790 protein-coding genes, 20 tRNA genes, 6 pseudogenes and 2 riboswitches (1 of these 818 only partly in view) are annotated in these 922,746 nt (G+C 67.0%); of the genes and pseudogenes, 338 read left to right on the forward strand and 478 right to left on the reverse strand.

Translation table 11 applies throughout. The features are described 5' to 3' along the window. From AC5P5M_RS00005 to AC5P5M_RS00015, 3 genes are all read right to left on the reverse strand, one after another. The coding region (locus tag AC5P5M_RS00005; protein ID WP_495205429.1) for an Ig-like domain-containing protein at positions 1-6,903 on the reverse strand (6,903 nt) is incomplete at its 3' end. Positions 6,904-7,494: 591 nt separating this feature from the next. Next, complete coding sequence (locus tag AC5P5M_RS00010; RefSeq protein WP_495205430.1) at positions 7,495-8,961, reverse strand: amidohydrolase family protein; 1,467 nt, start codon at positions 8,959-8,961, stop codon at positions 7,495-7,497. 51 nt (positions 8,962-9,012) lie between these two features. Next, the gene (locus tag AC5P5M_RS00015; protein ID WP_053518367.1) at positions 9,013-9,717 is read right to left on the reverse strand and encodes an ankyrin repeat domain-containing protein; all 705 of its coding nucleotides are present in this window, start codon (positions 9,715-9,717) and stop codon (positions 9,013-9,015) included. A gap of 92 nt (positions 9,718-9,809) precedes the next feature. Here AC5P5M_RS00015 and AC5P5M_RS00020 point away from each other — a divergent pair, with 92 nt between their 5' ends. Next, positions 9,810-10,691: a LysR substrate-binding domain-containing protein gene (locus AC5P5M_RS00020; protein ID WP_053518369.1), complete on the forward strand. Its 882-nt coding sequence runs from the start codon at positions 9,810-9,812 to the stop codon at positions 10,689-10,691. Positions 10,692-10,800: 109 nt separating this feature from the next. After that, positions 10,801-11,442, forward strand: coding sequence for a hypothetical protein (locus AC5P5M_RS00025; protein WP_495205431.1), 642 nt, complete (start codon positions 10,801-10,803; stop codon positions 11,440-11,442). A 108-nt stretch (positions 11,443-11,550) separates the two neighbouring features. Here AC5P5M_RS00025 and AC5P5M_RS00030 read toward each other — a convergent pair whose 3' ends face one another. Continuing rightward, a complete protein-coding gene (locus AC5P5M_RS00030; RefSeq protein WP_495205432.1) occupies positions 11,551-14,277 on the reverse strand; it encodes a TonB-dependent receptor plug domain-containing protein in 2,727 nt (908 codons plus the stop codon). 262 nt (positions 14,278-14,539) lie between these two features. Between AC5P5M_RS00030 and AC5P5M_RS00035 the strand changes: the two genes are divergently transcribed. Then, positions 14,540-15,091, forward strand: coding sequence for a GNAT family N-acetyltransferase (locus tag AC5P5M_RS00035; protein WP_309250431.1), 552 nt, complete (start codon positions 14,540-14,542; stop codon positions 15,089-15,091). On the opposite strand, the gene AC5P5M_RS00040 is transcribed toward AC5P5M_RS00035, so the two are convergent. The 12 genes from AC5P5M_RS00040 to AC5P5M_RS00095 all read right to left on the reverse strand — a co-directional run bounded on the left by AC5P5M_RS00040 (position 15,088) and on the right by AC5P5M_RS00095 (position 30,116). Beyond that, positions 15,088-15,864, reverse strand: coding sequence for a CDP-diacylglycerol diphosphatase (locus tag AC5P5M_RS00040; protein WP_053518376.1), 777 nt, complete (start codon positions 15,862-15,864; stop codon positions 15,088-15,090). The two genes, AC5P5M_RS00035 and AC5P5M_RS00040, sit on opposite strands and share 4 nt — an antisense overlap. Positions 15,865-15,921: 57 nt before the next feature. Beyond that, positions 15,922-17,619 (reverse strand): T6SS phospholipase effector Tle1-like catalytic domain-containing protein, encoded by a 1,698-nt coding sequence (locus tag AC5P5M_RS00045; protein WP_495205433.1) that lies wholly within the window; start codon positions 17,617-17,619, stop codon positions 15,922-15,924. Continuing rightward, positions 17,606-18,106 carry a DUF3304 domain-containing protein gene (locus AC5P5M_RS00050; protein WP_111185948.1) on the reverse strand — a complete coding sequence of 167 codons (501 nt, stop codon included), beginning with the start codon at positions 18,104-18,106 and terminating at the stop codon, positions 17,606-17,608. Before AC5P5M_RS00050 ends, AC5P5M_RS00045 begins: the two co-directional genes overlap by 14 nt. A gap of 16 nt (positions 18,107-18,122) precedes the next feature. Further along, positions 18,123-18,986: a DUF4123 domain-containing protein gene (locus AC5P5M_RS00055; protein ID WP_065182771.1), complete on the reverse strand. Its 864-nt coding sequence runs from the start codon at positions 18,984-18,986 to the stop codon at positions 18,123-18,125. Between the two features lie 2 nt (positions 18,987-18,988). Further along, a complete protein-coding gene (locus AC5P5M_RS00060; RefSeq protein WP_495205434.1) occupies positions 18,989-21,763 on the reverse strand; it encodes a type VI secretion system Vgr family protein in 2,775 nt (924 codons plus the stop codon). A 122-nt stretch (positions 21,764-21,885) separates the two neighbouring features. Beyond that, entirely contained in the window at positions 21,886-22,503 is a 618-nt protein-coding gene (locus AC5P5M_RS00065) for a decarboxylase (protein WP_164151831.1), read from the reverse strand. Between the two features lie 125 nt (positions 22,504-22,628). After that, positions 22,629-23,237 (reverse strand): hypothetical protein, encoded by a 609-nt coding sequence (locus AC5P5M_RS00070; protein WP_495205435.1) that lies wholly within the window; start codon positions 23,235-23,237, stop codon positions 22,629-22,631. A 91-nt stretch (positions 23,238-23,328) separates the two neighbouring features. Further along, the gene (locus tag AC5P5M_RS00075) at positions 23,329-24,015 is read right to left on the reverse strand and encodes a hypothetical protein (RefSeq protein ID WP_164151833.1); all 687 of its coding nucleotides are present in this window, start codon (positions 24,013-24,015) and stop codon (positions 23,329-23,331) included. Continuing rightward, a complete protein-coding gene (locus AC5P5M_RS00080) occupies positions 24,012-25,844 on the reverse strand; it encodes a T6SS phospholipase effector Tle1-like catalytic domain-containing protein (protein WP_229765839.1) in 1,833 nt (610 codons plus the stop codon). Before AC5P5M_RS00080 ends, AC5P5M_RS00075 begins: the two co-directional genes overlap by 4 nt. Before the next feature lie 105 nt (positions 25,845-25,949). Beyond that, positions 25,950-26,420 (reverse strand): DUF3304 domain-containing protein, encoded by a 471-nt coding sequence (locus tag AC5P5M_RS00085; protein WP_111185992.1) that lies wholly within the window; start codon positions 26,418-26,420, stop codon positions 25,950-25,952. Positions 26,421-26,439: 19 nt separating this feature from the next. Further along, a complete protein-coding gene (locus tag AC5P5M_RS00090; protein WP_053518389.1) occupies positions 26,440-27,336 on the reverse strand; it encodes a DUF4123 domain-containing protein in 897 nt (298 codons plus the stop codon). Continuing rightward, positions 27,333-30,116 (reverse strand): type VI secretion system Vgr family protein, encoded by a 2,784-nt coding sequence (locus tag AC5P5M_RS00095; RefSeq protein ID WP_495205436.1) that lies wholly within the window; start codon positions 30,114-30,116, stop codon positions 27,333-27,335. The genes AC5P5M_RS00090 and AC5P5M_RS00095 overlap by 4 nt, the downstream gene beginning before the upstream one ends. Positions 30,117-30,349: 233 nt before the next feature. Between AC5P5M_RS00095 and tssA the strand changes: the two genes are divergently transcribed. Next, positions 30,350-31,408 carry a type VI secretion system protein TssA gene (gene tssA / locus AC5P5M_RS00100; protein ID WP_263174654.1) on the forward strand — a complete coding sequence of 353 codons (1,059 nt, stop codon included), beginning with the start codon at positions 30,350-30,352 and terminating at the stop codon, positions 31,406-31,408. 56 nt (positions 31,409-31,464) lie between these two features. On the opposite strand, the gene AC5P5M_RS00105 is transcribed toward tssA, so the two are convergent. From AC5P5M_RS00105 to AC5P5M_RS00130, 6 genes are all read right to left on the reverse strand, one after another. Beyond that, positions 31,465-32,250, reverse strand: a complete 786-nt coding sequence (locus tag AC5P5M_RS00105) for an OmpA family protein (protein WP_495205437.1) — start codon at positions 32,248-32,250, stop codon at positions 31,465-31,467. Between the two features lie 2 nt (positions 32,251-32,252). Next, entirely contained in the window at positions 32,253-33,236 is a 984-nt protein-coding gene (gene tagF, locus AC5P5M_RS00110) for a type VI secretion system-associated protein TagF (RefSeq protein ID WP_053518394.1), read from the reverse strand. After that, entirely contained in the window at positions 33,233-36,934 is a 3,702-nt protein-coding gene (gene tssM, locus AC5P5M_RS00115; protein ID WP_445394368.1) for a type VI secretion system membrane subunit TssM, read from the reverse strand. The genes tagF and tssM overlap by 4 nt, the downstream gene beginning before the upstream one ends. Before the next feature lie 16 nt (positions 36,935-36,950). Next, the gene (locus AC5P5M_RS00120; protein ID WP_495205438.1) at positions 36,951-38,384 is read right to left on the reverse strand and encodes a hypothetical protein; all 1,434 of its coding nucleotides are present in this window, start codon (positions 38,382-38,384) and stop codon (positions 36,951-36,953) included. Positions 38,385-38,426: 42 nt separating this feature from the next. Continuing rightward, a complete protein-coding gene (locus tag AC5P5M_RS00125) occupies positions 38,427-38,687 on the reverse strand; it encodes a PAAR domain-containing protein (protein WP_053518398.1) in 261 nt (86 codons plus the stop codon). 105 nt (positions 38,688-38,792) lie between these two features. Then, positions 38,793-39,734: a M15 family metallopeptidase gene (locus tag AC5P5M_RS00130; RefSeq protein WP_476341238.1), complete on the reverse strand. Its 942-nt coding sequence runs from the start codon at positions 39,732-39,734 to the stop codon at positions 38,793-38,795. Between the two features lie 137 nt (positions 39,735-39,871). Between AC5P5M_RS00130 and AC5P5M_RS00135 the strand changes: the two genes are divergently transcribed. Beyond that, positions 39,872-40,621: a hypothetical protein gene (locus AC5P5M_RS00135; protein WP_262218316.1), complete on the forward strand. Its 750-nt coding sequence runs from the start codon at positions 39,872-39,874 to the stop codon at positions 40,619-40,621. A 50-nt stretch (positions 40,622-40,671) separates the two neighbouring features. On the opposite strand, the gene AC5P5M_RS00140 is transcribed toward AC5P5M_RS00135, so the two are convergent. From AC5P5M_RS00140 to AC5P5M_RS00200, 13 genes are all read right to left on the reverse strand, one after another. Then, a complete protein-coding gene (locus tag AC5P5M_RS00140; RefSeq protein WP_053520405.1) occupies positions 40,672-41,613 on the reverse strand; it encodes a DUF6708 domain-containing protein in 942 nt (313 codons plus the stop codon). After that, complete coding sequence (locus AC5P5M_RS00145; protein ID WP_495205439.1) at positions 41,613-44,627, reverse strand: T6SS effector BTH_I2691 family protein; 3,015 nt, start codon at positions 44,625-44,627, stop codon at positions 41,613-41,615. The genes AC5P5M_RS00140 and AC5P5M_RS00145 overlap by 1 nt, the downstream gene beginning before the upstream one ends. Further along, positions 44,620-45,525, reverse strand: coding sequence for a DUF4123 domain-containing protein (locus AC5P5M_RS00150; protein WP_495205440.1), 906 nt, complete (start codon positions 45,523-45,525; stop codon positions 44,620-44,622). The genes AC5P5M_RS00145 and AC5P5M_RS00150 overlap by 8 nt, the downstream gene beginning before the upstream one ends. Before the next feature lie 4 nt (positions 45,526-45,529). Continuing rightward, entirely contained in the window at positions 45,530-48,268 is a 2,739-nt protein-coding gene (locus AC5P5M_RS00155) for a type VI secretion system Vgr family protein (RefSeq protein WP_495205441.1), read from the reverse strand. Positions 48,269-48,389: 121 nt separating this feature from the next. Continuing rightward, a complete protein-coding gene (locus AC5P5M_RS00160; protein ID WP_053520392.1) occupies positions 48,390-48,740 on the reverse strand; it encodes a hypothetical protein in 351 nt (116 codons plus the stop codon). A 22-nt stretch (positions 48,741-48,762) separates the two neighbouring features. Next, positions 48,763-51,516, reverse strand: coding sequence for a type VI secretion system ATPase TssH (gene tssH, locus AC5P5M_RS00165; RefSeq protein ID WP_495205442.1), 2,754 nt, complete (start codon positions 51,514-51,516; stop codon positions 48,763-48,765). Positions 51,517-51,582: 66 nt separating this feature from the next. Continuing rightward, a complete protein-coding gene (gene tssG / locus AC5P5M_RS00170; protein WP_053520394.1) occupies positions 51,583-52,674 on the reverse strand; it encodes a type VI secretion system baseplate subunit TssG in 1,092 nt (363 codons plus the stop codon). Beyond that, positions 52,638-54,473 (reverse strand): type VI secretion system baseplate subunit TssF, encoded by a 1,836-nt coding sequence (gene tssF / locus AC5P5M_RS00175; protein ID WP_495205443.1) that lies wholly within the window; start codon positions 54,471-54,473, stop codon positions 52,638-52,640. The genes tssG and tssF overlap by 37 nt, the downstream gene beginning before the upstream one ends. Then, entirely contained in the window at positions 54,473-54,961 is a 489-nt protein-coding gene (gene tssE / locus AC5P5M_RS00180) for a type VI secretion system baseplate subunit TssE (RefSeq protein WP_180877011.1), read from the reverse strand. Before tssE ends, tssF begins: the two co-directional genes overlap by 1 nt. Before the next feature lie 126 nt (positions 54,962-55,087). Then, positions 55,088-55,585 (reverse strand): Hcp family type VI secretion system effector, encoded by a 498-nt coding sequence (locus tag AC5P5M_RS00185; RefSeq protein WP_006465355.1) that lies wholly within the window; start codon positions 55,583-55,585, stop codon positions 55,088-55,090. A 146-nt stretch (positions 55,586-55,731) separates the two neighbouring features. Continuing rightward, positions 55,732-57,222, reverse strand: coding sequence for a type VI secretion system contractile sheath large subunit (tssC, locus tag AC5P5M_RS00190; protein ID WP_053517619.1), 1,491 nt, complete (start codon positions 57,220-57,222; stop codon positions 55,732-55,734). A 3-nt stretch (positions 57,223-57,225) separates the two neighbouring features. Beyond that, positions 57,226-57,726: a type VI secretion system contractile sheath small subunit gene (gene tssB, locus AC5P5M_RS00195; protein ID WP_053517620.1), complete on the reverse strand. Its 501-nt coding sequence runs from the start codon at positions 57,724-57,726 to the stop codon at positions 57,226-57,228. A 30-nt stretch (positions 57,727-57,756) separates the two neighbouring features. Continuing rightward, on the reverse strand, positions 57,757-58,377 hold the full coding sequence (locus tag AC5P5M_RS00200) for a tetratricopeptide repeat protein (protein WP_180877009.1): 621 nt from the start codon (positions 58,375-58,377) through the stop codon (positions 57,757-57,759). Positions 58,378-58,615: 238 nt separating this feature from the next. Here AC5P5M_RS00200 and tssJ point away from each other — a divergent pair, with 238 nt between their 5' ends. The 9 genes from tssJ (at position 58,616) to AC5P5M_RS00245 (ending at position 68,674) form a co-directional block, all read left to right on the forward strand. Further along, positions 58,616-59,239: a type VI secretion system lipoprotein TssJ gene (gene tssJ, locus AC5P5M_RS00205; RefSeq protein ID WP_053517622.1), complete on the forward strand. Its 624-nt coding sequence runs from the start codon at positions 58,616-58,618 to the stop codon at positions 59,237-59,239. Between the two features lie 215 nt (positions 59,240-59,454). Further along, positions 59,455-60,789, forward strand: a complete 1,335-nt coding sequence (gene tssK / locus AC5P5M_RS00210; RefSeq protein WP_053517623.1) for a type VI secretion system baseplate subunit TssK — start codon at positions 59,455-59,457, stop codon at positions 60,787-60,789. Then, positions 60,789-61,580 (forward strand): type IVB secretion system protein IcmH/DotU, encoded by a 792-nt coding sequence (gene icmH / locus AC5P5M_RS00215; protein WP_065175286.1) that lies wholly within the window; start codon positions 60,789-60,791, stop codon positions 61,578-61,580. The genes tssK and icmH overlap by 1 nt, the downstream gene beginning before the upstream one ends. Positions 61,581-61,590: 10 nt before the next feature. Beyond that, positions 61,591-64,458: a type VI secretion system Vgr family protein gene (locus AC5P5M_RS00220; protein ID WP_262100776.1), complete on the forward strand. Its 2,868-nt coding sequence runs from the start codon at positions 61,591-61,593 to the stop codon at positions 64,456-64,458. Then, positions 64,455-64,967, forward strand: a complete 513-nt coding sequence (locus tag AC5P5M_RS00225; RefSeq protein WP_495205444.1) for a hypothetical protein — start codon at positions 64,455-64,457, stop codon at positions 64,965-64,967. The genes AC5P5M_RS00220 and AC5P5M_RS00225 overlap by 4 nt, the downstream gene beginning before the upstream one ends. Before the next feature lie 11 nt (positions 64,968-64,978). Continuing rightward, entirely contained in the window at positions 64,979-66,859 is a 1,881-nt protein-coding gene (locus AC5P5M_RS00230) for a TIGR02594 family protein (RefSeq protein WP_340045111.1), read from the forward strand. Between the two features lie 16 nt (positions 66,860-66,875). Then, positions 66,876-67,577, forward strand: a complete 702-nt coding sequence (locus tag AC5P5M_RS00235; RefSeq protein ID WP_495205445.1) for a M949_RS01915 family surface polysaccharide biosynthesis protein — start codon at positions 66,876-66,878, stop codon at positions 67,575-67,577. Next, the gene (locus AC5P5M_RS00240; RefSeq protein ID WP_495205446.1) at positions 67,574-68,143 is read left to right on the forward strand and encodes a hypothetical protein; all 570 of its coding nucleotides are present in this window, start codon (positions 67,574-67,576) and stop codon (positions 68,141-68,143) included. Before AC5P5M_RS00235 ends, AC5P5M_RS00240 begins: the two co-directional genes overlap by 4 nt. Before the next feature lie 225 nt (positions 68,144-68,368). Next, positions 68,369-68,674 (forward strand): I78 family peptidase inhibitor, encoded by a 306-nt coding sequence (locus tag AC5P5M_RS00245; RefSeq protein WP_053517630.1) that lies wholly within the window; start codon positions 68,369-68,371, stop codon positions 68,672-68,674. Positions 68,675-68,790: 116 nt separating this feature from the next. Here AC5P5M_RS00245 and AC5P5M_RS00250 read toward each other — a convergent pair whose 3' ends face one another. From AC5P5M_RS00250 to AC5P5M_RS00280, 7 genes are all read right to left on the reverse strand, one after another. Further along, positions 68,791-69,675 carry a hypothetical protein gene (locus tag AC5P5M_RS00250; protein WP_197601423.1) on the reverse strand — a complete coding sequence of 295 codons (885 nt, stop codon included), beginning with the start codon at positions 69,673-69,675 and terminating at the stop codon, positions 68,791-68,793. Between the two features lie 111 nt (positions 69,676-69,786). Next, a complete protein-coding gene (dld, locus tag AC5P5M_RS00255; protein WP_495205447.1) occupies positions 69,787-71,487 on the reverse strand; it encodes a D-lactate dehydrogenase in 1,701 nt (566 codons plus the stop codon). Continuing rightward, positions 71,484-72,623, reverse strand: a complete 1,140-nt coding sequence (gene lldD, locus AC5P5M_RS00260) for an FMN-dependent L-lactate dehydrogenase LldD (RefSeq protein WP_414487363.1) — start codon at positions 72,621-72,623, stop codon at positions 71,484-71,486. The genes dld and lldD overlap by 4 nt, the downstream gene beginning before the upstream one ends. Positions 72,624-72,627: 4 nt before the next feature. Beyond that, positions 72,628-73,392, reverse strand: coding sequence for a transcriptional regulator LldR (lldR, locus tag AC5P5M_RS00265; RefSeq protein ID WP_053517636.1), 765 nt, complete (start codon positions 73,390-73,392; stop codon positions 72,628-72,630). Between the two features lie 71 nt (positions 73,393-73,463). Continuing rightward, positions 73,464-75,122, reverse strand: a complete 1,659-nt coding sequence (lldP, locus tag AC5P5M_RS00270; RefSeq protein WP_065182750.1) for an L-lactate permease — start codon at positions 75,120-75,122, stop codon at positions 73,464-73,466. Positions 75,123-75,337: 215 nt separating this feature from the next. Next, positions 75,338-75,787 carry an MgtC/SapB family protein gene (locus AC5P5M_RS00275; RefSeq protein WP_053517640.1) on the reverse strand — a complete coding sequence of 150 codons (450 nt, stop codon included), beginning with the start codon at positions 75,785-75,787 and terminating at the stop codon, positions 75,338-75,340. 127 nt (positions 75,788-75,914) lie between these two features. After that, the gene (locus tag AC5P5M_RS00280; protein WP_053517641.1) at positions 75,915-76,673 is read right to left on the reverse strand and encodes an SDR family NAD(P)-dependent oxidoreductase; all 759 of its coding nucleotides are present in this window, start codon (positions 76,671-76,673) and stop codon (positions 75,915-75,917) included. 172 nt (positions 76,674-76,845) lie between these two features. Between AC5P5M_RS00280 and AC5P5M_RS00285 the strand changes: the two genes are divergently transcribed. Then, complete coding sequence (locus AC5P5M_RS00285; protein WP_197601438.1) at positions 76,846-77,937, forward strand: alkene reductase; 1,092 nt, start codon at positions 76,846-76,848, stop codon at positions 77,935-77,937. Positions 77,938-78,032: 95 nt separating this feature from the next. Here AC5P5M_RS00285 and AC5P5M_RS00290 read toward each other — a convergent pair whose 3' ends face one another. Continuing rightward, a complete protein-coding gene (locus AC5P5M_RS00290; protein ID WP_065182748.1) occupies positions 78,033-79,943 on the reverse strand; it encodes a CocE/NonD family hydrolase in 1,911 nt (636 codons plus the stop codon). A 316-nt stretch (positions 79,944-80,259) separates the two neighbouring features. Continuing rightward, positions 80,260-83,055: a beta-glucosidase family protein gene (locus tag AC5P5M_RS00295; protein WP_414487359.1), complete on the reverse strand. Its 2,796-nt coding sequence runs from the start codon at positions 83,053-83,055 to the stop codon at positions 80,260-80,262. Between the two features lie 334 nt (positions 83,056-83,389). Between AC5P5M_RS00295 and AC5P5M_RS00300 the strand changes: the two genes are divergently transcribed. The 5 genes from AC5P5M_RS00300 (at position 83,390) to AC5P5M_RS00320 (ending at position 89,773) form a co-directional block, all read left to right on the forward strand. Beyond that, the gene (locus AC5P5M_RS00300) at positions 83,390-83,824 is read left to right on the forward strand and encodes a VOC family protein (RefSeq protein ID WP_053517644.1); all 435 of its coding nucleotides are present in this window, start codon (positions 83,390-83,392) and stop codon (positions 83,822-83,824) included. A 210-nt stretch (positions 83,825-84,034) separates the two neighbouring features. Further along, entirely contained in the window at positions 84,035-84,649 is a 615-nt protein-coding gene (gene imuA / locus AC5P5M_RS00305) for a translesion DNA synthesis-associated protein ImuA (protein WP_053517646.1), read from the forward strand. Positions 84,650-84,658: 9 nt separating this feature from the next. Continuing rightward, positions 84,659-86,068 carry a Y-family DNA polymerase gene (locus tag AC5P5M_RS00310; protein WP_180876982.1) on the forward strand — a complete coding sequence of 470 codons (1,410 nt, stop codon included), beginning with the start codon at positions 84,659-84,661 and terminating at the stop codon, positions 86,066-86,068. A 6-nt stretch (positions 86,069-86,074) separates the two neighbouring features. Next, positions 86,075-89,185 (forward strand): error-prone DNA polymerase, encoded by a 3,111-nt coding sequence (locus AC5P5M_RS00315; protein ID WP_495205448.1) that lies wholly within the window; start codon positions 86,075-86,077, stop codon positions 89,183-89,185. 81 nt (positions 89,186-89,266) lie between these two features. Then, on the forward strand, positions 89,267-89,773 hold the full coding sequence (locus AC5P5M_RS00320) for a hypothetical protein (RefSeq protein ID WP_053517653.1): 507 nt from the start codon (positions 89,267-89,269) through the stop codon (positions 89,771-89,773). A 14-nt stretch (positions 89,774-89,787) separates the two neighbouring features. Here the strand turns inward: AC5P5M_RS00320 and ptsJ are convergent, their stop codons facing one another. Further along, positions 89,788-91,071, reverse strand: a complete 1,284-nt coding sequence (gene ptsJ / locus AC5P5M_RS00325; RefSeq protein ID WP_346480730.1) for a MocR-like B6 salvage transcription factor PtsJ — start codon at positions 91,069-91,071, stop codon at positions 89,788-89,790. A gap of 76 nt (positions 91,072-91,147) precedes the next feature. Here ptsJ and AC5P5M_RS00330 point away from each other — a divergent pair, with 76 nt between their 5' ends. From AC5P5M_RS00330 to AC5P5M_RS00365, 8 genes are all read left to right on the forward strand, one after another. Next, a complete protein-coding gene (locus tag AC5P5M_RS00330) occupies positions 91,148-91,921 on the forward strand; it encodes a YggS family pyridoxal phosphate-dependent enzyme (protein WP_414487356.1) in 774 nt (257 codons plus the stop codon). Beyond that, a complete protein-coding gene (locus AC5P5M_RS00335; protein WP_065175301.1) occupies positions 91,918-92,619 on the forward strand; it encodes a glutamine amidotransferase in 702 nt (233 codons plus the stop codon). Before AC5P5M_RS00330 ends, AC5P5M_RS00335 begins: the two co-directional genes overlap by 4 nt. Then, on the forward strand, positions 92,616-92,840 hold the full coding sequence (locus AC5P5M_RS00340) for a hypothetical protein (RefSeq protein ID WP_053517658.1): 225 nt from the start codon (positions 92,616-92,618) through the stop codon (positions 92,838-92,840). The genes AC5P5M_RS00335 and AC5P5M_RS00340 overlap by 4 nt, the downstream gene beginning before the upstream one ends. A gap of 134 nt (positions 92,841-92,974) precedes the next feature. Beyond that, positions 92,975-93,484: an RNA polymerase sigma factor gene (locus AC5P5M_RS00345; protein ID WP_053517659.1), complete on the forward strand. Its 510-nt coding sequence runs from the start codon at positions 92,975-92,977 to the stop codon at positions 93,482-93,484. Continuing rightward, a complete protein-coding gene (locus AC5P5M_RS00350) occupies positions 93,481-94,407 on the forward strand; it encodes a FecR family protein (RefSeq protein ID WP_414487355.1) in 927 nt (308 codons plus the stop codon). Before AC5P5M_RS00345 ends, AC5P5M_RS00350 begins: the two co-directional genes overlap by 4 nt. Before the next feature lie 64 nt (positions 94,408-94,471). Beyond that, positions 94,472-96,943 (forward strand): TonB-dependent receptor, encoded by a 2,472-nt coding sequence (locus AC5P5M_RS00355; RefSeq protein ID WP_495205449.1) that lies wholly within the window; start codon positions 94,472-94,474, stop codon positions 96,941-96,943. A 10-nt stretch (positions 96,944-96,953) separates the two neighbouring features. Continuing rightward, positions 96,954-97,730 (forward strand): ChaN family lipoprotein, encoded by a 777-nt coding sequence (locus AC5P5M_RS00360; protein ID WP_414487353.1) that lies wholly within the window; start codon positions 96,954-96,956, stop codon positions 97,728-97,730. After that, positions 97,723-98,436 (forward strand): TonB family protein, encoded by a 714-nt coding sequence (locus AC5P5M_RS00365; protein ID WP_414487352.1) that lies wholly within the window; start codon positions 97,723-97,725, stop codon positions 98,434-98,436. Before AC5P5M_RS00360 ends, AC5P5M_RS00365 begins: the two co-directional genes overlap by 8 nt. 126 nt (positions 98,437-98,562) lie before the next feature. Here the strand turns inward: AC5P5M_RS00365 and AC5P5M_RS00370 are convergent, their stop codons facing one another. From AC5P5M_RS00370 to AC5P5M_RS00395, 6 genes are all read right to left on the reverse strand, one after another. After that, positions 98,563-100,851 (reverse strand): Orn/Lys/Arg family decarboxylase, encoded by a 2,289-nt coding sequence (locus tag AC5P5M_RS00370; protein WP_065175308.1) that lies wholly within the window; start codon positions 100,849-100,851, stop codon positions 98,563-98,565. 20 nt (positions 100,852-100,871) lie between these two features. Next, a complete protein-coding gene (gene adiC, locus AC5P5M_RS00375) occupies positions 100,872-102,224 on the reverse strand; it encodes an arginine/agmatine antiporter (RefSeq protein WP_053517667.1) in 1,353 nt (450 codons plus the stop codon). Between the two features lie 77 nt (positions 102,225-102,301). Beyond that, entirely contained in the window at positions 102,302-103,729 is a 1,428-nt protein-coding gene (locus AC5P5M_RS00380) for a DcaP family trimeric outer membrane transporter (RefSeq protein WP_495205450.1), read from the reverse strand. A gap of 459 nt (positions 103,730-104,188) precedes the next feature. Then, positions 104,189-105,031 carry a thiol:disulfide interchange protein DsbG gene (gene dsbG / locus AC5P5M_RS00385; protein ID WP_180876965.1) on the reverse strand — a complete coding sequence of 281 codons (843 nt, stop codon included), beginning with the start codon at positions 105,029-105,031 and terminating at the stop codon, positions 104,189-104,191. A 30-nt stretch (positions 105,032-105,061) separates the two neighbouring features. Further along, positions 105,062-105,865 (reverse strand): TlpA disulfide reductase family protein, encoded by an 804-nt coding sequence (locus tag AC5P5M_RS00390; protein ID WP_053517677.1) that lies wholly within the window; start codon positions 105,863-105,865, stop codon positions 105,062-105,064. Positions 105,866-105,948: 83 nt separating this feature from the next. Continuing rightward, positions 105,949-107,022 (reverse strand): GlxA family transcriptional regulator, encoded by a 1,074-nt coding sequence (locus AC5P5M_RS00395; protein ID WP_065182735.1) that lies wholly within the window; start codon positions 107,020-107,022, stop codon positions 105,949-105,951. A 181-nt stretch (positions 107,023-107,203) separates the two neighbouring features. Between AC5P5M_RS00395 and AC5P5M_RS00400 the strand changes: the two genes are divergently transcribed. The 7 genes from AC5P5M_RS00400 (at position 107,204) to AC5P5M_RS00430 (ending at position 108,541) form a co-directional block, all read left to right on the forward strand. After that, on the forward strand, positions 107,204-107,602 hold the full coding sequence (locus AC5P5M_RS00400) for a heavy metal-responsive transcriptional regulator (RefSeq protein WP_065175310.1): 399 nt from the start codon (positions 107,204-107,206) through the stop codon (positions 107,600-107,602). Positions 107,603-107,712: 110 nt separating this feature from the next. Then, positions 107,713-107,788 (forward strand) — tRNA-Ala (locus AC5P5M_RS00405). Between the two features lie 54 nt (positions 107,789-107,842). Beyond that, positions 107,843-107,918: transfer RNA gene (locus tag AC5P5M_RS00410), tRNA-Glu, on the forward strand. Between the two features lie 180 nt (positions 107,919-108,098). Further along, positions 108,099-108,174: transfer RNA gene (locus AC5P5M_RS00415), tRNA-Ala, on the forward strand. 49 nt (positions 108,175-108,223) lie between these two features. Continuing rightward, positions 108,224-108,299, forward strand: a tRNA-Glu gene (locus tag AC5P5M_RS00420). Between the two features lie 42 nt (positions 108,300-108,341). After that, positions 108,342-108,417, forward strand: a tRNA-Ala gene (locus AC5P5M_RS00425). Between the two features lie 48 nt (positions 108,418-108,465). Further along, positions 108,466-108,541 (forward strand) — tRNA-Glu (locus tag AC5P5M_RS00430). Between the two features lie 38 nt (positions 108,542-108,579). On the opposite strand, the gene AC5P5M_RS00435 is transcribed toward AC5P5M_RS00430, so the two are convergent. Further along, positions 108,580-108,996, reverse strand: a complete 417-nt coding sequence (locus AC5P5M_RS00435) for a GNAT family N-acetyltransferase (RefSeq protein ID WP_065182734.1) — start codon at positions 108,994-108,996, stop codon at positions 108,580-108,582. Between the two features lie 77 nt (positions 108,997-109,073). Between AC5P5M_RS00435 and AC5P5M_RS00440 the strand changes: the two genes are divergently transcribed. Beyond that, on the forward strand, positions 109,074-110,030 hold the full coding sequence (locus tag AC5P5M_RS00440; RefSeq protein ID WP_283219422.1) for an SOS response-associated peptidase family protein: 957 nt from the start codon (positions 109,074-109,076) through the stop codon (positions 110,028-110,030). 40 nt (positions 110,031-110,070) lie between these two features. Here the strand turns inward: AC5P5M_RS00440 and AC5P5M_RS00445 are convergent, their stop codons facing one another. Further along, entirely contained in the window at positions 110,071-110,451 is a 381-nt protein-coding gene (locus AC5P5M_RS00445) for a response regulator (protein WP_053520434.1), read from the reverse strand. Between the two features lie 141 nt (positions 110,452-110,592). Between AC5P5M_RS00445 and AC5P5M_RS00450 the strand changes: the two genes are divergently transcribed. Both AC5P5M_RS00450 and AC5P5M_RS00455 read left to right on the forward strand, forming a co-directional pair. Further along, positions 110,593-110,678, forward strand: a tRNA-Leu gene (locus AC5P5M_RS00450). Positions 110,679-110,883: 205 nt separating this feature from the next. Beyond that, positions 110,884-112,320: a GGDEF domain-containing protein gene (locus AC5P5M_RS00455; protein ID WP_197601000.1), complete on the forward strand. Its 1,437-nt coding sequence runs from the start codon at positions 110,884-110,886 to the stop codon at positions 112,318-112,320. Here the strand turns inward: AC5P5M_RS00455 and AC5P5M_RS00460 are convergent. Further along, entirely contained in the window at positions 112,317-114,152 is a 1,836-nt protein-coding gene (locus AC5P5M_RS00460) for a methyl-accepting chemotaxis protein (RefSeq protein ID WP_495205451.1), read from the reverse strand. The two genes, AC5P5M_RS00455 and AC5P5M_RS00460, sit on opposite strands and share 4 nt — an antisense overlap. Before the next feature lie 424 nt (positions 114,153-114,576). Between AC5P5M_RS00460 and AC5P5M_RS00465 the strand changes: the two genes are divergently transcribed. After that, positions 114,577-115,665: a DUF5694 domain-containing protein gene (locus tag AC5P5M_RS00465; protein WP_065182731.1), complete on the forward strand. Its 1,089-nt coding sequence runs from the start codon at positions 114,577-114,579 to the stop codon at positions 115,663-115,665. A gap of 9 nt (positions 115,666-115,674) precedes the next feature. Here AC5P5M_RS00465 and AC5P5M_RS00470 read toward each other — a convergent pair whose 3' ends face one another. The 10 genes from AC5P5M_RS00470 to AC5P5M_RS00515 form a co-directional block, all read right to left on the reverse strand. Further along, positions 115,675-115,914, reverse strand: a complete 240-nt coding sequence (locus AC5P5M_RS00470) for a hypothetical protein (protein ID WP_053517894.1) — start codon at positions 115,912-115,914, stop codon at positions 115,675-115,677. 62 nt (positions 115,915-115,976) lie between these two features. Further along, positions 115,977-118,172, reverse strand: a complete 2,196-nt coding sequence (locus AC5P5M_RS00475; RefSeq protein WP_322523160.1) for a PAS domain S-box protein — start codon at positions 118,170-118,172, stop codon at positions 115,977-115,979. Between the two features lie 208 nt (positions 118,173-118,380). Then, positions 118,381-120,762 carry a Tex family protein gene (locus AC5P5M_RS00480; protein ID WP_495205452.1) on the reverse strand — a complete coding sequence of 794 codons (2,382 nt, stop codon included), beginning with the start codon at positions 120,760-120,762 and terminating at the stop codon, positions 118,381-118,383. Between the two features lie 204 nt (positions 120,763-120,966). Next, positions 120,967-121,182: a hypothetical protein gene (locus AC5P5M_RS00485; RefSeq protein WP_005410085.1), complete on the reverse strand. Its 216-nt coding sequence runs from the start codon at positions 121,180-121,182 to the stop codon at positions 120,967-120,969. Positions 121,183-121,889: 707 nt separating this feature from the next. Continuing rightward, positions 121,890-122,327 (reverse strand): hypothetical protein, encoded by a 438-nt coding sequence (locus tag AC5P5M_RS00490; protein WP_164153109.1) that lies wholly within the window; start codon positions 122,325-122,327, stop codon positions 121,890-121,892. Positions 122,328-122,338: 11 nt separating this feature from the next. Next, a complete protein-coding gene (locus AC5P5M_RS00495; RefSeq protein WP_053517889.1) occupies positions 122,339-122,542 on the reverse strand; it encodes a PspC domain-containing protein in 204 nt (67 codons plus the stop codon). A 64-nt stretch (positions 122,543-122,606) separates the two neighbouring features. Next, complete coding sequence (locus tag AC5P5M_RS00500; RefSeq protein ID WP_128989216.1) at positions 122,607-122,978, reverse strand: YfeK family protein; 372 nt, start codon at positions 122,976-122,978, stop codon at positions 122,607-122,609. Positions 122,979-123,010: 32 nt separating this feature from the next. Continuing rightward, positions 123,011-124,084, reverse strand: coding sequence for a class III poly(R)-hydroxyalkanoic acid synthase subunit PhaC (locus AC5P5M_RS00505; protein WP_053517887.1), 1,074 nt, complete (start codon positions 124,082-124,084; stop codon positions 123,011-123,013). Positions 124,085-124,087: 3 nt separating this feature from the next. Continuing rightward, positions 124,088-125,179, reverse strand: a complete 1,092-nt coding sequence (gene phaE, locus AC5P5M_RS00510) for a class III poly(R)-hydroxyalkanoic acid synthase subunit PhaE (protein WP_495205453.1) — start codon at positions 125,177-125,179, stop codon at positions 124,088-124,090. Positions 125,180-125,201: 22 nt separating this feature from the next. Beyond that, complete coding sequence (locus AC5P5M_RS00515) at positions 125,202-125,816, reverse strand: CDP-alcohol phosphatidyltransferase family protein (protein ID WP_053517884.1); 615 nt, start codon at positions 125,814-125,816, stop codon at positions 125,202-125,204. Positions 125,817-126,159: 343 nt separating this feature from the next. Here AC5P5M_RS00515 and AC5P5M_RS00520 point away from each other — a divergent pair, with 343 nt between their 5' ends. Further along, positions 126,160-126,810, forward strand: a complete 651-nt coding sequence (locus AC5P5M_RS00520) for a class I SAM-dependent methyltransferase (RefSeq protein WP_065182725.1) — start codon at positions 126,160-126,162, stop codon at positions 126,808-126,810. 98 nt (positions 126,811-126,908) lie between these two features. Here AC5P5M_RS00520 and AC5P5M_RS00525 read toward each other — a convergent pair whose 3' ends face one another. The 5 genes from AC5P5M_RS00525 to ppsR all read right to left on the reverse strand — a co-directional run bounded on the left by AC5P5M_RS00525 (position 126,909) and on the right by ppsR (position 131,152). Beyond that, positions 126,909-128,270, reverse strand: a complete 1,362-nt coding sequence (locus AC5P5M_RS00525; protein WP_495205454.1) for an MATE family efflux transporter — start codon at positions 128,268-128,270, stop codon at positions 126,909-126,911. A gap of 115 nt (positions 128,271-128,385) precedes the next feature. Beyond that, positions 128,386-129,018 (reverse strand): DUF2239 family protein, encoded by a 633-nt coding sequence (locus AC5P5M_RS00530; protein WP_481505366.1) that lies wholly within the window; start codon positions 129,016-129,018, stop codon positions 128,386-128,388. Positions 129,019-129,111: 93 nt separating this feature from the next. Further along, positions 129,112-129,600, reverse strand: coding sequence for an NUDIX hydrolase (locus AC5P5M_RS00535; protein WP_053517878.1), 489 nt, complete (start codon positions 129,598-129,600; stop codon positions 129,112-129,114). 40 nt (positions 129,601-129,640) lie between these two features. After that, on the reverse strand, positions 129,641-130,153 hold the full coding sequence (locus AC5P5M_RS00540) for a DUF1249 domain-containing protein (RefSeq protein WP_053517876.1): 513 nt from the start codon (positions 130,151-130,153) through the stop codon (positions 129,641-129,643). Between the two features lie 177 nt (positions 130,154-130,330). Continuing rightward, positions 130,331-131,152: a posphoenolpyruvate synthetase regulatory kinase/phosphorylase PpsR gene (ppsR, locus tag AC5P5M_RS00545; protein ID WP_053517875.1), complete on the reverse strand. Its 822-nt coding sequence runs from the start codon at positions 131,150-131,152 to the stop codon at positions 130,331-130,333. A gap of 145 nt (positions 131,153-131,297) precedes the next feature. Here ppsR and ppsA point away from each other — a divergent pair, with 145 nt between their 5' ends. Continuing rightward, on the forward strand, positions 131,298-133,676 hold the full coding sequence (ppsA, locus tag AC5P5M_RS00550) for a phosphoenolpyruvate synthase (protein ID WP_053517874.1): 2,379 nt from the start codon (positions 131,298-131,300) through the stop codon (positions 133,674-133,676). A gap of 151 nt (positions 133,677-133,827) precedes the next feature. After that, positions 133,828-134,721, forward strand: coding sequence for a mechanosensitive ion channel family protein (locus AC5P5M_RS00555; protein WP_053517872.1), 894 nt, complete (start codon positions 133,828-133,830; stop codon positions 134,719-134,721). A 105-nt stretch (positions 134,722-134,826) separates the two neighbouring features. Here the strand turns inward: AC5P5M_RS00555 and AC5P5M_RS00560 are convergent, their stop codons facing one another. From AC5P5M_RS00560 to tadA, 4 genes are all read right to left on the reverse strand, one after another. Beyond that, the gene (locus AC5P5M_RS00560; RefSeq protein ID WP_495205455.1) at positions 134,827-135,942 is read right to left on the reverse strand and encodes an alkene reductase; all 1,116 of its coding nucleotides are present in this window, start codon (positions 135,940-135,942) and stop codon (positions 134,827-134,829) included. Between the two features lie 170 nt (positions 135,943-136,112). Then, positions 136,113-136,985 (reverse strand): EcsC family protein, encoded by an 873-nt coding sequence (locus tag AC5P5M_RS00565; protein ID WP_476341164.1) that lies wholly within the window; start codon positions 136,983-136,985, stop codon positions 136,113-136,115. A 64-nt stretch (positions 136,986-137,049) separates the two neighbouring features. After that, complete coding sequence (orn, locus tag AC5P5M_RS00570; protein WP_053517870.1) at positions 137,050-137,622, reverse strand: oligoribonuclease; 573 nt, start codon at positions 137,620-137,622, stop codon at positions 137,050-137,052. 75 nt (positions 137,623-137,697) lie between these two features. Beyond that, the gene (gene tadA / locus AC5P5M_RS00575; protein WP_180877036.1) at positions 137,698-138,222 is read right to left on the reverse strand and encodes a tRNA adenosine(34) deaminase TadA; all 525 of its coding nucleotides are present in this window, start codon (positions 138,220-138,222) and stop codon (positions 137,698-137,700) included. A 111-nt stretch (positions 138,223-138,333) separates the two neighbouring features. On the opposite strand from tadA, the gene AC5P5M_RS00580 reads away from it, so the two are divergent. Continuing rightward, entirely contained in the window at positions 138,334-138,771 is a 438-nt protein-coding gene (locus AC5P5M_RS00580; RefSeq protein ID WP_164153107.1) for an acetyltransferase, read from the forward strand. A 10-nt stretch (positions 138,772-138,781) separates the two neighbouring features. On the opposite strand, the gene AC5P5M_RS00585 is transcribed toward AC5P5M_RS00580, so the two are convergent. Further along, the gene (locus AC5P5M_RS00585) at positions 138,782-139,288 is read right to left on the reverse strand and encodes a GNAT family N-acetyltransferase (protein WP_164153108.1); all 507 of its coding nucleotides are present in this window, start codon (positions 139,286-139,288) and stop codon (positions 138,782-138,784) included. A gap of 307 nt (positions 139,289-139,595) precedes the next feature. Here AC5P5M_RS00585 and AC5P5M_RS00590 point away from each other — a divergent pair, with 307 nt between their 5' ends. From AC5P5M_RS00590 to AC5P5M_RS00620, 7 genes are all read left to right on the forward strand, one after another. Next, a complete protein-coding gene (locus tag AC5P5M_RS00590) occupies positions 139,596-140,807 on the forward strand; it encodes an MFS transporter (protein WP_053517900.1) in 1,212 nt (403 codons plus the stop codon). 139 nt (positions 140,808-140,946) lie between these two features. Further along, positions 140,947-141,216 (forward strand): hypothetical protein, encoded by a 270-nt coding sequence (locus AC5P5M_RS00595; RefSeq protein ID WP_053517866.1) that lies wholly within the window; start codon positions 140,947-140,949, stop codon positions 141,214-141,216. A 129-nt stretch (positions 141,217-141,345) separates the two neighbouring features. After that, positions 141,346-141,600, forward strand: coding sequence for a hypothetical protein (locus AC5P5M_RS00600; protein WP_053517864.1), 255 nt, complete (start codon positions 141,346-141,348; stop codon positions 141,598-141,600). Positions 141,601-141,706: 106 nt separating this feature from the next. After that, positions 141,707-141,946, forward strand: coding sequence for a hypothetical protein (locus tag AC5P5M_RS00605; protein WP_495205456.1), 240 nt, complete (start codon positions 141,707-141,709; stop codon positions 141,944-141,946). 4 nt (positions 141,947-141,950) lie between these two features. Continuing rightward, complete coding sequence (locus tag AC5P5M_RS00610; protein WP_111187042.1) at positions 141,951-142,136, forward strand: hypothetical protein; 186 nt, start codon at positions 141,951-141,953, stop codon at positions 142,134-142,136. 89 nt (positions 142,137-142,225) lie between these two features. Next, positions 142,226-143,929: an ATP-binding protein gene (locus AC5P5M_RS00615; RefSeq protein WP_495205457.1), complete on the forward strand. Its 1,704-nt coding sequence runs from the start codon at positions 142,226-142,228 to the stop codon at positions 143,927-143,929. 100 nt (positions 143,930-144,029) lie between these two features. Next, positions 144,030-146,168 carry a TonB-dependent siderophore receptor gene (locus AC5P5M_RS00620; protein WP_495205458.1) on the forward strand — a complete coding sequence of 713 codons (2,139 nt, stop codon included), beginning with the start codon at positions 144,030-144,032 and terminating at the stop codon, positions 146,166-146,168. Between the two features lie 54 nt (positions 146,169-146,222). On the opposite strand, the gene AC5P5M_RS00625 is transcribed toward AC5P5M_RS00620, so the two are convergent. Together AC5P5M_RS00625 and AC5P5M_RS00630 are read right to left on the reverse strand one after the other, a co-directional pair. Beyond that, positions 146,223-146,645, reverse strand: coding sequence for a hypothetical protein (locus AC5P5M_RS00625; RefSeq protein ID WP_495205459.1), 423 nt, complete (start codon positions 146,643-146,645; stop codon positions 146,223-146,225). Next, positions 146,642-147,334, reverse strand: coding sequence for a hypothetical protein (locus AC5P5M_RS00630; protein ID WP_495205460.1), 693 nt, complete (start codon positions 147,332-147,334; stop codon positions 146,642-146,644). Before AC5P5M_RS00630 ends, AC5P5M_RS00625 begins: the two co-directional genes overlap by 4 nt. 268 nt (positions 147,335-147,602) lie before the next feature. Between AC5P5M_RS00630 and AC5P5M_RS00635 the strand changes: the two genes are divergently transcribed. The 6 genes from AC5P5M_RS00635 to AC5P5M_RS00660 all read left to right on the forward strand — a co-directional run bounded on the left by AC5P5M_RS00635 (position 147,603) and on the right by AC5P5M_RS00660 (position 154,133). Further along, a complete protein-coding gene (locus AC5P5M_RS00635; protein ID WP_053517857.1) occupies positions 147,603-148,223 on the forward strand; it encodes a hypothetical protein in 621 nt (206 codons plus the stop codon). Positions 148,224-148,272: 49 nt separating this feature from the next. Then, a complete protein-coding gene (locus AC5P5M_RS00640; RefSeq protein WP_495205461.1) occupies positions 148,273-149,592 on the forward strand; it encodes a retropepsin-like aspartic protease in 1,320 nt (439 codons plus the stop codon). Positions 149,593-150,229: 637 nt separating this feature from the next. Then, a complete protein-coding gene (locus tag AC5P5M_RS00645) occupies positions 150,230-150,784 on the forward strand; it encodes a hypothetical protein (protein WP_164972387.1) in 555 nt (184 codons plus the stop codon). 68 nt (positions 150,785-150,852) lie between these two features. Further along, positions 150,853-152,142 carry a retropepsin-like aspartic protease gene (locus AC5P5M_RS00650; RefSeq protein ID WP_495205462.1) on the forward strand — a complete coding sequence of 430 codons (1,290 nt, stop codon included), beginning with the start codon at positions 150,853-150,855 and terminating at the stop codon, positions 152,140-152,142. 48 nt (positions 152,143-152,190) lie between these two features. Then, positions 152,191-153,468, forward strand: a complete 1,278-nt coding sequence (locus AC5P5M_RS00655) for an HlyD family secretion protein (RefSeq protein WP_080375280.1) — start codon at positions 152,191-152,193, stop codon at positions 153,466-153,468. A gap of 107 nt (positions 153,469-153,575) precedes the next feature. Next, entirely contained in the window at positions 153,576-154,133 is a 558-nt protein-coding gene (locus AC5P5M_RS00660; RefSeq protein WP_495205463.1) for a hypothetical protein, read from the forward strand. A 111-nt stretch (positions 154,134-154,244) separates the two neighbouring features. Here the strand turns inward: AC5P5M_RS00660 and AC5P5M_RS00665 are convergent, their stop codons facing one another. From AC5P5M_RS00665 to AC5P5M_RS00675, 3 genes are read right to left on the reverse strand one after another with little or no spacing between them, the layout of a single operon-like run. Further along, positions 154,245-156,449 carry a peptidase domain-containing ABC transporter gene (locus AC5P5M_RS00665; protein WP_164184964.1) on the reverse strand — a complete coding sequence of 735 codons (2,205 nt, stop codon included), beginning with the start codon at positions 156,447-156,449 and terminating at the stop codon, positions 154,245-154,247. Beyond that, positions 156,449-157,273, reverse strand: coding sequence for a Fic family protein (locus tag AC5P5M_RS00670; protein WP_495205464.1), 825 nt, complete (start codon positions 157,271-157,273; stop codon positions 156,449-156,451). Before AC5P5M_RS00670 ends, AC5P5M_RS00665 begins: the two co-directional genes overlap by 1 nt. Then, positions 157,273-158,325: a DUF6932 family protein gene (locus AC5P5M_RS00675; RefSeq protein ID WP_495205465.1), complete on the reverse strand. Its 1,053-nt coding sequence runs from the start codon at positions 158,323-158,325 to the stop codon at positions 157,273-157,275. Before AC5P5M_RS00675 ends, AC5P5M_RS00670 begins: the two co-directional genes overlap by 1 nt. 169 nt (positions 158,326-158,494) lie before the next feature. Between AC5P5M_RS00675 and AC5P5M_RS00680 the strand changes: the two genes are divergently transcribed. After that, complete coding sequence (locus AC5P5M_RS00680; protein ID WP_065183049.1) at positions 158,495-159,139, forward strand: hypothetical protein; 645 nt, start codon at positions 158,495-158,497, stop codon at positions 159,137-159,139. Here the strand turns inward: AC5P5M_RS00680 and AC5P5M_RS00685 are convergent. Next, the gene (locus AC5P5M_RS00685) at positions 159,136-159,567 is read right to left on the reverse strand and encodes a hypothetical protein (protein ID WP_495205714.1); all 432 of its coding nucleotides are present in this window, start codon (positions 159,565-159,567) and stop codon (positions 159,136-159,138) included. The genes AC5P5M_RS00680 and AC5P5M_RS00685 overlap by 4 nt on opposite strands. A gap of 109 nt (positions 159,568-159,676) precedes the next feature. Beyond that, the gene (locus tag AC5P5M_RS00690) at positions 159,677-160,084 is read right to left on the reverse strand and encodes a hypothetical protein (protein ID WP_065183051.1); all 408 of its coding nucleotides are present in this window, start codon (positions 160,082-160,084) and stop codon (positions 159,677-159,679) included. Between the two features lie 516 nt (positions 160,085-160,600). On the opposite strand from AC5P5M_RS00690, the gene AC5P5M_RS00695 reads away from it, so the two are divergent. From AC5P5M_RS00695 to AC5P5M_RS00715, 5 genes are all read left to right on the forward strand, one after another. Then, complete coding sequence (locus AC5P5M_RS00695) at positions 160,601-161,791, forward strand: PAAR domain-containing protein (protein WP_340043991.1); 1,191 nt, start codon at positions 160,601-160,603, stop codon at positions 161,789-161,791. Then, complete coding sequence (locus AC5P5M_RS00700; protein WP_445394330.1) at positions 161,788-162,315, forward strand: hypothetical protein; 528 nt, start codon at positions 161,788-161,790, stop codon at positions 162,313-162,315. The genes AC5P5M_RS00695 and AC5P5M_RS00700 overlap by 4 nt, the downstream gene beginning before the upstream one ends. Positions 162,316-162,328: 13 nt before the next feature. After that, the gene (locus tag AC5P5M_RS00705) at positions 162,329-162,838 is read left to right on the forward strand and encodes a hypothetical protein (protein ID WP_495205466.1); all 510 of its coding nucleotides are present in this window, start codon (positions 162,329-162,331) and stop codon (positions 162,836-162,838) included. A gap of 408 nt (positions 162,839-163,246) precedes the next feature. Next, on the forward strand, positions 163,247-163,738 hold the full coding sequence (locus tag AC5P5M_RS00710; protein WP_495205467.1) for a hypothetical protein: 492 nt from the start codon (positions 163,247-163,249) through the stop codon (positions 163,736-163,738). 5 nt (positions 163,739-163,743) lie between these two features. Further along, complete coding sequence (locus AC5P5M_RS00715; RefSeq protein WP_494531921.1) at positions 163,744-164,220, forward strand: hypothetical protein; 477 nt, start codon at positions 163,744-163,746, stop codon at positions 164,218-164,220. A gap of 11 nt (positions 164,221-164,231) precedes the next feature. On the opposite strand, the gene AC5P5M_RS00720 is transcribed toward AC5P5M_RS00715, so the two are convergent. The 3 genes from AC5P5M_RS00720 to AC5P5M_RS00730 form a co-directional block, all read right to left on the reverse strand. Continuing rightward, positions 164,232-164,411, reverse strand: a complete 180-nt coding sequence (locus AC5P5M_RS00720; protein ID WP_494531948.1) for a hypothetical protein — start codon at positions 164,409-164,411, stop codon at positions 164,232-164,234. A 790-nt stretch (positions 164,412-165,201) separates the two neighbouring features. Beyond that, positions 165,202-165,291: transfer RNA gene (locus AC5P5M_RS00725), tRNA-Ser, on the reverse strand. Positions 165,292-165,396: 105 nt separating this feature from the next. Further along, positions 165,397-166,389 (reverse strand): LysR family transcriptional regulator, encoded by a 993-nt coding sequence (locus AC5P5M_RS00730; protein ID WP_053520355.1) that lies wholly within the window; start codon positions 166,387-166,389, stop codon positions 165,397-165,399. Between the two features lie 124 nt (positions 166,390-166,513). Between AC5P5M_RS00730 and AC5P5M_RS00735 the strand changes: the two genes are divergently transcribed. Together AC5P5M_RS00735 and AC5P5M_RS00740 are read left to right on the forward strand one after the other, a co-directional pair. Further along, positions 166,514-167,101 (forward strand): FMN-dependent NADH-azoreductase, encoded by a 588-nt coding sequence (locus tag AC5P5M_RS00735; protein WP_074899233.1) that lies wholly within the window; start codon positions 166,514-166,516, stop codon positions 167,099-167,101. A 208-nt stretch (positions 167,102-167,309) separates the two neighbouring features. Continuing rightward, positions 167,310-167,660: pseudogene (locus tag AC5P5M_RS00740) on the forward strand (SH3 domain-containing protein). 103 nt (positions 167,661-167,763) lie between these two features. Here the strand turns inward: AC5P5M_RS00740 and serS are convergent. After that, positions 167,764-169,044: a serine--tRNA ligase gene (serS, locus tag AC5P5M_RS00745; RefSeq protein ID WP_065176021.1), complete on the reverse strand. Its 1,281-nt coding sequence runs from the start codon at positions 169,042-169,044 to the stop codon at positions 167,764-167,766. Between the two features lie 113 nt (positions 169,045-169,157). On the opposite strand from serS, the gene AC5P5M_RS00750 reads away from it, so the two are divergent. Next, on the forward strand, positions 169,158-169,796 hold the full coding sequence (locus AC5P5M_RS00750; protein ID WP_495205468.1) for an energy transducer TonB: 639 nt from the start codon (positions 169,158-169,160) through the stop codon (positions 169,794-169,796). A gap of 119 nt (positions 169,797-169,915) precedes the next feature. Beyond that, entirely contained in the window at positions 169,916-170,485 is a 570-nt protein-coding gene (locus tag AC5P5M_RS00755; protein ID WP_053515518.1) for an energy transducer TonB, read from the forward strand. 122 nt (positions 170,486-170,607) lie between these two features. Here AC5P5M_RS00755 and aroA read toward each other — a convergent pair whose 3' ends face one another. From aroA to AC5P5M_RS00775, 4 genes are all read right to left on the reverse strand, one after another. After that, positions 170,608-171,924 carry a 3-phosphoshikimate 1-carboxyvinyltransferase gene (gene aroA, locus AC5P5M_RS00760; RefSeq protein ID WP_495205469.1) on the reverse strand — a complete coding sequence of 439 codons (1,317 nt, stop codon included), beginning with the start codon at positions 171,922-171,924 and terminating at the stop codon, positions 170,608-170,610. Between the two features lie 75 nt (positions 171,925-171,999). Continuing rightward, positions 172,000-173,196 carry a prephenate dehydratase gene (pheA, locus tag AC5P5M_RS00765; RefSeq protein ID WP_053515513.1) on the reverse strand — a complete coding sequence of 399 codons (1,197 nt, stop codon included), beginning with the start codon at positions 173,194-173,196 and terminating at the stop codon, positions 172,000-172,002. A 52-nt stretch (positions 173,197-173,248) separates the two neighbouring features. Continuing rightward, the gene (gene serC, locus AC5P5M_RS00770) at positions 173,249-174,334 is read right to left on the reverse strand and encodes a 3-phosphoserine/phosphohydroxythreonine transaminase (RefSeq protein WP_053515512.1); all 1,086 of its coding nucleotides are present in this window, start codon (positions 174,332-174,334) and stop codon (positions 173,249-173,251) included. 162 nt (positions 174,335-174,496) lie between these two features. After that, complete coding sequence (locus AC5P5M_RS00775) at positions 174,497-175,300, reverse strand: FHA domain-containing protein (RefSeq protein WP_065176024.1); 804 nt, start codon at positions 175,298-175,300, stop codon at positions 174,497-174,499. Positions 175,301-175,424: 124 nt separating this feature from the next. Between AC5P5M_RS00775 and AC5P5M_RS00780 the strand changes: the two genes are divergently transcribed. The 3 genes from AC5P5M_RS00780 (at position 175,425) to AC5P5M_RS00790 (ending at position 177,514) form a co-directional block, all read left to right on the forward strand. After that, a complete protein-coding gene (locus AC5P5M_RS00780) occupies positions 175,425-175,700 on the forward strand; it encodes a polyhydroxyalkanoic acid system family protein (protein ID WP_053515509.1) in 276 nt (91 codons plus the stop codon). An 80-nt stretch (positions 175,701-175,780) separates the two neighbouring features. Further along, positions 175,781-176,272 carry a phasin family protein gene (locus tag AC5P5M_RS00785; RefSeq protein ID WP_053515508.1) on the forward strand — a complete coding sequence of 164 codons (492 nt, stop codon included), beginning with the start codon at positions 175,781-175,783 and terminating at the stop codon, positions 176,270-176,272. 237 nt (positions 176,273-176,509) lie between these two features. After that, positions 176,510-177,514, forward strand: coding sequence for a restriction endonuclease (locus AC5P5M_RS00790; protein ID WP_495205470.1), 1,005 nt, complete (start codon positions 176,510-176,512; stop codon positions 177,512-177,514). A gap of 24 nt (positions 177,515-177,538) precedes the next feature. On the opposite strand, the gene hutC is transcribed toward AC5P5M_RS00790, so the two are convergent. Together hutC and AC5P5M_RS00800 are read right to left on the reverse strand one after the other, a co-directional pair. Continuing rightward, positions 177,539-178,267 (reverse strand): histidine utilization transcriptional repressor HutC, encoded by a 729-nt coding sequence (gene hutC, locus AC5P5M_RS00795; protein ID WP_053515504.1) that lies wholly within the window; start codon positions 178,265-178,267, stop codon positions 177,539-177,541. Positions 178,268-178,294: 27 nt separating this feature from the next. After that, positions 178,295-179,665, reverse strand: a complete 1,371-nt coding sequence (locus AC5P5M_RS00800; protein ID WP_495205471.1) for a formimidoylglutamate deiminase — start codon at positions 179,663-179,665, stop codon at positions 178,295-178,297. Positions 179,666-179,732: 67 nt separating this feature from the next. Here AC5P5M_RS00800 and hutI point away from each other — a divergent pair, with 67 nt between their 5' ends. The 6 genes from hutI to AC5P5M_RS00830 all read left to right on the forward strand — a co-directional run bounded on the left by hutI (position 179,733) and on the right by AC5P5M_RS00830 (position 188,840). Next, positions 179,733-180,956, forward strand: coding sequence for an imidazolonepropionase (gene hutI / locus AC5P5M_RS00805; RefSeq protein ID WP_495205472.1), 1,224 nt, complete (start codon positions 179,733-179,735; stop codon positions 180,954-180,956). Continuing rightward, positions 180,953-182,494 (forward strand): histidine ammonia-lyase, encoded by a 1,542-nt coding sequence (hutH, locus tag AC5P5M_RS00810; RefSeq protein WP_494531930.1) that lies wholly within the window; start codon positions 180,953-180,955, stop codon positions 182,492-182,494. The genes hutI and hutH overlap by 4 nt, the downstream gene beginning before the upstream one ends. After that, positions 182,491-183,345 carry an N-formylglutamate deformylase gene (gene hutG, locus AC5P5M_RS00815; RefSeq protein ID WP_065176028.1) on the forward strand — a complete coding sequence of 285 codons (855 nt, stop codon included), beginning with the start codon at positions 182,491-182,493 and terminating at the stop codon, positions 183,343-183,345. The genes hutH and hutG overlap by 4 nt, the downstream gene beginning before the upstream one ends. After that, on the forward strand, positions 183,342-185,009 hold the full coding sequence (gene hutU, locus AC5P5M_RS00820) for a urocanate hydratase (protein WP_065182885.1): 1,668 nt from the start codon (positions 183,342-183,344) through the stop codon (positions 185,007-185,009). Before hutG ends, hutU begins: the two co-directional genes overlap by 4 nt. Before the next feature lie 139 nt (positions 185,010-185,148). After that, positions 185,149-186,582, forward strand: a complete 1,434-nt coding sequence (locus AC5P5M_RS00825) for a serine hydrolase domain-containing protein (protein WP_495205473.1) — start codon at positions 185,149-185,151, stop codon at positions 186,580-186,582. 149 nt (positions 186,583-186,731) lie between these two features. Then, positions 186,732-188,840 carry a TonB-dependent receptor family protein gene (locus AC5P5M_RS00830; RefSeq protein ID WP_476341108.1) on the forward strand — a complete coding sequence of 703 codons (2,109 nt, stop codon included), beginning with the start codon at positions 186,732-186,734 and terminating at the stop codon, positions 188,838-188,840. Between the two features lie 154 nt (positions 188,841-188,994). On the opposite strand, the gene AC5P5M_RS00835 is transcribed toward AC5P5M_RS00830, so the two are convergent. Next, positions 188,995-189,375, reverse strand: coding sequence for a VOC family protein (locus tag AC5P5M_RS00835; protein ID WP_065182888.1), 381 nt, complete (start codon positions 189,373-189,375; stop codon positions 188,995-188,997). A 44-nt stretch (positions 189,376-189,419) separates the two neighbouring features. Further along, complete coding sequence (locus tag AC5P5M_RS00840; RefSeq protein WP_263174963.1) at positions 189,420-190,001, reverse strand: TetR/AcrR family transcriptional regulator; 582 nt, start codon at positions 189,999-190,001, stop codon at positions 189,420-189,422. Positions 190,002-190,069: 68 nt separating this feature from the next. Between AC5P5M_RS00840 and AC5P5M_RS00845 the strand changes: the two genes are divergently transcribed. Then, entirely contained in the window at positions 190,070-190,615 is a 546-nt protein-coding gene (locus tag AC5P5M_RS00845; protein ID WP_495205474.1) for a thioesterase family protein, read from the forward strand. 45 nt (positions 190,616-190,660) lie between these two features. Here AC5P5M_RS00845 and AC5P5M_RS00850 read toward each other — a convergent pair whose 3' ends face one another. Further along, complete coding sequence (locus AC5P5M_RS00850; protein ID WP_495205475.1) at positions 190,661-191,452, reverse strand: SGNH/GDSL hydrolase family protein; 792 nt, start codon at positions 191,450-191,452, stop codon at positions 190,661-190,663. Between the two features lie 30 nt (positions 191,453-191,482). Next, entirely contained in the window at positions 191,483-192,445 is a 963-nt protein-coding gene (locus AC5P5M_RS00855) for a DUF2268 domain-containing putative Zn-dependent protease (RefSeq protein WP_053515484.1), read from the reverse strand. A gap of 138 nt (positions 192,446-192,583) precedes the next feature. Here AC5P5M_RS00855 and AC5P5M_RS00860 point away from each other — a divergent pair, with 138 nt between their 5' ends. After that, positions 192,584-193,567, forward strand: a complete 984-nt coding sequence (locus tag AC5P5M_RS00860) for a hypothetical protein (RefSeq protein WP_065182916.1) — start codon at positions 192,584-192,586, stop codon at positions 193,565-193,567. A gap of 123 nt (positions 193,568-193,690) precedes the next feature. Here AC5P5M_RS00860 and AC5P5M_RS00865 read toward each other — a convergent pair whose 3' ends face one another. From AC5P5M_RS00865 to AC5P5M_RS00875, 3 genes are all read right to left on the reverse strand, one after another. Continuing rightward, positions 193,691-194,446, reverse strand: coding sequence for a hypothetical protein (locus AC5P5M_RS00865; protein WP_231107797.1), 756 nt, complete (start codon positions 194,444-194,446; stop codon positions 193,691-193,693). Between the two features lie 101 nt (positions 194,447-194,547). Further along, complete coding sequence (locus AC5P5M_RS00870) at positions 194,548-197,010, reverse strand: S9 family peptidase (protein WP_495205476.1); 2,463 nt, start codon at positions 197,008-197,010, stop codon at positions 194,548-194,550. 125 nt (positions 197,011-197,135) lie between these two features. Next, positions 197,136-197,465: a hypothetical protein gene (locus tag AC5P5M_RS00875; RefSeq protein ID WP_065176039.1), complete on the reverse strand. Its 330-nt coding sequence runs from the start codon at positions 197,463-197,465 to the stop codon at positions 197,136-197,138. A 221-nt stretch (positions 197,466-197,686) separates the two neighbouring features. On the opposite strand from AC5P5M_RS00875, the gene AC5P5M_RS00880 reads away from it, so the two are divergent. Beyond that, positions 197,687-198,463 (forward strand): HipA family kinase, encoded by a 777-nt coding sequence (locus AC5P5M_RS00880; protein ID WP_053515477.1) that lies wholly within the window; start codon positions 197,687-197,689, stop codon positions 198,461-198,463. Further along, positions 198,441-198,833: a DUF3037 domain-containing protein gene (locus AC5P5M_RS00885; protein ID WP_053515475.1), complete on the forward strand. Its 393-nt coding sequence runs from the start codon at positions 198,441-198,443 to the stop codon at positions 198,831-198,833. The genes AC5P5M_RS00880 and AC5P5M_RS00885 overlap by 23 nt, the downstream gene beginning before the upstream one ends. 11 nt (positions 198,834-198,844) lie before the next feature. On the opposite strand, the gene AC5P5M_RS00890 is transcribed toward AC5P5M_RS00885, so the two are convergent. The 8 genes from AC5P5M_RS00890 to ligA all read right to left on the reverse strand — a co-directional run bounded on the left by AC5P5M_RS00890 (position 198,845) and on the right by ligA (position 210,990). Continuing rightward, entirely contained in the window at positions 198,845-199,315 is a 471-nt protein-coding gene (locus AC5P5M_RS00890) for an REP-associated tyrosine transposase (protein ID WP_495205477.1), read from the reverse strand. Positions 199,316-199,427: 112 nt separating this feature from the next. After that, the gene (locus tag AC5P5M_RS00895) at positions 199,428-201,953 is read right to left on the reverse strand and encodes a membrane-bound PQQ-dependent dehydrogenase, glucose/quinate/shikimate family (RefSeq protein WP_263174977.1); all 2,526 of its coding nucleotides are present in this window, start codon (positions 201,951-201,953) and stop codon (positions 199,428-199,430) included. A 132-nt stretch (positions 201,954-202,085) separates the two neighbouring features. Beyond that, positions 202,086-204,800 carry a DNA gyrase subunit A gene (gene gyrA / locus AC5P5M_RS00900; RefSeq protein WP_495205478.1) on the reverse strand — a complete coding sequence of 905 codons (2,715 nt, stop codon included), beginning with the start codon at positions 204,798-204,800 and terminating at the stop codon, positions 202,086-202,088. Positions 204,801-205,047: 247 nt separating this feature from the next. Next, complete coding sequence (mtnA, locus tag AC5P5M_RS00905; protein ID WP_460255852.1) at positions 205,048-206,112, reverse strand: S-methyl-5-thioribose-1-phosphate isomerase; 1,065 nt, start codon at positions 206,110-206,112, stop codon at positions 205,048-205,050. Between the two features lie 47 nt (positions 206,113-206,159). Next, on the reverse strand, positions 206,160-206,888 hold the full coding sequence (locus AC5P5M_RS00910; RefSeq protein WP_080375199.1) for a DUF3011 domain-containing protein: 729 nt from the start codon (positions 206,886-206,888) through the stop codon (positions 206,160-206,162). Positions 206,889-207,027: 139 nt separating this feature from the next. After that, positions 207,028-207,984 (reverse strand): EF-P lysine aminoacylase EpmA, encoded by a 957-nt coding sequence (gene epmA, locus AC5P5M_RS00915; RefSeq protein ID WP_065176043.1) that lies wholly within the window; start codon positions 207,982-207,984, stop codon positions 207,028-207,030. Beyond that, entirely contained in the window at positions 207,981-208,466 is a 486-nt protein-coding gene (locus tag AC5P5M_RS00920; RefSeq protein WP_277380859.1) for a GNAT family N-acetyltransferase, read from the reverse strand. Before AC5P5M_RS00920 ends, epmA begins: the two co-directional genes overlap by 4 nt. Positions 208,467-208,518: 52 nt before the next feature. After that, complete coding sequence (gene ligA, locus AC5P5M_RS00925) at positions 208,519-210,990, reverse strand: NAD-dependent DNA ligase LigA (RefSeq protein ID WP_495205715.1); 2,472 nt, start codon at positions 210,988-210,990, stop codon at positions 208,519-208,521. Positions 210,991-211,148: 158 nt separating this feature from the next. On the opposite strand from ligA, the gene AC5P5M_RS00930 reads away from it, so the two are divergent. Continuing rightward, entirely contained in the window at positions 211,149-212,279 is a 1,131-nt protein-coding gene (locus AC5P5M_RS00930) for a pyridoxal phosphate-dependent aminotransferase (RefSeq protein ID WP_065182900.1), read from the forward strand. 76 nt (positions 212,280-212,355) lie between these two features. On the opposite strand, the gene zipA is transcribed toward AC5P5M_RS00930, so the two are convergent. From zipA to AC5P5M_RS00960, 6 genes are all read right to left on the reverse strand, one after another. Continuing rightward, complete coding sequence (gene zipA, locus AC5P5M_RS00935; protein WP_111186144.1) at positions 212,356-213,096, reverse strand: cell division protein ZipA; 741 nt, start codon at positions 213,094-213,096, stop codon at positions 212,356-212,358. 46 nt (positions 213,097-213,142) lie between these two features. Next, on the reverse strand, positions 213,143-216,646 hold the full coding sequence (gene smc, locus AC5P5M_RS00940; RefSeq protein WP_495205479.1) for a chromosome segregation protein SMC: 3,504 nt from the start codon (positions 216,644-216,646) through the stop codon (positions 213,143-213,145). 235 nt (positions 216,647-216,881) lie between these two features. Next, positions 216,882-217,331: a 50S ribosomal protein L9 gene (rplI, locus tag AC5P5M_RS00945; protein ID WP_053515452.1), complete on the reverse strand. Its 450-nt coding sequence runs from the start codon at positions 217,329-217,331 to the stop codon at positions 216,882-216,884. A gap of 104 nt (positions 217,332-217,435) precedes the next feature. After that, positions 217,436-217,666: a 30S ribosomal protein S18 gene (gene rpsR, locus AC5P5M_RS00950; RefSeq protein ID WP_002804494.1), complete on the reverse strand. Its 231-nt coding sequence runs from the start codon at positions 217,664-217,666 to the stop codon at positions 217,436-217,438. Positions 217,667-217,677: 11 nt separating this feature from the next. After that, complete coding sequence (gene rpsF, locus AC5P5M_RS00955) at positions 217,678-218,115, reverse strand: 30S ribosomal protein S6 (RefSeq protein WP_053515451.1); 438 nt, start codon at positions 218,113-218,115, stop codon at positions 217,678-217,680. 205 nt (positions 218,116-218,320) lie between these two features. Then, positions 218,321-218,659, reverse strand: a complete 339-nt coding sequence (locus AC5P5M_RS00960) for a HesB/IscA family protein (protein ID WP_053515449.1) — start codon at positions 218,657-218,659, stop codon at positions 218,321-218,323. Between the two features lie 127 nt (positions 218,660-218,786). On the opposite strand from AC5P5M_RS00960, the gene asnS reads away from it, so the two are divergent. The 12 genes from asnS (at position 218,787) to AC5P5M_RS01020 (ending at position 229,343) form a co-directional block, all read left to right on the forward strand. Next, the gene (asnS, locus tag AC5P5M_RS00965) at positions 218,787-220,181 is read left to right on the forward strand and encodes an asparagine--tRNA ligase (RefSeq protein ID WP_111186145.1); all 1,395 of its coding nucleotides are present in this window, start codon (positions 218,787-218,789) and stop codon (positions 220,179-220,181) included. A gap of 32 nt (positions 220,182-220,213) precedes the next feature. Beyond that, the gene (locus AC5P5M_RS00970; protein WP_053515445.1) at positions 220,214-220,513 is read left to right on the forward strand and encodes a hypothetical protein; all 300 of its coding nucleotides are present in this window, start codon (positions 220,214-220,216) and stop codon (positions 220,511-220,513) included. Between the two features lie 7 nt (positions 220,514-220,520). Further along, positions 220,521-220,835, forward strand: a complete 315-nt coding sequence (locus AC5P5M_RS00975) for a hypothetical protein (RefSeq protein WP_053515443.1) — start codon at positions 220,521-220,523, stop codon at positions 220,833-220,835. A 10-nt stretch (positions 220,836-220,845) separates the two neighbouring features. Then, positions 220,846-221,484 (forward strand): FMN-binding negative transcriptional regulator, encoded by a 639-nt coding sequence (locus AC5P5M_RS00980; protein ID WP_495205480.1) that lies wholly within the window; start codon positions 220,846-220,848, stop codon positions 221,482-221,484. A 70-nt stretch (positions 221,485-221,554) separates the two neighbouring features. Further along, positions 221,555-222,217: a carbonate dehydratase gene (gene can / locus AC5P5M_RS00985; RefSeq protein WP_053515439.1), complete on the forward strand. Its 663-nt coding sequence runs from the start codon at positions 221,555-221,557 to the stop codon at positions 222,215-222,217. A gap of 19 nt (positions 222,218-222,236) precedes the next feature. Then, positions 222,237-222,758 (forward strand): 3-hydroxyanthranilate 3,4-dioxygenase, encoded by a 522-nt coding sequence (locus AC5P5M_RS00990; RefSeq protein WP_164152485.1) that lies wholly within the window; start codon positions 222,237-222,239, stop codon positions 222,756-222,758. Between the two features lie 216 nt (positions 222,759-222,974). Then, complete coding sequence (gene kynU / locus AC5P5M_RS00995) at positions 222,975-224,249, forward strand: kynureninase (protein ID WP_053515435.1); 1,275 nt, start codon at positions 222,975-222,977, stop codon at positions 224,247-224,249. 31 nt (positions 224,250-224,280) lie between these two features. Continuing rightward, entirely contained in the window at positions 224,281-225,648 is a 1,368-nt protein-coding gene (locus AC5P5M_RS01000; RefSeq protein WP_065176049.1) for an FAD-dependent oxidoreductase, read from the forward strand. Further along, complete coding sequence (sbcB, locus tag AC5P5M_RS01005) at positions 225,648-227,087, forward strand: exodeoxyribonuclease I (protein ID WP_065176050.1); 1,440 nt, start codon at positions 225,648-225,650, stop codon at positions 227,085-227,087. Before AC5P5M_RS01000 ends, sbcB begins: the two co-directional genes overlap by 1 nt. Continuing rightward, complete coding sequence (locus tag AC5P5M_RS01010; RefSeq protein WP_053515430.1) at positions 227,084-227,770, forward strand: DUF2461 domain-containing protein; 687 nt, start codon at positions 227,084-227,086, stop codon at positions 227,768-227,770. The genes sbcB and AC5P5M_RS01010 overlap by 4 nt, the downstream gene beginning before the upstream one ends. Then, complete coding sequence (locus AC5P5M_RS01015) at positions 227,770-228,750, forward strand: aldo/keto reductase (RefSeq protein WP_197601042.1); 981 nt, start codon at positions 227,770-227,772, stop codon at positions 228,748-228,750. The genes AC5P5M_RS01010 and AC5P5M_RS01015 overlap by 1 nt, the downstream gene beginning before the upstream one ends. Positions 228,751-228,791: 41 nt before the next feature. Then, on the forward strand, positions 228,792-229,343 hold the full coding sequence (locus AC5P5M_RS01020; protein ID WP_197601043.1) for a DUF2939 domain-containing protein: 552 nt from the start codon (positions 228,792-228,794) through the stop codon (positions 229,341-229,343). A gap of 34 nt (positions 229,344-229,377) precedes the next feature. Here AC5P5M_RS01020 and AC5P5M_RS01025 read toward each other — a convergent pair whose 3' ends face one another. The 3 genes from AC5P5M_RS01025 to AC5P5M_RS01035 form a co-directional block, all read right to left on the reverse strand. Continuing rightward, positions 229,378-230,322: a 5'-nucleotidase gene (locus AC5P5M_RS01025; protein WP_053515425.1), complete on the reverse strand. Its 945-nt coding sequence runs from the start codon at positions 230,320-230,322 to the stop codon at positions 229,378-229,380. A 47-nt stretch (positions 230,323-230,369) separates the two neighbouring features. Continuing rightward, entirely contained in the window at positions 230,370-231,143 is a 774-nt protein-coding gene (locus AC5P5M_RS01030; protein WP_053515423.1) for an NAD kinase, read from the reverse strand. 199 nt (positions 231,144-231,342) lie between these two features. Continuing rightward, complete coding sequence (locus AC5P5M_RS01035; protein ID WP_180875579.1) at positions 231,343-236,319, reverse strand: NAD-glutamate dehydrogenase; 4,977 nt, start codon at positions 236,317-236,319, stop codon at positions 231,343-231,345. A gap of 251 nt (positions 236,320-236,570) precedes the next feature. On the opposite strand from AC5P5M_RS01035, the gene AC5P5M_RS01040 reads away from it, so the two are divergent. Genes AC5P5M_RS01040 through AC5P5M_RS01050 form a run of 3 tightly spaced genes read left to right on the forward strand, consistent with a single transcriptional unit; the run spans position 236,571 to position 241,675 of the window. Further along, positions 236,571-237,227, forward strand: a complete 657-nt coding sequence (locus tag AC5P5M_RS01040; RefSeq protein ID WP_053515419.1) for a TetR/AcrR family transcriptional regulator — start codon at positions 236,571-236,573, stop codon at positions 237,225-237,227. Continuing rightward, a complete protein-coding gene (locus tag AC5P5M_RS01045; RefSeq protein ID WP_053515418.1) occupies positions 237,227-238,486 on the forward strand; it encodes an efflux RND transporter periplasmic adaptor subunit in 1,260 nt (419 codons plus the stop codon). The genes AC5P5M_RS01040 and AC5P5M_RS01045 overlap by 1 nt, the downstream gene beginning before the upstream one ends. Before the next feature lie 15 nt (positions 238,487-238,501). Then, positions 238,502-241,675, forward strand: a complete 3,174-nt coding sequence (locus AC5P5M_RS01050; RefSeq protein ID WP_053515416.1) for a multidrug efflux RND transporter permease subunit — start codon at positions 238,502-238,504, stop codon at positions 241,673-241,675. A 79-nt stretch (positions 241,676-241,754) separates the two neighbouring features. Here AC5P5M_RS01050 and AC5P5M_RS01055 read toward each other — a convergent pair whose 3' ends face one another. Both AC5P5M_RS01055 and AC5P5M_RS01060 read right to left on the reverse strand, forming a co-directional pair. Then, the gene (locus tag AC5P5M_RS01055) at positions 241,755-242,042 is read right to left on the reverse strand and encodes a hypothetical protein (RefSeq protein ID WP_053515414.1); all 288 of its coding nucleotides are present in this window, start codon (positions 242,040-242,042) and stop codon (positions 241,755-241,757) included. Positions 242,043-242,168: 126 nt separating this feature from the next. Beyond that, entirely contained in the window at positions 242,169-243,317 is a 1,149-nt protein-coding gene (locus AC5P5M_RS01060) for an acyl-CoA dehydrogenase family protein (protein WP_053515412.1), read from the reverse strand. A 152-nt stretch (positions 243,318-243,469) separates the two neighbouring features. On the opposite strand from AC5P5M_RS01060, the gene AC5P5M_RS01065 reads away from it, so the two are divergent. From AC5P5M_RS01065 to metH, 3 genes are read left to right on the forward strand one after another with little or no spacing between them, the layout of a single operon-like run. After that, positions 243,470-244,399, forward strand: coding sequence for an ArsR/SmtB family transcription factor (locus AC5P5M_RS01065; RefSeq protein WP_053515410.1), 930 nt, complete (start codon positions 243,470-243,472; stop codon positions 244,397-244,399). A gap of 13 nt (positions 244,400-244,412) precedes the next feature. Beyond that, complete coding sequence (locus tag AC5P5M_RS01070) at positions 244,413-245,504, forward strand: homocysteine S-methyltransferase family protein (protein ID WP_065176054.1); 1,092 nt, start codon at positions 244,413-244,415, stop codon at positions 245,502-245,504. A 57-nt stretch (positions 245,505-245,561) separates the two neighbouring features. Next, positions 245,562-248,246, forward strand: a complete 2,685-nt coding sequence (metH, locus tag AC5P5M_RS01075; protein ID WP_065182908.1) for a methionine synthase — start codon at positions 245,562-245,564, stop codon at positions 248,244-248,246. A gap of 60 nt (positions 248,247-248,306) precedes the next feature. Here metH and AC5P5M_RS01080 read toward each other — a convergent pair whose 3' ends face one another. From AC5P5M_RS01080 to AC5P5M_RS01100, 5 genes are all read right to left on the reverse strand, one after another. Beyond that, entirely contained in the window at positions 248,307-248,975 is a 669-nt protein-coding gene (locus tag AC5P5M_RS01080; RefSeq protein WP_495205481.1) for a DUF2058 domain-containing protein, read from the reverse strand. A 15-nt stretch (positions 248,976-248,990) separates the two neighbouring features. Further along, positions 248,991-249,230, reverse strand: coding sequence for a SlyX family protein (locus tag AC5P5M_RS01085; protein WP_053515402.1), 240 nt, complete (start codon positions 249,228-249,230; stop codon positions 248,991-248,993). Beyond that, positions 249,223-250,572 (reverse strand): UDP-glucose dehydrogenase family protein, encoded by a 1,350-nt coding sequence (locus AC5P5M_RS01090; protein WP_053515400.1) that lies wholly within the window; start codon positions 250,570-250,572, stop codon positions 249,223-249,225. Before AC5P5M_RS01090 ends, AC5P5M_RS01085 begins: the two co-directional genes overlap by 8 nt. Positions 250,573-250,595: 23 nt before the next feature. Then, positions 250,596-251,573, reverse strand: coding sequence for an FKBP-type peptidyl-prolyl cis-trans isomerase (locus AC5P5M_RS01095; RefSeq protein ID WP_065176057.1), 978 nt, complete (start codon positions 251,571-251,573; stop codon positions 250,596-250,598). A gap of 96 nt (positions 251,574-251,669) precedes the next feature. After that, the gene (locus tag AC5P5M_RS01100) at positions 251,670-252,257 is read right to left on the reverse strand and encodes a glutathione peroxidase (protein ID WP_128987762.1); all 588 of its coding nucleotides are present in this window, start codon (positions 252,255-252,257) and stop codon (positions 251,670-251,672) included. A gap of 365 nt (positions 252,258-252,622) precedes the next feature. On the opposite strand from AC5P5M_RS01100, the gene AC5P5M_RS01105 reads away from it, so the two are divergent. The 7 genes from AC5P5M_RS01105 to AC5P5M_RS01135 all read left to right on the forward strand — a co-directional run bounded on the left by AC5P5M_RS01105 (position 252,623) and on the right by AC5P5M_RS01135 (position 257,206). Further along, positions 252,623-252,868, forward strand: coding sequence for a hypothetical protein (locus AC5P5M_RS01105; protein ID WP_065176058.1), 246 nt, complete (start codon positions 252,623-252,625; stop codon positions 252,866-252,868). A 2-nt stretch (positions 252,869-252,870) separates the two neighbouring features. Continuing rightward, positions 252,871-253,230, forward strand: a complete 360-nt coding sequence (locus AC5P5M_RS01110) for a GntR family transcriptional regulator (protein WP_053515392.1) — start codon at positions 252,871-252,873, stop codon at positions 253,228-253,230. After that, on the forward strand, positions 253,230-254,120 hold the full coding sequence (locus AC5P5M_RS01115; protein ID WP_065176059.1) for an ABC transporter ATP-binding protein: 891 nt from the start codon (positions 253,230-253,232) through the stop codon (positions 254,118-254,120). Before AC5P5M_RS01110 ends, AC5P5M_RS01115 begins: the two co-directional genes overlap by 1 nt. After that, entirely contained in the window at positions 254,117-255,142 is a 1,026-nt protein-coding gene (locus AC5P5M_RS01120; protein WP_065176060.1) for an ABC-2 transporter permease, read from the forward strand. The genes AC5P5M_RS01115 and AC5P5M_RS01120 overlap by 4 nt, the downstream gene beginning before the upstream one ends. A 22-nt stretch (positions 255,143-255,164) precedes the next feature. After that, positions 255,165-256,049 carry a DUF4097 family beta strand repeat-containing protein gene (locus tag AC5P5M_RS01125; protein WP_495205482.1) on the forward strand — a complete coding sequence of 295 codons (885 nt, stop codon included), beginning with the start codon at positions 255,165-255,167 and terminating at the stop codon, positions 256,047-256,049. A gap of 30 nt (positions 256,050-256,079) precedes the next feature. Beyond that, on the forward strand, positions 256,080-256,691 hold the full coding sequence (locus tag AC5P5M_RS01130; RefSeq protein ID WP_053515384.1) for a YggN family protein: 612 nt from the start codon (positions 256,080-256,082) through the stop codon (positions 256,689-256,691). 89 nt (positions 256,692-256,780) lie between these two features. Continuing rightward, complete coding sequence (locus tag AC5P5M_RS01135; protein ID WP_053515382.1) at positions 256,781-257,206, forward strand: hypothetical protein; 426 nt, start codon at positions 256,781-256,783, stop codon at positions 257,204-257,206. Positions 257,207-257,264: 58 nt separating this feature from the next. Here AC5P5M_RS01135 and AC5P5M_RS01140 read toward each other — a convergent pair whose 3' ends face one another. Continuing rightward, positions 257,265-258,701: a class II fumarate hydratase gene (locus AC5P5M_RS01140; RefSeq protein WP_495205483.1), complete on the reverse strand. Its 1,437-nt coding sequence runs from the start codon at positions 258,699-258,701 to the stop codon at positions 257,265-257,267. A gap of 290 nt (positions 258,702-258,991) precedes the next feature. On the opposite strand from AC5P5M_RS01140, the gene purB reads away from it, so the two are divergent. From purB to lpdA, 6 genes are all read left to right on the forward strand, one after another. Beyond that, positions 258,992-260,359, forward strand: a complete 1,368-nt coding sequence (purB, locus tag AC5P5M_RS01145; RefSeq protein WP_481559696.1) for an adenylosuccinate lyase — start codon at positions 258,992-258,994, stop codon at positions 260,357-260,359. Positions 260,360-261,038: 679 nt separating this feature from the next. Further along, complete coding sequence (locus AC5P5M_RS01150) at positions 261,039-262,448, forward strand: ribosomal protein uL16 3-hydroxylase (protein WP_180875574.1); 1,410 nt, start codon at positions 261,039-261,041, stop codon at positions 262,446-262,448. 3 nt (positions 262,449-262,451) lie between these two features. Continuing rightward, a complete protein-coding gene (locus AC5P5M_RS01155; protein ID WP_495205484.1) occupies positions 262,452-263,354 on the forward strand; it encodes a GNAT family N-acetyltransferase in 903 nt (300 codons plus the stop codon). A gap of 186 nt (positions 263,355-263,540) precedes the next feature. Continuing rightward, positions 263,541-266,372 (forward strand): 2-oxoglutarate dehydrogenase E1 component, encoded by a 2,832-nt coding sequence (locus tag AC5P5M_RS01160; RefSeq protein WP_053515372.1) that lies wholly within the window; start codon positions 263,541-263,543, stop codon positions 266,370-266,372. A gap of 43 nt (positions 266,373-266,415) precedes the next feature. Then, positions 266,416-267,621 carry a dihydrolipoyllysine-residue succinyltransferase gene (sucB, locus tag AC5P5M_RS01165; RefSeq protein WP_065175459.1) on the forward strand — a complete coding sequence of 402 codons (1,206 nt, stop codon included), beginning with the start codon at positions 266,416-266,418 and terminating at the stop codon, positions 267,619-267,621. A 65-nt stretch (positions 267,622-267,686) separates the two neighbouring features. Continuing rightward, positions 267,687-269,123, forward strand: a complete 1,437-nt coding sequence (lpdA, locus tag AC5P5M_RS01170; protein ID WP_053515369.1) for a dihydrolipoyl dehydrogenase — start codon at positions 267,687-267,689, stop codon at positions 269,121-269,123. Positions 269,124-269,209: 86 nt separating this feature from the next. Here the strand turns inward: lpdA and AC5P5M_RS01175 are convergent, their stop codons facing one another. The 11 genes from AC5P5M_RS01175 to AC5P5M_RS01225 all read right to left on the reverse strand — a co-directional run bounded on the left by AC5P5M_RS01175 (position 269,210) and on the right by AC5P5M_RS01225 (position 282,848). Beyond that, entirely contained in the window at positions 269,210-269,467 is a 258-nt protein-coding gene (locus AC5P5M_RS01175) for a hypothetical protein (protein WP_053515367.1), read from the reverse strand. Continuing rightward, positions 269,467-269,685: a hypothetical protein gene (locus AC5P5M_RS01180; RefSeq protein ID WP_053515365.1), complete on the reverse strand. Its 219-nt coding sequence runs from the start codon at positions 269,683-269,685 to the stop codon at positions 269,467-269,469. Before AC5P5M_RS01180 ends, AC5P5M_RS01175 begins: the two co-directional genes overlap by 1 nt. A 118-nt stretch (positions 269,686-269,803) precedes the next feature. Continuing rightward, positions 269,804-271,393 (reverse strand): alkaline phosphatase D family protein, encoded by a 1,590-nt coding sequence (locus AC5P5M_RS01185; protein ID WP_495205485.1) that lies wholly within the window; start codon positions 271,391-271,393, stop codon positions 269,804-269,806. Further along, entirely contained in the window at positions 271,393-273,636 is a 2,244-nt protein-coding gene (locus AC5P5M_RS01190; protein ID WP_495205486.1) for a TonB-dependent receptor family protein, read from the reverse strand. The genes AC5P5M_RS01185 and AC5P5M_RS01190 overlap by 1 nt, the downstream gene beginning before the upstream one ends. Positions 273,637-273,855: 219 nt before the next feature. Next, positions 273,856-275,280 carry a replicative DNA helicase gene (locus tag AC5P5M_RS01195; protein ID WP_053515359.1) on the reverse strand — a complete coding sequence of 475 codons (1,425 nt, stop codon included), beginning with the start codon at positions 275,278-275,280 and terminating at the stop codon, positions 273,856-273,858. A gap of 348 nt (positions 275,281-275,628) precedes the next feature. Then, positions 275,629-276,189 (reverse strand): NADPH-dependent FMN reductase, encoded by a 561-nt coding sequence (locus AC5P5M_RS01200; RefSeq protein WP_053515357.1) that lies wholly within the window; start codon positions 276,187-276,189, stop codon positions 275,629-275,631. Between the two features lie 65 nt (positions 276,190-276,254). Beyond that, complete coding sequence (gene asnB, locus AC5P5M_RS01205; RefSeq protein ID WP_283219275.1) at positions 276,255-278,195, reverse strand: asparagine synthase (glutamine-hydrolyzing); 1,941 nt, start codon at positions 278,193-278,195, stop codon at positions 276,255-276,257. 3 nt (positions 278,196-278,198) lie between these two features. Beyond that, complete coding sequence (locus AC5P5M_RS01210) at positions 278,199-280,478, reverse strand: thiamine pyrophosphate-dependent enzyme (RefSeq protein ID WP_495205487.1); 2,280 nt, start codon at positions 280,476-280,478, stop codon at positions 278,199-278,201. A gap of 88 nt (positions 280,479-280,566) precedes the next feature. Continuing rightward, positions 280,567-281,226, reverse strand: a complete 660-nt coding sequence (locus AC5P5M_RS01215; RefSeq protein ID WP_053515351.1) for a glutathione S-transferase family protein — start codon at positions 281,224-281,226, stop codon at positions 280,567-280,569. A 127-nt stretch (positions 281,227-281,353) separates the two neighbouring features. Continuing rightward, positions 281,354-281,896 carry a GNAT family N-acetyltransferase gene (locus AC5P5M_RS01220; RefSeq protein WP_053515349.1) on the reverse strand — a complete coding sequence of 181 codons (543 nt, stop codon included), beginning with the start codon at positions 281,894-281,896 and terminating at the stop codon, positions 281,354-281,356. A 109-nt stretch (positions 281,897-282,005) separates the two neighbouring features. Then, positions 282,006-282,848 carry a glycine zipper 2TM domain-containing protein gene (locus AC5P5M_RS01225; protein ID WP_495205488.1) on the reverse strand — a complete coding sequence of 281 codons (843 nt, stop codon included), beginning with the start codon at positions 282,846-282,848 and terminating at the stop codon, positions 282,006-282,008. Positions 282,849-283,010: 162 nt separating this feature from the next. Between AC5P5M_RS01225 and AC5P5M_RS01230 the strand changes: the two genes are divergently transcribed. Both AC5P5M_RS01230 and AC5P5M_RS01235 read left to right on the forward strand, forming a co-directional pair. Beyond that, positions 283,011-283,226 (forward strand): DUF6116 family protein, encoded by a 216-nt coding sequence (locus AC5P5M_RS01230; RefSeq protein WP_053515346.1) that lies wholly within the window; start codon positions 283,011-283,013, stop codon positions 283,224-283,226. Continuing rightward, positions 283,223-283,996, forward strand: a complete 774-nt coding sequence (locus AC5P5M_RS01235) for a TatD family hydrolase (RefSeq protein WP_262218796.1) — start codon at positions 283,223-283,225, stop codon at positions 283,994-283,996. The genes AC5P5M_RS01230 and AC5P5M_RS01235 overlap by 4 nt, the downstream gene beginning before the upstream one ends. Before the next feature lie 35 nt (positions 283,997-284,031). Here AC5P5M_RS01235 and AC5P5M_RS01240 read toward each other — a convergent pair whose 3' ends face one another. Further along, entirely contained in the window at positions 284,032-284,847 is an 816-nt protein-coding gene (locus AC5P5M_RS01240) for a tRNA threonylcarbamoyladenosine dehydratase (protein WP_193396159.1), read from the reverse strand. 79 nt (positions 284,848-284,926) lie between these two features. Between AC5P5M_RS01240 and AC5P5M_RS01245 the strand changes: the two genes are divergently transcribed. Beyond that, a complete protein-coding gene (locus tag AC5P5M_RS01245; protein WP_065175471.1) occupies positions 284,927-285,361 on the forward strand; it encodes a hypothetical protein in 435 nt (144 codons plus the stop codon). Positions 285,362-285,497: 136 nt separating this feature from the next. Continuing rightward, positions 285,498-285,992, forward strand: coding sequence for a glycine zipper 2TM domain-containing protein (locus AC5P5M_RS01250; protein WP_053516924.1), 495 nt, complete (start codon positions 285,498-285,500; stop codon positions 285,990-285,992). Positions 285,993-286,064: 72 nt separating this feature from the next. Here AC5P5M_RS01250 and AC5P5M_RS01255 read toward each other — a convergent pair whose 3' ends face one another. Then, complete coding sequence (locus tag AC5P5M_RS01255; protein WP_053516923.1) at positions 286,065-286,274, reverse strand: cold-shock protein; 210 nt, start codon at positions 286,272-286,274, stop codon at positions 286,065-286,067. A gap of 236 nt (positions 286,275-286,510) precedes the next feature. On the opposite strand from AC5P5M_RS01255, the gene AC5P5M_RS01260 reads away from it, so the two are divergent. From AC5P5M_RS01260 to arsC, 3 genes are all read left to right on the forward strand, one after another. Continuing rightward, a complete protein-coding gene (locus AC5P5M_RS01260) occupies positions 286,511-286,996 on the forward strand; it encodes a DUF456 domain-containing protein (protein WP_065181965.1) in 486 nt (161 codons plus the stop codon). Between the two features lie 120 nt (positions 286,997-287,116). Continuing rightward, on the forward strand, positions 287,117-288,271 hold the full coding sequence (locus tag AC5P5M_RS01265; RefSeq protein ID WP_053516921.1) for a phospholipase A: 1,155 nt from the start codon (positions 287,117-287,119) through the stop codon (positions 288,269-288,271). After that, on the forward strand, positions 288,271-288,612 hold the full coding sequence (gene arsC / locus AC5P5M_RS01270; RefSeq protein WP_053516920.1) for an arsenate reductase (glutaredoxin): 342 nt from the start codon (positions 288,271-288,273) through the stop codon (positions 288,610-288,612). The genes AC5P5M_RS01265 and arsC overlap by 1 nt, the downstream gene beginning before the upstream one ends. A gap of 66 nt (positions 288,613-288,678) precedes the next feature. Here arsC and AC5P5M_RS01275 read toward each other — a convergent pair whose 3' ends face one another. From AC5P5M_RS01275 to AC5P5M_RS01285, 3 genes are all read right to left on the reverse strand, one after another. Then, the gene (locus AC5P5M_RS01275) at positions 288,679-289,314 is read right to left on the reverse strand and encodes a glutathione S-transferase family protein (protein ID WP_065181963.1); all 636 of its coding nucleotides are present in this window, start codon (positions 289,312-289,314) and stop codon (positions 288,679-288,681) included. Between the two features lie 57 nt (positions 289,315-289,371). Beyond that, entirely contained in the window at positions 289,372-289,713 is a 342-nt protein-coding gene (locus tag AC5P5M_RS01280; protein ID WP_065181994.1) for a hypothetical protein, read from the reverse strand. A 108-nt stretch (positions 289,714-289,821) separates the two neighbouring features. Next, the gene (locus tag AC5P5M_RS01285; RefSeq protein ID WP_065181962.1) at positions 289,822-291,339 is read right to left on the reverse strand and encodes a fumarate hydratase; all 1,518 of its coding nucleotides are present in this window, start codon (positions 291,337-291,339) and stop codon (positions 289,822-289,824) included. 158 nt (positions 291,340-291,497) lie between these two features. Here AC5P5M_RS01285 and AC5P5M_RS01290 point away from each other — a divergent pair, with 158 nt between their 5' ends. The 4 genes from AC5P5M_RS01290 to AC5P5M_RS01305 all read left to right on the forward strand — a co-directional run bounded on the left by AC5P5M_RS01290 (position 291,498) and on the right by AC5P5M_RS01305 (position 295,708). Then, positions 291,498-292,394 carry an RNA polymerase sigma-70 factor gene (locus AC5P5M_RS01290; protein WP_053516916.1) on the forward strand — a complete coding sequence of 299 codons (897 nt, stop codon included), beginning with the start codon at positions 291,498-291,500 and terminating at the stop codon, positions 292,392-292,394. Positions 292,395-292,430: 36 nt separating this feature from the next. Then, entirely contained in the window at positions 292,431-292,880 is a 450-nt protein-coding gene (locus tag AC5P5M_RS01295) for a carboxymuconolactone decarboxylase family protein (protein ID WP_053516915.1), read from the forward strand. 118 nt (positions 292,881-292,998) lie between these two features. After that, on the forward strand, positions 292,999-294,849 hold the full coding sequence (locus tag AC5P5M_RS01300; protein WP_074899319.1) for an ABC transporter ATP-binding protein: 1,851 nt from the start codon (positions 292,999-293,001) through the stop codon (positions 294,847-294,849). Between the two features lie 79 nt (positions 294,850-294,928). After that, entirely contained in the window at positions 294,929-295,708 is a 780-nt protein-coding gene (locus AC5P5M_RS01305; RefSeq protein WP_053516913.1) for a ferredoxin--NADP reductase, read from the forward strand. 49 nt (positions 295,709-295,757) lie between these two features. Here AC5P5M_RS01305 and AC5P5M_RS01310 read toward each other — a convergent pair whose 3' ends face one another. Next, entirely contained in the window at positions 295,758-296,249 is a 492-nt protein-coding gene (locus AC5P5M_RS01310; protein WP_495205489.1) for a glutathione peroxidase, read from the reverse strand. 118 nt (positions 296,250-296,367) lie between these two features. Here AC5P5M_RS01310 and AC5P5M_RS01315 point away from each other — a divergent pair, with 118 nt between their 5' ends. Next, positions 296,368-298,536 carry a M3 family metallopeptidase gene (locus tag AC5P5M_RS01315; RefSeq protein WP_495205490.1) on the forward strand — a complete coding sequence of 723 codons (2,169 nt, stop codon included), beginning with the start codon at positions 296,368-296,370 and terminating at the stop codon, positions 298,534-298,536. Positions 298,537-298,647: 111 nt separating this feature from the next. On the opposite strand, the gene cfa is transcribed toward AC5P5M_RS01315, so the two are convergent. From cfa to AC5P5M_RS01330, 3 genes are read right to left on the reverse strand one after another with little or no spacing between them, the layout of a single operon-like run. After that, the gene (gene cfa, locus AC5P5M_RS01320; RefSeq protein ID WP_065175474.1) at positions 298,648-299,763 is read right to left on the reverse strand and encodes a cyclopropane fatty acyl phospholipid synthase; all 1,116 of its coding nucleotides are present in this window, start codon (positions 299,761-299,763) and stop codon (positions 298,648-298,650) included. Between the two features lie 19 nt (positions 299,764-299,782). Next, a complete protein-coding gene (locus tag AC5P5M_RS01325; protein ID WP_495205491.1) occupies positions 299,783-300,667 on the reverse strand; it encodes a DUF3298 and DUF4163 domain-containing protein in 885 nt (294 codons plus the stop codon). Positions 300,668-300,703: 36 nt separating this feature from the next. Beyond that, complete coding sequence (locus AC5P5M_RS01330; RefSeq protein WP_053516908.1) at positions 300,704-301,006, reverse strand: GNAT family N-acetyltransferase; 303 nt, start codon at positions 301,004-301,006, stop codon at positions 300,704-300,706. A gap of 209 nt (positions 301,007-301,215) precedes the next feature. Here AC5P5M_RS01330 and AC5P5M_RS01335 point away from each other — a divergent pair, with 209 nt between their 5' ends. After that, on the forward strand, positions 301,216-301,377 hold the full coding sequence (locus tag AC5P5M_RS01335) for a hypothetical protein (protein ID WP_164972342.1): 162 nt from the start codon (positions 301,216-301,218) through the stop codon (positions 301,375-301,377). Between the two features lie 54 nt (positions 301,378-301,431). Here AC5P5M_RS01335 and AC5P5M_RS01340 read toward each other — a convergent pair whose 3' ends face one another. Together AC5P5M_RS01340 and AC5P5M_RS01345 are read right to left on the reverse strand one after the other, a co-directional pair. Further along, complete coding sequence (locus AC5P5M_RS01340; RefSeq protein ID WP_053516907.1) at positions 301,432-302,058, reverse strand: rhomboid family intramembrane serine protease; 627 nt, start codon at positions 302,056-302,058, stop codon at positions 301,432-301,434. Between the two features lie 7 nt (positions 302,059-302,065). Continuing rightward, positions 302,066-303,631 (reverse strand): POT-type proton-dependent oligopeptide transporter, encoded by a 1,566-nt coding sequence (locus AC5P5M_RS01345; protein WP_495205492.1) that lies wholly within the window; start codon positions 303,629-303,631, stop codon positions 302,066-302,068. A 164-nt stretch (positions 303,632-303,795) separates the two neighbouring features. Between AC5P5M_RS01345 and AC5P5M_RS01350 the strand changes: the two genes are divergently transcribed. Next, the gene (locus AC5P5M_RS01350; protein WP_495205493.1) at positions 303,796-304,647 is read left to right on the forward strand and encodes an endonuclease/exonuclease/phosphatase family protein; all 852 of its coding nucleotides are present in this window, start codon (positions 303,796-303,798) and stop codon (positions 304,645-304,647) included. Positions 304,648-304,749: 102 nt separating this feature from the next. Here the strand turns inward: AC5P5M_RS01350 and AC5P5M_RS01355 are convergent, their stop codons facing one another. Beyond that, positions 304,750-305,361 carry a superoxide dismutase gene (locus AC5P5M_RS01355; protein WP_049458515.1) on the reverse strand — a complete coding sequence of 204 codons (612 nt, stop codon included), beginning with the start codon at positions 305,359-305,361 and terminating at the stop codon, positions 304,750-304,752. A gap of 218 nt (positions 305,362-305,579) precedes the next feature. Between AC5P5M_RS01355 and AC5P5M_RS01360 the strand changes: the two genes are divergently transcribed. Further along, positions 305,580-306,038 (forward strand): guanyl-specific ribonuclease, encoded by a 459-nt coding sequence (locus AC5P5M_RS01360; RefSeq protein ID WP_053516903.1) that lies wholly within the window; start codon positions 305,580-305,582, stop codon positions 306,036-306,038. Further along, positions 306,035-306,448: a barstar family protein gene (locus tag AC5P5M_RS01365; RefSeq protein ID WP_065175478.1), complete on the forward strand. Its 414-nt coding sequence runs from the start codon at positions 306,035-306,037 to the stop codon at positions 306,446-306,448. The genes AC5P5M_RS01360 and AC5P5M_RS01365 overlap by 4 nt, the downstream gene beginning before the upstream one ends. A gap of 120 nt (positions 306,449-306,568) precedes the next feature. Here the strand turns inward: AC5P5M_RS01365 and AC5P5M_RS01370 are convergent, their stop codons facing one another. Together AC5P5M_RS01370 and AC5P5M_RS01375 are read right to left on the reverse strand one after the other, a co-directional pair. Continuing rightward, on the reverse strand, positions 306,569-308,329 hold the full coding sequence (locus AC5P5M_RS01370) for a hypothetical protein (RefSeq protein WP_495205494.1): 1,761 nt from the start codon (positions 308,327-308,329) through the stop codon (positions 306,569-306,571). 10 nt (positions 308,330-308,339) lie between these two features. Continuing rightward, positions 308,340-308,939 carry an NfuA family Fe-S biogenesis protein gene (locus AC5P5M_RS01375; RefSeq protein WP_065175480.1) on the reverse strand — a complete coding sequence of 200 codons (600 nt, stop codon included), beginning with the start codon at positions 308,937-308,939 and terminating at the stop codon, positions 308,340-308,342. A gap of 90 nt (positions 308,940-309,029) precedes the next feature. On the opposite strand from AC5P5M_RS01375, the gene AC5P5M_RS01380 reads away from it, so the two are divergent. The 3 genes from AC5P5M_RS01380 to zupT all read left to right on the forward strand — a co-directional run bounded on the left by AC5P5M_RS01380 (position 309,030) and on the right by zupT (position 310,696). Then, complete coding sequence (locus AC5P5M_RS01380; RefSeq protein WP_053516899.1) at positions 309,030-309,380, forward strand: 4a-hydroxytetrahydrobiopterin dehydratase; 351 nt, start codon at positions 309,030-309,032, stop codon at positions 309,378-309,380. Further along, positions 309,377-309,790, forward strand: coding sequence for an energy transducer TonB (locus AC5P5M_RS01385; RefSeq protein WP_053516898.1), 414 nt, complete (start codon positions 309,377-309,379; stop codon positions 309,788-309,790). Before AC5P5M_RS01380 ends, AC5P5M_RS01385 begins: the two co-directional genes overlap by 4 nt. A 96-nt stretch (positions 309,791-309,886) precedes the next feature. After that, a complete protein-coding gene (gene zupT, locus AC5P5M_RS01390; RefSeq protein WP_111186415.1) occupies positions 309,887-310,696 on the forward strand; it encodes a zinc transporter ZupT in 810 nt (269 codons plus the stop codon). Between the two features lie 374 nt (positions 310,697-311,070). On the opposite strand, the gene AC5P5M_RS01395 is transcribed toward zupT, so the two are convergent. After that, positions 311,071-312,045 carry an RluA family pseudouridine synthase gene (locus AC5P5M_RS01395; RefSeq protein ID WP_495205495.1) on the reverse strand — a complete coding sequence of 325 codons (975 nt, stop codon included), beginning with the start codon at positions 312,043-312,045 and terminating at the stop codon, positions 311,071-311,073. 408 nt (positions 312,046-312,453) lie between these two features. Between AC5P5M_RS01395 and rne the strand changes: the two genes are divergently transcribed. Continuing rightward, positions 312,454-315,684: a ribonuclease E gene (gene rne / locus AC5P5M_RS01400; RefSeq protein WP_495205496.1), complete on the forward strand. Its 3,231-nt coding sequence runs from the start codon at positions 312,454-312,456 to the stop codon at positions 315,682-315,684. Between the two features lie 111 nt (positions 315,685-315,795). On the opposite strand, the gene AC5P5M_RS01405 is transcribed toward rne, so the two are convergent. The 10 genes from AC5P5M_RS01405 to AC5P5M_RS01450 all read right to left on the reverse strand — a co-directional run bounded on the left by AC5P5M_RS01405 (position 315,796) and on the right by AC5P5M_RS01450 (position 329,579). Continuing rightward, positions 315,796-316,680 (reverse strand): endonuclease/exonuclease/phosphatase family protein, encoded by an 885-nt coding sequence (locus tag AC5P5M_RS01405; RefSeq protein ID WP_495205497.1) that lies wholly within the window; start codon positions 316,678-316,680, stop codon positions 315,796-315,798. 2 nt (positions 316,681-316,682) lie between these two features. After that, the gene (locus AC5P5M_RS01410) at positions 316,683-319,850 is read right to left on the reverse strand and encodes a discoidin domain-containing protein (protein ID WP_495205498.1); all 3,168 of its coding nucleotides are present in this window, start codon (positions 319,848-319,850) and stop codon (positions 316,683-316,685) included. Further along, entirely contained in the window at positions 319,847-320,683 is an 837-nt protein-coding gene (locus tag AC5P5M_RS01415) for a carbohydrate ABC transporter permease (protein ID WP_495205499.1), read from the reverse strand. Before AC5P5M_RS01415 ends, AC5P5M_RS01410 begins: the two co-directional genes overlap by 4 nt. Continuing rightward, a complete protein-coding gene (locus AC5P5M_RS01420; RefSeq protein ID WP_065175483.1) occupies positions 320,680-321,561 on the reverse strand; it encodes a carbohydrate ABC transporter permease in 882 nt (293 codons plus the stop codon). The genes AC5P5M_RS01415 and AC5P5M_RS01420 overlap by 4 nt, the downstream gene beginning before the upstream one ends. After that, the gene (locus AC5P5M_RS01425) at positions 321,558-322,880 is read right to left on the reverse strand and encodes a sugar ABC transporter substrate-binding protein (RefSeq protein ID WP_495205716.1); all 1,323 of its coding nucleotides are present in this window, start codon (positions 322,878-322,880) and stop codon (positions 321,558-321,560) included. The genes AC5P5M_RS01420 and AC5P5M_RS01425 overlap by 4 nt, the downstream gene beginning before the upstream one ends. Before the next feature lie 25 nt (positions 322,881-322,905). Next, on the reverse strand, positions 322,906-324,510 hold the full coding sequence (locus tag AC5P5M_RS01430) for a glucoamylase family protein (RefSeq protein ID WP_053516886.1): 1,605 nt from the start codon (positions 324,508-324,510) through the stop codon (positions 322,906-322,908). Positions 324,511-324,687: 177 nt separating this feature from the next. Beyond that, the gene (locus tag AC5P5M_RS01435) at positions 324,688-327,744 is read right to left on the reverse strand and encodes a TonB-dependent receptor (RefSeq protein ID WP_053516885.1); all 3,057 of its coding nucleotides are present in this window, start codon (positions 327,742-327,744) and stop codon (positions 324,688-324,690) included. Between the two features lie 77 nt (positions 327,745-327,821). Further along, complete coding sequence (locus AC5P5M_RS01440; RefSeq protein WP_053516884.1) at positions 327,822-328,859, reverse strand: LacI family DNA-binding transcriptional regulator; 1,038 nt, start codon at positions 328,857-328,859, stop codon at positions 327,822-327,824. Between the two features lie 148 nt (positions 328,860-329,007). Then, on the reverse strand, positions 329,008-329,283 hold the full coding sequence (locus tag AC5P5M_RS01445) for a BolA family protein (RefSeq protein WP_065181947.1): 276 nt from the start codon (positions 329,281-329,283) through the stop codon (positions 329,008-329,010). Beyond that, positions 329,280-329,579: a YciI family protein gene (locus tag AC5P5M_RS01450; protein ID WP_495205500.1), complete on the reverse strand. Its 300-nt coding sequence runs from the start codon at positions 329,577-329,579 to the stop codon at positions 329,280-329,282. Before AC5P5M_RS01450 ends, AC5P5M_RS01445 begins: the two co-directional genes overlap by 4 nt. A gap of 359 nt (positions 329,580-329,938) precedes the next feature. On the opposite strand from AC5P5M_RS01450, the gene AC5P5M_RS01455 reads away from it, so the two are divergent. From AC5P5M_RS01455 to AC5P5M_RS01465, 3 genes are read left to right on the forward strand one after another with little or no spacing between them, the layout of a single operon-like run. Beyond that, positions 329,939-330,844 carry a segregation and condensation protein A gene (locus tag AC5P5M_RS01455; protein WP_053516881.1) on the forward strand — a complete coding sequence of 302 codons (906 nt, stop codon included), beginning with the start codon at positions 329,939-329,941 and terminating at the stop codon, positions 330,842-330,844. A gap of 13 nt (positions 330,845-330,857) precedes the next feature. Continuing rightward, positions 330,858-331,730 (forward strand): SMC-Scp complex subunit ScpB, encoded by an 873-nt coding sequence (gene scpB / locus AC5P5M_RS01460; protein ID WP_053516880.1) that lies wholly within the window; start codon positions 330,858-330,860, stop codon positions 331,728-331,730. Beyond that, complete coding sequence (locus tag AC5P5M_RS01465) at positions 331,723-333,330, forward strand: pseudouridine synthase (RefSeq protein ID WP_495205501.1); 1,608 nt, start codon at positions 331,723-331,725, stop codon at positions 333,328-333,330. The genes scpB and AC5P5M_RS01465 overlap by 8 nt, the downstream gene beginning before the upstream one ends. 79 nt (positions 333,331-333,409) lie before the next feature. On the opposite strand, the gene AC5P5M_RS01470 is transcribed toward AC5P5M_RS01465, so the two are convergent. The 3 genes from AC5P5M_RS01470 to AC5P5M_RS01480 form a co-directional block, all read right to left on the reverse strand. Next, positions 333,410-333,844: a hypothetical protein gene (locus tag AC5P5M_RS01470; RefSeq protein ID WP_495205502.1), complete on the reverse strand. Its 435-nt coding sequence runs from the start codon at positions 333,842-333,844 to the stop codon at positions 333,410-333,412. A 105-nt stretch (positions 333,845-333,949) separates the two neighbouring features. Next, on the reverse strand, positions 333,950-334,756 hold the full coding sequence (locus AC5P5M_RS01475) for an amidohydrolase (protein WP_111186421.1): 807 nt from the start codon (positions 334,754-334,756) through the stop codon (positions 333,950-333,952). A 14-nt stretch (positions 334,757-334,770) separates the two neighbouring features. Further along, positions 334,771-335,919 (reverse strand): pyridoxal phosphate-dependent aminotransferase, encoded by a 1,149-nt coding sequence (locus AC5P5M_RS01480; protein WP_495205503.1) that lies wholly within the window; start codon positions 335,917-335,919, stop codon positions 334,771-334,773. Positions 335,920-336,062: 143 nt separating this feature from the next. Between AC5P5M_RS01480 and ccmA the strand changes: the two genes are divergently transcribed. From ccmA to AC5P5M_RS01535, 11 genes are all read left to right on the forward strand, one after another. Next, complete coding sequence (gene ccmA, locus AC5P5M_RS01485; RefSeq protein ID WP_428992327.1) at positions 336,063-336,764, forward strand: heme ABC exporter ATP-binding protein CcmA; 702 nt, start codon at positions 336,063-336,065, stop codon at positions 336,762-336,764. Beyond that, positions 336,761-337,456, forward strand: a complete 696-nt coding sequence (ccmB, locus tag AC5P5M_RS01490) for a heme exporter protein CcmB (protein ID WP_053516872.1) — start codon at positions 336,761-336,763, stop codon at positions 337,454-337,456. Before ccmA ends, ccmB begins: the two co-directional genes overlap by 4 nt. Before the next feature lie 43 nt (positions 337,457-337,499). After that, the gene (gene ccmC / locus AC5P5M_RS01495; RefSeq protein WP_283220073.1) at positions 337,500-338,270 is read left to right on the forward strand and encodes a heme ABC transporter permease CcmC; all 771 of its coding nucleotides are present in this window, start codon (positions 337,500-337,502) and stop codon (positions 338,268-338,270) included. Next, positions 338,267-338,455 (forward strand): heme exporter protein CcmD, encoded by a 189-nt coding sequence (gene ccmD / locus AC5P5M_RS01500; protein WP_053516869.1) that lies wholly within the window; start codon positions 338,267-338,269, stop codon positions 338,453-338,455. The genes ccmC and ccmD overlap by 4 nt, the downstream gene beginning before the upstream one ends. After that, positions 338,452-338,928 (forward strand): cytochrome c maturation protein CcmE, encoded by a 477-nt coding sequence (gene ccmE / locus AC5P5M_RS01505; RefSeq protein WP_111186423.1) that lies wholly within the window; start codon positions 338,452-338,454, stop codon positions 338,926-338,928. Before ccmD ends, ccmE begins: the two co-directional genes overlap by 4 nt. Beyond that, positions 338,929-340,848 carry a heme lyase CcmF/NrfE family subunit gene (locus AC5P5M_RS01510; protein ID WP_065175491.1) on the forward strand — a complete coding sequence of 640 codons (1,920 nt, stop codon included), beginning with the start codon at positions 338,929-338,931 and terminating at the stop codon, positions 340,846-340,848. An 8-nt stretch (positions 340,849-340,856) separates the two neighbouring features. Further along, on the forward strand, positions 340,857-341,474 hold the full coding sequence (locus tag AC5P5M_RS01515) for a DsbE family thiol:disulfide interchange protein (protein WP_053516864.1): 618 nt from the start codon (positions 340,857-340,859) through the stop codon (positions 341,472-341,474). 4 nt (positions 341,475-341,478) lie between these two features. Continuing rightward, positions 341,479-341,925, forward strand: coding sequence for a cytochrome c-type biogenesis protein (locus AC5P5M_RS01520; RefSeq protein ID WP_053516933.1), 447 nt, complete (start codon positions 341,479-341,481; stop codon positions 341,923-341,925). Then, the gene (locus AC5P5M_RS01525) at positions 341,919-342,911 is read left to right on the forward strand and encodes a tetratricopeptide repeat protein (protein WP_481526019.1); all 993 of its coding nucleotides are present in this window, start codon (positions 341,919-341,921) and stop codon (positions 342,909-342,911) included. The genes AC5P5M_RS01520 and AC5P5M_RS01525 overlap by 7 nt, the downstream gene beginning before the upstream one ends. A 161-nt stretch (positions 342,912-343,072) precedes the next feature. Further along, positions 343,073-344,185 (forward strand): homoserine O-acetyltransferase MetX, encoded by a 1,113-nt coding sequence (gene metX / locus AC5P5M_RS01530; protein WP_065175493.1) that lies wholly within the window; start codon positions 343,073-343,075, stop codon positions 344,183-344,185. Beyond that, positions 344,185-344,526, forward strand: coding sequence for a DUF1294 domain-containing protein (locus AC5P5M_RS01535; RefSeq protein ID WP_065175494.1), 342 nt, complete (start codon positions 344,185-344,187; stop codon positions 344,524-344,526). The genes metX (AC5P5M_RS01530) and AC5P5M_RS01535 overlap by 1 nt, the downstream gene beginning before the upstream one ends. A 13-nt stretch (positions 344,527-344,539) precedes the next feature. Here the strand turns inward: AC5P5M_RS01535 and cydC are convergent, their stop codons facing one another. Next, entirely contained in the window at positions 344,540-346,213 is a 1,674-nt protein-coding gene (cydC, locus tag AC5P5M_RS01540) for a thiol reductant ABC exporter subunit CydC (RefSeq protein ID WP_495205504.1), read from the reverse strand. Further along, entirely contained in the window at positions 346,210-347,949 is a 1,740-nt protein-coding gene (gene cydD, locus AC5P5M_RS01545; RefSeq protein ID WP_065181938.1) for a thiol reductant ABC exporter subunit CydD, read from the reverse strand. The genes cydC and cydD overlap by 4 nt, the downstream gene beginning before the upstream one ends. A 228-nt stretch (positions 347,950-348,177) precedes the next feature. On the opposite strand from cydD, the gene AC5P5M_RS01550 reads away from it, so the two are divergent. From AC5P5M_RS01550 to AC5P5M_RS01575, 6 genes are all read left to right on the forward strand, one after another. Next, on the forward strand, positions 348,178-349,767 hold the full coding sequence (locus AC5P5M_RS01550) for a cytochrome ubiquinol oxidase subunit I (RefSeq protein WP_053520344.1): 1,590 nt from the start codon (positions 348,178-348,180) through the stop codon (positions 349,765-349,767). 17 nt (positions 349,768-349,784) lie between these two features. Further along, a complete protein-coding gene (gene cydB / locus AC5P5M_RS01555; RefSeq protein WP_346475906.1) occupies positions 349,785-350,936 on the forward strand; it encodes a cytochrome d ubiquinol oxidase subunit II in 1,152 nt (383 codons plus the stop codon). 27 nt (positions 350,937-350,963) lie between these two features. Continuing rightward, positions 350,964-351,080: a cytochrome bd-I oxidase subunit CydX gene (cydX, locus tag AC5P5M_RS01560; protein ID WP_053520342.1), complete on the forward strand. Its 117-nt coding sequence runs from the start codon at positions 350,964-350,966 to the stop codon at positions 351,078-351,080. A gap of 55 nt (positions 351,081-351,135) precedes the next feature. After that, a tRNA-Pro gene (locus AC5P5M_RS01565) sits at positions 351,136-351,212 on the forward strand. Positions 351,213-351,352: 140 nt separating this feature from the next. Then, positions 351,353-351,429: transfer RNA gene (locus AC5P5M_RS01570), tRNA-Pro, on the forward strand. Between the two features lie 263 nt (positions 351,430-351,692). Beyond that, positions 351,693-352,898: a CynX/NimT family MFS transporter gene (locus tag AC5P5M_RS01575; RefSeq protein WP_053519699.1), complete on the forward strand. Its 1,206-nt coding sequence runs from the start codon at positions 351,693-351,695 to the stop codon at positions 352,896-352,898. Positions 352,899-352,936: 38 nt separating this feature from the next. On the opposite strand, the gene AC5P5M_RS01580 is transcribed toward AC5P5M_RS01575, so the two are convergent. From AC5P5M_RS01580 to AC5P5M_RS01630, 11 genes are all read right to left on the reverse strand, one after another. Then, positions 352,937-354,208: a glutamate-5-semialdehyde dehydrogenase gene (locus AC5P5M_RS01580; protein ID WP_476340986.1), complete on the reverse strand. Its 1,272-nt coding sequence runs from the start codon at positions 354,206-354,208 to the stop codon at positions 352,937-352,939. Next, positions 354,205-355,362, reverse strand: a complete 1,158-nt coding sequence (proB, locus tag AC5P5M_RS01585; protein ID WP_053519697.1) for a glutamate 5-kinase — start codon at positions 355,360-355,362, stop codon at positions 354,205-354,207. The genes AC5P5M_RS01580 and proB overlap by 4 nt, the downstream gene beginning before the upstream one ends. Before the next feature lie 10 nt (positions 355,363-355,372). Further along, complete coding sequence (locus tag AC5P5M_RS01590) at positions 355,373-355,636, reverse strand: YciI family protein (RefSeq protein ID WP_065181936.1); 264 nt, start codon at positions 355,634-355,636, stop codon at positions 355,373-355,375. Continuing rightward, positions 355,636-356,931 carry an argininosuccinate lyase gene (argH, locus tag AC5P5M_RS01595; RefSeq protein ID WP_065181935.1) on the reverse strand — a complete coding sequence of 432 codons (1,296 nt, stop codon included), beginning with the start codon at positions 356,929-356,931 and terminating at the stop codon, positions 355,636-355,638. Before argH ends, AC5P5M_RS01590 begins: the two co-directional genes overlap by 1 nt. A gap of 19 nt (positions 356,932-356,950) precedes the next feature. Next, on the reverse strand, positions 356,951-357,904 hold the full coding sequence (gene argC / locus AC5P5M_RS01600; RefSeq protein ID WP_053519694.1) for an N-acetyl-gamma-glutamyl-phosphate reductase: 954 nt from the start codon (positions 357,902-357,904) through the stop codon (positions 356,951-356,953). After that, entirely contained in the window at positions 357,901-358,503 is a 603-nt protein-coding gene (locus tag AC5P5M_RS01605) for a GNAT family N-acetyltransferase (protein WP_065175501.1), read from the reverse strand. The genes argC and AC5P5M_RS01605 overlap by 4 nt, the downstream gene beginning before the upstream one ends. Before the next feature lie 3 nt (positions 358,504-358,506). After that, the gene (locus AC5P5M_RS01610; RefSeq protein WP_053519692.1) at positions 358,507-359,835 is read right to left on the reverse strand and encodes an acetylglutamate kinase; all 1,329 of its coding nucleotides are present in this window, start codon (positions 359,833-359,835) and stop codon (positions 358,507-358,509) included. A gap of 75 nt (positions 359,836-359,910) precedes the next feature. Continuing rightward, positions 359,911-360,999: an acetylornithine deacetylase gene (locus AC5P5M_RS01615; RefSeq protein ID WP_053519691.1), complete on the reverse strand. Its 1,089-nt coding sequence runs from the start codon at positions 360,997-360,999 to the stop codon at positions 359,911-359,913. Between the two features lie 85 nt (positions 361,000-361,084). Further along, complete coding sequence (locus AC5P5M_RS01620) at positions 361,085-362,281, reverse strand: argininosuccinate synthase (RefSeq protein ID WP_495205505.1); 1,197 nt, start codon at positions 362,279-362,281, stop codon at positions 361,085-361,087. A gap of 60 nt (positions 362,282-362,341) precedes the next feature. Then, positions 362,342-363,352: an N-acetylornithine carbamoyltransferase gene (locus AC5P5M_RS01625; RefSeq protein WP_053519689.1), complete on the reverse strand. Its 1,011-nt coding sequence runs from the start codon at positions 363,350-363,352 to the stop codon at positions 362,342-362,344. A gap of 319 nt (positions 363,353-363,671) precedes the next feature. Next, a complete protein-coding gene (locus AC5P5M_RS01630) occupies positions 363,672-364,241 on the reverse strand; it encodes a glycine zipper 2TM domain-containing protein (RefSeq protein ID WP_053519688.1) in 570 nt (189 codons plus the stop codon). A gap of 187 nt (positions 364,242-364,428) precedes the next feature. Between AC5P5M_RS01630 and cysS the strand changes: the two genes are divergently transcribed. From cysS to AC5P5M_RS01645, 3 genes are read left to right on the forward strand one after another with little or no spacing between them, the layout of a single operon-like run. Further along, the gene (cysS, locus tag AC5P5M_RS01635; protein WP_495205506.1) at positions 364,429-365,805 is read left to right on the forward strand and encodes a cysteine--tRNA ligase; all 1,377 of its coding nucleotides are present in this window, start codon (positions 364,429-364,431) and stop codon (positions 365,803-365,805) included. Between the two features lie 35 nt (positions 365,806-365,840). Beyond that, positions 365,841-366,293: a SufE family protein gene (locus tag AC5P5M_RS01640; protein ID WP_053519686.1), complete on the forward strand. Its 453-nt coding sequence runs from the start codon at positions 365,841-365,843 to the stop codon at positions 366,291-366,293. Continuing rightward, positions 366,290-367,537, forward strand: a complete 1,248-nt coding sequence (locus AC5P5M_RS01645; protein WP_111186432.1) for an MFS transporter — start codon at positions 366,290-366,292, stop codon at positions 367,535-367,537. The genes AC5P5M_RS01640 and AC5P5M_RS01645 overlap by 4 nt, the downstream gene beginning before the upstream one ends. Before the next feature lie 648 nt (positions 367,538-368,185). Here AC5P5M_RS01645 and dksA read toward each other — a convergent pair. After that, positions 368,186-369,403 (reverse strand): RNA polymerase-binding protein DksA, encoded by a 1,218-nt coding sequence (gene dksA / locus AC5P5M_RS01650; protein ID WP_322523425.1) that lies wholly within the window; start codon positions 369,401-369,403, stop codon positions 368,186-368,188. Positions 369,404-369,675: 272 nt separating this feature from the next. Between dksA and yidD the strand changes: the two genes are divergently transcribed. From yidD to AC5P5M_RS01665, 3 genes are read left to right on the forward strand one after another with little or no spacing between them, the layout of a single operon-like run. Further along, positions 369,676-369,930 (forward strand): membrane protein insertion efficiency factor YidD, encoded by a 255-nt coding sequence (yidD, locus tag AC5P5M_RS01655; protein ID WP_053519683.1) that lies wholly within the window; start codon positions 369,676-369,678, stop codon positions 369,928-369,930. 1 nt (position 369,931) lies between these two features. Beyond that, positions 369,932-371,278, forward strand: a complete 1,347-nt coding sequence (locus AC5P5M_RS01660; protein ID WP_495205507.1) for a dihydroorotase — start codon at positions 369,932-369,934, stop codon at positions 371,276-371,278. Beyond that, complete coding sequence (locus tag AC5P5M_RS01665; protein ID WP_495205508.1) at positions 371,278-372,123, forward strand: M23 family metallopeptidase; 846 nt, start codon at positions 371,278-371,280, stop codon at positions 372,121-372,123. Before AC5P5M_RS01660 ends, AC5P5M_RS01665 begins: the two co-directional genes overlap by 1 nt. 211 nt (positions 372,124-372,334) lie before the next feature. On the opposite strand, the gene AC5P5M_RS01670 is transcribed toward AC5P5M_RS01665, so the two are convergent. The 5 genes from AC5P5M_RS01670 to efp form a co-directional block, all read right to left on the reverse strand. Continuing rightward, a complete protein-coding gene (locus AC5P5M_RS01670) occupies positions 372,335-373,039 on the reverse strand; it encodes a squalene/phytoene synthase family protein (protein ID WP_253119476.1) in 705 nt (234 codons plus the stop codon). A gap of 11 nt (positions 373,040-373,050) precedes the next feature. Continuing rightward, positions 373,051-373,746: a phosphoglycolate phosphatase gene (locus tag AC5P5M_RS01675; protein ID WP_322523428.1), complete on the reverse strand. Its 696-nt coding sequence runs from the start codon at positions 373,744-373,746 to the stop codon at positions 373,051-373,053. Continuing rightward, on the reverse strand, positions 373,743-374,459 hold the full coding sequence (gene ubiG, locus AC5P5M_RS01680; protein ID WP_065175506.1) for a bifunctional 2-polyprenyl-6-hydroxyphenol methylase/3-demethylubiquinol 3-O-methyltransferase UbiG: 717 nt from the start codon (positions 374,457-374,459) through the stop codon (positions 373,743-373,745). Before ubiG ends, AC5P5M_RS01675 begins: the two co-directional genes overlap by 4 nt. Before the next feature lie 24 nt (positions 374,460-374,483). After that, a complete protein-coding gene (locus tag AC5P5M_RS01685; RefSeq protein ID WP_164150577.1) occupies positions 374,484-375,827 on the reverse strand; it encodes a TRZ/ATZ family hydrolase in 1,344 nt (447 codons plus the stop codon). Positions 375,828-375,989: 162 nt separating this feature from the next. Beyond that, complete coding sequence (efp, locus tag AC5P5M_RS01690; protein WP_053520087.1) at positions 375,990-376,556, reverse strand: elongation factor P; 567 nt, start codon at positions 376,554-376,556, stop codon at positions 375,990-375,992. Positions 376,557-376,677: 121 nt separating this feature from the next. Here efp and epmB point away from each other — a divergent pair, with 121 nt between their 5' ends. After that, on the forward strand, positions 376,678-377,694 hold the full coding sequence (gene epmB / locus AC5P5M_RS01695) for an EF-P beta-lysylation protein EpmB (protein ID WP_065175508.1): 1,017 nt from the start codon (positions 376,678-376,680) through the stop codon (positions 377,692-377,694). 60 nt (positions 377,695-377,754) lie between these two features. Here the strand turns inward: epmB and AC5P5M_RS01700 are convergent, their stop codons facing one another. The 3 genes from AC5P5M_RS01700 to AC5P5M_RS01710 are packed head-to-tail and all read right to left on the reverse strand — an operon-like array spanning position 377,755 to position 381,628. Beyond that, complete coding sequence (locus AC5P5M_RS01700; RefSeq protein WP_053520089.1) at positions 377,755-379,881, reverse strand: putative bifunctional diguanylate cyclase/phosphodiesterase; 2,127 nt, start codon at positions 379,879-379,881, stop codon at positions 377,755-377,757. Then, on the reverse strand, positions 379,878-380,810 hold the full coding sequence (locus AC5P5M_RS01705) for a phosphate/phosphite/phosphonate ABC transporter substrate-binding protein (RefSeq protein WP_495205509.1): 933 nt from the start codon (positions 380,808-380,810) through the stop codon (positions 379,878-379,880). Before AC5P5M_RS01705 ends, AC5P5M_RS01700 begins: the two co-directional genes overlap by 4 nt. Before the next feature lie 47 nt (positions 380,811-380,857). Beyond that, a complete protein-coding gene (locus AC5P5M_RS01710; RefSeq protein WP_053520091.1) occupies positions 380,858-381,628 on the reverse strand; it encodes an RNA methyltransferase in 771 nt (256 codons plus the stop codon). A gap of 119 nt (positions 381,629-381,747) precedes the next feature. Here AC5P5M_RS01710 and AC5P5M_RS01715 point away from each other — a divergent pair, with 119 nt between their 5' ends. Then, entirely contained in the window at positions 381,748-382,575 is an 828-nt protein-coding gene (locus AC5P5M_RS01715) for an inositol monophosphatase family protein (RefSeq protein ID WP_053520092.1), read from the forward strand. Between the two features lie 479 nt (positions 382,576-383,054). On the opposite strand, the gene htpX is transcribed toward AC5P5M_RS01715, so the two are convergent. Further along, entirely contained in the window at positions 383,055-383,921 is an 867-nt protein-coding gene (htpX, locus tag AC5P5M_RS01720; protein ID WP_053520093.1) for a protease HtpX, read from the reverse strand. 93 nt (positions 383,922-384,014) lie between these two features. On the opposite strand from htpX, the gene gluQRS reads away from it, so the two are divergent. The 3 genes from gluQRS to phaR all read left to right on the forward strand — a co-directional run bounded on the left by gluQRS (position 384,015) and on the right by phaR (position 386,410). Further along, positions 384,015-384,935 (forward strand): tRNA glutamyl-Q(34) synthetase GluQRS, encoded by a 921-nt coding sequence (gene gluQRS / locus AC5P5M_RS01725; RefSeq protein WP_065181923.1) that lies wholly within the window; start codon positions 384,015-384,017, stop codon positions 384,933-384,935. A 17-nt stretch (positions 384,936-384,952) separates the two neighbouring features. Then, positions 384,953-385,693 carry an acetoacetyl-CoA reductase gene (gene phbB / locus AC5P5M_RS01730; protein WP_053520095.1) on the forward strand — a complete coding sequence of 247 codons (741 nt, stop codon included), beginning with the start codon at positions 384,953-384,955 and terminating at the stop codon, positions 385,691-385,693. A gap of 183 nt (positions 385,694-385,876) precedes the next feature. Then, positions 385,877-386,410 carry a polyhydroxyalkanoate synthesis repressor PhaR gene (gene phaR / locus AC5P5M_RS01735; RefSeq protein WP_065175511.1) on the forward strand — a complete coding sequence of 178 codons (534 nt, stop codon included), beginning with the start codon at positions 385,877-385,879 and terminating at the stop codon, positions 386,408-386,410. A 77-nt stretch (positions 386,411-386,487) separates the two neighbouring features. Here phaR and AC5P5M_RS01740 read toward each other — a convergent pair whose 3' ends face one another. The 6 genes from AC5P5M_RS01740 to AC5P5M_RS01765 all read right to left on the reverse strand — a co-directional run bounded on the left by AC5P5M_RS01740 (position 386,488) and on the right by AC5P5M_RS01765 (position 394,001). After that, positions 386,488-387,435, reverse strand: a complete 948-nt coding sequence (locus AC5P5M_RS01740; protein WP_495205510.1) for a TraB/GumN family protein — start codon at positions 387,433-387,435, stop codon at positions 386,488-386,490. A gap of 1 nt (position 387,436) precedes the next feature. After that, positions 387,437-388,366, reverse strand: a complete 930-nt coding sequence (locus AC5P5M_RS01745) for a DUF1684 domain-containing protein (protein WP_164150587.1) — start codon at positions 388,364-388,366, stop codon at positions 387,437-387,439. An 11-nt stretch (positions 388,367-388,377) separates the two neighbouring features. Next, positions 388,378-390,273 (reverse strand): DNA mismatch repair endonuclease MutL, encoded by a 1,896-nt coding sequence (mutL, locus tag AC5P5M_RS01750; protein ID WP_164150589.1) that lies wholly within the window; start codon positions 390,271-390,273, stop codon positions 388,378-388,380. Positions 390,274-390,404: 131 nt separating this feature from the next. Next, positions 390,405-391,955, reverse strand: coding sequence for an N-acetylmuramoyl-L-alanine amidase (locus AC5P5M_RS01755; RefSeq protein ID WP_164150591.1), 1,551 nt, complete (start codon positions 391,953-391,955; stop codon positions 390,405-390,407). 82 nt (positions 391,956-392,037) lie between these two features. Beyond that, positions 392,038-392,520 (reverse strand): tRNA (adenosine(37)-N6)-threonylcarbamoyltransferase complex ATPase subunit type 1 TsaE, encoded by a 483-nt coding sequence (tsaE, locus tag AC5P5M_RS01760; RefSeq protein ID WP_111186443.1) that lies wholly within the window; start codon positions 392,518-392,520, stop codon positions 392,038-392,040. After that, positions 392,517-394,001, reverse strand: coding sequence for an NAD(P)H-hydrate dehydratase (locus tag AC5P5M_RS01765; RefSeq protein ID WP_459040183.1), 1,485 nt, complete (start codon positions 393,999-394,001; stop codon positions 392,517-392,519). The genes tsaE and AC5P5M_RS01765 overlap by 4 nt, the downstream gene beginning before the upstream one ends. Positions 394,002-394,024: 23 nt before the next feature. Between AC5P5M_RS01765 and queG the strand changes: the two genes are divergently transcribed. Then, positions 394,025-395,101: a tRNA epoxyqueuosine(34) reductase QueG gene (gene queG, locus AC5P5M_RS01770; protein ID WP_164150595.1), complete on the forward strand. Its 1,077-nt coding sequence runs from the start codon at positions 394,025-394,027 to the stop codon at positions 395,099-395,101. Positions 395,102-395,170: 69 nt separating this feature from the next. After that, complete coding sequence (xseA, locus tag AC5P5M_RS01775) at positions 395,171-396,511, forward strand: exodeoxyribonuclease VII large subunit (RefSeq protein WP_164150597.1); 1,341 nt, start codon at positions 395,171-395,173, stop codon at positions 396,509-396,511. A gap of 34 nt (positions 396,512-396,545) precedes the next feature. On the opposite strand, the gene AC5P5M_RS01780 is transcribed toward xseA, so the two are convergent. Beyond that, positions 396,546-397,442: a M48 family metallopeptidase gene (locus AC5P5M_RS01780; RefSeq protein ID WP_053520218.1), complete on the reverse strand. Its 897-nt coding sequence runs from the start codon at positions 397,440-397,442 to the stop codon at positions 396,546-396,548. 86 nt (positions 397,443-397,528) lie between these two features. Beyond that, the gene (locus AC5P5M_RS01785; protein WP_193396128.1) at positions 397,529-399,412 is read right to left on the reverse strand and encodes a formylglycine-generating enzyme family protein; all 1,884 of its coding nucleotides are present in this window, start codon (positions 399,410-399,412) and stop codon (positions 397,529-397,531) included. A gap of 84 nt (positions 399,413-399,496) precedes the next feature. Here AC5P5M_RS01785 and rnd point away from each other — a divergent pair, with 84 nt between their 5' ends. Next, the gene (gene rnd / locus AC5P5M_RS01790) at positions 399,497-400,576 is read left to right on the forward strand and encodes a ribonuclease D (protein ID WP_053520336.1); all 1,080 of its coding nucleotides are present in this window, start codon (positions 399,497-399,499) and stop codon (positions 400,574-400,576) included. A gap of 67 nt (positions 400,577-400,643) precedes the next feature. Here rnd and AC5P5M_RS01795 read toward each other — a convergent pair whose 3' ends face one another. After that, the gene (locus AC5P5M_RS01795; RefSeq protein WP_495205511.1) at positions 400,644-402,938 is read right to left on the reverse strand and encodes a TonB-dependent receptor; all 2,295 of its coding nucleotides are present in this window, start codon (positions 402,936-402,938) and stop codon (positions 400,644-400,646) included. A gap of 252 nt (positions 402,939-403,190) precedes the next feature. On the opposite strand from AC5P5M_RS01795, the gene AC5P5M_RS01800 reads away from it, so the two are divergent. Then, a tRNA-Ala gene (locus tag AC5P5M_RS01800) sits at positions 403,191-403,266 on the forward strand. A 188-nt stretch (positions 403,267-403,454) separates the two neighbouring features. Here the strand turns inward: AC5P5M_RS01800 and AC5P5M_RS01805 are convergent. Together AC5P5M_RS01805 and AC5P5M_RS01810 are read right to left on the reverse strand one after the other, a co-directional pair. Continuing rightward, a complete protein-coding gene (locus AC5P5M_RS01805) occupies positions 403,455-403,628 on the reverse strand; it encodes a hypothetical protein (protein ID WP_180875536.1) in 174 nt (57 codons plus the stop codon). A 109-nt stretch (positions 403,629-403,737) separates the two neighbouring features. Next, entirely contained in the window at positions 403,738-404,499 is a 762-nt protein-coding gene (locus AC5P5M_RS01810) for an SDR family oxidoreductase (RefSeq protein ID WP_253119466.1), read from the reverse strand. A gap of 132 nt (positions 404,500-404,631) precedes the next feature. Between AC5P5M_RS01810 and AC5P5M_RS01815 the strand changes: the two genes are divergently transcribed. Beyond that, positions 404,632-405,471: a bifunctional transcriptional activator/DNA repair enzyme AdaA gene (locus tag AC5P5M_RS01815; protein WP_065175524.1), complete on the forward strand. Its 840-nt coding sequence runs from the start codon at positions 404,632-404,634 to the stop codon at positions 405,469-405,471. Positions 405,472-405,562: 91 nt separating this feature from the next. Here the strand turns inward: AC5P5M_RS01815 and curA are convergent, their stop codons facing one another. Further along, positions 405,563-406,588: an NADPH-dependent curcumin/dihydrocurcumin reductase gene (curA, locus tag AC5P5M_RS01820; protein ID WP_495205512.1), complete on the reverse strand. Its 1,026-nt coding sequence runs from the start codon at positions 406,586-406,588 to the stop codon at positions 405,563-405,565. Between the two features lie 371 nt (positions 406,589-406,959). On the opposite strand from curA, the gene AC5P5M_RS01825 reads away from it, so the two are divergent. The 7 genes from AC5P5M_RS01825 to dxs all read left to right on the forward strand — a co-directional run bounded on the left by AC5P5M_RS01825 (position 406,960) and on the right by dxs (position 413,280). Further along, a tRNA-Phe gene (locus AC5P5M_RS01825) sits at positions 406,960-407,035 on the forward strand. Between the two features lie 74 nt (positions 407,036-407,109). Next, positions 407,110-407,185, forward strand: a tRNA-Phe gene (locus AC5P5M_RS01830). 126 nt (positions 407,186-407,311) lie between these two features. Next, positions 407,312-407,863, forward strand: coding sequence for a lipocalin family protein (locus tag AC5P5M_RS01835; protein ID WP_053518705.1), 552 nt, complete (start codon positions 407,312-407,314; stop codon positions 407,861-407,863). A 163-nt stretch (positions 407,864-408,026) separates the two neighbouring features. After that, complete coding sequence (locus tag AC5P5M_RS01840; RefSeq protein ID WP_065181910.1) at positions 408,027-408,503, forward strand: LEA/WHy family protein; 477 nt, start codon at positions 408,027-408,029, stop codon at positions 408,501-408,503. 61 nt (positions 408,504-408,564) lie between these two features. Further along, positions 408,565-410,355 carry an acyl-CoA dehydrogenase C-terminal domain-containing protein gene (locus AC5P5M_RS01845; RefSeq protein ID WP_193396123.1) on the forward strand — a complete coding sequence of 597 codons (1,791 nt, stop codon included), beginning with the start codon at positions 408,565-408,567 and terminating at the stop codon, positions 410,353-410,355. A 246-nt stretch (positions 410,356-410,601) separates the two neighbouring features. Continuing rightward, the gene (locus tag AC5P5M_RS01850) at positions 410,602-411,267 is read left to right on the forward strand and encodes an HNH endonuclease (RefSeq protein WP_053518701.1); all 666 of its coding nucleotides are present in this window, start codon (positions 410,602-410,604) and stop codon (positions 411,265-411,267) included. Positions 411,268-411,372: 105 nt separating this feature from the next. Beyond that, entirely contained in the window at positions 411,373-413,280 is a 1,908-nt protein-coding gene (gene dxs, locus AC5P5M_RS01855; protein ID WP_065175547.1) for a 1-deoxy-D-xylulose-5-phosphate synthase, read from the forward strand. Positions 413,281-413,349: 69 nt separating this feature from the next. Here the strand turns inward: dxs and AC5P5M_RS01860 are convergent, their stop codons facing one another. From AC5P5M_RS01860 to AC5P5M_RS01870, 3 genes are all read right to left on the reverse strand, one after another. After that, positions 413,350-413,553, reverse strand: a complete 204-nt coding sequence (locus AC5P5M_RS01860; RefSeq protein ID WP_053518700.1) for a hypothetical protein — start codon at positions 413,551-413,553, stop codon at positions 413,350-413,352. Between the two features lie 169 nt (positions 413,554-413,722). Next, positions 413,723-414,262: a DUF3011 domain-containing protein gene (locus AC5P5M_RS01865; RefSeq protein WP_111186452.1), complete on the reverse strand. Its 540-nt coding sequence runs from the start codon at positions 414,260-414,262 to the stop codon at positions 413,723-413,725. Between the two features lie 132 nt (positions 414,263-414,394). Further along, positions 414,395-414,601 carry a hypothetical protein gene (locus AC5P5M_RS01870; protein ID WP_065175527.1) on the reverse strand — a complete coding sequence of 69 codons (207 nt, stop codon included), beginning with the start codon at positions 414,599-414,601 and terminating at the stop codon, positions 414,395-414,397. A gap of 401 nt (positions 414,602-415,002) precedes the next feature. Here AC5P5M_RS01870 and AC5P5M_RS01875 point away from each other — a divergent pair, with 401 nt between their 5' ends. Both AC5P5M_RS01875 and AC5P5M_RS01880 read left to right on the forward strand, forming a co-directional pair. Beyond that, positions 415,003-415,260, forward strand: coding sequence for a hypothetical protein (locus tag AC5P5M_RS01875; protein ID WP_495205513.1), 258 nt, complete (start codon positions 415,003-415,005; stop codon positions 415,258-415,260). A gap of 11 nt (positions 415,261-415,271) precedes the next feature. Further along, the gene (locus AC5P5M_RS01880; RefSeq protein ID WP_053518695.1) at positions 415,272-415,505 is read left to right on the forward strand and encodes a DUF1653 domain-containing protein; all 234 of its coding nucleotides are present in this window, start codon (positions 415,272-415,274) and stop codon (positions 415,503-415,505) included. Between the two features lie 57 nt (positions 415,506-415,562). Here AC5P5M_RS01880 and AC5P5M_RS01885 read toward each other — a convergent pair whose 3' ends face one another. The 3 genes from AC5P5M_RS01885 to AC5P5M_RS01895 form a co-directional block, all read right to left on the reverse strand. Beyond that, entirely contained in the window at positions 415,563-415,736 is a 174-nt protein-coding gene (locus tag AC5P5M_RS01885; RefSeq protein WP_006380555.1) for a DUF1328 domain-containing protein, read from the reverse strand. Between the two features lie 106 nt (positions 415,737-415,842). After that, on the reverse strand, positions 415,843-416,484 hold the full coding sequence (locus tag AC5P5M_RS01890) for a LysE family translocator (protein ID WP_495205514.1): 642 nt from the start codon (positions 416,482-416,484) through the stop codon (positions 415,843-415,845). Positions 416,485-416,581: 97 nt separating this feature from the next. Next, entirely contained in the window at positions 416,582-417,214 is a 633-nt protein-coding gene (locus AC5P5M_RS01895; RefSeq protein WP_080375309.1) for a cation efflux transmembrane domain-containing protein, read from the reverse strand. A gap of 107 nt (positions 417,215-417,321) precedes the next feature. On the opposite strand from AC5P5M_RS01895, the gene AC5P5M_RS01900 reads away from it, so the two are divergent. Then, the gene (locus tag AC5P5M_RS01900; protein WP_053518692.1) at positions 417,322-418,017 is read left to right on the forward strand and encodes an aspartate/glutamate racemase family protein; all 696 of its coding nucleotides are present in this window, start codon (positions 417,322-417,324) and stop codon (positions 418,015-418,017) included. A gap of 19 nt (positions 418,018-418,036) precedes the next feature. On the opposite strand, the gene AC5P5M_RS01905 is transcribed toward AC5P5M_RS01900, so the two are convergent. From AC5P5M_RS01905 to thrS, 10 genes are all read right to left on the reverse strand, one after another. Then, entirely contained in the window at positions 418,037-418,432 is a 396-nt protein-coding gene (locus AC5P5M_RS01905) for a hypothetical protein (protein WP_053518691.1), read from the reverse strand. 216 nt (positions 418,433-418,648) lie between these two features. Beyond that, a tRNA-Pro gene (locus AC5P5M_RS01910) sits at positions 418,649-418,725 on the reverse strand. Positions 418,726-418,792: 67 nt separating this feature from the next. Then, positions 418,793-419,149 carry a MerR family transcriptional regulator gene (locus tag AC5P5M_RS01915; protein ID WP_053518690.1) on the reverse strand — a complete coding sequence of 119 codons (357 nt, stop codon included), beginning with the start codon at positions 419,147-419,149 and terminating at the stop codon, positions 418,793-418,795. Continuing rightward, positions 419,130-419,429, reverse strand: a complete 300-nt coding sequence (locus tag AC5P5M_RS01920) for an integration host factor subunit alpha (protein ID WP_005410432.1) — start codon at positions 419,427-419,429, stop codon at positions 419,130-419,132. The genes AC5P5M_RS01915 and AC5P5M_RS01920 overlap by 20 nt, the downstream gene beginning before the upstream one ends. Before the next feature lie 27 nt (positions 419,430-419,456). After that, entirely contained in the window at positions 419,457-421,838 is a 2,382-nt protein-coding gene (gene pheT, locus AC5P5M_RS01925; RefSeq protein WP_495205515.1) for a phenylalanine--tRNA ligase subunit beta, read from the reverse strand. An 85-nt stretch (positions 421,839-421,923) separates the two neighbouring features. Next, entirely contained in the window at positions 421,924-422,919 is a 996-nt protein-coding gene (locus AC5P5M_RS01930; protein ID WP_065181862.1) for a phenylalanine--tRNA ligase subunit alpha, read from the reverse strand. Between the two features lie 190 nt (positions 422,920-423,109). Continuing rightward, a complete protein-coding gene (gene rplT / locus AC5P5M_RS01935; protein WP_005410435.1) occupies positions 423,110-423,469 on the reverse strand; it encodes a 50S ribosomal protein L20 in 360 nt (119 codons plus the stop codon). Positions 423,470-423,480: 11 nt separating this feature from the next. Then, positions 423,481-423,678 carry a 50S ribosomal protein L35 gene (rpmI, locus tag AC5P5M_RS01940; protein ID WP_005410436.1) on the reverse strand — a complete coding sequence of 66 codons (198 nt, stop codon included), beginning with the start codon at positions 423,676-423,678 and terminating at the stop codon, positions 423,481-423,483. 266 nt (positions 423,679-423,944) lie between these two features. Beyond that, complete coding sequence (gene infC, locus AC5P5M_RS01945) at positions 423,945-424,487, reverse strand: translation initiation factor IF-3 (RefSeq protein ID WP_079222586.1); 543 nt, start codon at positions 424,485-424,487, stop codon at positions 423,945-423,947. A 48-nt stretch (positions 424,488-424,535) separates the two neighbouring features. Beyond that, positions 424,536-426,437, reverse strand: coding sequence for a threonine--tRNA ligase (gene thrS / locus AC5P5M_RS01950; RefSeq protein WP_065175534.1), 1,902 nt, complete (start codon positions 426,435-426,437; stop codon positions 424,536-424,538). Between the two features lie 431 nt (positions 426,438-426,868). Between thrS and AC5P5M_RS01955 the strand changes: the two genes are divergently transcribed. Genes AC5P5M_RS01955 through AC5P5M_RS01965 form a run of 3 tightly spaced genes read left to right on the forward strand, consistent with a single transcriptional unit; the run spans position 426,869 to position 428,998 of the window. Continuing rightward, positions 426,869-427,165 carry a hypothetical protein gene (locus AC5P5M_RS01955; protein WP_053518685.1) on the forward strand — a complete coding sequence of 99 codons (297 nt, stop codon included), beginning with the start codon at positions 426,869-426,871 and terminating at the stop codon, positions 427,163-427,165. Next, the gene (locus AC5P5M_RS01960) at positions 427,165-427,428 is read left to right on the forward strand and encodes a hypothetical protein (protein WP_053518684.1); all 264 of its coding nucleotides are present in this window, start codon (positions 427,165-427,167) and stop codon (positions 427,426-427,428) included. The genes AC5P5M_RS01955 and AC5P5M_RS01960 overlap by 1 nt, the downstream gene beginning before the upstream one ends. A gap of 10 nt (positions 427,429-427,438) precedes the next feature. Then, on the forward strand, positions 427,439-428,998 hold the full coding sequence (locus AC5P5M_RS01965) for a PepSY-associated TM helix domain-containing protein (RefSeq protein ID WP_322522955.1): 1,560 nt from the start codon (positions 427,439-427,441) through the stop codon (positions 428,996-428,998). A 37-nt stretch (positions 428,999-429,035) separates the two neighbouring features. On the opposite strand, the gene AC5P5M_RS01970 is transcribed toward AC5P5M_RS01965, so the two are convergent. Beyond that, positions 429,036-430,226 (reverse strand): glycoside hydrolase family 18 protein, encoded by a 1,191-nt coding sequence (locus AC5P5M_RS01970; protein ID WP_180876056.1) that lies wholly within the window; start codon positions 430,224-430,226, stop codon positions 429,036-429,038. 249 nt (positions 430,227-430,475) lie between these two features. Here AC5P5M_RS01970 and AC5P5M_RS01975 point away from each other — a divergent pair, with 249 nt between their 5' ends. Next, on the forward strand, positions 430,476-431,534 hold the full coding sequence (locus tag AC5P5M_RS01975; protein WP_197571686.1) for a serine hydrolase domain-containing protein: 1,059 nt from the start codon (positions 430,476-430,478) through the stop codon (positions 431,532-431,534). Here the strand turns inward: AC5P5M_RS01975 and AC5P5M_RS01980 are convergent. The 28 genes from AC5P5M_RS01980 to AC5P5M_RS02115 form a co-directional block, all read right to left on the reverse strand. Further along, positions 431,503-433,065 (reverse strand): winged helix-turn-helix domain-containing protein, encoded by a 1,563-nt coding sequence (locus tag AC5P5M_RS01980; protein WP_197571685.1) that lies wholly within the window; start codon positions 433,063-433,065, stop codon positions 431,503-431,505. The genes AC5P5M_RS01975 and AC5P5M_RS01980 overlap by 32 nt on opposite strands. A 136-nt stretch (positions 433,066-433,201) precedes the next feature. Then, positions 433,202-435,310, reverse strand: a complete 2,109-nt coding sequence (gene pnp / locus AC5P5M_RS01985) for a polyribonucleotide nucleotidyltransferase (RefSeq protein ID WP_053518678.1) — start codon at positions 435,308-435,310, stop codon at positions 433,202-433,204. Positions 435,311-435,461: 151 nt separating this feature from the next. Next, entirely contained in the window at positions 435,462-435,722 is a 261-nt protein-coding gene (gene rpsO / locus AC5P5M_RS01990; RefSeq protein WP_005417886.1) for a 30S ribosomal protein S15, read from the reverse strand. Between the two features lie 172 nt (positions 435,723-435,894). Then, positions 435,895-436,803, reverse strand: a complete 909-nt coding sequence (gene truB / locus AC5P5M_RS01995; protein ID WP_283219665.1) for a tRNA pseudouridine(55) synthase TruB — start codon at positions 436,801-436,803, stop codon at positions 435,895-435,897. A 111-nt stretch (positions 436,804-436,914) separates the two neighbouring features. Then, complete coding sequence (gene rbfA / locus AC5P5M_RS02000) at positions 436,915-437,298, reverse strand: 30S ribosome-binding factor RbfA (protein WP_053518676.1); 384 nt, start codon at positions 437,296-437,298, stop codon at positions 436,915-436,917. A gap of 123 nt (positions 437,299-437,421) precedes the next feature. After that, entirely contained in the window at positions 437,422-440,064 is a 2,643-nt protein-coding gene (gene infB / locus AC5P5M_RS02005; RefSeq protein WP_053518674.1) for a translation initiation factor IF-2, read from the reverse strand. A gap of 92 nt (positions 440,065-440,156) precedes the next feature. Beyond that, positions 440,157-441,668 carry a transcription termination factor NusA gene (nusA, locus tag AC5P5M_RS02010; RefSeq protein WP_053518673.1) on the reverse strand — a complete coding sequence of 504 codons (1,512 nt, stop codon included), beginning with the start codon at positions 441,666-441,668 and terminating at the stop codon, positions 440,157-440,159. A 4-nt stretch (positions 441,669-441,672) separates the two neighbouring features. Further along, positions 441,673-442,263 (reverse strand): ribosome maturation factor RimP, encoded by a 591-nt coding sequence (gene rimP, locus AC5P5M_RS02015; protein WP_053518672.1) that lies wholly within the window; start codon positions 442,261-442,263, stop codon positions 441,673-441,675. A gap of 367 nt (positions 442,264-442,630) precedes the next feature. Next, positions 442,631-442,707: transfer RNA gene (locus AC5P5M_RS02020), tRNA-Met, on the reverse strand. A gap of 82 nt (positions 442,708-442,789) precedes the next feature. After that, positions 442,790-442,866, reverse strand: a tRNA-Met gene (locus tag AC5P5M_RS02025). Positions 442,867-442,992: 126 nt separating this feature from the next. Further along, the gene (gene nuoN / locus AC5P5M_RS02030) at positions 442,993-444,453 is read right to left on the reverse strand and encodes an NADH-quinone oxidoreductase subunit NuoN (protein ID WP_495205516.1); all 1,461 of its coding nucleotides are present in this window, start codon (positions 444,451-444,453) and stop codon (positions 442,993-442,995) included. A 15-nt stretch (positions 444,454-444,468) separates the two neighbouring features. Then, a complete protein-coding gene (locus AC5P5M_RS02035) occupies positions 444,469-445,977 on the reverse strand; it encodes an NADH-quinone oxidoreductase subunit M (protein ID WP_053519919.1) in 1,509 nt (502 codons plus the stop codon). A gap of 23 nt (positions 445,978-446,000) precedes the next feature. Next, entirely contained in the window at positions 446,001-448,163 is a 2,163-nt protein-coding gene (gene nuoL, locus AC5P5M_RS02040) for an NADH-quinone oxidoreductase subunit L (RefSeq protein WP_495205517.1), read from the reverse strand. A gap of 7 nt (positions 448,164-448,170) precedes the next feature. Further along, complete coding sequence (gene nuoK, locus AC5P5M_RS02045; RefSeq protein WP_053519917.1) at positions 448,171-448,476, reverse strand: NADH-quinone oxidoreductase subunit NuoK; 306 nt, start codon at positions 448,474-448,476, stop codon at positions 448,171-448,173. Then, positions 448,473-449,132 (reverse strand): NADH-quinone oxidoreductase subunit J, encoded by a 660-nt coding sequence (locus AC5P5M_RS02050; RefSeq protein WP_053519916.1) that lies wholly within the window; start codon positions 449,130-449,132, stop codon positions 448,473-448,475. The genes nuoK and AC5P5M_RS02050 overlap by 4 nt, the downstream gene beginning before the upstream one ends. Before the next feature lie 9 nt (positions 449,133-449,141). Beyond that, a complete protein-coding gene (gene nuoI, locus AC5P5M_RS02055; protein ID WP_053519915.1) occupies positions 449,142-449,630 on the reverse strand; it encodes an NADH-quinone oxidoreductase subunit NuoI in 489 nt (162 codons plus the stop codon). Positions 449,631-449,634: 4 nt separating this feature from the next. Further along, positions 449,635-450,729 carry an NADH-quinone oxidoreductase subunit NuoH gene (nuoH, locus tag AC5P5M_RS02060; RefSeq protein ID WP_053519914.1) on the reverse strand — a complete coding sequence of 365 codons (1,095 nt, stop codon included), beginning with the start codon at positions 450,727-450,729 and terminating at the stop codon, positions 449,635-449,637. Continuing rightward, positions 450,726-452,960 (reverse strand): NADH-quinone oxidoreductase subunit NuoG, encoded by a 2,235-nt coding sequence (gene nuoG, locus AC5P5M_RS02065; RefSeq protein WP_495205518.1) that lies wholly within the window; start codon positions 452,958-452,960, stop codon positions 450,726-450,728. Before nuoG ends, nuoH begins: the two co-directional genes overlap by 4 nt. After that, positions 452,957-454,297, reverse strand: coding sequence for an NADH-quinone oxidoreductase subunit NuoF (gene nuoF / locus AC5P5M_RS02070; protein ID WP_065175540.1), 1,341 nt, complete (start codon positions 454,295-454,297; stop codon positions 452,957-452,959). Before nuoF ends, nuoG begins: the two co-directional genes overlap by 4 nt. 4 nt (positions 454,298-454,301) lie before the next feature. Next, a complete protein-coding gene (gene nuoE / locus AC5P5M_RS02075; RefSeq protein WP_006381132.1) occupies positions 454,302-454,829 on the reverse strand; it encodes an NADH-quinone oxidoreductase subunit NuoE in 528 nt (175 codons plus the stop codon). 97 nt (positions 454,830-454,926) lie between these two features. Beyond that, on the reverse strand, positions 454,927-456,234 hold the full coding sequence (locus tag AC5P5M_RS02080) for an NADH-quinone oxidoreductase subunit D (protein WP_053519911.1): 1,308 nt from the start codon (positions 456,232-456,234) through the stop codon (positions 454,927-454,929). Continuing rightward, on the reverse strand, positions 456,231-456,977 hold the full coding sequence (locus tag AC5P5M_RS02085; RefSeq protein ID WP_065181852.1) for an NADH-quinone oxidoreductase subunit C: 747 nt from the start codon (positions 456,975-456,977) through the stop codon (positions 456,231-456,233). The genes AC5P5M_RS02080 and AC5P5M_RS02085 overlap by 4 nt, the downstream gene beginning before the upstream one ends. 33 nt (positions 456,978-457,010) lie before the next feature. After that, positions 457,011-457,565, reverse strand: a complete 555-nt coding sequence (locus AC5P5M_RS02090; protein ID WP_005410463.1) for a NuoB/complex I 20 kDa subunit family protein — start codon at positions 457,563-457,565, stop codon at positions 457,011-457,013. Further along, on the reverse strand, positions 457,556-457,912 hold the full coding sequence (locus tag AC5P5M_RS02095; RefSeq protein ID WP_053519909.1) for an NADH-quinone oxidoreductase subunit A: 357 nt from the start codon (positions 457,910-457,912) through the stop codon (positions 457,556-457,558). Before AC5P5M_RS02095 ends, AC5P5M_RS02090 begins: the two co-directional genes overlap by 10 nt. A gap of 111 nt (positions 457,913-458,023) precedes the next feature. Beyond that, positions 458,024-458,108 (reverse strand) — tRNA-Leu (locus AC5P5M_RS02100). A gap of 51 nt (positions 458,109-458,159) precedes the next feature. Beyond that, the gene (gene secG, locus AC5P5M_RS02105) at positions 458,160-458,597 is read right to left on the reverse strand and encodes a preprotein translocase subunit SecG (protein ID WP_065175541.1); all 438 of its coding nucleotides are present in this window, start codon (positions 458,595-458,597) and stop codon (positions 458,160-458,162) included. A gap of 33 nt (positions 458,598-458,630) precedes the next feature. Continuing rightward, positions 458,631-459,386: a triose-phosphate isomerase gene (tpiA, locus tag AC5P5M_RS02110; RefSeq protein ID WP_495205519.1), complete on the reverse strand. Its 756-nt coding sequence runs from the start codon at positions 459,384-459,386 to the stop codon at positions 458,631-458,633. A gap of 622 nt (positions 459,387-460,008) precedes the next feature. Then, positions 460,009-460,986, reverse strand: coding sequence for an isopenicillin N synthase family dioxygenase (locus tag AC5P5M_RS02115; RefSeq protein WP_495205520.1), 978 nt, complete (start codon positions 460,984-460,986; stop codon positions 460,009-460,011). A gap of 149 nt (positions 460,987-461,135) precedes the next feature. Between AC5P5M_RS02115 and AC5P5M_RS02120 the strand changes: the two genes are divergently transcribed. From AC5P5M_RS02120 to AC5P5M_RS02130, 3 genes are read left to right on the forward strand one after another with little or no spacing between them, the layout of a single operon-like run. Then, the gene (locus tag AC5P5M_RS02120) at positions 461,136-463,019 is read left to right on the forward strand and encodes a DUF3413 domain-containing protein (protein WP_111186386.1); all 1,884 of its coding nucleotides are present in this window, start codon (positions 461,136-461,138) and stop codon (positions 463,017-463,019) included. A gap of 19 nt (positions 463,020-463,038) precedes the next feature. Then, on the forward strand, positions 463,039-464,184 hold the full coding sequence (locus AC5P5M_RS02125) for a glycosyltransferase family 4 protein (RefSeq protein WP_053520079.1): 1,146 nt from the start codon (positions 463,039-463,041) through the stop codon (positions 464,182-464,184). Continuing rightward, on the forward strand, positions 464,177-465,034 hold the full coding sequence (locus AC5P5M_RS02130; protein ID WP_053520078.1) for a polysaccharide deacetylase family protein: 858 nt from the start codon (positions 464,177-464,179) through the stop codon (positions 465,032-465,034). The genes AC5P5M_RS02125 and AC5P5M_RS02130 overlap by 8 nt, the downstream gene beginning before the upstream one ends. A gap of 85 nt (positions 465,035-465,119) precedes the next feature. Here AC5P5M_RS02130 and glmM read toward each other — a convergent pair whose 3' ends face one another. The 5 genes from glmM to trpB all read right to left on the reverse strand — a co-directional run bounded on the left by glmM (position 465,120) and on the right by trpB (position 470,279). After that, positions 465,120-466,484: a phosphoglucosamine mutase gene (glmM, locus tag AC5P5M_RS02135; protein WP_053520077.1), complete on the reverse strand. Its 1,365-nt coding sequence runs from the start codon at positions 466,482-466,484 to the stop codon at positions 465,120-465,122. After that, complete coding sequence (gene accD, locus AC5P5M_RS02140) at positions 466,484-467,359, reverse strand: acetyl-CoA carboxylase, carboxyltransferase subunit beta (protein ID WP_053520076.1); 876 nt, start codon at positions 467,357-467,359, stop codon at positions 466,484-466,486. Before accD ends, glmM begins: the two co-directional genes overlap by 1 nt. 205 nt (positions 467,360-467,564) lie before the next feature. After that, complete coding sequence (gene trpA, locus AC5P5M_RS02145; protein ID WP_065174902.1) at positions 467,565-468,374, reverse strand: tryptophan synthase subunit alpha; 810 nt, start codon at positions 468,372-468,374, stop codon at positions 467,565-467,567. Between the two features lies 1 nt (position 468,375). After that, positions 468,376-469,065 carry a hypothetical protein gene (locus AC5P5M_RS02150; protein WP_346479891.1) on the reverse strand — a complete coding sequence of 230 codons (690 nt, stop codon included), beginning with the start codon at positions 469,063-469,065 and terminating at the stop codon, positions 468,376-468,378. Continuing rightward, positions 469,062-470,279, reverse strand: a complete 1,218-nt coding sequence (gene trpB, locus AC5P5M_RS02155) for a tryptophan synthase subunit beta (RefSeq protein ID WP_053520073.1) — start codon at positions 470,277-470,279, stop codon at positions 469,062-469,064. The genes AC5P5M_RS02150 and trpB overlap by 4 nt, the downstream gene beginning before the upstream one ends. Positions 470,280-470,375: 96 nt before the next feature. Between trpB and AC5P5M_RS02160 the strand changes: the two genes are divergently transcribed. Next, complete coding sequence (locus AC5P5M_RS02160) at positions 470,376-471,263, forward strand: LysR family transcriptional regulator (RefSeq protein ID WP_495205521.1); 888 nt, start codon at positions 470,376-470,378, stop codon at positions 471,261-471,263. Between the two features lie 23 nt (positions 471,264-471,286). Here AC5P5M_RS02160 and AC5P5M_RS02165 read toward each other — a convergent pair whose 3' ends face one another. The 8 genes from AC5P5M_RS02165 to prmB all read right to left on the reverse strand — a co-directional run bounded on the left by AC5P5M_RS02165 (position 471,287) and on the right by prmB (position 479,293). Next, the gene (locus AC5P5M_RS02165) at positions 471,287-471,943 is read right to left on the reverse strand and encodes a phosphoribosylanthranilate isomerase (RefSeq protein ID WP_053520071.1); all 657 of its coding nucleotides are present in this window, start codon (positions 471,941-471,943) and stop codon (positions 471,287-471,289) included. Beyond that, positions 471,940-472,710 carry a tRNA pseudouridine(38-40) synthase TruA gene (gene truA / locus AC5P5M_RS02170; RefSeq protein ID WP_481504834.1) on the reverse strand — a complete coding sequence of 257 codons (771 nt, stop codon included), beginning with the start codon at positions 472,708-472,710 and terminating at the stop codon, positions 471,940-471,942. Before truA ends, AC5P5M_RS02165 begins: the two co-directional genes overlap by 4 nt. A gap of 32 nt (positions 472,711-472,742) precedes the next feature. Then, positions 472,743-473,102 carry a VOC family protein gene (locus AC5P5M_RS02175; protein ID WP_074900255.1) on the reverse strand — a complete coding sequence of 120 codons (360 nt, stop codon included), beginning with the start codon at positions 473,100-473,102 and terminating at the stop codon, positions 472,743-472,745. A 26-nt stretch (positions 473,103-473,128) separates the two neighbouring features. Then, positions 473,129-475,045, reverse strand: coding sequence for a motility hub landmark protein FimV (locus AC5P5M_RS02180; RefSeq protein ID WP_481504835.1), 1,917 nt, complete (start codon positions 475,043-475,045; stop codon positions 473,129-473,131). Between the two features lie 70 nt (positions 475,046-475,115). After that, positions 475,116-476,144 (reverse strand): aspartate-semialdehyde dehydrogenase, encoded by a 1,029-nt coding sequence (locus AC5P5M_RS02185; protein WP_053516858.1) that lies wholly within the window; start codon positions 476,142-476,144, stop codon positions 475,116-475,118. A gap of 89 nt (positions 476,145-476,233) precedes the next feature. Beyond that, on the reverse strand, positions 476,234-477,271 hold the full coding sequence (locus AC5P5M_RS02190; RefSeq protein ID WP_279942567.1) for a 2-hydroxyacid dehydrogenase: 1,038 nt from the start codon (positions 477,269-477,271) through the stop codon (positions 476,234-476,236). Then, complete coding sequence (aroC, locus tag AC5P5M_RS02195; RefSeq protein WP_279942568.1) at positions 477,264-478,367, reverse strand: chorismate synthase; 1,104 nt, start codon at positions 478,365-478,367, stop codon at positions 477,264-477,266. Before aroC ends, AC5P5M_RS02190 begins: the two co-directional genes overlap by 8 nt. Then, positions 478,364-479,293: a 50S ribosomal protein L3 N(5)-glutamine methyltransferase gene (prmB, locus tag AC5P5M_RS02200; RefSeq protein ID WP_053516852.1), complete on the reverse strand. Its 930-nt coding sequence runs from the start codon at positions 479,291-479,293 to the stop codon at positions 478,364-478,366. Before prmB ends, aroC begins: the two co-directional genes overlap by 4 nt. A 122-nt stretch (positions 479,294-479,415) precedes the next feature. Between prmB and AC5P5M_RS02205 the strand changes: the two genes are divergently transcribed. After that, positions 479,416-480,066, forward strand: a complete 651-nt coding sequence (locus AC5P5M_RS02205) for an SCO family protein (protein ID WP_065174897.1) — start codon at positions 479,416-479,418, stop codon at positions 480,064-480,066. Beyond that, complete coding sequence (gene asd / locus AC5P5M_RS02210; protein ID WP_053516850.1) at positions 480,063-480,905, forward strand: archaetidylserine decarboxylase; 843 nt, start codon at positions 480,063-480,065, stop codon at positions 480,903-480,905. Before AC5P5M_RS02205 ends, asd begins: the two co-directional genes overlap by 4 nt. Positions 480,906-480,966: 61 nt before the next feature. Here asd and AC5P5M_RS02215 read toward each other — a convergent pair whose 3' ends face one another. Further along, on the reverse strand, positions 480,967-481,314 hold the full coding sequence (locus tag AC5P5M_RS02215) for a ribonuclease E inhibitor RraB (protein ID WP_053516848.1): 348 nt from the start codon (positions 481,312-481,314) through the stop codon (positions 480,967-480,969). A 23-nt stretch (positions 481,315-481,337) separates the two neighbouring features. Next, positions 481,338-482,948, reverse strand: a complete 1,611-nt coding sequence (locus AC5P5M_RS02220) for a transglycosylase SLT domain-containing protein (protein ID WP_495205522.1) — start codon at positions 482,946-482,948, stop codon at positions 481,338-481,340. A 123-nt stretch (positions 482,949-483,071) separates the two neighbouring features. Between AC5P5M_RS02220 and AC5P5M_RS02225 the strand changes: the two genes are divergently transcribed. Continuing rightward, positions 483,072-484,577 (forward strand): helicase HerA-like domain-containing protein, encoded by a 1,506-nt coding sequence (locus tag AC5P5M_RS02225; RefSeq protein WP_053516846.1) that lies wholly within the window; start codon positions 483,072-483,074, stop codon positions 484,575-484,577. 35 nt (positions 484,578-484,612) lie between these two features. After that, positions 484,613-485,119, forward strand: coding sequence for a transcription elongation factor GreB (gene greB, locus AC5P5M_RS02230; RefSeq protein WP_053516845.1), 507 nt, complete (start codon positions 484,613-484,615; stop codon positions 485,117-485,119). Positions 485,120-485,171: 52 nt separating this feature from the next. Here greB and AC5P5M_RS02235 read toward each other — a convergent pair whose 3' ends face one another. The 3 genes from AC5P5M_RS02235 to AC5P5M_RS02245 all read right to left on the reverse strand — a co-directional run bounded on the left by AC5P5M_RS02235 (position 485,172) and on the right by AC5P5M_RS02245 (position 488,390). Further along, entirely contained in the window at positions 485,172-486,005 is an 834-nt protein-coding gene (locus AC5P5M_RS02235; RefSeq protein WP_495205717.1) for a DUF3025 domain-containing protein, read from the reverse strand. After that, a complete protein-coding gene (rimO, locus tag AC5P5M_RS02240) occupies positions 486,002-487,363 on the reverse strand; it encodes a 30S ribosomal protein S12 methylthiotransferase RimO (RefSeq protein WP_053516842.1) in 1,362 nt (453 codons plus the stop codon). Before rimO ends, AC5P5M_RS02235 begins: the two co-directional genes overlap by 4 nt. A 325-nt stretch (positions 487,364-487,688) precedes the next feature. After that, positions 487,689-488,390, reverse strand: coding sequence for a hypothetical protein (locus AC5P5M_RS02245; RefSeq protein WP_283219923.1), 702 nt, complete (start codon positions 488,388-488,390; stop codon positions 487,689-487,691). A 345-nt stretch (positions 488,391-488,735) separates the two neighbouring features. Here AC5P5M_RS02245 and AC5P5M_RS02250 point away from each other — a divergent pair, with 345 nt between their 5' ends. The 3 genes from AC5P5M_RS02250 to AC5P5M_RS02260 are packed head-to-tail and all read left to right on the forward strand — an operon-like array spanning position 488,736 to position 490,009. Then, positions 488,736-489,407 (forward strand): dienelactone hydrolase family protein, encoded by a 672-nt coding sequence (locus tag AC5P5M_RS02250; RefSeq protein ID WP_279942572.1) that lies wholly within the window; start codon positions 488,736-488,738, stop codon positions 489,405-489,407. Next, a complete protein-coding gene (locus AC5P5M_RS02255) occupies positions 489,404-489,826 on the forward strand; it encodes an HIT domain-containing protein (protein WP_283219925.1) in 423 nt (140 codons plus the stop codon). Before AC5P5M_RS02250 ends, AC5P5M_RS02255 begins: the two co-directional genes overlap by 4 nt. A 15-nt stretch (positions 489,827-489,841) precedes the next feature. Then, positions 489,842-490,009, forward strand: a complete 168-nt coding sequence (locus AC5P5M_RS02260) for a LiaI-LiaF-like domain-containing protein (RefSeq protein ID WP_005410498.1) — start codon at positions 489,842-489,844, stop codon at positions 490,007-490,009. A gap of 66 nt (positions 490,010-490,075) precedes the next feature. Here AC5P5M_RS02260 and dcd read toward each other — a convergent pair whose 3' ends face one another. Continuing rightward, positions 490,076-490,648: a dCTP deaminase gene (gene dcd / locus AC5P5M_RS02265; protein WP_065174891.1), complete on the reverse strand. Its 573-nt coding sequence runs from the start codon at positions 490,646-490,648 to the stop codon at positions 490,076-490,078. 74 nt (positions 490,649-490,722) lie between these two features. Beyond that, a complete protein-coding gene (apbC, locus tag AC5P5M_RS02270; RefSeq protein WP_053516830.1) occupies positions 490,723-491,577 on the reverse strand; it encodes an iron-sulfur cluster carrier protein ApbC in 855 nt (284 codons plus the stop codon). A gap of 440 nt (positions 491,578-492,017) precedes the next feature. Between apbC and AC5P5M_RS02275 the strand changes: the two genes are divergently transcribed. The 6 genes from AC5P5M_RS02275 (at position 492,018) to AC5P5M_RS02300 (ending at position 503,735) form a co-directional block, all read left to right on the forward strand. After that, a complete protein-coding gene (locus AC5P5M_RS02275) occupies positions 492,018-494,969 on the forward strand; it encodes a TonB-dependent receptor plug domain-containing protein (RefSeq protein ID WP_053516828.1) in 2,952 nt (983 codons plus the stop codon). 97 nt (positions 494,970-495,066) lie between these two features. Next, positions 495,067-497,100 (forward strand): alpha/beta hydrolase family protein, encoded by a 2,034-nt coding sequence (locus AC5P5M_RS02280; RefSeq protein ID WP_065174889.1) that lies wholly within the window; start codon positions 495,067-495,069, stop codon positions 497,098-497,100. 172 nt (positions 497,101-497,272) lie between these two features. Next, a complete protein-coding gene (locus AC5P5M_RS02285) occupies positions 497,273-499,375 on the forward strand; it encodes a M13 family metallopeptidase (protein WP_180876129.1) in 2,103 nt (700 codons plus the stop codon). A 166-nt stretch (positions 499,376-499,541) separates the two neighbouring features. Continuing rightward, complete coding sequence (locus AC5P5M_RS02290; RefSeq protein ID WP_065174911.1) at positions 499,542-501,548, forward strand: M13 family metallopeptidase; 2,007 nt, start codon at positions 499,542-499,544, stop codon at positions 501,546-501,548. Between the two features lie 121 nt (positions 501,549-501,669). Beyond that, positions 501,670-502,152 carry a VOC family protein gene (locus AC5P5M_RS02295; RefSeq protein WP_495205523.1) on the forward strand — a complete coding sequence of 161 codons (483 nt, stop codon included), beginning with the start codon at positions 501,670-501,672 and terminating at the stop codon, positions 502,150-502,152. Further along, positions 502,149-503,735 carry a phytoene desaturase family protein gene (locus AC5P5M_RS02300; protein ID WP_065181840.1) on the forward strand — a complete coding sequence of 529 codons (1,587 nt, stop codon included), beginning with the start codon at positions 502,149-502,151 and terminating at the stop codon, positions 503,733-503,735. Before AC5P5M_RS02295 ends, AC5P5M_RS02300 begins: the two co-directional genes overlap by 4 nt. A 49-nt stretch (positions 503,736-503,784) precedes the next feature. On the opposite strand, the gene AC5P5M_RS02305 is transcribed toward AC5P5M_RS02300, so the two are convergent. The 7 genes from AC5P5M_RS02305 to AC5P5M_RS02335 form a co-directional block, all read right to left on the reverse strand. After that, positions 503,785-504,459 (reverse strand): rhomboid family intramembrane serine protease, encoded by a 675-nt coding sequence (locus AC5P5M_RS02305; protein WP_053516819.1) that lies wholly within the window; start codon positions 504,457-504,459, stop codon positions 503,785-503,787. 76 nt (positions 504,460-504,535) lie between these two features. Beyond that, positions 504,536-504,982 carry an MGMT family protein gene (locus AC5P5M_RS02310; protein ID WP_495205524.1) on the reverse strand — a complete coding sequence of 149 codons (447 nt, stop codon included), beginning with the start codon at positions 504,980-504,982 and terminating at the stop codon, positions 504,536-504,538. Continuing rightward, positions 504,889-505,809 carry a DMT family transporter gene (locus AC5P5M_RS02315; protein ID WP_065174885.1) on the reverse strand — a complete coding sequence of 307 codons (921 nt, stop codon included), beginning with the start codon at positions 505,807-505,809 and terminating at the stop codon, positions 504,889-504,891. Before AC5P5M_RS02315 ends, AC5P5M_RS02310 begins: the two co-directional genes overlap by 94 nt. Positions 505,810-505,893: 84 nt before the next feature. Next, positions 505,894-507,252, reverse strand: a complete 1,359-nt coding sequence (gene gorA / locus AC5P5M_RS02320; RefSeq protein ID WP_065181838.1) for a glutathione-disulfide reductase — start codon at positions 507,250-507,252, stop codon at positions 505,894-505,896. Beyond that, positions 507,249-508,499 carry an NAD(P)/FAD-dependent oxidoreductase gene (locus tag AC5P5M_RS02325; RefSeq protein ID WP_495205525.1) on the reverse strand — a complete coding sequence of 417 codons (1,251 nt, stop codon included), beginning with the start codon at positions 508,497-508,499 and terminating at the stop codon, positions 507,249-507,251. Before AC5P5M_RS02325 ends, gorA begins: the two co-directional genes overlap by 4 nt. Before the next feature lie 3 nt (positions 508,500-508,502). Next, positions 508,503-509,747, reverse strand: a complete 1,245-nt coding sequence (locus AC5P5M_RS02330) for a DUF418 domain-containing protein (RefSeq protein WP_495205526.1) — start codon at positions 509,745-509,747, stop codon at positions 508,503-508,505. A gap of 99 nt (positions 509,748-509,846) precedes the next feature. Beyond that, positions 509,847-510,329, reverse strand: coding sequence for an FKBP-type peptidyl-prolyl cis-trans isomerase (locus AC5P5M_RS02335; RefSeq protein ID WP_495205527.1), 483 nt, complete (start codon positions 510,327-510,329; stop codon positions 509,847-509,849). A 111-nt stretch (positions 510,330-510,440) separates the two neighbouring features. On the opposite strand from AC5P5M_RS02335, the gene AC5P5M_RS02340 reads away from it, so the two are divergent. Continuing rightward, complete coding sequence (locus AC5P5M_RS02340; RefSeq protein WP_053516860.1) at positions 510,441-510,980, forward strand: C40 family peptidase; 540 nt, start codon at positions 510,441-510,443, stop codon at positions 510,978-510,980. 131 nt (positions 510,981-511,111) lie between these two features. After that, entirely contained in the window at positions 511,112-511,885 is a 774-nt protein-coding gene (locus AC5P5M_RS02345; RefSeq protein ID WP_495205528.1) for a C40 family peptidase, read from the forward strand. A gap of 182 nt (positions 511,886-512,067) precedes the next feature. Here AC5P5M_RS02345 and AC5P5M_RS02350 read toward each other — a convergent pair whose 3' ends face one another. Next, positions 512,068-513,402 carry a dicarboxylate/amino acid:cation symporter gene (locus AC5P5M_RS02350; RefSeq protein WP_065181834.1) on the reverse strand — a complete coding sequence of 445 codons (1,335 nt, stop codon included), beginning with the start codon at positions 513,400-513,402 and terminating at the stop codon, positions 512,068-512,070. Between the two features lie 155 nt (positions 513,403-513,557). Here AC5P5M_RS02350 and AC5P5M_RS02355 point away from each other — a divergent pair, with 155 nt between their 5' ends. The 4 genes from AC5P5M_RS02355 (at position 513,558) to AC5P5M_RS02370 (ending at position 517,817) form a co-directional block, all read left to right on the forward strand. After that, complete coding sequence (locus tag AC5P5M_RS02355) at positions 513,558-515,264, forward strand: alkaline phosphatase (protein WP_346479883.1); 1,707 nt, start codon at positions 513,558-513,560, stop codon at positions 515,262-515,264. 101 nt (positions 515,265-515,365) lie between these two features. Next, positions 515,366-516,652, forward strand: a complete 1,287-nt coding sequence (tilS, locus tag AC5P5M_RS02360) for a tRNA lysidine(34) synthetase TilS (RefSeq protein ID WP_053516798.1) — start codon at positions 515,366-515,368, stop codon at positions 516,650-516,652. A 36-nt stretch (positions 516,653-516,688) separates the two neighbouring features. After that, the gene (locus AC5P5M_RS02365; RefSeq protein WP_065174877.1) at positions 516,689-516,949 is read left to right on the forward strand and encodes an exodeoxyribonuclease VII small subunit; all 261 of its coding nucleotides are present in this window, start codon (positions 516,689-516,691) and stop codon (positions 516,947-516,949) included. Beyond that, a complete protein-coding gene (locus tag AC5P5M_RS02370) occupies positions 516,939-517,817 on the forward strand; it encodes a polyprenyl synthetase family protein (RefSeq protein ID WP_053516794.1) in 879 nt (292 codons plus the stop codon). The genes AC5P5M_RS02365 and AC5P5M_RS02370 overlap by 11 nt, the downstream gene beginning before the upstream one ends. Positions 517,818-517,879: 62 nt before the next feature. On the opposite strand, the gene AC5P5M_RS02375 is transcribed toward AC5P5M_RS02370, so the two are convergent. Both AC5P5M_RS02375 and pmbA read right to left on the reverse strand, forming a co-directional pair. Beyond that, positions 517,880-518,254, reverse strand: a complete 375-nt coding sequence (locus tag AC5P5M_RS02375; RefSeq protein WP_053516791.1) for a DUF4870 domain-containing protein — start codon at positions 518,252-518,254, stop codon at positions 517,880-517,882. 87 nt (positions 518,255-518,341) lie between these two features. Further along, on the reverse strand, positions 518,342-519,709 hold the full coding sequence (pmbA, locus tag AC5P5M_RS02380) for a metalloprotease PmbA (RefSeq protein ID WP_197572033.1): 1,368 nt from the start codon (positions 519,707-519,709) through the stop codon (positions 518,342-518,344). Positions 519,710-519,776: 67 nt separating this feature from the next. Between pmbA and yjgA the strand changes: the two genes are divergently transcribed. Further along, complete coding sequence (gene yjgA, locus AC5P5M_RS02385) at positions 519,777-520,367, forward strand: ribosome biogenesis factor YjgA (protein WP_065181832.1); 591 nt, start codon at positions 519,777-519,779, stop codon at positions 520,365-520,367. Between the two features lie 41 nt (positions 520,368-520,408). Here the strand turns inward: yjgA and tldD are convergent, their stop codons facing one another. The 4 genes from tldD to AC5P5M_RS02405 are packed head-to-tail and all read right to left on the reverse strand — an operon-like array spanning position 520,409 to position 527,888. Continuing rightward, positions 520,409-521,854: a metalloprotease TldD gene (gene tldD, locus AC5P5M_RS02390; RefSeq protein ID WP_053516784.1), complete on the reverse strand. Its 1,446-nt coding sequence runs from the start codon at positions 521,852-521,854 to the stop codon at positions 520,409-520,411. 60 nt (positions 521,855-521,914) lie between these two features. Next, positions 521,915-525,769: a YhdP family protein gene (locus AC5P5M_RS02395; protein ID WP_495205529.1), complete on the reverse strand. Its 3,855-nt coding sequence runs from the start codon at positions 525,767-525,769 to the stop codon at positions 521,915-521,917. A 30-nt stretch (positions 525,770-525,799) separates the two neighbouring features. Beyond that, the gene (gene rng / locus AC5P5M_RS02400; RefSeq protein ID WP_053516779.1) at positions 525,800-527,287 is read right to left on the reverse strand and encodes a ribonuclease G; all 1,488 of its coding nucleotides are present in this window, start codon (positions 527,285-527,287) and stop codon (positions 525,800-525,802) included. Next, the gene (locus tag AC5P5M_RS02405) at positions 527,280-527,888 is read right to left on the reverse strand and encodes a Maf family nucleotide pyrophosphatase (RefSeq protein ID WP_495205530.1); all 609 of its coding nucleotides are present in this window, start codon (positions 527,886-527,888) and stop codon (positions 527,280-527,282) included. Before AC5P5M_RS02405 ends, rng begins: the two co-directional genes overlap by 8 nt. A 129-nt stretch (positions 527,889-528,017) precedes the next feature. On the opposite strand from AC5P5M_RS02405, the gene AC5P5M_RS02410 reads away from it, so the two are divergent. From AC5P5M_RS02410 to AC5P5M_RS02425, 4 genes are all read left to right on the forward strand, one after another. After that, positions 528,018-528,752 (forward strand): SIMPL domain-containing protein, encoded by a 735-nt coding sequence (locus AC5P5M_RS02410; protein ID WP_053516775.1) that lies wholly within the window; start codon positions 528,018-528,020, stop codon positions 528,750-528,752. Positions 528,753-529,006: 254 nt separating this feature from the next. Then, positions 529,007-529,657 (forward strand): energy transducer TonB, encoded by a 651-nt coding sequence (locus tag AC5P5M_RS02415; RefSeq protein WP_065181830.1) that lies wholly within the window; start codon positions 529,007-529,009, stop codon positions 529,655-529,657. Between the two features lie 195 nt (positions 529,658-529,852). Then, positions 529,853-532,660, forward strand: coding sequence for a TonB-dependent receptor (locus tag AC5P5M_RS02420; protein WP_065174869.1), 2,808 nt, complete (start codon positions 529,853-529,855; stop codon positions 532,658-532,660). Between the two features lie 129 nt (positions 532,661-532,789). After that, positions 532,790-534,214 carry a basic amino acid/polyamine antiporter gene (locus AC5P5M_RS02425; RefSeq protein ID WP_111186401.1) on the forward strand — a complete coding sequence of 475 codons (1,425 nt, stop codon included), beginning with the start codon at positions 532,790-532,792 and terminating at the stop codon, positions 534,212-534,214. Between the two features lie 41 nt (positions 534,215-534,255). On the opposite strand, the gene AC5P5M_RS02430 is transcribed toward AC5P5M_RS02425, so the two are convergent. From AC5P5M_RS02430 to AC5P5M_RS02465, 8 genes are all read right to left on the reverse strand, one after another. Then, positions 534,256-534,332: transfer RNA gene (locus AC5P5M_RS02430), tRNA-Asn, on the reverse strand. Positions 534,333-534,354: 22 nt separating this feature from the next. Continuing rightward, positions 534,355-534,825, reverse strand: coding sequence for a 23S rRNA (pseudouridine(1915)-N(3))-methyltransferase RlmH (rlmH, locus tag AC5P5M_RS02435; RefSeq protein WP_019662111.1), 471 nt, complete (start codon positions 534,823-534,825; stop codon positions 534,355-534,357). A gap of 64 nt (positions 534,826-534,889) precedes the next feature. Continuing rightward, a complete protein-coding gene (gene rsfS / locus AC5P5M_RS02440; protein WP_053520119.1) occupies positions 534,890-535,300 on the reverse strand; it encodes a ribosome silencing factor in 411 nt (136 codons plus the stop codon). 58 nt (positions 535,301-535,358) lie between these two features. After that, positions 535,359-536,024 (reverse strand): nicotinate-nucleotide adenylyltransferase, encoded by a 666-nt coding sequence (gene nadD, locus AC5P5M_RS02445; RefSeq protein ID WP_053520120.1) that lies wholly within the window; start codon positions 536,022-536,024, stop codon positions 535,359-535,361. 3 nt (positions 536,025-536,027) lie between these two features. Then, the gene (gene holA, locus AC5P5M_RS02450; protein ID WP_053520121.1) at positions 536,028-537,065 is read right to left on the reverse strand and encodes a DNA polymerase III subunit delta; all 1,038 of its coding nucleotides are present in this window, start codon (positions 537,063-537,065) and stop codon (positions 536,028-536,030) included. An 11-nt stretch (positions 537,066-537,076) separates the two neighbouring features. Then, positions 537,077-537,661 carry an LPS-assembly lipoprotein LptE gene (locus AC5P5M_RS02455; RefSeq protein ID WP_495205531.1) on the reverse strand — a complete coding sequence of 195 codons (585 nt, stop codon included), beginning with the start codon at positions 537,659-537,661 and terminating at the stop codon, positions 537,077-537,079. A gap of 137 nt (positions 537,662-537,798) precedes the next feature. Then, positions 537,799-540,441, reverse strand: a complete 2,643-nt coding sequence (gene leuS, locus AC5P5M_RS02460) for a leucine--tRNA ligase (RefSeq protein ID WP_495205532.1) — start codon at positions 540,439-540,441, stop codon at positions 537,799-537,801. 105 nt (positions 540,442-540,546) lie between these two features. Then, complete coding sequence (locus tag AC5P5M_RS02465; RefSeq protein ID WP_180876099.1) at positions 540,547-541,149, reverse strand: DUF998 domain-containing protein; 603 nt, start codon at positions 541,147-541,149, stop codon at positions 540,547-540,549. A gap of 123 nt (positions 541,150-541,272) precedes the next feature. Between AC5P5M_RS02465 and trxA the strand changes: the two genes are divergently transcribed. From trxA to rnfB, 13 genes are all read left to right on the forward strand, one after another. Further along, positions 541,273-542,130 (forward strand): thioredoxin, encoded by an 858-nt coding sequence (gene trxA, locus AC5P5M_RS02470; RefSeq protein WP_053520124.1) that lies wholly within the window; start codon positions 541,273-541,275, stop codon positions 542,128-542,130. 153 nt (positions 542,131-542,283) lie between these two features. Further along, positions 542,284-543,948: a FecR family protein gene (locus tag AC5P5M_RS02475; protein WP_414487850.1), complete on the forward strand. Its 1,665-nt coding sequence runs from the start codon at positions 542,284-542,286 to the stop codon at positions 543,946-543,948. Then, positions 543,945-545,570: a CHASE2 domain-containing protein gene (locus AC5P5M_RS02480; RefSeq protein ID WP_164151999.1), complete on the forward strand. Its 1,626-nt coding sequence runs from the start codon at positions 543,945-543,947 to the stop codon at positions 545,568-545,570. The genes AC5P5M_RS02475 and AC5P5M_RS02480 overlap by 4 nt, the downstream gene beginning before the upstream one ends. Before the next feature lie 81 nt (positions 545,571-545,651). Then, on the forward strand, positions 545,652-546,104 hold the full coding sequence (locus tag AC5P5M_RS02485; RefSeq protein ID WP_065174907.1) for a DUF4442 domain-containing protein: 453 nt from the start codon (positions 545,652-545,654) through the stop codon (positions 546,102-546,104). Positions 546,105-546,158: 54 nt separating this feature from the next. Continuing rightward, entirely contained in the window at positions 546,159-546,842 is a 684-nt protein-coding gene (locus AC5P5M_RS02490) for a DUF502 domain-containing protein (RefSeq protein ID WP_053520126.1), read from the forward strand. Next, positions 546,839-547,624 (forward strand): queuosine precursor transporter, encoded by a 786-nt coding sequence (locus tag AC5P5M_RS02495; RefSeq protein WP_053520127.1) that lies wholly within the window; start codon positions 546,839-546,841, stop codon positions 547,622-547,624. The genes AC5P5M_RS02490 and AC5P5M_RS02495 overlap by 4 nt, the downstream gene beginning before the upstream one ends. Before the next feature lie 94 nt (positions 547,625-547,718). After that, entirely contained in the window at positions 547,719-549,650 is a 1,932-nt protein-coding gene (locus AC5P5M_RS02500; protein ID WP_495205533.1) for a DUF885 domain-containing protein, read from the forward strand. Between the two features lie 16 nt (positions 549,651-549,666). Continuing rightward, positions 549,667-550,737: a serine hydrolase domain-containing protein gene (locus AC5P5M_RS02505; RefSeq protein ID WP_180876106.1), complete on the forward strand. Its 1,071-nt coding sequence runs from the start codon at positions 549,667-549,669 to the stop codon at positions 550,735-550,737. Next, on the forward strand, positions 550,734-551,138 hold the full coding sequence (gloA2, locus tag AC5P5M_RS02510; RefSeq protein WP_053519946.1) for an SMU1112c/YaeR family gloxylase I-like metalloprotein: 405 nt from the start codon (positions 550,734-550,736) through the stop codon (positions 551,136-551,138). The genes AC5P5M_RS02505 and gloA2 overlap by 4 nt, the downstream gene beginning before the upstream one ends. A 148-nt stretch (positions 551,139-551,286) precedes the next feature. After that, positions 551,287-551,730: a DUF2147 domain-containing protein gene (locus AC5P5M_RS02515; protein ID WP_053519945.1), complete on the forward strand. Its 444-nt coding sequence runs from the start codon at positions 551,287-551,289 to the stop codon at positions 551,728-551,730. A 102-nt stretch (positions 551,731-551,832) separates the two neighbouring features. Next, positions 551,833-553,911 (forward strand): methionine--tRNA ligase, encoded by a 2,079-nt coding sequence (metG, locus tag AC5P5M_RS02520; protein WP_065174861.1) that lies wholly within the window; start codon positions 551,833-551,835, stop codon positions 553,909-553,911. Positions 553,912-553,986: 75 nt separating this feature from the next. Continuing rightward, the gene (locus tag AC5P5M_RS02525; RefSeq protein WP_053519943.1) at positions 553,987-554,577 is read left to right on the forward strand and encodes an HAD family hydrolase; all 591 of its coding nucleotides are present in this window, start codon (positions 553,987-553,989) and stop codon (positions 554,575-554,577) included. A 25-nt stretch (positions 554,578-554,602) separates the two neighbouring features. Then, positions 554,603-555,016, forward strand: coding sequence for an Rnf electron transport complex subunit RnfB (gene rnfB / locus AC5P5M_RS02530; RefSeq protein WP_080375344.1), 414 nt, complete (start codon positions 554,603-554,605; stop codon positions 555,014-555,016). A gap of 49 nt (positions 555,017-555,065) precedes the next feature. Here rnfB and AC5P5M_RS02535 read toward each other — a convergent pair whose 3' ends face one another. Beyond that, a complete protein-coding gene (locus AC5P5M_RS02535; protein WP_049426796.1) occupies positions 555,066-555,413 on the reverse strand; it encodes a RidA family protein in 348 nt (115 codons plus the stop codon). 158 nt (positions 555,414-555,571) lie between these two features. Here AC5P5M_RS02535 and mprF point away from each other — a divergent pair, with 158 nt between their 5' ends. Next, a complete protein-coding gene (gene mprF, locus AC5P5M_RS02540) occupies positions 555,572-558,136 on the forward strand; it encodes a bifunctional lysylphosphatidylglycerol flippase/synthetase MprF (protein WP_495205534.1) in 2,565 nt (854 codons plus the stop codon). 52 nt (positions 558,137-558,188) lie between these two features. On the opposite strand, the gene AC5P5M_RS02545 is transcribed toward mprF, so the two are convergent. From AC5P5M_RS02545 to AC5P5M_RS02560, 4 genes are all read right to left on the reverse strand, one after another. Further along, on the reverse strand, positions 558,189-559,532 hold the full coding sequence (locus tag AC5P5M_RS02545) for a virulence factor family protein (protein WP_258012825.1): 1,344 nt from the start codon (positions 559,530-559,532) through the stop codon (positions 558,189-558,191). Positions 559,533-559,625: 93 nt separating this feature from the next. Continuing rightward, complete coding sequence (locus AC5P5M_RS02550; protein ID WP_053519940.1) at positions 559,626-560,243, reverse strand: DUF998 domain-containing protein; 618 nt, start codon at positions 560,241-560,243, stop codon at positions 559,626-559,628. Then, a complete protein-coding gene (locus AC5P5M_RS02555) occupies positions 560,240-560,413 on the reverse strand; it encodes an oxidoreductase-like domain-containing protein (RefSeq protein ID WP_065174857.1) in 174 nt (57 codons plus the stop codon). The genes AC5P5M_RS02550 and AC5P5M_RS02555 overlap by 4 nt, the downstream gene beginning before the upstream one ends. 50 nt (positions 560,414-560,463) lie before the next feature. Beyond that, positions 560,464-561,066: an HD domain-containing protein gene (locus AC5P5M_RS02560; protein WP_053519939.1), complete on the reverse strand. Its 603-nt coding sequence runs from the start codon at positions 561,064-561,066 to the stop codon at positions 560,464-560,466. Positions 561,067-561,295: 229 nt separating this feature from the next. On the opposite strand from AC5P5M_RS02560, the gene AC5P5M_RS02565 reads away from it, so the two are divergent. Continuing rightward, a complete protein-coding gene (locus AC5P5M_RS02565) occupies positions 561,296-562,444 on the forward strand; it encodes a tetratricopeptide repeat protein (protein ID WP_065181978.1) in 1,149 nt (382 codons plus the stop codon). 7 nt (positions 562,445-562,451) lie between these two features. Here AC5P5M_RS02565 and AC5P5M_RS02570 read toward each other — a convergent pair whose 3' ends face one another. After that, the gene (locus AC5P5M_RS02570; RefSeq protein ID WP_053519938.1) at positions 562,452-562,787 is read right to left on the reverse strand and encodes a zinc ribbon domain-containing protein YjdM; all 336 of its coding nucleotides are present in this window, start codon (positions 562,785-562,787) and stop codon (positions 562,452-562,454) included. A 167-nt stretch (positions 562,788-562,954) separates the two neighbouring features. Here AC5P5M_RS02570 and AC5P5M_RS02575 point away from each other — a divergent pair, with 167 nt between their 5' ends. From AC5P5M_RS02575 to AC5P5M_RS02585, 3 genes are all read left to right on the forward strand, one after another. After that, positions 562,955-564,316: an Hsp70 family protein gene (locus AC5P5M_RS02575; RefSeq protein WP_414487854.1), complete on the forward strand. Its 1,362-nt coding sequence runs from the start codon at positions 562,955-562,957 to the stop codon at positions 564,314-564,316. 229 nt (positions 564,317-564,545) lie between these two features. Next, complete coding sequence (locus AC5P5M_RS02580; protein ID WP_080375345.1) at positions 564,546-564,839, forward strand: YkgJ family cysteine cluster protein; 294 nt, start codon at positions 564,546-564,548, stop codon at positions 564,837-564,839. Between the two features lie 11 nt (positions 564,840-564,850). Beyond that, the gene (locus tag AC5P5M_RS02585) at positions 564,851-565,033 is read left to right on the forward strand and encodes a hypothetical protein (protein ID WP_053519936.1); all 183 of its coding nucleotides are present in this window, start codon (positions 564,851-564,853) and stop codon (positions 565,031-565,033) included. A 48-nt stretch (positions 565,034-565,081) separates the two neighbouring features. On the opposite strand, the gene AC5P5M_RS02590 is transcribed toward AC5P5M_RS02585, so the two are convergent. From AC5P5M_RS02590 to AC5P5M_RS02600, 3 genes are read right to left on the reverse strand one after another with little or no spacing between them, the layout of a single operon-like run. Beyond that, positions 565,082-565,963 carry a DUF4097 family beta strand repeat-containing protein gene (locus AC5P5M_RS02590; protein ID WP_053519561.1) on the reverse strand — a complete coding sequence of 294 codons (882 nt, stop codon included), beginning with the start codon at positions 565,961-565,963 and terminating at the stop codon, positions 565,082-565,084. A gap of 8 nt (positions 565,964-565,971) precedes the next feature. After that, positions 565,972-566,505, reverse strand: coding sequence for a hypothetical protein (locus AC5P5M_RS02595; protein WP_053519560.1), 534 nt, complete (start codon positions 566,503-566,505; stop codon positions 565,972-565,974). Beyond that, positions 566,502-567,080, reverse strand: a complete 579-nt coding sequence (locus AC5P5M_RS02600) for an RNA polymerase sigma factor (RefSeq protein WP_065174854.1) — start codon at positions 567,078-567,080, stop codon at positions 566,502-566,504. Before AC5P5M_RS02600 ends, AC5P5M_RS02595 begins: the two co-directional genes overlap by 4 nt. A 124-nt stretch (positions 567,081-567,204) precedes the next feature. Here AC5P5M_RS02600 and AC5P5M_RS02605 point away from each other — a divergent pair, with 124 nt between their 5' ends. Further along, positions 567,205-567,384, forward strand: coding sequence for a hypothetical protein (locus AC5P5M_RS02605; protein WP_053519558.1), 180 nt, complete (start codon positions 567,205-567,207; stop codon positions 567,382-567,384). 35 nt (positions 567,385-567,419) lie between these two features. Beyond that, a complete protein-coding gene (locus AC5P5M_RS02610; RefSeq protein WP_080375333.1) occupies positions 567,420-568,013 on the forward strand; it encodes a mechanosensitive ion channel family protein in 594 nt (197 codons plus the stop codon). A 10-nt stretch (positions 568,014-568,023) separates the two neighbouring features. Here AC5P5M_RS02610 and AC5P5M_RS02615 read toward each other — a convergent pair whose 3' ends face one another. After that, positions 568,024-568,290, reverse strand: a complete 267-nt coding sequence (locus AC5P5M_RS02615) for a DksA/TraR family C4-type zinc finger protein (RefSeq protein WP_053519557.1) — start codon at positions 568,288-568,290, stop codon at positions 568,024-568,026. Between the two features lie 125 nt (positions 568,291-568,415). After that, positions 568,416-568,973: a DUF2058 domain-containing protein gene (locus tag AC5P5M_RS02620; RefSeq protein WP_053519556.1), complete on the reverse strand. Its 558-nt coding sequence runs from the start codon at positions 568,971-568,973 to the stop codon at positions 568,416-568,418. Between the two features lie 63 nt (positions 568,974-569,036). Between AC5P5M_RS02620 and AC5P5M_RS02625 the strand changes: the two genes are divergently transcribed. From AC5P5M_RS02625 to AC5P5M_RS02635, 3 genes are read left to right on the forward strand one after another with little or no spacing between them, the layout of a single operon-like run. Continuing rightward, on the forward strand, positions 569,037-569,537 hold the full coding sequence (locus AC5P5M_RS02625; protein ID WP_053519555.1) for a M48 metallopeptidase family protein: 501 nt from the start codon (positions 569,037-569,039) through the stop codon (positions 569,535-569,537). A gap of 48 nt (positions 569,538-569,585) precedes the next feature. Further along, entirely contained in the window at positions 569,586-570,284 is a 699-nt protein-coding gene (locus AC5P5M_RS02630) for an RNA pseudouridine synthase (protein ID WP_065181817.1), read from the forward strand. Between the two features lie 42 nt (positions 570,285-570,326). Then, positions 570,327-571,895 carry a phospholipase D family protein gene (locus AC5P5M_RS02635; protein ID WP_164151983.1) on the forward strand — a complete coding sequence of 523 codons (1,569 nt, stop codon included), beginning with the start codon at positions 570,327-570,329 and terminating at the stop codon, positions 571,893-571,895. Positions 571,896-571,898: 3 nt separating this feature from the next. On the opposite strand, the gene AC5P5M_RS02640 is transcribed toward AC5P5M_RS02635, so the two are convergent. Next, positions 571,899-572,981 (reverse strand): HDOD domain-containing protein, encoded by a 1,083-nt coding sequence (locus AC5P5M_RS02640; RefSeq protein WP_065174851.1) that lies wholly within the window; start codon positions 572,979-572,981, stop codon positions 571,899-571,901. A gap of 280 nt (positions 572,982-573,261) precedes the next feature. Between AC5P5M_RS02640 and AC5P5M_RS02645 the strand changes: the two genes are divergently transcribed. Then, on the forward strand, positions 573,262-574,359 hold the full coding sequence (locus AC5P5M_RS02645; RefSeq protein WP_495205535.1) for a Glu/Leu/Phe/Val dehydrogenase dimerization domain-containing protein: 1,098 nt from the start codon (positions 573,262-573,264) through the stop codon (positions 574,357-574,359). Between the two features lie 58 nt (positions 574,360-574,417). On the opposite strand, the gene AC5P5M_RS02650 is transcribed toward AC5P5M_RS02645, so the two are convergent. Next, positions 574,418-577,261 (reverse strand): S8 family serine peptidase, encoded by a 2,844-nt coding sequence (locus tag AC5P5M_RS02650; protein ID WP_495205536.1) that lies wholly within the window; start codon positions 577,259-577,261, stop codon positions 574,418-574,420. 182 nt (positions 577,262-577,443) lie between these two features. On the opposite strand from AC5P5M_RS02650, the gene AC5P5M_RS02655 reads away from it, so the two are divergent. From AC5P5M_RS02655 to AC5P5M_RS02665, 3 genes are all read left to right on the forward strand, one after another. Next, a complete protein-coding gene (locus AC5P5M_RS02655; RefSeq protein WP_053519550.1) occupies positions 577,444-578,619 on the forward strand; it encodes a thiolase family protein in 1,176 nt (391 codons plus the stop codon). Positions 578,620-578,741: 122 nt separating this feature from the next. After that, complete coding sequence (locus AC5P5M_RS02660; protein ID WP_053519549.1) at positions 578,742-579,083, forward strand: hypothetical protein; 342 nt, start codon at positions 578,742-578,744, stop codon at positions 579,081-579,083. 146 nt (positions 579,084-579,229) lie between these two features. Beyond that, positions 579,230-579,640, forward strand: a complete 411-nt coding sequence (locus tag AC5P5M_RS02665; RefSeq protein WP_053519548.1) for a hypothetical protein — start codon at positions 579,230-579,232, stop codon at positions 579,638-579,640. 59 nt (positions 579,641-579,699) lie between these two features. Here AC5P5M_RS02665 and AC5P5M_RS02670 read toward each other — a convergent pair whose 3' ends face one another. After that, a complete protein-coding gene (locus tag AC5P5M_RS02670) occupies positions 579,700-581,337 on the reverse strand; it encodes an acyl-CoA dehydrogenase family protein (RefSeq protein WP_368865706.1) in 1,638 nt (545 codons plus the stop codon). A gap of 112 nt (positions 581,338-581,449) precedes the next feature. On the opposite strand from AC5P5M_RS02670, the gene AC5P5M_RS02675 reads away from it, so the two are divergent. Genes AC5P5M_RS02675 through pdeM form a run of 4 tightly spaced genes read left to right on the forward strand, consistent with a single transcriptional unit; the run spans position 581,450 to position 587,139 of the window. After that, positions 581,450-582,448, forward strand: a complete 999-nt coding sequence (locus AC5P5M_RS02675) for a ligase-associated DNA damage response exonuclease (protein ID WP_053519546.1) — start codon at positions 581,450-581,452, stop codon at positions 582,446-582,448. After that, entirely contained in the window at positions 582,445-584,052 is a 1,608-nt protein-coding gene (locus AC5P5M_RS02680; protein WP_164153131.1) for an ATP-dependent DNA ligase, read from the forward strand. Before AC5P5M_RS02675 ends, AC5P5M_RS02680 begins: the two co-directional genes overlap by 4 nt. Then, complete coding sequence (locus tag AC5P5M_RS02685) at positions 584,049-586,508, forward strand: ligase-associated DNA damage response DEXH box helicase (RefSeq protein ID WP_164153132.1); 2,460 nt, start codon at positions 584,049-584,051, stop codon at positions 586,506-586,508. Before AC5P5M_RS02680 ends, AC5P5M_RS02685 begins: the two co-directional genes overlap by 4 nt. Next, a complete protein-coding gene (pdeM, locus tag AC5P5M_RS02690; RefSeq protein WP_065181810.1) occupies positions 586,498-587,139 on the forward strand; it encodes a ligase-associated DNA damage response endonuclease PdeM in 642 nt (213 codons plus the stop codon). The genes AC5P5M_RS02685 and pdeM overlap by 11 nt, the downstream gene beginning before the upstream one ends. An 18-nt stretch (positions 587,140-587,157) precedes the next feature. On the opposite strand, the gene AC5P5M_RS02695 is transcribed toward pdeM, so the two are convergent. From AC5P5M_RS02695 to rlmD, 9 genes are all read right to left on the reverse strand, one after another. Next, the gene (locus AC5P5M_RS02695; RefSeq protein WP_053519542.1) at positions 587,158-587,430 is read right to left on the reverse strand and encodes a hypothetical protein; all 273 of its coding nucleotides are present in this window, start codon (positions 587,428-587,430) and stop codon (positions 587,158-587,160) included. A gap of 178 nt (positions 587,431-587,608) precedes the next feature. Next, on the reverse strand, positions 587,609-588,877 hold the full coding sequence (locus AC5P5M_RS02700; RefSeq protein ID WP_164153133.1) for an FAD-dependent oxidoreductase: 1,269 nt from the start codon (positions 588,875-588,877) through the stop codon (positions 587,609-587,611). A 221-nt stretch (positions 588,878-589,098) separates the two neighbouring features. After that, entirely contained in the window at positions 589,099-589,305 is a 207-nt protein-coding gene (locus AC5P5M_RS02705) for a cold-shock protein (protein ID WP_005410590.1), read from the reverse strand. An 88-nt stretch (positions 589,306-589,393) separates the two neighbouring features. Then, on the reverse strand, positions 589,394-590,140 hold the full coding sequence (locus tag AC5P5M_RS02710; protein ID WP_053520226.1) for an S-methyl-5'-thioinosine phosphorylase: 747 nt from the start codon (positions 590,138-590,140) through the stop codon (positions 589,394-589,396). An 82-nt stretch (positions 590,141-590,222) separates the two neighbouring features. Continuing rightward, on the reverse strand, positions 590,223-590,777 hold the full coding sequence (locus tag AC5P5M_RS02715; RefSeq protein WP_053520227.1) for a hypoxanthine-guanine phosphoribosyltransferase: 555 nt from the start codon (positions 590,775-590,777) through the stop codon (positions 590,223-590,225). Continuing rightward, entirely contained in the window at positions 590,777-591,784 is a 1,008-nt protein-coding gene (gene nagZ, locus AC5P5M_RS02720; protein ID WP_262218611.1) for a beta-N-acetylhexosaminidase, read from the reverse strand. The genes AC5P5M_RS02715 and nagZ overlap by 1 nt, the downstream gene beginning before the upstream one ends. A gap of 103 nt (positions 591,785-591,887) precedes the next feature. Continuing rightward, on the reverse strand, positions 591,888-592,580 hold the full coding sequence (locus tag AC5P5M_RS02725) for a DsbA family oxidoreductase (RefSeq protein WP_053520229.1): 693 nt from the start codon (positions 592,578-592,580) through the stop codon (positions 591,888-591,890). A 48-nt stretch (positions 592,581-592,628) separates the two neighbouring features. Further along, entirely contained in the window at positions 592,629-593,114 is a 486-nt protein-coding gene (locus AC5P5M_RS02730) for a CYTH domain-containing protein (RefSeq protein ID WP_197571814.1), read from the reverse strand. A 33-nt stretch (positions 593,115-593,147) separates the two neighbouring features. Then, positions 593,148-594,482, reverse strand: a complete 1,335-nt coding sequence (rlmD, locus tag AC5P5M_RS02735; RefSeq protein WP_065181808.1) for a 23S rRNA (uracil(1939)-C(5))-methyltransferase RlmD — start codon at positions 594,480-594,482, stop codon at positions 593,148-593,150. Between the two features lie 129 nt (positions 594,483-594,611). On the opposite strand from rlmD, the gene AC5P5M_RS02740 reads away from it, so the two are divergent. Beyond that, positions 594,612-595,340: a response regulator gene (locus AC5P5M_RS02740; protein WP_414487861.1), complete on the forward strand. Its 729-nt coding sequence runs from the start codon at positions 594,612-594,614 to the stop codon at positions 595,338-595,340. Between the two features lie 99 nt (positions 595,341-595,439). Here AC5P5M_RS02740 and recO read toward each other — a convergent pair whose 3' ends face one another. The 9 genes from recO to rpoE all read right to left on the reverse strand — a co-directional run bounded on the left by recO (position 595,440) and on the right by rpoE (position 604,089). Then, positions 595,440-596,159 (reverse strand): DNA repair protein RecO, encoded by a 720-nt coding sequence (gene recO / locus AC5P5M_RS02745; protein WP_053520233.1) that lies wholly within the window; start codon positions 596,157-596,159, stop codon positions 595,440-595,442. 18 nt (positions 596,160-596,177) lie between these two features. Then, positions 596,178-597,074, reverse strand: a complete 897-nt coding sequence (era, locus tag AC5P5M_RS02750; protein ID WP_495205537.1) for a GTPase Era — start codon at positions 597,072-597,074, stop codon at positions 596,178-596,180. Beyond that, on the reverse strand, positions 597,071-597,751 hold the full coding sequence (gene rnc / locus AC5P5M_RS02755; protein ID WP_053520235.1) for a ribonuclease III: 681 nt from the start codon (positions 597,749-597,751) through the stop codon (positions 597,071-597,073). The genes era and rnc overlap by 4 nt, the downstream gene beginning before the upstream one ends. Next, complete coding sequence (locus AC5P5M_RS02760) at positions 597,741-598,124, reverse strand: DUF4845 domain-containing protein (protein WP_053520236.1); 384 nt, start codon at positions 598,122-598,124, stop codon at positions 597,741-597,743. The genes rnc and AC5P5M_RS02760 overlap by 11 nt, the downstream gene beginning before the upstream one ends. A 37-nt stretch (positions 598,125-598,161) precedes the next feature. After that, positions 598,162-598,956 (reverse strand): signal peptidase I, encoded by a 795-nt coding sequence (gene lepB, locus AC5P5M_RS02765; RefSeq protein ID WP_053520237.1) that lies wholly within the window; start codon positions 598,954-598,956, stop codon positions 598,162-598,164. A 54-nt stretch (positions 598,957-599,010) separates the two neighbouring features. Further along, positions 599,011-600,804 (reverse strand): translation elongation factor 4, encoded by a 1,794-nt coding sequence (lepA, locus tag AC5P5M_RS02770; RefSeq protein WP_065174904.1) that lies wholly within the window; start codon positions 600,802-600,804, stop codon positions 599,011-599,013. Positions 600,805-600,977: 173 nt separating this feature from the next. Then, positions 600,978-602,510, reverse strand: coding sequence for a DegQ family serine endoprotease (locus AC5P5M_RS02775; RefSeq protein WP_065181807.1), 1,533 nt, complete (start codon positions 602,508-602,510; stop codon positions 600,978-600,980). Positions 602,511-602,581: 71 nt separating this feature from the next. Continuing rightward, the gene (locus tag AC5P5M_RS02780) at positions 602,582-603,472 is read right to left on the reverse strand and encodes a sigma-E factor negative regulatory protein (protein ID WP_180877175.1); all 891 of its coding nucleotides are present in this window, start codon (positions 603,470-603,472) and stop codon (positions 602,582-602,584) included. After that, positions 603,469-604,089 carry an RNA polymerase sigma factor RpoE gene (gene rpoE / locus AC5P5M_RS02785; protein ID WP_065174837.1) on the reverse strand — a complete coding sequence of 207 codons (621 nt, stop codon included), beginning with the start codon at positions 604,087-604,089 and terminating at the stop codon, positions 603,469-603,471. Before rpoE ends, AC5P5M_RS02780 begins: the two co-directional genes overlap by 4 nt. A gap of 235 nt (positions 604,090-604,324) precedes the next feature. Here rpoE and AC5P5M_RS02790 point away from each other — a divergent pair, with 235 nt between their 5' ends. The 4 genes from AC5P5M_RS02790 to AC5P5M_RS02805 all read left to right on the forward strand — a co-directional run bounded on the left by AC5P5M_RS02790 (position 604,325) and on the right by AC5P5M_RS02805 (position 609,369). Further along, positions 604,325-606,388 carry a 3-hydroxyacyl-CoA dehydrogenase NAD-binding domain-containing protein gene (locus tag AC5P5M_RS02790; RefSeq protein ID WP_065181805.1) on the forward strand — a complete coding sequence of 688 codons (2,064 nt, stop codon included), beginning with the start codon at positions 604,325-604,327 and terminating at the stop codon, positions 606,386-606,388. A 619-nt stretch (positions 606,389-607,007) separates the two neighbouring features. Further along, complete coding sequence (locus AC5P5M_RS02795) at positions 607,008-607,871, forward strand: pirin family protein (protein WP_053518997.1); 864 nt, start codon at positions 607,008-607,010, stop codon at positions 607,869-607,871. 121 nt (positions 607,872-607,992) lie between these two features. Then, positions 607,993-608,712, forward strand: coding sequence for an aquaporin Z (aqpZ, locus tag AC5P5M_RS02800; protein ID WP_080375317.1), 720 nt, complete (start codon positions 607,993-607,995; stop codon positions 608,710-608,712). A 198-nt stretch (positions 608,713-608,910) separates the two neighbouring features. Then, positions 608,911-609,369, forward strand: a complete 459-nt coding sequence (locus AC5P5M_RS02805; protein WP_053518999.1) for a hypothetical protein — start codon at positions 608,911-608,913, stop codon at positions 609,367-609,369. Between the two features lie 161 nt (positions 609,370-609,530). Here the strand turns inward: AC5P5M_RS02805 and AC5P5M_RS02810 are convergent, their stop codons facing one another. Continuing rightward, on the reverse strand, positions 609,531-610,382 hold the full coding sequence (locus AC5P5M_RS02810; RefSeq protein ID WP_065174835.1) for a pirin family protein: 852 nt from the start codon (positions 610,380-610,382) through the stop codon (positions 609,531-609,533). Between the two features lie 269 nt (positions 610,383-610,651). Here AC5P5M_RS02810 and AC5P5M_RS02815 point away from each other — a divergent pair, with 269 nt between their 5' ends. Together AC5P5M_RS02815 and AC5P5M_RS02820 are read left to right on the forward strand one after the other, a co-directional pair. Continuing rightward, a complete protein-coding gene (locus AC5P5M_RS02815; protein WP_053519002.1) occupies positions 610,652-612,733 on the forward strand; it encodes a carbon starvation CstA family protein in 2,082 nt (693 codons plus the stop codon). Then, positions 612,733-612,957: a YbdD/YjiX family protein gene (locus AC5P5M_RS02820; protein ID WP_053519004.1), complete on the forward strand. Its 225-nt coding sequence runs from the start codon at positions 612,733-612,735 to the stop codon at positions 612,955-612,957. Before AC5P5M_RS02815 ends, AC5P5M_RS02820 begins: the two co-directional genes overlap by 1 nt. Positions 612,958-613,138: 181 nt before the next feature. On the opposite strand, the gene AC5P5M_RS02825 is transcribed toward AC5P5M_RS02820, so the two are convergent. Beyond that, positions 613,139-614,389: a DUF819 family protein gene (locus AC5P5M_RS02825; protein ID WP_111186347.1), complete on the reverse strand. Its 1,251-nt coding sequence runs from the start codon at positions 614,387-614,389 to the stop codon at positions 613,139-613,141. Between the two features lie 131 nt (positions 614,390-614,520). On the opposite strand from AC5P5M_RS02825, the pseudogene AC5P5M_RS02830 reads away from it, so the two are divergent. Further along, positions 614,521-614,898: pseudogene (locus tag AC5P5M_RS02830) on the forward strand (VOC family protein); the annotation flags it as partial. A 23-nt stretch (positions 614,899-614,921) separates the two neighbouring features. Here AC5P5M_RS02830 and AC5P5M_RS02835 read toward each other — a convergent pair. Together AC5P5M_RS02835 and AC5P5M_RS02840 are read right to left on the reverse strand one after the other, a co-directional pair. Further along, positions 614,922-616,208, reverse strand: coding sequence for a sensor histidine kinase (locus AC5P5M_RS02835; RefSeq protein WP_065174832.1), 1,287 nt, complete (start codon positions 616,206-616,208; stop codon positions 614,922-614,924). Further along, complete coding sequence (locus AC5P5M_RS02840) at positions 616,195-616,908, reverse strand: response regulator transcription factor (RefSeq protein WP_065174831.1); 714 nt, start codon at positions 616,906-616,908, stop codon at positions 616,195-616,197. The genes AC5P5M_RS02835 and AC5P5M_RS02840 overlap by 14 nt, the downstream gene beginning before the upstream one ends. A 131-nt stretch (positions 616,909-617,039) precedes the next feature. Here AC5P5M_RS02840 and AC5P5M_RS02845 point away from each other — a divergent pair, with 131 nt between their 5' ends. The 4 genes from AC5P5M_RS02845 (at position 617,040) to AC5P5M_RS02860 (ending at position 623,683) form a co-directional block, all read left to right on the forward strand. Then, complete coding sequence (locus AC5P5M_RS02845; RefSeq protein ID WP_495205538.1) at positions 617,040-618,743, forward strand: ArnT family glycosyltransferase; 1,704 nt, start codon at positions 617,040-617,042, stop codon at positions 618,741-618,743. A gap of 111 nt (positions 618,744-618,854) precedes the next feature. After that, on the forward strand, positions 618,855-619,607 hold the full coding sequence (locus AC5P5M_RS02850; protein ID WP_074899518.1) for a phosphatase PAP2 family protein: 753 nt from the start codon (positions 618,855-618,857) through the stop codon (positions 619,605-619,607). Beyond that, on the forward strand, positions 619,604-621,253 hold the full coding sequence (locus tag AC5P5M_RS02855) for a phosphoethanolamine transferase (protein WP_495205539.1): 1,650 nt from the start codon (positions 619,604-619,606) through the stop codon (positions 621,251-621,253). Before AC5P5M_RS02850 ends, AC5P5M_RS02855 begins: the two co-directional genes overlap by 4 nt. A 462-nt stretch (positions 621,254-621,715) precedes the next feature. Continuing rightward, the gene (locus tag AC5P5M_RS02860; protein ID WP_262218603.1) at positions 621,716-623,683 is read left to right on the forward strand and encodes a M2 family metallopeptidase; all 1,968 of its coding nucleotides are present in this window, start codon (positions 621,716-621,718) and stop codon (positions 623,681-623,683) included. Positions 623,684-623,788: 105 nt separating this feature from the next. On the opposite strand, the gene AC5P5M_RS02865 is transcribed toward AC5P5M_RS02860, so the two are convergent. Beyond that, positions 623,789-624,178: a hypothetical protein gene (locus AC5P5M_RS02865; RefSeq protein WP_495205540.1), complete on the reverse strand. Its 390-nt coding sequence runs from the start codon at positions 624,176-624,178 to the stop codon at positions 623,789-623,791. Positions 624,179-624,290: 112 nt separating this feature from the next. Continuing rightward, positions 624,291-625,517, reverse strand: a complete 1,227-nt coding sequence (locus tag AC5P5M_RS02870) for a multidrug effflux MFS transporter (RefSeq protein WP_481526111.1) — start codon at positions 625,515-625,517, stop codon at positions 624,291-624,293. A 301-nt stretch (positions 625,518-625,818) separates the two neighbouring features. Beyond that, a riboswitch (glycine riboswitch) is annotated at positions 625,819-625,921 on the forward strand. A 62-nt stretch (positions 625,922-625,983) separates the two neighbouring features. Between AC5P5M_RS02870 and gcvP the strand changes: the two genes are divergently transcribed. Further along, the gene (gene gcvP / locus AC5P5M_RS02875) at positions 625,984-628,851 is read left to right on the forward strand and encodes an aminomethyl-transferring glycine dehydrogenase (protein WP_065174824.1); all 2,868 of its coding nucleotides are present in this window, start codon (positions 625,984-625,986) and stop codon (positions 628,849-628,851) included. 83 nt (positions 628,852-628,934) lie between these two features. On the opposite strand, the gene AC5P5M_RS02880 is transcribed toward gcvP, so the two are convergent. The 3 genes from AC5P5M_RS02880 to AC5P5M_RS02890 all read right to left on the reverse strand — a co-directional run bounded on the left by AC5P5M_RS02880 (position 628,935) and on the right by AC5P5M_RS02890 (position 631,609). Beyond that, positions 628,935-629,345 carry a VOC family protein gene (locus AC5P5M_RS02880; protein ID WP_053519027.1) on the reverse strand — a complete coding sequence of 137 codons (411 nt, stop codon included), beginning with the start codon at positions 629,343-629,345 and terminating at the stop codon, positions 628,935-628,937. 100 nt (positions 629,346-629,445) lie between these two features. Beyond that, positions 629,446-630,816 carry an amino acid permease gene (locus AC5P5M_RS02885; RefSeq protein ID WP_065174823.1) on the reverse strand — a complete coding sequence of 457 codons (1,371 nt, stop codon included), beginning with the start codon at positions 630,814-630,816 and terminating at the stop codon, positions 629,446-629,448. 82 nt (positions 630,817-630,898) lie between these two features. Further along, on the reverse strand, positions 630,899-631,609 hold the full coding sequence (locus tag AC5P5M_RS02890) for an AraC family transcriptional regulator (protein WP_053519032.1): 711 nt from the start codon (positions 631,607-631,609) through the stop codon (positions 630,899-630,901). A gap of 113 nt (positions 631,610-631,722) precedes the next feature. Between AC5P5M_RS02890 and AC5P5M_RS02895 the strand changes: the two genes are divergently transcribed. After that, entirely contained in the window at positions 631,723-633,813 is a 2,091-nt protein-coding gene (locus AC5P5M_RS02895; RefSeq protein ID WP_193396772.1) for a catalase, read from the forward strand. Between the two features lie 35 nt (positions 633,814-633,848). After that, complete coding sequence (locus tag AC5P5M_RS02900) at positions 633,849-634,295, forward strand: hypothetical protein (RefSeq protein ID WP_495205541.1); 447 nt, start codon at positions 633,849-633,851, stop codon at positions 634,293-634,295. Between the two features lie 100 nt (positions 634,296-634,395). On the opposite strand, the gene AC5P5M_RS02905 is transcribed toward AC5P5M_RS02900, so the two are convergent. Further along, positions 634,396-635,187, reverse strand: a complete 792-nt coding sequence (locus AC5P5M_RS02905) for a hypothetical protein (RefSeq protein ID WP_495205542.1) — start codon at positions 635,185-635,187, stop codon at positions 634,396-634,398. A gap of 108 nt (positions 635,188-635,295) precedes the next feature. Between AC5P5M_RS02905 and AC5P5M_RS02910 the strand changes: the two genes are divergently transcribed. Continuing rightward, the gene (locus tag AC5P5M_RS02910) at positions 635,296-636,087 is read left to right on the forward strand and encodes a hypothetical protein (protein ID WP_495205543.1); all 792 of its coding nucleotides are present in this window, start codon (positions 635,296-635,298) and stop codon (positions 636,085-636,087) included. Between the two features lie 55 nt (positions 636,088-636,142). On the opposite strand, the gene AC5P5M_RS02915 is transcribed toward AC5P5M_RS02910, so the two are convergent. Then, a complete protein-coding gene (locus AC5P5M_RS02915) occupies positions 636,143-638,269 on the reverse strand; it encodes a methyl-accepting chemotaxis protein (protein ID WP_495205544.1) in 2,127 nt (708 codons plus the stop codon). 235 nt (positions 638,270-638,504) lie between these two features. On the opposite strand from AC5P5M_RS02915, the gene AC5P5M_RS02920 reads away from it, so the two are divergent. Next, a complete protein-coding gene (locus tag AC5P5M_RS02920; protein WP_495205545.1) occupies positions 638,505-639,464 on the forward strand; it encodes a L,D-transpeptidase family protein in 960 nt (319 codons plus the stop codon). Between the two features lie 4 nt (positions 639,465-639,468). Continuing rightward, positions 639,469-640,110 carry a M23 family metallopeptidase gene (locus AC5P5M_RS02925; protein WP_495205546.1) on the forward strand — a complete coding sequence of 214 codons (642 nt, stop codon included), beginning with the start codon at positions 639,469-639,471 and terminating at the stop codon, positions 640,108-640,110. 103 nt (positions 640,111-640,213) lie between these two features. On the opposite strand, the pseudogene AC5P5M_RS02930 reads toward AC5P5M_RS02925, so the two are convergent. The 6 genes and pseudogenes from AC5P5M_RS02930 to hflK form a co-directional block, all read right to left on the reverse strand. Continuing rightward, positions 640,214-640,479: pseudogene (locus tag AC5P5M_RS02930) on the reverse strand (hypothetical protein); the annotation flags it as partial. Between the two features lie 72 nt (positions 640,480-640,551). Continuing rightward, positions 640,552-640,908: a hypothetical protein gene (locus AC5P5M_RS02935; RefSeq protein ID WP_445394180.1), complete on the reverse strand. Its 357-nt coding sequence runs from the start codon at positions 640,906-640,908 to the stop codon at positions 640,552-640,554. A gap of 150 nt (positions 640,909-641,058) precedes the next feature. Continuing rightward, a complete protein-coding gene (locus tag AC5P5M_RS02940) occupies positions 641,059-642,351 on the reverse strand; it encodes an adenylosuccinate synthase (RefSeq protein ID WP_053518619.1) in 1,293 nt (430 codons plus the stop codon). 276 nt (positions 642,352-642,627) lie between these two features. After that, positions 642,628-642,813: a DUF2065 domain-containing protein gene (locus AC5P5M_RS02945; RefSeq protein WP_053518621.1), complete on the reverse strand. Its 186-nt coding sequence runs from the start codon at positions 642,811-642,813 to the stop codon at positions 642,628-642,630. A 65-nt stretch (positions 642,814-642,878) separates the two neighbouring features. Beyond that, complete coding sequence (gene hflC / locus AC5P5M_RS02950) at positions 642,879-643,742, reverse strand: protease modulator HflC (RefSeq protein ID WP_053518623.1); 864 nt, start codon at positions 643,740-643,742, stop codon at positions 642,879-642,881. Next, the gene (gene hflK, locus AC5P5M_RS02955) at positions 643,739-644,872 is read right to left on the reverse strand and encodes an FtsH protease activity modulator HflK (RefSeq protein ID WP_074899529.1); all 1,134 of its coding nucleotides are present in this window, start codon (positions 644,870-644,872) and stop codon (positions 643,739-643,741) included. Before hflK ends, hflC begins: the two co-directional genes overlap by 4 nt. A 151-nt stretch (positions 644,873-645,023) precedes the next feature. Between hflK and AC5P5M_RS02960 the strand changes: the two genes are divergently transcribed. Then, on the forward strand, positions 645,024-646,019 hold the full coding sequence (locus AC5P5M_RS02960) for a YhdH/YhfP family quinone oxidoreductase (RefSeq protein ID WP_414487981.1): 996 nt from the start codon (positions 645,024-645,026) through the stop codon (positions 646,017-646,019). Between the two features lie 88 nt (positions 646,020-646,107). Further along, a complete protein-coding gene (pilH, locus tag AC5P5M_RS02965; protein WP_053518630.1) occupies positions 646,108-646,479 on the forward strand; it encodes a twitching motility response regulator PilH in 372 nt (123 codons plus the stop codon). Positions 646,480-646,597: 118 nt separating this feature from the next. Here the strand turns inward: pilH and AC5P5M_RS02970 are convergent, their stop codons facing one another. After that, positions 646,598-647,482, reverse strand: coding sequence for a DnaJ C-terminal domain-containing protein (locus AC5P5M_RS02970; protein WP_053518631.1), 885 nt, complete (start codon positions 647,480-647,482; stop codon positions 646,598-646,600). A 261-nt stretch (positions 647,483-647,743) separates the two neighbouring features. Here AC5P5M_RS02970 and AC5P5M_RS02975 point away from each other — a divergent pair, with 261 nt between their 5' ends. Both AC5P5M_RS02975 and AC5P5M_RS02980 read left to right on the forward strand, forming a co-directional pair. Further along, the gene (locus tag AC5P5M_RS02975; protein WP_495205547.1) at positions 647,744-648,226 is read left to right on the forward strand and encodes a peroxiredoxin; all 483 of its coding nucleotides are present in this window, start codon (positions 647,744-647,746) and stop codon (positions 648,224-648,226) included. A 29-nt stretch (positions 648,227-648,255) separates the two neighbouring features. Continuing rightward, positions 648,256-648,831 carry a ferritin-like domain-containing protein gene (locus tag AC5P5M_RS02980; protein ID WP_065182639.1) on the forward strand — a complete coding sequence of 192 codons (576 nt, stop codon included), beginning with the start codon at positions 648,256-648,258 and terminating at the stop codon, positions 648,829-648,831. Positions 648,832-648,874: 43 nt separating this feature from the next. Here AC5P5M_RS02980 and pbpC read toward each other — a convergent pair whose 3' ends face one another. The 7 genes from pbpC to prpB all read right to left on the reverse strand — a co-directional run bounded on the left by pbpC (position 648,875) and on the right by prpB (position 663,993). Continuing rightward, positions 648,875-651,256: a penicillin-binding protein 1C gene (pbpC, locus tag AC5P5M_RS02985; protein WP_495205548.1), complete on the reverse strand. Its 2,382-nt coding sequence runs from the start codon at positions 651,254-651,256 to the stop codon at positions 648,875-648,877. Between the two features lie 49 nt (positions 651,257-651,305). Then, complete coding sequence (locus AC5P5M_RS02990; RefSeq protein WP_193396763.1) at positions 651,306-656,213, reverse strand: alpha-2-macroglobulin family protein; 4,908 nt, start codon at positions 656,211-656,213, stop codon at positions 651,306-651,308. A 179-nt stretch (positions 656,214-656,392) separates the two neighbouring features. Then, positions 656,393-657,853, reverse strand: a complete 1,461-nt coding sequence (locus AC5P5M_RS02995; RefSeq protein WP_481526450.1) for a bifunctional 2-methylcitrate dehydratase/aconitate hydratase — start codon at positions 657,851-657,853, stop codon at positions 656,393-656,395. 99 nt (positions 657,854-657,952) lie between these two features. Further along, on the reverse strand, positions 657,953-659,137 hold the full coding sequence (gene prpF, locus AC5P5M_RS03000) for a 2-methylaconitate cis-trans isomerase PrpF (RefSeq protein WP_053518644.1): 1,185 nt from the start codon (positions 659,135-659,137) through the stop codon (positions 657,953-657,955). A gap of 51 nt (positions 659,138-659,188) precedes the next feature. After that, complete coding sequence (gene acnD, locus AC5P5M_RS03005; RefSeq protein WP_164151582.1) at positions 659,189-661,807, reverse strand: Fe/S-dependent 2-methylisocitrate dehydratase AcnD; 2,619 nt, start codon at positions 661,805-661,807, stop codon at positions 659,189-659,191. A gap of 98 nt (positions 661,808-661,905) precedes the next feature. Beyond that, the gene (prpC, locus tag AC5P5M_RS03010) at positions 661,906-663,063 is read right to left on the reverse strand and encodes a bifunctional 2-methylcitrate synthase/citrate synthase (RefSeq protein ID WP_053518648.1); all 1,158 of its coding nucleotides are present in this window, start codon (positions 663,061-663,063) and stop codon (positions 661,906-661,908) included. Between the two features lie 36 nt (positions 663,064-663,099). Then, a complete protein-coding gene (gene prpB / locus AC5P5M_RS03015; protein ID WP_481526451.1) occupies positions 663,100-663,993 on the reverse strand; it encodes a methylisocitrate lyase in 894 nt (297 codons plus the stop codon). Positions 663,994-664,148: 155 nt separating this feature from the next. Here prpB and prpR point away from each other — a divergent pair, with 155 nt between their 5' ends. Next, positions 664,149-665,732, forward strand: coding sequence for a propionate catabolism operon regulatory protein PrpR (prpR, locus tag AC5P5M_RS03020; protein WP_495205549.1), 1,584 nt, complete (start codon positions 664,149-664,151; stop codon positions 665,730-665,732). A 47-nt stretch (positions 665,733-665,779) separates the two neighbouring features. Here the strand turns inward: prpR and aacA are convergent, their stop codons facing one another. Next, positions 665,780-666,247, reverse strand: coding sequence for an aminoglycoside 6'-N-acetyltransferase (aacA, locus tag AC5P5M_RS03025; RefSeq protein ID WP_495205550.1), 468 nt, complete (start codon positions 666,245-666,247; stop codon positions 665,780-665,782). Continuing rightward, the gene (pdxH, locus tag AC5P5M_RS03030) at positions 666,244-666,843 is read right to left on the reverse strand and encodes a pyridoxamine 5'-phosphate oxidase (protein WP_193396758.1); all 600 of its coding nucleotides are present in this window, start codon (positions 666,841-666,843) and stop codon (positions 666,244-666,246) included. Before pdxH ends, aacA begins: the two co-directional genes overlap by 4 nt. A gap of 40 nt (positions 666,844-666,883) precedes the next feature. Here pdxH and AC5P5M_RS03035 point away from each other — a divergent pair, with 40 nt between their 5' ends. Beyond that, the gene (locus AC5P5M_RS03035; protein ID WP_197601065.1) at positions 666,884-667,711 is read left to right on the forward strand and encodes a kinase; all 828 of its coding nucleotides are present in this window, start codon (positions 666,884-666,886) and stop codon (positions 667,709-667,711) included. 6 nt (positions 667,712-667,717) lie between these two features. Here the strand turns inward: AC5P5M_RS03035 and AC5P5M_RS03040 are convergent, their stop codons facing one another. Continuing rightward, positions 667,718-667,921, reverse strand: coding sequence for a dodecin family protein (locus AC5P5M_RS03040; protein WP_053518657.1), 204 nt, complete (start codon positions 667,919-667,921; stop codon positions 667,718-667,720). Between the two features lie 98 nt (positions 667,922-668,019). On the opposite strand from AC5P5M_RS03040, the gene AC5P5M_RS03045 reads away from it, so the two are divergent. The 5 genes from AC5P5M_RS03045 (at position 668,020) to mdtD (ending at position 672,642) form a co-directional block, all read left to right on the forward strand. Then, on the forward strand, positions 668,020-668,562 hold the full coding sequence (locus AC5P5M_RS03045; RefSeq protein WP_065174808.1) for a shikimate kinase: 543 nt from the start codon (positions 668,020-668,022) through the stop codon (positions 668,560-668,562). Beyond that, a complete protein-coding gene (gene aroB, locus AC5P5M_RS03050; RefSeq protein ID WP_197601064.1) occupies positions 668,559-669,671 on the forward strand; it encodes a 3-dehydroquinate synthase in 1,113 nt (370 codons plus the stop codon). Before AC5P5M_RS03045 ends, aroB begins: the two co-directional genes overlap by 4 nt. 120 nt (positions 669,672-669,791) lie before the next feature. Beyond that, a complete protein-coding gene (locus tag AC5P5M_RS03055; protein WP_053518663.1) occupies positions 669,792-670,031 on the forward strand; it encodes a WGR domain-containing protein in 240 nt (79 codons plus the stop codon). A 36-nt stretch (positions 670,032-670,067) separates the two neighbouring features. Then, positions 670,068-671,141 carry a uroporphyrinogen decarboxylase gene (gene hemE / locus AC5P5M_RS03060; RefSeq protein ID WP_414487986.1) on the forward strand — a complete coding sequence of 358 codons (1,074 nt, stop codon included), beginning with the start codon at positions 670,068-670,070 and terminating at the stop codon, positions 671,139-671,141. A gap of 91 nt (positions 671,142-671,232) precedes the next feature. Continuing rightward, the gene (gene mdtD / locus AC5P5M_RS03065) at positions 671,233-672,642 is read left to right on the forward strand and encodes a multidrug transporter subunit MdtD (RefSeq protein WP_065182627.1); all 1,410 of its coding nucleotides are present in this window, start codon (positions 671,233-671,235) and stop codon (positions 672,640-672,642) included. 21 nt (positions 672,643-672,663) lie between these two features. On the opposite strand, the gene AC5P5M_RS03070 is transcribed toward mdtD, so the two are convergent. Both AC5P5M_RS03070 and AC5P5M_RS03075 read right to left on the reverse strand, forming a co-directional pair. Beyond that, the gene (locus AC5P5M_RS03070; protein ID WP_495205551.1) at positions 672,664-676,194 is read right to left on the reverse strand and encodes a hybrid sensor histidine kinase/response regulator; all 3,531 of its coding nucleotides are present in this window, start codon (positions 676,192-676,194) and stop codon (positions 672,664-672,666) included. Positions 676,195-676,290: 96 nt separating this feature from the next. Further along, positions 676,291-679,839, reverse strand: coding sequence for a sensor histidine kinase (locus AC5P5M_RS03075; RefSeq protein ID WP_495205552.1), 3,549 nt, complete (start codon positions 679,837-679,839; stop codon positions 676,291-676,293). A gap of 164 nt (positions 679,840-680,003) precedes the next feature. Between AC5P5M_RS03075 and AC5P5M_RS03080 the strand changes: the two genes are divergently transcribed. Genes AC5P5M_RS03080 through AC5P5M_RS03090 form a run of 3 tightly spaced genes read left to right on the forward strand, consistent with a single transcriptional unit; the run spans position 680,004 to position 681,793 of the window. Beyond that, complete coding sequence (locus tag AC5P5M_RS03080) at positions 680,004-680,648, forward strand: YceI family protein (RefSeq protein WP_476340692.1); 645 nt, start codon at positions 680,004-680,006, stop codon at positions 680,646-680,648. Further along, positions 680,645-681,217, forward strand: coding sequence for a cytochrome b (locus AC5P5M_RS03085; protein WP_065182624.1), 573 nt, complete (start codon positions 680,645-680,647; stop codon positions 681,215-681,217). Before AC5P5M_RS03080 ends, AC5P5M_RS03085 begins: the two co-directional genes overlap by 4 nt. A gap of 3 nt (positions 681,218-681,220) precedes the next feature. Then, a complete protein-coding gene (locus AC5P5M_RS03090; RefSeq protein WP_053519881.1) occupies positions 681,221-681,793 on the forward strand; it encodes a YceI family protein in 573 nt (190 codons plus the stop codon). Positions 681,794-681,862: 69 nt separating this feature from the next. Here AC5P5M_RS03090 and AC5P5M_RS03095 read toward each other — a convergent pair whose 3' ends face one another. After that, positions 681,863-682,090 (reverse strand): glutaredoxin family protein, encoded by a 228-nt coding sequence (locus AC5P5M_RS03095; protein ID WP_495205553.1) that lies wholly within the window; start codon positions 682,088-682,090, stop codon positions 681,863-681,865. A 99-nt stretch (positions 682,091-682,189) separates the two neighbouring features. Here AC5P5M_RS03095 and AC5P5M_RS03100 point away from each other — a divergent pair, with 99 nt between their 5' ends. Both AC5P5M_RS03100 and AC5P5M_RS03105 read left to right on the forward strand, forming a co-directional pair. Further along, positions 682,190-683,572, forward strand: a complete 1,383-nt coding sequence (locus AC5P5M_RS03100; protein ID WP_053519882.1) for an L-serine ammonia-lyase — start codon at positions 682,190-682,192, stop codon at positions 683,570-683,572. A 74-nt stretch (positions 683,573-683,646) separates the two neighbouring features. Then, positions 683,647-684,642 carry an alpha/beta fold hydrolase gene (locus AC5P5M_RS03105; protein WP_262100872.1) on the forward strand — a complete coding sequence of 332 codons (996 nt, stop codon included), beginning with the start codon at positions 683,647-683,649 and terminating at the stop codon, positions 684,640-684,642. A gap of 135 nt (positions 684,643-684,777) precedes the next feature. On the opposite strand, the gene AC5P5M_RS03110 is transcribed toward AC5P5M_RS03105, so the two are convergent. From AC5P5M_RS03110 to metX (AC5P5M_RS03120), 3 genes are read right to left on the reverse strand one after another with little or no spacing between them, the layout of a single operon-like run. After that, the gene (locus AC5P5M_RS03110) at positions 684,778-685,845 is read right to left on the reverse strand and encodes a homoserine dehydrogenase family protein (protein WP_197601062.1); all 1,068 of its coding nucleotides are present in this window, start codon (positions 685,843-685,845) and stop codon (positions 684,778-684,780) included. Then, positions 685,842-687,077 carry an O-succinylhomoserine (thiol)-lyase gene (locus tag AC5P5M_RS03115; RefSeq protein ID WP_053519885.1) on the reverse strand — a complete coding sequence of 412 codons (1,236 nt, stop codon included), beginning with the start codon at positions 687,075-687,077 and terminating at the stop codon, positions 685,842-685,844. The genes AC5P5M_RS03110 and AC5P5M_RS03115 overlap by 4 nt, the downstream gene beginning before the upstream one ends. After that, positions 687,074-688,105 carry a homoserine O-succinyltransferase MetX gene (metX, locus tag AC5P5M_RS03120; protein ID WP_053519886.1) on the reverse strand — a complete coding sequence of 344 codons (1,032 nt, stop codon included), beginning with the start codon at positions 688,103-688,105 and terminating at the stop codon, positions 687,074-687,076. The genes AC5P5M_RS03115 and metX (AC5P5M_RS03120) overlap by 4 nt, the downstream gene beginning before the upstream one ends. A gap of 77 nt (positions 688,106-688,182) precedes the next feature. After that, positions 688,183-688,301, reverse strand: a riboswitch (SAM riboswitch). Positions 688,302-688,436: 135 nt separating this feature from the next. Between metX (AC5P5M_RS03120) and AC5P5M_RS03125 the strand changes: the two genes are divergently transcribed. The 4 genes from AC5P5M_RS03125 (at position 688,437) to AC5P5M_RS03140 (ending at position 693,840) form a co-directional block, all read left to right on the forward strand. After that, entirely contained in the window at positions 688,437-689,321 is an 885-nt protein-coding gene (locus AC5P5M_RS03125) for a M23 family metallopeptidase (protein ID WP_053519887.1), read from the forward strand. A gap of 66 nt (positions 689,322-689,387) precedes the next feature. Next, complete coding sequence (locus AC5P5M_RS03130; RefSeq protein ID WP_164151560.1) at positions 689,388-690,992, forward strand: peptide chain release factor 3; 1,605 nt, start codon at positions 689,388-689,390, stop codon at positions 690,990-690,992. Between the two features lie 150 nt (positions 690,993-691,142). Beyond that, complete coding sequence (gene trhA, locus AC5P5M_RS03135; protein ID WP_053519889.1) at positions 691,143-691,781, forward strand: PAQR family membrane homeostasis protein TrhA; 639 nt, start codon at positions 691,143-691,145, stop codon at positions 691,779-691,781. 85 nt (positions 691,782-691,866) lie between these two features. Beyond that, positions 691,867-693,840, forward strand: a complete 1,974-nt coding sequence (locus tag AC5P5M_RS03140) for an AsmA family protein (RefSeq protein WP_128990773.1) — start codon at positions 691,867-691,869, stop codon at positions 693,838-693,840. A gap of 318 nt (positions 693,841-694,158) precedes the next feature. On the opposite strand, the gene AC5P5M_RS03145 is transcribed toward AC5P5M_RS03140, so the two are convergent. The 3 genes from AC5P5M_RS03145 to mtgA are packed head-to-tail and all read right to left on the reverse strand — an operon-like array spanning position 694,159 to position 696,364. Beyond that, positions 694,159-694,590, reverse strand: coding sequence for a CBS domain-containing protein (locus AC5P5M_RS03145; protein WP_053520201.1), 432 nt, complete (start codon positions 694,588-694,590; stop codon positions 694,159-694,161). Then, a complete protein-coding gene (locus AC5P5M_RS03150; protein WP_053520200.1) occupies positions 694,550-695,569 on the reverse strand; it encodes a glycosyltransferase family 2 protein in 1,020 nt (339 codons plus the stop codon). The genes AC5P5M_RS03145 and AC5P5M_RS03150 overlap by 41 nt, the downstream gene beginning before the upstream one ends. Positions 695,570-695,614: 45 nt before the next feature. After that, positions 695,615-696,364, reverse strand: coding sequence for a monofunctional biosynthetic peptidoglycan transglycosylase (mtgA, locus tag AC5P5M_RS03155; protein WP_053520199.1), 750 nt, complete (start codon positions 696,362-696,364; stop codon positions 695,615-695,617). Positions 696,365-696,441: 77 nt separating this feature from the next. Here mtgA and hslO point away from each other — a divergent pair, with 77 nt between their 5' ends. The 3 genes from hslO (at position 696,442) to AC5P5M_RS03170 (ending at position 701,524) form a co-directional block, all read left to right on the forward strand. Then, complete coding sequence (hslO, locus tag AC5P5M_RS03160) at positions 696,442-697,335, forward strand: Hsp33 family molecular chaperone HslO (protein WP_180876610.1); 894 nt, start codon at positions 696,442-696,444, stop codon at positions 697,333-697,335. Positions 697,336-697,452: 117 nt separating this feature from the next. After that, entirely contained in the window at positions 697,453-698,301 is an 849-nt protein-coding gene (locus tag AC5P5M_RS03165) for an XOO1806 family protein (protein ID WP_053520197.1), read from the forward strand. Positions 698,302-698,686: 385 nt separating this feature from the next. Next, entirely contained in the window at positions 698,687-701,524 is a 2,838-nt protein-coding gene (locus AC5P5M_RS03170) for a TonB-dependent receptor (protein ID WP_128990769.1), read from the forward strand. Positions 701,525-701,663: 139 nt separating this feature from the next. On the opposite strand, the gene AC5P5M_RS03175 is transcribed toward AC5P5M_RS03170, so the two are convergent. Next, complete coding sequence (locus AC5P5M_RS03175) at positions 701,664-702,266, reverse strand: TetR/AcrR family transcriptional regulator (RefSeq protein WP_053520195.1); 603 nt, start codon at positions 702,264-702,266, stop codon at positions 701,664-701,666. 141 nt (positions 702,267-702,407) lie between these two features. Here AC5P5M_RS03175 and AC5P5M_RS03180 point away from each other — a divergent pair, with 141 nt between their 5' ends. The 3 genes from AC5P5M_RS03180 to AC5P5M_RS03190 all read left to right on the forward strand — a co-directional run bounded on the left by AC5P5M_RS03180 (position 702,408) and on the right by AC5P5M_RS03190 (position 706,341). Beyond that, positions 702,408-703,325 carry an alpha/beta fold hydrolase gene (locus AC5P5M_RS03180; RefSeq protein ID WP_065174796.1) on the forward strand — a complete coding sequence of 306 codons (918 nt, stop codon included), beginning with the start codon at positions 702,408-702,410 and terminating at the stop codon, positions 703,323-703,325. After that, complete coding sequence (locus AC5P5M_RS03185) at positions 703,322-705,799, forward strand: acyl-CoA dehydrogenase (RefSeq protein WP_065174795.1); 2,478 nt, start codon at positions 703,322-703,324, stop codon at positions 705,797-705,799. Before AC5P5M_RS03180 ends, AC5P5M_RS03185 begins: the two co-directional genes overlap by 4 nt. 74 nt (positions 705,800-705,873) lie before the next feature. After that, entirely contained in the window at positions 705,874-706,341 is a 468-nt protein-coding gene (locus tag AC5P5M_RS03190) for a hotdog fold domain-containing protein (RefSeq protein WP_065174794.1), read from the forward strand. Positions 706,342-706,815: 474 nt separating this feature from the next. Here AC5P5M_RS03190 and AC5P5M_RS03195 read toward each other — a convergent pair whose 3' ends face one another. Beyond that, the gene (locus tag AC5P5M_RS03195; RefSeq protein ID WP_128989749.1) at positions 706,816-707,166 is read right to left on the reverse strand and encodes a DUF1304 domain-containing protein; all 351 of its coding nucleotides are present in this window, start codon (positions 707,164-707,166) and stop codon (positions 706,816-706,818) included. A gap of 75 nt (positions 707,167-707,241) precedes the next feature. Then, positions 707,242-708,570, reverse strand: coding sequence for an NTP/NDP exchange transporter (locus AC5P5M_RS03200; RefSeq protein ID WP_053520263.1), 1,329 nt, complete (start codon positions 708,568-708,570; stop codon positions 707,242-707,244). A 284-nt stretch (positions 708,571-708,854) separates the two neighbouring features. Between AC5P5M_RS03200 and AC5P5M_RS03205 the strand changes: the two genes are divergently transcribed. After that, complete coding sequence (locus AC5P5M_RS03205; RefSeq protein ID WP_053520262.1) at positions 708,855-710,255, forward strand: serine hydrolase domain-containing protein; 1,401 nt, start codon at positions 708,855-708,857, stop codon at positions 710,253-710,255. A 140-nt stretch (positions 710,256-710,395) separates the two neighbouring features. On the opposite strand, the gene AC5P5M_RS03210 is transcribed toward AC5P5M_RS03205, so the two are convergent. The 10 genes from AC5P5M_RS03210 to nudE form a co-directional block, all read right to left on the reverse strand. Then, positions 710,396-710,896: a histone gene (locus AC5P5M_RS03210; protein ID WP_065174792.1), complete on the reverse strand. Its 501-nt coding sequence runs from the start codon at positions 710,894-710,896 to the stop codon at positions 710,396-710,398. Positions 710,897-711,670: 774 nt separating this feature from the next. After that, a complete protein-coding gene (gene gcvH, locus AC5P5M_RS03215) occupies positions 711,671-712,066 on the reverse strand; it encodes a glycine cleavage system protein GcvH (RefSeq protein ID WP_053520260.1) in 396 nt (131 codons plus the stop codon). 93 nt (positions 712,067-712,159) lie between these two features. Next, positions 712,160-713,272 carry a glycine cleavage system aminomethyltransferase GcvT gene (gene gcvT, locus AC5P5M_RS03220; RefSeq protein ID WP_053520259.1) on the reverse strand — a complete coding sequence of 371 codons (1,113 nt, stop codon included), beginning with the start codon at positions 713,270-713,272 and terminating at the stop codon, positions 712,160-712,162. 102 nt (positions 713,273-713,374) lie between these two features. Continuing rightward, positions 713,375-713,809 (reverse strand): NfeD family protein, encoded by a 435-nt coding sequence (locus AC5P5M_RS03225; RefSeq protein WP_053520258.1) that lies wholly within the window; start codon positions 713,807-713,809, stop codon positions 713,375-713,377. Between the two features lies 1 nt (position 713,810). Beyond that, positions 713,811-714,770 (reverse strand): SPFH domain-containing protein, encoded by a 960-nt coding sequence (locus AC5P5M_RS03230; protein ID WP_053520257.1) that lies wholly within the window; start codon positions 714,768-714,770, stop codon positions 713,811-713,813. A 66-nt stretch (positions 714,771-714,836) separates the two neighbouring features. After that, a complete protein-coding gene (locus AC5P5M_RS03235; protein ID WP_065182616.1) occupies positions 714,837-715,139 on the reverse strand; it encodes an Mpo1-like protein in 303 nt (100 codons plus the stop codon). 68 nt (positions 715,140-715,207) lie between these two features. Continuing rightward, entirely contained in the window at positions 715,208-715,534 is a 327-nt protein-coding gene (locus tag AC5P5M_RS03240; RefSeq protein ID WP_065182615.1) for a YnfA family protein, read from the reverse strand. Continuing rightward, a complete protein-coding gene (gene mazG, locus AC5P5M_RS03245) occupies positions 715,531-716,370 on the reverse strand; it encodes a nucleoside triphosphate pyrophosphohydrolase (protein ID WP_053520254.1) in 840 nt (279 codons plus the stop codon). Before mazG ends, AC5P5M_RS03240 begins: the two co-directional genes overlap by 4 nt. A 12-nt stretch (positions 716,371-716,382) precedes the next feature. After that, positions 716,383-717,186, reverse strand: a complete 804-nt coding sequence (gene cysQ / locus AC5P5M_RS03250; protein WP_053520253.1) for a 3'(2'),5'-bisphosphate nucleotidase CysQ — start codon at positions 717,184-717,186, stop codon at positions 716,383-716,385. Continuing rightward, on the reverse strand, positions 717,183-717,746 hold the full coding sequence (gene nudE, locus AC5P5M_RS03255; RefSeq protein ID WP_053520252.1) for an ADP compounds hydrolase NudE: 564 nt from the start codon (positions 717,744-717,746) through the stop codon (positions 717,183-717,185). The genes cysQ and nudE overlap by 4 nt, the downstream gene beginning before the upstream one ends. Before the next feature lie 77 nt (positions 717,747-717,823). Between nudE and bioA the strand changes: the two genes are divergently transcribed. After that, positions 717,824-719,215: an adenosylmethionine--8-amino-7-oxononanoate transaminase gene (gene bioA, locus AC5P5M_RS03260; protein WP_065174790.1), complete on the forward strand. Its 1,392-nt coding sequence runs from the start codon at positions 717,824-717,826 to the stop codon at positions 719,213-719,215. Then, on the forward strand, positions 719,206-719,943 hold the full coding sequence (locus tag AC5P5M_RS03265) for a 16S rRNA (uracil(1498)-N(3))-methyltransferase (RefSeq protein WP_065174789.1): 738 nt from the start codon (positions 719,206-719,208) through the stop codon (positions 719,941-719,943). The genes bioA and AC5P5M_RS03265 overlap by 10 nt, the downstream gene beginning before the upstream one ends. A gap of 70 nt (positions 719,944-720,013) precedes the next feature. On the opposite strand, the gene AC5P5M_RS03270 is transcribed toward AC5P5M_RS03265, so the two are convergent. The 8 genes and pseudogenes from AC5P5M_RS03270 to pilG form a co-directional block, all read right to left on the reverse strand. Then, positions 720,014-720,478: a chemotaxis protein CheW gene (locus AC5P5M_RS03270; RefSeq protein WP_053518915.1), complete on the reverse strand. Its 465-nt coding sequence runs from the start codon at positions 720,476-720,478 to the stop codon at positions 720,014-720,016. Beyond that, a complete protein-coding gene (locus AC5P5M_RS03275; protein WP_495205554.1) occupies positions 720,475-721,791 on the reverse strand; it encodes a chemotaxis protein CheB in 1,317 nt (438 codons plus the stop codon). Before AC5P5M_RS03275 ends, AC5P5M_RS03270 begins: the two co-directional genes overlap by 4 nt. Then, positions 721,778-724,144: pseudogene (locus AC5P5M_RS03280) on the reverse strand (response regulator); the annotation flags it as partial. The pseudogene AC5P5M_RS03280 and the gene AC5P5M_RS03275, both read right to left, overlap by 14 nt. Before the next feature lie 123 nt (positions 724,145-724,267). Then, positions 724,268-728,305: pseudogene (locus AC5P5M_RS03285) on the reverse strand (Hpt domain-containing protein); the annotation flags it as partial. 100 nt (positions 728,306-728,405) lie between these two features. Further along, a complete protein-coding gene (locus tag AC5P5M_RS03290; RefSeq protein WP_053518921.1) occupies positions 728,406-730,442 on the reverse strand; it encodes a methyl-accepting chemotaxis protein in 2,037 nt (678 codons plus the stop codon). Positions 730,443-730,483: 41 nt separating this feature from the next. Next, a complete protein-coding gene (locus AC5P5M_RS03295; protein ID WP_053518924.1) occupies positions 730,484-731,014 on the reverse strand; it encodes a chemotaxis protein CheW in 531 nt (176 codons plus the stop codon). Beyond that, complete coding sequence (locus AC5P5M_RS03300; protein WP_053518925.1) at positions 731,014-731,376, reverse strand: response regulator; 363 nt, start codon at positions 731,374-731,376, stop codon at positions 731,014-731,016. Before AC5P5M_RS03300 ends, AC5P5M_RS03295 begins: the two co-directional genes overlap by 1 nt. 18 nt (positions 731,377-731,394) lie before the next feature. After that, a complete protein-coding gene (gene pilG / locus AC5P5M_RS03305; protein WP_005418455.1) occupies positions 731,395-731,796 on the reverse strand; it encodes a twitching motility response regulator PilG in 402 nt (133 codons plus the stop codon). 241 nt (positions 731,797-732,037) lie between these two features. On the opposite strand from pilG, the gene gshB reads away from it, so the two are divergent. Continuing rightward, positions 732,038-732,985, forward strand: a complete 948-nt coding sequence (gshB, locus tag AC5P5M_RS03310) for a glutathione synthase (protein WP_053518927.1) — start codon at positions 732,038-732,040, stop codon at positions 732,983-732,985. After that, complete coding sequence (locus AC5P5M_RS03315) at positions 732,985-733,869, forward strand: energy transducer TonB (protein WP_053518928.1); 885 nt, start codon at positions 732,985-732,987, stop codon at positions 733,867-733,869. The genes gshB and AC5P5M_RS03315 overlap by 1 nt, the downstream gene beginning before the upstream one ends. Before the next feature lie 229 nt (positions 733,870-734,098). On the opposite strand, the gene tsaB is transcribed toward AC5P5M_RS03315, so the two are convergent. The 8 genes from tsaB to AC5P5M_RS03355 form a co-directional block, all read right to left on the reverse strand. Further along, on the reverse strand, positions 734,099-734,812 hold the full coding sequence (tsaB, locus tag AC5P5M_RS03320) for a tRNA (adenosine(37)-N6)-threonylcarbamoyltransferase complex dimerization subunit type 1 TsaB (RefSeq protein WP_253118624.1): 714 nt from the start codon (positions 734,810-734,812) through the stop codon (positions 734,099-734,101). Positions 734,813-734,821: 9 nt separating this feature from the next. Beyond that, the gene (yoaA, locus tag AC5P5M_RS03325) at positions 734,822-736,864 is read right to left on the reverse strand and encodes a DNA repair helicase YoaA (RefSeq protein ID WP_253118623.1); all 2,043 of its coding nucleotides are present in this window, start codon (positions 736,862-736,864) and stop codon (positions 734,822-734,824) included. 202 nt (positions 736,865-737,066) lie between these two features. Beyond that, positions 737,067-737,606 carry a hypothetical protein gene (locus tag AC5P5M_RS03330; RefSeq protein ID WP_065174783.1) on the reverse strand — a complete coding sequence of 180 codons (540 nt, stop codon included), beginning with the start codon at positions 737,604-737,606 and terminating at the stop codon, positions 737,067-737,069. After that, entirely contained in the window at positions 737,603-740,044 is a 2,442-nt protein-coding gene (gene mrcB, locus AC5P5M_RS03335; protein WP_495205555.1) for a penicillin-binding protein 1B, read from the reverse strand. Before mrcB ends, AC5P5M_RS03330 begins: the two co-directional genes overlap by 4 nt. 75 nt (positions 740,045-740,119) lie before the next feature. Further along, positions 740,120-741,064, reverse strand: a complete 945-nt coding sequence (locus AC5P5M_RS03340; protein WP_253118622.1) for a glycosyltransferase family 2 protein — start codon at positions 741,062-741,064, stop codon at positions 740,120-740,122. Then, positions 741,061-742,053: a glycosyltransferase gene (locus AC5P5M_RS03345; protein WP_180876590.1), complete on the reverse strand. Its 993-nt coding sequence runs from the start codon at positions 742,051-742,053 to the stop codon at positions 741,061-741,063. Before AC5P5M_RS03345 ends, AC5P5M_RS03340 begins: the two co-directional genes overlap by 4 nt. Before the next feature lie 68 nt (positions 742,054-742,121). Continuing rightward, on the reverse strand, positions 742,122-743,693 hold the full coding sequence (locus AC5P5M_RS03350) for a hypothetical protein (RefSeq protein WP_180876588.1): 1,572 nt from the start codon (positions 743,691-743,693) through the stop codon (positions 742,122-742,124). 30 nt (positions 743,694-743,723) lie between these two features. After that, positions 743,724-745,880 (reverse strand): bifunctional (p)ppGpp synthetase/guanosine-3',5'-bis(diphosphate) 3'-pyrophosphohydrolase, encoded by a 2,157-nt coding sequence (locus AC5P5M_RS03355; RefSeq protein ID WP_053518941.1) that lies wholly within the window; start codon positions 745,878-745,880, stop codon positions 743,724-743,726. Between the two features lie 129 nt (positions 745,881-746,009). On the opposite strand from AC5P5M_RS03355, the gene AC5P5M_RS03360 reads away from it, so the two are divergent. Further along, on the forward strand, positions 746,010-746,546 hold the full coding sequence (locus AC5P5M_RS03360) for a hypothetical protein (RefSeq protein ID WP_128989723.1): 537 nt from the start codon (positions 746,010-746,012) through the stop codon (positions 746,544-746,546). Positions 746,547-746,592: 46 nt separating this feature from the next. On the opposite strand, the gene hrpA is transcribed toward AC5P5M_RS03360, so the two are convergent. Next, complete coding sequence (gene hrpA / locus AC5P5M_RS03365) at positions 746,593-750,675, reverse strand: ATP-dependent RNA helicase HrpA (protein ID WP_253118619.1); 4,083 nt, start codon at positions 750,673-750,675, stop codon at positions 746,593-746,595. 86 nt (positions 750,676-750,761) lie between these two features. Between hrpA and AC5P5M_RS03370 the strand changes: the two genes are divergently transcribed. The 6 genes from AC5P5M_RS03370 (at position 750,762) to AC5P5M_RS03395 (ending at position 757,634) form a co-directional block, all read left to right on the forward strand. Then, entirely contained in the window at positions 750,762-751,310 is a 549-nt protein-coding gene (locus AC5P5M_RS03370; protein ID WP_053518946.1) for a Dps family protein, read from the forward strand. A gap of 565 nt (positions 751,311-751,875) precedes the next feature. Beyond that, on the forward strand, positions 751,876-753,678 hold the full coding sequence (gene recQ / locus AC5P5M_RS03375) for a DNA helicase RecQ (protein ID WP_253120259.1): 1,803 nt from the start codon (positions 751,876-751,878) through the stop codon (positions 753,676-753,678). Positions 753,679-753,829: 151 nt separating this feature from the next. Next, positions 753,830-754,210, forward strand: coding sequence for a CopL family metal-binding regulatory protein (locus tag AC5P5M_RS03380; RefSeq protein WP_253120261.1), 381 nt, complete (start codon positions 753,830-753,832; stop codon positions 754,208-754,210). 74 nt (positions 754,211-754,284) lie between these two features. Then, positions 754,285-756,093, forward strand: a complete 1,809-nt coding sequence (locus AC5P5M_RS03385; protein WP_053520159.1) for a copper resistance system multicopper oxidase — start codon at positions 754,285-754,287, stop codon at positions 756,091-756,093. After that, the gene (locus tag AC5P5M_RS03390) at positions 756,090-757,040 is read left to right on the forward strand and encodes a copper resistance protein B (protein ID WP_495205556.1); all 951 of its coding nucleotides are present in this window, start codon (positions 756,090-756,092) and stop codon (positions 757,038-757,040) included. The genes AC5P5M_RS03385 and AC5P5M_RS03390 overlap by 4 nt, the downstream gene beginning before the upstream one ends. Positions 757,041-757,121: 81 nt before the next feature. Further along, positions 757,122-757,634, forward strand: coding sequence for a GNAT family N-acetyltransferase (locus AC5P5M_RS03395; RefSeq protein ID WP_065174771.1), 513 nt, complete (start codon positions 757,122-757,124; stop codon positions 757,632-757,634). A gap of 33 nt (positions 757,635-757,667) precedes the next feature. Here AC5P5M_RS03395 and AC5P5M_RS03400 read toward each other — a convergent pair whose 3' ends face one another. Next, positions 757,668-757,985 carry a TFIIB-type zinc ribbon-containing protein gene (locus AC5P5M_RS03400; protein WP_495205557.1) on the reverse strand — a complete coding sequence of 106 codons (318 nt, stop codon included), beginning with the start codon at positions 757,983-757,985 and terminating at the stop codon, positions 757,668-757,670. Between the two features lie 150 nt (positions 757,986-758,135). On the opposite strand from AC5P5M_RS03400, the gene AC5P5M_RS03405 reads away from it, so the two are divergent. Together AC5P5M_RS03405 and AC5P5M_RS03410 are read left to right on the forward strand one after the other, a co-directional pair. Continuing rightward, positions 758,136-758,897, forward strand: a complete 762-nt coding sequence (locus AC5P5M_RS03405) for a CPBP family glutamic-type intramembrane protease (protein WP_495205558.1) — start codon at positions 758,136-758,138, stop codon at positions 758,895-758,897. Between the two features lie 92 nt (positions 758,898-758,989). Continuing rightward, the gene (locus tag AC5P5M_RS03410) at positions 758,990-759,412 is read left to right on the forward strand and encodes a response regulator (RefSeq protein ID WP_495205559.1); all 423 of its coding nucleotides are present in this window, start codon (positions 758,990-758,992) and stop codon (positions 759,410-759,412) included. Between the two features lie 37 nt (positions 759,413-759,449). Here the strand turns inward: AC5P5M_RS03410 and AC5P5M_RS03415 are convergent, their stop codons facing one another. Both AC5P5M_RS03415 and AC5P5M_RS03420 read right to left on the reverse strand, forming a co-directional pair. Further along, positions 759,450-760,388, reverse strand: coding sequence for an alpha/beta hydrolase (locus AC5P5M_RS03415; protein WP_065182599.1), 939 nt, complete (start codon positions 760,386-760,388; stop codon positions 759,450-759,452). 82 nt (positions 760,389-760,470) lie between these two features. Continuing rightward, complete coding sequence (locus AC5P5M_RS03420) at positions 760,471-761,322, reverse strand: alpha/beta hydrolase (protein ID WP_495205560.1); 852 nt, start codon at positions 761,320-761,322, stop codon at positions 760,471-760,473. A gap of 712 nt (positions 761,323-762,034) precedes the next feature. On the opposite strand from AC5P5M_RS03420, the gene AC5P5M_RS03425 reads away from it, so the two are divergent. The 3 genes from AC5P5M_RS03425 to AC5P5M_RS03435 all read left to right on the forward strand — a co-directional run bounded on the left by AC5P5M_RS03425 (position 762,035) and on the right by AC5P5M_RS03435 (position 763,290). Next, positions 762,035-762,391, forward strand: a complete 357-nt coding sequence (locus AC5P5M_RS03425; RefSeq protein ID WP_313451825.1) for a hypothetical protein — start codon at positions 762,035-762,037, stop codon at positions 762,389-762,391. An 86-nt stretch (positions 762,392-762,477) separates the two neighbouring features. Next, positions 762,478-762,795 (forward strand): hypothetical protein, encoded by a 318-nt coding sequence (locus AC5P5M_RS03430; protein WP_428992937.1) that lies wholly within the window; start codon positions 762,478-762,480, stop codon positions 762,793-762,795. A gap of 57 nt (positions 762,796-762,852) precedes the next feature. Next, positions 762,853-763,290, forward strand: coding sequence for a hypothetical protein (locus AC5P5M_RS03435; protein ID WP_495205561.1), 438 nt, complete (start codon positions 762,853-762,855; stop codon positions 763,288-763,290). Positions 763,291-763,721: 431 nt separating this feature from the next. Here AC5P5M_RS03435 and AC5P5M_RS03440 read toward each other — a convergent pair. Beyond that, positions 763,722-763,797: transfer RNA gene (locus AC5P5M_RS03440), tRNA-Lys, on the reverse strand. Positions 763,798-763,972: 175 nt separating this feature from the next. On the opposite strand from AC5P5M_RS03440, the gene AC5P5M_RS03445 reads away from it, so the two are divergent. After that, a complete protein-coding gene (locus tag AC5P5M_RS03445) occupies positions 763,973-764,929 on the forward strand; it encodes a DUF2268 domain-containing putative Zn-dependent protease (RefSeq protein ID WP_495205562.1) in 957 nt (318 codons plus the stop codon). Positions 764,930-765,001: 72 nt separating this feature from the next. On the opposite strand, the gene queC is transcribed toward AC5P5M_RS03445, so the two are convergent. The 18 genes from queC to aspS all read right to left on the reverse strand — a co-directional run bounded on the left by queC (position 765,002) and on the right by aspS (position 781,053). After that, positions 765,002-765,667: a 7-cyano-7-deazaguanine synthase QueC gene (gene queC, locus AC5P5M_RS03450; protein ID WP_053520243.1), complete on the reverse strand. Its 666-nt coding sequence runs from the start codon at positions 765,665-765,667 to the stop codon at positions 765,002-765,004. Positions 765,668-765,743: 76 nt separating this feature from the next. Then, positions 765,744-766,445 (reverse strand): 7-carboxy-7-deazaguanine synthase QueE, encoded by a 702-nt coding sequence (gene queE / locus AC5P5M_RS03455; protein ID WP_180875522.1) that lies wholly within the window; start codon positions 766,443-766,445, stop codon positions 765,744-765,746. Positions 766,446-766,674: 229 nt separating this feature from the next. Further along, positions 766,675-767,490, reverse strand: a complete 816-nt coding sequence (gene ybgF, locus AC5P5M_RS03460) for a tol-pal system protein YbgF (RefSeq protein ID WP_053520245.1) — start codon at positions 767,488-767,490, stop codon at positions 766,675-766,677. 3 nt (positions 767,491-767,493) lie between these two features. After that, complete coding sequence (gene pal / locus AC5P5M_RS03465) at positions 767,494-768,012, reverse strand: peptidoglycan-associated lipoprotein Pal (RefSeq protein ID WP_005418510.1); 519 nt, start codon at positions 768,010-768,012, stop codon at positions 767,494-767,496. A 64-nt stretch (positions 768,013-768,076) separates the two neighbouring features. Then, positions 768,077-769,396: a Tol-Pal system beta propeller repeat protein TolB gene (tolB, locus tag AC5P5M_RS03470; RefSeq protein WP_053520246.1), complete on the reverse strand. Its 1,320-nt coding sequence runs from the start codon at positions 769,394-769,396 to the stop codon at positions 768,077-768,079. Between the two features lie 181 nt (positions 769,397-769,577). Further along, on the reverse strand, positions 769,578-770,630 hold the full coding sequence (tolA, locus tag AC5P5M_RS03475) for a cell envelope integrity protein TolA (RefSeq protein ID WP_053520247.1): 1,053 nt from the start codon (positions 770,628-770,630) through the stop codon (positions 769,578-769,580). Beyond that, the gene (tolR, locus tag AC5P5M_RS03480; RefSeq protein ID WP_053520248.1) at positions 770,620-771,048 is read right to left on the reverse strand and encodes a protein TolR; all 429 of its coding nucleotides are present in this window, start codon (positions 771,046-771,048) and stop codon (positions 770,620-770,622) included. The genes tolA and tolR overlap by 11 nt, the downstream gene beginning before the upstream one ends. A 24-nt stretch (positions 771,049-771,072) precedes the next feature. Then, positions 771,073-771,852: a protein TolQ gene (gene tolQ, locus AC5P5M_RS03485; RefSeq protein WP_053520249.1), complete on the reverse strand. Its 780-nt coding sequence runs from the start codon at positions 771,850-771,852 to the stop codon at positions 771,073-771,075. A gap of 10 nt (positions 771,853-771,862) precedes the next feature. Next, a complete protein-coding gene (ybgC, locus tag AC5P5M_RS03490) occupies positions 771,863-772,294 on the reverse strand; it encodes a tol-pal system-associated acyl-CoA thioesterase (protein ID WP_053520250.1) in 432 nt (143 codons plus the stop codon). Beyond that, positions 772,284-773,324, reverse strand: a complete 1,041-nt coding sequence (ruvB, locus tag AC5P5M_RS03495) for a Holliday junction branch migration DNA helicase RuvB (RefSeq protein ID WP_065174760.1) — start codon at positions 773,322-773,324, stop codon at positions 772,284-772,286. Before ruvB ends, ybgC begins: the two co-directional genes overlap by 11 nt. A 245-nt stretch (positions 773,325-773,569) precedes the next feature. Beyond that, positions 773,570-775,489, reverse strand: coding sequence for a potassium transporter Kup (locus tag AC5P5M_RS03500; protein ID WP_053519356.1), 1,920 nt, complete (start codon positions 775,487-775,489; stop codon positions 773,570-773,572). A gap of 48 nt (positions 775,490-775,537) precedes the next feature. After that, positions 775,538-776,131, reverse strand: a complete 594-nt coding sequence (gene ruvA, locus AC5P5M_RS03505; RefSeq protein WP_053519357.1) for a Holliday junction branch migration protein RuvA — start codon at positions 776,129-776,131, stop codon at positions 775,538-775,540. A 13-nt stretch (positions 776,132-776,144) separates the two neighbouring features. Continuing rightward, positions 776,145-776,666: a crossover junction endodeoxyribonuclease RuvC gene (ruvC, locus tag AC5P5M_RS03510; RefSeq protein WP_053519359.1), complete on the reverse strand. Its 522-nt coding sequence runs from the start codon at positions 776,664-776,666 to the stop codon at positions 776,145-776,147. 105 nt (positions 776,667-776,771) lie between these two features. After that, positions 776,772-777,503, reverse strand: coding sequence for a YebC/PmpR family DNA-binding transcriptional regulator (locus AC5P5M_RS03515; RefSeq protein WP_180875520.1), 732 nt, complete (start codon positions 777,501-777,503; stop codon positions 776,772-776,774). Between the two features lie 193 nt (positions 777,504-777,696). Continuing rightward, on the reverse strand, positions 777,697-778,329 hold the full coding sequence (locus tag AC5P5M_RS03520) for an esterase/lipase family protein (RefSeq protein ID WP_053519363.1): 633 nt from the start codon (positions 778,327-778,329) through the stop codon (positions 777,697-777,699). A 79-nt stretch (positions 778,330-778,408) separates the two neighbouring features. Beyond that, on the reverse strand, positions 778,409-778,930 hold the full coding sequence (locus AC5P5M_RS03525; RefSeq protein WP_065182592.1) for a GNAT family N-acetyltransferase: 522 nt from the start codon (positions 778,928-778,930) through the stop codon (positions 778,409-778,411). Positions 778,931-778,961: 31 nt separating this feature from the next. Next, positions 778,962-779,285, reverse strand: coding sequence for a DNA primase (locus AC5P5M_RS03530; protein ID WP_478053941.1), 324 nt, complete (start codon positions 779,283-779,285; stop codon positions 778,962-778,964). Between the two features lie 16 nt (positions 779,286-779,301). Beyond that, a complete protein-coding gene (aspS, locus tag AC5P5M_RS03535) occupies positions 779,302-781,053 on the reverse strand; it encodes an aspartate--tRNA ligase (protein WP_053519369.1) in 1,752 nt (583 codons plus the stop codon). A gap of 158 nt (positions 781,054-781,211) precedes the next feature. Here aspS and AC5P5M_RS03540 point away from each other — a divergent pair, with 158 nt between their 5' ends. Beyond that, positions 781,212-781,949, forward strand: coding sequence for a DUF3011 domain-containing protein (locus tag AC5P5M_RS03540; protein WP_164153046.1), 738 nt, complete (start codon positions 781,212-781,214; stop codon positions 781,947-781,949). Between the two features lie 91 nt (positions 781,950-782,040). Here AC5P5M_RS03540 and AC5P5M_RS03545 read toward each other — a convergent pair whose 3' ends face one another. The 3 genes from AC5P5M_RS03545 to blaL2 form a co-directional block, all read right to left on the reverse strand. Continuing rightward, the gene (locus tag AC5P5M_RS03545) at positions 782,041-782,688 is read right to left on the reverse strand and encodes a hypothetical protein (protein WP_053519373.1); all 648 of its coding nucleotides are present in this window, start codon (positions 782,686-782,688) and stop codon (positions 782,041-782,043) included. Between the two features lie 48 nt (positions 782,689-782,736). After that, positions 782,737-783,951: a cation:proton antiporter gene (locus AC5P5M_RS03550; RefSeq protein ID WP_495205563.1), complete on the reverse strand. Its 1,215-nt coding sequence runs from the start codon at positions 783,949-783,951 to the stop codon at positions 782,737-782,739. Between the two features lie 84 nt (positions 783,952-784,035). Next, positions 784,036-784,947, reverse strand: coding sequence for a L2 family extended-spectrum class A beta-lactamase (gene blaL2 / locus AC5P5M_RS03555; RefSeq protein WP_193396486.1), 912 nt, complete (start codon positions 784,945-784,947; stop codon positions 784,036-784,038). A 176-nt stretch (positions 784,948-785,123) separates the two neighbouring features. On the opposite strand from blaL2, the gene ampR reads away from it, so the two are divergent. Beyond that, a complete protein-coding gene (gene ampR / locus AC5P5M_RS03560; protein ID WP_053519379.1) occupies positions 785,124-785,987 on the forward strand; it encodes a LysR family transcriptional regulator AmpR in 864 nt (287 codons plus the stop codon). An 82-nt stretch (positions 785,988-786,069) separates the two neighbouring features. On the opposite strand, the gene AC5P5M_RS03565 is transcribed toward ampR, so the two are convergent. Further along, positions 786,070-787,935 (reverse strand): ABC-F family ATP-binding cassette domain-containing protein, encoded by a 1,866-nt coding sequence (locus AC5P5M_RS03565; RefSeq protein ID WP_053519381.1) that lies wholly within the window; start codon positions 787,933-787,935, stop codon positions 786,070-786,072. A 335-nt stretch (positions 787,936-788,270) separates the two neighbouring features. Here AC5P5M_RS03565 and AC5P5M_RS03570 point away from each other — a divergent pair, with 335 nt between their 5' ends. Both AC5P5M_RS03570 and ybaL read left to right on the forward strand, forming a co-directional pair. Beyond that, positions 788,271-790,658 carry a TonB-dependent receptor plug domain-containing protein gene (locus tag AC5P5M_RS03570; protein ID WP_164153043.1) on the forward strand — a complete coding sequence of 796 codons (2,388 nt, stop codon included), beginning with the start codon at positions 788,271-788,273 and terminating at the stop codon, positions 790,656-790,658. 179 nt (positions 790,659-790,837) lie between these two features. After that, on the forward strand, positions 790,838-792,535 hold the full coding sequence (gene ybaL, locus AC5P5M_RS03575; protein ID WP_053519386.1) for a YbaL family putative K(+) efflux transporter: 1,698 nt from the start codon (positions 790,838-790,840) through the stop codon (positions 792,533-792,535). Positions 792,536-792,716: 181 nt separating this feature from the next. Here ybaL and AC5P5M_RS03580 read toward each other — a convergent pair whose 3' ends face one another. The 3 genes from AC5P5M_RS03580 to AC5P5M_RS03590 form a co-directional block, all read right to left on the reverse strand. Further along, positions 792,717-794,003, reverse strand: coding sequence for an O-acetylhomoserine aminocarboxypropyltransferase/cysteine synthase family protein (locus AC5P5M_RS03580; RefSeq protein ID WP_495205564.1), 1,287 nt, complete (start codon positions 794,001-794,003; stop codon positions 792,717-792,719). A 151-nt stretch (positions 794,004-794,154) separates the two neighbouring features. After that, positions 794,155-796,740: an ATP-dependent chaperone ClpB gene (gene clpB, locus AC5P5M_RS03585; protein WP_065174752.1), complete on the reverse strand. Its 2,586-nt coding sequence runs from the start codon at positions 796,738-796,740 to the stop codon at positions 794,155-794,157. A 192-nt stretch (positions 796,741-796,932) separates the two neighbouring features. Continuing rightward, on the reverse strand, positions 796,933-797,754 hold the full coding sequence (locus AC5P5M_RS03590; RefSeq protein ID WP_495205565.1) for a DUF3014 domain-containing protein: 822 nt from the start codon (positions 797,752-797,754) through the stop codon (positions 796,933-796,935). Between the two features lie 171 nt (positions 797,755-797,925). Between AC5P5M_RS03590 and AC5P5M_RS03595 the strand changes: the two genes are divergently transcribed. After that, on the forward strand, positions 797,926-798,636 hold the full coding sequence (locus tag AC5P5M_RS03595) for a glutathione S-transferase (RefSeq protein WP_495205566.1): 711 nt from the start codon (positions 797,926-797,928) through the stop codon (positions 798,634-798,636). A gap of 26 nt (positions 798,637-798,662) precedes the next feature. On the opposite strand, the gene AC5P5M_RS03600 is transcribed toward AC5P5M_RS03595, so the two are convergent. From AC5P5M_RS03600 to AC5P5M_RS03615, 4 genes are all read right to left on the reverse strand, one after another. Then, a complete protein-coding gene (locus tag AC5P5M_RS03600; RefSeq protein ID WP_111187260.1) occupies positions 798,663-800,273 on the reverse strand; it encodes a SulP family inorganic anion transporter in 1,611 nt (536 codons plus the stop codon). Positions 800,274-800,952: 679 nt separating this feature from the next. After that, the gene (locus AC5P5M_RS03605) at positions 800,953-802,671 is read right to left on the reverse strand and encodes a thiamine pyrophosphate-dependent enzyme (protein WP_180875516.1); all 1,719 of its coding nucleotides are present in this window, start codon (positions 802,669-802,671) and stop codon (positions 800,953-800,955) included. Between the two features lie 109 nt (positions 802,672-802,780). Further along, the gene (locus AC5P5M_RS03610; RefSeq protein ID WP_495205567.1) at positions 802,781-803,632 is read right to left on the reverse strand and encodes an XAC2610-related protein; all 852 of its coding nucleotides are present in this window, start codon (positions 803,630-803,632) and stop codon (positions 802,781-802,783) included. Between the two features lie 36 nt (positions 803,633-803,668). Continuing rightward, positions 803,669-804,151 (reverse strand): DUF3574 domain-containing protein, encoded by a 483-nt coding sequence (locus tag AC5P5M_RS03615; protein WP_053517005.1) that lies wholly within the window; start codon positions 804,149-804,151, stop codon positions 803,669-803,671. Positions 804,152-804,365: 214 nt separating this feature from the next. On the opposite strand from AC5P5M_RS03615, the gene AC5P5M_RS03620 reads away from it, so the two are divergent. The 5 genes from AC5P5M_RS03620 (at position 804,366) to AC5P5M_RS03640 (ending at position 812,531) form a co-directional block, all read left to right on the forward strand. Then, positions 804,366-806,798: a TonB-dependent receptor plug domain-containing protein gene (locus AC5P5M_RS03620; RefSeq protein WP_193396493.1), complete on the forward strand. Its 2,433-nt coding sequence runs from the start codon at positions 804,366-804,368 to the stop codon at positions 806,796-806,798. A 158-nt stretch (positions 806,799-806,956) separates the two neighbouring features. Further along, on the forward strand, positions 806,957-807,715 hold the full coding sequence (otsB, locus tag AC5P5M_RS03625; RefSeq protein WP_065181638.1) for a trehalose-phosphatase: 759 nt from the start codon (positions 806,957-806,959) through the stop codon (positions 807,713-807,715). A 40-nt stretch (positions 807,716-807,755) separates the two neighbouring features. Then, positions 807,756-809,537, forward strand: a complete 1,782-nt coding sequence (locus AC5P5M_RS03630; protein WP_053517094.1) for a glycoside hydrolase family 15 protein — start codon at positions 807,756-807,758, stop codon at positions 809,535-809,537. Then, a complete protein-coding gene (otsA, locus tag AC5P5M_RS03635; RefSeq protein ID WP_180875513.1) occupies positions 809,534-810,898 on the forward strand; it encodes an alpha,alpha-trehalose-phosphate synthase (UDP-forming) in 1,365 nt (454 codons plus the stop codon). The genes AC5P5M_RS03630 and otsA overlap by 4 nt, the downstream gene beginning before the upstream one ends. Positions 810,899-811,220: 322 nt before the next feature. Continuing rightward, positions 811,221-812,531, forward strand: coding sequence for an OmpA family protein (locus tag AC5P5M_RS03640; protein WP_460255946.1), 1,311 nt, complete (start codon positions 811,221-811,223; stop codon positions 812,529-812,531). 25 nt (positions 812,532-812,556) lie between these two features. Here AC5P5M_RS03640 and AC5P5M_RS03645 read toward each other — a convergent pair whose 3' ends face one another. Genes AC5P5M_RS03645 through rluD form a run of 4 tightly spaced genes read right to left on the reverse strand, consistent with a single transcriptional unit; the run spans position 812,557 to position 815,234 of the window. Continuing rightward, complete coding sequence (locus AC5P5M_RS03645; protein WP_053517013.1) at positions 812,557-812,973, reverse strand: thiol-disulfide oxidoreductase DCC family protein; 417 nt, start codon at positions 812,971-812,973, stop codon at positions 812,557-812,559. Next, positions 812,948-813,454: a DUF4166 domain-containing protein gene (locus AC5P5M_RS03650; RefSeq protein WP_414488195.1), complete on the reverse strand. Its 507-nt coding sequence runs from the start codon at positions 813,452-813,454 to the stop codon at positions 812,948-812,950. The genes AC5P5M_RS03645 and AC5P5M_RS03650 overlap by 26 nt, the downstream gene beginning before the upstream one ends. Positions 813,455-813,474: 20 nt before the next feature. Continuing rightward, complete coding sequence (gene pgeF, locus AC5P5M_RS03655; protein WP_495205568.1) at positions 813,475-814,245, reverse strand: peptidoglycan editing factor PgeF; 771 nt, start codon at positions 814,243-814,245, stop codon at positions 813,475-813,477. After that, positions 814,245-815,234, reverse strand: a complete 990-nt coding sequence (gene rluD / locus AC5P5M_RS03660) for a 23S rRNA pseudouridine(1911/1915/1917) synthase RluD (protein ID WP_053517019.1) — start codon at positions 815,232-815,234, stop codon at positions 814,245-814,247. Before rluD ends, pgeF begins: the two co-directional genes overlap by 1 nt. Before the next feature lie 113 nt (positions 815,235-815,347). On the opposite strand from rluD, the gene AC5P5M_RS03665 reads away from it, so the two are divergent. The 4 genes from AC5P5M_RS03665 to AC5P5M_RS03680 all read left to right on the forward strand — a co-directional run bounded on the left by AC5P5M_RS03665 (position 815,348) and on the right by AC5P5M_RS03680 (position 821,155). Further along, positions 815,348-816,235, forward strand: a complete 888-nt coding sequence (locus AC5P5M_RS03665) for an outer membrane protein assembly factor BamD (protein WP_495205569.1) — start codon at positions 815,348-815,350, stop codon at positions 816,233-816,235. Positions 816,236-816,841: 606 nt separating this feature from the next. Further along, positions 816,842-817,294 (forward strand): hypothetical protein, encoded by a 453-nt coding sequence (locus AC5P5M_RS03670; RefSeq protein ID WP_495205570.1) that lies wholly within the window; start codon positions 816,842-816,844, stop codon positions 817,292-817,294. An 82-nt stretch (positions 817,295-817,376) separates the two neighbouring features. Beyond that, positions 817,377-820,430 carry an N-6 DNA methylase gene (locus tag AC5P5M_RS03675; protein ID WP_495205571.1) on the forward strand — a complete coding sequence of 1,018 codons (3,054 nt, stop codon included), beginning with the start codon at positions 817,377-817,379 and terminating at the stop codon, positions 820,428-820,430. Next, entirely contained in the window at positions 820,427-821,155 is a 729-nt protein-coding gene (locus tag AC5P5M_RS03680; RefSeq protein ID WP_495205572.1) for a hypothetical protein, read from the forward strand. Before AC5P5M_RS03675 ends, AC5P5M_RS03680 begins: the two co-directional genes overlap by 4 nt. A 244-nt stretch (positions 821,156-821,399) precedes the next feature. Here AC5P5M_RS03680 and AC5P5M_RS03685 read toward each other — a convergent pair whose 3' ends face one another. From AC5P5M_RS03685 to sucC, 3 genes are all read right to left on the reverse strand, one after another. Then, entirely contained in the window at positions 821,400-823,034 is a 1,635-nt protein-coding gene (locus tag AC5P5M_RS03685) for an NAD+ synthase (RefSeq protein ID WP_053517022.1), read from the reverse strand. Positions 823,035-823,243: 209 nt separating this feature from the next. Beyond that, a complete protein-coding gene (gene sucD / locus AC5P5M_RS03690) occupies positions 823,244-824,119 on the reverse strand; it encodes a succinate--CoA ligase subunit alpha (protein ID WP_005418610.1) in 876 nt (291 codons plus the stop codon). Positions 824,120-824,143: 24 nt separating this feature from the next. Continuing rightward, positions 824,144-825,313 carry an ADP-forming succinate--CoA ligase subunit beta gene (gene sucC / locus AC5P5M_RS03695; protein WP_005418614.1) on the reverse strand — a complete coding sequence of 390 codons (1,170 nt, stop codon included), beginning with the start codon at positions 825,311-825,313 and terminating at the stop codon, positions 824,144-824,146. 330 nt (positions 825,314-825,643) lie between these two features. Between sucC and AC5P5M_RS03700 the strand changes: the two genes are divergently transcribed. Next, positions 825,644-827,263: a sensor histidine kinase gene (locus AC5P5M_RS03700; protein WP_053517024.1), complete on the forward strand. Its 1,620-nt coding sequence runs from the start codon at positions 825,644-825,646 to the stop codon at positions 827,261-827,263. A 54-nt stretch (positions 827,264-827,317) separates the two neighbouring features. Continuing rightward, positions 827,318-828,691 (forward strand): sigma-54-dependent transcriptional regulator, encoded by a 1,374-nt coding sequence (locus AC5P5M_RS03705; RefSeq protein ID WP_053517026.1) that lies wholly within the window; start codon positions 827,318-827,320, stop codon positions 828,689-828,691. A gap of 69 nt (positions 828,692-828,760) precedes the next feature. On the opposite strand, the gene pilB is transcribed toward AC5P5M_RS03705, so the two are convergent. The 3 genes from pilB to AC5P5M_RS03720 form a co-directional block, all read right to left on the reverse strand. Then, a complete protein-coding gene (pilB, locus tag AC5P5M_RS03710) occupies positions 828,761-830,488 on the reverse strand; it encodes a type IV-A pilus assembly ATPase PilB (protein WP_053517028.1) in 1,728 nt (575 codons plus the stop codon). Between the two features lie 11 nt (positions 830,489-830,499). Beyond that, entirely contained in the window at positions 830,500-833,547 is a 3,048-nt protein-coding gene (locus tag AC5P5M_RS03715) for a fused MFS/spermidine synthase (protein ID WP_495205573.1), read from the reverse strand. A gap of 158 nt (positions 833,548-833,705) precedes the next feature. After that, positions 833,706-834,146: a pilin gene (locus tag AC5P5M_RS03720; RefSeq protein ID WP_164150950.1), complete on the reverse strand. Its 441-nt coding sequence runs from the start codon at positions 834,144-834,146 to the stop codon at positions 833,706-833,708. 361 nt (positions 834,147-834,507) lie between these two features. On the opposite strand from AC5P5M_RS03720, the gene AC5P5M_RS03725 reads away from it, so the two are divergent. Genes AC5P5M_RS03725 through coaE form a run of 3 tightly spaced genes read left to right on the forward strand, consistent with a single transcriptional unit; the run spans position 834,508 to position 837,259 of the window. Further along, on the forward strand, positions 834,508-835,767 hold the full coding sequence (locus AC5P5M_RS03725; protein WP_053517034.1) for a type II secretion system F family protein: 1,260 nt from the start codon (positions 834,508-834,510) through the stop codon (positions 835,765-835,767). Between the two features lie 6 nt (positions 835,768-835,773). After that, on the forward strand, positions 835,774-836,637 hold the full coding sequence (locus tag AC5P5M_RS03730) for a prepilin peptidase (RefSeq protein WP_053517036.1): 864 nt from the start codon (positions 835,774-835,776) through the stop codon (positions 836,635-836,637). 10 nt (positions 836,638-836,647) lie between these two features. After that, positions 836,648-837,259, forward strand: a complete 612-nt coding sequence (gene coaE / locus AC5P5M_RS03735; RefSeq protein WP_128988439.1) for a dephospho-CoA kinase — start codon at positions 836,648-836,650, stop codon at positions 837,257-837,259. An 85-nt stretch (positions 837,260-837,344) separates the two neighbouring features. Here coaE and AC5P5M_RS03740 read toward each other — a convergent pair whose 3' ends face one another. The 14 genes from AC5P5M_RS03740 to AC5P5M_RS03805 form a co-directional block, all read right to left on the reverse strand. Next, positions 837,345-837,731, reverse strand: a complete 387-nt coding sequence (locus tag AC5P5M_RS03740; RefSeq protein WP_495205574.1) for a hypothetical protein — start codon at positions 837,729-837,731, stop codon at positions 837,345-837,347. Between the two features lie 467 nt (positions 837,732-838,198). Further along, positions 838,199-840,169, reverse strand: coding sequence for a T6SS phospholipase effector Tle1-like catalytic domain-containing protein (locus AC5P5M_RS03745; RefSeq protein WP_495205575.1), 1,971 nt, complete (start codon positions 840,167-840,169; stop codon positions 838,199-838,201). Between the two features lie 194 nt (positions 840,170-840,363). Then, on the reverse strand, positions 840,364-840,960 hold the full coding sequence (locus AC5P5M_RS03750; protein ID WP_495205576.1) for a DUF3304 domain-containing protein: 597 nt from the start codon (positions 840,958-840,960) through the stop codon (positions 840,364-840,366). A gap of 191 nt (positions 840,961-841,151) precedes the next feature. Continuing rightward, complete coding sequence (locus AC5P5M_RS03755; RefSeq protein WP_495205577.1) at positions 841,152-841,865, reverse strand: DUF4123 domain-containing protein; 714 nt, start codon at positions 841,863-841,865, stop codon at positions 841,152-841,154. 91 nt (positions 841,866-841,956) lie between these two features. Then, complete coding sequence (locus AC5P5M_RS03760; RefSeq protein WP_495205578.1) at positions 841,957-844,590, reverse strand: type VI secretion system Vgr family protein; 2,634 nt, start codon at positions 844,588-844,590, stop codon at positions 841,957-841,959. Positions 844,591-844,689: 99 nt separating this feature from the next. Further along, positions 844,690-845,073: a hypothetical protein gene (locus tag AC5P5M_RS03765; RefSeq protein ID WP_495205579.1), complete on the reverse strand. Its 384-nt coding sequence runs from the start codon at positions 845,071-845,073 to the stop codon at positions 844,690-844,692. A 259-nt stretch (positions 845,074-845,332) separates the two neighbouring features. Next, entirely contained in the window at positions 845,333-846,661 is a 1,329-nt protein-coding gene (locus AC5P5M_RS03770) for a sensor histidine kinase (protein WP_277381039.1), read from the reverse strand. A 4-nt stretch (positions 846,662-846,665) separates the two neighbouring features. Beyond that, a complete protein-coding gene (locus AC5P5M_RS03775) occupies positions 846,666-847,343 on the reverse strand; it encodes a response regulator transcription factor (RefSeq protein ID WP_053517044.1) in 678 nt (225 codons plus the stop codon). 217 nt (positions 847,344-847,560) lie between these two features. Next, positions 847,561-848,034 (reverse strand): hypothetical protein, encoded by a 474-nt coding sequence (locus AC5P5M_RS03780; protein WP_253120055.1) that lies wholly within the window; start codon positions 848,032-848,034, stop codon positions 847,561-847,563. A 103-nt stretch (positions 848,035-848,137) separates the two neighbouring features. Next, positions 848,138-848,614 (reverse strand): hypothetical protein, encoded by a 477-nt coding sequence (locus tag AC5P5M_RS03785; protein ID WP_476340600.1) that lies wholly within the window; start codon positions 848,612-848,614, stop codon positions 848,138-848,140. 254 nt (positions 848,615-848,868) lie between these two features. After that, positions 848,869-849,747: a 30S ribosomal protein S6--L-glutamate ligase gene (gene rimK, locus AC5P5M_RS03790; RefSeq protein ID WP_065181793.1), complete on the reverse strand. Its 879-nt coding sequence runs from the start codon at positions 849,745-849,747 to the stop codon at positions 848,869-848,871. A gap of 142 nt (positions 849,748-849,889) precedes the next feature. Then, positions 849,890-850,336 carry a hypothetical protein gene (locus AC5P5M_RS03795; protein WP_461288403.1) on the reverse strand — a complete coding sequence of 149 codons (447 nt, stop codon included), beginning with the start codon at positions 850,334-850,336 and terminating at the stop codon, positions 849,890-849,892. A gap of 218 nt (positions 850,337-850,554) precedes the next feature. Next, a tRNA-Gly gene (locus tag AC5P5M_RS03800) sits at positions 850,555-850,628 on the reverse strand. 128 nt (positions 850,629-850,756) lie between these two features. Then, positions 850,757-852,592 (reverse strand): autotransporter domain-containing esterase, encoded by a 1,836-nt coding sequence (locus AC5P5M_RS03805; protein WP_065181653.1) that lies wholly within the window; start codon positions 852,590-852,592, stop codon positions 850,757-850,759. 207 nt (positions 852,593-852,799) lie between these two features. Here AC5P5M_RS03805 and thiS point away from each other — a divergent pair, with 207 nt between their 5' ends. The 4 genes from thiS (at position 852,800) to AC5P5M_RS03825 (ending at position 856,520) form a co-directional block, all read left to right on the forward strand. Then, a complete protein-coding gene (gene thiS, locus AC5P5M_RS03810; protein WP_053517056.1) occupies positions 852,800-853,000 on the forward strand; it encodes a sulfur carrier protein ThiS in 201 nt (66 codons plus the stop codon). A 116-nt stretch (positions 853,001-853,116) separates the two neighbouring features. Continuing rightward, positions 853,117-853,911 (forward strand): thiazole synthase, encoded by a 795-nt coding sequence (locus AC5P5M_RS03815; RefSeq protein WP_053517058.1) that lies wholly within the window; start codon positions 853,117-853,119, stop codon positions 853,909-853,911. Then, positions 853,911-854,645: a tRNA (guanosine(46)-N7)-methyltransferase TrmB gene (trmB, locus tag AC5P5M_RS03820; RefSeq protein WP_053517060.1), complete on the forward strand. Its 735-nt coding sequence runs from the start codon at positions 853,911-853,913 to the stop codon at positions 854,643-854,645. Before AC5P5M_RS03815 ends, trmB begins: the two co-directional genes overlap by 1 nt. Positions 854,646-854,672: 27 nt before the next feature. After that, positions 854,673-856,520, forward strand: coding sequence for an SLC13 family permease (locus tag AC5P5M_RS03825; RefSeq protein ID WP_053517063.1), 1,848 nt, complete (start codon positions 854,673-854,675; stop codon positions 856,518-856,520). Between the two features lie 293 nt (positions 856,521-856,813). Here the strand turns inward: AC5P5M_RS03825 and AC5P5M_RS03830 are convergent, their stop codons facing one another. Further along, positions 856,814-857,149, reverse strand: a complete 336-nt coding sequence (locus AC5P5M_RS03830; protein WP_053517065.1) for a Rieske (2Fe-2S) protein — start codon at positions 857,147-857,149, stop codon at positions 856,814-856,816. A gap of 180 nt (positions 857,150-857,329) precedes the next feature. On the opposite strand from AC5P5M_RS03830, the gene AC5P5M_RS03835 reads away from it, so the two are divergent. The 4 genes from AC5P5M_RS03835 (at position 857,330) to AC5P5M_RS03850 (ending at position 860,463) form a co-directional block, all read left to right on the forward strand. Continuing rightward, positions 857,330-857,611, forward strand: a complete 282-nt coding sequence (locus AC5P5M_RS03835; protein WP_128988456.1) for a hypothetical protein — start codon at positions 857,330-857,332, stop codon at positions 857,609-857,611. A gap of 78 nt (positions 857,612-857,689) precedes the next feature. After that, entirely contained in the window at positions 857,690-858,406 is a 717-nt protein-coding gene (locus AC5P5M_RS03840) for a fumarylacetoacetate hydrolase family protein (protein WP_065181655.1), read from the forward strand. A 52-nt stretch (positions 858,407-858,458) separates the two neighbouring features. Then, positions 858,459-858,863, forward strand: coding sequence for a large-conductance mechanosensitive channel protein MscL (mscL, locus tag AC5P5M_RS03845; RefSeq protein ID WP_053517072.1), 405 nt, complete (start codon positions 858,459-858,461; stop codon positions 858,861-858,863). A 178-nt stretch (positions 858,864-859,041) separates the two neighbouring features. Then, on the forward strand, positions 859,042-860,463 hold the full coding sequence (locus AC5P5M_RS03850) for a M28 family peptidase (protein WP_053517073.1): 1,422 nt from the start codon (positions 859,042-859,044) through the stop codon (positions 860,461-860,463). A 137-nt stretch (positions 860,464-860,600) separates the two neighbouring features. Here the strand turns inward: AC5P5M_RS03850 and AC5P5M_RS03855 are convergent, their stop codons facing one another. The 8 genes and pseudogenes from AC5P5M_RS03855 to AC5P5M_RS03890 all read right to left on the reverse strand — a co-directional run bounded on the left by AC5P5M_RS03855 (position 860,601) and on the right by AC5P5M_RS03890 (position 871,953). Continuing rightward, a complete protein-coding gene (locus AC5P5M_RS03855; protein ID WP_065181656.1) occupies positions 860,601-862,052 on the reverse strand; it encodes an alanine/glycine:cation symporter family protein in 1,452 nt (483 codons plus the stop codon). A gap of 9 nt (positions 862,053-862,061) precedes the next feature. Beyond that, a complete protein-coding gene (locus tag AC5P5M_RS03860; RefSeq protein WP_065181657.1) occupies positions 862,062-863,051 on the reverse strand; it encodes a hypothetical protein in 990 nt (329 codons plus the stop codon). 246 nt (positions 863,052-863,297) lie between these two features. Continuing rightward, positions 863,298-864,134, reverse strand: coding sequence for a TrmH family RNA methyltransferase (locus tag AC5P5M_RS03865; protein ID WP_065175762.1), 837 nt, complete (start codon positions 864,132-864,134; stop codon positions 863,298-863,300). Next, entirely contained in the window at positions 864,135-865,643 is a 1,509-nt protein-coding gene (locus AC5P5M_RS03870) for an alanine/glycine:cation symporter family protein (RefSeq protein WP_065175761.1), read from the reverse strand. A 168-nt stretch (positions 865,644-865,811) separates the two neighbouring features. Next, positions 865,812-866,397, reverse strand: a pseudogene (locus AC5P5M_RS03875) (GNAT family N-acetyltransferase). Beyond that, positions 866,390-869,515 carry an efflux RND transporter permease subunit gene (locus AC5P5M_RS03880; protein WP_065181659.1) on the reverse strand — a complete coding sequence of 1,042 codons (3,126 nt, stop codon included), beginning with the start codon at positions 869,513-869,515 and terminating at the stop codon, positions 866,390-866,392. The pseudogene AC5P5M_RS03875 and the gene AC5P5M_RS03880 overlap by 8 nt, the downstream one beginning before the upstream one ends. Then, positions 869,512-870,618 (reverse strand): efflux RND transporter periplasmic adaptor subunit, encoded by a 1,107-nt coding sequence (locus tag AC5P5M_RS03885; RefSeq protein WP_197600544.1) that lies wholly within the window; start codon positions 870,616-870,618, stop codon positions 869,512-869,514. Before AC5P5M_RS03885 ends, AC5P5M_RS03880 begins: the two co-directional genes overlap by 4 nt. Positions 870,619-870,969: 351 nt before the next feature. Further along, positions 870,970-871,953, reverse strand: a complete 984-nt coding sequence (locus AC5P5M_RS03890; RefSeq protein ID WP_053517088.1) for a LysR family transcriptional regulator — start codon at positions 871,951-871,953, stop codon at positions 870,970-870,972. A gap of 206 nt (positions 871,954-872,159) precedes the next feature. On the opposite strand from AC5P5M_RS03890, the gene cysK reads away from it, so the two are divergent. Further along, the gene (gene cysK / locus AC5P5M_RS03895; RefSeq protein ID WP_065175759.1) at positions 872,160-873,119 is read left to right on the forward strand and encodes a cysteine synthase A; all 960 of its coding nucleotides are present in this window, start codon (positions 872,160-872,162) and stop codon (positions 873,117-873,119) included. A gap of 273 nt (positions 873,120-873,392) precedes the next feature. Then, complete coding sequence (locus AC5P5M_RS03900) at positions 873,393-873,992, forward strand: O-acetyl-ADP-ribose deacetylase (protein ID WP_053517092.1); 600 nt, start codon at positions 873,393-873,395, stop codon at positions 873,990-873,992. A gap of 74 nt (positions 873,993-874,066) precedes the next feature. On the opposite strand, the gene AC5P5M_RS03905 is transcribed toward AC5P5M_RS03900, so the two are convergent. From AC5P5M_RS03905 to gap, 8 genes are all read right to left on the reverse strand, one after another. Further along, positions 874,067-875,206, reverse strand: a complete 1,140-nt coding sequence (locus AC5P5M_RS03905; protein WP_065175758.1) for an ABC transporter substrate-binding protein — start codon at positions 875,204-875,206, stop codon at positions 874,067-874,069. Positions 875,207-875,336: 130 nt separating this feature from the next. After that, positions 875,337-876,341 carry a class I fructose-bisphosphate aldolase gene (locus AC5P5M_RS03910; protein ID WP_053518502.1) on the reverse strand — a complete coding sequence of 335 codons (1,005 nt, stop codon included), beginning with the start codon at positions 876,339-876,341 and terminating at the stop codon, positions 875,337-875,339. Between the two features lie 166 nt (positions 876,342-876,507). After that, entirely contained in the window at positions 876,508-877,974 is a 1,467-nt protein-coding gene (gene pyk / locus AC5P5M_RS03915; RefSeq protein ID WP_065175757.1) for a pyruvate kinase, read from the reverse strand. Positions 877,975-878,189: 215 nt separating this feature from the next. Then, positions 878,190-878,876 (reverse strand): HAD hydrolase-like protein, encoded by a 687-nt coding sequence (locus AC5P5M_RS03920; protein ID WP_495205580.1) that lies wholly within the window; start codon positions 878,874-878,876, stop codon positions 878,190-878,192. Beyond that, positions 878,873-880,048, reverse strand: coding sequence for a phosphoglycerate kinase (locus AC5P5M_RS03925; protein WP_053518495.1), 1,176 nt, complete (start codon positions 880,046-880,048; stop codon positions 878,873-878,875). The genes AC5P5M_RS03920 and AC5P5M_RS03925 overlap by 4 nt, the downstream gene beginning before the upstream one ends. A gap of 123 nt (positions 880,049-880,171) precedes the next feature. Next, the gene (locus tag AC5P5M_RS03930) at positions 880,172-881,545 is read right to left on the reverse strand and encodes a DUF3999 domain-containing protein (RefSeq protein ID WP_495205581.1); all 1,374 of its coding nucleotides are present in this window, start codon (positions 881,543-881,545) and stop codon (positions 880,172-880,174) included. After that, complete coding sequence (locus AC5P5M_RS03935; RefSeq protein ID WP_495205582.1) at positions 881,542-884,199, reverse strand: DUF2339 domain-containing protein; 2,658 nt, start codon at positions 884,197-884,199, stop codon at positions 881,542-881,544. The genes AC5P5M_RS03930 and AC5P5M_RS03935 overlap by 4 nt, the downstream gene beginning before the upstream one ends. A gap of 127 nt (positions 884,200-884,326) precedes the next feature. Next, positions 884,327-885,331 (reverse strand): type I glyceraldehyde-3-phosphate dehydrogenase, encoded by a 1,005-nt coding sequence (gap, locus tag AC5P5M_RS03940; protein WP_053518489.1) that lies wholly within the window; start codon positions 885,329-885,331, stop codon positions 884,327-884,329. A gap of 192 nt (positions 885,332-885,523) precedes the next feature. Here gap and AC5P5M_RS03945 point away from each other — a divergent pair, with 192 nt between their 5' ends. Continuing rightward, positions 885,524-886,153: an OmpW/AlkL family protein gene (locus AC5P5M_RS03945; RefSeq protein WP_495205583.1), complete on the forward strand. Its 630-nt coding sequence runs from the start codon at positions 885,524-885,526 to the stop codon at positions 886,151-886,153. A gap of 97 nt (positions 886,154-886,250) precedes the next feature. Here AC5P5M_RS03945 and AC5P5M_RS03950 read toward each other — a convergent pair whose 3' ends face one another. Beyond that, positions 886,251-887,375: a GGDEF domain-containing protein gene (locus AC5P5M_RS03950; RefSeq protein ID WP_053518485.1), complete on the reverse strand. Its 1,125-nt coding sequence runs from the start codon at positions 887,373-887,375 to the stop codon at positions 886,251-886,253. Positions 887,376-887,489: 114 nt separating this feature from the next. Here AC5P5M_RS03950 and AC5P5M_RS03955 point away from each other — a divergent pair, with 114 nt between their 5' ends. Continuing rightward, positions 887,490-888,308 (forward strand): S1/P1 nuclease, encoded by an 819-nt coding sequence (locus AC5P5M_RS03955; RefSeq protein ID WP_065175752.1) that lies wholly within the window; start codon positions 887,490-887,492, stop codon positions 888,306-888,308. An 11-nt stretch (positions 888,309-888,319) separates the two neighbouring features. Continuing rightward, complete coding sequence (locus AC5P5M_RS03960) at positions 888,320-889,120, forward strand: MBL fold metallo-hydrolase (protein ID WP_053518482.1); 801 nt, start codon at positions 888,320-888,322, stop codon at positions 889,118-889,120. A 55-nt stretch (positions 889,121-889,175) separates the two neighbouring features. On the opposite strand, the gene AC5P5M_RS03965 is transcribed toward AC5P5M_RS03960, so the two are convergent. The 3 genes from AC5P5M_RS03965 to AC5P5M_RS03975 are packed head-to-tail and all read right to left on the reverse strand — an operon-like array spanning position 889,176 to position 891,344. After that, the gene (locus tag AC5P5M_RS03965; protein WP_495205584.1) at positions 889,176-889,736 is read right to left on the reverse strand and encodes a hypothetical protein; all 561 of its coding nucleotides are present in this window, start codon (positions 889,734-889,736) and stop codon (positions 889,176-889,178) included. Then, positions 889,733-890,986: a M56 family metallopeptidase gene (locus AC5P5M_RS03970; RefSeq protein WP_476340575.1), complete on the reverse strand. Its 1,254-nt coding sequence runs from the start codon at positions 890,984-890,986 to the stop codon at positions 889,733-889,735. Before AC5P5M_RS03970 ends, AC5P5M_RS03965 begins: the two co-directional genes overlap by 4 nt. Next, positions 890,979-891,344: a BlaI/MecI/CopY family transcriptional regulator gene (locus AC5P5M_RS03975; protein WP_065181668.1), complete on the reverse strand. Its 366-nt coding sequence runs from the start codon at positions 891,342-891,344 to the stop codon at positions 890,979-890,981. Before AC5P5M_RS03975 ends, AC5P5M_RS03970 begins: the two co-directional genes overlap by 8 nt. A gap of 121 nt (positions 891,345-891,465) precedes the next feature. Between AC5P5M_RS03975 and AC5P5M_RS03980 the strand changes: the two genes are divergently transcribed. Further along, positions 891,466-892,023 carry a flavin reductase family protein gene (locus tag AC5P5M_RS03980; RefSeq protein ID WP_164150916.1) on the forward strand — a complete coding sequence of 186 codons (558 nt, stop codon included), beginning with the start codon at positions 891,466-891,468 and terminating at the stop codon, positions 892,021-892,023. A gap of 32 nt (positions 892,024-892,055) precedes the next feature. Next, complete coding sequence (locus AC5P5M_RS03985) at positions 892,056-894,008, forward strand: acetyl-CoA hydrolase/transferase C-terminal domain-containing protein (protein WP_065175748.1); 1,953 nt, start codon at positions 892,056-892,058, stop codon at positions 894,006-894,008. A gap of 118 nt (positions 894,009-894,126) precedes the next feature. Here the strand turns inward: AC5P5M_RS03985 and tkt are convergent, their stop codons facing one another. From tkt to AC5P5M_RS04050, 13 genes are all read right to left on the reverse strand, one after another. Further along, positions 894,127-896,124 carry a transketolase gene (gene tkt, locus AC5P5M_RS03990; RefSeq protein ID WP_053518470.1) on the reverse strand — a complete coding sequence of 666 codons (1,998 nt, stop codon included), beginning with the start codon at positions 896,122-896,124 and terminating at the stop codon, positions 894,127-894,129. 202 nt (positions 896,125-896,326) lie between these two features. Next, the gene (locus AC5P5M_RS03995; RefSeq protein WP_053518469.1) at positions 896,327-897,646 is read right to left on the reverse strand and encodes a dicarboxylate/amino acid:cation symporter; all 1,320 of its coding nucleotides are present in this window, start codon (positions 897,644-897,646) and stop codon (positions 896,327-896,329) included. Positions 897,647-897,703: 57 nt separating this feature from the next. Further along, positions 897,704-899,398 (reverse strand): BatD family protein, encoded by a 1,695-nt coding sequence (locus AC5P5M_RS04000; RefSeq protein WP_495205585.1) that lies wholly within the window; start codon positions 899,396-899,398, stop codon positions 897,704-897,706. Further along, complete coding sequence (locus tag AC5P5M_RS04005; RefSeq protein ID WP_495205586.1) at positions 899,395-901,194, reverse strand: tetratricopeptide repeat protein; 1,800 nt, start codon at positions 901,192-901,194, stop codon at positions 899,395-899,397. Before AC5P5M_RS04005 ends, AC5P5M_RS04000 begins: the two co-directional genes overlap by 4 nt. After that, entirely contained in the window at positions 901,191-902,195 is a 1,005-nt protein-coding gene (locus tag AC5P5M_RS04010; protein WP_111186771.1) for a vWA domain-containing protein, read from the reverse strand. The genes AC5P5M_RS04005 and AC5P5M_RS04010 overlap by 4 nt, the downstream gene beginning before the upstream one ends. Then, a complete protein-coding gene (locus AC5P5M_RS04015) occupies positions 902,192-902,641 on the reverse strand; it encodes a DUF4381 family protein (RefSeq protein ID WP_283219114.1) in 450 nt (149 codons plus the stop codon). The genes AC5P5M_RS04010 and AC5P5M_RS04015 overlap by 4 nt, the downstream gene beginning before the upstream one ends. Continuing rightward, a complete protein-coding gene (locus tag AC5P5M_RS04020; RefSeq protein WP_053518463.1) occupies positions 902,638-903,567 on the reverse strand; it encodes a DUF58 domain-containing protein in 930 nt (309 codons plus the stop codon). The genes AC5P5M_RS04015 and AC5P5M_RS04020 overlap by 4 nt, the downstream gene beginning before the upstream one ends. Before the next feature lie 8 nt (positions 903,568-903,575). Continuing rightward, positions 903,576-904,601 carry an AAA family ATPase gene (locus tag AC5P5M_RS04025; protein WP_180875905.1) on the reverse strand — a complete coding sequence of 342 codons (1,026 nt, stop codon included), beginning with the start codon at positions 904,599-904,601 and terminating at the stop codon, positions 903,576-903,578. Positions 904,602-904,773: 172 nt separating this feature from the next. Then, positions 904,774-906,744: a type IV pilus secretin PilQ gene (locus tag AC5P5M_RS04030; protein WP_053518459.1), complete on the reverse strand. Its 1,971-nt coding sequence runs from the start codon at positions 906,742-906,744 to the stop codon at positions 904,774-904,776. Positions 906,745-906,765: 21 nt separating this feature from the next. Continuing rightward, on the reverse strand, positions 906,766-907,299 hold the full coding sequence (locus tag AC5P5M_RS04035) for a pilus assembly protein PilP (RefSeq protein ID WP_053518457.1): 534 nt from the start codon (positions 907,297-907,299) through the stop codon (positions 906,766-906,768). Continuing rightward, positions 907,299-907,955: a type IV pilus inner membrane component PilO gene (locus AC5P5M_RS04040; RefSeq protein WP_053518455.1), complete on the reverse strand. Its 657-nt coding sequence runs from the start codon at positions 907,953-907,955 to the stop codon at positions 907,299-907,301. Before AC5P5M_RS04040 ends, AC5P5M_RS04035 begins: the two co-directional genes overlap by 1 nt. Beyond that, on the reverse strand, positions 907,952-908,779 hold the full coding sequence (locus tag AC5P5M_RS04045) for a PilN domain-containing protein (RefSeq protein ID WP_277381055.1): 828 nt from the start codon (positions 908,777-908,779) through the stop codon (positions 907,952-907,954). The genes AC5P5M_RS04040 and AC5P5M_RS04045 overlap by 4 nt, the downstream gene beginning before the upstream one ends. Then, positions 908,779-909,837, reverse strand: a complete 1,059-nt coding sequence (locus tag AC5P5M_RS04050; RefSeq protein WP_053518451.1) for a pilus assembly protein PilM — start codon at positions 909,835-909,837, stop codon at positions 908,779-908,781. The genes AC5P5M_RS04045 and AC5P5M_RS04050 overlap by 1 nt, the downstream gene beginning before the upstream one ends. A 219-nt stretch (positions 909,838-910,056) precedes the next feature. On the opposite strand from AC5P5M_RS04050, the gene AC5P5M_RS04055 reads away from it, so the two are divergent. Continuing rightward, the gene (locus AC5P5M_RS04055) at positions 910,057-912,477 is read left to right on the forward strand and encodes a penicillin-binding protein 1A (protein ID WP_065181675.1); all 2,421 of its coding nucleotides are present in this window, start codon (positions 910,057-910,059) and stop codon (positions 912,475-912,477) included. Between the two features lie 155 nt (positions 912,478-912,632). Further along, entirely contained in the window at positions 912,633-913,280 is a 648-nt protein-coding gene (locus AC5P5M_RS04060; protein WP_495205587.1) for a hypothetical protein, read from the forward strand. Between the two features lie 84 nt (positions 913,281-913,364). On the opposite strand, the gene AC5P5M_RS04065 is transcribed toward AC5P5M_RS04060, so the two are convergent. The 4 genes in view from AC5P5M_RS04065 to AC5P5M_RS04080 are tightly spaced (at most 53 nt apart) and all read right to left on the reverse strand, a layout consistent with a single transcriptional unit that may run on beyond the window. After that, positions 913,365-919,064, reverse strand: coding sequence for an ESPR-type extended signal peptide-containing protein (locus tag AC5P5M_RS04065; protein WP_495205588.1), 5,700 nt, complete (start codon positions 919,062-919,064; stop codon positions 913,365-913,367). 53 nt (positions 919,065-919,117) lie between these two features. After that, positions 919,118-919,825, reverse strand: coding sequence for a pilus assembly protein (locus tag AC5P5M_RS04070; RefSeq protein ID WP_180875899.1), 708 nt, complete (start codon positions 919,823-919,825; stop codon positions 919,118-919,120). 22 nt (positions 919,826-919,847) lie between these two features. Next, positions 919,848-920,978: a CblD like pilus biogenesis initiator family protein gene (locus tag AC5P5M_RS04075; RefSeq protein ID WP_495205589.1), complete on the reverse strand. Its 1,131-nt coding sequence runs from the start codon at positions 920,976-920,978 to the stop codon at positions 919,848-919,850. After that, a protein-coding gene (locus AC5P5M_RS04080) for a TcfC E-set like domain-containing protein (RefSeq protein ID WP_495205590.1) crosses the window boundary here: on the reverse strand, positions 920,975-922,746 show its 3' portion. The gene runs 988 nt beyond the window's last position; the window shows 1,772 of its 2,760 coding nt (coding positions 989-2,760); its start codon lies beyond the right edge, outside the window — the gene reads right to left on this strand; its stop codon occupies positions 920,975-920,977. The genes AC5P5M_RS04075 and AC5P5M_RS04080 overlap by 4 nt, the downstream gene beginning before the upstream one ends.

Genomic DNA, 922,746 nt, shown 5'->3' on the forward strand with positions numbered 1-922,746 from the left:
CGGGCCGCTGCTATTGCCCGCCGCATCCTGGGCCACCGCGTTGATCACGGTGCCATCGGGCAGCGGCGCTCCAGGGGTGAAGCTCCAGTTGCCGCTGCCATCGGCGGTGGTTTCGCCGATGGGATCGCCGTTGCCATCGGTCAGGATCACTGTTGCACCGGCTTCAGCCGTACCGCTGATGACGCTGCCATTGCTCGGATCGATCACCGGGGCCGGCGGCGCCACCGCATCCACCGTGGTGGTGGCCGGGCCGCTGGTATTGCCTGCGGGATCCTGTGCCACCGCGTTGATCACGGTGCCGTCGGGCAGCGGCGCTCCAGGGGTGAAGCTCCAGTTGCCGCTGCCATCGGCGATAGCCTGCCCGATCGGGTTGCCACTGCCATCGGTGAGGATCACCGTGGCGCCGGCTTCAGCGGTGCCGCTGATGACGCTGCCATTGCTCGGGTCGATCACCGGGGCCGGCGGCGCCACGGCGTCCACCGTGGTGGTGGCCGGGCCGCTGGTATTGCCCGCCGCATCCTGCGCCACCGCGTTGATCACGGTGCCATCGGGCAGCGGCGCTCCAGGGGTGAAGCTCCAGTTGCCGCTGCCATCGGCGATGGTTTCGCCGATGGGATCGCCGTTGCCATCGGTCAGGATCACTGTTGCACCGGCTTCAGCGGTGCCAGTGATGACGCTGCCGTTGCTCGGATCGATCACCGGGGCCGGCGGCGCCACCGCATCCACCGTGGTGGTGGCCGGGCCGCTGGTATTGCCTGCGGGATCCTGTGCCACCGCGTTGATCACGGTGCCATCGGGCAGCGGCGCTCCAGGGGTGAAGCTCCAGTTGCCACTGCCATCGGCGATAGCTTGCCCGATCGGATCGCCATTGCCATCGGTGAGGATCACCGTGGCGCCGGCTTCAGCCGTACCGCTGATGACGCTGCCATTGCTCGGATCGATCACCGGGGCCGGCGGCGCCACCGCATCCACCGTGGTGGTGACCGGGCCGCTGTTGTTGCCGGCCGCATCCTGCGCGATGGCATTGATCACGGTGCCGTCGGGCAGCGGCGTAGCCGGGGTGAAGCTCCAGTTGCCACTGCCATCGGCGATGGCTTCGCCGATGGGATCACCGTTGCCGTCGGTCAGGATCACCTTCACGCCGGGCTCGACGGTGCCGGTGATCACCGTGCCGTTGCTGGCATCGAGCGTCGGCGCCGAGGGCGCGACCGCATCGACGGTCGTGCTGACCGGGCTGCTGTTGTTGCCGGCCGCGTCGCGCGCCAGTGCATTGATGACGGTGCCATCGGGCAGAGGCGTGCCGGGCGTGAACGACCAGTTGCCACTGCCATCGGCGATGGTCTGCCCAATCGGAATACCGTTGCCGTCAGTGAGGATCACTGTCGCACCGGCTTCGGCGGTGCCGCTGATGACGCTGCCATTGCTCGCGTCGATCGTCGGTGCCGGCGGCGCGACCGAATCGACCGTGGTACTGGCCGGGCCGCTGCCGTTGCCCGCCGCATCCTGTGCCACCGCAGTGATCACCGTGCCATTCGGCAACGGTGTAGCCGGCGTGTAGCTCCAGTTGCCGGCGCCATCGGCGGTGGTCTGGCCGATCGGGTTGCCGCTGCCATCGGTCAGGATCACTGTGGCACCGGCTTCGGCTGTACCGCTCACCACACTGCCGTTGCTCGGGTCGAGCACCGGCGCCGGCGGCGCCACCGTATCCACGGTGGTCGTGGCCGGGCCACTCGCGTTGCCTGCCGCATCCTGGGCCACCGCCGTGATCACGGTGCCATCGGGCAGCGGCGTGGCGGGCGTGAACGACCAGTTGCCACTGCCATCGGCGGTGGTCTGCCCGATCGGATCGCCATTGCCATCGGTCAGGACCACCGTCGCGCCGGCTTCGGCGGTACCGCTGATCACCGCACCGTTGCTGGCGTTGATCACCGGTGCCGGCGGCGCCACCGCATCGACGGTGGTACTGGCGGGGCCGCTGCTGTTGCCGGCCGGGTCCGTCGCGATGGCGTTGACCACCGTGCCATCGGGCAATGGCGTGGCCGGAGTGAAGCTCCAGTTGCCACTGCCATCGGCCGTGGTCTGCCCGATCGGGTTGCCGCTGCCATCGGTGAGGATCACCGTGGCACCCGCTTCTGCCGTACCGCTTACCACACTGCCGTTGCTCGGGTCGATCACCGGCGCCGGCGGTGCCACCGCGTCCACCGTGGTGCTTGCCGGGCCACTGGTGTTGCCCGCCGCATCCTGGGCGACCGCGGTGATCACCGTGCCGTCCGGCAGCGCTGTGGCGGGGGTGAAGCTCCAGTTGCCGCTGCCATCGGCCGTGGTCTGCCCGATCGGGTTGCCGTTGCCATCGGTGAGAATCACTATCGCACCGGCTTCGGCGGTGCCGCTGATCACCACGCCGTTGCTGGCGTTGATCACCGGTGCCGGCGGTGCCAACGCATCCACGGTGATGCTGGCCGGGCCACTGCTGTTGCCGGCCGGGTCCGTCGCGATGGCGTTGACCACCGTGCCGTCGGGCAATGGCGTGGCCGGGGTGAAGCTCCAGTTACCGCTGCCATCGGCCGTGGTCTGCCCGATCGGAGTGCCGCTGCCGTCGGTCAGCACGATGACCGCATTGGCTTCCGCAGTGCCACTGATCTCGACCCCATTGCTGGGATCGATCACGGGCGCCGGCGGCGCAACGCCATCGATGGTGATCGCCGCCGGCGCACTGTCGACACCCGAAGGACTGCGCGCGATCACGTTGACCACGGTCCCATCGGGCAGCGGTACGCCCGGGGTGAACGACCAGTTGCCACTGCCGTCAGCCGTGACCTGGCCGATCGGGTTGCCGCTGCCATCGGTGATGATGACCGTATTGCCCGGATCTGCAGTACCGCTGATCACCGAACCGTTGCTGGGATCGATCAGCGGAATCGAGGGCAACGAGCTGTCGACGGTGGTGCTTGCCGGTGCGCTGGTGTTGCCTGCGGCATCGGTCGCGGTGACGTTGACCACCGTGCCATCGGGCAGCGGCGTGGCGGGGCTGAAGCTCCAGTTGCCACTGCCATCGACAGTGGCCTGCCCGATCGGATTGCCGTCGCCGTCGGTCAGCGTCACGGTGCTGTTCGGTTCGGCGGTACCGGTGAGGACGTTGCCATTGCTGGCATTGACGACCGGCGTTGGCGGCGCCACCGCATCGACCGTGGTGCTGCCCTGCGGGCCGGTGTTGCCGGCCGCATCCTGCGCGACCGCGTTGACCACCGTGCCGTCAGGCAGTGCCGTGGCCGGGGTGAAGCTCCAGTTGCCACTGCCGTCGGCGGTGGTCTGCCCGATCGGGTTGCCACTGCCATCGGTGAGGATCACCGTTGCGCCGGCCTCGGCGGTGCCGGTGATCGTCGTGCCATTGCTCGGGTCGACCACAGGGGCCGGCGGCGGCAGCGCATCGACGGTGATGGCCGCCTGCGGGCCGGTATTGCCGGTGGCATCGGTGGCGGTCGCCACGATCACCGTCCCGTCCGGCAGCGGCGTGCCGGGAGTGAAGCTCCAGTTGCCACTGCCGTCGGCGGTGACCTGGCCAATCGGATTGCCGCTGCCGTCGGTCAGGATGACCGTGCTGCCAGCTTCGGCAGTACCACTGACGGTGGTGCCGTTGCTGGGATCGATGACCGGCGCCGGCGGCGCACTGGCATCGACAGGGACGGTGGACGGCGGACTGGTATTGCCTGCCGCGTCCACCGCCACGGCCGTGACGACGGTGCCATCGGGCAGCGGGGTGGCCGGCGTGTAGCTCCAGTTGCCGCTGCCATCGACGGTGACCTCCGCGATCAGACCACCGTTGCCATCAGTGAGGATGATCGTGCTGTTGGGCTCGGCGGTACCGCTGACCGTGTTGCCGTTGCTGGGATTCAGCACCGGCGTCGCCGGTGGCAGCGCGTCCACGGTGATGCTGGTCGCGCCGCTGGTATTGCCAGAGGCATCGGTGGCGGTCGCGCTGACGACGCTGCCATCGGGCAGCGGCGTAGCGAGCGGGAACGACCAGTTGCCGTTGCTGTCGACCGGGGCCTGACCGAAGGGATTACCGCTGCCATCGATCAACGTGACGACACTGCCCGGCTCGGCCGTGCCAGTGAGCGTGATGCCATTGCTCGGGTTGACCACGGGTGCGGCAGGTGCGACGGCATCGACCGTGATCGACGAAGGCGCACTGGTGTTGCCGGTGGCATCGGTGGCCGTGGCGTTGATCACGGTGCCATCAGGAAGCGGCGTCGCCGGAGTGAAGGTCCAGTCGCCAAAGCCATCGGCGGTGACCTGCGCAATGAGATTGCCATTGCCGTCGGTGAGCGTCACCGTGCTTCCCGGCTCGGCGGTGCCTACGATCAGGGTGCCATTGCTGACGTCGAGCACGGGCGCCGACGGCGCCTGCGAGTCGATGGTGACGCTGCTGCCGACGCTGGCGTTGCCGGAGCCATCCACTGCCACGGCGTTGACCACCGTCCCATTGGGCAGCGGCGTGGCGGGCGTGTAGCTCCAGTTGCCGCTTCCATCCACCGTTACGCTGGCAATCGGATCACCATTGCCATCGGTGAGGATCACCCTGCTGCCAGGCTCGGCGGTGCCAGTGACTGCGCTGCCGTTGCTCAGGTTCAGCACAGGCGCGGCCGGTGGCACCGCATCCACCGTGGTGCCGCCCTGCCCGCCGGTGTTGCCTGCCGCGTCGGTGGCGGTGGCATTGATCACGGTACCGTCCGGCAGTGGCGTGGCCGGGGTGAAGCTCCAGTTGCCGTTGCCGTCAGTGGTGGTCTGGCCTATCGCAGTGCCGCTGCCGTCAGTCAGCGTCACGGTACTGCCGGGCTCGGCCGTACCGCTGATACTCGTGCCGTTGCTGGGAAGGACGACCGGGGCGGCCGGAGCGACCGCGTCAACGATGATGCTGGCGCCGGGGCCGGTGTTGCCGGTGGCGTCCGTGGCACTGGCATTGACCACGGTGCCGTTCGGAAGCGGCGTGGCCGGGGTGAAGCTCCAGTCACCGTTGCCGTCGGCGGTGACCTGCCCGATCGGATTACCGTTGCCATCGGTCAAGGTGACCGTGCTGCCGGGCTCGGCGGTTCCGCTGAGCGTGGTGCCGTTGCTGGCCTCGAGTATGGGCGCGGCAGGCGGCTGCGAATCCACGGTGACCGTTGCCGGCGGGCTGCTGTTGCCTGAGGCATCCTGGGCAACCACCGTGACCACCGTGCCATCGGGCAGCGGCGTGCCGGGGGTATAGCTCCAGTTGCCGCTGCCATCGACGGCGACTTCCGCAATCGGATTGCCGTTGCCGTCGGTCAGCACCACCGTGCTTCCGGGCTCGGCGGTGCCCGTGAGCGTGCCGCCATTGCTGGGCTCCACGGTAGGCGTGGACGGCGCGACCGCATCGACCGTGATGCTTCCCTGGCCGCTGGTGTTGCCGGCCGGATCGGTTGCGGTGGCATTCACCACCGTGCCGTCCGGCAACGGCGTGCCCGGGGTGAAACTCCAGTGGCCATCGCCATCGGCGGTGACCTGGCCGATCGGGTTGCCATTGCCGTCGGTGAGGGTCACCGTGCTGCCGGCCTCGGCGGTACCGCTGATCGTCGTGCCGTTGCTTGGATCGATGACCGGTGCGGCAGGCGCAACGCCATCGATGGTGATCGACGTGGCGGGGCTGGTATTGCCGGCCGCATTCTGGGCCACGGCAGTGACCACGGTTCCATCAGCAAGCGCCGCAGGCGGCGTGAAGCTCCAGTTGCCGCTCGCATCCGCTACCGTCTGGCCGATCGGATTGCCATCGCCATCCGTAAGCAGGATGGTCAGGCCCGCGCCCGCCGTTCCGGAAATCACACTGCCATTGCTGGCATTCACCAGCGGCGCGTCGGGATAGTCGGGCGCCTGCACCGTGACCGGCGGACTGCTGTTGCCGGCCGGATCGGTCACTACCACGCTGATCGTCTCGCCTTGGGTCAGCGGTGGATCCAGTGGCACCGTGAACTGGCCGTCGCCGCCAATCACCACGGTGGCATCGGGCTGGCCATCGCCATCGGTATCCACGCCCACCGTTGCTCCCGGCTCACCGCTGCCGCTGATGCTGCTGCCGTCGTCAGCCACCACCACGTTGCTGGCCGCTGCAGGCGGTGTCGTATCGGGGGCCGTCGCCTGCCCCGGTCCGCTCACGTTGCCGGCGGCATCGACCAGCGTCACGCTGACGCTCTCGCCGTTGGTCAACGGCGGCGACAGGGTGACACTGAATCGCCCATCGGCGCCCACCGTTCCGGTCGCATCAGGCTGCCCGTCACCATTGGTATCGACGCGCACCGTGGCACCGACTTCACCGCTGCCGGTAAGCGTCCGGCCGTCTGCACTGAATGCCAGCCCGGTGGGTGCGGCCGGCGGCGTGGTATCGGGTACCGGGGGATTCTGCGGTGGATTCGGCGATCCGCCACCGCCACCGCCGCCGCTGTCGGCCAACGCCACCGCTGCGCCGACCGCGGCCAGCCCGCCCAGCACCATCGCGCCGCTGATGCCACTGCCTGCGCCCGCGCCCGCTGCAGTCAGCGACTCGAACCCAGCCAGCGTCTCCTGCGGCAGATAGCTGGCCGCCAACGGCCCATCGCTGGCCACCGCCGGCAGATCGACGGCCACGAGCTTCTTGTCATCCACCAGGAACAGATGGCTGGGCGATTGTCCTTCAGCATAGAAGTTGACGATGCGGACGTTCTCGCCGGTCTTCAGCTGCACCACGAGATCCTGGCCGTCCTTCACGTAGCCGGCGACCTGGTCTGGATCGATGTCCAGTGCGACGTTGCTGCTCTGCTGCAGCGTCACGACATCATTGAGGACGGTGGTGGCGGCGGTATCGGAGCTGATCGATTCGCTTGCCGGGACAACCTTGACGCGGATGGCCATGGGACATTCCTCTCTACAGGCGCACCGCCATGCGCACAACGACGTCACGCACAGCGATCACGCTGGCACGGCGGCACGGAATGGATATGTTTTCGCGCGAAGCCACCGCCAACGGGCAAAACGCCTGCTGCCGGATACGTGCTTCGGAATCTTCAGGCGACCGGATGCAGCGATGCGACGCGCCCGGTCGTGGTGCGATGCAGCGCTACAGCGTGGGCGCGAGATGCAGATGCATGAACGACAATCCTCTTGTCTGGAATCGCCGACGCGCGTTCAGCGACGCGGTCAGGGCCGTCGGACGTCGGCCATTGCTCCCCGTCCGCTGCGGGAGGGTATACACCGCGTCGAAGTGAACGTTCCATGCAGATCGCGTGCATGCGGCCTTCATCGCGCAGGTCGTTGAAAGCTCTGTGACGCAGTTGGCACGTCATTACGCTGGAACACCCGTTTTCAGTGGGAAAAAATGCGATCCCAATTGACGCTTCAGGCTCGTTTTGCGCAGCGCAAAACGAACGAAGGAACGGTCGGGAGTGCCCGCAGCAACGCGTGGCGACTCCCCCGTTCCCCTCATCACTAAAACGATGACTGCGTTCAGTCCGCTGATCGGGGCTTGTCTGCTTCATCGTTCCACGCGGCCACGCGCGCGCGGGTGTCGGCCAGCATCTTGTCCAGCGCTGCACGATCATGCACGTGGCCGCGCAGGATCACGCTGTCGATCTTCCCGGTCGCGGCGATGTCCTGCAGCGGATTGGCGGTGAGCAGTACCAGGTCCGCCGCCTTGCCGTCGGCCACGCTCCCGTAGCGGTCCATCTGCCCGAACCAGGCCGGGCCAGACCGCGTGGCCGCTGACAGGGCCTGGGGCGGTGTCAGCCCTTCCTGCACGAACAGCTGCAGTTCCTGGTGCAGTCCGATCCCGGGATAGTTGAACGAATTGAGGAAGCCGGCGTCGGTGCCTGCAATGATCGTCACACCCGCTTCCTGAAGCATCGGCAGCACCGCGGCCACCTGCCGGTACTGCGCATGCCGCGCCTGGATCTGTGCCGGCGTGGCCTTGGCCGCGCGCTCCACGCGCCACTGGTAGGTGGCACGCAGGCCTGGGCCGATGTAGGCCAGATAGGGATCGTGGGCATGATCGTCCTGGTCGAGGAAGTCGAGAATGCGTCCGCCGTTGAGTGTGGGCGTCACGAACACGCCTCGACGGGCGAAATCACGATACGCGCGCATCGCGGTGTCACGGTCGAAACTGGCATCCAGCTGCCGGTTGGCTTCCGCACGATCGATACGCCCGGCGCCGAAATCGGCTGCAATCCGCGCCTCATCCCTGCTGCCCGCCTTGAACGCATAGTCCAGGTGTTCGATCGACGCCAGGCCAGCATCGACCGCCTGCTCCACGGTCAGTGCCATTGGGATATGGCCCGATGCCCTGAATCCTGCCTTGCGCGCGGCGGCAGCCGAGTACAGGAACAGTTCCGGCGTCAGCGTACTGTCCGTGATCTTGACGAAGTCAACCTTGTCGCGCTGCAGGCGCGTGATCGCCTGATCGGCATCGGCGCGGCTGCCGACTTCGATCGTCCCCTTCCAGACCGGCTTGATGCCTTCGATCTTGGCGCCGGAGCTGAGCAGGCGTGGACCGAACAGTGTGCCGGCGGCGATCTCGCCACGCCACTGCAGCACCTGCTGCGGCAGATCACCCGAACAGTCGCGCACGGTGGTGATGCCATGGGCGACGTACAGCGGCAGCAGTGCCTTGTTCTCTTCGATCAGCGCAGGGCCTCCACCGAAGTGCACATGCATGTCCCACAGTCCCGGAATCAGGTACTTCCCCTGCGCATCCAGCTGCCGGTCCGCGCGCCACTGGCCCTCCAGCCCTGCGTCAGGGCCGACCGCAACAATCGTCTCGCCGCGGATCACCACGCTCTGCCCCGGCAGGGTGCGGGCGTGCTCCACATCGACCACGGTGGCATTGCGGATCAGCAGATCGGCACGTTCGGCTGCAGCAGCGGACAGCGGTGCGCAGGCGAACAGCACAGCAAGGGACAACGGGCGGAAACAGAACATGGAGAACATCCTGATGGGCACGGCCAGCGTGCGGAATGGAAGGAGCAGATATCAGCGTGTCGCGCCATGCTGGCGCAGCAGGGTTTCGATCGCGGCCTGGCCGCGCTGGCGCGCGTGAGCCAGCGGCGTCACGCCCTCGCCGTCAGCCAGCTCAGGATCGGCGCCCGCTTCGAGCAGCAGCTGCACGATCTGCGTGTGGCGCGGCCCTCCGTCGCCGAGCAGGATCGCCTCCAGCAGCGCCGTCCACTGCAGTCGATTGACGTGGTCCACTGCCACGCCCGCACGCAGCAGCATGCGCACCGTGGTGACGTGGCCACGCTCGGCGGCAGGAATCAGGGCGGTGCCGCCATAACGGTTGGTGCTGCGCAAGTCGGCACCATGGCTCAGGGTCAAGGCCAGGATCCCGTCCAGTCCGCGCGCACCGGCGTACAGATAAGCACTGTCCTGCAGCCTGTCCTTGGCGTTGACATCGGCCCCCGCCTCGATCAGCACGCGCGCCGCGTCCACGCGGTTGCCATGGGTCGCCAGCAGCAGCGCGGTGCGGCCCTGTGCGTCGCGCGCTTCCAAGGCCGCGCCATCGGCCAGTGCCTGGCGCACCGCTCCGGCATCGCCGCGGCTGGCGGCCTCCCGCAACCGCACGTCGGCCTGGCCGGACGGGTCTGCGGCACAGGCCGGAAATGCCACGGCCAGCAGGCACAGCAGAAGCGCGCGCCGTGAGGGCGCAGCCCAGCGCAGGCAGCGGTGTTGCAGGTACATGATGAACCCTCCGGAGTCAGTCGGCCGGACGTTGCCGGTGCCTTGGCCGCATGGTAGAAGTCGCCACGGCTATCCAGAAATGAAATGTTCAAATGCAAGAAAGTTCAAAATCGAATAGGTCACTGTTCGAACTGGACCTGCTGCGGGCCCTGGTGATGGTGGCCGACTGCGGCAGCTTCACCACTGCGGCCACCCGCCTGCACTCGACCCAGTCCACGGTCAGCCAGAAGGTGCGCCGTCTGGAAGAGCTGGCCGGTCATCGCCTGCTCGAGCGTGGCCATCGCGATGTGCAGCCCACCGACGCCGGCCACACGCTGCTGGGCTATGCGCGGCGCATGCTCGACCTGAACGAGGAAATGGCGCAGGCCTTGGCAGGCGCCACGGTCGAAACAGCGGTCCGCATCGGCGTGCCCGAGGACTTCGTCAACGCGCAGACCACGCGCATGCTGGCCGCTTTCAGCCGCCGCCATCCGCAGGTGAAGCTGGAGATCAGCAGCGGCCTCAGCCGCGATCTGGCCCACGGCTTCGATCATGGCGAACTGGATCTGGTCCTGGTCAAGCAGCGCCGCAACAGCCGCCAGGCCGTGCATTGCCGGCGTGAACCCATGCACTGGATCGACAGCCTGCGCAGTGGCTGCCTGCTGCAGGAGCCCCTGCCGCTGGTGACCTTCCCGCCGCGCGGACTGTACCGCGACGAAATGATCCAGGCGGTCGAAGCACTCGGCCTGCGCTGGCGCATCGCCTTCACCAGTTCATCGCTCAGCGGCATCCAGGGCGCGGTTGCCGATGGCATCGGCATCAGCCTGCTGCCGCGCCGGGCAGTGGGCCGCGGACACCGCATCATCGACGGCGAACGGAACCTGCCGGTGATCGACAACTACGAGATCGGGCTGCTGCACCGTGGCGACGCCGATGATGCCGTGCGTGCGCTGGCCAGCGAGCTGTGGCAGCAGGTGCAGCGCGAGCCGGTATGAGCCCGTTCGATGAATACCGCCGGGAACCGCCGGGAGCAGGGGCGCGGCGGGTGCGCCGTACACAGCGCTGAACGGGTACCATAGACACCTGTTTCCGCTGTGATGCCGCATGGGCCCGTCCGACCGCCACGATCGTATCCGCCGCTGGCAGGCCGCTTCACTGCTTGCCGCCGCGCCGATCGCCAGCCTGTCCGCCAGCGATGCCGTCGGCGCTCCGCCGCCGCAGGCACCGCCTGGCCAGCAGCGGATCGCCCCGGCGGCGCTGGTCGAACGGCTGCATCAGCGGGTGCTGTCCGGGCAGAGCGCCACAGCCACGCTGGAAAGCTGGTGTGCCGAACAGGGCCTGGCCCAGCAGGCCCGCGTCCGCGCGGTGCGCATCCATGGCGATGACAAGCAGGCCCCGGCCGAGGTGCTGCAGGCACTGGGCGCCGACTCCAGCGCCGCGCTGCGCTACCGCCGCGTGCAGCTGGTGTGCGGGAACCGCGTGCTGTCCGAGGCCGACAACTGGTACCTGCCCGGCCATCTCAGTGCGGCGATGAACCAGGTGCTGGACAGCACCGACGAGCCTTTCGGCCGCGTGGTCGGCCCGCTGGGCTTCCAGCGCGAGACCGAAGCCGACCAGACCTTCTGGCCCCCCCGTGGCGAGGGCGACCACGGCATCATCCTGGAAGTACGCGCCTTGCTGCGCGACCGGCAGCAGCAACCTTTCAGCTACGTCATCGAATCCTATCTGGTGCAGGCGTTGCCGTAAGCGTGATTGCGAGCGGGGGTGACGACTGTCCGTGCGTCGTGAAGGCATCAAGCGACGCCTCTCCGCTCGCCGCAGACGCGAGTCGAAGAGGCGCCCCACCTGCGCTGCTCAGTTGAAGCGGTAATCCATCTCCACCCAGAACTGGCGGCCATAGGGGTCGTAGTTGCCGACCGGATAGAACGGCCAGCCCCCCCCGTTGCGGTTCGCCGGCGGCCGGCTGTTGCGCAGGTTGTTGACGATGACACCCAGCGACAGGTTGTCGCCGAAGCTGCGGAACACGCTCGCGTTGTACGTCATGTACGGTCCGATGCGGCCGCTGCCATCGCTCTTCGGCAGCGAGCCATAGCGGTTGCCGTACACCGTCGCGGTCCAGTCACCGCGGTTCCAGGTCACGCTGCCATTGACCTTGCTGCGCCACTGCCAGTCGTCGAGGGAATTGCGGATGTCACGCACCTCGTCATCGGCGAACTGCCGGTACTCATGCTCAAGCACGACGGTGTAGGCCAGACGCGTGGTGAAGCGCCCCGCCCGCCCGGCATCGAAACGCCAGTTGCCCTTCAGATCGATGCCGCGCACGGATTCGGATGCCGCGTTGATCGGATTGATCAGCACCCGGGTGACCTGGTCCGGCTGCACCGCCGCAGTGGAAGGATTGCGGATCACGCGGGCCAGCGCGTCCTGGCACAGCGGTGAACCGATATCGCGCACTTCACCGCCCAGGGTACGGCCGAGGCGGCAATCGGCTTCGTCGCGCAGAATGCGGCTGCTGTCGAGATTGGTCACCTCGTTGTCGATGCGGATGTCGTAGTAGTCCGCACTGAAATCCAGGCTTGCCAGCGGCGACCAGACCACACCGAAGCCGTACGACTTGGCGGTTTCCGGTTGCAGCTGCGGATTGGCGCGGTTGCTGAAGTCGATGGACAGGCCGTTGAAGTCGCAGTCGTCATACGGCTGACCGGCGGTACGGCACCGCCAGTAATCGGTCATGCCCGGGTTGTAGCCGCGGGTTTCAGTGGCGAACACGTAGTTCATGTCCGGCGCACGGAAACTGGTGGCGGCCGTGCCACGGATCAACAAGGTGTCCAGCGGGCGGAACTCCACGCCGAAGCTCCACGTCGCCTTGCCGATGTGTTCGCCTGCGGCCCGGTACTGATCGTAGCGGCCCGCCAACGTGGTGGTCAGGCGCGGCAGCAGCGGCAGCTGCAGTTCGGCGCCCACCGCATAGCGATCACGCTCTCCTCCTGCACCGACGCCGGCAGTGGTGTTCCAGAACTCTCCGGTTCCCAGCCGCGGGTCCGGACGGTTGCGATACCCCTGGCTGCCGGCCTCGACCACGGCCGCCAGCGCCGCGTCTCCCCCGGGCAGTTCGAACAGGCGGCCGTTGACGCTGGCGCTGAAGGTCTGCAGCCACGCCGCATTGCGGCTCTCCTGGTAACCGGACAACTGCCCGTACTCGTCCGGCGTCAGCGGCTGGTAAAGCCGTGCCGGATCCGGCGCGTAGACCTCCACCCCGTCGCGCACGCCCAGTGTGGGGCCGAGCAGGTATTCGTTGATTCCCGCCAGCAGAACCGGCCGCCGCGTCCGGTTCTCGTAGCGCGAACGGCTGTAGACGGCCTCGTAGTCCCAGTCGCTGTCACCCAGCTGGCCGCGTACACCGACGTTGAACGACCACGATTTTTCCAGGAAGCGATTGGCGTTGCGCGGCAGGCCGCCCACTTCTTCCGGTGCGAACCGGCGATACCAGCTCTCCAGTTCACCACTGTTCTGGTTGTAGAAGTAATTGCGTGCGGACGTCCACGTCGGGGCACGGGTGTTGTTGTAGATGGTGGCGCTGCCCACGGCCAGGTCGGCGAACAGATCGGTCCGTTCGTCCAGGTGGAAGGTCAGCAGGCCATAGCCATCGAGGTTGCGCTTTTCAGTCTGCACGGTCCAGTAGCTGGCGGCGGCCTCGTTGCTGCCGCAGTAACTGCCCAGGCGCGGATTGGTGGCGCGGAACACGCTCCCGCCGTAGATCCCGGAAGCGGCATCGCAGCCGTCACTGCCCGGGTCGATGTTCCTGCCGGTGGCTGCATTGCGCCGATAGGCGATGGCCGTGGCCTGCGGGACCGTGCCACGCGGATCATCGTCCAGCGAGTCCATGAAATCGCGCTGGCGTGCGTGGATGGCCTTGCGGATTCCCAGCTCGAAGCCGAACACGCCTTCCCATCGCTCACCGGCACCACCTCCCACCACCTGCACGCGCTGGTTGTCTCCCCCGCCCTGCTCGGTACCGCCGGCACGAACGTTGATGTCCACGCCGTCGTAGCGCTCCTTGAGAATGATGTTGACCACGCCGGCGATGGCGTCGGAACCGTACACGGCCGAAGCGCCGCCGGCGAGCACTTCGATACGCTCGATGAGGGCGCTGGGAATGTTGGCCAGGTTCACCACGTTGACCGAGCCTTCGTAGGCCAGCGGGTAGTCGGACTGGCGACGACCGTTGACCAGCACCAGCGTGCGGTTCGGCCCCAACCCGCGCAGATTGATGGTGTTGGCGGCCGGGGTGAAGGTATTGCCGTAATCCTCGCCCTGCACGTTGCCGGTGTTCTCGGTCAGCGCACTCAGGGCGTCGAATGCATTGCGGTAGCCCTGCGCGTCGATCTGCTCCCGGCTGATCACGGTCACCGGCGACGGCCCTTCAACGCTGGCGCGCGGAATGCGCGAACCGGTGACCTTCACTTCCTGCAGCGATGTAGGTGCGCTTTCCTGCGCGAAGGCGGGCAACGAGGCCAGCATCAGGGACGACAGCGCGAGCACCAGCGGACGATGGCGCAGCGCCTGGGGAGAGGCGGACATGGGCTTCCTGGGGGAGTTGGACGATTGGACGGGACGCGGCGGCCTGTGCACGCATAACGATCCCGTAACGAAAGTGTCCCGAACGGACAGTTTCAGCGGAAATGACCAGGCCTGATGGGCTTATGCCGGAACCTGATAAGTGACACCGCGCGCTGACAACGTGCGTTTTACAACATTCTTGATGGTGTGGCGGCGCATGTACGGGCATCGTCAAGCCATGACGACCTGTTCCTTCGGCCCTCCGATTCCGCCGCTCCGCCCCGTGCTGCGCCAACACCTCGTGCAGCTGCAGGCGGCCCCGATCACCCTGCGCCTGTTCAACCGCGCCGATCTGCCACGCTGGCGCGCCTTCGACGATCGAAGGAGCCGCGGCATCTTCCGCCCGTCAGGCGTCGACGAGGAAGCGCGCTTCCTGGCAGGCGTCCACCGTTCGCGCCTGCAGCAGGACAACGACCAGCTGCTGCTGGGCGTGTTCGATGACCGGCACGGCATGCTGCATGATCAACTTCAGATCCAGCTGCACTCCGCCCACGCCCGATGCGCCGAGCTGCGTTCAATGCAGCACAGCCACGAGCATCCCGCGCAGGCGTTGCAGGCGCTGTGCCCCTTCCTGTTCGACCAGGTCGGACTGCATCGCGTGTTCACCCTGCTTCCGGTGGCCAGCAGCACGCCTTTCGTCGATGCACTGCGCTCGGTGGGGTTCGAGCATGAAGGCCTGCTGCGTGATCACCATCTGGATATCGATGGCTGGCAGGACCGGCAACTGCTGGCCTTGACCGCGCCGCGCTGGCGACAACAGGTCCGCCCGGACTAGCGGACCCGCTCCAGCGCCGCATCCGCCCCGGTCAGTACCGAGCACGCATGGTCCTGCAGCTCCTCACCGCTGGCCTCATTGCCGGTCGCGGGATCCAGGCGGGTCGCCAGCAGAATGAAGCCGGGGCCTCCCAGCACATTCTCGCGGCCCGCCACCACCAGGCTCCATTGGCCGACATCGGGCAGCCCGCTCAGGTCATAGGCGAGCAGGTTCAATGGATTGGCACGCAGTTCTGCTCCCGGCAGCATGCGCGCAACGTAACGATGGCCACGCAGCGGCACGGGCAACGCCGCCCACTGCATTCCGACCGCCGGGGCGTGCGTGTCCAGCGCCTGCAGCACATCGGCGCGCAGGCAGTCGATGTGGATGTGAAGCTGATGCTGGGAACGGCCGTGCGGCGAGTTCAGTGCAAGGCTTGCGACAGTGCGCGGCAGGGGGCGGCCCAGCGCCTGTTCGGTATGCCCGCGGGCCTGCCAGGCAGCCGCGAAGTAGTTCGGCGCACCGCGCTGGTACAGCACAGCGCTCTCGATGCCACTGACCTTGTCCAGTGGCATCAGCAGGAACTGGTAGTCGCCATGGGCGTCCTTGATGAGCACATCGCGGCGGGCCGCGGTCGCGTCCCGTTGCAGGCAGGCGCCACGCGGCACATCGGCACCGCGGCAATCGCGCTCGATCAGCCTCCACAGCGCATCCGACGGGACCGGAGCCGGCGGAGGCGCGCTGGCGCAGGCCGCCAGCAGCGAACAGGACAACAACAGGATCAGGCGGGTCACGGGTCTCACAATCGACGGCACGGCCAAGGGCTGCGCCGGCCAGTGTACCCTGCCCCCTCAGCCGGGCACGGCTTCTCGCGTATCCGCCGTCTCCCCGACCTTGCCGGGCGTGTACTTGGTCGCGCCGAAGTACAGCACCCGCCATTGGCTCAGGTTGCCGATGAACCAGTGCGCCACCGAGTCATGACCGTACCCGTCGAAGAAGGTCTCCACGTCCGGCGGCAGCAGGGTCGTATTGTCCCAGGATTCCAGAGTGACCCGCTCGGCCATGGTCAGCGTTCTGCCGCGCTCCCGGCGCCGTCGCAGGCTGACGATCTTGTCCAGCAGCGTGTCGTTCTCCTTCTCCAGCCCCCGGCGCTGCTTGCGTACCGCAGAGAGCTCATCGTTGCGCGCCTTCAGCTCGTCTGACACCCGGTTCCATTCGGCGGTCTTCTCCGCATTGCCCTGGTCGGCCAGATGCAGGTTGTCGTTGTCCCAGGGCGATGGCAGCTGCGACTGCCGTCGGCGCAGCGTGCGCACCTGTTCGCGCAGGGCCTCTTCGCGTGCAGCAAGCCGCTGCATCGACGGCAACTGGTCACCACGTGCCACGCGCACGCGCAGCCAGCGATACAGCAGCTCCATATGCGACGCCTGCACGTCCTCCATGCGTCCACGCTTGACCCGCACCGCCTGCAGATAGGCGTTGAACACCGCCTGCAGTTCCGGATCCTGCTTGTCGAACTCAGCCTTGACGTGCTGTTCCAGGCGACTGATCGGGTTGAGCAGCACCCCCCTGGCCTGCGCCATGTCATACATCTCGTTCAGGGCAAAGCGCGCGATGCTGTTCCGGCGCCCCTGGTGCTGGGGATCGTAGCCACCGCCCACGTCCGAGTGCACACCCGGGAACCATATTTCCACCGTGTTGGCGGGGTATTCGGCATGCTCGCGGGTGGAATCCAGGGGGAACTGGCCGCGCAGCTCATGGGCGGCGGTCATGTGCACCGACTGCTCCACGATCTCCGGTATGGTCATGCCTTCAGCCCATCCGGTATGCCCATTGCGGTAGTTCACTGCCGCCGCCGTCAGGCTGGGCCACACCGAGCACACCGTATCGAACACGCCCATGAATCCGATCCGCAGCGGAATACGCTCGCGGTACAGCCAGGTGCCATCGGCCTGGCGTCGGCAGCGCGCGGCCAGATCGCGGGCAAACGCGCGTGCCGAAGCCGCTCCGCGCGAAAAGCCCAGTACCGACACGCTGACCACCAGGATGCGCATCGGCTCGGGCTGGCTGTCTATCAGCTCGTCCAGCGACTGCAGCGCGAAGTCGATGCGCTCGCGCCCGCCCTTGCCGATGGACAGCCCCAGCAGCCCCCCCTTATCACCGACCTCCGGGCACGGTGTTCCTACGCCGGACAGGTACTGCCGTTTTATGTTCCGTGTGTCGTCCCTGTGCGCGATGAACAAGCGGGCGATGTTCGACAATGCGCGCTCATTCTGGGCCTTGTTCAGCTCCTCATCGCGATTGTTGCCGGTGCCATCGAAGAATACGGCCAGGTGCAGGCTCTGCGTGCATCCCGTAGTGGCCGCTTCCTTGTCGGGCACGGTGCCACACATCGCCTCCTGGCGACGGCGGCGCTCGGCATCGCTCAGCGGACGTGTGCCGCGGGCCAGTCGCGCAGTGCGTGCCGTGCCCTCAGCCTGGGCGACCGGATCCGGGGTGCCCGGTTCAAGATCCACCTGCCCGGGAATCGCGGTCGGATCAATACTGGTCATGGTCCTTGTGCTCCTTCGGCACTGGCATGCGCCGTACGTCCCACTTGTTCACGCCCTTGTCCAGCAGCTCGGCCTCGACATGGCCGTCCGCATAGAAGTGCAGCAGCAAGGTGGCCGGGTTGGGCGGATAGGGCGTCTTCAGCGGTACCACGGCTTCACGCGGCACGCGGTGCCCTTCATCCAGATAGCGGTTGGTGGCCAGATCGTATCGGTTGGCCTCGATCCAGCGCACGCGCACGCTGTGCGGCCCCTTGCCTCGGGGCGCACGCGGGGCCATGCCGGAGCCACCGTTGGTGTATCCACCGATTCCGCCCAGAAACTGCCCATCCACCCTTACATCGTCGAGGTAATACGGGCTGTAGTTGAACGCGAACAACGACATGATCGGCGTCTTGCCGCGCGCCATCGCCCGGCTGCAGCCGACGCCCACCACCAGCAGCGCGATCACCGCCAGCGCGCTCCACCACAGGTACTTGTTGCCCATCATTCCGATCGCGCTCCGTTCAGTCCCAGCTTTCTTCAAGCGGCCACACTTCGTCACCGATATCGGCAGCGCTGCGCCGCCCCGCCGCGAAGTCCTGCAGGCGAAGCCGCCATGCGGGATCCTCGCCAAGATCGACGCCGGCCAGCAGCGCCCAGGTCGACACCATCACCAGCCGTCGGCTGTCCTCGATGCCGACGTCCGCGGCCGTGGCCACCACCCGTCGGAAGAAGGTATACCAGCGCGCACGGGGAAGCCGCGCCAGCAGCTCCGGATCGGAGAGCTGGAAGTGATCGATCAGCGTGTAGGGGTAGCTGGCATCGATCAGGGCGCGCCGCTGCGCCGCCTCCAGCACCCAGGGAGGATCGTGCGGATCCTGCACGCTGTCCTGCAATTCCAGGTGCGCCCATTTCAGATCGTGGCGCAGGTACCACCAGCGCTCTCCCAGCGCCAGGAAGGCCCGGCACTGCGCCGCGTCCAGCACCTGCACCCACCATGGCAGCACCCGCGCGTCGAAGAAGCGGGCCAGGAACAGCTTGCCGTTCGGGTAGCTGGCGTCCAGCCGTCTCTGCAGCCGCTGCTGCAGCTCTTCCGCAGGCAATGCCGTGTCGATCAGGCTGAGCAGGCCCGGAGAACGCGCGTAAGACGCCGCACGCTGCAGGAAACCGTCAAGCTCCAGGCCACGCGGCAGGCGCGCGAGGAACACGCTGGCGTCATCCGTGCCATCGGCCAGCAGGCCGTCAAACAGGGGCAGCGGCGCCCAGGGCAGCGCGCGCAGCAGTTGCAGGGGCTGCTCGCACTGCGCGCCATCAAGCAGAACGTAACGCTGGGTGCCCTCCTCCAACGGCGGTGGCGAGAACGGTGGGAACTGCCAGTCGTTGGCCACGCTCAGCCTCCCTTCGGTGTCAGCGGGGCTGCACGCTGTGCGGCCAGCAGCAGGCATTCCTTGCAGACCGACTGCGGGAAGACCGGCAACGGGTAACGGCCGCGATCGCCGGGCAGGAACGACTTGCGTCCCGCGTGCACGGCGATCCTCCCGGGTGCGTTGAACACGATGTTGCCGCCGCTGAGGGTGATGCTGGCCCCGCCTGCGGTGGCCACCTGCACCGTCCGGCCCGCAGCCACCTCCACGGCGCCCTGTGCGCTCGTGCCACGCAGCGACTGCCGCGACTGCACGCGCACTTCGTCCTGTTGCGCCTTGACGTCCAGCACCTGTTCGCCACTGGCCAGGGTCAGCGCCGGCTCGCCCGGATCAGCCCCCTCCAGTGTTGCGGCCAGTACGCCGATGGCCTGCCGTCCATGCCAGCGCGCCTGCCCCATCACCACGGCCTCGCCGTGCTGGCCGCTGCCCAGTGCCAGAGTCTCGCCCGGCGCCCAATGCAGCCCCTGTCCGGCCACCATCAGCGCACCATCAGGTGCAGCCAGGCCCAGCAGGGCATCGCCGGTATGCGGAACGCGGCCCTCGCCGGCATCACCGCTGCGTTCCGGCGCCGAGCCGGCCGCATCCTGCAACGCGCTACCGGGCACCGTACTGCGCACGCTGGCCAGCAGCACCGGCAGCGGTGGCTGCGAACCGTCCAAACGCGAGCGCTGCGGCGATTGCACGCCGACATGCGCGGCCGGCCGCACTGTCAGATGCGTACCCGCCGCCGCCGCATGGCTGCGGGCCAGCGTGGCCAGCTGCTGCAGCAGCGCAGCAGGCTGTGCCGCCGCACCTGCCGGTTCGGCGCTGCGGCGGGCATAGGCACTCAACCAGAGCCCGCCTTGTCCGCGCACGCTGCCCCAGGCGTCGCTGCGCAACTCGAATCCACTGCCGCGGAAGCTGCCTCGATGGTTGTCCGCCTGATGGCGCAGATGTCCCAGCGTCAATGCCGAAGCCTGCTGGCTGCTGGCCAGCTGGGCCCGCAGCTGCTGGTCGCTGTCGTCGAACAGCAGACGGTTCCAGCCGGCCCCCTGCCACTCCCGTGATTGCACGCCCCACAGCGCACCGGCGTTGCGGTGTGCCTGCTCTCCGGTCGCCGCCGCGTGCCACGCAGGCGCCTGGCCGCCCCCGAGGTTGGCCTGCGCACTGCCGGTGCCATCCCTCGCCTGTGCGTACATGGACGTATCGGCCTCCGCGCTGGCGCCCGCCGGGGTCGGCGCGACGCCGCCTTCGCCGCGCCCGTTGTACAGCGCGCCCAGCACCAGCGGCCGGTCGATGTCGCCCTCGAGGAAGCCCACCAGGACTTCCTGGCCGATACGGGGCAGGAACTGGCTGCCCACGCCCGGCCCCGCATAGCGCTGCGCGACGCGCAGCCACGCGCTGTCCGTGCTGCCCTCTTCCTGCTGGAAGTGGAACCGCACGCGGATCCGTCCCAGTGCATCGGCGTGCAGCTCGGCGCCATCGGCGCCCTGCGCAGCCACCACGACCGCTGTCTGGTAACCGGGCGCCAGCGGCCGCGGATTGCGTCGCGCACCCGTGCCGTCCCATAGCGTCGGACGCCAACGCCGGTCGCGGGGCAGAGCGACGAATGTCTGTGCGTAGCCCTGCGTCTGGGCAGCCACCTGCAGCGTGTCCGCGGTGGCGGCGGCATCGTCCATCGTTGCCAGCGCCTGGCGCAGATCCACCGGCAGGTTGTTGACCCCGGCGTGCTCGACGTCCACCAGCAACAGTTCGGTCGGCACTGACCCCGGCGTTCCGCTCAATGACCAGACCTGGCCGGCATCGCCGCTGCGCACGCTGCCACGGCCGTGCCACTGCAGTGCCTGCGCTTCCAGTGCCTCGGCGACCAGACGAGCGTGGTGCTGCAGCTCGGCCGCGTCGGCAAAGGCATGCGCGCCAACCGGGTCGTAATCCTCGCGTCGCGCCTGCCCGCTGCCCTGCACCGGCAACTGGCCGGCCAGCGAGCGCGCACTGCGGTAGTCGCTGCTGTGCAGCTGCACGTGCGTGCTATGCAGCCGCCGTTGCAGGCCGAGCTGCTGCACGCCATCACTCTGCTCGGTGCCATCGGCGCGATGGAAGCGGATCCCTCCCGCCGACTGCGACGCAGCGGCTTCCGGCAGGAGGGTCGAATCGGCGAACACCACCACGCCGTGGCCCACCGGGGCATCGGGAACCTCCTCCACGCACCAGCCCAGCCCCTCTTCGGCGAGCAAACGCTGCACGAACGCCAGGTCGGTCTCGCGGTACTGCACGCAATAGCTGCGCGGCCGGGATGCGGCCAGCATCCCGTCGACCTCATCGCTCCAGCGCCAATGCGCATGTTGCGGGTGCATCTGGAACACCGCGTCCACGATCTCGCGCACGCTCTGTTCCTGGAACACGCGGCTGCAGCGGGCCTGGTCGAGCCACCACGTCCAGTCGCGCAAGGTGATCCGGTAGCGCGCCAACCCACCATCACTGCCCACGCATCGCGCAGCGGCAATGACGCCGTGGCGCGGCCAGTCCTGGCCATCGGCCAACCGCGCATGCAGGCATGCGGGCTGCCCCGGCCAGTCAGCCAGTGGCAGCGATGCGTCCAGCGCGAGTACGTCGATCTGCAGCTGCCGCCCCTGTGACAGGGCATCGCGCCCGTGCCACTGGTCGACAACGACCGCCGGCATGCCGGGTAGATCCAACCGATACAGGCGGCTGCCGGCATCAAGCCCCGCTGCCTGCACCGTCAGGTTGCGAATCGCTTCCATGGCGTTCCTACCGTTGCTGCCCTCCGCGACGCGGCGGGCAGGTCCTTCCCCTGTAGGCCGACGGTAGCAGATGGAAAACGGCGGCGCACGCGACCGCCGTCACGCCGGATTAACGTTCCGGATCAATAGGTTCCGTAGGACACTTCGACGATCACCGGCTTGCCTGTGTCTTGCGCCGGTTGCAGGGTGAAGCGGTCCAGCGCGCTGCTGTCATCGCCCAGCGGCGTGCTGCGGAACTGCAGACGGTAGGTCGCCCCCGCCTGCACGCTGCCATCGGGCAGCAGGCGCGCGTCGGCAGGCAGCAGCAGGCCTCCCAGATCGCTGTAGGCCTCCGGCGCATCGCTGAACCCGTAGTCGACCAGTTCGCCAACGCGGCGCATTTCGTACACCCGCGTCGGCCACGGGCGGGCCGTGCTGCGCCCGTTGCGCAGGTCTGTCACCCACTGCTCGGGCAATTGATAGACCTTGCGCAGCGCCGTGTCATCCAGTTCGGCGCTGGCTACCTGCAGGCAGCACACCAGCCGCTTGCTCTCGCGGTCATACACCGAAAAGCGCGCATCCCGTGCGACCGGCATCGGCAGCAGTGCGAACGGGACGTCGCGCAAGGCGGGCTCGGCACCATCGCGGGAGTCGAGGTTGCGCCAGCCACCAAAGGCCGGTTCGGCGGCCTGTGCCAGCGGCGCCGCCAGGCACAGCGCCACCGCAAACCCGCCGGCGGTGCGTCCGATCCACTTCTGCATGTCGTTCATCCGTCGATGGCCGGTGGCCAATCAGTTTCGTGAGGATGCCATGAAGGTGCGACGCCCGCCACGTCGGACAGCCCGGCTCGTTCAGCCGGGCCGGCGCTCGCGGGTGAAGGCGGCCGCTACTGCATGTACTGCGTGGTGTGGCCGGTGAATCTGACACCATCGAATCCGAAGCAGAAGCGGCCCTCTTCGAATGCCCGGTAGACGAGCAGTGCGCCGCTCACGCAGAACGTGTCGCTCTCAGCGGATGTCTCCACCGTGCCATAGGTACGCGCGCCCTCCTTGCCCACCAGCGGGCCCGAGAACGCATCAATGGGCAACGGATACACGGTGCCGTCGCGGCTGTCGATCAGCACGATGGAGCGCTGGAAGTACTCCTTGCGCTCATCCAGCTGGGCCAGGATGTAATGCCGGTTGAAGTTCGGCACCTGGGTAAGGATCGCCTGGTCGATCTGCGCGCGATGCTGCGCATCACAGAAGTCCACCGGGCTGTATTCGTACGCGCAGCCGGAATGAGGTGAGAGCATCCTGACGCCGGCATATCGTGCGCTTCGCGCTGTAGATGCAGGCACTTCCTTCGTCTTGGTGGCCGCCCCCGTTGGCGGCACACCTGCAGCTGGGTTCTGCGATGAATTCGGCTTCCCGGTGCAAGCGGCGACCGAGAGAAGAAGGCCGAGCAGCAGCACAGGCTGCGGTCCACGCCAGACACGGGTGTTGATCTTCACCATTTCTCCGTTCCAGGCCTTCGACAAGAAGCACGCGAACCACCGACGTAGCCTCAACCTTTGGCTTGTTCGGGCCATCGCCTGCCCATCTTGATCAGGCCCAATCGGGCGCACACATCAACTGCGACTTCTGCGCGTTGCCGACCTGGGGACCCAGCATCGGCCTTTCTCCGCGCCGGCTGCGCGCGTCATCGGGAAACTCAGACCCCAGCGCCATGCGGAGTCGCGCACGCGCCTGGTCCAGTGGCAGATCGATCATGATGCCGATGGGCGTGGGTGCGGTTCCCAGATGGGCAACGACCCTGTAGACCGGCAGGCCATGGAAATCGGCCTTGACGCAGAAGTGCGCCATCCCGAACTCCTCATCGCGTTCGCAGGGTTCGGGCGCGTGCAGGGCCAGGTAAGGATTCGCGGGCTGGCCTGATTCAGTGCTGAGGTACCAGCCCTTCGGCTGGCAATCCAGCAATCCGTCGAAGAGCGTTTCAGAGCTGTCCGGATCACCCGGCAACGGCGGCTCCGCCTGCGCGGCATGGGCGTCTGCCTTTGCCTCGATGGAGGCCTGCGCACGGCCGGCGGTGTCTGCCTGCTCGATATCCTGTGAGGTGGTTTGCCGGCATGCCACCAACGGCAGCACAAGGCTGGCCAGGAGCAGCTGACGCAGCGCAGCGGGGCGCTGACGATTCACTGACCCGCTCTGATGCATGGCTCCCAGCCTCCCAGAGGTGAAGCGCCCGATTGGCGCATAAGCGCAACGGGCATTCCAGACGCTGCATCGCCTCACCCGCCCATTGCCGAGCCCAGCTGCTGGAACGCGCCGCCGATGGTGGGGATGTTCGCTGGCGGCAGCGTAGCCGGATCCCGGCACTCCTGAGCCCTCCTGCCGGCCACACTGAAGACCTCGCGATAGCGGAGGTAGCCGTAGGTATTGACGGCAGGAATATTCAGCTCCGTCCACTTCCCGATGTAGAAGCCGGCCAGCGAGTCATGCATGTAGTTGTCAAACAGCACCGTACTCACATCGGGTACCGGCGCACCGTCCAGCACAAGGTTAAGCAGAGTGCTGGTCTCGGCCGGGATTTTTGCGTAGTCGTAAGCCGCCTGGGAGGCCCGTGGCGTAGGTTCAAATACCGGACGCCCGATCTTGCGACCCGCCTCCATGCGCTTCTGGCTTTCGTCCAGCTGCCTGCGGTAGGCCGCCATCTCCTCCTTGCCCCTGCGCAGCTTTCCAACCAGATTTGCGAAATCGCGCTGCGCATTGGCCAGATCCACCTGATCCTCGGCATCGGACTGCTTGAAGAACGGCTGTTGCAGCACGCTCTGTGGACCATTCGGCAGCCGCTTGCCCTTCCAGGCAACGTACTGCCGGCAATGTCCTGCAATCTGCTGCGTGTGCGCGCCTCCGGGGACACCGTGACCGGTCAGCCAGGCGTTGTAATCGCGGATCAGCTGCGGGTGGCAGCCGAAATGCATGGCGAGCACTGGCTGCGCCCCCAGTTCCTCGATCGTTTTCATTATCACGCCCGCCTTGACGGCCTCATGATGCATGTCGATCAACGGAATCTGCGCAAGCTTGGCGGTACCGTTCGCGGCACCGGAAACGAAGTCCTTGCCCTGGCCGCCGGGCGAGTAGCCGCCACCGACATCCGAGTGCATGCCCGGGTAAAGCACCTCCTTCCCGCTGGTCGCCAGGTCCAGCGGGAAATTGATCCGCTGCTCGTGCAGGGCCGCGAAATGCACGCTCTGGCGCGCTTCGGGGTGAATGCTCATCATGTCACCGGCGGCCCAGTCCCACTTGCCCTTCGAGACGCGGCTCATCGCAGCAACGCCGACCGACGCAACGGTATCGAAGATGCCCATGAAGTTCAGGTAGAGCGGAATGCCGGCAATGTTGTAGCCGCAACCGCTGCCCCAGGCTTCTGCCGTCTCATACAGCCGGTGCACGAACGCCCGCGCCTGTGCCGCGCCACGCGAGAAGCCGAAGACGGAAACGTGCACCGACTTGACGCGGCGCTGGTGCCCCTTGACCACGCGCTCCAACCGCTGCGCGATTGCCGTGAGCATCGCGCGTCGCGTCATGCCCTCCAGCAGTCGCGTCTCGCTCATTGAGGCGACCAGTACTTTGGCTTCGTTGGGCTGGATCAGGTCACCACCGTTCAGGTACTGATGTACCGAATTGATGACCTGCAGGATGGCCCAGTGGATGCGGTCCGCACCATAACGCGCGGCGCCGCCTCCCAGCGTGTCACCATCCTGGTTGGTATCGCCGACGTCGGCGAATGGCGTGCCGACGCCGGGAACGTAGATGCTGAAGAAGCCGTTGCCACGCTCCTTCAGGGCGGCGTCGTACAGGCGCGCCACATTGCTGTGACCGTTGCGGGCCAGCTGGGTCTTGGGGGAGCGCGTCTTGCCGGTTACAAAGGTCCCTTCCCACTCGCGGTTGTTGCCGGTGCCGTCGAAGTAGATGCCTACGTGCACCTGGCCCTGGCATTCGGAGCCCTTCTCGCGCATGCACGCCATGGCCCGCGCCCGCTGCTGCGCTTCGGCGCCGCTCAGCGCTCTGCGTCCATCTGCCGGCATTGGTTGCGCGCCGGTTGCCGTGCGTCCACTCATGTCCTTGTCTCCTGGATTCGCTGCTGGTCCCCGCCGGGATCGTTGTCCTTGCCACCCACGCCAAGCATTCGGATCGGATGCCCGGTGAGCGACCGGGCCCCGTGATCACTTTTCAAGCGGGCGCCGAAGGTGCTCCCAGACTGGATTCTCGCCCTCGCGCAAGGGCGCCTCGGGGCCGGTCAATGGATAGTCGGGATGACCGAGCACAAGATTGGTGACGAAGACCTTGATCTCGCCATTGCGCAGGAAATGGACGGCCAGGTTTCCGAGCTGGTTGTACTTCGGAATCGCAACGGTCTTCTTCTGGAACGTTTCCAGATCCGTGGTCCATTCGATCTCCACCTTCATGTCCGGCGTCCATCGATCAGGCAGCACGACGCAGCAGACAGTTCCGCCTTCCGAGTGGGAATCGGCCGACCCGCCACTGCCGCCATTCACGAGGAACTGCGCAATGTATGCATCCGTATGGTTGTAGCCGAGCACGGCCACCGGCGTGGAGGCCGTCCGTCCCTTGCAGGCCGCCAATGCCGGCAACAGGAGCAGCAACGCCAGGGCCGCCAGCAGATGGGTCCGCATCAAACGCATGATTCTTCCTTCACGTCCACGAGGGTGCAGGCTCGGCCTGCAAAGGCGAGGCGGTGTGGTCCCACAGCGGGACGCCCGTCGTCCAGACATCTTCCGGCAGCGCTGATGCCCAGTCCGCGAACGGCACCTCACAGCTCCCGGCAGGCTGCGCGAAACGCGCCTGCACGGCAGGATGGCCGCGGCACGCCCCGGAGGTGTACAACGCCAGCAACAGGTACTGCACGTGATCGTCCACCTGGTTCACACCGTGGGCGATCGTATCCTGCATAAGGTCGACGACGAACGGGTACAGCGATCGATACGGCACCCGCTTGATCTCATCGGGGATGACCCTGCGAAGCTGGGCAATGGCCACATCCGGCTCGCACGCGTCCAGCAGACGCGTGTACTGGTCTTCGTCCAGGCGCAATGGCGGAAGCGCAGGCAGGCCGGCATCATCCATTCCGGCCAGCATCTCGGCCAGCGGCCATTCCTGCAGATCGCCGTAGCGATCGAAGTACTGCAGGCGCTGCACGCCCTCCAGCAGGGCGGCACGCTGCGCAGGCAACAACAGATCCAGCAGTGCAGGCAGGATACGGGTGTCGTACCAGCGCAACAGCATCTCGCGACCGCCCTTCTCGGGCACCTTCACCAGATGGAAAGCACGCAACCGCTTCGCGAGATCGTCCAGTTCCAGTGCACTCCACAGCAGGGTCACGCCCGGCCTTTGCGCTCCCATCTGCCGGATCTCCGCATCCAGCTGCGCGTGCAGGTCCCTGTCCGTCCAAGCCACCAGCAAGGGAGCAATATCCAGCAGGCCGGCCTCGGCCGTGCCTTCGAACAGCGAGCGGTAGCGCGCGCCAAGACGCTCCAGCCGCTCATGGAAGTGCGACCGCTGCGCGCTGTCGATCACGGCGTAACGATTCACACCAGCACTCCCGGCGTGCCCTGGCGCATGGCGTCGAGAATGCAGCTCTTACAGCTGCTGCGCGGGAACTGGGGAAGCGGATAGCCCTGCTGCGCCGGGCCGACGAATGACTTGCTGCCCGCATGCACCTTGATCGTGCCCGGACAGGCGATGGTGATGTTGCCACCGGCAATGGTCAGGCTGGCCCCCCCGGACGTCGCCACGTGGATCGTATTGGCCGCGGCGAGTTCCACCGGCGCCTGCGCGCTGGCCCCGCGCAGAGCGCCACGCGACTGCACGCGCACCCCATCCGCCTGGGACTGGATATCGAGCATTTCAGTGCCGGCCACGACGTCAAGCGCGGTGGGTGCGGCCGCTGCGCCCTCAACCACGGACGCAAGCACGCCGATCGCCTGCCCCGCATGCAGACGGGTCTGCCCCATGGTAACCGTGTCGCTATGACCGCCACTGGCCAACAGCAGGCCTTCACCGCTCCCCCAGTGCACTCCCTGGCCTGCCACCTGCACCAGTCCCTGCGGTGCGGCCAGTCCAAGCAGTGGATCACCCGAATGCGGCACGCGATCCTGCCCAGCATCCGACTTGCGCTCGGTCGCACCACTCTTGCCGATATCGAATCCATCACCGCCCGTGGTGGTGCGTACGCTCGCCAGCAGCGCGGGAACCGGCGACTGATCGGGAACCAGCTCCGAGCGCTTTGGCGCGCGCGCGCCCTCCTGCATCGCCAACGGGCTGGTCAGGTGCGTACGCGCGGCCTGGGTGAAGCGTTCGCCCAATGCCTGCAACTGCGTGAGCAAGGCAGCGGGCTGCACTGCCTCGCCCGCAGGTGCCGTCGACCGATGCCCGTACGCCGTGAACCAGGCACCGGCCGTGGCGCGCACCGCGCCCCACGCGTCGCTGCGCAGTTCAAAACCGGTGCCACGCAGGCTGCCGACATAATTGTCTGCCTGGTGACGCAGGTGCCCCAGGGTCAGTTGTGACACCTGCTGGCTGCTGGCCAGCTGCGCGCGCAGTTGCTGGTTCGAGTCATCGAACAGCAGATGGTTGGCGCCCTGCCCGCCTTCCCACTCGCGCGAGCGGATACCCCACAGCGCACCGCCCTGCCGATGCGCTTGGTCCCCCATGCCGGCAGCATGCCAGGCCGGCGCCTGGCCGCCACTGAGGTTGGCCTGCGCGCTGCCGCGCATGTCTGCAGCCTGGCCATACAGCGACACGTCGCTCTGGCCGCTTCCGCCGGCGGGCGTCGGTGCCACGCCCGCCTCGCCACGTCCGTTGTACAGGGTGCCCAGCACCAGTGGCCGATCGATATCGCCGTCGAGGAAGCCCACCAGCACTTCCTGACCGATGCGCGGCAGGAACTGGCTGCCCACGCCGGGTCCGGCATAGCGCTGTGCCACGCGCAACCATGCGCTGTCGTTGGCTCCGCCGCCCTCGCCTTCCTGGAAGTGGAAACGCACGCGCACGCGGCCATGGCTGTCTGCGTGCAGGTCCTTGCTGGCGCCTCCGTCGCCGGCAACCACGACAGCGGTCTGGTAACCCGGCACGGTCGGGCGCGGATTCAGCCGCGCGCCACTGCCGTCCTGCAGCAGCGGGCGCCACGGCAGGGTGCGATCCACCGCATCGAAACGGTTGCCATACCCGGTTGCTTCGGCCTGCTGCCAGAGCGCAGCGTCGGCCGGATCGATCGGCGCCACGCCCAGCGCGTCATCGAGGCTTCGTCGCAGATCGGTAGGGAGATTGTTGATGCCGGCATGTTCGACGGCCACCAGCAGCAGCTCAGGCGGTGTCGCACCGGGGGCCTGCTGCAGCCGCAGCCATTGTCCGGACTGGAAGCCGCGAACCGTACCCGACCCCTGCCAGCCACGGCTGTGGGATTCGCGCGCCTGCGCCTGCAGGCGGGCCTGGCGCGCACCGGCGGTACTGTCGCTGAAGGCGTAGGCACCTACCGCATCGTAGTCTTCGCGCGACGATTGGCCACCTCCGCCCTCCATCGGCGACTGTGCCACCAGTGCGCGTACCTGGCGGTAATCATCGCTCTGCAGGCTGATCGAGGTACTGGCCAGGCGCCGACGCAGGCCGATGGCCTGCACGCTGTCACTGGATTCGGTGGCGTCACTGCGATGGAACCGCACGCCTGCAGCCGCGCTGGTGGCATCTTCCGGCAGCGCGACGCTGTCGGCGAAGATCTCCATGCCATTGCCGCAGGGCGCTTCCTCATCGGCGTACAGACGCCAGCCCAGGCCTTCTTCGGCGAGCACGCGCTGCAGGAAATCCAGGTCACTCTCGCGGTACTGCACGCAGTAGCTGCGCACGCGCTGGCCAAGGAAGGCGTCGACGCCCTCGGCCCAGCGCCAGCGCGCGATGCCAGCGTGCCCTGCCAGTACGGCATCGACGATCGCACGCACGCTCTGTTCCTGGAACACGCGGCTGTGCCGAGCATGCTGCAGCCACCACGTCCATGACACCAGCTGCAGCCGGTAGCGCACCAGGCCACCGTCGCTGCCCAGGCAGGAAGCGTCCGCGATCAGGCCGCTGCGCTGCCATTGACCACCATCGGCCATCTGCGCGACCAGTGTCGCACGCGTGCCCGGCAGGGCGTCCAGCGCGATATCAGCGCGCGTGGCGAGTACATCGACGTCGGTCCAGGCATGCTGGCCGAGCGCATCACCGCCGCGCCACCGCTCCACCGTGCACCCTTCCAGTGCATCGGACCGCAGTCGATACAGGCGTTGCGCGTCACCGAGCCCGGCAACCTGGGTCATCACGTAGTTCAGCTGATCCATGCCAATTCCAGTGTGAAGACGCCTGCACCTACCCGGCGGCGTCGGATTCCAGCCATCAAATCTACCAGATTGCGGTGTTCGTCAAAATCACGACGCCTCTACCGCCATGGAAGTGCGTTGTTCGTCACATAACTGACGGCATCCCGTATTCAGGCATGCCTGGACGGACCAATCCCGCGACCGCGTTCACATCGGCGGGCTAGAATCGCCCACAGTCCCCAACGAGACCCGCCATGCTGGATCAGGAAGCCCTGCTGGCCCCGATTTCGGAACACGCCCCGACCGGTGAAGACCTGTCGTTCTCGGCTGAATTCGATCGGATCATCGAAAACCGTCGTGCCGACGACCCGACCCTGGACCAGGGGGCGTGGCAGACCGACATCAAGTACGCTGACTGGAGCAGCGTGCTGCGTGATGCCACCGACCTGCTGCAGACCCGGACCAAGGACCTGCGGCTGGCAGGCTGGCTCAGCGAAGCCGCCACCCAGCTGGAAGGATTCCAGGGCCTCGCCGCTGGCTACCGGCTCACCGCCGGCCTGTGCGACCGCTACTGGGATGACGTGCATCCCCAGGCACCTGACGGCGATTTTGAAGAGCGCATCGGCAACCTGAGCTGGTTGCTGACCAATTCGCTGCAATGGTTGCGCTCCGTGCCGATTGCCGTCGCGCCGCAGGGGCGTTTCAGCCTCGCCGACTTCGAGCATGCCCATGCCCGTGCCAACAGCGGCGAAGAGGATGACGGCCGCCCTGGTCTGGACATTCTCACTGCCGCCCGCCGCGATACCCAGCACGGGTTCTACCGGCAGCTGGCCGACGACCTGCCCGACTGCAGCCAGGCCCTGGCCGAACTGCAGGCCGCGGTCGACAACCGCCTGGGGCTGGATGGCCCAAGCTTCAGCGCGGTGCGTGAGCAGCTTGAACACCTGCAGCGCACCGTGCTGCGCTTCGCACGCGAAGCCGGGGTGTTGCTCGATGGCGAAACCGAAGCCTCCTCCGACGATTTTGAAGATGCATCGTTCGGCCATGAGGCGCCGGCGTCCGAAGCGGCCCCGGTGACAGTACCGCGTGGCCCTGCGGGCGCACCCGGCTCGCGCAAGGAAGCGCTGCAGCAGCTGCGCCAGGTCGCTGAGTTCTTCCGTCGGACCGAACCGCACAGCCCCGTGGCCTATCTCGCCGAGAAGGCCGCACGCTGGGGCGAGATGCCGCTGCATGTCTGGCTCAAGCGCGTCATCAAGGACCACGGCACGCTGGAACAGATGGAAGAGATGCTGGACGTCAATCCAGAAGACTGATCTGCCTGCGGATCACGCTCATGCGGGGATCGGGTCTGGCCCGATCCCCGTCATGTTTACTGGATCTTGAACTCGATGCGCCGATTGCGTGCGCGGCCATCGTTGCTGGTGTTGTCCGCCACCGGCTCGTCCGGTCCCTTGCCGACGACATCCATGTGGCTGCCCGGAATGCCCTTGGACACCATGTAGTTCTTCACCGACAGCGCACGCGCGTGACTGAGCGCCAGGTTCGATTCGCGCTGCCCGACATTGTCGGTATGGCCGATGATCAGGAAACGGCTGTCCGGCATCTGCGCCATCTTGGCGACCATCTCGTCGAGGATGCTCATGCCGAAAGGGGTCAGACGCGCACTGCCACTCTGGAATTCGATGATGCGGTTGGCCAGCGTCTGGTCCAGCACGTTCTGCTGCGAGCTGACCTTCAGCGCGTTGGTCACGGTGTAACTGGTATTGCTGGCCAGACTCAGGTCGCTGGCCACCTGCTGCCGCAGCGCTTCGTTGCCGACCTCACCGGTGATCCGCACTGCCTGTCCGTTCACTTCCAGCTTGCCGGGCGACACCCGCTTCAGGCCGGGATTGATCATGCCCGCCACGTAATCGCCCCAGTTCGGCGGGGTCGCGATCGTCTCGACCTGGATGCGGTCGACCACGAGCTCGGCGCCATACACGGCACGCAGATTGTTCAGCAGCTTGGCCTTGGTCGCCTGGTCAGGCACCACGCCTTCGATCACCACCGGTCGTTCGGTGGCAGCCTGTGCCGCAGCAGGCGCGTTCTGCGCGGCCAGCGGCACGGCTGCGAGCAGCAGCGGCAACGCAAGGGAGAGAGGGTTGCACAAGCGCATCATCAGGTTCCCAGGAAAGTCTCGCCGAACAGCTTGCGTGCGGTGGCCAGGGCCAGATCGTCACGGTCGAGGAAGCTGCCGAAGCGGTTGAGGTTGTAATCGCCGCGCAGATAGTCGTCCACCCATTCCGAATGCTGGATCCGGATCAGGAAGTCGCCGGCTTCCGCCGGGTCCAGCACCGCACGCAGCACCTGGCGGTCGGCGCCGTTGAAACCGACGATCATGCTCGGCGCAGCGTCGTTGCGGATCAGCACCGCCAGTTCGAAATCGCCGCGGGAGACGAAGCTGGACAGCAGATCCAGCCAGAATGCCGCCACCAGTGGGCGATAGGCCGGGTCACGGACCAGCGGAAACACCAGCGCCTTGTCGATGTTGACATCGCCCCCGCTGAGCACCGGCTGCAACAGCAGGCCCAGTGCCGGCAGCACCTGTCGCAGCGCCACCTCGCCGTGACCGGAATCGCGCAGGCGCGACTCGAGGTCTGCCACCGAGGTGCTCTCCAGGAAGTCCTGGAAGCTGCCGTTGTAGTCACCGGGATCGGTGCTGATGCTGAAACGTGCGTCCGCCAGCTGCGCCAGCGCCTGCGCCGCGTCGCTTTCCTGGTAGGCCTGGCGTGCCAGGCGGGCCAGTCCGGACCAGGCGTTGGACATCGCCAGCGGGCTGCGGCCGATGAACGGCAACGGTTCCGGCGCATCCAGGCGCAGCGCGGACAGCAGCGGGAAGCGGCGTTCGGAGGAATCGCGGCTAGCCAGGAAGTGCCCGCACAGCACCATCTTGCTGCGAGAACCCAGGAAAGCGTAGTGGATCTCCGGTGCCTCGTCGTAGCGCTGCTTCCAGTCCGGGCTCTGGCTCAGCAGTTCCAGGCTCTCGCCTGCCCACCGGTCCAGCCAGCCCAGCAGCTGGTGATTGTCGGCCGCACGGACGAAATCACCGCGCGAGGGCACCTTGCCGAAGTACGAAACTCCGGCACTGACGACGCGGCTCATTGCGCACCTCCCGTGGTCTGCGCCGCAGCAGGCGCGGTGGCCGCCGGCGCGGGCGCGGCAGGGGTACCACCGGCCACCCGCTCGGGAAGCTGCAGGCCGCGCTGCCAGTCGCCACCACCCTCGCTGCCGCTGCCGGCCCGGCGGACGATGCGCATTTCCACCGTCACGGCCACACCATTGCCGTTCCAGGTGATACGGCTGGAATCATCCAGGCGCTCGTATTCGCCTTCGGCCATCAGGCGGTTGAAGCCGTTCGCGCCCGGTGCACTGAATACCTCCACGGTACGACCATCGCCGGTCACCGCCGTGATCTTCACGCCCGGCACCTGACCCGCGTTCGGGTACTGCATGGTGGTCCACTGCGGCGGGGTATTGCGATAACGAAGCACCTGGCCATCGATCTCGATGCTGTACTCCAGCGCGCCGGCAGCCGGCGACGGCAGGATCTCGAAGATCGTGGTGTCCTGCGCCGCGCCGGCGGCAGAGCCGCTCACCCAGTTGCCATAGTTGGCAACCAGCTCAGCCGACAGGTTCACACCCTGCCCTGCCCAGCGGCGGGTCTCCAGCAGCGGACCGCGCTGGATCACCAGCGTGCCGAGCGCGTCCTTGTTGAAGGCGGCAATGCTGCCACTGGCACCGAAGATGCCGGCGATGTCGCTCGGTGCGGCATCCACATCCGAGTTGAGGTTGAACGGGTACTGCTGCCCGATGCGTGCCTTGAACGGGTCGTAGACCTGCGCCTTCCAGGTCTTGTTGACCTCATCTTCGGTCGGCGGGATCAGGGCGCTGAAGGTCTGGGTCAACGGGCGCAGCAGCAGCGGGCGCAGGGCTTCACGCTGCTTCTCGTCCAGCCCGGTCAGTACCTGCTCGTCGACCAGCGCCAGGCCCGCGCTCAGTTCGGAGCCTTCATTGCTGAAGGTGTCCTGCATCAGCTTGCGGGTGCCCACGCCGATTTCGCCCTGGCTCTTGATGGCATTCAGGCGCGCACGCAGTTTGCCCAGTGTCTCGAAGTAGGCCGTGATCACTGCCGGCTGATCGCCGCGCTCACTGGTGAGCCGCGCGATGCCTTCGAACGCCTTGCCGATCGGACCCACCGGCTGCGCGGCGGCCGTCGCTGCCGGGTCCTTGCGCAGGATGGTGCGCTGGAACCAGGCCACGAAGCCCTTGCGCGCCTTGCTCGAACGCGCCTGCGCCGGCGGGTTGTCCCATACCGTCTCCTCGTTGATGCGCTCCAGCAGAACACGGAGCGGCGAGTTGCCGGGATCACCCAGCTTGTTGATGCGGGCCACCGCCTCGTCGAACGTACTGAACTCGGCCACGCTCAGGCCCTGCACGAACTTGCTCCACTCGCGCGCGTAGTCGTTCTTGTACAGGGTCACCAGCTCGCGCGAGACATGCTCGGGGCTGCCGGCCAGCGACAGATCGCTCTGCTCGGTGGTACCCAGCACCCAGTCGGTGGTGCTCAGCTGGGTATTGGCCGCTTCCTTGATCGCATCCTTTACGTACTCTTCCCACGCCTTGCGCGAGAACGCACCGGAAATCGCATAGCTGCCGTTGATCAGGCGCCCGTTGCGCTCCACACCCACCAGGCTGTCGACGGTGGTCGTTCCGAAGCGGGCGCCGGCACGTGCCTTGATCTGCGCGTACACGCGCTCCATCGCCGGCTGCCCCTTCATCACCTGCCCCAGCGCCTGACGCGTGTCGGACACCAGCGTGACCTTGTTCTGTATCTGCGGCCAGCTGGGCTGGCCCGCCTGCGCCACGTAGAAGGTCATCAGCTTCTCGGCCGCGCGCACCATCTCCTCACGGCTCATCTGGCCGCGGTTGGCCTCCAGCCAGGTGCGCCAGAACAGGGTCAGCTGCTGCGACAGGTGAGCACCTTCGACGTACTTCGGGTTACCCAGCATCAGGTAGGTCTTCAGTGCGTTGTACGCATCGTTGGTGCTGGTCGGCGATGCGTTCTGATACAGCACCTCGCTCTCGGCGGCAGCGCTGCTGCCCTGGCCAAGCTTGTCGCGCTCGGCGACCACCTGGCCGAGATAGTTCTCCAGATTGGAGACGGTCGGCGCCAGCATCACCTGCTGCATGCCGTGGTTGTACTCACGCAGCAGCTTCTCGCGGATCGCGGTGCCCTGGTACAGGCCCAGGTGGGTGGTGATGCCGCCCTCCTTGCCATAACGGTCCAGCTGCTCCATGCGATCCTGCAGCAGAAGCAAGGCATCGATGCGCGACTTCAGGTCCATGCGGTCCTTCTGCACGCGCACGGCCTGATCCAGGTCCTTGGTGGCATTGGCCACCAGCTGGGCATTGGTGGTGTACGACCAGGTCCACAGGCCCAGCGCCAGCGCCAGCACACCCACTGCGCCCAGGAACACGCCATAGCGCAGCCGGTTCTGGTGCGGGCTGGAATACTGCCGGACCAGTTCCTTGTCGGCGAAGATCACCTTGCGGAACAGGTCCTTGAGGAAGAACGCGGTATGGCCGGTCGGCGCCTCATCGACATTGGACCCGCGCTCCAGGTTGAACTGGCGGCCGACGCGTTCGGACGCGTGATGCACCGAACGCCCTTCCTGCAGTGCGCTGGAGAAGTAGAAGCCACGGAACACCGGCTTGAACTGGTAGGGGTTGTCCTCGAACAGCGTAGCGATGAAGGTGCGCAGCGCCGGCTTGATGCCGACGAACTCCAGCGGCAACGACAGCAGCCCAGGCGAGACTTCACGGCCACGCTGCATCGCCATGTGGGTCAGGCTCATTTCCTTGATGCCTTCGGCCAGCTCGTCGAAATGGCTGTCGAATGCCGCCAGCGCGTCGCCCTGCTGATGCACGTCGAACGGCAGCGTCGCACCCCACACATGCTCGCGCTCGCCGGGATCGAGGTTGCGGAAGAACTCGCTGAAACCGGCGATGAGGTCGGCCTTGGTGAACAGCACGTACACCGGCGCGAACACTTCCAGCCGCTCGGTGATTTCCTGCACGCGCTGGCGCAGGTTCTTGGCCAGCTCGATCGCGAACTCCGGCTTGCTGCCGGACAGCTCGGCCAGGCTGGCGGCGATGATCACGCCGTTGATCGGTGCGCGCGGGCGGTTCTTCTTCAGCAGGCCGAGGAAGGTCAGCCACTCCATGCGGTCCTCGACGCTGACCGAGTAGCGGCCAGCGGTGTCGAGCACGATACCGTTGGTGGTGAAGTACCAGTCGCAGTTGCGGGTACCACCGATGCCCTGCACCACGTTGCCGCGGTTGTCCTCGAACGGGAACTGCAGGCCGGAATTGAGGATGGCCGTACTCTTGCCCGCAGCCGGATTGCCGATGATCACGTACCACGGCAGCTCGTACAGCGCGGCGTTGCCCTTCAGCACGCCCATCCGCGAGGACTTGATCTGCTTGACCGCGTCCATCATGCGCGTGCGCAGCGCCTCGGTATCGGCACGCTGGGCGGGTTGAGCGGTGGCTACCGCCTTGTCCGCCTCATCCTTGACCATCGCCTCCACGCGCTTGGCCGCGCGACGGGCCAGGATCCGCTTCACGATCCAGACCAGCAGCGCCAGCACCAGCAGGCCGGCCAGCACGATGGCCACCCAGATGCCGATCTGCCGTGCTTCGGCCTCACCGTAGTGGGCCAGCGCAGCGGCACCGACCAGGCCGAGCACCATCCAGAGACGGTAGTCGCGCAGGTAGTAGCTGAAATTGCTCAAACTCATGCAGGGATCCAGGAAGTCAGGGAGCCGACGGCGCATCGGCCGCCTGCGTCGGGGAAGGAAGAGGGTCGACCAGGCCGAACAGTCGCTGCTGGTTGTCGGCCACGCCGAGCAACAGCACCGGCTCGGCCTGGCGGTCAAGCTGTGCGCGGGCCAGTGCCAGCTGCGCCAACGGCAGCACCGGGCCCAGTTCGCCTGCGCTGATCGCCAGCGCCAGGCTCTGCGGACTGAAGTCCAGGTCGGGAGCCAGCGACGCCGTGATGGCTGCGGCATCGACCATCAGATCGCCCCGGTGATCGGCATCATGCAGCACGAACTGGGCCTGTGCGCCCTCCAGGCCCAGCGTCTGCTGCCACTGCGCAGCGAGCGTCGCCAGCTGACGGCGCTGTTCGGCCGGCCGGGTCGCCTCGATCTGCTCGGCGCGTACCAGTTGCGGGCGCCACAGCCGCGCGTCGCCTTCATGGGCAACGCCCCGGCTCGCCAGCAGGACGCCGGCAGCACCCTCGCCCGGTATGCGGCCGTCCGGATTCTGTGCGGTTGCCAGCACACCGGAGGACTGCCATGAGGAAACGATGGCGGCATCGATCGAAGAAGACGCTGACACCAGCAGGTGCCAGCGTGGCTCGCCCTGATCCAGTGCGTCGATCACCCTTTGCAGGTGCGGCCACACCTCGCGTGCGCCGTCCAGCGAGGTGACCCGGACATCGAAGCGGCGCGCATCGATGCCTGCCATCCGCGCCTGCTCCAGCAGCCATGTCTGCACCCAGGGGCGCAGCGCATCGGACCAGCTGCCCGGCACCAGCAGCTCGACGCTCAGTACGTTCTCCACGCGCTGTTCGTCGCGACGCCGCAGACCGGCCACCACCACTTCCTCGGAAGCCATGATTTCCGGCAGCGCCGCGGATGCTGCCTCCAGCAGTTCCTCCAGCACCGGCTGCAGCAGGGCAAGCGCACGCCGTTCGTGGGCTGCGGTGTCGATGCCGTCCTGACGGGCCTGCAGCACCAGGAACTCATCGAGGTCCTGCGCCGCGCTCATGCGCACCGGCAGGTTGTAGTTGTCGCGGAAGCGGCCATCAAGCGTCGGACGCGGCGGCGCAGCGGCAGCAGCCAGCCATGACTGGGCATCCAGATCCACACCCAGCCTGAGGCCACCGGCAATCAACGCCACCGATGGCGGCACCATCACCTTCGTCGCGACCGCTTCGCCTTTGCCCTTGGTCGGCTCCCCCTCGTTGGCCGCAGCCTTGTCCAGCGCCGCATCGACGCCACGGCGCGCGGCGCCACGCAGCATGAAGCCGGCACCGCTCAGGCCGACGGGCAGCAGGCCCAGGTAGGCCAGCATCTGCATGCCGGTCGGTACCGTGCCGCTGTTGCGCCAGTAGAGAATCGTCGCGCCCCAGGTGGCGACGAAGATCATCACCACCGAAGCTGCTTTGCCCAGCCATCCTGCCATCAGTTGCCCTGCTCCATGCGCTGCTCCTGTCGACCGCGCAGGTCAACGCAGACCGGTCATGGCCTGTGAAGCGACCAGCGTCGCTCCACACGCGGTGCGGTCGCCGTCGCGCGCCACCGGCTGACCGTCGATGAGCACTGTCGCGTCGCCACTGACAATCGTGGTCGCGCCATGCACGGCGCACAACGCACGATCACCGACGCGCGCCACCGGCCTGCCATTGATGTCGGTCTGTCCGGTGCCCGCCACCACGGTCCCTCCGTGGCTGAGCGGGTCACCGACGACGATAAACGGTCGTGCCATCCATCATGCTCCTTGATCCATGTGTGACCCGGCGTTCCATCGCCCCCCGGTTCCCCCGACGACGCAGGCCATCGGCGTAACCATACCAGTACCGCCGTGCGGTTATCACCCTTGACGGGACAGTTCCTCGCGCTTTGCCACCCGGGCGGCGCGGCAGCGGTCCGTCATTTCCACGTGAACATAGTCCTTGATGCTCCGCCAGTTTCCGCCCCAGTCCAGGCCCGCCTGTTCAGCCAGCTCGCCGTACAGGAAGTACCCACGCCGGGTCCACGGATCTTCCATGTCCCATTGCAGCTTGCCATCGCGGATGGGTGCGCTGTCCACGCCCAGCCCATACTGGTGGCAGCTCTGCCAGGCACCGGCCCGGGTCGCCTTGCCACCGGCCATCAGTTCGGCCTGCCGCTGCGGACTGCGATAGCCTTCGATCAGCACCATTTCGTAACCGTACTGGCGTCGCATGACCTCATAGATGGCCAGCACGCGCTGCTGCAGATCGGGATCGATCTGACCCCATTTGCGATCAGCCGTGACGATTTCAGGCCGCAGACGACGCACTTCGGCAGTGGTGAACACCTCCGGCGGCGGCGGCGGTGGCGGCGTCAGCCGCTCCCCGCGTAGCAGCTGGGCGACCATCGAACTCGATTCCGCCAGATCATCGCCCCTGAAATCCTCCAGCACCACGGTCTGCCGCGTGACGAATATCACAATTGGAGGAATCAGCAGCAACGCTGCGGCGACAACCAGAATGAGCCAGTGGCGCCGCAGTGCGCCGTGCATGGCTCCGACCTCTTCACGAACCCCACTGCGCACGCGGGTGGCGCCGTGGCCGACCCGGTCACCGACCTGCCCCGCCCGACGACGGAATCCGCCCAGACGCTTCGCGATCGCCTGACGCAGCGATTCGACCGTCTCGGGGAACAACAGTACCCAGCACACACCAGCCACCAACAGTACGACGGCAATGGCAGCAACCACGATTGGCAACACCGGTTCTCCCTGACACGCGATCTGGTTGACGCCCCAACCGCTTTCACTAAGAATGCGCAAATTCGCTTCGGCAGTTGCCGACTCAAACCAAGGGCTGGATGCACTTGAATAATGGCGGAATCAATCGGCCAAGTCTGCTCTCAGGGGGAGCGCAGGCAAAGGGCCAGGCCCCGAATTCGGGCCGTATTCTGGCAGACATGGAGGGCCGGCAGGCAACCGCGTCGCCACGTGCCGCACGCGCGCCGTCCAGCGGCAAACGCCGTACGGTCCTGTGGCTGGCATTGGCCAGTGCCGTGGTCGTCATCGCCGGGCTGACCGCCTGGGGTCTGTCCGGTAGTAATGACTACAGCGACCCGTCCGAGTATTCACTGACACCCGACACCGGCCATGTGACCGGGCACCCGGACGCCCCGTCGGTGGCACCGGGTGAAGGTGCCGCGATGATCGTCGATGCGCCCGCTTCTCCGACTGAGCCGGCGCTGCCGGCCACCACCGGGAGCCCACCCGCGCCTGCCGCTGACGCGGCAACCGCTGCTGCGGGCGCTGCCGCAACCACCGGCACCGCTGCAACGACGCGGGCACGGGGCGCCCAGCCGGGTGAACGCAGCAGTCGCGCCGCCGGTACCGCAGGCAAGGGCGATGAAAATCTGCTCGGCACCCTGCTCGGCATCATCAAGGAAGAGGACAAGGCCAAGGCAAAAGCCAAGGCCCAGCCTCAGAGCATGGATGATCTGATCGCCCAGATCGAAGCAGACCAGCGCAAACGCGCCGAAGATGAGCGCGCCGCATTCGAGCGCGTGGCCAGCAAGAAGTCCGCCTCGACCGAATCCAACATCCAGGCGCAGCTGCGCAGCTGCCCCAGCCCTACGTCACTGAAAGGCGTGGACTGCCGGCGCAGGATCTGTGCGGCGGTGAGCGGCAAGGATCCGGCCTGCCCGGCGATGTGATCCCGAGCCCTGCCTGCTGACGCAGGCAGGGCGCTGCCGCAGAGGCCCGCTCAGAGCGGACGCCGATCCGGCTCGAACTGCGCCATCACCTCGGGTTCCACGAGCCGAAGAGGATCGTTGGCATCGATTGCGCACTCGTCTTCCACCCACTGTGGCCACACGGGCGCGCGGCAGGATCGAAGGACCAGCCATCGGCACAACACCAGGGGCAGCAGCAAGGGCATCAGGATGAAGCGTGCGCCCAGCAGGCTGGGACCGAGACTGGCCACCACGAACAGGTAGCAGTTGCGCCATGACGGCGTCACGGACAGATTCATCTGGCGACCCTCGATGGTATCGACCACCTCTGCCGGCCCCTGCTCCATGTAGCGGCGAATGAACTCCCAGATGCCGCGGATCTTCTGTTCGTCATCGAAGTAGTGGCCCACCGCGAAGGTGCGCTTGATCACCCGATCCTCGAGGATGCTGCAGCGCAGGTCGCGCAGGAACGCCTGGCTGGTCCCCTGCCCGATATAGAACACGGCCTCATCCCATGGGACGGATACAGCGCCCTCCTCCCCACCCGTGAAGAAGTAGACCGTCCGGTTGCGCCGGTTGAACCGTGTCGGATACCAGACATAGGTGAAGAACTCGTAGCGCAGCGTCGTGTGCCAGAACAGCACCGGGGCACCGACCACGCACACGCCGACCATGGCGTACATCACCCAGTCCCAGAAGTCGCCTTCCAGGTTCGGGATCACCAGCGTGAAAAGCAGGAAGAAACCGAACAGGAACAGGGCCAGCGTCCCCAGCAGGACCATGGTGGTCGAGACCATTCCGCGCAGGCGGAACCTTCGGTCGATCAGATCGATGTAGGTCGAGTTGAAATGAACCAACGACGCACGTTCGTCAGGTGCGACATCCTCGGCGATCCGAGGATCGAAACGCGAGGCGCTCTCCTGCGCCGAGAGAAAGCGATCCGTCGGGAAACTGCGCATCCAGCCGCTGTACATCAATCCGCCTCACTCAGTGCCTTCAAGCCTTCTGTCTCCTGCTGGAGACCCTCGAATTTCTTGCTCTTGTGCTTTCCGAAATAGCAGGCATCAAGCCACTTCTGTATCTTCGTCGGCTTGAAGTAGCCGACAATCAACGTGATGATCGCGACCACCAGGCCGATGATCAAGCCGACGAAGGCGAAGGTAGTGAACAGCAGGATGGCGGCGATGATGCTGGCCAGACCAAGGCCAATCATGCAGATGCCATAACCTCGCGAAAGACCGATGTCCTGATAGCCGTCGATGATGTTCAGCGTGCCGCCAATGAATCCCGCCGCGGCGCCAAGGAACTTTCCAAGCCCTCCCAGCAGCCCCGCCCTTGTGCTCAGCTGTCCGGAAAGTGCCCGCAACCTGATGCCGTGGGTGCCAACCCACCAGGGGTGCTTCTTCGCCACACCTGCGCTCAGCTCCATCAGACCGCCAGTCAATCCCGCGACGCCACCTGCGAAGTTGACGATCTTGACGTCCTTCTCTTCCTGCTTCGCCTTCTTCATCTCATCCCACGCTCGCCCGAGGCTGAAGGCGGTAAAGATGTTCGAGACGACGCCGGCCTTGAAATCAAGATCGAAAACCCGCCTGACATTTCGTTGCAGCAGCGCATCGAACTCCTCGTGCCGCACGATCACCGACTGGGAAATGTGCGCATCGAGCTGTGCACCCCGCAACTGGGTCAGGCGCTGTGCTTCGCCCTCGTCAACGAACATGAGGGCCTGATACGGATAGCGCCGCCCCTGCGCATCCTGGATTCCATCAAGCGATGCGCGCACGGCGCTGCGGTACTGCTGTTCGTTTCCGCCGGAAATGCTTGCCAGCGCGGAGGCCACCATTCGGGTCGCCTGCTTGCGGGTCGCCTCCGTGCGCAGGTCGATCAACCTCAATCGCCGGTTCGGATCCTCCGTCTTGGCGAGCGCCCCCAGCAGAGAGATGATGCGTCGCTCGGGCAGTTTTGCCGCCACCCAGCCCACCGCACCGTTGCCGAATCCATTCAGTCTCGAGACCACCGGGCCGCTGATCTGGAACGCGTACTTGGCGATGGCATTCATCGCCACCTCCATCCACTTTCCGCCAACCGGCGCAGGGCCACCAGCCATCGCCGCCTTGTAGCCATCACTGGTCAGCACGGAATTGAACACGCCCCAGATCTTCTCGGACGCATCCGCCCAGCTGACGCCATCCTTCTTCATGGCCCCCTCCTTGGTAGCCGCTGCCCACCCCTTGATGATCTCATCCTGATTGGCTGCCAGGGCACGCACCTCGACGGAGCCTGGCTTCTCAGGGTCATCACCAAGGCGATCCATCAGGAACCGGGTAACGCTGGCGCGTGCCGTGGCATCGGTGATGACCAGCATCACCTTGTGGACATAGGCCACGCCGCTGTCGATGTTCCGCCTGTCGAAGTTGTAGATGAAGTGATTTCTGTAAAGATCCGACTTCATCCACGAGAGATACGCAGCATCGAGCGGCTCGATGGTTGCCTTCTCGAATGCGGAGAGCTCTGCGGGGTACTCAACCTCGATGTAGTTCTTCTTCTTGGCATTGTCGAACAGTTCGATATGGTCGCTATTCCAGGCTTCCGTGCCGAGACGATCAGCTTCTTCCTCGGTAATGTAGCCCGCGTACTCCATTTTCTCGCCCGGGTTCCGTCCGCGGTACACCGCGCTGGAGTGCGCGGGGAACCATGTTCCGAAAATTCCCGCCACGGCCGAGCGTGTCTCGCTCGTGCGCTGGACAACGTTGTGCCGCACCGCCATGGCGAGCGCATCAATCGCCTGCGCGCTTTCCCGCTTCCAGCGGCGCAGCGGTTCGTTGGTCCATGCATGGGTCCGTCGGATGATCTGGGCATTCAAGTCCATCGCAATGCCTATTGGATCCTCAAGCGCAACCATTGCGACCGGAATATCCTTTCCGGCCTGCCTGGCGGCCTCAAGCAGCTGGGGAACTTTCCCCACCGCACTGATGAAGGGACTCAATGAGTCGGCGAACGCTGGTGACGTGTTCTGTTGCACGGCGTTGAGCCCGAGCGGCCAGGCAAAGCTGATCGGCTGCATCATCCGCTCGAACAGATCCCCGCCCACCTTGAACTCCGCAACGTTGGAATGATTCGCGGCGAGGGTCGCGGCATGCGACTGCGCTGCTGCGCCTTTGGACTCGCACCACGCGGCACCATCGAACACACGCATGTTCGCCTGTCTCACTGCAGGCTTGTCCATGTGCTCCTTCAACACGGCAGGGGTCCAGGGCGTATCGCAGAACGCCATCCAGATGTTGCCGACCTTGCCAGGCAGGTGCGCATCAGGAATGGGTATGCAGCGCGCCATCTCGGATGTCGCTCGGCGACCGCATGGCGCATTGTCCAGTGCTTCCAGGGTCGGAGGCTGCGACGCGTGCACGTCGAACTCGGAAAGATAGCCCTTGGCATCTACCAGGTAGCCCTTCCACCCCTTGGCACCCAGTCGCTCGTTGAACACATACAGGTAGCCCTCGCGCATTGTTCTCAGGGTGTATTGCGCAAGCGCTCCAGGCAGCGGCACCGCGCTTCCACCACTGGCGAAACTTCCAGCGAGCTTCGGGGCCTGCGCCCAGCCATTGACGTCCGCCCTCGCGACCGCATAACGCAATGGCATGAGCAGCAGGCCTTTCCGGTCACAGGCGGGGCAGTGCTTGGTCAGGTCTTCACAGGGGGAAAGCGCCTTCGCCTTCCCCTGGCCTGCACCCTTGTTGGTCTTGGCAGCAACCTTCTCGTTGTCCCAATGCCCATTGGGATCCGTCGCGACGAACCTGTAGGTGGATTTCCAGGACTCCTTTCGTCCCGCCGGGCGCTCACGGTTACCCCAGAGATAGATCTGTCGGCCATCACTCGTGCTGTAGCACTCACAGGTGACCAGACCTCGCTCGGCGAAGTACTTGAGCGTGGTCCGTCCCTCGGCATCCGGTTCGGAGACGATATACCAACCTGGCTTGAAGTCAGACATCTCTCACTCCTTTGATTTCATTTTCCGACCAGTGCCGCCCGGAGGGGCGTTCGGCCTGGGCTGCTGGATTCGTGGCGCGTGCGAGCGCGAACAGGTCCAGATCGACGGTACCGCCGACGTAGGTCGCGCCATTCTCGCGAACGTCGCGCAGGCAGCGTTGCATTTCCGGGTGGGCGAACAGCACCTCTCCATGGATCACATGGTCCAAGGCGAATGCCTGCTGGTCCTCCGGCACTACAAGCGCTTCCAGTTCGATCGCTCTTCGCAAGGCCACGTCGGCGCGCTCGTGGAGATCTGGATGGGCCGCCATCTGAGGGGCGGCGCGCACCACATCGAGCGCAACACGGTTCACCAGTTCTATCCTGAAGACTGCATCCCACTGACGCTCTGTCCAGCCCTGGCCAGGCTGTCCTGCTTCCGCTGGGCGGTCGATGCTTCCCCAACGATTGAGGTCGGGATCGCGCCACCACCATACGCTGATGGGTCCCATCAGATCACGCAGCTGGAGGGAGTCAAGGATGCGGGGAAAATGCATGAATACACGCGGATCGTGGAGCCGGAGCCAATAGCGCGTACTGCCGGGCTTGCGTCTCAGCATTACCGAGCGCAGGTGCGCCGCTACCCGTTCTCCTGACTCACTGCTCCCAAGCAATGCCAGCAGCCCACGCAGCTCTCCCTCCACATGAAGATGTTCCAGCTCGTCCAGCAGAGCAAGGCGCAGTGCTGCATCCATGCCATCGAGCACGACCAGATGCGGGCAGACACCGGCAGGCAAAGCGAGTCCCGACGGTTCCAGGCTGTGGCACTGGAACCGGGCCAGGAGTGGGATCAGGCCAAGTGTGGATTCACTGATGATCGCAATGGGGTGTTCAAGAAAGTGCCTATGCGAAAAGCTCATGGCATCAGCCCACTCCCACGACAGCCGCACCCGTGCGCTCGGCGTTTGCCGCCTTGGTCGGGCACAGGGCGAGCTTCCCTTCGTTCTTCGTCGCCTCACCGGGCACACTCGCCGGCCCCAGCCATTCGCGCTGGCTCGCCTTGAATTCCACCTTGCCCGGCGCGCCCAGTTCGATGTTGTCGCCCTCGATCCGGATGTAGGCGCCGGCCGCCGTCGCCAGCAGATGCTTGCTCGGCGCCGACAGCTGCACGTCCGCTTCGGTACTGGCGATGCGTACCTGCGTCTTGGCCGCCACGATCGCCTGGTTCTTGTGCGCACGCGCACTCACCTTGCCCTGTGCCGCATGCAGCGCGATGCCGCGCTCCTGGTTCGGGCTCTCGCCGCTGGGTTCCATGCCGGCGGTGTACAGCACCAGGCCGCCGGCCACGGCCATCGTCAGTGAGCCCTGGGTCATCCAGTTCAGCGCCACGCCGCTGGCCAGCGTGGTGTGCGTGCCGCTGACCCACACCTGGTCGGCCGGGGTCAGGCTCAGCACGCCGGCCACGCCACTGCCCAGCAGGACAGGCGCACTCCAGCCCGGCGCTTCGCCGTCGCCACCGGCGATGCTGCCCGCCGCGCTGCCACTGTGGGTGGCGCGCAGGGTCTCCTGCAGTTCAGTCAGCGTCGTGTCCACCGGCAACTCGGCCGCCTCGCCAGGCAGCTGCGCCTGCTGCTTGCCTGCCGACTCGGCCAGCTGCTGCAGCAGCTGCTGGCTTTCCTGCAACTGGCTCAGTGCCTGCGGCGCCGCCAGCTGCGGCGTACCCGGCTCGGTGGTCAGCAGCAGGCCACGGCCGGCGCGCAGTGCACCCTGGGCCTGCGTGGACAGTTCCACACCAAAGCCCCGCTCGCCCTCGCGCACGTTGTCCTGGCCGCCCTTGAGATGGCCCAGGGTCAGGGTGGTCTCGTGCTGGGTGGTGGACAGCTGCGCGCGGCCCTGGCCCGGCGTGTCATCGAAGCGCAGCTGCTGGTAGCCGCCCTGCCCGCCCTGGCTGTCGGCCAGCGCCTGGCTCTTGAAACCGGTATACACCGCGGCGTGATCGTTGCCCTCGAACCATGCCGGCGCATTACCGGTGGCGTTGGCACCGCCACCGTTGATCTGGTTGTGCTGCGCGTCCTGCTGGCCACGGCCGTTGTACACCGCACCGACCACCACCGGGCGGTCGATGTCGCCCTCCAGGAAGGCCACCAGCACTTCCTGGCCGCGCCGTGGCAGCACCACGCCGCCCCAGTTGTCGCCCGCCCATGGGGTCATCACCCGCACCCACGTCCAGGCCCCCCCGGTGGCCGGGGCATTGTCGTCCCCACCCGGATGGGCCAGCCCGCTGCTGGCGTTGCCGCCGCGCTGCCACGGGAACTGCACCTTGATGCGGTGGTCGCGGTCGGACAGCAGCGGGTCGCCATCGCTGACCACGATCGCACTGAGCGTGCCGGTGATGGTCGGCCGCGGATGCAGATGCGTGCCATGGCCATCGTCGGTCTGCGGCCGGTAGGTCACTTCGGCCGGGATGGCCACAAAGCGGTTGTCGTAGAAGGCGGTGGAGACCTCACCGGGCGCACGCCCATTGGCCAGGCCCGACAGCGCGCCCGGCAGTGCCGGCGCGGCCACGCTGGACGGACCCAAAGTCTGCTCCAGCGCATCGAACACATCGGCATCGAGGTTGTTGCGCGCCTGGTGCTGCACCGACAGACACAGGAACTGCGCGTCCTGGCTCACCTGCGGGTGCTGCGACAGCCCGAACCGTGCGCCCGGGGCCAGCGTGCGCCACTGGCCGGCACCCTCGATGGTCTGCGCGCGCACGCGCAGCGCATCCAGGTGCTGCTGCGCGCGGCGCTGGCCGCGGGCATTGTCCTGCCAGCCGTAGGGGCCGCAGGTGTCGCGGTCGATGATGCCCAGGTCGTTGGCCTGCCCACTTTCGGCGCTGGCCTGGCGGCGCTCCAGGGTGCGGTAGTCCCAGGTGGCACGCTGCACCTTGCCCGGACGCCAGCGGTGCGCGGTCGACCACTGCTGCACGCTGTCACTGCGCTCGCTTTCATCGCGCCGATGGAAGCGCACGCTGCCCAGCTCGGCGGTGTCATGGCTGTGATCGGCCAGCACCAGGGTGTGGCTGCCGAAGTCGGCACTGCCAGGGTCACCGGCGTGCTCGAACCAGTAATAGATGCCTTCCTCGGCCAGCAGGCGCTGCAGGAAGGCCAGGTCGCTTTCCTGGTACTGCGTGGTCAGGCTGCGCCGCGCGTACTGGCCGGCATCGGCCAGCGACCAGCGCCAGGCCGGGGCCAGACCACCGTAGTCGGCGAAGATGTCCTCGACGATCTCCACGACCGTCCTGTCGTGGAACACATAGCTGTCCACCCGCTGCGACAGGAACGCCAGCCACGGCTGCAGGCGCAACCGGTAGCGCGCCAGCCCGCCATTGCTGCCCAGCCGTTCGGCGGCGGTGATGCGTCCATGCAACGGCCGCAGGCTGCCGTCGGCCTGCTGCATCTGCAGCAGCGCGCCCTGCCCGATCAGCGGGCCCAGCGGCAGGCCCGCATCCAGCGACAGCGCCGTGATCGTCCACTGGAAACCGATGCCGTCGATCTGTTCGACGCCATCCAGCGTTTCGGCCACCAGCACGTCGCTCCCCAGCGAGGTGTGCAGCCGCAGGAAGCGCTGTGCATGCGATGGGCCGGCCAGCGCTGCCCGCAGGTTGTTTACCAGGTCCATGGTGATTCCCCGACTTCCCGTGCTTCAAGGTGGTCTGCATGCGGCGTGCGCATCGGCTTCCTCCGGTTCCCGCTTCCGCGTGGCCTGCGCCCCTGTGCGGGGCGACAAGCTCACACGATCATCAGGCGGCCTGGACGATTTCTTCCAGCTGCAGGCGGACGCCTTCGCTGATCTTCAGGCGGTAATCGCGTCCACCGGCCGTGATCTGCAGTTCGCGCACGTTGCTCACCAGCTGCGGCTTGCCCACGACCGGGGCATCCATGTGGATGCGCCAGGAACCGCGGCTGATCTGCGCGGCCACGTTGCGGGCATCCTGGCGGGCAGCGGGCACCGCGGTCTCCAGCAGCTCGATCACATGTTCGGGGCGCAGCCGGTTCCAGGCACGCACACGGTCCAGCTCACGGCCAAGGCCGAGTTCCAGGCTGTCACAGTGGTTGAGAGCCGCTTCGCGGTCGAATCCATAGAATTCCATTGCCTTCTCCATTTGCTCAGTGTCAAGACACTTTGTATTTGAAGTCACCCTTCTTGCCGGCGGTGACCTTGATGGCGTTGATCCGGTTCCCCTCGGCCATCGCCGCCAGCACGCTCTCGGCGATTTCCGGCAGCAAGGTTCCATTGAGGATGTGGTCAACGTTGCGGGCACCTGAGTCCACTTCGGTGCAACGCGCAAGCACGGCCTCCACCAGACTGTCGTCCCAGCTGAAGGTGGCCTTGTGGTTGGCAATGACGCGGTCGCGGATGCGACCGAGCTTGAGCGTGATGATCCGCGCAAGCACGTCGTCGTTGATCGGGTAGTACGGTACGACCTTGAGGCGGCCGAGGAAGGCCGGCTTGAAGCTGCGCATCAGCACCGGGCGCAGCGCGTCGGCGAGCGCGTCGGCCGCCGGAATCTCCTCGGCCGGCTTGTTCAGGCAGGCCTGCATGATCTGCGAGGAGCCGATGTTGGAGGTCAGGATGATGAGGGTATTGCGGAAGTCGATTTCGCGGCCTTCCGCATCATCCATCACGCCCTTGTCGAAGACCTGGAAGAACATCTCCAGCACGTCGGGATGGGCTTTCTCCACCTCGTCAAGCAGCACCACGCTGTAAGGGTTGCGGCGCACGGCTTCGGTCAGCACGCCGCCTTCGCCGTAACCGACGTAGCCCGGCGGCGAGCCTTTCAGCCCGGACACGCTGTGCGCTTCCTGGTATTCGCTCATGTTGATGGTGATCAGCTTGCGCTCACCACCATAGAGAATGTCAGCCAACGCCAGCGCGGTCTCGGTCTTGCCGACACCGGAGGGGCCGACGAACATGAAAACACCGCGTGGCTTGTTCGGGTCTTCCAGTTTGGCCGTGGCGGTGCGCACGCGCTGGGCGATCGCATCCAGCGCGTGGTCCTGTCCGATCACGCGCTCGACCAGCAGGTTTCCGAGCGTGCGCACGGTACGGATCTCGTCCTTGACCATGCGGCCAAGCGGTACGCCGGTCCATGCCGACACGATCTCCGCGACCACGGTTCCGTCGACCTGCAGCGGGACCATCGGCGTCTCGCCCTGCAACTCGCGCAGCTCGGCCTGCAGTCGCGACAGTTCAGCATGCTGCGGCGACAGTTCCGGCTTGGCCTTGCCGCGCTTGGTGGCCGGCTTGGCCACGGCGACGTCGCCCTCACCGTCATCGCTGGGCGCTTCGCCATCGGCCGCCTGGGCCTGGCCCTGCTCCATCTGCTGGCGCAGCGCGGCAATGCGGCCTGCCAGTTCGCGCTCGCGGGTGAGGCGCTCCTCATTGCTGGCCAGCACCGCCTGCGCTTCCGCCTGCTGGGCATGCAGCTCGTCCAGGCGCTCGCTGTGCTGTGCACTGCCCCCTGCGGTTTCGCGCTGCAGCGCGCTGATTTCCGCCTGCAGGCGATCCAGGTGCTTGCGGGTGTCTTCGATGATCGCAGGCGTGGCGCTCTGTCCAAGCGCGACCTTCGCGCAGGCGGTATCCAGCACGCTGACAGCCTTGTCCGGCAGCTGGCGGCCACTGATGTAACGGTGCGACAGACGCACGGCTTCGGTCACCGCTTCGTCCAGCACGCGGATGTTGAAGTGCGACTCCATCAACCCCACCATGCCGCGCAGCATCGCTGCGGCCAGCACTTCACTGGGCTCTTCAACCTTGACCACCTGGAAGCGGCGGGCCAGCGCCGCGTCCTTCTCGAAGTACTTCTTGTACTCGCTCCAGGTGGTCGCCGCGATCGTGCGCAGCTCACCGCGGGCCAGCGCCGGCTTGAGCAGGTTCGCCGCATCGTTCTGGCCGGCGGTGCCCCCGGCACCGATCATCGTATGCGCTTCATCGATGAACAGGATGATCGGATGCGGGCTCTTCTTGACCTCGTCGATCACGTTCTTCAGGCGGTTCTCGAACTCGCCCTTGACGCTGGCACCCGCTTGCAGCAGCCCCATGTCCAGCGTGTGCAGCTCGACACCCTGCAACACCTCCGGCACGTCCTTGTCGGCAATGCGCCGGGCGAGACCTTCGACCACGGCGGTCTTGCCCACGCCGGCTTCGCCGGTGAGGATCGGGTTGTTCTGGCGGCGACGCATCAGGATGTCGATCACCTGGCGGATCTCGCCATCACGGCCGATCACCGGGTCGATCTTGCCCTCACGGGCGCGCTGGGTCAGGTTGGTGGTGAACTGGTCCAGGGCCGGCGTCTTGGACAACCCACCCTTGGCCTCGCCGGATACGGCTTCCTCGCCCTCACCGCCCTCTTCCTTCGCCGAGGCATCGGCGAAGCGGACGGTCTGCACCGCCTCCTGCGAGCCCTCGGTGAGCTTGGCGAAGTCGTGCTTGAGCTCTTCGCGCTTGAAACGCACGAACAGCTTCGAGCCACGGTAGGCCAACTGCGCCAGGTCCGGCTCGGTCAGCAGCGCCAGCAGCAGATGGCCGCTACGGATGCGGGTAGTTTCCGAGTCCAGCGAGGCGATCAGCCAGGCGTGCTCGAACAGCTTGGGAATGTGCTGGGAAAACACCGGCGTGCGGCCGTTGCCGGTCTTGAACTGACTGATCTCATCGTTGAGATCACGCTCCAGCGATTCCGGCAGGATGCCGCTGCGACGGGCAATCAACACGAAATCGCTCTGCGGCTGCTCGAGCAGGGCCAGGAACAGATGCTCCAGGTCCACCTCATAGTTGCCGCGCGCCATGCACAGGTTCGCGGCCCGCTCGGCCGCCTGGCGGCAGGTGTCGTCCAGCTTGCTGATCAGGGTCTTGAGGTTGATGCTCATGCGGAAACACGCACTCCTTGCTGGAACCGTTCGAGGACCGCAGGCGCGGAGGCCTGCGGCGGGTTGTCATTGCAGCGTGTGGATGCCATAGGTGGTGTCCTCACGCGATGTGGTCTGCGCCTGGGTGCACATGTAGCTGTCCCAGCCCAGCCGAGCGCCGCCGCCGCTGCCGAGGGCGCTGCCCTGCACATCCTCGGCGCGCAGCACCAGCCGCACTTCGTACTCGAGAACGCCGCCGGTCAACAACGACAACCACTTGGACAGGGCTTCGGCCGCACTGCCACCCGGCAGGAAGGCGTCGAACTGATCGCGCCGCAGCGGCCCGATGCGCAGTCGCATGCGCAGGTCTCGCTGCCAGACGCGATCGCCAGCCAGGGCACTCGCCCCCAGCACCGCATTGGCCTGGCCCAGCCGCGTTGCCTGACCGGCAGGCACCCGGTACCACGCGCCGACAAACTGCTCCAGGTGCAACGGCACCTGGAAATAGTCCGACAGGATGCGCTGCATCAGCACGGCCGATACGGGGCGCTGGCGCACGGCACCGGCGTAATAGGCAACGGCCTGATCGAAGATCTCGCCCTCGCCCTCGTGCAGGCGATCGCGCAGCTCGCTCATGCCCATGCCGAGCAGCGAGAGCACCAGCGGCAGGAAGCGCTCGCGGCGATCCAGTTCGTACTGCAGCGCCAGCCGATGCTTCTTCCACGCCGCGTAGTGCAGCGATACGGCGCGTGTGGAGAATATGTCCAGGAACGCGCGCGCGGTGCGGTCGCGCTGGTACAACTCGCGCAGCTGCAGGGTCTCGGTGTAATGCAGCGGCAATGCGCCAGCGGTGCCCAGCAGGCCCATGAACTGCGGAGTCAGGTGAACCTCGGCCAGCTCCTCGCCGTGCAGCGCCTGCTCGATGGCCTCGCGCCCCTCCAGCCGCTCGCCTTTCAGCGAGTAGACCTCACCCTCCGCGGACAACTCGGTGGCCGGGAAGCCCAGCGACAGCGAGTTGCGGAAGCGCACGCGCATCGGCACGGCCTGGCCGGGCTTGACGCCTTGCCGCTGGAACACCTGCTCAAGCAACCGCACCGCCTGGAAGAACTGGAAGCGGTGGGGCTCGGTGAGCAGCTGCTGGGCTACGCCAGGATCGATTCGCCGCTGCGCGCTGGGCATCGGACGATCTCCTCCCCGCTGTCGCCGGAAACCAGCACCAGACGGGTAAAGCTGTTGGCATGCACGTAAAGTGCGAAGAAGTGGTCCATCACCTGGGCAAAGGCGGCCACACCGGTACCCACGAAGTGGGCTTCATTGATCGTCAGGCGGATCTCCAGGCCACGCACCACCGAAGCGAACTGCCGACCATGCATCCAGGTGGTGGTCGGGGTCTGCTGCAGCTCAAGGATGCCGTCGATCTGGCGAGCGGAAACATTGCTGCCGGACAGGTCGTACAGGCGCAGCATCTCCTTCAGCGCTGGCAGGCCGCTGGCGGTCAGTGACAGCTGGTTCAACGACAGGTGCGAGATCAGGCGCCACTGCGCATTGCGGCCATGGCGGAAACGCAGCGGTTTGGTCGGCTTGCGCAGCAGGCTGATCGCCCTGGCCGGGCTGCCGCCCTCGATGTTCAGGTCACCACCGGCCACACCGAACGCCAGCTGGTTGGGCAGATCGCGGTTGCTGCAGGTCAGCTCCAGGCTGACCGTGTCGGTCTGCGGAAGCACCGGATTGAATGACAGGTCGACGAAGCTGATCTCCGTCTCGAATCCGGGGCTCTGCCGTGCGACATCCTCGTCACGACGTGCCACCCAGTACTGACCGGTCCGCTCCGGATCTTCACCGTGATGCAGCGAGTAGAACGGACGGAAGGCCTGGATCAGTTCGCCCTGCGGTGTCTGCCGGATGCGGTGCACCGAGTCGATCGAGTGCACCTCGTAGGCGAAGGCGCGACGCGCGTCGGCCAGCACCGGATAGTTGACCGTGCGATGGGTGACGCGGATCGGCTCGCCACTGGTCCTGAACAGGTTGACGATGGGGGTGCAGCCCAGGCGCACGTTGTGCGTTCCCAGCTCCTCCAGCACCATCGTGTTGGCCCGGTCCTGGCCCTGCGCATGCAGCACCAGGTGAAGCGTGAAACGACGACTGGCGCCGGCGGTCACTGTGGGCAGGTGCAGATCGACGAATCCGAACTTCTCCGGATAGGCGAACAGCTCGGTCAGCAGCCGGTACGCCGGATGCGAGCGCGCCGGGAAGTCGATCAGCGCCTCATCCTCGGCGAAGCCCACCGGGCTCAGCGGGACCTTTTCCAGGCGTCGCCAGCGGCCATCGCCATCGGATTCGACATAGGCCGCCTTTACCCCGAGCATCAGCGCATCGCGCAGAGCGGCCCGCACCGACGGCTCGCCATCCAGGAACAGGCGAAGCTGATCGGTGCCCAGCTGGCCGAAGCCGAGCTGATCGGACAGCAGCTGGAAGCCCAGCGAGATCTGGCCGCCGGTGCCCGCCGGCAGCGTCGTGGCCATCGGTGCATCGGCGACACTGCGGTAGACCACCTGCTGTACCCCGACCGGTGCCAGGACCACGTCGTAGGCGGTGCGGAAATCACACGGAACGCCACGCACGGGGCGGCTCTGCAGGGCGGTACCGCGGGGTACGCGCACCGGCGCGCTCAGTTTGGAGGCCACCCCTTCCATGTCGAAGTGGGCGATCGAGCACGACGGGAACGGGCGCAGGTAATGTGGATAGAGCACATCCAGCAGCGCGTCGGTGAACTCGGGATAGTCGTCCTCGATGCGCTTGGAAACGCGGGCACTGAGCAGCGCGAACGCTTCGATCAGCCGCTCGACATGCGGGTCCTGGCTGCCCTCCGCGGACAGTTGCAGGCGGCCGGCAATCTTCGGGTAACGCTCGGCGAACTCGCGTCCGTAACGACGGAGATAGGCCAGTTCGCGTTCGTAATAAGGAAGCAGGTCCTGCATCAGCCGGCCTGCGTGCGACGTGCGCGGGTGACCTGGTACTGCAGGGTCGAGGGCTGCAGCATCGCGTCGAAGCTGACCGGCTCGCGCGCCGGTTCCAGATCCAGCAGCGCATGGATGGTGAAGTGCAGGCCGCCGGCAAACTGATTGCCGGCGTCCAGGTGCACGTTGACGTTGCGGAGCCGGCGCTCGTGGCGCGCCACAGCCTGCTCCAGGGAGCGGCAGATGGCGGCGCGATCATAGGCGTTGGCCAGGCTCATCGCGGAGAAATCGGCCAGCCCGTAGGTCAGCAGCGACTGCCGGCAGTTGGGGAACTCCTTCATGTCGCCTTCCTGGAACGCGGCGCGCGAATTCAGCAGCCCTTCCAGGTCACGGGCAATGGATTCCTTGTACTGCTCCAGCGAGACGGACTTGAATACCGGCCCGGCGCCCGGCTGCTTGGGGGCGTCGTCGAACAGTTTTTCCAGCAGGCTGGGTTCGAGTCCCTTCATTGGTCGATCCACTCAGGTTCGGCATCCGTGCGGGCGGCAGCGGTGCGGCAGAGACAGGGCCGTTCCTGGCCCTGCCCGACGATCAGACTGCGATGGCGCACGAGGCGCCATCGCAGTGACACAACATCACACGGTGTAGTTCGGGATGTTCTTGGTTGCGCTCCACTGCGCCACGGTCTTGCCACCAACGCCGCCTTCCGGCTTCTGCTGCTGGTAAGTCCACTTGATGGCGCCGAAGCTCAGCTGAACAACTTCCTGCGGCATGCCTTCCTTGTCCACCGTCGTGGTGACGCGGTGGACCAGCACGTTCAGCAGCTCGACCGTGTAGTAATTGATCGCGTTGCCGTCCTTGTCGGCGCGCATGAACTGGATCTGCGCCTTCGGGAAGGTGGTGCCGTTGGAGGCGGCCTGGTTCAGGGCCGTGGAGGCGAGGTCGATCGACTTGGTGATTTCGATCGGGGACAGGTTCACGCGGGCAGCGGTGGTGCCGCCGGAGGTCGACGCGGTGGCCGAACGCGGCTGCAACAGGTCCTGCGAGAACGACTGGATTTCAATCCAGTCCTTGTGCTTGTCGTCGTGCGACTCGCCCTTGATGGTGTCAATCGAGAGGAAAGCGTGCTGCATATCTGGTCTCCTAAATTCCGTTCTTCCGTGAGATTTGATGTGCCAGGCGGGGGCCTGGCGGTTAAGGGGGGCTGCGCCCTCTTGAAATAAGCGTCACTGCAATCCGGGGAGCGGACTCCCCTGGACGCTTCAGTTACAGCAAACCGTTACGACTTTTTCGCGGACGCCGGCAGTTCGGCGACCAGACGCAACGAAACAGACAGCTCATCGAGCTGGAAATGCGGCCTGATGAAGGCCACCGCGCGGTAGACACCAGGCTTGCCCGGCACCTCCGAAACCTGCACAGATGCCTCGCGCAACGGGAACTGGGCCTTGGCTTCCTGCGATGCGTTGTCGTCCAGCAGCACGTACTGGGCGATCCACCGGTTCAGGAATTCCTCGACGTTGCCCGCCGATGCGAAGCTGCCGATCTTCTCGCGCATCATCGCCTTGAGGTAATGGGCGATGCGCGACACCGCGAAAATGTACTGCAGCTGGGCAGACAGGATCGCGTTGGCGTTGGCCGAATCGGTGTTGTACTTCTTCGGCTTCTGTGCCGACTGTGCGCCGAAGAACGCGGCGTAGTCGGTGTTCTTGCAGTGCACCAGCGGCATGAAGCCGAGGTCACTGAGTTCCTTTTCACGACGGTCGGTGATGGCCACTTCCGTCGGGCACTTCAGCGCGACTTCGCCATCATCGGTGCGGAAGGTATGGGTCGGCAGGTCCTCGACCAGGCCGCCACCTTCCACGCCACGGATTGCCGCGCACCAGCCGAAGTTCTCGAAGGCCTGGGTCAGGCGCGCACCCATCGCATAGGCGGTGTTGCACCACAGGAACTTGCTGTGGTCGGCCGCTTCGATCTCCTCGACGAAGTTGAAGCCTTCGACGGTGGTGCCATCCTTCGGGTTGTACGGCAGACGGCCGAGGAAGCGCGGCATGGTCAGACCGACATAGCGGCTGTCCTCACTCTCGCGGAACGACTTCCACTTCGCGTACTCGACCGTGTCGAACACCTTGGCCAGGTCGCGCGGCTTGCCCAGATCGGTGAAGGTTTCCAGGCCGAACATGCCTTCACTCGCTGCCGAAATGAACGGCGCGTGCGCGGCGGCAGCCACGTGCGACATCTGCTCGATGAAGTACATGTCCTCCGGCTGGCGGCCGAGGAAGTAGTCGCCGATCAGTGCGCCGAACGGCGCGCCACCGAAGGTGCCGAACTCTTCTTCGTAGACCTTCTTGAACAGCGCGCTCTGGTCGAAGTCGATGGCCGACTTGAAATCCTTGACCAGATCCTTCTGCGGCGAATTGAAGACCTTGATCTTCATGTTCGGGCCGGTGGAGGTCTGCTGGCACAGGTAATGCAGGCCTCGCCAGCTGCCTTCCAGCTTCTGGAACGGTTCGGCATGCATGACGGCGCTGAGCTGCTCGGAGATGATCCGGTCGATCTCGGCGATGCGCGCATCGAGGGTGAGGTTGAGGTTGTCGGAGACGACCACGGTGCCGTCCAGGACTTCCTTCGCCAGCGCGGCGATGATGTCCTTGGCGCGGTCATGCTCGGTCTTCGACTTGGCGACCTTGCTCTTCTCGACGATCTGGTCGAGCAGGCCGACGTCTTCGGCAACGGCGGCCTGCGTGGCCAACGGGCTGGCTTCGGCTGACATCGGTCAGTCCTCCTTGGTCACGCCGAGCTTCTTCAGCTGCTCGGTGTTGTTGAGCACATCGGTCAGCAGGTCTTCCAGCTTCTCGTTGCCGGCCAGCTTGTTGCGCAGGTCGGCGAGCTTGGTGCGCGACTCGAGCAGGCGCCGCAACGGCTCGATCTGCTGGACCACCGCCTCGGGACGGAAGTCATCGATGGAATTGAACTTCAGCTCGACGCCGAATTCGCCGCCTTCGTCGCTGATCTTGTTCGGCACGCGATAGACCGCACGCGGGGCGATGCCTTCCATCACTTCGTCGAAGTTGTCCATGTCGACGCTGACGAACTTGCGATCCTTGACCTTGGGCAGCGGCTGCTCCGGGTTGCCGCTGAAATCGCCCATCACGCCGACCACGAACGGCAGTTCCTTCTGCTCGATCGCGTCACCCTTCTCGACATCGTAGGTGAGCTGGACGCGCGGCGGGCGGATCTTCTGCAGCCGCTTCTGGATGCTTTCCTTCTTGGCCATGTGTGTCTCCTGACTGGGGCCGGGTCCGGATCAGTTGCCGATGTTCTGGAACGGATCGGAGTTGTTCGAGCGGGCAGCGGGCTTGGCCGGCTGTGCAGCGGGCTGCGCGGCAGCGGCGGGCGCGGCGGCACGGCCGGCACGGGCGCGGCTGCGCGGCTTCGGCTTGGGCGCCGGATCGAGAATGGCATCACCCATGGTGTTGCGCAGGGTGGTAGCCAGGGTCTGCGCTTCCTTGCGGGCAGTATCGGAAGCCAGCGCGCCGCGCCCCTGCAGGCGGGTCAGCGACTGGTTGGCAATGCGGAAACCGGCCACCGTGATCACGCCATCGGCGACCAGATCGCTGGGATCGCGCTGCAGCACTTCCTCGGCAGCCACAATGGCGCGGGCATACTGGCCCTGGTCGAACTGCAGCTGAGCGATGCGCACCCACGGCTCCTTGCGCGTCGGATCGGCCTTCGCCGCTTCCTCGAATGCGCTGATGGCGGCATCCGCGCCACCGGTGGTGACCTGTGCTTCGGCATTGCTCAGCGTCGTTTCGAACGGCACGACCTCGGCCTTCTTCGGTGCCGATGAGCAGGCCGCCAGGCCCGACAGCAACATCAGCGCGAACATCGGCCGGTAGACAGCCTTCCCCATTGCCTTCACTTCCATAGTGATCCCTCGTCGAAATTAGTTCCTAAAGGAAGCCGAATCGCCGCCGATACACCGCACGGGATTCCTGCCCCTGTCGGCGGCAGTGTACATTCGCGAATACGCATCGGTATAGTGAATTTCGTCAAGAATGTGGCGGTTTTGATAGACACATTCTTCACATTCCAATGTGATATCCGCGAGCGAAATCCGTTGCATACGTGACTTTCACCCCGCCCTTCGAGCCCGCCGACTCCAGATGAATGCGCAACTCTCCTCATTTCGCCGCGTGATATCCGTCACGATTTTCTCCTTCATTGTTTCGGGTTCCCTTGCCGGTTGCGCCAGCGACAGCAAGCTCGGGAAAGCGATGGACAAGACGCTGCAGGCCGTCGGCATCCGCGAGGAAAAGCCGAAAGCGCCACCGACCGTCCCATTGCGCCTGTATGCCGGCACCAACCTCAATGCCGGCAACGACAAGCGGGCGAGTGCGGCGGTGGTCAAGGTCTACCACCTGCGCAGCCTGCAACGGTTCGAACAGGCGCCCTTCAACGCATTCCTGGACCAGGCCGGAGAGCAGGCCGCCCTCGGTGCCGACCTGCTGTCGGTCAATGAGGTGGTGCTGACCCCCGGGGCCCGGCAGGAATTGTCCGAGCAGCTGAGTGAAGGAAGTGCAGTGCTGGGCGTGGTCGCCCTGTTCCGCGCCCCCGCCGAGAACCGCTGGCGGCTCGCGTTCGACACCAAGGGCAAGACCCTGCCGCAGGACGGTGTGACCATCGGTGTCCACGCCTGTGCCCTGACCAGCGACAGCAAGGCCCTGCTCACACGACTTTCCGGCGATCCGGGCAGTCTTGCCTCGATCCGCTGTGCAGGCGCGAAATAGGACCGCGTCGGAATTCTGGCACTCAAATTGCCGCAATGCGATAGTATCTTCCGCGCAACGTTTGCCCCGCCGCAATCAATGTGCGATGTGATTCACACTTTCACATTGCAAGGCAGGGCCTTCGCCGCAGCGGAACGCGAGGACGGCGGAACCGGCCCCCAAGGGGCAACCTTTCAAGGTATTTCCAAGGATTGAATGTGGCTTATGTAAGCAGGATGTCGAAGGTTCTCTGGGGTGAAGGGCTGTTCCTGCGGCCCCAGCATTTCCAGCGCCAGGACGCGTATCACGAGGCACGGCTGCAGGATCTTTCGCAGACGCTGCACCCGTACGCGTGGGGCGCGCGCCGCGTGCGTTTCGACCCCCATGCCTTGTCCGGCGGCACGTTGAGGCCGCTCGATCTGTCGGCGGTGTTTCCCGATGGCGAAACCTACGATGCCCCCGCCCACGACAGCCTGCCGGACGCGGTGTCGCTGCAGGATCTGCCGCCTGGCGTGCAGTCCACGGTGATCTACCTGGCACTTCCGCTGCTGCGCGATGACGGCGCCAACTGCACCGATGCGGAAGGCACCGTGCTTGCGCGCTATCGGCAGGCCAACCGCGATACGCAGGACCTGTTCACCGATGCGGTGGAGGCCGAACTGGCCTACCTGAGCAAGGCGGTGAAGCTGCTTACCGACGACCAGCCCCGTGATGCCTATGCCACCGTGCCGGTGGCGCGTGTGCGCCGCACCTCCAGCGGCGGCTTCGAGCTGGACGATGAGTTCATCCCGCCCTGCGCGCAGCTGCAGGCCTCGCCGTTCCTGCATCGTGAACTGCGTGCGGTGCTCGATGCGCTGCAGGCCAAGGTCGATGCGCTGTACGGGCTGCATCGGCAGACGTCGCAGAACATCATCGAATTCCGCTCGGGCGACATCGCGTCGTTCTGGCTGCTGCATACGATCAACAGTTCCTTCAGCGCGCTGGCCCATCTGCTGCATCATCCGCAGCTGCATCCCGAGCGCCTGCACCAGGAACTGCTGCGCATGGCGGGCGCACTGCTGACCTTCTCCAACGCCTACCAGCTGGGCGACCTGCCGGTGTACCGCCACGACCAGCCGGAAGCTTCGTTCCGCAAGCTGCTGGAGATCGTGCGGGCACTGCTGGATACGGTGATCTCCACGCGCTACTTCAAGATCGCGCTGAACGAGGTCAAGCCGTCCTACCACCTCGGTCGGCTGGACTCGCAGCGGATCGACGGGAACGCCTCGTTCTACCTGTCCGTCTCCGCCTCGCTGCCGGCGCAGGAGCTGATCCAGAGCGTCCCGGTGCGCTTCAAGGTCGGCGCGCCGGACGATGTCGAGAAGTGCGTGCTGTCCGCACTGCCAGGCGTGAAGCTTACCCACGCCGCACAGGTGCCGGCAGCGATCCCGGTGCGCCCGGGCAGCCATTACTTCGAATTCGATTCGCGCGGTGCGCTGTATGAGCGCATGCTCAAGGCGCAGTCGGTGATGATCTATGTGCCGGCCGGCATTGCCGAGCTGAAGATGGAACTTGTGGCGGTGACCTCATGATGAATTCCCCCCTGCCCCCGACCCCGGGTCCGATGCCGTCGCTGACCGCCAATGGCGCGATGGTCAATCCGACGCCGCAGGCGGCCAATCCGCAGAGCCTGCAGGATCTGATGTCCGACGGCTTCTACCTGCTGCTTCTGCTCAAGCGTGGCCAGTTGCCGCACGACGCAGAGGGCTTCGTGCAGACGGTGCAGAAGTTCCTCGATGGCGTCGAACGCAACGCGATGCGGCTTGGCGTGGCGTCCGAAGATGTCTACGCCGCCAAGTACGCGTTCTGCGCCGCGGTGGATGAGGCGATCCTGTCGCAGCCGTCGCCGCTGCACGAAACCTGGGAACGCAATCCGCTGCAGTTGCGCCTGTTCGGCGAGCACCTCGCCGGCGAGCACTTCTTCGATCGGCTGGAAGAACTGCGCCGCCAGGGCGCGGCGCGCCTGCCGTCGCTGGAGGTCTATCACTACTGCCTGCTGATGGGCTTCGAGGGCAAGTACCGTATCGAAGGCACCGAGAAGCTGGGCTATCTGACCGCGCGCCTGGGTGACGAGATCGTCTACCTGAAGGGCAAGCGCCACGGCTTCGCCCCGCACGCGCTGCCGCCCGACAACGTGCGCCATGGCCTGCGCCGGGTCGTGCCGCTGTGGCTGCCGGCCGTGGTTGTCGGCTGCTTCGGCATCGTCGCGTTCTTCGGCATGCGCGCCTACCTCGGACACGAAACCCGTCAGCAGCTGGCCGCCTACAACGACGTGGTGCAGATGCCTGAGCGCACCGCCCACATTACGATCACCCTCCCATGAGCCTGACGATATGGACATCTCGCGCTCCACGCTGCTTGCTTCCCTCGCCTCGCTGTCGCATCGGGATCGCCTGATCCAGCTCAAGGGCCCCGACGAGGGCCTTGTGGTCGAGCGGTTTGAAGGCATCGAATCGGTGTGCGGTGACAACCGCCTGCAGATCGACTGCCTGGCCACCGATGCGTTCCTGGAACTGGAACCGTGGCTGGAGCAGCCGCTGACCCTGCAGCTGCGCCAGGCCGATGGCGCGCTGCGGCAGTGGCACGGGCTGTGCACCGAGGCGGCGCAGCTGGGAAGCGACGGCGGGCTGGCCCGCTACCGGCTCACCCTCGAACCCTGGACCGCCCTGCTGCGCCTTCGCCGCAACGCAGTGATTTTCCAGGACCAGGACACCCGCGCGATCTGCGAGCAGATCTTCGCCGACTACCCGCAGGCCGCCTTCCGCTTCGACGTGCAGGCCCAGTTGCCGGCCCGCGCGATCACCACCCAGTACCGCGAAACCGACTGGGCCTTCGTCACCCGCCTGCTGTCCGAGGCCGGCCTGGCCTGGCGCATCGAGCAGGCGCAGGAGGGCGATGCCGCCCACACCCTGGTGGTGTTCGAGCCCGGCGCCGAACTGCCCGATGTGGGCCGCGTGCGTTTCCATCGCGCCGACATGGCCGAGAGCAGCGATGGCATCACTGCCTTCGCCGAACGCCAGCAGCTGGTGCCCAACGCCAGTACCGTCGCCAGCTGGCACAGCGAACAGGTCAATGCCGTGGCGGCGCAGTCCAGTGCCGATGCCGGCACCCTGCCCGCGCTGGAGGTCTATGTGCAGCCGCGTGCCGGCCGCTTCGCCCAGCCCGCCTGGGCCGACGCCGAAGCGCAGGCGCGGCTGGACGCACTGCGCGTTGGCCAGGTGCTGTACAGCGGCAGCGGCAGCGAGCGCCAGCTGGCCGCAGGCAGCACATTCAGTCTGGCCCAGCATCCGCAGCATGAGGGCCAGCGCTTCCAGCTGCTGGCCGTGCAGCACGTCGCCGTCAACAATCTGGACCAGGGGATCGCCGAGCTGCTCGGCAGTACCGATCTGGAGCGCGGCGCCTACCGCAACGCCTTCCTCGCCACCGGCGCCGGGGTGCCGCTGCGCGCCCTGCCGCAGGACCGCCCCACCCTGCATGGCCCGCAGACCGCACGCGTGGTGGGTGTGGCCAATGCGGCCGTCAGCCCGAACCGCGAACACCAGGTGCGCATCCAGTTCGGCTGGCAGCGCGGCAGCCAGCCCAATCCGGGCGGTCTGACCGACACCGGCAGCGCCCAGACCGGCCATGCGCCGGGCGACCACACCAGCGGCAGCTGGGTGTCGGTGGCCGAATGGGTGGCCGGCCCGAACTGGGGCACGGCCTTCCTGCCGCGCATCGGCAGCGAAGTGCTGGTGGAATTCCTGCACGGTGACATCGACCAGCCGCGCGTCACCGGCCAGCTCTACAACGGTGAGGTCGCCCCACCCTTCGGCGGCGGCATCGATGAGAACGCGCGCCATCCCGGCGTACTCAGCGGCCTGCACACCCAGGCCCATGACGGCAGCGGCACCCAGCAATGGGTGATCGATGACACGCCGGGCCAGCTGCGTACGCGCCTGCACAGCTCGCTGGCCGACAGCCGGCTGGAGCTGGGCTACCTGATCGCGCACCAGAACACCGCCCGCGGCGCCCTGCGCGGCGAGGGCTTCGAGTTGGCCACGCAGGGCTGGGGCAACGTGCATGCGGCCGAAGGCCTGCTGCTGTCCGCCAGCGCGCAGGAGCGGGCCGCTTCCACGGTCATGGACAACGCCAGCGTGGTGGCGCAGCTCAAGGGCGCCGAGCGCAGCCTGGAGCAGATGCAGCAGACCCTGGCCCAGCAGCAGGTGCCCGGACTGGCCGAGTTCGAGCGCACAAAGCAGCTGCGCGAGCAGATCGATCCGCAGGCACAGGGACGCTACGAAGGCGAGGTCAACGGACAAAGCGCGATGAAGCCGGGCGGCGATGGCCGCAGCCCGGGTGACCAGCCGGTGGAGCGTCTGGCCAAGCCGCTGCTGCTGGCCGAAGCACCGCACCACATTGCCTGGACCACGCCCGCCAGCGCGGTGGCCTACGCCGGGCAGAACCTGCAGATGACGGTGCAGCAGGATCTGCACATCAGCGCAGGCGAGACCATCGCCACGGTGTCCGGCGAGCACGTCTCACTGTTCGCGCAGAGCGGCCCGCTGCGGGTGATCGCCGCCCAGGGCCCGGTCAGCCTGCAGGCCAACGATGGCGAACTGGAGCTGCTGAGCGACCAGGCACTGACCATCACCGCCACCGATGACCGCATCGATGTGCTGGCGCAGAGCAAAGTGGTGCTGCAGGCCGGCAGCAGCGCGATCACCCTGGAGGGCGGCAACATCACGTTCAGCTGCCCGGGCGAGTTCAAGGTGAAGGCGGGCGAGCATCCGTTCATGGGGGGGGGAAGTGATGCGCCGTCCATGCCGGTACTTCCCAGTGGGCTGTACTCGTTCAAGGAAAGCCTGCGCTTCGCGCTGGAAGGCGCCGATGTACTGGCCAAGGAAATGGGGTGGAAGGACAAGGCCTACCGCATCTTCAACAACGAAGGCGAACAGGTCGCCAGCGGAACCATCGGTGAGGACGGTCGGTTGCCCCGCGTGATGGCCGATGGCCTGGGTCGGCCGCTGACCTTGGAGGTTGGCGATGACACCTGGGAAATGTTGGTGTCGGCGCCGGGCCGCCCACCCGAGAATGACGGCGACACACCCGACAGCGACGGCAGCGACCCCTTCCTCGGGAACCTGGACGCGGCCGATGCGACCGGCGCCCTGACGTCCGAACAGATCCTGGAACTGCTCAACGAACCCCCGTCATCAACATGATCATCCGACACTTCCTGCTGCTGCTCGCATTGTGCATGGGCCCCTCCGCCAATGCGCAGCAGTATTCGACCGGCAGCACTGACATCAAGACCGCTCAAGGTACGTTGCGCGTGAATTCCGGGTATGTCAGTCATTCCAATGCCCACAGTTTCCATGTTTACAGCTTCCAGTACCGTCCGATTGCCAACGAAGCCGTGTGGAACCAGCTTCCGCTGCTCGCACGCAACGATGCGCCGCCGGTGGATTTCCTCGTAAAGGCGACGGCCACGGCTGACTTCCCGCTCCGCGATGCGCGTGTGCGGGTCGAGGCGGGCAAGGTGGTCCTCTACATCGCTGAGTTGTCCTTCAAGGACACGCCATACGACGACGACGCTGCCGTCGAGCTGAAACGCTACCTTCTCAAGCAGCAGCCCGACGAGAAGCGCTGGGTACTGGTGCTCGATTCCACCCGCCGTCTGCCCCAGGGCGTTGATGTCGCACAGGCCCTGAGCACGCTGACGCCCCGATAGGACGACACGGAATGCCTACCTACATCAGCGCGGTTTTCAACAAGGATACGCGCACTGTGGAGTTCACCGCCGACAACGGTGACAAGCTCATCCGCAGTGGCGGCTCGCTGGCTTGGCTGCTCAACAACCCCGGCAACCTGCGTCCAGGCGGAAAGTACGCCAAGATGATCGGCCAGGCCGATACGAAGAGCGGCAAGTTCGCCATTTTTCCTACGGCCGAGGATGGCCGCGCCGAGAAGCGCGCACTGCTGCGCCGCAAGTACAACGACATGACGTTGTACAACGCCATGCATACCTATGCACCGGAATCGGAAAACGACACAGCGGCCTATCTGGCATACGTGCGCAAGCGATCTGGTGCCACCGACCAGACGGTCATCAAGGACATGACCGATGAGCAGTTCAACGGCATGATCGCTGCGATGGAGCAATATGAGGGCTTCAATGCAAAGCCTGAGACACGCAAGGAACGGATCGTGCACGCCACGCAGGTCACCTTGTCTGACGGCGCCCGACCGATGCCGGCAACGCCCGTGATCGTGCGTAGCAGCAATACGGGCGAGAAGAAGGTCACCACCAATGAGCACGGGGCGCTGCCGACATTCATCACCCGCCAGCCAGGAGAAGTGATAGAGCTCTTCCTTGAGGAATCAGGCAAGATTGGAAGCCGAATCGGCCAGTTTGCGCTTCAGCAGGCCTCAGCGTCCCTGGTATTTGCGCGCAACATGATGACGGTCGGCGGGAATTCGCAACCACACACTCCAACGCAGCCCAGCAAGGAGAAGCGCACACCGCTGCGCTACGTGGTGCAGCCAGGCGACACTCTCGCCTCGATCGCCAGCAGGTTCAAGACCTCAGTTGACGATCTGGTGAGCAACAACCATATCCGCAACCGCAACCGCATCTATCCCGGTCATGTGGTTTGGATCTACGGAAAGGCGCCGGCTGACGCAGCCAACGACGGCGCCCCGGCGACTCCAACAAGGTCACGTCAAGCCAGCTACAGCGTTCGCTCCGGCGACACGCTGAGCCGAATTGCAGACCGCCATCACACCAGCGTCGATGCGCTGATGGCCGCCAATCCGTCGATCAGCAATGCCAATCGAATCAACCCTGGCCAGAAAATCACGCTGCCTGTTGGGGTCGAAGCCGTGCCCCCGTCAGCGGCCGGGTCTTCCGGGCGAGCGGGCAACAGCGGGAATCCGCAAACGTCTGATCGGCCCTCGCTGGTGAAGCCTCCGCCGGAAACACCTGCTGCTGTGCGGCCGCCGGCGTCAGTACAGGCACGGGATACCCGAAGTCGCGAGGGCGAAGGCCACCCAATCGCAATCATTCCGTTTTCGCAGAAGCGCGCACCTTGGGTGGAGCACGCCTATGCACAGGCGCGCAAATGGGCGGGCAAGAAAGAGGCTGAGATCAGCCGCACCATCAACTTCCATTCCGAACTCGGCTACGGGAAGCAGTTCACTACGCTGGCCGGAAGCTCCAACGCTTGGTGCGCATCGTTCGTGAACTGGTGCCTTCGCACGGCCGGATACGCTATATCATCTCCACACCCGTACCGCGCGCGTTCGTTCGCCGCCGACACCACGCGCTTCAGCCAGATCGACGAACCGGTGTTCGGCGCGGTAGCCCTGGTCGGTACGTCGCACGTAGGGTTCGTCTACGCCATGGACCGCGGTCGACCTGTGCTGCTGGGTGGCAACCAGAGCGACCAGATCAATTTTGTCCGCTTCAACCCTGCAACGCTGCGTTACTACGTGCCGAAAAGCTATCTGCCATTCGCGCAGAAGGAACTCAAGGAAACCAAACTCGATGAACTGGCAGCCACGGACCTCAACGCGGCGCTCGGCATTGTCGTGGCCAAAAAGGCTGGCGACAATACGCGCTGATCAGCTGCGACTTGCCGTGCTGGCCGTGCTTGCACTCGGTGCAGTCGGCTGCGGTGCGCCGTCCTCACCGGTTGCAGATGCAGCAGACGATGCCGCAACGAATGCACACGCACTTCCCGGGCAGGTTGAGGCCGTGCCCGCTGCTCGACTGGAGCTGTTGCCCGCCCTGGCAGATGCGGAACTGAAAGACCTCTACTCGGGTACGCTGCTGAAGCAAGTGGTGTTCAATGACATCGACGGGCCGGGCCTGCTGCTTCTTTCGCGCAGCGAGCAGACAATGCCGGCGCAGGGCGATGAAGAGGCGATGGATCAGATCACGTTGCGTGCGGAGCTGTTCCGGCGCGCCGGACAAGCGGCTCCTTGGGCCTCGCGGTGGAGCGTGGAAGATCCGGTTCAATGCGAAGGTCTGGATCTGGAGGCCGGCTACTTCCTGGACCAGGTGACTGCAACGGACCTGGACAAGGATGGCCGCGCCGAGTTGACGCTGGCCAGCCACAGCTTCTGCGGCGGCGGCGTCGATCCGCAGCAGCTGCGCATTGGGCTTCGCCAGGGCGAGCAGTATTACGAAGTACGTGGTGAATCGCTGGTGGAGGTGGAAGGCGATGAACCCTTCGGCGGCGACCGGCAGGACGATCCCGCGCTGGCTTCGGCTGCGCCCGTGCTTCGCGCGCACGTAGACAAGGTGTGGGAGGCGATCAAGCGCGGAAGCTCACCGTGACGTCGTCACGATGCCAGCGCCAGCATCAGGCTCTCCTGCTGCTGGCGCTCTCCGCTGCCGCGGACGTCGCCATCGCGCGCACTCCGCCGCCCGGCTCGCTGCAACGCGCGTGTGCAACCGCCATCGATGACAGGATCGAACTGGTACCGGTGGAGGGGAAGCGCGTCAGTGCATGTCCACCGGGGAATGACGAGGACTGCCCATACAGCGGTCAGCAGGGAAAGACCTTCTTGAACGACACGCCCGATCTCAACAACGACGGGCGCGAGGACGCGATCCTCACCTACTTCGGCAGCAGCTACGGCGATGTCGATGTCGCCGATAAACTGATCCTTGCCCAGTGTGCGGATGGAACCTATATCCGTCTGTTGGAGGGCAGGTTCACGACATTGACGGCCCCTGTCGCGCCGCATGCTGCCTGGCCAGCACTGGACGCGACACGGGACTGTCCGACTGGGCAGAATGACACCATCCGTACCGGGAAGATCCAGCTGCAGTTCGACCCGGCGACGATGCGCTATCGCGGTCCAGCCGGCATTGACCTGATCCAGGTCTGCAGTGAATAGCGACAGATGCGACGCGAAACCGATAGGCCGAATGCCAGGATAATGCTGGGTTGACTCGCAACGTGCAGACGCGCTCCATGCGCTCCGCAGGCGTGAAGGGTCACGGCCAGGACGCGCCAACCTCGTCAGTGCCTGTGCTCCCGAGCCCCCTCCTTTGATCCAACGCATGCCGTCGCCACGGGCAGGGTGCTATGGTGGCGCCACCATCTCGCAGGAGCGCCGCTCATGACCCGTTTCCGTTCCGTCGGCCTTGCACTGGCCGCAGTCGCCACGCCGATGCTGCTCGCCGCCTGTGTGAGTACGCCCGGGCCGGAGGTGAAGGGCACCGGCCGCTGCGACGCCAGCCAGCTTGGCTGGGCAATCGGCCAGCCGGGCAATGAGGAGAACATGCGTCGTCTGTCGCGTGAGAGCGGCGCCGGCCTGGTCAACCCGATCGGCCCGACCACGATTACCACCAAGGATATCCGTCCGGATCGCCTGCGCGTCTACATGGACAAGGACAACATCATCACCGCAGCCCGCTGCGAGTAACCACCGCGCGGGCTTCTGTAGAGCTGAGCCCACGCTCGGCTGCCACTGAACAGCAGCCGAGCGTGGGCTCGGCTCTACACAGAACGCGCGTCGGGCATGGACCAGCGTGACAGGGCTCAAGGTTCGGTATAACCGGCACAATCCGGCAGTGGCTGGTCGGGGTGAAAACGGCCCTCACTGAAACGGAAAAGACGCGAATAGCTGCACGCGGGGTCCTGCTCGGTGCGCAGGTCCTTCGTCTTCAACGGCCCCTTCGCCAGCGAATCCTCGAAACGCGATGCACCTGCGGGGAAGCGGGTCGCCACCGTCTGGTAACGAAGCACCGGCATGCCCTGCACTGCCGGATCCAGCCCCAGCTTTGCCGAGAATCCATACTCATCGTGGCAGGCACCGGCACGCTGCCTGATGTCCTGCTCGCTGAAGCAAGCACGGATCATCGCGTTGCCCACCCACGGCACGGTCAGCACATCATCGTCCACCTGGATGCCATCCTGCAGGTGGCGCACGCGTGCCAGCTGCAGCGTCGATGCGTCTGCCCCACCGCCGGAGTACATCATGCTGAAGGTGACCGTGGCGCCTACCAGTACGTTCTGGCGGGCACGCGGCTGCGGGTCAATCACGTCCTCATCCGCGCCGACACCGGGTGCCAGGCGTACGATCCACGGCCACAGCTTCAGTTCGCTTTCCTGCGGCACGTCAATGCGGACGTGGTAGCTGTGCGGCTTGCCCTGGCCCGGCACCTTCTCAAGCACTTCCAGCACGGTGGGCCGCTTCCCCTCTTCGGCCACCGGTTGCACGCGTACGCACCAGTTGCCGTCCCGGGTGCACTCATAAAGTCCTGCCGGGCCTGCCTCCCGGGTGATCAGCACCTGCCCCAGCGGCTCCATCACATTGCCGGCCGCATCGCGCTGCTGTGGCAGGATCGAGCCCTGCGCCAACACCAGGATCGGGGCGGCCAGCAGTGCAGCACACGTGGTCGTGCGGACAACGATGGAGGGCATGGGCGGCTCCTGCGGCTGGAAGTCCGATGGTAACCGTTGCCCGGGTAGAGTCGAGCCATGCTCGACTGCTGCCTGCCGGGAAGTGCAGCCGAGCACGGGCTCGGGTCTACATCATCCGCAGTCGCAGCCACCCCAGCCCTTGGCCTTCGAAGTCTGCCCGATGCCCGGGTTGAAGGTGTTGCTCGGGTCCAACTGTCGGTAGAACCCAGCCAGCGCCGGCTTGGCCGGGTACAGGTGACCGACGTTGTGCTCGGCCGGATACTCGGCCCCGCGCCGGTCGAGCAGTGCCCACATCGCGTGCTCGATCGCCATCGGATCTTCGCCCTTGCGTGCAATGTAGTCCTGGTGGAACACGTGGCACAGGAAGTGGCCGTAGTACAGTTTGTGCAGCAGGCGACTTTCGATGGCGGCGGGCAGCTGCTCGAACCAGTCTGCGTCGTCGCGACGCAATGCGATGTCGAGCGCGACGATGTCCTGCACCTGTTGGCGATGCACCTCGCGATAGCGCACGGCAGCACCGGCCACGGCAAAACGATGCAGGAAGGCCTTGCGCCCTTCTTCGGCCGTGCAGTGGAAATAGCCGCCTTCGTGCTCGGCGAAGAATTGCTGCAACCAGGCCTCGGTCTCGGCTGCATCCTGTGCGGAGACCTTCAGCAGCAGATGATGCTCGTAACGCTGCCGGAACTCGCCCATGCGCTGGGGCAGGTGCGAGGGCAACAGGCCGGTCAGCACCTGCATTACCCGGTCGGTCACGCCGCGCAGGCCCAACCGCTCGAACCAGCCGTCAACCCTACTCTTCAGTGCGAATGCCGCGGGCACCCGTGCGGTCCCGAGCCGGTCGATCAGCAGGAATGTGTCCTTTCCATAGCGCTCGCCGATATCGTAGGCGTCTCGGTGGATGTACTCACCGGCGATCGGCAGGCGATCGAAGCCGGTCAGCAGTTGGCGGCGGATGGCAGTGAAACTCCCGGTACGGTTGCTGCCGATGTAGAAGACCTCGGCGGGCTCCTTCTCAAACGTATCCAGGCGCACCGCGAACACCGCCAGTTTGCCGGCTGAACCCGCCGCTTCGTAGTGACGACTGGGATCGGCATTGAAGCGCGCCGGGGTATCGGCATCGACCCTGCGCACTTCGTCGGCGTAGCGCGGGTCGGACGCGGAACGGCCGTCGCCGTCGCTGACATCGGCGGCATCGTAGTCACCGGCCTGCAAGCGCTGCAGGATCTGCTCGGGCGTATCGCCCAGCGCGATGCCCAGGTGGTTGACCAGCTGCAACCGGCCCTGCGCATCAACCCGCGCATATAGCGCCAGCTCGGTATAGGCGGGGCCACGCCGCACCAGCGCACCGCCGGAGTTGTTGCAGATGCCGCCCAGCACCGAGGCGCCGATGCAGGACGAGCCGATCACCGAATGCGGCTCGCGCCCCAGCGGCGCCAGCGTCTGCTCCAGCCGGTCCAGGGTGGCGCCCGGCAGACACACCACCTGGCGGCCCTCGTTCAACAACTGGATGCCGGTCAAGCGCAGGGTGCTGACCAGCACGACCGGGCGCCCATAATCATTGCCATCCGGGGTCGAGCCGCCGGTCAGGCCGGTATTGGCGGCCTGCAGGATGATCGCTGCCCCACCCTGTACCGCCGCCTGGAGCACACGCCACAATTCCAGCAACGTGCCCGGACGCACCACGGCCAGCACCGCGCCGTCGCCGAAGCGATAGCCCCGGCGGAAGCGGCGGGTCGCCTTGTCGCGGGTCAGCACATGGCGGCTGCCGACAGCAGCACGCAGCTGCGACAGCATGGCCCCGTGGCCAGTCATGGCAGCCGCACCAGTGAATCTCGGCCGATGTCGGTAATGCGGTGTGCGCCGATCAGCGTCATTGCCACGCGCATCTCCCTGGCGATCAGGTCCAGCAGGTTGGCCACGCCGGCCTCACCCTGCGCCGCGAGCGCATAGACGAAGGCCCGCCCCAGCAGCACGGTGTCAGCGCCCAGCGCCAGCATGCGCACCACGTCCAGTCCGGTGCGGATGCCGGAATCGGCGAGGATCTTCAGGTCACCCTGTACCGCGTCAGCGATGGCCGGCAGCGCGCGTGCGGTGGACAGCACACCATCGAGCTGGCGCCCCCCGTGATTGGAGACCACGATGCCGTCGGCACCGAATGCAACCGCGTCGCGTGCGTCTTCCGGGTCGAGGATGCCCTTGATCACCATCGGTCCCTTCCAGAACTCGCGGATCCACTCCAGGTCCTTCCACGAAATGGATGGATCGAAGTTGCTGCCCAGCCAGCCGATATAGTCCTCCAGCCCGGTGGGATTGCCGCGATAGGTGGAGATGTTGCCGAGATCGTGCGGACGTCCGAACAGACCCACGTCCCAGGCCCAGCGCGGATGGGTGATGGCCTGGCCGATGCGGCGCAGCGGAGCATTCGGACCGCTCATGCCGGAGTGCGCGTCTCGATAGCGCGCACCCGGTACCGGCATGTCCACGGTGAACACCAGCGTCGTAACGCCCGCCGCCTGGGCGCGCTCCAGGGCGTTGCGCATGAAGCCGCGATCGCGCAGCACGTACAGCTGGAACCACATCGACCGCTGGATCGCCGGGGCCACTTCCTCGATCGGGCACACCGACACGGTGGACAGGGTGAACGGAATGCCGCGGCTGTCAGCTGCCCGCGCCGCCTGCACTTCACCGCGGCGTGCATACATGCCGGTGAGGCCGACCGGCGCCAGTGCCACCGGCATCGCAAGCGTCTCGCCGAACAGCTCGGTCTCCAGGCTCAGGTCGGACATGTTGCGCAGGATGCGCTGGCGCAGTGCGATGTCGGACAGATCCGAAACGTTGCGCTTCAGCGTGTGCTCGGCATAGGCGCCGCCATCGATGTAGTGGAACAGGAACGGCGGCAGCCGGCGTTTGGCTGCGGCGCGGTAATCGGTGGAGGCGGAGATGATCATGGGGTCAACCGTGTGGGGAAGGCAGGCGCGAGGCCCGCGCGCGCCGGGCTTCGTTGTCGTCGAGCGTGCGCAGCGTGGTGTGCACGAACTCGAGGTGGGCATGCGCGGCGGCGCGCGCGCGCTCCGGATCACCGGCCAGCACCGCATCCATCATCTCGCGGTGCTGGTCGGACAACGGCGAGAAGGTCCTCGCCGAGGTATAGAGTTTCTCGCGGCTCTGCGAGATGTTGGTCTGCAGCAGATCGAACAGGCCACGCATCACCTGCAGCAGCACCAGGTTGTGCGACGCTTCGGCGATGGACAGGTGGAAGGCCGCATCAGCCTCCGCCTCGCCTGAAGGATCATCCTTGCCATGCGCATCCATCATGGTCTGGAAGGCCTGGGCGATGCGCGCCCGATCCTCATCGGTGGCACGCAGCGCTGCATGCCAGGCCGTCGCTCCTTCCAGCGCGTGACGGATCTCCAGCACGTCGAAGCGGTATTCCGGGTCGCCCTGGAACAACGGCAGGTACGGAGCCAGGGGTTCATCCAGCGCCTGCCGCGCGCGCGTGGCCGGCTCCGCCACGTAGGTGCCGCCGCCCACGCGTGCGCTCAGCAGGCCCTGGCTGGACAACTGCGCGATGGCCTCGCGCAGCGCCGTGCGCGAGACACCCAGCTGCACCGCCAGCGCGCGCTCGGCCGGAAGCCGGTCACCCGGCTGCAGCTGCCGCTCCTGCACCAGACCACGCAGCTGCGCGGCCACCTTGTCTGAAATCCGTTGCGTGCTCATGGCGCCATTGTGGCCCGAAGCGCCTGGCAGGTGCGGCCCATGCTGCGCGGATAGGTCGTCGGCTGCATGGCTCAGGGAATCATCCAGGTCAGCCAGTACGCCTGCGCGGTGGTGATCAGGCCGACCATCACGGTGAAGATCAGACTGTGCTTGACAGTGAAGCGGAACAGGTCCGATTCCTTGCCGGCCAGGCCGACCGCGGCGCAGGCGATGGCAATCGACTGCGGCGAGATCATCTTGCCGGTGACGCCGCCGGTGGTGTTGGCCGCCACCAGCAGCACCTCGGACACGCCGATCTGCTGCGCAGTGGTGGCCTGCAAGGCCGAAAACAGCGCGTTGGAGGACGTGTCCGAGCCGGTCAGGAACACGCCCAGCCAGCCCAGGAACGGCGAGAAGAAGGTGAATGCCTTGCCGGTGTGGGCCAGCGCCAGCGCCAGCGTGGCCGACAGACCCGAATAGTTGGCGATGAAGGCGAAGGCCAGCACCATGCCGATCGAGTAGATCGGTGTGCGCAGCTCGCGCACGGTCTCGCCGAAGGTCTGCAGCGCCGCCTTGGCCGGCATGCGCAGGGCGATGATGGCAATCACTGCGGCGAGGATGATCGACGTGCCGGTGGCCGAGAACGCGTCGAATTTATAGACCGCCTCGTAGCTCAACGGCGCAGGCACGATCGGTGGCATCTTCTGCACCATCTGGTCCAGGCCCGGCACCGGGATCTTCAGCACCCAGCTTTCCAGCGGGCCACCCGCCGCGAACAGCGACTTGAACGGCTTGATGCTCCACAGCGTGACCATCGCGGTAAGGATCAGGAACGGCGACCACGCCTTGGCGATCTGGCCAACGCTGTAGCGCGGCGCTTCCAGCGCCTGGGCGGCCGCCTCGGCGCTGGTTTCGGTATCGAAGCGGAAGATGCGTACCGGCTTCCAGCGGCGCAGGAACAGGGTCAGGCACACCAGCGACGCCAGCGACGCGGTGATGTCCGGCAGCTCCGGCCCGATGAAGTTGGAGGTCAGGTACTGGGCAATGGCGAACGACCCGCCGGCCACCAGCACAGCCGGCCAGGTTTCCCTGACGCCACGCCAGCCATCCATGATCGCCATGATCCAGAACAGCACGATGATGGTCAGGAACGGCAGCTGGCGACCGGCCATCTGGCCGATCTCGAAGGCCTCCAGCCCGGTGACCTGTCCCGCCACGATGATCGGAATGCCCATCGCACCGAATGCCACCGGCGCGGTATTGACGATCAGGCACAGGCCCGCTGCATACAGCGGCTTGAAGCCCAGCCCGACCAGCAGCGCTGCGGTGATCGCCACCGGCGCGCCAAACCCCGCCGCGCCTTCCAGGAAGGCACCGAAGGCGAAGCCGACCATCAACATCTGCAGGCGCTGGTCTTCGGTCACCGACAGGATCGAAGCGCGGATGATGTCGAACTGCCCGGTCTTGACCGAGACCTTGTACAGGAACACCGCGCCGATGATGATCCAGGCGATCGGCCACAGCCCGTAGACGAAACCAAAGCCGGCCGCTCCCAACGCCTGGGTCAGCGGCATGCGGTAGAACAGCAGGGCCACGGCCAGTGCGATGGCCACGGTGATCGTGCCGGCCAGCCAGCCTTTCATGCGCAGCACGGCCAGGGCAACGAAGAAGAACGCGATCGGCAGCAACGCGATCAGGCTGGACAACCACAGGTTGCCGGCGGGGTCGTACAGGTGTTGCCAGGGCTGCATGGAGGCTCTCGACGGGGGGCGGAATGTTTCCCCACCGCATGCGATGGGACGCCGTGGTCACGATTATTGGTATTACCAATAATCAGATTCATCGGACTATTTGAAGCCGATTGAACCGCCATTTCGACGAAGAGCCTATTAGACCATAGAGTTACCGGACATATTGGTATTACCAATAAAGCGCCACATGACAGAAGCTCGAAGGTGCTGCCCCGCTAGAGCCTGTCCGCCAACCGTCGCATCACCGCCAGCACCAGCAGGCACAGCACGCTCACACCAAGGGCAATGACGTACTTGCCGATGCCCACCGCAATCCCGATGGCGGCGGCCATCACCAGCGAACTGGCCGTGGTCAGCCCGCTGACCTGGTCCTCGCGGCTGCCACGCAGGATGGTGCCTGCGGCAACGAAGCCGACGCAGGCCACCACCGCTTCGATCAGGCGCACCGGGTCGACCTGCAGCAGGTCGCGGTAGCGCTCCTGCTGGAAATGCTCGGCCACGGAATCGCCGAGCCCCACGATGAGCGCTGCGGCGCCGGCAATCATCATGTGCGTGCGCAGGCCCGCCGCATGCTTGCCCATCTCGCGCTCGATACCGAGCACGCCACCGAACAGCATCGCGGCGGCCACGCGCAGCAGGATCGATACATCCTGGTTGAGTTCCATCGACGTCTCCGGGAGTTTCCCGGAGCGTTGCGCGTCAGCCGTCGGATCGCGGTGAAGGCCGCACCACGGCCCGTTCACCCGGTAGCGCCGGGCCATGCCCGGCACCACCGTCCCTGCGGTCACCGCATCACTGCGCCAGATAACCGCCATCGATCGCGTAATAGGTGCCGGTCGCGAACGAGGCATCGTCGCTGGCCAGCCAGGCCACCAGCGCCGCCACTTCCTCGGCCTTGCCCAGGCGCTTCAAGGCGTGGCGGTCTTCCAGCGTGGCGCGCACCTTCGGATCCATCTTCTCCAGCAGCGGCGTGGCGATGAAGCCCGGCCCCACCGCATTGACACGGATGCCATCGGCGGCATGCTCCCACGCTGCGGTCTGCGTCAGGCCGACCACACCATGCTTGGCTGCCACGTACGCGGTCGAACCGGCATAGCCCACCTGGCCCAGGATCGAGGCCATGTTGATGATGCTCCCGCCCTTCCCGGCCGCGCGCATGGCCTGGATCTGCGCACGCTGGCACAGGAATACACTGGTCAGATTCACATCGACCACCCGCTTCCAGCCATCGACGGGATAGTCGCCGCTGCTCGCCGCCGGACCGCTGATGCCGGCGTTGTTGACCGCGACGTGCACCCCGCCCAGCTCCTTCACTGTGCGCTGCACCGCCGCCTCCACGGCAGCCTCATCCGTGACATCCAAGGCGATGCCGATGGCGCGGCTGCCACGCCGGGCCAGCGCTTCCACGGTGGCGTCCACCGCGTCCTGCTTCAGGTCCCACACTGACACCGCAGCACCGGACGCTGCCAGCAGTTCGGCCACGGCCAGGCCGATGCCGGAAACGCCACCGGTCACGATCGCCGTCTTGCCGCCGAGCTGATAGTCGATCATCTGTGTTCTCCATCTATCGGGAATCGATGTGGACACGCGTCCACCCGCGACCCACGGTACGCCCCGCCGTGTTACGGCCGCGCCACTTCCAGGCGCTGCAACGAACCTTCCCATCGCTGCAACGCGTTCGACCGTATGCTCGACCTCACCCTCCCCTGCTGTGGAAACTCCAATGAATCCCGCTGACGCCCTGCTGTTCACGCCCACTCACCTGGGTGACATCGCTGCCGCGAACCGCATCGCCATGGCACCGCTGACGCGCAACCGCGCCCTGCCCGACCGCGTCCCTTCTCCGCTGGCGATCACCTATTACCGCCAACGTGCCAGTGCCGGCCTGATCATTGCAGAAGCCACCCAGATCAGCCCTCTGGGCCAGGGCTACCTTGATACGCCGGGTATCTACAGCGCCGAGCAGGTCGCTGCGTGGAAATCCATCACCGACGCGGTACACGCCGAAGGTGGCCGCATCGTGCTGCAGCTGTGGCATGTGGGTCGCATCTCCCACACCAGCCTGCTGCCGGAAGGCGAAGTGCCGGTGGCACCCAGCGCCCTCCGCGCCAACGGCAAGACCTTCACCGCCAATGGATTCGAGGATGTCTCCGCGCCGCGCGCATTGGCGCTGGAGGAGATCCCGCAACTCATCGAGGATTACCGCATCGCCGCGCGCAATGCCATTGCCGCAGGCTTCGATGGCGTCGAGGTACATGCAGCCAACGGCTACCTGATCGACCAGTTCCTGCGCGATGGCAGCAACCACCGGGACGATGCCTACGGTGGAAGCATCGAGAACCGTACGCGGCTGCTGTTCGAGGTGGTCAGCGCGGTCGCCGAAGCAATCGGCGCCGGCCGCACCGGCGTGCGCCTGTCACCGGTCACCCCGGTCAATGATGCCCATGACAGCAACCCGCAACCGCTGTTCAACCGTGCAGTGGAGCGCCTGGACACGATCGACGGACTGGCCTTCATCCATGTCATCGAAGGTGCAACCGGTGGCGATCGGGACAACATCCCGTTCGACTACCCTGCGCTGCGCGCACGCTTCCGTGGCGCCTGGATCGCCAACAACGGATACGACGTTGAGCGTGCCGGGCGGGCCCTTGCCAGCGGCTATGCCGACATGATCGCGTTTGGTCGGCCCTTCATCGCCAACCCGGATCTGGTCGCGCGACTGCGCAGCGGTGCGCCGTTGGCCGAGCTCGACCCGGCCACGTTGTATGGCGGTGGCGAACACGGCTACATCGACTACCCGGCACTGGATGCCTGACGACAGGTGCAAGCCCGGTCCACCGCGACCGGGCATGGCCCGACGTTGCCCATGGAAGGTGGCGCCGGGCCACGCCCGGCGTTGCCCGCCCCGTTTCAGTACACCGGCAGATCGATGTAGCTGGCCTGCGCCGCGCTGTGCCAGACCCGCTGCGTGGCCTTCTGGTAGTCGCCCGGCTTGGCCAGGTAGATGTTCGGCACATAGGTCTGCGGGTTGCGGTCATACAGCGGGAACAGGCTCGACTGCACCTGCACCATGACCCGGTGCCCCTTCTGGAAGGTGTGGTTGGCGTTGGGCAGGTCGAAGCGGTAGGGCAGCACCTGGTTCGCCGCCAGCGGCTTCGGATCGCTGAAGCTTTCGCGGTAGCGGCCACGGAAGATCGCCAGTGACACCGGCAGCTCATAGCCGCCCATCTCCGGCGCCGAGGCCTCCTGGTCCGGATACACATCGATCAGCTTCACCACCCAGTCGCTGTCGGTGCCGCTGGTGGACGCCTGCAGGTGCACTACCGGCGCGCCGCCGATGCGCAGTGGCGCGGCCAGCGGTTCGGTGATGAAGGTCAGCACGTCAGGTCGGCCATCGACGAAGCGCTGATCCTTGACCAGCCAGGTCGTCCACATGTCGCGGTCACCGAAGCGCACCGGGCGCGGTACGAACGGCACCGGCTTGGCCGGGTCGGACACGTATTCCTCGAAGTCGCCCTCGCCCGCCGCCGGCGCCTGGAACGCCAGCTTGCCGCCGGCACGCAGATAAAGCGGTTTGCTGCTGGCGGCGCACCCCTGGTCGCAGCTGCGCGGCCAGCCCTTCAGGCGATCCCAGTGGTTTTCACCGGTGTTGTAGATCAGCACCGGCGGTGTGTCCGCCTTCGGCGCGCCGTCCACCAGATACTGGTCGAAGAACGGCTTGAGCACATCGCGGCGGAACTGCAGCGCGGTATCGCCGTCGAACTTCAGCGCGCCCAGTTCGCTGGCGCTGTAGTTCACCTGGCTGTGCCGCCATGGCCCCATCACCAGATAGTTGCGGTCGTTGCCGCTATCGCGCCCTTCCATCGCCTGGTAGGCGTGGTTGGCACCCCACATGTCCTCCTGGTCCCACAGGCCCTGCAACCACAGGGTCGGCACCTTCAACGGCGTCTTGGCCATCACCGCATCCAGCGCCTGGCCCTGCCAGAAGGCGTCATACGCCGGGTGCTCGACCAGCTTCTTCCACCAGGTCAGCTGGTCCACGCCGGTGAAACGGGCGTAGTCGCCAGCCGAACCGATGCGCAGGAACGTGCTGTAGTCGTCATAGCCCAGGCTCGGCAGCGGCGTGCCCTTGCCGCGCTTCTCGGTCTGCATCGCGAAGTAGTTGAAGTTGACCTGGCGGAAGGCACCGTAGTTGAGCCAGTCGTCGCCCATCCAGCCATCGACCATCGGGCTCTGTGGTGCCGCCACCTTCAACGCCGGATGCGGATCGGTCAACGCCATCACCACGGTGAAACCTTCATAGGACGAGCCCAGCATGCCGACCTTGCCGTTGCTCTCGGGCACGTGCTTCACCAGCCAGTCGATGGTGTCCCAGGCGTCGGTGGAGTGATCCACCTTGGTGTTGTTCAACGGCCCGCGCAGCGGCCGGGTCATCACGTAATCGCCTTCGGAGCCGTACTTGCCACGGATGTCCTGGAACACGCGGATGTAACCGCTGTCGACGAACACCTCGTCGCCCTGTGGCAGCAGGTCGCGCATGCGCGGCGAGTCACTGCGGTTGGCGCGGCCGGCAGCATCGTAGGGCGTTCGGGTCAGCAGGATCGGCGCGTTACGGGCGCCCTTGGGTACCACGATCACCGTATACAGCCTGGTGCCATCACGCATCGGCACCATCACCACGCGCTTGTCGTAGTCGCGCCCCACATCCGGGGCAACGAAAGGCTTGCCGCTGATGTCCGGGGTCATCGGCGGAGTATCGGCAGCCAGCACGCTGCTGGACAGGCAAAGGGCGATGGCTATTGCAACGGCACGCACACGCATGGACAACCCCTTCCGGCGGGAAAGTTCCAAGCCTACTCCTGCCCTGCCCTGTGAAGGGTGTGACGGCTTTGCATTCTGCGGCGGATGCGGGCAGGACTGATGGCACATGTGCCTATGCTGCCGCTGCGCTCGCCGGGCATGGCCCGGCGCTACCGCATTCCTCTGCCCATCGTTGCGCCGCCGGGCATGGCCTGGCGCTACCGCTCGTGCGGGTCATGGGGTAGCGCCGGGCCATGCCCGGCGAGCGCAGCGGCAGGCCGCAAACAGACACGGCCCCTTGCGGGGCCGTGTCTGCAAGCGTGAGTACCACGCGGTGTCAGCGCAGCACCTGCTCCACCAGCTGCACGTCCGCGCTCTGCAGCGGTTCGGCGGCATTGCGCGACAGCTGCACCTGGTAGGTGCCACCTTCAATCTTCCACTGGCGGGCCTGCGCATCGTAGTGGGCCAGGGTCTTCGGCTCGGCTTCGATACGGATGCGGCGCTGCTCACCCGGCTGCAACTGCACCTTGTCGTAGCCGATCAGCCGGATCGGCGTGCTGCTGCCCGCCGGCAGCTTCAGGTACAGCTGGGCCACATCGGCACCGGCGCGCTTGCCGGTGTTGCGGATGTCCACGCTGGCGACCAGGCGCGAACCTTCCACGCTCACCTTCAGGTTGTCGTAGGCAAAGGAGGTGTAGGACAGGCCATGGCCGAAGGCGAAGGTCGGAGTCAGGCCCTTGGCGGCCATCCACTTGTAGCCGACGTTGGCGCCTTCGATATCGAAATCGAACACATCACCGAACGGTTTGGCCGGCTTGAAGCCCAGGCCATCGATATGCGGGCGCGGCAGCTGCGACTCGTCCGTCACCCAGGTCACCGGCAGGCGGCCGGACGGATTGGCCTGACCGGTCAGCAGTGCGGCGATGCCCTCGCCACCGCGGATGCCGGGATACCAGGCCTGCAGCATCGCCGGCACCTGCGCCAGCCACGGCGTGCGCACCGGGCCGTTGGTTTCCAGCACCAGCACGGTCTTCGGGTTGGCCTTGGCCACCGCCGAAATCAGCGCATCCTGATTGTCCGGCAGCTGCATGTCCGGCAGATCCACCGATTCGGCGGCCCACTGCGTGGCGAACACGATGGCGACATCCGCCTGTGCGGCGGCCTTGGCTGCAGCCGCGGCATTGTTGCCGTCCACATACGCGATGGTGGCGTCCGGGCGCGCTGCACGCAGCGCCTCCAGCGGCGAGGACGGATGGAACATCACCGGGCCCGGCCAGGTGGTCGGCATCACGCCCGGCACCGCGTTGGTGCCCTTGGCGGTCACGCCCACCATCGACGAACCGCCACCACCGATCACGCCCTTGTCGGCATGGCCGCCGATGATGACGATGCGCTTCACGCTGTCGGCCAGCGGCAACAGGTTGCCTTCATTGCGCAGCAGCACGCTGCCCTCTTCCACCGTGCGCTGTGCCACGGAAAAGCCGGCCTCGGCATCAACCTTCTGGTGCTGCGGCGGGTTGTCGAAGTTGCCGTGCAGGAACATCGTGCGCAGGATGCGCGCCACCATGTCGTTCAGGCGCGCCTGCGGCACCACGCCGCCGTGCACGGCCAGGCGCAGCGGCTCGTCGAAGAACACCGCCGCGTCGAACACTTCACCGGCCGACTGCTGGTCCAGGCCGGCCAGCGCCGCCTTCGAGCCACTGTGCACGCCACCCCAGTCGGACATCACGAAACCAGGGAACTTCCATTCCTGCTTCAGCACCTGGTTCATCAGGTAGCCGTTCTCGCAGCCGTAGGTGCCGTTGATCTTGTTGTACGAGCACATCGCCACGCCCGGGCGGCCGGTCTCCAGCGCGATCTCGAAGGCCAGCAGGTCGGACTCGTGCATGGCCTGTTCGCCGATGCGTACGTCATGGAAGTTGCGGCGGGTCTCCATGTCGTTCAGCGCGAAGTGCTTCATCGAGGAGATCACGTGCTGGCTCTGCACGCCCTGGATCAACGCGCCGACCATCGAGCCTGCCAGCAGCGGATCTTCGCCGGCGTACTCGAAGTTGCGGCCGTTGCGCGGATCGCGCTGCAGGTTGACGCTGCCGGAAAGCAGGATGTTGAAACGCTGCTGCCAGGCCTCGCGGCCCATCGTCGCGCCGCCTGCGAAAGCCACTTCGCGGTTCCAGCTCGATGCGGTGGACGGGCCGGAGGGCATGGCGGTGGCGAAGTCGCCGGGCCGGATGCCGCCGGGGTTGGTCACACCGACGCCGGCGTCGGCCGACTGCTGCGAGGGAATGCCCAGGCGCGGCACGCCCGGCACGAAACCGGCCGAACCGACCGCGCCGTCCGGCAGCGGGCCGCCGTCCTTGCCCAGCCCGAAGTAGCTGTGCAGCATCTGGAATTTCTCATCCTCGGTCATCGCCTTCAGCAGCAGCGCAGCGCGGGCGTCGGCGTTGAGGGTGGTGTCCATCCACGGCGCATCGCCCCCCTTGTCGGCGGCATAGGCCAGGGTCAGCAGGGTCGCGCGCAGGGCGCTGCCCTCAACCTTGAACGGCGCACTGCTGGCGGCCTGGAAGCCATCGCTGAAGTAGCTGGCATCGGCTTCCGGGGCCACCCGCGCCGGATCGAAACCGGCAGCCTTGGCGGAATCGCCAGCAACAGCGCCGAGCAGCACCGCCGGCGCACCCAGCCGCGAACGCGACACCAGGGCCGGCAACTGCAGGGCACCCGCGCCGGCATCGGTGTAGACCGCAACGCTGTGGCGACCGTCATCCAGGCGCAGGTAGTTCAGCCCCGGCTGGTCCGGGCCGGATTCCGCCGCGATCGGCAACCGGGTCAGCACGGCCTGACCGCGCTGGGTCCGGCCATCGTCCTTCCCGGCGGCGATGAAGCGGTATTCGTAGCCCAGGCCATCCGCCAGCAGCTGCAGCGGATCGACCTGGTCGATGCTGCGCTGCACCTGCCGCACACTCACGGCATCCACCTGCAGGGATCCAAGCTGGGTGGCCAGGGCCGGCATCGCTTCGGCCGGCGGCGCCTGCTCCAGGGTCAACACGGTGAACGCGGCGGGATCGGCCCACGCCGGCGCGATGACGGCGGCGGACACGGCGAGGGACAGGGCAAGCGGCTTTGTAAACGTTTTCATCGACGGGCGTAATTCCGTTGCCAAGGCAATCGGTCCAGGGAAAATGCCGCCGAAGGGTGCAGCGTTCATGCCGTACAGGCGTTGCCGGGCAACACCTCAGGCCGGAGGGCGGACCGGTCTGCGCGCGGGACCCTCCTCCCGGCGTGACAACCTGCCTGCCCGGGCCACGCACGTGGCCCAACCTGTGAAGATTGTGCGAGGGCGTTCATGCCTGTCAACAGGACCTAAGGCACAGGCCAGCCCCTGCACGCCGGTTATCAGTCCATCACCGGCGGTCATCAGTGGGGTGCGCGGCGCTGCCGATAATGGAAGCCCCTGGCCACGGATCACGCCCATGAACGTACATCGCGACTTCGACCATCTCTGGCGCGACCGCTGTGACACCTCCAGCCAACGCAGCCCGCGCGTGCTGATCCGCGTATTCGTCGCTCCCGGCGAACTGGAGCGCAGTGTGGCGTTCTACGAGCAGCTGCAGGGTGTGGTCGCCGATGCCGGGTTTCCGTTTCCCGATGCAGGACTGCGCCTGGCCATGGTCGGTGCCTTCCTGCTGATCGAAGGCAGCGAGACCGCACTGGCACCCTTCACCTCGACCACGGGCACCCTGCTGGTCGACGATGTCCGGCCCTATCACGACAAACTGATCGCTGCCGGGGCCGAGATCATCTTCCCGCTGCAGATCGTCCCGACCGGTGCGGCGTTCAATGCGGTACATCCCGATGGCACCGTGGTCGAGTACGTGCACCACCGCCCGGATCCGCAGGGGCGGTGAGTGCGGGGCACGTTGATCGATGAACCGCGCCCGCTCTTCAGCAACCTGAAACGCGGCGCTCGAATTCATTAGTAATTCTACTCACGAGGCGAGTAGCATGTCCGGTCTCAGCCCTTGATACCGGCCTGTCGATACTCGCTCCATGCCAGCCGTTTCCGACAACTATTGTCGCTCTCAGCCAGCCCCCACGCGTTTCCGGACGGTGGGCTGATGGGTGCGGTCATTGCCCTCGACCGTCTCCTGGACGGTCGCCAGCTATGGCGCGGTCCGGCGCGGCACGGCCCGGCCAGCGACCATCTGGCCAGTGGCCACCCCGCCCTGGATGCACGCCTGCCCGGGGGGGGATGGCCGGCCAGCGGGCTGTGCGAGGTGCTGCAGGGCGCGCCGGGTGTAGGCGAACTGGCGCTGGTCTGGCCGGCATTGGCAAAGCTGAGCCGCCGCGAGCGGCCGATCGTGCTGGTCGCGCCGCCTTACCGGCCGCATGCGCCGGCCTGGGCCGCAGCCGGGCTGGATCTGGCGCAGCTGCAGATCATCCAGGCCGGGCCGAAGCAGGCGCTGTGGGCCACCGAACAATGCCTGCGCTCGGCGGCCTGCGCGGCAGTGCTGTGCTGGCCACAGCAGGCCGACGACCGCGCCCTGCGCCGCCTGCAGGTAGCCGCCGACAGTGGCCAGTGCCTGGGCTTCGTGTTCCGCGAGGCGCGTGCAGCCCGCAACCCGTCCCCGGCCAGCCTGCGCCTGCAGCTCGACCACGGCCAGGTCCGGGTCCTGAAGTGCCGTGGCGGATTGCCGCCGGCACAGCCGCTGCCACTGGCCATCGCCCACTGAGGCGGCCGCATGGACTGGGCCTGCCTGTTGTTGCCGCAGCTGGCGCTGGATTGCGTGCTGCGCCTGCAAGCGGATCCGCAGCGGCCACTGGTGCTGCTGCAGGGGCCGGCGCAGCGTCGCGTGCTGCGCGCCGTCAGCCCTGCTGCGCGTGCAGCCGGCCTGCGTCCGGGCATGCTGTTGTCGGCCGCACAGGTACTGGTGCAGGACCTGCAGCTGCATGACTACGATCCGGCCACCGAGCTGCACACCCGCCAGTTGCTGGCCAGCTGGCTGTACGGCTTCAGTTCGCAGGTCAGCCTCGACTTTCCCCATGCCCTGGTCCTGGAGATCGGTGCCAGCCGTGCCCTGTTCGGCGATTGGCTGGCGATCGAGCGGCGCCTGCGTGATGGCCTGCATGAACTTGGATTCCGTCACCGCCTGGTCGCGGCGCCCAATCCCCATGCCGCACGGGTGCTGGCCAACGTGCATGATGGCCTCGGTATCGATGCAGGACAGTTGCCAGCCCTGTTGGCGCAGCTGCCCTTGCCGCGCAGCGGGTTGCCGGCCGATGCGGTGACCGTGCTTGGCCGCTCCGGGCTGCGTACGCTGGGGGCAGTGTTCGACCTGCCGCGCGAAAGCCTGGCGCGTCGCTTCGCGCCGGACGTGCTGCAGCAGCTGGACGCGCTGCGTGGCCAGCCCACCGCCCCCCTGCGCTACTACCAGCCACCAGACCGTTTCGACGCACGCATCGAATTCGAGTACGAGATCGAATCCAGCCAGGCCCTGCTGTTTCCGCTGCGACGCCTGCTGCTGGATCTGGCGGCCTTCCTGTGCTCGCGCGATGGCGGCGTGCAGCGTTTCGACCTGCATTTCGAACACGACCTGCTGCCTGCCAGCGTGCTGACCATCGGCCTGCTCGCACCCGAGCGCGATGCCGCGCTGCTGTTCGAGATCGCCCGTAACCGCATGGAGGCTTTCCCGCTGCCGGCGGGCAGTCGGGCCCTGCGCCTGCAGGCCGAACAGCTGCCGCCCTTCGTGCCCGCCGCACGCGATCTGTTCGACACCCGCCCGGCACAGGCGATGCCGTGGACCCAGCTGCGCGAGCGCCTGCGTGCACGGCTCGGCGATGACGCCGTGCAGCCCCTTGCCGTGCAGGCCGACCATCGCCCCGAACGCGCCAGTGGCACCCAGGCACCCGCCAGGCCACCGGCGTACTGGCCGCTGCGCCCCGGCTGGTTGCTGGACACACCACAGGTGCTGCGTGACCCGCGGCTGCGCATCGTCACCGGGCCGGAGCGGATCGAATCAGGCTGGTGGGACCAGGCCGATGCGCGCCGTGACTACTACGTGGTGGAAACCGCACACGGCCAGCGCGGCTGGGCCTTCCGTGAGCGCAATGATCCACATGCACCGTGGATGCTGCACGGCTGGTTCGGCTGAACCACCATGCACGATGAGCTGCCCGGCTATGCCGAACTGCACTGCCTGTCGGCCTTCAGCTTCCAGCGCGGTGCCTCCACCGCCGAGGAACTGTTCGCACGTGCCCGCGGCCAGGGCTACCGCGCGCTGGCGATCACTGACGAGTGTTCGCTGGCTGGCATCGTGCGCGCCTGGCAGGCAGCGAAGACACAGGGCGTGGCGCTCATCGTCGGTGCCGAGTTCCAGGTCGAAGAGGGCCCGAAGCTGGCGCTGCTGTGCACCGACCAGGCTGCCTACGCCGGGTTGTGCCAGTTGATCACCACCTGCCGGCGGCGGGCCGGCAAGGGCGAGTACCGCTGCCTGCGCGATGACCTGTCCGGCCTGCCCGACGGCCTGTTGTGCCTGTGGCTGGACCGGCAGCCCGCCGCCACCGATCTGCCACTGCTGCGCGCAGCCTTCAAGGACCGCCTGTGGCTGGCGGTGGAACTGCATCATGAGCACGACGACGCGCGCCGCCTGCAGCAGCTGCACGCGTTCGGCGAACGCCACGGCCTGCCGCTGGTCGCCAGCGGCGATGTGCACATGCATGTGCGCCGCCGCCGCGCGCTGCAGGACACGCTGACCGCGATCCGTCACCGCTGCAGCGTGGCCGAAGCCGGCTGGCGCCTGTTCCCCAATGGCGAACGCCATCTGCGCCCGCGCACCGCGCTGGCCCGGTTGTACCCCCCTGCACTGCTGGCCGAGACCGTGCGCATCGCCGAGCGCTGCCACTTCACCCTGGACCAGTTGAAGTACACCTACCCGCGTGAACTGGTGCCGGAAGGTCATGACCCGGACAGCTGGTTGCGCGAGCTGGTGGAAGAAAAGATTCCCTGGCGCTGGCCGGAGGGCATCCAGGAACCACAGCGCAGGCAGATCGAGCACGAGCTGGCATTGATCAAGAAGAAGAACTATGCCTCCTACTTCCTCACCGTGCACGACATCGTGCGCTTCGCCCGCAGCCAGGACATCCTCTGCCAGGGCCGCGGCTCGGCTGCCAATTCAACGGTGTGCTTCGTACTGGGCGTGACCGAGATCGACCCCGCGCGCAGCAACCTGCTGTTCGAGCGCTTCATCTCCGCCGAGCGGAATGAACCACCGGATATCGATATCGATTTCGAGCATGAGCGGCGCGAGGAAGTCCTGCAGTACGTGTTCAAGCGCTATGGCCGCGAACGCGCCGCGTTGACGGCGGTGGCGATCAGCTATCGCGGCCGCAGTGCGATCCGTGATGTCGCCCGCGCGCTGGGACTGCCGATGGACCAGGTCAATGAACTGGGCGCGGCGATGGACCATTGGGGTGGCAACATTCCGCTACCGGAAACCCTGCGCGAGCGCGGCTTCGACCCGGAGACGCCGCTGATGCGGCGACTGCTGTCATTGACCGCCGAGCTGATCGACTTTCCGCGCCACCTGTCGCAGCATCCGGGCGGTTTCGTGATTTCCGAACACCCGCTGTCGACGCTGGTGCCGGTGGAGAACGCAGCGATGGCCGACCGCACCGTCATCCAGTGGGACAAGGACGATCTGGATGCCACAGGCCTGATGAAGGTCGACTGCCTGGCGCTGGGCATGCTCACCGCCATCCGCAAATGCCTGGCAATGCTGAAGCAGCATGGCCTGCACGAAGGACGCATGGATGCGATCCCGCCCAAGGATGCTAAGACCTTCGACATGATCTGCGCCGCCGACACCATCGGCGTGTTCCAGATCGAATCGCGCGCGCAGATGGCGATGCTGCCGCGCATGCAGCCGCGCACGTTCTATGACCTGGTGATCGAAGTCGCGATCGTGCGGCCCGGTCCGATCCAGGGCGACATGGTGCATCCCTATCTGGAGCGGCGGCGGATCCTGCGCGAACACGGCCCTGATGCACTGAACGATCCACACAATCCGCTCTACCCACTGCGGCTGGAACGCGTGTTCGCACGTACGCTGGGCGTGCCATTGTTCCAGGAACAGGTGATGCAGCTGGCGGTGGATGCGGCCGGTTATACCCCGGGCGAGGCCGATGCCCTGCGCCGTTCGATGGCGGCCTGGAAGCGCCGCGGCGGGCTGGAGCCGCATCGCGAGAAGCTGTTGGCCGGCATGCTGGAGAACGGCTTCAGTCGCGAATACGGCGAGCACCTGTTCGAGCAGATCAAGGGCTTCGGCGATTACGGCTTCCCGGAAAGCCACGCCGCCAGCTTCGCCCTGCTGACCTATAACAGCTGCTGGCTGAAGTGCCATCATCCGGCCGCGTTCACCGCCAGCCTGATCAACAGCCAGCCACTGGGGTTCTACAGCCCCGACCAGCTGCTGCAGGATGCGCGCCGGCACGGCATCATCGTGCTGCCGGTGGACGTGCGCCACAGCGACTGGGACTGCACGCTGGATTTCAGCAGGGGTCCCGCGGCGATCCGGCTGGGCCTGCGCCTGGTCGATGGCTGCAACGAACAGGTGGCACAGGCCATCATGCGCGAACGCGCGCGACGGCCATTCGACGATGTCGGCGATCTGTGCCAGCGCACCGTCCTGGACCGGCGCCATCAGGGCCTGCTGGCCGATGCCGGCGCGCTGCGCGGCCTCAGCGGGCATCGTCATCGTGCGCGCTGGGATGTCTCCGGCGTGGAAAACCGCCTGCCGCTGTTCGATCAGGCCCGCACCACCGCTGAAGCACGCGTGCCATTGCCGTTGCCCAGTGCGTGGGAAGACATGCAGGCCGACTACCGCAGCATCGGCACTACCCTGGGTCGCCATCCCATGTCATTCCTGCGCACGCAGCTGCGCAGCCGCGGCTGCCTCGACGCCGCACAACTGGCCGGCCACGGCCATGGCCGCCGCGTACGCATCGCCGGGCTGGTACGCATGCGCCAGCGTCCCCAGACCGCCAGCGGCGTCACCTTCCTTACCCTGGAAGATGAAACCGGCATGGTCAATGCCGTGGTCTGGCGGCACCTGGCCGACCGGCAGCACCGTGTACTGGTCGATACCCAGCTGATGCAGATCGACGGCCGACTGGAGCGTGTCGATGGCGTGCAGCATGTGATCGTGCAACGCATGCACTGCCTGGATGAGCTGCTGCAGGGCCTGCGCAGCCGAAGCCGCGACTTCCACTGAGGACACACCGCGTCACACAGCGAACTGGTCATGAGCGGCCCGCTTCCGTTATCGTCGGCACATCCAAGGAAGGACGATCCGATGCCCCGTGCACTCACGCTGACCACGCTGCTGGTCTCCACCCTCGCCCTGCTCGTTTCCGGCTGGACTGCCTGGAGCCTGCATCGCAGCCAATCGCCGCAGCGGGTGATCGAAGCCCGGGGCCTGGTCATCCACGATGGCGCCGGTCAGGCGCGGGTGATCCTGGGCGCCCCGGTGCCCGACCCGCGCAGTCGCGGCCAGGTGCAGGGAACACGTGCCAGCGCCCTGTCCGGCCTGGTTCTGCTGGGTCCGGACGGCTCCGAACGCGGCGGCTACGGCACGACCGACCACGGTGGTGAAGCCCTGCTGACGCTTGACGATGCAGCCGGCACCACCGAAGTGTTCAAGGTGGTCGCCAACCCCGACCGCGGCGCCAGCCTGATGGTCAAACACCAGAACAACACCGGCGCGATGCTCACCTCCTGGCAGGGCAAGCCGGAGTTGATGTTCGTGGATGACAGCGGGCAGTCCTACTACGTGCGCCCCGGCGTCAGTGCCGCGCCCTGAAGGACGCGGGTTCATCATCCCAGCACGGCCGCCAGGTCATCGGCCAGCTGTCGCTGCTGCGGTGTTCCCAGCGCCGCACAGGTGATGCGCAGGCCATGGCCGGGGGCGGAAACCGCGAACACTTCGCCGGCACGCACATGCCAGCCGCGGGCGGCCAGCGCCAGTACCTGCGGGCGGCTGTCATCCGGCAGCGGCAACCACAGGTTCAACCCCTCCATCGGCACGGCCTGCTGCACGCCCCGCGCCTGCAGCAGCATCTGCAGCGACTGCAACCGCTGCTGGTAACGCACGCCGGCCGATGCGATCTTCGCCCGCTGCGGGGCTGATTCCAGCACCGAGACCGCCGCGTCCTGCAGCAGGTGGCTGACCCAGCCGGTTCCCGCTGCCAGCCGCAGGCGCAGCCGTACTGCGGTTTCCTCATCGCAGGCCAGCCACGCCAGGCGCAGATCCGGGCCCAACGGCTTGGACAGCGAGCGCAGCAGTGCCCAGCGCCGGCCATCGACGGGCAGCACCGAGTGGTAGGCCTGCTGCGAGAGCAACGCGTAATGATCGTCGATCAGCACCGCCACCTGCGGGTAGCCGGCCAGCAGCTGGCGCAGTGCCCGCGCCCGCTTCGCATCCAGGCTGGCGCCGGTAGGATTGTGTGCGCGCGGCGTCAGCAGTACCGCGCGTGCGCCAGCCTCCAGCGCCCGCCGCAGCGACGCCACCTGCATCCCATGCGTGTCCACCGCCACGGGCAGCGGCGTGTGGCCAGCGGCATTGAGCACGTTGAGGCTGCCAAGGAAGCAGGGATCCTCTACAGCGATGCGGTCGCCGGGCAGCAGCCAGGCAGCCAGCAGGCGTTCGATGCCATCGACGGCACCGTGGCTCAGCTCCAAGGCATAGCCCTGCGGACAATCGGCATCCAGCGACGCACGTGCCAACCGCTGCATGCGCGGGTCGACCGTACCCACGCCATACAGCCGAGGTGGCGCCGGTGCCAGGCGCAGGCTCGGCAACAGCCGTGGGTCCGGATTGCCACCTGCCAGATCGTGCAGCGCCAGCCCCGGCGGACTGCCTTCGCGCGCGACGGGGGCCGGCACGCCACGCACCGTGGTACCGCGCCGCCCCCCCGTACTGGCCAGGCCCGCCGCGTCCAGCCGCTTGTACGCGGCCGCCACCGTGTTGCGGTTGACGCCCAGCCGCTCGGCCAGTTCGCGTACCGGCGGCAGCACGCTGCCCGCGGTCAGCCGCCCGTCGCCGATGCCCTCGCGGATGCTGTCGAAGATCGATTCGGCACTGTGCCCGGTGATTTTCATTTTGTCCTATGCCAAAATAAATCTTGTCCTGTGCCAGTGTATCTCACCCTGGCCACCCTGCATTGGAGGTGCACGCATGCCCCTTGCCGCCGCCGACTGGCCTGTCGCCCGGTCCGTCGAACAGATCGCCCGCAACCTGCTCACGGTGCGCCAGCGCATCGCGCGGGCCTGTGCCCGCGCGGGCCGCGACCCGCAGAGCGTGCGCCTGCTGCCGGTCAGCAAGACCGTGGATGAGGCGCGCATCCGCATGGCCGTGGCTGCCGGCTGCCATGAGCTGGGTGAGAACAAGGTGCAGGAGGCACAGCGCAAGGCCGAGTCGATGGCCGACCTTGGCGTGCACTGGTCGGTGATCGGCCACCTGCAGACCAACAAGGCCCGCCATGTGGCGCGCTTCGCCAGTGAATTCCAGGCGCTGGACAGCCTGCGCGTGGCCGAAGCGCTGCAGCAGCGCCTGCTGCTGGAGGACCGCACTCTGGACGTGTTCGTGCAGGTCAACACCTCCGCCGAACCCAGCAAGTACGGCCTGGAGCCCGGCGCCGTCGACGCTTTCGTGCAGCAGCTGCCCATGTTCGACCGCCTGCGCGTACGCGGATTGATGACCCTGGCCATCTTCACTCCGGAGGTGGAACGCGTACGCGCCTGCTTCGTCCGCCTGCGCACGCTGCGCGACCAGCTGCAGCGCAGCGCGCCGACCGGCATCGACCTGTCGCAGCTGTCGATGGGCATGTCCGGCGACTTCGAGGTCGCCATCGAGGAGGGCGCCACCGTGGTCCGCGTCGGCCAGGCCATCTTCGGAGCACGCGCGACACCGGACAGCGCCTACTGGCCCACCCGTGGAGGGGCCGCATGAAGCACGCAGTCGTCCTGCAACACATCGCCTTCGAAGACCTCGGCACGCTGCAGCCGCTGCTGTTGGCCCAGGGCTGGCAGCTGCACGTGCTGCAGGCCGGCATCGATGCGCTTGACGCGGCCGAAGCGGCTGATCTGCTGGTCGTACTGGGAGGCCCGGTCAGCGTCAACGATGGCCTGCTCTACCCCTTCCTGGCTGACAGCATCGCGCTATTGCAACGGCGCCTGCACCTGCAGCGGCCGACCCTCGGCATCTGCCTGGGTGCGCAGCTGATGGCACGTGCGCTGGGGGCGGAGGTGGCGCCCAGCGGAGGCAAGGAAATCGGATTCGCGCCACTGCTGCTGACCGACGAGGGCCAGCGTTCTCCCCTGCTGGCATTGCAGGGCATTCCTGTGCTGCATTGGCATGGCGAAGCCTTCGAACTCCCGGACGGTGCGCACCGTCTTGCCAGCACACCCGCCTGCCGCCACCAGGCCTTTTCCATCGGGAAGCATGCACTGGCCCTGCAGTGCCACCCGGAACTGGACGCGCGGCAGTTCGAACGCTGGCTGATCGGCCACACGCTCGAGCTGGCCCAGGCGGGCATCGACCCGAACGATCTGCGCGCGCAGGCACGCCGCTATGGCGCCCCGCTGGCCGCAGCCGCGACTGCGATGTTCAACCACTGGCTGCAGGAACTACCGGAGAACGCACGATGAACTATCGCCTGCTGGTCCACCGTCACGGCGCCTACTGGGGTCATTTCGACTGCCAAGGGGCAGATGCGCTGCAACGCCTGGAGACCATCGCCGCGCACCTGCCCAACGCAGCGGGATTCCAGCTGCAACGCCAGAAGGGCATTGGCGAGGAACGCATCCTGTCCAGCAATGCCGAAGGCCTGCGTGTGCTCGCTGCACAGATCCAGTACCGCGACCTCTGACGCAGAGCGCGCTGCCGGCCCGCTTGCCTTCGATGCACCGGCGCCATGGATGCAAATGATTCTCTTTTACTGTAAGGTGCAGGCGCTGCCCTTGCCGCCGCGGGCTGTTCCCTTTCCCAGTTGTAGCCCGCCCCGTGTCCACGCCTGTCGAACCGACGGATGTCGCGCATCTGTGCGCCGCCCATTACCGGCCGCTGCACGCCCACGTCCGCCGCAAACTCCCGCAACGCAGCGATGCCGATGACGTCGTCCAGGAGACCTGGCTGCGTGTCGTCAAGGTCGCCGCCAGTGGCCTGCTCAGCAATGGCCGCGCCTACCTGTACCGCGTCGCCCACAACCTGATCGCCGACCATTACCGGCAACGCCAGCGCCGCCGGGAAGACCCGCTGGACGAAGCATCTCTGACCACCCTCGCCGATCCGGCGCCCCTGCCGGAACAACGCCTGCTCGATCTCGAACAACTGCGTCACCTTGACGCGATCATCGCCGCCCTGCCGCCGCGCTCGCGGCAGGTGTTCCTGCTGGCCCGGGTCGAACAGATGGCCTTGGCCGAAATCGGTCGCCAGCTCGGCATCAGCCGGCAGACCGTGCATGGACACCTGCTGCGCGCGCTGGTCGCACTGCAACAGGTGCCCGGCCCATGAGCCAGGACACGATCGCACGCGAAGCCGCACGCTGGTGGCTCGACGGCCATGACGGTACGCGCGACGAGCGCGCGTTCGCCCACTGGTATCAGGCAGACCCGCGCCATGCAGCACAGTACCTGCACCTGCAGCAGCTGTGGCAGGCCGGTGCCGGCCTGCCCAGCCTGCAACGCCAGCAGCAGCGTCACCGCCGGCGCGCCCTGCGCGAGGTGGGCATCGGCGCCCTGCTGCTGTGCGTGCTGGGCCTGTCGCTCCGCCAGGACGCACCGCCGCCAGAACTGGTGCTGCGCACCACCGTCGGCGAGATCCGCGAGACACCCTTGCAGGACGGTTCGCGCGTCGTGCTTTCTCCGGGCAGCGAGGTGCGCGTCCGCATCGACGGGCAGCGCCGGCAGCTGCAGCTCAAGAAGGGACAGGCCTGGTTCCAGGTTGCCGCCGATGCCGACCGGCCGTTCCAGGTGCGCACGCCGCATGGCAGGGTCACCGCGCTGGGCACCGCATTCGATGTCGCCGTGCAGAACGGCAGCAGCGTGGTGACCGTCACCGAACACCAGGTGCGGGTGGACAGCGGCAGCGGCAGCGGAGAGGCAAGCCAGGGCGAACAACTGCGCTTCGATGGCCAGACACCCGGCACCCCGTCGGCCGCACCGGCAGGCGTGCTCGCCTGGCGCGAGCGGCGCCTGCACTGGGTATCGGCACCATTGGAGGATGTCGCCCGGGGCCTGGACCGCTGGGACGGTGGGCACACCTGGATCATGGGCGCGCGCCTGCGCCAGCAGCGGGTCACCGTGCTGGGCAATGCCACCGGCGCCACCGGCACCCGCGACCAGCTCGCCCGGCAATTGCAGGTCCGCGTGCTGCGCATCGGTCCCGGACTGCAGCTGTGGCTGTCATCAACGCACGGCACCGGCCATGCACCCTGACATCGTCCCTGCCCGTGCGTCTTCCCAGGCTGACGACGCTCTGCGTCACTCCCTGGAGACCTCGATGCTGTCCCACCGCCCCCTTGTCCTGGCCTTGTCGCTGGCCTGCGCCAGCCCGGTTCCATTCCTGTCCGGCCATGCCCAGGCACAGACCGCAACCCGCCACTACGACCTGCCTGCACAGCCGCTGGCCGGCGCACTGGATGCCTACAGCCGGCTCACCGGCATCGATCTGGTGATCGGTGGCGCGCTGCCCCAGCGCCAGATGGCGCCCGCGCTGCGCGGCAACTTCGACGACAGGCAGGCGCTGTCACAATTGTTGGCCGGCACCGGCCTGCGGCCCCGCTTCATCGATGCAAGGCGTGCCACCCTCGAGCCGGCGCCTGCCGAGTCCAGCGATGGCAGCCGCCGCACCGGTCCGTTGCGCGTGCAGGGCACTCCTGCGCAGGGCCATGCGCCCGGCACCGGCGCCAGCCAGTACGTCCCCGCCACCCGCGATGGCTTCGCGCCAGCCGTTGGCAGCGAACGCGTGGCGATGGCCGAACGCCAGGAGGGCAACAGCCTGCTGCGCTCGATGCCCGGCACGCACAGCTTCCACTCGCGCAGCCAGCCCGGCCTCCAGGTCAACATCCGTGGCATGACCGGCGCCGGCCGCGTCAACACGATGATCGACGGTGTCACCCAGACCTTCCGCAACAACGCCGGGCACGGCTCCGGGGGCCCGTTCGCCTATGTCGATCCATTCCTGCTGGCCGGGGTGGATGTGCAGCGCGGTGCCGTCGCTGGCGGCGATGGCGCTGGCACCCTGGCCGGTACCGCCAACTTCCGCACGCTGGATATCGATGACCTGCTGGGTGAGAGCCGCGACTGGGGCCTGCGCGCCGGCTACCGGCACGGCGACAACGGCTATGGCACTGGCCGCACCTTCGCCGGCGCCTGGCGCCACAGCGAGGAAGGCGGTGACCGCCAGTTCGGCCTGCTTGCGGCGGCCAGCAGCAGCCGCAGCAGCGAGTACGCGACCGCCAACGGGCAGAAGAACAGCGCCGACCCGGGCAGCCAGCACCCCAGAAGCTGGCTGCTCAAGGCCCGCCTGCAACCCAGTGAGCTGCACCGGCTGGACCTGAGCCACATGCGCTACGAGAACGACTTCTATCACAACTACCCGTGGCAGATTTCGGCACGCAACCAGCGCGCCAGCTATCACTACACGCCCTACACGCCCTGGATCGATCTGCGCGCCAGCTTCGCCGCCAACAAGACGCGGCTGTTCTATCCGCCGGTGGAAGTGTCCAGCTACATCGGCCGGCGTACCCACAGCAGCCTGAGCAGCTGGAACATCGACAACACCAGCCGCTTCGAGATCGGCTCGTTGCAGGCACGCTGGAACACAGGCCTCAAGCACCAGTCGGACATTTTCGTTGCTGATACGCCCACCCTGCGCGGCGCCAACCCGCAGGGGCGCAGCCAGCTGGACAGCGTGTTCAGTACGCTCGAACTGCAGTACGGCATCTACGCACTGACCACCGGGCTGCGCCAGGATCGCTACGGCATCCGCGGGCACATCCCGGCCTGTTCGGATGTGCCGGGCCAGTGCACCCGGATCAACGGCGGGGGCATCGACATCCGCCGCCGCCAACATGCACTCAGTCCCAGCCTCTCGGTTTCGTTGCAGGCAACCGACTGGCTGCAGCTGTACGCCGAGGCCTCGCGAACATCGCGGCCGCCACGCGTGCAGGAGATGTTCTTCGAGAAGATTCCGCTGGAAGGCATGAGCGATGCCGATGGCGTAGGCGCCAATCCATTCCTGCGCCGCGAACGCTCGCGCAACCTGCAGTTCGGCGCCAATCTCAGCACCGACTCGCTGCTGCGCGACGGCGACCTGGCCCAGTTGCGGGTAACCCGCTTCGACAACCGCATTCGCGACTACATCAAGCCGCAGTACCTGCTGATCGTGCATCCACCGGAAATCGAGCCCGTCGTGGTACCGATCGACAGCGACCCGCAGCTTTCGGCCTGGACCGATGCGCTGGATGTGGACGACTTCAGCGTCACCACCCGCTGGATGAACGACCCGGGCGTGGTGCGCATGCGTGGCATCGAGCTGGAGGCCCACTACGCCAGCGAGCACTATCACGCGACGCTGAGCTGGACACGATCACACACCAGCGCGCCCACCATCGAGTTCGTCAACCTGGAAGACATCACCACGCTTCCCGACCGCTACTGGACGCTGGACGTCGGCGGTCGCTGGTGGCAGCAGCGCGTGCAGGCCGGCGTGCGCGCCGAATACTCCGGCCCCACTGAGGAAGGCTACGACTCCTTCCAGACCCGCAAGACCCGCGGCACGGGTGTGCTGCTGGACTTCTACGCCAGCTTCAAGCCACAGGCCAGCACCACCGTATGGCTGAACATCGAAAACCTGCAAAACAAAGCCTATGACAACAATGCCTCGATCGACAGCATCTTCAGCCCGATCCTGGACCGCGGCAACGGCCGCGGCCGCACCGTCTCGATGGGCGTCAACGTGGCGTTCTAGCCGACGCTGGTTGCCGCTGTGCCTGCTTGCCGTGCTGGCGACCGGGCAGGCCCAGTCGATGCCCGGCACGGTGATCGACCTGGCCAGCGGCCGGCCGTTGCAGGAAGCGGCGTTTGTGCAGCGCGTCGCCGCCGCCCGGCACCTGTTGCTGGGGGAACGCCATGACGTCGCCACCGACCATGCCGCCGAACGCTGGCTGTTGCAGGCCCTGCACCAGCAGCGACCACAGGGTGCGCTGGTCCTGGAGATGATCGGCAGTGAACGCCAGCCCCGCCTGCAGCGCGTGCAGCGCTGGCTGGACAAGGGCAACCGTGCCGACGGGCAACACCTGCAGGAACTGCTGGGCTGGGACCCCCGTTGGCCGTGGTCGGCCTATGGCGGACTGGTGCAGGATGCCGCCGCTGCAGGCATCGCCCTGCACGGTGGCAACCTCTCGCGTGCGGAGGTCGACGCGCTGCTCGCTTCGTCGGCACCGGCGCGCTTCCCCGTGCCTGGCGCACGCCACCGCCTGTCGAACGTAGTGCTGGCCCAGCACGCCGACGCCGCACCGCTGCTGGAAGGCATGCTGGCCGTTCAGCAGGCCCGCGATTCGCGTATGGCGCAGGTACTGGCGGCCGCACAGACACCCGCGCTGCTGGTTGCCGGCCGCTGGCATGTGCTGCGCGGCACCGGCGTACCGGGCTATCTGCCCGCATCCACGCCTGCGCTGGTGGTCGCTCTGGCATCGGCGGAAGAAGCCATCGACGCCAGCGACGCCGACCTGCTGTGGGTGATCGCAGATGAGTGAACGCAGGCAACACTGGCAGGCAATGGCGATCACCGTCGGTATCCACCTGCTGCCGCTGCTGCTGCTCGTGCACTGGGTGGCAGCCCCGCCTACGCTGCCGCCGCCAGAGCAGGATGTGCGCATCAGCCTGCGCCTGCTTGCGCCGGCTGCACCGCCACAGCCTGTGGAGGAACGCCAGGCCGAACAGCCCAGCCAGGCGCAACAGGCGCGCGCCGCGCAGCCACGGAAATCGCCGCCGCCACCCGCGCCGACCCACGCGCGTGAAGGCGAACTGGCCGCCAGCGAGATCGCCGGCGCCGGCCGGCAACCCACGCGGGTCGCCCCACCTGCGCCCACGGCCGATGCCCGTCCTGCACCGGCATCGATCTCGGCCGCGCCGCCTGCTCCAGACGCTCCACCCGCGGACGTCCAGGCCGGCGCTGCCAGCGACCAGTGGGAAGCGCGGCTGATGGCACGACTGGAGCGATACCGCTACTACCCCTCCAGCGCTAGATCGCGGCGCCAGCAGGGCACCAGCTGGGTCCGCGCCAGCATCGACCGCGACGGACGCCTTCTGGCGCTGCGCCTGGAGCAGTCCAGCGGCCAGTCCCTGCTCGATAACGCGGCGCTGCAGACCTTCCGCCGCGCACAGCCGCTGCCACGCATTCCCGACGAAATGAAGGCACCGCAGGAACTGGTGGTGCCCGTGGAGTACTACCTGCGCTAGGCGCTGTACGCTTACGCTTCGATCTCCAACAGCATGACGCAGCAGCGGAATCGGCGTGCCCGTGCACCGGGTTCGCCGCCCGGCAGTCCTCCGCACCGCGACGCGTGCGGAGGACCACGGAGTAGCTCAGGCCTTCAGCACTTCCACCTTGTACGAAACGGTCTCGCCGTCGTGCTCGATGATCAGTCCGTGCACGTCCGACTCGAAGCCCGGGAAGCGCGCATTCTGCTCGCGTGCGATGCGCAGCGACTCGATGATGGGCTCATCGCTGGCACCGAAGCGCTCGCCCGGCATGATGGTGGGAATGCCGGGCGGGTACGGCACCAGCATGGTCGCCGCGATGCGGCCACTGAGCTGTTCGATGTCCACCCGTTCGATTTCCCCCTTCACCAGATGGTTGTAGGCATCGGCCGGGGTCATCACCGGCGTCGGCAGGTCCACGTACATCTCGCGCATCACCCGGGCCACTGCGAACTCCTGGTTGAAGGCGTGCAGCGCATCGCAGAGGTCGCGCAGTCCCCAGCCGGCGTAGGCAACGGGATAGTCCGCCGCCAGCGTCGGCAGCGCCTGGCTCAGGGGGGCGTTGCGGTCATACAGCTCCTTGAACGCCATCAGCTCGGTGACCAGCGTGCTCCACTTGCCCTTGGTGATCCCCATCGAGAACAGGAACAGCACCGAGTAGAGGTTGGTCTTCTCCACAGTGATGCCACGACCCCACAGGAACTTGCTCAGCACCGCCGCTGGAATGCCCAGCCGGCCCATTCCGCCATCCATCGACAGGCCGGGGGTCAGCAGGGTCACCTTGATGGGATCGATCAGTACATAGTCGTCCACCAGATTCTCGAAACCATGCCAGTGCCCATCCGGCTGCAGGTACCACTCCTCCCGCTTGGCCACCATCGGCGCCGGCGTGTCGCCCTTGTCAAGGCTGCGCTCGACCTTGGTCGGCTGCCACACGCTGAACCACCAATCATCACGGCCGAGATCGTCGCGCACATGCAGCATGGCGCGCCGGAATGCGATCGCCTCGTCGTGCATCTCCTGCACCAGCGAGCGACCGGCCTCGCCTTCCATCATCTTCGACGCGACATCACAGGCAGCGATCACGCCGTAGTGCGGGCTGGTGGAGGTGTGCATCATGAACGATTCGTTGAAACGCTCGGCATCCAGATTGCGCTGTGCCGAGTTGCGCACATGGATCATCGAGGCCTGCGAGAACGCGGCAAGCAGCTTATGGGTGGAGTGCGTGGTGAAGATGATCGCATCCTGCTCGCGCGGCTTGCCCTTGGCCATGCCGTAGTGGTTCTCGTAGAAAGGATGGAATGCGGCGTAGGCATACCAGGCTTCATCGAAGTGCAGAAAGTCCACCGCACTGCCGATCTCGTCGGCGATCTTCTCGGCGTTGTAGCACAGGCCATCGTAGGTGGAGTTGGTGACCACTGCGATACGCGGCTTGGAGCCCGCCGTGTATGCCTTGCTCGCCAGCGGGTTCGCGGCGATGCGCTGCTGCAGCGATTCCGGAGTGAACTGGTCCAGGCTGATCGGGCCGATGATGCCGTGCGCGTTGCGGCTGGGCGTGAAGTACACGGGTACCGCGCCCGTCATGATCAGCGCATGCAGGAGCGACTTGTGGCAGTTGCGGTCGACGAACACCACATCGCCCCGCGCCACCGTGCCGTGCCATACGATCTTGTTGGCCGTGGAGGTGCCATTGGTCACGAAGAACGTATGGTCGGCGCCGAAGTTGCGGGCCGCTTCGTTCTCGGCGTCCTTGATCGGCCCGGTGTGGTCCAGCAGCGATCCCAGCTCCGGCACCGAGATCGACAGATCGCTGCGCAGCGTGTTCTCGCCATAGAACTGGTGGAATGCTCGGCCAACCGGCGATTTGGTGAAGGCCACGCCACCGGCGTGGCCGGGCGTATGCCAGGAGTAGTTCGACTCGGCGGCATGATGGATCAGTGCCTTGAAGAACGGCGGCAGCAGGTGCTGCATGTAGTCTTCAGCGGCCCGCATCACCTGCCGGGAGATGAAGTTCTTGGTGTCCTCGAACAGGAAGATGAAGCCGTGGATGTACTTGAGCAGCTTGCTCGGTACCTTCTCGATGGTACGGCGCTCGCCATACAGGAAGACCGGCAGGTTCGCGCGGCGCGCGCTCTGCTCGCGCAGGAACGCGGTCAGGCGCTGGAACTCGCCATCGACTTCCTCGCTTCCATCGATCGATATCAGCACGGCTGACGCCGCAACATAGGTGCGTGCTCCTGCACGGGCATCATCCAGGTTCAACCCGCACAGCACGCGCTGGTCGTTGCTGCGCAGCTCTTCCACCAGAGCGCGGATCAGGATGCCGCCGATGCGTGGTGAGTCGTAATCACCGTCGATGACTATGACCGGATAGTCCAATGACTTGAAATACACGTTGTTTCTCCTTGTCCGAATCAGGAATGCTGCGCGCCGGCAGAAATCGCCGCCGCCTCGCGGGCACGCTGCCGCTGCTGGCGGCGCTCCTCGCTGAAGAAGGGATAGAACACGGTGATGAACAGGACGAACAGGAAGGCGTACTGCACGATCGTTCCCGACGAGCCATAGATCGCCCACAGGCAGTACACGACGGTGAGGCTGGTCAAGGTCCAGAACGCGCCGGTATGCACCAGGGTGTGCGAGCGTTCGACCACGAAGTAGCAGGCCACGCAGGAATAGATGTAGGGCAGCAGGGTCAGCACCACCGCGGCCGAGGTGATCACATCGAACTGCGCGGATGCCGTTTCCGAGGTGGAAGTGACCAGCACGGCCAGCGTCATCAGCACCGCTACGATCAGCACGCCCTTGACCGGCACGTCATCCTTGTTGGTTTTGCTGAAGATGCTCGGGAACAGGCCATCATCCGATGCGGCCTTCGCGCTCTGTGCGGTCAGCAGGATCCAGCCACCGAGCGAGCCGGCCGCACCGATGAACGCGCACAGGCTGACCAGCGCACCGCCCCACCCCCCCACGGCCTTGGCCGCCGCCAAGGCGAACGGCGCGTCCGAAGTCTGCAGTTCACCGTTGGGGACCATGCCCATGATCACCGACGAACTGGCGATGTAGGCGATGGCCGCAAGGAACACGCCGGCCAGCGTGGCGCGCGCGACATTCTTCTCAGGGTTCTCGACCACGCCGGCGGTCACCGACGCCGACTCCACGCCGATGAACGCCCACAGCGTCAGTGCGGCTGCACTGGAGATCGCACCGAAGTTGGATTCACCGGAGACGTTGTAGGCCCCTTTGAAGATGTCGGCATCGAAGAAGAACCAGCCGAAGATGGCGATGCCCAGGATCGGCACCAGCGCGAAGCTGGTGGTGACGGTCTGCACGCGGCTGACGAAGGCCGGACCGATCACGTTGGCGAAACTCAGCGCCCACACCAGCACCAGGACCGCGATGCAGCGCACCAGCGGCTCGGACAGGATCGGGAAGAAGTAGCTGAAGTAACCCACCGCCGCGATCGGGATGGCGACATTGCCGATCCAGTTGGCGAACCAGTAAATGGTATTGGTCTGGAAGCCCATGTAGGGGCCGAACCAGTCGCGCGCATAGGCATAGGGGCCGCCGGCCTTCGGGGCCAGCTTGCCCAGTTTGGCGAACACGAACGCCAACAGCAGCGCACCCGCCGTGGTGATCAGCCAGCCCCAGATCGAGGCAGTACCGATCTTGGCCAGGCTGGAGGGCAAGAGGAATACGCCTGAGCCCATCATGTTGCCTGCGACGAGGAAGGTGGCTCCCACCACACCGATCTTCTTTGCTTCTGCCATGACAATCTCCTGTACCGGCATCAGCCCGGTTGCGCCGGGCATGGGGGTTGGCTGCGCTGGCGTGCTGCCGCTGGGGCCTATTTGATGAAGTTGTACTGCAGGCTGCCCTGCACTCTTACTGTGTCGCCGCGTGCACCGTCCTGCTGCTGCAGGCGGCCGTAAAGCAGCTCCATGCCCATCGTCCACGAGGGCGCCGGGCTCCAGATCAGGTTGAAGACGCCGTAACGGCTTTGCCGGAACGCGTCACTGGCAAGAGCGGCGTTCCGCTCCAGCGTGAGCTGTCCGAAAATCAGATTCGAGCGCCACAGATCGGACCAGTAATGGGTATAACCGACGAAGCCGCCGTGCAGATCCAGTGCCTCCAGGCGACCGTCCGCATCCACCACGGCATCCAGGCCGGAGCCGGTCAGATCAGCGGTGTAGCGGCTCAGGCCGCGGCCGCCCAGCACGCCGAACAGCAGCAGGTCGCGCGCGCCCACGGAAGCAGAACCGCTGAGCTGCAGGCCGCCGGCGATGCGCCGGTCGCGCTGGTCCTGGCCGTCATAGGCCAGACTGCGGGCCACCGCACCCATCTGCAGGTGGCCCCAATCGCGCTCCATGCGCGCGGTTACCGTGACATCCGGCAGCCGGTTCACCGCCGCCAGCGTCTCGCTGGCCCCGGCCAGTTCCGTCTCCGGGTCTTCGGCGGCGATCGTCAGCGTGCTTCCCTTGCCCAGCGCGAAACTGTGGTGGATGCCGGCCACCAGCAGGTAGCCAGCGCCTCCCGGGCCTGCGAAATCCAGCGTATCGGGCAGGCTGTCGGCATCCATGAAGCTGGAGTAGCCATAACCGGCATAGGTATTGCCAAGCTGCCCATAGGCGTGGCGCAGGCGGAACTGGTATCCATCGCTGCTGCCGAAGAAATCATTCTCCAGATAGAAGCGCAGGTTGCCATGCGTGGTCGGCCGGCGCGCCTCGAAGCTGAACCGCGTCTGCTTGGCGTGGATGTTGAAGTTGGAAACATCGCGATGGCTGTCCCCTACCGGCATCGATGAAGGGATGAACTGGTCCTCGTCCCCCGCCCGGCGCGAGTCGGCGATGGCATCGAGCTTGGCATAGCCGCCGATGCGGATGACCGTGTCGGTTCCGGGGATGGCGAAGAAGCCTTTCAGATCCGCGTCGGTGGGGCTGGCAGCATTGTCTGGACGCGAGGCGGCCGTCGACGGGTCCGCCACTGATTCGCGCGCCGGCAGCACCGGTTGCGCCACGCCGGGCACGCGGGTGGGCTGCAATGTGGCGGCCGTCGTCGCCGGAGCTGGGGACACGGGCGTAGCCGTAGCAGGCACGACGCCCGCATCATGCCGCTCGAGCTGGTCCAGGCGTTGCTGCATGCCTTCCAGGGCCTGTCGCATCGCCGCAATCTCACGGCGCAGCGCCTGCGCGTCGTCGTCGGCAACCGCCTGCGCCTGCAGCGGCGCAGCGGCCAGCGCGGCCAGGCAGGCAAGACTCAGTACTGCCATGCGCATTGCATCCCCCGTGCACGAACACTCGCCACGCGATGCCGGACCGCACGCGTGCGCCGTCCTGGCTTCGCTCCGCCGTTGCTGGAAATACGGATACTGCGATTAAGACAGACGGTCGCCGGCAGGTTCGCACCGCCGATGAGGCAGCGACCGGAGCAGTCTGGGTAGCAAGCGCAGAGTGAGAGTGTCGTGAATTGCGATGCAGGCATGCTCTGGGTAGAGCCCTGCGTGTGCAGCAGTGCAGAAGCGATATCGCTGTATTTCATGCGTCACAGGCTAGTGCGCACGTCGTTTTTGGCCTTGATTGGAATCAAGGCACGATGCTTGATCTCAGTCACGATTCAGACGTGACGGCGAACAAGCACTGCGCAGCCGTTCACGTCGTCGTGGCCATGCAAACGCAGCAGGCCCGCACGTTTCCGTACGGGCCTGTCGATGACACCCTGCATGCAGGATCGCTTTTCAGCGTGGACCCAGCACCGTCTGCAGATCGGCACCCTGTGGAAGACCGGAGCGACGCTGCACCTGGCCCTGCGCATCCTGGAACAGGATGCCCGGCGTACCCTGGAAGCCCATCTCGATCATCAGGACCTGGTTGGCATCCAGCTTCCCCGCGATCTCGCGGCTGATGTTCGGCAGCGGCTTGATGCCACCGCGGTCGAACTGGCGCTCGTTCTCCAGCAGCGCCGCGCTGGGGTCGCGTGCGGCCAGAATCGCGGCCGCCTTGGCCGGGCTGTCCTCGCGGATCACACCGACCATCACATGACGCAGCTGCACCTTGCCGGCATCCACCCATGGGCGTGCCGCCTCCCAGAACTTGTGGCAGTACGGGCAGTTGGCATCACTGAATGTGTAGACCACGCGCGGTGCGTCGGCCTTGCCATCCCGCACCCATGCACTGGCGTCCAGCTTGCTCCACATCTTGGCCGACATCGGCGCGGCCACCAGCTTTTCCACTGCATCAGCGGCGATATCGTTACCCTCGGCATCGAACAGACTGCCTACCACCACGTGCTTGCCGTCCGCGGTCACGTAAGCGGCGGCAGGCTGCTGGCCACCGACCACGCCGGCAAAGCCGCGCAGCCCACCCGGTGCGTCGAACTCGGCGACGACCTCGAAACCATGCTTCTCGATGCCTTTCAGGACCGCCGGGCGATCCCCCTTGGCAGCGGAGGCCGGCGCACCGGCTGCCGGCGCAGCTCCTGCCTTGCCCGGTGGCGTCTGCGCCTGGCTGCAGGCGGCCAAGGCCAGCAGGGCCGGCAGCAACAGCACCGCAGGAACGGTGCGCAGGGAAATCAACGACATGGGAACTCCATAGTGGGATGCCAGCGCAGGCTACCGCAGCCGGCGCAGTTTGTGTTCAAGCCCTGCCATGGTCAGTTCACCCAGATGCAGCTCCTGCAGGCGTCCTTCAGCATCGAAGAACAGGGTGGAAGGATACGCCTGCACCCCGAGCGCCGCAGATGCGGCAGCGTCGTCATCCAGCAGCACGTTGCGCAGCTGCAGGCGTTCGCCGGCAATGAAACCCTGGACCTCGTCCAGACTTTCTCCCTGATTGAGGAACACGAACCGCACATCGTCATGTGCGTCCTGCGCGGCTGCCAGCACGGGCATTTCACGTCGGCACGGACCACACCACGTTGCCCATAGATTCACGACCACGGGTTTCCCGCGGAACTGCTGCAGATCGATGACACGGCCCTGCAGGTCCATCACCTCCAGCCTGGGCAGCGGCATATGCCGCGCCTGCCACCCGGACACGCCGTGAGTGGCTGCGCCCCACAGCAGCGTACCTGCCAGCGCTGCTGCCAGTACCGGCCGGCGCAGCGCGGGATGTCCACGCAGCCGCCACAATCCCCACGCCAACGCAGCCATCAGCACGACGACCAGGTGGTATCCGCCATCGGTGATCTGCAGAACGCTCCATGGCGAGTCGCGATACAGCGCCGCATTGACGGCGACGAAGCTGATGCGGCCACACAGCAGCCCCACCAGCAGCATATCCAGCACCATGCCGGCCGCCGAAGGCTGCGGTCCCTGCGCACGGCGACCGGGCCAGAGCCGGGCGATCGTCATCGCAATCAGTACACAGATCAGAATCAGAACGACCGGCATCGGCACCGGCCCAACGCTGGACATCATTCCACCCACTCAACGATCGACTGACCGCATGGTCGAAGCGTCGCGCCTGCGATGCAAGCGCGACGACCGACCGTCAATCGTCAAGCCGCGCTGCGCCCCATCTGAATGCCCGGCGTCGGCGCCGGCGCCAATCCGCGCAGGCTCCCTGCCACGGAGGGCAGCAGCGGGCGTTCGCGGCGCTTGTTGCTGACGTGACGTCGATAGTTCGCGGGCGTCATGCCGACGATGCGCAGGAACAGACGCCGGAACGCACTCTGATCGGCATAGCCGACCCCCCAGGCCACCTCATCGATACCCGCCCCCTGCTGCAGCAATGTCTGCGCCTTGGCCACCCGCAGTCGCTGGCAGTATTCGATCGGACGCAGCCCGGTCGCTCTGAGGAAGCGGCGCTGCAGAGTGCGCGGCTCCAGCCCGGCCACTTCGCAGATCGAAGCAAGCGTGGCGCCGCGCGCCGCCGTGGTGTGCAGCCAGCGCTGGGCCTTCAGCACGTCGCGGTCCCCATGGGCGAAGTTGGCGCTGAAGCGCTCCAGATCCTGCTGGATCGGTTCCGGAACGGTGATCGCGAGCTGCGTGGCCACCGCGCTGGCCACGCCCTGACCGAACAGCCGGTGCAGCAGTCGCAGGCCAAGAAAGCGCCATGCCTGCACGCCAGCGACGGTCAGCAGATCACCATCGTCCACCAGTGCGCGTTCGCTGGGTACCCAGCTGACAGCCTGCGCCACCAGTCCGGGATGGCGGCTGAGATCCGGACCCGACACGGTCCGGCCCGCCAGCAGGCCGGCCCGGGCCAATACGCTCACCCCATCCGCCGCGGCCGCCAGCAGACTGCCGCCGTCGTAGTGCGCACGGAGCCAGTCGAGCAGGATTTCATCGGTACGAAGAGAGGCCGTCGAACTGACCTGGCCCGGAACCGCGATCACCGCGGGAATGGCCGCGTCCAGCATGTCCGCGCCCGCGATGCGATGTACCCCGCTGCGGCTGGCCGGCACGATCCAGCGGGTCACCAGCACCCGCTTGAACGGGCGCCGCTGCTGCTGCGCCACGCGGTTGGCCACATGTGCCATTTCAGCCAGTACCGATGCTGCCGACGGGTCGCCACCGGGGTACTCGACCACCCCCACTTCAACGAACCCCTCGCTCCTGATTCCCTCCACGGTGCACCTCCTCGGTTCTGGCCAGCGAATGACCGGTTCAGGTGCAGGGTAGAAAGTGCTCCATCGGCGAGGCTATGAAGAAAGTTGCAAAGTGCACTGGATGCGTAACTCACACATCGCATTGACCCTGTACCAGACTCAAGGGTTCAGAATGGCGACCGGAAACCCGAGGAATTCCGCCATGAACATTGGTCAGCTGGCGCGCCGGGCCGGCGTCCCGATCGATACGGTCCGCTACTACGAGCGCCAGCAGCTGTTGCCCACCGCGGCACGTTCGGCCGGTGGCTACCGCATCTTCGGCGAGCAGGACCTGCGTCGCCTGCGTTTCATCCGCCGTGCGAAGGCGCTGGGTTTCAGCCTGGAGGAGATCGCTGAACTGCTCGCACTGAGCGACCAGCACCAGCACGACATGGGCAGCGTGCGTGACACCGCACGGACGCGCCTGCGCGACATCGAGCAGCGCATGAACGAACTGCAGCGCATGCATGCGGCACTGTCGCAACTGGTCGAGGCCTGCCCTGGCCACGGTGCGCTGGTGCACTGCCCGATCCTGGCGGCGCTGACCGAAGACGGCGAGTGACCAGGCACCCGGCGGAACGATGGCGCACCCGGCCGCGGACGTGAAGAAAAGTGCAACAAATGCTTGCCAACCCCAGGGGGCATCGCTATTATTTCGCTCCTCAGCGACGTGGGGCCATAGCTCAGCTGGGAGAGCGCCTGCATGGCATGCAGGAGGTCAGCGGTTCGATCCCGCTTGGCTCCACCAATCTTTCGGCATTAGGCCGTCGAAAGGTCGCTAAAGAACATTGATGAGAATTGCGTCCCCATCGTCTAGAGGCCTAGGACATCACCCTTTCACGGTGGCGACCGGGGTTCGAATCCCCGTGGGGACGCCACTCATCACGAACAACGAGGACCCGGCCGATAACCGGGTCTTTTTTGTTCACCGCCAACCGGCATTCAGGTTGTGGCGTCACGGTGGTCTCCCGGATCGTATGCGGGGCGCCGGAACGAAAAAAGCTCAAAAGGCTTCCACAAACGTGAACACGCAGGTATGATAGGCGGCTCGGTAACACGGGGCCATAGCTCAGCTGGGAGAGCGCCTGCATGGCATGCAGGAGGTCAGCGGTTCGATCCCGCTTGGCTCCACCACTTTCGACATTAGGCCGTCGAAAGTTCTACAACTTGAAGTTTTTCGTGCGTCCCCATCGTCTAGAGGCCTAGGACATCACCCTTTCACGGTGGCGACCGGGGTTCGAATCCCCGTGGGGACGCCAGTTTCAAAAGGACCCTGCTCCCGGCAGGCATCCTGGTTTCATGGGGCCATAGCTCAGCTGGGAGAGCGCCTGCATGGCATGCAGGAGGTCAGCGGTTCGATCCCGCTTGGCTCCACCACTTTCGACATCAGGCCGTCGAAGGTTCTACAACTTGAAGTTTTCGTGCGTCCCCATCGTCTAGAGGCCTAGGACATCACCCTTTCACGGTGGCGACCGGGGTTCGAATCCCCGTGGGGACGCCAATTTCTGAAAACCCTGGCTTCGGCCGGGGTTTTTCTTTTCAGAAGCGTCGATACATTCCGATCGAGGCTGGCGCCGTCGGCGCGAATCCGTACTGCGCATACAACCGATGTGCCTCGCCATCGGCGAGCAGGCTCACATAGGCCGAAGGCGGAAGGTTGGCCTGCATCCATTCGTCCAGACGCCGCATCACCTCCTTGCCCAGTCCCTGCCCCTGCAACGGCGGCAGCACGGCGATATCGCAGACCTGCAGGTGGCAGCCGCCATCGCCGACGATCCGGCCCATCGCCACCAGCTCACTGCCCTGATAGGCGCAGACACCGAACAGGGTATTGGGCAGCGCACGTGCAGCCGCTTCGGCGGTCTTGGCGCTGAGCCCGGCCAGCGCCCGGAGCTGGCAATAGGCCTCGACCGTGGGCACGCCTTCACGGAAATGGCAATGGGCAGGATCGTTCATGCGGAATCTCCCTGAGTGTCAGGCTATCCTGCCGCATCCGCGTCGCAGCCGCCGCGACTCACCCCGACAGATATCGCATGTGCTACTCCGCTTTGATCCGGGCCGACTACGCCAAGCTGGTGCGCGAGTTCGGTGCCGTGCTGTCGCTGGAGGAGTTCGCCGCGCTGTATGCGTACGACCCCGGCAAGAAGCAACCCAGGACGCCCAAGGCCATGGATGACGGCTTCGCTGGCGCGCGCACGGAGCTCGGCCGCGACATCGTGGCCCGGATCCAGCGGTGGCATGCACAGGAGCAGGCCACGCTGGAAGCCGAGCTGGCCCAGCAGCGCGAACGCCGCGACATCGCAATCGCAGCCCTGGCCACCCGTCCCACACTGAAGGCGCGCAACGAGCTGCGCATCGCCGGCAACCGCATCGATCGCGCGCAGACCCGGCTCGACGACCTGCATCGCGTGCAGCTGCTGCCCCGCGACAACCGCATTTTCCCCGGCACCTACGCGCCGGTGATGGTGAGCGAGAACGGGCAACGGGTGATCAAGCCGATGCGCTACCGGTGCCGTCTGCCGGATGCGCCCGCGCGCAACGACGTGCTCTATCCGGGCAGTTACAACGCCCGCCGTGACAGCCTGGAAGGCTACTGGCGCGGCGCTTTCGGGCAGCGTCATGGCGTGGTCGTCATCCAGGCCTTCTACGAGCATGTGTCCCGGCACGCGGTTGGCGGACGCGCACCGGCCCCTGATGGCAGGACGGGAGATGTGGTCCTTGAGTTCCGCCCCGACCCGCCCCGCGACCTGCTGGTAGCCTGCCTCTGGTCCGAGTGGGACGGCCCCGAAGGACGCCTCCTCTCATTTGCGACCATCACCGATACGCCGCCGGCCGATATCTCCGCCGCCGGCCATGATCGCGGCATCGTGCCGATCCGGCCCGAGCACCTCGATGCATGGCTCAATCCGGAACCTGGCGATCTTGCCAGCCAATACCGCATCCTCGACGATCGCGAGGAGATCCGTTACGTCTTCGAGGAGTCCGCCTGAGCACGCACTGCGGCCGGATCGTCCGGGCACCGCGCCTGGATCAGGCGCGGGCGCTGGAGTGCCCGACCGCGCGGGCCAGCGCCTGCGACAGCTCCGCCGACAGGTAGGGCTTGACCAGCAGCACACCCGACTGCATGGCCTGTGGCAGCTGCTCCGCCGACATGCCGGTCGCGAGCACGAAGGGCACGCCGCGGGCGGCCAGCGCCGCCGCGACCGGCTCACTGGTTTCCTGGTGGGCCAGGCGATAGTCCAGCAGCGCCACGTCCGGCGTGGTTTCTTCCAGCAGCCTCAGTGCTTCGCCGACGCTCGCAGCCAGCCCCACCACCTGTGCACCGGCCTGCACCAGTTGCATCTGCAGCAGGGCCGCGCTCATCTCGTCGTTCTCGACCACCAGTACCCGCAGGTCCTGCAACGCCGCCATCGATTCCCGCTCCTGTGCATATCACGCCGGCGCAGTATAGCGATCACGGGGGGCAATGCCGGCAGATTCGGCCGCAATCGTCCCGCGCCGGGCAGCCTCTATGAAAGTGCGCTCGACCTCGGGTAAAATCACCCGCTGCCTGCCGGTGTGGCGGAATGGTATACGCAGCTGACTCAAAATCAGCCGGGGGCAACCCCATGAAGGTTCGAGTCCTTTCACCGGCACCATGCATCAAAGGCCAGGTCCACGACCTGGCCTTCTGCATTTCCGGCCCGTCACCTGCGTCGCCCCTCCCGCGCGGCGACCGCCCAGCGCCGCCGCCGTGCGCGCCGCAGCTGACAACGTTGCCAGCAGGCCAACGCTGCGGAATTCTTGCAAGGCGCATGCGCATCTGCCTATCGTGACTGGCCGTACCTGGGGGCGGGGGAATGCATGACGTTGCCGGCTGCACTGTTTTTTCTGGTCACGCATGCATTCGTCGTCGGCCTGGCAGGCCCTGGAGATCCGGTGGGTTCGTTCCTGATGTCAAGCGCCGCGCCGCTGCTGGCGGCCATGGCATGCGTGCGCCGTGCGCGTGACAGCCACGCCGCCTGCAAATGGAGGACCTTCGCTTTCGCCGTCAGCCTGTTTCCGGTCGCACTGCTCCCACTGCTGTTTCCAGGCATCACCGATGCCTGGCCGGCGCAGGTCGCACTGACATCGTTGATCCTTTACGTGTTCTATCGCATCCCGCTGACCTACGTGGCCGCCAGCGCCGACAGCCGGAACCGCCATGTCCGCAGCGTCGACCTGTCGATCATCGGCCTGCTCTGGCTGCTGTACTACACGCACGCGCAATCGACTGCGCAGCTGGATACCGCGCTGTGGACGCATGGCCTGAACCCCATCAGCACCACGCAGAACAGCCTGCTGTTCAGCTTCGCGCTGATCCGCTACCTGGCCGAGGACAACGCAGATCGCCGCGACTTCTTCCGCACCCTCACCCTGTTCCTGCTCGGCTACTTCCTGATCGAGCAGTACGTCAGCCGGTATCGGCCGCAGACCCCGGACGGCGGATGGGCAGATCTGCTCATCAGCGGCCTGTTCCTGCTGCTGGCGGTGATCGCCGGCAGTCCGCGGCGCAGGACCGCGCCGCCTGTCCCGCGCAACCTGCGGCGTTTCGTCGAGGCCAGCGTGCCGTTGATGCTGCCGCTTCTGCTGATGCTGGTCGCATTGCTGATGGCGCGCACGAACCAGACGATGGCAACGGTGGGCTTCATCGGCGCCATGCTGGGCTATGCACTGCGCAGCGTGCTGAGCCAGGTGGACATCCAGCGCCAGCGCGACGAGCTGGCAGCGCTGGCCCGGCGTGACCCGCTGACCGGGCTGGGCAACCGCCGCAGTTTCGATGAATCGCTGCCGGGCGCCCAACGGCGCGCGCGGCGCCAGGGCCTGGGCCTGGCGGTGCTGATGATCGACATCGACCACTTCAAGCGCCTCAACGATACCTACGGACACCCGGAGGGCGATCGCCGCCTGCAGGCGGTGGCCGCGATCATCGATGGCTGCCTGCAGCGCGGTGACGACCTGCTCGCCCGCTACGGCGGCGAGGAATTCATCGCTGCGCTGCCTTCCTCCGACGTGGCCCATGCGATGGCCATGGGCGAGCGCATCCGCGTGGCGGTCGAAGACGCCGCGCTGCCGTCCGGCCCGTCCAGCGTAACCGTCAGCATCGGCGTGGCATGGTTGGCTGCCGATGCTCGGCAGGAACCGGACAGCGTGGTCGAACGTGCGGACCAGGCCCTGTACCGGGCCAAGCGCGCGGGCCGCAACTGCGTCCGCGGCGAGGCTTTGCCGGAACGTACAGCGGCCCCTGCCCTGCGCGCCTAGACCACGCGCAGGGTCGGCACGCCATGCTGCAGGGTACCGCCGCCCGCCGCCCCCTGCACACGGAATCCGGCGACGGTCTGCAGCAGGTGGGCCGACTGTTCTTCCATGCTGCGCGCCGCGGCGGACGCTTCCTCGACCAGCGCCGCGTTCTGCTGGGTTCCCTGGTCGATCAGGTCCACCGCGTGGTTCATCTGCTGGATGTCATCGCTCTGCTGCTGCGAGGCGCTGCTGATCTCGGTGACCAGGTCACTGACCCTGCGCACGTTGAGCACGATCTCGTCCATCGTGCGGCCAGCACTTTCCACCTGCGCCGTGCCCGCACCGACATTGGCCACCGATGTGTCGATCAGCTGCTTGATCTCCTTGGCGGCGCTGGCCGAGCGCTGCGAAAGTTCGCGGATCTCGGTGGCGACGACCGCGAACCCACGGCCGTGCTCGCCGGCACGGGCCGCCTCCACGGCAGCGTTCAGCGCCAGGATGTTGGTCTGGAATGCGATGCGGTCAATCACCCCGATGATGTCGACGATGCGACGCGAGGAGGCGTTGATCAAGGCCATCGTCGCCACCACCTCGTGCACCACGCTGCCGCCGCGCGCAGCCACCTCCGCTGCGCCGCCGGCCAGCTGGCTTGCCTGGCGCGCATTGGCCGCCGTGCGCTGCACCGTATCGGCCAGGCCCTTCATGGACACGGCGGTTTCTTCCAGCGAGGCCGCCTGCTGTTCGGTGCGCTGCGACAGGTCGCTGTTGCCCTGCGCGATTTCGGTCGCGCCGACCGCGATGGTATCGGCAGCGAACTTGATCTGGCCGATGATGCCCGCCATGGCTTCGACCAGCGCGTTGACGCCATCGCACAGCTCGGCGATGGGGCCACTCTTGTCGGCAATGGCGACGGTACGGGTCAGGTCGCCCTGCTTGGCCGCCGCCACGACTTCCCGGGTCTGCGCCACCGCACGCTGCATGGCCTGGTTCTCATGCACCTGCGCGGTGATGTCGGTAGCGTATTTGACGACCTTGAACGGCCTGCCGTTGCCATCCAGGATGGGGTTGTAGGAGGCCTGGATCCAGATCTCGCGGCCGCCCTTGCCGAGCCGCCGATACTGCCCGGCGTCGTACTCGCCGCGCCCGAGCTTTTCCCAGAACCGGCGGTACTCGGCGCTGTCGCGAAGTTCGGGCTCCACGAACAGCGCATGGTGTTGGCCGCGCACCTCTTCCAGGCTGTAGCCGGTGGCGGCGAGGAAGTTGGCGTTCGCCGAGAGAATGTGCCCGTCCAGGCTGAACTCGATCACCGCCTGCGACTTGTCGATGGCGGCAAGCTGCCCCGCCGAGTCCGCGGCCTGCAGCTTCTGCGCGGTGATGTCGGTCGCGAACTTGACGACCTTGAAGGGCCGGCCCTGCGGGTCCAGCACCGGGTTGTAGGACGCCTGGATCCAGATTTCGCGCCCGCCCTTGCCCAGCCGTCGGTACTGTCCGGCGTCGAACTCGCCACGTCCCAGCCGGGCCCAGAAGTCCCGATACTCGGCGCTGGACGCCTGATCGGGATCGACGAACAGCGAATGATGCCTGCCCTGGATTTCGTCCAGACGATAACCCACCGCCTGCAGGAAGTTGTCGTTGGCCTGCAGGACGGTGCCATCCAGATCGAATTCGATCACCGCCTGCACGCGATGCAGTGCGGCCACCTGGGCGGCCAGCTCGGCATGACCGCGATCGCTGTCGACCCTGCCGGGCCGAGGCTGTCCCGCCAGCGCCCCCAGCAGGGAACGCCACGGCGACCAACGGGTGTGCAGCTCGGCTGGCGCCTGTGCGCCTGCCGTAAGGCCTGGAATGAGCATTGTCTGATCCTCGGTGTCCGGTAAGCGGTTGCGATCCGCCAGGCGGGATGCCCGACGGCGACATCAATTGCTTGGACTACAGGTGCCGGCAGGCACCTCTCGAGCAACGGGCAAGAACATCTGGGGGCGGGTGCGATCGACATCCGGGAGCGGCGGAACACACTGCGCGGGCCGCCCGACGGGGCAGCCTGGGGTCCTGCAGCGGGTGACGGGAGCGGGATCCAGTGAGGTTATCGGCACCTCCGTTCCGGGCTTTAGGCCCCTCCGCAGCGGGCCCTGTCCAGCCCCCTCCCCCTGCAGCGCCTGACGGGCCCCTAGATGCAGCCTGCAACGAAAAGGTTGCCATGACCATCGGGGCTGTCGGCAAGGGGGTGGACAGGCAAGGATGCGCCCACCACGGACCGTCCATCGACACGGAGATCGCATGTTTTCACGCCTGGCTGCTCTTTTCGCCCTCGGCCTGTGCAGCAGCGGCGCGCTGGCCGCCGATGCAGGCTATCGGCCGAGTTTCAACCCCGCACAGCTCAAGGGCCCGCCCGCCGGCCGCGTCAACGAAGTGCTGGTGCTGGGCTCACCGCACCTGTCCGGCCTGCCCCCGACCTTCCAGCCGGCAATGCTGGAGCCGCTGCTGCAGCGCCTGCAGGCATGGCGGCCGACGGCGATCGCGGTGGAGAACCTGTCCGGACTGCAATGCGATTTCATGCGCCGCAATCCCGCCCGCTATGCCGAGAGCGTGGGAAGTTACTGCGTCGATCCTGCACCTGCCCAGGCCGCCACCGGTCTGGATGTTCCAGCGGCCAATGCCGAAGTCGATCGCGTGCTGGCGGCATGGCCCGCCACACCGACGCACGCACAGCGTCGCCGGCTAGCCGCACTGTTCCTGGCCGCAGGTGAGAACGGCTCTGCGCTGGTGCAGTGGCTGCGCCTGCCGCCGCAGGAGCGTCGCGCCGCAGACAGCCTGTCACCGCAACTGGTGCAGTTCCTCGACAAACGCGCCGTGCGACGCAACGAAGTCAGCCTGATCGCGGCCGAGCTTGCCGCACGCCTGGGCCTGGAACGCCTGTGGGCAGTCGATGACCACACCGCTGATTCGCCCACCCCTGCGGCACTGGAGAAGGCGGCTGGCGAAGCCATCATGAACGCCTGGAACAATCCCGCCAGCAAGGCACGACGGGCCGCCGATACGGCCCTGCACGCCGAACTCGGCAGCACGGATGGCCTGCTGGCGCTCTATCGGAACTACAACGCGCCCGACACCATCGCCCAGGTCTACAACAGCGATTTCGGCGCGGCCCTGGTCGAACCATCGCCAGAAGGCTTCGGGCGCAACTACGTCGGCTACTGGGAAACCCGCAACCTGCGCATGGTCGCCAACATGCGCGAGGTGCTGGGCCAGCACCCGGGCACCCGCATGCTGACCCTCGTCGGCGCCTCGCACAAGGGCTACTACGAGGCCTACCTCAACCAGATGCACGACGTGCTGCTGGTTGATGCCAACAGCGTGCTGGACTGAGCGCCAGGGCTAGCAGCGTGCCGGCGCATCCCCGCGCCGCGACCGCCACAGCAGCACGCAGGCGGCCACGATGGCACCCAGGGTCAGCATCAGCAGCACCACCACGCCGCCCTGCAGGGTGGGCAGCAGCGCCTGCGCCCGGGCATCGCCGTGCAGTTGCTCCAAACGCAGGCAGGCGGCTACCGCCAGCCACCAGCCGACCATTGCCGGCGCGAAGGCACGCAGGGCATCCGGGGTCCAGAAACGCATGTCGCTCTCCAACGGGGTGGGTGTGCGCGCAGTATTCGCGGCCGCCCTCTCACAGACTGAGATCAGCCGCCACCGGCGTCGCTGTCCACGCCCTCAGCCGGCCATTCGCCGGCTTCCCCCTGCACCTGCACGTTGTTGCGTCCCATTGCCTTGGCCCTGTAGCACTGCGCATCGGCCGCAGCCACGGCCTGGTCCACCCCCATGCCGCCCAGCAGCGGCGCGATGCCGATGCTGGCGCCCACCCGCAGGCGGTGCTGGTCCCAGGGAATGGAGAGACTGGCCAGGGTCTGCAGCAGTTCGCCGCCGATCCGCGCCGCGCGGCGCGGCGTGCAGCCGGACAGGATCACCGCGAACTCGTCCCCGCCCAGCCGGGCCACCACGTCCGAATCGCGCACGCCGTGGCGCAGCACGCTGGCCACCGCCCACAGCACCGCATCGCCGGCCAGGTGGCCCCAGGTGTCGTTGACCGGCTTGAAGCGGTCCAGGTCGATGTACATCAGCGATGCCGCCTGGCCTGTCCGCTCGACCCGGGTGATGGCCTGCTGCAGATGGACTTCGAACCCCCGCCGGTTGCTCAGTTCGGTCAGCGGATCGATCTCCGCCAGCTGGCGCGCTTCGCGCTGCCGTGCACGCTGCTGGGTATCGTCGCGCAGCACCCACACCGCACCGCGCACATGGCCCTCATCGTCGCGCAGCCAGGCGCGGGTCAGGTCCACCGGCACCGTCGCCGTGCCCAGCCGCAGCAGCAGGTCGGCATGCAGGTCGACCGCGTTGCTTTCCGGGTCCAGCAGTACGGCCACGTCCAGCATCGAGCCGGGGGCGTACTCGGTGGTCAGTTCCAGCACGTCCTGCACCCTGTAGCCGGCCAGCGCCTGTGCGCCGTCGCCGGCCAGCATGCGCACGGCAGCGGCATTGGCATATTCGATGCGGCCCTCCAGGCTGACGCTCAGCACCAGGTCGGCGACGGCGTCGAGGGTGATGCGGCTGCGCTGCTCGCTTTCAAACAGGCGCTGTTCACTGCTGCGTTGTGCGCTGATGTCCTGGATCTGCGAGACGAAATGCACCGGCTCACCGCGTTCGTTGCGCACCAGCGATACCGACAGCCGCGTCCAGATCACCCTGCCGTTGCGATCGAGAAAGCGCTTCTCCAGGTGGTAATGGCTGCACCGGCCTGCCAGCAGGTCCTGCACCAGGGCCAGATCGGCCTGCAGATCGTCCGGATGGGTCAGCCGCTGGAAATCGACCTGCAGCAGCTCCTCGCGCGCATAGCCCAGGATGCGGCACAGCGCGTCATTGACATCCAGCCAGCGCCCTTCCAGCGAAACCAGCGCCATGCCGAGCGCAGCCGAGGTGAAGGCGCCTGCGAACTTCTCCGCCGCCATGCGTGCTTCCGCACGTGCCTGCAGGATCTCGGTGATATCGATGGCCATGCCGACATAGCCGATGCGCGTGCCATCGGCGCCGTCCATGCGGCTGATCGAAAGCCGCACCTGGCGTTGCCGGCCATCCTTGCGCAGCAGCGTCCATCGCCGCGAATAGGTCTGCCCTTCGGCATGCGCACTGAGGGCCTCGAACACATCCGGCAGGCGACCCTGCGGGTCGGCCAGCGGTTGCAGCCAGGCCTTCAGCTCATCCGGCTCATGGAAGGCATCCAGCCGCCGCAGGCCGACCACCTCGGCGGCGCTGTAACCCAGCAGGCGCTGCGCCCCCGTGTTGAACAGGGTGATGGTGCCATCGGTATCGGTCGCGATCACCGCGACGTCGTCGGAGGCGTCCACCACCGACTGCAGGCGCTGGCGGCTCTCGGCCGCGTCCTGTCGTGCCTGCTGCAGCTCGGTGACGTCGGCGTGGGCACCCGCCATCCACAACGGCCGCCCCTGACCGTCCCATTCGAACACGCGACCGCGGTCATGGACCCAGATCCACTGGCCGTTCTTGTGGCGCATGCGCACCAGGCAGGCGTAGTTGTCGCTGCGCCCATCGAAATGCTCCTGCAGCGCGGTGTCCGACAGCGCGATGTCGTCCGGATGCACCAGTGCCGCGAAGGTCTTCTGGCAGATCGGCTCCAGCTCTTCCAGCCGGTAGCCGACGATTTCGGCCCAGCGCGCGTTGACCCGCATTTCGCCGGTCTGCACGTTCCACTCCCAGGTGCCGGCAGCGGTGCCTTCGATGATCATCGCAAGCCGCCGACGCTCTTCGGCCAGCGCATGCAGACGGCGTTCGAGCAGATCGTTGCTGTTGTTGCCCTGACCCGCCATCAAGCCCTTCTCCGTCCCGCGCAGGCGTGCACGGGCCGCAGCAATCCGCTGCAGCTGTCACGGAATCGGACGGGGCGTGCTGGCGTCATGGTCCTCCCCAGCGACAGCGGGTCGGCCACACGCCTCCCCAGATGCGCAAGTGTGCGCAATCACGGGGAAAATCGACAAGTCCCCCGCCCCGGTTCAACCGTGACGGGGGACACGCTCCTCAACTGCGCTTGGCGCGGGCGAAGGCTTCAGCCAGTGCGTTGTTGGCCGGGGCTGCCGAGGGGGCGGGCCGACCGCCGTTGCCCTGGCTCCGTCCCGGGCTCCGGCCCGGCCCGCCGGCGTCACGCCGAGGGCCCTGACCACGCTCGTCACGGCTGCCGGGGCGGCTGGTGGCCTGGCCGGGGGTATCGTCCAGGCGCCGGGTCAGCGCGATGCGCTTGCGCGGCACATCCACCTCAAGCACCTTCACCTTGACGATATCGCCAGCCTTGACCACGTCGCGCGGGTCCTTCACGAAGGTGTCGGAGAGCGCCGAAATGTGGATCAGGCCGTCCTGGTGCACGCCGATATCGACAAAGGCACCAAACGCGGCGACGTTGCTGACCACGCCTTCCAGCACCATGCCCTCGCGCAGGTCCTTGATGTCTTCCACGCCCTCGGCGAAACGTGCGGCCTTGAACTCCGGGCGCGGGTCACGGCCGGGCTTTTCCAGCTCCCTGAGGATGTCGCGCACCGTCGGCACGCCGAAGGTCGCATCGGTGAACTGCTCGGCCTTCAGCCCACGCAGGAAGCTGCCATCGCCGATCAACGCCTTGATCGGGCGCTGGGTACTGGCGACGATGCGCTCGACCACCGGATAGGCTTCCGGATGCACGGCGGACGCGTCCAGCGGCTCGTCGCCGTCGGCAATGCGCAGGAAGCCGGCACACTGCTCGAAGGTCTTCTCACCCAGCCGGGCGACTTTCAGCAGGTCCTTGCGGCGCTTGAACGGACCATTGTCATCGCGATGGCGCACGATGTTCTCGGCCACCGTCGCTGACAGGCCGGACACGCGTGACAACAGCGCGGCCGAGGCGGTGTTCACGTACACCCCGACCGCGTTCACGCAGTCCTCCACGCGGGCGTCCAGCGCGCGCGCCAGGCGGTACTGATCGACGTCATGCTGATACTGGCCCACGCCGATGGCCTTCGGTTCGATCTTGACCAGCTCGGCCAACGGATCCTGCAGGCGGCGCGCGATCGACACCGCGCCGCGCAGCGACACGTCCAGGTCCGGGAACTCCCTGGCTGCGAGCTCGGAAGCCGAGTACACCGAAGCACCGGCCTCACTGACCACCACCTTCTGCAGCTTCGGGTTGCCGACCGCCTTGATCGCTTCGCCGGCCAGCTTGTCGGTCTCGCGGCTGGCGGTGCCGTTGCCGATCGCGATCAGTTCCACGTTGTGCCGCGTACACAGCTGCCGGATCGTCTGCAGCGACTGCTCCCACTGGCGCCGGGGCTCGTGCGGATAGATCGTCTCGGTGGCGACCAGCTTGCCGGTGGCATCGACCACTGCGATCTTGCAGCCGGTGCGGATGCCTGGATCCAGCCCGAGCACGGTCTTCGGGCCCGCCGGCGCAGCCAGCAGCAGATCCTTCAGGTTGTCACCGAACACGGTGATCGCGTCCGCTTCGGCCTTTTCGCGGGCCTGGTTGAACAGATCCAGCAGCAGGTGCATGTGCAGCTTGGCACGCCAGGTCAGGCGGCAGGCATCGAGCAGCCAGCGGTCGGCGGCACGGCCCTGGTCGGCGATGCCGGCCTTGCGGGCCACGCGCCCCTCTGCGTACTGATGGCCTGCCTCGGCATCGCTGCCCGGGTCCAGCTCCAGGTACAGGATCTCCTCGCGACGCGCGCGGAACAGCGCCAGCAGGCGATGCGAGGGAATTTTCGCCAAGGCTTCGGCGTGCTCGAAATAGTCGCGGTACTTGGCGCCCTCGGTCTCCTTGCCCTCGGCCACGCGGGCGCGGATCACGCCGTGTTCGCCCAGCCAGGTGCGCAGTTCGCCCACCAGCGCGGCATCTTCCCCCCAGCGCTCCATCAGGATCGCCCGCGCGCCCTCCAGCGCCGCCTTGGTATCGGCCACGCCCTTGTCGGCATTGACAAAGCTGGCCGCGAAGGCCTGAGGGTCCTGCGTCGGATCGGCGAGCAGTCCATCGGCCAGCGGCTCCAGGCCGGCCTCGCGGGCAATCTGCGCACGGGTACGGCGCTTGGGCTTGTACGGCAGGTACAGGTCTTCCAGTCGGCTCTTGGTATCGGCGGCGAGGATGTCGTTGCGCAGTTCGTCGCTGAGCTTGCCCTGCTCGTCGATGCTGGCCAGCACCGCCGCACGGCGGTCTTCCAGTTCGCGCAGGTAGGTGAGGCGCACTTCGAGATTGCGCAGTTGGGTGTCGTCCAGGCCACCGGTCACTTCCTTGCGGTAGCGGGCGATGAACGGAACGCTGGCACCTTCGTCAAGCAGGCCGACCGCGGCGCGCACCTGGCTGGGCTGGGCACCGATTTCCTCGGCGATGGTCTGGGCGATCTGCTGGGCGAGCGCGCTCTGGGCGTTCTTGGCGTCGTGCATTGCTTCAGGTCTGTGCCGCGTTACGGGAAGACCCCATTCTGGCAATCCGCGACGGAGCCGGACAAGACATTGACAGCAGACGGGGTTCAGCGGCGTGGCCGGTCTGGACGCCGGCATCCTGGCAGGGGGGCTCGGACTGGCCCGGGGCTGGGATGCCGGCGCGGGCGCGCGATGGTGGGCGCGCCCTGCCGCGTGTTGCGAGGGTCAGCGGTAGTGGCGGGCGGCGCGCTGCATGACGATCTCGTCACGCATGCCTTCCAATGCCATCAGCCTGACCTTGCCGACACCCTGCAGTTCCATGAACCGCTCGGTGTAGAACTCCGGCCCCAGCGCGGTGTCGGCCCGCGATTTGCTGAAGCCATAGGGCACCACGCCCTTCTCGCCATCCTTGCTACCACCGACATAGAGAACGATTGCCATGTGATGTATTCCTCCAAATTGCTACTGCGTACTGCACTCGATGAGCGATGCTGCGAGCCCATCGGAGAGGAGCTTACCGCGTCGTACCTGACTGGAACGTCACGCAGGCTAATGACGATCGGTTGCATGCAGATGACGGCGGGATCGCAGCAGAATGCTTACGGATCCTTAACTTCCAACTAACGAATCCCAAGGGAATTCCCGCCAACGGCGCAGCCCCTCGCGGGCGGTCGTGTAACGCGTTTCATGTGATTGGGCCGGGCGGGGTGGGTTCGCGGGACACGCCGTAAACCCGTCCCTGGGGGCTCGATGGCGCCATCCATGGCGCCAACGGTCCCGCGAACCCACCCCGCCCGGCCCCTGACAGTTCTTCGGGCACGTTCACCCACGGAAAAGAAAAAGAAGATCGAAAGCAAAAGCAGCCTGGCCGGCTGCATTTTGTAGAGCCGAGCCCACGCTCGGCTGCTTTCAGGTCAGTCCACGAAGCCGAGCGCAGGCTCGGCTCTACACGAGCACGCGCAGCGGGCGACCGGCTTCTGCTGTTCTTTCTTCTTTTCCGTGGGTGGTGCAGGCCACAGCCCTCTATCAGAGGGCGGTCGGGTTGGGGTCGCGGGGGTGTCCGCGGCATGAATGCCGCGGCCAAGCCCCCAGGGAACGGTTCACGGCGTCCATTGCCGCCCACGAGGGGCTGTGCCGTTGGCTGCAGACTACGGCCACCAGCCGTGCCCGAACCGGGCGTAATGATCCGCCGCCCGCTCGAACGGGTTGCGCGCACTCACCCCACCGCACAACAGGTACACCGGCAGGTACAACGGCCCCAGCACCATGTACTGGTACACGTGCGCACGTTCGTGATCATCCAGCCGGATCAGCGGTTCCACGCCCCACCCCGCCTGATGCGCATAGGTGCGGCAGGAAATGCCCAGGTCATGCCCGGTGTGCAGGATCACGTTGCCCAGGGTGATCGCCCCGCCGGGACCCCAGGGCCAGCGGTCGAACACCAGCGCGCAGTCAAGGCCGCTCCAGCGCACCGTCGCACCTCCCAGCAGCCCGGCCAGGCCTCCGACCAGGCCGATCAGCGAATTGGGAACGGTCCAGGCTGCACCCAGCACCTGCAAGGCACGCAGCCAGATCGGCCGGACCATGGCAGGACGGTTCAATCGGCCTCGTTGGGAATCAGCAGCCACAGGATCAGATAGACCAGGATGCCGGGAAATGCCGCCGATGCCAGCGACACCAGTACGAAGACCACCCGCAGCAGCGTGGAATTCCAGCCGAAGCGATGCGCGATGCCGCCCATCACCCCGGCGATCATCCGGTCGTTCAGCGAGCGCGACAACGTGCGGGGCGTGGTACTCATGGCGGATCCTCCTGGCAGTGCATAAAGCAGTCGAACAGGACTCGACTCTACACCGCCCCCCTGTCTACGGCGTGCGTTGGCGCAGCGCCTGCAGCCGGGCGCTGAACCATGCGGCCGACGCCTGCTCCGGTTGCCCGGGGCACTGGATGCGGTAGGCCTTGCCGCTCATGCTGCTCTGGGTGGCCGCGCGTTCGATGAACTGCTCGGCGCTCTCCACCAGGTCCTTCTTCAGCAGGTAGTCGTACTTGCGCTGCAGGTGCGCGCGCGCACTGCTGCCGTCGTACCAGCGGCCGTTGCGCTGGAAACGGCACTGGGAGCCGTCCAGGCTGGAGATCAGCTGCGCGATTTCGCCGCGCGCTACGGGGCCCGGGGCCGCAGGGGCCCATGCAGGGGTCAGCAGCAGCGCTGCAACCAGCAGTGATTTGTGCGACAGCATCCTTGGCTCCAGCCCGTCCAGAGCGCCTGAGACTAGCCCTTCCCGTCCCGGGCCTTCAACCAGCCATCAATCGTAGCTGGCACTTCGCGCTGCGCCCGTCCGGACACGTAGATTCCAATATGCCCCCCGCGGAAACTGGACTCGGTGTAGTCCTCCGTGCCCAGGCGCCCCCGCATCGCGCGCGACGCATCCGGTGGCACCAGATGGTCTTGCTCGGCATAGATGTTCAGCACGGGCAGGGTCACCTGCGACAGATCCACAGCTTCCTCGCCGATCCGCACCGTACCGTTCACCAGCGCGTTGTCCTGGTAGAACTGCTTGATGAAGTCGCGGAACGCCTCGCCCGCCAGATCCGGCGAATCGAAGATCCATTTCTCCATGCGCAGGAAATCCTCCAGCGCGGCCTTGTCATCGAGGATGTCCAGCAGGCCCACGTACTTCTGCACGTTCAGGCGGAACGGCTTGAGCATCAGGTAACTGGCATTCATCAGGTCGGCCGGGATGTTGCCCAGCGTGTCCACCAGCAGGTCCACATCCACCTGCCGCGCCCAGTGCGAGAGCATGTTGTCGGCGGTGTGGAAATCAACGGGCGTCACCATGGTGATCAGCTTGCCCAGCTTCTGCCGGCGCAGCGCCGCATAGCACAGCGCGAACACACCGCCCTGGCAGATGCCGAGCAGGTCCACCGGGCCGCCGCTGCGCGCGCGCAGGGCATCCACCGCGCCCTCGATGTAGCGCAGCAGGTAGTCCTCCAGCGTCTGGAACCGTTCGGATCGATCCGGGTAGCCCCAGTCCAGCACGTACACGTCCTGCCCCAGTGCCAGCAGCTTCTGCACCAGCGAGCGATCGGCCTGCAGGTCAACCATGTAGGGGCGGTTGACCAGTGCGTAGACGATCAGCAGCGGCGTCCGCCGGGTCGGTGCCTGTTCGCCGACGAAGCGATAGAGCACCACCTTGCCATCACGCCAGACTTCCTCGCGGGCGGTAACCCCGTAATCGACATCTTCCACCTGCGGCAGCAGCTTCAGCCCTTCCATCAGCTTGCGCTGCATGGCCAGGGTCTCCTGCATCAGGTCATCGGCATTGAAGCCCAGAGGTCCCTTCATCGGTCATGTTTTCCGCGAGGAAGTACGGGATGTCGCCTTCCTGGCTGGCGCACGCTTTGCAGCAGCCTTCTTGACTGCAGCCTTCTTGACTGCAGCCTTCGGCGTTGGCGCCGGCTTCTTCGCGGCCGCCCTGCGAGTGCCAGGCTTCACCCTGGCCGGGGCCGGCTGTGCGGCCGGATCCACCGTCGCCGTACCCGCCAGCACCGTCACCTGCGCCTGCAGGCGACGCAGGCTGCGCTCCAGCTCGGCAATGCGACGGTGCGCGGCATCCATTTCGGAACGGGTCGGCAGGCCGATCCGCTCGCTTACCTGCTCCACTTCGCGCTGCAGCCCAGCGCGCAGGCGCATCTGTGCGTTGCCGAGGTCCGCATAGACCTGCTGGAACGGCTCGGACAGGGCCACCTTGGCGTAAGCCTCTTCGGCCGCCTCGATCCACAGGTCGAACATCGCCCGCGCGCTGGTCAACTGGCTGCCGGGCTGCTCATGCTGGGCCAGCCGCTGCTCGAACAGCTCGAAGGCCTCGTCCAGCGCCTGCCGGATCTGTTCGACATAGGCGCGTGACTGCTGCTGGTAATCCTCCTGCGCGCGCAGCAGGGCCTGCCAGCGCGCCTGGTGTTCACGGCCGGGACCGAAGGCGGGGCTCTGCAGCCACGGGCCCGCCTGCAGCTGCCATTGCTGCAGCCAGTTGGCGAACTCCGGCAACGAACCGCCGGCCTGGGTGCTGCCGCGCGCGCCCTGCAGCATCCATTGCAGCAGGCCATCCCCCTGGCCCTGCACTGCCTCACGCCAGGCCTGTGCCACTTCTGCGCTGCTGGCATCGCGACCGGCGAAGCGGCTGGCGACCTCCTGCATCGTGCCGTACCAGCTGCCCGCCTGCTCGCGGAACCGGCGCACCGCGTCCTCCGGCGCACCCGGCCCCTGCTCGGGCAGCATCTGGCTCCAGCCGTCAAACAGGCGCTGCCAGCTGCCGGCATCGCCGCTGCCCGGCGCACCGGCGGCGGAGGCATGGCGCAGGGCATCGCCCCAAGCCCCGAAATACTGCCCGGCCAGAGTCTCGAAATCGCTGCTGCCGGCGTCATGGGCCGAACTGGTCATCGCAGGCCTCCGCAGGATGCCGTCATGGCTTGGGAATACGCAGGGTCTTGCTGATCATCAGCGACCCGGACAGGGCGAACAGCAGCACCATCGGATGCAACTGCCACGGACCCAGCTGCCATTGGCCAAGCCAGATGTCCGGGCCGATCGCGTCGGTACCCGCCGCGATCGCCAGCACGATCACCAGCACCAGGCTGGTCGGGATCGGGGTGCCCTCGAAAAACTTCACCTTGCCCTCGTCGCCGGCCAGCGCCTCGGCAGTCACGTTGTAGCGGGCAAGGCGGCTGACGCCACAGCAGACGAAGTAGCTCAGCACCAGCCAGTCCCACCCGCCCTGCATGCCACAGGCATAGGCCAGCGCGGCCGGGGCCACGCCGAAGGAGATCACGTCGGACAGCGAATCCAGCTCGCGGCCCAGCGTCGAACTGGATTTGCGCCAGCGCGCGATGCGGCCGTCCAGCGCGTCGAAGATGAAGGCCAGCGGGATCAACGCCATGCCGAACAGCAGGTAGCCACGCTCGCCATCCTGCAGGAAGCGCATGGCGGCGAACACCGCGCCGGTGCCGCAGAAGGCGTTGGCCAGGGTGAACCAGTCCGCCAGCTGGAACTCGCGCAGCATCGAGAAGTGACGTTTCATGAAGTCTCACGGGGCATCAAGGGCCACAGGTTACCGCGAGCGCAGCCGCTGGCGACAGCACGGCCCGCGTTCCCCCTTCACCGGTCGCTCACGCATCGTCACCAGCGGTGAATTTTTCGCCACCCATCTTGACAGCCTAGGGGGGTGGCGCCTGTCGAGGCTTATCCACAAAGTTGCCCACGCGTAATCCACACCCCCTGTGGACAACCCGTTCTCACCGACTGCGACGGTGGACATTTGCTCATCACTTCTGGCGGGGTTTCCGCCCTTCCCAAGCCGGCTCTCTGGCGCTATGGTCAGCGGCGGACCCGCCGTCGCCACGTCCTGATCCCCTCACCGGACGATGCCGATGCTGGACGCAGCCACCCTGGCCGCTCAACTGCGGATGCCCCATGGCGACCACGCCCTGGACGTGGCCGACGCGATGAACCGCAGCAATGGCGGGCTCAACCAGGCCGCCATCCGCCTGCTCGCGACCGCTGCAGGCGAGAGCGTGCTGGAAATCGGCCCGGGCAATGGCGCGTTCGCGCCCCTGCTGCTGCAAGCGGCCAACAGCCGCTACCTCGGTATCGAACTGTCCACCGCCATGGTTGCGGCCGGCAACCAGCGACTGGCCTCGACCGGCCTGGGTGATCGCGCGGAACTGCGCCATGGCGACGCCCACGCCCTGCCCGTCACCGATGCCTGCGTGGACGCGGCGCTGAGCGTAAACACCCTCTACTTCTGGCCGAACCTGGCGCCGGTGCTGGACGAACTGGCGCGGGTGCTGCGCCCTGGCGGCCGCCTGTGCCTGGCGTTCGGCGATGCCACTTTCATGCGCGGTCTGCCGTTTGCCTCGACCTTCCACCTGCACGAACTGGAGGCGGTGGAACGCGCGCTGCGGATCTCGGGCTTCCGTGTTTCGGCCTGGCGGGCACACCGTGAAACCGCGGAAGGCAACGATGGCCAGCAGCGCGAGAAGCACTTCCATCTGCTGCTGGCGCACCGGCAGTGATCGTTTTCCGTCGGGGATGGCCCGGCGCTACCTCAAGGATGCCGGCCCGGTAGCGCCGGGCCATGCCCGGCGAGCGCAGCGGCCAGGCGCCCAGGCGCTCAGCCGGCAATCCGGCGCCGCCAACCGGCGAAGCAGAACAGCTGCAGCACCAGCATCATCACCAGTCCCAGCGGCCAGGCCCACCACAGTCCCGCCAGGCCATGCCGCGCATGCAGCCAGGCCGCCAGCGGCAGTTCCAGCAGCACGATGGCCGCCATTCCGAGCAGCGCCGGCCACACGACCGTGCCGCTGCCGCGCATCACGCCCACCAGCACCGAGGCGCCGCCCATTGCCAGCACGCCCCAGGCCACCGTGCGCAGCTGCTCTGTCGCCAGCGCGCGTACGTCCGGTGCGTCCAGGATCAGGCCGACCAGCCACGGTGCCGACAGCATCACCAGCCCCACCACCGCAGCCAGCAGCCCGCCCCCCAGCCACGCACCGGTGCGGGCGATCGCAGGCAGCCGCGCCACGCGCCCTGCGCCCATCGCGTGCGCAGCCAGTACAGTGGCGGTGATGCCCAGCGACATCGCCGGCAGCTGCACCCAGCTCATCAGCTGGTTGACCGCGCCATAGGCGGCGGTCGCCAGGTACCCGTGCCGGTTGATCCAGCCCAGCAGTACGATTTCGGCAACGGCCAGGCTGAGCATCTGCAGCGATGACGGCACCCCGATCCGCAGCATCGATCGCGCCGTGACCCCATCCACCCGCACCGCACGCAGCAGATCACGGTCGGGTGCCAGCGGATGCCCCTGTCGGCGCCAGCGCCACAACAGCCAGGCCAACGCCAGCGTGGAAGCCAGCACCGCGGAGAATGCGGCGCTGGCCGCTCCCATCCTCGGCAGGCCTGCAGCACCGACGATCAGCAAGGGTGTACACAGCAGGCCGATCAAGGTGGCGATCAGCAACGCGTGCAGCGGCGACATCGCATCGCCCACCGCGCGGCTGACCGACGTTGCCAGCCAGAGCAGGAAGATCACCGGCACGCCGCTCAGCATGATGCGCGCGTAGGCGATGGCCTCACCCAGGATCGGCGCCGGTGTGCCGAGCGCCTGCAGCAGCTGCGGTGCGAACAGGTTGCCGACCACCATCACCAGCAACGACACCGCCAGCATCAGTGCGATCGCCGTTCCGGCGACCCGCCGCACCCGCACCACATCACCGCACCCCCACGCCTGCCCGATCAGCACCGTGGCGCCCGTAGCCAGGCCCATTGCCAGGGCCAGCAACAGGAAGAACATCGGAAACACCGCCGCCGCTGCGGCCACCGCATGTGCACCGAGCAGGTGGCCGAGGTAGACGTTGTCAAGCGTCCCGGAGGCCAGCTGCAGGGCGTTGGTCAACAGCATCGGCAGCAGCAACCCGAGATAGGCGCGCCACAGGGGGGGCGACACAGGCGCTGCGGACAGTGATGGGGGATTCATGGGCATTCCATGGGCAAAGCGTTGCCCTGCCCGGCCAAGGGGCCAGCAGGAGACGCAGGTGGGAGGAGTAACGGCCCGCGGTCAGCGCGGCCGCTTGCATGTGCGGGGCGACAGGTCAGTCGTCGGTGCTGCCGGCAGGTTCGTCGAAGGCCAGACGCAAAGCGTGGCTGCGTACGTCGACAGGCCAGCTTTCCAGCACAGCCTGCAGGCGCGCGCGGTCGTGCGCGAACAGCGCACGCGTGGCTTCCTCGAAGCCGGGCAGATCGCCGCCGATGGTCTGCAGGAAGTGATACGCGCGCTCGGCGTTGCGGCGCTGCCGGTCCAGATCGGCACCGGCCCGGCTGGCCGCTTCCACCAGCCGCCGCAGCGCCACCGAGGCGCCGCCCGGCTGTCCGGCCAGCCAGGTCCAATGACGCGGCAGCAGCGTGACCTCGCGCGCGACCACACCCAGTTTCGGTCGCCCGCGCCCGCGCGCCACCACCGGTTCATCGGTGGCCGCCGTCTGCACATCGGCTTCCGGGCGTGATGCCGGGAAGGCCTGGGCGATACGCACCAGCAGCTGCGCGACGCTGCCACGCGTGTCGAAATCCCGGGTCAGGCCGGTGGCGTTGTCGAACACCAGCAGCGGGCCGGCAGCCGCATCGGCACGCAGCTGCCTGAGCGCCAGCGCGGCGACGTCCGGCGTACCGGAAGCGACAAGTCGATGACCGTCGAAGCAGCTGAACGGCGGAAGGGGAGCATTGGACATGGCACGGGCACCGGGGCGATGCGGAAATATTACCCGGGCAATTTTATGGCGTCAATATCACCCGGGTATTAATCCGCACTGCCTCGACGCGGCTCACAGCCGGCTGAACGACCAGCTCTGCATGCGTCCGTCCTTGTACGGCATCACCCCGTGGAATGGACGCGGATCCGCATCGAACACCAGCGGCAGGAAATTGCGGTCGCCCTCCCACATCGGCAGCGTGTCGAGCTTGTCCAGGTCCACCCACTCCAGCGTGCCCTCATGGTTGCCGCCATGCGGGCTGCCTTCAAAGCCGTCGATCACGAACACGAACCCGAACCAGTCCTCACCGTGCTTGCCGAAACCCGGCCAGCTGATGGTGCCGCGCAGACGCATCGAGGTACACGCGATGCCGGCTTCCTCTGCGATTTCGCGGCGCATGCCGGCTGCCACGTCCTCGCTCGGCTCGATCTTGCCCCCCAGGCCGTTGTACTTGCCCAGATGGTGGTCGCCGGGGCGGGTATTGCGATGGATCATCAGCACCTGGCGCCCGTCGGGCGAAAGCACATAGCCCAGGGTGGCGACGATCGGGGTATACGGCATGGCGGCATCCGGCGGCAGGTCAGCCCCGGATTATGGCCGATCAGCGCACCAGCGACAGGCGACGCTCGCCATCGGCTGCCGCGCTGCCGTCCGGATCGCGACGCAGGGTGGCCACGCCATGGCCACGCTCCGCCAGATATTCCAGCCACTTGCCGAGGAAGGTGTTCATCCGCATGCGGTGGCTGATCAGTTCGGCCGGCGGCGGATACAGCCCCATGGTGTCCTGCCAGCGGCGGCCGACGTAGCAATGGGTGGTTTCAGCCTGGCGTGCGTCGCGGTACAGGCGCACATAGGCCGACGGGTCCGGCTCGCCGGTCACCGGGTCGGCCAGGTCGTAGGTCAGGCGCAGTTCGACGGTGTAGCGATGGCACTCGATCACGTCCAGGCGCACATCCAGACCATCACCCACCGAAGAGATGTAGCTGCCCGCAACCAGCTCGGCCGGTGCGAACAGACGCACCAGGTGCCGGTAGTTTTCCGCATACAGGCCCATGAGCCAGCTCAGCCGGCTCAGGCGGGGAATGCGTTCGGTGCGGGGCAAGGCTCGGGCCATGGGTCGATCCTACACGTTGGTGGTTCAACGTGGGGGCGGTTCAAGCCGCAGCCAACCCACCGGCCGCGATCGTCCCTGTCCAGCCACGCGCCGACGGGTAGCGCCGGGGCATGCCCGGCGAGCACGCAGCGCAGCCATCAAGCGTGGCCCGGCATCGCCGGCGCCGGCGGGAGAGGATCAGTACATTTCGCGCTGCAGCCCCAGCGTGCCCAGCACCTTGCTGGAGATTTCCTCGATGGAGGTGTGGGTGGTGCTCAGGGTCGGAATTCTCTCCATGCGGAACATGGTCTCGGCCGCCGCCACTTCGCGCCGGCAGGTTTCCAGATTGGCGTAGCGTGAGTTCGGCCGGCGCTCCTGGCGGATCTGCTGCAGCCTGTCCGGGTCGATGGTCAGGCCGAACAGCTTGCGCCGGTAGTTACGCAGCCGCGCAGGCAGGCGGTCGCTTTCCAGGTCTTCATCGGTCAGCGGATAGTTGGCTGCGCGCACCCCGTAGTGCAGGGCCAGGTAGATGCAGGTCGGGGTCTTGCCGGCCCGCGACACCGCCACCAGGATCACGTCGGCATCGTCGTAGTTCACCGCGATGCCGTCGTCGTGGGTCAAGGCGAAGTTCATCGCATTGATGCGGCGGTGGTAGGTGTCGAAATCGACCATGCCGTGGGCCTGGCCGACCCGGGCCAGGCGCGGGCTGGACAGTTCCCGCTCCAGCGGCTCGATGAACGGCGCGAACACGTCCAGCATCAGCGCCCCGCTGTCTGCCAGGATCAGGCTCAGGCTCTGGTCCACGCAGGAGTTCACCACGATCGGCCGGACCTGGTAGCGCTCCCCCGCCGCCTGGATCCGGGCACAGGCTTCACGGGCCTTTTCGGGGTCATCGACGAACGACATGCGATCGGTAATGAAGCTGAACCCGGAGAACTGGGTCAGCAGGCTATGTCCAATGGTTTCAGCGGTGATACCGGTTCCATCGGAAACATAGAACACCGGGCGGATGGTCGACATGCGCGCTTTTACCCCCTACGAAGCCTAAAAAGGCCGCCAGCACAAGCTTGTGCCGACGGTACTCTGCCCGGCATCATATCGGCTTCTTCCTACGGACGCGGCCATTACAGCCCGCCTCGGGCGATGGCCAAACGGAGCATCGCGCTTGAACGAGAACATCCTGTGGTTGCACGAACTGCGTCTGGCCGACCTGGCCCGCGTAGGCGGCAAGAATTCGTCGCTGGGCGAGATGATCGGCAATCTGGCCGGTCTGGGCGTGTCGGTGCCAGGCGGTTATGCCACCACCGCTGAAGCCTTCAAGGACTTCATCGCGCACAACGATCTGTCCAAGCGCATCTTCGACAAGCTGGCCACGCTGGACGTCGAGGACGTTACCGCGCTGACCGCGGCCGGCAAGGAAATCCGTGGCTGGGTCATCGACGCTCCGCTGCAGCCGCAGCTGGACCAGGACATCCGGACCGCGTACGCCAAGCTGAGCGCCGAGAACGGCGGCGGCGACGTGGCCGTGGCGGTGCGCTCTTCGGCCACCGCCGAAGATCTGCCCGACGCCTCGTTCGCCGGCCAGCAGGAAACCTTCCTCAACGTCACCGGTGCCGACGATGTCGTGCACAAGGTCAAGGAAGTGTTCGCTTCGCTGTACAACGACCGCGCCATCGCCTACCGCGTGCACCACGGCTTCAAGCATGAGGACGTGTTCCTGTCCGCCGGCGTGCAGCTGATGGTGCGCTCGGGCGTGGGTTCCTCCGGCGTGCTGTTCACCCTGGATACCGAATCGGGCTTCCGCGACGTGGTGTTCGTCACCTCGTCCTTCGGCCTGGGCGAAATGGTCGTGCAGGGCGCGGTCAACCCGGACGAGTACTACGTCTACAAGCCCACCCTGCAGGCCGGCAAGCCGGCGATCCTGCGCCGCTCGCTCGGCAGCAAGGCGATCCGCATGGTGTACTCGGACGTTCCCGGCGAGCGCGTCAGGATCGAGGACACTCCGGCCGAACTGCGCAACACCTTCTCGATCAGCGACGAGGACGTGCAGGAACTGGCCAAGCAGGCGCTGGTGATCGAAAAGCACTACGGCCGCCCGATGGATATCGAGTGGGCCAAGGACGGTGTCAGCGGCAAGCTGTTCATCGTGCAGGCGCGCCCGGAGACGGTGAAGTCGCGCAGCCACGCCACCCAGATCGAGCGCTTCGCGCTGACCGAGAAGGGCGGTAACGTGTTGGCCGAAGGCCGTGCCGTGGGCGCCAAGATCGGTTCGGGCGTGGCCCGCGTGGTGAAGACGCTGGACGACATGAACCGCGTGCAGCCGGGCGACGTGCTGATCGCCGACATGACCGACCCGGACTGGGAACCGGTGATGAAGCGCGCTTCGGCCATCGTCACCAACCGCGGTGGCCGTACCTGCCACGCCGCGATCATCGCCCGCGAGCTGGGCGTACCGGCCGTGGTCGGCTCGGGCAACGCCACCAAGGTCATCGAAGACGGCCAGCTGGTCACCGTCAGCTGCGCTGAAGGCGATACCGGCTTCATCTACGAAGGCAAGCTCGGCTTTGAGCGCACCACCACCGATCTGGGCAACATGCCGCCGGCTCCGCTGAAGATCATGATGAACGTGGCGAACCCGGAACGTGCCTTCGACTTCGGCCAGCTGCCGAACGCCGGCATCGGCCTGGCGCGCCTGGAAATGATCATCGCCAGCCACATCGGCATCCACCCGAACGCGCTGCTGGAGTACGACCGCCAGGACGCGGCAACGAAGAAGAAGATCGACGAGAAGATCGCCGGCTATGGCGACCCGGTCAGCTTCTACGTGGACCGCCTGGCCGAGGGCATCGCCACCCTCACCGCGTCGGTCGCGCCGAACCCGGTGATCGTGCGCCTGTCGGACTTCAAGTCCAACGAGTACGCCAACCTGATCGGCGGCAGCAACTACGAGCCGCACGAAGAGAACCCGATGATCGGCTTCCGCGGCGCCAGCCGTTATGTCGATCCGAGCTTCTCGGCTGCCTTCGCGCTGGAGTGCAAGGCCGTGCTGCGCGTGCGCAACGAAATGGGCCTGGACAACCTCTGGGTCATGATTCCGTTCGTGCGCACGCTGGAAGAAGGCCGCAAGGTGGTGGAAGTCCTCGCCCAGAACGGCCTGAAGCAGGGCGAGAACGGCCTGAAGATCATCATGATGTGCGAAGTGCCGTCCAACGCACTGCTCGCCGATGAGTTCCTGGAGATCTTCGACGGCTTCTCGATCGGCTCCAACGACCTGACCCAGCTCACCCTGGGCCTGGACCGCGACTCGTCGATCGTCGCCCATCTGTTCGACGAACGTAACCCGGCAGTGAAGAAGCTGCTGTCGATGGCGATCAAGTCGGCACGGGCCAAGGGCAAGTACGTCGGCATCTGTGGCCAAGGCCCGTCCGATCACCCGGACCTGGCCGAATGGCTGATGCAGGAAGGCATTGAATCGGTGTCGCTGAACCCGGACACCGTGGTCGATACCTGGCTGCGCCTGGCCAAGCTGAAGGCCAGCGCATGATGCGTTGAAGGCTGCAGGCTGACGTCGTTTTCATCGACGTCCGCCCATACTGCTGCTGCATGCAAGCCCCGCCTCTGCGGGGCTTGCTGTTTCTGGCGTGCGCGCACGCCCTGCCCTGGGCAACTCCCTTTCGCAGCAGAGGACCACCCGCATGATCGCCGCCGCACCCGCTACGCCCGCCACGTCATCCTGGTTCCACACCTTGGACTGGGAGCGACTGCTGGAAACCTATGGCGTGCCACTGCTGGCCGCCATCGTGGTGCTGCTGGTCGGCCTGTGGGTGGCACGCCGCCTGTCCAACGCGATGCCGCGCGCGACCGCGCGCATGGGCGTGGACCCGATGCTGGGCAGTTTCCTGCGCAACGTGGTCTACGCCGCATCGCTGGTGATCGTGGTGGTGCTGGCCATCGGCACGCTGGGCGTGCAGATCACCCCGCTGCTGGCCGTGCTCGGTACCGCAGGCCTGGCCGTCGGCCTGGCGCTGAAGGATTCGCTGTCCAACATCGCTTCAGGCGTGATGCTGGTGACCCTGCGCCCGTTCCGCGTGGGCGATGTGGTGACGGTCGCCGGCCAGACCGGCACGGTACGCGAAGTGCGCATTTTCCAGACCGTCATCACCGGCGCTGACAACCAGCACACCACCATTCCGAACACCCTGATCACCGCGGCGCCGATCATCAACCTCACGGCCGAACCGACCCGTCGCGTCGAGCTGGTGGTCGGCATCGGCTACGACGACGACATCCAGCTGGCGCGCGATACCGCCCTCGCGCTGATGAAGGCCGACCCGCGCGTACTACAGACGCCGGTGCCGGATGTAGTGGTCTACGAGCTGGGCGCGCACGCGATCAATCTGGGCATCCGCTGCTATGTGAAGTCGGCCGACTGGTTCGGCACGAAGGTGACGCTGCTCGAGCAGATCAAGCTGGGCTACGACAAGGCTGGTATCAACATTCCTTACCCGCAGCAGGACATGCATCTGTACCTGCACGGCAAGGACGGTGGCGTGGTCGAGGCCGACGCGCTGGTGCGCGACACGCCCTGACCGCCGCGCCTCATCCCGCGCTGCGCGCTCGCCGGGCATGGCCCGGCGTTACCTGCTCAACCGGCCGGCACGGGTAGCGCCGGGCCATGCCCGGCGGATGCGGAATCAGGCAGCGACGCTCTTTTCCAGCGTCGGGTAATCGGTGAAGCCCACCGCCCCGCCTCCGAAGAACGTCGCGCGGTCCGGCAGGTTCAGTTCCGAACCTTGGCGCAGCCGCTCCGGCAGGTCCGGGTTGGCGATGAAGGGCCGGCCGAAACCAATCAGGTCGGCCCAGCCTTCGGCCAGTGCCTGCTCGGCGCGCTCGGCGGTGTACTTGCCGGCGTAGATCAGTGTTCCCGGATAGACCATGCGCAGCGCCTGCTTGAATGCCAGCGGCATCGGTGGTGCGTCGTCCCAGTCGGCTTCGGCGATGTGCAGGTAGCCCACGCCCAGCCCACCCAGCAGATGCGCGGCCGCCAGATAGGTGGCCTGCGGCGTATCGTCCACCGCCCCCTGCAGCGTGGTCAGCGGCGCCAGGCGCACCCCCACCCGGTCGCCGCCCGCCACCTCAACCACCGCCCGCGTCACCTCACGCAGGAAGCGCAGCCGGTTCTGCAGCGCGCCACCATAGCCATCGGTGCGCTGGTTGGCCTGCGAATCGATGAACTGGTTGATGAGATAGCCATTGGCCCCATGCAGCTCGACCCCGTCGAAGCCCGCCGCCAGTGCATTGCGTGCCGCCTGCGCGTAGTCCTCGACGATGCCAGGAATCTCGTCCTCGCGCAGGGCGCGCGGCATCGAGTGCTGGATCATCTCGCCGACGCCGGCCTCCGGGCCGGCACCGGTCGGGTCAACGAACACCTTCACGCCTTCGGCCAGCAGTGCCGACGACGACACCGGCGCCTCACCGTTCGGCTGCAGGGCAACATGCGAAACACGCCCCACGTGCCACAGCTGCGCATAGATGCGCCCGCCGGCCGCGTGCACCGCATCGGTGACCTGACGCCAGCCCTGTACCTGTTGCGGACTGTGGATGCCCGGGGTCCAGGCATAACCCTGGCCCTGCGGGCTGATCTGGGTGCCTTCGCTGATGATCAGGCCGGCGCCGGCACGTTGCGCGTAGTACGCCGCCATTCCGGCGGTGGCAACATTGCCGTGGGCCGCACGCGAACGGGTCATCGGCGGCATCACGATGCGGTTGGGCAGGGTCAGTGCGCCCAGGCGGTGGGGAGTGAACAGCATGTCGGCCATCTCTTGCGGGGGAGTGCCGCAAAGAATGGGGATGGCGCCCGCCGGGCAACAGGCACGGACTGGCAAAACAGTTGTTCCGCCGGGGCAATGATAGCCTCGCTTGAGGTCTCGCCCGGGGGCAGATCCCTTTCCACGGCAAAGGGATCTGCCCCCGACACCGGTTACAGCGTCGGCTCGATCAGGGCGCCGCCATGCGCCACGCGGTCATAGCAGGTGCGCACTACATCCTCACCGTACTTGCGCTCCAGCCGGCGCACGATGAAGTGACCGCGTGCCATGTCCTGGTAGTAGTCGGTGAACATGGTGTTGAGCGTGGCGCCGGCGGCAGCACCCACGATGGGGACCGCCTGCGCGGCGAACTTCTCGGTCACCACCACACCGAAACGCGCGGCGACCTTCTCCACCACCTTGGCCAACAGCTTGCCGGCCTCCTTCGGGGCCACGCCCAGGGTGAGGTCGCGGCCGGTCACCACGCGGCCGGCCAGCTCGGCCGACAGGTGGCGCATCACATCGGTGGTGAAGCCGCGGGCCAGGTAGTAGCCCGTCTCGCTGGCGTCGTCGCGCGGCGAATTGCCGCCCAGCGCGAACACCTCCAGACAGGCCTGGCGTGTGCTGAACTCGGACAGGTCGAAGCCTTCGCTGCGCGCCACATCGGCCACGGCGCGCATCATGATGGTGGTCGACACCGGCAGTTCGATGAACAACGCGGCAAAACCGAAGGCACCGCCGACCGCGCCGGACGTTGCGGCAGCCACCTTGTGCCAGCGGGTGGATGCGCCCTTGCCGGGTGAATTGTCCATGCTCCACAGCGCCGCCTGCGCGGATTTCGACAGCGCCGCCTGCACCGCGCCGTGGATGCGGCTGGACACCGACGTCGGCAGGGCCTTCACTGCGAACTCCAGCGGCGTGCCGACCAGGTTGGCCATGCGCGCGGTCAGGGTCGGCGCCTCCAGCAGTGCCACCGCCCGCTGCAGGTCGGACCAGTCGCGGGCGTCGTGGGCGATATCGCGCGGCAGCAGGATCGGCTCGTTCATGGGCCGATAGTAGCGCCACGCGGTTGAACGATGGGTAGCGCCGGGCCATGCCCGGCGTCGTCGTTCAGGCAGTCGGCAACCCTGAAAGCGCGCCCATGAACCGGCGATAGTGGCGCAGCTCGTTGATCGAATCATGCACGTCGCTGAGTGCGGTATGGCTGCTGTTCTTGCCGACGCCAGCGGCCACGCCCGGCGCCCAGCGCCTGGCCAGTTCCTTCACCGTGGACACATCCAGGTTGCGGTAGTGGAAGTACTTCTCCAGGCGCGGCATCTGCCGGTGCAGGAAGCGGCGATCCTGGCAGATCGAATTGCCGCACATCGGCGACAGGCCAGCCGGAATCCACTCCGCCAGGAAATTCACCGTCTGCGCCTCGGCCTGGGCAAGGGTCACGCTGCTGTCCAGAACGCGCTGCCACAGGCCGGAACGACGATGCTGGTTGCGGTTCCACTCGTCCATCGCCTCCAGCGTCTCCAGCGGATGATGGATGGCGAATTCCGGTCCTTCGGCCAGCACGTTGAGCTGGGCATCGGTCACTACGGTGGCGATCTCGATGATCGAATCGTTGTCGGTATCCAACCCGGTCATTTCCAGGTCGATCCAGATCAATCGCTCGTTGGCCGCGCCGTTCTCCACCATCGTGTCGTCTCGCTGCAGGGCTGGCCCGCGGGCCGCCGGGAAAGGAAAGGGGCGCCCATCATACCCTTTCGCTGCTCATCCCTCGTCCGCCGGGCGTTCCAGCAACAGGGGCGGCTTGCCGCGCTTGGCGCGGAAGTAGTTGGTCAGCCGCGTGCTCGCCTCCTTGGCCAGCACCCCGCCGTGGATCTCCACGCGGTGGTTGTGGCGCGCGTCGCCCAGCAGGTCGAACACGCTGCCACAGGCACCGGTCTTCGGGTCGCTGGCACCGTAGACCAGCCGCGACACGCGCGCATGCACGATTGCCATCGCGCACATCGCGCAGGGCTCCAGCGTCACGTACAGCGTGCTGCCCAACAGTCGATGGTTGGCCAGCGCCTTGCCGCCGGCACGCATCGCCACGATCTCGGCGTGCGCGCTGGGATCGTGCGAAGCGATATTGAGGTTCCAGCCCTCACCCAGCAGCTGGCCGTCGGCACCGACCAGCACCGCACCGACCGGGATCTCGTCGAACTCGCGCTGCGCGCGTTCGGCCAGCGCCAACGCATGGCGCATCCACTGTTCGTCGGCGTCGTGCACCGGTACACCCGGGGCGTCGGTCATGGCGGTTTCCGTGAGGCGGCGGAGCTCAGGCGCACAGTGTAACGCCGGGCTGCGCAGCGGATGCCAGAATGACGTCATACTGTGCTGCCTGCCCGCTTCACGTTCCCCCCCATGACCACCCTGCGCCCCTCGCGCGCCGATGACGGTGCCGCACTCGTCGACCTGTGGCGCCGCGCCGTCGACGCCACCCACGACTTCCTCAGCCCTGAAGACCGCCTGGCCATCGATGCCGAAGTGGCTGGTTTCCTGCCCCAGGCGCCGACCACCGTGGCCGTGGATGCAGATGATCGTCCTCTGGGCTTCATGTTGATCGACGGGACGCATCTGGAAGCCTTGTTCATCGACCCAGACGTGCGCGGCACCGGCATCGGCCGTCAGCTGCTGCAGCACGCACTGGCCGTGCATCCGCAGCTGAGCACCGACGTCAATGCGCAGAATGCGCAGGCAGTGGGGTTCTACCTGCGCATGGGCTTCACCGAGACCGGCCGCTCAGCGCTGGATTCACAGGGCCGTCCGTATCCGCTGATCCATCTTCGGCACGCGGGCTGAACGCCCGCGATCAGTGGGTCGCTTCGAACGCCCGGGAGTAGCGCACCTCTCCCTGCGCCAGTGGCGGCTGCAGGCACAGCGCCTGGAAGTACTCGGCAGGAACGCCCGGCAGCACCAGCCCCGGCTCGGCGCGGAAGCCGAAACGAGCGTAGTACGCCGGCTCGCCCAGCAACACGCAGCCTCGCGCGTGCTGCTGGCGAAGCGCCTCGATGGCCGCGCGCATCAATGCGGTACCGATGCCCTGCCCCTGTCGCTCCGGCAGCACCGAGATCGGGCCCAGGCCGTACCAGCCGCTGCTGCCGTCGCTGACGGACACCGGCGAAACAGCGACGTGGCCGATGACTTCTCCGACCGCGTCGGCCACCAGCGAGATGCTCAGCTCGCCGCGCTCGCGCAGCGCATCAACGATGTACTGCTCGGTGTGACTGCTGTGTCCGGCCGTGGCGAAAGCGGCGGTGGTCAGGGCATGGATGGCGGCGATGTCGGCCGGCATTTCAGTACGGATGGAAAGTGTCATGGAGCACCTTGAGCTAGGCCACGCACCGGCCCGGAGACCGCCGCGACAGGGAACAAAGGGTGTAACAACCGTGCATCCGCGATTGTCCAACCGCGGAGGTCTCGCGGAAGACAGCGATGCAGCTGCCTGGGCAGGCACCCGCACGGTGCTCTGCTCGGCTATGGAGATGTTCATGGAAATGGAGATCCCGTCAACATGCGGTGCGCAGCACTACCACTGGCCGGACGCTGATTCTTGGCAGCCGGCGATGACCCCTGTTGCGGTGCAGCAGTACAATAGCCTGCTCCCCCGCCCCCTGCGTCCCCGCATGAGCCCTAATTCCTCCCTGGCCGCGCAGCTGACGCCCCGCCAGCGCACCCTGATCATCCTCGCCCTGTCGCTCGGCGGCTTTGCCATCGGTACCAGCGAGTTCGCCAGCATGGGCCTGATGCTGGAAATCAGTCGTGGCCTGTCGATCACCGAAACACAGGTCGGCCATCTCATCAGCGCCTACGCCATCGGCGTGGTGGTCGGTGCACCGGTCCTGGCGTTCGTCGGCGCCAGCTTCCCGCGCCGTCGCCTGCTGCTGGCGCTGATGGGCTTCTATGCAGTCGGCAATCTGGCCAGCGCGCTGGCACCGAACTACGCCACCATGCTCATCGCGCGCTTCGTCGCGGGCCTTCCGCATGGCGCTTACTTTGGCGTGGCGATGCTGGTAGCGGCGGCGATCAGCCCGGCCGGCCAGCGCGGCCAGGCGATGTCGCGCGTGCTGCTCGGCCTGTCCATCGCCATCCTGATCGGCAACCCGCTCACCACCTGGCTGGGCCAGCAACTGAGCTGGCGTACGGCGTTTGCGCTGGTCACCCTGCTGGCCATTGCCACCGTTGCGATGATCGCGCGCTTCCTGCTGCCCGACCCGGAGGAGGTGCGCACCTCGCCGATGCGCGAGCTGCGCGCCTTCAACACCACGCAGGTATGGCTGGCACTGGCCATCGGTGCGGTCGGATTCGCCGGCATGTTCTGTGTGTTCACCTATCTTGCGCCGACCCTGGTGCAGGTGACCGGGGTTGCCGAATCGTGGATGCCGCTCGCCGTGGGTGTGTTCGGCATCGGCGCCATCATCGGCAACATCGCCGGCGGCTGGCTGGTGGACAGATTCCACTTCAAGGCCGCCGCGCTGGTACTGGCGTGGTCGATCGTGATGCTGCTGCTGTATCCGCTGGCTGCGCAGTCGGTGTGGACCATCGGCCCGATGATCATCACCGTGGGCACCATGGGTGCGCTTGCCGCCGTACTGCAGACCCGCCTGATGGATGTGGCGGGGGAAGCGCAGACGCTGGCTGCGGCCTCCAACCATGCCGCGTTCAACACCGCCAACGCGCTGGGGCCGTGGCTGGGTGGCATGGCCATCAGCGCCGGCTTCAGTCCCGCCACCACCGGCTATGTCGGCGCAGCCACGGCCTTCGGTGGCCTGCTGCTGTGGTGCGTAGCGGTGATGCTGGAAAAGAACCGCGCACGCACGGTCGCCCGCAGTCACTGACACTGCTGTCCTGCGGCCGTCCCGCAGCGCCGCACGCGGCAGGCAGGCCTGCGGCGGCCGCCGACGGGACTACACATGGCGTGGATATCCGTTCGGGCAGACTTCGATCAACACCCCCTGGTCGATCGTCCGGACCGCAATGCCTCCCCGCCGTGCCCCTGCCCACCATGACGCGGTCGCCCTGCAGGCCGGCGTGCTGGGCAGTGTGCTGGGTATCGCGCTGTTCAAGGCGTCCGCTCTGTCGGCCATCGCTGCGGGGTCACTGATGACCACCGGACTGTGGCTGCTCACCTGCGTCCTGCTGGCGGCCTGGGCCCTGGCCGCCTGCCTGGCTTGCCTGGCCTTGAGCCGACGGGTCTTCATGCTGATGCTGGCGCTGTCCGCACTGTTCATGATCTGCGTCGCGTAGACCGCAGGCGCCACAATCGCACAGTATCGTCACACTTGTTACTGAATAACAAGTGCAGGCAGACCGATTGCGTCGGCACGGGGTCACATTATTGAATCAGGGCACCCCCACTTTCCCAGGATGCCGTCCATGCCTACCTGCTTCGCCCCCGCCGCGCTCCGCGCCTCGGTCTATGCCGTCATGCTTGCCTCGCTCGCTGCCTGCGCCACCTATGACGACACGGCCATGCATTCGGGCTGCCAGGAATCACCGCACCTGAAGGACCTGCCGCCGCAGGTCGCCGCACGCGAAAGCCGCTGCAACAAGAGTCTTGAAGTCTGGTCCAGCGAGCGCAAGGGCGATGACAAGCCACTGGATCTGAGCGGCAAGAAGAAGGAGCTTTGAAGAAAGCTCTGACGGCGGGGTGTCTTGATGCGGCCGATGCACACAGCTGACTGCGCCGTCACGGGTGGCAGGCGAGGATGCAGACGTGTACTACTCGCGAGCGGTTATGTCCCACCCTGTCATCCGCGCTTTCGAAGCCGTCTTCAACCTCTCAGGTGGTGTTGAACGCATCACCGCGCTCACCGTCACCTGCCACCATTGCGCGGAGACCACCTCCGCCAGTGAGGACACATTGCTGCATCTGCCAGGCGGTGCCCTGTTCCGCTGCGAGCGTTGCGGCTGCCACCAGCCGATCAGCCATGCGCGTGTTTCGGAGTGGCAGCTCCCGTCGCTGCTGGGGGTATGAGGCGATGGAGCTGACCGCAGCGCAGATCAGGATCCTGCAGGACATCGCCGACGCGCAGCCGGTGCGCGGTGACGCTGCGACCTGGGCAGTGAATGCGGGCTTTGCGGTGCAGGCCGAGGATGCGGACATCGACCTGACGCCGGCAGGCCGGCACGCCCTGGCCGGGCAACCAGGCCAGGAGCCAGGCTAGCCGCTGCGGTTGCCCCGACCCATTGGCGATGTGCAGGCCCTGCTGACATCGGTTCGGCTATGCTGCCGCACCTTCCCGCGCCGACGGCCATGCATCCTTTCCCCCTTCCCGTCTCCGCACCCGACCAGCTTGCCTATCGCCTGCTGCAGGACAGCGACTGGGCACGCTCGCCGGCGGCGGCACAGGCGCCCTGCGAGCTGCGCACGCTGCTTGCGATGATCCTCGACTCTCCGGAACCTCTGTGGATCGCCTGGGGCCTGAGCGAAAAGGCATTCTTCTTCAACGATGCCTACCTGCCGATGCTGGGTGACAAGCTGCACGGCGCCATGGGCAACCGCCTGGACGTGGTGTGGTCTGACGTCTGGGCCGATGTGGAGCATGCCATCGATGCGGCGTTCGCGGGCCGCAGCCGCAGCTTCAAGAACCTGCCGCTGATGATGGACCGCGACGGCACGCTGCGCGAGACCTTCTGGACCTTCTCCTATTCGCCTCTGCGCGATGCCAGCGGTGCCGTCGCCGGGATCATCTGCGTGGTCAGCGAGCAGACCGAACGCGTGATCGAGCGCGACCTGCACAGCCGCCAGGTGGCCGCGATCACCGAACAGGCGCGCGAGGCGCACCTGGAACTGGTGCGGGCCCGTGAGCAGCTCAGGCAGTCGCAGAAGCTGGAAGCCATCGGCCAGCTCACCGGAGGCGTCGCGCACGACTTCAACAACCTGCTGCAGGTCATCACCGGCTCGGTGGACATGCTGCTGCATACCTGGCCGGCGGAAGATCCGCGACGCCGCTACGTGCAGGCAATCGGCAATGCGTCGGACCGGGCCACACGGCTGACAGCGCAGCTGCTGGCCTTCTCGCGCCGGCAGAGCCTGTCACCGGAGGTCTTCGACCTGTGCGAGAGCGTGCAGGCCCTGTCGGACATCATCACCACGGTACTGGGGGCACGCATCCAGGTGTCGGTCAACCTGCCTGATCGCCCGCTGCCGGTGCTGCTGGACCGCACCCAGCTGGACACCGCGCTGATCAACATCGCCGTCAATGCGCGCGATGCGATCGACGGCCACGGCACGGTCACCATCGACGTCGAGCAGGTTACCGCGGTGCCTTCGGTCCGCTTCGCGGCACCGCTGAAAGGTGACTTCGCCGCCATCAGCGTGACCGATACGGGCACTGGCATCGACCCTGGCGTGGTGGATCGCATCTTCGAACCCTTCTTCACCACCAAAGGTATTGGTGCCGGCACCGGCCTGGGCCTCAGCCAGGTATTCGGTTTCGTCAAGCAGTCCGAAGGCGAGGTGGACGTCAAGAGCGAGGCTGGCGTCGGTACCCGGTTCACGCTGTATCTGCCGCTCACCCGTTCCAGCGAGACGGTGGCGCGGCCGGCGGCACAGCCGGGCCTGCTGCACGGGCACGGGCTGTGCGTGCTGGTGGTGGAGGACAACGTGGATGTGGCCGAGTTCGCGGTCGGAGCCCTGCGCGAACTCGACTATGAGGTGGTACTGGCCTGCAACGCCAATGAGGCACTTGCCGAACTGGAACAGGACGCCACGCGGTTCCATGTGATGTTCAGCGACGTGGTGATGCCCGGCACCAACGGCCTGGAACTGGCCCGGCACGTGCGTGATCGCTTTCCGGATCTGCCCATCATCCTGACCAGCGGCTACAGCGAGCTGCTGGCACGCGACCCCGGCCACGGCTTCACCCTGCTGCGCAAGCCCTACTCACTCAAGCAGCTCGCCGTCGTGATGACCGAGGCCGCGGGTCAAAGAGACGTAGCGGCAGCGCGGGCGTAACGCTCTCCGCACGGGCCGATGTGCATCGCGCCATCGGGGAATAGGCACAGCATCACTGCAAATGCTAATCTTTCTCATTTGCGGTTGCCAATCCCCTCCCATGACCCTGTTCCCGCTCCGCCGCCGCGCGCTGTGCGCGGCTCTGGCCCTGCCCCTGGCACCCCTGGCACAGGCCGCCCCCACCACCACCGCGACCACCCAGCTCGACAAGGTCGAAGTGCGTGGCCGTGCTCAGACGCTGTACCGGGTTGACGACGCCGCGGTTGGCACCCGCACCGATACCCCGCTGGAGCTGGTGCCGCAATCGGTGCAGGTGGTGCCGCGCGAGTTGATCGACGACCAGGCGGCGCGCCAGGTGACCGACCTGTACCGCAGCATCAGCGGCATCAGCTTCTTCAGCTATGCGGGCGTGACCCTGCGTGGCTTCCGGCAGGAAAACGTGCTCTATGACGGCCTGCGCGGCGACCCGTATGCGGGCTTCGCGGTGCCCCAGCTGTTCAACATCGAGCGGGTGGAGGTGCTGAAGGGTCCGGCCGGCGCACTGTATGGCGGTGGTGATGCCGGCGGCGTCATCAATTATGTGACCCGCAAACCCCGGGCCACGGCTGAGCGCCGCATCGAAGTCCAGCTGGGCAACGAGGATTTCCGCGCCGGCTCGGTCGAGGCCACCGGCCCCCTGGATGCGGCCGGCCGCGTGCGCTACCGCGCCGGTCTGTACGGCGACACCGAGCAGGGTGTGCGCTGGAACACCGACAGCGAAAGCGTGATCGGCGATGCATCGTTGGCCTTCGATGTGGGCGATACCGGCGAGCTGACCCTGCAGTTCACCGACATCACCCAGAACCTGGGCGGCAACCGCCTGCGGGGTGTACCAGTGAATGACGCAGGTACGTTCCTGACCGATCGCCGCTGGAACCACAACGAGGCCAGCGACTTCCTCGACATGCGCGCGAAGGTCGCCCTGGCGCAGTATCGCTTCGCGCCGGCCTCGAATCTGGATGTGGATTTCGCCGCGCGCTGGTTCACCAACAACGAGCACCAGATGTATCACGAGCCGATGGGGTTGATCGACCGCGATCGCGATGGCGTGGCCGAGTGGATGACGCGCCAGCTGCGCAACCAGATCCGCGACAACGAGGCGTTTACTGTCAACGGCAATGCCGTGTGGCGGGTCAGTACCGGCCGCATCGAGCATAAAGTGCTGTTCGGCGCTGACGTGTACCAGCTCGATGCCGACTTCACCGCGCAGACCGCCAACAGTGCCGACCTCGCGCGCGGTGCGGGACCGGTGCGTGGCATCGACCTGTTCAATCCAGTGTATGGCGCCAGCACCTGGCACGACTACGCTCTGGCTACCCTGCCCTGGCGCAGCACCTCCACGCGCAGCACCCGCTACGGCGGCTACCTGCAGGACGAACTTGCGCTGGGCACGCGCTGGCATGTGCTGGCCGGCCTGCGCTGGGATGGCTTCAAGGACGAGGATCGCCTCGGCGGCAGCAGCGTGGATGGGCACGACCTCAGCTGGCGGCTGGGCAGCACTTTCACCGTGCGCGAGGGGCTGAACCTGTACGCGAACGTGGCCAGCGGATTCGTGCCACAGAGCGCGGCCAACCAGGACCGTGCTGCCGGCGGCCCGTTCGACGCTGAACGCAGCAAACAGTGGGAGATAGGCATGAAGTCGCTGCTGGCCGAGCGTGTGACCCTGAACATGGCGGCCTACCGCATCGACCGCAGCAACATCGTGCAGGCCACCGGCGAAGTGATCGCAGGCGTGAACCAGCTCGCCGCGCTGGGCCTGGTGCGCAGCACCGGCATGGAACTCGATCTGCTGGCCGATGTGACCGATCGCTGGGTGGTGAACCTCACCTACGCGTACAACGACGCACGGGTGAAGGATGCGGGCCCGAACGGCATCACCAACGCCTCCGGAGACCGCTTCGCCAATGCACCGCGCAACATGCTCGGCCTGTGGACGCGTTACGACCTGCCTGCGCTGAACTCGGCCATTGGTTTCGGTGCCGACCATGTCGGCGAGCGCATCAGCCTGGACGGGCAGAGCGTGAAGGCCTACACCGTGTTCGACATGAGCTGGAAGACCACGTGGAAGCAGTGGCAGTTCCAGGCCAACGTCAAGAACCTGTTCGACAAGGTGTATGCGGCCAGTGGCTTCATTGCGCGCAACGGGCACTTCCCCGGGGAACCGCGCCGGGTGTACGTGCAGGCGGCCTACCGCTTCTGACGGGCGGTCGCGCTGCCGGCCCCGCGCAGGGGCCGGCAGCCTGCAGCACCTGCGTTACCGGGCGGGTGCCGCCGGCATCAGCACGCCATCCTTGAACGAAAGCGGGATGGTCACCGCCCCCTGCGGCGATGACAGCTGAAGGGTCAGCGACTGGCGGGCCGACGTGCAGGACGAGGCGATGCCCTGGAACCAGGAGCGCTCCGGTACCTGTGCATTGATGGCCTGCAGCTGCGCGGCAGGAACCGCGACGCCATCCACCTTCAGGCCAGTCAACCTGACCGGACCCGGCGATTCCACCACGAGCTCGAACACGCGGCTGCCACAACTCATCTGGTGTTGCGAGGTGTAGCGGTTCGCAGGCAGTCCATCTTCGCTGCGCAGCACCGCCAGCCCTGGCGAATCGGCACCCGCCACCGGCGCACAGGCTGCTGCGCCCACGGCCAGAACGGCCACCGCCCATGCGGCCTCTATCTTCATAGCGTCGTACCCAGTGTTTCCGCATCGCGGTCGTTGAAATCATACTCACGGGTCACACCATCGGGCCCGATGATGTAGTAGCGGAACTCTTCGGCATTCATGCCGTTGTCGCGCAGCAGATCGGCCACGCCCCAGTCCCCGCCTTCGTAGGCCACGCCGCCAACGGTGCGGTTGTCGGACGGGTACTTGTTGACCTCATGCGTCTCCGACGGGAAGACCCCGGCCGGATGGGAATGGATGATGCCCACCACCTGGCCCGGCGTGATGCCCCACTCCAGCAGCGGATAGCTGATGGCCCCGGGATTGCTGGCATCACCGCGCGCCATTGGGCTGGTCTTGATTTCACCGGTCACTGCGTCACGGTAGATCACCGTGCCCAGCTCCTGGCTCTGATAACCCGGGTCAGCCTTGATCAGTGCCTCCACCTCACGCGCGACGGTGTCAGCCTGTGCATCGACCTGCTCATACGCGCTCGGCGGCGCCTCGCCACCGCCACCGCCGCCACCACCGCCGCCGCCATCGCCCGGGTCCCACGGATCGGTCCAGTCTGGCGGATCGATATCCGGCCAGCCGCCGTCATCCGGCGGCAACGCATCCACCGGCGGCAGATCGGTGGTATCCATCTGCGCACCGCCAGAAACCAGTGCGAGCTCTTCCAGCGACAGCTCGCGAATTCCATTTTCCTGCATGCGTGCAACTCCTTGCTTCGAGCGTGAGGTGTGGTGTTTAGCGCAGCAACTGCGTGAAGGTCAAATAGCACATTCGCATTACTTCAAGATGAAGAATCGTCGTTGCGCAAGTGCGATGCGCGTTCATTTTTGTCGTCTATCACCCTTCCGTCCGAATCAGACTTTTCTGACAGAGCACTGTCCACTTCGTGTGATAAATGTCCGAGGGCCGCATGAAGGCGGCAACGACGCATCCGTAATCTGCATCGGACAAACAAGGAGTTGTGAGATGTCTGCAAGTGGAGTTCGTGATCTCTCCCCCGAAGAACGTGCACTGGTCTCCGGTGGCGCGCAGGTGGACACCACCGATCTGCCGCCGGTCGATGTGACCCCACCGGACGACTGGGGTCCCAACCCGGATCCGCCGGACTGGCCCGATCCGTGGGATCCGGGCGATGGCGGCGGCGGCGGTGGCGGTGGCGGCGGTGATGGAGGTGGTGGCGACGGCGGTGGTGACGGCGATGGACAGCCAGACTTCACCTTCATCGATGTCAAGCCTTTTGAAAGCAAGCTGACCTACACGCCGGGCGAGAATGGCGAGCCGGGCTTCAACAAAGCGGTGTTGACCTACCCGATTCCCAATGAATTCGGCCAGTGGACGGTCAGCACCGAGCTGAAGTTCAACACCGACGGCACCTTCAAGGACGGCAAGGGCACATTGGATTTCGTCGGCAACGATGGCAGTCTTCTCAAGTGGCAGCTGAACGAAGGTTCCTGGACCTCCACCGTCAATGGTGGTTACTACTGGGATATCGGCGCAGGCTTCGGCTTTCAGATCAACCTGATCTACAACTCAGCGGACAACGACATAAAGGGCGAAGCCCAGTTCCTCTACAACAAGAGTCCTTGATCCCTCTTGGGATGCCGCGTTCGCGGACGCGGCATCCATCTGGAGTCCCATGCGTCCCCTTTTACTTGCATTGCTGCTCGTTTCATCCTGTGCTGGTGCCGCTGAGACAACCCGCGTCACGCAGATATTCAACGACCCCACGCCGGTCAGCCAAGCGCTGGCTCAAGGTGATGTCGCTGCACTACGGCAGCTGCAGGTCAATGCAACCAATACCGTCGTAAAGAAGATGGCCAGGGCCGCCGAACGCCGCGTTCTGCTGGACGTTCCTGGAGCCCGCGAAGCGTCAGATGAATGTATCCAGATGGCGCAGCAGACTACGCATTTGGCCGGGCTGACTGTCTGCGGAGCACTGCGAGCTGGCGTCGAGGTGGTAGCGGGTGACCTGCCTGCATGGGCACGCCTGTCGATGCAGGCGCGGGAGCGCGTTCGGGCCGCTGCGGAGAAGCGGGGCAAAACATTGGGAAATGTCGATGTATTCACCCGCATTCCAGACTACGCCGCGATGGCCGATCGGCCCGCTCCCAAAGTCGATTCATCTGGCAAAGGACGCATCGCCCTGCACACAGGAACGGTTACGGTAGCGTCCAGCCAGGATCACGACGGCGGCCGTGTCGCTTATCCCAACATGGCGCAACTGCAGATTGACGGAAAGACTGTTGAGGTTCTGGTCGACACCGGCTCGGCACTGACCATAGTGCATCCCGCGGCGATAACTGCGCCCCCGCTCATGGAGGGATTCACGCTGTCCGGCGTGCTGGGCGACTCACAACTGCGCAGCAGGATGGCCCAACCGCAGACCCTCCAGTTTGGTCCCTTGATCATCTCGCAACCATTGGTATCCGTCAGCGAACGCAGTCCTGCGAACCTTCTTGGCCTCGATGTTCTATCTCGTCTCGGCCGAGTCCTGATCGGCAAGGATGGCCTGCAGGTGCTCGCGGAGGGGTCTGCCGCTCCGGCCTGCGACGCCCCGATGTTCTCGGCGGCAGACCTGAGCGGCACGCAGACCGTCCCAAGGTTGTTCATTACTGTTGACGGCAAGCGCCAGGAAGCAATGCTGGATACTGGTAACAGTGGCGAGTTGATGGAAGCCCTGCCAATCGGTGTGGCTCTGCCAGCAGGTCCAGTTCAACACAGTGTTGTTCAAGGCGTACAAGGACAGCAGCGAAGAGCATCGGTCGCGCGCGAGGCCGTTGTGCAGACCTTGGACGGCTCTGCAGAATTGCAGATGAGCACATCCACTGGAAACCATCCAAGCAAGACGCGCTATGTGCTGGGCGGCGGCAGCCTGCGCAAGGTCTCCATCTATCTGGATTTCATCACAAACAAGGCCTGCCTGATGTCTTTGGGGGCTACCCAGTCAGCACACTGATATCGCATCCTGATTGAATCTCCGCATCAGCACAGCCACTCAGGCCAGAATGGAATCAGCCGGCTGATGATGAAGAGCCTGATACGATCAATTGAAGGGGTCTGCTGCAGTGCAGAGCAAACTACTCGTATTCGTGGCTGTCGTTGCGATGGCATCCTGCAGCAGCCATGGCGACCCCTATCTGGCGCAGGGCGTTCGTGAAACCACGGCTGCACGCCAATGCATGGACCAGTGTCGGGACCACTATGCCAGCTGTCATTCCGCCGGAAGCAGTAGCGGCTGCCTGGGATCGGCATCCCAATGGGGTGGCAACTGCGAAGAAATCCAGGACAGGTATCTTCGTCGATCATGCCAGGCGAGCGTGGATTTCTGCCGGAATCGCCTTCCGGACATCAAGTGCGGGGAAATACGCGACCGCTGCCTGAGTGCCTGCGGTGGGGGCTAGCGTGTCGCAGCAAGCGGCCGCTGAACGAAAGCAAGCGCAGGGCGCGTTCATTTTTGTCGTTTATCACCCTTCCGTCCGAATCAGATTTTTCTGACAGAGCACTGTCCACTTCGTGTGATAAATGTCGGAGCGCCGCATGAAGGCGGCAACGACGCATCCGTACTCAGCATCGGACAAACAAGGAGTTGTGAGATGTCTGCAAGTGGAATTCGTGATCTCTCCCCCGAAGAACGTGCACTGGTCTCCGGTGGCGCACAGGTGGACACCACCGATCTGCCGCCGGTCGATGTGACCCCGCCGGACGACTGGGGTCCCAACCCGGATCCGCCGGACTGGACCGATCCGTGGGATCCGGGCGATGGCGGCGGTGGCGGTGGTGGTGGCGGCGGTGGTGGTGGCGACGGCGGTGGCGAGACCACCTTCAGTTCCAACGCCAGCATTGATGGCAACGGTGTAGCCAGCGCGACCCAGACATGGGTATTGCAGGACTACAACCTGACCTTCAATCTGACCGAGAACCTGAATCTGACCAATGGCAACTGGGGCCTGGCCGGTAACGGCAGCTTCCAGTATGCAGGCCAGACCTACACCCTGGGCCTGACCACCGATCACTTCAATGTGAGCAACTACAACGCCAGCTTCAACCAGGACTTCGGTAACGGTGTGTCGTTCAACATCGGCCTGACGTTCGATCCGAACACCAACTCGTTCACCGGCCAGTTCAACCTGGTCATCAGCGGGTTCTGACGCTGCACCGGAAAATCGGTCGCCCGGGAGACCGGGCGGCCGATACGTGTCACAGAGGAGCTGAGGCAATGAAATTCCTGATGTCCGCAGTGATCGCACTGGGCGTGGCCGCCCCCGCCGGGGCCCGCGATGTGGTCGCTGAAGACAGCCATGGCATCACCGTAGCGGTGATGCAGGGCAACAGCGCGGCCCTGGAGCGGATCGGCAAATCCAATGCCACGGCACGGCTGGCCGCACGTGCCGGCTACCACCGCACGCGTGGCGAAATCGCCCAGTCCAATCGCTGGGCCGACACCTGTATCGCCGACGCTGCCGTGGTGGCCGAAAAGAGCCAGGGGGTCATGTACCTGTGCCGGAGCCTGCGTGCCGGCAACCGTCTGCTGGAAGGCGACATCGCCGGCTGGGCCGCGGACATGCAGAAGGTCCGCGCGCTCTATCAACAGCATGTCGCGCCGTCGCTGCGTGCAGGCGAGGAAGTAAGCGGCATCACCGCCCCCGCGTTCGAGTCCTTCAGCCAATGGCCGCGATCGGCCACGCTGGCCGCACCGCCGCCTGCCGGAACCCGCCTGCCGCTGTCGGCCAAGGCCGGTGTCCCTGTCATCCGCGGCAAGATCCGGGGCGGCCAGGATGGAAAGCAGCGCGACATCGACTCCGATTTCATCATCGACACCGGCGCCACCCGTTCGCATATCAGCCGCAAGGCCGCACAGGCGATGGGCCTGGCGGTGACCGACGACTTCGCCACCGACAATTCGCGGCCCGGGCAGACCGTGGCGATCGGCCTGGCCGCTCCGGTCGATGTGCAGCTGGGCGATCTGCACTTCAGCAACGTCGCCTTCACGGTCACCGACCAGATCAAGTTCAACATCATCGGCCTGGACCTGCTGTACCGACTGGGTCCGCTGGTGCTGCGGCCCACCGAGCTGGAGCTGCTGAAGGCACTGCCTGCCGATACCTGCCGGCAACCCCTGGCAACCACCTCTGCACTGTGGGGCGGCCAGTACTCGCTGCGCCTGCCGATGCGCATCGGCAAGCGCGACGAGCTCGTCCTGCTCGACACCGGCACCGATGTCGCACTGGAAGCCTCCGGCGTGAACCTGTCCACCTACCCACAGGCCAGCCTGGTGCAGCGACGCCGCTGGACGATGCACGGCCTGCAACCGGTCCGCTACGCCGAGGCCACCGCACCGGTCACGTTCAATGGCCGCACGGTCACCCTGCAGACCCAGGTCTCCGACCAGCCCGCCAACGTGTTCCCGATCTCCTGGCGGGTGGGCTTCGGCCTGCGCGACGATTACGACTACTACGTGGACGTGGCCGGTGGCCGTGGCTGCCTTGCGCCCCGAACCGCGCGATGATGTCCCTACCCATCCCACTCTCCGCAACGACGCGGCACCGCAGGCCACATGGAACCAGCCAGGAAGGATGAGACGGCGGATGTGATTCCGCTGTTCCGCAACGAAGCGATCGAGGCCGCCACGCAGCGCTTCGGCTCACCGGTGCAGGCACCGGGTGTCGGCATGTGGCTGGCTACCGGCTTCGTGGTTGCGCTGCTGGGCCTGGCGGTACTGTTCCTGGTGACCACCTCGTTCCCGCGCAAGGAAACCGTATCCGGTGCGCTGGTCCCCTCGCGCGGCCTGTTGCCGATCATCAGCCAGCGTTCGGGCATCGTCAGCAACGTGCATGTGGAGGAAGGCGCGAAGGTCCGCCAAGGCGACCCCATCGTCAGCGTCTCGGTGGATTCGGTGATCGACACCGGCGAAAGCACCGGCGCCACCCTGTCCGGCATGGCCGAGCGCCTCACCCAGGCTTCGGTCGATCGCGAACGCGCCACCGAAGCATCCCTGGAAAGCCAGGAGGCCGGCATCCGCGAGCGCATGCTGGGCACCACCCGCCAGCTTTCGGTACTGCGTGACAACGTCACGCTGTACCAGCAACAGCAGGCCATCGCCGAGAAGACCGTGCACGACCTGGGCCGCCTGCGCGCGGACAAGCTGGTATCCGAACTGCAGTACCGCGACGCGGAGGTGCGGGTACTGAACGTGCGCCAATCGGTGGCCGAAGTGCAGACGCGCATTGCCCAGCTGGAACAGGAGCACGAGCAGATGCGGCACGAGCTGGGCCGCCTCAAGGCCGAGCGTGACGCCAACCGCGCCACCGCGCTGTCCGAACTGCTGGGCGCACGCGAGAAGGCGATCAACTACAAGCTGGGCACGCAGTTCAATCTGGTGGCGCAGTCCGCCGGGCAGGTCACCTGGCTGCAGGCCAAACCGGGCGCCACGGTCACCGCCGGGCGCACGCTCGGGGTGATGATGCCGGAAGGCTCGCAGCTGTTCGCCGAGCTGTGGGTGCCCTCCTCGGCCATCGCCTTCGTCAATGTCGGCACCGACGTGCGGCTGATGTACGACGCCTTTCCCTACCAGAAGTTCGGCGTCGGCCGCGCCCGGATCGTCAAGATCGCGCGCTCACCGACGTCACCGGAGGAACTGCCCGCCGACCTGCAGGCCGTGGAAAGCCAGTACCGCCTGCTGGCCGCGCTGGACGACCAGCAGATGCAGGCCTATGGCAAGGCGCTGGCACTGACCCCGGGCATGCGCCTCAAAGCCGATCTGGTTCTGGAGAAGCGTTCGCTGCTGGACTGGCTGCTGGAGCCACTGCTGGCGGCGAAACGACGGCAGGAATGAGGTTGACGGTCGCCGTCGCGGAACTGCAATGCCCACGCTCCGCGCAGGCCTGGCGATGAGGTGGCTTCCATGTGGCGACTTGGCGGCCGTCTCCAGGAACAGGAACGATGAACCTCAATCTCTGCCGGAAACATCTCCTGCAGCCGCTGTTGGCGTTGACCCTGTCACTCGCATTCCAGGCATCTGCTGAAGACGGCGCCCGAGGAAAGGACAGCAACGAGAATTCACTTGAAGACGTGATTCAGAAGCTTGCCGATGCCCCTTGGCCGCTGGGCTTCGATTTCTTCCGAAGCATGGGCGCACGTGAATTCATGCAGCAGGGCAACAGCAATACCGACCCCGTCGTTTTCAGGTCAAGCCCGATCGAGACCCGCGATGGTTACCGGATCGCCCATACCGAATTCCGGATCCATCCGCGCCTGGTGCAGGGAATCAGTTTCTTCTATGCCAAGCTGGAACAGGGTCATTGCTATCCCGCTGCGTCCTTGAAGGAAAACTACGCGCTTGAGCAGTTCATGTATCCGCCGAGCCCGCACAATGCAGCCGCTGAACGAGTGAGCAGGGAATCTGCTTACGAGCTTCGTTCCAATGGGACTGTCCTGCACTTCACTACCGATGGATCCCGCGACGAGTGTCTGCTCAGCTTCTATCGCGCCGCACGCTAGGGATATGCGCCCCACCGTGCAGTGAAGGATGGCGATTGTCGGGCGCTGGGCCCCGGCAATTCTGGCTGGGTGCCCGTGTCGGCGTGGTTTCATTCCTGGCTGTAGCACGCATTAAAGCCGATCTGGTTCTGGAGAAGCGTTCGCTGCTGGACTGGCTGCTGGAACCGCTGCTGGCGGCGAAACGACGGCAGGAATGAGGTTGACGGTCGGCGCTGCTGTGGGCGCCGCTGCGGTGGGCTTGCGGGTATCGCCCACCACCCTGCCCTGATCGATGCGCACCAGACGGTCGGCCAGGCGCATGGTGTCGGGGCGGTGGGTGATCAGGATGCGGGTGATATCCAGCTGCGCCAGCGCCTGATAGATGCGGCTCTCGCGCGCTACGTCCAGGTTCGCGGTGGCCTCATCCAGCACCAGGATGCTGGGCTTGCGGTACAGCGCGCGGGCCAGCAGCAGGCGCTGCTTCTGGCCGCCGGAGAGGGTCGAGCCCATGTCGCCCACCAGCGTTTCCAGCTGCATCGGCATGCGCTGCACATCCTCCTTCACTGCCGCCATCTCCAGGCACTGCCAGACCAGCGCGATGTCCGGGCGCTCGGCGAAGAAGGTCACGTTCTCCACGATCGAACCGGTCAGCAGCTCATCATCCTGCATCACCACGCCCATCCGCTGACGGACCACGCGCGGCCCCCAGCTGGCGATGTTCAGCCCGTCATAGAGCAGCTCGCCGGCGCTGGGCGGGTACAGCCCGGTCAGCACCTTCACCAGCGTGCTCTTGCCACAGCCGGACGGGCCGGTGATGGCCACGAACTCGCCCGGCGCAATGGCCAGGTTGATGTCCTTCAGCGCCGGCGCTTCCTGTGCCGAGTACTGGAAGTACACCGAACGCAGCTGGATGTGCCCTTCCATGCTGTCCGACGCCGAAGGATCCTTGCTGAAGCCCTCTTCGCTGGGACTGAGGGCAATATCGGCAATGCGGTCCGAATGCAGCTCGGTCAGGCGCCAGGCGATGCACTGGTCCACCAGCGTGGTCAGCCGGTTGCTCAGCTGCTGCCGGTAGGCCACAAAGGCATACAGCGCGCCTACTGTCAGCGTGTTGGCCAGTACCGCCTGGGCGCCGATGTAGACGATGGCCACCAGGCTGAGGCCATCAAGCAGGGTGCGCCCCGCGCCGATGCCAATCTGCAGGTTGGCGCTGTTCAACGAAGCACGCACCAGATCGGCGTACTTGTTGGCCCAGATCGATTCGCGCGAGAACTCGCCGCCCATGGTCTTGATCGACTGCATCGCGCGCAGCGTTTCGATGCGCGTCCCGCGCTCGGCGATGTTCGCCTGCAGACTGGCCATGCCCATCTTCATCGACATCGGGATGGCGGCCACCCGCATCAGTACGTACAGCCCCAACGCAGTCAGTGCGACCAGACTCATCAGCGGCGAGTAGACGAACATCAGCACGATGATGCCCAGCGCCAGCACACCGTCCAGCAGTGCGCCGATGAGCCCGTTGGCGATCAGCTGGCGGATCGGGTCGATCGACTCCATCCGCGACAGCGCATCGGCCAGACGGCGTCGATGGAACCAGGTCAGCGGCAGGCTGACCAGATGATGGAACAGGCGCCGGCTCATGTCCCAGCCCATCAACGCCGACGCCCGCTGCAGCGTGACCCCGCGCAGCGCCTCGGCCAGGCTGTTGAACACGGCCACCGCACCGAACCCCAGCGCGAGGGCCATCAGGAAGCCGCGGTCGCCGCGCAGCACACCCTCGTCCACCGCCAGCTGCATGAAGAACGGTGACAACAGCACGAAGCCCTGCAGCAGCAGCGTATAGACCAGCGTATGGAACAGCGCGGTGCCGACACCGCCCTTGAAGCGGATCATCGACCAGATGTTGAGCGGCGAACGCTGCTTGCGCGGCCGGAAGCTGGGCGAGGAGCTGACCTCCACCGCGATGCCGGTGAAGGCCTGGGACAGCTCCGCTTCGCTGAAGGACAGCGAGCCATGGGCCGGGTCGATGATGTGGTAGCGGCCGCGTGAGACCTTCTCCAGCACCACGAAATGATTGAGCTTCCAGTGCAGGATGGCCGGCGTGCCCAGATGCTGCAGATCGCTGGGCTCGCAGCGCACCGGCCGGCACTGCATGTCCAGCGCGCTGGCCAGCGCGATCAGCTGGTTCAGGTCCACACCGCGCTGGGAGTTGTGGTACTTGCGCCGCAGCTCGCTCATTTCCAGATCAGCGCCCAGCATGGACGAGCAGATCGCCAGGCATGCCAGCCCGCATTCGCTCACTTCAGACTGCACCCGCCAATAGCGCTTGTTGAACATCAGACATCCTCGTTCCGGTCGGGCATGGCCGGCTGCTGCCCCAGCCATGCATACAACTCGATTGCCGTGCAGTGCCAGGCGTACAGCCCTTCCCAGCGACCGTACAGTTCCGCCTCGCGCAGGCGCACTTCGTAGCCGCCACGGGACAGCACCGTCAGCACCTTCAGCGGGATGAAGCAGGCCTGCGGAAGCCCGGCGCGGTGCAGGCAGAAATTGAACAGCGCGCGCCCCAGCCGGCCATTGCCGTCGGCAAAGGCATGCGCATTGTTGGCCAGCGCCAGCAGCTGCACCGCAGACCCCAGGCCCTCAGCCGGATCGGGCGCGGCCCGTTGCCGCAGCAGCTCGTCCCAACGCGCGGCCCCCTGCAGGGCCGGCACCATCGGCAGCTGCGCGCGCCCATCACGGGCGCGGATCCATACCGGCCCGCTGCGCAGCGCGCCGTCACCGCCGGTGCTGAGTGAGACGAAGCGCTGTACATCGGCCATCGACAGCGGCCCCTGCACGGTGCGGTGCCACTGCCGATAGACGTCGGCCTCGGCAGCTTCAGCCGCAGCCAGCGCGGCCAGATCGAACGCCGGCATCTGCATGTGCGCCGACAGCGGATGGCGCAGCTGCTGCACCGCCGCCCGCAGCCGCGGATGCCCGCGATGGGACCACAGCGTTTCGCAGGGCTGCGCACAGGGCAGCAACGCGGGCAGCCTGAGGTTGCACGCCTGCAGCCGCTCTGCCAGCGCCGGGGACGGCTGCGGCGGCGGCAGCGGCATCAGCACCCGTTCGGTGGCGACGGGGGCACCTGTGGGTGTGGTGGCCAAGCGTGCGGTCATCACTGCCCCGTCCCGGTACCCGGCAGCAACAGCACCAGGCCATGTTCGCGCGCTTCGGTGCCCGGCCGGCGCGATTGATACAACTGGGTGAAGTACGAGGTCAGCTTGACCATCAGCCACGGCTCGGCGTCGCACGGCACGAAACGCATGTCGATGTGTTCAAGCAGGAACTTGCGGGTCAGCCGCTGCAGGGCACGCCCCGGCTCGAAGCGGACGTCTGCCCGCGCACTGTAGAACACCACGATGTCCAGATCGTTCGGCACGGCATTGGAGACGTCCACGAAGCTGCCGCCCACCAGACAGCAGTGCACCTGCACCACCTGCGCCAGGTCGGCGAGTGCGCGCCCCAGCGCCGCCAGCCGCACCCGGCGCAGGCTGCTGCCGCCGAACGCGCGCTCGAAGGCCGCACGGTCGGCCAGCCAGGGTGAGGCATTGCCCGGTGTACTGGCAGCGATGGGCAGCAGGTACTGCGGCAGGCCCGCATCCACGATGTGCTGGAAGGGGGTTTCCACGGCGCCGGCGGGCGCGGCACCGGCCGGTCGGGCAGCGGGCGCCGGGCCCGCAACGCCCAGGTAGGCACGGATGCGCCCTGCCTGTGCGCGCACCAGCGCGGCCTGGTCCGGGAACACCGCGACCGAGACGTAGGCGAAGCGGTCGGCCACTGAAAGTGAAAGCGCATTGAATGCCTTGCGCACTGCGATGCGCTCGTCGGCGGGGAAATCACGCTCCGGGAAGCGGGCAGCATCGGCCGACGCCGCCGTCGGCGCCGAGCACCGTTGATACAACCCGGCGTTGACGATGGCCAGATCCAGATCGGAAAACGCGGGATCGAAAGCCGCGCCATCGCGCAGCGAAAAGCCGAAGCGGGCCGAGCCGACAATCTGCACATCGGCCACCGGCACCGCCAGCAGCTGGCTCACTCCCCGCAGCAGCGGCGCAAGGCTTTCGGTGTCGCCGGCACACAGTGCCGGCCCATCCAGCGCGGCCTCGGCGATCTGCTCGGCCGCCACACTGCGCGCGTGCTGTTCGCGAATCCATTCAGCGTAGTTCATCAGGCATCCAGGCCAACGGTGGAACGTCTCAACGCTAGCATATCCACGCGTCGGGCTTGTGCACGCAGCCCCGCAAATACATGCCTGAACAGGCAGCGCAATGCGTCGGACCAGTACCGCTGCCGCAGAGCGTGGTCTACTGTCGTCCCCCAAGGATGAGGCACATCGCATGATCCACCCCCGTTCCGCGCTCGGACGCGCGTTGCCGCTGGCCCTGCTGGCCCTGCTCTCGGCGTGCCAGAGCGAGAAGGTCGGCGAGTTCTTCAACCCGCCGCAGGAGGTGCAGGCGCACAGCGAGTTCCGCGTCAGCGGGCTGCCGGCGCTGGCCTACCCGAATCTGGTCTCGTCGGCCTCGGTGGAAGGCGGGCAGGCCCGCGTCGATGGCAATGGCCCCGGTTACATGGACCTCCAGTTCTTCCCCATCACCTCCGCCGATGCGCTGGACAGCACCGACGCTGCGTGGGCCCGGCAATCGCAGTACCGCGCGCCGGATCTTTCCGGTATCGACTTCAGCACGCAGTTCGCCTTCCTGGTGGCGCACCCGGAGCTGTCCGGCTATGCCGCGATGACCAGCGGCCAGTACGCCACGTTCTTCAGCACGGTGAAGGTGGCGTACCTGGACGACCGCGTCGTGGTGCATCTGGACGCCAGCCGGCTGGGCAACATCAATCCGATCACGGCCCTGGGCAGCCCCTGGGCCGGCAAGCTGTACACCCTCGAACGGCGCGGCCGGACACAGCTGGAAGTGAAGCTTTACGAGAACCGCTACCGGTTCACGCTGGTGCCGGACACCGCGCCTCCGATGGCGCCCTAGCGGACCTTGTACAGCACCGCGGCGCCAGGGCGCGGCTCGAAGGCTGGCACGGTCTGCTGGCCCAGCGCCCTGCCCTGGGCATCCCACACCAGGGTTTCCACCGGGTACTCGTCCTTGCGCGTCATCGCGTCGATCTGGCCGATGACCACGGTCGCTGCCGCTGGAACGTCCGGGTTCCAGCCGAACACACCTACCCGGCCGTAGAACACGGCCGGCGCGCTGGCGTCCAGGCGCCGGTCCGGGCACATCACCAGGCCACGATCGAGCATCACCCGCAGCGCGCCGACCGGGACCTTCTTCACCGTGGGCGTGGTGCGCTCGGCGCTGTGGCCGGGACAGACATTGGCGGCGCGGGTGACCATGTGTTCGGCCACCTCGCGATCGGACTGGGCGCAGGCCAGCGTGGGGGCGAGGCAGAGTGCGAGCAGCGTGAGCGAGGACATCCGGGTCATTGCAGGTTCCTGTTCGGGGTGCGCAGCGACCTTAGCAATGGCGGACGGCGGAAATGCAAACGAGGCGTGAGGGACAACAGGCGGCTCAGGGAACGAGGCAGCGCTCGATCTGCAGCGACAGCGCATGGCAGGCATCGAACATGCCATGGACCAGCGCCGCCGAGGGATAACCGTCGGGATCGTCGTTTTCCCGGGCCACGTGGGACGCCTGCAGCACCGCCGTCAGTGCGGTGATGCCGGATGCGCATCGGGTCGCCAGGGCCAGATCGAACGCGCGCCCCGGGCTGAGGCGGGTTTCGGTCCAGGGCTGGCCATCCGCGCGCAGGTTCCTGCCATGGCCCAACAGATGAGTGAAGAACGCGGACGGTGGCGAGGACGCGGCGGCATCGCTGAGGGCGTCCTCCATCTTTTCAGCAAGGGTGTTGGGAAGATCACGCAGCGCATCGCCGAGCAGGGCGTGCAGGCGGGGATAGTCGGGGCGCAGATCAGGCATGGCGGCAACCTCACAGGTGGGCCACCCGCAAAGGCAAGGTGGCGGACGGTGCGGGTTGGCGTGCCGGATACATTGTCCAATGCCGGCGGATCAAAAGATCCCCACACACCGTCCGCCATGAACTGGCAGACGGTGCATTGTCGTGATTGCAATGGAAGGTGCAACCGCGACTCGACGGACAACGTATGTTCGGGACGCCAATCCCGGCCAGGGCGGGTGCCTTGGCGCGGCCATCGTTTGCCCTGCGCGGCCTCTGGAAAAGAGGCAGATGCGGCATTTGGCGCAGCACGCGACAGAGCGCCGCGAGTGAAACATCAACTTGTGACCGCTTTCACTCGACGTCGCTGACCGAGGCACGCCTGCGTTGATCCAGAACCCGCAGCACCACGGCGGGTCGCGACACACAGCGGCCCCGCCATCGGCCTCGCCGCCTATTCAGCCAACCCGACCTGAACCGGCGCATCATGGAGCCCTGGTCTGCAATGGAAGCGAACCATGGGACGGAACTGGATTGTGATGGGGGACCCGACCTCCAGCGGCGGACGGGTCATCACGGCCTCAAGTGAAACCGACATCGGCGGCATCGGCGTCGCGCGGGTCAGCGACAAAGCGACCTGCCCTACCCTGCATAAAGGCGTCTTTCCGATTGTTGAAGGCGATGCCACCTTGATGGTGGACGGCCAGCCGGTGGCGTTGCACGGCAGCGCGCTGGCCTGCGGCTGCCGGGTGTTGTCCAGCCAGCAGGCCGTGGTGCATGTCACGGGGGGCGGAGGGGGTGGTGGCGGCGGCGGGGCCGCAGGCGGTGCCGGCAAGGCGGCCGCGGTCGCCAGCACGGCGGCACAGCTGGCGCGCGCACTGCCCACCGCGTTCGATCAGGCCATCCGTTTTCTCGGCCTGCAGGGCGCACCGTTGGCCGAGGTGCCGTACACGCTGCATCTGGCCGATGGGCAGACCCTTTCCGGCACCACCAATGCGCAGGGCGAGACGGCGCGGGTATCGACCGCGCAAAGCCAGGCCATCGTGCGTGCCGAACTGCGCCCGCCGACACAGCCGACCGGCTGCTGTGCGCGCACGGCACCGGCCAGCACCGACGAAGCAGAAGTGTTCGATGTGGACGGTGTGGTGACCACCGCCGAGGGCATGGGCACCTCCGTGGTACCGGTAAGCGCGCCTGGCCACGAACGCGCCATGACCGCCGGCGAGATCGAAATGGCACGCTTGGTGTTCGGCGATGCAGTCGACTACAGCACCGTGAAAGTCCACAACCACGGCTACTGGATGTTCTTCGGCTTCCAGGACAAGGACACCGCCGTGACGCCCAACGGGCAGATGTATTTCCCGAAGGGTATCTATCGGGAGGATTACTCCGCCGACGACATCGATTTCCAGCAGTTCTTCATCCACGAGATGACCCACGTCTGGCAGTATCAGCTCGGCTACAACGTCAAACTGGTACGGGCGCCCCGGCCGAACATGAGCTACGACTATCTGCTCGACGAAACGCGCCTGTTCCATGAGTACAACATGGAGGCACAGGGCAATATGTTGGCAGATTACTTCCTGGTCACCTTCCGTGACTCCCAGTGGCGCATGAACAATGTCCGTTATCGCGCGACAGCTGATATCGGCGCGCAGCTGGAACGCGCCCTCTCCCAGTTCCTTGCCGACCGCAGCAGCAAGGACAACCTGCCGAGGACGACCCGATGATGCGCGTGCGATTGCCGGTAGCCCTGTTTGGTCTGCTGGGTCTGCTGCTGCCGATGATGGCCAGTTGCTCGCAGCCGCGAGGAACCTATCAGCGCGCAACGATCCAGGAGAGAGAGGGCACGCTCTGTTTTGGCGTGCCCGACACGCGTGAAACGCGTGACGCCCCCCCGCTCATCGCCGGCGTGACAGTAACGGAAGTGGGCAAAGGAAATCAGCCTGTATGGCAGCGCATTTTCCTGCGCGAAGGGGCTCCCGAACCTGCGATGCCTCCAGACCAGTGCTTGACGTATGGCGCAGGCAAGACAGCCGCCCCGGCACTGGGGGCGGGCAAGTATTACCAGGTGGTTCTCTCGGGCTACACACCCGGCGCGCCAGGCAGGGAGGGCGAGGCGCAGAAGCGCGTCTTCAACGCCTGCTTCCATGTTGAGGACGTCGCTGGCAAAGGCGCGGTGAAGCCCGTCGTTTCGGACTGCGCAACGGCGTCCTCTTCCGCACTACGATCTGCGCAGCCAGCCGGCAAGTAGCGGATGCCTCTTCGTGGACGACGCCATGACGAGACTGCCGCTGACCTTGCTGGGCCTGTTGCTACCCGTGATGGCCAGCGGCTCATCGCCAGCCGGCCGCTACCAGCAGGCGACGATACAGGACCGTAACGGCGTGCCCTGCTTCGGTGTACCCGATACCCATGAAACGCGCGCCAATGCTCCCCTTGTCACCGGCGTGTCAGTGATGGAAGTGGGCACCGGTGGCATCCCGCTGTGGGAACACGATTTTCTGCGCGAAGGGACAACCGAACCCGCGCTGCCCCCCAGCCAGTGCCTTACCTACGGCAAGGGCGCGGCGTCCGCTCCCGCGCTGCGGCCGGGCAAGCGCTACCACGTGGAAATATGGGGGCGCACACCCGGCAAGCCGGGCAGGAAGGGTGAAGCACAAGCGCGTGTGTTCAGTGCCTGCTTTCATATGGTGGACGTGGCCGGCAAAGGCGTGAAACCCGTCATGTCGGACTGCGCGACCGTAGTCTCGGCGGGACCGCCAACGGTGCGCTAAGACGGCACGTAGGAGATGCCTCTTCGAGGTGACCCGTTGATGCGGCAGACGGTGTGGCATTGCTGATGCCGATGATGGTCAGCCGCTCATTGCTGCCCGGCCGCTACCAGCAGGCGACGATTCAAGGCAGCGATTGCGTACCGTGCCTTGGCTTGGCTTGGCTTGGCTGAAATGGCGACCTTAGCTAGCCGCCAGCCCATAACCTTAAGATCTTCTGCGACGACCATTGAATGACCTGATGACGAGCCATCAGAGGGACCCCATAGCTATACAAATTGGGATGAGGAATGGCAGGCTCGGCCGACGGACTGATGACTGCGCTTTCAGGTGAGTCAGCGATATGGGGGAAGCATGGAACTAATCGTAAATCTTCTGGTGGGGATAGCTTGGCCGTCTGCGGTCGTTTGGGTGGCCATGCTGTTCAGGCGCGACATTCGCTCCCTGTTGCAGCGCATCTCTCGGCTTAAGTACAAAGATGTCGAGGCGAGCTTCGATGAGGGGCTGATGAAAGCGGAAGTAAAGGCTGCTGCCATTGCCCCCGCCTCACACCTGACTGCTCAGCCGCCGGAGTTGTCATCTAGGCTGGAACAGCTACGTCGTATTGCCGACGTATCGCCCCGCGCTTCAATTCTTGAAGCGTGGGTTTTAGTAGAGGAGGCAGCTGCCAAATCAGGGTACGTGCAAGGTGCCGGCACGCCTCGGGTGAATCCCCATCTATTTGTTGAAGAACTGATTCGACTCGGAAAACTGCCAACGGGTAGCGCCTCATTGATTGAACAGTTACGCAAACTAAGGAACCAAGCTGCGCATCTTCCGGATTTTAGCGTTACGCAGGATGAGGCAGATAGGTACTTGCAACTAGCTGCAATGGTGTCCGAACTTATCCTGAGCGCGGAGTAGGCAGCATGTCCCTACTGTATAGACTTACTCACAGGCTCCTACCTGCACGTACTCGCTTGGCATGGTCAAGGTCGCGCATCGAAAGTGGTTACGCGAAGGATATAGCTACCGCCCGCCGAACCAAAAATCATGACGAGGTTCTTTCTCTTGAGTCGGCCCGCCTCTTCGAGCTTGGATTACAACAAGAAGAAGAGGATAGCCATCTAACCAAGCAACTGCGACGCAAAGCTAGACGGCTTCGCGTCCCTATTCCGCGCGTCCGCAATGACGATGGCAGCATCTCTGACCAATGGTATGAGGGGAGCCAGACGGGAGGCTGGTATCTGACCAATGCCGGCATTCTGTCTCTTCGAGAAGAAATCAGGAAGGAGCAAAAAGCCCGCCATGAAGGAAGGGCGCAACTTGTTGTCTGGCTGTCGGCAATTACCGGCATAGTGGGCGCAATTACTGGCCTTGTCGCAGTCTTGCAGAAGAGCAGCTAACGGAAAAAACCTTATGAACTCTGATAACGCACTTTCCGATAGCTGGGAAAAAATCTTGTTCTTGCTGCTGGGCTGGCTTCTTGGCTTGCTTGGTCCAATCGTGGTGGACGCAATTCGTCGCAAGCACGAGAGCAAAGAGCTAAAGCGAGCGATATTGGCAGAACTCCACCAGCTACAGTACAAGCTTTCAGGAACCGCCTATCTCACAAGCTTGCAAACTGACCAATACGACCGCCAGTTCGTCGAATGGCATAAGCGAATAGTCAGCTCATATCGCGGACCTCTCACTAGCGGCCCCTTGCCGCAAGCTATTGACGCTACACTTGCACTAACCGACCAACAGATAGCTGAAGCAGGGCGCCGCCTCAAGAATCCCCCCGGCGTTTCTCTTGGGCTGAAATCATTTGAAGCCACTTTACTAAAATCAAAGATTGGCCAATTAGGCTCATATTCAATACCTTTCCAGAACGTTCTTCTTGAAATCCTGTCGAAGATTCGCATCGTAAACGAAGAAATTGAGCAGTTCAGGTTTTACTTCCGTCAAACATTTACAACAACCGGCGAGAATCGCGACCTGCTTGATGGCAATATTGATGGAAGCTATAGAGCCATAAGAAGTCAAATAATGAAGATCTCGGACCACATTGACGAGGCAGCGATGGAAGGGACCAAGCCATAGGTGAGGTGGCGATAGCAAACGCCGACGACGGCCACAACAAGGCGGCTGGCGTGCTTGGTTGAACGCCAACGGTCACCACACGCTGCGGAGCGCCTTTAGACGAAAAAATCCTTCAACCGGATGCTCGCGCGACTGAATGACCGAAGACTGCTCTAGCGCCTCATGTCATGAAAGCGCGACGCTTGAGGAATAAGCCGGCTTCCCAGAAACAGCAGTCGCCCGCATCCGGTAGGGAACGAAATAGGGAATGGAGCGAGTCTCCACAGCCCCCCGCTCAAGAATCATACTGCCACATGGAAATATGGCGGAGAGAGTGGGATTCGAACCCACGGAAGGTTTAACCCTTCGCCGGTTTTCAAGACCGGTGCCTTAAACCGCTCGGCCATCTCTCCGTATCGGCCCGGCACTGCTGGCCGGGCACGCATTCTCGCACGGCCGGGCGATTTGCCCAAGACCGTCGTCGCGGCCGGGTCTGGCCCGGCGTTACCGCTCCAGGCTCAGCCCGCATCCACCGCCAGCGCACCCAGCGCGCTGGCCTTGATGCGCTCCTTGGCCTTCTCGCAGGCGCCATCGCAATGCAGGCGCGAGGCCTCCAGCTGCGGCGGCAGGTGCTCGGCCAGGAAATCGATGAACACGCGCACCGCCGGCAGCAGGCCGCGACGCGAGGCGAACACGGCGTGGCACACGCCCTGTGGCAGCGACCAGTCCGGCAGCACCACCTCCAGTTCGCCATTGCGCACGGCATCGGCGCACACGGTCTCCGGCAGCATGGTGATGCCGAAGCCGTCCTTCACCATGCTCTGCAGCAGCGGGAAGTCGAAGCCGGCCACGCGCGGCTGCAGGTCCACCCGGCGCACTTCGCCTTCCGGGCCATGCAGTTCCCAGCGCTGGCGCGCCTCGTCCTCGCTGATGCTGAGGGTGACGTGCTGGGTCAGCTCTTCCGGCTCCTTCGGGCGGCCGGCGCGGTCCAGGTACTTCGGGCTGGCCACCAGCAGTTCCTGCACCTGGCCGAAGCTGCGCATCACCAGGCTGCCGTCGTCGTCCAGGCGCGAGCGCACGCGCAGGGCCACGTCGTAGCCTTCGTTGATGATGTCCACGCGGCGGTTGCTGATGTTCAGCTGCAGCCGCACCTTCGGGTACTGCTCCAGGAACTTGGGCAGCAGCTTGGGCAGCTGCATCTGCGCCAGCGAGACCGGCACACTGGCACGCACCACGCCGCGCGGTTCCGCACTGAGGCGGTCCACCACTTCGCGTGCGGCCTGTGCTTCGGCCAGCATGGTCTGGGCGTGACGGTGCACGCTGGTGCCGACGTCGGTGACCGCGAAGCGGCGCGTGGAGCGCTGCAGCAGGCGCACGCCCAGGTCGGTCTCCAGCTGGCTGATGCGGCGGCTCAGGCGCGACTTGGGGATGCCCAGGGCGCGCTCGGCCGCGGCGAACCCGCCGTGGTCGACCACCATCGCGAAGTAGTACAGATCATTCAGGTCATGCATACCCGAGTTCCATATCTAGAACAATACGTGGCATTCAACCACCTTTATTCCGCCTTTGCAACAACCTATCGTTCTCTCCGTCGGCGGCAAACCCGCCCTTCCTTCCAGAACATAGGTGACTGCCATGAAGCTTCTGCATCTCGACGCCAGCGTGCTTGGCGACAATTCCGTCTCCCGCCAGCTGTCGGCGGCGGTGGTGGCCCGGTTCAAGGACCAGATCGACGGCCTGCAGGTCGATTATCGCGATCTTGACGCCAATCCGGTACCGCATCTGCGCAGCAGCTCGCTGGCCAAGACCGATGCGGCCGAGGCGACCGACGCTGAACAGGTGATGCAGCAGTTCCTCGATGCCGATGTCGTGGTGATCGGCGCGCCGATGTACAACTTCAGCATCCCGTCCACCCTGAAGGCCTGGATCGACCGCGTGGCCGTGGCCGGCCGCACCTTCAAGTACACCGAGAATGGCCCGGTGGGTCTGGCCGGTGGCAAGCGGGTGATCATCGCCAGCAGCCGTGGCGGCATCTACACCGATTCGCCGGCCGACTTCCAGGAGCCGTTCCTGCGCCAGGTGTTCGCCTTCATGGGCATCAATGAGGTCGAGTTCGTGCGTGCCGAGGGCATCGCCTACTCGCCGCAGCACCGCGAAGACGCCATTGCCGGTGCACTGGCTGCACTGCCCTCGCATGAGGCGGCGGAAGCGGCAGCGGCGTGACGCGTTCCAGCGTTCAGCGCCCCTCTCTCCTCGTCTGGGCGTTGAACGCGGGCCGGGATTCCCCTCCCCCCTCCCGGCCCACCCCGACGGCCCCGCAATGCGGGGCCGTTTTTTTGTGGCCCGGTTCCCGCCCGCCGGGCATGGCCCGGCGCTACCACACCGATCGGGTAGCGCCGGGCCATGCCCGGCGGAGACGGTACAGTGGGCCATGAACTACATCGTGACGACCACGCACCGCAGCGAATTCCCACACCCGATCACCCTGCTCCGCGGCCAGGCGCTGGTGGTAGGCGAGCGCTATGAAGGCCCGGAGGGCTGAGAGGACTGGTTCCTGTGCCAGGCCGAGGGGCAGCAGCCTGGATTCGTGCCGGCACCGGTGATCGGTCGCGATACGCAGGGTGACGCGTTTGCCACCGCGGATTACTGCGCGCGGGAGCTGGATGTGAATCCGGGGCAGAGGCTGCGCGGGCTGCGCACACTGAATGGTTGGGCGTGGTGCATGCCCGAGGCGGGCGAAGCGGGATGGGTGCCGTTGGAGAAGGTGCGGGTTGTGGAGTGATCGCGGGGCTCATCCACGCAAGGCGTGGATGTAGCCGCATTGCAGATCCACGCCATGCGTGGATTCGGTGCCATGCAAGCATGGCACCCACCTGAGCCGGTTGTCAGGCGATGGTTTCCAGCCCACCCATGTACGGGCGCAGCGCTTCCGGCACGGTGATGCTGCCGTCGGCGTTCTGGTAGTTCTCCATCACCGCGATCATCGCGCGGCCGACCGCTACGCCCGAGCCGTTCAGGGTGTGCACCAGCTCGGGCTTGCCGGTGGCCGGATTGCGCCAGCGCGCCTGCATGCGGCGGGCCTGGAAGTCACCACAGTTCGAGCACGAGGAGATCTCGCGGTAGGTTTCCTGCGACGGCAGCCAGACTTCCAGATCGTAGGTTTTCACCGCCGCGAAGCCCATGTCGCCGGTGCACAGCAGCACCTTGCGGTACGGCAGACCCAGCTTTTCCAGCACGACTTCCGCACAGCGGGTCATGCGCTGGTGCTCGGCCTCGCTGTCTTCCGGCTGGCAGATCGAGACCAGCTCGACCTTCTCGAACTGATGCTGGCGGATCATGCCGCGCACGTCGCGGCCGCCGCTGCCGGCCTCGGCACGGAAGCACATCGAATGCGCGGTCATGCGCAGCGGCAGGCGCTCGGCGTCGATGATCTCGTCGCGCACGATGTTGGTCAGCGGCACTTCCGAGGTGGGGATCAGGTAGCGCGTGGACTCGCCGACGGCCGTCTTGAACAGGTCATCCTCGAACTTCGGCAGCTGGCTGGTGCCGCGCAGCGATTCGGCGTTGACCAGCAGCGGTACGTTGGTTTCCTCGTAGCCGTGTTCGCCCGTGTGCAGATCGACCATGAACTGGGCCAGCGCACGGTGCAGGCGCGCGATCGGGCCGCGCAGCACGGTGAAGCGCGAACCGGACAGCTTGGCGGCGGTTTCGCCATCCAGCCAGCCGTTGCGGGCGCCCAGTTCGACGTGGTCCAGCACCTTGAAATCGAACTGGCGCGGGGTACCCCAGCGCGCCTGCTCGACGTTGTCGTTCTCGTCGGCACCGGCCGGTACGTCGTCGGCCGGAATGTTCGGAATACCCAGCGAGATTGCTTCGATCTTCTCGCGCAGCTCGTCCAGCGCCACTTCCGACGCCTTCAGTTCGTCGGCGAAGGCGGCGACCTCGGCCATGATGGCCGAGACGTCCTCGCCCTTGGCCTTGGCCTGGCCGATGGCCTTGGAGCGGCTGTTGCGCAGGCTCTGCAGCTCCTGGGTCCGCACCTGGATGCGCTTGCGATCGGCCTCCAGGGACTCCAGGGCAGACACGTCGAGCTCGAAGCCGCGGCTGGTGCGCAGGCGTTCGGCGAGGTCGGCGGGCTGGTGGCGGAGCAGGGCTGGATCAAGCATGGCAGGTGTCGTGGTGGGTGTCAGGACCGGGATTATCGCCTGTTATGCGGATTTCTGCCGCCCGGTTCATTCGGGCCGTGGCAGAATCGGGCTATTCCGTACTGGTCCGGTCCATGTCTGCACCCCGCTCGTCGTCCGCCAAGTCGTTCACTGTGCATATTCCGCGCAACGCCCTGAAGATCGCCGGCATCGCTTTCGGCGTGGGGGTGCTGCTGTTCGTGGTGGTCTGGCTGACCGGCCGCGACAAGGAATTCTTCCGCGCCGACCCTGCGGTACAGACGCCGCAGGAAACCGCCCAGGTGGAGCCTCTGCCGGAACCCCTGCCGGCGGCAGCCGGGTCCAGCGACATGCCCGACGCCAAGCCGGCGCCGGCACCGGAAGACGCCCCGAAGCTGGTGGAAACCGCTCCGCCCCCGCCGCCTGCAATGGCTGAACCGGCACCCGCTGCGCCCGGCACCGTGCCGGTCGCCGGTGGCGGCAGCCAGCCCATGCCGATCGCGGGCCAATCGCCGCCGCCGGCCTATCCAGCCGCCGCACTGCGTGCGGGCGAAACCGGCAGTGTGGTGGTGCGGGTAGAGGTGGACGCTACGGGCTATCCGAACAACGTCACCGTCATCCAGCGCAGCGGCTCGCGTGACCTGGACCGCGCAGCGACCGACGCGGTGCGCCGCTGGCGCTTCACCCCGGCGCAGAGCAACGGGCAGGCGGTGCCGGGCACCATTGAAGTGCCGTTCGACTTCAAGACGCAGTAACTGAACGCATACCGGAAGGCAAACTGAACCCTCCCGGTTGCGTTGACGCAACACTGACACTTTTCTTCGTGGCCTCGGGCAACACTCGGCACGTCGTCAACCGACGTAAGGAGTTTGCGATGACTGTCACCACCCATGAAGACCTTCATTCGCCGCAGATGCAGCAGGACGGTACGCCGCGCCGGGCCACATCGCCTTGGCTGTGGGTCGCGCTGATCGTGGCGATGTTCGCGGCCGCGCTGCTCTGGCTGCGCTATTCCGGACCGGATGAGGTGGCGCCTGCACCGGTCGGCGAGCGCATGCTGCCAGCCACCGAACAGACGCCTGTTGCCGAAACGGCACCGCCTGCCGCACGACAGGCCACGCCGGCCACGAGCGAGCGCAAGGCAGTGCCGGCGGTGCGCAACCGCGAGGCGCGCCCGCTCGCCAGCAACAGCAAGCCGGACTATCCGGCGGCTGCGCTTCGTAACGGCGTGCAGGGCAGCGTGATCGCCAGCCTTGATGTGGATACCCGCGGCAACGTCACCAATGCCGCGATCGTGTCGCGCAGTGGCGAACGCAGCCGTGACCTGGATCGTGCGGTCCTGCGCACGGTGCAGAACTGGAAGTTCCAGCCGGCCATGCAGGATGGCCGTGCTGTGGCCAGTGTGGTGCGGGTCCCGGTGGATTTCCGTACCGAGCAGCGTTGATCGCGGACGAGGGGTTCGTGATGTTCGACGGAGGCTTCGGCCTCCGTCATTTTATCTGCACGTCTGATGCCTGCTCGCCGGGCATGGCCCGGCGCTACCGATTCGGCGGGCCTGGCCGGGCACTACCGATGATCTGAGAGATTGAATCCGGCGCTGCGTGCCAGGCCGTCGAAGTCGGGGAACGAGGTGGCCACGTTGGCGATGTCGTTGATCCGTACTTCGCCGTCGCTGATCTGGCCGGCAATGGCAAAGGCCATGGCGATGCGATGGTCGCCGTGGCTTTCGATGGTGCCGCTGCCCAGACGCGTGCCGCCATGCAGGGTCGCGCCGTCTTCGGTTTCATCCACCTGCATGCCCAGCGCGCGCAGGCCGGTGGCCATCGCTGCCAGGCGATCCGACTCCTTCACCCGCAGCTCTGCTGCGCCGCTCACCACGGTCTTGCCTTCGGCGGCGGCGGCGGCGACGAACAGTGCCGGGAATTCATCGATCATGTCCGGCACCAGCGCTTCGGGAATGCGCGCGCCCTTCAGCGGCGCGTAGCGCACCACCAGGTCAGCGACCGGCTCGCCGCCCTGCTCGGCTGGATTTTCTTCGGTGATGTCCGCCCCCATCAGCCGCAGTGCATGCAGCAGGCCGGTGCGACGCGGATTCAGGCCCACCTGCTTCAGGCGCAGCTCGGAGCCGGGAATGATGCTGGCGGCCACCAGGAAGAACGCTGCCGAGGAAAAATCGGCAGGCACCGCGATGTTGGTGGCACGCAGGCGCTGGCCACCGTGCAGGCGCGCCTTGCCCGGCGAGAACTCGATCTGCACGCCGAACGCGGACAGCATGCGCTCGGTGTAGTCGCGGGTGGGGTGCGGTTCGACGACGCTGGTTTCGCCCTGTGCGTACAGGCCTGCCAGCAGCACGGCCGACTTGATCTGCGCGCTGGCCACCGGCGAGGTGAACGCGATGCCGTGCAGTGCCTGGCCACCATGCACGTGCAGCGGCGGCGTACCATCGTCCTGGGTATCGATCTTCGCCCCCATCTGCGACAGCGGGCCGGTGACACGGCGCATCGGCCGGCCGGACAGCGATTCGTCGCCGATCAGGGTGCAGTCGAACGACTGCCCGGCCAGCAGGCCCGCCAGCAGGCGCATGCCGGTGCCGGCGTTGCCGCAGTCCAGCGCTGCACTGGGCGCCTGCAGGCCATCGATGCCGACGCCGTGGACGATGCGCTGCGACGGGCTGGGGGTTTCGATGCGCACGCCCAGCTGGCTGAAGATGCGCGCGGTGGCGCGGGTGTCTTCGCCTTCCAGGAAACCCTCGATGTGAGAGGTGCCCTCAGCCAGCGCGGCGAACATCACCGAACGGTGCGAAACCGACTTGTCGCCGGGAATGGTGAGGCTGCCCTGCAGCGGCTGGCCCTTGCGGGCGATCCAGTGTTGCGCGTTGCTCATCGTTCGATCATTCCGTAGACGCCGGCGGGCCGGCGGTGCATCAAGGGGCGGTGGCCGCGGCCACCGCGGCAGGCATCAGGGCACGGCCACCGGATAGGAGCCGAGGACCTTGATCTGCGCTGAGTGTGCTTCCAGTTCGGCCAGCGCGGCCTGCATCGGCGCGTCGTCGATGTGGCCGGCCAGGTCGATGAAGAAGCCGTACTCCCACTTGCCGTGGTGCGAAGGCCGCGACTCGATGCGGTTCATGCTGATGCCGTGGCGTGCGAACGGACTGAGCACGTCGAACAGCGCACCCGGCTTGTCATGGATGAAGACCAGCACCGAGGTGCGGTCATGGCCGGAGGTCGGGAAGATGTTGCGGCCCACCACCAGGAAACGGGTGGTGTTGTCGGCATCGTTCTGGATCGGCTTGGTCACCACCTTCTTCAGGCCGTACACGTGGCCGGCACTTTCGCCACCGATGGCCGCCGCATCGTCGGCGTTGCGCGCGCGGCGTGCGCCTTCGGCGTTGCTGGAGACCGGAATCTTCTCGGCCTTCGGCAGGTTGGCGCGCATCCACGCCGAGGTCTGCATGAACGACTGCGGGTGGCCGTAGACGCGTTCGATGTCCTCGATGCGGCCGCTGCGCGACATCAGGTACTGCTGCACGCGCAGTTCCACTTCGCCGCAGATCTTCAGGTTGGAGGTCAGGAACATGTCCAGGGTGATCTGGATGGTGCCCTGCCCCGAGTTCTCCACCGGCACCACGCCGAAATCGGCGTTGCCCGCTTCCACTTCCTGGAAGACTTCTTCGATGCTGGCCAACGGCAGGCCCAGCGCCGAGCGACCGAAATGCTTGAGCACGGCCTGCTGGCTGAAGGTGCCTTCCGGGCCGAGGTAGCCGATCTTCAATGGCTCCTGCTGGGCCAGGCAGGCCGACATGATCTCGCGATAGACGTGCACCAGCACTTCATCGCTGAGCGGGCCTTCATTGCGGTCCACCACCATGCGCAGCACCTGTGCTTCACGCTCGGGGCGGTAGTAATCGACGGCGGCGGCAAGCTTGCCCTTGGCCTTGCCGACCTGGTGGGCGAACTGCGCGCGCTCGGCGATCAGGCGCTGGATGTCGCGGTCGATCTGGTCGATCTTCGAACGCACGTCGGCCAGTGCCAGCGGCGCCTGGGTGGGGGCCGGCGTCGATGCAGCCCTGGCCTTGGACGTGCCCTTGGACGCAGCGCTGTCCTTGGCCGGTGCGGCCTGCTTCGGCGCCTTCTTGCTGGATTTGCTTGCCATCGAAATTCCCTGTTGCGTGGGCACGCACCCGACGGTGCGCGCCGTTCATTGCTCAGCCGTAGCGCTGCTGGAAGTCGGCCATGAAGGCGACCAGCGCCTCCGCACCCGCCAGCGGCATGGCGTTGTACAGCGAAGCACGGATGCCGCCGACCACCTTGTGACCCTTCAGCGCCAGCAGCCCGGCGGCCTTGGCCTCGGCGACGAAACGCGCATCGAGGTCGGCGTTGGGCAGGAAGAACGGGATGTTCATCCGCGAACGCGCCGCGTGCGCGACTTCATTGCGATAGAAGCCGCCGGACGCATCGATGGCGCCGTACACCAGCGCGGCCTTGGCCGCATTGCGCCGGGCGAACTCGGCCACGCCGCCTTCAGCCAGCATCCACTTGAACACCAGCCCCGCCAGGTACCAGTTCCAGGTGGGCGGGGTGTTGAGCATCGAGTCGCGCGCCACGTGCGAGCGGTAGTCGAAGATGTCCGCGCGCGGCTGGCCACTGCGCTCCAGCAGGTCGCGACGGATGATCATCACCGCGATGCCGACCGGGCCCAGGTTCTTCTGCGCGCCCGCGTAGATGACGCCGTAGCGGCGCACATCCAGCGGTTCGCTGGCGATGGACGAACTGAAATCGGCCACCAGCGGCACATCGCCGGTATCGGGCACGTCACGGAACTCGACGCCGTGGATGGTCTCGTTGGCGGTGATGTGCACATAGGCCGCATCGGGCGAAAGCTGCCAGCTGCTGCGCGCGGGCAGCTCGCGGTAGCCCCCGTCCTCGCTGCTGCCAGCGATGTTGACGTCCACATAGGGGCCGGCCTGCTTGACCGCCGTCCTGCCCCAGTGGCCGCTGACCACGTAGTCGGCACGCTGGCCGGGGCTTGCGAAATTCAGCGGGATCAACGCCTGCTGGGTGGTGGCGCCGCCGGACAGGAACAGCACGGCGTAGTCCTCGGGAATGTCGAGCAGGCGGCGCAGGTCCGCCTCGGCCTCGGCGGCGACGGACATGAATTCCGCACCGCGATGGCTCATTTCCACGATCGAGGCGCCGGTACCGTGCCAGTCCAGCATTTCCGCCTGCGCCTGGCGCAGGACCGATTCCGGCAAGGTTGCAGGGCCGGCACTGAAGTTGAACGCGCGCGTCATGTCACACCTGTGGGGCAAGATCCCTAGTATGCCGCAGTGCACCAGCCTTGCGGCCTTGCGCGGCAAGGGAAATTTGGTTTCATCGGAATCCATCGCCCGCGGCACTGCACCGGTAGTCGCCGACCTGGGCCGGCGCCTGCCCGAAGCACGGAGACGACAGGCTCAGCGCGCGCCGAACCAGAGCAGCAGGCTGAGCAGCGCAGCCAGCAGCAGTGCGCTGACCAGCAGCCACGGCCAGCGGCGGACCCGGCGCGGAGGAAGGGGCTCGGCAGGCGCCCGTTCGGCCTCGTGGCTGGACTCATCCTCGGCCGCCAGCGGCCGCCGGCGCGGATCACGCGGCACTTCCAGCACGAAACGGTGCTGGCCATCGAATACCACCTGGTCGCCCGGCTGCAGCCAGCAGTGGCGCACGGCCACCCCGTTGACGCAGGTGCCATCGGCGCTGCCCAGGTCACGCAGCAGGACGCGATCGCCGTGCACTTCCACGCGCGCGTGCTGTTCGGCGAACGCCGGATCGTCGATGGCGATGTCGGCCTCGGTGCCGCGGCCGATCACGCGGGCGCGCGACAAGGTGAAACTGCGGCCATGGTGCAGGCCACCGACGCCCCGCAGCAGGCGCTGCTCGTCGCCGGCATCTTCGCCGTCCGGTGACGGCGCCTGCAGCAGGCTCTCGGCTTCGCCCCGCAGGACCATTTCCACGCCATCGACATACACCGCATCGCCGGCGCGCAGCAGCGCCATGCGCCGTACCGGACGGCCGTTGACATGGATGCCGCGGATGCCGTTGCCGACCTGGAGCCAGAGGCCGCGATCATCCATGCAGAACTGCGCCAGCAGCAACGCGCCGTTGCCTGCTTCGCCCAGCCGCACGCTGCCGTTGGCATGGCGCACGATGCGTTGCACCCCGGGCCGCAGCGGCTGGTCGGGCTGTTGTTGTTGACTGAAGTGAACAAGCAGGTTCTGCACGCGGCGCAGCCTAGCAGGTTGGCCGGCATCGAAGAAGAACCCCGGATGAGCGCTTGGCGCGGACGCGATCGATGCGCACAATGCTCGCCCTCTCTGATCACCCCGCCCTGCGCCAGGAGCCTGCATGTCCACCATCGATGTCCGCCACGCCCACGCCCTGCCCGACGCACAGGCGCGCGAGGCGATCGAACAGGTTGCCGCCAAGCTGGCCGAGCGCTTTGGCCTGAAGTCCTCGTGGAGCGCCGATGTGCTGAATTTCTCCGGCAGCGGCGTGGACGGCGCGATCGAGCTGCAGCCGGGCGCCGTGCGGGTGACCGCCAAGCTCGGCTTCCTGCTGTCGGCAATGAAAGGCATGGTCGAAAGCGAAATCCAGCGCGTGCTGAAGGAAAAGCTGGGCTGAACCACGACAGCGGCCGTCACGGCCCTGCAACGGCGGCGCGCGCTACTCTCGGGGCAGGTCCAACTCCCACGGGAAGTGCGATGAACCGCTACGAAAACGACGACCGCCGCGACGACGACGCCACCTTTGGTGAACAGGCCGGACGCTTCTCACGCAAGCTGAGCGATTCGGCCCAGCAGGTCTGGCTGGCCGGACTGGGTGCGCTGGGCCGGGCACAGGCCGAAGGCAGCCGTTTCTTCGATGGACTGGTGAAGGAAGGCGAGGCCTGGGAGGCCCGCCGCCGTGAGCGCGCCAGCGAGCAGGGCCCGGGATGGCGCGACAACGTCGAGTCCTCGCTGGATGAGGCGCGCGAGAAGGCCTCGGGCACCTGGAACAAGGTCGAAAAGGCCTTCGACGACCAGGTGCAGGGCGTGCTCAAGCGCCTGCATGTGCCCACCGCCGACGAGCTCACCGCGCTGGAGGCACGCCTGGACGCCCTGCATGCGCGCCTGGCCAAGCTGGAGACGCGGGCGGCCTCGGGCAGCGATGCGCCGGCCCCGGGCAGCCACCAGTCGCCGGGCAGCGTGCCCTGACGATGGATTGTTGCAATGCAATAAAATTTGCCTGACAATCGCGAGCAACCCGCCAATCGCTTCGCCTGCCGTTTGTTCCCTCCCCTCACGGCTTCAGGATTGGCGGGTTTTTCGTGCCTGCGGAACGCCGATCTGAGCGTTCCATCACGCTTGCTGTGGGGAACGTCCTGACCCTGCCAGGCAGTGCGCGCTTTACACTGTCTGCTTCCGTTTTCGCCCCTTCCGCGCTCTCCCTGCATGCTTCCCTGGATTCTGGCCCTGCTGTCGGCCCTGCTTATCTGTTCCCTGGCCGTCGTTCACCTGTGGTGGATCAAGCGGCGGCAGAAGGAGATGCAACTGGGCCTGCAGGCCTTGGCCGGCATGCACTGGCGGGAGTTCTCCGCGCTGGTCAAGCGGATGCTGCGCGAGCAGCGCGGCCTGCGCGAACTGGAGGTCCCTGCCGAGGATGCCCGCGAGCCCAGTAGCGATTTCCTGCTCAGCGATGGCCCCAATACCTGGCGGGTGTCCTGCAAGCATGGCCTGGCCTATCGTATCGGTACCGCTGCGGTGAACGAACTGGGCGCGGCAGCGCGGCTGGCCGGGGCCAAGGGCGGCGTGCTGATCACCGAAGGCCGGATCCAGCGCGATGGCCGCAGTGCCGCCGAGCTGCAGGCCGTGGAGGTGTTGGACGGCCCGCGCCTGTGGCCATTGCTGCAGCCCTATCTGCCGGCCGACATCGATGCGCGCGTGCGCGCCGCTGCGCGCCACGAGGCCCTGCGTCGCATCGCCATTGCCGCGTTGGCCTCGGTAACCGTCGGCCTGCTGGTCGGCCTCGGCCTGCAGGGCCTGCACCTGGCGTCACCGGCGCCGCAGGCGGTGACCGCCCCTGCCTCCGCCGACATCGACGCCGCGGCGCCTGCCGCTGTCTCCCAGGCGCCCGCACCGGCAGCGGCGGCGCCTGCTGCTGCCGTTTCCACGCCGGCAGACGATGGCCACAGCGATCCCAACCCGGATATGGCGACCCTTGACCGTTACCAGGCGGATCTGGCCCGGGCGCTGGCTGGCCAGCCCGGCATTGCCAGCGGCGTCTGGCTGACCCGGCAGACCCTGGCGATCAACCGCACCGGCGAACTTGACGATGTATGGCCGCGCGTCTGCACGCAGGTCCTGCGCTACCCCGCGCTGCGCACGGTGCGCGTGCAGCTCAATGCCCGCCCCGGCGTGGATGAGCCGGTGCGCTGGCGGCAGTGCGCGACGTATTGATCTGAACGCGCGGAAGCGTGCGCGCTAGCGCGCGCCGGGCGCGAAGCGGGCCACCAGATCCCAGGCATCGCCGAGGAACACCTGGCGCACGCGGGTGATGGGCTGTTCGCCCCGCCAGGTCAGGCGTTCGATCACCAGGCAGGCGGTGCCCGGCTTCACGTCCAGCAGGCGGGCAGACGCCGTGTCCGCACCCCACGCGCTGATGCGGTGCTGGGCCCGGGTCCAGGACACGTTCTGCAGCAGCCAGCTGCCCGGCGCGGTGGTGCTGAAGTCCACCTCCAGCACCTCCGGTACACCCACCGGGCTGATCAACCGATGCTCCAGCGCCAGCGGGCGGCCGTCGGCAAGATGCAGGCAGCGCATCGCCAGCAGCATTTCACTGCCGGCCAGCTCCACTTCACCGGCATTGCCGGCGTCGGCCAGGCGCAGCTCGCGCTGCAGCAGCCGGTACCCGTACTGGTGGCCACGCGAGCCGACCTCCATCGCGATGTCCGGAATCTCCAGCGCCACCTGTTCCAGATGCGGTGGCTGCCGGGCGACGAACGAACCGGCCCGGCGGCGACGCTCGATCATGCCGCTCTCGGCCAGCGCGGTCAGCACCTTGTTGACGGTCATCCGCGAGCAGCCGTACTGCTCCATCAGTTCGTGCTCATAGGGGATGCGGAAACCCGGCGCCCACTCTCCGCTGAGAATGCGGCTTTCCAGGTCGCTGCGGATGCGCTGGTTGAGCGTGGCGGACTTGCTGGCCTTCACGTGACAGGTCTCGATGGCGGGAAGCGATCAGCCCAGCACGCCGCGCAGGGCGGTAGCGAAGGCGGTGGTGATCGCCTCGCGCTGGAGGTGGCGGCCTTTGGCCACGCATTGGCGGCCATGGCGCCAGACCGATCGCAGCGCGCCATTACGTGCGGCGAACACCCAGCTGTCAAGCCATGCGTCATCCCGTCGCGCCTGCAGCGCGGGGTGTGCGGCGTCCAGTTCGAGCAGGTCGGCACTGGCCCCGACCTGCAGACCTGCGGCCACACCCAACGCCTGTGCGCCGCCGTGCAGCGCGCCCTCGAACAGGAATCTGCCGCTGCTGCGGCTGGCATCGGCAGCCAGCACGTTGCGCCCGCGCAGCGCCAGGCGTTGGCCGTATTCGAGCAGGCGCAGTTCCTCGGCCGCATCGATCAGCACGTTGGAATCGGACCCCACGCCAAAGCGCCCGCCTTCGCGTGCGAACGCCTGCATCGGGAACAGGCCATCCCCCAGATTGGCTTCGGTGATCGGGCACAGGCCGGCGACGGCCCGGCTGGCGACGATGGAGGCGCGCTCGTCATCGGATATGTGGGTGGCGTGCACCAGGCACCAGCGAGCGTCCACCTCGGTGTGCGCGTACAGCCACTGCACGGGACGCTGTCCACTCCACGCCAGGCAGGCGTCGACTTCGCGCACCTGCTCGGCGATGTGGATGTGCACCGGGCCCTCGTTCAACGGCAGCAGTGCTGCCAGTTCATCGCCGGTGACGGCCCGCAGACTGTGCGGGGCGATGCCCAGCACCGCATCGGGCAACGCAGCCAGCGCAGCACGGGCACCCTCCAGCAGCCGCGCAAAACCGTCCACGTCGTGAATCAGCCGACGCTGGGCCGGGTTCGGCGCTGCACCACCGAAATCGGCGTGGGCATAGAACACCGGCAGCAGGGTCAGGCCGATGCCGGTCTGTGCCGCGGCTGCGGCAATACGTGCACTCATCTCGGCCCGGTCGGCGTAGGGCCGCCCCTCCGCATCGTGGTGCAGGTAATGGAACTCGCCGACACGGGTGAAGCCGCTTTCCAGCATCTCCATGTATGCCTGGGCAGCGATGGCCTGCACTGCGTCCGGGCGCAGGCGGGCAAGGAAGCGGTACATCAGTTCGCGCCAGCTCCAGAAACTGTCGCCGTCGCCGCCCCCGATCTCGGTCAGGCCGGCCATGCCGCGCTGGAACGCATGGCTGTGCAGGTTCGGCAGGCCCGGCACCAGGATGCCGACCCGGGCATCCCCATCCTGCGCGGGCTGCCCCACATCGATCGCGGCGATGCGCCCCGCCTGCACCTGCAGGCGGACATCGCGGGCCCAGCCATCGGCGAGCAGCGCGTGGGCGGCATGGAAACAGGACGGGGAACGCGAATCGGACATGGCTGGACAACCCGAAATGGACACCTATATTGTATAGACATATAAGCACAGCCGCAGTGTGGATGCCATGCATGTCGATATCCTCTGGTCCAACGTCCATCTGATCACCCTCGACGGTGAGGGCCTGGGTGTCCTCCGTGACGGCGTGCTGGCCTGCGCGGGCGGCCGCATCGTCCACGTCGGCCCGGCCGGCAGCGATGCCCATCTGCAGCCGACCACCCGCATCGACGGCGAAGGCCGCTGGGTCTCGCCCGGCCTGATCGACTGCCACACCCACCTGGTCTACGCCGGCAACCGCGCCAACGAATTCGAGCAGCGCCTGCAAGGTGTGAGCTATGCCGACATCGCCCGCGCGGGCGGCGGCATTGTCTCCACCGTGCGCGCCACCCGCGCCGCAACGCCAGCCCAGCTTGCCGCCGAGAGCCGTCCTCGCCTGCTGGCGATGCGCGCCGAGGGCGTGACCACGATCGAGATCAAGTCCGGCTACGGCCTGACCCTGGACGACGAGCGCAAGCAGCTGCAGGTCGCACGCGCGCTGGGCGAGGAATGCCGGGTGAATGTGGTGCCGACCTTCCTGGGCGCCCATGCGGTTCCCCCGGGCCGCCAGGCGCAGGAGTACATCGACGAGGTCTGCGACGTGATGATTCCGGCCATCGCGGCCGAGAGCCTGGCCGAAGCCGTGGACGTGTTCTGCGAGAACATCGCCTTCTCCCCTGCGCAGGCGCGGCAGGTGTTCGACGCCGCACGCGCGAACGGACTGGCGGTGAAGATCCATGCCGAGCAGTTGAGCAACCAGCACGGCGCAGAGCTTGCCGCCGGCTTCGGCGCGCTGTCGGCCGATCACATCGAACATCTGGATGACGCCGGCATCGCCGCGATGGCGGCGGCCGGCACCGTTGCCGTGCTGCTGCCGGGCGCGTTCTATTTCACCCGCGATACCACCCCGCCGCCGATTGCCACGCTGCGTGCAGCGGGTGTGCCGCTGGCACTGGCCACCGACAGCAACCCGGGCACCTCGCCGCTGACCAGCCCGCTGCTGGCGATGAACATGGGCGCGACCCTGTTCCGCCTGACGGTGGACGAGTGCATCGCCGGCTTCACCCGCGAAGCAGCGCGTGCGCTGGGCCATGGCGACCGCATCGGGCGCCTGGCCGTGGGCATGGACTGCGACCTGGCGATCTGGGACATCGACGCGCCCGCCGACCTGGTCTACCGCATTGGATTCAACCCGCTGCACGCGCGCGTGGTGCGCGGTCAGCCCGACCTGCCTGCCTCCTGGAGCAACACATGAGCAACACCCTGGTTCTTCGCCCCGGCCATGTCACCCTCGCCCAGTGGCGACAGGTCTATCGCGGTGCGCCGCTTGCGCTGGATCCGGCGGCGCTGCCGGTGGTACGCGCCAGTGCCGCCGCCGTGGCGGCCATCGTCGCCAAGGGTGCGCCGGTGTACGGCATCAATACCGGCTTCGGCAAGCTGGCCAGCGTGCGCATCGAGCGCGAAGACCTGGCCACGCTGCAGCGGAACATTGTTCTTTCGCACGCCGCAGGCGTGGGTGAGCCGATGCCCGCCAGCGTGGTGCGGCTGATGATGGCGCTGAAGCTGGTCAGCCTGGCCCAGGGGGCTTCCGGTGTGCGCGAGGAGACGCTGCTGCTGCTGGAGGCGATGCTGGTCAAGGGCGTGTTGCCGGTGGTGCCGGCGCAGGGCTCGGTCGGCGCATCGGGTGACCTCGCACCGCTTTCGCACCTGGCCAGCGTGATGCTGGGCGTGGGCGAAGCCTTCATCGGCGATGAGCGGCTGCCGGCCCGGGACGCACTGGCGCGGGCCGGCCTGCAGCCGGTTGAACTGGGCGCAAAGGAAGGCCTGGCCCTGCTCAATGGCACCCAGTTCTCCACCGCCTATGCACTGGCCGGCCTGTTCGAAATCGAGACCGTGTTCCAGGCCGCGCTGGTCACCGGCGCACTGTCGGTGGAAGCGGCAAAGGGATCGGATACACCGTTCGATCCGCGCATCCATGCCATTCGTGGCCAGCGCGGACAGATCGCCACGGCCGCCACGCTGCGCACGCTGATGCAGGACTCGGGCATCCGTGAATCGCATCGCGACAACGACGTGCGGGTGCAGGATCCGTATTGCCTGCGCTGCCAGCCGCAGGTGATGGGTGCGGCACTGGACATCCTGCGCCAGGCCGCCACCACGCTGGAAATCGAAGCCAACGGCGTGTCCGACAATCCGCTGGTGTTCACCGACAGCGGCGAGGCGCTGTCCGGCGGCAACTTCCACGCCGAGCCGGTGGCCTTCGCGGCCGACATGCTGGCGATGGCGGTGTGCGAGATCGGTTCGATCAGCGAACGCCGCCTGGCCATGCTGGTGGATCCGGCACTGTCCGGCCTGCCGGCTTTCCTGACCCCGCGCCCCGGCCTGAATTCCGGCTTCATGATTCCGCAGGTGACCGCCGCCGCGCTGGTGTCCGAGAACAAGCAGCGGGCCTATCCGGCCAGTGTGGATTCGATCCCCACCTCGGCCAACCAGGAAGACCACGTGTCCATGGCCGCACACGGTGCGCGCCGACTGATGCAGATGGCCGAGAACGCGGCCAATGTGATCGGCATCGAGCTGCTGGCCGCCGCACAGGGCTGTGACTTCCATGCGCCGCTGCGCTCCAGCGCTGCACTGGAGAACGTACGCGCCACCCTGCGCGCGCAGGTGCCGACCCTGCAGGACGACCGCTACTTCCACCCGGACATGGTGGTTGCCACCTCGCTCGTGCGCAGCGGCGCGCTGGCACGGGGCCTGGAAGCTGTCCTGCCGACCGTGGAGCCGCAGGCATGAATGCCCACCCCGAATGGCTGACGGTGCACGAGGGCGATGCCCCGCTGATCGTCAGCTTCCCGCATACCGGCAGCGAGCTGCCGCACGATCTGATCGGCGACTATCACTCGCCATGGCTGGCGCGTCGCGACGCCGACTGGTGGGTGCACGAACTGTACGACTTCGCACGCGGCATGGGCGCGACCACCGTGCGGTCGGCGATCTCGCGTTCGGTGATCGATCTCAACCGCGATCCCAGCGGGGTATCGCTGTACCCGGGCCAGAACACCACCGGCCTGTGCCCGCTGACCACCTTCGACAACCAGCCGCTGTACCACGCCGGGCGCGAGCCGGACGAAGCGGAGATCGCGCGCCGTCGGGACACCTATTTCGCGCCTTACCACGACGCGCTGGCCGCGCAGATCGCGCGGCTGCGCGCACGTCACGGCACGGTGGTGGTGTATGACGCGCACTCGATCCGCTCGCACATTCCACACCTGTTCGACGGTGAACTGCCGCAGTTCAATCTCGGCACCGCCGGTCCGTCCGGCGCACCGGATACCTCCTGCGACAACGCACTGAGCGACGTGGTGGAGAACCTGCTGAAGATCAGCGGCATGAGCCAGGTGCGCAACGGCCGCTTCAAGGGCGGCTGGATCACCCGCCACTACAGCAACGTGGCCGGCGGCGTGCACAGCCTGCAGATGGAGCTGGCCTGTCGCGGCTACATGCACGAACCCCTGCCGGACCAGGTGGACGAGCACAGCTGGCCCACCCCGCTCGACCCCGACCACGCCGCACCGCTGCGCCACACCCTGGCGCAGGTGCTCAATGCCTGCCTTGAATTTGCTACGAACCGGAGCGCCGCATGACCCGCAACGACCCGTCCCGCACCCTTGCCGCACCGACCGGCACCACGCTCAACGCCAAGAGCTGGCTGACCGAAGCACCGCTGCGCATGCTGATGAACAACCTGCATCCGGACGTGGCCGAACGGCCGCAGGAACTGGTGGTGTACGGCGGCATCGGCCGCGCCGCGCGCGACTGGGAGAGCTTCGATGCCATCGTCGAAACGCTCAAGCGCCTGGACGATGACCAGACCCTGCTGGTGCAGTCGGGCAAGCCGGTGGGCGTGTTCCGCACGCATGCCGATGCGCCGCGCGTGCTGATCGCCAACTCCAACCTGGTGCCGCGCTGGGCCAACTGGGACCACTTCAACGAGCTGGATAAGAAGGGCCTGGCCATGTACGGCCAGATGACCGCCGGCAGCTGGATCTACATCGGCGCCCAGGGCATCGTGCAGGGCACCTACGAGACGTTCGTGGAAATGGGCCGCCAGCACTTCGGCGGCGATCTCACCGGCAAGTGGTTGTTCACCGGCGGCCTGGGCGGCATGGGCGGCGCGCAGCCGCTGGCGGCAGTGATGGCGGGTGCCTCCTGCCTGGCGGTCGAGTGCCGCAGGAGCAGCATCGACATGCGCCTGCGCACCGGCTACCTGGACACCTGGACCGACAACCTGGACGAAGCCCTGCGCCTGATCGATGAAGCCTGCAAGGCGGGCACGCCGAAATCGGTGGGCCTGCTCGGCAACGTTGCCGATGTACTCGCCGAACTGCTCAAGCGCGGCGTGAAGCCGGACCTGCTGACCGACCAGACCTCCGCGCACGACCCGGTGAACGGCTACCTGCCGCAGGGCTGGACCGTCGAACAATGGGACGAGAAGCGGGTTTCCGCGCCGAAGGAAGTGGAAAAGGCCGCGCGTGCCTCGATGGCCAACCACATCCGCGCCATGCTCGGCTTCCACGCACTGGGCGTGCCGACCGTCGATTACGGCAATAACCTGCGGCAGATGGCGCTGGAAGAAGGCGTGGCCAATGCCTTCGATTTCCCCGGCTTCGTCCCGGCCTATATCCGTCCGCTGTTCTGCCGCGGCATCGGCCCGTTCCGCTGGGCCGCGCTGAGTGGCGATCCGGAAGACATCGCCAAGACCGACGCCAAGGTGAAGGAACTGATTCCGGACAACCCGCACCTGCACCGCTGGCTGGACATGGCCGCCGAGAAGATCAAGTTCCAGGGTCTGCCGGCGCGCATCTGCTGGGTGGGCCTGGGTGACCGCGATCGGCTGGGGCTGGCCTTCAACGAAATGGTCGCCAACGGTGAGCTGAAGGCGCCGGTGGTGATCGGCCGCGACCACCTGGACAGCGGCAGCGTCGCTTCGCCGAACCGCGAAACCGAAGCCATGGCCGACGGTTCCGACGCAGTCTCCGACTGGCCGCTGCTGAACGCGCTGCTCAACACCGCCAGCGGTGCGACCTGGGTATCGCTGCACCACGGCGGCGGCGTGGGCATGGGCTTCTCGCAGCACGCCGGCATGGTCATCGTCTGCGATGGCACCGAGGCGGCCGCCAAGCGCATCGGTCGTGTGCTGTGGAACGACCCGGCCACCGGCGTGATGCGCCACGCCGATGCGGGGTATGACATCGCGATCGAGTGCGCGAAGGAGAAGGGGCTGGATCTGCCGGGAATTCTGGGCTGATCGTGACCCGGGTGTCGCCGGGCATGGCCCGGCGCTACCGGCACGGTACCTGCAATCCCGGGCATGGCCCGGCGCCATGCGCTTGACCCCGCCCCCGCCGCTGACCAAGATGCGCCATCGCCACTGACGGATCATCGCGATGTACCGCGCCCTTGCCGCGCTCTTCTGTGCCTTGACCGTTGCCCTGCCTGCTCTGGCGGGGGATGTTCGCAACGATCTTCCGACCCGGATGGATGCGCAGTTGCAGGCCAACCGCGAACGCTATGGCATCGCCGGCCAGGCGGTACTGGTCGCACACAACGGCCAGGTGCTGTACCAAGGCGCCAGCGGTGAACGTGATCCCGCTACCCATTCACCGGCCACCGTCGATACCATCTTCGCCGCGCAGTCGATGGCCAAGCTGCTGACCAGCACGCTGGTGATGCAGCTGGTCGATGAGGGCAAGGTGGATCTGGATGCACCCGCCAGCCGCTACGTGCCGGACTTGCCCGCAGCATGGCAGGCGATCCGTGTGCGTGATTTCCTCAACCACAGCTCCGGTATCGGCGAGTACTACGAGCGGGTGGACAACCGCTGGGTGAGCAAGGGCTACACCGGTGTGGCGCCAGATCTTGCCGCTGCACTGAAGGTGGCCGGCGCGGCACCGATGCAGTTCGCCACCGGAAGCCGCGTGCAGTACACGCAGGCCAACTATCTGGTGCTGACCGCATTGCTGCAAACGCATTACGGCAGGCCCTACCCGGCGATCGCCCGCGAACGCATCCTGCAGCCGTTGAAGATGGCCAGCACCTCGTGGGGTGTCGCCAGCGTGCCAGCCCTGCGCGCGGCCGTGCCGTACATCGGCAAGGATGGGCAGCTGCAGCCGGCCAACGAAGATCCGTGGCCGGACTACGGCTGGGGCCATGCCGATCTGCAGACCAGCGTGGGCGACATGAACCGTTTCCTGCAGGCGCTGGCCACCGGCAAGCTGCTGCGCACGGCGACCCTGGAAAGACTCTGGCAGCCGCAGAGACTGAGCGGTGGCGGCGGCAATTTCTTCTCCACCGGCTGGGACACCACCCGCAGCGACGGCTACACCCAGGTCGGTCACGATGGTGGCACCCGTGTACGTGCGCGATTGGCCTACAAGGGCACGCTGGCCAGCGGCTACTGGGTGTTCGTGTATCTGACCAACGGCAGCGCGCGCAACGTGTGGTCGAGCACGCTGGTGGAAAGCACGATGGCGGTGGCCGCACCGAAGGTGTTTCCGCACGCTGCGCTGTCCGAACGCCTGATTGCCTATGCGTTGGACGATGACGCAGGGGCTGCACAGGCAATGCGGGCCTGGCTGCGCGACGACCACGGCGTCACCGGCAGCGAGCTGGAACGTGCGATCAACAGCGATGGCTATGGCATCCGCGAGAGCCTGGGCGCGCGCACGGCGTTGAAGGTATTTGCACTCACCACCGAGCTGTATCCGGATTCGGCCAATGTGTGGGACAGCCTGGCCGAGTGTCATGCGGCATTGGGTGAGAAGGATGTCGCAGAGCGGCTGTATGCGAAGTCGAAGGCGCTGGCGAAACCGTCTTTGTAGAGCCGAGCCGATGCTCGGCTCCGTAAAAAAAGCAGCCGAGCATGGGCTCGGCTCTACAGGTGCACCAGCCCCATACGCCGGTGATGGGTGACGTGGCGCCGTCGACCTGTTAACTTGCGCGCCACTTTCGTGGTTTACAGCATTTCCGCATGTCGCTCGCGCCGTACTGCCCTACCCCGTCGCTGCTGTTCCTGGCCGTCTCGTTTGGCCTGGCCCCAACCGCCCAGGCCGCTCCGCAGGCCACCACCCTTGATGCCGTGCAGGTCACTGCGGCCGATGCCAGCGCCCAGGCCCGCGAGGCGCTCAAGCGCGTGCCCGGCGCCAGCAACGTCATCGACGTGGCCAAGGCCGACAGCCGACTGGCCAGCAGTGCCGATGTACTCGCCTTCCAGCCGGGCATCAGTGCGCAATCGCCCGGCAACGAAGGCACCAAGGTCTCGATCCGTGGCTCGGGCATCAATCGCGGCCCGGGCGCACATGCCTCGGGCATCGCCGTATCGATCGACGGCCTGCCGTTGACCGGCCCCGGCGGCACGCCCTACGAACTGCTGGAACCGCTGTGGCTGTCGCGGGTAGAGGTGCTGCGCGGCGCCAACGGCTTCGAGCGCGGCGCGCTGGCGCTGGGCGGTGCCATCGACTATGTAAGCCGCAGCGGCCGTGATTCGGCCGGCGTGCAGCTGCACTACGAAGCGGGCAGCCGTGGCTACCAGAAACGCGGCATCAGCTGGGGCGGTGTCAACGGCGATCTCGATTACTTCCTGGCCTACACCGATACCGAGTTCGATGGTTATCAGCGCCATGCGCGCGGCGACGGCAAGGGCGCGATGGCCAACCTCGGCTGGCAGATCACGCCCGACCTGCAGACGCGTTTCTTCGTTCGCTACCGCGAAACCAATCACGAAACGCCCGGTCGCCTGACCCGCGATCAGATCCGCAACGATCCGCATGCGGCGAACGCGGCCAACCTGGCCATCGATGCGCGCCGCCCGCAGCCGGGCAGTACCTGGGTCGGTAATGTCACCACGCTGCAGATCGACGAGGATTCTTCGCTGCAGGCCGGGCTGGTCTATCACACGTATCCGATGGACTTGAACGAGAGCCTGTACCGCCAGCAGCTGGACTACGCCAACCTCAACGCCACGCTGGACTACCACCACCGCCACCGGCTGTTCGGCCTGGACAGCCAAACCACGATCGGTCTACGCGTCACCCACGATCTGGACGCCGATGTGCGCGAGTCGCTGCGCTTTGCCAGCAACGGCTATGCCGCCGGTACGCGCACGCGTGACTTCCGCCACCACGGCACCGACAGCACACTGCACGTCAGCAATACCCTCGCCTTCAATGACCGCCTGCGCATGCAGACCGGGCTGGCACTGATCAACACCCGCCGCGATGTGCAGGTGACCTGGCCGAGCAGCGGCGGCCGCCTGCGCAACCACGACTGGGACTACGCACCGCGACTGGGCTTCACCTGGCAGCACAGCGCGCAGACCCAGTGGTTCGGCAACCTCAGCCGCTCGGTGGAAGCGCCGCATCCATGGTCGATGATCTGGGGCTCGAACCAATACTTCGGGCCGGGCAACGGACCGTCCAGCGGGCGCCAGCGCGCGCCGGTGCCGATGCAGAACCAGACCGCCACCACGCTGGAACTGGGCGCGCGCGGTAACGCGGCGCTGGGTCGCTGGGAACTGACCGGCTACTACGCGCACGTGAACCACGAGCTGCTGAGCGTGGAGTTGCAACCGGTGCCGAACCTGTTCATCGCAGAAAACAACGCCAGCCCCACCGTTCACCGCGGCATCGAAGCCGGTTTGGACAGCACGCTGTGGCAGGCCGCGCCGGGGCGCCTGTCGTTGCGCCAAGCGTACACCTTCAGTGATTTCCGTTACCGCCACGACGCGCGCTTCGGCAGCAACCGCCTGCCGGGCCTGCCGCGCCACAGCTACCAGGCCGAGCTGCGCTTCGATCATGCCTCCGGCCTGTACGCCGCGCTGAACACCGAATACGCCTCGCGCATCGCGGTGGACTACGCCAACAGCTACTGGGCCGACAGCCACGTGATCTTCGGCAGCCGCATCGGCTACGACGCACCCGGTGGCCGCTGGCAGGCGTGGGCGGAGATGCGCAACCTCGGCAACCGCCACTACGCGGCCACGGTCACGCCGGGCTACGACGACGCCGGCAAGGATGTCGCCCGCTCCACGCCTGGCGAAGGCCGGGGCATCTATGCAGGCGTGCGCTGGCGTTTCGATTGATCGCCCCGGGCGGCGCCGGGTGTGATCCGGCGTCGTCGTTTCAGCCACTTCGACGACGTACCCGGCAGCGTCCCACCGCGCGAACCATCGCTGGCGTGAGCTGCTGCGTGCGCTTGTGCTTGTCAGCGTGCGGGCGCCGAAACACCTGGCTGCGTCACTCCGGCCGCGCCTTGGTCACCGCTTCGATGCGATGGCCATCGGGGTCGACCACGAACGCCGCGTAGTAGAAGTCACCGTAATCGGGGCGCGGCCCGGGCGCACCGTTGTCAGCGCCCCCGTTGGCCACGGCGGCTGCGTGGAAGGCATCCACGGCCGCTGCCGAGTCCGCGGCAAACGCTACGTGGAAACCGGGACCCGGCGCTGCGGCGTCATCACGCAGCTTCAGGCACAGCGCATCCTCATCATCGACCACCCCATAACCGATCGCGGTCTCGTCCTCGAAGACCCGGCGAAACCCAAGCGTGGCGAGTGCGGCATCGTAAAAGCGGCCTGCGGCATCGAGGTCACGGACGCCGAGGGAGAGGTGGTGCAACATGTGGACGTCCTTGCCGGGCACGCAGCAGCGCGTTCGCGTTGATTCTAGCGCGCAGGTGGCGCGACAGCCCTGAGCAGCTGCGCGGCGACCTGGTCAAACGGAGCGATATCCTGCAGCGCGCGGCACATCGCCACCGCGCCTTCCACGCTGGCAATCACCAGGCTGGCCAGCTCACCCGCAGCGGCTGGCGCATGTCCTTCGGCGACGAGCGCCCTGGCGAGATGATCGTGCCAGCGCGCGAACACCTCGGCAGCTGCCGCGCGGGGTTGGCTCGGCACCGCGTCCATCGGCTCCTCAACGGCAGCGGCCAGCACCGGGCAACCCGCGCGGAACCCGGAGCGCAGCAGGCGCTCGCGCCACATCGCCAGAAACTGCTGCAGGCCCTGCACTGCGCCGCCGTTCAGCAGCGCCACCAGCAGCGCTTCCACCTTGTCGCCGGCCATAAGCGTGGCTCGCGCCAGCAGCTCCTGCTTGCCGCCGGGAAAGTGATGGTAGGTGGAACCCAGCGGCGCGTCGGCCAGCTTGGTCACTTCACGGATGCTGGTTGCATTCAGCCCGACCCGAGCCAGCATCTGCGCGGCGGCATCGATCACGCGCTGGGGAGCGTCGGACGTTCGCGGACTCATGGCTGCGCCTTGCTAAGACAGTCGCCATAGACTAGCGTACCGTCGATTCTATAACACTCGTAATAATCATGAATCTCTGGTTCCGCCTGCTCCATCTGCTGCTGTGCAGTCTGTTCCGGCCCAGGCTGGAGGCGCCTTTCGGCGTGTCGCGGCTGCAGTTCCGGGTGCTGCCCAACGATCTGGACAGCAACCTGCACATGACCAACGGCCGCTACTGGAACATCTTCGATCTGGGCCGATTGGACCTGATCCTGCGCATGGGCCTGGGCAAGGTGGCGCTGCGCGAGAAATGGGCGCCGATCGTCGGCGCCGGCACCATCCAGTTCCGCCGCGAGCTCCGGCCATTCCAGCGCTTCACCCTGGAAACACGCCTGGCCGGCTGGGTCGGCACGCGCGTGATCATGGAGCAGCGCGTGCTGGTCGGCGACGGCCAGAAGATCGCCACGCGCGCCCTGCTGGTCACCGGCATCTATGATCGCCGCGCGCGCGCATTCGTGGGCATGCAGCAGATGATGGACGCCATCGGTTCGCCGCTGCCGCCCTCCCCCGCATTCAGCGCCGCCGCCGAAGCTCTGCTGGCTGCCGACGCTGCGCTGAAGCGCGACGACGACTGAGTTCCCACCAGCACAGCCCGACCTGCGGCATGGTCCTGCCGACCATCACCGGGCGGCGCGCCTCGCCAGTGCCTGGTTGATCGCAGCCTCGGCCAGCGGTGCCATCACCGCGTAGCCTTTCGTGGTGGGATGCACGCCGTCGCCGGCCAGGTCGGCATCCAGACCGCCCTGCGCGTTGGCCAACGGCGTGTGGTAGTCCAGGTAGACCAGCTGTTGTTCGTCGGCATGGCGTTTCAGTGCACGGTTCAATGCACGCACCTTCGCGGCGGGCTCGATACCAGGCATCCAGGGGTACTCGCTGACCGGCAGCACCGAGGCCAGCACCACGCTGATGCCCTGCGCTTTCGCCAGCGCCACCATCGCCTGCACGTTGTCCTCGATCATTGCCTGCGTGGCCTGGCCGGTATTGCCGGCGATATCGTTGGTGCCGGCCAGGATCACCACCACCTGGGGATGCAGCGCAAGCACATCCTGCGGGAAGCGAACCAGCATCTGCGCCGTGGTCTGGCCCCCGATGCCACGATTGAGATACCCCTTGCCGGGGAAGAAGGCGGCACTGCCCTCAGCCCCCCAGCCCTCGGTGATCGAGTCGCCATAGAACACCACGCGTGGCTTTCCGGGCCGGGCAGCAGGCAGTGCTGCGTTGGCGTCACGATAGCGCTGCAGCTGTGGCCAATCCGCCAGACGCTGCTGCATGAAACGGACTTCGTCCGGCCGCAGCTGCTCCACTGGCCGTGTCAGCAACGGGTTGATGGCGGGTGCCTCGGCCGCGCTCACGCCGCCGGTCATCGCCAATGCCAGCGCGATGGCGCCAGCTGTCAAAGCAGGAATGCGCATGCCGATCTCCCGTAGCGTTCTATTCCGCACTCAGCGTGCCGCAGCGCGCGCGGCCACGCCAGTCACCTTCGCCGGCATCCACATGCCCGGCGTCCAGCCACTGGCCGCCAGAATCGCCTTCGGATCGTCCTGTTCGATCAGGGCGCGCACCGCTTCGCGCTTGTCCCTGGCCTGCAGGTAGTACGCCTTGGCGATGCGGTAGCCCACCCAGTAGCCCAGATCGTAGGGCGCGTCGGAACCGGGCGTGTAGTTGTACAGCCAGGGCGACAGGTCGGTACTGTCCAGGTCCAGCGCGAATGCACTTTCGATATGCACTTCCCTGCCCCGCGTCCATGCCGCGTGGCGTCCGTTGCCGACGTTGCCGGAAACCAGTTCGGTGATGAACTCGGCCACGCCTTCGGCCAGTGACAGGCGCAGCACCGTCGCGCGCGGATCGCCCTGCTCGAAATCGATCGCACCGGTCTGCTGGATGTGCACGTACTCGTGCGCGATCACATGCACGAAGCGGTCCTGCACGTTGGGGTTCATGAAGTCAGCCGCGCAAAGGGCTTCCAGCCCGATCAGCACGCCCCCCGGATGGGTCAGGCCGACCGGTCGGCCGCGACCGACCATGATCGCGACCGGTGGAAACCTCGCCTGCGGATAGATCGCCTGCAGATTGGCGAACACCTGCACCAGCCGCTGGCGTACCGCAGGCAGTTCATCCAGGCAGGTCCGGCCGTTGGCGTACATCGCCGGGTCACGACGCATGGCGTCGGCGATGCGCTCGGCGGTGACCCGTCGCCGGCTCGCGAACTCGCCCAGGCTGGGGGTCCCTTCGGCCAGGTACTGCGCCAGCTGCGCCACGCTGGGCTGGCCATCGGTTGTGTCGTAAAGGGCATAGAAGCGGCTGGCGTCGGAAATCAGGATCTCGGGCCCGGGCGCTGCACCATGGGCCACGCCGGCCGTCCCGGCCAGCGCCAGGGCAAGCAGGCCACGCAGGGAAACGAACATCGATCCGTCCTTGGTGGAGACAATGCCAGGCAGGCAATCTATCACTGCGCCGGCCTCGCCGCAGCAGGCGGGTGCGGCCGTTACGCCCCTGTGCCAGACTCACCTCGGCATCTGCCATGGATGATGGCGCACCGCACGATGATGATCGTTCCCGCGTACTGGGCCGAAGCCCGCCTGCAGGCCCGTTTCCGCGGCCGGCCGGTGGTCGTGCGTCGCTTCGGATGGTCCGACACAAGCCCGGCCGACGCTCAGGCACACGCCGAGCGCCGGGCCAACGAAGCGCTCAATGCCATCCTCGCCGGGCAGGCACTGCCGCGCCGCGAGGTCCGCAGCAACTACGGCGTGGAAGGCGTGCCGATCCGCGAGCAGATCGTGCAGCGCGATGGCGGCGTGGTGATCACCCGCAACAGCTACGGTGCGCTGTGCCTGAACACTCCGGACGTCCTGTTCGCCGACATTGACCACCCGCAACCACCGGCAGGATGTGTGATGCCCGTCGTCATCACGGCAACCCTGCTGCCTGCCGTTGCCCTCATCGGCACCCTGCTCTGGCACTGGCTGGTGGGGCTGGTACTGGGCGTGGCAGCCGTGGCTCTGGTGAATACCGCGATGCTGATGCAACGCAGGCGTCGCCTGGCCGCTGCCGGTGGCGCCGAGGGCGTGGCCCTGCAGCGGGTTGCGGACTTCAGCAGGCAGCACCCGGACTGGCATCTGCGCGCGTACCGGACGCCGGCCGGGCTGCGGATACTGGCCATGCATGCCACGTTCTCCCCCGGCGACGAGGCGCTGCAGGCGTTCTTCAACGCACTGGGCACCGACACGCTGTACGCGCGCATGTGCCGGCTGCAGCACTGCTTCCGGGCCCGGCTGACACCGAAACCATGGCGTGTCGGCCTGAAGTACCGCATCCGCCCGCCCGCCGCCGCGTGGTCGGCCGAGCAGGCCGACAATCCGGACCGACTGGCCTGGATTACGGAGTATGAAAGCAAGAGTGACGGCTTCGCTGCCTGCGCCTATCTGCGCAGCTTCGGCGACACCACCCGGGTACATGCCAGGGCCGAGCATGTGCGCGACCTGCATGATCGCCTTTCGCACGCGCAGGACCGCCTGCCACTGGCGTGAGCGCGGATGCCCAGGCAGCGCTCTCCACGGACAACTTCCCTGCTGGGGCGCCTGTCCGGCCGCACCGCGATCGACCTGTCGCTGTCGAGTCTGCAACGTTGATCGCAGAGCATCCGTGGATGATCAATCTGCGGTTTCCTTGCGCAGCGCCCCACAACGCAGCGCCTCCTGGGCAATGTCGTCTCGTAATCTGTTCTGCAACCAGCCGATCCTGAAACGTTCGCGGCTGGGTTCCCCCGCAGGCAGCAGCGCCATCAGTGCATCGCTCAACGCCGGACGCCACTGCTCCTGCGCGCCTGCCAGAACGTGCTGGTCGAAGTTCGTCGATGACACGCGCTTCCATGGCAGCATCATTGCGTACTGGGAAGTGGACACCAGCACGGTGTCCGGGCGGCCCGGACGGCTTACGACCACGGTCATGCTGGGATGGTCGTCAGTCCAGAGGCCGCGGAAATGCGCTGCAACGCGCTCCCGCAGACCTTGCCCGGCCACCGCCCGGCGTGCCCAGGCCTGCTGCTGGGCGAACGAGCATCTGGCCGGCGGCGTGCTGCGCAGCTGTGGATCCAGCGTCAGCATGGTGGACCGGTCCAGCCGCGAAGCGATCAGATCCACCGTGGCGTCGCGGGTCAACGGCGCTGCCTGCAGCGCAGCCTCGAACGCTGACATCGCGCCGAACGGCAGCAGCTCCGGCACCCGCGGTTGCACGTCGGGCGCGTCAACCACCTGTACGCGGGTGGTCACGCCGTAGGCATCGCGCCGGATGACCCAGCGCTCAGATACGGAACCCCAGCCAGACCAGTCGTACGTGACGTGCACGCTCATCGGCCGCTGGACCGCCGTGGCCACAGGAGAAACCAACAGCGGAGCGAGCGCCAACATCCATGCCTTCATGTGACTTCCCCGACTCTGTACTACAGCAGCCACCATGGCCCGGCTCCACAGGATGCAGGAAGGCCGCCCGAGGGCGGCCTTTCCATTCCTCACTTGGCGTTCTTCACGTAGGTGTCGAACCAGTTGAGCATCTCCGCCACCAGCTGCTCGTTCGACTCCAGCGCCGTATACCAGTGCGGCTCGTTCGGCAGCATCACCAGGCGGGTGGTGCCGCCGTTGCCACGGATCGCCTGGTACAGCTTGCGCGACTGGAACGGCTCGGTACCCGGATTGGCATCGTCCTCGCCATGCACCAGCAGCAACGGCAGCTTGATCTTGTCGGCGTAGAAGAACGGCGATGCCTTCAGGTAGACATCCTGTGCCTGCCAGACCGAACGCCGCTCGTTCTGGAATCCGAACGGAGTGAAGGTCTTGTTGTAGGAGCCGCTGGTCGCCACGCCCGCCTTGAACAGGGTGGTATGCGCGATCAGGTTCGCGGTCATCAGGCCGCCGTGGCTGTGGCCGGTGACGCCGATCCGGTTGCGATCCACCACGCCCATGTCGACGGCCTTGTCCACGGCCGCCTTGGCATCGGCTTCCAACTGCTCCAGGTAGGTGTCGTAGGCGTTCCTGGGATCACCGACAATCGGGAACGAGGCATTGTCGATGATCGCGTAGCCGGCCAGCAGCATCAGGCGGTACGGCTGCAGGCGGGTGAACGTCTGCTGCGAACCGGAGACCTGCCCGGCCTGCGCGGCATTGGCGAAGTCTGCCGGATAGGCGTAGAGGATGGCCGGCACGCGCTGGCCTTCCCGGTAGCCGGGCGGCGTGTACAGGGTGAACGACAGGTCCACGCCGTCGGCGCGCTTGTAGGTCACCAGCTGCTTCTTGATCTGCCGCACTTCAGGCGTGGGGTCGACCAGCTTCGTCAGGGCCGTCGCGGTGGAGGTGTACTGCGCCTCGCCCTGCTTGGCGTCCGCCACAGCATCGCCCTGCTGGCGCAGGAAGGCGTTCGGCGGGTCCATCACCGACTGGTGCCACGTCAGGTAGCGGCCGGGCGTATTGCTGAAGCCCAGGAACTGCTCGTAGGCATCGGCATCGCTGCGGAACAGGCGCTCACTCTTCAGTGTGGCCAGATCCAGACGGTCCAGGAACGGGCGATCCCCCTGCGGCGAAGCGCCCTGCCCGCGCAGGAACACGTACGTCCCTTCCTGCCGCACCACCGGTGCGCCATTGGGCAGGCGCTTGAACACCAGGTTGCCCGGATCGCCGTACAGCTCGTCGCTGGACATGTCCCACAACAGGCGGCCCTCCTGCCGGGGCTTGTCCACATCGACGATGCGGGTCTGCACCCAGTGCCGGTTCTCGTCATTCTCGAACTGGAACGACACGGCCGGGTCCGCCGTCCAGGCAATGCCTTCGAAGCGCTGCGCGGTACGCGCGATCTCCACCGGCTTGCCCGTGAACGGCGCCTTGAGCATGAGCACGCGGTCACGGTGCGGCACACTCACTTTCCAGTCGCCCTTGTCCAGTGCTTCGGCATACACCAGCGTCGCCGGATCGGTGGAGCGCCAGTCGAAACCGCGCGGCCCCTCCGGCACGCCGTGCACCGGCACGCGGTCGGCCAACGGCAGGCGGGCGATGGGGGTCGTGCGCCCACTGCTGACATCCAGTACCGCGACGTCGTTGGCGAAACGCTGGTAGGTAACCGCATGCGAGAACGGTGGCTTGATCGACTCGGTCAGCACATGCACGCCGTCTGGCGCCGCACTGACATCGTTGTAGATGGCCGGCTGGCCGACCGTTCGCACGGTGCCCGCCGCGGTATCCACCACCGCCAGCTGCGAGGCCCCGTAGTAGGCGAACAACGCTTCATCATGCACGCTGGTCAGCGTGTCGCGTGCCTCATAGGTGCTGCTCTCGCCACTGCTGCCGAGCGACTCCTGTGCATCGGGTCCGGTCGGCACGCCGCCATTGGAGGGTGCCGGCCCCTGGTTGGCCGGTACCAGCTTCACCAGCAGTGTCTGGGTGCCACCCAGCCACTGCACGGTGCTGCCGAAAATCGGGTTCAGCTGGACGTTCGGTACCTGCTTGACCTGACCGGTGGCGGCATCGCCCACCCACAGCTGCACGCTGGTCTCGACTGCATTCTGGAACGCGAAGTGGCTGCCGTCGGCCGACCACAGCGCGCCACCGGCGCAGCCCTGCGGCAGGTTGACCTTGGTCTGCTTGCCGCTGCCGATCTCGACCAGGGTGAAGTCGGCCACGCAGGCCGGTATGCCATAGCCTCCGGGCGTGTCATGACGGCTGCGGTTCTTCGGCTCCAGGCGCACGCCGGCCAGTTTCAGGTAGGGCTGCGCCACCCGGCTGATCGACGGATAGGTCTGCGCGGTGGTCAGCAACAGACGCTGGCCACTGGGGTCCACGTTCGGCATTGGCGGCGGCGGTGCCTTCAGCACCTTCAGCAGATGCTCCGGCGGCTTGGCATAGTCGGCCCATGCCGGGCCTGCAGACAACAGCGTGACGGCAACGACGGCAATGGCAGCCGCCAGAGAGGTACGACGGATGAGCATCCTTATCCCCTGGTAGTGTTGGGCTGCCCGCGAAGCGGGCATGCGCCGAATCTAGCACCGCCCGGCCCGCGTTCAATGGGCCGGATGGGCTAGTCACCGGATAAGGCAAAGCGCAGGCCGGGTCACTACTGCCGGGCGTGCAGGTCCCAGGTGGCCAGATAGTCCGGGTCCACCACGATCATCCCGTTGGAGCGCATGCAGTACTCGCCCGGCTGGGCTGGCAGGTACTGGTCGAGCATGGGCGGCAGGTAGCGCTCGTGGCCATCGTTCTCGTCGGCAAGCACCACGCCTTCGAACGCGCTGATGCGCAGCACTGTGCCGGCATACTGCTCCAGCCCTTGAACCTGCCCGTCACCGCCGTAACGGGTGACGCCCACCAGCACTACCTTGCCGATCATTTCTTCGGCCTTGGCATCATCCAGAGGCGGCAGTGCCGCATTCAGTTGGTCGCTCATCCCTGTACCTCCGCATCTGGTGGAGACATCGTGGAGCAGGATCCGCGCGGCGTTTCCGCGAACGCCATGGACAGCATGTTGCCCGCGCCGTCCGGAGGATCGTGTGAAGCGCGGCACATTGCGCAGCGTGCATTCAGCATTGCCTGCGTTGCGTCGGCATGCGCGGCGTGTGCTCTGCGGCGCATGCGATGCAGCACCGTGTGCCACGCTAGAATGCGTGCATGCGCACCGTGAATGCTCTTCGTTACATTACGCCCCTGCGGGAGGGCGGCTCCCTGCCGGCCGTGGTCGAGACCGACGACGACGGCATGGCCGTACTCAAGTTCCGGGGTGCGGGCCAGGGGCCCAAGGCCCTGATCGCCGAACTGATCGCAGGTGAAATGGCCCGTACCCTGGGCCTGCCGATTCCCGAACTGCTGTTCGTCGAACTGGACAGCGAGTTCGCGCGTACCGAACCGGATCCGGAGATCCAGGAACTGATCCGCGCCAGCGAGGGCCTGAACCTGGGCCTGGATTACCTGCCCGGCGCGATCAACTACGACCCGGCGGCCATGCCGGTGGACGCCGACCTGGCGTCGCGCATCGTCTGGTTCGATGCATTCACCAGCAATGTCGATCGCACCACGCGCAACCCGAACCTGATGGTGTGGCACCGCCAGCTGTACCTGATCGACCACGGTGCAGCGATGTATTTCCACCACGACTGGGCCAACGCCGGCGATGCGTGCGAAAGGCCGTTCGTGCTGATCCGCGACCACGTGCTGCTGTCGTTCGCCAGCCGCATCGCCGAGGTGGATGCCGAGCTGGCGGCTCGCCTGACCGATGCCGAGATCGAGCGGATCGTCGGCCTCGTGCCAGACAGCTGGCTGGTCAACGAGCCGGCGTTCGACAGCCCTCAGGCCTACCGCCAGGGCTACATCGACTATCTCAAGCATCGCCTGAAGGTGCGTGCGGTGTTCGTGCAGGAGGCCATCCGTGCCCACGCTGCACACGTATGACTATGCGGTCATCCGCGTTGTACCGCGGGTGGAGCGCGAGGAATTCATCAACGTCGGGGTGATCGTGTCCTGTCCCGGTGCGCGTCATCTTGAAGCAGCCATCGAGATCGACCCGGCACGCCTGCAGGCGTTCGCACCGGCGCTGGACCAGCAGGCGCTGCAACCGTGGCTGGATGCCATCGTGGCCATCTGCCGCGGCGATGCCACCGCCGGCCCCATCGCGCAGCTTCCGGCACGCGCACGCTTCCATTTCCTCACCGCCAAACGCAGCTCGATCGTGCAGATGTCCAGCACGCATGTGGGCCGCACAGCCAACCCGGCGGGTGTGGTCGAACATTTGATGACGAAGATGGTACGGGTGCCGCAGTAACACGCCAGCCACTACCGCGCAATCGCGGCGTCCTGCAGCGGCCAGCGACACCAGCCATGGGGATACTCGCCCACCTGCCTGGCCAGCCCCGCACTGACCGGGTGACCGAGCACCTGCCGGGCCCGCACAGGCAACGAAGCATCATTGTCGATCACCTGATCGAAATAGCCGGCCTGCCAGACCGCTCCGTTGCGGCCGCGATGGCGGTTGATCAGGAAGCTGCTGCGCGCCTTGAAGCGCTGTACGCAGTATCCGGGTGGATGGCCACGCAGCTGCGCCAGCCATCGCACGTGGTCGGGCATGACAAGCCAGGCCAGCGAGGTGGTCAGCCCCTCCCGGTCCATGGCGGCCAACAGCTGCATCGCGACATCCGCATGCGCCGCGTTCTCGAACAGGCGCTGCCGATTGCAGCAGGTCAAGGTGAGCAGATGGACATTGCCCATGATGGGCTCGCGGCTGACAGGGTTCGACAGGCTGGGCATGCGCAACAGCGTGCCCGCCGGCACACCGCTACTGCATCGGTGGACACCACGTCATCGGGTGGGAAATCGCCGCTTCCGGGAATCGGCGGACAGGCCCCGCCGCGAAGGATGCTCAATGTTCGGGCAGGGCAAACGCCATCACGTAATCGCCGGGACGGGTCTCCATAAAGTGATGGCCTGCCGCGACGATCACCACGTACTGGCGTCCCCCCTGCTCGTAGATCATCGGAGTGGCCTGGCCCCCGGCAGGCAGCCTGGCATGCCACAGTTCCCGGCCCGTCTTCAGATCGATGGCGCGCAGCAGATCGTCGGTCGCGGCGGCGATGAACACCAGGCCGCTGGCAGTGATCACCGCACCGCCATTGTTGGGCGTTCCGATCTCGATCGGCAGGCCGGAGCGGATGCCGAACGGGCCGTTGCCGCGCGCGCTTCCGAACGGCCGGTCCCACAGCAGCGTGCCCGTGCGCAGATCGATCGCGCGGATGCCGCCATACGGCGGCTGTTTGCACGACAGGCCGGTCAATGGCAGCCGCCATCCTGCATTGACGTCGATGGCATACGGCGTACCCACCTGCGGGTCGCCTGCCCCTTCGCCAGCGCCGCGGTCGGCGCGGATCTGCTCACGCGGCAGCCATCCCCGCCGGTCGGCCTCGGCACGCGGTACCAGCCGGTTGTAGTTGGGCATGTCGTTGTAGTTGGCCACGATCACGCCCCGGCGGGTATCGATGGCCACGCCACCCCAGTCCGAGCCACCGTTGTAACCGGGATACTCGATGGAATGGCGATCACTGGTGGGCGGCGTGTAGAAGCCCTGGTAGTGCGCCCTGCGGAACTGGATGCGGCAGACCAGCTGATCGATCGGCGTGATGCCCCACATGTCACGCTCGGTCAGCGGCTGCTCGCGCCGCAGGGTGTGATAGAGCGAGAACAGCTGCGTTGGCGAGCGCTGCTCCGGTTCCACGCCGCCCTGCGGAACCCTGCGCTCTTCCGCGGGTGTCAGCAGCCGGCCGTTGCGCCGGTCGAGGATGTACAGGTCACCCTGCTTGGTCGGCAGCAGGATCGCGGGCACCTTGCCTGCCGCGGTCGGAAAATCGATCAGGCTGGCCTGCGAACCGAGGTCGTAGTCCCAGACATCCTTGCGTACGGCCTGGAAATGCCAGACCGGCTTGCCGGTGGCCACGTCGAGTGCCACCAGCGAGGTGGCATAGCGGTTCTGCTGCTCGCTGCGCGAGCCGCTCCAGTAGTCGCCGGCGGCATTGCCCAACGGCAGGTAGACCAGGCCCAGTTGTTCATCGCCGGTGGCGGTGGTCCACATGTTCGGCGTACCCCGGGTATAGACCTGCTCGCGGGGGGGCGGACCGGTGCGCTCGGGCCGCTCCATGTCCCACGCCCAGCGCAGCTTGCCGGTGATCGCGTCATAGGCCTGGATCACGCCGGAAGGCGCGTCGCGGCGCTGCCCGTCCAGCACCTGGTGACCGGTGACGATCACGCCGCGCACGATGGCCGGCGGCGAGGTGATCGAGACATAGCCCGGCGGCACCTCGCCCATGTCGAGGGTGATGTCGATCTGGCCGTTGTTGCCGAAATTGACGCACGGCCGACCGCTGTCGGCATCCACTGCGATGATGCGTCCGTCCAGCGTGCCTTCGATGACGCGCGCCCAGCAGGCAGGCCGCGCGCCCGCCGCCGCGCCCGGTCGAACGCTGGGAGGTGGCAGGGGCAAGGCGAGATCGGCAGCCACATCCGCCAATGCCGCATCGGCGAACACCGGCACGGCGGGCTGCTCGTAGTAGGACACCCCACGGCAGGCGGCGGTGTACGGAATGGAGGCGTCTTTCACCTTTGGATCGAACCGCCACAGCGCCTTGCCAGTGCTGGCCTCGAGGGCGATCAGGCGGTTGCGTGCCGTGCACAGGTACAGCCGGTCGCCGATCTTCAACGGCGTGGTCTCGGCCCCCCATCGCTTCTTCGGCAGGTCGCCGGTGCGGAACTGCCAGGCCAGTTGCAGGGTAGCCACGTTGGCGGGCGTGATCTGCTGCAGCGGCGAGAAGCGGGTGGCGGCGTTGCTGCGACCCCAGGCGGGCCAGTCACCCTCGGCGGGCTGGTCGGCCGGCTGCAGGCCGGTGGTGTCGCGGGTCGGCTCCAGGCCTGCGCTGAAGGCTGCTTCCGGGAACGGCGCATGGCCGTCCACGCTGCCGTGCGGACTGAACGCCAGGGCAAACGCGCCGACGAACACCAGCAGCAACACGGCGGCGATGCTGCGCGACAGCCGTTTGGACAGCGGCGCGCGCAACGTCGGCGTCAGCAGCGCCAGAACGATGCCCAGCGCGGTGACCAGCCCCAGCCGTGGCACCCAGCGCCAGTAATCGCTGCCCGATTCCCACCCCGTCCACAGCAGCGTGCCGACGAACACCAGCGCGTACAGCAGCGCACCGCTGCGACGGTTGAGCCACAGCAGAATGCCGCTGGCCAGCAGGCCACAGCCGGCGATGAGGTAATAGGCCGAGCCCCCCAGCTGGAACAGCCATGCACCCAGCCCGCCGATCACCAGGCCCAGGATGACCAGCAGCAGCGACAGGACCGTGACCAGGGGGTGGCGGCGCACGGGCGCCGGCGCGGACTGCGGCGTGGCGGACATCGTCGATCTCCGGGAGCAGCATGCTGCCCTTATCCCACCGCCGCCGTGAAGCGCGTGCGTATTCCATGCTCCCGCATACGACGACGCCGGCACGGGGCCGGCGTCGTCGGGTACCTCGTCAGCGCGACCGGATCACTCCTGCGTGGCATCCTCGCTGCCGGTGGCAGCCGGGGCGCCTTCGGCCGTGGCCGGGGCGACCGCGGCCACCTCGTCCTCGTCCTCGTCGATCGAGGCATCCATGCGCTCCACCGCCTGCAGCTTCTCGTCCTTGGACAGGCGGATCAGGGTGACGCCCTGGGTGTTGCGGCCCACGCGGCTGATTTCCGAACCGCGCGTGCGCACCAGCGTGCCGCCATCGGAGATCAGCAGCACTTCATCGCTGGAGCCCATCAGCACCGCGGCGACCAGCTTGCCGTTGCGCTCGGTGGTCTGGATGCCGATCACGCCCTGGGTACCACGCCCCTTGCGCGGATAGTCCGGCAGCGGGGTGCGCTTGCCGTAACCATTCTCGGTGGCGGTGAGGATGTACTGCAGGTTGGCGTCGTCGGCACCGTCGATCACCGCATCGCCATTGGCGACCGCTTCCTCGATACCGTTGTCGTCCTCGTTCTCGTCCTCGGCACCACCGGCACTCTCGGCCACGATCAGGCTGACTACTTCCTCGCCGGGCGGCATCCTGATGCCGCGCACGCCGGTGGCGGTACGGCCCATCGAGCGGACCTTGTCCTCGCCGAAACGCACGGTCTTGCCGTTGGAGGCGAACAGCAGGATGTCACGCTCGCCATCGGTCAGGCCGACGCCAACCAGCGCATCGCCCTCGTCAAGGTTGATCGCGATCTTGCCGCGGGCCAGACGGAAGGCGAATTCGCCCAGCGGGGTCTTCTTGACCGTGCCGTTCTTCGTGGCGAAGAACACGAACTGGCCATCGGCGTATTCGCGCACCGGCAACACGGCCTGTACGCGCTCACCCGGTTCCAGCGGAATCCAGTTGATGATCGGCCGGCCGCGTGCGTTGGAGCCGGCTTCGGGCAGCTGGTACACCGGCAGCCAGAACACCTTGCCTGAACTGGTGAAGGTCAACAGGGTGTCGTGCGTGTTGACCAGCCACAGCTGTTCGATGAAATCCTCTTCCTTGGTCGCCGCCGCGCTGCGGCCACGGCCGCCACGACGCTGGGCGCGGTAGGCGCTGACCGGCTGGCGCTTGACGTAGCCGGCGTGCGACAGGGTGACCACCACGTCTTCCGGGGCGATCAGGTCGAGGATGTCCAGGTCTTCTTCGCTGTGGCGGATCTCGGTGCGACGCTCGTCGCCGAACTCGGCCTTGACGCTGACCAGCTCCTCGCGGATCACCTGCAGCAGGCGATCGGGATCTTCCAGGATGTGGATCAGACCGGCGATCACTTCCAGCAGCTGCTTGTACTCGTCGGTCAGGCGATCCTGCTCCAGCCCGGTCAGGCGGTGCAGGCGCATTTCCAGGATCTGGGTGGCCTGGATCTCGGTCAGCTGGTAGCCGCCCTCGATCAGGCCCACGCCCTTGGGCAGGTCCTCCGGGCGCGAGGCCTCGGCACCGGCAGCACCCAGCATGGCCCCGACCAGGCCCGGCTCCCACAGGCGGGCGAGCATGCGTTCGCGCGCCTCGTTGGGATTGGGCGAGGTCTTGATCAGCTCGATCATCTCGTCGATATTGGCCAGCGCGACGGTCAGGCCCTCCAGCACGTGGGCACGGGCACGCGCCTTGCGCAGCTCGAACACGGTGCGGCGGGTGACCACCTCGCGACGGTGGCGGACGAATGCCTCCAGCATCTGCTTGAGGTTCATCAACTGCGGGCGGCCGTCGACCAGCGCCACCATGTTGATGCCGAACACCGATTCCATCTGCGTCTGCTGGTACAGGTTGTTCAGCACAACCTCGGCAGATTCACCGCGCTTGATCTCGATGTAGATGCGCATGCCGTCCTTGTCGGACTCATCGCGCAGCTCGCTGATGCCTTCGATCTTCTTTTCCTTGACCAGCTCGGCGATCTTCTCGATCAGACGCGCCTTGTTCACCTGGTAAGGAATTTCAGTGACGATGATCGATTCGCGGCCGTTGTCGGCCACTTCGATATCCGCCTTGGCGCGGATGCGCACGCGGCCACGGCCGGTACGGTAGCCGGCGACGATGCCGGCGGTGCCGTTGATGATGCCCGCAGTCGGGAAATCCGGGCCCGGGATGTACTCCATCAGGCCGTCGACGTCGATTTCCGGGTTGTCGATCAGCGCGATGCAGGCATTGATCGATTCGCTCAGGTTGTGCGGCGGGATGTTGGTCGCCATGCCCACCGCGATACCGGCCGAACCGTTGACCAGCAGGTTCGGGAACCGGGTCGGCATGACCGTCGGCTCCAGTTCCTTCTCGTCGTAGTTGGGCTGGAAATCGACGGTTTCCTTGTCGATGTCGGCCATCAGCTCATGCGCGAGGCGCGACATGCGCGCTTCGGTGTATCGCATCGCCGCGGCGGAGTCACCGTCGATCGAACCGAAGTTACCCTGGCCGTCGACCAGCATGTAACGCAGCGAGAACGGCTGGGCCAGGCGCACCAGCGTGTCGTACACCGACTGATCGCCATGCGGGTGGTACTTACCGATGACGTCACCGACGATACGCGCCGACTTGAAGTAGGGCTTGTTGCTGTGCGCGTTGAGCTCGTTCATCGCGTACAGCACGCGGCGATGCACCGGCTTGAGGCCATCGCGCGCATCCGGGAGCGCGCGGCCCACGATCACGCTCATGGCGTAATCGAGGTAGCTCTTGCGCATCTCGTCTTCCAGGTTGACCTGGATGATTTCCTTGGCGGTTTCTGCCATTCGGGTTCCGTTGTCTGGTAGCGGTCCAGTCCGGCGCGGACACCTGCGGGGGTGACCATGCCGGAACCTCGATTCAACCTGTGGATACTACCACATCGGACCATTCCCCGCCTGTGTTTACAGGGGTTTTACCGGCACAAATCAGGAACTTAGGGGCAGGACGGGGCCCATCGGGCCACGCCCGGGGCCGGCCGCGGCGAACCCGGAAGATGCGCCCGGCTCCCGCGGCGCAGACCGCCTGTGCGTCTCAACCGCTGAAGGCGGCGCGCATGTTCTCCACGGTCGGGTTCAGGATCACGCCGCGCTCGGTCACGATGGCGTCGATCAGCTCGCCCGGGGTGACGTCGAACACCGGGTTCCAGGCGGCGATGCCTTCGGCCACCGTGCGCGTCCCGCCCACGCCGTACAGCTCGCCCGGATCGCGCTGTTCGATCTCGATCTGGCTGCCGTCGACGGTCTCCATGTCGACCGTTGAGGACGGCGCCACGACCATGAATTTCACGCCATGGTGGCGCGCGGCGATGGCCAGCTGGTAGGTGCCGATCTTGTTGGCGGTATCGCCATTGGCGCAGATGCGGTCGGCGCCGACGATCACCCACTGCACGGCCCCGGTCTTCATCAGGTGCGAGGCGGCCGAATCGGCGATCAGGGTGGCGTCGATGCCATCCTGCTGCAGTTCCCAGACGGTCAGGCGCGCGCCCTGCAGCCACGGCCGGGTCTCTCCGGCGAATACGCGGGCGATCCGGTGCTGGGCCATGCCGGCGCGGATCACGCCCAGCGCGGTGCCGAAGCCGGCGGTGGCAAGCGAGCCGGTATTGCAGTGGGTCAGCACGCCGCTGCCGGCATCGATCAGGCCGGCGCCGAGCGCCCCCATGTGGCGGTTTGCGGCCAGGTCTTCCTCGGCGATGGCCCGCGCTTCCGCTTCAAGCAGCGTCTTCCAGTCCGCACCGGCGCTGCCCAGGCAACGACGCATCCGCGCCAGTGCCCAGGCCAGGTTGACGGCGGTCGGGCGTGAGGCGTTCAGCCGCTGCAGCGCCGGCTCAAGCTGCTGCAGGGCGAGCGGGCCATCGGCCGCCTGCACCTCACGCGCCGCCAGCACGACGCCCCAGGCAGCCGCGATGCCGATGGCCGGGGCGCCACGTACGGTCAGGGCGTGGATGGCCGCGGCGACTTCATCGCTGTCCCGGCATACCACATGCTCGACCACGAACGGCAGCTTGCGCTGGTCCAGCAGTTGCAGGGCATCGCCGGTCCACAGGATCGGGCGGATATGGTCGTAGCGAGCGTAATCGAGGTCGGTGGCAGTGTTCATGGGCCCATTGTAGGGCCACGCCCCCTCGCGCAGGCACCCGGCCGGATTCAATTCACCGAGAATTCGGCGCGGCAACCACCGTCCACCCAGATGCCGTTGCGGCTCCAGCCCCAGGTGCTGCCCTCCACGCACTCGGTGCTGGACAGCTGCTGTCGCACCGCGGCACCGACGGAGATGCTGGCGCCGCAGAACCGGCGCTTCTTCGATTTGGATTCGCAGGTCAGCCGGCGCGGCACGTCGACGAAACGGCCATCCTCATCGGCCACCTCGAAATCACCCTGGCAGCCTCGGCTGGTCCACACCTCGTTGCGCTTGTAACCCCAGCCCTGCCCTTCCCGGCATGGCAGCACCGACAGCTGCCGCAGCAGGCGCACCGGTGCGCCGTCCAGACGCACCGGACAACTCTGCGGACGGCCATTGGATTCACAGCGGACCACGCGGCGCACCTTGCGCTTGCTGCCTGGCTCGGCCGCAGCCACTCCCTGCGCCGGGCGCGCCCGGAACTCGGCACGGCAGCCGAGCGTGACCCACACGCCGCTGCGGTCGGTGCCCCATTCGCTGCCACGGATACAGCTGTTGCTGGACAACTGGCGGACCAGATCGACGCCGTTGCTGACATCGATATCGCAGTGCACCCAGGCCATGTCGCGTGACTCGCAGGTGACGACTTCGCCGTCATAGCCGGCCTGCTGCGCCGATGCCGGCAACGGCGTCAGCACTCCCCACATCGCGATGGAGTAGACCGGTGCCGCCACAACCGCAAACCACTTGACCAAAGCCTTCCCCATAGGACTGGACGAACTGCCATGCCAGTGTCTGGCATCGGGAGTGATGAGAGCATCATCGTGCTTGCTGAATCAAGCGCGCGGACGCGGCAATCCGTTCAGTCTGTCTGGTTCAGAAAGCCGCGTGTGCTCAGGCGTCGGCGAAATCGAAGGCCAGCACGTCGGCGATGCGGGGCGTGCGGTTCATCGCCATCAACAGGCGATCGATGCCGACCGCGACACCCGCACACGCGGGCATGGCAGGCAACGCCGCCAGCAGTGCCTCGTCCAGCGCCGGCTGCACCTGCCCGCGCGCATGACGGCGCTGCAGGTCGTGCTGGAAACGCGCCCGTTGTTCGTCGGCATCGTTCAGTTCGTGATAGCCATTGGCCAGCTCCACGGCCCCCAGGTACAGCTCGAACCGCTCGGCCAGCGGCGGCGTACCAGGGCGGATGCGGGCCAGTGCTGCCTGGCTCGCCGGCCAGTCGTGGACAACGGTCATGACTGCGTCATCGAAATGCGGTTGGATGCGATGGGTCATCAGCAGATCCAGCCAGTCGTCGCGGGTCAGCCCGACCGGGTCGATATGCACGTCACCCAGCGCAGCGCGCAGCCCGGCCTCATCGGTCTGGAACGGATCCACGCCCACCTGCTGCTGGAACAGCTCGCGGTAGCTCAGCACACGCAGGCTGGCGCTGCGTCCAACCAGGCCCAGAGCCAGGCGGACCAGCTCCGCGGTTTCCTGCACCAGCCGGTGATGGTCCCAGCCAACCCGGTACCACTCCAGCAGGGTGAACTCCGGGTTATGGCGCCCGCCGGCCTCGCCGTTGCGGAACACCCGCCCCAGTTCGTAGCAGTCGCCGACACCGGCAGCGAGCAGCCGCTTGAGCGGGTACTCCGGCGACGTACGCAGCCAGCGACGGCGGCCACCGGCGTCGACATGGCCGCTGAAGTCGGTATGGAAGCTGTCGATGTTGGGCTCGGTATTACCGGCCACCGACAGGATCGGTGTCTCCACCTCCAGCACGTCACGCTCTGCGAAGAAGCGGCGCACCAGCGCGTTCAGCGCGGCACGCTGCTGCAGTTTGCGCCGCAGGGCGTCGCTCACAGGATGCCCTCCTGGCGCGGGTGATCCAGCGGCAGGGTCAGCAGGTCGCGGGTATCATCGATGTAGCCACTGGCCAGGTACAGCCGACGCGCCAGTTCGTTGTGGTGGTTCACCTCCAGGCGCAGGCGGCTGACCCCGCGTCCGCGCGCACGCTGTTCGCAGATGGCCAGCGCCTGCTTGCCCCGGCCACGGCCGCGCGCCCGCGGCCCCAGATAGAGCTCGTCAAGCAGCATGAAATGCCCGCCCTGCTCCAGGCTGAAGCCCATCGCGATCACCGCATAGCCGACCACCTGACCGGCTTCGTCCAGCCACAGCAGTACTTCGCCGTTGCGCGGATCGGCCAGCAGTGCATCGACACCGCGACGCACGCGCACGTCGTCGAACTCGATCCTGTCCTCGGCGTAGAACGCGCGCATCAGCGAGATCAGCAGTTCCTCGTCGGCGCGGGTGGCCAGGCGGAAGTCCAGCGGGGCAGTCTGCATCGGGAATCCTTTGCTGTTTCGGGCCGGGCGCATGTCACGCCCGGCGGGGTCATCATTCGTGGTCGGCGAGGAAGGCCAGCAGACGCGCTTCGTCCCACACCGGCACTCCCAGGGCCAGCGCCTTGTCCAGCTTGGAGCCGGCTTCGGTACCCGCCACCACGAAGTGGGTCTTCTTCGACACGCTGCCGGACACCTTGGCTCCCAGCGCCTCCAGTCGCTCCTTGGCCACATCGCGGGTGAGCTGGGCCAGGGTGCCGGTCAGGACCACGGTCTGCCCGTCGAGCGGACCGGCGACGATTTCGGTCAGCGCGGGCGCCTTGGCCAGGATCTGCTGCATCGCCTCCTCGGCAGCCAGCAGCATCACGCCATGGCTGTCCGCTTCCAGCCACTGGGCAAGGCCGCGCGCGGTGTCCTCGGGCAATCCGGCATTGACGAACTGGCCATGCTCGGCATCGAGCACGGCCTGCGCGCTGGGCAGCACCGCCACCAGCTTTTCCGCGCGCAGCCGGGTGATACCGGGGATCTCCGATTCCACCAGCAGCTGAGCCAGGTCCAGCCCCTCACGCAGCTTCGCACTGGGCGGATGCACGTCGCTGATGCGCACCTGGCCGACCTGCAGCAGATCGTCGATGGCCTGCTGGTTGCCCTGCTGCTCGAAGAAGTGACCGAGCGAACGTGCCACTTCGCCACCGATGTCCGGCACGCGCTTGAACAGCGGCCAGGGCAGCCGTCGGATCAAGGCCAGATCACCGAACCACTGCGCCAACGCCTTGGCCGTGCTTTCGCCGACATGTTCGATGCCCAGCGCGAACAACAGCCGTTCCAGCGTGGTGGCACGACTGGTGTCGATCGCGGCGATCAGGTTGTCGGCCCAGCGGGTCGCGATCTTCTTCGTGTTCCACTCGAAGCTGGCCGGCTGCGCCAGTGCCTTCGCGCGCCAGGCCACATCGTTGCCATCGAGCTTGAGCACGGCATTGAGCACGGTGCCGCTGCCTTCGGCCGGCAGGTGCGGCGCCAGGCTGGCGGCCAGCGCGGACGGATCTTCCGCGTCGAGCACCAGCTTCAGGTGCAGCAGCTGGTCGCGGGTGAGCCGGTACAGGTCCGCCACGCCCTTGACGATGCCGGCATCCACCAGGGTTTCGATGTACTTGTCACCCAGGCCATCGATATCCATCGCGCGACGTGAAGCGAAATGGGCGATGGCCTCCTTGCGCTGCGCCGGGCACGACAACTCACCGGAGCAGCGCCACGCGGCCGCGCCCTCTTCGCGCACGATCTCCGAGCCACAGACCGGGCAGCGCGTGGGCATCTGCCACGGCGTGGTGCCCGGCGGCCGGCGGTCGAGGATGACGCTGACCACTTCGGGAATCACGTCGCCGGCACGGCGCACGATCACGCTGTCACCCACCCGCACGTCCAGGCGCTCGATCTGGTCCGCATTGTGCAGGGTTGCGTTGGAGACGATCACGCCGGCCACGGCGACCGGCGCCAGGCGCGCGACCGGAGTGGCAGCGCCGGTGCGGCCGATCTGGATCTCGATCGCTTCCAGCGTGGTGCTCTGTTCCTGCGCCGGGAACTTGTGCGCGATGGCCCAGCGCGGTGCGCGCGAGACGAAACCCATCGCCTGCTGGCCAGCGCGGTCGTCCAGCTTGTAGACCACGCCATCGATGTCGAAGGGCAGGCCATCGCGGCGTGCGCCGATATCGCGGTAGTAGGCCAGCAACCCATCGGCACCTTCCACCACCCTGCACAGATCGCTGACCGGGAAGCCCCAGGCACCCAGCTGCGCGAGCGTGCCCGAATGGGTATCGGGCAGTTCGCCGCCCTGCACTTCTCCGGTGCCGTAGGCGAAGAAGCTGAGCTTGCGCTGTGCGCTGATCTTCGGGTGGAGCTGGCGCAGCGACCCGGCCGCCGCATTGCGCGGGTTGGCCAGTACCTTGCCGCCATGCAGCCGCGCGCGATCGTTGTAGGCTTCAAAGTCGGCACGGGCCATGTAGACCTCACCGCGCACTTCCAGCACGTCCGGCCAGCCCTTGCCGTGCAGACGCCGGGGGATGTCGCCGATCTCGCGCAGGTTGGCCGTGACGTCTTCGCCGGTCGTGCCATCGCCGCGGGTCGCACCCAGAACGAAATGTCCATCCTCGTAGCGCAGGCTGATCGCCAGCCCGTCCATCTTCGGCTCCGCCGAAAAGCGCGCGGCACCGCGTCGCAGGCGTTCGTCGATGCGGCGCACGAAGTCGGTCACCTCCTCATCGCTGAAGGCATTGGACAACGACAGCATCGGCACCGCGTGGCGGACTTCAGCGAAACGCCCGGAGGGACGCGCGCCGACCTGCTGGGTCGGGCTGTCCGCGCGGGCCAGTTCGGGGTGCGCACGTTCCAGTGCTTCCAGCTCGCGCACCAGCCGGTCGTAATCGACGTCGGGGATCTCCGGCGCATCCAGCTCGTGATAGGCGCGGTTGGCCTGGGCGATCTGCCGGCGGAGTTCATCGACGCGTTCGGCGGGGCTGGGGCTCATCGTGATCGGTGATTCTGGGGCGGCTGGGGATTCTACCGCGCCCGGCCGTCATGCCCTGTAACGTCCCCGCCCCGGCAGTGCCGGGCCCCGCTCCGCGAAAGACGGGCTTGCCGCCCTCCACCGGCAGCGCTAGCGTGCGTCGGCCGCCCTCCGGAAACCTGCCCATGACCCTGCCTGCCTCCCGTCGTCGCTTCCTGCAGCTGGCCGGTGCCGGCCTCGCCGTCGCCGGCAGTGGCCTGCCGGGCCTGGGATACGCGCAAACCGCCCCGGCTGCGGCTCCCGCGTCGCCGCGCGCCGATGGGCCGGTGCTGCTGAACTTCAATGAATGCCCGTATGGGCCTTCCGCCGCTGCGCAATCGGCCGCTCGCGACAGCATCGCGCGCTGCGGCCGCTACCGCTTCGAGCTGGCGGCACAGGTCCGTGATGCATTCGTCGAACACAGCGGCGTCAGTGCCGATCACCTGCGCCTGTACCCGGGCTCCAGCGAGCCCCTGAACCGTGCCGCCGCAATCTGGACCGGCCCGCAGCAGGGCCTGGTCGTGGCTGATCCGACCTTCGAGGCGATTGGCGACGTGGCCGCCGCGCGGGGCGCACACGTCAGCCGAGTGCCTCTGCGCAGCGACGGCGCGCACGATGTGCGCGCGATGGTGGCTGCCGCGCACGCGCGCCCGACCGGGCTGATGTATGTGTGCAACCCCAACAACCCCACGGGTTCGATCAGCCCGCCCGCCGAGCTCGCCTGGCTGCTGGCCAGCAAGCCCGCCGGAACCCGGGTGCTGGTGGACGAAGCGTACCTGCAGTACAGCGACCAGCCGAGCCTGATCGCGCAGGTGGCCGAGCGCGATGACCTGATCGTGCTGCGCACCTTCTCCAAGCTGTATGGCATGGCCGGACTGCGCCTGGGCGCGGCAGCGGCCCATCCCGATCGCCTGCGCGAGCTGGGCAGCCTCGGCGACAACCCGTTGCCGGTGCCGGCGCTGGCCGCCGCTCTGGCCAGCCTGCACGATCCGCAGCTGGTTCCGCAGCGCCGTCTGCAGAACGCGAAGATCCGGCAGGCGACCATCGCCTGGCTGGGCAAGCGTGGCTTCAGCTGCCTGCCGTCGGAAGCGAACTGTTTCGTGGTGGACGTCCAGCGCGACGGTGCCGCCTTTGCCAGGGCGATGGCCGCACAGGGTGTGGTGATCGGTCGCAGCTGGCCGATCTGGCCGCAGCGCGTCCGTGTGACCGTTGGCACCGAGGAGGAGATGGCAGCGTTCCGCGCCGCGTTCGCCCAGGTCGCCGGGGTGCCTTCCTGACTTCATCCACGCAGGCGATGGATCTGCTGTGGTGGTGGGTGCCGACCGTGGGTCGGCATACCCGGGATGACCGCGCTTACCAGCGCGGGGTCTTGGTCAGGGGCGGCGCCTGGTGCTGGCGGTCATAGGCACGCAGCTCGTCACGGATGTGGGCGATGCGCTGGCGGCCGAGCGCGTTGCGGCTGTCGTCCAGCACCACGCCATCCAGCAGCTCGGCCATGCGCTGCACGGTCGGCAGCATCTTCTCCCAGGCATCGAGCGCGGTCAGCGGCGCCGGCAGGGTCAGGAAGAAGGCGATGGCCGGTGTCTCCATGGCACGGATGTTGGCCATGTCGAAACTGCCCGGCTTCATGATGCTGGCCATCGAGAAGATCGGCCCCCGTTCCGGATGGCCCTCCACCAGACGATGGAACACGTTCATGTGGCCGAACACCAGACCGGTTTTCTCGGCCGCCACGACGATGTCCTCGCCCCGCAGCTGCTCGCCGGCCCGTGCGGCCACGAACAGCGAGACGATCTTGTCGAAATCCTGGGTGGCGCGCTTGCCCAGGTCGCTGGCCGCGCCGGCGTCGGTGTCGGCCAGGCCCAGCTCGGCCTGTTGACCCTCTTCGCCCAGTGCCGGATCGAGGCGGGTATCGGCCAACGGTACGCCGTCCTCGCCCAGGACCGGTTCGCGGCGCTCGCTGCTGGTCGGTTCGGTGCCTTCCACGCGGCGGCCCTGGGGCTTCTTCTTCGGACGGCCAAACAGGAAGATCGCGGCGATCAACAGCAGGCCGGCGGCCAGGATGCCGATGCGCAACAGTGCCGTGTCGGACATTCGATAGGTTCTCCGGCTAGTTCATTCAGGTAACTAGGATGGCACGTCAGGCCGCGCCCGCCAATCGCGCGGCCTCTTCCAGGTCCACGCTGACCAGGCGGCTGACGCCCGGCTCGCGCATGGTCACGCCCGACAGCTGCTGCGCAGCTTCCATCGTCGCCTTGTTGTGGCTGACGAACAGGAACTGCACCTTCTCGCTCATTTCCTTGACCATGTTGGCCAGGCGGCCCACGTTGGCCTCGTCCAGCGGTGCGTCCACTTCGTCCAGCAGGCAGAACGGCGCCGGATTGAGCTGGAAGATCGCGAACACCAGCGCCACCGCGGTCATCGCCTTCTCGCCGCCGGACAGCAGCGAGATGCTGGATACGCGCTTGCCCGGCGGACGCGCCATGATGGTCACGCCGGTGTCGAGCAGATCTTCACCGGTCAGTTCCAGATAGGCATGGCCACCGCCGAACAGGCGCGGATAGAGGGCCTGTACACCGGCGTTGACCCGGTCGAACGTATCCTTGAATCGGCCGCGGGTTTCGCGGTCGATCTTGCGGATGGCGTCTTCCAGGGTCTCCAGCGCCGTGGTCAGGTCCACATGCTGCGAATCGAGATACTCCGACCGCTGCGATGCCTCGCCATACTCGTGGATCGCCGCCAGGTTGACCGGCTCCAGCCGGCGCATGCGACCGTCGATCTGGTGCACGGCCTGCTCCCAGTCTCCCAGACGGGCGTCCTCGGGCAATGCGTTGAGCAGGTCGGCCATCACGAAGCCGGCCTTCTCCACCGCAGCCTGCAGGGTGTCAGCACTGAGCACCAGGGCCTGCTGGTCCAGCTTGCGCTGGGAAATACGCTCGCGCTGCGCCAGCGCCTGCTCATCACGCTGGTGGCGGGTCTGTTCGAAATTGCGCAGCTCGGCGTCGATGCCGTCAAGCAGAGTACGCGCTTCGGCCAGCACGCGGTCGGCACGCACGCGCTCTTCCAGCGCATTCTGGTGCTCGGCCTGCAGCGATTCGACCGGCGAATCACCCTCGTCCAGCTGCGAATGCAGTTCGCCCAAGCGCGAATCCAGCTGCCCGCGCTGGGTGCTCATGCGCTCCAGCGCCTGGCTCAGCGATGCCACCTGTGCGCGCTGCGATTCCAGGGTCAGTGCCAGCGAATGCGCGCGTTCGCGCACCGCCCGTGCGGCTTCGCGGGCGAGGTCGCGTGCTTCGGCCAGCTGCCGGCGTTCGCTTTCCAGGGCCTGCCGGGTCGATTCCAGGTCGCCCATGCTGCTGACGGCACTCTCCAGCCGCGAACGTGCCTCGCGCGCCTGCTCGCGGTTGACCTCGAGGGTCTCCAGCAGTTGGCTCAGCTCTCCTTCGATGCGATCGATGCGCGTGCGTGCGGCCTCCACCTTTCCCTGCTGGCCCTGAAGCTGACCCGCCAGCTCGGATACCGCACGATGCGCGAGGTACAGCGCCCGTTGCGCATCTTCGCGTTGCTGTTCGGCGGCCAGCAGCTGCTCGCGGAAGCCGGACAGCTGATCTTCCAGCTCGACCTCACGGTTCTGCAGCTGTTCGATCTGCTCGCGCAGCTCATTGATCTCGCGCTCGCGCAGCAGCGCACCCTGCTTGGCCGCACCGGAGCGCGACACGCGCACCCAGCCCTGGCCGAGACGCTCGCCGCGCTGGGTGATGATCGAATCACCGGCGGGCAGCCGGGCCTGCAGGGCACGGGCCTCGTCCAGATCCCGCGCGCCATGCAGATGCGCCAGCAGGCGTCGGATCGCCGTCGGTCCGCGCACGCGCGAGGCCAGCGATGTCGCGGCGACGTCCAGATCGCTGGCATCGTCAGACACCAGTGCGATGCGGCCTTCGCCCAGTTCGCCCAGCGCATCGACCAGGCCTGCCGGGTCGTCCACCAGCACGCCTTCGATCAGCTGGCCGAGGGCGCTTTCCACCGCATTTTCCCAACCGGCATCGACATCCAGGCGCTCGCCCAGGCGCGCGGCCGAATCCAGCCCGCGCGCCTTCAACCAGGCAACCGCGGCGCCCTGCTCCTGGCCGAGTGCGGCCTGCTGCAGGGTTTCCAGCGATGCCAGGCGACCGCGCAGGCCATTGACCTGCTTGCGCAGTTCGGCCAGTTCGTTCTGGCCATTGCGCTGCTGTTCCTGCACGGTGGCCACGCCCTGCTTGCGCTGTTCGACCTGTTCGCTCAGCTCGTCCAGTGCGGTCTTCTGCGTGTCGTGCTGCAGGTGCAGCTGCTCGAAGGCTTCTTCCAGCGCGTCCACGTCCAGCCCGGCACGCTCGGCGGCCAGCGCCTCGCGACGCCGGTCGGCGTCGAGGATCTGCCGGTCCAGGTAGTCCACGCGGGTGCGCTCGACATCGCCGGCGCGCGAGGCCTCGGAACTCTGTGAGGTGTGCTGTTCCCAGCGGTGCTGCCAGTCGGCCAGGCGGGCTTCGGCCTCGCGCAGGCTTTCCTGCTTGATCTCGTTCTCTTCCTGCAGCGCCTCCAGCTGCGGGGTCGCGGCGTCCACCGCCTCGCGCAGCACCATCAGCTTGGCCTCGTCGCCACTGATGTGCTGGCCCAGCTCGGCCAATGCCTGCCGCGTCTCGTCGCGGGCCTTGTGCAGGCGCTGCGACAGCTCGCGCTGGTGCTGGATCTGCTGCTCCAGTCGGGCCAAGGTACTACCGACCTGGTAGACCGCGGCCTGCGCGGCATTGAGTGCGTCGGCCGCTTCCTCGCGGCGCATGCGCGAGGTCTCGATGCGGGCCTCGGCGTCGCGCTGGTCCGCGATCAGCTGCTGAAGCCGGGTTTCTTCCTGCGACAGGCCCTCGCGAAGCTTCGACAGGCGCCCATCGAGGCCTCGGAACTCCAGCGCCTTCCACTCGGCATCCTTGACCCTGCGCTCTTCCTGCAACGCCTGGTACTGCTCCGCCTGCCGGGCCTGGCGCTTGAGGTGCTCGAGCTGCTTGCTGATCTCCTCACGCAGGTCGCCCAGGCGATCAAGGTTCTCGCGGGTGTGGCGGATGCGGGTTTCGGTTTCCTTGCGCCGCTCCTTGTACTTGGAGATTCCGGCCGCCTCTTCCAGGTAGACGCGCAGATCCTCGGGACGCGCCTCGATGATCTGGCTGATCATGCCCTGTTCGATGATCGAGTAGCTGCGCGGGCCCAGGCCGGTCCCCAGGAAAAGATCGGTGATGTCGCGGCGGCGGCACTTGGTGCCGTTGAGGTAGTAGTTGCTGGTGCCGTCGCGGCTGACCGTGCGCTTGACCGAGATCTCGTTGAACGAGGCGTACTCGCCGGAGATGGTGTGGTCGGAGTTGTCGAAGATCAGCTCGACCGTGGCCTGCGAGACGGGCTTGCGGGCGTTGGAACCGGAGAAGATCACGTCGGTCAGCGAGTCGCCGCGCAGGCGGCTGGCCGAACTTTCGCCCATGACCCAGCGCACGGCGTCGATGATGTTCGACTTGCCGCAGCCATTGGGCCCCACCACGCCGGTCATGTTGGTCGGCAGATGCAGGGTGGTCGGATCGACGAAAGACTTGAAGCCGGACAGCTTGATCGTGGAAAGACGCATAGGGGTTCCGGACTGGGGCCGGCAAGCGGCCTGCGTTTACCCTCCAAGTCATTGATCCTGCTGGGATCGCCGACCGTGGAACGGGTGTGACGCCCTGAGTATACCGATGTGGCCGTGTTCTACGAATGGGCGTGGAACATCGGGGCCCGCGCGCCCGCCGGGCGGGCCGACAAAACAAAACGGGCACCCTCGCGGGCGCCCGTTCTGCGGTGATGCCAGGCCTTGCGGCGTGGGATCAGGCTTCGGCTTCGACGACGACCTTGACGGTGGTCTCGACGTCGGCGTGCAGGTGGATCAGCACGTCGTACTCGCCGATGTTGCGGAACGCGCCTTCGCCCAGGATGACTTCGCTCTTTTCCAGCGGCAGGCCGGCGGCGGTGAAGGCCTCGGCGATGTCGCGCGGGCCGACCGAGCCGTACAGCTTGCCTTCGGTCGAAGCATTGGCGGCGATGGTGACGCTCGCGCCTTCCAGCTTCGCCTTGCGGGCTTCAGCCTCGGCGTGGATGGACTGGGCCTTGGCTTCGTACTCGGCGCGCTTGGCTTCGAACTCTGCCTTGTTGCTCTCGGTGGCCGGCACGGCCTTGCCCTGCGGCACGAGGAAGTTGCGGCCGTAGCCCGGCTTGACGGTGACCAGGTCACCCAGGTTGCCGAGGTTGGTGACCTTCTGCAGGAGGATCAGCTGCATGGTTTTACTCCAGATAAGTTATTCGTTAGCGAGGCGATGCCCCGCAACAAAGGCTGTCCGAATAGCTGGCACAACGGGGCGGCACGGGGCCACCCCGCCGGGCATCAGACGTCGTGGTTGTCGGTGTACGGAATCAGGGCCAGGAAGCGAGCGCGCTTGACGGCGGTCGCCAGCTGACGCTGGTACTTCGACTTGGTACCGGTGACGCGGCTCGGCACGATCTTGCCGTTCTCGGTCAGGTACTGGCGCAGGGTGTTGAGATCCTTGTAGTCGATCTCCTTGACACCTTCAGCCGTGAACTTGCAGAACTTGCGGCGACGGAAGAACTTGGACATGGGAAGGCTCCTTAGGCGGCGGAAGCGGCGTCTTCGCCGGCTTCGTTGTCAGCGGTGGTGGTGGACTCGCCTTCTTCGTCGTCACGACGACGGCGCTCACCGCGCTCCGGCTTGTCACCCTTCTCGTCCTTGCTCTTCATGATCAGCGACTGCTCGGTGTCAGCCTCGTCACGCTTGATGACCAGGTTGCGCAGCACGGCGTCGTTGAAGCGGAAGCTTTCGGTCAGCTCGTTCAGCACGGCCTGGTCGGCTTCGATGTTCAGCAGCACGTAGTGCGCCTTCACCAGGTTCTGGATCGGGTATGCCAGCTGGCGGCGGCCCCAGTCTTCCAGACGGTGGATGGTGCCGTTGCCGTTCTCGACCAGCGACTTGTAGCGCTCGATCATGGCCGGGACCTGCTCGCTCTGGTCCGGGTGGACCATGAACACGATTTCGTAATGACGACTCATGTTTTTTCTACCTTTCGGATGTGGCCTTGCGGCCGGACAGCCCCCCGCCGTTGAGACCGCGGTGGGGCAAGGGTTCCCGCCAGGAAGGCAGGAAGCCGCGCATTATGGCGCAGATGGGGCGGCCGGGCAACCGTGGCCGAACCTGAACCCGGCAGCACCGGGACCTGCCCGAGGACCGGCCGGCAGGCCCCCGGGGAAGCGGCCCTCAGGCCTTGTCGGCGTCGGTGGTGAAGCTCTCGCCGCAGCCGCACTCGGCGGTCGCGTTCGGGTTGCTGAACGTGAAGGTCTCGCTCAGGCCGTGCTTGCCGAAGTCGATCACGGTGCCGTCGACCAGGGCCAGGCTCTGTGCATCGACGTAGATCTTCACGCCGTCCTGGTCGAAGACCGTATCGCCCTCGCGCTCGTCACGGGCCAGGTCGGTCACGTGGCCCCAGCCGGAGCAGCCGGTCTTGGTCACGCCGAAGCGCAGGCCCAGCGCGCCCGGGGTCTGGGCGACGAAGCGCTGCACGCGCTCGAAGGCAATGGGGGTCAGGCTGACAGCCATGGGACTACTCCAGAGGAACAGGGACATTATAGGGAGGTTGGGCCGCAGAAATGCCTCGCAAGCAGAACGCTGCAACCGGTAAACTCCCGTGTTCACAGATCGAGTCGATCAGCAGAGGATTCAAGTCATGACGGTGGTCAGCGTTGAACATGCGCTTGCCGGGAAGATCCCGGAAGGCGGCGAAGTCACGGTACGCGGATGGGTGCGCACGGTGCGCGGTTCAGCGAATCTGGCCTTCGTGAATGTGACCGACGGCTCCTGCTTCGCCCCGATCCAGGTCGTAGCCAACGACACCCTGGCCAACTTCGACGAGATCAAGCGCCTCACCACCGGCTGCTCGCTGGTGGCCACCGGCATCCTGGTGAAATCGCAGGGCAAGGGCCAGTCGTTCGAGATCCAGGCCAGTGCGGTCGAAGTGGTCGGCTGGGTCGAAGACCCGCTCACCTACCCGATCCAGCCCAAGCCGATGACGCCGGAGTTCCTGCGTGAAGTGGCGCACCTGCGCCCGCGCACCAACCTGTTCGGCGCGGTCACCCGCATCCGCAACTGCCTGGCCCAGGCCGTGCACCGCTTCTTCCACGAGAACGGCTTCAACTGGATCAGCACCCCGATCATCACCACCTCCGACGCCGAAGGCGCCGGCCAGATGTTCCGCGTGTCCACGCTGGACATGGTGAACCTGCCGCGCGATGAGAAGGGCGCGATCGATTTCAGCCGCGACTTCTTCGGCAAGGAGACGTTCCTGACCGTGTCCGGCCAGCTGAACGTCGAGGCCTACTGCCTGGCCCTGAGCAAGGTGTATACCTTCGGCCCGACCTTCCGCGCCGAGAACAGCCACACCACCCGCCATCTGGCGGAGTTCTGGATGATCGAGCCGGAGATCGCCTTCGCCGACCTGGCCGAAGATGCGCGCCTGGCCGAGGAGTTCCTCAAGTACCTGTTCCGCGCGGTGCTGAACGAGCGCAGCGATGATCTGGCCTTCATCGCCGAGCGCGTGGACAAGAACGCGATCACCAAACTGGAAGACTTCATCAACGCGCCGTTCGAGCGCATCGACTACACCGATGCGGTCAGCCTGCTGCAGAAGTCTGGCCGGAAGTTCGACTTCCCGGTCGAATGGGGCCTGGACCTGCAGACCGAACACGAGCGCTGGCTGACCGAGGAACACGTCGGCCGCCCGGTGGTGGTGACCAACTACCCCGAGCACATCAAGGCGTTCTACATGCGCCTGAACGACGACGGCAAGACCGTCGCCGCGATGGACGTGCTGGCGCCGGGCATCGGCGAGATCATCGGTGGCAGCCAGCGCGAAGAGCGCCTGGACGTGCTGGACGCGCGCATGGCCCAGTTCGGCCTGGACCGTGAGCATTACAGCTGGTACCGCGATTTCCGTCGCTACGGCTCGGTGCCGCACGCCGGCTTCGGCCTGGGCTTCGAGCGCCTGGTGGTGTACGTCTGCGGCCTGTCCAACATCCGCGATGCGATTCCTTACCCGCGCGCTCCCGGCAGCGCGGACTTCTAAGCCCCACCACCGACCACGGAGGTACTGCCCCCATGACCCTGTTCTTCGCCCTCTGCTTTGTCGGCGTCGCAGTGGCCGGGTTCAGTGCCTTCGTGATCTTCTGGCCGCTGACCCTGGTGCACGTGCGTGACCGCCATCCGGCGCTGGCACAGCGCTTCGGCAGCGGCGCCTTCCTCAAGCCCGATGCCCTGGCCTGGCTGCTGCGCCGCGACTACCGGCAGCAGCCGGATCGCTCGCTGTCCGGTTTGGCCACGCCGGCCTGGGTTTCGCTGCTGACCCTGCTGGCCGGACTGGGCATGGCCGCCCTGCTCTGGCTGGCTTCGCTCTGGTAACGCCTACATGAACGATCTCTCCGCCCCGCACGACAGCTGGTGGCTGGCCAGCCTCGGCAACACCCTGATCTGGGCCCGCCTGCGCGTGCGCCCGGCCGGCACAGCCGAAGTGCTCGACAGTGATGGCAACACCCTCAGCTACGACAGCGAGGACACTGCCCGCGCGCAGCTGTTCGACGCCGATTTCGTCGAATTCGACGGCCTGGACGAAGAAGATGCGCTGGTGCGCGGCTTCAGCCTGCATGAGGTGCAGCCACCGCACGCCGACAGCGACGAGGGCCTGCGTGGGCGCATGGTGCAATCGCTGGGCGGGCGCGCCTGAGCCCAGGCCGATGTTCACTCCGCGCGCCTTCGCCGAGACCGATCTGATCTGGCTGGACCGCCTGCTGGCGCGCGATCCGTTCGTCACCGTGCTCACCACCGGTGACGACGGCCTGCCCGAGCTGACCCGCGTGCCGGTGCTGTACCGGCGTGATGGCCAGCGCATCGAACTGCGCGGCCACTGGGCGCGGGCCAACCCGCAGTCGCGTCGCGAAGGCACCGCCAAGGTGCTGGTCGATGGCCCGCATGGCTACGTCTCGGCCAGCTGGTATCCGGACAAGGAACCGGCGGCACGCGTTCCGACCTGGAACTATGCCGCTGCCGAGCTGCGCGGACAGCTGCAGCCGTTCGACGGCACCGATGCGCTGGCCCAGCTGGTCGGCGACATCAGCGACCGCTTTGAAGCCAGCGTCGGCCAGCAGTGGCGGTTCGAGGCTGATCGTCCCGAGCACGGCCCGGAGCTGCGCGCCATCGTCGGGTTCCACTTCCACGTCGAACAGGTACAGCTGAAACTGAAGCTCAGCCAGAACCATCCCGATGCCAACCAGCAGGCGGTGATCGACGCGTTGGATCGCCTGCACGTCCCACCTTCCACCGAACTGGCGCAGTGGATGCGCTGGTTCCGCGATGAGGCCGCCAGCAGCGGCTGAACGCACCGACTCCCGCGACGACGCGGCCGGACAGCCGCGACTTGCCCCCACCGAGGTCAGGGACCCAAACATGAAAGACATCCACAAGCTGCTGCAGAACAACCGCGACTGGGCCGACCGCATCGAGAAGGAAGATCCCGAGTTCTTCCATCAGCTGGCCAAGCAGCAGCACCCGGAATACCTGTGGATCGGCTGCTCCGATTCGCGCGTGCCGGCCAACCAGATCATCGGCATGGCACCGGGCGAAGTGTTCGTGCATCGCAACGTCGCCAACGTGGTCGCCCACACCGACCTGAACTGCCTGAGCGTGGTGCAGTACGCGGTAGACCAGCTGAAGGTGAAGCACATCCTCATCGTGGGCCACTACGGTTGCGGCGGCGTGCATGCCTGCCTGCACAACACCCGCGTCGGCCTGGCGGACAACTGGCTGCGCCACGTCGGCGACGTGATGCAGAAGCACGCGGCGATCATCGATGCGCTGGAGACCGACGAGCTGCGTCATGCCCGCCTGTGCGAGCTGAATGTCATCGAGCAGGTCGCCAACCTGTGCCGCTCGACCATCGTGCAGGACGCCTGGGCACGCGGCCAGAAGCTGATGGTGCATGGCTGGGTCTACAGCTTGAAGGATGGCCGCGTGCGCGAAATGGGCATCGATGTCGGCTCGCCGGAAGATCTGCAGCCGGCTTACGAGAAAGCGCTTTCCTATGTCCCCCGCAAGGGCAAGCGCGACTGATCCCCCACGGAGCCCGACCATGCTCGCCTCACCGATCAACCTGCACGCCTGGATCGAAGAACATCGTCACCTGCTGAAACCGCCGGTGGGCAACAAGATGATCGACAACGGCGACTTCATCGTCATGGTGGTCGGCGGGCCGAACTCGCGGACCGATTATCACTACGACGAAGGCCCCGAGTGGTTCTACCAGCTCGAAGGCGAGATGGTGCTGAAGGTCCAGGAGGATGGCGCGGTCCGCGACATCCCGATCCGTGCCGGCGAGATCTTCCTGCTGCCGGCGAAGGTGCCGCACTCGCCGCGCCGGCCACCGGGCGGCGTCGGGCTGGTCGTGGAGCGCAGGCGGCTGCCGCACGAGATGGACGGTGTGATCTGGCATTGCGAGCGCTGCAACCACAAGCTGCATGAGGAGTTCTTCGCGCTGCAGAACATCGAAACCGACCTGCCCAAGGTCTTCGCGCGTTACCACGCCAGCCTGGAACTGCGTACCTGCAGCAAATGCGGCCACATCGACCCGTTGCCGGCACCGGCGGCGGACTGATCGATCGCCGGGCATGGCGATTGCCGATGCATCCGCCGGGCATGGCCCGGCGCTACCGGTGTTGCGATTGCTGATGCATCCGCCGGGCATGGCCCGGCATGGCCGATGCGCGTGATCTCCGGGTAGCGCCGGGCCATGCCCGGCGAGCGTACTGCGCGGCATCACGCAGGCCCCAGGCGCTACACTGGCAGCCCCGTTGCAGCCTGTTGCCCGACCATGTCCGACCTGCTGAACCGCACCCATGCCATCGCTCTCGACGCCGCGGATCCGTTGCGGCCGCTGCGCAGTGAATTCCTGATTCCGCGCCACGGCGGCGGCGAGCAGACCTACTTCGTGGGCAACTCGCTGGGACTGCAGCCGCGCGGCGCACAGGCGGCGGTGCAGGAAGTGATGAAGCAATGGGCTGAACTGGCAGTGGAAGGCCACTTCACCGGCCCCACCCAATGGCTGTCCTACCACCGCTTGGTCAGCACGCAGCTGGCGCGGGTGGTCGGTGCGCTGCCCAGCGAAGTGGTGGCGATGAACACACTGAGTGTGAACCTGCACCTGATGATGGTCAGCTTCTACCGGCCAACCCGGGAACGACCGGTGATCCTGATGGAAGCCGGCGCCTTCCCGACGGACCGTCACGCGGTGGAAGCGCAGATCCGTTTCCATGGCTTCGACCCGGCCGACTGCCTGGTGGAGGTGCAGCCGGACGAAGCCAGCGGCACGATCTCGATGACCGCGATCGAACGCGCGATCGCCACGCATGGCCCTCGCCTGGCTCTGGTGCTGTGGCCAGGCGTGCAGTACCGCACCGGCCAGGCCTTCGACCTCGATGCGATCACCCGCGCCGCACGCCTGCAGGGCGCACGCATCGGCTTCGACCTGGCGCATTCGGTCGGCAACCTGCCCCTGCGCCTGCACGATGTGGCGCCGGACTTTGCCGTGTGGTGCCATTACAAGTACCTCAACAGCGGCCCGGGGGCCGTCGCCGGGGCGTTCGTGCACGAGCGTCACCACCGTGACAGCACCCTGCCACGCTTCGCCGGCTGGTGGGGCCATGACGAAGCCACCCGCTTCCAGATGTCCCCGCAGTTCACGCCCGCCACCGGCGCCGAAGGCTGGCAGCTGAGCAATCCGCCGATCCTCGGCCTGGCGCCGCTGCGCGCTTCACTGGACCTGTTCGAACGGGCCGGCATGGACGCCCTGCGCAGCAAGTCGCTGGCACTGACCGGCATGCTCGAAGCCCTGGTGCGCGCGCGCCTGGCCAACGTGCTCGACATCGTCACCCCGGCCGAGCCGGACCGGCGCGGCTGCCAGCTCTCGCTGCGGGTGATCGCCGGCCGCGAGCGTGGCCGCGCCCTGTTCGAGCACCTGCGCTCGGTCGGCGTGCTCGGTGACTGGCGCGAGCCGGACGTGATCCGCATCTCCCCCACCCCGCTCTACAACCGCTACCTGGACGTCCACCATTTCGTCGAGGAAGTGGAAGCCTGGGCCGGCCTCTGAGCCGGCACCTCCCCTCCTGCTGGACAGTTCGTTGATCGCACATGCCTCCCGCTCGTTGAGCATCATTGGTGCCGGCCTGGCCGGATCCCTGCTCGCCATCCTGCTGTCGCGGCAGGGCTGGCGGATCACCCTGTACGAACGCCGTGGCGACCCACGCGTGGCCGACTACGAAAGCGGCCGCTCGATCAACCTGGCGCTGGCCGAGCGCGGGCGCAACGCGCTGCGGCAGGCCGGCGTGGAGGACGAGGTGATGGCCCGCGCGGTGATGATGCGTGGACGCATGGTGCATCCGCGCGAAGGCGCCGCGCAGCTGCAGCGCTATGGCCGCGACGACAGCGAAGTGATCTGGTCGATCCATCGCAGGGACCTGAACACCACGCTGCTGACACTGGCCGAGCAGGCAGGTGCCACCGTACATTTCCACCGCCGGCTGCATACCGTCGATTTCGATGCCGGCCATGCGCGCTTCATCGACGATCGCGACGACAGCCCGCACGACATCCACTTCGACAGCCTGATCGGCGCTGACGGCGCCGGCTCGGCGCTGCGCGCGGCGATGAACCGGCGCGCGCCGCTGGGCGAGGACATCGCCTTCCTCGATCACTCCTACAAGGAACTGGAGATTCCACCGGACCGTGATGGCGGCTTCCGCATCGAACGCAACGCATTGCACATCTGGCCACGGGGCCACTTCATGTGCATCGCCCTGCCCAATCACGAAGGCACGTTCACGGTCACCCTGTTCCTGCCCAACCAGGGCGAGCCCAGCTTCGCCACCGTCAATACCGGCGCCCAGGCCGAAGCCCTGTTCGCGCGCGAGTTCGCCGATGCGTTGCCGCTGATCCCCGACCTGCGCACGGACTGGGAGCAGCATCCGCCCGGCCTGCTCGGCACGCTGACGCTGGAGCGCTGGCACCAGCAGGGCCAGGCCGTGCTGATCGGCGATGCCGCGCATGCGATGGTGCCCTTCCACGGGCAGGGCATGAACTGCGCGTTCGAGGACTGCGTGGCACTGGCCCGCCACCTGATGGAAGCCGACGACCTGCAGAGCGCGTTCGCCGCCTTCGAGAAAGAACGCAAGCCGAACGCGCATGCAATCCAGCAGATGGCCCTGGAGAACTACCTGGAGATGCGTGATCGCGTCGCCGACCCGGCCTTCCTGCTGCAGCGCGAGCTGGAGCAGGCGCTTCAGCATCGCTGGCCGACCCGCTTCGTACCGCACTACACCATGGTCACGTTCCTGCACACGCCCTACGCCGAGGCACTGCGCCGGACCGACATCCAGCGCGACATGCTGGTGGCCGCCACGATCGGCCATACGTCGCTGGAGAACATCGACTGGGCAGCTCTGGAGGCACAGATCCATGCCCGGCTGCCGGTTCTGGAGGGCGCACACTGATGGCTGACAGCTTCCTGTTCTACGACCTGGAAACCTTCGGCCAGGACCCACGGCGAACGCGCATCTCGCAGTTCGCGGCGATCCGCACCGATGCCGATCTGAACGAGATCGACACGCCGGTGAGTTTCTTCGTGCGCCCCGCCGACGATCTGCTGCCCTCGCCGATGGCCACCCTGGTCACCGGCATCACGCCGCAGCGGGCACTGGCTGAAGGCATCAGCGAAGCCGAAGCGTTCGACCGCATCAACGAACAGCTGTCGCGCCCGGGTACCTGTGCCCTGGGCTACAACACCCTGCGCTTCGACGACGAATTCATCCGCTACGGTCTGTTCCGCAACTTCCATGACCCCTACGAGCGCGAGTGGCGCAACGGCAACTCGCGCTGGGACCTGCTGGACATGCTGCGGCTGATGCGCGCCCTGCGTCCCGAAGGCATTCACTGGCCGCTGCGGGAGGACGGCGCCACGTCGTTCAAGCTCGAGCACCTGGCCGAAGCCAACAATGTGCGCGATGGCGATGCGCACGAGGCGCTGTCGGACGTGCGCGCCACGATCGGCATGGCCCGCCTGTTCAAGCAGTCGCAGCCGCGGTTGTGGGAGTACGCATTGAAACTGCGCGACAAGCGTTTCGTCGGCAGCCTGCTGGACGTGGGCGCGCTGAAGCCGGTGCTGCACATTTCCATGCGATACCCGGCCAGCCGGCTGTGCGCGGCTCCGGTGCTACCGCTGGCGGTGCACCCGACGATCAACAACCGGGTGATCGTGTTCGATCTGGAAGGTGACATCGACGACCTGCTGCAGCTGCCAGCCGAAACGATCGCCGAGCGGCTCTACCTGCGCGCCAGCGAACTGCCCGAAGGCGTCGCCCGGGTGCCGCTGAAGGAAGTACATCTGAACAAGGTCCCGGCGCTGGTCGCCTGGAACCACCTGCGGCCCGACGATCACGCCCGCCTGGGCCTGGATGTCGCCGCCATCGAAGCCAAGGTCGAGCGGCTGCGTGCATTCGCGCCGCAACTGGCCGAGAAGGCACGGCAGGTGTACAACCAACCACGGGACGCCGTCGTGGCCGACGTCGATGCTTCGCTGTACGACGGCTTCCTCGGCAATGGCGACAAGCCACTGCTGGCCCTGGCGCGGACCACGCCGCCCGCAGAGCTGGCTGCGCTGGAAGGCCGCTTCCGCGATCCGCGCCTGCCCGAACTGCTGTTCCGCTATCGCGCCCGCAACCATCCCGACACCCTGGCACCGGCCGAGCGCCAGCGCTGGCAGGACTACCGCCGCCAACGCCTGCTCGGTGACGGCCGCCTGGGCGAACTCAACCTGCCCCAGTACCAGCAGCAGCTCGATGCACTGGCCGCCGAGGCGCCGGACGACGATCGCCGCCTGGCCCTGCTGCAATCGCTGCGCGACTGGGGCCAGCATCTGCAGGAGAGCTTGTGAGCACCTATTTCAGCGACGCCAGTTTCAGGTTCCTGCGCAGCCTTGCGCGGCACAATGAAAAGGCCTGGTTCAACGACCATCGCCAGCAGTACGAAGACCATGTACGGCAGCCGTTCCTGCGCCTGCTGGGCGACCTGCAGCCCGCGCTGGCCGAGGTCAGCGCGCATTTCCGTGCCGATACCCGTGGCGTCGGTGGTTCGCTGTTCCGCATCCATCGCGATGCGCGCTTTTCAAACGACAAATCGCCGTACAAGACCTGGCAGGGCGCACGCCTGTTCCATGAACGCCGCCGCGAAGTGGCCGCTCCGTCGTTCTACGTGCATCTGCAGCCGGGCGAGAGCTTCGTCGGTGCCGGCCTGTGGCACCCCGAACCGGACACCCAGCGCCGCGTGCGCCATTTCATCCTGGACAACCCCGGCAGCTGGAAGGCCGCAGCGCATGCACCCGCCCTGCGCCGGCGTTTCGATTTCGAGCAGAGCGAGAAGCTGGTCAGGCCGCCGCGTGGCTTCCCCGCCGATTTCGAGTTCATCGACGATCTCAAGCATCGCAACTGGGTGATGTGGCGCTCGCTGGACGATGAGACGATGACCGGGCCGCGCCTGCTGTCCACGCTCGGCAAGGACCTGGCCGCGCTCGGCCCCTTCGTCGACTATCTGTGCGCAGCACTGGATCTGGAGTTCTGATGCCGCTGGCCCGGCAACGCCGCCCGCTCGGCCGCACCGGCCTGTCCGTATCGCCGGTCGGGCTGGGCTGCTCGGGCTTCTGGGGCCATCGCCGCTTTGCCGAGCATGCCGCCGCAGCGATCGTCGAGCACGCGCTGGCCCAGGGCGTGAACCTGTTCGACACCGGCCACAACTACTCCGGCTTCCATGCCGAACCGCGCCTGGGCCGCATCCTGCGGCCGCTGCTGGCCCGCTACCCGCGTGAGTCACTGGTCATCTCCAGCAAGGGCGGCACACTGACCGGACAGGCCGGCATCAGTGGCGCAGAACAGCGCGATTTCTCGCCTGCGGCCATCACCGCCAGCTGCGAAGCCTCGCTGCGCAACCTTGGCCTGGATTACCTGGACATCTACCAGCTGCATGGCGCCACCGCGCACGACATCAACGACGATCTGCTCGATGCGCTGCAGCGCCTGCGCGAACGTGGCCTGATCCGCGCCACCGGCATCAACACCCACTCAGCCTCGACGCTGCACTGGATGCTTGCGCATCCACAGGCATTCGACGTGGTCCTGCTGGACTACAACGCGCTGCAGCAGGATCGTGCGCCGCTGATCGACCAGCTGCATGCGGCCGGAATCGGCGTACTGGCAGGCACCGTGCTCGCACAGGGCCACCTGCTGCCCAGCCAGCCTCGCCGGCCGAGATTGGCCGATGCCTGGTACCTGGCGCGCGCGTGGCTCAAGCCCAGCAGCCGCCGTCTGATGCGCAGCGCACGTGCGATGCGCCGGGCCATTGCGGCGATCGACAGCCAGCGTCCGGCCCAGACTGCGTTTGCCTACGTTCTGGGCCACCCCGGCGTGGCCGCCGGCATCCTGGGCACTACCCGCGTCGGCAGTCTGGAGGAGGTGCTGGCCACGCGACCCGAAGCACTGCGCCCCGCCGAACGGCAACGCCTGGTCGCGGCCTATGGCGACGGCAGCGGTTCGCCCAGTCATTGAGTCTTCACCCCGCCCGGCCGCACTTGCGGCAGTCTGGCAGCATGAAGAAGCTCACTGCGATCGTGGTCCTGCTGGTGATTGCCCTGACCGGCGTGTGGTTCGGCGGCCCCTACCTGACCATACAGGGTCTGTCCAAGGCCATCGAACAGCGCGATACCGCCGCACTGGAACGCTACGTCGACTTTCCGCGCGTGCGCGTCAGCCTGCGTGCGCAACTCAATGATTACCTCGTGCGCCAGGCCGGCCCCGATGTGGCCAGCAGTCCGTTCGGCGCCCTGCTCTACGGCCTGGGCGACCAGCTTGGGGGCGCGGCGGTGGACACCCTGATGACCCCGACCGGCATCGGTGCGATGCTGCAGGGCCATGTGCTGTGGAAGCGTGGGCGCAACGAGCTGCAGGGCGGAGATGCCTTCGCGGCGACCGAACCGGCACGGCCTTTGAAGAACGCCCGCCACCGTTTCGAAGCGTTCGACCGCTTCGTCGTCGACGTTGATCGCGGCCCGGGCCAACCACCGTTGAAGGTCGTGCTGGAACCGCAGGGGCTGCGCTGGAAAGTGGTTGACGTGCAGTTGGGAATGGCCGGCACCCCATGATGCAGAACGCCGGGCGTGGCCCGGCGCTACCGCGTCATCCCTCGTTGGCGACACCGTGCGGCACATGGCCCGCGGCAACGTGTTCGCGGGCACTGTCGATGTTGTGCTGCGAATCATCGAAGAAGATGTCGGCACCGAAGGCCTGCAGGAACGGCCCCTTGTGGCGGCCGCCCAGGAACAGCGCCTCGTCCAGGCGCACGCCCCATTCGCGCAGCGTGCGGATCACCCGCTCGTGCGCGGGCGCAGAACGGGCGGTGACCAGCGCCGTGCGGATCGGCGCACTGTCACCGGCCGGGAACACCTCCTGCAGCGTGTGCAGCGCGGACAGGAAGCCGCGGAACGGGCCACCGCTGAGCGGTTCGCGCGCACGTTCGCGCTCGTGGCGGCCGAATGCCTCGACCCCCTGTTCACGCGAGATGCGCTCGCTTTCATCACCGAAGATCACCGCATCACCGTCAAAGGCAATGCGCAGCTGGCCGGACGGTCGGCCGGTGTCGATCTGGTCCGCGGCGGCCGCAGCGGTCTCGCCGGGTGGCTTGGGCAGGATCGTCGCAGCGGCGATTCCGTGGCGCAGCGCACTGCGGACCGACTCCGGATTGGCCGACAGGAACAGATCGGTGCCGAACGGTTTCACGTAGGGCCAGGTCGGCTCACCGGCGGTGAAGGTGGCACGGATGATGCCCAGGCCGTAGTGCTGGATCGAATTGAAGATGCGCAGGCCGGTATCGGCCGAATTGCGCGACAGCAGGATCACCTCGACGCGCGGGTTCTCCGGGCTGGCGCCCTGGTTCAGCGCCAACAGTTTGCGCACCACCGGGAAGGCCACGCCGGGACCGAGGATGTCGTCCTCGTGCTGGCGCTGGTACTCCGCATAGGCCGCCACGCCATCGGTCTCGAACAGCGCGTGGCTTTCCTCGAGATCGAACAGGGCGCGCGAGGTCACCGCGACGGTCAGCAAACGGGGGGAGTTGTCACCCATCGGTGGGGGTCCTTCTGGCGGTCGACGCGACCGGCAACCTATTGTCCTCAAAAAACGAACTGTTCGCTCAGGATCCGGTCTTCCAGATTGTGTTCCGGGTCGAACAGCAATGTCACCCGGCGGTCGCGCGACTCGCGGATGGTCACCTCGACCACGTCGCGCGTCTCGTGCGAATCGGCGGTCACGCTGACCGGTCGCTTGTAGGGGTCCAGCACGCGGAAGCGCACCTCCGTATCCGCCTTGAGAATGGCACCACGCCAGCGTCGCGGGCGATACGGTGCCAATGGCGTCAGCGCGATGGTGTGCGAGCCCAAGGGCAGCACGGGTCCGTGGGCCGAATAGTTGTAGGCGGTGCTGCCTGCGGGCGTGGCAACCAGCACGCCGTCGCCGATCAGTTCGGCCACCCGCTCCTGCCCATTGAGGTCGATGCCGATGTGCGCAGCCTGGCGGGTCTGCCGCAGCAGGGACACGTCGTTGTACGCCAGCGAACCGGTGCTGGTGCCCGATTCGGTCAGCGCCACCATCTCCAGCGGACGCAGGTTGGCCGGTTCCGCGCGGGCGATGCGTGCATTGACGTCGTCGTCGCCCCGGTACTGGTTCATCAGGAAACCTACGGTGCCCAGCTTCATGCCGAACACCGGTTTTCCCAGGTGGCCGTGACGATGCAGCGTCTGCAGCATGAAGCCATCACCGCCCAGCGGGCAGAGCACGTCGGCCTGCTCGGGGGCATGGTCGCCAAAGCGCGCGACCATGGCCGCGCGGGCCATCTGCGCAGCTTCGGTGGTGCTTGCCAGGAAAGCGATGCGGGGGGTGTCGCTCATCGGTGGATCCGGGGGGAAGGCGTGAGGGAGAGCATAACCGAGCGCCGCTACGCTCGCCGGGCATGGCCCGGCGAAGTTCCGCGTTCCGGTAGCGCCGGGCCATGCCCGGCGAATCCCCAGTGGCCAGAAACAGAACGGCCCCGCTTTCGCGGGGCCGCTCCGTTTCACGCAGACCGGGCGTGGCCCGGCACTACATCAGTCACGCACCGTGTGCGGCCAGCTGGCCCAGGCGCTGGACCGCGACCGAGACGGTCGGGTAGTCCAGGGTCTTCTGCTCGGCCAGTTCCGCCAGCATTGCCAGGGTGAAGCGCAGGCTGTTGTCATCGCGGCCCATCCATGCAGCCACCTTGGCCTCGGCACTGCCGCCCTTGGTGGCGAGCACCTGACCGGCCAGGTTGCGATGGTTGGCGGCCAGCTCGTCGCGCAGCACGCCGCGTGCCACCGCATGCCAACGGCCGTTGACTTCCAGTGCATCGACCTGCTCGAACAGCCACGGCAGCTGCAGGGCATCGCCCAGGCGGAAGTGCACCTTGGACACGTCCACCGGCTTCAGCTTGCGGGTACGGGCCAGTTCGATGATGTCGAACGCCGGTTCCAGGAAGTGCAGCTCGGACAGCTGCTGTGCCAGCGCGGACGGCAGCCCCTTCTCCTTCCACTCGGCCACCAGCGCCTCGTAGGTCGGACGCTGCGAGTCCGGCAGCACACCCGACGCGACACGGATGTCGTTGAACGGGCCCTGATAGCGGTTGACCGCTTCAGTGATGCCCGGCATCGCACCCGGACGCGACAGCAGCCAGCGCACGAACGAACGCTGCAGCTTCCAGATCACCTCCAGCGCGTCGATCTGCACCGACTCCGGCACCTTGCCGTCGAGGGCGTCGATCTGCGCCCACAGCGCGCGCGCATCCAGCGTCTCGCGGCTGATGGTGTAGGCCTTGGCGACCTCGGCGATGGAGCGGCCGGTGTCTTCCTGCATGCGCATCAGGAACGTTGCGCCCATGCGGTTGATGGTCTGGTTGGTCACCGCCGTGGCGATGATCTCGCGCTTCAGGCGGTGACGCTCCATCGCATCGGCGTACTTCTTCTGCAGCGGCGTGGGGAAGTAGCGCAGCAGCTCCTTGGAGAGGTACGGATCTTCCGGAATATCCGACTCCAGCAGCTGGTTGAACGCCACCAGCTTGGAGTAGGACAGCAGCACCGACAGCTCCGGACGGGTCAGGCCCTGGCCGCGCGCCTTGCGCTGGGACAGCTCGGCATCGGACGGCAGGAACTCGATCTGCCGGTCCAGCAGCCCCTGCTGTTCCAGGGTGCGGATGAAGTGCTGCTTGGAACCCAGGCGCTTGACCGCCATCCGCTCCATGAGGCTCAGCGCCTGGTTCTGGCGATAGTTGTCGTTGAGCACCAGGTCGGCGACTTCATCGGTCATCGAGGCCAGCAGCTTGTTGCGCTGGTCGACCGTCAGCTTCTTCGCCCGCACCACATCGTTGAGCAGGATCTTGATGTTGACTTCATGGTCCGACGTATCCACGCCGGCCGAGTTGTCGATGAAGTCCGTGTTGAGCAGCACGCCGGCCTGCGCGGCCTCGATACGGCCCAGCTGGGTCATGCCGAGGTTGCCGCCCTCGCCCACCACCTTGCAGCGCAGCTCGCCACCGTTCACGCGCAGTGCGTTGTTGGCACGGTCGCCGACATCGCTGTGCTGCTCGCTGGCGGCCTTCACGTAGGTGCCGATGCCGCCGTTCCACAGCAGGTCCACCGGTGCCTTCAGGATCGCGCTCATCAGGTCGTTCGGCGACAGCGCCTTGACGTTCTCGTCCAGGCCCAGCGCTTCACGCACCTGCGGGGTGATCTCGATCGACTTCAGGCTGCGCGGGTACACGCCGCCACCCTTGCTGATCAGCTTGGCGTCGTAGTCTGCCCAGCTTGAACGCGGCACGGTGAACATGCGCTCGCGCTCGACGAACGAGGTCGCCGCGTCCGGGTTCGGGTCAAGGAAGATATGGCGGTGGTCGAATGCCGCGACGAGACGGATGTGGCGCGACAGCAGCATGCCGTTGCCGAACACATCGCCGGACATGTCGCCGACGCCGACCGCGGTGAAGTCCTGGCTCTGGCTGTCACGGCCAAGCGCACGGAAGTGGCGCTTGACCGACTCCCATGCACCGCGCGCGGTGATGCCCATGCCCTTGTGGTCGTACCCCACCGAACCACCGGAGGCGAACGCATCGCCCATCCAGAAGCCGTGCGCGATGGCCAGGCCGTTGGCGATATCGGAGAAGGTCGCCGTGCCCTTGTCGGCGGCCACCACCAGGTACGGATCGTCCATGTCGTGCCGCACGACATCCACCGGCGGCACGATCTTGTTGTTGACGATATTGTCGGTGATGTCCAGCAGGCCCTGGATGAACAGCTTGTAGCAGGCCACGCCGTTGGCGAAGATCGCGTCGCGGTCGCCGTTCACCGGCGGGGTCTTGGCGAAGAAGCCGCCCTTCGCACCGACCGGCACGATGACGGTGTTCTTGACCATCTGCGCCTTGACCAGACCCAGCACTTCGGTACGGAAGTCTTCGCGACGGTCCGACCAGCGCAGGCCGCCACGGGCCACCGCGCCGAAGCGCAGGTGGGTACCTTCCACGCGCGGACCGTAGACGAAGATCTCGCGGTACGGACGCGGCTTCGGCAGGTCCGGCACCAGCGCCGAGTCGAACTTGAAGCTGATCACATGGCCGTGCTGGCCATTGGCGTCGGTCTGGTAGTAGCTGGTACGCAGGGTGGCATCGATCACGCCCATGAACGAACGCAGGATGCGGTCTTCGTCCAGGCTCGACACGCGGTCCATCAGCTTCAGCAGCGCATCGCGCGCGGCCTGCATCTGCGCGTCGCGGTCACCCTTGCGGGCATCGACCACAGTCTTGAGCACCTTCAGGGTGGCCTCGTCGCCGGCGGCCAGCACATCGAAGTGGGCCTTCAGCTGGGCCTGGCCGGCCGCGATGTCGTCCTTGCTCTCGTGGCCGGTGGCCGGATCGAAGCGCGCTTCGAACAGTTCGACCAGCAGGCGCGCCAGCAGCGGATAGCGGGCGAACGTGCCTTCCACGTACGCCTGCGAGAACGGCACGCCGGTCTGCAGCAGATACTTGCAGTAGCCGCGCAGCATGGCGACCTGGCGCCAGTGCAGGCCGGCGGCCAGCACCAGGCGGTTGAAGCCATCGTTCTCGGCATCACCGTGCCAGACGCGGGCAAAGGTTTCGCCGAAGGCTTCGTCGACGCTGGCGGCATCGATCGCACCGGCCGTCGATTCGACCTCGAAGTCCTGCACGTATACCGGGGCGTTGTCGACCGACAGGCGGTACGGGCGCTCGGCGATCACGCGCAGGCCCATGTTCTCCATCATCGGCAGCGCGTCGGACAGCGGAATGTCGTCCAGCTGGCGGTACAGCTTCAGGCGCAGGCCATCGCCGCTTTCGCGCGGCACCGCCTGCAGGCTCAGGCGCAGATCGTCCGGACCGGTCAGCGCGTCGAGCTGGCTGACGTCGTTGGCGGCAACTGCGGTGCTGTTGTCTTCGATGTAGCCGGCCGGCAGTGCCTTGCCGATGCGGGCCGCGATGCGCAGGCCTTCGCTTTCGCCATGACGGGCCACCAGCGCTTCGCGCAGGTCGTCCTGCCAGTTGCGCAGCACCTGGGCGAGCTTGCGCTCCAGTTCGGCGGTATCCACGTCAAGCATCTCGCCGGGCTTCGGTCGCACGATCAGATGCACCTGCGCCAGCGGCGATTCACCCAGCACCACCGAGCTGTCGACGTACTCGCCATGCAGCGCTTCCTTCAGCATCGCTTCGATGCGCAGGCGCACGTCGGTGTTGAAGCGCTCGCGCGGCAGGTAGACCAGCGCGGAGATGAAGCGGCTGTACTTATCACGGCGCAGGAACAGGCGGCTGCGCACGCGCTCCTGCAGGCCCAGCACGCCCATCGCGGTGCGGAACAGTTCGTCCTCGCTGGACTGGAACAGTTCTTCGCGCGGCAGGGTTTCCAGGATGTGGCGCAGTGCCTTGCCGCTGTGGCTGGACGCGGCCAGGCCGGACTGCTTCATCACGTATTCGTGGCGCTGGCGCACCAGCGGGATTTCCCACGGGCGGCGGTTGTAGGCACTGGAAGTGAACAGGCCGAGGAAGCGCTGCTCGCCGATGATCCTGCCCTTGGCGTCGAATTCCAGCACACCGATGTAGTCCATGTAGCCGGCGCGGTGCACGCGGGAGCGCGCATTGGTCTTGGTCAGGATCAGCGCGTCCTTCAACCCCGACGTGGCGTTGAGGCCCTGGGCGGCGAGCGTCTTGACCGGGCGTGCGGCGGACTTGTCCTTGCCGCGCATCAGGCCCAGGCCGGTCTCGTTCAGCGGCGCCAGCACGTCTTCCTTGCCCTGCTTCTCGACGCGGTACTCGCGGTAGCCGAAGAAGGTGAAGTGGTTGTCGGCGGCCCAGCGCAGGAACTCCTGCGCTTCGCTGCGCGAGGCATCGTCGACCGGCAGCGCACGGCTGCCCAGATCGTCGGCCAGTGCCAGTGCCTTGTCCTTCATCGGCTGCCAGTCGCGCACGATCGCCCGCACTTCGTCCAGCGCCTTGCCGATGGCCTGCTCGATGGCGGCCATGGCATCGGCCGGCTGGCGGTCGATCTCCAGCAGCATCACCGATTCGGCCTCGCCCTCGCCGACCTTGACCAGCTTGCCGGCCTTGTCGCGGGTGAAGCGCAGCACCGGGTGGCCGAGCACGTGCACGCCCACGCCCTGTTCGGCCAGTGACATGGTCACGGTGTCGACCAGGAACGGCATGTCGTCGTTGATGATCTGCAGCACGGTGTGCGGCGATTCCCAACCGTTCGCCTTCACCGTCGGATTGAACACGCGCACGTTGGCCTTGCCGGCCTTGCGGGCACGGGCGAACTCCAGCGTCTCGGCCGCGAGCGCGGCCCACTCTTCAGCGCTGTGGTGCGGGAACTCGTCCGCCTCCATGCGCTTGTAGAAGTCAGCGGCAAACGCCACTGCTTCGGCCTGGGCGGCCGCCGGGTAACGCTTGCGCAAGGCCGTGTATACCGGCTCCAGGGAGAAACCAGCGGTCACTGCGACCTCCGACTCAGCTGGTTTGGTCTTGTTTTTCACGGTCTTGGCTGCGGTTTTTTGCGGTTTCATGGCAGAGCGATGCGCTTGCTCAGTTGGGAAAATGAAATTGTAGCCCTCCCGCGCGAAAAGGCCTTGCTGCAGGACGGAATAAGCAGATTCGGGTTTGCTGCGGTTTAGACGCCTATTCAGTTCGCCCAGGTACGGAGCGAGCGGGGGGCGGCCGCCTTGCCGACAGGATCGGCAAAGCGTGTTACCGGAAGACACACGCGGGAACGTCGTTTCGATTCCACAATCCTGAACTGGACGGTATAGTCCACCGCGTGAACCCGGCCTACTTCCCCGTTGCCCTCGATGCGCGCGATGAGCGCGTGTTCGATGCCGTGCGCGAACTGCTGGCCCGGCAGGGCATGCAGATGAGCATGGATGCGGTGGCCCAGCAGGCCGGCTGCTCCAAGCAGACCCTGTACTCGCGCTATGGCAGCAAGCAGGAACTGCTGCGGCGGGTGATGCAGCGGCATGTGGGACACGCGACGGGGGCAATGCTGCGTGCACTCCGCAGTGACGACCTGCGTGCCAGCCTGTTGCAGTTCGCCATCGACTTCCTGGAGCATTTCAACCAACCGCATGTCGGCCAGGCCTGCCGGCTGATCGCTGCAGATGCCGCCCAGTTCCCCGAAGAGGCCCGGGCGCTGTACCGGCACGGTGCTGGCGCGCTGACACTTCATCTTTCTGAATGGATTGAAACCGTTTGCAGGCGTGGCCTGCTCCGGCATGACGACCCGCACTTCATGGCCGAACTGCTGCTGAGCATGATCGCCGGTCAGGATTTCGACAAACAGCGCTTCCATACCCCCCATCGTGATGACGCGCTCCTGCGTCGGCGCTGGGCAGAGTTCTCCGTCGACAGCTTCCTGCGCGCGTTTGCGCCGCAACCGTCGCCGGCCCCGTCTACAAACCAACCCCGGAGTTCCTCCTGATGACCGCCCCACTCCGCACCCTTGCCTTGACGTGCGCCGTTGCTGTCGCGCTGGCTGCCTGCAAGAAACCGGAACAGCAGACACCCCCGCCGCCGGAGGTGGGCGTGATCGATGCGAAGCCGCAGACCCTGCCGCTGCAGCGCGAGCTGGTCGGCCGCCTGTCGCCGTTCCGCAGTGCCGATGTCCGCGCACGCGTGCCGGGCGTGCTGCTCAAGCGCGTCTACCAGGAAGGCTCCCAGGTCAAGCAGGGGCAGACCCTGTTCCTGATCGACCCGGCACCGCTGCGCGCCTCGCTGAACGCGTCCGAGGCCCAGCTGGCGTCGGCGCGCGCCACCTACGCCAACGCCAAGGTGGCGGCCGATCGTGCCCGCTCGCTGGCACCGCAGCAGTTCGTCTCCAAGTCCGACCTGGACAACGCCGAATCGGCCGAGCGCACTGCGTTGGCCGCGGTCAAGCAGGCCGAAGCGGCGGTGACCTCCTCGCGGATCAACCTGGGCTACGCCGAAGTGACCGCGCCGATCAGCGGCGTGGCCAACAAGCAGCAGGTGACCGAGGGCGCACTGGTCGGCCAGGGCGACGTGACCCTGCTGACCACCGTCGACCAGCTCGATCCGCTGTACGTCAACTTCTCGCTCAGCGTGGACGAGCTGACCCAGCTGCGCGCGCAGCAGGCCAAGGGCGCCCTGGCCCTGGCCGGCGACGGCAAGGCCACCGTCAACGTGAAGCTGGCCGATGGCAGCACCTACAGCGAGCCGGGAACCCTCGACTTCTCCTCGACTACGGTCGACCCGGCCACCGGCGCGGTGTCGCTGCGTGCGCTGCTGCCCAATCCGCAGCAGATCCTGCTGCCGGGAGCCTTCGTCAGCTTCCAGGCCAACCTCGGCGAGCGCAACAATGCCTACCTGGTGCCGCAGCAGGCGCTGCTGCGCGACACCACGGGCGGCTACGTGATGGTGGTCGGTGCCGATGGCAAGGTGGCGCGCAAGAACGTCAAGACCGAAGGCGCACAGGGCGGCAACTGGCTGGTCAGCGATGGCCTGGCCGCCGGCGACAAGGTGATCGTGGCCGGCGTGCAGAAGGTCAAGGAAGGCAGCCCGGCCGTCGCCAAGCCCTGGACCCCGGGGCAGGACGCCGCCGGCAAGCCCGCGGCCGGCGGTGCCGGCCCGGCCGCACCCGCCGCTGCCGCCGACAAGGCTCCGGCCCAGACCGACGCAGCCGACAAGGCCGCGCCGGCCGCCACCGACTCGAACAAGCAGTAACGGGAACCTTCCGTCATGCCTAAATTTTTCATCGAACATCCAGTCTTCGCCTGGGTGGTAGCGATCCTGATCTCGCTCAGCGGCGTGATCGCGATCCTCAACCTGGGCGTGGAGTCCTATCCCAACATCGCTCCGCCACAGGTGACCGTCTCGGCCACCTATCCGGGCGCCAGCGCGGACACCACCGAAAAATCGGTCACCCAGGTGATCGAGCAGCAGCTGACCGGTATCGATCACCTGCTGTACTTCAGCTCTTCGTCCTCGTCCAATGGCCGCGCGCAGATCACCCTCACCTTCGAGACCGGTACCGATCCGGACATCGCCCAGGTGCAGGTGCAGAACAAGGTGTCGCTGGCTACGCCACGACTGCCGTCGGAGGTGACCCAGCAGGGCGTGGTGGTGGCCAAGGCCAATGCCGGCTTCCTGATGGTCGTGGCCCTGCAGTCGGATACGGCGGCGATCAACCGTGACGCGCTGAACGACATCGTCGGTTCGCGCGTGCTCGACCAGGTCTCGCGCATTCCCGGCGTCGGCAGCACCCAGCAGTTCGGTTCCGAGTACGCCATGAACATCTGGCTGAACCCGGAGAAGATGCAGGGTTATGGTCTCTCGGCCAGCCAGGTCCTGGCTGCAGTGCGCGCGCAGAACGTGCAGTTCGCCGCCGGTGCACTGGGCTCGGACCCGTCGCCGGAAGGCCAGCACTTCACCGCCACCGTGTCGGCTGAAGGACGTTTCAGCTCGCCGCAGGAGTTCGAGAACATCATCCTGCGCGCCAATGCCGATGGCTCGCGCGTGCTGCTCAAGGACATCGCCCGCGTCGCCTTCGGTGCCAACAACTACGGCTTCGACACCCAGTACAACGGCAAGCCGACCGGTGCCTTCGCCATCCAGCTGCTGCCGGGCGCCAACGCCCTGAACGTGGCCGATGCGGTGCGTGCCAAGATGGACGAACTGCAGCCCAGCTTCCCGGCCGGCGTGACCTGGTTCTCGCCGTACGACAGCACGACCTTCGTCAAGATCTCGATCCAGGAAGTGGTCAAGACCCTGTTCGAAGCGGTGCTGCTGGTGTTCCTGGTGATGCTGATCTTCCTGCAGAACTTCCGCGCCACCCTGATCCCGACCCTGGTCATCCCGGTCGCCCTGCTGGGTACCTTCCTGGGCATGTGGATGATCGGATTCACGATCAACCAGCTGACCCTGTTCGCGATGGTGCTGGCGATCGGCATCGTGGTCGACGACGCCATCGTGGTGATCGAGAACGTCGAACGCATCATGAGCGAGGAAGGCCTGGCACCGAAGCCGGCCACGCAGAAGGCGATGACCCAGATCACCGGCGCAGTGGTGGCGATCACCGTCGTGCTGGCAGCGGTGTTCATCCCGTCCGCACTGCAGGGCGGTGCCGCCGGCGAAATCTACAAGCAGTTCGCGCTGACCATCGCCATCTCGATGGCGTTCTCGGCCTTCCTCGCGCTGGGCTTCACCCCGGCGCTGTGCGCGACCTTCCTGAAGCCGACGCACAACGACAACCCGAACATCGTCTACCGCACCTTCAACAAGTACTACGACAAGATCAGCCACACCTACGTGGGCCACATCACCTCGGCGGTGCGCCATGCCCCGCGCTGGATGATCCTGTTCGTGGTACTGACCGCGCTGTGCGGCTTCCTGTTCACGCGCATGCCGGGCAGCTTCCTGCCGGAAGAAGACCAGGGCTATGCGCTGGCGATCGTGCAGCTGCCCCCGGGCTCGACCAAGGGCCAGACCAACGAGGTGTTCGCGCAGATGCGCGGCATTCTGGAAAAGCAGGATGGCTTTGAAGGCATGCTGCAGGTGGCCGGCTTCAGCTTCGTCGGTTCCGGCGAGAACGTGGGCATGGGCTTCATCCGCCTGAAGCCGTGGGAAGAACGCGAGTTCACCGCGCCGGAGTTCATCCAGAACATGAACGGCGCGTTCTACGGCATCAAGGAAGCGCAGATCTTCGTGGTCAACCTGCCGACAGTGCAGGGCCTGGGCCAGTTCGGTGGCTTCGACATGTGGCTGCAGGACCGCAGTGGTGCCGGCTACGAGCAGCTGACGCAGGCCCGCAACATCCTGCTTGGCCAGGCGGCGCAGAAGCCTGAAGCACTGGTTGGCGTGCGTCCGAACGGCCTGGAGAACGCTCCGCAGCTGCAGCTGCACGTGGATCGCGTGCAGGCGCAGTCGATGGGCATGTCGGTGTCGGACGTGTACAGCACCATCCAGCTGATGCTGGCGCCGGTGTACGTCAACGACTTCTTCTACGAAGGCCGCATCAAGCGCGTGACCATGCAGGCCGATGGCCCGTACCGCACCGGCCAGGAGTCGCTGAAGAGCTTCTACAGCCCCTCCAGCCTGACCACCAACGCCGACGGCACCAACGCGATGATCCCGCTGAGCACCGTGGTCAAGTCCGAATGGGTGTCCGCATCGCCGTCACTGAGCCGCTACAACGGCTATTCGGCGATCAACATCGTCGGCTCGCAGGCGCCGGGCACCAGCTCGGGTGAGGCGATGCAGACCATGGAGAGCATCGTCAACAACGACCTGCCGGCCGGCTTCGGCTACGACTGGTCGGGCATGTCCTACCAGGAAATCCTGGCCGGCAACGCAGCGACGCTGCTGCTGGTGCTGTCCATCGTGGTGGTGTTCCTGTGCCTGGCGGCGCTGTATGAAAGCTGGTCGATCCCGGTAGCGGTGCTGCTGGTGGTGCCACTGGGCGTGCTCGGTGCCATCGGCCTGTCGATGATGCGTGGCCTGCCGAACGACCTGTTCTTCAAGATCGGCCTCATCACCGTTATCGGCCTGGCGGCGAAGAATGCGATCCTGATCGTGGAGTTCGCGGTGGAGCAGCGTGCGGCGGGCAAGAACCTGCGCGATGCCACCATCGAGGCGGCACGCCTGCGCTTCCGCCCGATCCTGATGACGTCCTTCGCGTTCATCATGGGCGTGATCCCGATGGCGATCTCCAGCGGCGCCGGCGCCAACTCCCGTCACGCCATCGGTACCGGCGTGATCGGCGGCATGCTGTTCGCCACCCTGCTCGGCCTGCTGATGATCCCGGTCTTCTTCGTGGTCGTGCGGCGCATGCTCGGCGACAAGCTGGACGAGCCGTCGAAGGAATTCCTCAGCCGCCAGCGTGAGGGCGAAGCAGCGCATCGTCCGGATCGCTGATCCACCCTGCGCTGCAACGAAAAGGCCCCGGAGCGATCCGGGGCCTTTTTTGTTTATCGCGGGGGGATGCCAGAGCAGATCAGCGCAGCAGCGCGACCGCCACGCACACCGCCAGCAGAACCAGCGCGGCCCATTGCATGGGTACGAAGAAGAAGTGGTGGGGCGCAGTTTCCCCTTTCTGCCGGGGAGTACGGTTGAGCCACAAGCCCAGCAGCACGTTCACGGTTGCACCAATGCCTGCCCCCAGCAGCACCTGGGGCAGCGGGATGTTGCCCCGGGGGCCATCGTGCGGGAAGAGGTAAGCCAGCAGCAGGATCGCTGCGATCGGCGTCACCAGTGTCAGGATTCCCCAACCTCGATAGATCATCTCTGCAGAACCTGTAAAAAAGGCCCTGCATTGGAACAGATCGGCATCGCCCGACCAACAGGCCCGTGCATGCAGGGCATGGATCTACCGGCTGCGCCGCTGTTGCAGCGGCGCAGCCGTTTCGACTCAGCGCAGCCCGGTCTCGTTGCGGGCGATCACCAGGCGCTGGATCTCCGAGGTGCCCTCGTAGATCTCGGTGATCTTGGCATCGCGGAAGTAGCGCTCCAGCGGCATTTCCTTGGAGTAGCCCATGCCACCATGGATCTGCACGGCTTGGTGGGTGATCCACATCGCCGCTTCCGACGCCGTCAGCTTGGCGATGGCCGCTTCATTGCTGAAACGCTTGCCCTGGCCCTTCACCCATGCCGCGCGCAGCGTCAGCAGCAGGGCTGCGTCCAGCTTGCACTTCATGTCGGCGATCTTGGCCTGGGTCATCTGGAAAGTACCGATCGGCGCGCCAAACGCCTTGCGCTCCTTCACATACTCCAGCGTCGCTTCATAAGCGGCACGGGCGATGCCGATGGCCTGCGATGCGATGCCGATGCGCCCGGCATCGAGCACGCCCATGGCGATCTTGAAGCCCTCGCCCTCCTGGCCCAGCACGTCTTCCGGCTGGGCGACGTAATCGTTGAATTCGATCTCGCAGGTCGCCGAGGCACGGATGCCCAGCTTCGGCTCGGTCTTGCCACGGCCGAAGCCGGCCTTTTCGGTGTCGACCAGGAAAGCCGTGATGCCACGCGCGCCCTTGTCCGGCTCGCTCATCGCGAACAACACGATGTACCGGGCCACCGGGCCGGAGGTGATCCAGCTCTTCTTGCCATTGATGACGTAGGTGCCGTCGGCCTGCTTGACCGCGCGGCAACGCATGGCGGTCGCATCCGAACCGGACTGCGGCTCGGTCAGGGCGAATGCACCGATGGCCTCGCCCTCCGCGATGGCGCGCACGTACTTCTGCTTCTGCTCCTCGCTGCCGTGGGTCAGGATGCCGTTGCAGAACAGCGAATTGTTGACCGACATGATGGTCGAATGGGCCGCGTCGCCAGCGGCGACCTCCACCATCGCCAGCACATACGCGATCGGATCCATGCCAGCGCCGCCGTATTCGGTCGGTACCTCGATGCCCATCAGGCCGTTCTCGCCCAGCAGGCGGATGTTCTCCAGCGGGAACTCGCCGGTACGGTCATGATGCTCCGCGCTCGGGGCGATCTTCTCCTGCGCGATGCGCCGCGCCACGTCCTGCAGCATCAACTGCTCTTCAGTAAAGCTGAAATCCACAACACCCTCCCGGGTACATGAGGTTATGGCCGCGCAGCGCGCGCCCAGGTGTGCCGATTGTACCGGGGCCCGGGGAGTTTCCATACGCCACCGACTTGACCACGGCGGCCGATCCAGCGAATATATCTCTATATCGCGATAGGTAGATATTCATGGATCTGGAAGACTGGTCAACCCGCCTGAAGGTGTTCGCCGATGCGACGCGGGTGCGCCTGCTGGCGCTGCTGGAGCAGGAAGAGCTGACCGTGGCCGAGCTTTCGGCGATCACCCGGCTGGCCCAGCCGCGCGTGTCCACTCACCTGGCGCGCCTGAAGGAAGCGGGCCTGGTCCGCGACCGCCGCGCCGGCGTGTCGGCCTACTACCGCTTCGACGAAGCGCAGCTGGATCCGGCGCAGCGCGCATTGTGGCATGCCTTGAGCAACGGAAGCGACGATCCACTGCTGCGCCAGGACGCTGAACGGGTCGCCGCCGTGCTGGCCAGCCGCGCCGCGGACCAGAACTGGGCCGACAGCGTGGCCGGCGACATGGAACGTCACTATTCTCCGGGCCGCACCTGGGAGGCGCTGGCGCGTACCGCCCTGCCCCTGCTGGAAACCGGCGACGTGCTCGATATCGCGTCCGGCGACGGCGTGCTGGCCGAACTGGTGGCACCGCATGCCAAGCGCTACATCTGCATCGACACCAGCGCGCGCGTGGTGGCCGCTGCCAGTGAACGCCTGCGCCGCCTGCCCAATGTGGAAGTGCGCGAGGGTGACATGCATGCCCTGCCCTTCAAGGACCGCAGCTTCGACCTGGTGGTGCTGATGCACGCACTGACCTACGCCAGCAAGCCGGCGCAGGCCGTCACCGAAGCCGCGCGCGTGCTGCGCCCGGGCGGCCGCCTGCTGCTGTGCAGCCTGGCGCGCCACGAACACAAGGCAGCGGTGGAAGCCTATGGTCACGTCAACCTGGGTTTCAGCGACAAGGAACTGAAGAAATTCGTCGACAAGGCCGGCCTGCAGGTTTCCAGCCTGGAGACGGTCACCCGCGAGAAGCGGCCGCCGCACTTCGAAGTGATCTCGCTGATCGCCAACAAGCCCTGAGTCCGGAATCATCATGCCCGTCCTGCCCTGGTTGCACCCCGAACGTGCCAATGCCCTGCTGGGCGCGCTGCGCGAGCGGATCCTGATCATCGACGGAGCGATGGGCACGATGATCCAGCGCCATGGCCTGCAGGAAGGCGACTACCGCGGTGAGCGTTTCGCCGATGGCTACGATCACCTGCACGGGCCGGGCTGCGACCACGCCGCGCCGCAGGGCCACGATCTGAAGGGCAACAACGACCTGTTGCTGCTCACCCGGCCGCAGGTCATCGCCGACATCCACACCGCCTACCTGGAAGCCGGCGCGGACCTGGTGGAAACCAATACCTTCAACGCCACCTCGGTCAGCCAGGCCGACTACCACCTCGAGCATCTGGTGTACGAACTGAACAAGGCCGGCGCCGCCGTGGCCCGCGCCTGCTGCGATGCCGTTGAAGCCACCACGCCCGGCAAGCCGCGCTTCGTGATCGGCGTGCTTGGCCCCACCAGCCGCACCGCATCGATCAGTCCCGACGTCAACGATCCGGGCTTCCGCAACACCAGTTTCGATGAGCTGCGCGACACCTACCGCGAAGCCATCGATGGCCTGATCGACGGCGGCGCGGACACCCTCATGGTCGAAACCATCTTCGACACGCTCAACGCCAAGGCGGCGCTGTATGCGGTGGAGGAAGCCTTCGATGCGCGCGGTGCGCGCCTGCCGGTGATGATCTCCGGCACGATCACCGATGCCTCCGGCCGCACCCTGTCCGGCCAGACCGCCGAAGCCTTCCACGCCTCGCTGGCACACGCGCGGCCCCTGTCGATCGGCCTGAACTGCGCGCTGGGTGCCGATGCGATGCGCCCGCATGTCGAAACGCTGTCGCAGGTTGCCGACTGCCATGTCAGCGCGCATCCCAATGCCGGCCTGCCCAATGCCTTCGGCGAGTATGACGAGACCCCCGAAGAAATGGCGGCGACCCTGCGCGGTTTCGCCCGCGATGGCCTGCTCAACCTGGTCGGCGGCTGCTGCGGATCCACCCCCGACCACATCCGTGCCATCGCCCAGGCGGTGGCCGGACTGCCACCGCGTGTCCTGCCGGACCGCCAGGACCAGGCGGCATGAACGTCGCCGCCACCGTTCCGCACTTCCCGCCCTGCCGTTGCTGAGCCACTGCCTGCCATGACGCCTGTCCGCCCCACCCGCCTGTCCGGCCTGGAACCGCTGGTCATCACCCCGGACCTGCTGTTCGTCAACGTCGGCGAGCGCACCAACGTCACCGGCAGCGCGCAGTTCCGCAAGCTGATCAAGGAAGGCCGCTACGAGGAGGCCGTGGACGTGGCCCGGCAACAAGTGGCCAGTGGCGCGCAGATCCTCGACGTCAACATGGACGAGGGCCTGATCGACTCCGAGGCGGCGATGACCCGCTACCTCAACCTGATCATGTCCGAGCCCGACATCGCCCGCATTCCGGTGATGGTCGACTCGTCCAAATGGAGCGTGATCGAAGCCGGCCTGAAATGCCTGCAGGGCAAGAGCGTGGTCAATTCGATCTCGCTGAAGGAAGGCGAGGCCCTGTTCCGCGAACACGCGCGCAAGGTGCTGCGTTACGGCGCGGCAGCGGTGGTGATGGCGTTCGACGAAAGCGGCCAGGCCGACACCTGTGCGCGCAAGGTCGAGATCTGTACGCGCGCCTACCGCATTCTGGTCGATGAGATCGGCTTCCCGCCACAGGACATCATCTTCGACCCGAACATCTTCGCTGTCGCCACCGGCATCGAGGAGCACGACAACTACGCGGTGGACTTCATCGAAGCCACGCGCATCATCAAGCAGACCCTGCCGCACTGCCACGTCTCCGGCGGCGTTTCCAACGTGTCGTTCTCGTTCCGTGGCAACGAAACGGTGCGCCAGGCGATCCATTCGGTCTTCCTGTACCACGCCATCGCCGCCGGCATGGACATGGGCATCGTCAACGCCGGTGCCATGCCGATCTATGACGAACTGGAGCCGGACCTGCGCGAGCGCGTGGAGGACGTGATCCTCAACCGCCGCCCCGACGCCACCGAGCGCCTGCTGGAGATTGCCGAACGCTACAAGGGCAGCAAGGGCAAGGTGAAAAGCGAAGACATGGCCTGGCGCGCCAAGCCGGTCGAGCAGCGCCTGGCCCACGCCCTGGTGCACGGGCTGGATGCGTTCGTGGAAGAGGACACCGAGCTGGCACGGCAGGCCTCCAGCCGTCCACTGGACGTGATCGAAGGGCCGTTGATGGATGGCATGAACGTCGTCGGCGACCTGTTCGGTGCCGGCAAGATGTTCCTGCCGCAGGTGGTGAAGTCGGCCCGCGTGATGAAAAAGGCGGTGGCCTACCTGCTGCCCTATATCGAGGCGGAGAAGGCCCGCAGCGGTGACACCGCCAAGAGCAACGGCCGCATCATCATGGCCACCGTGAAAGGCGATGTGCACGACATCGGCAAGAACATCGTCGGCGTGGTCCTTGCCTGCAACAACTTCGAGGTGGTCGATCTGGGCGTGATGGTGCCGGCGCAGAAGATTCTCGATGCGGCCCGCGAGCACAAGGCCGACCTGATCGGCCTGTCAGGGCTGATCACGCCGTCACTGGAGGAAATGAGCCATGTCGCCCGCGAGATGCAGCGCCAGGGATTCGACCTGCCATTGCTGATCGGCGGTGCCACCACCTCGCGCGCGCACACGGCGTTGAAGATCGACCCGCACTACCATGCCCCTACGGTTTGGGTGAAGGATGCCTCGCGCGCGGTGGGCGTGGCCCAGTCGCTGATCTCGCGCGACCTGCGCGCGGGCTTCGTTGCTGCCAATGAAGCCGACTACGCCGAGATCCGCGCCCGTCACCGCAACCGTGGCGATGCCAAGCGGCTGGTCTCGCTGGAGCACGCGCGCGGCCAGAAATTCCAGGGCGGCTGGGACAGTTATGTGCCCCCGGTTCCGAACCAGCCCGGACTGCATGTGTTCGAAGACTATCCCCTGTCGGAACTGGTCGATTACATCGACTGGACGCCGTTCTTCCAGGCCTGGGAACTGGCTGGCAAGTTTCCGGCCATCCTCACTGACGAGATCGTCGGCACCCAGGCCAGCGAGCTGTACCGCGACGCCCGGGCGATGCTGGCGTGCATCGTCGCGGAGAAGTGGCTGACCGCCAAGGCGGTGTTCGGCCTGTGGCCGGCCAACAGTGTCGGTGACGATGTCCGCGTGCAGCATCCACAGGGCGAGACCACCCTGCACTTCCTTCGCCAGCAGGTCGACAAGCCGGCCGAGCGCCCCGACTTCTGCCTGGCCGATTTCATCGCACCGGCCGACAGCGGGCGACAGGACTGGATCGGTGCGTTCGCGGTCACCGCCGGTATCGGCATCGATGCCCATGTCGCGCGCTTTGAAGCCGAGCACGACGATTACAACGCGATCCTGCTCAAGGCCCTGGCCGACCGCTTCGCCGAAGCACTGGCCGAACGCCTGCACCAGCGGGTGCGCACCGAGTTCTGGGGCTATGACCGCACCGAAGCGCTGGACAACGATGCGCTGATCGACGAGAAGTATCGCGGCATCCGGCCCGCCCCCGGCTATCCAGCGTGCCCGGAGCACAGCGAGAAGCGCCGCCTGTTCGATCTGCTGCAGGCGGAAGCCAACGCGGGCATGACGCTGACCGAGAGCTTCGCGATGCTGCCCACCGCGGCCGTCTCCGGCTACTACTTCAGCCATCCACAGAGCCAGTACTTCGTGGTCGGCCGCCTCAGCCGCGAACAGGTGGGCGACTACGCGCGGCGCAAGGGCGTGGATCGCGCCCAGGCCGAGCGCTGGCTCGCATCCAACCTCGACTACGATCCCGAATAGACCGCGCAGAAACAGCAACGCCGGGCATTGCCCGGCGTTTCCGATCACTGCGGTGCAGGCTTACCAGACCAGGTCATCCGGCACCTGGTACTGCGGATCGGCGTAGGGATCGTCCTCGGCCGGGGCATCCGGATCGACCTTCAGCGCCACCGAGGCCGCGAACACGGCTTCGGCCTGGTTCAGCACCTCGGCGGTGACCAGCAGATAGCGGCCATTGAGCTGCACCACGCCCAGCTCGCCGGCATTGAGCGCGGTCAGCTGTGCCGCGGTGACATAGATCCGCTTGATCTTGCCGCCATACGGGAAGTGCCGCGCGATGTCGGCCGCCTCGTCATTCAGGCCCTTGTCCTTCAGCAGTTCTTCCAGCTTCGCCTTCGCCTCGCGGCGCTGACGCGCTTCCTCCTGCTTCAGGCGCTCGGCTTCGATGCGCTCTTCCTTCTCCTTCTGGGCACGGATGGCATAGGCCTTGGCCAGATCCATCTCCTCGGCACTGCGCGGCCTGCGCGAGCCCTGTCCACGGTGCTGCCCCGGCTTGCCCGGCGCACCACCGGGACCGCGACGCTCACCGGGCGTGTGCTCGCCCTTGCCTGCGCCCTGTGGCTTTCCATTGCCGTTGCCGCCCTTGCCCTGCGGGCGGCCATCACGGCGGGGGCCATCATTCTTGCGCTCGGGCTTGGGCGCGGGCTTGAAGCCCAGGCCCAGCAACTGGTCGCGGAGGGTATCGCTCATAGATAAGGGTATGGATCAGTAGTGCGGCGGCGGCGGTTCGCTCGCCGGATCGGAGGAATTCAGTGCGTTGCGGACCTTGCCCAGGTCTTCCAGCAGCACGCGCAGCACATCGGCGTTGCGGGTGCCCTGCATCCGGGCATCGGCCAGTGCGTCGCTCAGTTCGGCCAGCGCGTGTTCCTGGAAGGACACACGCATCTCCAGCTCGACCAGGCGCGCTTCCAGCGCCTGCTCGCGTTCGGTCGGCAGCTCAGACATGCAGTGAACGCCCCCGGCCGATGCCGTAGTACGCCAGGCCCGCCGCTTCGACCTCGGCGGGGTCGTACAGGTTGCGGCCGTCGAACACGACCGCGTCCTTCAGCCGTTCGCGCAGCATCGAAAAATCAGGGCTGCGGAACTGCTTCCATTCGGTCACCACGATCAACGCATCGGCGCCCTGCAGCGCGTCATCGGCGCTGTCACAGAACACCAAATCATCGCGCTCACCGAAGATGCGCTGCGCTTCGTGCATGGCTTCGGGGTCGAACGCACGTACGGTCGCCCCACCCTCCCACAGCTGCGCCAGCAGGCGGCGGCTGGAGGCCTCGCGCATGTCGTCGGTATTCGGCTTGAAGGCCAGCCCCCACACGGCGAACGTCCTGCCGCGCACGCCCTCGTCCTCGCCCTTGTCGTAGTGGCGCTGGACCAGGGCGAACAGGTGGCCCTTCTGCGCATCGTTGACCGCTTCCACCGCGTTCAGCAGCTTCGGCTCCAGGCCGCTCTGCTGGGCGGTGCGGGCCAGCGCCTGCACATCCTTGGGGAAACACGAGCCACCGTAACCGGCGCCCGGATAGATGAAATGCCAGCCGATGCGCGGGTCCGAGCCGATCCCCTGGCGGACCTGCTCGACGTCGGCGCCGACACGCTCGGCAATGTTGGCAATCTCGTTCATGAACGAAATCTTGGTCGCCAGCATCGCGTTGGCGGCGTACTTGGTCAGCTCGGCCGAGCGTACGTCCATCTCCACCACGCGGTCGTGGTTGCGGTTGAACGGTGCATACAGGCGACGCATCACCGCCACCGACTCGTCGCTGGTGGCACCGATGATGATGCGGTCCGGTCGCATGCAGTCGGCGACCGCGTCGCCTTCCTTCAGGAACTCCGGGTTGGAGACCACATCGAAGGCGATGTCGGCGCCGCGCGCCGCGAGTTCGTCGGTGATCGCTGCACGGACCTTGTCGGCGGTGCCGACCGGCACCGTCGACTTGTTGACCACCACGGTCGGCACGCTCATGTGCCGGCCGATGGTGCGGGCCACGGCCAGCACGTACTGCAGGTCGGCGCTGCCATCCTCGTCCGGCGGTGTGCCCACGGCGATGAACACCACCTGGCCATGCGCGATCGCCGCGGCCGCATCAGTGGTGAACGCCAGCCGCGCCGCAGCGTGGTTGGCCTTCACCATCGGCTCCAGGCCCGGCTCATAGATCGGGATGATGCCCTGGTTCAGGCCATCGACCTTGCCCTGGTCGATATCGACGCAGATCACCTGGTGGCCGACATCGGCCAGGCAGGTGCCCGTCACCAGGCCGACGTAACCGGTACCGAAAATCGCAACGCGCATGTCCGTGCAGGCTCCGTGGTGGCTTACGGCAGGACGCCCAGCAGTTCGACGTCGAAGGTCAGCGTGGCGTTCGGACCGATCGGGCCGCCCGGGGTGCCGTTCTCACCGTAGGCCAGCTCGCCCGGGATCCAGAAGCGGTACTTGGAGCCGACCGGCATCAGCGCGACGCCTTCGGTCCAGCCCTTGATCACCTGGTCCAGGCCGAACTCGGCCGGGCCACGGCTGGCGGAGCTGTCAAAGACGGTGCCGTCGAGCAGCTTGCCTTCGTAGTTCACGCGCACCTTGCTGGTCGGCAGCGGACGCTCGCCGCTGCCCGGGCGGATCACCTGGTACTGCAGCCCCGAGGCCGTGGTCACCACGCCCGGCTGGGTCTTGTTCTTGGCCAGGAATGCATTGCCTTCCTGACGGTTGGTCTGTGCAGCCTGGGCAGCCTTGGCCTGCATTTCGGCCTGCTTGGCGCCCATGAACGCCTGGATGGTGGCCGTGGCGTCAGCCTCGGTCATCTTCGGCTGGCCCTTGCTCAGACCAGTGCTGATTGCGTCAAACAGCGACGCAACGTCAATGTCGTCCTTCAGCTGTGCCAGCGACGGACCCACCGAGTAGGAACCGATCATCTGTGCGACCTTCACCCGATCGACCTTCGGCGGCTGCGAGCCCGGCGCAACGCCCGGCACCTGCTGGCCGCTGCGGGCCATCACGACCTGGCGCAGGGCGGCATCGGTGGCCTTGGCCTGTTCCTGGGTGATCTGCGGCTGCAGGCCTTCGAACGAACGCTCCACGGCCGTGCGCAGGGCAGCGACGTCGATTTCATCGGCGATCGGGGTGAACGACTTGGCGACATCCAGGCCGATGGCGTAACCGAGCTTCTGCTTGGGGGAATTCAAGGTTGCGGTCTCCTTGGCGGCTGCGGGGGCCGCCGGTTGTTGCGACAGAGCGACACCCGAAGTGCCCATCGCCAGAATCAGAACCGACGCCGCTGCGCCGCGCATTCCCATCTTCATTCGCTGCATTCCTGGAAGTGACTGGGCGCCGACGTCGGCGCGAAAAGAAGCATTGTCGCACGCATGCCGTCGATGTCGAGGCATCCGTGCCGGATATCAACGCGTGGCGGCGGGCGCGGCCAGTGCCTTGTCGATGGCCGCGATCAGCTGCGGATCATCCGGCGTGACCTTGCTGGCGAACTGGGCGATGACCCTGCCGTCGCGGCCGACCAGGTACTTGTGGAAGTTCCAGCCCGGCGCCACGCCGGTTGCCGCGGTCAGGCGCTGGTACAGCGGGGTGGCCTGCGCACCGACCACGTGGACCTTCTCGAACATCGGGAACTTCACGCCATAGGTCAGCGTGCAGAATTCCTGGATCTGCGCTTCGTCACCGGGTTCCTGGCCCTTGAAATCGTTGGACGGGAAGCCGAGGACCGCGAACCCGCGGCGTGCATAGCGCTGCTGCAGCGCTTCCAGGCCTTCGTACTGCGGCGTGTACCCGCACTTGCTGGCGGTATTGACCACCAGCAGCACCTGGCCGTGATAGCGCTGCTGCAGGTTGACCTGCTGCTTGCCGGCCAGGGGCCGGTAGTCCACATCCAGCAGATCGGCGGCCAGGGTGAGGCCGGGAAGGGCCAGCCCAGCCAGCAGGGTCAGCAGGGAAAGACCGCGCAGGCGGCACGGGAAGACGGTCGGCAGGGGCATCGGAGCGGTCCGCGGTGGCCATTCACAGGGCCCGGCCGGGAGCGGCCGGGAATCGGCCGAACTATAGCACCGGCCCCGGGGGCACCCGGCCGCGCGACCGCCCCGGCGCTTTGCGCGGATTGGCGGCAACGCAGCCGGAGCCAGAAGCTGGCCGGTGCTTGACATAGCATGGACGCAGCTGAATGGAAGCGACGCGACGGCCTGCGCCCACCGAGCATCATTCCGCATTCAAATCAATGACTTGCAGAATTGCGTCTATGCCATGACACCCCCTGCCATCAGTTGGGTCATGTCGGGGGTTGCACGTCGGCGTGCCGGTGTTATAGTTGCATACAACACCAGTCACCTGAGACAGGGGGTATGCCATGAACACCCGGATGCATCGCAACGTCACCGCTCCCGCGATCACCGCCGTTTCGACCCTGCTGGTGATGGCGTGGCTGGCCTCGCCACGCGCGCCCACCGCCCCCTCTCTGTCCGATACCCCGCAGGACGCGCCCACTCCCACGGCCGGGACGCCGGAAGCTTCACCCTCCCCCCCGCGTCGGCTGCACAGCTCCCTGTCCATGCCGTATTTCTCGTTCGCACAGCCGCTGACCCCACGGAGCTGACCATGAGCGACATCCAGTGGAGCGACGGCGCTCCCATCTACCGCCAGCTGAAGGAGCGCGTGATCGCCATGATGCTCGACGGAATCCTCAAGCCGGGCGACGCCCTGCCTTCGGTGCGCCAGGTGGCCGCCGACTACCAGCTCAACCCCATCACCGTTTCGCGCGCCTACCAGGAACTGGCTGACGAAGGCCTGGTCGAGAAGCGCCGGGGCCTGGGCATGTTCATGACCGAGCAGGCGGCCACGCAGCTGCGCAGCAGCGAGCGCGAGCGCTTCCTCAATGAAGAATGGCCGGCCGTCCTGGAGCGCATCCAGCGCCTGGGGCTGAGCCTCGACGAATTGCTGACCCAGGGGAAAGTCTGATGAATGCCAGCCTCACCAGTACCGCTGCAAGCGACGCGGTCATCACCGCCCGCGGCCTGCGCAAGGCCTACAAGAGCACGGTCGCGCTCGACAATGCCAGCTTCACCATTCCGGCGGGCCGGATCATCGGCCTGATCGGACCCAACGGTGCCGGCAAGACCACCGCGTTGAAGGCCATCCTCGGCCTGACCACGGTGGAAGGCGACCTCAGCGTGCTCGGCCGCGACCCGCGCCTGCATCGGGATGAGCTGATGAAGGACATCTGCTTCATCGCCGACGTCGCGGTGCTGCCCCGCTGGCTGAAGGTGCGCGAGGCCATCGACTTCGTCGCCGGCGTGCATCCACGCTTCGATCGCGCCCGCTGCGAGCGCTTCCTGGCCAACACCAAGCTGCAGCCGAAGCAGCGCGTGCGCGAACTGTCCAAAGGCATGATCGTGCAGCTGCACCTGGCCCTGGTGATGGCCATCGACGCCCGCGTGCTGGTGCTCGACGAGCCGACCCTGGGCCTGGACATCCTGTACCGCAAGGAGTTCTACCAGCGCCTGCTGGAGGACTACTTCGACGAGCAGAAGACGATCATCGTCACCACCCACCAGGTCGAAGAGATCGAGCACATCCTCAGCGACGTCATGTTCATCCGCGACGGCCGCATCGTGCTCGACGCAGAGATGGACGATGTCGGCCAACGCTACACCGAGCTGCTGGTCAACGCCGAGCAGCTCGATACCGCGCGTGCGCTCAAGCCGATCGACGAGCGCGCCCTGGCCTTCGGCAAGACCGTGCTGCTGTATGACGGCGTGCCGCGTGACCAGCTCACCTCCCTCGGCGAGACCCGCAGCCCGGGCCTGGCTGATCTGTTCGTCGCTGTCATGAAGGGGACCTACGCATGAACGCCGTCAATCATCCCGTCGGCCCCGCCGGCACGCTGCGCTGGCTGCTCAAGCGTGAATACTGGGAGAACCGTGGCGGGTTCCTCTATGCGCCGCTGATTGCCGGCGTGGTGTCGCTGCTGATGAGCGGTGTGGGCATCGCCTTCGGCCTGTTCGCCCTGCATCGCGCTGCGCGCGACGGCAATCTGCACATCGATGGCGAGGACGTGAACATCAACGGCCTGGACCTGGCGCTGCTGACCCGCAACATCAGTGCCAAGGACATGGCCGACCTGGGCAACGGCCTCGACCTGACCCTGGTGCTCAGTTCGGCCTGGCCATTCCTGGTGCTGGCGTTCGTGATGTTCTTCTACTGCCTTGGCGCGCTGTATGACGACCGCCGCGACCGCAGCATCCTGTTCTGGAAATCGCTGCCACTGTCCGATACCCAGACCGTGCTTTCCAAGGTGATCAGCGCGCTGGTGATCGCCCCGCTGATCGCAGTGGTCGCGGGCATCCTGACCATGTTCGGCTTCCTCGCCATCATCAGCCTGGTGGCCGCGCTGCACGGTGGCAGCCCGATGAACCTGATCTGGGGACCGGCCAGCCCGCTGACCCTGGCCGCCGGCCACCTGTCCTGGATTCCGGTCTACGTCCTGTGGGCGCTGCCGACCGCCGGCTGGCTGCTGCTGTGCTCGGCCTGGGCCAAGTCCAAGCCGTTCCTGTGGGCGGTGATGCTGCCGCTGTTCGCCGGGATCATCGTCTCCACCACCAAGGTCATGACCCTGTTCGGGCTCACCAGCGGCTGGTTCTGGCAGAACGTCGTCGGTCGCCTGCTGCTCAGTGGCGTGCCCGGCATGGACCTGATCTACCGCACCGGCCTGCAGGACTCGCGTGCGGACCTGGAATCGGTCACCGCGCTGATGGGCCCGGTCGCGCAGCTGAAGTCGCTGGCGATGCCGGGACTGTGGATCGGCGCTGCGTTCGGCGCGCTTTTCATCTTCCTTGCCATCCGCCTGCGCCGCCGCGCCGGCGAAATCTGACCCCTTACCGGAGCCACCACCCATGCGTTCCCTGCTCGCCTGTACCGCGTTGTTGCTGATGCCGCTGTCGGCCCTGGCCGCCGATGCACCCAACTGCAAGTTCACCGCTGCACGCACGTTGAAGCTGGACGCGGCCGGTGCCAAGGCGGTGGTGTTCGAGGTGAACCAGTTCGATCTGAAGGTGACCGCCCGCAGTGGAGGCGGTCAGCTCGACGGCCGTGCCTGCGCGTCCAGCCAGGATCTGCTGGACCAGCTGGTGCTGGACCAGCGCCGGGAAGGCGACAAGCTGGTGGTCAGCCTGCGCCGCGCAAGCCGTGCCGGCCTGAACCTGGGCAACTTCTACGCCTGGCTGGACATCCGCGGCAGCGTGCCGGACAACCTGCCGCTGCAGTTCAAGGTCGGCTCCGGCGATGCCAGCATCGACAACGCGCAGTCACTGAGCGTGGATGTCGGCTCCGGCGACGCCGTTGCGCGCGGCACCCGCGGCACCATCCATGCCTCCGTCGGCTCCGGCGACCTGGAGATCGACGGTGGCCGCGCACTGAACCTGCTGTCGCTCGGCTCGGGTGACGTCAAGGCGCGCAACATCGGGGGCGACGCGATCGTCGGCACGGTCGGCTCCGGCGACCTCACGATCAGCGACGTGCGTGGCAACGCACGCCTGGACACAGTCGGATCGGGCGACGTCGACTTCAAGCGCGTGCAGGGCAGCGTCCAGATCGGCGTGGTGGGCTCGGGGGGCATCGACCTGGGTGACATCGGCGGCGATGTGCACGTGCGCAGCCATGGCTCCGGCGACGTCGACGTCGATGGCGTGCGCGGCAACCTGACCGTCGATCACAGCGGCAGCGGCGACGTCGTGCACCGCAACGTCAGCGGCAGGGTCACCCTGCCCCGCAACAAGTAAATCCCAACCCACCGATTCGAGGGGAATGCCATGAACCTGATGCGCCTGCTGCCTGCCACCCTGCTGTGCCTGCCGCTGATCGCCTGCGGTGGCACGTCTTCCGCGCCCGACACCAGTGTCGGCAAGAGCGTCGCCGAAACCTCCAGCGGCGTTGGCAGAAAAGTCCAGGAAGCCATGGATGAGGCCCGCAGGGAGATCACTGAGGGCAACATCAAGATCTCCGCCGACAATCAGCCGCGCGCGGAGATCACGCCGGATGGACATCTGCTGATCGGCGGCAAGGATGTGCCGACCAACGACGCGCAGCGCCGCCAGCTGCTGGAGTACCGCGGTCACGTGGTCGCCATCGCGACGGACGGGATGAATGTCGGCCTGGCCGGTGCCAAGCTCGGTGCCAGCGCTGCCGGTGAAGCGCTCAAGGGTATCTTCAGCGGTGACAGCGAAGGCGTGGAGAAGCGGATCAACGCCGAGGCCGCCAAGATCGAAGCGCAGGCCAAGCGCATCTGCGACCGCCTGCCGGCGATGCTGGCCAGCCAGCAGGCGCTTGCCCGCGAACTGCCGGCCTTCAAGCCCTACGCCAGCATGGACCAGAGCGACGTCGACGACTGCGGGAAGGACAGCTCGGTCACCTTCTCCAACTGAGACACTTCAGCGCAGCCGGCCGGCAGCGGGTCCCCGCTGCCGCCACCGGGCTTACAATGGGTACCCCGGATGCCCCCGATCGAATCGTCATGAAGAAGCTGTTTCTGCTGCTGGCTGCCCTGTTCTGCCTGGGCCTGGCCGGCTGCGACCAGGATTACCGCAACCACCGCGCAGAGCGTGGCAAGCCCAAGATCTCCGTCAGCGAAGGCATGGTGACCGTGCGCCGTCCACCGGCACCGAACATCATCATCCTGGCCGACGGCACGATGAAGATGGACGAGATCCAGATTCCGCTGGACGATGCGCAGAAACAGATGCTGCAGACGATGTTCGGCAAGCTGCAGGTACTGCGCCAGAACACGCTGGTGGCCGCCCCGGCCGATCCGAACATGCAGCCGGTGAAGATCCAGCCGCCGGAGGGCATGGACGTCATTCCAGGCGACCTGATCCAGCGCATCCCCGAGTTCAAGGACTACACCGAGACCTTCGGCAACATCGTCGCCGACCGTCGCTGAACGCAAACGCCGCCCGAGGGCGGCGTTTCTCATTGGCCCGGCAAGCCTGCTCGGCAGATCAACCGCCGCCACCGCCTCCCGCATGGATGCCGCCAGCGGTCAGCGCCGTCGGATCCAGCAGGCGCCGCAGTTCCGCTTCGCCCAGGCCGCTGTCCTCCAGCGCCACCTCCAGCACCGGCCGCTGTTCCTTGTAGGCGCGCTTGGCGATTGCCGCGGCCTTCTCATAGCCGATGATCGGGTTCAGCGCAGTGACCAGGATCGGGTTGCGCGCCAGCGCCTCCGCCACGCGATCCTCGCGCACCTTCAGGCCTGCGATGGCGCTGTCGGCCAGCAGCGTCGACACGTTGGCCAGCAGGCCGATGCCTTCGAGCAGGTTCACCGCGATCAGCGGCAGGGTCACATTGAGCTGGAAATTGCCGGTCTGCCCGGCCACCGTGATCGCCGTGTGGTGACCGATCACCTGCGCGCAGGCCATCACCGTCGCCTCCGGAATCACCGGATTGACCTTGCCCGGCATGATCGAGCTGCCCGGCTGCAGGGCCGGCAGTTCGATCTCGCCCAGCCCCGCCAGCGGCCCGGCATTCATCCAGCGCAGATCGTTGGCGATCTTGATCAGCGCCACCGCCAGCGCATTGAGCTGGCCGGACAGCTCCACCGCATCGTCCTGCGCGGCCAGGCCTTCAAACTTGTTGTCGGCACTGTCGAACTTGAAACCCGAGTGCTGCTTGAGGGCCTTGGCCACCTGAGCGCCGAAACGCGGATCGGCATTGATGCCGGTACCGATGGCGGTGCCGCCCAGGGGCAGCCGGCGGACGCGCTTGAGGCTGTCCTCGATGCGCGCCTGTGCCGATGCCAGCTGTGCCGACCAGGCGCCGAACTCCTGCTCGAAGGTCAGCGGCATGGCGTCCATCAGGTGGGTACGGCCGGTCTTGACCACCTTGCGCAGGCTGCGGCCCTTCCTGTCGATGGTCCCGCGCAGATGCGCCAGCGCGGGCAGCAGCTGTTCGTGCGCCGCCAGCACCGCCGAGACGCGCAGCGCGGTCGGGATCACGTCATTGGAGCTCTGCCCCTGGTTGACGTGGTCGTTGGGATGGACCGTGGTCTTGCCGGCCTTGCCGGCGCGGTTGGCCAGGGTCGCGATGACCTCGTTGGCATTCATGTTCGAGGACGTACCCGAACCGGTCTGGTAGACATCGATGGGGAAATGCGCGTCCCAGTCGCCCGCCGCCACTTCCGCGGCGGCGGCCTGGATCGCCTTGGCCACGTTCCTGGGCAGGTGGCCCAGTTCGGCGTTGACGCCGGCAGCGGCGCCCTTGACCAGACCCAGCGCACGGATGAACCCGCGCGGCATGCGCTGGCCGGACACCGGGAAATTCTGCACGGCGCGCTGGGTCTGCGCGCCCCACAGGGCATCGGCAGGCACCTGCAGCTCGCCCATGCTGTCGTGTTCGATCCGGAACGCCCGGGAGGCACCCTTGCTTGCAGCTTTGCTCATTGCATCGACTCCGCACTACTTCAGTTGGGGAAAGGGAAGCGGCGGCTGGCAGGGTGTCGCTTCCCGGGCTGGCGGCGGCAATCACGATACTCTCTTGCCCGTTGCATGGCATGACGGAAGCGGGCCGGATCGTTTCATCTGCGGCACCGTTGCCCATCGGGAGCGCCGGGCCCGGCCGGGCGAGGACAGCGCGCAGCCTCCCTGCGCCCGGCGTGGCCCGGTGCTGCCAAGCATGCGAAGGCCACGCGTCGTAGAATATCGGCCCCGCCGCTCGCTCCCGCCCTGCCGACATGTCCGATTCCGCCCTGCTCGCCCTGTCCCCGCTCGATGGCCGCTACGCCGGCAAGGTCGATGCCCTGCGCCCGATCTTCTCCGAGTACGGCCTGATCAAGGCCCGCGTCACGGTCGAGGTGGAGTGGCTGCTGGCGCTGGCCGCCGAGCCGGGCATCGTCGAGCTTGCAGCGTTCTCCGAAGCCGCCACCGCCCGTCTGCGCGCGCTGGCCAGCGGTTTCAGCCCCACCCATGCCGCCCGGGTGAAGGAGATCGAGCGCACCACCAACCATGACGTCAAGGCGGTGGAGTACTTCATCAAGGAGCAGCTGAAGGACGACGCCGAGCTGGCGCCGGCACTGGAGTTCGTGCATTTCGCCTGCACCAGTGAGGACATCAACAACCTCAGCTACGGCCTGATGCTCGAGCAGGCGCGCCGCGAGGTGCTGCTGCCGACGCTCGACGGCATCGCCGCCACCCTGCGTGGCCTGGCCCACGCCCAGGCCGCGCAGCCGATGCTGTCGCGTACGCACGGCCAGACCGCTTCGCCGACCACCCTGGGCAAGGAGCTGGCGAACGTGGTGGCGCGCCTGGAGCGTCAGCGCCGCCAGATCGCCGCGGTCGAGCTGACCGGCAAGATCAACGGTGCGGTCGGCAACTACAACGCGCACGTCGCCAGCTACCCGGACGTGGACTGGCCGGCCTTCGCCGAACGCTTCGTGACCGGGCTGGGCCTGGTGTTCAACCCGTACACCACGCAGATCGAGCCGCACGACAACGTCGCCGAAATCGGCGATGCCGCCCGCCGCGCCAACATCATCCTGATCGACCTGGCCCGCGACATCTGGGGCTACATCTCGCTGGGCTACTTCAAGCAGCGCCTGAAGGAAGGCGAAGTCGGCTCGTCGACCATGCCGCACAAGGTCAACCCGATCGATTTCGAAAATGCCGAAGGCAACTTCGGCATCGCCAACGCGCTGTTCGAGCATTTCAGCGCGAAGCTGCCGATCAGCCGCTGGCAGCGCGACCTGACCGACTCCACCGTGCTGCGGGCGCTGGGTACCGCCTTCGGCCACAGCCAGGTGGCGCTGGACTCGCTGGCCAAGGGACTGGGCAAGCTGGAGGTGAATCCGCAGCGCCTGGATGCCGACCTGGATGCGGCGTGGGAAGTGCTGGCCGAAGCGGTGCAGACGGTGATGCGCCGCCACGGCCTGCCGAACCCGTACGAGCAGCTGAAGGCACTGACCCGCGGCCAGGGCATCACCGCCGAGTCGATGCGGGCGTTCGTACAGGGGCTGGAGCTGCCGGCGGATGCGAAGCAGCGGCTGCTGGAGATGACCCCGGGCAGCTATACCGGTCTGGCCGAGGCGCTGGCGAAGAAGATCTGAGGGGTTTTCTTTGCGGCGGCGGCCGCGGCGCTGCCTGCGGCAGGCGTGTACTGCCAAGGCAACAGCAACAGCAACAGCGGTCCAGGCTCTGGATTGCTGGGAGTTGGGCGGGGCGGGTTGGGTTCGCGGGGGACGCCGTGAACCCGTCCCTGGGGGCTTGGTCGCGGCATCCATGCCGCGGACACCCCCGCGAACCCAATCCGCCCCACCTCTGACAGCATCCCGGTGACGGATCGAAGAGCATTTGTTGTCGGGTCGGAATGTGAAGGAGGGACGCGGCTTTGCCGCGTCCCTCTTTGGTTTTTTGGGTTCTGCAGGGCCGGGCAAGCGCAGCGCGCGAGCCGCTGTTGCCCTTGATTTTCTTCCTCCATTCCGTGGCGGACCCCGCAGGAGACTGTCAAGGGCCGGGCGGGTGGGCTGCGCGGGGGTGTCCGCCGCATGGATGCGGCGGCCAAGCTTACAGGGACGTACTTGCAACGTCCCCCGCGCAGCCCACCCGCCCGGCCAAGCACGGCTTTTTGCCTTCACGCGACCAAGCACCCGCCACGAGGGGCTCCGCCGTTGGCCGGACACCCCGCGACAAACCACCGCACGTGCGCAATCCCAACGAACGTCGGACAATGGACGCCTTGGCGGCACGCCGCGCCGCCCTCCCGCTTTCCGCTGCAAGGATTCCCCCATGGCCGCCCGCAAGTCCTCCGCCCCGCTCATCGAAGTCACCGCCCGTCCCGGCCAGCCGCTGGGCATGTCCCCGGCCGTGTTCCTGCGCGATTTCTGGCAGAAGCGTCCGCTGCTGATCCGCAACGCCTTCGCTGATTTCCAGTCTCCGGTGCAGCCGGAAGACCTGGCCGGGCTGGCCTGCGAGGAAGGCGTGCTGGCACGCCTGATCGAGCACGACAAGCGCCAGGACGGCTGGCGCGTACGTACCGGCCCGTTCCAGGAAGACGTATTCCCCGCCCTGCCCGACCACGACTGGACCCTGCTGGTGCAGGACGTGGACAAGTGGGACCCGGACGTGCGCGCGCTGATCGAGCACTTCCGCTTCCTCCCGCGCTGGCGCATGGACGACGTCATGATCAGCTTCGCCGCCACCGGCGGCTCGGTCGGTGCCCACGTCGACCAGTACGACGTGTTCCTGCTGCAGGCCCAGGGCCATCGTCGCTGGCAGATCGACGCCAGCGAGTCGATCAAGGGCCGGCGCCCGCCGCTGGGGTTCCGTCCGGACGTGGAACTGAAGCTGCTGGAGGTGTTCAAGCCCACCCACGACTGGGTGCTGGCGCCGGGCGACATGCTGTACCTGCCGCCGAACGTGCCGCACCATGGCGTCGCCGAAGACCCCTGCCTGACGTTCTCCTTCGGCATGCGCGCGCCGTCCTCGGCCGAACTCATCAGTGACTACCTGGACACCCTGATCGCCGATGCCGACGAGAACATCCGCTATCAGGACCCCGACCTGAAGCTGCCGGCCGATCCGAACGAGATCGACACGGTGGCAATGGCACGGGTGATCACCGCCCTCAACGCCATCCGCATGAACGACCCGGACAAGCTGGGCGACTGGTTCGGCCGCTTCATCACCACCTACCGCGCCGCCGGCGAAGTGATGGCCCACCAGGCCGCGCCGGAACAGGAAGAGGTGGTCGCCGCCCTGCAGTCCGGCCTTCTGCTGCAACGCCACCCCTGGGCCCGCCTGGCCTGGCGCCGGGCCAAGCGGGGCGCCAGCCTGTACGTCAGCGGCCAGGACTTCGCGCTGCCGGTGAAGGATGCGCAGCGCCTGGCCGGTGCCGAGCAGCTCGACGCGGCCGCCTATCGCGGACTGTCGGACAAGGGCCGCGCGGTGGTCCAGCAGCTGCTGGTCGGCGGCGTGTTCCAGCTGATCGACCCCAGCGAGCTGTATGGCGCCGACGACGAGGGCGAGGATGAAGGCGTCCTCGGTGAGGTGGTCGAAGGCCGCGACCAGGTGGAGGTGATCGATGACGACGCCGTGTCCGACGATGTCCACGTGGTGACCGTGCATGACGATGGCATCGAGGTCATCGTCAACTTCGAAGACGACGAAGAAGACGACAGCGACGCCGGTCGCGCGTGAGTCATGCCCTCGATCCGCGTCCATCAGGTAGGTCATGCCGATGCGCATGGCGCCATCCACGCTGTGCGCCAGCAGGTGTTCGTGCAGGAGCAGGGCATTGCCAGCGAACTGGAGCGCGACGCGATGGACCCGGTCAGCGCCCATGTACTGGCGCTGGATGCCGACGGCACGCCGGTCGGCACTGGTCGGCTCACACCTGATGGTCGCGTCGGCCGCATGGCGGTGCTGGCGAGCCACCGCAGCCAGGGCATCGGTGAAGCCCTGCTCGAGGCCCTGGTCGAGGCCGGCCGTGGCCTCGACCTGGCCGAGCTGCATCTGCACGCACAGCTGCCCGCCCGCGACTTCTACGCGCGGCAGGGCTTCCTGCCTGAGGGCGAGGTCTTCGAGGAGGCCGGCCTGGGGCACCAGCAGATGCGCCGCCGGCTGGACGCGGCCAGCGCGATCAACAGCCACGCCGAGGCCGTGGCCGCCACCACCGCCATCCTCCACCGTGCCCGTCGCCAGGTGTGGCTGCACAGCCACCTGCTGGACCCGGGCCTGCTCGCTGCCGGCCCGGTACAGGCCGCCCTGCGCCGCTTCGCCAGTGCCCGCCACGACAAGCAGCTGCGGGTGATCGTGCATGACGCGGCAGCCATTGGCCGTGCCGGCGCGCCGCTGCTGGCGATGGCACAGCGGCTGCCCAGCGTGATCCTGTTCCGCGAGGTGGCCGATCCGGTCGACCGGGCACTGGCGTCCGCCTGCCTGATCAATGACAGGGGCGACTTCTACTTTCGTCTGATCGGCCATCGCCTCGACGGCGAGGCCGGCACCGCGCTGCCGGCACGTTCGCGGCAGTTCGAGCAGCAATTGCAGCGCGTCTGGGACCGTTCGCGCGATTGCAGCGAACTCCGCGCGCTCGGCCTCTGAGCGCGACGGTCGGGTTCAACCTGTCTGGAAGCGGCACCGGGGGACGCACGATGGCCTCCGCGATGCCCCTTCGTGTCCGGATGGGGGTACAATTTGGCTGTTTGAACGCGCCTGCGCAGGGCTATTCATCTTCCTGCCGGGTCCTTCTTAAGCCATACCCCACAAAGCGAATCAACACCCTCCATCGTGGACAATCTACTGAAGCAGTTTGCGCAATCTTCGCAACTCGCCGGCGGCAACGCCTCCTATGTCGAGGACCTGTACGAGCAGTACCTCGTCTCCCCGGACAGTGTCGATCCCAAATGGAAGACCTACTTCGACGGCTTCAAGGGCCGCGAAGCAGGTGACATTCCGCACTCGGCCGTCATTTCCCACATCGCGGACGCGGCCAAGGATGCGCTGAAGGCCGGCACCGGCGCAGGTGCGGGCGACGAGCGTGAGCGCAATGTCGGTCGTCTGATCACCGCCTACCGTTCGCGCGGCCACCTGGACGCCCGCCTGGACCCGCTGGGCCTGGCTGCGCCGGTCAATACGCCGGACCTGGGCCTGCCGTTCCACAGCCTGTCCGATGCCGACCTCAACAGCGAGTTCAGCACCGGTGGCGTCGGCGGCCAGCCGCGCATGAAGCTGCGCGATCTGCTGGCGCGCCTTAAGGCGACCTACACCGGTTCGATCGGTGCGGAGTTCATGCACATCGCCGAGGTCGAGCAGCGCCAGTGGATCTACAAGAAGCTGGAACTGGCCGGCGGCAACTACCAGCTGGACGCTGACACCCAGCGCCGCACCCTGGAGCGCCTGACCGCGGCCGAAGGCCTGGAGCGCTACCTGCACACCAAGTACGTCGGCCAGAAGCGCTTCTCGCTGGAAGGCGGCGATGCGCTGATCCCGATGATGGACACCATCATCCGCAGCGCCGGCAAGGACGGCGTCAAGGACGTGGTGATCGGCATGGCCCACCGCGGCCGCCTGAACGTGCTGGTCAACACCCTGGGCAAGAACCCGCGCAAGCTGTTCGACGAGTTCGAAGGCAAGTTCGAGCACGACGAGCACGCCTCGGCCGGCGACGTGAAGTACCACATGGGCTTCTCCGCCGACGTGGCCACCGAGGGTGGCCCGGTCCACCTGGCGCTGGCGTTCAACCCGTCGCACCTTGAAATCGCCGACCCGGTCGTGGCCGGTTCCGTGCGTTCGCGCCAGGAGCGCCGCAAGGACACCGCGCGCAAGCAGGTCATGCCGATCCTGATCCACGGCGACGCGGCCTTCTCCGGCCAGGGCGTGGTCATGGAACTGTTCCAGATGTCGCAGGCCCGCGGCTTCGCCGTCGGCGGCACCGTGCACATCGTGGTCAACAACCAGGTCGGCTTCACCACCTCCAATCCGCTGGATACGCGCTCCACGCGCTATGCCACCGACGTGGCGAAGATGATTGCCGCACCGGTGCTGCACGTGAACGGAGATGACCCGGAAGCGGTGGTGTTCGCCGCGCAGCTGGCGTTCGAGTTCCGCCAGAAGTTCGCCAAGGACGTGGTCATCGACCTGATGTGCTACCGCCGTTGGGGCCACAACGAGGCCGACGAGCCGGCGATCACCCAGCCGCTGATGTACCAGGTGATCCGCAAGCACCCGACCACCCGCGAGATGTATGCCGAGCAGCTGGAAAAGGCGGGCGTGATCGCCGCCGGCGCCGGCAAGGCGATGGTCGATGCCTACCGCGAGAAGCTGGACGCCGGCGAAGTGACCACCGAACTGGCCAAGGTCGAGAAGACTCCGCCGAGCAGCCCGCTGTTCGTTGATTGGCCGAAGCTGCTGGAAGGCAAGCTGTCCGACCCGGTCTCGACCAAGGTCGAGAAGAACAAGCTGGTCGAGCTGGCCAAGCTGATCAACACCATCCCGGACGAAGTGCAGCTGCACTCGCGAGTGGCCAAGGTCTACGACGACCGCCGCAAGATGGCCGCTGGCGAGATTCCGGGCGACTGGGGCTTTGCCGAAAACCTGGCCTACGCCACCCTGCTGGACGAAGGCCATGCACTGCGCCTGGTCGGCCAGGACGTCGGCCGCGGTACGTTCACGCACCGCCATGCGATCCTGCACGACCAGAAGACCGACAACTACTACATGCCGCTGCGGCAGCTGGTGGATTCGCCGGAGAAGGCCACCGTCATCGATTCGCTGCTGAGCGAAGAAGCGGTGATGGCCTACGAGTACGGCTTCTCCACCACCGATCCGAACACGCTGTGCATCTGGGAAGGCCAGTTCGGCGACTTCGCCAACGGCGCCCAGGTGGTGATCGATCAGTTCATCGCCGCCGGTGAAGCCAAGTGGGGCCGCATTTCCGGCCTGACCCTGCTGCTGCCGCATGGCTATGAAGGGCAAGGCCCGGAACACAGCTCGGCGCGCCTGGAGCGCTTCCTGCAGCTGTGCGCGCTGGAGAACATGCTGGTGGTCGTGCCGTCGACCCCGGCCCAGGCCTTCCACATGCTGCGTCGCCAGCTGCACATGACCACCCGCAAGCCGCTGGTGGTGATGTCGCCGAAGTCGCTGCTGCGCCACAAGCTGGCGGTGTCGACCCTGGACGAGCTGGCCAACGGCGAGTTCCAGCACCTGATCGGCGATGCCAATGCCGACGCCAAGAAGGTCAAGCGCGTGGTGCTGTGCTCGGGCAAGGTCTACTACGACCTGCTGGAAGACCAGACCAAGCGTGGCCAGGACGACGTGGCGATCATCCGCGTGGAGCAGCTGTATCCGTTCCCGCGTGCGCTGCTGGCTGCCGAACTGAAGAAGTATGGCAAGGCCACCGACGTGGTGTGGACGCAGGAAGAACCGCAGAACCAGGGCGCGTGGTACCAGATCCGCCACCACCTGCAGTTCTGCCTGGCCGAGGGCCAGAACCTGCATTACGCCGGTCGCGCACGTTCGGCGTCGCCGGCTGCCGGTCACATGGCTGACCATGTCCGCGAGCAGCAGCAGCTGATTGCCGACGCACTGGTCAACCCGTTCAACGACCAGGTCGCTGAATAACTCTCCTCCCCCTTATTTAGAAGACAAACCAGGAAGCTCCCGCATGGCCACCGAAGTCAAAGCCCCGGTACTGCCCGAATCCGTCGCCGACGGCACCATCGCCACCTGGCACAAGAAGGTGGGCGACGCCGTCAAGCGCGACGAAAACCTGCTTGACCTGGAAACCGACAAGGTCGTCCTGGAAGTGCCGTCGCCGGTCGATGGCGTGCTGAAGGAGATCAAGTTCGACGTGGGCGCCACCGTGACCTCCAGCCAGGTCGTGGCGATCATCGAGGAAGGCGCCGTGGCGGCTGCCCCGGCTCCGGCCGCTGAAGAGAAGAAGGCCGATGCCCCGGCTCCGGCCGCAGCCGCTGCTCCGGCTCCCGCCGCGGCTCCGGCCCCGGCAGCCAAGTCGGCCGCCGATGCGCTGCCGCCGGGTGCCCGCTTCACCGCCATCACCGAGGGCGTGAACCCGGCCGACGTGGACGGCACCGGCCGTCGCGGCGCGGTGACCAAGGAAGACATCGTCAACTTCGCCCGCAACGGCGGCGCCGGCAAGGCCGGTGGCGCACGTCCGGAAGAACGCGTGCCGATGACCCGCATCCGCAAGCGCATCGCCGAACGCCTGATGGAGTCCAAGAACTCCACCGCCATGCTGACCACCTTCAACGAAGTCGACCTGTCCAAGGTGTCGGCCGCGCGCAAGGAACTGCAGGACGAGTTCGTCAAGGCCCACGGCATCAAGCTGGGCTTCATGAGCTTCTTCGTGAAGGCCGCCGCCAACGCGCTGCAGCGCTTCCCGCTGGTCAACGCGTCGATCGATGGTGACGACATCATCTACCACGGCTACTCGGACATCTCCATCGCCGTGTCGACCGAGAAGGGCCTGGTGACCCCGGTGCTGCGCAACGTCGAGCGCATGTCGTTCGCCGACATCGAGAAGACCATCGCCGACTACGCCAAGAAGGCCCGTGACGGCAAGCTGAGCCTGGAAGAACTGCAGGGCGGCACCTTCACCGTGACCAACGGCGGCACCTTCGGCTCGCTGTTGTCCACGCCGATCATCAACCCGCCGCAGAGCGCCATCCTGGGCATGCACGCCATCAAGGAGCGTCCGATCGCCCAGAACGGCCAGGTCGTGATCGCGCCGATGATGTACCTGGCGCTGTCCTACGACCACCGCATCATCGACGGCAAGGACTCGGTGCAGTTCCTGGTGGACATCAAGAACCAGCTGGAAAACCCGGGCCGCATGCTGTTCGGCCTGTAAGACCTCCCGCCCTCTTCCGCGCCCGCGCGGAAGGGGGTTCCGGTAAAGCATCAAGGACTAATTCAATGGCTGAACAATTCGACGTCGTCGTCATCGGTGCGGGCCCGGCCGGTTACCACGCTGCCATCCGCGCGGCCCAGCTGGGCCTGAAGACCGCCTGCATCGACGCAGCGCTGGGCAAGGATGGCAAGCCGGCGCTGGGCGGCACCTGCCTGCGCGTGGGCTGCATCCCGTCCAAGGCGCTGCTGGATTCCTCGCGCCAGTTCTGGAACATGAGCCACATCTTTGGCGACCACGGCATCAGCTTCAAGGACGCCAAGATGGACGTCGAGGCGATGGTTGGCCGCAAGGACAAGATCGTCAAGCAGTTCACCGGCGGCATCGCCATGCTGTTCAAGGCCAACAAGGTCGCCACCTACTACGGCTTCGGCGAACTGCAGCCGGGCAACGTGGTCAAGGTGAAGCAGCACGACGGCTCGGAAGTCGAGCTGAAGGGCACCAACGTCATCATCGCCGCCGGTTCGGATTCGATCGAACTGCCGTTCGCCAAGTTCGACGGCGAGACCATCGTCGACAACGTCGGCGGCCTGGACTTCACCGAAGTGCCGAACCGCCTGGCGGTGATCGGCGCCGGCGTGATCGGTCTGGAGCTGGGCAGCGTGTGGAAGCGCCTGGGCGCTGAAGTCACCATCCTCGAGGCGCTGCCGGAGTTCCTGGCCGTCGCCGACGCCGAAGTCGCCAAGACCGCGGCCAAGGAATTCAAGAAGCAGGGCCTGGACATCCGCCTGGGCGCCAAGGTCTCCAAGACCGAGATCACCGGCAAGGGCAAGAAGAAGGAAGTCGTTGTCACCTACACCGACAGCGAAGGCGAGAAGACCCTGACCGTGGACAAGCTGCTGGTGGCCGTCGGCCGTCGCGCTGCCACCAAGGGCCTGCTGGCCGAAGGCACCGGCGTGAAGGTCAACGAGCGTGGCCAGATCGAAGTCGATGCGCATTGCCACACCGGCGTCGATGGCGTCTGGGCGGTGGGCGACTGCGTGCGCGGCCCGATGCTGGCGCACAAGGGCTTCGAGGAAGGCATCGCCGTGGCCGAACTGATCGCCGGCCTGCCGGGTCACGTCAACTTCGACACGATTCCGTGGGTCATCTACACCGAGCCGGAACTGGCCTGGGTGGGCAAGACCGAAGCACAGCTGAAGGCCGAAGGCATCCCGTACAAGGCCGGCAGCTTCCCGTTCGCCGCCAACGGCCGTGCCGTGGCAATGATCGAGCCGGCAGGTTTCGTGAAGATCCTGGCCCATGCCGAGACCGATCGCATCCTCGGCATGCACCTGGTCGGCGCCAACGTGTCCGAGCTGGTGCACGAAGGCGTGCTGACCATGGAGTTCAGCGGTTCGGCCGATGATCTGGCCCGTATCTGCCACGCCCACCCGTCGCTGTCGGAAGTGGTCCACGACGCGGCGATGGCGGTCAGCAAGCGCGCCATCCACAAGGCCAATTGATCGGCCCGGTGGCATGACAGGAAAACCCCGCCTCGGCGGGGTTTTTTGTTTGGCCTTCTGATGTGGAGCCGAGCATGGGCCCGGCGCTACACCTTTCCAGCAGGCGGCTCCGGTGCATCGTCACAGATGCGATGCTGCACCACGGTTTCACCCACCTTCCATTCCTTCACCACCCTGCAGCGTTCCTTGAGCCTGTCAGGCTTGGCGAGCTTGGCCGCCGCAGCATCCGCTTCGTCGGCAGCGGCGGTCTGCTGGCGTTCCAGCCAGGCTGATGGCGGTGTCGCGGGCGTGGCAGGGGCCGGCGCCGCGAGCGCCAATGCCAGTACCGCGATGGCCGGCGTCATCACGCAGCCACCGGACCGCGGCCGCCACCCAGCAGGCGTGCCGGCAGCATGAACAGCGCGCGCAGGAACGCGAACAGCGCCGAGAACGTGATGCCGACCAGGCGGAACGGCAGGCTCAGCAGCCACACGAACGGCCAGGCGATCAGGGCAAGGATCGCCAACGGCCAGCACAGCACGAACAGCAGGCACCACACGCCCAGCGCGAACAGGGTCTTCATCACGGTCTCCTTGCAGCGGCCCCTTGCCGCCTGCGACCACAGTGCCGCCCTGCCCCGGAGGGAGCAAACGGTTTGCGACGAAACCCGGCAGGGCGCGATGAAACCCGGAACGCAGCCGCTATACCTGCACCGCCCCCGGGCGGCCGTGGGCGACCTGGAAACGCGCGGCGGTCCGCACCGCGGCATCGGTACGCAGCACGCTGTCGGCCAAGCGCAGTTCCGCATCCACGGCCTGCCGGTTGAGCTGCAGCCTCCACCAGCCACGGCGGTCGCCGTCGAAATAGCGGATGTGCGGATTCAGGGGAATCGACGGTCCGTAGTAAGGGCCATACGGTGTGTCGTCTCCGCCACTGCTGATGGCGGGGGCGATGAACTCGGTGGCCACCACGGGAGCATCGGCCGCATCGAAGTCCAGCTTCAGATCGTTGACGAACGTGGAATGCCAGTCGCCTCCCAGCACGATCGCATTGCCCTGCCCGCCCGACTGCAGCGCCTGCAGCAACCGGTTGCGCGCGGCAGGATACCCATCCCAGGCATCGTTCCAGAACCGCTCGCGCGGGGTGCCGCCGTCCAGCCGCAGCTGCGCCATCAGCAGCTGCTGCACCACCACATTCCAGCGCGTGCCCCGTGCGGCCGCCATCGACTGCGCGAACCACGCCTCCTGGCCGGACCCGAGCATGCTCATGCGCGGGTCCAGTGCCGCCTCGCAGCGCGGTGACTCGCCCACACCGCAGGGGTTGGCCGGACGGAACTGGCGGCAGTCGAGCAGGCTCAGCTGCGCAAGGTCCCCGTAGCGCAGGCGCCGGTGCACCCGCAGGCCACCATTGCCGGCCGGAGTGCTGCGCATGGGCAGGTGCTCGTAGAAGGCGCGATAGGCAGCGGCCCGCCGGACGATGAAGTCCTCCACCGGAACGCTGTCCTTTTCAGGATGGACGCCGGAATAGTCGTTCTGCACCTCATGGTCATCCCAGATCACCGCAAAGGCGTGCGCCGCGTGCGCTGCCTGCAGGTCCGGATCGAGCTTGTACAGCGCGTACTGGTCGCGATAACGCTGCAGACTGACGGTCTCGCCGCTGAATCGCTCCGCATCCAGTGTGCGGCCGCGTGCGTTCTGCAGTGGACTGTACTCGTACAGATAGTCGCCGGCATGCAGCACCAGGTCGACATCGCTCCGCGCGATATCAAGCAGTACCGGGTAGTAGCCGCTGTTCCAGGCCTGGCAGGTGCACAGGGCCAGGCGCAGCTGCTGCAGCCGCGCGTCCGGCAGCGGCGCGGTGCGGAAGTGGCCGACCGTGCTTTCCTCATCACCGTCGCAGGCAAAACGGTAGTAATAGTCACGGCCGGGACGAAGGCCATTGATCTCCACGTGCACCGAATGCGCCAGCTCGGGCACCGCTGCGGCGACGCCACGCTGCACCGGACGGCGCATGCCGGGATCTTCGGCCACGAACCAGCGCACCGGCACCGCCCGCGGCGGCATGCCACCGCCGCTGAGCGGATCGGGGGCGAGCCGTGTCCACAGCATCGCCCCCTGCGGATCCGGATCGCCGGCGGCGACGCCGAGGGTGAACGGATCGCGGCCCAGACGTGGCCGTGGGCCTGCCGCGGCCAGCCCCGGCATCGCCGCCAGTGCGATCGCCGCCCCCGTACCCTGCCACGCCATGCGCAGCAGGCGACGACGGTGCTCCGGATCCATGGGCCGCTGCATCAGAAGCGCACGGTCGCCGTCGCCATCACCTGCCGCGGCGCACCCACCTGCATGGTCGCCAGGCTGCGCGTGGGATCTGCGGCATAGGTGCCGTTGGTGTTGATCGAAGACAGGTAACGCTTGTCCGCCAGGTTGGTCAGGTTGACTGCCACTGTCAGGTTCTGCGCGGGCCCCAGGGAGCCGAAATCGTAAGCCACCGAGGCGTTGACCAGCCAGTAGCTGGGAACCGACAGGTCATTGGTATAGGTCACGTAGCGCTTGCCGACATGGTTGGCGGACAGGCGCAGGTCCCACGGGCCCGGCGTCCAGGCCAGGGTGCTGGCGAACATCCATTCCGGCGTATCCACGGTCTTCCTGCCGCGGGTCGGTACCACCCCGTTGTTGACGTAGTCGTCGTCGTAGGTGCTGTCGTTCCACGACAGCGCGTTGGACCAGGTCACGTTCTGCACCGGCTTCAGCTGCAGGGTCGCCTCGGCACCGCGGCTGGTCACCGAACCGACGTTGGAGAACAACGCAGGGCAGCCGAGGATGCCCACGCACTGGGCGATGGCAAGCAGGCGGTTGTCGAACTTCACGTCGTACACCGCGACCGACGCCTCATACCCCTGCCCGTAGCCGCGCCAGCCCAGTTCGATCGTGCGCGACTGCTCCGGCTTGAGGTTGCGTGCACTGGCGTCGAAGGCCTGCTGCGGCACGTTGAACGGACTGCCCACGCCCAGCGCATAGGCGGCGATGTTCCTGGCGAACGAACCGAAGATTTCATTGCCTTCGTTGAGCTTGAAATTGAAGCCGGCCTGCGGCAGCAGTCCCTTGCTGGAGGTCAGGCTGCTGTTGTTGGCATAGCTGCCCAGCGGCGTGCGGACGCGGGTGCGGGTGTGCGGCGACTTCGCGCCGATGTCCACCGTCAGGCGGTCGTCGAACAGGCGGAAGCGGTCCTGCACATAGAACTGGCGGGTGATGGTGGTGTAGAGCTGGCGCCACACGCGCTGGTCCGGATTGCGCAGGAAGAAGTCATCGGTGATCGGGCCATCGATGTAGTAGAAGTTGCGCTGCACGCTGTGGCCGTTGTCCTCGTACCACAGGCCGGCTTCCAGCTCGTGCCCGCCGACGTTCCAGGTGAACGCGGAGGTCACGCCTGTACGGTCGATCGCGTACTCGGTGGTGCGGATCGAGATCGGGATCTCGCGCGCGGTGCCCGGATTGGAGGGATTGGACGGACTGAACCAGTGGCCCTGCCCGCGGTTGCTGTGATTGTAGACATTGACCTTCAGGCGCATCGCTTCGTTGAGGCCGAAGTCGCCGGCGACGCTGGAGATATCGTCGTTGCGCAGGCCATGACCGGAGTAGTACGCATCCCAGGGGCTGTTGACGCCGCCACTGAACTGCCCGCGTGCCGCGGCCAGCGCGCGGTCCCAGTCCGGCGCGTAGTTGTCCCAGTTCCAGCCCAGGCGGTCGATCATCTCCAGCGACAGATCCTGGTAGTCCGCCTCGACCCGGCGTGATGCGTTGAACAGCGCGGTGATCCTGCTGTCCACGCCGAAGTTGTAAACGGCCTTGCCGTTGAACTGCTTGAGCTCCTGCGAGCCCTTGCCCTTCCACTTGTCGCCTTCGGAGTACACGCCGGACAGGTACGCGGCAAACCCCTGGTGCTCGCCGGTCTCCAGGCGGGCATAGCTGCGCCGCGCGTTGTCGTTGCCAAAGCCCTGCGCCAGCACCACGCCGTACTCGGTAGAAGGATCGATCGAATAGAACTGGAACACGCCCCCCAGGTTGCTGGTAGACGGCGTCCCCAGCGCGCCGATGCCGGTGGAGACTTCCGCACCGCCCAGGTTCTCGCTGATGACCGCGCGGCTGACATGAAGGCCGTTGCTGTTGCCGTAGCTCATGTTGCCCAGCGGAATGCCGTCCAGCGTGTAGCCAAGCCGGTTCTGGTTGAAGCCGCGCAGGCTGATGCTGGTCGACCACTCGTAGGCACCGGTGGCGTCACCCGACTCGAAATGCACGCCCGGCTTGCTGGCCAGCAGCTTGAGCGGATTCGCGCCCGGCGGCAGCACCTTCATGTCCTCGGCGGTGACACGCTGCACCTGGCGCGCTTCGCCGCGGCCGATCACCGAGATCGAATCGAGGGTGGTCGCCGACGGTGCATCGGAGGTGGGGGCGGTTTCAGCGGCCGCCAGCGACGGCAGCGAGGCACAGACCAGCAGAGCCAGCAGATTGCGGCGGAGCGGAGCATGGGACGGCATGGGAGGCGGATTCCTTGGACGCGCTGGACGCCAGCGACGGGCGTCGGAAGTGGGAGGACAGCGGCGGCATGGTAGGAAGGCCCAGTTACATGTCAGTTACACGTCATGTGACCATCGCCCGGCCAGGTACGCGCCTTGCGCTCGCACCAACGCAAAGAGCCGGGCACGCGCCCGGCTCTTGCAGAACAGAAGGAGATCGCCGGCCCGCGGCCGGCAGCCCTACTCGAACGAACCGACCGAATCGTGGGCCAGATTGTCGAAACGCGTGTACTCGCCGAAGAACTTCAGTTTGCACGAGCCGGTGGGGCCGCCGCGGTGCTTGCCGATGATGATTTCGGCCAGGCCCTTGTCCGGTGAGTTTTCCTTGTTGTAGTAGTCGTCGCGGTAGATGAACACGATCATGTCCGCGTCCTGCTCGATGGCGCCCGATTCGCGCAGGTCAGCCATCACCGGGCGCTTGTCGGTACGCGTTTCCAGCGAGCGGTTGAGCTGGGAAAGTGCGATCACCGGCACGTTCAGCTCCTTGGCCAAGCCCTTCAGCGAACGCGAGATCTCCGAGATTTCTGTCGCGCGGTTCTCGCTGTTGCCGGGCACGCTCATCAGCTGCAGGTAATCGATCACGATCAGGCCCAGGTCGTGCTCGCGCTTGAGGCGGCGGCACTTGGAGCGCAGCACTTCCGGCGATACGCCCGGCGTGTCGTCGATGAAGATCTTGGTTTCCTTCAGCATCTTGATCGCGCTGGTGACGCGGCTCCAGTCCTCGTCTTCCAGCTGGCCGGTACGCAGGCGCTGCGCGTTGATCCGGCCATTGGAGGAGATCAGTCGCATCGCCAGCTGTGATGCGGACATTTCCATCGAGAACACCGCCACGCCCTTCTTCGACTTGATCGCCGCATACTCGGCGATGTTCAGCGCGAAGGTGGTCTTGCCCATCGCCGGGCGCGCGGCCAGGATGATCAGGTCGGTCGGCTGCAGGCCGGCCGTCATCGCGTCGAAATCGTTGTAGCCGGTTGGCAGGCCGGTGATGTTGCCGCCGTTCTCGAAGCGGTTGCGCAGTTCCTCGAAGGCATCCTTCAGCGCGCCGGGCATGGCGACGAAATCCGTACGCCCGCGTGCGCCCTGCTCGGCAATGGCGAACACGCTCTTTTCCGCCGACGCCAGCAGCTCGCTGCTGTCGCGGCCTTCCGGCTGGAAACCATCGTTGACGATGTCGGTACCGACCTGGATCAGCTGCCGCAGCACCGCCTTGTCACGTACGATCTCGGCGTAGGCAGCGATGTTCGCCGCCGACGGCGTGGTGCTGGCCAGTTCGATCAGATAAGCGCCATCCCCTACCAGCTCCAGCTTGCCCTGCGATTCGAACCATTCGCCCAGCGTCACCGCATCGAAGGGTCGGTCACGCTCGGACAGCTCTCGGATCGCGCGGTAGATCATCTGATGATCGCGGCGATAGAAGTCGGTCTCGGTCAGCTGGTCGTTGACCCGGTCGAACGCTTCGGGTGCCAGCATCAGGCCACCCAGCACCGCCTGCTCGGCCTCCACCGAATGCGGTGGCACCCGCAGCTGGTCGATGCGCGAATCATCGCGTTCGAAGCCATCACCGCGGTCTCTGCGGTTGGAACGGAAGCCGGGACGGGCGGACATGCGGCGGTGTTTCCTGCAAAAGTGGGGCCAGACGAGTGTAGGCATGCGCCGACCCTGGCGGCCATGGACAAGCCTGTGGATAAGCCGTGGAAGAACGGGGGATATCCGCCGGAGCCTGGCCAGAATGGCGCGGAGGCGTCGCACTGCCTGCGACGGGCGCCCGTGCGACGCCCGAGTGCGTCATTATCGCAGATCAGCCGGCCAGGGTCGGATTCCGTGCAGCGTACGGGCTCTGGCCCGCTCAGCTGCAAGTGGGGTCAGAGCCCGCCGCTGCGCGCCGGGATTCGACCCCGGATGTGGCTGGGGTCGGATCCCTCTGCAACGCAGAGGGCTCTGACCCCATACGTCTCAATCGCCCTTCACGTGCACCGCGATCAGCGCCAGGAACCGGTCCACATACCCCTGCAGGAATTCCCGCGTGGCGTCGTTGTGGATCGTACCGTCGGCGTCGATCAGGCCGTCCTTGAAATGAATGAACGCCTCCGGCTGGCCGAGCACATGCATGTCGAGGAAGGCCAGGCTGTTGCGCAGGTGCTGCTGGGCCACCGCGGTGCCGATCTGGCCGATGGACGCACCGATCACCGCAGCGGGCTTGCCTGCGAATGCGCTGTCGCCATAGGGGCGCGAGCCGATGTCGATGGCGTTCTTCAGCACGCCCGGCACCGAACGGTTGTATTCGGGTGTCACGAACAGCACGGCGTCGGCGGCACGCACCTGCTCCTTCAGGCGGACACACGATGGCGGGTAATCGGCGTCGAAATCCTGGTCATACAGGGGAAGGTCGCGGATCTGCACGTACTGGAACCGGGCCCGGTCGCCGGCAAGCTTTTCAAGTGCATGGGCCAGCCGGCGGTTGCATGACTCCCGGCGCAGGCTTCCGACGAACACGGCGATGGTGGGAACGGACATCGGACGGACTCCTCATGGTGCGGGAAACCCATCCTATTCACCGTCCCCTTTCCAGGCAGTGAAGGTCAGCCGCTGATGCTGGCCCGGACCTGGCGCCAGTGGGCCTGCCATGCCTGGAACATCAGCACGTTCCACAGATGCGTGTGCCACTTGCGCTGGCCGCCAAGGAACTGCTGCCACAGCGGCTGCACCGCGGCCGCCGACAGCACGCCTTCGCGTTCCAGCCGCGAAGGCTGCAGCAGATCGTCGGCCCACGGCCGCAGGTCGCCCTTCAGCCAGTCGCTGACAGGCGCACCGAAACCACGCTTGGGCCGGTGCACCATCGCCTGCGGGACGTATCGGCCCAGCACGCGCTTGAGCAGGACCTTGCTGGTCGTTTCACTGCGCTTGAAGCCCAGCGGCAGCGACCAGGCGAACTCGGCCACCCGCCAGTCCAGCAACGGCGCACGCGCCTCCAGGCTGACCGCCATCGAAGTACGGTCGACCTTGCACAGCAGGTCATCAGGAAGGTAGGTCACGAAATCGGCCAGCATCATCGCGTCTGCCGGCGTGCCCGCGCCGTGCAGCGGATCGGCCAGGTCATAGAAGCTGCCAGCCGGCTGCGCACCGGGCACCACCGCCGCCGGGTCACGCCAGCGCGAAATGCGGTTGCGGTATACATCGCCGATGCCGCGGGCGCCGGTTTCGGCCAGCAGCGCCGCCAGGCCTCCCGTGCGCGATGCCTCGCCCTGCTGCTGCGCGCGGGCACCCATCCAGCGCCGCAGCGGGCCCGGCACGCGACCCAGCATCTGCCAGTTGCGCAGCGCGCGCACGTAGCGGGTGTAGCCGAAGAACAGCTCATCGCCACCATCGCCGGACAAGGCCACGGTCACCCCCTGCCTTGCCAGCCGGGCCACCAGCGCGGTCGGCACCTGCGAGGCATCGGCAAAAGGCTCGTCGAACATCGTCGGCAACTGCGGCACCACCGCCAGTGCGTCGGCCCCGCTGACGTAGAGCTCGGTGTGGTCGCAGCCCAGATGCGCGGCCAGTTCCCTGGCCAGCGGTGCCTCATCGTGGCTTGAATCCTGGAAGCCGATGCTGAAGCTGTGCACCGGCTGCCTGCTCTGCGCCTGCATCAGCGTCGCCACCAGCGACGAATCGGTCCCCCCGGACAGGAACACGCCGACGGGCACGTCCGCGACCATGCGCAACGCCACGGCGTCGCGCAGCAGGGCATCAAGCTGCTCCTCGGCCTCCTCGATGCGGCCCTGGAAGGGTGCGGCCAGTGCGGCCTGCATGCGCGCACGCGCGTCCCAGTACGGACGCTGCGCCTGCTCCGGCCGGTGCGCGCCGGCTCCGGCGGCAACCATCGCCGCATCCACCCGCAGCACCCGGCCGGGCATCAGCTTGTAGCAGCGCTGATGGATGCTGTGCGGCGCCGGGATGTAATCCAGCCGCAACAGCAGCGTCAACGCATCCCGATCGATATCGTTGTCGAACGCTGGATGCTGCCACAGTGCCTTCAGCTCGGAACCGAACACCAGCGCGTCACCGGCCCAGCCGTAGTACAGCGGCTTCTTGCCGACCCGGTCGCGGGCCAGCCAGAGGCACTGCTCGCTGCGGTCCCACAGAGCGATGGCGAACATGCCGTTGCAGCGCTGCAGGGTGTCTTCCAGGCCCCACTGCAGGATCGCAGCCAGCAGCACCTCGGTATCGGAGTGGCCACGGAACGCATGGCCCAGCGGCTCCAGTTCGGCGCGCAGGGCCGCGAAGTTGTAGACCTCGCCGTTGTAGGCCATCACATAGCGGCCGTCGGACGATGCCATCGGCTGGTGGCCCAGCGGGGACAGATCGAGGATGCTCAGCCGGCGGTGCGCCAGTGCGATCCCGGCAGCGGCATCGACCCAGGTGCCACCATCATCCGGCCCGCGATGGTGCAGCGCCTGGCCCATGGCCAGGGCCTGTGCCTGCAGTTCCTCGGCCGGCACCATCGGTGCCGGCAACAGCATTCCCGCCAATCCACACATGCATCAGGGTTCCTGCGCCAGGTCGAGGGCGGCGCCAATCACCGCATTGTCGCTTGGAAGGCCGAACATTGCTGCCCCCGCCAGCGGCGTATAGGTATCGGCGCCGCAGACCCGGCGCAGCGGCAGGTGACCGAAGCCGGCCTCGACCAGGTCCGTGACCACCCCCTCGCCCACGCCACCGCTGTGACGCCCCTCGTCCAGCACCAGCACGCGCCGCGCCGTGGCCGCCTGGGTGGCAATGAATCCGCCGTCCAGCGGCACCAGCCAGCGCAGATCAACCACCCTCACCTGCCACCCGAGCTGCTGGTCGATCACCCGCGCGGCACGCAGCGCCATCGGCACGCCATTGCCATAGGTGTAGATCACCAGATCCTGCGCCTCGGGGGCATACACCCGGCCCTCCCCCGGCAGCAGCGCCTGGCCCTGTTGCGGGTAGTCGAACAGCCACTGGCCGTCACCCGGCTCGTGCAGGTCCTTGCTCATGTACAGCGCGATCGGCTCCAGAAACACCGCCACGCGGCCATCCACCCGGGCCAGCGCCGCCAACGTGCGCAGCATCATCACGGCATCGTCGCCACGCGAGGGACAGCCCACCACCAGGCCGGGAATGTCGCGCAGGGCCGTGATCGAATTGTCATTGTGGAAATGGCCACCGAATCCCTTCTGGTAGCCCAGCCCTGCCACCCGCACCAGCATCGGGTTCCGGAACTGGTCATTGGAGAAGAACTGCAGCGAACACGCCTCGCCACGTATCTGGTCGATGGCATTGTGCAGGTAGGCCAGGTACTGGATCTCGGGGATCGGCAGCATGCCCATGTTGGCCAGCCCCTGCGCCATGCCCAGGATCATGGTCTCGTCCAGCAGCGTGTTGAACACCCGTCGCGGGCCGAAACGACGCAGCAGGTCGCGGGTCAAGGTGTACACGCCTCCCTTCTGCGCCACATCCTCGCCGAACAACAGGCTTTGCGGATACTTGCACAGCAGTTCCTGCAGTCCGTGATTGATCTGGATGGCCAGATGACGCGGCGGTTGTCGCTCCGGCAATGCGTCGGCGCCGCCATACAGCGACAGTCGCGCCTCGTCCGCGACCGCGCGCCGGGCCTCGGCGTGCACCGCTGCAGGTGTATAGGGCGCCAGCGGTGCCATCACCTGCTCAAGGGACTGCAGCTTCGGCTGGCGCTCGGCGTCGGCGGCGGCCGCCATGCAGCGCACACGCATCGCTTCATAGGCCGCCTCGACGGCCGCGGCATCCATCCAGCCCGACTCCATCGCGATCTGCGCCGAGCGCAGCAGCGGATCCTGCGCCTCCGCCGCACACAGCTCCGGCAACGCGCGCCACTCCACCTCGAAATCGGTACCGGCATGCCCCATCAGCCGCGTGGTACGCAGGTGCAGGAAGGTCGGCCTGCGGGTTGCCCGGCAATGCTCGACCGCGGCCTGCGCCTGCGCATGGCCGCTGGCCAGATCCAGCCCATCAGCGAAGAAGTAGTCCAGTCCCGGCTGGCCGCCAAAGCGCTCGGCGATCCATCCTTCTGGTGTTTTCACCGAAATGCCCAGGCCATTGTCCTCGCAGACGAACAGGATGGGCGCCGGCAGTTTCTGGTAGGCCGACCACATGGCGGTGTTGAACGCCGTCTGTGCGGTGGCGTGATTGGCCGAGGCGTCGCCGAAGGAACAGACCACGATGCTGTCGGCCGGAATCGGCAACGGCTGGCCCAGGCGCTTGCCGCTCTCGATGGCCAACGCAGTGCCCAGCGCCTTGGGCAGGTGCGAGGCGATCGTCGAGGTCTGTGGCAACACCCACAGCGGCCGGCTGCCCCACACCTTGTGCCGGCCTCCGCTGGCAGGATCGTCGGCGCTGGCGGCGAACGACAGTGCCGCGTCGCGCACTGGATCCATGCCCGGCACCTGCCGCGCGCGCTCGGCCATGAAGGCGCCGGAGCGGTAGTGCAGGAACGCAGGATCGGTGTGCCGGCAGGCCCGCGCCAACAGCGCATTGCCCTCGTGTCCGGACGAGCCGATGGTGTAGAAGACCTTGTTCTGCACGCGCAGCACGCGTGCCATCAGGTCCAGCTGGCGGCTGGCCAGCTGCGAATCGAACAGGTCGGCAAAGGCCGCCGCGCTGAGCGTGCTGCCTGGCAGGATCGGCGCGTGCGGCGCGGGCCGTGGCCGTGGCGTGCCCCGCCAGCCGCGCACCGCCTCCAGGAAATTGACGTCGCACACTTCGGCGCGGTTGAGCCCGCGCATGCGCGCGGGAATGGGATCTGGAACCACAGCGAACATCGAACACCCTCCGTGTCGTTGTTGCGTAGCGTGGCGCGGGCCCGCCCGGCTTCCCCCGCAGTCGGCCTGCCCGACGCTCCCCTTGGAATCAGGCCACCGCGTTGAATCGCGCCAGCACCTCCGCGCCCACGGCCGGCATCGGCACGAACCGCGGCTGCGCCCGGACCCGCTGCAGCCAGGCCTGCACCTGCGGGAACGGATCAAGGCGGATGCCACCATCGCTGGCAACGTCGGTGTAGGCAAACAGCGCGATATCGGCGATGCCATAACTGCGGCCGGTGAACCAGGGCGACTGCCGCAGGTGCTGTTCCATCACCGCCAGTGCGGTGCTGGCGCGCTCCTGCAGGCGCGGCAGTTCGGCGCGCCGCGGGGAATCGGCCGGCGTCCAGCCACGGATGAAACGGGCCACCGCCACGCAGGGTTCATGCGTGTACTGCTCGAAGAACATCCAGCTCAACGCCTGCGCCCGCTCCCAGCCATCGCCGGGCAGGTAGGGCGTGCCCTCGGCCAGCCAGAACAGGATCGCGTTCGATTCGGTCAACACGCGGCCGTCCTCGCGCACGATCAACGGCACCTTCGCATTGGGATTCAATGCCAGGAACTCCGGCGTGTGGGTCTGGCCATGGGCGCTGTCCACCTCCACCCAGCGATAGCGGCTGCCGAGGTGTTCCAGCAGCATGCGCACCTTGTGGCAATTGCCTGAAACGGACATGCCATGCACCGTCAACGGAACGCGTTCTTCCACCATTGCCTGCTCCAGGAGACCCGGCCGACGACCGGTTGCGCGCAGTCTGGCAAGTGCGCCCGCCGATGCCAAGCGCGGATGCAGCATGCCCACCGCGCAGCCCGCCGCTGGATGCAGCCCGTCGGGCCCCTCAGCGCACGCGCTGCTGCCACTGCTGGCGCGACTGCCCCCAGATCTGCATCGGTTTGCCCTGGTACGGCGGCGGCAGCTCGCCCATGCGCAGCAGCGTACTGCCCAGCTTGCGGGCCACGACACGGGAATTCTCGTTGTCCTCGGCAATGGTATGGATCACCTCCTCCCACCCGAGTGCGTTGAATGCCCAGTCGATCGCAGCGGTCGCCGCCTCCGGCGCGTAGCCCTTGCCCCAGCTGGCACGCCGGATGCTCCAGCCGACCTCGGTGCCCGGCCAGTCCTGTGGCTGCCAGGGCCCCATGCGACCGACCCACTCACCACTGGATTTCTCGATCACGCTGAACATCGAAAAGCCGAACAACTGCCACGCGCCAGCCAGGCTGCAGAATCCACGCCATGCCACTGACGGTGGCTGTACTCCGCCCAGCGTGCGCATCACCTCTTCATCCGCGCAGAACGCCAGATAGGGCTCGAAATCCTCGCGATGCGGTGGGCGCAGGATCAGGCGCTCGGTTTCCAGGCGCAGGTCGAAGATGCTCATGCCGACTCCAGGGCGATGACGGAGCGCCATCATCGCAAATGTCACCCGGCCACAAAAACAGACAGGCCGGCAGAAGCCGGCCTGTCGCCTGTCCGGTGCAGCGGCAGGATTACTGGCGGGTCGGTGCCGTGGCGCCGGCTGCCGCTGTCTGCGTGACCAGCTGGCCATCGACCACCGGCAGGCGATCGCTGGCTGGCTTGTTGTCCATGCGCACGGTCTTCTCGGCACCATCATAGCGGTAGGTCACGTTGTAACCCTTGACCACGTCGTTGGTGCCCATGGCGATGCGGTTGCCGGGCTTGCTGGCCATGCGCATGGTGCCGGTGGTGCCGTCCTCGTTGCGATAGGTGACGTTGTAGCCGGTGACACGGCTCGACTCGGAGGTGGCGGTCTCGGTGTGGCACTGGCGCTCGGTGCGGTTGACCACACGGCCACCGACGTGGCGCTTGTCCACCTGGTTGCCGATCAGGCCGCCGGCCACGGCACCTGCTGCGGTCGCCGCCTTCCTGCCATTGCCGCCGCCAACCTGATTACCCAGCAGGCCACCGATCACCGCGCCGGCGACGGTGCCACCGACGTTGCCATCACGCTCGGGCAGGCGTTCCTGCACGACCACATCCTGGCAGACCTCGTGCGGCGTCTGGGTGGTGGAGGTCTCGCGCACCGCGTCGGTGCCGATGACCGTGGCGTACGCCTTCTGCTTTTCGGTGATCGGGTCGACCTTCAGCACATCGGCATACTCCAGGCCGCGCGGCGCGCTGGCATCGAGCTGGTTGCCACGCGCACCATCGTCGGTGCCGCTGCCATCGGCCAGGCGCGATTCGCCGTTGGGGGCGCCGGCGCTGATGGAATCCGGCGACGGGTTGCCGCTCTTCATGAAGGCGGCCGTGGCGATACCACCCACCAGCAGCGCGCCCGCTGCGACCAGGACAGTTGTAGTTGTGCTTTTCATGACCTGCTCCTTGCGGACCGTCCGCAACGTTCTCGGCACAGATTGCAGCACGGCCTCCCTGAACGGAATCTCCACATTTCCTGCTCGTCGCCGTAACCCATTCAGCATCGGGAAATGCTGGGCCCGTGGTAGCGTTTGCATATTCACCAGGAGGATCCCGCCATGGCCAACCCGATGCTGCTGCCGGTACTGCAATGGGCGCGCCGGCTGCGCTACCCCACGCTGTTCAAGCTCACGGCAGGGCTGTTCGCGCTGACCCTGTTCATTCCCGATCCGCTTCCCTTCGTCGATGAGCTGGTGCTGGGCCTGGGCACACTGCTGCTGGCCAACTGGAAGAGCCGCGGCACCCGCACGCCGCCACCGCTGGAGCAGCGCTGAGCGTGCTGGTCGACAGCCATTGCCATCTCGATGCAGGCGAGTTCGACCCCGACCGTGCCGCCGTGATCGAGCGCGCGCGCGCGGCCGGGGTGCAGTTCCAGGTCGTGCCGGCCGTCACCGCCGCCAGCTGGCCGAAGCTGCGCGAGGTCTGCCAGCAGGCACCCGGCCTGTACCCCGCGTACGGGCTGCATCCGATGTTTCTTGCCGAGCATCGCGCCGGGCACCTTCCGCTGCTGCGGGAATGGATCGAGCGTGAGCGTCCGCGGGCGATCGGCGAATGCGGCCTGGATTATTTCGTGGAAGGCCTGGATGCGGAGGCGCAGCAGACCTATTTCACCGGCCAGCTGCGCCTGGCGCGCGACTTCGACCTGCCGGTGATCGTGCATGCGCGTCGGGCCGTGGATGCGGTGATCGCAGCGATCCGCCGCATCGGTGGCCTGCGCGGCGTGGTGCACAGTTTCTCCGGCAGCCCGGAGCAGGCGGCACAGCTGCATCGGCAGGGCTTCCTGCTGGGTCTGGGCGGCCCCCTGACCTACGAACGGGCACAGCGCCTGCAACGGCTGGTCCGGGAGATGCCGCTGGAGCAGCTGCTGCTGGAAACGGACGCGCCCGATCAGCCCGACGCGGCCATCCGTGGGCAGCGCAATGAGCCGGCACGCCTCTCGATCATCGCGCGCCACGTCGCGGCGTTGCGGCAGACCGACCTGGAGACGGTAGCGAGGACCACGACCGACAACGCGCGGCGGCTGTTCGCGCTGCCGGCCGTCTGATCGCCGTTTCGCCGGGCATGGCCCGGCGCTACCGGTCAAGCCTCAACGGATTCGGACTTGACCCTCTTCGGCTCCAGCAGCATTTCCAGCGCCTTGCCGACGGCGGCAAAGGCGAAGGCACCGGTGATATGGGTGGCTGCCCCCAGCCCTGCGCCGCAATCAAGCTTGAGCGCAGCGTCCGCCCCCAGGTTGGGACGGAGGCCGCAGACACTGCCATCGGCCTGCGGATACTTCACGTTCTCCAGCGAGTACACCGCCGGCACGCCGAAGTAACGCTTGGCGTTCTTGGGGAAGTTGAACTCGCTGCGCAGCTTCTTGCGGATCAGCGCCAGCATCGCGTCGTGCTCGGTGCGCGAGACATCGCGGATGCGTACCAGGGTCGGATCGGTGCGGCCACCCGCGGCGCCGACCGTCAGCAGTGGCAGCTTGCGGCGGCGGCACCAGGCGATGGTCTCCACCTTGACCCGGAAGCTGTCGCAGGCATCGATCACCAGATCGAAGCGACGATCAAGCAGTTCCGCCATGTTGGCGGTGGTCAGGAACGCCTGCACCGCGTCGACATCGAGTTCCGGGTTGATCGCCCGGCAGCGCTCGGCCATGGCTTCGGCCTTGTTGCGCCCGTAATTGCCCTCCAGCGCCGGCAGCTGCCGGTTGGTGTTGGACACGCAGATGTCGTCCGCATCGATCAGGGTGAGATGGCCGACCGCCGAGCGCGCCAGCGCCTCGACCACCCACGAGCCGACCCCGCCCATGCCGACCACCGCTACGCGGCTGCCCTGCAGGCGCTCGAGCGCACCCACGCCATACAGCCGTTCGATGCCGGCGAAGCGTTGTTTGACCTGTTCGTTCATCGGTCTATTTTAACGTGCAGCGGCCGGCGTCCACAGCACGCCGGGTCGAACCTACCGTTGCACACCCGGAGAGCCCGCCATGAACGCCAGCCCCCCTCGCCCGCCGTCTTCCGCCTATCGCTACCTGTTCGTGCTCGCGCTGGGTCTGCTGATCGGCCTGATCGCCACGGTGATGGTCGGCCGCGCCCTGCAGGCCCGCCGTGACCCCTTCCCGGACAGCCTGATGCAGGTGATGCAGCGGCAATCCCAGTTGCTGCAGCAGGCTCAACAGCAGAACCGCTGCAGCCTGGCCGACAGCGTGCCGCGCCTGCAGACGCTGCGCCTGCTCTCCAACGACCTGGACCTGGCCTTCCCCGGCCTGAAGGACAGCGCGCAGTTCCAGCAGCATGCCAGCCAGTACCGCGCCGGCCTCAATGCCGCCCTGGCGACGCCACCGGCAGACTGCACCGCGCTGGCCCAGGTGGTGCAGACGCTGCAGGCGGACTGCCGCGCCTGCCATCAGGATTTCCGTTGAACAGCGTTCATCCCGCAGCCGGTCATGGCGGCGTTGATTGGCGTCTTGTTCACGTTGGAAAGGAGACGATTCGCGCACCCTGCTGCATGACGCAGTACCACCCAACACATCCGCCTTCACGGCCAGGAGACGCCCCATGAAGATCCAGCTCATCGCCGCCAGTGCCATCGCCACCCTCGCCCTGGCCGGCTGCGCCACCTCGCCGGGTTACGGCGGCGGCGGCTACAACAATGGGTACAACAACGGCGGCTACGGCAACAACTCCGGCTACAACCAGGGCCGTTGCGCCGACTGCGGCATCGTCACCCGCATCAACACCGTGCAGTCCGGCCGCACTGCGCCCAGCGCGACCGGCGCGATCCTCGGCGGCATCGTGGGTGCGGTTGCCGGCCATGAGATCTCCGACCACACCGGCGGCAGCCGCGGCAACAAGAACATCGCCGCAGCGGCGGGTGCCGTGGGTGGCGCGCTGGCCGGCAACCAGATCCAGAAGAACGTGACCAGCGATACGTATGACATCAGCGTGCGCATGGATGACGGACGCACCATCGTCGTCAACCAGCGCGATCTGGGCGGCATCCGCGAAAACACCTACGTTCGCGTGGTCAACGGCCGGGTGATCCTGCGCTGATCCGCTGCCGGCCCCGGACAAAAAAAAAGGCCCGCTTGCGCGGGCCTTTCTCATGTGACGGCTGCAGACCGGTCAGATCGGCTGCACGGCGTCGGCCTGCAGGCCCTTCTGGCCCTGCACGACGGTGAAGGTGACCTTCTGGCCTTCCTTCAGGCTCTTGAAGCCCTGGGTCTGGATGGCGCGGAAGTGCACGAACACGTCTTCGCCGTTTTCACGGCTGATGAAGCCGAAGCCCTTTGCATCGTTGAACCACTTGACAGTACCGTTCTCGCGTTCGGACATCTCACTAACTCCCTGATGACTCTCTCTTGTTGTTGGAAACGCCTTGTGGGCGGCTGACAAGCAAGGGGGAAGCGAGGTGCATCGATGCAGCGGATCGGGAAGATCTTGCTTCATCAGGCCACGATCCACGGTGACCTTGCCAAGCTCAGCGACTGCAACTTAACCCGGCCAAAACGAAAAAGCAACTGGCAAAATCTTTCACTGTCAACCCCAAAAAGACAACCATACGGGACAGCATGGGCCTCTCATTCATCTTGTATCTGCTAGCGGTCATTTTTGTCCTCGTTGGTATTGCCGGCATCGTCCTGCCGGCACTTCCAGGCGTCCCGCTGGTGTTCGTCGGCCTGCTGCTGGCGGCGTGGGCCGACGGCTTCACCCATGTCGGCTGGCCGACCCTGCTGGTACTGGGCGTGCTGACCCTGCTTTCACTGCTGGCCGATGTGCTGGCCACGGTGGTCGGGGCCCAGCGTGTCGGGGCCAGCCGCAAGGCGCTGTGGGGCACCTTCATCGGCAGCATCGCCGGTCTGTTCTTCATGCCCATCGGCCTGTTCGCCGGCCCGCTGGTCGGCGCTCTGCTGGGCGAGTACTGGCACACGCGCGAGCTGGGCCGCTCGACCAAGGTTGGCCTCGCCACCTGGCTGGGTATCCTGCTGGGCCTGGCGCTGAAACTGGCGATGGTCATCGCGATGCTGGGCCTGTTCGCGTTCGCCTGGTTCCTGTAACGCACGATCTTCACGCCACGCGCACACCTGCGCCGGGCATAACTCCATGGGGCTGGCCGTTGCTGCGGGCAGCCGCCACACTGTGCGTCTTCCCGTAGTCATCCCGAAGGGCCTGCTGCAATGACCCTCCCGCCGTTGCTCCCCCGTCTGGCGCCGTTGGCGCTTGCCCTGGCCAGCGCGCCGCTGGCCGCGCAGGAAATCGCGCCTGCCACGACCACCACGCCGGCCGGTTGCGCGGCCATTGAAACCGACGCCGCCCGACTGTCGTGCTACGACCGCCTGTTCGGCCGTACCGCACCGGCCACCGCCGAGGCCGATGCCGCCGCGCAGCAGGCCGCGCAGGCGCTGCGCGAACAGCGTCGCGCCGCCCGCCTGAGCCAGGGCGAAGAGAACCTGCGGGCGCGGGTCGGCGATGTGCTGCGCCCCGCCCCCGACGACAGCGCCCTGGCCAATGCAGGCCGCGGTTCCCTGCTGGACAGCCGCTGGGAACTGGCGGAAGACTCGAAGCTGGGACCGTTCCAGCTGCGGGCCTACAAGCCGGTGTACCTGCTGCCGGCGTTCTGGACCAGCGACAAGAACCAGATGCCGCAGTCGCCGAATCCGGCCAACAGCGTGACCGAGCCGCAGGCGCTGGACAGTGCCGAGCTGAAGTTCCAGATCAGCTTCAAGACCAAGATCGCCGAGAATCTGTTCGGCGACAACGGCGACATCTGGGCCGGCTATACCCAGAGCTCGCGCTGGCAGGCCTACAACGCCGAGAATTCGCGCCCGTTCCGCGAGACCAATTACGAGCCGGAAGTGATGATGGTGTTCCGCAACGGCTACTCCATTGGTGGCTGGCGCGGACGCATGACCGGCATCAGCCTCAACCATCAGTCCAACGGCCGCGCCGATCCCCTTTCGCGCAGCTGGAACCGGGTGATGCTCAACGTCGGGCTGGACCGCGAGAACTGGGCGCTGGTGCTGCGGCCGTGGTACCGCATTCCCGAAACGCGCAGCGATGACAACAACCCGGACATCGAGGATTACATGGGCCGCGGCGACGCGACCCTGATCTGGAACCGCAACGGCCACGAAGTGTCCCTGATGGCGCGCCATTCGCTGCGTACCGGCGACCGTTCGCATGGCGCCCTGCAGCTCGACTACGGTTTCCCGATCAGCAACCTGCTGCGCGGCCACATCCAGGTCTTCGACGGATACGGCGAAAGCCTGATCGACTACAACCACAAGGCCACCTACGTGGGCGTGGGCGTGTCGCTGCTGGAATGGTTCTGATGGGCGTGACGATCTGGCACAACCCGGCGTGCAGCAATTCGCGCGGCGCACTGAAGCTCATCCGCGACGCCGGCATCGAGCCGGAGGTGATCGAGTACCTGCAGGTACCGCCCGACGTGTCGACCCTGCGCCAGCTGCTTGCCGAATCCGGGCTGGCCGCCGCCGACCTGGTGCGCAGCAAGGAACCGGAGTTTGCCGGTCTGGCGCTGGCCGGGGCCGATGAGGCGACCCTGCTGGCGGCGATGGCGACGCACCCGCGCCTGATCAACCGGCCCGTGGTGCGGACGGCCAAGGGCACGCGCCTGTGCCGCCCGCCGGAAACGGTGCTGGAGATCCTGTAGCCCGGACGCACCACCCGGCAGCGCCGGGCCATGCCCGGCGGCACGCACTCGGCCCAACGCCGACGATCACCGCCAGTCGCTGATGCCTTCGCGTCGATAGACTTCCGCGAAGGCGGGGCGCGCCTTCAGCGCGGTTGCGTGCGCCTTCAGCACCGGCCAGGTGTCAGTGGGCCGGGGCATGTTGCGCGACCAGCGCATCAGCATCACCAGCATGAAATCGACCACGCTGGGCGCGTCGCCCAGCAGGTAAGGCCCGTGCGCCTGCAGGTGCGCAGCCACGTGCTGCCAGGCCGCCTCCAGCTGCTGCCGGGCCATCGCACGCGTTGCCTCCACGCAGGCCTCGCCCGCCGCTTCGTGCGGATAGAACCATGCACGATAGGCAGGCTGCAGGGTGTTGGCGCACCAGAACATCCAGCGATAGGCCTCGCCCCGCGCGGGCGTGCCCACGGCCGGCAGCAACCCCGCTTCGGGATGGCGGTCGGCCAGGTACAGTGCGATGGCCGCCGCCTCGGTCAACAGCAGGCCATCGATCCTCAGGGTCGGCACCCTCCCGGCCGGATTCAACGCCAGGTAGTCCGCCGCCTTGTGCTCGCGCCTGTCGAAATCCAGCAGCACCAGTTCGTGCTCGATGCCCAGTTCGATCAGCAGCCAGTGCACGACCAGCGAAGCGGTACTCGACGAACCATACAGGGTGGTGCTCATGCGCGGGATCCGTTGCGGGTGGAGCCAGCGATTATGCGCCCGCCCGGCGGCCACTGCTCAACCGCAGCTGCTCATGCAGGTGTCGCGACGTTCGCCGCAGCTCATCATCGGCTGCCGCAGCGTGCAGTCATGCGCCTTCAGTTCGCACGAGCGGCGCAGATCGGCATTGGCGATGTCCTTGCAGCGCTTGTCGGCAGCCGGAGCCATCTGCTGTTCGCAGCTGCTCTGCCGACTGCCCAGGCTGTCCGCCTGCGCCATGCAGCTGCGATGGCTGGCCTGGCACTGCATGCGGCATTGCGCCGATGCGCTGAAATCCGCTCCTTCATACGAGGAGGAGGTGCTGCTGCAGCCGACCAGTGCGAACAGCCCGGCAAGCGCGAAGTTCCGTAACAGCGGCATGAACGTTCCCGGTTCGAGTCGCATGGAAACTAGCAGATGTTCCGTGCCGGCTCGTTAAACGACAAACGGCGCCAACAGGCGCCGTTTGCCACCAAGCGTGTGCCGCGCTTACTCCACCACCACCGGAATCTTGCCGATGCGGGCCTGCCATTCGCGCGGGCCGGTCTTGTGCACCGATTCACCGGTGGAGTCGACCGCCACCGTCACCGGCATGTCCTGCACGGTGAACTCGTAGATCGCTTCCATGCCGAGATCGGCGAACCCGACCACCTTGGCCGCCTTGATCGCCTTGGACACCAGGTAGGCCGAGCCACCGACCGCCATCAGGTACGCCGACTTGTTGTCACGGATCGCCTCGATCGCAGCCGGGCCGCGCTCGGCCTTGCCGACCATGCCCAGCAGACCGGTCTGTTCCAGCACCTGGCGGGTGAACTTGTCCATGCGCGTTGCCGTGGTCGGCCCGGCCGGACCGACCACTTCATCGCGCACCGGATCGACCGGGCCGACGTAGTAGATGAAGCGTCCCTTCAGATCGACCGGCAGTTCCTCGCCCTTGTTGAGCATGTCAACCATGCGCTTGTGCGCGGCGTCGCGGCCGGTCAGCAGCTTGCCGTTGAGCAGAAGCGTCTGGCCCGGCTTCCAGCTGGCCACCTCCTCCGGGGTGATCGTATCCAGGTCCACCCGGGTGCCCTTGGAGGCGTCGTAGGTCAGCTTCGGCCAGTCCTCCAGCGACGGCGGATCCAGCATCACCGGACCGCTGCCATCCAGGGTGAAGTGCGCGTGGCGGGTCGCGGCGCAGTTCGGGATCATCGCCACCGGCAGGTTGGCCGCGTGGGTCGGGTAATCGTTGATCTTGATGTCCAGCACCGTGGTCAGGCCACCCAGGCCCTGGGCGCCGATGCCCAGCGCATTGACCTTCTCGTACAGCTCCAGGCGCAGCTCTTCGATCCGGTTGGACGCTCCACGGGCCTGCAGCTCGGTGATGTCGATCGGCTCCATCAGCGCTTCCTTGGCCAGCAGCATGGCCTTCTCCGCAGTGCCGCCGATGCCGATGCCCAGCATGCCCGGCGGGCACCAGCCGGCCCCCATCGTCGGCACGGTCTTGAGCACCCAGTCGACGATGGAGTCGGACGGATTGAGCATGGCGAACTTGGTCTTGGCTTCCGAGCCGCCGCCCTTTGCGGCCACGATCACATCCACCTTGTTGCCCGGCACGACCTTGACGTTGACCACGCCCGGGGTGTTGTCCTTCGTGTTGATGCGCTTGCCGGCCGGATCCGCCAGCACCGAAGCACGCAGCTTGTTGTCCGGATGCAGATAGGCGCGGCGCACGCCTTCATTGGCCATGTCTTCCACGCCCATGGTGGCGTCGTCCCAGCGCACATCCATGCCGATTTCCAGGAACACGGTGACGATGCCGGTGTCCTGGCAGATCGGACGATGGCCTTCGGCGCACATCCGCGAATTGATCAGGATCTGGGCCATCGCCTCCTTCGCGGCCGGCGACTCCTCGCGCTCGTAGGCAGCGGCGAGATTCTTGATGTAGTCGACCGGGTGGTAGTACGAGATGTACTGCAGCGCGTCGGCGATGGACTGGATGAGGTCTTCCTGCTTGATCGATGTCACGGCTTGCTCGCTTGCTCGAGGCTGGCGGGGGTAATCCGCCCATTTTACCCCCTCCCCGGCTGCGGGTAGAGTCTGTGGGGTCACAACCCTTTCCCGGGGAAAGGGATCTGACCCCAAGCCCTTGTCACGCCCCCGCCCGCTGCGGCGTCCTTGCCCGCATGAACGCCGAAACCGCCTTCCAGACCCACCGTCCGCGCCTGATGGCCCTCGCCTACCGCCTGCTGGGCAGCCGCGCCGACGCCGAGGACGTCGTCCAGGACGCCTGGCTGCGCTGGTCCGGCGCCGACCCGGCCAGCGTCCGCGATGCCGAGGCATGGCTGGTCACCACCACCACGCGCCTGGGACTGGACCGTCTGCGTGCGGCCAAGCGCGAGCGCGCGCATTACGTGGGCCCGTGGCTGGCTGAACCGATGGCGGTCACCCTGGAGCCCGACCCCGCGCCCGGCCCGGCCCAGTTGCATGCCCTGGCTGATGATGTATCGGTGGCTTTCCTGACCCTGCTTGAACAGCTCGGCCCGGAGGAACGCGCCGCGTTCCTGCTGAAGGAAGCGTTCGACCACGACTATCGCGAGATCGCCGACCTGATCGGCCACAGCGAGGCCAACTGCCGGCAACTGGTGCACCGGGCCCGGCAGCGGCTGCAAGCCGGCCGGCCGCGCTTCAATGCCGACGCCGGCCAGCACCGGCAGTTGCTGGCACGCTTCATGGATGCGTCGCAGCGTGGCGACAGCGAGGCGATCCAGGCCCTGCTGCATGCCAACGCGCTGATGGTCTCCGATGGAGGCGGCGTGGTCACCGCAGCGGTGCGCCCGCTGCGGGGTGCCGAACGCATCGGCCGCCTGTTCTGGGCCATTGCCCGCCGCGGCGGCACGCACCCGGCCCGGCTGGGCTACGTCAACGGCGAGCCGGCGATCCTGGGCTTCGACGGCGATCGCCTGCATTCGGTCACCACCATCGAGGTGATCGATGGCCGCATCGCGCGCCTCTACAGCGTGCTCAATCCGGAAAAACTGCCCGCGGTTGTCACGCACGCAGACGCGGCGGCGTCCTGGTAAGGGAAGGCGGCCATCGGGGCCGCCGTGGAGCCCACGATGTCCAACCCCGCCTCACCCCGCGTTCCCTATACCCGCTTGGCCGCCAAGGCTTTCAAGGGCCTGCTCGATACCAGCCAGGCAGTGCATGACAGTTCGATCGATCCGACCCTGATGGAACTGGTGTTCCTGCGCGTGTCGCAGCTCAACGGCTGCGGCTACTGCATGGACATGCACGGGACGGCGCTGCGCAAGAGTGGCATCGAGCCGCGCAAGCTGGACACCCTGCCCGCCTGGCACGAAAGCCGCTTCTTCGATGCGCGTGAGCGCGCTGCGCTGGGCTGGGCCGAGGCCCTGACCCGGCTCATCGACGCCGCGCCATCGCAGGCAGCGTTCGATGCGCTGGCACCGCACTTCGATGAGAAGGGCATCAGCGACCTGAGCATGGGCATCGCGGTGATCAACGCCTGGAACCGCCTCGGCGCCGGCCTGCTGCCGCCGCTGCCCTGATCCACAAGAATGCGGGGCCTCGCCCAGCGCGGCTCCGCACCGGTGGCGCGCTGACGCGCGCTCCCTGCGGGCGTCGCATTCATGCCTTCGCCACGGCTCCGGCGCGCACAATGGCGACATGCCTTCAGCCGAAAAGAAACCCAGCCTGCGCCAGCGCTTCAATGCGATGCGCAACGTGCCACCGTTCCTGCGGCTGGTGTGGAAGACCAGCCCCGCACTGACCCTGGTCAGCCTGGGGCTGCGCCTGATCCGTGCCCTGCTGCCGGTCGCCATGCTGTATGTGGGCAAGCTGATCATCGACAGCGCGCTGCAGCTGAGCCGGCACGACGCCGGCTTTCCGCCGTTGGGCGAGGCCCTGGCCAGCGGCCTGCTCAATCCGCTGCTCGGGTTGCTGGCCCTGGAGCTGGGCCTGGCCATCGTCTCCGACCTGCTGGGCCGGATGGTGGCCTACGCCGATGCCCTGCTGTCGGAGCTGTTCGCCAACGCCACCAGCATCCGGCTGATGGAGCACGCCGCAACGCTGGATCTGGAGGACTTCGAGGATCCGGACCTGCAGGACAAGCTGGACCGCGCACGACGCCAGACGATGGGCCGGATGAACCTGATGAGCCAGCTGTTCGGCCAGGTGCAGGACGCCATCACGGTGGTCAGCCTGGCGGTGGGCCTGCTGGTCTACGCGCCGTGGCTGATCCTGCTGCTGGCGCTGGCCCTGGTGCCTGCCTTCATCGGCGAATCGCACTTCAACGCCGCCGGCTACAGCCTGAATTTCCAATGGACGCCCGAGCGCCGCCAGCTCGACTACCTGCGCCAGCTCGGCGCCAGCGTGGAGACGGCCAAGGAAGTGAAGATCTACAACCTGCACCGCTTCCTGGTGGAACGTTACAGGAGCCTGTCGGTGGCGCTGTTCAAGGCCAACCGGGCGTTGGCCCGGCGCCGTGCCTTGTGGGGCACCCTGCTGGCCGCGCTGGGCACGCTGGGTTATTACACCGCCTACGCCTACATCGCCTGGCGCACGGTGCGCGGCGATTTCTCGATCGGCGACCTGACCTTCCTCGCCGGCAGCTTCCTGCGCCTGCGCCAGCTGCTGGAGGGCCTGCTGATCGGCTTCTCGCAGGTGGCCAGCCAGGCCCTGTACCTGGACGATCTGTTCTCGTTTTTCCAGATCCAGCCGGAGATCCATTCGCGCGAGGGCGCCGTAGCCGTGCCGCAGCCCATCCGCCAGGGCTTCGTGTTCGAGAACGTCGGCTTCCGCTATCCCGATGCCGAGCAATGGGCCGTCCGCCACCTCGATTTCCAGCTGCATGCCGGCGAAGTGCTGGCACTGGTCGGCGAGAACGGTGCCGGCAAGACCACGCTGGTCAAACTGCTGGCACGGCTGTACGAGCCTGACGAGGGGCGCATCCTGCTCGACGGCCGGGACCTGCGCGACTATGACCTGGATGACCTGCGCGCCAATCTCGGGGTGATCTTCCAGGACTTCGTGCGCTACAACCTGAGCGCCGGGGAGAACATCGGCGTTGGCCAGGTCGAGGCGATGGCGGACCGGGAACGGGTTGCCGATGCCGCGCGCCGGGGCATGGCCCAGGAAGTGATCGAGTCGCTGCCACGCGGCTACGACCAGCTGATCGGGCGTCGCTTCAAGGAGGGCGTGGACCTCTCCGGCGGGCAGTGGCAGAAGATCGCCATCGCCCGCGCGTGGATGCGCAATGCGCAGGTGATGATCCTGGACGAGCCGACCGCAGCGCTGGATGCGCGCAGCGAGTTCGAGGTATTCCAGCGGTTCAGGGAACTGGCGGACAATCGCACTGCCGTACTCATCTCCCATCGCTTCTCGTCGGTGCGCATGGCCGACCGCATCCTGGTGCTGGCCGATGGCCGGATCGAGGCCAGCGGCACCCACGAGCAGCTGATGGCCCAGGGCGGCCGCTACGCCGAGCTGTTCGAGCTGCAGGCCGCCGGCTACCGCTGAGAACGCCTCTCGTTCCGCCTAATGAGAACCTGTCTCATTTGAGATAGAATTATCCCGACGACTTCCAACAGATACGCCCATGTCTTCCGCTTTCGGCGCCGAAACGGTGCTTGAGGTCCGCCACTGGACCGATGCCTACTTCAGCTTCACCCTCACCCGCGACAGCGGTTTCCGCTTCGAGAACGGCCAGTTCGTGATGATCGGCCTGGAAACCGACGCCCGGCCGCTGCTGCGCGCCTACTCCATCGCCAGCGCGAACTGGGAAGAGCAGCTGGAGTTCTTCAGCATCAAGGTGCAGGACGGCCCCCTGACCTCGCGCCTGCAGCACATCAAGCCCGGCGACAAGGTTCTGGTAGGCAAGAAACCCACCGGCACCCTGCTGATCAGCGATCTGCATCCCGGCAGGAACCTGTACCTGCTGGGCACGGGCACCGGCCTGGCGCCCTGGCTGTCGATCATCAAGGACCCGGAGACCTACGAGCGTTTCGAGAAGGTGATCCTGTGCCACGGCGTGCGCTACGAGAAGGACCTGGCGTACCGCGACTATTTCGAGAAGGACCTGCGTGAGCACGAGTTCCTCGGCGAGATGATCGGCGACAAGCTGTTGTACTACCCGGCCGTCACCCGCGAACCGTTCGCCAACCAGGGGCGCCTGACCTCGCTGATGGAAAGCGGGGAAATGCAGCGCACCCTGGGCCTGCCGGAACTGAGCCCGGAGAATGACCGCGCGATGATCTGCGGCAGCCCGCAGATGCTGGCCGACCTGCGCACGGTGCTCGATGCCCGTGGCTTCCAGGTCTCCCCGCGCATCGGCCAGCCCGGTCACTACGTGTTCGAGCGCGCCTTCGTCGAGAAGTGACCCGTAGCGCCGGGCCTGCGTCCGGCGCTGCCGCGGGAAGCGGCAGCCCTTACTGCCGGGACTGCAACGCTTTCTCGATGTCCCCGCGAAGGTTTTCCGGCTTGTCGGTCGGCGCGTAGCGTTTCAGCACCTGCCCGTCGCGTCCGACCAGGAACTTGCTGAAGTTCCATTTGATCGCGCTCAGCCCCAGCAGGCCGGTCTTCTCGGACTTCAGCCACTTCCACAGCGGGTGTGCACCGTCGCCGTTGACCTGGATCTTCTCCGACAGCGGGAAGTCCACTGCATAGGTCAGCGCACAGAAGTTGCGGATCTCCTCGGCATTGCCCGGTTCCTGGTGGCCGAACTGGTCGCAGGGGAAGCCGATCACCACCAGGCCCTTCGGGCCGTACTCGCGCCACAGCGCCTCCAGTCCCTCGTACTGCGGGGTGAAACCGCACTTGCTGGCCACGTTGACCAGCAGCAGCGCCTTGCCGCGGTACTGCTCCAGGGCCTGCGGCTGGCCGTCCAGGTCGGTGAAACCGAAATCGAACGCAGTGGTCATGGCAGATCTCCGCAATGGGGGGTTCCGATGGTATCCCCGCCCATGCCTTTCGACACAAGCCCGATCCCATTACCCCGGGTTAACCTCGGGCACTTGTCTGCCTTACCGGAGTACCGCCTTGACCACCCGCCTTGCCCTTGCCGTGGCCATGACCCTCGGCCTTGCCCTGCCCGCCTATTCCGCCGGCGCCGCCACCCCGGCTGCCAGCACCACCGCACAGCAGGCCAACCCGTTCTTCGCCGAAAGCCCGCTGGCACTGCACTATCCGCAGTTCGACAAGATCAAGGACAGCGACTTCGCTCCGGCCTTCGACGCCGGCATGGCGCAGCAGCTGAAGGAAATCGAGGCCATCGCCAACAGCAAGGCCAAGCCGACCTTCGACAACACCATCATCGCCCTGGAAAAGAGCGGTGACATCCTTGACCGCGCGACCACCGTGTTCTTCGCCCTGGTCGGCGCGGACACCAACGACACCCGCAAGAAGCTGCAGGCCGACTACTCGGCCAGGTTCGCCGCGCACAGCGATGCGATCGCCCTGAACAGCAAGCTGTTCGCGCGCATCCAGGCGCTGTATGACACCCGCACGCAGCTGGGTCTGGACGCCGAAGGCGTGCGCCTGGTCGAGAAGTACTATGACAACTACGTGCGCGCCGGCGCCAAGCTGTCTGACGCGGACAAGGCGAAGCTGAAGGAAATGAACGCCGAGCTGGCCAACCTCGGTACCCGCTTCAGCCAGAACGTGCAGTCGGAAGTGAACGCTTCGGCGATCACCGTTGATGACGTGAAGGAACTGGATGGTCTGTCCAGGGAGCAGATCGCCGCCGCCGCCGAAGCCGCCAAGGCCCGTGGCCTGGATGGCAAGTATGTGATCACCCTGCTCAACACCACCGGCCAGCCGCCCCTGACCAACCTGGCCAACCGCGCCCTGCGCCAGAAGATCTACGAAGCGTCGGTCAGCCGTGGCAGCCGCGGCGGCGAGTTCGACAACACCGCCATTGTCTCGCGCATCATGCAGCTGCGTGCCGACAAGGCCAAGCTGATGGGCTTTGCCAACTTCGCCGCGTACAACCTGACCAACCAGACCGCCAAGACCCCTGAGGCGGTCAACGCAATGCTGGGCAAGCTGGCCCCGGCCGCAGTGGCCAACGCCAAGCGCGAAGCGGCCGACCTGCAGGCAATGATCGACCAGGAGCAGAAGGCCGCGGGCAAGCCGACGTTCGCGCTGGAGCCGTGGGACTGGGCCTTCTACAGCGAGAAGGTGCGCCAGGCCAAGTACAACTTCGACGAGTCGCAGCTGAAGCCGTACTTCGAACTGAAGAACGTGCTGGAGAACGGCGTGTTCTTCGCCGCCAACCAGGAATTCGGCCTGACCTTCAAGCAGCGCACCGACCTGCCGGTCTATCACGATGATGTCACCGTCTACGACGTGTTCGACGCCGACGGCAGCCAGCTGGCGATTTTCCTGTTCGACCCGTACGCCCGTGCCTCCAAGCGCGGCGGCGCATGGATGAACTCGTATGTCTCGCAGTCGAAGCTGACCGGCTTCAAGCCGGTGGTGGCCAACCACCTCAACATCCCCAAGCCGCCGGCCGGCCAGCCGACCCTGCTGACCTGGGATGAGGTGACGACCACCTTCCACGAATTCGGCCACGCCCTGCACGGCATGTTCTCGAACGTGAAGTACCCGTACTTCTCGGGCACCTCGGTGCCGCGTGACTTCGTCGAGTTCCCCTCGCAGGTCAACGAGATGTGGGCCGATGACAGCGCCATCCTGAAGAACTACGCCAAGCACTACCAGAACGGCACGGCGATGCCGCAGGCACTGCTGGACAAGGTGATCGCCGCGGCCAAGTTCAACCAGGGCTTCGCCACCACCGAGTACCTGGGTGCGGCCATGCTGGACCAGCGCTGGCACCAGATCGGCCCGGACCAGGTGCCGGCCGCCAAGGACGTGATGGCCTTCGAGCGCGCCGCGCTGGAGAAGGACGGCATCTACTACGCACCGGTTCCGCCGCGTTACAAGACCCCGTACTTCAGCCACATCATGGGCGGCTACTCGGCCGGCTACTACGCCTACATCTGGTCGGAAGTGCTGGACGCCAACACCCAGAAGTGGTTCCGCGAGAACGGTGGCCTGAGCCGCAAGAACGGCGACCACTTCCGCGCCACCTTGCTGTCGCGTGGCGGCAGCGTCGACGCGATGCAGCTGTTCCGCGATTTCGCCGGCCACGAGCCGCAGATCGAACCGCTGCTGGAGAAGCGTGGCCTGACCGGCACCGGCAACTGATCGCCGGTACGCTGAGCTGAAAACAGAACCGCCCGGGAAACCGGGCGGTTTTTTCGTTGTGGTTGGGGTCAGAGCCCTTTTCTGCGAAAGGGATCTGCCCCCGCTCTGGCTTCATCGCGGCGCCACATAGCCTCCCGGCACACCTTCCGGCGAAAGCACCAGCTGCCACAACTGCGCGTGCCGGCAACGGAAGGTCGCCATCGAACCGGCCAGATAGAAGCGCCACATCCGCCGGAAATGCTCGTCATAGCGCGCATCCAGCCGGGGCCACGCCGCTTCCACGTTGCGCCGCCACGCCTGCAGGGTCAGGTCGTAGTCGGTGCCGAAATTGTGCCAGTCCTCCAACACGAACCGCCCCTCGAACGCCCTGCTGATCTGCGCCGCCGAGGGCAGCATCGAGTTGGGAAAGATGTAGCGCGCGATCCACGGATCGGTACGATGCCGCGACACGTTGGTCCCGATGCTGTGCAGCAGCAGCAGGCCACGTGGCGACAGGCAGCGCCGCGCCACCTCGAAGAAACTGCGGTAGTTCTTGTCACCGACGTGCTCGAACATGCCGATCGAGAAGATCGCATCGAAGGGTTCGTCCAGCGCGCGGTAGTCCTGCAGGCGGATCTCGATCGGCAGACCGGCGCACAGCTCGCGCGCGAATTCCGCCTGCTCCTGCGAGATCGTTACACCGACCCCGCTGACTCCATAGCGTTCGGCAGCGAACTTCAGGGCCTCACCCCAACCGCAGCCGATATCCAGCACCCGCTGGCCCGGGCGCAATCCCAGCTTGCGGCAGACCAGGTCCAGCTTGGCTTCCTGCGCAGCGTCCAGGTCATCGGCCTGCCGCCAGTAGCCACAGCTGTACACCAGGCGCCGACCCAGCATCGCCTGGTACAGATCGTTGCCCAGATCGTAGTGGCGACGGCCGACTTCGTAGCTTCCCTGCCCGGCCTGCAGGTTGAACAGGCGCGCCTTCAGCGCGTCGGCCACTTCCCGCCAGCCGTGCACCCGTTCGTCCAGATGCGCCTGCATGAGGTGGACCAGGAATTCGTCCAGGACGTTGGCGTCCCACCAACCATCCATGTAGCTCTCGCCCAGGCCGAGCGAACCGTGCGCCATGACCCGTGCGAAGAACCTCGGATCATGTACCTGGATGTCCTGTGGCCGGGAGCCGCCAATGCGGACCCCGGCTTCGTGGAGCAGGCCGCTGACCCGCTCCTGCAACCCTGTATCCACGCCCCCTCCTCGTCTGCGCTCAACCGCGTGCGAACAGCTCCACGTAATCCTTGGCCACGTGCGGCAACAGCACCGCCGCCGGCACATCGGCGGTCTGCGTTCCATCCGAGTATGGACCCACCTGGTAGGGCGGGAAAACAAAGCGCAGCGCGGTGATCTGCCCCTTGTCGTCGGTCAGCGGCTGGAACTGGCTGAAATTGTCGGGCTGCGGGCCGGTGCCATCGGCGATCATGCGCGATGCATTGCGCAGCGACTCCTGCAGCTCGGCCGGCTCCATGTCCTCGCCGCTGAGGCGTGTCGCCACGCGCTCGCGCAGCTGGTCCGCGACGAAATCGCTGATCGCCTTCCAGCCCTTGCTTTCGGTCACCAGCTTGTCGGCGCTGAGCATCTGCTGTTGCTCCGGCAGCCAGACGAAACGTGCCACCAGGGGTTCGCCGTGGGCGCCGCCGGTGTAACGGCTGCCATCGGCACTCACCACCACCAGCTGCGGCGTCTCCAGCACCTTCTCGAAGCTCAGCGAGAGTTCGTAGGGCATGGTCGGCTTGTCGTTGCCCAGCCCATCGAGCGCCTGCTGCAGCTCGCTGCGGGCCGTGGTGGCGTAGTCCTGGAGCGCACGCGCCAGGCCCGGATAACGGTCGATGCCTGCCGGATAGCTGATGCCCACTACCTCGCGTTCGTTGTTCTCGATCACGTCGCGCAGGTCGAGCGGTGCTTCCGCAGCGGGCGCCTCGCCCGTGGCGGAGGCATCGACCGCCGGCGCCGCGTCGGCCACCGGTGCCGGGGTTTCGGCTTCACGCTGGCAGCCCGCCAGCAACAGCACGCCTGCCACACCGGCCAGCACGCTTCCGCGCAGCAGCCGGTTGTTTCCAATCTTCATCGGGATCCCCTGTTCATGTTCATCCATCATCGCCCGCCCTGGCTTAAGCGTAGCCCGCTGGCGTCATCCCGCCAGAAGGTCGTGATACTCCTCATGCCGCTGCAGGAATGCCTCGGCGTAGGCACACGCCGGCACGACCTTGTACTTCTGCTCCCGCGCGAACCGCAGCGCCACGCGGGTCAACTCGCCGGCGATGCCCCGGCCGGCGATCGGCTCGGGCACCTCGGTGTGGGTGATGACCATGCGTCTGCGCTTGATCTGGTAATCGAGCACCGCCACCTGTCCACGCACACGGGCAGTGAAGCGATGGTTGGCCTGGTCGTGATCGACCTCGTAGGCCAGACCGGGGGGCGTGACCGAAGCCATGGGACTGTCTCCTGCGGCGACTGCGTGGATGGTGCGCAGCCGGGCGCCATGATCGCGTGAAGCCTGAACAGGGGCAAGTCCAGGCCCTCCACGTCAGTTTGCGACCCTAAAGCTGGAGCGCCCGCGGCCGCTATCGCCTGCGGAGGGGTCCGGCCACGCTGGCACGGCCCTTGCGACCGTAGACCGTGCGACTGCCGTGGAGGCCCCCGATGCACCCCAGCGATTCCCATTCCGATACCGACCGCGCCCTGCTGGAGGGCCTGCTCCAGCTCGCCGTGGAAGGCCAGACCGACGAGCAGGCCTTCCAGCGTATCGGCGAGGAAGTCTTCGCCCGCCTGCTGGACACCTACGGCCAGCAGACCCGGGCCTGACCACGAGCGGGGCCCTGCCCCGGGGTCGGATCCAGCGGATCCGACCCCAGGCCCTCAACCGCCGCCCAGGCGGAAGGTCGGGTTGGACAGTTCGCGCAGGAAGTGGGTGAAGATGCTCGGCTGCATGGCCAGCATGAAGATCACGCCGAATGCCGCGCCGGCCAGGTGCGCGCTGTGGTTGATGCGGTCGCCGCCGCGCTTGTCCATCCAGATGCTGTAGCCGACATAGAACGCGGCGTACACGATGGCCGGTGCGGGGATGAAGAACACCAGGATGATCGACCACGGCTTGATCAGGATGAAGGCGAACAGCACCGCCGACACCGCACCCGAAGCCCCCAGGCTGAGGTAGTTCGGATTCTTCTGGTTCTTCAGGTAGCTCGGCAGGATCGAGACCACCAGCGCGCCGATGTAGAACGCCGGATAGGTCAGGTAGCTGCCGGTCAGCTGCACCATCACGCTCTCGATGAATCCCCCGAAGAAGAACAGGGTGATCATGTTGAAGATCAGGTGCGACCAGTCCGCGTGGATGAATCCATAGGTCACCAGCCGGTCGTACTGGCGATGGCGGTCGATGGCCGGTGGCCACAGGATCAGGCGGTCGGCCAGCGCGCGGTGGTTGAACGCCCTCCATGACAGGATGGCGGTGATGGCGATCAACAGCAGATTGACGGGGGTCATGTCAGGCTCAGGCAGCGCGGTAGTTGTCGACCATACGATAGCGTTTCGCGTACCAACCGAAGGCCAACGCCGCGATGAAGGCGAAGCCGGCGAAGAAGAACATCAGGAACGCCGCCTCGCTCAAGCCGGTGCCGGCGATCTGGTGGGTCACCGTTTCGTTGCGTACGGCCGCATTGGACAGCAGCACCCACAGGTTGCCGATGGTGGTGGTCAGGTTCCAGAAGCTCATCACCACCCCCTTCATCGCCTGGGGCGCCTGGCTGTAGGCGAACTCCAGGCCGGTCGCGGACACCAGGACCTCACCGAAGGTCAGCAGCGCGTACGGCAGGATCTGCCAGAAGATCGACATGGCATTGCCGCCATCCATCACCACCTGGATGCTGCCGACGACGATCCAGGCCAGGCCGCTGAAGGCGATGCCGGCGGTCATCCGGCGCAGCGCGGTCGGCTCGAAGCCGAAGCGGCGCAGGGCCGGGTACAGCACCAGGTTGTTGAACGGGATGAGGATCATCACCAGCAGCGGGTTCAGCGCCTGCATCTGCGAGGCGGTGAACCAGCTCGGCATCTGCATCTGCTGTCCCTGCAGCACCCAGGTCGAGGCCTTCTGGTCGAACAGCGAGAAGAACGGCGTGGTCAACGCGAAGATCACCAGCACGCGCAGCACCGAACGCACGCCCTCCACGGCTTCGGCCGGATGGTGCGCGCGGGCGCGGTCCAGCTGCAGCCAGGTGCCGCCACCAACACCGGCCAGAATCGCCACCAGCGCAAGGCACAGGCAGATCACGATGCCCAATGAGCCTACCAGGCCGAACGATGCCGCCGCCAGCACCAGGCCGGCCACGGCGATCGCCAGGCCCGGACGGCCCTGGCCCGCCACCCGCGCGGTCAGCGCCGTGCGCGCCACGTTGGCGAACGAATGCGGGTCCTTCGGCGGCAGCGGCACCAGTACGTAGCGCTTGCGGCCAAGCCAGAACACGAAGGTCGCCACGAACATCAGGATGCCCGGAATGCCGAACGCCCACTGCGGGCCCCAGTTCTTCAGCACCAGCGGAATCAGCAGCGACGCAAACAGCGAGCCGAAGTTGATGATCCAGTAGAAGGCATCGAACACCAGCTTGGCCAGGTGCTTGTTGCTCTGGTCGAACTGGTCACCCATGAACGAGGCCACCAGCGGCTTGATGCCACCGGCACCCAGCGCGATCAGGCCCAGGCCGAGGAAGAAGCCCTGGCGGCTGTTCTCGAACAGCGCCAGGCACAGGTGGCCGGCGCAGTAGACCAGGCTGAACCAGAGGATCGTGTGGTACTTGCCGAAGAACCTGTCGGCCAGCCAGCCGCCCAGCAGCGGGAAGAAGTACACGCCGATCATGAAGCTGTGCATGATGTCCTTGGCTTCACCGGCACGGCCTTCCGCAGTGATTTCCTGCAGCAGCAGCGAGGTGATCAGGAACTGCACCAGGATGTTGCGCATCCCGTAGAAGCTGAACCGTTCGCAGGCCTCATTGCCGATGATGTACGGGATCTGGCGCGGCATCTTTCCCTGGCCGGCGATGGGGGCGACTGCGTCGTGGCTCATCCTGTAAGGCATTCCTGCAAAGCGAAAGCCGCAAGGTTACCGGAACCTGCGGGCTGGAAGCACGCTGCGGGGCTGCATGACAGCGCCGCCGATCCATGGCAGGCGGTACCGGTGCCCTGCCGGAAGTCACGGCACCTGCACGACAAAAGCGTAAACTTATCGTTATGCGCGCCCTCGTCCTCGTCCGCCCCCTGCTCGGCTGCTGCCTGTTGCTGCTTGCATTGCCGGCACCGGCGCGGCCGCAGCAGGCCGCGGACACCGCGACCCTCGACGCGCAGGCCCGGCAGCTGACCGTGGCGGCCCTGGAACTGCCCGGGCGGGACGATGCGCAGTGGAAGCAACGCCGCGAACAGGTGGCGCAGCTGTTGACCGAGCTGCAGCCGGACGTCATCTCGGTGCAGCAGGTACGGCAGCAGCAGGGGCGCAACCCGGCCTGCTGGCTGGCCAATCGGCTGCGCTACAGCTGCGACTTCGTCACGGCCGACCCGCCCAGCCAGCCGCTGCGGCACGGCAATGCGATGCTGACGCGGCTGCCGGTCAGCGAGGATGGCGTGACCCTGCTGCACCCGCCCGGTACGTTCAGCGCGGCGGGCATGATGCGGCTGCGGCTGGGCGAGGCCCTGGTCAATGTCTACGTGACCCGCCTGCGCCCGGAGCCGGATGAAGCGGCGGCCCGCCAGCACCAGACCAGCGATCTCATGGCCTGGATCAGCGCGACCGCAGAAGGCCTGCCCAGTGTGATCGCAGGCGATTTTTCCGCCGGCACGGTGGAACTGGTGCGCGCTACGCCGGGCTTCCAGCCGGCCCGGCGCAGCCCGGGCGGCCGGGCGGAAGCGTCAGCCTCCGGTGCCGGCGGCGCCAGCGGTCACGGTCTGGATGTGCTGTTCCAGGTCAAGCATTTCGGTGGCATCCGCCAGCAGCCCATCCTGCTGCCGGCCGACGGCGAGCTGCCTGGACTGCGCCTGGGGATGATGGCCACCCTGCGCCTGCAGCGCGATACGGCCACCGCGGAATAGGCCCGCCCTCGGCACCCACCTGGTCCCGCCCGACGTCCAGAAGCTGGCAAACAAAAAGGCCGGGGTCTCCCCCGGCCTTCTCATGTCATCCCGTCACCGCCTTCAGGCGATCGCGTCCTGGTAACGGCGCTCGACTTCGTTCCAGTCGATGACGTTGAAGAACGCGCCGATGTATTCCGGACGACGGTTCTGGTACTTCAGGTAGTACGCGTGCTCCCACACGTCCAGACCGAGGATGGGCGTGTTGCCTTCCATCAGCGGGCTGTCCTGGTTGCCGGTGCTTTCCACCACGACCTTCTTGTCGGGGGTGACGCTCAACCATGCCCAGCCGCTGCCGAAGCGGGTCAGCGCCGCCTTGGTGAAGGCGTCCTTGAACTTGTCGAAACCGCCCAGGTCCTTGTCGATGGCCTTGGCCACGTCGCCCACCGGGTTGCCGCCCGCGTTCGGCGCCATCACCGTCCAGAACAGCGAGTGGTTGGCATGGCCACCGCCGTTGTTGCGCACCGGGCCCTGCAGGTTCTCCGGCAGCGACTTCAGCTTCTTCACCAGCTCTTCCACCGGCAGGTCAGCGTACTCGGTGCCTTCCAGCGCCGCGTTGACGTTGTTGATGTAGGTCTGGTGATGCTTGGTGTGATGGATCTCCATCGTCGCCGCGTCGATATGCGGCTCCAGCGCGTCGTAGGCGTAGGACAGCTTGGGCAGGGTATAGGCCATGATGCATCTCCTGATTGCGAGGGCACCCGACGGTGTCGGGTGTAGCGCGGTGAATGATGGGGACAGACCACTAGATTACCAAGGGGGATGTAAAGGAAATTGCGTCCTGCCGGTGAGCATGCCGGCAATTGTTACGCAGCGGTGACGCGGCGGTTCCTCATGCAGCGTGCAGCGCACAGGCGCTACAGTGCATGCACCACCCTCACCCGTTCGTGCCCATGCGCAACCCCCGGCTGCTGATCACTGCCATCGCCCTGCTGCTGCTCGGCCTGGTCGTCAACCACGTCATGCAGCGGCCGCCGGCACCGCAGTTCGCGCCGGACCTGCAGGGCGCCCCGGCCCGGAGTGCCCCGACCCCGGCACACGGCGATGGCGCACGCAGCGGCCTGCCCGCCTTCCTTCCCGCCGAAGCACGCCAGACCATCACCCTGATCCAGCGGGGCGGGCCCTTCCCGCACCGCCAGGATGGCAGCACCTTCGGTAACCGCGAGCAGCGCCTGCCGCAGCGGCCGCGTGGCTACTACCGCGAGTACACGGTCGACACCCCCGGTGCGGGCAACCGGGGGGCACGCCGCATCGTCACGGGCGGCGATCCGGCAGAGGCGTGGTACTACACCGATGACCATTACGGCTCATTCCGCAGCTTCACCGTTCCATCCCCCGGAGACGCTCGATGAGCCACGATGATTTCGGCCTCGGCCTGCACGACATCAACAACGCCGGCGTGTATGCCATCGACAGCGCGGACATCGGCGCGCTTGCCGCGGCCATGCGCGATGCCGGCCTGAAGGTGATCCGCATCGATCTGGAGGGCGTGACCGACAAGCGCACCCTGCTGGCGCGGCTGTCCGCGCAGCTGGACTTCCCGGCCGGCTTCGGCGGCAACTGGGATGCCCTGTCGGACAATCTTCGCGACCTGCAGTGGCTGCCGGCCAGCGGTTATGCGCTGTTCCTGGCGGATGTCGACGCGCTGCGCGCTGGCGCAGCCAAGGATTTCGACACCCTGCTCGACGTGCTGGACGAAGCCAGCCGGGATTGGGTCGGCCGCGACGTGCCGTTCTGGGTGTTCCTGTCACAGAGCGAGTAAAGGGGCGACGCCGACCAAGGCCGGCCGCCCGCAATGGTTCCGGCGAAGAGCCTCTTTGTTGTTCAAGGGGGCGCGCCAACGGCGCGGGGATAAGGAAACATGCGTGGACAATGGGAGCCGCTAGCGGCTCCCATTGTCTTCCTGCAGTTCCTTCTTGAACGGGATATCCGGCGGCGGCCGGGCCACGGCCGGCTGGTCCTGCATGTTCGGGTCGGTCAGGCCGCAGCCGCCACCCGCCTGCAGAATGGAGATGACGCAGGAAATCCGGGTGCTGGTGCCGGGAAGCGGAATCTCCATCGCCTTGACGCCCTTGCGCACCCACTCGGCCAGCAGCGACTCCTGCGGCACCCAGTATTTGTCGAACGAGGTGGGCGTGTAGTCGTAGGGCGGTCGCTTCAGCCATGTCCCCGACTGGGCGATGCGTTCCTTGCTCCAGCCGTCGTTGTCCCCCCCGGGAGCACCACGCTCCGCATTGCCGGGGCCGTCCTGCCCCGGTACACGCACGCTGCCGTCGGCGTTGAACAGGCCGTTGCCCCGGCCCGCGCTGCTCGCCTGCGCGGCGCCGCTGCGGGCGCCATCACGAGTGCGATCCGAGGCCCCCCAGTCGTCGCCCCGGGCCGGCGTAGCCCAGTTGCCCGGGGTCGGCGTCGGGCGGGCACCGGCCTGTGCCGGTGTCGTGGCGACGGCTGATGGGCGCGCCGCGGGACTGCTCACCGCAGCCACGCTGCCCTGGGCTGCGGGGGTGGAGGTTGCGGCACTGCCACTGGAAGGCGCAGGCGAAGCGACCGGTGCAGACGCCACCTCACGTTCGCGCACCTGCACGTCGCGGCCCGCGGGCGCCCGTACTGCAGGCTCACGGCCTGCGATCGGCGCCATCCGTACCTGCGGATCGACAACCGCCTGCACTTCGCGTTCGCGCACCTGCACATCCTGCTGCGGAACGCGGATCGGTACTTCCGCTGCGCGCACCGCCGGAGCCACAACGGGTGTCTCCACGATGGCCACCTCACGTTCCTGCACCTGCGGCTGGCGGATCTGCGGCACCCTCACCTGCACATCCGGTGTGCGCAGCGCTTGCGGTGTGGGCGGCGCCTCCAGCGGCTGCACGCTGCGCTCGCGTACGCTGGGCGTTGTGTCGCGCGGCACGATGCTCACTTCGGTGCGCGGCACGCTGACCGGCGGCACCACGAAATCGGTCGTGGCCTGCGCCACGTCGGTCGCCTGGACCGGCGAAGGCGGCGGCGTGGCCGGTGGGGCCGGCTCGGTCGGCATGGCTTGCGGAGGCGTACTGGCGGCAGCGGGGGCCGCAGCAGGGGATGGCTGCGGGCGCGCCGCGACCGGTCGCGGCTGCGGCGCAGTTGCCGATCCTGCCGCGTCTCCTGCAGCCGTGCGGCCGGCTGCAGCTGCTGCAGCCGATTCGGCGCCGGGCTGGTCGCCTCCGCCCTCCTGGCTGGCGCGGCCGACAAACTCGATCTGCACGCGCTCACCGTCGGATCCCTGCTCGGCGGGCACCGAGGTGCGGATCACCGCCACCCACAGCAGCAGCAGGAAGAACAGCAGGTGCAGCAATGCACTGGCGACGGCCGACGTCCAGCGCATCCAGCGCTGGTCACGCGGCGCCGGCTCCCAGTCCTGCCACAACAGGCGCCGCAGCGCCTGCCAGCGGGGCAGCGCCGGCAGCGTCCCGGGGCGTCCCGGCAGAGGCCTGGGCAGCAGCACCGCGATCACCTCGCGGGCATGGAACGGGCGTGGCAACGGGCTCAGCGAGCGCAGCCACAGCGCCCAGCCATAAGGCAGGCGCGTGTTCTTCTCCAGGATGATCGGTTGCTGCTGGCGCGCCAGCAGCAGGTCGATGAGTTGCTCGGCTCTGGGCAGAGGCACGCGTCGGCGATCAGGCGGCGTTGCCGCGCGGGATGTACGGTGCGTGGCCGCTGTCGTGGTCGGTCGCGTCGCGCACTGCGGTCACGCCGGGCACCCGGCCCATCAAGGTCTTTTCGATGCCCTGCTTGAGGGTCACATCGGCCATGCCACAGCCCTGGCAGCCACCACCGAAACGCAGCAGCACCACGCCCTCGGCCGAGACTTCCTGCACTGCGACCTTGCCGCCATGGGAGGCGAGCTGTGGATTGATTTCATTCTCCACCACCCAGTGCACACGCTCGACCAGCGAAGCGGCCTCCCCGGGCGCTTCGCCCTTGATGCGCGGCGCCTTGATGGTCAACTGCTGGGCACCTGCCGCGCCAGCCACGATGTCGATCTCCGCGCCATCGAGCCAGCCGACGCTGCCGGCGTCGACATACAGGGTGAACCCGTCGCAGTCCACGGCCCACTCGTCGCCGTGCAGGTCCGAGGGTTCGGCGAATTCCAACCGCGCATCGGCACGCGGAGTGCCGGGATCGACCGCGCTCAGGCGTACGCCCATGCCGGGCGCGCCCTCGCGTTCGATCAGCTTGCGGAAATGGGTCTGGGCAGTGTCGGAGATCTGGATCATCAGGCTATTCTAGCCAAGTAAGTGTCAACCGCTCATTCGGTTTATACACCGTCCGGCGCATTGTTCAGTCAACACGAGGTGGAGATTCCCATGGCCGACCTGATTCCACTGGCCCAGGCCCGTTGCGTGCCGCGCAAAGGCAGCGACCACAAGCTGGGCGAGGCCCGCCTGGCCGAGCTGCTGCCGCAGATTCCCGGCTGGGAACTGGCCGAGGGCGGCCAGGCGCTGCTGCGCACCTTCCGCTTCAAGGACTACTACGCCACCATGGCCTTTGTGAATGCACTGGCCTGGATCGCCCACCACGAGGATCACCACCCGGACCTGGGCGTGCACTACGACCGCGCCGTGGTGCGCTATTCGACCCACGACGTCGGCGGCCTGAGCGAGAACGACTTCATCTGCGCGGCCAAGACATCGGCCCTCACGGAGCAACTGCCATGAATGTGCGAGTGCTGAGCCTGTCCCTGATCGCTGTGACCGGCCTCGCCGGCTGTGGCGCCTCCGAGCCGTCGCCGCCCGTGCCGCCGCCGACCGAGGTGGCTGCGGTGAAGACGCCGCCACCGCAGTACCCGCTCGAGCTGGCCTGTACCGGTACAGGCGGCACCAGCACCTTCAAGGTGACCATCGGCACCGACGGCAAGCCCAGCGAAGTGACCCTGCTGAGCGGCGCGGGCAACCCGCAGCTGGATGAGCTGGCCAGGAATGCCGTGCAGGGCTGGCAGTTCAAGGCCGCCACCCGCAATGGCCAGGCCGTGCCCGCCACCATCCAGGTGCCGGTCAGCTTCAACCCGCCGCAGCCGAAGCCGGACCAGTGTTTCGCGGTGGAAGAGCGCCTGCGCCGCGGCGGCTGACCGCGCACCATGACGAGGCCAGCCGACGCCCGCCTCGCCCTTGCCGCCCCGGCAGTGCCCGGGGCGGTTGTCTGTTGACCAGGACCGCGTCGGTACATGCTGCAGATCCCCCCCGAAAACATCTGGATCGCGCTGGCGGTCACCCTCGCGGCCGGCCTGGCGACCGCCATCGGCAGCCTGCTGGTGCTGTTCTCGCGCCGCCCCAATCCGCGCCTGCTGGCGTTCGGCCTGGCCTTCGCCGGCGGCGCGATGGTCTACGTGTCGCTGTCGGAGATCCTCAACAAGTCCATCGCGTCGTTCGCCCTGGCCTATGGCGAGCGCACCGGCTTCACCTACGGCACGCTGGCGTTCCTGGCCGGTGTGATCGTGATCGTGCTGATCGATCACTTCATTCCCAATCCGCACGACAGCCTGGACAAGCAGGACCCTGCGTTCCGCGAGAACAGCCGCGAGTACCTGAAGCGGGTCGCGCTGCTGACCTCGGTGGCGATCACCGCACACAATTTCCCGGAAGGGCTGGCGACCTTCTTCGCTACGCTGGAAAGCCCGTCGGTGGGCATGCCGCTGGCCTTCGCCATCGCCATCCACAACATTCCCGAGGGCATCGCAATCGCGGTCCCGGTGTACTTCGCCACCCAGAACAAGCTCTATGCGTTCGGCGCCAGCCTGCTGTCGGGCCTGGCCGAGCCGGTGGGGGCCATGCTGGGCTACTGGCTGCTATCCGGATCGCTGTCGCACGCCACGTTCGGCTGGGTGTTCGGCCTGATCGCCGGCGTGATGGTGTTCCTGGCCTTGGATGAACTGCTGCCGGCGGCCAAGCGCTACGCCAAGGGTCACGAAACGGTGTACGGCCTGGTTGCAGGCATGGGAACGCTGGCGGTCAGCCTGGTGCTGTTCAAGTGGTGAGCGGGTTGCGACCAACGGGCTGAGCCCCCTCGCGGCTGGCGGAGCGAGATCCCGGGGTTGGACTAGGCTCTGACAGACTATAGGCGCGCGCCAGCCGCGCGATGAAAGAATGAAAAAGCGAAGCCCGCGCTGCGCGCGTCAGTCGAGCGTGGCTCGACTCTACAAGGGCTGCGTGCGGGTATGGGTCTACGCTGCGGCTGTCAGGTCCGCCTTGTAGCGAGCCGAGGAGCGCAGGGCACCGGCGCGCAGCGCCGGCGCGGATGGCGGCGTGTTTCTTTGGCTACTTTCTTTGCACGAGCAAAGTAAAGTGACAAGCCCACTCATCGCAGGGAAGCGACGGTGCCGACCAAGCGCCCGGCGCCGCCGAACCGCCGTCAGCGCAGGCGGTCCAGCGCCTCGACCAACTCATCCGCCAGCGGAGCGTTCAGCACGTAGGGGGTCTTGCCGTCGTCCAGCGCGAACTCCAGCGAGGCCGCGTGCAGGAACAACCGCTTCAGGCCGATCTGCTCACGAAGCCGCTTGTTCACCGCAGGATCGCCGTACTTGTCGTCACCGGCCACCGCATGCCCCAGATGCTGGGCGTGCACCCGGATCTGATGGGTCCGGCCGGTCTCGATGCGCACCTCGCAATAGGAATGGCCCCCACGCCGCTCCAGCACGCGGAAATGACTGATCGATTCCTTGCCGATCGCATTGACCTGGACATGTCGCTCACCGCCCTGGCGCAGGCCCACGTGCAGCGGCGCGTCCACCGTCATCACCCCGTCGGGCATGCGTCCGGTCAGCAGGGTCAGGTAACGCTTGCGGATGCCGGCGCCATGGTCTTCACGCAGCAGCGCCTGCAGCTCGCTCAGCGCCGAGCGCTTCTTGGCCACCACCAGCAGGCCCGACGTATCGCGGTCGAGACGGTGGACCAGTTCCAGCGTCTGGCCCGGGCGCAGTACGCGCAGGGTCTCGATGGCGCCGAAGCTGATCCCGCTGCCGCCATGACTGGCCACGCCCGAGGGTTTGTTCAGCGCCAGCAGCCGTGCGTCCTCGAAGACGATGGCCTGTTCCAGACGGCGCATGAACGACTCGGGAGGACCAGCCTTGTCTCCCTCCTCGGTGAGACGGACCGGCGGCACTCGCACCTCGTCGCCCGCCTCCAGCTTGCGCTCGGCCTTGGCGCGGCCGCCATTGACCCGCACCTGCCCGCTGCGCACCAGCTTGTAGACCAGGCTGCGCGGGGCCCCTTTCAGCTGGCCGAGCAGGAAATTATCCAGGCGCTGGCCGGCGCGGTCGGCGGGAACGGTGATCATGCGCACGGATGGCTTGTCGCCAGCTGGCTTGGTGGGGTCTTGGGCGGTCATCAGGCTGTTTATTCTGTTACACTCGGGGGGCGAGATAAGGGATTGATTTCGTTGGAAGTTACTCAGGGCCAGAAGCCCAGCTTCCGACGAATCCGGCACAGTGCGCGACCACCGCCCGCGGGGCGGCCATGTTAGCGGCTCACCGGCCTTCCCGGCCATCGCCGGATGCCTGACACGCAACCGTGCTGAACATGTCCCGCGTGGCGCTCCAGCCTGGCTGACAGCTGCCTGCGGCCCTGCAACACCCCAAAAACCATATGAGTGAAGCGCTCCCGCGGCCTGCCGTGGTGTCGTAGCGCTGGAAACCCAAGCCCCCCTCCCCGCGCTTGCGCGAATGGGGGGCGAGCCGTATCCAGAGGCGAAACCCCATGGCGTTCCGCGCGGTAGCCGCTTGCGAGGAACGCAACAATGAAGCGAATGCTGATCAACGCCACGCAGGCTGAAGAGCTGCGTGTTGCCATCGTGGATGGCCAGTCGTTGTATGACATCGACATCGAGCAGCCGTCGAAGGAACAGAAGAAGTCCAACATCTACAAGGGCCGGATCTTCCGCATCGAGCCCTCGCTGGAAGCCGCCTTCGTCGAATATGGCGGTGGCCGCCATGGCTTCCTGCCGCTGAAGGAAATCTCCCGCGACTACTTCCAGGCCGGTGTCGACCACAACAAGGCCGGCATCCGCGAGCTGCTCAAGGAAGGCCAGGAAGTGGTGGTCCAGGTCGACAAGGAAGAGCGTGGCAACAAGGGCGCCGCCCTGACCACGTTCATCTCCCTGGCCGGCCGCTACATGGTGCTGATGCCGAACTCGCCAAGTGCCGGCGGCGTCTCGCGCCGCATCGAGGGCGAAGACCGGGCTGCCCTGAAGGACGCACTGGACAAGCTGAACATTCCCGACGACATGGGCGTGATCATCCGTACCGCCGGCGTCGGCCGCGATGCGGAAGAGCTGCAGTGGGATCTGGACTACCTGCTCAGCGTCTGGCGGGCGATCGCCGAGGCGGCGCTGAGCAAGCCGGCCCCGTTCCTGATCTACCAGGAATCGCGCCTGATCGTGCGCGCCCTGCGTGACTACCTGCGCGCCGACATCGGCGAGATCCTGGTGGACACCGAGGAGATGTACGAGCACGCCAGGGAGTTCATGCAGCAGGTGATGCCGCAGACCCTGCGCAAGCTCAAGCATTACAAGGACGACATCCCGCTGTTCAACCGCTTCCAGATCGAATCGCAGATCGAAGGCGCCTACGAGCGCAACGTGCGCCTGCCTTCGGGCGGCTCGATCGTGGTCGACCAGACCGAAGCACTGACCGCCGTCGACGTGAACTCCTCGCGCGCGACCAAGGGCAGCGACATCGAGGACACCGCCTTCCAGACCAATCTGGAAGCGGCCGAGGAAGTGGCCCGCCAGCTGCGCCTGCGCGATCTGGGCGGCCTGGTGGTGATCGACTTCATCGACATGTCCTCCAACAAGCATCAGCGCGAGGTCGAGAACCGCCTGGCCAACGCGCTGAAGTACGACCGCGCACGCGTTCAGGTCGGCCGCATCTCGCGCTTCGGCCTGCTGGAAATGAGCCGCCAGCGCCTGCGCCCGAGCCTGGGCGAATCGAGCCAGATCGTCTGCCCGCGCTGTGATGGCCACGGCCGCATGCGCAGCGTCGAGTCGCTGTCGCTGTCGATCATCCGCGTGGCCGAAGAGCACGCGATGAAGGAGAACACCGGGCAGGTGCTGGTGCAGGCGCCGGTGGAGATCGCCAATTACCTGCTGAACGAGAAGCGCAGCGCGCTGCGCGAAATCGAACAGCGCCATGAAGCGCCGATCGTGATCGTCGCCGACGAGCAGCTGCATACCCCGCACTACACGGTCACCCGCCTGCGTGAGAACGAACTGGGCGAGGAAAGCAGCCGTCCGAGCTACCAGCGTGGCACTCCGCGCAAGCTGCCTGTGCACGCCCTCACCAAGGGCCAGCTGAACATCCCGCCGCCGGTGGTGACCCAGGTCAAGCACACCTCCCCCGCCCCGGTGCGTGAGGAAGTGGAGCCGGCTGCAGCGGCACCCGCGCCGGTGGTGGCCGCGCCCGCTGCCCCGTCGACCGGCGGTGGCGTGATCGGTTGGATCAAGCGCGTGTTCGGTGGCGAACCGGCACCCGCCCCCGCACCGCCGGCCGCCCGCCAGCCGCAGCAGGACGGTGGCCGCAGGGAGCGCAACAAGGACCGCAACAAGGACCGCAAGGACCGTCGCGACGACAATCGCGGCAACGGCAATGCGCAGCAGCAGAAGGAGGGCGGCAACCGCAAGGATCGCGGCGAACAGCGCAAGGACGGCCGTCAGGGTGGCAATGGCAACACGAACGGCAACGGCCAGCCGCAGGGCAAGCAGAAGGACGGCCAGCAGCCGCAGCAGCAGAACAAGCCGCGCAACGAGCCGCAGGGCCAGAACCCGCAGCAGCAGCCGAAGCTCAAGCAGCCGAAGCAGCCGCGTCCGCAGCAGGACGGCGACAAGCCGGCCGAGAAGCCGCAGCGTGGTGCCGCAGAAGCCCAGACCGACACGGCGACGGCATCCGCTGCGGTGGCGGCCAGTGCCATCACCGCTGCTGCGGTGACCGCGCGGGAGGCTACGGCGCCGGTCGCGCCGGTGGTCGCACAGCCGCCGGTCGAAACCGCGGCGCCGGCCGAAGTCGCGCCTGTCACCGCCGTTGAAGGTGACGCCGCTGCCGTGACGGGCGAAGAGGCACCTGCCGACACCACGGGCGAGCAGGCCGGCGAAGGCGCGACCCGCCGTCGTCGTGGTCGTCGTGGTGGCCGCCGCCGCCGCCGTGGTGGCGCCGAGAATGCGGCCGGCACCGATCCGCTGGGCGAAGACCAGGATGACGGTGACGAAGGCGATGACGCCGACAGCACCGACAGCGCCGAGCCGCGTGTCGACCACGCTGCCGGGTCAGCACCGGTTGCAGCCACCCAGCCCGCCCGCTCGCAGCCGGAGTTCGACTTCGATGACGACGCCGAGCCGTCCATCGTCGAAGGCGAGAAGCCGGCCCGCGTTGCGGCCGCTGTCGCCGCCGCACCGGCCGCCGTGGTCAGCAGCACCGTGGTTGAAGCCGCCGCGCCGGTGACCGCCGCGCCTCCGGCACCGGTCGAGACCGCTGCCAAGGCAGAACCGGCGCCATCGCCGGTGCAGACCAGCATGCTCGACGCCATCGACGCCGCGACACCCGCACAGCCCGTGGCGGCGGCAACCCCGTCGGCGGACGCCGCACCGGTGATCGAAGCAACGCCGGTAGTGGCCGAAGCGGCCCCTGTGGTGGACGTGAAGCCGGTCGTGGTCGAGCCTGCACCCGTCGTGGAGTCGAAGCCGGAGGCTGTTGAAGCAGCGCCCGTGCCTGAAACCGCACCGGTGGCTGTTGAGGCGGCCCCGGTGGTTCAAGTGAAGCCGGTCGTCGAGCCTGTCGTGGTTGCCGAAGCCCCGGTCGCACCGGTGGCCGTGGAAGCCCCGCCGGTGGACGCCCCTGCGCCGGTCGCCGATGCCGTCGTGACGCCGCCCCTCGACCCGGTCGCGGATGGCCATGCCGATGCTGCCGCCCAGGCGGCCGAAGCCAAGGCTGACGAAGAGGACGACGAGGCCGCCAAGCGCACGCCGCCGGCCAACTGACCGCTCGTTGATCGGGTGACAGCAGAACGGCGGGGATCGATGATCCCCGCCGTTTCTGTTTGTGCATCGGGCTGTATCGTGCCGACCGGGGATAGGCCGCTGGGTCGTTGTTCAGGGTTTCGGCGCGAACTGCAATCGCGTCCAGACGCCGTAATGATCCGAAGCCCAGCGCCCGCTGTCATCTGGCTGGTCGAACAGAAGCCTGGCCTCCCGTGCAACCAGCTGATCCTGCTGGAAGAAGATGTGATCGATCCGCGAGGGCGCCGGGTAGTAATGCCGGTTGAGGGTGCTGACAGCCGCCAGGTCGGTGTTCACATGCACGCTGCCATAGCTGTCGCCATAGTGGCTGCGCAGCTCGCTCAGGTCACCCGCATCGACCAGTGCGTTGAAGTCGCCTGCGATCACCACCGGCGCGCCATCCGACGTTGCGGCGATGAAGCGCAACAGATCTTCCACCTGCGTCCGCCGGATGCGCTTGCCGCTTTCATCGCTGCGCTCATTGAGATGGGTTGCATAGAGGTTGACTGGCCGGCCCTCCACCTCGATGCGCAGGTGCGCCACGGTGCGGTAGTCGTCCAGCGGCAGCAGCAGGTGCTCGCCCTGGGCGAGGATCGGCTGTCGCGTCAACAGTGCGTTGCCGTAGCGCTTGGGCGCGCCGACCGGATCGGTGGACACGAACACGTATCGGTAGCCCAGCTGGCTGGCGAGCCATTGCGCCTGGTTGCGCACGTTGCGCCGCTGGATCACTTCCTGCAGCGCGATGGCATCAGGTTGCATGCGCTTGAGTTCTGCCAGGATCGTACGACGCCGCCTGGGCCAGTCCTCGCGGTCGTGGTGCAGGTTGAAGGTGACCATGCCCATGCCAGGCGCGTGGGCCGATGCGTCCCCATCGTCCGCCGGTGGTACGTCCGCCATCGCCGCGGCAGGCAGCGCCAGCGCGATCGCCATGCCCAGTGCGCACGCTGCCGCGCGCGCACGCCATGCCTTCCTACCCATGCTTACTGTCCCTTGCGCTCGGAGCGACGCACTGCCGCCGGCACTTCGATCTCGACGCGGGCCGGCAGTTCGTGCACATGCAGTTCGCGGTCGATCCATTCACCCGGCGCGCCATTGATGGTGGCGTCACCCGGTTCGCCCGCATAGGGCCACGGAAGCACGACGCCTCCAGCCGGTGGCACCATGCCGGGCTGCACCTCCAGCACCAGCAGCTTGTCACTGCGCCGCAACCGATAGTTCAACTGCCCCTGCGGCGTACGCAGGCCCTGCACCGCGATGCCCTCACCCTGCAGCCAGGCCGTTGGAACGCCGCCGGCCAGCACCAGTGACTCATCCATGTCGCGGCTATAGGCGAACATGTCCAGCGCCGAGCGCACGAAATCCGACGCGACCCATGCATGCGGCAGGTCGCCGACGAAGAACGGCTTGCGCGGTGTCCGCGAGACCACTTCCGCCCATTGGTTCCATGCCTGCGGGGCACGGTCCTTGAAGAAGAACTCGGTCGCCTGCCAGGCGCGGTCGCGCCAGCCCAGGCGCACGAAGGCGGCGACGTTGCGCCACTCATACGGCGTGTAGTCCTTCCATTCGCGCTTGCCATCGCGACGCGCGACGAATTCCTTCCAGTAACGCTCGAAGGTTGCTTCCAGGGCCTGCTGCGGCAGCCGGCCCTGCTCGCCCCCGGGCGCCAGCGCGATGGTCGTCGATGTCGCGTCGAAATCGCCCAGCTCCGCCGAGCCCGGCAGGTAATCGATGTTGTGCTGCTGCATGGCCGACAGCAGCGATGCCTGCAGGTCGTCGCGGAACTGATCGCGTGACTCGGCGATCTGCATCGCCTCCACCTTTCCCAGTTGCGTCGCCAGCAGCGCAGCGTCCTTGTAGCCACGCAGCGCCCAGAAGTTGTCCCAGTACGAATGCATCGGCTTGGCCGAGTAACCTTCGTGGCTGATCGAGGCCGGCATCATCCCGTAGAAGGCCGGGTTGCGTGCACGGTTCTCCTCGGTGCGCTCGCTGGCACGCAGCTGCTCCATGTACTGGTAGGCCCCCTGCACATGCGGCCACATCAGTTCCATGAACGTGCTGTCGCCGGTGTAGCGGCCATACTCGGCGATGTTGTAGATCAACTCACCATGGCTGTCGTTCTCCGGCACCGGGTCGCTGCCACGTGCGTCGACGCAGCACGGCACCTTGCCATTCTCGAACTGGAACGGCGCATACCAGTTGAGGTAGTCACGCACCGCGTCGCTGCGGCCCATGCGCAGCAACCCTTCGGAGATCATCGCGCCGTCGCGGATCCAGCTGCGCGCATACGAGCGCGTGCCCGGCTGCAGGCTTGGCCCGACGCGCGAGATCAGCATGTGCGCTACCGCGGTGCGCAGCGTGTCGACCATCGGCTGGCCCGCCTTCGGAACCTGCAGCGACACCACGCCGAGCTTGGCACGCCACATGTCGGCAACCTGCTGCTGCGCCTTTGCCACGTCCACGGCCTGCGGCGCCCAGCCACCGGTCTGCGGCAGTACCACCGCCACTTCGCGGCTTTGCCCGGGTTCCAGGGTGATCGTGTACAGCAGCGCGCCCGACGCCATGCCGGTGCTGTCCTTCACCGTGGTCGTCGCCGGCAGCTTGCCCGAGGCGAGGTGCATGGCATCGAGCTTGCCGTCGAAAGAGGTGGCAAAACGCGCATCAGGTACCTGCAGCGGGTAGATGCGTGGCTCGCCATTGATGCGGACCAGCTGCTCGCCGACGTCGAGGCTGTCGATGCGGCTGAAGCCGCCGGTGGTGTTGAGGAACTGGGTTGGCGGATTGACCTGCCAGGGGCGGATGGCCAACGCCAGCGTGTACTCGTGGGCCACCTTGTCCGGATTGCTCAGGCGGTAGCGACCGATCAGCTGCGCACGCTCGGGCGTGCCCTGCACGAATCCGGTGACCGCCAGCCCCACCTTCTCATGCACCCAGTCGACATTGGCGATGGGCAGGTAGCGATCCTGCAGCGACTGGGTGATGGCCACATCGCTCCAAGCGATCAGCTTGCCATCCAGGCGGACGAACGGCTCGATGCTGAAGCTGCCCTTGGCAGGCTCCAGCGCACCGTCTTCGCTGATCAGCGCCTGTTGCTGGCCGCCATCCAGACCCAGCAGGGTCCAGTACGGCTGTTCGCCCACGAACGCGCGCGGTACCGCACCGCGTGGGAGGTCAGCCGCAACCGACGACAGGAATGCATTGGGCGTGGCTGCGAAGTCCAGCGGCTTGAGCGTGATGTCACGGATGCCATAGCGCCAGTTCGGACCTGCCTGCAGGTCGAAGCGCACATAGCGCGCATCGGTATCCGGCAGCGCCAGCCAGTCACGGCCACCCCCACCGGCGGTCACTTCGCGTGCCGTGCGCCAGTCGCGTCCGTCCACGGACGTGCGCACGGTGTAGCGGGTCGCCTGCAGGTCCGGCAGCCAGTCGATCACCGCGCCGCCGATCTCGCGGCTCTTGTGCAGGTCCAGGCTGATGGTCTGCTGCTTCACCCCACCGCTGATCCAGAAGGTATCGCTCTTGCCGTCCACCATCCGGTCCTGCAGCGCCGTGGCGGTGTCGGCAATCACCTCCGGCCGCAGCGGCGATTCGTCCCGTGCGGGCAGGCCCTGCAGGGTCAGTCTGTCGAAGCACACCGTGCCGCGTCCGCCGACCTTGCTGTAGATCGTGAACTCGACTGCGGCGCTGCGCGCCATTTCCTTCTCCTGCGACGGCCCCCACGCCTTGTCGATCTGCCGACGCCGGTACTCGACCGGCGTCCACGACCTGGGAAAACTGTAACCGGGGCGGTTGACCCACCACACGTTGTCACCGCTGGCGTCGATCAGCTTGAACTGCAGATCATTGGCCGGTGAATCACCGCGCAGCTGGAAGCCGAAGCGGTAGTTGACCGGATACTCGACCGTCAGCGCGCGACGGATGCCGACGTAGCCCGATACGTTGTGGAAGTCGTAATCCAGGCACAGCGCGCGGCCGCCACCCGCGCCGCTGACCGGGCGCAGCGAGCCGCTGACCTGGTCGGACAGCACCAGCTTCCAGGCACTGACATCGTCGAAGTCGTCCAGCACCTTCGGCGCCGGCAGCGCCGGAGGGGCGGCGATCGCCAGGGAGGTCCACAACAGGCCCAGTCCAACGGCGATCGCACCCTTCATCCCTTCACGCTCCCCAGCAACAATCCTTGGATGTAGTACCGCTGCAGCACCAGGAACAGTGCCAGCACCGGAACCACGGTAACCACCGCGCCGGCCATCATCATTTCCACGTCCATGATGTGTTCGCGCGAGAGGGTGGCCAGGGCCACCGGCAAAGTGTAGTGCTCCTGATCGGTCAACACGATCAGCGGCCACATGAAATCGTTCCATGCGCCCATGAAGGTGAAGATCGCCAGGGTCACCAGCACCGGCTTGAGCATCGGCAGCACGATCTGGAAGAAGATGCGCAGCTCCCCTGCCCCGTCGATGCGCGCGGCCTCCAGCAGTTCGTCCGGGATCGACCGCGCGTACTGCCGCACCAGGAAGATGCCGAACACGCTCGCCAGCGCCGGCACGATCACGCCACCGAAGCTGTTGACCAGCCCCAGCTGCTTCATCAGCAGGAACAGCGGCAGCATCGCCACCTGGGCGGGAATGACCAGCGCCGCCATCAACACCTGGAACAGGCGCTCACGGCCAACGAAATTCAGCTTGGCGAACGCATAGCCGGCCATCGTATTGAGCAGCAGCGAACCCAGCGTGATCGCCAGCGACACCAGCAGGCTGTTGGCGAAATTGCCGCCCATGCCGGTACGCGCGAACAGCTCGTGGTAGTTGTGGGTGGTCACCTGCGAGGGCAACAGCGGAGGCGGGAAATGGCTGGCCTCGCCCTGCGGCATGAACGAGACCGAGACCATCCACAGCAGCGGCGCCAGGCTGACCAGGGCCAGCAGCAGCAACGCGCCGTTGATCCACCACGGATGCCAGCGCGACTGGCCGATTTCACGACTCATACCAACTGCCTCCTGCGGCCAAAGCGCAGCATCACGGTGGTCACCGCCAGGATGATCAGGAACAGCAGGAATGCCACCGCGGAGGCGCGCCCCAGGTTCCACCACTTGAAGCCTTCCTCGAACATGAAATACAGCACGCTGACCGTGCTCTGCAGCGGGTCGCCACGCGTCATCACGTAAGGCTCGGCGAACAGCTGGAAGTAGCCGGAGACGGTGATCACTCCGACCACAAGCAGCACCGGGCCGAGCATGGGCAGGGTGATGTGCAGGAACTGCTTCCAGCGCGAGGCACCGTCGATCCGCGCCGCTTCGTACAGATCATGCGGGATCGCCTGCAGGCCGGCCAGGAAGATCACCATGTTGTAGCCGAAGTTCTTCCACACCGCGAACAGCATGATGGTGGGCATCGCCCAGTTCGGATCGCCCAGCCAGTCGATCGGGCTGATGCCCAGATGGCCCAGGCCGTAGTTGACCAGGCCGTAGCTGGTATGGAACAGGTAGCGCCAGATCACCGCCACCGCCACCAGCGTGGTCACCACCGGCGCGAACAGCGCGGTGCGGAACAGCGCCTTGAAACGCGCGGCAGGCGCGTTCAGCAGCATCGCCGCGCCCAGTGACACACCGATCGACAGCGGCACACCGATCAGCACGAAGTAGCTGGTGTTCCACAGCGACTTCCAGAACATCGGCGTCTGCAGCAGGTCGATGTAGTTGCCGAGGCCGACGAAACGCAGGTTGCTGCTGTCGGCCAATGCGTACAGGTCGAAGTCGGTGACGCTGAGCGCCAGCGCCGAGGCGACCGGCAGGCCGAAGAACACCCCCAGCACGATCAGCGAGGGGCCTGCGAAGATCCATCCGGCCAGCGAAGTTCGTTTCATTGCGCGCTCCCATCGGCCAGGGTGCTGCTTGAACGCGTCGGCGATGGCGCGCGCTCCTGCAGGCGTTGTTGTTCATGCATCCAGCGACGCTTGGCCAGCACCTTGTCCACGCGCTGGTCCAGCTCGGCCACGGCGTCGTCCTGAGGCATCCCGCCGCGCACCACCTTTTCGGTGACGATGCGCATTTCCTGCACGATGCGCTCCCACTCAAGCACCTTGGGCGTCGGCCTGACCCGCTCCAGCTGGTCGCGGAACGCCGCCGCCAGCGGATCACCGGCCAGGGACGGTGCATCCCAGGCACTGCGACGCGGCGGCAGATCACCGATGATCGAATGGAAACGGGCCTGGATTTCCGGGCGCGACAGGAACTCGATCAGCTTCCAGGAGGCTTGCTTCTGCTGCGATTTGCGGAAGATCACCAGGCTGGTACCGCCGGCGATGCCCGCACCGGGGCCATCCGGGCCCGGCAACGCCGCGGTGCCCCACTGCCCTTCCAGCGCCTTCGGCTGCAGCTTCTTGAACTCGCGGATGTTCCAGGGGCCGGAGATGTAGAACACGTTGAAGCCGCGGAAGAATTCATCCCAGACATTGGAGATCTGCGTCTCGGACATCTTCGGCGCCCAGCCCTGCTCGAACATGTTGGCGTAGAAAGCCAGCGTGCGGCGGAAGCCCTGGCTTGAGAAGTTGCCACGGGTGTCGTCGTCGCGCAGCAGCGGATCGGGTTGCTGCAGCGCCAGCGACAGCTGCTGCTCGAACTCGTTGATCGGCATCAGCACGGCATAGCGGTTCGGGCCCTGCATGCGCTTGATCGCCGCCATCTGTTCGTTCCACTCCTGCCAGGTCCGCGGCGGGTGGTCGTAACCGGCCTTGGCCAGCAGGTCCTTGCGGTAATAGATCAGGCGGGTATCGACGTACCACGGCACGCCCACCAGCTCGCCATGGATCACGTTGGTGTCCCAGATGCCCTGGAAGTAATCCTTCGGGTCGACCACCGCCGAGCGCTGCACGAACGGTTGCAGCGGCGTCAGCGCATCGAGCTCGGCGAATTCGGGAACCCAGGTGTTGCCCAGCTGGCAGACATCGGGCAGGCCATCGGCGGCGAACGCGGTGAGCAGCTTCTCGTGCGCCGCGGTCCATGGGATGTTCTGCACATCCACCTTGATGCCGGGATTCTCGGCCTCGAATTCGTGGATCAGCTCGCTGACCACTTCCGCTTCGCGCCCCATCGCCCAGAAGCGCACGGTGGTGGTGCCCGGTTCGGTACGGGCGCAGCCCGCCACGACCAGCGCGGCCAGGGCCGGCAGCGCCCAGCGGCGCATGCGATGGAGCCAGTTCTGCACAGCGTTACTTTCCCTGGCCTGTGGTGCGGTTGGCATTGTTCTTCTGTTCCTGTGCGGCGGCCGCGCGTGACTCGGCGATGCCGACCGCGCGCGCCGATGCAGCCTTCTCGTCCTTCTGCAGTTCCAGCGGCTGGAACGAGCCCTCGGGGGCCAGCCAGCCGCCGCTGAATCCGGCGCGCTCCAGCCCCTTGCGGATGTAGGGGTTCTTCTTCATGACTTCCCACACGAAGTCGTTGCGGTAATTGGCGATCATGGTCAGGATCGGGCCTTGGTCGATGGCGATGTAGTCGCTGGCGACCCAGCCACGATCCGGCACCAGGCGCCCGGTCTTGATCGGAATGTCGTAGCTGAAGCTGGGATTGAACGAATCCAGGAAGCCGTAGCTGGAATAGATGTAATCGCCGAAGCGCTTGTGCATCTCCAGCGTGGCCGGAATGACCTGCTCCGGGGCGAACACGATCGAGGCCACCGCCGCGGTCGGCGCGATGGTGCCGTCGTCGAAGTTCTCGCGCAGGCCGGCGCCACGCGAGGAGTAGTGGCGGAACTGGCGCTGCTCGCCGCGATATTCCTGGGTGGTGTTCTGCGGACCATCGCTGGCGGTCAGTCCCCACACGTTCTCACCGTACTCCTTCCACTGCATCGGGTTGGCGATGGCGTACTCGCGCTGGGCCAGCGCGGCCGAGCGGCTGTTGAGGAAGTAGGTGCTGCCGCGCTCGCGCATGTAGGCATCCTGGATATCGCGGAAATCGATCCAGACATGGCTGTACTGGTGGCCGAACAGTGGCCCGAAGGACAGGTATTCCTGGCCCTGGTAGACGCCCCAGTCGTTGTCGTAGGTCCGGGTCCACACCGTCCATGCGTCGGGGCTGACCGGATGGGTGGGCGAGCCGAGGGCAAGGATGTACACCATCATCGCCTCGTTGTAGCCCATCCAGTCGTGGTCGATGAATCCGCTTTCGGGGAACCAGCCCATCGAGATCAGCGGCGCGCGCTGCTGCAGCCACGGCCAGTCGATCTTCCTGTACAGGGTATCGGCAATCTGCCGGATTTCCTTCTCGCGCGGATCATCGCCGTCGTAATAGGACTGCGCGAACAGCACGCCCATCATCAGCAGCGCGGTATCCACCGACGACAGTTCGACCCAGCTGTCGTAACGGCGGCCTTCCTGCATGTCCAGGAAGTGATAGTAGAAGCCCTTGTAGCCGGCCTTGCCGGTGCGCTGCGGGCCCATCGGCACGTCACGGAAGAATTTCAGCGTCGTCAGCGTGCGGTCGATCGCCTGGTTGCGGCTGACCCAGCCATTCTCGATGCCAATCGGATAGGCGGTGAGCGCGAAGCCGACCGAGGCGATGCTGGCGAACGGGCGTGACGGATAGCGGTCCGGTGTCAGGCCGTTCACTTCATTGGTGGTGTCCCAGAAGAACTGGAAGGTGCGGCGTTCAATGTCATCGAACAGCGGCGGCAGTTCCGGCTTCATCGGCCGCGGCGGTGCATCGGCCTCGATCAGGATCACCGGCGGCCGGGGTTTGGCGGGCTCCTGCTGGGCCGGCTTGCAGGCGGCGATGGCCAGGGTCATCGCTGCGGCGGACAACAGGTGGCGTGCCTGCATGGCGCGGTTCCTCCGGTGGACTGATCGATGGGAAAGCATAACGTCCAATGATCTGAAATCGTTTACAAACCACACATTTAAAAAAGCCACGGGAACGTGGCCTGACAGCGCGATCATCGCAGTTGCCGATGCCGCCGGCGAACCGGCGGCATCGACTCCTGCAGCAGGCGTACCCGCTTAGAAGCGGAAGCCCACTTCCGCCTTGATCTGGCGGGGCGTACCGATGATGTCACCGGTCTCGTTGTAGCTGGCCTGCAGCTTGCCGTTGGTCTTGACGTAGTTGTAGGTGGAGAAGTTGTCGAAATCGAACACGTTGATGATGTCCAGGCGAGCGTACAGCTCGGTATCACCCGGCATCTTGAACGTCTTCGTCGCCTGCAGGTCGACCGAGCGGTAGCCGAAGATCTTGCCACCCACCAGGAACTTGCCGTTGGCGTTGGGCACGGCCGCCTGCGGGGTCGGCAGGGTGTAGCCGCTGGCCTGCGGCACGGGGTACCAGTCGTTGACGGCCGTCGGCGTTGCCAGGGTGATCTTGCCGCCGAAGGTGATGCCCCAGAAGCCCGCGTACGAACCGGTCACCACCAGGCGGTGACGGGGAGCGCCGTTGGAACGGATGGTCGGGTAATCGCCGATCAGGCCACGGTCGAAGGCGTACTTCTCGTTGATGTCGCGGTTGTGGCGGGCGGTGGTCCAGGTGTAGGCGATCGAGGTGCCCCAGCCGCTTTCCTTGGTGAACGGCTTCTGCGCCGACAGCAGGACCTGGGTGGCGCGGGTCTTGATGCCCTGCTGGCCGATGATCAGGCTGCCGAAGCCCGGCACGTTGCAGCTCCAGGCCTGGCTCAGGCCCGGCTCGGTACCGCCGCACAGGCGCGGATCATCGAAGAACTGGCCGGTCGGGTAACGGTTGCCCAGGGTGAAGGCGAAACCGTCGTAGCTCAGGGTGCGGGCGATGGTGGCATCGGTCAGCCAGTCACCGATCTGGTTGCTCATGCCCAGGCTGAACTGATCCGAGTACGGTGCCTTCAGCTTGTTGTTCAGCAGGTCGACCTCCAGGCCGGCGTTGCTGGTCGATCCCACCAGCGCCTGCAGGTTGCCGATGCCGTTGAGCAGGTTCGGATTCCAGTCGTAGCAGGCGGCCTGACCGTTGATGCAGGTCCCGGTGGCCGGGTTGCGGAAGTAGATGGTCGGCTGCGGCAGGGCCAGCTTGGTGGTCTCCAGCTGCAGGTTGTCGAACAGGTCGCGGTCGTAGGAACGGCCGGCACCACCGTGGATCACATGCTGCTCGTCGGCGTTGATGTCATACGAGAAGCCCAGGCGCGGCTGCCAGGCATCCTTGAATGCCTTGCGGTTGTGACCGTTGCTGATGTAGTCGCTGATGTCCAGGCCGCCCAGCGCCAGCGAATCGGCGTAGGTCTGGCCGGCGGGTGCGCGCGGATCCTGCGAATAGATGGCATCGACCACCTGCTGCGGGGTCACGAAGTCCAGGTAGGACGGGGTCTTCTCGTAGTCCCAGCGCAGGCCGATGTTCAGCTGCAGGTGGTCATTGACCTGCCAGTCGTCCTGGATGAACACGCCGTACTGCTTGGACTTGGAGCGTACTTCGCCGGACACGCCCGACACGCCGGTCACCGGCTTGACGAACTGCGCCTTGTACGGAATCGAGTCCGGGAAGTCCGGATCACCCAGGGTGTAGGTGAAGGTCGGGTTGATCTGCGCCGCATCGGAAGCGTACAGGTCGATCTGCTTGTACTTCACGCCCATCTTGATGGTGTGGTCGCCCGCCCACTGGATGCCATCCAGGGTCAGGTTGTCTTCGATCGACCAGCCCTTCTGGCCCTTCACCTGCGAGTCCAGTGCCGAGGCGCCACCGATCTTCACGATCGTGCGGTCTTCAGGACCGTCCGGCGCGGTGTAGGTGATGCCGTTGGCCAGGGTCAGCGGGGTCGGGTTGTTGAACGAATCTTCGTGGGTGACCATCAATTCGTTGTAGTAGCGCTCGCCGCTGTGGTTCCAGCGCAGCGCGTAACGACGGTCGGTATTGACCACTTCACGGCCGGCTTCCGGCGAGGTCTGGCCACTGAACTGCGACTGCGTTTCGTCGCGGTCCTGGAAGGTCAGCTCGATGCGATCGTTGTCGGTCGGCTCGAAGTCGATCTTGCCGAAGATCAGGTCCTGCTGGAACGGCTGGCTGGCCGGGCCGAGACCGGCGGCGCCGGCGGGCGGCAGCAGACCGGCGGCACCGGTGACCGCACCGTCCGGTGCGATGGTGACCGGCAGGTCGAAGCGCTTGGCTTCGTAGGTCACGAAGAAGTGGGCCTTGTCCTGGATGATCGGGCCGCCCAGCGCGAAGCCGTATTCCTTCTCGGCCGACACCTGCTTGTCCTTGCCGCCCTGGCGTTCGGCCGGGGTCTTGGCGCGCATGTCCTCGTCGGTGTAGCGATAGAACGCCTCACCCTTGAATTCGTTGGTGCCGGACTTGGTCGCGGCGGTCACCGCAGCGCTCGAGACCTGGCCGTACTCGGCCTTGTAGTTGCCGCTGATGACCTTGTATTCGCCAATGGCCAGCTGCGGGAAGGGGTTGCCGGCGCTGCCGGACTGGCCGGCCACACCGCCACCCTTGACGTAGCTCTTCTGGCCCACGCCATCGATGTACACGTTGGTGCCATCGGCATTGGTGGCGCCGCCGCGCAGCGAGGTGTTGCCCTTCGCATCACGGGTGAAGATCAGGCCCGGCACCGCATCGGCGAACTCCAGGAAGTTGCGCGACACCTGCGGAGTGGTCTGGATCTGCTGCAGGCTGACGGTCTTGCCGACTTCGGACGTGCGCACTTCCTGCAGCAGGGTCGGCGCGACGACGTTGACGGTGTCCAGGTTGGTGGCCGCGGTTGAACCCGGGGTACTGCTGGCAGCGCCAGCGAAGTTCAGGGTGGCGGTGGAGGCCACGGTCACGGTGACCTTCTGGGTCTGGCCGTTGGCCACCACGTCGTAGGTGCCCGGGTCCAGGCCCATCAGCGAGTAGCTGCCGTCGGCGCGGACGGTGCCGCGGCGCACGGTGCCGGTCGCAACGTTGGTGGCGGTGACCTCCGAACCGGCCTGTGCGCCGGCAACCTGGCCGCGCAGGCTGGCGTTGGCCGACTGCGCCAGGGCGTTCGGGGCGGCGGCCAGCATCAGGCAGCTGACCAGTGCGGTGCTCAGCAGCCGGCGCGCCGGCGTGCGGATAGTGGAATGCATCATCAACTCAATCTCCGGGTGGCGGCGACCGCGTGTGCGGTCCCCTGCGATCAATCAAAAAAGAAGGAACGCCTCCGGCTTCAACGGCCGGATGGCGGAGTGGTGGAATCGCGAACAACGAGACGGGGTACCAAGGTCTGCTTGTCCCCGGCCCCTTCCGTGGAGGTGCCGTCCATCAACTGCATCAGGCGCGTCATCGCCCGATCGCCGAGCTCGGCGATGCTGACCTGCATGGTGGTCAGCGACGGGTGAACGAAACGTGCCAGCGGAATGTCATCAAAACCCGCCAGGGCGACATCGGACGGAACATGGACGCCTGCCTGCGCGAAGGCGTACAGGCAGCCAAGTGCCATCATGTCGTTGGCGGCGAACACGGCATCGGGCAGCGTGCCGGCTGCCAACAACTCCTGACCGGCGCGATGGCCGGAAGCTTCGTCGAAATCACCGGGCAGCTCGATGCCTTCGGCGCTGCCGCCGGCAGCCGCCAGCGCGTCACGGAAGCCGCGCAGGCGCTCGCGCGCGTCGAAGTTGAGGTCCGGGCCAGAAATGAAGGCGATGCGCCGGTGACCGGCATCGAGCAGATGACGGGTCATCGCCATTGCGCCCGCGTGGTCGTCGATGCTCAACACCGGATGATCCTGCCCAGGCAGGTAGGTGTTGATCAGTACGGTGGGCAGCGACTGCGGCAGGTTGTCGGTCAGGAAGCCGGGGCTCTCCGCATAGGGCGAGAGCACCAGCAGGCCATCGACACGCCCGCGCATGGCGCGCAGGGCAGCACCCTGCTGCTCCTGGTCGCCGTGGTAGCTGGACACCAGCAGATGCTGGCGGCGACTGCGGGCAACGCCGTCGATGCCGCGCATCAGCTCGGAGAAGAACTCGCCGTACAGGTCCGGCAGCACCACGCCCACCGTGTTGGTGCGGCGGCTGCTCAGGCTGCGGGCGGCGGCGTGCGGGGTGTAACGCAGCCGTGCGGCCACCTCCAGCACAAGCTGGCGGACCGGTTCGGCGACATTTTCATGCCCGTTGAGCGCGCGGGAAACCGTGGCCACGGAGACCCGGGCTTCGCGTGCGACATCCTTGATTGTAATGGCTGCCTTGTTCACGAAGCCGCCCTCCACGGCTTGGACCTACCAGCATTGGCGCGGAATGTAAGCGTTTCCATCTGGGCTTGTAAACTGTCCGTTAGACGAATGTCCTGAAATGGACATGGAAATCTGTCCCTGACGGTCCACGCACGGACCGGCAATGACAGTGCGGGACAAGGGCTCAGCCCTGTTCTGACGGTGCCAGCGCGCGGATGGACAGCGCGTGGATGTCGGTCTCCATCATCGCGCCCAACGCCGCGTATACCGCGCGGTGGCGGGCCAGCGGGCCGAGGCCGGTAAAGCGCTCGCTGACCACATGCACGTTGAAATGGCCACGGCCATCGCGCGCGCCAGCGTGGCCGGCATGACGATGACTGTCGTCCTCGATCTCGAGCACGCTCGGGGCCAGCGCCTGCTGCAGCGCATCACGGATTCGCTCGATCCGGTCCGCGTTCACGGCAGCACCTGGCGGAAGGGCCGCACCTGCACCCTTACGTAGACACCTGCGGCCACATAGGGGTCCGCATTGGCCCAGGCCTGCGCCTCCGGCAGCGACCCGAAGCGGGCGATCACCACCGAACCACTGAACCCCACCGGGCCTGGATCTTCGCTGTCGATCGCCGGACAAGGGCCGGCCAGCAGCAGTCTCCCTTCATCACGCAGCGCGTGCAGCCGCGCCAGGTGTTCCGGCCGGGCCTGCAGCCGTTGCGTCAGCACGTCCTGGCCGTCATAGCCTTCAATCACATACCACACCGGCATTTCCTCGCTCGCGTTGTCGGGTCCGCCGATTCTAGCCAAAGCCCCCTCGCCCTGGCCGCAGCTGGACACTGGCGCGGCAAAGGCTTACCCTAGAGTCCATTGCACGTGGCTGGATGCAGCAACCCGTCGGTTTTTGCGGCCAACGCAGCCCCCGACGACCGACCTGCCGCTTCCGGGCAGGCCACGTAGACGACCTCCCCGTAGTCCCGTCGCTGCCGTCTCCTGCGGCGCGTCCTGCTGTTTGATATGTGTGGAATCGCGCCGAGACAGGCGCGCCTGGTGCCTTGGGGCCCGCGGTGCACGCGCGGCGCCGGGTGCCGCGACTGGTCCGTTGCAATCCTGATGTCCATTAGATGACTTCCGAACTCGCGCTCGACGCGAACCCGCCAACCCGGCCGCCCGCCCCCCAGCAGCAGGAAATGCCGCTGGCCGTCGTGCATGGGCAACCGGTCCTGCAGATCCCGCAGGACCTGTACATCCCGCCGGACGCACTGGAAGTCATCCTGGATGCCTTCGAAGGTCCGCTGGACCTGCTGCTGTACCTGATCCGCCGGCAGAACCTGGACGTGCTGGACATCCCCGTGGCCGAGATCACCCGGCAGTACGTGGAGTACATCACCGTGATGCGCGAGCTGCGCTTCGAACTGGCGGCCGAGTATCTGGTGATGGCAGCGATCCTGGCCGAGGTGAAGTCGCGCATGCTGCTGCCGCGCCCGGTCAGCGACGAAGGCGATGAAGCCGATCCGCGCGCCGAACTGGTGCGCCGGCTGCAGGAGTACGAACGTTTCAAGCAGGCGGCGGAGGACATCGATGCCCTGCCCCGCCAGGACCGGGACACCACGGTGGCCCATGCCTTCATGCCCGAACGCGCCACGGTGAAACTGCCGCCGCCGGTGGACCTGAAGGAGATGCTGCTGGCACTGCACGATGTGCTCAAGCGCGCCGAGCTGTTCAGCGGCCACGCGATCAAGCGCGAGGCGCTGAGCGTGAGGCAGCGCATGGGCGAAGTGCTCGGCCGCATGGAAGACGGCAGGTTCTACCGTTTTGAAAGCCTGTTCACTGCTGAAGAAGGCAAGCTGGGCGTGCTGGTTACCTTCCTGGCCGTGCTGGAACTGGCCAAGGAGCAACTGCTGGACATCGTCCAGGAGGAACCGCTGGCGGCGATCTACGTGAAGTCGCTGGCGGCCGGCAACACCAATGCCCCGCTGCAGTTCAGCAGCGAGTTCGACGACAACGACGCCGCCAACGAGAACGAGTGAGCGCTGCCTGCCGATGGATCAACCGCTGATCAACCGCATTGTCGAAGGTGCCCTGCTGGCCTCCAGCCAGCCGCTGACCCTGGCCCAGCTGAAGGACCTGTTCCCGGAGGAGGAACCAGCACCGCCGGGCAGCATCGAACGTGCGCTGGAGCACCTGCGCGAAGGCTGCGAAGGCCGCGGCGTGGAACTGGTCGAGGTCGCCTCCGGCTTCCGCTACCAGGTCACCGGCGAGGTGCATGGCTGGATCAGCCGGCTGTGGACCGAACGCAAGACCCGCTACACCCGTGCCACCCTGGAAACGCTGGCGCTGATCGCCTACCGGCAACCGATCACCCGCGGCGAGATCGAGCAGGTGCGCGGCGTCGCTGTCAGCAGCAACATCATCCAGGCACTGGAAGAACGCGAATGGATCCGCGTCGTCGGCCACCGCGACGTGCCCGGCAAGCCGGCACTGTTCGGCACCACCAAGGGCTTCCTGGATTACTTCGGCCTCAAGCGCCTGGATGAGCTGCCGCCGCTGTCGGAGTTGAAGGACCTGGGCGAGCTGGAACCACAGCTGGCCCTGGACCGCGATGCACCGGCCGCCGCCAGCGCCGACGGCCCCGACGTTTCGGCCGAGCCGGACGGGGCCGCCAATGATGATGCCGGCCTGGCCGGTGGCAACACCCCGTATTCCGCCGACGCAGTCCCTGCGGCGGCCACCGATGAGCAAGCACCTTCGCCCCTCGATGATGGGCACCCCGATTCCGCGCCGGGCGAGCGCGCGGTGCCAGTGAACGAACGCGAAGACAACGCCGTCGCGACGACGACCGTGGCTGTTGACCAAGCCGATTCCGAACCAGAGGCCGACCTCGAAACCGTCGGCCGGAGCAAAACTGATGAGTGACACCCCTCGCAAGCTGTCGTTGAACAAGCTCTCGCTCAAGCGCGAAGCCACCTCCGAACAGTTCAAGTTGGAAGAACGCCTGCACAAGGTCCTGGCCCAGGCTGGCCTTGGCTCGCGCCGCGCGCTGGAACAGCGCATCGCCGAAGGCCTGGTCAAGGTCAACGGTGAAGTTGCGCAGACCGGCATGTCGGTCAAGAGCGGCGACAAGATCGAACTGGACGGCCGCGGCTTCGTCGCCACGGCGCTGTCCGAACCCTCGCGCGTGCTGGTCTACAACAAGCCGGAAGGCGAAGTGACCACCCGCGAAGACCCCGAAGGCCGTCCGACCGTGTTCGAATCGCTGCCGCCGCTGAAGGGCGCGCGCTGGATCGCGATCGGTCGTCTCGACATCAACACCACCGGCCTGCTGCTGGCGACCACCGACGGTGAACTGGCCAACGCGATGATGCACCCGTCCTTCGAGGTCGAGCGCGAGTACGTGGTCCGCGTGCGTGCACCGGAAGGCCAGGAAAAGGTGGCCGATGCCATCGTCGACCGCCTTGCCCGTGGCGTCGCGCTGGAAGACGGCCCGGCCAAGTTCGACGAGATCGAACGCATCGGCGGTACCGATTCGCACGACTGGTTCCGCGTCGTGGTCAAGGAAGGCCGCAACCGCGAAGTGCGCCGCCTGTGGGAATCGCAGGGCTGCCAGGTCAGTCGCCTCAAGCGCACCCGCTACGGCCGGGTCAGCCTGCCGCGCGAACTGGCCCGTGGCCAGTCGGTCGAGCTGCCGAGCGCCCAGGTCGAAGCGCTGCGTGCTGAACTGAAGCTGGAAGAAGGCGCTCCGTCGGCCCTCACCCTGCAGCCGGTGATCGGCCAGCGCCGCGCCGCCAAGACCACCGTGCGCGTGCGTGAAGGTGGCCGTGGCAACGCCTACGTCAATGGCCACAGCACGGCCGACGAAGGGCGCGAACTGCGCCGTTTCGACACCCTGCGCGAAGACCGTGGCCGTGGACGCAACAGCAAGGGGGGCGGCTTCAAGGGCGGCCTCACGGTCAGCGGCGAGGCCGCGGCCAAGCAGTCGCAGAAGCCGTTCAAGCAGCGCAAGCCGAAGAATGACCGTTCGCTGCCGGAAGGCAATCCGGCTGCGTTCCGCACCTGGTACGTGCCCGATGGCGTCAGCACCGGCCCGAGCGGCCACCGCAACGCCGGTCCGGGCGCGCGTGGTCCGGGCGGCGGCCAGGGCCGTCCTTATGGCAAGCCGAAGGGTCCGGCCGCCGCAGGCGGCCAGGGTCGCGGCGGCGCCGGTGGCCAGGGCCGTCCCGGCGCGGGCAACCGCAGCCAGGGCGCGCAGGGCAACAAGCATCCGTACGGGCATCCGGGCAACGCCCCGAGCTTCCCGTCCGACCACGCCAACCCGGGCTTCAATCCGTATGGAAGCCCGAAGCCGGCGCAGGGTGCCCGTCCGGGCGGCCGCGGTCCCGGCGGCGGCAACCGTGGCCCGGGTGGCCCCGGTGGCAATCGCGGCCCCGGCGGTCCGGGGGGCAACCGCGGTGCGGGCGGCCCCGGCGGCAATCGTGGCCCGGGTGGCCCCCGTCGCGGCGGCCCGCGCGGCGGCTGATCGGCAGCACGCCTGACATGAAAAACCCCGGCATTGGCCGGGGTTTTTCGTTATCGGGTGCCGCTGCGACGGGAACCGGTCAACGTCGGCTGATGGTGAAGGCCGCGCCGTCCACACCCAGGTCCCAGCCCTTGCCGGTACCGGACAGCGCCAGCGAGATGTCGCCCTTGGTCATCACCTGCGCATTGCTGGATTTCACCGCACCGGCATGAGCCCCGACCGACGCGTAGGTACCGAGCAGTTCATCCACGCTGACGGCGCCGGTGAAGCTGCCGCGCCCGTCGGTGATCTTCGATTTGCCAACGGTCAGGCCACCGCCCTTCATCTGGATGCGCACCGGCAGACTGGCACCGTTGCTGCAGCTGACGGTGCCGGTGCCCGAGGCCGTCTTGTAGATCAGCGACCAGCCGGACAGGTTGTAGCGCAGGTGGCAGTCGAGGTTGCCACCGGCATGCGCGGCCGGAGCCAGGGAGGTGGCGGCCAGCGCCAGCAGCAGGGCAAGGGACTTGTTCATCGGCAGGACTTCCACAGCGTTCGGACTGCCGGCGAATCTAGCAGCGCGCGCGTGCAGGGTGAATGCAGGCGCGCACGGTGATGCGGGCAGCGTTCAGCCCTTCGTTCAGGCCTGCACGTCCAGATGGAAAGCATCGGCATCGAGCATCGCCGGGAAGCGCGCACGGTGCAGCGCCAGCGCGTCGGCCGAGATGGTGGTGGTCACCACCTGCTCGCGCTCGCGGATCTCCACCTGCGGCTGGCCGAGGAAATCCAGCACGGCGCTGTCGCCGGCATAGTGCAGCTGGTTGCCGTCCACGCCGACACGGTTGACCGCAGCGACGAAGCACAGGTTCTCGATCGCACGTGCGCGCAGCAGCGTCTTCCACGCGTAGGCACGCGCCGAGGGCCAGTTGGCAACGAAGATCTGCAGATCGAAATCCAGCTGTTCGGGCCGTTCCACGTTGTAGCGGTTGCGGCAGAACACCGGGAACCGCAGGTCGTAGCAGACCTGCGGATTGATGCGCCAGCCCTTCCATTCCACGCAGAGCCGGTCGCGGCCGGCGGCATAGCGCTCGTGCTCGCCGCCATAGCGGAACAGGTGGCGCTTGTCGTAGTACTGCAGTCCACCGTCGGGGGTCGCGAACAGCAGCCGGTTGTACACGCCCGCGCCGTCACGCAGCTGCACACTGCCGACCACTGCCGCGTTCAAGGCCCTGGCCTGTTCACGCACCCACGCCACGGTCGGGCCATCCATGCCTTCAGCCTGGGCGATGGCCTCGTTGGAGAAGCCACTGGTGAAGGTCTCCGGCAGGATCACCAGATCTGTGGTGCCGGCGAGCGGCGCCAGCAGCGCGCCATAGTAGGTGCGGTTGCCGGCCGGGTCGTGCCAGCGGGTGTCGCCCTGGACGAGGGAAATGCGCAGATCCTGCATGGTCGTCACTCCGCTCACAGCAGGCGCAGGCGTTCGATCGCCGCGTCCAGGGTCGCCTCGTTCTTGGCGAAGCACAGCCGTACCAGGCGCTGGCCGGCCGGTGCGGTTTCGTAGAACGGCGACAGCGGGATGGCGGTGACGCCCTTCTCGACGGTCAGCCACTTCACGAACTCATGGTCGGGCAGATCGCTGATGGCCGAGTAATCGACCAGCTGGAAGTAGCCGCCCGGCACCGGCAGCGGCTTCAGCCGCGTACCGGCCAGCTGCTCGCGGAAGCGGTCACGCTTGGCCTGGTAGAACGCGCCCAGTTCCAGGTGGTGCTCCGGTTCGTCGCGGATCATCGCGGCAAAGCCATACTGGGCCGGGCCGAAGCTGGTGAAGGTGTTGTACTGGTGCACCTTGCGGAATTCCGCGGTCAGCAGCGGCGGCGCCACCGCATAACCGATCTTCCAGCCGGTGCAGTGGTAGGTCTTGCCGAAGCTGGAGATGACGAAGGTCCGCTCGCGCAGTTCCGGGTAGCGCAGCACCGATTCGTGGCGGCGGCCATCGTAGATGATGTGCTCGTACACCTCATCGGAAATCAGGTAGATCTGCGTGCCACGCAGCACGTCGGCCAGCGCCTGCATGTCGGCCTCGTCCAGCATCGCACCGGAGGGGTTGTGCGGGGTGTTGACCATCAGCATGCGGGTGCGCGGCGTGATGGCCGCACGCACGCGGTCCCAGTCCACGGCGAACGTCTGCGGGTCCAGCGGCACGTGCACGGCGGTTGCGCCGGCCAGCTCGATGGCCGGCTCGTAGCAGTCATATGCGGGGTCCAGCACGATCACCTCCTCGCCGGCACGCACCACGGCGTGGATGGCGTTGAAGATGGCCTCGGTCGCGCCGCTGGTGACGGTGATTTCGGTGTCCGGGTCGACCTGGGCGCCATAAAGGTCCAGTGACTTCTGCGCGATGGCCTGGCGCAGCGGCGCCACACCGGTCATCGGCGGATACTGGTTCAGGCCGGCCGCCATCGCCTTGGCGGTTTCGTCGATCAGGCGCTGCGGCGCGGGAAAATCCGGAAACCCCTGGCCCAGATTGACTGCACCGTGCTCGGCAGCGAGCTGGGACATGACGGTGAAGATGGTGGTACCGACCTTGGGCAGCTTGGTGGTGGGTTGCATCGGCCTGGGCTAATGGGAACAAGGGCTGGAAGTGTACGAAATCCGGACCCGGCCTGCGGCGCGGGCCGGTCGTGACGGGTCATGCCGGGCGGCTGTTTGCACATGCCCTTTCAGCGGGATACCGCGCTTGACGCTCGCCGGGCGTGGCCCGGCGCTACCGGGCGGATTTCATCGCTACAATTGCCGCCGCACTCCGGCATGAAGATCCCTGCCCCTTGGACACCCCTGCATTGCTGGCCGCCAGCGGCCTGAGCTTCTCGCGCAATGACGCGCCCGTGTTCGGCCCGCTGGACTTCCACGTGGATGCTGGCGAGGCGCTGCTCGTGCAGGGCGGCAACGGCGCCGGCAAGACCACCCTGCTGCGCGTGCTCGCCGGCCTTGCGCGACCCGGCGCCGGCCAGGTGCGGATCGACGGCAGGCCCGCCAGCAACGCCGAACGGGCGCGCTACGTCGCCTATCTCAGCCATCTTCCCGCGCTGAAGCCGGACCTGGACACACTGGAGAACCTGCACTTCCTGTGCGGCCTGCACGGGCGCCGGGCGCGGCAGATGCCGGGCAATGCACTGGCCATCGTCGGCCTGGCCGGGTATGAGGACACCCTGGTGAGGCACCTGTCGGCCGGACAGAAGCGGCGGCTGGCGCTGGCCCGCATCTGGCTCTCGCCCGCCCCGCTGTGGCTGCTCGACGAGCCCTACGCCAACCTCGATCTGGAGGGCATCACCCTGGTCAACCGGATGATTTCGGCACACCTGCGTGCAGGTGGCGCCGCCCTGGTCACCACCCATGGGGCCTACGCCGCACCACCGGTGCGTACCCGCCAGCTCGACCTCGGCGGTGCCGCATGATCGCCCCGGGTACCGAACCGGGCCTGTGGCAGACCGCGCGCGCCCTAGTCAGGCGTGACCTGCGCCTGCTCTGGCGCCGCCGCGGCGATGCGTTGCAGCCGCTGCTGTTCGCCCTGCTGGTAGTGGTGCTGTTCGCACTGGCACAGGGACGCGATCCACAGCCGCTGGCGGCGACCGCTGGTGCAGTGCTGTGGCTGGCGGTGCTGCTGGCCGGGCAGCTTGCGCTGGATTCGCTGTTCCGCTCCGACGCCGAGGATGGCTCGCTGGAGCAATGGCTGCTGGCACCGGTGCCACTGGCGTGGCTGGTGCTGGTGCGGGTGCTGCTGCACTGGGCCACCACGGCCCTGCCACTGATCGTACTGAGCCCGCTGCTGGCGGAAATGCTGCATCTGCCGCATGACCAGCTGCCGATGTTGCTGGCATCGTTGCTGCTGGGAACACCGTTGCTGAGCCTGATCGGTGGTGTGGTCGCTGCACTGACCGTGGGCATCCGGCGCTCTGGTATTCTCGTGGCGTTGCTGTCGTTGCCGTTGTACGTACCGGTGCTGGTCTTCGGTGCAGGCAGCCTGGCTGCAGCCAGCCGTGGACAGGATCCGGTCGGCGCGCTGCTGATGCTGGGTGCCGGCCTGCTGGTGGCACTGGTGCTGGCACCGCTGGCGACTGCCGCTGCGATTCGTATTTCTCTGAGTTGATCGAGCTGAGAGCCAATCCACCCCTGCTGGATAGCCGTCACGCATGAATCCGATTGTCCGCTGGTTCCACCAACTCGGTTCTCCGCCCACGTTCGATCGTTTCGCCGCCCGCTGGTCGCGGGTGTTCTACCTCGCGGCCGTGCCGGTCCTGCTTGTCGGAATCTGGCAGGCATTGCTGGTGGTGCCGCCGGAAGCCCGGCAGCTGGACAGTTTCCGCATCCTCTACATCCATGTGCCCAGCGCCTGGATGAGCCTGTTCGTATTCGCGCTGATGGCGCTGTACGCCGCCATTGCCCTGATCTGGCGGATCAAGGTCTGCGAGATCCTGGCGATGGCGTGCGCGCCGATGGGCGCGGGGTTCACGCTGATCACCCTGCTCACCGGCAGCATCTGGGGCAAGGGCACGTGGGGGACCTGGTGGGACTGGGACCCGCGCATGACCAGCGAACTGGTGCTGCTGTTCCTGTATCTGGGCGTGATCGGCCTGTACCACGCCATCGAGGACCGCCGCAGTGCCGCCCGTGCGGCCGGCCTGCTGGCCATCGTCGGCGTCAGCCTGCTGCCGGTGATCCGCTATTCCGTGGACTGGTGGGGTGGGTTGCACCAGCGCCAGTCGATCAATGTGTTCGGTGAATCGGCCATCGACAGTGCGATGATCGCCCCCCTGTGGTGGATGGTGATCGGTACCAAGTTCTGGTTCGCCGGCTCGCTGCTGGCCAAGGCGCGCGCCGACAATCTCGACCGCGAGGCCGGCAAGGCCTGGGTCGGTGGCCGCATCGACGCCGCGCAGGCTGCTGCGGAGAACCCGCAATGAGCCACCTGCCCTACGTGATCGGTGCGTACGCGGTGTTCGTGCTGGTGCTCTGCGCCGACGCGCTCGGTTCCTGGCTGCGCCTGCGCGCCGCCCGGCGCATGGCACAGGCCCGGCAGCAGCGGCAGCAGGCACGTGCCAGCGCTCAGGATGTCCCACCGTCGCTGTCCACGGAGCTGGAACGATGACACCGGTCCAACGCCGCCGCCTGGCCTGGGTCCTGCTGGCCCTGCTCGCTTCCGGCCTGGCCACCGCGCTGGTGGCGATGGCACTGGAGCGCAACATTGCTTACCTGTACACGCCCTCCGAAGTGCTGCGTGGCGACGTCGAGCCGCAATCTCGGTTCCGCCTCGGCGGCATGGTGGTGAAGGGTTCCTTCAACCGCCCGCCCGGCTCGCTGGAAGCCCACTTCCTGGTCACCGATGGCGATGCCCAGCTGGCGGTGACGACCTCGCGCATCCTGCCGGACATGTTCGCCGAAGGCACGGCCGTGGTCGCCAGCGGCCGCCTGCAGGAGGGCGCGCTGCAGAACGCCGTGTTCGTCGCCGACGAAGTGCTGGCCAAGCACGACGAGCAGTACGTGCCGAAGGAAGTGGCCGACAAGATGGGCCAGGCCCATCTCAAGCACGACGTGCCGGTGACGGCACCCGAGGTCCGCTGAGTGCTGCCCGAACTGGGTCAGATCCTGCTGCTGTGCGCACTGCTGGCGTCGCTGCTTCTGGCCGGCCTGCCGCTGGCCGGCGCCCATCGCGGCAACGCGGCGTGGATGGCGGTGGCACGGCCGGCCGCTTACGCGCAGCTGCTGCTGGTGGCCGGTGCATTCGCGGTGCTGACCGCCACCTTCGTGCAGCAGGACTTCTCGGTGCGCTACGTGGCCGAGAACTCCAACTCGCTGCTGCCACTCATCTACCGCTACTCGGCGGTGTGGGGCGCGCACGAAGGCTCGCTGCTGATGTGGGCGCTGGTGCTGGCACTGTGGACCGGCGCGGTCGCACTGTTCTCACGGCACCTGCCCCGGCACGTGCAGGCGCGCGTGCTGGCGGTGATGGGCATCGTCAGCGTGGGCTTCCTCGCCTTCCTGATCTTCACCTCCAACCCGTTCCTGCGCTTGAACCCGGCCCCGCTGGAGGGCCGTGACCTCAATCCGCTGCTGCAGGATCCGGGACTGATCATCCACCCGCCGATGCTGTACCTGGGCTACGTGGGTTTCGCGGTGCCGTTCGCCTTCGCCGTGGCCGCGCTGCTGGAGGGACGCGTGGACGCACGCTGGCTGCGCTGGACGCGGCCATGGACCAATGTCGCCTGGGCGTTCCTGACCCTGGGCATCGCCCTGGGCAGCTGGTGGGCCTACTACGAACTGGGCTGGGGCGGCTGGTGGTTCTGGGATCCGGTCGAGAACGCCAGCTTCATGCCATGGCTGGTCGGCGCCGCACTGATCCACTCCCAAGCGGTCACCGAGAAGCGCGGCACCTTCGGCAGCTGGACCCTGCTGCTGGCGATCGCCGCATTCGCGCTGTCGCTGCTGGGCACGTTCCTGGTGCGCTCCGGCGTGCTGACCAGCGTGCACTCGTTCGCCGCCGATCCTTCGCGGGGCCTGTTCATCCTCGTGTTCCTGTCACTGCTGGTGGGTGGAAGCCTGCTGCTGTACGCGCTGCGCGCGGGCCAGCTGAGCATCGACGCCGATGATGCCCGCCGCGGCTTCACCGCAACCTCGCGCGAAACGCTGCTGCTGGCCAACAACCTGCTGCTGGCCACCGCCTGCGCGATGGTCCTGCTCGGCACGCTGTACCCGCTGCTGGCCGATGCGCTGGCGCTGGGCAAGATTTCGGTCGGCCCACCCTACTTCGGCAGCCTGTTCCTGCTGTTGATGGCGCCGTTGGTGCTGCTGCTGCCCTTCGGCCCGCTGGTGAAATGGCAGCGCGACCAGCCTTCGCGCGCGATGGCCCTGCTCGCCCCCTGGTTCGGCCTGGCGGTACTGCTCGGTGCGCTGGCCTGGTGGCAGGCGCCGCAGAACGGATGGAAAGCCGGCATCGGCGTCGCCGCGGCGGCCTGGGTCGCGCTGGGCACCGCCCGCTTCGTCTGGCAGCGGTTGCGTGGCAATGGCCGCTTTACTGCCGAAATGCTCGGCATGATCGTTGCCCATGCCGGCGTCGCCGTGTTTCTGGCGGGCGCGTTGCTGGTGGAAGCGCTGAACGTGCAGCGCGAAGTGGCGCTGGCACCGGGCCAGCAGATCGTGGTCGGCGGTCACGAAGTGCGCTTCGAAGGCGTGGATCACCGCGAGGGCCCCAACTTCATTGCCGACCGCGGTCATCTGCGGGTGTTCCGCGACGGCCGCGAACTGGCCCTGCTGCATCCGGAGAAACGGCAGTACGCCAGCGGTGGCCAGGTGATGACCGAGGCCGGCATCGATGCGCGCATCGGCGGTGATGTCTACGTGGCATTGGGTGAGCCGCTGGGCAACAATGCATGGGCGGTCCGCGTCCACATCAAACCGTTCGTGCGCTGGATCTGGCTGGGCGCGCTGCTGATGGCCCTGGGTGGATTCATCACCGCCGCTGACCGCCGCTTCCGTCGTCCGTAGGAGTTTCCATGTCCGAGTCCCCCGCCCCGCGCCCCTCCCGCCCGCTGCCGCCGGTCGCCATCGTTATCGGCGTGCTGTTCTTCTTCGGCCTGCTCGGGTTGATGATCTACGGCGTGATGAAGTCGGGCGACCCGCAGCGCGACGTGCTGCCTTCGGCCCTCATCGACAAGCCCGCCCCCGCCTTCGCGCTGCCGGTGCTGCACGATCCGCAGATGATCGTGCGCAGCGAAGAACTGCGCGGTGCGCCCTATCTGCTGAACGTCTGGGGCAGCTGGTGCGCGGCCTGCCGCGAGGAACACCCGGTACTGACCCGTTTCGCCGAGAGCAAGCGCGTGCGCGTGATCGGCTACAACTGGAAAGACGACCCCACCGATGCCCTGCACTGGCTGGAACAGCTGGGCAATCCGTTCATGGTCGTGCTCAGCGACATCGAAGGCCGTACCGCGATCGACTGGGGCGTAACGGCCGCGCCGGAGACCTTCCTCGTCGACGGCAGCGGCATCGTGCGCTGGAAGTACAGCGGAGCGATGACGCAGAAGGTGGTCGACGAGAAGCTGATCCCGGCGCTGGAGAAGATCGAGAAGGCTCAGAACGATGCGGCCGGTTCGCAGCGCGTTGCTCCGTAGCGGCCTGCGCGGGCTGCTGGTACTGCTGCTGGCCGGGTCGTTGCCCGGCCTGGCGCAGCAACCACTGCATGACCCAAAGCCGCTGCAGTTCCGTGATGCAGCGGAGGAGCGTCGTTTCCACGACCTCGCCGCGCAGCTGCGCTGCGTGCAGTGCCAGAACCAGTCGCTGGCCGATTCCAACGCCCAGATCGCCCAGGACCTGCGCCGGGAGGTACTGCAGCTGATGCAGCAGGGCCATGACGATACGCAGATCAAGCGCTTCCTCGTCGCCCGCTATGGCGACTTCGTGCTTTACCAGCCCCCACTGCAGCCGGGCACCTGGTTGCTGTGGGGTGGTCCGCTGCTGGTACTGGGCGCCGGCGCGCTGGTGGTGGTGGGCATCGTCCGCCGTCGTGCCCGCACCGTGGCCGCCGCACCGCCGACATCGGCCGACGTGGGAGAGGACTGGTGAACGATTGGCTGCTTTTCGCGGCTGCCGCCAGCGCTGCGCTCACTGCGCTGCTGGTGTTGTGGCCGCTGCGGCGGCAAGGCCGCACCGGCTTCGTCGTCGCCGTGGCTGCCGTGGGCATCGCCGGCGCCTGCCTGTACCAGCTGGTGGGGAACCCGCAGGCGGCACGGGTGCAGCCGGCGCCATCGGTGGCGACCCTGCGCGAGGGCGTGCAGGCCCTGCAGGGCGCGCTGCAGCGCGATCCACAACGTGCCGATGGCTGGGCCCTGCTCGGCCGCTCGCAGAGCGAACTGGGCAACGCCGCCGCGGCTGCCGAAGCCTTCGCACGCGCGGTGGCACTGGCACCGGACGACCCGGGCGTGCTGGTGGAAGCGGCGCAGGCGCGCGCCCAGGCCGATGCCGGAAAGCAGTTCGACGACACCGCTGTATCGTGGCTGCAGCGGGCGCGCACGCTGGCGCCCGAAGCCGAACGGGCCAGCTGGCTGCTCGGCATCGCCCTGCGCCAGCGCGGCCGCAACAACGAAGCCGCCGATGTCTGGAGCGGCCTGCTGCCGCACCTGGAACCGGGTGCCGCGCAGGCGCTGCAGGCACAGATCGCCATTGCCCGCGAAGCGGCCGCACAGGCGCATGATCCGGCCCCGGCGACCTCGCCTGCACTGCTGCAGGTGCGTGTGCAGCTGCCCACCTCCGTGCAGCATGCGCAATGGCCCGCGGGCGCGCAGATTTTCGTGCTGGCACGTGCGGTCGGCGGCCCGCCGATGCCGGTCGCGGTGCGCAAGCTGCCTCTGGCTGGTTTTCCCGGCACGGTCGGACTTGGCGACGGCGACAGTCCAATGCCCACCGCCCCCCTGTCAGCGCATCGCGAGGTGGAAGTGCTGGCGCGGATCTCGCGCAGTGGCAGTGCCAATCGCGGCGACGGTGACCTGCAGAGCCTGCCGGTAAAGGTGACCCTGCCGCATGAGGACGTGGTGGAACTGCGGTTTCCGTAGCACCGCATCGCTGCGCTCGCCGGGCACGGCCCGGCGCTACCTGTGCGCTTGCCATCGGTAGCGCCGGGCCCTGCCCGACAGAGGGTTGGCGTGCGACATTCGCCCGCTGATGGAAACCAGCGTGTCGCCAGCTCCACATGTGGCCCCGCTAGAATGCCCGCATGACCGAATTCATTCCGCCCGGCACCCGCTTCCATGCCCTGCCTTCGCCCTTCCCGTTCAAGCGCGGCGGCGCCCTGCACGGTGCGCGCGTGGCCTACGAGACCTGGGGCACGCTGGCTGCCGATGGGGGCAACGCGATCCTGATCGTCACCGGCCTGTCGCCGGACGCACATGCCGCCGGCAACGCAGGCAATCCCGCACCGGGCTGGTGGGAGGCGATGCTCGGGCCGGGCAAGCCGATCAATACCGACCGCTGGTTCGTGGTCTGCGTGAACTCGCTGGGCAGCTGCAAGGGCTCGACAGGACCGGCATCGATCAATCCGGCGACCGGCGAACCGTACCGACTCGACTTTCCCGAACTGTCGATCGAAGACGGCGCACGCGCCGCCGTCGAGGTGGTGCGTGCGCTGGGTATCGAACGGCTGGCCTGCGTGATCGGCAACTCGATGGGCGGCATGACCGCGCTGGCGGTGCTGATGCTGCATCCGGGAATCGCGCGCAGCCACATCAACATTTCCGGCAGTGCGCAGGCGCTGCCGTTCTCCATCGCCATCCGATCGCTGCAGCGGGAAGCGATCCGTCTCGATCCACGCTGGAACAGTGGCCGCTACGACGACACCCAGTACCCTGAATCCGGCATGCGCATGGCGCGCAAGCTGGGGGTGATCACCTACCGCTCGGCGCTGGAATGGGACGGCCGCTTCGGTCGCGTGCGCCTGGATTCGGACCAGGCCGACGACGATCCGTTCGGCCTGGAGTTCCAGGTCGAAAGTTATCTCGAAGGCCACGCGCGCCGCTTCGTGCGCTTCTTCGATCCGAACTGCTATCTGTACCTGAGCCGCTCGATGGACTGGTTCGACCTGGCCGAGTATGCCGATGGCGATGTCATGGCTGGACTGGCCAGGATCCGTGTGGACAAGGCGCTGGCCATCGGTGCCAACACCGACATCCTGTTCCCGGTGCAGCAGCAGCAGCAGGTGGCCGATGGCCTGCGCGCCGGCGGCGCCGATGCACGCTTCATTGGACTGGACTCGCCGCAGGGCCATGATGCCTTCCTGGTCGATTTCGATCGGTTCGGCCCGGCTGTTCGCAGCTTCCTCGACACGCTCTAGTGGGATGGCGGCGTCATCTCGCGCTGGCCGCCTTCGGCGCGCTGGTCGCACTGACGATCAGCGGCGTTCTGCCCCTGTGGCTGGGCGGCTGGTGCCTGCTGGCCAGTGCCGTGTCGTTTGGCCTGTATGGCCATGACAAGCGCGCCGCACAACGCAACCACCGGCGCATTCCGGAACGGACACTCCAGCTGCTGGCCTTCGCCGGCGGCTGGCCCGGCGCATTGCTGGGCCAGGCGACGTTCCGCCACAAGCATCGCAAAGCCGCGTTCCAGTGGGTGTTCGGGTTGTGCGTGCTGGCCAATGTGGCCTCGATCGCCGTGATGCTGCGCGAATTTTCCTGATGAGGCGCGCCGCTCACGCCTCGCGGATCAGCACGCCATCGCGCAACCGGTACTGCGCGTCGACCACGGCATCGGGCAGGTCGTCATGGGTGATCATCAACAGGCTGCGACCGTCCAGCAGGCCGGCCAGATCCTGCAGCAGCGCATGGGCCGTGTCCACGTCCAGGCCTTCGGTCGGTTCGTCCAGCAACAGGATCGGCGCGTTGCGCAACAGCGCGCGGGCCAGCGCCAGGCGTCGCGCCTGACCCGCGGACATCGTCGCACCGTTCTCGCCAACCCAGGCCAGCAGGCCACCATTGCGCTCGGCCCACTCGCCCAGCCGCACCCTGTGCAACACGGCCCACAGTGCAGCATCGTCGGCATCAGGATCCCCCAGGCGCAGGTTCTCCGCCACGCTGCCGGCGAACACCGGGGCGTTCTGCGGCAGCCAGGCCAGCTGCCGATGCCAATCGGCCTGGGCGAAATCACGCAGGTCCCGCCCGCCATAGGTCAGCCGGCCCTGCTGCGGATCCCACAGGCGCAGCAGCAGGCTGGACAACGTGGTCTTGCCGCAGCCACTGTCGCCACGGATCGCGATGCGCTCGCCGGGCGCCAACGTCAGCTGCAGCCCGCGCAGCACCGGGCGTACCGCCCCCGGCCACTGGAAGTGGACGTCATCCCATTGCACGCGTGCGTGCACCGGAACCGGCTGCGGTGCCAGCGGTTCGTCCACGGCCGGCGGCTGCTCGACGATGGACTGCAGGCGATCGGCCGAGATGCGACCGGACTGCAACGACTGCCATGCCAGGCCCATCCCCGCCCACAGCTCGATCAGCGCCACCGTCAGGAACACCAGTCCGGCTGCCATTTCAGCGGCGATGCGCTGCTGCTCGGCCGCATGCAGGGCCAGTGCCAGCATGGCCACCAGGCCAAGTCCGGCCACGCTGCCGTGCAGTGTCGACGCGGCGATCAGGCGCCAGCGGCGACGGCGATCACGCGCAGCCAACTGCTTGGCGGCCACCCGCACCTTCAGCTGCCACGCCGCATCGGCATGCAGCGCCGCCAGATCGCCAGCGCCTTCCAGTCCTTCAAACGCGGCAGTGCGCAGTGCGGCTCGATGCGCGGCGCGATCCGCTTCCTCGCCATCGCGGCCACGCACGCCCAGCCACGGCACACCGAAGGCAATCAGCGCGGCCAGCACCGCCAGCAGCACCGCTGCGGACGGCAGGATCATCGCCGCCGACAGCACGGCCGCCGTCGACAGGGCACCCAGCGCGACCAGCGGGCCCAGCGCGCGGACCAGCAGGCCGTCCACTTCACCGATATCACCTAGCAGGCGCGCGAGCAGCTCGCCGGTGCGGGTGGCACCCAGCCGCGCGGGCGCCAGTGGCAGGGCGCGCCGGAAGAACCATACCCGCAGGTCGCGGGCGATGCGCAACGTGGCATCGTGGCCAACCAGCTTCTCGAAATAGCGGGAAACGATGCGTGCCATGGTCAGGCCACGGATGCCGGCCGAAGGCGAAAAGAAGTTGAAGCCCTGGCCGAGACCGGCCGCACCGGCCAGCGCCGCTGCGGTCAGGAAGCCACCGGACAGGCCAAGCAGGGCGGTACCTGCCAGCATCGTGGTCCACAGCAGCAGCATGGTCAGCAGCAGACGCGGCCGCTGCTGCAGGAACACCGCACGCAGCGTGTAGGGCGAGCGGCTCATGCGTGCACCGCCTGCGCCGGCTCGACCAGACGTCCTTCCGGCAGCAGCAGGCAGCGATCAGCCCAGGCGATCACGGCCGGGCTGTGGGTGGCAACCACCACGCTGCGACCGCGCGCGTAGGCGGCAAGACTGCGCAGCAGCGCGGCCTCGGTATCTGCATCGAGGAAGGCGGTCGGCTCATCCAGCAACAGCACCTGCGGGTCGCGCAGCAGCAGGCGGGCCAGGCCGATGCGTCGTGCCTCGCCTCCGGACAGGCCGAAGCCGCGTTCACCGATGATCGTATCCAGCCCCTGCGGCAGCCCCTGCGCGAACGTGAGCACCTGCGCTGCCTCGGCCACCGCGCGCAATCGTGCATCACTGGCGCCAGGATCGGCCAGCCGCAGGTTGTCGGCGATGCTGCCGTGGAACAGATAGGGGCGCTGGCTGGCATAGGCCACCTGCACGCCGGGGCGCAGCATCAGCCTGCCCTCGCGCGGCGGCAGCCAGCCGGCCAGTGCCTCCAGCAGCGTGCTCTTGCCGCTGCCGCTGGCACCCACCAGTGCCAGTCGCTGGCCTGGCTCCAGCAGCACATCCACGCCCTGCAGCACATCCTGCGACGCGCCCAGCGGGCGCAGCACCAGGCCCTGCGCCTGCAGCGGCGGCAGTGCGGCCTCGGCCGGCTCCACTGCCAGCGGCACGACCTCGTTCTCGATCAGTCCCTGCTCATCCGGCAACGACTGCAGCAGGCGCTCCACTTCGGCTGCCGCGGCCAGCGCGTTGGCACGATCGTGATAATGCGCGGCCAGCCGTCGCAGCGGTGCATAGAATTCCGGTGCCAGCAGCAGGCAGAACAGGCCTGCGCCCAACGTCGGCACGGCCGCATGCAGCGACATCATGCCCAGATAGCTCAAGCCCAGGTACAGCGCAACCATCGCCACGCTGACGGAAGCGAAGAACTCCAGCACCGTGGACGACAGGAACGCGATCCGCAGCACTTTCATCGTGCGCAGCCGCACGCCCTCGGCAGCGGCTTCTATGCCCGCCAGCTCAGCCTCGCCCCGTCCGTACACGCGCAGCAGGCCCAGGCCCTTGATACGGTCGGCGAAATGGCCGCTCATGCGCGCCAGCTCACCCAGCTGCGCGCGACCTGCCGCTTCGGCGCCCCACCCCACCAGCATCATGAAGAACGGCACCAGCGGCGCCGTGAACAGCAGGATCAGCGCCACCACCCAATCCACCCAGGCCACCGCGGCCAGGATCAGCACGGGCACCACCACCACTTCAGTGCGCACCGGCAGGAAACCACTGTAATAATTCTCGATCGCATCACCATGATGCAGCAGCAGCTCGCCCAGCTCGCCGGTGCGGCGCTGCCGCAGCCACAGCGGCCCGTGGCCGAGCAGGCGCGCGAACACGCGCTCGCGCAGGGCCAGGCGGGCAGTGTCGGCAACATCGCCGGCGGCAGCCTGGGTCGCGCTGCCCAATGCCGTGCGCAGCAACAGGATCAGCGCCAGTGCGGCCAGCACCGGCAGGCCCGAGGACAGCGGCGCCTGCTCCACCAGCACCTGCTGCACCAGCCAGGCGATGGCGGCGGCCTGGCCGATCAGCAGCGCGCCGGACAGGCTGATGCATACGGCCGCCAGGCGCTGGCGGCCCCGTGCCCCCCGCGCAAGGTCGGCCAGCCACGCGGTGCGGGCACGCCGCTGCCGGTTCGTCTCGGCTTCCGGCGAAAGGACGGTCGGTTCGGCAGCGCTCAAAGGGTCTTCACAGGGAGTGGAGGATGGATGGCATTGTAGGCACAGGCAACAGCCTCCCCCTGCGGCCAGGGGTCGCAGTTTTCACAGGGCCCGCATACGATCTCTTCGCGTACCTGTTCATACATTGATCTGGATCAAGGCTGTCTGAAGTAGTCGGTCACATCATTCACGTCGTAGACCACCCTTCCCGCCACCTGCAACGGCACTATCCAACGAGGTAGCCAGGCCATGATTGATCAGACAGTCGTAGAACTGTCGCGGCTGCAATTCGCGCTGACCGCGATGTACCACTTCCTATTCGTACCACTCACCCTGGGCCTGTCGTTCATGGTCGCCATCATGGAGAGTGTCTACGTGATGACCGGCAAGGAGATCTGGCGCCGGATGACCCTGTTCTGGGGCGTGCTGTTCGGCATCAACTTCGCCATGGGCGTGGCCACCGGCATCGTCATGGAATTCCAGTTCGGCATGAACTGGTCGTACTACAGCCATTATGTGGGTGACATCTTCGGTGCGCCGCTGGCGATCGAAGGGCTGATGGCCTTCTTCCTGGAAGCCACCTTCGTCGGCCTGTTCTTCTTCGGCTGGAACCGCCTGAGCAAGGTCAAGCACCTGACGGTCACCTGGCTGATGGCGCTGGGCACCAACCTGTCGGCGGTGTGGATCCTGATCGCCAACGGCTGGATGCAGAACCCCACCGGCGCGGTGTTCAACCCGGAAACCATGCGCATGGAAGTGGTCGATTTCATGGCCGTGGTGTTCAACCCGGTGGCGCAGGCCAAGTTCGTGCATACCGTCAGCGCCGGCTACGTGACCGGCGCGGTGTTCGTGATGTCGATCAGTGCCCTGTTCCTGCTGCGCAACAAGCACAAGGACCTGGCCCGCCGTTCGTTCGCGGTGGCCGCTGCGTTCGGCCTGCTGTCATCGCTGTCGGTGGTGGTGCTGGGCGATGAGAGTGGCTACGCCGCCAGCGAGCACCAGAAGATGAAGCTGGCCGCGATCGAGGCGATGTGGGAGACCGAGCGTGCCCCGGCGGACTTCACCGCCTTCGGCATTCCCAACCAGCAGACGCACCAGAACGACTATGCGGTGAAGATCCCATACCTGATGGGCCTGATCGCCACCCGTTCGCTGGACCAGCCGATCCCGGGCATCCTGGAACTGGTGGAGCGCGCCGAGCACCGCGTACGCGGCGGCCAGCTCGCCTACGGTGCGCTGGAGCGCCTGCGCGCCAACAAGAACGACGTCGAAGCCCGTGAGATGTTCGACCGCCACTGGCAGGATCTGGGCCATGGGCTGCTGCTCAAGCGCTACCGCGAGGACATCCTCAACGCCACCCCCGAGCAGATCTCGCAGGCGGCAATGGATACCGTGCCGCGCGTGATGCCGCTGTTCTGGACCTTCCGCGTGATGGCGGGCCTGGGCTTCTATCTGATCGCCTTCTTCGCATTGGCCTTCTACTACTCGTGCCGCAACAACTTCCAGGACAAGCGCTGGTTCCTCACGCTGGCCCTGTGGACGCTGCCGGCACCGTGGATCGCGATCGAATGCGGCTGGTTCGTGGCCGAGTACGGCCGTCAGCCCTGGGCGGTTGATGGCGTGCTGCCGACGTTCTACGCGGCATCGGGCCTGGCCCTGCACCAGATCGTGCTGACCCTGGCCGGCTTCACCGCGATCTACACCGCACTGATCGTGGTCGAGATCAAGCTGATGCTCAAGGCGATCCGCAAGGGTCCGGACGAGGTGCTGCCGTCGCTGCAGTCGCCCCGCCCGCATGCTTCCCACAATGCCGCAGCGCCGGCCGCCGGCCAGGCCTGAGGCAGGAGAAAACCAAGATGGATTTCATTCTTCTGGACTACACCACGCTGCGCGTGATCTGGTGGCTGCTGCTCGGCATCCTGCTGATCGGCTTCGCGGTGATGGATGGTTTCGACCTGGGAGTGGGCACGCTGCTGCCTTTCGTGGCCCGCACCGACGCCGAGCGCCGGCTGGTGATCAACACCATCGGCCCGGTATGGGAAGGCAACCAGGTGTGGCTGATCCTGGGTGGTGGTGCGATCTTCGCCGCCTGGCCGCCGCTGTACGCGGTCAGCTTCTCAGGCTTCTACCTGGCGATGTTCGTCATCCTGTTTGCCCTGATCCTGCGCCCGGTCGGCTTCAAGTTCCGCAGCAAGATGCCGGGCGAGCGCTGGCGCAACACCTGGGACTGGGCGCTGTTCATCGGCGGCTTCATCCCTGCGCTGATCATGGGCGTGGCGGTGGGCAACGTCCTGCTGGGCGTGCCGTTCCACTTCGATGACAGCATGCGCATCTTCTACACCGGCTCGTTCTTCGGGCTGCTGATGCCGTTCGCGCTGCTGGCCGGCCTGCTCAGCGTTTCCATGCTGGTGGCCCACGGTGCGGCGATGCTGGTGATCAAGACCGATGGCCCGGTGGCTGACCGCTCGGCACGCTTTGGCAGCATTGCCGCGCTGATCGCCTTCGCACTGTTCGCGGTGGGGGGAGCCTGGGTGGCCTTCGGCCTGCCGGGCTACCAGATCACCTCGCAGGTGATCACCGACGGCGCCACCAACCCGCTGCTGAAGAGCGCCGAGCTGGGCGCGGCCGGCGGCTGGATGCGCAACTACAGCACCATGCCGGCGACCCTGCTGGCGCCGCTGGTCGGCCTGCTTGGCCTGCTCGCCAGCGCGGTGCTGCTGCGTGCCCGTCGCGGCGGCCTGGCCTTCATCGCCTCCGGCGCAGCCATCGCCGGCATCATCCTGACCGTCGGCTTCGCGATCTTCCCGTTCCTGCTGCCGTCCTCCAGCCAGCCCACCTCCAGCCTGACCGTGTGGGATGCCTCGTCCAGCCATCTGACCCTGTGGATCATGCTGCTGGCCACGGTGGTGTTCCTGCCGATCATCCTCGCTTACACCACCTGGGTGTACCGCGTGCTCAAGGGCAAGACCACCAGCGATGAAATGGGCAGCAACCCCAACGCCTACTGATCCCCTGCCTCCCAAGGAGAACCGAACATGTGGTATTTCGCCTGGATCCTCGGCGCCGGCCTCGCCTCGACGGTCGCCATCCTCAACGGCATGTGGTTCGAAGCCCGCGAACAGAACCGCATCGACACCGAGAATCGTCGCTGAAATGTAAAAAAACCTTGCCGCCCAGGCCTTCACACGGTATCTTAGGCGGCTCCTTCGGGGTGTAGCTCAGTCTGGTAGAGCGCTACGTTCGGGACGTAGAGGTCGCAGGTTCGAATCCTGTCTCCCCGACCACTTCGGTGGTCGCATTGAAGCCTGGTGAAGTCGTCCAGGCTTTTTTGTTCCCTGAAGAGCCGCTGCCCCGGCAGCGTGAAGGAAACGGCGTTCACCCCTTGCCGCCATCGGGGTGAATGGCTAGAATAGGCGGCTCCCTTCGGGGTGTAGCTCAGTCTGGTAGAGCGCTACGTTCGGGACGTAGAGGTCGCAGGTTCGAATCCTGTCTCCCCGACCACTCCGGTGGTCACCAAGAAGCCTGGAAGACGCCATCGTCCTCCGGGTTTTTTTGTGTCTGCCGTCCAGCGACCCGCCGGACGCAACGCCGGAGAGGCGCGCCGCAGCGCGCCGGAAGGTGCCGATAGCGACAGATTGCGCCGACGGGACCTCGCCTCGCCAGCCACGTACAATGATGTCCACTCCCCCACCTGCCGCGTTGGCGTAGACCGATGCCGGCGCTGCACGCCACTGTGGCGGCGTGCGACACCTGCAAGGACCACCATGAGCTCCTCCTCATCCGAATCGCCGTCGCTGCTGCACGGCCGCGTTCTGGCATTCGCCGCCATCCTGCTGGCGGCGGTCAACCTGCGCACTGCCGTCACCTCGATCACCCCGCTGCTGGACGTACTGGGCCAGCAGTTCGGATTCGGCACCACCATGACCGGCGTACTGGGCATGCTGCCGACCGCCTCGTTCGCGCTGTTCGGCGTGGCCACGCCGGCCGTGGCCCGGCGCCTGGGCCTGGAGCGCACCACCCTGCTGGCGATGATCCTGGCCACGGCAGGCCTGCTGCTGCGCTCCAGCGCCGGCAACGTCGGCACCCTGTTGCTGGGCGCGGTCGTCGCGCTGGCTGGAATGGGCATCGGCAACGTGGTGGTGCCGCCGCTGGTGAAGCGCTATTTCGCCAACAAGGTCGGCACCATGAGCACGCTCTACATCAGCGTGCTGCAGCTGGGCACCATGCTGCCGGCACTGCTGGCGGTGCCGGTGGCCAGCGCGGCCGGCTGGCGCGTATCGCTGGGCATGTGGGCATTGCTGGCATTGGCCGCCGCGCTGCCGTGGCTGGTACTGGCCAGGCGCGCGCCGAAGCCGCAGGCCGACGCTGCCGATCCCACCGCGCAGCCTCACGGCAAGGTCTGGCGCACCTCGTTGGGCTGGAGCATGACGCTGATGTTCGGCATGACATCGTTGATGACCTATTCGATGTTCACCTGGCTGCCGCGCATCGTGGTCGAAGCCGGCGCCACACCTGCGTTCGGTGGGGTGATGGTGGCGGTGTTCTCGGCGCTGGGCCTGTTGCCGTCGCTGGTCATTCCGTCGATGGCGGTGCGCCTGCAGAATCCGTTCCCGCTGGTCCTGATCGGCTATTCGTCATTCGTGATCGCCTTTGCCGGCCTGCTGCTGGCCCCCATGAAGGCGCCGCTGCTGTGGGCCTGCCTGCTCGGCGTGGGCCCCTCGACCTTCCCGCTGGCGCTGACCCTGATCAACCTGCGCACGCGTACCCCGACCGGTTCCGCCGCGCTGTCCGGCTTCATGCAGGGCGTGGGTTACAGCTTCAGCTGCCTGGGTCCGTTCCTGGTCGGTTGGCTGCATACCGTCAGCAACGGCTGGACGCTGCCGTTCGGCTTCCTGTTCGGCTGCGCCACGCTGATGCTGTGCGCATCGTGGGTGGCCTGCAAGCCGCGAAAGCTGGAAGACCTCTGGTAAAACGGCTCGCCGCCGGCGCAGGCCTGGCGGCTGCCGGGTCAGACCCGCGTCTGACCCTCGCCGCGGACCACGAAGCGCTCGACCGTCAGTGCCTCCAGCCCCATCGGACCATAGGCATGCAGGCGCGTGGTGGAGATGCCGATCTCGCTGCCCAGCCCAAGCTGGCCGCCGTCCGAAAAGCGCGAGGACGCGTTGACCATCACCACCGCCGAGCGCAGCGCATTGACGAACCGCTCGGCATTGACGGCATCGGTGGTCGCGATCACTTCGGTGTGATCGGAGGTGTAGCGGCGGATATGCGCGATTGCCGCATCGAGATCATCGACGACGCGCACGGCCAACACCAGATCGAGGAATTCGGCTGCGTAGTCCTCGTCGGTCGCCTCGGTGCTGCCCGGCAGCAACGGACGCGCGCGGGCATCCGCGCGCAGTTGTACGCCCCGTTCGCCAAGCGACTGCGCCACGCGTGGCAGGAACTCCGCCGCCACGCGCTGATGCACCAGCAGCGTCTCCAGTGAATTGCATGCGGCCGGCCGGCTGCACTTGCCATCGACCAGCAGACCGATGGCCTGGTCGAGATCGGCGCTGGCATCCACGAACAGATGGCAGACGCCCTTGTAGTGCTTGATCACCGGCACGCGCGCGTGTTCGGCGACAAAGCGGATCAGGCCTTCGCCGCCCCGCGGAATCGCCAGGTCGATCAGCTCGTGCAGCTGCAGCAGCTCCAGCATCGCCTCACGCCGCAGGTCGGTCAGTACAGTCACCGCTGCGGGGGGAACACCGTTGGCCTGCAACGCACCGGCCAATGCCTGGGCAATGGCGGTATTGGAATGGATCGCCTCGGAGCCCCCACGCAGGATCACGCCGTTGCCTGCCTTCAGGCACAGTGCGGCCGCTTCGGCGGTCACGTTCGGGCGCGCCTCGTAGATCATCGCGATCACGCCCAGCGGCACCCGCACTTTCTGCACGCGGATGCCGTTGGGGCGGACGTCGTCGCGGGTCACCTGCCCGACTGGATCGGGCAACGCGGCAACCTCACGCACCGCGTCGGCCATCGCCAGCAGACGCGGCGGGTCCAGTGCCAGCCGGTCCAGCATGGCACTGCCGACGCCCTTGTCGCGCGCGGCGGCCAGGTCGCGCGCATTGCCGGCCAGGATCTGGCCGGCATTCACTTCCAGTGCCTGTGCCATGGCCTGCAGCAGCGCGCGCCGCGCTTCGCTGTCGAGGCCTGCAACCGCCTGGGCCGCGTCACGGCAGGCGCGTGCCTGTGCTTGGATGTCACTCATCGGGGTGTCCTGCGGTCCGGTCATGGCAGCACCAGATCGTCACGATGGACGACGCTGCCCCCATAGTTGTAGCCCAGTACGGCCTGGATGTCGCGCGAATGGCGGCCAGCGATGCGGCGCACGTCGTCAGCCGCGTACTGGCTGACACCACGGGCAACGCAGACCCGCCCTTCGGCGGTGTTCCAGCACACCTGCACCATGTCGCCCCGGCGGAAATCACCGTCGGCACCGGTGATGCCACCGGGCAGCAGCGAGGCGCCCTTCTCACGCATCGCCTGCGCCGCGCCCGCGTCGATCACGATCGCGCCATCGGCCAGGGGGGCATGGCGCAGCCAGTGCTTGCGCGCCGCTTCACGGCTGCGTGCGGCATGGATCCGGGTGCCGAACAGGCGATCCTGCGCCAGCGCGCGCACCACCTCGCCGCTGCGGCCGTTGAACAGATAGGTTTCGATACCCAGCCGGCCGGCCTTGGCTGCGGCCTCCAGCTTGGTACGCATGCCCCCGGTGCCCGCGCGCGAGCCGGCGCCGCCGGCCATCGCCAGCACGTCCGGGCCCAGTTCCGGCACATCGTGCAGCGGCCGTGCGTCGGCCACGGTGCGCGGATCGGCGCTGTACAGGCCATCGATGTCGGTGGCGATGAACAATGCGTCGGCATCGACCAGCGCCGCCACGGTCGCGGCCAGGTTGTCGTTGTCGCCGAGCTTGAGTTCATCCACCGAGACGGTGTCGTTCTCGTTCACCACCGGCAGCGCACCCAGCCGCAGCAGTTCGGTGAGGGTGGCGCGGGCGTTGAGGTAGCGGCGGCGGTTGCGCAGGTCGTCGTGGGTCAGCAGCACCTGCGCGACCGGGCGCTCGAAGAAGCGCTGCCACAGGCCGATCAGCTGCGCCTGGCCAAGCGCAGCCAGTGCCTGCCGCGCGGCCATCGCAGCGCCCGGCGCATCGGCACGCGGCAGGATCGCGCGGCCGGCGGCGACCGCGCCCGACGAGACGATCACCACTTCGCGGCCAGCCAGCACATTGGCCGAGACGAACTGGGCCAGGCCAAGCGCGTGGCGTGGCGACAGGCCGCCTCCATCGGCAGCGAGCAGGCTGCTGCCCACCTTCAGTACGGCACGTCGCCATGGCGGCAGCGCCTGTTCGGGAAACGGCGAAGCGACGGGGGCGGCGTGCGGGGTCATGGCCGGGCTCTCAGCGGGTATTCCATTCGTGCACGGTCAGCTCGGAGGCCTGCATCGTCACCAGCGGATCCGTGGCGACGATGGCCTGCGCCTGTGCGAGGCTCTCCACGTTGCACAGCACGTAGGCACCGCCGCTGCCGTCGGCGAAACCACCGGTGAGCTGCAGCTGGCCCTGCGCACGCAGTCCATCGAGGAAATCCAGATGCGGCTGCACAGCGGCGGCACTGAAGCCGGGCCGGCGCATGGCCAGGACCAGATAGACGGTGCCCGCCATCAGGACAGCGCCTGCCAGCGCGCACGCAGCTCATCCAGGCGCAGGTCCGATGCCGAACCCGGCGAGACACGCGCGGCCAGGCTGCCCTCCGGCGTGCGTCCCTGCCCTGCGCTGTCGGCACCTGCCGCGGCGGCCTTGTAGGCGTCGCGGAACGGCACGCCGGCCACGGCGGCCTCGACCGCGACGTCGGTGGCATACATGCCGGAGTCGATCGCCGCGCGCAGCCTGTCCTCGCGCCATTCCAGATTGGCCAGCAGCGCCGGCAGCAGTTCCAGCGCGGCCAGGCCGCGACCGAAGCCGTGGAAGATGGCCCCCTTGGACGACTGCAGATCACGATGGTAGCCGGACGGCAGCGACAGCAGCTGTTCGATTTCGGTGCGCGCCGCCGCAACGCTGGCATGGGTGGCACGCATCAGTTCGATCACATCGGGGTTGCGCTTGTTCGGCATGATCGAGCTGCCGGTGGTGTACTGCGCCGGCAGTGCGACGAAGCCGAATTCGGCGCTGGTGAACAGGGACAGGTCCCAGGCGATGCGACGCAGGTCCAGGGTAGCGCCACCCAGCGCCTCCAGGGCGGCCAGCTCGAACTTGCCGCGCGACAGCTGTGCATAGATCGGTGATACCTGCATGCGCGCGAAACCGAGCGCAGCCGTGGTGTGTTCACGGTCCAGCGGCAGGTTCACGCCATACCCGGCGGCGGTACCCAGCGGGTTGGCATCGACCAGCGCATGGGTGTCACGTGCACGGATGGCATTGTCGATGAAGGCTTCCGCCCAGCCGGCCCACCACATGCCCGCCGAGGACACGACGGCTCGCTGGATGTGCGTATAGCCCGGCACCGGCAGGTCCTTTTCCGCCTGAGCGCGGTCGAGCGCGACCTTGGCCACCTCGGCGCTGAGCTGGGCGACGCGCTGCAGCTTTTCCTTCAGCCACAGGCGCGTGGCGACCAGGATCTGGTCATTGCGGCTGCGACCGGTGTGGATCTTGCGGCCGGCATCACCCAACCGCTCGGTCAGGCGCGCTTCGATCGCCGAGTGACCGTCTTCATAGCGCGTATCCAGCACGAAACGGCCTGCGCGGAAGTCGTCTGCCAGCACCTCCAGCTCGCGCAGCAGGCCCTCCAGCTCGCTGGCGGCGAGGATGCCGATGTGCTGCAGGCCCTGTGCATGCGCGGCGCTGGCCGCGATGTCATGCAGGAAGAACTCACGGTCGAGGATCACGTCATCGCCGGCGAGGAAGGTCTGGATCTGGGCGTCGACAGCGACGCCGGGTTTCTGCCAAAGAAGGTCTGCCATGGGGGCTCCGGATGCGGGTTCAGTGCGGGATCGACGTCAGTTCGTCGATGCCCAGCGCAAGGTTGAGATTCTGCATGGCCTGGGTGGCCGCGCCCTTCAGCAGGTTGTCCAGCGTCGCCACCACCACCACCCGCTTGCCACCCGGGGCCAGGGTGAAGCCACCGATCTGGGCACCGTGGCGGCCGGCGATGCGGCTGACCCACGGCGCGTCATCCACCACCTCGATGAGTGCTTCGCCGGCATAGGCCTGCTGGAAACGCTCGACGATCTGCTCGCGCGTCTGTGCGCGGTTCAACCACAGATTGGCGGTCAGGGTGATGCCGCGGAAATGGGGCGCCACATGCGGCATGAACTCCACTGCCACCCCCAGCTGCACCGACACCTCGCGCTCGTGCACGTGGTTGGTCAGCGCGTACGGCATCAGGTTGTCGGCCAGCAGCTCGACGTTGTTCTTGTCGGAGGGCGTGGTGCCCGCACCGGAGTAGCCGGACACGCCGAAGCACTGCGGGGGCCCGGCCAGCAGGTCCAGCAGCGGATGGATCGCCAGCTGCATCGCGGTGGCGTAGCAGCCAGGATTGCTGATGTGCTTCTGCCCGGTGTAGCGACCCCGGGTCAGCTCCGGCAGACCGTAGTACCAGCTGTGGTCGAAGCGGTAATCGGCCGACAGGTCCACGATCACCGTATCGGGCCGGGCGCTTTCAAGCGCGGCCACGAACGGTGCGGCCAGGCCATTGGGCAGCGCCAGGATCACCGCGTCCACGCCCTTGGCCGCCACCGCGTCGGCGTCGAGGTTCTCGTAGCGCAGATCACCCTGCACTTCCGGGTGATGGTCAGACAGGCGCTGCCCTGCACGTTCGCGCGAGGATACGAACGCCAGGCGCAGGCGCGGATGCGCGGCAACGAGCTTGATCAGTTCGGCACCGGTATGGCCGCGGGCACCGATGATGCCCAGGGAGAAAATCGAATCGTTCATGCGTGGCTGTCCAGACGGTACTGCAGGTGGCGCTTCACGCCCTGCCATTCCGCATCGATGATGGAAAAGATGACGGTGTCGCGCGGCGTGCCGTCGGCATGCCGCTTGTGGTTGCGCAGCACGCCATCCTGCTTGGCCCCCAAGCGGGCGATGGCGGTGCGCGAGGTGGTGTTGAACCAGCTGGTTTCCAGCACCACGCTGATGCAGCCCATGACTTCGAAGGCATGCTGCAGCAGCAACAGCTTGGCCTCGGTATTGGCACCGGTACGCTGCGCGCGCGGTGCATACCAGGTATAGCCGAGACTGAGCCTGGGCACGGCGGCATCCAGGTCATAGAAGCGGGTGCTGCCGACGATGTCGCCAGCGGCATCACGGATGACGAAGGGCAGCACCCTGCCCTCCGCCTGCGCCTGCAGTGCGGCCTGTACGTAGGCGCCTGCCTGTGCCGGCGCCGGCACCTGGGTGTACCAGAGCCGGTCCAGTCCGCTGCCTTCCAGCGCGGCACGCAGGCCGTCCACGTGTCCCTGCTGCAAGGGCTGCAGCGTCACATGCTGGCCGCGCAGGGTCGGCACCGTCGCCCAGGTGTCGGTGACGGTCATCGTTCAGCCCTGCAGGCTCGGTGCGCGTGCAGCGCAGTGATCGACATAGGTGCGGATGCGGTCGATGCCATCGGCACCGAACCAGAACACCTTCCACTGGTCCTGCTTGTAGCAGCCGTCGGATTCGGCGTAGTAGAAGTGATTGATCGGATTGCCGTGACGCGAGCGCCAGAACAGCTGAGGCGTTTCCTCCAGCATCACGTTCCAGACCGCACGCCCCAGGCCCTCGCCCTGCGCATCATCGAGCACGGCGAACTTGTCCAGATAGACACCTTCGGCCTCGTTGGTCAGGATGACGGCCGTCCGATAGTTCTCGCTGACGTACGCGCGCAGCAGCCTGGTCTTCTGGAAGTAGTCCGGCACCAGGGTGCGGCCGAAGCTGGATTCGATCAGGCCCTTCAGGCGTGGCAGATCCAACTCGTCCCACGTGGCCGCACGCAGCACCTTCTCGCCCTTGCGCACCAGCGTGCCTGAGCCCTTGTGGGTGAACAGTTCCTTGGCCAGATCGGCCGGGCGGGTGATCGACACCGACGATTCCAGCGGCAAGCGATCGAGCAGATCCTTGATCTGTTCGATCTTGACCTTCATGCCGCCGTGGATCCACGGCTGTGCGATCAGGTGGTCGTACTCGGTGGACAGGTTGATCGAATCGATGACGTTGCCCGCCTCGTCCAGCAGGCCACCGGTACCGGTCAGGAAGATGATCTTGTACGGCTGCAGTTCCTGCACCAGTTCGTTGGCGGCAAAGTCGGCATTGACGTTCAGGATCTGTCCGCCGGCGGTCTCACCCAGGCTGGTGATGACCGGGATCGATCCGGCGCGCAGGCTGGCTTCGATCGGCGCCAGGTTGACCTTCTTCACTTCACCGACCAGGCCGTAGGTGTCCACGTCCAGGTACTCGGCCTCGAACACGCCACCGGTGATCGAGGTGGCACGCGCTCCATTCTGCTGCAGGGCTTCGACCAGGCGCAGGTTGGATTGCTGGAACACCCGGCGCACGATCGCCAGTGCTTCCGGCGAGGTCACGCGCAGGCCGTTGACGGTCTGCTTCTCGATGCCGGCGGCAGACAGCTCGGCGTCCAGCTGAGGGCCGGCACCGTGCAGCACGATCGGGGTCAGCCCGACTTCCTGCAGGAAGGACAGCGAGGAAGTCAGCGCTTCAAGATCGTCGCGTAGCACGGCGCCACCGACCTTGACCACGGCGAAGCGCTTGGCGTCCAGCTGCGAGAAGCGCTTGAGGTACTGGCTGATCTCCTTCGCGCTGGCCATGCTGGACAGCAGGCGCACGATGGTCTGGCGGGTCTGGCGGTGGGGCTGGAGGGCAGGAGACATTTCGGTTTCGTCACGGGCGGCGGTCGCCGCGTTGCAGTTCCACCATGCCGGGGCGTGGCGGCGTTGTGGGGTTGATCAGGCGCCGGCGCCGATGATGCGGTGCACGGCGTCGGTATAGCGTTGCAGCTGCTCCAGCGTCACGAACTCATCGGCCGTGTGGGCCTGGGCAATGTCGCCGGGGCCGAACACCAGCGTGGTATAGCCTGCCGCGGAGAACAGCGAGGCCTCGGTCCAGAAGTCCACCGCGTTGCCGATCGGCAGCTCCAGCGCATCGGCCACGTCACGCGCCAGCAGACGGCGGTTCTCGGCTTCGGCGATGTCACCGGCCGGGAGGCTGGGGCCACGGAAGGTTTCGGTGAACAGCGCGGCTTCCGGTTCGGCAAGACCCGCGAAGGTCGCCAGCAGCGCATCGATGTCCATCGAGGGCAGGGGGCGGAAGCCGAAACGCACTTCGGCTGCCGGTGCGATCATGTTGGCCTTGATCCCGCCTTCGACGCGCCCGATGTTGAAACGCAGGCCGGTCAGGCCACCGAAGCGTGCAGATGCAAGGGAATCCACATGATCCAGGGCCCGATTGCCCCAGCGCATCGCCTGGTGCAGCGCACTGGCGGCGGCATCCTGCCTGCCGGACGCATGGCCCGCACGGCCGGCGAACTGCATCAGCACCGAGCTGATGCCACGGTGCGCGAGCACGGCCTCGCTCATGGTCGGCTCGGCCACCAGCACCGCGTCATAGGCAATGCCACGGGCCAGGAACGCGGCGATGCAGCGTGGATCGTTTGCTTCCTCGTCGCTGGAGAACAGGAACGCGGCGTCGCCGTCACTGGCATTGGCCGCAGCCACCAGCGCCGCCGCAGCGCCCTTGATGTCACACACGCCCAGGCCGACCACACGATCGTCCAGGCGGCGCATCACGTGCGGGTCGGCAGTCCAGTGTGGCGAATCCGGCACCGTGTCCAGATGCACGTTGAACAGGTACTTCGGTGTGCCGCGCACGGCATACAGGCTGACCGCACCGGCCCCGTGATCGATCACTTCAACGGTGAAACCCGGCAGGTTGGCGCGCAGGTAATCGAAGATGCCAGCGGTGCTGATCGCGCGCGGCGGGTTGCGGGTGTCGAAGGACACCAGGGCCTGCAGGTGATCGAGTGTCTGTTCAAGCATGAATCAACAGTTCCTGTGAAATTCCGCCGGGCATGGCCCGGCGCTACCGTATCGCCTCTGCTGGAGCGCCCCAGCGCAATCGCGGTCAACCGCGATTGACCTGCGCGTACAGCGTGGAGCTCATGCCGAACAGCTTGATGAAGCCTTCCGCCTCTTCCACGCCCCAGTCGGCCGACTGCGCATAGGTGGCGCCCTTGGTGTTGAGCAGATGCGGCGACTTCACCGCCACCGCGTCCACGCGCCCGCCACGGGTCTCCAGTACCACTTCGCCGTTGACCTTGGCCTGCGAGGACTTCAGGAACGCTTCGATGTCGGTCTTCAGCGGGTCGTGATAGAAGCCTTCGTAGACCAGCTCCACCCACTTGCGCGCCACGTCCGGCTTGAAGCGGTTCTGCTGCTTGGTCAACACCGCGTCTTCCAGCGCGCGGTGGGCGGCCAGCAGCGAAACCAGGCCAGGGGCCTCGAACACGATGCGGCCCTTCAGGCCGATCACGGTGTCGCCGGTGTACACGCCACGGCCCACGCCGTAGGGAGCGAACAGCTTGTTGAGCTGTGCCAGGATCTGGTCGCCCGGCAATGCCTTGCCGTCGAGCTCGACCGCTTCGCCCTCGACGAACTTCAGGGTGACGGTCAGCGCCTGTTCCGGCCATTCACTGCGCGGCGAGCACCAGCCACGTGCGCCCCCGCCCGGAGCTTCCCAGCGGTCGATCTCGCCACCGGACATGGTCACGCCCAGCAGGTTCTCATTGATGGTGTAGGCCTGCTGCTTGGCGCGCACGCCGAAACCACGCTCTTCCAGGTACTTCTGCTCGTAGGCGCGGGTCTGGGTGTGCTCCTTCTGGATCTCGCGGATCGGCGCGATGATCTGGTAGTCGCCCAGCGCCTTCACCGCCAGATCGAAGCGGACCTGGTCGTTGCCCATGCCGGTGCATCCGTGGGCGATGATGTTGGTGCCCAGCTCGGCGGCACGCTTCAGCGCGGCATCGACGATCAGGTAGCGGTCCGAGACCAGCAGCGGGTACTGGCCCTGGTAGCCCTCGCCCGCCCACACGAACGGCTTGACGAAGCCCTCCCAGATGGCCGGGCCACCGTTGACGGTGACATGGCTGGTCACGCCCAGCTCGGCGGCACGCTTCTCGATGAAATCACGCTCTTCATCATCCACGCCGCCGGTGTCGGCGAACACGGTATGCACGTTGTAGCCGCGCTCCTGCAGGTACGGCACGCAGAAGCTGGTATCGAGGCCACCGGAGAAGGCGAGGACGACGTCTTTGTTGCTCATGGGGGGTAATGTCCTGGTAGCGCCGGGCCATGCCCGGCGGGGTTTTTGAATGGGAAAGAATCAGCGCCCGGCAACCGCCGCCATGATCGCCTTCTGTACGTGCAGGCGGTTCTCGGCCTCGTTGATGGCGATGCACTGCGGCGAGTCCATCACCGCGTCGGTCGCCTTCACGTTGCGACGCAGCGGCAGGCAGTGGCTGAAGACACCGTTGTTGGTCAGTGCCATCTTGCGTTCGTCGACGATGAAGTGCTTGAACTGGTCGCGGATCGGCTTTTCCGGCTCCCAGTTGCCGAAGAACGGCAGCGCGCCCCAGCTCTTGGCGTAGACCACATCGGCACCGGCGTAGGCGCTGTCGATGTCATGGCTGATCTTCAGCGAACCGCCGCTCTCGGCCACGTTCTGCTCGGCCCAGCCCATGTAGCGGTCGTCGAGAATGTAGTCGGCGGTCGGGCACAGCAGGGTCACGTCCATGCCCATGCGGGTGGCGATGGTCAGCGCCGAGTTGGCCACGGCGGTATTCAGCGGCTTGGGATGATAGGTCCAGGTCAGCACGTACTTCTTGCCGCGCAGGTCCTGGGTGCCGAAGTGCTCCTGCAGCGCCATCACGTGAGCCAGTTCCTGGCACGGGTGGGTGATGGTCTCCATGTTGATCACCGGCACCGGCGAATACCTGGCGAAGCTGTTGAGCACGATGTCCTGGCGGTCATAGGCCCAGTCCACGAACTTCGGGAACGCGCGCACGGCAATGATGTCGCAGTAGCGGCCCAGCACCTTGGCCACTTCGGCGATATGTTCTTCGGTATCGCCGTCCATCACCGTACCGAGGTTGAACTCGATCGGCCACGCATCCTTGCCCGGTTGCAGCACCACCGCGTGCGCACCCAGCTGGAACGCGCCCAGCTCGAAGCTGGTGCGGGTGCGCATCGACGGATTGAAGAACACCAGCGCGATCGACTTGCCCTTGAGCTGGTCGCCGAGCTTGTTGCGCTTGAACAGCGCTGCCTGGGTCAGCAGCGCATCAAGCTCGCTGCGGCTCCAGTCCTGGGTGTTCAGGAAGTGCTTGGGGGACATCATCTTTCCTTGCGTGGCGGCGTCAGGTTCGACGCGGTGGAAGGGAAATGCGGAAACCAAAGGTGGGGTGAAATCGTTGCAGTTGAAGCTTTCAGGAAGCGGAAACGAAAAAACCCAGCCGGCGGGCTGGGTTTCTATCGGACGAACAGCAAAAAGCTCCGGTTACCCAGCGAGAATGTGGGGTTCCGGTCGACGGGCACGCGAGGTCATGCCCGACGCCTGTCGGGCTGCGCTGCTGTCGTGCTGGAAGTCGGTGAGCTTCATGGCCGGGCATCTTTGCACGCGGCCGGCGCCGGCGCAAGGGGCCGGGGTCCCAGAATCAGGGATTGCTGGCGGTGCCCTGCTCCGGGCCGACCCAGGGCGTGATCGAGACCCGGACCTTGAGCCGGTTGCCAGGGTCTTCCGGCAGGCGCGAGCGGTACTTGGTGCCCCTGTAGACGTAATCCACGTCGTAGGCGATGGGCCGACGGAACTCGCGCCCGACGGGAACGATCCGGCAGTCGCGGGTCAGCATCGGCCCGTTGTTGGTGGGACCGGTGGGCGCGGCCGGCGTCTCGGCTGCGGTCTCATCCACCGCCTCCTCGTCGCTGCGCTTGAACATCGAGCGCACCGAGTCCCAGAAGCGGCTGATCCGGCCCTTGTCCTCCGTCGGCTCCTCGCCGGTGACGTTCACCGGGGCCAGGGTCCGGGTCGACACCGGCTCGCAGTGCTCCTCGGTCCGGGTCGCGCGCAGGGTCTGGAACACCGGCTCGACGTTCAGCACCTGGGCGTAGTCGAACTTCACGTTCTCCACGATCACCACCCGGTTGCGGGGCTCCCCCTCCTGGGCCAGAGCCACGGCCGGCAACGCCGACAGCCAGGCCAGGGTCAGCAACGCGGTGGATTTCATTGGCGACGGGAGCAAGGACACGGCAATAGTGTAGGCAGTGACGAGCGCAAGGGGCTGAACATTACCCGTCCGCGCCGCTCCTGCCCACCCCACCTGGGTGGCCCCCGGGTCCACCGGTGGCAGGCGGTCGCCCCAAAGGGGGCCGACACGTTCTAAAATCGCAGGCTTGTCCCCCAGCCACACCCCCATGACCCTGCGCCTGCACAACAACCTGACACGCCAGCTCGAACCGTTCATTCCGCTCGACCCGGCCTGTCCGACCCTGTATGTGTGCGGCCCGACGGTCTACAACTACGTGCACATCGGCAATGCCCGTGGGCCGGTGGTGTTCGGGGTGCTGGCCGACCTGCTGCGGCGGCGTTTCGGCGCCCTGCGCTACGCCCGCAACATCACCGACGTGGATGACAAGATCAACACGGCCGCGCGCGAACAGGGGGTGCCGATCAGCACCATCACCGACCGTTTCGCCGCCGCCTACCGCGAGGACATGGCCGCGCTGGGCGTGGTGCCGCCGGACATCGAACCGGAAGTGACCGCGCACATGCCGCAGATCATCACCATGATCGAGCAGCTCATCGCCAACGGTCATGCCTATGCCACCGAGGGCCACGTGCTGTTCGCCGTGGCCAGCTTCGATGGCTACGGCAAGCTCTCCCGCCGCGACCCGGAAGAAATGCTGGCCGGCGCCCGCGTCGATGTCGCGCCGTACAAGCGCGATCCAGGCGATTTCGTGCTGTGGAAGCCGTCCACCGACGACCTGCCGGGCTGGGCGTCGCCGTGGGGCCGTGGCCGCCCCGGCTGGCACATCGAATGCTCGGCGATGGCTGCCGCCCATCTGGGCGAGACCATCGACATCCATGCCGGTGGTGTCGACCTGCAGTTCCCGCACCACGAGAACGAAATCGCGCAGAGCGAATGCGCCCATGGCGGAAAGATCTTCGCCCGCTTCTGGCTGCACAACGGCATGCTCAATTTCGGCGGTGCCAAGATGAGCAAGTCGCTGGGCAACATCGAACGCGTGCACGACCTGGTGCGCCAGCACCCGCCGGAAGCGCTGCGCCTGGCCCTGCTGTCGGCCCACTACCGGCAGCCGCTGGACTGGTCCGACGCGCTGATCGAACAGTCGGTGCGCACGCTGGACCGCCTCTACGGCACCCTGCGCGAGCTCGCCGCGGTTCCGGCCGTGGCGGTGATCCCGGCCACGATCGAGGCAACCCTGGATGACGACCTCAACACGCCGCAGGCACTGGCCGAACTGGCGCGCATCGCCGCCGAAGCACGCCGCGCCATCGAGCCCGCCGAACAGGCGCGCCTGAAAGGCGAGCTGCTCGGTGCGGGTCTGGCGCTGGGCCTGCTGCAGGCCGACCCGGCGCAGTGGTTCGGCACCGTTGCCCACGATGATGGCGAGGATGCGCGCATCCAGGGCCTCATCGATGAACGCGCCGCCGCCAAGAAGGCGCGTGACTTCGCCCGCTCCGACGCCATCCGCGACCAGCTGGCCGCCGAAGGCATCGTGCTGGAAGACACCCCGCAGGGCGTGCGCTGGTCGCGCAAGCGCGGCTGATCCGCGCCCGCCACGCCCCCACCGAAGAGATTGCAGTGATCGACTCCCCGTTCCCGCTTGAACCCACCACCGCCGAGGCCCAGGCCGCCATCGCCGAGGAATTCGGCTTCTTCGGCGACTGGTCCGAGCGCTACCAGTACCTGATCGACCTAGGCCGCAAGCTGCCGGCCTTCCCCGAAGAGTGGAAGACCGAAGAACACCGCCTGCTCGGCTGCCAGTCGATGGTCTGGATCGTTCCGGAAGGCAATGCGCAGTCGCTGCGCTTCCACGCCATCAGTGATTCGGCGATCGTCTCCGGCCTGATCTTCCTGGCCCTGCGTGTCTATTCCGGGCGCTCGGCACAGGAAATCCTGGACACGCAGCCGAGCTACATCCAGGACATCGGCCTGGCCCGCCATCTTTCGCCGACCCGCAGCAACGGCGTCGCAGCGATGCTGGCCTTCATCCGCGAGACGGCGCAGGCCCAGCTGCAGCGCGGACACCCGTGAGCGGGACCGCCCCGGCCGAAGACACGGCGCTGGGCCTGCTGGCCCGGCCGGGCTTCGCCAAGCTGCTGGCCTACCGCATCTTCGCCATGTTGTCCTACCAGGTGGTGGCCGTCACCGTCGGCTGGCACATCTACGAAGTTACCCGCAATCCGTTCTCGCTGGGCCTGATCGGTCTGGCCGAAGTGCTGCCGTTCTTCTGCGTGGCCCCGTTCGCCGGCTATCTGGTCGACCATCTACCGCGGCGCAAGCTGGGAATGGTCGCCTGCTCCGGCCTGATCGCCACCGCACTGGTACTGACCAGCGTGGCCAAGGGCTGGCTGCCGTTCCACGGCGTATGGCCGATCTATGCGGCGATCGCACTGACCGGCATGGTCCGTGCCTTTCTTTCGCCGATCTACAATGCATTGTTCGCCCGCGTGCTGGCGCGCGAGCAGTTCGCACGCGGTGCGGGACTGGGGGCCGTGGTGTTCCAGGCCGGCATGGTGGTGGGTCCGGCGCTGGGCGGCGTACTGGTCGGCCTGGGAGGCAAGGGGCTGTCCTATGGCGTGGCGACGGCCTTCGCGCTGGTGGCAGTGGCCTGCCTGGCCACGCTGAAGGTGGAGGAACCGGTGCACAGCGGCCCCGCAGCACCGATCTTCCAGAGCATCGCCGAAGGTGCGCGCTTCGTGGTCGGCAACCGCATCATGGTCGGCGCGATGGCGCTGGACATGTTCTCGGTGCTGCTGGGCGGTGTGGTGGCAATGCTGCCCGCCTTCCTGCATGAGATCCTGCACCATGGACCCGAAGGGCTGGGCATCCTGCGCGCTGCGCCCGCTCTGGGCTCGATCGGCGTGGGCCTGTGGCTTGCCCGGCACCCCCTGCACCGCAACGCCGGCCGGGTGCTGCTGTCTGCGGTCGCGGGCTTCGGGCTGTGCGTGATCGGTTTCGGGCTGTCGCAGCACTTCTGGCTGTCGGCGCTGATCCTGCTGTTCTACGGCGCCTTCGATGGCGTGTCGGTGGTGGTCCGCTCGACCATCCTGCAGTTGGCGACGCCCGAGGAAATGCGTGGGCGGGTATCGTCGATCAACGGCATCTTCATCAGTTCGTCCAACGAACTGGGCGCCTTCTATGCCGGCACGATGGCACGACTGCTGGGCCTGGTACCGGCAGTGGTGCTGGGGGGCTTCGCGGTGCTGAGCGTGGCCGGCATCACGGCATGGAAGAACCCGACGCTGCGGAAGTTGAATCTTCGCGACCTGCAGTGAACCTGTAGAGCCGAGCCCATGCTCGGCTGCGCATTTCCGTGCGCCCACGCAGCGGTTGCGCCGGGCCGCGCCCGGCGGGCTTCTTCCGCGACCGCGGCGGGGTGTAACTTTCTTTGCTCGTGCAAAGAAAGTCACCAAAGAAACACGCCGCCATCCGCGAGCCGGCGCTGCGCGCCAGTGCCCTGCGCTCCTCGGCGAATCAGGGGACGGCGCGGAACTCGCTTCGCTCGGACACCCGCGCCTCTTCGCCCCTGATTCCCCTGCGGTGCTCGGCTCGCTACAAGGCGGACCCAACAGCCGCGAGCGCACGCATGACCGCTCCTGGTAGAGCCAAGCCATGCTTGGCTGCTTTTGCTTTTGCTATTCCTTGCCCTCCGGCTTCGGCCTGAGCCGAGCGTGGGCTCGGCTCTACATCGGCCGCGCACGCAGGGAAGCGTCGAGAGCCTGTGGGTGGGGCCGGGCAGGACCGTCCGCGGCATGGATGCCGCGGCCGAGCTTACAGGGATGTACTTGCAGCGTGTCCTGCCCGGCTCCACCCGCGGGCTCCACCCGATACCCGGAAGGCGCTGCTCTACACAGCCAACGTGAACCCAACAAAAAACCCGGCCAAGGCCGGGTTTTTCTGCATGACCAGACAACGACCGGGAATCAGTCGCCCTGCTGCTTCTGCAGGTGTTCCCAACGCTCCTGGGCGTCGATGGTGCGCTCGGCCGTGAGACGGGCTTCCAGGCGCTCCAGACCGATCTCTTCACCCGTGTCCACGCAGTAGCCGTAATCACCGGCTTCCAGGCGCTTGAGCGTGCTGTCGATCTTGCCGATCAGCTTGCGGTAGCGGTCGCGGGTGCGCAGCTCCAGCGAGTTCTCGGTCTCACGGGTCGCACGCTCGGCCTCGTCGCCGATGTCACGCACTTCCTCGCGCAGATTCTCGATGGTCTGCTTGGACTCCTCCACCAGGTCCGCGCGCCAGTTCTGCAGGCGCTGGCGGAAGTACTCCTGCTGCAGCGGGCTCATGTATTCCTCTTCCGACGACGGCTTGTAACCGGCCGGCAGGATCGGGCGGCCGGTGGCCTCGTCGGTCTTGTACTCGACGACCTTGTACTTGCTGCGCGGGGCCGGGGCGGCCGAGCGGGCGGCGACGGCCACGGCGACCTTGCCGACAGGGCGCGACACGGTCTTCGGAGCGGGATCGGATTTCACGGCGGTTTTGGCAGGCGATTTCGAAACGGGCACGGGATTCTTGGATTGCGGGGCGGTCGACGCGGAAGGTGCAGCGGCCGAGGCCGGCTTGGGTGCCGGTTTGGCTGCAGCACCTGCCGCGGTCTTGGCCGGGACAGGCTTGGCCGGAGCCTGCGTTGCGGCAGGCTTCGGTGCGGACTTCACTACGGGGGCCGGTGCCGGCTTGGCAGCCGGCGTGGCGATATTCTTGGTGACCTTCTTTACAGCGGCAGGCTTGGCCGCCGGCTTGAGCGCCGCGGCCTTCTTTGCCGCTGGCGGTGCAACCGGCTTTTTCACCGCCGCCTTCGGCGCCGGCTTGGCTGCCGGCTTCTTCGCAGCCGGTTTGGCAGCAGCCTTCTTGACCGGCACCGCCTTGCTGGCGGCCTTTTTCACTGCCGGCGCCTTCTTGCTGGCAGCAGCAGGTTTGGCCTTGACCGGCGCAGCGGCCTTCTTGACGGCCACTTTGCTTGCCTTGGCCGGCGTTTTTTTCGCGGTGGCCTTCCTGGCCGCCGGTTGCGAGGACGCTGCCTTGGTCGCCGGCTTGGCCGCCGGCTTCTTGACAACGGGCTTTGCCGCCAACTTCTTCACAACAGGCTTGGCGGTTTTCTTGGCGGCCTTTGCGGCCTTCTTTGCAGTTTTTTTAGCAGCCACGAAACGCTCTTCCTTGGATTCCCCGGGGCCCGGGAAAGCGGGCCTTTATAGCCTACCCGACCCGCAGCAGCAACCTCGACAGCCCCGCTCCATTCAGTCCTGGAGTCAAGGCCCCCAAGGGGCAGTCCGACGAACACGGACCGCCTCGCGCGGTACGGAACCTGGCCGGCACCCGAAGGTGCCGGCACCGGTCGCAGGCCATCGGCGACATGCGACCAACGGCCCATCCTGCACAAATGCGGCCTTCATGCCAACTGGCATAAGATGACTGGGTGATCTCGCGCCTGCTCATTGCCCTGCTGCGCTTCTACAAGCGCTTCATCAGCCCCCTGCTGGGGCCACGCTGCCGTTTCGTGCCCAGCTGTTCTGAATACGCGATGGAAGCCATCTCCCTGCATGGCCCGCTGCGCGGCAGCTGGCTGGCCGCGCGCCGGCTCGGCCGCTGCCACCCCTTCCACCCCGGCGGTGTCGACCTCGTGCCCGAACGCACCGACACCCCTTCATGCCGTTGCACAGGAAAACACTGACATGTCCTCCACGCTCATCACCAATGCCCGCATGGTCAATGAAGGCCGCACCTTCGACGGCGACCTGCGCATCGAGAACGGTCGCATCGCGCAGATCGGCACCGGGCTGGCGCCGCGCGAGGGCGAGCAGGTGGTGGACGCCGCCGGCCGCTGGCTGTTGCCCGGCATGATCGACGACCAGGTGCACTTCCGCGAGCCGGGCCTGACCCACAAGGGCGATATCGCCAGTGAATCGGCAGCGGCCGTGGCCGGTGGCCTGACCAGCTTCATGGACATGCCCAACACCAATCCGCCGACGCTGGACTCCACCATCCTGGAAGCCAAGTACGAACTGGCGCGTGGCCGCGCTTGGGCCAACTACGGCTTCTACCACGGGGCCAGCAACGACAATCTTGAGGCCATCCGCCAGCTCGATCCGAAGAAGGCGCCGGGCGTGAAAGTGTTCATGGGCGCGTCCACCGGCAACATGCTGGTGGACAACCCGGAAACACTGGACGCGATCTTCCGCGAGTGTCCGACCCCGATCATCACGCACTGTGAAGACACGCCGATGATCGATGCCGACCTGAAAGCCTTCCAGGAAAAATACGGCGACGCGCTGACCCCGGACATGCACCCGGACATCCGTTCGCGCGAAGCCTGCATCAAGTCGACGCGGCTGGCGCTGTCGCTGGCACGCAAGCACGGCACCCGCCTGCACGTCCTGCATATCTCCACCGCCGACGAACTGGCACTGTTCGAGAAGGGCCCGCTGATCCGGGCCGATGGCAGCCGCAAGCAGATCACCGCCGAAACCTGCGTGCACTTCCTGCACTTCGCCCGCCCGGATTACGCCACCAAGGGCAACTTGATCAAGTGCAATCCGGCCATCAAGGACGTGGCCGACCGCGAGGCGATCACCGCCGCGCTGGCCGACGACGTGCTGGACGTGCTGGCCACCGACCATGCCCCGCACACCTGGGAGGAGAAGCAGAAGCCCTATGCGCAGGCGCCGTCCGGCCTGCCGCTGGTGCAGTACGCGCTGGTGGCCGCACTGGAGCGCGTGCACGAGGGCAAACTGACCCGTGAGCAGGTGGTGCAGAAGTTCGCGCATGCCCCGGCCCAGCTGTTCGACGTGGAGCAGCGCGGCTTCCTGCGCGAAGGCTACTTCGCCGATCTCGTGCTGGTGGAAGACGTGCCGTTCACGGTCAAGCGCGAGGACGTGCTCTCCAAGTGCGGCTGGTCGCCGTTTGAAGGCACGACCTTCCGGTCGCGCATCGCCTCCACCTGGGTCAACGGCCAGCGGGTGTGGGACGGCAGCACGCTGGTGGGCGAGCCGGCCGGCCAGCGCTTGACCTACGACCGCTGATGCGTGGGTTCCTCATGCTGGGGGTGCTGGTTGCCGCCCCCCTCTGGGCCGTATCTGCGGCACAGGCCCAGGATGGCATCGGCAGCCTGATCGACAGCCGCGTGGTGTTTCCTGCCAGTGCGTCGCAGGGCGCGCTGGTGATCGGCAAGGTTCCCGCCGGCAGCCACGTGCAGTATGCCGGCCGCTCGCTGCGCGTGAGCGGTTACGGCAGCGTGGTGTTCGGTATCGGCCGCGATGAAAAGGGGCCGCTGCGCGTGCAGGTGCAGCGCCCGGACGGCGGCAGCGAAACGGCCACCATCTCGGTGACGCCGCGCGACTGGCCGACCGAACGGGTCAACGGTGTACCGCCGAAGACGGTCAATCCTCCGCCCGCCATTGCCGAACGGATCAAGCGCGAGCAGGCACAGGTAACCGCCGCGCGTGCCCGCGACGATGACCGCACCGACTTCACCCAGACCTTCATCTGGCCGGTGCAGGGCCGCATCAGCGGCCGCTTCGGCAATGCCCGCGTCTACAACGGCCAGCCCGGTGCCGGCCATTCCGGCATGGACATCGCGGTACCGACCGGCACGCCGGTGAAGGCACCCGCCGCCGGGGTGGTCACCTTTGCCGGCCCCGACCTGTACCTGACCGGTGGCACGCTGCTGATCGACCATGGCTACGGCGTCAGCTCGAACTTCCTGCATCTGTCGCGCATCGACGTAAAAGTTGGCGACCGTGTGGAACAAGGCCAGGTGATCGCCGCAGTCGGCGCCACCGGCCGTGCCACCGGCCCACACCTGCACTGGGGCATGAACTGGTTCGACACCCGCATCGATCCTCTGCTGGTGCTGGAGCGGAAGTAACCCGCGCGCGCCCCTCGCCGGGCATGGCCCGGCGCTACCAGAGCCACCAAACGGTAGCGCCGGGCCATGCCCGGCGAGCGCAGCGGCAACGGAATCAACAACCTGCAACCCGGTAGCGCCGGGCCATGCCCGGCGGCGCAGCGGCAACGGAATCAACAACCTGCAACCCGGTAGCGCCGGGCCATGCCCGGCGAGCGCAGCGGCAACGGAATCAGCCGCGTGCGGCCCACCACACCCGCAGCAGGGTGCGCAGCGGGGTCGCCTCGATCGGCTTGCCGGCCGCCTGGGCCGTCAGGCGTGCACGGGCCAGGCTGGACCACACGCGGCGCGGGCGCGGGCCTGGCACGCGCGTGCCCCACCCCTTCAACAGGTGCTGCGCCCAGCGCTGCGCGGCGGAGCGGGTGTCCTCGTCCAGCAGGCTGCGCGGCACGCCGGCCACGCCTGCGTCCTGCAGGCGCTGGGCCAGCGTCTGCAACTGCACGGCCCGGCCCGCACCGGTCCGCGGCCTGTCATCGAACAACACCACTTCCACGGCCGCGACCGCTTCAGCGTAGCGGGCCAGCGCGGCTTTGGCACTGGCCGCATCCGGCGCGACGGTGCGTGCCTCCACCAGATCCGGCAGCGTTTCCGCCAACCGCGCCCACGGCGCACGCACCGGTTCCAGCACACGACCCAACGGATGGCGCGAACGCTGTCCTTCCCAGCTGCGCAGCTCCTCGCCCCACCATGCCAGCTTGGCATCGGCCGGCAACGGATCGCCGCTGGTATTGAGCATGTCGTCGAATTCCTGCAGCAGCGCGAACCACGCTACGGCCAACTCACGGTGCGATTCGGCCACGAACGGCGCGGCCACCGACCATTCCGGCCAACGGCTGCGCCATTTGTCGAGGAAGCTTTCCAGCGCGGTGCTGCTCACTACGATCGTCCTTACGGGTGGGCCGGGCGTGCCGGCCGGGTTGGCCACAGGCTGGCCAGTTGCAGAAGTGCGGCGTTCTCGACCAGTACATCGGCCTGCCAGGCCAACGGGTCGTCGCTGTGCAGGCGGTAGCCCCACAGCGCTGCCACCGATGGCATGGCCGCGGCGCGCGCCGCGATGATGTCGCGCTCGTCGTCGCCGACATACACGCAGTCGCTTGCCGCGACACCGATCGCCTGCGCAGCGTGCAGCAGCGGCAGCGGGTGCGGCTTGCGCTCGGCCAGGCTGTCGCCGCCGACCAGCACGGCGCAGCGCTGCTGCCAACCGTGCTGCGGCAGGATCAACCGCGCCAGGTACTCGGGCTTGTTGGTAACGATGCCCCATATCGTTCCAGCAGCATCGAGCGCGGCGAGCATGCCGGCGACGCCATCGAACAGCACCGCGTGCTGGCCGATCAACGCTTCATAGCGCTGCAGGAACTCCGGGATCAGCGCGTCGCGCGCATGCGCATCCAGGTCCGGGAAGGCCGCCGCGATCATCGCCCGCGAGCCCTTGGACACCACCGGGCGCAGCTGCGCCGGATCGATCGACGCGCGTCCACGTTCGGCCAGCATGGCGTCGCAGGTGGCAACGAAGTCCGGCGCACTGTCCAGCAGGGTGCCGTCCAGGTCGAACAGCACCGCGCGCGGGAAGTGCGTGGCGGTCATGCCGGCTTGACCGCGTAGGCCAGGTAGTTGATGTCGGTGCGGGTGCTGAGGCGGGCACGGTTGCGCCACGGCTCGTATGCCATGCCGCTGACATCGGCCAGCTGCAGATCAGCCTCGCGCAACCAGCGTGCCAGTTCGGCCGGCCTGATGAATTCCTGGTAGTGGTGGGTGCCCTTCGGCAACAGGCGCGCCACGTATTCGGCACCGACAATGGCCACCGCGAATGCGGCGGCCGTGCGGTTGATGGTCGACAGGAACAGGTGCCCCCCCGGCTTCAGCAGCCGCCTGCAGGCCTCGATGATCGCGCCGGGGTCCGGCACGTGCTCGAGCATCTCCATGCAGGTCACCACATCGAAGCTGCCCGGCTGTTCAGCGGCCAGGTCCTCGGCGGCCTGCACCCGGTAGTCGACCTTGGCACCACTTTCCAGCGCGTGCAGCCGCGCGACCTTGACCAGCTCCGGGGCCAGATCGATGGCGGTGACATCGGCGCCGGCCTGGGCCAGTGCTTCGCTCAGCAGGCCGCCACCGCAGCCGATGTCGAGCACGCGTGCGCCGCGCAGCGGCACGCGGTCGGCCACGTACTTCAGGCGCACCGGGTTCAGTGCATGCAGCGGCTTCTGCGGACCATCGGCGTCCCACCAGCGGTTGGCCAGTGCGGCGAACTTGTCCAGCTCGGCCTGATCGAAATTGGAGGAAGCATGGGGGGCAGTCATGGGGAATCCTTGCAGCGCCGGGGTTCAGGCGCGGATATGGCGGATGCGCTCGCGCCACTGGCGCGCGTTGGCGATGATGCCCGGCAGGTCCATGCCGACCAGCTCGCGCTGCACCAGCTTGGGCTTGCCGGCAATCCAGACGTCGCTCACCTGCTGCCGGCCGGTGGCGTACACCAGCTGCGAAAGCACGTTGTGCAGCGGCTGGGTTTCCAGCGCGGACAGGTCCACGCAGACCAGATCGGCCTGCTTGCCCACCTCGATCGAGCCGATCCGCTCGCCGAAGCCCAGCGCACGGGCACCGCCGAGCGTGGAAGCGCGCAACGTGGTGGCCGCGTCCAGCGCAGTGGCGTCGTTGGCGACAGCCTTGGCCAGGATCGCCGCGGTGCGGTTCTCGCTGAACATGTCCAGGTCGTTGTTGCTGGCACAGCCATCGGTACCGATGGCCAGGTTCACGCCTGCGCGCTGCAGGGCGCAGGCGGGGCAGAAACCGGAGGCCAGTTTCAGGTTCGATTCCGGGCAGTGCACCACGCTGACGCCACGCTCGGCGCACAGGTGGATCTCCGCGTCGGTCAGCTGGGTCATGTGCACCGCGATCAACCGGTCATTGACCAGGCCGAGGCGATCGAGTCGCGCCAGCGGACGCTGGCCATGCAGCCTGATCGAGTCGCTGACTTCCTGCGCGGTCTCATGGGTATGCAGGTGCACCTGCATGTCGAGCTGGTCGGACAGCATCCGCACCCGCTCGAAATTGGCATCGCTGACCGTGTAGGGCGCATGTGGTGCGAACGCGACGCCGATCAGACTGTCGTTGCGCCACTGGTCGTGCAGTTCACCGGCCTTGGCGAAGTACTCGTCGTCGCTCTTCGCCCAGGCAGTCGGGAAATCGATGATGACCGCCGCCACCAGCGCGCGGAAACCATGCTTCTTGTAGACCGCCGCCTGCACGTCGCCGAAGAAGTAGTTCTCGTTGGCGCAGGTGGTGCCGCCGCGCAGCATCTCGGCAATGGCCAGCGTGGTGCCGTCGGCGACGAACTCGGGGCCGATCACCGCCGCTTCCACCGGCCAGATGTGCTCCTGCAGCCAGGTCATCAGCGGCAGGTCATCCGCAACGCCGCGCAGCAGGGTCATCGGGTTGTGCGTGTGCGCGTTGACCAGGCCCGGCATCAGCGCGGCGTCCGGACGGCTGACCACCTGCGCGGCACGGAAGCGCGCCCGCGCTTCGGCACGCGGCAGCACGGCCACGATCTCGCCGCCACGCACGGCTACGGCATGGTCTTCCAGCACCACGGCATGCGGTTCGATCGGAACGACGTAGCCGGCTTCGATGAGCAGGTCGCAGGCTTCGGGGAGGTGCGGGCTGTCGCTCATGCAGGCTCACTTGGCTGGGGGGAGATCCTCACGGGAGGCGGTAGCGCCGGGCCATGCCCGGCGGCTGTCCGTTGCGGCGCCGTGGACGCCGGCAACGGGTTCCGGGCGATGCCCGGAAAGCCGGGCCTGGGCCCGGCTCACAGGTCATCCGGCTGCGCCGGATTACTTCACGCGCGAGGAGTACTCGCCCGAACGGGTGTCGACCCGGATGACTTCATCCTGGTTGACGAACAGCGGCACGCGGACCACGGCACCGGTTTCCAGCGTGGCCGGCTTGCCGCCACCGCCGGAGGTGTCACCGCGGACGCCCGGATCGGTTTCGGTGATCTTCAGCTCGACGAAGTTCGGCGGCTGCACGAAGATCGGCGCACCGTTGAACAAGGTCACGATGCAGGCTTCCTCGCCCTTCAGCCACTTTTCGGCGCCGCCCATGCCGGCCTTGTCGGCCTGGACCTGCTCGAAGGTCTCCGGATCCATGAAGTGCCAGTACTCGCCATCGCTGTACATGTAGTTCATGTCGGTGTCGACCACGTCGGCCACTTCCAGGTCGTCGGTCGCCTTCATGGTCAGTTCGACCACGCGGCCCGAACGGATGAAGCGGTACTTGACGCGGGTGAACGCCTGGCCCTTGCCCGGCTTGACGTATTCGGTATCGGTGATGACCGCCGGTTCATTGTTGACCAGGATCTTCATCCCGTTCTTGACGTCATTCATGCCCACAGTGGCCATGCTCAAGCTCCTCAAATGGCAAAACCGCCGCGGGTGCGGCGAGCCGGTAGAATGGAAAGCCCACCGGATGCCGGTGGGCGACTGTTTTTCTGCCCCCATGATAACCGCAGGCCCCCTCTCCATGCAGCTTTCCGCCTTTCCCCGCCCGTCGTCGCCGGGTGCACCCGCACGCTGGCAGGAACTCTGGCGCCAGGCGCTGCGCGACCCGCACGCACTGCTGGCGCGGCTGGAGCTGGATCCGGTCGCACTGGGCGTGTCCGAGGCGGCCATGGCCCAGTTCGCGCTGCGCGTACCGGACGGGTTCGTGGCCCGCATGCGCAAGGGCGATGCGGCCGACCCGCTGCTGCGCCAGGTGCTGCCGGTCAATGACGAGATGCAGGTCGTTCCCGGGTTCAGCTTCGACGCGGTGGGCGATGGTGCGGCCAGGAAGGCGACCGGGGTCATCCAGAAGTACCGGGGCCGGGCGCTGCTGATCGCCACCGGCAGCTGTGCAATCAATTGCCGCTACTGTTTCCGCCGGCACTTCGACTACGCCGCTGAGAATGCCGCCAAGGGCGGCTGGTGGGAAGCGGTGGACGCCATCGCCGCCGATCCGGATATCGACGAAGTGATCCTGTCCGGGGGGGATCCGCTGTCGCTGGCCACCCACAAGCTGGTCGAACTGACCGACGCGCTGCGGCGGATTCCGCACATCCGTCGCCTGCGCATCCACACCCGGCTGCCGATCGTGCTGCCGGAACGGGTCGACGACGAGCTGCTGGCCTGGCTGGGCAGCCTGCCGTGGCCGCTGGCGATCGTGGTCCATGCCAACCATCGCAATGAGTTCGATGCCAGCGTGGACGCGGCAATGGCGCGCCTGCGTGGCACCGGCGCCCAGCTCCTGAACCAGGCAGTGCTGCTGCGTGGCGTCAACGACAGCGTGCAGGCGCTGCAGGAACTGAGCGAACGCAGCTTTGCCGCCGGCGTGCTGCCCTATTACCTGCACCAGCTGGACCGGGTCGAGGGCGTGGCCCACTTCGAGGTGGATGACACCCGCGCCAGGGAGCTGATCGCCGGCCTGACCGCGCGCCTGTCCGGCTACCTGGTTCCCAAGCTGGTGCGGGAACTCCCCGGCGACCCGAGCAAGCGCCCGCTGTAGCGATCCCGCCGGGGTCAGAGCCGTTTCCTGCAGAAAGGGATCTGACCCCTGAACCAGGATTCAGACGCCGGACTCGATCATCCGCACCACTTCGGTCGCGGTGACCGGGTGGCTCAGCCAGTAGCCCTGGCCAAGATCGCAGCCGCGCTGGGCCAGCAGCTCGAATTGCGCCTGCTGCTCGATGCCCTCGGCAACCACCGTGATGCCCAGCGCGTGGGCCATGGCGATGATCGCCGTGGTCAGCGCCAGGTCGTCCGGATCACGCTGCATGTCGGCAATGAAACTCTTGTCGATCTTCACTCCGTCCACGGGCACCTGGCGCAGGTGGCTCAAGCCCGAGAAGCCGGTGCCGAAGTCGTCCAGCCACACCTTGACGCCGGTGCGATGCAGCTTGTCCAGCAACTGCGCGGCCACCATCTCATCACCGATCACGGCGGTCTCGGTCAGTTCCAGATGCAGGCGCGAAGCCGGCAGCCCCGACTCATGCAGGCACTGTGCGACCAGTGACGGCAGCTCGCCGCCACGCAGCTGCCGGGGCGACACGTTCACCGACACGAACAGATCATCGCCGCCCGCACTGCGCGGCCACTGCGACGCTTCCATGCAGGCCGCGCGCAGCACCTTCGGCCCGATCACCTCGATCAGCCCGCTCTGCTCGGCCACTTCGATGAACACCGACGGCGGGATCGTGCCCAGAGTGGGGTGCTGCCAGCGCAGCAGCACCTCGACGCCGACCATCCGCCGGTCGCGGGTGCGGAAGATCGGCTGGTAGGCCAGGCGCAGCTCGCCGCGCTCCCAGGCGCCGCGCAGTTCCTGTTCCATGTGCACGCGGCGCTCGACAGCATGGTCCATCGCCCGGCTGTAATACCGGTAGCAATTCTTGCCGGCCATCTTCGCCTGGTACATGGCGATGTCGCCGTTCTTCAGCAGTGTGGTCGCGTCTGCGGCATCGTCCGGGAACAGGGTCACGCCGATGGAGGTGCCCAGGAACAGCTCCCTGCCCTGCACCACCAGCGGCTTGCCCAGTTCGCGCACCAGCACCTCGGCCAGCAGCCGCGCATTGGCAGCGACATCGCCGTCGCCGACCAGGATCACGAACTCGTCGCCGCCAAAACGGGCCAGCAGCGCCTCATCGCCCCCGGCCTCGGCGACGGCGCGGCCGATCCGCTGGGCAAACTGCAGCAGTGCTTCGTCGCCCGCTTCATGCCCGAGGGTATCGTTGACCCGCTTGAAATCGTCGATGTCCGCAAACAACAGGCCCAACCGCTGCTTGGACGCACGCGCGGCCATCAGCCGGTGGTCCAGAGCTTCGCGGAACGCCAAGCGGTTGGTCAGGCCGGTCAGTGCGTCGGTGTAGGCCATGTGCCGCACCTCGCGGTCGTGGCGGGCGATGGCATCACGCATGCGGGCGAATCCCCGCACCAGCTCGCCGACCTCGTCGTCGCGGGTATTCTCCAGCAGCGGCGCCTGGTAGTCGCCGGCTTCGATGCGACGGGCCGCCACCGCCAGGTCGCGGATCGGCGCGACCAAGGTGCGCTGCACGTAGAAGATCACCGCCACGCCGATCACCACCAGCAGGCCGAGCATCAGCAGCAGCCAGCCCAGATGACGGCTGCCGACCTGCTGCAGGCGCTCGCCCAGCGTTGCGTTGGCGGCCTGCTCGCGCTGCTGCACTTCGTCCAGCGCCATGCCGACGCGGACGCCGCCGATGCGCTGGTTGCCGACCATGATCGGCATCGTGTTGTCGAGCACCTTTGGCGACTGCTGCACCACCAGCGTCCGCGCGGCGATCGCGCCCGGTGCAAGGGGGTCTCCCATCGGCTGACCGAAGGCGGCGACCTCCACCGAACCGTCGTGCACCAGCCGGCCACGTTCGTCGAACACCAGCACATAGCGCACCACGGGCTGCCGCGACGTGCTGCGCACCAGTGCGCCGACCTGGTCCAGATCGTGGTAGTACAGCGGGTTGGCCAGCGCATCGGAAAGCTCACGGGCGATCGCTTCGCCGCGGCTGCGCACGCTGCGGTCGAACAGTTCATGGATGACGCCGCCGCTGAGGTTGCGCACCTCGCTCTGCATCGCCGCCTGCCGCCCCAGCAGCACCGCCAGGATCGCCACCACCACAAGCATCGCCCCGCCCATCGCGAGCAGGAACCGCGCCTGCATTCCCGAGCCGAGCCACTTCATTCCACTTCCATCCGCACGCGCGTCAATCCTTGTTTCAATTCATCCAGCCGCTGCTGCGCATGCGCGTCGACGCGGTGGAAACCGGAAGTACCAAAAAAACGGTGAAGCGCCGCCTGTGCCTGTGGATCACTGGCCGCCTGCAGCAGGACCTCCTGCAGGCGGTCACGGACGCGTGCATCCAGGTCGGCGCGCACCACCTCCACGGCGCGAGGATAGGGCTCCGTGCGCAACAGTTCGCGGAAGTCGCGCCGGAACGCCCGCGGCATGCGCCGTTCATCGTTCCAGTCCACGCTGCTCACCGCACCCCCATCGGCCACGCCCTTGTGCACGTAGGTGGCGATGTTCAGCTCGCTGCGGGCGAACACATAGCCGACGCTGTCCGTGCCCGGAGCGTCCCACGTACCCGCGAGGATCTGTGGGGACAACCCGTGGCCCAGCAACGTCATCACCGGCACCAGGTAGGCGCTGGTGGATGCGGTGTTCTGCAGCGCAAGGCGGTGGCCCCGCAGGTCCTCCAGCCGCTGGAACGGGCTGTCGCGGCGCACGAAGAATACGGTCTGGTACTCACGCACGCCATTGCGCTCGGTCAGTAGCAACGGCCGCGCACCGCTGCGCTGCCCCAACGCCACTGCGGTTCCGGCGGTTTCCGTGACCCAGTCGACCTGCCCCCGCCGCAGATAGCTGGCCATCTGCTGCGGATCACGCGCCATCAGTATCCTCCCCTCCTGGATGCCGACGTCCTGCATGCGTGCCACCACGTAGTCCAGCAGCGGCTGCAGCTGCTGGTAATGGGCCTTGGGATCGTCGCTGATCCGGCCCAGCACCAGCACCGGATCCGGCGCAGCACGCACCGTTCCGGCCAGCAGGACCATGGCCAGGCTCAGCAGCGCCCCCTGCATTGCCGTTCGCAGACCCGACACCGGTTTCATCCCCCCCTGGGTATCCGGACAGACTACCCGAAAAAATGAGAACGTCGTCAGCCGTTGTGACTGCCCGGCTTGGCCAGACGCGCCATGCGCTGGGCATCGGCCAGGATGCCGCGCAGCAACCGCACTTCCTGCTCGCTCGGCTCGCTGCGCAGGAACAGGCGGCGCAGCTTGCGCATCGCCGACTCCGGCGCACGGCCCTTGTGGAAATCGATCTCGTCCAGGGTGTCGCCAAGCTGGGCGAAGAAGCTCTCCATCTGTTCGTGGCTGGCCACCTGCTCACGAAAGCCCGGTTCGGCGCCAACGGCAGGCTGGGCGCCGAGCAGCTGCATGCGCACCTCGTAGGCCAACACCTGCACGGCGGCGGCGAGGTTGAGCGAACTGAACGCCGGATCGGACGGAATGTGCACCGCCGCGTGGCACAGCTGCAGCTCCTCGTTGGTCAGGCCGGTCCGTTCCCGGCCAAACACCAGCGCCACCTCGGCACCCTCACCGGCCTTGGCGACCGCACGGGCCGCTGCGTCGGCGGGCAGGTACTCCTCCAGCTGGACCCGGCGTGCGCGGGCCGTACACCCCAGCACCAGACGGCAGTCGGCGACGGCCTCGGCCAGGGTGGCCACCACGGGCGCATCGCCGAGCACGTCCTCGGCGCCGGCCGAGCGGCGGAATGCCTCCTCGTCCAGCGGTTTTTCCGGGGCCACCAGTACCAGGCGGGCCAGGCCCATGGTCTTCAGGGCGCGGGCGGCGGCGCCCATGTTGCCGGGATGCTGGGTTCCGACCAGGACGAATCGGAGGCGGGTGGCGGCGGGGAACTGGGACATGAACAGGGAAAGGTCGAGCTGGACGATGACCAATGGTAAACTGTGCGGCCGGCCACTGCGCCGGACCCGCTCTTTTCCCCCGCCAGTCCTACCCTTCTGCCTTTCCGGGAGCCCACGCCATGCAGAAACCCGCCGTCACCGTCATGGTCAAGGCCGCCCGCCTCGCCGGCAACGTCCTGTTGCGCAACATCAACAAGCTCGAGGCACTGAACGTGGTGCAGAAGGGGCGGATGGACTACGCCAGCGAAGTCGATGCGGACGCGGAAAAGGTCATCGTCAAGGAGCTCAAGCGCGCGTATCCCGAGTACGGCGTGTTTGGCGAGGAAGGCGGCGTGCAGGGCGAACATCGCCACATGTGGGTCATCGATCCGCTGGACGGCACCAGCAACTACCTGCGCGGCGTGCCCCACTACTGTGTATCGATCGCCCTGGTCGAGAACGGCGAGCCGACCGACGCGGTCATCTTCGATCCGCTGCGCAACGAGCTGTTCACCGCCAGCCGTGGCGCGGGCGCCGTGCTGAACGACCGTCGCATCCGCGTGGCGGATCGCAAGGACCTGGGCGGCACCATGATCCAGACCGGCTTCGCTCCGCGCGAGCGCGCCCGTGCCGGCGCCCAGTTGAAGGCGGTCGATGCCCTGCTGGTGCAGGCCGAGGACATCCGCCGTACCGGTTCCGCTGCGCTGGACCTGGCCTATGTCGCCTGCGGTCGCGCCGACGCCTACTTCGAGGCCGGGGTGAAGGCCTGGGACATCGCGGCCGGCGTGCTGCTGGTGCGTGAGGCCGGTGGCAAGGTGTGCGACTTCAAGGGAGCACCGCTTGCACGCATGGACAACCGCGGTCCGGAAACCCAGCAGGTGGTGGCGGGCAACCTGAAGGTGGCCGAGTCGCTGCAGAAGGTGCTGGTCAACACGGGCTATGCGGCCGAGTTCGACGCGAAGTTCTGAGCGTCCCTGTAAAGCGGTTCATGGAGACGGCACCTGTGAAGGTGCCGTTTTCGTATCCGCAGTGATCGTGCTTGTCACTTTCTTTGCTCGTGCAAAGAAAGTAACCAAAGAAACACGCCGCCAGGACGCGAGCCGACGTGCTGTGCACGCCGGTTCCCTTCGCTCCTCGGTCCGTCGAGGGACGGTGCGGGAACTCGCTGCGCTCAGACACCCGCACCTCTTCGCCCTCGCCGGACCTGCGGTGCTCGGCTCGCTCAAGGCGGACCCAAGGTCAAGAACCACAGCTGCACGACGATGACGGGTAGCGCCGGGCCATGCCCGGCGAGCGAAGCGGCCGCTTCGCCTTCGACCTTGAAAGTGACACCCCTCCGCAGTCGCGGAAACGATCCTGCGGGCACGCGTCGATGCTGCCGACGCGCAAACAGAAACGCCCGGCACGGGGCCGGGCGTTCCTGTAGCAGTGCGTTGCAAGCGGAGGCTTACACCACCGTCGAGGCCCGCAGCGCGGCGATGCGCTCTTCCAGCGGCGGATGGCTCATGAACAGCTTCTTCGCGGTCGAACCGGCGATGCCGAAGGCGGCGATCTGGGTCGGCAGCGTGCTCTGGCCGTGGTTGAGCTGCAGGCGCTCCAGCGCGGCGATCATCTTCTGGCGACCCGCCAGCGAGGCGCCACCGGCATCGGCGCGGAACTCGCGATGGCGCGAGAACCACATCGAGATCATGGTCGCGAACAGGCCGAACACCATCTCCAGCACGAACACGATGATGTAGTAGGCGAACCCGCGGCCGCCGCCTTCGCGGTTGCCCGACAGCGCGCTGTCGATGACGCCGCCGACCACGCGCGCCAGCACGATCACGAAGGTGTTCAACACACCCTGCAGCAGCGCCATGGTGATCATGTCACCATTCGCCACGTGGGCGATCTCGTGGCCCAATACGGCTTCGGCCTCGTCTTCGCTCATGTTCTGCAGCAGACCGGTGGACACCGCCACCAGCGCGTTGTTGCGGTTGGCGCCGGTGGCGAATGCGTTGATCTCCGGGCCATCGTAGACCGCCACTTCGGGCATGCCGATGCCTGCCGCCTTGGCCTGTCGCTCGACGGTGGCCAGTAGCCAGCGCTCGGTCTGGTTGCGTGGCTCGGTGATCACCACCGCGCCGGTGGAGCGCTTGGCCATCCACTTGGACAGCAGCAGCGAAATGAAGGAACCGCCGAAGCCGAAAATCGCAGCCATCACCAGCAGGCCGCTCATCTGGTTCGGATTGACCCCCAGCAGCGACATCACGATGCCGGCCAGGATCAGCACTGCAAAGTTGGTGGCTAGAAAGAGTGCGATGCGGGTAAACATGGGAAATTCCGGCTCGGAAGGGGTCGATATCCGCCAATTTGCGGTGCGGTCAGCTTGAATTCAAGCACCAACCTGACCGACGATTCAGCCAGCATGACCTCCCCCCTTTCCTGCGGGCGCTTCGCGCCCTCGCCTACCGGCCTGCTACACCCCGGCTCCCTGCTGGCTGCATTCGGCAGCTGGCTGCTCGCGCGCCATCACCATGGCCTGTGGCGGCTGCGCATCGAGGACATCGATCCCCCACGCACCGTGCCCGGGGCTGCGCACGCGCAGTTGCAGGCACTGGCGGCATTCGGCCTGGCCCACGATGGTCCGGTGCTGTGGCAGAGCGAACGTGGCGATGCTTACCAGCAGGCTCTGGACAGGCTGCTGGCCAGCGGGCTGGCCTTCATCTGCCACTGCAGCCGCAGCGAACTGGCAGCCCGGGGGGGCATCCACCATCGCTGCGTCGCGCGGCAGCCCCGACCGGACCCTGCCGTCCGCTTCCGCGTACCGGCCGGCAGCGTGGTGCAGTTCGACGATGGCCTGCGCGGCCGTCAGGTGCAGGACGTCCACGCCGAGGTGGGTGATTTCGTGCTGCGCCGCGCCGACGGGTGCTGGGCCTACCAGCTGGCGGTGGTGGTCGACGATGCCGCGCAGGGCGTCACCGACGTGGTGCGCGGCGCCGACCTGCTCGACTCGACCGCGCGGCAGATCCTGCTGCAGCAGGCACTCGGACTGGCAGTGCCGCGATACTGGCACCTGCCCCTGCTGCTGGACGCGCCCGGGCACAAGCTGTCCAAGTCGCTGGCCGCGCTGCCGGTCGACAGCGCCCGCCCGGTGCCGGTGCTGCGTCAGTTGTGGGGCCTGCTCGGCCAGTCGCCCGCCGCACTCGAGGGTCACGACGATCTGCACGACCTGCTCGCGGCGGCCCGGCAGGCATTCGATCCGGCCCGCCTGCCACGCACGGACATCCTGTTGCCGACGGGCGCACTTTCCGCGCCGATGTTGCAGAATCCCCCTTCCCCCACCTGAAACCCGGACTGCATTCCATGACATCTCGCGTCGCACTGGTCACCGGCGGAACCGGCGGCATCGGTACCGCCATCTGCCAACGCCTGGCCGACCAGGGCCACCGGGTCGCCACCAACTATCGCGATGAAACCAAGGCCCGCGCCTGGCAGCAGGCGATGACCGAACGCGGCTTCAACGTGTCCATCTTCGCCGGCGACGTGTCCGATCCGGACAGTGCCGAAGCGCTGGTGCGCGCCGTCGAAAACGAACTGGGCCCGGTCGAAATCCTGGTCAACAACGCCGGCATCACCCGCGATACGACCTTCCACCGGATGCGTGCGGACCAGTGGCATGACGTGATCAACACCAACCTCAACTCGGTGTTCAACGTCACCCGCCCGGTCATCGAAGGCATGCGTCGCCGCGGCTGGGGCCGGGTCATCCAGATCAGCTCGATCAACGGTCTGAAGGGCCAGTACGGCCAGGCCAACTACGCCGCCGCCAAGGCCGGCATGCACGGCTTCACCATCTCACTGGCGCGCGAGAACGCGGGCTTCGGCATCACCGTCAACACCATTTCGCCGGGCTACGTCGCCACGGACATGGTCATGGCCGTGCCGGAGGAAGTGCGGGCCAAGATCATCGCCGACATTCCGACCGGGCGCCTGGGCAAGCCGGAGGAGATCGCCTACGGCGTGTCCTTCCTGGTGGCCGAGGAGGCCTCGTGGATCACCGGCAGCAACCTGGACATCAACGGCGGCCACCACATGGGCTGGTGATCCGCGCGGGCGCGGCCGGTCGTGTGCCGGACCGCACCTGCCTGCGGTCATGCTGCGCAGCACGCAAACCCTTGTTGCGCAACATGATCCGCCGTGAAAGCCAAGCCTGGCGGGGGCTGGGGCGGTTGCAACGGCTGCTGCACTGCGCCATGCTGCGCGTCTACTGTGACGAGTGACCGCTTCATGGCTGCGACCCGCATCATCAAGAAGTATCCGAACCGCCGTCTCTACGACACCGAGATTTCCAGCTACATCACCATCGAGGACGTCCGCCAGCTGATACTGGACGGTGAAGACTTCGAGGTCCGCGACGCCAAGAGCGGTGACGACCTTACCCGTTCGGTCCTGCTGCAGATCATCGCCGACCAGGAGCAGGACGGCGAGCCGATGCTCTCCACCCAGTTGCTGAGCCAGCTGATCCGCTTCTACGGCGACTCCCTGCAGGGATTCATGGGCAACTACCTGGAACGCAGCATGCAGGTGTTCCTGGACCAGCAGCAGCAGTTCCGCCAGCAGATGGGCAACCTGCTGGGCCAGACGCCGTGGGCGATGATGAACCAGCTGACCGAACGCAACCTGGAGCTGTGGCAGGAATTTCAGCGCAGCATGGGCACCGGCTTCGGCGGCCCCCGCCCCGGCGGAACCGGCCCGGGAACCGGAACCGGCAGCAAGCCGAACGAACCGGGCACCGGCACCGGCGGCAAGACCCGCCGCTGAGCCACGGCAGGGACTGACATGAAAACGGCGCGCCACTGGCGCGCCGTTTTCGTCTGCGGGTCATCCGCAGGCAGACGTCAGCGCTTCGCCTTGCACGCCGTGCAGACGCGCTCGACCTTGTAGCCCTCCGCCCTGAGCTTCTCGACCACGCCATCGCTGCCGAGCAGATGCAGCGTGCCAACCACCACCAGCGTGCCACCCTGCCCCGCCTGCAGATAGGGCACCAGCTTCGGCACCCAGGCATCATTGCGGCCGGTATTGATGCGCTGATACAGCTGCGGATACTGCTGGCGCATCTCGGCAGCCATTTTCGTCCACAGCAGGCGCTCGTCACCGCGGCGCCATGCGTCGTGCAGCATGCGCGCCTGTTCATCACCCTTGTCGGCCTGATCGAGGGCTTCGGACAGCATCTGCCGCTGCTCCTGCACCGACATCCCATCAAGCATGCCGATCTGCGTATCGATGTCCTCCAGACCACCGGTGCTGCGCCCGGTCGCCTGTGCGCGCTCCATGAAGTGACGGTCCAGACCGAGGGCCGGGTCCAGGCCCATCTTCTGCATCTGCCCCACTGAAATGCTCAGACCGACAAACCAGGGTTTCATGCCCTGCATCTGCGCCAGCGGCAGCTTGTTCGCGGTGGCGAAGGCCTGCAGCTTCTGCCAGGTCGCTGCATCGAGATCACGCTTCAGTTCGCTGCCGTCGGTGCGCACGGCGGCCTGCACCATGCGGCTGGCCAGCTGCGGCGACTGCATGTCTTCCGGTGAGAGTTCGAACAACACGCGCTGCGAGGCCCCGAAGGCCTGCTCCACGTCGGCCGACAGCGGATAGTCCTGCGGCTTCAACAGATGGAACGAGCCCAGCAGATACAGCCGTGAATCGCCGGGGCCGGTGACCTTCCACAGCAGCGGTACCGGCGGCTTGACCGACGCACCTTCAGCGGCCGGCGCGTTGCGGGCCTGCGCCAGTGGCGCCACCGCGCAGGCCAGCAGCAACAGGGCGGCGTGTAACAGGTGTCTGATCAGCATGTCAGCCTTCTCCTTCAGGCAGGTGGTAGGCCTTTTCGCCCGCGTCCACGCGAAGGTCCAGCCGGTTCTCCGGCGGTGCCAACGGACAGGTCGCGTAGGGCGTGAACGCGCAGGGCGGGTTGTAGGCGTGGTTGAAATCGATGAGCACGCGGCCATCGGCGCCGGGGGCGCCGGTATCCAGATAGCGGCCAGCGGGATAGCTGCCGCGGCCGCTGGTGCGGTCCGCGAAGATCAGGAACAGGGGCTCGCCGGGGGCACCGATCGCCTCCAGCCGCCAGGTCCGGCCATCACGCTCGAACTCGACGGCACCGGCATTGGGCATGTCGGTGGTCAGTCCGGTGATGTCGACGATCGGCAAGGTCTTGCCCGGTGCGTGCGCAACGAAGCGCGCCTGCACCTGCCAGTCGGGACCTCCCGGCCAGTACTGCAGGCCGGCGAAATCCCGGCGTGCAGGCGCGTCGGCATGCTTGACCCTCAGCGCATCGCGCGGACCACGCCGGATCAGGCTGAGCTGGCCCTTGCCACCGTCGAAGGCAAGCAGGGTGGGCTGCGGATCCTTGTCGGTATCCATGCGGATGCGCCCCCTCACCGGCTGGCCATTGTGAGTGAGCTCCGCCCCGGCTTCCGGCGTGAACCACCATTGCCGGCCCTCGCGCCGCAGCAGGCCGAGCTTGCCCGGCCCCACTGCCAGGCGGATGCCATTGGTGGCACCGCTGCCAACGAAGTGCGAGCTGTTCTGCAGCCAGTGCAGCCCGACCAGCGCCGTCCAGCCATCAGGCCGCGTCAGATCCTGATAACGCGCCACGCGCCATTGCTGCTGCGCTGCGGCGTATGCCGGGTCTTCCACCACCGCAGGCGCCGGCGGCGGCACCGGACTGCAGGCTGCCAGCAACAAGACAGCCAGCAGGCCGCCCATTCCCCGATACGCCATCGATGCTCCCCTCAACGTCCGCGCAGGAACCAGCGGTCGATCTCCGCCAGCGAAAAACGGGCCCAGGTCGGCCGGCCGTGGTTGCACTGGCCGGATCGCTCGGTGATCTCCATGTCGCGCAGCAGGGCGTTCATTTCCGGCACCGTCAGCCGGCGATTGGCACGCACAGCGCCATGGCAGGCCATGGTCGACAGCAGTTCATCGCGCGCGCTCGCTACGCGGCGGCTCTGGCCGTGCTCACGCAGGTCGGTCAGCACATCGCGCAGCAGCCCCTCCGGCTCGGCGTGGGCCAGCAGCGCGGGAATGCTGCGCACATGCAGCGAGCCCGGGCCGGCCCGCGTCACCTCGAAACCAAGCGCGGCCAGCGTCGCGGCCTCGCTCTCTGCGGTATCCGCTTCGCGTTCGCCCACTGCCAGCGTGATCGGCACGAGCAACGGCTGCGACTGCAGGCCGATACCATCGTGCGCGTTCTTCAGCCGCTCGTAGCCGATGCGTTCGTGCGCCGCGTGCATGTCGACCACGATCAGGCCTTCGGCATTCTCGGCCAGGATGTAGATGCCATGCAGCTGCGCGATCGCATACCCCAGGGGCGGCACGCCCGCGTCTGCACGGGTGTCCGGCAGGCCGTTTCCGCTCTGCATCGCAGGCTGCGCGGTGTCGCCTTCGCCTGCAGCAGGCGTGGCATAGAGCGCGGCGTAGGCGGCCGGCGCATCGGCAACCTGCAGGCCCAGCGGCTGCTGCGGGCGCCATCCCTGATATCCGCCACCGCCGCCCGCCCCCGGAGCAGGACCACGGACCAGACCGAATCCGGACGCGCCCACGGTCGATGCCGCCGCTGCTGCCCCCGCTTCCGCTGCCTGCCCGGCACCTGCACCGATCTCCTGCGCCGACACGCCGGCTCGGGTATCGGCCAGCGCGTCCTTCAGCGTGCGGTAGACGAAATCATGGACCAGCCGCGCATCACGGAAACGCACTTCGTGCTTGGCCGGATGCACGTTGACGTCGACGCGCGTGGGGTCGAGTTCCAGGAACAGCACGTAGGCCGGTTGCCGGCCATGGAACAGCACATCGCCGTAGGCCATCTTCACCGCGTGGGCAACGCTGCGGTCGCGCACCGAACGGCCGTTGACGTACAGGTACTGCTGGTCGGTACTGGCCCGCGAATAATGCGGCTGCGCGATCCAGCCGTGCAGGCGCAGGCCCGCGCCGCTGTGGTCCACGCGCACCGCCTGCAGCGCGAAATCATCGCCCAGTGTCTCGGACAGCCGCGCGTCCGAATACAGGTCACCCGGCTTGTAGCGGCGTGATGCCTTGCCATTGTGCGAGACCCGCAGCTCGACGTCCGGCCGCGCCAGCGCCAGCGAGCGCAGCCATTCTTCGATGTGCCCCAGTTCGGTGCGCTCGGCGCGCAGGAACTTGCGTCGCGCGGGCACGTTGTAGAACAGCTCGCGCACTTCCACCGTGGTACCCGGTGCGTGCGCGCGCGGCGTGACCTCGCCGATCTTGCCGCCATCGATCTGCAGCGCGGAACCGTGCTCGTCATCTGCGCGGCGCGACGCCAGGGTGAAACGACTGACCGACGCGATCGATGGCAGCGCTTCGCCGCGGAACCCGAGCGTGGCCACCGACTCCAGATCGTCCAGGTTGGCGATCTTGCTGGTGGCGTGCCGCGAGACGGCCAATGGCAGCTGCTCCGCTGCGATGCCACTGCCGTTGTCGCGGATGCGGATCAGGCGCACGCCGCCTTCTTCCAGGTCGATGTCGACACGGCTGGCGCCGGCATCGATCGCATTCTCGACCAGTTCCTTGACCACTGACGCGGGGCGCTCGACCACCTCGCCGGCGGCGATCTGGTTGATCAGGATGTCCGGCAGGGGCCGGATCGGGCGCGGGCCGGGCGCGCTCATGGGGCAAGGTAGGCAGCAGACTTCATGCGCCGATGATAGCGGAGGTACCGCGTGGAGAGTCGAGCCGGATCACCTGTGCGATGCCGATGATGCGCCACGCCCCAGGCATGGCCGGTCCAACAGGGTGCGGCCTACTTGCTGCCGCCGGCCATGGTGGCAGCCGCGTCGATCTCGGCCTGTGCGCGGGCCGCGTAGAGCGTCCCCGGCGGCGGCTGCCGGCTGAAGAACGTGTGCACGCCATCGAGCACCGCACCGGCGATCTTGCGCTGGTAGCCCGGGTCGATCAGGCGGCGCTCCTCGTCCGGATTGGAGATGAAGGCGGTTTCCACCAGCATCGCCGGCATGTCCGAGGTGCGCAGCACCGCGAAGTTGGCCCGCTCGATGTTTGGCTTGTGGTTGTTGCCGATCCGCTTCAGTCCACCCAGTACGTGGCCGGCCGCATCTTCGGACGCTTTCATGTAACCGCTCTGCGCCAGATCGAGCAGAACGTTGGCCAGCGTGCCTTCAGTCTGCTGCAGGCGCACACCACCGACCAGATCGGCGGCGTTTTCCTTGTCCGCCAGCCAGCGCGCACGCTGCGACGAGGCACCCTTGGTGGACAGCACGTACACCGATGAACCGGTCGCCGAGCGGTTCTCGGCGGCGTCCGCATGAATCGAGATGAAGATGTCAGCCTTGTTCGCGCGGGCCTTCTGTGCGCGCATCGGCAGCGGGATGAACACGTCGCTGTCGCGGGTCAGATAGGCTTTCAGGCCCGGCGTGGCATTGACCTGACGGGCCAGCTCACGCGCCACCGCCAGGGTAACGTCTTTCTCGCGCTTGCCGGTGGGTCCGATCGCGCCCGGATCCTGTCCGCCGTGGCCGGGATCGATCGCCACCACCAGGTGCCGCATGCCAGGCTGCATACGGATGCGCGAAGCGTCGCTGGGCATCGCCGGACGCGGCGGTTCGGGCGGCGGCGATGCCGGTACCGGTGCCGGGGCTGGCGGATTGCTCACCACCGCAGCGGTGCGCTGGCCGGCCAGGATCGCCGCGGGCGACGATGCCGGCGGGGTGCTGCTGGCGCTGGTGCCCGCAGCGGCCACCTGCACGGGCGCGGTGGACGGCGCCGGCGTGGGCGCGGCCGGGGCGGCAGCCGTGGCACTGGCCTGCTGCTGCACCTGCGCGGTCAACAACGCGGTAGCGCGGGCGGCGTCGCTGCGCGTCTGCATGCTGGGTGCCGTCGTCTGCGTGGTCGTGGCAACCGGAGCCGGAGCCGGCGCCGGCGCCGCAGCGGCCACGCCCGGGCTGTCACCCGGCCATTCGATCACCAGCTTTGACGCCTCTCCTTCGCGCTGCATCTGCGGGCGGAACGGCGCCACGGATTCCGCAAGATCGAAAACAACACGGAAGGTGCCCGGAACCGGTTGTCCGGTGCGCACTGCCGTCACCACGCCCTGCGCAGCGGGCATCTTCAGGTTGCGCACGGCAGTGGAATCCGGGAAATCGACCACCAGCCGGTTCGGGTTGGCCAGTGACAGCGTCTTGTAGCCGCCACTGCCGACCAGCGAGATTTCCGCGCGGGTGCCGGTGGAGCCTGTATTCAGCTGTACCTGACGGACTTCACCCGCCCACGCACTGAGGCTCGCCAGACCCAGTCCGACGGCGGCACAGATGGCGATGAGACGGTTCCCCAGGCGCATGGCTCAGGATTCAATCACCGCGCTGAACGGAATGCAATACCTTTTTCCTTAATAATCCGTAACCTGCCGATCTTTGTTCTCGTCAGGCGACAGAAACAGGCCGCAAGTCTCCACCTTCGGCCAGCCGCTGCAGCCATTCCCGGCCAGCGTCGCTGAGCCCACTGAGACGCGCCCGGCGCCCCTGGCCCTCGATCTCCAGCGCCACGACCAGGTCCGTCGGCGGCAATGCGCCCGCCCCCCGTTCCGGCCACTCGACCAGCCACAGCACCGCACTGCCCTCGTCCAGGCCCAGGAAATCCAGTTCCCCGGCCTGGCCGATGCGGTACAGGTCCAGATGCCACGCCTCGCCGCCACTGGCCAGCGGATAGCGCTCGACCAGGGTGTAGGTCGGGCTGCGGATCGCACCCTGCACGCCCAGCGCACGCAGCAGCGCACGCGCGGTGGTGGATTTGCCGGCGCCGAGGTCGCCGCGCAGCTCGATCAACGCCTGCGGCGGTCGCGTGGCCGCCAGCCACTGCCCGAGACGTTCGGTGGCATCGCTGTCGGCAAGGAAGAATTCGTTCATGGGGAGCGTTCCGGATTGGCCAGCCGCCGCAGGGGCGCCAGCAGGTCGGTGGGAAGCAGACCACGCGCGCCGTCGATGGCAGCGGCGTCGCCGGCAAGCGCGTGCAGCAGGGCGCCGCCTGCTGCGGCATCGAATGCGTCCAATCCCTGCGCGCGCAGTCCAGCAATGACGCCGGTCAGCAGATCTCCCATGCCACCGACCGCCATGCCCGGATTGCCGGCCGCGATCAGCCGCGGCAGCCGCGCAGGTGCCGCGACTACACTGCCGGCACCCTTCAGCACCACCGTGGCGTGATAGCGCTCGGCCAGCGCCTGCGCGCTGCCGAAGCGATCGGCCTGCACCTCGGCGGTACTGCAGCCCAGCAGGCGTGCAGCCTCTCCCGGATGCGGCGTCAGGATGGCATCAGGCACCGCGTGCGGGTTCTGCGCCAGCAGATTCAGGGCATCGGCGTCGATCACCAGCGGACGCCCGCAGGCGAGCACGCTGGCATGCAGCGCACGCGCCCAGTCGTCCTGGCCAAGGCCCGGCCCGATCGCAACGACCCGTGCGCGGTCCAGCAGCGCAGGCAACGCCGCGCCATCTTCCAGCGCATGCGCCATCGCCTCGGGCAGGCGCGCAAGCATCGCCCCCACATGCTCACGACGGGTGCCGACACTGAGCAGTCCAGCACCGGCACGCAGTGCGGCCTCGGCCGCCATCACCGCTGCGCCGCCACTGCCGCGGTTGCCGCCCACACACAGCACATGCCCGGACTCGCCCTTGTGGGTATTGGCCCGGCGCGGCGGCAGCAGCGCCCGCAGACGGTCGCCGACCCAGCGTTCCGCGCTGGCTGCGATGCCTTCCCGCGCCGCCTCCGGCAGGTCCAACGGCGCCAGCCGACGCTGGCCGACATGATCCAGCGCGTCGCCGGTGTACAGGCCCCGGTGGCAGACAATGAACTGCAGGGTGACCGCCGCGCGCACCGCAACGCCGGGAACGCCGCCCTGATCGGCATCGACACCGCTGGGTACATCCAGTGCCAGCACCGGCGCCGGAGAGGCGTTGAGTGCTTCGATCAGCGCCTTCGCCATGCCGGCCGGGGCCCGATCCAGGCCGAGACCGAACAGCGCATCCACGCCGACGTCGGCGACCGGCAGCTGGCCGTCGAATTCGATGCTGCTGCCGCCGGCGGCAGCGAATGCCGCCGCCGCCTGCTGCGCCAGCGGCGTGGCGGGCAGCCTGCCCGGCAGGGTGATCACCTGCACCTGGCGGCCCGCCTGCAGCGCATGGGTCGCCAGTACGTAGCCATCGCCGCCGTTGTTACCGGCGCCAGCCACCACATAGAGACTGCGGGCATCCGGCCATTGCTGCAGCAGGCACTGCCAGCCCGCCAGGCCAGCCTGCGCCATCAGGCTCCAGCCACCATCACCGGCAAGCACCGACGCGCGGGCATCCAGCGCGCGCGCAGCAGCGGTGTCGAACAGAAGAGAGAGATCGGGCATGCCGGGATTTTATACTGGTGCACATGTCCTCCGTCCCCGCCCCTGCCCCAGCCGACCCGGTCCAGGCCGTGCAGCGCATCCGCGAACTGGCCCGTGCACACGGTTTCCAGCGCTGCGGCATTGCCGGCATCGAGCTGGGCGAGGACGAGGCACACCTGGCCGACTGGCTGGGCCAGGGCCTGTACGGGACCATGGACTGGATGGCACGCCACGGCACGCTGCGCGCACGCCCGGCCGAACTGCTGCCGGGCACGGTGCGGGTCATTTCCGTGGGCATGGACTACAGCCACCGCGACGATACCGAAGCCTGGGCGACCCTGGCCGATCCCGGCCGCGCCTACGTGGCGCGCTACGCGCTGGGGCGCGACTACCACAAGCTGATGCGCAACCGCCTGCAGAAGCTCGCTGCGCGGATCAACGATGAAGTCGCGCCACTGGGCTACCGCGTTTTCGTCGATTCGGCACCGGTGCTGGAACGGGCCCTGGCCCGCAACGCCGGGCTCGGCTGGATCGGCAAGCACACCTGCCTGATCGATCGCCAGGGAGGCTCATGGTTCTTCATCGGCGAGATCTACATCGACCTGCCGTTGCCGGTCGACGCGCCCGCCACTGCGCACTGCGGCACCTGCACGCGCTGCATCGACATCTGCCCCACGCGCGCCATCACCAGCCCGCAGCGGCTGGATGCGCGCCGCTGCATTTCCTATCTGACCATCGAGCATGACGGCGCGATCCCCGAGGACATGCGGCCGCTGATCGGCAATCGCATCTACGGCTGCGACGACTGCCAGCTGGTCTGCCCGTGGAACAAGTTTGCCAAGCGCACCGATGAAGCCGATTTCCGCGCACGCAACAACCTGGACACCGCGCGCCTGGATCAGCTGTTCGCCTGGGACGAGGCGGAATTCCTGCGCCGCACCGAAGGCAGCCCGATCCGTCGCAGCGGCCATGAGCGCTGGCTGCGCAACATCGCCGTGGCACTGGGCAACGCGCCGACAGCACCGCAGACCCTGGCCGCACTGCAGACCCGCATCGATGATCCCTCGCCGCTGGTGCGCGAGCACGTGCAGTGGGCGCTGGCACAGCACCGCACGACCTGAGCCGGGCGTGCCCGGCGCGCGCCAACGTGCGATCCTGAGTGCCCGCTCCACCCGCAGCGCGCCGTACCCATGCAGCCACGCAACAACGACATTCTCACTCCCAGCCAGCTCAACACGCTGGCACGCGATCTGCTGGAGGGCAGCTTCCCGGCGATCTGGGTCGAAGCCGAACTGGGCAGCGTGGCCCGCCCTGCGTCCGGGCACCTGTACTTCACCCTGAAGGACGCACGGGCACAGCTGCGTGCGGCGATGTTCCGGATGAAGGCGCAGTACCTGAAGTTCGTACCGCGCGAGGGCATGCGCGTGCTGGTGCGTGGCCGGGTGACCCTGTACGACGCACGCGGCGAGTACCAGATGGTGCTCGACCACATGGAGGAAGCCGGTGAAGGCGCGCTGCGGCGGGCGTTCGAGGAGCTGAAGGCGCGCTTGGACGCCGAAGGCCTGTTCGATCCTGCACGCAAGCGGGCACTGCCCGCGCATGTGCGGCGGCTGGCGGTGATCACCTCGCCAACCGGCGCCGCCGTGCGCGATGTGCTGAGCGTACTGGGCCGTCGTTTCCCGCTGCTGGAGGTGGACCTGCTGCCGACCCTGGTGCAGGGCTCCAGCGCCGCCGCGCAGATCACCCGCCTGCTGCAGGCAGCCGATGCCAGTGGTCGCTACGACGTGATCCTGCTGACCCGCGGCGGCGGTTCACTGGAAGATCTATGGGCGTTCAACGACGAAGCGCTGGCGCGCGCGATCGCCGCCAGCGATACGCCGGTCGTGTCGGCCGTCGGCCACGAGACCGACTTCAGCCTGAGTGATTTTGCCGCTGACCTGCGCGCGCCGACACCTTCGGTGGCGGCCGAGCTGCTGGTCCCCGACCAGCGTGACCTGGCCCTGCGCCTGCGCCGCTATGCCGCGCGGCTGGCACAGCTGCAGCGCCACGCGGTAGGACAGGCCATGCAGCGCGCCGACCGTGCGCTGTTGCGATTGAATGCGCAGAGTCCACAGGCCCGGCTGGACCTGTTGCGGCGCCGTCAGCTGGAGCTGGGCCGGCGGCTGCACGCGGCGTTCAACCAGCAGCAGGAGCGCCGTGCCGCGCGCCTGCGCCATGCTGCCGCGGTGCTGCGTGGCCATCATCCGCAGCGCCAGCTGGACGCGATGCAGCGTCGCCTGTCGGCCCTGCGCGGACGCCCCCATGCAGCGATGCAGCGGCTGCTGCAACGCGATGCGCTGCGCCTGCGCGGCCTGGCCCGGTCCCTGGAAGCGGTCAGTCCATTGGCCACGGTGGCACGCGGTTACAGCATCGTGACCCGTGCCGATGATGGTGCACTGGTACGACAGGTTGAACAGGTCCAGCCCGGCGACGCACTGCAGGCACGCGTGGGCGACGGCGTCATCGACGTGCAGGTCACCTCGGTCAGGTAAGCGGGGGCCAAGGCGCAGCCCGGCGTGCGCCTTCCTACCTGGCCGCCTCGCAGAACTGCTTCCGGTACTCCAGCGCCTTCGGCATCAGGGCCTGCAGATTCTGGATCCGGGTTCCTGGGTTGGGATGGGTGGAGGCAAACTCCGGCGGCGACTGACCACCACTGGCCTGGCCCATCCGCTGCCACAGCGGCACCGCTTCGCGCGGATCGAAACAGGCAGCCGCAGCCAGCATCAGCCCCACCTCATCGGCCTGGGTCTCGTGGCTGCGTGCGTAGGGCAGCAGATAGCCATAACCCATCGCCGACATCACCATCTGCTGCTGCTGCGCATCCATGCCACTGGCAGCCCCGGCCATCTGCCCGATCTGGGTCAGCTTCTGCTGTGCCATGCGCTGCGCTCCATGGCGCAGCAGCGCATGGGCGATCTCATGCCCCATCACCACCGCCATCGCATCCTTGGTCCGCGCCACCGGCACCAGACCGGTATAGACCGCCATCTTCCCGCCCGGCAGGCAGAAGGCGTTGGCCTGCTCGGAGGGGATCACGTTCACCTCCCACTGGAAGCTGCGCGCGAAATGGGCCGGCTCCACGCCATGCTCCCGCGCCAATGCGGTCTCCACCACATCGACCTTGGCGATCAACCGCTCGGCAATCGCACGCACGTCACGCGAGATCTGCGCGTTCGGGTCCAGTGGCCGCTCCTGCGCCAGGATCTGCTGGTAGGCCTGCAGGCCCAGCGCGGTTTCCTGCTGGGCATCCAGGCTGCTGTCGATCATGACCTTCTCGCCGGTATAGGGATCGACCGTCCGGTTCGAAAACCAGTAAAAGGCCGCGTAACCCGCCGCCAGCAGCAGTACCCACCAGCGGATGTTGCCGAACAGGCCACGCCGCTGCGGGCCCTGCGGCGAGCGGGAAAATGGGTCGTTGCGCATGCGGTGGTCTTCCGGCTGGCCCCGCCGGCCGGCGGGCACGGCGCAATCTTAGTGTGCCGGAGCCCGCGCCGGGTGAAGCCGGCCGCTCAGATGCCGCGTACCAGGCGGAACCCGATGCGGGCATTGGTGGTGTCCGAGTCCTGCGACTGCCGCCAGGCCGCCCGGGTCTGCTCGGGAGAGTTCGCCCAGTTGCCTCCGCGGATCACCCGCGCCCGACAACCCGGGTTGAACCAGGCCACGCCGTCGGAGGGCGCACGCCGGTAGCTGGAATGCCAGCAGTCGGCCACCCATTCGCTGAGATTGCCGGCCATGTCGTGCAGGCCGAACGCGTTGGCCCGGAAGTTCGCCACCGGCGCCGGGCCCCACCAGCCATCGCCATAGCCGATGAACGCGTTGTGCCAATGCCGGCCAGACGGCGAGACATCCTTGCTGCCGGTGAAGTTGCCGCTGCCCGGCGGGGGCGTGCCTGTATCCCCCCAGGGATAACGGCCGCTGCTGCCGGCGCGCAGCGCATACTCGAACTCGGCCTCGCTGGGCAGCCGGTAGCTGTAGCCGGTCTGCTCGGACAGCCACGCGGCATAGTTTTCCGCGTCGCGCACGCTCACATGCATCACAGGCGCGTTGCCCAGCGCGCGCGCGCCGTCGTAATCCGAGCGCCAGTCGACACCGCTGCGGCGGATGAAGTTGCCGCTGCGCTCGTCATAGACCACCGAATGACCGCGACGGGTCGCGCGTGGGCGGGCATTGGTGGCTTTGACGTAGCGCTCGAAATCGCTGACGGTCACCTCGGTGATGGCCATCGCGAAACCGCGGTCAAACCGCACGTAATGCGAAGGGCGCTCGGCATCGGTGGCGCCGGGCTCGGCATCCCCTGCACCCATCTGGAAGCCGCCATGCGGCACCACCACCATCTGCGGGCCACGCCCGCCATCGCGCATCGCGTCGCTGAACACCTGGCCGGGACGGAAGCTGCCGTAATGGGTTGCCAGATCGATGCGCTCGCGCAGCTGCGCCACGACCGCGTCGCCGGGCAGCGCGATGCGCAGTGCTTCGGCCAGCTTCTCGCGTGCAGGTTTCAGGCCCTGCGGCGTCGCCAGGTCGCGCAGGCCCTCGTCGCGCAGCTGCGCCAGGGTGTTGGCCCGGATCTGCTCGATGCGTTCGAAGGCGTCGGCGATGGTCGGCGAGGAATCACGGACCTTGCTGGCTTCGGCCAGCCAGGTGCCGGCACTGGCGAAGTCACGGCGGCGGGCGGCCTCCTCGGCACGCCGGATCAGGCCGCTCTCCGCCGCAGCAAGGCCCTGGCGTGCGCGGCGGTTGCCCTCGTCAAGCGCCAACGCCTCGCGGAAACTGCCGATCGCGCCGTCACCGTCCTCGCCGATCCGGTCCGCGCGCAGGTCCTCCTCGCCGGCCCGGTTGTAGGCCACCACGCGTTGCGCGATCTCCACCCGCGCCTGCAGGGCACGCACCTTTTCATCGTCAGGGGCCAGGGTCAGCAACACCAGCGCCTGGCGTCCCGCTTCGGCCAGCGCCTCGCGCTGCTGCAGCGGCCGCACCAGCAAGGCATCGGTCTGCTGCAGCAGGCGCTGGCGGGCACGCTGCAGGCCAGCACGGGCCTGGCGGTCGTCAGGCACCTCCTCCTGCACCGCCAGCCACAGCGGGATGGCGGCATCGCCATCCTCGTACAGCCGATCCTGGGCAAACGCCTGCTCGGCGGCCCTGCGCAGCTGCGCCAGGCTGCGCCCCTCCCGATCGACACGGGGCGGCGTCCACTGCTGCACGTCTTCGGCGGCATCCTGACCGGCGATGGTCACGCTGCCCTGCACCGCCGGCCGATCCTCCGGCGCCGGCGGCGATGCCGCCTGGCCGGAACCCTCGCCGGCCTTGCCTGCCGGTGTCGGCGGTGACGGGGTGCAGGCGACCAGAGCCAGGGCCAGGCTGGCGCACAGCGCGGACGACAGCGGAAAACGCAAGCAGAGCCTCCTTCGGCACGGACGCGGACCGACGTTAGGCTATTCTCCCCTGCCTGAGCAAACCCGAGTAGCAGGCCCTGACCCGTGGCAATCTGGATCACCACCCCCGCCGAGCTGGATGCGTACTACCAGCAGCGTCCCACCCGCATCGGTCTGGACACCGAATTCATCCGTGAACGCACCTTCTGGCCGCAACTGGCGCTGGTGCAGATGGCGGTCGGCGAGGACATCCTGCTGATCGATCCGCTGATTCCCGGCATGCCCGAAGCACTGGCCCCCTGGCTGACCGATACGTCGATCATCAAGGTGATGCACAGCGCCAGCGAGGATCTGGTGGCCTTCAAATGGACCTGCGGCGTGCTGCCACGACCGCTGTTCGATACCCAGATCGGCGCGGCGCTGGCCGGCATCGGTGCCGGCATGGGCTACCAGAAGCTGGTGCAGGAGATCACCGGCGTGACCCTGGCCAAGGGCGAGACCCGCTCGGACTGGATGCGCCGCCCGCTCTCCGAGTCGCAGCTGCAGTATGCCGCCGATGACGTCGAGCACCTGTTCGCGCTGCATGACGCGATCGACGCGAGACTGCAGGCGATGGGACGCCAGCAGTGGCTGCACGACGACGCTGAACGCCTGTTGGCCAGCGTCGCCAACGATGAGGACCGCTGGCCGCACCTGTCCATGCGCTCGGCCCAGTTCCTCGATGCCGAGGCACAGCGACGCCTGCTGCGCCTGCTGCGCTGGCGCGATGTGCAGGCACGCCAGAGCGACCGGCCGCGCAGCTGGATCCTGGACAACGAACTTGCCGCCCTGCTGGCGCGCTCGCCACCGGCCGATGTCGACGCGCTCGCCAAGCTGTTCGAGCCGTTCCCGAAGGCGCCGCGCAAGCTGACAGCCGCCGTGTGGCAGGCCCTGGACACTCCGCTGGCCGATGAGCAGGACGCGCCGCTGGCCACCCAGCCCACCGACAGCAGCAAGAAGACGCTGAAGAAAATGCAGGACGCCGTGGCCGAATGCAGCCGCGAGCTGGGCCTGGCGGACGGCGTACTGGCCTCGCGCAAGCACCTGGAAAGCTACCTGGAGCACCGCCAGTGGCCGTCGGCGCTGGCCGGATGGCGCCAGCAGGCGCTGGAATCGCGCCTGCAGCCATTGTTGCCGGTGCGCTGACAACCCGCTGCAGCAACGGGAAGGGGCGGCCAGGATCACCGGGCCGCCCCTTCCCGCAACCGTTCGATTACCAGTTCATGTTCAGCGACACACCCACGGTACGCGGCTCGTTGTACACCGCGGCCATGTAGTTCTCGATCACGCCCTTGAGATTCTTCTCGTTGGTGATGTTGCGTGCGAACAGCGCGACTTCATAGGCGCCGTAGTTGCCGGAGTAACCGATCTTCAGGCCGCCCTCGAAGTCCCCCTTGGAGTTGAACTCCTTGCTGTCATACAGCACGAAGCTGGTATAGCCCTGCTTGTTCCAGTCAGTGGACACGAACATCGTGGCCGCGTCGCTGACCGGGAAATCGTAGCGTGCGGCCAGGTTGACGTTGTACTTCGGTGCGTTCGGCAACGGGTTGCCGTCGATCTGCGCGAAGGTGTTCGCACCCACCTTGATGGTCGGATCATCCACCGTGCACACCACCTGGCCATTCAGGCCGCAGACCTGCGCGTACACGCGCTTGTCCTTGATTTCGCTGTGCAGCAGGCTGACACCGGCGCTCAGGGTCAGGTTGGGAACCGGACGCAGTTCCATGTCTGCTTCGAAACCATACGCCTTGGCCTTGTCTGCGTTGAACAGCACGCCGTTGCCGTCCGAATCGTTACCGTTGAGCTGGATATCGTTGACGGTGTAGGTGAACGCGGTGGCGTTCAGGCGCAGGCGGTTGTCCCACAGGCTGCTCTTCACGCCGGCCTCCCAGGACAGGATGGTCTCCGAGTCGGCGGTGGTGAAGTCGGCATTGAACACCGCCGAACGGCCCTGGATGGTGGGCCCACGGAAGCCGCGCGCCACCTTCGCATAGACGCTGACGTCCGGCGTGATCTGGTACATCGCACTCAGGTCCCAGCTGGGCGTGGTATCGGACATCCTGACGTCGGTGCGGCCCTTGTAGGTCACCACCCCGGCAGCGGTGTCGGCGGTCTTCAGCAGCCGGGTGTGCTTCTCGTCGCGGGTCTGGCGCAGGCCGGCGGTCACCGTGAACCTGTCGGTGAAGGCGTAGCTGAGCTGGCCGAAACCGGCCCAGGAGGTGTTCTTGTTGCGCAGGCGTACCCAGTTGTTCGGATTGCGCGCAGCGCCCTGCAGGAACCAGGCACGCTGGTAGAAGTCGGTGGTGTCGCTGCCGTTGAAATAGAACGCGCCGGCCTGCCACTGCAACGCGCTGTCGTCATGGCTGGCCAGACGGAATTCCTGGGTCCACTGGTCCAGGTCGCGGATCCGGCCCATCGACTGGCCGTAGCCGTTGGGCACGCCGTTGACCGGATAGTTCACCGCAGCACCGCCATCGGTATCGCCACGGCTGTAACCGGAGGTGGTTTCATACGCGGTGATCGAAGTGAAGTCGATCGCGCCGAAATCATAGCGCGCCTTCACCGAGCCACCGTAGGTCTTGTAGGCCTGCGGGTTGTTGTCGGCTTCGTCGTAGGCGACCTGGTCGCGCGGCACGTCGGTGCGGTTGGAACCCTTGGTCAGCGCGCCGCGCAGGAACAGGGTCGAGGTGCCTTCGTAATCGCGCGCGTGTGCCGAGGCCAGGATCGAGAACTGCTCGCTCGGCGTCAGCAGCAGCTGGGCGCGGACGTTGCGGTCATCGAAACCGCCCATGGCGTTCTTCTTCGGGCTGACGGTGCCATCCGCACTCGGGCCGCTGTAGGTGTTGTCGACATAGTCGTCGCGATGCTGGTACAGGGCCGACACGCGGAACGAGGCGACATCGTTGATCGGACCGCCAAAGCCGCCATCGATCGACACGCTGTTGTAACTGGCGTAGCTGGCGCTGACGCGGCCGGTGTAGTCCTGCGTCGGCTTGAGCGTGTCGAACTTGACGATGCCGGCCGTGGTGTTGCGGCCGAACAGCGAACCCTGCGGGCCGCGCAGTACTTCCACCTGGTCCACGTCGTAGACCGGATTGGACTTGAGCACCACGTGCTCCAGCACCACGTCATCCTGGATGATCGACACCGGCTGGGAAGCACCCAGATAGAAATCGATGTTGCCCAGCCCGCGGATGTAGAAGCGCGGGAAGATACGACCGGTGGTGGTTTCCGCATACAGGCTCGGCACGCGGCCGGACAGCGCCAGCAGGGTGTCGTCGCCGCCGGCGGTGAAGTCGCGCATGCGCTCGCCCTGCACGACGCCCACCGACACCGGCACCTCCTGCAGGTTCTGCTCACGGTGTTCGGCGGTCACGGTGATGGTATCCAGCCCGGTGGGGGTCGGCGCACTGTCCTGCGCCGCGGCGCCGAAGCTGCCGACCAGCGCCAGGCCTGCGCAGGCCAGCGCGAGCGGATGGCGACGGAAGGAAACGAGGGAAGACGACATGCCCGACAGACGGCGGGAATCGGTATGGGAAGGCATCGAAAGCTCTGAGGAGACGTCCGGGCGGCCTGCGCGGGCCGGGCGGCGAGAAAGGGAACTGCTGCGCAGACTGGGGATTATCCTCCAAATTGTTACGATTTCGTTTCGCGCAACGGAATCGCACGAAAGCCGGCGGACTCGGCACAGTCGCCTATGGCCACGGCCGCGCGTCGCTTGGCAAGGCCGACCGCCAGCGATACAATGACACCGCACTACGGGGCCATAGCTCAGCTGGGAGAGCGCGTCGTTCGCAATGACGAGGTCAGGAGTTCGATCCTCCTTGGCTCCACCATCCACATGCCCGCCAGGGCATGAAAAAGGCCGGAACTCCTGACACCCAGGGTCCGGCCTTTTTCGTTGCACGCCCCTGGCTACCGGGCCGATGAGACGCGCGACCTGCGCACGACCGATCCCGGTGGCGACACACCCGGCATCGGGCAGCGGCTGGCCCGGGCCGACGGCGCCTGAAGAAATGACGCTTCAGGCAGGCTCCTGCCCGCCATCCTTGCGCCGTGGACCGCGCGAGTGGGCGTCACGCACCTGCTGGTCGCGCTGTCCCGGACGCTGCTTGGCGACGTCGTCCTGCTTCCGGTCCTGGCGGCTTTCCTGCACCCCCTGGCGTGGATCGGGCGTGTCCTTTTCGTGTCTGCTCATGCGTGGCTCCGCCGCCGGCGGAGGCCGGCGCTGGTGCCACGCTAGAGGTCGCCGGGTAACGGACGGGTCAGTCCGGCGCGAACGCCATGTGCAGCCGCCGGCCGTCCGCTCAGGTGCGATTGATGGATATCCCGCCGTCCACGCGCATCGCACTACCGGTCACGAAGCTGCCTTCATCGCTGGCCAGGAACAGCGCAGCGTTGGCGATCTCTTCCGGCCCGGCCAGGCGCTTGAGCGCGTGCAGCGACCGTACGAAGTCCAGCGCATCCTCGTCTGGCGCAGCCTGCCGGCCCATCTCGGTGTCGGTGCCGCCGGGCAGCAGCACGTTGCAACGCACGCCCCGTGCGCCGTACTCCGCGGCGATCACCTGGCTCAGGCCGATCAGCCCGGCCTTGCTCGAGGCGTAAGCGGCCATGCCGGGCAAGCCGACGGTATGGCCGACGATGGTGCCGACGAACACCAGCGAGCCGCCGCCCCGCGCCAGCAGGGCTGGCAACTGCGCACGCGCGGCGTGGAAGGCTGCATCGAGGTTGGTGGCCATCACCTGCCTCCAGGCGTCCACCGGAAACTCCGCAGCGGGCACGCCCGGCCCCAGCATCCCGGCATTGTTGATCGCGATGTCCAGGCCTCCGAAGGCCCGCTTCGCCAGGTCGACCAGCACCTGTGCAGTGTCCGGCCCGGCGACATCGGCGGCATGCACCACCGCCTCGCCGCCGGCAGCACGGATCTGATCGGCCAGCGCCTGCAACGGCTCCGGCTGCCGCGCGTTGAGCACCAGCCTTGCGCCCTCGGCGGCGAAACGCAGCGCGCAGGCGCGGCCGATGCCGGCGCTGGCACCGGTGATGAGGGCGATCTTGTCGTGCAGGCGCATGTTCGGGGTCCAGGCAGTGAAGTGGACCCTACGATGTCGCGCCCCTGCCCCGTTGACACTCCGTTTCCGGGCCCTGCCGGCGCGTGCAGGAAACGGAGTTTCCGCCAGCGGGGCACGTGCCAGAATCGACGCATGGACACTGCCATCGCAACCACCGATGCCCGCGTCGAACGCGTCTGCCGCCACCTGCAGGCCCGTCTCGACGAACCCTCGCTGCAGGAGCTTGCCGAACTGGCGGGCTGCAGCCCCACCCGGCTGCATCGCCTGTTCAAGCAGGCCACCGGATTGACCCCGAAGCAGTATGCGGCGGCCCTGCGTGCCGATCGGCTGCGCACAGGACTGCAACAGCAGGCGCGCATCACCGATGCCTTCCACGACGCCGGCTTCGGCTCCAGCGGCCGCTTCTACGAGAACGCGCCGCGCCTGCTGGGAATGACGCCCCGGCAATGGCGCAGCGGTGGACGCGGTGAGGTGATCCATTTCGCCATCGCCGAAAGCTCGCTGGGCAGCGTACTGGTGGCCAGCAGCAGCATCGGCGTGGTGGCGATCCTGCTCGGCGACGATCCGGAAGCGCTGCTGCAGTCGTTGCAGCAACGCTTCCGCCAGGCTGAGCTGGTCGGCGCCGACAGCGGCTACGAGCAGCTGGTGGCGCAGGTGATCGGCCTGGTCGAGGATCCGGCACGTGGCGCGACACTGCCACTGGACATCCGCGGCACAGCCTTCCAGCAGCGCGTCTGGCAGGCGCTGCAGCAGATTCCCCAAGGGCAGACCGCATCGTATGCCGACATTGCCGCGCGCATCGGCGCACCGCGCTCCAGCCGCGCGGTCGCGCGTGCCTGCGCCAGCAATCCACTGGCGGTGGCAGTGCCATGCCATCGCGTGGTGCGCCGCGATGGCGATCTGTCCGGCTATGCCTGGGGTGTGGCCCGCAAGCGCGAACTGCTGCGCCGGGAGAACGCCGCCAACGGCTGATGCCGCCCCATCAGGACCGGTGGATGCCGACCGTGGCCGGCTCTCGCGCCGTGGCAGCGCCGGGCCATGCCCTGCGGACACCGGCGAGGGCTCAGTCCAGCTTCACCACCAGCTTGCCGAAGTTGCGCCCCTGCAGCAGCCCGAAGAAGGCATCCGGTGCGTTCTGCAGCCCTTCGACCACGTCCTCGCGGTACTGGATGCGCCCTTCCCGAAGCCAGTGCGCCATCTCGCGCTCGAACTGCGGCCACAGGTGGCTGAAGTCGTGCACGATGAAGCCGCGCACCGTCAGCCGCTGCCGCAGGATCTGGCTGAACAATGCCGGCAGGCGATCGGGCCCGGGATGCTCGACGCCGCGCGCGTTGTAGGTGGCGATGGTGCCGCAGACCGGAATGCGGGCGAAATCGTTGAGCAGTGGCAGCACCGCGTCGAGTACGTGGCCGCCGACATTCTCGAAGTAGACGTCGATGCCGTCCGGCACGGCGGCGCGCAGCTGCGCGGCGAAATCAGCCGCGCGATGGTCCAGCGCCACATCCACGCCAAGCGATTGCAGGTAGGCACGCTTGCCATCGCCGCCGGCAATGGCGACCACGCGGGCGCCCTGCAGTTTGGCCAGCTGGGCGACGGTTGCCCCCACCGGGCCGGTCGCAGCGGCGACCACCAGCGTCTCGCCCGGCTGCAGCCGGGCGATTTCATGCAGGCTGGAATACGCGGTGAATCCCGGCATGCCATACACGCCGAGTGCCGTGCTCAGCGGCAGGCCCGCCGGGTCCAGCCGACGCCCCAGCACCTGCGCATCCAGCACCGCATGGGTCTGCCATCCACCCGGCGCCAGGAACAACTCGCCCACCGCGATTCCCGCCGCATTCGACTGCAGCACTTCGGCGACGGTCTGCCCTTCCATCACCGCACCCACGGCAACGGGAGGCGCATAGGAAGGTCCCTCGTCCATGCGCCCGCGCATATACGGATCCAGCGACAGATAGCGGTTGCGCAGCAGCACCTGTCCTGCTGCCGGCGCCGGCAGCAGCGACTGCTCCAGGCGGAAATTGGCAGCGATCGGCGCACCCTGCGGCCGCGAGGCGAGGACGATGCGGGTGGTGGTCAGTTGATCAGCCATGGGATGGACTCTGCTGCGGACAGCATTGGACAGGAGGGGCGACAATACGCCGCGACGATCGGCGCGTGCGGCGGCGAAAACAGCGTTCCATCGCCTGCCTGATGCAACCGCGGCCGCATGCCTTGCCCCTGCATGTTTGCCGATGCGGGCGGCCCGCTGATTTCCGCTGCAGGCGACGATCCTCGCCGCCGCCGCGACCACCCGCCTCGTCCGCCATCGACCGGCGCCGCCACCTCGGCACGACGCAGGATCAACCACTTGCGCCCGCGCAGACGGCAATGTGAAGGTTTTTTTCCAAAATGCTTGCCGAAGACAGCCGACCTCCGTAATATGCGCGTCCTTGGCAGCGACGTCGCTGCAACGAAACACGTGGCCGAGTAGCTCAGTTGGTAGAGCAGGGGATTGAAAATCCCCGTGTCGGCGGTTCGATTCCGTCCTCGGCCACCACGTTCGAAGGCCTGCAGAAATGCAGGTCTTTTTTTTCCGGCCACCGCTGTCGATCGCGGTCTGCCGCACAATCTGGCCGAGTAGCTCAGTTGGTAGAGCAGGGGATTGAAAATCCCCGTGTCGGCGGTTCGATTCCGTCCTCGGCCACCATGCTTGAAGACCTGCAGAAATGCGGGTCTTTTTTTGTTTCCGGCGCGCCATGCAGGCGGTTGACGAAACATTCACACCGGCACGCAGCACGCCCCCTACGCTCCAGTGTCCTGCCGGAGTCTGCCGATGCATCTGCGCCCTGCCCTGTTCGCCTGCCTGCTGCTGGCTTCGCTGTCCGCGACCGCCAGCGAACCCGTGCGTGCCGTCGATGCACTGGACATCGACCGCTATGCCGGCCAGTGGCACGAGATCGCCCACCTGCCCGTGTCGTTCCAGAAGCGCTGCGTCGGCGACATCACCGCACACTATGCATTGCGCCGCGATGGCCGCATCAGCGTCACCAATGCCTGCCGCAATGGCGACGGCGAACGCGTGGTGGCTGAAGGCGTGGCCCGGCCCGTGGCCGGACATCCCGGCCAGTTGCAGGTGCGCTTCGTCCCCGACTGGCTGAGCTGGGTGCCGCTGGTCTGGGCCGACTACTGGGTGCTGGCGCTGGATCCGGACTACCAGTGGGCGATGGTCGGCGGCCCTGACCGCAAGTATCTGTGGATCCTGTCGCGCCTGCCGGAGATGGACCGCGCACGGTTCGAACAGCTGAAGGCCAAGGCCGAGGCGATGGGCTACGACCTGGCGCCGCTGCGCCTGATGGCGCCGATACGCGACGCACCGGCCGACTGAGCCGCCCCGCGCGGCTGCGCGCAACGCGCCCGCTCCGGCGCTGTGCGTGTCCGGCCGCCATCTTCACGCGCTACCCTCTGCGGCGGGTCGCCAAAGGCGATCCACTGAACCATACGCCGTAGTATGCTTACGCCAACGCACCCCCTTCAGAGGACTTGCGCCCATGTTGCACCGTTTCCGTACCGTCTTGATCGTCCTGTGCACCCTCGCCCTCGCCGCCTGCAGCGACGGCATCGTCAAGCGCGTCTCGGAACCGGCCGCCAGCCTGCAGCAGCTGACCGTCCGCGCCGACGGCAACTGGACCGTGGCGCTGCGCCTGCAGAACTACAGCTCGATGCCGATGACGTTCGACGATGTGTCCCTGGCGCTGAGCGTCGGCGACAGCGAAGCCGGCACCCTGCAGGCCCGTCCCGGCATCTCCATCGGCGGCACCTCCGCCGACGTCATCACGGTCGACCTGGTGCCCAGCTCGGCCGCACGCCTGGTGGTGGCCGATGCGCTGGCCGGCAACCGCACCCTGGCCTATGGCCTGAAAGGTTCGGTGACAGCCACGCCGCAGGAAAAGAAGCAGCGCAGCTTCGACGTCAGCAGCCGCAGCACGTTGAACCAGGCGCCGGGCCTGCCGGGCGTGCTGCGCTGAACACCGCTTTCCATCGCGGCGCACCGCGCCGTTCTCCCTGTCCCTGATCGAGACGTATCCGATGAGCAGCTACACCGCCCCGCTTTCCGACCTCCGTTTCGCCCTGCACGACGTGCTCAAGGTCGAACCGCTGTTCGCCCGCCTGGGCTTCACCGACGCCACCGCCGACGTGGTCGATGCCGTGCTGGAGGAAGCCGGCCGTTTCAGCGCGAGCGTGCTGGCCCCGCTCAACAGCGTGGGCGATGAAATCGGCTGCGTGCTCGACCAGGCCACTGGCGAAGTCACTACCCCGCCTGGCTTCAAGCAGGCCTATGACCAGTTCGTCGACGGCGGCTGGACCGGCCTGACCGCCGCACCCGAGCTGGGCGGCCAGGGCCTGCCGCACACCCTGGGCGTGCCGCTGAACGAAATGATCAACGCTGCCAATCTGGCGTGGGGCAATTTCCCGCTGCTCTCGCACGGCGCCATTGAAGCGCTCAAGCAGCACGGCGAAGCGTGGCAGCACGACGCCTTCCTGAAGCCCCTGATCGAAGGCCGCTGGACCGGCACCATGTGCCTGACCGAACCGCACTGCGGTACCGACCTGGGCCTGCTCAAGACCAAGGCCGAGCCGAACGCCGATGGCAGCTACGCGATCACCGGCACCAAGATCTTCATCACTGCCGGCGAGCACGACCTGACCGGCAACATCGTGCACCTGGTGCTGGCCAAGCTGCCCGACGCGCCTCCGGGTGCAAAGGGAATCTCGCTGTTCGTCACCCCGAAGTTCAAGGTCGACCGCGAGGGCAACGTCGGCGAGCGCAACGCGCTGCGCTGCGGCTCCATCGAGCACAAGATGGGCATCAAGGGCTCGGTCACCTGCGTGATGAACTTCGACGGCGCGCAGGGCTATCTGGTCGGCCAGCCGCACAAGGGCCTGCAGGCAATGTTCACCATGATGAACACTGCGCGCCTGGGCGTCGGCCTGCAGGGCATCGGCCTGTCCGAACGCGCCTATCAGAACGCGCTCAAGTACAGCCGTGAGCGCCTGCAGTCGCGCGCCCTGAGCGGCGCGAAGTTCCCGGACAGGCCGGCGGACCCGATCCTGGTCCATCCGGACGTGCGTCGCATGCTGCTGACGGTGAAGTCACTGGTGGAAGGCAGCCGCCTGCTGGCCCTGCACGCGGCCACCCTGATCGACATCGCCCACCGCGCCGACGACGCTGCCGAGCGCGAGCGCGCCGACACCCTGGTGAGCTTCCTGACCCCGATCTCCAAGGCCTGCCAGACCGAATGGGGCATCGAGAACACCTACAACGCCCTGCAGTGCTTCGGTGGCCACGGCTACATCCGCGAACACGGCATGGAGCAGCTGGCGCGCGATGCACGCATCACCACGCTGTATGAAGGCACCACCGGCATCCAGGCCCTGGACCTGATCGGCCGCAAGACCGCCTCCAGCCAGGGGGCCGGCCTCAAGCTGATGCTGGCCGAGATCGAGGCCTTCGCCAGGGAACACGAGGGCAACGAAGCGCTGGCCGAGTTCATCGGCCCACTGCGCGCCAAGGCTGCCGAATGGGGCAAGCTGACCATGGACGTGCTGCAGCGCGCCGCCGGCAACCCGGACGAGCTGGGTGCGGCCAGCTACGACTACCTGTTCTATTCCGGCTACGTGGTGCTGGCGTACTGGTGGGCACGCAGTGTCGCCGCCGCCGACGCCAGTGTGCACGGCGCGGCATTCGCGCAGGGCAAGCGCGAGACCGCGCGCTTCTACTTCGCCCGTGTGCTGCCGCGTACGCTCAGCCATGCTGCCGCGATCCAGGCCGGTGCGGCGCCGCTGATGGCGATGGACGACGAGCGCTTCGGCGCCTGAGCCCATCCCGCCGGTAGATCCACGCCATGCGTGGATGAGGGGTCAGAGCCCTTTCCCTCGGAAAGGGATCCGACCCCAGCCTGACCGCCCTCGATCATCCCTCTGGAGAAAAGCCCCCCTTTGTTAAGGGGGGCGCGCCAACGGCGCGGGAGACAGGAGGAATGCGCGGACCTGATTCTTGCGATTTGCGTATCGCCGACGGGCGATACACAAATCGTCAACATTCAGGTATAAGCTGTTCTCCCGATGGAGACAGACACTACACGCTTGGGTCTGATCGAAGCCGGAGCCCCGCTTTCTGCTCCGGGCGTCGAAGCATCGCCCAACGTCACGACGTTGCACCGCCCCGGTTCGGTCCGGCTGCTCTCGCTCGACGCCCACGGACGCGTACTGGACTGGATCACCTGGCAGGATGCCGCCTGCCTCTACGCCCGCGAGGCCGTCGCCTGGACCCTTGGCGACCCCTGCCTGCACATCCACGGCGGAACCAACCGGTTCAGCGGCCTGCAGAGTGGCCTGGACCTGCATCCGATCATCGCCGCGCGCGGCCACGCGCGATCCCGTGCCATCGACCCTACCCCGAACCTGACCAACCCGGCCCTGTTCGCCCGCGATTCGCACCTGTGCCTGTATTGCGGCCAGCAGTTCAACCGTCCCTCGCTGACCCGCGACCACGTCATGCCGCTGTCCAAGGGCGGGCTGGACTGCTGGGAAAACGTAGTCACCGCATGCTTCCACTGCAACTCGCGCAAGAGTGACCGTACCCCCCAGCAGGCCGGCATGCCGCTGCTGGCGGTGCCCTACCGGCCCAGCTGGATCGAGCACCTGATCCTGTCCAACCGCAACATCCTGGCCGACCAGATGGCGTTCCTGAAAGCGCAGCTGCCCAAGCGTTCCAAGCTCAGCACCTGAACCTGCCGGCCGGCAACCCTCACCGTCCTGTCACGGACGGCGGCGTTTGCTTGCCCCACCCCCGTTTGAGGGCGAAAATGGTCGTTCAGAACACGTGCGAACATGATGATCGACTCTGCCCGCTATCCCCGCCTCGCGCACATCCAGACGCCGGATGACCTGCGCACGTTCGACGAATCCGAGCTGAGGGCGGTCGCCGACGAACTGCGCGCCTACCTCATCGAATCGGTGGGCAAGAGCGGCGGACATTTCGCCGCCGGCCTGGGCGTGATCGAACTCACCGTCGCCCTTCACTACCTGTACCAGACCCCGCATGACCAGCTGGTCTGGGATGTGGGCCATCAGACCTACCCGCACAAGATCCTCACCGGCCGCCGTGACGAGATCCACACCGTCAAGCAGAAGGACGGCGTGGCGCCGTTCCCCAAGCGCGAGGAAAGCGAGTTCGACACCTTTGGGGTCGGTCATTCCTCGACCTCGATCTCCGCCGCACTGGGCATGGCCATCGCCCGCCAGTCACAGGGCGACGACCGCAAGATCGTGGCAGTGATCGGTGACGGCGCGATGACCGCCGGCATGGCCTTCGAGGCGCTGATGCACGCGGGCGGCATGGAGCCGGAGCCGAATCTGCTGGTGATCCTCAACGACAACAACATGTCGATCTCCGAGGCCGTCGGCGGGCTGACCAAGATGCTCGGCCGCGCCACCGGCAGCCGCACGCTCAATGCACTGCGCGAAGGCGGCAAGAAGATCCTGGGCGACAAGAAGAACAATCCGGCGCGCTTCGTGAAGCGCTGGGAAGAGCACTGGAAAGGCATGTTCGTGCCCTCCACGATGTTCGAGGAGATGGGCTTCCACTACACCGGCCCGATCGACGGCCATGACCTGCCCGCCCTGCTGTCCACGCTGAAGACGCTGCGCGCCTCCAAGGGCCCCAAGCTGCTGCACGTGATGACCACCAAGGGCAAGGGCTACGAGCCTGCCGAAGGCGACCAGATCGGTTATCACGCAGTGGGCCCGTTCGATCCCGACAAGGGCTTGGTGGCCAAGACCGGCGCCAAGAAGCCGACCTACACCGACGTGTTCGGCGACTGGCTGTGCGACGCTGCCGCCGCGGAGCCACGCCTGTACGGCATCACCCCGGCGATGCGCGAAGGCTCCGGCCTGGTGCGCTTCAGCAGGGAATACCCGCAGCGCTACTTCGACGTGGCGATCGCCGAGCAGCACGCGGTCACCCTGGCCGCCGGCATGGCCACCCAGGGCGGCAAGCCGGTGGTGGCGATCTATTCCACCTTCCTGCAGCGCGCGTACGACCAGCTGGTGCATGACGTGGCCATCCAGGACCTCGACGTGCTGTTCGCGATTGATCGCGCCGGCGTGGTCGGACCGGATGGGGCGACCCATGCCGGCAACCTCGACCTGAGCTTCCTGCGCTGCGTGCCGAACATGGTGGTGATGGCCCCGTCGAACGAGGCGGAGTGCAGGCAGATGCTCAGCACCGGTCTGCAGTACGCCGGTCCGGCCGCCGTGCGTTACCCGCGTGGCAGCGGTACCGGCGTCGCGGCCGGCAGTGACCTGTCCACGCTGCCGATCGGCAAGGGCGAGCTGCGCGTGCAGGGCAGCCACATCGCCCTGCTGGCGTTCGGCAGCACCGTTGCCGCCGCCGAACAGGTGGGCCGCGAGTTGGGCCTGAGCGTGGTCAACATGCGCTTCATCAAGCCGCTGGACCGCGACCTGGTGCTGGCAATGGCCGCCCAGCACGAAGGCCTGGTGACCATCGAAGACAACGTGGTGGCCGGTGGCGCCGGTTCCGGCGTGGCCGAGCTGCTCAACGCCGAAGCGGTGCTGCGACCGATCCTGCATCTCGGCCTGCCCGACGCCTACCAGCATCATGCCAGCCGCGAGGACCTGCTGGCTGAAGCCGGCATCGATGCCGCCGGGATCCGCGCGGCCGTGCTCAAGCGCTGGCCGCAGCTGGCTGCCACCACTCCTCCGCTGAGCGCGGCGGGCTGACCGTTCCGGGTGGAACCGGGCAGGCGCCCGGTTTCCCACGCCTGCTGCGGAACGACGCGCGGTCCCTGTTCAACCGTAGCTGATCGCTTCCACGAACGCGCCGCTGGCTTCCACGCGCACGGCGGCGCGCTGCCCGGTGTCCACGAAATGCAGCCTGGCCAGGGCCTGGGCGAAATCGAAGGCGCGGGCGCCGTCGCGGAACTCGATCGGCTCCGGTCTATCCGGATGCAGAACACGCCATTGGCGCTGTTCGCACTGAAGGCGGATCAACATGCAGCTCACTCCTTGAGGCAGCGTATCGATGAAGGCGGAAGGCGTGCACCGGTGCCGGCACGGACTGCCGATGCAATCAGGGCACCCGTGCCCTGATTGCAGACGATACGGCGTTCAAACTGTGAGCAATATCAGATTTTTCTGATTTTGACGCAGATGGCCAGAAGGATCAGTTCACCTGGAACTGGGCGCGGCAACCATCACTGACCCAGATGCCGCGGCGGTCCCAGCCCCAGGTCCGGCCCTCGATACAGGCACTGCGGGAGTCCTGCCGGATCAGGCGTACGCTGCGGCGGACGCGGGTGTCACAGTATTCCTGTCGATGGCCATTGGAATGACAGGCGATCACTTCGCCACCGCGGCCATTGCCGTTGCCCCATCCACCACCCCAGCCGCCGCCACGACGCGACTCGCCGACGAACTCGGCCCGGCAGCCCCGGGTCACCCACACCCCGGAGCGTGACTGGCCCCAGGTCTCGCCCTCCACGCACGGCGAGCCGGACAACTGGCGGATCAGCCGGGGCCGCCCTTCAAGGCGGCACTCATTGCTGCGGTTCTTGACCGATTCGCATCGCACGATGCCGCTGCCGTCGCGGCCGCCATGGCGATCGTCGTCATAACCATAGTTCTGCGCCTGCGCGCCCCCGGCGGCGGCCAGCATCGGCAGCAGTGCGCAGGCCAGGGTGCGCCAGGTGAGTGCGTTGCCCATCGAGATCTCCAGATGAATGCGTGGCGGCAAGCATCCGGGATTCGCGGCGCGGCGCACAGAGGGCAACGCACCGTCGGTTCTTTCCCCATTCAAACAGCTCAACCGCGGCTGACTGCGCCGCAGGGTCGGCCGCTAGGCACCGATCCGCAGTACATCCACTGCCCCCCCCAGTGCCTCCACACGCACGATGCAGTGCTGGCCCGTGCGGCGGTGATGTTCCTGGGCCAGTTCGGTGGCGACATCGAACGCGTCGGCGCCGCGGGCGAACGAGGCGGTGGTGCGCGCCTCGGGGTCCAGCACGAACCAGTGCTGGGCATTGCAGTGGACGGTAAACACCATGATCGACTCCAACGGAGGGAATGGACGCGGCGCCGGGAGGTGAGAGCGCCGATACCTGTTCAGGCTAGCGAGCGCTTCAGGCAGGGCCTATCAGATTTGTCCGAAAAATCCCCGCCGGCGGATCGGAATTCGCGCTTCGTCACATCCCTGAGCCCGTTCACCCCATGACTTTCGTGATTCTTGTCACGAAGTCAGCTTGGCTTCACACTATCGTCACCAACAGGGGCCCCTTCCACATGCGCACCTTCCAACCGCCGCAGCGCTCGACGCTGCTGAAGTTCTACTTCGCAGCCTGCTACCTGGTCCTGATCGAGGAACTGATCCGCGCGTCGATGAGTTGAGCGCTTGCCGCTGCTGCTGGCCCGCCGCACACTGATGGTTTAGGCCACGGAGTGTCCTCGATGAAAGCCCTCATGCTGGCGCCGATGCTGCTGGCCCTGGCCGCCTGCGCGGCACCGCAACAGACGCCCGTGCGCGAAGCGGCAGCCACTTCCGCCCCCGTAGTCGGCGGTGATCGCGATGCCCATGGCTGCATCGGCTCGGCTGGCTACCAGCGCTGCGAGCGCCCCTGGGAACTGGCCCAGGCGCAGGGCCTGGCCAACACCGCCGAGGCGATCGACGCCTACTGCGCGATGCCGGCACAGCCGGCGCGCAGATGAGTGCCGCACCCATGACGGCGCTCAGTCCCCTGCCCACGCTTGCGCGCGGCCGCTATCGCCATTTCAAGGGCGGCGAGTATGAAGTGATCGACATCGTGCGCAGCAGCGAGACCCTGCAGCCGATGGTGCTGTACCGCGCACTGTATGGCGAAGGCGGATTGTGGGTGCGACCGTACGCCATGTTCGTAGAACAGGTACCGGGCGCACTTGGCCCACAGCCTCGTTTCGCACGTATCGAAGACTGACGGCTGTGCGTCTCGCGTGGCAGCGCACGCCTGCGCGCGCTGCCACGCAGGCAGCCGCTAGCTGACCTTCTTCGCGACGGTCATGCCCAGCAGGAACAGCACCACGGCAATGATGATGCCGGCCCAGAACAGGAACTTGGCGATACCCACCGCGGCACCCGCGATGCCGCCGAAGCCGAGCACGCCGGCGATCACACCGATGATGGCGAAGATGATGGCCCACTTGATCATGTCGATCCTTTCCCCACAGGGACTGAAAACAGTGCGATCAGCCTAGGCCGCAGCCGATGCCAGCCTCGTGAGGGAGCCGCGCGTGCGGCGTGAAGCCGCATACGGATCAACGGGGCCGGAAGCGCAGCAGGGCCACCGCGAACGCCAGGAACACGCTGCCCACCAGCCGCTCGAACCAGCGCCGGGCGAACGGCCGGCCGAGCCAACGGCGCAGGCCATGGCCACCGGCGGCATACATCACGTACCAGAACAGCTCGCAGCTGGCGAAGGTTGCCAACAGTACGCTGTACTGCACGGCCTGCCCCCGCGCGGGATCGACGAACTGCGGCAGGAACGCCGTGGCGAACAGCAGCAGCTTGGGATTGCTCAGGCCCACCAGCAGGCCGCCGCGGAATACCGCCCAGGCTCCGTCCGCTGACAGCACCGTCGCCGGGGCCTCAACGTCCACCGGCGCTGCCGGCCGGCTGCTGTCGCGCCACGCTTTCAGGCCCAGCCAGGCCAGGTAGGCCACGCCCAGATAGCGCAGCACTTCAAACAGCATGGGTGAGGAGTGCAGCAGTGCGCTCAACCCGGCGGCGGAGGCCGCCAGTACCGCCAGCATGGCCAGCAGGCAGCCGGCCATGGCCGGGAGGCTGGCGCGGAATCCCAGGCCGACGCTGCGTCCGAGGATATGCAGCATGTTCGGTCCAGGGGTGCCACACAGCACGAACACCGTAGCCAGGAACCACCACCAGGTCTGCAGGGACATTCGGCCATCCACGAAAGAGAACCGTCCCAGCATAGGCGGTGGCTCACCGCGACGTCACATACAGCGCGATGCCGATGCGACGGTTACAGGCGGCCACTCACGCATGAACCTGCCGTGCCGCGCGCAGCTCCGACCACGCCGTACCCAGCACACGCATCGCCGACCGCAGAAACAGCACCAGCAGTGCGGCCGCCACCAGCAGATCGGGCCAGCCCGCACCGAACAGCGCCACCAGCCCTGCAGCCAGCAGCACCGCCGAGCCCTCGTACAGATCGTTGCGCGAGCACTCCCAGGCCGACGCCAGGTTGACGTCATCGTTGCGATAGGGTGTGAGCAGCCACAGGCACAGTGCATTGGCTGCCAGATTGAGCAGGGCGGCCAAGCCCATGCTGGCGAACAGCGGCACCTCCGGATGCAGCAGGCGCCAACCGATCTGCACCGCCACGGCCACCGCTGCGGCAAGGATCAGCAGCCCCTTGAACAGCGCCACACGTGCCTTGGCGACGATGCCCGCACCCACCACCGCGAGGCTGAGCGCATAGGTGGCCGCGTCGCCCAGATTATCCAGCGCACCGGACAGCAGTGACGAAGAATGGCTGTACCAGGCGGCCAGCACCATCATCGCGAACGTGGCAAGGTTGACCAGCAGCACGATCCGCAGCACGCGGCGGTGACGCGCCTGCATCGCCGCCAGGTCCATCGTCCTGCCGCAGCCACAGCATTCGCCCATCACCCTGCCCTCGATCATCGATGGCCGCATTATCGCGCCTGTCAGAGGTCGCGGCGACATCGCCGCCCGCCTGTGCTGCAATGGCGCCTCCCCACCTGGAGCGGCACATGAAGACCCTGGGCCTGATCGGCGGCATGAGCTGGGAGAGTTCGGCGCAGTACTACCGCCTCATCAACGAAGAGGTGCGCCGTCGCCTGGGGGCCGCGCACTCGGCGCAGCTGCTGATGTGGTCGGTGGATTTCGCTCCGATCAAGCAGTTGCAGCACGACGGCGACTGGGACGCGCTTGCGCGGCACATGGTGGATGCGGCAGAGCGGTTGCAGGCGGGTGGCGCCGATGTACTGCTGATCTGCACCAACACGATGCACGCGCTGACCGCACAGATCGAAGCAGCCTGCCCGCTGCCGCTGCTGCACATCGCCGACCCGACCGCCACCGCCATCGTGGCGGCCGGTTGGCGCAGGGTGGGCCTGCTCGGTACTGCTTTCACAATGGAACAGGACTTCTACCGGGGACGCCTGGCCGGTCGCTTCGGGCTGGAAGTGCTGGTACCCGACGCCGAAGATCGCCAGCAGGTCCACGACATCATCTACCAGGAGCTGATCGCCGGCGTGGTCAGCGAGCGCTCGCGACAGGTCTACGCAGACGTGATCGCGCGGCTGGTGGCGCGTGGTGCCGAAGCGATCATTCTCGGCTGTACCGAAATCATGCTGCTGGTACGCCCGCAGGACAGTGCGGTGCCGCTGTTCGACACCACCAGCCTGCACGCTCAGGCAGCGGTTGACGCCGCGCTGGCGGGATAGACGGCCGGCGTGGACGCGATCACTCTGCCCCCTGCACTTCCAGCGCCGTGACCAGCCAATTCACCACCGCCTGCGAGTCGCACAGGAAGAAGATCGCATCCCCGGACCGGGCCTCGGTCAACAACCGATAGACCGTGATCGCCACCGCCGACTGGTTGGCGATGAACACTTCGGGGCTGCGCGGCCCCTCGTTGTGCCGGGAAACGGCCTGCAATGCGCGGCGCGCAGCCACCGTTGCGGCCGGGTCGGCACTGCGGGTCAACTCGGGCCCACGCAGGCCCCAGCTGACAAAGACGTGCTTGCCCTTGAACGTGGTGTCCAGGACCTGCACCTCGGCGGCACCTGCCTCAGCCGAGCGATGAATGACGGTACTGCTGATCAACGCAACCCCCTGTGGTCGTCGTGGTCCGCGCATCCACCTCCACGGACCCGCTGCACGCCCGTGACCGCAGCCACACGCTGCGCCAGCGGACGCGGAAGAGAGACGGAAGGAGAAACCGATGCGATCGGATGTGCAGCGATGATACGGGATGTCGGTCACGCATGGGCCGGCGTACGCGGCCGCATCGCCCATCGGTTCACCCACAAAAAAGCCCACGCATCGCTGCGCGGGCCTTCTGTTCCATCACAGTGGTCGGGACGGCCGGATTCGAACCGACGACCCTCTGCCCCCCAGGCAGATGCGCTACCAGGCTGCGCTACGCCCCGACTGATGCTGCGATGTTCCCGCCAGTGCGGCGGGGCGTGAAGTATAGCGGATCACGCGGGATTTGGGTCACCGGCGAAGCAATTGCAGCACTTCTTCCAGCTCCATCCGCACCTGCTTGATGATCTGGTTGCTCAGCGCCGATTCCTCGCGGGCATCGGGGCCCTCCAGACGCAGGCGGGCACCGCCGATCGTGTAGCCCTGTTCGTACAGCAGGCTGCGGATCTGCCGCACCATCAGCACGTCATGGCGCTGGTAGTAGCGGCGGTTGCCGCGGCGCTTGGCCGGCTCAAGGCTGGGAAACTCTGTTTCCCAGTAGCGCAGCACGTGCGGCTTGACGTCGCACAGCTCGCTCACTTCACCGATGGTGAAGTACCGCTTGGCCGGGATCGGCGGTAGTTCGCGGTTACTGCCCGGATCCAGCATAAGCTTCCACCCTTTCCTTGAGCTTCTGGCCCGGACGGAAGGTGACCACCGTACGGGCGGAAATCGGAATTTCCTCGCCGGTCTTCGGATTGCGGCCCGGGCGCTGGTTCTTGCGCCGCAGGTCGAAATTGCCGAAGCCCGACAGCTTCACCTGACGTCCCTGTTCCAATGCTTCACGCAGCACATCGAAAAACGCGTCGACGAATTCCTTGGCTTCACGCTTGTTCAGACCGACTTCGTCGAACAGCTTTTCCGCCATCTCCGCCTTGGTCAATGCCATTGCCTGCTACCCCCGAGTGCTGCCCGCTCAGCCGCGGATCCGGGCGTGGTGTTCACGCTCGATGGCGGTGACCGCCTCGGCCACCACCGCATCCACGTCGCGGTCCGTCAGAGTGCGCGACTTGTCCTGCAAAATCAAGCCCATAGCGAGACTCTTGAATCCCGGCTCGACCCCTTGGCCCACATAGCGGTCGAACAGGTTCAGCTCGCGCAGGAGCGGGCCGGCGGCCTTCCGGACCGTGGCGGCCAGATCGCTCCAGGCCACCTGCTCCGGCACCAGGAACGCCAGGTCGCGGCGCACCGCCGGGAAGCGCGACAGCTCGCCGGCACGCGGCAGGCGGCGCGCCGACAGCGGCTCCAGGTCCAGCTCGAAGGCGTAGACGTCGGCCTCGATGTCCATCGCCTTGGCCAGGCGCGGGTGGATCTGGCCGATCCAGCCGATCGCAACCCCGTCGCGGAACACCTCGGCCGAGCGCGCCGGGTGGCCATGCGCACGGCTGGACGGGCGGAACTCCAGCGAGGCACCACTGGCAGCAGCCAGGGACTCCAGATCACCCTTCAGGTCATGGAAATCGACCTTGCGGGAAGGCAGACCCCACTGCACCGCCTGCGCATCGCCGCACACCGCGGCAGCAACACGCGGAGTTTCCAGCGGCGCCGGCTGGCCCTCCCCCGCCTGGCGGGCGAACACGCGGCCGATCTCGAACAGGCGCACCCGGCCCAACTGGCGCGCGGCGTTGCGGCCCAGCGTGGCCACCAGGCCCGGCAGCAGCGACGGGCGCATCACCGCCAGTTCGGCCGACAGTGGATTGGCCAGCGGCACCAGATCGTCGCGCAGCTGCCACTGGGTCAGCAGCGCATCGTCGACGAAGGCGAAATTGAGGGTTTCCTGCAGGTCGCGCGCGATCAGCTGGCGACGCACGCTGAGGGTGTCGAGCTGGGTCTCGCTCGGCATCGCCACGCGCGCGGCACCGCCCGGCAGGGTGGTGGGAATCTGCTCGTAGCCATGGATGCGGGCCAGCTCTTCGATCAGGTCCTCTTCGATGGCGATATCGAAACGGCGGCTCGGTGCGGTGACCTGCCAGCCGTCGGCCGTGGCGACCACCTCCATGCCCAGCGCGCGCAGGATGCGCTCCACTTCGGCATCCTCGATGGTGATGCCGAGCACGCGGGTAATGCGCGCGCGGCGCAGCGCGATGGTGGCCGGCTGGGGCAGGTCAGCCTCGCGCACGGCCTCGGTGACCGGTGCCGGGGTGCCGCCGGCCAGGTCCAGCACCAGGCGGGTGGCGTACTCGATGGCGGTGCGCGGCAGCGCCGGATCGACGCCGCGCTCGAAGCGGTGGCCGGCATCGGTGTGCAGGCCCAGCTTGCGGCCACGACCCATGATCGCTGCCGGCGCGAAGTGCGCAGCCTCCAGGAACACGCTGGTGGTCGCGTCGGTCACACGGGAATCGAAGCCCCCCATCAGACCCGCCAGGCCCACCGCGCGATCAGCATCGGTCACGACCAGGAAACTGTCGTCCAGCACGGCATCGCGGCCATCGAGCAGCTTCAGGTTCTCGCCTGCACGTGCGCGCCGCACGGCGATGCTGCCCTGCAGGGTGCCCAGGTCATAGGCATGCATCGGCTGACCCAGTTCCAGCATCACGTACTGGGTGATGTCGACCAGCAGCGACACCGGACGCACGCCACTGCGGCGCAGGCGCTCGGCCATCCACAGCGGGGTCTTCGCCGCAGGGTTCAGGCCCTCGATGACGCGCCCCAGGTAACGCGGCGCCTCGGCGCCGGCGTCGAGCCGGATCGACAGCTCGCGGCTGCCGACGGCGGCGACCGGTGCTGCAGCGAAGTCCAGCACCTGGCTGCGGGTGGCGGCCGCCACGTCGTAGGCGATGCCGCGCACGCTGAAACAGTCGGCACGGTTCGGGGTCAGCTTGATCTCGATGCTGGCATCGGGCAGGCCCAGGTAGTCGACCAGGGTCTGGCCGGCCGGGGCATCCGCGGGCAGCTCCAGCAGGCCGGAAGCATCGTTGTCCAGGCCCAGCTCCTTCGCCGAGCACAGCATGCCGTTGGACTCGACACCCCGCAGCTTGGCCGGCTTGATCTTCAGTTCGCCGATCTGCGCACCGACCATCGCCAGCGGCGCGACCAGGCCCGGCCGCGCGTTCGGTGCGCCGCAGACGATCTGCAGCAGCTCGCCCTGCCCGGCATCGACCCGGCAGACCTGCAGGCGGTCCGCTTCGGGATGGCGCACGGCCTCGACGATGCGCGCCACCACCACGTGCTGCAGGCCCTCGCCCAACGCGGTCACGTCTTCCACTTCCAGGCCGATCGCGGTCAGCACCGCACTCAGCTCATCGCGCGACGCGCGGGTGGGGACGTGGCTGCGCAGCCAGTTTTCGGAGAATTTCATGTTGTCACCCTGGTGGACCCGGCGCAGGCGCCTGGGCCGTCGAATGTTTGAGTCCGCCAGGCTGGGCCCGGCGTTGCCGAATGCGTTACGCGAACTGCTTCAGGAAGCGCACATCGTTCTCGAAGAACGCGCGCAGATCGTTGACGCCGTAGCGCAGCATCGCGAAACGCTCCACGCCCATGCCGAAGGCGAAACCGGTGTAGCGCTCAGGATCGATGCCCACGCTGCGCAGCACGTTCGGATGGACCATGCCGCAGCCAAGCACTTCCAGCCAGCGGGTGCTGCCATCGGGCTGCTGCCAGGCGATGTCCACTTCCGCACCGGGCTCGACGAACGGGAAGTAGCTGGGACGGAAGCGCATCTCGAAGTCGCGCTCGAAGAAGGCACGGACGAATTCGGCAAGCGTGCCCTTCAGGTCGGCGAAGGTCGAGTGCTCGTCCACCAGCAGGCCTTCGACCTGATGGAACATCGGCGAGTGGGTCTGGTCGCTGTCGCTGCGGTACACCTTGCCGGCGGCGATCATGCGCAGCGGCGGCGCATGGTCGCCCATGTAGCGCACCTGCACACCGGAGGTATGAGTGCGCAGCAGGCGGCCGTCACCGAAGTAGAAGGTGTCATGCATGGCGCGCGCCGGGTGGTGCGGCGGGAAATTCAGCGCCTCGAAGTTGTGCCAGTCATCCTCGATCTCCGGCCCTTCCGACAACTCGTAGCCCAGTCGGCCGAAGATGCCGGTGATGCGCTCCAGGGTACGGGTGATCGGGTGCAGGCCGGCGCGTTCGCCATTGCGGCCCGGCAGGGTGATGTCGATGGCTTCGGCGGCCAGGCGCGCATCCAGTGCCGCATCCTCCAGCAGCGCCTTGCGCTCGCCCAGCGCGCGGGTCAGTGCGTCGCGGGCCTGGTTGATCGCTTCACCGGCGGCCTTGCGCTCGTCGGCCGGCAGGGCGCCGAGCTGCTTGAGCTGCGCAGTGATGCTGCCGCTCTTGCCGAGCAGGGCCACGCGCAGTTGCTCCAGCACGTCGGGGCTCTGTGCAGCAGCCACCTCGGCCAGCGCCTGGGTGGTGAGGGATTGGATGTCGCTCATGGGGGGCCGGAACTCCAGTCGATCTGCCATCGCGGCAGGCGAAGGGCCGACCCCTGTCGCCACCGCCGTCCCCGCGTCGCCGTGGCCACGCCGGGACCCAAAAAAGAATGGGGAAGGACTTGCGCCCTTCCCCATGCATTGCCTTGACCTGACACCGTTCCGGATGAACGGCAACGGCATCGGGAAGGACTTATGCCGCCAGCGCGCCCTTGGCCTTTTCGGCCAGCGCGGCAAAGCCGGCTGCGTCGTGCACGGCGATGTCAGCCAGGACCTTACGGTCCAGGGTGATGCCGGCCTTCAGCAGGCCGTTCATGAAGCGGCTGTAGCTCAGACCATTGATGCGGGCAGCCGCATTGATGCGGGTGATCCACAGCGAACGGAAGTTGCGCTTCTTCTGCTTACGGCCGATGTAGGCGTACTGCTGTGCCTTGATGACCGCCTGCTTGGCGACGCGGAAGACCTTGCGGCGGGCGTTGTAATAGCCCTTGGCGAGATCCAGAATCTTCTTGTGGCGGCGACGCGCCTGTACGCCACGCTTAACTCGTGCCATTTTTCAGTTCCTCAGAGGTAAGGGAGCATGCGGTCCAGACGGCCTGCGTCTTCTGCACGGACATGGCCCGTCTGACGCAGATTACGCTTACGCTTGGTCGCTTTCTTCGTGAGGATGTGGCTACGGTTGGCGTGGCCGCACTTGTACTTGCCCGAGGCGGTCTTGCGGAAACGCTTGGCCGCTGCCCGGTTGGTCTTGATCTTGGGCATTGCAATGTCCTTGATGGGATTTGACCCTGGTTTCTGACTGATCTGGCGGCGGCCTGGGCCGCTCTTTCCGTCCTGCCATGATCGGCGTACGACCCGTCCTGGGTGGGTCGAGCCGGGCATGATACAGGCAAAACCGCCCTGCCACCAGCCCCAGCACCCCTTGCGCCGGCATTTCACCGGCATCCTGCAAAAGCAAAGGGACGCCAGTGGCGTCCCCTTACCCTGAACCATTCAGCCAGGCGCCCCAGAAGGCGGCCCGTCAGGCCTCAGGTCTTCTTCTTCGGCGCGATCATCATGACCATCTGACGCCCTTCCAGGCGCGGACGGGATTCAATGACGATGTCCTCGCCCAGATCGGTCTCGATCCGGTTGGCCATTTCGCGACCCAGTTCCTGGTGGCTCATTTCACGGCCACGGAAACGGATGTTGACCTTGATCTTGTCGCCTTCTTCAAGGAACCCGCGCATCTTGCGCAGCTTGATCTGGTAGTCGCCCTCGTCCGTGACCGGACGGAACTTCACTTCCTTGATCTCGACCTGCTTGGTCTTCTTCTTGGCCTCGCTGGCCTTCTTCTGCGCTTCGAACTTGAACTTGCCGAAGTCCATGATCTTGCAGACCGGCGGATCGGCCTGCGGCTGGATTTCGACCAGGTCCAGGCCTTCATCTTCGGCCATGGACAGCGCTTCGTCGCGCGACAACACGCCGATCATTTCTCCGTCACTGCCGATCACGCGGACGCGCGGCACACGGATTTCCTGATTCTTGCGGTTCTGTTTGTTGTCAGGGGTGCTGATATTACGTTCTCCCAAGGGTATCGAACCGGTCCGGGTGCCTGTGCCCCCGGACCGGACCTTTGCTTACGCGCCCTCGGCCTGGAGCCGCTCGATGAAGGCCTGCAGGCTCATGCTGCCCAGGTCTTCGCCAGAACGCGTACGCACCGCCACAGCCCCATTTTCCTTCTCGCGGTCACCAATGACCAGCAGGTAGGGCACGCGCTGCAACGTATGCTCGCGGATTTTATAGCCGATCTTCTCGTTACGCAAATCCGAGCTGACGCGGAAGCCTTGCTCCGCAAGGGTTTTGGTCACGCCCGAGACGTAGTCGGCCTGGGCGTCGGTAATGTTGGCCACCACCACCTGGGTCGGCGCCAGCCAGGCCGGGAACTGGCCGGCATGGTGCTCGATCAGGATGCCGATGAAACGCTCCATGGAGCCGACGATCGCCCGGTGCAGCATGACCGGATGCTTCTTCTGGCTGTTCTCGTCCACGTACTCGGCGCCCAGGCGGCCGGGCATCATGAAGTCGACCTGCATCGTGCCCAGCTGCCAGGTACGGCCGATGGCGTCCTTCAGGTGGTACTCGATCTTCGGGCCGTAGAAGGCGCCCTCGCCTGGCAGCTCCTGCCACTCCACGCCGCAGCTGGCCAGCGCCGAGCGCAGTGCGCCCTCGGCCTTGTCCCAGGTGGCGTCATCGCCCAGACGCGATTCCGGCCGCAGCGCGATCTTGATCTGGATCTCCTCGAAGCCGAAGTGCCGGTAGACCGCCAGCGCCTGCTGGTGGAAGGCGGTCACTTCGGATTCGATCTGCGCCTCGGTGCAAAACACATGGCCGTCGTCCTGGGTGAAGCCGCGCACGCGAAGGATGCCGTGCAGTGCGCCGGAGGGTTCGTTGCGGTGGCAGGAACCGAACTCACCGTAGCGGATCGGCAGGTCGCGGTAGCTGTGCAGGCCCTGGTTGAACACCTGGACGTGGCCCGGGCAGTTCATCGGCTTGACCGCGTAGGTGCGCTTCTCCGACTCGGTGAAGAACATGTTGTCCTGGTAGTTGTCCCAGTGACCGGACTTCTTCCACAGGCTCACGTCCAGGATCTGGGGGCAGCGCACTTCGCCATAACCGCTGTTGCGATAGACCTTGCGCATGTACTGCTCGACCACCTGCCACAGCGCCCAGCCCTTGGGGTGCCAGAACACCAGGCCCGGCGCCTCTTCCTGCAGGTGGAACAGGTCCTGCTGCTTGCCGATGCGGCGGTGGTCGCGCATTTCGGCTTCCTCGATGCGCTTGATGTAGGCATCGAGCTGCTTCTTGTCGGCCCAGGCGGTGCCGTAGATGCGCTGCAGCTGCTCGTTCTGCGCGTCACCACGCCAGTACGCACCGGAAATGCGGGTCAGCTTGAAGGCCTTCAGGAAGCGCGTGTTCGGCACGTGCGGGCCACGGCACATGTCCACATACTCCTGGTGGTAGTACATGCCCATGGCCTGGATGTCGTCGGACATGTCCTCGATCAGGCGCAGCTTGTAGTCCTCGCCACGCGCCTTGAAGATCTCGATCACTTCCGCGCGCGGCGTCATCTTCTTGATGACGTCGTAGTCCTGGGCGATCAGTTCACCCATGCGCTTCTCGATCGCGGCCATGTCGTCCGGGGTGAACGGGCGCTCGGAGTAGATGTCGTAGTAGAAGCCCTCGGCGATGACCGGGCCGATGACCATCTTCACGTCCGGGTACAGCTGCTTGACGGCATGGCCGACCAGGTGGGCGCAGGAGTGGCGGATGATCTCCACGCCCTCCTCGTCCTTGGCGGTGATGATGCGCAGGCTGGCATCGTGATCGATGACGTCGCTGGCATCGACCAGCACGCCATCGACCGAGCCGGCGATGGTCGCCTTGGCCAGGCCGGCACCGATCGACTGGGCGACGTCCATGACGCTGACGGGGTTTTCGAACTCGCGGCGGCTGCCGTCGGGAAGGGTAATGTTGATCATCGCAGTGGCTTCGTGCGGGGGCCCGCGCTGCGGGCTGGAAAGCGGCTCCGGGCAGGCGCCCGGGCAATAAAAAAGCGCCGCGAGGGCGCCTGGAACGCAGGGCCTTCGGGGGCAGGTCAACCGTGGGCGGTGGTAGTGCTCATGTCGCACGCTCGGCCGGCGCTGGGCGCGGGCCACCTTGTTCCAGTCAGGATAATGACTGCGATTTTAGACCAGTGCGCGGGAAAGCCCAAGCACTCCCCGTCGCGCCCCTGAATGGCCGTCGCTGGCAGCCTGAAATCGCAATGATTACCATATCCAGGCAGCCCGCCCCGTGCCAGCCTGCCCGCTTTCCCCCAGGACCTCGTGATGCGCCACCCGCTCCGACCGGCCTACGCCGGCCCCGCCCGTGTCCCGCGTTCGCCGCCCTCGCGCCGCGCAGGCTGCCGGCAATGATCACTGTCGGCCTTTCCACGCTCGGCTTCTGCAGCCTGGGCGTGCTGTCCGCGATGTTCTCGGCGACGGCCTTCTATGCCGCCTCGCCGCATTGCCGCTGGCCGCGCCTGCGCCGGGCTGGCCGGCTTGGCCGACAGATCGGCCTGGTTGCCGCTGCGGCCGCACTGTGGCTGTGGATGGCCGAACTGGGCTTCGCCGCCGGGCTGGTGGCGATGCTGTGCACCTGGATGCTGGCGGCGATGCTGCTGCCGGCCATCGCCGCCTGGCACCGCCCCGGCGCGGAGCCGCGCTGATGTGGGCCCGCGCCCTCGCCGGCATCTTCGCCGGCTTCCTGCTGGCCGCGGCCGCCACCGGACTGGTGGCCTGGCTGCCGCCTGGCCCATGGCAGCACGCACTGGTACCGGCCCTGATCGCCTTCATCCCGCTGTGGATGCTGGCCGCCCTCTGGGCGTTCAGCTTCCGCCGCGCCGCGCACGCCTGGCTGGCCCTGGCCGGCAGTGCTGGCGCCGGCTTCGCCGTGCTCGGCCTGCTGCGCCTGGCCGGTGCGGTGCAATGAGACCGTCCCCATGAAGTTCTCCTCGCAGACGCTGCGCACGTTCACCACCCTGCACACCTGGGTCGGCCTGGTCGCCGGCTTTGGCCTGTTTGTGGCCTTCTATGCAGGCGCCCTGACCCTCTTCCACCATGACCTGCCGTTGTGGCAGACGCCGGGCGCGGCGACGGCATTGCCCGCGGACCTGGATGACGCACAGCACCTGCTCGAGGACGTGCTGGCAGCCCACGCGGAGGCACGCCGCCATGTCGGCATGACCTTCCCCGGCACCGACCATCCGCAGCCGCTGGCCTACTGGCAGACCGATGACGGCAGCTGGCGCTACGCATGGCCGGGACACACCGCCGGCAGCCCGACGCCGCCGCAGACCGGTCTGGCCGAACTGGTCAACGAGCTGCATTACAGCCTGGGCCTGCCGGTGGCCGGCGTGTATGTAATGGGCATCGTCAGCCTGCTGTACGGCATGGCCCTGCTCAGCGGCCTGGTGATCCACCTGCCGAAACTGCTGGGTGACCTGTTCGCGTTGCGCCCGGGCCGCAACCTCAAGCAGCAGTGGCAGGATGCGCACAACGTGATCGGCGTGCTCAGTCTGCCCTTCCATCTGATGTTCGCCGTTACCGGCGCCCTGCTCTGCCTGGCGTTCGTACAGATGGCACTGCTCAATCCGCTGATCTTCGATGGCAAACTGCTGCAGGCCGTGCCGACCGCGATGGATACCGCTCCGGTGCGCGAGGCCAGCGGCGTTCCGGCACCGCCGGGCAGCCTGCAGGTCCTGCATGCGCGCGCCCTGGAAGTGGCCCGCGCCCAGGGCGTGGCCAACTTCGAACCGGCCTATCTGAAACTGGCCAATGGTGGCGACGCCAAGGCCACCATCGAGATCACCGGCGAATCCACCGGCACGCTGGGCCCGCTGGGCGCGGTCGCCCTGGACGTGGCCACCGGCGACGTGCTGGCCACGCAGCTGCCGGGCCAGCGCGATGCCAATCACGCTACGCTGAGCGCCGCCTATGCGCTTCATTTCGGTGAGTTCGGCAACGGCGTGGTGGTCTGGTTGTACTTCCTGATGGGGCTCGGCGGCGCCTTCCTGTTCTATTCCGGCAACCTGCTGTGGATCGAATCGCGACGCAAGCGACGCCAGCCCGAGCAGTCGCGTGCGGCCGTCAACATGGCGCGTGCCACCGTCGGTGTCTGCATCGGCCTGTGCGTGGCGATCTCGTTGGCGTTCGTGGTAGCGCTGGTGCTCGAACACGCAGCACCCGCGGCGGTCGACCCGGGCATCCGTTGGGCCTGTTTCAGCAGCTGGGCCGCGTGCGCGCTGTGGGCATTCCTGCGCAGGCCCGCACAGGCTGCCCGGGAACTGCTGTGGGCCGCTGCGGCCGCGACCGCGCTGGTGCCGGTCCTGCATGGTGCATTGAACGGTGACTGGCTGTGGCGTGCCGCCGCTGCCGGGCACTGGCCGCTGTTCTGGATCGACGCTGTCGCCCTGGCGATGGCCTTCGGCTTTGCGCGCTTGGCGCTGGCCAGCCAACGCCGGGCGCGCAACGGCGACCCCAACAGCGTCTGGGCCGACTGACCGCCCCGCCGGGCCATGCCGGCGGAGCGCGGCGCCTTCAATCGCCCACGCGGGCCTTGTGCCAGGGCGCCAGCATCGCGTTGAGCAGGCTGGCCTGTTCATCGTCGCCGGTCAGCTCCCACATGAAGACACCGGCCAGCCCCTGTTCGCGGGCGAACTGCGCCCGCAGGCCGATCGAACGCGGGTCTTCATAGCTGATGAAGACGTTCTCCCGCGGGTTGTACAACCACGGGCTCTGCGCCTGCGGGTGCCAGTGCCTGGTCCAGCCCGGCTGATCGAGGTAACGCGCCTTGATCACCCGCCAGTCGCCGGCATCGGCCGGCGCACTGTAAGCCTGGTACAGGCCGTCGGCAGTCTCCCCGGTCACCTTGAAGCCGCGCCCGTAGAACGGCACGCCCAGCACCAGTTTGTCCGCCGGCACGCCATGTTCGCGGTAGTACTGCACCGCACCGGCCACGTTGTTCCAGCGCCGCAGTTCCGGCGCCAGCGGGTCGGCCGGCACTTCATGCAATGGCGCGTTGAAGGTCGACACGGCCGAAAAACCGGTACCCATGTCGTAGCTCATCAGGTTGATGAAATCGAGTATCCGGGCCAGCGCCGGCAGGTCGTAGCTGGCGGCGGGATCATAGGGGCCATCGGTCTGCAGCCGGCCAGCGGCCAGCGCGGCGGTCAGCAGCATCGGCTGCCCTGCCCTGCGCCCGTACGTATCGAGCGCGGTACGGAACGCCTGCGCCAGGCGCGTCATGTTGGCCCGGTCCTGCGGACGATGCGCCAGTTCCCTCGGGCCGCCACTGACCGGGAACTCCCAGTCGATGTCCACGCCGTCGAAGCTGCCTGCGTGCCGTTCGAAGAACAGTGTCATGCAGGAGTCGACCAGGCGCCTGCGGCTGGCTTCGGTCAGCGCGGCATCGGAGAACCCACCGGCGCCCCAGCCGCCGATCGAGATCAGCGTGCGCAGATGCGGATGCGCTTTTTTCAGGTCAGCCAGCTCGGCAACGTTCTTCGATGCGTCCGCACCGATCACGCATCGGCCGTCTTCGATGGTGGAGAACGCGTAGAACAGATGCGTCAGGCGCTCGGCTGGAATGCTCGAAACCGGATAGCGCCCGGCCGAGCCACCGGGGTAGTAGGCGCCGAAGATCGGCGACTGCGCCGGCGCAGCGTGCACTGCGCCGGGCACGGCAGCGGTGACGAGTACGGCAAGGACGGCCAGGGTCTGGCGGAACATGGGATCTCCCGGTTCGAAGGCGCAGCCACGGTAGCAAACCGATCACGCCCCGGCGCGGCTTCATCGAATGTCGTCCACTGGACAGGCACGGACGCCCGCAGGATGACATCGGCATGTCCCTGACGCCCCACGGCAGGACAGCGCGCTGCCGTCGCCGGTACTGGCCCTTCAGAATTCTTCAGACACGCTTCCAGCACTTCAGCGAAGGACCGGGCTCAAATCCAGTCTCCTTTCCGATGGAGCCCGACCATGCGTCCGTTGATGCCCTTCCTCCTTCTGCTGCTGGCATTCATACCCCACACCACCGGCGCCGCAACGCCTGCCTCCGTCCGCCTGCCCGCCCTGGAGCAGGCCATCGCCCGCGATGACCTCAAGCAGATCCGCAGCGTGCTGCTGCAGGTCGACGGCAACGTCGTCTACGAGGGCTACTTCAACGGCGCGGACGCGGGCACCCTGCACGATGTGCGCTCGGCCAGCAAAAGCGTGACAGCACTGCTGATCGGCGCCGCCATCGGCGAGGGGGCGCTGCCGGGCGTGCAGGCCCGGGTCTACGACTACTTCCCCGGATTCACCGCGCGCCACGTCGTCGACCCGCGCCTGCGCGCCATCACCCTGCAGGATCTGCTGACCATGAGCAGCCTGTGGGAATGCGACGACGAGAACCCGTTCTCGAGCGGCCACGAAGAGCGCATGTACGTGAGCGAGCGTTGGCTGGACTTCGCCCTGTCCCTGCCGGTGAAGGGCTTCGCGCCCTGGATGCAGCGACCGGAGGACAGCCCTCATGGCCGTTCCTTCGCGTACTGTACGGCCGACTCGTTCGTGCTCGGCGCCGTGCTCGAGAGGGCCACCGGCATGCCACTGTCGGACTATGCCGCCCGGGCACTGGAGCGTCCGCTGGGCATCACCGAGAGCCACTGGAACCGTTCACCGGAGGGCATCGGAATGGGAGGCGGCGGCACGCGCTACCGCAGCCGCGACCTGGCGCGGCTGGGGCAGCTGGTGCTGGATCAGGGGCGCGGCAATGGCCGGCAACTGGTTCCCCGTGATTTCATCGCTGCAATGATCCAGCCACAGGCCCGCACTGGCGATGGCAGCGAGTACGGCTACCAATGGTGGGGCCTGCAGCTGACGGTGCAGGGCAGGCAGCGGACCGTGTGGGCGATGTCCGGCAACGGTGGCAATTATGTCTTCCTGATTCCTGACAGGAATGCCGTGGCCGTAGTCACCAGCCAAGCCTACAACCGCAGCTTCGCCCATCCGCAGTCGCGGCGGATTCTCACTGAGTTCCTGCTTCCCGCACTGCGCTGAGACCGGACAGATCGGAGGGTCGCCATGCGGCGGCGAGGACCTGCGCGCGCTGCCTGGCGACATCCGCATCGATACGCGCCAGCAGCGGCTCCCACTCCGGCGCGCTGCGCAGCGGAGCATACAGCGGCGTGGCACGCAGCCATGCCGCATCGCGGAAGCCATCGTCCACCGCTTGGTGCAGCGCGGCCACGGCGGCCTTCGCATCACCCACCGACTGCAACAGCAGAGCCCGCTCGAGCGCAGCATCGGCCCAACCATCACCACTCCCCGCCGGCAGGCGCTGCAATCGCGCACGTGCCCATGCCGGATCGATGGCCGTCGATCCGTACAGGCCCGCCAGCGTCTCTCCCAACGATTGCTGCGGCCGCAGCCGGTGCGCCGTCGCGAACGCCTCGGCCGCCGCCGCGGTGTCACCGGCCAGCAATGCCAGTTCTCCCTGTAGGCGCAGCAGCTGGGGGTGTGGTGTGCCACGCGTCAATGCGATGGCCAGCTCCTCCCGGGCGCGCCCGGCGGCCCCGGCAACGTACAGGCTGCGCGGCCACGCGATGTTGGCGAACACGTTGTCCGGGTAAAGCTGGAAGTTGCGCGCATGGCGCTGCGCTGCCGCCTGGGTGAAACCGAGCAGTTCCATTTCGCGCGCCACCTGCACATCACGGAAGCGGATGCGTTCGGGTGCCTTGAGCGCGAGGTTGGCGCGCAGCGCCAGCGACAGGTGGCCCTGCTCCTGCTGCAGGTAGGCCAGCGATGCGCGGGTGCGCTCGTCCGCAGGATCGAGCTGGATCGCGCGCGCGTAGTCGGCTACCGCATCGTCCATCCGCCCAAGGCAATCATGCGCATACCCGCGCAGGGCGTACGTGGCACCGTCATGCGGCGCTCGTGCACGTTCGGAGTCGGCCAGCGCCAGCGCTTCGCGCATCTGCTGCGGAGAACCGTTGAACAGGCATCCCTGCGCCGACAATGCACGTGCCAGCCCACGCCGGGCCGCGCTGGATTCTGGATCGACCTGGAGTGCCTGGCGGTAGAGGGCGATCGCGCGTTCGTTGTTGCTCGCCTGGCCGATACCGGCGTAATAGTCCGCGCGCTGCAGCAGGGACGTGGCTGCGGCGGGCGGAGCCTGGTCCGGCCACGCCAGCACCGCCACCGCCAACCCGCCCACCGCCACCAGCGCTGCAGCCCACCACCAGCGCCCTCGTGACGATCGGATCACTGGCGGCGGTGCCATCGGTATCGGTGCGGCGCACAGCTGATAGCCGCGCCCGCGCACCGAACGGATGTAGCGCGGCCGACGGCTGTCATCGCCGAGTGCCTGCCGCAGCAGTTTCACCCGCTGACTGACCGCATCCTCACCAACCACCGCAGGTGCCCAGACCTGGGCCGCCAACGTGTCGAAATCCACCACACGGGTGCCGTGTGCAAGCAGCACGTCGAACAGGGTCCAGCTCAGGCCACTGATGGGCAGGGCCTCACCGGCCCGGCTCACGCGCTGCGCCGGGCGGTCGATGTCCAGGTCGAGCAGGCGCAGGAGGTCCATGACAACAGCATAGCGGCAAGCCCGCTCAGGATGCCGGACAAAGAAAAAGCGGGCCGAAGCCCGCTTTCTCATTCCAGCGATGTCAGCGGCGGTGCTCAACCGGGGTTGACACCTGCCGTGATCGACCGTGGGTCGATCATTCGGCGCTGGCGCCCTCGCCTTCTTCCACGGCCTTCATCGACAGGCGGATACGGCCCTGCTTGTCGACTTCCAGCACCTTGACCTTGACCACATCGCCTTCCTTCAGCTTGTCGCCGACCTTCTCGACGCGCTCGCTGGAGATCTGCGAGACGTGGACCAGGCCGTCCTTGCCCGGCAGGATGGTGACGAACGCGCCGAAGTCCATGATCTTGGCGACCTTGCCTTCGTAGATGCGGCCCGGCTCGACGTCCGAGGTGATCTGCTCGATGCGGGCCTTGGCGGCCTGGGCAGCGATCGCGTTGACCGAGGCAATGACGATGGTGCCGTCATCCTGGATGTCGATCTGGGTGCCGGTTTCCTTGGTGATGGCCTGGATGGTCGAGCCACCCTTGCCGATCACTTCGCGGATCTTGTCCGGGTGGATCTTGATGGTCAGCAGGCGCGGCGCGTAGTCGGACAGTTCCGAACGCGGAGCGGTCAGGCCGTGGGCCATTTCGCCCAGGATGTGCAGACGGCCAGCCTTGGCCTGCTGCAGCGCCTGCTTCATGATCTCTTCGGTGATGCCTTCGATCTTGATGTCCATCTGCAGGGCGGAGATGCCCTCAGCGGTACCGGCCACCTTGAAGTCCATGTCGCCCAGGTGATCTTCGTCACCCAGGATGTCGGACAGGACGACGAAGCGGTCGCCTTCCTTGACCAGACCCATGGCGATACCCGCCACCGGGGCCTTCACCGGCACGCCGGCGTCCATCAGGGCCAGCGACGAACCGCAGACCGAGGCCATCGACGAGGAACCGTTCGACTCGGTGATTTCCGAGACGACGCGGATGGTGTACGGGAAGGCTTCCAGCGACGGCATGACAGCCAGCACGCCGCGCTTGGCCAGGCGACCGTGGCCGATCTCGCGGCGCTTCGGACCCATCATGCGGCCGCACTCACCCACCGAGAACGGAGGGAAGTTGTAGTGGAACAGGAAGTTTTCCTTGTACTCACCGGCAACGGCATCGATGACCTGACCGTCGCGGGCGGTGCCCAGGGTGATGGTCACGATGGCCTGGGTTTCGCCGCGGGTGAACAGCGAGGAGCCGTGGGTACGCGGCAGCACACCGGTCTTCACGGAGATCGGGCGGACGGTATCCAGCGCACGGCCGTCGATGCGGACCTTGGTGTCCAGCACCGAGTCGCGCATGGTGCGGTATTCCAGTTCGCCGAATTCCTTCGACAGCTCGGCCGGGTTCCAGCCTTCGGCAGCCACGCGGCCGGCCAGGGCTTCGACCACGTCCTTCTTGATCGCCGAGATGGCATCGCGACGCTGCAGCTTGTCACGCACCTGGAAGGCTTCGCCCAGGCGCGGGCCGATGGCTTCCTTCAGGGCGGCGATCAGCGCTTCGTTCTTGGCCGGGGCTTCCCAGGTCGACGGCTTGGTGCCGGCTTCGACGGTCAGCTCGTTGATCGCGTTGATGACCTTCTGCATTTCGCGGTGACCGAAGGTCACGGCGCCCAGCATCACTTCTTCCGACAGCAGCGCGGCTTCGGATTCGACCATCAGCACGGCGTTGGAGGTACCGGCAACGACCAGTTCCAGCTGCGAGTCAGCCAGTTCACTGACGGTCGGGTTCAGGATGTACTCGCCGTTCTTGTAACCGACCTTGGCAGCGCCGATCGGACCCATGAACGGGGTGCCGGCCAGAGCCAGGGCCGCCGAAGCACCGATCAGGGCCGGAATGTCACCGTCCACGTCCGGGTTCAGCGACATCACCGTGGCGATGATCTGCACTTCGTTCTTGTAATCTTCCGGGAACAGCGGACGGATCGGACGGTCGATCAGACGCGAGATCAGGGTTTCCTTCTCGGTCGCACGGCCTTCGCGCTTGAAGAAACCACCCGGAATACGGCCGCCGGCGTAGAACTTCTCCTGATAGTCGACGGTCAGCGGGAAGAAGTCCTGGCCTTCGCGCGCGCTCTTGGCGGCGACGGCGGTGACCAGCAGTACGGTGTCGTCCATCTTGACGATGACGGCGCCGCTGGCCTGACGGGCGACTTCGCCGGTCTCAAGCGTGACGGTGTGCTTGCCGTACTGGAAGGTTTTGGTGATTTTTGCCACGGAGGGTGTCCTTGGGGATGCTGTCTGCGAATTTGGACCGTCGGCGACCCTTGCCGCCAGCGGGTGACCGGATCGTTCCGGCCTGAATCGGGGATTGCGGTACTACAAAACAAAACCGCGGCGCATCGCTGCGCCGCGGGGGATTCGTTGCTTAGCGACGCAGGCCAAGCTTCTCGATCAGGGCCTTGTAACGCTCGACGTCCTTCTTCTTCAGGTAGTCGAGCAGGCTGCGACGGCGGTTGACCATCTGCAGCAGGCCGCGGCGGCTGTGGTGATCCTTCTTGTGGGTCTTGAAGTGGCCGGTCAGCAGTTCGATGCGGGCGGTCAGCAGGGCCACCTGGACTTCCGGGGAGCCGGTGTCGGCGGCGCTGCGCTTGTTGTCTTCAATGACCTTCTGGGTGTCGATCGACATGTCTTTTTCTCAGTGATGCGTGGCCGGCAGGAACGCGCTTCGCGCACCGCCAGGCTCGCCGTGGACTACGGGGATGAAACCTGCGCGGGGCAGGCTGCCAGAAAATGGCCGCGAAATTGTAACGGCCAGGGGCTCCGGGGACAAGGACCGGGGCTGAACCGCCCCGCCCTGCTCAGAGGTTGAAGCGGCGCTGCGGGGCCAGCAGGCCACTGTCATCGACCTGACCGAGGCCCTGGACAGCGGCGTCCGGACCGAACACCGCCACCAGACCGCGCGGCCAGCCGGCATCGCGCAACCGCTGCCCCATGCAGAACCGTTGCGTCTGGGCGGCGTCCAGCTCGACCCGCGGATACCCGGCCAGACCGTCGGCCAGCGGCAGCAGCAGCGCATCCATGGCCGCCAGGTCGCCCGTTTCGACCATGGCCCGCAGCTGGTCCAGGGTGACCATCGCCGGCTCGCGGAACGGCTCCACCCACAGCCGGCGCAGGGCGCTGATGTGCGCACCACAGCCTAGCGCCTCGCCGAGATCACGCGCCAGGCTGCGGATGTAGGTACCCGAGCCACAGGTGACGCGCAGGCGCAGCCGCTCGGGCTGCTGTTCCAGGACCTCGATGGCATGCACCTGGACCTGCCGCTCCGGCGCCTCGATGGCGTCGCCGCGGCGGGCCTTCACGTACAGCGGCTCGCCTCCCTGCTTCAGCGCTGAATAGATCGGGGCCCGCTGGCGGATGCTGCCGGTCAGCGGTGCCAGCGCGGCCTGCAGGACGTCAGCAGTGATCTGCGGCACCGGGCGCTGCAGCAGCACCTCGCCTTCGGCGTCATCGGTGTCGGTGGTCTGGCCGAGCACGATCTCGGCGTCATAGGCCTTGGCCGAGCCCAGCAGCAGGCCGGCGATCTTGGTCGCCTCGCCGAAGCATAACGGCAGCAGGCCGGTGGCCAGCGGGTCGAGACTGCCGGTATGCCCGCCCTTCTCGGCACGGAACAGGCGGCGCGCCACCTGCAGGGCAGCGTTGGAGCTCATGCCGGTCGACTTGTCGAGCAGCAGGATGCCGTCCAGGCGGCGGAACTGAATTCGGGTCATGACAGATACGGGTGTAGCGCCGGACCATGCCCGGCAAGCGCGCGGCGCGGCCTGCATCAGACATCGCGCAGCCGGAATGCAGCGACGCCGGGCATGCCCGGCGTCGCGCGGTTATTCTTCGTCGCTCTCGCGGCGCTTCTCGGCAGCCACGGTGTCGGGCAGATCGCGCAGGATGTTGTCGATGTGCTCGCCCCGATCAACCGAGTCGTCGTAATGGAAATGCAGCTCCGGCACGTGGCGCAGCTTCATCGCCCGGGCCAGGTCCATGCGCAGGCGATAGCCCAGTTCCTTCAGGCCGGCCACCGCTTCGGCCGAACGTTCCGGCATCAGCGCGGTGACGAAGACCTTGGCATGGGCCATGTCGCGGGTGATTTCCACGTCGGATACGCTCACCGAGGGCAACCCGTGCTCGCGCACGGCGTTGTGCACCAGGGTGCCGAGTTCACGGCGCAGCTGGGCGGAGACACGGTCGGTTCGATGGAAAGTCTTGGGCACGCGGTCGGGCTCTTGAATTGAATGTGACCCGACCAAGGTCGGGCCCTACCGGGAGAGACGGCCCGACCGGGGTCGGGCGCCACCTGGGGTGGACCCGCCCGCGAGGGCCGGTCCGTTGCAGCATTACAGGGTACGCGGCACTTCGATGCGCTCGAAGCACTCGATCTGGTCGCCCGGCTTGACGTCGTTGTAAGCCTTCACGCCGATACCGCATTCGGTGCCGTTGCGGACTTCCTCGACGTTTTCCTTGAAGCGACGCAGCGATTCCAGCTCGCCTTCGAACACCACCACGCTGTCGCGCAGGACGCGGATCGGCTTGCTGCGCTTGACCACGCCTTCGATGACCATGCAGCCGGCGACGGCGCCCAGCTTGGAGCTGCGGAAGACATCGCGGACCTCGGCGATACCGATGATCTCTTCGCGGATCTCCACGCCCAGCAGACCGGAGGCCACCTGCTTCACCTGATCGATCACGTCATAGATGATCGAGAAGTAACGCAGGTCCACGCCGTTGGATTCGATGATGCGACGGGCCGAAGCATCCGCACGCACGTTGAAGCCGATGACGGTGGCCTTGGAGGCGGCAGCCGAATTGGCGTCCGACTCGGTGATGCCGCCCACGCCGGAGTGGATCACGTTGATGCGGATGTCGTCGTTGGACAGCGCGACCAGGGCCTGGCTCAGCGCCTGCACCGAACCCTGCACGTCGGCCTTGATGACCAGGTTGAGGACCTGCTGGCCCTCACCCTTGCCCAGGGTCGCCATGATGTCTTCCATCCGGCTGCCCGCCGTGGCGACCAGGCGCGACTCGCGGCGCTTGGTCTCACGCTGCTGGGCAACGTCCTTGGCCAGACGCTCGTCCTCGACCACCACGAAGTCGTCACCGGCTTCCGGCACGCCGGACAGGCCCAGGACCTGCACCGGGATGGACGGGCCGGCGAACTCCGGCTGCTTGCCGGTTTCGTCGAACAGCGCTCGCACGCGGCCGTACTGGATGCCGCACACCAGGTAATCGCCCTTCTTCAGGCGGCCCTGCTGCACGAGCACGGTGGCGACCGGGCCGCGGCCCTTGTCCAGCGACGATTCAATCACCACGCCGGACGCGCGGCCTTCATCGACAGCCTTCAGTTCCAGCAGTTCGGCCTGGATCGAGATGGCGTCCAGCAGGTCGTCGATGCCCAGGCCGGTCTTGGCCGAGATCTCCACCATCTGGGTGTCGCCACCGAAGTCTTCGGCCACGACCTGCTCGGTCAGCAGTTCGTTCTTGACCCGCATCGGATCGGCGTCGGACTTGTCGATCTTGTTGATTGCCACGATCAGCGGCACGCCGGCGGAACGGGCATGCTGGATCGCTTCCTTGGTCTGCGGCATCACGCCGTCATCTGCAGCGACCACCAGCACCACGATATCGGTCAGCTTGGCACCGCGGGCACGCATCGAAGTGAAGGCTGCGTGGCCCGGGGTATCCAGGAAGCTGATCACGCCCTTCGGCGTATCCACGTGGTACGCACCGATGTGCTGGGTGATGCCGCCGGCTTCGCCGGTGGCGACCTTGGTGCGGCGGATGTAATCCAGCAGCGAGGTCTTGCCGTGGTCGACGTGGCCCATGATGGTGACCACCGGCGGGCGCTGCACGGCTTCGCCCTGGTTTTCACCGGTCGATGCCAGCAGTGCGTCTTCGGCGTCGTTGTCGTTGGCACGGATCGCCTTGTGGCCGAGTTCCTCGGTCACCAGCGCCGCCGTGTCGTGGTCGATGGACTGGGTGATGGTGGCCATCACGCCCATCTTGAACAGCGCCTTGACCACCTCGCCGCCCTTCAGCGCGAGCTTCTGCGCCAGGTCGGCCACGGTGATCGTGTCGCCGATCGCCACTTCACGCACGACCGGTGCGGTCGGACGTTCGAAGGCATGCGGACCGGCGTTGCTGCCACCGCGCGACATGTCGCGACGGCCGCCGGCCTGGTTCCGGCCGCCCGGACGACCACGGGTCGTGCTGTTGCTGTTGCCACGACGTGCACGGTCGGCGGCCGACAGGTGCATCTGGCCGGAGAAACGATCGCCCGGGCCACGCTCGTTGCGCGGCGCGCTGCGGTTGTTGCGGTCATCGCTGCGTGGCGGAGCGCCACGCGGGGCAGCCGGGGCTGCGGCCGGGGTACGCGGCGGACGCGGTGCGGTTTCGTCGATCGGAGCGCGCGTCTTCGGCTGGCTGGCGGCCAGCGCCTCGGCGGCCTTGGCGGCAACCGCTGCTTCCTCTGCAGCCTTCTTCTCGGCTTCGGCACGCTCCTTGGCGGCAATCTCTTCCTCGCGTGCACGGACGATGGCCTCGTCGCGCAGACGGTCCTTCTCGGCCAATGCCTGCTGTTCGGCGAGGTTGCGGGCGCGCGACTCTTCCAGCTTGCGCAGGATGTCGGCGCGCTCTTCGTCCGGAGTCATCGCACGACCACCATCGGACTTGACGTAGGTACGCTTCTGGCGCACCTCGACATTCACGGTCGTCTTGCTGCGACCGGAATTGACCGTCACTTCCTGCTGTTTACGGCGGTTGAGGGTGATCTTCTTTGCAGACTGATCGGTCTCTTCCGGCGCCTGCTCGGGCTTGCCGTGCGAACGACGAAGGAAGCCCAGGAGCTTCACCTTCTCGGTGCTGGTCACGACCTGGTCGGGACCGCTGAACTTCATGCCGGCACCGGCCAGCTGTTCAAGCAGTTTTTCGACCGGTGTGTTGACCAGTTCGGCAAGCTTGCGGATGGTGGTTTGCTGCGACATTCGGATCCTATGATCTTGTGGGCGCCCCCCCGCATCTGGAGGTGGCGCGGATTCTACGCCCTGAGCGGCTCAGGGCCCTGTTCATTGCCGGCTCATTCGCCGCGTTCCAGTCGGGCGATCTCCTCGGCACGCGCGGCCAGGATCAGCGCGGCGGCGCGCTCCTGGTCCAGCCCTTCGATGCCGAAGTCCACGACCTCGTCGGCGGCCAGGTCGGAGAGATCCTCGCTGGTGCGCACGCCGTGGCCGGCCAGCGCATACGCGGTGGCTTCGTCCATGCCCTTCAGGGACAGCAGGTCCTGCGCCGGCTGGCCGTCTTCAAGGCCTTCCTCGACTGCCAGGGCCTCATTGAGCAGCGCATCGCGGGCACGAGCGCGCAGCTCTTCGACGATATCCTCGTCGAAACCTTCCACGGCCAGCAGTTCGCCGACCGGGACATAAGCGATTTCCTCGACGGTGCCGAAGCCTTCGCTGACCAGGATGCCGGCGATCTCCTCGTCCACTTCCAGCTTGTCCATGAACAGCTGGCGGGCCGAAGCCTGCTCGGCCTCCGACTTGGCGGTGACCTGGTCCTGGGTCATCACGTTGAGCTGCCAGCCGGTCAGGCGGCTGGCCAGGCGCACGTTCTGGCCACCCTTGCCGATCGCCTGGGCCAGGCGGTCCTCGGCAACGGCCAGATCCATCGAGTGCTTGTCCTCATCGACGATGATCGACTGCACCTCGGCCGGCGCCATCGCATTGATGACGAAGTTGGCCGGGTTGTCGTTCCACAGCACGATATCCACGCGCTCGCCATTGAGCTCGTTGGACACCGCCTGCACGCGCGAACCGCGCATGCCGATGCAGGCACCGATCGGATCGGTGCGCTGGTCGTGGGCCAGCACGGCGATCTTGGCGCGGTCGCCCGGATCGCGGGCACAGGCCTTGATTTCCACCAGGCCCTGACCGACTTCCGGCACTTCCAGCTTGAACAGCTCGATCATGAACTCCGGCGCGGCGCGGCTGATGAACAGCTGCGGGCCACGCGGCTCCGAGCGCACTTCGGCCAGGTAGCCGCGGACGCGGTCACCGGCGCGCAGCACGTCGCGCGGAATGCCCTTGTCCTTCGGGATGAAGCCTTCGGCGTTGCCGCCGAGGTCGACGTAGATGTTGCCACGCTCGGCACGCTTGACCACACCGGTGATCAGCTCGCCGACGCGGTCCTTCCATGCATCCACGACCTGCTGGCGCTCGGCTTCGCGAACGCGCTGCACGATCACCTGCTTGGCGGCCTGGGCGGCGATGCGGCCGAAGTCCGGGTTCTCGATCTGCTCTTCGATGTAATCGCCGACGTCCACGCCCTCGGCTTCATCGATGGCGTCCATCAGGCGGATCTGGCGGTCGGGCGACTCCATGACCACGTCATCAGCCACCACTTCCCAGCGACGGAAGGTTTCGTAGCTGCCATCCTTGTGGTCGATGACCACGCGGGTCAGCACTTCCTCGTCGGGATAGCGCTTCTTCGCTGCCGAGGCCAGGGCGGCCTCGATGGCATCGAAGATCACTTCACGCGGCACGCCCTTCTCGTTGGCGACCGCGTCGACTACCAGCAACAGTTCCTTGCTCATTGGCTCACTCCGCGCGCGGCTTCTTTGCCGCCGGCTCGTTGGAAGAAGAATTCTTGTTCGGCTTCGGACGCTTCGGTGCCGGACCGGTCGGCTTGCTCGGGGCCAGCCCCAGCGCCACCCAGTCGGGCAGGATCCGTGCCTTGTCGATGTTGTCCGCCGACACGACCACTTCGGCCTTGTCGACGATGAAGGTGATGGTGCCCGCAGCCTCGTCGGTCGCTTCGATACGGCCCTGCAGGCGACGTCGGTTGTCCTGCGGCAGCTTCAGGGTGACCTTGGCCGACTCCCCCAGGTGGCGAGTGAACTGCTCCAGGTTGAACAGCGGACGATCGACGCCCGGCGAGGACACTTCCAGCGTGTAGTTGCCGCTGATCGGGTCTTCGACGTCCAGCTGCGCCGACACTTCGCGGCTGACCCGCTCGCAGTCGTCGACATTGATGATGCGCTCGGGCTGTTCAGCCAGCGGCACGTCGATGTAAAGGCGCAGGGTCGCACCGCCGGGGGCCGGCAGATACTCAACGCCCAGCAGCTCCAGGCCCAGCGACACAACGGTCGGGGCGAGCAGATTCGCGATGTCGGTTGCCTTGTCGCTCACAGCCTGCCTTGATCTCTTGGTTGGGTGCCGGCCATGGCCGGCATGAACATGACGCCCCGGAAACGACAAAGGGCCCGCAGGGCCCCTTTTTCCGGAAAGACTCCGGTGACTGGATTCCGGTTGCAGCACGCCGCGAAGGCATGTTGCGAGCCCTCCTTCCGGGTGAGGTCTCCCCAGGGGAGCGCCGCCTTCAGGGGTACTGCTTAGGCCGATGATGATAGCGGCTGCACCGCGCTGGTGCAAGGCAGGGACCCGGGTCAGATCCCTTTTCCACGGAAAAAGGGATCTGACCCCGAACACGTGGAAAGCACACAGACCTCAAAGAAAAACGCCTTCGAAGCAGGACTTCGAAGGCGATCTCTTTACTTGGTAGCGGGGGCAGGATTTGAACCTGCGACCTTCGGGTTATGAGCCCGACGAGCTGCCAGACTGCTCCACCCCGCATCAGAAGCGGAATCATGAGGCATAACTGCAATAAATGCAAGCTTTCCCTCATTCATCAAGCCGGATGGCGCCGGCCTGATGTTGGTAGCGGGGGCAGGATTTGAACCTGCGACCTTCGGGTTATGAGCCCGACGAGCTGCCAGACTGCTCCACCCCGCACCGGAAGTGTTTGAGCTGCTGCCCCACCCTGACGAGGGGGATGTCGCAACGATGTTCTGGCTGAACCGCTGCAGTGACAACTCAGGCTGCGCATATTACACGAATCGCGCAGCTTTGTGTCAACTTTTATGCAAGATGCGCAAAAGCCTGCTGGCACCAGACCATGATCGGGTTCCAGGCCAGGCCCAGGGCCAGCAGCGCCAGCGCGTTCACGCCCAGCACCAGGCCCAGCACGCGGTCGTTGCTGCGCGGAATGGCCTCGCCCACCGGCTCATCGAAGTACATGACCTTGATGACCCGCAGGTAGTAGAAGCAGCCGACCACTGCGCACAGCACGCCGAGGATCGCCAGCCACAGCAGGCCGCCGTTGACGGCCGCACCCAGCACCGCCAGCTTGGTCCAGAAGCCGAGGAACGGCGGAATGCCCGCCAGCGACGCCATGATGCACAGCACCAGGCCGGCCATCCACGGGTTGCGGGCGTTCAGGCCCTTGAAGTCCTCGATGTTCTCGGCCTCGAAGCCGGCACGCGACAGCGCGATGATCGCGCCGAAGGCAGCGGTGGACATGATGGCGTAGGCCAGCGCATAGAACAGCGCGGCAGCGTAGCCCTGCGAGCCACCACCGGCGATGCCCATCAGCAGGAAGCCGATGTGCGAGACGGTGGAGAACGCCAGCATGCGCTTGAGATTGCTCTGCGCAATCGCCATCAGGTTGCCGATCACCAGCGATACGGCGGCCAGGCCGGCGATCAGCAGCTGCAGCTCGGTCGACAGCGGACCCACGCCCATTTCCAGCAGGCGGTAGGCCATGCCGAACGCAGCCAGCTTCGGTGCCGAGCTGATGAACAGCGCGATCGGCGCCGGCGCACCCTGGTAGACGTCCGGCAGCCACATGTGGAACGGTGCCGCACCCAGCTTGAAGGCCACGCCCGCGATCATGAACACCGCGCCGGTGATCAGCAGCACGCGCTCTTCGGAATGCGGGATGGCATCGCGGATCACGTCCAGGTGCAGGCTGCCGGTGGCGCCGTAGATCAGCGACATGCCATACAGCAGCAGGCCGGAGGCAAGCGAACCGAGCACGATGTACTTCATCGCCGCTTCCGAGGCCAGGCCGCTGTCGCGGTTGCTGGCCACCAGCGCATACGTGCACAGCGCCAGCAGTTCCAGGCCCAGGTAGACCATCAGCAGGCTGCCGGCCGAGACCAGGATCATCATGCCGGCCGTGCCGAACAGGATCAGCACCGGGATCTCGCCCTGGAACAGGTTGCGGTCGCGCAGGTAGCGCCAGCCGTACACGAGGGTCAGGCCGCTGAGCAGCACGATCCCGGTCTTCATCACGTCCGCGGCGGTATCGCGCACGAACATGCCATGGAAGACCTCTCCCTGCCCGCCCGCGCCGGTCGCCAGCATGAACAGCACGACGGCCAGTGCAGCAACCGAGAACAGGTGGGTGACGATCTTGTTCCGCTCGCTGACGAACAGGTCGAGGATCATCAGGGCGAAGGCGCTGCCGATCAGCACCAGCTCGGGGGCGAGCGGAGGCAGGTCAGCAGCGGTCAATGGCAGCAGCGGCGAGGTGGTCATCATCAAATCCTGGAATTACAGCAGCTTGCTGGATGCGATCTGCATCGCCAGCTTCGCGATCGAGGGCTCCATCAGGTCGGTCAGCGGCTTGGGGTAGATGCCCAGGGCAAGCACGCCGATGGCGAACACGCCCAGCACCAGCCATTCGCGGCCGTTGATGTCCTTCAGTTCGGCGACATGGCTGTTGGCCACTTCGCCGAAGAAGATGCGCTTGTACAGCCACAGGGTATAGGCCGCACCGATGATCAGGGTGGTGGCCGCGCCCAGGGCGATCCACGGGTTACGCTGGAAGGCGGACAGGATGACCATGAACTCGCCGACGAAACCGCTGGTGCCCGGCAGGCCCGCATTGGCCATGAAGAACAGCATGGCGAAGGTGGCGAACCAGGGCATCACATTGACCACGCCGCCGTAATCGGCGATGCGGCGGCTGTGCATGCGGTCGTACAGCACGCCGACGCAGGAGAACATCGCACCCGACACGAAGCCGTGCGAGATCATCTGCACCATCGCGCCCTGCAGGCCCAGGCGGGCCGCATCGACGTTGCCGGCTTCTCGCACCAGCCACAGGGCAATGAAGGTACCCAGGGTGACGAAACCCATGTGCGCGATCGACGAGTACGCGATCAGCTTCTTCATGTCGTCCTGGACCAGGGCGACCAGGCCAACGTAGATCACCGCGATCAGCGACAGCGCGATCACCAGCCAGGCCCACTCCAGCGAAGCATCCGGCACGATCGGCAGGTTGAAGCGCAGGAAGCCGTAACCACCGATCTTCAGCGCGATGGCGGCCAGGATCACCGAACCGGCGGTCGGCGCTTCCACGTGCGCATCCGGCAGCCAGGTGTGCACCGGGAACATCGGCACCTTGACCGCGAAGGCGATCAGGAAGGCGAAGAAGATCCAGGTCTGCTCCTTGGCCGTCAGCGGCAGCGCGTACAGATCGGCCAGCTGGAAGCTGCCGCCCTTCATGTACAGGTAGATCAGCGCCACCAGCATCAGCACGGAGCCGAGGAAGGTGTAGAGGAAGAACTTCAGTGCGGCGTAGATGCGACGCGGGCCACCCCAGACACCGATGATGAGGAACATCGGGATCAGCATCGCTTCGAAGAACACGTAGAACAGCATCGCGTCCGTCGCAGCGAAGATGCCGACGGTGACGCCTTCCAGGATCAGGAAGGCCGCCACGTACTGGTTGACGCGCTTGTCGATCGCGCTCCAGGCACCGATCAGGGCAAGCACGCTGACCAGGGTGGTCAGCAGGATCAGCGCCACGGCGATGCCGTCCACGCCCAGGTTGTAGCCGATCTTGTACGCCGGGATCCACGCATGGGTCTCGACGAACTGCAGGCCATCGATGCCCGGGTTGTAGCCGCCCAGCAGCGAGAGGCTCGCCACGAAGGTCAGCACCGCCACGCCCAGCGACGCCCAGCGGGCGGTCTGAGCATCACGGATCGCAAGGATCAGGGCACCACCGATGATCGGCAGCCAGATGAGGACACTGAGTAGAGGCCAGTTCGACACGTCTTCTTATTCCGTACAGGTCATCAACGCAGGTAATGCATCAGCACGCCCAGCAGGGCAATCAGGCCGATGATCATCGCGAAGGCGTAGTGATAGAGGAAACCGGATTGGGTACGACGCAGCACGCCGGCTGCAACGTCCACAACACGTGCCGAGAGATTGACCACGCCGTCGACGATGTTGCTGTCGATCCAGCGCGAGACCCTGCCGAGCTTGACGCTGCCACCGGCAAAGCCATCGATCCACAGCTTGTCGAAGCCGTACTTGTTTTCCAGCACCGACACCAGCGGGGCGAAGGCCTTGCGTGCCTTGCCCGACAGGTCCGGCTTCCACAGGTAGAACAACGCGGCCAGCAGGAAGCCCGCCAGGGTCAGCCAGAAAGGCGGCAGCATCATGCCGTGCAGCGCGAACGCCACCGGGCCATGGAACTCCTCGCCGAGGAAGGCCACGGTGTTCTTGGCCGGATCGTAGAAGTCGACGATGCCGGTGAAGAACGTGGTCGCCTGGCCCTTGATCGCCTCATGGGCGTGGTGGCCGGCCCAGTCGGTGCCGTGCAGCATCGGACCGATGCTGAAGAAGCCGATGGCGATCGACGGGATGGCCAGCAGGATCAGCGGCAGGGTCACCACCCACGGGGTCTCGTGCGGCTCGTGCGCGCCGTGGCCATGACCGTGGTCGTCATGGTGGGCGTCGGCAGGGTGCGCATCGGCGGCATGGTGATCGTCATGGTCGTGGCCATGATCGTCATGCGCGTCACGGAAGCGCTCCTTGCCATGGAAGGTCATGAACAGCAGGCGGAAGCTGTAGAAGCTGGTCACCAGCACGCCGCCCAGCACCGCCCAGTAGCCATAGGTGGCCACCCAGCTGCCCTGGATATGGGCATGGATCTCGGCGGCCTCGATGATGGTGTCCTTCGAGTAGAAGCCGGAGAAGAACGGCGTACCGACCAGGGCCAGGGTGCCGATCCACATGGTGATGAAGGTGATCGGCATGTACCTGCGCAGGCCGCCCATCTTGCGCATGTCCTGCTCGTGGTGCATGGCGATGATGACCGAGCCGGCACCGAGGAACAGCAGCGCCTTGAAGAAGGCGTGGGTCATCAGGTGGAACACGGCGGCCGAGTAGGCCGAAACACCCAGCGCCACGGTCATGTAGCCCAGCTGCGACAGCGTCGAGTACGCGACCACGCGCTTGATGTCGTTCTGCACGATACCGATCAGGCCGGTGAAGAAGGCCGTGGTGGCACCGATGAACAGGATGAAGTCCAGCGCGGTCTGCGACAGCTCGAACAGCGGCGACATGCGGGTGACCATGAAGATACCGGCGGTCACCATGGTCGCGGCGTGGATCAGCGCCGAGATCGGCGTCGGGCCTTCCATCGAATCCGGCAGCCACACGTGCAGCGGGACCTGGGCCGACTTGCCCATGGCGCCGATGAACAGGCAGATGCAGATCAGGGTGGCGATCGACCAGATCACCGGCTCGTTCAGCAGCTGCATCCCGAACAGGGTGCCGTCCCAGATCTGCAGCTGGGCGCGCGGGTCGGCCAGCATGCTGGCCTGCGAGAACACCTCGGAGTAGTCCAGGGTGCCGAACACCCACAGCACGCCGGCGATACCCAGCAGGAAGCCGAAGTCACCGACGCGGTTGACCAGGAACGCCTTCATGTTGGCGAAGATCGCGGTCGGGCGCTTGAACCAGAAGCCGATCAGCAGGTATGACACCAGGCCCACCGCTTCCCAGCCGAAGAACAGCTGCAGGAAGTTGTTGCTCATCACCAGGGTGAGCATCGAGAAGGTGAACAGCGAGATGTAGCTGAAGAAGCGCTGGTAGCCCGGATCGTCCTGCATGTAGCCGATCGTGTAGATGTGGACCAGCAGCGACACGAAGGTCACCACCACCATCATCATCGCGGTCAGCTTGTCGACCATGAAACCGACGTGGGCCGAGTACTGGCCGACTTCAAAGAAGGTGTAGACGTTCTGGTTGAACGGCTGCGCCCCACCCCACAGCAGCTGGTAGAGCGTGTACATCGACAGGCCGCACGCAACCGCAACGCCGAGGATGGTGATGGTCTGCGCGCCGAAGCGCTTGACCTGGCGACCGAACAGGCCGGCGATGATGCTGCCGAACAGCGGTGCAAGCACCACTGCGATCAACAGACTCTTGGAGAGAGTGATTTCCATCTGTGGATCAGCCCTTCAGCGAATCGACTTCGCCGACATTGATCGTGCGGCGGGTACGGAACAGGGTCACCAGGATCGCCAGGCCGATGGCGGCCTCGGCAGCGGCGACGGTCAGGATGAAGAACACGAACAGCTGGCCGGATGGATCGCCCAGCTGGCGCGAGAATCCGACGAAGTTGATGTTCACCGACAGCAGCATCAACTCGATGGACATCAGCAGCACGATGATGTTCTTGCGGTTGAGGAAGATGCCGGCAAGGCTGATGCAGAACAGCACCGCGCCCAGCGCCAGGATATGGCCCAGAGTGATCATGCCTTGGTCTCCTCTTCGCCCGCCGCAGGCGTGCTGTTGCTGTGCACCACCGGCTGCTCGGCACTCATCTTGACCACGCGCAGGCGATCATGCGCCTTGACCATGGTCTGCTGCGTCGGGTTCTGGGTCTTCAGGCCTTCGCGGCGACGCAGGGTCAGCATCACCGCGGCCACCACGGCCACGGTCAGGATGACGGCGGCGAACTCGAACGGCAGCAGGTACTCGGTGAACAGGCTGCGGGCCAGCCAGGTGACGTTGGACGTGTCAGCGGCCAGAGCGGCCGCATTGTCGGCCGGGAACGGATTGACCGCCCTGCCCTTGACGCCGATCAGCATCAGCATCTGCACCAGCATCGCCACGGCCACGACCAGGCCGACCGGCAGGTAACGCACCCAGCCCTCACGCAGGTTCGACGGATCGATGTCGAGCATCATCACCACGAACAGGAACAGCACCATCACCGCGCCGACGTAGACCAGCACCAGCGCCACACCGAGGAACTCGGCGCCCACCAGCAGCCACACGCAGGCAACAGAGAAGAAGGTCAGCACCAGGCACAGAACGGCGTGCACGGGGTTGCGCACGCTGATCACCGCCGCGGCGGAGATGCCGGCCACGATGGCGAAGACCCAGAAAGCGATATTTACCCAATCCATCTCTCGACCTCAGCGGTAAGCGGCATCGGCGGCGCGACGCTCGGCGATCTCGGACTCGAGACGGTCGCCCAGGGCCAGCAGCTGCGGCTTGGTAACGATGTTTTCGCCACGATTCTCGAAGTGGTACTCGAGGATGTGGGTTTCGACGATCGAGTCCACCGGGCAGCTTTCCTCACAGAAGCCACAGAAGATGCACTTGAACAGGTCGATGTCGTAGCGGGTGGTGCGGCGGGTGCCGTCCTCGCGCTTGGCCGAATCGATGGTGATGGCCAGCGCCGGGCAGACCGCCTCGCACAGCTTGCAGGCGATGCAGCGCTCTTCACCGTTGGGATAGCGGCGCAGCGCATGCAGGCCACGGAAGCGCGGCGACTGCGGGAACTTCTCCATCGGGTACATCATCGTGTACTTCGGCCTGACGCTGTACTTCAGCGTCAGCCAAAGGCCGGCCAGCAGTTCGAGCAGCAGCAGGCTCTTGAAGTAATGGGTAATCCTGTTCATCACTTTAGACGCCCTTTTGAATCACGCCGAAGAACACCATGACGGCGGTGACCGCGATCCAGAAAATGGTCAGCGGAATGAAGACCTTCCAGCCCAGGCGCATGATCTGGTCGTAGCGGAAGCGCGGGAAGCTGGCACGGAACCAGATGTAGGCACTGGCGAAGAAGAACACCTTGACGAACAGCCACGGCGCGCCACCCTTCCAGATCCAGTCGACCAGCGGCGACACAGTGCCCGGATCGACCCAGCCCTGGATCGGGCTCAGCCAGCCACCGAGGAAGAAGATCGAGATCAGGAAACTGATCAGGATCATGTTCGCGTACTCGGCCAGGAAGAACAGCGCGAACGCGCCGCCCGAGTACTCGACCATGTGGCCAGCGACGATTTCCGACTCGCCTTCCACCACGTCGAACGGGGCACGGTTGGTCTCGGCCACGCCGGACACCCAGTACACGACGAACAGCGGGAACAGCGGAATCAGGAACCAGTCGAAGAAGCCGGAACTGCCGGCCTGGGCCATCACGATGTTGCTCAGGTTCAGGCTGCCCGAAGCGATCATGACGCCGACCAGGGCGAAGCCCATCGCGATTTCGTAGCTGATCATCTGCGCCGAGGCACGCATCGCACCCAGGAACGCATACTTCGAGTTGGACGCCCAGCCGGCCAGGATGATGCCGTAGATGCCCAGCGAGGTCATCGCCAGCAGGTACAGCAGGCCGGCATTGGCGTTGGACAGCACGATCTGCGAATCGAACGGAATCACCGCCCAGGCCGCGAACGCCGGGGCCAGGGTGATCAGCGGTGCCAGCAGGTAGATCGCCTTGTTGGCGTTGCTCGGCTGGACCACTTCCTTGAACAGCAGCTTGAAGACGTCGGCGAAGGCCTGGAAGATGCCCATGCCCACGTACATCGGGCCATGGCGGACGTGCATCCAGCCGATCAGCTTGCGTTCCCAGACCACGTAGAAGGCCACCGAGACGATCACCGGTACGGTGATCACCAGGATCTTCAGGATGATCCAGAGCAGCGCGCCGATGTCACCGAGGCCGAGCAGCCACTGGTGCAGCGGATCGACCGCGTTCAACAGCAATTCGTTCATGCAGCCACCACCGTTACGCGAGCGGCACCCAGCGGCGCGGTCGCGCCGTGGCCCGATTCAATCCAGACCGAACCCGCAGCGACGCGGGCGTCGACCACCACCGGCAGGGTGGCGCGACCGGCATCGGTGCCGACCTTGGCCATCTGCCCTTCCTGCAGCTGCAGGCGTGCGGCATCTTCCGTGTTGAGGACGATGCGCGGGGCGTTGTTCAGCGGATGCGACTGCAGCGCCGGAGCGCGGCGGACCACGGCATCGGTGCGGTAGATCGCCGCCGTCGAGGCCACTTCCAGGCCTTCGCCTGCAACGGTCGGCTGGGCCGACGCAGCCACGGTGACCGATACCGGTGCCAGGCTGGCACGCAGGCCCGCCAGATCGATGAAGTCGAAACCGGCCACCGCCAGCTCACCGCCCAGCGCACGCAGGACGCGCCAGCCTTCGCGGGCCTCGCCCGGCAGCTTGCCACCGGCACGGGCCGACTGTTCGCGGCCATCGAGGTTGGTCAGGGTGGCGTCGATTTCCGGCAGCGCACCGATCGGCAGGATCACATCGGCGACGTCGCGGGTCGAGGCGCAGGCGAAGTGGCTGAACGCCACGACCTGGGCACCGGCCAGCGCCTTGCGCGCGGCAGGCGCATCGGCGAAGTCCAGGCCCGGCTCCAGGCCGTACACCACGTAGGCCTGGCGCGGCTGCGCCAGCATCGCGGCGACGTCCCTGCCGGCCGGCAGCACGCCCGCACGGGTCAGGCCGACAGCGTTGGCGCCCTGCGGAATGCGGCACAGGCGGGCACCGGTGGCGGTGGCGAAATCACGCGCGGCGGCGCGGATCGCGGCAGCCTGCGGGTGGTTCTCGGCGATGGCACCGACGATCAGCACGGTGTTGCTGCCACCCTGCACCGCCGAACGCAGCTCGGCGTTGGCCAGGGCATCGACGAACTGCGACGGTGCGACGATCTGCTTGCCGGCGATGCTGAAGGCGAAGTCGAAGTCGACCGGGTTGACGACGTGGATCTTCGCGCCGTTCTGGGTCTGCGCCTTGCGCAGGCGGGCATGCAGCAGCGGCAGTTCATGGCGGATGTTGCTGCCCAGAACCACGATGCGGTCAGCGCCTTCGATCTCCGCCAGCGGCAGGCCGAACACTTCGGCGGTGGCGGCGTCGGAGAAATCGCGGTTGTTGATGCGGTGATCGATGTTGCCCGAACCCAGGCCCTTGGCCAGGCGCGCCAGCAGAGCGCCTTCCTCGTTGGAGGTCGACGGGTGCACCAGCACGCCCAGGGTGTCGCCCTGGTTCGCCTTGAGGATGTCGGCGGCAGCGGCCAGGCCTTCGGCCCAGCTCACTTCCTTCCACTCGCCGTTGACCTTGCGCAGCGGCTTGACCGCACGGTCTTCGCTGTACAGGCCCTGGTGCGAGTAGCGGTCGCGGTCGGACAGCCAGCATTCGTTGACCGCTTCGTTGTCGCGCGGCACCGAACGCAGCACTTCACCGCGGCGCACATGCAGGAACAGGTTCGACCCCATCGCGTCGTGGTAACCCAGCGACTCGCGCGCGGTCAGCTCCCACGGACGGGCACGGAACTGGAACACCTTGTTGGTCAGCGCGCCGACCGGGCAGACGTCGACGACGTTGCCGGACAGTTCGGTGGTCAGGGGCTTGCCGTCGTAGGTACCGATCTGCAGGTTCTCGCCGCGGTACATGCCACCCAGTTCATAGGTGCCCGCCACTTCGGCGGTGAAGCGGACGCAGCGGGTGCACTGGATGCAGCGGGTCATCTCGGTGGCGACCAGCGGACCCATGTCCTCGTCCGGGACCACGCGCTTGCGCTCGTTGAAGCGGCTGACCGAACGGCCATAGCCCAGCGACACGTCCTGCAGCTCGCACTCGCCGCCCTGATCGCAGATCGGGCAGTCCAGCGGATGGTTGATGAGCAGGAACTCCATCACCGAGCGCTGGAACTTCAGCGCCTTCTCGCTGCGGGTGGCGACCTTCATGCCGTCCATCACCGGCGTGGCGCAGGCCGGCGCCGGCTTCGGCGACTTCTCCACGTCCACCAGGCACATGCGGCAGTTGGCGGCGATCGGCAGCTTCTCGTGGTAGCAGAAGCGCGGAATCGGAATGCCGGCCTTGTCGGCGGCCTGGATGATCATCGAACCCTTGGGCACGACCAGGGACTTGCCATCGATCTCGATGGTCACATGGTCCGGTGGCACGTTCGGGTTTACGGGTTGCGCGCTCATGCGGCGGCTGCCTCCACCTTCTTGCCGTCAACCATCGAATGACCGTTGACGATGTAGTACTCGAATTCGTCCCAGAACTGGCGCAGGAAGCCCTGGATGGGCCATGCCGCCGCTTCGCCGAACGCACAGATGGTGTGGCCTTCGATCTGGCCGGCCACCGCCTTCAGCTGGTGCAGGTCTTCCATCGTGGCCTTGCCGGCGACGATGCGCTCGAGCACGCGGTGCATCCAGCCGGTGCCTTCACGGCACGGCGTGCACTGGCCGCAGGATTCCTTGTGGAAGAACTGGCTGATGCGGCAGGCGAACTTGACGCAGCACACGCTGTCATCCAGCACCACGACCGCCCCGGAACCCAGGCCGGAGCCCAGCGCACGGATGGTGTCGTAGTCCATCGGCAGGCCCTTCAGCTCCGCCGCGGTGAGCACCGGCATGGAGACGCCGCCCGGAATCGCACCCTTCAGGGTACGGCCCGGGCGCAGGCCACCGGCCATTTCCAGCAGCTCGTCGAAGGTGGTGCCGAGCGGCACTTCAAAGTTGCCGCCGTTCTGCACGCAGCCGGAGACCGAGAAGCACTTCGGGCCGCCATTGGCGGTCCGGCTCAGGCCCTTGAACCACTCCGGACCGTTGCGGATGATCGCCGGCACCGAGCCGTAGGTCTCGGTGTTGTTGATCGTCGACGGCTTGCCGTACAGGCCGAAGTTGGCCGGGAACGGCGGCTTGTAGCGCGGCTGTCCCTTCTTGCCTTCCAGCGATTCCATCAGCGCGGTTTCTTCGCCGCAGATGTAGGCACCGGCACCGAGAGCACCGTAGATGTCGATGTCCACGCCTGAGCCCAGCACGTTCTTGCCCAGCCAGCCGTTCGCGTAGGCGTCGGCCAGGGCCTGCTCGAAGTGCTCGAAGGGCTCGTGGTGGAACTCGCCGCGCAGGTAGTTGTAGCCCACGGTCGAACCGGTGGCGTAGCAGGCGATCGCCATGCCTTCCACCACCGAATGCGGGTTGTAACGCAGGATGTCGCGATCCTTGCAGGTGCCCGGCTCGGATTCATCCGAATTGCAGAGGATGTACTTCTGCATGTTGCCCTTGGGCATGAAGGACCACTTCAGGCCGGTCGGGAAGCCTGCGCCACCGCGGCCGCGCAGGCCAGAGGCCTTGACCATCTCGATGACCTGCTCCGGCGGGATCTTCTCTTCGAGGATCTTGCGCAGGGCAGCGTAGCCACCGGTCTTGAGGTAGCTTTCGTACGACCACGGAGTGTCGTAATGCAGGGTGGTGTAGACCACCTGGTGCGGCAGCGGCGCGGGACCGACCGGGCCCTTGGATTCGTGGTGATGTGCCATGCCCTTACTCCAGCCCGTCCAGCAGCTCGTCGACCTTTTCCAGGGTCAGACGCTCATGGTAGTGACCGTTGATGACCATCATCGGCGCACCGCCGCAGCCGGCCAGGCACTCTTCCTCGCGCTTGAGGTAGACGCGGCCGTCCGGGGTCGATTCGCCGTGCTTGATGCCCAGCTTCTTCTCGCAGTGGCGCACGATGTCCTCGGCGCCATTGAGCCAGCAGCTGATGTTGGTGCAGATGGCCACGTTGTTGCGGCCCACCTTCTCGGTCTCGAACATCGAGTAGAAGCTGGCGACCTCGTAGGCCCACACCGGCGGCAGGTCCAGGTACTTGGCCACGCCGGCGATCAGCTCGTCGGTCAGCCAGCCCTCATTCTGCTCCTGGGCCGCATGCAGGCCCTGCAACACGGCAGAGCGCTTGCGGTCCGGCGGGAACTTGGACAGCCAGTGATCGATGTGAGCGCGGGTCTTGTCGCTCAGCACCACCATCGGGTCGACGTCGCGCGCCGCCTCGAAATTACCTGTCGCCTTCATCGGCCGACCTCAGCGAAATGCATAACGTGAAATTCCAGGAACTGCGGCGCCGGCTTGCGCCGGCTGCCTGCAGCAGGCGTTGGCGTGGCAGACGGCATTACCGGTCAACCTCGCCGAACACCAGATCGTAGGTACCGATCATCGCCACCACGTCGGCCAGCATGTGGCCGCGCACGACCGAGTCGATCGAGGACAGGTGGGCGAAGCCCGGCGCACGCAGGTGCACGCGGAAGGGCTTGTTGGCGCCGTCGGAAACCAGGTAGCAGCCGAACTCACCCTTCGGGGCCTCCACCGCCGAGTAGGTCTCGCCGGCCGGCACGCAGTAGCCTTCGCTGAACAGCTTGAAGTGGTGGATCAGCGCTTCCATGTCGTCCTTCATGTCCTCGCGGCTGGGCGGAGCGACCTTGAAGTTCTTGACCATGACCGGGCCGGGGTTGGCCTTCAGCCATGCCACGCACTGCTTGATGATGCGGTTGGACTCACGCATCTCGGCGACGCGGACCAGATAACGGTCGTAGCAGTCGCCTTCCTTGCCCAGCGGAATGTCGAAATCAACGGCATCGTACTTGGCATACGGACGCTTCTTGCGCAGATCCCAGGCGATGCCCGAGCCGCGCAGCATGACGCCGGTCATGCCCCACTGGTGCGCCAGTTCCGGGGTGACCACGCCGATGCCGACGGTGCGCTGCTTCCAGATGCGGTTGTCGGTCAGCAGGGTTTCGTACTCGTCGACGCGACCCGGGAACTCATTGGTGAAGTTCTCCAGGAAATCCAGCAGCGAGCCCTCGCGCGAAGCATTGAGCTGCTTCAGCGCCTTGCCCTTGTGCCAACGGGATTCCTTGTACTTCGGCATGTGGTCCGGCAGGTCGCGGTAGACACCGCCCGGACGGTAGTACGCCGCGTGCATGCGCGCGCCGGAAACCGCTTCGTAGCAGTCCATCAGCTCTTCGCGCTCGCGGAAGGCATACAGCATCACCGCCATCGCGCCCAGGTCGAGCGCGTTGGAACCCAGCCACATCAGGTGGTTGAGGATGCGGGTGATCTCGTCGTACATGGTACGGATGTACTGCGCACGCTCCGGCGCCTCGATCCCCATCAGGGTCTCGATCGCGCGCACGTAGGCGTGCTCGTTGCACATCATCGACACGTAATCCAGGCGATCCATGTAACCGATCGACTGGTTGAACGGCTTGGACTCGGCCAGCTTCTCGGTACCACGATGCAGCAGGCCGACGTGCGGGTCGGCGCGCATGATGGTCTCGCCGTCCATCTCCAGGATCAGGCGCAGCACGCCATGCGCGGCCGGATGCTGCGGGCCGAAGTTCATGGTGTAGTTGCGGATTTCCTGCCGGCTTTCGGCGGCATTGCTGGCGAACGCTTCGCCGGCCTGGTGTACGTGGCTCACTTCACTGCCTCCTGCGCGCGCTCGCCGGCTGCGGTCTGCAGACGGGCGTCGTCGCGGATCACGCGCGGCACGCCGACACGCGGCTCAACCGAGGTGACCGGTTCGTAGATCACGCGCTTCTTTTCTTCGTCGTAGCGCACTTCGACATTGCCGATCAGCGGGAAGTCCTTGCGGAACGGATGGCCGACGAAACCGTAGTCGGTCAGGATCCGGCGCAGGTCCGGGTGGCCTTCGAAGATCACGCCATACAGATCGAACGCTTCGCGCTCGAACCAGTTCAGGCCCGGCCAGATGCCGGTCAGCGAGGACACCACCGGCAGTGCTTCGTCAGGTGCGAAGCAGCGCAGGTGCATCATCAGGTTGTGCTGGTACGAGCGCAGCTGCGCCACCACGGCAAAGCGCTGGGTCGGCATGTGCTGCGGGCGAGCGCCTTCGGCACTCTCCTCGCTGGGGAACTCGCCCCACGCGAAGCGGCCCTGCGCCTTGCCCTCGACGCCGCGGCTGAAGCCGTGCGAGGACACGTCGGCGGTGTCCCATTCGTCGGAGCCATAGCCCAGGTAGTCCACGCCGCAGAGGTCCACGGCCTGCTCGAAACCAAACTCGTCACGCAGCGCCAGGGCGGTGGCGTGCCACTCGGCGGCAGGCACTTCCAGCGTCACTTCGCCGCGGGGTTCGACCACGATGACCTTCGCACCAGCGAAACGTGCGGAGAGTCGGTCGATGAAGGATGCTTGCTCTGCCATGGGGGCTTGGCGCGCTCTTGTCAGGTGAAGGGGTCAGCGGGCGATGGTCTGTGTACGCCAGATCTTCTTCTGCAGCTGCAGGATCCCGTACACCAGCGCCTCGGCGGTCGGTGGGCAGCCCGGGACGTAGACGTCCACCGGCACCACGCGATCACAGCCGCGCACGACAGAATAGGAATAGTGGTAATAACCACCGCCATTGGCACAGCTGCCCATGGAGATCACCCACTTGGGGTCGGGCATCTGGTCGTAGACCTTGCGCAGTGCCGGGGCCATCTTGTTGACCAGCGTACCGGCGACGATCATCACGTCGGACTGGCGCGGCGACGGGCGGAACACCACGCCGTAACGGTCCAGGTCCAGGCGCGCGGCGCCGGCGTGCATCATCTCCACGGCACAGCAGGCCAGGCCGAAGGTCATCGGCCACATCGAGCCGGTACGCGCCCAGTTCAGCAGGGCGTCGACGCTGGTGGTGACGAAGCCTTTTTCCAGCAGGGGATTGTCGCCTTCCGGCCGCAGGATGTCATCAACCCGCCCTTCCGGGGTCGGATTGTTCATCAGGCCATCGAGCGTCTGAATCACTCCCATTCCAGCGCTCCCTTCTTCCAGACGTAAATGAAACCGAGGAACAGCATGCCGACGAACAGGCCCATGGTGACCAGCGAACGGGCACCCAGCTCCATGAAGACCTGGGTCCACGGCACGATGAAGATGATTTCCAGGTCGAAGACGATGAACTGGATCGCGATCAGGTAATAGCGCACATCGAACTTCATGCGCGCGTCTTCGAACGCCTCGAAGCCGCACTCGTACGGCGAGAGCTTTTCCAGATCAGGGCGACGGGGACCGAGGAGTCGGCCGACCAGCATCAGCACGACGCCGATACCGGTGGCAACGATCAGAAACAGCAGAGACGGCAAATATTCGGCCAGCACAGCGATTCTCTCTTGCCTCTGCCGCTGCGCCTGCAGGCGCTTTGGCATGGGGGAGTGGACGGGAATCGCCCTGGCGCATTGCGCGCCAGGTGAACCCGCTTTACTTACAAATGGTGCCCAAGAGGGGACTCGAACCCCTACGACTTGCGTCGCTACCACCTCAAGGTAGTGCGTCTACCAATTCCGCCACCTGGGCAAACGATCACATCAGACTATCTTCCCGATGCGCCGCGTATTGTAACCGGCTTCAGTCTTTCTGGGAGCCTTCCGACGGCTTTTCTTCACCAGAAACCGAAGATTCCGCCTGAGCCGGCACAGTCGCCGCCGGAACCGGGGCTGCCGGGACCTCATCGGCCTTCGGAACGGCCGGCAGTTCGCCTGCAGGGGCGGCCGGAGCGCTGGCCGCCGGGGCGGACATCAGACCCAGGTCCTGCTCGGCGGCAGGACGGCTGCCGTGGCCGGCATACCAGGCCATGAAGAGACTGATGCCGAAGAACACCACGGCCAGCCACTTGGTCGACTTGGACAGGAAGTTCGAGGCGCCACGCGCACCGAACACCGTTCCCGAGGCACCGGCACCAAAGCCCGAACCAGCCGCTGCGCCCGAGCCACGCTGCATCAGGATCAGCGCGATCATGGCTACGGCAACCAGCACGTAGACGACATTGAGGATCAACATCAGCATTGGAAATCCGCCCTCGGACAATACTTCTAGGATTTAGTTCGCGGCCGCCGCCTTCGCGATGGCCAGGAAGTCCGCGGCCACCAGGGAGGCGCCACCGACCAGCCCACCATCGACATCCGGCTGCGCGAACAGTTCCCCGGCATTGTCGGGCTTCACGCTGCCGCCGTAAAGAATGGGCAGTGAATCAGCAATTCTAGCATCGATGCGCGCGACTTCGCCACGGATGAACGCGTGCACCTGCTGCGCCTGCTCCTTGCTCGCGGTGCGGCCGGTGCCGATCGCCCAGACCGGCTCGTAGGCGACCACGGCGCTGGCGAAGCCGTCGGCACCGACGAGATCCAGCACCGGCGCCAGCTGGCTGGCGATGACCGATTCGGTCTGTCCGGCCTCGCGCTGCTCCAGGGTCTCACCCACGCACAGTACCGGCATCAGGCCGGCATGCAGGGCAGCGGCGAACTTGCGGGCAACCAGTTCGCTGCTCTCGTGGTGGTACTGGCGACGCTCGGAATGTCCAACCAGGCCGTAACGGGCACCGACCTCGTGCAGCATGGCCGCGCACACTTCGCCGGTGTAGGCCCCCTTCTCGTTGCTGCTCACGTCCTGGGCACCGAAGGTCATGCCGGTCGCGCCGAACTCCTCGACCAGCTCGCCCAGGTACGGCAGCGGCGGCAGGATGACGACATCGACCCCGTCCAGCGGCAGTCCCGCAGCCACCTGCCCCAGCAGTTCATTGGCGAATTGACGGCTGCCGTGCAGCTTCCAGTTTCCGGCGACGATCTTGCGGCGCATGAGCGGGTGGCTCCTGTGTGAAGTCAGCCGGTCATGATACCCGTTACGGCAAAAATCCGTTTCCGTGTAAGCGGTTACATGGATTTCCAGCCAACGGCGCGGCCCCTCGTGGCGGGGGCGGGGTTGGTCGCGGGGAGCCCCGGGTAGTTGATCGGCCTGGCCGGGCGGGCGGGACTGCGCAGGGGACGCTGCAAGTACGTCCCTGTAAGCTCGATCGCCGCATCCCTGCGGCTCACGCCCCTGCGCAGCCCCACCCGCCCGGCTTCTGACACATTCCGGCGGTTCCGCCCGCCACGGAAAGAGAAAAGAAGATCAAAGGCAAAAGCGGCATTGCGGGTGACTGCCGCGGTCAGATCCGGATCTGACCCCTGCCCCACCTCGGTGTGACAGATCTCATCCATCCGTCACCGGGAAACTGTCGAAGGCGGGGAGGTGTCGGATGGCGGGGTGTCCGCGGCATGGATGCCGCGGCCAAGCCCCCAGGGATGGGTTTACGCCGTCCCCGCCATCCGACGCCTCCCCGCCTCCCCACGGAACATCCCGGAGCCGCTTTGGCTTTGGCTCGCCGGGCCTGGCCCGGCGCTACCCGTAATGGAAAGGCCGCCTCGCGGCGGCCTTTTCATTACTTCAGCTTGATCTCGCGCAGGCGTTCCTCGAGGAAGCCGTGGGCGGTGATCGGCTCCGGATACCGGCTCGGGCTCTCCGGGGTGATGCAGGACGGCAGCACGTCGATCAGGAAGTCCGGGTTCGGGTGCAGGAAGAACGGCACCGAGTAGCGCGGCTGGCGGGCCAGCTCGCCCGGGGGATTGACCACGCGATGGATGGTGGAGGGATACACGTGATTGGTCAGGCGCTGCAGCATGTCGCCGATGTTGACCACGATGGTGTCCGCATCCGACGTGAACGGCACCCACTTGCCATCGTGCGACTGCACCTCCAGGCCCGCCGCACTGGCACCAACCAGCAGGGTGATGAAGTTGATGTCGCCATGCGCACCGGCACGCACGTTGGGAATGTCGTCGGTGGTGATCGGCGGGTAATGGATCGGGCGCAGGATCGAGTTGCCGAAATTGGTCTTGTCGGCGAAGAAATCCTCCGGCAGGCCGATGTGCAGCGCCAGCGCCGACAGCACGCGCGACCCGAGGTTGTCCAGCGCCTGGTACAGGCCGTAGCCCCGCTCACGGAAGCCCTCGACCTCGGTCGGCCACAGGTTCGGCGGCATCACGTCGCGGTACCTGGAGTCGTCGCCGATCTCCCGGCCGATGTGCCAGAACTCCTTCAGATCGAAGTGCTTGGACCCCTTCGCGGTTTCCACGCCGAACGGGGTATAGCCGCGTGCACCGCCGCCGCCAGCCACGTGGTACTTCCGCTTGACCTCCTCCGGCAGGGCGAAGAAGGCCTTGAAGACATCGTAGGCCGCGTCGATGTCGGCCTGCGGAATGCCGTGGTTGCGGATGCCCGCGAATCCCCATTGGCGATAGGCCGCCCCCAGCTCGGCCACGAAGGCCTCGCGGTCGCTGTCAAAACGGGTGATGTCGAGGGTCGGGATCTGGCTCACAGCGGTTCCTGGCTTGTCATTGGGTCTGGAGGGCCGCCGCATTCAGGGCCCACCTGAACATTGTGACAGATCGCCCGCAGGTCGACACCGATACGTTGAAACAAACCGATACAATGCGCGACCCGCGCGCGGATCCGCCGGCCGCGGCGGCGCCGCCCCCTTGTCCCGCTCCTGCTGAACACGTACCGACGATGCCCTCCGCTCCACCCGCCGCCGATCCAGCTTCCCGACCCGGTTGTACCCAGCACTGGCGCCGGCTGGCCTGGTGGTCCTTGTTCGTGGCGGCGAACGCCGTACTGGCAGCCGTCATCACCCTGGGCAACGTGCCGCTGCGGGACAACCCCGGCGGCCCCGTCGGCCTGGCGTATCTGGCCGTTGCCCTGCCCGGCCACCTGCTGGCGTTCGGCGCGCTGGCCGGCCTGCTGCCGCTGCTGCTCGGACTGTGGGCCCGCAGCGCGCGTCCTCTGAGCATCGGCGCGGTGGTGCTGCAGGGCCTGTGGCTGTGCCTGCTGCTGGTCGATGCCAAGGTGTTCGCGCTGTACCGCTTCCACCTCAATGCCATGGTGGCGAACATGGTGTTCGGCGGCGCGCTGCACGATCAGGTCGCACTGTCGTGGAAGACCTGGCTGCAGGCGATCGCCCTGGTATCGGCCATCTTCGCCGCCGAAGCCCTGCTGGCGTGGGCCTGCTGGAAGCTGCTGCCCGCCCTGCCCCGACGGCGCCACGTCCTGCAGGCATGGACACTGGTCATCCTGCTGATGGCAGGTGGCCAGGTGGCGACCGCCTATTACGATGCACGCGGCGAGCGTGACGTGATCAGCCAGTGGAACTACCTGCCCTGGGCGCAGCCGATCACCGCCAAGAGCTTCATGCGTCGCCTGGGCGTGGTCAGCCAGCAGCAGGCGGGCCTGCCCGACCCCCGCCATGCCCAGCTGCACTACCCGCTGCATCCGCTGCGCTGCCAGAGCCACCGGCGGCCGAACGTGCTGATGGTGGTACTCGAATCACTCCGCCACGACGTGCTGACGCCACAGATCATGCCGAACACCACGGCATTGGCGCAGTCCTCCCGCGTCTACGAGCATCACTTCAGCACCGGCAACGCCACCCGCTACGGCCTGTTCGGCCTGCTCTACGGCCTTCCCGGTGGCTACTGGGCAAGCATGCTTGACGAGCAGCGTGGCTCGCAGCTGTTCCAGGTCCTGGGACAGCAGGGCTATGACCTGCACCTGTACGGCAGCGCGCCGATGTACAGCCCTGAATTCGACCGCACCGTGTTCGCCGATGTCCGTGACCAGCTGCACCAGGGGCCGTCGGCACTGAAGCCCGATGGCCGCGACCGTGCCATCGTCGCGTCGCTGCAGCAGGACATCCGTAACAGCCAGGCCGCGCAGCGCCCGTGGTTCGGTTTCGTGTTCCTCGACTCCACCCACGCGCCCTACCACCTGCCGGCCGACTATCCGCCCCTGGCCACGCCGATGGCCGCGGACATCGACTTCCTCAAGTTCGGGCCGGACCACGATCCGACGCCGGAACTGAACCGCTATCACACCTCCGTCCACTACGCCGACAGCCTGGTCGGATCGCTGCTCGATACCCTGCGTGCGCAGGGCCTGGAGCAGGACACCATTGTGCTGGTCACTGGCGATCACGCAGAGGAGTTCAACGACCTCGCGCTGAACTACTGGGGCCACAACGGCAACTTCTCCGACTACCAGTTGCAGGTGCCGTTCGTGCTGCACTGGCCGGGCGAGGCCAGCGGCCGTGATGCGCGCACCAGCTCGCATGAGGACTGGGTGCCCACGCTGATGCGGCACGCCCTGGGCTGCGAGAACCCGCTGGCCGACTACAGCACCGGCCAGGATCTGCTGGCGGCCCCGGAAGGGCTCCGTGCCCTGGTGGTGGAGAGCTGGTCGCAGCGCGCCGTCCGCCACGGCGATGCCCTCTACGTGTTCGACAAGTTCGGCAATGCCACCGCGCTGGATCGGCACTATCGCCCACTGCCACAACAGGCGCCGGACGCAGCCGCGATCCGTTCCGCCTGGGAAGCGCTGACGCGCTTCCGCAATCGTTGATATCAAGGATCGAGTCCGCATGAAACGTTCGCTGCGCATCCTGCACACCGAAGCCGCCAAGGGAATGGGCGGGCAGGAGATCTACATCTTCCGCCACATGCAGGCCATGCGCGCGCGCGGCCACGACGTCTCGCTGCTGTGCCAGCCCGAGGCACGGCTGGCGCAGCTGGCGCGCGATGACGGCTTCACCGTGCATACGCTGCGCATGGGAGGGCTGGCGCGCCTGCTACGCGGCATCTGGTCGGTTTCCCGCCTGGTGCGCCGCGAACGCTATGACGTGGTGAACACCACCAGCCGTCGCGACGCCTTGATTGCCGCCGCCGGCGCCCGCCTCGGCGGTGCGCCGCTGGTGGTGCGCTCGCGCCACCTGATGAGTCCGGTCAACTCGCTGCTGACCTATACCGGCCTGCCGCACCGGGTGCTGACCGTCAGCAGCTTCGTCAAGCAGCTGCTGGCCGACCGTGGCATTCCCGCTGAGCGCATCGGCATCGTGCCGCCGATCGCGGTTCCACCGCGCTGGACCGATATCCGCAAGGAAGATCCGTGGCAGTGCCTGCAGGACGTGCGTGCCGAAGTCCGTGCCGAGCTCGGCTTCGGCGAACAGGACATCGTGGTCGGCTGCGTGGCGGTGCTGCGCGAGCCCAAGGGCCATGCCGACCTGCTGCAGGCAATGGTGCCGCTGTGCAAGGCCAATCCGAACCTGCACCTGGTGGTGATCGGCGACGGGCAGCCAGTGATGGAGCGCCTGCAGGCGATGTGCGCCGAGCACGGCCTGCAGTCGCAGGTCCACCTGCTCGGCTACCGCGACGGCGCCTGCCGGCTGATGGCCGGCTTCGATATCTTCGCCCTCGCCTCGCACAAGGAAGCCGCCGGCACCGTGTTCCTGGAAGCGGCGTACGTCGGCGTGCCGATCGTGGCGACGCGGGTTGGTGGCGTGCCGGAGATGGTCGTGGACGGCAGCAATGCGATCCTCACCCGGCTGGGCGACAATGCTGCCCTGACGGGCGCTCTGCGCCTGCTGGTGGACGATCCGGAACGGCGCCGGCAGATGGGCCGTGCCGGCTGGGAATGGATGCGCGCTGCGCACCGCTTCACGCCCACCGGCCACGGCGAGACCACCGAACACTACTACCGCCAGTGGCTGAAGGAGCTGGGACATGGCTGATGCCCGAACCGTACCGGTGCTGATGCACCATCACGTCAGTCCGTCGCCCGGCATGATCACGGTGTCGCCGGAGAATTTCGAAAGCCAGATTGCCTGGCTGGCCAACAGTGGCTGGACCTCACTGACACTGGAGCAGTACGCCGGGTTCCTGGCCGGCAGGCCGGTGCCGCGCCGGTCGATCGTCATCACCTTCGACGATGGCTACCTGGACAACTGGGTCTACGCGCATCCGATCCTGCAGAAGTACGGCATGCACGCGGTGGTGTTCGTGGTCACCGGATGGATGGGCGAAGGCCCGGTGCGGCCGCATGCAGGCCTGCCCGGCGCGGTACTGCCGGCAACGCCGGACCATCGCGGCTGCGAGGCCGCCATCTACGAGCAGGGGCGCAGCGACGATGTGATGATGCGCTGGAGCGAAGCGCGCGCGGCGATCGACGCGGGCACCTTCGAGGTGCATTGCCATACCCACACCCATACACGCTGGTTGCGCCGCGAAGACCTGGACCGCGCGCAGCGCCGGGCCGGCATCAGCAACGACCTGGCACTCTCGCGCCAGGTCCTGCAGGACAAGCTGGGCGCAGTTTCGGACACATTGTGCTGGCCGTACGGTGACTTCGACGATGACCATGTCGAAGTCGCGCGCGAGCAGGGGTTCCGTTACCTGCATACCACCCACCCGTTCGGCCGCAACGTGATCGGCGGCGATCCCGAACGCATCTACCGCTTCGCGATCCGCAACCGGCCGGCCAGCTGGTTGCGCAAGCGCATCGCGCAGAGCTACAACCCGTTGATCGCGCCGCTGTTCAACGGCTTCAAGGCCCGCCAGAAGAAGATGGTGCCGGGCCCCTGAGTCCGCCTCGGCCCAGCAGCGGCCCTCTGAACAGACAACGCCCCGGTCGTCCGGGGCGTTGTCCGTTGCGGAACCACCTGCGGGCTCAGGCCGCGGCGGCGGCCTTCACTGCGGCCGACAGGCGATCCAGCGTGTCCTGCATCAGTGTTGCGTCATCGGCCTCGACCGTCACCCGCACCACCGGCTCGGTGCCGGACGGGCGCAGGAATGCGCGCCCACGGCCGGCCACGGCCTGCTGCGCCTCCAGCAGTGCCGACTGCACGCTTTCGGCCTGCACGGTGGTCTTGGCCGAGACATTGCCCAAGCGCACGTTCACCGTCTTCTGCGGGACCTTCACCAGCGGCTGCAACGCCTGCCGCAGCGTCTGTCCGCTGCTGCGCAGCGCAAGCAGCACCTGCAGCGCACTGACGATGCCGTCACCGGTCGTGGCCCGGTCCAGGCACAGCAGATGGCCCGACGCTTCGCCACCGAGCACGCCGTCACCTTCGATCAGTGCCTGGTGCACGTAGCGGTCGCCCACGTTGCTGCGCTGGAACGGAATCTGCAGGTCGGCCAGCGCCTTCTCCAGTCCATAGTTGCTCATCAGCGTGCCGACCACCGGCCCACGCAGGCGACCTTCCGCCTGCCAGGTGCGTGCCAGGATGTACAGCAGATCATCGCCGTCGACCGGATTGCCCTGGTCGTCAGCCATCAGCACGCGATCGCCGTCACCGTCGAAGGCGATGCCGAGATCGGCACGGGTCTCGCGGACCTTGGCGGCGAGGTTGTCGATATGGGTCGAACCGACGCCGGCATTGATGTTCACCCCGTTCGGCTCGGCACCGATGCCGATGACCTCGGCACCCAGCTCGCGGAACAGCAGCGGGGCGATCTGGTAGGTGGCACCATGCGCGCAGTCCAGCACCAGACGTACGCCACGCAGATCGAACGCACGCGGCACGCTGGCCTTGCAGAACTCGATGTAGCGGCCTACCGCCTCGCGCGCGCGCGACGCCTTGCCCAGCCGCTCCGATTCGGCCGTGGTGAACGGCACGTCCAGTGCGGCTTCCAGCGCCAGTTCGGTGGCGTCGTCCAGTTTCTCGCCCTGTGCGGAGAAGAACTTGATGCCGTTGTCGTAATGCGGATTGTGCGAAGCACTGATGACGATGCCTGCATCAACGCCCAAGGTGCGGGTCAGGAACGCCACCGCCGGGGTGGGCATCGGGCCCAGCAGCTGCACATCGGTGCCGGCGGCGACCAGGCCCGCCTCCAGCGCCGCCTCGAACATGTAGCCGGAAATGCGGGTGTCCTTGCCGATCACCACGATCGGGCGGCGCCCGTCCTGGCCGTGCCGGGCCACCAGCACGCGGCCCAGCGCATTGCCAAGGCGCAGCACGAAGTCGGCCGAGATCGCTCCCTCACCGACACGTCCGCGGATGCCATCAGTACCGAAGTACTTGCGGCCTCCCATCAAGCCACCTCCGGCGCCGGCTGGCGGCCCAGCATCGCCAGCAGGTCGGACAGGCGGTCACGCATTTCGCGGCGGTCGCAGATCTGGTCGATGGCACCATGCTCCAGCAGGAATTCCGAACGCTGGAAACCTTCCGGCAGTTTCTCGCGCACGGTCTGTTCGATCACGCGCGGCCCGGCGAATCCGATCAGCGCCTGCGGCTCGGCGATGTTGATGTCACCCAGCATCGCGAACGAGGCCGATACGCCACCGGTGGTGGGATGGGTCAGCACCGAGATGTACGGCAGGCCGGCTTCACGCAGCTTGCCCAGCGCAGCCGAGGTCTTGGCCATCTGCATCAGCGAGAACAGGCCTTCCTGCATGCGCGCGCCGCCACTGGCGGAGAAGCAGACGTAAGGCGCGCCGATCTCCACGGCAGCCTCGGCCGCCAGCGAGAAGCGCTCGCCGACCACCGAACCCATCGAACCGCCCATGAAGGCGAAATCGAACGAGGATGCGACCAGCGGACGGCCCTTGAGCAGGCCGCGCATGGCGATCAGCGCGTCGTACTCGCCGGTGTTCTTCTGCGCGATCTTGATGCGCTCGCTGTACTTCTTCTGGTCCTTGAACTTCAGCAGGTCGGTCGGCCCCAGGCGCGCGCCGATCTCGGTGGTGCTGTCCGCATCGAACAGCGCGGCCAGGCGCGCGCGCGCGCGGATCGCCATGTGGTGACCGCACTTCGGGCAGACCTCCAGGTTCTCTTCCAGTTCCGGCCGGTACAGCGCGCTGCCGCAGTTGCTGCACTTTTCCCACAGGCCCTCGGGGACGCTGCGCTTCTTGCTGGGGGTGTTGTCGGTGCGGATGCCGGACGGCATCAACTTGCTGAGCCAACTCATGCGGGAGGACACTTCCGTTCAGGGCGGCCCGGGGGCCGCAAAGGCGGACAGTCTAGCTCCGCTTTCCCCGCCCGTGCACCCCTTGCCGGCCTGTGGGCGGCGGCGGAAAAACCATGCTGGGACGTACGTTTAGCGCAGGCAGCGCCGGGCCACGCCCGGCGGATACGCCGTAGCGCGCACCGCCGGGCATGGCCGGGCGCTGCCGTCAGGCGTCCAGGGCCTGGCGCAGGGGCGCCAGGAATGCGTGCGCCCGCTGGGCCGCCTCTTCGGCCGAGGTCGCTTCGGCCAGTGCCGCGACCAGGGCGCTGCCCACCACCACACCGTCTGCCTCGCGCGCCATGGCCGCCGCACTGGCGGCATCGCGGATGCCGAAGCCGGCCACCACCGGGACCGTGGCCCGTTCACGCAGCGCCTGCAGGCGTACGCTGGCGGCCTCGCTGTCGAGGCGGTCGGACGCACCGGTGACACCGGCAAAACTGACGTAGTACAGGTAGCCCCGCGCCAGCGCGAGCAGCTTGTCCGCGCGTGCCGGGCTGGTGGTCGGGGAGGCAAGCAGGACCAGGGCCAGGCCTTCCGCATCAAAGGCCTGCTGGGCCTCGCCGGCTTCCTCCGGCGGCAGGTCGACCAGCAGCACGCCATCCACGCCGGCGCTCACCGCGGCCTTGGCGAATGCCGCGTAGCCATGGATCTCCACAGGATTGAGATAGCCCATCAGCACCACCGGCGTCTGCGCATCGCGCTGGCGGAACTGCGCTACCGCCTGCAGGACGTAACGGCTGCCTGCACCGCGCGCCAGCGCACGTTCGGAACTGCGCTGGATGGTCGGGCCGTCGGCCATCGGATCGGAGAACGGCACCCCCAGTTCGATCACATCGGCGCCCGCCTCAACCAGTGCATGCATGACCGGCACGGTTGCTTCCAGCAGAGGATCGCCAGCGGTGACGAAGGGAATCAGTGCCTTGCGCTGCTGTTCGCGCAGGCGCTGGAAACAGGCGTCGAGTCGGGATACGGGCATGTCAGATACATCCTTCGATCAGGTCAACGGCGCCGCTGGCGCCCCAATGCATTCTGGATACGGTGCCATCCACGATCTCCACGCGGATCGCCAGATCGGAACCGGGGTCCTGCCAGAGCAGGGATTCTCCGGCGTCGGCATCAACGCCCAGGGCAGCTGCGATGACGCCCTGCGGCATCTGCTGCAGAACCTGCGCACGCGGCATGTCCAGGCGCAGTCCGAACGGCCCGGGCTGGGTCACCACCAGTCCCGAATCGTCGATCGGAGCCAGGTCGAAACGCACCACGTTGCCGTCCTGCACCAGCATCGCCACGCCCTCGGGCAGCGTGCCGCGCTCGTAATAGTCGCAGCGCCCGGCCGTCGCCTCGGCGAGGCCAGCCGAGTGCCACTGCGCCTCGGCCTGCAGTTCGCTGAAAGGCTGGCCGATCAGCACCTCGCCGGCATGGTCCAGCGCGACCGAAGCCACCGTCGGCGCGGCCCCGTCATCCGTGACCTCCCCTGCTGCAGGCAACGGTGCATCCTCGATCGGGTGATGGGCGGCATCGTCGTCGTTGCTGGCCACCTGGCGGGCCGGGGCGATGGCCGCCGGAGACGTCGCCGCGGGCGCCAGCACCGGCGGATCGGGCGGCGTGCAGCCGCCCAGCCCCACCGCCAGTACCAGCGCGCCGCCATGGCGCAGCATGGGCCTCACAGCACCAGCCCTTCGCGCGCGGCGATGGTATGCACGTCCTTGTCGCCACGCCCGGACAGATTGCACAGCACGATCTGGTCGCGCGGACGCTCGCGCGCCAGCTTGATCGCCTGCGCCAGCGCGTGGCTGGACTCCAGCGCCGGCAGGATGCCCTCGGTGTGTGCCAGCAGATGGAACGCCTGCAGCGCTTCTTCGTCGGTGATGCCGAGATAGCGCGCGCGCCCGCTGTCGGCCAGGAACGCGTGCTCCGGGCCGACCCCCGGATAGTCCAGGCCGGCCGACACCGAGTGGGTCTCGATGATCTGGCCGTCGTCGTCGCACAGCACGTAGGTGCGGTTGCCATGCAGCACGCCTGGACGCCCTGCTGCGATCGAGGCGGCATGGCGGCCTGTGTTGATACCGTCACCGGCCGCTTCGGCGCCGACGATCTCGACCTGGCGGTCGTTGAGGAAGGCATGGAACAGGCCGATCGCGTTGCTGCCGCCACCCACGCACGCCGTGATCGCATCCGGCAGCCGGCCATACTCAGCCAGCATCTGTTCGCGCGCTTCGCGGCCGACGATGGCATTGAAATCGCGCACCATGCGCGGATACGGGTCCGGGCCCGCCACGGTGCCGATGATGTAGAAGGTGTCCTGCACGTTGGTCACCCAGTCGCGCATCGCTTCATTGAGCGCATCCTTCAGGGTCGCCGAACCGGAGGTGACCGGCACCACCGTCGCGCCGAGCAGCTTCATCCGGTAGACGTTGATCTTCTGCCGCTCGATGTCGGTGGCGCCCATGTACACCACGCACTCCAGGCCCAGGCGTGCGGCAACGGTGGCGCTGGCGACGCCATGCTGGCCGGCGCCGGTCTCGGCGATGATGCGCGTCTTGCCCATCCGTGCCGCCAGCAGCGCCTGGCCGATGGTGTTGTTGATCTTGTGCGCGCCGGTGTGGTTCAGGTCCTCGCGCTTGAGCAGGATCTGTGCGCCGCCGACGTGGTCGCTCAGGCGCTGGGCATGATAGATCGGGCTCGGCCGGCCCACGTAATGAGCCAGATCGCGGTCGTAGGCCGCCTGGAACGCGGGGTCCTGGCGGGCCTGGTCATAGGCCTGGGCCAGCTCCTGCAGCGGACCGACCAGGGTTTCGGCGACAAAGCTGCCGCCATAGCGGCCGAAGTGGCCCTGGGCATCCGGGAAGGCGTGGTAGTCGGCAATGGGGGAGGCAGACATGGCAGGGACCGGTGATTCAGACAGGTGGATACTCTAGCGCACGGGTCATGACCGGAAAATGGATATTATCTGGCACATATCGTCAGGAAATCTCACATGAGCCGATCCCTGCTGCCGCCACTCAATGCGCTGCGCGCGTTCGAGGCCACCGCCCGTCTGGGCGGTGTGGGCCGCGCCGCGCAGGACCTGCATGTCACCCACGGTGCAGTCAGCCGGCAGCTGAAGCTGCTGGAGGATCATCTGGGCCTGGCCCTGTTCCAGCGCGCCGGGCGTGGCCTGCGCCTGACCGCATCGGGAACACTGTTGCAGGCGGCCTGCAGCGAAGCCTTCGCCGGCATCGAAGACTGCGTGCGCGAGCTGCGGCGGCCCGCGGCGTCGCCAGCGCTGGTACTGGGCTGCAGCGGCAGCGTGCTGGCGCGCTGGATGATTCCGCGCCTCCCCGCCCTGCAGGCCGCACTGCCCGGTGTGCGCCTGCAGTGGTCGGCACTGGACGGCAGCTTCACCGAGGCGCAGGCGGCACTGGATGCGGTCCTGCTGCTGGCGCAGGGGCCGTGGCCACGGGGCTGGCAGGTGCGCGAGCTGGCGCCCGAGCGGGTGGGCGTGGTGGTGGCACCGTCACATCCGGCGGCGCAGCGCCTGCGCCATGTGCCGCCCTCGGCACTGCTGCAGGAGACGCTGCTGCACACCAGCTCACGGCCACAGGCGTGGCCGACGTGGGCGCAGGCGCACGATCTCGACCCCGCCCGGCTGCGGCTGGGCACGGGTTTCGAACACCTTTACTACCTGCTGGAAGCGGCGGTGGCCGGGCTGGGTCCAGCGATCGCGCCGGAGCCGCTGGTCGCTGAGGAACTCGCGGCAGGCCGGCTGCTGGCCCCATGGGGTTTCGCCGCCACGGGCGGCTTCTGGGTCCTGGCGCGGCCGGAGGGCCAGGCCGACGCACGCGTCGACGCCCTGGCGGACTGGGTCGCGGCCCAGCTGAGGTAACGTGACGCCGCAGCCTCCCGGTCCTACTCCAGCACGGTGCAGTCGGCGCGGCGCACTTCCTCGACGAAGGTGCGCATCCTGTAGCCGTCCTTGATGCCCGGCTCCAGTTCAATGCCGCTGGAGACGTCGACGCCCCACGGCAGGGTCGCCAGCACCGCGTCGTACACATTGTCCGGGGTCAGACCGCCGGCCAGCAGGAATGGCCGATGCAACCCGGTCGGAATGCGGGTCCAGTCGAATGCAACACCGGTACCGCCACCGCCCCCCGGTGCATGGCTGTCGAACAGGAAGCCGGCCGCGCTCGGATAGCGCAGTTGCAGGGTACGCGCGTTGACTTCCTCACGTCCCCCCATCGCGACCGCCTTCAGGTAAGGCATGTTGAAGCTGCGGCAGAAGCTCTCGTCCTCCTCGCCATGGAACTGCAGCAGGGTGGGCCGCACGGTGCGCAGCACTTCGCGCACCTCTTCCTTGCTGTTGTTGCGGAACAGCGCCACCACGTCAACCATCGGCGCGATCGCCTGGCGCATCGCGCGCGCTTCGGCGGGCGCAACCCGGCGGCTGCTCTCGCGGGCGAAGATGAAACCCACCGCATCCACGCCGAGCTCGCCGGCCAGGCGCACGTCGCCGGCACGGGTCATTCCACAGAACTTGATGCGTGTACGGTAGTAAGAGCGGCTCATAGCGTGACCTCGGCGGGCAGATGCCAGTTGTCGGGGTACAGCGGTCCAAGAAACACCAGGCCCTGCGGCGGTGCAGTGGGACCGGCTACGGTGCGATCCCTTCCGGCCAGCAGCTCGGCGATCCACTCCACCGGTTTCTCGCCGCTGCCGACCAGGATCAGCGAACCGACGATATTGCGAACCATGTGATGAAGGAATGCATTGCCCTGTACCGCCACCTCGATCACCTCGCCGTGGCGGCTGACCTGCAGTGACTGCAGCTCGCGCCGCGCATGCAGGGCCTGGCACTGGACCGAGCGGAACGCGCTGAAGTCGTTCTCACCCAGCAGCGCCTGCCCGGCCGTGTGCATCAGCGTCGCGTCCAGTGCGCGACGCTCCCAGCTCAGCGTCTGCCGGTCCAGCGCCGGCCGTACTTCGCGATTGAGCAGCCGGTAACGGTAGCGGCGCGCCCGCGCTGAGAACCGCGCATGGAAATCCTCCGCCACCGGTACGCACCAGCGCACCGCGATCGAGCGCGGCAGGCGGGTGGTGGTACCCAGCATCCAGGCGCGCGGGTCGCGCACTATGTCGGTATCGAAATGCACGACCTGGCACTGGCCGTGCACGCCGGCGTCGGTTCGGCCAGCGCAGACCACCTGCAGCGGCGCGTCGGCCACCGAAGACAGGGCCTGCTCAAGACTGGCCTGGACGCTGGGACCGCCCTCTCCCAGGTTCTGCCAGCCTCTGAAATCGCTGCCGTCGTACTCGACGCCAAGCGCATAACGCATGTGCTACCTCGATGTTGCGGAGTGGACGACGCTCAGGCCGGATCGCGTTCCGACCAGACCGCCAGTTCATTGCCACCGGGTTCGACGAACTGGAAGCGGCTGCCGCCCGGGAAGGAGAACACCGGCCGCACCACCTCACCACCCGCCTGGCGCACGGCCATTTCGGCGGGGGCCAGCTGATCGGCGTACAGCACCAGCAGCGGGGCACCTTCAGTAGCGCGTTGCGGCTGGCCGCGGAAGAAGCCCCCCTGCAGGCGACCATCGTCGAAGGCGGTGTAGTCGCTGCCGTAATCGACGAACGACCAGCCGAACACCTTCTCGAAGAAGGCACGGCTGGCGGCCGGGTCGCGGGACGCGAACTCAACATAGTCGATGCGACGCTCGCGGGTCATGGCAGGGTCCTTGTCGAAGGTATCGGTCACGGCAGCCGGGCCAGCAGCTCGCGCGCCTGCGCCTGGCAGTCCGGGTCGCCCCCTTCGGCAACCTCCAGCAGCAGGGTACGCGCGGTCTGTGCGTCGCCCAGATCCAGGTAGGCGATCGCCAGCTCCAGGCGTTCCTGCCCAGCGCGGGGCGACCAGGTGTCGCCGGCATCCTCCACCGACGGGGCGTCGTTGTCCTGCAGATCGGCGGGCAGGTCGAACACGCCGCGGAACTGCGGCTGCTGCTCGGCATGCAGCGCGTAGTCCGGGACCGAAACCCCGGAATCGGCTTCCTGGGCCGTCGGCCGGCCAACACCCCTCTCGTCCACCGGTTCGTCCCAGCGCGGCAGGTCGGTCACGGGTTCCGGCAACGGTGCCTCGTCCTTGCCATCGCCCGACGGCTGCCCGTCCGTGCCGCCCGATCCGTCTTCGGATCGGGCGTCGGCGATCGTCGCCCAGGCCGGCATCGCCGGCTCCTGGCGCCCGCTGTCGGCATCGGCGGTAGACCACGCAGACTGCTCGGCCAGCGTATCGAGCGCCGCACCGGCCGGCACGGCCGCCGCCAGAGCTGCGGCATCGTCCTCCTCGCGCAGCGGCGGCAGCGGCGATGGCTTGCGACGGCGCAGCAACCATGCGGCGCCTGCCAGCACCAGCAGCACCGGCAGTCCCAGCCAGTACCACGGCGTTCCGGCGTCACGCGCGCCCGGCGCCTGTGCCAGCCGTTGCTGGGCCGCCGCCAGGTCGTTGTCCTTCATCGCGATCAGCGACTGCTGTTGTGCCTTCAGCGTCTCCAGTTCGGCCACACGCTGTTTCAGCTCGCCGATCTCGGCATCGCGGGTGGCGATGTCCTCGCGCGCCTGGCGAAGTTGTTCGTTGCCCAGCATGTCACCCTCGCTGCCGGCTCCGGTGCCGGTGGTTGTGCCCGCGTGCGCGGCGTCGGACGCCAGCGCCGGGGCGATCTCAAGTCGTGCCCCGGCCGCGGCGGCCGGAGAAGTGGCCCGCGCAGCGACCGCAGGTGCAGGAACGCCTGCCGGCTGCGGCACGGTACGCGCCTGCCGCCACTGCGCGGCGTGTTCGCGGACCAGGGCACCGGCTTCGGCCGCATCCACCGCCGCCAGCGCGTCACTGCCGGGCATGCGCAGTACCGCACCCTGTTTGAGCAGGTTGATGTTGCCCCGGATGAAGGCCTCGGGATTGGCACGCAGCAGCGCAATCATCGCCCGGTCGCGGCTGACCTGGTTGCCGCGGGCGACCGCGCTGGCGATCTGCGACAAGGTCTGCCCGCGCTGCACGGTAATGCTGCCATCGGCAGCCGGCGGCAACGACGGTGCAGCGGCAGCGCGCGGACGCACCGGTGCAGCCGCCGTGGTCGCACTGGCCGGCGTCCCGCCCTGTGCAGGCGCCGGTACCGCCGCCTCGGCGGGCGGATCGCGGGCGATGGTATTGGAGAGCGTGCCCGCCGGTGCGACGATTTCCGGTTCCGCCACGGCCAGCGCGCTGGAGGGCGCATCGATCAGGGCCGAATACTCGCGCACCAACCGTCCCTGCCCCCAGTCGGCCTCGACCAGGAAGCTCAGCGACGGAGTCTCCACCGGCATCTGCGAGGTGACCCGCACCACGGCCCGCCCCTGCGCATTGCGGGTCAGCTCGAACTGGAGCTCGCCCACCAGGCCGGTCGGCTGTTGCAGGCCGACACGTTCGAACGTGGCTGGCGATGCCAGCGCCACGCGCAGATTCTCCAGCTCCGAAGGATCGGCGGACACCACCGGAATCTCCGCCAGCAGCGGCTGACCGGGTCTGGACAGGACGCGGATGTCGCCCAGCCCCAGCGCGAACACCGGACTGCTGGCCAGAGCCAGCAGTGCGGCAGACAGATAGGTGAGCGGGCGCGATGCGCCCTTGGCCCGTTTATTCATGGGCGACACTATAAAGCGTGCGGACCGGGGTCCGCACGCACAGAGCAGCCCAGGGCGCCCGGGCTGTCGATCAACGCTGCTCGGCAGCGACCAGCTCTGCCAGCTGCACCGCGTTCAGGGCTGCGCCCTTGCGCACGTTGTCCGACACGATCCACAGATTGAGGCCACGCGGATGCGACAGATCCTCGCGGATGCGGCCGACGTACACCGCATCGGTGCCCGATGCGTGGGTGACCGGCGTCGGATAGCCGCCGGCTTCATGGCGGTCGACCACCTCGATGCCGGGCGACTGTTCAAGCAGCGCACGGGCCTCGGCCACGGTGACCTTGTCGCGGGTCTCGATCGCCACCGACTCGGAATGGCCGTAGAACACCGGCACGCGCACCGCGGTCGGGTTCACCAGGATGCTGTCGTCGCCCAGGATCTTGCGGGTTTCCCACACCAGCTTCATTTCTTCCTTGGTGAAGCCGTTGTCCTGGAAGTCGTCGATGTGCGGGATCAGGTTGAAGGCGATCTGCACCGGGAAACGCTGCGGATCGATCTCCTGGAAACTCAGCAGCTGGCCGGTCTGCTTGCCCAGCTCCTCAAGTGCGGAGCGTCCACCGCCGGACACCGACTGATAGGTGGAGACGTTGATGCGCTCGATGCCATAGCGACGATGCAGCGGCGCCAGCGCGACCAGCATCTGCATGGTCGAGCAGTTGGGGTTGGCGATGATGCCGCGCGGACGATTGCCGATCTGGTCCGGATTGACCTCCGATACCACCAGCGGGACGTCATCGTCGTAACGGAAGGCCGAGGAGTTGTCGATCACCACCGCACCGGCGGCGGCGAACTTCGGTGCGTACTCCTTGGAGACGCTGCCACCTGCGGAGAACAGGGCGATCTCCACACCCTTCGGATCGAAGCTCGCCAGGTCCTGGATCCTGACCTTCTCGCCGTTGAACTCGACCTCACCACCGGCCGAACGCTCGGAGGCAAGCAGGCTCAGGGTTCCGACCGGGAAACCGCGCTCGGCCAGGATGGCCAGCATGGTCTCGCCGACGGCGCCGGTGGCACCGACGATGGCGACATGGAAGCGGCGTTGTGCATTGCTCATGGGGGAACTCTCAAGAAAACGGATGGGAAAAATTCACGCACGACAGCTGGGTTCGGGGAACCTCCTCGGACGGAACGCGCGGAGGCTCCCTATCGTTTCCCGTTTTTTTTGCCCAGGGCGGCACGTGCGGCCAGCGCCGCGTCGGCATTGATCGCGCTCGGCATGTGCGCCGGCCCGCCGGCCAGGCCGAGCGCGGCCAGCAGGTTGTCCACGGCCCGCTGCACCATCGCCGTACGCGTGGCCAGCGAAGCGCTGCCGATGTGCGGGGTCAGCACGACGTTGCGCAGCGCCAGCAGTTCCGGGCGTACGGCCGGCTCGCCTTCGTAGACGTCCAGCCCGGCAGCGGCCAGGCGCCCATGGGCCAGTGCATCGGCCAGCGCTGTTTCGTCGACCAGGCCTCCGCGCGCGATGTTCACCAGCGTGGCCGTCGGTTTCATCTTCGCCAGCGCAGCGGCGTCGATCAGGTGGTGCGAGGCCGGGGTGTAAGGCAGCACGAGCACCAGATGGTCGGACTGCGCCAGCAGCGTATCCAGATCGACATAAGCGGCACCGACTGCTGCTTCGGCATCTGCTGGCAGTCGCGAGCGGTTGTGGTACAGCACCTTCATGCCAAAACCATGCGCTCCGCGACGGGCGATGCCCTGGCCGATCCGCCCCATGCCGAGAATGCCCAGGGTGCTGCCGTGGATGTCTGCACCGAGCATGGTCTGGAACGACCATTGCTGCCAGTGCCCTTCACGCAGCCAGCGTTCGGATTCGGTGATCCGGCGCGCGGCGGCCATCAGCAGTGCGAAGCCCAGATCGGCGGTGGTCTCGGTAAGCACGTCGGGGGTATTGCTGGCCAGGATGCCCGCCGCGCTGAGCGCGGTCACATCCAGGTTGTTGTAGCCCACGCCGACGTTGGCAACGACCTGCAGCCGCGAGGCATTGGCCAGCTCGGCCGCGCCGATACGCTCGTTGAGGGTGATGATCGCGCCATCGGCGCTGGCCAGTTGTGCGGCGATCTGCTCAGGCGACCACACGGTGACGGCGTCGGTGGTGCGCAGCTGCACGCGATCACGCAGCGGCGCGATGACCGCCTCGATCAGCGGCTGGCTCACCCACACCGTCGGCCGCGTTTCAGCCATCGACCTGCCCGGGAATGCGGGGCGTGATGGTGCCGACATCGCCGCATTGCGCGCGGTGACGCAATGCCTGGTCCATCAGCACCAGCGCCACCATCGCTTCGGCGATCGGCGTGGCGCGGATGCCGACGCAGGGATCATGGCGGCCAGTGGTGACCACTTCGACCACGTTGCCGGCGGTGTCCAGCGATGGGCCCGGCAGGCGCAGGCTGGAGGTCGGCTTCAACACCATCGACGCAACCACCGGCTGGCCGGTGGAAATGCCGCCCAGGATGCCGCCCGCGTGATTGCTGGCGAAACCCTGCGGGGTCAGCAGGTCACGGTGTTCGGTGCCCTTCTGGGCCGCGCTGGCGAACCCGTCGCCGATCTCCACGCCCTTGACCGCGTTGATGCTCATCAGCGCCGCCGCAAGCTCGCCATCGAGCTTGCCGTAGATCGGCTCGCCCCAGCCCGGGGGCACGTTGTCGGCAACCACGTCCACGCGCGCGCCGACCGAATCGCCGGACTTGCGCAGCGCATCCATGTACGCCTCCAGCTCCGGCACCTGCGCGGCGTGCGGCCAGAAGAACGGATTGTCTTCCACCGCCGACCAGTCGAAACCTGCAGGAGTGATCCCGCCCAGCTGCGACAGATACCCGCGCACGGTGACGCCGAAGCGCTCGGACAGCCACTTCTTGGCGACCACGCCCGCGGCCACGCGCATGGTGGTCTCGCGCGCCGAGGAACGGCCACCGCCCCGCGGATCGCGGATGCCGTACTTGTGCCAGTAGCTGTAGTCGGCATGGCCCGGCCGGAACTGCTGGCCGATGTTCGCGTAGTCCTTGCTGCGCTGATCGGTGTTGCGGATCAGCAGCGCGATCGGCGTGCCGGTGGTCAGGCCCTCGTACACGCCGGACAGGATCTCGACCTCATCGGCCTCGCGCCGCGCCGACGTGTGCCGGCTCTTGCCGGTGGCACGGCGCTGCAGATCGTGGGCAAATTCGGCCGCGTCCAGCGCCAGCCCGGGCGGACAGCCATCGATCACGCAGCCGATGGCCGGCCCGTGCGACTCGCCGAACGTGGTGACGGTGAACAGCTTGCCGAACGAATTGGAGCTCACGGCCGTTGCGCCGCCAGTTCGGTGATGCGGGCGCTGTGGGCGATCAGCTCGCGGCATTCGACCGCGAAAATGCCCATCTGCCCGACCTTGAACTCGATCCAGGCGAAGTCCACTTCCGGCAGCAGCTTGACCAGGTGCTGCTCGGACTCGCCCACTTCGCAGATCAGCAGGCCGTCCTCGCTCAGGTGCAGCGGCGCATCGCGCAGGATCTTCAGCACCAGGTCCAGGCCGTCATCGCCGGCACGCAGGCCCATTTCCGGCTCGTAGGAATATTCCTGCGGCAGGGCATCGGTCTCGTCGTTGGTGACGTACGGCGGGTTGGTGACGATCAGGTCGTAATGGCGGCCGGTCAGGCCACTGAACAGGTCGGACTTGATCAGCGTGACGTTGTGCGCCTGCAGGCGCTCCTTGTTCTCTTCGGCCAGCGACAGTGCGTCGTCGCTCAGGTCCACTCCGTCCACCTCCCAGTTCGGGTAATAGTGGCCCATGGCGATGGCGATGCAGCCCGAACCCGTGCACAGATCCAGCGCGCGGCTGACGTCGCGGCCGGCCAGCCATGGTTCGAAACCACACTCGATCAGCTCGGCGATCGGCGAACGCGGCACCAGGGCGCGCGCGTCGCTCTTGAAGCTCAGGCCGGCGAACCACGCCTCGCCAGTCAGGTAGGCGGCCGGGATACGTTCGTCGATGCGGCGCTGGAACAGCTCCAGCACCCGCACCTTTTCCTCCTGCAGCAACCGCGCCTGGCCATACGCCGGGCCCAGGTCATGCGGCAGGTGCAGGCTGTGCAGCACCAGTTGGGTCGCCTCGTCCAGGGCGTTGTCGTAGCTGTGCCCGAAGGTCAGCCCGGCGGCGTTGAAACGGCTGGTGCCGTAGCGGATCAGGTCGATGATCGTGTGGAGTTCGGCGGCCGTTTCAGCGGTCATGGCGGTACTGCGGGCAAAGTGGCCCCCGATTATAGGGGCTGGCGCCTGCGCCGGCATCCGTTGCGACGGAAACGATCAGGCCGCAGCCGGTATGATGGGGACCACTTCGCGCGGGGGCTCCCATGTTCAATCGCAACGTCGGCATCATCCTGCTGATCGCCCTGGCGGCGGGCCTGGGCCTGCTCGCCGCGCAGCAGGTCTTTGCTCCGAAGCCCCCGGCCGGCCAGCCGGCCACCGAAGCGATCACCCTGTACCCGCAGCCGCGCGAGCTGCCCGACTTCAACCTGGCCCAGTCCGATGGCACGCGACTCATTCCGGGCGAGTTGAAGGGCCATTGGACCCTGGTGTTCCTGGGGTTCACCTTCTGCCCCGACGTGTGCCCGACCACCCTGGCCGAACTGGCCGGTGCGCAGCAGCAGTGGGAAGCACTGCCCGACGGGCTGCGTCCGCGGGTGCTGTTCGTCTCCGTCGACCCCGAGCGCGACAGCGCCACCCGCCTTGGCGAGTACGCGCACGGCTTCCACAAGGACACCCTGGCGGCCACCGCCGACGTCCCTTCGCTGGAACGCTTCGCCACCGCACTGGGCTTCGTGTTCCAGAAGGTGCCGGGCAAGCATTTCGACGAGAATCCCGAGGATTACACCGTCGAGCACTCGGCCAGCCTGGCCGTGCTCGATCCGCAGGGCCGGCTCGCCGGCCTGGTGCGGCCCCCGTTCAACGCGCCGGCGATCGCCCGCGACCTGCAGAAGCTGACCGAGAAAACCGCCCCATGAGCCTCACCACCGCCCTGACATACGCCCTGCCCCATCGCCTGTTGTCCTCGATGGCGCGCTCGCTGGCGTACTCGGACAACCCGCGCGTGTCGCGCTGGCTGATCGACACCGTCAGCCGCAGGTTCAACGTCAATCTGGACGAAGCCGCCAACCCCGACCCGCGCAGTTACGCCACCTTCAACCAGTTCTTCACCCGTGCGCTGAAACCGGGCGCACGCGTGGCCGATGCCGATCCGCGCACCCTGGTGATGCCGGCCGACGGCCGTGTCAGCCAGCTCGGCAACATCGAGGCCGGCCGCATCTTCCAGGCCAAGGGCCAGTCGTTCACCGCCGCCGAGCTGCTGGGCAGCGCCGAGGACGCCAAGCCGTTCAACGACGGCCTGTACGCGACCGTCTACCTGTCCCCGCGCGACTACCACCGTGTGCACATGCCCTGGACCGGCACCCTGCGCGAGACCGTGCATGTGCCAGGCCGCCTTTTCAGCGTGGGTCCGGCCGCCGTGGCAGGCGTGCCACGCCTGTTCGCACGCAACGAGCGCCTGGTCTGCCATTTCGATACCAGCTTCGGCCCGATGGTGAGCGTGATGGTCGGCGCGCTGCTGGTCTCCGGCGTGGAGACAGTGTGGAGCGGCGAGGAGATCCCTCAGTACGGTGACCGCATCACCCGCAAGGACTATCGCGGCCAGGGCATCCGCCTGGAGCGCTTCGCGGAGATGGCACGCTTCAACTATGGCTCGACCGTGGTCGTGCTGCTGCCGCCGGGCGTGGCGGAGTTCGCTCCACACCTGGCGGCGGAGTCACCGGTGCAGCTCGGCCAGGCCCTGGCCACGCTGCGCTGACAATCCCGCCACCGGGTTGCTGCGCAGCGCCGGGCACGCGCCCGGCACTACGCACAGGCCCCTACTGCAGGGTGGGGGCCGGGCCGACGTCCATGCCGTCGTAGTCTTCCACACCCATCTGCGCTGCCAGCGCTGCCAGCTCCTGGTTGCGGCGATCCAGCGACGCTTCGTCGTGGACCTCCACGCGCTCCACATGCAGCACGTGGAACGGCGCGTCCCCCTCGTCCGGCTCCTGCTCGAACACCTCCACCAGGGTGTAGCCCTGCGCCTGCAGATGCGCGGCCAGTGCCTGCAGCGGCTCGGCAGTGGAATGCACGAAGAAATAGCCCCACAGCAGCGGGCCGCTGATGTCCCAGTCGGTGTTTTCGCGCAGATTGGCGAACAGGTTGCGGGTTGCTTCAAGGTCCATGGCAGTTCCAGAGGTCGTGGAGATTACTTTTCGCAGCCCTGCAGCTTCAGCACCTGGCCGTGGCGCAGGCTGTAGGCCGGTGCCTTCAGACCGTTGGCGCGTGCCAGCGTCGGAACGTCGCACTGGAACTTGGCCGCGATGCGGCCCAGCGTCTCGCCGCGGCCGACCTTGTAGCTGCGTGCCGGCTTCGGTCGCGCGGCCGGTGCCGGCCGAGGCGCGGACACTGCCGCCACCGGTGCGGTCGGTACGCTGGTCGAACTGGCTGCATCGGCCACCGGCACCACGCCGCCCACCGCCACGCTGCCGGTGTAGCTGGCAGCGCTTGGCCGCACGATGGCGGCATTGAGGTCGGCCGTGATCAGGGTGCGCGCCAGGTCGGCACGCGGTCCGCTCACGCAGTTGCGCTGATACAGGCTCGCGATGCGGGTGGTTGCGTTGATCAGGGTGCCGGCCGGAATCCAGCCATCAGCCTCATAACGCGGATTGAGGTTGCGCAGCGCACGCATGTAGCCATCACGGGTGCCGTGGCTGCCCAGGCAGATCGTCAGCTCGTAGATGGTGGTCGAGCGCGCCAGACGCAGGGTGGCCGGCTGCGCGCTGATCTTCGGGAACTCCACGCCGTACTGCTGGGGGTGCAGGAAGATCCACGCCGCAGCAATCACCATCGGCACGTAATCCTTGGTTTCACCGGGGAACTGGTTGTAGACACGGTCGACCCAGAAGCTCTGCCCCGGATTCTCGCGCGCCACGCGCAGGGCGCGCCCTTCACCCCCGTTGTACCCGGCCAGCGACAACTCGATGTTGTTGTTGAGCTCGCGCATGCGCTCGTTGAGATAGGTCGCACTGGCTTCAGCAGCGCTGTGGGCATCAAAGCGGGTATCGAAACCGGTGCCGTCCGGACCGAGGCCGAAACGCCGCCCGGTGGCCGGCATGAACTGCATCAGGCCGGCGGCGCCAGCGCGCGAGGACGCATGTACGCGCCCATTGGATTCCTTGGCCATGATGCCGAACAGGAGCGCTTCGGGCAGGCCGCGCTTCTCCCACTCCGGCCACATCACGGCACGCAGGTTCTGGTAGTTCTCGTAGCTGGTCAGCAGCGCCGGACGCATGTCGGTCAGCCAGCGGCGGATGCCGGCCTGGACGGCCGGGTTGTACTCGACCATGTTGTCGAAGGCGTGCCGCTTGTCGTTGAGCAGTGCCGCTGCGCGTGCGGCTTCCGGCACGTCGGCGGTCAACGGACCGATATGGTCGGGGTCGGCTTCCAGCCGCTCGGCGGGCAGTTCACCGCCCTCGTCTTCCGCGGCCGCATCGGCATCGCGCTTGAGCAGGCGCTTGTAGGTGGCCAGCATGTTGCTCATCTGGCAACCCTTCTGCTTCACGCACTCACTGATGACATCCTCCATGTCCTCCAGCGCCGCGTCGGCCTCGTTGCTGCCCTTGGGGTCGGCGTTGGCCACCAGCAGCAGCGCATCGCTGTAACGCTTCTCGGCAGCCGTCATGCGCTGCTGCAGGGCATCTACCTTCACTTTGTCCCGGGCGGAAACCCGCTGGGCGTGGGCATCGGGGGCCAGGGAAACCAGGCCAGCCAGGGCCAGCAACGGCCAGGTGCGGGAAATCAGGACAGGAACGGGCATTTTTGGCACTGTGTGCGAAACAGGCAGGCAGAGTAGCGGCGCCGCCAAGGTCGGGGCAAGCCGACCTTCGGGCCGTCATCGCTGCCGGTTAACATTGGGCGCATTCACCACAAGGGCTGGACCATGGATCCGATTCTGCTCGGCAAAGGCATCACCGACGATGTGGCCGTTACCCTGCTGCCGAAACTCGGCAACCGCCACGGGCTGGTGGCGGGCGCCACCGGCACCGGCAAGACCGTGACCCTGATGACCCTGGCAGAAGGATTCTCGCGGCTCGGGGTTCCGGTGTTCCTCGCCGATGTGAAGGGCGATGTGTCCGGCCTGGCCGTGCCCGGCACGGGTAGCGAAGCGCTGCTGAAGCGCGCTGCGGACATCGGCGTGGCCGACTATGCGCCAGCAGGCAGCCCGGCCATCTTCTGGGACCTGTACGGAAAACTCGGCCACCCGGTGCGCACCACCGTCAGCGAGATGGGGCCGACCCTGCTCGCGCGCATCCTCGAATTGAATGACACCCAGGCCGGCGTGCTGGACATCGTGTTCAAGCTGGCCGACGACCGCGGCCTGCTGTTGCTGGACATGGATGATCTGCGGGCCCTGCTCGGCCTGGTCGCCGAAGAGCGCAAGGACATTTCCACCGAGTACGGACTGGTCAGCGCGCAGTCGATCGCAGCGATCCAGCGTGCCGTGCTGCGGCTGGCGCAGGACGGCGGTGAGAATTTCTTCGGCGAGCCGGCACTGGAACTGGCCGACATCATGCGGGTCAATCACGACGGCCGCGGTGTGATCGGCATCCTCGCCGCCGACCAGCTGGTGCTCAAGCCTAAGCTGTACTCGACCTTCCTGCTCTGGCTGCTGTCGGAACTGTTCGAACAGCTGCCGGAAGTGGGCGACCTCGACAAGCCCAAGCTGGTGTTCATCTTCGACGAGGCCCACCTGCTGTTCGACGATGCGCCATCCTCGCTGGTGCAGCGCATCGAGCAGGTGGTGCGGCTGATCCGCTCCAAGGGCGTGGGCGTGTACTTCTGCTCGCAGTTCCCCGACGACGTGCCCTCCAACATCCTGGGCCAGCTCGGCAACCGCGTGCAGCACGCGCTGCGGGCCTTCACGCCGCGCGACCAGAAGGCGGTCAGGACCGCTGCCGAAACCTTCGTGCCGAACCCGAAGCTGGATGTCGCCAAGGTGCTGAGCCAGCTCGGCACCGGTGAAGCACTGGTTTCCACGTTGCAGGACAAGGGCGTGCCGATGCCGGTCCAGCAGACGATGATCGCGCCGCCCCGCTGCCGGATGGGGCCGGTCACCGAGGCCGAGCGCGCGCAGGTGCGTGCCGGCAGCCCGGTCGGCAGCCGCTACGACACGGCGGTCAACCGTGAATCGGCCGCCGAGCTGCTGGCCCAGCGGGCGCAGAAGAGCGTGGAGCAGGCCCAGACCCCGGCCGCGCGCAGCCGCGAGCAGGACGAGGCACAGGAAGGTGGATTCGGCCAGGCGATCAAGGATGCGATCTTCGGCACCAAGCGTCGCCAGGGCATGATTGAAACCATGGCCAAGCAGACCACGCGCACGGTCGGGACCAAGCTGGGCAACCAGATCGTGCGCGGCATCCTGGGCGGCATCTTCGGCGGCAAGCGCTGAGGCCCTTTCGTATTCCTGAGAAGAAGCTGTATTACATGTCCCGTTGGCGTCCGCCCGCAGAGAAAAGCACCGCCCTGATCACCGCCGCCGGCCACGCCCGGCTGAAAGCCGAGCTGGACGACCTGTGGCGGGTACGCCGGCCCGAGGTGGTGAAGGCGCTGGCCGCCGCCGCCGCCGAGGGCGACCGCTCGGAGAACGCCGAGTACACCTACCGCAAGAAGCAGTTGGGTGAAATCGACCGCCGCGTGCGCTACCTGACCAAGCGGCTCGAATCGCTGCGTGTGGTCGATACCACGCCGACCGATCCACAAGCGGTGTTCTTCGGTGCATGGATCGAACTGGAGAACATCGACAGTGGTGAGACCAGCCGTTACCGCATCGTTGGGCCGGATGAAACCGACGCCGGCCTGGGCTGGATCAGCATCGACTCGCCGCTGGCGCGGGCCGTGCTGAAGAAGCGCCTGGACGATGAATTCTCGGTGGAACTGCCGGGCGGCCGGTTCACCTTCGCGGTGATCAGCGTCGAGTACCCGTCTTCGTAACACCGAGCCCTCCCGGCGTTGCTGTCAATCCAGCGCCGGGCATGGCCCGGCGCTACCGGGGCAAGAGCGGCGGCGGGTACAGGCGGCCCTGCCGCAGCGGGCGGAAGTAGTCGGCGTTGCCATGGAAGGCGGCGTCCTGCTGCGGGTGCCAGCCGGGGATTCCGGCCAGTGGCAGCGGGCGCAGCTGCAGCGGATCGGTCACCGTCGCGCCCTGCTCGATCGCCCGGGCCACGGTCTCGATGCAGGCACCCTCATCATCGCCGCGCACCACCACGCACTTGCCGACCAGCAGGCGCCCCGGCAGCAACGCCTGTTCCATCAGTGCATGGCCGAACACCGCGGCGATGGTGATGCGACCGGCCTGCCAGTGCGGCGGCGCGAACAGCATCGGCCAGTCGTGGGCGTCCCACGCAGCGATCAGCGCATCGTCCTGGACGCACACGATCACGCCGTTCTCGTCGAACTGGGTCAGCGCCGCCTGCGCGCGATTACGTTGACCCGTTGGCATCGTGGCGACGTGCAGGCATTGCCGCCTGTTGAGCGCGTGCTTCAGCTGCGGGTGACACGCCCACACCAGTGCATTGAACAGATCGTGCCAGCTCGCCGCACGGGTGGCGATACGCCCCTGCGCGATGCGCACTTCGTAGTGCAGGCCATCGGCCAGCAACGCCGCATCCTGCTCGACCAGTCGCCGCCCGCGCAACGCCAGCCGCGTATCCAGCTCGGCAACGGTCGGCCAGCGGTCGCCGGACAGAAGATCGCGGAAGGCACGCACCCGGGCAAACAGCGGATGATCGAACACCGCCGGGTCCACCGCCGCGCGCGGCGGCGGCACGAATCGCCGAGGGCTGCCAGCGTGGCCGGCAGCACCCTCGGCCATGATCAGAGCACCTTCAGGTCGAAGGCCGGGCGCGTGGTCGGCGGCAGCGCGTCGCCATACAGATCGTGTTCGTCGCTCTCGGTGATTTCCACGTTGATGAATTCGCCTACGCGCAGCGGCACCTGGTCGGCATTCTGGATATGCACCAGTCCATCGATTTCCGGTGCATCGGCCCTGGAACGGGCCACGGCGATGTCACCTTCGATGGCATCGACCAGGCACTGCTGCACCGTGCCGATCTTGGCCTCCAGACGTGCGGCCGAGATCTGTGCCTGCTTTTCCATGAAGCGCGCCAGGCGCTCCTGCTTCACCTCTTCCGGGACAGGGTCCGGAAGAGCGTTGGCGGTAGCACCCTCGACCGGCGAATACGCGAACGCACCCACGCGGTCCAGCTGCGCCTCATCGAGGAACGACAGCAGCTCCTCGAACTCCGCTTCGGTCTCGCCCGGGAAACCGACGATGAAGGTCGAACGCACGGTGATGTCCGGCGCGATGCGACGCCAGTTCTGCACGCGCTCCAGCGTCTTCTCCACCGCACCGGGGCGCTTCATCAGTCGCAGGATACGCGGGCTGGCGTGCTGGAACGGAATGTCCAGGTACGGCAGGATGCGGTTCTCGGCCATCAGCGGCACCACGTCATCCACGTGCGGGTACGGGTACACGTAGTGCATGCGCACCCACGCATCCAGCTCGGACAGGCCCTCGCACAGCGCCTTCAGGCGGGTCTGGTAGGCCTTGTCGCGCCACATCTTCTCGGCGTACTTCACGTCCACGCCGTAAGCGGAGGTGTCCTGCGATACCACCAGCAGCTCACGCACACCGCCCCGGACCAGGCGCTCGGCTTCGCGCAGCACTTCATCGACCGGGCGCGAGACCAGCTTGCCGCGCATCGACGGAATGATGCAGAAACTGCACGCGTGGTTGCAGCCTTCGGAAATCTTCAGATAGGCGTAGTGGCGCGGGGTCAGCTTGATGCCGTAGTCGGGCACCAGGTCCACGAACGGATCATGCCGGGGCGGTAGCGCCTCATGCACCGCCTCCATCACGCTCTGGTAGTCCTGCGGGCCGGACACCGCCAGCACGTTCGGGTACGCCTCACGGATCTGCTCGGGGCGCTTGCCCAGGCAGCCGGTGACGATGACCTTGCCGTTCTGGTTCATCGCCTCGCCGATGGCGTCCAGCGACTCCGTCACCGCCGAGTCGATGAAGCCGCAGGTGTTGACCACCACCACGTCGGCCGAGTCATAGGACGGGACGATGTCGTATCCCTCCGACCGCAGTTGGGTCAGGATGCGCTCGGAATCGACAAGGGCCTTCGGGCAGCCAAGGCTGACGAAGCCGACTTTGGGGTTCAGCTGGGACATGGAATCGCGGGACTCTGGGGGCCTGGGCCCCTGCCGGAGTGGCAGGGGTTCCTGGGGGCCGGGGCCTGAAAGGGCGCCAGTATACCGGGGTTGAGGGCCGCGCTCTGAACGGCCCCGGGGTGTACTGAGGGGAGCGCCCAGGATTCTGCCCCACGTGCCATCTCCATCAGCGGGGTACCCGTGAACGCGTCAAGGCCCCCGGCGGCTTGAGCTGGAGCTCCGGCTCGACCCGGCGGAACGCGCTGCGAAGGCTCGACGCTCACGGAGAGGCAATCGTCTCACGGTCCACCGTCGCCACGGCCGCACCGGAGCGTTGATTGCGACATCAATAGACGTTGATTGATCCGTTGTTTGTTGAGCAAACCCGCGGAATGCATGCTGACGTAGCCGTTGGGATAACGCCTCGCCTCACACCAATACACACCACCTGAAGGGTGTAAGAACCCGTGAATGGGCCCGCGTATTCATCGCTCGCGGAGGTCATGCAGCGCCCATTATCAAGCGAGAGAGTTCCTGTGGATTTCCCTGCCAATGAACTCTGGAAACGAGCAGTACCCACCGAATTGAAATTGACTCCGATTGGCGCACTCCCACTGGGCGCCAATGCAAATACGTAGTACCCCGCCCTGGGCTGCGTCATGTCGCTGGAGGCTGAATTCGAATCCTCCGCCGGATCTGAATCACCCTCACAGGACCAACCAACGACGGCCGACTCGCCAGATATCACGGTTTCGCCACGCCGCACCTTGGAGTTCATGACTTCGCAGGCGGCCTGGTGATAGAGCTTTGTGGTTTCATTCTGATCATCATAACGATATACAAAACCGCCCTTTCCATCCTTGAAAAGGCGCACCTGGACAGCCACGTCGCCGCCTTCGAAATCAGAGAGGCGCACCGTCCGCTCAACCCACTGCCTGCCATCCGATGACGCCATCTGGCGGTCCTGGTACGACGATTGGTTGGCCATAGCCACCGTGTGCATTGTTGCCATCCCCAATGCACACAGAAGGCGAAATTCCTTTTTCATTTCATGAAACTCCATTTATCGGGCGCCTGCGCCTTCACGCCGCGCCCCGGAAACATGCCGAGATATGATCAGCCCCACATCGCCCCTCCAGACTGGAGTTCCGCGAACGAAACGCTATCTGCTCGCCCTCTTGGCTTCAGCAGGTGCTTTACTGAATCTACTGTCAGAGCCAGGCCGAATCAGATGCCAGAATCCCTGGCAGGATCGTCCGCGACGCATTTGATCGAGTCGCGATCCGACGTCGCTTGATGCATCAGCCGCCCGATCACGCACAGCCGCAGACGCCGCGCTAACCCGCCCAGCGCCGACAATGCAGGCCTGTCCACTGCTACGAGGAAACCGACGATGTCCGAATGGATCACCCTGGATACGCATCATGGCCCGGTCCGGGCCTGGCAGGCCCTGCCGGCGGGCACGCCGCGTGGCGGCCTGGTGGTCGTGCAGGAGATCTTCGGCGCCAATCCGCACATCCGTGGCGTGGCCGAGCGCTTCGCCGCCGAAGGCTATGCCGTGCTGGCGCCGTCGTTCTTCGACCTGGTCGATGGCCCGGACGCCGACCCCGATGCCCTGCCCTATGACCCTGAAGGGGTGAAACAGGGCCTGGAACGGGTAAGTGCGCTGGGCATTGAACGGGCACTGGAAGTGGTGCGCGCCGCAGCAACCCGGCTTGCCCCCTTCGGCAAGGTCGGCACGGTCGGCTACTGCTGGGGCGGAACGGTGGCGATGCTGTCCGCGCTGCGCCTCGGCCTGCCCTCGGTGAGCTATTACGGCGCACGCAATGTGCACTATCTGGACGAGACACCGAAGGCGCCGGTGATCTTCCACTTCGGCGCGCAGGACCGCAGCATCCCGCCTGAGGCCGTGGAGGCGCATCGCCAGAAGCTGCCGCAGATGGCGACCTATGTCTACCCGGCCGACCATGCCTTCAACCGCGAGGTCGGACATGCGTATGATCCAGACAGCGCCACCCTGGCGCTGCAACGCACCCTGGACTTCTTCACGGAGCATCTTGGATGAGCGATTTCGAACTTGATTCCCGCCTGGCCACCGACAGCGTTCTGGTGGCGCATGGCCCGCTGTCGCAAGTGCGGTTGATGAACGACGAACGGTTTCCCTGGCTGATCCTGGTGCCGCGTCTGGCCGGGGTAACGGAGTGGATCGAACTGGACGGCGACCAGCAGGACAAGCTGCGCACCGAACTCAACCGCGCCTGCAAGGCCCTGAAGGGCTCCGACGGGGTGGAGAAGATCAACATCGGCGCATTGGGCAACATCGTGCGCCAGCTGCATTTCCACGTGATCGGCCGCCACGACGGCGATCCGGCGTGGCCGGGACCGGTGTGGGGCAGCGGTCCTGCGCACCGCTACGAACCGGACGCCCTGCAGCAGCATGTCGCCTACTGGAAGGAACGGCTAGGATATCCGGCCCACTCCTGAGACCGTGCCGACACGATGCGATTCAACCTCGTCGCCGCCATCCTGCTGATCCTGATCGGGCTGTTCATGCTTGCCAGCAACCTGGGCTGGACGCACCTGAACCTGTCCAAGCTGCTGCTGACCTGGTGGCCGGTGGCCCTGGTCGGCGTCGGCATCGCCATGCTGTTCGGCCGCGGCAAATAAGCGAAGGCGGCGCAAGCGCCGCCTTCGATCGAGCGACGCCGGGCATGGCCCGGCGCTACCGGTCCGTCAGGTGCGCGGCAGGGTGACGCCGGTCTGGCCCTGGTACTTGCCACCACGGTCCTTGTAGGACGTTTCGCAGATATCATCGGCCGCCGCCTGGAAGAACAGCATCTGGGCCACGCCTTCGTTGGCGTAGATGCGCGCCGGCAGCGGCGTGGTGTTGCTGAACTCCAGGGTCACATGGCCTTCCCACTCCGGCTCGAGCGGAGTGACGTTGACGATGATGCCGCAACGCGCGTAGGTGCTCTTGCCCAGGCACACCACGAGGGTGTCGCGCGGAATGCGGAAATACTCCACGGTACGCGCCAGCGCGAAGCTGTTGGGCGGGATGATGCATTCGTCGGCGGTGATGTCGACGAAGCTGCCCGAATCGAAGTGCTTCGGGTCCACGATGGTCGAGTTGATGTTGGTGAACACCTTGAACTCGCGCGAGCAACGCACGTCGTAGCCGTAGCTGGAGGTACCGTAGCTGACGATGCGCTGGCCGTTGACCTGCTTCACCTGCCCGGCCTCGAACGGCTCGATCATGCCGTGCTGTTCGGACATGCGGCGGATCCAACGGTCACTCTTGATGCTCATGCTCTGTCCTGGGTGCGAGGGGGCGCGAGGATTCTAGCAGGGGGCCGGGCGCCACCGCCCTCCCCGCCCGGTCCCTACAGCAGCGACGACAGGATCGGGATCGAGGCACGCGGGCGCTTGCCCACTTCCTCGATGAGCCGCTGCGCGGCGTGGCGATAGGCCTGGGCCGGCAGGGAATCCGGCTGCGCGGCGGTGATCGGTGTGCCTGCGTCACCCTGCTCACGGATGCCGATCTGCAACGGCAGCGATCCCAGCAGCGGCACGCCGTACTGCGCCGCCATGCGCTCCCCGCCCCCCTCGCCGAACAGGTGCTCGACGTGGCCGCACTGGCTGCAGGTATGTACCGCCATGTTCTCGACGATGCCCAGCACCGGCACTTCGACCTTCTCGAACATCTTCAGTGCCTTCTTCGCATCCAGCGTGGCGATGTCCTGCGGCGTGGTGACGATCACCGCACCGGCCAGCGGAATCTTCTGGGTCAGCGTCAGCTGGATGTCACCGGTGCCGGGCGGCAGGTCGATCAACAGGAAGTCGAGGTCGTCCCACAGCGTGTCGTTGAACAGCTGGGTCATTGCCGAGGTCGCCATCGGCCCACGCCAGATCATCGGCGTGTCTTCCTCGATCAGGTAACCGATCGACATGGTGTCCACGCCGAAGGCACGCAGCGGTTCGATGCTCTTGTTGTCCGGGCTTTCCGGGCGGCCGGACAGGCCCAGCATGGCGGGAACGCTGGGGCCATAGATGTCCGCATCGAGCACGCCCACCCGCGCGCCCAGCTGCTGCAGCGCCACCGCCAGGTTAACGGCCGTGGTGGACTTGCCGACACCGCCCTTGCCCGAGCCCACCGCGATCACGTTGCGGATGCGCGCGTGCGGTGCCAGCCCCTTCTGCACCTGGCTTGCATGGGGACGACGGGTCGGACTGTTCACTGCGGGCTCCGGCGGAAAGTCAGGAAGGAGAACCCGACATCATACCGCCGGAGCCTCAAGGACCGGCGCGCAGGATCGCGTTGGTCGAAGATGTGGGCGCCGCGGAGAATTTTCGCTCCCTGTTCACCCCAGCCCCCCCCCGTTAAGGAAGCAGACACGATTTGCGAAGGAACAGAAAAACCAGTTGAATCAATACACTGCGCGGTTTTCGACACGCCTTGATACGTTCCGACAGGAAATCGACCACAGAAAGATGACTGCGTTGTGAACGTTTGACACGCTTGGTTAATGGCGTGTTAATCTCGAGTCACTGGCTTGTGAAGCCGGTACCAGAACCGGGCGGCGGCACGCTGCCGATACCGGGGTAGGGGCACACGGAGACGCCCGCAAGGTCATGTCCCCGGTGTACGACGCAATCATTCGATTCAAGGGGATTTCAGATGATCAATCGCAAGTCGCTCGGCAGGAACCCGCTGAGCTTCGCCCTCGCCTCTGCCGTGCTGCTCGCCGCAGCCGCCCCGGCGATTGCCCAGGATGCGTCGGGCTCGACGCAGACGACACAGGACACGCCGCAGGAAGCGCCGAAGTCCAAGGCGACCAATCTGGACACAGTGACCGTCACCGGTTCGCGCATCAGTCGCGACGTGTTCAACTCGGTTTCGCCGGTGCAGGTCGTGACCCGTGAGGAGACCACCCTGGCGGGCTTCAACTCGACGGCCGCCGCGCTGCAGAGCAACAGCGTCACTGCCGGCAGCGCACAGATCAACAACTCCTTCGGCGGATACGTCACCAATGGCGGCCCGGGTGCCAACACCCTGTCGCTGCGTGGCCTGGGCGCTACCCGCACCCTGATCCTGCTCAACGGCCGCCGCGTTGCACCGGCGGGCTCGCGCGGCTCGGTCGGCTCGGCCGACCTGAACGTGCTGCCCAGCGCGATGGTCGACCGCGTGGAAATCCTGAAGGACGGTGCTTCGTCCATCTATGGTTCCGACGCCGTGGCCGGCGTGGTCAACATCATCACCCGCAAGAACGTGGACGGTGTTGAAGCCGAGTTCCAGCACAACGCCACCGAGGGCGGCGGCGGCGACGAAACCCGGTACTCGATCGTGTTCGGCAGCACCGGTGAGCGCTCGCACTTCTCTGGTTCGTACGAGAACTACCGTCGCAATGAGATGACCATTGGCGATCGCAGCTGGGCCAGCTGCCCGACCGATAACCTGCGCGACATGGACGTGGGCAACTACTTCGGCAGCGGCGACTACATCGATCCGACCACCGGTAAGCCGAAGTGCTTCACCCTCGATTCCGGCGGCGTGACCATCAACACCCTGGGCACCGCCACCTTTGGCGGGTTCAACCGCTGGCGTCCGAATCCGGCCGTCACCACCGGCCGCCTGCCGGGCTATGAGTCCGTCGGCTACTACGACCGCGACACCTACGATCCGGGCCTGCTGAAGGAATCGCTGGTGTCCCCGGCCGAAACCCACACCCTGTTCTTCCAGGGTGGCGTGGATCTGGGCGTGATGGGCGACGCCGAGTTCTACTACGAGTTCCTCGGCAACAAGCGCGACTCCACCCAGACCGGCTACCGCCAGCTGTCGTATGACTACTCGGTCGGCAATCCGCTGCTCGGTAACCTGTCCAACCTGCCGGCCTTCGCCCTGCCGACGGAAACGTCCAATGGCAAGAACGTAGCGGCCCGCACCTTCATCGGCTTCGGCAACGACCGCAGCAAGCAGTCGGTGGACTTCTTCCGCGCCACCGCTGGCGTGCGCGGCAGGCTCGGTTCGGAGTGGAACTATGACTTCATGGTCAGCCACGCCGACTCGGATGCCGATTACACCTTCAACTCGTTCCTGACCGACCGCCTGGCACAGAGCCTGGATGTTGTGTCCGACGGCGCAGGCGGCTTCAACTGCGTGAACCCGGCCAATGGCTGCGTTGCCGCACCGATGCTCAACGCACAGACCCTGGCCGGCAATCTGCCGTACGAGTGGAAGAACTTCGTCTATACCCCGGTCACCGGCAACACCAGCTACCAGGAATCGACCGCGAACCTGAACGTCAATGGTCCGCTGTTCGATCTGCCGGGCGGTACCGCCGCAGGCGCCTTTGGTGTCGAGTACCGCAAGGCCAAGATCGACGATACCCCGAGCATCCACTCGATCAACCGCAACCTGTACAACCTGACCAGCTCCGACCCGACCCGCGGCAGCGACTCGGTGTGGGAAGCCTACGGCGAAATCGAACTGCCGCTGCTGTCCGGCGTCACCGCTGCCGAAGAGCTGACCTTCAACGCCTCGGCCCGCTACACCGACTACCAGTCCTACGGATCGGACACCACCTGGAAGCTGGGTGGCCTGTGGACGCCGGTCAAGTGGCTGTCGCTGCGTGCGTCCTACGGCACCTCGTATCGTGCTCCGGCGCTGTTCGAACAGTTCCTGGGTGCCACCAGCGGCTTCCTGAACGCCTCCAGCGATCCCTGCAACAACTACGGCTCGCGCAATCCGACCAGCCCACGCTACATCAATTGCGCTTCTGAGGGCCTGCCCACCAGCTTCACCGCGACCAACTCGGTACGCGTGGACTCCATCGGTGGCGGCCTGGTCGGTGCCAACCTGAAGGCTGAAACCTCCGACGCGTTCACCGTTGGCCTGGTGTTCCAGCCGGAGTTCGGCAGCGGCTTCGGTGATCTGTCCTTCGCCGTCGATTATTACGACATCGAAGTGGAGAACGGCGTTGCCCAGATGGGTGCCACCTACATCCTGAGCACCTGCTACAACGGCACCACCGGCGACTTCGCCGCCAACAACGGTCTGTGCCGTCTGATCAGCCGTTCGCCCAACAACACGCTGACGGTCCAGAACGGCTATGCCAACCTGGCCACCGACAAGGTGCGCGGCCTCGACTTCACGACTCGCTACGTGCGCGACATCGGTCCGGGCGAGTTCCGCGCCAATGTGCAGGTCTCGCGGTTCCTGGAGCAGTCCGGCAAGGTGTTCGAGGACGATCCGCTGGTTGACTCCAACGGCCTGATCAACAACCCGAAGTTCACCGGCCAGCTCGACCTGACCTATCGTGTCAAGGAATGGCGCGTGCGCTATGGCCTGAACTGGGTGGACAACATGTCCAGCTACGCGTACTACGAGGAAGATCCCGCAACCTCGGCGTACAAGCTGGCCGTGCCGAACTACATCACCCAGGACTTCTCGGTGCAGTACACCGCCGACAAGTGGCAGGCCACTGCCGGCGTGCGCAACTTCGCCGACAAGGAACCGCCGACCATCAGCCCGGGCGCCGGCATCTACAACACCGTCGGCAACGCCCCGCTGTACAGTGGCTACGACTACTTCGGCCGTACGTTCTTCGTGAACCTCAGCAAGAAGTTCTGAGCCATGCGTCAACAGCCGCCGCCCGCAAGGGCGGCGGCTGCTTTTGGGGTGGGTGCAATGCCCGCCTTCCCATTGCACGGACACAGTGAGACGTCGCATGAAGCACTACCTGCTGCTGGCCGCGCTGGCCGTCGCCGCGCCGCTGCACCTCAACGCCAAACCCGCGGTCCCCACGATCGAACAACTGGCCGCCTTCCCGGATATTTCAAGCCTTTCCGTGTCGCCTGACGGCACGCAGATCGCCGGTCTGCAGGCCCGCGGCGAAGAGCGCGTGATCCTGGTCTGGAAGACCGATGATCTCAGCGCAGCACCGACCACGATCGGTGCGGGCCGCATGAAGTTCCAGAGCGTGGGCTTCATCAAGAACGGGCTGCTGGCAGTCACGCTGTGGCAGCCCTTCGACCTGCGCACCGACCGGGTCAACAAGACCTTCATCAGCAAGTTCTTCATCACCGATACCGAAGGCAAGCAGTGGAAGGAACCGATCAGCGTTCCGCGCGCCACCAGCCGCAACGAAGAACTGGAACAGGCGCTGTCCAATGCCACGGTGCTGGACACGCTGCCCAACGACCCCGACCACATCCTGGTGGTCAACGGCTCGGGCAGCAATTCCGGTGACGTCTACAAGGTCAACCTGCGCAGCTTCACGTCCCAGCGCATCCAGAAGACCGAAGAACGTGTCGCTGGCTACCTCACCGATCTGAACAGCGAACTGCGCGCACGCCTGCGCCAGGACGTGGACGGTACCGGCGCCTACGTCGCCACCGAGTTCCGCAACCCTGCCACCAACGCGTGGGAAGAACATTTCCGCTCGCACGTGAAGGACCGCGATATCACCCAGGTCGTCGGTTTCGCCGATGACCCGAACATCGCCTTCATCCAGAGCAACGTCGGACGCGACAAGACCATCATCTATGAGTACGACATTACGGCCCGCAAACAGAGGGAAGTACTGTTCGAGCACAAATTCTTCAATGCAGGCACCGTTCATGTGAACCGTTACAAGGACGTCGAGGGCGTGCCGTTCGGCGCACTGCTCGGCGTGACCTACAGTGGTCCGCGCGAGAACGAGGTTGAATGGACCCATCCGGTGTTCAAGGGCCTCAACCAGGGCGTCCGACAGGCCCTGGGCATCCAGTCCAGCGACGTCACCCTTGTCGATCCCGCAACGGGCCAGCGCGCGACCACCCAGGCCGACACCGGCCGCGCGGTGCGCGTGATCGACTACAGCAAGGACCTGAAGACCTTTGTGCTGGCCGTCTCCGGGCCGGCGAACCCGCCGGAATACCACCTGTTGCGCAACGGCAAGCTGACCCTGCTGGCCAAGTCCTATCCGAAGATCGATCCGGCTGCGCTGGGCGATACCAGGCTGGTCTATTACAAGGCCCGCGATGGTCTGGATATTCCGGCGTTCCTGACCACACCGAACACCGAACTATGCGGTGCCGGCCCGTGGAAGGCGGTGGTGCATCCCCATGGAGGGCCGTGGGCGCGCGATGGCATGGACTTCGACGGTTCGATGTGGGTACCGCTGATGGCCTCACGCTGCATGGCGGTCCTGCGCCCGCAGTTCCGCGGTTCGGCCGACTGGAGCCGCAAGCTGTGGATGGCCGGTGACGCCGAGTGGGGCCAGAAGATGCAGGATGACAAGGACGACGGCGCCAAGTGGATGATCGAGCAGAAGATCGCCCAGCCTGGCCACATCGCCATGTTCGGCTTCTCCTACGGTGGTTATTCCGCGTTCGCCGCCTCGGTCCGCCCCAATGGGTTGTACAAATGTGCCATCGCCGGTGCTGGCGTCTCGGACATCAAGAAGATCTGGGCACGCTTCTATACCAACCCGTTCTTCCGCCAGGCGCAGTCCAAGACCGTTGACGGCCTGAATCCACTGGACAAGGCCGGCGAGATGAAGATCCCGCTGATGGTCTACCACGGTGACCGCGACCGTACGGTGCCGATCGAGCAGTCGGAGTGGTTCGTTAATAAGGCCAAGAATTCAGGACAGCCGATCGAATTCCACGCCATCGCCGACTACGCGCATGGCCCCGCGTGGACCCGAGCGATCATGGGCGACCAGCTCAAGTTGATCGACGACTACCTGACCAAAGGCTGCGGCGGCGGCGGCCTGTAAGCCCCGTCGCTGCCAGGCAAGGGCGCCCACGGGCGCCCTTGCCCGTTCTGGCCCTTGCACCCGCCCATGACCTTCGACACCCTTGCGGGGTAGGCTGGCGGCGTATCGTTCGGCCCACGGCCGTCCCCGCGGCTCTTCCCTGACTCACTCGGCCTGGAGGCCAAACATAGTGATCACGCGTACTCCCAAGATCGTGCTGCTCAGCCTGGCCGTGTCGGCCGTGCTGGCCGGCTGTGGCAAGAACGAAACCCCGGCCAAGGAGGCCGCTGCGCCTGCCCCGGCCGCCGCCGAAGCCACCACCTACACCCTGGATGAGAGCAAGCTGCCGGCCTACAACGCCTTCCAGCCCAGCGATCTGGACACCAACCTGGACGCCTGCACCGCATTCGGCGACTACGTCAACAGCAAGTGGCTGGCCGCCAACGAGATTCCCGGCGACCGCACCAGCTGGGGCGCGTTCACCATCCTCGACGAGCGTTCGGTGGCAGTGCAGCACCAGCTGGCCGAGCAGGTCGCGCAGGTCAAGAACCCGAGCCACATCGAGAAGATCGTCGGCGACCTGTGGGCCACCGGCATGGATGAGGCCAAGATCAACGCCCAGGGCATCGAGCCGCTGAAGGCCGACCTGGCCGCCATCGACGGCCTGCAGGACAAGGCCGCCATCGCCGACTACCTGCGCACCAGCGCAGCCAAGGGCGAGAACGTGCTGTTCGGCTTCGGCGCCGAGGCCGACTTCAAGAACTCGACCATGAACCTGGCCTACGCCAGCCAGGGCGGCCTGGGCCTGCCTGACAGCACGTACTACACCGACGCCAAGAACGCCGACAAGCTCAAGGCCTACCAGGCGCACGTCGCCAAGGTGCTGGAACTGTCCGGCGTCCCGGCAGCCGACGCCGCCAAGCAGGCTGAGGACGTGGTCAAGTTCGAGACCCGCCTGGCCAAGGCGTCCAAGTCGCGCGTCGAACTGTCGCGCAATGTGGAGCTGTACTACAACCCGGTCACCCTGGCTGACGCCGACAAGCTGACCCCGAACTTCAGCTGGACCGAGTTCTTCAAGTCGCAGGGCGTTGCTGCGCCGGAGAAGTTCTCGCTGGCGATGCCGGCCTTCCATGAGGAAGTGAGCAAGGCGCTGGGCGACACCGACCCGTCGGTCTGGCGCGCCTACCTGCGCTTCCACACCGTCGATGGCGCCTCGCCGTACCTGGCCGATGCCTTCGTCCAGGAGAACTACGCGTTCTACGGCAAGACCCTCAACGGCCAGAAGGAACAGAAGCCGCGTTGGAAGCGCGTGCTGGGCACCATCGAGAACGATGCCGGCGAAGCGTTCGGCCAGCTGTACGTGAAGGTTGCCTTCTCGCCGGAAGCCAAGGCGAAGATGGAAGAACTGGTGAAGAACCTGGCTGCCTCGCTGAAGGAACGCATCCAGGGCCTGAGCTGGATGAGCGAGGAAACCAAGGCCAAGGCCATCGCGAAGTGGGAAACCTTCACTCCGAAGATCGGCTACCCGGACAAGTGGCGTGACTGGTCGGGCCTGCAGACCCAGCGCGACAGCTACCTGGCCAACGTGCGTGCGGCCAACGAGTTCAACTACAAATTCAATCTGTCCAAGATCGGCAAGCCGGTGGACAAGACCGAGTGGGGCATGACCCCGCAGACGGTCAACGCCTACTACAACCCGCTGCAGAACGAGATCGTGTTCCCGGCCGCCATCCTGCAGCCGCCGTTCTTCGATCCGAAGGCAGACGATGCGCTGAACTACGGTGGCATCGGTGCGGTGATCGGCCATGAGATGACCCATGGCTACGACGATCAAGGCGCGCGCTTCGGGCCGACCGGCAACATGGAAGACTGGTGGACGCCGGCCGACAAGAAGAACTTCGAAGGCCTGACCGGCAAGCTGGTCAAGCAGTTCGACCAGTACAAGGTTGACGGCCAGGCCGTGAACGGCCACCTGACCCTGGGCGAGAACATCGCCGATCTGGGTGGCCTGGCCACGGCCTACGATGCGCTGCAGAAGGCCTCGGCCGGCAAGGAAGATCCGAAGGTCGACGGCTTCACCCGCGATCAGCGCTTCTTCTTCAACTGGGCCACCGTGTGGCGTACCAAGTACACCCCGGAAAACGCCAAGGTCCGCCTGGCCACCGATCCGCACGCCCCGGCGCAGTTCCGCGCGATGGGCGCGCCCTCGAACCTGCCGACCTTCGCGGCCGCGTTCCAGTGCAAGGCCGGTGCACCGATGGCGCGCAGCGGCGAGCAGCAGGTGGTGATCTGGTAAGCCACGGCTGACGCCAAGGCAGACCTGCAAGGGCCCGGGATCTCCCGGGCCCTTGTTTTTGCGCGACCCGCCACGGCCGCCAGGCATACCGTGATACGTGCATGCTGCGCCCATGCGCGGCTTGCTATAGTGCGCCCGCCCTCAATCCATCATGGATTCGTTCTACATGCCCAATTTCCGTCCGCTTGCCATCGCCCTGGGCATCAGCCTGGCGACCCTGGTCCCGAGCCATGATGCGTTCGCCGCAAAGAAAAAGGCCGCCCGCGCCCCGGCCGTCAGTGCCCAGTGCAGCGACTTCTACGGCGCCACCAACGCTGGCTGGCTGAAAGCCAACCCGGTACCTCAGACCGGAGCCACCACCGCGCTGGGCCAGCTGGTCGAGCGCAGCAGGCAGCAACAGCGCGAACTGCTCGATGCGGCCATGACGTCGCCGCAGGGCAACGTGCAGAAGCTGCTGGGCGACTTCTGGGCCAGCGGCCTGGACGAGGCGGCGGTGGAAGCCGATGGCTCCAATCCGATCGCGCCGCTGCTGACCCGCATCAATGCGATCAAGAAATCCAAGGATGTGCCGGCGTCGATCGCTGCACTGCATCAGGTCGGCATCCCGGTCGCCTTCAACTTCGGTCCGGACGTCGACCTGAAGGCACTGGACCGTCATATCGGCTACTTCATGCAGGGCGGCATGGGCCTGCCGGATCCGGCGTTCTATACCCGCACCGATGCCGATACCGTGGCGCTGATGGGCCGCTACCGCACCTACGTCAAGCAGATCCTGGCACTGACCGGTACGCCGGCAGCCAAGCTCGATGCGGAGTCGCAGGCGGTGATCGCGCTGGAAACCGAGCTGGCGCGCAATGCACAGTCGCTGGCCGGCATCAACAACCCGTTCAACAACTACGCGCCGATCTCCACCAAGGAACTCAACAGCCGCTACCGCAACCTGCAGCTGGAGGCGTTCCTGAAAGTACAGGGTGTGAACGACGATCTGGTATCGCTGGCCGACCCGGGCCTGTTCCAGCAGCTGGATGGCATGGTCACCAAGCTCAAGCCGGACCAGTGGAAGGCCTACCTGCGCTGGCGCGTGGGCGACTCGATGGCGCCGTACCTGTCCAAGGCCTACCGGGACGCCGAGTTTGAGTTCCGCGGCCGCGTACTGCGCGGGCAGACGCTGCCGCCGCAGCGCTGGGAAGCGGTGCTCGATGCCATCAATGTGGCGGCCGGTCCGATGGTCGGCCGCGAGTACGCTGCCCGCCATCTCTCGGCCGAGGACCGCCGGCAGGCGGCATGGATCGTCGACAAGGTCCGCGAGGTGCAGATCGAGGCCGTCAGGAACAGCGCGTGGATGAGTGCCGAAGCCAAGGCTGAAGCACAGGCCAAGCTGGCGGCGCTGAAGATCGAGATCGGCACCCCGCTGCGCGACCTCGACTACACCGTGCAGCCGATGGGCCGGGGCTCGTTCGGTGGCAACATGCTGATCGCCTCGACCTGGCGCCATCGCGAGGAGATGAAGCGCATCGGCAAGGGCAATGCCGACCGTCGCTGGGACGTGCTGCCGCAACAGCCGTCGCTGGCCTATGACCTGGCGCAGAACCGCCTGATCGTCACCGCGGCCATCCTGCAGGGCCCGGTGTTCAACGCCAAGGCCGACAGCGCCGACAAGTTCGGCAGCTTCGGCGGCCTGGTCGGCCACGAGCTGACCCGTGCCATCGATGCCAAGGGCGCGCTGGTTGATGCCAAGGGCGAACTGCGCAGCTGGTGGACGCCGGCCGACAAGACGGCCTGGACCCTGCTCGGCAGCCGCGTGGCCGCCCAGTACGGCGCCTATGAGTTCCCGGGCGTGAAGGGCGCCAAGGTCAATGGCACGTTGACCCAGGAAGAGAACCTGGCCGACATCGCCGGCCTGGAACTGGCCTGGGCGGCCTACACCGCACAGGAGCCGAAGGCCAAGCCGGCCCAGCAGCAGGGCTTCTTCCGTGCCTGGGCCGCGTTGTGGGCGCAGCAGCTGTCGCCCAACGAAGCCGCACGCCGCCTGACCGCCGACATCCGCGCGCCGGGCATGTGGCGCACCAACGGCACGCTGGCCAACCTCCCGGCGTTCGGCGCCACCTTCAGCTGCAAGGCCGGCCAGCCGATGCAGCGCAGCGATGCCGAGCAGATCAAGGTCTGGCGCTGAGCCAGCCGTCCGTGACACGAAGGGCGCCCTCGGGCGCCCTTTTTTTTGCGCATGCAGCACGATCCGCCATTAACACGCGGCATGCTATCGCTGCGCCTTCGTCCTGCAGCGGAGCCCGACCATGGCCCACAAGAACACGATCTGCATCTGGTACGACAGCGATGCACTCGAGGCCGCCACGTTCTACGCCGGGATCCTGCCCGACAGCGCGGTAACGGCCGTGCATCACGCACCGGGTGACTATCCGGACGGCAAGGAGGGCAACGTGCTGACGGTCGAGTTCACCGTCTGCGGCATTCCCTGCGTCGGGCTCAACGGCGGCACCGCGTTCAGGCACAGCGAAGCGTTCTCGTTCCAGATCCAGACCGAGGACCAGTCCGAGACCGACCGCCTGTGGAACGCGATCGTCGGCAACGGCGGGCAGGAGAGCCAGTGCGGCTGGTGCAAGGACCGCTGGGGCATCTCATGGCAGATCAGTCCGCGCATGCTGATCGAAGCGGTGACCAGCCCGGACAAGGCCTTGGCCAAGCGCGCCTTCAACGCGATGATGCCGATGAAGAAGATTGACATCGCCACCATCGAAGCGGCGATCCGCACCGCATGACCGCGTGGGATGCGGTCATCGTCGGCGGCGGCCACAATGGCCTGGTCTGCGCGGCCTATCTTGCCCGTGCCGGCAGGAAAGTACTGGTGCTCGAACGCCGTGGCGTGCTCGGCGGCGCAGCGGTCACCGAGGAATTCCATCCGGGCTTCCGCAACTCGGTCGCCTCGTACACCGTCTCGCTGCTGCAGCCTAAGGTGATCGACGAGCTGCAGCTGCACGCGCATGGCCTGCGCGTCGTCGCCCGCCCGGCCAACAATTTCCTGCCGTTGCCTGACGGCCGCTATCTGCTGTCGGCACCCGGCCGTACCCAGGCCGAGGTGGCGAAGTTCTCCGAACGGGATGCGCAGCGCCTGCCAGCCTATGAGGCGAGGCTGGAGGTCTTCGCCGACGTGCTGCGCGCCTGGGCCCTGCGCGCGCCGCCGGACCTCGGCGTCGCAGGCGGCTGGCGCGCATTGCCGGCACTGTGGCGGATGGGCCGGCTCGGCCGGGAACTGGCAGCACTGTCCCCTGCCCTGCGACAGGAGCTGCTTGATCTGTTCACGCTGTCGGCCGCCGACTATCTGGACCGCTGGTTTGAAAGCGAGCCGATCAAGGCCCTGTTCGGATTCGATGGCATCGTCGGCAACTACGCCAGTCCGTACACGCCCGGCAGTGCCTACGTCCTTCTGCACCACGTGTTCGGCCAATGCAACGGAGTGAAGGGCGCCTGGGGCCATGCGATCGGTGGCATGGGCGCGATCAGCCAGGCCATCGCTGCATCGGCGCGCGCGGCTGGCGCAGAACTGCGCGTGGATGCCGGCGTGAAGCGGCTGCTGGTCGAGCACGGACGCGCGGTGGGCGTTGAGCTGGCCGGCGGGGACGTACTGCGCGCGCGCGTGGTGGTGGCCAACGTCAATCCAAAACTGCTCTACGAGCAGTTGCTGGAACCGGAGCAGGTGCCCGCGGCGACGCGCGAACGCATGGCGCAGTGGCGCTGCGGTTCGGGCACCTTCCGGATGAACGTGGCGCTGTCGCGGCTGCCGGACTTCCACGCCCTGCCCGGCGCCGGTGAGCACCTCAGTGCCGGCATCATCATGGCGCCCAGCCTCGACTACATGGACCGCGCGTGGCTGGATGCACGGCGCGACGGCTGGTCGCGCGAGCCGATCGTGGAGATGCTGATTCCCAGCACGCTGGACGATTCGCTGGCGCCGCCGGGCCAGCACGTCGCCAGCCTGTTCTGCCAGCATGTGGCACCGGTCCTGCCCGGGGGTAGGCATTGGGACGCACATCGCGATACCGTCGCCGACCTGATGATCGCCACCGTCGATCGGTATGCGCCCGGCTTCGCCGACAGCGTGCTCGGTCGGCAAGTGCTGTCACCGCTGGATCTGGAGCGGACGTTTGGCCTGGTGGGCGGCGATATCTTCCACGGTGCGCTCAGTCCCAACCAGCTGTTCTCGGCGCGGCCGATGATCGGCCAGGCCGGCTACCGCGGTGCCCTGCCCGGGCTTTACCTGTGTGGTTCAGGCACGCATCCCGGCGGCGGCGTGACCGGCGCGCCGGGCCACAATGCCGCGCAGGTGATCCTGCAGGATCTGTAGGGGTGTGCCAACCACGGTTGGCACCTGCTGCATCAAATGACCCTGCGGATCATTTGACGCTGCGCAGATGATTCGGACGGTTCGGCGGGCCGGGGGGACGGCGCTTGTTGAACGGTGGCTGGCCGCGCCAGTAGCGGATCAGCAGCCAGCCGAACAACATGCCACCCAGGTGCGCGAAGTGCGCCACGCCCGGCTGCCAGCCGGTCATGCCCAGCACCAGTTCACCGACACCGAACAGGATCACGAACGTGCGCGCCTTCATCGGAATCGGTGGGAACAGCAGCATCACCCGCTGGTTCGGGAACAACATGCCGTACGCCAGCAGCAGGCCGAACACACCACCGGACGCGCCCAGCACCGTGGCCGGATTCTCCAGCAGCGTCCCCACCAGCAGCTGGCAGACGCCGGCGCCGGCCACGCACACCAGGTAGTAGAGCAGGAAGCGCTTCTCGCCCCAGGTCTGTTCCAGCGGCGCACCGAACATGAAAACGGCCAGCATGTTGAAGAACAGGTGGCCGAAGCTGCCGTGCAGGAAGCCGTAGGTCAGCAGCTGCCACGGCTGGAAGTTGCCACCCGGGGAGAACGCATCGAAGCCCTGCTGCAGCGGCTGCAGCATGAACGGCTCGAAGGTCTGGTTGCCGAGCAGGAACGGCTGCTGCAACAGGAACAGGATCGCGTTGGCGATCAGCAGGGCCTTGGTGACGGTTGGCAGTCGCGGGAACATGGGGACACCGGCATGGAACGGTCTCCATCATAGCCGCACCGTCGTGTCGTGTCGGCGACTGCCGCGTGCGGCCCGTTCAGACCCCGGTCGCGCTCAGCCCGGTCCCCCACACGGCGGCATCCAGCGCCGCCGCCGGGTCGGACGCCGGCATCCGCACCCGGCCGTTCTCCACCACCACGCCTTCCGCGCGCAGCCGCTGCGACTGTTCCCGCCAGCCCGCCGACCCCTCCGCCATGGCGATGCGCCCGTCAGAGCGCAGCACGCGGTGCCAGGGCAGTGTCGGGTCATCGTTCTGGCCGAGAATGCGTGCCGTCAAGCGTGCCCGCCCCGGCAGGCCCGCGCGCATCGCCACCTGTCCATAGCCCATCACCTGTCCCGGCGGGATCGCGTGGATCACCGCCAGGATGCGCGCGCGCGCCTGGTCCGGCGTTAGCGGCGCAGACGCGTCACCAGCAGCACGCCGAGCAGGACCAGCACGGTGCCGGCGATCTGCGCCGGCCCCATCGGTTCGTCGAGCAGCCATAGGCTCATCACGATGGTGGAAACAGGCCCCAGCATACCGACCTGCGCTGCCAGCGAGGAACCCACGCGCTGCACCGCCAGCATGATCGCCAGCACCGGCAGCACGGTGCAGACCGTGGCGTTGGCCAGCGACAGCCACTGCACCGGTGCAGGTGCCTGCCACAGCAGTGGCAGCGGATGGGTGATGGCGAAATGCAGCAGCACCAGACCGCTGGCCACGCAGCTGGCATAGGCGGTCAGGCGCACCGCGCCGATCCGTGCCACCACCTGGCCGCTGCCGAACAGGTACAGCGCATAGCTGAGCGCGCTGCCCAGCACCAGCAGGCTGCCGACGATGATCTGCCCGCCCTCCCGCTGCAGATCGTGGCCGAACGCCAGCAGCACCCCCAGGTAGCTCAGCACCAGCGCGGCGACCTGCCAGCGCCCTGGCCGCTGCCGCGCCAGCAGCACGTTGATCAGCAGCACCAGTGTCGGGTTGAGGTAGAGGATCAATCGTTCCAGCGTGACGCTGATGTACTGCAGACCCTGGAAATCCAGCAGGCTGGACAGGTAGTAGCCGGTGAACCCCAGCCACAGCACGCGCGCCCGGTCTGCCCATGACAGCGGCTCGACACGGCGCGAAGCCCACACCGCCATCAGTGCGAACAGGGGCAGTGCCATCAGCATGCGCAGCGCCAGCAGCGTGGTCGCATCGACACCGTGGCGCAGGCCGAGCTTGACGATCACTGCCTTGCCGGATGCGGCAACGGCGCCGATCGCCGCCAGGCCGATTCCCCCCAGGGCGATGCGTGGGGATGCGGTGGCGATGCGCGGGGAGGAGCTTGACATGGGAACAGCGGCGGGCCGCGCAGGGCGGCCCGGGGGTGCGTGTGGACGCCCATTGTCGCATGGCCCGACGCGGCAACCGCAGCGTCAGCGCATCAGCACCACTTCCTCTGCGGAGGTCGGGTGGATCGCCACCGTGTCATCGAACTGGGCCTTGGTCGCTCCCATCTTCACCGCCACCGCGAAGCCCTGCAGGATCTCGTCCGCGGCCTCGCCCAGCAGGTGCACCCCCACCACGCGCTCTTCCGGCCCGGCGCAGACCATCTTGAACAGGCTGCGCTGGGTACCGTTGGCCAGTGCCTGCAGCATCGGCCGGAAACGGCTGTGATAGACCGTCACCTGCTTGAAGCAGGCACGCGCCTCCTCCTCACCCATGCCAACCGCCCCCAGCGGCGGATGCGAAAACACCACGCTGGCCACATTCTCATAGTCCATCTTCGACTGTGGGCGGCCACCGAACAGACGGTCCATCAACCGACGCGATGCAGCCACCGCCACCGGGGTCAGGCCCACCTTGCCCGCGATATCCCCCACGGCATGGATGCTGGGTACCGCCGTGGTCTGCCATTCGTCCACCTGCACCTGCTCGTGCTCGCCGATGTCGATGCCCAGCGCCTCCAGGCCCAGGCCCCGGCTGTTGCCACGGCGGCCGGTGGCGAAGAACACCGCGTCGAACACGCTGTCCATGGGGCCATCATGGCCGAAGGCGCGGACGCGCTCACCGTCGCGCTGCAGTTCGCGCAGGCGGTAATCAAAGTAGATGCGCACGCCCTGCTGGCGGAGGTTTTCCGCCAGTTGATCGGTCAGCTCGTAGTCGAAGCGTTCCAGCAGGCGCTTGCCGCGTACCAGCAGGCTCACCCGGCTGCCCAGCGCCTGCAGCAGCCCGGCCAACTCCACCGCGATGTAGCCGCCGCCGATGATCGCGACCTCGGCCGGGGCAGCACGCAACTCGAAGAAGTCGTCGGATACCAGGCCCAGCTCCGCGCCGGGGATGTCCGGACGCTGCGGGTGCGCTCCGGTGGCGATCAGGATGTGGTCGGCGGTGTAGCGCACGCCGTCGCTGCAGGCCACCGTGTGCGCGTCGAGCAGGTGGCCGCGCGCCGGAATGCGGACGACGCCGGTTTCATCCAGACGCTTGTGGTAGCTGGTATGGATGTTGCTGATGTAGGCCTGGCGATGGATCACCAGTTCCTTCCACGACAGTGCCGGTCGTGGCGGCACATCGAAGCCCATCGCGCTTGCCAGGCCGATACGCTCGTGCAGATCGGCGGCCAGCCACATCGCCTTCTTCGGTACGCAGCCAACGTTGACGCAGGTTCCGCCCAGTTCGCCGGGTTCCAGCAGCGCCACGCGCTTGCCGTACTGCGCGGCGCGGATGGCGCCGGCCAGGCCGGCAGAGCCGCCGCCAAGGACGATCAGGTCGTAATCATGTGAAGCCGTGTTCATCGGAATCGCTCGGGTCGGTAAGGGGCAGGATCGATCGCTGGCGTGCGGCCACAGACGAGATCGGCGATCAGCTGGCCGGTGCCGGCACTCATGCTGATGCCGAGCATGCCATGCCCTGCCGCAAGCCAGACGTGAGGATGCGCAGGCGCGCGGCCGATCAACGGTACATCGTCCACGCTCATCGGACGCCAGCCGCACCACTGCTCCTGCAGCTGCGCGCCACGAGGCATGCGCAGGTGGCGATCAGCGGCCAGCTGCAACGCCTGCAGGCGCTGCGCACGCAGCTGCGGGTCGGCACCGGCGAATTCCATCGTGCCCCCCAGTCGCAGCGCGTCGCGCCAGGCGATCACGAACACGGAGTGATCTTTCAGCACCACCGGACGGGCCGGCACCAGCGGCGGGCGTGACCAGGTCAGCGAGTACCCCTTGCCGGGCTGGATCGGCACCCGCAGGTCGAGCAGCCGTGCCCATCGCGGCGACCACGGGCCGGTGGCCAGCACCAGTTCGCGCGCGCGCAGCGTGCGTCCGCCGGCCTGTACCCCGACCCCGTGTACGTCGCCGCTGAAGCCCTGCATCTCGACCTGCTCGTCGATCTCGACGCCCTGCGCACGCAGTACCCGCGCCAGCTCCGCAGTGAAACGGTCCGGGCGCAGCTGGGCGTCGCCGGGGAAATGGATCGCACCGGCAAGCCGATCATGGAACGCCGGATTGTCGCGTGCGTAGTGGCCGCCATCGATGCAGCGGGTCGCAATGCCGTGCGCATCCAGCGCCTCGCACTGGGCGATATGCTGATCGAAGCTGCGTGCATCACCGAACACGTAATCCAGACCGCGCGTCTCGAATTCACAGTCCAGCCCATGGGTTCCCACCCATTCGGCCAGGCGCACACGGGAATCATTCAACAGCGCAGCGCGCGCGCGCGTGGCCTGCAGCCAATGCCGCGCATTGCAGCGCGCGCTGAACTGCAGCAGCCAGCGCCACAGCGCGGGATCGAGGCGGCTGCGCACATACAGTGGCGCGCGTGGGTCGAGCATCCAGCGCAACGCACGCAGCGGCACACCCGGCGCGGCCAGGGGCGGTGCATGACTGGGCGTGACGGTGCCGCAGTTGCCGTACGACGTCGCTGCGCCCACGCGGCCACGATCGATCACCCGTACCTGCCGTCCCTGTCCGCACAACGCCAGCGCAGTCGCCAGGCCGATGGCACCGGCACCGATCACGATCACGTCATCGCGCGCCCCCTGCATCGGTCAGCCCCTTCCAGCCTCGCGGCGCATCGGCGGCCACTGGCGATAGGTCATCGCCCGCCACAGCCACTCCATCGGTCCGAAGCGGAAGCGGCGCAGCCAGGCATGGGAAAGCGCGACCTGCGCGGCGAACAGCAGCACAGCGAAGAGCAGCTGCACGCTGCGCGGCATCACGTCGAAATAGCCCAGGCCATGGTGGTAGAACACCCAGGTGCACAACAGCGACTGCCCCAGGTAGTGGGTCAGCGCCATCCGGCCGACCGGCGCCAGCCAGCCCAGCCGCGCGCGCCACTGCACGATCCAGGCGAGGTAGCCCAGGCACATCGGCAGCGCGCCGATCATCACCAGCGCCATCGCCGAGGTCACACCAAGGTCGTAGGCACCGGGTGCCAGGTAGGGTTTCCAGGCCACACCCAGCACGGTGACCAGCAGGCCCAGCGGCAAGGCGGCCCAGCGCAGCGCCGCGAACAGGCGCGGATGGCGTTCCGGCGCGGCCAGCGCGCCACTGCCGGCCAGTCCACTGCCGATCAGGAACATGCCCAGTACCGCCGGGCCGGTGATCAGCAGCGCCCCCATCGACGAACCAAACTCATGCAGGCGCTGGATGCAGGCCTGGATCCAGTTGCCGTGTCCGTAGACCATGCGCTCCCGGGCGATGCTCTGCTGCGCGTCGACCAGCATCTGCTGCGCGTCCTGCGGCGTCGCCAGTGAAACCATGGCACCGAGCAGCATCATCATCGCCGCGCCACCGAGGTAGACGATGACGCCCATCCACGGCAGCCAGCTGCGCGGTGCCTCGCGGCACGCCAGCAGGGGCAGCGACGCCAGCGCGTAGAGCACCAGGATGTCGCCGGACCAGACAAGCAGCGCGTGGCACAGGCCGATCAGCATGAGCCCGGCGCTGCGGCGCAGATAGAACGGAGTGAACTCGCGGCCGGCGGTCTCGGCGCGCTGTGCCATCACTGCGAATCCGGCGCCGAACAGCAGCGAGAACAGGGTGAAGAACTTGCCCTGCACGAACACATAGACGAAGGCGTCGGCCCAGTAATCGATCCCCTGCCAACGCACGTCGATACCGGTGAATGCCAGGTCCAGCGGTCCGCTGAAGGCCTCCATGTTCATCAGCAGGATGCCCAGCAACGCGGCCCCGCGCAGTATATCCAGCACGGCGATGCGGTCGCCGGAGGCGACCGGCTGCAGGGAAGACGAAGCGCTGTTCACAGGACATCCGGCGGGCAGGTTCTTCATTATGCAGCCCGCCTGCGCGCCGTGGACGAGCGCGCGGTGTTCCAGACATGCAACGGCCCGCCGAAGCGGGCCGTTGCTGCCGTCACGATCGCAGGGCGATCAGTGCGTGTGACCGCCGTCGCCGTGAACGTGGCCGTGCTCGATCTCTTCCTTGCCGGCTTCGCGGACGTCGACGATTTCCACGTCGAAGTGCAGGTCCTTGCCGGCCATCGGATGGTTGAGATCGACGTCGACCACGCTCATGCCGACCTTCTGCACGGTCACCGCACGCGGGCCGAAGTTGGTCTGCAGCACGACCTGCTGGCCCGGCGCCAGCTTGGTATTGCCGAAGTGCTTCTTCGGCACGCGCTGGGACAGGCCTTCGCGGCGCTCGCCATAGGCGTCGGCCGCCGTGACGTCGACACTGAAGGTGGCGCCGGCTTCCTTGTCCATCATGGCGTTTTCCAGGCCCGGGATGATGTTGCCGTGACCGATCAGGATCGCCAGCGGCTCGCCGCGGTCCTTGGACGATTCGATCGGCTCCTGGCCGACTTCGGAAACGGTGTAGTGGAAGCGGACAACGCGGTCTTTTTCGATCTTCATGCGCGACTCTGTCTGGTTCTGCCGGAGGCAGACGGGTTGGGGCGGGTTGTCGCCCGGCGGGGACGCCGCCATCATGACGGCCAATCCAAGGTGGCGCATTATCCGGAGAACATGCACATCACGCCAGTTTCGTCCGGCCCGCGCCGGCTGTCCGTGCCCGCCCTGCTGCTGGTCCTGCCCCTGCTGCTGACCGCCTGCGGCGGCGGCAAGGCCACCCGGACGGCGGCGCCCCCGCCGTCGGCGCACTGGCCGGCGACCACCCCGGACAATCCCGAGGCCGCCAATTCAGTACTGATGCGTGCCATCAGCCTGGTCGGCACGCCCTACCGTTACGGCGGCAACACCCCCGAATCGGGCTTCGACTGCAGCGGCCTGGTCGCCTATGTCTACCGCGAGATGCTGGATCTGAAGCTGCCGCGCACCTCGCGCGACCTGGCCGCCGTACAGGGCCCGAGGATCGATCCGAAGCGTCTGGCCACGGGTGACCTGGTGTTCTTCGGCAGCCGCGGCAACGTCACCCATGTCGGCATCTATGTCGGCGAGGGGCGCTTCGTGCACGCCCCCAGCACCGGCGGCACGGTGCGCCTGGACTCGCTCAGCGGGCCCTACTGGAAGGACCACTACACAGGGGCCAAACGCGTCCTTCGCTAAAATGAACAGGCGACATGTTCAAAATTGAGAATTACGTCACAGTGGAAATAACGGTTTTATAACGGAATTTTTAACTTATCAGTGCTTTTACAGGGCATGATGCCCCATCGTTTTTTTTCTGTGACCGACGCGTGACGACTGACGACCTGACGTGCAAAGGCCAGACCGCCGCTTCCCCGTGTAGTGTCCGCCCTGTTCTTCTCGGCTTGGCACTGTGCCTGACCAGCCTCCCCGCCTGGTCGCAGACCGTTCCCTCACGCGCCGACGCTGCTCCGGTCCCGGCGACCGACAATGGCGTACGTGTGACGGGCAAGACCGACACCGCGGCCCCCCAGCGCAGCCGCACCGATGCAGCCGCCAGTGCCACGCTGGCCGCCCTGCTGCCGCACCTGGCCGCCAACGACACCATTCCGCTGATGGACCGCTCGGCCATGGTCGCCGGCGATCTGAGCCGCCTGCTCGCCAACTACGACACCAGCAGCGCTGCCAATGGCAGCGTTGTCGGCAGCGCCGCCGACAATGGCAAGGTGCAGTCGCTGCTGCGGCGGGCGATGACCCTGCTCGGCACCCCCTATCGCTGGGGTGGCAGCAATCCGGACAGCGGCTTCGACTGCAGCGGCCTGGTCGGCTACGTCTTCCGTTCGGCGCTGGGCATCGAACTGCCGCGCGTCTCCCGCGAGATGGCACACGACAACAACGCCGAGCTGATCAACGACCGTGCCGCCCTGGCCGCGGGTGACCTGGTGTTCTTCGGTCGCAAGGGCCGGGTCGACCACGTCGGCATCTATGTGGGTGACGGCCGCTTCCTGCATGCCCCGAGCGCAGGCAAGGATGTCCGGGTGGACACCCTGCTCAGCGGCTACTGGGGCAACAAGTTCATGCAGGCGCGCCGCGTCGAGCTCTGACGCCGCCTTTCCAGGCACCGCCTGATAGCTGAAAGCCGCTGCCCTGCAGCGGCCTTTTCGTTGCCCGCGGAATGCCTGGGATGCGTCTTCCCTTCCCTGGCCCGGCGGGCACGCCCCCAACGAAAAGGCCCGCCAGTCCGGCGGGCCTTCATCTCTCGCATGACAGGCCGCTGCGCGGCGTCTCAGCTGCGTGGCGGCGTAGGGTCCGGGTCATCCACGCCCACGTTGCTGGAGGGATTGTCGTACACCGACTGGTCGAGCAGGCCGGTCTCCTTGGCCACCAGCACCGGCACCAGCATCTGACCGGTCACGTTGGTCATGGTGCGCATCATGTCCAGGATACGGTCGATGGCATACAGGTAACCGATGGTCTCCAGCGGCAGATTGGCGGCACTGAGCACCACGGTGGCCATGATCACGGCCGTACCCGGCACACCGGCAGTACCGAAGCTGCCCAGCACCGAGGCGATCAGCACCACCACGTACTGCTCCGGCGTCAAAGGCACGCCGCTGTACTGGGCGATGAAGACCGCGCACAACGCGGGGTAGATCGCGCCGCAGCCGTCCATCTTGATGCTCGCACCCAGTGGCACCGCGAATGCACCGTAGTCCTTGTTGACGCCCAGGTTGTGGGTGATCGAACGCAGCGCCACCGGCATCGCGGCGAAGCTGGAGGAGCTGACGAAGGCGACCTGCATGCCTGGCGCCGCGCCGCGGAAGAACTTCAGCGGGTTCAGGCCGTGCGCCAGCAGCAGCGCGCTGTAGACGACCACGATGTGCAACGCACAGGCCACGTACAGGGCCAGCACGAAATGCCCCAGCGGCAGCAGCTTTTCGAAACCGTAACTGCCCACCAGGCCGGCAATCAGGCCGAAGGTACCGATCGGGGTGACTTCCAGCACGAAGCGGGTCACCTGGATCATGATGTCGCTCATCTGGCCGACCAGCTTCCGCGCCTCGGTCACCTTCTCGCCCAGCTTGACGATGGCAAAGCCCACCAGGCCGGCGAAGAAGATCACCGGCAGGATCGAGCCCCTGCCAGCGGCCAGCACGGTCTCGCCGGCAGCATTGACGCGGGTGCCGATGCCGGACAGTGCATAGAAAACGTTGGCCGGCACCACATCCAGCAGCACCTGTACCACGCTGGGAACCTCGCGCGGTACATAGTTGCTGGCCATGGACAGCTGCAGGCCACCAGCACCGGGCTGCAGCACGGTGCCCACGCCCAGGCCCACGCACACCGCCAACGCCGCGGTAATCACGAACCACAGGAAGGTGCGGCCACTGAGCGCTGCAACCGACTTCTGGCCATGCAGTGACGAGATCGCGTTGATGACCGCGAAGAACACCAGCGGCACCGCGATCATCTTGATCAGGGTGACATACAGCTCACCGAGCGGACCGAACCACGTTTCCGCAGCGGGGCCGAGCGCCCAGCCGGCCAGCGCACCAAGCACGAAGCCGCCGACCACGCGCTGCCAGAATGGAATCCGCAGCCAGGCAGAGACCAGCGTCATAGGCAATCCAGAGGGGGAAGGAAGGGATGCTGGCACGATAGCCCAAGGCGGCCCGCAGAACGACCGTCCGCCCGGCAAATCAGTGTGTCATCGGCGTGCCTTGCGAGGGCGGGCATAATGAACGTCCCGTTACAGTTTGTGAGATCCCAGCGTCCATGCGCCGTTCCGTCTCCCTGTTGGCCACGTGTGCCACCACCCTGCTGCTCGGCGCCTGCGCCAGCACCCCCCCCGCTTCCGCGCCGGCAGGCCTGAAGGTCGCCGTCGAGCCGGTTGCACACCCGGCCGGCGAGACGCCGCAATGGTGGTACCGCAGCGGCGCCGCCCAGGCCGCCGCCAATGGCGCGATGGCCGGCAAGGCCCGGAATGTCATCCTGTTCCTCGGCGACGGCATGAGCCTGACCACCGTGGCCGCTGCGCGCATCTACGAAGGCCAGAAGAAGGGCGGATCGGGTGAAGAGAACCTGCTGTCCTGGGAACGCTTCCCCGCCACCGCGTTCAGCAAGACCTACAACACCGACTCGCAGACCCCTGATTCGGCGGGCACCATGACCGCCATCACCACCGGCGTGAAGACCCACATGGGCGCGATCGGTGTCAGCGCAGGCGCCCGCACCGATTGTGCCGACAGCCTGTCCAAGGGCCTGCTCACCTGGCTGCAGCTGGCCGACAGCGCCGGCCTGGCGACCGGCATCGTGTCCACCGCGCGCCTGACCCACGCCACCCCGGCGGCCACCTACGCGCACTCGCCGGAGCGCAACTGGGAGAATGACACCGATCTGACCGAAGCGGCCAAGGCCGCCGGCTGCAAGGACATCGCCCAGCAGCTGCTGTCCACGTCGCGCTATGGCCGCGGCCCGCTGGTCGCGCTCGGCGGTGGTCGCGGTGAATTCACCACCGTGGAAGAGCGCGATCCGGAATACGACGACAAGGTCGGCCAGCGCCTGGATGGCCGCAGCCTGGTACAGGAATGGCAGCAGGCGCATCCGCAGGGTGCCTACGTGTGGAACAGCAGGCAGCTGGCCGCCGCCGCAAATGCGCCGGCCATCCTCGGCCTGTTCGAGCCGGACCACATGCGCTACGAGTACGAGCGCCCACAGGATCCGGCCGGTGAGCCGAGCCTGGCCGAGCTGACCGCTGCTGCGATCACCAATCTGTCGCGCCATCAGGAAGGTTACGTGCTGATGATCGAAGGCGCTCGCATCGACCATGCCAACCACAGCGGCAATGCCTATCGCGCACTGACCGAAACCGTGGCGATGTCCGATGCGGTGCGGGTGGCGTCGGAAATGACGTCGGCCGACGACACGCTGATCATCGTCACCGCCGACCACTCGCACACCCTGAACTTCGTCGGCTACCCCGCACGCGGCAACCCGATCCTGGGCAAGGTGAAGGACAAGGGCGGTGAGGACGGCGCCGGCAAGCTGGACTACGCGCTGGACGGCAACGGCCAGCCTTACACCACCTTGAGCTACGCCAATGGACCGGGCCACACCGGCAGCACCAACCAGCAGCCGGCGGGCAGCAAGCGCTACCCGCACAACCCGAGCAGCTTCGAGCCGGCCAAGGGGCGTCCGGACCTGCATGATGTCGACACCGAGCATCCGGACTACATGCAGGAAGCGCTGGTGCCGATGAAGTCCGAATCGCATGGTGGCGAGGACGTCGGCATCTGGGCGCGCGGTCCCGGCAGCAAGGCGATCCGCGGCACGCTGGAGCAGAACACGATCTATCACATGATCGTGCAGGCAACGCCGGCGCTGCGCGATCGCCTGTGCCAGGCGGGCACCTGCGATGACAAGGGCGTGCCGGTGCAGCTGCCGGCGCCCAAGGCCTTCGAACGCAGCGCCGACGGAAAGTAACGGCACGGCGGACGCAGTGTGCAGCCGGGCCATGCCCGGCTGCATCCCGCCCGTGAGTCGAAGGCGCGGCGCGACCCCGCCGATCACCCTACACTTCACCCGTGACTGCCTTCCCCGCCCTGGTTTCCCTCGATGCACCGCTGCTGGTCGGCTACAGCGGCGGCCTGGATTCGACCGTCCTGCTGCACTGGCTACGGCGCTGCACGCAGGCGGCCGGCGTGGGACTGCGCGCTGTACACGTACATCACGGGCTGCAGCCCGACGCCGATGCCTGGGTCCAGCATTGCCAGCAGCAGTGCGCGGCCCTGGGAATCGAACTGGTCGTACACCGCGTGCAGGTCGAGACCGGCACCGGTCTGGGCCTGGAGGGTGCAGCCCGGCAGGCGCGTCGCGCTGCTTTCGTCGCCTCTCTGCGCGACGGAGAGACGCTGGCCCTGGCCCAGCATCAGGACGATCAGGCTGAAACTTTCCTGCTGCGCGCGTTGCGCGGTTCCGGTGTTGATGGCCTGGCGGCAATGAGCGGGGACAGCATGCTCGCCGGCCACCGGCTGTGGCGGCCGCTGCTGCAGGTCCCGCGCGACGCTCTGCATGACTATGCGCGGGCCCACGATCTGCACTGGATCGAAGACCCCAGCAACGACGACGCGTATGCCGACCGCAATTTCCTGCGCCTGCAGGTGCTGCCGCTGCTGCGCCAGCGCTGGCCGCACGCCGCAGCGGCCCTGGCCGGCAGTGCCGATCATTGCGCGCGCACCCGTGGCCTTCTGCAGGAAGAGGACACCGAGCTGCTCGCGCACCTGGAAGCAGCCCCGCGCGTGCTGTCCTTGCAGCTGCTGCGGCAGGTCTCGCCGGAACGCGCCGCACGCGTCCTGCGCACCTGGGTGGCCAGCCATGGCGCGGCACCGCTGCCGGGGCGCGTGCTGCAGCAGATGCTCGAGGAAATGCTGCCCTCCGCTTGCGACCGGCAGGCGCAGGTGCGCTGGCAGGATCACGTCATCCAGCAATGGCGCGAGCATGCCTATCTGCTGCCGGCCGAGCTGCCTGCCCTGCCCCTGGACTGGCAGGAGGAGTGGGACGGCCGGGTGCCTCTGGCCTTGCCAGATGGCGGCCAGCTGCGCCTGCTGGGCGCCGCGATGTTCCAGCAGCCGATGCAGGTGCGTGCACGGCGTGGCGGCGAGCGCATCGTGCTGCCGGGACGCAGCCACGCACATGCCTTGAAGGACTGCCTGCAGCGTGAACATCTGGCCCCCTGGCGGCGCGCGCAGCTGCCGCTGCTGTTTGCTGACGGCAACCTGCTGGCCGCCGCCGATGTGGTGATCGCCGCACCGCTGCAGGCCTGGCTGCACGCTCACGACGCCCAGCTGCGGTGGCAGCCGGGTGGCTGGTGAATTGACCCCTGCGCGCGTGCCGTCCACACTTGCCGCATGGCCAAGAAGTCCCCCGAAAACGCCTCCCCTGTTGCCCAGTTCGAGCAGTCGCTCGAATCGCTGGAGCAGCTGGTGGAGCAGATGGAAACCGGCGAGCTGAGCCTGGAAGCGTCGCTCAGTGCTTACGAACGTGGCGTGGGCCTGTACCGCCAGTGCCAGCAGGCGCTGGAGCAGGCCGAACTGCGCGTCCGGCTGCTCAGCGATCCGGCACAGCCCGATACGGCAGAACCCTTCGATCCGCCCAGCCATGACGGCTGAGGCGGCGTTCGCGCGCTGGCGCGACCGGATCGAAAGCCTGCTCGATGCCGCCCTGCCCTCGCCGGCCGATGCACCGCAGCGGCTGCACCAGGCCATGCGCCATTCCGTCCTCGGCGGTGGCAAGCGCATGCGTCCGCTGCTGGTCTATGCCACTGGCCAGTTGTTCGGCGCTCAACCGGAAAGGCTCGACGCGGCCGCGATGGCGGTGGAACTGATCCATGCCTATTCGCTGGTGCACGACGACCTGCCGGCAATGGACGACGATGCCCTGCGCCGTGGCAAACCCACCACCCACATCGCCTTCGACGAAGCCACCGCGATCCTGGCCGGCGACGCCCTGCAGACCCGCGCCTTCAGCCTGCTGGCCGAGGCACCACTGCCGGCAACACTGCGCGTGGACTGCCTGCAGGCGCTGGCACACGCCTCCGGTGCCGCCGGCATGTGCGGCGGCCAGGCGCTGGATATCGATGCCACCGGACAGCAGCAGTCGCTGGCCGCGCTGACCCGGATGCATGCGCTCAAGACCGGCGCACTGATCCGTGCCGCGGTACGTATGGGCGCATTGTGCGGCGATGCGCCGGAGCCGCAGCGGGTGCAGCTGGACGCATTCGCCGATGCACTCGGCCTGGCGTTCCAGGTCCGCGATGACATCCTCGATGTCGAAGCCAGCTCCGAGCAGCTGGGCAAGACGGCAGGCAAGGACCAGGCGCAGGACAAGAGTACCTTCCCCGCCCTGCTCGGCATGGAGGGAGCGAAGGCGCAGCTGCGCGAGCTGGCGGCCCGCATGCAGGCTGCTCTGGCGGGCTACCACGAAGAGGCCGATGCGCTGCGCGCGCTGGCCAGGCTTGCGGTGGAGCGCGATCACTGACGTGGTGCGCAACGAAAACGCCCGGCAATGCCGGGCGTTTTCATGTCCGCATGCAGCCGGTCTTACTTGATCAGGCGCAATGCGAACGGGTAGCGATAGGCTTCGCCGTTGTTGGCCTTGACCGCGGCAATGATGCAGAACACCAAGCTGACCAGTCCGACGATCGGCATCAGGATCGCGCCGATGACCACGATGGTCAGGATGATGCAGACCACCATCGCGATGGCCACGGTGATCTGGAAGTTCAGCGCTTCCTTGGCCTGGTCGGTGACGAAGGACTTGCCGGCGTCGTCCTTGTTGATCAGCCAGATGATCAGCGCGCCGATGAAACCGGTGAAGATGCCCAGCAGGTGCGCGGCCAGGGCCATGGTGCGCTGGTCTGCCGGGACATCGGCGGTGACTGGCGGCGGCGGCGGGACGTTATCGAATTCACTCACGACAAAACTCCTTTTCATTGGGTGGTCTTGACCCACCGGCATCAGGCCGGTTGCGTCAGGCGGCCATAGCTTACGCCATCGACGCCATCAATCATTACCGGCGATGGTCATCCGCCCCACCAGGATCGAACCGGTCCGGATGTGCGAGCGCGGATCGACATCGCTGCCCACCGCTTCGATCGCCATGAACATCTCGCGCAGGTTGCCGGCAATGGTGATGCCGTCCACCGGGTACTGGATCTCCCCGTTCTCGACACGGAAGCCACCGGCCCCCCGCGAGTAGTCACCGGTCACACCATTGACCCCCTGCCCCATCAGCTCGGTCACCAGCAGGCCGCTGCCCATCTGCCGGGCGATGTCTTCCAGCGGCCCGGCGTTGGCCGCCAGCTGCAGGTTGTGCACGCCGCCGGCATTGGCCGTGGTCTGCAGGCCCAGCTTGCGGGCCGAGTAACTGCCCAGTACGTAGCGCTGCAGCACGCCATCGCGGACCAGTGCCGACGCGCGGGTCGCCACGCCATCGCCGTCGAAGGCGGCCGAGCGCAGGCCGCGGCGCAGGTGCGGCAGCTCGTCGATCTGCATCCAGTCAGGGAACAGTCGCTGCCCGGCGCTGTCCAGCAGGAAGCTGGCCTGGCGGTAAAGCGCGCCACCGGACACGGCCGACAGCAGATGGCCCACCAGACTGCGCGCCACTTCCGGGGCGAACAGCACCGGCATGCTGCCCGTAGCCAGCGAGCGCGGTTGCAGGCGGGCGACGGTACGCGCGGCGGCCTGGCGGCCGACCTGGGCCGGATCTTCCAGGTCCTGCCTGGCCAGCGCACTGGTGTACCAGCCGTCGCGCTGCATGCCATCGCCCTGGCCGGCAATCAGCGCACAACCGATCGAATGGTGGGTGCCGCGCTCACGGCCAATGAAACCGTGCGAATTGGCGTACACCGACAGGCTCTGCGAGGTGGACACCGCCGCGCCATCGGAGTTGCGGATCTGCGCGTCGGCCTCGCGCCCGGCGGCCTCGCAGGCCAGCGCCAGGTCCACCGCTTCGTCGGCCTGCAGGACCCACGGATGCCAGCCGTCCAGCTCGGGAAAATCCTTGGCCATCAGGGCGGCATCGGCCAGTCCGGCAGCCGGGTCATCTTCGGTGTGGCGGGCGATCGCGCAGGCCTGCTCCACGGTGGCCGACAGGCTGGCCTCGTTCAGGTCGCCGGTGCTGGCGCTGCCCTTGCGCTGGCCGAAGTACACAGTCACGGCGATGCCGCGGTCGCGGGTGGACTGCACGGTTTCCACTTCGCCCAGGCGCACATTGACCTCCAGGCCGCGGTCCTCGCTGCAGCTGACCTCGGCCTGGCTGGCCCCCAGCGCACGGGCACGCTCGAGCAGCTGCTGGGAAAGGTCGGCCAGCCGTTCCAGGCGGGCCGGGCTGTCGTCGCCGACAACCACTTCAGGGGCGATCACGTTCAATGCTTTATCCTGTACAGGTTGGGCCCGGCATCACGCCGGGCGACTTTTTTGAAAGCAGGTGTGGACGATGCGCGGACGCGACGAAGAAACCGGTGAATTCCTTGACAAGAGCCGCAAGCAGAAGCGCGGCGAAGCCCTGGAAGTCCTGGCCCTGGGTGAGAAGCTGGTGTCGCTGACCCCGGCCCAGCTGGCCCGCCTGCCGATTCCGGAGGATCTGCTGCCGCACATCGCCGAGTGCAAGCGCATCACGGCCCACATCGCCCACAAGCGGCAGCTGGCGTTCCTGGCCAAGCACATGCGCCGCGAGGAAGACGAAACCCTGGAGGCGATCCGCGATGCGCTGGACGCCAACAGCGAAACCTCGCGCCGCGAAGTGGCGATGATGCACCGCGTGGAAGACTGGCGCGAGCGCCTGCTGGACGACGGCGACAAGGCGCTGGCCGCGCTGCTGGACGAGTATCCGCAGGCGGATCGCCAGCAGCTGCGCACGCTGGTGCGCAACGCCCAGGCCGAGAAGGCGAAGAACAAGCCGCCGCGCGCCTACCGCGAGATCTACCAGGTGCTGCGCGGGCTGATGCTGCCGGCCGCGCTTGGCCTGAAGGTCGCCACCGACGACGACACCGGCGCCGATCTGGACGACGCGACCGACGAGGACTGAGTCCCCGCCGGCCGGGGCGCTGGCCGGGGCCGTTGCCATGTTCAGGCCTGGGTGCCGCCGACGGTCAGGCCCTCGATCAGCAGCGAGGGCTGGCCGACACCCACCGGCACGCTCTGCCCGTCCTTGCCGCAGATGCCCACGCCCTCGTCCAGGGCCAGGTCGTTGCCGACCATGCGCACCTTCTGCATGGTTTCCGGGCCGTTGCCGATCAGGGTCGCGCCCTTCACCGGCGTGGTGATGCGGCCATCCTCGATCAGATAGGCCTCGGTGGCCGAGAACACATACTTGCCACTGGTGATGTCGACCTGGCCACCGCCGAAGTTGACCGCGTACAGCCCCTTCTTCACCGAGCGGATCATCTCCTGCGGATCGTGCTGGCCGGCGCGCATGTAGGTATTGGTCATCCGCGGCATGGTCAGGTGCGCGAACGACTCGCGGCGCGCGTTGCCGGTCGGTGCCATGCCCATCAACCGTGCATTGAGGCTGTCCTGCATGTAGCCGACCAGGATGCCGTCCTCGATCAAGGTCGTGCACTGGGTCGGATGGCCTTCATCATCAACGTTCAGCGAGCCGCGACGACCGTCCAGGGTGCCGTCATCGACGATCGTCACCCCCGGGGCCGCCACGCGCTCGCCGATGCGACCGGCGTAGACGCTGGTGCCCTTGCGGTTGAAGTCGCCCTCCAGCCCATGGCCGACCGCTTCATGCAGCAGCACGCCAGGCCAGCCCGGGCCGAGCACCACCGGCATCACACCGGCCGGCGCCGGCACCGCGTCCAGGTTCACCAGCGCCTGGCGCAGCGCCTCGCGGGCGAACGCTTCCGGCCGGCCATCGGCGAACAGTTCTTCGTAGCCATAACGGCCACCACCGCCGGCATAGCCGGACTCGCGGCGACCGTTCTGCTCGACGATCACCTGCACGTTCAAGCGCACCAGGGGGCGGACGTCGGCACCCAGAACGCCGTCGCTGCGCGCGATGAGCACGGTGTCAACGCCACCGGACAGGCTGACCATCACCTGCTTCACCCGCGGATCGGCGGCACGCAGATAGCCATCCAGGCGCTTGAGCACTTCAACCTTGGCCTCGTTGCCGAGCCCATCGATCGGATCCAGCGCCGGATACAGCGCGCGTGCATTGCGGCGCAGCAGCGAGCGGCCCGCCTGGGCACCGCCCTCGCGCGAAATCGCGCGTGCCGACTGCGCCGCCGCCAGCAGCGCATCGGCATGGATGTCATCGGAATAGGCGAAGCCGGTTTTCTCGCCGGCAATGGCACGCACGCCGACCCCCTGCTCGATGGAATGGGCACCGTCCTTGACGATGCCGTCTTCCACGCTCCAGCTCTCACGCCGGGCGTGCTGGAAATAGAGGTCGCCGAAATCGACACCGGGGCCGAGCAGCTGGCCGAAGGTGCGCTCCAGTCCAGCGGTATCCAGGCCGCCGGGGCGCAGCAGGCGGTCTTGGGCAAGGGTCAGGGCGATATCAGTCATGGCTCTCGATCTGGGGATGCAGGGGCACTCAGGCAAGCCCCAGGGAATGGGAGGCCGCGCTCAGCGCGACCGCGGCAGGTCGGTCACGGCCGGTGGAAGGGTCGGCGCAGGTGCGGGAGCCGGCGGGGTCCGTTCGCGGCTGCGTTCGATCACCTCCACCTTCGGCTCCTTCCAGGGACCGGTCACCTTGTAGGTACGGGCGCCGATCTCACCCAGCGGCTTGGACAGCACCGCATTGGTCGCCGCCCCCAGCGCCGCCCCGACCGGGCCACCGGCCACTGCGCCGACCACGGTCAGCAGATTACCGGCACGCGGATTGACGTCGATGGTCTGGTCGAACTGCTGCTGGCGCAGGTCGGCCTGACCGCGGATGGTGATGTTCGCCGCAGGCCCTTCGATCAGCACCTTGTCGGTGCGGGCCACGCCCTGGCCGAACTGCAGGCTGCCCTCGATCTGATTGAACGCGAAGCCCTTGGAGAAGAAATCACGGAAGTCGAACATCAGCCGCCGCGGCAGCTGGGCCACGCTGAGCAGACCCAGCACGCGACCGGCACCGGGGTCCAGTTCCAGCAGCTGACCGTTGCGCGCATGGATATCCAGCTGGCCCTGCAGATTGCCCAGCTGGAAGTCCGACGGCCCGCCATTCCACGACGCCTGCAGCTGCGCCTGGCCGGCGCCGCCACGCAGCTGGCCACCGTAGTCGAGATTCTGCATCAGCGCGCCGAGATCCTCGCTGCGCACCTGCGCGTTCAGCTCGGTGCGGGCGCCGCTGCTGCTGCCCAGCCAGCGGCCGGTGATATCGATCTCCTGGTCGGGCGCGCGGAAGCGCAGGGTCTGCACCTCCAGGCCGTTGCCTCGCGGGCGGGTGCGCAGCACGGCCTGGCCGAGCGCCACCTTGCCGAACTTCAGGTCGGCGATGTCCAGCGCGAACGACGGCAGTTTGGCCGGATCCATGTCGTTGGCGCCGGCCTGCACCCGGGCCGGTGCCGCTGGCGCACCGGACGCGGCCGGCGGTGACTGCCAGTACACCCGGTCGAGCTGGCCGCTGATGGTGCCGCCCTCGGCATTGGGCACGCTCAGGCGGCCAGCCAGCGAAGGGCCGTCCAGGCGCACATCCAGCGCCTGCGCGCCCGGGCGCAGTTGCAGGCGGGTCTGCTCGAACACCCCTCCGATCAGCATCAAGCGGCCGACCTGCACGTCGATCGCCCGCAACGGCATCGGATCGCCGTCGCCGTCTCCGCCGCGGGCCAGGCCGATCCACTCCAACGCGTCCAGGGTCGGGCTGTGACCGTTGACCGCCAGCCCGCTGGAAGGCGGCTCGCGGTCGACCTGGCCGCTGCCCAGGGTCACCTGCACGCCGGTCTGATTGTTATGGCTGCGCGCGGCCAGGGCCAGGCGCTGGCCAAACGCCACGTCGATGCGGCCATCCCCCATCGGCAGCTGCGCAGTCACGGTGGTGGCCAGTGGCTCGTCGGCGGGCTTGTCCAGCGGGGCGGGAAGATCCAGGCGCGTGCCTGCCAGATCCGAGCGCAGGCGCAGTTCGCTGGGAGGAGCAGGCGCACCTGGCGCGACCTTCGGCAGGTTGACGGCGATGGTCCAGGGCGAGGTACCGGTGATGTAGGGCTTGAGCCAGGCCATTTCCGGCGCGCGGTCAATCAGCACGCCTGCATCAAGGCGCGCCGAAAGCTCCGACTCGAAGGCCAGCTTCGGGTCACGCACGAACCCACCCGCGCGCAGGCTCAGTTGGCCGTCCTGGCCCAGATGGCGCACCGCCAGTTGCTCGGCGGCAAAACCACCGTTGCCGTAGCGGGCCAACCCACGCATGCTGTCGAATTCCAGCGCGAAGCGCTTCTCCACCAGCTTCACGCCGGCCAGATCGACCGTGCCCTGCAGGTGCCCCCCCCCTTCGTCGGCATGCAGCGGCTGCAGCAGGTCGAAGGTCACCTGCGCCGGCCCGGTGGCGGTCAGGTTGTCCAGCGTCTCGCCGTATTCCTGGTGCAACGGGCTCTGCCGCAGCAGCGCCAGCAGCTTTCCGGCTTCGCTGCGGGTATCGGCACGCACGTACAGCGGCTGCTGGCCGAAATCCTTGATGCCGGCCTCGAAGTGCTGCACCGGCACGCCTGCCAGGTCACCGCGCCCCTGCATGTGGAAGCCAGGACCGATGAAGGCGATGTCGGCGTCAACCTGGCTCATCAGCGGCCAGTCGCGCTGGAAGCGGATGTCGCCGCGGGTGATATGGCCGGTGGCCTCGAACCGCCCGTCGTTGTTGTCGAAGGGCCAGTCGTCGAGGTCACCGGTGACCAGGCCGATACCATCACGCACCTGGCCGCCGGCCAGCGCCATGTCCAGCCAGTCGGTGGCACCCTTGCTCATCCTGGAATGGATCCAGAAGCGCTTGGCGGCCGTCATCGGTACATCGTCCAGCTTGGCCGCCAGCTGCAGCCACGGACGCGTGCCATTGCCCTGGAACCAGACACCACCGCGCAGATCGGCTGCGTAATCCGTGCCTTCCACACGCAGGGCGGCCGTGCCGATGCGCCAGCCGCCGCCTTCGTCGCGCCACCCCACCACCTGGCCTGCCAGGTGCAGGTCATGGCGCACGCCGAAGCCGGTCGGCCAATCGAACTGAAGCTCGCGCTGCGGCTGCAGCTGCAGGCGGAAGCCATCGGCGTCGCCTTCGAAATGGCCGCCCAGCCCACGCAAGCCAGGTGCGTCACCGACGCTGGCAAAACCCAGCGACTGCAGCTCGCCCTGGGCCCACAGCGGACCGTTGCGCTTGCCGGCCAGCTGCAGTTCCCGCAGATCCAGCTGCGGCTTTGACAGGAACAGCCAGCGCCGCAGGCCAGGGTCCAGGCGGTCACTCAGCGCCAGCGCACGCAGCGCGGTGCCGGCCTGCACCGCCCCGCTGCGGATGCCCAGTTGCGTGCCGACCTGCAGTTGCAGTCCATCAAGCTGCTGCGCGCCGGTGTCGTCCACCAGCCGCAGGCGCGGTACCTGCATCGCCCATCCGTCCGCCTGCCGCTGCCAGCGCAGCAGCGCCTGCATGCGCTGCAACTGCAGCCGCGGCACTGCCAGCCCCGGCATCGGTGCGCCGTCGATGCGCAGATCCCGCAGATCCGAATCGGTGGTCAGCGCCACGGGGACGAAATCGCGCAGGGTCAGCCACACATTGAGTTCGCCGCGTCCTTCACGCAGGCGCACGCCGCCGGCCGCCAGCAACGGCGACCAGGCGCGGAAATCGATGGGATCGGCGCCCAGCCATGCCTCGCCGTCGCCACGCACACGGTCCACATCCAGCACGGCGGTCAGCGGCAGTGCGTCGGTCTGGGCCCAGGCCCGCACGCCTACCCGCAGGCGGTCGCCATTGACGCGCAGGCGCAGATCGACGCGCGGCAATACGGTGTCGATGCCGAGTGCCGGGGCCTGCACGCCCAGCCGGCCGCCGATCACCTGCAGCTCGCCCAGCCGGCGCAGCGCCTCCAGCGGGTCACCACCGCTGCTGGGCTGCGGCAGGCCACGCACCGACCAGCGACCGTCCTCGCTCTGCTGCAGATCCAGGGCCAGGCCGCGCAGACGCAGCTCGGTCAAGGAACGGCCCGGCAGCAGGCCGCTGTACATCGACACCAGGATTTCAGCCTCGCCGACCGCCAGGCCCTGCCCGGCGCCGATGCGCAGGCCCTTCAGCTGCAGCAGCGGGCCACGACGGGTCCACGCCGTGTCCAGCTGGTCGAAACGGACCGGCTGGCCTGCGCGCTCGCTCAACCAGGCGGCGATCCTGTCGGGGTGTCGCTCGGCCAGCGGCAGCAGCTGGCTGAAGGTGCCCACCAGCAGCGCCAGCCCGACCAGGGCCACCGCACAGGCAGCAATGAGATGACGGCGGATCCTTCGCAGTCGCAGGCGCGGCGGCGCGCTCATCGGCCGCCGCCGACCTTCGGCCGGCGTGGATCAGAGCAGCACAACATCGAACTGCTCCTGCAGGTACTGCTCATCCGCCTGGAAGCGGATGCTCTTGCCGAGGAACTCTTCCAGCTCGGCCACCGCCGCGGATTCCTCATCGGTGATGCGCGCCACCACCTTGGTCGACGCGATCACCAGCAGGCGCGCGGCATCGAACTGGCGCACCGCGCGGGTGATCTCGCGGAAGATCTCGTAGGTGACCGTTTCGGTGGTCTTGATGGTGCCGCGACCGCTGCACTGCGGGCAGGTCTCCGACAGCTGGCGCTCCAGGCTTTCGACCGTGCGCTTGCGGGTCATCTCCACCAGGCCCAGCGGCGAGAAGTCGTAGACCGTGGTCTTGGCATGGTCCCGCGCCAGCGCCTTTTCCAGGGTTCGCAGCACCTGGCGGCGGTGCTCGGCATCGTCCATGTCGATGAAGTCGATGATGATGATGCCGCCGAGATTGCGCAGGCGCAGCTGCCTGGCCACGGCCTGCGCCGCCTCCAGGTTGGTGCGGAACACCGTCTCCTCCAGGTTGCGCTGGCCCAGGAACGACCCGGTGTTGACGTCGATGGTGGTCATCGCTTCGGTCTGGTCGATCACCAGGTAGCCACCGGACTTCAGCGGCACCTGCTTGTCCAGCGCGCGGCCGATCTCGTCCTCCACGCCGAACATGTCGAAGATCGGGCGATCGCCGGAGTACAGCTCCAGCTTCTCGGCCAGCACCGGCATGTACTTGGCCACGAAAGCCTGCAGCTGCGCGAACGTTTCCTTGGAATCGACCTTCACCTTGTCCACGTCCTTGCGGATCAGGTCGCGCACCGAACGCAGCGGCAGGCTCAGGTCTTCATAGATCACGCTGCAGGGGGTGGCGTCGCGGCCGCGGCGCTCCACCACGTTCCAGACCCGCGACAGATAGGCGATGTCCTCGGCGATGGCTTCGGCCGGCTGCCCTTCGGCGTTGGTGCGCACGATGTAGCCGTAGCCGCCGTGCTGTGCCGACAACTCGGTCACCAGCGCCTTCAGGCGCGCGCGCTCGGCCTCGTCCTCGATGCGCGCGGACACGCCCACCACTTTCGATTGCGGCAGCAGCACCATGTAGCGCGACGGGATGCTGATCTGCGTGGTCAGCCGCGCGCCCTTGGTCCCGATGGGATCCTTCACCACCTGCACCACGATGTCCTGGCCGTCGCGCAGCAGCTCGACGATCGGCACGCTGGCCGGTGGCGGCAGGGTGGTGTTCTCGGTGTCGGCACTGGCCACCGGCGCTGGCCGCACCACGTCGTTGGCATGCAGGAACGCAGCGCGCTCAAGGCCGACCTCGACGAAGGCGGCCTGCATGCCCGGCATCACCCGCTGCACCTTGCCCTTGTAGATGTTGCCGACCACACCCCGGCGCCAGCCGCGCTCGATGTGCAGTTCCTGCAGCATGCCATTCTCGATCACCGCGACCCGGGTCTCGCGTGGGGTCACATTGACCAGGATTTCCTCAGACATCTGCAGCCTCCCTGGCGGCGTTGGCAATGGGAGCCGGCCCGCCGCAGCGCGCCAGCAGACGATCGGTGTGCAGCAGCGGCAGCCCCATCACACCGGAGTAGCTGCCGGACAGGTGTTCGATCCAGCGCTCGGCCCCACCCTGGATGGCGTAGGCCCCGGCCTTGTCCAGCGGCTCACCGGTGGCCACATAGGCGGCGATGTCGGCGGCGCCGATCGCAGCGAACGTGACCTCGGACACCACCAGTTCGCTGTCCAGCCCGGCCGCGCCGACCACCACCACGGCCGTCATCACCTGGTGCGTGCGTCCGGCCAGGCGCGTCAGCATTGCCCGGGCATCGGCGGCATCGACCGGCTTGCCGAACACCTCGCCATCAAGCACGACCTCGGTATCCGAGCCCAGCACCCGTGCGTCCGGGTCATCGGCCAGCACCCGGGCCAACCCGGCGCGCGCCTTGTCGGCCGCAACCCGGCAGACGTACTGTTCGGCGCTTTCACTGGGCGCGCGCTGCTCGACAACCTCCAGGTCAAGCGCCTGGAAGGGGCGTCCGAGTCGGGCCAGCAGCTGGTTGCGTCGGGGGGAGCGGGAAGCAAGATAGAGCATCGGCACAGCATAACCTGAGGCCGCCGCCTGAATCGTCGGCAACCTGCTCCCGCGTGCCTTCAACCCCGAACGGACTCACAGCGCGTTCATCGCTACGACACCACCCTCACGCCACAACAAGGAGATCCCATGCGCCTGACCGCCTCCCCGCTGCTGCTTGCCCTGTCCCTCGCCCTTGGAGCCTCGATGTCCGCCCATGCCGCCCCGCCGCCGCCGATCGCCGCCCCGGCCGAGGGCACCCTGCTGAACATTTCGGCCAACGCCGAAGCGACCCGTGTGCCGGATGTGGCCACCCTGTCGGCCGGCGTGGTCACCCAGGCCGCCGACGGCAACAGCGCCATGCGCCAGAATGCGCAGCAGATGGACAAGGTGCTGGCCGCGATCAAGGCGGCCGGCATCGCCGAGCGCGATGTGCAGACCAGCGGCGTCAGCCTCAACCCGCAGTACCGCTATGCCGACAACGAAGCGCCGAAGATCACCGGCTACCAGGCCAGCAACACCGTCAGCCTGAAGGTCCGCGACATCGCCAAGCTGGGCCGGGTGCTCGATGCGCTGGCCGCCCAGGGCGCCAACCAGATCAACGGCCCCAGCTTCGAGATCGACCAGCCGGAGCCGGTCTATGACGAAGCCCGCTTGGCCGCGCTGAAGAAGGCACAGGCGCGCGCCCAGACCTATGCCAAGTCGCTGGGCCTGCAGGTGCGCCGCATCGTCAGCATCTCTGAAAACAGCAATGGCGGCTTCCGCCCGGTGCCGATGATGCGGGCACAGATGGCCTCGGCCGCCATGGACAAGGCCACGCCGGTCGCGCCGGGCGAATCCACCGTTTCGGTCAACCTGGACGTGGTGTTCGAGCTGGGTCGCTGACGACCCGGCACGGCGGGGGCACTGTCCGCCGGACAGCGCCCTGCCTTGATCTGCTGCCCACGGGGCCGGATGCCTTTCCAGCGGAAAGGTCTCCGGCCCCGTTGCGTAGATGAAGGCCAGTTCAACATCGCCTGACATGCCTCTAGGCAATGGCGGCCACGACGCGCTAATGCTTGGCTGCCAGCCGCGTGCGGCAAACCCCGATGGCGGCCCTGGTGCGTTGACGTCTTTCGACACTGGCACGGAGGTGGACCATGGTTCGTACGTATCCCGTTGCATCCGCGCACTTCGACCCCGCCCGCATCGCCGCCTGGAGCGCGGCCATCGCACTGCATCTGCTGGCGTTGCTGCTGCTGCTCATCCCCGCCACCTACCAGGCGGTACAGGCCCCGCGTGACACGACCACGGTCCGCTGGATCGAAAAGGTCGAGACACCGGAACCTCCGCCGATCCTGCCCACCGAACCCGAACAGGTGAAGGTCGCCCCCCGCTCCCAGGCGGTGCCGACCGCACCGGCGCTGCCAGCCCCCACCGCAACGGTCGAAGACGCGCCGGGCATCGTCCTGCCGGCCGCCGAACCGACCGCCGTGATGGCGCCGCCGACGCCGACGGCAGCTACGCCGCTGGCGGGAGCCCAGCTGCAGTACCGCAGTGCGCCGCCCCCGGCCTATCCCATCCCCGCGCTGCGCAACCGCGAACAGGGCACGGTCCTGCTGCGCGTGGAAGTGGACAGCAACGGCCAGCCTGTTGCGGTCAGCATCGAACGCAGCAGCGGCTCGCGCAGCCTGGACCAGGCCGCACGCCAGCAGGTGCTGCGCCACTGGCGGTTTGAGCCCGCCCAGCGTGACGGCGTGGCGGTGCCTGCCATCGGCATGGTGCCGGTGCAGTTCTCGCTGCCCGACTGACCGCTGCACCGGCCCGGCCTCAGGCCGGGCCGGAATCCGCGACCGGGTTTGCGAATCCGCACACCGCCCGTCCGCGCGCTGCCGATTAAGCAAAATTTCACGACTCCGTCACCTGCCGGAAACCTAGATTGGCCCGTCCCGGACCTGATCCGGCGACAGCCCTCAACGCAAGGTTTTCCAGTTAGGAGAGAAGCTGTGAAACACCCGATCCATCGGCCCGCCAGCCGCCGTGACACCCTGGCATCGTCCATCACTCACATCCTTACCGGCAGCACCCTGCTGCTGGCCGGCGCCGTGGTTTCCTCCTCCGCCTTCGCCCAGGAGCAGGCCACCAATCTCGACCGCATCACGGTCACCGGCTCGAACATCCCGCGCACCAATACCGAGACACCGTCCCCGGTGCAGGTGGTGACCCGCCAGGAGATCGACCGCACCGGCAAGACCACGGTCGCCGAATACCTGCAGACCCTGACCGCCGACGGTTCCGGCTCGATTCCCAAGACCTTCGGCAACGGCTTTGCCGGCGGCGGCGCCGGCATCTCCCTGCGTGGCCTCGGCGCCGGCTCGACGCTGGTGCTGTTGAATGGCCGCCGCATGGCCACCTACGGCCTGGCTGACGATGGCCAGAAGGTCTTCACCGATCTGAGCACCATTCCGCTGGATGCGGTGGAGCGCGTGGAAGTTCTGAAGGACGGCGCATCGGCGATCTATGGCTCCGACGCCATCGCCGGCGTGGTCAACATCATCCTGCGCAGCGATTTCCAGGGCGCGATCCTGCGCGGTTCCTACGGCGTCTCCGGCGACGGCGACGGCGATGCCAAGAAGGCGACGCTGACCGCAGGCACCGGCGACCTGGCCACCGATGGCTGGAACGCATTCTTCAGCCTGGACGTCGGCAAGACCGACGCGATCAAGATCGGCGACCGCAAGAACCGCAAGTGGATCGGCACCGGTGACATCCGTCGCTGGGGGTATTCCGCCGCCGACGCGCAGTTCCTGGGCGGTGCCTACCTGTCCGGTGGTACTGCCGGTGGCGTGGGCCCGAACGGCTCGGTGTTCGACGACCGCAATGTCGACGACGACAATCCCGCGTTCCTGGTGGCTCTGCCGGGCTGTGCCAATCTGACCAGCATTCCCGGCCAGACCGATGCGACCGCACAGCAGCAGGGCTGCCTGTGGGATCCGGCGCAGAAGTTCCGTGACCTGAGCCCGGAAGAGAAGTACATCAACGTGTTCGGACGTGCCAGCTTCGCCTTCGGCGAAGGCGGCGAGATCTACACCGAGATCGGCTACTCGAAGAAGGAAACCACCTTCAGCAACACGCCCTCGGGCGTGTCCGGCGGCTGGGGCTACCCGGAAGGACCGGTCAACGCCAACAGCGGTTCCGGTGCCACCGTGCTCGGCCCGGATCATCCGGACAACCCGATTCCCGGCCAGGCCTCGCGCCTGCGCTATTCGGCCTGGGACGTTGGTCCGCGCGTGACCAACAACACCAACGAGTTCAACCGCTTCCTGGTGGGCGTCAAGGGCAACTGGGGCGACTGGAACTATGACACCGCCTACCTGCACTCCGGCACCGACCTGATCAACCGTCGTACCGGCTTCCTGCACTACGACAACGTCCGCTGTGCACTGGCCAACCCGAACTGTGCCGGTGGCGTATGGCGCATCGGCGACAACGCCAACCTCAACTCGCAGGCGCTGTACGATTTCATCTCGCCGGAGATCAGTGCACGCGCCAAGTCCAGCCTGGACATGTTCGACTTCACCGTGTCGCGCAGCCTGATGGACCTCAAGGGTGGCCCGCTCGGCCTGGCGATGGGCACCGAGTGGCGCAAGACCAGCAACAGCCTGACCCCGCAGACGTTCACCGACACCGGCGACATCATCGGCCTGGGCTACTCGGCCTATGACGGTACCCAGAACGTGTACGCCGGATACGTCGAACTGTCCGCGCCGGTGCTGGAACAGCTGGAGCTGTCCGGTGCACTGCGCTACGACAAGTACGAGAGCGGTGAAGGCAAGGCGACGCCGAAGCTGGGCGTGAAGTGGACCCCGGCCGACTGGATCGCGCTGCGCGCCAGCTACGCCGAAGGTTTCCGCGCGCCGAACCCGGCCGAGAACGGCGACGGTGGCCTGGCCGCCTTCTCCAACGCCCGCGACCCGGTGCGCTGCGCCATCAGTGAAGCCGAATGCACCGCACGCTCGGTGGCGATCATCACCCGCCCCAACAGCGACCTGAAGCCGGAGGAATCCAAGAGCTATTCGGTGGGTATCGTGCTGCAGCCGACCTCCTCCACCTCGATGACGGTGGATGCGTGGCAGATCAAGCGCACCAACGAAATCGCCCAGGGCAGCACCGCCGACGCCATTGCCGCCGGCAACGTCCTGCGCGACACCAACCTGCTCAACGGCATTGCCGGCACCGGCAGCATCCTGGCGGTCAACACGCAGTACATCAACGCCGCTTCCACCCGCGTGCGCGGTATCGACACCGATATCCGCCAGACCTTCGATATCGGTCCGGGCCAGCTGGAAATGGATCTGCAGTGGAGCCATGTGCTGAAGTTCGAGCGCACCGATGCCGATGTGACGGTCGACTACGCCGGCACCCACGGCAACTGCGACGTCACCAACTGCATCGGCACGCCGAAGGACCGCATCAACTTCGGCACCACCTGGAGGCAGGGCCCGTGGAGTGTCAGCGGCGTCGCCAACTACATCAGCAAGCTGGAGAACAAGGACCGCCGTGGCGGCGACTACCTGGCGTTCTACGAGGATGGCTCGCCGGTCGAGAAGATCTCCTCGTTCACCACCTTCGACCTGTCCGGTCGTTGGAACATCACCGAAGCCTTTGAACTGAACGCATCGGTGCAGAACGTGTTTGATCGCATCGCACCGCTCGATCCGACCACCTATGGCGGCGTGAACTACAACCCGCTGCACTTCAGCGGAGCCATCGGCCGCTACTTCACGGTCGGTGCCAAGTACACCTTCAACTGATCGTCGCTGCAGCATCACCTTCGGAGGCCCGGGCACATGCCCGGGCCTCCGTCGTTGCAGATGTTGCATGCGGCTTCACGGCACTGCCGCTACTGTGCCCCTGCGGCCGCGCTGCCGCAGGGGAGATTCATGGCTGCGACCTCACAACGGCTGGGCCTGGCTGCACTGACCGCTCTGGTGGTCGGCTCGATGGTCGGCGCCGGCATCTTTTCCCTGCCACAGAACGTGGCGCGCAGCGCCGGTCCGGCCGCCGCGATCATCGGCTGGGCGGTGAGTGGCGCCGGCATGCTGATGCTCGCCTTCGTGTTCCAGGCCCTGGCCAACCGCCGGCCGGACCTCGATACCGGCATCTACGCGTATGCGCGGGAAGGCTTCGGCAACTACATCGGCTTCTCCGCGGCATGGGGCTACTGGGTTGCCTCGGTACTCGGCAACGCCAGCTTCTTCGTGCTGATCTTCAGTGGCCTCGGCCACTTCATGCCGGTGTTCGGTGAAGGCAATACGCCGGCAGCGGTGGCCGCCTCGTCGCTGTTGCTATGGACCGTGCACCTGCTGGTGCTGCGCGGCCTGCGCACTGCCGCCATCGTCAACGGCCTGGTCACGGTGGCCAAGCTGCTGCCCATTGCGTTGTTCCTCATCCTGGCCGCCGGCGCGTTCCGCATGGACGTGTTCGGCGCCGATTTCCTGGGTACCCCCGCACTTGGCGATCTCGGCCAGCAGCTGCGCGGCATGATGCTGGTGACCGTATGGGTGTTCATCGGCATCGAAGGCGCCAGCATCTATTCCCGGCGCGCTGCGCGTCGTGCCGATGTAGGGCGCGCGACCGTGATCGGCTTTCTCGGCGTATGGCTGCTGCTGGTCCTGGTGAGCCTGTTGTCGATGGGCGTGCTGTCGCAGGCCGAGCTGGCCGCCCTGCCCAATCCATCGATGGCCTACGTGCTGCGCGCCATCGTCGGCGAATGGGGCGCGACCGTGATCATCATCGGTTCGATCATCTCGGTGCTTGGCGCCCTGCTGGCCTGGGTACTGCTGTGCGCCGAGGTGCTGTATGCGGCTGCCGGCGACGGCACCATGCCCGCGTTCCTTGGCCGCGAGAATGCGCGCGGCGTGCCGGCCAATGCGCTCTGGCTGAGCAACGGCCTGATCCAGTTGTTCCTGCTGCTGGTGCTGGTGAATTCCGGCAGCTATACCGGCCTGGTACTGCTGGCTGCATCGATGAGCCTGGTGCCCTATTTCCTGTCCACGGCATTCGGCGTGCAGCTGGCCTGGCGTGGTCAGGCCTATGCGGGCGGCGAAGCAGGAATCCGCTGGCGCGACTTCAGCGTCGCGCTGCTGGCGAGCGCATACGCGCTGTGGCTTGTTTATGCCGGTGGCCTGCACAACCTGCTGCTGTCGGTGCTGTTGTATGTACCGGGCGTAGCGCTGTTCACGCTGACCCGTCGCCAGCGTGGCGAACAGGTGTTCACGCCTTGGGAGTGGGTGCTGTTCGGCGCCATCCTGGCCGTTGCGATCGCCACACTGATGGCGTTCTGGCGAGGAGCGCTGACTCTGTAGAGCAAAAAAAACCTGCATCTCGCGATGCAGGTTTCTGAAAGTGGCGCCCGAAGTTGGACTCGAACCAACGACCCCCTGATTAACAGTCAAGTGCTCTAACCGGCTGAGCTATTCGGGCAGACGAACAGTATAACGGCTCTTCACGCGCGATGGTAGGGGTGATTTGCAATCATTGCGGCGGCCCGGTACAGCTGTTCCGCCACGACCAACCGCACCAGCATGTGCGGCAGCGTGAGCGGACCAATCGACCACTTCTCGTCGGCCAATGCCGAAACTTCGGGCGAATGCCCCTCGGGACCGCCGATCAGGAACGCCAGGTCCCTGCCCTGTCCCCGCCAATGCTCCAGGCGCTGCGCCAGCTGTTCGGAACTGAGCTGGCGGCCGGGCACATCCAGCGCCACGACGTAGGCATTCTTCGGCAGCGCGGCGATCACCCGCCGGCCCTCGTCCTCGGTGGCACGGCGTGGATCGCGGCCTTTGCCGCGCAGGCCGGGCTCGATCTCGACCAGCTCGAACGGCAGCCAGTGCGAGAGCCGCTTCTGGTACTCGGCGAACCCCTGCGCGACCCAACTGGGTGCGCGTTCACCGGTGGCGATCAGGCGGGCTTTCATCAGCGCTCCTCGAAAACGTCGACGGCGCCATCGGCGCCGTCGAAGGGATGCATCAACGTGCGGCTCAGGCCACTTCGTCGTCGCTGGACGGCGGCTGGTCACCGACCGTCCACAGGCGCTCGAGGGCGTAGAACTCACGCACGCGCGGCAGCATCACGTGGACGATCACGTCGCCCAGATCGACCAGTACCCACTCGGCTTCGCGCTCGCCCTCAACCCCGAGCGGCATCACGTCGATCTTCTTGGCGAAGCGCACGACCTCGTCGGCGATCGACTTGACGTGGCGGGTCGAAGTACCCGAGACGATCACCAGGTAATCGGCAACGCTGGACCGGCCGCGCACGTCGATCTCGACCAGGTCCTTGGCCTTCAGGTCTTCGGTGGCTTGACGGACACTGGCCAGCAGTTCCGGCACGGACGGCGGCGGGCTGGGCAGATCGACCTTGATGGTCTGGGGCTGGGTCTGGTTGCTCAAAGTGGATCGACTCGATAAACGTGGGGGCGATTATACGGGGATGGCGCGGTCGCGGCATTCACGGTGTTGCCGGATGGTACAGCCGCTGCGCGGCCACGTAGTCGGCCACCGCCGGCGGCAGCAGGGCACGCCAGGGCCCTGCCGCGGCGATCTGCGCGCGCACGGCGCTGGCCGATTCCCCGCGCAACGGATGGTGCAGGCGCAGGATGCGGCCGGCCGGACTGGCAAACAGGTCCTGTTCGCTGTCGGCCCACCGCCCTTCCAAGACACGGCCGAGCTCGCCGTCGACCGAGGCCTGCAGTGGACTGCCCGGCCGCTCCGCCACCACGAAGTGGGCCAGGCCGAACAGCGCCTCCCACTCATGCCAGCCGGGCAGGCCCAGCAGGCTGTCGGCGCCGACCAGCCAGGCCAGGGGCCGGCTGGGACCGAGCTCGCCGCGCAGTTCGCGCAGGGTATCGACGGTGTAGGACGGGCGACCGGGAAAGCGCGCGGCCCGATCCAGTTCGTGCCGGTCCAGCAGCAGCCCCGGCTCGTCGCCGATGGCCAGCGACAGCATCGTGCAGCGCTGTTCGGCGGTCGCGCCGGGAACCGGGCGGTGCGGTGGATCGGCCGCCGGCAGCATCCGCACCGCGACCTGCAGCTCATCGCGCGCGGCGCGCGCGATCGCCAGGTGCCCCAGGTGCACCGGATCGAAGGTGCCCCCGTAATAGACCCGCAGGCTCATCGATCAGGCCCGGGCCAGCAGCCGCACGGCGCGCGGCTCGGCCACGGCCACCAGCAGGCGCTCCAGCGCCAGCCAGGCGTCGCCGTCGGCGCGCCCCTTGGCGATGCGGTCGACCAGCCCGGCCTCGGCCACGAAACGTTCCCAGCGCTTGCCTTCCGGATGCCGCTGCAGCGCACGCTTGTACGGTGCCTGCCGCGACTCCCAGATGCCGCGCGATTTCATCTCGGCGGCAAGGTTGCCACCGCGTGCCTGCACCCGCGCCAGCCCGGCACCTGCCAGCAGTTCCCGGATCACGATCGGCATCAGCGCGGCCACCGCCTCGCCTTCGCCGCGCAGGCCGGCAAGCATACGCAGCACCGCCGCCGGTTGCCCGGAGAACGTGGCTTCCACCAGCCGGAATACGTCATAGCGGGCGGCATCGGCCACCAGCGATTCCATCCGTTCCACGTCCAGCGCGTGCCCATCGGCCAGCAGCGCCAGCTTGTCGATCTCCTGCGCCGCGGCAAGCAGATTGCCTTCCACGCGCTCGGCCAGGCGCTGCACTGCGGCCGGATCCGCGCGCAGGCCTTTGCTGCGCAGGCGACGCTCGATCCAGTCGGGCAGTTCATGCGGCTTGATCGCCCAGGCCACCGACAGCACGCCGACCCGGCCCACCGCTTCAGCCCACTTGCCCTGGTGCGCCTTGCTCCATTCGTTGGCGGTGATCATCAGCACGACGTCCGGTGCCGGATCGGCACAGAACCGGCTGATCACCTCGGCGCCGTCCTTGCCCGGCTTGCCACTGGGCAACCGCACTTCCACCAGGCGACGGGCACTGAACAGGCTCGGCGCGTTGAAGCTGGCGTCGAGCTGGCCCCAGTCGAAGTCGCGACCATCGGCGTCGAACACCTCGCGCTCACCGATGCCGGCGGCGCGCGCCCGCGCACGGACCGCGTCGGCGGCTTCCAGCACGCGCAGCGTCTCAGGGCCGGCGATCAGGTAGACCGGCGAAAGCGGGGTATCAGCGCCCTGGCTGGCCAGCTGCTCCGGACGCAGTTCCATGCCGGTCCCGGTCAGGGCTTGATGGCCGGTGCCGGTGTCGGCTCGGCCGGAACCGCAGGATGGACCGGCTTCGGCGCGGACAGGCTGCCCCCCTTCGCGACTTCGGCACGGACCACGCTGTCGATGCGGCGGATGATCGAGGCCGACATCTCCCGGCGCAGTTCATCGGCCAGGATCTCGCGCTCGGTGGTGGTACCGGTCGCGTCGGTGGGCGGCGACACGTAGTCGCGCGACAGTTCGATCACCTGCTGCGGCACCAGTTCGCTGCCATCCTCGCGCCGGAAGATGAAGATCACCGCGTAGCGCAGGCTGTATTCCTGCGCACGACCCTGCGAGTCGATCGCGATCGGCAGGTCGCCCCAGCGCTCGGACAACACTTGCAGCTGGGTGCTGGGTTCGTTGCCATCCTCGCTTGCCAGCTTGGCGCCGGACGCCTGCAGACTGCGGTTGAGCAGCTTGACCAGTTCACTGTACGGGGCCGTGGAGACCACCTTCACCGGCGCGGTGTCGGTCGGCAACATCAGCTTGTTGCGCAGATGGAAGCCACAGCCGGCAAGGCCGAGGACAAGAACGAGGGCAAGCAGGAGTCGGGTCATGGAGAACAGTCTGGCGGAGCCGGGCGATCACGGCAACAGACAGCGTGCCCGAGACCGCGTGAACGCAGGGCCATCAACCGCATGCCCCCGCGTTGCTGGAACACCGGCCGCCGGGAGGGCGGCCGGTGCGGGGTACATCAGGCGGCGACGATGTTCACGATCTTGCCCGGGACGATGATGATCTTGCGCACCGTCAGGCCTTCCATGAACTTCGCTGCATTCGGCTCGGCCAGGGCCAGCGCCTCGACCTGCTCGCGAGCGGCATCGGCGGCCACTTCGATGGTGCCGCGCAGCTTGCCGTTGACCTGCACGGCCAGGGTCAGCGCGTCGCGCACCAGCGCGCTGGCGTCGGCCTGCGGGAACGGCTGGTCCTCCAGCAGCGTCTCGCCATGGCCAAGCACCTGCCACAGGGCGTGGCTGGCATGCGGGGTGATCGGATTCAGCAGCAGCACGATGGCCTGCAGTGCTTCCTGACGCACCGCGCGGCCCTGTTCGCTGCCGTCCTCGAACTTGGCCAGCGCGTTCATCAGTTCCATCACCGCAGCGATCGCGGTGTTGAAGCTGTGGCGGCGGCCATAGTCGTCGCCGACCTTGCCGATGGTCTCGTGGGTCTTGCGGCGCAGCGCCTTCTGGCCACCGTCCAGCGCGGCCACGTCCAGCGCGGGGGCGGCACCCTCGGCGGCATGCTTCTGCACCTGGGCCCACAGGCGACGCAGGAAGCGGGCCATGCCGTCCACGCCGGCCTCGTTCCACTCCAGCGACTGTTCCGGCGGTGCGGCGAACATCGAGAACAGCCGCACGGTGTCGGCGCCATACTTGCCGACCATCGCCTGCGGGTCCACGCCGTTGTTCTTCGACTTGGACATCTTCTCGGTGCCACCGACCACCACCGGCTGACCGTCGGCGATCAGGGTCGCGCCGGTGATGCGGCCGCGCTCGTCACGCTGCACTTCCACGTCGGCGGGATTGATCCAGTCCTTGGAACCGTCCGAGTTCGGACGGTAATAGGTCTCGGCGATCACCATGCCCTGGCACAGCAGATTGCGGGCCGGTTCGTTGCTGTCCACCATCCGCGCGTCACGCAGCAGCTTGTGGTAGAAGCGGAAGTACATCAGATGCAGGATCGCGTGCTCGATGCCACCGATGTACTGGTCCACCGGCAGCCAGTAGTTGCCGCGCTTGTCCACGGCATCACGCGCGCCCGGCGAGGTGTAGCGCGCGTAGTACCAGCTCGACTCCATGAAGGTGTCGAAGGTATCGGTCTCGCGCTCGGCTGCACCGCCGCACTCCGGGCAGGTGGTCTTGCGCCACTCCGGGTCGGTCTTGATCGGCGAACCGGTGCCGGAGAACGCGACGTCCTCCGGCAGCACCACCGGCAGCTGCTCTTCCGGCACCGGTACCGCGCCGCACTTGGCGCAGTAGATCACCGGAATCGGGCAGCCCCAGTAGCGCTGGCGGCTCACGCCCCAGTCGCGCAGGCGGTAGTTGACGCGGCGCTGCCCCTGCGCCTTGCGCTCGAAACGCTCGGCCAGGGCTTCAAAGGCGCCCTGGAAATCCAGCCCGTCGAACTCGGCCGAATTGATCAGTTCGAAGGCACGGTTCTTGTCGCTGTACCAGTCCTGCCAGCGCGCGCCATCCCAATTGCGCTCGTCGTCATTGCGCGGATCCTTCAGCGCGATGACCTGCACGATCGGCAGGCCGTACTTGTTGGCCACTTCGTTGTCGCGCTGGTCATGGCCGGGCACGGCCATCACCGCACCGGTGCCATAGCCCATCAGCACGAAGTTGGCGACCCACACCGGCACCTTCTCGCCGGTGACCGGATGGATGGCGCGCAGGCCGGTATCCATGCCGCGCTTTTCCTGGGTTTCCAGCTCGGCCTCGGACACGCCGCCCTGCTTCATTTCCGACAGCAGCGCGGCCAGTTCCGGATTGTTCTTCGCTGCGTGCAGCGCCAGCGGGTGCTCGGCGGCGATCGAGACGAAGGTCACGCCCATCACGGTGTCCGGGCGGGTGGTGAACACGCGCAGCGGATCCAGCGCGCTGCCATCGACGTCGCGCACGTCGAACTGGATCTCCAGGCCCTCGGAACGACCGATCCAGTTGCGCTGCATGGTCTTGACCGATTCCGGCCAGCCGTCCAGCTCGTCCAGGCCGTCCAGCAGCTCCTGGGCGTAATCGGTGATGCGCAGGAACCACTGCGGAATCTCACGCTTCTCGACCAGCGCACCGGAACGCCAGCCACGGCCGTCGATGACCTGCTCGTTGGCCAGCACGGTCTGGTCGACCGGGTCCCAGTTCACCACCGCGTTGCGGCGGTAGGCCAGGCCCTTGCGCATCAGACGGGTGAACATGCGCTGCTCGTGGACGTAATAGTCCGGGCGGCAGGTGGCGAACTCGCGCGACCAGTCGATGGCATAACCCAGCGACTTCAGCTGGCTGCGCATGTGGTCGATGTTCTTGTAGGTCCACGCCGCCGGCGCGGTTCTGTTCTTGATCGCCGCGTTTTCTGCCGGCAGGCCGAACGCGTCCCAGCCCATCGGCTGCAGCACGTTGTGGCCGGTCATGCGCTTGTAGCGGCTGATCACGTCACCGATCGTGTAATTGCGCACGTGCCCCATGTGCAGCGCACCGGACGGGTACGGAAGCATCGACAGGCAGTAGTACTTCGGCTTGTCGGAAGTCTCGTCGACCTCGAACGCGCGGGTGGCGTCCCAGTACTGCTGGGCGGCGGATTCAACCTGCTGCGGGTCGTAGGCGTTGGGTTCAGCGCTGGTCATGGAACACGCGGATGCGGCGGCAAAGCGGTACAGCGTACCGCAGTGCGGCAAACGTCTCCAATCCTGTCCGACGGCTGTGGGCCCGGTGGCGGCCCCGCGACCGTCTCAACGGGCCCGCGACAGCGGCAGCGCCAACGCCAGCCAGACCGCCCAGCAGGCGAAGGCCAGCCGCTGCGACAGAGGCGCCGGCAGCACGCCCTGCAGGGCGAAGGCTGCCAACGCGGCAACCACACCACAGGCCAGCGCCACCCAGCCCAATGCCCGGCCCTGTGTGTCGCGCAGGCGCGCCGTGCCCAGCAGCAGGGCGCCGGCAACGAAGCCCAGCACCCATACCATCCAGGCGCTGGCATGCAGCTGGCTGGCCAGCCCGTGCAGGTCATCCACATCCAGCGGCAGCACGCCCATGGCGGCGAACGCCAGGCCGGCCAGCAGCAGCATCTGGCTGCCCACACGCGGGGCCCAGCCCGCGGTGGCCGGCAGCTGCCGGCGCAGGCATTCGGCCACCACCACCGCCAGCAGGCCCGGCAGCATGAAGCCCAGCAGATTGAAGCCCAGGGCATGCGGCATCCCCTGCGCGCCCAGCAACGCCACCGGATGGCGGGCCTGCGCATAGCCGTCGAGGCCGGCACCGAAGCCGATGACCGCAGCCACGAAGACGAGTGCGGCGATCACGCCCGACAGGCGCAGCAAGGGGGACGGCGACGACATGCAGGCTCCACGACAGTGGCAACAGGAAGGCCGCATTGTCGGCCATTTGCAGCGGCCCGGGTTGAGACGGACAGGTTCCGCCACCATAGAATCCCTCTCCAGATGCCAAGCGATGCCTCTTCCATGACCGAGACGACCTACGTATTCGACGCCACCACTGCGACCTTCGAGGCCGAAGTCCTGCAGAAGTCGCTGCAGACGCCGGTGCTGGTCGATTTCTGGGCCACCTGGTGCGGTCCGTGCAAGACGCTGGGACCGATGCTGGAAAAGCTGGCCGGCGAGTACAACGGCGCCTTTGAGCTGGCCAAGGTCGATGTCGACAAGGAACAGCAGATCGCTGCCGCCTTCCAGATCCGCTCGGTGCCGACCGTGTTCCTGGTCAAGGACGGGCAGCTGGTGGACGGCTTCCCCGGCGCCATCCCGGAGGGCCAGCTGCGCGAGTTCCTGGCCCAGCACGGCATCGTCCCCGCTGATGTCGGCGATACGGTCAGCGAGGAGGAAGCACCGCTGGACCCACAGGCACAGGTGGACGTGCTGCGCGCGCAGATCGCCGCCGAACCGGACAAGGACGAGCTGAAGCTCGACCTGGCCCTGGCCCTGCTGCAGATCGGCGGCGTGGATGAAGCCGGTACGCTGATCGACCGCCTGCCGGCCAACCTGGCCACCGACGACCGCGCCGTGCGCGCCCGTGCACGCCTGGCCTTCGCGTCCGCACTCAAGGACGCCCCGGCCGCCGAGGTGCTCGAATCACGCATCGCCGCCGATGGCAGCGACCTCAAGGCGCGCCATCTGCGGGGCGTGCAGCTGCTGCTGGAGGGCCAGGACGAGGCGGCCCTGGCCCAGTTCCTGGAAATGCTGCGGATCGACCGCGGTTTCGAGGACGGATTGCCGCGAAGGACCCTGATCGACGCCTTCAATGTGATCTCCGACGAGGACCTGGTCGGGCAGTACCGCAGGAAGATGGCCTCGCTGCTGTTCTGAACGGAAGCCTGTCCCGTTCAGAATCCCTGCACTGAACGCGGGCGATAATGTGATCGATGGCGGCCGTTCGGCCGCCGCGATCCATTCGGGGGGATGAGGGTCGGGGCCATTGGGTCTTGCTGCTGCGCCTCCGCATTGCCGGGACTGCAAACTGTGACCTTCGTCCGCACTTCGCCTTTCATTACGCGCCTCCAACGTGTCCTGCTGTGTGCCCTCCTGCTGCTGCCGGCCATCGCCGCCGCACAGGACTGGAACTACCGGGTCCGTCCCGGTGACACCCTCTGGGACCTGGGTGGCCTGTACCTGAAGCCTTCCGTGCCCTGGCAGCAGCTGCAGCAGCACAACCGCATCGCCAATCCCTATCAGCTGCCGCCGGGCCAGCTGCTGCGCTTCCCGATCAGCTGGCTGCGCACCGAGCCTGCGCCGGCACGGGTCCTGTCCGTGCGCGGCAAGGTCGGGCTGGTGGGCGGCGATGGCAGCGCCACCCGCGCGGTGCGGGCCGGAGAGCAGCTGCGCATCGGCGACACCGTGGAAACCGAAGGCGACTCCAGCATCACCCTCGAATTCGCCGATGCCTCGCGGTTGCAGCTGCGCGAGTATTCGCGCCTGCGCCTGGACCAGCTCAGCCGCTACGGCCGCACCGGCATGGTCGATACCCGCCTGCGCCTGCAGCAGGGCCGCGCCAGCAACCGGGTCACCCCGGCACGTGGCCCGGCATCGCGCTACATCATCGATGCACCGACGGCGACCAGCAGCGTGCGCGGCACGGTCTTCCGCGTCAGCGCCGGCGATGGCGAGGCCGGCCGGATCGGTGCCACCGAAGTGCTGGAAGGACGGGTGCAGGTCGCCAACACCCACGGCCAGCGCCTTGTCCATCCGGGTCAGGCCAGCCGCAACGCCAGCGCCGACAAGGCGCCCGCCGCCGTGGCCGCGCTGCTGCCGGCGCCGACGCTGCGTCAGGATGAGCTGAGACTGGCCCCCCTGCCGAGCCTGCTGGCCTGGGACCCGGTCGCCGGGGCCGACCACTACCGGGTGGAGGTGGTGCAGGCGGCCACCCCGGAAATCCTGCTATTCGCCGCCACCACCGCCGACACGCGACTGGCGATCGGCGATCTGCCGCCCGGCGAGCTGCGTGTGCTGCTGCGTGCGGTCGACGCACAGGGCGTGGAGGGCCTGGACGCCAGTGCCGACTTCGAACTCAGCGACCAACCGCCGCCGCCGTTGACCGTCTCTCCGCTGCACGGCCAGACCGTCAACAGCGATCGCCCCCGGTTCCGCTGGACCCAGGCCCCGGGCGCGAGCAGCAGCGTGCTGCAGGTCGCTGCAGAACCGACGTTCACGCAGCCGCTGCAGGAGCAGGCCAGCACCGGTACCGACCTGCGCCTGACGCAGCCCCTGCCGCCGGGCCAGTACTACTGGCGCGTTGCCTCGCGCGATGACAACGGCCACCAGGGGCGCTATGGACAAGCGCTGCCACTGCAGCTGACCAACGAACCGGTGGACCCTGCCCTGCAGCCGCCCGAGGCGGCGCATGGCCAACTGACCCTGCGCTGGCAGGCCGGCAGCGAAGGCCAGCGCTACCGCGTGCAGGTGGATCGTCGTGGCGACTTCGCCAGCCCGATGCTCGATGAAACCGTCGAGCAGCCCCAGGTCAGCTTCAAGCGGCCATGGAGCGGCACCCTGCACGTGCGCGTGCAGTACATCGACGACGACGGGCACGCAGGCGATTTCTCGCCCGCGCAGCAGGTCAAGCTGCCCTGCCGCCTGTGCTACGGCGCCGGCGGCGGCGGTGCGCTGCTGCTCTGGCTGTTGTTATGAGGCGTTCGCCGCTTCCATGGTCCCGACGGATCGCACTGGCCGTGTTGGCCGGTGTGCTGACCGCCGTGGCCAGCCATGGCCAGTGGCTGTGGCGCCAGGATGAAGCGGCCTACGACGCGATGGTCGGCGGCTGGGACTATCGACCCGACCCCAGCGTGCTGATCATCGCCATCGACGAAGGCAGCCTGCAGCGCATCGGCCAATGGCCATGGCCGCGCTCGGTACATGCGCGCCTGCTTGATCGCCTTACCGACGCCGGCGCCGAACGCATCGCACTGGACCTGATGCTGTCAGAACCCGACCGCCGCGACAGCCGCCAGGACGAAATCCTGGCCGCCGCGATCCGGCGCAATGGCCACGTCGTACTGCCCGTGCTGGCGGCGCCGGCAGCCGGCGACCGCATGGCCGAGGAACTGCTGCCCATTCCACTGATCGCGGCCAGCGCTGCGGCGATCGGCCACAGCGATGTCGAAGTGGATGGCGATGGCGTCGCCCGTGGGGTGTACCTGCGCGCCGGCATCGGCCAGCCGCATTGGCCTGCGCTGGGCCTGGCCCTGGCCGGACTGCCCGCCAGCGCGATCGACGGCCTGCCGGATCCCGAGCCGGAGGTCGATTCCCCCTATCAGTGGCGCCGCGACGATTACGTGCGGGTGCGCTACGCCGGCCCGCCGGAACGATTGCCGCAGGTGTCCTATGCCGACGTGCTCGAGGGCCACGTGGACATGGCGATGCTGCATGGGCGACGCATCGTGGTCGGAATGACCGCCAGCGGCATCGCCCCGCGCCTGCTCACGCCGACCACGCGCGAGTACTGGATGAGCGGCAGCGAGTACCAGGCCAACATCGCCTCGATGCTGCTGCAGGGCAGGCAGATCCACGTCCTGCCACGGTTCTGCCAGGACGCCATCGGTGGCCTGCTGGTGGCGCTGTGCGTGATCCTCCTCGGCCTGCGCCTGCCCTGGCTGACGGCGCTCTGTTCGCTGCCGCTGGCCCCGCTGCTGAGCTGGGCGCTGCTGCGCGCCGGCAACCTGTGGTGGGCACCGGCCAGCGCGATGCTGGGCATCGTGCTGGTGCTGCTGGCCTGGGCGATATGGCGGATCGCGGCCTGGCACCGGCTGGCCAACCGTGATGCGCTGACCGGCCTGGGCAACCGGCTGCGTTTCGAACAGTCGCTGCAGCAGGAATGCGATGCCGCACGGCGCAGCGGCAAGCCGCTCACGCTCGCGCTGATCGACGTCGATCACTTCAAGCACCACAACGACCGTCACGGTCACCAGGTCGGCGATCGCGTACTGCGCGAAGTGGCGCGGCAGATCGCCGCCCACGCGCGTCGCCCGCGCGACAAGGCGGCACGCTACGGCGGCGATGAGTTCGCGCTGGTGCTGCCGGATACGCCGGCCGAGGGCGCGCGGCAGGTGATCGAAGACCTCATCCAGAGCATCCGCGCCCTGCCCGCACCGGGCGAAGGCCATGGCGGCGGCATCACCCTGACCATCGGCGTCTATACCCGCATCCCCAACGGCGAGCTGCAACCCCACCATTTCGTGGAAGGTGCCGACGCGGCGCTGTACCAGGCCAAGGCCAATGGTCGCGACGGCTACGTGATCGACGCCGCAGGGTGACACGCGCCGCGCCGCGCACAGCTACAACATACGCATGCGAATGGTTAGACTTGGGGCCCGCCCTCCGCCCTCGCGATGCACATGAACGCCCGCCTGTTCCGTTTCGGCATCAACCTGTGGCCGCCCTTCCTGTTCACCGGCATCCACGTCACCCGGGTCAGCCCGGACTACCGGCAGATCGACGTCGAGCTGCGCCAGCGCCCCTGGAACCGCAACTACGTGGGCACCCACTTCGGTGGCAGCCTGTTTGCGATGACCGACCCGTTCTGGATGCTGGGCCTGCTGCATATTCTCGGCCGCGACTACTACGTGTGGGACCGCGCCGGCGCGATCGACTTCCTCAAGCCGGGGCGCGGCACCGTGCGCACGTCGTTCCGCATCGACGATGCGCTGCTGGACGAACTGCGCGCCGACGCTGCCGGCGGCGGCAAAGTGCTGCGCTGGTTCAGCAACGATGTGGTCGATGAAAGCGGCGAGGTGGTCGCCCAGGTGCGCAAGCAGGTCTACCTGCGGCTGAAGCCGCACGCACGCTGATCCCGGCCGCATTCCCCCGCATCATCGGCAAGCGCTGCCCGCTACAATGCGCCCATGTCGCTCGAAGCCCCCTCCCTGGTCCCCCGCCCCTCCCTGCAGCGCCTGTTCCTGACCGGCCTGCTGACCCTGCTGCCGATCTGGCTCACCTGGGTCGTGGTCAAATTCGTGTTCGTGCTGCTGTCGGGCATCTCCAGCCCGCTGGTGGTGCCCCTGTCGGAGCAGATCGCGACCAGCTTCCCGCATTACCTGGGCTGGGTGCGCGCGGAGTGGATCCAGAACACCATCGCGCTGCTGGCGACGCTGCTGGTGATCCTGGCCGTGGGCGTGGCCAGCCGCCGCGTGCTCGGCCAGCGCCTGCTGCGCTGGATCGGCGCGGTGATCAAGCGGATCCCGCTGGCCAGCATCATCTACGACAGCGCCAAGAAGCTGCTGGACATGCTGCAGACCGAACCCGGCAGCACGCAGCGCGTCGTGCTGATCGACTTCCCGCACCGCGACATGAAGTCGGTCGGCCTGGTCACGCGGGTGATCAAGGAACACGGTACGGACCGCGAACTGGCAGCGGTGTACGTGCCGACCACGCCGAACCCGACCTCCGGCTATCTTGAAATCGTGCCGGTGGAACTGCTCACACCCACCGACTGGACCGTGGACCAGGCGATGAGCTTCATCATTTCCGGTGGTGCTGTGGCGCCAGCCAGCGTGCCGTTCACCCGCGCGGGCGAACGCACCGAATGAGCACGACGCCGGTCGAGCGCCCGCTGCAGGACCGCGCGGTCCTGCTGTTCATCGTGCTGGCCGCGTTCTTCTGCGGCAATGCCGTGCTGGCCGAGCTGATCGGAGTGAAGATCTTCGCGCTGGAAGACACGCTCGGCATCGACCCGCTGAACTGGAACCTGTTCGGCCAGACCGGATCGTTGAGCTTCACCGCCGGCACACTGCTGTGGCCGGTGGTGTTCATCATGACCGACACCATCAACGAGTTCTTCGGCAAGCGCGGGGTGCGTTTCATCTCGTGGTTGGCGGTGGTGCTGATCGCCTACGGCTTCCTGTTCGCTTTCGCGGCGATCTCGCTGGCGCCGGCCAGCTGGTGGGTCACCTCGATGAACGCCCATGGCGTGCCCGACTACCAGGCCGCGTTCGCCGCGGTGTTCGGCCAGGGCATGTGGACCATTGCTGGTTCGCTGGTGGCCTTCCTGCTCGGCCAGCTGATCGACGTGGCCGTGTTCCACAGGATCCGGCAGGCCACCGGCGAGCGCCACGTCTGGTTGCGCGCTACCGGTTCCACCGCGGTCTCGCAGCTGGTGGACAGCTTCGTGGTGATCTGGATCGCTTTCGTGCTCGGCCCGCAGCAGTGGCCGACATCGCTGTTCCTGGCGGTGAGCAGCGTCAACTACGTCTACAAGATGGGCTTTGCGATCGCCCTGATTCCCCTGCTGTACCTGATGCGCCGTGCGATCACCCGATACCTGGGTGTCGAGCGCGCGGCCGCGCTGCGGGCTGCGGCCGCGGCTGACTGAAGACCCAGCGGGCGCCAGCTGACTGCGCCCCCGCGCTGGCCGTACGCGGCCGGATCGTGCAAGCTCCACGGTCTGTGTTCCACGGAAGCTCCTGATGCCGTATTCCACCCGCGCCCTGGCCGCCGCCATTGCCGCGTTGTTCCTGTTCAGCGCCGTTCCGTCGGCCGAAGCTGCAAAGAAGAAGGCCAGCCGGCCCGCTGCGACGCAGAGCCGTCCGGCGGCCAAGCCCAAGGCGCGGCCCAGCGCGCGCGCCACCGCACCGGCACGCAGCGCCACCCGTTCCCCCGCGCGCCCGGCCGCCGCCGCCCGCACTGTGCCCAAAACGGTCCAGCTGGAGCGCCTCTATGACGAATACTGGGATGCGTCGATGCGGTTGAACCCGCTGCAGGCGACCTTCCAGGGCGAAACCCGCTACAACGACCAGCTGCCGAACATCCTGTCCGCGGCGTGGCGCCAGCAGTCGCATGACTTCACCGTAGAGTGGCTGGGCAAGGTCGAGAAGATCGGCAGCGACGGCCTGCAGGGCCAGGACCTGCTGAGCTACGAGATCTTCGTGCGCGACGCGCGCGCGACCTTGGCCGCCGAGCCGTATCCCAGCTGGATGATGCCGATCAGCCAGTACTACAACGTCGGCAGCATCATGGCCATTCTCGGTGCCGGCGCGGGTGCGCAGCCGTTCAATACCGTGCAGGACTACGACACCTGGTCGCGCCGCTCGCTGGGCATTCCGGCGCTGTTCGACCAGGCCATCGACAACATGCGCCAGGGCATGAAGGCCGGGGTGGTGCAGCCGCGCGACCTGATGGAAAAAGTGCTGCCGCAGCTGGATGCGGTGATCAAGCCGACCGCCGAGGAAAGCATCTTCTGGTCGCCGATCCGGACCATGCCGGAGTCGATTTCCGCCGAGGACAAGGCGCGCATCAGTGCCGAGTACAAGCGCATGATCGAACTGCGCATCATGCCGTCCTACCGCGCCCTGCGCGGCTTCATCGCCACCGAGTACCTGCCGGCCACGCGGACCAGCAGCGGTCTGGGGGCCCTGCCCAATGGCCAGGCGTGGTACGCCAACCTGATCGTGCAGACCACGGCCAGCGAACAGACACCCGCGCAATGGCATGCGCTCGGCGAACAGCGCGTGCAGGAGCTGCAGGCGCAGATCGCCGCAGTGATGAAGGATGCGAAGCTGCGCGGCACGCCGACCAAGCTTCTGCGCAGCATGCGCAGTGATCGCCAGTTCCAGTATGGCGACGCCAACGCGCTGCTCGGCCGCTACCGCCAGGTGCAGCAGCAGGTCGCCACGCGCCTGCCGCAGGTGCTCGACACGCTGCCGAAGGCTGCCCTGGACATCCGTGCAGTGGAGCCCGAGCGTGCGCTCACCGCGGCCGCGGCCTCCTACCAGCCGACACAGCCCGGCGAGGCCGGGGTGCTGTATGTGAACACCCGCGACCTGCCCAGCCGCAAGCGCTGGAACGTGCCGGTGCAGTACCTGCATGAAGGCATTCCCGGCCACCACGTGCAACTGGGTCTGCAGCAGGAGCTGGCCAAGCAGCCGCGCTTCCGGCGTGCCGGCGGCGACCTGGCCTTCATCGAAGGCTGGGGCCTGTACTCGGAAACGCTGGGGGAAACGCTGGGCGTCTACACCGATCCCTACGACCGCATCGGCTATCTCTCCTCGCGCCTGCTGCGCGCAGCGCGCGTGGTCGCCGACACCGGCGTGCATGCCCAGGGCTGGAGCAAGCAGCAGGCCGTCGCCTACCTGCAGAAGACCGTGGACATGAGCAGCGATGATGCCAATGCCGAAGTGGAGCGGATCATGGCCCAGCCTGCGCAGGCGCTGTCCAATGTGGCCGGCCTGACGACCCTGCTGGCACTGCGCGACAAGGCCAAGGCACGCCAGGGTGCGGCATTCGACCTGCGCCGTTTCCATGCCGAACTGCTGAAGGACGGCTCGATGCCGCTGGACGTGCTGGAGCGGAAGATGGAACGATGGCTGTCACAACCGCCGGGGTCCGCGCCCACCCCCTGATCGCCACGGAGCCCTCATGCGTCCCGCCACCGTCGTGTTCGCTGCCGTACTGGCCCTGCTGCCGCAGGCCGCGCCTGCCGCACCGGCGGTGATGCCGCCGGATGCGGGCATCGATGGCCTGATGCAGGCCTACGATGGCCAGGTGCCGGGAGCAGCGGTACTGGTGCTGCACGACGGGCAGGCGGTGTTCCGCCGCGGGTACGGCTTGGCGGTGGTGGAAGATGGCACTGCGGTGACCGCGGCCAGCAATTTCCGGCTGGCCTCGGTGAGCAAGCAGTTCACCGCCGCCGCCGTGCTGCTGCTGGTGGAAGAGGGCCGCCTGGGCCTGGACCAGCCAGTGCGACGCTGGCTGCCGGAACTTCCCACTGCGGCGTCCTCCGTCACCCTCCGTCACCTGCTGTCGCATACCAGCGGTCTGCCCGACTATGAGGGCCTGATGGACCCCGCCGACAGCCGCCAGGTGCACGATGCGGACGTGCTGGCGCTGCTCGCACGCGAGGACCGGCTGGATTTCACACCGGGCACTGCGTACCGCTACAGCAACAGCGGATATGCGCTGCTGGCGCTGATCGTCGGGCGCGCGTCGGGCCAGGATTTCGCCACCTTCCTGCAGCAGCGGATCTTCGGCCCGCTGCACATGACCCACACCGTCGCCCACCAGGACGGCGTCGATACGGTCACTGCGCGGGCCTACGGCTACAGCTGGCTCGACGGTCGCTGGCAGCGCACCGACCAGAGCACCACCAGTGCCGTGCTGGGTGATGGTGGCATCTATTCCTCGCTGGACGACCTCGCCCGCTGGGATGCCGCACTGTACGACGACCGCCTGCTGTCAGCCGCATCGCGGCGGGCCATGTTCAGCCCGGCCACCGCAACCACCGAACCGGACGTACCGCATTACGGCTTCGGCTGGCGCCTCAACGGCCGCATGCAGTGGCACAGCGGCGAAAGCATCGGCTTCCGCAACGTCATCCTGCGCTATCCGGACCGGCATCTGACAGTGATCGTGCTGAGCAACCGCAACGACCCCGAACCCTATCCGCTGGCGCTGAAGATCGCCCAGCGCTGGCTGGACATCCTGCAATGACCGACGATCCGACCGCCCTGCTGGGCATCCATCATGCCGCGCTGATCTGCAGCGACTATGCGCGCTCGAAGGATTTCTACGTGCGCATCCTCGGCCTGCGCGTACTGGCCGAGAACCACCGTGCCGCGCGCGATTCGTGGAAGCTGGACCTGGCACTGCCCGATGGCGGCCAGCTGGAACTGTTCTCGTTCCCGTCACCACCGCCGCGGCCCAGCCGCCCGGAGGCACAGGGCCTGCGTCACCTGGCCTTCCGCGTGGCCGCGCTGGAGCCGTTCATCCAGCGCCTGGCCAGCTGCGGCGTGGACTGCGAACCGGTCCGCGTGGACGAATACACCGGCCGCCGCTTCACCTTCTTCGCCGACCCGGACGGCCTGCCGCTGGAACTCTACGAAGTCGGCTGATGGCTCGGGGTCAGATCCCTTTTCCATCGGGAAAGGATCTGGCCCCACTCACCTGCTCGACCCGGCACCCCCTTCCCCATACCCCGCCGAATGGGTATACAGTCGGCGTGTACCGGCACCGTGCCGGAATGAACCCTGGGAGGGGACCATGCGCAAGACCTTCAAGACCCTGCTGCTGGCGCTGCCGCTGTGCCTGGCGGCGCTCTCGGCGCAGGCCGCCGATGGCGCGGCCGGCCGCTGGAAGACCATCGACGACAAGACCGGCCAGGTGAAGTCCATCGTCGAGATCAGCCAGGCCGCCAACGGCACGCTGTCCGGCAAGGTGGTGGACATCCTGCACTCGGACAAGGGTCCGAACCCGGTCTGCGATGGCTGTGAGGGTGCCAACAGGAACAAGCCGGTGAAGGGCATGACCATCCTCTGGAACCTGAAGGCCGACGGCGCCAGCAAGTGGTCCGGCGGCACCATCCTCGACCCCGCCAACGGCAAGACCTACAAGTCGAAGATGGAACTGCAGCCGGGTGGCAACAAGCTGGACGTCTCCGGCTGCATCGCCTTCATCTGCCGGGCGCAGACCTGGGTACGCGAGTAAGCCACCGGCCCGTCCGTGCATTCCCGTGACCCGGCCCCGGCCGGGTCACCTCGTTGCGGGCATGCGATAATCTGCGGTTCCCCTCGGCTTCACCCCGCGACCATGACCCGTACCGCGCTCGTCACCACCGCCCTGCCCTACGCCAACGGCCCGCTGCATCTGGGCCATCTGGTCGGCTACATCCAGGCCGACATCTGGGTGCGTGCACGGCGAATGAGCGGCGGCAGGACCTGGTTCGTCTGCGCCGATGACACCCATGGCACGCCGATCATGCTCGCAGCCGAGAAGGCCGGGGTAACCCCGGAGGCCTTCATCGCCAGCATCCAGGCCAGCCATGAACGTGATTTCGCCGAATTCGGCGTGGCCTTCGATCACTACGATTCGACCAATTCGGCAGCCAACCAGGCGCTGACCGAGGCGTTCTACCTGAAGCTGGAAGCGGCCGGCCACATCAGCCGCCGTTCGGTGGCCCAGTTCTACGACCCGGCCAAGGGCATGTTCCTGCCGGACCGCTACATCAAGGGCATCTGCCCGAACTGCGGCAGCGCCGACCAGTACGGCGACAACTGCGAAGTCTGTGGCGCGACCTACAGCCCCACCGATCTGAAGGAGCCGAAATCGGTGATCTCCGGCGCTACGCCCGAGATCCGGGATTCGGAGCACTTCTTCTTCGAGGTCGGCCGCTTCGAGGGCTTCCTGCGCGAATGGCTGGCCGGCGACGTCGCGCTGCCCGGGGTGAAAGCCAAGCTGATGGAGTGGCTGGACGCGGAGGGCGGCCTGCGCGCGTGGGACATCTCGCGTGACGCGCCGTACTTCGGCTTCCAGATCCCGGGCCATCCGGGCAAGTACTTCTACGTCTGGCTGGACGCGCCGATCGGCTACCTGTCCAGCTTCCAGACCCTGTGCGGCACGCTCGGCGAGGATTTCCAAGCCCACCTGCGCGCCGGCACCGCCACCGAGCTGCACCACTTCATCGGCAAGGACATCGTCAATTTCCATGGCCTGTTCTGGCCGGCGGTGCTGCACGGCACCGGCCACCGCGCGCCGACCCGCCTGCACGTCAACGGCTATCTGACCGTTGACGGCGCCAAGATGAGCAAGTCGCGCGGCACCTTCGTGATGGCGCGCACCTTCCTCGATGCAGGACTGGAACCGGAAGCGCTGCGCTACTACTACGCGGCCAAGTCCGGCGGTGGCGTCGACGACCTCGACCTGAACCTGGGTGACTTCGTCGCCCGCGTCAACGCTGATCTGGTCGGCAAGTTCGTCAACCTGGCCAGCCGCTGCGCGGGCTTCATCAGCAAGCGTTTCGACGGCCTGCTCGCCGCGCAGCTGCCCGATGCCGCCCAGTACCAGCGCTTCATCGACAGCCTGGCGCCGATCCGCGAAGCCTACGAGCGCAACGATCCGGCGGCGGCGATCCGCCTGACCATGACCCTGGCCGACGAAGCCAACCGCTACATCGACGACGTCAAGCCGTGGGTGATCGCCAAGCAGGAAGGCGCCGACGCGCAGCTGCAGGCCGTGTGCAGCCAGGGCCTGAACCTGTTCCGTGTACTGGTCACCGCACTGAAGCCGGTACTGCCTTCCACCGCCGCCCAGGCCGAGGCGTTCCTGGCCGCGCCAGTGGCCGACTGGACCGACCTGGCGCAGCCGCTGCTGGCCCATCGAATCGCTGACTACACCCCACTGTTCACCCGTATCGACCCGAAGAAGATTGACGCCATGATCGACGCCTCCAAGGACACCCTGCAGCCGACCGCCGCTGCCCCCGCCGCCAAGGCCGACGCTGCCAAGCCGGCGGCTGCCGTGCCGGCCAGTGCCGCAACGGCCAGCGCCGAGGCACCGGCCTACATCGGCATCGACGACTTCGCCAAGCTCGACCTGCGCATCGGCAAGGTGCTGGTGTGCGAGTTCGTGGAGGGTTCGGACAAGCTGCTGCGCTTCGAGCTGGATGCCGGCGAACTGGGCAAACGGCAGATCTTCTCCGGCATCCGTGCCAGCTACGGCGAGCCGGAAGCGCTGGTCGGCCGCAGCGTCGTGTTCATCGCCAACCTGGCCCCGCGCAAGATGCGCTTCGGCCTGAGTGAAGGCATGATCCTGTCGGCAGGTTTCGATGGTGGCGCGCTGGCGCTGCTGGACGCCGACAGCGGCGCGCAGCCGGGCATGCCGGTCCGCTGATGCACTGCGCGGGTGCGGCCACGGCCGCTCCCGCCGGTCACGGCAACGACGGGACGCACCACGGGAGGCATCGGAATGGAACTGGCGCTGTTCGACTTCGACCATACCGTCACCACCTGCGATACCTATGGCCGCTTCCTGCGCCGCGTGGCCACCGCCGAGCAGCTTGCGCAGGCGTGGTGGAAGGTGGGTCCGTGGCTGGCGGCGTACCGGCTGAAACTGATCTCGGCCGAACGCATCCGCGCCCGCGTCACCCGCCTCACCTTCAGCGAGCGCCACGCCGACGACATCGCAGCGCTGGCCACCGGCTTCTCGCGCGAGTTCCTGCCCGAGGTGGTGCGCCCGGAAATGCTGGAACAGATCCGCTGGCACAAGGAACAGCAGCACACCGTGGTGGTCGTGTCCGGTTCGCTGGATCTGTACCTGCGTCCCTGGTGCGAAACGCTGGGTCTTGAACTGATCTGCAACCGCCTTGAAAGCCAAGACGGACGCCTGACCGGCCGGTACCACGGCGGCGATTGCGGTCCTCGCAAGGTCGAGCAGATCCGTCGCCGTTTCGATCTGTCGCGTTACACGCGCATCCACGCTTATGGCGACAGCGCAGAGGACCGGCCGATGCTGGCCCTCGCCCACGAGCGTTGGTTCCGTGGCAAACCCCTGAAATGATCCATACGCGCAGCCTTCGCCACGCATGAGCCTGATTCCGCCGCTGACCGAACGCCTGGACCGACTGTTGCCGCAGACGCAATGCGGACAATGCGGCTATGACGGTTGCCGCCCCTATGCGCAGGCGATGGCGCGCGGCGAGGCGGGCGTGGACCGCTGCCCGCCGGGCGGCGATGCGGGCGCGCGTGCACTGGCCCAGGTACTGGGTGTGCCGGCACTGCCGTTTGATCGTACGCGCGGCGAACACAAGGCGCCGCAGGTTGCGGTGATCGTCGAGGCCGACTGCATCGGCTGCACCAAGTGCATCCAGGCCTGCCCGGTGGACGCGATCGTCGGCGGCGCGAAGTACATGCATACCGTGATCGCCGACCTGTGCACGGGCTGCGAGTTGTGCATTCCACCGTGTCCGGTGGACTGCATCGTGCTGCGGGAACGGTAGCGGTGCCAGCTCCCTTCCGGCAGGAAAGGGAGCTGACACCCGCCCGCCGTTACGGCACGGCCGCCGTCACCACGATCTCGACCTTCCACTCGGCGTGTGCCAGCTTGGCTTCGACCGTGGCACGGGCCGGGGTCGCCCCCTCGACCACCCATTCGTCCCACGCCTTGTTCATGCCGTCGAAGTCGGCCATGTCGGCCAGGAACACTTCCGCGCGCAGCACATGCTGGCGATCACTGGCCACCAGTGCCAGCAGCTTGTCGATCTCGGCCAGCACCTGCCGGGTCTGTCCGGTGATGTCCTGGCTGGTGTCCTCCGGAATCTGGCCGGAGAGGTAGGCAACCTTGTTGTACACGGTCATTTCGGACATGCGCGGTCCGACGTCGTAACGCTCCATCATGGGCGTGGCTCCTGCGGGTGATCAGGCCTGCATTGTCCTCCAAACCGGCGGCGGGTGGGGCTCCTGCACCACCGCTGTTCAAATGCCTTCGAGAGGCGCACGATGCGCCACGCCCGCGTTGACACCGCCCTCGCCCTCCCTGCCGCACCCTTGCGCCGATGACCGTCCCTTCCGATCCCGCAACCGCTCCGTCCATCCCGGTCTGGAAGCGGCTGCTTACCATCTTCGTTCCCCTGCTGATCCTGGCCCTGGCCCTGCATGGCCTGGCCGGCGAGTTCGACGAACATGGCTACCGCGCCATCCGCCAGGCGTTCCATGCACTCAGCGCAACGCAGATCGCACTGACCGTGACGCTGGGCCTGGCCAGTTATGCCTGCCTGATCGGCTTCGATGCCATCGGCATGCGACGCAGCGGCATCCGCGTGCATCCCGCGCGCATCGGCATCACCGCGTTTCTCGCCCACACCCTGGGCCAGACCGTCGGCTTTGCGGCCTTGACCGGCGGCGCGGTGCGCCTGCGGGGCTATCGCGGTGCCGGGCTGGATCTGGCCCAGATCGGCCAGGTCGTGCTGATGAGCACGCTCGGTTTCATGTTCGGTGCATGGCTGTTGATCGGCCTGGCGTTATGCCTGGAACCCTCAGCGGCGGCGCTGGCGCTGCCGTTGGATTCCGGCGCCGTGCGCGCGGTCGGCATTGCCGCCCTGCTCGCCTATCTGGCCACGGTGCTGCTGGTCGGCCGCAGCGGACGCCAGTTCCGTGTGTTCGGCCACGCCCTGTGGCTGCCCGACCGGCTGACCACGCTCGGCGTCACCGCGCTCAGCGTGATCGAACTGGTGCTGGCCAGCGCAGCGTTCTACGTGCTGCTTCCGGACTCCACGCCCACCGGGCTTCCCGGCTTCGTCGGCCTGTACCTGGTGGCGGTGCTGGCAGGCCTGGTCTCGACCGTTCCGGCCGGCCTGGGCGTGTTCGAGTGGAGCCTGCTCAAGCTGCTGCCGCAGGTGGCACCGGCGGCGGTGCTGGCGGCCGCGCTGATCTACCGCGTCACCTACTACGTCCTGCCGCTGCTGCTGGCCACCGTGCTCGCGCTTGCGCCTGCACTGCGGCGACCGCTGCGGGCCAGCGCCGGCGCCACCCGCGCCGGCTGGAACGCGCTGCGCCCCTGGCTGCCGCAGATCATCGCGCTGGCGGCTTTCAGCATCGGCGCCGCCCTGGTCATCGATGGCACCTTGCCGACCCCGCGTCGCCATCTGCTCAATGCATCGCTGCCGATCCTGGAAACATCGCACCTGATCGGCAGTCTTGGCGGTGTCGCCCTGCTGCTGATCGGCCAGGGCCTGGCCCGGCGCAGCCACGCCGCGTGGATGCTGGCGATGGCGGTCTGCGTGATCACGCCGCTGCCGCTGTGGCTGCGCGGCGGTCAACCGTTGATCGCGGTATCGGCCGTACTGGTCGCGATGGCACTGTGGGCCGCACGCCGTGAGTTCTACCGCCAGGGTGCGCTGCTGGATGAGGCGTGGTCGTGGCCATGGTTGCGCAACCTGGGGCTGGTCCTGGTCGCGGTCACCTGGCTGCTGTTCTTCACGTACAGCCATGTCGAGTACCAGAACGAACTCTGGTGGCAGTTCGCACTGTCCGGCAACGCACCGCGTGCGCTGCGTGCGCTGCTGGTGGTAGCCATCGCCCTGGTGATGTTCGGCCTCGCTCGCCTGCTGCACAGCACGCGCAGCCCGCTGCCGGCCGCTGACGAAGCCACGCTGCAGGCGTTGGCACCGGTGCTGGCCAGCGCCACCGACACCCAGGCCTGCCTGGTGCTGACCGCCGACAAGGCAGTGCTGCGCGACGATGCCCGGCAGGGCTTCGTGATGATGCAGCGCTACGGCGGCTCGTTGATCGCGATGGGTGATCCGGTCGGCCCGCCGGAGGTCGCACGTGCGTTGATCTGGCGTTTCCGTGAGGAAGCCGACCGCCTCGGCCTGCGCCCGGTGTTCTACCAGGTGGGCGAAGCCTACTGGCAGACCTATCTGGATCTCGGCCTGGGCCTGGTCAAGCTGGGCGAGGAGGCGATCGTGCCGCTGCACGACTTCGGTCTGGAAGGCCGCGAACGCGCCGACCTGCGCCAGGCATGGAACCGCGGCAAGCGCAGTGGCCTGTCGTTCCGGGTGGCGCCGGTGGAAGAGGTCCCCAGCCTGCTGCCGCGCCTGCATGCGATCTCCAATGCCTGGCTGGAAGACAAGTCCGGTGACGAGAAAGGATTCTCGCTGGGCAGCTTCGATCCCGATTACCTGGTGCGTTTCCCGGTCGCGCTGGTCGAGGCCGAAGGTCGGATCGTCGCCTTCGCCAACCTGTGGCAGGCGCCAGCCGGTGCCGAGCTGTCGGTGGACCTGATGCGGCACGTCAGCGACGCGCCGAAAGGCACGATGGATTTCCTGTTCATCGAACTGTTCCTGTGGGGCCGGGCGCAGGGCCATGCGCGTTTCTCGCTGGGCATGGCGCCCCTGTCTGGGCTGGCCCAGCATCGCCTGGCGGGCCGCTGGAATCGTCTTGCCGGCCTGCTGGCACGGCATGGTGAGCGCTTCTATGGCTTCAGTGGCCTGCGCCGCTTCAAGTCGAAGTTCGATCCGCAGTGGCGCCCGCGCTACCTGGCGGCGCCCGGTGGCATGCACCTGCCGGCAGCCCTGCTGGACGCCACCCGCCTGATTTCGCTGGATCCACGCCGCGGCTGAGCCACCCGACCGCCGGGCATGGCCCGGCGCTGCTCCTGCAGGCGTGTGCTGATTACGCGCCGCCCTTGAGGATGACCTCGGCCAGACGATCGTAGTCGCCACCGAAATGGTGGTCGCCAGGCAACCGGATCCTGCGCACGCCCTCGTTCGCAGGCAGGTCCGGACACAGCGCGTCCTCATCCTTGTCGCCATAGACGCACAGGGTCTTGGCCGCCGGCAGCCTGGCCACTTCCGGCGCGATCGGCAGGCCATCGCCGCCACCGCCCAGCCAGTTGCTGACATGGAACTCGAAATCAGCCTTCCGCCCCACGGAGAGCAGCACGATGCGCTCGAGTGCTTCGCGGCTGCCGGCATCGAGCCGGTTGATGGTGGCCGGCAGCACGTCGGCGCCCTGCGAGAAGCCGATCAGCATCACCTTGTCGCGCCGCCATTGCTGGCGGTAGTGGTCGATGATCTTCTGCAGGTCAGCGGCAAACCCCTCCGGCGTGCGTTCGCTCCAGAAATAACGCAGCGAATCGATGCCCACCACGGCCACGCCGTGTTCGGCCAGCGACGAGGCCACGTCCTTGTCCAGTCCCGCCCAGCCGCCATCACCGGAGACGAAGATCGCCAGCGTATCGCCGTCACCGTGCGCGGGGACTTCCACCACGGGCAGGCCCTTCAACGCCGCCGGCGGCGGTGCCAGACTGATGCCGGCCTGCGCACCGATCACCCGCGCGGCAGCCACCAGTCCCGGCGTGGCATCGCCGCGGGCGCTGCGCTTGAATCCGCGCGCCATCGCGACCTGCTGCACGAACGGACCCGCGCCCTGGCCCCTGCAGCCCACATCGCCGATGGCATTCAACCAGGGAAAGTTCAGTTCGGCCGGTTGCAGCCGCCCCTCCTTGACGCCGTCTCCGCAGACCATGCGTTCGTGGGCATGGTCGGGACAGAAGCCGGAGGTCAGCAGGCCGGCGAACACCTGGGTGTCGGCCTGTGCGGCCAGGCTGTAGGCCAGCTCGGCACCCTCACCATCGCCGCCGACCAGCGGCAGGTGATATCCCGGCAGGTGCAGGAACGCCTGCACCCAGCGCGAGAAATTCTCGACGTCGCCAGCACCGAACGAACAGGTGCTGTCGCCTTCGCGTTCAAGCACGCCCCGCAGGTGCGCCACATCCACCGCCGCCACCAGCGCACCGTCGGCACGCAGTGCTTCGATCGGCGCCAGGCTGGCAGCGCCATAGGGACCTTCGTGGAACCAGATCACCACCCGCTGCGGCACTCCCGCCGGCAGATGCACCGGCACCTGCTCGAATCGGCCATGGCTGACCTGCTGCACGGATGCCGCGGCCACCGCCGGCAACGCCGCCAGTGCCATCACCAGTCCCATCGCCCTGCCCAACCCTGCACGCGTCATGTCGCAACCCCAGTGGAATGCGCACACGATACGCCGCCACCGCGTGCACGACACGTACCGGTCACGGCCGTTCGCCGGGCCCGCGGCCAGGGTTCAGGCGCGCGTGCGCGCCAGACCGCGCCGGTACAGGGTGACGGCCAGCCAGAGCAGCCAGCCGACGATCACGGCGATCACCAGCTTCTGCCCCAGCCCGCGCGGCGGCCCGTCACGCCAGAGCACATGCAGCCACAGCAACGCGAAGGCCAGCCAGGCCCAGCCCCACAGCAGGGCAGCACTGCGCTGCCAGCCCGGCTCGCGACGCAGGTACCACGCCTGCAGCAGCATGCCGACGCTGGCACACAGGAAGGCCGTGTTGGCAGCCACGCCATGCACCAGCGGCGCCAGCAGCGGCGTCGCCTGCGGCAGCCAGCTGTCGCCGATGGCGACCGTCGCCAGGCCCAGGGCGGACACGGTGAACAGCAGCGGCGCGGCCGCGCTGCGGCGGGGCCCCACGCTGTGACGATAGAGCGCGATGCCGAGCGCGGCGATCGCCACCGCCAGCAGGCAGTAGGCGGCGCGCAGCGCCAGACCCCAGGGACCGTGCAGGTACAGGCTCAGGGTCGCGCGCATCCAATCCAGATCAGCGCGCGCGAACTGCGTCCACAGGGCCGTCGCCACGAACAACAGGAGCGCCACCAGGGCCAGCAGCGCAGCCGGACGCGCTCCGGTCATGGCGTGGCCTCCGGGTGGCGCGCCTTCCATTCGGCCAACGCCTTGCGGTAACGCTGCAGCTCTTCGGCATACAGATCGAGTACGCACAGCGGGCAGCCGCTGCCGCAGCACTCGTTGGGACCAGGTTCTTCCGGTGCGGTCGGCCGGGGATCAGGATCGGGAACGGACACGGTGGGCGGCGCTACCTTGCAGATGCAGGCCGCCAGTGTAACTGCCCCGCTCAGGTGTCCAGCCGGCGGCGCAGATTCGCGCGTGCCGCGGCATCCAGGCGCTGGTGGAAGAAGTCGCTGAGGAAGATCCGCGGTGCGCGCAGCAATCCCTGCAGGAAGCGGCGGCGGCCGGCGCGGTACAGGAAACCCGGGACCACCCCCTGGTACTCCTCGGCCACACCACGATCGTAGGCATCGAACACCGGTGCAGGCGCGCCCAGGATCGCCATGTCGCAATCCAGGAACAGCGCCGCTTCGGCGTCGACATCCGCAGGACCGAGTTCGCCATGACGGGCAGTCAGCAGGATCAGCTGCTCGACGCGGGCGGCGTCGATGCCCGCCAGCGCAGGCTCCTGCGCGATGGCCTGCACGGCCAGTGCCGCCGAGCGTGCCTCGTTGTCCTTGCGTCCCGCCTCGTAGACCGCATCGTGGTAAAGCGCGGCCAGAAAGACCTCGGCGGGCTGCCGCCAACCCGGTCCATCGGCGACGTCCTGGCAGTGCTGCAGCACCGCGCGCACGTGGCCGAAGTGATGGTACGCGCGTGGCGGCGTGGCATATCGGTCCTGCAACGCCTGCCACTGCGCCGGATCGAGCGGGATCGGGGCGAAGTCCATGCCGGCATGATCCTGCCAGACGCCCCGGCCAGCAAGCTGGACAATAATTCACCACGCACTCACAGCCGCCGTCCGGCAAGGGCGGAGCACAGTTGTCCACAGCTTTGCCGAGCGCTGGTCCACATCGCCTGTGGATGACCGCGCCGCCGACCGGCGGTCGATGCACCGGCGCACGGGCAGGACTACACTCGGCGGCAGGCGGATGCGCCCGCCGCTGCCGGGAATTGCCATGCAACGTCCTGCCACCCGATTCCTGCTGCTCGCCCTGCTCGCGCTGGCGGCGCCGGCCGCCGTTGCCCTGGACGGTCCTGCCGCCGCACCGGCCGCTCAGTACCGCCCCGCCCCAGCGAGCGTGCCGACCGCAGACGAAGTGCTGGCGATTCCGCCGGCGCTGCGCGCGATGCTGACCCGACAGGTGATCGCGCGCAGCCACTCGCGCGACCAGCGCCTGCAGGCCCTGGTGGAGATGATCTTCGATCGGCAGGGACTGGATCTGCAGTACGACGCCGACGCGACCTATACCGTCGGCGAAGTCTGGCAGTACCGCCGCGCCAACTGCCTGGCATTCACGCTGCTGTTCGTGTCGCTGGCACGCGAGGCCGGCATCCAGGCCCGGGTGCAGGAAGTCGGCAGCGTGGTGTCCTGGTATCAGGAGCAGGACCAGGGCGTGGTCTACAGCGTCGGCCACGTCAATGCCGGGGTCGACGTCGGCGGCCGCTTCGGCACGGTCGATCTGGACCGCAACGTGCTGTACGACCGCCACGGCCCGCAGCCGATCGACCGTGCCCGTGCTTTGGCGCACTTCTACAACAATCGTGGCGCCGAACGCATGGCCAGCGACGATCTGGACGGTGCCCGGGTGTTCTTCGATGCAGCGGTGGCGCAGGACGCGCGATTCGCACCGGCCTGGAACAACCTGGGCGTGCTGGACAACCGGAAGGGAGACACCGCCGGCGCACGTCGTGCGCTGGAAATGGCACTGCGCCTGGACGGCCGTCAGGATGCGGCACTGAACAACGCCAGTGCGCTCTACCGGCGGTTGGGCCTGGTGGCAGCAGCGCAGCAGCTGGAGCGCCGCCTGCGCGCCGTACAGCGCGAGGATCCGTTTGCCCAGTACATGCTCGGGGCCCGCGCCGAACGCGCGGGCGACCTGGCGGAGGCCATCCGCTGCTACCGCCGGGCGGTGCGCCTGTACGATGCCGCACACCAGTTCCATTTCGGCCTGGCGAGGGTGTACTTCCTCGCCGGCCAGCTGGCCCGCGCCGACAAGGAACTGACACGGGCCCAGGAACTCGGCGGGGCGCCGCAGCAGGCCCGCTACCAGGCCAAGCTGGACAGCCTGGCCCGCTGGCGGGCGCAGCAGCAGGCCAGGCGCTGAGGGCCCGTCAGGCCTTCTTGAGGAAGCAGGTTTTCAGCACCAGCCCCTTGATCTTGTCCGAGTTGCCTTCGATGTGCTCCGCATCGTCCTCGACCAGCCGGATGTTGCGGATCACCGTGCCCTGCTTGAGCGGAATCGAGGAGCCCTTGACCTTCAGGTCCTTGATCACGGTCACGGTGTCGCCGGCCTGCAGGGTGTTGCCGTTGCTGTCACGCACGACCAGCGCCTGCCCCGCGCCCTCCTCGGCGGTCCATTCGAAGCCGCAATCGGCGCAGATCCACAGCGCGCCATCGGCATAGGTGTTTTCCAGGGTGCACTGCGGACAGGCGGGAACGGACGACATTGCAAGTACCTCAAAATGAATCAACGGCCGCCATTGTAACCGCCCGCTCTTTTCACCCGTTCTCCCGCGGCCGCTCCCCCTGCCCGCCCGAGATGGCCGGCAGGCGCTTGCAGCGGACCGCAAACTGCAGCAGAGTGCGCGGCCCTTGTCCGTCCCTGGAATTCCGCATGCGCCTCGGCATCGACTTCGGTACCAGCAATTCTGCCGCCGCCATCGTGCACGAGGGCCGCCTGTTGCCGATCCGCTTCGGCGATGCCGAACAGTTCCGCACCAGCGTCTACTTTCCGGGCGTGGTACCCGATCCGGACGACTTCCAGCCCGATGCCAGCCAACAGCATGCGCTGGAGCAGATGATCGACAGCGCAGCGCGTGCCGCCCGCGCTGCCGGCCAGGAGCGCCCGCCGCAGGCACTGCGCCGCGAAGCATTGCGCGCACTGCGCCGCGAATGGATGGAAGCCCGTGCCCGCGAAGCGCGCAGCGCCAGTGACCTGCTGCAGAACGCGATCTACGGCGATGACGCGCTGGAAGCCTATTTCGAGGAGCATGAAGGCAACCTCGTGCAGAGCCCCAAGTCGATGCTCGGCTACAACCTGCACCCGCGCGCGAAGCAGACCATCACCGGCATTGCCGCGCATATCCTTGAGCACATCCGCCTGACCGCCAGCGCGCAGCTCGGCCAGCCGCTGCGCACCGCCCTGCTCGGCCGCCCCGTGCAGTTCCGCAGCTCGATCGGCGAGGCCGGCAACGCGCAGGCGCTGGACATCCTGCGCGAGGCGGCGGCGCAGGCCGGCTTCGACCGCATCGATTTCCTGGAAGAACCTGCCGCAGCGGCGATGCACTATCACGCCGGAAGCGCGACACGGCACCAGGCCGTGATCGTCGACATCGGCGGTGGCACGACCGACATCGCCCATGCCGAAGTGGGGGGAACAGTACCCCCGCATATCCACCGTGCCTGGGGCATCGCCCGTGGCGGCACCGACATCGACCTGGCCCTGAGCCTGTCCAGCTACATGCCGCTGTTCGGTCGTGGCATCACCCGCGTGCCCGCCCACCACTACGTGGAAGCCGCCACCGTGCAGGACATGACCCGCCAGCGCGACTTCCGCCAGCACAACTACGATGCGGTCGACGCACCCTGGGGCCCGCGCCTGCAGGCACTGCAGGACACCGGCAACACCGCGCGCCTGTACCGTGATGTCGAGCGCGCCAAGATCGCCCTGAGCAGTTCTGCCACGCACCGCAGCACGCTGGACTACATCGGCCGCGACCTGCACGCCGACAGCAGTGCCGAGGGCTTGGCCAGTGCGGCCAATGGCTACCTGGAACAGATCCGCACGCTGCTCGCCCAGGTGCGCAGCGACATCGGCGGCGACCCGGACGCGGTGTTCCTGACCGGTGGCATGTCCCGTGCGGGCTACCTGCGCCAGGCCGTGGCGGAGGCGTTTCCGGGTGCCCGGATGGTCTACGGGGAGCCTTCACTCGGGGTGGTACAAGGCCTGGCGCTGGCCGCAGCCAGCCGGGATTAACAAAACGTTACGCAGGGTTTGCTACCCTCGGTAGGCTTGATCCACAGCTGTACCTTCCATCGGCCCTGCCGGTGTGTGTTCCGGGTGCAGCGCGGCCCGCCACGCGGGTCTTGCGGCCGTGCCTTCCTGGCTCGTTCATGGCCGCGCATCACCCGAGCCGCCATCGAGACCCGCTTTGGGCACCCGCCAGGCCCCTGTGGCCTTACAACCTGACGCCGCACCTGCACCCATCGACTGCCGCCGTTGTGACGCGGTCTGTTGCCGGCTGCCGGTACTGCTGCAGCCCGGCGACCACGTGCCCGGCCAGTTCCTCGCGCGCGACGCCCACGGCCGGGCCGTGATGGCGCGCAACGAGGAAGGCTGGTGCGCGGCGATCGATCCCTATCACCTGCGCTGCACGATCTATTCGCAGCGCCCGGCGATCTGCCGCCAGTTTTCGATGGGCGGCGATGACTGCCGCCGCGAGCGGCAGGATTACCTGCGCCAGGCCGATGCCTGTGCGCTTTCCTCCCCTTCCACCTGACAGGAGCAACCATGCCCCGCAAGGCAAAGACCCCCGCGAAGGCTAACAACAGCATCCGTAGCGAACGCAAGGGTGCAGCCGCCAGTACTGTGGTCAGCAGCGACTCGATCGCGTCTGACCTGGCCGCGTTCCGCAAGGCCGGTGGCAAGATCGAAGTGCTGGGTACGACCTGGGCGCTGAAGAAAGCCAGCTGACCCTCCCTGACCGCGGCGGCGCTGCCGCCGCGGCCTGCCGGTCGATGCTCAGCGGTCCAGTCGGACCCGCACGCTGCCCGAATGCGACTGGATGCGGATATCGCCGTCACCGCCCCCCAGCCGCGTGTCGAGATTGCTGCCCGGCCCATAACGCGGCCGCTCCACCGTGCCGGCATCACTGTTGATCGAGCCGCTGAAGCTGTTCACCGACAGCTGCGCCGATACGGTCCGCGGCAACCGCAGATTGACCGATGCGCTCACCGATTCGACGTTGATGCGCCCCCCTGGCGCCAGACCGGCAGCGGCCAGTTCGATGCTGCCTGACACCGTCTCCACCGCCAGGCGCTGGATGCGCCCCGCATCGACATCCACGCGTCCGGACACGGTCTGCGCACCGATGTCGCCGGACACGCCTCCCCCCGCGTCAATGCGGCCGCTGACGGTGTTCACGTCCAGCCGCGGCGTCTGCAGGCGGGCAGTGACGCTGCCGCTGACCGTGTTGAGCTTGGTGTCGCCGCTGCGGCCTGCCGCGGACAGGCTGCCGCTGACCGTATCGGCCTGCAGCCGACGCACATCGATGCCACTGATGTCCTGGCTCGCACTGACGGTGCTGAGCAGCAGTTCCGCCGAGCGCGGCACGTTCAACACCAGGGTGGCCCCGCCATTGTTGCTGCGGCGTGGATATTCCACCTCCCACCGCACGCGGTTGGCACTCTTCTCCTGACGCAGCTGCAGGCCGTCGCTGAGGCTGCCGGTGAGCTGGACCTCGTTGCGGTCCCAGCCGCGCACGGTGACCTTGCCGGCCACGTTGCTCAGTTCAATCCGGCCACCGGTGGCGAGTGCATGGCGTTCGTCGACGCGCGTGTCGGCCAGTGCCACAGCCGGTACCAGCAGCAGCGCGGCGCAGCAGAAAAGAAGGGGTCGCATCATGGGTCTCCTCAGGTTGTCAGTCCGGCGGCGGCCTGCGCCGCCTGCCGGGTCAGTTCCAGCCGCAGCGCATAGGTGCGCTTGAGCTGTCCAAGCAGGTGCGGCGCACGTGGATCCTGCGCCATCGCCGCGCGGATCTGCTCCGCGCTGCGGTCGAGTTCGTGCAGGGCCGGTTGCCACTCCGCTGCCCCGCCCTGCGGCAGGGAGGCCACCGCCTGCTGGTACTGCTCGGTCATCGCTGCGGCCTGCAGCTGCAGCCCGGACGGCGCCGGCGTGGCCTGCGGCGGCTGCCACCACGGTGCCACCGCGTAGACCGCCAGGCTGGCGGCCAGCGCCGCGCCCACCGGCAGCCACCAGCGCCGTCGCGGACGCGGCGTCATCGCCACCACCTTGCCTGCTGCCGGGAGCGGTCCGGGGGCGGACCCGCGCGGTGGCAGGCTGGCCGACAGCCGCGCCCAGCCGTCCTCCGGAACGCTGCGCTCGCGGGGCAAGGCGCGCAGGCGCGCGAGCAGGTCGTGGTCGTAGTCGGGGTCGTTCATCGTCATGTCATGTCTCCCAGCCGTGCACGCAGCAAGCCACGCGCACGATGCAACTGTGCCTTGGAACTGCCGACAGCCATCTGCAGCTGCTCGGCGATTTCCTGGTGTTTCCAGCCTTCGATGTCATGCAGCACCAGCACCGCCCGCGCCCGCGGGGGCAGCGTCGCCAGCGCACGTTCCAGGTCGCGCTCCGTGCCGGCGCAGCGGTCATGCACGGCCAGCTCCGGTACACCACCGTCCACGTCATCCAGGCTGTCGTGATCGTGTCCTCCCGCCCGGCCGCGCAGTTCCATCAGCGCGGCATTGACCCCGAGACGATGCAGCCAGGTCGACAGGCTGCTTTCGAAGCGGAACCCGGGCAGTGCCTTCCACGCCTGCAGGAACGCCTCCTGCAGTGCATCCTCCGCACGTGCCTGCTGGCCGCCACACAGCCTCCACAGCACGGCGAACACCCGTGGCGCATGGCGTCGATACAGCAGTTCGTAGGCCGCTGTATCGCCACCGGCTGCCGCCCGTACCAGGGCAGGTTCGTCGACGGCGTCGGAGGCAGCAGGCGGTGCGGGCATGGTGGTGTCGAGCATAGTCCTTGGATGCGCCAGTCCCGCAGAAGGTTTAGATCCGATTCCTGCCAGGCGCGATGCAACCTTTTCGGCGGCCGCTGCATCCATGGAGGGTCCTTCGTGAAATACCCTCCGGGAGCCCGCCATGTCCAGCCCATCGTGTGCCGCCCTGCTGGCCGTCGCTGCCTGCGTCGCGCTGCAGGTGCTTGGCCTGTCGCTGCAGCTCCACCCCGAGCGCGGCCGGGCCTGCCTGCAGCAGCAGCGCCAGGAGCTGGTGTGCCTGGCGTGGAGGCCGATGGTCGAATCGCCGGCACGTGCCGGGTAACATCGGCGACCACCACCGCTACCTGCTGTCGCCCCATGATGTTGTCGCTGAAGGATCACCTGCCGGCCTGGACCCATCCCTGGCTGCACAACATGGGCATCGCCCTGCAGATCGCGCTCGTCCTGCTGGCCGCCTGGCTGCTGCGGCTGCTGGCGCGCCGCCTGATCCGCCGATTCGCCGACCACTACACCCTGCCGCCGGAAATGGTGATGGGCGCGCGCCGCATCACCAGTTTCGTGGTCTATTTCAGTGCACTGCTGTACATCCTGAGCCTGCTGGGGGCCTCACCGGCAGTGCTGTGGACGGCATTCACGGGCTTTGCAGCCGTCGGTGCGGTGGCCTTCTTCGCGGCCTGGAGCGTGCTCTCCAACATCTTCTGCACGCTGCTGATCTTCACTACCCGCCCGTTCCGCCTGCATGACTACATCGAGGTGCTGGAGAACGGCGAGAAGCCCGGACTGAAGGGCCGGGTGATCGATGTGAACCTGATCTACACCACGTTGCAGGAGACCGGCGAAGGCCACGAAGGCACGGTGCTGCAGCTGCCGAACAACCTGTTCTTCCAGCGCACCGTACGCCGCTGGCGCGATCCGGCACAGGCACCGGGCGGCATCCAGGGCGACGGCTGAGCCGCCCACATCAACGCAGCTGGCTGTCTTTGCTGCCGCGACGGTTGTAGCTGCTGTGCGCCTGCTCTTCCTCATCGTGCGCCTGCTGGCAGGCCACGCACAGCCGTACGCCGGGCACGGCGTTGCGCCGCGCCAACGGAATCGGTGCGTCGCATTCCTCGCAGTGCTCCAGACCCGGGCCCTGGCGCAGCTGGCGCCGCGCGCGGGCAATCGCATCGTCTACCGTCGCGTCGATCTGGTCCTGGACCGCGCCATCTCCCGCCCAACCGGTAGCCATGTCCGTCCTCCGCAGGTGTGTGACCTGATATGGGGACGATACACCCACGGAAAAGGCCGGGCAGTGCCCCGCCCGGCCCGTGCTTCAGCTACCTGTCTGCCCGTGGGGACGCCTGCGGCAGCGGCTTACCAGACCAGATCGTCAGGAATCTGGAACTGCGCGTAGTAGGCATCATCTTCGGCGTTGCCGGTGGAGATCTCCTCCGTCGAGCCCGGCTGCCCGTGGTCGACCACGATGGCTTCCGGCGCGCGCTCGCGCACCTTTTCCGCCGCAGCACGGGGCAGCAACGCGTAACCCTCGCCCTGGGCGACGATGACCAGCACGCCCACCGACAGCGCCTTTCGCAGCTTGGGGTCGATCAGCAGGGTGCGGATCGTGCTGCCATCGCTGAAGCGATACTCATCCTCGCCCTTATGCGGCACGGCATGGGCAGCGATGATCTGCTTTGCCTGCGCCTTCTGCTCGGCCAGCCTGGCCTGTGCGTTGCGCTCGGCGGCCAGGGCACGATCGCGCTCGATCTTCTCGGCGCGGGCGCGTTCAGCCTCACGCTGCACCTCGGCCGACGTCGATTCAGCCTTGCCCTGGCGCGCCTTGGCCTGTTCGCGTGCGGCGGCGCTGGCCTGCGACTTCTTGGCCAGGCCGGCCTTGAGCAATTGTTCCTGCAGCGCGTTGGGCTTTGCCATGGTCGGTGCGTACCGCGTGTAATCTTGGATGCCCCCATTCTACCGACGCCCCGCCGCCCCTGCATGGCAGTCCTGAAGTACCTCACCGGTTATCCCGAACCCCTGGTCGCCCAGGTCAGCGAACTGCTGGCGCAGGGCCGGCTCGGCCCGTGGCTGCAGCAGCGCTATCCCGAGCCCCATGAGGTGCGCAGCGACCGTCAGCTCTACGACTACACCCAGGAGCTGAAAGACCGCTACCTGCGCAAGTCGGTACCGCTCAACAAGGTCTGCTACGACAACACGCTGGAAGTGATCAAGCATGCACTGGGCACGCATACCGCCATTTCCCGCGTGCATGGCAGCCGCCTCAAGGCCAGCCGTGAGATCCGCATCGCCACGGTGTTCCGGCAGGCGCCGGCCGCCTTCCTGCGCATGATCGTGGTGCACGAGCTGGCGCATCTGAAGGAAGCCGACCACAACAAGGCCTTCTACCAGCTCTGCCAGCACATGGAGCCCGATTACCTGCAGCTGGAATTCGACACCCGCCTGTACCTGACCGAGCTGGCCAACCGCAGCCAGCGCTGACCGCGCGCAGGGGCTACACTGCGCGGCCCCCGCCCGACCTGCCCGCCCATGGAACCGATACGCCTCGACAAACGCTTGTCCGCCCTGCTCGGCATCCCGCGCGGCGAAGCGCGGCGCTACATTGAAGGTGGCTGGGTCACGGTCGATGGCGAGGTGGTCGAACAGCCACAGCGCCCGGTCGATGACACTGCGGTGATCGTGGTCGATGAACAGGCCAATGACAGCAAGGCCGAGCGCGTGGGCATGCTGCTGCACAAGCCGGCTGGTGCTGCCGCCGAAACCCTGTGTGCGCTGGTCAGCAGCAACAGCCACAGCGCTCTGGACGCCAGCGGCATCCGGCCACTGCAGCGCCATTTCCACGGGTTGCAGCTGGCTGCGTCCCTGCCCGCGGCAGACAGCGGCCTGGTCGTGGTCAGCCAGGACCCGGCCACGCTGGCCCACCTGCAGCGCAATCTCGGCCGCACCGAACAGGAGTATCTGGTCGAAGTGGCAGAAGGCGGGCCGGAACGGGGCCCCTGGCTGCTGGCCCGGCTGCAGCAGGAGTCGGGCGGGGCCAAGGTGAGCTGGCAGAGCGAGCAGCGGCTGCGCTTCGCCGGCAAGGGGCTGACGGCCAAGGGCCTGAAGACCGCGGTGGCTGCCGCTGGCCTGCAGGTCACCGCCCTGCGCCGCCTGCGCATCGGCCGGGTGGCACTGGGCCCGCTGCCGCCGGGACAGTGGCGCTACGTGGGCAGCGACGAACGGTTCTGACGCGCGCCGCCGCGCGGCACGCCGATCCACTAGCATGGGGCCATGAGCCCGCCTGCGCCTGTGTGGCGACGCCTGTTGCGCGTCGTTGCGATCATCTTCGCCATCCTCCTGCTGCTGGTCCTGTCCGGACTGCTGCTGGCCGACCACCTGACGCCACAGGCGCACGGTGAGCCGTCGCACGTACTGCCGCTGCAACCGGCGCAGACCCGCATCGACCAGCAGGTCGTGCCGCTGCAGGAGGCGCACCCCGGGCAATCCGGCGTGGCCTTCCTCGGCGATGGCATGGATGCATTCGCGGCGCGCGCGATGATCACCGCGCAGGCCGGGCGCAGTCTGGACCTGCAGTACTACATCTGGCACGACGACCTGATCGGTCACCTGATGGCCAGAGCGCTGCATGACGCCGCCGAGCGCGGGGTGCGCGTGCGCATCCTGCTGGACGACATGAATGCCAAGGACAAGGACGCGCTGATGATGGCGCTGGACCGGCATCCGAACATCGAGATCCGGCTCTACAATCCGTTCCGCAACCGCAGCGGCATCCTGCGCATGGTGGAGATGGTGCAGCGCTTCTTCAGCGTGAACCACCGCATGCACAACAAGAGCTGGATCGCCGATGGCCGTGTTGCCATCGTCGGTGGCCGCAACATCGGCGAGGAGTATTTCAGCGCGCGCACGGATGTGAACTTCCAGGACCTGGACCTGCTGGTCGCCGGCCCTGCCGTTGCACAGGCGAACCGGATATTCGACGACTACTGGAACAGCCCGGCGGCGATTCCGGTCTCCGCGCTGGCCTTCCATACCGACGCGCAGCTTCGCCTTCTGGTGCGTGAGTCCGACCATGAAGCGCAGCGCGATGCTGCCCGGCCCTATCTTGCGCGCGTGGCCGAATCACGCCATCGGCAGCGTCCCAGCCCCGAGCCGCTGCACTGGAGCAGCACCGTGCGCATCGTCTCGGATCCGCCGATGAAACACCGCAACGACGACCGCGGCAGCTGGCTCGTTACCGGGCTGATCGGTGAACTGGAGTCTGCGCGCAGCAAGGCCTTGTTGATTTCGCCCTACTTCGTGCCGGGCAACGAGGGCCTGGACGGGCTCTCGGCAATGGCGTCGCGCGGCGTGCACGTGGGCATAGTGACCAACTCCCTTGCCGCCAACGACGTTGCGGCCGTGCACGGCGGCTACATGGGCTACCGCGTGCCCCTGCTGAACGCCGGCGTGCACCTGTATGAGCTGAAGGCACAGGGCCAGGCGGGCGATGCAGGCCTGTTCGGCAGCAGCGGGGCCAGCCTGCACACCAAGGCCTTCCTGGTGGACGACCACCGTGGCTTCGTCGGTTCCTTCAACCTCGACCCGCGCTCGGCCTATCTCAACACCGAAATGGGGGTGCTGTTCGACGATCCCGTGCTGGGCGCGCAGCTGCGCGACGAGTACCTGCGCCTGGCCGACGCCAGGCACAGCTGGTGGCTGGCAGTGGACAACCGCGATCGGCTGCGCTGGCTGGAGCGTGAGCCTCCGCCGCGCTGGGTGGAGGACGAGCCAGGTGCTACGCGGCGCCAGCGCTGGCTGTCGCGGATCATCAGCTGGCTGCCGGTGGAATCGCAGCTGTAGCGCTCAGTGTGCCCTGGCCTCGCCTTCATGCGGGGCGTCGTCCAGTGTTTCCACGCTGCGACCATGCAGGCGCCGCCAGATCCAGCGAAGCGCATGGGGCGGAGCCGACGGCAGCTGCTCCAGCAGGGCCAGCATGCGGCCCTGGGTGGAGTGGCCATGCCGGCACAGCAGGCTCGCCGCCGCCGCTGCGCTGCCCAGCCGCAGGCTGTCGGACAGAGGGCCCGAGGCGTCGGCCGCCAGGGTCTGGTGTACCGGGTCGGGCAGCTCCCAGGCGGCGGCCACCCGCTGTGCCAGCGGCAACGACCACTGCTGCAGCAGCTGCAGAGCCAGGGCCGGCTGCACGTCCTCGCCGCGCGCCTGGGCTTCCTGCAGCAGCTGGCGCATCACCAGCGCCGCACCGAGTCCCTGCACCAGGCCCAGCCACTGCGCAGCGAAGGCATCGCCGGAGTTCACGCTGCGTGCGTGGTCGGCAGCAGCACGCGATGCCAGCAGGGCGTGCTCCCAGGTGATCGTGCTGAACTGCGGGAACCGCTCGCACTGAACCTGCATCACCGGCTGCACCAGCACCGCACTGATGATCTGCCGCACGCCTTCCGTGCCGACCAGGGTCACCGCCCGCTGCAGGCTCTCGACCGGGCGTTCGTGCACCTTGTACGCGGGACTGTTGGCGATACGCAGCAGGTTGCCCGTGAGTACCGGATCCTGGCCGATGATCGCCGCCATCACCCGTGCCGAGGCGGCATCATCGTTGACGGTCTGGATCAGCTGCGGCAGCAGCTGCGGCCGGCGCGGCAGCTGCCGCGTCGCCCAGTCGCGATCCTGCAGCGCGTCCGCCACCGCCTGCGCCAGTCCGGCGCTGGCGGCATCGACAGGGCCGGGCTCGCCCGCCAGTCGCGGGTACAGCGCCAGCGCGTGCAGGCCACGCTGCAGCTGCGCGGCGATCTCTCCCGGGGGCACTGGGTCTCCCTGCAGGCGGGCAGCCGCAGCGGCCACCGCCTGACGCGGCCCCGCCGACAGACGCGACGGCGCCGCGCCGGTCAGCGACGCAAGCCAGCCGCGTACCCTGCGTGCCCAGGCCAGCGTCACCGGCCGTGATCCTGTCGATGTCGTACTGCGCTCGCCATGGCCCGTCTCTGTCTCTTCACACGATCCGGCCACTGGCCATCGACGCAGCATCGGCCGCGCTTTCATCTTCTTTAACCCGCAGTGCCCGTCGACGTCGACGGCAGACACTCGGGGAATGGACTAGAATGGCGCCGCGCGACCCGTCCCCCTGCACCGACGACGTCGCTTTTTTTGTTTTGGGACCCTACCGTTCACTGGTCGTTCGCTGCAGTTCGCCGCCGTTCGCACCATCGGAGACGCCATGCTATTCGAAACCCTCGCCACCACCGGCCACGAACAGGTGGTGTTCTGCCACAGCCATGACGCCGGCCTGAAGGCGATCATCGCCATCCACAACACCACCCTGGGCCCGGCCCTGGGCGGCGTGCGCATGCGTCCCTATGCCAGCACCGACGAAGCGCTGGCCGACGTGCTGCGGCTGAGCCGGACGATGACCTACAAGAATGCGCTGGCCGGCCTCAATGTCGGTGGCGGCAAGGCGGTGATCATCGGCGATCCGAAAGCGGACAAGACCGAAGTCCTGTTCCGCGCCTTCGGTCGCTATGTCGATTCGCTGGGTGGCCGCTACATCACCGCCGAAGACGTCGGTACCGACGTCAACGACATGGAGAACATCTACCTGGAAAGCCAGTTCGTGACCGGCGTCCACCAGGTGCATGGCGGCTCCGGAGATCCCGCACCGTTCACCGCCTACGGCGCGCTGCAGGCGTTGATGGCGTCGATGCGTTTCAAGTTCGGCCACGAGGAAGTGGGCAAGACCAGCATCGCAGTGCAGGGCCTGGGCCACATCGGCATGGAACTGGTCAAGCTGCTGCGCGACCGCGGCGCGAAGCTGTATGTCACCGACCTGGACGCGGCTCTGGTCGATCGCGCAGTCAGCGATTTCGGCGCCGAAGCAGTGAAGCCGGACGAGATCCACGAAGTGAATGCCGACGTCTTCGCGCCGTGCGCGCTGGAAGGCTCGATCAATGCCGACACCCTGCCGCGGATCAAGGCCAAGATCATCTGTGGCACCGCCAACAACCAGCTGTCCAGCCTGGAAATCGGCGATGAACTGCACGCGCGCGGCATCCTGTACGCACCCGATTACGCGGTCAATGCCGGTGGCGTGATGAACGTGTCGCTGGAGATCGATGGCTACAACCGCGAGCGCGCGATGCGCCTGATCCGCAGCATCTACCACAACCTGACACGCATCTTTGAACTGTCGCAGCGCGAGAACATCGCGCCGCAACGTGCGGCCGACCGAATCGCCGAGAGCCGCATCCTGGCGATCGGCAAGCTGAAGATGCCGCTGGGCCGCAGCACCCCGCGCCTGGGCAATCTGCGCGGCGGTTGACCGCCCCTGCCGGGCCTCGGCACGGCGCCCCTCCGGGCGCCGGCAACCCCATGATGGATCAGAACCCGGCGCTGTAACGCAGCGCCGCTTGCCGTGCGTCATCACCGCCGACACGCTGATCGATGCCCAGGCTCAGACGGCCACTCCGTCCCCACCACGACTCCAGCGCAAGCCCGAGCAGCGCGCTGCCACGCGATGAGTCGGCACCGGGCAACGGTGCCCACGCGTCGACACCGACGAAGCTGGCCTGCCACTCCCCGGCGCCGCCCTGAAGGCGCTGCTGCCATTCGGCGTGCCCGCGCAGCGTCCAGCGTCCCCAGCCGCGCTCGCCGCGCAGCCCCGCCAGCAGTTGACTGCGCTGCGCACGATTGGCTTCACCCCGCAGGCCGAAACCGAAGCCGCCGCGCTCGTTGAACGCCGCGGTATCCACCCGCGTGGCACTGGCACCGACATACGGTGTCAACGACGCGCCGACGGTGCCGAAGCGATAGCCGCTTTCGACACTGGCGCTGCTGAACCGACCGCCGTAGCGCGCGGAAACGCCGTAGGCACCTGCACCCAGCAGCAGCTGCCGGTCCAGTTCGCGGGTGAACCGCCCTGTGCCGAACTGCGCCAGTGCATAACCGCGCCCAACGCTCCAGCCGGCATACAGCTGCGCCTGCGCCTGGCGGTCCTGCCCGCGATCACCGTTGAAGGCACTGCCACCGTTGCTGCGTGTTTCACCGAACGCCATGCCCAACAGGCCATGGCTGCCCAGCGGCACGTCCTGACCGGCCATCCAGCCCCGGCTGTCGGTCGCGCTGCCGGCGAAACTGCCCTGCCCTGCCTCACCCAACGTGCTCTGCCAGGCACCGCGCAGCGCAGGCAGAGCCTGCACGCGATCGAAACGGGCGGCCACCGCGCGTCGCGACATGTCGATGCTGTCGAAGGTTGCCGCCTCGGCCCGTGCGTGGGCCTTGCCGGACAGGCTCTCCAGCGTGGCCGCCAGGCCCGTGCTGCGCTGCAGGCCGGCCGCTGCGCCACCGAATGGCGAATCCTGCAACGCGTGGTTGCCGTCCAGTTCGACGAACGCGCCTTCCAGCCGCGCCGCAGTTGTCTGCACACCGGCATCGAGCCCACGCGCAGCGGCGGTGACACTGATCCGGGTCAGGTTCAACCATGCGTTGTTGCTGTCATAGCCATAGCTGGTCTGCAGCAGGGCCAGCCCCTGCAGGCCACTGGATGTGGCCGCGGTGCTGAAGGTGCCGGTCAGGCCGGCTGCAGCATGGATCAGATCCTGCCGGGTACCGTCCTGCGGCACGTAGCCATCGACGAATCCGTGGACGTGCACGCCACCGTCCAGACGGGCGCTGCCGGTGACCTGCAGCGCGTTGGCCCCCAGCGCGATCATCAGCTGTGCGCCGGCCTGCTGCACGTAGTTGCCTTCGATGGTCGCCGTGGTGTTGGCAGTGGTCAGGAACACGCTGCTGCCGTTGGTCACGTTGCCGACCACGCGGGGCGTGCCGCCATTGAACTGCAGGCCGCTGGATGATGGATCGGCCTGCGGCAGGATGCTCACGCTGGAACGGATCACGCCGCCGTCGCGCAGCGACAGCACACCGCCTTCGATGCGGGTGGCACCGCTGTAGCTGCTGTTGCCGGTCAACGCCAGCACGCCGGCGCCCTGCTTGACCAGGCCGCCACTGCCGACGATGTCGTTGCTCCAGACCGAACCGGTGGATGCTGCGTCGACATTGGCAACCACGTCGCCCCAGTCGAAACGTCCCGGCCCGTTGATGGCCCTGCCGATGTCGAGCAGCCCGTAGCCGAACACCGGGTCCACGCCGGGGGCGCCGATGTCCTTGGCCGTGCCGAGCAGGGTCTGCCGTACCAGGTTGTTGTCGAAGTACGGATACCGCTCCCACACCAGCGCGGCCGCGCCCGACACCAGAGGTGCGGCGAAGGACGTGCCGTAGTTCCAGAAGTAGCTGGTGCCCGCGTCATCCGGATAGACCGCGCTGCCCGGCGCCGCCAGACAGTAGCGCGCCGCCTGGCCGCAGGCATTGGCGTAACCGGCCAGCGTGTCCGGCGCGTAGGGATCGACGGCCGTGGCCACCAGCCAGCCGCGCTCCAGATCCGCAGCCGGCCGCGAGCCTGCCACGCCCGCCTGGCCCGGCAACGCCGCCAGGCTGCTGGGCTCGCTGCGCGCGTCGTTGCCCGCGGCGAACACCACCAGCCCGCCGTGATTGATGACGAAAGGCCGGTACTCGCCGGCGACCTGGGCGGTGGTGGGCAGGTCGGTCCAGTACAGACCGCCCCAGGAATTGTTCATCACCTTGACGTTGTAGCTGATCAGGTCGCGGTGCACCTGGGCCACTCCGAGGGTGCCGCTGAAGGAATTGCCCTGGCCGCTGCCGTCGTCTGCCGGCGGCTTGTCGGAGATGATCCGCGCCGACACGATCTGCGCACCGGGCGCGATGCCGCCGGGCCAGCGCCCGACCGCTGCGCCCGCGGCCAGGCTGGCGACGGCAGTGCCATGGCCGACCACATCGTCCACGCCCAGATTGTTGCGGGCAGGGTCGATGTAGGTGAGGTTGGCCACTACCCGCCCGTTCAGCGCGGCGGCCGCGCGCTGCACACCCGAATCGACGATACCGATGCGCACGCCCCTGCCGGTGGCACCGGTGGCCTGCGCGGCACCCGCATGGGTGACCGACAGGTGCGCATCGAAGGCCGGCTCCAGCGGTTTGGGCGGGGGCGGCGTGGTCGGCGGCGGCGGTGCAGGCGGCGGCGTGGTGGGCGGCGGCGTGGTGGGCGGCGGGTCAACGCGCACGTTGCCACCGCCACCTCCGCCCCCACACGCCGTCAGCGCCATCGCCAGCGCCGCTGCCAGGACCGACCGTGCCATCGTCGTGCGTTCCATCGATTCCATCCCATGAACGTTGGCCCGCCTTCATCCCGGCGGGCATGCGGCGCCATCCAGCGGCAGCCATCCCCGACCCTCTATACTTGGGCCGACCCCCACGCAGTCTGCCGGGAAACCGGAGCGCATCCAACGCCCCCGGTCTCCTTTCCGAACATTGCTTACGCATCAACGAGATTGCCATGTCCAACATCGTCATCGCCGCCGCCAAACGCACCGCCATCGGCTCCTTCCTCGGCCAGTTCAACGGTGTGCCGACCCCGACCCTCGGCGCGGCCGCCATCGCCGCAGCGCTGGAGCAGTCCGGTGTCCCGGCCAGCGACGTTTCCGAAGTCCTGATGGGCTGCGTGCTGCCGGCCAACCTTGGCCAGGCGCCCGCCCGCCAGGCCGCGATCGCCGCCGGCATCCCGCTGTCCGTCGGTGCCAGCACCCTCAACAAGGTGTGCGGCTCGGGCATGAAGACCATCATGCTCGGGCATGACCTGATCAAAGCCGGTTCGGCCAAGGTCGTGGTTGCCGGCGGCATGGAGTCGATGTCCAACGCGCCGCACCTGCTGCCCAACTCGCGCACCGGCAACCGCTTCGGCAACTTCCAGGCGGTGGACCACATGGCCCACGATGGCCTGGTCAACGCCTACGACGGCAAGGCCATGGGTGAATTCGCCGAGTGCGCCGTGGACAAGTACCAGTTCAGCCGCGAGGAGCAGGACGCCTACGCCATCGAATCGGTCAAGCGCGCGCAGGCGGCGCAGGCCAACGGTGCGTTCGCCGACGAGATCGTCGCGGTGAAGGTGGCCACCCGCAAGGGTGAGGTCGAGGTCGACACCGATGAACAGCCCGGCCGCTCGGACATCGCCAAGATTCCGACCCTGCGCCCGGCGTTCAAGAAGGACGGCAGCGTGACCGCTGCCAGCTCGTCCAGCATTTCCGACGGCGCCGCCGCCGTGGTGCTGCTGACCGAGGAAGACGCCAAGGCCCGCGGCATCACCCCGCTGGCACGCATCGTCGGCCACGCCACGCATTCGCAGGAGCCGGAGTGGTTCACCACCGCACCGATCGGCGCCATCCACGCATTGCTGCAGAAGACCGGCTGGTCGCTGGACCAGGTGGATCTGTTCGAAATCAACGAAGCCTTCGCCGTGGTGGCGATGGCCCCGATGCGCGAACTGGGCATTCCCCACGACAAGCTCAACGTGAATGGTGGGGCCTGCGCATTGGGGCATCCGATCGGCGCATCCGGGGCACGCCTGGTGGTGACCCTGGTCAACGCCCTGCGCACGCGCGGTGGCAAGCGCGGCATTGCCACCCTGTGCATCGGTGGTGGCGAGGCGACCGCAATTGCCATCGAATTGATTTAAAAAGGTTTAACTGCGATTTCGCAAAAATGAATGCGGGATCGCTTGACAGCCAAACGTGGCTTGTCATCATGTTGTCGGCGCGCAGTTGCGCGTTGCCTAATCTAACGACGAGGATTCACACAATGAGCATCAACAAGCTGCTGGTCGCGATGTCCCTGGCTCTGGCCCTGGCCGCCTGCTCGAAGCAGGAAGCTGCCCAGGACGCCGCTGCTTCGGCCAACGAAGCCGCCACCGAAGCCCAGGCTGCTGCCGATCAGGCCGCCGCTGCTGGCGCCCAGACCGCCGACGCTGCCCAGCAGGCCGCCGACACCGCCGCCACCGCTGCTGACGCTTCGGCTGACGCCGCTGCCCAGGCTGCTGGCGCCGCTACCGACGCTGCTGCTGAACAGGCCAAGGACGCTGCCAAGGCTGCCGAAGGCACCGCCGAGCAGGCCAAGGACGCTGCTGAAGAAGCCAAGAAGTAATAACTTCTTTCTTCACGCTGTTCTGGAAAAGCCGCTGGTTCGCCAGCGGCTTTTTCTTTGCATCGCGTTCCGCGACCCTGCCTTCACAAGGGCGTGAATAGGCTGGCGTCCCCATCCATTGCCGCAGTGCACTACCGGAGACCGCCATGAAGATCCGCTCGCTGACCCTGTCCCTGCTGGCCGCTTCGCTGCTGATCGGCCTGGCCGCCTGCAAGGGCCCGGAAGCCGAACAGGCCCGCCAGGATGCGCGGCAGGCTGCCGACAGCGCAGGCGCCGCCGCCCGTGACGCAGTCGACCAGGCCGCCGCAGCTACCCGCGAGGCCGCCGACAAGACGGCAGCTGCATCCGAGCAGGCGGCGGCCGATACCCAGCAGGCGCTGGACAAGGCGGCTGACGCTACCGCCAATGCTGCTGACCAGGCCAAGGTCGCCGCCACCGACGCCGCTGCACACGCCAGCGATGCGACCGCGGACGCCGCACAGAAGGTCGCCGACAAGGCGCGTGATGTCGCAAATGACGCGAAGGCGAACGCGGCCAAGGAAGAAGCCAAGCACTGAGCCGCGTCCGGTACTGCAGAGCGCCGCAGCCACGCTGCGGCGCTCTACAGAATTCCACGCTACGGCAGCGCGCGCGCCAGGATTTCCGACAGGTCCAACCCGGCCGGCAGGGTGCCGAACACCCATCCATGTTCACCGCCGAGCCGGCTGCGGATGAACGCATCCGCCACCGGACTGCGTGCACGCAGCAGCAGCGCCGCCTGCAGCAGCAATGCGGTGCGCTCGCAGAACATCCGCGCCTGCGACTCTTCCGGTGCCGGGGTCGTTACCCAACGCTGCAGCGCAGCGGCATAGCGCGCATCGCGATCAGCCACCGCCGACAGCTCGCCCTGCAGTGCGGCCAGCGTCTCCGGTTCGCGGGCCAGTGCCCGCAGCACATCCAGGCACTGGATGTTGCCGCTGCCTTCCCAGATCGAGTTCAGCGGCGCCTGCCGGTACAGGCGCGGCAGCATTGATTCCTCCACATAGCCCGCGCCGCCCAGGCATTCCTGCGCCTCGTTGACGAAGGTCGCCGCCCGCTTGCACACCCAGTATTTGCCCAGCGCCGTGCCCAGCCTGGCCAGCGCCGCCTCGCCGGCATCGAAGGACGCACGTTCCACCGCACGCGCGATGCGCATCGACAGCACCGTCGCCGCTTCTGATTCCAGTGCGAGGTCGGCCAGCACGTTGGCCATCAACGGATGCTCCACCAGCAACCGGCCGAAGGTGCGGCGGTAGCGGGCATGGTGCAGCGCCTGCGCCAGCGCCATGCGCATTTCCGCTGCGGCACCCAGCATGCAGTCCAGGCGGGTCATCATCACCATGCCGATGATGGTGGCCACGCCACGCCCCTCTTCGCCCACCCGCCACGCCTGCGCGCCGCAGAACTCGACCTCGCTGGACGCGTTGGCCCAATCGCCCAGTTTGTCCTTCAGCCGCACCAGGCGGAATGCATTGCGGTCGCCATCGGCAAGCCGGCGCGGCATCAGCAGACAGGTCAGTCCGCCCGGTGCCTGCGCCAGCACGAGGAAGCCATCGCACATGGGTGCCGAGAAGAACCACTTGTGGCCGACCAGCCGATAGCGCTCGCCGTCGATGGGCTCTGCTCGCGTGGTGTTGGCGCGCACATCCGAGCCCCCCTGCTTCTCGGTCATGCCCATGCCCAGGGTGATGCCGGCCTTGTCGGCCACCGGTACGTCGCGCGGGTCGTACACCGGTGCGGCGGCCTTGCGCGCCCATTCGGCCAGGTTCGGCTGCGACCGCAGCACCGCTACCGCCGCATGGGTCATCGTCAACGGGCAACTGGTACCGGCCTCGGCCTGGTGGTGCAGATAGCTCAGCGCCGCGCGTGCAACATGCGCACCCGGCTGCGGCTCATGCCAGGACAGGCCGGCCACGCCATGCGCCTTCGCGGCGGTCATCAGCTGGTGGTAGGCCGGATGGAACTCCACCGTATCGATGCGATGCCCCTGCGCGTCGTGGGTGCGCAGGCGCGGGCGGTCGCGGTTGGCATCGAATCCGAGCCGGTACAGCTCGTCACCGGCCAGCGCACCGTACTGCGCCAGGCGCGGGACGAAGGCTGCGGCGCCTTCGCGATGCACCGCCTCCATCAACGCTGCGTCATCGGTCCACAGCTGGCGCCCGGCGAACGGTGGCGGCTGATTGAGCACCACATGGGTCTCGAAGGGGGCAGTGCTGCTGAAACCCGGTCCACTCATGCGATCCATCCGGCGGCAAGAGGTATGCGATCCGATTGTGCCGCATGCTGCGCCAAGCCCGCGTTCAGGCCGGTTCTCACCCCGTGCACGAGCCGCGCGCCACAGTGCAGCCATGGCAGGCAACGACGATCTTGTGGTGCTGCGCCCGGAAGGGCTGTACTGCGCTGCTGGCGATTTCCACATCGATCCCTGGCGGCCGGTGCCGCGCGCGGTCATCACCCATGGTCATGGTGACCACGCGCGCCCGGGCATGGGCGAATACCACTGCAGCACGGGCAGCGCGCCGATCCTGCGCTGGCGGCTGGGCGACGTACCGCTGCACGCGCATGCCGAGGGCGCACCCTTTGCGCTGGGCCGGGTGCAGGTGTCGCTGCATCCGGCCGGTCATGTGCTCGGCTCCTCGCAGGTGCGCATCGATGATGGCCGGCAGGTGTGGGTCGCCTCCGGTGACTACAAGCGCCAGCCCGACCCCACCTGTACGCCGTTCGAAGTGGTGCCCTGCGATACCTTCATCACCGAGGCGACCTTCGCCCTGCCCATCTACCGCTGGCCGGACACCGCAGCCGTGGCTGCCGAGATCGCGTCCTGGCGCGAGGAATGCGCGCAGCGCGGTGAAGCCGCCGTCCTGCTCTGCTATGCATTGGGCAAGGCCCAGCGCGTGCTGGCCGAGCTGCTGGCACGGGGCGAACCGCCGGCATGGCTGCACGGTGCCATCGCCAATGGCGTGGCCGTCTATCGCGCTGCGGGCATCCCGATGCTGGACACGATCGCCGTCGCCGAACAGGGGCGCCAGGCCGATGCGGCCGGACGGCTGATCCTCGCCCCGCCCTCGGCCGCCGGCACGCCCTGGCTGCGCCGCTTCGGGCGCCACCAGTTGGGTTTCGCCTCCGGTTGGATGCAGCTGCGCGGAAACCGCCGGCGCCGCAACGTCGATCGTGGCTTCGTGATCTCCGACCACGCCGACTGGCCCGCGTTGCTGCGTACCATCGAGCAGACCGGGGCACGACGCGTCATCGCGACCCATGGCAACACCGATGCGCTGATTCCGTTTCTGCGCGAGCGCGGTGTCGCTGCGGAGGCTTTCCGCACCGATTTCGGGAGCGAGGAATGAAGGCCTTCGCCGCGCTGTACCAACGCCTCGATCGCAGCACTGCCACGCTGGACAAGCGCGCGGCGCTGGTCGATTACTTCCGTCACGCGCGACCGCACGATGCGGCCTGGGCCCTGTTCCTGCTCAGCGGTGGCAAGGTCGGGGGTGCGCGCCGGAAGATCGCTGCCAGCGGCGAGCTGCGCCGCTGGATCGGCGAGGAAGCCGGACTGCCTGCGTGGCTGGTCGAGGACAGCTATGCGCAGGTCGGCGATCTGGCGGAGACACTGACCCTGCTGCTGGACGACCCAGCGGTAACGGCGCCGGACCGCCCTCTGGCCGACTGGATCGAACAGCATCTGCTGGCCGTGGCCAATCAGCCCGAGCCCGAGCGACGTGCAGCCGTGGTCGAGGGCTGGCGCCAGCTGCCCGCGAACGAGCGCCTGGTGTTCAACAAGCTGCTGACCGGTGCACTGCGCGTCGGCGTGTCGCAGCGCCTGGTCCAGCAGGCGCTGGCCGAACTGTCCGGACTGGACATCGCGCGCATCGCGCAGCGCATGCTGGGCACCTGGGTGCCCTCGCCCACCCTGCTCGCACAGTTGCTGTCGCCGGAAGAACTGCCGCTGGACCGTCAGCAGCCGTATCCGTTCTTCCTCGCTTCGCCGCTGGAAGGTGAGCCCGGTGATCGCCTGGGCAGCATCGACGACTGGCTGCTGGAATGGAAATGGGACGGCATCCGCCTGCAGCTGCTGCGTCGTCGCGGCGAGGTGGCGCTGTGGTCGCGTGGCGAAGAGCGCCTGGACGGCCGGTTCCCCGAGATCGAGCAGGCCGCCGCACTGCTGCCGGACGGATCGGTGCTGGATGGCGAACTGCTGGCCTGGGATGAGCCGGCCGATCTTCCGAAAGCCTTCACCGCCCTGCAGACCCGCATCCAGCGCCGCAAGCCGGGCGCCACCACGCTGCGTACGACGCCGGTGCGGATGCTGGCCTACGACCTGCTCGAACGCGACGGCAACGACCTGCGCGCATTGCCGCTTCAGCAGCGGCGCGTGCAGCTGGCGGAACTGCTCGGCACGCTCGGCGATGCGCGCATCCAGCTGTCGCCGGAGGTGCCCGCCGGGGACTGGGCACGGGCGGCCGCGCTGCGCGACGCCGCGCGCGAGCGCGGCGTGGAGGGCCTGATGCTGAAGCGCCGCAGCTCGGCGTACCAGTCCGGCCGGCGCCGTGGTGACTGGTGGAAGTGGAAGGTCGATCCACTCACCATCGACGCCGTGCTGCTGTACGCACAGGCCGGCCATGGCCGGCGCAGCACGCTGTACACCGATTACACCTTCGGCGTATGGGACGGCGATGCGCTGGTTCCGGTGGCCAAGGCCTACTCGGGCCTGGACGATCAGGAAATCCTCGCCCTCGATCGCTGGATCCGCGCCAACACCCGCGAGCGCTTCGGACCGGTACGCAGCGTCCGCGCCGAGCAGGTGTTCGAACTCGGCTTCGAGGCGGTCAACCGCAGTGCACGGCACAAATCAGGAATCGCCGTGCGTTTTCCGCGCATCCTGCGCTGGCGCCACGACAAGCCGGCCAGCGAGGCCGATCAGCTGGCGACGCTGCAGGCCCTGGCACGATGACGCGGAGCGAGGCCCTGCAGCGGCTGAACGGCTGGTTTGCCAGCCGCGGCTGGAAACCCCTGCCCTTCCAGCGCGCCATGTGGCGTCACTACCTGGCAGGCGAATCGGGCCTGCTGCATACCCCCACCGGCAGCGGCAAGACGCTGGCGATGTTCGGCGGACCGCTGCTGCAGGCGATGATCGCGCCCGCACCCGTACCCGCCCGCCCCAGCGCGGTGCGCCCATTGCAGGTGCTGTGGGTGACCCCGCTGCGTGCCCTGGCCAGCGACACCGCACGCGCACTGCAATCGGTCGTCGATGGCCTGGGCCTGGGGTGGCGCGTGGGCCTGCGCAGCGGCGACGCCAGCCAGCGCGAGCGGCGCCTGGCGCGCGAAGGGCGCATCGACGTGCTGGTGACCACGCCCGAATCACTGGCACTGCTGCTCACCTACCCCGATACCCTGCCACGCATGCATCAGCTGCGCTGCGTGGTGGTCGACGAATGGCATGAACTGCTGGGCAACAAGCGCGGCGTGCTGCTGCAGCTGAATCTTGCACTGCTGCGCGACACCACGCCTGCGTTGCAGCTGTGGGGATTGTCGGCCACGCTGGGCAATCTGCCGCAGGCGCGCGACGTGCTGCTGCCGGACAGACCGGATGCACCCATCGTCGAAGGCGCGCGCCAGCGTCCGGTCACCGTAAGCAGCCTGCTGCCGGCACCGGGCGAGCGCTTTCCCTGGGCTGGACATCTTGGCCTGGCGCAGCTTCCGCGCGTGCTGGAAGCGCTGATGGCCGCGCGCAGCAGCCTGCTGTTCACCAACACGCGGGCGCAGGCCGAACTGTGGCACCAGGCGCTGGCGGCGGTGTGGCCGGAGGATGCCGCCACGCTGGCGCTGCACCACGGTTCGCTGGACCCCGCACTGCGTCAGCAGGTGGAAGACGGCCTGCGCGCCGGTGCGATGCGCTGCGTGGTTGCCACCTCCAGCCTGGATCTGGGCGTCGATTTTCCCGAAGTGGACCAGGTACTGCAGCTCGGCAGCCCGAAGGGCGTGGCGCGGCTGCGCCAGCGCGCCGGCCGTGCCAGGCATCGCCCCGGCGCCAGCGGCAGAATCCTGTGCGTGCCCAGCCATGCGCTGGAACTGGCCGAGTACGCCGCCGTCCGCCGCGCGCTGCGCGACGGCGTGGTTGAAGCCAGGCGACCGCCAACCCTGTCGCTGGACGTGCTCGCCCAGCATGCGGTCAGCCGCGCGTTGGCGGGGGGATTCACCAGCCGCTCGCTGCTGGCGCAGGTGAGGCGCACGCACGCATTCGCGCACCTGGGCGACGCGCAATGGCAGGCTGTCCTGGACTTCATCGTGCAGGGGGGACGGGCACTGGCCCAGTACCCGGACTTCCACAAGGTGGTGCTCGACGCGGACGGCTACCATCGCGTGCACGACCGCCGCCAGGCCCTGCGCCATCGCTTGTCAATCGGCACCATCAGCAGCGATGGCGCCGTGCGTGTGCAGTTCCTGCGCGGCGGTGGCCTCGGCTCGGTGGAAGAACAGTTCGCCAGCCGCCTGCGCAGAGGCGATCGATTCCAGTTCGCCGGGCGCATGCTGGAGCTGGTGCAGCTGCGCGACATGACCGCCTATGTGCGCCTGGCCCGCAAGGGCGGTGAAGGCACCGTCCCGCGCTGGCAGGGTGGCCAGCTGCCCCTGTCGATGCCGCTCGGGCGCGAACTGGAAGCGGTGCTGTCCGGCGCGGACGACAGCGCCGAGTCGCGCTGGCTGGCCCCTCTGATGGCACTGCAGTCGCGCCTGTCTGCCCGGCCATCGCCTGCGCACCTGCTGCTGGAAGACGTGCGCCGCCGCGAAGGCCAGTTCGTGTTCGTCTATCCCTTTGCCGGACGCCACATCCACGAGGCACTGGCGGCGTTGCTGGCGCTGCGCTGCACGCGCCGGCAGCGCAACAGCATCGGCTATGCCGTCAATGACCACGGGCTGGTGCTGGCACCGACGCAGCCGATCGAGCTGCAGGCGGAGCAATGGAAGGAACTGTTCGCGGCCGATCAGCTGCTTGAGGACCTGCGTGCCGCCGTCAATCTGGGCGAGCTCGCGCGACGCCAGTTCCGCGGAATCGCACGCGTCGCTGGCCTGCTGGTACCCAGCCTGCCCGGAGGCGCGCCGCGCTCGCTGCGCCAGCTGCAGGCCTCGGCCGGACTGCTGTACGACGTGCTGCGTGAGCACGACCCCGAGCATCTGCTGCTGGCATTGGCCGAGCATGAAGTGCTGCAGGACAGCCTGGATCTGCCGGGCCTGCAGCAGGTGCTCGAACGCATCGGCACGCAGTCACTGTCACTGCAGCATCCCGCCTCGCTGACACCGCTGGGCTTCCCGCTGTGGGCCGAGCGCCTGCGAGGACAGTTCAGCAATGAAGACTGGCGCACCCGCGTGCTGCGTGCCGCACAGCAGTTGGAGAGACGCCATGGCCGATGAGCTGGCCGTGACGCTGGGCGGTGAACCCATGCTGCTGCTCGGTGCGCGCGCACTGTGGTGGCCGGCCCGGCAGGCCTTGCTGATCGCCGACCTGCACCTGGGCAAGGCCGACCTGTTCCGCCGCGCCGGCATCGCGCTGCCGTCCGGCGGCACCCGCGACGACCTGCAGCGCCTGCAGAGGCTGGTGCAGGCAAGGGCTTGCCGCGAGCTGTGGATACTGGGCGATGTGCTGCATGGGCCGGCGCATCGTGCGGCGTGGTACCGGCAATGGCTGGGATGGCGAGAGCAGCACTCCGCGCTGGCGGTGCATGTGATACGCGGCAATCATGATCGGCACCTGCCGCACGCGGCGCTGCAGGTGGAGCTGCATGAGGAGGTGCAACTGGGCGCGTTCCTGCTGTGCCATGAACCACGGCACATGCCCGCGGCGCACGTCATTGCCGGCCATATCCATCCGCAGATCGCACTGCCGGCGCTGCGCCGCCGCTTTCCGGCGTTCTGGCTCCGCGAAGGATTGACGGTGCTGCCGGCATTCTCCGCCTTCACCGGCGGCTGGGTCATCGCACCGGCGCAGGGTGAACGGCGCATCGCCTGTGTCGAACAGGGTCTGGTGGCGATGCCTGGCCGGTAAGGCCAGCGGGCGCGACAGTCAGGCCGGCCGGACGCCCGCCAGCGCCGGCATCAGATGGAAATCGGGCGTGTCGTTGCTCTGCCGGCGCGGCAGTGCCTGGACGGCCGACAGCATTTCCTGCGCGCAGGCGCGGATGTGCGTGTGGTGTTCCGGCAGCGCATGACTGATCAGGCTGCCCACATGGAACTCGAACACATCCTCCAGAACGTCGGGCTGGTCCTCGTGCAGCATCTGCAGCAATCCCCGCAGCTTGCAGATTTCCGATTCCAGCTCTTCGACCGCGAACAACATGGCGTCCTCCTCGTGAACTCGCAGCACATCCGGGCCGCAGCAGGCCGCGACGGCGGCGCCACCCGGGCCACGCGATGTTCGAATCACGGAGAGGAAAACGGGCGACGCAGCTGTGGCGTGCTTCACTCTTGTCGCACAGACGCAGTGAGGTAACCGTTAATTCACGTGATGATGTGATTCACGCAGCCGCCGTGGCAGCCTGCGTGGCACGCGCAACGGGCGGCCGGGCCAGGGCTTCGAGGAAGGCTGGATCCAGAGCAAGCGAACCGAACCAGCCGTGCTGGGTTCCACTGAGCACCCGCAGCATGTGCCCGCGTCCCCCCGGCAGCCGCCCCATCGGGCCAAGCAGCGCGTCGCGCGCCTTGGCCCACGCATCGCGATCGGACTGGAACAGCGGCGTCAGCCAGCGGCTCCAGCGCTGGTACACCGCCACATGCGCACGTCGCTGCGCCTGGTAAGCCTGCAGTGCCGTCTCACCAGCGCCATGCACACGCAGCGCGTCTCGCAGCGCCAGCGCATCGAGCAGCGCCATGTTCACCCCCTGCCCCAGCTGCGGGCTCATCGCGTGCGCTGCATCGCCGACCAGGACCATGCGCCCCTGATGCCAACGGGTCATCACCGCATCGCGGTAAACCGCCCGGGACAGCTGTCCGGCATCGTGCAGGTGATCGAAGCGTGCGCTGGCCTCGGGCCAGAGCGCATGCAGTTCCTGCAGCCACGGTTGCATGCCTTCATCTTCCCAACGCGCGAAGTCGGCGCGTGGCAGGCTCCAGAAAAAACTCAGGCGCGGGGTGTCATCACCCGGACGCGTGCCCACCGGCAACAGGCCGATCATCTTGCGCGCGGCGACGTAGCGTTGGCGCAGCTGCTGCACGTGCGGCCACTCTCCGGCCGGCAGCAGGCACCACAATGCGCCCCACGGATAGACGCGGTCGAGGCCAGCGCCGCCGGCAATGGTCGCGCGCAGGGACGACGCTGCGCCGTCGGCCGCCACTACCAGGTCAAACGGGCCATGGGTGCGGCCTTCGTTGTCGCGCAGTTGCCCCCGCGCGGTATCGACCGCGTCGATGGTGGTCCCCGCATGCAGTTGGCCGGCGCCATCGCGGGCCTGGTCCAGCAGCGAGAACAGGGCGCCGCGCTGCATGCCCAGACCGTGCAGGCGGACATCGAGGCCGCCATAGCCCATGTCCATCACCGCACGTCCGCACGGCGTGTCGCCATAAAGCCGATGCACCGGCGCGGCATGCGCGCGCACGGCCTCCAGCAGTCCCATCTGCCACAGCACCTGCAGGCCGCTGGGCTGCAACAGGAAACCGGCGCCGACCGGCCCAGGGGTCGGCACGCGCTCGAAGATCTCAACGTCGTGCCCGTCGCGGGTCAGCAGGATGGCCATCGCCTGGCCAGCGGTGCCGTATCCAATCACGGCAATGCGAAGTCGTTCCGTCATCCGCACATTGTGCCCCAGCCGGATCCGGATCGTTCTCCAAGCCGCGCGCGGGCGGGCCGCCCTGCCGGCGAAGTAAAGGAGGAGGCGACGGTCGAAGGCCGGCGCCGGGGGACATTCGCCGGCAGGGCGGCCCGCCCGCGCGCGGCTTGGGTTCGGTCCCATGCGATGGGCGCAAAAAAAAACCCCGCCGGAGCGGGGTTCTCAACGCACTGTCGAGTGGATCACTCGGCCGGCGTGATGTTCGAAGCCTGGGCACCCTTCGGGCCCTGGGTCACGTCATAGGTGACACGCTGGCCTTCCTGCAGGCTGCGGAAGCCCTTGGAGTTGATGGCGGAGAAGTGCGCGAACACGTCGGCGCTGCCATCCTCCGGCGAGATGAAGCCAAATCCCTTGGCGTCGTTGAACCACTTGACGGTACCGTTCGGCATGGTGATGCGAGACCTTATGCAATGAATGGGTGGTGTACGCTGAACCCGCGTACCGGCTGAGTATGCAAAGCTTGCTCGGCGAAGACAATCACCCCCGTGCCAATTCGCCGATCAGTTCCGGAAGTCCATTGCTCGCCGCCTGCACATTGGCCAGCACTTCGGCCATCGTGATCTCCTCGCCATCACCACAGCCCGCGGCCCAGTTCGCCACGATCGCCAGGCACGCGTAATCCAGTCCCAACTCCCGCGCCAGCGCGGCTTCGGGCATTCCGGTCATGCCCACCAGATCGCAGCCATCGCGCCGCATGCGGGCGATTTCCGCGATGGTTTCCAGCCTCGGCCCCTGCGTCGCACCGTAGCAGCCACCGTCATGGACCGTGACACCCGTCACTTTGGCCGCGGCCAGAATCTTGCTCCGCAGCATCGGCGTGTACGGGTGGCCGAAGTCCACATGCAGCACTTCGGTACCCTCTTCTTCACAGATCGTGCTGATCCGGCCCCAGGTGTAGTCGATGATCTGGTCCGGGCAGGCCAGCACGCGCGGCCCGACCTGCTCGGTGATGCCCCCGACGGTGTTCAGCGCCAGCACGCGCTGGGCGCCGATCTGCTGCAGCGCAGCCAGATTGGCGCGGTAGTTGATCTTGTGCGGCGGCAGCGAGTGGCCCTCGCCATGGCGCGCAAGGAACGCCACGCGGTTGCCCAGCAGCGTGCCCACGCGCACCGGGCCGGAGGGACGGCCGAAGCGGGTCTCGACCTCGTGGGTCTGCACATCGTCGAGCTTGGCCAGGTTGTAGACACCGGTACCGCCGATCACGGCCAGGGCGATCTGTTGCATCGAAAGCACTCCAGAGAAAGACGAACGCCGGCACCCGAGGATGCCGGCGGCGGCAAAGGACGGCCGCGGACGGCCGTGCCTGTTATTCCTTCATCGCGTAGATGGCCGGCACGCAGCGCAGGGTCTCGTTGACGTCCATGCCGAAACCGAACACGTAGCGGTCGGGCAGTTCGATACCGGCGTAGTCAGCCGTCACATCCGGCAGCCCGCGATCGTGCTTCTTCACCGTCATCGCCGCGATGCGCACGTCGGTCGCGCCCTGTTCCAGGCACCAGGTGCGCACGCCCTGCAGGGTGTAGCCCTCATCGAGGATGTCATCGACCAGCAGCACACGGCGGCCGAACAGCGCGGTGGCCGGCTTGTGCTTCCACACCAGGTCGCCGCCGGTGGTTTCACCGCGATAGCGGGTGGCGTGCAGGTAATCGAACTGCACGTCCTGGCCGCGCGCACCCAGCTCCAGCGCCAGCTGGCCGGCGAACGGCAGCGCACCGTGCATGATCGACAGGAACAGTGGCACCTCGCCCTTGTAATCGCGCGCGATGGCGTCGGCGATACCGGCGATGGCCTTGTCGATGGTGGGGCGGTCAACCAGCAGGTCGGCCTGGGCCAGGGCCTGGGAAATGGTGAGGTTCGGCATCAGACGGTTCTTCCAAGGGTTTCAAGCAGACGGGATTGAGTGTCGCCATGGCGGGCATCGGCCAGCAGGCCATCCCAGCCAAGCGCGCCGCGGCCGAGCAGGCCAAGCAGCGCAGCGGTATTGAGGGAGCGTCCCTGCACCGCGTGCAGGGCTTCATCGACCAGCTCGGGATGGCAGACCAGCACGACGTCGCAGCCCGCATCCAGGTGCGCGTGCACGCGTGCCGCAACGCCACCGGCATGGTGCGAAGCGGCCATGCCGATGTCGTCGGAGAACACCACGCCGCGGAAGCCCAGCTCGCCACGCAGCACCTCCTGGATCCAGCGCGGCGAATAGCCGGCCGGTTCCGGCGCCACCTGCGGGTAGATCACGTGCGCCATCATCACGGCGTCGGCACCGGCGGCAACACCGGCCCGGAACGGCACCAGGTCCTGCGCGCGCAGTTCGTCCAGCGTCCGCGGATCGACCGCGGTATCGACATGGGTGTCTTCCAGCACGGTGCCATGGCCGGGAAAATGCTTGAGGGTGGCCGCCATGCCGGCCGCGTGCATGCCGCGTACGTAGGCCTCGGTGAACGCAGCCACGACCTGCGGGTCTTCACTGAAAGCGCGGTTGCCGATCGCAAGGTTGCCACGGCCCAGGTCGACCACCGGGGCAAAGCTCAGGTCCACGTCACTGGCGCGCACTTCGCTGGCCATCAGCCAGGCGTGCTGCTCGGCCAGCGCCAACGCGGCGCCGGGATCCTTCGCATAGCCGGCACCGATCTCCTGCAGCGGCGGCAGATCGCTGTAGCCCTTGCGGAAACGCTGCACGCGACCGCCTTCCTGGTCGACGCAGATCAGCTGCGGGCGCGGCGCGGCCTCGCGGATCGCGGCGCTGAGCTCGCTCACCTGCTGGCGGGAGGCGAAGTTGCGCGTGAACAGCACCACCCCGGCAACGGCATCGTGCTGCAGCCAGTCGCGTTCCTGGGGGGTCAGTTCAGTGCCGGCAACGCCGATCAGCAGCATGGTCGTTCTCCACAACGGGCGCCCGCATGGCGCAGTGCCGCATTGTCGCAGAACCGGCCGTTGGACGCAGGTGGGGGCGTCCATCGCGCGCCCCCTCGAAGGATCAGACCCTGCAGCCGTCCGCGCCACAGGCGTCGTCGCCACTGCGCCCGGTTGCCGTGCCCTGCTCCGCCGCGATCTGCCGCAGCGCCTGGGCGAAGGCTTCCGGAGGCTGGGCGCCGGAGATCGCCCAGCGGCCGTCGATGACGAAGGTCGGCACCGAGGAAACACCCAGCGCACGGGCCTGGTCCAGTCCCGCTTCGACCTCGGCCAGGCCGCGTGAGGAGGCCAGCATCTGGGCGATCTCTGCCGCATCCAGTCCGCCTGCCACACCGGCCCGGGTCAGCACCTCTGTGTCCGCCAGATTCTGGCCGTGCTCGAAATGAGCGCGGAACAGCGCCTCTCCGACCGCGTCCTGCACACCGTGCTGGCCGGCCAGCCACAGCAGCCGGTGCGCTGGCAGAGTGGTCACCCGCACCTGGCCCTGGCTGAAGTCCATGGGCAGGCCTTCGCCACGGGCGGTGGCCTGGGTCTGGCCGAGAATCTGCTCTGTGCGCTCGACACCGCCAAACTTGCGCGCATACGCCTCGCGCAGCGGCACCGGCGTGGTGCCCGCATCCGGGTCCAGCTGGAACGGCTGCCAGTGGATGTCGAGTACTGGGGCATCGGCCCCCAGCAACTGCACCCCCTGCTGGAAACGGTGCTTGCCGATCCAGCACCAGGGACAGACCACGTCGGAGTAGATGTCGATTCTCATCCCACCGACATGGGGTCCGGGCGCCCCGAAAAAAGGGGAACGCCCCTTTCACCAGCGTGAATAGGGATGACTGGCCAGTGCGACGTTGTAGTAGCGCGGGTCGTCGGTTACCTCCGCGCCGGCCCAGTCCGGCAGGGCGATGGCCTGCCCGGCGCTTTCCAGCTCGACTTCGGCCACCACCAGGCCGGCGTTGTCACCCAGGAACTCATCCACTTCCCAGGTCAGGCCGGCATGCTCGACCAGGTGGCGACGCTTGTCGATCAGGCCCCCCACGCACAGCGCCAGCAGCGCGCGCGCATCCTCCACCGGAATCGGGTAATCAAACTCCTGGCGGGTATGGCCGATCGTGCGCGACTTCAGGTTCAGCGCGGCGTGCTCACCTTCGATGCGCACCCGCACGGACGCGTTCTGGCGACCGCTGTCGAGCGCGCCCAGATCGTTGATGTAGCCCTGCGCCATCGGAATCACCCGGTGTGCGGCCGCACGCCAGCCGTCGCTGCTGACGAGGAATTTGCGTTCGATCTCGATGCCCATCGCGCCATTATGCGCGATGGGCATGACAGCGGGTCAGCGCTTTTCGAACACCGCGATGCTTTCCACGTGCGCGGTGTGCGGGAACATGTCCATGGCGCCGGCACTGACCAGGCTGAAGCCCTGCTCGTTAACCAGATAACCCGCGTCCCGGGCCAGCGATCCCGGATGGCAGCTGACGTACACGATGCGCTTGAACTGCTTCAACGGCAGCTGCTGCAGCACCTCGATCGCGCCCGAGCGCGGCGGGTCCAGCAACAGCTTGTCGAAGCCCTGGCGCATCCACGGCGTGGCGCGCTGGTCCTGGGTCAGGTCGGCGCTGTAGAACTGGGCGTTGCCCAGCCCGTTGCGCTCGGCGTTCTCACGTGCGCGGGCAACGAGGCCCGCGTCGCCTTCCACGCCCACCACCTCGCGCACTCGGCGCGCCAGCGGCAGGGTGAAGTTGCCCAGCCCGCAGAACAGGTCCAGCACGCGCTCGTCCTCACCCGGCTCCAGCAGATCCAGGGTGTGAGCGATCATCTTCTCGTTGAGCTTGGCATTGACCTGGATGAAATCCAGTGGCCGGAATGCCAGTTCGACATCCCACGGCGCCAGCCGGAACGACAGCGGCACGCCCTGCCCGTCCAGCGGATGGACGGTGTCCACGCCACCGGGTTGCAGGTAGATGGCGAATCCGTGCTGCTGGCCGAAGCTGGCCCATGCGGCGCGGTCGGCATCACTGAGCGGCTGCAGATGGCGCACGGTCAGCGCGATGGCCTGGTCACCGCCGATGAACTCGATCTGCGGGATGTCGCGCTTGCCGTCGAGCGACTCGATGAAGGTCGACAGCGCCTGCACCTTGGTGCCCACTTCGGGGATCACGGTCAGGCACTGGCTGAGATCGGCGACGAAGCGCGGGTCCTGTTCACGGAAGCCGACCAGGGTCTTGTCCTTCTTCTCGACGCGGCGCACCGAGAAGCGCCCCTTGCGGCGGTAACCCCAGCTGTCGCCGACCAGCGGTGGCAGCACGCGGCCCGGCTTCACGTGACCGATGCGTTCCAGGTTGTCCATCAGCACGCGCTGCTTGGCAACGATCTGCTGGTCTTCATCCAGGTGCTGCAGCACGCAGCCGGCGCAGGTGCCGAAATGCGGGCACTTCGGCGTCACCCGCTGTGGCGAGGCCTGCAGCACTTCCACGGTGCGTGCTTCGTCGAAATGGCGGCTGCGGGCGGTCTGTTCAGCCATGACCACCTCGCCCGGCAGAGCGCCGCTGATGAAGGTGACCTTGCCACCTTCGCCTTCACGGCGGGCGACGCCGCGACCATCATGGCTGAGGTCGAGGATCTCGGTCTGGAACGGGGTACGGTCGATGCGGGAGCGGGATCGGGCCACGTGGCAACAGGCTGCGGGCGAAAATGGGCGCGTATTGTCGCAGATCCTGACCGGCGGGGCCTGCCGCCGCTTGCGCCAGCCGCCGCCGTGCTTGATGATGTCAACCAGCTGACATGGAGGCAGCCCCTGATGCAGATGACCCCGAGGGCCAGTCGGCCCCGCTTCCTGCTTGTCGAGGACGACATCATCAGCCGCGGGTTTTTCAAGGCGGCGTTGGAAACCCTGCCGGCGGACGTGGATACCGCGGACTCCCTTGCCAGTGCCCTGGCAAGCGCCGAGCCCGGGGCTCACGACCTGTGGCTGATCGACGTCAACCTGCCTGACGGCAATGGCGCGCAGCTGCTGCGCGAACTGCGCCGTTCGCATCCGGACACGCCTGCCCTGGCGCATACCGCCGACGGCGACACGTCCATCCATGCGCGCCTGCGTGAGGCCGGTTTCAGCGACACCCTGGTCAAACCGCTCGGCCGCGACCAGTTGCTGAAGGCGGTCCGCCGCGCCCTGGTCAACTCGCCGGCCGGCATCGCCGTCGCTCCGGCCCCCGCTGCGATCGAGCTGAACGGGCAGGACTGGGACGAGACCGCCGCTCTGGCCGCTCTCAATGGCCAGCGCAATCATTTGATCGCCCTGCGCGAGCTGTTCCTTGCGGAACTGCCGGGCGTCCGCGATGCGGTGGAGCAGGCCGTGGACCAGCATGATGAACGCCAGCTGCGCAGCCAGCTGCACCGGCTGCAGGCAAGCTGCGGCTTCGTCGGTGCCGCACGGCTGGGCCGCGCGGTGCGCCAGCTGCACCACATGCCGGAGTCGGACCTGGCACAAGCGGGCTTCCGCGCCGCGGTAGCGGCACTGCTGCACTGAGGGTTGCCCGGCACGGGTGCGCCCTGCCCCGTCGGATATCGAAATCAATCCGGGGTCAGATCCCTTTCCCTGCGGAAGACGGATCTGCCCCCCGCCCGCCTACCGCCGGGGGGCCAACTGCTCCAGCAGCTCCCAGGACTTCAGCCCCCGTGGCCCCAGGTGGTGCGCCAGCACCCGCCGCATGGGCAGCCGCAGGCTCGCCAGATCGGCAGGCCCCGGCTCCTCGTCGGCCGCCAGCGCCAACAGCGCCGAACCGGTGGCCGCCGCACTGCGCTCTCCACCGCGCTCGCTGAGCAGCCGTTGCGGCCCTTCCTGCGGATCCAGCGCATAACGCGCTGCCGGATCGATCGGCTGACCATCGCTGGCGCTTTCCAGATCGAAACCGAGCCCCAGTGCGGCAAGCAGCTCGCGCTCGAAGCGGCGCAGCGTCCAGGCCAGTCCGGCGCCCACTGCCAGCCGCGCGCGTGCCTCGCCGTACGCCAGATACACCTCCGGCAACGGATCCTGGCGTGGCGCCAGCCGCAGCGTCAGTTCACTCAGGTAGAAGCCGGCCAGCATGGCCTGGCCGACCAGCCGCGGCGCCGCGTCCAGCGCTTCGGCGGCACGCAGCTGCGCCAGTTCGCCGCGCTGCTGTGCGCTGAAGCGGATCCACTGCAGCGGCTGCAGGGCCGCGCGCAACACCTGGCCCTTGGCCGTGGACACGCCGCGCGCAAGCAGGCCGATCCGGCCATGCTCCGCGCTCAGCACCTCCACCAGCAGGCTGGTTTCGCGATAGGCCCGTGCATGCAGCACGAACCCCGTGTCGTCCTCGATGATCACCGAAGCGATCGCCGTGGCTTACTCGTAACCGAAGGCCTTCAGCGCGGCCTCGTCGTCGGACCAGCCTTCACGTACGCGCACCCAGGTTTCCAGGAACACCTTGGCACCGAACAGACGCTCCATCTGCAGGCGCGACTTGGCCCCGATCTCCTTCAGACGCGCGCCCCCCTTGCCGATCACGATGGCCTTCTGGCCTTCCCGCTCGACCCAGATCACCGCGCCGATGCGCAGAAGATTGCCATCCTCGGTGAAGCGCTCGATCTCCACGGTGGTGGCATAGGGCAGCTCCTCGCCAAGCTGGCGCATCAGCTGCTCACGTACCAGTTCACCGGCAAGGAAACGCTGGCTGCGGTCGGTGATCTCGTCCTCGCCGAACATCGGCGGGGCTTCCGGCAGCAGCTCCAGCACGTCACGCACCAGGGCGTCCAGGCCGTTGCGCTTCTGCGCCGAGATCGGATGCACGGCGGCGAAATCACGGCCGGCGGTCACCTCCTGCAGGAACGGCAGCAGCGCGCCCTTGTCCTTCAGGCGATCGATCTTGTTGACCACCAGCACCACCGGGATGCCGGCATCGCGCAGCACGTTGAAGGCCAGGCGGTCTTCGTCATCCCAGCGCCCGGCCTCGATCACCAGCAGGCCTGCATCCACGCCTTCCAGCGAGCCGCGCGCGGCGCGGTTCATCACCCGGTTCATCGCCCGCTTCTGCACCTTGTGCAGGCCCGGGGTATCGACCAGCACCAGCTGGCCTTCCGGATAGGTGGCGATGCCGAGCAGGCGGTGGCGGGTGGTCTGCGGCCGGTTGGAGACGATGCTGACCTTGGCCCCGACCAGGGCATTGGTCAGGGTCGACTTGCCGACGTTCGGGCGGCCGATGACGGCCACGCTGCCGCAATGATGGGAAGTTTGTTCGCTCACTTGGAATCCAGTTGTTCTAGGACGGCTGCAGCCGCCTGTTGTTCGGCAAGCCGCCGCGAGGCGCCTTCGCCCTCGGTGCTGGCGGCCGGGTCGGCCACGTTGCAGCGTACCCGGAAATGTTTGGCGTGGTCGTCACCGGATTCTGACACCAGTTCGTACTGGGGCAACGCCTTCTGCCGGGCCTGCAGCCATTCCTGCAGGCGGGTCTTGGGGTCCTTCTCGGGGCGGCCGGTGGCCGGCAGCGCCTCCATCGAGGCCGTGAACCAGGGCAGCACGGTCTCCCGGCACGCGTCAAAACCGGCATCCAGGTAGATCGCGGCCACCACCGCCTCCAGTGCATCGGCCAGGATCGAGTCGCGGCGGTGCCCGCCCGACTTCATCTCGCCCGCGCCCAGGATCAGCCGTTCGCCCAGCTGCAGGGTACGGGCGATCACTGCCAGCGCCCCTTCACGCACCAGCTCGGCGCGGGCGCGGGTCAGTGCGCCCTCGTCGGCCTTGGGCCAGCGCTGGTACAGCGCCTCGGCGACCATCATGTTGACGATGCTGTCGCCGAGGAATTCCAGGCGCTCGTTATGCGGCACGCCGGCACTGCGATGGGTCAGCGCCTGCTTGAGCAGCGCCGGGTCGCGGAAGGCATGGCCGATCAGGTCGCCACGTTGGATGAATTTACTGGGCACCGCTTCGGGTCAGGTCCTGGGAAGAATCGAATTTGCCAACCACATCGAGGTTGCCGATCAACGGGCGACGCACTTCGTAGTTGACCTTGAGGGTCCAGCCATTGTCGCGGCGATCGAACTTGACGTTGCCCGGCTTCACGTTGTCCGAGTAGTTGATGTACAGCCGCTTGAAGAACAGATCCTGGATCCGCGCCGGCTCCATGCTGGCCACGCCCGGCTGGCTGGCCAGGCTCTTCATCGCCGAGCGTACCGCGTAATACTCCTGGTACATCGGGAACAGCTTCATGCCGATGTAGATGAAGAAACCGACCACGACCAGGACCACCAGAAACGAGGTCAGGGTGATGCCGCGCTGCGTGTTCATCGTCTTCATTGCGTTCTCCCCAGATACGCGTTGGATGTGAAAATACTCAGTTGATGCCCGAGCCGATCCGCGACGGCTCGAAACCGTCCTTGCAGAACCAGCCCTGGCAGTTCAGCCAGATCAGGAATGCCTTGCCCCGCAGGTTCTCTTCCGGCAGCAGCCCCCAGAAGCGTCCATCATCGCTGTTGTCACGGTTGTCGCCCATCACCAGGTACTTGCCGGCCGGCACCGTCCACTGGCCCTGGCCACGCGGATAGTCGGTCTCCAGCACGGTATGGGTGCGGCCCGGGAGATGCTCGACCAGCAGGTTGGCGCCCTCGCCCTGGCCCTTGTGGCCGGCGTAGATGCCCTTGTTGTCGTACTTCACCGGCTCGCCGTTCAGCACCAGGCTGTCGCCCTCGAACACCACGGTGTCACCCGGCACGCCGATCACGCGCTTGATGAAGTTCTCGCCCTTGGCCGGGTCGTTGTCGCCGTGGCCCGGGAAGTGGAACACCACCACATCGCCGCGCGCGGGATCACCCACCGGCACGAAGCGGGTATTGGTGATCGGCAGGCGCAGGCCATAGGCAAACTTGTTGACCAGGATGAAATCACCGATCAGCAGGTTCGGCATCATCGAGCTGGACGGGATCTTGTACGGCTCGGCGATGAAGCTGCGCACGACCAGCACGATCGCCAGCACCGGGAAGAATGCACGCGAGTAATCCACCAGCACCGGCTCGGTGTCGAGCAGGCCTGCACGCTGGGCGCGGCGCCTGGCGAAGTACAGCTTGTCCGCAAGCAGGATCAGGCCCGAGGCCAGGGTCAGCACGACCAGGAGGATCTCAAACAGTTTCATTCAGGGTCCTTTGCAACGTCACCGGACGACCGGCCCCGGAAGGCCGGTGCGCGCTTACTTGTTGTCCATCTGCAGCACGGCCAGGAACGCTTCCTGCGGGATTTCCACGCGGCCGACCTGCTTCATGCGCTTCTTGCCTTCCTTCTGCTTTTCCAGAAGCTTCTTCTTGCGCGAAACGTCGCCACCATAGCACTTGGCCAGCACGTTCTTGCGCATGGCCTTGACCGTGGTACGGGCGATGATCTGCGAGCCGACAGCCGCCTGGATCGCCACGTCGAACATCTGCCGCGGGATCAGGTCCTTCATCTTCTCGCACAGCTCGCGGCCGCGGCGGTCGGCATGGCTGCGGTGGACGATCAGCGACAGCGCATCGACCTTGTCGCCATTGATCAGCACGTCCACGCGCACGAACGGGCCGGCATCGAAGCGCACGAAGTGATAGTCCAGCGACGCGTAGCCGCGGCTGACCGACTTCAGCTTGTCGAAGAAGTCCAGCACCACTTCGGCCATCGGCAGCTCGTAGCTGATCTGCACCTGGCTGCCCAGGTAGTTGATGCCGATCTGGCTGCCGCGCTTTTCCTCGCACAGCTTGATGATGTTGCCGATGTACTCCTCGGGGGTGAGTACGTTGGCACGGATGATCGGCTCGCGGATCTCCTGGACCTGGTTCACCGCCGGCAGCTTGGCCGGGTTGTCCATGTTGATGATCGAGCCATCGGTCTTCAGGACCTCGTACACCACCGTCGGCGCGGTGCTGATCAGGTCCAGGTTGTATTCGCGCTCCAGCCGTTCCTGCACGATCTCCATGTGCAGCATGCCGAGGAAGCCGCAGCGGAAACCGAAGCCCATCGCCTCCGAGCTTTCCGGCTCGAAGCGCAGCGCGGCATCGTTCAGGCGCAGCTTGTCCAGCGCCTCGCGCAGGTCCGGATAGTCCTCGGCGTCGACCGGGAACAGGCCGGCGAACACGCGCGGCTGCATTTCCTGGAAGCCCGGCAGCGGCTTCGGTGCCGGATCACCGGCCAGGGTCAGGGTGTCGCCCACCGGCGCACCATGCACGTCCTTGATGCTGGCCGTGACCCAACCCACCTCACCCGCGCGCAGCGCCGGCAACACCTTGCGCTTGGGGGTGAACACGCCGACGTTGTCGACCTGGTGGTTGCGGCCGGTGGACATCACCTGCAGCTTGTCGCCGGCCTTGATCTCGCCCTGCATGACGCGCACCAGCGAGACCACGCCGAGGTAGTTGTCGAACCAGGAGTCGATGATCAGCGCCTGCAGCTTGTCGGTATCGCGCGGCTGCGGCGGCGGAATGCGATGGACGATGGCCTCCAGCACGTCCTGCACGTTCAGGCCGGTCTTGGCGCTGACAGGCACGGCGTCGCTGGCGTCGATGCCGATCACGGCCTCGATCTCGGCCTTGGCGCGCTCGATGTCGGCCGTAGGCAGGTCGATCTTGTTGATCACCGGCACCACTTCCAGACCCTGCTCCACCGCGGTGTAGCAGTTCGCCACCGACTGCGCTTCCACGCCCTGGGCAGCATCGACCACCAGCAGCGCACCTTCACAGGCGGCCAGCGAGCGGCTGACTTCATACGAGAAATCGACATGGCCCGGGGTGTCGATGAAGTTCAGATGATAGGTCTGCCCGTCCTTGGCCAGGTACGGCAGCGATACCGACTGCGCCTTGATGGTGATGCCACGCTCGCGCTCGATCGGGTTGGAGTCGAGTACCTGCGCTTCCATCTCGCGGGCCTGCAGGCCACCACAAAGCTGGATGATGCGGTCGGCCAGCGTGGACTTGCCGTGGTCGACGTGGGCGATGATGGAGAAGTTGCGGATGTTCCGCATCGAATCAGATGACATAGGTGGCGGCGGCGCGCGGCGTCGTCAGGGTAACGGTGGATTATCGCACGCCCGGGGCCCGGCCGCGAAAGGCGCCTCGCCGGGCCAGGGCCGGAACGACCGAAGCCCCGCCTGAGCGGGGCTTCGGGGGGCAGCGGCTGCCGGAGCAGCCCCGGTCCTTACTCGCCGGCCTTGACCGCCACGAAGGCGCTGTTGCCGTTGCCGGTGCGGACCAGCAGCATCACCACATCGCCCTTCTTGTAGCTGGACAGCGCGCGGTTCAGCGACTCCACGCCGCTCACCTGGGTGCTGGCCACCTGCAGGATCACCATGCCCGGGGACAGGCCGGCATCCCGGGCGCCCTGCCCCTTGACGCCGGTGATGCGCACGCCCTCGCCCGATTCCAGGCCCAGCTGCTTGCGCTGCGGCGCGGTGAGATCGCTGACGTCCAGGCCCAGCAGGGCATTGGCACCACTCTGCGGAGCGGCATCGGCCCTGGCGGTGGCGGGGCTGCGGGCGCTGGCCTGGTCATCCTCGGCCAGCGCGGTCAGGGTGGCGCTCAGGTCGCGCGGCTTGCCGTCACGGATCACGCCCAAGGTGACCCGGCTGCCCGGGGCCATGGCGCCGATCAGCGGCGGCAGATCGGACCAGCTGTTGACCGGTGCGCCGTTCACGGTGCGGATCACATCCCCCACCTTCACACCGGCGCGGGCGGCCGCCGAATCCGGCACGATCTGGTTGACCAGCGCACCCCGGCTGTCCGGCAGGCCCATGGCCTGCGCCTTCAGGCCGTCGATCTCCTGCACCACCGCGCCCAGCTGGCCGCGGGTGACCCGGCCGGTCTTCTTGATCTGTTCAACCGCGCTCATCGCCAGGTCGATCGGAATCGCGAAGCTGATGCCCATGTAGCCACCGGACGCAGAGAAGATCTGCGAGTTGATGCCGACCACTTCGCCCCGGGTGTTCAGCAGCGGACCGCCGGAGTTGCCCTGGTTGATCGCCACGTCGGTCTGGATGAACGGCACGTAGCGCTGGTCCGGGCCGCCGGTGCTGCGGCCGAGGGCGCTGACCACGCCGGCGGTGACCGAGTGGTCAAGGCCGAACGGCGAGCCGATCGCGACAACCCACTGGCCCGGCTTCAGGCTGTTGGAATCGCCGACACGGACGGTCGGCAGGTTCCTGCCTTCGATCTTCAGCAGGGCGACGTCGTACTGCTGGTCGCTGCCCACCACCTTGGCGGTGAACTCACGGCGATCGCCCAGCTTGACCTTCACCTCGCTGGCGTCGGCTACCACGTGGTAGTTGGTCAGCACGTAGCCGTCGGGCGAAATGATGAAGCCCGACCCCATGCCGCGGCCCTTGATGCTGGGACCGCCGTCGGGGCCGCCCGGCCCCTGCCCCGGCATCGGGAAGTCCGGGCCGAAGAAGCGACGGAAGAACTCCGGCATGTCGTCGTCCCCCATCGGCCCACGCGCCTGGCGGTTGCTGCGGACGATGGTGGTGTCGACGTTGACCACGCCCGGGCCGACCTGCTCGACGAGGTTGGTGAAATCGGGCAGGCCGGTGACCAGCGGCTGCGCCGGAGCGCGCGGCGCGGCAGCGGCCGCGGCCGGCGCGGTCTGGGCAGCCGGGGACGGCGCCTGGGCACAGGCCACCAGCGGCAGGGTCAGGGCCAGCAGGCCGATGGCCTGCGTGCGGAATCGGGGAGTCATCGGACGGCAACCTCCGGATCGGATGGAAGGGAGAAGGGCCCCGCGATCGGCGGGGCGTGGCGGCACCCGGCTCAGTCGCGCGGGCGGGGCGGCGGCGGCAGGTCGTCGTCCTGCAGGCGCGGCTCGAAGGGGTAGAACGTGGCGCTGTCGGCATGCGCCGGGAAGCTGGCGTTGAGCGCGCCCCCCGCGGCCGGAGCCAGGCTGGAGCGCGGCCACGGCCGGGCCTGCAGGCCGGCCACCTCGCCGAACGGCAGGTTGCGGCTGGCACCGGCCGGCACGGTCGGCACCAAGGGCGCCTGGGCGGCGGCCACAGCCCGCTGCGCCCCGTCGTCACGCTGTGCCACCCGCGCAGCCTGCTGGCCGCGGGTGGCACTGGCGCTGGCGCGGCGTGCGTCCTGGCGACGGCTGGCGGCCAATGCGGCCGCCGGAACACTGGCCACCGCCACCACCGCCGGATCGACCGAGGCTTCGGTCACCGTCGCGGGCGATACCGGTGCCGGCGGCAGCTCGGCCTGGCTGGCCACCACCTGCGGTGCCAGCGGCTCTCCGGGAGGGGTCTCCTTCAGCTTCTCGCCGCCGATCAACAGGGCCACCGCAGCGACCGAGGCAGCCAATGCGGCACCGCCCCCCCAGGTACGCCAGCCACTGCGGCGCACCTGCCGGTCCTGAGGCCCGGACCGGGGCGTGGGTTCGGCGGCGATGGCAGAGGCAACCGCGGCGCTGAAGCCGGCGGGCGCGAGCACCGACGCCTGCCCGCGCATCACGTCGCCCAGCAGCTGCCAGCGCTCCTGGCAGCCGGCCAGTTCCGGGTCATGCTCCATGCGGCGCAGCAGGAAGCGGGCCTCGTCGGCCCCCAGCTCGCCATCGACCAGGGCCGACAGCTGTTCCCGATGGCGCTGGTCAAGCCGCAGCCCGGCCGGCGATTGATGATTCTGCGATTCGTTGAATGGATGACTGGTCATACGCGGCTCTTCTCGCGGGTGGCGCTGCCGATGTCCAGCAGCGGCCGGAGTTCGGTGTCGATCGCCTCGCGCGCCCGGAAGATCCGAGAGCGCACGGTGCCGATCGGGCACCCCATCTTCTGCGCGATTTCCTCGTAGCTCAGGCCTTCCACCTCGCGCAGGGTGATCGCCGACCGGAGTTCTTCCGGCAGCGCGTTGACGGCCTTCATCACTGTCTGTTCCAGCTCCTGGCGCATCAACTCGCGTTCGGGCGTGTCGGTGTCGCGCAGGCGCGTGCCGCTGTCGAACTGTTCGGCATCGCCGATGTCGATGTCATCGGTCGGCGGGCGTCGATTGTGTGAAGCCAGGTAGTTTTTGGCGGTGTTCACGGCGATCCGATGCAACCAGGTTGAGAACTGGGCATCGCCGCGGAAGCTTCCGATCGCGCGGTAGGCGCGTATGAAAGTGTCCTGGGCGACGTCCTGACATTCACTCCAGTCGGCGATGTAGCGACCGACCAGGGCCACGACCCGATGCTGATACTTGCGCACCAGTACATCGAAAGCCGCGCTCTCGCCGCGCTGCACGCGCCGGACCAGTTCCAGATCCAGCTCCTGTGGTGTTTCAACCTCGGCCATGGGGGGCCGCACTCCTGTCAGCCCAACCGACGTCGGGCAATGAGACTGCCAATCCCGGGAAAAGTTCAGTCGCCGATCACCCGGCGCCGCACCAGCTTTTAACCACTGTTCCGTTAGCGTTCTGTTCCACGGCCATGGATCCGGAACCGCCACTCCCCTGCTATAGGGATTTGACGCGGGGGAAACAACCTCTGGATCATAGCCGCTTCTCCATACACAACCGGATGGAACGTCCATGCTCTCAGGCTTCGATGGTCTCCGCTTCAGCCACTGGCACCCCGAGATCCGCGACGACGGCGTGGTGGTCCTGTCCCTGGATCGTCAGGACAGCAGTGTCAACGCGATGTCGCAGGACGTGCTGCTGGAGCTGGGCGATCTGCTCGAACGCATCGCGCTGGATCCGCCGAAGGGCGTGGTGATCCAGTCCCTGAAGAAGGCCGGCTTCATCGCCGGCGCCGATCTGAAGGAATTCCAGGAGTTCGACCGGCGCGGCACCGTCAACGATGCCATCCGTCGCGGCCAATCCACCTACCAGAAGCTGGCAGAGCTGCCCTGCCCGACCGTTGCAGCCATCCATGGCCACTGCCTGGGTGGCGGCACCGAGCTGGCCCTGGCCTGCCGTTACCGCGTGGCCTCCAACGACAGCAGCACCCGCATCGGGCTGCCGGAAACCCAGTTGGGTATCTTCCCCGGTTGGGGTGGCAGCGCGCGCCTGCCGCAGCTGGTCGGCGCCCCGGCGGCGATGGACATGATGCTGACCGGCCGCACCCTCTCGGCCTCGGCCGCGCGTGGCATCGGCCTGGTCGACAAGGTGGTGGCACCGGCGGTGGTGCTCGACACCGCCGTCGCACTGGCGCTGGCCGGCACCACGCGGCCGTTCAAGCAGCGTGCACTGGCATGGGCCAGCAACACCTGGCTGGCGCGCAAGGTACTGGCACCGCAGATGATCAAGCAGGTCGCGCGCAAGGCGAAGAAGGACCAGTACCCGGCGCCCTATGCACTGATCAGCACCTGGCAGCGCAGCGCCGGCAAGCCGGTGCAGGCCCGCCTGGATGCCGAACGCCGCGCGGTGGTCAAGCTGGCCAGCACGCCGACCGCGCGCAATCTGATCCGCATCTTCTTCCTGACCGAGCGCCTGAAGGGTCTGGGCGGCGGCGATTCCGGCATCCGCCACGTGCACGTGGTCGGCGCCGGCGTGATGGGCGGTGACATCGCCGCGTGGGCGGCCTACAAGGGCTTCGAGGTCACCCTGCAGGATCGCGAGCAGCGCTTCATCGATCCGGCGATGGAACGCGCGCAGGCACTGTTCGCCAGGAAGGTGAAGGACGAGAGCAAGCGTCCGGCGGTGGCGGCGCGGCTGCGGGCGGACCTGGAGGGCAAAGGCGTGGCCGACGCCGATCTGGTGATCGAGGCGATCATCGAGAACCCGGAGGCCAAGCGCGCGCTGTACCAGACGCTGGAGCCGGGCATGAAGGCCGATGCGCTGCTGACCACCAATACCTCGTCGATTCCGCTGGTGGAACTGCGCGACCACATCCAGCGCCCGGCGCAGTTCGCCGGCCTGCACTACTTCAATCCGGTGGCACAGATGCCGCTGGTGGAAATCATCCATCACGACGGCATGGCGCCGGAGACCGAGCGCCGTCTGGCAGCGTTCTGCAAGGCGCTGGGCAAGTTCCCGGTACCGGTGGCGGGCAGCCCGGGCTTCCTGGTCAACCGCGTGCTGTTCCCGTACATGCTGGAGGCGGCCACCGCCTATGCCGAAGGTATCCCGGGCCCGGTGATCGACAAGGCAGCGGTGAAGTTCGGCATGCCGATGGGCCCCATCGAGTTGATCGACACGGTCGGCCTGGATGTCGCCGCCGGCGTGGGCCGCGAGCTGGCGCCGTTCCTCGGCCTGCAGATTCCGGCGGCACTGCAGACGGTGGAAGCCGACAAGCGCGGCAAGAAGGATGGCCAGGGCATCTACACCTGGGAGAACGGCAAGCCGAAGAAGCCGGATGTCGCCAGCGACTACCAGGCCCCTGCGGACCTGGAAGATCGCCTGATCCTGCCGCTGCTCAACGAGGCCGTGGCCTGCCTGCACGAAGGCGTGGTGGCCGATGCGGACCTGCTGGATGCGGGCGTGATTTTCGGCACCGGATTCGCGCCGTTCCGCGGGGGTCCGATCCAGCACATCCGCGCGGTGGGTGCCGATGTGATCGTCGAGCGCCTGAAGGCGCTGCAGCAGCGTCACGGTGACCGCTTTGCCCCGCGCCCGGGCTGGGACAACCCTGCCCTGCGCGAACCGGTGGTGTGATGTGATCGGCCGGGCCTGCGGCCCGGCACCCGCAGAGGCAACGTCAAGTTCCACAGCAGAAGCCAGAGCCAAAGCGGCTCTGGCTTTTCTGTTTGTCGGGCGGGGCGGTGTCGGGTTGCGGGGACGCCGTAAACCCGTCCCTGGGGGCTTGGCCGCGGCATCCATGCCGCGGACACCCCGCAACCCGACACCGCCCCACCCCCGACAGTTTCCCGGTGACGGTGGTGAATCTCGATTCCGGTGTGGATCACTACGAACTGGTGGGTGTCGACCTTGGTCGCCACCAGGAGCGAAGCGACCGGCGTTTGATGTTGATTTTCTTTTTTCTTCTCCGTGGCTGGACGCACACGGAAACTGTCAGGGGCCGGGCGGGTGGGTTGCGCGGGACCGTTGGCGCCATGGATGGCGCCATCGAGCCCCCATGGATGGGTTCACGGCGCGTCCTGCGCAACCCACCCGCCCGGCCCAAACACTGACTCGCATCCTGACCCGCATCCAGCAACCCAGCCACGAGGGGCTGCGCCGTTGGCTGGAACACCCTGTTACCCGCATGGGGCATGTGCCCGTCACGGCCGCATGCCATGCTGGCACTCTTGATCCCTGCCAGCGAGACGCCCGCATGACCACCATCATCGCCCCGCGCGTACACGACATCGGCGGCCTGGAAGTCCGCCGCGCCGTCCCCACCCTGCAGGCCCGCAGCATCGGTTCGTTCGTATTCGTCGACCAGATGGGCCCGGCCGTCCTTACCGCAGGTACCGGCATCGACGTGCGTCCCCATCCGCATATCGGCCTGGCCACCGTCACCTTCCTCTGGTCCGGCGCCATCGGCCACCGCGACACGCTCGGCTCGGACCAGGTGATCCGTCCCGGCGACGTCAACTGGATGACCGCCGGCCGCGGCATCGCGCACTCCGAACGCACGCCCCCACCGGAGCGCGGTCACGACCATCCGATCCACGGGATGCAGACCTGGGTGGCATTGCCGAAGTCGCACGAGGAAGTGGAGCCGGCGTTCTATCACCACGCCGCCGCGACCCTCCCGGAGCAGCGCCGCAACGGTGCCTGGCTGCGCGTGATCGCAGGCCGCGCCTATGGCGAGGAGTCGCCGGTGAAGGTCTTCGCCGACACGCTCAATGTAGCCATCGACCTCGATCCCGACGCGGAGATCGACATCGATGACGGCCACCGCGAGCGGGCGCTGTACATCCTCGAAGGCCAGGCGCAGCTGGATGGCGTGGACATCCCGGCGCAGCACCTGGTGATTCCCGAGGCCGGCGCGCGCGGCCGGCTGCGCGCGAAGACCCCGCTCAAGGCCATGCTGTTCGGCGGCGAACCGCTGGATGGCCCGCGTCACCTGTGGTGGAACTTCGTTTCCAGCTCCAAGGAGCGCATCGAACAGGCGAAACAGGACTGGGAAGCCGGCCGGTTCGGCAGCATTCCCGGCGACGACAAGGAGTTCATCCCGCTGCCGCAGTACTGAGCATCGCGCGCTGCACACACCCTGAGGTGTATCCCTGCACCGGCCTTTGACGCTATCGTCACTCGCCGGTCACTGAAATGTGACCTGTTTCACATTTTAGTTCATCAAAGGAGTGCAGTTCATGAGCATGGGTAAACGCTTGGCCGCCGAGTTCCTCGGCACTTTCTGGCTGGTTCTGGGTGGCTGTGGCAGTGCGGTACTGGCTGCCAAGTTCGGCGGCGACGGCAATCCGCTGGGCATCGGCTTCCTGGGCGTGGCACTCGCGTTCGGCTTGACCGTGGTCACCGGCGCCTACGCGTTCGGTCACGTGTCCGGCGCGCACTTCAATCCGGCAGTCAGCGTGGGCCTGTGGGCCGGCGGCCGCTTCCCGGCCCGCGACCTGGTGCCGTACATCATCGCCCAGGTCGCGGGCGGCCTGCTGGCCGGCTTCATCCTGCTGCAGATCGCTTCCGGCGCCAGCGGCTTCGCCATCGACGGCAGCCAGGCCGGGGCCTTCGCCAGCAACGGCTACGGTGCGCTGTCGCCCGGCGGGTACAGCGTGGCGGCCGCCTTCCTGTGCGAAGTGGTGCTGACTGCGGTATTTCTGGTCGTGATCATGGGCGCCACCCATGGCAAGGCACCGGCAGGGTTCGCTCCGCTGGCGATCGGTCTGGCATTGACCCTGATCCATCTGATCAGCATCCCGGTCACCAACACGTCGGTGAACCCGGCTCGGTCCACCGCGGTGGCGTTCTTCGCCGGCAGCGGCGCGGTCGGCCAGCTCTGGCTGTTCTGGGTCGCCCCGCTGCTGGGCGGCATGATCGGCGGCATCATCTACAAGTGGGTCGGTAACGACCGTTGAGTGCTGCCCGGACCATTGCGGCCGACAATCGGCCGCAATGGTTACGGTTGTAACCGCAATTTGTGCGGGCACTCACGTTCCGTTAAGGTCTGTTTGACCGCCTGTGCACATGCCCGGCGGGGATGGCATCCGGGGATGGGATGCCACGGCCGCCAGCAGCATGGCGGCGTCACACGACACGCCACCTTGGGGGGATGCATGAAGTTCGCGCCTGTTGTCCTGTCGAGCCTGTTGTTTGCCGCGGCCCAGGCCGCCGCGCAGGCACCCGCCGAATGTCCTTCGCTGCCGGCGAGCAGCGGCCTGAAATGGCAGCAGCAGGTGCAGTCGGACTTCCTGCTCTGCCGCGCCAGCACCGAGGATGGACGGGAAGTACTGAGCCTGATGCTGAGCGCACGCGATCCGGCGATTCCGCTCAGCCGCTCGCTGCGCCAGGAAAAAGGCAGTTTCGCCGGCGAGTCACTGTACTGGTACCAGCCCGATCTGGGTGGACAGCAGCCGCCGGGATACGCCGAACGACGCATCAGCGTGATCAAGCTGGACAAGGGCCGCTATGCGCAGATTGCCCTGTACCCGGGCAGCACGCAGGAACTGGGGTCGCTGCAGCAGTTGGCGCAGGGCATGAGCCTGACGCCCTCAGCCGTAGCCGCCGGACGTTGACGGTGACGGGGATGACTGCCTGGCAGCATCCCCGCCGGATCCGAGGAGTTGGCGGCAACGCCGGGCATGGCCTGATGGACGTCCTTTGCGCGTGCTGTGCCGGAGAGCCGCCGGGCATGGCCCGGCGCTACCGGCTTCCTCCTGGAGGGCGGCGTCGGCCCTCAGAACCTGCCTTCCTGAAAATCGACGAAGGCCTGCATCAGTTCCTGGCGCGTGTTCATCACGAACGGGCCATGCCGCATCACTGGCTCCCGCAGTGGCCGGCCGGCCACCAGAATCAGCCGCCCCCCTTCGCTGCCAGCCGAAACGTGCAGCTGTTCACCGCCACCGAGCACCGCCAGTTCCTGGCGCGCCACATCACGTGCGGCATCCTGCTCGCCGACCGTGATTGCGCCCTCGAAGACATAGGCAAACGCGTTGTGGCCTTCCGGAAGCGTGTAGGTCCAGGCACGATCGGCCTCGAGGCGGACGTCCAGATACAACGGATCGGTGGCCGGCTGCACGATCGGGCCGGTGGTGCCATCGACAGTACCGGCGATCACCTTCACCTCCACACCCGGCTCCGGCTGCACCACCGGGATGCGTTCCGGCGCGAACTCCTGGTACTTCGGGTCCGTCATCTTCTCGCGCGCGGGCAGGTTCACCCACAGCTGGAAACCGCGCATCTGCCCGCTTTCCTGTTCCGGCATCTCCGAATGCACCAGGCCCCGGCCTGCAGTCATCCACTGCACGCTGCCCGGGGTCAGCAGGCCCTCGTTACCGTGGTTGTCGCGGTGGCGCATGCGTCCGTCCAGCATGTAGGTGACCGTCTCGAAACCGCGGTGCGGATGCTCCGGGAAACCGGCGATGTAGTCTTCGGCGCGGTCCGTACCGAATTCATCCAGCAGCAGGAACGGATCCAGATCCGGCAGCGTCGGGCCGCCGATGACACGGGTCAGGCGCACGCCGGCGCCGTCGGACGTGGGCATGCCACGGATGGTGCGCAGGACGCGGACCGGTTCGGGAAGGCTCATGGCGACTCCTGTTGGATGGATGCCACTGAAGATGGACGCCGCGGCGCCGTCCGCCAATGGATGACGCCGCAACCGATTGTTCCATCCCTGGTGTTCGCCGGGCGTCATGCCGGCGGTTCCGCGACACGGATGTCTGCCCGCAGCCCATGCCGCACACGCGGTCACCACCTTCGTACGACCAAAGTACTACCGCCGATGGGCCCCGCACGCATTGACCCTGTAAAGGGCACGCGGGACTCTTTGAATGTCTTTCCGGGAGAGAGCACCTCATGAAAGGGTTTGCCAAACTGGGTTGGGCGGCACTCGCCCTGCTCGGCGCGTTCTGTCTGGGCACCGTGGCCTTGCGCCGCGGCGAACATATCAACGCGCTGTGGATCGTCGTCGCCGCTGTTTCGATCTACCTGATCGCCTATCGCTTCTACAGCCTGTTCATCGCCAACAAGGTGATGCAGGTGGATCCGACCCGGGCTACGCCGGCGGTGATCAACAACGATGGCCTGGACTACGTGCCGACCAACAAGCACGTGCTGTTCGGCCACCACTTCGCGGCCATCGCCGGCGCCGGTCCATTGGTGGGCCCGGTGCTCGCGGCGCAGATGGGCTACCTGCCCGGACTGCTGTGGCTGGTGGTGGGCGTGGTGCTGGCCGGTGCGGTACAGGACTTCATGGTCCTGTTCCTGTCCAGCCGGCGCAACGGCCGCTCACTGGGCGATCTGGTCCGCGAGGAAATGGGACAGGTGCCCGGCACCATCGCGCTGTTCGGCGCGTTCCTGATCATGATCATCATCCTGGCGGTGCTGGCGATGGTGGTGGTCAAGGCGCTGGCGGAAAGCCCCTGGGGCATGTTCACGGTGATAGCCACGATGCCCATCGCGATCCTGATGGGCATCTACATGCGCTACATCCGGCCGGGCAAGATCGGCGAGATCTCGGTGGTGGGCCTGGTGCTGCTGCTGGCCGCGATCTGGTACGGCGGCAAGGTTGCTGCAGATCCGGTGTGGGGCCCGGCCTTCACCTTCACCGGCACGCAGATCACCTGGATGCTGATCGGCTACGGCTTCGTCGCTTCGGTGCTGCCCGTGTGGCTGTTGCTGGCACCGCGCGACTACCTGTCGACCTTCCTCAAGATCGGCACCATCGTCGCTCTGGCCATCGGCATCCTGATCGTGATGCCCGAGCTGAAAATGCCCGCACTGACCCAGTTCGCCGCCAGTGGCGATGGCCCGGTGTGGAAGGGCGGCATGTTCCCGTTCCTGTTCATCACCATTGCCTGCGGCGCGGTATCCGGTTTCCACGCGCTGATTTCCTCGGGCACCACACCGAAGCTGCTGGCCAATGAATCGCACATGCGCTACATCGGCTATGGCGGCATGCTGATGGAATCGTTCGTGGCGGTGATGGCGCTGGTGGCTGCGTCGATCATCGATCCGGGCATCTACTTCGCGATGAACAGCCCGGCGGCGGTGATCGGTGCCGATGCGGCGTCTGCCGCGCACTACATCACCAACACCTGGGGCTTCACCATCACGCCGGAACAGCTGACCGCCACGGCCGCCGCGATCGGCGAGCCGACGATCCTGCACCGCGCCGGTGGTGCGCCGACGCTGGCGGTGGGCATCGCAATGATCCTGCATGAAGCCATTCCCAGCGGCAGCGACGCGATGATGGCGTTCTGGTACCACTTCGCCATCCTGTTCGAAGCGTTGTTCATCCTGACCGCCGTGGATGCGGGCACCCGCGCGGGCCGCTTCATGCTGCAGGATCTGCTGGGCAACTTCATTCCGGCGCTGAAGAAGACCGAGTCGTGGACGGCCAACATCATCGGCACGGCCGGCTGCGTGGCGCTGTGGGGCTACTTGCTCTACACCGGCGTGGTCGATCCGTTCGGCGGCATCCAGACCCTGTGGCCGCTGTTCGGCATCTCCAACCAGATGCTGGCCGGTATCGCGCTGATGCTGGGGACGGTGGTGCTGTTCAAGATGAAGCGTGACCGCTACGCGTGGGTGACCGCGGTACCGGCCACCTGGCTGCTGATCTGCACCACCTATGCCGGCTTCATCAAGATCTTCGACAGCAACCCGGCGCAGGGCTTCCTGGCGCAGGCGCACAAGTTCCAGGCCGCCATCGCCAGCGACACCATCACCGCACCGGCCAAGTCGGTGGCGCAGATGCAGCAGATCGTGGTCAATGCCTACGTCAACACCGGCCTGACCGCGCTGTTCCTGCTGGTGGTGGGTGCGGTGCTGACCTATTCGATCCGCACGATCCTGGCCGCACGCCGCAATCCGCAGCGCAGCGACCGCGAGACCCCGTACGTGGCGCTGAAGCCGCATGAAATGGTGGATCTGTAATGAGCACGCAACTGGTTCCCGTTGGCCAGTACCAGGCGCACCGCCGCGTGTGGCGACGCCTGGTGCAGACGGCACGCCTGTGCTGTGGCATCCCTGATTACGACAACTACGTCCGGCACATGCTGGAGAAGCATCCGGACCAGGAACCGATGGACTACAAGACGTTCTTCCGCGAACGTCAGGAAGCGCGGTACGGCGGACGCAACGGCGGACGCTGCTGCTGAAAGGCATGACGGTGCTGGATCTGTTGTAGATCCACGCATCGCATTGAGTCCGGGGTCAGATCCGTTTCCTCCGGGAAACGGATCTGACCCCTTCTCTGCTCATGGGTCGGCATCAAGTGCATCCACGCATGGCGTGGATCTGCCGCAGATCGCGGGAAAGCGCAGCCATAGCGACCCGCGCTCAGCCGTTGGCCATCCACTTCAGGATCAGGCCGGTGACATAGGCCAGCCCGGTGCCGGTGGCATAGCCCACCGTGCCGAGCAGCACGCCGACCGGTGCCAGTGTCGGATGGAAGGCCGCAGCCACCACCGGCGCCGATGCCGCCGCACCGATGTTGCCCTGCGAACCAATGGCGAAGAAGAACAGCGGTGCACGGACCAGCTTGGCCACGGCCCACAGCACCAGCACGTGGGTCGCCATCCAGATCGCGCCGAGCAGGAACAGCCACGGCCGATCCAGCAGCGACAGCAGGTTCATCTGCATGCCGATGCAGGCGATCAGGAAGTACAGGAACACCGTGCCCAGGCGCGAGGCACCCGCCGCTTCCAGACGACGTGCACGGGTGAAGCTCAGGCCCAGGCCCATCGCGGTGGACAGCAGGATCACCCAGACGAACTGGCTGTCCAGGCTGAACTGGCTGGCCCAGCTCACGTTGGCCTTGAACCAGCCCGACAGCGGCGCGGCGATCGCGTGCGCCAGGCCGACACCGCCCAGGGCAACGCCGACGATCACCATCAGGTCGGTCATGCTGGGAATACGTGCGTTCTGCGCTTCATAGGCGCTGATGCGCGCCTTCATCTCGTCGATGGCACGGGTGTCGGCACCGTTGCGCGTGTCGATCTGCTGCGCGCGGTTGGCCAGGAACAGCAGGATCGCCATCCACAGGCTGGCGCAGGCCACATCGACCACGGCGAACTGCCCGAAGGTCGTGGCATCGGTACCGAAGATCTCGCGCATGGCGACCATGTTGGCGCCACCGCCGATCCAGCTGCCGGCCAGCGCCGCCATGCCAGCCCAGGTGTCACCGGCCACGGTTTCCGGGTGGATCAGCTTCATCACCTGGAACGAGACGATGGCGCCGAGCATGATGCCGGCGGTACCGGCACAGAACACGAGCAGCAGCTTCGGGCCGAGCTTGATGACCCCTTTGAGGTCGATCGACAGGGTCAGCAGGACCAGCGCGGCAGGCAGCAGCACATCGCGTGCGACCGGGTTGTACAGCGACGTGTTGTGGCCATCGATGACACCGGCGGTGTTGTAGATGGCCGGGATGAAGTAACACAGCAGCAGGGCCGGCACCCAGGCGAAGATCTTCTTCAGCAGGGGGGTGGGACCACTGGCGGCCCAGAAGATCAGGGCCAGGGTGGCAGCAATCAGGCCCAGGCCAACGATATCGTTGCTGATCAGGGCAGTAGCGGGTTCGGTCGGCATGGGATCCTCTGTCGATCGAAAGAGCGGAAAAAAAAGCGCCGCATAAGGCGGCGCGGGTCGAGATTAACACCCTCTTCACGGCGGGTCATGCTGCAGTGCCGGCCTCGCCTTCCCCGGTACGGAGCGTGTCCATGCAACTGGGTGCCTTCTCGGTCAGCCTTTCGGTCAAGGACCTGGCCGCCTCCCGCGCGTTCTATGAGGCACTGGGCTTCTCGGTCACCGGCGGCGATGCGACGCAGAACTGGCTGGTACTGCGCAACAACGGTGTCGTCATCGGCCTGTTCCAGGGCATGTTTGAAGGCAACCTGCTGACCTTCAACCCGGGCTGGGACCAGCACAAGCAGGAACTGCCGCGTTTCCAGGACGTCCGCGAACTGCAGGCAGCGCTGGATGCGCAGGGTATCGCGCTGCAGGTTCGGGCCGATCCCGACAGTGAAGGCCCCGCCTTCCTGCAACTGATGGATCCGGACGGCAACGTGATCCTGGTCGACCAGCATGTGCCGCGGCCGAAGGCCTGCCCCCGCGACTGCGATCATCCGCCTGGGCGCGAAGCACCGAAATCCAGCGTGGCCTGCGTCCCGCGCGGCTCGCAGGGCTGCAGCTGCAGGGTCCAGCCAAGGTGCTCGCACAGGCGCGCGATCAGGTCCAGGCCGATCCCGCCACGATCGACACGCTCTCCCCGGGCCATGCGTGCGTGGATCGCAGCGATCTCCTCCGGGCTCATGCCATGCCCCGGGTCCTGCAGGGTCAGCACCGCCGAAGCGCTCAGGCGCAGTTCGATGTGCCCGCGGCCGCTGTTCTCGATCGCGTTGCGCAACAGGTTGCCGATCGCCGCCTGCACCACCGCCAGCGGGGCAACGATGTCCACCGGCGCGGCCTGGATACCGATGCTCAGGTCCTTGTCGCCCAGCAGATGGCGATGATGCTCGACGATGTCCGGCAGCAGCTGGTCCAGTGCGATGCGCTCGGCACGCGCCGCCAGCCGCGCCGGATCGCGCGCAAGCACCAGCAGCAGTTCGATCAGCTGCTCCACGCCCTGCGCGGTGCGCAGCACGCGCTGGATCTGCTGCCGGGCACGGTCCGGCAGGCCCGGCTGCTCCAGTGCCAGCTCGGCGGCGCCGGTCATCACCGCAATCGGGGTGCGCAGCTCATGGCTGGCAGTGCTGATGAACACCCGCTCGCGTTCCACGAACTGCTCGTTGCGTTCGAGGTAGTCATTCAACGCATCGGCGATGGTGTGCAGCTCGGAACTGCCACGCGGGTCGACATCGATGCGCTGGCCCTGCGCGCCCGGCCGCAACGCGCCGATGCGCTGCGCCAGCAGGCTGAGCGGACGCACCATGCGCTCCATGCCGAAGGACGCCATCAGCACGGTGACGAAGATCATGATCACCCCGGCCAGCATCACCCACCGCGTTGCGAACTGCTCAAGGTCGTGGAAGTCGGAGATGTCCAGCACCAGCGCAACGCGCCCCATCGAGTCCGTATCACGCACCATGACCGCCGTTTCGCGGTCCTTCACCATCACCCCGTCATGCAGGCCGGGATGCAGGGTGCGCAGGCTGTCAGGCAGGTTCACCGCGTCGAAACGGTACAGGCTGAGCGTGTCCGAGTCCTGCCATCGATAGTGTGGCTCGTGCTCGACATGCTCGACGATGCTGTCCAGTTCGGAGTTGAGCAGCGCGCGCCAGGCGGCGTGTTCGGCGTGCTCGTGCACATAGTTGCCTACGCTGAACACCGCCAGCGAAAGCAGTGCCAGGTAGCCCAGCAGCCACCACAGCACGCGGCGGTACAGCGGGCCGGGTCTACGCACCTTCATCGTCATTCCTGCCGGCCTCGGCGGCGGTGGGCAGGGCCAACCGGTAGCCGACCCGCGGCAGCGTGTGGATCAGCTTGTCCACGAACGGTCCATCCACGCTGCGGCGCAGTTCGTAGACATGCGAGCGCAGCAGGTCGCCGTCCGGTGGCTCGTCGCCCCACAGGGCGAATTCGAGCTGCTGGCGGGTGACCGCGCCGGGGCTGGCGCGCATCAGCACTTCCAGCAGCTTGCGGCAGGCCGGATACAGATGCAGGACCTGTCCGGCGCGCTGCGCCTCCAGGGTCGCCAGGTCCAGCACCAGATCACCCACCTGCAGCCGCTTGCGGGGGTTGCGTCCCTGTGCCCGCAGCAGCAGGGCCTCCAGCCGCACTTCCAGCTCCGGCAACGCGAACGGCTTGGTCAGGTAGTCATCAGCGCCGGCACGGAAGCCGGCAATCTTGTCCGGCAGTTCGTCGCGTGCGGTCAGCATGATCACCGGCACCTCCGAGCCATGCTCGGCACGCAGGCGGCGCAGCACTTCCGGCCCCTCCATCCGGGGCAGCATCCAGTCCAGGATCACCGCGTCATAGGGATGGCTGCCCGCCAGATGCAGGCCGGTGATGCCATCGGGAGCCACATCCAGCACATGACCGCGCGACTCGAAGTAGTCGAACAGATTGGCCACCAGCTGCCGGTTGTCCTCGATCACCAACAGGCGCATGCATGAAAGTTCCACGGAAGTTCGTACCATGGTAGCGCCACGCATGTCGGAATGAGGTCGCCCCGGCGATACTCCGACGCTTTTCCCACCCCCGCCGCCTCAAAATGGCCGTTTTGCTCCCGGAGCCTGCCGTGCCCGTAGCCCTGCCCCGCCGTTGGCGCCTGCCCCTGCTCTGGCTGTTGATCATCGCGGCACTGGCTGCCGGCATCGGCATGCGCCAGCCGCAGCCACCGGACGAACCCCGCTTCGTACTGGCCGCCAGGACCATGGTGGAAAGCGGGGAATGGCTGCTGCCGCACCGTGGCAGCGAGCTGTATGCGGAGAAGCCGCCGGTGTTCATGTGGCTGCAGGCCGCGGCCTACGAAGCGGTAGGCAGCTGGCAGTGGTCGTTCCTGCTGCCTTCGCTGCTGGGGGCCCTGCTCAGTCTGTGGTTGGTGTCGGATCTGGCACGCCGACTGTGGTCGCCGCGCCACTCCCTCTATGCCATCGGTGCCCTGTTCTGCACCCTGCAGTTCGGCCTGATGGCCAAGCGTGCGCAGATCGATATGGTGCTGGTCGGGATGACCACGCTGGCCCTGTGGGGCCTGCTGCGGCATCTGTGCGAGCGACGCAATGTGCCGGCGCTGTGGCTGGCCGGCTTTGCCGCCGGCCTGGGCACGGTGACCAAAGGCGTGGGTTTCCTGCCGCTGCTGATGGTGCTGCCCTGGTTCGGCTGGTGGCTGTACCAGCATCGCCGCGGCCGTCGCATCGAGGGCCCGCACCCGGCGACCCTGCTGTGGCTGATCCCTGCATTCCTGCTCGGCGTGGCCGTCTGGCTGGCCCCGCTGGGCTGGGCCCTGCTGCACGAACCCAGTGCCTCGCTGCAGTCCTATGCGCATGAACTGCTGTTCAAGCAGACCGGCACCCGCTATGCCAACGCCTGGCACCACCGGCAGCCGGTCTGGTACTACCTGCAGGTGATCCTGACACTGTGGCTGCCGGGTGCCCTGTTGCTGCCGGTGCTGGCCCGCCCGTGGTGGCGGCGCCTGCGCCGTGGCGACCGCCGGCAGTGGCTGCTGCTGGGGTGGGCGCTGCTGGTGCTGGTGTTCTTCAGCGCCAGCCCCGGCAAGCGCGAGGTCTACCTGCTGCCGATGCTGCCTGCCGTGGCCCTTGCCGCCGCGCCCCTGCTGCCCGGCCTGCTGCGCAGGCTGTGCGTGCGCCGGTATCTGTTCGGTTACAGCCTGGTGCTGATGCTGGCAACCGCCGTGCTGGGCGTGATGCTGCTCACCGAAAGTCACTGGGCGCAGGCGCAGCTGCAGCGGCGTGCGATGCCCGACACCCTGCTGCCGGTGCTGGGCGACGGCCTGCTGACGTTCGCGATCGCCGTGGCTACCCTGGCCGTGTGGTTGCGCGTGCGGCGCGCCGCCACCCTGGTACTGCTCACCCACGGCCTGCTGTGGATGCTGTACGGCCTGGTGCTGATTCCGGCGCTCGACCCCTACGCCTCGTCGTCGGCGCTGATGCGCCGGGTCGGCGCGAGGATCGGCCCCGATGCCGAACTGGCACTGGTGGCCTGGCGCGAGCAGAACCTGCTGCAGGCCGACCGCGCCGTGCGCGAGTTCGGCTTCAAGCGGCCCTGGCCTGAACAGTGGCACGACGCCGGCCCCTGGCTGGCCGAAGCACCCGACCGGCGCTGGCTGCTGGTACTCGACAAGGCCATGAGTCCCTGCGTGGATGCCGCCCAGGTGATCGACATCGGCGTCGCCAACCGCAACCGCTGGCAACTGGTGCCCGGCACTGCCTGGGATGCCGGCTGCCACGCCGAGCGGGCCGGCGCCAACGAAGAAGAAGACTGAATCATCCCCCACGCGGGCCGGCGGTTAACCCGGCCCGAACGCAGGTCCGACCCTTCTCCGACATCAACCTGACGAGCATGGCGCCGGTTCATCGTCACGGTGTTTTCCTGCATGTCCGTCCGTCCTCCCGTCTCCGGGGTTGCTTCGGCCTACTCCACGCTGGCATCGCGGTTCGCCGTGACCCACCTGTGGCTTCCACTGCTCATCGTGCTTCCCCTGTTCGCCGTGTTCATGGAGGGGGGAGCCGATCAATGGCTGGCTGACCACCTGTTCCGGTTGGAGGGCGGCCGCTGGGCACTGCAGGACGCGTGGTTCACCCGTTCGCTGGTGCACCGGGGCGGCAAGTGGTTCAGCACCGCCGCGGCGCTCGTGGTGATACTGCTGAGCTTTCACCACTGGCGCCGCGGACGTGATCGCACCCTGCGGTGGGCGCTGCTTTATGTCGTAATTGCCCTGGCTCTGGGAACCGGCGGCGTGTCTCTGCTGAAGTCGCTGGTGCCGATGGACTGCCCGTGGGATCTGCTGCGCTACGGCGGCCACCAGCCTTATATCGGGCTTTTCAGCCATCGTCCGGCCGACATGCCGGTGATCGCGTGCTTTCCCGCCGGCCATGCCAGCGCCGGCTATGCCTGGCTGAGCCTGTACTTTTTCGCCCTGCTGTGGCGTCCTGCCTGGCGCTGGACCGGCCTGGCACTGGGCCTGGGCAGCGGGCTGCTGTTCGGCATCAGCCAGCAGCTGCGGGGTGCACATTTTCTGTCGCATGACCTTGCCACAGCCCTGCTGTGCTGGCTGCTGTCACTGGGGCTGTACGTTCTGGTCCGCCATCACCTGGACCGCACCAACCGCCTGGAGGCGAACGCATGAATGCTTCGGTTCAACGCTCGCTCCGTGTGCCATCGCTGGCCGGACTGCGCAGCTGGCGGCCACAGCTGTCCACCGAGGCGTTGATCGCGCTGACCAGCCTGTTCTTCGCCCTGGCCGGCAACGGCCTGTTCTGGCGCAGCGCGATGGCCAGCCACCCGGAGAGCCTGCGCTACGCGGTGTCGCTGCTGCTGTTGCTGCTCGGCACGCATGGCCTGCTGCTGGGCCTGCTGGTCTGGCGCTGGAACGCCAAGGTGGTGATCAGCGCGCTGCTGCTGGTAACGGCCTTCGCCGCCCACTACATGAGCCGTTACCACATCTATCTGGATGCGGACATGCTGCGCAACGTGCTGGCGACCGATCCGAAGGAAAGCCGCGAACTGATGACGGTCTCGCTGCTGTGGCCGGTACTGCTGCTGGCGGCACTGCCGATGGTGCTGGTGTGGCGGGTGCAGCTGCAGCGGCGCAGCTGGGGGCGCAGCCTGCTGTGGCGCCTGGGCTTCCTGGCGGTAGCTGCGGTGACCGCTGTTGGCGGTGCACTGATCTCGTTCCAGGACGTCTCCGCACTGATGCGCAACCAACGTGAAGTGCGTTACCTCGCCACCCCGGCCAACGTGCTGCTGGGTCTTCCACGTGCACTGCGCGGCGACAACCCGGTGCAGCGCGCGCCGAAACTGCCGATCGGCACCGACGCCAAGGCCACCCCACGCGCTCCGGCGAGCAAACCGCGGCTGCTGGTAATCGTGATGGGCGAGACCGTGCGTGCACAGAACTGGGGCCTCAACGGCGGCCGCAACACCACACCGGAACTGGCCCAGGCACCGGTGATCAACTTCCCCGACATGCACTCCTGCGGCACCAGCACCGAAGTTTCGCTGCCCTGCCTGTTCTCGCCATGGGGACGCCACGACTACGACGAGAAAAAGATCCGCGCGCACCAGTCGCTGCTGCACGTACTGAACCGCGCCGGCATCGCACCGCTGTGGCGTGACAACCAGTCCGGCTGCAAGGGCGTGTGCGAGGGGCTGGACTTCCAGTCGCTGTCCGATGCGACCACCCCGGGCCTGTGCGCCGACGGCCGCTGCATGGACGAGATCCTGCTGCAGGACCTGGCCACCCAGGTGCGTGCCAAATCCGGCGACCGCGTGGTCGTGCTGCACCAGCTGGGCAACCATGGCCCGGCGTATTTCGAGCGCTATCCGGCCGCCTTTGCCCGCTTCAAGCCAACCTGCGACACCCGTGACATCGGCCGGTGCTCACGTGAAGAGATCACCAACAGCTATGACAATGCCGTGCTGTACACCGATCATTTCCTCAGCAAGACCATCGGCACGCTGCAGGGCATGCAGGACTACGACACGGCGATGATCTACCTGTCCGACCATGGCGAGTCGCTGGGTGAGAAGGGCCTGTACCTGCACGGCGTGCCCTATGCGATCGCCCCGGCCGAGCAGACCCGCGTACCGATGACGATGTGGTTCTCGCCGGGCTTCGCCAGCAGTCGCGGGCTGGACCTGCAATGCGTGCGCAAGCGTTCGGCAGCGTATACCGACCACGACAACCTGTTCCCGTCGGTGCTGGGCCTGATGCAGGTGAAGACGGCGCTGTACGAGCGCGATCGCGACGTGTTCGCCGGCTGCGAGAGCTGAGGGGCGGGGGCGGAAGGGCTTGCAGCCCTGCACTCGCAGAAGCCAAGGCAACGTCAACGTCAAAAGCCGAAGCGGCATTCCGTGGGATGGCGGGTTCACTGCGCTGTTGGTAGGTGAAATTCCGGGGTCAGATCCGTTTTCCTGCGGAAAACGGATCTGACCCCAAGAGCATTTCCGACAGATCGCAGAGAACTGTCGAAGGCGGGGTGGGTCCGGTTGCGGGGGCGTGAGCGCCATGGATGGCGCGACCGAGCCTACAGGGACGTATTTACGGCGTCCCCCGCAACCGGCCCCACCCCGCCGACTCACAGGAAACCCGCTTTTGCTCCGGCCGTTGCCGTCTCAGTTGCTTCTGCGGGTGCAGGGCTGCAAGCCCTGCCGAACCCCACCAACCTTCCCCACTTGCGGTGGGCACGCGCGCCCACTAGCCTTCGGCCGTCGTTCACCACCCAAGGACCGCCCGTGAAACACCGTCATCTCCTGCTGGCCGCTGCTGTCGCCGCCGCCACGCTGGCCCTGGCTGCCTGCAAGAAGGAAGCGTCCCCCGGCGCCGAGAGCGCCGGCAGCAGCGCACCGGCCGGCGAGACCGCCGACCAGTTCGTTGCCCGCATCAATGCCGAATACAAGGCTGCTTATCCGGAGATGACCTCGGCGCAGTGGCTGTCTTCCACCTACATCAACAGCGATTCGGAGCGCATCGCGGCCAAGGCCAACGAGCGTTCACTGACCCAGCTCAACAGCTGGATCGAGCAGGCCGCGAAGTTCGAGGGCCAGCCGATGAGCGCAGACAGCAAGCGTGCGATCCATCTGCTGAAGCTGATGTCCTCGATGCCGGCACCGCGCGACCCGGCCAAGCTGGCCGAGCTGACCCAGATCGCCACCCGCATGGAGGGCAGCTACGGTGCTGGCAAGTACTGCACCGATGCCAACGACCCGGCCTCCTGCCGCCAGCTGGGGGAACTGGAACAGGTGCTGGCACGCAGCCGCGACTACGACGCGCAGCTTGATGCCTGGCAGGGCTGGCACAGCACCACGCGGAACATGCGTGGCGACTACCAGAAGTTCGTCAGCCTGGTGAACGAAGGTGCCAAGGGCATGGGCTTCACCGATGCCGGGCAGATGTGGCGCAGCGGCTATGACATGCCGCCGGAGCAGATCGGGCCGGAAACCGACCGCCTGTGGGAGCAGGTCAAGCCGATGTACGAGCAGCTGCACTGCTACGCGCGCGGCAAGCTGGACAAGACCTACGGCAAGGACAAGGCCGAGGTGGGTAATGGCCTGATCGCCGCGCACCTGCTGGGCAACATGTGGCAGCAGGACTGGTCCAACCTGTGGGACCAGCTGGAGCCCTATCCCGGTGCCGGAAGCCTGGACATCACCGCCGCACTGGAAAAGCAGTACCAGACCAACCTGAGTGCTGCGCTGGCCAAGGCTGGCAGGGATGCCAGCGTCGCGGGCCAGTACAGGGCCCAGCGCGAGGCCGAACTGCGTACCGCGAAACAGATGACCGAGCGCGCACAGGATTTCTACGTGTCGCTGGGCATGCCCTCGCTGCCGCAGTCGTACTGGGACAAGACCCAGTTCATCAAGCCTGACGACCGTGACGTGGTCTGCCACGCCAGCGCCTGGGACATGAACATGGAAGGCGATGTGCGCACCAAGATGTGCATCAAGCCGAACGAAGAGAACTTCACCACCATCTATCACGAGCTGGGCCACATCTACTACGACCTGGCCTACAACCCGTTGCCGCCCCTGTTCCAGGGCGGCGCCAACGATGGCTTCCACGAAGCAATCGGCGACACGATCGTGCTGGCGATGACGCCCAAGTACCTGAATTCGATCGGTCTCGTTGACGCACCGCAGGAAAGCCGCGAGGCCGTGATCAACGCGCAGATGCGCATGGCGCTGTCGGGCGTTTCATTCCTGCCCTTCGGCCTGATGATCGACCGCTGGCGCTGGGGCGTGTTTGACGGATCGATCACCGCCGACAACTACAACAAGGCATGGTGGGACCTGAAGGCCAAATACCAGGGCGTTGCCCCGGCCAGCACCCGCGGCGAGGAGTTCTTCGATCCGGGCGCGAAGTACCACGTGCCGGGCAATACGCCGTACACCCGCTACTTCCTTGCCCGCATCCTGCAGTTCCAGTTCTACAAGGGCCTGTGCGATGCATCGGGTTACAAGGGCCCGCTGCACGAGTGCACCTTCTACGGCAACAAGGAAGCCGGCCAGAAGTACTGGGCGATGCTCAGCAAGGGCGCCAGCCAGCCGTGGCAGGCCACGCTGAAGGAGCTGACCGGCACCGACAAGCTGGATGCCGGCCCGATGATCGAGTACTTCAGCCCGGTCAATGAGTGGCTCAAGCAGCAGAACGAAGGCCAGATGTGCGGCTGGCAGGCCAGCGCTGCGGCCCCGGTGGCGAAATGAGAAAAGGGGCGGATCCGCGAGGATCCGCCCCTTTCGTTCCGGTGGCGCCGGGCCATGCCCGGCGGCCTTGATCGCACCGCTGCGTTCGCCGGGCATGGCCCGGCGCTACCCCTTCTTCGCGGCCAGCTGCGCGGCCAGCGCGGATTTGAATTCCTCGAACGTCTGCCCTTGTGCCTGCGCTTCGGCCTGCGCGGCATCGCGCAGCGCGTCGGAATACATCAGACGCACCGGCGTACCGTTGCGCTCGTGCAGTTCACCGGCTTGCATGATCAACGCCAGTACCTGCGCGGCGCTCTCGCTATGCCCTGCGATACGGCCATCCATGCCCAGCACCCACTCGCCATCGCGGCGCACGACACCTGCCAGCAGCGTGCGCTGCGCATCACGCAGTTCGGCATGCGGCTCCACGGGCGAAGCCTGCGCAGCGGCGCGGCTGGCGGCCTGCGCTTCCTTGCGGCGGCGCTGGTCGCGGCGGATCTTGGAGGAGATGGACATGGGCGCTACCGCTGCGTGGGGGGCGCAAGGATAACGCACCCCGGCCGTTGCGCCGCTTCACGTCGCCTGGCGCGCGCCGCGGCGCAGCCCGCGAGCCGTCGCCGCCGTGGGCTCACGCCTCCGTGCAGGCCGCCTGGGCGGTGCGCTCGCGCAGATGCTCCCAGTACCAGAACACAAACCCGGCGGCGAAGAAGCCGGCCTGGCCCAGCGCCAGATGCAGCGGGCTGGCACTGAGCAGGGGCGACACGACGCCGGCCACCACGGTGCTGACCATCAGCTGCGCGAAGGCCTGCAGCGACGAGGCCAGGCCGCGCTGGTGCGGATACATGTCGAGCACGGCCAGCGCCAGGATCGGGAAGATCAGCGCCATGCCCATGCCGCCCAGGAAAATGGGCAGTACCGCCCACGGCAGCGCGAACTGCGGCGCCAGCACCACGTAGCCGACGTTGAGCAGTGTCGACAGCGCGCACAGGGAGAAGCCGATGGTCACCTGCCGGGTCGGCGTGGTGTGCCCGGCCATGCGCCCGGACAGGAACGCGCCGGCCGTCATGCCACCGATGGTGGGAATGAACAGCCAGGCGAAGTCGCCTTCGCCCAGATGCAGGTGCTGCATCACGAACACCGGCGCGGACGCGATGTACAGGAAAATGCCGCCGAAGCCGATGCTGCCGGCCAGTGCCAGGCGCAGGAAACGCGGGTTGAAGCCGATGCGCACATAGTCACGCAGCAGTGCGCGCGGCGACAGCGGTACCCGCGCCTCCGGCGGATGCGTTTCCGGCAGGAAGCGCGCGGTGGCCACCAGCAGCACCAGCGAGAACACCACGAGGAACCAGAAGATCAGCGGCCAGCCGGCACCGCTGAGCAGAATCCAGCCACCGATGATCGGGGCGATGGCCGGCGCGATGCCGAACAGCATCGAGACCTGGCTCATCAACCGCTGGGCGTCATGGCCGTGGTACAGGTCACGGATCACCGCGCGGCCGACGATCATGCCCACGCCCGCCGACAGGCCCTGCAGCGCGCGGAACGCCAGCAGGGTCGGCAGGTCAGTGGACAGCGCGCAGCCGACCGAGGCCCCGGCAAACACCACCAGGCCGCCGAGAATCACCCGCTTGCGGCCCCAGGCATCGGACAGCGGCCCGTGCGCCAGGCTCATCAGGCCATAGAACAGCAGGTAGACGCTGATGGTCTGCTGGACGGCCACCTCATCCACCGCCAGGCGCTGGGCCAGCTGCGGGAAGGCCGGGAAAATGGTGTCGATGGAGAACGGGCCGAACATGGCCAGGCCCGCGAGCAGCAGGGCCATGCGACGGGTGGACGGAGCAACAGCGGCGGTCATGTGAACGGTGTCCGGCAAGGCCATGCGCGGCACGCACGGCGGGCGCCGGTCCCGCTGCAGCAGGGACGGCGCCAGATGAATTCGGGTATCCGCCCATGATAGGCGGGGAATGCGCCCGATGCCATGCAGCACCGCACAAAACGGACGCCCCGGGCCATCGGCCATTCAGGCGCAGGCCCTGCCCGGGCGGCCCCGGCAGCAGGCCATAACCGGCTATAATCGGCGGGCAACACGGTGGGAGAAGCGGAACACCGCTGCCGAAGGCGCAACGCCCGTAATCGCTCAGGCCCGATACCACCCGCAACACAACTCTGGAGAGACCGGTTCGATCCGGCGCCGAAGGGGCACGAAGCTGCGGCCAGCCGCGCTTCCAAACTCTCAGGCAAAAGGACAGAGGGGCGCCCCGCAGCCCGCCATCCGGCGGCCTGTGCCCGTGCGTGTGCCCTTTCCTGACGGATCCTTCGCCATGTCCCAGAACACCCCTTCCCTGCGTGAGCTCGAGCACCACAGTGCGTTCGTCGAGCGCCATATCGGCCCCAATGACGCCGAGATCGCGCAGATGCTCGACGTCGTCGGCCACGCGTCGCTGGATGCGATGACCGATGCCATCGTGCCGGCCAAGATCAAGTCGCCGGCAGCGCTGGCGCTGCCGGAGTCGATCACCGAAGTGGAGGCGCTGGCGAAGATCCGCGCGATCGCCGACAAGAACACCGTGCTGCGCAGCTTCATCGGCCAGGGGTATTACGGCACCCACACGCCGAACGTGATCCTGCGCAACATCCTGGAAAACCCGGCCTGGTACACCGCCTACACCCCGTACCAGGCAGAGATCTCGCAGGGCCGCATGGAAGCGCTGATCAACTTCCAGACCCTGTGCGCCGACCTGACCGGCATGGAGATCGCCAACGCCTCGCTGCTGGACGAAGCCACCGCAGCGGCCGAAGCGATGACCCTGGCCAAGCGTTCGGCCAAGTCGAAGTCGGACACCTTCTTCGTGCACGATGCCGTGCACCCGCAGACCCTGGAGCTGCTGCGCACCCGCGCCGAGCCCATGGGCATCGTGCTGCGCGTCGGCACCCCGGCCGAAGCGCTGGAAGCGGACAGCTTCGGCGTGCTGCTGCAGTACCCGGATACGTTCGGCCAGGTGGCCGACTACCGGGCACTGGTCGAGGCCGTGCATGCACGCGGCGGCCTGGTCGCCGTGGCCACCGATCTGCTGGCGCTGACCCTGCTCGCCGCACCTGGCGAATGGGGCGCGGACATCGTGGTCGGCAACAGCCAGCGTTTCGGCGTGCCGTTCGGCTTCGGTGGCCCGCACGCGGCGTTCATGGCCTGCCGTGACGCCTACAAGCGCTCGATGCCCGGCCGCCTGATCGGCGTCTCAATCGATGCGCAGGGCAACCCGGCTTACCGCCTGACCCTGCAGACCCGCGAGCAGCATATCCGCCGCGAGAAGGCCACCTCCAACATCTGTACCGCACAGGTCCTGCTGGCGGTGATGGCCTCGATGTACGCTGTCTACCACGGTCCGGAAGGCCTGACCCGCATCGCCCGCCGCACCCACCGCCTGGCCGCGATCCTGGCCGCCGCACTGCGCAAGGCCGGCGTGCAGGTTGCTGGCGACTTCTTCGACACCCTGCACGTCACCGGTGTGCACGCCGATGAGATCCACGCCAAGGCGCGCGCCGCCGGCTACAACCTGCGCGCGATCGACAGCGACTCGGTCGGCATCAGCCTGGACGAGACCGCCACCCGCGCCGATGTGGTCGCGCTGGCCGCCGTCTTCGGTGCCCAAGCCGATGTGGATGCACTGGATGCCAGCACCGCCGACGCGCTGCCGGCCGGGCTGCTGCGCCAGTCCGCGTTCCTGACCCATCCGGTGTTCAACACGCACCACAGCGAGCACGAACTGCTGCGCTACCTGCGTTCACTGGCCGACAAGGACCTGGCGATGGACCGCACGATGATCCCGCTGGGCTCGTGCACCATGAAGCTCAACGCCACCGCCGAGATGATCCCGGTGACCTGGCCGGAGTTCTCGCAGATCCATCCGCTGGTGCCGGCCGACCAGGCGCTGGGCTACAAGGAACTGATCGAGTCGCTGGAAGCGATGCTGGTCGAATGCACCGGCTACGATGCGGTCAGCCTGCAGCCGAACTCGGGTGCACAGGGCGAGTACGCCGGCCTGCTGGCGATCCGCGCCTACCACCGCTCGCGTGGTGAGGAGCATCGCGACATCTGCCTGATTCCGGATTCGGCCCACGGTACCAACCCGGCCTCGGCACAGATGTGCGGCATGAAGGTGGTGGTCACCAAGACCGATGCCAACGGCAATGTCGATGTCGAGGACATCCGCCTCAACGCCGAGAAGTACAGCGACCGCCTGGCCGCGATCATGATGACCTACCCGTCCACGCACGGCGTGTTCGAGGAGGAGGTGGTCGAGATCTGCGAGATCATCCACAAGCACGGCGGCCAGGTGTACACCGACGGTGCCAACATGAACGCCCTGGTCGGCGTGGCCAAGCCGGGCAAGTGGGGTTCGGACGTTTCCCACCTGAACCTGCACAAGACCTTCTGCATCCCGCACGGCGGCGGCGGCCCGGGCGTCGGCCCGTGCGCGGTCAAGGCGCACCTGGCCCCGTTCCTGCCGGGCAAGCTGGGTGACAACGGCCCCGTCGGCATGGTCAGCGCCGCCAGCTTCGGCAGCGCCTCGATCCTGCCGATCAGCTGGATGTACATCGCGATGATGGGCCGCGAGGGCCTGCGCAAGGCGACCCAGGTCGCGCAGCTCAATGCCAACTACATCGCCAAGCGCCTGGCGCCGCACTTCAGGACGCTGTACACCGGCCGCAACGGCCTGGTGGCGCATGAGTGCATCCTCGATGTGCGCCCGCTGGAGAAGAGCAGCGGCATCGGCGCCGAGGACGTGGCCAAGCGCCTGATCGACTTCGGCTTCCACGCGCCGACGCTGAGCTTCCCGGTGGCCGGCACGCTGATGGTCGAGCCCACCGAAAGCGAGTCGCTGCATGAGCTGGACCGCTTCATCGATGCCATGATCCAGATCCGCGAGGAAATCCGTGCGATCGAGGATGGCCGCCTGGACCGCGAGGACAATCCGCTGAAGAACGCGCCGCACACCGCCACTGCGGTGACGGCCAGCGAGTGGACCCACGCCTACCCGCGCGAGCTGGCCGCCTTCCCGCTGCCCAGCCTGAAGCTGCAGAAGTACTGGCCGCCGGTGGCCCGCGTCGACAACGTCTACGGCGACAAGAACGTGATGTGCGCCTGCATCCCGGTCGACGCCTACAAGGACGATGAAGTCGAAGCGTGATTGACGGAACGGCCCGCGCAAGCGGGCCGTTTTCGTTTACGGTAGCGCCGGGCCATGCCCGGCGAGCGCAGCGGCTGAACCGATCACGGATCCGGCATCTGCCCCAGGCTCAACTGCCAGGACACACCGAACCGGTCCTGCACCCAGCCGTAGCGATTGCTGAAATCGTAGTCGCCCACCGGCATCAGCCAGTGCCCGCCCTCGCCCAGCACGCGCGCCGCGCGCTCGAACTGTTCGGCGCCACCGCACTCGACGAACAGCGAGATCGACGGACTGAAGGTGAAGTCGTGCACATCCAGGCTGTCGAAGCACAGATAGTTGGTGCCGCCGAGCATGAAGGTCGCCTGCCGCACCTGGCCGGGCACTCCCGCCCCTGCGCCGTCGGGATGGCGTTGCAGGGCAAGCAGCCGGAAATCGGCGAACGCCTCGGCGTACAGGGCCAGGGCCGCCTCGGCCTGGCCGGTGAACATCAGGAACGGACGACTGCGCAGCATGGGGTGCTCCAGTTCAGCGGGCCGATGACGGCCCCGCGAACAGGATGGCACGCAGAATGTATGCCCGCTGTAGAGCCAAGCCCACGCTCGGCTGTACGGATCAGGCCTCGCGCATGCGGCGCGCGATGGCACTGCCGGCCGCGATCGTGGCGGTCAGGGCCACCATCGACAGGAACTGCAGGCGCGTATGCGCCTCGCTCAGCAGCAGGCCGAAGATCAGTGCCAGGATCGCCAGGGCGCAGCAGGTCAGCCACGGGAAACCGGCCATGCGGAACGGCAGGCGCGAGCCGAGGCGGTCCGCACGGCGGCGCAGCACCAGTTGAGAAAGCAGCGACAGCGTCCACACCAGCAGGCAGGTCGAGCCGACGATGTTCAGCAGCACCGGCAGCACCTTGTCCGGGAACAGCAGTTCCATCACCGTCGCGGCAAACCCGAACAGCACGCTGGCCAGAACGGCGATCACCGGCACCTGCCGCGGGTCGGTCCAGCCCAGCACGGCCGGTGCCTCGCGGCGCTGCGCCAGCGAATACATCATCCGCGACGCGCCGTAGAGGTTGGCGTTGAGGGCCGACAGCAGGGCGATCACTGCGATCAGCGTGATGGCCGTGCCCGCCCCCGGAATGCGGGCCGCATCCAGCACCGCGGCGAACGGCGACTTCAGCGCTTCGCTGGTCCACGGCACCACGGCGATGATCACGCTCAGCGAGCCGATGTAGAACACCAGGATGCGCCAGGCCACGGTGCGGATGGCGCGGGCGATGCTGCGCTCGGGATCCTCGGTCTCGGCCGCGGCAACGGCCACGATCTCGGTGCCGCCGAAGGCGAACACCACCACCAGCAGGGCTGCGCCGATACCGGCCAGGCCCTGCGGTGCAAAACCGCCGTGTGCGGTGAAGTTGCTCAGTCCCGGAGAGGTCACCTGCGGTAGCCAGCCCATCAGCAGCGCGAAACCGATGGCGATGAACGCCAGGATCGCCACCACCTTGAGAATGGCGAACCAGAACTCGAACTCACCGAAATTCCTGACCCCCAGCAGGTTGATCGCGGTGAAGAACAGCATGAACGCCAGGGCGGCCATCGGCACCGGAATGGCAGGCCAGACCGTGGCCAGCAGGCCCGCCGCTCCCACGGCCTCGGCGGCGATCACGATCACCAGCTGTACCCACCAGAGCCAGCCGACAGTCGCCCCTGCCGTGGCGCCCATGGCGTCGGCGGCATAGACCGAGAACGCGCCGCTGGTCGGCTTGGCCGCCGCCATTTCGCCCAGTGCGTTCATCACGATGATCACCAGTGCGCCGGCCACCAGGTACGACACCAGCACCGCCGGGCCGGCCGCCTGTACGCCCACACCGGACCCCAGGAACAGGCCCGCGCCGATGGCGCTGCCCAACCCCATCATGATCAGCTGGCGTGGCTTGAGCGAATGGCCCAGGCGGGAGGGCGAGGCAGGCGTAACGGGGCTGGCGGGCATCGGCAGGAGTGGGCGGCGGCTACAGGGGCGTCACCTTACCCTGTCCCGCGCCTGTGGGGATAGGCACAGTGCAGCAGGCCGCTCAGGCCAGCGCCGGCTCGCCGATGCGGGCGCGGTAGGCGCGCGGCGAGAAACCGGTTTCGGCCTTGAACTTGCGGGTGAACGCGCTCTGGTCACTGAACCCGCAGGCCTGGCCGATGCAGGCGATGCTGTCGTCGCCATGCAGCAGATGCATGGCCATCTGGATCCGCAGCCGCGTCAGCACCTGCTGCGGGGTCATCTGGAACACCTTGCGGAAGCTGCGCTCCAGCTTGGACAGCGAGAACCCGGTGATGTCCAGCAATGTCTGCATGCGCACGTTCTCGGCGTAATGCGCGTTGAGATGGGCCAGGGCCAGCCGCAGCTGCTCGTACTGGGTTCCCAGGCTGTCTTTCTGGCCCAGGTCGCGCGAGATGCCGATCAGGCCCTCGATGCTGCCGTCGACCACCAGCGGCCGCTTGCAGGTCAGGCACCAGCCCGGCTCGCGGTTGGCGAACAGGTGCAGCTCCATCAGGTTCTCGATCACCTCGCCGGACAGCACGCGTGCGTCCTGGTCGACATAGTCCGCACTGAGGCCGGTCGGGTAGATCTCGGCCGCGGTACGCCCGATCACGTCCTTGCGCGCGCGCAGGCCCAGCCGCCGCAGCATGGTCTGGTTGACGTGGGTGTAACGGCCCTGGCGGTCCTTTATGAAGAACAGCACGTCCGGGATGGCGTCGAACAGGGCTTCGATGTCGGCAGGCTCGACTCGCATGCGCCAAGCATAGCCGAGGCGCCCTTGTCCGCGCGATCACCTGCGCGGGACCGGGGCTTAACGTCTGGCGCGCGAGGGTAGAGGTTGACTTCCCCGCTACAGGACCTGGACCCATGGCCGCCAGCAAGCCCTCCGGCAAGCGCGCACCCGCCCCCTCCCCCGACCATCGCCGTGGCGACGGCGACGAACTGCACCTGCACGCCGGCGGCACGCACCCCCCGATGACCACGGCCCAGGGCATCCCCGTCGCCGACAACCAGAACTCGCTGCGCCAGGGCCCACGAGGCCCCACCCTGCTGGAGGACTTCATCCTCCGCGAGAAGATCACCCACTTCGACCATGAGCGCATCCCGGAGCGCATCGTGCATGCCCGCGGCAGCGCCGCGCACGGCTATTTCGAACTCACTCACTCGCTGGCCAAGTACACCCGTGCGCGCATCCTTGGCGAAGTCGGAAAGAAGACTCCGGTGTTCACCCGCTTTTCCACCGTGGCCGGCGGTGCCGGGTCGGTCGACACCCCCCGCGACGTGCGGGGTTTCGCGGTGAAGTTCTACACCCCTGAAGGCAACTGGGACCTGGTGGGCAACAACATCCCGGTGTTCTTCATCCAGGACGCAATGAAGTTTCCCGACCTGGTGCATGCGGTGAAGATGGAACCGGACCGCGCGTTCCCGCAGGCAGCGAGCGCGCACGACACGTTCTGGGACTTCATTTCGTTGATGCCCGAATCGATGCACATGATCATGTGGGCGATGAGCGACCGCGCCATTCCACGCTCGCTGCGCATGATCGAAGGCTTCGGCGTGCACAGCTTCCGCCTGTTGAACGAGGCCGGCGACTCCACCTTCGTCAAATTCCACTGGCGGCCGAAGCTGGGCATCCAGTCCACGGTGTGGGACGAGGCGTTGAAGCTGCAGGCCGCGGACAACGATTTCCATCGGCGCGACCTGTTCGAGGCGATCGAGCGTGGCGACTTCCCCGAATGGGAACTGGCCGTGCAGCTGTTCACGGAAGAGGAGGCCGACGCATTTCCGTTCGATCACCTGGACCCGACCAAGATCATTCCCGAATCGCTGGTGCCGCTGAAGGTGATCGGGCGCATGGTGCTGGATCGCTGGCCGGACAACTTCTTCGCCGAAACCGAGCAGGTGGCCTTCTGCCCGGCCAACGTGCCGCCCGGCATCGACTTCAGCAACGACCCGCTGCTGCAGGGCCGGCTGTTCTCCTACCTGGATACCCAGCTGATCCGCCTGGGCGGACCCAACTTCCACCAGATCCCGGTGAATGCGCCAAAGTGCCCGTTTGCCAACCACCAGCGCGATGGGCATATGCAGATGCAGGTGCCCAAGGGCCGCGTGGCCTACGACCCCAGTTCGCTGGAGGACGACAGCCCGCGCGAGACACCGGCCGGATTCCGCAGCCATGCCAGCGCGGATGACGGCCGCAAGGGGCGCACGCGTGCCGAGAGCTTCGCCGACCATTACAGCCAGGCACGGATGTTCTTCCGCAGCCTGGAAGCACCCGAGCAGGCACATCTGGCCTCGGCCCTGGTATTCGAGCTGTCCAAGGTGGAAACGCCCAAAGTGCGCGTGCGTACCGTCAGCCACCTGCGCAACATCGACGAAACCCTCGCGCAGCGGGTGGCGGAAGGACTGGCGCTGCCCACCCTGCCCGACCCGGCACCCACTGCTACGCCGGCACAGGACATGCCCCCCGCACCGGAAGTCCGCGTGATTGGCCGCAACAAACCCACCCTGCAAGGGCGCTGCATCGGCATCCTGTTTGATGAAGGCTCCGATGCCGGTGTCATCAGCAGCCTGCGCAAGGCCGCCGAGAAGGCCGGCGCCGCGGTGAAGCTGGTGGCTCCCAAGGTGGGCGGCGCCACCCTGAGCAACGGCAAGCTGCAAGCGGCCGACGGGCAACTGGCGGGGACTCCATCGGCGGTGTTCGATGCGGTCGCGATCGTGCTCAGCGAGGAGGCCGGCAAGCGGCTGTCCAGCGACAGTGCGGGGCTGGAATTTGCCAGCACCGCGTGGGCACACCTGAAGGCCATCGGCAGCGATGAAGGAGGCCGGGTGCTGCTCAAGGCGGCGCGCGTGGGCAAGGATGCAGGCATCGTCGACGCGGGCGATGCCGGCGCTTTCCTCGCCGTCGCCGCCACCCGCCAGTGGGCCCGCGAACCGAAGCTGCGGCAACTGGCCTGACGGCCTCACCCCCATCGCCTGCAAGGAGACGTGTCATGCCCCGTGGAGACAAATCCGCCTATACCGACAAGCAGAAGCGCCAGGCTGAACACATCGAGGAAAGCGAGCGCGAGCGTGGCGCCAGTGAAAGCACCGCCGAACGCATCGCGTGGGCCACCGTGAACAAGCAGGATGGCGGAGGCAAGCGCAGTGGCAGTGCCCGCAAGGGCGCCAAGAAGACTGCGAAGAAAACTGCGAAGAAAACTGCGAAGAAGGCGGCGAAGAAGGCACCGGCAAAGAAGGCCGCAACGAAGAGCACTGCGGGAAAAGCACCGGCGAAGAAGGCCGCAAAGAAGACTGCCTCGAAGAAAGCGCCCGCGAAGAAGTCCACCGCCAGCACGCGCAGTGCAGCCGCAAAGAAGGCAGCGGCAACCCGGGCGGCAAAGAAGGCGGCACGCTCGACCGCCGCGAAGAAGGCGGCGCGCACCCGCGCAGGCGGTTGAGATGCACCCGGCAGCGCAGCGGGCACACGATGCCTGCGGCCCTGCACGGTGACGTGGCGCACGCCGGGCAGCATCAGCACCCGGCGGCGCCACGGCTCAGTCAATCGCCGGCCCGGCCCTTGGGCGCGGGTGCCGCCACGGCCACCGCCTGCAGCTTGCGCACCGCAGCGATCGGAATCGCTTCGGCCCGTCGCTGCTGCGGCCACCAGACGAACAGGAATGCGCTGCTGGAGCCCAGCAGGCGCGCGGTGCCGGGCAAGGGCGCCGCGTCGCCGTTCAACTGCAGGCGGATCACTTCCCCACGTCCCTCGTTGCGGATCTGCTGCCCCCGCACCTGCACGTAGTTGGCCGCGCCGATGGCCATGAACGCAGCCACGGCCAGGGTCATCGCCGTCAGCGGCCGCAGCCCTACGCCCTCCCAGCTGGTCAGTACCGAGCGCATGAGCACCGCCCGCCATGCCCAGTTGCGTGCGCGCAGTTGCTCGAGCTTGGCCGCATTGCGCATCCGCAGCGTTTCCGGCCAGCTCACCAGCAGCACCAGCAGCACGCCCGCAGCCAGCAGCAGTGCATAGGCCGGGTCACGGATGCCGGCCACCAGGAAATCGCTGGGCTGCAGGTAATCCAGAATCGACAGCTCGAATCCCCGGTAGAACCAGAAGCTGCACCACAGCCCCAGCAGCGACACCAGCAGATAGGCAGTGGTGAACAGCAGTGCCGGCTCACGGCGCATGCGGGACAGCGCCTGCATCACCGCCGAGTCATCATCGCCACGGGTCAGCGGCAGCATCGACCAGTCGGTCGCTGCTTCCGGCTCCGGTGGCGCCGCAGCCACCTCGATGCCCTGCACCCGCGGCACATCGCCATAGGTCCCTTCCGGTTCCCTGTTTTCCATGCCCGCTCCCCTTTTCAGCGAGCATCGCCGAAAAAGGTGGCGCGCGGTAGACCACCGGCCTGCGGCATACTCCACGGTGCCGCAGGGCGCAGAGCGGAGGAAAGGGCCATGAAACGATGGACTGGCATGTTGGGGCTGCTGGCGTGGCTCTGCGCCGCGTCACCGGCCGTTTCCGGCAATGCGCGGACTCCCGCCGCGCCAGCGGACGATGTGGGTACCGCGCAGGCCGTCGCACAGGCTGAAGCGCGTGGCCGGCAGATGTTCGAGCACGACCTGGCGGCCGAGCGCGCAACCGACGCCCTGCTCGAACAGGGCATGCGCGGCGACACCCGGGTAAGGGGCTGGATAACCGAACAGCGCGGCAGCCACTACGAAGTCAGCATGATCGGCGACGGCGCAGTGGTCCTGTATAGGGCCGCCACCGACGCGCAGGGAAGGATGACCGGCGCAACCGAGACTCTGGATGTTCCAGCGGCGCCAACGACCTACCAAGCCGGCGCTGCCGCCGCACGCGCGCTGGCGTTGAACAGCGCCTTCGACGCCTGCGCGCAGACCTACAACAGCGTGGTTCTTCCGGCGCCCGGTACGGCCGCCGATGCGTGGACGGTCTACCTGCTGCCCGCCACCACCGATCCTGCCGTAGTTCCGCTGGGCGGCACGCATCGTCTCGACATCGCCCACGGCCGGATCGTCTCCCGCCGCGCCTTCACCCACAGCTGCATCCAGCTGAAGCGTGCGCCACCCGGTGCGGCGATGTTCATCACCCATCTGCAGGACCCGACACCGACCGAGATCCATGTGTTCTGGAGCCTGTGGGCCCGCTCGCCGCTGTACGTCTCCACGGGTAAGGACGTGATCTGGAAGATCGAGGACGGCCGCATCCGCCGCATGCAGGACTGACCGGCCACCACGCGCGAACACGTGGCGGCCCGTACCTTCAGGCGGCTGCCGACGGTCAGGCCGCGCGTGCTGCCACCGTGCGGACTGCACCGCTCTGCTCGATATGGAACACCGCGACCGACGCGGTCAGCGCATTGGCCTGCTCTTCCAGCGCGCGGCTGGCGGCAGTGGCTTCTTCCACCAGTGCGGCATTCTGCTGGGTCACCTGATCCATCTGCACCACCACCTGATTGACCTGTTCGATGCCGGCCGCCTGTTCCTTGCTCGCCGCAGCGATGTCACTCATCAGCTGGTTGGTGCGTGCGCTGGCCTGTGCCAAGCGGGCAATGGCTGCTTCCGACTCGACCGTAACCGCCAGACCGCTCTGCACCTTGCCTGCCGCCTCTTCGATGAGTTCCTTGATCTCCTTGGCGGCGATGCCCGCACGCTGCGCCAGCGTGCGCACTTCACTGGCGACCACGGCAAAGCCGCGGCCCTGCTCACCCGCGCGGGCAGCTTCCACCGCAGCGTTCAAGGCCAGGATGTTGGTCTGGAAGGCGATGCCATCGATGACCGTGGAGATTTCCGAGATGCGCGCCGAGGACTGATCGATCTCTCCCATCACAGATGCCATCTGTGCCATTGCCTGTTCGGTGGCCCGCACCGCCGCGCCGGCAGCGTGTGCCTCGCTGTCGGCCTGGCGGGCCAGCTCGGCATTCTGGCGGACGGTCGAGGTCAGTTCTTCCATCGATGCCGCCGCTTCTTCCAGGTTGGCGGCCTGCTGTTCGGTACGGCGCGACAGGTCGCTGTTGCCGGCAGCGAGCTCCTGCGCGGCATTGTTGATGCTGTCGGCGGCGTCCTGGATGCCGCGCACGATGCCGGTCAGCTGGGCCGTGGTGGTGTTGGCATCGTCGCGCATGCGGGCGAACACGCCGTCGTAGTGACCGTCCATGCGCGCAGTGAGGTCGCCCCCGGAGACCGCGCGCAGCACATCGGAGACGTCGGCGATGCTGGCCTGCGAACTGGCCATCATGCCGTTGAGCTGCTCGACCATCGCCCTGAACTGATACTGGAACGCACTGGCGTCCCCACGCACGCTGAAATCTCCGGCGCGCGCCGCGCGGACCAGGTCGTCAATCTGGGTGTTGACTGCCAGCAGGCTCTGTTTCACTGCGGCCAGCGTGCGGGTCAGCGTACCCTTCTCGCCGGGATAGTCCGGAAGGTCGCGGCTGAGGTCGCCGATGGCATAGCGCTGCATGACCTCGGCCATCAGCAGTTCCACCTGCACGTGTGATTCCACCAGGCTGTTGGTGGCCTGCACCATGCGCCCGAAATCGCCCGGAAACGCGCTGGCGTCCATGCGGTAGCGGATCGCACCCGCCTCGTGCTGCTCGGCCATGTGCATCTGCGCCCCGATGGCGGCCTGCACGCTCTGCCGCACGCTGGCCATCGCCTCGCCCAGCCGGGTCAGCTCGTCACGGCCGCCGAGGCGGAATTCCTGGTCCAGCTGGCCCTTGGACAGGCGCTCGGCCAGGTTCACCGCGCGTGCCAGCGGACCGGTCAGGCTGCGACCGATCATCACCGAGGCGGCAATGCCGACCAGCAGGGCCACGCCTCCCAGCACCAGCAACTGCAGCAGACTGCGTTCACCCAGGCGGATCGCCTCGGCGGCGGCCTCGCGGCTTTCCTTCTCTTCGAAGTCGACTCCCTCGGACAACGCCTTGTTCCAGCCGTTGGCCGCGTCCTGCACCGGCCCCAGGGTCAGTGCCACGGCAGCGGGGTAGTCGCCCTGCTCCATCAGTTCGCTGGTCTGCTTGTTGAGCGGGCGCGCAAGGGCGCGCTTGGCCGCGATGGTTTCAGCGATGGCCTTGCCCTCTGCATCGCCCGGCAGGGCCTGATAGGCGGACCAATCCGCCTCGTAGCGCTTGACCAGGTCGGCAATGCGCTTCTCGTCGCTGCCGCGCTCTTCGCCCTGGCGGATCAGCATTTCGCGGCGCACTACCATCATCTGGTTGTTGGCATCGAGCATCTGCGACAGCAGGCGTACCTTGGCCACACTGACGTCGACCACCTGCTGCATCGCGCGCTTCTGCACGACACTGGCGGTGGCGCCGGTGGCCACCACGGCAGCGACCAGCAGCAGCAACAGGCCAAAGCCCAGCCCAAGACGCCAGGCAACCCTGACATTCCTCAAGTAATCCATGGGTACATCCAAAACGGGGGGATGCGCCCGTATCGGCCGCGCCACCGGCAATCTTGATCGGCAACAAACACGGGCGTCGGCAGCCGTTCACCTTGGTGAGGCCCCGCCCCGTACTTCTGCGACAAGGGCCTGAGCCACGCCGGGGCTGCCCTGCTCATGCCGGCATCAGGTTGCTTTCACGGAGGCTGCGCAGCCTCTGCGGGCAGGGTGGAGCTGCCATCTGCCGGAGATCTTCATGCCCGTGTACCGCCCCGCCCTGCTCGCCCTGTCCTTGCTGGTGTCGCCCGCCTTCGCGCAGGTACCGCCGCCGGCCCAGCTGCCGGAGCCCATTGCCGAGCAGGCCGGACCCGATACAGCAGCCCGCTCGCCGCTGCACGCCCAAGTGTTGCTGGATCGCGCCAATTTCTCCCCGGGCGAGATCGACGGTGAAGTCGGCAGCAACCAGCATCGGGCCGTGGCCGGCTTCCAGGCGGCACACGGCCTGACGGTGAGCGGAGAGCTGGACGACAGCACCTGGGAGGCTCTCCAGGCCGAGACGATCGCGCCGCTGGCCAACTACACGCTGACGGCCGAGGATGTTGCCGGTCCGTTCCAGTCCATTCCCAAGAAACCCGCCGCACAGGCAAAGCTGAAGTCGCTGGGTTACAGCAGCGTCGAGGAAGCGCTCGGTGAACGCTTCCACGCGTCCCCTGCCCTTCTGAAGTTGCTCAACCCCGGCGTCGATCTGGCCAAGGCCGGCAGCCGTATCCAGGTGCCCAACATCGCCCCCGCGGCATTGCCGAAGGCGGCGAAGATCGTGGTCGACAAGTCCGATTCCACTCTTCAGTTGCTGGATGCGCAGGGCAAGGTGATCGCACAGGTGCCGGTTTCGTCCGGCAGCCAGCACGATCCGCTGCCGATCGGTGAATGGAAGATTCTCGGCGTCCATCGCGACCCGCCGTTCCACTACAACCCCAAGCTGTTCTGGGATGCGCGCAAAGGCGAGAAGAAGGCCACGCTGCCGCCCGGTCCGAACAATCCGGTCGGCCGGGTCTGGATCGATCTGTCCAAACCCCACTATGGCCTGCACGGAACGCCGGTACCCGGGCATGTCGGCAAGACCGAATCGCATGGCTGCGTGCGCATGACCAACTGGGATGCACTGCGCGTGGCCGATGCGGTGGATACCTCTGTCCCCGTGGTGATGCAGGAGTGAACCGATGCGACTTTCGCAGTTGATCGTGCTGGGCGTGCTGGTAGGTGTGGGAATGGGCTGGTGGCTGCGCCGCGATGCGGGTGAGCCAGTAGCGGTTGCCCGGCCTGCAGCACCACCTGCGGTGGCTGCGGGGCCGGAGGTTGCGGCTGCGACGCCGCGTGTGGGCGCTGCGGCTCCCACGGCGGTGCCGCCGTCCAGCGCCACCGATGCGCCAAGCGGCCTGCTGCTGCCGGTGCAGGGCGTACTGCCTTCGCAGCTGCGCGATACCTTCACCGATGCCCGCAGCGAAGGGCGCGTGCATGATGCAATCGACATCATGGCCGACGCAGGAACTCCGGTGCTGGCAGTGGCCGATGGGACGGTGGAAAAGCTGTTCGACAGCAAGCGTGGGGGGCTGACGATCTACCAGTTCGAGCCGAGCGGGCACTGGTGCTACTACTATGCCCACCTGCAACGCTATGCCGATGGCCTGGCCGAAAAGCAGGTGATCAAGCGTGGCGAGGTGATTGGCTACCTAGGCAGCACCGGCAACGCCAGCGCCGAGGCCCCACACCTGCATTTCGAAGTGCACGTGCTGGGGCCGGAGAAGCAGTGGTGGAAGGGGGAATCGATCAATCCGTACCCGCTGTTGCAGGCGGGAGGGTAGCGCGTCTGCCGCGTGGCAGAGCCAGTCGCAGTGATGCCCGATTTGGGCACGATCCTACCCGTATTGGGTATCTGACAAGTACCCCGCCGGGCATGGCCCGGCGCTACCGGCGTCGCCACCGCCGCAGCGCGATGCTGGCGGTTGCCAGCCCGCCACCGGCAATCAGTAACAGCAGTGCCAGGGGCTGCCAGAAGAAGAACGGCCACAGACCTCCAGCACGGTCAGCCGCAGCCAGGAACCCCCGCGCGGACGTGCGTCGCCGCGCCCATAGCCGAAGTACGAGGCGGCAATTCCAGCGGACTCAACCGATTCCAGTGCGCGGGTGATGCCGGAGCCCGGCACGTCCGAACGCGCGCCAGCACGGAAGTCAGTCTGAAGCGCGTGAACCCACCCGATACCTCGCCAGATGGCGAGGCTAGGCATCGCACATGCGGAAGGGCGTCAGGCCGGCCTGACTTCTCTGCAGACCGGCTCGGCAAGTTCGCGGCAGGCGAAGAACAGCTCTTCCACCCCACCTTCGTCCAGGTGCCTGCGCGGCGTCGCCGTGGTGGCGCAACGGTTGGCCGCATGCAGCATCTCCACCGCGGTGAGGATGCCCACGGCCGCACGGTCGATCCGCGCCAAGGACTGACGTCGTCCGTCGGACAGGTTCTCCTCCGGCCACAACACGCCATCGGAGCCCTCGCCATCACGGATGCGGGTGAGGCAGCCCTGGAACGTGCTGAGATCGTCGGCGGGATTGGCGTCGTCGTTGATGGGCTCAACAACATGGAACGGCGGGGTCTTGCGAGCGGTCATGGTGTCGGCTTCCGTGGCTGCACTTGACAGCGCCACCGCCGACAGATGAAACCGGCCCAAACTGAAGCGCCGCGACCCCACAGGGAGTCGCGGCGCTCTTTTTTCAATTGAACAGCGTTACCAGCACGCCGGACATGGCCCGGCGCTACCTCAGGCGAACGGATCCTGCAGGACCATGGTGTGGTCGCGATCGGGGCCGGTCGAGACGATGCTGATCGGGCAGCCCGCCAGCTCCTCCAGCGAACGCAGGTAGGCGCGCGCGGCCGGCGGCAGGTCATCCCATTGGGTGATGCCGTGAGTGTTCTCGCTCCAGCCCGGGAACTCCAGGTACACCGGGGTGCACTCTTCCCAGCCCTGCGCGTCCAGCGGTGCGTACTCGGTACGCTTGCCGCGGTATTCGTAGGCGATGCAGACCTTCAGCTTCTCCATGCCGTCCAGCACGTCCAGCTTGGTGATGCACAAGCCGCTGATGCCGTTGATGGCCACGGCGCGCTTGAGCGCGACGATATCCATCCAGCCGCAGCGACGCGGACGGCCGGTCGAGGCGCCGTACTCGGCACCGCGGTCGCGGATGCCCTGGCCGATCTCATCGTCCAGTTCGGTCGGGAACGGACCGCCGCCGACGCGGGTGGCGTAGGCCTTGGCGATGCCCAGCACGTAGTCGATCGCATCGGCACCCACGCCGGCGCCGGCCAGTGCGCCGCCGACGGTGGTGTTGGAGCTGGTGACGTACGGATAGGTGCCGTGGTCGATGTCCAGCAGCGCGCCCTGCGCGCCTTCGAACAGCACGCGCTTACCCTGCTTGCGCAGGTCGTGCAGGATACCGGCGACGTCGGACTTCATCGGCTCGACGTACTCGCCGAAGGCAAGTGCCTCGTCGTAGGTCTTCTGGAAGTCGATCGCGTCGGTGTTGAGGTACTTGGTCAGCACGAAGTTGTGGTAATCCAGCGCGGTGCGCAGGAGTTCTTCCAGCTGCTTGGGGTAATGCAGGTCGGCGATGCGGATGCCGCGACGTGCCACCTTGTCTTCGTAGGCCGGGCCGATGCCACGCCCGGTGGTGCCGATCGCCTTGCCGCCGGCAGCGCGTTCGCGCGCCTGGTCCAGGGCGATGTGGTACGGCATGATCAGCGGCGCGGCCGGGGAGATCTTCAGGCGCGAACGCACTTCCACGCCGGAGGTTTCCAGTTCGGCGATTTCCTTCTGCAGCGCGGCTGGCGAGATCACCACGCCGTTGCCGATCAGGCACAGTGCGTCGTCGCGCAGGATGCCGGACGGGATCAGGTGCAGGACGGTCTTCTTGCCGTTGATGACCAGCGTGTGGCCAGCATTGTGGCCGCCCTGGAAGCGCACGACCGCGCCGATTTCCTCAGTGAGCAGATCGACGATCTTGCCCTTGCCTTCATCGCCCCACTGGGCACCCAACACTACGACAGACTGACCCATGACGGGCTCCTCGATTTGTTGCGGCCATCGGGGCCGCGGACGGGTAAACCGTGGCGGGGGTGGCCAGCGCGGTCATGGCGGCTCCAAACGGGGAGCGGCCGGCGATGGATGGCCCAGACACGGAAAAAGCCGAACGGGGGAGGCCCGTCCGGCTTTTGTGCATTATCCGGGTTTCCGGGGTCGGGTGCCACCTTTCCGACGGACGGCTTCACCCAGCGGTCAGGGGCCCGAAACGGGGTCAGATCCCTTTCCTGCGGAAAGGAATATGACCCGCTGCTAATGCCGTGCCCACCACAGCAGGCTCAGGCCGGCCAGCAGGATCAGGCCGCCAAAGCTGCGCAGGGCCGGTCCAGGCAGGTCCAGCAGGCGCTCGGCCATGCGCTTCCAGGCCAGCGGGGCCGCGAACAGGAACAGGCCTTCCAGCACCGCGACCAGGCACACGGCCGCGAACAGGTCTTTCATCGGGAACTCCAGAAATGGCACGGGGCCCGGCATCTGGCCGGGCCCCGTGGGTAGTGCGTGCGACCTCAGCGATCGCTCTTGAGGTACTGCAGGAACGGGTCGTTCTTGTCGAGCACGATCACGCCGTTGCCATCGGTCATGGAGCCACGGTAGGCCTCCAGGCTGCGGTAGAAGGCGTAGAACGCCGGATCGGCAGAACCGGCCTTGCCATAGATGCGCGCGGCATCGGCATCACCTTCACCGCGCAGGCGCTGGGCATCACGCTCGGCTTCGGCGATCAACACGGTGCTGTCGCGGTCGGCCTGGGCGCGGATCGTCAGCGACTGTTCCTCGCCTTCGGCGCGCAGCTTGGCAGCCTCCTGCTTGCGCTGGGCGCGCATGCGCTCATACACGTCGTTGATGACCTGGCTGTCGGTCGGCAGATCGACCTGCTTGATGCGCAGATCGATCATCTGCATGCCCAGCCCCGCCACCGCCTCGTTGATGCCCTTCAGCTGCTCGGCGATCAGCTCGCTGCGGTCGCCGGACACCAGCTGCTGCAGGGTGCGCGAGTTGATCTGGTTGCGCAGCGAGTCAGTGATGATCGGTGCCAGGCGGGCATTGGCGATGCGCGGATCGCCGCCGGTGGCACGGAAGTAGTCACCCACGTTGGAGATGTAGCCGATCGCGAAGAAGTCGACGCTGACGTCCTTCTGCTCGGCGGTGAAGTAACGCGCAGGGGCGGTATCAAGCACCTGGAAGCGGCGGTCGAAGACCTTCACCGTTTCCACGATCGGCAGCTTGAAGTGCAGGCCCGGCTTGATGTCCGAGCGCACTACCTTGCCCAGGTTCAGGACCATGGCGGTCTGGTCCTCGCGGACCACGTACACCGAGCCCAGCAGGCCCAGCACCACCGCCACGATCACGGCGATCCAGATTGGACTCTTCATCGGCTGCCCTCCTCACGGCCGCTCGGTCGCCCGGTCGGGCGGCCCGTGGGCCGGCCCGGGTCACGGGAAGGTTCCGCTGCCGTGGTACCCGGCAACGAAGGCATCACCACGTCCGGATTCGGCACGCCGGAGGCCGACGTCGCAGGACGGGTATCGCCGGTCATCGGCACGTAGATCAGCTGGCGGCCATCGCCGCCGATCACCTTGCGGTTCTCGCTCAGCACCTGCTGCACCGTTTCCAGCCACAGGCGCTTGCGGGTCACGTCCGGCGCATCCTTGTACTGGGCCTGCAGCAGGCTGAAGCGCTGTGCATCACCCTCGGCCTTGGACACCACGGCCTGCTTGTAGCCTTCGGCGGTGGTACGGGCGCGCGAGGCCTGGCCTCGTGCTTCCGGCACGACCTTGGCAGCGTAGGCCTGGGCTTCGTTGATCAGGCGTTCCTTGACCTGCTGCGCACCGTTGACCTCGTCGAAGGCCGGCTTCACTTCCTCCGGCGGACGGGCGTCCTGCAGGGTCAGGCCGGTGACGGTCAGGCCGGTCTTGAACGCGCGCAGCAGCGCCTGCAGGCGCTCCTCGGCAGCCGCGGCCAGCGGTCCACGGTTGTTCAGCACGGCGTTGAGATCGGCACGGCCGACTTCCTCGCGCACGGCACTCTGGGCGGACTGTTCCAGCACCTGGTTGGCATCGACCGTGCCGAACAGGTACTGCTGCGGATCATCGATGCGGTACTGGACGTTCAACGACACGTTGACGATGTTCTCATCGCGGGTCAGCACCGGAACCTGGATCGAGAAGGTCTTGATCTCGGTCGCGTTGACCTTGGTGACCGACTCGATCGGCCATGGCAGCTTGAAGTTCGGTCCGGGCTGCAGGATGCGCGAGAACTGGCCGAAGCGCAGCACCACGCCACGCTGCTGCTCGCCGATCAGCTGGAAGCTGGAGAACAGCACCAGCAGCACCAGGGCTGCCACCACCCAGCGGACGATGCCGCCATCGAACAGATCCTTCAACGGCCCGGGCAGCCCGCCCCAGCCACCACCATTGCCACCGCCGCGCGACCCGAACGGCCCGCGTCGATTGTCCTCGGGGCCTTGTCCGCCCTTGTTGCCGCCGGGTGTATTCCAGGCCATGCACGCTCCATCAAGATATGGGCTGCGGCGCGGGCCCTTCCCGCGGCGCCAGCCGTGAACCATCACCGATCATACAAGATGGGGCGGATCGGCAGGATCGAAAGGGGGCGAACGGGGTAAGGTGGCGTTTTCCTCGAAGTCAGGCACGCCGATGGTCCCCACCACCCCGTTCACCGCCTTCCGCATCGAGAGCGACGACGCCGGCTACCGCAGCGGTCTGACCCGGCTGGGGGTCGACGACCTCAACCCCGGGCAGGTGCTGATCCGCGCCCGGTGGTCCTCGGTCAATTACAAGGACGCCCTGGCCGGCACCGGCAAGGGCCGGATCCTGCGCCGCTTCCCGCTGGTGGGCGGCATCGATGTGGCCGGCACGGTCGTGGCCTCCACCGACCCCGCCTGGCGCGAGGGCGACGCCGTGCTGGCCACCGGCTGCGGCCTGAGCGAAACCCGCGACGGCGGCTACAGCCAGTACGTGCGGCTGGAGTCGAGTGCGGTGATCGCGCAGCCGCCCGGGCTCAGCCCGCGCGAGGCGATGGTGCTGGGCACGGCCGGTTTCACCGCCGCGTTGGCGCTGCTGCGCCTGCAGGACAATCGGCAGACCCCGGATCTGGGCCCGCTGGCGGTGACCGGCGCCAGCGGCGGCGTGGGTGCCCTGGCGCTGTCGATCTTCAGCCGCGCCGGCTATACCGTGCACGCCGTCAGCGGCAAGCCGGAGCAGGCCCGCTTCCTGCGCGACATCGGCGCCAGCGAGGTTCTGCCACGCGAGGCGTTGGCCGATACCGGCCCGTTGCAGACCGGGCGCTTCGGCGGGGGCCTGGACAATGCCGGCGGCGACATGCTGGCCAGCCTGCTGGCGCAGACCGTGCCCTACGGCAGCGTGGTCAGCGCAGGCCTCGCCGCCAGCCCGAAGCTGGACATGACGGTGATGCCCTTCATCCTGCGTGGCGTATCGCTGTTGGGCGTTTCTTCGGCCAACGCGCCACGCGCCCTGCGCGAAACCGTCTGGGCGCGCTTGGGCGACGACTGGAAGCCGCAGCATCTGCAGCAGATCTGTACGGCGGAAGTCGGCCTGGAGGCGCTGCCGGCGGTGTTCGAGCGCATGCTGGCCGGCGGCTCGCTGGGACGCACGGTGGTACGGATCGACTGAACGTTGCAGGCAGGCGACGGACGGCAGGCGCCGCCCTCCCGCCGGTAATCCGCCCGCACTACACTGCGGGCATTACCTGGGGAACAACATGGCACGCATTCTGATCGTCGACGACTCACCGTCGCAGCTGTTGGGGATACAGCGCATCGTCGAGAAGCTCGGGCACCAGATCCTGACCGCCACCGATGGCGCCGCCGGGGTGGAAGCCGCCCGTGCCGAGCTGCCCGATCTGGTGCTGATGGACGTGGTCATGCCCAACCTCAACGGTTTCCAGGCGACCCGCACCCTCGCCCGCGACGAGGCGACCCGGCACATCCCGGTGATCCTGGTGACCACCAAGGACCAGGACACCGACCGTATGTGGGGCATGCGCCAGGGCGCCAAGGCCTACATCACCAAACCGTTCTCGGAAGATGAGCTGTCCGAGGTGCTGGAGCGGGTGTTCGCCGGGCAGGGCTGAAGCCGCAGCATGCGCGGGTAGCCCCGGGCCATGCCCGGCGAGCGCAGCGGGTCAGGAGCCGCCGGGCATGGCCCGGCGCTCCCCCTGGGTTGATTCACCGAGGGCGCTGCACAGGACGTCAGATTGATTCGCCGAAGGCCTTGGCCAGGTTGCGGTATGCCTTCTTCTGCGCTTCGTCGGTGGCGGCCGGGGCAATGATCTCCAGCTCGACGATCTGATCGCCATCGGGATTGCCCGGCAGGCCGCGGCCGCGCAGGCGAAGCTTGCGACCGGCTTCGGAATCGGCCGGAATCTTCAGCTCCACCGCGCCGCCCAGCGTGGGCACGCTGATGCTGGTGCCCAGCGCCGCCTGCCAGGGCGTGACCTGCAGCGAATACAGGATGTTGCGGCCATCGACCTCGAACTGCGGGTGTGCGGCGTACTCCACCTCCAGCAGCAGGTTGCCACCGTGGTTGCCCTGCCCCGCCAGACGGATCACCTGGCCGGGACGGATGCCCTTGGGCACGCGCACATCCAGCTGCCTGCCGTTGACGGTGATGCGCAGGCTGTCGCCGTTGTAGGCGGCCTCCAGCGGCACCGACAGCTTGGCGCGGGTATCGCGGTTGGGTGCATGCCCCTGGCTGCTGAATCCCGGGCCCGGTCCCTGGCCACCGCGCTGGCGGGCGAACAGGCTCTCGAAGAAGTCGCTGAAGCCGCCATTGGGGCCACCACCGCCGAACACTTCCTCGAAATTGAAGCCACCGCCACCGTAGTTCGGCGGCACATTGAATTCCTCGCCCGGCCGGTAGCCCTGCGCGCGCAGCTGGTCATAGGCCGCGCGCTTTTCCGGATCGCGCAGCGCCTCATAGGCTTCATTGACCGCCTTGAACCTGTCTTCGGCCCCGGCCTCCTTGCTGACGTCCGGGTGGTACTTGCGTGCCAGCCGGCGGTATGCGGTCTTGATCTCCGCATCACCCGCACTCGGTTCCACCCCCAGGGTGGCGTAATAATCCTTGAATTCCATCCAGCTACCTCGATTCGCTTCGGCCGCGCCGGTGGCGCCGCCCCGGGTTCATTCTACGCGCCGGCGATGCTACGCCGCCCCTCGTGCGGCCCCGGTGAGGCCGACTGATCCTGCGCAATGCGCCTGCCATCGGCCTGCGCCACGCTGTGGCTGGAACCCTGGCGCGTGCCCCCTGAAGATGGGGCCTGCACGCGGGGTTTCCAATGTCTTGACGCCCCTGTCCCATCCCGCCCACTAGCCTGCCCCAGCAAGGAGTCCATCATGACCATCCATGTCGGCGACCGCATTCCGGAAGTGACCCTCAAGCGCATCCGCGAGGGCATCGAGGCGCTCGATACGCACTCGCTGTTCGACGCCCGCAAAGTGGTGCTGTTCGCCGTGCCCGGCGCCTTCACCCCCACTTGCTCCGCCCGCCACCTGCCCGGCTTCGTCGAGAAGTTCGAGGCGTTCCGCCAGCGCGGCATCGAGGTCTACTGCATGGCGGTCAACGATCCGTTCGTGATGAAGGCCTGGGCCGCTGACCAGCACGTACCCGAGGGCCTGCTGATGCTGTCCGACGGCAATGCCGAACTGACCCGCGCGCTGGGCCTGGAACTGGATGCCAGTGCTTCGGGCATGGGCATTCGCTCGCGCCGGTTTGCCCTGTACGTGGACGACGGCGTCGTCCGCGCGGCCTGGATCGAGCAGCCCGGGCAGTTCGAAGTGTCCTCGGCCGAGTACGTGCTGGAGCACCTGCCCACCTGATCTTCCACCGCAAGAGGAAACGGCCAGCCATGTCCAATACGCCAGCCAACGCCAACACGTCTGCCCACCCGCTTCCCGGCATCAGCGACCGCAAGGTCCTGCGCGAACGCGCGCGGCGCAATCTTGAAGATGGCGCGATCACCGAAAGCTACAGTGCCGACCGCAAGGCCGTGATCAAGCTGCTCAACGACGCCCTCGCCACCGAGTATGTCTGCGTGCTGCGCTACTACCGGCATTACTTCACCGCCAAGGGGATGCTGGCCGATGCGGTCAAGGCCGAGTTCCTTGAGCATGCGCAGCAGGAACAGGCGCATGCTGGCAAGCTGGCCGAACGCATCGTCCAGCTCGGCGGCGAGCCGGACCTCAATCCGGACACGCTGAGCGCGCGTTCGCATGCCGAGTACAAGGAGGGCAGCGACCTGCGTGACATGGTCCGCGAGAATCTGGTCGCCGAACGCATCGCCATCGACAGCTACCGCGAGATGATCGACTTCATCGGTGATCGCGACACGACCACCAAGCGCATCCTCGAGGAGATCCTGGCGCAGGAAGAAGAGCACGCCGATGAGTTCGCCGACCTGCTGGACGGGTGGATCGGGGAATAGCGCTGCGCGTATCGGATACCGCGTGCCGGCCGTGGGCCGGCACCTACCGGAGGACGTTGAAACGCACCTGCGTCCACGCGCCATCGGCGGCCAGCGCGGTCAGCGTATGGGCGCCCGGCTCGGCGAACTCGCGCTGCATCAGCTGAGATCCCCGGGTCTGTGCGATCCAGCGGCCATCCAGCAGCCAGTCCACTGCCTGCTCGCTGCCCAGCGCGCGCAGCTGCAGGCGCACGCCGTGTTCGGCATTGGGCGCGCGCGCCAGCGTGGCCCCGTCATTCAGACCGTCCACGTGCAGCGCCACGCTGGCCTCACGGCCATCGTCGCGGCAGTCCGGTGACAGCGCCGGCAGCTGCGACAGCTCCCGGGTCGCCTTCGGCAGCCACGGCGACAGCAGCGCCGGCCAACGGGCGATTTCGCGCGCCACCTCCTCATGAGGCAGACGACAATTGGCCGAGACGCGTAGACCGGTGCGTGCATCTGCCAGGTAGCGCTGACGGCCCGGTTGCCAACGCCGGGCTTCGCGCTCGGGGAACGTGAGCGGTACGGCGCCGTCGAGCAGGTACGCCGGCATCCGCCGCTGGCACACGGCCGGCGGCAATCCTTCGGCGCGTTCACCGGTCGGCCAGCAGATGTCGCCCTGGCTGACGCTGGCCGGCATAGGTGCCGCCGCCGAATCGCCACGCTGGCGCGGCAGACTGTCGACCACCTCGAACATCAGCGGCAGCGCGGTGACCGCGCCGTACTGGCCCGGCAGGGGCGTGCCGTCGGGCCGCCCCACCCATACGCCCACGGTGTAATGCCGCGTGCTGCCGATGGCCCAGGCATCGCGGTAGCCGTAACTGGTCCCGGTCTTCCAGGCAACGCGGGGGCGCCCTCCCACATCGAAGGTGCCCACGCCATACCCCGGACGCGGGTTCGACTCCAGCATCTCGCGTACGATCCAGCTCGCCCCCGGCGACGCCAACCGCCGCTCGATCATCGGCTCGTCATCGGTGTAGCGCACGCGGCCGGCGATACCGTTGCGGTTCAGTGCGGCGAATGCCCCGACCAGATCTTCCAGCCTCGCGCCGGTGCCACCGAGTATCAGCGAGAGATTGGGGGGGCTGCCCGCGGGAAAACGCAGCTGGATGCCGGCGTGTGACAGGCGCGCGGCAAAGCGCGCGGCGCCGACCCGCTGCAGCAGGTCCACCGAGGGTACGTTGAGCGACAGACGCAACGCACTGGAGGCGCCGATCGGGCCATTGAACGCCATGTCGAAGTTGCCCGGACGGTAGCTGCCGAAGCTCTGCGGCGCGTCCACCAGCAGGCTCTCCGAGTGGATCAGGCCGTCATCCAGCGCCATCGCGTAGAGGAACGGCTTGAGGGTCGAACCCGGCGAGCGCCAGGCCTGAACCATGTCGACGTGGCCCAGGCGCTGGCGGTCGCCGAAGGACAGCGTTCCCACGTAGGCGCGCGCCTGCAGGGTCTGGTTGTCGACCACCAGCAATGCCGCCGACGTCCGCTCCGGCAGGCTCGAGAAATAGCTGGCCACGCGCTCTTCCAGTGTGCGCTGCAGGCCGATGTCGATGCTGCTCCGGATGCGCGCCTGGCCGGGGTGTGCCGCATGCAGCCGCTGCGCCAGCAATGCCGCATGCAGTGGCGGTCGCAGCGACCGCGCCACCACGTTCTCGATGCGTGCATCCTCCACCTCATCCGGTGTCCACGCCCCCCGTTCGGCCATGCGTGCCAGCACCTTGTCACGTGCCTTCTGCGCCGCTTCCGGATGGCGGTCCGGGCGCAGGCGGCTGGGTGCCTGTGGCAGCACCGCCAGCAACGCGGCCTCGGCATGTGACAGCTGCGCGGCCGGCTTGCCCAGGTAGGCCCAGCTGGCAGCCTCCACGCCCTCGATGGTGCCGCCGTAGGGCGCACGCTCCAGATACAGGGCCAGGATCTCCCGCTTGGAAAGATGCACTTCCAGCTGCAGGGCCCGCAGCACCTGCTTGAGCTTGCCCCACGGGGTACGCGAATGCGGGTCGAGGATGCGTGCCACCTGCATGGTCAGGGTCGAGCCACCGGAAACGATGCGGCCGCCGCGCAGCAGCTGGCCGCTGGCACGCAGGATCGCCAGCGGGTTGATGCCCGGATGGCGCCAGAACCAGCGGTCCTCGTAGGTCAACAACGCCTGCAGGTACAACGGCGAGACGCTGTCGATCGAGGCCGGATAGCGCCACACGCCCTCGGCATCGGCGAACGCACGCAGTGGCGTGCCATCGGCAGCCACCACCAGGGTGCTGGTGTCGCGCTGCTTCGGCAGTGGCGGCGGGAAAACGACGTCCAGTACCAGCAGCAGCGTCAGCAGACCCGCCGTTCCCCAGCGCAGCCACGGCCACAGCGGCCGCAGCCGGCGGCGCAGGTCCGCCTGCCGGGTCGTCATCGCGTTCTTCATTGCAGATTGCCAGCAGGACGGGCCGCGCCGTCGCGGCCCGTCCGCGCGGTCACGGCTGCACCACCGTGATCGTGGTCGGGTTGCTGCGGCCGACGCCACGCAGCTGCGGCCGGTACATGTCTTCCACCAGCGGCGGCGGCACCGAGTAGGTGCCCGGGGTCACCGCACGCACCAGGTAGAACACATTGGCCTTTCCGCCGCGCGAGAGCTTGAGCGCTGCCACGTAGCGGTCGTCGCGGAACTCCTCATGCTTGGTATCGGCCGCGTCACCGCGGTCGCTGATGGTGATGCCATCGACGACCACGTCCGCCCACTGCTTCGCATCGCCCAGGTTGAAGTTCTCGATCTCCAGGCCGGCCGGCAGCAGATCGGTCAGCAGCGCATCCGGCATGGTGGTGTCGGCACTGACGGTGACCCGCACGATCAGCGCTTCGCCTTCCTTCAGCGGGCGCGGCGACCACGGCTTGCCGTCGGTACCGAAGTAGCTGCGCTCGACACCGATCACACTGTTGTCCGGCGCGGGCGCACTGCGCGGGATGCCCGCCACATCGATGCTGGCGAACATCGGCGGCTGGCCCTGCGGAGTGAAGCGCACTCCGCTGGCCAGTTCGCTGGCGCTGAAGGTGCGGCCGAACAGCTTGCGCTCGCTGATCGATTCACTGTTGCCACCGATCACCAGCTCGCCGGCCACCAGTGCCTTCTGGTTGGCCGCCAGCGCCTTGCCGAGGCGGGCAATGGCGACCTGCTCCTGCGTGCTCAGCCACATCCAGCCGGCGTTGCGGCGCGCATCCAGGCCGCGGCCGAGATCAACCGCACGCGCATCCCATGCCGGCTTCGCCAGCTTGTTCTCGTGGGTCAGCGCGATCATCAGCGCATCATCACGGATCGCGCTGCCGTAGTCGCCGAAGTACGACGGGCGCTCGCTGCTGGACTTGGCGAAGGCAGCTTCCAACGCGGCCTGGCCTCGCTTGGCGTCGCCCTGCAGCGACAGCGCCACACCCAGGTGGACCAGCGACAGGCCGCCAACCGCCTTGCTGCGCTCGTTGTCGTACAGCGTGCGCAGCGTACCCAGCGGCGCACGGTTGACCCGGGCCAGCACGTAGCCGGAATACGCCTGGTTGGCGAACTTCAGCTTCTCGCGCTCGTCCTGCCCGTAGAACGGGTTGCCGCCGGACAGCAGATCCTCGCTGAGACGGTTCAGTGCCTTCTGCAGCACGTTGTCCGGTACGGCGAAGCCGGCATCCCGGGCATCAAGCAGGAACTCGGCGATGTACGGGGTCAGCCACGGGTTCACATAACCATCGTCGCCCCACATCGAGAAGTTGCCGTTGGCCACCTGCATCGACGCCAGGCGGCCGAACGCGCCCTCCATGCGTTCGCGGCGGGTCTTGGCATCCAGGCCGTCTGCGCCGAGCATCGACGACGTGGCCTGGTCCAGGATCAGCGCAGCGTAGCCCTTGCTGGTGGTCTGCTCGGCGCAGCCATACGGGTAATTCAGCGCGCCCTGCAGAGCACTGGCAAACGGAATCGGGGGCAGCGGGCTGACCAGCAGGCGCGCATTGACCGACTCGGACATCAGGCCATCGGCCAGACCGCTGTCGAGGCTGACCGCCGCCAGCGGGTCGAGCGTGCGTACCTGCGAGCGCAGCACCTGCGGCCATGCCGCACGCACCGGCAGGTCGTAGCGGCGATCGGCCTTGAAGCCATTGCCTTCCACCCGCACCCGCACCTTGGCCACGCTGTGGCCTTCGCGTGCCGACAGCGGGAAGCTCAGCGTGGTCTTCGCATCGGCGTTGAGCTGCACGCTGCGGCTGCCCTCGCCCAGGGCCAGCGGTCCCTCGCTGTCCACGCGCACGTTGAACTGGCCGGGCTTGCCGGTGAAGTTCTGCACGTCCAGCGTCACGGTGCTGCGGTCGCCCGGGGCGAGCACGCGCGGCATGCTGGCCTCGGCCAGGATCGGTGCGCGCACCACCGTTTCCACGTCGCGCTTGCCGTACTGGTCATCGCTGTACACCAGCGCCGACACGCGCAGCGTGCCGTTGAAGTCCGGCACCTTGAGGCGGATGCGGGCATTGCCCTTGGCATCAAGCTGTACCGGGCCGGAGAACAGATCCACGGTCTGCACGCGCGCGGTCGGCCGCTTGGCCTGAGGCAGGGATTGCAGCGCCATGTCACCGCCGAACTTCAGCTTGCCGGCGCCGCCGTCGAAGCTCTCGATCACCCGGCTGTAGATGTCATAGGCATCGATGCCGAGGCGGCGCTGGGCGAAGAAGTGCGCGCCGGCATCGGGCACGGGGAAACGGGTGATGTTGAGGATGCCCACATCCACCGCCGACACGGTGACGTGCGCGGCCTTGCCGGCCAGCTGCGGTGCGCTGACCGTCACCGGCAGATCCTGTTCCGGGCGCATCTGCTTCGGCGCCACCAGGCCGACGGCCACGGTGCGGCCCCTGCGGTCCATCGGTACGTGCACCACGCCGACAGCGCGCGCCGGGGTGATCTTGCTCGGCGCACTGCCGCCCCGGAACACCAGCGCGGTGATGTAGACATCGTGGCGCTCCCAGTCAGCGGTGACCGGGATGTTGAAGGTGGCACCGGGTTTGGCGTCGATGTCCTGCACGTACAGCATGCGATCGGTCTCGACCATCAGGATGCCCTTGCCGGCATGCGGCGGCGTCACCGTCACCTGCAGGGTGTCGCCCGCCTTGTAGCCGGTCTTGTCCAGGCCCAGCTTGACCTTGTCCGGACGCGCATCGAGACCGCGATTGTCATCGCCCCAGCTCCAGCCGGCACGGAACGGATAGCGGCTGGTCAGGCCGGTGCCCGGATCGAACACGTCCACCCGGTACTCGCCCCACTCGACCGGGACATCGAACGCCACCGCGCTGCTGCCGGCATCGACCGTGCGGGTTTCCTTGTTCTCGAACCGACGGGTGAAATCGTAGTCCCAACGGTTGTCGTTGAAGGTCCAGTGATAGTCACGCAGCTCGCGCACCAGGGTGATCTTCAGGCCCTTGGCCGGCTGCGGCCGGCCGGCCGCGTCCACGCGCACCAGTTCGAAGCGTGCGTTGCTGTTGGAGTCGGCACCATCGTCGGGGTTGAACAGCGGACGCACGCCGACCAGTGCATTGGCCGGCCACATCACCCGCTTCAGGGTGCGGGTCACGGTCCGCCCACCGGTCTCGTACAGGCTGCCGGACAGCACCACCGCGATCGGCGCCTTGGCCTTGGCCGCTTCTTCCGGCAGCGTCACGTCCTCGCGCAGCTGGCCGTTGGCCGGCAGCGTCGTGTCGATCACGTCCTTGGCCTCGCGCGGAAGCTGCAGGGTCGGGTCGCCGAAGAAGTAGCCCGGCAATCCCTCGACCGGCTGCTGTTCGGCTGCCACGGCCAGGCGCGCGGTGAAGCGGTTGCCGTCAGCCGGCGCGCCGTACAGATACGCGCCATCGGCCTGCAGACGAAGATCTTCGCCCGGCTTGAGCGTCTTCTGCGGGCTGTCCAGGTCCAGCTTCATCCGTTCGGGCAGGAACTCTTCGATGCGCAGGGTCATACCCTGGATCGCTTCCTTGCTGGCCGGATCGGTACGGAACTCCACCTGCCAGCGTCCTGTCGGCGCCTCGGCCGGGATGACCTGCTCGAAGGCGATGTAGCCCTGCTCGCCCGGCTGCAGGCGGGTCTCGCGGAAGGTCTTGCCGTCGGGCTGCTTCAGGCGCAGGAACACCGGCTGCGACTTGACCGGCTTGCCATCATTGTCGCGCAGCAGCGCGGACAGGCGCACGGTCTCGCCCGGCCGATAGAGGTCGCGGCCGGACCATGCGTAGACATCGAACCAGGCATTGTCACGGCCGGCAACGGCAAACTCGCTCAGGTCCAGGGCCGGCTGGTTGAAGGGCAGGAAGCTGGTGTCGCGACCACTGCTGGCCACCAGCACGTGGGTGGCGTCGAGCGTGTAGTTCAGCAGCGCATTGCCGTTGCCATCGGTACTGCCCTTGAGCACCACCTCGCCTTTGCCGTCGAGCACGCGCAGCTCGACGTTCTTCAGCGGTGCTCCGTCCTTCAGTCCGGCGGTGTGGACGAACAGCTTGTCCTTGTAGGCGCGCGTGTGCAGGCCGATGTCGCTGACCGAGAAGAACGCGGTGTCGAACTCGCCCTCGTAATCGCCCGTGCGCTTAAGCAGTGCGAAGTACAGGCCCGGCTCCTGCAGCTCCTTGATGTCCTGGGTTGGCAGGTAGGTCAGCACCCGCTCGTTCTGCTTGCCGCCGAGGATGAAGCGGTTGACGTAGACCGGCTCAGCCAACGCATTGATCGGGCTGCGCTCGTAGTCGCTGCTCAGTTCCCAGCTGCCACGACGGCCGCCGCGCTGGTACTGGCTGAAGAAGGTCGGCAGATCCTTCTCGCGCACGCGCAGGAACTCGACGTCGACCTCGGGAACATTCACGGAGACAACCGGCAGGCCGCGGCTGTCCTTGGCCGGCAGCACGCTGCCCTGCGAGGCGAAGCCGGCCACCGGCTTCAATTCGCCACTGAACACCTTCTGCTTCAGCTCCTTGCCCAGCCGGCTGCCATCGGCGGCCAGCAGGTCCGGCGATACCACTAGGCTGAACTCCTTGCCGGCTTCGACGAACGGATAGCGCAGGGTCAGTCCGTCATCGGACAGGGTCCAGCTGCTGTCGTCGGTGCCGACCTTCTCCTCGAAGCGCACCAGCGTGTCGAAATCCTGCGTGCCGACCAGCGGGCGCGAGAACTCCAGCGCCAGCGACAGGCCGTCATTCTTCTGGTCCGGGTAGGCGCGCAACAGGGTGAAATCCTTCACCTGCTCGGCCTGGGTGGCAATGGCCTCGCCACTGGCCTTAGGCAGCTGCCCGCTGTCGTTGCGGCAACCGGCCAGACCCAGCAACAGGCCTCCTGCCAGTACCGCCGCCGCCCATCCCCACCGCTTGCGCCGTGCCGGACCGCTCATGTCGTCACTCCTTGATCGAGGCGGCCATTATAGGCGCGCCGCGTCAAGGTGTTGGCGCGGATCCGGCAGGAACACATCGGAACGGTAACGCCGGGCCATGCCCGGCGGTCCCGGTAGCGGCCAACCTTGGTTGGCGTTGGGCCCGTGCCAACCAAGGTTGGTACCTACCAAGGCGCGCCCTACCCCGGCCGGTACAGATCCACGTAGTCGGTCACCGGCATGGCCGCCAGCGCCACCGGGTCCAGCGAGGCCGCCAGGATGCGCTGCTGCTGGGTGGTAGGGAACCGATGGGCCAGATGCCGCCGGAACTTGTCCATCAACAGGGGCATGCCCTCGTCGCGTCGCCGGGCGTGGCCGAGCGGGTACTCGACCAGGACCTCCGGCAGTTCGCTGCCGTCGTTGAAGCGGACGGTCAGGCCGTTGGCGATGCTGCGCTTGTCCGGGTCCAGGTAATCCGCGCTGAGCTGCGGGTCTTCGTGGCAGGTCATCCGCGCGCGCAGCGCATCGATGCGGGGGTCAGCAGCAACATCGTCCTCGTAGTCCTCAGCCACCAGCCGCCCATGCAGCAGCGCGATGGCGACCATGTACTGCACGCAGTGGTCGCGGTCGGCCGGATTGTGCAGCGGGCCGCGCTTGTCGATGATGCGGATGCAGGCCTCCTGCGTGCGGATGGCGATATGCGCGATGTCATCGACGCTGCGCCCGCCTGCCCGCAGCTGCGCGTGCAGCGCGACCGCGGCCTCCACTGCGGTCTGGCCGTGGAACTCGGCGGGAAAACTGATCTTGAACAGCACGTTCTCCATCACGTAGCTGCCCAGCGGCCGCCCCAGCGTCACCGCCTGACCATGCATGGAGACCGCTTCGAAGCCCCAGGTGGGAGCGCTCAACACGCTGGGATACCCCATCTCGCCGCTGGCCGCCATCAGCGCCAGGCGCACGCCGCGACTGGTGGCATCGCCGGCGGCCCAGCTCTTGCGCGAACCGGTGTTGGGCGCATGCCGGTAGGTCCGCAGCGCCTGGCCATCGACCCAGGCCAGCGACAGCGCATTGAGCATGCGCTCGCGATCCAGCCCAAGCAGGCGGGCGACCACGGCGGTGGTGGCGACCTTCACCAGCACCACGTGGTCCAGCCCGACCCGGTTGAAGGAATTCTCCAGGGCCAGCACGCCCTGGATCTCGTGCGCCTTGATCATCGCCACCAGCACATCGTGCACGGTCGGCGGTGGACGACGCAGGGCCGCGGCATTGCGCCCCAGCCAATCGCAGACGGCCAGGATGCCGCCGAGATTATCCGACGGATGACCCCACTCGGCGGCCAGCCAGGTGTCGTTGAAGTCGAGCCAGCGCACCATCGCGCCGATATTGAACGCCGCCTGCACCGGATCCAGCACGTAGTGCGTTCCCGGCACGCGCGCGCCGTTGGTCACGCTGATGCCCGGCACCAGGGGCCCGAGCAGCTTGCTGCAGGCCGGGAAGGACAGCGCTTCCAGGCCGCAACCGAGGGTATCCAGCAGGCAGTAATGCGCGGTCTGGAATGCCAGTGGCGAGTCGATGCGCACGTCGCGCACGTAATCGACGATGTCCACCAGCAGCGCATCCCACGCGGCACGTTCGTTGGACGGGGTGTGGCTGTCGGACATCGTCTGTTCTCCGCTAACGCCGGACCACGCCCGGCGGTTCATGGGCGGGCCCTGCCGCGCTCGCCGGGCATGGCCCGGCGCTACCGCCATGGTCCCGCGTTACAAGGTGTCGGCCGGTACCCGCACGCTGCCTTCCATCAATACACGGGCGCTGCGGCTCATGATGGCCTTGGTCACTGTCCACTGGCCGTCAACGAGACCGGCCTGGGCGCCCACGCGCAGCGTGCCGGACGGATGCCCGAAGGTCACCGCCTCGCGCTGGCCACCGCCGGCGGCACGGTTGACCAGCGTGCCCGGAATCGCAGCAGCGGTACCGATCGCCACGGCGGCAGTGCCCATCATCGCGTGATGCAGCTTGCCCATCGACAGCGCACGCGCATGCAGATCGATGGCCGATGCCGGGATTGCCTTGCCGCTGGACGATACATAGTCCTGTGCCGGTGCCACGAACGCCACTTTCGGCGTGTGCTGGCGGGTCGCCGCCTCTTCCAGCGTCGAGATCAGGCCCATGCGCAGCGCACCGTGTGCACGGATGCTCTCGAACTTCTGCAGGGCAGCCTTGTCGTCGTTGATCGCCGGCTGCAGCTCGGTACCGCTGTAGCCCAGATCGGCCGCATTGAGGAAGATGGTCGGGATGCCGGCGGTGATCATCGTCACCTCGAAACTGCCCACGCCCGGCACATCCAGGGTATCGACCAGGTTGCCGGTCGGGAACATCGCGCCCGCGTCGCCATCATCGGAGGGATCTATGAACTCAAGCTGGATCTCGGCGGCCGGGAAGGTCACGCCATCCAGCTCGAAATCACCGATCTCCTGCACCTCGCCATTGCGCATCGGCACGTGGGCGATGATGGTCTTGCCGATGTTGGCTTGCCAGATGCGCACGGTGCACAGGCCGTCGCGCGGCACCCGGGCCGGATCGATCAGGCCGTTGGCGATGGCGAACGGACCCACCGCAGTGCTGAGGTTGCCACAGTTGCCGCTCCAGTCGACGAACGCGGTGTCGATCGAAACCTGGCCGTACAGATAGTCCACATCGTGATCGGGCACGGACGCACTGGAGATGATCACGCACTTGCTGGTGCTGGACGTGGCCCCGCCCATGCCATCGGTGTGCTTGCCATAGGGATCGGGCGACCCGATCACGCGCATCAGCAGCGCATCACGTGCCGGGCCCGGCACCTGTGCGGCTGCGGGCAGGTCCTGCAGGCGGAAGAACACGCCCTTGCTGGTGCCACCGCGCATGTAGGTGGCGGCAATGCGGAGTTGCGGAAGAAAGCTCATGGAACGGTTCCTTGCAATGAAAGACGGCCCGTTGCCGGGCCGTCGGTTGTCTCATGCCACCCGGGCACCTTCGAGGAAATCCTGGGCGAAGCGCTGCAGTACACCGCCCGCTTCGTAGATCGCCACTTCCTCGTCGCTGTCCAGGCGACAGGTGACCGGCACGATGATGTCCTGCCCATCGCGGCGGTGGATGACCAGGGTCAGGTCGGCGCGCGGCGTGCGCTCGCCCACCACGTCGAAGGTCTCGGTACCGTCGATGCCCAGGGTCAGCCGGGTGGTGCCCGGCTTGAACTCCAGCGGCAGCACGCCCATGCCGATCAGGTTGGTGCGGTGGATGCGCTCGAAGCCTTCCGCCGCGATCGCTTCCACGCCGGCCAGGCGCACGCCCTTTGCTGCCCAGTCACGCGAGCTGCCCTGGCCGTAGTCGGCACCGGCGATGATGATCAGCGGCTGCTTGCGCTCCATGTAGGTCTCGATCGCCTCCCACATGCGCATCACCTTGCCCTCCGGCTCCACCCGCGCCAGCGAGCCCTGCTTCACGCTGCCGTCGTCGTTGCGCACCATCTCGTTGAACAGTTTCGGGTTGGCGAAGGTGGCGCGCTGCGCGGTCAGGTGGTCGCCGCGGTGGGTTGCGTAGGAATTGAAGTCCTCTTCCGGCAGGCCCATCTTCGCCAGGTATTCGCCGGCGGCACTGGAGGCCAGGATTGCGTTGGACGGCGACAGGTGGTCGGTGGTGATGTTGTCCGGCAGCACCGCCAGCGCGCGCATGCCCGCCAGCGTGCGTTCACCGGCCAGCGCCCCCTCCCAGTACGGCGGGCGGCGGATGTAGGTGCTCTGCGGGCGCCAGTCATACAGCGGACTGACCGCCGCACCCTGCTCCACGCGCACGTTGAACATCGGGTTGTAGACGCTGCGGAACTGCTCGGGCTTCACCGCCGCCTTCACCACTGCATCGATCTCGGCATCGCTCGGCCAGATGTCCTTCAGGCGCACCTCGTTGCCGTCGGCGTCCACGCCAAGCACGTCCTTCTCGATGTCGAAGCGCATGGTGCCGGCAATGGCATAGGCGATCACCAGTGGCGGCGATGCAAGGAAGGCCTGCTTTGCGTAAGGATGGATGCGGCCATCGAAGTTGCGGTTACCCGACAGCACGGCCGTGGCATACAGGTCGCGGTCGATGATTTCCTGCTGGATCGCCGGATCCAGCGCACCGCTCATGCCGTTGCACGTGGTGCAGGCGAACGCGACGATGCCGAAGCCGAGCTTTTCCAGCTCCGGCAGCAGGCCGGCCTCTTCCAGATACAGCTGCACCGCCTTTGAACCCGGGGCCAGCGACGACTTGACCCACGGCTTGCGCAGCAGGCCGCGCTCGTTGGCCTTGCGCGCCAGCAGGCCGGCGGCGATCACGTTGCGCGGGTTGGAGGTGTTGGTGCAGCTGGTAATGGCGGCGATGATCACCGCGCCATCAGGCATCAGGCCCCGCAGCTGCTCGGCCTTGCCGGCATCGAGCTTGGCTGCGTCGGCGATGCCGCGCTCGGCCAGCTCGGCCACCGGCAGGCGGCGATGCGGATTGCTCGGGCCCGCCATGTTGCGGACCACGCTGGACAGGTCGAAGCGCAGCACGCGCTCGTACTGCGCCGTGGCCAGCGCATCGGCCCACAGACCGGTGCTGCGTGCGTAGTTCTCCACCAGCGCCACCTGCGATTCCTCGCGGCCGGTCAGGCGCAGGTAATCGATGGTCTGCCCGTCGATGTAGAACATCGCCGCGGTCGCGCCGTATTCCGGGCACATGTTGGAGATGGTGGCACGGTCACCGATGGTCAGCGCGGCCGCACCCTCGCCGAAGAATTCAAGCCAGGCGCCCACCACGCGTTCCTTGCGCAGGAACTCGGTCAGGGCCAGCACCACGTCGGTGGCGGTGATCCCTGGCTGTGGCCGACCGGTCAGTTCCACGCCGATGATGTCGGGCAGGCGCATCCACGACGCGCGGCCGAGCATCACGTTCTCGGCCTCCAGGCCGCCGACACCGATGGCGATCACGCCCAGCGCATCGACGTGCGGGGTATGGCTGTCGGTGCCCACGCAGGTATCCGGGAAGGCCACGCCGTCCTGCACGTAGATCACCGGCGACATCTTCTCCAGGTTGATCTGGTGCATGATGCCGTTGCCCGGCGGAATCACATCCACGTTCTGGAACGCCCGCTTGGTCCAGTCGATGAAATGGAAGCGATCCTCGTTGCGGCGATCCTCGATGGCGCGGTTCTTCTCGAATGCCTGCGGATCGAAACCACCGCACTCCACCGCCAGCGAGTGATCAACGATCAGCTGTACCGGCACCACCGGGTTGACCTTGGCCGGATCGCCGCCCTTGTCGGCGATCGCATCGCGCAGGCCGGCCAGATCCACCAGCGCGGTCTGGCCGAGAATGTCATGGCACACCACGCGCGCCGGGAACCAGGGAAAATCCAGGTCGCGGCGACGTTCGATCAGCTGCGTCAGCGAGGCGGTGAGCATCGCCGGATCGCAACGCCGTACCAGGTTCTCGGCCAGCACGCGCGAGACATACGGCAGCGTGGCGTAGGCGCCGGGCTGGATCGCATCGACCGCAGCGCGCGCATCGAAGTAGTCCAGCGGGGTGCCGGGGAGGGTCTTGCGGTAATCGGTATTCATGGGCTGGCGGAATGCTTGGGGCGGGCCGGATGCCGGCGAGCGGCAATGAAGGCATCCGGCCGGCACTGGGCCGACCGGATGGATGGATCACGCGGCGGTCAGGCGCGCTTGTCGATGGCCACGAACTCGCGATCTTCCGGGCCGATGTAGTTCGCGCTCGGACGGATGATCTTGCCGTCGATGCGCTGCTCGACGATGTGCGCGCTCCAGCCGGCGGTGCGGGCGATGACGAACAGCGGGGTGAACATTGCGGTCGGCACGCCCATCATGTGGTAGCTGACGGCGCTGAACCAGTCCAGGTTCGGGAACATTTTCTTGATGTCCCACATCACCGTCTCCAGGCGCTCGGCGATGTCGTACATCTTCATGCTCGACTGCTCTTCGGACAGCTCACGGGCGACGTCCTTGATCACCTTGTTGCGCGGGTCGGACACGGTGTACACCGGGTGGCCGAAGCCGATCACCACTTCCTTGCGCTCGACGCGGGCCTTGATGTCCTCTTCGGCCTCATCCGGGCTGTCGTAGCGCTTCTGCACCTCGAAGGCCACTTCGTTGGCGCCGCCATGCTTGGGGCCGCGCAGCGCGCCGATGCCACCGCAGATCGCACTGTACATGTCGCTGCCGGTACCGGCGATGACACGGCAGGTGAAGGTGGACGCATTGAACTCGTGCTCTGCGTACAGGATCAGCGAGGTGTGCATCGCCTTCACCCACGAATCCTGTGGCTTCTCGCCGTGCAGCAGGTGCAGGAAGTGGCCACCGATGGAATCGTCATCGGTTTCCACGTCGATGGCGCGGCCGTTGTGGCTCCAGTGGTACCAGTACAGCAGCATCGAGCCGAGGCAGGCCATCAGCTTGTCGGCGATGTCGCGTGCACCCGGATGGTTGTGGTCATCCTTTTCCGGCGCCACGCAGCCGAGCACCGACACGCCGGTGCGCATCACATCCATCGGGTGTGCCGACGGCGGCAGTTCTTCCAGCGCGGCTTTCACCGCGGCCGGGATGCCACGCAGCGACTTCAGCTTGGCCTTGTACGAAACCAGCTCGGCGCGGGTCGGCAGCTTGCCGTGCACCAGCAGGTACGCGATTTCCTCGAATTCGCTGGTGTTGGCCAGATCCAGGATGTCGTAGCCACGGTAGTGCAGGTCATTGCCGCTGCGACCGACGCTGCACAGCGCGGTGTTGCCGGCGGCAGTGCCGGACAGGGCGACGGACTTCTTCGGCTTGAAGGTCGGGGTTGCGGTCGTATCGTTCATGTTTCCCTCCGAAAACTTGATGGTGCAGGGTACTGCTTATTTCTTGGCGGCGAACAGTGCGTCGAGCTGCTGCTCGAACGCGTGGTAGCCGATGCGGTCGTACAGTTCTTCGCGGGTCTGCATGGCGTCGACCACGCTGCGCTGGTGACCGTCGCGGCGCACCGCCTGGTAGACGTTCTCCGCCGCCTTGTTCGCCGCGCGGAACGCCGACAGCGGCAACAGCTGGATGGCGACCCCGGCCGAGGCCAGCTCGTCGCGGCTGAACAGCGGCGTCGCACCGAATTCGGTGATGTTGGCCAGCACCGGCACCTTCACTGCATCGACGAAGCGGCGGTAGGTGTCCAGATCGTAGGCAGCCTCGGCGAAGATGCCATCAGCGCCCGCTTCGACACAGGCGATGGCGCGCTCGATGGCCTTGTCCACGCCATCCACCTGGATGGCATCGGTGCGTGCGATCAGGAAGAAATCCGGATCGGTCTTTGCATCAGCGGCGGCCTTCACGCGGTCGACCATCTCACCCTGCGAAACGATCTCCTTGCCGGGACGGTGACCACAGCGCTTGGCGCCGACCTGGTCCTCGATGTGGCAGGCGGCCGCGCCGGCCTTGATCAGCGACTTCACGGTGCGCGCGATGTTGAACGCGCTGGGTCCGAAGCCGGTATCGATGTCCACCATCAGCGGCAGGTCGCAGACGTCGGTGATGCGGCGCACGTCCACCAGCACGTCTTCCAGGGTGTTGATGCCCAGGTCCGGCAGGCCCAGCGAGCCTGCGGCAACACCACCGCCGGACAGGTAGATGGCGCGGAAGCCGGCGCGCTTGGCCAGCAGGGCGTGGTTGGCGTTGATCGCACCGATCACCTGCAGCGGCGATTCGGCGGCCAGAGCCTCGCGGAAGCGGGCACCGGCGGAAGAAGGGGCGGAAGCGGTCATGCGGCAATCCATGTTGAGGAACAGGTGGGCAGGCGCAAGCACCATGCCAAGCTGCAAGCGATTGATTTCAAAGGCATGATCGGCTAACAGCGATGAAACATATGAAACATTGAAACAGATGTATCATGAAACACTCCCGTGCTGGTGTCCGCCCCATGTACCTGCCCCGCTCGCCCCTGCGCCATGCCGACGCCGACCCCGGTCGCCCGGTGATCTGGACGGTCAGCGTTTCGCGGCTGACCGGCCTGCTGGGTGACGTCATTCCCGAGTTCGACCGCCGCGCGCGCATCGAACAGATCAACCTCGGCTTCGAAGAGGCAGTGGAGGTGATCGGCCAACGCCTGCGCCGCGAGCACTGCGACGTGGTGATTGCCGGTGGCTCGAACGCGGCCTGGCTGCGCAGTCGGCTCGACCTGCCGCTGGTGCCGATCCAGGCCAACGGCTTCGACCTGATGGAGGCTCTGGCGCGCGCGCGCCGCATCGCCGCACGCATCGGCCTGGTCACCCATGCCAGCGACGTGCCGGTGTTCAGCGGCTTCCAGCAGAGCTTCGGCCTGGATATCGAGCACCGCCGCTTCGTCACCCGCGAAGATGCGCGCGACTGCATCGCCGATCTGCGTGCCAACGGCATCGAAGTGATCGTCGGCACCGGGATGGCCATCGACCATGCCGAGCAGGCCGGGCTGCCGGGCGTGCTGCTGTATTCGGCCGACTCGGTACGGCAGGCCTTCGAGCATGCGCTGGAACTGACCCAGACCCTGGCACGCTCGGTGGGTCCACGCCCCACCATGCGGCGCAGTGCCACCCCGCGCGGCGATGCATACGCGCTGCTCGGCGACAGCGAGGCGATGGCGCAGGTGCGCGCACAGATCGCGCTCTATGCACCGCACGACAGCACCGTGCTGGTCACCGGCGAGACCGGTACCGGCAAGGAACTGGTGGCACGGCAACTGCACGCCGCCAGCGGCCGGCGCGGTCGTTTCGTCGCGCTGAACTGCGGCGCGATCAGCGAATCGCTGCTGGAAGCCGAACTGTTCGGCTACAGCGATGGCGCCTTCACGGGCGCACGTCGTGGCGGCCGGGTCGGCCTGGTCGAAGCGGCCGATGGCGGCACACTGTTCCTTGACGAGATCGGCGAGCTGCCCTTGCCGCTGCAGACCCGCCTGCTGCGCGTGCTGGAAGAACGTGAAGTGCTGCGCGTCGGCGCCACCGAACCAACACCCGTGGACCTGCGGGTGGTGGCCGCGACGCTGCAGTCGCTGGAGCATCGCGCAGCTGCCGGCAGCTTCAGGCGCGACCTCTACTACCGGCTGGCGGCACTGCGCATCGCACTGCCCCCGCTGCGTGCCCGGCGCGCTGACATCCCGCTGCTGACCCGGCACTTCTTCCGCCAGCTGCGCGGTATCGACGCCCCCCTGGACCAGGACGCGATGGCAGTGCTGGGTGCCGCCGACTGGCCGGGCAATGTGAGAGAACTGCGCAATCTGGTCGACCGCCTGCGCATCCACTGGCAGCCGGCAGACGGGATGATCGACGCTGGGCGCCTGCTGCAGCTGGCGCCGGAACTGGCGCGCGAAAGCACCCCGTCCCTGCGGCTGGAAAGCAATGGCAGGCGCCCGGCACGGGCCCAGCTGCAGGCGCTGCTGCAGGAACACCGCAATGACCGCGAAGGCATGGCCCAGGTGCTCGGCGTGTCACGCACCACCTTGTGGCGCTGGCTGCGCGCGGAAGGACTGTAGGCAGGCGCAGCGCGGACCGCGCGGCGCGCCGCCAGCCAAGATTGGCACTACCCCCGCGTGGCCGCGTCCAGCGGCATGCGGAAATAGACCACCCGCTCGGTCTCTTCAAAGCCACAGGCGCGGTGTGCCGCGTGCGCCTCTACGTCCTCCAGGCGGCTGTCCGAGGCCAGCTCGCTGCAGCCCGCGTCCCGCGTCCACGCCTGCACTTCCGCCAGCAGGGCACGGCCGACAGCGCGGCCCTGCCACTGCGGCGTTACATACCAGCCTTCCAGGAACCCGACCGGCGAGGAACCGGTGCCGTTCACATAATCGTGGCGCAGGCGTACCTCGGCGAAACCGACCGCCTCACCATCAGCCGCGCACGCCAGGAACACCCCACCTTCCGGATCGGCCAGCGATTGCGCCAGCTCCTCCAGCGGATCATCGGCGTCGGGCCACAGGCCCACGCGCAGCCGCGACCATGCAGCGGCATCGGCCGGTGTGGCCTGGCGGATCGTGGCAGCGCAGCCGCTCACGGATACAACAGGCGCTTGCTCCAGCGCCCCTCGGCGCCGGCTTCATAGCACCACCGCTCGTGCAGGCGGAACTGCGCGCCGTACCAGAACTCGATGCGGTCGGGCACCACGCGCAGGCCACTCCAGCCGTCCGGACGCGGCACGTCCTTGCCCTCGAAACGTGCCTCGACCTCGGCCACGCGCGCATCGAACTCTTCGCGCGTTGCAAGCGTCTTCGACTGCTGCGAGGCCCACGCGCCGATCTGGCTCATGCGCGGACGGCTGGCGAAATAGGCGTCTGCTTCCGCATCGGCCACCTGTTCGACACGGCCTTCGATGCGCACCTGGATGCCGGCCTCGCGCAGGCTGCGCCACAGGAACAGCAGGGCCGCCTGCGGATTGGCCCGCAGCTCCTGGCCCTTGTGGCTGTCCAGGTGGGTATAGAACACGAAGCCACGCTCATCGAAGGCCTTCAGCAGCACGGTGCGCGCCGATGGACGACCGTGCAGGTCGGCACTGGCCAAGGTCATCGCGTTGGGCTCGACCTCGCGGCTCTGTTTGGCCTCGTCGAACAGGGCCGCAAACGTGGACAGGGCTTCGGCGTACAGGTCGCTCATGATTGCGTTCTTCTCACACGGATTGATCTATTGTGGCGGCATGGTCGCTGCTGCGTATATGCCCCAGGTGAAAGGATTTCCCGAAACATTGGCCGAGCAGGCACTGGATGATGCGCTGGGCAGCGGCGCGGCGGTTCCAGTATTGGCGATCAGCGGGCTGCAGGGGAGCGGCAAATCGACGCTGGCCGAGCAGGTGGTGGCGCGCGCCCGGAACCGGGGCCTGAACGCCGCGACGCTGTCCATCGATGATGTCTACCTGACGCGCGCGCAACGGCAGCGGCTGGCACGCCAGGTCCATCCGCTGTTGATCACCCGGGGGCCGCCGGGCACCCACGACCTGCCGCTGGTCCACGCGCTGCTCGATGCCGCCGCCGCGCGCGAACCACTGGCGCTGCCGCGCTTCGACAAGCTGGCCGACGAGCGCCTGCCACAGGCGCAGTGGCCACGGCTGGAAAAGCCGCTGGACCTGCTGGTGTTCGAAGGCTGGTTCCTGGGCACACCGGCGCAGGACGAATCCGAACTGGCTCAGCCGTTGAACGCCCTTGAACGTGATGCCGACAGCGATGGCCGCTGGCGCCACTGGTGCAACCAGGCCCTGGGGCGCGACTACCCGGCATTGTGGCAACGCTGTGACCGCCTGTGGTTCCTGCAGCCGCCGGACTTCTCGGTAGTACCGCGCTGGCGCTGGCAGCAGGAGCAGAGCCTGCAGGCGGCCCAGCCCGGCCGGCATGGCATGAGCCGGCCGCAGCTGGAGCGCTTCGTGCAGTACTTCGAGCGGGTCAGCCGGCAGGCGCTGCATGCACTGCCGGCCCTCGCCGACCGGGTGGTGGTGCTGGATGCGCAGCGCCAGGTACAGGCACTGCGCTGAGGCCCCTCATTCCACCAGGAAGGTCACCCGCAGATTGACCCGCCACTCGGTGATCTCACCGCTGCCATTGGTGACCACCTTGGTCTCGTTGATCCAGGCCCCCTGGATGCCCTTCACGGTTCCGGAGACCTTCTTCAGGCCGCTGCGCACGGCATCCTCCACGCTCGTGGGCGAAGAGGCGGTGATTTCGATGACCTTGGCAACCGACATGGCCTGTACTCCGTTGAACGCGGGAATCCCCGCAGGAAGTCCCACCCTGACGTGAAGGACGTAAAGGCCGGGGCACGGAGGTGTTAGCATCAGGGTGCATGAATCCTGCTCCGAACCTGATCCTGATCGGCCCGATGGGCGCCGGCAAAACCTGCATCGGCCGCCGCCTCGCCGAGCGCTTCACGCTGGACTTCGTCGATGTCGACCAGTCCATCGTCGACGCCGCCGGAGCCAGCATTCCCACGATCTTCGAGCACTCCGGCGAAACCGGCTTCCGCAGCCTCGAGCGCGACGCGCTGGCCCGCCTCCTGCAGGGCCACGGCCAACTGGTCTCGACCGGCGGCGGAGCGGTACTGGACCCGGACAACCGGGCATTGATCGCCCGCCGTGGCTTCGTGGTCTACCTGCGCGTCAGCGTGACCGCGCAACTGGAACGGCTGGCCCGCGACAAGGCCCGGCCGTTGCTGCAGCGCCCCGACCGCGAGCAGGTGCTGCATGACCTGGCCGCCCATCGCGATCCGCTGTACCGCGAACTGGCCGACCTCACCCTTGATACCGACCCGTACACCGCTGCCGACGCCACCGCCCAGCTGGTCGTCAAGCTCGCCGCGCAATGGCAGCGCCAGGACCTGATCGCATGACTTCCCCCACTCCGCTGCAGGTCGCCGTTGGCGGTGACCGCCCTTACACCATCTCCATCGGCGCCGGCGTCCAGAGCGATGGCCCTGCCCTCGCCCGCCACGTGCGGGGGCGCCACGTCCTGCTGCTCAGCGACAGTGACGTCGCCCCGCTGTACCTGGCGCGGCTGAAGCAGACCCTGCTGGCCGCGCGTTCGGACCTGGTCGTCGGCGAACACGTGCTGGCTGCCGGCGAAGCCTCCAAGACCCTGGCCGAATTCGGCCGCGCCATCGAAGCGCTGGCAGCCCTGGGCGCCACCCGCGATGCCTGTGTGTTCGCGCTCGGTGGGGGTGTCGTCGGCGACCTGGCCGGCTTCGCCGCAGCCTGCTGGATGCGGGGCATCGACTGCGTGCAGCTGCCGACCACGCTGCTGGCGATGGTCGATTCGTCGGTGGGCGGCAAGACTGCCGTAGACATTCCTGCCGGCAAGAATCTGGTCGGCGCCTTCCATCCGCCGCGCGCGGTGGTGGCCGATACCGCGGTGCTGGCCACCCTGCCGCCGCGCGAGCTGCGCGCGGGGCTGGCCGAGGTGGTGAAGTACGGCGCACTGGGCGATGCGGATTTCTTCGACTGGCTGCAGCACCACGCCGACGCGCTGTCCGCTGGCGAGGACGCGGTGCTGGCCGAAGCCATCGCCCGCAGCTGCAGGCACAAGGCCGCCATCGTCGAGCGCGATCCGTTCGAGAAGGGGGAGCGTGCCCTGCTGAACCTCGGCCACACCTTCGGCCATGCCATCGAAACCGAACAGGGCTATTCGGCGCCGGGCCGCGATGCGCTGAACCATGGCGAGGCGGTGGCAGTGGGCATGGTGCTGGCGGCCAGGCTGTCCACCGATCTCGGCCTGGCCGACGATGCCGACCGCGCGCGCCTGCAGGCGCTGCTGGAAAGGCTCGGGCTGCCGGTCGCGATCCCGGCCGGCCTGGATCCGCAGGCCCTGCTCGGCCGCATGCGGCTGGACAAGAAGAACGTGGCCGGTCGACTGCGCCTGGTGCTCTGGCGCGGCATGGGTCGGGCCGAGGTGGTGCCGGACGTGGATGAAGCAGCGGTATTGAAGGTGCTGGGCCAGGGTTGATCGCTTCCGCGTTCGCCGGGCATGGCCCGGCGCTACCCGGGTTTCCTGAGCGTCCGCCGGGCATGGCCCGGCGCTACCGCGTTGCGGCCGGGGTCACCCTGGCCCCGCTACAATCGGGCCATGCATGTCTACCTGCAACATCCCGAGGCCGGTGCGCAGGCACCGCGGTTCCTGCGCCTGAGCCTGCAGCCGGATCTTTTCGGCGGCTGGGAGCTGCTGCGCGAAAGCGGCCGCGTCGGTGGCCGCTCGCAGCTGCGCCGCGAGCTGTTCCTGCAGGCCGACGAAGCCCGCCACGCCTTCGAGAAGGCGCGCGATGCCGAACTGCATCGTGGCTTCCAGATCCTTTCGCACGGCGACTGATGCCGCTGCCCACCTTCGATCCAAGGAACGTTCAACGTGACCAGCCCTCTCCGCAATGATCGCCTGCTACGCGCTCTGCGCCGCGAACCGGTGGATTGCACGCCCGTCTGGCTGATGCGCCAGGCCGGCCGCTACCTGCCGGAGTACCGCGCGACCCGGGCCAAGGCCGGCAGCTTCCTGGCGATGGCCAAGAACCCGGAGATCGCCTGCGAAGTCACCCTGCAGCCGCTGCGGCGTTTCCCGTTGGATGCCGCCATCCTGTTCTCGGACATCCTCACCATCCCCGACGCGATGGGGCTGGAGCTGTACTTCGTCGAAGGCGAAGGCCCCAAGTTCCGCCACCCGGTACGTGACGAAGCCGCCATCGCCAGGCTGGCGGTGCCGGACATGGAGCAGGACCTGGGCTACGTGATGGATGCGGTGCGCCTGATCCGCCGCGAGCTGGATGGCCAGGTGCCGCTGATCGGTTTCTCCGGCAGCCCATGGACACTGGCCTGCTACATGGTGGAAGGCGGCGGCAGCAAGGATTTCTCGCGCATCAAGGCCATGGCGCTGAACCACCCGCGGGCGCTGCACCGCCTGCTGGAGGTCACCACCGACGCGGTCATCGCCTACCTGGGCGCGCAACGCGCCGCGGGCGCGCAGGCCCTGCAGGTATTCGACACCTGGGGCGGCGTGCTGTCGCCGGCGATGTACCGCGAATTCTCGCTGCGCTACCTGCAGCGGATTGCCCAGGGCCTGGACCGTGGCGAAGGCAGCGAGCGTACGCCGCTGATCCTGTTCGGCAAGGGCACCGGCCTGCACCTGGAAGCACTGTCGCAGACCGGTGCGGATGCACTGGGCCTGGACTGGACGCTGGACCTGGACGAAGCGCTGCGCCGCACCGGTGGTCGCGTTGCCCTGCAGGGCAACCTCGACCCCACCACGCTGTACGCTTCGCCCGATGCGATCGCCACCGCTGCCGCGCGCGTGCTCGATACCTACGCCGCCGGCAATGGCGGGTCGCGCGAGGGCCACGTGTTCAACCTTGGCCATGGCATGTCACCGGACATGGACCCGGCCCACGTGCAGGTACTGGTCGACGCGGTGCACGCGCACAGCCAGCGCTGAGCAGTGCGCATGCGGTTGCGGCGCGGTGTTGATCGCGCCGTGACCCGCAGTGCGCGATCATGGCGCCCCCACGTTGCACCGGCCACAACCCATGTCCACATCGCCATCGACCTACAACCGCCAGCGCCCCCTGCTGTGGCTGGTGTCCCTGGCGATCTTCATGCAGATGCTGGACTCGACCATCGTCAACACGGCGCTGCCGGCGATGGCGGCCAGCCTGGGCGAGAGTCCGCTGCAGATGCAGTCGGTGGTGTTCAGCTATGCACTGGCGGTCGCCACGTTCATTCCCGCCTCCGGCTGGATCGCTGACCGCTACGGCACCCGGCGCACCTTCCTGGTGGCGATCATCCTGTTCACCCTCGGCTCGCTGGCCTGCGCGCTGGCCCAGCACCTGCATCAGCTGGTGGGTGCCCGCGTGCTGCAGGGCATCGGCGGTGCGATGCTGCTGCCGGTCGGCCGCCTGGCGGTGATGCGTTCGGTGCCGCGCGAGGACTTCCTGCGTGCGATGAGCTTCATCGCCATCCCCGCCCTGATCGGCCCCTTGATCGGCCCGACGCTGGGCGGCTGGCTGGTCGAGATCGCCTCCTGGCACTGGGTGTTCCTGATCAACCTTCCGATCGGCGTGATCGGCTTCATCGCTGCGATGAAGATCATGCCGGACCATTACGCCAGCCACCGCACCCGCTTCGACCTGCGCGGCTACATCATGCTGGCCTTTGCGATGGTGGTGCTGTCGCTGGCGCTGGACGGCATCTCCGGGCTGGGTACGCCGCACGCGCTGGTGATGCTGATGACCGTGGCGGGGCTGGCCGCACTGGTGGGCTATTGGCTGCACGCGGCCAACTCGACCGCGCCGTTGTTCTCGCTGGCGCTGTTCCGTGTGCCCAGCTATCGCATCGGCATCCTCGGCAACCTGTTCTCACGCATCGGCAGCAGCGCCATGCCGATGCTGATTCCGCTGCTGCTGCAGGTGGGCCTTGGCCTGGGACCGATGAACGCCGGACTGATGATGGTACCGGTGGCCGCGGCCGGCATGGTCTCCAAGCGGCTGGCGGTGAAGCTGGTCGAACGCTACGGCTATCGGCGCGTGCTGATGACCAACACCGTGCTGGTGGGCCTGGCCATGGCCAGCTTCATCCTGATGACGCCGGGCCAGCACCTGGGCTGGCGCCTGCTGCAGCTGGCCTTCTTCGGTGCGGTCAATTCGCTGCAGTTCACCGTGATGAACACCGTGACCCTGCGCGATCTGGATCGGGAGTTCGCCAGTTCGGGCAACAGTCTGCTGTCGATGGTGATGATGCTGGCTGCCGGCTTCGGCGCGGCGGCGGCGGGCAGCCTGCTGGCCGCCTTCGGCACGCACCTGGAGGGCCACGGCGCGACGGCGGCGTTGCACGCCACGTTCCTGTGCGTGGGCGCGATCACACTGACTTCGACGATGATCTTCTGGCAGTTGCCGGACACCAAGCCCGAACCCCGCCAGGTCGAACACGTCGCGGAGTAGCCTGCCGGACTGTGCCCGGCCTCAGCGCCCCAACACCTTGGCGATGGCCTCCACCAGCAGCTCGCCCGTGACCGGCTTGCGCAGGAAACCGCCGATCCCGGCCGCTTCCACCTGCTTCTGCAGGTCCGGGTCCGTGCGCGCGGTCACCGCCAGCAACGGCAGCGTGTACCCCTGGTTGCGCAGATGCTCGGCCAGCTCGAAGCCGCTGAGGCCCGGCAGGTCCAGGTCAAGCAGGGCCACATCGAAATCACTCCCGCTGATCTCGCGCAGCGCCGCCAACGCATGCCCGGCATGCACCACCTCATGGCCGCGCGCACTCAGAAGACCCTGCACGACATCGGCCACCGTCGCGTCATCCTCCACCAGCAGCACGCGCAGGGGGGGCATGCTCGCTACTGCATCCTCGCTCCGCGCGGCGCTGTCCGCATCCGCGTCGGCGTCCACTTCCAGCGGCAGGGGCAGCATCACTCCAAAGCAGGTTCCGCGCCCCAACTGGCTTTCGACCTGGATCCGGCCCTGCATCGCCTGCGCCAGCTCGCGGCAGATCGCCAGCCCCAGGCCACTGCCACCATACTGCGCCGCGGTACGTGCACCGTCAGCCTGCTCGAACCGGCGGAACAGGCGCAGCTGCTGTTCCTGGCTGATGCCCGGCCCGGTGTCACGCACTTCGAACTGGAGTGCACGCATCGCCTCATCGCACCGGGCATGCAGGGTGATGGTGCCACGGCTGGTGAACTTCACCGCGTTGGACAGCAGGTTGAGCAGGATCTGCCGCACCCGGATCGCATCGCCGGTGGCCTGCAGGCCGGGCGGCAAGCGATTGTCCAGGACGAAACGCAGTCCCTTCTGCGCGGCCAGCGGCCCCATCAGCGCGGCCAGGTCCTGCAGCAGGCAATGGAGCGCGAACGGCCGGGACTGCAGTTCCAGGCGCCCGGATTCGATCCGCGCCAGGTCCAGCGCATCGTTGACCAGATGCAGCAGATGCTCGCCCGCCTGGCGGATGGACTGGGTGTAGCCGCGCTGCTGAGGATCCAGCGGCGAGGACAACAGCAGCTCGCTCATGCCCATCACACCGGTCATCGGCGTGCGGATCTCATGGCCCAGATTGGCCAGGAAGCGCGTCTTGGCCGCCGAAGCCTGCTCGGCCAGTTCCTGCTTGTGCAACGCCAGCTGGTAGGCGTGGCGACGCTGCAGGCGGCGACGGTACAGCCACGCGAACCAGCTGGTCAGCAGCAACGCGATCGACGTCAGCACCAGCAGGCCTGACAGGCTGCGCCACCACGGCGGCTGCACGCGGAACTCCAGGGTCTGCACCCGCGACCAGACGTGGTCGGCCGAGCGCGCCTGCACTTCCAGCCGATAGCTGCCCGGCGGCAGCCGCGAGAACAGGCGTTCACCGGCGGGCCCGACCTCGACCCAGTCCGGGTCATAGCCGGCCAGGCGGTAGCGATACGAATTGGAGGCCGAATCGGCGAAGGACAGCAGGCGCGCCACGATGCGCAGATCGCGGTCGCCGTCGGCGATCAGCAACGGTGCGTCGTGGGTCAGGTCCAGCACCTGCTCGTTGCGGCGCACCTCCACCCGCTCGATCACCAGCGGTGCGCGGCGCACCGAAGGCCGCACCTGTTCCGGATCGAACACCACCACGCCGGCCGGCGTGCCTGCCACCAGCCGTCCCGAAGACGTCGCGATCAAGGTATGCGCGCGGAACTCCTGGCTGGGCAGGCCATCGTGCACGCCATACAGGCGCACGCTCTGGCCGTCCGCGCCGACCCGCACCAGGCCGCGTGCGCTGGTGGCCCAGGCCACACCCTGCGCATCGACCACCAGACCGGTGGCGGAAACCGCCGGATATCCCTGTTCGGCACCAATGACCCCCTGCCGCTCCAGACGCCCCTGGCTCCATCGATAGCGCGACAACCGGCCGTCCTCGGACAGCCACACCTGGCCGTCGCTGCCGGTATACGCCGCGTACAGTGCCGTTGCCGGCGCGCCGGGCACCGGCTGGAAGCGCTGCTGCTCAGGCTGCCACTGCAGCAGCCCGCGGCTGCTGGCCAGCCACAGCTGGTTCTGCGGACCGCATACCAGATCCTGGTTCAGCTGGCCGGTCTGCAGTCCGTTCTGGCCATTGTCCAGTTCGAGCAGCAGCCGACCTTCCAGATCGCGCTGCTGCAGGCCGGCGGGCATCATCAACCACAGGCTGTTGCTGTCGCAGATCATCAGTGCGTCGACATCGCCCTCCATCGCGGCATCGGCAGGCGCGTCGCGTCCCCAGCGGCGCAGCTCGTCGCGTGCCGGGTCATAGCGCAGCAGCGCTCCGGACGAACCGATCCAGACCCGACCATGGCGGTCCTCGCGAACCGAGGTCAGCCAGTGGATGCCATTGACGCCGCGCCGGAACTGCTCGATCTGGCCGGTACGGGGATTGAAGCGATCCAGCGCGCCGTGGCTGCCGACCGTCCAGACACCTCCGTTGCTGGACGCACTGGTGCCGAGTACGTAGGCGTTGCGCAGTGACGATGCATCGTCCTCCAGACGCGAGAACACCGAGAACTGCCACCACCGTGGCAACAGATGCCAGAGACCGGCATTGGTGCTGGCCAGCCAGATGCCGCCCTCGCGATCCTCGTAGGCGCCGGTCCAGTTCGGCCGCACCTGGCCGCGCGCGATCGCGCTGTACAGCGGCACCGTCTGGTACTGGCCATCGACCGCGCGACCGAGTCCGCTGCGGGTGTCCAGCCAGTAGCCCCCCTGCTCATCGCGCAGCATCATGCCCAGCACCTCGTCGCCGGCCGGCACCGACCAGGGTTGCCGCTCGAAGCGACCATCCGGCCGGCGCACGAATGCGCCGGCCAGCGTACTGATCCACAGGCTGCCGTCAGGCTCGGCGGTCAGACCGTTGATCAGCTGGCCGGGCACCTGCTCGTCGCCGACCCGCTCGAAATCGCTGCCGGTCCAACGCGCCACGCCATGCTTGGTGCCCACCCACAGGCTGCCGTCGGGCAGCGTGGCCAGATAGGGCACCGCAGCGGCCGGCAGGCTGCGCGGATTGTTCGCCTCGGGCAGGAAGCGCTGCACCCGATCATTGCCATCCACCCGGTACAGCCCGCCTTCGTGGGTACCGAACCAGATCGAGCCATCGGGGGTGGCGGCCAGGCTCCAGATCGTATTGGTGCTCATCAGCGGCTGGCTGCTGCGGTCGAAGAACCGCAGCTGCCGGCGGTCGGCCGACATCCTTACCAGGCCGGCATTCTCGGTGCCGATCCACAAGCGGTTGCGGGTATCGACCAGCACGGTCCAGATGCGGTTGTCGCGCAGGCCATCCTCGGAGCGCCAGACCCGGTAGTTGCGGCCGTCGTATCGTGCCAGCCCGTCATTGGTGGCGATCCACAGGTAGCCGTAGCGGTCCTCCGCCATGCGGTTGACGGTGTTGGACGGCAGGCCATCGAACACCGTCACCTGCCGGGGCGTGGGCGGTACCGGCTGTGCGGCAGCGGGCGCCAGGCAGCACAGCAGAAGCATCAGCAGCATCGCCGCCCGCAGATACGCCACTGATCGCCTCCTCACGCGTTCCCAGATGGTGCCCGTCGTGCGGGCGTCGGCATGGTAAACCGAAAGTCGCGCCGTTCACGCCCGGCGCCGGCGCAATCAGCCCTCACCCTGGCGCTTGCTGCGAGCCTGCACGATGGCCGCCACCAGCATGTCGCCCGTGACCGGCTTGCGCAGGAAGCCGTCGAAACCGGCGGCCAGCACCTGCGCCTCCGCATAGGCATCGGACCGCGCGGTCACCGCCACCAGTGGCAGCTCATAGCCCATGGCGCGCAGCTGACGGGCGATCGCTGTTCCGTCCAGGGCCGGCAGATCCAGGTCGAGCAGACCGACATCGAACCCCTCGGTCGCGATCTCCGACAAGGCCCCCAGGCCGTGCAGCACGTGCACTACGTCGTGGCCACGACTGCGCAGCAGGCCGGCGATGACGTCCGCTACCGTGGCGTCATCTTCGACCAGCAGGATGCGCAGCGGCGGCAGCGGCGGTGGCGACGCCCTGTCAGAACCACTGTGGGCAGCCTGGCGGGTCCACGGCAGCGGCAGCTGCACGCGGAACCGCGCGCCCCTGCCCGGCTGGCTGTCGACATCGATGCGCCCACCCATCGCCACGGCCAGTTCCTGGCAGATCGCCAGGCCCAGCCCGCTGCCGCCATAGCGCGATGCTGTCCGCGGGCCATCGGCCTGCTCGAAGCGATGGAACAGACGCTGCTGCTGTTCGGCATTGATGCCGGGGCCGGTATCGAACACCTCGAAGCACACCCCGCCGCCATCCTCCTGCAGCCGCACGCCCAGGCCGACCTGGCCGCGCTCGGTGAACTTGATGGCATTGCCGAGCAGGTTCAGCAGGATCTGGCGGATGCGCATTTCATCGCCACTGACGCTGATCGGGCCGGGCAAGGCATCCTCGCGTACAAAATCGAGCTGGCGCTGCTGCGCCATCGGCCGCATCAGCATCTGCACCTGGTCCAACAGCGCGGCAAGATCGAACGGACGCAGGTCCAGCTCCAGCCGCCCGGCTTCGATCCGGGCCAGGTCCAGGGCATCGTTGACCAGACGCAGCAGATGGCTGCCCGCCTGCTGGATCGATCCGGCATAGCTGCGCTGTACCGGATCCAGTGATGTGGCCAGCAGCAGTTCGCTCATGCCCAGTACGCCGGTCATCGGCGTGCGCACCTCATGACCCAGCGTGGCCAGGAAGTGGCTCTTGGCCTGCGAGGCCTGCTCGGCGAGCTGCTGCTTGTGCACGGTCAGCTGCCACTGCTGGCGCCTTCTCAGACGGCTGCGGATCGCCCATGCCAGCACCAGCAGCAGCAACGAGCCCAGCAGCAGGTAGCCGAAGATCGCCATGCCGCTGCGCCACCAGGGCGGCAATACCTTCACCTGCAGTTGCTGCGACGGCGTCCACGGACCACTGTCGGTGGCCGCCTGTACTTCGATCACGTAGGCACCGGGCGCGAGGCGCGACAGCGTGCGCTGGCCGTCGCCGCCCTGCTCCACCCAGTTCTGGTCATAGCCCTGCACCCGGAACCGATAGCGGTTGCCCTGCGGGTTGCCGTACGAGAGCAGCCGCGCGTCGATCTGCAGATCACGGTCATCCGGACCCAGCAGCAGCACCCCGGTGGTCGGCACGGGTTGCCAGCCGCGCGCATCGTCGCGACGTACGCGCACCTGCGCGATCACCAGCGCGGAGGATGGCAGCGGGGTGTCGGCGGCATTGACGTCGAAACCGACCGCGCCGGTCTGGGTCACCGCGAGCACGCGGCCATCGGCGTTCACCGCAGGCGGCCGGCCGGTGAATTCGGCATCGGGCAGTCCGTCGCGCTCGGTGAACTGCCTCAGCCGCTGCGTTTTCGGATCCCAGCGCAGCAGACCGCGCGGCGTGGTGGCCCACAGGCGGCCATCGTCGGCCAAGGCCAGCCCACCCATGCTCAGGGGTGGCACGCCGGCGGCAGCATCGACGCGCTGCACCAGGCGCAGGCTCATGCCGTCCCACTGGTAGCGCTCGAAGGCGCCCTGGCGGGCGAGCCACAGCTGCTGCGGATCGATCCACACCAGGTCGTAGATCGAGCCCCGCGAGACGCCCGGAACCGCCTCGAAGCGCTCACCCTGCTGGCGCCAGAGGCCCATGTCACCCATCACCCAGGCCTGCCCGCGCGGATCGAATCGAATCTGCTCGATCGGCGCATCGCCCAGGCCGCGGAATCCCTCGACGGGGAAACTGCGCAGCACCCGGCCATCCTCAAGGCGCTGCTGCACGCCGACGTTCATCACCGACACCCAGGCGGTGCCATCCGGCGCCTGCCGCATCAGGTCGATGCGCTGGCGCAGGTCTGAACCGCCGTCGATGCGCCAGTCCTGGGTTGCGCGGGTGGCCGGGTCATAGACGGTGATGCGCCCGGCGCGGCCCAGCCAGAGGCGGCCGTCCGGCCGCGGCAGTACCGACCAGACCGCGCCACTGCCCAGTTCGCGATCACTGGCAAGCACACTCAGCACGCCCTGCGCATCGATCCGGTACACGCCGTGTGCCGAACTCACGTAGTAATTCCGGCCATCGGTGGCCGCACTGAGCAGGTACTGGCTGTCCAGCGGTTTGCCGTCGAGCTGGTTCCAGGTGGAGAAGCGGCGCCAGTCCGGCGGCAGATAGGCCAACCCCTGGCTCAGCAGAGCCACCCAGACCCCGCCTTCGTGGTCCTGCAGCAGATCGAGCACGCCGCTGTGGGCGGTCAGGAAGCCGCTGCCGCGATCGCCCTCCAGGCGCCACAGTGTCTGCGCATCACCGCGCAGCAGCCCATCCGAGGTACCTGCCCAGTAGCCTCCCTGCCGATCCGCCAGCACCAGTGCCGAGCGAAAGCGATCACTGCCGGACCAGCGTGGACGGCTGACGCGGTCCTGGGCATCGATGCGGAACAGGCCTTCGTTCTGGCTGCCGACCCAGATCGATCCATCGGGGTCGCGGCTGAGACGCAGCACGCTGACCCTGCCCAGCTCGCGCGGCGCGATGGCCTCGAAGCCGTTGCCGTTCCAGCGGGCGACACCGGCCTCGGTACCGACCCACAGGCGGCCCTGCGCGTCGACCAGGCTGCTGAAGATGGTGTTGCTGGGCAAGCCGCCGGGGCGCTGCGGATCATGCTGGAAGAAGCGCAGGCTGCCATCCTCGCCGAAGCGGCATACGCCATGGCCGCTGGTGCCGATCCACAGCGCATCGCCCGCGTAGGCCAGTGTCCAGAACTGGCTCTGGCATTCATTGTTCACCGCGGCGAAGCTGGAGAAACGCTCGCGATCCGCGTCCAGCCGGGCGATGCCCTTGCCGTTGATGCCGACCCACACCCGGTCCAGCGGATCCACCAGCAGGGTCTCGATCTCGTTGCCCGGCAGCGAACCCGGCCGCTCCGGTTCATGCTGCCAGACCCGCAGCGTCGTGCCGTCATAGCGGGCCAACCCACCATCGGTGGCCGCCCAGATGTACCCCTGGCGGTCCTCGGCCAGGGCCACGACCATGCGCGACGGCAAGCCCTCGGCGGCGCCGAAGCGGCGCAGTCGTGGTGTCTCCCCAGCCATGTCCAGAGTCGCGGCCACCGTGGCGCTTGCCAGCAGCAGCAGACCCGTTACTGCGATGCCTCGGCACCACAGACGCCAGCCACTCGTCATCCTGAACCCCCGATCCAGCCGCGATTGTCACACAGCCCAGGCTTCACGACTGCAACAGCCCGTTTCCAGTGGCATCACCACCACGAACTGTTGCAGCCATGCACGCAGCGTTGTCAGGGGGCTGTGCGTATGATCGCAGCGTCCCCTCCCGGAGCCCGCCATCGATGCGACCCCGCCTGCTCCTGCTGCCGTTGCTGCTCGCCGCTGCGCCCGCCTGGGCACAGCTCGATACCTACCGGCTGGATCCGGTGCACACGCGGGTGCTGTTCACGATCGATCATGCCGGCTACTCGCAGGCCATGGGGACAGTATCGGGCAGTGAGGGCCTCCTTCAGTTCGATCCCGACAACTGGCGCGAGGCAACCCTGCAGGTCGATGTGCCGGTCGCCCGGCTGGATCTGGGAGATGCCAAATGGAACCAGGCCACGCTGGCCCGCAGCCTGCTTGATGGCGAGCGGTTTCCCAGCGCCCGGTTCGTATCGTCGCGGGTCGAACCGATCGATGCGAACCACGCCCGTGTGTTCGGCACGCTGACCCTGCGCGGGGTCAGCCAGGAGGTCGCGCTGGATGTGACCCTCAATGCCATCAAACGCTATCCGTTGCCGCCGTTCCGCCGCACCGCCGGTTTTTCCGCCAGCACCACGTTGAGCCGCCGCGCGTTCGGCATCACCGCCTGGCCCGGGGTGATCGGCGACGCGGTACAGGTACGGATCGAGGCCGAGGCCTTCCTCGACCGCAGCGACAGGCCGGGAACTCCTGCCCCGGTTCCCCACTCCGACAGCAAGACGGCCCCCAAGGACCCCGCATGACCGCCAAGAACTCCCCTGCCGCCTGGGGCAGTGTCAGCCAGACCCTGCACTGGTTGATCGCACTACTGATCCTCGCCCTTGGCGTGATCGGCCTGACCATGGGCGAACTGCCCAGGACGCCCAAATACTTCTGGGTCTACACCGCGCACAAGTCGATCGGCATCACCGTGCTGGCCCTGGTGCTGCTGCGCCTGGTCTGGCGCCTCTACGCCGGTGCGCCCAAGCCCGTGCCGGGTGTGCCCAGCTGGCAGGAGCGCATCGCCAGCGCTACCCACGTGCTGCTGTACGTGCTGATGTTCGCCATTCCGCTTTCGGGCTGGCTGTACGACTCTGCCAGCGGGCTGCGGCCCTTCCGCTGGTTCGGCCTGGTCGATGTGCCCAAGCTCAGCGGACCGGATCCGCAGGTCGTCGCCGTGTCGCATGCGATCCATGAGTACGGCTTCTGGCTGCTGATCGCTGTGGTGCTGGCCCATGCCGGCGCTGCCCTTTACCACCACCTGTTCCAGCGCGACGCGACGTTGAGCCGCATGCTGCCGCGTGGCTGGCTTGCCTCTCCCCAGAAGGACTGACCGATGAATCTGAAACTGACCACCCCGGCGGCCGTGGCCGCTGCCCTGGCCGGCATGCTGGCCACTGCCCCGGCGTTGGCCGCGGACTATGCACAGGCTCCCGGCGCGGGCTCGATCCTGGTATTTGCCAGCAAGTACGACGGCGAAGTGTTCACCGGCAGCTTCCCGGGCTTCGCCACCAAGCTCAGCTTCGATCCCGCCAATCCGGCGGCCGGCTCACTCGACGTCGTGATTCCGCTGGCCGGCGCCAGGAGCGGCAACAGCGATCGTGACTCGACGCTGCAGAGCGCGGACTTCTTCAATGTCGGCAAGTTCGCCACCGCGCGTTACACCGCGAAGGGCTTCCGCGCCATCGGCAATGACCAGTTCGCCGCCGATGGCACGCTCGAGCTGCGTGGTGTCAGCAAGCCGGTGACGCTCACCTTCACCTGGAAGCCGGGCACGCAGCCGGTGCTGACCGGCAAGGCCACCGTCAAGCGCCTGGACTTCAGCGTCGGCGCCGGCGATTGGGCCGACACCAAGACCATCCCCGACGAAACCGCGATCAGCACGATCGTGAAGTTCGACGCGAAGTAAGCCACGGGCCATGCCCGGCTCCACCTGGGAACGGTGATACAGGGTGGCGCCGGGCCATGCCCGGCGGCTTCACCCCGCAGCCAGCCAGGCCCGCACCCGCGCCGCATCGAAGGGCCAGTCCAGTTCGCGGCCGCCCGCCTCGTCGCGCAGCACCGGTACCCGCGCGCCGTAGTGCGCCTCCAGCGCTGGATGGTCATCCAGGAACACCGAATCGAACTCGGGCGCGCGTGCCTTGGCCAGTTCGGCCAGGGCCATATCGCACAGGTGGCAGTCGTCACGCTGGAACAGGGTCAACACCGGCTTGCCTCGCTTGGCGGAAATGCTGCGCCGCAGCCATCGGAGGGCCCGGCAAGCCGCTAGAATAGCCGCTTGTCCGGTACCCGCAGTTTGGCATCCATGGCTGTCAGCACGTTCGACGTCTTCAAGATCGGCATTGGCCCGAGCTCTTCCCACACCGTCGGACCGATGAAGGCCGCCGAGCGGTTCATCCATCGCTGGCTGCTCGACCCCGGCCGCCTGCACGAGGTCGCACGCATCCGCGCCGACGTCTACGGTTCGCTGGCGCTGACCGGTCGCGGCCATGGCACCGACAAGGCGATCCTGCTTGGCCTGGAAGGCCAGCGCCCCAACCTGATCGATCCGGACATCATTCCGTCCACGCTGGATCGCATCCGCAGCAGCAAGCGCATCCAGCTGATGGGCCAGCATGAGATCGCCTTCGACGAGAAGCGCGACCTCGGCATGAACAAGCGGCAGAAGCTGCCGTACCACACCAACGGCATGCGCTTCACCGCGTACAACGCCGACGATGAAGTGATCGCCACGCGCGACTATTACTCCGTTGGCGGTGGCTTCGTGGTCAACCAGGACGACGCGGCCGATGACCGCATCGTGCCCGACGAAACCCCGCTGCCCTATCCGTTCAAGAGCGGCGACGAGCTGCTCGCGCAGACCGCGCGCAGCGGCCTGAGCATCGCGCAGCTGATGTTCGAGAACGAGAAGTGCTGGCGCAGCGAGGACGAGATCCGCGCCCAGCTGCGCGAGATCTGGAGCGCGATGCAGTCGTGCGTGACGCGCGGCATCCGCGAGGAAGGCGTGCTGCCGGGCGGCCTGAAGGTCGGCCGTCGCGCGCCGGCGCTGTACCGCGAGCTGTCGTCGAAGCCGGAAGCGGCGATGCGCGATCCGCTGACCACGCTGGACTGGGTCAATCTGTACGCGCTGGCCGTGAACGAGGAAAACGCCGCCGGTGGCCGCGTGGTGACCGCGCCGACCAACGGTGCGGCCGGCGTGCTGCCCGCGGTGCTGCATTACTTCGACCGGTTCTGCCCGGGCGCGAACGAGCAGCGCGTGTTCGACTTCCTGCTGACCTCGGCGGCGATCGGCATCCTCTACAAGGAGAATGCTTCGATTTCCGGTGCCGAAGTAGGCTGCCAGGGCGAAGTGGGCGTGGCCTGCTCGATGGCGGCCGGCGGCCTGGTTGCGGCGCTGGGTGGCAATCCAAGCCAGATCGAGAATGCCGCGGAAATCGGCATGGAACACAACCTCGGCCTGACCTGCGACCCGATCGGTGGGCTGGTGCAGATTCCCTGCATCGAGCGGAACGCGATGGGCGCGGTGAAGGCGATCAACGCCTCGCGCATGGCGATGCGCGGCGATGGCAAGCACAAGGTGTCGTTGGACAAGGTCATCAAGACCATGCGCGACACCGGCCGCGACATGCAGGACAAGTACAAGGAAACCAGCCGCGGCGGCCTCGCGGTGAATGTCATCGAGTGCTGATGACGGGCATCTGGCGGACGACACCGTCACCGCATTCCGGTTAGGCTCGGGCGTCCCCTGTCACGGAATGTCCCATGCGCGTGATCGCCGCCCTGCTGCTGGCCTCCCTGCCCCTCACCGCCGCTGCCGCACCGGCCTATGGGCCACGGCTGGAGGGCTTCGACTACGGCCATCCGGTACAGACCTTCACCCTGGAATCGCAGCAGCAACCGCTGCAGATGGCCTATCTGGATATCGCGCCGACGACCGCGCCGATCGGCGTGGTGGTGCTCCTGCATGGCAAGAATTTCTGCGCGGCGACCTGGAAGGAAACCATCCCTCCCCTGCTCGCCGCCGGTTACCGCGTGATCGCACCTGACCAGGTCGGCTTCTGCAAATCCAGCAAGCCCGAGCGCTACCAGTATTCATTCGGCCAGCTCGCCGCCAACACCCATGCACTGCTGCAGCAGCTGCAGCTCGGCGGCCTGCCCGTGCACCTGGTCGGCCATTCGATGGGGGGCATGCTGGCGGTGCGCTATGCACTGACCTATCCGCAGGACCTGCGCAGCCTGTCGCTGGTCAATCCGATCGGCCTGGAGGACTGGAAGGCGCTGGGCGTGCCGTGGCGAAGCGTCGATGCCTGGTATGCCGGCGAGCTGAAAACCAGTTACGAGAGCATCCGCCGCTACCAGCTGGACGTGTACTACGACGGCACCTGGAAGCCTGCCTATGAAACCTGGGCACGCATGCAAGCGGGCATGTACGAGGGCGACGGCAGGCAGGCGGTGGCCTGGAGCCAGGCACTTGCCTCGGACATGGTGTTCAACCAGCCGGTGGTGTACGAGCTGAAGAATCTGAAGGTGCCGACCGCGCTGTTCATCGGCCAGAAGGACCGCACCGCGATCGGTCGTGACCTGGCACCGGCAGAAGTGAAGGCACGGTTGGGCAACTATCCGGCGCTGGGCAAATCGGCCGCTGCGGCGATTGCCGGCGCGACGCTGGTCGAATTCGCCGAACTGGGCCATTCGCCGCAGGTACAGGACCCCAGGCAGTTCAATGCCGCGCTGCTGAAGGTGTTGAAAGGGCGCTGAAACTGCGGATCCGCCGGGCATGGCCCGGCGCTACCGGGACGAACACGACATTGCAGGTAGCGCCGGGCCATGCCCGGCGAGCGCAGCGGTGCGGATAACACCGGGCCATGCCCGGCGGGCGCAGCGGGACCCTGCTCATCCCACGATGCGCAGCACGTCATCCAGCAATGCGGCAGCAGTGACTTCCGCGCCCGCTCCCGGCCCCTGGATCAGCAACGGCTGGGTGCGATAGCGGTCGCTGTGGATGGCGACGCGGTTGTCGGTGCCCGCCCCCTGCGCCAGCGGATGATCGGCCGGCAGTTCACGCAGCCCCACCTGTGCGCCGTCAGCGTCGACCCGGCCGACGAAGCGCAGAACACGGCCGCTGTCCGTCGCCTGCTGCCAGCGCGCCTGCAGCGGTGCGTCCAGCTGCTCCAGTTCGGCCAATGCGTCGTCCAGCGGCAGCGCAGCCAACGCCGAAGGCACCAGTGAATCCACGTGCACCTGTGCGGCATCCAGCGCCAGTCCGCTGCTGCGCGCCAGAATCAGCAGCTTGCGCCGCACATCCTCGCCGGACAGATCCAGGCGCGGATCCGGTTCGGTGTAACCCGCGGCCAGCGCCTCGCGCACTGCAGCCGAGAACGGCGAACGGCCGTCATAGCGATGGAACAACCAGGCCAGGGAACCGGACAATACCCCCTCGATCGCGTGGATGTGATCCCCCCCGGCCACCAGCGCGCGCAGGCTGCTCAACAGCGGCAGTCCCGCTCCCACGGTGGCACTGTCGCCGTACCGGGCGCCGCTGTCGGCGCAGCTCTCGGCGATGGCCTTCGCGCGTGACAGCTGCCCGCCCCGGCCCAGCTTGTTGGCCGTCACTACATGCACCCCGCGCGCCAGCCACTGCGCATGGCGGGCGGCCACGTCTTCGCTGGCGGTGGCATCAACCACCACATCGCCACGCTCCAGCCCTTCGGCACCGGCCCACGGTGGCACGCTCTGGCCGCCACGCGGTGCGCGCCGCGCCAGTTCGAGCGGCAGGGCCAGATCGCGGTCAATGGCCAGCGCAGTACGCGAGTTGGCCAGCCACTGCACGCTGGGCAGTTCCAGGCCGCGCGCCTGCAGGGCCTGGTAGCGCTGCACGAACGCAGAGCCCACCGTCCCGGTGCCCAGCAGTGCCAGGCGACCGCCGCCCAGCGCCGGAATCTCGGCAGCCAGCGCGCTCATGCGTCCACCACCTGTTTGCGACGTGCGGCAGCGTCGATCACCGCTTCGGCGCGGGCCAGCGCCGCACCCAGATCGGCCAGCAGGTCGCGCTCGGCCTCGATGCCGACCGACAGGCGCAGCAGCCCTTCGCTGATGCCAGCGGCAGCACGCGCCTCAACGCTCATCGCTGCGTGGGTCATGGTCGCCGGATGCGCGACCAGGCTTTCCACGCCGCCCAGCGATTCGGCCAGGGTGAAGCAGCGCAGTCCATCGACAAACGCGCGCACGGCAGCGTGCGGATCCTCGCCGGCGCAGTCGGCCAGCTCGAACGACAGCATCGCGCCGAAGCCGCTCTGCTGGCGTGCGGCGATGGCATGACCGGGATGGTCGGCCAGGCCGGGGTAATACACCCGGGCCACGGCGGGGTGCGCGTCCAGCAGCGCGACGATCGAGGCCGTGTTCTCCTGGTGCACACGCAGGCGTGCATCCAGCGTGCGCAGGCCGCGCAGAGTCAGGAAAGCATCGAAGGGAGAGCCGGTCAGCCCGAGTGCGTTGCCCCACCACACCAGCTGTTCGTGCAGCGCGGGATCACGTGCGATCACCGCACCGCCGACGACATCGCTGTGGCCGTTGATGTACTTGGTGGTCGAATGCAGCACCAGGTCGGCACCGAAGGAGAGCGGCTGCTGCAGCGCCGGCGACAGGAACGTATTGTCGACCGCCACCAGCGCCCCGGCCTTGTGCGCCGCCTCGATGACGAAGCGCAGGTCGGTGATGCGCAGCAGCGGGTTGGACGGGGTTTCCACCAGCACCAGCCGTGGCTGGGTGGCCAGGGCCTGCGCCAGCGTGCGCGGGTCGGTGAGGTCGGCGGTGACCAGTTCGAAATGCCCCTTCTTCGCCAACGCGTTGAACAGGCGCCAGCTGCCGCCGTAGGCATCGTGCGGTACCACCAGCGTGTCGCCCGGCTGCAGCAGGGCATTCAGCACCAGGTTGATGGCGCCCATGCCGGTAGCGGTGACCACGCCACCGGCTCCGCCTTCCAGTTCGGCCAGTGCTTCGCCCAGCAGGTCGCGCGTCGGGTTGCCACTGCGCGTGTAGTCGTACTGGCGCTTGTTGCCGAAGCCTTCGAAGCTGAAGTTCGACGACAGCACGATCGGTGGAGTGACCGCGCCATGGGCGGTGTCACGATCGATGCCGGCGCGGACGGCGGCAGTGGTGCGACAACAGGACGGCTCGGCGGCGTGCAGGCTCATGCGGACTCTCCAGAAGTGCGGAAGGCGGTAGCGAGGATCGCGTCGATGCGATCGGTTTCTTTGAGGAAGGCGTCGTGGCCGTATGGGGAGCGCAGCACGCGCAGGCTGCCGCGCGGACCCAGCCCCTCGACCAGGCCGACCAGGTCGGCCAACGGCACCAGCCGATCGCCTTCCACGGCCACCACCACGGTTGGCGGCAGGATGGCGGTGGGATCCACGCGATGCAGGTCGATCGATTCGGACAGGCGCAGGTAGGCGGTCACCGGGGTGCGCGCGACGTACTGCGCGCCCGCCGCGTCGAGGTAGTCCTCGGCGGCCACACGGACGCGGCCGTTGACCACCTCGGGCGGAGCGTCGAAGCGCTCGCCGAACTCTTCCGGCGTGCGGTAGCTGAGCATCGCGAACTGCCTGGCCAGTGCCAGGCCATGGTCTTCACCGCATTGCAGCTGTCCCAGGGCGACCGCCCGGCGCTGCAACGCACGCCACGCCGCGGCATAGGGGTGCGGACGGTGCGCACCACTGGCCAGCACCAGCTGGCGCACGCGGGCGCGATGGCGGACAGCGAACTGCTGCCCGACCAGGGCGCCATAGGAGTAGCCGACAAACGCCTTCAGTGTGCGGATGCCCAGGTGATCCAGCAGCAGGGCCAGCGCGTCGGCCTGGTCGGCCGTGTCGATCGGCACGTCCAGCGCGCCATCCGCACCGATGAAGTCGAACGCCAGAACGCGCAGCTGCTGCGGATCGAGCGTACGGCCACTGCCGACCAGTTCCTCGGCCCAGCCCTTCTCGGCGAACTGCGCGTTGGACGCAACATGGCGATGGGCGGAGATGCCGCCAGCCAGTACCACCACCGGTGCATCGACCGGTCCCACCCATTCGTAGCGAACGCGTACCGGGCACGCGCCGGCGTGGCGCATCGACAGCACCGCGGCGAACTCGCCACGCTCGGCGTGCACGCGGTCTTCGACCGGCACGCTGACGGGGACAAAGGGTTCGGGGCGAAGCGTGGTGCTGGGGGCGAAGCTCATGGCGGGATCCGTTAGGGGAATCGGCCATCGAGCCTTCGCGGGGCTCGCGTTCGAGATGCACCTGCGGTGCATGGTTCGAACCATCTTCCGGTGGACGCCACGGTCCCCGCAGGATTTGGCACCTACGCCGGCACTTGCGCGCCTGCGGGCTGCCCCGGCTTCAAAGGGCCTGTCCCTCTGCCGGTCTCGATGGTGGAGCCACGATGCCATCGCTTTCCGCCCATGTCAATCCCTTCATGCGGATAAAGCGATGAATGCCCGGAGCGATCGCTGCGGCCCACCTTTCGCGGATCAGGTACAGTCGCGGCGGTCCCCCTGTCCGGAACGCCCGATGCCGCGCCTGCCCTTGTCCTGCCTGCTGCTGCCGCTGCTGGTCAGCACCACCGCCGGAGCTGCCGACTGGCGGCAGGGCTGGGGCCTGGTGCCCTCACCGGCCCCCGCCCCCGGCACGCAGGGCATCGGCCAGGCGGTCCCCATGGCGCAGCTGCGGCTGCAGCAGGTGGGCGAATACTGGCAGGCCCGGATCGACAACACCCTGGCCGGCCCATTACAGGTTGAACTGCGCGCTGGACCCGGGCGCCCCATCGAGGGCCTGCCGGTACGGTCGCTGGTGCAGGGCGACAGCAGCTTCGTGGTCGGTCACCTGCCCTCGCCCGTGGGCGGCAGCACGCTCGACGTACGCCTGCAGTCGGTACCGGGCCGTCCCGACGCCCGCGCCGAAGACGTGGCCTACCGCCTGCCGTTCGACGCCGCACGCCTGCGCGTGGACCAGGCGCCGCAGGGCCGGTTCAGCCACGATGACGAGGAGAACCGCGACGCCGTGGACTTCGCCCTGCCCGAGGCGACGCTGGTGCTGGCCGCGCGCGAGGGAACCGTGATGCAGATCCAGGACGGCTTCCGCGGCAACGGCCAGGACCGCGAGCGCGACGGCGGCAGGGCGAATTTCATCCGTGTCCTGCACAGCGACGGCAGCATGGCGCTGTACGGCCATCTGCAGGCAGGCGGCATGCGCGTGCGTCGTGGCCAGGCCGTGCAGGCCGGACAGCCGATCGGCCTGTCCGGCAACAGCGGCTACAGCAGCGCCCCGCACCTGCATTTCGTGGTGCAGGTCAACCGCGGCATGGCGCTGCGCTCGGTACCCGTGCGCATCTTCGCCTCCCAGGGACAGCTGCAGTTCGCCCGCCAGGGTGATGCCGAGGGCGCGGCCGGGCGCTGACCGGCCACGGCCGGTATAATCAGGCGCTTATCTCTTTGAAAAGCGCCCCGGGCGGGCGCCACTGCCATGTCCGAAGTCGCCACCGAAGCGTCGCGTCGCCGCACCTTCGCCATCATCTCCCATCCTGACGCCGGCAAGACCACGCTGACCGAAAAGCTGCTGCTGTTCGGAGGCGCGATCCAGATGGCCGGTTCGGTCAAGGGCCGCAAGGCGGCCCGCCATGCCACCTCCGACTGGATGGCGCTGGAGAAGGAACGCGGCATCTCCGTCACCTCCTCGGTGATGCAGTTCCCGTACGAAGGCAAGATCGTCAACCTGCTCGACACCCCCGGCCACGCCGACTTCGGCGAGGACACCTACCGCGTGCTGACCGCGGTGGACTCGGCACTGATGGTGATCGACGTGGCCAAGGGCGTGGAAGAGCGCACCATCAAGCTGATGGAAGTGTGCCGCCTGCGCGACACCCCGATCATGACCTTCATCAACAAGCTGGACCGCGAGGGCAAGGATCCGATCGAACTGCTGGATGAAGTGGAAACCGTGCTGGGCATCCAGTGCGCGCCCGTCACCTGGCCGATCGGCATGGGCCAGCGCCTGAAGGGCGTGGTCCACCTGCTGACCGGCGAGGTGCACCTGTACGAACCAGGTCGCAACTTCACCCGCCAGGATTCGACCATCTTCCCGTCGATCGACGCTCCCGGCCTGGCCGAGAAGATCGGCGCACAGATGCTGGCCGACCTGCGCGATGAACTGGAGCTGGTGCAGGGCGCCAGCCATCCGTTCGACCTGCAGGCCTATCGCGAGGGCAAGCAGACGCCGGTGTTCTTCGGTTCGGGCGTGAACAACTTCGGCGTGCAGCCCCTGCTGGACTTCTTCGTCGAGCACGCGCCATCGCCGCAGGCACGCGCCACCACCGGCCGCGAGATCGCCCCGGAAGAGAGCAAGCTGACCGGCTTCGTGTTCAAGATCCAGGCCAACATGGACCCGCAGCACCGCGACCGCGTCGCCTTCATGCGGGTGTGCTCGGGCCGCTTCAGCGCGGGCATGAAGACCTTCCACGTGCGCACCGGCAAGGAGATGAAGCTGGCCAACGCCCTGACCTTCATGGCCAGCGACCGTGAAATCGCCGCCGAGGCCTGGCCGGGCGATGTGATCGGCATCCACAACCACGGCACCATTTCCATCGGCGATACCTTCACCGAAGGCGAGGCCGTCACCTTCACCGGCATCCCCAACTTCGCCCCGGAGCTGTTCCGCCGTGCGCGCCTGCGCGATCCGCTCAAGCTCAAGCAGCTGCAGAAGGGCCTGGCCCAGCTCTCCGAAGAGGGCGCGACCCAGTTCTTCCGGCCGCTGACCAGCAACGATCTGATCCTGGGTGCGGTGGGCGTGCTGCAGTTCGACGTGGCCGCTTACCGCCTGAAGGACGAGTACGGCGTGGAAGCCACCTTCGAGCCGGTCAGCGTCACCACGGCGCGCTGGATCCACTGCAGCAACGAGAAGAAGCTGGAAGAGTTCCGCGAGAAGAACGCACTGAACCTGGCGCTGGACGCCGCCGGCCATCTGGTCTATCTCGCGCCGACCCGGGTCAACCTGCAGCTGGCACAGGAGCGCGCGCCCGACGTGCGCTTTGCCGCCACCCGCGAGGCCGCGCACACCGTGTCGGTGGCCTGAGCCTGGGGTCGGATCCCTTTCCGCAGGAAAGGGCTCTGACCCCAGCACCCAGGGATTCATCGACCATACGGTAACCGGCGTGCATGCGCCCGCCATCGCGGCGATGATAGGGGGGCGCGGGTCCCCCTCCCCGCGAATGATGCCTACGCCATGTCCTCGACTTCCGTTGCTTCGATCCGCGAAGAAATCGCCAGTGCGCTGACCCACGGTCTCGGCGCCGTACTGGCGCTCGGTGCGGGTGCCGTGCTGATCACCCTGGCCGCCATCTACGGCGATGGTTGGCAACTGGCAGGTGCGATCGTGTTCGGCATCGCGCTGCTGCTGCTGTACACCGCCTCCACCCTCTACCACGCCATCCAGCATCCGGTTGCCAAGGGCAGGCTGAAGGTCTTCGACCACTGCGCGATCTATGTACTGATCGCCGGTACCTATACGCCGTTCACGCTGATCGGCCTGCGCGGCCCCTGGGGCTGGGGCCTGTTCGCCGCGATCTGGACGCTGGCCCTGGCCGGCGTGGTGTTCAAGCTGTTCTATACCGGCCGCTTCAAGCGCCTGTCCACCGCCATCTACGTGGCCATGGGCTGGCTGGTGATCGTCGCGGTCAAGCCCATGCTGGCCTCCATCGATGGCTGGACGCTGGGCTGGCTGCTGGCCGGAGGTATCTCCTACACGCTGGGAACCTACTTCTATCACCGCGAATCGATCCCCTATTCGCATGCGATCTGGCACCTGTTCGTGATCGGCGGCAGTGTCTGCCACTTCGTCGCGGTGACCATGCAGGTGCTGTAGAGAGCCGTGCCACACGCGTTCATGTGCACACCGCGCACATGAACGCTTCGCGCTGCGTCCACCCGCGCAGGGCAACCATGGCAGCGTGAATGCGACTGCCTCCCCTGCTCCGCCGCGTCCGTCGCGCTGGCGCTTCCGCCGCCCTGGCCCGCGAGGCCAGCGCTGGCTGGCGGTGCTGGTGTTCCTGCTGGCGGCCATCCTGGTATTGATCGCGCTCTGGGACTGGAACTGGTTCAAGGGGCCGGTCGAGCGGGCGGTACAGGCGCGGACCGGCCGCGTGCTGCAGATCGGCCACCTGGATGTCGACCTCGGCCGTACCAGCACGATCCGCGCCGACACCGTCACGTTCGCCAATGCGTCATGGGCGAAGCAGCCGAACATGGCCAGTGCCGACCGGGTCGAAATCGACCTGCGGGTGTGGCCCCTGCTGCGGGGCAGCGTGCAGCTCCCCGAGATCCGCCTGACCCGTCCCGACGTGCTGCTGGAAACCGCCCCACGCAAGGGCGAGCCGGGCAACTGGGATTTCCTGGGTGACAGCCGCGGCGGCGCCACGCCCCAGCTCAAGCGGCTGCGTATCGATGACGGCCGCCTGCAGTTCATCGACGCGGCGGGTCGCACCGACATCCATGTCAATGTGCGTAGTGGCCGGCCCAGGCAGGCGGATGCCGCGCCGCCCCTGCTGGTGCAGGGCAAGGGTCGTTGGCAGGGCAATCCTTTCACCCTTCGCGGCGGCACCGAATCTCCGCTGGAACTGACCGACAGCGATCATCCCTTCCGCATCCATCTTGATGGGCGTGCAGGTGCCACCCATGCCGTCGCCCGTGGCACCCTGACCAATCCCTTCCAGCTGCAGGTGCTCGACCTCGCTTTCGCGCTCAGTGGCCAGGATCTGGCCGACCTGTATCCCCTGCTGGGCATCGCCATTCCGCCTTCGCCGCCCTATGCCCTGGAGGGGCGCCTGAAGCGCGACCATAACGTGTGGCGCTACGAGCAGTTCACCGGCAAGGTCGGCGACAGCGATCTCGGCGGCAATGTGAAGTTCGAAACAGGTGGTGCGCGCCCGCGCCTGACGGCCACGCTGGAGTCCCGCCGGCTGGACTTCGACGACCTGGCCGGCTTTGTCGGCGCCCCGCCCAGAACCGGTGGCGGCGAGACCGCCAACGCCGAGCAGAAGGCCGAGGCCGCACGCGTGGCGGCGCGTACCAGGGTGCTGCCGGACACGCCGTACAATCTCGGCAAGCTGCGCGCGATGGATGCCGATGTGCGCTGGAAGGCACATCGCATCAACGCACCATCGCTGCCGCTTGACGATATGGATGCGCATCTGCTGCTGGACGATGGCGTGCTGCGGCTGGACCCGCTGAACTTCGGTGTGGCCGGTGGTGACATCCGCAGCACGATCCGCATGGATGCGCGGCAGCCGCAGATCGCCACCGCGCTCAAGGCCAGCGTGCGCGGCGTGCAGCTGGGACAACTGTTCCCGGATGCGAAGCTGGCCGAACAGGCCAAGGGCGGCATCGGTGGCGAAATCGACCTCAGCGGCCGCGGCAACTCGATCGCCGCCATGCTGGGCAGCAGCAATGGCGATGTGGGCCTGGCAATGGGACGTGGCCACGTCGGCAATCTGGTGATGGAACTGGCCGGGCTGGACATCACCGAGGCAGTCAAGTTCCTGGTGACCGGCGACAAGCAGATTCCGCTGCGCTGCGCCTTTGCCGACTTCGGCGTACGCGAGGGATTGATGACCAGCCGCACGTTCGCCGTCGATACCACCGACACGCTGATTCTCGGCGAAGGCACCGTCAGCCTGCGCGATGAGTCGCTGGACCTGCTGCTGAAGCCACGGCCGAAGGACCGCAGCATCCTCGTGCTGCGCTCGCCGCTGCACATCGCGGGAACGTTCAAGGATCCTTCGTTCCGCCCGGACTTCAAGGCGCTCGGCGTCCGCGGTGCGGTCGCCCTGGCGCTGGGAAGCATCGCGCCACCGGCCGCACTGCTGGCCACGATCGAACTGGGCCCCGGCAAGGACGCCGACTGCGGCGGGCAGTACGCGAAGTAGGCACGTTTGTTGGATCGCGAATTGAGGGGCGCGCGGAACGACAAAGTGTTGCCAACCCAGATTGGCCGCTACCCACCGCGCTCGCCGCAATGTATCCAGAAGCGGAGGGCATGGCCGTGCAGGACCGTTGGCGCCATGGATGGCGCCATCGAGCCCCCATGGATGGGTTTACGGCGTGTCCTGCACGGCCATGCCCTCCGCCTTCCGGCGCATCAGCAAGGCGCCGCTTTGGCTTTGGCTTTGGCTTTGGCTTTGGCTTTGGCTTCGGCTTCGGCTCCGAACAGCGGGCCGGCGGGCCGCAGGCCCGCCAGCGAAAACTCATCCCGCCACGATGTACTGCTGCAGCTGGTCCAGCTCGCGGCGCTGTGCATCGATCACCGACTTCACCAGATCGCCGATGGAAATCACGCCCAGCACCTGTCCCCCCTCCACCACCGGCAGATGGCGGATACGGTAATCGGTGACCAGCTGCAGGCAATGTTCGACCTGTTCGCCGGGCGCCACCGTCACCACCTTCGCAGTCATGATCTCGGCTACCGCCGTATCGCGTGAGGAACGATCGCGCAGCACGATCTTGCGGGCGTAATCACGTTCGGACAGGATGCCGACCAGTCGCGGCCCTTCCATCACCAGCACCGCACCGATGCCCTTCTCGGCCATCAGCCGGATCGCATCGATCACCGCCGCGCCGGGCGCGACCGCATGCACTTCAGGGGACTTGCCGTCCAACAGTTGCCGTACCGACGTCATCTGCCTGCCCTCCCAGGGTGGGTTGCACGACGGAGTCTGCCACGGACGATGCTAGCCAGGCGTCAACCAGGTACAGGGGACGCTGCTTGGACTCCTCATACAGGCGCCCCAGGTACTCGCCGATCAGGCCCAGCGCGATCAGCTGCACGCCGCCCAGGAACAGGATCACCGCCATCATCGTCGGCCAGCCCGCCACGCGGTCGCCGTACATCGCGGCCTTCACGATCACCCAGACACCGAACACGAAGGCCACCGCCGCAGTGGCCAGGCCCAGATAGGTGGCCGCGCGCAGCGGCACGGTGGAGAAACCGGTGATGCCTTCCAGCGCGAAGTTCCACAGCCGCCACAGGCTGAACTTGCTGCTGCCGGCCACCCGCGGGTGGCGCTGGTACGGCACCGCCACCCGGCGGAAGCCAACCCAGCTGAAAAGCCCCTTCATGAAACGGTGACGCTCGCGCATTTCACGCAACGCGCTCAGCGCGCGTGGCGACAGCAGGCGGAAGTCGCCGGTATCGGCGGGAATCGGCGTGCGCGACAGGCGGCCGATCACCCGGTAGAACATCGCCGCGGTCGCACGCTTGACCCAGCTCTCGCCCGCGCGCGCCCGGCGCGTGCCATAGACGTTGTCATAACCCTCGCGCCACCGCGCCACGAACTGCGGCAGCAGCTCCGGTGGATCCTGGCCGTCGGCATCGAGAATCATCGCCGCACCCTCGCGGACGAGATCCAGCCCGGCGGTCAGCGCGGCCTCCTTGCCGAAATTGCGCGACAGCTTCAGCGCCGACACGCGTGGCTCGGACTGCGCCAGCGTGGCGATCACCTCCCAGGTTCCGTCCTGGCTGCCGTCGTCAACGTAAAGGATGTGGCCATCGATGTCCGGCATCGCATCCAGTACCGCGCACAGGCGCGGGTGCAGTACCGGCAGCGCCAGAGCTTCGTTGCAGGCGGCAATGACGACGGTGAGGCGTTCACGGATCATGCCCGGATTGTACGTCGCCAGTGCGGAGCGGCGCAGACGCCCGCCTCAGTCCTCGGCCAGGTACGCAGCGCCGCCCAGCTGCCGGGCCTGGCGCTGGATCCACGCGGCGCGACGCTGTACGTAGGGACCGGGCGAGGCCGCGCTGTAGCGCCGCGGTGCCGGCAACACGGCCGCCAACCGTGCGCTCTCGGCCGGGCTGAGGCGCGCGGCGTCCTTGCCCCAGAAGGTCTTCGCCGCCGCCTGCGCACCGTACACGCCGTCACCGAACTCGGCGATGTTCGCGTACATCTCCAGGATCCGCTGCTTGGGCCACAACGTTTCGATCAGCACCGTGTACCAGACCTCCAGGCCCTTGCGGATCCAGCTGCGGCCCTGCCAGAGGAACAGGTTCTTGGCCACCTGCTGGCTGATGGTGCTGGCCCCGCGCAGCCGGCCGCCCCGCGCGTTGTGGTCACGCGCCTTCTCGATGGCCTGCAGATCGAACCCACTGTGTTCGGGGAAACGCTGGTCCTCGGCCGCCACCAGCGAAATCGGCAGGCTCGGCGCCATCTGGTCCAGATCCCGCCACTGGTAGTGCAGCCGGTAGGCCCAGTCGCCCGCACCCAGCGCCTCCCCGTAGCGCCACAGCATCACGCTGGAAATGGGCGGATCCACGAAGCGCAGCACCAGCACCTGCAGGCAGCTGAAGGCCACGAACAGCACCGGCAGCCACAGCAGCCGCTTCCAGTGCCAACGCCGGCGGCGCGGAACGTCCCCGGCCACCTTCACCTTGTCCTGCTCTCCCCCTGCCCCCATTAGTGGTGCATCCTTCTTCTGCCTGGCTGTCGGCGCATTATCCGGCAACCACCCCTGTTTCCGCGCGATGTGAGCCGATGACCGCCCAACCTGATTCCCTGATCCGCTTCCTGCTTCCCGACGCGGGTGTCCGCGGCGTACACGTGCGCCTGCAGGCCACCTGGCAGGAAATCCTGTCCCATGCCCATTACCCGGATGCCGCAGCCGAGCTGCTCGGCGAAGCCTGCGTGGCCTCGGCGCTGTTCACCGGCCACACCAAGGTCGACGGCCGCCTGTCCATCCAGCTGCGCAGCAGCACCACGCTGCGCACGCTGTTCGCCGAATGCACCGCCGCCGGCACCCTGCGCGGCATCGCCCAGCTCAGCGAGGGCGCCGACGCGCCGCGCGACCTGTCCAGCCTGGGCGATGATGCCCTCCTCGCCATCACCATCGAGAACCCCGGGCTGGACCCGCGCGAACCGCAGCGCTACCAGAGCCTGGTCGGGCTCAGCGCCGCGGAACTGGACGAGGCCTTCGAGGACTACTTCCGGCAGTCCGAGCAGTTGCCGACGCGACTGCTGCTGGCCGCCGACCGCACGGGGGCCAGCGGCCTTCTGCTGCAGAAACTACCCGGCGACGAGGGCGACGAAGATGGCTGGTCACGCGCCAGTGCCCTGTTCGAGACCCTGGGCAGGGCCGAACTGCTCGCCACTCCCGCCGAGCAGCTGCTGCACCGCTTGTTCCATGAGGAGAACCCGGAGCTGATGGGCAGCAAGCCACTGTCCTTTGCCTGCTCCTGCTCGCGCGAGCGGGTTGCCTCGATGCTGCAGTCGCTGGGCGAGGAAGAGGCGCGGGCGGCGGCCGAAGCCACCGGCGAGGTCGAAGTCCGCTGCGAATTCTGCGGACGGGAGTATCACTTCCCGTTGACGGAGTTCGGCATACTGTTCCACGGTGCCGAGGGGGCTGTTCCGGCACCTGAACGCCTTCAGTAAGCGGCGGGTCTTGCACCTGGGGAGGATCAAGGCTTGTTAAGAAATCATAAACACCCTAGGATCGAGTCCCCGCCCCTGCGGGAACTTCCGTTGTCTGTCCCTGTCTGAACTGGTCCGATGCGTACCTATCTGCGTCTACCGCTGGCCCTGCTGATCGCCCTTGGCGCGGTCGCGGGCGCGCATGCGCAGAGCAAGGACACCCGCACGGTGCTGCCGGTGTGGAACAAGGGCAGCGGCAAGGTCGAAGCCCTGCTCTACCTGGAACCCACCGGTGAGCAGGCCGCCGGCGCCCGCTGGCATTTCGGCCGCAATTCGCTGGATGCGGCCTTTGGCCTGTCGTCGGGCGACTCGCTGGGCCTGCTCTGCAGCAACAGCAGCAGTACCAGCATCAGCGGTCTGGCCAGCCACTGCATGCTGGCCAGCCTGGGCGACGACGATGACCTCAGCAGCCGCCGCTTCACCGGCACGGCTGCCCTGAACCGGGGCAGCGGCCGCCTGGGCATCACCGCCGGTACCGGTCGCGAAACACTGCCCGCCTGGCTGGCCGGCCCGAACAAGACGCCGTCCCTGCGTGCCGAGCAGAACGACCTGACCGTGTTCGCGCAGAAGAACATCGGCCGCGAAGGATTCGTGTCCATCGCCGGCACCTACGCCAAGGCACGCCTGGTTCCGCTGGCCGATGCCTCGCCGGCCCTGGTCGATCGCTGGGACAGCAAGAGCCTCAGCCTCGGCGCCGGTTACGGCAACTTCACCGGCAGCATCATCGGCCGCGTGGTCGACGTGCCCGGCCGCCCTGGCAAGTGGGAAGGTCTGGGCATCGGCCTGACCTGGCGGACGCCGTGGTCCGGCCAGCTCACCGTCGGCGCCGAGAACGTGATCAGCCGCGGCAAGAACCCCTTCTCTCCACGCAACGAGAGCAACGACGACGGCACCGTGCCGTATGTGCGTTACGAGCAGGATCTCTGACCGCTCGTACCTCCCTCATGCAGTGACATCGCGGGCGCCGGAAGGCGCCCGTTGCGTTTGCGTGTGCCGCACTCCCTCTGCGCCCCCTCCGGCGCTGTCGCAATGTGTGCGTTTCTCGCCGCCGCGACATGTTTCGATACATATCAATGGAAACTTTTTTCATCATTTTTTTTTAACAAACGAGGCACCATGCCACAAGCCCTACTGCAAGCCGTTGAAAAGTATTGACATTCCATAAACTTACACAAATCACAGCTTTGATTAACACAGCTTTAATTCTTTGCAGGCGCCCGCTACTATCGGCTCAGCCTCGCGATTTGGAAGCGCACTTTCGCTTCCCCGCCGGGCATAACCCCAGCCAAGATTTCTTGGAGAGAGAGAGCCAATGAAACTCAAGTCCAGCCAGCTGCGCGATGCAGTTGTGATCGCGCTTGTTGCCGGTGCCACCACGGCGACGGCACAGGCCCAGGATGCCACCAACCTCGATCGCATCGAGGTCACCGGTTCGCGCATCCGCCAGGTCGACACCGAAACTGCACAGCCGGTGATGACCATCAGCCGTGACCAGATCGAGAAGCAGGGCTTCAAGTCGGTCGCCGACATCCTGCAGAACATCCCGACCGCCGGTTCGCCCGCCATCAGCCGCACCTCGCCGCTGAGCTCGGGTGAAGCCGTCGGCGGCTACTACATCGACCTGCGCAACCTCGGTGCGAACCGCACCCTGATCCTGATCGACGGCCGCCGCCTCGGCATCACCAACGATGGCCTGCAGGACGTGGCATCGATCCCGTCGGCGATGGTCGAGCGCATCGAAGTCCTGAAGGACGGTGCTTCCACCATCTACGGTTCGGACGCGATCGCCGGCGTGGTGAACATCATCACCCGCAAGGATTTCGAAGGCGCGGAAGCCAACGTGTACATCGGCCAGTGGGACCAGGGCGATGGCAAGCGCGAGAACTACGACTTCATCATGGGCTTCCGTGGTGAGCGTGGTTCACTGACCGCCGGTGTTGAATACACCAATGAAGATCCGGTGTGGGCAAAGGACCGTTGGTTCTCGCGTGACCGCTTCCCGACCGGCGAGAAGAGCGCCCCGCGTCCGGGCGGCCTGTCCGGCACCTCGCAGTGGGGCCGCTTCGTCTACAACGGCCAGCTCTATACCCTGCGCCGTGATGTCCCGGGCCTGGATCCGTCCGACTTCGCAAGCTACCGCCTTGTCAACCCGTCCATCGACGTCTCCAATCCCGCGTTGGCCTCGACCGTGTACAGCGGCATCAAGCGCAAGTCGGCCTTCCTGAACGGCCGCTTCGATTTCACCGACAACGTGCGCTTCGACACCAGCGTCATGTACACCGACCGTGAGTCGTTCGCGCAGAACGCCGGCTATCCGTTCTTCAGCGAGGACTACCCGCTGGCCGGCCCGTTGTCGGCGGACAGCATCTACAACCCGGTAGGCGAAGACGTCGATTATGTCCGTCGCGGTTGGGAAGTACCCCGCGAAGTGCACAACAGCCTGACCACCACCCGCTTCACCGGCGTGTTCAGCGGTTCGTTCCAGACCGGCGAGCGCTACTGGGACTGGGAAGCCGGCTATCTGTACAACCAGAACAAGGGCACCCAGGTCAGCACCGGCAACCTGAACACCTACGCGGTTGGTCAGGCTACAGGTCCGTCCTTCATCAACGCCAACGGCCAGGCACAGTGCGGCACCCCGGATTCCCCGATCCCGCTGGGTAGCGGCCCCGGGGCCTGCACCCCGTGGAACCCGCTTATTCCGAACGGCTACAACTCGCCGAACAGCCTTGCCGATCCCGACGTGCAGGCCTATCTGTATCAGCCGGGCCAAGCGCTGTCGCGCACCACGACCAAGAACTACTTCGCCAATATCGCCGGCACCATCGCAACCCTGCCGGCGGGTGATCTGGGCGTGGCGATCGGCGTGGAGCGTCGTGAAGAAAGCGGTTCGTTCTCGCCGGACGCGCTGGCCCAGACCGGCATCTCGACCGATCTGGCCGCAGGCCCGACGCAGGGTGGTTACAACCTCAACGAAATCTACGCAGAACTGCAGATCCCGATCCTGGCCGACCTGCCGGGCGCGAAGGAACTGACCCTGACCGCCGCCACCCGTTACTCGGATTACGACACCTTCGGCGACACGCTGAACAGCAAGTTCGGCCTGAAGTGGAAGCCGGTGGACTCGATCCTGATCCGCGGCACTTGGTCGGAAGGCTTCCGCGCCCCGACCGTGGCCGACCTGTACGGCGGTATCTCGCAGACGTTCCCGAGCTACACGGATCCATGTGACACCAGCTTCGGCCCAGCCGCAGGCAACGCGCGCTGCCTGGCCGACGTGCCGGCCGGCTTCCGCCAGCCGAACACCTCCAGCAGTGGCCCGGCACAGGGTCCTGGTGAGGCCAGCGACACCCCGTTCATCACCGGTTCGACGCCGGGCCTGACGCCGGAAACCTCTACGTCCAAGACCATCGGCGTGGTGTGGAGCCCGGAATTCCTGAGCGGCTTCAACGCCTCGCTGGACTGGTGGAACATCCGCATCGAAAACACCATCGTTGCCGACACGCCGACCGACCTGCTGAACGACTGCTACCTGCGTGGCATCGAATCCCGCTGCACCGGCTTCACGCGTAACGCCAACGGCAACATCACCGATCTGGAGTTCGCACTGCGCAATGCCGGCTATGTCGAGACCGAAGGCTTCGACTTTGACGTGAACTACCGCTTCGAGACCGGTTTCGGCAACTTCACCACGTCGTGGCAGAACACCTACGTCACGAAGAACGAGATCAAGCAGGACAACACCGACAATCCGCCGACCCAGCAGAACGGCTTCGAAGGCAACTTCCGTATCCGTTCAAACCTGACCATCAACTGGCAGCTGGAGAACCTGTCGGTCTCCTGGACCGCGCGTTATTACTCGGGCACCAAGGAAGATTGCTACTTCGACGACCGCTGCACCCTGCCGGACTTCAGTGCACCGGATACGCAGGGCCAGATCACGCCGAAGAACGAGCTGGGCTCCAACACTTTCCACGACCTGCAGGTGTCCTACAATCTGCCGTGGAATGCGACCGTGGCCGTCGGTGCCAACAACGTGTTCGATCACTGGGCGGCTCCGGCCTACGCCCAGCCGAACTCGGGCTACTCGTACTACGGTGGTTACGACATCGGTCGCTTCGTATACATGAAGTACCAGCAGAAGTTCTGATCGGTTGATCGATCGATGACTGCAGCAACGGCCCCGCAAGGGGCCGTTGTTCTTTCTGCACTGCCGGCGCGTACCACCCTGCACCGGCAACAAAAAAGCCGCGATCAGGTCGCGGCTTTCTCGTGGGCAACGGAAACCGTCAGCCGTTCGGAATGAGCGTCTCGATCAGGTGTTCGACATAGGCCTCGAAATCCTCCCGCGCCTGCTTCGGCTGCTGCAGCTGCAGCGACAGCTGCAGGAAGCCCACATAGGCCGCATAGGCCAGGCGCGCACGATGGCGTGCGTCGGTGGAGCTCAGGCCTGCCTGACGGAACGAGGCGATCAGGTAATCGAGGCGACGCTGCGAAACGCGGTCGATCACCGGCCGCACCATCGGATGGTCCAGCGCCTTCAGCAGCTCGCTATAGATGATGTGCGGCTGCACTTCGTGCGCCACCATCTGGAACAGCTGACGCAGGCGCGCGCGCGGATCCGGCACGTCTTCCAGGCTGCCGAACACCTGCTCCTGCTCGAACAGCTCCCACCGCTCCAACGCCGCCTGCAGCAGGGCGTCGCGCGAGGGGAAATGCCAGTAGAAGCTGCCCTTGGTGACGCCGAGGCGCCGCGCCAGCGGTTCCACCGCGACGGCACCCACGCCTTGTTCAGCAATCAGATCGAGGGCCGCCTGGGCCCAGTCTTCGGCGCTCAGGCGGCTGTTGCGGCCGGCGCGCGGTTCGCCGGCAGAAGCGTCAGGTTGATTCATGGAGTGATTTAACCATACGGCGGGGTTCGTTGCAGTACGCGGATGCAGCCGAAGGGCTCCGCTATGCAGACCGGCCACCTGACGCGCCGCACCATACCATGCAGTATTGACATCCCCCGCAACCGATCCATACTAGCAAGTATGGTTACTTCCCCCACACCCGTTGCGTTCCACGACCTGCGTCTGGAAGCCGCGCACGGCACACGGCTGGCCGCCACGGCCAGCGATCACGGCCGCCGCGGCCGGGTGCTGTTCGCCCACGGTTTCGGGCAGACCCGGCATGCCTGGAACGCCACGGCCCGCGCGCTGTCTGCTGCCGGCCTGCAGACGCTGGCCTACGACGCCCGCGGTCACGGCGATTCGGACTGGAATGCCGCCGACCTGCCCTATCACGGCGAGCAGTTTGCCGACGACCTGATCGTGCTGGCCGGCGAACAGCCGCGCCCGCCGGTGCTGGTCGCCGCCTCGATGGGCGGCCTGTTCGGCCTGCTGGCCGAATCGCGCTGGCCGGGCCTGTTCTCGGCGATGGTGCTGGTGGACATCACCCCGCGCTGGGATACCGCGGGCGTGGAGCGCATCCTCGCCTTCATGACCGCCCATCCCGATGGCTTCGCCTCGCTGGCCCAGGCCGCCGACGTGATTTCCGCCTACATGCCGCACCGGCCTCGCAAATCCGAGCAGTCGCTGCGCGCGCTGCTGCGCGAGGATGGTCACGGCCGCTGGCGCTGGCACTGGGATCCGCGCCTGGTCGCCGAGCTGGCCCGCGACAGCGAGCAGCACCAGGATGCGCTGGCCGATGCCGCGCGCCAGGTGAAGTGCCCGATGCTGCTGGTCAGTGGGGGTCGCAGTGACCTGGTCACGCCGCAGACCGTGGCCGAATTCCTGGCGCTGGCCCCGCACGCGCGCCACGTGCAGTTGCCGCAGGCCACGCACATGGTCGCCGGCGACGACAACGACGCCTTTACCGCTACTGTGTTGGACTATCTGGACGTGTTGCCTGCGGTGGACGCCGCAGCTTCGTCCGTCACAAACGAGCACGTCACCGGAGCACGCTCATGAGCATCGTTCTTCCCTTCCTTGCCCTGCTGCTGGCAGGTGCATTCGCCGCCTACCACCGCATGCGGCTGGTCACCTGGACGCTGATCAGCGCCGCGCTGCTGGTCGCCTGCTGGTTCATCCCCTACGTCAACCAGACCGCCACGATCGTCGCCGCCGCCGTGCTGGCCGTGATCGCCGTACCGCTGCTGCTGCCGTTCATCCGCAAGCCGCTGCTGACCGGTCCGATGATGAAGGTGTTCCGCAAGGTGCTGCCGCCGCTGTCGCAGACCGAGCGCATCGCACTGGAAACCGGCTCGGTCGGTTTCGAGGGCGAGCTGTTCACCGGCGATCCGGACTGGAACATCCTGCTCAACTATCCCAAGCCGCAGTTGACCGCCGAGGAGCAGGCCTTCCTCGACGGCCCGGTGGAAGAGCTGTGCCGGATGGTCAACGACTGGGAGATCACCCACGTCCACGCCGACCTGCCGCCGGAGCTGTGGGCCTTCATCAAGAAGAACAAGTTCTTCGGCATGATCATCCCGAAGGAATACGGCGGCCTGGGCTTCTCTGCGCTGGCCCACCACAAGGTGATCCAGAAGCTGGCCTCGGTATCCTCGGTGGTCAGCTCGACCGTCGGCGTGCCGAACTCGCTGGGTCCGGGCGAACTGCTGGTGCATTACGGCACCCAGGAGCAGAAGGACCAGTACCTGCCGCGTCTGGCCGACGGCCGTGAAGTGCCCTGCTTCGGCCTGACCGGCCCGTTTGCCGGCTCCGATGCCACCTCGATTCCCGACTACGGCATCGTCTGCCGGGGCGAATGGAATGGCGAGCAGGTGCTGGGCGTCAGGCTGACGTTCGACAAGCGTTACATCACCCTGGCTCCGGTCGCATCGCTGATCGGTCTGGCCTTCCGCATGTACGACCCGGATGGCCTGATCGGCGAGACCCGCGACATCGGCATCACTCTGGGCCTGCTGCCGCGCGATACCGCCGGCGTCGAGATCGGCCGCCGCCACTTCCCGCTGAACTCGACCTTCCAGAACGGCCCGATTCGCGGCAAGGACGTGTTCATCCCGCTGACCCAGCTCATCGGCGGCGCTGCCATGGCCGGCAAGGGCTGGAACATGCTCAACGAATGCCTGGCCGTGGGCCGTTCGATCACGCTGCCGTCCACCGCCAGCGGTGGCGCCAAGGCCGGCGCTGCGGTGACCGGCGCCTACGCGCGCATCCGCAAGCAGTTCGGCCTGTCGGTCGGCCGCTTTGAAGGCGTGGAGGAAGCACTGGCCCGTATCGGCGGCAAGGCCTACAAGATCAGCGCGCTGTCGCAGGCCACGGCTGCCGCCGTCGACCGCGGCGACGTGCCATCGGTACCGTCGGCGATCGCCAAGTACCACTGCACCAGCATGAGCCGCGAGGTGATCTCGGACGTGATGGATGTCATCGGCGGCAAGGGCATCATCCTCGGCCCGCGCAACTTCGCCGGCCGCAGCTGGCAGGCTGCGCCGATCGCGATCACCGTGGAAGGCGCCAACATCATGACCCGCAGCCTGCTGATCTTCGGCCAGGGTGCGATTCTCTGCCACCCGTGGGTGCTGAAGGAGATGAAGGCTGCACAGGATCCGGATACCCGTGCCGGCCTGCAGGAATTCGACCGCAGCCTGTTCGGCCACATCCGCTACGGCATTTCCAACGCCGTGCGCTCGTTCTGGTTCGGCCTGACCGGCGCCCGCTTCGGTGCCGCCCCGGGCGATGCCTACACCCGCCGTTATTTCCGCAAGCTGGACCGCTATTCGGCCAATCTGGCGCTGATGGCCGACATCTCGATGATGACGCTCGGCGGCAAGCTGAAGTTCAAGGAATCGCTGTCCGGCCGCCTGGGCGATGTGCTGAGCCACATCTACATGACCAGCGCCATGCTCAAGCGCTACCACGATGAGGGCGCACCGCAGGCCGACCAGCCGCTGCTGGCGTGGGCCTTCCATGACAGCGTGCACAAGATCGAAGAATCGCTGTCGGCCGCCCTGCGCAACTTCCCGATCCGTCCGATCGGCTGGCTGATGTGGGCACTGATCTTCCCGCTGGGCCGCCGCGCCGAAGCACCGGGTGATCGCCTGAGCCGTCGCGTCGCCGCTCTGCTGATGGCGCCGAACGAAGCGCGCGACCGCCTGGCACAGGGTGTGTTCCTGACCCCGTGCGAGAACAACCCGGGCGGCCGCATCAACAGCTATCTGGCCAAGGCCATCATGGCCGAGCCGGTGGAGCGCAAGTTCCTGAAGGCGCTGAAGAGCAAGGGCATCGAGGCGCTGGACTTCCAGAGCCAGCTGGACGAAGCCGTGGCCGAAGGTGTGATCACCCAGGACGAGCGCACGCTGCTGGAAGAGCTGCGCACGCTGACCCTGGACACCATCACCGTGGACGACTTCGACACCCACGAACTGCGCGCGGCCAGCTACTACGACCGCCAGCACAAGGACCCGCACTCGCAGGCCGCCTGATCGCCCGCGACACGCGTTGCCTCGACGGCGGGCCTCGGCCCGCCGTCGCTTTATCCGCCCAACGGAATCCCACCATGTCCACGCCCCTGCTCTCGCTCTACAACCGCCTGCAGCGCTGGCCTGCCGGCACCTGGCTGTTCTCGCGCGCGGTGTGCTTCAAGGCGCCCTACTTCGCCAGCATCGCGCCGCGCATCACCCGCCTGGAAAACGGCCGCTGCGAAGGTACGCTGGTGGACCGGCGCAGGGTGCGCAACCACATCGGCACGGTGCACGCGATCGCGATGTGCAATCTGGCCGAACTGACGGCCGGGCTGATGGTTGATGCATCACTGCCGAAGGGCATGCGCTGGATCCCCAAGGGCATGCAGGTGCAGTACTTGGCCAAGGCACGCGGCACGCTGCAGGCGGTGGCACTGCCGGCGCAGCCGATCGTGGTCGCGGCCCAGGGCTATGCGCTGCCGGTGACGGTGAGCGTGCGCGACCGTGCAGGGACCGAAGTGTTCAGCGCCGTCATCGACATGTGGATGTCGCCGGCCAAGTGAGGTTCCGGCCAACGGCGCAGCCCCTCGTGGGTTGGTCGCGGCATGCGGTTATCGGTTGGGCCGGATGGGTCGAGCCAGGCGGGGACGCCGTGAACCCATCCCTGGGGGCTTAGCCGCGCCATCCATGGCGCGGATACCCCGCCCGGCCCGACCCATCCGGCCTCTGACAGATCTGTGCGGCGTCCAACCCACGCAGAAGAAAAAAGAAGAGCAGAAGCAAAAGCGGCCCATCGGTCGCTTTTGCTGTTGCTGTTGCTGTTTGCTCTTTTTTTTCTTCTCCGTGGGCTGGACGCCCGCGGAAACTGTCAGGGGCCGGGCGGGTTGGGTTCGCGGGGGTGTCCGCGGCATGGATCCCGCGGCCAAGCCTACAGGGACGTACTTGCGGCGTCCCCCGCGAACCCAACCCGCCCGGCCAAACCCATGACACGCTCTACGCGGCCAACCCACGAGGGGCTGCGCCGTTGGCCGGAACTCTCACACCAGCGCGCGCAGCACCAGCGCCAGGATCGCCGGCAGCGCCTGGATCATGAAGATCCGGCGGCTCACGCTGTACGCGCCATAGCACCCCGCCACGACCACGCAGACCAGCGAGAACGTCACCAGCACCGGCTGTGCCATCACCAGCCCCGCCACGATGCCCGCCGCCAGGAAGCCGTTGTACAGCCCCTGGTTGGCCGCCAGCACCTGTGTGGTCTGCGCCTTCTCCGGCGTGTTGCGGAACGTTTTCAGCCCCAGTGGCCGCGTCCACAGGAACATCTCCAGCACCAGGAAGTAGACGTGCAGCAGGGCGACCAGCAGAGTCAGGGCGAGTGCGATCCAGTACATGGGCGGTTCCTTGAACAGGGATGGAGAATGGGGTCAGCTCCCTTTCCTGCCGGAAAAGGATCCGACCCCGGAAAATCAGCGGTCGCGGGGCAGCTTCTTCTCTTCGCGCAGCACGCCGAACGCGGCCAGCGTCATGAACGCGGCCACCGCAACGCCTCCGATGAACACCACGTGCGAACCGAACAATGCCAGTCCCTTGTGCACCCAGGTGAAGCTCAGGTCGGCCCCACGATAGACCACCGTGTCGATGGCCGCACCGGCCTTGTAGCGCCATTGCCGGTCGACACGGGTATAGATCGTCTCGCGTGCCGGCTTGGCCAGGGCGAACTCGCTGGCCCGGGTCATCACCTGCACCACCGCCACCATCAGCGGCATCGGCGACGCCGCCAGCACCGAGAAGCCGATCAGGATCGCGAAGCCGGGAATCAACAGCGCCGGAGCGATGCCGTGGCGCGACAGCAGCCAGCGGGTCAGGCCCAGCTGCATCAGCAGGGCCAGCGCGTTCACCGCCAGATCGATGCGCGAGAAAAATGCGGTGCTCGCCGCAGGGTCGGTGAACGACGCGCGCACGATGCTGGCCTGCTGGTTGTACAGCAGCGTTCCCACGCCGACGCCGAACACCACCATGATGGCCAGCCAGCGCAGCAGGGGCTCGCGCGCGATCAGCTTCAGGCCATCAAGCACGCTGCCGCCCATCGGCTGCTCGCCGGAGACCAGTTGCTGCTCGCGTTCACGCAGCACCGCCCAGTGCCGCAAGCGCCAGATGCACAGCAGGCACACGATCAGGAAGCCGGCCGAGACCAGCATCAGGTTGGCGATACCCACCCGCTGCACCAGCGCACTGGTGATGATCGGGCCGAGGAACGCGCCGAGCGTGCCGGCCGCGCCGATGTAGCCGTAGTACGCACGGGCCTGCACGTTGGAGAACACATCCGCCATGAAGCTCCAGAACACGGCGACGGCGAACAGGTTGAACACCATGACCCAGAAGAAGAAGGCCATGCCCCGCCCCGGCACGCCACTGTCGAACAGTGCGTAGAAGCCCAGCAGGGTCGCGATGAAGAAGCCATACACGGCCGGCAGGAATACCCGCCGCGGAAAGCGGCTGACCAGCCAGCCATAGACCGGCTGCAGCACCAGCATGATCACGAACACGCAGGAAAACAGGAACTGCAGGACGAAATCCTTCAGTGCGATGCCGTGGCTGGCGAACCAGGCGATCAGCACCGGCGGGAACACCGTCTCCAGGTCGGCCGAAGCCGCCATCGCCTCGCGTACCGGTCGCAGCACGTAGTAGCCGCTCAGCAGGCAGAAGAAGTAGAGGAACGACCACCACAGTGCCGGGGACTCGCGCAGCGCTGCCAGCAGCCCGCGCAACGGCCTCCCGTCCTGCACCGAACTCATGCGGCGCCCCACGCCAGCAGGCAGCGGTTGGACAGCGGCATGGCAGGCTCCGGGGGGCGGCAAAGCGCGTACGTTAGCCAATGCACTGCAACATCGCCAGCGCGGCACGCAGGTGGCACCGCAGGGGACTCGCACGGGCGACCGCCGACACGTTCGGATACACAATCCGGCAGCGTCAAAATTCCAACTTTTTCAACGAGATGCGCATTCATCTTCGCTTTGTTTGTGCACAGGCGAAAAGCGGCGCTAGAATCGCCATCAGCAGTCGCGCACGGGTCCAACCGATGAAAAAGAACAGCCTGCGTCGTCCGATCCGTTCGGCGGCCACCGGTTTGCTGGGCATGCTGATGCCCGTTGCCTTGTCCACCACCGCGCAGACCCCGCCGGCCTTGCCGCCGATGCCGGCCAACATCGAGACCGCGGCCGCGCCGGCCGTCGCTCATACCCAGCCGGCCGCTTACCGTACCGGCCTGATGCCGCAGGTGCAGGCACCCGCCCCCGGCTTCAACGTTGCCAACATCGAATCGATGGCGCAGCAGCTCACCTATGGCGAGCGCGTGCCGGGCATGGCGGTGGCGATCGTGCAGGGCGGACGCGTGCTGAGTGCGCGCGGTTACGGCGTCACCGACGTCAACAATCCGCTGCCGGTCGATGCCCATACCGTGTTCCGGCTGGCCTCGCTGTCCAAGGCCTTCGCGGGCACCATGGCCGGCCTGCTGGTCAATGACGGCACGCTGCGCTGGGACAGCAAGGTCACCGACTATGTGCCCGGCTTCCGCCTCAACTCGCCGGAAGCCACCGAGCGTCTGACCGTCGCCGACGTGCTCAGCCACCGCGTCGGCCTGCCCTACAACGCCTACGACCGTGACATCGAAGGCAACGCCGAGTACTACGCACTGACCCAGAAGCTGGCCAACACCAGCCTCAAGTGCCTGCCAGGCGACTGCTACGCCTACCAGAACGTGGCCTTCAGCCTGATCGGCGACGTCGTCTACGCCGCCTCCGGCAGCTTCTACGAGCAGGCGGTCGAGCGCCGCATCTTCAAGCCGCTGGGCATGAACGATGCCAGCCTCGGCCTGGCCGGCATCCAGGCCAGTTCGCGGTGGGCACGTCCGCATGTGCGCAGCCGTAATGGCTGGGTGTCGCTGACGCCGAAACCGACCTACTACCGGGTCGCGCCGGCGGCCGGCGTCAACGCCAGTGCCAGCGACATGGCACAGTGGCTGCTGGCCCACACCGGTCATCGCCCCGACGTGCTGCCGGCACCGCTGCTGGCCACCCTGCATTCGAGCCTGATCAACACGCCGGGCGAAATGCGGTCGGGCTGGCGCCGCGAGCGTCTGCATTCGGCCGGCTACGCGCTCGGCTGGCGCACCTTCGATTACGCCGGTCATGACGTGGTGTTCCACGCCGGCGCCGTGCAGGGCTACCGTGGCCTTGTCGCTCTGGTCCCGGAGCGTGATCTCGGCATCGCGATCATGTGGAACGGCGAAAGCGGCCTGCCCAGCGGCCTGCTGCCGACCGTGCTCGACTCCGCGCTTGGCCTTCCCTCGCAACGTTGGCTGGACGTGGATACCGACTTCGGCAGCGACAACCTGATGGCCGAGGGCGCAAGCCCGGCGCAGCAGGACAAGCGCAAGGGCAAGGGTGCATCCAGCAACCGCGCGGTCGCCTCGCCGCGCTGAACCGGCACTCCCTGGCATCACCGGAAGGGCGGCCCATCGGTCGCCCTTTTTTCTTGCGGGCTGCAGGCAGGGGATAAAAAAACCCCCTCCTCGCTGGGCAGCCGAGGAAGGGGTTTCAGGGTACGGCTATCGGGAAGTACTTAGATCAGCGGCGCCGGGGTTGCCGGCAGAGCGACCGGAGCGGCCTTCTTCTTGCGGGCGGCCGGCTTGCGCTTGGCGACCTTCTTCGCTGCCTTCTTCGGGGCAGCCTTCTTGGTCGCCTTCTTGGCCGCCTTCTTCGCAACCTTCTTTACGGCCTTCTTGGTCGCCTTCTTGGCGACCTTCTTGGCCGGCTTGCGGGCAGTGGTCTTCTTGGCGGCCTTCTTTGCAGTCTTCTTCGCTGCCTTCTTGGCGACCTTCTTCACTGCCTTCTTCGCGGTCTTCTTCGCCGGCTTCTTGGCTACCTTCTTTGCCGCCTTCTTCACTGCCTTCTTCGCAGTGGTCTTCTTGGCGACCTTCTTCGCAGCCTTCTTCACCGCCTTCTTGGCGGTCGCCTTCTTTGCGACCTTCTTCACTGCCTTCTTGGCAGCGGCCTTCTTAGCGACCTTCTTCACCGCCTTCTTGGCGGCGGGCTTTTTCTTCGCAGCTTTCTTGGTTGCCATGGGATGGCTCCTCGTCAGTGATAGGGAGTTGAAACGCCCAGGTGGATCAAACCCGCGGATGCTGCGTGCGGGGACCGCCGGCGCGTCAGGCGCGCCGTTACGGATGCGGCAATGCCTGCCTCGATCGGCGGAGCAGGCATCGGAACGGGAGTTGCCTTGCATTTCTCCGGGGGAAGCGGGGCCATGTCCACCGTCTTGGGGATCGCGGTGGCTTTCGAGGGGCTGCTTCGCATCGGACGATTGATTCTGCGCACTCGGTTGGGCAGGCAAGGTCTGCTGAGGCGAAACCTAATCACGCTTTTTTTTACTGTCAACAACCCCCGCGAAAAATTTTCACATTGGCGCCGTCCCGGACACCGCCTCCAGCGTCCTCGTTTCGCTTCCGCAGACACCGCTGGCGTGCACAACACGACCGCCACGCGCACCACTGCGTGCGCGCGCGCTCAAGAAAAAACACTTGAAATAAGCACTCTGCGTAGATGCGTGCCATTCCTGCGCCACCTCGCGCGCGCACCCGGGCTACGTATCGCAGCGGCCTGCCGCGCCACCACAACGGGGCCGCAACGAGGCAGAAAAAGTTTTCACATTCGAACGCGCCGGCGCGGGGTGGAAACGCGGATTTGCGCAAAACTGCGCGCGTCCGAAGACACCCTTCCGAAGCGCCTGATGCCGCGTCGTGGGTGTGCAGCGAACCGGGCGTCATGAGTCCGGCGCGGTCGCCGGAACGAAAACGGCCACCCGAAGGTGGCCGTTTTCAAACCAGGAAACAACGACTCAGTGGTCGTCGTTCTCAAGGACTTCGGCGTAAGCGTCCGGGTCCAGCAGCTCGTTGATCTCTTCGGCGTTGGACAGCTCGACCACGAACATCCAGCCTTCGCCGTAGGCATCTTCGTTGATGGTTTCCGGCTTGTCGGACAGCGCCGAGTTGACCTCGACGACCTTGCCGCTGATCGGGCTGTAGACGTCCGAGGCCGCCTTCACCGACTCGACGACAGCGATCTGCTCGCCGGCCTTGGCGTCGGCGCCGACCTCCGGCAGTTCGACGTAGACCAGGTCACCCAGCAGGCCCTGGGCGTGGTCGGAAATACCGACGGTAACGCGGCCATTGCCTTCGACACGGGCCCACTCGTGGGACTTGAGGAACTTGAGGTCGCCGGGGATCTCGCTCATGGGACTGCTCCAGGATTTGCAGGGGGTGGAAAAAACGGGGCTAGTGTAACCAACCGGCCGCCACTGCTGTCAGTGACGTCCGGCACGTTCGGATCAGGCGTCGGCGAGCACGCCGGGCTGGGCCTGGCCTTCGCGCACGAAGGGGAACTTGACCACGCGCACCGGCACCTGCCGGCCACGGATATCGACCGTGACCTGGCCGAGGTCACCTGCCGGCACGCGGGCAAAGGCGATGCCCTTGGCCAGCGTCGGCGAGAAGGTGCCGGACAGGATTTCGCCCTGGCCGCCGGCCGTGGTGACCACCTGGCCGTGGCGCAGGACACCCTTCTCGTCCATCACCAGGCCGATCATCTGCCGCGCATTGCCGGCGGCCTTCTGCGCTTCCAGCACGTCGCGACCGATGAAGTCACGGCCTTCGTCCAGCGACACCGTCCAGGCCAGTGCGGCTTCGTACGGGCTGATGGCTTCGTCCATGTCCTGGCCGTACAGATTCATGCCGGCCTCCAGGCGCAGGGTGTCGCGGGCACCGAGGCCAGCCGGCTTCACGCCTGCAGACAGCAGGCGGTTCCAGAACCCGACCACGGCCTCCTGCGGCAGCAGGATCTCGAAACCGTCCTCACCGGTGTAACCGGTACGGGCAACGAACAGTTCGACGCCCTCATCGGACCGCACCTGCAGCGCGGCGAAGCGGCCGAGTTTGCCCAGCGCCTCGCGGTCGGCGGCGCCGACCAGACCAATGACGAGCTCGCGCGCCTGCGGCCCCTGTACGGCGAGGATGGCCAGGTCAGGACGCTGTTCAACGGACACGTTGAACGGAGCGGCCTGCGTACGCAGCCAGGCCAGATCCTTCTCGCGGGTGGAGGCGTTGACCACCATGCGGAAGAAGTCCTCGCCCAGGTAATAGACGATGAGGTCATCGATGACGCCGCCTTCGGCATTGAGCATGCACGAGTACAGCGCCTTGCCCGGCACCTTCAGCTTGTCGATGGAATTGGCCAGCAGGCGGCGCAGGAACGGCTTGACCTGCTCGCCGCGCAGGTCCACCACGGTCATGTGGCTGACGTCGAACACGCCGGCCTCGCGACGCACCAGATGGTGCTCATCCAGCTGCGAGCCGTAGTGGATGGGCATGTCCCAACCCCCGAAATCGACCATCTTGGCGCCGAGGGCGCGGTGGGTATCGTTGAGCAGCGTCTTCTGGGTCATGACCGTTCCGGCAGCAGAGGAAACAAGAACCCCCATTATCCCAGATCGATCGCCCACGGGCGTGCCGCACCGCAGCGGTTCGCGCACGTACCGCCCGCAGGCTCAGCTGGCCGCTTCAACCACCAGCGTGCTGCCCTGCACCGCGACCACCCGCACCCGTGCCCCGGCCGGCAGTTCCGGACCGCTGACCTGCCAGTACGCATCGTCGATGCTGACCCGACCCTGCCCGTCCGTGATGCCCTGCTGCAATGGCACCACCCGACCGATCAGCTGCTCGGCGCGGCGGTTCAGCAACGGCTTGTCGCTGGCGCGTGCCCGCGACCTGCCCCAGCGCCGGTAGCACTGGATCGAAAGCACGCTCAGCACGACGAAGGCGACCACCTGCCACAGCAGCGGGATGCCGGCAAAGATCGCCACCAGCACGAACACCGCTGCAGCGCCGATGCCGATCCACAGCATGAACGCGCCGGGCAGCAGAGCCTCCGCAGCGAACAGGAGCAGGGCCAGCGCCCCCCAGGCGACGACGTCCCAGCGCATGTCAGCCTCCGATCGGCGGCGGTCGCTTGCCGGCCGCCTTGTTGTCCTGGCTCGCCAGCGCCTGCTTGGCCAGCTCGGCCACGCCGGCGATGGAGCCGATCACCCCACTGGCCTCCATCGGCATCAGCACCAGCTTCTGGTTCGGCGAGCTGGCCAGTTCCTTGAACGCTTCCACGTACTTCTGGGCGACGAAGTAGTTGATCGCCTGCACATCGCCCTCGGCGATCGCCGCCGACACCACCTTGGTCGCCATCGCTTCGGCTTCCGCCAGGCGCTCGCGTGCCTCCGCATCGCGGAACGCTGCCTCGCGCCGCCCTTCCGCCTCCAGCACGGTGGCCTGCTTCTCGCCATCGGCGCGCAGGATCTCCGACTGCCGCGAGCCTTCCGCCTCCAGGATCTGCGCACGCTTCTCGCGCTCGGCCTTCATCTGCCGCGCCATCGCGTCGAGCAGATCGCGGGGCGGCTGGATGTCGCGGATCTCGATGCGGTTCACCTTCACGCCCCACGGGTTGGTGGCATGGTCGACCACGCTGAGCAGCTGGGCATTGATCACCTCGCGCTGGCTCAGCGATTCGTCCAGGTCCATCGAGCCGATCACGGTACGGATGTTGGTCTGGACCAGAGCGATCATGGCCACTTCCAGGTTGGCCACCTCATAGGCGGCCTTGGCGGCGTCCAGCACCTGGAAGAACACCACCCCGTCGACGCGCACGGCGGCGTTGTCCTTGGTGATCACTTCCTGGCTGGGTACATCCAGCACCTGCTCCATCATGTTCACCTTGCGCCCCACGCCGTACACGATGGGGATCAGGAAGTGCAGGCCGGGGGTCATGGTGTGGGTGTAGCGGCCGAACCGCTCGACAGTCCATTCATATCCCTGCGGCACCATGCGCACGGCCTTGAACAGGATGACCACGGCCACGAAGGCCAGTACCACGGTAAAGAACATGGTCGGGAACATCAGGCTTTCCTTATCGGTAGACGTCCAACCCCGAGCATAGCGTGTGAATGCGGCGTGCACACGTTCTCACCACCGCACCCGCCCGCGCAGGATGTCGATGAACATCACCCAGTCGCCCAGGAACGAGTACAGCGGGTGGCGGAACGTGGCCGGGCGGTTCTTCTCGAAGAAGAAGTGCCCCACCCACGCGAACCCGTACCCACAGGCCAATGCCGTCAACAGCAGCAGCGGCTGGCCGCGCAGGATCGCCGCAGCGACCAGCAGCAGTACGCCGCAGCTGCCGATGAAGTGCAGGCGCCGCGACACCGGATGGCGGTGCTCGCTGAGATAGAACGGATAGAAGTCACGGAAGCTGGAGAAACGGGACATGTGCGCACTCCCAACGCCACGATCCACCCCATCATGCCCCTTTCCGGCGGGCCTGGCACTGCCGGCGGTCAGCCCGGCTGGCGCGGCCCGAACATGATCACCGCCATGCCCGCCAGGCACAGTGCAGCACCCAGCAGATCCCAGCGGCTGGGCCGGACGCCATCGACCAGCCACAGCCAGAACAGCGCGGTGCCGATGTACACGCCACCGTAGGCGGCATAGACGCGGCCACTGGCGGTCGGATGCAGGGTCAGCAGCCAGGCGAACAGGGCCAGACTGGCCGCCGCCGGCAGCAGCAGCCAGACGCTGCCTCCTTTGCGCAGCCACAGCCACGGCAGGTAGCAGCCGACGATCTCGGCCAGCGCGGTCAGCAGGAACAGGCCGAGTGTCTTCATTCCTTCTCGGCGGCCTTGGCGTGCTGCCAGAGCGCTTCCTGCGCGTCCAGGTCCAGCGAGGCGAGGGATGTGCCCTGTGCCTCGGCCTGTGCCTCCATCGCCCGGAAGCGACGCTCGAACTTGTGGTTGGCACCGCGCAGCGCGGCGCCCAGGTCGATGTCGGCGTGGCGCGCCAGGTTGGCGCAGACGAACAACAGGTCGCCCAGTTCCTCCTGCAGCCGCGCCTTGTTGCCGGCGATGTCGCCGCGCTCGAACTCCTCGCGCAGTTCCTGCAGTTCCTCGGCTGCCTTGTCCAGGACCGGCAGCGGGCCCGGCCAGTCGAAGCCCACCTTGGCCGCGCGCGACTGCAGCTTCACCGCGCGTTGCCACTCCGGCAGGCCCCGCGAGATTCCAGCCAGGGCGGAATGGTCCTGCTCGCCCTTGGCTGCCCGCTCCGCGCGCTTGATCGCATCCCAGTTGCGCATGACCCCATCGGCATCATCGACGCTGACATCGGCGAAGACATGCGGATGGCGGCGCTGCATCTTGTCGCTGATCGCGCGGGCAACCTCTGCGAAAGCGAACGCCCCCTGCTCTTCGGCCATGCGAGCATGGAATACCACCTGCAGCAGCAGGTCGCCGAGCTCGTCGCAGAGATCATCGAGGTCGCCACGATCGATCGCATCGGCGACTTCGTAGGCTTCCTCGATGGTGTACGGGGCAATGGTCGCAAAGTCCTGCTCCAGGTCCCATGGGCAGCCGCCCTGCGGATCACGCAGGCGGGCCATGATCGCCAGCAGGCGTTCCAGTTCGGTGCTGGCGGCACTGCCGGCGGTGGGGGTGTCGTGCGCGCTCATGCGGCCTCCAGGTCAGTCGGACAACCAGTCGCGCCACGGCAGGCTGGTATCGCCAAGGGCGATGAAATCGCCGTTCAACAGCGTCTCGCGGCGGTTGTAGCGGAAGGGCTTGCCGGTCGCCGCCGAGAGGACCGCGCCGCCCGCCGCGTGCAGCACGCACTGGCCGGCGGCGGTATCCCATTCGGAGGTCGGGCCGAGCCGCGGGTACACATCCAGGCCCGCCTCGGCAATGCGGCAGAACTTCAGCGACGAGCCCTGGGCGATGGTCTCGATGCGGCCCATGCGCGCCAGCAGCGCTTCGGTTTCCGGCGAGCGGTGGGAGCGGCTTGCCGCCACCCGCAGCGGAGCGGTCGCCGGGCTGCGCGTGCGCAGCACGGTGTCGTGCAGTCCCTGCCGGCGGTACGCCAGTTCGCCGCGCATGGCGTGCCACAGAATGCCGGTGACCGGCGCCAGCACGACGCCAAACGCCGGGGCACCCTGGTAGATCAGGGCGATGTTGACGCTGAATTCGCCGTTGCGCTTGACGAACTCGCGGGTACCGTCAAGCGGATCGACCAGCCAGTAGGCGCCCCAATGGCGGCGCAGTTCCCAGGGCACCTGGGCCGACTCTTCAGACAGGATGGGCAGATCCGGGGTCAGTTGCCGCAGACCCTGCTCGATGACCTGGTTGGCGGCCAGGTCAGCGGCGGTCACCGGACTGTTGTCGTCCTTGATCCGCACGTCGAATCCTTCGGCGTAGACCTGCATGATGGCCTGGCCGGCTTCCTGCGCGATGGCGATCGCGGTCTCGCGCAGATCCGTGGTCAGCTTGATCATCGGGCTCCCTGCAGCCACTGGCGGGCGATGAACAACGCCGCCAGCGAACGGCCCTCGGAAAAGTCCTCGCGCAGCATCAACCGGTCCAGCTCGGACAGCTTCCAGGGCACCACCTCCAGCTCCTCGGGCTCGTCCCCGATCAGCTTTTCCGGATACAGGTCGCGCGCCACCACCAGCCACGACTGGTGGCTCATGTACGTCGGCGCCAGCGTCATGGCGCGCAGCACATCGACCCGATGCGCGCCATAGCCGGCCTCTTCCTTCAGTTCGCGATCGGCGGCCTGCTCGGGGGTCTCGCCGGCATCGATCCGGCCCTTGACCAGGCCAAGCTCGTAGCGATGTACCCCGGCGGCGTATTCACGCACCAGCAGCACCGTCTCGTCGTCGAGCATGGGCACCACCACCACCGCACCGTGGCCACGACTGACCAGACGCTCGAAGCGGCGGCGTTCACCATTGGAGAATTCCAGATCCAGATGCTGGCGCTGGAAGGGACCGTTCTCTTCATCGGTGATCCGATGGATGATCGGCAGGCGACGGCTGGCACGGTCATCGTTCATGCGGAATCTCCGCGGCGGCCGACGCGGGCGCCGGGGCCGATAGAATGTGCAGGCAGCAACATGTTCATGAGCCCGAAATGCTAGCAGACCCAACCCCCTCCCCGCTGGCCCTGCACTGGCGGCAACGCGACCTGCAGGTGCTGTGGCATCCGTGCACACAGATGCGCGAGCATCCCGACACCCTGCCGCTGGTGCCGATCGCGCGCGGCGAGGGTGCGTGGCTGATCGACCATGACGGCAACCGCTATCTGGATGCCGTCAGCAGCTGGTGGACGAATCTGTTCGGCCACGCCGAGCCCCGCATCGGCGGCGCCATCGCGGCCCAGGCCGGCCAGCTGGAACAGGTGATGCTGGCCGGCTTCAGCCATGAGCCGGCGATCACCCTGGCCGAACGCCTGCTGGCACTGGCCCCGCGGCAGGCCGGGCGCGATCCGCTGGCCAAGGTGTTTTACGCCGACAACGGCTCGGCCGGGGTGGAAGTGGCATTGAAAATGGCCTTCCATTACTTCCATAACCGCGGCGAGACCCGGCGTACGCGTTTCATCGCGCTGGAAAACGGCTACCACGGTGAAACGCTCGGTGCGCTGGCGCTGGGCGACATCCCACTGTACCGGCGGGTGTACGCGCCGTTGCTGGCCGAAGGGCTGTTCGCACCCTCGCCCGACGCCTACCTGGCCGAGCCAGGGCAGAGCGCCGCCGAGCGTGCGCGCCAGGCCGCCGATGGCTTGGCGACGCTGTTCGACCAGCACCCCGGTGAAGTATGCGCGGTGATCCTGGAACCCCGTCTGCAGTGCGCCGGTGGCATGCGCATGCATGATCCGGTGTATCTGCAGCGCGTGCGTGAGCTGTGCGACGCGCACGGTGCGTTCATGATCGCCGACGAGATCGCCACCGGCTTCGGTCGCACCGGCACGATGTTCGCCTGCGAGCAGGCCGGGGTGATGCCGGACCTGATGTGCCTGTCCAAGGGCCTGACCGGCGGGTTCCTGCCGCTGGCCGCGGTCCTGGCCACGCAGGCCCTGTACGACGCCTTTCTCGACGACTCCCGCGAGCGTGCGTTCCTGCACTCGCACAGCTATACCGGCAATCCGCTGGCGTGCGCTGCGGCGCTGGCGACGCTGGACATCTTCGGCAGCGACGATGTGATCGCGCGCAACCGCGGCACCGCATCGGTGATGGGCACCCTCGCGGCACCGTTTGCCGACCACCCGCATGTGGCCGATGTGCGCCAGGCCGGCATGGTGGTGGCATTCGAACTGTCGCGCGGCGGCGACAGGCGCACGCCCTTCGACCCCGGACTGCGGCTCGGCCTGCACGCGTACAAGGCAGCACTGAAGCGCGGCGTGGTCCTTCGCCCGCTGGGCGATGTGCTGTACTGGATGCCACCGTACTGCGTGGACGACGAACAACTGGATCTGCTGGCGCATACCACGCTGGCCGCCATCGACGAGGCGATTGCATGCGCGTGACCCGCTGTCCCATCGACCTGCCGCTGCACAGCGGCCAGACCGTGACCCTGCCCGAGGAGACCGCCAACCACCTGGTGCGGGTGATGCGCCTGCGCGAAGGCGATGGCTGCGTCCTGTTCAACGGCGATGGCCATGACTACGCTGCGACGCTGACCGTGGTCGGCAAGCGCGAAGTGCAGGCACGCATCGACAGCGTGCAGGCCATCGACATCGAATCGCCGCTGGCCATCACCCTGATGCAGGGCATCGCGCGCGGCGAAAAGATGGACCTGATCCTGCAGAAGGCCACCGAACTCGGCGTCAGCAGCATCCTGCCGGTGAACGCGGAACGCACCGAGGTGAAGCTGGACGCGGCCCGCGCCGAAAAGCGCGTGGCGCACTGGAACAACGTCGTGCAGTCGGCCTGTGGCCAGTCCGGGCGCGCGCGCATTCCACGGGTGGGTGCGCCGCTGTCGCTGGCGCAGGCAACCGCTTCGCTGCCCGCCGATACGCTGCGGTTGACCCTGGACCCGATGGGTTCGCACCGGCTGTCGACATTGGCAGCGGCGCCCGCGGGCGGCATCGTGATCGCGATTGGTCCGGAGGGCGGCTGGTCGCCACGCGACCGCGAGCAGCTGGCCGCCGCCGGCTTCCAGGGCCTGCAGCTGGGCCCGCGCATCCTGCGCACGGAAACCGCCGGGCTGGCCGCGATCGCCGCGTTGCAGGCGCGGCTGGGTGATCTCGGTTAGGTCCACCGACAACCTGCACGCCAACGGCAGCGCCGGGCCATGCCCGGCGGCCTGTGTCCGGAGGGCGGCCTCAGGCCGCCAGTGAAGCCAGCGCGCTTTCCAGTGCGTCCAGATTCGGCAGCAGCGCGCTCTGCTCACCCAGCAGTACGCGCATGTGCACGATCTGCGGCAGGGTCTCCTCCGACGCATCGGCCAGCAGGCCATCGCGCGGCACCGAGATCAACTGCGGGAAGTTCTGGGTCAGCAACGCGTAATACGGCCGCTGCTGATCGCCGCTGAGCGCCTTCAGTACCACCACCTTGTTGTGGACACCGGCTGCCTCGTCCCCCAGCCCCGAAAGCCGTGCGAATGACACCAGCGGCACCTGCCAGCCATGCCAGGCGATCTCGCCGACCAGCCAGCGGGGGGCGTCGGCCACCGGCTGCACCGGCACCCGCGACATCATTTCGGCCACCGTGGCATTGGGCAGCAGCACGCGTTCGTTGCCAGCCTGGATCAGGACACCACGGATTTCATCGTTGCTGGCGTAACTCATGGAGCTTCTCCGTTGTGGTCACCCTCGCCCCAGCGCGCGGCGATGATCTGCGCCAGTTCCTGCGGTTCGCCAGCGGCCATGCCGGCGGCGACCACGGCGGTGGCGGCGGCCGGGTCGTAGCATCCCTCCCCCACCTGCCCGGCCACCCACGCGCCCGCGGCAGCCAGGTCCAGCGCCGGCCCGACATGGCCCAGATCGGCACCGCTGAGCAGTACCAGTGCGGTGTACTGGGCCGGCAACGCGGCAATCGAGATGCCCTGCGCGTCGGTCAGGAAATGCAGACCGTCGCTGGCCGCGCGGACGCCGATGTCATCGGCCAGCACATGCACCTGCCCGGGCGTGGCGCGCTGGCCGGCTTCGGCCAGCTGCACCGGCAGCGGCGAGACACGCGCCATCTGCTTGACGAGATTGCCGTAGCGGCCCCCATCCAGGCGCATGTGCACCAGCACCGGCACCGCCAATGCCGAAGGCAGCGCGCCCAGCAGGCGACGCAACGCATCAGGGCCACCGATCCCGGCCAGCACCAGCAGCGCGCCCGCGCGTGCGCCGGGCGGGGCGGCCGCATCCAGGTCGACCAGGCTCAGGTGGTCGGTATCGAACGACGATGAGCGCGCCTCGACCTCCGCTGCGGCGTACGCCGGGGTGGCGGCATCGGCCGACTCGTCCACCAGCGACCACGCGGTGTGATCGAACGTCACCGACGGTGCCGCGGGGGGTTCTGTCCGTGCGACCGGCGCTTCCGGCGGTTCGGGCACGATCGGCTGCAGCGCGGCCAGAGCGTGTTCGAACGCGACCGGTTCATGCAGCTGCGCCGGCGGTGCGTACAGGCCATCGGCTGGCACGTCGTCGGCCCAGCGGTGTGCCTGTTGCAGGTGCGTCTGCAGCGCTGCCTCCTGCGGTGCAGGTGGCGGCGCAGGACGACCGGGCTCCAGCTGCAGGGCCGGTTCGTCCTCGGCGCCCGGCGGCAGCACCTGCTGGTGTCCATGCAGCTTGGCGGCCAGGTGACGCCCCCAGCGCTGCGCCTCCCAGCCGTTCCGGCGCGCGGCCAGCTCGGCTTCGTCGAACACCAGGGTCAGGCCGGGGGCCGACAGCACGGGCTCCAGGCGTTCCAGTGCGTCCTCGACCGCCGCTTCCAGTGCGATCACCACGAACTGCGGCCGCGCGTCATGCAGCGCCTGCGGTTCAAGGCCATTCGGATCGTCTTCCAGCACGATCTGCACGTCGGCGTGCGCCAGGGCTTCGCGCAGGCGCTCACGCGCCGCGCCAGGCCGGGCCAGCAGGGCGACGGCCGGGTTGGCTTCACTCTCGGACACGGGCGATCCCCAGCAGGTCGTACACGTTACGCATCAGGTCCAGCTCCTGATAAGGCTTGCCCAGGTAGCGCTGGACGCCGATCTCGAAAGCGCGCTGCCGGTGCTTGTCGCCGCTGCGCGAGGTGATCATCACGATCGGAACGTCCCTGTAACGCGGGTCGGCGCGCATCGCGGTGGCCAGCTCGTAGCCGTCCATGCGCGGCATCTCGATATCCAGCAGCATCAGGTCGGGAACACGCTCCTCCAGCCGCTCCAGCGCTTCCACGCCATCGCGGGCGACGCTGACCTCGAAGTTGTGGCGCTCCAGGATGCGGCCGGTGACCTTGCGCATGGTCAGCGAGTCGTCGACCACCATCACCAGCGGCACCTGCCGTTCCTGACGCGGCGCATTGACCAGCACCGGCGGTGTCGGGTTGGCCAGGTAACGACGCACCAGCGGCGCCACGTCCAGGATCACCACCACGCGGCCATCGCCGGTGATGGTGGCACCGTAGATGCCCGGCACCGATGCGATCTGCAGGCCGACCGGCTTGACCACGATTTCGCGGTTGCCCAGCACCTGGTCGATCGCCACGGCAGCTCGCAGGTCGCCGGCGCGGACCAGCAGCAGCGGCACCTGCGCCTGGCCCTCGGCACGTGCCGGTGCCTGGCCGACCAGGCTGCCCAGGTCGTACAGCGGATAGTCTTCGCCGCTGTAGCGATAGCTGCTGTCGGCGGCCTCGAAGCGCTCGCGCGAGAGGCGGCCGATACCGCTGACCGAAGCCACCGGCACGGCAAAGGTGGTTTCGCCGATCTGCACGAACACGGCCTGGGTAACGGCCAGCGTCTGCGGCAGGCGCAGGGTGAAACGCACGCCCTGGCCACGCACCGACTGGATATCGACCGAACCACCCAGCTGGCGCACTTCATTGCGCACCACATCCATGCCCACGCCGCGGCCTGCCAGCTGGCTGACCTGGTCGGCGGTGGAGAAGCCCGATGCGAAGATCAGGTTGTCCAGTTCATGATCGGCAGGCTGCGCGTCCGCGGCCAGCAGGCCACGGTCGATCGCGCGGCGACGGATCGCCTCCCGATCCAGGCCGGCGCCGTCATCGGCCACGTCCAGCACGATTTCCGAGCCTTCGCGATGCAGACGGATGGCAATCTCGCCCTCTTCCGGCTTGCCGGCGGCACGGCGCTGCTCCGGCGCCTCCAGGCCATGGGCCACCGAGTTGCGCAGCATGTGTTCCAGCGGCGCGACCATGCGGTCGAGGACGTTGCGGTCCAGTTCGCCATGGGTGCCTTCCAGGGTCAGATGGACCTGCTTGCCGGTGTCGATGCCGGCCTGGCGCACCACGCGGCGCAGACGCGGCACCAGGCCGTCGAACGGCACCATCCGTGCACGCATCAGGCCATCCTGCAGTTCCGAACTGACGCGCGACTGCTGCTGCAGCAGGGCATCGTACTGCCGCGAGAGATCGTCCAGCACGCCCTGCAGGCCGCCCAGGTCGGCGGCGGACTCGTTCAGCGCACGGCTGAGCTGCTGCAGGGTGGAGAAGCGGTCCAGTTCCAGCGGATCGAACTTCTGGTCGGCCTGGTCCTGCTCACGCTGGTAGCGGGCAACGATCTGCGCTTCGGTCTCCAGGTCGAGGCGACGCAGCTGGTCGCGCAGACGCGCGTTGGTACGTTCGAGCTCGCCCATCGCGCCGCGGAAGGCACCGAGCTGCTGCTCCAGGCGCGACCGGTAGATCGCCACCTCACCTGCGTGATTGACCAGCCGGTCGAGCAGATCTGCGCGGACGCGCACCTGCTCCTGCTGGGGACGTGCCAGCGGATCGTCCTCGACCGTGCTTTCGACCGGCAACGGCGCGGACAGCGGTGCATCGACCAGGGCAACGGTCGCGGGTACGACGGTGGTTTCAGTCTCCACCGGGCCAGCCGTGCCGACGGCGGCAGCCGCTGCCGGATCGGTGGCGGTACGTGCCTCGAAAGCATCGACCAGGTCCTGCGCCGGTTCCACCACACGATGCTCGCCGGTACGGGTCAGCAGCTGGTGCAGGCGATCGAAACCGCGCTCGAGCAGCTGCACGTCGCGGCGCTCGATCTCGGTGCGCCCCGCCGCGACCACCTCCAGCAGCGATTCGATGCTGTGGCCGAGGTCGCCGATGGCGTTGATGCCGGCCATGCGTGCGCCGCCCTTCAGCGTATGCAGGTCGCGCTGCAGGCCGGCAAGCACTTCGCGGTCCTGCGGCGCATCGCGCAGCTCGCTGATCAGGCCATCGCAGTGATCAAGCAGGTCCTTGCCTTCTTCGACGAAGATGTCGACCAGCTCGCGGTCATACACGGTGAAGTCAAGCAGATCGGCAGGCTCCTCGCCCACCCTGCCTTCCGGTTCCGGTTCCGGCATCGGCTCGATCGGCTGGTGCGCCGGCACGTCATCTTCGGCAACCGGACCATCGACCGGCGTGGAACCGTCCGGTCCGGCAGCGCCGCTGCCCTGGCCCGGTGCGTCTTCCATCTCGAAGAACGGTGACGGCGGCGCGGCTGCCGGCTGCGGATCGACCGCAGGCTCTGCAAGGGATTCCCTGGCATTCACCGTCGCCGGGGACGGCGGGTCGGCGCTCTCTCCTTCACCGACCGCCGTCTCCCCGCCGACGTCCGCATCCTCGGCAAAGGCATCCGCCTCGCCCGGCGCGAGTTCGCTGGCCTGCAGGCCGAGCACGGACCACTGCCCGTCGTCGGCCGGAGTCTGCTCTTCGTCGATCACATGCAGGCCGGCTTCGAGCGCAGCTTCCAATGTGACCGGTTCCGCAAAACCCGGCGCAGCCATGTCATCCTGCAGGCTCGACAGCGTGCTGTCGAGTGGCAGTGCAGCAGCGTCATCACTCGCATCGAACCCTTCCACGTCATCCCATGACGTATTCAGGTCGATCGTTTCTGTGAACGCGGCGGCGTCCGCCGCCTCATCCGCATCACGGTCGTCGACCGGCAGCGCGCTGGCGTCCAGGTACGGCGACAGGTCGTCCGCGCCTGTCAGCGCAGCGTCTTCGGCCAGCGCGGGGGGCGCATCGGCGACCGCCGATGACACTTCCGCTGCGGATTCATCGGCAGCGAGCGCGACCGGCGGCAGCGTGGCTGCGGCCTCCTGTCCGGTACCGCCCAGCGACGGCCAGCCGGCGTCGAAGTAGCGCGAAAGGTCATCACTGGCCGTGAGCTCGGCCACGTCCAGTCCGTCCTTCGCCGGATCGGCTGCGGGCACGTCATGGGTGTCAGCAGGTGCACTGTCGATCCCGGCGTTGATTTCGGCGTCGATGTCGCTCTGCGCATCGGCAGGAAGCTGCGCGTCCACCTCGTGCGCAGGCTCTCCATCGGTCGCGAGCGCCTCTTCGTCATCCAGCCCCACCAGCGGCCAGCGCGCTTCCGGCAGTTCGCCGGCCAGGGCCTGCAGGCGCTGTACCAGCGCAGGCTGAGGCGCAATGCGCGGCTGCTCCGCCTGCAATGCTTCCATGGTCGCGGTAATGGCCTGCGCGGTCGCATCGAGCGCAGCAACACCGTCGTCGCCCGGCACCACATCGGCGGCCAGGGCCCGCTTGATATAGGATTCGGCGCCGCCCGTGACCGCCGTGATCTCCGGCACCTCGGTCATCGCGAAGGCGCCGTTCATGGTGTGCACGGCGCGCAGCAGCGCATCGCTCACCGGCTGTGGTGCCTGCTGCGCCGAGCGCAGCCACGCCTGCAGGGTTGCCTGGTGGACCTCCACCTCGGCTTCGAGGATCTCGCGCAGCACGCTGTCGATATTGGCCGGAGTCCCCTCGACCGCGGTCGCGCTCCCGGCGTCGGCTGTCGTCGCCACTTCCGCTTCGAGAATGCGGCTGATCTCGTCCTCGCCCTCTTCCGCCGCCGGCGCCTCCGGTGCGGGCGCCGCAGCCGGCAGCGGCACGTAGAACGTCTCTTCGCCTGCACCCACGCGATCGGCGACGGCCTGCATCGCCTGCAGATCGACACTGATGCGCTGGCCATGACGCAGTGCGTCGCTCAGCTGCGGCAAGGCGGCATGCGCGTGATCAACCATCGCCAGCACGGCCGGCGTGGCCGGACGGCTGCCGTCAAGCACACGGTTGAGCATGCCTTCGATCTTCCACGCGAACTCGCCCAGCGTCCGCGCACCGACCAGACGGCCGCTGCCCTTGAGGGTGTGGAAGATGCGGCGGATCGGCCGCAGCCGGTCCAGATTGTCCGGCTGCGCGTGCCATGCCAGCAGCAGCGTTCCGAGGTTGGCACGCTCGTCGTCGAACTCTTCCAGGAACACCTCGCGGATGTCCTCGTCGATGTTCTCCGCATCATCGTCGAAGCCGGCATCGAAGCCCGCTTCGGACGCAGCCGTGATCGCGACCGGCGCGTCGGCGGCCGATGGCATCGCCCGCGGGTTGAAGTCCTCCGCGGCGGCGCTCAGTTCAGCGAAGAACCGGGCATCGGCCTCGCTGAAATCGATCGGTGCGATGGTGTCGATCTCGATCAGGGCCACCGCCGGTGCTGCATCTGCGGCAGGCGATGCGTCCGCGGCGAGCGTGATCGGATCCGTTGGCTCCGCATCAACGCTGTCCAGCACCGGATGCAGGTCTGCGTCGTCTTCCAGCACCAGCGTTTCCATCGCATGCAAGGACAGCACGTCGTCGGCGTTGTCCAGTGCATCGGCGTCGAAACGGAATACGACTTCATCAGCCGCCACATCCGCGGCGCCATGCTCGGCGGCCACCGGATCGAATACCGGCGCCGACGTGATGTCCGGTGTACCGGCGGACGCGAACGCCACCGTGTTGTCGCCGGAGACCGACGGTGCATCCGCCATGTCGTCCACCTGGGACAGCGTCCACTGCGGCACCTCGGCCGGTACCGGATCGATCGTTTCGTCGCTGGCCAAGGCCGGCGCATGTGCATCATCCGCGTACCCGGCACCGACCTCCACAGCAGCCAGGTCCCATTGCGGCACGGCCGGGGCCGGTGCACTGGACGCGGCGAACACCAGCGAGCTACCGGCATCGGGCGTCGTCCCGGGTACCGCGACCGGTACCGACAACCCACCGAACATCAGCCCGTTGTCGGTCACTGGCGGTGCCAGCGGCGGATCGAAGACGAAGTCCGGCAGGGCGGCAGCCACACTGCCGGCGGCGGGCGCGGCCGTGCTCACATCGATGTCGACGTGGCCGGGCTGCAATGGCATCACCTGCAGGTCTACCGCCTCGCGCTCGACCGCTTGCACGCCCTGCGGCGCCTCGTCGATCGCGGCGCGCTCCGGCAGCGGCCAGTAGCGCAGCGCTTCCAGGCTGCTGCGGGTGATCTCCAGAATGTCCTCACGGCCCGGACGACGATCACGCAGGGCTTCGAGGTAGTACTCCAGGCTGGCCATGGCGTCGGCGAGCGTATCCAGCTGGCGCCCGCTGGGCACACGCTGGCGACCGATCAGCTCGGCGTCGATGTACTGCTGCACGCCGCGCAGGTAGTCGGCGGCAGTCCCCAGGTCGAGCATCCGCAGTGCACCGGCGACGTCGCCGAGCAGGCGCGGCACGTCCTGCAGTTCCGCGTGGTTCCAGCTGGTTTCGATGAACGCGACAAAGTGCTCGCGGGCCGCAGCGAAATTGGCGATGGCCTCGTGTGCCAGCACCTCGACGGTACGACGGTTTTCCACGGCGGCAGGGTCATCCTCGCCGCTGCCATCCGCACCCAGATGGGCAACCTGGTCATCCAGCGACGCATCGACGTAGAGCAGCGCGCCGGCGATGTCCAGCAACAGGTTCTCGTCGATCTGCTGGCGGCCCTCGACCACGCCGCGCAGCGCGTCGCGCTGCTGCACGACCACGCCGCGGGCCACGCCCAGGCCCATCATGCCCAGCGTATCGGCCACGGCCCCCAGTTCGTCGGCCTGCGTCTGCAGCTGTTCCGCTGCACCGCCGGTGCGCAGATGCAGGTCCAGCGCATCCTTGATGCGCAGCAGCTCTTCCTTCACCGCGCTGCCGACCGTATCGAGCAGTTCGCGGTTGCGCCCGCTCAGGCTGCCGCGAGCATGGTCGAGCTCGGCTTCGGTGGCGGTGACGCTGTCGGGAGCGAACGCGAACAGGACACTCTCGTTGATGCCGGCCGCACCGCGCGCGGCGCGGATGTCATTGAGCAGCGGCAGCAGCACGATCGGAATGTCGCGGTGGCCGTTCTGCAGGCGCTCCAGATAGTCGGGCAGCAACACGCTGCCGCGCATCAGCGTGGCGCAGGCCTCGTCGCGATCAGACGCCTGGCCGCTGCCGATCGCATGGGCGAGCTGCTCCAGCTCCTCGGCCACCATTGCCGGGGCGTACAGTTCGACCATGCGCAGGGTGCCCTGCACCTGGTGCAGGTGGCCGGCGCAGATACGCATGCGGCTGGCATCGGACGGATCCTCGGCGTAGTACTCGACCTCGTTGCGCACCTGGCGCAGGGTCTCGTCCAGCTCGGGCTTGACCCAACCCAGCGCTGCGTGGCTCATCGCATCGCGCAGAGTGCTCATTGACAGGCTCCGGTCGCCGCCGCGCGAAGGCCGCGCTGGATCTGGCGTGGGGAATGGAAATGCTTCATCGACGGGTTCCTTGCTCTTCGCCCTGCCCGCGTCACGCCGGCAGCTTGAAGTCGGCGACCGAACGACGCAGGTCGGCAGCCAGCTGCGCGAGGTGGCCGATCGACTCCGCGGTCTGTCCGGCACCCTGTGAAGTCTGGCCGGTGATCTGGCGGATCACGCCCATCGTGCGGGTGATGTCCGACGCGGCTGCGGACTGCTGCTGGGCCGCGATGGAGATGTTCTTGATGAGGGTGTTCAGTGCATTGGACACGCGCTCGATCTCGGTCAGTGCCGTACCGGCGTCTTCCGCCAGACGTGCACCAGACACCACTTCGGCGGTGGTCTGTTCCATCGAGGTGACGGCCTCGTTGGTGTCGGCCTGGATGGCCTGCACCAGGTTCTCGATACGGCGCGTGGCGCCCGATGTGCGCTCTGCCAGGCGCTGCACTTCGTCGGCCACGACCGCGAAACCGCGGCCCGCTTCGCCCGCCGACGCGGCCTGCACCGCTGCATTCAATGCCAGGATGTTGGTCTGTTCGGAAATGTCGTTGATCAGTTCCACGATCGAGCCGATCTCCTGCGACGACTCACCCAGGCGCTTGATGCGCTTGGAAGTTTCCTGGATCTGGTCGCGGATCTGGTCCATGCCCTGGATGGTCTCGCGGACCACGCCGGCACCCTCGGCGGCAATCACCACCGAGCGCTGTGCCACGTCGGCCGATTCGGCCGAGTTGCGCGAAACCTGCTCGATGCTCGCTGCGATTTCGCCGATGCGGTCCGAGGCCGAGGTGATCTGGTTGGCCTGGTGGCCGGCTGCTTCTGCGAGCTGCATGGCCGTCGCCTGGGTTTCCTGGGTGGACAGCGCGACCTTGGCCGAGGTGTCGTTGATGGTCGTCACCAGGTGGCGCAGCTCGTCGACGGCGTAGTTGATCGCGTCGGCGATGGCGCCGGTCATGTCCTCGGTCACCGACGCCTTGACGGTCAGGTCGCCCTCGCCCAGCGAGGAGATTTCGTCCAGCAGGCGCATGATTGCCTGCTGGTTGCGGCTGTTGAACTCCACCTGGGTCTGGTAGCGCAGCTCCTGCTCACGCGAGCGGCTGCGCACGTTGGTGGAGACGAAACCGATGATCGCGATCAGCGACAGCGCACCGGACGCTACACCGATCCAGAAGTTCGGAAACAGGCGGGTATCGGACACCGAGCCGAACGAAGAGAAGGCTTCGAACAGCTTGCGGCTGTCATCCAGCATGTGCGCCGAGCCCTGGCCCAGCGCGGTGGCCGCCGACTGCGCGGCGAACAGCTGGCGCGAGCTGGCCAGGATCGCGTCGGCATCGGCCTTCATCGCCTGCCACTGGGTGTGCGACTGCTCCAGCGCGGCCACGGCGGCCGGGCCACGCACTGCGGTGATGCCCAGTTCCTCGTTGCCGTTGCGCAGGCCGTCGAGCACCTGCGAGAACACGGTGATGTCACGCGCCAGTGCGTCGCCCGCGGCGGCCGCCGAAGAGCCGCCCGCACGCATTTCGGTGACCCGTCGGGCCATCGAGCCGGCCACCACGACCTGCTGCAGCGCGCTGTACACCTGCGCGGCCGGTGCACCCGAAGCCGACATCGCGCGCACCACCTCGTTCAGCTGCGCCTGCAGCCCCGGCACCGCGCCAGTGAAGTTGTTGGCATTGCCGGCCAGGGCCAGCACCGCCGGCTCGCTGGCGACCAGCTGCCCGGCCTGCTTGCCCAGCGGCGCCCAGGTTTCACCCAGCGTCGAGATCGCCCGCGACACGCCCGGTTCCTTGCCGTAGCGCCCCTGCAGCGTCGAGACATTCTGTTCGATCGCGTTGCGGGTGGCCTTGAAGGCGGTGAACGCCTGGGCATTGCCGCCCACCGCGTCACGCCCCTGGTTGGCCAGCTGCTGCGACAGCACCTGCAGGTCCGCGGCCTTGGAACCGGCATCGGCCAGGCGGCTGCCCTGCCAGGTCGCCACGCCGGTATTGACGCCGAACAGGATCATCGATGCCAGCAGCAGGGCCAGCCAGAGGTTGCTGCCGCCCAGCCGAAGCTTGCCGGTCTTGGTGGCGTCCGAAGCAGTACTCATCGTTCAACCTCGATCTTCAGTGCAGGGGGCGATGCCCGGCCTCAGGCCGCGGCTTGCCGGAATTCAGGAGTGCGCGACAGCAGCGAGAGCGAGAACACGCCCCAGTCCTGGCCGTCAGCATGGAAACCGCGCTCGACGAAGTGCCCGTAACGACCCTCGGCCAGGCTGCCGGCCTCGATCTGCTGGTCGGCTTCGAAGCTGCGCTGGCCGAACAGTTCGTCGATGGTCAGTGCGACGTCACCGCCGGCCTGGCGCATGATCAGCACGCGCTGCCCTTCCTGCTGCACGGTGCGTGTGCCTTCCAGGAAGTACTTCAGGTCGACCACCGGGAACAGGTTGCCGCGCAGGTTGCCCACGCCCAGCAGCCAGGGCTGCGCGCAGGGCACGGGCGTGACCGGCGGCATCGGCACGATCTCCACCACTTCGCGGAAATCGGACACCAGCCGGCGCTGGCCGACGCGGTAGCCGACGCCTCGCCACAGGTCCTGGACGAATTGCCGGCCCGGCAGCTGCACCGCATGGGCCAGGCTGCGCCGTTCGTAGGCTTCGAGAATGTCGAAAGGCGAGCGCATCAGGCCACCAGTTCGTTGATCCGCGCGATCAGTTCATCCTCGCGCGGCGGCTTGACGATGTAGTCGGCCGCACCCTGGCGCAGCCCCCACGCCTTGTCGGTCTCCATCGCCTTGGTACTGACGATGATGACCGGGATGTGCCGGGTCGCGGCGTCGCGGGCCATCGCCCGGGTGGCCTGGAAACCGCTCATGCCCGGCAGGACCACGTCCATCAGCACCAGCTGCGGCACCTGGTCGCGGACAAGCTGCAGGCCATCCTCGGCGTTGTCCGCTTCCAGCACCTCGTGGCCGGCACGGCGCAGCCACTGGGTGAACACCGCGCGGTCGGTCGGTGAATCCTCGATCAGGACGATACGAGCCATTGTGCCTTTCCCCCCTGGTCAGGCGTTGACGTATGTGCGGATGGCACCCAGCAGTTCTTCGCGCGTAAAAGGCTTGGTCAGGTACTGCTCCGACCCGACGATGCGCCCCCGCGCCTTGTCGAACAGGCCATCCTTGGACGACAGCATGATCACCGGGGTCGCCTTGAACAGCTGGTTTCCCTTGATCAGCGCGCAGGTCTGATAGCCATCCAGACGCGGCATCATGATGTCGACGAAGATGATCTGCGGCTGCTGGTCGGCAATCTTCGCCAGCGCTTCAAAGCCGTCGGTGGCGGTGACCACCTCGCAGCCTTCGCGCTTGAGCAGCGTTTCCGCAGTCCTGCGGATGGTCTTCGAATCATCGATGACCATCACCCGGAGTCCTGCGAGTTCCCCGCCCGCAGTCGTGTTTTCAGTCATTGCCTATCCCCAAGCGCACGGCCCGGTCTCAGGCGGGGGCCGCTACGAAAGCGTATCTATATCGCACTTTCCGCGCCCGCTTCAAGGCCGGCCCATCACGCGGGCCGTGCTACCGGGCTGAACGTGACGGGGTTCGCATACGGTGCGCGGCCCGGGGGACGGACGCAGCGTTGCATCGCCGCGGGGAGGCGCACGGCGGGCGTTGCCGCTACCATCAACGCCTTGCCTGACAGGTGCGCCCATGCCGTTGAACGTCATCGTGGTGATGGACCCCATCGCCCACATCAAGATCGCCAAGGACACCACCTTCGCCATGCTGCTGGAAGCCCAGCGCCGCGGCCATGCCCTGCACTACGTGCGGCCGGGCGGACTGGCCCTGGAAGGTGGCGTGGCGGTGGCCCAGACCGCCCCGCTGCGGGTCCGCGACGACCCCGCCGGCTGGTACGAGCTGGGCGGGTTCAGCCGGACCGAGTTCGGTCCCGGCCAGATCGTGCTGATGCGCAAGGATCCGCCGGTCGATGCCGAATACGTCTACGACACCCAGGTGCTGGACGTGGCCGCTGCGGCCGGCGCCTGCGTGGTCAACAATCCGCAGGGCCTGCGCGACTACAACGAAAAACTGGCCGCGCTGCTGTTCCCGCAGTGCTGTCCGCCGACCCTGGTCAGCCGCGACGCCAAGGCCTTGAAGGCCTTCGCACTGGAACATGGGCAGGCCGTGCTGAAGCCCCTGGATGGCATGGGAGGGCGCTCGATCTTCCGCAGCGGCCAGGGCGACCCGAACCTGAACGTGATTCTGGAAACGTTGACCGATGGCGGACGCAGGCTGGCGCTGGCACAGAAGTTCATCCCGGACATCAGTGCTGGCGACAAGCGCATCCTGCTGATTGACGGCGAGCCGGTCGACTACTGCCTGGCGCGCATTCCGCAGGGCGACGAGTTCCGCGGCAACCTGGCCGCTGGCGGGCGCGGCGAAGGCCGTCCGCTGAGCGAGCGCGACCGCTGGATCGCCGCGCAGGTGGGACCGGAAATGAAGCGCCGCGGCATGCGCTTCGTTGGCCTGGATGTGATCGGCGACTACCTGACCGAAGTCAACGTCACCAGCCCCACCTGCGTGCGCGAACTGGACGCGCAGTACGGCCTGAACATCGCCGGCACGCTGTTCGACGCGCTCGAGGCCGGCCTGCGCTGATGCCCGCCGCACCCGCCGTCCTGCCACCGCCGCCGCGCGAAGCGCAGCGGCTGGGTGCCACCCTCACCCTGTCGGTGCTGGTCCACGTCCTGCTGATCCTGGGGGTGGGTTTCGCCGTGAAGGGCGAGGCCCCACTGGTGCCCACGCTGGAAGTGATCTTCAGCCAGACCCGCACCGCGCTGACGCCGAAGCAGGCGGACTTCCTGGCCGCCGCCAGCCAGGAAGGCGGCGGTGACCACGACCGCGCGCAGCGTCCGCGCGACAACCAGGCCGGGATCGTGCCGCAGGCCCAGGCCGGGGTCAGCCCGGTGCCACAGCAGCAGCAATCCGCAGCGCCCGTGCCACCGCCGCAGGCCCGCGTGGTCAGCAGCCGCAATGGCCAGGACACGGTGGCACGTGCGCAGGCCCAGCCAACGCCACTGGAACCGGTGCCGGACGCACCGATGACCGCACGCGAGCAGCGCGATGCGGAGATGGCGCGGCTGGCGGCCGAGGTCCACCTGCGCTCGGCGCAGTACGCCAAGCGACCGAACCGCAAATTCGTCTCGGCCAGCACGCGCGAGTATGCCTATGCCAATTACCTGCGCGCCTGGGTCGACCGCGCCGAGCAGGTGGGCAACCTGAACTATCCGGACGAGGCACGGCAACGCCGTCTCGGCGGCCAGGTGGTCATCAGCGTTGGCGTGCGTCGCGATGGCAGTGTGGAAAGCAGCCGCATCCTGCGTTCAAGCGGAACACCGCTGCTGGATGAGGCCGCGCTGCGGGTGGTGACGCTGGCACAGCCGTTCCCGCCGCTGCCGCGTACCGAGGACGGAATCGACATCCTGCAGGTCACCCGCACGTGGGTGTTCCTGCCCGGCGGCGAACTGCGCGACGACCGGTAGGGGGGTGTTGCCCGGGCCTGCGGCCCGGGACCCGCTGAAGGCAACGGCAACAGCAACGTCAACAGCAAAAGCAAAAGCAAAAGCGGCGGTCAGTGTAGTGACGCCTGGCGGGGCGGTGCCGGGCGGCGGGGACGCCGCAAGTACGTCCGTGTAGGCTTAGCCGCGGCATCCATGCCGCGGATACCCCGCCACCCGACACCGCCCCGCCTCTGACAGATCCCGGCCTCTCTCAGCCGTTGGCCTTCGCCTTGGCCTCGCGCGCGGCCTGCTGCTCGACCAGGGTCAAGGCCACGTTGTCGCGCAGGTAGGCCGGTTCCACCCTCTCCGGCGCGATGCCCTCGCCACGTGCCAAGGCCGGCACCGCCAACGCCAGCACGTCCGATGCCCGCGGCAGCGCCGCGGCGTCGAACCCCCGCAGGCCCGCCCCCAGCTGCGTGACCAGCGCGCCCTCGGCCGCACCAAATCCAGTGCCGACACCGAACACCGACAGATCGTCCGGCAACGCTACTGCGGCCGGTGCGCACACCCGCTCTGCATCGCACGGCATCGGCAGGCCGTCCACGCGCTCGAAACACGCGACGTAGAGTTCGCCCATCCGTGCATCGATGGCCGACAGGATCTGCCTTTCTTCTGCCGGCGCACGCAGCGCCAGCACCTGCAGGGTCGATACCGGCAGCAGCGGACGGTCCAATGCCAGTGCGATGCCCTGGGCAAGGGCGATCGCCAGGCGCACCCCGGTGAAGGCACCCGGACCACGACTGAGTGCGATGCCATCGAGCTGGCGGCGGCTGATACCGGCCTCGGCCAGCAGCGCGTCGGCCCACGGCAGGCTCAGCTCGGCATGCCGGCGCGGGGCGATCTCGAAGCGTTCCAGGACCTGCCCGTCCACGTGCAGGGCAACGGAACAGGCTTCGGTGGCGGTTTCAAAGGCGAGCAGTTTCATCGGGTCGGATCAGAACAGGGGGAACGTGCCACCCGGGGCGGGGTGCGTGGCCGCCACAGGGACGTCCGGCGCTCCAGCATCGGTGGCGGGGTGCCATTGTGGCGCAAAGAAGGACTGCACATCGGCCAGACTGCGGGTACGGCGGAAAGGTGGCAGCGAGTCGAGGAAGACCCGGCCATAGCCACGGTTGAGCAGCCGCGGGTCGCACAGCACCAGCACGCCGCGATCGCTCTCACTGCGGATCAGCCGGCCGACGCCCTGCTTCAGCGCGATCACGGCCTGCGGCAGCTGCTCGTCGCGGAACGGATTGCCCCCCTGGCTGCGGATCGCCTCCAGCCGCGCCTCGTAGACCGGATCGTCCGGCGCGGCAAAGGGCAGCTTGTCGATCACCACGACGCTCAATGCTTCGCCGACCACGTCCACCCCTTCGCGGAAACTGGCCGAGCCCAGCAGCACGCCGTTGCCGGAGTCGCGGAACTGCTGCAGCAGCGTGGCGCGTGGCGCCTCGCCCTGCACGAACAGCGGCCACGGCCCATCGCGCAGCGCCTCGGCCGCTTCGCGCAGGGCCCGGTGCGAGGCGAACAGCAGGAATGCCCGGCCCTGCGAGGCCTGCAGCACCGGCCGCAGGACCTGGATGAGCGAGGTGCCGAACCCCCGCGCGGCGGGATCGGGCAGGCCTTCGGGCAGGTAGCACAGTGCCTGCTCGGGCCAGTTGAATGGACTGGACTGGACCAGTGTCTGCGGATCATCCAGGCCGAGCCGGCGGGCGATGTGATCGAAGCCACCGCCGACGGTCAGCGTCGCCGACGTGAAGATCCATGCGGCACGACTGCGCTCGCGATGCTCGCGCAGCGGACCGGACACATCCATCGGCGTACGCTGGCAGCGGAATCCGCGCGGGGTAAGTTCGTACCAGAGCACATCGGCGCTCGCCGCCTGCGCAGGGTCGGCATCGAAATCAAGCGCCGGTTCGTCATCGCCCAGCCAGCGCCCCAGACGCGATACCGCCTCGCGCGCACGTGCGTGGCAGGCATCGAGGCCTGCGGCGGCTTCGCGCAGCGGCTGCAGCGCCTGCTCCAGATTCACCAGACCGGTCATCACCGCATCAAAGCCATCGCGCACCTGCGGCATCGCCAGTGCGCGCCACTGCGTGCCACGGGATGGCAGGCCATCCATGGCCGAGCGCAGCGCACGCAGTGCCTCCTGCAGCTGATCGACCGGCGCCTGCAGCGCTGACTGTGCGCCACCGACACCGCGCGCCTCGGCCAGACAGTCCCGGCCCAGCTCCTGCCAGGGTCGCATGCCGAAGCCCTCACCGAAGAACTGCGCTGCCAGTTCAGGCAACTGGTGCGCCTCATCGATGACGAAGGCCTGTGCGCCCGGCAGCAGCTCTCCGAAGCCCTCCTGCTTCAGCGCAAGATCGGCCAGCAGAAGATGATGGTTGACCACCACCACGTCCGCAGCCTGAGCGCGTTGCCGCGCGCGCACCACGAAGCAGTCATCCCAGAACGGACACTCGGTGCCCAGGCAGTTGTCGACGGTGGAGGTAACCATCGGCAGCAAGGGTGAGTCATCGGCCAGGCCTTCCAGTTCCGCGATGTCGCCATGTTCGGAACGACCGGACCAGGCCAGGATGCGCTGGAACTGCGCCGCCTGCTCCGGGCTGGAGAAGCGTGGCTCGCCACGCGCCTGCTGCAGGCGGTAACGGCACAGGTAATTGCTACGCCCCTTCAGCAGCGCGCTGCGCAGGCCGACCCCCAGTGCCTGGCGCACGCGTGGCAGGTCGCGATGGTAGAGCTGGTCCTGCAGCGCGCGGGTACCGGTGGAAATGATCGTGCGCAGGCCGGACAGCAGCACCGGCACCAGGTAGGCGAACGTCTTGCCGGTACCGGTGCCGGCCTCGGCCAGCAGCAGGTCGCGCTGCTGCAGCGCATCGGCGATGGCCTCGGTCAGGCGCAGCTGTGCCGGACGCGGGACGAAGGCATCCAGGTGCGAGGCAAGCGCGCCGCCTGCGCTGAGTGCTTCGCGGCTGGCGTGGACAAGGTCGGACATCAGACGGAAAGGATACCGGGCCGGGCGCTGCCCGGCACCCGTTTGTAGCGTCGAGCTTGCTCGACTGAACTGGAAGGGGTCAGAGCCGTTTCCTTTCGGAAAACGGCTCTGACCCCATCGCGAGCGCGCGACCGGCTTCTGATCTTTCTGTTCTCGCCCGCGGCCCGCGCGGCGTGTGACGCGCCCGATGGAGGGGAATACCTCAGTACCGCTTGATGCCCGGTACCGTGCACCCTTCCAGCTGTGCATGCGCCGACACCGCGTTCTCCTTCTCCCCGCGCGCCAGCCGTGACTGCTCGATCGTCGCCCAGTGGCGCCGGCACAGCGGCCCGGTCTTCGACCCCAGATCGATGGCCTTGCGCGCGAACGTCTCCGCCTCCGACCACTTGCCCTGCAGCAGGGCGATTTCGGCCCGCTCCTGCAGCACTGCGGGGTCTGCGGCGACGATCTGCAGCGCCTGGTCCAGGCTGGCGGCGGCGGCCGGCAGATCGTTGGCCTGGCGCTGCGTCAGCGCGGTCTGGCGCAGATCCTCAACCTGTGGATCGCGCAGCGGCTGCACCGACAGTTCCTTGTCATCCGGTCCCGCCGCCGCTTCGACCGCAGCCAGGCGTTGCACCGGCGTGGTGGTAGCGGCGACCGGCTTGACCACCGGCGGCGCGCTGCTGACACAGGCGGCCAGCACCACGGTGAGGCCGGCCAGGGTGAGCGGATGCAGGAAAGTTCGAAGCGTCATCGGATTCATCGACTCGGAGGAGGAGTGGTCGCCGCCGGCGCGGCTGCGGGTTCTTCCGCCGGTTCCGGCTTGCGATCCAGGCCGAACCAGCTGCGCCAGCCTCCGCCTTCGCTGCCGGCGCCGTCCTGGGCTTCGGGCGAAACCGCCGGCGCGCAGGGCGCATACGCCGGCGCATAGCCGACCACGAACGGGAAGCGCCGCGCGCCCGGACAGCCCTCATCGGTACTGTTGGTGCCGCTGGCGGCGATCGGCTGCCAGTCCAGCCCCTTGTTGCTGACCCGCAGCGGCGCGCTCGGCAGGCGCTGGAAGATGCCCGACCACACGCGCATCGCACCGGTGGCGCCATACAGCCCGGCCTGCTCGTTCTGGTCGTTGCCCATCCAGATCACCGCCAGGTGGTCGCCGGTGTAGCCGGCATACCAGCTGTCGCGGCCATCATTGGTGGTACCGGTCTTGCCGGCCGGCTGCAGGCGGCCCAGGCCGTCTGCGTTGAGGCGCTGCGCGGTGCCGCTGGCAACCACCTGCTGCAGGCCGATGCTGATCAGGTTGGCCGCGATCGAATCGCCTTCCTGTGCCGGCGCAGGCGACTTGTCATAGCGCTTGAGCAGCTTGCCCTGCGGATCAAGCACGCCACGCACCGCGTGCAACGGCTGGATCTCGCCGCCCGAGGCCAGGAACTGGTACAGCTGCGCCATCGCATACGGGCTCTGGTCGGTCGAGCCGAGAATCACGGCCGGATTCGGTTCGGCCTTGATGCCGGCCAGCACGTGGATCAGCTGGGTCACACGCTCTGGACCGACCTGCATGCCGACCCGCACCGTGGCCTGGTTGTAGGAATTGGCCAGCGCATCGATCAGCCGCACGGTGCCATGGCTGCGGTTGTCCGCATTGCCCGGGCTCCAGTTGCGGCCACGGCTCAACTGGACGGTCACCGGCGAATCGTCAACCCAGCTCGCCAGCGAGTAGCGGTCTGGCTGGGCCAGCGCCAGCAGGTACACGAACGGCTTGAGCAGCGAGCCGACCGGGCGCTGCGCCTCGATGGCGCGGTTGAAGCCGACCTCGGAGACCTCGCGGCTGCCGATCACTGCCAGCACGTCGCCGTTATGCACGTCGGTCAGCACCATGCCGGCCTGCAGCTCGGGACGGCGCTTGCTCTCCAGCGACTTGATGGTACGGGTCACAGCGCCTTCGGCGTAGGCCTGCGCGGACGGCGACATGCCGGTCATGACGCTCAGGCCCGCGCCCTGCAGTGCGGACTCGGGATAATCGTGGCCGAGCTGGCGACGGACCAGATCGACATAGGCCGGGAAGCGGTTGGCGGCGACCAGGCCCGGTGTCTTCGGCACCCCCAGCGGAGCCTTCAGCGCCCGCTGGTATTCGGCATCGTCGATCAGCGCCGCTTCGCGCAGCTTGCCCAGCACGAAGTTGCGACGATCCAGCGCGCGTTCCGGGTTGCGTCGCGGGTCGTAGTAGGACGGGCCCTTGACCAGGCCGATCAACAGCGCGATGTGCTCGGTTTCCAGCGACGACAGGTCGCGGCCGAACCAGAATTCGGCGCCGGAGGACATGCCATGGATCGCCTGGCTGCCGCGCTGGCCCAGGTACACCTGGTTCAGATACGCCTCGAAAACGGTGCGCTTGTCGTAACGCGCTTCCATGATCAACGCATACAGCACTTCATTGAACTTGCGGGTGAGGGTCTGCTCCTTGCCGATGCCGAGCAGGCCGCTGCGGGCCAGCTGCTGGGTCAGCGTGGACGCACCCTGCCGGCTCTGCCCGCCGGAACGGACGGTCACCCAGACCGCACGGGCGATGCCCGACAGGTCGATGCCGTGATGGCGGTTGAAGTCCTTGTCCTCCACCGCCTGCAAGCCGGTCACCAGCAGGTCCGGCGCCTCGTCCATGCGGATCAGGCGACGCTCTTCCTGCTTCTGGCCGTACAGCGTGGCGATGCGTGCCGGATCCAGGCGGGCGGCCTTGAGCGCCTTGCGGCTGTCGGCATCGCGCAGCGACGCGACGGTGCCGCCAGCGAGCGACAGCTCGACGCGACGTGCGGCCACCCGGCCATCGACGTCGGCGTAGCCACGGCTGGCAATGACGAAGCGGCCACCCTTCACCGCGTAGGTGGCCGGCTCCCTGCCTTCGCCGTCATCGCGGTAGGCGGACGCGGCCAGTTCGGTCTTCAGGGTCGCCGCATCCATCGCCTTGCCGGGCGTCAGCACCAGCGGGCGGGCGTAGACACGGGTCGGGATCTGCCAGCGCAGCTCTCCGAAACGCTGGGTCACCTGCTGGTTGAGGTACAGGGTGTACGGGATCAGGAAACCCAGTCCCAGTGCGACCGCTGCCATGCTCCAGGTGATCAGCCTGCGTCGCCAGGGCGAGCTGCCGCCCTCCTGGTCGTCGTCGTCGAAATCGTCGTGGTCGTCGGAATCGTAGCGTCGGGGCACGGGAAAAGCATGGCAGGGGCGTCAGCGGAGTCTACCCCAGCCCTTTCCCCAAGACAGGTTCGATCGGTCGTCCGTTCAGCGATGGCCCGGCGGCAGCGGACCGGCCCGGCCGCGGATGCCGTCCCACAGCCCCTTCAACATGAACCGCAACCGAATCCAGCGCGGCGCCAGGAACAGCCCGTTGCCCACCAGCTTCAGCAGCAGGCGTGGCACGTCCTGCGCGATCCAGACCCGCGGCGTATAGGCGCGCCCGTAGAGCAGCACGCGGTTGCGCATGATGAAATACAGGCGGAACGGCTTGTGCACGATCACGCCGTCCGGCTTCGCCCGCGACGGCAGCAGTTCCTCGCCGATGCTGTGGCTCATCTGCGCATCGCAGATTCCGTACAGCGCGTGGCCACTGCGTTTGGCGCGGAAGCACCAGTCCATGTCCAGGTTGTCGATGAACAGGCTTTCGTCCATCGCACCGAGGTCACGCAGCGCGGACATCGGCACCAGCGATCCGGACGTGATGAGGAAGTCGCAGGAGATGCGCTGGCCCGGGCCGCCACGCAGCTTGTGGTTGAAGGGGAAGCCGAAGCGGACGAACGGGGCGAGCATGCCGCTGCGTGCGTCGCGGAACTGCGGTCCCACCGCAGCGATCCGCTCATTGCCCGCCAGCTCGACCAGCGCGGTGCCCAGCACGTCGACCATGCCTGGCTCCAGCACACTGTCCTGGTCCATCAGCAGCACGTAGTCGAACCCCAATGACTGCGCCTGCTCATACGACCGGTTCAGCGCACTGCCGAGCCCGACGTTGTGCGGCGAGGCCAGCAGGCTGATACCGGGCGCCGCGCCCAGCAGCGCTTCCACATCCACACCACGGCTGCCGTTGTCGAACACCACCAGATGCCCGACCTGCTGCAGCACGCTGTCGACCACCCGCCGCAGCAACTCCGGATCGGGGCCATAGGTGACGATCACGGCGCAGACGCGGTGCGCGTCGAAGGCAGCACGCGCTGCCGGCATCTGCGAAGTCATTGGATTCCCTGCACGAGGTCGCTGGCCGCCGAACGCAGGCCGTTGGAAAAACGATGATAGCGGCCACTGCCCAGCTCACGGGCGATGTGCAGCATGCGGGACGGCAGCCGGGTTGGCGCGCAGGCCCGTGCCTCGGCATGGCGCAGGCGCTGGTCCAGTGTCGCCAACTGTGCGGCATCCAGTGCCGGCCGGCCCAGCCGCACCTGCTCCTGCAACGAGCGCAGGCGGGCCAACGCCGCCGCGAGGTAGGTGCGGCGCGCGGAACCACTGCCCACGGCCCGCTCCAGCAGCCCGCGCTGGCGCGCGCCCACCTGGTTGTCGCCATGCTGCCGGTAGTCGGTGGTGATCGCTTCGATGCAGTCCAGTCCACCGCTTGCCGCCGCCACCAGCGCCAGCCATTCGTCGTGGATCCAGCCCTTGGCCACCGGCAGCGCCTGCGTGATCAGGCCACGCCGCAGCGCGGTCACGGCGCCGGTCACCAGATTGCGGCCCATCAGCAGCTCGAAGCCTTCACCGCGGTGTTCACGGTCCAGGTCGCGGCGGCTGATCGACAGCGCCTGGAACAGGGTCGCCGGCAGCGGCCGGCCCTGCGCATCGACCAGCCGTGCATCGCTGTGCAGCAGTTGTACCGTGGGCCGCGCGGCGAACGCCTGCAGGAAGGTGGCGACCTTGTCCGCATGCCACACATCGTCCTGGTCGCACAGGAAGACGATGTCGCCGCTGCAGGCCGACAACGCGGTTTCGAAATTGCGCACGTAACCGACGTTCTGCTCCTGCTGCCGCAGCACCACCTCGATGCCGGCCGCACGCAGCGCTTCAGCCTCGTGCAGGAGCACGGCCCACGTACCATCGGCAGAAGCATCGTCGACCATCACCACCTGTGTCGGCAGTACGCTCTGCGCGGCGATACTGCGCAGTTGGGCGGCGACATGGCGCTCACCCTGCCAGGTACACAAGGCAACGGAGACGGTGGGTGCGACGCTGGACATGTTCTGGGGAGCGGCCGGAGCGGCTGGACTATACCCGACTGGCACCACCGGCACGAATGGTCGTCGCATCAGCGCGGCTGCGGCTCGCCACCTGCGCGCCGCAGCCGTTCCTCGAATGGCGGCAGTTCGGCCAGGTCCGGTTGCAGCCGCCGCGCCTGCTCGGCGGCATGCGCGGCAAATGCCAGATCGCCGCTTCCCAGCCGTTCGCTGCCGATCGCCAGCCAGCGCTGGGCCAGGCGCAGCCGTGCGGTCGGCAACCCGGCGTCGGTCGGCGCCAGCGTCTGCCACGCCTGCAGACAGGCGCCGGCGGCCTGCACCCGGTTCTGCCGCAGGTTGTCGTCGAAGCACTGGCGGCTGGCCGGCAGCAGCCGCGTGGCAGCCGCTTTCACGCGGGTGTCGCGTGGGGCCAGCGACTGCGCTTCGCGCAGCGCATCGAAGGCACTGTGCCCGGGCGGACTGATCCATTGCCCTGCACGCTCGGCGCGTTCGACCTGGCGCAGGTGATCACGCAGCAGACGCTCACGCTGGCTGTTGCTGATCGACGGCTGCTGCAGGGCCTGCTGCGCCTGCCGTGCACGCTGCAGGCGCTGCTCGAGCTGCTGCCTGGCCGCTGCCGAGGCACCCAGCGACGCTGCCAATGCGGCATCGCGCTGTGCCGCCTCGAACTGGAAGTCATCGGCCCGCTTCTGGCTGCGTGCGAGGACCGCCTGCAGTGTCTGCTCCCGGCCGCGCTGGGCACTGGGATCGTCGGCCGCCACCGCCAGGACCGCCTGGAAGCCCGCCGCCGCCGCTTCCAGCTGCTGTCGTTTCAACGCACGCTGCGCCTGCCGCAATCGCTGATCCATCGCCTGCGCCAATGCTTCCTGGCTGGCCGGCAGGTCGGCGTGCCCGGCATCGAACTGACGTGCCCGCTGCACCACCGCGGCCGCGTCGGCCAGATCACCTCGCGCGGCCAGGGCACGCGCCTGCTGCAGCAGGTCACTCAGTGCATCCTCGCGACCTTCCAGCGCCGATAGGTTGTCCGGCTGCAGGGCCAGAATGCGCTGGAACATCGGCAGGGCGCTGCTGTCGCCGTCATCCAGGCGCCCAGCGGCGAGTGCGTTGCGCGCCTGCGCAAGCATCGCGCCAATCCCTGCCCCGGCCGTGCGACGTGCCTGCAGCTGGCGCGCCAGCGCATCGGTCTGGCTCTGCGGCACCTGCAGCTCGCGTGCCAGCGCCAAGGCCTGCGCACTGGCGTCCAGTTCCCCGGCCTGCAGCCGGTCCCGCGCCTGCTGCAACGCAGCGGCACCGGTCCGTGCCAGGCCCTCGCGCGCCTGCGGGCGATCGCCGTCGAGCGCAAGCGCGGCCTGGTAGCGCTCGCGCGCACCACTGCCATCGGTGGCGGTCAGCCGTCCCGCCGCCAGCGCACGATCACCTTCGGCCAGCAGCTGTTCGATCTGCGGTTCGTCCCAGAACCAGTCCGCCAGCGGCTTGCGCAGCAGCACCAGCAGCACGAACACCGCCATCGCCGCCACCAGCGCCCAGCGCCAGACCCGGCGCGCATGCCGCGCCTGCAGCCACCACCAACGGCCTTCACGGCGGACGCGGTCCAGCGCAGGATGATCGGCGCCGTGAGGGCGATGAGGAGGCTCGCGTTCCATGCGTGCAGGGTAGCCGGGGTGGCGTGAAGCTCAGCCGAGGCGACGTGCCTCGCTGACACCGGGCAAGGCATCGAGCTTGCCCAGCAGCGTCGACAGCTGGCCGTAATCGCTCACCTTCAGCCGCAGGCGCAGGTGGGCGCGGCCGCTGTTGCGCACGTTGTCGCTGTGGATGTCGAGCACGTAGGCGTCTTCCTGGGCGATCAGGTTGGTGATGTCCTTCAGCAGCCAGCGGCGATCGACCGCATCGACCACCACGTCCACTTCGTAACCGCCGCCCGCCTGCCCCCATTCCACCGGCAGAATGCGTTGCGGGCTGGCCGCGGCAAGGCGGGCCAGCGCTGCACAGTCTGCGCGATGCACCGTGACACCGCGGCTACGGGTCAGGTAGCCGACGATGGGTTCGCCCGCCACCGGCTGGCAGCAGCGTGCCAGCTGCACCAGCAGGTTGCCCACGCCCTGTACGGTGAACTTGGACTTGCCCAGGTTCTCGCGCCGTGCGGTCGGGCGTGGCAGGGTCGGCGGCGGCGCTGGCTGGCTGGCCGCACGTTCGGCCTCCAGCAGCGCGCGGCTGATCTGGTTGGGGCCGGTATCGCCCAGCGCCACCTGGATGTACAGGTCGTCGACGCTGTCGGCATGGAACTTCTTCGCCGCGGCCGCCAGATCCGAATGCTGCAGCCCGAGCCGCTTGAGCTCGCGCTCCAGCAGTTCGCGGCCGGCCTGCACGTTGCGCGCGCGGTCAAGCTTGTGGAACCAGCTGCGTACCTTCTCGCGCGAGCGGTTGCTGGCCAGGAAGCCGTTGGCCGGTATCAGCCAGTCGCGGCGCGGATCGGCCTCCTTGCCGGTAAGGATCTCCACCCGGTCGCCGCTGCGCAGGCGGTAGGTCAACGGCACGATGCGGCCGTTCACCTTGGCGCCGCGGCAGCGGTGTCCCACCATGGTGTGCACCTGGTAGGCGAAGTCCAGTGGCGTGGCCCCCTGCGGCAGATCCAGCACTTCGTCCTTCGGGCTCAGCGCATAGACGCGGTCCTCGGTGAGCTCCGCATCCAGTGCCCCGGCCAGTTCATTGCCCTGCCCGTCCTGCGCCTGCTCCAGCAGCTGGCGCATCCAGGTGATCTTGCGGTCGAAGGACTTTTCGGCGCCCTTGCCACCTTCCTTGTACTTCCAGTGCGCAGCCACGCCCAGTTCGGCCTGCGCATGCATCTCGTGGGTGCGGATCTGCACTTCGATGGTGCGCCCTTCCGGGCCGACGACGGCGGTGTGCAGCGAACGGTAGTCGTTGGCCTTGGGTCGGGCGATGTAATCATCGAACTCGCTCGGCACCGGCGCCCACAGCGCGTGCACCACGCCCAGCACGGCGTAGCAGGCCGCGACGTCGTCGACCATCACCCGCACCGCACGGATGTCATACAGCTGGTCGAACGCCAGCCGCTTCTTCTGCATCTTCCGCCAGATGCTGTAGATGTGCTTCGGCCGCCCGCTGACCTCGGCCTTGATGCCCTGGGCCGACAGTTCGCGCGAGAGCACCTTCTTGACGTTCTCGACGTAACGCTCGCGGGCGATGCGCGTTTCATCCACCTCGCGGGCGATGCGTCGGTAGGTGTCCGGCTCCAGATGGCGGAACGCCAGGTCTTCCAGCTCCCACTTCAGCTGCCAGATGCCCAGGCGGTTGGCCAGCGGGGCATGGATGTCGCGGGTCAGCTGGGCCAGCGCGCGGCGCTGCTCCTCCTCCAGCCTGTCGGCCGCGCGCATGCGCGCCAGCTGCCGCGCCAGCAGGATCGGCACCACCCGCAGGTCGCGGATGATCGCCAGCAGCAGCCGGCGCAGGCCCTCACTGTTGCGTCCTGCCTCGCGACCGGCGTGCAGCGCCCATACCGGGTCGGCCGCGTCCTGGCCGTCGAGCAGGCCGATCACCGCCGCCCGGTGGCTGCCAAGCGGCAACTGCTCCAGGTGGGCGCGCAGGCCGGGCAGGTCGAACAGCAGGGCCGCGACCACCGCGCCTTCGTCCGCCGAGAGCATTGACAGGGCATCGAGGGTGTCGCCCAGCACCGACCAGCTGGCGCGCATCTGCGTGTCAGTCCCGGCAGCTTCCCAGTACTCGCGCAGGGCCTGGCGCAGCGGAGCGGGCAGCACCGCTGCCGAGGGACGGTTCAACAAGGCATCCAGGCCGGGGACGGAAGCGCGGTTCACAGCATCGAGCAGGCAAGACAGAGGCCCCTACACTAGCGCCGGCACCGTTCAGGGACAATCGCCACCGCTGCATCGCCGGGCATGAGCACATGCCGCTACACTCGCGGGCAAACCCCGGAGAGACCTGTCATGCCTTCCATTGTCCTGCGCGCCCGTCCACGGCTGCTGGCCTGTGCCGCCGTGCTGTTGTCCCTGTCCGCGCCCGCCCTGGCGCAGCGCGTGGTGGAGGGCGATCTGCAGCAGCAGATGTCACCGGCCGAGTTCAAGGCCGCCGGCCTGGACAAGCTCAGCGCCGCCGAACTGGCCTCGCTCAACCGCTGGCTGCAGGGCAAGGTCGAAGCCGCTGCCACCGAGGCGGTCGCCGCCGTGCGCGAGGAAGCGCGCGAGGAGGGGCGTCAGGAAGTGATCCGCAAGAACCGTGGCTTCTTCGACTTCGGCAGCAAGGAGCCGATCACCGGTGTGCTGCAGGGCGAGTTCCGCGGCTTCGGCAAGGGCCGCGTCTATTCGCTGGACAACGGCCAGCAATGGGAGCAGACCGACGCGACGTCAATTTCCGGTGTCCGCAGGCAATCACCCAAGGTCAGCATCACCCCGGGCATGTTGGGTGTGTGGTACCTGAAGGTCGAGGGCGTCAATACCCAGCCCAAGGTCCGCCGCACCAAGTAACGCGCGAGCCGTTTGAATGCAGCCGGGCACTGCCCGGCTGCACGCTTCATGCCTGGCGCAGTGCCGCCACCCGCTGCGCCAGCTTCTTGGCCGAGATGCCGGTGCGCGCCCCCAGTTCCTGGGCGAACAGCGAAACCCGCAGCTCCTCCAGATCCCAGCGCAGCGCCTGCCACTGTGGCCGCTCGCGCAGGCCCTGCTGTTCACCGGCAGCCAGCGCCTCCAGGAACGGATGCAGTTCCAGCATGCGCGCCTGGTCACGTGGTGGGTCGCGCTTGGCACGTTCGGTGCGAAGGATCATCGCCTTCAGGTAACGGGGATACTGGGCCAGCGCATCAGCCGGTGTGTCGCGCAGGAAGCCGGGGTGGATCAATCCCGCCAGCTGCGCTTCCATGTCGTCCAGGTTGCCCCGTGCCCAGCCCATCAACGGCGCTTCCAGCATCGGCTTCAGTTCCGCCACCAGCGCCAGGATGGTCTCGGCCAGCTTCAGCCGCGACATCGCCTCGCCAAACAGGGCCTTGGCTGCATGCTCGCGGCGCTGTTCGAAGGCCGCCGCATCGCGGATGCTTTCCAGTCCTTCGGCCAGCACGGCGTTCATCGCCGCATCGACCAGATCGCCTCGCAGGCGCTCCTGCGATTCGATCGCCGCATACAACAGGCCCGTCTTGGCACCGACCGGCAGCTGCTTGCGGGCCTGCTTGACCTTGTCGGCCAGCGCTATCTCCAGCAGGCGGCGCACGCCCAGTGGGTGGGCCTCCTCGGCCTGCTGGCGGTCGGCGAAGATGCGCAGGGCCACACTGTCACCCTCGTCCAGCAGCGCCGGATAGGCGGGCACGCCCGCCTCACCGGGTACCTGCAGTGGAATCGGCGCAGCCGGGAAGGTGCGCAGCCCATCGGCCGCCATCTCGCGACCGGCACGCGCGGCAAAGGCATCACCGGCTCGGCCGCCGAATCGCGCCCGCAACGCGTCGAGGTCACGTGAGGTGGCCAGCACCTTGCCCTGCTCGTCGCGCAGTCGCAGATTCATGTGCAGATGCGGCTCGATGGAATCCGGCTCGAAATCAGTCGCCGCGACTGGGGCGCCGGTCGCGCGCGACAGGAAGCGTGCCAGTTCGCCGGTGATCGCATCGGCACTGGCATTGGGGAACGCCTCATGGAACGCACGGCCGAAATCCGGGGCCGGCACATAATTGCGGCGCATCGCCTTGGGCAGGCTGCGGATCAGCGCTGCCGCCTTGTCGGCGACGAAGCCTGGCGCCAGCCAGCCCAACTGCACTGGATCGAGTGCGTTGAGCAGGTGCAGCGGCACCTCCAGGGTGACACCATCATCTTCGGCACCCGGCTCGAAACGGTAGTGCAGCGGCAGCCTTGCCTGGCCCAGCGGCAGATACTTCGGATAACGCTCCTGTTCGCTGCCTTCGCCCGGCAGCAGGTCCGCCAGCGTCCAGTGCAGCCCCTTGCGCTGTGCGGGCGGCAGTTCCTTCCACCACGCGTCCAGGCCGGATGCCGAATGGATGTGGGGGGGAACCCGGTCCAGATACCAGCGCGCCTGCCAGTTTTCATCGGCAACGATGCCAGCCCGGCGCAGCTTCGCTTCTTCCTCGCGCGCCACCTCCAGCACCTTCTGGTTGTCTGCCACGAAACTGGCGCGGGTGTTGATCTCGCCGGTCACCAGCGCCTGCCGCACGAAGATGTCGTGCGCCTCGCCGGGTGCGATGCGTCCGTAATGCACCGGCTTCTTCGGCGCCAGCACCAGACCGAACAGGCTGATCTGTTCCGATGCCAGCACCTGGCCCTGCGCACGCGACCAATGCGGGTCGAAGTGCTTGCGCAGGAGCAGGTGCGGCAGCTCGGCAATCACCCAGTCCGGCTCGATCGCCGCCAGGGTCATGCCCCACACCTTCTGCGTGTCGAGCAGGTTGGCCACCAGCAACCAGGGGGGTGGCCGCTTGGACAGCACGGAACCGGGGAACGGCAGGAAGCGGCGCTGGCGTGGCGCGAGGAAATCCCCCTTCTCGGTGCGATGGCCGATCTGCGTAGGCAGGCCCGCCACCAGTGCACGATGCAGCGTCTGATAGGCCGAAGCCCGCACGCGTTCACTGAAGCCGCCGCCGGCAGGCGCCTGCTCTTTCTGCGCCCGTGCCGCCACCGGCGCCGGCACGGCCTCTGCCTTGCCCTCGCGGGCCAGGCGGGCAGCGCGGTGCAGCTGGCCCCGCGTGGCTTTCACCGCTGCCGCGTCATCACGTGCGGCCGCCGGCGCACTGCTGCCCGCCAGCAACGGTGCCATCGATGCTTCCACGGGCTCTTCCTTCCAGCCCAGCTCCTCGCACAGCAGGCGTAGTTGGCGATGCAGCTCGCGCCACTCGCGCATGCGCAGGAATCCAAGGAAATGCCGCCCGCACCAGTCGCGCAGCTTGGACTGGGTCAGGTCTTCATGGGCCTGCCGGTAGGCATCCCACAGGCGCAGCACGCCGACGAACTCGGAGCGGCCGTCGGCGAACTGGGCATGCGCGGTGTCGGCGGCCCCCCGTGCCTCGGCCGGTCGCTCGCGCGGGTCCTGGATGCCCAGGAACGAGGCGATCACCAGCATCGGCCGCAGGCAGCCGGCCGCCTGTGCCGCCACCAGCATGCGTGCCAGCTTCACATCCACCGGCAGGCGCGCCATCTGCTTGCCGATCGCGGTCATGCGCCGCTCGCTGTCGATCGCGCCCAGCTCGGTCAGCTGCTGCCAGCCATCGGCCACCGCACGTTCGTCCGGTGCTTCCAGGAAAGGAAAATCCTCGATGCGGCCCAGACCCAACTGCAGCATGCGCAGGATCACCCCGGCCAGGCTGGAGCGGCGGATTTCCGGATCGGTGAACTCCGGCCGGGCCTGGAAATCGGCCTCCGCATACAGGCGGTAGCAGATGCCCTCGGCGATACGGCCGCAGCGGCCCTTGCGCTGGTTGGCGCTGGCCTGCGAGATCGGCTCGATGTGCAAGCGGTCAAGCTTGTTGCGCGGGCTGTAACGCTTGACGCGGGCGAAGCCCGGATCGACCACATAACGGATACGCGGCACCGTCAGCGAGGTCTCGGCCACGTTGGTGGCCAGCACGATGCGCCGGTTCGGCCCGGGGTTGAACACCCGGTCCTGGTCCTGGTTGGACAGCCGTGCATACAACGGCAGCACCTCGGTATTGCGGTACCGGCGTCGCTCCAGCGACTGGTGGGCGTCGCGGATCTCACGTTCACCCGGCAGGAAGATCAGCACATCGCCCCGCGCGTCCAGGCGCGTGATCTCGTCGATCGCCGACACGATCGCATCGTTGACGGTGCGTTCGCCCTCCTGCTCGCCCTCGCCTTCCAGCGCGCGGTAGCGCACCTCGACCGGATAGGTACGGCCCTCCACGCTGATCACCGGCGCGTCGTCGAAATGCTGGGCGAAACGGTCGGTGTCGATGGTGGCCGAGGTGACGATCAGTTTCAGGTCCGGCCGCTTGCGCAGCAGCTGCTTCAGATAGCCGAGCAGGAAGTCGATGTTGAGGCTGCGTTCATGCGCTTCATCGACGATGATCGTGTCGTAGTTCGACAGCCAGCGGTCGCTGGCGATCTCCGCCAGCAGGATGCCGTCGGTCATGAACTTGATGCGGCTGTCCTCGCTGACCTTGTCGTTGAAGCGCACCTGGTAGCCGACCAGCTGGCCCAGCTCGCTCTGCAGCTCCTGTGCCACGCGACTGGCCACCGCGCGTGCGGCGATCCGGCGCGGCTGGGTGCAACCGATCATGCCGGCCTGGCCACGGCCGGCGGCCAGGCACAGCTTGGGCAGCTGGGTGGTCTTGCCCGAGCCCGTTTCGCCCGCGATCACCACCACCTGGTGATCCCGGATCAGCGCGATGATGGCATCGGCTTCACGCGCAATCGGCAGCTGGGGGTCCAGAGTAATGGCTGGTTGCTGCTGCGCCCGTTTCTGCCGGCGCTGCACCGACGCCTGCAAGGCCTGCTCGAAGGTAGCAGCCAGTGCCGCATCCTGTGGCTTGGCCTGGCAACGCGAGAGCATCCCCAGCAAACGGCCCCGGTCGCGGCTCATTGCGCCGTCGATGGCGGCGCGCTGTTGGCGCAGGCGGGACTGCGGCATTTTGTCGATAGCGTTCATCAATCGGTTCGTTTAAAACTTTGAAAGCAAACAGTCGTCAAGACTGATTTATTGTGAAGACCAACGATTCCACAAGGAGGAACCCCATGGCGAAGACCAAGAGCCCGACCAAGGCCAAGACCGGCAAGCAGAAGCTTGCCGCTGCGGCGCCGTCGGCCCCCAATATCGATATCGGGATCACCCAGGGCGACCGCAAGAAGATCGCCGACGGTCTGTCGCGCTTCCAGGCTGACGCGTTCACGCTCTACCTGAAGACGCACAACTTCCACTGGAACGTGACCGGGTCGATGTTCAACTCGCTGCACACCATGTTTGAAACACAGTACACCGAGCAATGGGCGGCCCTGGACGATGTGGCCGAGCGCATCCGCGCGCTGGGCTTCAATGCCCCGGGCTCCTACCGGGAGTTCGCTGCGCTGACCTCGATCGCCGAGGAGCCGGGCCTGACCGACAGTGCGGACTGGCGGGAAATGGTACGCCAGTTGGTGGTCGCCAACGAAGCGGTCTGCCGTACGGCGCGTGAAGTGCTGGAGGTGGCGGCCAAGGGCGATGATGCCCCGACCGAGGATCTGATGACCCAGCGCCTGCAGACCCACGAGAAGTATGCGTGGATGCTGCGCTCCCTGCTGCAGTAAGGGTTGGGGGGTGTTCGGCAGGGCTGCGCCCTGCACCCGCAGAAGCAACTGCAACGGCAACGGCCGGAGCAAAAGCGGGTTTCCTGTGGGTTGGCGGGGTGGGTCCGGTTGCGGGGGACGCCGCAAGTACGTCCCTGTAGGCTCGGTCGCGCCATCCATGGCGCTCACGCCCCCGCAACCGGACCCACCCCGCCTTCGACAGATCTCCGCGAGCTGTCAGGACATGCCTTGGGGTCGGATCCGTTTTCCGCAGGAAAACGGATCCGACCCCATTCTGTTTGTCGATATCTGACAGATTTCATCCACGCGGGGCGTGGATGGCCCCACCGTCACCGGGAAACTGTCGAAGGTGGGGCGGTGTCGGAGTGCGGGGTGTCAGCCGCATGGATGCGGCTGCCAAGCCTACACGGACGTACTTGCGGCGTCCCCGCACTCCGACACCGCCCCACCAGACCGCGGATCAGCCCAGAGCCGGCTGTTGCCTTTGACGTTGCACTGGCTTGCAGCAGGTGCAGGGCGCAGCCCTGCCGAACCCCTGCCCCTCCCTCCGGGGTAAACTAGCGCGATGGCTTCCCGTCCCGCGCACGACCTGCTCAACCGCGTCTTTGGTTACGACGATTTCCGTGGTCCGCAGCAGGACATCGTGGAGCACGTGGCTGCCGGTCACGACGCCCTGGTGTTGATGCCCACCGGCGGTGGCAAGTCGCTGTGCTACCAGGTGCCCGCCCTGCTGCGCGACGGATGCGGCATTGTCATCTCACCGCTGATCGCACTGATGCAGGACCAGGTCGAAGCCCTGCGCCAGCTGGGCGTGCGCGCCGAATACCTGAACTCGACGCTGGATGTGGACACTGCCGGCCGCGTCGAACGCGAACTGCTGGCCGGCGAGCTGGACATGCTCTATGTCGCACCCGAGCGCCTGCTGACGGGTCGCTTCCTGTCCCTGCTCTCGCGCAGCCGGATTGCCCTGTTCGCGATCGACGAAGCCCATTGCGTGTCGCAATGGGGCCATGACTTCCGCCCCGAGTACCGCCAGCTGACGGTGCTGCACGAGCGCTGGCCGCAGATTCCCCGGATTGCCCTGACAGCCACCGCCGATCCGCCGACCCAGCGCGAGATCGCCGAGCGCCTGGACCTGCAGGATGCCCGCCATTTCGTCAGCTCCTTCGACCGCCCCAACATCCGCTACACCGTGGTGCAGAAGGACAACGCACGCAAGCAGCTGACCGATTTCCTGCGCGGCCATCGCGGCGAGGCGGGCATCGTCTACTGCATGTCGCGGCGCAAGGTCGAGGAAACCGCCGAGTACCTGCGCGGACAGGGCTTCAACGCCCTGCCCTACCACGCCGGCCTGCCCGCCGACGTCCGCGCGGACAACCAGCGCCGCTTCCTGCGCGAGGACGGCATCGTCATGTGCGCCACCATCGCCTTCGGCATGGGCATCGACAAGCCGGACGTGCGCTTCGTTGCGCATACCGACCTGCCCAAGTCGATGGAAGGCTACTACCAGGAAACCGGCCGCGCCGGCCGCGATGGCGAAGCGGCCGAAGCATGGCTGTGCTACGGCCTGGGCGACGTCGTGCTGCTCAAGCAGATGATCGAGCAGTCCGAAGCCGGCGAGGAACGCAAGCAGCTGGAGCGGTCCAAGCTCGACCACCTGCTCGGCTATTGCGAATCCATGCAATGCCGCCGCCAGGTGCTGCTGGCCGGCTTCGGGGAGACCTATCCCCGCCCCTGCGGCAACTGCGACAACTGCCTGACCCCGCCAGCGGCATGGGACGCGACGGTTCCCGCGCAGAAGGCACTGAGCTGCGTCTACCGCAGCGGCCAGCGCTACGGCGTCGGCCACCTGATCGACATCCTGCGCGGCAGCGAGAACGAGAAGGTGCGCCAGCAAGGTCATGACCAGCTCAGCACCTACGCCATCGGCCGCGACCTGGATGCAAGGACCTGGCGCAGCGTGTTCCGCCAGCTGGTGGCCGCCAGCCTGCTCGAAGTGGACAGCGAAGGCCACGGCGGCCTGCGCCTGACCGATGCCAGCCGCGACGTACTGAAGGGCCGCCGCACGGTGAACATGCGCCGCGAGGCTGCGACCAGCGCCGGCCGCGAACGCAGCGCGCAGCGCACCGGCCTGTCGGTCCCCCCGCAGGATCTGGCCCTGTTCAATGCCCTGCGCGGCCTGCGTGCCGAACTGGCCCGCGAGCAGAACGTGCCGGCCTTCGTGATCTTCCACGACAGTACCCTGCGCAACATCGCCGAACAGCGCCCCACCAGCCTGGACGAGCTGGCCCGGGTCGGCGGCATCGGTGGCACCAAGCTGAGCCGCTATGGTCCGCGCCTGGTGGAAATCGTGCGCGAAGAGGGGTAGCGCCGGGCCTCCTGTAGAGCCGAGCCCACGCTCGGCTGTTGCCGCAGAAGCAGCCAAGCGCGGGCTCGGCTCTACATTGGTGCCGCTCCAATCTTGAACCGGCCATTCAGCCGGAAGTGCATCCGGGCCCGCTTGCGGCTAGATTAGCGCCATGTCCCTGGCCTCGACCCTGCTCCGCGTCGTGCTCATGCTCAGCCTGTTGCTCAACGGGCTGAACGCGGCCATGGCCAGCGGTCATGAGGAGATGGGCCGCATGGCCCACGTGATGATGGCGACGATGGCGGGCGACGCCGACTGCCATCACCACGCCGCCATGTCCGCCGACGAGGCGCCGCAGGCCCAACCGGCGGCCCACGATGCGCATTGCCAGATCAAGGACTGCCTGCGCAGCTGTGCCCAGCATCCCCTGCTGGCGGTGCAGGCGCTGCCCTTCATGGCCGGTCCCAGCCTGTCGCTGACACCGCAGCCGATGCCGGCCAACGGCCGCCCGGCGCCGCCGTTGCCGCCACTTTCCCGCCCTCCCATCGCCTGATCCACACGCGTCGTGCGCCACGCGCACTCAAGCCGGCCCGCTGCCGGCGTCCTACCGTGTCTGGAGTCACCACCATGAATACCCGCATTCCCCCCGGCCCGGGCGCCCTGCCCATGCCGTCGCGCCGCCTGTTCGTTCAGGGTCTCGCCGCTGGCGGCGTGGTTGCCGGCATCGCCTCGGTCGGCGTGCCGCAGCGAGCGCTCGCTGCGGCCAGTGCCGCCCCGCGCCTGGCCGGCGCACCGGCCGTGCTGACCGATACCCGCCTGGAACTGGCCATCGGCGAATCGCTGGCCAACTTCACCGGTCGCACCCGGCCGGCGATCACCGTCAACGGCTCACTGCCGGCACCGATCCTGCGCTGGCGCGAGGGCCAGACCGTGGATCTGTTCGTACGCAATACGCTGGACCGCCACCCGACCTCGATCCACTGGCACGGCATCCTGCTGCCGGCCAACATGGACGGCGTCCCGGGCCTGAGCTTCAACGGCATCGGTCCCGGCGAGACCTACCACTACCACTTCCAGCTCAAGCAGTCGGGCACGTACTGGTATCACAGCCATTCGATGTTCCAGGAGCAGGCCGGCCTGTATGGCGCACTGATCATCGACCCGGCCGAGCCGGCCCCGTACCGGCACGACCGCGAGCACGTGATCATGCTGTCGGACTGGACCGACATGGACCCGGGTGCACTGTTCCGGCGCATGAAGAAGCTCGCCGAGCACGACAACTACTACAAGCGCACCCTGCCCGACTTCGTGCGCGATGTGCGCCGCGATGGCTGGTCCGCAGCGCTCTCCGACCGCGGCATGTGGGGACGGATGCGGATGACACCCACCGACATCTCCGACATCAACGCGCATACGTACACCTACCTGATGAACGGCACCGCGCCGGCCGGCAACTGGACCGGGCTGTTCCGCACTGGCGAGAAGGTGCTGCTGCGCTTCATCAACGGCGCCTCGATGACCTACTTCGACGTGCGCATTCCCGGCCTGAAGATGACCGTGGTCGCTGCCGATGGCCAGTACATCCATCCGGTCAGCATCGATGAGTTCCGCATCGCCCCCGCCGAGACCTACGACGTGCTGGTCGAACCCAGCGGGCAGGATGCGTTCACCATCTTCTGCCAGGACATGGGCCGCACCGGCTACGCGGCCGGCACCCTGGCCGTGCGCCACGGCCTGCAGGCGCCGGTTCCCGCCCGCGACCCGCGCCCGCTGCTGACGATGAGCGATATGGGTCACGACATGGGCGGCGGTCACGGCGGTCATGACATGGCCGCGATGAAAGGCATGGAAGGCGGCTGCGGCGCCAGCATGGGGCACGGCGCGCATGGCGGCGCGACGACCACCGGCAAGGCACCGCAGCACCCGGCCAGCGAACGCAACAATCCGCTGGTGGACATGCAGAGCTCGGCCACCGATCCCAAGCTGGACGATCCCGGCATCGGCCTGCGCGACAACGGCCGCCAGGTGCTGACCTACGGCGCGATGCGCAGCCTGTTCGAGGACCCCGATGGCCGCGAGCCCAGCCGTGAGATCGAGCTGCACCTGACCGGCCACATGGAGAAGTTCTCCTGGTCGTTCGACGGCATTCCATTCGCCAGCGCCGAGCCACTGCGGCTGAACTACGGCGAGCGCATGCGCATCGTGCTGGTCAACGACACGATGATGCAGCATCCGATCCACCTGCATGGCGTCTGGAGCGATGTGGAGGACGCGCAGGGCAACTTCCAGCTGCGCAAGCACACGGTGGACATGCCGCCGGGCACCCGCCGCAGCTACCGCGTGCGCGCCGATGCGCTCGGCCGCTGGGCCTATCACTGCCACCTGCTCTACCACATGGAAGCGGGGATGATGCGCGAAGTGAGGATCGAAGAATGAGACGCTCCCTTTCCTCCCCCAGCCTGCTGGCAATGGCCCTGACCGTCGCACTGCCTGCTTTCGCACAGTCGCACGCGGGCCATGACATGCCCACGCCCGCACCGGCACCGGCGCCGGCGCCGAAGACCAAGCAGCCCACTGCCGAAGACGCGGTTGATCACTCGAAGATGGATCATTCGACGATGGATCACTCGCAGATGGATCACGCGGCGATGGGTCACGGCACGTCCGCGCCGACCGAGCCGCGCGAGCCGATTCCAGTGCCCACCGACGCCGATCGTGCCGCCGCGTTCCCGCCCATCGCCCATGGCGCGATGGAGCATGCGCCGGAGATCAACAGCCTGCTGCTGATCGACCGCCTGGAGCATTGGGACGGCAAAAACAGCAACGGCCAAGCCTGGGAGGCCACCGGCTGGATCGGCGGCAACATCAACCGCCTGTGGCTGCGCACCGATGGCGAGCGCAGTGAGGGCCGCACCGAATCCTCGGCGGTGGAAGCACTGTACGGGCGCAGCGTGTCGCCCTGGTGGGATGTACTGGTGGGTGTCCGCCAGGACTTCCGCCCCGCCGATTCCCGAACCTGGGCGGCCATCGGCATCCAGGGCCTGGCGCCGTACAAGTTCGAGAGTTCGGCCACGCTCTATGCCGGCTCCGGCGGACAGCTGCTGGCCAAGGCCGAAGTGGAGTACGACGTGCTGCTGACCAACCGGCTGATCCTGCAGCCGCTGGTGGAGGCCACCGTGGCCAGCAAGGACGAACCGGAGTACGGCATCGGGCGCGGCCTGAACAAGGTCGAGGCCGGACTGCGCCTGCGCTACGAGTTCAGCCGCCGCTTCGCGCCTTACATCGGTATCACCCATGAGCGCAGTTTCGGCGATACCGCCGACTATGCCGGCGACCACGCGCGCGACACGCGCTGGGTAGCGGGCGTGCGCATGTGGTTCTAGTCGGCACAATGCGTGCAGCAGCCGGCCTCGGTTCAGACCGGGGCCGGCTACACTGCGGCACGTTCTTTCGCAGCTTGCATCATGGCCTTGCAGATCCGCCGCGCCACCTTCGCCGACGCTGAAGCGCTCTCAGCGATCGCCATCGCCACCTACACCGAAACCTGGGGCGACTCCTATCCGCCGCAGGATCTGCATGCGTTCCTGCACGCGCACTACAGCACGCAGCCGCAGCGCATCGAGCTGTCCGATCCACGCAGCGCGGTCTGGCTGCTGCTCGATGGCGATACGGTGGTTGGCTATCTGGCCGCAGGAGCCAACACCCTGCCGCATGTCGACGCCCGCGACGGCGACATCGAACTCAAGCGCCTGTATGTGCTGGCGGCGTACCAGAACGGCGGCCACGGGGCGCGCCTGATGGAGGCGTTCCTGCATTGGCTGGATACGCCGCAGCGCCGCACCCTGTGGGTCGGCGTCTGGGAGGAGAACCTCGGCGCACAGCGCTTCTACGCGCGCTACGGTTGCAGCAAGGCCGGCGAATACGACTTCATCGTCGGCGACAGCCGCGATCGCGAGTTCATCCTGCGCCGGGCCTGACGCCCCCGGGATCGCCGCTGCCCCGTGGGCCTGTCAGAAATCGAACAGGTCGGACAGGAAGCTTTCCTTCTTCTTTTTCTTGTAGCCGTAACCGTGCTGGCCACGGCTTTCGTCGTGACGCTGGCCAAGGTGGCGGGTATCGCGGTGCATCACCGGCGGTGGCACTGCCGCCGGTTGTGCCTGTGCTGGCGGCGGTGGCGGCACCGCCGCACCGGCATTGGCGCGCTCGATGATCTTGTCCAGTTCGCCACGATCCAGCCACACACCGCGGCAATTCGGGCAGTAGTCGATCTCGATGCCATGGCGCTCGGCCATCTGCAGGGTCTGGGTCTTGCACACGGGGCACAGCATCGGCATTGCTCCTGTCAGGTCTGATCTGGACTCTACCTGCCCTGCGATGACTGTCCGGCAACGCATGACCGATGGCAGGGGGACTTCCGGCGCGTGCCCTGCATCGCGCCGCCTCGCACACTGCGGTCTGGTCCCGCATGGAATGCGCTGATGAGTGTCCTGTCCCGCCTGCCGACTGCCGCCCGGATCCTGCTGGTCCTGCTGGGAACGGGCCTGGGGCTGAACGTACGTGACATCGCGGCGGCGCTGGGGCGGCCCATCCCCGGCCTGCCGATCCCCTATGGCGGCAGCCTGCTCGACAACGCCCTGGCGGTGCTGGTGGCCGTGCTGCTGGCCCTGCTGCTGCGTCCGCGCCACATGGGGTTGGCCGAAAGCCTCGGCCTGCGCGGCAACGGGATGCGCGGACCGCTATGGGTGCTGCTGGCCAGCCTGCCCTGCTGGGTGGGTCTGGCCGTGCTCGGCCGACCCAACACGGCGCTGACCGCCCTCGATGCGACGATGCTGGCCATTCTGTTCCCGCTGGCCGAAGAGATTCTGTTCCGCGGCCTGGGCTTCATTCTGCTGGTGAAGATCGTGCGCGGCCCGTGGCCCTTGCTCGCACTGCCGCAGGCCCTGTTGTTCGGCATGGTGCACTGGCTTGGATTCGGCGGTTTCGATGGCGGCGGGGTGGCGCTGTTCGTCGGTACGGTGATCACCTTGGGCGGCTTCGTCTTCGCCTGGCTGGACCGCCTGGATGGCAACACCCTGTGGTGCGGCCTGGTGCTGCATGTGTCGATGAACCTGGCCTGGAACGTGTTCAGCCTGGACGACGCCGTGGCGCTGGGTTGGCAGGCCACCAGCCTGCGCATCGGCACGGCTCTGCTGGCGGTCGCGGTCCTGGCCTGGGACATGCGCCGGCGCCGCCGTCTGTAACATCCACGTGGCTTGCCGTGCACGCCGGGATCACTACCGGATTGCGCATACTTGCGCGCCTTTTCACCGTCGCTGTCCGGAGTTGTCGCGTCATGTTGCTGTCCAAGCGCCACGTTGAACCGCGCGTCCTGCTGATCGAGGACGCGGAGGAGACCCGCGAACTGAGCCGCATGGCGCTGGAAAGCCAGGCCTGCCACGTGGTGGGGGTGAGCTCTGCCGAAGCGGCACTGGGCCTGCTGGCCGCCGGCGAGCGCTTCGACCTGCTGTTCACCGACGTCAATCTGGGCCCGATCAGCGGCATCGAAGCCGCCAACCGGGTCCGCGGCCTGCATCCCCAGCTGCCGATCCTGGTGACATCGGGCATGGACCAGCACGCCGTCCTGCCGCAGTTGCGCGACGGCATCCATTTCCTGCCCAAGCCGTACAACATGAGCGAGTTGCTCGATGCGATCCGCCTGTGCTTCCGCCACGCGGATGTGGGCGTATTGACCGAGCCGGATGCACAGGCGGCGTGAAGCATCCATCCACGCCCTGCGTGGATGACCTCCGCCGTCAACCGCTGCTGTACGGCCCGGTGCCCGGGAACACCCTCAGCAGCGCGCGCGTGATCACGTCCGGGTAGACCGTGAAGTGGTCCTCGTCATCGATCACCATGTTCTCCACCTTCAACGAACGCCCGCTGCTGCGCAGCTGCTCGGCGAACTCGGCGTTGTCGCGCAGCATGTCGTTGCGGGTGAAATAACGCGGCTCGGGCTTGACCGTTTCAAAGCTGCCTACCGACAGCACCACCGTGGTCGGCTGCGTCGGCGCCTTGGCCTCCGCCTGCATGCGCGGCACGCGATGATCATCGAACCACAGCGACGGACTGGACAGGATATAGCTACGGAACATGTCCGGGCGCGTGGTCAGCACATAGGCACCGAACAGGCCACCATAGGAATGGCCTGCATAGGCACGCCGCGCCGGATCGGTGCGGTAGCGCGCATCGATCATCGGCAGCACCTGTTCGGCAAGAAAGTCGCGATAGTGCGCGGCACCGCCGTAGCTGACGTCATCACTGTAGTCCCGCGGATCGGTACGTGCCGGGTCGCTGGGCGTGTAGTCGCGCGAACGGCTCTGCCTGGAGGTCAGCCCCTCCTGCGGCGGCAGCCCGACCAGGATGAAGTTCTCGATGTTGACGCCCTGCTGCCCCACCATGTGTCGCACGCTGCGCACCAGCGGGAAGCTGTACAGCGCGTCGGTCACGTACAGCACCGGATAGCGCTTTTCCGGATGTGCGGCGTAGTCGGCCGGCAACGCCACCCACACCGGGTAATCGCGGCCGACCGGATCGTGCACGCGCAGCGCCTCGGTATCCGGCAGCACCACACCCGGCGCGACGGTAGACGCGCTTTGCTTTGCCTCACTCTGCGCCGCCGGTGGCGCCACCGACATCGCACAGCCACTTACGGCCAGACAGGCCGCCACACTCCATCCACGCACACGCTGCATCCACACGCTCCCGTTACGGGCGGCGCACCGGATGGCGCCGCTGCCGCATCCTTGCATGCGGTGCACGCCGGTGCCAGTGCGGTCAGGGCGAAGCCGCTGGCGGCGCCGGGAACAGCGTGCGCAGTGCCTGCAATGCGGCCGGGTGATAGATCGTGGCGTGGGTTTCTTCCGGCAGCGGCAGGTACTTCACCAGCGGCGACGGCGACGGCTGTTGCAGCAGCGTGGCCAACTGCGCCGCGGAACTGGCCAGTTCCGGTTGCCCACTGCTGGCCAGGAATACGCGTGGCTTTGCCTGCGTCACCGCCGGCAGCTGCGTGGCTGCGCCGGCCAGCAAGGTGCCACGGTTCCACCACAGGCTGGGATCGAGCGCGATGTAGCTGTTGAACAGCGACGGTTCCTGCAGCAACGTCTCGACCACGAACAGGCCGGCCAGCGACTCGCCGATCAACGCACGCTCGTCGGTGGTCGGATAGCGCTGGCGCACCTGCGGCATCAGTTCATCGCGCAGGAAGGTGCGGTAGGCCGCCGAACCGCCGATGCGCGGCGCGATCTTCTGGTCCTGCGGGTCCTTGCTGGGGCCGGTCATGTCGCGGCGGCGCTCGGTGGTCTCGATGCCAACCAGCAGGAACGGACGCATGCCGCCGTTGCCGCTCAACACCTGCACCAGCCCCGCCACATGCAGGAAATCCTCGCCGATGCCGCCGTCGGGCATGTAGAGCACCGGCAGCGGCGTGTTCGGGTCCAGCCCCAAGGGCTGGGGGCGGTAGACATTGATGCGGCGGGTCTCGCCCAGCGCCTTCGATTCGAGGGTGAAGGTTTCGCCGATCACCAACGGGGTGGCTTGCGTTGTCTGTGTGGATGGGGCCGGCTCGGCGGCCATCAGTGGCGCGGCGGACACGGCGGACAACAACAGCGACAGCATGATGAAGCGCATGGGGAACCCGTCCTGGGAAAGAGGCCGAGCATAGCGCGAGGTCGCTGTAGATCCACGCCAAGCGTGGATGGATCACTGTAGAGCCGAGCCCACGCTCGGCTTGGCCCTGACGCGAACCGCAGCCGAGCATGGCTCGGCTCTACAACACGTCGCTCTGGCGCGGACGACAACATCTCGATCGTCGCAAATGCACCGATTTTCGAGGGTACGACTCGCAGGCCTTGCCATCGCTGCAGGCGAAAGTCACGCCCATTTTCCACGCGACACATCACGGCACGGTCGCCGCCACCCGCTGTTCTCGACAACTTCCAACGCGATAAACCGGGCGTAAGCATCAACACGTCGCGTGCTGTCGCTTGCCGCATCAGATGCGCCTGCGCCACCATCGGCGCGCGCCTTGGTTCCACATTTCTCTTCGGAGAATCCTCATTGAAATCCAAGCGTGTGCGTAATCACCATGCAGCACCACCGACAACGGGTGGCACCGGGCCTGCAAGCCCATGATGACTGTAAGCATGTTGTTTGCGCTCACCCGCCGACACTGTCTCTGGACCGTGCCGGCGGGTGATCCGTCGGCCTTCATGGCGGGCGGTGCGTGGGGGTTTTCGGACCCGCCGGTTAACTGCTTACTGTCATCCCGGCTTGCAGCCACGCATCGCCTGCCACCCGTCCTGCGCGGTGGCATTCCCACCCCAGCGCCGAGGAAGCCGAGATGACCGAACGTCCGCCCTATGCTTCACACGCCACCGGCATCGATGATGACGACGACAACCCATCGCCCGAACTGAGCACCTTCCTGGGCTGCCTGAAACGCATCCGCGCGGGTGAAGGTGCCGATGGTCTGCCCTGGCCTGAGGCCGACGTTTCCCCGGGGCGTGGGGTTGCCCTGTCGCGGGTGGAACGGGCGGCCATCGGCATGCTGACCGTGGCGGAAATGCTGCACGCCGCCGACCGCTGCCGGGAAATGGCCACGCCGGACCGGCATCTGGACGCCGGGGTGGTGGAAGGGCTGTTCTTCGCCTGCCGCAGCCTGGCGGAACTGGTGTGCCGGGATGTGCGGGCCGAGTAGCCCGCTGCCGCAAAGCGGTCCATACTCGGGCCGGACCGGTCCATCGTCATGTTCAAACCTACAAGGAGGTACGCATGTTGAATGCAATGATCGTCGTCGCACTGGCCGCAGGCCCAACCGCATCCGCACCGTATGGCGACTGCCTGCTCGCTAACCTCCAGCCCGGGCTGTCCGACCGTGCTGTGCAACTGGTGCAGCAGGCCTGCGCCGCGAAGCATCCCGACAGCTTCGCTGCATCGGTGGAACTGGAGCGCAGATACAGCGTCCAACGGCAGGCGCAGTTCGATGCAGATCGTGCCACGGCGGAGCGGGCCGCGAACGCCGCCGCCCGCGCTGCGAATGTGGCTGCCACCGTGGCGGCGGAACGCGCAGCAGCAGAGGCCAAGGCTGCGACGGCGAAGTAGCCTCCACAGGAGGTGGGGAACGCACCCATTGATCGCTGTCCAAGGAAAGGAATTCCCATGCAGATGACGTCGCTTGCTTTCGGCATCGCGCTGTTGACGAGTGTGTCTGTCGGCCCGGCACTGGCCGTTGCCGAGGCCACACCCGTGAAGGCGCGCACCACCGTGGAATCGCGGACGACCTGGCCAGCAGGCTCCGTCGAGGCCGCGTCCGTTCTGGCGTGGGTCAAGGCACGGTCTCCCGGCCATGCGCCCATCACCTCTGGGGGAGATATCTCGATTGTCCGCAGGCAGATTGAGCCGCAGCCGCTGACTCGAACATCCAGCGGCTCAACTGTGGAGCTGCCCGCCTCAGGGCGGCAGGGCGAGGCGATCACGATCACGAATCGCCAGGCAGATGGCTCCATCGAAACCTGGGCCCATACAGGGATCGACAGCGGGTGGATGCTGGTTGAGTATCACTTCAAGCGCGGCTTCAGCCCCGAGAGCATGAACTAGTCCAGTTCCGCTTTGCACTCCTGTACGGCCCTGGAATGCTCCGCGATCTGCGTCGGATTTTCGTCCAGCATCTCCGCTCCATGCCGCACATGCATCAAAACAGGCCGCCGCAGCGTTGACTGCGCGGTGCTAGGATTCATGCCACCAGTCCAGGGTCCAACCGTATGAGCAGCTTCAGCTTCTGGCATTGGATGATCGTGCTTGCGGCCGTGCTGATCCCGGCCGGGATCGCCGCTGTCCTTGCCTATGTGCTGTTCCGAAGCCAGAAAGTGAAGTCGTGAGCGACACGCAATCGTCAGCCCCATGCAACGTCTGCGCGCAGCCGCAGAATGGGGCGCAGATGGAGAATGAAGCGCGTTGCCCTTGGCCTTGAGGCGGAGGACGATCCAAAGAAAAGGCGCCCCGAAGGACGCCTAAGTCTCTGAGTGCAATGGTGGGCCGTGTAGGATTCGAACCTACGACCAAAAGATTAAAAGTCTTCTGCTCTACCGACTGAGCTAACGGCCCGGTGCACTGCCCCAGCCGCGTGGCGGGGGTGGGCATTCTACCCCACTTTGCCACGCGACGCGAAACCCCATACCCGCAGCCCGGGCAATCAAGCGCCCGGGCTGCCGGCTTGAACCGGCTTAAACCTTCCGCCCGCACCGCGCATCCCATCCCTGATCCCCACTGGAGAGCCTGGATGCGCCGCTGCCTGCCCCTGATCGCCGCACTGCTGTTGCCCGGCGCCGCGCTGGCAGCGCCGTCCCCGGTGCGTAGCGACGACATCGCCCGCTTCTGGGCCACCTACGATGCGGTGCGCGCCGAACCCGATGCCGAGCGCCGGGTGGCGCTCGTGCAGCAGCACTACGTCGACCCGGGCAGTCCCGGCCTGCATGCGCTGATGCAGGTCCGCAATTACACCGCGCGCGAGTATGCCGATGCCATGCGCGCGTGGCCGCGGTTCTGGAACTCGGTAAGGCCACTGACAACCAACGCCCGCAGTGCCAGCGCGACGCTGGAACAGGATCTCATGGCCTTCCGCACGCTCTACCCCTCCCTGCGCCGGGCCACGATCACCTATGCGGTGGGCGTGCTGCGTACCGGCGGCACCACGCTGGGCGACCAGGTGCTGATCGGTGCGGAGATGGCACTGGGCGACGAGCGCGTGGATGTCAGCGAACTGCCGGAGCCGATGCGCAGCCGCCTGCGCATCTTCTATGACAGCCGCCCCGGCGCGAACAACGCGCAGAACAACCTGCATGAGTATGTGCACACCCAGCAACGCGAGACCACCGGCAATCTGGCGCAGTACGCGGTACGCGAGGGTGTGGCCGAGTACATCGCCGAGCGCATCAGCGGCAGGCGCCCTGCCCTGCCGCTCTATGACTACGGCCCGCTGCACGAGGCGGAGATACGCACCCGGTTCATCGCCGAGATGGACGGCGATGACCTGGACAACTGGCTGTACAACAGTGCCCGCAATCCGTTCGGCGTGAGCGACGTGGGCTACTACGCCGGCTATCGCATCGCGCAGGAGTTCATGCGCCGGCAGGCCGATGAGAAGGCGGGGATCGCGCGGATGATCGAGCTGGACTACGCCGATCCCAAGGCGGTGCGGGCCTTCATCGAAGCTTCGGGTTGGTTGCAGCAGCGGTAGCGCCGGGCCATGCACGGCGCTCAGTGCCAACCAAGGTTGGCACCCACCATTGGGGCATCAGCCCCCATCACCTCAGGCGTACAGCGTCGGGTCGGCCACGCCGGCGTCGGCGAAGCCCTGTGCACGCAGGCGGCAGGCATCGCAGTGGCCGCACGCGGCACCGTTGGCATCGGCGTTGTAGCAGGACACGGTCAGGCCGAAGTCCACGCCCAGGCGCACGCCCTCGCTGACGATCTGGCCCTTGCTCAGGAACTGCAGCGGCGCGTGCACCTTGATGCCCGCGCCTTCCACGCCGGACTTCGTCGCCAGGTTGGCCAGGGTCTGGAAGGCGGCAATGAATTCGGGGCGGCAGTCCGGGTAGCCGGAGTAATCCACGGCATTGACGCCACAGAAGATGTCGTTGGCACCCAGCACTTCGGCCCAGCCCAGGGCCAGCGACAGCATGATGGTGTTGCGTGCCGGCACGTAGGTGACCGGAATGCCGGCACCGCCGGCCTCGGGCACGTCGATGTCATCGGTCAGTGCCGACCCGCCGATGCTGCGCAGGTCCACATCCACGGTCTTGTGCGCGACCACGCCCTGGGCCTTGGCCACGCGTGCGGCGGCATCCAGTTCGGAGGTGTGGCGCTGGCCATAGCGTACGCTCAGGGCATGCACGGCAAAGCCCTGTTCCTGGGCCATGGCGATGACGGCGGCTGAATCCATGCCGCCGGAGAGAAGCACGACTGCCTTCTTCATGGAAAATCTTCCGGTTGGGGGAGGAAAGCCAGCACGCTGTCCCGCGCCGGAGTTGCATCAGGAAACAAGGGTGGCCTCAGCGGCCCGGCTCATCGTTCCACAGAATCTTGTGCAGCTGCATCTGGAAGCGTACCGGAAGCCGGTCTTCAACAATCCAGTCGGCCAGCTGGCGCGCGGTGATCTCCCCCTTGCTGGGCGAGAAGAACACCGTGCAACGCTTCACCAGCTCGTGCTCGGCCAGCAGGGCCTTGGCCCAGTCGTAGTCCTCGCGGCTGCAGATGACGAACTTGATCTGGTCGCGTGCGGTCAGCAGCGGCAGGTTCTCCCAGCGGTTGCGGGCCACCTCGGCCGAACCCGGGGTCTTGATGTCGACCACGCGTGATACGCGCGGGTCCACCGCGCTGACGTCCAACGCACCGGACGTTTCCAGCGAGACGTCCAGGCCGGCGTCACACAGCTTCTGCAGCAGCACCAGGCAGCGCTTCTGCGCCAGCGGCTCGCCGCCGGTCACGCAGACGTGACGCACGCCCTGGGCCAGCACTTCGGCCACGATGTCGTCGATATCCCACCAGGTGCCGCCGTGGAAGGCGTAGGCGGTGTCGCAGTACTGGCAGCGCAGCGGGCAGCCGGTCAGGCGCACGAATACGGTCGGCCAGCCGGCGGTATCGGCTTCGCCCTGCAGCGAGGTGAAGATCTCGGTGATCTTCAGGCGCGGCAGGGGCGACTGCACGATGTCGCTGGGGGTGGCGACGGCGTTGGACGGGATAACGGCGGTCATGGCGGGAACTTCTTTGTGGGACACGTGGCGGATGGGCTACCGTGGCCGGTAACGAAAGCAGCCGAGCATGGCTCGGCTCTACAACAGCAACCGGACGGGCATGGCCCAGCCGGTGATGCGAGCCGCCGGGCATGGCCCGGCGCTACCGGATCCGGGCGGGTTGGCCGATCCGGAAACGAAAGCAGCCGAGCATGAGCTCGGCGCTACGGGACACGTATTGTACGCCCGGTCAGCGGATCTGCTGGCCCAGGCGGATCGACTGCAGGCGGTCCTGCGCGGTGCGCGCGGCGTCCGAGCCGGGGTACTGCGCCACGACGGTCTCCAGCGTCTGCTGGGCCTGATCGACCTTGCCCTCGCCATACTGCGAGAGGCCGACCTTGAGCAGGCCGCCCGCGGCCTTGTCATGGGTCGGATAGCGTGAGAGCAGCTCGCGGAACTGGGTCTCGGCCATCGGGAAATTGCGGGTGGCGTAGTAGCTCTCGCCCAGCCAGTACAGCGCATTCGGCGCGTACACGCCGTTCGGATACAACTGCAGGAAGCTCAGGAACAGCTGCGCCGAATCATCGTACTTGCCGGCCTTGAGCGAATCGAAGGCGACGTTGTAGGCGGTGCGCTCGTCGCCCGTGGCGGCCAGACTGCCGGGATCGCCATGGATGGACGGCGGCCGCTCGGAAGTGGCCGCCGCTGCCGGTTTGGCCGGGGCCGGTGCGGCCTGCGGCGCGTTCGCCGGAACGGGGGGCAGGACCGGGGCATTGCCCCCTTCCAACCGGTTCAGGCGGCTGTCCAGGTCCAGGTACTGATCCTGGGCGGACTGCTTGAGCTGGGCGTTGTCGTGCTGCAACTGCTCGATCGAGGCCTGCAGGCTGGTCACCTGCTGCCGCAGCTGGTTGATCTGGTTCAACAGGTCCTGGTTGGCACTGTTGTTGTACATCTGCTGCTCGAGCGCGCCGACACGATCGGCCAGACTCTGTCGCTGTGCATGCGCCGGTGCGGCAGCCACGAGGGCTGCCGCAACGACCAGCATCAGTTTGATGCCAATGCGCATGGATTACTGCGCGGTGTAGACGATTTCGACGCGACGGTTCTGCGACCAGCAGGACTCGTTCGACTCGGTGCAGACCGGACGCTCTTCACCGTAGGACACGACGGTCAGCTGCGAAGCCGAGCCACCGTTGGCCTGCAGCGCCGAGCTGACGCCGTTGCCACGACGCTCGCCCAGGGCCTGGTTGTACGCGCGCGAACCACGCTCGTCGGTGTGGCCCTGCAGGGTGATGCGCGAGGACGGGCGGTCACGCAGGTACTTGGCGTGGCAAGCCATGATGGCCTGGAACTCCGGCTTCACGTCTTCCTTGTCCAGGTCGAAGTAGACAACGCGCTGGCGCAGGCAGGCATCGGTATCCAGGTCGCCCGGGCCGTACAGGCCGGAGGTCGACGGACCGGTCGGGGTGGTGGTCGAGGTGCCGGTGTCAACCGGGGCTGCCGGCTCTTCCTTCACCTTCTTCGAGCAACCGGCCAGGACGGCCACAGACAGCAGGGAAACAAGCAGAACACGGGTGGACTTGTTCATGGCGATACCTTTGTGGCTCCTAGGCCGATGAGGGGTTCAAGACAGCGAAAATATTAACACTCTTTTAGCGCTGGGTACGGTATGGGGACCATGCCGGCTCGCGCACATCACCATCGGCCAGAACCAGGCGCTGGCGAACCCGCGCATCGGCCGAAACGGCATACAACACACCACGGCCACCTTCGCGGGCGGCGTACAGCACCATGCTTGCGTTGGGCGCAAAGCTCGGCGATTCATCCAGCGAACCCGGGGACAGGGTGCTCCAGCGCGGCGAGCCCAGCGAGCTGTCCATCATCGCGATCTTGTAGCTGTTGCCCGAGCCCTGGGCCACGGCGATCTTCTTGCCGTCGTAGGACACCGAGGGCTTGGCGTTGTAGTTGCCCTGGAAGGTCACGCGCTCGGCGCTGCCGCCGCCGGCACCGACCTTGTAGACCTGCGGACGGCCGCCGCGGTCGGAGGTGAAGTACACCGCGCTGCCGTCCGGTGCCCAGGTCGGCTCGGTATCGATGGCGAAGTGGTTGGTCAGCTGGGTCAGCTGCTTGCTGCCCAGGTCCATCACGTAGATTTCGGGATTGCCCGAGCGCGACAGGGTCAGGGCCAGCTTGCGGCCGTCCGGCGAGAACGCAGGCGCGCTGTTGATGCCGCGGAAGCTGGTGACCAGCTCACGGGCGCCGGTGGCGATGTTCTGGATGTAGATGGCCGAGTTACCGCGCTCGAAGCTGACGTAGGCCAGCTTGCCACCATCCGGGCTCCACGACGGCGACAGCAGCGGCTCGGCCGAACGCACGATGGTCTGCGGGTTGTAGCCATCGGAGTCGGCCACCATCAGCGCATAGCGCATGGCGTCGCCCTTGCCGCTGGCGGTCACGTAGGCGATGCGCGTCCAGAAGGCACCCCGGACACCAGTGATCTTCTCGTAGATGGCATCGGCCATCTGGTGGGCGACGTCGCGCATGGCATTGCCGCGGGCGGTCATCGCCAGGCCGAGCAGGCGCTCGCCCTTCGGCACGTCGAACAGTTCGTATTCGACACGGTAGGCACCGGCACCGGCATCCAGCACGCGGCCGACCACGATGTAGTTCTGCTTCAGCGCGCGCCAGGTGGCGAACTGGATCTCGCCGCCACGGACGGGCTTTTCCACGATCTGCGCTTCGGGCAGGGTGCGGAACTGGCCCGAACGTTCCAGGTCGGCGCGGACCACACCGGCGACATCGGTCTGCGGTGCGGCCGACGAGCCCTGGTAGGGCATCGGCACGATGGTGATCGGCAGCGCGGACGCATTGCCACCGATGATGTCGATATCCAGTCCCCTCTGCTGCGCGACGGCAGCGAAGGGCAGCAACAGGGCCGCAAACACGGCAAGCCAACGAGGCATCTTCTTCATGGAGCGCTCAATAGGGGGAAACCGGAACGAGGGATAGCAAAGCGGCGGTGAACCGCTTCGCAATCATGAACCAAGGGTACGTGAATTCCGGGTCAGTTCCAGCCCGTCCTCTCACGCCCCATTAACGTATCGGTCGGCTGCCGCGCGACGGGGCGACCCGCAGGCCGGCCCGCGCGGCCGATCAATCCTGCGCGGTGAAGGTCAGGTTGAGCGTGCGGGCAAACACCGATTCGAATCCGCGATAGGGCAACGGCTGCGCATTAAGCACTGCAGCCTCGATCGAACGCCTGCCGGCTTCGTCATAGGGGCAGTTGGCGCCCACCTTGGCCTGCAGCACCTGCCCCCCCGGAATCTGGGTGATGGTGATCTGGCAGCGCTGGCCCAGCGGCACACTGTCTGGACGCGTCCAGGCGCTGCGAACCTTGGCCTGGATCGCGGCGGCGTACTTCGCCGAAAGATCGTCGCTGTTGCCACCGCCCCCAGCGGCCGGCTGTGCCGCACCGGTGTTGCCGGCCGGCGCGCTGCCGGCGGCGTTGCGCGCGGCGGCGACCTGGCGCAGCTTCTGCTCGGCCAGCTTGGCTTCTTTCTCCGCCTGTTCGCGCCTGGCACGGATCTCGGCGATCTTCTTCTGCCGTTCGGCCTCGGCCTGGTCGGCGGCCTGCCGCTCCTGCTCGGCACGCTTCTTCTTGGCGTCTTCTTCCTGCTGCTTGGCCAGGCGCAGCTTCTGCTCGGCTTCTTCCTGGCGCTTGCGCTCGGTCAGGTCGATCTGCTCCTGGCGGCGCTTGGCTTCCTGTTCCTGCCGGGCCTTCTCCTGCGAGATGGCCAGTGCGCTCACCGCCTCCTGGTCCTGCGTATCGGGCTGGGCGACACGCTCCTGTGCCTGTTGCTGCTGCGGCGTGGGGGCATCCTGCGGACGTGGCTCGGGAATCGGCTGCGGCGGTGGAATGGTGTCCTCGGGCACCGGAATCGGCTCGGCAACCGGCGGCGGCAGATCTTCCAGCTTCTCCGACTGGCGCAGGGCCTGGCGCGCAGCGGCCGCCTCCGACGCGGACAGCGCCAGGCTGGCCTCGACCGAGGGATCACCGGCAGCGGCATCGGTATTGCGCGTGGGCGACCACAGCCACGCCAGGATGAACACCAGCGCGACCAGCAGGTGCACCAGCACGGCCAGCGCCAGGGGCAGGCCCCAGCCCGGTTCCTGCTGTCGCGGAGGCGGCAGGGTCTCAGCGTGCATCGGTGGCCAGGCCTACCTTGTCCACTTTCGCGCGCTTGATCACGTCCATCGCCGCGATGACCTTCTCATAGGCCACGGCACGGTCGGCGGCGACGATCACGCGCAGGCCCTTGTCCTGTGCGGCGATGCCGGCCAGGCGCCCTTCCAGCTCCTCGGCAGACACGGCCGTGGGCTCCTTGGCGTCGGGCAGCTTCAGGCTCAGCTGGCCGTCCTGGCGCACCGAAACGATCACCGGATCCTGCTTGCTCTCCAGCGCCTTGGCATTGGAATTCGGCAGGTCCACGTCGAAACTCAGGGTGAGCAGCGGCGCGGTGACCATGAAGATGATCAGCAGCACCAGCATGACGTCGATATAGGGAACGACGTTGATTTCCGATTTCAGCTTGCGGCGCTTGCGGCGACCGATGGCAGCGGACATGGCTTGGACTCCCGGGTCAGGCGCTTACTCGTCGCCAGCGCTCTGGCGCTGCAGGATGGAGCTGAACTCGTCGGCGAAGGTCTCGAAACGGACCGACATGCGCTCCACACGGGTGGTGAAGCGGTTGTAGGCCCACACCGCCGGGATCGCCACGAACAGGCCGATGGCGGTGGCGAACAGCGCTTCGGAGATGCCCGGGGCGACCGAGGCGATGCCGGCCTGGGCGCCGCTGCTGATCATGTCGTGCATGGTCACCATGATGCCGAACACGGTGCCGACCAGGCCCACGTAAGGCGCGGTCGAGCCGATGTTGGCCAGCAGTTCCAGATTGCGCTCGAGCTGATCGACTTCGCGGGTGTAGGTGGTGCGCATCGCACGTTGCGCGCCTTCCAGCTGCGCACGGCCATCCAGCCGGCGCTTGTCGCGCAGGCGGGTGAACTCGCGGAAGCCCGCCTCGAAGATCGCCTCCAGGCCGCCCACGTTGCGGCTGCGGTCGGTGGCCGAGCTGTACAGCTTGCCCAGGTCGGCGCCGGACCAGAAGCGGTTCTCGAACTCGTCCGCCTCGCGGGTGGCCTGCTTGAACACGCGGGCCTTGCGGAAAATGATCACCCAGCTGACGAACGAGCCGACCAGCAGCAGCAGCACGATGATCTTCACCGGCAGGCTGGCCTTGGCCATCAGTTCGAGGTAGTTGATGCCGCCGCCGGTGGTGGCCTGGGCAAGGGTCTGGGTCGCGGCGTTGCTGACGTCAGCCGGCAGTGCCTCGGTGACCGTGGCCTGCAGGGCCAGGAGCGTTGCGATCATCCGTTGTTCCTCAGTGTTCGGATTCGGGGTGGAGGTAGGGTTGCAGCACAGCAAGAACGGCGTCGTCCATGCCACGCGGGCGGAAACTGGCCGCGTCCAGTGCGGCGATGCGGACCTGCGCCGACAGCAGCAGTTCGCCGTCGCGCTCGATCCGCTGATCGAAGACCATGCTGGCCTTCTTCAGCTGGACCAGCGTGGCACTCACCTGCAGGAGGTCATCCAGCCGCGCCGGCCGGATGAAGTCCATCTGCATGGCACGTACCGCGAAGACCATGCCGTGTTCGCTGCGCATGCGCTCCTGGCCATAGCCCAGCGCGCGCATCCATTCGGTCCGGGCCCGTTCCATGAAGGCCACGTAGCGAGCGTGGTAGACCACCCCGCCTGCGTCCGTATCTTCCCAGTAAATGCGTGTCGGCCAACTGAATAGTGGCTCAACCGACATCGGGAACCTCCGCGAACAGGTCCTGCGGCGGGTTCTTCGGCTTCAGGCCCATGTGCCGGTACGCCTTGTGGGTGGCCATGCGGCCGCGCGCGGTGCGCACCAGGAAGCCCTGCTGGATCAGGTAGGGTTCGACCACGTCTTCCAGCGTGCCGCGCTCTTCGGACAGCGCGGCGGCCAGCGATTCGATGCCGACCGGGCCGCCGTCGAAGTAGTCCACCAGGGTCCTGAGCAGGCGCCGGTCGAGCTCGTCGAAACCCTCCGGGTCGACCTTGAGCATCTGCATGGCCGCCTGGGCGACCGCCACGTCGATATGGCCACCCGCCTTCACCTGGGCGTAGTCGCGCACCCGCCGCAGCAGGCGGTTGGCGATGCGCGGGGTGCCACGCGCACGGCGCGCGATCTCCCCTGCGCCATCGGCGGTGCAGTCGATGCCCAGGATGGTGGCCGAGCGGCGTACGATCCGGGTCAACTCCTCGACACTGTAGAACTCCAGCCGCTGGACGATGCCGAAGCGGTCGCGCAGCGGCGCGGTCAGCAGGCCGGCGCGGGTGGTGGCCCCGATCAGCGTGAACGGTGGCAGGTCGATCTTGATCGAGCGGGCCGCAGGGCCCTCGCCGATCATGATGTCGATCTGGAAATCCTCCATCGCCGGGTACAGCACTTCCTCGACCACCGGCGACAGGCGGTGGATCTCGTCCACGAACAGTACGTCGTGTGGCTGCAGGTTGGTCAACAGGGCGGCCAGATCACCGGCCTTTTCGATCACCGGGCCGGACGTCACCCGCAGCGCCACCCCCAGCTCGTTGGCGATGACGTGGCTGAGCGTGGTCTTGCCCAGCCCCGGCGGACCGAAGATCAGCACATGGTCGAGCGCGTCGCCGCGGGCCTTGGCCGCTTCGATGTAGATCTCCAGCTGCTCGCGCACCGGCGCCTGGCCCAGGTAATCGGCCAGTCGCTTGGGGCGGATGCTGGCGTCGGCGGCGTCATCCTCGCGGGTGGCGCCGGCGCCGATGATGCGGTCGTCGGTCATGTGCTGATTATGCGGCAAAAGCGCGGGTTTCGGCCGGGCTGCGCCCGGCGCCCGCAGAAGCAACGGCAACATCCAGAGCAACAGCCGAAGCGGGCGTCCTGGCAAATGGCGGGATGGGTCCGGTTCCTGGTGGGTGTCGACCTGGGTCGACACAGTAGATCCACGCCATGCGTGGATGGATGTGTGGATGACGCAAGATATGGGATCGGAGCCCATTCCTGCGGAAAAGGGCTCCGACCCGGCAGTCAGATCTCGACCTGTGCGCCCAACTCAACCAGACGGTTGCCCGGAATCCGGAAGAAGCCCGTGGCCGGCGCAGCATTGCGATGCATCAGTGCGAACAGCTTGTCGCGCCAGATCGGCATGCCGCGGTTGGCGGTGGCGACGATGGTCTCGCGGCTGGCGAAGAAGGTGGTGTCCATCGGATCGAAATAGATCCCGCCGTGGTCGCAGGAGCGCATCAACGCCAACGGTACGTCCGGCGTCTCCATGAAACCGAAGCGGACATAGACCCGGTAGAACTCGTCGCCCACCGATTCGATCTTCAGCCGTTGCCCCTCCATCGCATAGGGAATGGGCAGGGTTTCCACATGCAGGAAGACGTTGCGCTCATGCAGCACCTTGTTGTGCTTGAGGTTGTGCATCAGTGCATGCGGAGCCACGGTCGGGTCAGCGGTGAGGAACACCGCGGTACCCGGCACGCGCACCGGCGGCGCCAGCATCAGGCCCGGCAGGAAGGTGTCGATGCGGATACCGTCCTTGCGGATCTCGTCGCGCAGCAGCTCGCGGCCACGGCGCCAGGTGCGCATCATGGTGAACAGGAAGATGCCCAGTACGACCGGGAACCAGGCGCCCTGCAGCAGCTTGGCGCCATTGGCGATGACGAAGCCGACGTCGATGATGAAGAACACCACGCACAGCGGCAGGATCCAATGACGCGCCTTCGGCCACAGCGAGCGCGCGACCAGGGCCAGCAGCAGCGTATCGATCAGCATGGTGGCCGAGACCGAGATGCCATAGGCCACGGCCAGGTTCGACGAGCTGCGGAACGCCAGCACCAGGCCGATGACCATCACCGCGATGCCCCAGTTGATGCCCGGGATGTAGATCTGGCCGATGGTGTCGTGCGAAGTGTGCTTGATGCGCATGCGCGGGATGTAGCCGAGCTGCATGGCCTGGCGCGAGACCGAGAACGCGCCGGTGATCACCGACTGCGAGGCGATCACCGCCGCCATCGTAGCCAGGATGATCATCGGATACAGGGCCCAGTCGGGGACCGCTTCGAAGAAGGGATTCTTCACCGCTTCGGGGTGGTTCAGCACCAGCGCGCCCTGCCCCAGATAGTTCAGCACCAGGCACGGCAGCACGAAGAAGTACCAGGCATGGCGGATGGGCTTGGCACCGAAGTGGCCCATGTCGGCATACAGGGCCTCGCCACCGGTGACCGCCAGCACCACGGCGCCAAGGATGAAGATGCCGTGCCAGCTGTGCTCCATGAAGAAGCGGATGGCCCACCACGGGTTGAACGCCTTCAGCACTTCCGGCGAATCGATGATGTTGTAGATGCCGATCGCCGCCAGCGAAATGAACCACACCGAGGTGATCGGGCCGAACGCCTTGCCGATCTTCTCTGTGCCGAAACGCTGCGCGGCGAACACCATCAGCAGGACCACCACGGTGATCGGCACGATGAACGCGTGCAGGCCCGGTGCGGCCACCTCCAGGCCCTCGACGGCACCAAGCACCGAGATCGCAGGGGTGATCACGCCATCACCGAAGAACAGCGACGCACCGAAGATGCCCAGGATGCCCACCACGTAGGCCGAGCGTGAGCCGTTGCGCAGCGTACGCTGGGTCAGCGCCATCAACGCCATGATGCCGCCCTCGCCATCGTTGTCGGCGCGCATGATGATGGTCACGTACTTCAGGGTGACCACGATGTTCAGCGCCCAGAACGCCAGCGACAGCACGCCGAGCACGGTGTCGTGGTCGCTGTTGAGCCCGTAGTGCGGCGAGAACGCCTCCTTCAGGGTGTACAGCGGGCTGGTACCGATGTCACCGAAGACCACACCGATCGCACCGATGACCAGCGCCAGTCCCCCAGCCGGGGGGGCGTGACCGTGTCCGCCAGGGGCGGCTGCGTGCGGGGTTTGACTGCTGGACATGGGACTCCTGGCGAAGCTCAGGCGATGGGGGGAGGAAAAGGACGCGACTCAGCGCAGCGCCGACTGCAGGGCCTTGCGGATGACCGTGGCCACTTCGTCGCCTTCGTTGAAGGCATCACGGGCCATGCGGGCCGCTTCGGCCGGCTTGTAGCCCAGCTGCTGCAGCGCCACGGTGGCATCGGACAGCGGGTCGGCCGGGGCCGGACCACTGCCGGTCGGCAGCGCCCCGCCGGCACCGAACTGGGCCGCACGGTCGCGCAGCTCCAGCACCATGCGCTCGGCCGTCTTCTTGCCGATGCCCGGGATGCGGGTCAGTGCGGTGATGTCGCCCGCCTGCACCATGCGCGCGAATTCCTCGACGCTGACAGCGGACAGCACGGCCAGCGCGATCTTCGCGCCGATGCCGCTGACCTTCTGCACATCGCGGAACAGCCGACGCTCGCCCTCGCGCAGGAAGCCGTACAGCGAGACGCTGTCTTCCTTCTGCGCGTAATGGGTGTACAGCGTGACCTCGCGTCCGAGCTCGGGCAGGTCGTAGAAGGTGCTCATCGGCGCCTCCAGTTCGTAGCCCACTCCATTCACGTCCACCACCAGCCACGGCGGCGCCTTGTAGGCGACGATGCCGCGCAGTCGACCGATCATTGCGTGCAGCTCCTCATTTGCGACCCCACGCCTGGCGGGCGCTGAGCCCCAGGCGGTTGGCCGTCGCCCTTACGTGGGCGTGGGTGATCGCTACCGCCAACGCGTCGGCCGCGTCGGCCTGCAGCTTGGTTTTCAGGTTGAGCATGAGCCCGACCATGTGTTGAACCTGTTGCTTTTCCGCGCCACCACGGCCGACCACGGCCAGCTTGATCTCGCTGGCGGCGTATTCGTGCACCGGCAGGTCGCGCAGCACCACGGCCGAAATGGCTGCGCCACGGGCCTGGCCCAGCTTCAGCGCCGAATCAGGGTTGCGCGCCATGAACACGCGCTCGATCGCCACTTCCTGCGGCTGGTACTCGCGGCACAGGTCGGCCAGACCCAGCACCAGCAGCTTCATCCGCTGCGGGAAATCGTCGGCGCCCAGCAGCACCAGGGGCTGGTGATGGACGTGGATGACGCGCCCTGCGGCATCGACATCGATGATGCCCACCCCGGTCCGCTGTGAACCGGGGTCGATGCCGAGGATGCGGGTCATGCCGCGCTCCTGGCGGGGCGGAACGGGAAGCGCTGGCAGGCGTATGGGCTCATGACTGTCCGCGGTGACCGTTCAACGGCCCGCGCCCAGGCCGTCGGTGACGGCTCAGGCGTAGGCGTCGGCGCCGAGTTCGGCGTTCGAATACACGTCCTGCACGTCGTCCAGGTCTTCAAGCATGTCCAGCAGCTTGCGGACCTGCAGGGCGACCTCGCCCTCGACCTTGATGTCGTTGTCGGCGCGGAAGGTGATCTCGGCGTGGTCGGCGAGATGCCCTGCGGCAGTCATCGCTTCCTTTACCGCGTTGAATGCGTCAGGGCTGGTGACCACGTCGATCGAGCCATCGTCCGGATAGACGACGATGTCATCGGCGCCCGCCTCGATGGCCGCTTCGGTGATCGCCTCCTCGTCGGCACCCGGGGCAAAGCTGAGCACGCCCAGGCGCTTGAACATGAAGGCCACCGAGCCCTCGGTACCCATGTTGCCGCCGCATTTGCTGAACGCGTGGCGGACATCGGCCACGGTGCGCACGCGGTTGTCGGTCAGGCAATCGACGATCACCGCCACACCGCCGGGCGCATAGCCCTCGTAGCGCACTTCCTCGTAGTCGACGCCTTCCAGCTCACCGGTGGCCTTCTTGATCGCACGTTCGATCACGTCCTTGGACATGTTCACGGACAGGCCCTTGTCCATCGCCACGCGCAGGCGCGGGTTGTTGTTGGGGTCGCCTCCACCGCCGCGCGCGGCCACGCCGATCTCGCGGATGATCTTGGTGAAAATCTTGCCGCGCTTCGCGTCGGACGCGTTCTTGCGGGCTTCGATGGAGGGGCCTCTACCCATGGGTGCTACCGTCTGGCTGCTTCAGGATCAAGGCGCGGATTCTACCTGATCGGGCGCTGCAACCGTGTCTAGGGCGGATGGACGCCGCTGCGCTCGCCGGGCATGGCCCGGCGCTACCGGGGAAAGCGCCGCAGGATCGTTGCCGGGGTAGCGCCGGGCCATGCCCGGCGGACGGTGCGCATCGACCGGGCGCCTACGCGGCCGCAGCGTCGCGGCTGTGATCGAACCGGCCGTGGCGCAGGAAGTGCGCGGTCTGCCGTGCCGCATCGGGCGAAACCACCAGGCCGCTGTGGCTGGTACGCACCACGCAATGATCGGCCAGACCCGGCAGGCGGGTTTCCGCCAGCGCCACCGTGCCGTCGGAGGCATCGTCGATCGCGCCGAGCAGGCTGCCCAGCCCATGCGGCACCGAACCGGCGATCAGGCCGACCGCGGCCGTGCCCTGCCAGTCGGGCAGGCCGTCAAGCAGCAGTTCGCTGCTGCGGCCCAAGGCCAGGCCCCAGCCATGCTCGGACAGCGAACGCGCGGTACCGCTGCCGCGCAGCGGCGAGCCAAGGCAGACCACGCGCTGTACCTGCAGCTGCGGTTGCCGGCGCAGTGCCTCCAGCGCCAGCAGCCCGCCAAGGCTGTGGCCGACCAGCGACAGCGGTCCGGCATCGGCCAGACGCTCCAACAGCTGAGGTACCGCTACATCCGGGCCGCCGAACACGGAGGAATAGCCAAAGGTCTGCACCCGGAACCCGCGCGCGCGCAGGCGCCACGCCAGCGGCCCTACCCAGGCGCGGGCGTTCCAGATGCCATGGAGCAGCAGTACGGGGGGTGTCATGTGCAACAGCCTGGCGATCAGCGGGGCGAAAACGTGAGGTGATTGAACACAGGCCGGCAGAAAGCGGCGGTGAACGCGCTCAGGCCGTTCGCGGCGCGCGGCGCAGGATGAACTCCAGATCGTTGGTCTGGCCGACCGGGAACAGGTACTGCCCGGCCTTCTCGAAGCCGTAACGGGCGTAGAAGCGCTGTGCGCCGAAGTTCTCCGACCACACGCCCAGCCACAGTGTCCTCGGGCCGTCGCGCTCCAGCCACGCCAGCGCGGTTTCCAGCAGGCGGCTGCCCCAGCCACAACTCTGCTGCGACTTGACCAGGTACAGGCGCTTGAGCTCGCCATCCCCCGCTTTCACATCCTGATGGGGCAGGCCACAGGGGCCGGCGGCGGCATGACCGACCGCCTCCCCTTCCCGCTCCAGCAACCACACGGCGTAATCCGGGTGAGCCAGGATCGTGCGCTGGCGCTCGACCGTGTAGGACTCCTGCAGGAACGCCTGCAGGTCCTGCGGCGGATACAGGTGGCCGAAGGTCTCGGTGAACGTGCGTGCGGCCAGCGCCGACAAGGTCGGCGCGTCGTCCACGGTGGCGCGGCGGATCGAGTACATGCAGGAAGTTGACGTCAGCGCGAAGGGCGGGTCAAGCCTTTTCAGGCGATTCCGCGCCTTCGTCTTCCTCGTCCTCTTCCTCGTACTCCTCTTCGTCCTCGTCCTCTTCTTCGCCTTCCTCGTCCTCGTCGTACTCTTCTTCCTCTTCGTCGTCTTCGTAATCCTCGACGCCGAAGTCTTCACCGTCCCAGCGGCCTTCGCCGTCGGCGACGAAGGTCAGGGCCATCGCCGACGGGTTGGTGCCGACGCGGACCAGCCAACCACCGAACACGCGTGCCCGCTCGGTGACCAGGTTGGCCTCGGAGCCTTCATTGCCCAGCTTTTCCCACTCCAGCGAAAACGCAAACTCGGTCATTGCCTGGATCTCCTGATCAGTTTTTCTTGGGGCGAACCTGGATGTGCACTTCGGCCAGCTGCTCGTCGACGATCGGCGACGGCGCGTCGGTCATCAGATCCTGTGCACCGGTGGTCTTCGGGAACGGGATGACGTCGCGGATCGACTCGGTGCCGGCCATCAGCGCGGCGATGCGGTCGATGCCGAATGCGATGCCTCCGTGCGGCGGCGCGCCGTAGTTCAGCGCGTCGAGCAGGAAACCGAACTTCGCACGCGCTTCTTCGGCGCCGATGCCGAGCAGCTCGAACACCGCGCTCTGCATGTCCGGGCGATGGATACGGATCGAGCCGCCGCCGATTTCATTGCCGTTGAGCACCATGTCGTAGCCGCGCGAGACCGCGGTACGGGCATTGGCGCGCAGGTCGGCAATATCGTCCACGGCTGGTGCGGTGAAGGGGTGATGCAGGGCGACATAGCGCTGCGCCTCGTCGTCCCATTCGAACATCGGGAAATCGGTGACCCACAACGGGCGCCAGCCATCGGCGACCAGCCCGAAGTCCTTGCCGGCCTTCAGGCGCAGTGCGCCCATGAAGTCGGAGACCTTGTTGTAACCACCGGCACCGAAGAACACGATGTCACCCTTGCCGGCGCCGACGTGGGCAACCAGCGCGGCGAAGGCGTCTTCGCTGAAGAACTTCTGGATCGGCGAGCTGACCTCGCCGTTGTCGGCGATCTTGATGTAGGCCAGGCCCTTGGCGCCGTACTTGGCGGCGTGCGCAGCGTACTCATCGATCTGCTTGCGGCTCAACGCTGCGCCACCGGGGATGCGCAGCGCGGCGACGCGGCCATCGGCGTCGTTGGCCGGGCCGGTGAACACCGGGAACTCACTGCCCTTGACCAGCTCGGCCACGTCCACCAGTTCCAGCGCGATGCGCAGGTCCGGCTTGTCCGACCCATAGCGGCGCATCGCTTCGGCCCAGGTCATGCGCGGGAAGCTGGCATCCAGGTCGACGTCCACCACTTCCTTGAAGATGGCGCGGATCATCTCTTCGACGAAATCCTGCACGTCGCGCTCGCGCACGAAAGCGAACTCCATGTCCAACTGGGTGAATTCCAGCTGGCGGTCGGCACGCAGCGCTTCATCGCGGAAGCAGCGCGCGATCTGGTAGTAACGGTCGAAGCCGGCCACCATCAGAATCTGCTTGAACAGCTGCGGGCTTTGCGGCAGAGCGTAGAACTCGCCCGGATGCATGCGCGCCGGCACCAGGAAGTCGCGCGCGCCCTCCGGGGTGGCCTTGGTCAGGATCGGGGTTTCGATGTCCTGGAAGCCACGCGCATCCAGGTGACGGCGCAGCGCCTGCACCAGCTTGATGCGGGTGCGCTGCATGCGCTGCATTTCCGGGCGGCGCAGGTCCAGGTAGCGGTACTTCAGGCGGGTATCTTCGCCCGGATTCTCGTGGGCGTGGAACGGCAGCGGCGCCGCCTTGTTCAGCACGGTAATGGCCGTGGCGATCACTTCCACCCTGCCGGTCGCCATCTTGTCGTTCACCGCGTGGCGGGCACGCACCACGCCTTCCACCTGCAGCACATCCTCGTAGCCCAGGCTGGCCGCGACCGCGAACACTTCGGCGTTGTCGACCTCGACCGTCACCTGCACGATGCCTTCATGATCGCGCAGATCGATGAAGCAGACGCCGCCCTGGTTACGGGCCACGTCGGTCCAGCCGGCGAGGGTGACAGTCTGGCCAATCAGGGTCTCGTCGACCAGGCCGCAGAAGTGGGTACGCATGGGGGAAAGCTCCGCTGGAGAACGCCGGCACCCGATGGGGCCGGAAAGCCCCGTATTCTGCGGCCGAGGCCCCGGCCGGGGCAAATGCGGGGCAGTCACACGGGCTTTATCCGTTCCGTCCTTATAGTCGCGCACCACACACCGTATGGGGATTCGCCATGAAAACGCTGTCCCTGGCCAGCCTGGCCGTCACCCTCAGCCTGGGCGCCCTCGCCGGGCTCACCCTCTCCCCCGCCCCCGCCGCCGCGCAGAACGGCGTCATCCGCTGCGAAAGCCAGAACAACCGCGAACGGGTCTGCACTACCGGCTGGCGCAGCGCGCAGCTGGTACGCCAGCTGTCCGGCTCGGCCTGCCAGGAAGGCCGTACCTGGGGCAGCCGCAACGGCAGCATCTGGGTCAACAACGGCTGCCGTGCCGAATTCGTCGAGGGTCGCGGCGGTTGGGGCGGTGGCAATGGCGGTTGGGGGGGCAACAACGGCGACACCATCCGCTGCGAAAGCCAGAACAACCGTGAACGCAGCTGTCCGGTCGGCTGGCGCAATGCCCGCCTGGTCCGCCAGTTGTCCGGCAGTCCCTGCCAGGAAGGCCGCACCTGGGGCGTGCGCAATGGCGCGGTGTGGGTCAGCAATGGCTGCCGCGCCGAGTTCGCTGAAGCCCGCGGTGGCTGGGGCGGCGGCAACGGCGGCTGGGGCGGCGGCGGCAACAGCAATTACTCCATTACCTGCAACAGCAACAACAACCGCGTCCAGAACTGTGACTGGGACGAGCGCCAAGGCCGGCCCGTGCTGCAGCAGCAGCTGTCGGGCAGCGCCTGTCAGGAGGGCCGCAGCTGGGGCTATTCGCGGGGCCAGGTCTGGGTGAGCAACGGCTGCCGGGCCCGCTTCGGCACGCGCTGAGCGAACGAACCTGCGGACGCGCGGCGGCACCAACACCGGCGCCGCCGCGCTCGCCGGGGATGGCCCGGCACTGCCAGGCGCGATTCGAGCGCTACGGTGCGGTTGCCGGCGGGGCCTCGTCGCCCCACGGTGCCGGCGGCAACGCCACCGGCTTGCTCAGGTCGAACTGCACGCGGAAGCGGCGGCCTTCGGGACGGGTCAGCTCGTAGACGAAGCGCTGGTCCGGCTCGATCTCCATCGCCCACACGTTGTGGGTGGACGCCAGCATGTCGGCGCGGCGGAACATGGCTACCGAATCGGCATCGGCCGGGAACTGCTGGCGTTCAGCAGTACCCGGCGGACGGCTGTCGCCGCCATACAGGGTGATCGCATCAGGGCTGCCATCGGCATGCCGGTGATCGTGCTTGAGCCGCAGCCCGCTCTCGGTGCGGGTCAGGACCCAGGTCCGCGAATGATCATCGCCAACATGGAAGGGGATGCGCAGCTCATGCCCGGGATCGGCACAGCCCCGCACGTGCATGACCAGCCGCTGCCCGGCGAAGGGGTCCTTGCCGGTCGGTGCCGGCGTGTCCTCCACCACTTTGCCCTCATACGCCTGGCCGCAGTGGGCGGCGATCGCAGCCATGAAGGCGTCGGCCGGGGCCGTCGCCACGTCGTGGGCGACCGTATGCGAGGGCTGTGAGCAGGCTGCGAGCGTGAGCAGGGCGGCAGAAGCAGTGACGAGGGCAGGCAGTTTCATGCCCCAACCCTAACGACCATGGCCGGCCTGCGCAAACCACTCACCCGTTCAACGCCCCGTATCCACGCCCTCCGCCAGGGTCTCGGTTGCCGCCACGGGTGCGACCTCGCCCGCCCCGTCCGGCTCCTGCTCGACCGGGTCGACATCGAAGGGCGTGCGGAACACCAGCGAGGGCAGCAGGGTGGTCAGCGCCGCGTACAGCAGCAATGCGCCGAACAGCACCGCCGGAATCTGGAACCGCTCACGCATGATCGCGGCCAGGACCAGGGTGAAGATCAGCGTCGGCGCCAGCGCCAGCGACACGCGCAGACTGCTGCGGAAACTCTCACCGAACATCAGCCGGCGCTGCAGCCAGACCACGCCGATACGCAGCGGCAGCACCACCAGGGTGATCACGATGCCCAGCCCCAGCGCTTCGAAGCTCAATGCCTCGGCGGGAACCTTGGTGCCGGCATTGAAGAAGTAGAACGGCACGAAGAACGATGCGAACAGCCGCAGTGCATGCAGGTTCTCGTGCGAGGCCAGCAGCGGCATGCGCTGGTGCAGCAGCCGCGCGACCAGGCCTGCGATGAAGGCGCCCACCAGGTAATACACCCCCAGCAGGTAGGTGATGTAGGCAGCGACCATGCCGACCATGACCAGCAGCGAGAACTCCGAACCGGGCGCGTGCGGCGCCACCCAGCGACCCAGCGCGATGAACAGCAGCGGCAGGCCGACCATCATCGCCAGCAGGGCCAGGCTGGACAGGGCCATGTGACCGGGATCGCTGGCCTGCAGCACGATGAACAGTGCCGCCAGCGCCAGCAGCTCACCGGCGATGGCCTTGCTGGTCACCCAGAACCGCTCGTCCTCGCTCAGACCCAGCCGCGACAGCGAATCCATGATGAAACCCGTGGAGGGCGTCAGCAGTGCCAGGGCCAGCAGGCCCGCGGCCTGCCACGGCAGGCCGGCATAGCGCCAAGCCAGCCAGCCGACGCCGAACAGGGTGGCGCTGCGCACCACAAGATGCGCCAGCAGGGGCCACATGCCACGGCGCAACGCCTGCAGATCGACCTCCAGACCTGCGAACAGGAACAGGGACGAGATGCCGAGCGTGGCCAGCAGCCCGATCACCGCGTCGTGCGCCTGGTCCCCGAGCCAGAGCATGCCGATGATCCCGAACAGCAGGCAGGTGAGCGGTGCGGGCAGGCTGAAGCGCTGCAGCGCGCGCGGGATCACCAGCAGCGCGAAGATCAGCAGCAGGTAGATCAACTCATGACTCATGGGGGACTTCCGTGTGGTTTCGAACGCGCGCAGGATGCGCGCGCACGACCCTCGGAGCAAGCCCGGCCCGGAGACTGGCGGGCGTCAGCCGATCAGCCTGTCCGCGATGCGTCCAACCTGCGCCAGGACGCTGGCGCGTTGATCGTTGCTGATGTCCGCAGCCTGCAGGTAGGCCGTAATCACCCAGGGTGCCCCTCCCCCCATGGGCCACAACACGGCGGTGTCATTGCGTGCATCCTCGCCATTGCTGCCGGTCTTGTCGCCCACCCGCCAGCGCGCGCCCAGCCCTGCGCGCAGGCACGCATCGCCGGTTTCGTTGTCGATCAGCCAGTCGGCCAGTTGCTGGCGCGCGCCCGGCGCCAGCGCATCGCCCAGCACCAGCCGCTGCAGGGTCGCGGCCATCGCCGCCGGCGTGGTGGTGTCACGTGGATCACCCTCGGCGAAGCTGTTCAGTTCCGGCTCGAGACGATCGCTGCGGGTCACGCTGTCGCCCTGAGCGCGCAGGAAGGCCGTCACGGCGGGCGGCCCGCCCACCACGTCGAACAACAGATTGGCCGCCGTGTTGTCGCTGGTGATGATCGTTGCCCGGCACAGGTCGCGTACGGTCAGATCCTTGCCGGCGTGGCGGCGCGCCACCGGCGCATGCGAGAGCAGGTCGGCCTCGCGCACCGGCACGCGCCTGTCCAGCAACCCGGGCACGCGCCGTGACTGGTCCAGCACCGTGGCCGCCAGCACCGTCTTGAACGTGCTGCACAGCGGGAACCGCTCATCCTGGCGATGGCCGATGCGGCGACCGCTGGCGGTATCCAGCACGGTCACGCCAAGCCGGCCCGCGCAGGCCTTTTCCAGGGCGGCAAAGTCCGTGGCGGCGGCGATCGCGCCGGCCGCCGCCGACGTGCCAACGCCCCTGCCGGCAGCACGGGCGATCAGCGGCAGAGCCAGTGAAGACACCACTGCTGAAGTACTGAACTGAAGGAATCGTCGACGGGGCAACATGCAGGACCTCCGGAAAGTGAACCCGATTATTGAAAGCCCCCGCCGCGCCTGACCAGCGCGTTTTTTCAGCACGTGCCATCAATTTCATTCATGCCTAAGAAGGGCATTCAACGGAGATTCCACGAACCATCCGGATCCCGCTACGATCAGTCATCATTTCAGCTCACGGCTTTCCGATGCTGCATCCGACTCTGCCGCTCAACGCCCTGCGCGCCTTCGAAGCAGCGGCCCGCCACCAGAACTTCACCCGCGCCGCGCTTGAGCTGTGCGTCAGCCAAGCCGCGTTGAGCCATCAGATCCGGGGGCTGGAGGACCGGCTGGGGATCCGCCTGTTCCATCGCCTGCCTCGCGGCGTCGCCCTCACCGATGAAGGCGCCGCGCTGTTCCCGGTGCTCAACGAAGCGTTCGAGCGCATCTCGGCCAGCATCGCGCGCTACACGGGGGGAGCGGCCCGCGAAGTGCTGACGCTGGGCGTGGTGGGTACCTTCGCCACCGGCTGGCTGCTGCCACGCCTGGCCGCGTTCGAGGCCACGCATCCGGATATCGAGCTTCGCGTGCAGACGCACAACAACCGCATCGATCTTGCCGGCGAAGGCCTGGACCTGGCCATCCGCTTCGGTGAGGGCGACTGGCAGGGGCAGGCCTGCACGGCGATCCTGGATGCGCCGTTCGCACCGCTGTGCGCCCCCGCCCTGGCACGCCGGCTGAAACAGCCGCGTGATCTGGGCACGCTGCCGCTGCTGCGCTCCTATCGCAATGACGAATGGCCGCGCTGGCTGCAGGCGGCCGGGGTCAGCGGCGTGGAGGCGCGCGGGCCGGTATTCGATTCGTCGCTGACCTTGGCCATGGCCGCTGCCGGAGGGGCCGGCGTGGCCCTGCTGCCGCTGCGCATGTTCGAACAGGAACTGGCGGAAGGACGGCTGCTGCAGCCGTTCGCCACGACGCTGGAACTGGGCCGCTACTGGCTGACGAGGCTGCGCTCACGCGCCGAGCGTGAGCCTGCGCGGCGCTTCCGCGAGTGGTTGCAGGCGCAGGGCTGATGCATGCGACCGATAGCGCCGGGCCATGCCCGGCGAGCGCAGTGCATCGGGAACACCACCGGGCATGGCCCGGCGCCCTCCATCAGGACTCCAGCAGCTCCATCCAGGCAGCTTCAGCCTTTTCCAGCTGCGCAGCGGCCGTTTCGCGATCACGGCCCAGCACGGCCATGCGGGTGCTGTCGGCATAGTTGGCCGGGTCCGCCAGTTGACGGTCCAGTTCGGCCAGGCCGGCTTCCAGCTCGGCCACCTTGGCTTCCGCCGCGGCCAGCTTGTGCGGATTCACCGGCTTCTTCTGCACGACCTGCGCCACCGGTGCGGTCTTGACCACCACCGGCTCTTCCACCTGCTCCATGCGCGCCTTGGTGCCCTGCGCCTGCGGACGGGTGCGCAGCCACGCAGCGTAGGCGTCGAGATCTCCGTCGAACGGCTCGACCACGCCATCGGCCACGCGCCAGTACGTATCGCAGACCAGGCCGATCAGGTGGCGATCATGGGAGACCATCACGATCGCGCCTTCGAAGGTTGCCAGCGCTTCGGCCAGCGCCTCGCGCATTTCCAGGTCCAGGTGGTTGGTCGGTTCGTCCAGCAGCAGCACGTTCGGCTGCTGCCAGGCGATCAGCGCCAGCGCCAGGCGCGCACGCTCACCACCGGAGAAGCCATCGACCGGCTCGAATGCACGATCACCCGGGAAATTCCACTTGCCGAGAAAATCGCGGAACGACTGGTTCGGCGCATCCGGCGCGATCTCGCGGAAATGCTCCATCGGCGACTGGCCTTCGTGCAGCGACTCGACCGTGTGCTGTGCGAAGTAGCCGATCTTCAGGTCCGGATGGGCCATGCGCTCTCCGGCAATCGGTGCCAGCTCGCCCACCAGGGTCTTCACCAGGGTGGTCTTGCCGGCGCCGTTGGGGCCGAGCAGGCCGATGCGTTGTCCCGCTTCCAGACCAAAGCCGACGTTGTGCAGGATCACGGCGTCCTGGCCATAGCCCGCCTCGACATGATTCAGGCGGATCAGCGAGAACGGCAGTTTGGCGGGCGGTGCGAACTCGATACGGAACTCGCGCTCGGCACGCACGGCCTCGGTACCGGCCAGCTTGGCCAGACGCTTCATGCGGCTCTGCGCCTGCGCGGCCTTGCTGGCCTGCGCCTTGAAGCGGTCGATGAAGCTCTGCAGATGGGCCCGCTCGGCCTGTTCCTTCTCGTGCGCGATCTGCTGCTGGCGCAGCTGCTCGGCACGTTGGCGCTCGAAATCGGTGTAGCCGCCCGGGTACAGCTTGGCGCCGCCCCCATGCAGGTGCAGGGTGTGGGTGGCGACGTTGTCGAGGAACTCGCGGTCATGCGAGATCAGCAGCAGCGTGCCGGGGTACTTCAGCAGCCACTGTTCCAGCCAGTACACCGCATCCAGATCGAGGTGGTTGGTCGGTTCGTCGAGCAGCAGCAGGTCGCTGGGCATCATCAGCGCGCGGGCCAGGTTCAGGCGCACGCGCCAGCCACCGGAGAACGAGGACACCGCGCGGTGGTGGGTCTCGGCCGGGAATCCGAGGCCGTGCAGCAGCTTGCCGGCACGTGCTTCGGCGTCATAGGCGCCCATCTCGGCCATCCGGGTATGGGCATTGGCCACCGCCTCCCAGTCTTCACGGGCGGTCGCATCGGCCTCTTCGGCCAGCACGGCGGCCACTTCCGTATCGCCACCGAGCACGAAGCTCAACGCCGGATCCGGCAGCGACGGGGTTTCCTGGGCCACGCTGGCAATGCGGACCTTGCCGGGCAGGTCGACGTCGCCCTTGTCGGCCTCCAGTTCGCCCTTCACCGCCGCGAACAGGCTGGACTTGCCGGCACCGTTGCGGCCGACCACGCCCACCCGGTAACCGGCATGCAGGGTCAGGTCGACGTTGGACAACAGCAGCCGCTCGCCGCGGCGCAAGGCGAAATTACGAAGCGAAATCATCGGGGGAGGGGTCCATATAACCGGATGGAATGTGCTGGTGAGCACTGTTCCTGCGACGCAATTCTAGCGTTAACGAATACTTGACGCGCCCCGGGATGCGCAGCGGCTGGCGTTTCCTCTCTCCCACGTCCTCACCGCACGTGTCCCGGGCCCCTCTCATGATGATGCCCATCGCGGCTAAATGGTTGCTGCTGCAACGTTTTTTCCGATGGCCGGCATTTGACAGGCACTGAATATCCCGTTAATTCCTATTTTGCGCACCGCAACAACCGTCGTCCGCTTCACCTCGTGATGTCGATACCGGTGCCGTCCCCGCCAACCGGAGTTCCGTCCCGATGACCCGCAAGACCAGCCTGATCGCCGCCGCCGTCGCTGTCGCACTCGGTGGCTCTCCGTTCCTCGCCGCCGCCCAGCAGAGCGGTACTGCCGCCAACACACTGGACACCGTGATCGTCACCGGTACCCGCGTGGCCGACCGCACGGTCGCCGAATCGCAGTCCCCGATCGACATCATCACCCCCGAGGTTCTGCAGTCCACCGGCACCAGCGAACTGGCCACCGCGCTGTCGCGTGCCCTGCCCTCGCTGAACTTCCCGCGCCCGGCCCTGACCGACGGCACCAGCGGCGTGCGACCGGCGCAGCTGCGTGGCCTGTCACCGGACCAGGTGCTGGTGCTGGTCAACGGCAAGCGCCGCCACACCTCCGCCATGATCAACGTCAACGGCAGCATCGGCCGCGGCTCGTCGGCGGTGGACATCAATGCGATTCCGATCGCCGCCATCGAGCGCGTTGAAGTGCTGCGCGATGGCGCTTCGGCGCAGTACGGCTCGGACGCCATCGCCGGCGTCATCAACATCGTGCTCAAGGGCAGCGGCAGCGGCGGCAGCCTGGCCGTCGACTACGGCCAGTATTCGGCCGGCGATGGCAACAAGTACCAGCTCTCCGGCGATACCGGCGTGGAGTTCGGCAGCGGCCGTGGCCGCCTGCACGTGGCCGGGCAGATCAGCCAGCAGGATGAAAGCAACCGCGCCGGTCCTTACCAGGGCAGCACACCGAACACCGGCAATTTCCCTGGCATCGGCGAGACGACCTTCGTGGTCGGCGATCCGCGCGTGGATGCGACCGCCGCCTCGGCCAACGCCAGCTTCGACTTCAGCGACCGCGTTACCGGCTACGCCAGCGCGTTGCTCAGCAACCGCGACATCACCTCGTTCGCGTTCTACCGCTCGCGCAACCACAGTGGGCAGGGCGCCCTGCTGGCCCAGATCTATCCCGACGGCTTCGTGCCGCAGATCAACCAGTACTCCAAGGACCGCTCGCTGGTGGCCGGCGTCAAGGGCAGCACCGACAGCGGCTGGACCTGGGACCTGAGCCTGAACCACGGCGAGAACACCCTGGATTTCCACACCCGCAACACCATCAACTACAGCCTGGGCACGGCCAGCCCGAGCTCGTTCTACGACGGCACGTTGAAGTACCAGCAGGACATCTTCAATGCCGACCTGACCAAGTCGCTGGACTGGGGCCTGGCCTATCCGGTGACGCTGTCCTTCGGTGGTGAGTACCGCAAGGAGAAGTGGGACCAGAACCCGGGCGAGCTGAATTCGTACACCGGCAGCGGCGCACAGGGCTTCGCCGGCTTCACCCCGACCAATGAAGTGCATACCGACCGCCACAACTATGCGGTCTACGCCGGCCTGGAGGCGGACCTGACCGAGAAGTTCTCCGCCGGCCTCACCGGGCGCTACGAAGACTATTCGGACTTCGGTGACCGCTTCTCCGGCAAGCTTTCGGCACGCTACGCGTTCACCGACAAGGTCGCGCTGCGGGCCACCGCGTCCAGTGGCTTCCGCGCGCCATCGCTGGGCCAGCAGGGCTACCAGGCGGTGACCAGCACCATCATCAACGGTGACTTCTTCGAACGCGGCACTTTCCCCACCACCAGCCCGGCCGCACAAGCGCTGGGCGCCTCGCCACTGAAGGCCGAGACCTCCACCAGCTACAGCCTGGGCCTGGTGCTGCAGCCGGTGGACCGCCTGTACGTGACCGTCGATGCATACCAGATCGACATTGACGATCGCATCGCGCTGTCCTCCAACATCACCACCACGCCGGCTGCCGCCGCGCTGCTGGGCGGGCTGGGCCTGCCGCAGGTGACGGCCTTCTCGTACTTCACCAACGCACTGGACACGCGCACGCGGGGCGTGGACTTCGTCTCCAGCTATACCGTGCCCTTCAGTGCCAGCAGCCTGGAGCTGACGGCGGCCTACAGCTACAACGAAACCGAAGTGAAGCGGGTGAACGGGTCTCCGTCGGTGTTCCCGACGCTGGGTATCTCGCAGTCGCTGATCGGCCGCGATGAGATCGGCCGCATCGAGGACAGCTATCCGCGCGACAAGGCGATCCTCAGCGGCACCTGGCGCTCGGATCATTGGGAGCTGGGCCTGGCGGCCACACGCTACGGCAAGTTCACCGTGCGCAATTCGGCCACCGCGCTGCGTGACCAGACCTACGGTGATGCCTGGGTAGTGGATGCCTCGGCCAGCTACAAGCCGAGCAGCAACTGGACCCTGACCGTCGGCGCGGACAATCTGCTGGACAAGTATCCGGACCGGACGGCGGACCTGCAGAACTCGACCTTCGGCATGCTGCCGTACAGCAACTACTCGCCGTTCGGCTTCAACGGCGCGTATGTGTACGGGCGTATCAGGTACAACTGGTAAGCGGCACCGGTAACGCCGGGCCACGCCCGGCGGCGCGGTGGAACGTGCATCCCTTCTGTTCCGGCAGAAGGGATCGGCCCTGTACTGCTCAAACCATCCGTTCCACCTGCCGGGTTTGCTGCATCTGGCCGCTTGGGTGAAAATCGGGACATCCCCCTCCCCGAACCCTGCGAGTGCCGATGCACCATGACACCGACCTGATCAACATCGTCGCCGTTGGCCTGGGGCTCGCCTTCATCTTCGGCGCGCTGGCCAACAAGCTGCGTTTGTCTCCCCTGGTCGGGTATCTGGTTGCTGGCATCTGCGTGGGGCCATTCACCCCGGGGTTCGTCGCCGACCAGGCGCTGGCCAACCAGCTGGCCGAACTGGGCGTGATGCTGCTGATGTTCGGCGTCGGCCTGCACTTCTCGCTGAAGGACCTGATGGCGGTCAAGGCCATCGCCATCCCGGGTGCCATCGGCCAGATCGCAGTGGCCACCCTGCTCGGCTGGGGCGTGGCGTGGTTGATGGGCTGGCCGACGCTGCATGGGGTGATCTTCGGCTTCTCGCTGGCCACCGCCAGTACCGTGGTCCTGCTGCGGGCGATGGAAGAGCGCCGCCTGCTGGAGACCATGCGCGGCAAGATCGCAGTGGGCTGGCTGATCGTGGAGGATCTGGCCTGCGTACTGGCACTGGTGATGATGCCGGTGCTCGCCGGCGTGTTCGGCCCCGATGCGGCCAAGGAAACCCACACCGTCGGCAGCGTGCTGGCCGATCTGGGCTGGACGTTCGTGCAGCTTGGCCTGTTCGTGGCCGTGATGCTGGTGGTCGGTCGGCGGGTCATCCCCTGGATCCTCGAACGCATCGCCGGCACCGGCTCGCGCGAGCTGTTCACCCTGTCAGTGCTGGCGATCGCACTGGGCGTGGCCTTCGGTTCGGCCATGCTGTTCGGCGTGTCCTTCGCGCTGGGCGCGTTCTTCGCCGGGATGCTGCTCAACGAATCGGAACTGAGCCACAAGGCGGCGCATGATTCGCTGCCGCTGCGCGATGCGTTCGCGGTGCTGTTCTTCGTTTCGGTGGGCATGCTGTTCGACCCCAACATCGTCGTGCAGCATCCGTGGCAGGTACTGGCCACGGTGCTGATCATCATGTTCGGCAAGTCCGCCGCCGCCTTCTTTATCGTGCGTGCGTTCGGCCACCCGAGCAGCACTGCGCTGACCATCTCGGCCAGCCTGGCGCAGATCGGTGAGTTCGCCTTCATCATCGCCGGCCTCGGTGTCTCGCTGCAGATCCTGCCGAAGGAAGGACAGTCGCTGGTGCTGGCCGGTGCACTGGTGTCGATCATGCTCAACCCGCTGGTGTTCGGCCTGCTCGACCGCTGGCAGGCGAAGCAGGAGCAGCTGCCGCAGGCGCCGGAGCCGGAAGAAGCCACCGGGCCCTCGCGCGACCTGCATGACCACGCCATCGTGATCGGCTACGGCCGCGTCGGCAGCGAGCTGGCGCAGGTGCTGCGCGACCGCGGCGTACCGGTGCTGGTGATCGATGACAACAAGGACCATGTCGAGCGTGCACATGCCAGTGGCCTCGCGGCGATCCGTGGCAGCGCCGCGGCCGACCGGGTGCTGGCCGAGGCCCACCCGGAGCGCGCCAAGATCGCCGTCCTGGCCATTCCGCAGCCATTGGAAGCCGGCGAAGCGCTGGCCAAACTGCGCGCGATCAATCCCGAGCTGACCCTGCTGGCACGGGCACACAGCGATGCTGAAGTGAAGCACCTGCTGGAACATGGCGCCGATGGCACGGTGATGGCCGAGCGCGAGCTGGCCTATTCGCTGGCGGAGATGATCATGTCCACCCCGCCCTACCGGAATCTCGGCCAGCACAGCATTCCGGTGGTGTGAGGCAGGGCGGATGGCGTAGCGCCGGGCCATGCCCGGCGGCTGCCATGAAAAATCCCCGGTCGACCCGCATCGACCGGGGATAGGTAACACCAGTGCCACGCCTTGGAGAGGCAGCTCCACCGTAGCGCATCGCGGCGGCGGTGGTGATCGCCACTGGCGATGACGACCAAGCGCCTGGCTATCAGGCGCCGGCCAGCGCCTGCTGCAGGTCGGCCTGCAGGTCGCCGATGTGCTCGATGCCGATCGACAGCCGCACCGTGTCTTCGCTGACCCCGGCGCGGGCCAGTTCATCGGCATCCAGCTGGCGGTGGGTGGTGGATGCCGGATGGGTGGCCAGCGACTTGGCGTCACCCAGGTTGACCAGCCGCGTGAACAGCTTCAGTGCGTCCAGGAAGCGGGCACCGGCCTCACGTCCGCCAGGAAGGCCAAAGGTCAGCACGCCTGAGCCCTGCCCACGCAGGTAACGCTGTGCGCCCGCATGCTCAGGGTCATCCGGCAGGCCGGCATAGCGCACCCACGCCACCTTCGGATGCTGCTTCAGATACTGCGCCACGGCCAGCGCGTTGGCGTTGATCCGTTCCATGCGCAGGGCCAGGGTCTCGATGCCCTGCAGGATGAGGAACGCATTGAACGGCGACAGCGCCGCGCCGGTATTGCGCAGCGGCACCACCCGCGCACGGCCGATGTAGGCGGCCGGGCCGAGGGCGTCGGTGTAGACCACACCGTGATAGCTCGGGTCCGGCTGGTTGAGACGGGCGAAACGCTGTGGCTGCGCCGTCCAGTCGAAGCGGCCCGAATCGATGATCGCTCCCCCCAGACTGTTGCCATGGCCGCCGAGGTACTTGGTCAGCGAGTGCACCACGATATCCGCGCCATGCTCGAATGGGCGCAGCAGGAAAGGCGTGGCAACCGTGTTGTCGACAATCAAGGGCACGCCGGCGGCATGGGCGACTTCGGCAATCGCGGCGATGTCGGTGACATTCCCGCGTGGATTGCCGATCGACTCCACGAACACCGCCTTGGTACGGCTGTCGATGAGGGGAGCAAAGGCTGACGGATCGGCCGGATCGGCGAACCGCGCATGGATGCCGTACTGCGGCAGCGTATGCGCCAGCAGATTGAGGCTGCCGCCATACAGCGCACTGGCGGCGACGATGTTGTCGCCTGCTTCGGCGATGGTCTGGATCGCATAGGTGATCGCAGCCTGCCCGGATGCCAGCGCCAGCGCACCGATCCCGCCTTCCAGCGCGGCCAGACGTTGCTCCAGCACGTCGGTGGTGGGATTCATGATGCGGGTATAGATGTTGCCCTGCACCTTCAGATCGAACAGATCGGCGCCGTGCTGGGTGTCATCGAAGGCGTAGGCCACGGTCTGGTAGATGGGCACCGCCACTGCGCGCGTGGTCGGGTCGGGCCGGTAGCCGCCGTGCACGGCCAGGGTTTCCAGTTGCCACTGCGGATCACTCATCGCGTCAGGTTCCATCCGGGGAAACCTGCACGATAGGCGACCCCACCGCGCACGCTGAGAGCCGCTGGCGATGAGCCCGTAACCTGTGGTTATCAGGACCTGCCCGGCAGCCCGCAGGTTCCCGCCCCCATGGGCGGGAACCTGGCCGACATCAGGCCTTGGCGAACACCAGGTGACCGCCGTCGTTGCCGACCTCGATGGTGTCACCGTTGGCGAAGGCGCCCGACAGGATCTTCTGTGCCAGCGGATTCTCCAGCTGCGACTGGATCGCGCGCTTCAGCGGGCGTGCGCCGTATACCGGATCGAAGCCCACATTGCCCAGCAGGTCGAACGCGGCGTCGGACACCACCAGCTTCAGGCCGCGCTCGGCCAGCCGCTTCTCCAGCCCGCGCATCTGGATGCGCGCGATCTGCTTGATCTGCTGCTTGTCCAGCGGGTGAAACACCACGATATCGTCGAGGCGGTTGATGAACTCCGGACGGAAGTGCGCCTGCACCACCCCCATCACCGCGGCCTTCATCTGCATGTAGGCCTCCGGGCTGTCGTCACCGCTCATGTCCTGGATCTGGTGCGAGCCCAGGTTCGAGGTCATCACGATGACGGTATTGCGGAAGTCCACCGTGCGGCCCTGGCCATCGGTCAGGCGGCCATCGTCCAGCACCTGCAGCAGGATGTTGAACACGTCCGGATGCGCCTTCTCGACCTCGTCGAGCAGGATCAGCGAGTACGGACGGCGACGCACGGCTTCGGTCAGGTAGCCCCCTTCCTCATAGCCGACGTAGCCCGGAGGTGCACCGATCAGGCGGGCGACGCTGTGCTTCTCCATGAACTCGCTCATGTCGATGCGGATCATCGCGTCGGCGCTGTCGAACAGGAATTCGGCCAGGGACTTGCACAGTTCGGTCTTGCCGACGCCGGTCGGGCCCAGGAACAGGAACGAGCCGGCAGGCCGGTTCGGGTCGGACAGGCCCGCGCGTGAGCGACGCACCGCGTCAGACACCACCTTGATCGCCTCTTCCTGGCCGACCACGCGGTTGTGCAGCACCTCTTCCATCCGCAACAGCTTGTCGCGCTCTCCTTCGAGCATCTTGTTCACCGGGATGCCGGTCCAGCGCGACACGACCTCGGCGATCTCCTCATCGGTCACCCGGTCCTGCACCAGCTTGAAGTCCTTGTGCTCGGCTTCCTGGGCAGCCGCCAGCTGCTTTTCCAGTTGGGGCAGCAGCCCATACTGGATCTCGCTCATCCTGGCGAAATCCTGCCGGCGCTGCGCGGCTTCCAGCTCCAGCTTGGCCTGCTCCACCTGCTCCTTGATCTTCGTTGCGCCCTGCAGCGCGGCCTTCTCCGACTTCCAGATTTCATTGAGGTCGGAGAATTCGCGCTCCAGCACCTCGATGTCATTCTCCAGATCGGCAAGGCGCTGCCGCGAGGCATCGTCCTTCTCCTTCTTCAGCATTTCGCGCTGGATCTTCAGCTGGATCACGCGCCGCTCCAGCCGATCCAGTTCCTCGGGCTTGGAGTCGATCTCCATGCGCAGGCGCGAGGCGGCCTCGTCCATCAGATCGATGGCCTTGTCCGGCAGCTGGCGGTCGGTGATGTAGCGGTTGGACAGCGTGGCCGCAGCAACGATCGCCGGGTCGGTGATCTCAACGCCGTGGTGCAGGGCGTACTTCTCCTTCAGCCCACGCAGGATGGCAATGGTGTCCTCCACCGAAGGCTCGCCCACGAATACCTTCTGGAAGCGGCGTTCCAGTGCGGCATCCTTCTCGATGTACTTGCGGTACTCGTCCAGCGTGGTGGCACCGATGCAGTGCAGCTCGCCGCGCGCCAGCGCCGGCTTCAGCATGTTGCCGGCGTCCATCGCACCGTCGGCCTTGCCGGCCCCGACCATGGTGTGCAGCTCATCGATGAACAGGATGATCTGCCCTTCGTTCTTGGCCAGGTCGTTCAATACGCCCTTCAGTCGCTCCTCGAATTCACCGCGGAACTTGGCGCCGGCGATCAACGCGCCCATGTCCAGTGACAGCACGCGCTTGCCGCGCAGGCCCTCAGGCACTTCGTCGTTGATGATGCGCTGGGCCAGCCCTTCCACGATCGCGGTCTTGCCCACGCCGGGTTCCCCGATCAGCACGGGGTTGTTCTTGGTCCGGCGCTGCAGTACCTGGATGGTGCGGCGGATTTCCTCGTCACGGCCGATCACCGGGTCCAGCTTGCCGCTCTCGGCGCGCGCGGTCAGGTCGATGGTGTACTTCTCCAGCGCCTGGCGCTGCTCTTCGGCGTTCTCCGACTGCACGTTCTCGCCGCCGCGCAGCTTGTCGATCGCCGACTGCAGGCGCGCCTTGTCGGCACCGGCGGCGCGCAGCGCCATGCCAAGCGTGCCGCCATCCTCCAGCGCCGCCAGCACGAACCACTCACTGGCGATGAAGGCATCGCCGTGCTGCTGGGCCAGCTTGTCGGTGTGGTTGAGCAGGCGGTTGAGATCATTGCCGATCGACAGGTTGCCGGCCTGCCCGGACACCTTCGGCAGCGCGTCCAGCGCCTCGTCCAGGCGCTCGCGCAGCACCGGTACATTGACACCGGCCTGCGCCAGCAGCGGGCGCGTGCTGCCGCCCTGCTGGTCCAGCAGTGCGCTGAACACGTGGACCGGTTCGATGATGCTGTTGTCGCGGCCCACGGCCAACGACTGCGCGTCCGCCAGCGCCTGCTGGAAACGCGAAGTGAGCTTGTCCATCCGCATTGCGAATCCTCATCGGTCGTCAGTGCCGGCCCGTGCCGGCGATGCTGGAAAGATGCGGTTGCACCACCCGGTTTCAAGGGCGGCTGCGACTGCACCCCGGGGCCAGTCAGCCTGGGGCCAGCATGCCGGAGCGGGTGTGGTCGGCGCGTTGATCCGGATCAGTTACGCATGGCGGGCCGCGCCCGCGATCGCTCAGCGCGCGATCGCGCTGCGGATCGCCCGGAGCTGCTGCTTGACCGCCCGCGATTGCGCCACATCCATGCGCAGCAGGGCCTTCTGGCCAATCGAGCGCGCCTGCAGATCCGGATCCACGAAGCGGTAGCGGCCCCGTTCATCGCGTTGAACGAGGGGCGCCTGCTGCGGCTCCGGGGTCTCCAGCAGATGGTCGATCACCGCCACCAGGCGATCATTGAAGTAGCCCTCTGGCCGCCCAAGATCGACATAGGCCTGCTGGATCAACGGGTAGAAGCGCTTGTACGCCGTAGCCGTTGCCGCCGGGTCCAGCGCGGTGAATGCCTGCACATAGGGCGCATAGCGCGCGGCGTTGCTGGCGGCGATGCGTTCCCCGCCCTCGCCCGGCTCGACCTGCAGGCTCCCCGGCAGAGGCCGCGCGGCCAATGCGGTCGGCGGAACACTGGGCTTGTCCAGATTGTCGACCTGGGTCACCAGGCGCTGGATCAGGTGATCGCGCAGCAGCAGGGTGAGCGGCCCCTCGCCCTGGAACAGCTGGCTCAATGCGCTCCAGGCCGCGATATCGCTGTCGGCCAGTTTCGGCAGCGCGGGATCGGCCGCGGCTTCGGTGTCCAGCGGATGCCGGATGGCGGGCGGCGCCGGTGCGGTTTCTGCGGCCGCCTTCGGTTGTGGCGGTGCGCCAGCACTGGCGGGGGGCGACTGCACCGGCACCGGGACACCGTCCGCCAGGCTCTTGAGCTGATCGCGGAACAGCCAACCGCCCGCGCCACCGATCACCACCACACCCAGCACCCAGGGCCATACCGCCTTTCCACTCTGCATGATGCAGTCCCTCGTTTTCCATCTGCATGGACAAGGTGTGACCCTCTCGATTCCCGAGGGTTCCCCGCGTGTTCCGCTGCCGTTGGGGTTGGCGCCGCACGCAGGGCACGCTCACGCCTGCTTTGCGCGCGCTGCGCGAGGCTGTGCACCTTGTCGTGGGGAGACCGTGCCATGCACTACGCGTTGTACTACTGGACCGGCATCCAGGGACGTGGCGAATTCGTACGATTGGCCTTGGAAGACGCTGGCGCCGACTACATCGACATGGCGCGGATACATGGCGACGCCGTGATGCAGCCCTTTCTCGATGGCCACAGTGAGGGCGCGCAACCGTTCGCCCCCCCGTTCCTCAAGGCGGGGCGACAGGTCATCGCGCAGGTCGCAGCGATCCTGGATTTTCTCGGCCCCACCCTGGATCTGGTGCCGCAGGCCGCGGCGCGGCGCATGCAGGCGCTGCAGTTGCAGCTGACCATTGCCGACCTGGTGGCTGAAGTACACGACACCCACCATCCGATTGCCGCGTCGAAGTACTACGTGGAACAGAAGACCGAAGCCAACGCACGTGCGGCGTCATTGCGCAGCGAGCGGCTGCCGAAGTTCCTCGGCTACTTCGAGCAGGTGCTGGCGGCCAACGGTGGCCGCCATGCACTGCGCGAGCACTCCTACGTGGATCTGTCGCTGTTCCAGCTGATGAGCGGGCTGGACTACATGTTCCCGCGCCGGATGCAGGCACTCACGCCGCGCCTGCCCCTGCTGCGGGCACTGCAGGAGCGGGTGGCGAAGCGACCGAACATCGCTGCCTATCTCGCGTCGGAGCGGCGATTGGCGTTCAACACCAACGGCATCTTCCGCCACTACCCCGAGCTGGACGGAGAGCGGTAGCGTCGGGCCATGCCCGGCGTCACCGGTCAATGATCGGCGCGATCACCCAGCGGCTTCACCGCCTGCTTCTGCAGCGACAACAGCCCCAGCAGCAGTGCCAGCGCCACGTAAGCCCCTGCAAACTGCCAGCTGATGGTACGCGCCAGGCCTTCAAGGTCCCACGGCAGATAGATGCCGCCGCGCGGATCCACCGAGTGGATCAGGCCGAACAGGGTCAGCACAGCCGCCACCAGCAGGAAGCCGCAGGCGCGGCGCAGACGGCCGTCAACCATCGCGGCCACGGCGGAAATCCACAGCATCGAGGTGATGATGAAGCCGTTGCCCAGAGTGAAGATCACGGCCAGTTCCGGCAGGCCGTGTCCATCGAGCTTGGTCAGCAGCTGCGGCAGCTGGTCCGGTGCGATCCAGCCCGGCGCTTTGATCGCCAGCAGGTAGGCCACCGAAGGCAGGAAGCCGAACACCATCGCTCCGGCGTGCTGTCGCGGTGTGGCCTGGAAGGCCTGGGTGGTGATGTCGATGGCGACGTACACGATGATCGGCGCCAGCACCGCCAGCGGCAGCCACTGCACCAGCCCGGAAATGATGCCCAGCATGCCGCCGATGCCGACGAACAGGCCCGTCAGCAGCGTGTACCCGCTGCGTGCGCCCATGTGCTTGTATGCAGGCTGGCCGATGTAGGGGGTGGTCTGCGCGACACCGCCGCAGACACCGGCCACCAGCGTGGCCACCGCTTCCACCAGCAGGATATCGCGGGTGCGGTAATCATCCCCGGCCGCGCGCGCGCTCTCGGACACGTTGATGCCACCGACCACCATCAGCAGGCCGAACGGCAACAGCAGCGGCAGGTAGGTCATTGCCGTGGGCAGGCCGTCCAGGAAGCCCAGCGTCGGCAGCGGCAGCACCACCTGCGGCGGCGTCCACGCCGGCACGTGGAAGCCGGGGGCCCCCAGTCCCGCCAGACCGAGGCCGTAGTACAGGACGGTGCCGAACACGAACGCCAGCAGCACACCCGGGCCACGCACCGGCAACCGGCCCTTGGCGATCAGCACATACAGCAGCAGGCCCAACGTGGTGAAGCCGACCAGTGGCGAACGCAGGGTTTCCAGCAACGGCAGCAGGCCCATCAGTACCAGCGCGATGCCGGCGATGGAGCCGAGCAACGCTGCACGCGGCAGCGCGCGGGTGACGGCTTCGCCGAAGAAGGAGAGCACCAGCTTGAGCGCGCCCATGATGACCAGCGCCGCCATGCCCAGCTGCCAGGTCGCAATGCCGGCGGCATGCGGGTCCATGCCCTGCTGCTTGAACGCGACGAACGCCGGACCGAGCACCAGCAACGCCATGCCGATGCTGGTGGGTGCATCCAGCCCCAGCGGCATCGCGGTGACGTCATCACGCCCTGTGCGTGCCGCCAACCGGCGCGCCATCAGCGTGTACAGCAGATTGCCGATCAGCACGCCAAAGGCGGTACCGGGAAACATTCGGCCGAACACCACGTCGGCGGGAAACTGGAAGATGCCGACCAACGCCATGGCGATGAAGCCGAGGATGGAGAGGTTGTCGACGACCAGGCCGAAGAAGCCATTGAAGTCACCGGCGACGAACCAGCGACGCGGTGCGGCGGAAGCGGGAGCGGACATGGAAGGGGCGATGGGGGTGGGGAGCGCCGATGGTAGGCCCAGCGGGGCCGGCGCGCCAATTCCACGGTGGAATGATGGGTTCCAGCCAACGGCAGGGCCCCTCGTGGCTGGACGCAAATCGCAGATTCCCGGGCTGGCCCGTGCGGGTGGGCGTCGCGGGGGACGCCGTGAACCCATCCCTGGGGGCTTGGCCGCGGCATCCATGCCGCGGACACCCCCGCGACGCCCACCCGCCCGGCCCCTGACAGTTTCCCGCGTGTGCCAGCCACGGAAGAGAATCAAAAGATCAAAAGCAAAGGCAGGCTCTCGTTGTAGCGCCGAGCGCATGCTCGGCTGCCATACGCGAAGCCTCTGAGCCGAGCATGGCTCGGCTACAGAAGATCATCCCGATCACTCCTTCGTTCATCCACGCATGGCGTGGATCTACCGTGTCGACCAAGGTCGACACCCATCAGGCAACAGCCATGCCATTCCGACAGATCACAGGAATCTGTCGAAGGCGGGGTGGGTCCGGTTGCGGGGGTGTCCGCGGCATGGATGCCGCGGCCAAGCCCCCAAGGACGGGTTTACGGCGTCCCCCGCAACCTGACCCACCCCGCCATCCCCCAGATAACCCGCTTCTGCTCTGGCTCTGGCTCGTAGCAGGTGCAGGGCGCAGCCCTGCATAAAACCCCAACCCTCACTTCTTCAGGAAGTTGTCCACCAGCAGATGCTTCACGTCGTCGAAGCGGCCATTCAACACCGCCTTGGCCGCATACAGGGCCGTACCCGCCACCTGTTTGGCCTCGATCTGCGGCGGCATCACCAGCTCCGCCCGGCTGGTATGCACGTCCAGCAATGCCGGACCGCGCTGGGCGAGGAAGTCCTGTACGGCCTCCTCCAGGTCCTCGCTGCGGGTGACCGTGCGGCCATGGAAACCGATCACCTCGGCCAGACGGCCGAAATCCGGATTCTTCAGATCGGTGTAGTTGTCCAGCAGCCCTTCCACCTTCTGCTCCAGCTCCACGAAGTTCAACGAACCGTTGTTGAACACCACCACCTTGATCGGCAGCTTCTCCTGCACGGCGGTCAGCAGATCGCCCAGCAGCATCGCCAGGCCACCATCGCCCGACAGCGAGATCACCTGCCGGCCCGGGAACGCCTTCTGCAGGCCCAGCGCCTGCGGCATCGCATTGGCCATCGTGCCGTGCAGGAGACTGGTAAGCGTGCGGCGACGGCCATTGACGCGGATATGCCGCAGCACCCACACCATCGGCGAGCCACCGTCGGCGGTGAACAACGCATCGTCGCTGGCGTATTTCGACAGCAGCGCGGTCAGGTGCTGCGGATGGATCAGTTCGCCCTCGCCCGGCTGCTCCTCCTGCTCACGCTTGGCCAGCGCCTTGTCGCGACGCTCGATGCACTCGTCGAGGAACGTGCTGTCCTCGCGGGGTGGCAGCATCGGCAGCAGTGCATCCAGCGTCGGTGCGATGTCACCCACCACGCCCAGGTTCACCGGATGGCGGCGACCGAGATGGCTGCCATCGCGATCGACCTGGATGATCGTCGCCTTGTCCGGATAGAACTGCCCCCAGGCAAAATCGGCGCCGAGCAGCAGCAGCGTGTCGCACTCCATCAGGGTGTGGAACCCGGATTCGATGCCGAAGATGCCGGTCATGCCCATGTTGTACGGGTTGTCCGGCTCGACGAAGTCCTTGGCACGCGAGGTGTGCGCGATCGGGGCCTGCAGGCGCCGGGCCAGTCCCAGCAGCTGCGCATGGGCGCCCTGGCAACCGGCACCGGCATAGATGCCGATGCGCTTGCCCTGCCCCAGCAACCCGGCGATGCGCTGCAGCTCGCCATCCGACGGGCGCAGCACCGGCTGGGCGTAGTGCACCGAGAACGGCACATCGTGCTTCACCTCGGCCTGGCTGATGTCGGCCGGCAGGATCACCACCGCCACGCCGCGGCGGCTGATCGCCGCCTGGCAGGCCAGGGCGACCACGCGTCGTGCCTGCGCCGGGCTGTGCACCTGTTCGCAGAACACCGTGCAGCTGCCATAGACCGCCTTGAAATCCACTTCCTGGGGGAATTCCATGCCCAGTTCGCTGGTCACCACCTGGCTGGCGATCAGCACCATCGGTGCGCGGTTGCGGTTGCTTTCAAAGATGCCATTGATGAAATGCAGGCCGCCGGGACCGCAGGAGCCGGCACAGGCCGTCAGCTCGCCGCTCACCAGCGAGTCGGCGCCGGCGGCGAAGGCGGCCACCTCTTCGTGGCGCACATGTACCCATTCGATTTCGCTGCGATGCAGTGCATCGGTGACGTGGTTCAACGTGTCGCCGACGATGCCATAACAGCGGCGGACACCCGCCTGCTGCAGGGTATCGACAACGATCTCGGCAACGCGCTTGCTCATCGGATGCATCCTCGAACGGGGGAACGTCCGAGGCTAGACCCGACGAGGTGATGCCTTCGTGGGCAAGCCACGCATCGCCTCGACAGGCAAACTGCAGAGCGATATCGGGTCAATCGTTGACGTTGATCCAGCCCACCACCGCGCCGCTCTTCGGGTTGCGGTACCGCACCTTCAGCCAACCCTCGTGTTCATCCAGCAGTTCCACGCGGTCGCCCTGCAGCAGGTAACGCCGGGTGCTGGGCGCACCGGGCCGATCGAACAGGAACAGGCGCGCCGGCACCACGGTGGCCTGCTGGCTGCGCAGCGGGCCGTCGGGCGGTGCGCCCAGGCCATCAGCGATCGCGCCCTCCAGCACACGACCGGTGGGATCAAAGGTGCGCCAGACCGCCGACGGGCCCTGCTCGTCGGCCGGCACCCAACGCAGTGCGGCGTTCAGGGTATCGCCCAGCATCAAGACGCGCTCGGCGCGATACAGATAGAGTTTCGCGCCTGCAAACCGGTACTGGTCCGTGTACCACATCGGGCCGCTGCGGCAGCTGCTGGTCAACGTGCGCGTGGCGGCATCAACGGTGAGCCCCATCAGGCCGCCGCAGTTGTCACGCCCATGGGTTTCGGCCTGCAGCGCGCGGAAACCACCGCTGGTCGGATCGTAGCGATACACCGCCACCGCTTCATTGACCATGCCGACCGACGCCCGCGCAACCAGCTCCGGGCGCCCATCGAAATCAACATCCTCGGCTGACAACCGCGAATTGCCGTCGACGTCCGGGGCACCCGGCAGGCTCAGCCGCTTGCCAGAGGGCAGCAGCTGCACGGCAATGCTGCCGTCCTCCGCCACCTCAGCCTGCACGCCAATGCCAGGTGCCGCCTCGAAGCGCAGCGACGCATCGCTGTCAGCAGCGTGCGCCAGCGGTACCAGCAGGCCCGCCAGCAGGCCAATCACGGTGTCCCTGTGTCTCATCGTCTTTCCCTGCGACGCCAGGGCGGCGCCTCCCGGTCAGAACGATACGTCAACGGCCTGTCGCGACCACAGCACCGACTGGTGCCCGGTCTGCTGCTTCCACGCCAGGCGGATGGCTTCGATGTCGGCACGACGCTGCGGGCTGTCTTCGTGCAGCACCACCAGTACCTTGGTGCGCAGGCGGTTCGGCGCAGCGTCACCCCGGAACAGCCACTGGCCGTAGGCATCGAACACGGTCAGGCCATCGGGGAAGCGCGGGGTCACTTCCTTGTCCAGGAACGTCCGCCACTGCGCCTCGCTGATGGTGTCGGCCTGCGGTCGGTTGCCGGCGCCCTGCTCCTCGCCCACCCCGAAGTACAGCTCGCTGCGCACCCAGCCCTGGCCAGCGGACGGGCGTGCGGCATCCCCCTTCAGTTCAGCGGTCGTGGCCGTAGCGTAGGCGCTGGGCGCCTGCGAGGAGAGGCTGGCGCAGCCACTGGCGGCAAGCAGAACAGCGAAGGCAAGGCCAAGGTGTTTCATCGGTACAGCTCCGGGGAAGGGGGACAGTGCGAGCCGGCAGCGTACAGCGCCACCGGCCCGGCGTGCTGATGCCAACAGGGCATCAGCTCATGCCGGACCGGCAGGGGCTTGCATCAGCACCGGTCATCACGCGAAGATAATATATCGCTTCATCCGGATGGATGTAAGTGAAACTATCTCCCCCCTCCCCGTCGTCGTTGTTGCTGGAGCCCCCATGTCCGCCCGCCTGCCCGCGTCGCCGCTCGGCCTCGCCATTGCCCTTGCGCTCTCCCCCATCGCCCCGGCCCTGGCCCAGGACGCCACCAACCTCGACACCGTGATCGTCACCGGCACCCGTGCCGCCGACCGCACGGTGCTCGAATCCACCTCGCCGGTGGATGTGCTTACCGCCGAGGACATCCGCAAGGCCGGCGTGGTCAACGGCGAACTCGGCAGTGCGCTGCAGGCGCTGTTGCCGTCGTTCAACTTCCCGCGCCAGTCCAATTCCGGTGGCGCCGACCACGTCCGCGCCGCGCAGCTGCGCGGCCTGTCGCCGGATCAGGTACTGGTGCTGATCAACGGCAAGCGCCGCCACCACACCGCCCTGGTCAACACCGACAGCAAGATCGGCAAGGGCACCACGCCGGTCGACTTCAATGCCATCCCTGTCAGCGCGATCAAGCGCATCGAAGTGCTTCGCGACGGTGCCGGCGCGCTGTATGGCTCCGACGCCGTGGCAGGTGTCATCAATGTGATCCTCGACAATGGTGGCGACGGCGGCGAGATCGAAGCCAGCTACGGTGCAAATCACACCGATCTGAAGCCGATCGGCCGCACCCTTACCGATGGGCAGGCCGGCAACATCAGCGCCAAAGTGGGCACCTCGCTGGGTGAGGACGGTGGTTTCCTGCGCGTCGGCCTGGAGTACAAGCACCGCAACGGGACCAACCGCGCCGGCTTCGACCAGATTCCACCGTGGGACCAGACCCCGGACAACCTCGCACTGCAGGGCAAGCGCAACTACGTGCTGGGCGATGGTGAGAGCAAGGACATCAACCTGTGGCTCAACACTGAAATCCCGGTCGGCCAGACCTCCACCTTCTACGCGTTCGGTACCTTCAACCAGCGCGACACCGAAGGCGCGAACTATTTCCGCTACCCGGACGGCGAGGCCAACTGGAAGGAGGTCTATCCGAACGGTTACCGGCCGGTCTCCGAAGGCGAGAACCGCGACGTGCAGGCGGTCGCCGGTGTGCGCGGCCAATGGGGTGAGTGGAGCTACGACGGCAGCCTGGACCATGGCCAGAACGATTTCACCTATCGCCTGCGTGATTCGCTCAACGCCTCATTGGGCCCGGCCAGCCCGACACGCTTCAAGACGGCTGATTATGAGTACGCTCAGACAGTCGGCAACCTGGACCTGAGCCGTGTGTTCACCCAGAGCGACAGCATCAGCCATACGCTGGGCCTGGGCGCGGAAGCGCGCCGTGAGCGCTACCAGACCCGTCCCGGCGACCCCGCCAGCTATGCGGCCGGCCCGTTTACCGACCGTCCCACCGGCTCGCAGGCCGGCGGCGGCCTCACGCCGCAGGATGCCGCCACCCTGTCGCGCGATGTGGCCAGCGCCTATGCCAGCCTGTCCAGCCAGTTCGGCGATCACTTCTCCAGCGACCTGGCTGCGCGCTACGAGCACAGCGATGATTTCGGCGGCGAACTGACCGGCAAGCTCGGCCTCCGTTACCAGTTCACCCCGGCCTTCGCCCTGCGTGGCGCGATCTCCAACAACTTCCGCGCCCCGTCGCTGGCACAGATCGGCTACGAGTCGACCTCCACTGGCTACAACGCCGGCGGCCAGCTGGTGCAGGGCCGGCTGCTGTCGGTCAACAATCCGATTGCCCGCGGCCTGGGCGCGCAGGACCTCAAGCCCGAAAAGTCGATCAACACGTCGCTGGGCTTCACCAGCCGCATCGGCGAGCACTTCGACCTGTCGCTGGACTTCTTCCAGATCGACATCGATGACCGCATCGCGCTGTCCGAAAGCATCACCGGCGATGCGCTGACCGATTATGTCGCCGCCAACTACGGCGTCAGTGGCCTGCAGAGCGCCAGCTTCTTCGTCAATGCCGCCGATACACGTACCCGTGGCGCCGAACTGGTCAGCAACTGGCGGCAGGCGCTGGGCAACGGCCAACTGCTGCTGACCGGCACTTACGCCTACACCAAGACCACGCTGAAGAACGTGCTGGCCACCCCTGCACAACTGCAGGCGCTCGATCCGGACTATGTGCTGTTCGGCATCGAAGAGACCAACACGCTGACCGACGCCACCCCGCGCACGCGCGGCAGCGTCTCTGCAGCATGGAGCAATGACCGCTGGTCACTCAGCAGCCGGGTGAACCGCTATGGCAGCGTCACCCGTGTCTTCAACTTCGGTGACGGTTACATTCCGCGCCAGACCTACCAGGCCGAATGGCAGCTGGATGCAGAAGTGGAGTATCGCATCAGCGCCCGATGGAGCGTGGCCATCGGCGGACAGAATCTGACCGACAACTACCCGGATCGATCCAATGAGGACATCCATTACTTCGGCAATCTGCCCTACGACGTGCTTTCGCCGATCGGCAGCAACGGCGCCTACTACTACGGCCGCGTCCGTTACACGTTCTGACCGCGGCTGACGCGTGTCTGCGGTGGTGCGGACCACGGGTCCGCACTGCCCCGCTCCGGTACCGCTCCCTCGTGCCGGCAACCGGCAGACAGCGCCGACGCACTGTCGTCGCCTGCTCTCGACCCCACGTACACGCCCACGCTGGCAGGCTGGGCGTCATGGCTGAACCGCTCCCCCTGCGTCCGCCACCTCCATTGCTGGACGATGCCTGCGCGTTGTTCCTCGATGTCGATGGCACCCTGATTGAATTCGCTGCACGACCGGACGCCGTGCAGCTGCTGCCCGATGTGCGTGAGGCCATCGGTCGTATCAGCGACCGCCTGGAAGGTGCCGTAGCACTGGTCAGTGGCCGTCCTCTGGCACAGCTTGACCAGTTGTTCGCGCCTCTGCAGCTGCCTGCGGCTGGCCTGCACGGCCATGAACTGCGTGGCCAGGACGGACGCGTGCTGCGCGACGAACATGACGATGACACCGCCGAATGGCTGCATGCCCTGCATCAGCAGGCGATGCGTTTTGCACATGGCCATCCCGGGGTACTGGTAGAAGACAAGGGTGTGGGCCTGGCCCTGCACTGGCGCGAGGCGCCGCACGCTGGAAGCGCGGTGCGGGCGTTCGCTGACCGCCATGTGCGCGGTCGCTCCAGCTACCGCCTGCAACCCGGCGATCACGTGGTCGAGTTCGTGCCCGTCGGCACCGACAAGGGCCGCGCGATCCGGCGGATGATGCAGTACCTGCCGTTCCGGGGCCGCCTGCCCGTGTTCCTCGGCGATGACCTGACGGATGAATTCGGATTCGACGCCGCCAACGGCCAGCATGGCTGGAGCGTGCTGATCGGCGAGCGTGAACCCAGCGCCGCCGTGTTCGCGCTGCCTGACATACGCAGCGTGCACGCCTGGCTGCGCGAGAATGCCTATTGACCCGGCCACCCCCACGGCCGCAACCGAGATGTACCGCGTGATGACCCAACCCGATCTTGATCTGGGCGTGGTCGGCAACGGCAGCTTCGGCGCCCTGGTCGACAAACATGCCCGTGTCGTCTGGAGCTGCCTGCCCACCTTTGACGGCGACCCCACCTTCTGTGCGCTGCTGGGCCCGAACCAGCAGACAGGCGGCGACTTCGCCGTCGAGCTGGAGGACTTCGCCGACAGCGAGCAGGAATACCTCACCAACACCGCCATCCTGCGCACGGTGCTGCGCGACACGCATGGAGGTGCGCTGGAGATCCTCGATTTCGCGCCACGCTGGCGGCAGAACGACCGCTTCTACCGGCCGGTCAGCCTGATCCGCCAGGTGCGGCCATTGGCCGGCAGCCCACGTATCGTCATCCGCGCACGGCCGCTGGCCGACTGGGGCGCACGTGTTCCCGAATCCACGTGGGGCAGCAACCACGTGCGCTGGATCCTGCCCGACCACGTGCTGCGACTGACCACCGATGTGCCGGTCCGGATGGTCCGTGATGGCCTGCCGTTCGTCCTCAACCACCCTGTGCACCTGATCCTGGGCGTGGATGAATCGCTCAACCGCTCGATCAGCGGCTATGTGCAGGAAGCGTTCCAGCGCACGCGTGACTACTGGCGCGAATGGGTGCGCTATCTGTCGATTCCGCTGGAATGGCAGGACGCGGTGATCCGCAGCGCGATCACTCTCAAGCTGTGCCAGTACGAGGACAGTGGGGCGATCATCGCGGCGATGACCACCTCCATTCCCGAAGCTCCCGGCAGCGTGCGCAACTGGGACTACCGCTACTGCTGGCTGCGCGATGCTGCGTTCGTGGTGCGTTCGCTGAACCGGCTTGGCGCCACCCGTACGATGGAGCAGTTCCTCGGCTACATCTTCAACCTCGCCACCACCGACGGCACGCTGCAGCCGCTGTACGGCATCGGATTCGAGGCCAAGCTGGACGAGGATGAAGTTCCCAGCCTGTCCGGCTACCGCGGGATGGGCCCGGTGCGCCGCGGCAACCTGGCCTGGGTGCAGCGCCAGCACGACGTGTATGGCAGCGTGGTGCTGGCCTCCACCCAGTTGTTCTTCGATCGTCGCCTGCAGGACCCCGGGGATGCCCATACCTTTGCCCGGCTGGAACCGCTGGGCGAACAGGCCTTTGCCCTGCACGACGTCCCTGACGCGGGCCTGTGGGAGTTCCGCGGCCGCACCGAGGTGCACACCTACACCAGCGCGATGTGCTGGGCCGCCTGCGATCGCCTGTGCAAGATCGCCGTGAGGCTCAAGCGCGATGACCGTGCACGCTACTGGCGCGAGCGCGCCGACATCATCCACGCGCGCATCATGCAGCGGTCCTGGAGCGAATCGCTGGGCCACTTCACCGACACCTTCGACGGCCATCGCCTGGACGCGTCGCTGCTGCTGCTGGCCGACATCGGCTTCATCGATGCACTCGACGCACGTTTCATCGCCACCGTGGAGGCCATCGGCCGCGACCTCAAGCATGGCAATTCGCTGTACCGCTACATCGCACCGGACGATTTCGGCGAGCCGGAAACCAGCTTCACCATCTGCACCTTCTGGTACATCGATGCGCTGGCGGCGATCGGGCGCATGGATGAGGCGCGCGAGATGTTCGAGACACTGTTGAAGCAGCGCAATCACCTGGGCCTGCTGTCGGAGGACCTGGCCTTCGACAGCGGCGAAGCGTGGGGCAACTTCCCGCAGACGTATTCGCATGTGGGTCTGATCACGGCAGCGATGCGCCTGTCGCGTTCCTGGCAGGAGGCGTCATGAGTCGTCTGGTGGTGGTCTCCAACCGCGTTGCCGTGCCCGGCGAGAGCCGCGCCGGGGGCCTTGCGGTGGGCCTGCTGGCTGCGCTCAAGGAGCGCGGCGGCATGTGGTTCGGCTGGAGTGGCAAGACCGTGCGTGATGGCAGCGGCGCGCTGCATGAACAGCAGGACGGCGACATCCGCTTCGTCACCATGGACCTGAACAAGCGCGAGGTGGACGGCTACTACAACGGCTTCGCCAACCGCACGCTGTGGCCGCTGCTGCATTTCCGCCTGGACCTGGTCGACTATGACCGCGGCACGCGCGAGACGTATCACAAGGTCAATGCGATGTTCGCGGACAAGCTCGCGCCGTTGCTGCGCGAGGACGATATCGTCTGGATCCACGACTACCATCTGATCCCGCTGGGTGCCCTGCTGCGCGAGCGCGGCATCGGCTGCCGCATCGGCTTCTTCCTGCACATCCCGATGCCCTCGGCGGACCTGCTGCAGGCCATGCCCGACCACCTGCGGCTGTTCTCCGCGCTGTATGCCTATGACCTGGTGGGATTCCAGACCCAGCGCGATGCCGACCGCTTCCAGACCTACCTGCGGCTGTTCGGCGGCGGTCGCGTGCTCGACAACGGCGAACTGGAGGCCCCGGGGGGGCGCCGCTTCCGCGCTGCCGCCTTCCCGATCGGCATCGACACCGGGCTTATCGCGCGTCAGGCCAGCACCGCAGCGGCCAAGGCCGCCGTGAAGAACCTGCGGGCCAGTCTGCGGGATCGGCAGCTGGCCATCGGCGTGGACCGCCTGGACTATTCCAAGGGGCTGCCCGAACGTTTCCTTGGCTTCGAACGTTACCTGCAGCGCCATCCCGACCAGCGCGGCACCCTGACCTACCTGCAGATCGCGCCGGTCTCGCGCGGTGATGTCACCGAGTACCGGCAACTGCGCAGCCAGCTGGAACAGATCGCCGGGCACATCAACGGCGGCCATGCCGAGCCGGACTGGACGCCGCTTCGCTACGTCAACCAGAACTTCACCCATGCCACCCTCACCGGCTTCTACCGCGCGGCGGCCGTCGGTCTGGTCACCCCGCTGCGCGATGGCATGAACCTGGTCGCCAAGGAGTACGTCGCCTCGCAGGACCCGGAGGATCCGGGCGTGCTGGTGCTGTCCCTTCTGGCCGGCGCCGCCGATGAACTGAAGCAGGCGCTGCTGGTCAACCCGCACGATCTGGACGGCGTGGCCGATGCCATCGCCACGGCCGCCACCATGTCGCTGCGCAAGCGCCAGGAGCGCTGGCACGCCATGATGGAGCACCTGCGCACCTACGACATCAACCATTGGCGGCGCACCTACCTGGACGCCCTCGAAGGCTGAATCAGGCGCATTCTGTACGCCGAAACTTGACGCTTTTGGCTCGAAAGTAATTGCGCATGCAACCATCCCGCCGCTGTGGCGTGCTCTCCACAGCCGCTGTCGCAAGTGGCACTCAGGCAGGCGAACGTCCTGCTGCCCCAAGGCTTCCAGCCAGCTGCGTGGCGTCCTCGCGACGCCATCGCGCAAAACGAAAGAAAATGAACCGGCGATATTTCATTTCGCATTGACGCGACCTCCCCACAGTGGCGCCCCCAGAGCTCCTGCAATCGACAGAAGCCGCACCGTGCACGACCGCGTGCACATCACTCCGGGGATCCACTGCATGCACGCGTACGACCGTTTCATCGAAGAAGCCAGCCACCGCCTGGGACTGGGCCATCGCACCCGTTGGGTGGTTGATGTGATTGCCGGCTGGATAGCCTCCCACCCACGGGGACTGGACGGACTGGAGCAGACCTTCGAGCAGGCGGGCCTGGGGGTTCACTTCCGATCCTGGCGGCGTCCCGGGCAGCCGCCGCTGCCGGTGCTGGCCAGCGACCTGCAGCGTGCGCTGGGTGATCCGGTCATGGACCGGCTGGCCAGGCGCAGCAGACTGTCATCAGGGGCGTTCCGGGTCGTGGCCTGCGATCTGCTGCCGGGGCTGATCGCATTGACCTCCCAGCCCATCGAGCCGGCCCCTTCGGAGCCGCGCCAGCTGCGCAACCGCCCGCAGCGGCAGCGACCGCAGATGGCCGGCACCCTGCTCACCCCGCGGGTGCAGGGCATGGCCCTGCGCAGCCTGCTGTGGATGATGGCCGCCGTGGTCGTGCTCGGCGCTACCGCATGGCTGCAGCTGAAGGCACGCACGCCGCTGTGGACGCCACAGGCGATCGTCCGCGAACACGACGCGCGGCTGTTCCTGCACCAGCGCGGCGCGCAGGTCTCGGTCCATGGCAGCCTGCCCAGCGACGCCCTGCGCCGCCGCCTGTGGAGCGCGTTGATTGCGGTGCATGGCGCAGGGCACGTCAGTGGCCGTATCGAGATCGATCCGCAGGCCCGGTCGCCGCGCTGGTTCGAGCGCCTGATCCGCACCCTGCCCTGCCTGCAGGGCGAGGGACTGCGCCTGGAGTTCGCCGGCAACCAGCTGGATATCGACTCCACCGCCCTGAGCGAAGAGCGGCGCCTGGCGATCTCGCGGCAGCTCCGCCAGGATTTCCCCGCCCTGCGGATGAGTGGGCTGTGGGGTCCGGGCCGGGCGGCATTGTCGCGGCTGCCGGCCGATGCCGGCGCCGCGCAGCGGATCGCTGCGCTGAACCTGACCCGGCTGGAGTTCCATCCCGGCTCCAGCGAACTGCGCGGCAGCTCCAGCGAAACGCTGCAGGTGGTGGCCGACGCATTGCGCAGCACTGCGCCGGGCACACGGGTGGAAGTGGCCGCGCACACCGACAGCCAGGGCGCGTCCGAGGCCAACCGGCAGCTCAGCCAGCAGCGTGCGGACGTGGTGGTGACGGCGTTGCAGGCGCATGGCGTGCCGGCACCGATGCTGGTCGCGGTGGGGCACGGCGAAGAGCATCCGGTAGCCGACAACCGCAGCGAGGACGGCCGCGCGCGCAACCAGCGCATCGCCTATCGGCTGCTTGCGGCTCCGCACTGACACCGCGCGCGGACCGACCGGCGCATCAGTCCAGGAAACGGCCGGCCTGCTGCGTCGTCGGCAGCGTGCAGCGGTCGTGACGACCGAACCAGCGGTATCGGTTGCGGGCCAGCCTGCGATAGGCGGCATCCCGCCAGCTGCGCGGCAACAGGCGCAGCACGCCCGCCAGCCGCCATGCGCCTCCCAGCCCGGTCAGCACGCGCAGGATCGCGTCCGTGTCAGTCCAGGCGCCCTGCTCGTCCAGCAGCAGAAAGGAGCGCGGGTCCTGCGGATCCAGCCCATGGCTGCGCAGCAGCAGGCTGCCATGCGTACCCTGCATCGCTGCGAAGCGATAGCGCCCGTGGCGGTCCACGCGCAACAGGAAACGCACCCAGCGGCTGCACAGCGCACAGACGCCATCGAACACGATCACTGCGTCACTGCGGGTCGAGCCAGCCTTCATAACGGATCAGCGCTCCAATCCAGGGCAATGTCACATCAACCAGGAAAGTGTAGCGCTCTGCGGCCCAGGCCTCGCGGCAGCGCACGCCGTCGAACCAGCGCGTCGGCAGCGGCAGCAGGCCGAACACGCGGACGCTGCGCACCGACCAGTCGATGCCGCCTTCACACGCCCGCAGCTCAAATCCGAAGTGCACCGCACCGAGCTGCTCATGCAGACCGCCTTCCTGTGCCCACAGCCGCGACACCATCGGCCAGCGCCCGAAACGTCGCGCCCACTGCTCGCCTTGCCCGCAGGCGCTGAACACCACCTCGACCGGCAAGGCGTGCGCCTCCTTCGGCAGCCGCGCCAACGCGGCCAGCATGGGCACCAGCCAATGGCGGCCCCGTGCGATCCGCGCCTGCCCGGTACGGCGGCACGGCAGCGGCGCCGCATGCAACGCCTGCACCGGTGCTGCCAGGGTGGCGAAGGCCGGCCCCAGCACCTGCGCGAACAGCGGCACGGTCAGGGAGCGATCCAGGCCAGCGTTGCCATGCGGCCGGTGCGGCGGTCGCGACGGTGCGAATACAGGTCCGGATCGGCAATGGTGGAGATCGTGCCGCCAGACACCTGGGCCGGGTCCACGCCCACGGACTGCAGGCGCTGGCGGGCCAGTGCGAACAGATCGACCTTCCAGTGCCCCGCGCGGGTGGCCACGAAGGCGGCGGCCGCCGCCGGTTCGTGGCCGACGAAGGCCTGATACACCTCTTCGCCGATCTCATAGTCGGCAGGCCCTGCCGCCGGGCCCAGCCAGACCCGCAGCTGCGACGACGCGGTGCGCATCGCGGCTACCGTGTGTTCCAGCATGCCATCGGCCAGGCCGCGCCAGCCCGCATGGGCCGCGCCCACTTCGCTGCCGTCGGCGGCGGCAAACACCACCGGAAGGCAGTCCGCGGTCAGGATGGCCAGCACCACCCCCGGCACCGACGTCACCGCGGCATCGGCCACCGGCTCGCTGGCCCCGGCCACTGGCGGGCCATCAAAGCGCAGCACGGTGGTGCCATGCACCTGGCGCAGCCAGTGCGGCGCGGAGGGCAGCGCCAGTCCCTGCTGCAGCAGTTGCCGGTTGTGTTCGACGTTGGCCGGCGCATCTCCATCGGCTGCGTGCCGGTTGCCCAGGTTGAACTGGGCAAAGGGTGCCGGCGAAATGCCCGCGCCGTGCCGGCGTGTGGTCAGCGCCCGCACGCCCGGCGGCGCCGGCCAGTCAGCCTGCAGCAGCGGCAGCGCGGTCGCCATCACCAGCGATCCCGCTCGCGCTCGGTAAAGGCCTCGCTGTCTTCGCGCAGCACCTTCATCAGGTGCAGCATGTCGTCCGGTACCGGCGCCGAATTGCGCACCGGCTCGCCGGTGATGGGATGCACGAACTCCAGCGTCTCGGCGTGCAGGGCCTGGCGCTTGAAGCCACGCAGCGCGGCCACCAGTTCGTCGCTGGCGCCCTTGGGCAGCTTCAGCGCACCGCCATACAGCGGGTCGCCGATGATGGGGTGGCGCAGGTGCGCCATATGCACGCGGATCTGGTGGGTGCGGCCGGTTTCCAGCCGGCATTCCAGCGCGGTGTGCGCCCGGAAGCGCTCGCGCAGGCGGTAATGGGTGATCGCGTCCTTGCCGTCTTCGCGCACCGCCATCTTCAGGCGGTCGCGCGGATGACGGTCGATCGGCGCATCGGCGGTGCCGCCGGCCACCAGAGCGCCCATCACGATGGCCAGATACTGGCGGTGCACATCACGCGCGGCCAGCTGTTCGACCAGGGCCGTCTGCGCCTCCAGGGTGCGGGCGACCACCATCACGCCGCTGGTGTCCTTGTCGAGGCGATGCACGATGCCGGCGCGCGGCAGAACCGCCACCGACGGGTCGCGGTACAGCAGCGCATTGACCAGGGTGCCGCTGTGGTTGCCGGCACCCGGGTGGACCACCAGGCCGACCGGCTTGTTGATCACCAGCAGGTGCTCGTCCTCGAACAGCACGTCCAGCGGGATGTCCTCCGGCTGGGCGTCGGTCTGGGTCTCCAGCACCACGTTCAGGGTCACCACCTCGCCACCGCGCAGCGGATCGCGCGGCCGCGCCTGGGCGCCATCGAGCAGGACGTCGCCGGCCTTGATCCATTCGGTCAGGCGTGAACGGGAGTACTCGGGGAACAGTTCGGCCACGACGGCGTCGAAACGCCGGCCGGCGGCGGTGTCGGGGACGATGGCCTGGCGGGCCGATTCGGAGGGTTGTTCAGACATGGCAGGGGGGTATCTTTGAAATTTTGGGGTCCCGGCGGTCGGTTTCAGTCGCAGGACAGGACACTAGGCTATCATCGACCCTTCGTATTCCAGACGCGTCCCGCCTTGACCCCATGATCCGACGCTCCGCCATGCTCTCCGCGCCCGTCCGCCTCACCGCCCTGCTGCTGGTGCTGGTCATCGCCGCCACCGGCTGCCATCGCGGCGCCAAGAAGGGTGATCGCCCCGACGACGGGACGCCGGTCGAACAGCTGTACGAGAAGAGCCACACGCTGATGAAGGGGGGCAACTGGAGCGGCGCCGAAGCCAGCTTCCGTCGCCTGGTGGCCCAGTATCCCTACGGCCCGTACACCGAACAGGCGATGATCGAAACCGCCTACGCGCAGTACAAGGCCGGCAAGCACGACGATGCGGTGTCGAGCATCGACCGTTTCATCCGGACCTATCCGACCCATCGCAACATCGCCTACCTGTATTACCTGCGCGGCCTGGCCAACTCCAACCGCAATACGGTTTTCCTGCGTCGCGTATGGTCCCTGGACCCCAGCCGCCGCGATCTGTCCACGCCGCACCAGGCGTATTCGGACTTCAACATCGTCGTTGACCGCTACCCGAACAGCCGCTACGCCGCCGACGCCCGCCAGCGGATGATCGAGCTGCGTGACGTATTCGCCCAGCACGAGCTGGACAACGCGCTGTACTACATGCGCCGTGGCGCCTGGGTGTCGGCCGCTGGCCGCGCCAACTACCTGCTGGAAACCTATCCGCAGAGCGCCTTCCAGTACGACGCCGTGGCAGTCCTGGCCGACTCCTACACCCACCTGGGCAACAAGACCCTGGCCGACGATGCCCGGCGCGTGCTGGAGCTGAACCAGCCCGATCACCCGTGGCTGGCAGGCAACTGGCCGAAGTACCCCTGGATGATCCGCAAGCTCAACCCGTTCGCAGGCGAGAAGTCCGCCAGTACCGGCCAGCGCAACGCGCGGCTGGAAAAGAAGTAAGAAAAGGGCCCCGCAAGGGGCCCTTCCTTTTTGTGGGCGCTATTTGGTAGCAAATGCCCATACCGAAAAGCTTCTGGTTTGACCATTATCCAGCCGGCTCATCGGTTTGGTTTTCGGGCTAGACCGGCACCGCCTGGTTCCTACCAGTGAGCTTCACCACTAGTGCGATCGGCGACCCTGTGCGGCATCGCTCGACCGTGTGTGTCAAAGAAGTGCTCATTCTTGCTTAGTCAACTAGTCCTCGCCTAGCGGGTGGACCGCCATAGCGAACAGGCAGTGGCCCAGGTCGCACGTGCCGTGGCAGGCCTGCTGAAAGGCCCTGTCACCTTCTCATTTCCGATTTCGGCGAGCTCTGCTAGGCATTTCTTAAGCGATCGAGGCTGCCTGAGCGGTGGGGCTGGACGCATTCGGCCCGACCGCTTATGTCTCCGCCCTTCTCCTTTGTAGTCACTGGCTAACGCATGGCCGTTCCTGCGGCACACCGAGCGTTAGCTGCGCGTCTGAACGCATGCGACGAGCATGAGCGACGATACGTCAGCGTCTTGTCGGTCAGCACGAATTAGTTCGTTACTTACAACGAATTGAATTGGGGCTATACTCACCGTCATGCGTTACCTACCTGCCCAAGTCAAGGAAGCACTCAGGATTTCTGAGGAGACGTTTCGCCATTGGCGACGCGCATTGCCGCCCCTTCAAGGGCGTAAGGGGTATGGACCGTGCTTCACGCCGGGCGACCTGCTGGCGTTGAAGGTCGTAGCGCAGCTACACACCTTAGGCATCCAAGTTCGCCACATCACGCCGCACGCCGTGGACTTGTTCGAGGTGTGCTCGCAGAGCGCATGGTTTGGCTTGAACGACAAGGCCATCGCGTACCGCGGTAATTCGATCAGCATCACGGCGGTATCCGAGGCTCGGCTTCCGGCACAGGCATGCGTTTTGGTACCGCTGCGGCCTTTGATTGCAGAGCTCAGACAAGCCTTGTCGGACGAGGAGACCGTGCCAACGCAGTCGGACATTGCGTTCCCGCCGATGCGTGTTGGTTCGGCGAAGTCGGCATGACGGGCCGTTCTACCAACATGTACCACACCGTTCGACGGGCTTTGGACCCTGCGTTCCCGCCCCTGACAAGGATGCTTTGACGATGTTGCCCCAATCTCTTACCCGCCAGGCAATCGCTGCCGCGCTCGGTACCGAGGCTACGGCGATCGTGTCGCTTTCGCAGGCGGCGGTAGCGCTAGGTCCGGAGCATTTGGACTTTCTTGGACTCCTCCAAGCGCGGGCTCGGAAGGAGCCCACGCCCGACGCCGTCGTCCTGAGCGACGAACAGCCCCTGCTCTACATTTGGGATCTGCGTCACGAGCCTGATTTTACGGTTCAGGAACGCCGTCGAGACATGGAACGGTTGGCGCTCCGAGCCGATGCTCCCTACGTGGCTTTTCTGCGCCCGGGCGTAGTGCAGGTGTATGCACTTGGCCAAGCACGCGAGGATGAAGCAATTCCAGTTCTGGAGGACGCCGACCTCCATCCTGGCCTACTCGCTCGACTGGCCGTTGGTGACGTTCCATCGCGCGTGGAAGGCATCACTACACACCAGTTGATGCTTGAGTTGCTCAACGTCGTCACTGATACCCTCATAGAGCTCCGCGACCGGAAGGACGACGAGGCCTTGGCACTGATGGGGCGCGCTTTGTTCCTGCGCTTCCTCCACGACCGAGGAATTCTCCCGGACCTCAATCCAGTGCCAGGGGTGCCCAAGTTCTCGGATTGTTTTGGAAGTCCTCGATGGGCTGCTGCAAGTTCGCGTTGGCTGGATGAAACCTTCAATGGCGACCTGCTCACGCTGCCAGAACACGGCAGCGTAAGCTACTTCGAAGAGCTCGGGTCAGGCGATGGCATGACAGCGCTAGATGACTTGAGCGCTATCGTTCGAGGTGACAAGCCAGTGGGCGATGGCGCCTACCAGACGCAGTTCTCATGGGGCGATCTACATTTCGCATACATCCCTGTGGGGCTGCTCAGTCAGGTGTACGAAGCGCATATTCATCGTTTCCAGAGCCCAACGGCCAAGGAAGAAAGCGTGTATTACACGCCGCGCCATCTGGCTGAGTACACCGTGGACCAGGCGCTGGGCATGCTGGGTGAGAATGCACACACAGCGCGCATTCTGGATCCGGCAGCAGGCGGGGGCGTCTTCCTGTTGGCGGCTTTCCGTCGCTTGGTTCAGGCACGTTGGCGAGCTACCGGACTGCAGCCAACGACATCTGTAATTCGTAGCATCCTTAATACTCAGCTGGTTGGCATGGACATCAACCCTGCCGCTCGTCAGATGAGCGCCTTAGCGCTTTATCTGACCGCCCTTGAGCTCGATCCGGAGGTGGGCACACTGCAGAACCTCACCTTCGAGGCTCTTCAGGGCAAGGTGCTAGTGCCAACTGAAGGTTGGGTCGATGCCGAAAGTGGTCAGCCCCTGGGAAGCCTTAGCCACCCGGACACGGACAAGTATGCAGGCGCTTTCGACCTCGTTGTGGGCAATCCGCCGTGGACCTCGCTACCACACGCCAAGAGGCAACGCGCAATGGATCGTATTGCGCGTTCGGCCATGATCTCGCGTGGCATCGAGCCTGTCGCCAATCCAGATGGCGTGCCTGATCTTCCGTTCGTCTGGCAGTCGACACGATGGGCCGCACCCGGCGCTGTCATTGCGTTTGCCTTGCATGCGCGATTGCTCATTAAGACGACGCAGTTAGGGCTGCAGGCGCGGCGTGCGGTGTTCAAAGGCTTGAACGTTTCCCACGTCCTTAATGGAATGGAGCTTCGCAATACCCCGGTGTGGCCCGGCAACGCAGCTTATTTCTGCCTACTATTCGCCCGCAACCAGGCCGCGCCTGACGATTCGCGGTTCTATGCGGTGACGCCATCGGTCGACTGTGTACTGAATGCTGAAGGCCGTATCCGAATTGACCACAAGGATGCATGGGCCTCGGATGCGGCCATGGTCGAACAGGTACCCACCCTGTTCAAGACGCTTGCTAAGGGCAACAGCTTGGATGTTTCCTTGCTGGAGAAGATCCAGCGTGCTCCGCCTTCCCCGCGGCGCGCGGCCGCAGAGGGGCTATTGGAAGAGGGCCCTGCTCTTCGGCCCACGCTGGACAAGTACGCGGCTCAGGTGGGAATCGAGCATGGTCAGGGGTATCAGACCAGTTCGGAGAATGAACCGTCGGACTTTCTGCTCGATATGCCCGTCATGCCCGACCCTAGATATGCGGAATGGTTCGTCATCCCGACAACGAAGCTGGAGAGGTTCTCGCTCAAGCGAGTACACCGCACTCGCCGACGCGAGATATACAAAGGTCCGATGGTTTTGCTGCGCAAGTCACCGAGCACCAAGCCTCACGCGCCGGCTGCCATGCTCGCCCTCAAGGACGTCGCGTATCGCGAATCGTACTTCGGCTATAGCTGCGCAAGGACGACTCAGCCGCAATTGATGGCTGTGTACCTGTGGGCGCTGATGAACAGCAAGCTATTCCTTTATTACGCTCTCATGACCAGCAGCATCTTCGGCTGTGAGCGCGAGGCAATGCAAAAATCGGACGTCGATCAGTTCCCGGTCGTGCCCTTGGCGCAGCTATCGGCGTCACAGATTGAAGCGCTCGAAAGCATGCTTGCTCTTGCCAAGAAGAAATCTCCACAGCTGGACCTGGCAAACGTCGACAAGCTCGTGAATCATATCTACGGATTGACCCCTGCCGATGTCGTGCTCGTGGCAGATCGACTTGCCGTCGCGCTGCCGTTCTCGCGGGTAAAAAAGGCGGCAGTCAGCCCGCCCAAACAGCACGAAGTGGAAGCTTACGGCGACGCGTTGGCACGTATTCTGGAGCCGTTTGACCTGAGCGACTCAGCTCTTCAAGTCACGACCTATCCGCACAGCCCGCTGTCACCATGGCGATTCCTCCGGGTGGGCGGCGTCGCTCAAGTTCCCGACTTGGCAGTGAGTGATCTCCTAGGCTCGCTGCGCATGGCCGATGACCTGGACTGCACCCTAGTGGAGTATCACCATGGTGGTACCTTGTATATTGGCATCCTCAATCAGCGGCGCTATTGGACGCGCACTGCCGCGCGCACGCTTGCGCTTGACCTAATCAAGCGAAACGCCGCCATCCTCAACCGAGGCACAAGGAGCGCCCACGCGTCATGATCGGACCACATGGAAGTCCTGCCAAGCTCATTTCCAATCATGAAGGTTTTCCAGTCGCTATTTCACGCAACGTCTTGAGCGTCGTCATCGCCGCGCTCCAGGCAGCGTGGCAGATCATCTGCGCCAATCCAAGTGCCCATCTGGCGCCCCCTACCAAATCCAATCCAGAAGAGGACCGCTACACGGACGCCTTGTGCGAGATTCTCTCTTACTGGCTTTACGTCGGTAACGGCCCGGAGGGTTTTACGGCAGATGTGTTCGAATCCGTCGAGCGAGGATTAAACCTATCGAACTTCAATTCGACCGTAATCAACAAGCAGCCGGACCTGGTCATCCGCTTGGCCAATGCGCCTCTGGTAAATGCCCGCCGATACGTGGGGATATTTGCTGAGACCAAAGTGGTATCGCAGAAAAAGAGTCTTACCGCATACACCAAGGACGGGGTGGCCCGATTTGTCCGGGGCGACTACGCTTGGGCCATGCAGGACGGCGTCATGATTGCTTACCGAAAGAAGCCTCTGCGAGAGGTCAGCACGCTTGCGATCCCGCTGAAGAGTGATGCAGCTCTCGTGGTCACTCCTGAGAATGACGAACATCTTGTCCAGTCGGGTCTGGTGATCCCCGCGCAGGCCAAGAGTACCCACCAGCGCAACTGGCAGTATCAGAAGGGCGGAACGCCAGGAACTATCCGTCTGTGGCATCTTTGGGCATTCGATCTGCCGTAGGCGCCGTGTGGTTTATTGCACCGCGCCACTTGAACACCGGCCGCTAGTAAACGGATGGCAATGAGTAAACCGCTATGCCTGGGAATACGTCGAAGTGGCTTCACGATCAGCCACTTAAGTGAGGAAGGGGTGCGTCAAGTGATGGGAGGACTGTATAAAGTCCTCCCATACTTTTCATGGGGCAACTGCTACCAATTAGCGTTTGTGGGGCCCGCCATGGCCGGGCCCTGCGGAGGCGCGGGCCTCAGCCCTTGTAGCCGTTGCTGATCGGATAGCGGCGTTCGCGGCCGAAGGCGCGACGGGAGACCTTCGGCCCCGGTGCGGCCTGGTGCCGCTTCCACTCGCTGATGCGCACCAGCCGCAGCACGCGGTCGACCACGGCCGCATCGTAACCGGCTGCAACGATCTCGGCGCGCGACTGCTCCTGGTCGACGTAGCGGTACAGGATGCCGTCCAGCACGTCGTAGGCCGGCAGCGAATCCTGGTCCAGCTGGTTCTCGCGCAGTTCGGCCGACGGCGGGCGGCTGATCACGGCCGGCGGAATCACCGGCGCCCCCCCCACGGTATTGCGCCACTTCGACAGACCGAATACTTCGGTCTTGTACAGATCCTTCAACGGCGCGTAGCCGCCACACATGTCACCGTAGATGGTGGCGTAGCCGACCGCATACTCGCTCTTGTTGCCGGTGGTCAGCAGCAGGCCACCGAACTTGTTGGCCAGCGCCATCAGGATCACGCCGCGGCTGCGCGACTGCAGGTTCTCCTCGGTCACATCCGGGGTTGTGCCCTCGAACAGCGGCGCCAGCGATTCCATCAGGCCCTTGAACGCCGGCTCGATCGACACCGCTTCCAGCTTCACTCCCAACGCCTGGCACTGCTCTGCAGCCAGATCGTTGGACAGGCCTGCGGTATAGCGTGACGGCAGGCGCACGGCAGTCACGTTCTCGGCCCCCATCGCATCCACCGCCAGGGCCAGCACCAGGGCCGAATCGATGCCGCCGGACAGGCCCAGCCACACCTTCGTGAAACCATTCTTGCGGCAGTAATCCTGGATGCCACGGGTCACCGCGCGCCAGGCCAGGGCGTCCATGCTCTCGTCGCCATCGTCCATCCAGACGTGCGGCATGAAGCGACGGCTGGCGCCGTCGTACTCCACCACCAGCCACTGGTCGACAAACGCAGCGGCAGCCGGGTGCACCGTACCGTCGCCATCGGCCACCACCGAAGCGCCGTCGAATACCAGTGCGTCCTGGCCACCGACAACATTGAGATACGCGATCGCCGCACCGCTCTCGCGGGTGCGCGCGGCCAGCACGGCATCGCGCTGGGCGTGCTTGCCGCGCTCGTAGGGCGAGGCATTGGGCACCACCACCAGCTGCGCGCCAGCACGCACGGTATCGGCCAGCGGCTCAGCGAACCACAGGTCCTCGCAGATCAGCAGGCCCACCGGAATGCCGTCGACGTCGAACACGCAGCTGCCGCCATCAGGATCGACGTCGAAGTAGCGGCGCTCGTCGAACACCGCGTAGTTGGGCAGCTCGCGCTTGCGATAGGTCTGTTCGACCCGGCCATCGCGCAGCACGCTGGCGGCGTTGTACACCACCGCGCCCGCCGCCTGCGGCCAGCCGACCACAGCGGTGATGCCGCGGCAGGCAGCTGCAATGCGCGCGATCGCCTGCTCGCATTCGTACAGGAACCCCGGACGCAGCAGCAGGTCTTCCGGCGGATAGCCGCTGACCGCCAGCTCGGGGAACATCACCAGCCCGGCGCCATGCTCATCGCGCGCCTGGCCGATCATCTCGATGATGCGCTCGGTATTGCCGGCGACATCGCCGACCGGAAAATCGAACTGCGCCATCGCGATGCGGATCGAAGCCATGGAAGGTCCAGCCTGTGGTTGCAATGGCCCATTGTAACGCCGCACCGTGTGCCTGCCGGGCGGACCCCGCAGGTAGCGCCGGGCCATGCCCGGCGGATGACTGCGCGACGCCCAGGCGCAGAAAAGCCGCCCGAAGGCGGCTTTTCCAAAGCAAGCCGAGCATGGGCTCGGCTCTACAGAATCGTGCCGGCCGGAGGCCGGCGACGATCTTATTTCACCAGCTTGGCGATGGCAGCGCCCAGGTCGCCCGGCGAACGCACGGTGACGACACCAGCCGCTTCCATGGCGGCGAACTTGCCTTCCGCCGTACCCTTGCCGCCGGAGGCGATCGCACCGGCATGGCCCATGCGCTTGCCGGCCGGCGCCGAAGCACCTGCGATGAAACCGACGACCGGCTTCTTCACGTGGTTCTTGATGTATTCCGCACCGGCTTCCTCTGCGTCGCCACCGATCTCGCCGACCATGATGATGCCTTCGGTCTGCGGGTCTTCGTTGAACAGCTTCAGGCAGTCAACGAAGTTCAGGCCGTTGATCGGGTCGCCGCCGATGCCGATGCAGGTGGACTGGCCCAGGCCGACTTCGGTGGTCTGCTTGACGGCTTCATAGGTCAGCGTGCCCGAACGCGACACGATGCCGATCTTGCCGGGCTTGTGGATGTGACCCGGCATGATGCCGATCTTGCACTCACCCGGGGTGATGACACCCGGGCAGTTCGGGCCGATCAGCACGGTGTCCGGGTAGGAACGGGTCAGCACGTTCTTGACGCGCAGCATGTCCAGCACCGGGATGCCTTCGGTGATGCAGACGATGACCTTGATGCCGGCAGCTGCGGCTTCCAGGATCGCGTCGGCCGCGAACGGCGGCGGCACGTAGATGACCGAAGCATTGGCGCCGGTGCTCTGCACGGCGTCGGCAACGGTGTTGAAGACCGGCAGGTCGATGTGGGTGGTGCCACCCTTGCCCGGGGTCACGCCGCCAACAACCTGGGTGCCGTACTCGATCATCTGAGTCGCGTGGAAGGTGCCCTGCTGGCCGGTGAAGCCCTGCACGATCACCTTGGTGTTCTTGTTAATCAAAACAGACATGGGAATTTCCTTCGGTGTCGTGGATCAGGCGGCGTTCTTGACCGCTTCAACGACTTTCTTGGCGCCGTCGTTGATGTTGTCAGCCGGGATGATGGCCATGCCGCTGTCACGCAGCAGCTGCTTGCCTTCTTCCACGTTGGTGCCTTCCAGGCGCACCACGACCGGCACCTTGACGCCCACTTCCTTCACGGCGGCGATGATGCCCTCGGCGATCATGTCGCAGCGGACGATGCCGCCGAAGATGTTGACGAAGATGCCTTCCACCTTGTCCGAGGACAGGATCAGCTTGAACGCTTCGATGACGCGCTGCTTGTTGGCACCGCCGCCCACGTCCAGGAAGTTCGCCGGCTCGCCGCCGTTGAGCTTGATGACGTCCATGGTCGCCATGGCCAGGCCGGCGCCGTTCACCATGCAGCCGATGTTGCCGTCCATGGTGACGTAGTTGATGTCCAGCTCCGAAGCGGTCACTTCGGTTTCATCTTCCTGGGACTTGTCGCGCATCGCGACCAGTTCCTTGTGGCGGAAGTTGGCGTTGTCGTCGCTGTTGAACTTGCCGTCCAGCGCGTACAGGTTGCCGTCGTCCAGGATCGCCAGCGGGTTGATCTCAACCAGCGCCAGGTCCTTTTCGTTGAAGATGCGGTACAGGTTCACCATGATGTTGGCGAACTGGCCGGCCTGCTTGGCGGTCAGGCCCATCTTGAAGCCGATGTCACGGCCGTGGTAACCCTGCACGCCCTCGACGAAGTCCACATTCAGGGTGTGGATCTTGTCCGGGGTCTCGGCAGCCACCTGCTCGATTTCCATGCCGCCTTCCGAGGAGGCGATGTAGCTGATGGTGCGGGTGCCGCGATCGACCAGGACCGACAGGTACAGTTCCTTGACGATCTCACCGGCGGTGGTCACCAGCACCAGGTTGATCGGCAGCTCGACGCCGGCGGTCTGGTAGGTGGCCATCTTGGTGCCGAGCATCTTGGCCGCTGCGGCCTTCACGTCATCGACGGTCTTGCAGAACTTGACGCCGCCAGCCTTGCCGCGGCCGCCAGCGTGGATCTGCGCCTTGACCATCCAGGGGCCCTGGCCCAGCGACTGGGCGACTTCAACCGCCTCGTCCGGAGTAGCCGCGACCTTGCCGGCCGGGACCGGGATGCCGTATTCGGCAAGCAGTTGTTTTGCCTGGTATTCGTGGAAATTCATGCGTCACCGTGGGAATAGGAACGACCGCACGCAATTCCTCAGGGCCTCCGGGGGAGGCACCGGCACGGACCGCGGCGGGCCCACTATTGTGGCCGAGCCGGCGCCGGGGCGCAAAGAAGTCTGTACGCAGTACTGGATCCGGGCGGATTTCCGCCGTCATTCAGGCAGTTGCGGATCGCCGGCAGCCGCCCGGCCGCCCTCGCCACAGGCGGATTGCGCGACGCGGACCCGCGGCCGGGCATCGCCACGACCGTATACTGGGCATCTGCGTCCGCTCGGGCATGCCCGTCGCACAACCCAGATCCAGGCAGCCAGAAGGGGAGTTCCGGCGTGTCACCCAGTGCTTCATTGATCGACCGCATCGAATCGATTCCGCGGCGCGAGCTGTACTTCTTCGCCCTGTACCGGGTGCTGATCGCAGCCGTCATCGCCGCCCTGCTGTACAGCCCGTTGTCGATGATGGTCGGCGAGGCCCACCACCCGCGGCTGGCCTACACCGTCGGCGCGGCCTACCTGGCGTTGTCGCTGCTGGCCCTGGCGATCGGCCGCAACGAACGCTGGCTGCGGCCGATCGTGGTCACCGGCGTGCTGGTGGACATCATCGCCGCCATCCTGCTGGCCCACGCCCTGCCCGGCGCCAGTGCCGGCATCTCGATGTCGCTGCTGTTCAACATCGCCGCGGCCGCCACCCTGCTGCCGCTGAGCTGGGGTCTTGGGCTGGCCCTGGCGGCGAGCCTGGCAACGGTGGGCGAATATCTGTGGAAGCTGCTGGAGGGCGGCGACCCGACCCGCACCCTGGCCGAACTGGCGATGTTCACGACCAGTTACCTGGCCCTGGCCTTCATCAGCTACCAGGTCGGCAGCCGCGCCCGCCGCAACCAGCAGCTGGCCAACCAGCGCGGTGACGAGGTGGCCAATCTGTTCCAGATCAACGAACTGATCATCCGCCGCATGCGCACCGGCGTGCTGGTGGTGGATGCCGACAGCCGCATCACGCTGGCCAACGAGGCTGCCTCGATGCTGCTCGGCGACAGCGACGGTGCGGGCGGAACCGGCCGCCTCGATCTGGCCAGCGTTGCACCCGAGCTGGCCCGTCGCCTGCAGCGCTGGCGCAACGGCTGGACCCAGGACGAACTGCCGCTGCAGCTCAATCCGGACCAACCCGAAGTGCAACCGCGCTTCGCGCGCCTGCTGGCCGGCAGCGAACTGGCCCTGGTCTTCCTGGATGATTCCAGCGTGGTGTCGCGGCGCGCCGAGTCGCTCACCCTGTCGGCGATGGGCCGCTTCTCGGCCAGCCTGGCCCATGAGATCCGCAATCCGCTGGCGGCGATCAACTATGCCGTACAGCTGCTGGAAGAAGGTACCGGCTTCAACGAAAGCGACCGCCGCCTGCTGCAGATCATCCGCCAGCAGTGCCAGCGCACCAACGGCATCGTCGAGAGCGTGCTGGGCCTGGCCCGGCGCGAACGTGCCACGCCGGAGAACGTGGATCTGGTCGCCTTCGTGCGCCGCTTCGTGCTGGAGTACAAGCAAGGCCAGACGCTGGAAACCGACAGCATCGAACCGATCGTCAGCGACACCTCCGTGCCGGCGCAGGTCGACACCCGCCACCTCTACCAGGTGCTGACCGTGCTGGTGCACAACGCCCTGAAGTACGGCCGCATCGGCCAGCAGCCGGCCCGCGTGCGGCTGCGTGTGGCCCGGCACGAACGCAGCGCGGTGATCGACGTGATGGACCGTGGCCCCGGCATTCCCGAAAGCGTGGCGGCGCAGCTGTTCCGGCCGTTCTTCACCACCTCCGAGCACGGCACCGGCCTGGGCTTGTACATTGCCCGCGAATTGTGCAGGGCCAACCAGGCACGGCTGGATTACATCCCGGTGCCGGCCGGCGGCTCGTGTTTCCGCTTGGTCCTGCCAGGTCCGCACACGCTGCTGCCCGATGGATCCTGATTCTGTGCGTCAAACATTTGTCGCTTTCAGCCCCCTCGTTTATCTTTTCCGCCCATGAACGAAACCCGCAGCGCCCTCGTCGTCGACGACGAACGCGACATCCGCGAACTGCTGGTGCTGACGCTCGGCCGCATGGGGCTGCGCATCAGTACTGCAGCCAACCTCGCCGAAGCGCGCGAGCTGCTGGCCAGCAATCCTTATGACCTGTGCATCACCGACATGCGCCTGCCGGATGGCAACGGCATCGAGCTGGTCAGCGAGATCGCCCAGCACTACCCGCGCACACCGGTGGCGATGATCACCGCCTTCGGCAGCATGGATCTGGCAGTGGAAGCCCTGAAGGCGGGCGCCTTCGACTTCGTCAGCAAGCCGGTGGACATCGCCGTACTGCGCGGACTGGTCAAGCACGCGCTGGAACTGAACAACAGCGAGCGGCCCGTACCGGGCCCCGTCGCCGAACAGGGCGCCCGGCTGCTGGGCAATTCGCCGGCGATGGACGTGTTGCGTGCCACCATCGGCAAAGTGGCGCGCAGCCAGGCCCCGGTCTACATCCTCGGCGAATCCGGCGTCGGCAAGGAACTGGTCGCGCGGACCATCCACACCCAGGGGGCACGTGCTGCCGGGCCGTTCGTGCCGGTCAACTGCGGCGCGATTCCCGGCGAACTGATGGAGAGCGAGTTCTTCGGCCACCGCAAGGGCAGCTTCAGCGGCGCCCACGCCGACAAGCCCGGCCTGTTCCAGGCCGCCCATGGTGGCACCCTGTTCCTGGATGAGGTCGCCGAGCTGCCGCTGCAGATGCAGGTGAAGCTGTTGCGCGCGATCCAGGAGAAGTCGGTGCGCGCGGTGGGTGCGGCCAGCGAGGAACCGGTCGATGTGCGCATCCTGTCGGCCACCCACAAGGATCTGGCCGAGCTGGTCGAGGACGGCCGCTTCCGCCACGACCTGTACTACCGCATCAATGTGATCGAACTGAAGGTGCCGCCGCTGCGCGAACGCCGCCAGGATCTGCCGGAGCTGGCCGCTGCCGTGCTGGCACGGCTGGCCCGCAGCCACGGCCGCACCACGCCGCTGCTCGCGCCCTCGGCGCTGGAGGCACTGGCGCAGTACGCCTTCCCCGGCAACGTGCGCGAACTGGAGAACATTCTCGAGCGCGCGCTGGCCCTGGCCGAGGAAGACCGCATCGGTGTCGACGATCTGCGCCTGCCGCAGCACGCCCCCCGCATGCCCGGCAACGGCACGGCCGCCGAAGCCGTGGTCGATCTGCAGCCGGGCAGTGCCGCCCTGCCCTCGTACATCGAACAGCTCGAACGCAGCGCCATCCAGCGCGCGCTGGAAGAAAACCGCTGGAACAAGACCCGTACCGCCGCGCAGCTGGGCATCACCTTCCGCGCGCTGCGCTACAAGCTGAAGAAGCTGGGCATGGAGTAAGGGCCGCAAGGCCCAGTGGTCGGATCCCTTTCCGCAGGAAAGGGCTCCGACCCCGTCAGCACAACCGCGTCAATCCTTGGTAACGCGGTTGATCTCGGCCAGGCTGGTCACGCCCGCCGCGACCTTCCTCAATGCCGACTGCCGCAGGTCATTGACCCCGATCGCCTGCGCGGCTTCGGCAATCTGCAGCGCATTGCCACCGGCCAGCACGATCGTGGCGATCTCGTCGGTCATCGGCATCACCTGGTAGATACCGGTGCGGCCCTTGTAACCCTCGGTGCATTCATCACAGCCCACCGCCTCATGCAGCTGGATGCCCTCATCCAGCTGGGCCTGGGTGAAACCCTCGGCCAGCAATGCATGCTCCGGCAGCTGCGCCGGGCGCTTGCAGTTCGGGCACAGCCGTCGCGCCAGACGCTGGGCGATCACCAGGGTCACCGAGCTGGTGATGTTGTACGGCGCGATGCCCATGTTCATCAGGCGCGCGATGGTCTGCGGCGCGTCGTTGGTATGCAGGGTGGACAGCACCATGTGGCCGGTCTGCGCGGCCTTGATGGCGATCTCGGCGGTCTCCAGGTCGCGGATTTCGCCGACCATGATGATGTCCGGATCCTGGCGCAGGAACGAGCGCAACGCAGCGGCGAACGTCATGCCGCGCTTGTTGTTCTGCTGCACCTGGTTGACGCCGGGCAGCCGGATTTCCACCGGATCTTCCGCCGTGGAGATGTTGCGCGTCTCGTCGTTGAGAATGCCCAGCGCGGTATACAGCGACACCGTCTTGCCCGAACCGGTCGGCCCGGTCACCAGCACCATGCCGTACGGCTTGTGGATCGCATCCAGGAACAGCTTCTGCTGGTCGGGCTCATAGCCGAGCTTGTCGATGCCCAGCTTGGCGGCACTGCCGTCGAGGATACGCAGCACGACCTTCTCGCCGAACAGGGTCGGCAACGTGCTCACACGGAAATCGATCTGCTTGGACTTGGACAGGTTGAGCTTGATGCGGCCATCCTGCGGCACGCGCTTCTCGGCGATGTCCAGCTGTGCCATCACCTTCAGGCGCGCAGCGATGCGCTGGTTCAACTTCACAGGCGCGCGCGCGACCATCTTCAACAGCCCATCGATGCGCAGGCGCACGCGGTAATCGTCTTCGTACGGCTCGAAATGGATGTCCGACGCGCCCTTGCGGATCGCATCGACCAGCACCTTGTTGACGAACTTCACCACCGGGGTGTCGTCGCCCTTGGCATCGATGCCGGAGTCGCCACCCGCACCATCCTCATCGCCCAGGCCCACGTCGAGGTTGGCCATCCCCTCATCGTCACCGCCCAGCGCGTCACCCAGCGTGTCGTGGCTGGCGTGCCACTGTTCCAGAGTGCGGCGGATCTGGTCCTCGTCGACCAGGATCGGCTCCACCACCAGGTTGGTGTGGAACTTGATCTCGTCCAGTGCGTGGGTCGGGTTGCTGGTGCCGACGAACAGCTTGCCGCCACGCTTGAACAGCGGCAGTACGTTGTGCTTACGCAGCAGTTCCTCGCTGACCAGGCTCATCGCGTTCTGGCTGGCATCGAAGGTCGAGACGTCGAACAGCGGCATGCCGAACTCAACCGCATTGGCCGCGGCCAGCTGTGCTGCCCCCACCACCTTGTTCTGCGCGAACCACTGCGGCAGCGGCTGCCGCGCGGCGGCGGCCCGGGTCATGGCGTCGCGGGCGGTGGCCTCGTCCAGCGCACCATCCTGGACCAGGCGGCGCGCCAGCCCGGTGATGCCGACAAGGTTGGGGGATGAAACAACGCTCATGGGATTCCTCGTTACTCGTGCCCTGACGGCCGGAATTCAGTTTCAGAAACGGGTTGCCGGCCCATAGCGGCCAGGTAGCTCAGCAAACGCAGGGGTCCGTTTCCTCGCGCATCGGGCGCGAGCGCCTTCCAGTACTGGTCCGTCAGTTGCCGCGACGCCGTGGTATCCCCCAGCTGCCGCGCAGCGTGCTGCATTGCACCGAACAGATAATAGCCGGTGGCAGGGTCGGCCAGCAGCATCGGCGCGTGCTCGCTGCCCAACAATCGCCGGCCTTCCGTGAGTACAGCGTGGTGGTCGTCGGTGGCCGCGGCGGCAACCAGGGCAAGGCTGGCGGACACGACGGGATCGGCCGGGGTGCAGTCCATCCAGTCGCGCTGCGCCCAGAGGGCCGTCCGCTGCGCTGCCGGCAGGAACGGGATCGTTTCTCCGGCCAGCACGAACAGCAGCCGGGTGGTTTCCATCGGAGATCCGTCCAGTTCGCAGCGCGCTGCCAGCCCACGCAGCGCCTGCGCACTCATCCAATCGGCATCCGCCGCATCCGTGGGCACCTCGCCCTGCAGGAAAGCTGCCACGGCCCGTGCGGTCGGACGTTTGTCATTCCGGCTGGACGCCGGTTGCGGCAGACCCGCCGCAGCACCTGCCACCTGCCCCCTTGGCGGGGCGCTGACGATCCGCCAGGGGGCCGTCATCACCTGCTGGAAATCACGGGTGAACGCCCCCTGGAAACGTGCCACCGGGGCATTCAACTTCAAGGTCGGGAAGTAATCGGAATTGCGCGCGGCCGGATACAGAGGAACGAAGGCGCGCAGCGCTGCGTCATCCATGGACAGGGCGTTCTCCAGATCGGCCACCGAATGCACGCCGATCCGCGCCAGTTCCCTGCGCAGCTGCGGCTGCTGGAACAGGCTGCCCTTCATCGGCGGCAACGTGCCCTTCGGCGTCGCCACCAGGATCAGGTCGCCACGATTGGCCAGGTAAGCGCGCACATCGGAGAACTGCTCCAGCAGCCCCGCCAGCACCGAGCTGACCAGTTCGGGGGTGATCTCATACAGCTGCAGCCACTGCACGAACACGCCACCTTCGTTTAGCTGCTGTGGCACGAACGCATAGAACTCATCGCTGAACAGCGCCGCCGTTCCACCCACCCAGGGATTGGACGGCTCGGAAATGATCAGGTCGTACTTGCGCGGGCTGGCGGCGAAATAGGACTTCGCATCGTCGATCACCACGTGCGAGCGCGGGTCGTTGAAGGCGCGCTCGACACGCTCGCCGAACAGGCGCGCGCCCTCCACCATGGCCGGCTCGATCTCCACCGTTTCCACGCGCCCGACGCGCTGGTCGCCCAACAGCGTGTGCGTGCTGAGCCCGGATCCGAAACCGATCACACCGACGCGCTGGTAATCATCGCGCAGCGCCAACGGCAGAGCCGCCAGCAGGATCATGGTCGATTCGTCGCTGGTGGGTGCCTGTGCCATCGACACGGCCATGCCTGCATCCACTTTGCCGTTGGTGGCGATGGCACGCATGCGGCCGATCGGCTGGGTGCTTTCATAGACCGCCACGGTGGCCGTCTGCCCATCGCGCGAGAACAGCATCGTGGCGGTATCCGCCAGACGGGCCGTGCCATGGCGGTACACCGACGAATTCAGCACCAGCGGATCGAAGCGGACCAGCACGACGGCCGCCACTACGCCAGCGACACCCAGCGCGCCAGCCTGCCACAGTGGCGAGCGCAGACGGCCCGGAGCCGCAAGCCGAAGGCGCTGCAGCAGCACCAGGCCCAGCACGATGTCGACCACCGCCGCGACCAGCAGCGCGTACTTCAGCCCCAGCAGCGGCATCAGCAGATGGATGGCCGCCAGCACACCGACGATCGCGCCGAGCGTATTGAACGCATAGGCCTGGCCGATCCCGCGCTCGCCCTGCCCGGCGCGCAGCAGCGCCAGGGTCAGCAGCGGCAGCGTCATGCCGGCGAAGAACGCCGCCGGGAACATCACCAGGCCGGCAATGGCGGCACTGGCCAGGTTGTACAGCACGTAACCATCCGCGCTGCGCACGATGACCCGCATCAGCCAGCCGACCCAATCGAAGGCCTGCGCATAGACGAACATCGAGGCCAGCGCCGCCAGCCCCATCCACACCTGCACCCAGCCTGCCACGCGCAGGGGCGACGGCATCCGGTCGGCGCGGCGGCGCAGCCACAGGCCGCCGAAGGCGATGCCGAGGATGAACGCCGCCAGCATCAGCTCGAACGAATGCAGCGTGGTGCCGAGTGCGAGCGACAGCATGCGCACCCAGGTGATTTCGTAGACGAAGGATGACGCGCCGGTCGCCGCTGCGACCAGCAGCACCAGCCGCACCGGCACTGCAGTCTCCGGTCGTACGCCGCCGGCAGCCGGCGCGGCGGAGGCCACTACCGCAGGCGCGCTGCCGTCGCGGGCCAGTGGATAGACCAGGATGGCCACCACGATGTTGAGCAGGCCGGCACTGAGGACGGTGCCCGGCAGTCCTACCGCCGGCAGCAGCGCGTAGGTCGCCACCAGGGCGCCGGCGGCCGCGCCCAGGCTGTTGGAGAAATAGAGCCCGGCCAGCACCTCACCCTGCGACCCCGGCTGCAGGCGCATGTAACCCGCACTCATCAGCGGGAAGGTCGCGCCCAGCAGGATGCATTGCGGCAGCACCAGGGCCGTGGCCAGCGCCCAGCGCAGCGCCGTGGACGAGGTGCCCTCCATGCCCGGCATGAGGTGGGTGTACGCCCAGCCGGTCACGCCCTGGAACAGCCCGTCGAAACCGATACCCAGCACCCCGATCACCAGCTCGATGACCGCGTAGGCCAGCAGCGGCCTGCGCAGCAGCGCGCTGCGGCGGCTGACCAGCCACGCCCCCAGCGCCATGCCGCCCATGAACAGGATCAGCACCAGCGATTGCGCGTGCGAGGAATGCCCCAGGAACAGCCCCAGGTACTGCGTCCAGATGGACTGGTAGATCAGCCCGGCGAAGCCGGAGAGCACGAAGATCAGAAGCAGCCATGGGCCATGGCTGAATGAAGGACGGCGCATTGCGAACTCCCCAGTCGCACGGTCGATTTCAACAGAAGAACAAACTTCGCGGACTCAATGCAAGCGTGTGGCCAGGTAGGATCCGGTCAACCCGCAGCGCTGAAACGAAAACGGGGAGCCTGGGCTCCCCGTTTCCGTATGCGAGCAGCGAACGCCAATTACTCGGCGGCTGCGGCCTCACCCTGGCACGAACCCGGGCGGTACTTCGAAGCGATGGAACCTTCGCAGGTCCACTTCGGGATGACGCCGTTCTCCACGTTGCTGTCGTCGGCCTTCAGCGTGATGGTATCGCCATTGATGTCGTCAGCAATGTTACGCGCGGTCGCGGTGATGGTCTTGGTGGTCGCATCCCATTCCAGCTTGTCCACATACTGGGTCTGCTGGAAATCCGGCTCCCAGGTGGCCGGCGGCAGGGCATTGTTGCTGGCCACGTATTCCGACACGTCGGTACGCAGCGAAGAAGCCGCAAGGATCACTTCCGAGACCTTGGCCTTCTTGGTGTAGTTCGAGTAAGCCGGCAGCGCGATGGCGGCCAGGATGGCGATGATCGCAACGACGATCATCAGTTCGATCAGGGTGAAGCCCTTCTGGTTCTTCATGGTGGTACGTCCCCAAGTAGTGGTGGTTGATTTTCCGGGTGCGGCAACCGGCCGGCCAGATGACCGGATGAGCAGGCTGCCCGTCCCCGCGGGTGGATCAACGCAGGTTGCGTGCCAATCTCCCATGGCCACGCCTCCCCCGATTTCCCCGCGCCAATGATGGCAGCTATTTCGCGGATGGGAACCCCCCTGCTCCGAATCTGCGATGGACGCGGCAATGTGACGCAGCGCGTCACCTTTCGCCTCGACGCGTCGAAAACCCTGCACGTCGTCACGTCGGCAGGCTCCCCGGACGGGTCTGAACCAGCTACCATCGCCGCTCAGGATGCCCGCCTGGGGATGGCGGGCCTGGGGAGCCAACATGTCTGTGAGTCGCAGTGCGATCAAGAAGGAGCCCGTGGCCCGCGCCACGATGGAGCTGCAGCCGTTTGTCTGGGAGGGGACCGACAAGCGGGGCATAAAGATGAAGGGCGAGCAGCTGGCGAAAAACGCCAACCTGCTGCGCGCCGAACTGCGCAGGCAGGGCATCAGCCCGGGCCAGGTCAAACCCAAGCCGAAGCCGCTGTTCGGTGCGGCCGGCAAGCCGGTCTCTCCGAAGGACATCGCGTTCTTCAGCCGGCAGATGGCCACCATGATGAAGTCCGGCGTGCCGATCGTGTCGGCGCTGGAGATCATCGGCAGCGGGCACAAGAACCCGCGCATGAAGAAGATGGTGGACACGATCCGCACCGACATCGAGGGCGGCTCGTCGCTGCACGAGGCCATCAGCAAGCATCCGGTGCAGTTCGATGAGCTCTACCGCAACCTGGTACGGGCCGGCGAAAGCGCCGGTGTGCTGGAGACCGTGCTGGACACCATCGCCTCCTACAAGGAAAACCTGGAGGCGCTGAAGGGCAAGATCAAGAAGGCGCTGTTCTACCCGGCCATGGTGCTGGTGGTGGCGTTCCTGGTCAGCACGATCCTGCTGGTCTGGGTGGTCCCGCAGTTCGAGGAAGTCTTCCAGAGCTTCGGTGCCGACCTGCCGGCATTCACCCAGATGGTGGTGAACCTGTCACGGTTCATGGTGTCGTGGTGGTGGCTGATCGCCATCGTCGCCATCGGCGCGGTGGTGGCGATCGCCATGACCTACCGGCGATCGGAGAAGATGCAGCACACCGTCGACCGGCTGATCCTGAAGGTGCCGGTCATCGGCCAGATCATGCACAACAGTGCGATCGCCCGCTTCTCCCGCACCACAGCGGTGACCTTCAAGGCCGGCGTGCCGCTGGTGGAGGCCCTGGGCATCGTCGCCGGCGCCACCGGCAACAAGGTCTACGGCGAGGCGGTGCTGCGCATGCGCGACGACGTTTCGGTCGGCTATCCGGTCAACATGGCGATGAAGCAGCTGAACCTGTTCCCGCACATGGTGATCCAGATGACCGGCATCGGCGAGGAGGCCGGCGCCCTTGACACCATGCTGTTCAAGGTCGCCGAATACTACGAGCAGGAGGTCAACAACGCCGTGGATGCCTTGAGCAGCCTGCTGGAACCGATGATCATGGTGTTCATTGGTACCATTGTCGGCGGCCTGGTCATTGCGATGTACCTGCCGATCTTCAAACTGGGCGCCGTCGTCGGATAAAAATACATGGCTTTTCTCGACCAGCACCCCGGCCTCGGCTACCCCGCCGCGGCCGGACTGGGACTGCTGCTGGGCAGTTTCCTCAATGTTGTCATCCTGCGCCTGCCCAAGCGGCTGGAATGGCAGTGGAAGCGCGATGCGCGCGAAGTGCTGGAGGAACCGGACTTCTACGAGCCGCCGCCGCCGGGCATCGTGGTCGAGCCGTCGCACTGCCCGCACTGCAAGCACAAGCTGTCCTGGTACGAGAACATCCCGCTGTTCAGCTGGCTGATCCAGGGGGGCAAATGCCGCCACTGCAAGGCGCCGATCTCGCTGCAGTACCCGCTGGTGGAAGCGATGACCGCCCTGCTGGTGCTGGCCTGCGTGTGGCAGTTCGGCTTCGGCTGGCAGGGCTTCGGCGCCATCGTGCTGACCTGTTTCCTGATCGCGCTGTCCGGCATCGACCTGCGCACCCAGCTGCTGCCCGACCAGCTGACCCTGCCCCTGATGTGGCTGGGCCTGATCGGCAGCATCGACAATCTGTACATGCCCGCCAAGCCGGCCCTGGTCGGCGCGGCCGTGGGCTATCTGTCGCTGTGGACGGTCTGGTGGCTGTTCAAGCAGCTGACCGGCAAGGAGGGCATGGGCCATGGTGACTTCAAGCTGCTGGCGGCGCTCGGCGCCTGGTGCGGCCTGAAGGGCATCCTGCCGATCATCCTGCTGTCCTCGGTGATCGGCGCCATCGTCGGTTCGATCTGGCTCTACAGCCGGGGACGCGATCGCGCCACGCCGATTCCGTTCGGCCCGTACCTGGCCATCGCCGGCTGGTTGTTCTTCATGTGGGGCGAACCGCTGGTGGAGCGCTACCTGGCCCTGAGCGGCCTGCGCTGAGGGGGCCGCCGTGAGCCGCTACGTGGTCGGCCTGACCGGCGGCATCGCGGCCGGCAAGAGCGAAGTGACGCGGCGCTTCGAGGCGCTGGGCATCGTGGTGGCCGACGCCGATCTGGCCGCCCGCGCGGTGGTGGCCACCGGCAGCCCGGCACTGGCCCGCATTGCCGACCGGTTCGGCACGGACATGCTGCTGGCCGATGGCAGCCTGGACCGGGCGCGCCTGCGCACCCATGTCTTCGCTGACCCGGCCGAACGGACGGCACTGGAAGCCATCACCCACCCCGCCATCCGCCTGTTGATGCAGCAGCAGTGCACGCAGGCGTCGAGCCCATACGCCATTGCTGCGATTCCGCTGCTGACCGAGGTGGGCGGCCGCCAGGCCTATCCATGGCTCGATCGGATACTGCTGGTGGATGCGCCCGAAGGCGTACAGCACGCCCGGCTGATGCAGCGCGATGGCATCGACGCCGCGCTGGCCGACCGGATGATCGCCGCCCAGGCCAGCCGCGCGCAGCGCCGGGCACTGGCCGATGACGTGGTGGTCAACGATGGGCAGCCGGACGACCTGCAGGCGCAGGTGGAGGCGCTGCACCACCGCTATCTGGCACTGGCCGCGAGCTGACCCGCCGGGCACGCGCACGGCTTCCTGGCTGCGCTGCGCGGTGAGCCGAGCGCGAGCCCGGCTCTGCCAGGATCATCAGCGTGACCTACTCCACCTGCTGGCGGGCGTGGCGGACCAGTTCACGGGCGCCCAGCAACAGGCCGTCGACCACATCCGGACTGAGCTGCTGATGGGCGCCCCCCTGCTCACGCGCGGCTGCGGCGGCGTGCAGCACCTGAACCAGCACGTCCAGACCCGCCAGCGTACGACCGAGTCCGGCCTGGGTTGCGACCTGTACCGGACTGAGACCCTCCACGTCCAGCCGCCTGCCATCAGCGCCGTCGCGACCATCCATGCGGGCCAGCAAGGCGGGAAGCATGTCCTGGGGGTCATCCAGCAGGGCTTCGAGCCGCTCGGCAGCATCGGCAGGAAGCCGGTCGGCAGATTCGCCGATCAAGGCGCAGAGAAGGGGAAACAACGGACGTGCGGACATGGTGAGGCTCCTCGCAGACGGCAGGCCACCTGCAGATGCAAGGTGGCGGACGGTGCGGGTTGGCGTACCGGATCACAACAATCAACCAAAAGACTCCGGCGGACACTTACGGGTCCCCACACACCGCCCGCCAAAGCAAGGCATGCGGTGCATTCTCCACGACGGGCCAAGGGCCCTAGGATCGGTTTGATTGTTGTGTTGATTTCAGGACGCCAATCCCGGCCGGGGCACCCGCCCCGGCCCCGCCATCACGCCGTCCAGCGAAGCGCTTTTCTGTAAGGGAATTGCCAAGCTACGGGTGGCTGTAGCGATTCGCGCAGTGGTGCACGCCGAGGGCGCGGCACGCATCACGCACTTGTCGTGATGGGCCCTGCTGATGAAGTGATACCGCCGCACCGTGCGCGCCGGTTGCGACAACCCGCGCGACGCGGAGCATCCGTCAGGCCGAGCACACGCTGCCTGACCTTCTAGGCCGCCGCATCTTCCACAGCACTCCCCCTGCGCAATGCCGCTTCCGCGACGGCCACACCGGGCGGGTTGAGATAGCAGGTGCGCCAGCGCAGGTAGCCCCACTGCCAGTAGTACTCGCGCCCCGTCAGCTGCAGGGCGTCGTCATAATTCTCGGGGTGCTTGCGCCATGCCGTCAGTTCCTCCAACTCCTGCACCGACATCGCCAACGGCACCCGCGGCTGGAACATCTGCCCAGCCCGTTGCATGCGCTCCCGCTCCTGCCGGTGGGCCTGCTCCATCGCGTCCAACTCCTGCATCCGCTGCCGATAGGTATCACGTTCGCGCTGCTGCACGTGCAGCCACTCGTCATCGTCCAGGCCGAACGGCTTGAACCAGGCCCGCGAGTCGTGCACGTAGCCATCCAGAAACGTTGCCACGGGTTCCGGCGGCATCTGCCGCGACGCCCACATCTGCTCGATATGACCATCCAGCCATTGCTGCTCCTTCTGGCCGCGCAGCGTCGCCTGCACGAAGTCCGTTGCCGGAATGCTCTTGTAGGGCGGCAACGCGAGCATGCCGTGGTGAGGCGTGCTTACCGGTGCATTACGGATGCGCTGTGTCGCGTTGTTGTAGCGCATCCCCCTCACTTCCATCGCCAGCTCGGTGTTTCCGCCGCGCAGATCCGCACGGTCCTGTGCCGACGCCCGCTGGAAGGCAGGCAGGCTGGCAAAATCATCCAGATGCTGGCGCCGCCACAACAGGTACTGGCGATAGTGCGCGTACATCAGCGTCGCCGTGCGATTGGCCTTGGACGCGGGATTCGTGCCCGGCAGGAATGGCGCCATCGTCTGCAGATAGGCGTTGTAGTGCTGGCGCAAGGCGGGAAAGACCTCGAACTGGCGCTGCAACTCCACGCGTGCCTTTGCGATAGGCAACAGTGGCACACCTGCCGCCAAGGCGTGCCTGTACATGTCGCACAGCGGAATCTGCGAGAGCTTGTCTGCGTCATTCGGCGAACGCCCCTGTTCGCCCGGTGCATACCCACCACCTACGTCCGAATGCACCCCAGGGTAGATGATCTGTTCGCAGTTCGTGCCATCCACCAGGTCCACCGGGAATGAACCGCGTACTTCATGTGCGGCCACCATGTGCACGCAGCGGCGTACATCAGCGGGAATACGCAGGTCTTCGGCTGCCGCCCAGCCGCCGTGGCCGTCGAACACCGATTCAAAGAAGCTCTGCGCGGCACCCACCGAAGCGACCGTATCGAACAGGCCCATGAAATCGATCTGCACGGGAATGTCACACAGGCGCAGGGGACCCCGCCCCGGATCGCAGGCATCACCCAGCCAGTTGCAGAATACACGTGCCTCTGCCGCGCCCCGCGAGAAGCCGAAGATCGACAGGCGGATGCGGTCCACGCGTGGATTCTGGGCCTGGAACGGGGCCACCTTCTTCGCCAGGAAGGCCCGTCGCTCCTGCAATACCGCCCGGCGCGCCGCGTGATCGGCTCGGGTCAGATGGGTACCACGCACCCGCTGCAGCGCACCGACCATGTTCCAGAAGCCGCCACTGAGCGAGTTGCGCAAATCGAGCTCCTTCTCGCCTTGGTTGACAGCCAGATAGTTGGACAGCGGCATTCGTGCTGCCTGAGCCAAGCGCTCCACGTCCTGAAGGCTCAGGCGGAGATCGGCACTCATCTTCCGCGCGACGGGAACGGTGGAGTCGAAGCCCATTGCTTTGGTGACGGTAATACCTGTGAAATGATCGAGGAGGTGGTCCTGGACCTGCATCAGCATCCAGTTCACCCGGCCCTCGCCACCCCAGCCTGCTGCCGCCCCGGCTCGGGCGTGCCATCCGGTGCCGGTGTCGCCGACTTCCTTCAGCGCTTCCGTGCCTACGCCTTGGATGTAGCTGGAGAACTTTTTTCTACGTTGCCCCTCACGGCGCAATTGGTCAGCATCATAGACATCGAATAGCCGCGACACGTTGCTGTCACTCTTGTCCCCGCGTCTCTTGGAGGCCAGCCTGTGGTTACGCGTCCCATCAAAGAAGCAGCCTACTGACACGTCCACACCGCAGTCGGATCCAGATTCCGACAATGAGGCTGCGTATCGCGCCGCTTCAACGGAGCTCAGTCGCGTCGGATGCTCTGTCGTCGTAGTAGATACCCTTACCCTCACTATTTCGCCTCCTCGCCTGCAGTGGCTTCCAGAAATTTCCTGATCCTTTCTGGATCACCATGTCCGTCGCCGAAGTCGAGGTCGTAAGCGAAGCCCTGATATCCTGGGGAGTAGGGAGTGGCCACCACCCGCACCTGGTCATCCGGGAAGTACATGAAATAGATGAAGCCATCCAAAAATGGGGCATAGCGCGGCACAGGAACGTCCTTTTCCACGTAGCTACTCGGATCTTTCAGGAACATGCTGCTTGTTCGATAAGCCACGCTGACCTTCAGGCCCGGATGCCAAAGACGAGGAAGCGTCACACAACACGTGCGCCCGTTACTGCTGGCCTTCGGCTGAATACCTCCACCCCACGCATCATTAATGAAAACAGCACCCAGCCCTTCATCCGAGTAGTTGGCGATACCAATTTTCAAATGCATTTCTGCAGGAGCACCGGTGATGTCGTGGCCAGTATCAGGCTCAATAATTACTGGCTTCGTGGGATCCGGCGGCGTCGGCCCGATGCTGAAGTCCATGAACTTGAGCACGACACCTGCCAGGGCCAGCAGCGCAAGGCCGATCAGGGCAAGCCTCGTCAACAATTTCCTCACGACCTTTATTTGATCAGGGGGTGTCATTCAATTGGGTCCCAGGTTATGGCCGCACAGCGGGGTATGATCCGCTCGCAGTCCGCACCATCCACCAGACTCGCCGGGAATGAGCCGCACTTCATGCGCCCGCACCGTAGGCACGCAACGGCGTACAACCGCAGACAGCAGCACCCTCCATCCTGATCGAGGGCTCATGCGTCCTCTCCGGCTGAGCGCGCATCCCACGCGGTAACGGCCCTGACCGTCATCCGGTGCGCCAGCGCCAGGTGGTCGATACCGCGCCGCGCCAAGCGCGCAAGCACGACTTCCGCACAACGATGTACATGTGAAGGCATCATGTTGTCCGGTCGCAGTGATGGCCGCTGCAGCACGAAGCGGGCGATGGCATCGGCCTGGCTCTGCCGGCGTAGTGCCGCTCCCTGTACGGCGGTGAACATCAAGGGGCTGGCATCGATAGCGAACAGTGCCCCCCCGGCGCCTGCTACGCGCATCCAGCCTCCTGTACGGGTGGGCAGATACCAGTCCTGCAGTCCGGCCAGGACACGTCTGCGTTGATCTCCATCCAACGCTTCAAGCAGGACGGCTGCCGCTCTCCCGTCAGCCCAACGCAGCAGCCAGGGCTCTCCCACGCTGGACTCGGCTTCCCAGATGCGTCGCAGGTGGTGGATCAGCGCCCCCGGTTCGGCTGTAGTACGCAGGACAGACAGCATTGGCGCACCAAGGCTCAGGCCCAACAGCGCCTGCCAGCACCGCTCGCGTGCGCGGGCATCATCGGGAAGGGTGAGCAGGCAGGGCGACAAGCGGTCCAGGCCCTCGCCCGCGTAGCGATGCTTGAACAGTGGCTGGATGCTGGCTGACAGCGCGTGGAGCGATTCGCAGGCAGTCGGCGCGAATGCCCTGTCCACTAGAACATGTGCAGGCAGGGCGTTTGCCGTCTCTTCGTCAGTGCCCTGCCACGGCAGCCCGGTGTGCTGCCATGGGTCAATCCAGGCAGGCTCAACCATTCTTCAAGGACCATGGCAATCCGGCCTGCATCGCCTTCTGCAGGCACTCCACACAGATCGTCTGCGGGAACTGCGGCAGGGGAAACAGTTCCTGCGCCGGACCGACGAAGGTCCGCCGGCCCGCCCTGAAGGTCAGCGTACCCGGGCACGTCACCCGCAGATGTCCATCAGTCAGCGTGATCGCGGCACCCTCCGCAGTGGCGATGTGCAGGGCGCGACCGGCCGCCAGCTGCACCTCGCCTTGGCCGCTTGTCGCCCGCAGACGGGCCCGTGACTGCAGAAGCACCGCGTCGGCCTGGGCCTGCAGGTCAAGCTGTTGTTCGCCGGCCACTACGCTCAAACCCGTCTGATCCGCGCGGTGCGCCGCACCGGCCAATACACCGATGGCCTGGCGTCCCTGCCAGCGGGCATGGCCGACGACGATGGCCGCGGAGCTGCCGCCACTGGCCAACAGCGTGCAGTCCCGAACTCCCATCTGAAACGCCTGACCGGCCACCTGGCAGATGCCAGTCGGTGCCGACAGGCCCAGCACGGGCGACCGTGTGGCGGGGACCTGCTCACCGGCGGTGCTGATGCTCCGCGACGCTGCCACGCTGTCGGCCAGAACCTGCAACACCGATGAGCCGCTGGCCTGCCGGACACAACCGCGCAGTCGTATCGTCTGGTGCCGCCGCGCTGCGTCATCAAACGTCTGTCCCAGCACCAGGGTCTGCCGCAGCAGCGCAACCGGTGCCATCCGCAGCCCCGCGGGATCACTGGCAGTTCGCGCCGTGCTGTCCAGCCACAGACCTGCCGTGGCACGTACCGCTCCCCATGCGTCGCTACGCAGCTCGTATCCGTTTCCGCGCAGGCTGCCGCGATAGTTGTGCTGCTGGTGACGCAATTGACCCAAACTGAGTGAACTGTGGCGCTGGGTGGTACCCAGCCTGACCTGCAGCTGGCTGTCGCTGTCATCGAATTCGAGGCTGCTGCCCCCCTGGCCGTCCCAGCTCTGCGAACTGATGCCCCAGATTGCACCCGCGTTGCGCTGGGCGCATTCGCCGGCGCCAGCGGCATGCCAACGTGGCGCCTGACCACCGGCCAGATTGTTCTGGGCGCTGGAGGTCGCATCACTGGCCAGTGCCAAGGCATCCGGACGCGATTCCCCGCGACCGTTGTAGAGCGCACCGACCACGAGGGGCCTGCGGATGTCTCCGTTGATGAAGTCCACCACTACCTCCTGACCCACGCGGGGCAGGAACTGGCTGCCAACGCCAGGACCGGCGAAGCGCTGGGCGACACGCAGCCATCCACTTTCCGCCCTGCCATCGGTGGCGAAGCCAAACCGCACACGGATGCGTCCTGCGCTGTCCATGTGCAACGGTGCGCCTTCATCGCCGCCCACTACGGTGGCCAACTGTGGTCCAGGCGCGGTGGGACGATAGTCCGGGTCCTCCAACCGACGTCGCCACCGCTGCTCAAGCGGGATGGCCTGGAACCGGTTTGCGTACCCCAGTGCCTGCGCGCGTGCTGCGGGCACGGTATCGGGCAGCGTGCAGGCCGGCAGGTCCTGCTGTAGTTCGGCCACCGACGGCAGCAGATTGACTCCGGCATGGTTCACTGCCGTAAGCAACAGCGCGGGCGCCGCTCTCTGACCCGGCACCGGCAGCACCTCGAATGCCTCGCCCGGCTCGAAGTCCGGCTCGGTCCCCTCGCCCGTCCAGCGCCGTTGGTCGCACAGTGCCGCTTCAGCCTCCCGCATCACCTCGGCCAGTGCTTCACGTGTGGTCTGCCACGCCGCGTGGCGTGCTGGCGAGTAGTCTTCCAAAGGACCATCCGCCGCGTCACGCACGGGCAGGCTTGCCGATATCACACGGAACGCATCGTCATTGTCCGTCACGCGTGTCATTCGGGTTGGCACCACCCTGCGGGACTCATGCAGGAACGCGATGCCCGGGCTGTCCACCACCCGCTGCGTCCGGTGCACCCGCCGAAGACCCGGGAGGACGCTGCATTGCGTACTGTCGCCAATGATCATCAGCGTATGTCCACCCGGCGCCTCAGGCCGTGCTCGAATGCACCAGCCCAGTCCTTCCTCGGCCATCAGCTGCTGCAGGAACGCCATGTCCGACTGGCGATACTGCACGCGATACCCCCGGCACCGCCGGTCCAGCGTACTCGGGCTGCCAGCGTGCCAGCACCAGTGTGCAAGGGGTGCGTGTTCCGAAAGCACGGTATCGATGATGCTGGCGACGTCCTCATCCTGGAATACTCGACTGTGGCGACTGTCGTGCAGCCAGGCTGTCCAGTCCGCCAGATGGACGCGGTAACGCACCAGACTGCCAACACAGGCCACACGTTCAACGCTGCGGATCAGTCCGACGCGGACGACCTCTCCTCCATCCGGAAGGCGGGTGGTGATGCTTGCGGGCCGCGTCAACCAGTCGTCCAGATCCTGTTCGTGTTCGTCACCCAACAGGTCGATCTGGCAGCGCAACTCCCCAGACAACGACTCGTGCCCATGCCATCGCTCGACAATCAGCCGCGTGGCGGTTGGCCCGCAGAACCGATGGACACGCGAAGACGCTTCGCATGCGGCAGTGAATGATGATGATCGATGATGCATGACAGCTCCCTCGGCAGGCATGACCTGCGATGACGTTTGCTGCGCCTGGCACTGGCCGCGAGCTGACCCGCCGGGCACGTGCCCGGCGTTGCAGAATCGTCGTTGCGGCGTCCCCGGCCATCACTGCAATGTGGCTGTCCCCCTGATTCTCTCGGCCTGCAGCTGCTGCTGCACGTGACACGTCAGTTCCCGCGCGGCCAGAATCAGGCCTTCCATCGCGCCCGGTGGCAGCACGTTCTGCTGGCCGCCCCGCGTGCGCGCGATGTGCGCGGCGTACATCACCCGGGTCAGGGTGCCGAGACCTTCGACGGCGCGCCTGAGATCGGCAGGCTGCACTGCGTCGGCGCTGACGCCGCCGGCGTCAATTGGCGTCTGATGGGCCGGCATATGGCCGTCGCAGCGGGACAGTACGTCCTCGACGCGCTGGGCGACGTCCGGAGACAACTGGCTGATCGAATCACCGACCAGTTGATGCAGGTTGGGGTAACGGATGCGATGCGACATGGCGATGCTCCTGGCAGCCGGCAGAGTGCGCGGACTGGCATCTTGGCCATCTGCACGTGCGGCAATCAGGAGGTAAAAGCGTCAACTGCCCTATGACTACCCGGAACCGTGAGATCGGACACGCAGCGGACGCGGCAGAGCGTGCGCGCGCCGGGTGTCTGGCCGTGCAGAACAGATGCGTTCATGCCGTTAGCGACAGCGACGCCTTGGAAGAGGCGTCCCTGTAGGGCCGGGCCCTGCTCCGCAGGCAAAGGATCTGCTACAGCGGCCTGGGCGAGAACGTCAACGTTGCGATCACGCCGCGCTCGCCCCCGGGGCGCACGCTGACCTGCCAGCCGTACAGGTCGCAGAGGCGGCTGACGATCGACAGGCCGATGCCGCCGCCCTGCGAGTGGCCCGCGTGCGTACCGCGGTAACCGCGCTGGAACAGCTTGGCCGCATCTTCCTCGCTCAGGCCCGGACCACTGTCGGTGACCGAGACCGAGTTGGACCCTACGTGCACGCGCACCTCGCCATCCTGCGAGTACTTCACCGCGTTGCCGATGAGGTTGCCCAGCGCCACCGAAAGCGCGGCCTCGGGCGCATCGATCACCAGGTTGCGCTCGCCCTCCAGTGCCAGTTCAAGGGGCTTGCCACCCAGCTGCGCGCGGTGCGCGTCCAGCAGCTGCTCGGCCACACGGGCAACATTGCTGGTGCCCTGCCCCCGCTCGTTCCGCGACAGCAGCAGCAAAGCGCCGATCAGATCACTGCACTGCTGCTCGGCACGCTGGATGCGCTGCAGGCGCTGCAGCACCTTTTCATCCAGGCCGGGACGGGTCAGCAGCAGCTCGGTGGCACCGCGGATCACCGCCAGCGGCGTGCGCAGTTCGTGGCTGACGTCCGCATTGAACTCACGGTCGCGCTGCACCACTTCGGTCAATCGCGAGGAGTAGTCGTCCAGCGCCTGGGCCAGCTGGCCCACTTCGTCGTCGGGGAAGCGCGGCGCCAGCGGCTCAGGCTCGCTGGTGCCGCCCCGGTAGGCGCGCAGGCGGGCCGCCAGGTCCGATACCGGCTTCATCACCTTCGAGGCCGACCACCAGCCCAGCACCAGCGACAGCAGGCTGAACACCAGCACCGACAGCACCAGCGCACGGTTGAGCTGCTTGCTGCCGCGCATGCTGTCGGTCATGTCATAGGCCAGGAAGAACCACGCATCGTCGGCTTTGCGCACGGCAAGCTTGTAGGCGTACGGCTGCCCCTGTTCGTCGGTCCCGCTGAGGTTGTAGTTGCCGGTCTGCAGGTCAGCCCATTGCGGCCAGGACTCACGCGCCTTGTCGAACTTGTCCGCCGAATAGGCATACGCGCGGATCTGCTGTACCGGCACGGCCGGATTGCGTCCGGGGTGCTCGTAGAAGCGACGGGCGTATTCTTCAATGTTGTGGTTGATCACATCCTCGACCAGCTGATTCTCCACCCGAATCCGGGCCCAGTTGGTGGCGAACGCGAACAGTGTTGTCAGGCAGAAGCCCAACAACACGAATGACACGATGATTCGACTGCGCAGGCGGCGCCGATACGGCGTGCGCCGGCGCTCCCCCTTGGTTGCCACGGGATCAGCTTTCCGGGGTGGCGATGCGGTATCCGATACCATGGCGGGTCTGGATCAGCGGCACTTCGAACGGCTTGTCGACCACGGCACGCAGACCGTGGATATGGACGCGCAGCGAATCCGAGTCGGGCAGTTCCTCGCCCCACACGCGGGTTTCCAGTTCCTGGCGGGTGACCACGGCCGGCGCCGCTTCCATCAGCGCCTGCAGGATTTTCAGTGCGGTCGGGTTGAGCTGCAGCAGCTTGCCCTGGCGGCGCACTTCCAGCGTGTCCAGGTTGTACTCCAGGTCGCCGGTTTCCAGCACGCGGGTCTGCACCCCCTTGCCACGTCGGGACAGCGCGTTCAAACGCACTTCCACTTCCTGCAACGCGAACGGCTTGATCAGGTAGTCGTCCGCACCGGAATCAAAACCCGCCAGCTTGTTGTCCAGCGAGTCACGCGCGGTCAGCATCAGCACCGGGGTCTGCTTGCGCGCTTCATTGCGAAGCTTGCGGCAGACCTCGATTCCGTCCATGCCCGGCAGGTTGAGATCCAGCACGATCGCGTCGAACTCGTGCACTACGGCCAGATGCAGTCCGGTCACGCCATCGGCGGCGAAGTCCACGGTGTGGCCCCGGTCCTCGAGGTAGTCGCCCAGATTGGCGGCGATATCGCTGTTGTCTTCTATTACAAGAATGCGCACTGGGACCTCTGTTTCGTGAAGGGTCGTCGGGGGGCCATGCCCACTCCCGCAGGGTGGACCCGTGGAAGTGGACGCGACGTCTACCTGCTGAACGATACAGGTTCCATTCTTAACATTTCGTACCGGACATGTTGCTACTGCATCTACTCCAGCAAGGCACGCGCGCGGCCCAGCGCGGCCTGCCCCTGCGGCCGCACGGCCACCGCCCAGGACTGCGTCAATCCAAGGGCGGCGGGTTGTTGCCCTGAGCCCGATACATCAGGTCGCGGCTGGACTTGGTCGCCTCGCGCCGTTGCGCCACCGTCATACACACGTTCTGCGGCATGTTGCTGCCGATCTGGCGCTCACGGCGGCACACCATCCTGCTGTCGGCTTTGGCCTTGGTCAGAAGGGTATTGACCTCCTCCTGGTCATTGAAGACCTCGACCTTGTCCTGCGGTGCCAGACTGTCGGCACTGTCGTGAGCGCCCACCCGCGCGCGGATACGGGACAGCGCAGCCTGCACACGACTCTTGTCCTCGGTGGAGATTTCGCTGTATTCCTCGTCATTGAGCGCCGCTTCAACACGCTGGATCTGCATCGCCAGCGGCTCACGCACGTTGAGCTGGACCACCTCCTTGCCGGACTTGGCTTCGGCCGAGACAGCAAGCCCCAGGCACAGTGCCAATGCGAACGTTGTGGTACGGAACATTTCCACCTCCAGTGTCATCCATGAACGGAAACCGAACTCTACGACCGGACCGCAGCCTCCACAAGAGACTCCCGGCAGGGTGTCCCATCGCGGTTGGGATGGATCAGTGGCCCGATGCGGGATCAAGATTGTTGAACGTGCGCTGGTCATTGATCAGCGCCTTGCCCTTTTCTTCGATGCGGCGACGTTCGGCGACAGTGAGGCAACGGCCCTTGGGCATGTTGCTGCCGGTGGTGCGCTGGTAGGTACAGACCTGGCGGCTGTCGTCGTGCGCGCGGGCGAGCAGCTGGTTGACCCGCTCCTGGTCGTTGAACACCTGCGCCTGTACCTGCGGCGGCAGCTCATCGACCCGCTGCCGGTCCCCCATGCGCTGGGTGATGCGGGCCAGCGCCTGCTGGATCTGGCTGCGGTCATCGGCGCTCAGTTCGGCGTACTCCGGCGCCTGCAGCGCCTTCTCGACCTGTTGGACCTGGCCGGCAACCGGAGCCTGGCGATCCATCTGCAGGGCGCTCTTCTCTGTCTTGGCGACAGCAGCGCCCGACACGCACAGCAACAACGCGATCATCGTGATGCGGTACATCGCCTACCTCCCGGTCCATCGGAACGAAGGCCCAACTCTACGAGCGCCCCTTGGGTCGCCACAAGTGGCGCGTGACCTACGGACGCGCATAAAAAAGGCCCAGGCGGTGCACCCGCCTGGGCCTGAAGTCGTATCCCGATACCGATCCTGCTGAGAGGCAGAGCTGCGGTTCGCTGAAGCCTACCCCCGCACCGATTAAAGGCATGTTAAAGCAGCGTCTCGCCGCCCAAAGAGAATCTCAACTTACTGAAAAATCAGGATTTTTTAAGCTTCTCGACGTGCTCGATGATGCGCATGGCCACGTCCACCCCGCAGGCTGCCTCGATGCCTTCCAGACCCGGGGTCGAGTTGACCTCCAGCACCAGCGGGCCCCGCTGCGAGCGGATCAGGTCGACGCCGCAGACCGACAACCCCAGAGCCTTGGCCGAGCGCACCGCGACCTGCTGTTCGGCGCGGCTGGCCTTGGCCGCCACGGCGGTGCCGCCGGCGTGCAGGTTGGAGCGGAAGTCGCCTTCGGGCGCCTGCCGCTGCATCGAAGCCACCACCTGGTCGCCGACCACGAAACAGCGCAGATCGGCCCCCTTGGCCTCACCGATGAACTCCTGCATGAGGAAGTTGGCATACAGGCCACGCAGCGCCTCGACGATCCCGCGCGAGGCACTGGCCTTTTCGGTCAGGATCACGCCGCGCCCCTGCGTTCCCTCGTTGAGCTTCACCACATGCGGCGGCGGCCCCAGCATCGACAGCAGATCGACGGTGTCATCGGGGTTGTCGCCGAACACCGTGACCGGCATGTCGATGCCTTTGGCCGCCAGCAGCTGATGCGCGCGCAGCTTGTCGCGCGAGCGCAGGATCGCGTCGGACGGATTGGGCGTACGCGCGCCCATCAGCTCGAACTGGCGCAGGACCGCAGTGCCATAGCGCGTGATCGACGCACCGATGCGCGGAATGACCATGTCCACACCGGTCATCGGCCGCCCTTTGTAGTGCATCGAGAATCCGTCGGCAGCGATGCGCATGTAGCAGCGCAGCGGATCGAGGATGCGCACCGTGTGGCCGCGCGCACGCCCCGCCTCGACCAGCCGGCGGGTGGAATACAGGGAGCTGTTGCGGGACAGGATGGCGAGCTTCATCGCGGCGGGATCGGTCGGCAGGCGCGCAGCATAGCGCGGCCGTGTGGCGGGCGGATGATGCCGCGTGGTTGCCGAGACAGGGCGCCACAGTCCAGCCAGCAACAGCCCGACACCGATGCCGTCGGGCTGCGGCTGCCGCGTTTTATCGGCCCATATTGATCCGTGCAACGACCTCCCGCACCCTCTTGGTGTAGGCCGCCAAAAGCTCTCTGGACTGCTCCGGCGTGACCGCCTTGCCGACGTGGCCAGGCTGTGCGGCATAGTCCCGCTGGAAATCGCACATTTCCACGGATACCGCGCTGCTGACGTCGTCCTGCGCAACGGAGGGCGCACCGGTACTGCCATCCGCATTGACGTTGATCATGAACGCGCGGTCGCCCGTGTAGCCGCCGAAGCTGTTCTTCGCGTTGACCATCCCGCAGACAATCGTACCGTCGAACATCGCAAACGCCTGACGGATGACGATCTTTGCCGAGTCAGGATCCTTCAGCGCCCGACGGACCCCCGCCTCCGCTATGGCCCGATCAGCCTCGACCTTCTGTTTTCTTGCATCTTCTTCGGTCGGCGTGCACGCCGCCGCAATACCCATCAACGCAACCGCAAGAATCCGATTCCGCATTCCCCCCCCCTGCCACTGGCTTGAATGTTGCCGCACTTTACCGGCTTATCGCCCCGCCAGACCATCGGCAAGCACGGGAAGCGCCCACGCTTCACCGACTCACAGAGCCGGCAGGCACAGAAAGATGCAAAAGGGGAAACATCCAGGTTCGCGGCCGATCCGGAAAACACACGCATCGTTGCGGAAGATGGAGCGGGCGATGGGAATCGAACCCACGTCAGTAGCTTGGGAAGCTACAGCTCTACCATTGAGCTACGCCCGCGTCGCGTGGTGAAAGTCTATGCGGTCGGGCCGGTGTTGCGCAATGGTGGCCACCGCATGCGCCGGGCATGGCCCGACGCTGCCATGCAGCCTTCCCAGGCCCTTGCGGGGCCTGGGAAGGTGCGTTCGTCAGAAACTGCCGCTGAAGCTGGCAAACAGCGTCGCGTCACGTGCACGCTTCTGCGCGGTGGAGGTGCTCAGGCCGATGTTGCTCTGCAGCCCGAACAGCTCCGTGCGGGCGCCCAGCACCACGGTGGCGTAATCCTTGTCGAACTTCAGGCCCGGCACGCGGTAGCTGCCCAGCTCCGGCAGGGACTGCAGCCAGGCGCTGGCCTGCTTGGTGTCTTCGAACTCGTGGTCGTAGGTGGCCTGCACGTAGGGCTTGAAGGTGCCGCCATCGAAGCGCGCCTGCCAGCCGATGCGACCGACAGTGGAGTCCAGCTCCTGGTTGTTGTAACCCAGCGCAGTGGCCAGCGTGCCGGCGTCGGCGCTCTCGGTATAGCCGTCGATCTTCACCTTCTGCCAGATCACGGCAGCCACCGGACCGTGGCGGAAGCCGCCCTCGGTGCCGAACTCGTACCCCGCATTGATGGCGGCGGTGAGATTGCTGCCATCTGCCGAACCGCCATGCTCACGGGTGGCCGGACCCAGCTGCACCTTGCGGGTCACGTCGTAGTCGAGCCAGCTGTAGCTGACCTGCCCGTTGACCCAGGCACGCTCGCCGTACCAGCCAGCGAACAGGCCCAGCGTGGTGTCGGACTGGGTGTAATCGCCGCGGCTGTTGCCGAAATCGGCATCCATGCGTCCATAGCCACCGAAGCCGCCAAAGACCATGCCGTCACGCGACCAGTCGACACCGAACAGGCCGGCCGGCGCCAGGCCGTCGTAGAGATCGGCGTGGTCATAACGCTGCATGTCGCCGCGCACACCGCCCCACCACGACAGGCCGTCAGCCGGACGACCGCCCAGATGCATGCCGACCTGGTCGGCGCGCGAACGGCCGATGGTCTGCGCCGAATGGCTGAGCACCTGCTGCAGGCGCGGGCCTTCCAGCACGGATACCGCGTACTGGCCCAGCAGTGCATGGCCTGCCGTGGTCGGATGCACGCCGTCGGCGAACAGGTAGGTCTTCGCGGCATCCGGGCTGACGTAGGACGTCGGGTTGCAGCCGATGATGCTCTGCGTCGAATTGGCCGGGTCGATGGTGCAGGCCGTGCTGGTGACGTTGGTGAAACCGTACATGGCCGGATTGGCGGCCACTTCACTGAGCACCGTGAAGGTATCCAACGGGATGAATTCGATGCCCGCCTGCTTCAGCCCGCCATACAGGGCGTTGTTGTAGCCGGCCGACAGCGCGGTGGCGGCGGCGGCATTGGGGCCACGGAAGGACGGCGTCAGGCCGACGTTGGGCAGGTTCGGCACCAGCACGTACTGGGCGCCCGCCTGCTTCAGCGCGCCGACCAGGGCGATCTGGTCGGTGACGGCCGCGCCGATGATGGCCTGCGCCTGTGCCGGCGCCGCAGCGGCCGCGAACAGGTCGTTGGCGCCGCCCCAGACGGTGTACAGCGCGTTGGCATCGGCTTTGCCGCCATTTGCGGCCAGGTAGCGGGTGAGTTGCGTCTTCAGCGACGGAATGGGCCCCAGGGCACCAGTGACCTCCACCGACACGCGCGCACCGCCGGCGGCATAGTTGTCGCCGTTCTGGCCGTTGCCGTTGGGCGTACCGTTCAGGCCGTAGTAGTTGGCGACCTGCTGCGACCAGACCCAGCCCGGATTGGTGGTGAACTGACCGGTGACCGGCTGTGTTGCCGGGGGCAGCAGCGGCCGGAAATAGCCCGCGTCGGTCAGGCTGTCGCCGAAGAACACCGCGTGCGAGTAAGGGGATTCGCCTGCCATGGCCGGAACCGCAGCCAGTGCGATCGCGGCCGCCATCAGGGAGCGGATCGGGCGTTTGCTGAGCAGCATGTAAAGAACTCCTGTGGGGACGTCATTGAGGATCCGGCGTGCGTACGCCGGCGCACGGTGAATGGTTTCACCGCACCGACGATTGCTCACGCTGCGCCGCCGCATGAATTGCCGCGCAGCCCGCCAATCGCAGGCTGCGCCGATGCGGGCGCCGTGCGGAGGAACGGATGGTTTCCGTCCTGACGGGCCATACGCGACAATGCCGCCATGAACATCCAGCTCAACGGCGAACCCCGCACCCTGCACGCTTCGGCAACCCTCCATGACCTGCTCGAGGCCGAGCAGCTGCTGCAGCGCCGGGTGGCGGTCGAGGTCAATGGCGAGATCGTCAGCCGCAGCCGCCATGGCGAGCATCGCCTTGCCGAAGGTGACGTAGTGGAGATCGTGCATGCCCTGGGTGGGGGTTGAGGCACGACGCCCACGCTGCGCGCTCGCCGGGCATGGCCCGGTGCGACCCCGCACCTGCCTGCCAGCAGCATCGAAGTGACGACCCCATCTTCAGGCGGATAAGCGATAATCGCGCCATGAACGTTCATGTCTCCCCCGATTCGCTGGTGATCGCCGGCAAGACCTACGGCTCGCGGCTGCTCACCGGCACCGGCAAGTTCAAGGATCTGGAAGAAACCCGCCTGGCCACCGAGGCCGCTGGCGCCCAGATCGTCACCGTGGCCATCCGCCGCACCAACATCGGGCAGAACCCCGGCGAGCCGAACCTGCTGGACGTGCTGCCGCCGGAGCGCTTCACCATCCTGCCCAACACCGCCGGCTGCTACACCGCCGAAGACGCGGTGCGCACGTGCCGCCTGGCCCGTGAACTGCTGGACGGCCACAACCTGACCAAACTGGAAGTGCTGGGCGACCAGAAGACCCTGTACCCGGACGTGATGCAGACCCTCAAGGCCGCCGAACAGCTGGTCAAGGATGGCTTCGAGGTCATGGTCTACACCTCCGACGACCCGATCCTGGCCAAGCGCCTGGAAGAGATCGGCTGCGCTGCGGTGATGCCGCTGGCCGCGCCGATCGGTTCGGGCCTGGGCATCCAGAACAAGTACAACCTGCTGCAGATCATCGAGGACGCCCGGGTGCCGATCATCGTCGATGCCGGCGTCGGTACGGCATCGGACGCGGCGATCGCGATGGAGCTGGGCTGCGATGGCGTGCTCATGAACACGGCCATTGCCGGCGCGCGCAGCCCGGTGCTGATGGCCAGTGCGATGCGCAAGGCGGTCGAGGCCGGACGTGAAGCGTTCCTGGCCGGGCGCATCCCGCGCAAGCGCTACGCCAGCGCGTCGTCGCCGGTGGATGGGTTGATCGGCTGATGACCAATCCTTTCGACAGCGCTGGGTCCAAGGCCCCGCCCAAGCCGTTCACCGTCAGCGAGGGGCGCCGCGAGGTGCGCAGTTTCGTGCTGCGCCAGGGCCGCTTCACGCCTGCCCAGCAGCGCGCGTTCGACGAACGCTGGCCGCGCTTCGGCCTGGATTACAGCGGCCAGCCGCGCGACCTGGACGCCACCTTCGGTCGCCCGGCGCACAAGGTGCTGGAGATCGGCTTCGGCAACGGCGCTGCACTGCGCTTTGCTGCCCAGCATGACCCGTCGCGCGACTACATCGGCATCGAAGTGCACGCGCCCGGTGTCGGCCGCCTGCTGAACGCCCTGGCCGACGACAACGCCGACCACGTGCGCCTGTACCACCATGACGCGGTGGAAGTACTGCAGAACGAGATCGCCGATGGCGCGCTCGATGAAGTGCGCATCTACTTCCCGGACCCGTGGCACAAGAAGCGCCACAACAAGCGCCGCCTGCTGCAGCCGGCCTTCGCAGAGCTGCTGGTGCGCAAGCTGCGTGCGGGCGGCCGCCTGCACTGCGCCACCGACTGGGAAGACTACGCCGAACAGATGTGGGACGTGCTCGATGCGACCGCCGGCCTGGTCAACCGGGCCGGTCCACGGGGCAGCGTGCCGCGCCCGGAATGGCGGCCGCAGACCCACTTCGAGACCCGCGGCCAGAAGCTCGGCCATGGCGTCTGGGACCTGTTGTACGACCGCACCTGACGATCGCCCGAGGACGCCGCGCCCCACATGGATACCGCGCTGACGCTGACCAACGACATGAAGCTCGTACTCGGGCTGGTCGGCTTCACGATGGCGATGTTCCTGTTCGAGCGGATCCGCGCCGACGTCGTCGCGCTGGTGGTGCTGGTGGTACTGGGTGTGACCGGCCTGATCGCCCCGGAGGAAATCTTCGGCGGCTTCTCCGGCAACGCGGTGATGAGCATCATCGCCACCACCATCCTCGGTGCGGGCCTTGACCGCACCGGCGCACTGAACCGGCTCGCGGCCTGGCTGCTGCGACGCGGACATGGCATCGAGCAGCGCCTGCTGATGATGACCACGGCCATCGCCGGCCTGAACTCGTCCTTCATGCAGAACCCGTCGGTGATGGCGCTGTACCTGCCGGTCGCCTCGCGGTTGGCGGCACGCACCGGGCTGACCATGCAGCGGCTGCTGCTGCCGATCTCGGCGGCGATCGTGATGGGCGGTGCGCTGACCATGGTCGGCAACTCGCCGCTGATCCTGCTGAACGACCTGCTGGCCTCGGCCAACAACAACCTGCCCTCCGGCCTGGCCAGCATCGAGCCGCTGCGCATGTTCGCGCCGCTGCCGATCGGCGTGGCGCTGCTGATCGCCTCGCTGCTGTACTTCCGCTATTACGGCGACCGCAAGCTGATCGAGGAAGAGACCCTGGTCAACGATGGGGTCACCCCGGCCCGTACCGAGAGCTACTTCGCCAAGACCTACGGCATCGAAGGCGATGTGTTCGAACTGGTGGTCACCGCCGAAAGCCCGCTGGTCGGCATGACCCTGGGCGAGGCCGAGAGCCTGCATGACGCGCCGCTGCTGCTGGCGCTGAAGACCGGCAACGATACGCGGCTGGCGCCACCGGCGGAAATGCGCATCTGGGTGGGCAGTGTGCTGGGCGCGATGGGTCCTCGCGAGCAGATCGGCGATTTCGCCCAGAACCAGTTCCTGCGCATGTCCTCGCGGCTGAAGCACCTGGGCGACCTGTTCAATCCCAGCCGCGCCGGCATTTCCGAGGCGGTGGTGCCGCCGACCTCGAACGTGATCGGCAAGAGTGCGGCCGACCTGCGCCTGCGCAAGGAGCGCGGCATCAGCCTGCTGGCGATCAACCGCGACAAACAGGTGATCCGCGAGGACGTGCGCGACGTGCAGCTGCGCGCTGGCGACATGCTGGTCTTCCACAGCATCTGGACCGACCTGGCGCAGGCCGCCAAGAGCCGTGACTTCGTGGTGGTCACCGACTACCCGACCGGCGAACAGCGCCCGCACAAGTTCAAGATCGCCATGGCGATCTTCGCGCTGACGATCCTGATCGCGCTGACCAGCAAGCTTCCGGTAGCGCTGACCCTGATGACCGGCGTGGCCGGCATGTTGCTGACGGGCGTGCTGCGGATGGACGAGGCCTATGCCTCGATCAACTGGAAAACCGTGTTCATGATGGCCGGACTGATCCCGCTCGGCTGGGCGATGGACTCCAGCGGCGCGGCGGCCTGGGTCGCCGGCCATACCATCGACAAGCTCCCCACCGGCATACCGGTGTGGGTGCTGGAGCTGGCCCTGGCGCTGCTGACAACGGTGTTCTCGCTGGTGATCAGCCATGTCGGCGCAACCATCGTGATGGTGCCCATCGCGGTGAATCTGGCGCTGGCGGCGGGTGGCAACCCCACCGCGTTCGCACTGATCGTGGCGCTGTCGGCCTCCAACAATCTGATGACGGCGTCCAATCCGGTCATCTCGATGATCACCGGCCCGGCCAACTACACCCCGCGCGAGATGTGGCGGGTCGGCGGACCGTTGTCGCTGATCTACACCTGTGTGGTGGTGCTGATGATCAACCTGATGTTCTGAGGGTCGGGTTCATCGGCAGGGCCGCGCCCTGCACCCCAGTAGTGCCGGCCGCTGGCCGGCAACCTCAACGGCAAAAGCGTGCATTTCGTGGGATGGCGGGGTGGGTCCGACAGATTTCTGCGATCTGCCAGAACGGCGTCGTGCACCGCTTTGGTAGGTGTCGACCTTGGTCGACACGGTAGATCCACGCCATGCGTGGATGCCTTTGCAGAGTCGAGCCATGCTCGACTGCTCCTGGCTTGGTGGGTCAGAGCCGTTCTCCTACGGAAAACGGAGCCGCCCCCTAGCCGGCCTCAGGCCAGGTAGACCTGCCCATCACGCACGTCCACCGGCACCGCGCGCAGGCGGTCGCCCTTGCAGGGGCCGGCGATGCAGTCACCGCTGTCCAACGCGAACGAGGCGCCGTGGGCGGCGCAGACCAGATGCCCCTCGCGGCTCTTCAGGAACTGCCCCGGCGCCCAGTCCAGGCGACGGCCGGCATGCGGGCAGATGTTCAGGAAGGCGCGCACCTGTGCGCCGTCGCGATACAGCAGCAACGACTCGGCATCGCCCTCGACCACTGCTTCGACCTCGGCAAACGCACCATCGGCAATGGCATCAAGGGCGATCAGGGCAACAGCGGCAGTCATGGCGAAGGCTCGGACAGTAAAGAAGCATTGTCGCACGCCTGCTCAGGTGACTGGCTGCAGGATGAACACAAGTCATTGATTCGTAATAAGCAAAGGCTATATTTAACGAGTTTTTCACTCAATGACAGTGCGGGCTCCCGATACTCTGGTTTCGCTGATTTCCCAGCCTATCGAGCCGCCATGTTCAATCGCGATTCCGCCTTCAACCAGTTCCGCACCCTGTTCGCGCCGCGCAAGCCGCGTCACCCGCTGGTGCGCGTTGCCGTGGGCCTGCTCGGCCTGGCGATCCTGGCCGCGATGGTGTTCATCGGCGTGTTCGTCGGTGCGGCGATGATCCTGGTCGGCCTGGCGTGGAAGCTGCTGGCCTCGCGCAAGGCGGGTGCAGCCCGACCGGCCGACCCGACCGTGGTCGAGGGCGAGTACCGGGTGGTGCGCAAGCCGGTGCTGCCGGCCTCGCGCTGAGCCCTGCCGGCCGGCGTGCCCGCTGACGGCGGGCGCCATGCGTTCTAGACTGCGGGCATTCCCTTCCTGGATGCCCGCATGTCCGATGTTTCCGATGTGATCCCTGCACCTGCCACGCCGCGTGTTCCGGTGGTGGGCGGTGGCAGCTTCCCCGTGCACCGCGTCTACTGCGTGGGTCGCAACTTTGCCGACCATGCGCGCGAAATGGGAGCCGCGGTGCCGGCGGCCGACGACCGCGGCCGGCCGATGTTCTTCAGCAAGCCTGCCGATGCGCTGGTGGTCGGCCATGACGATGCCATCCCCTATCCGCCCGCGACGGCCAACCTGCATCACGAAGTGGAGCTGGTGGTGGCCATCGGTCGTGATGCCCCGGCCGGCGAGCTTCCCGTGGCCGATGCCGAAGCACTGGTGTACGGCTATGCCGTCGGCCTGGACCTGACCCGCCGCGATCTGCAGGCGGCCGCCAAGGAGAAGGGACATCCCTGGGACGCCGCCAAGGGCTTCGATGCCTCCGCACCGATCAGCGAAATCGTGCATGCCGGCGAAGTGGGCGATCTGGCGGCGCTGAACCTGTCGCTGGAAGTCAACGGCGAAGTGCGCCAGCAGGCCCTGCTGGACCAGATGATCTGGAACGTGCCGGAAATCCTGCACGAGTTGTCCAAGCTGTGGCAGCTGCGCGCCGGTGACCTGGTGTTCATGGGCACGCCGTCCGGAGTGGCCGCACTGAAGCCGGGCGACCGTTTCAGCGCGCGCCTGGAAAACGTGGCCGAGCGCCACGGCGTGATCGCCGGCTGACACCACCTGCGCTACTCTGCGCGCTGTCCACATCCCCCACAGGAGAAAACACATGGGAGTGCTCACCGAATTCAAGGAATTCGCGATGCGCGGCAACGTCATCGACCTCGCCGTCGGCGTGGTGATCGGCGCCGCCTTCGGCAAGATCGTCACTGCACTGGTCGAGAAGATCATCATGCCGCCGCTGGGCCTGCTGATCGGCAAGGTGGACTTCTCGCAGCTGGCGTGGACGCTGTCGCCGGCACGCATCGGGCCGGACGGCAAGGAGATTCCGGCGGTGGTGATCGGCTACGGTGATTTCATCAACACCCTGATCCAGTTCGTGATCGTTGCGTTCGCCATTTTCCTGGTGATCAAGGTCATCAACCGTCTGTCGCGCAAGAAGGAAGCCGCTCCCGCCGCCCCGGCCGAGGAAGTGGTGCTGCTGCGCGAGATCCGCGACAGCCTGAAGAAATAAGGCGTAGCGCCGGGCCGTACCCGGCGAGGCCGCCGCATGTGAAAGTCCCGCTCCGGCGGGGCTTTCGCTTTGCCGGACGTGGCGGAAAACAGCGTTCGCTCCGGACATGACCTCCCGCCCATGCGCGCGTCTGAACGACTGTTAAGCTCCAAGGCTTGGTCCCTTCCCGGAGTTGTCCATGCGTCGCCGCGTCCTTGCCATCGCATCCTCCCTTGCCCTGCTGGCCGCCCCGGCCTTCGCGGCACCGCGCGCCACCACCCTGCCCCCGGCGTCGCTGGCCACGGCCGCGCAGCTGCGCGATCAGGCCCTGGCCGATGACACCGGCTGGAAGGTGGTCGAATCGCTGACCACCGAAATCGGTCCACGCATCGCCGGCAGCGAAGCCGACGCGCGTGCGGTCGCCTGGGCCGAAGCCAAGTTCAAGGCCCTGGGTTTCGACAAGGTCTGGAAAGAACCGGTGACCTTCCCGAAGTGGGAACGCCGCAGCGAACACGCCGCCGTGACCGGCAGGAACCCGCAGCCGCTGCAGATCACCGCACTGGGTGGCAGCCCGGGCGGTACCGTTGAAGCAGAGGTCGTGCGCTTCGCCGACCTGGCCGCGCTGCAGGCTGCGCCCGCCGGTTCATTGAAGGGCAAGATCGCCTTCGTCGATTACCAGATGCTGCCGTTCCGCGATGGCCGCGACTACGGCCGTGGTGGCGCGATCCGCAGCAAGGGACCGTCCGAGGCGATCCGCAAGGGCGCCGTCGGTTTCCTGATGCGCTCGGCCGGCACCGATTCGCACCGCGTGCCGCACACCGGCATCACCCGATTCGATGACGGCCTGACCCCGGTACCGTCCGCGGCCCTGTCGGTGCCCGATGCCGACCAGCTGGCACGTCTGCTGGCACGTGGCAGCACTACGGTGAAAGTCGCGCTGGACTGCGGCTGGGACGGTACGGCGACCTCCTACAACGTGATCGGCGAGATCACTGGCCGCACCCTGCCCAAGGAAGTCGTGGTGATCGGTGGCCATCTGGATTCGTGGGATCTGGGCACCGGTGCCGTCGATGACGGCGCAGGTGTCGGCATCACCATGGCCGCGGGGCATCTGATCGGCCAGCTCAAGCAGGCCCCCAAGCGCACGATCCGGGTGATCGCGTTCGCCAACGAAGAGCAGGGGCTGTACGGCGGCAAGGCTTACGCCGAAGCACATGCAAAGGACGTGGCGCTGCACCAGCTGGCTGCCGAGAGCGATTTCGGTGCCGGCCGCATCTATGCGTTCAATACCGGCTCGCCAAACCCGGAAGGCTCGCGCGAAGCGACCCGGCAGATCGCCGAGGTGATGAAGCCGCTGGGCATCGAGTACGCAGCCGACAAGGGCGGCCCGGGGCCGGATATCGGCCCGCTGGCGGCCAAGGGTGGCGCCTGGGCGTGGCTGGCACAGGATGGTTCGGACTACTTCCACCTGCACCACACCGCCGACGACACGCTGGACAAGATCGACCCCAAGGCGCTGGCGCAGAATGTGGCGGCATACACCGTATTTGCCTATCTGGCCGCAGAGGCCGACGGCAACTTCGGCAGTGAAGCCAAAGCGACGACACCGCCGAACGAGTGATGCGGCAGCGCCGGGCCATGCCCGGCGAGCGCAGCGGGAAAGGAGGTGCGGACCAAGGTCCGCACCCACCAGCAAGGATCGCATCCACCAGAGGGGATCGCGCCCACCAGGCTGGGTCACCCCATCTGCCTGGACAATTACCGTTCCCACGCGCAGGTGTTGCGAACACCAAGCCGGTGCGGATCGAACAGGGGATCCGTCCCCAAGCGACGGTGGTGCTCGTAATCGCGCAGCGCGGCCAGCGCCGGCTTCTGCAGCAGCAGGATGGCGAGGATGTTCAACCAGCTCATCAGGCCCACGCCGATATCCCCCAGCGACCAGGCGACCGTGGCACTGTTCAGCGCCGAGTAGCCGGTGGCCAGCAGGAACAGCAGCTGGAACCCGCCCATCACCCACGGCATCGGGCGGTCCCGGCACAGGTAACTGATGTTGGTCTCGGCCATGTAGTACAGCGCCAGGATGGTGGTGAACGCAAAGGGCAGGATGGCCAACGCCACGAATGAACGGCCGAAGCCCGGCAATGCCGACTCCACCGCGTGCTGCACGAAACGCGGTCCGGCCTCGACGCCCGGCAGATTGCCCAGCAGCAGACGCGCATCATCCGGAATGCCGTTCACCGCCGGGGCGTAGACGTTGTACAGGCCGGTCGACAGAATGAGGAAGGCGGTCGCACTGCACACCACCATCGTGTCGATATAGACCGAGAACGACTGCACCAGGCCCTGCTTGACCGGATGGGAGACCTCCGCTGCGGCCGCCGGGTGCGCACCACTGCCCATGCCGGCTTCGTTGGACAGCACGCCGCGGCGCACGCCCCACTGGATCGCCGTGCCGATCATGGCGCCGAACGCTGCATCCATGCCGAAGGCACTGCGCAGCACCAGCGCTGCGACCTCCGGCACTTTGTCCGCGTTGAGCACCATTACCATCGCGGCCACCAGCAGATAGGCGATGGCCATCAGCGGTACCAGCCACTGGGCGACACCGGCGATGCGGCGTACACCGCCGACAAGGATGGCACCCAGCGCAACCAGCAGTACGCCGGTGGTGAACACGACCGGTACGTCCCAGGCTTCATTCACCGCGCTGGTGATCGCATTGGACTGCGTACCCGCCAGCATCGCGCCGGCCAGCACGGCGACCAGTGCAAACAGTACCGCATACCAGCGCTGGCCCAGTCCCTTCTCGATGTAGTAGGCCGGGCCACCCCGATACTGGCCACCGGCGTCGCGATCCTTGTAGATCTGCGCCAGCGTCGATTCGATGAAGGCGCTGGACGCACCCAGGAAAGCGACAACCCACATCCACAGGATCGCACCGGGACCACCGAAGGCGATGGCCATCGCTACACCGGCGATATTGCCAACGCCCACCCGGCTGGACAGCGACAGGGACAACGCCTGGAACGGGGACACCCCTGCATCGGACCGCTCATGGCGGAACACCAGGCGCAGCATGTCAGGCAGCGCGCGCAGCTGGATGAAGCGGGTGCGCACGCTGAAGTACAGGCCGGCGAGCAGGCACAGCACCACCAGGTAAGGGCTCCACACCACGCCGAGAAGGGCATTGACGATCGATTCGACGTTCATCGTGCCCCCTCAGAAGGACATGCCCAGGGCGACCTGGGGGCTGATGAGGCGGGCGGCATTGCGGCCGGCCACCGTGACCTCCACGCCGGCGATCAGGCCAAGCGAGGGACTGAAGTGGTACTGCAACGCGGGGGCGAAAGTCAGCGTACGGCTGGCCGGGCGCCATTCGTCGACGCGCGCGATGGCGCCGTCCGCGCCGGGAGCGAAGCCGCTGAGGCGTTGCCGGGTCTCGCGGCTGGCCGCCACTTCCATCACCGCCACCCAGCGGGGGTTGACGCTGTATTCGGCGCCGATCGACAGGCCCAGTACCGAACCGCGCGCGATGTGGCCCTGGAAGCCCGCGGCGGTACCGTACACGCTGGCACCGGTGAGGGCCGTGCGGGAAGGCGCCGGACCCGCGCTGAGCTGGGCACGCCAGCGCAGTGGCCGCTCGTTGCCCAGCCACACCACCTGCTGCACGCCCAGCGCGGCAACGGTACGCTGCACGCCGTCACCCTGCGCGTCGAGCGGATTGCCGGTGATGCGGTCATGGCTGCCCGTGCTGAAGCGCTGCACGAGCGCTACTGAAACCGCGGGCCGGGTGCCATCCGCATTGGCCGCCTGCAGCAGATACTGCAGGCGCGCAGTGGTGTCACCCGCGCGGAAACCCTGGCTGTGGGCGGCACCGGATTCGGCGCGCGACGCGCTCAGGTTGACCTGGCCGGTGATCCGCTCACCCAATCCATAGGCGATGGGCACCACCACCGTCCAGCCGCCACTACGTTCACCGCTGCGCTGGCGCTGGCCACGGTCATCGAAGTGATCACGGCTGTCGACACGTACCAGATAGGGTTCGATGTAGCCGTGCCCCTTCGGCATGCCGGCCGGATTCGGGGTGATCAGCGGACCCGTGAAATTGACGCCTTCCAGACTGCGTGCGCTGGCATGCGCATCGACGGGCGCAAGCAGGCTTGACAGCGAGAGGAGCGCGCCGAGGGCGCAACGATGACGACCATGCATGTGGAACACCTTGCCTGACAGGAATGGAACTCCAACCTGCGTCGAGCAAGAGGGCGCAACAATGAGGCAAGTTTCAAAAGCATGCTTGATCGGAAAAATCAGGCTGTACGCAACGCAAGACGACGCAATCCGCCTTAAGCCGCCTTGACGCTGCGCGACGTCCGCGGTGGTCCCGCCGGCACATCGCGCAAAAGATACCCGGCCACGGGGGCCGGGTCCTGGCAGCCGATGGCGGCGACCGGTCCGTCAGCCGTCGCGACGGCTCGCCCACTGCGCCAGCAGCACTGCGGTGGCCGAGGCCACATTGAGGCTCTCCACCGCGCCACTGCCGGGAATGGAGACCTGCAGGTCACATTCACCGGCCAGGTCGCGGTCCATCCCCTCGCCTTCGGCGCCCATGACGTAGACCAGACGCGCCGGAAGCGACGTGCGGAATACATCGTCACCGCCATCGACGAGTGTGGCCGCCAGACCGAAGCCAGCATCGCGCAGCTGGGCCATCGCCTGCGGGGTCGCAGGCAGCTGCACCAGCGGCACCGCTTCGGCACCGCCTTCGGCCACGCGGGCAGCCGCACCGGACAGCGCCAGCGTGCTGCCGGCCGGCAACAGCAGCGCCTTCGCGCCGAAGTGCGCCGCCGAACGCAGGATCGCGCCGAGGTTGTGCGGATTGCCTACGCCATCCAGCCACAGCGCCAGTGACGGGCCTTCGCCGATCTGCTGCAGCCACTGCGCCAGCGGCACGGTCGGCGCACGCAGCACGTCGGCCACCACGCCTTCGTGGTGGGTGGTGCCGGCCAGCTTGTTCAGATCGCCTTCCTCGACCACGCGGTAACCCACGCGGTTGGCCACGCACCACTTCAACAGCGGCTGCAGGCGCGGAATCCGGGCCTCCAGCAGATACAGCTTGCGCAGTGCCTGCGGCCGCGCTGCGAACGCGGCCAGCACGGCATTCAGGCCGTACAGGCGCAGCTCATCGCTGCCTCCGCGTCCACCGCCGCCCGTTGCCGGCAGGTCCGTGCGCGGCAACGGTGTGGCGCGCGGCGGACGAGCGGACGGGCGGCGGTTGTTCCAGGGGTTGTTCACTTACACGTTCTCCTGCTTGCGCTGGCGCCAGAAATCGGCGTTCCGGATGCCCAGTGCATCGGGATCGAACGTCGGATCCAGGCCCAGCTTCTTCTGTCGTTCGTAATCGCGCAGCGCCAGCATCGCGGGCTTCTGGATGATGAAGATGGCGATGATGTTCAGCCAGGCCATCAGGCCCACGCCGATGTCACCCAGGCCCCAGGCCAGGGTCGCGTTGTGGAACGCACCGAACACCACCATGGCGATGATGCCCAGGCGCAGACACAACACGGTCAGCGGACGGTGCTTGTTGTGGTTCACATAGCTGAGATTGGTCTCGGCCATGTAGTAGTACGCCATGATGGTGGTGAAGGCGAAGAAGAAGATCGCCAGCGAGACGAACGACGCGCCCCAGCCCGGCAGCACGGCTTCAACGCCGGCCTGCGCGTAGCCCGCCCCTTCCGGAATGCCGGCCAGGCCCTGGAACACCGGAGCCGCGCCTTCCACCGGCGAGTACACGTTGTAGGTACCGCTGGCCAGGATCAGGAACGCGGTGGCGGTGCACACCATCATGGTGTCGAAGTAGATCGCGAACGCCTGCACGTAGCCCTGCTTGGCCGGATGCGAGACTTCCGACGCCGCTGCCGCGTGCGGGCCGGAGCCCTGTCCCGCTTCGTTGGCGTAGATGCCGCGCTTGACGCCCCATTCGATCGCCAGGCCCATCATCGCGCCGAACGCCGCATGGGTGCCGAACGCGCTGTTGAAGATGATGCCGAACATCTCCGGCACCTGGTCGGCATTGAGGATCATGATGACGATGGCCATCAGGATGAAGGCCGCCGCCATGAACGGCACCACGATCTCGGCGAAGGTGGCGATGCGCTTGACGCCGCCGAAGATCACCACGCCCAGCAGCAGCGCGACCACGATGCCGATGCCGAGCTTGAGCGCGGCAACCGATTCCATGCCGAAGGCCTGGCCATCCAGCGGCCCGCACAGCGCACCGCCACGGCAGGCATTGATGATGCTGTCGGCGATGGCATTGGCCTGCACGCCCGGCATCAGGAAGCCGGCGGCGATGATCGTGGCGATGGCGAAGGCCATGGCATACCACTTCAGGCCCATCGCCTTTTCAATGTAGTACGCCGGGCCGCCACGGTAGCGGCCTTCGGCATCCTTGGTCTTGTAGATCTGCGCCAGGGTGCATTCCACATACGAGGTGGATGCACCGAGGAAGCCCATCACCCACATCCAGAAGATCGCACCGGGGCCACCGAAGGCGATGGCCGTGGCCACGCCGGCGATGTTGCCGATACCCATGCGCCCGGCCATGGACATGGCCAGTGCCTGGAACGAAGAAACGCCGGCGTCGGACTTTTCGCCCTTGACGGTGAGGCGGCACATTTCCACGAAGCCGCGGATCTGCATGAAGCGGGTGCGGACGCTGAAATAAAGGCCGGCCGCCAGGCACACGAAGATCAGTGCCTTGCTCCAGATGATGCTGTTGACGAAATGTACGGTAGCTTCCACGCGCGCTCTCTCCAGTCGGCGGGGTGAATGGACGTCCCGTCGGCTGGAAGGGACCGGTCGATTCTCCCTGATCGAAGGTCGCTGCGATAGCGCCGGAAGGCATCCGCCGGGCATGGCCCGGCGCTACCGGTTCCGCCGCGGGTAGCGCCGGGCCATGCCCGGCGCCGTTCAGGGCAGCTGGGTGCGCACCCGCGCGAACCGGCGCAGGTCATGCAGGGTGCCGCGCTTGTAGATGGCGCAGCGCTCCACGCCCTCTTCGTGGAAACCGTTCTTTTCCAGCACCCGGGCCGACCCCAGATTGAAGTCCACCACGGTGGCCTGAAGCCTGAACAGGCGCAGTTCGTCCATCACCCACGGCGCGAAGACGCCCACCACGCGGGTCATGATGCCCCGCCCCCAGTACGCCCGACCAAGCCAGTAGCCCAGCTCGGCGGTATGCCCACGCTCGGCCACGCCCGGCTTGGGCACCGATGCTGCCGCAGGCCTGGCCGTCGATCTCGATGGCCAGTGCCAGGGTGCCCGGGGTCAACACGCGACCGGCAAGGAACGCCTCACCGTCCTCACGTGTGTAGGGATAGGGGAAGCGATCGCGCAGGCCGCGTGACACCTCGGCATCGTTGGCATGACGCAGCAGCGATTCGAGGTCGCCGCCGCGCCATGGACGCAGCTGGAAACCGTCGCCGCGCAGCACTGGGGTCGGGGCCCTTTCCTGCGGGGAAAGGGATCCGACCCCGTCGACGCAACGGTCAGGCATGCCCGCCCACCGAGGGCGACGCTGCTTCCTGCTTTTCCAGCTCGCGCTTCACTGCTTCCGGCGAGCGCGTGTACGGGGCCAGCCGTGCGTAGAACGCCGGCACCACGAACAGCGACAGGAAGGTGGACAGGGTGACGCCGAAGATGATCACGATACCGATCGTGCCACGGCTCGCCGAACCCGGTCCACCGGCCACCACCAGCGGAATCGCGCCGACCACGGTGGCGATGGAGGTCATCAGGATCGGACGCAGGCGCACCATCGATGATTCGATGATCGCCTCGCGCACGCTGCGGCCGTCGTCACGCAGCTGGTTGGCGAACTCGACGATCAGGATGCCGTTCTTCGCCGCCAGGCCGACCAGCATCACGATGCCGATCTGGCTGAACAGGTTCACTGTGCCCCCGCTCAACCACAGGCCGACCAGCGCGCCGAGCACGCCCAGCGGTACCGTCAGCATGATCGTCAGCGGATGGATGAAGCTCTCGAACTGTGCGGCCAGCACCAGGTACACCACCAGCAGGGCCATGGCGAAGGTCAGCAGGACCGCACCGCCCGCGCTCTGGTACTCGCGCGACTCGCCCTTCCAGTTCACCTGCGCGTACTGCGGCAGCTCCTCGCGCGCGACGTTCTGTGCCCAGGCAATGGCCTCGCCCAACGGGTAGCCCGGCGCAAGGCCTGCGCTGATGGTGATCGAGCGCAGGCGGTTGAAGCGGTTCAAGGTGCCTGCCTCGGCAACCTCGCTCAGGGTGACCAGGTTCGACAAGGGCACCAGCTCACCGGAGGTGGCACGCACGCGGATCGCGGCCAGATCGGCCGGCGTGGCGCGTCCGTCGCGGCCCGCCTGGACCAGCACGTCGTACTCTTCGCCGTTGTCGACGAAGGTGGTGACGCGACGCGAGCCCATCATCGTTTCCAGCGCCGAGCCGATTGCGGTGACCGGCACGCCCAGGTCGGCCGCGCGCTGGCGGTCGATGTTCACCCGCATCTGCGGGCGGGTTTCCTTGTAGTCCGAGTCGGGGCCGACCAGGCCGGGATTGTCGGCCATGCGCAGCAGGATGCGGTCGCGCCACTGCGCGATCTCGGCGTACTCCGGGCCTCCCAGCACGATCTGGAAGGGCTGGCCGCCGCTGCGGACCAGGCCACCGCCGACCTGCGTGCGCACGCGCACGCCCTGGATGGTGTCCAGCTCCTTCTGCAGCTCATTGGCGACCTCCGGGGTGCCTTCGCTGCGCTGGCGCCACGGCTGCAGGAAGATGCTCACCCGGCCGGTGTGCATTTCCTCGCTTGCGCCCCAGCCACCGGGCACGCGCGGGTTGGCGCGCACGATCGGCTTGTCCGCTCCGACGTGGGGCGCCAGCATCGCTTCGACCTGCTGCACCTGCTGCACGGTGTAGTCGTAGCCTGCGCCTTCCGGGCCGTCGATCATGATCTGGAACGAGCCACGGTCTTCGGCTGGCGCCAGTTCCGAGGGCAGCACCTTGATCAGCAGCCAGCTGGCAGCCAATGCCGCCGCCATCACCAGCAGGTAGATCCAGGTGCGATCGACGTGGCGCTGCAGGATGCGGCCATAGGCGCCGGCCAGCCGCTCCAGGTTGCGGTTGACGAAGCCATGCAGGCCACGCGGCGCCTGCCCGGTATGCGGCTTGAGCAGTTTGGAGGCCATCATCGGTGTCAGCGTCAACGCCACGAACGCGGACAGCGCCACGGCCGCGGCCAGCGCCACCGCCAGCTCGCGGAACAGGCGTCCGGTGTTGCCCTCGAGGAAACCGACCGGCAGGAACACCGCCACCAGCACCGCGGTGGTCGCGATCACCGCGAAGGCCACCTGCGTGGTACCGCGCTTGGACGCCACCAGCGGCGGCTCACCCAGATCGATCCGGCGCTGCACGTTCTCCACCACCACGATCGCATCGTCGACCACCAGGCCGATGCACAGCACCAGCGCAAGCAATGTCAGCAGGTTGATCGAGAAATCGAACGCGTACAGTGCGATGAATGCGGCCACCAGGCACACCGGTACCGTCACGGCCGGAATCAGCGCTGCGCGGAAGCTGCCGAGGAACAGCCAGATCACCGCCAGCACGAGGATCATCGCCTCCACCAATGTGGCATAGACGCGATCGACGGCCGCTTCGATGAAGGTGGTGTTGTCGAAGGCAACGAAGATCTGCGTGCCCTTGGGCAGCGTCAACGCGACCCGCTCGGCTTCGGCGCGCGCGGTGCGCGCGACGTCCAGCGAGTTCGCGGTGGAGGTCTTGACGATGCCCAGGCCGATGCCCGGCTCGCCATTGCTGCGGTAATAGGCGCGGCGCTCGGCCGACGCCAGCTCGATCTTCGCCACGTCGCCCATGCGCACGACGTAACCGTCGCTGCCCTTGCCCAGCGGGATGGTCGCGAAGTCTTCGGGCTTGATGTAATTGCGTTCCACGCGCAGGGTGAAATCGCGGTCGGTGGATTCGATGCGCCCGGCGGGCAGTTCCACGTTCTCGTTGCGCAGCGCGGTTTCCACATCACCGGTGGTCAGTCCACGCGCAGCCAGCTGATCGCGGTCCAGCCAGATGCGCATCGCATAGCGCTGGCGACCACCGATACGGACCTGGGCGACGCCATCGAGGCTGGAAAAGCGGTCGACCACATAGCGGTCGGCGTAGTCGCTCAGCTCCAGCGTATCCATGGTCGAGGAGACCATGTTGAACCAGATGATCGGATCGGCATCGCTCTCGACCTTGGCGATCTCCGGCGGGCGCGCCTCTTCCGGCATGCGGTCGGCAACCCGGCTGACGGCGTCGCGCACATCATTGGCCGCGGCCTCGATATCGCGATTGGAGGTGAACTCGATGCTGACCTGCGAGCGGCCGTTGGTGCTGCGCGCGTTGATGGTATCGATGCCTTCAATGCCGGCGAGCGCATCTTCCAGCACCTGGGTGATCCGGCTTTCGATGACCGCTGCCGAGGCACCGGTGTAGTCGACCGAGACCGACACGATGGGCGGGTCGATGGCCGGCAGTTCGCGCAGCGTGAGGCGGGTGAAGGACATGATGCCCAGCACCAGCAGCAGCAGGCTCATCACTACGGCGAACACCGGCCGCTGAATGGAAACGTCGGACAGCTTCATCCGCCGTGTTCCTCGGTCGCGACCGGCGCAGGCGCATCGGCAGGCTTGGCACCGCTGGCCGGCGCCGCATCACGGGCGGCCACCTTCAGACCCGGGCGCAGCTTGCCGGTGCCGTCGACCACGATGCGCTGACCGGCGGCCAGCCCCTGCTTGATCTCGACCACGCCCGCACGGCGCGCGCCGGTGACCACGTCCACGCGCTCGACGGTGTCGTCGGCGCCGATGCGGTACACGAAACTGTCACGGCCCACCTGCACCACCGCGATCTCCGGGATCACCAGCGCCGGGCGCTCGGGGCGGAACAGGCGCACATCGAGCAGCATGCCCGGGCGCAGCGCATGGTCGGCGTTGGCGAAGTCGGCCCGCACGGTCACCGCGCGGGTGGCCGGGTCGATACGTGCATCGATGGTGGTGACCTCTCCTTCGAACGTGCGCCCCGGCCACGCGACGCTGGTCGCGCTGACCTTGTCGCCCGCCGAAAGCGCGGCCAGTTCCACTTCGGGCACCTGGAAATCGACGTGCATGCGCTCGATGTCGTCCAGGGTGGCAATCACCGTGGTCGGCGTCAGCAGCGTGCCAGGGCTGACCTGGCGGATACCCAGCACGCCTGCGAACGGCGCACGCACACGACGGTCGCCGATGTCGGCCTGCATCTGCGCGACACGGGCCTCGGCGGCATCGCGGATCGACTTCTGCGTATCCAGCGTGGCGCTGGACACCAGCCGCTGCGTGGCCAGTTCGCGCTGCCGGCGGTACAGCTGGTCGGCCTCGTGGAAGGTGGCCTGCGCCTGCACCAGCGCCGCTTCCTGGGCCTGGCCACGCAGAGTCACGATCGGCGCACCCGCAGCGATCTGCTGGCCGCTTTCGAAGTGCACCTTCTCCACGATCTCACTGACCTTGGCGGTGACGCTGATCGACTCCCGCGCCTTGGCCGTACCCAGCGCCTGCAGGGTGTCGTTCCATTGCGTGGGCTGCACGATCTGCGCGGTGACCGGCACCGCTTCCCCCTGCCGTCGCGCGGCGGCCTCCTGTTTGCCTGCGCACCCGGCCAGGACGGCCAGGCTGAGGCCAAGGGCCAGGGTCGAAGCGATACGAGCCAACATGAACGGTCCTGATTGATCCACGGCCGCCGAGTGTAGGCATCCCCCCGCGAAGGCGGTATATGCCAAGCGTTTACCGGCGTGGAACCGGCGTCGCGATAGCGGCCTGAACCCGTTCCATGCAAGGGTCTGTGCGGCGGTGTCGGCGTATGTCGGGATGTATCCGGGCGACCGCTGGGCGTGCGGCTGCCGTAGAGTCGGACAGGTCCGGCGGAGGGCGTCGGACCGGGTCGGATCCTGGCGGGGATCCGATCCGGTTGTTCCTCTCCGCGGCCGATCCATCGGGGCCTGGCCGCGTTGTTGCTGTTGCGCCAGTTCTTCGCAGGTGCAGGGCGCAGCCCTGCCCGAGCACCCTCACACCGTGATGGTCTGGGTCAGCGATTCCCAGGTCGGCGGCAGCGGCCACGCGGCCACCTGGTTGCCGTCCAGCACCCGGCGCAGGTCCCGCGGATCGATCTGTGGCGCCAACACATGCACCAGCTCCAGCGCGTAATCGCGCAGCACGCGGTCACGCGGCAGCACCGCCCAGGCGATGCACTCGGCGATCGGAGCGGGTGCCGGCCATGCCTTGAGGTCTTCGTCGAGGGAACTGACCGCCATTTCGGCCAGCAGGCCCACACCCAGACCGGTACGGACATAGGTCTTGATCAGATCGGCGTCCAGCGCAGTCAGCGCCAGATCCGGAACCAGCCCGTTGGCAGCAAAGGCACGCTGCAGCGACGAGTTCGGGCGCGTGGACGATTCATAGCTGATCAGCGGCTGGCGGGCGAGCGCCGCCAGGTCCGGTGCGCGGCCCGCGCGATCCAGCGGATGGCCCTTGGGCACCACCACCAGCCGCCGCCAGCGGAACAACGGTACGGCGATGCCATCGCCAGGCTCCCCACCGGCCGTACTGATGATGGCGATGTCCGCATCACCCTGGTTCAACCGATCCAGCGCATCGGCTTCGGCGGCCTGCTGCAGGTGCACGCTGACCTGCGGATACGCCTGCTTGATCGCCGCCACCGCCGGCGGCAGCACGAAGCGCGCCTGGGTATGGGTGGTGGTCAGGATCAGCTGGCCCTGGCTTTCGCGACGCTGGTTGGCCGCGTAGGTGCGGATGTTGTTGGCCTCGGCCAGCACGGCGCGCGCGCGGGAGATCACCTCGGTACCGGCCGGGGTAACGGACTCCAGGCTGCGACCCTTGCGTACGAACAACAGGAAGCCCAGCTCGTCCTCCAGCTGCTTGAGCTGCTTGGACAGGCCGGGTTGGGTGGCGTGCACGCGCGAGGCAGCCAGCGTGATGTTCAGCTCGGCGTCGGCGATGGCGACCAGATAGCGCAGCTGGGTCAGCGTCATGGGCGGGCAGGCAGCAGGGGCGGAGGTCCACTCTAGGGTCAATTACCGTCACCAGCTTATAACCAAAGGTTGTTTAAGAAAGGCATCTGGTCATTTCCGGGCGTCATATGCCGGCGCTACGGTCAGCCGGCAGCCGCTGGCGTGAACAGCCAGCCCTCCCTCTTCCGCCCGCCGTCCTGGCGTGGCCCCGCCTCCGGAGCGCTTCCATGGCCCTGTACGACTCCATCCTCGACACCGTCGGCAACACCCCCATCGTCAAGCTGCAGCGCCTGGCGCCGCCGCAGGTCAGCCTCTACGCCAAGGTCGAGTCGTTCAATCCCGGCGGTTCGGTCAAGGACCGCCTGGCGCTGGCGATCATCCTCGACGCCGAGGCCCGTGGCCTGCTCAAGCCGGGTGACACCATCGTCGAAGCCACCTCGGGCAACACCGGCGTGGCGCTGGCGATGGTGGCCGCCGCCCGTGGCTACAAGTTCGTGGCGACCATGGTCGAGACGTTCTCGGTGGAACGCCGCAAGCTGATGCGTGCCTATGGCGCCAAGGTGATCCTGACCCCGGCGGCGGAACGTGGCAGCGGCATGGTGCGCAAGGCGCGCGAACTGGCCGAACAGCATGGCTGGTTCCTCGCCAGCCAGTTCGCCAATCCGGCCAACCCGGCCTACCACCGCAACACGACGGCGGCGGAGATCCTGCGCGACTTCGCCGGCAGGCGCCTGGACTATTTCGTCAGCGGCTGGGGAACCGGCGGAACCCTCACCGGTGTCGGCGAGGTGCTGAAGGTCGCACGGCCGCAGACCCGCATCATCGCCACCGAGCCAGCCGGCGCCGCGCTGCTCAAGGGCGATGACTGGAAGCCGCACAAGATCCAGGGCTGGACGCCGGACTTCGTGCCGGACGTGCTCAACCGCGACGTGGTGGACGAGCTGCTGAGCGTGGACGACGAACGCGCCATCGCCACCGCACGCCGGCTGGCCGCTGAGGAAGGCATCTTCGTCGGCATCTCCGCCGGCGCCACGGTCGCCAGCGCGCTGGATGTGGCCAGCCGCGCCGAGCCGGGTTCGGTGATCCTGGCGATGCTTCCGGATACCGGCGAGCGCTACTTCTCCACGCCCCTGTTCGCCGACGTGAACGAAGGTTCCGACGACGACTGGCTGGCCGGCCTGCCGTGATGCACAGGGTCGGATCCCTTTCCCGTCCGGGAGAGGGCTCTGACCCTGCCGGCGCACCTCGGAAACATGGGGTCAGAGCCTTTTCCATACGGAAAAGGATCTGACCCCTTTCTGCTTCAGCCTGCGTGAAGGTGGCGACCGCCATCGTGCGTGAAGACCGTCGGATCGCAGCGCGTGAGACGGTCATGACGCAGCATCGATGGCCTGTCCCCTACGCTGGGTACAGCCGCCGCAGGTACTGCGCGGAACATCCGACAGGCAGGAGACGGACGCATGAAGATCGAAGTGTGGCAGGGCGACATCACGACCCTGGCGGTGGATGCGATCGTCAACGCGGCCAATGAATCGCTGCTGGGCGGCGGCGGAGTGGACGGTGCGATCCACCGTGCCGCCGGCCCCGGCCTGCTGGCCGAATGCCGGCAACTGCCGGAACTGCGCCCAGGCGTGCGCTGCCCGACCGGTGAAGTGCGCGCCACCGGCGCCCATGCATTGCCGGCGCGGCACGTGCTGCACACGGTGGGCCCGGTCTGGCACGACGGCCTGCGCGATGAACCCGCGCTGCTGGCCAACTGCTACTGGAAGTCGCTGCAGCTGGCCGAATCGCTCGGGGTGCAGTCGATCGCGTTCCCGGCCATCAGTTGTGGCGTGTACGGCTATCCGCTGTACCAGGCCGCGCAGATCGCCGTGACGGAAACCCTGGCGTGGCAACGCAGCCATGCACAGCCGATGCGGATCGTGCTGGTTGCTTTCAATACCGCCACGGCCAAGGCGTATCAGCAGGCCCTGGCCAGTGCCGGGCAGAACGCGGACAACGAAGTGCGCGGCACGCTGCTGCCGCCACTGGGCGATACCGGCTTCGCTGCCGCGCATTGAACACGGGGCGGCGGCACTGAAGAAAAGGCCGGGCAATGCCCGGCCTTTTCATTGCGGCAGTGCCCCTGGACGCGTCAGCGGCTGGCCGCGTCGACTGCGGCGTCATCCGGCACGGCCGCCGCATCCGCCGCTGCGCGGGCCGCCGACGCCGCGGCGCCGGCAGCGCTGGCGCCATCGATCTGCACGCGCACCTCGACCAGGCCCTGCTCGTCGCTGAGGCTGGAAACATCGACGGTGTAATGACCGGCCGGCAACGATTCCTGCAGACGCGCGTTGGTGCCGTTGCCGCCGTCGTCGTCGACCAGCTCGACGTCACCGCCGACCACACGCAGCACGGTGTCCACCTGACCGGAGATCGCATCCAGGCGAACGTCGCCCGGACGCTCCAGTGTCAGCAGGAAGCGACGGCGACCTTCGCTGTCGAGCATGGTGAACACGCTGCCCGACTGCGGCAGTTGGGTACCATCGCGCTCGACGATGTTGCCCGGCAGCTCGGTGCGGGCAACGGTCAGCTTGAAGGTGCCGGACGCATCGTCGTCCAGCCCGCGCACGCCCAGCGTGTACTTGCCGGGCTGCAACGGCAGCGAGAGGCGCGAATTGGTGCTGTCACCGCCATCGTCGTTCTCCGCGTCGATCTCGCCGCCCTTCAGCTTCAGCACGGTATCGAACGCATCGGACGACAGGTTGACTTCATAGAGGCCGGCCTTGTCCACCTGCAGGGTGTAGTCCTGCGATCCGGATACCAGCATGTCGACGACTTCGCCACTGCCTGCGATGGGCTTGCCGTCGTAGGGCACCAGCTTCTCCACCCGCAGGCGATACGGGCCGTAGGCGGTCGGGCTGTCGGCGTTGACCGCCACCTGGTAGGTGCCGGCGCCGTTGGCGCGGAACGCCAGCGATACATCCCCGCTGCGCTCATAGCCGGTGCGGCTGCTGGCGACCAGGCTGCCATTGTTGAACACGGCAATCGAGCCACTGAGGGCACCGGTCAGCTTCATGCCTACCAGCTGCTTGTCCTCCAGCGTGATCTGGTACAGCTGGTGGTGGCTGCCGTCATTGAAATTGATGCCGCTGCGCGAGGTGATCTCGCCGGAAACGGGCTTGTCGAACTCGAGCGACGGGGCCTTGCCCACATCCGCATTGCTGCCGGAGCGGTTGCAACCGCCTGCGGCGAGGACCGTAGCAACGGCCAGCGTGATTGCTGCCAAACGCATGTTTTTTCTCCTTGGCCTTCCATGTGTGTCCCCCGGGCCGGCCGGGCCCGCGGGAGGCGGAAAAGATACCCGCAAAAGCAAACGCCGGCGTGAGGCCGGCGTTGCCCTGTTCATCCTGCGATGGAACCGATCAACCGTTCCACTTGCCCAGTGCAGCCAGGCCGTTTTCCTTGGCGCGCTCGAACACGGTCTTCTGCGCGGCGGCGTAGTTGCCCTTCATATCCTTGGCCCACAGCTTCAGTGCCGCCTGCTGCATGGCACGGCCGTAGGAGAAGCTCAGCGGCCACGGCAGGTTGCCCAGCTGGTTCATCGCATTGAGGTGGGCGGTGGACTGTTCATCGCTCTGGCCGCCGGACAGGAACACCACGCCCGGCAGGATCGCCGGCACGGTGCTCTTCAGGCACATCACGGTGGACTCGGCCACTTCCTCGACGTCGGCCTGCTCTTCGCAGTCCTTGCCCGAGATGACCATCGAAGCCTTCAGGATGGTGCCTTCCAGCAGCACGTTCTGCTGGTACAGGGCGTCGAACAGCGAACGCAGGGTGGCTTCGGTGACTTCGTAGCAGGTCTCGATGTCGTGGTCGCCGTCCATGATCACTTCCGGCTCGACCATCGGCACCAGGCCGCATTCCTGGCACAGCGCGGCGTAGCGGGCCAGCGCATGGGCGTTGGATTCGATGCAGGTGCCCGACGGAATGCTCTCGCCGATGTTGATGACCGCACGCCACTTGGCAAAGCGCGCACCCAGCTTGTAATACTCCTGCAGGCGCTCGCGCAGGCCGTCCAGGCCTTCGGTCACCAGCTCGCCCGGGCAGCCGGCCAGCGGATGCGCACCCTTGTCCACCTTGATGCCCGGAATCATGCCGTGGTCGGCCATGTACTTGGCGAACGGCACGCCGTCCTTGGTCGACTGGCGGATGGTTTCGTCGTACAGGATGGCGCCGGAAATGTGCTCGTTGAGCTTCGGCGTGGTCAGCAGCAGTTCGCGATAGGCGCGACGGTTCTCCTCGGTGTTCTCGATGCCCACGCCGGCGAAGCGCTTGGCGATGGTACCGGTGGATTCGTCGATCGCGATGATGCCCTTGCCCGGGGCAACCATGGCCTGGGCGGTTTCAGCCAGCTGTTCGATGCTCATGTACTTCCTGTGGCGGGTGCGGGAAAAACGTAAGTATAGCCCCGCAGCCCGTGGCCTCGACGTGGAGGCCAGACTGGAAACGATTCCAATGTCCGTTCAGGACAGGCGCTGTCCTGCGGCGTTCCGGTCAGAGCCCCGGTGGGGCTCCGACCCGGTTCCGCAGCGGTTACAGATCGCCCAGACCGCTGGCGCGACCGTCTTCGCCCACCTCGAGCAGGCGCAGGGTGTTGGTCGCACCGTGGGTTTCCATGTGCTCACCGCTGGTGAACACCACCCGATCGCCGGCCTGCAGCAGATCCGATTCGACCAGCAGGCGGATGCTGCCACGTGCGGCTTCGCGCGGGGTCAGGCCACGGCTGTCGAAATTGATCGGAAACACATCGCGCATCAGCGCCATCTGCCGGCGTGCGCCGTCATGGCGGGTCACCGCGAACACCGGTGCCTTGGCACGGAAGCGCGACAGGTAGCGCGCGGTACCGCCGGACTCGGTCATGGCCACGATGGCCCGCACGCCCACGTGCTGGGACAGGAACATGGTCGCCATCGCGATGGCCTGGTCGGCGCGCTCCAGGTTGCGCGGCGACGCATTGAAGTCGGTCTCGGTCTGGAACTGGCGCTCGGCGCCCAGGCAGATGCGCGCCATCGCCTCCACGGCCTTGACCGGATACGCACCGGCAGCGGTTTCGGCCGACAGCATCACCGCATCGGTGCCGTCGATCACCGAGTTGGCCACGTCCAGCACTTCCGCGCGGGTCGGGATCGGGCTTTCCACCATCGACTGCAGCATCTGGGTGGCAGTGATCACCACCTTGTTCTGCGCCAGCGAAGCCTTGATGATCTTCTTCTGCAGGCCCGGCAGTTCGGCATCGCCGATTTCCACGCCGAGGTCGCCGCGCGCCACCATCACCACGTCACTGGCCTCGACGATCTCCTCCAGGTTCTCGATCGCTTCGGTACGCTCGATCTTGGACACCAGCGCGGCGTAGCAGCCGTGCGATTCGGCGATCGCGCGGGCATCGTTCATGTCCTGCGCATTTCGGCAGAAGGAAACGGCGATGAAGTCGACACCGATCTTGGCGACGATCCCGATCAGTTCCTTGTCGCGCTCGGTCAACGCGCCCAGCGACAGGCCACCGCCCTGCTTGTTCAGGCCCTTGCGATCAGACAGCACCCCGTCGTTGAGCACGGTGCTGATGATCCGCTCACCCTGCACCTCGACGACCTGCAGCTGCATCAGGCCGTCATCGAGGAGCAGGACATCACCGGGGCCGACGTCCTGCGGCAGGCCGAGGTAGCTCACGCCCACCTGCGTGGCATCGCCGGCCGGTGCGTTGGGCGAGGCGACCAGATCGAAACGGTCGCCGGCCTTGAGATGGATCTTGCCTTCGGCAAAGCGTTCGATGCGGATCTTCGGGCCCGGCAGGTCGGCCAGGATGCCCACTTCCACGCCCACCCGCTGTGCGGCGGCGCGCACGTCGGCGGCACGCTTGGCCTGGCCGGACGGGTCACCGTGGCTGAAGTTCAGGCGCACCACGTTGACGCCGGCGCGGAACAGATCCTCCAGCACGCCCGGCGGATCGGTGGCCGGACCGAGGGTGGCTAGGATCTTGGTGCGACGCTGACGCTCGAACATGGTGAATGGGCCTCTCCCGTTAAAGCACGGAAATTAGCACATCCTTCACGCCCCATGTATGCGGTTACAACCTTGTGCCGCCTGACTCTGCGGGACATGTAACGGACATCGCCCGGACATACGCCGGCGCAGGGTGCCCGGTAGCGTCGGGCCATGCCCGGCGGGCTTCGGGCAAAGCCGCCGGGCATGGCACGCCGCGACCGGTCAAAGAGGCATCAGGCCAACAGTGTCGTCAGCTGGACCGGTTCGCGTGCCAGCTGGCCCGCACCGGCTTCAGTGAGTTCCGCTTCGCCACCAAACCCCCACAGCACGCCGATGCTTCGCAGGCCGTGGTGACGCGCGCCCTCGATATCCATGCGACGGTCGCCGATCATCCAGCACTGCGTGGGCGACACCTGCAGCCGGCGCAGCGCTTCGCCGACCAGCTCGGGCTTGTGGCTGCGCGAACCATCCAGGGTCGAGCCGATGATGTCCTCGAACAATCCGCCGAAGGGCAGATGGGCCAGGATCCGGCGCGCGTGCGGCTCGTTCTTGGCGGTGACCACCGCCAGGCGGTGGCCACGCGCATGCAAGGTGCGCAGGGCGTCCTCCACCTGGGGGTACACCGTGTGCTCGCGCCAGCCCTCGGCATCGAAGCGCTCGCGGTAGTACCCGACGGCCTGCTCCACCCGCGCCGGTTCGATGAACAGCGGCGCGAACGTGGTGCGCAGCGAAGGCCCGATCCAGCCCAGCAGGGTTTCCTGCGCCGGCACCGGATGCTCCATCTTCTGCAGCGCATAAGCGATGCAGGTGGTGATGCCCACCTGCGAATCGATCAACGTACCGTCCAGGTCGAAGAAGAGCGTCGCGCGTTCTTCCGGTGCCGGGTGGGCAGAACCGGCCTGCGTGCCGTCCGGGTTCATGCGCCGCGCGCGGCGAGCGCGGCCACGGCCGGCAGGGTCTTGCCTTCCAGGAATTCCAGGAACGCGCCGCCACCGGTGGAGATGTAGCTCACGTCCTTGGCGATGTCGAACTTGTCGACCGCTGCCAGGGTGTCGCCACCGCCGGCGATGGAGAATGCCGGGGACGTGGCGATGGCACGCGCCAGCGCTTCGGTTCCCTTGCTGAAGGCTTCAAACTCGAACACGCCGACAGGGCCGTTCCAGACCACGGTGCCGGCATTCGCAATCAGCTGCGCGTACTGGGCAGCGGTCTGCGGACCGATGTCCAGGATCAGATCATCTTCGGCGACCGCATCCACGGCCTTCACTTCGGCAATGGCGTCGGGCAGGAACTGCTTGGCCGTGACCACGTCCACCGGAAGCGGAATCTCGGCCCCGCGCGCCTTGGCGTCGGCAACGATCTTCCGGGCGGTGTCCAGCAGGTCCGGCTCGTACAGCGACTTGCCGACCTTGTAGCCGGCAGCCGCGATGAAGGTGTTGGCGATGCCGCCCCCCACGATCAGCTGGTCGACCTTGCCCACCAGATTGGCCAGCAGTTCCAGCTTGGTGCTGACCTTGCTGCCGGCCACGATGGCCAGCAGCGGCTTGGCCGGTGCGTCCAGCGCCTGCGCCAGGGCATCCAGCTCGGCCATCAGCAGCGGGCCACCCGCGGCGACCGGGGCGAAACGGATCACGCCATGGGTGGACGCCTGCGCGCGGTGCGCGGTACCGAAGGCATCCATCACGAACACATCGCACAGCGCGGCGTACTTCTTCGACAGGGCTTCGTCATCCTTGCCCTCGCCGACGTTCATCCGGCAGTTTTCCAGCAGCACCAGCTGGCCCGGCTGCACCTCGACGCCGTCGATCCAGTCGCGTACCAGCGGCACCTCGCGACCCAGCAGTTCGGACAGGCGTGCGGCAACCGGTGCCAGCGAATCGGCTTCGCTCCACACGCCTTCCTTCGGCCGGCCCAGGTGCGAGGTGACCATCACCGCCGCGCCCTGCTCCAGTGCGCGCTTGAGCGTCGGCAGCGAAGCGGTGATGCGCTGTTCGGAAGTGATGCGGCCATTCTCGATCGGCACGTTCAGATCCTGGCGGATCAGCACGCGCTTGCCGGAGAGGTCGAGGTCGGTCATGCGGACGATGGACATGGGCAACTCTTGGGCTCAGGGACGGGGTGCCGGCGTTCGGCAGACCGTCATTGTATCGGCTGCGGCAGAACGGATGGCGCCGGCCGCAGCGCCGCTCCATGCGCGGCCGGGATTCGTCGGGATCTACGCCGAAGGCGAAGGCTTCTGCCTGAGCAGGCTGACCGCCAGACCGCCTACGACCAGGACCCCCACGCCCAGCAGCGCCCACAGCAGCCAGGCCTTCCAGTCCCGCTGCGGTTCCAGCGCTGTGTCTCCGGCCAGCGGCTCGGGGCGGCCCTCCAGGCGTGCCAGCGTCGGCTGCCAGGCCGGATCGTTGCGCTGGCGAAGTTCCTCGATCAGCACCCCGATCGGCGCCTCCGCGCGGCGCGCCGTCGCGCTGCCCACCGCCAGTGCATAGGGCGCAGCGCCCTGGCTCAGGAACACCATCACTTCCGGCTGGTAGCCCAGGCGCAGGGTGGGGGCGCCGGCGATCTCCGCCGGGCTTGCCACCAGCTTCCAGTAGCGGTCGCGGTGAACATCGCCCAGCACCTGCGCCGCCGACTGCTGACGCGGGGCCTGCGTTCCCTGCTGCAGCTGATAGGCGATCCACGGTGCACTGCGTCGTTGCCACTCCGCGCCTTCATCGTCGCGGCTGAACAGCGTCCACTGCACCAGGCTGTTGTCGGTACTGGCGACATCGGCGCGCGCGATCGGGAAACGGCCGTCCAGTTCAAATGTGTATTCGCCCTTGCCCTGCGCTATCGGCGTCAGTGACAGCCATTCCCAAGGCAACGTCGCCGGTGCCGGCGGAAGCTCGGCGAGCACGCCATGCAGGGCAGGCAGTCGCGCGTCGCCCTGCGGCAGCACGCGCAGATAGCGCGCATTGCCGTCAACCTGCAGGCGTCGCTGCAGCAACCGTTTGCCGGCGCGCTGCAGGTCCACCAGCGGAATGTCCCGACCGATGGAGCGCCAATGCTGCAGGTCATCGCTGGCATCAAGCTGCACCTGCGCCTGCAGCGGCTGGCCACTGTCGGCCCAATCCAGCACCAGCGCCGCCAGCGGCTGCTGGCCGAGCACGCTGGCATCGATCAGCCAGCCGCCCTGCCCGTTCACCGTTCCGGCGCCGACACGCGCTTCGACCCGGCGCACACGGCCGTCGGTATCGCGCTCGGTCAGCAACTGCAGGTCGTTGCGTTGTGCATCGGCCAGCGGCGGCAGTGCGAACCAGGGCAGCTCGCGCTGCACCGGCGGCTGTGCCAGCGGCGCGTCCGGTGCCAGCAATGCCGACGGCAGGGCCTGTCCGGCCGCGTTGAACACCTGCAGGTCACCCAGGTCTGCTGCGCCTGCACGGCGGTAGATCGCCGGTTCCAGCACCACCCGATAGGCGCCGGACTGCGCACTGGACAGCGTCAGCGGCCACTGCTCGGCGTACTGCGTGCGGTAGTCGGCCGCGTGTACGGCCATGGTGGCGAACAGGCCCAGCATCGCCGGCACCACCACCCTGCTCCACATTCTCATTGGTTTTCCTCCACGGATGGCACCGCGCCCGGTGGCGCCGGTGCCAGATAACCGACGACCGTACACAGCAGGCCATAGGCGATGAACGATGCGATCCCGAGCAGGTTGCCCAGGTGCTGGCGATCGATGAGAACCAGCTTGGCCAGGACCACGCCCATCAGCACCGCGCCGACCATCCACAACACACGCTGGCCACGACGCGAGCCCCACACCCAGGCGATCACGCCGAGCACGCTCCACAGCACGGTCAGGCTGGTCTGGGCCAAGCTGTAGCGCGCCATCGACGTACTCCAGGCCAGTCCCCCCCAGTGGTGCACGCCATGCAGGACCAGGCTGGTCAGGGCGATGAAGCCCGCCAGTGCCAGCACCGGCAGGCGCAGCCTGCGCAGCGCGGGCGGTGCCACATCGCTGTACAGCCAGCGCGCCAGCAGCAACAGGCTCAGCCACTGCCCCATCTCGGCCGGGTTCAGCACCGGCAGCCACGGCAGCGGTGCCGCAGTGCCCGGCAGCAGCTGGCCCAGCAGCCATCCGGTCGCCAGCAGCGCGAACAGCACGCACTGCAGCGGCACGCGTGCGGCATCGAATGCCGGGCCCAGCGGCCAGCGCAGCCAACCCCAGCGCCACAGTGACAGGGCGGCCAGCAGCAACCAGGGCAGCGTCACCAGCAACAACGTCCAGCCCTGTGCCAGGCCAGCCTCGCCGCCTCCCCACAGGGCCAGCAGCGAAAGCAGCGATGGCCACAGCAGCCACCACAGGAACTGGGCGATGCGCGCCACCGTGTCGCCGCCCTGGCGCAGGCACAGCAACGTGCGCACCCCCAGCACGGCGAACAGCGCCCATGCCAGGGCGCCGTGGCCCGCGAACGGTTGCTGGTGTGCATGGCTTTGCGCCAATGCCAATGGGAACGCCATCGCCAGCATCGCCAGTGCGGTCATCCCCAGCGCACGTGCCGGTTGCCGGCGCTGCACCTCGGCTGCCAGCCAGGCGGTCGCCGCCGCCAGCACCAGCAGTGCATCGGCCTGCGAGGCATGCGCGAGGAAACGACCGATCTCGTGCACCCAGCCGCCGAGCCACCACAGCAGGCCCCACAGGTAGTAGACCAGGGCGATCTCATGACGTGCCCGGCGCTGGTAGCTCCACGCCGACGCCAACCCCGCCACGGCCAGCAGCAGCGCACCGATCGCGGTGGGATTGAGCAGCAGGCGCGCGTCCCCGTGCCAGTGGTTGCCACCTGCCACGAAGGCGAATGCCGCCGCCATCTGCAGCAGCGCAGCGGACACCTGTGGCAGCCAGCGCCTCTGGCGCAGACCGAGCCAGGCCAGCCCGGCACCTTCCAGCGCGAACACCGCACCGGTGGCACGGGCGGACAAGGCCAGCGGCACGGCCAGCGTGGCGAAACCCACCGCCAGCACCGCGTGCGACTGCGCCAGCACCGTATACGAGGCCCGGGCGATCAAGGCACGCGCCAGCACCGCGTAGATCACCGCCAGGCCCAGCGCGCACAGTGCCAGTGTCATCGGCTGTTCGTGCAGCATCGCCGCCTGCAGCGAGAAGGCGATCAACGGCGTGCCGAACACCAGGCTGCCATCGACCAGATCGCGGCGACCGGCAGGCTGCCTGCGCGCGTACAGCAGGGGAATCAGCAGATAGAAGGCGAAGAACAGCAGCAGGAACGGTTCGGTGCTGGAGAACTTCTCGGCCCTGTACTGAAGCACGCCCCAGAACGTACCGATACCGAAGGTGAACGCGAAGCCCAGCAGGTTCAGCGCGCGCCACGGACGGAACCAGGCGATGGCGAAGATGCCGGCGTTGAGCACTGCGTAGTAGCTGAAGAGGCCGACATGGTTGCCACTGCCGGTCGACAGCCACAGCGGGGCCATGAAGCCCGCCAGGATGCCCAGCACCGCCAGGGTGCGCGAGTTCTGCAGCACTGCCAGCACGCACAGGCCGGCGACCAGCGCGATCGAACTGGCGAACGCAAATCCCGGCGCAAGCAGTTCAAAACGCTTGAATGCCGCGAAGATGGTCAGCAGCAGCACACCGATGGCGCCGCCCTGCAGGGCCAGCGCGAACAGGCGCCGGCGTTCGCGCTGATGCCAGCCGAAGGCCAGCAGGCCCAGCGCACCAGCGGTGACGGCCGCCAGCCGGAGTTCGACCGGGAGCACCAGCCAGCCCTGGTCACTGACGTACTTCAGCAGCGCGGCAACACCGGCCAGTAGCACCAGCATGCCGATCTTGACCGGCACGTTGCCCTCGGTGAACCAGCGTTTGACGGCGCCGATGCCACGCTCGAAGAAGCCCGGCCCGGCCGGCTCGACCGGCGGCGCAGGCGGGGGCGGCGTGGCCGGCAGCGGTGGTGGTGGCGGCGCTGCCTGCCGCGGCGGCGCCGGCACGGAGGATTCCGGCGCATGGGCCGCCACGGGAGAAGGTGCTGCCGCAGCCCGCGGTCGCTCCATGGCGGGCGCGTCCGTTGCCGGAACGGGGGCGGGCCCGGGCGGTGGCGCGGCAGCGCGCGGCGATTGCGACACATCGGCCAGTGCGCTCTCAAGCGCAGCGACCCGGCGCCGCAGGCCGGCGATCATCACCAGCGCGACCACCAGCAGCAGCGGAATCGCCAGCAGTATCAATACGAACAGGGCTATCAGTGCTTCCATTGCGTGCCTTCCCATGCGATCCCGCGCCCCTGCGGCGGCGGTCGGACCGCCCCATGCTACGACAGGGCCGGTCCCTCAAACGACGAACCCCGGCCAGGCCGGGGTTCGTGCGCGATCTTCGCCGGCCTTACTTGGCGGCGACGACCCTGGCCATTTCCAGGCACTTGTTGGAGTAGCCCCACTCGTTGTCGTACCACGACACGAGCTTGACGAAGGTACCGTCCAGGGCAATGCCGGCTTCGGCATCGAACACCGATGTGTGGGTCTCACCGCGGAAGTCGGTGGCCACGACCTTGTCTTCGGTGTAGCCGAGGATGCCCTTCAGCGCGCCTTCGCTCTGTGCCTTCACTTCGGCGCAGATCTCGGCGTAGGTGGCTTCCTTTTCCAGCTCGACGGTCAGGTCGACCACCGACACGTCCGAGGTCGGCACGCGGAAGCTCATGCCGGTGAGCTTCTTGTTCAGTTCCGGAATGACCACGCCGACCGCCTTGGCCGCACCGGTGGAGGACGGAATGATGTTCTCCAGGATGCCGCGGCCGCCGCGCCAGTCCTTGTTGGACGGGCCGTCAACGGTCTTCTGGGTGGCCGTGGCGGCGTGCACGGTGGTCATCAGGCCACGCTTGATGCCCCACTTGTCGTTGATGACCTTGGCCAGCGGGGCCAGGCAGTTGGTGGTGCACGAGGCGTTGGAGATGATCGCCTGGCCGGCGTAGGTCTTGTCATTCACGCCGAACACGAACATCGGCGTATCGTCCTTGGACGGGGCGGAGAGGATGACCTTCTTGGCGCCGGCATCGATGTGCTTCTGCGCGGTTTCCTTGGTCAGGAACAGACCGGTGGACTCGATGACCACGTCCACGCCCACTTCGTCCCACTTCAGGTTGGCCGGATCGCGTTCCTGGGTCAGGCGGATCTTCTTGCCGTTGACCAGCAGGTCGTTGCCCTGCACCGACACGTCAGCCTTGAAGCGACCGTGCACGGAGTCGTACTTGAGCATGTAGGCCAGGTAATCCGGCTCCAGCAGATCGTTGATGGCCACGATTTCGATGTCGTCGCCGAAGTTCAGCACCGCCGAGCGCAGGACGTTACGCCCGATGCGACCGAAACCGTTGATACCAACCTTGATTGCCATTTCTCAAGCTCCTGCAGCCGCGACGGGTGCGGCGGGGTGGATAGGGCCCACAAGTCTAGCAGGCCCGGCCTGGCCACCGCCGGCCAGACCGGGCCGGTGGCGGGCGGGCTGGCCGGATTTGATCCGGATCAAAGCGTTAGCGCGGCGTGAGGCCGAGACTGGCCCCATCCACCCCGCAACGAGAACACCCCCATGCGCAAGACCTCTCCCCTGATCGTGGCCAGCCTGGCCGCCGCCCTGTCCCTCGCCGCCGCCCCGGCGATGGCCCAGTCCAAGGGCGACTGGACCCTTTCGGCCGGCGTGCACCAGGTGGCACCGAAGTCGAACAACGGCTGGCTGGCCGGTGGCACGCTGAAGGTCGACGTCGACAACGACGTCAAGCCGACCATCACCGGTGAGTATTTCATCGCTGACAACCTGGGCATCGAAGTGCTGGCGGCACTGCCGTTCAAGCACGACATCAACATCAACGGCCTCGGCCGTGTCGGCAGCACCAAGCAGCTGCCGCCGGTGGTGACCGTGCAGTACCACTTCAACAGCAAGGGCAAGGTGTCGCCGTTCATCGGTGCGGGCGTGAACTACACGACCTTCTTCAGCGAAGACACCACGGGCGCGCTCAAGGACAGCCGGCTGAAGCTGCAGGACTCCTGGGGTCTGGCCGCGCACGCCGGCGTGGACTTCGCGATCGGCGAGAAGGGCGCGCTGCGCGTGGACATGCGCTGGATCGACATCGACAGCAAGGTGAAGCTGGACGGCCAGAAGATCGGTAAGGTCAACATCGATCCGCTGGTCTACGGCGCCTCCTACGTCTTCAAGTTCTGAGCGCTGCCTCCGGCGTGGCGGGCCTGCCCCACCCTCCGGCCAACCGCTGAACCCTCCGCAGCATGTTGCCCCGGTGATCGCCGGGGCTTTTTTCGGCTTACCCATCGGTGGCCACCTCCACCCGATTGCGCCCGGACGCCTTGGCCCGATACAGCGCGGCATCCGCACGCGCCAGTGCCTGCTCCAGCGAATCGGCGCCATCGTCATGCCACCGCGCCACACCAATACTGACGCTCACCACCGGCGCGGCGTCCGAATCGGCATGGGCGATCGCCAGCGCCTGGACCTGCTGACGCATCCGCTCGAACGGCGCGGTTTCCGGCTCGCCTGGCGACCACTGCCCCAGCGCCACGAACTCCTCACCGCCGTACCGCGCCACCACCGAGTCAGCGCCGCGAAGCTGCGCGGCCAGCGTCACCGCCACCGCATGCAGGACCGCATCGCCCGCCGGGTGACCATGATGGTCGTTGTAGCGCTTGAAGTAGTCGATGTCGATCATCGCGATGCGCAAGGCGCCACGCGCGTGCGGCCGGCGGAGATAACGCTGGAAGATCTGGTTGGCGCGACGATCGAATGCGCGCCGGTTGAGCAATCCGGTCAATCCGTCGTGGTTGGCCAGTGCATCCAGCCGCTGCTCGGCGCGCCAGGTTGCACGCGCCTGCCTTTCCAGGATGTAACTACCGAAGATGCCAGCCAGGTTGCTGGCCAGCACGAACGTCACGCTCTGCAGCATCTGCGCCCAGTGCCGGCCGACCTGCAGCTCCGCCAGCACGAACGCCGATGCGATCAGGGTTCCGGTCAGCGTGGCGACGCCGAAGCGCAGGCCACACAAGAAGTAGTTCAGCAGCAGGAACAGGCTGACGCCTTCATAGGGATAATCCACGCCGGCGCGATGCGCCGTCCAGATCATCGTCACCAGCGCCAGCCCGCTGATCAGCACAGCACCGCCCCCCAGCCATTGCAGATGGCGGCGGAACGCCGGGACGAAGGTGAGTGCTACCGCCACCAGCAGTACCGGCAGCAGCAGCCCGAGCCGCCAGCGCAGCACCTGTGCATGCACATCCGGCGGAAGCCAGAAATGGTCCAGCACGGCAAAGCCGATTGAAAAGATGCCGGCAACGGCACAGGCCCAGCGCATCCGCCAGACCACCTGTTCATCGAACGCGCGGGCAAAGCCGTCGTCCGCATGTATTGCCGTGATGCGCCGGTCCGTGATGCTCATCGCGATGTCCCCGCCCGTGGCCGCGCCACCGTAACGGTCCGCGCATCAAGGGCGCGTGGCGAGCGGCCATGCTGGATCAAACGCGTCCGGCCGCCGCCCCGCTAGAATGCCGGCATGAAAGCCCTGCATTCCCTGTTCCTCGCCGCCGCGATCGCGCCGGCTCTGCTGTCCGCCTCCGCCCCTGCCCATGCCTGGGGCGCGCAAGGTCATCGCCTTGTCGCTGAGGTAGCGGATTCCCGCCTCTCGCCCGCTGCACGCGCCGAAGTCGACCGCCTGCTGGCCACCGAACCCGGTGCCACCCTCGCCAGCGTGGCGCCCTGGGCCGACCAGCTGCGTGCCAAGGACCCGGGCCTCGGCCGCCGTTCCGCCGGCTGGCATTACGTCAACATCGCCGAAGACGGCTGCCACTACGAAGCGCCCAGGCACTGCACCAACGGCAACTGCATCGTCGAAGCGCTGAAGGCGCAGAGCGCGATCCTCGGCGATCGCAGCCTGACCGACGGCGAGCGGCTGCAGGCCCTGAAGTTCGTGGTGCATCTGGTCGGCGACATCCACCAGCCAATGCATGCCGGCTACGGTCACGACAAGGGCGGCAACGACTTCCAGCTGCAGTACGGCAACCGCGGCACCAACCTCCATTCGCTGTGGGACAGCGGCATGCTCAACACCCGCAAGCTGGACGACAACGGCTATCTGCCGGTGCTGCGGTCGCTGCCGGCGCCGAAACTGGCGCGCCAGTCCAATCCGCAGCGCGATCCGCAGGCGTGGGCTGAAGCCAGCTGCCGCATTTCGATGCAAGCCGGCGTTTATCCAGCCTCGCGTAAGATCGGCGATGAATACACCGCGCGCTACCGCCCGGTGGCGGAAGCGCAGCTGCGGCTGGCCGGCGAGAATCTGGCGCAGCTGCTGAACCGCGTGCTCGCCGCACGCTGAGGAGGTTGCCGATGCCGGTCCAGGTCCAGTCGTTCTTCCATCGTGACAGCAATACCTTCAGCTACCTGGTCAGCGACCCGGCCAGCGGCGAGGCTGCGCTGATCGATCCGGTCCTGGACTACGACCCGGACACCGATGCCAGCAGCGAGTCGCCGGTCCAGCCGGCACTGCACGCGATCGAGCAGCAGGGGCTGCGGCTGAGGTGGCTGCTGGAGACCCACGCCCACGCCGACCATGTGTCGGCCGGGCGGCGGCTCAAGCAGCGTTTCCCTCACGCCACGCTGGCCATCGGTGAAGGCATCCGCGCCGTGCAGGCGACCTTTGCGCCGCGGTTCGGCCTGCAGCTTCCTGCCGCAGACGACATCTTCGACCACCTGTTCGCCGACGGCGAGACCTTCACGCTGGGCGAAGTGCGCGGCCAGGTCATCGCCGTGCCCGGCCACACCAGCGACAGCATCGCCTACCTGATCGGCGACGCACTGTTTACGGGCGATTCGCTGTTCATGCCCGACGGCGGTACCGCCCGCTGCGATTTCCCCGGCGGCGATGCGGCGCAGCTGTACCGCTCGATCCAGCGCCTGCTGGCGCTGCCCGAGTCCACCCGCGTGTTCGTCTGCCACGACTATGGCCCGGGCGGCCGCGACATCGCCAACGAGACCACCATCGGCGAGCAGCGCGCGCGCAACATCCACGTGCATGACGGCGTGGCCGAAGCCGACTTCGTCAGCGTGCGCCAGGCCCGCGACGCCACGCTGGCCGAGCCGGCGCTGATGCAACCGGCGGTGAAGGCCAACATCCAGGGCGGCGCCTGATCGACGCCGCCGTGCTGGCCGGGCATGGCCCGGCGCTACCCGGCATCACGCGTGATCATTTTCCCTGCGTGCGGACCGTCTGCCGGCCCTTCACGATCTCGAAGGTGAAGGCGTACAGCAGGCTGACCGGCACCGGCTCGATGCGCTCGGCGCTCCCGCAGTCGCCGCGGTCGGCTGGGACCTTGCCGACCGGGTAGTGGCAGACCGCGGCAGCGCTGTACTTCCACATCGCCACCGCCTCCTGCGCCGCCTGCAGCAGCGGCGCGTTCTCCGCTGCAGCGCCGGCGGCGCACTCGGGGCGGTCGGTCAGCGGCAGGCTGCGCTCGACCACGCCTTCGGCATCGACCACTACCTGCAGGCAGATGGTGGTGGGCGCCAGTTCGGTACGCGGATCGCGGTCGCCCACCTTCGGATCAGGCGCCGCATACAGCTGCGGCATCCGATAGCCTTCGCCCGCTGCCAGCGCATAGGCCTGCACCTGACCGCTGCCGCCCGCCGCTGTGGGCTGCAACCGCTGATGGCCGACACTCTCGCTGCGGGTGTCAACCGCGCCGAGTCGTTCCTGGGTGGCACAGCCGGCCAGCAGCGTGGCCAACAGCAGCGCGGCCTGCCTCACCGCGCGCGCTCCGCTTCCCTCTCGTCCTCACTCATGGAGAACGTCAGCGGAATGCGCACGGCGGAAGCCACCGGACGCCCATCCTTCAGGGCCGGCCGGAAGGTCCAGCCCTTGGCGGCCGTGACCGACACCGCATCGAACACACCGGGATTGGTGGCACTGAGCACCTGTACGTCGGTCGGCCTGCCCTCTGCGTCGATCTCGACCTTCAAGGTGACGACGCCGGTCAGGCCCTGCTGGAACGCAGACTCCGGATACTTCGGCGGTGCCATCCTCTCGACCTGCGCAGAACGCTGCAGGCCGGCCGCAGCGGCATCGGCCTGCGCGTACTCGGCGGGCTCGACGCCGATCGACGACACGCCGGCCATCCCGAGCTGGCTTGCCCACGCCACCGTGGCCAGGCCCGCGCACACCCCGACCACCAGCACCTGCCCGGACACCCACGGCAATGCCTTCCGCTTGGACTGCTTCAACATGGCGATTCGCTCCTTCAACACGGGTTGGCTGCGCCAGTGACACACTGCCGGCGCAACCGGGTGAACCAGCTGCGCCTTCAGCAGCGTGCTGGCGTAAAGTCCGCGCAGCGCAGGCTGCGTGGCAATGGTGCGGGCATCGCAGGCCAGTTCCTGGTCGCGCAGGAACCTGCGTGTTGCCCATGGCATCAGCGGATGGAACCAGAACGCTGCGCGTACCAGCAGCAACGCGCCGTTCGCCCAGTGATCGCCATTGCGGCGATGGCTGCGTTCATGTGCCAGGATCAACCCCTGCTCGCGTGCATCGAACTGCTGGTCGAAATCGGGGCCGACCACGATGCGCGGCCGCCACAGGCCGACCAGGGCCGGCAGACCGGGATCGGCACTGGCCTGCCAGCTGCCGTCGGCACGCGCTTGCAGACGGCCCAGGATACGTTCGAAGCGCTGCTGCGCACGCAGGCTGCGCAGCAGACTGATCGCCACGCCAAGCATCCAGGCCAGCAGCAACCATTTCGGCCAGCGCATGACCTGGGTGGGCTCGCCCTCCGGCGCGACAGGCATCACGTTCAGGGGCAGGGTCGGCACATGCTGCAGCAGGGGCAGCGCAGGCAACGGCAGCAACAGGCCTGCCAGCAGCAGGGGCAACAACCACCAGCTGCGATAGGCCAGCGAGGGCCCTCCCAGCCGCAGCAGCAGCGGCCGCATCGCCGCCAGGAGGATCACCGCCAGCGCCAGCCACACGCTGGCCCGCCACACGCTGTCGAGCACCTCACTCATGGTCCAGCTCCTGGATCAGCTTCTTCAGTTCGGCGATGTCCTGCGCGCTGAGCTGGCCGCGTTCGCTGAAATGGGCAACCAATGGCGCCACCCGTCCTTCGAACACTCTGCCCAGAAAGTCCTGGCTCTGAGCCGCGACCCAAGCTTCGCGCTGCAGCAGTGGCCGATACAGATAGCGGCGGCCTTCGCGTTCGGCAGCGATCGCGCCCTTGGTCAGCAGGCGGTTGAGCAGCGTCTTGATGGTCGGTTCGGCCCAGTCCCGGTGGGCCAGTGCGGCAACCACCTCATCGGCACCGCGGGGCGCCTGCTGCCACAGCACTTCCATCACGACCGCCTCGGCTTCACTGATCGGATTCATTGTTTACGCCCGTAATCGACAATTCGATTACGCACGTAATCAAAGCCGCTGTCAAGCCTTCCATCGACCTGCACTTCATGCGCCCTGGCCCAGCATCGGCCCTTCCGGTCCCGGAGTGCGCATGAAACCGCTGCCCAAGAAGGATTTCCCCGTCGAACAGGCCCGCCGCTTCCTCGAACCCGGCCCGATCGTGCTGGTCAGCACCGCATGGCGTGGCCAGCGCAACCTGATGACGATGGGCTGGCACATGGTGATGGGCTTCTCGCCATCACTGGTGGCGACCTATCTGTGGAACGAGAACCACAGCTTCGCGCTGGCGCGGGGCAGCGGCGAATGCGTGATCAATGTGCCGGGCGTGGAGCTGCTCGATACCGTAGTGGACATCGGCAACTGCAGCGGGCGGGAGGTCGACAAGTTCGCGCACTTCGGCCTGGATGCCCTGCCCGCCCGCGAGGTCGGCGCGCCGTTGGTCGGCCAGTGCCATTCGTGCTTCGAGTGCCGCCTGTACGACGACAGCCAGGTCGAGACCAGCAACCTTTTCATCTGGGAGATCGTGCGTGCCCACGTCGCGCAACGGCCGAAACTACCGCGCACCGTGCACTACCGCGGCGACGGCCGCTTCATGGTGGCCGGTGCGGAAGTCTCGCGTCGACGGCGGTTCAAGCCCGACATGCTGTAATGCCGGAACCCCCTTACGCAGGACTGCCCCGGATGACCGAACACCTCACCGACCTGGACGCCGCCGTCGATTGGCTGTTCGCGCGCGTGGAAGGGCCGCTGCGGATCGGAGCACCGCTGGCGCTGGGCAAGCCACACCGGTTGCTCAATGCACTGTATGCACGGGTCGAGAACGATCCCTCGCACCCCCTCCAGCTCTACACTGCGCTGTCGTTGAATCCGCCGAAGGTGCGGGGCAGCGGCTTGGAGGCCCGCTTCCTGGGCCCCTTCGCGCAGCGCCATTTCGGCGAGGATTTCCCCCGCCTGGCCTACGCCGACGCGATCGCCCGTGACGCACTGCCCGCCCATGTGCAGGTGGAGGAGTTCTACATGCAGTCCGGCGCCCTGCTCGGTTCCCGGCAGGCGCAGTCCAGCTACACCAGCCTCAACTACACCCATGCCGCAGATGCGGTGGCCCAGCGCGCGCCGCAGGTGATCGTGCAGAAGGTGGCGATGCGCCCGGACGATCGCCGCCTCTCGTTGTCCTGCAACAACGACATCACCCAGGACACACTCGATGCAATCGCCGCACGCGGCCTGCCGCGTCCGCTGATGGTGGCCGAGATCGATCCGCAGCTGCCTTACCTGGGCGGCACCGCCACGGTCGATGTGTCCTTCTTCGATCTGGTCATCACCCCGCCGCCGCCGTATCCGGCGCTGTTCGGCCTGCCGCGGCAGCCGGTCGCCGACGCCGACTATGCGATCGGCCTGTATGCCAGCACCCTGGTGCGCGATGGCGGCACGCTGCAGATCGGCATCGGCACGCTGGCCGATGCACTCAGCCATGCACTGGTGCTGCGGCATACCGACAACGCGCGCTACCGGCGCGTGCTGCACGCGCTGGACCCGCAGCTTGCGCGGCATCCGCTGGTACAGGAAATCGGCGGCCTGGAGCCGTTCGAGATCGGCCTGTACGGCTGCAGCGAGATGCTCAACGAGGGCTTCCGGCGGCTGGTTCAGACCGGCGTGATCAAGCGCAAGGTGCATGACGACCTGGCGCTGATGCAGCGCATCGAGAACGGCAGCACGCTGTCCATCGACCATGCCACGCTGGCCGCCGAAGGCGAATACCTGCATGGCGCGTTCTACCTGGGCTCGCCGGAGTTCTACCAGTGGCTGCGCGAGCTGCCGGCGGATGAACGTCGCGCCATCGGCATGCGCCGCATCAGTGAGATCAACCAGCTTTACGGCGGCAACGAGACGCTGGAGCGCCTGCAGCGCCGCCATGCACGCTTCTTCAATTCCTGCATGATGGCCACTGCGCTGGGTGCGGCGGTCTCCGATGCCCTGGACGATGGCCGCGTGGTGTCCGGCGTCGGCGGCCAGTACAACTTCGTGGCGATGGCCCATGCCCTGCCGGAAGCACGCAGCGTGCTGATGTTCCGCGCCGCGCGCGATGACAAGGGCCATCGCGAATCGAACGTGCGCTGGAATTATGGCCACACCACCATTCCCCGCCATCTGCGTGATATCTACCTGGACGAGTACGGCATCGCCGACCTGCGCGGGTTGACCGACGAGGACTGCGTGCAGGCGATGGCGGCGATCACCGAGGCGCCGTTCCAGCAGGGCCTGCTGCAGCAGGCACAGGCCGCGCGCAAGCTGCTGGCCACGACGCAGCCCGATCCGCAGCGGCTGCAGCGCAATACCCCGCAGGCCCTGGCCGCAGCGCTGGCACCCTTCCGTTCCGACGGCACTCTGCCCGACTACCCGCTGGGCAGCGACTTCAATGAGATCGAGCAGGTACTGGTCAAGGCGCTGGGCTGGTTGAAGGCCAACACGCAGACGCGTGGCGACACGCTGCGCACGGTGTGGGCGGCACTGCGGCAACCGGCCGGCGATGGCGATGCGGTGTACCTGCAGCGCATGGGCCTGCAGTCACCGAAGGACTTCAACGAGCGGCTGGACGCGCGCCTGCTGCGGCTGGCGCTGGCACGCACGGCCTGAAGCCGGTAGCGCCGGGCCATGCCCGGCGAGCAGCCGATCCGCCGGGCATGGCCCGGCGCCAGCCCAAAAGGAAAGGCCGGCTTGCGCCGGCCTTCCCTGCATCACATCGCGATGCTGCTTACAGCGCCTTGGCGGCGTCCACCACGTGCGCGGCGGTGATGCCGAAGTGCTTGTACAGCTGGTCGGCCGGGGCCGAGGCACCGAAGGTGTCGATACCGATCACCGCACCGTCCAGGCCGACGAACTGGCGCCAGAAACCAGTGACGCCGGCTTCCACCGCCACGCGCTTGCGCACGGCGTTCGGCAGCACCGATTCACGATATGCCGCATCCTGGCGCAGGAACACATCGGTGGACGGCATCGAGACCACGCGGGTCTTGAGGCCGGCCGCGTCCAGCTGGGCTTTCGCTTCCGTGGCCAGCGAGACTTCCGAACCGGTGGCGATCAGGATCACGTCCGGGGTACCGGCAGCGTCGGCCAGCACGTAGCCGCCACGCTCGATCTGCGCGATCTGCTCGGCGCTCCGTGGCTGGTGCGGCAGGTTCTGACGGCTGAACACCAGGCAGCTCGGGCCGTCCTGGCGGGTGATCGCCGCCTTCCAGCTCACCGCCGACTCGACGGCATCGCACGGGCGCCACACGTCGTTGTTCGGGATGTAGCGCAGCGAGGCCAGATGCTCCACCGGCTGGTGGGTCGGACCGTCTTCGCCCAGGCCGATCGAATCGTGGGTGTAGACGTGGATGGCATGGGCCGGGATCAGCGCGCTCATGCGAACGCCGTTGCGGGCGTAATCGCTGAACACCAGGAAGGTGGCATCGAACGGAATGAAGCCGCCATGCAGCGCCAGGCCGTTGGCGATCGCGGTCATGCCGAACTCGCGCACGCCGTAGTACACGTAGTTGGCGTTGGCGTCGTCGCTGGCGACCGAGGTGCTGCCCTTCCACAGGGTCAGGTTGGAGTGCGCCAGGTCGGCCGAGCCGCCGACGATTTCCGGCAGCAGCGGCGCGAAGGCCTCGATGGCCAGCTGCGAGGCCTTGCGCGAGGCGATCGTCGGGCCTTCAGCCGCGACCTTGGCGATGTACGCGTCGGCCTGGGCAACGAAGTCGGCCGGCAGTTCGCCGTGCGAACGACGGGTCAGTTCAGCGGCTTCGGCCGGATACTGGGCCGCATACTTGTCGAACAGCTGTTCCCATTCGGCCTGGCGCAGGGTGCCGGCACCGTTGGCGCGCCAGCCATCGTAGATGGCCTGCGGGATTTCAAACGGGCCGTACTCCCAGCCCAGCTGCTTGCGGGTGGCTTCCAGCTCGTCCTTGCCCAGCGGAGCACCGTGGCTGGATTCCTTGCCGGCCTTGTTCGGCGAACCAAAGCCGATCGTGGTGCGGCAGCAGATCAGGGTCGGCTTGTCGCTCTGCGACAGCGCGGCCTCGATGCCGGCCTTGATGCTCTCCGGGTCGTGACCATCGACATCGCGGACCACGTTCCAGCCATAGGCCTCGAAACGCTCCGGCGTGTTGTCGGTGAACCAGCCTTCGACGTTGCCATCAATGGAGATGTGGTTGTTGTCCCAGAAGCAGACCAGCTTGTGCAGGCCCCAGGTGCCGGCCAGCGAAGCGGCTTCATGCGAGACGCCTTCCATCAGGCAGCCATCGCCCATGAACACCCAGGTGCGATGGTCGACCACTTCCAGTTCCGGACGGTTGAAGCGCTGCGCCAGCAGCTTCTCGGCCAGGGCGAAGCCCACGGCATTGGCGAAACCCTGGCCCAGCGGGCCGGTGGTGGTTTCCACGCCGGGGGTTTCATGGCGCTCCGGGTGACCGGCGGTGTGGCTGCCAAGCTGGCGGAACAGCTTGAGCTGCTCGATCGGCAGGTCGTAACCGCTCAGGTGCAGCAGCGCGTACTGCAGCATCGAGCCGTGGCCGTTGGACAGCACGAAACGGTCGCGGTTGAACCAGTGCGGATTGCTCGGGTTGTGGCGAAGGTAGTCGTTCCAGAGCACTTCGGCGATGTCGGCCATGCCCATGGGCATGCCGGGGTGGCCGGACTTTGCGGTTTCAACCGCATCGGCGGCAAGGAAGCGGATGGCGTTGGCCAACTGGCGACGGGTAGGCTGCGTCATGGTTCTGTCGGAATCGGGAGGCGGCCGCGGACGTGCGGGCGACCTATTGTCCCATAGTCACCGGGTGGGGGTCAGTTCCACTTGCCCGGTCGTGCGGGCGCTGGCCGGCAACGTCGTGATCTCCGCCGGATTCCGCATGTGAAAAGGGGTCGGAGCCCTTTCCGTGCGGAAAGGAATCCGACCCCGATCAGGTCGCCAGGACTCAGTCGCGGTCGGGAACCAGCGCCGGGCCGTCGTGGCCCTCGCCCTTGGCCACCAGGGTGGTCAGCGCCAGATCGCCGGTCACGTTCAGCGCCGTGCGGCACATGTCCAGGAAATGGTTCACGCCCAGGATCAGGCCGATCCCCAGCGGGTTGACCCCCACCATGGCGCAGATCATCGCCACCACCGGCAGCGAACCCGACGGCACGCCCGCGGTACCGATGCCCCCCAGGATGCACACCGCCATCACCATGATCTGCTGGCCGATGCTCAGGTCCACGCCGAAGAACTGGGCCAGGAAGATCACCGTCACGCCCTCGAACAGCGCCGTGCCGTTCTGGTTGGCGGTGGCGCCCACGGTCAGCACGAAGCGGGACACGCGCTGCGGCAGGCCCATCTGGTCGGCCACGCGCAGCGCGGTCGGCAGGGTGGCGTTGCTGGAGGCGGTGGAGAAGGCCATCACCGTCGCTTCCTGGGTATCGCGGAAGAACGACAGCGGCGAACGGCCCGACAGCCACACGGCGGCGCCGTAGGTCACCACCATGTGCAGGCCCAGTGCCAGCACCACCACGCCCACGTAGGCGCCCAGGCGGATGATCAGCTCGAAACCGAACAGCGCGGCCAGGTTGAACATGAAGCAGGCCACCGCATACGGTGCCAGGCGGATGACCAGGTTGATCAGGGTCATCGAGATTTCGAACACGCCTTCGATGGCGCGGCGCAGCGGGGCGACCTTCTCGTCATCGGTCAGCACCATGCCGATGCCGAACATCAGCGCGAAGAACATCAGCGAGAGGATGGCGCCGTTGTCGGAGGCCGCCTGCAGCACGTTGCTCGGCACGATCGACAGCAGCATGTCCATGCCCTTCGGCGTGCCATGGATGCCGGCGACGATCTCCTTGCTGCGTTCGGCGTTCTCCGAGAGCATCAGCGCGGCGGTCTGCGGATCGACGCCGACGCCGGGCTTGAGCAGGTTGACCAGCACCAGGCCGATGGCCACGGCGATGCCGGACAGCAGCACGGTATAGGCCAGCGTCTTCCAGCCGATGCGGCCGAGGGCGCGGATGTCGCCCATCTCCGACACGCCCATGATCAGCGCCGAGAAGATCAACGGCACGATCAGCATGAAGATCAGGTTGAGGAACAGCCCCGATGCAGGCGTGGTGATGTAGTCCATGACCCACTTGGCACCGGTCTGCAGACCATCGACGCTGCCACCCAGGGCGTGCACGGTCAGTCCCAGGATCAGGCCGATCGCGAAGCCGATGCCCATCTTCCAGTGCAGGGGCAACGTCTTCTTGCCGGCGGCAGCTGCTGTCATACGCAGGTTTCCTCGAAAAATGAATGCACTCTAACAAAGCGCGCAAGCGGCGCCGGTTCAGGTTCGGCGCTGCGGATACAGCGGCGCCAGCCCAGTGTCGGTGCCGCGGGCGGTACCCGACCAGTGTGGTCCGTCACGGAAGGCCTCGCGCAACCGCACACGCAGCGGTGCCGGCTCTCCCTGCCCGCCCCATCGCACCTGCTGGAGGTCCTGCAGCACTCGGCGCTGGATCGGATCACCCAGCCTGGCGATGACCTGCTCCAGCCGCGGTACACCTGCCATCGCGCACAGCTGCGCTTCGACCTGGTCGAAGCCCTCGCCGTCCAGCACCCGGCGCAGTTCGGCGACGCTGCCGCGTCCTTCGCTGGCTTCCGGCCCGGACGGCGGCCCCGGCGGGCGAGTGGCACCGCGCATGGACGGCCCGCCGCGTCCGCGCTGCCAGCCCCACAGCAGGGTCAGCAGCCACAGCAGCGCCAGGCCGATCACCGCGGCAATCCAGGGCCAGGGCTGGCTCGGCGTCCCCGAGGCGATCGGATCGGTGGCCGCAATGCGCGTGTCGTCGTCGGGCAGCGCTGCATCGGTGTCGATCGGCGGCGGCGGGGCGGGCGCGGCAGTGCCCGTACCGGCGCTGACCGTCAGTGCCAGGTCCGGCAGTCGTGCCTGCTGCGCGCTGCCGTCGCGCACGTTCCACCATGACACCCTCGGCCCCGGCACCTGCAGCGGACCCGGCTGGCGGGGCACGACGGAGTAACGACGGGTGATCTTCAACCGCGGGGTGCTGCCATTGAAGGTCTCTTCGTACTGCGCCGGTTCGGCGAACACCTGCGCCGCCGTGCCGAGGTCCGGAACCGGAAGGTCGGTGAACTGGGCACGGGTGGCACCTTCGGCGATCGCTTCGACCACGATGGTGGCGGCCTCGCCGGTACGCGCAGTACTCGGCGCGCTGGTATAGCGCAACTGCAGGCCCTGCAACGGCAGCCACGGCTGCGGCGCCTGCACCGGCTGTGCCTGCACCTGCAGCGTGCGGTCGGCGCCGGTGGCGTTCATGCGGCCATCGCCCCCTCCGAAAAAGTCATCGAAGAAGCCGCCTGCGCTGCGGCCGTTGAAGCGCGCGCCGGCCAGGCGCAGTGTCCCGCTGCGCTCGGGAATCAGCAGGAAGCGGCGCTCGACCACGTTGTAGCGGCGTCCATTGACCTGCCTCACGTCGGTGCGGTCGTCGCCCACCCGCTGCAGCGAGGCACCGGCGGGCGTATCCACGATGAGCTCGCCGGAGGCCAGCTGCGAGGCGAAGAACAGGCGCACGACCACGCCCACGCTCTGCTGCACGTAGGGCGTGTCATCGTCGACATCTGTCTGGATGAACGCCATCGCCGCACCGTTGGCAGCGGTGACCGGGGCGGCGGCGTCCACCTGCAACGTCAGCGGTGCGGTCTGCGCAGTACCCACCTGCAGGGCCGGGATCGTCAGCGCGCCACTGCGTCGCGGTGTCAGCGCCACGCCATACAGACTGCGTTGCTGCATGCTGCCGTTGCTCCACTCCACCTGGCGGCTGCTGGTCTGCCCACTGAGATCGAAGTCACCGCGCAGCGGCGTGAAGTCCGGCGCACCGGCATCACTCTGCACGTTGAGGGTGACCGTATCCCCCATCGCGATGCGATCGCGGTCCAGCCATGCCCGCGGCTCTGCCCAGGCCATCAATGGCAGCCACAGCAGCAGCATTGCCGCACACCGGCGTAGGCCGTGCATGTTCATCGCCCTTCCCTCTTCCTGCGTTCGTTTTCCAGCTGGAACTTGGCACGCAGCAACGCGCCCGGATCATCCGGCACGCGCCGCATCCAGGCGTCCACCGCCTGTTGTTCCTCGCGCTGGCGCGGCGTGCGGCCGTCATCGCCCGCCACGGTCGGATCATTCTTCTCCCGGCCCTCGCGCCCCTGTTCGATGGCCTGCTGCATGCGCTGTCGCTGCTGCGCGTCGGCCTCGGCCTGCGCATGGGCGTCCTCGGCCTGGGGCGGTGACGGCGGTCCCTGATCACCACGCTCACCGGGCCGCGGTTGCGGCTGGGCGCCGGCGTCTGAGGGCGGGGGGCGCTGCGAGGGCGCCTGCGGCTGTCCCTGCCCCGACGGCTGGCCCTGCTGTGGCTGGCCCTGCTGATCCTGCGGCGTCGAGGACGGCTTCCGGGGCGGATTCTGCTGTCCCGGGTTCTGCCGCTGGCCACCCGGCGGCTTGCGCTTGCGTGCAGCATCGACAACAGCCCGGTTGGCCACCGCGTCGGCCATCCCCGGCTGCAGGGCCAGTGCGCGATCGTAGGCGGCTATGGCATCGTCGTACTGGCCCTGGCGGGCCAGCACATTGCCGAGGTTGTACCAGCCGGCCGCGGTGTCGAGCCCTTCGAACTGCTGCCGGGCACGTGCGAAGTCACCCTGGCGGTAGGCCTGTACGCCTTCGGCCAGACGCTGATGCTGCACCTGGTCCGCCCGCTTCCACAGCGTGCCCTGCACCGGCCGCGTCTGTGCCTGCGCCTGCGCGCCGTCCGTCCACGGCAACAGGCCGACCGCCAGCACGGCAGCCAGCAGCGCACGCCGTCGGAACGCCAGCAACGCAAGCAGCATCAACGGCGGCAGCAACCAGAAGCCTTCGTCGCGCCATTGGTGACCGGTACCCGGCCGCTGCAGCGCTGTGCCCTCACGGGCATCGAGCACACCCAGCGCGCGCAGGTCGCGGTCATCGGCGGCGATCCGCACATAGCGGCCGCCGCCGGCCGTCGCCACGGCGCGCAGGCGGCCTTCGTCCAGCGCGGCCTGGCGGATCTGGCCGCTGCTGTCGCGGTACGCGGCACCGCCCGGAGTTCCCAGACCCAGCACCGACACCTGCAGCCCCAGGCTGCGGGCCTGCGAAGCAGCGAGTTCGGCCTCATCGTCAGCCTGGTCGGTGACCACCAGGATCTGCCCCTGGGGCGTGCCGGTCTGCCGCATCAGCCGTGTCGCCCAATCGATGCCACGATCGGCACGCTGGCCATCGCGCGGCATGACATCCGGCGACAGCGCGTCCAGATAGAGCGCGACATTGCTGGCATCCTCGGTCAACGGAGCGACGGTATAGGCATCGTCCGCATAGACGATCAGCCCAACCTGGCCGCCCTCGCGGGCGCGCAGCAAGGTGCCGATCTTGGCCCGCGCCTGCAGCAGGCGCGACGGCGGCAGGTCGGTGGCGGTGATCCGGCTGGACAGGTCCAGCACCACCAGCAACGGTGCGCTGGCCTGGAACATCGGCTGCGCCTGCTGTCGCCAGCTGGGCCCGGCCAGGGCCAGGCACGCCAGCGTCCAGCCCAGCAGCTGCGCCCACGGCAGGCGCATGCGACGGCGCGGCCCCGACGCCAGCAGATGGGGCAGCAGATGGGCATCGACCGCCTGCCGCCATGCATCGCTGCGGCGCTGTCGATACACCGCTACGGCCACGATCAACGGCAGCGCGGCCAACGCCCACAGCCAGTCAGGCCGCAGGAAATGCAGCGCGTTCCAGTCCGGCAGATGGGATGCCAGGGCGATCATCGACGACGCTCCGGCCATGCCCACGCAAGCGCACCGAGCAGCAGCGCCACGCCCAGCGGCCAGGGATAACGCTCATCGCGCGGGCGCAGGGCCGGCCCCTTCTCCGCGATGGGCTCCAGCCGGTCCAGCTCGGCATAGATGCCTGCAAGCTCGGCAGTGTCGCGGGCGCGGAAGAACTGGCCGCCGGTCATCCGGGCGATCTGCCTGAGCGTCGCCTCGTCCACCGGGTCCTGGTCGGCGGAAATCGGAATTCCGAGAAAGCGCATGCTGCCATCGCCGCCAAAGGCGACGGTGTGGATGCGCACGCCCTCGGCACGCGCTACCTCCGCCGCACGCAGCGGTTCCAGCACGCCTGCATTGCTGACGCCATCGGTGAGCAGGATCAGCACACGCTGGCCCTCGGGCTGGCTGCGCAGGCGCTTGACTGCAAGGCCGATGGCATCGCCGATGGCGGTCTCGCGCCCGGCCAGGCCGACCACGCTGTCGCGCAGCTGGTCGCGGACGCTGGCCAGGTCGGCAGTGAGCGGGGTCAGCGTATAGGCCCGATCACCAAAGATCAGCAGGCCGATGCGATCGCCTGCACGACGGTCAAGAAAGTCGGCCAGCACGGCCTTGGCGGCGGTCAGCCGATCGACGGCCTGACCGCCGAGCACCATGTCGGCCTCGCCCATGCTGCCGGACACGTCCATCGCCAGCATCATCTGGCGCCCCTGCTGCGGCGGTGTGATCGCCTCGCCCAACTGCTGCGGCCGCGCCAGCGCCACGCACAGCGCGATCCAGCCCAGCCACAGCAGCAGCGCACGCCACCTGTGCGCATCGATACGACCCGCTCCGGCCAGGGCCTCCAGTTCGGTCGCGGCATAGGGCACGCGCAGCGCAGCGCCGGGGGCGGCACGGCGCTTCCAGGCCAGCATCAGCAACGGCAACGGCACCGCCAACAGCGCCAATGGCCAGGCCAGCTGCAGGTCCGGCCAGGGCCAGTAACTCGCCAGCGCACTCATCGGCGCCGCTCCTGCAGCATCGCCAGGTAACGTCCGCGTGCCCAGCGGCGCAGCACTGCGACATCGGCCGCATCCACCTGCGGCCGGTACGCGCCCTCGGCAAGCAGATCGCGCTGCGCCGCCGGCAACGTCGCCTGCGGATCCACCCGCTGCCACCAGGCGTGGTCATGCAACGCTTCGCTGCCCGGCCGTGCCTGACGCGCGGCACGGCGCAGCAGGCCCGCAATGGCCGCCACCTCAGCGGCGGCATCGGTCGCGCCCGCCAGCTCGCGATCAAACGCCTGCAACCAGCGCTGCTGACGCCGACGGCGACGCCACCACAGCAGGGCGAGGATCAGCAGCGCCAGCAGCAGAACCGCCCCGATCATCAGATAGCCGGGGGCCGGTGGCCACCACGACGGTGCCGGTGGCAGCTGCACATCGCGCAGGGGCAGCGCTGTGCTCATGCGGGTACCTCGGTAGGCGCCGGCGCCAGCCAGGCATCGCTGGCCGCATCACTGCTCAGCACCTGCACATCGATGCGGCGTGCCCCCAGCTGGCGCTGCAGTTCCTGCAGCGGTTCAACGAAATGCGCATGCCACTGCGCCTGCACGTCGCCGCGGCGCAGATCCAGTCCGATGCGCTGCTGGGCGGCAAGGAACTGCAGGGGCGCCGACGGCGGCTGCAGCTCCAGCGGATCGACCAGCAGCACCAGGCTGAGGTCGTGATGCTGGGCCAGCGCTCCCCATCGCGCCGGCGCAATGCGGATGGCCTGCTGCGGGTCGGCCAGCACCAGCAGCCGTGCACCCGGACGCAGAACGCGCGCCGCGTGGTCCAGCGCGCGCTCCAGACCCAGATCATCGGCCGGAGGTTGCGCATACCAGCGAGTCAGCGCGTCGAGCACGCGCAGCACGCCACGTGGTCCGCCGGCTGGCGCTACCGGCGCTTCGCGGTCACTGCCGCGCAGCGCACCGATGCGGTCGCCGCGGCGCTGCGCCGACCAGGCGGCGACTGCACCGGCACGCGCAGCCTGCACCGACTTGAAACGCACGCGGGTGCCGAAGTACAGCGCGGGTGAGGTATCGGCCACGATCAGACTGACCCGTTCGCGTTCGGCCTGGAACAGCTTGGTATGGGCACGACCGGTGCGCGCGGTCACGCGCCAGTCGATATGACGGGCATCGTCACCGGCGACGTACTCGCGCGATTCCGCGTACTCCATGCCGCGCCCGCGCAGCGGCGACGGTGCCTGCCCCGCATTGCCGGCGCGGCCGCGACGGGGCGGCGGCGGACGCTGGGCCAGACGGCGCAGCGCCACCAGCTCGGCCAGCTGCGGGCGCAGTCCATCGCCTTCGCTGGCGGACACTCCATGCTCCTGGGATGTATCGGTCATGCGCAGGCTCAGGGTGCCGGCACCCGGGCCAGCAGCTCCTGCACCAGCCGTTCGCCATCCCAGCCTTCGGCGGTCGCCTCGTAGCTCGGCAGCACGCGGTGGCGCAGCACGTCCGCAGCCACCGCACGCACGTCATCAGGGGTGACGAAGTCACGGCCGGCCAACCATGCGCGCGCACGCGCGCAACGCTCCAGCGCGATCGAACCGCGCGGGCTTGCGCCCCACGCGATGCGACGGCCCAGCGCGGGGTCGTAGCGGGCCGGATCGCGGGAGGCCAGCACCAGCTCCACCAGGTAGCGTTCCAGGGCCGGTGCCATGTGCAGGTCCAGTACCTGGCGACGCGCCTGGAAGACATCCTGCATCGGCATTTTCTCCGGGGCCGCCGGGGCTTCACCCAGCGCGCCGCGCGCACGTTCGCGCGCCAGCCGCAGGATTTCCGCCTCGGCCGTCTGGTCCGGATAACCGATGCGCACATGCATCAGGAAGCGGTCCAGCTGCGCTTCGGGCAACGGGAACGTGCCCTCCTGCTCGATCGGGTTCTGCGTGGCCATCACCAGGAACAACGAGGGCAACGCATAGGTGTGGCGACCCACGGTGACCTGGCGCTCGCCCATCGCTTCCAGCAGCGCCGACTGCACCTTGGCCGGTGCACGATTGATTTCATCGGCCAGCAGGATCGGATGGAAGATCGGGCCCGGCACGAATTCGAAACGGCCTTCCTGCGGGCGCCAGATCTCGGTACCGGTCAGATCGGCAGGCAACAGGTCCGGGGTGAACTGCACGCGCGCGAAATCGGCCTCCAGGCGCGCTGCCAGGGCGCGGATGGCGGTGGTCTTGGCCAACCCGGGCGCGCCCTCCACGAGCAGATGGCCATCGGCCAGCAGCGCGATCAGCAGGCGCTCGACCAGGGCGGCCTGGCCGACGATCTCGGCCGACAGCGCCTCGCGCAACGTGTTGAACGCCGCGTGCAGGCGGGACGTGGCCGGCGTGGCAGCCGGCATTGCAGATTCGGGCATCGGCGGGGGCAGGTTCATGAGGGCCTTTGACCGGCACAGGACGGCACGGGTTCCCGACATCATCGCAGGGTGCCCCGGCGATGGCATCAAGAGACGCTGAACAGCGTCCACGCCCTGCGTGGATGCATGGCCGCAACGCAGACGGGGCCGCACGTGGCGGCCCCGTTTCGCACCTGCTGCAGGCGGTGGCTCAGTTCTGCTTGGCCACGCGCAGCACCTTCGGCGTCACGAACACCAGCAGCTCGGCCTTGTCCTTGTTGCGACCGCGCTTCTTGAACAGATTGCCCAGGAACGGCACATCGCCCAGGAACGGCACCTTGCTGATGCTGTTGCGATCGGTGAACTCGTACACACCGCCGATCACCACGGTCTGGCCGTCCTCGACCAGCACCGCGGTATTGACTTCGCGGCGGTTGATCGACGGCACCGTACCGTAGCCCTGCAGTTCGATCAGGCGATCGACTTCATCCTTCTTGACCTGCATGTTCAGGAACACGCGGTTGTCATTGGTGATCGTCGGGGTCACCCGCAGCTCCAGCACGACTTCCTTGAACTGCACGTTCGGCGTCGAACCCGCGCCCCCGGCGGCACCGGTACCGCTGATGGTGACGTAGCCGATCTCCTTGCCCTGCTTGATCATCGCCTCGCGCTGGTTGGTGGTGACCACGCGCGGATTGGAGATCACTTCGCCACGCGATTCCTCCTGCATGGCCGACAACTCGACATCCAGCAGGTAGCCCGCGTTGAGGATCGACAGCGCCAGCGAACCCGGGTTGTTGGCCAGGGCCACCGGCAGGTTCCAGTTCAGGCCACGCTCGATGGTCGAGCCGGTCGGCACCGGTGCCGGACCGACACTGCCACCGGCCTGCCACTCACGCACGGCCTTGGCGTTCTCCAGCGCGGTATCGACCTGCGATTTGCGGGTCTTGGCGTTGGCGTCGAGGCTGCCGCTGAAGTAGACATTGTCGCGGCTGCCGCTGATGCCGAACTTCGCACCCAGTTCGCGGGCGAAGGTGTCGGTGGCGATCACGATGCGGCTTTCGATCAGCACCTGGTCCACTGGACGATCGATCACCCCGATCAGTTCGCGCATGCGTGCGATCTTCTTGGGGATGTCGCTGATCATCAGCGTGTTGGTGCGCTCGTCGGCAACGATGCGGCCGCGCGTGGACAGGAACCCGCTTTCCTCCTGCGACGAGGAACCGCCACTTCCACCACCGCCACCGCCGCCGATGCCCTTGGCCTCGGTCAGCGCTTTGAAGATCTGCGTGGCGCTGTGGTAGTTGATCTGCACGTAATCGGTCACCAGGTCTTCGCGGTTCTCGATGGCGATGCGGGCGTCTTCCTTCTCCTGCTCGAACTTGGCCAGTTCGGCCTGCGGCGCGACCCAGATCACGCTGCCATCGCGACGCTTGTCCAGGCCCTTCGCACGCAGCACGATGTCCAGCGCCTGGTCCCACGGAACGTTGACCAGGCGCAGGGTCACGTTGCCCTGTACCGAATCGGACGCCACGACATTGAGGTTGGATTCTTCGGCGATCAACTGCAGCACCGTGCGCACCGGCACGTCCTGGAAGTTGAAGGTGACCGGCTTGCCCGAGTAGCCACGCTGGCCGACGGCCTTCGCCGCCTGGGTGACCGTACCGGCGTTGACCGCACCGACGGCGGCGGGCGCCTGTCGCGGACTGATCTCGACCACGTATTCGTTGCCGCTCTGGTAGGCCAGCGACTCCACCGTACCCGCCGTGCTCAGCACCAGCTGGGTCCCGGCGCCCGATGGCTTGGCATCGATGCGCTGCACGGGCGTGGCAAAGTCGACCACGTTCATCGGCTTCTGCAGGTTGGCCGGCAGGCGCGCGTTGCCCACGTCGACCACGACGTTGCTGCCCTGCGTGCGCAGGTCGGGAATCGCGCCCTGGCCGTCGAACTGCAGGATCAGGCGGCCGACGCCGTCATCGCCGCGCTTGAAATCGATCTTGGACACCGACAGGCCAGTTGTCGCCGGGGCCGAAGGGGCCACCGCGGTGCTGGCCGGTTTCTCCGCCGGTGCGGCGGCCAGCGCCGGAGCGCAGGCCAGCATCAGCGCGACTCCCAGCGCGCTGACACGGTTCAAGGTAGAGCGCCGGATGGGACGCAGCCCCTTGGCTTGGTGAAAGGTCATCGTGCTATCCCCAGTAAACGATCATTGATCTTCCAGCGCGAGCGTCGCTGGCCGTTCCAGCCAACCACCCGCGCCATCCGGCACCAGTTCGATCAGTTCAACGCGGTCCTCGAAGACCGCGGTGACCCGCCCGTCGCTCTGCCCCAGGTAGCCGCCCGGGCGGACCCGGTAGGTGACCTTGTCCGGCCCCATCACCAGCGCGACGGTGCTGCCGCCGGTGCCGATGGTGCCGACCATGTCCAGTGCGTCCAGCGGGAAGCCCTCCAGGGGCTCCTTGCGTCGGTTCGGGTCCGGTCGCAATCCGCCGTTCCCCTGCTGCGGATTGGTCCAGGCATCGGTGAACGGATCGCGCATGCCCTGCGCGGAGTATTCGAAGGTCTCGAACTGCTGCATCACCGGCAGCGGCTCCAGCGGCTGCGCCGGTCGCGCACGCTCGCCCTCCACCCACTTCTCCAGGTTCGGTGCATCGCCCGGCGTGCTGGTCACGCCGCGGCCACAGCCGGCCAGCAGCAGGACCGCCAGCACCATCGACCCGCGTACGATCTGTGCGCGCATCACTTCCCGCCCTCCTTGCCGGCGTCAGCGCTCTGCTGCGCCTGCACTTCGGCTTCGTCCAGATACCGGTAGGTCTTGACCGTGCCGGACAGCTCCAGCGCACCTGCGCGGACGTTGCCGCTGGTCTTGTCCTTGGGCTTGAGGTTGATGTCGTGCATGGTCAGGATGACCACCCGCGGCAACGAAGCCACGCCGCTGACGAACGCACCGAACTGGTGGTAGCTGCCCACCATCCGCAGCTTGATCGGCTTCTCGGCGTAGAACTCCTTGATCTGCTCGGACTCGGGTTCGAACAGCTCGTTGGACAGGCCGCTGGACAACGCGGTCTGCGAGATGTCGATGATCAGGTCCGGCATTTCGGTCTTGCTCGGCAGCTGCCGCAGCATCTGCTGCAGCACCTGCTCCATCTGTGCCAGCTGCTGCTTCAGCGGCGCCAGGTTCACCGCACGTTCCTGCTGCTTGGTGAACTCGGTGCGCAGCTCGGTCTCCTGCCGCTCCAGGCCCTCCAGTTCCTCGCGCTTGCCACTGATCAGCAGCATCCACGCCACGAACATGATGACCAGCGCCAGCAGCGCGCAGAAGACGATCTTGGCCTTCTGCGGCCAGTTGCCGATGTCGTTGAAATCCAGGTTCTTGAGATCGATCTTCTGGCTCATGCGCGATCCCCCTGCGACGGGGCGTGGAAGGCCTGCGGCGGCTGCGCCAGCCGGCTGCCCTCCGGCTTGGCCGGCGCGGCGGCCGGCGGGGCCGTTGCCGGGGGCGGCGTGGTGACGGGTGCGGCCGGTGCGGCGGGTGTGGCCGCCTCGGGTGCGGCAGACAGCGGTGCGACCGGTTCGGCGGCTGCGGCCGGTGCCACGGTGCCATCGGCATTCAGGCCCGGCGGCGCGGTGGCCTCCTCGCTCTGCGCCGGCAGCTTCACCTTGACCACGAACACATACGGCAGCGCCTTGATGTCCGATACCGGGCCCGGGCGACCGTCCTTGTCCTTGTCCGGCTCACGCGCCTCGATGATCGACAGCTCCGGACTGGCCATCCAGCCGGACGTCTCCAGGTTGCGCATGTACGCCGAAACGCGGGCGTTGGACTGGGTGCGGCCTTCCAGGGTAAGGGTGTCCCCTTCCTGCTTCAGGGCGGTCAGCACGACGCCATCGGGAATGGTGCGCACCAGCGCGTCGAACAGGTGGACCATCTGCGAGCGCTTGGCCTGCAGTTCCTCGATCACCTTCTTGCGCGCCAGCAGCCGCTCCTTCTGCGCGTCGAGGCGGTCGATCTCCTTGTTCTGCTCCTTGACCTTGTCGATCTCGGCCTGCAGGTAGGCATTGCGGTCCATCTGGCCGCTGACCTGGCGGTCGTAGTAGAACCAGATCATCAGCGACAGCAGCAGGCCACCCACGGCGGCCATGCCCAGCATTGCGTAGAACTCGCGCTGGCGTTGCTTGCGCCGTTCGGCGCGCCAGGGCAACAGGTTGATGCGTGCCATCAGTCGAAGCTCCTCAGCGCCAGACCGGTCGCGATCATCAGCGCGGGAGCATCCTGGGCCAGCGCATGCGCGTTCACCTTCGGTCCCAGCGTCATCTGCGCCAGCGGATTGGCGACCACGGTCGGCACACCCAGTTGCTCCTCGACCATTTCCGGCAGGCCCCCAAGAACCGCGCAGCCTCCGGCCAGCACGATATGATCGACACGATTGAATTCGCTGCCGGCGTAGAAGAACTGCAACAGGCGGCTGATCTGCTGGACCGTGGCTTCCTTGAACGGCTCCAGCACTTCCATCTCGTAGCTTTCCGGCAGCCCGCCCTGGCGCTTGGCCAGGCCGGCTTCCTCGTAGCTCAGGCCGTAGCGGCGCATGATCTCGTCGGTCAGCTGTTTGCCGCCGAACACCTGTTCGCGGCTGTACAGGCTGCGCCCGCCGCGCAGGACGTTCAGGGTGGTCATCGTGGCGCCGATGTCGACCAACGCGACCACGCCGTCGGTGGACACCGGCAGCTCACTGGCAACCAGGGCGAAGGCGTTCTCGACCGCGAAGGCCTCCACGTCCATCACCTTGGCCTGCAGGCCGCCGAGTTCCAGCGCCGACTGGCGCAGTTCCACATTCTCGGACCGCGACGCGGCCAGCAGCACCTGGACCATCTCCGGGTTGTTCGGGATCACCCCGATCACCTCGAAGTCCAGGTTCACTTCCTCGATCGGATAAGGAATGTAGTTGACCGCTTCCAGCTCGATCTGCGCTTCCATGTCGTTCTCGTCGAGCTCGGCCGGCATCGGGATCACCTTGGTGATCACGGCCGAGCCGGCCACGGCGGCGGCGGCCTGCTTCGCCTTGCTGCCGGAACGGTTCAACGCCCGGCGGATGGCCTCACCCACGGCCTCCACCTCGACGATGTTCTTCTCCACGACCGCATTCGGCGGCAGTGGTTCCACGGCGTAATGTTCCACACGGAAACGATTGCCACTGCGGGAAAGCTGCAACAGCTTTACCGCAGTCGAACTGATGTCGACGCCAATAAGCGGCGACTGACTTTTTGGGATGAGCCCCACGGTTTCTCCCCTGCCGACGGGCACTTGGACGCAAGAACTGCGACCGCGCATTAATAACGTATTCTTAGCAAATGGCAACCGCCCTGCTGTGAATTCCCTCACAGGTTCACGATGCAGCCCCTGGCGTTTCCCCTTGCGCTCCCCGGTGCCGACCCCAGCCGCCACCTTGCGTAATCTATACTCTGCGACCACGAAATTCGCAATCGGAATCTGAACCCGATGACTCGACTCCGCCGCTGGCTGCGCTGGATCTTCCTGATTGTCCTGGTCCTGGCGCTGATCGGTGCGGCCGCTGTGGGCGGTCTCTACTACGCTGTGTCCTCCAAGCTCCCCGACGTGCAGACCCTGCGCGACGTGGAGATGCAGGAGCCGATGTACGTCTATGCCGCCGACGGCAAGCTGATGGCGGTGTTCGGCGAGACCCGGCGCACCCCGGTCACCATGAAGGACGTGCCGGAGAAGCTCAAGCAGGCTTTCCTGGCTACCGAGGACGCCCGCTTCTATGAACATGGCGGCGTGGACTACAAGGGCATCGCCCGCGCGGTGTGGCTGCTGGCCACCACCAACGACAAGCGCGTGCCCGGCGGGTCCACCATCACCCAGCAGGTGGCCCGCCAGTTCTTCCTCAGTTCCGAGTACAGCTACACCCGCAAGCTGGCCGAGATCCTGCTGGCCCGCAAGATCGAGTCCGAGCTGAGCAAGGACGAGATCTTCGAGCTGTACCTGAACAAGAGCTTCTTCGGCAACCGTGCCTACGGTGTGGCCGCGGCAGCGGAGTTCTACTACGGCAAGAAGCTGGCCGAGCTGGACCTGGATGAGATGGCCTCGCTGGCCGGCATCCCGAAGTTCCCCTCCTCCGGCAACCCGATCTCCAACCCGGAACGCGCCCGCCAGCGCCGCGACAACTATGTGCTGCAGCGCATGGCCGATCTGAAGTTCGTCAGCCAGGCCGAGGCCGATGCGGCCAAGGCCGTGCCGATGCATGCCACCGCGCATGAGCCGCCGGTGCAGGTCGAGGCGCCCTACGTGGCCGAACTGGTTCGCCAGGAGATGATCGCGCGCTTCGGCGGCGACGTGGTCAACAAGGGATACCACGTCACCACCACCATCGATTCGACCCTGCAGACCGCGGCCAACCTGTCGGTGCGTGACGGCCTGCTGCTGTATGACCACCGCCACGGCTGGCACGGCGTGGAGAAGCAGGTGCAGCTGGGGGCCGGCGACGATGCCGCCGCCCTGGCCGAACATCTGCGCGGCATCCCGGCGCAGGCCGGCCTGCTGCCGGCGATCGTTGCCAGCGCCGGTGCCGATGGCAGCGCCACGGTGGTGCTGGCCAACCGCAGCGAGATCGTGCTGCCGGCCGGTGCCGCCCGGTGGACCAACAAGACCCCTGGCAAGCTGGTGCAGCGCGGCGACATCGTGCGTGTGCGCGCCGGCGACAAGGAGGGCGAGTGGCTGCTGGACCAGATCCCGCGCGGCCAGTCCGCGCTGGTCTCGCTGGATGCCCACAGCGGTGCCCTGAAGGCGCTGGTCGGCGGTTTCAGCTTCTCCGGCAACAAGTTCAACCGCGCCACCCAGGCCCGTCGCCAGCCCGGTTCGAGCTTCAAGCCGTTCGTCTATGCCGCAGCGTTCGACAAGGGTTACAACCCGGCTTCGATCGTGCTTGATGCCCCGGTCGTGTTCCGCGACCGCCGCGGCAAGACCTGGGCACCGCAGAACGATGGCGGTGGCTTCCGCGGCCCGATGCGCCTGCGCGAAGCCCTGGTGCAGTCGCGCAACCTGGTCTCGGTACGCCTGCTCGACGGCATGGGCGTGGACTACGCCCGCAAGTACATCAGCGAGTTCGGCTTCGCCGAATCGGAGCTGCCGCCGAACCTGTCGATGTCGCTCGGCACCGCCTCGCTGACCCCGCTGTCGGTGGCCCGTGGCTATGCCGTGTTCGCCAACGGCGGCTCGCGCGTGGACACCTGGCTGATCGACCAGGTGAACGACCGCGACGGCAACCTGGTGTTCAAGGAAAACCCGGCACTGGCCTGCCGCGACTGTGCCGGCAGCAGCGACCAGCCGGTCAGCCAGGTCGTGGACGGCTTCAACTTCGGTGCCCCGGCCCCCACGCCGGACCCGGCCGCCGCCAAGGCGCAGGCCACCACCGAAACCGCTGCCGCACCGGTCAACCCGGATGCGCGCACCGCGCCGCGCGCGATCGATGCACGCACCGCCTACCAGCTGGTGTCGATGATGCGCGATGTGGTCCAGCGCGGTACCGGCACGCAGGCCAAGGTGCTCGGCCGCGAGGACGTGGGCGGCAAGACCGGCTCCACCAACGACCACCGCGACGCCTGGTTCTCCGGCTTCGGCGGCCCGTACGTGACCACCGTGTGGGTGGGCCGCGATGACTTCCGTTCGCTGGGTTACCGCGAATACGGTGGCAAGGCAGCGCTGCCGATCTGGATCGAGTACATGCGCACCGCGCTGAAGGACACGCCGATCGCGCAGAACGACCCGCCCAGCGGCATGGTGCAGACCACGCTCAACGGCGCGACCGAGTGGGTCAAGGTGGAGGACATGGATCGCCTGACGGACTACGACCTCAACCTCAATACTCCGCAGGCCGACGCGGCTGCGTTCGATATCTTCTGACGCGCGCCGCGGGCGTCACCGTCGAGCCGGCGCATGCCCGGCTCGACGGCCCGCCCAGCCGAGCGTGGGCCCGGCCCCGCATCCCTTCTCCATTGCCCACGCAGATGTCACACCGTTGCGCTAGTCTGTAGCCAGGTCGCAACAGGAGTTCCCGCATGCATCGCGCCCGCCAGCATGCCACCACCCAGACCCGTGAGCGTCGTCACCGCCTCGCCCACGAAGCCGCCCGCCTGATGGCCGAAGGCGGCATCCGCGACTTCCACCAGGCCAAACTGAAGGCGGCCAGCCGGCTCGGCATCCATGACGATGCCTCGTTGCCCCGCAATGTCGAGATCGAGGACGCGCTGCGCGAATACCAGCGCCTGTTCGCTGGTCCCCAGCACGGCAACGAGCTGCAGCGCCGTCGCGAAGCTGCGCTGCGCGCACTGGAATTCCTGCATGCCTTCGCCCCGCGCCTGGTCGGCCCGGTGCTGGACGGCACCGCCGATGCCAACAGCCCCGTGCAGCTCCATCTGCACAGCGACGACCCCGAAGCCGTGCATCGCTTCCTGGACGAACAGGGCATTCCGGCCGAGTCGCGCGTGCGCCGGCTGCGCCTGGACCGCGAGCGCAGCCTGGACGTGCCGGTCTGGGTGTTCAGTGCGGAGGAACTGACGTTCGACCTGGCTGTGCTGCCGTATGACGCCCTGCGCCAGGCACCGCTGTCACCGGTCGACGAGAAGCCGATGCGGCGCGCCTCGCAGGCCCAGCTGCGCGAACTGCTCAGCCAGGAGCAGATCGAAAGCTATCTCGGCAGCATCTGAGCCCCACAACGCAGACGCCCCACGCGGCGGACCGCGTGGGGCGTCGTCATGCATCAGGGCGACCGGACCGCGTCGCCCTGCCGGTTACCAGCCCACGCCGAAGCCCACGCCCACGGTGCGCTCACCGCTGTTGGTGAAGGCACCATTGAGGCTGAAGGTGGCCGAGCCGCGCTCGTTGAGCACGCGCTGGTAACCCACCGCCAGCGCCGACTCGCCTTCGGCATGGCCCACACCCGCGCCGAGGCGGTTGTAGGTCTGCAGGCCGGCGGTGTTCATCGCCATCGCCGCCTGCGCACTGCCCATTGCCGCCATGCGGTTCAGGCGCTTGTCCATCCGGTCCAGCCGGCGGTCCACGCTGGCCATCGCCTGGTCGGTGTAGGCCTGCGCCTGGTTCACCGCCTGATCCACGGCACGCGAGTCCACCTGCGGCAACGGATCGTCGGCTTCCGGCTTCGGCTTCGGCGTGTCGGTGGAGGCCACCGACGGCGCGTCCTTGACCGGCGGGGCCGGGGTCTGGCTGTCCGCCGGCGACTCGCCAGCGACGTCGTCCACCGCTGCCTGGCGGCTGGCCGTCGCCGACCCGTCGATCTGCGACTGCAGTCCGTCGATACGGCCGTTGAGCTGCTGCTGCACGGCGTGCAGCTGACCGCCATTGACCGCATCGCGGCTGCCCGGCGCGATCATGCCGTTGGCCACGTTGCCCAGCACCCTGCCGTGCTCCCCGGCCAGCCGCAGCTGGCCGGTACCGTCACTGCGGAGGCCGCCATCGTCGAACAGGCGCTCGAAACGCGCATCGATGCTGGCCAGATCCCGGCGCGTGTCGACCACCGCGCCGTCGAGCGACTTCAGCGCATCGCCGACCGTGGCCTGCCGCTGGCCCTGCACGTGGAACTCCGGCGCGACGATGTTGCCGTCGGCATCCATGCGCATGTCGCCGCCGAAGGCCGCGAAGGCACTGCGGAGCTGGGAGACGGTGGTGAGGTCATTGGCGTTGATGCCGTTCTTGGCATTGGTGACTCTGCGCAAGATGCCAGCACCACCCAAAGAAACTTCATACTCTCCAGTTGCGAAGGAGGCATAACCTAGGGCGACGCTATCTCGAGCTCCCGCGAGCACCTTACTGGCCACGCCAAGCGCTACACCGTTCTCTGCCTGGACCTGTGAACGCGGCCCTACCGCGAAGCCCCCTTCTGCGCCTTCATGAACCAATGCCGCACGACCCAATGCCACGGAGTTCTTAGCCCATGCTTGCGCGAAACTTCCGATTGCTGTGGCTCCCTCGCCCATAGCATAGGTGTCGCTACCCATTGCCGTTGCCAGAAGCCTCGCTTCCGCTGGCTTGCTCAGCTCGTCATAGCCCACGACCGCGTACAGGTGCTTCTCCTCCAGGCCCGCGATCCGCTGGTTGCTGGCATGAAGCTGCCCGCCCGTGACAACCTCCCGGCTGCCCGCATGGCTGATATCACCCTCGCCAACGTTGATGAGGCGCGCGCCACCGAAATCGACGGCGGAACGGTCGGCGCCGAAGCGCACGGCACTGGCATCCGCCATCGCCCGCGCCTGATCCAGCGTATCGAGGCGCGCGTCCATCGCATCCAGTCCGCCACGATTGCTGTCCACGCCCGCATCCAGCGCGGCCAGTGCATCGCCTACCGTACCGTGTATGGAGCCCTGCACACCATAGGAGGGAGCGATCACGCTGCCATCCACGGCAAAGCCCGCGCCGCCGCCGAGAGCGTTCACCACGCCGGAGAGCTGGTCGACGGTGGTGAGGTCATGACCTTGAACGCCGTTGGCCGCATTGGTGACGCGACGCTTGAGATTGATATGGCCAAGTGAGACTTCGTATGCGCCGCTGGCAAGCGAACTATGTCCAAGCGCGACGCTGTTTTCGGCGTCCGGCAGAACTTGGCTGGCGCCGCCAAGCGCAACGCCGTTGCGAATGTGTACTTGCGAACGCGCTCCTAGTGCAAATCCGTCTTCCGCCCCCACATGTACCAGCGCAGCTCGCCCCAGCGATACAGAGTTCTTTCCCCTCGCTTGCGCGTAGCTACCAATCGCAGTTGCACCCTCCGCCAACGCCTTGGTGTCACTCCCCAAAGCAGTACCAAGTATCTCGGCGTGAGCCGGCATGCTCAGATCGTCAAATCCGACAACCGCATACTTCTGCGCCTCCTCCAGCACCGACACCCGCTCATTGGTCGCGAACAGCTGCCCGCCCGTGACCGCCTCCCGGCTGCCTGCCGCGATCTCGCCCTCAGCCAGAGCGACCAGACGCGCATCCTTCAGGTCCACCGTGCCGTCCTCGCCGAACTGCACGACGCTGCCCAGGTCAGGCGTGTAATTATCGAAGTCCACGCGCAACGCGTCCAGGTCGTCCCGGGCGGATGCGATCTGCGCGCCCTGCTCGGCAACGTTAGTATTGGTGGCGAACAGCTGCGCGCCATTGACCGCCTCGCGGCTGTCGGCACTGAGTTGCCCGTCGCCTACGGCGAGCAGGCGCCCACCCTCCAGGTCGACATTGCCGCCTGCGTCGAAACGCACCACATCGGACAGGTCCGGATCGAAGCCCTCGAAGTCCTCGCGCAGGCGGTCGATGTCCGTACGGTTGCGGGCGATCTGCGCGTTGCTGTCGAACAGCTGGCGGCCGCTGACTGCATCGTCGCTGGTGGCCGACAGTTGACCGGCGGCAACGCCCTGCACACGACGCGCCTGGTTGCCCTGGTTGCGCACATCCAGCACGCCGCCGCTGTTGGCGGCTCCCAGTCGTACGTCGCCGGTGGACGAGGTCTGGCTGAGCAGGCCACCGAGCACGTTGGCCTTGCCCTGTGCATCGTTGGCGGTGGACTGGGCGGCGTTGGCCACGCTGTGCGCCGTATTGGCCAGGGTGGTGGCCGTGGTCACGTTCTGGTTGGTGGTGTTGAGCTGGCGACCACTCACCGCGTCGGTACTGGCTGCACTCAGCACACCATCGGCGACGCCACTGATACGACGGCTGGCGTTACCCTGGTTACGGACATCGAGGACGGTGCCACTGTTCTGCGCGCCCAGTCGCAGATCGCCGCCGGCTGCCGCCTGGCCGACCAGGCCACTGAGCGTGGCGGCGGTGGCGGTGACCTGCGTGACGTTCTGGTTGGTGGCATGCAGCTGCCGGCCACTGACCGCATCGGCACTGGTGCTGCTGAGTGCCGCGTCGGCCACGCCGGTGACGCGACGGTTGGCGCTGGACTGGTTGCGCATGTCCACCGCGCCACCGGTATTGCTGGCACCGACACGGACGTCGCTGTTGCCGGCACTCTGGCTGAGCAGCCCCCCCAGCGCGTTGGCCTTGGTCTGCGCATCGTTGGCGATGCTGTGTGCGGTGTTGGCCAGCGCATTCACCGTGGCGAGGTTCTGGTTGGTGGCATGCAGCTGCCTGCCGGTCACCGCCTCGGCGCTGGTGGTGCTCAGCGTTCCGTCAGCCACATTGACGATGTTCCGCTTCACCGTGGCACTGCCCACCGAGACCTGGTTGGCGCCGGTCGCCACCGAGCCCGCGCCCAGGGCGACGCTGTTGCCCGCCTGCGCATTGACCTTGGCGTTGGTGCCCAGTGCGATGGCGCCGCTGGAGGTGGCATCCACGGCGGCACGATTGCCCAGCGCCACCGAGGAGTCAGCCGCGGCGCCCGCCAGGGTGCCCGCGCCCACCGCGTTGGCGCCGGCCGCGCTGGCCTGGTAACCGAAGGCGTTGCTGTGGGAGCCCTCCGCTTTCGCCGAATGGCCGACCGCCACGGCATTGCCACCCGCCGACGCCCCCTGGCCGACGGCGGTGGTGGTGCTGGCCAGGGCCGTCAGCGCGCGTGTGGCATCGGCCTGGGCCGCAGTAGCCGCCTGGCTGACTGCGGTGACATTCTGGTTGGTCGCATGCAGCTGCTTGCCGGTGACCGCCTCGGTGCTGATGCTGCTCAGCGTGCCATCGGCCACATTGACGATGCGGCGCTTGAGCGTGGCATTACCGACTGAGACCTGGTTGCTGCCGGAGGTGGTGGAGGAACTGCCCAGCGCCACCGAACCGGTGTGGTTGGCCAGCGCGCGGTCGCCAAGGGCGGCACTGCTCTCGGCCGTCGCTTCGGACAGATTGCCGACAGATGTAGCGAAGCGGGCGCTGGCCACACTGCCGCGGCCCAGCGCCGTAGCCTGGTTGCCTGTGGCCGCCGCCTGATAGCCCAGTGCGGTGGCATGGATCACGTCGGCCTTGGCGTCGTTGCCGATGGCCACGGCACGATCGCCGGTGGCCGAGGCACGCAGGCCCGATGCCACGCCGCCATTGCCGCTGCGCGAGCCGGTGCCGAGCGCCACGCCGCCGTTGGACGCGGCAACGCGCTCACCGGCCGCATTGACGCCGCTGCGGGCATTGTTGCCCAGTGCAAGACCGTCATTGTTGTAGGCCAACGCCGCATTGCCGATGGCCACGCCATTGTCGCCCCCCTCGGTCCGCGCGCGATTGCCCAGCGCGACTGCACTGCTGCCGTCCGCCGATGCCAGGGTGCCCATCGCCACGGCGTTGCTGCCGGCGCTGGACGCCTGGAAACCCAGGGCGTTGCTGTAGCCACCGGACGCATCGGCGGCATTGCCGATGGCGGTGCTGTTGGTGCCCGTTGCAGTGGCACCGGTCCCAATCGCGATGCGGCTGCCATCCAGCCTGGCCAAGGCCTGCCCGGCTTTCGTCGCAGCCTGGTCTGCGGCCGTCTTCGCCGCGTTCGCCGTGCCCGTCGCGCTGGCGATGCTCTGGTTGGTGGCGTGCAGCTGCTTGCCGGTCACTGCTTCGCTGCTGGTGGTGCTCAGGGTGCCATCGGCCACATTGACGATGCGGCGCTTCAGGGTGTCATTGCCCACCGAGACCTGGTTGCTGGCACTGGTGACCGAGCCGGCGCCCAGGGCCACTGCATTGCTCTGCCCGGCATTGGCGTTGGCACCCAGCGCCACGGCCTTGCCGTGGCCGTCGGTCACGGCGTTCTGGCCGATGGCGATGCCCGCATCGTAGCCGCCGGAGCGCGCACCGCTGCCGATCACGATGGCGTGGTGTGCGTTGCCGTTGGCAAGTCTGCTGCCGTCACCGATGACGACGGATCCCTGCGCCTGTGCCTGCGCATTGTTGCCCAGCGCTACCGATCTGGATCCCGACGCCTGTGCCCTCGGCCCCATCGCCGTGGCATCGCTACCCTCGGCCCGGGCATTGCGCCCGACCGCGACCGCACTGTTACCAGGCGCGCCGACGTAGCTGCTATGCCCGATCGCGACGGCCCCGACTCCCAGCGCCGTGGCGCCTTTGCCGATCGCAGTCCCCCCTTCGCCGGACCCCGTGTTCGCATTGATGCCGATGGCCACGCCGCCGGCAAGTCCCTTGGCATTGTTGCCGATACCGATGCCGTCGAACGCCGTGACCGAACCCACGCCGATGGCCACGCCCTTGGTGCTGTTGACCGTGGAACCCCCACCGATCAGCACGTTCTGGTAGCTGGTAGTGCCGACACTGCGCGACGTGGCAGGCGAGCCGATGAACGCGCTCAGCAACGCGTCCCACTCTGCCGGTGCTGCGTCAGCCTCCGCCGCAATGGCGTCGGGCACGATCAACGGATCCGATGCAACCTCGGTCGCGAACGCGGGAGCGGCCAGCATCACGCACAGGGCGGCGGCAAGCGGGCGTGCCGCCGAAGCCGGCTTGCCGCGCGAACGGGTGTGCTCGCTGGCCACGGCCCAGCAGCGCAGGCGGGTATTCCAGATCAAACGGTAGATGCGATTCATCGATGTCTCGGTGGTTGGGAAACGGGAACTTGAGGGTGCGCAAGGCCAGGCAGTCAGGGCTGCAGCGTCTGCCGGTGCTCACGGAAGCCGGCGTGGCTGAGCCGGTAGTCGATCTCCACACGCCCGCCAGCGCGGGGCACGAACGGCAGCGTCATCGCCGCGCCGGGGTAAAGGCTGCGTTTGATTTCGTGCGTGGTGCAGCGGCCGTCTGCGGCGCAGTCCTGCACCTGGTTGACGCCGAGCCGCAGCGTGCCGCGGTTCAACAGGCGATCACCGTCCAGGGCCATCTCGACGCGCCCCTCGGCGGGCAGCACATTGACCAGCACGCCCCAGACCAGGCTGACGCCGAGGGTGGCGCTGGCGCCCTGCACCGGTACCTCCGGCGTGCTGTCATCGGGACCGCGTACGCCTTCGAAGTAGACGCGGAACGCGGTTTCCTGCTCGACCGGCTGCAGCGGAATGATCCGTATCAGGCGCGTGCCGCCCCCTGCCAGACCGAAGCGTCCTGGCGTGACCGCCATGACGGCGGCGGTGCCGACGGCCTCATCGACTTCTTCCTCGTGGTCACTGGCCGGGTGCAGGATGCGTTTCACCGTGGCCTGCACGTACTGCGGCTGCGGTGATTGCGAATGCACGCGCACGGTCGTGGTCTTGCCGGCTTCGGCATGCACGCGCATCGGATGGACGTTGAGATTGGCCAGCACCGGTGCCGCTGGCAGAAGGGCCAGCAGCAGCGCGCCGGCCAGGGGAATCTTGCTCATGGGATCGGGTTCCAGGGGAAGGTCAGAGGCGGTCGGTCGGCAGGCGCATTTCGAGCTTGAGGCGGCCGTCGTAGTAGCCCTCGCGTTTCTCGGACGCCGGCACACGGGGGGTTTCCAGGGTCAGCGGCGTAGGCACGCAGTACACCCACTGGTTCATGTCGGGCAGCATCACCAGCCGCAGCTCGGCGGTATCGATGCCGCGCAGCAGCACTTCCTCGTTGTTGTGCAGGGCGATCTTCTGGCCGCTGTGGTCTAGGCTGAGCTGGTAGTCCAGGCGGTCCTGCGCCTCGCGCCCACCGTCGCGGTGCCAGACCGAGTACTGCGATGGCGGACGGCCCGGCGCGGCGGGGCCCATGTCACGTGCGGTGATGGCCAGATACTCGCTCTGCGAGCCCATGCCGTCGTACAGGCACATGTCCAGCACGGCGGTGCCACCGATCGTGCCGGGTGAGGGAATCGGCCGGTAGTCCAGCTGCAGGCCCACCAGCGGCTCGGCCATGCCGAACTCGGGCAGGTAGATCATGGTGCGGTCGCGATCGGTGATGGTCAGATCGAACCGGAACACGTGGGTGGCGATGATCGGGCCGTCAGGATCGATGCGCAGGTTGAGGCGGAGTTCTGCAGTCCAGCGGCCGGCGACGAGATTCTGGACGTCCTCTTCTTGCACTCGCAGGGACGCTGCTGAGCCACCCGGCGCGATCATGCAGTCGTTATAGAACGACGTCCAAAGTGGATACCTTGCCGGGTCCCAGAGATCGACACTGCAATATCGCTCCCACTCAATTCTCTCGAGCCAACCAGTTACACCGATATCTGTTGTTTGACCACTGCGTCGTTCAGTGAACTGAAGCGGAAAATGGATCTTTGGAGACGCAGGCTCCTGCGTATCACGCGTCGGGCACCGTCCGTGTTCCGGTCCATCACCACACGTCAAATGGATCTTCCCGTACCCCAGCTCCACCTCCCCATACCCGAGCACCGTCCGCGGCGCCCACAGCTCCAGTGCTTCGGGCGCGGAGCGGTCGAAGGTGCGGACGATGTCGGTGGTGATCACGCCGGTGGCCGGCGTCGTTGCCGGTGGGCGCTGTGCCAGCGCCTGTGCACTGCCAAGCAGGCAGGCCGCGGCCAGCAGCAGCCTCCATGCGGTCCTCATCGCGCACCTCCACTCATCACATTGCGTTCGTTGCGCCCCGCCACCGGGGCCAGTTCGTTCAACAGGCGCTGTACCCGCGCCTGGTGGCGGATCGGTGCCGGCAACTGCTCCAGCGCCAGCGGTTCGCACTGCACCTGGCCGACCAGCAGCACCACGCTGCGGCGCTCACGCACGGTGAGCGGGCACTGCAGCAGGTCGCCTGCACGCAGCAGGTAGAGCACCGGCTCGCGCTGCGGGAATTCGGCGATGAAGCCGCCGTCGCGGCCCAGCGAGGGCACCGGTGCATTGAGGATGCGGGCGCCTTCCAGCGGGGTACCGGCGATGTCGCGTGCGTTGCCGATGAAGGTGTAGGTCACGTCCAGCGTGACCGGAAGCGCGATCACCTTTCCCGGCAGCAGGAAGGCGTGCTGCGCCGCGCCCAGGCGGGCGACACGCACTGCGGCGTCGCTGTCGTGCGCACTGGCGTCCTGCACGTCCACGCGGTGGCGCTGGTAGCCGCCCAGCGGCAGCAGCCGGCGCTCGCCGAAGCCGAGGATGCGGCGCCGGTTGCTGCCGGCGCGGATGTCGGCAGCCGCGCCACTCAGCTCCAGATCGCGCGCATCGTCCACGCTGACCACTACCCCGGCATCGGCGCCATGGGCGCCGCCCCAGTGCAGCCCGCGTGCGGACAGCGACAGCCCCGACGTGTGGTTGCCGCTGTAGGCCAGTTCACCCCCACCGTGGTGCTGGTAGTACGACACCGATGCACCGCTCTGCCCGAAGCGGTTATCGATACGGGCGCTGGCCAGCGCGCTGTAGCGGTCGTCGTTGTACGCGCTCAGCTCGACGCCCAGATCGCGCGCGTCGCCGTCGCGCTCCTGCCGCAACGAATGCGACAGGCCCAGGCGGGCATCCGGGCGGCTGTGCTGGGGCTGGCGCATGTCCAGCGCCACGCGCTGCTGCACGCTGCCGTCGTCGATCCGCTGCAGCCGCGAGACTGCAATGTTCAGGTAGAGGCCGCGATCACGGGCAGGCCCGCGCCCGCTGCCGGTATCGGTGTCCTGCTGCCACACCCCCAGCCGGCTGCCGATGCTCAGTCCACGCCACTGCCGGGTACGGCTGTAACTGGCCTGCAGGCTGCGCGAGGTCTGCGCAGGACGCAGCGCCGGCACATGAGGCGGCAGCAGGCCCGGCGGCAGGCCCGTCCAGGCATCGTCGTCTTCGCCGGGCAGGCTCCACTCCGGGGTGAAGCTGCGCCGGCGCGTGTATCCCAGGTACAGGCTGCCGCCGAACAGGGGCGCCGATACCGAGGCACTGAGCGCATCGACACAACCGAAACGGTCATGCAGCACCGGCGTGCTGCTCTGGCACGCACCGCCGCGCAGGCGTTGCCGATAGACATTCCAGGACGCGTAGTGGCGATAGCTCAGCTGCTGCTGCAGGCCGTGGCTGCCGTCGCCTCCGTTCAGCACGCCGACCATCGCCTGCAGGTCATGCCGCCCGAACTGCTGGCGTCCCTCCAGGCGCAGTTCGCCGTAACCGGTATCGGCGACGCGGGCGATACCCGCTGTCATGCCGTAGTTGCGCGCAAGGGGGATGCGCAACCCCGCCTGTACCGCCGTGTCGGACGCATCGCCGATGTCACTTGCACGTGTCGCATGCGCACGACGGCGCCCGCCCTGCACGAACCACTGCAGGCTGCGCTCGGACCAGTCGCCGCCCCGGCTGAAGGGCGCCTCCTCGCTGCGCACGAAGCGGCCATCCTCATAGATGCGCAGGGTGACGGTGT

Source organism: Stenotrophomonas sp. YJH_SMC_106-19, assembly GCF_059368375.1.

Bases quoted from the DNA above. Each gene is read 5' to 3' on its own strand.
- AC5P5M_RS02660 (WP_053519549.1), top strand. From the start codon at position 578,742: ATGAGCATCAACAAGCTGCTGGTCGCGATGTCCCTGGCTCTGGCCCTG.
- AC5P5M_RS02815 (WP_053519002.1), top strand. From the start codon at position 610,652: ATGAAAGGGTTTGCCAAACTGGGTTGGGCGGCACTCGCCCTGCTCGGC.
- AC5P5M_RS00960 (WP_053515449.1), bottom strand. From the start codon at position 218,659: ATGGCTGTCAGCCTGACCCCCATTGCCTTCGAGCGCGTGCAGCGCTTC.
- AC5P5M_RS01895 (WP_080375309.1), bottom strand. From the start codon at position 417,214: ATGGGCGAATGCTGTGGCTGCGGCAGGACGATGGACCTGGCGGCGATG.
- AC5P5M_RS01705 (WP_495205509.1), bottom strand. From the start codon at position 380,810: ATGAAACCGGTGTCGGGTCTGCGAACGGCAATGCAGGGGGCGCTGCTG.
- curA (WP_495205512.1), bottom strand. From the start codon at position 406,588: ATGGCTGATCAACTGACCACCACCCGCATCGTCCTCGCCTCGCGGCCG.
- AC5P5M_RS00700 (WP_445394330.1), top strand. From the start codon at position 161,788: ATGATGCGCGTGCGATTGCCGGTAGCCCTGTTTGGTCTGCTGGGTCTG.
- sbcB (WP_065176050.1), top strand. From the start codon at position 225,648: ATGGCTGACAGCTTCCTGTTCTACGACCTGGAAACCTTCGGCCAGGAC.
- AC5P5M_RS02220 (WP_495205522.1), bottom strand. From the start codon at position 482,948: ATGCCCGTTCCTGTCCTGATTTCCCGCACCTGGCCGTTGCTGGCCCTG.
- AC5P5M_RS00555 (WP_053517872.1), top strand. From the start codon at position 133,828: ATGATCGCCGCCGCACCCGCTACGCCCGCCACGTCATCCTGGTTCCAC.
- AC5P5M_RS01280 (WP_065181994.1), bottom strand. From the start codon at position 289,713: ATGCCGCTGTTACGGAACTTCGCGCTTGCCGGGCTGTTCGCACTGGTC.
- AC5P5M_RS01795 (WP_495205511.1), bottom strand. From the start codon at position 402,938: ATGTCGTCTTCCCTCGTTTCCTTCCGTCGCCATCCGCTCGCGCTGGCC.
- AC5P5M_RS03090 (WP_053519881.1), top strand. From the start codon at position 681,221: ATGAATCTGAAACTGACCACCCCGGCGGCCGTGGCCGCTGCCCTGGCC.
- AC5P5M_RS01350 (WP_495205493.1), top strand. From the start codon at position 303,796: ATGCGCGCCCTCGTCCTCGTCCGCCCCCTGCTCGGCTGCTGCCTGTTG.
- AC5P5M_RS02405 (WP_495205530.1), bottom strand. From the start codon at position 527,888: ATGCTCTATCTTGCTTCCCGCTCCCCCCGACGCAACCAGCTGCTGGCC.
- AC5P5M_RS02805 (WP_053518999.1), top strand. From the start codon at position 608,911: ATGAAGTTCGCGCCTGTTGTCCTGTCGAGCCTGTTGTTTGCCGCGGCC.
- AC5P5M_RS01375 (WP_065175480.1), bottom strand. From the start codon at position 308,939: ATGATCCAGATCTCCGACACTGCCCAGACCCATTTCCGCAAGCTGATC.
- AC5P5M_RS00850 (WP_495205475.1), bottom strand. From the start codon at position 191,452: ATGCGCATTCCTGCTTTGACAGCTGGCGCCATCGCGCTGGCATTGGCG.
- AC5P5M_RS02670 (WP_368865706.1), bottom strand. From the start codon at position 581,337: ATGAGTGGACCGGGTTTCAGCAGCACTGCCCCCTTCGAGACCCATGTG.
- AC5P5M_RS03985 (WP_065175748.1), top strand. From the start codon at position 892,056: ATGACCGAACACCTCACCGACCTGGACGCCGCCGTCGATTGGCTGTTC.
- ybgC (WP_053520250.1), bottom strand. From the start codon at position 772,294: ATGTCGGTTGAGCCACTATTCAGTTGGCCGACACGCATTTACTGGGAA.
- AC5P5M_RS00520 (WP_065182725.1), top strand. From the start codon at position 126,160: ATGCCGATGCTGGACGCAGCCACCCTGGCCGCTCAACTGCGGATGCCC.
- AC5P5M_RS03085 (WP_065182624.1), top strand. From the start codon at position 680,645: ATGACCGCCAAGAACTCCCCTGCCGCCTGGGGCAGTGTCAGCCAGACC.
- AC5P5M_RS03225 (WP_053520258.1), bottom strand. From the start codon at position 713,809: ATGCGCTGGGACGTCGTCGCCTGGGGGGCGCTGGCCCTGCTCCTGTTC.
- truB (WP_283219665.1), bottom strand. From the start codon at position 436,803: ATGACCCGAATTCAGTTCCGCCGCCTGGACGGCATCCTGCTGCTCGAC.
- AC5P5M_RS00380 (WP_495205450.1), bottom strand. From the start codon at position 103,729: ATGCGCATGGCAGTACTGAGTCTTGCCTGCCTGGCCGCGCTGGCCGCT.
- AC5P5M_RS00650 (WP_495205462.1), top strand. From the start codon at position 150,853: ATGAAATTCCTGATGTCCGCAGTGATCGCACTGGGCGTGGCCGCCCCC.
- AC5P5M_RS03670 (WP_495205570.1), top strand. From the start codon at position 816,842: ATGCGTTACCTACCTGCCCAAGTCAAGGAAGCACTCAGGATTTCTGAG.
- efp (WP_053520087.1), bottom strand. From the start codon at position 376,556: ATGGCCACTGTGGGCATGAATGACGTCAAGAACGGGATGAAGATCCTG.
- AC5P5M_RS03930 (WP_495205581.1), bottom strand. From the start codon at position 881,545: ATGAGAATGTGGAGCAGGGTGGTGGTGCCGGCGATGCTGGGCCTGTTC.
- AC5P5M_RS03565 (WP_053519381.1), bottom strand. From the start codon at position 787,935: ATGATTTCGCTTCGTAATTTCGCCTTGCGCCGCGGCGAGCGGCTGCTG.
- AC5P5M_RS02900 (WP_495205541.1), top strand. From the start codon at position 633,849: ATGCCCCGTGGAGACAAATCCGCCTATACCGACAAGCAGAAGCGCCAG.
- bioA (WP_065174790.1), top strand. From the start codon at position 717,824: ATGCTAGCAGACCCAACCCCCTCCCCGCTGGCCCTGCACTGGCGGCAA.
- rpmI (WP_005410436.1), bottom strand. From the start codon at position 423,678: ATGCCCAAGATCAAGACCAACCGGGCAGCGGCCAAGCGTTTCCGCAAG.
- otsA (WP_180875513.1), top strand. From the start codon at position 809,534: ATGAGTCGTCTGGTGGTGGTCTCCAACCGCGTTGCCGTGCCCGGCGAG.
- AC5P5M_RS03970 (WP_476340575.1), bottom strand. From the start codon at position 890,986: ATGAGTGAGGTGCTCGACAGCGTGTGGCGGGCCAGCGTGTGGCTGGCG.
- AC5P5M_RS01865 (WP_111186452.1), bottom strand. From the start codon at position 414,262: ATGGGCAACGCACTCACCTGGCGCACCCTGGCCTGCGCACTGCTGCCG.
- AC5P5M_RS01470 (WP_495205502.1), bottom strand. From the start codon at position 333,844: ATGAACAAGTCCCTTGCCCTGCTGCTGGCGCTGGCCGCCACCTCCCTG.
- AC5P5M_RS03730 (WP_053517036.1), top strand. From the start codon at position 835,774: ATGGCTTTTCTCGACCAGCACCCCGGCCTCGGCTACCCCGCCGCGGCC.
- AC5P5M_RS01920 (WP_005410432.1), bottom strand. From the start codon at position 419,429: ATGGCATTGACCAAGGCGGAGATGGCGGAAAAGCTGTTCGACGAAGTC.
- AC5P5M_RS02185 (WP_053516858.1), bottom strand. From the start codon at position 476,144: ATGAGCAATGCACAACGCCGCTTCCATGTCGCCATCGTCGGTGCCACC.
- AC5P5M_RS00045 (WP_495205433.1), bottom strand. From the start codon at position 17,619: ATGACCAGTATTGATCCGACCGCGATTCCCGGGCAGGTGGATCTTGAA.
- AC5P5M_RS01515 (WP_053516864.1), top strand. From the start codon at position 340,857: ATGTCCGAGTCCCCCGCCCCGCGCCCCTCCCGCCCGCTGCCGCCGGTC.
- AC5P5M_RS00785 (WP_053515508.1), top strand. From the start codon at position 175,781: ATGAACCGCTACGAAAACGACGACCGCCGCGACGACGACGCCACCTTT.
- AC5P5M_RS01290 (WP_053516916.1), top strand. From the start codon at position 291,498: ATGAACGCCGAAACCGCCTTCCAGACCCACCGTCCGCGCCTGATGGCC.
- AC5P5M_RS01425 (WP_495205716.1), bottom strand. From the start codon at position 322,880: ATGCGCCGCTGGGCGCTGCCGGCCCTGGCCGCGCTGGTCGTGGCGGGC.
- AC5P5M_RS03170 (WP_128990769.1), top strand. From the start codon at position 698,687: ATGAAACTCAAGTCCAGCCAGCTGCGCGATGCAGTTGTGATCGCGCTT.
- hflK (WP_074899529.1), bottom strand. From the start codon at position 644,872: ATGGCCTGGAATACACCCGGCGGCAACAAGGGCGGACAAGGCCCCGAG.
- AC5P5M_RS03835 (WP_128988456.1), top strand. From the start codon at position 857,330: ATGTTCAATCGCGATTCCGCCTTCAACCAGTTCCGCACCCTGTTCGCG.
- AC5P5M_RS00715 (WP_494531921.1), top strand. From the start codon at position 163,744: ATGTCCCTACTGTATAGACTTACTCACAGGCTCCTACCTGCACGTACT.
- AC5P5M_RS04025 (WP_180875905.1), bottom strand. From the start codon at position 904,601: ATGAACCTGCCCCCGCCGATGCCCGAATCTGCAATGCCGGCTGCCACG.
- AC5P5M_RS01625 (WP_053519689.1), bottom strand. From the start codon at position 363,352: ATGTCCCCCAAGCACTTCCTGAACACCCAGGACTGGAGCCGCAGCGAG.
- AC5P5M_RS00610 (WP_111187042.1), top strand. From the start codon at position 141,951: ATGGAGCTGACCGCAGCGCAGATCAGGATCCTGCAGGACATCGCCGAC.
- AC5P5M_RS01230 (WP_053515346.1), top strand. From the start codon at position 283,011: ATGGCCAACCCGATGCTGCTGCCGGTACTGCAATGGGCGCGCCGGCTG.
- AC5P5M_RS04065 (WP_495205588.1), bottom strand. From the start codon at position 919,064: ATGAATCGCATCTACCGTTTGATCTGGAATACCCGCCTGCGCTGCTGG.
- nuoH (WP_053519914.1), bottom strand. From the start codon at position 450,729: ATGAACGAATTGCTGTTGAACGCGGTCGATCCGCTGCACCAGTGGCTG.
- AC5P5M_RS00695 (WP_340043991.1), top strand. From the start codon at position 160,601: ATGGGGGACCCGACCTCCAGCGGCGGACGGGTCATCACGGCCTCAAGT.
- AC5P5M_RS03935 (WP_495205582.1), bottom strand. From the start codon at position 884,199: ATGGAAGCACTGATAGCCCTGTTCGTATTGATACTGCTGGCGATTCCG.
- AC5P5M_RS00150 (WP_495205440.1), bottom strand. From the start codon at position 45,525: ATGAGCTTTTCGCATAGGCACTTTCTTGAACACCCCATTGCGATCATC.
- gloA2 (WP_053519946.1), top strand. From the start codon at position 550,734: ATGACCGACGATCCGACCGCCCTGCTGGGCATCCATCATGCCGCGCTG.
- AC5P5M_RS03685 (WP_053517022.1), bottom strand. From the start codon at position 823,034: ATGGCTTCGATCCGCATCGCGATGGCGCAGTTCGATTTTCCGGTCGGC.
- trxA (WP_053520124.1), top strand. From the start codon at position 541,273: ATGACCGAGACGACCTACGTATTCGACGCCACCACTGCGACCTTCGAG.
- AC5P5M_RS02645 (WP_495205535.1), top strand. From the start codon at position 573,262: ATGCTATTCGAAACCCTCGCCACCACCGGCCACGAACAGGTGGTGTTC.
- AC5P5M_RS03515 (WP_180875520.1), bottom strand. From the start codon at position 777,503: ATGGGTAGAGGCCCCTCCATCGAAGCCCGCAAGAACGCGTCCGACGCG.
- AC5P5M_RS00975 (WP_053515443.1), top strand. From the start codon at position 220,521: ATGAACGATCTCTCCGCCCCGCACGACAGCTGGTGGCTGGCCAGCCTC.
- AC5P5M_RS02495 (WP_053520127.1), top strand. From the start codon at position 546,839: ATGAGCACGACGCCGGTCGAGCGCCCGCTGCAGGACCGCGCGGTCCTG.
- pilH (WP_053518630.1), top strand. From the start codon at position 646,108: ATGGCACGCATTCTGATCGTCGACGACTCACCGTCGCAGCTGTTGGGG.
- queG (WP_164150595.1), top strand. From the start codon at position 394,025: ATGTCCTCCGTCCCCGCCCCTGCCCCAGCCGACCCGGTCCAGGCCGTG.
- AC5P5M_RS01480 (WP_495205503.1), bottom strand. From the start codon at position 335,919: ATGCAACCCACCACCAAGCTGCCCAAGGTCGGTACCACCATCTTCACC.
- AC5P5M_RS00475 (WP_322523160.1), bottom strand. From the start codon at position 118,172: ATGGCGGGTCAGGGCAACAACAGCAACGATCTGCTCGAACGCCGTCTG.
- gluQRS (WP_065181923.1), top strand. From the start codon at position 384,015: ATGACCTCCCCCCTTTCCTGCGGGCGCTTCGCGCCCTCGCCTACCGGC.
- AC5P5M_RS03205 (WP_053520262.1), top strand. From the start codon at position 708,855: ATGAAAAAGAACAGCCTGCGTCGTCCGATCCGTTCGGCGGCCACCGGT.
- AC5P5M_RS00070 (WP_495205435.1), bottom strand. From the start codon at position 23,237: ATGGTGAAGATCAACACCCGTGTCTGGCGTGGACCGCAGCCTGTGCTG.
- AC5P5M_RS00300 (WP_053517644.1), top strand. From the start codon at position 83,390: ATGAACGTACATCGCGACTTCGACCATCTCTGGCGCGACCGCTGTGAC.
- AC5P5M_RS03370 (WP_053518946.1), top strand. From the start codon at position 750,762: ATGGCGAAGACCAAGAGCCCGACCAAGGCCAAGACCGGCAAGCAGAAG.
- AC5P5M_RS00440 (WP_283219422.1), top strand. From the start codon at position 109,074: ATGTGCTACTCCGCTTTGATCCGGGCCGACTACGCCAAGCTGGTGCGC.
- AC5P5M_RS04040 (WP_053518455.1), bottom strand. From the start codon at position 907,955: ATGAGCCAGAAGATCGATCTCAAGAACCTGGATTTCAACGACATCGGC.
- AC5P5M_RS02505 (WP_180876106.1), top strand. From the start codon at position 549,667: ATGCGTCCCGCCACCGTCGTGTTCGCTGCCGTACTGGCCCTGCTGCCG.
- AC5P5M_RS04000 (WP_495205585.1), bottom strand. From the start codon at position 899,398: ATGAACATGCACGGCCTACGCCGGTGTGCGGCAATGCTGCTGCTGTGG.
- AC5P5M_RS02820 (WP_053519004.1), top strand. From the start codon at position 612,733: ATGAGCACGCAACTGGTTCCCGTTGGCCAGTACCAGGCGCACCGCCGC.
- AC5P5M_RS03840 (WP_065181655.1), top strand. From the start codon at position 857,690: ATGTCCGATGTTTCCGATGTGATCCCTGCACCTGCCACGCCGCGTGTT.
- AC5P5M_RS03590 (WP_495205565.1), bottom strand. From the start codon at position 797,754: ATGCAGAGTGGAAAGGCGGTATGGCCCTGGGTGCTGGGTGTGGTGGTG.
- rne (WP_495205496.1), top strand. From the start codon at position 312,454: ATGAAGCGAATGCTGATCAACGCCACGCAGGCTGAAGAGCTGCGTGTT.
- AC5P5M_RS01815 (WP_065175524.1), top strand. From the start codon at position 404,632: ATGGACACTGCCATCGCAACCACCGATGCCCGCGTCGAACGCGTCTGC.
- AC5P5M_RS01325 (WP_495205491.1), bottom strand. From the start codon at position 300,667: ATGGATGAACATGAACAGGGGATCCCGATGAAGATTGGAAACAACCGG.
- AC5P5M_RS02325 (WP_495205525.1), bottom strand. From the start codon at position 508,499: ATGCAGGGGGCGCGCGATGACGTGATCGTGATCGGTGCCGGTGCCATC.
- rpoE (WP_065174837.1), bottom strand. From the start codon at position 604,089: ATGGCCGAGGTTGAAACACCACAGGAGCTGGATCTGGAACTGGTCCGG.
- cydB (WP_346475906.1), top strand. From the start codon at position 349,785: ATGGATTTCATTCTTCTGGACTACACCACGCTGCGCGTGATCTGGTGG.
- AC5P5M_RS02120 (WP_111186386.1), top strand. From the start codon at position 461,136: ATGCCCTCCGCTCCACCCGCCGCCGATCCAGCTTCCCGACCCGGTTGT.
- AC5P5M_RS02480 (WP_164151999.1), top strand. From the start codon at position 543,945: ATGAGGCGTTCGCCGCTTCCATGGTCCCGACGGATCGCACTGGCCGTG.
- AC5P5M_RS03910 (WP_053518502.1), bottom strand. From the start codon at position 876,341: ATGAGCATCGAACAGCTGGCTGAAACCGCCCAGGCCATGGTTGCCCCG.
- AC5P5M_RS02730 (WP_197571814.1), bottom strand. From the start codon at position 593,114: ATGGGCATCGAGATCGAACGCAAATTCCTCGTCAGCAGCGACGGCTGG.
- AC5P5M_RS01155 (WP_495205484.1), top strand. From the start codon at position 262,452: ATGCCCTCGATCCGCGTCCATCAGGTAGGTCATGCCGATGCGCATGGC.
- AC5P5M_RS02305 (WP_053516819.1), bottom strand. From the start codon at position 504,459: ATGTTCCCGCGACTGCCAACCGTCACCAAGGCCCTGCTGATCGCCAAC.
- AC5P5M_RS01380 (WP_053516899.1), top strand. From the start codon at position 309,030: ATGGCCGACCTGATTCCACTGGCCCAGGCCCGTTGCGTGCCGCGCAAA.
- AC5P5M_RS02295 (WP_495205523.1), top strand. From the start codon at position 501,670: ATGGCCCACAAGAACACGATCTGCATCTGGTACGACAGCGATGCACTC.
- AC5P5M_RS00860 (WP_065182916.1), top strand. From the start codon at position 192,584: ATGATGATCGTTCCCGCGTACTGGGCCGAAGCCCGCCTGCAGGCCCGT.
- AC5P5M_RS00490 (WP_164153109.1), bottom strand. From the start codon at position 122,327: ATGGTCCGGCCGATCTGGCTGCGTGCCTTGCAGGTGCTGGGTGCAGCC.
- AC5P5M_RS01140 (WP_495205483.1), bottom strand. From the start codon at position 258,701: ATGAGCAAAGCTGCAAGCAAGGGTGCCTCCCGGGCGTTCCGGATCGAA.
- mprF (WP_495205534.1), top strand. From the start codon at position 555,572: ATGACCGTCCCTTCCGATCCCGCAACCGCTCCGTCCATCCCGGTCTGG.
- AC5P5M_RS01665 (WP_495205508.1), top strand. From the start codon at position 371,278: ATGCGTGGGTTCCTCATGCTGGGGGTGCTGGTTGCCGCCCCCCTCTGG.
- AC5P5M_RS03235 (WP_065182616.1), bottom strand. From the start codon at position 715,139: ATGTCCCGTTTCTCCAGCTTCCGTGACTTCTATCCGTTCTATCTCAGC.
- AC5P5M_RS03570 (WP_164153043.1), top strand. From the start codon at position 788,271: ATGACCCGCAAGACCAGCCTGATCGCCGCCGCCGTCGCTGTCGCACTC.
- blaL2 (WP_193396486.1), bottom strand. From the start codon at position 784,947: ATGTTGCCCCGTCGACGATTCCTTCAGTTCAGTACTTCAGCAGTGGTG.
- AC5P5M_RS02925 (WP_495205546.1), top strand. From the start codon at position 639,469: ATGCGACTTTCGCAGTTGATCGTGCTGGGCGTGCTGGTAGGTGTGGGA.
- AC5P5M_RS00830 (WP_476341108.1), top strand. From the start codon at position 186,732: ATGTCGCTCGCGCCGTACTGCCCTACCCCGTCGCTGCTGTTCCTGGCC.
- proB (WP_053519697.1), bottom strand. From the start codon at position 355,362: ATGACCCCGCACGCCGCCCCCGTCGCTTCGCCGTTTCCCGAACAGGCG.
- AC5P5M_RS03815 (WP_053517058.1), top strand. From the start codon at position 853,117: ATGAACGTTCATGTCTCCCCCGATTCGCTGGTGATCGCCGGCAAGACC.
- AC5P5M_RS02885 (WP_065174823.1), bottom strand. From the start codon at position 630,816: ATGCCCGCCAGCCCCGTTACGCCTGCCTCGCCCTCCCGCCTGGGCCAT.
- AC5P5M_RS01080 (WP_495205481.1), bottom strand. From the start codon at position 248,975: ATGAGCGATACCCTCCGCGACCAGTTGCTGGGCCTGGGCTTCAAGCCC.
- mscL (WP_053517072.1), top strand. From the start codon at position 858,459: ATGGGAGTGCTCACCGAATTCAAGGAATTCGCGATGCGCGGCAACGTC.
- AC5P5M_RS04070 (WP_180875899.1), bottom strand. From the start codon at position 919,825: ATGAGCAAGATTCCCCTGGCCGGCGCGCTGCTGCTGGCCCTTCTGCCA.
- AC5P5M_RS02600 (WP_065174854.1), bottom strand. From the start codon at position 567,080: ATGCTCGACACCACCATGCCCGCACCGCCTGCTGCCTCCGACGCCGTC.
- AC5P5M_RS00245 (WP_053517630.1), top strand. From the start codon at position 68,369: ATGACCCGTTTCCGTTCCGTCGGCCTTGCACTGGCCGCAGTCGCCACG.
- AC5P5M_RS01890 (WP_495205514.1), bottom strand. From the start codon at position 416,484: ATGTCCCTGCAGACCTGGTGGTGGTTCCTGGCTACGGTGTTCGTGCTG.
- AC5P5M_RS00780 (WP_053515509.1), top strand. From the start codon at position 175,425: ATGTCCACCATCGATGTCCGCCACGCCCACGCCCTGCCCGACGCACAG.
- AC5P5M_RS02895 (WP_193396772.1), top strand. From the start codon at position 631,723: ATGGCCGCCAGCAAGCCCTCCGGCAAGCGCGCACCCGCCCCCTCCCCC.
- AC5P5M_RS03720 (WP_164150950.1), bottom strand. From the start codon at position 834,146: ATGAAGAACCAGAAGGGCTTCACCCTGATCGAACTGATGATCGTCGTT.
- AC5P5M_RS01620 (WP_495205505.1), bottom strand. From the start codon at position 362,281: ATGAGCAACAAAGACGTCGTCCTCGCCTTCTCCGGTGGCCTCGATACC.
- AC5P5M_RS04055 (WP_065181675.1), top strand. From the start codon at position 910,057: ATGACTCGACTCCGCCGCTGGCTGCGCTGGATCTTCCTGATTGTCCTG.
- tldD (WP_053516784.1), bottom strand. From the start codon at position 521,854: ATGACTGATATCGCCCTGACCCTTGCCCAAGACCGCCTGCTGCGCCCC.
- AC5P5M_RS01630 (WP_053519688.1), bottom strand. From the start codon at position 364,241: ATGAAATCCACCGCGTTGCTGACCCTGGCCTGGCTGTCGGCGTTGCCG.
- ruvB (WP_065174760.1), bottom strand. From the start codon at position 773,324: ATGACCGACGACCGCATCATCGGCGCCGGCGCCACCCGCGAGGATGAC.
- AC5P5M_RS03850 (WP_053517073.1), top strand. From the start codon at position 859,042: ATGCGTCGCCGCGTCCTTGCCATCGCATCCTCCCTTGCCCTGCTGGCC.
- AC5P5M_RS03945 (WP_495205583.1), top strand. From the start codon at position 885,524: ATGCGCAAGACCTCTCCCCTGATCGTGGCCAGCCTGGCCGCCGCCCTG.
- AC5P5M_RS02995 (WP_481526450.1), bottom strand. From the start codon at position 657,853: ATGTCCGACAGCCACACCCCGTCCAACGAACGTGCCGCGTGGGATGCG.
- AC5P5M_RS01965 (WP_322522955.1), top strand. From the start codon at position 427,439: ATGAAGTTCTCCTCGCAGACGCTGCGCACGTTCACCACCCTGCACACC.
- AC5P5M_RS02165 (WP_053520071.1), bottom strand. From the start codon at position 471,943: ATGAGCCGCTCTTACTACCGTACACGCATCAAGTTCTGTGGAATGACC.
- AC5P5M_RS00020 (WP_053518369.1), top strand. From the start codon at position 9,810: ATGCAAGAAAGTTCAAAATCGAATAGGTCACTGTTCGAACTGGACCTG.
- AC5P5M_RS02300 (WP_065181840.1), top strand. From the start codon at position 502,149: ATGACCGCGTGGGATGCGGTCATCGTCGGCGGCGGCCACAATGGCCTG.
- AC5P5M_RS00525 (WP_495205454.1), bottom strand. From the start codon at position 128,270: ATGAATCCCCCATCACTGTCCGCAGCGCCTGTGTCGCCCCCCCTGTGG.
- aqpZ (WP_080375317.1), top strand. From the start codon at position 607,993: ATGAGCATGGGTAAACGCTTGGCCGCCGAGTTCCTCGGCACTTTCTGG.
- AC5P5M_RS00755 (WP_053515518.1), top strand. From the start codon at position 169,916: ATGACTGTCACCACCCATGAAGACCTTCATTCGCCGCAGATGCAGCAG.
- AC5P5M_RS03405 (WP_495205558.1), top strand. From the start codon at position 758,136: ATGAGTGTCCTGTCCCGCCTGCCGACTGCCGCCCGGATCCTGCTGGTC.
- AC5P5M_RS03165 (WP_053520197.1), top strand. From the start codon at position 697,453: ATGCGTACCTATCTGCGTCTACCGCTGGCCCTGCTGATCGCCCTTGGC.
- AC5P5M_RS01415 (WP_495205499.1), bottom strand. From the start codon at position 320,683: ATGAGTCGTGAAATCGGCCAGTCGCGCTGGCATCCGTGGTGGATCAAC.
- gshB (WP_053518927.1), top strand. From the start codon at position 732,038: ATGCCGTTGAACGTCATCGTGGTGATGGACCCCATCGCCCACATCAAG.
- AC5P5M_RS03830 (WP_053517065.1), bottom strand. From the start codon at position 857,149: ATGACTGCCGCTGTTGCCCTGATCGCCCTTGATGCCATTGCCGATGGT.
- AC5P5M_RS00665 (WP_164184964.1), bottom strand. From the start codon at position 156,449: ATGTTCAACAAGCGCTATTGGCGGGTGCAGTCTGAAGTGAGCGAATGC.
- AC5P5M_RS02250 (WP_279942572.1), top strand. From the start codon at position 488,736: ATGTCCGAATGGATCACCCTGGATACGCATCATGGCCCGGTCCGGGCC.
- orn (WP_053517870.1), bottom strand. From the start codon at position 137,622: ATGGTGGAGAACGGCGCGGCCAACGAGCGATTGATCTGGATCGACCTG.
- mdtD (WP_065182627.1), top strand. From the start codon at position 671,233: ATGTCCACATCGCCATCGACCTACAACCGCCAGCGCCCCCTGCTGTGG.
- AC5P5M_RS02565 (WP_065181978.1), top strand. From the start codon at position 561,296: ATGCAACGTCCTGCCACCCGATTCCTGCTGCTCGCCCTGCTCGCGCTG.
- AC5P5M_RS03380 (WP_253120261.1), top strand. From the start codon at position 753,830: ATGTCCCTGGCCTCGACCCTGCTCCGCGTCGTGCTCATGCTCAGCCTG.
- AC5P5M_RS02790 (WP_065181805.1), top strand. From the start codon at position 604,325: ATGCTCTCAGGCTTCGATGGTCTCCGCTTCAGCCACTGGCACCCCGAG.
- leuS (WP_495205532.1), bottom strand. From the start codon at position 540,441: ATGACCAGCGCTGAACCCAACGCCTACGACCCGCAGCAGGTTGAATCC.
- AC5P5M_RS01305 (WP_053516913.1), top strand. From the start codon at position 294,929: ATGTCTTCCGCTTTCGGCGCCGAAACGGTGCTTGAGGTCCGCCACTGG.
- AC5P5M_RS01365 (WP_065175478.1), top strand. From the start codon at position 306,035: ATGAGCCACGATGATTTCGGCCTCGGCCTGCACGACATCAACAACGCC.
- AC5P5M_RS02715 (WP_053520227.1), bottom strand. From the start codon at position 590,777: ATGCCGAACCTCACCATTTCCCAGGCCCTGGCCCAGGCCGACCTGCTG.
- AC5P5M_RS02560 (WP_053519939.1), bottom strand. From the start codon at position 561,066: ATGGACTTCGCCCCGATCCCGCTCGATCCGGCGCAGTGGCAGGCGTTG.
- nudE (WP_053520252.1), bottom strand. From the start codon at position 717,746: ATGAACGATGACCGTGCCAGCCGTCGCCTGCCGATCATCCATCGGATC.
- epmB (WP_065175508.1), top strand. From the start codon at position 376,678: ATGCAGCTTTCCGCCTTTCCCCGCCCGTCGTCGCCGGGTGCACCCGCA.
- AC5P5M_RS01035 (WP_180875579.1), bottom strand. From the start codon at position 236,319: ATGAAACCGCAAAAAACCGCAGCCAAGACCGTGAAAAACAAGACCAAA.
- AC5P5M_RS02535 (WP_049426796.1), bottom strand. From the start codon at position 555,413: ATGATGGAGCGTTACGACGTCGGACCGCGCATGTCCGAAATGACCGTG.
- AC5P5M_RS04020 (WP_053518463.1), bottom strand. From the start codon at position 903,567: ATGACCGATACATCCCAGGAGCATGGAGTGTCCGCCAGCGAAGGCGAT.
- AC5P5M_RS03925 (WP_053518495.1), bottom strand. From the start codon at position 880,048: ATGTCCATCGTCCGCATGACCGACCTCGACCTCTCCGGCAAGCGCGTG.
- AC5P5M_RS02525 (WP_053519943.1), top strand. From the start codon at position 553,987: ATGGAACTGGCGCTGTTCGACTTCGACCATACCGTCACCACCTGCGAT.
- AC5P5M_RS01300 (WP_074899319.1), top strand. From the start codon at position 292,999: ATGCCTTCAGCCGAAAAGAAACCCAGCCTGCGCCAGCGCTTCAATGCG.
- AC5P5M_RS02620 (WP_053519556.1), bottom strand. From the start codon at position 568,973: ATGGCAAAGCCCAACGCGCTGCAGGAACAATTGCTCAAGGCCGGCCTG.
- AC5P5M_RS04075 (WP_495205589.1), bottom strand. From the start codon at position 920,978: ATGAGGACCGCATGGAGGCTGCTGCTGGCCGCGGCCTGCCTGCTTGGC.
- AC5P5M_RS00790 (WP_495205470.1), top strand. From the start codon at position 176,510: ATGCTTCCCTGGATTCTGGCCCTGCTGTCGGCCCTGCTTATCTGTTCC.
- AC5P5M_RS02365 (WP_065174877.1), top strand. From the start codon at position 516,689: ATGGCCAAGAAGTCCCCCGAAAACGCCTCCCCTGTTGCCCAGTTCGAG.
- glmM (WP_053520077.1), bottom strand. From the start codon at position 466,484: ATGGGAGGCCGCAAGTACTTCGGTACTGATGGCATCCGCGGACGTGTC.
- AC5P5M_RS00530 (WP_481505366.1), bottom strand. From the start codon at position 129,018: ATGTCCAATGCTCCCCTTCCGCCGTTCAGCTGCTTCGACGGTCATCGA.
- AC5P5M_RS01960 (WP_053518684.1), top strand. From the start codon at position 427,165: ATGTGGGCCCGCGCCCTCGCCGGCATCTTCGCCGGCTTCCTGCTGGCC.
- AC5P5M_RS00670 (WP_495205464.1), bottom strand. From the start codon at position 157,273: ATGACCGCACGCTTGGCCACCACACCCACAGGTGCCCCCGTCGCCACC.
- AC5P5M_RS01715 (WP_053520092.1), top strand. From the start codon at position 381,748: ATGCAGAAACCCGCCGTCACCGTCATGGTCAAGGCCGCCCGCCTCGCC.
- hutG (WP_065176028.1), top strand. From the start codon at position 182,491: ATGAATGCCCACCCCGAATGGCTGACGGTGCACGAGGGCGATGCCCCG.
- AC5P5M_RS03125 (WP_053519887.1), top strand. From the start codon at position 688,437: ATGCCGCGCCTGCCCTTGTCCTGCCTGCTGCTGCCGCTGCTGGTCAGC.
- AC5P5M_RS01025 (WP_053515425.1), bottom strand. From the start codon at position 230,322: ATGGGTGACAACTCCCCCCGTTTGCTGACCGTCGCGGTGACCTCGCGC.
- AC5P5M_RS02290 (WP_065174911.1), top strand. From the start codon at position 499,542: ATGCCCAATTTCCGTCCGCTTGCCATCGCCCTGGGCATCAGCCTGGCG.
- AC5P5M_RS01840 (WP_065181910.1), top strand. From the start codon at position 408,027: ATGTTGCACCGTTTCCGTACCGTCTTGATCGTCCTGTGCACCCTCGCC.
- pilB (WP_053517028.1), bottom strand. From the start codon at position 830,488: ATGAGCGTTGTTTCATCCCCCAACCTTGTCGGCATCACCGGGCTGGCG.
- AC5P5M_RS01685 (WP_164150577.1), bottom strand. From the start codon at position 375,827: ATGAGCGACAGCCCGCACCTCCCCGAAGCCTGCGACCTGCTCATCGAA.
- AC5P5M_RS00095 (WP_495205436.1), bottom strand. From the start codon at position 30,116: ATGGATCAGCTGAACTACGTGATGACCCAGGTTGCCGGGCTCGGTGAC.
- purB (WP_481559696.1), top strand. From the start codon at position 258,992: ATGTCCGATTCCGCCCTGCTCGCCCTGTCCCCGCTCGATGGCCGCTAC.
- AC5P5M_RS01900 (WP_053518692.1), top strand. From the start codon at position 417,322: ATGAAGACCCTGGGCCTGATCGGCGGCATGAGCTGGGAGAGTTCGGCG.
- AC5P5M_RS03610 (WP_495205567.1), bottom strand. From the start codon at position 803,632: ATGAGACACAGGGACACCGTGATTGGCCTGCTGGCGGGCCTGCTGGTA.
- AC5P5M_RS02550 (WP_053519940.1), bottom strand. From the start codon at position 560,243: ATGACCGGAGCGCGTCCGGCTGCGCTGCTGGCCCTGGTGGCGCTCCTG.
- AC5P5M_RS03630 (WP_053517094.1), top strand. From the start codon at position 807,756: ATGACCCAACCCGATCTTGATCTGGGCGTGGTCGGCAACGGCAGCTTC.
- AC5P5M_RS03975 (WP_065181668.1), bottom strand. From the start codon at position 891,344: ATGAATCCGATCAGTGAAGCCGAGGCGGTCGTGATGGAAGTGCTGTGG.
- AC5P5M_RS02130 (WP_053520078.1), top strand. From the start codon at position 464,177: ATGGCTGATGCCCGAACCGTACCGGTGCTGATGCACCATCACGTCAGT.
- AC5P5M_RS03340 (WP_253118622.1), bottom strand. From the start codon at position 741,064: ATGACTTCGCAGATGCCGGCAGCGCGTGCTGCCTTCGACGCGCACCGC.
- serC (WP_053515512.1), bottom strand. From the start codon at position 174,334: ATGACGCGCGCGTTCAACTTCAGTGCCGGCCCTGCAACCTTGCCGGAA.
- AC5P5M_RS00145 (WP_495205439.1), bottom strand. From the start codon at position 44,627: ATGTCTGACTTCAAGCCAGGTTGGTATATCGTCTCCGAACCGGATGCC.
- AC5P5M_RS00690 (WP_065183051.1), bottom strand. From the start codon at position 160,084: ATGCCTGATCTGCGCCCCGACTATCCCCGCCTGCACGCCCTGCTCGGC.
- gcvH (WP_053520260.1), bottom strand. From the start codon at position 712,066: ATGAGCGAGATCCCCGGCGACCTCAAGTTCCTCAAGTCCCACGAGTGG.
- AC5P5M_RS00330 (WP_414487356.1), top strand. From the start codon at position 91,148: ATGCCCCTTGCCGCCGCCGACTGGCCTGTCGCCCGGTCCGTCGAACAG.
- AC5P5M_RS01105 (WP_065176058.1), top strand. From the start codon at position 252,623: ATGAACACCCGGATGCATCGCAACGTCACCGCTCCCGCGATCACCGCC.
- AC5P5M_RS04030 (WP_053518459.1), bottom strand. From the start codon at position 906,744: ATGACCTTTCACCAAGCCAAGGGGCTGCGTCCCATCCGGCGCTCTACC.
- AC5P5M_RS00315 (WP_495205448.1), top strand. From the start codon at position 86,075: ATGCACGATGAGCTGCCCGGCTATGCCGAACTGCACTGCCTGTCGGCC.
- gyrA (WP_495205478.1), bottom strand. From the start codon at position 204,800: ATGGCAGAAACCGCCAAGGAAATCATCCAGGTCAACCTGGAAGACGAG.
- AC5P5M_RS00635 (WP_053517857.1), top strand. From the start codon at position 147,603: ATGTCTGCAAGTGGAGTTCGTGATCTCTCCCCCGAAGAACGTGCACTG.
- AC5P5M_RS00480 (WP_495205452.1), bottom strand. From the start codon at position 120,762: ATGCACGACGCCAAGAACGCCCAGAGCGCGCTCGCCCAGCAGATCGCC.
- AC5P5M_RS02190 (WP_279942567.1), bottom strand. From the start codon at position 477,271: ATGGCTGAAACGCGGCCGACGGTGTGGGTGAGCCAGCCGCTGATCGAG.
- AC5P5M_RS02915 (WP_495205544.1), bottom strand. From the start codon at position 638,269: ATGGATTACTTGAGGAATGTCAGGGTTGCCTGGCGTCTTGGGCTGGGC.
- AC5P5M_RS03290 (WP_053518921.1), bottom strand. From the start codon at position 730,442: ATGAGTACTGCTTCGGACGCCACCAAGACCGGCAAGCTTCGGCTGGGC.
- AC5P5M_RS03740 (WP_495205574.1), bottom strand. From the start codon at position 837,731: ATGTCCGCACGTCCGTTGTTTCCCCTTCTCTGCGCCTTGATCGGCGAA.
- AC5P5M_RS02415 (WP_065181830.1), top strand. From the start codon at position 529,007: ATGGTTCGTACGTATCCCGTTGCATCCGCGCACTTCGACCCCGCCCGC.
- tssC (WP_053517619.1), bottom strand. From the start codon at position 57,222: ATGTCAGCCGAAGCCAGCCCGTTGGCCACGCAGGCCGCCGTTGCCGAA.
- AC5P5M_RS00065 (WP_164151831.1), bottom strand. From the start codon at position 22,503: ATGCAGAAGTGGATCGGACGCACCGCCGGCGGGTTTGCGGTGGCGCTG.
- AC5P5M_RS00350 (WP_414487355.1), top strand. From the start codon at position 93,481: ATGAGCCAGGACACGATCGCACGCGAAGCCGCACGCTGGTGGCTCGAC.
- AC5P5M_RS03825 (WP_053517063.1), top strand. From the start codon at position 854,673: ATGGATACCGCGCTGACGCTGACCAACGACATGAAGCTCGTACTCGGG.
- AC5P5M_RS03295 (WP_053518924.1), bottom strand. From the start codon at position 731,014: ATGCGCTCGCCTTTCGACATTCTCGAAGCCTACGAACGGCGCAGCCTG.
- AC5P5M_RS01880 (WP_053518695.1), top strand. From the start codon at position 415,272: ATGACGGCGCTCAGTCCCCTGCCCACGCTTGCGCGCGGCCGCTATCGC.
- AC5P5M_RS01195 (WP_053515359.1), bottom strand. From the start codon at position 275,280: ATGTCCGCCCGTCCCGGCTTCCGTTCCAACCGCAGAGACCGCGGTGAT.
- AC5P5M_RS00630 (WP_495205460.1), bottom strand. From the start codon at position 147,334: ATGCAGGAAAATGGAATTCGCGAGCTGTCGCTGGAAGAGCTCGCACTG.
- metG (WP_065174861.1), top strand. From the start codon at position 551,833: ATGACCCGTACCGCGCTCGTCACCACCGCCCTGCCCTACGCCAACGGC.
- AC5P5M_RS00250 (WP_197601423.1), bottom strand. From the start codon at position 69,675: ATGCCCTCCATCGTTGTCCGCACGACCACGTGTGCTGCACTGCTGGCC.
- smc (WP_495205479.1), bottom strand. From the start codon at position 216,646: ATGCGTCTTTCCACGATCAAGCTGTCCGGCTTCAAGTCTTTCGTCGAT.
- AC5P5M_RS02340 (WP_053516860.1), top strand. From the start codon at position 510,441: ATGCACATCACGCCAGTTTCGTCCGGCCCGCGCCGGCTGTCCGTGCCC.
- pbpC (WP_495205548.1), bottom strand. From the start codon at position 651,256: ATGAAGAACGCGATGACGACCCGGCAGGCGGACCTGCGCCGCCGGCTG.
- AC5P5M_RS00680 (WP_065183049.1), top strand. From the start codon at position 158,495: ATGATCCACCCCCGTTCCGCGCTCGGACGCGCGTTGCCGCTGGCCCTG.
- rluD (WP_053517019.1), bottom strand. From the start codon at position 815,234: ATGTCTGAACAACCCTCCGAATCGGCCCGCCAGGCCATCGTCCCCGAC.
- AC5P5M_RS02490 (WP_053520126.1), top strand. From the start codon at position 546,159: ATGTCGCTCGAAGCCCCCTCCCTGGTCCCCCGCCCCTCCCTGCAGCGC.
- AC5P5M_RS02975 (WP_495205547.1), top strand. From the start codon at position 647,744: ATGACCATCCATGTCGGCGACCGCATTCCGGAAGTGACCCTCAAGCGC.
- AC5P5M_RS01610 (WP_053519692.1), bottom strand. From the start codon at position 359,835: ATGTCTCCTGCCCTCCAGCCCCACCGCCAGACCCGCCAGACCATCGTG.
- trmB (WP_053517060.1), top strand. From the start codon at position 853,911: ATGACCAATCCTTTCGACAGCGCTGGGTCCAAGGCCCCGCCCAAGCCG.
- AC5P5M_RS00600 (WP_053517864.1), top strand. From the start codon at position 141,346: ATGCCTACCTGCTTCGCCCCCGCCGCGCTCCGCGCCTCGGTCTATGCC.
- AC5P5M_RS02545 (WP_258012825.1), bottom strand. From the start codon at position 559,532: ATGACGCGTGCAGGGTTGGGCAGGGCGATGGGACTGGTGATGGCACTG.
- AC5P5M_RS01395 (WP_495205495.1), bottom strand. From the start codon at position 312,045: ATGACCGCCCAAGACCCCACCAAGCCAGCTGGCGACAAGCCATCCGTG.
- AC5P5M_RS01150 (WP_180875574.1), top strand. From the start codon at position 261,039: ATGGCCGCCCGCAAGTCCTCCGCCCCGCTCATCGAAGTCACCGCCCGT.
- clpB (WP_065174752.1), bottom strand. From the start codon at position 796,740: ATGCGGATGGACAAGCTCACTTCGCGTTTCCAGCAGGCGCTGGCGGAC.
- AC5P5M_RS01615 (WP_053519691.1), bottom strand. From the start codon at position 360,999: ATGCTTGAACAGACACTCGATCACCTGCAGGCCCTGGTGTCCTTCGAC.
- tolQ (WP_053520249.1), bottom strand. From the start codon at position 771,852: ATGATCGCAACGCTCCTGGCCCTGCAGGCCACGGTCACCGAGGCACTG.
- AC5P5M_RS03435 (WP_495205561.1), top strand. From the start codon at position 762,853: ATGCAGATGACGTCGCTTGCTTTCGGCATCGCGCTGTTGACGAGTGTG.
- mtgA (WP_053520199.1), bottom strand. From the start codon at position 696,364: ATGGGGGCAGGGGGAGAGCAGGACAAGGTGAAGGTGGCCGGGGACGTT.
- AC5P5M_RS00390 (WP_053517677.1), bottom strand. From the start codon at position 105,865: ATGTCCAGCGTTGGGCCGGTGCCGATGCCGGTCGTTCTGATTCTGATC.
- AC5P5M_RS00970 (WP_053515445.1), top strand. From the start codon at position 220,214: ATGACCCTGTTCTTCGCCCTCTGCTTTGTCGGCGTCGCAGTGGCCGGG.
- infB (WP_053518674.1), bottom strand. From the start codon at position 440,064: ATGTCGCAGCAAACCACCATCCGCAAGCTTGCCGAACTGGTCAACACA.
- queE (WP_180875522.1), bottom strand. From the start codon at position 766,445: ATGACCGCCGTTATCCCGTCCAACGCCGTCGCCACCCCCAGCGACATC.
- AC5P5M_RS00580 (WP_164153107.1), top strand. From the start codon at position 138,334: ATGACCACCCTGCGCCCCTCGCGCGCCGATGACGGTGCCGCACTCGTC.
- pyk (WP_065175757.1), bottom strand. From the start codon at position 877,974: ATGTTCGAGCGTCAGCGTCGCACCAAGATCCTAGCCACCCTCGGTCCG.
- AC5P5M_RS00230 (WP_340045111.1), top strand. From the start codon at position 64,979: ATGCCTACCTACATCAGCGCGGTTTTCAACAAGGATACGCGCACTGTG.
- AC5P5M_RS01100 (WP_128987762.1), bottom strand. From the start codon at position 252,257: ATGCCCCTGCCGACCGTCTTCCCGTGCCGCCTGCGCGGTCTTTCCCTG.
- nuoG (WP_495205518.1), bottom strand. From the start codon at position 452,960: ATGAGCGCGCAACCCGTAAACCCGAACGTGCCACCGGACCATGTGACC.
- rnfB (WP_080375344.1), top strand. From the start codon at position 554,603: ATGAGCCTGATTCCGCCGCTGACCGAACGCCTGGACCGACTGTTGCCG.
- AC5P5M_RS01405 (WP_495205497.1), bottom strand. From the start codon at position 316,680: ATGGGTAGGAAGGCATGGCGTGCGCGCGCGGCAGCGTGCGCACTGGGC.
- AC5P5M_RS00920 (WP_277380859.1), bottom strand. From the start codon at position 208,466: ATGCAGACTGCCCCGCTGGACTTCCGCCTGGCCACCCGCGCCGACGAG.
- AC5P5M_RS03525 (WP_065182592.1), bottom strand. From the start codon at position 778,930: ATGTACTCGATCCGCCGCGCCACCGTGGACGACGCGCCGACCTTGTCG.
- AC5P5M_RS03640 (WP_460255946.1), top strand. From the start codon at position 811,221: ATGCACGCGTACGACCGTTTCATCGAAGAAGCCAGCCACCGCCTGGGA.
- AC5P5M_RS03530 (WP_478053941.1), bottom strand. From the start codon at position 779,285: ATGACCGAGTTTGCGTTTTCGCTGGAGTGGGAAAAGCTGGGCAATGAA.
- AC5P5M_RS01870 (WP_065175527.1), bottom strand. From the start codon at position 414,601: ATGGTGTTTACCGTCCACTGCAATGCCCAGCACTGGTTCGTGCTGGAC.
- AC5P5M_RS00645 (WP_164972387.1), top strand. From the start codon at position 150,230: ATGTCTGCAAGTGGAATTCGTGATCTCTCCCCCGAAGAACGTGCACTG.
- AC5P5M_RS03995 (WP_053518469.1), bottom strand. From the start codon at position 897,646: ATGACAGCAGCTGCCGCCGGCAAGAAGACGTTGCCCCTGCACTGGAAG.
- AC5P5M_RS01410 (WP_495205498.1), bottom strand. From the start codon at position 319,850: ATGAAGGGTGCGATCGCCGTTGGACTGGGCCTGTTGTGGACCTCCCTG.
- AC5P5M_RS02725 (WP_053520229.1), bottom strand. From the start codon at position 592,580: ATGAGAATCGACATCTACTCCGACGTGGTCTGTCCCTGGTGCTGGATC.
- rpsR (WP_002804494.1), bottom strand. From the start codon at position 217,666: ATGTCCAAGTTCTTCCGTCGCCGCAAGTTCTGCAAGTTCACGGCTGAA.
- AC5P5M_RS03520 (WP_053519363.1), bottom strand. From the start codon at position 778,329: ATGACACCCCCCGTACTGCTGCTCCATGGCATCTGGAACGCCCGCGCC.
- AC5P5M_RS03300 (WP_053518925.1), bottom strand. From the start codon at position 731,376: ATGGCTCGTATCGTCCTGATCGAGGATTCACCGACCGACCGCGCGGTG.
- AC5P5M_RS03950 (WP_053518485.1), bottom strand. From the start codon at position 887,375: ATGAGCATCACGGACCGGCGCATCACGGCAATACATGCGGACGACGGC.
- yjgA (WP_065181832.1), top strand. From the start codon at position 519,777: ATGCGCGGACGCGACGAAGAAACCGGTGAATTCCTTGACAAGAGCCGC.
- prmB (WP_053516852.1), bottom strand. From the start codon at position 479,293: ATGACCGCTGAAACGGCCGCCGAACTCCACACGATCATCGACCTGATC.
- tkt (WP_053518470.1), bottom strand. From the start codon at position 896,124: ATGACGCAGCCTACCCGTCGCCAGTTGGCCAACGCCATCCGCTTCCTT.
- AC5P5M_RS01885 (WP_006380555.1), bottom strand. From the start codon at position 415,736: ATGATCAAGTGGGCCATCATCTTCGCCATCATCGGTGTGATCGCCGGC.
- tsaB (WP_253118624.1), bottom strand. From the start codon at position 734,812: ATGAAACTGCTCGCCTTTGAAACCGCCACCGAAGCCTGTTCCGTTGCC.
- AC5P5M_RS02595 (WP_053519560.1), bottom strand. From the start codon at position 566,505: ATGACGATGAACGACCCCGACTACGACCACGACCTGCTCGCGCGCCTG.
- AC5P5M_RS00285 (WP_197601438.1), top strand. From the start codon at position 76,846: ATGAATCCCGCTGACGCCCTGCTGTTCACGCCCACTCACCTGGGTGAC.
- AC5P5M_RS01550 (WP_053520344.1), top strand. From the start codon at position 348,178: ATGATTGATCAGACAGTCGTAGAACTGTCGCGGCTGCAATTCGCGCTG.
- AC5P5M_RS02090 (WP_005410463.1), bottom strand. From the start codon at position 457,565: ATGGGAGTGATTCAGACGCTCGATGGCCTGATGAACAATCCGACCCCG.
- AC5P5M_RS03760 (WP_495205578.1), bottom strand. From the start codon at position 844,590: ATGCCTGCCGAGGGAGCTGTCATGCATCATCGATCATCATCATTCACT.
- AC5P5M_RS00460 (WP_495205451.1), bottom strand. From the start codon at position 114,152: ATGCTCATTCCAGGCCTTACGGCAGGCGCACAGGCGCCAGCCGAGCTG.
- AC5P5M_RS03980 (WP_164150916.1), top strand. From the start codon at position 891,466: ATGAAACCGCTGCCCAAGAAGGATTTCCCCGTCGAACAGGCCCGCCGC.
- mazG (WP_053520254.1), bottom strand. From the start codon at position 716,370: ATGAGCGCGCACGACACCCCCACCGCCGGCAGTGCCGCCAGCACCGAA.
- tadA (WP_180877036.1), bottom strand. From the start codon at position 138,222: ATGACCGACGCCCCGGGTGTACCGGTGCACGACGCCGACGAACAGTGG.
- AC5P5M_RS00590 (WP_053517900.1), top strand. From the start codon at position 139,596: ATGAGCCCTAATTCCTCCCTGGCCGCGCAGCTGACGCCCCGCCAGCGC.
- asd (WP_053516850.1), top strand. From the start codon at position 480,063: ATGAGCCTCACCACCGCCCTGACATACGCCCTGCCCCATCGCCTGTTG.
- AC5P5M_RS03175 (WP_053520195.1), bottom strand. From the start codon at position 702,266: ATGAATCAACCTGACGCTTCTGCCGGCGAACCGCGCGCCGGCCGCAAC.
- AC5P5M_RS03855 (WP_065181656.1), bottom strand. From the start codon at position 862,052: ATGAACGTCGAATCGATCGTCAATGCCCTTCTCGGCGTGGTGTGGAGC.
- metH (WP_065182908.1), top strand. From the start codon at position 245,562: ATGACGCCTGTCCGCCCCACCCGCCTGTCCGGCCTGGAACCGCTGGTC.
- zupT (WP_111186415.1), top strand. From the start codon at position 309,887: ATGCTGCAGATCCCCCCCGAAAACATCTGGATCGCGCTGGCGGTCACC.
- argC (WP_053519694.1), bottom strand. From the start codon at position 357,904: ATGAACGATTCGATTTTCTCCCTGGGCATCATCGGTGCCCGCGGCCAT.
- AC5P5M_RS02350 (WP_065181834.1), bottom strand. From the start codon at position 513,402: ATGACGCTGGTCTCTGCCTGGCTGCGGATTCCATTCTGGCAGCGCGTG.
- AC5P5M_RS03105 (WP_262100872.1), top strand. From the start codon at position 683,647: ATGCGCGTGATCGCCGCCCTGCTGCTGGCCTCCCTGCCCCTCACCGCC.
- tolR (WP_053520248.1), bottom strand. From the start codon at position 771,048: ATGTCCGCTGCCATCGGTCGCCGCAAGCGCCGCAAGCTGAAATCGGAA.
- AC5P5M_RS02920 (WP_495205545.1), top strand. From the start codon at position 638,505: ATGCCCGTGTACCGCCCCGCCCTGCTCGCCCTGTCCTTGCTGGTGTCG.
- AC5P5M_RS02260 (WP_005410498.1), top strand. From the start codon at position 489,842: ATGCGATTCAACCTCGTCGCCGCCATCCTGCTGATCCTGATCGGGCTG.
- AC5P5M_RS00625 (WP_495205459.1), bottom strand. From the start codon at position 146,645: ATGAAGATAGAGGCCGCATGGGCGGTGGCCGTTCTGGCCGTGGGCGCA.
- AC5P5M_RS03500 (WP_053519356.1), bottom strand. From the start codon at position 775,489: ATGTCCAGCAGTCAAACCCCGCACGCAGCCGCCCCTGGCGGACACGGT.
- AC5P5M_RS04045 (WP_277381055.1), bottom strand. From the start codon at position 908,779: ATGGCACGCATCAACCTGTTGCCCTGGCGCGCCGAACGGCGCAAGCAA.
- otsB (WP_065181638.1), top strand. From the start codon at position 806,957: ATGGCTGAACCGCTCCCCCTGCGTCCGCCACCTCCATTGCTGGACGAT.
- AC5P5M_RS02585 (WP_053519936.1), top strand. From the start codon at position 564,851: ATGCCCCGCAAGGCAAAGACCCCCGCGAAGGCTAACAACAGCATCCGT.
- AC5P5M_RS01955 (WP_053518685.1), top strand. From the start codon at position 426,869: ATGATCACTGTCGGCCTTTCCACGCTCGGCTTCTGCAGCCTGGGCGTG.
- AC5P5M_RS01605 (WP_065175501.1), bottom strand. From the start codon at position 358,503: ATGACCGTCACCGACACCTGGGCGACGGTGCCGACCCTGCGCGGCCAG.
- AC5P5M_RS03665 (WP_495205569.1), top strand. From the start codon at position 815,348: ATGATCCGACGCTCCGCCATGCTCTCCGCGCCCGTCCGCCTCACCGCC.
- AC5P5M_RS03795 (WP_461288403.1), bottom strand. From the start codon at position 850,336: ATGGGTATTGCGGCGGCGTGCACGCCGACCGAAGAAGATGCAAGAAAA.
- AC5P5M_RS02940 (WP_053518619.1), bottom strand. From the start codon at position 642,351: ATGGGTCAGTCTGTCGTAGTGTTGGGTGCCCAGTGGGGCGATGAAGGC.
- tssJ (WP_053517622.1), top strand. From the start codon at position 58,616: ATGAATGCGCAACTCTCCTCATTTCGCCGCGTGATATCCGTCACGATT.
- AC5P5M_RS01095 (WP_065176057.1), bottom strand. From the start codon at position 251,573: ATGAAGATGGGAATGCGCGGCGCAGCGGCGTCGGTTCTGATTCTGGCG.
- AC5P5M_RS03195 (WP_128989749.1), bottom strand. From the start codon at position 707,166: ATGTACTGGATCGCACTCGCCCTGACTCTGCTGGTCGCCCTGCTGCAC.
- gorA (WP_065181838.1), bottom strand. From the start codon at position 507,252: ATGAACACGGCTTCACATGATTACGACCTGATCGTCCTTGGCGGCGGC.
- AC5P5M_RS00025 (WP_495205431.1), top strand. From the start codon at position 10,801: ATGGGCCCGTCCGACCGCCACGATCGTATCCGCCGCTGGCAGGCCGCT.
- AC5P5M_RS03885 (WP_197600544.1), bottom strand. From the start codon at position 870,618: ATGTTGGCTCGTATCGCTTCGACCCTGGCCCTTGGCCTCAGCCTGGCC.
- AC5P5M_RS00505 (WP_053517887.1), bottom strand. From the start codon at position 124,084: ATGAAGGGACCTCTGGGCTTCAATGCCGATGACCTGATGCAGGAGACC.
- AC5P5M_RS01020 (WP_197601043.1), top strand. From the start codon at position 228,792: ATGAAGAAGCTCACTGCGATCGTGGTCCTGCTGGTGATTGCCCTGACC.
- AC5P5M_RS03075 (WP_495205552.1), bottom strand. From the start codon at position 679,839: ATGACGAGTGGCTGGCGTCTGTGGTGCCGAGGCATCGCAGTAACGGGT.
- AC5P5M_RS03055 (WP_053518663.1), top strand. From the start codon at position 669,792: ATGCATGTCTACCTGCAACATCCCGAGGCCGGTGCGCAGGCACCGCGG.
- nuoL (WP_495205517.1), bottom strand. From the start codon at position 448,163: ATGGAAATCACTCTCTCCAAGAGTCTGTTGATCGCAGTGGTGCTTGCA.
- AC5P5M_RS00455 (WP_197601000.1), top strand. From the start codon at position 110,884: ATGACGTTGCCGGCTGCACTGTTTTTTCTGGTCACGCATGCATTCGTC.
- pgeF (WP_495205568.1), bottom strand. From the start codon at position 814,245: ATGGCGACCGCGCTGCCGCTGCTGCAGGCTGACTGGCCGGCGCCGCCG.
- AC5P5M_RS02465 (WP_180876099.1), bottom strand. From the start codon at position 541,149: ATGTCGTCGCCGTCCCCCTTGCTGCGCCTGTCGGGCGTGATCGCCGCA.
- AC5P5M_RS00120 (WP_495205438.1), bottom strand. From the start codon at position 38,384: ATGGCAGGATGGCTGGGCAAAGCAGCTTCGGTGGTGATGATCTTCGTC.
- AC5P5M_RS02050 (WP_053519916.1), bottom strand. From the start codon at position 449,132: ATGGATTGGGTAAATATCGCTTTCTGGGTCTTCGCCATCGTGGCCGGC.
- AC5P5M_RS00540 (WP_053517876.1), bottom strand. From the start codon at position 130,153: ATGGCCCGAGCCTTGCCCCGCACCGAACGCATTCCCCGCCTGAGCCGG.
- AC5P5M_RS00605 (WP_495205456.1), top strand. From the start codon at position 141,707: ATGTCCCACCCTGTCATCCGCGCTTTCGAAGCCGTCTTCAACCTCTCA.
- nuoE (WP_006381132.1), bottom strand. From the start codon at position 454,829: ATGAAGGCGACAGGTAATTTCGAGGCGGCGCGCGACGTCGACCCGATG.
- prpR (WP_495205549.1), top strand. From the start codon at position 664,149: ATGTACCTGCCCCGCTCGCCCCTGCGCCATGCCGACGCCGACCCCGGT.
- AC5P5M_RS02355 (WP_346479883.1), top strand. From the start codon at position 513,558: ATGCGCCGTTCCGTCTCCCTGTTGGCCACGTGTGCCACCACCCTGCTG.
- AC5P5M_RS03035 (WP_197601065.1), top strand. From the start codon at position 666,884: ATGGTCGCTGCTGCGTATATGCCCCAGGTGAAAGGATTTCCCGAAACA.
- trhA (WP_053519889.1), top strand. From the start codon at position 691,143: ATGTCCTCGACTTCCGTTGCTTCGATCCGCGAAGAAATCGCCAGTGCG.
- AC5P5M_RS01210 (WP_495205487.1), bottom strand. From the start codon at position 280,478: ATGTTCGCTGTGGTTCCAGATCCCATTCCCGCGCGCATGCGCGGGCTC.
- AC5P5M_RS01675 (WP_322523428.1), bottom strand. From the start codon at position 373,746: ATGACCGCCACGCACTTCCCGCGCGCGGTGCTGTTCGACCTGGACGGC.
- AC5P5M_RS03890 (WP_053517088.1), bottom strand. From the start codon at position 871,953: ATGACGCTGACCCAGCTGCGCTATCTGGTCGCCATCGCCGACGCCGAG.
- AC5P5M_RS03100 (WP_053519882.1), top strand. From the start codon at position 682,190: ATGGCTGTCAGCACGTTCGACGTCTTCAAGATCGGCATTGGCCCGAGC.
- lldD (WP_414487363.1), bottom strand. From the start codon at position 72,623: ATGATCATCTCCGCCTCCACCGATTACCGCGCCGCAGCCAAACGCCGG.
- AC5P5M_RS00435 (WP_065182734.1), bottom strand. From the start codon at position 108,996: ATGAACGATCCTGCCCATTGCCATTTCCGTGAAGGCGTGCCCACGGTC.
- ybgF (WP_053520245.1), bottom strand. From the start codon at position 767,490: ATGCGCATTGGCATCAAACTGATGCTGGTCGTTGCGGCAGCCCTCGTG.
- gcvT (WP_053520259.1), bottom strand. From the start codon at position 713,272: ATGACCCAGAAGACGCTGCTCAACGATACCCACCGCGCCCTCGGCGCC.
- AC5P5M_RS02635 (WP_164151983.1), top strand. From the start codon at position 570,327: ATGAGCCCGCCTGCGCCTGTGTGGCGACGCCTGTTGCGCGTCGTTGCG.
- AC5P5M_RS03860 (WP_065181657.1), bottom strand. From the start codon at position 863,051: ATGCATGGTCGTCATCGTTGCGCCCTCGGCGCGCTCCTCTCGCTGTCA.
- AC5P5M_RS00155 (WP_495205441.1), bottom strand. From the start codon at position 48,268: ATGGACCTGGTAAACAACCTGCGGGCAGCGCTGGCCGGCCCATCGCAT.
- htpX (WP_053520093.1), bottom strand. From the start codon at position 383,921: ATGTTTACCCGCATCGCACTCTTTCTAGCCACCAACTTTGCAGTGCTG.
- AC5P5M_RS01070 (WP_065176054.1), top strand. From the start codon at position 244,413: ATGCCCGTCCTGCCCTGGTTGCACCCCGAACGTGCCAATGCCCTGCTG.
- AC5P5M_RS01430 (WP_053516886.1), bottom strand. From the start codon at position 324,510: ATGCAGGCACGCCACCTGTTGTCCGCCGCAGCGATGACCCTGGCCATC.
- asnB (WP_283219275.1), bottom strand. From the start codon at position 278,195: ATGTGTGGATTGGCGGGAATGCTGTTGCCGGCACCGATGGTGCCGGCC.
- AC5P5M_RS01260 (WP_065181965.1), top strand. From the start codon at position 286,511: ATGGGCCTCTCATTCATCTTGTATCTGCTAGCGGTCATTTTTGTCCTC.
- aspS (WP_053519369.1), bottom strand. From the start codon at position 781,053: ATGCGTACCCACTTCTGCGGCCTGGTCGACGAGACCCTGATTGGCCAG.
- AC5P5M_RS03415 (WP_065182599.1), bottom strand. From the start codon at position 760,388: ATGCAGCGTGTGCGTGGATGGAGTGTGGCGGCCTGTCTGGCCGTAAGT.
- rng (WP_053516779.1), bottom strand. From the start codon at position 527,287: ATGTCTGAGGAAATCCTGGTCAATGTGACCCCACGCGAGACCCGGGTC.
- AC5P5M_RS02795 (WP_053518997.1), top strand. From the start codon at position 607,008: ATGACCACCATCATCGCCCCGCGCGTACACGACATCGGCGGCCTGGAA.
- AC5P5M_RS03395 (WP_065174771.1), top strand. From the start codon at position 757,122: ATGGCCTTGCAGATCCGCCGCGCCACCTTCGCCGACGCTGAAGCGCTC.
- AC5P5M_RS00660 (WP_495205463.1), top strand. From the start codon at position 153,576: ATGAACCTCAATCTCTGCCGGAAACATCTCCTGCAGCCGCTGTTGGCG.
- AC5P5M_RS01110 (WP_053515392.1), top strand. From the start codon at position 252,871: ATGAGCGACATCCAGTGGAGCGACGGCGCTCCCATCTACCGCCAGCTG.
- AC5P5M_RS00060 (WP_495205434.1), bottom strand. From the start codon at position 21,763: ATGGAAGCGATTCGCAACCTGACGGTGCAGGCAGCGGGGCTTGATGCC.
- AC5P5M_RS01700 (WP_053520089.1), bottom strand. From the start codon at position 379,881: ATGAAGTGGCTCGGCTCGGGAATGCAGGCGCGGTTCCTGCTCGCGATG.
- metX (WP_053519886.1), bottom strand. From the start codon at position 688,105: ATGAGCTTCGCCCCCAGCACCACGCTTCGCCCCGAACCCTTTGTCCCC.
- AC5P5M_RS03605 (WP_180875516.1), bottom strand. From the start codon at position 802,671: ATGAGCAAGCGCGTTGCCGAGATCGTTGTCGATACCCTGCAGCAGGCG.
- AC5P5M_RS00290 (WP_065182748.1), bottom strand. From the start codon at position 79,943: ATGCGTGTGCGTGCCGTTGCAATAGCCATCGCCCTTTGCCTGTCCAGC.
- AC5P5M_RS00655 (WP_080375280.1), top strand. From the start codon at position 152,191: ATGGAACCAGCCAGGAAGGATGAGACGGCGGATGTGATTCCGCTGTTC.
- AC5P5M_RS01915 (WP_053518690.1), bottom strand. From the start codon at position 419,149: ATGCTGGATCCGGGCAGTAACCGCGAACTACCGCCGATCCCGGCCAAG.
- AC5P5M_RS02215 (WP_053516848.1), bottom strand. From the start codon at position 481,314: ATGGACCTTGAAGCAACCCGCAACCTGTTCGCCAATCTGCGCGAAAAC.
- AC5P5M_RS01050 (WP_053515416.1), top strand. From the start codon at position 238,502: ATGCCTAAATTTTTCATCGAACATCCAGTCTTCGCCTGGGTGGTAGCG.
- AC5P5M_RS01420 (WP_065175483.1), bottom strand. From the start codon at position 321,561: ATGAAACGAACTTCGCTGGCCGGATGGATCTTCGCAGGCCCCTCGCTG.
- AC5P5M_RS00735 (WP_074899233.1), top strand. From the start codon at position 166,514: ATGAAGCTTCTGCATCTCGACGCCAGCGTGCTTGGCGACAATTCCGTC.
- AC5P5M_RS02655 (WP_053519550.1), top strand. From the start codon at position 577,444: ATGTCCAACATCGTCATCGCCGCCGCCAAACGCACCGCCATCGGCTCC.
- pheT (WP_495205515.1), bottom strand. From the start codon at position 421,838: ATGAAATTCTCCGAAAACTGGCTGCGCAGCCACGTCCCCACCCGCGCG.
- AC5P5M_RS03230 (WP_053520257.1), bottom strand. From the start codon at position 714,770: ATGTTCCCGACCATGTTCTTTACCGTGGTACTGGCCTTCGTGGCCGTG.
- cysK (WP_065175759.1), top strand. From the start codon at position 872,160: ATGGCCCTGTACGACTCCATCCTCGACACCGTCGGCAACACCCCCATC.
- AC5P5M_RS00585 (WP_164153108.1), bottom strand. From the start codon at position 139,288: ATGACACTTTCCATCCGTACTGAAATGCCGGCCGACATCGCCGCCATC.
- AC5P5M_RS00295 (WP_414487359.1), bottom strand. From the start codon at position 83,055: ATGAAAACGTTTACAAAGCCGCTTGCCCTGTCCCTCGCCGTGTCCGCC.
- AC5P5M_RS02335 (WP_495205527.1), bottom strand. From the start codon at position 510,329: ATGAAGATCGAAAAAGACCGCGTTGTCCGCTTCCACTACACCGTTTCC.
- AC5P5M_RS02905 (WP_495205542.1), bottom strand. From the start codon at position 635,187: ATGGAAAACAGGGAACCGGAAGGGACCTATGGCGATGTGCCGCGGGTG.
- AC5P5M_RS03180 (WP_065174796.1), top strand. From the start codon at position 702,408: ATGGTTACTTCCCCCACACCCGTTGCGTTCCACGACCTGCGTCTGGAA.
- tssB (WP_053517620.1), bottom strand. From the start codon at position 57,726: ATGGCCAAGAAGGAAAGCATCCAGAAGCGGCTGCAGAAGATCCGCCCG.
- nuoN (WP_495205516.1), bottom strand. From the start codon at position 444,453: ATGACCACCTCGCCGCTGCTGCCATTGACCGCTGCTGACCTGCCTCCG.
- AC5P5M_RS01850 (WP_053518701.1), top strand. From the start codon at position 410,602: ATGGAGACAGACACTACACGCTTGGGTCTGATCGAAGCCGGAGCCCCG.
- AC5P5M_RS03615 (WP_053517005.1), bottom strand. From the start codon at position 804,151: ATGAAACACCTTGGCCTTGCCTTCGCTGTTCTGCTTGCCGCCAGTGGC.
- AC5P5M_RS03805 (WP_065181653.1), bottom strand. From the start codon at position 852,592: ATGCTGCTCAGCAAACGCCCGATCCGCTCCCTGATGGCGGCCGCGATC.
- lldR (WP_053517636.1), bottom strand. From the start codon at position 73,392: ATGAGCACGCAACGGATTTCAGACAAGGTGGCCGCGCAGCTGCGTGGT.
- dsbG (WP_180876965.1), bottom strand. From the start codon at position 105,031: ATGTCGTTGATTTCCCTGCGCACCGTTCCTGCGGTGCTGTTGCTGCCG.
- AC5P5M_RS04005 (WP_495205586.1), bottom strand. From the start codon at position 901,194: ATGATCGCCCTGGCATCCCATCTGCCGGACTGGAACGCGCTGCATTTC.
- AC5P5M_RS03645 (WP_053517013.1), bottom strand. From the start codon at position 812,973: ATGAAGGCTGGCTCGACCCGCAGTGACGCAGTGATCGTGTTCGATGGC.
- AC5P5M_RS01250 (WP_053516924.1), top strand. From the start codon at position 285,498: ATGAAGATCCAGCTCATCGCCGCCAGTGCCATCGCCACCCTCGCCCTG.
- AC5P5M_RS02700 (WP_164153133.1), bottom strand. From the start codon at position 588,877: ATGACGGAACGACTTCGCATTGCCGTGATTGGATACGGCACCGCTGGC.
- rimK (WP_065181793.1), bottom strand. From the start codon at position 849,747: ATGAAGCTCGCCATCCTGTCCCGCAACAGCTCCCTGTATTCCACCCGC.
- AC5P5M_RS00730 (WP_053520355.1), bottom strand. From the start codon at position 166,389: ATGCATGACCTGAATGATCTGTACTACTTCGCGATGGTGGTCGACCAC.
- AC5P5M_RS03150 (WP_053520200.1), bottom strand. From the start codon at position 695,569: ATGATCCGTGAACGCCTCACCGTCGTCATTGCCGCCTGCAACGAAGCT.
- lepB (WP_053520237.1), bottom strand. From the start codon at position 598,956: ATGAAACTGTTTGAGATCCTCCTGGTCGTGCTGACCCTGGCCTCGGGC.
- pdxH (WP_193396758.1), bottom strand. From the start codon at position 666,843: ATGAGCGACCTGTACGCCGAAGCCCTGTCCACGTTTGCGGCCCTGTTC.
- AC5P5M_RS02610 (WP_080375333.1), top strand. From the start codon at position 567,420: ATGATGTTGTCGCTGAAGGATCACCTGCCGGCCTGGACCCATCCCTGG.
- kynU (WP_053515435.1), top strand. From the start codon at position 222,975: ATGTCCGACCTGCTGAACCGCACCCATGCCATCGCTCTCGACGCCGCG.
- thrS (WP_065175534.1), bottom strand. From the start codon at position 426,437: ATGATCAACATTACCCTTCCCGACGGCAGCCGCCGCGAGTTCGAAAAC.
- AC5P5M_RS01710 (WP_053520091.1), bottom strand. From the start codon at position 381,628: ATGTCCCAGTTCCCCGCCGCCACCCGCCTCCGATTCGTCCTGGTCGGA.
- AC5P5M_RS02865 (WP_495205540.1), bottom strand. From the start codon at position 624,178: ATGTCCATCTCCTCCAAGATCCGCCGCGACCAGCGCCGCCGCAAGGAA.
- AC5P5M_RS02935 (WP_445394180.1), bottom strand. From the start codon at position 640,908: ATGACCGCTCGCAAGACCCCGCCGTTCCATGTTGTTGAGCCCATCAAC.
- AC5P5M_RS01180 (WP_053515365.1), bottom strand. From the start codon at position 269,685: ATGAAGACCCTGTTCGCGCTGGGCGTGTGGTGCCTGCTGTTCGTGCTG.
- pal (WP_005418510.1), bottom strand. From the start codon at position 768,012: ATGAACAAGTCCACCCGTGTTCTGCTTGTTTCCCTGCTGTCTGTGGCC.
- hrpA (WP_253118619.1), bottom strand. From the start codon at position 750,675: ATGAACGCTATCGACAAAATGCCGCAGTCCCGCCTGCGCCAACAGCGC.
- AC5P5M_RS00010 (WP_495205430.1), bottom strand. From the start codon at position 8,961: ATGTTCTGTTTCCGCCCGTTGTCCCTTGCTGTGCTGTTCGCCTGCGCA.
- lpdA (WP_053515369.1), top strand. From the start codon at position 267,687: ATGGCTGAACAATTCGACGTCGTCGTCATCGGTGCGGGCCCGGCCGGT.
- AC5P5M_RS03430 (WP_428992937.1), top strand. From the start codon at position 762,478: ATGATCGTCGTCGCACTGGCCGCAGGCCCAACCGCATCCGCACCGTAT.
- AC5P5M_RS00280 (WP_053517641.1), bottom strand. From the start codon at position 76,673: ATGATCGACTATCAGCTCGGCGGCAAGACGGCGATCGTGACCGGTGGC.
- asnS (WP_111186145.1), top strand. From the start codon at position 218,787: ATGACGGTGGTCAGCGTTGAACATGCGCTTGCCGGGAAGATCCCGGAA.
- AC5P5M_RS00485 (WP_005410085.1), bottom strand. From the start codon at position 121,182: ATGGCAATCGTTCTCTATGTCGGTGGTAGCAAGGATGGCGAGAAGGGC.
- hutH (WP_494531930.1), top strand. From the start codon at position 180,953: ATGAGCAACACCCTGGTTCTTCGCCCCGGCCATGTCACCCTCGCCCAG.
- AC5P5M_RS02835 (WP_065174832.1), bottom strand. From the start codon at position 616,208: ATGAAGGTGCGTAGACCCGGCCCGCTGTACCGCCGCGTGCTGTGGTGG.
- AC5P5M_RS01580 (WP_476340986.1), bottom strand. From the start codon at position 354,208: ATGACCGGACCGCAGGACACCCCGATGAGTGACATCCAAGCACAGGCA.
- AC5P5M_RS00015 (WP_053518367.1), bottom strand. From the start codon at position 9,717: ATGTACCTGCAACACCGCTGCCTGCGCTGGGCTGCGCCCTCACGGCGC.
- AC5P5M_RS02980 (WP_065182639.1), top strand. From the start codon at position 648,256: ATGTCCAATACGCCAGCCAACGCCAACACGTCTGCCCACCCGCTTCCC.
- AC5P5M_RS01030 (WP_053515423.1), bottom strand. From the start codon at position 231,143: ATGAGCGACACCCCCCGCATCGCTTTCCTGGCAAGCACCACCGAAGCT.
- rimO (WP_053516842.1), bottom strand. From the start codon at position 487,363: ATGTCCCAGCTGAACCCCAAAGTCGGCTTCGTCAGCCTTGGCTGCCCG.
- AC5P5M_RS03130 (WP_164151560.1), top strand. From the start codon at position 689,388: ATGTCCGAAGTCGCCACCGAAGCGTCGCGTCGCCGCACCTTCGCCATC.
- AC5P5M_RS01200 (WP_053515357.1), bottom strand. From the start codon at position 276,189: ATGTCCGTTCCCACCATCGCCGTGTTCGTCGGAAGCCTGCGCCGGGAG.
- AC5P5M_RS02175 (WP_074900255.1), bottom strand. From the start codon at position 473,102: ATGACCCGCGAGCGTCGCATCGACTATGTTGAGTTCGCGTCCCGCGAC.
- argH (WP_065181935.1), bottom strand. From the start codon at position 356,931: ATGGCAGACCTTCTTTGGCAGAAACCCGGCGTCGCTGTCGACGCCCAG.
- AC5P5M_RS00365 (WP_414487352.1), top strand. From the start codon at position 97,723: ATGAGTGAACGCAGGCAACACTGGCAGGCAATGGCGATCACCGTCGGT.
- AC5P5M_RS02710 (WP_053520226.1), bottom strand. From the start codon at position 590,140: ATGCAACAGATCGCCCTGGCCGTGATCGGCGGTACCGGTGTCTACAAC.
- AC5P5M_RS03200 (WP_053520263.1), bottom strand. From the start codon at position 708,570: ATGAGTTCGGTGCAGGACGGGAGGCCGTTGCGCGGGCTGCTGGCAGCG.
- AC5P5M_RS01385 (WP_053516898.1), top strand. From the start codon at position 309,377: ATGAATGTGCGAGTGCTGAGCCTGTCCCTGATCGCTGTGACCGGCCTC.
- AC5P5M_RS01265 (WP_053516921.1), top strand. From the start codon at position 287,117: ATGACCCTCCCGCCGTTGCTCCCCCGTCTGGCGCCGTTGGCGCTTGCC.
- AC5P5M_RS02315 (WP_065174885.1), bottom strand. From the start codon at position 505,809: ATGTCAAGCTCCTCCCCGCGCATCGCCACCGCATCCCCACGCATCGCC.
- AC5P5M_RS00160 (WP_053520392.1), bottom strand. From the start codon at position 48,740: ATGGAATTCTATGGATTCGACCGCGAAGCGGCTCTCAACCACTGTGAC.
- AC5P5M_RS01330 (WP_053516908.1), bottom strand. From the start codon at position 301,006: ATGGCTTCGGTCACGCCCCCCGGTCTGGCCTACGAGGTCGATCACGAC.
- ppsR (WP_053517875.1), bottom strand. From the start codon at position 131,152: ATGTCGACCATCCGCCCGGTGTTCTATGTTTCCGATGGAACCGGTATC.
- AC5P5M_RS02280 (WP_065174889.1), top strand. From the start codon at position 495,067: ATGAAGCACTACCTGCTGCTGGCCGCGCTGGCCGTCGCCGCGCCGCTG.
- AC5P5M_RS01335 (WP_164972342.1), top strand. From the start codon at position 301,216: ATGCACCCCAGCGATTCCCATTCCGATACCGACCGCGCCCTGCTGGAG.
- AC5P5M_RS00875 (WP_065176039.1), bottom strand. From the start codon at position 197,465: ATGAGCGACCAACTGAATGCGGCACTGCCGCCTCTGGATGATGCCAAG.
- AC5P5M_RS01845 (WP_193396123.1), top strand. From the start codon at position 408,565: ATGAGCAGCTACACCGCCCCGCTTTCCGACCTCCGTTTCGCCCTGCAC.
- rlmH (WP_019662111.1), bottom strand. From the start codon at position 534,825: ATGAAAGCCCGCCTGATCGCCACCGGTGAACGCGCACCCAGTTGGGTC.
- AC5P5M_RS01130 (WP_053515384.1), top strand. From the start codon at position 256,080: ATGAACCTGATGCGCCTGCTGCCTGCCACCCTGCTGTGCCTGCCGCTG.
- AC5P5M_RS02780 (WP_180877175.1), bottom strand. From the start codon at position 603,472: ATGACCAGTCATCCATTCAACGAATCGCAGAATCATCAATCGCCGGCC.
- pilG (WP_005418455.1), bottom strand. From the start codon at position 731,796: ATGACTGAAAACACGACTGCGGGCGGGGAACTCGCAGGACTCCGGGTG.
- AC5P5M_RS03240 (WP_065182615.1), bottom strand. From the start codon at position 715,534: ATGAAGACACTCGGCCTGTTCCTGCTGACCGCGCTGGCCGAGATCGTC.
- AC5P5M_RS01780 (WP_053520218.1), bottom strand. From the start codon at position 397,442: ATGCGCAACGACCCATTTTCCCGCTCGCCGCAGGGCCCGCAGCGGCGT.
- AC5P5M_RS04015 (WP_283219114.1), bottom strand. From the start codon at position 902,641: ATGAGCACAGCGCTGCCCCTGCGCGATGTGCAGCTGCCACCGGCACCG.
- AC5P5M_RS02455 (WP_495205531.1), bottom strand. From the start codon at position 537,661: ATGACCCGACTCCTGCTTGCCCTCGTTCTTGTCCTCGGCCTTGCCGGC.
- tssF (WP_495205443.1), bottom strand. From the start codon at position 54,473: ATGCAGGACCTGCTTCCTTATTACGAACGCGAACTGGCCTATCTCCGT.
- mtnA (WP_460255852.1), bottom strand. From the start codon at position 206,112: ATGAACACTGCCACCGACCTCGATTACGCTCGCTACGACCATATCCGC.
- AC5P5M_RS00310 (WP_180876982.1), top strand. From the start codon at position 84,659: ATGGACTGGGCCTGCCTGTTGTTGCCGCAGCTGGCGCTGGATTGCGTG.
- AC5P5M_RS00855 (WP_053515484.1), bottom strand. From the start codon at position 192,445: ATGTTCGTTTCCCTGCGTGGCCTGCTTGCCCTGGCGCTGGCCGGGACG.
- AC5P5M_RS00835 (WP_065182888.1), bottom strand. From the start codon at position 189,375: ATGTTGCACCACCTCTCCCTCGGCGTCCGTGACCTCGATGCCGCAGGC.
- AC5P5M_RS02825 (WP_111186347.1), bottom strand. From the start codon at position 614,389: ATGCCGACCGAACCCGCTACTGCCCTGATCAGCAACGATATCGTTGGC.
- AC5P5M_RS00105 (WP_495205437.1), bottom strand. From the start codon at position 32,250: ATGCGCTTGTGCAACCCTCTCTCCCTTGCGTTGCCGCTGCTGCTCGCA.
- AC5P5M_RS00320 (WP_053517653.1), top strand. From the start codon at position 89,267: ATGCCCCGTGCACTCACGCTGACCACGCTGCTGGTCTCCACCCTCGCC.
- AC5P5M_RS03725 (WP_053517034.1), top strand. From the start codon at position 834,508: ATGTCTGTGAGTCGCAGTGCGATCAAGAAGGAGCCCGTGGCCCGCGCC.
- hutI (WP_495205472.1), top strand. From the start codon at position 179,733: ATGCATGTCGATATCCTCTGGTCCAACGTCCATCTGATCACCCTCGAC.
- AC5P5M_RS01015 (WP_197601042.1), top strand. From the start codon at position 227,770: ATGCCGCTGGCCCGGCAACGCCGCCCGCTCGGCCGCACCGGCCTGTCC.
- tpiA (WP_495205519.1), bottom strand. From the start codon at position 459,386: ATGCGCCGCAAGATCGTCGCCGGAAACTGGAAGCTGCACGGCAGCCGT.
- icmH (WP_065175286.1), top strand. From the start codon at position 60,789: ATGAATTCCCCCCTGCCCCCGACCCCGGGTCCGATGCCGTCGCTGACC.
- ruvC (WP_053519359.1), bottom strand. From the start codon at position 776,666: ATGACCCGCATCCTCGGCATCGACCCCGGTTCACAGCGGACCGGGGTG.
- AC5P5M_RS01275 (WP_065181963.1), bottom strand. From the start codon at position 289,314: ATGAGCACCACCCTGTATGGTTCGTCGAGTACCGCTTCGCTGGTCGTG.
- AC5P5M_RS03185 (WP_065174795.1), top strand. From the start codon at position 703,322: ATGAGCATCGTTCTTCCCTTCCTTGCCCTGCTGCTGGCAGGTGCATTC.
- ccmE (WP_111186423.1), top strand. From the start codon at position 338,452: ATGACACCGGTCCAACGCCGCCGCCTGGCCTGGGTCCTGCTGGCCCTG.
- AC5P5M_RS02255 (WP_283219925.1), top strand. From the start codon at position 489,404: ATGAGCGATTTCGAACTTGATTCCCGCCTGGCCACCGACAGCGTTCTG.
- secG (WP_065175541.1), bottom strand. From the start codon at position 458,597: ATGCTGATGTTGATCCTCAATGTCGTCTACGTGCTGGTTGCCGTAGCC.
- nuoF (WP_065175540.1), bottom strand. From the start codon at position 454,297: ATGGCACATCACCACGAATCCAAGGGCCCGGTCGGTCCCGCGCCGCTG.
- AC5P5M_RS03400 (WP_495205557.1), bottom strand. From the start codon at position 757,985: ATGCTGTGCCCCGTGTGCAAGACCCAGACCCTGCAGATGGCCGAGCGC.
- AC5P5M_RS00275 (WP_053517640.1), bottom strand. From the start codon at position 75,787: ATGGAACTCAACCAGGATGTATCGATCCTGCTGCGCGTGGCCGCCGCG.
- AC5P5M_RS03345 (WP_180876590.1), bottom strand. From the start codon at position 742,053: ATGTCCAGCGTCGCACCCACCGTCTCCGTTGCCTTGTGTACCTGGCAG.
- AC5P5M_RS00845 (WP_495205474.1), top strand. From the start codon at position 190,070: ATGAATCTCTGGTTCCGCCTGCTCCATCTGCTGCTGTGCAGTCTGTTC.
- AC5P5M_RS03705 (WP_053517026.1), top strand. From the start codon at position 827,318: ATGAACGAAACCCGCAGCGCCCTCGTCGTCGACGACGAACGCGACATC.
- AC5P5M_RS03145 (WP_053520201.1), bottom strand. From the start codon at position 694,590: ATGACGTCGGTACGGCAACTGTTGGACGGCAAGTCCCCTGAAGTGCAT.
- ptsJ (WP_346480730.1), bottom strand. From the start codon at position 91,071: ATGAAAATCACCGGGCACAGTGCCGAATCGATCTTCGACAGCATCCGC.
- AC5P5M_RS01090 (WP_053515400.1), bottom strand. From the start codon at position 250,572: ATGCGCGTTGCGATTTTCGGTACCGGTTACGTCGGCCTGGTGACGGGC.
- AC5P5M_RS03315 (WP_053518928.1), top strand. From the start codon at position 732,985: ATGCCCGCCGCACCCGCCGTCCTGCCACCGCCGCCGCGCGAAGCGCAG.
- AC5P5M_RS03550 (WP_495205563.1), bottom strand. From the start codon at position 783,951: ATGAGTCATGAGTTGATCTACCTGCTGCTGATCTTCGCGCTGCTGGTG.
- AC5P5M_RS02160 (WP_495205521.1), top strand. From the start codon at position 470,376: ATGAGCCGATCCCTGCTGCCGCCACTCAATGCGCTGCGCGCGTTCGAG.
- tssA (WP_263174654.1), top strand. From the start codon at position 30,350: ATGCTGGATCAGGAAGCCCTGCTGGCCCCGATTTCGGAACACGCCCCG.
- AC5P5M_RS03620 (WP_193396493.1), top strand. From the start codon at position 804,366: ATGTCCGCCCGCCTGCCCGCGTCGCCGCTCGGCCTCGCCATTGCCCTT.
- AC5P5M_RS02500 (WP_495205533.1), top strand. From the start codon at position 547,719: ATGCCGTATTCCACCCGCGCCCTGGCCGCCGCCATTGCCGCGTTGTTC.
- AC5P5M_RS00500 (WP_128989216.1), bottom strand. From the start codon at position 122,978: ATGCTGTCGCACAAATCACTGCTGGTTGCAGCGCTGCTGCTGACCCCT.
- AC5P5M_RS03390 (WP_495205556.1), top strand. From the start codon at position 756,090: ATGAGACGCTCCCTTTCCTCCCCCAGCCTGCTGGCAATGGCCCTGACC.
- AC5P5M_RS03785 (WP_476340600.1), bottom strand. From the start codon at position 848,614: ATGTACCGCATCACGATGATCGCGTTGTTGCTGTGCGTGTCGGGCGCT.
- AC5P5M_RS00495 (WP_053517889.1), bottom strand. From the start codon at position 122,542: ATGAGTACCACGCCCCGCACGTTGTCGCGCTCGCTGAACGACCGGATG.
- AC5P5M_RS01045 (WP_053515418.1), top strand. From the start codon at position 237,227: ATGACCGCCCCACTCCGCACCCTTGCCTTGACGTGCGCCGTTGCTGTC.
- AC5P5M_RS02370 (WP_053516794.1), top strand. From the start codon at position 516,939: ATGACGGCTGAGGCGGCGTTCGCGCGCTGGCGCGACCGGATCGAAAGC.
- AC5P5M_RS03420 (WP_495205560.1), bottom strand. From the start codon at position 761,322: ATGCGCTTCATCATGCTGTCGCTGTTGTTGTCCGCCGTGTCCGCCGCG.
- AC5P5M_RS01860 (WP_053518700.1), bottom strand. From the start codon at position 413,553: ATGTTGATCCGCCTTCAGTGCGAACAGCGCCAATGGCGTGTTCTGCAT.
- truA (WP_481504834.1), bottom strand. From the start codon at position 472,710: ATGCGTTATGCGCTTGGCGTCGAGTACGACGGCAGCGATTTCAGAGGC.
- AC5P5M_RS00125 (WP_053518398.1), bottom strand. From the start codon at position 38,687: ATGGCACGACCGTTTATCGTCGTCGGTGACCCGCTCAGCCACGGAGGG.
- pdeM (WP_065181810.1), top strand. From the start codon at position 586,498: ATGGCCGATGAGCTGGCCGTGACGCTGGGCGGTGAACCCATGCTGCTG.
- AC5P5M_RS03045 (WP_065174808.1), top strand. From the start codon at position 668,020: ATGAATCCTGCTCCGAACCTGATCCTGATCGGCCCGATGGGCGCCGGC.
- AC5P5M_RS03265 (WP_065174789.1), top strand. From the start codon at position 719,206: ATGCGCGTGACCCGCTGTCCCATCGACCTGCCGCTGCACAGCGGCCAG.
- sucB (WP_065175459.1), top strand. From the start codon at position 266,416: ATGGCCACCGAAGTCAAAGCCCCGGTACTGCCCGAATCCGTCGCCGAC.
- AC5P5M_RS02205 (WP_065174897.1), top strand. From the start codon at position 479,416: ATGTTCAATCGCAACGTCGGCATCATCCTGCTGATCGCCCTGGCGGCG.
- AC5P5M_RS03540 (WP_164153046.1), top strand. From the start codon at position 781,212: ATGAAAACGCTGTCCCTGGCCAGCCTGGCCGTCACCCTCAGCCTGGGC.
- AC5P5M_RS00340 (WP_053517658.1), top strand. From the start codon at position 92,616: ATGAACTATCGCCTGCTGGTCCACCGTCACGGCGCCTACTGGGGTCAT.
- AC5P5M_RS00185 (WP_006465355.1), bottom strand. From the start codon at position 55,585: ATGCAGCACGCTTTCCTCTCGATTGACACCATCAAGGGCGAGTCGCAC.
- AC5P5M_RS01240 (WP_193396159.1), bottom strand. From the start codon at position 284,847: ATGAACGAACAGGTCAAACAACGCTTCGCCGGCATCGAACGGCTGTAT.
- AC5P5M_RS01805 (WP_180875536.1), bottom strand. From the start codon at position 403,628: ATGAGCAGACACGAAAAGGACACGCCCGATCCACGCCAGGGGGTGCAG.
- AC5P5M_RS01755 (WP_164150591.1), bottom strand. From the start codon at position 391,955: ATGCGCCTGGGGAACCGTCTCATCGCCATCTGTGCCGCCGTCGGACTG.
- serS (WP_065176021.1), bottom strand. From the start codon at position 169,044: ATGCTTGATCCAGCCCTGCTCCGCCACCAGCCCGCCGACCTCGCCGAA.
- AC5P5M_RS00355 (WP_495205449.1), top strand. From the start codon at position 94,472: ATGCTGTCCCACCGCCCCCTTGTCCTGGCCTTGTCGCTGGCCTGCGCC.
- AC5P5M_RS03350 (WP_180876588.1), bottom strand. From the start codon at position 743,693: ATGGAACGCGAGCCTCCTCATCGCCCTCACGGCGCCGATCATCCTGCG.
- AC5P5M_RS00565 (WP_476341164.1), bottom strand. From the start codon at position 136,985: ATGAACGAGCCGATCCTGCTGCCGCGCGATATCGCCCACGACGCCCGC.
- AC5P5M_RS03190 (WP_065174794.1), top strand. From the start codon at position 705,874: ATGTCCACGCCCCTGCTCTCGCTCTACAACCGCCTGCAGCGCTGGCCT.
- AC5P5M_RS00560 (WP_495205455.1), bottom strand. From the start codon at position 135,942: ATGCTGTTCACTCCCCACCGCCTGGGCGCACTGACCCTGCCCAACCGC.
- AC5P5M_RS00640 (WP_495205461.1), top strand. From the start codon at position 148,273: ATGCGTCCCCTTTTACTTGCATTGCTGCTCGTTTCATCCTGTGCTGGT.
- AC5P5M_RS00800 (WP_495205471.1), bottom strand. From the start codon at position 179,665: ATGTCCGATTCGCGTTCCCCGTCCTGTTTCCATGCCGCCCACGCGCTG.
- AC5P5M_RS02575 (WP_414487854.1), top strand. From the start codon at position 562,955: ATGCGCCTCGGCATCGACTTCGGTACCAGCAATTCTGCCGCCGCCATC.
- AC5P5M_RS03920 (WP_495205580.1), bottom strand. From the start codon at position 878,876: ATGAACCCGGACGGCACGCAGGCCGGTTCTGCCCACCCGGCACCGGAA.
- AC5P5M_RS01810 (WP_253119466.1), bottom strand. From the start codon at position 404,499: ATGCGCCTGCACGACAAGATCGCCCTCATCACCGGTGCCAGCGCCGGC.
- AC5P5M_RS04035 (WP_053518457.1), bottom strand. From the start codon at position 907,299: ATGCGCGCACAGATCGTACGCGGGTCGATGGTGCTGGCGGTCCTGCTG.
- AC5P5M_RS00825 (WP_495205473.1), top strand. From the start codon at position 185,149: ATGTACCGCGCCCTTGCCGCGCTCTTCTGTGCCTTGACCGTTGCCCTG.
- AC5P5M_RS02330 (WP_495205526.1), bottom strand. From the start codon at position 509,747: ATGAAGAACCTGCCCGCCGGATGTCCTGTGAACAGCGCTTCGTCTTCC.
- AC5P5M_RS01295 (WP_053516915.1), top strand. From the start codon at position 292,431: ATGTCCAACCCCGCCTCACCCCGCGTTCCCTATACCCGCTTGGCCGCC.
- AC5P5M_RS03680 (WP_495205572.1), top strand. From the start codon at position 820,427: ATGATCGGACCACATGGAAGTCCTGCCAAGCTCATTTCCAATCATGAA.
- AC5P5M_RS02225 (WP_053516846.1), top strand. From the start codon at position 483,072: ATGGATCCGATTCTGCTCGGCAAAGGCATCACCGACGATGTGGCCGTT.
- AC5P5M_RS03545 (WP_053519373.1), bottom strand. From the start codon at position 782,688: ATGAAACTGCCTGCCCTCGTCACTGCTTCTGCCGCCCTGCTCACGCTC.
- acnD (WP_164151582.1), bottom strand. From the start codon at position 661,807: ATGAATACCGATTACCGCAAGACCCTCCCCGGCACCCCGCTGGACTAC.
- ccmD (WP_053516869.1), top strand. From the start codon at position 338,267: ATGAGCCACCTGCCCTACGTGATCGGTGCGTACGCGGTGTTCGTGCTG.
- AC5P5M_RS02760 (WP_053520236.1), bottom strand. From the start codon at position 598,124: ATGAAGACGATGAACACGCAGCGCGGCATCACCCTGACCTCGTTTCTG.
- AC5P5M_RS01360 (WP_053516903.1), top strand. From the start codon at position 305,580: ATGCGCAACCCCCGGCTGCTGATCACTGCCATCGCCCTGCTGCTGCTC.
- metX (WP_065175493.1), top strand. From the start codon at position 343,073: ATGACCGAATTCATTCCGCCCGGCACCCGCTTCCATGCCCTGCCTTCG.
- AC5P5M_RS00890 (WP_495205477.1), bottom strand. From the start codon at position 199,315: ATGCCCAGCCTGTCGAACCCTGTCAGCCGCGAGCCCATCATGGGCAAT.
- AC5P5M_RS00980 (WP_495205480.1), top strand. From the start codon at position 220,846: ATGTTCACTCCGCGCGCCTTCGCCGAGACCGATCTGATCTGGCTGGAC.
- AC5P5M_RS00615 (WP_495205457.1), top strand. From the start codon at position 142,226: ATGCATCCTTTCCCCCTTCCCGTCTCCGCACCCGACCAGCTTGCCTAT.
- aroB (WP_197601064.1), top strand. From the start codon at position 668,559: ATGACTTCCCCCACTCCGCTGCAGGTCGCCGTTGGCGGTGACCGCCCT.
- tolB (WP_053520246.1), bottom strand. From the start codon at position 769,396: ATGAAGAAGATGCCTCGTTGGCTTGCCGTGTTTGCGGCCCTGTTGCTG.
- AC5P5M_RS00750 (WP_495205468.1), top strand. From the start codon at position 169,158: ATGTCTGCACCCCGCTCGTCGTCCGCCAAGTCGTTCACTGTGCATATT.
- AC5P5M_RS03715 (WP_495205573.1), bottom strand. From the start codon at position 833,547: ATGCGCCGTCCTTCATTCAGCCATGGCCCATGGCTGCTTCTGATCTTC.
- ybaL (WP_053519386.1), top strand. From the start codon at position 790,838: ATGCACCATGACACCGACCTGATCAACATCGTCGCCGTTGGCCTGGGG.
- AC5P5M_RS03445 (WP_495205562.1), top strand. From the start codon at position 763,973: ATGCGCCGCTGCCTGCCCCTGATCGCCGCACTGCTGTTGCCCGGCGCC.
- AC5P5M_RS00515 (WP_053517884.1), bottom strand. From the start codon at position 125,816: ATGAAACGTCACTTCTCGATGCTGCGCGAGTTCCAGCTGGCGGACTGG.
- phaR (WP_065175511.1), top strand. From the start codon at position 385,877: ATGGCTGCGACCCGCATCATCAAGAAGTATCCGAACCGCCGTCTCTAC.
- AC5P5M_RS03880 (WP_065181659.1), bottom strand. From the start codon at position 869,515: ATGAAGCTGTCCGACGTTTCCATTCAGCGGCCGGTGTTCGCCGTAGTG.
- AC5P5M_RS00470 (WP_053517894.1), bottom strand. From the start codon at position 115,914: ATGCGTTTCTGGACCCCGGATGCCCTGCGTGCCTTCGCGCCGGCAATG.
- hutU (WP_065182885.1), top strand. From the start codon at position 183,342: ATGACCCGCAACGACCCGTCCCGCACCCTTGCCGCACCGACCGGCACC.
- AC5P5M_RS01085 (WP_053515402.1), bottom strand. From the start codon at position 249,230: ATGTCTGAGCTGCCGACCGAACGCGAGCAGGCGCTGGAAGCGCGCCTG.
- AC5P5M_RS03780 (WP_253120055.1), bottom strand. From the start codon at position 848,034: ATGTTCCGTACCACAACGTTCGCATTGGCACTGTGCCTGGGGCTTGCT.
- ccmC (WP_283220073.1), top strand. From the start codon at position 337,500: ATGAATCCGATTGTCCGCTGGTTCCACCAACTCGGTTCTCCGCCCACG.
- AC5P5M_RS04060 (WP_495205587.1), top strand. From the start codon at position 912,633: ATGCATCGCGCCCGCCAGCATGCCACCACCCAGACCCGTGAGCGTCGT.
- AC5P5M_RS03960 (WP_053518482.1), top strand. From the start codon at position 888,320: ATGCCGGTCCAGGTCCAGTCGTTCTTCCATCGTGACAGCAATACCTTC.
- hflC (WP_053518623.1), bottom strand. From the start codon at position 643,742: ATGAAGAGTCCAATCTGGATCGCCGTGATCGTGGCGGTGGTGCTGGGC.
- AC5P5M_RS00225 (WP_495205444.1), top strand. From the start codon at position 64,455: ATGATCATCCGACACTTCCTGCTGCTGCTCGCATTGTGCATGGGCCCC.
- adiC (WP_053517667.1), bottom strand. From the start codon at position 102,224: ATGGCAGAAGCAAAGAAGATCGGTGTGGTGGGAGCCACCTTCCTCGTC.
- AC5P5M_RS00085 (WP_111185992.1), bottom strand. From the start codon at position 26,420: ATGCGGACCCATCTGCTGGCGGCCCTGGCGTTGCTGCTCCTGTTGCCG.
- mutL (WP_164150589.1), bottom strand. From the start codon at position 390,273: ATGAGCGCGCCCGGCCCGCGCCCGATCCGGCCCCTGCCGGACATCCTG.
- tssE (WP_180877011.1), bottom strand. From the start codon at position 54,961: ATGAAGGGACTCGAACCCAGCCTGCTGGAAAAACTGTTCGACGACGCC.
- thiS (WP_053517056.1), top strand. From the start codon at position 852,800: ATGAACATCCAGCTCAACGGCGAACCCCGCACCCTGCACGCTTCGGCA.
- accD (WP_053520076.1), bottom strand. From the start codon at position 467,359: ATGAGTTGGCTCAGCAAGTTGATGCCGTCCGGCATCCGCACCGACAAC.
- nuoK (WP_053519917.1), bottom strand. From the start codon at position 448,476: ATGATCACTCTGGGCCATATCCTGGCGCTGGGCGCGGTGCTGTTCTGC.
- AC5P5M_RS02850 (WP_074899518.1), top strand. From the start codon at position 618,855: ATGTCCGTCCGTCCTCCCGTCTCCGGGGTTGCTTCGGCCTACTCCACG.
- nagZ (WP_262218611.1), bottom strand. From the start codon at position 591,784: ATGCTGCTGATCGGCGTTGCCGGCACTGAACTGACCCCCCAGGAACGC.
- cydX (WP_053520342.1), top strand. From the start codon at position 350,964: ATGTGGTATTTCGCCTGGATCCTCGGCGCCGGCCTCGCCTCGACGGTC.
- recQ (WP_253120259.1), top strand. From the start codon at position 751,876: ATGGCTTCCCGTCCCGCGCACGACCTGCTCAACCGCGTCTTTGGTTAC.
- AC5P5M_RS00535 (WP_053517878.1), bottom strand. From the start codon at position 129,600: ATGCCGTATACCCCGATCGTCGCCACCCTGGGCTATGTGCTTTCGCCC.
- AC5P5M_RS02085 (WP_065181852.1), bottom strand. From the start codon at position 456,977: ATGGCAGAGCAAGCATCCTTCATCGACCGACTCTCCGCACGTTTCGCT.
- yoaA (WP_253118623.1), bottom strand. From the start codon at position 736,864: ATGTCCGACCTTGTCCACGCCAGCCGCGAAGCACTCAGCGCAGGCGGC.
- AC5P5M_RS00220 (WP_262100776.1), top strand. From the start codon at position 61,591: ATGGACATCTCGCGCTCCACGCTGCTTGCTTCCCTCGCCTCGCTGTCG.
- AC5P5M_RS00870 (WP_495205476.1), bottom strand. From the start codon at position 197,010: ATGCTCATCCGTCGTACCTCTCTGGCGGCTGCCATTGCCGTCGTTGCC.
- AC5P5M_RS00880 (WP_053515477.1), top strand. From the start codon at position 197,687: ATGCGCACCGTGAATGCTCTTCGTTACATTACGCCCCTGCGGGAGGGC.
- sucC (WP_005418614.1), bottom strand. From the start codon at position 825,313: ATGAATTTCCACGAATACCAGGCAAAACAACTGCTTGCCGAATACGGC.
- AC5P5M_RS02180 (WP_481504835.1), bottom strand. From the start codon at position 475,045: ATGAATAAACGGGCCAAGGGCGCATCGCGCCCGCTCACCTATCTGTCT.
- dld (WP_495205447.1), bottom strand. From the start codon at position 71,487: ATGACTGGCCACGGGGCCATGCTGTCGCAGCTGCGTGCTGCTGTCGGC.
- lldP (WP_065182750.1), bottom strand. From the start codon at position 75,122: ATGCAGCCCTGGCAACACCTGTACGACCCCGCCGGCAACCTGTGGTTG.
- nadD (WP_053520120.1), bottom strand. From the start codon at position 536,024: ATGAGCCTGCGGGTCTATTACGGGGGCACCTTCGATCCGGTGCACCTG.
- AC5P5M_RS03210 (WP_065174792.1), bottom strand. From the start codon at position 710,896: ATGGCAACCAAGAAAGCTGCGAAGAAAAAGCCCGCCGCCAAGAAGGCG.
- AC5P5M_RS00050 (WP_111185948.1), bottom strand. From the start codon at position 18,106: ATGATGGGCAACAAGTACCTGTGGTGGAGCGCGCTGGCGGTGATCGCG.
- AC5P5M_RS02410 (WP_053516775.1), top strand. From the start codon at position 528,018: ATGCGCCTGACCGCCTCCCCGCTGCTGCTTGCCCTGTCCCTCGCCCTT.
- AC5P5M_RS01065 (WP_053515410.1), top strand. From the start codon at position 243,470: ATGGATCTGGAAGACTGGTCAACCCGCCTGAAGGTGTTCGCCGATGCG.
- AC5P5M_RS01055 (WP_053515414.1), bottom strand. From the start codon at position 242,042: ATGATCTATCGAGGTTGGGGAATCCTGACACTGGTGACGCCGATCGCA.
- AC5P5M_RS01225 (WP_495205488.1), bottom strand. From the start codon at position 282,848: ATGAAAAGCACAACTACAACTGTCCTGGTCGCAGCGGGCGCGCTGCTG.
- nusA (WP_053518673.1), bottom strand. From the start codon at position 441,668: ATGAGCAAGGAACTGTTGCTGGTAGTCGACGCGGTCGCCAACGAGAAG.
- AC5P5M_RS00080 (WP_229765839.1), bottom strand. From the start codon at position 25,844: ATGAGTGGACGCACGGCAACCGGCGCGCAACCAATGCCGGCAGATGGA.
- AC5P5M_RS01475 (WP_111186421.1), bottom strand. From the start codon at position 334,756: ATGCAGGATCTGCGCATTTCCCTCGTCCAGGGCGACACCCGCTGGCAC.
- AC5P5M_RS02945 (WP_053518621.1), bottom strand. From the start codon at position 642,813: ATGAAAGACCTGTTCGCGGCCGTGTGCCTGGTCGCGGTGCTGGAAGGC.
- AC5P5M_RS00200 (WP_180877009.1), bottom strand. From the start codon at position 58,377: ATGGAAGTGAAGGCAATGGGGAAGGCTGTCTACCGGCCGATGTTCGCG.
- AC5P5M_RS02425 (WP_111186401.1), top strand. From the start codon at position 532,790: ATGGCTGCGACCTCACAACGGCTGGGCCTGGCTGCACTGACCGCTCTG.
- AC5P5M_RS01185 (WP_495205485.1), bottom strand. From the start codon at position 271,393: ATGCAGCGGCCCATGGATCCGGAGCACCGTCGTCGCCTGCTGCGCATG.
- cysS (WP_495205506.1), top strand. From the start codon at position 364,429: ATGACCCTGCGCCTGCACAACAACCTGACACGCCAGCTCGAACCGTTC.
- lepA (WP_065174904.1), bottom strand. From the start codon at position 600,804: ATGCGGAACATCCGCAACTTCTCCATCATCGCCCACGTCGACCACGGC.
- can (WP_053515439.1), top strand. From the start codon at position 221,555: ATGAAAGACATCCACAAGCTGCTGCAGAACAACCGCGACTGGGCCGAC.
- AC5P5M_RS01575 (WP_053519699.1), top strand. From the start codon at position 351,693: ATGAGCTCCTCCTCATCCGAATCGCCGTCGCTGCTGCACGGCCGCGTT.
- aroA (WP_495205469.1), bottom strand. From the start codon at position 171,924: ATGAGCAACGCGCAACACTGGATCGCCCGCAAGGGCCAGCCGCTGCAG.
- rplT (WP_005410435.1), bottom strand. From the start codon at position 423,469: ATGGCACGAGTTAAGCGTGGCGTACAGGCGCGTCGCCGCCACAAGAAG.
- AC5P5M_RS02810 (WP_065174835.1), bottom strand. From the start codon at position 610,382: ATGAGCCTTCCCGAACCGGTCCGCGTCCTGCGCACCATCCGTGGCATG.
- ccmB (WP_053516872.1), top strand. From the start codon at position 336,761: ATGATCGCCCCGGGTACCGAACCGGGCCTGTGGCAGACCGCGCGCGCC.
- AC5P5M_RS03905 (WP_065175758.1), bottom strand. From the start codon at position 875,206: ATGCGTTTGGCAGCAATCACGCTGGCCGTTGCTACGGTCCTCGCCGCA.
- tssG (WP_053520394.1), bottom strand. From the start codon at position 52,674: ATGCCCAGCGCGCAGCGGCGAATCGATCCTGGCGTAGCCCAGCAGCTG.
- AC5P5M_RS01255 (WP_053516923.1), bottom strand. From the start codon at position 286,274: ATGTCCGAACGCGAGAACGGTACTGTCAAGTGGTTCAACGATGCAAAG.
- nuoI (WP_053519915.1), bottom strand. From the start codon at position 449,630: ATGAACAGGATTACCCATTACTTCAAGAGCCTGCTGCTGCTCGAACTG.
- AC5P5M_RS02695 (WP_053519542.1), bottom strand. From the start codon at position 587,430: ATGTTGTTCGCGGTCGAAGAGCTGGAATCGGAAATCTGCAAGCTGCGG.
- AC5P5M_RS01435 (WP_053516885.1), bottom strand. From the start codon at position 327,744: ATGATGCATTCCACTATCCGCACGCCGGCGCGCCGGCTGCTGAGCACC.
- trpB (WP_053520073.1), bottom strand. From the start codon at position 470,279: ATGTCTGCCTCCCCCATTGCCGACTACCACGCCTTCCCGGATGCCCAG.
- AC5P5M_RS00895 (WP_263174977.1), bottom strand. From the start codon at position 201,953: ATGTCCGCCACGCCGCAGTCCGCGCCGGCGCCCGTGCGCCGCCACCCC.
- rplI (WP_053515452.1), bottom strand. From the start codon at position 217,331: ATGCAGCTGATCCTCCTGCAGAAGGTCACCAACCTCGGCAACCTGGGT.
- AC5P5M_RS00990 (WP_164152485.1), top strand. From the start codon at position 222,237: ATGCTCGCCTCACCGATCAACCTGCACGCCTGGATCGAAGAACATCGT.
- cydC (WP_495205504.1), bottom strand. From the start codon at position 346,213: ATGAGCCGCTCGCCCTACACGCTGCGTGCGGTGTTCCTGCAGCAGCGG.
- AC5P5M_RS02960 (WP_414487981.1), top strand. From the start codon at position 645,024: ATGGTCCCCACCACCCCGTTCACCGCCTTCCGCATCGAGAGCGACGAC.
- AC5P5M_RS01340 (WP_053516907.1), bottom strand. From the start codon at position 302,058: ATGACCCCCGTCAATCTGCTGTTGATCGCCATCACCGCCATCCTGTCA.
- AC5P5M_RS02665 (WP_053519548.1), top strand. From the start codon at position 579,230: ATGAAGATCCGCTCGCTGACCCTGTCCCTGCTGGCCGCTTCGCTGCTG.
- ubiG (WP_065175506.1), bottom strand. From the start codon at position 374,459: ATGACTGCCCCCCATGCTTCCTCCAATTTCGATCAGGCCGAGCTGGAC.
- AC5P5M_RS04010 (WP_111186771.1), bottom strand. From the start codon at position 902,195: ATGAGTGCGCTGGCGAGTTACTGGCCCTGGCCGGACCTGCAGCTGGCC.
- phbB (WP_053520095.1), top strand. From the start codon at position 384,953: ATGACATCTCGCGTCGCACTGGTCACCGGCGGAACCGGCGGCATCGGT.
- AC5P5M_RS02870 (WP_481526111.1), bottom strand. From the start codon at position 625,517: ATGACCGCCGCTGTTGCTCCGTCCACCCGTCGCATGGCCCTGCTGCTC.
- AC5P5M_RS02275 (WP_053516828.1), top strand. From the start codon at position 492,018: ATGATCAATCGCAAGTCGCTCGGCAGGAACCCGCTGAGCTTCGCCCTC.
- xseA (WP_164150597.1), top strand. From the start codon at position 395,171: ATGCAGCCACGCAACAACGACATTCTCACTCCCAGCCAGCTCAACACG.
- tssH (WP_495205442.1), bottom strand. From the start codon at position 51,516: ATGAGCATCAACCTCAAGACCCTGATCAGCAAGCTGGACGACACCTGC.
- AC5P5M_RS02590 (WP_053519561.1), bottom strand. From the start codon at position 565,963: ATGATGCGACCCCTTCTTTTCTGCTGCGCCGCGCTGCTGCTGGTACCG.
- AC5P5M_RS03330 (WP_065174783.1), bottom strand. From the start codon at position 737,606: ATGAATCCGATGACGCTTCGAACTTTCCTGCATCCGCTCACCCTGGCC.
- AC5P5M_RS02650 (WP_495205536.1), bottom strand. From the start codon at position 577,261: ATGGAACGCACGACGATGGCACGGTCGGTCCTGGCAGCGGCGCTGGCG.
- AC5P5M_RS01455 (WP_053516881.1), top strand. From the start codon at position 329,939: ATGACTTCCGAACTCGCGCTCGACGCGAACCCGCCAACCCGGCCGCCC.
- AC5P5M_RS03600 (WP_111187260.1), bottom strand. From the start codon at position 800,273: ATGTCCGCTCCCGCTTCCGCCGCACCGCGTCGCTGGTTCGTCGCCGGT.
- AC5P5M_RS02775 (WP_065181807.1), bottom strand. From the start codon at position 602,510: ATGACTCCCCGATTCCGCACGCAGGCCATCGGCCTGCTGGCCCTGACC.
- AC5P5M_RS02740 (WP_414487861.1), top strand. From the start codon at position 594,612: ATGCAGATGACCCCGAGGGCCAGTCGGCCCCGCTTCCTGCTTGTCGAG.
- prpF (WP_053518644.1), bottom strand. From the start codon at position 659,137: ATGAGCTTTCTTCCGCAACTCCGCATTGCCGCCACCTACATGCGCGGT.
- AC5P5M_RS01175 (WP_053515367.1), bottom strand. From the start codon at position 269,467: ATGACGCCGGCCATCGCGGTACTGGCATTGGCGCTCGCGGCGCCGGCC.
- arsC (WP_053516920.1), top strand. From the start codon at position 288,271: ATGGGCGTGACGATCTGGCACAACCCGGCGTGCAGCAATTCGCGCGGC.
- gcvP (WP_065174824.1), top strand. From the start codon at position 625,984: ATGTCCCAGAACACCCCTTCCCTGCGTGAGCTCGAGCACCACAGTGCG.
- AC5P5M_RS01245 (WP_065175471.1), top strand. From the start codon at position 284,927: ATGAACGCCAGCCCCCCTCGCCCGCCGTCTTCCGCCTATCGCTACCTG.
- tssM (WP_445394368.1), bottom strand. From the start codon at position 36,934: ATGAGTTTGAGCAATTTCAGCTACTACCTGCGCGACTACCGTCTCTGG.
- AC5P5M_RS02675 (WP_053519546.1), top strand. From the start codon at position 581,450: ATGGCAGGCAACGACGATCTTGTGGTGCTGCGCCCGGAAGGGCTGTAC.
- tsaE (WP_111186443.1), bottom strand. From the start codon at position 392,520: ATGAACGAATTCTTCCTTGCCGACAGCGATGCCACCGAACGTCTCGGG.
- AC5P5M_RS01765 (WP_459040183.1), bottom strand. From the start codon at position 394,001: ATGCCCGATCTCTCTCTTCTGTTCGACACCGCTGCTGCGCGCGCGCTG.
- tssK (WP_053517623.1), top strand. From the start codon at position 59,455: ATGTCGAAGGTTCTCTGGGGTGAAGGGCTGTTCCTGCGGCCCCAGCAT.
- AC5P5M_RS01740 (WP_495205510.1), bottom strand. From the start codon at position 387,435: ATGCTGATCAGACACCTGTTACACGCCGCCCTGTTGCTGCTGGCCTGC.
- AC5P5M_RS02630 (WP_065181817.1), top strand. From the start codon at position 569,586: ATGGAACCGATACGCCTCGACAAACGCTTGTCCGCCCTGCTCGGCATC.
- AC5P5M_RS01905 (WP_053518691.1), bottom strand. From the start codon at position 418,432: ATGCGCGGACCACGACGACCACAGGGGGTTGCGTTGATCAGCAGTACC.
- scpB (WP_053516880.1), top strand. From the start codon at position 330,858: ATGGATCAACCGCTGATCAACCGCATTGTCGAAGGTGCCCTGCTGGCC.
- AC5P5M_RS03580 (WP_495205564.1), bottom strand. From the start codon at position 794,003: ATGAGTGATCCGCAGTGGCAACTGGAAACCCTGGCCGTGCACGGCGGC.
- AC5P5M_RS02570 (WP_053519938.1), bottom strand. From the start codon at position 562,787: ATGTCGTCCGTTCCCGCCTGTCCGCAGTGCACCCTGGAAAACACCTAT.
- phaE (WP_495205453.1), bottom strand. From the start codon at position 125,179: ATGACCAGTTCGGCCCATGACGCCGGCAGCAGCGATTTCGAGACTCTG.
- AC5P5M_RS00465 (WP_065182731.1), top strand. From the start codon at position 114,577: ATGTTTTCACGCCTGGCTGCTCTTTTCGCCCTCGGCCTGTGCAGCAGC.
- AC5P5M_RS02910 (WP_495205543.1), top strand. From the start codon at position 635,296: ATGAAACGATGGACTGGCATGTTGGGGCTGCTGGCGTGGCTCTGCGCC.
- AC5P5M_RS02615 (WP_053519557.1), bottom strand. From the start codon at position 568,290: ATGGCTACCGGTTGGGCGGGAGATGGCGCGGTCCAGGACCAGATCGAC.
- AC5P5M_RS02605 (WP_053519558.1), top strand. From the start codon at position 567,205: ATGTCCAGCCCATCGTGTGCCGCCCTGCTGGCCGTCGCTGCCTGCGTC.
- AC5P5M_RS00620 (WP_495205458.1), top strand. From the start codon at position 144,030: ATGACCCTGTTCCCGCTCCGCCGCCGCGCGCTGTGCGCGGCTCTGGCC.
- AC5P5M_RS03110 (WP_197601062.1), bottom strand. From the start codon at position 685,845: ATGAGCGCGCTGGCTGCCGAGATTCCGGCGCTGGGCGGCGGTCGCCTG.
- AC5P5M_RS01660 (WP_495205507.1), top strand. From the start codon at position 369,932: ATGTCCTCCACGCTCATCACCAATGCCCGCATGGTCAATGAAGGCCGC.
- AC5P5M_RS03080 (WP_476340692.1), top strand. From the start codon at position 680,004: ATGCGACCCCGCCTGCTCCTGCTGCCGTTGCTGCTCGCCGCTGCGCCC.
- ruvA (WP_053519357.1), bottom strand. From the start codon at position 776,131: ATGATCGGTCGACTGCGCGGCATCGTCGCCTACAAGGCGCCGCCGTGG.
- AC5P5M_RS03675 (WP_495205571.1), top strand. From the start codon at position 817,377: ATGTTGCCCCAATCTCTTACCCGCCAGGCAATCGCTGCCGCGCTCGGT.
- AC5P5M_RS03900 (WP_053517092.1), top strand. From the start codon at position 873,393: ATGAAGATCGAAGTGTGGCAGGGCGACATCACGACCCTGGCGGTGGAT.
- AC5P5M_RS01355 (WP_049458515.1), bottom strand. From the start codon at position 305,361: ATGGCCTATACCCTGCCCAAGCTGTCCTACGCCTACGACGCGCTGGAG.
- tolA (WP_053520247.1), bottom strand. From the start codon at position 770,630: ATGCACGCTGAGACCCTGCCGCCTCCGCGACAGCAGGAACCGGGCTGG.
- AC5P5M_RS02245 (WP_283219923.1), bottom strand. From the start codon at position 488,390: ATGAAAAAGGAATTTCGCCTTCTGTGTGCATTGGGGATGGCAACAATG.
- queC (WP_053520243.1), bottom strand. From the start codon at position 765,667: ATGAAGAAGGCAGTCGTGCTTCTCTCCGGCGGCATGGATTCAGCCGCC.
- AC5P5M_RS03385 (WP_053520159.1), top strand. From the start codon at position 754,285: ATGAATACCCGCATTCCCCCCGGCCCGGGCGCCCTGCCCATGCCGTCG.
- AC5P5M_RS02840 (WP_065174831.1), bottom strand. From the start codon at position 616,908: ATGCGCCTGTTGGTGATCGAGGACAACCGGCAGCTGGTGGCCAATCTG.
- AC5P5M_RS01215 (WP_053515351.1), bottom strand. From the start codon at position 281,226: ATGGTGGAAGAACGCGTTCCGTTGACGGTGCATGGCATGTCCGTTTCA.
- trpA (WP_065174902.1), bottom strand. From the start codon at position 468,374: ATGCCCGTATCCCGACTCGACGCCTGTTTCCAGCGCCTGCGCGAACAG.
- AC5P5M_RS02125 (WP_053520079.1), top strand. From the start codon at position 463,039: ATGAAACGTTCGCTGCGCATCCTGCACACCGAAGCCGCCAAGGGAATG.
- AC5P5M_RS01220 (WP_053515349.1), bottom strand. From the start codon at position 281,896: ATGAGCATCTTCGACCTGCGCCTGGAAACCGAGCGCCTGATCCTGCGC.
- AC5P5M_RS00030 (WP_495205432.1), bottom strand. From the start codon at position 14,277: ATGTCCGCCTCTCCCCAGGCGCTGCGCCATCGTCCGCTGGTGCTCGCG.
- AC5P5M_RS02890 (WP_053519032.1), bottom strand. From the start codon at position 631,609: ATGCGAGTCGAGCCTGCCGACATCGAAGCCCTGTTCGACGCCATCCCG.
- hslO (WP_180876610.1), top strand. From the start codon at position 696,442: ATGACCGCCCAACCTGATTCCCTGATCCGCTTCCTGCTTCCCGACGCG.
- AC5P5M_RS02880 (WP_053519027.1), bottom strand. From the start codon at position 629,345: ATGCTGCGCAGTCGTCCGTTCCTGATGTTCACCGGCCAGGCCGAGGCG.
- AC5P5M_RS03955 (WP_065175752.1), top strand. From the start codon at position 887,490: ATGAAAGCCCTGCATTCCCTGTTCCTCGCCGCCGCGATCGCGCCGGCT.
- prpB (WP_481526451.1), bottom strand. From the start codon at position 663,993: ATGACCGCTTCCGCCCCTTCTTCCGCCGGTGCCCGCTTCCGCGAGGCT.
- AC5P5M_RS03115 (WP_053519885.1), bottom strand. From the start codon at position 687,077: ATGAGCCTGCACGCCGCCGAGCCGTCCTGTTGTCGCACCACTGCCGCC.
- AC5P5M_RS00400 (WP_065175310.1), top strand. From the start codon at position 107,204: ATGAACATTGGTCAGCTGGCGCGCCGGGCCGGCGTCCCGATCGATACG.
- AC5P5M_RS00595 (WP_053517866.1), top strand. From the start codon at position 140,947: ATGCCTCCCCGCCGTGCCCCTGCCCACCATGACGCGGTCGCCCTGCAG.
- AC5P5M_RS01875 (WP_495205513.1), top strand. From the start codon at position 415,003: ATGAAAGCCCTCATGCTGGCGCCGATGCTGCTGGCCCTGGCCGCCTGC.
- AC5P5M_RS01190 (WP_495205486.1), bottom strand. From the start codon at position 273,636: ATGCCGTCCCATGCTCCGCTCCGCCGCAATCTGCTGGCTCTGCTGGTC.
- holA (WP_053520121.1), bottom strand. From the start codon at position 537,065: ATGGAACTGCGTCCGGAGCAGCTGGCCAGCCAGGGCGCTGATACCCCG.
- dxs (WP_065175547.1), top strand. From the start codon at position 411,373: ATGATCGACTCTGCCCGCTATCCCCGCCTCGCGCACATCCAGACGCCG.
- imuA (WP_053517646.1), top strand. From the start codon at position 84,035: ATGGGTGCGGTCATTGCCCTCGACCGTCTCCTGGACGGTCGCCAGCTA.
- AC5P5M_RS02310 (WP_495205524.1), bottom strand. From the start codon at position 504,982: ATGGCTGCTCGACGAACCGATGGGGCCGGCGCAGATCGCCGGCACCGT.
- AC5P5M_RS01135 (WP_053515382.1), top strand. From the start codon at position 256,781: ATGAAGAAGCTGTTTCTGCTGCTGGCTGCCCTGTTCTGCCTGGGCCTG.
- AC5P5M_RS02705 (WP_005410590.1), bottom strand. From the start codon at position 589,305: ATGCCGAACGGTACCGTCAAGTGGTTCAACGACGCCAAGGGATTTGGC.
- AC5P5M_RS02685 (WP_164153132.1), top strand. From the start codon at position 584,049: ATGACGCGGAGCGAGGCCCTGCAGCGGCTGAACGGCTGGTTTGCCAGC.
- AC5P5M_RS00840 (WP_263174963.1), bottom strand. From the start codon at position 190,001: ATGAGTCCGCGAACGTCCGACGCTCCCCAGCGCGTGATCGATGCCGCC.
- AC5P5M_RS01345 (WP_495205492.1), bottom strand. From the start codon at position 303,631: ATGAGCCACGACGCAGTCGCCCCCATCGCCGGCCAGGGAAAGATGCCG.
- dcd (WP_065174891.1), bottom strand. From the start codon at position 490,648: ATGAGCATCAAGAGTGACCGTTGGATCCGCCGCATGTCCGAACAGCAC.
- AC5P5M_RS03040 (WP_053518657.1), bottom strand. From the start codon at position 667,921: ATGTCGGTTGCCAAGGTCATCGAAATCACCGCCTCTTCGCCCACGAGC.
- AC5P5M_RS02970 (WP_053518631.1), bottom strand. From the start codon at position 647,482: ATGGAATTCAAGGATTATTACGCCACCCTGGGGGTGGAACCGAGTGCG.
- AC5P5M_RS00140 (WP_053520405.1), bottom strand. From the start codon at position 41,613: ATGTACAGCGGCTGGATGCGCAGTTTCCCGACGGATCGCTTTCTCTCG.
- AC5P5M_RS03360 (WP_128989723.1), top strand. From the start codon at position 746,010: ATGCCTTCCATTGTCCTGCGCGCCCGTCCACGGCTGCTGGCCTGTGCC.
- AC5P5M_RS02115 (WP_495205520.1), bottom strand. From the start codon at position 460,986: ATGCGGCGGCCCTCCAGACCCAATGACAAGCCAGGAACCGCTGTGAGC.
- AC5P5M_RS01975 (WP_197571686.1), top strand. From the start codon at position 430,476: ATGCGTCCGTTGATGCCCTTCCTCCTTCTGCTGCTGGCATTCATACCC.
- AC5P5M_RS02990 (WP_193396763.1), bottom strand. From the start codon at position 656,213: ATGAGCGGTCCGGCACGGCGCAAGCGGTGGGGATGGGCGGCGGCGGTA.
- prpC (WP_053518648.1), bottom strand. From the start codon at position 663,063: ATGAACGATACGACCGCAACCCCGACCTTCAAGCCGAAGAAGTCCGTC.
- AC5P5M_RS01970 (WP_180876056.1), bottom strand. From the start codon at position 430,226: ATGTTCCGCCAGACCCTGGCCGTCCTTGCCGTACTCGTCACCGCTGCC.
- AC5P5M_RS02395 (WP_495205529.1), bottom strand. From the start codon at position 525,769: ATGAGCGCGCCGCCGCGCCTGCGACTGCGAAGGATCCGCCGTCATCTC.
- zipA (WP_111186144.1), bottom strand. From the start codon at position 213,096: ATGTCCGACACGGCACTGTTGCGCATCGGCATCCTGGCCGCCGGCCTG.
- AC5P5M_RS01120 (WP_065176060.1), top strand. From the start codon at position 254,117: ATGAACGCCGTCAATCATCCCGTCGGCCCCGCCGGCACGCTGCGCTGG.
- AC5P5M_RS01745 (WP_164150587.1), bottom strand. From the start codon at position 388,366: ATGGCGTATCGGGGAATGGGCGGCCTGCTGGCTGTCTTGTTGCTGGCA.
- AC5P5M_RS01980 (WP_197571685.1), bottom strand. From the start codon at position 433,065: ATGGACCTCCTGCGCCTGCTCGACCTGGACATCGACCGCCCGGCGCAG.
- AC5P5M_RS00865 (WP_231107797.1), bottom strand. From the start codon at position 194,446: ATGTTGGCGCTCGCTCCGCTGTTGGTTTCTCCTGTGGCCACGGCGGTC.
- AC5P5M_RS01930 (WP_065181862.1), bottom strand. From the start codon at position 422,919: ATGAGCGACATCCAATCCCTCACCACCCAGGCGCTGGCCGAGGTGGCT.
- AC5P5M_RS00675 (WP_495205465.1), bottom strand. From the start codon at position 158,325: ATGAACTACGCTGAATGGATTCGCGAACAGCACGCGCGCAGTGTGGCG.
- AC5P5M_RS01835 (WP_053518705.1), top strand. From the start codon at position 407,312: ATGCATCTGCGCCCTGCCCTGTTCGCCTGCCTGCTGCTGGCTTCGCTG.
- AC5P5M_RS01125 (WP_495205482.1), top strand. From the start codon at position 255,165: ATGCGTTCCCTGCTCGCCTGTACCGCGTTGTTGCTGATGCCGCTGTCG.
- AC5P5M_RS02515 (WP_053519945.1), top strand. From the start codon at position 551,287: ATGCGCAAGACCTTCAAGACCCTGCTGCTGGCGCTGCCGCTGTGCCTG.
- AC5P5M_RS01465 (WP_495205501.1), top strand. From the start codon at position 331,723: ATGAGTGACACCCCTCGCAAGCTGTCGTTGAACAAGCTCTCGCTCAAG.
- AC5P5M_RS00135 (WP_262218316.1), top strand. From the start codon at position 39,872: ATGGAGGGCCGGCAGGCAACCGCGTCGCCACGTGCCGCACGCGCGCCG.
- tagF (WP_053518394.1), bottom strand. From the start codon at position 33,236: ATGAGCCGCGTCGTCAGTGCCGGAGTTTCGTACTTCGGCAAGGTGCCC.
- cysQ (WP_053520253.1), bottom strand. From the start codon at position 717,186: ATGATCAAGCTGACCACGGATCTGCGCGAGACCGCGATCGCCATCGCG.
- ampR (WP_053519379.1), top strand. From the start codon at position 785,124: ATGCTGCATCCGACTCTGCCGCTCAACGCCCTGCGCGCCTTCGAAGCA.
- AC5P5M_RS03425 (WP_313451825.1), top strand. From the start codon at position 762,035: ATGACCGAACGTCCGCCCTATGCTTCACACGCCACCGGCATCGATGAT.
- AC5P5M_RS01115 (WP_065176059.1), top strand. From the start codon at position 253,230: ATGAATGCCAGCCTCACCAGTACCGCTGCAAGCGACGCGGTCATCACC.
- AC5P5M_RS03410 (WP_495205559.1), top strand. From the start codon at position 758,990: ATGTTGCTGTCCAAGCGCCACGTTGAACCGCGCGTCCTGCTGATCGAG.
- AC5P5M_RS03765 (WP_495205579.1), bottom strand. From the start codon at position 845,073: ATGTCGCATCGCATCCGTTACCCCAACCTGCATCAACTGGTCGGTGAT.
- AC5P5M_RS02625 (WP_053519555.1), top strand. From the start codon at position 569,037: ATGGCAGTCCTGAAGTACCTCACCGGTTATCCCGAACCCCTGGTCGCC.
- AC5P5M_RS02485 (WP_065174907.1), top strand. From the start codon at position 545,652: ATGAACGCCCGCCTGTTCCGTTTCGGCATCAACCTGTGGCCGCCCTTC.
- rpsF (WP_053515451.1), bottom strand. From the start codon at position 218,115: ATGAGTCGTCATTACGAAATCGTGTTCATGGTCCACCCGGACCAGAGC.
- AC5P5M_RS03270 (WP_053518915.1), bottom strand. From the start codon at position 720,478: ATGAGTTACGCCAGCAACGATGAAATCCGTGGTGTCCTGATCCAGGCT.
- AC5P5M_RS00445 (WP_053520434.1), bottom strand. From the start codon at position 110,451: ATGGCGGCGTTGCAGGACCTGCGGGTACTGGTGGTCGAGAACGACGAG.
- pheA (WP_053515513.1), bottom strand. From the start codon at position 173,196: ATGGCAAGCAAATCCAGCAAGAAGGCGCCGAAGCAGGCCGCACCGGCC.
- AC5P5M_RS00930 (WP_065182900.1), top strand. From the start codon at position 211,149: ATGACCCTGCCTGCCTCCCGTCGTCGCTTCCTGCAGCTGGCCGGTGCC.
- AC5P5M_RS02680 (WP_164153131.1), top strand. From the start codon at position 582,445: ATGAAGGCCTTCGCCGCGCTGTACCAACGCCTCGATCGCAGCACTGCC.
- gap (WP_053518489.1), bottom strand. From the start codon at position 885,331: ATGGCAATCAAGGTTGGTATCAACGGTTTCGGTCGCATCGGGCGTAAC.
- sucD (WP_005418610.1), bottom strand. From the start codon at position 824,119: ATGTCTGTTTTGATTAACAAGAACACCAAGGTGATCGTGCAGGGCTTC.
- AC5P5M_RS03595 (WP_495205566.1), top strand. From the start codon at position 797,926: ATGCACTACGCGTTGTACTACTGGACCGGCATCCAGGGACGTGGCGAA.
- greB (WP_053516845.1), top strand. From the start codon at position 484,613: ATGTCCCGTTGGCGTCCGCCCGCAGAGAAAAGCACCGCCCTGATCACC.
- AC5P5M_RS01590 (WP_065181936.1), bottom strand. From the start codon at position 355,636: ATGGCGGGCACCGTCTATCTGGTCCTGGCCATGCGCCGGCCCGGCTTC.
- rpsO (WP_005417886.1), bottom strand. From the start codon at position 435,722: ATGTCGATCGACACCCAGAAGGTCATTGAAGACAACAAGCGCAGCGCC.
- AC5P5M_RS01310 (WP_495205489.1), bottom strand. From the start codon at position 296,249: ATGACCACTGCGTTCGATTTCGGTTTCACCGACCTGGACGGCCAGCCG.
- AC5P5M_RS00335 (WP_065175301.1), top strand. From the start codon at position 91,918: ATGAAGCACGCAGTCGTCCTGCAACACATCGCCTTCGAAGACCTCGGC.
- AC5P5M_RS02855 (WP_495205539.1), top strand. From the start codon at position 619,604: ATGAATGCTTCGGTTCAACGCTCGCTCCGTGTGCCATCGCTGGCCGGA.